At 50.5% G+C, this 756,059-nt stretch carries 688 protein-coding genes, 16 tRNA genes, 2 rRNA genes, 9 pseudogenes and 1 riboswitch (1 of these 716 cut by a window edge); of the genes and pseudogenes, 265 read left to right on the forward strand and 450 right to left on the reverse strand.

Annotation, left to right across the window (positions count from 1 at the left end):
* From BLS62_RS11895 to BLS62_RS11950, 12 genes are all read right to left on the reverse strand, one after another.
* Positions 1-353 carry the 5' portion of a BMP family ABC transporter substrate-binding protein gene (locus tag BLS62_RS11895; protein WP_093188820.1) on the reverse strand. The gene continues 532 nt to the left of window position 1, outside the view, so only the first 353 of its 885 coding nucleotides appear in the window; it begins with the start codon at positions 351-353; the stop codon falls past the left edge of the window.
* A 375-nt stretch (positions 354-728) separates the two neighbouring features.
* Positions 729-1,649, reverse strand: a complete 921-nt coding sequence (locus tag BLS62_RS11900; protein WP_208991154.1) for an ABC transporter permease — start codon at positions 1,647-1,649, stop codon at positions 729-731.
* 1 nt (position 1,650) lies between these two features.
* Positions 1,651-2,739, reverse strand: a complete 1,089-nt coding sequence (locus BLS62_RS11905; RefSeq protein ID WP_093180896.1) for an ABC transporter permease — start codon at positions 2,737-2,739, stop codon at positions 1,651-1,653.
* Positions 2,729-4,300 (reverse strand): ABC transporter ATP-binding protein, encoded by a 1,572-nt coding sequence (locus BLS62_RS11910; protein WP_093188823.1) that lies wholly within the window; start codon positions 4,298-4,300, stop codon positions 2,729-2,731. The genes BLS62_RS11905 and BLS62_RS11910 overlap by 11 nt, the downstream gene beginning before the upstream one ends.
* Before the next feature lie 71 nt (positions 4,301-4,371).
* Entirely contained in the window at positions 4,372-5,355 is a 984-nt protein-coding gene (gene xdhC / locus BLS62_RS11915) for a xanthine dehydrogenase accessory protein XdhC (RefSeq protein WP_093180899.1), read from the reverse strand.
* Positions 5,355-7,700, reverse strand: coding sequence for a xanthine dehydrogenase molybdopterin binding subunit (xdhB, locus tag BLS62_RS11920; protein WP_093180902.1), 2,346 nt, complete (start codon positions 7,698-7,700; stop codon positions 5,355-5,357). Before xdhB ends, xdhC begins: the two co-directional genes overlap by 1 nt.
* Positions 7,681-9,177, reverse strand: a complete 1,497-nt coding sequence (xdhA, locus tag BLS62_RS11925; protein ID WP_093180904.1) for a xanthine dehydrogenase small subunit — start codon at positions 9,175-9,177, stop codon at positions 7,681-7,683. Before xdhA ends, xdhB begins: the two co-directional genes overlap by 20 nt.
* A 4-nt stretch (positions 9,178-9,181) precedes the next feature.
* Positions 9,182-9,535: a hydroxyisourate hydrolase gene (uraH, locus tag BLS62_RS11930; RefSeq protein WP_093180906.1), complete on the reverse strand. Its 354-nt coding sequence runs from the start codon at positions 9,533-9,535 to the stop codon at positions 9,182-9,184.
* A gap of 116 nt (positions 9,536-9,651) precedes the next feature.
* Positions 9,652-10,581 (reverse strand): LysR family transcriptional regulator, encoded by a 930-nt coding sequence (locus BLS62_RS11935; protein WP_093180908.1) that lies wholly within the window; start codon positions 10,579-10,581, stop codon positions 9,652-9,654.
* Positions 10,582-10,612: 31 nt separating this feature from the next.
* Complete coding sequence (locus BLS62_RS11940; protein ID WP_093180910.1) at positions 10,613-11,590, reverse strand: quinone oxidoreductase family protein; 978 nt, start codon at positions 11,588-11,590, stop codon at positions 10,613-10,615.
* Between the two features lie 162 nt (positions 11,591-11,752).
* Complete coding sequence (locus BLS62_RS11945) at positions 11,753-12,448, reverse strand: CDP-alcohol phosphatidyltransferase family protein (protein WP_093180913.1); 696 nt, start codon at positions 12,446-12,448, stop codon at positions 11,753-11,755.
* Positions 12,449-12,486: 38 nt separating this feature from the next.
* Entirely contained in the window at positions 12,487-13,392 is a 906-nt protein-coding gene (locus BLS62_RS11950) for a DUF2182 domain-containing protein (RefSeq protein WP_208990831.1), read from the reverse strand.
* 285 nt (positions 13,393-13,677) lie between these two features.
* Between BLS62_RS11950 and BLS62_RS11955 the strand changes: the two genes are divergently transcribed.
* Positions 13,678-14,940, forward strand: a complete 1,263-nt coding sequence (locus BLS62_RS11955; RefSeq protein ID WP_208990832.1) for a UbiH/UbiF family hydroxylase — start codon at positions 13,678-13,680, stop codon at positions 14,938-14,940.
* On the opposite strand, the gene BLS62_RS11960 is transcribed toward BLS62_RS11955, so the two are convergent.
* A complete protein-coding gene (locus tag BLS62_RS11960) occupies positions 14,941-15,891 on the reverse strand; it encodes an AEC family transporter (RefSeq protein ID WP_093180919.1) in 951 nt (316 codons plus the stop codon). It lies immediately after the preceding gene.
* Between the two features lie 201 nt (positions 15,892-16,092).
* On the opposite strand from BLS62_RS11960, the gene BLS62_RS11965 reads away from it, so the two are divergent.
* The 3 genes from BLS62_RS11965 (at position 16,093) to hspQ (ending at position 18,679) form a co-directional block, all read left to right on the forward strand.
* Entirely contained in the window at positions 16,093-16,986 is an 894-nt protein-coding gene (locus BLS62_RS11965) for a lysophospholipid acyltransferase family protein (RefSeq protein WP_093180921.1), read from the forward strand.
* Positions 16,987-17,092: 106 nt separating this feature from the next.
* Positions 17,093-18,133 carry an HpcH/HpaI aldolase/citrate lyase family protein gene (locus tag BLS62_RS11970; protein WP_093180924.1) on the forward strand — a complete coding sequence of 347 codons (1,041 nt, stop codon included), beginning with the start codon at positions 17,093-17,095 and terminating at the stop codon, positions 18,131-18,133.
* A 213-nt stretch (positions 18,134-18,346) separates the two neighbouring features.
* Positions 18,347-18,679: a heat shock protein HspQ gene (gene hspQ / locus BLS62_RS11975; RefSeq protein WP_244283580.1), complete on the forward strand. Its 333-nt coding sequence runs from the start codon at positions 18,347-18,349 to the stop codon at positions 18,677-18,679.
* A gap of 142 nt (positions 18,680-18,821) precedes the next feature.
* On the opposite strand, the gene BLS62_RS11980 is transcribed toward hspQ, so the two are convergent.
* The gene (locus tag BLS62_RS11980) at positions 18,822-19,436 is read right to left on the reverse strand and encodes an invasion associated locus B family protein (protein ID WP_093180928.1); all 615 of its coding nucleotides are present in this window, start codon (positions 19,434-19,436) and stop codon (positions 18,822-18,824) included.
* A gap of 305 nt (positions 19,437-19,741) precedes the next feature.
* On the opposite strand from BLS62_RS11980, the gene BLS62_RS11985 reads away from it, so the two are divergent.
* The 5 genes from BLS62_RS11985 to BLS62_RS12005 all read left to right on the forward strand — a co-directional run bounded on the left by BLS62_RS11985 (position 19,742) and on the right by BLS62_RS12005 (position 25,774).
* Positions 19,742-21,604 (forward strand): extracellular solute-binding protein, encoded by a 1,863-nt coding sequence (locus tag BLS62_RS11985; protein ID WP_093180930.1) that lies wholly within the window; start codon positions 19,742-19,744, stop codon positions 21,602-21,604.
* 116 nt (positions 21,605-21,720) lie between these two features.
* Positions 21,721-23,394, forward strand: a complete 1,674-nt coding sequence (locus tag BLS62_RS11990) for an AMP-binding protein (RefSeq protein WP_093180932.1) — start codon at positions 21,721-21,723, stop codon at positions 23,392-23,394.
* 8 nt (positions 23,395-23,402) lie between these two features.
* Positions 23,403-24,644 carry a PleD family two-component system response regulator gene (locus BLS62_RS11995; RefSeq protein ID WP_093180935.1) on the forward strand — a complete coding sequence of 414 codons (1,242 nt, stop codon included), beginning with the start codon at positions 23,403-23,405 and terminating at the stop codon, positions 24,642-24,644.
* A gap of 107 nt (positions 24,645-24,751) precedes the next feature.
* The gene (locus tag BLS62_RS12000) at positions 24,752-25,408 is read left to right on the forward strand and encodes a DsbA family oxidoreductase (RefSeq protein ID WP_093180937.1); all 657 of its coding nucleotides are present in this window, start codon (positions 24,752-24,754) and stop codon (positions 25,406-25,408) included.
* A 75-nt stretch (positions 25,409-25,483) separates the two neighbouring features.
* Positions 25,484-25,774 carry a hypothetical protein gene (locus tag BLS62_RS12005; protein ID WP_208990833.1) on the forward strand — a complete coding sequence of 97 codons (291 nt, stop codon included), beginning with the start codon at positions 25,484-25,486 and terminating at the stop codon, positions 25,772-25,774.
* A 66-nt stretch (positions 25,775-25,840) separates the two neighbouring features.
* Here BLS62_RS12005 and eno read toward each other — a convergent pair whose 3' ends face one another.
* From eno to cysQ, 6 genes are all read right to left on the reverse strand, one after another.
* Positions 25,841-27,115 carry a phosphopyruvate hydratase gene (gene eno / locus BLS62_RS12010; protein WP_093180940.1) on the reverse strand — a complete coding sequence of 425 codons (1,275 nt, stop codon included), beginning with the start codon at positions 27,113-27,115 and terminating at the stop codon, positions 25,841-25,843.
* Positions 27,116-27,304: 189 nt separating this feature from the next.
* Positions 27,305-28,153 (reverse strand): 3-deoxy-8-phosphooctulonate synthase, encoded by an 849-nt coding sequence (gene kdsA, locus BLS62_RS12015; protein WP_093180942.1) that lies wholly within the window; start codon positions 28,151-28,153, stop codon positions 27,305-27,307.
* A 131-nt stretch (positions 28,154-28,284) separates the two neighbouring features.
* Positions 28,285-28,878: a hypothetical protein gene (locus BLS62_RS12020; protein ID WP_093180945.1), complete on the reverse strand. Its 594-nt coding sequence runs from the start codon at positions 28,876-28,878 to the stop codon at positions 28,285-28,287.
* Between the two features lie 271 nt (positions 28,879-29,149).
* Entirely contained in the window at positions 29,150-31,075 is a 1,926-nt protein-coding gene (gene cysN / locus BLS62_RS12025; protein WP_093180947.1) for a sulfate adenylyltransferase subunit CysN, read from the reverse strand.
* Positions 31,076-31,984: a sulfate adenylyltransferase subunit CysD gene (gene cysD / locus BLS62_RS12030; protein WP_093180949.1), complete on the reverse strand. Its 909-nt coding sequence runs from the start codon at positions 31,982-31,984 to the stop codon at positions 31,076-31,078.
* A gap of 72 nt (positions 31,985-32,056) precedes the next feature.
* Positions 32,057-32,866: a 3'(2'),5'-bisphosphate nucleotidase CysQ gene (gene cysQ / locus BLS62_RS12035; RefSeq protein WP_093180951.1), complete on the reverse strand. Its 810-nt coding sequence runs from the start codon at positions 32,864-32,866 to the stop codon at positions 32,057-32,059.
* Between the two features lie 263 nt (positions 32,867-33,129).
* Here cysQ and galU point away from each other — a divergent pair, with 263 nt between their 5' ends.
* Genes galU through BLS62_RS12050 form a run of 3 tightly spaced genes read left to right on the forward strand, consistent with a single transcriptional unit; the run spans position 33,130 to position 36,351 of the window.
* Positions 33,130-34,014: a UTP--glucose-1-phosphate uridylyltransferase GalU gene (gene galU, locus BLS62_RS12040; RefSeq protein WP_093180953.1), complete on the forward strand. Its 885-nt coding sequence runs from the start codon at positions 33,130-33,132 to the stop codon at positions 34,012-34,014.
* A gap of 18 nt (positions 34,015-34,032) precedes the next feature.
* Positions 34,033-35,043, forward strand: coding sequence for an NAD-dependent epimerase (locus BLS62_RS12045; protein ID WP_093180956.1), 1,011 nt, complete (start codon positions 34,033-34,035; stop codon positions 35,041-35,043).
* Between the two features lie 21 nt (positions 35,044-35,064).
* Positions 35,065-36,351 carry a nucleotide sugar dehydrogenase gene (locus BLS62_RS12050; RefSeq protein WP_093180958.1) on the forward strand — a complete coding sequence of 429 codons (1,287 nt, stop codon included), beginning with the start codon at positions 35,065-35,067 and terminating at the stop codon, positions 36,349-36,351.
* Positions 36,352-36,406: 55 nt separating this feature from the next.
* Here BLS62_RS12050 and tgt read toward each other — a convergent pair whose 3' ends face one another.
* From tgt to gyrA, 6 genes are all read right to left on the reverse strand, one after another.
* Complete coding sequence (tgt, locus tag BLS62_RS12055) at positions 36,407-37,588, reverse strand: tRNA guanosine(34) transglycosylase Tgt (protein WP_093180961.1); 1,182 nt, start codon at positions 37,586-37,588, stop codon at positions 36,407-36,409.
* Positions 37,589-37,591: 3 nt separating this feature from the next.
* A complete protein-coding gene (gene queA / locus BLS62_RS12060; RefSeq protein WP_093180962.1) occupies positions 37,592-38,671 on the reverse strand; it encodes a tRNA preQ1(34) S-adenosylmethionine ribosyltransferase-isomerase QueA in 1,080 nt (359 codons plus the stop codon).
* Between the two features lie 261 nt (positions 38,672-38,932).
* Positions 38,933-39,403 (reverse strand): peptidylprolyl isomerase, encoded by a 471-nt coding sequence (locus BLS62_RS12065; RefSeq protein WP_093180964.1) that lies wholly within the window; start codon positions 39,401-39,403, stop codon positions 38,933-38,935.
* A gap of 46 nt (positions 39,404-39,449) precedes the next feature.
* Entirely contained in the window at positions 39,450-39,938 is a 489-nt protein-coding gene (locus tag BLS62_RS12070) for a peptidylprolyl isomerase (protein ID WP_244283581.1), read from the reverse strand.
* Between the two features lie 129 nt (positions 39,939-40,067).
* Positions 40,068-40,571: a pantetheine-phosphate adenylyltransferase gene (gene coaD / locus BLS62_RS12075; protein WP_093180970.1), complete on the reverse strand. Its 504-nt coding sequence runs from the start codon at positions 40,569-40,571 to the stop codon at positions 40,068-40,070.
* Positions 40,572-40,760: 189 nt separating this feature from the next.
* Positions 40,761-43,550: a DNA gyrase subunit A gene (gene gyrA / locus BLS62_RS12080; RefSeq protein WP_093180972.1), complete on the reverse strand. Its 2,790-nt coding sequence runs from the start codon at positions 43,548-43,550 to the stop codon at positions 40,761-40,763.
* Positions 43,551-43,889: 339 nt separating this feature from the next.
* Here gyrA and BLS62_RS12090 point away from each other — a divergent pair, with 339 nt between their 5' ends.
* From BLS62_RS12090 to galE, 3 genes are all read left to right on the forward strand, one after another.
* Positions 43,890-44,522, forward strand: a complete 633-nt coding sequence (locus BLS62_RS12090) for a MarC family protein (RefSeq protein ID WP_093180976.1) — start codon at positions 43,890-43,892, stop codon at positions 44,520-44,522.
* 111 nt (positions 44,523-44,633) lie between these two features.
* On the forward strand, positions 44,634-45,566 hold the full coding sequence (locus BLS62_RS12095; RefSeq protein ID WP_093180978.1) for a cation diffusion facilitator family transporter: 933 nt from the start codon (positions 44,634-44,636) through the stop codon (positions 45,564-45,566).
* An 82-nt stretch (positions 45,567-45,648) separates the two neighbouring features.
* Complete coding sequence (gene galE, locus BLS62_RS12100; protein WP_093180979.1) at positions 45,649-46,638, forward strand: UDP-glucose 4-epimerase GalE; 990 nt, start codon at positions 45,649-45,651, stop codon at positions 46,636-46,638.
* Positions 46,639-46,685: 47 nt separating this feature from the next.
* Here galE and BLS62_RS12105 read toward each other — a convergent pair whose 3' ends face one another.
* The gene (locus tag BLS62_RS12105; protein WP_208990834.1) at positions 46,686-47,123 is read right to left on the reverse strand and encodes a DUF192 domain-containing protein; all 438 of its coding nucleotides are present in this window, start codon (positions 47,121-47,123) and stop codon (positions 46,686-46,688) included.
* A 121-nt stretch (positions 47,124-47,244) separates the two neighbouring features.
* The gene (locus BLS62_RS12110) at positions 47,245-47,826 is read right to left on the reverse strand and encodes a cold-shock protein (protein WP_093188833.1); all 582 of its coding nucleotides are present in this window, start codon (positions 47,824-47,826) and stop codon (positions 47,245-47,247) included.
* Between the two features lie 416 nt (positions 47,827-48,242).
* On the opposite strand from BLS62_RS12110, the gene BLS62_RS12115 reads away from it, so the two are divergent.
* Positions 48,243-48,683 (forward strand): VOC family protein, encoded by a 441-nt coding sequence (locus BLS62_RS12115; protein ID WP_093180981.1) that lies wholly within the window; start codon positions 48,243-48,245, stop codon positions 48,681-48,683.
* A 198-nt stretch (positions 48,684-48,881) separates the two neighbouring features.
* Positions 48,882-48,956, forward strand: a tRNA-Glu gene (locus BLS62_RS12120).
* 312 nt (positions 48,957-49,268) lie between these two features.
* On the opposite strand, the gene BLS62_RS12125 is transcribed toward BLS62_RS12120, so the two are convergent.
* The gene (locus BLS62_RS12125; protein ID WP_093180983.1) at positions 49,269-49,847 is read right to left on the reverse strand and encodes a single-stranded DNA-binding protein; all 579 of its coding nucleotides are present in this window, start codon (positions 49,845-49,847) and stop codon (positions 49,269-49,271) included.
* Between the two features lie 404 nt (positions 49,848-50,251).
* Between BLS62_RS12125 and uvrA the strand changes: the two genes are divergently transcribed.
* On the forward strand, positions 50,252-53,185 hold the full coding sequence (uvrA, locus tag BLS62_RS12130) for an excinuclease ABC subunit UvrA (RefSeq protein ID WP_093188836.1): 2,934 nt from the start codon (positions 50,252-50,254) through the stop codon (positions 53,183-53,185).
* A gap of 620 nt (positions 53,186-53,805) precedes the next feature.
* Here uvrA and BLS62_RS12135 read toward each other — a convergent pair.
* Positions 53,806-54,348 carry a hypothetical protein gene (locus tag BLS62_RS12135; protein ID WP_093188839.1) on the reverse strand — a complete coding sequence of 181 codons (543 nt, stop codon included), beginning with the start codon at positions 54,346-54,348 and terminating at the stop codon, positions 53,806-53,808.
* A gap of 278 nt (positions 54,349-54,626) precedes the next feature.
* On the opposite strand from BLS62_RS12135, the gene trmFO reads away from it, so the two are divergent.
* Entirely contained in the window at positions 54,627-56,024 is a 1,398-nt protein-coding gene (gene trmFO, locus BLS62_RS12140) for a methylenetetrahydrofolate--tRNA-(uracil(54)-C(5))-methyltransferase (FADH(2)-oxidizing) TrmFO (protein WP_093180986.1), read from the forward strand.
* Positions 56,025-56,061: 37 nt separating this feature from the next.
* On the opposite strand, the gene BLS62_RS12145 is transcribed toward trmFO, so the two are convergent.
* The 5 genes from BLS62_RS12145 to yajC all read right to left on the reverse strand — a co-directional run bounded on the left by BLS62_RS12145 (position 56,062) and on the right by yajC (position 60,478).
* The gene (locus BLS62_RS12145) at positions 56,062-56,916 is read right to left on the reverse strand and encodes a phytoene/squalene synthase family protein (protein WP_093180988.1); all 855 of its coding nucleotides are present in this window, start codon (positions 56,914-56,916) and stop codon (positions 56,062-56,064) included.
* 21 nt (positions 56,917-56,937) lie between these two features.
* Complete coding sequence (locus BLS62_RS12150) at positions 56,938-57,342, reverse strand: Mth938-like domain-containing protein (protein ID WP_093180990.1); 405 nt, start codon at positions 57,340-57,342, stop codon at positions 56,938-56,940.
* 147 nt (positions 57,343-57,489) lie between these two features.
* On the reverse strand, positions 57,490-58,431 hold the full coding sequence (gene secF / locus BLS62_RS32175) for a protein translocase subunit SecF (protein ID WP_093180992.1): 942 nt from the start codon (positions 58,429-58,431) through the stop codon (positions 57,490-57,492).
* Positions 58,432-58,447: 16 nt separating this feature from the next.
* Positions 58,448-60,052 (reverse strand): protein translocase subunit SecD, encoded by a 1,605-nt coding sequence (secD, locus tag BLS62_RS32180; protein WP_093180994.1) that lies wholly within the window; start codon positions 60,050-60,052, stop codon positions 58,448-58,450.
* A 96-nt stretch (positions 60,053-60,148) separates the two neighbouring features.
* The gene (yajC, locus tag BLS62_RS12165) at positions 60,149-60,478 is read right to left on the reverse strand and encodes a preprotein translocase subunit YajC (RefSeq protein WP_093180996.1); all 330 of its coding nucleotides are present in this window, start codon (positions 60,476-60,478) and stop codon (positions 60,149-60,151) included.
* A 314-nt stretch (positions 60,479-60,792) separates the two neighbouring features.
* On the opposite strand from yajC, the gene BLS62_RS12170 reads away from it, so the two are divergent.
* A complete protein-coding gene (locus tag BLS62_RS12170; RefSeq protein WP_093180998.1) occupies positions 60,793-61,689 on the forward strand; it encodes an ATP-binding protein in 897 nt (298 codons plus the stop codon).
* Between the two features lie 56 nt (positions 61,690-61,745).
* On the opposite strand, the gene BLS62_RS12175 is transcribed toward BLS62_RS12170, so the two are convergent.
* The 14 genes from BLS62_RS12175 to BLS62_RS12240 all read right to left on the reverse strand — a co-directional run bounded on the left by BLS62_RS12175 (position 61,746) and on the right by BLS62_RS12240 (position 78,060).
* Positions 61,746-63,494: a M23 family metallopeptidase gene (locus BLS62_RS12175; RefSeq protein WP_093181000.1), complete on the reverse strand. Its 1,749-nt coding sequence runs from the start codon at positions 63,492-63,494 to the stop codon at positions 61,746-61,748.
* Positions 63,495-63,583: 89 nt separating this feature from the next.
* Complete coding sequence (locus BLS62_RS12180) at positions 63,584-64,282, reverse strand: protein-L-isoaspartate O-methyltransferase family protein (protein WP_208990835.1); 699 nt, start codon at positions 64,280-64,282, stop codon at positions 63,584-63,586.
* A 57-nt stretch (positions 64,283-64,339) separates the two neighbouring features.
* On the reverse strand, positions 64,340-65,104 hold the full coding sequence (gene surE / locus BLS62_RS12185; protein WP_093181003.1) for a 5'/3'-nucleotidase SurE: 765 nt from the start codon (positions 65,102-65,104) through the stop codon (positions 64,340-64,342).
* Positions 65,105-65,125: 21 nt separating this feature from the next.
* Entirely contained in the window at positions 65,126-66,403 is a 1,278-nt protein-coding gene (gene serS / locus BLS62_RS12190) for a serine--tRNA ligase (protein ID WP_093181006.1), read from the reverse strand.
* 70 nt (positions 66,404-66,473) lie between these two features.
* On the reverse strand, positions 66,474-67,259 hold the full coding sequence (gene tatC, locus BLS62_RS12195) for a twin-arginine translocase subunit TatC (protein ID WP_093181008.1): 786 nt from the start codon (positions 67,257-67,259) through the stop codon (positions 66,474-66,476).
* Between the two features lie 12 nt (positions 67,260-67,271).
* On the reverse strand, positions 67,272-67,748 hold the full coding sequence (gene tatB / locus BLS62_RS12200; protein ID WP_093181011.1) for a Sec-independent protein translocase protein TatB: 477 nt from the start codon (positions 67,746-67,748) through the stop codon (positions 67,272-67,274).
* Between the two features lie 171 nt (positions 67,749-67,919).
* A complete protein-coding gene (locus BLS62_RS12205) occupies positions 67,920-68,165 on the reverse strand; it encodes a twin-arginine translocase TatA/TatE family subunit (RefSeq protein ID WP_093181014.1) in 246 nt (81 codons plus the stop codon).
* Between the two features lie 82 nt (positions 68,166-68,247).
* Positions 68,248-69,330: an ABC transporter ATP-binding protein gene (locus tag BLS62_RS12210; protein WP_093181016.1), complete on the reverse strand. Its 1,083-nt coding sequence runs from the start codon at positions 69,328-69,330 to the stop codon at positions 68,248-68,250.
* A gap of 54 nt (positions 69,331-69,384) precedes the next feature.
* Positions 69,385-70,086: an SMC-Scp complex subunit ScpB gene (gene scpB, locus BLS62_RS12215; protein ID WP_093181019.1), complete on the reverse strand. Its 702-nt coding sequence runs from the start codon at positions 70,084-70,086 to the stop codon at positions 69,385-69,387.
* The gene (locus BLS62_RS12220) at positions 70,083-70,955 is read right to left on the reverse strand and encodes a segregation and condensation protein A (RefSeq protein ID WP_093181022.1); all 873 of its coding nucleotides are present in this window, start codon (positions 70,953-70,955) and stop codon (positions 70,083-70,085) included. The genes scpB and BLS62_RS12220 overlap by 4 nt, the downstream gene beginning before the upstream one ends.
* Positions 70,952-71,980: a beta-N-acetylhexosaminidase gene (nagZ, locus tag BLS62_RS12225; protein ID WP_093181025.1), complete on the reverse strand. Its 1,029-nt coding sequence runs from the start codon at positions 71,978-71,980 to the stop codon at positions 70,952-70,954. Before nagZ ends, BLS62_RS12220 begins: the two co-directional genes overlap by 4 nt.
* Positions 71,981-72,030: 50 nt before the next feature.
* The gene (locus BLS62_RS12230) at positions 72,031-74,916 is read right to left on the reverse strand and encodes an SPOR domain-containing protein (protein WP_093181027.1); all 2,886 of its coding nucleotides are present in this window, start codon (positions 74,914-74,916) and stop codon (positions 72,031-72,033) included.
* A gap of 80 nt (positions 74,917-74,996) precedes the next feature.
* Positions 74,997-76,751 carry an arginine--tRNA ligase gene (gene argS, locus BLS62_RS12235; protein ID WP_093181030.1) on the reverse strand — a complete coding sequence of 585 codons (1,755 nt, stop codon included), beginning with the start codon at positions 76,749-76,751 and terminating at the stop codon, positions 74,997-74,999.
* Positions 76,752-76,842: 91 nt separating this feature from the next.
* A complete protein-coding gene (locus tag BLS62_RS12240; RefSeq protein WP_093181034.1) occupies positions 76,843-78,060 on the reverse strand; it encodes a deoxyguanosinetriphosphate triphosphohydrolase in 1,218 nt (405 codons plus the stop codon).
* Positions 78,061-78,323: 263 nt separating this feature from the next.
* Between BLS62_RS12240 and erpA the strand changes: the two genes are divergently transcribed.
* The 3 genes from erpA to mgrA all read left to right on the forward strand — a co-directional run bounded on the left by erpA (position 78,324) and on the right by mgrA (position 80,855).
* Positions 78,324-78,665 carry an iron-sulfur cluster insertion protein ErpA gene (gene erpA / locus BLS62_RS12245; protein ID WP_093181038.1) on the forward strand — a complete coding sequence of 114 codons (342 nt, stop codon included), beginning with the start codon at positions 78,324-78,326 and terminating at the stop codon, positions 78,663-78,665.
* Positions 78,666-78,929: 264 nt separating this feature from the next.
* A complete protein-coding gene (gene xth / locus BLS62_RS12250; protein WP_093181041.1) occupies positions 78,930-79,712 on the forward strand; it encodes an exodeoxyribonuclease III in 783 nt (260 codons plus the stop codon).
* A gap of 84 nt (positions 79,713-79,796) precedes the next feature.
* Positions 79,797-80,855 carry an L-glyceraldehyde 3-phosphate reductase gene (mgrA, locus tag BLS62_RS12255; RefSeq protein WP_093181044.1) on the forward strand — a complete coding sequence of 353 codons (1,059 nt, stop codon included), beginning with the start codon at positions 79,797-79,799 and terminating at the stop codon, positions 80,853-80,855.
* Positions 80,856-80,990: 135 nt separating this feature from the next.
* Here mgrA and BLS62_RS12260 read toward each other — a convergent pair whose 3' ends face one another.
* Positions 80,991-81,425 carry a hypothetical protein gene (locus tag BLS62_RS12260; protein WP_143521550.1) on the reverse strand — a complete coding sequence of 145 codons (435 nt, stop codon included), beginning with the start codon at positions 81,423-81,425 and terminating at the stop codon, positions 80,991-80,993.
* A gap of 148 nt (positions 81,426-81,573) precedes the next feature.
* Entirely contained in the window at positions 81,574-81,948 is a 375-nt protein-coding gene (locus BLS62_RS12265) for a carboxymuconolactone decarboxylase family protein (RefSeq protein WP_093181047.1), read from the reverse strand.
* A gap of 326 nt (positions 81,949-82,274) precedes the next feature.
* On the opposite strand from BLS62_RS12265, the gene BLS62_RS12270 reads away from it, so the two are divergent.
* From BLS62_RS12270 to BLS62_RS12285, 4 genes are all read left to right on the forward strand, one after another.
* The gene (locus BLS62_RS12270; protein ID WP_093181050.1) at positions 82,275-83,402 is read left to right on the forward strand and encodes an alanine racemase; all 1,128 of its coding nucleotides are present in this window, start codon (positions 82,275-82,277) and stop codon (positions 83,400-83,402) included.
* 679 nt (positions 83,403-84,081) lie between these two features.
* Positions 84,082-86,373: a formate C-acetyltransferase gene (gene pflB / locus BLS62_RS12275; RefSeq protein WP_093181052.1), complete on the forward strand. Its 2,292-nt coding sequence runs from the start codon at positions 84,082-84,084 to the stop codon at positions 86,371-86,373.
* Between the two features lie 253 nt (positions 86,374-86,626).
* Complete coding sequence (gene pflA / locus BLS62_RS12280) at positions 86,627-87,361, forward strand: pyruvate formate-lyase-activating protein (RefSeq protein ID WP_093181054.1); 735 nt, start codon at positions 86,627-86,629, stop codon at positions 87,359-87,361.
* Positions 87,362-87,479: 118 nt separating this feature from the next.
* Positions 87,480-87,812: a hypothetical protein gene (locus tag BLS62_RS12285; RefSeq protein WP_093181057.1), complete on the forward strand. Its 333-nt coding sequence runs from the start codon at positions 87,480-87,482 to the stop codon at positions 87,810-87,812.
* Between the two features lie 69 nt (positions 87,813-87,881).
* Here BLS62_RS12285 and BLS62_RS12290 read toward each other — a convergent pair whose 3' ends face one another.
* The 3 genes from BLS62_RS12290 to BLS62_RS12300 form a co-directional block, all read right to left on the reverse strand.
* Complete coding sequence (locus BLS62_RS12290; protein WP_093181061.1) at positions 87,882-88,715, reverse strand: beta-keto acid cleavage family enzyme; 834 nt, start codon at positions 88,713-88,715, stop codon at positions 87,882-87,884.
* Positions 88,715-90,055 (reverse strand): aspartate aminotransferase family protein, encoded by a 1,341-nt coding sequence (locus BLS62_RS12295; protein WP_093181064.1) that lies wholly within the window; start codon positions 90,053-90,055, stop codon positions 88,715-88,717. The genes BLS62_RS12290 and BLS62_RS12295 overlap by 1 nt, the downstream gene beginning before the upstream one ends.
* Positions 90,056-90,348: 293 nt before the next feature.
* A complete protein-coding gene (locus BLS62_RS12300; protein WP_093181068.1) occupies positions 90,349-91,725 on the reverse strand; it encodes an MATE family efflux transporter in 1,377 nt (458 codons plus the stop codon).
* Positions 91,726-91,878: 153 nt separating this feature from the next.
* On the opposite strand from BLS62_RS12300, the gene BLS62_RS12305 reads away from it, so the two are divergent.
* Together BLS62_RS12305 and aroQ are read left to right on the forward strand one after the other, a co-directional pair.
* The gene (locus tag BLS62_RS12305) at positions 91,879-92,544 is read left to right on the forward strand and encodes a TetR family transcriptional regulator C-terminal domain-containing protein (protein WP_093181071.1); all 666 of its coding nucleotides are present in this window, start codon (positions 91,879-91,881) and stop codon (positions 92,542-92,544) included.
* Positions 92,541-92,984, forward strand: a complete 444-nt coding sequence (aroQ, locus tag BLS62_RS12310; protein WP_093181074.1) for a type II 3-dehydroquinate dehydratase — start codon at positions 92,541-92,543, stop codon at positions 92,982-92,984. Before BLS62_RS12305 ends, aroQ begins: the two co-directional genes overlap by 4 nt.
* A 47-nt stretch (positions 92,985-93,031) precedes the next feature.
* On the opposite strand, the gene arfB is transcribed toward aroQ, so the two are convergent.
* Positions 93,032-93,466 (reverse strand): alternative ribosome rescue aminoacyl-tRNA hydrolase ArfB, encoded by a 435-nt coding sequence (arfB, locus tag BLS62_RS12315; protein ID WP_093188845.1) that lies wholly within the window; start codon positions 93,464-93,466, stop codon positions 93,032-93,034.
* 306 nt (positions 93,467-93,772) lie between these two features.
* On the opposite strand from arfB, the gene BLS62_RS12320 reads away from it, so the two are divergent.
* From BLS62_RS12320 to BLS62_RS12330, 3 genes are all read left to right on the forward strand, one after another.
* Positions 93,773-95,134 carry an omega-aminotransferase AptA gene (locus BLS62_RS12320; protein ID WP_093181077.1) on the forward strand — a complete coding sequence of 454 codons (1,362 nt, stop codon included), beginning with the start codon at positions 93,773-93,775 and terminating at the stop codon, positions 95,132-95,134.
* A 233-nt stretch (positions 95,135-95,367) separates the two neighbouring features.
* Positions 95,368-96,198, forward strand: coding sequence for a nucleoside triphosphate pyrophosphohydrolase (gene mazG, locus BLS62_RS12325; protein WP_093181080.1), 831 nt, complete (start codon positions 95,368-95,370; stop codon positions 96,196-96,198).
* 182 nt (positions 96,199-96,380) lie between these two features.
* Positions 96,381-97,031 (forward strand): hypothetical protein, encoded by a 651-nt coding sequence (locus BLS62_RS12330; protein ID WP_093181082.1) that lies wholly within the window; start codon positions 96,381-96,383, stop codon positions 97,029-97,031.
* An 80-nt stretch (positions 97,032-97,111) separates the two neighbouring features.
* Here the strand turns inward: BLS62_RS12330 and hflX are convergent, their stop codons facing one another.
* The 10 genes from hflX to dusB all read right to left on the reverse strand — a co-directional run bounded on the left by hflX (position 97,112) and on the right by dusB (position 109,814).
* Positions 97,112-98,572: a GTPase HflX gene (gene hflX, locus BLS62_RS12335; protein ID WP_093181086.1), complete on the reverse strand. Its 1,461-nt coding sequence runs from the start codon at positions 98,570-98,572 to the stop codon at positions 97,112-97,114.
* Entirely contained in the window at positions 98,572-98,829 is a 258-nt protein-coding gene (gene hfq / locus BLS62_RS12340; RefSeq protein ID WP_093188848.1) for an RNA chaperone Hfq, read from the reverse strand. The genes hflX and hfq overlap by 1 nt, the downstream gene beginning before the upstream one ends.
* 164 nt (positions 98,830-98,993) lie before the next feature.
* Entirely contained in the window at positions 98,994-99,872 is an 879-nt protein-coding gene (locus tag BLS62_RS12345; RefSeq protein ID WP_093181089.1) for a D-amino-acid transaminase, read from the reverse strand.
* 135 nt (positions 99,873-100,007) lie between these two features.
* A complete protein-coding gene (gene trkA, locus BLS62_RS12350; protein WP_093181092.1) occupies positions 100,008-101,384 on the reverse strand; it encodes a Trk system potassium transporter TrkA in 1,377 nt (458 codons plus the stop codon).
* Between the two features lie 39 nt (positions 101,385-101,423).
* Positions 101,424-102,791, reverse strand: a complete 1,368-nt coding sequence (locus BLS62_RS12355; RefSeq protein ID WP_093181095.1) for a nitrogen assimilation response regulator NtrX — start codon at positions 102,789-102,791, stop codon at positions 101,424-101,426.
* Positions 102,781-105,048, reverse strand: coding sequence for a sensor histidine kinase NtrY-like (locus BLS62_RS12360; protein ID WP_200798508.1), 2,268 nt, complete (start codon positions 105,046-105,048; stop codon positions 102,781-102,783). Before BLS62_RS12360 ends, BLS62_RS12355 begins: the two co-directional genes overlap by 11 nt.
* Before the next feature lie 370 nt (positions 105,049-105,418).
* A complete protein-coding gene (locus BLS62_RS12365) occupies positions 105,419-106,009 on the reverse strand; it encodes a DJ-1/PfpI family protein (RefSeq protein ID WP_093181098.1) in 591 nt (196 codons plus the stop codon).
* 220 nt (positions 106,010-106,229) lie between these two features.
* Positions 106,230-107,669: a nitrogen regulation protein NR(I) gene (ntrC, locus tag BLS62_RS12370; RefSeq protein ID WP_093181101.1), complete on the reverse strand. Its 1,440-nt coding sequence runs from the start codon at positions 107,667-107,669 to the stop codon at positions 106,230-106,232.
* A gap of 4 nt (positions 107,670-107,673) precedes the next feature.
* On the reverse strand, positions 107,674-108,813 hold the full coding sequence (locus BLS62_RS12375; protein WP_093188859.1) for a two-component system sensor histidine kinase NtrB: 1,140 nt from the start codon (positions 108,811-108,813) through the stop codon (positions 107,674-107,676).
* 8 nt (positions 108,814-108,821) lie between these two features.
* Complete coding sequence (gene dusB, locus BLS62_RS12380; RefSeq protein ID WP_093181104.1) at positions 108,822-109,814, reverse strand: tRNA dihydrouridine synthase DusB; 993 nt, start codon at positions 109,812-109,814, stop codon at positions 108,822-108,824.
* A gap of 229 nt (positions 109,815-110,043) precedes the next feature.
* Here dusB and BLS62_RS12385 point away from each other — a divergent pair, with 229 nt between their 5' ends.
* The 3 genes from BLS62_RS12385 to BLS62_RS12395 all read left to right on the forward strand — a co-directional run bounded on the left by BLS62_RS12385 (position 110,044) and on the right by BLS62_RS12395 (position 112,406).
* Positions 110,044-111,258 (forward strand): bifunctional 2-C-methyl-D-erythritol 4-phosphate cytidylyltransferase/2-C-methyl-D-erythritol 2,4-cyclodiphosphate synthase, encoded by a 1,215-nt coding sequence (locus BLS62_RS12385; RefSeq protein ID WP_093181107.1) that lies wholly within the window; start codon positions 110,044-110,046, stop codon positions 111,256-111,258.
* Between the two features lie 29 nt (positions 111,259-111,287).
* On the forward strand, positions 111,288-111,788 hold the full coding sequence (locus BLS62_RS12390) for a CinA family protein (protein ID WP_093181110.1): 501 nt from the start codon (positions 111,288-111,290) through the stop codon (positions 111,786-111,788).
* A 105-nt stretch (positions 111,789-111,893) separates the two neighbouring features.
* Complete coding sequence (locus BLS62_RS12395; protein WP_208990837.1) at positions 111,894-112,406, forward strand: hypothetical protein; 513 nt, start codon at positions 111,894-111,896, stop codon at positions 112,404-112,406.
* Positions 112,407-112,508: 102 nt separating this feature from the next.
* Here BLS62_RS12395 and BLS62_RS12400 read toward each other — a convergent pair whose 3' ends face one another.
* On the reverse strand, positions 112,509-112,964 hold the full coding sequence (locus tag BLS62_RS12400; protein ID WP_093181114.1) for a type II toxin-antitoxin system RatA family toxin: 456 nt from the start codon (positions 112,962-112,964) through the stop codon (positions 112,509-112,511).
* Between the two features lie 257 nt (positions 112,965-113,221).
* Between BLS62_RS12400 and BLS62_RS12405 the strand changes: the two genes are divergently transcribed.
* The 4 genes from BLS62_RS12405 to BLS62_RS31050 all read left to right on the forward strand — a co-directional run bounded on the left by BLS62_RS12405 (position 113,222) and on the right by BLS62_RS31050 (position 116,867).
* A complete protein-coding gene (locus BLS62_RS12405) occupies positions 113,222-113,725 on the forward strand; it encodes an alpha/beta hydrolase (protein ID WP_093181117.1) in 504 nt (167 codons plus the stop codon).
* A 270-nt stretch (positions 113,726-113,995) separates the two neighbouring features.
* Positions 113,996-114,910 carry a tyrosine-type recombinase/integrase gene (locus BLS62_RS12410; protein ID WP_093181120.1) on the forward strand — a complete coding sequence of 305 codons (915 nt, stop codon included), beginning with the start codon at positions 113,996-113,998 and terminating at the stop codon, positions 114,908-114,910.
* Positions 114,911-114,916: 6 nt separating this feature from the next.
* On the forward strand, positions 114,917-116,125 hold the full coding sequence (locus tag BLS62_RS12415) for an IS91 family transposase (RefSeq protein ID WP_093181124.1): 1,209 nt from the start codon (positions 114,917-114,919) through the stop codon (positions 116,123-116,125).
* Between the two features lie 385 nt (positions 116,126-116,510).
* Positions 116,511-116,867 carry an alpha/beta fold hydrolase gene (locus tag BLS62_RS31050; RefSeq protein WP_093181127.1) on the forward strand — a complete coding sequence of 119 codons (357 nt, stop codon included), beginning with the start codon at positions 116,511-116,513 and terminating at the stop codon, positions 116,865-116,867.
* Positions 116,868-117,000: 133 nt separating this feature from the next.
* Here the strand turns inward: BLS62_RS31050 and lipA are convergent, their stop codons facing one another.
* The 10 genes from lipA to BLS62_RS12470 form a co-directional block, all read right to left on the reverse strand.
* Positions 117,001-117,996 (reverse strand): lipoyl synthase, encoded by a 996-nt coding sequence (gene lipA, locus BLS62_RS12425; protein ID WP_093181130.1) that lies wholly within the window; start codon positions 117,994-117,996, stop codon positions 117,001-117,003.
* Between the two features lie 153 nt (positions 117,997-118,149).
* On the reverse strand, positions 118,150-118,428 hold the full coding sequence (locus BLS62_RS12430; RefSeq protein WP_093181134.1) for a hypothetical protein: 279 nt from the start codon (positions 118,426-118,428) through the stop codon (positions 118,150-118,152).
* 83 nt (positions 118,429-118,511) lie between these two features.
* On the reverse strand, positions 118,512-119,954 hold the full coding sequence (gene lpdA / locus BLS62_RS12435; protein WP_093181137.1) for a dihydrolipoyl dehydrogenase: 1,443 nt from the start codon (positions 119,952-119,954) through the stop codon (positions 118,512-118,514).
* 27 nt (positions 119,955-119,981) lie between these two features.
* Positions 119,982-120,839 carry a glycosyltransferase family 17 protein gene (locus BLS62_RS12440; RefSeq protein WP_093181141.1) on the reverse strand — a complete coding sequence of 286 codons (858 nt, stop codon included), beginning with the start codon at positions 120,837-120,839 and terminating at the stop codon, positions 119,982-119,984.
* A gap of 120 nt (positions 120,840-120,959) precedes the next feature.
* Positions 120,960-122,285, reverse strand: a complete 1,326-nt coding sequence (locus tag BLS62_RS12445) for a pyruvate dehydrogenase complex dihydrolipoamide acetyltransferase (protein ID WP_093181144.1) — start codon at positions 122,283-122,285, stop codon at positions 120,960-120,962.
* A gap of 17 nt (positions 122,286-122,302) precedes the next feature.
* Positions 122,303-123,682 (reverse strand): pyruvate dehydrogenase complex E1 component subunit beta, encoded by a 1,380-nt coding sequence (locus BLS62_RS12450; RefSeq protein ID WP_093181147.1) that lies wholly within the window; start codon positions 123,680-123,682, stop codon positions 122,303-122,305.
* A gap of 17 nt (positions 123,683-123,699) precedes the next feature.
* Positions 123,700-124,749, reverse strand: coding sequence for a pyruvate dehydrogenase (acetyl-transferring) E1 component subunit alpha (pdhA, locus tag BLS62_RS12455; RefSeq protein ID WP_093181150.1), 1,050 nt, complete (start codon positions 124,747-124,749; stop codon positions 123,700-123,702).
* A gap of 184 nt (positions 124,750-124,933) precedes the next feature.
* The gene (locus BLS62_RS12460; protein WP_093181157.1) at positions 124,934-125,251 is read right to left on the reverse strand and encodes an FtsB family cell division protein; all 318 of its coding nucleotides are present in this window, start codon (positions 125,249-125,251) and stop codon (positions 124,934-124,936) included.
* Between the two features lie 206 nt (positions 125,252-125,457).
* Positions 125,458-128,946 carry a transcription-repair coupling factor gene (gene mfd, locus BLS62_RS12465; protein ID WP_093181160.1) on the reverse strand — a complete coding sequence of 1,163 codons (3,489 nt, stop codon included), beginning with the start codon at positions 128,944-128,946 and terminating at the stop codon, positions 125,458-125,460.
* A gap of 90 nt (positions 128,947-129,036) precedes the next feature.
* Positions 129,037-129,348, reverse strand: coding sequence for an FAD assembly factor SdhE (locus BLS62_RS12470; protein ID WP_093181163.1), 312 nt, complete (start codon positions 129,346-129,348; stop codon positions 129,037-129,039).
* 176 nt (positions 129,349-129,524) lie between these two features.
* Between BLS62_RS12470 and recG the strand changes: the two genes are divergently transcribed.
* Positions 129,525-131,627 (forward strand): ATP-dependent DNA helicase RecG, encoded by a 2,103-nt coding sequence (gene recG, locus BLS62_RS12475; protein WP_093181166.1) that lies wholly within the window; start codon positions 129,525-129,527, stop codon positions 131,625-131,627.
* A 2-nt stretch (positions 131,628-131,629) separates the two neighbouring features.
* Here the strand turns inward: recG and BLS62_RS12480 are convergent, their stop codons facing one another.
* The gene (locus tag BLS62_RS12480; RefSeq protein ID WP_093181170.1) at positions 131,630-132,382 is read right to left on the reverse strand and encodes a DUF502 domain-containing protein; all 753 of its coding nucleotides are present in this window, start codon (positions 132,380-132,382) and stop codon (positions 131,630-131,632) included.
* Positions 132,383-132,645: 263 nt separating this feature from the next.
* Here BLS62_RS12480 and BLS62_RS12485 point away from each other — a divergent pair, with 263 nt between their 5' ends.
* Complete coding sequence (locus BLS62_RS12485) at positions 132,646-133,017, forward strand: YbaN family protein (RefSeq protein ID WP_280141837.1); 372 nt, start codon at positions 132,646-132,648, stop codon at positions 133,015-133,017.
* Between the two features lie 164 nt (positions 133,018-133,181).
* Here the strand turns inward: BLS62_RS12485 and glmS are convergent, their stop codons facing one another.
* Positions 133,182-135,008: a glutamine--fructose-6-phosphate transaminase (isomerizing) gene (glmS, locus tag BLS62_RS12490; RefSeq protein ID WP_093181180.1), complete on the reverse strand. Its 1,827-nt coding sequence runs from the start codon at positions 135,006-135,008 to the stop codon at positions 133,182-133,184.
* A gap of 170 nt (positions 135,009-135,178) precedes the next feature.
* A complete protein-coding gene (gene glmU / locus BLS62_RS12495) occupies positions 135,179-136,537 on the reverse strand; it encodes a bifunctional UDP-N-acetylglucosamine diphosphorylase/glucosamine-1-phosphate N-acetyltransferase GlmU (protein WP_093181183.1) in 1,359 nt (452 codons plus the stop codon).
* A 232-nt stretch (positions 136,538-136,769) separates the two neighbouring features.
* Here glmU and BLS62_RS12500 point away from each other — a divergent pair, with 232 nt between their 5' ends.
* Both BLS62_RS12500 and BLS62_RS12505 read left to right on the forward strand, forming a co-directional pair.
* Entirely contained in the window at positions 136,770-137,774 is a 1,005-nt protein-coding gene (locus BLS62_RS12500) for an SPOR domain-containing protein (RefSeq protein ID WP_208990838.1), read from the forward strand.
* Between the two features lie 100 nt (positions 137,775-137,874).
* On the forward strand, positions 137,875-138,807 hold the full coding sequence (locus BLS62_RS12505) for a DMT family transporter (protein WP_208990839.1): 933 nt from the start codon (positions 137,875-137,877) through the stop codon (positions 138,805-138,807).
* Between the two features lie 78 nt (positions 138,808-138,885).
* On the opposite strand, the gene BLS62_RS12510 is transcribed toward BLS62_RS12505, so the two are convergent.
* From BLS62_RS12510 to BLS62_RS12525, 4 genes are all read right to left on the reverse strand, one after another.
* Complete coding sequence (locus tag BLS62_RS12510; protein ID WP_093181190.1) at positions 138,886-139,623, reverse strand: cytochrome c biogenesis CcdA family protein; 738 nt, start codon at positions 139,621-139,623, stop codon at positions 138,886-138,888.
* A 221-nt stretch (positions 139,624-139,844) separates the two neighbouring features.
* Positions 139,845-140,279, reverse strand: a complete 435-nt coding sequence (locus BLS62_RS12515; protein ID WP_093181193.1) for a universal stress protein — start codon at positions 140,277-140,279, stop codon at positions 139,845-139,847.
* A gap of 42 nt (positions 140,280-140,321) precedes the next feature.
* On the reverse strand, positions 140,322-142,937 hold the full coding sequence (locus tag BLS62_RS12520; RefSeq protein ID WP_093181196.1) for a TRAP transporter permease: 2,616 nt from the start codon (positions 142,935-142,937) through the stop codon (positions 140,322-140,324).
* Between the two features lie 129 nt (positions 142,938-143,066).
* A complete protein-coding gene (locus BLS62_RS12525; protein WP_093181199.1) occupies positions 143,067-144,026 on the reverse strand; it encodes a TAXI family TRAP transporter solute-binding subunit in 960 nt (319 codons plus the stop codon).
* A gap of 824 nt (positions 144,027-144,850) precedes the next feature.
* On the opposite strand from BLS62_RS12525, the gene BLS62_RS12535 reads away from it, so the two are divergent.
* Positions 144,851-144,926 (forward strand) — tRNA-Lys (locus BLS62_RS12535).
* Between the two features lie 176 nt (positions 144,927-145,102).
* Here the strand turns inward: BLS62_RS12535 and BLS62_RS12540 are convergent.
* From BLS62_RS12540 to BLS62_RS12555, 4 genes are all read right to left on the reverse strand, one after another.
* Positions 145,103-146,101 carry a DMT family transporter gene (locus BLS62_RS12540; protein WP_093181205.1) on the reverse strand — a complete coding sequence of 333 codons (999 nt, stop codon included), beginning with the start codon at positions 146,099-146,101 and terminating at the stop codon, positions 145,103-145,105.
* 168 nt (positions 146,102-146,269) lie between these two features.
* Positions 146,270-146,410 carry a hypothetical protein gene (locus tag BLS62_RS31350; RefSeq protein ID WP_200798509.1) on the reverse strand — a complete coding sequence of 47 codons (141 nt, stop codon included), beginning with the start codon at positions 146,408-146,410 and terminating at the stop codon, positions 146,270-146,272.
* Between the two features lie 396 nt (positions 146,411-146,806).
* The gene (locus tag BLS62_RS31355; protein WP_200798510.1) at positions 146,807-147,100 is read right to left on the reverse strand and encodes a hypothetical protein; all 294 of its coding nucleotides are present in this window, start codon (positions 147,098-147,100) and stop codon (positions 146,807-146,809) included.
* A gap of 499 nt (positions 147,101-147,599) precedes the next feature.
* On the reverse strand, positions 147,600-148,520 hold the full coding sequence (locus BLS62_RS12555) for a GAF domain-containing protein (protein WP_143521552.1): 921 nt from the start codon (positions 148,518-148,520) through the stop codon (positions 147,600-147,602).
* Positions 148,521-148,730: 210 nt separating this feature from the next.
* Here BLS62_RS12555 and BLS62_RS12560 point away from each other — a divergent pair, with 210 nt between their 5' ends.
* The 4 genes from BLS62_RS12560 to BLS62_RS12575 all read left to right on the forward strand — a co-directional run bounded on the left by BLS62_RS12560 (position 148,731) and on the right by BLS62_RS12575 (position 154,177).
* On the forward strand, positions 148,731-149,525 hold the full coding sequence (locus BLS62_RS12560) for a FadR/GntR family transcriptional regulator (RefSeq protein ID WP_093181214.1): 795 nt from the start codon (positions 148,731-148,733) through the stop codon (positions 149,523-149,525).
* A 134-nt stretch (positions 149,526-149,659) separates the two neighbouring features.
* Positions 149,660-151,084, forward strand: coding sequence for a hypothetical protein (locus BLS62_RS12565; protein WP_093181217.1), 1,425 nt, complete (start codon positions 149,660-149,662; stop codon positions 151,082-151,084).
* Positions 151,085-151,107: 23 nt separating this feature from the next.
* Positions 151,108-152,265, forward strand: coding sequence for an MBL fold metallo-hydrolase (locus BLS62_RS12570; RefSeq protein ID WP_093181221.1), 1,158 nt, complete (start codon positions 151,108-151,110; stop codon positions 152,263-152,265).
* Positions 152,266-152,326: 61 nt separating this feature from the next.
* Complete coding sequence (locus BLS62_RS12575; RefSeq protein WP_093181224.1) at positions 152,327-154,177, forward strand: CobW family GTP-binding protein; 1,851 nt, start codon at positions 152,327-152,329, stop codon at positions 154,175-154,177.
* Positions 154,178-154,356: 179 nt separating this feature from the next.
* Here the strand turns inward: BLS62_RS12575 and BLS62_RS12580 are convergent, their stop codons facing one another.
* From BLS62_RS12580 to BLS62_RS12590, 3 genes are all read right to left on the reverse strand, one after another.
* On the reverse strand, positions 154,357-154,638 hold the full coding sequence (locus BLS62_RS12580) for a hypothetical protein (RefSeq protein ID WP_200798511.1): 282 nt from the start codon (positions 154,636-154,638) through the stop codon (positions 154,357-154,359).
* Positions 154,639-154,694: 56 nt separating this feature from the next.
* Positions 154,695-154,892, reverse strand: a complete 198-nt coding sequence (locus tag BLS62_RS12585; RefSeq protein WP_093181226.1) for a Tn3 family transposase — start codon at positions 154,890-154,892, stop codon at positions 154,695-154,697.
* 45 nt (positions 154,893-154,937) lie between these two features.
* Positions 154,938-156,289 (reverse strand): IS3 family transposase gene (locus BLS62_RS12590; protein WP_093181229.1). Its coding sequence is split into 2 segments (ribosomal slippage): positions 154,938-155,953 and positions 155,953-156,289, totalling 1,353 coding nucleotides; the frame shifts between segments, so codons are not numbered across the junction.
* 176 nt (positions 156,290-156,465) lie between these two features.
* Here BLS62_RS12590 and BLS62_RS12595 point away from each other — a divergent pair.
* The 3 genes and pseudogenes from BLS62_RS12595 to BLS62_RS32185 all read left to right on the forward strand — a co-directional run.
* Positions 156,466-158,280: a sensor histidine kinase gene (locus tag BLS62_RS12595; protein WP_093181232.1), complete on the forward strand. Its 1,815-nt coding sequence runs from the start codon at positions 156,466-156,468 to the stop codon at positions 158,278-158,280.
* On the forward strand, positions 158,277-158,966 hold the full coding sequence (locus BLS62_RS12600; RefSeq protein WP_093181235.1) for a response regulator transcription factor: 690 nt from the start codon (positions 158,277-158,279) through the stop codon (positions 158,964-158,966). The genes BLS62_RS12595 and BLS62_RS12600 overlap by 4 nt, the downstream gene beginning before the upstream one ends.
* A gap of 80 nt (positions 158,967-159,046) precedes the next feature.
* Positions 159,047-159,647, forward strand: a pseudogene (locus BLS62_RS32185) (IS3 family transposase); the annotation flags it as partial.
* Between the two features lie 314 nt (positions 159,648-159,961).
* On the opposite strand, the gene BLS62_RS12605 reads toward BLS62_RS32185, so the two are convergent.
* Positions 159,962-165,019, reverse strand: a complete 5,058-nt coding sequence (locus BLS62_RS12605) for a V-type ATP synthase subunit I domain-containing protein (RefSeq protein ID WP_093181238.1) — start codon at positions 165,017-165,019, stop codon at positions 159,962-159,964.
* A gap of 131 nt (positions 165,020-165,150) precedes the next feature.
* On the opposite strand from BLS62_RS12605, the gene BLS62_RS12610 reads away from it, so the two are divergent.
* The 3 genes from BLS62_RS12610 (at position 165,151) to BLS62_RS12620 (ending at position 169,560) form a co-directional block, all read left to right on the forward strand.
* Complete coding sequence (locus BLS62_RS12610) at positions 165,151-166,401, forward strand: IS256 family transposase (protein ID WP_093175092.1); 1,251 nt, start codon at positions 165,151-165,153, stop codon at positions 166,399-166,401.
* A gap of 874 nt (positions 166,402-167,275) precedes the next feature.
* The gene (locus BLS62_RS12615; RefSeq protein ID WP_093181242.1) at positions 167,276-168,424 is read left to right on the forward strand and encodes an iron-containing alcohol dehydrogenase; all 1,149 of its coding nucleotides are present in this window, start codon (positions 167,276-167,278) and stop codon (positions 168,422-168,424) included.
* A gap of 176 nt (positions 168,425-168,600) precedes the next feature.
* On the forward strand, positions 168,601-169,560 hold the full coding sequence (locus tag BLS62_RS12620; protein ID WP_093181245.1) for a bifunctional Delta(1)-pyrroline-2-carboxylate/Delta(1)-piperideine-2-carboxylate reductase: 960 nt from the start codon (positions 168,601-168,603) through the stop codon (positions 169,558-169,560).
* 18 nt (positions 169,561-169,578) lie between these two features.
* On the opposite strand, the gene BLS62_RS12625 is transcribed toward BLS62_RS12620, so the two are convergent.
* Both BLS62_RS12625 and BLS62_RS12630 read right to left on the reverse strand, forming a co-directional pair.
* Positions 169,579-170,304: a transglutaminase-like cysteine peptidase gene (locus BLS62_RS12625; RefSeq protein WP_208990840.1), complete on the reverse strand. Its 726-nt coding sequence runs from the start codon at positions 170,302-170,304 to the stop codon at positions 169,579-169,581.
* A 117-nt stretch (positions 170,305-170,421) separates the two neighbouring features.
* Complete coding sequence (locus BLS62_RS12630) at positions 170,422-171,861, reverse strand: HlyD family type I secretion periplasmic adaptor subunit (protein WP_093181248.1); 1,440 nt, start codon at positions 171,859-171,861, stop codon at positions 170,422-170,424.
* 72 nt (positions 171,862-171,933) lie between these two features.
* Here BLS62_RS12630 and BLS62_RS12635 point away from each other — a divergent pair, with 72 nt between their 5' ends.
* A complete protein-coding gene (locus tag BLS62_RS12635) occupies positions 171,934-174,246 on the forward strand; it encodes a type I secretion system permease/ATPase (RefSeq protein WP_093181251.1) in 2,313 nt (770 codons plus the stop codon).
* A 3-nt stretch (positions 174,247-174,249) separates the two neighbouring features.
* Here BLS62_RS12635 and BLS62_RS12640 read toward each other — a convergent pair whose 3' ends face one another.
* Together BLS62_RS12640 and BLS62_RS12645 are read right to left on the reverse strand one after the other, a co-directional pair.
* Positions 174,250-174,648: a hypothetical protein gene (locus BLS62_RS12640; protein WP_208990841.1), complete on the reverse strand. Its 399-nt coding sequence runs from the start codon at positions 174,646-174,648 to the stop codon at positions 174,250-174,252.
* 11 nt (positions 174,649-174,659) lie between these two features.
* Positions 174,660-176,087 carry a TolC family outer membrane protein gene (locus tag BLS62_RS12645; protein ID WP_093181254.1) on the reverse strand — a complete coding sequence of 476 codons (1,428 nt, stop codon included), beginning with the start codon at positions 176,085-176,087 and terminating at the stop codon, positions 174,660-174,662.
* A gap of 316 nt (positions 176,088-176,403) precedes the next feature.
* Between BLS62_RS12645 and BLS62_RS12650 the strand changes: the two genes are divergently transcribed.
* On the forward strand, positions 176,404-179,976 hold the full coding sequence (locus tag BLS62_RS12650) for a beta strand repeat-containing protein (RefSeq protein ID WP_159436533.1): 3,573 nt from the start codon (positions 176,404-176,406) through the stop codon (positions 179,974-179,976).
* A gap of 54 nt (positions 179,977-180,030) precedes the next feature.
* Here BLS62_RS12650 and BLS62_RS12655 read toward each other — a convergent pair whose 3' ends face one another.
* From BLS62_RS12655 to tpiA, 4 genes are all read right to left on the reverse strand, one after another.
* Positions 180,031-180,885 carry a VOC family protein gene (locus tag BLS62_RS12655; RefSeq protein ID WP_208990842.1) on the reverse strand — a complete coding sequence of 285 codons (855 nt, stop codon included), beginning with the start codon at positions 180,883-180,885 and terminating at the stop codon, positions 180,031-180,033.
* Between the two features lie 23 nt (positions 180,886-180,908).
* The gene (locus BLS62_RS12660) at positions 180,909-182,537 is read right to left on the reverse strand and encodes a CTP synthase (protein WP_093181257.1); all 1,629 of its coding nucleotides are present in this window, start codon (positions 182,535-182,537) and stop codon (positions 180,909-180,911) included.
* A 178-nt stretch (positions 182,538-182,715) separates the two neighbouring features.
* The gene (gene secG, locus BLS62_RS12665; protein WP_093181259.1) at positions 182,716-183,081 is read right to left on the reverse strand and encodes a preprotein translocase subunit SecG; all 366 of its coding nucleotides are present in this window, start codon (positions 183,079-183,081) and stop codon (positions 182,716-182,718) included.
* A 122-nt stretch (positions 183,082-183,203) separates the two neighbouring features.
* Positions 183,204-183,953 carry a triose-phosphate isomerase gene (gene tpiA, locus BLS62_RS12670; RefSeq protein WP_093181262.1) on the reverse strand — a complete coding sequence of 250 codons (750 nt, stop codon included), beginning with the start codon at positions 183,951-183,953 and terminating at the stop codon, positions 183,204-183,206.
* A gap of 243 nt (positions 183,954-184,196) precedes the next feature.
* Between tpiA and BLS62_RS12675 the strand changes: the two genes are divergently transcribed.
* The 6 genes from BLS62_RS12675 (at position 184,197) to lexA (ending at position 190,826) form a co-directional block, all read left to right on the forward strand.
* Entirely contained in the window at positions 184,197-186,083 is a 1,887-nt protein-coding gene (locus BLS62_RS12675; RefSeq protein ID WP_093181265.1) for a peptidylprolyl isomerase, read from the forward strand.
* A gap of 147 nt (positions 186,084-186,230) precedes the next feature.
* On the forward strand, positions 186,231-187,268 hold the full coding sequence (gene trpD / locus BLS62_RS12680) for an anthranilate phosphoribosyltransferase (protein ID WP_093181268.1): 1,038 nt from the start codon (positions 186,231-186,233) through the stop codon (positions 187,266-187,268).
* A 12-nt stretch (positions 187,269-187,280) separates the two neighbouring features.
* Positions 187,281-188,072, forward strand: a complete 792-nt coding sequence (gene trpC, locus BLS62_RS12685) for an indole-3-glycerol phosphate synthase TrpC (RefSeq protein WP_093181271.1) — start codon at positions 187,281-187,283, stop codon at positions 188,070-188,072.
* Between the two features lie 63 nt (positions 188,073-188,135).
* On the forward strand, positions 188,136-188,636 hold the full coding sequence (moaC, locus tag BLS62_RS12690) for a cyclic pyranopterin monophosphate synthase MoaC (protein ID WP_093181276.1): 501 nt from the start codon (positions 188,136-188,138) through the stop codon (positions 188,634-188,636).
* A complete protein-coding gene (glp, locus tag BLS62_RS12695; protein ID WP_093181294.1) occupies positions 188,636-189,850 on the forward strand; it encodes a molybdopterin molybdotransferase MoeA in 1,215 nt (404 codons plus the stop codon). The genes moaC and glp overlap by 1 nt, the downstream gene beginning before the upstream one ends.
* Positions 189,851-190,100: 250 nt before the next feature.
* Complete coding sequence (gene lexA, locus BLS62_RS12700) at positions 190,101-190,826, forward strand: transcriptional repressor LexA (RefSeq protein ID WP_093181295.1); 726 nt, start codon at positions 190,101-190,103, stop codon at positions 190,824-190,826.
* Here the strand turns inward: lexA and BLS62_RS12705 are convergent.
* The gene (locus tag BLS62_RS12705) at positions 190,722-193,013 is read right to left on the reverse strand and encodes a ComEC/Rec2 family competence protein (protein ID WP_208990843.1); all 2,292 of its coding nucleotides are present in this window, start codon (positions 193,011-193,013) and stop codon (positions 190,722-190,724) included. The two genes, lexA and BLS62_RS12705, sit on opposite strands and share 105 nt — an antisense overlap.
* A 404-nt stretch (positions 193,014-193,417) precedes the next feature.
* Between BLS62_RS12705 and gltX the strand changes: the two genes are divergently transcribed.
* The 3 genes from gltX to BLS62_RS12720 all read left to right on the forward strand — a co-directional run bounded on the left by gltX (position 193,418) and on the right by BLS62_RS12720 (position 197,043).
* A complete protein-coding gene (gene gltX, locus BLS62_RS12710) occupies positions 193,418-194,842 on the forward strand; it encodes a glutamate--tRNA ligase (protein WP_093181297.1) in 1,425 nt (474 codons plus the stop codon).
* A gap of 234 nt (positions 194,843-195,076) precedes the next feature.
* The gene (gltA, locus tag BLS62_RS12715; protein WP_093181299.1) at positions 195,077-196,369 is read left to right on the forward strand and encodes a citrate synthase; all 1,293 of its coding nucleotides are present in this window, start codon (positions 195,077-195,079) and stop codon (positions 196,367-196,369) included.
* Between the two features lie 191 nt (positions 196,370-196,560).
* Positions 196,561-197,043, forward strand: coding sequence for a hypothetical protein (locus tag BLS62_RS12720; protein ID WP_200798512.1), 483 nt, complete (start codon positions 196,561-196,563; stop codon positions 197,041-197,043).
* 10 nt (positions 197,044-197,053) lie between these two features.
* Here the strand turns inward: BLS62_RS12720 and istB are convergent, their stop codons facing one another.
* Positions 197,054-197,812, reverse strand: coding sequence for an IS21-like element helper ATPase IstB (gene istB, locus BLS62_RS12725; RefSeq protein ID WP_093181301.1), 759 nt, complete (start codon positions 197,810-197,812; stop codon positions 197,054-197,056).
* Positions 197,813-197,824: 12 nt separating this feature from the next.
* Positions 197,825-199,354 carry an IS21 family transposase gene (istA, locus tag BLS62_RS12730; protein ID WP_093180255.1) on the reverse strand — a complete coding sequence of 510 codons (1,530 nt, stop codon included), beginning with the start codon at positions 199,352-199,354 and terminating at the stop codon, positions 197,825-197,827.
* A gap of 323 nt (positions 199,355-199,677) precedes the next feature.
* Between istA and BLS62_RS12735 the strand changes: the two genes are divergently transcribed.
* The 3 genes from BLS62_RS12735 (at position 199,678) to BLS62_RS12745 (ending at position 201,458) form a co-directional block, all read left to right on the forward strand.
* The gene (locus BLS62_RS12735; protein ID WP_093181304.1) at positions 199,678-200,163 is read left to right on the forward strand and encodes a hypothetical protein; all 486 of its coding nucleotides are present in this window, start codon (positions 199,678-199,680) and stop codon (positions 200,161-200,163) included.
* Positions 200,164-200,387: 224 nt separating this feature from the next.
* Complete coding sequence (locus tag BLS62_RS12740; RefSeq protein ID WP_093181307.1) at positions 200,388-200,843, forward strand: hypothetical protein; 456 nt, start codon at positions 200,388-200,390, stop codon at positions 200,841-200,843.
* Between the two features lie 159 nt (positions 200,844-201,002).
* Positions 201,003-201,458, forward strand: a complete 456-nt coding sequence (locus tag BLS62_RS12745; RefSeq protein ID WP_093181309.1) for a hypothetical protein — start codon at positions 201,003-201,005, stop codon at positions 201,456-201,458.
* A gap of 137 nt (positions 201,459-201,595) precedes the next feature.
* Here the strand turns inward: BLS62_RS12745 and lpxB are convergent, their stop codons facing one another.
* The 14 genes from lpxB to rpsB all read right to left on the reverse strand — a co-directional run bounded on the left by lpxB (position 201,596) and on the right by rpsB (position 216,345).
* Entirely contained in the window at positions 201,596-202,792 is a 1,197-nt protein-coding gene (lpxB, locus tag BLS62_RS12750; RefSeq protein ID WP_093181310.1) for a lipid-A-disaccharide synthase, read from the reverse strand.
* A gap of 3 nt (positions 202,793-202,795) precedes the next feature.
* Complete coding sequence (gene lpxI / locus BLS62_RS12755; RefSeq protein ID WP_093181311.1) at positions 202,796-203,665, reverse strand: LpxI family protein; 870 nt, start codon at positions 203,663-203,665, stop codon at positions 202,796-202,798.
* A 17-nt stretch (positions 203,666-203,682) separates the two neighbouring features.
* Positions 203,683-204,483, reverse strand: a complete 801-nt coding sequence (lpxA, locus tag BLS62_RS12760) for an acyl-ACP--UDP-N-acetylglucosamine O-acyltransferase (RefSeq protein ID WP_093181312.1) — start codon at positions 204,481-204,483, stop codon at positions 203,683-203,685.
* A gap of 8 nt (positions 204,484-204,491) precedes the next feature.
* Complete coding sequence (gene fabZ, locus BLS62_RS12765) at positions 204,492-204,968, reverse strand: 3-hydroxyacyl-ACP dehydratase FabZ (RefSeq protein WP_093181313.1); 477 nt, start codon at positions 204,966-204,968, stop codon at positions 204,492-204,494.
* Between the two features lie 119 nt (positions 204,969-205,087).
* Positions 205,088-206,161 carry a UDP-3-O-(3-hydroxymyristoyl)glucosamine N-acyltransferase gene (gene lpxD, locus BLS62_RS12770; protein ID WP_093181314.1) on the reverse strand — a complete coding sequence of 358 codons (1,074 nt, stop codon included), beginning with the start codon at positions 206,159-206,161 and terminating at the stop codon, positions 205,088-205,090.
* Positions 206,162-206,228: 67 nt separating this feature from the next.
* Positions 206,229-208,607 (reverse strand): outer membrane protein assembly factor BamA, encoded by a 2,379-nt coding sequence (gene bamA, locus BLS62_RS12775; RefSeq protein ID WP_093181315.1) that lies wholly within the window; start codon positions 208,605-208,607, stop codon positions 206,229-206,231.
* Positions 208,608-208,795: 188 nt separating this feature from the next.
* The gene (gene rseP, locus BLS62_RS12780; protein ID WP_093181316.1) at positions 208,796-209,932 is read right to left on the reverse strand and encodes an RIP metalloprotease RseP; all 1,137 of its coding nucleotides are present in this window, start codon (positions 209,930-209,932) and stop codon (positions 208,796-208,798) included.
* A gap of 40 nt (positions 209,933-209,972) precedes the next feature.
* Positions 209,973-211,145: a 1-deoxy-D-xylulose-5-phosphate reductoisomerase gene (gene dxr / locus BLS62_RS12785; protein ID WP_093181317.1), complete on the reverse strand. Its 1,173-nt coding sequence runs from the start codon at positions 211,143-211,145 to the stop codon at positions 209,973-209,975.
* Positions 211,146-211,202: 57 nt separating this feature from the next.
* Entirely contained in the window at positions 211,203-212,093 is an 891-nt protein-coding gene (locus tag BLS62_RS12790; RefSeq protein ID WP_093181318.1) for a phosphatidate cytidylyltransferase, read from the reverse strand.
* Entirely contained in the window at positions 212,093-212,866 is a 774-nt protein-coding gene (locus BLS62_RS12795) for an isoprenyl transferase (protein ID WP_093181319.1), read from the reverse strand. The genes BLS62_RS12790 and BLS62_RS12795 overlap by 1 nt, the downstream gene beginning before the upstream one ends.
* Positions 212,867-212,889: 23 nt before the next feature.
* Positions 212,890-213,447 (reverse strand): ribosome recycling factor, encoded by a 558-nt coding sequence (gene frr / locus BLS62_RS12800; RefSeq protein ID WP_093181321.1) that lies wholly within the window; start codon positions 213,445-213,447, stop codon positions 212,890-212,892.
* A gap of 97 nt (positions 213,448-213,544) precedes the next feature.
* The gene (gene pyrH / locus BLS62_RS12805) at positions 213,545-214,264 is read right to left on the reverse strand and encodes a UMP kinase (RefSeq protein WP_093181322.1); all 720 of its coding nucleotides are present in this window, start codon (positions 214,262-214,264) and stop codon (positions 213,545-213,547) included.
* Between the two features lie 166 nt (positions 214,265-214,430).
* On the reverse strand, positions 214,431-215,354 hold the full coding sequence (gene tsf / locus BLS62_RS12810; protein WP_093181325.1) for a translation elongation factor Ts: 924 nt from the start codon (positions 215,352-215,354) through the stop codon (positions 214,431-214,433).
* A gap of 169 nt (positions 215,355-215,523) precedes the next feature.
* Positions 215,524-216,345, reverse strand: coding sequence for a 30S ribosomal protein S2 (rpsB, locus tag BLS62_RS12815; protein WP_093181326.1), 822 nt, complete (start codon positions 216,343-216,345; stop codon positions 215,524-215,526).
* A gap of 354 nt (positions 216,346-216,699) precedes the next feature.
* Between rpsB and BLS62_RS12820 the strand changes: the two genes are divergently transcribed.
* Entirely contained in the window at positions 216,700-217,386 is a 687-nt protein-coding gene (locus BLS62_RS12820) for a hypothetical protein (RefSeq protein ID WP_093181327.1), read from the forward strand.
* A 77-nt stretch (positions 217,387-217,463) separates the two neighbouring features.
* Here the strand turns inward: BLS62_RS12820 and dnaE are convergent, their stop codons facing one another.
* The 41 genes from dnaE to BLS62_RS13025 all read right to left on the reverse strand — a co-directional run bounded on the left by dnaE (position 217,464) and on the right by BLS62_RS13025 (position 251,976).
* On the reverse strand, positions 217,464-220,898 hold the full coding sequence (gene dnaE / locus BLS62_RS12825) for a DNA polymerase III subunit alpha (protein ID WP_093181328.1): 3,435 nt from the start codon (positions 220,896-220,898) through the stop codon (positions 217,464-217,466).
* Positions 220,899-221,403: 505 nt separating this feature from the next.
* Positions 221,404-222,402 carry a contractile injection system protein, VgrG/Pvc8 family gene (locus tag BLS62_RS12830; RefSeq protein ID WP_093181330.1) on the reverse strand — a complete coding sequence of 333 codons (999 nt, stop codon included), beginning with the start codon at positions 222,400-222,402 and terminating at the stop codon, positions 221,404-221,406.
* Position 222,403: 1 nt separating this feature from the next.
* Positions 222,404-222,640: a tail protein X gene (locus tag BLS62_RS12835; protein WP_093181346.1), complete on the reverse strand. Its 237-nt coding sequence runs from the start codon at positions 222,638-222,640 to the stop codon at positions 222,404-222,406.
* Positions 222,628-223,038, reverse strand: a complete 411-nt coding sequence (locus BLS62_RS12840) for a phage tail protein (protein ID WP_093181347.1) — start codon at positions 223,036-223,038, stop codon at positions 222,628-222,630. Before BLS62_RS12840 ends, BLS62_RS12835 begins: the two co-directional genes overlap by 13 nt.
* A 12-nt stretch (positions 223,039-223,050) precedes the next feature.
* Entirely contained in the window at positions 223,051-226,038 is a 2,988-nt protein-coding gene (locus BLS62_RS12845; protein ID WP_093181348.1) for a phage tail tape measure protein, read from the reverse strand.
* A 132-nt stretch (positions 226,039-226,170) separates the two neighbouring features.
* Positions 226,171-226,527 (reverse strand): phage tail assembly protein, encoded by a 357-nt coding sequence (locus tag BLS62_RS12850; protein WP_093181349.1) that lies wholly within the window; start codon positions 226,525-226,527, stop codon positions 226,171-226,173.
* A 65-nt stretch (positions 226,528-226,592) separates the two neighbouring features.
* A complete protein-coding gene (locus tag BLS62_RS12855; RefSeq protein ID WP_093181350.1) occupies positions 226,593-227,105 on the reverse strand; it encodes a phage major tail tube protein in 513 nt (170 codons plus the stop codon).
* Positions 227,106-227,130: 25 nt separating this feature from the next.
* On the reverse strand, positions 227,131-228,348 hold the full coding sequence (locus BLS62_RS12860; protein WP_093181351.1) for a phage tail sheath subtilisin-like domain-containing protein: 1,218 nt from the start codon (positions 228,346-228,348) through the stop codon (positions 227,131-227,133).
* 42 nt (positions 228,349-228,390) lie between these two features.
* Positions 228,391-228,897 (reverse strand): DUF4376 domain-containing protein, encoded by a 507-nt coding sequence (locus BLS62_RS12865; RefSeq protein WP_093181354.1) that lies wholly within the window; start codon positions 228,895-228,897, stop codon positions 228,391-228,393.
* A gap of 33 nt (positions 228,898-228,930) precedes the next feature.
* A complete protein-coding gene (locus BLS62_RS12870) occupies positions 228,931-230,214 on the reverse strand; it encodes a phage tail protein (protein WP_093181362.1) in 1,284 nt (427 codons plus the stop codon).
* Complete coding sequence (locus BLS62_RS12875) at positions 230,211-230,954, reverse strand: phage tail protein I (RefSeq protein WP_159436534.1); 744 nt, start codon at positions 230,952-230,954, stop codon at positions 230,211-230,213. The genes BLS62_RS12870 and BLS62_RS12875 overlap by 4 nt, the downstream gene beginning before the upstream one ends.
* On the reverse strand, positions 230,947-231,828 hold the full coding sequence (locus tag BLS62_RS12880; protein ID WP_093181364.1) for a baseplate assembly protein: 882 nt from the start codon (positions 231,826-231,828) through the stop codon (positions 230,947-230,949). The genes BLS62_RS12875 and BLS62_RS12880 overlap by 8 nt, the downstream gene beginning before the upstream one ends.
* Positions 231,825-232,193, reverse strand: a complete 369-nt coding sequence (locus BLS62_RS12885) for a GPW/gp25 family protein (RefSeq protein WP_093181365.1) — start codon at positions 232,191-232,193, stop codon at positions 231,825-231,827. Before BLS62_RS12885 ends, BLS62_RS12880 begins: the two co-directional genes overlap by 4 nt.
* Positions 232,194-232,197: 4 nt before the next feature.
* Positions 232,198-232,431: a hypothetical protein gene (locus tag BLS62_RS12890; RefSeq protein WP_143521553.1), complete on the reverse strand. Its 234-nt coding sequence runs from the start codon at positions 232,429-232,431 to the stop codon at positions 232,198-232,200.
* Between the two features lie 11 nt (positions 232,432-232,442).
* Positions 232,443-232,964: a hypothetical protein gene (locus BLS62_RS12895; RefSeq protein WP_093181370.1), complete on the reverse strand. Its 522-nt coding sequence runs from the start codon at positions 232,962-232,964 to the stop codon at positions 232,443-232,445.
* Entirely contained in the window at positions 232,957-233,490 is a 534-nt protein-coding gene (locus tag BLS62_RS12900) for a hypothetical protein (RefSeq protein WP_093181376.1), read from the reverse strand. The genes BLS62_RS12895 and BLS62_RS12900 overlap by 8 nt, the downstream gene beginning before the upstream one ends.
* Positions 233,487-233,987 (reverse strand): phage virion morphogenesis protein, encoded by a 501-nt coding sequence (locus BLS62_RS12905; RefSeq protein ID WP_093181389.1) that lies wholly within the window; start codon positions 233,985-233,987, stop codon positions 233,487-233,489. Before BLS62_RS12905 ends, BLS62_RS12900 begins: the two co-directional genes overlap by 4 nt.
* Positions 233,984-234,394 carry a phage protein Gp36 family protein gene (locus tag BLS62_RS12910; RefSeq protein WP_159436535.1) on the reverse strand — a complete coding sequence of 137 codons (411 nt, stop codon included), beginning with the start codon at positions 234,392-234,394 and terminating at the stop codon, positions 233,984-233,986. Before BLS62_RS12910 ends, BLS62_RS12905 begins: the two co-directional genes overlap by 4 nt.
* A 100-nt stretch (positions 234,395-234,494) precedes the next feature.
* Entirely contained in the window at positions 234,495-234,905 is a 411-nt protein-coding gene (locus BLS62_RS12915; RefSeq protein ID WP_093181395.1) for a hypothetical protein, read from the reverse strand.
* A 15-nt stretch (positions 234,906-234,920) separates the two neighbouring features.
* Positions 234,921-235,820 carry a Mu-like prophage major head subunit gpT family protein gene (locus BLS62_RS12920; protein ID WP_093181398.1) on the reverse strand — a complete coding sequence of 300 codons (900 nt, stop codon included), beginning with the start codon at positions 235,818-235,820 and terminating at the stop codon, positions 234,921-234,923.
* Between the two features lie 61 nt (positions 235,821-235,881).
* Positions 235,882-236,289 (reverse strand): hypothetical protein, encoded by a 408-nt coding sequence (locus tag BLS62_RS12925; protein WP_093181399.1) that lies wholly within the window; start codon positions 236,287-236,289, stop codon positions 235,882-235,884.
* Between the two features lie 26 nt (positions 236,290-236,315).
* On the reverse strand, positions 236,316-237,314 hold the full coding sequence (locus tag BLS62_RS12930) for a phage protease (RefSeq protein WP_093181400.1): 999 nt from the start codon (positions 237,312-237,314) through the stop codon (positions 236,316-236,318).
* A 350-nt stretch (positions 237,315-237,664) separates the two neighbouring features.
* Complete coding sequence (locus tag BLS62_RS12935; RefSeq protein ID WP_093181401.1) at positions 237,665-238,852, reverse strand: phage head morphogenesis protein; 1,188 nt, start codon at positions 238,850-238,852, stop codon at positions 237,665-237,667.
* Positions 238,852-240,387 carry a DUF935 domain-containing protein gene (locus tag BLS62_RS12940; RefSeq protein WP_093181402.1) on the reverse strand — a complete coding sequence of 512 codons (1,536 nt, stop codon included), beginning with the start codon at positions 240,385-240,387 and terminating at the stop codon, positions 238,852-238,854. Before BLS62_RS12940 ends, BLS62_RS12935 begins: the two co-directional genes overlap by 1 nt.
* Complete coding sequence (locus BLS62_RS12945; protein ID WP_244283639.1) at positions 240,387-241,940, reverse strand: hypothetical protein; 1,554 nt, start codon at positions 241,938-241,940, stop codon at positions 240,387-240,389. Before BLS62_RS12945 ends, BLS62_RS12940 begins: the two co-directional genes overlap by 1 nt.
* Positions 241,941-242,074: 134 nt before the next feature.
* Entirely contained in the window at positions 242,075-242,650 is a 576-nt protein-coding gene (locus tag BLS62_RS12950; RefSeq protein ID WP_093181404.1) for a DUF3486 family protein, read from the reverse strand.
* A gap of 3 nt (positions 242,651-242,653) precedes the next feature.
* Positions 242,654-242,953 carry a VpaChn25_0724 family phage protein gene (locus tag BLS62_RS12955; protein WP_200798513.1) on the reverse strand — a complete coding sequence of 100 codons (300 nt, stop codon included), beginning with the start codon at positions 242,951-242,953 and terminating at the stop codon, positions 242,654-242,656.
* Positions 242,953-243,282, reverse strand: a complete 330-nt coding sequence (locus BLS62_RS12960; protein ID WP_159436536.1) for a DUF2730 family protein — start codon at positions 243,280-243,282, stop codon at positions 242,953-242,955. The genes BLS62_RS12955 and BLS62_RS12960 overlap by 1 nt, the downstream gene beginning before the upstream one ends.
* Entirely contained in the window at positions 243,279-243,488 is a 210-nt protein-coding gene (locus BLS62_RS12965) for a TraR/DksA C4-type zinc finger protein (RefSeq protein WP_093181408.1), read from the reverse strand. The genes BLS62_RS12960 and BLS62_RS12965 overlap by 4 nt, the downstream gene beginning before the upstream one ends.
* A gap of 129 nt (positions 243,489-243,617) precedes the next feature.
* Complete coding sequence (locus BLS62_RS12970) at positions 243,618-243,866, reverse strand: hypothetical protein (protein ID WP_093181409.1); 249 nt, start codon at positions 243,864-243,866, stop codon at positions 243,618-243,620.
* Positions 243,863-245,083 (reverse strand): N-acetylmuramidase domain-containing protein, encoded by a 1,221-nt coding sequence (locus BLS62_RS12975; protein WP_159436537.1) that lies wholly within the window; start codon positions 245,081-245,083, stop codon positions 243,863-243,865. Before BLS62_RS12975 ends, BLS62_RS12970 begins: the two co-directional genes overlap by 4 nt.
* A 91-nt stretch (positions 245,084-245,174) precedes the next feature.
* Positions 245,175-245,579 (reverse strand): helix-turn-helix domain-containing protein, encoded by a 405-nt coding sequence (locus BLS62_RS12980; RefSeq protein ID WP_093181411.1) that lies wholly within the window; start codon positions 245,577-245,579, stop codon positions 245,175-245,177.
* Complete coding sequence (locus BLS62_RS12985; protein WP_159436538.1) at positions 245,579-246,217, reverse strand: regulatory protein GemA; 639 nt, start codon at positions 246,215-246,217, stop codon at positions 245,579-245,581. The genes BLS62_RS12980 and BLS62_RS12985 overlap by 1 nt, the downstream gene beginning before the upstream one ends.
* A gap of 10 nt (positions 246,218-246,227) precedes the next feature.
* Positions 246,228-246,509 (reverse strand): hypothetical protein, encoded by a 282-nt coding sequence (locus BLS62_RS12990; protein WP_093181413.1) that lies wholly within the window; start codon positions 246,507-246,509, stop codon positions 246,228-246,230.
* A complete protein-coding gene (locus BLS62_RS12995) occupies positions 246,509-246,745 on the reverse strand; it encodes a hypothetical protein (protein WP_093181414.1) in 237 nt (78 codons plus the stop codon). The genes BLS62_RS12990 and BLS62_RS12995 overlap by 1 nt, the downstream gene beginning before the upstream one ends.
* 11 nt (positions 246,746-246,756) lie before the next feature.
* Positions 246,757-247,377, reverse strand: coding sequence for a DUF3164 family protein (locus BLS62_RS13000; RefSeq protein ID WP_093181415.1), 621 nt, complete (start codon positions 247,375-247,377; stop codon positions 246,757-246,759).
* Positions 247,378-247,396: 19 nt separating this feature from the next.
* Positions 247,397-247,639 (reverse strand): hypothetical protein, encoded by a 243-nt coding sequence (locus tag BLS62_RS13005; RefSeq protein WP_093181416.1) that lies wholly within the window; start codon positions 247,637-247,639, stop codon positions 247,397-247,399.
* Positions 247,636-248,634 (reverse strand): AAA family ATPase, encoded by a 999-nt coding sequence (locus tag BLS62_RS13010; protein WP_093188872.1) that lies wholly within the window; start codon positions 248,632-248,634, stop codon positions 247,636-247,638. Before BLS62_RS13010 ends, BLS62_RS13005 begins: the two co-directional genes overlap by 4 nt.
* Before the next feature lie 72 nt (positions 248,635-248,706).
* On the reverse strand, positions 248,707-250,647 hold the full coding sequence (locus BLS62_RS13015) for a transposase domain-containing protein (protein ID WP_093181417.1): 1,941 nt from the start codon (positions 250,645-250,647) through the stop codon (positions 248,707-248,709).
* Positions 250,648-250,649: 2 nt separating this feature from the next.
* Positions 250,650-251,141: a hypothetical protein gene (locus BLS62_RS13020; RefSeq protein ID WP_200798514.1), complete on the reverse strand. Its 492-nt coding sequence runs from the start codon at positions 251,139-251,141 to the stop codon at positions 250,650-250,652.
* A 4-nt stretch (positions 251,142-251,145) separates the two neighbouring features.
* A complete protein-coding gene (locus BLS62_RS13025) occupies positions 251,146-251,976 on the reverse strand; it encodes a ParB/RepB/Spo0J family partition protein (protein ID WP_159436539.1) in 831 nt (276 codons plus the stop codon).
* A 128-nt stretch (positions 251,977-252,104) separates the two neighbouring features.
* Here BLS62_RS13025 and BLS62_RS13030 point away from each other — a divergent pair, with 128 nt between their 5' ends.
* Positions 252,105-252,323 carry a hypothetical protein gene (locus tag BLS62_RS13030; protein ID WP_093181419.1) on the forward strand — a complete coding sequence of 73 codons (219 nt, stop codon included), beginning with the start codon at positions 252,105-252,107 and terminating at the stop codon, positions 252,321-252,323.
* On the opposite strand, the gene BLS62_RS13035 is transcribed toward BLS62_RS13030, so the two are convergent.
* From BLS62_RS13035 to BLS62_RS13050, 4 genes are read right to left on the reverse strand one after another with little or no spacing between them, the layout of a single operon-like run.
* Positions 252,312-252,731, reverse strand: coding sequence for a hypothetical protein (locus BLS62_RS13035; RefSeq protein ID WP_093181420.1), 420 nt, complete (start codon positions 252,729-252,731; stop codon positions 252,312-252,314). The genes BLS62_RS13030 and BLS62_RS13035 overlap by 12 nt on opposite strands.
* A gap of 14 nt (positions 252,732-252,745) precedes the next feature.
* The gene (locus BLS62_RS13040) at positions 252,746-253,099 is read right to left on the reverse strand and encodes a hypothetical protein (RefSeq protein WP_093181427.1); all 354 of its coding nucleotides are present in this window, start codon (positions 253,097-253,099) and stop codon (positions 252,746-252,748) included.
* The gene (locus tag BLS62_RS13045) at positions 253,099-253,401 is read right to left on the reverse strand and encodes a hypothetical protein (RefSeq protein ID WP_093181429.1); all 303 of its coding nucleotides are present in this window, start codon (positions 253,399-253,401) and stop codon (positions 253,099-253,101) included. The genes BLS62_RS13040 and BLS62_RS13045 overlap by 1 nt, the downstream gene beginning before the upstream one ends.
* Complete coding sequence (locus BLS62_RS13050; RefSeq protein ID WP_093181431.1) at positions 253,398-253,724, reverse strand: helix-turn-helix domain-containing protein; 327 nt, start codon at positions 253,722-253,724, stop codon at positions 253,398-253,400. Before BLS62_RS13050 ends, BLS62_RS13045 begins: the two co-directional genes overlap by 4 nt.
* Positions 253,725-253,875: 151 nt before the next feature.
* On the opposite strand from BLS62_RS13050, the gene BLS62_RS13055 reads away from it, so the two are divergent.
* Positions 253,876-254,382 (forward strand): helix-turn-helix domain-containing protein, encoded by a 507-nt coding sequence (locus BLS62_RS13055; RefSeq protein ID WP_093181433.1) that lies wholly within the window; start codon positions 253,876-253,878, stop codon positions 254,380-254,382.
* Between the two features lie 35 nt (positions 254,383-254,417).
* Here the strand turns inward: BLS62_RS13055 and BLS62_RS13060 are convergent, their stop codons facing one another.
* From BLS62_RS13060 to BLS62_RS13195, 28 genes are all read right to left on the reverse strand, one after another.
* Positions 254,418-254,633 (reverse strand): hypothetical protein, encoded by a 216-nt coding sequence (locus BLS62_RS13060; RefSeq protein WP_093181435.1) that lies wholly within the window; start codon positions 254,631-254,633, stop codon positions 254,418-254,420.
* Between the two features lie 613 nt (positions 254,634-255,246).
* Complete coding sequence (locus BLS62_RS13065) at positions 255,247-255,978, reverse strand: ABC transporter ATP-binding protein (protein ID WP_208991162.1); 732 nt, start codon at positions 255,976-255,978, stop codon at positions 255,247-255,249.
* On the reverse strand, positions 255,978-257,264 hold the full coding sequence (locus BLS62_RS13070) for a lipoprotein-releasing ABC transporter permease subunit (protein WP_244283585.1): 1,287 nt from the start codon (positions 257,262-257,264) through the stop codon (positions 255,978-255,980). Before BLS62_RS13070 ends, BLS62_RS13065 begins: the two co-directional genes overlap by 1 nt.
* 168 nt (positions 257,265-257,432) lie before the next feature.
* Positions 257,433-258,758 carry a proline--tRNA ligase gene (gene proS, locus BLS62_RS13075; protein WP_093188880.1) on the reverse strand — a complete coding sequence of 442 codons (1,326 nt, stop codon included), beginning with the start codon at positions 258,756-258,758 and terminating at the stop codon, positions 257,433-257,435.
* Between the two features lie 718 nt (positions 258,759-259,476).
* Entirely contained in the window at positions 259,477-259,755 is a 279-nt protein-coding gene (locus tag BLS62_RS13080; RefSeq protein WP_093181443.1) for a DUF1467 family protein, read from the reverse strand.
* A 159-nt stretch (positions 259,756-259,914) separates the two neighbouring features.
* The gene (mce, locus tag BLS62_RS13085; protein WP_093181446.1) at positions 259,915-260,319 is read right to left on the reverse strand and encodes a methylmalonyl-CoA epimerase; all 405 of its coding nucleotides are present in this window, start codon (positions 260,317-260,319) and stop codon (positions 259,915-259,917) included.
* Positions 260,320-260,456: 137 nt separating this feature from the next.
* Positions 260,457-262,124 (reverse strand): ribonuclease J, encoded by a 1,668-nt coding sequence (locus tag BLS62_RS13090; protein ID WP_093181449.1) that lies wholly within the window; start codon positions 262,122-262,124, stop codon positions 260,457-260,459.
* A gap of 75 nt (positions 262,125-262,199) precedes the next feature.
* Positions 262,200-262,973 carry a biotin--[acetyl-CoA-carboxylase] ligase gene (locus tag BLS62_RS13095; protein WP_093181452.1) on the reverse strand — a complete coding sequence of 258 codons (774 nt, stop codon included), beginning with the start codon at positions 262,971-262,973 and terminating at the stop codon, positions 262,200-262,202.
* A 7-nt stretch (positions 262,974-262,980) separates the two neighbouring features.
* Entirely contained in the window at positions 262,981-264,423 is a 1,443-nt protein-coding gene (gene nuoN / locus BLS62_RS13100) for an NADH-quinone oxidoreductase subunit NuoN (RefSeq protein WP_093181454.1), read from the reverse strand.
* A gap of 18 nt (positions 264,424-264,441) precedes the next feature.
* Entirely contained in the window at positions 264,442-265,971 is a 1,530-nt protein-coding gene (locus BLS62_RS13105; protein WP_093181457.1) for an NADH-quinone oxidoreductase subunit M, read from the reverse strand.
* Positions 265,971-267,950, reverse strand: coding sequence for an NADH-quinone oxidoreductase subunit L (nuoL, locus tag BLS62_RS13110; protein ID WP_093181460.1), 1,980 nt, complete (start codon positions 267,948-267,950; stop codon positions 265,971-265,973). The genes BLS62_RS13105 and nuoL overlap by 1 nt, the downstream gene beginning before the upstream one ends.
* Positions 267,951-267,957: 7 nt before the next feature.
* On the reverse strand, positions 267,958-268,266 hold the full coding sequence (gene nuoK / locus BLS62_RS13115; protein ID WP_057465603.1) for an NADH-quinone oxidoreductase subunit NuoK: 309 nt from the start codon (positions 268,264-268,266) through the stop codon (positions 267,958-267,960).
* 111 nt (positions 268,267-268,377) lie between these two features.
* Positions 268,378-268,992 carry an NADH-quinone oxidoreductase subunit J gene (locus BLS62_RS13120; RefSeq protein WP_093181462.1) on the reverse strand — a complete coding sequence of 205 codons (615 nt, stop codon included), beginning with the start codon at positions 268,990-268,992 and terminating at the stop codon, positions 268,378-268,380.
* A 78-nt stretch (positions 268,993-269,070) separates the two neighbouring features.
* Complete coding sequence (gene nuoI / locus BLS62_RS13125; RefSeq protein ID WP_093181466.1) at positions 269,071-269,559, reverse strand: NADH-quinone oxidoreductase subunit NuoI; 489 nt, start codon at positions 269,557-269,559, stop codon at positions 269,071-269,073.
* 124 nt (positions 269,560-269,683) lie between these two features.
* On the reverse strand, positions 269,684-269,920 hold the full coding sequence (locus tag BLS62_RS13130; RefSeq protein ID WP_093181469.1) for a hypothetical protein: 237 nt from the start codon (positions 269,918-269,920) through the stop codon (positions 269,684-269,686).
* Positions 269,917-270,987, reverse strand: a complete 1,071-nt coding sequence (gene nuoH / locus BLS62_RS13135; RefSeq protein WP_093181470.1) for an NADH-quinone oxidoreductase subunit NuoH — start codon at positions 270,985-270,987, stop codon at positions 269,917-269,919. The genes BLS62_RS13130 and nuoH overlap by 4 nt, the downstream gene beginning before the upstream one ends.
* Before the next feature lie 13 nt (positions 270,988-271,000).
* Positions 271,001-273,097: an NADH-quinone oxidoreductase subunit NuoG gene (nuoG, locus tag BLS62_RS13140; RefSeq protein ID WP_093181471.1), complete on the reverse strand. Its 2,097-nt coding sequence runs from the start codon at positions 273,095-273,097 to the stop codon at positions 271,001-271,003.
* A complete protein-coding gene (locus tag BLS62_RS13145) occupies positions 273,094-273,444 on the reverse strand; it encodes a pentapeptide repeat-containing protein (RefSeq protein WP_093181472.1) in 351 nt (116 codons plus the stop codon). The genes nuoG and BLS62_RS13145 overlap by 4 nt, the downstream gene beginning before the upstream one ends.
* A gap of 3 nt (positions 273,445-273,447) precedes the next feature.
* Complete coding sequence (gene nuoF / locus BLS62_RS13150) at positions 273,448-274,749, reverse strand: NADH-quinone oxidoreductase subunit NuoF (protein WP_093181473.1); 1,302 nt, start codon at positions 274,747-274,749, stop codon at positions 273,448-273,450.
* Between the two features lie 3 nt (positions 274,750-274,752).
* Positions 274,753-275,568, reverse strand: coding sequence for an NADH-quinone oxidoreductase subunit NuoE (gene nuoE / locus BLS62_RS13155; RefSeq protein ID WP_093181474.1), 816 nt, complete (start codon positions 275,566-275,568; stop codon positions 274,753-274,755).
* Positions 275,568-276,752: an NADH-quinone oxidoreductase subunit D gene (locus BLS62_RS13160; protein WP_093181476.1), complete on the reverse strand. Its 1,185-nt coding sequence runs from the start codon at positions 276,750-276,752 to the stop codon at positions 275,568-275,570. The genes nuoE and BLS62_RS13160 overlap by 1 nt, the downstream gene beginning before the upstream one ends.
* 14 nt (positions 276,753-276,766) lie before the next feature.
* Positions 276,767-277,369: an NADH-quinone oxidoreductase subunit C gene (locus BLS62_RS13165; protein WP_093181479.1), complete on the reverse strand. Its 603-nt coding sequence runs from the start codon at positions 277,367-277,369 to the stop codon at positions 276,767-276,769.
* A gap of 100 nt (positions 277,370-277,469) precedes the next feature.
* Entirely contained in the window at positions 277,470-278,054 is a 585-nt protein-coding gene (locus BLS62_RS13170; protein WP_093181480.1) for a NuoB/complex I 20 kDa subunit family protein, read from the reverse strand.
* Positions 278,045-278,410 carry an NADH-quinone oxidoreductase subunit A gene (locus BLS62_RS13175; protein WP_093181481.1) on the reverse strand — a complete coding sequence of 122 codons (366 nt, stop codon included), beginning with the start codon at positions 278,408-278,410 and terminating at the stop codon, positions 278,045-278,047. Before BLS62_RS13175 ends, BLS62_RS13170 begins: the two co-directional genes overlap by 10 nt.
* 673 nt (positions 278,411-279,083) lie before the next feature.
* Positions 279,084-279,160, reverse strand: a tRNA-Asp gene (locus BLS62_RS13180).
* 45 nt (positions 279,161-279,205) lie between these two features.
* A tRNA-Asp gene (locus tag BLS62_RS13185) sits at positions 279,206-279,282 on the reverse strand.
* Positions 279,283-279,328: 46 nt separating this feature from the next.
* A tRNA-Asp gene (locus BLS62_RS13190) sits at positions 279,329-279,405 on the reverse strand.
* Positions 279,406-279,463: 58 nt separating this feature from the next.
* Positions 279,464-279,540, reverse strand: a tRNA-Asp gene (locus tag BLS62_RS13195).
* Between the two features lie 379 nt (positions 279,541-279,919).
* Between BLS62_RS13195 and BLS62_RS13200 the strand changes: the two genes are divergently transcribed.
* A complete protein-coding gene (locus tag BLS62_RS13200) occupies positions 279,920-281,074 on the forward strand; it encodes a peptidoglycan-binding domain-containing protein (RefSeq protein ID WP_093181490.1) in 1,155 nt (384 codons plus the stop codon).
* 127 nt (positions 281,075-281,201) lie between these two features.
* Here BLS62_RS13200 and BLS62_RS13205 read toward each other — a convergent pair whose 3' ends face one another.
* The 11 genes and pseudogenes from BLS62_RS13205 to BLS62_RS13255 all read right to left on the reverse strand — a co-directional run bounded on the left by BLS62_RS13205 (position 281,202) and on the right by BLS62_RS13255 (position 292,327).
* The gene (locus BLS62_RS13205) at positions 281,202-281,684 is read right to left on the reverse strand and encodes a hypothetical protein (RefSeq protein ID WP_093181493.1); all 483 of its coding nucleotides are present in this window, start codon (positions 281,682-281,684) and stop codon (positions 281,202-281,204) included.
* 334 nt (positions 281,685-282,018) lie between these two features.
* Positions 282,019-282,094, reverse strand: a tRNA-Val gene (locus BLS62_RS13210).
* Between the two features lie 33 nt (positions 282,095-282,127).
* Positions 282,128-282,203, reverse strand: a tRNA-Val gene (locus BLS62_RS13215).
* 259 nt (positions 282,204-282,462) lie between these two features.
* Positions 282,463-282,750: pseudogene (locus tag BLS62_RS13220) on the reverse strand (HU family DNA-binding protein); the annotation flags it as partial.
* A 178-nt stretch (positions 282,751-282,928) separates the two neighbouring features.
* Complete coding sequence (lon, locus tag BLS62_RS13225; protein ID WP_093181494.1) at positions 282,929-285,358, reverse strand: endopeptidase La; 2,430 nt, start codon at positions 285,356-285,358, stop codon at positions 282,929-282,931.
* Positions 285,359-285,811: 453 nt separating this feature from the next.
* A complete protein-coding gene (gene clpX / locus BLS62_RS13230; RefSeq protein WP_093181495.1) occupies positions 285,812-287,077 on the reverse strand; it encodes an ATP-dependent Clp protease ATP-binding subunit ClpX in 1,266 nt (421 codons plus the stop codon).
* A 257-nt stretch (positions 287,078-287,334) separates the two neighbouring features.
* On the reverse strand, positions 287,335-287,970 hold the full coding sequence (gene clpP / locus BLS62_RS13235; RefSeq protein WP_093181496.1) for an ATP-dependent Clp endopeptidase proteolytic subunit ClpP: 636 nt from the start codon (positions 287,968-287,970) through the stop codon (positions 287,335-287,337).
* Between the two features lie 352 nt (positions 287,971-288,322).
* A complete protein-coding gene (gene tig / locus BLS62_RS13240) occupies positions 288,323-289,669 on the reverse strand; it encodes a trigger factor (protein ID WP_093181498.1) in 1,347 nt (448 codons plus the stop codon).
* Positions 289,670-289,902: 233 nt separating this feature from the next.
* Positions 289,903-289,985: transfer RNA gene (locus tag BLS62_RS13245), tRNA-Leu, on the reverse strand.
* Between the two features lie 201 nt (positions 289,986-290,186).
* Positions 290,187-290,546 carry a PH domain-containing protein gene (locus BLS62_RS13250; protein WP_093188884.1) on the reverse strand — a complete coding sequence of 120 codons (360 nt, stop codon included), beginning with the start codon at positions 290,544-290,546 and terminating at the stop codon, positions 290,187-290,189.
* Positions 290,547-290,806: 260 nt separating this feature from the next.
* Entirely contained in the window at positions 290,807-292,327 is a 1,521-nt protein-coding gene (locus BLS62_RS13255; protein ID WP_093181499.1) for an NAD(P)H-hydrate dehydratase, read from the reverse strand.
* A 209-nt stretch (positions 292,328-292,536) separates the two neighbouring features.
* On the opposite strand from BLS62_RS13255, the gene BLS62_RS13260 reads away from it, so the two are divergent.
* Positions 292,537-292,986, forward strand: coding sequence for a type III secretion system chaperone (locus BLS62_RS13260; RefSeq protein WP_208990844.1), 450 nt, complete (start codon positions 292,537-292,539; stop codon positions 292,984-292,986).
* 12 nt (positions 292,987-292,998) lie between these two features.
* Positions 292,999-294,327, forward strand: coding sequence for a protein kinase domain-containing protein (locus BLS62_RS13265; RefSeq protein WP_093181503.1), 1,329 nt, complete (start codon positions 292,999-293,001; stop codon positions 294,325-294,327).
* Between the two features lie 334 nt (positions 294,328-294,661).
* Here BLS62_RS13265 and BLS62_RS13270 read toward each other — a convergent pair whose 3' ends face one another.
* Positions 294,662-295,111 carry a VOC family protein gene (locus tag BLS62_RS13270; RefSeq protein ID WP_093181504.1) on the reverse strand — a complete coding sequence of 150 codons (450 nt, stop codon included), beginning with the start codon at positions 295,109-295,111 and terminating at the stop codon, positions 294,662-294,664.
* Between the two features lie 346 nt (positions 295,112-295,457).
* Here BLS62_RS13270 and BLS62_RS13275 point away from each other — a divergent pair, with 346 nt between their 5' ends.
* From BLS62_RS13275 to tyrS, 3 genes are all read left to right on the forward strand, one after another.
* Positions 295,458-295,796: a P-II family nitrogen regulator gene (locus tag BLS62_RS13275; RefSeq protein ID WP_093181505.1), complete on the forward strand. Its 339-nt coding sequence runs from the start codon at positions 295,458-295,460 to the stop codon at positions 295,794-295,796.
* Between the two features lie 120 nt (positions 295,797-295,916).
* Entirely contained in the window at positions 295,917-297,326 is a 1,410-nt protein-coding gene (glnA, locus tag BLS62_RS13280; RefSeq protein WP_093181507.1) for a type I glutamate--ammonia ligase, read from the forward strand.
* Positions 297,327-298,181: 855 nt separating this feature from the next.
* Positions 298,182-299,435: a tyrosine--tRNA ligase gene (tyrS, locus tag BLS62_RS13285; protein WP_093181509.1), complete on the forward strand. Its 1,254-nt coding sequence runs from the start codon at positions 298,182-298,184 to the stop codon at positions 299,433-299,435.
* A 138-nt stretch (positions 299,436-299,573) separates the two neighbouring features.
* Here the strand turns inward: tyrS and BLS62_RS13290 are convergent, their stop codons facing one another.
* The gene (locus BLS62_RS13290) at positions 299,574-302,777 is read right to left on the reverse strand and encodes a YhdP family protein (RefSeq protein ID WP_208990845.1); all 3,204 of its coding nucleotides are present in this window, start codon (positions 302,775-302,777) and stop codon (positions 299,574-299,576) included.
* Positions 302,778-303,052: 275 nt separating this feature from the next.
* Between BLS62_RS13290 and BLS62_RS13295 the strand changes: the two genes are divergently transcribed.
* The 3 genes from BLS62_RS13295 (at position 303,053) to BLS62_RS13305 (ending at position 305,823) form a co-directional block, all read left to right on the forward strand.
* Positions 303,053-303,550, forward strand: coding sequence for a peroxiredoxin (locus BLS62_RS13295; RefSeq protein WP_208990846.1), 498 nt, complete (start codon positions 303,053-303,055; stop codon positions 303,548-303,550).
* A 4-nt stretch (positions 303,551-303,554) separates the two neighbouring features.
* Entirely contained in the window at positions 303,555-304,442 is an 888-nt protein-coding gene (locus BLS62_RS13300; protein WP_093181511.1) for a ferritin-like domain-containing protein, read from the forward strand.
* A 157-nt stretch (positions 304,443-304,599) separates the two neighbouring features.
* A complete protein-coding gene (locus BLS62_RS13305) occupies positions 304,600-305,823 on the forward strand; it encodes a M23 family metallopeptidase (protein ID WP_093181513.1) in 1,224 nt (407 codons plus the stop codon).
* 73 nt (positions 305,824-305,896) lie between these two features.
* On the opposite strand, the gene prfB is transcribed toward BLS62_RS13305, so the two are convergent.
* The 3 genes from prfB to BLS62_RS13320 all read right to left on the reverse strand — a co-directional run bounded on the left by prfB (position 305,897) and on the right by BLS62_RS13320 (position 311,167).
* Positions 305,897-307,028 (reverse strand): peptide chain release factor 2 gene (gene prfB / locus BLS62_RS13310; RefSeq protein WP_102063728.1). Its coding sequence is split into 2 segments (ribosomal slippage): positions 305,897-306,958 and positions 306,960-307,028, totalling 1,131 coding nucleotides; the frame shifts between segments, so codons are not numbered across the junction.
* Positions 307,029-307,178: 150 nt separating this feature from the next.
* Positions 307,179-309,629, reverse strand: coding sequence for a penicillin-binding protein 1A (locus BLS62_RS13315; RefSeq protein ID WP_093181517.1), 2,451 nt, complete (start codon positions 309,627-309,629; stop codon positions 307,179-307,181).
* Between the two features lie 281 nt (positions 309,630-309,910).
* Positions 309,911-311,167 carry an N-acetylmuramoyl-L-alanine amidase gene (locus tag BLS62_RS13320; protein ID WP_208990847.1) on the reverse strand — a complete coding sequence of 419 codons (1,257 nt, stop codon included), beginning with the start codon at positions 311,165-311,167 and terminating at the stop codon, positions 309,911-309,913.
* Between the two features lie 805 nt (positions 311,168-311,972).
* Between BLS62_RS13320 and BLS62_RS13325 the strand changes: the two genes are divergently transcribed.
* Positions 311,973-314,867, forward strand: coding sequence for an Rne/Rng family ribonuclease (locus BLS62_RS13325; protein WP_093181522.1), 2,895 nt, complete (start codon positions 311,973-311,975; stop codon positions 314,865-314,867).
* A gap of 66 nt (positions 314,868-314,933) precedes the next feature.
* Here BLS62_RS13325 and BLS62_RS13330 read toward each other — a convergent pair whose 3' ends face one another.
* Positions 314,934-316,082 (reverse strand): pyridoxal phosphate-dependent aminotransferase, encoded by a 1,149-nt coding sequence (locus tag BLS62_RS13330; RefSeq protein ID WP_208991164.1) that lies wholly within the window; start codon positions 316,080-316,082, stop codon positions 314,934-314,936.
* 180 nt (positions 316,083-316,262) lie between these two features.
* Between BLS62_RS13330 and BLS62_RS13335 the strand changes: the two genes are divergently transcribed.
* The 5 genes from BLS62_RS13335 to aat all read left to right on the forward strand — a co-directional run bounded on the left by BLS62_RS13335 (position 316,263) and on the right by aat (position 321,578).
* The gene (locus tag BLS62_RS13335; RefSeq protein ID WP_093181527.1) at positions 316,263-317,705 is read left to right on the forward strand and encodes a M48 family metalloprotease; all 1,443 of its coding nucleotides are present in this window, start codon (positions 316,263-316,265) and stop codon (positions 317,703-317,705) included.
* Between the two features lie 57 nt (positions 317,706-317,762).
* Complete coding sequence (locus BLS62_RS13340; protein ID WP_093181529.1) at positions 317,763-318,506, forward strand: DsbA family protein; 744 nt, start codon at positions 317,763-317,765, stop codon at positions 318,504-318,506.
* A gap of 526 nt (positions 318,507-319,032) precedes the next feature.
* A complete protein-coding gene (accB, locus tag BLS62_RS13345) occupies positions 319,033-319,491 on the forward strand; it encodes an acetyl-CoA carboxylase biotin carboxyl carrier protein (RefSeq protein WP_093181531.1) in 459 nt (152 codons plus the stop codon).
* A 14-nt stretch (positions 319,492-319,505) separates the two neighbouring features.
* A complete protein-coding gene (gene accC / locus BLS62_RS13350; protein WP_093181533.1) occupies positions 319,506-320,873 on the forward strand; it encodes an acetyl-CoA carboxylase biotin carboxylase subunit in 1,368 nt (455 codons plus the stop codon).
* A 33-nt stretch (positions 320,874-320,906) separates the two neighbouring features.
* Positions 320,907-321,578, forward strand: a complete 672-nt coding sequence (gene aat, locus BLS62_RS13355; RefSeq protein WP_093181535.1) for a leucyl/phenylalanyl-tRNA--protein transferase — start codon at positions 320,907-320,909, stop codon at positions 321,576-321,578.
* Positions 321,579-321,610: 32 nt separating this feature from the next.
* On the opposite strand, the gene BLS62_RS13360 is transcribed toward aat, so the two are convergent.
* Entirely contained in the window at positions 321,611-322,156 is a 546-nt protein-coding gene (locus BLS62_RS13360) for a DUF2155 domain-containing protein (protein WP_093188891.1), read from the reverse strand.
* Positions 322,157-322,391: 235 nt separating this feature from the next.
* Here BLS62_RS13360 and BLS62_RS13365 point away from each other — a divergent pair, with 235 nt between their 5' ends.
* Positions 322,392-324,446 carry a mechanosensitive ion channel family protein gene (locus BLS62_RS13365; RefSeq protein WP_208990848.1) on the forward strand — a complete coding sequence of 685 codons (2,055 nt, stop codon included), beginning with the start codon at positions 322,392-322,394 and terminating at the stop codon, positions 324,444-324,446.
* Between the two features lie 80 nt (positions 324,447-324,526).
* Here the strand turns inward: BLS62_RS13365 and BLS62_RS13370 are convergent, their stop codons facing one another.
* From BLS62_RS13370 to BLS62_RS13385, 4 genes are all read right to left on the reverse strand, one after another.
* Positions 324,527-327,364, reverse strand: a complete 2,838-nt coding sequence (locus BLS62_RS13370; protein ID WP_093181537.1) for a valine--tRNA ligase — start codon at positions 327,362-327,364, stop codon at positions 324,527-324,529.
* A gap of 205 nt (positions 327,365-327,569) precedes the next feature.
* Positions 327,570-328,259: a PopZ family protein gene (locus BLS62_RS13375; RefSeq protein ID WP_093181540.1), complete on the reverse strand. Its 690-nt coding sequence runs from the start codon at positions 328,257-328,259 to the stop codon at positions 327,570-327,572.
* A gap of 224 nt (positions 328,260-328,483) precedes the next feature.
* On the reverse strand, positions 328,484-329,851 hold the full coding sequence (locus BLS62_RS13380) for a TolC family outer membrane protein (RefSeq protein ID WP_093181543.1): 1,368 nt from the start codon (positions 329,849-329,851) through the stop codon (positions 328,484-328,486).
* Positions 329,852-330,313: 462 nt separating this feature from the next.
* The gene (locus BLS62_RS13385; protein ID WP_208991167.1) at positions 330,314-330,976 is read right to left on the reverse strand and encodes a protein-L-isoaspartate O-methyltransferase family protein; all 663 of its coding nucleotides are present in this window, start codon (positions 330,974-330,976) and stop codon (positions 330,314-330,316) included.
* Positions 330,977-331,276: 300 nt separating this feature from the next.
* Here BLS62_RS13385 and BLS62_RS13390 point away from each other — a divergent pair.
* A tRNA-Cys gene (locus BLS62_RS13390) sits at positions 331,277-331,350 on the forward strand.
* Positions 331,351-332,142: 792 nt separating this feature from the next.
* On the opposite strand, the gene BLS62_RS32575 is transcribed toward BLS62_RS13390, so the two are convergent.
* On the reverse strand, positions 332,143-332,274 hold the full coding sequence (locus BLS62_RS32575; protein ID WP_280141820.1) for a hypothetical protein: 132 nt from the start codon (positions 332,272-332,274) through the stop codon (positions 332,143-332,145).
* A 359-nt stretch (positions 332,275-332,633) separates the two neighbouring features.
* Here BLS62_RS32575 and BLS62_RS13400 point away from each other — a divergent pair, with 359 nt between their 5' ends.
* The 17 genes from BLS62_RS13400 to BLS62_RS31060 all read left to right on the forward strand — a co-directional run bounded on the left by BLS62_RS13400 (position 332,634) and on the right by BLS62_RS31060 (position 359,975).
* Positions 332,634-333,422 (forward strand): hypothetical protein, encoded by a 789-nt coding sequence (locus tag BLS62_RS13400; RefSeq protein WP_093181548.1) that lies wholly within the window; start codon positions 332,634-332,636, stop codon positions 333,420-333,422.
* Positions 333,419-346,435: an Ig-like domain-containing protein gene (locus BLS62_RS13405; RefSeq protein ID WP_093181550.1), complete on the forward strand. Its 13,017-nt coding sequence runs from the start codon at positions 333,419-333,421 to the stop codon at positions 346,433-346,435. Before BLS62_RS13400 ends, BLS62_RS13405 begins: the two co-directional genes overlap by 4 nt.
* A gap of 83 nt (positions 346,436-346,518) precedes the next feature.
* Positions 346,519-346,791, forward strand: a complete 273-nt coding sequence (locus BLS62_RS32190; RefSeq protein ID WP_093181553.1) for a hypothetical protein — start codon at positions 346,519-346,521, stop codon at positions 346,789-346,791.
* Positions 346,788-347,099 (forward strand): hypothetical protein, encoded by a 312-nt coding sequence (locus tag BLS62_RS32195; RefSeq protein WP_093181556.1) that lies wholly within the window; start codon positions 346,788-346,790, stop codon positions 347,097-347,099. Before BLS62_RS32190 ends, BLS62_RS32195 begins: the two co-directional genes overlap by 4 nt.
* Positions 347,096-347,407, forward strand: a complete 312-nt coding sequence (locus tag BLS62_RS13420; protein WP_093181559.1) for a hypothetical protein — start codon at positions 347,096-347,098, stop codon at positions 347,405-347,407. Before BLS62_RS32195 ends, BLS62_RS13420 begins: the two co-directional genes overlap by 4 nt.
* Positions 347,404-348,024, forward strand: coding sequence for an Ig-like domain-containing protein (locus BLS62_RS13425; protein ID WP_143521554.1), 621 nt, complete (start codon positions 347,404-347,406; stop codon positions 348,022-348,024). The genes BLS62_RS13420 and BLS62_RS13425 overlap by 4 nt, the downstream gene beginning before the upstream one ends.
* Positions 348,021-348,332: a hypothetical protein gene (locus tag BLS62_RS13430; RefSeq protein ID WP_093181565.1), complete on the forward strand. Its 312-nt coding sequence runs from the start codon at positions 348,021-348,023 to the stop codon at positions 348,330-348,332. The genes BLS62_RS13425 and BLS62_RS13430 overlap by 4 nt, the downstream gene beginning before the upstream one ends.
* Complete coding sequence (locus BLS62_RS13435) at positions 348,329-348,547, forward strand: hypothetical protein (RefSeq protein ID WP_093181568.1); 219 nt, start codon at positions 348,329-348,331, stop codon at positions 348,545-348,547. The genes BLS62_RS13430 and BLS62_RS13435 overlap by 4 nt, the downstream gene beginning before the upstream one ends.
* An 88-nt stretch (positions 348,548-348,635) precedes the next feature.
* The gene (locus tag BLS62_RS13440) at positions 348,636-348,947 is read left to right on the forward strand and encodes a hypothetical protein (protein ID WP_093177093.1); all 312 of its coding nucleotides are present in this window, start codon (positions 348,636-348,638) and stop codon (positions 348,945-348,947) included.
* Positions 348,944-349,873, forward strand: coding sequence for an Ig-like domain-containing protein (locus BLS62_RS13445; protein ID WP_093181571.1), 930 nt, complete (start codon positions 348,944-348,946; stop codon positions 349,871-349,873). The genes BLS62_RS13440 and BLS62_RS13445 overlap by 4 nt, the downstream gene beginning before the upstream one ends.
* Positions 349,870-352,911, forward strand: a complete 3,042-nt coding sequence (locus BLS62_RS13450; RefSeq protein WP_093181574.1) for a beta strand repeat-containing protein — start codon at positions 349,870-349,872, stop codon at positions 352,909-352,911. The genes BLS62_RS13445 and BLS62_RS13450 overlap by 4 nt, the downstream gene beginning before the upstream one ends.
* Positions 352,912-352,944: 33 nt before the next feature.
* Positions 352,945-353,721, forward strand: coding sequence for an Ig-like domain-containing protein (locus BLS62_RS13455; RefSeq protein WP_093181577.1), 777 nt, complete (start codon positions 352,945-352,947; stop codon positions 353,719-353,721).
* A complete protein-coding gene (locus BLS62_RS13460; protein WP_093181580.1) occupies positions 353,718-355,427 on the forward strand; it encodes an Ig-like domain-containing protein in 1,710 nt (569 codons plus the stop codon). The genes BLS62_RS13455 and BLS62_RS13460 overlap by 4 nt, the downstream gene beginning before the upstream one ends.
* A complete protein-coding gene (locus BLS62_RS13465; protein ID WP_093181583.1) occupies positions 355,424-355,732 on the forward strand; it encodes a hypothetical protein in 309 nt (102 codons plus the stop codon). Before BLS62_RS13460 ends, BLS62_RS13465 begins: the two co-directional genes overlap by 4 nt.
* Positions 355,641-356,036 (forward strand): hypothetical protein, encoded by a 396-nt coding sequence (locus tag BLS62_RS32200; protein WP_244283586.1) that lies wholly within the window; start codon positions 355,641-355,643, stop codon positions 356,034-356,036. Before BLS62_RS13465 ends, BLS62_RS32200 begins: the two co-directional genes overlap by 92 nt.
* 332 nt (positions 356,037-356,368) lie before the next feature.
* Positions 356,369-359,455: a beta strand repeat-containing protein gene (locus tag BLS62_RS13475; protein WP_093181588.1), complete on the forward strand. Its 3,087-nt coding sequence runs from the start codon at positions 356,369-356,371 to the stop codon at positions 359,453-359,455.
* Between the two features lie 367 nt (positions 359,456-359,822).
* Positions 359,823-359,975 carry a hypothetical protein gene (locus BLS62_RS31060; protein WP_159436467.1) on the forward strand — a complete coding sequence of 51 codons (153 nt, stop codon included), beginning with the start codon at positions 359,823-359,825 and terminating at the stop codon, positions 359,973-359,975.
* A 133-nt stretch (positions 359,976-360,108) separates the two neighbouring features.
* On the opposite strand, the gene BLS62_RS13480 is transcribed toward BLS62_RS31060, so the two are convergent.
* The 4 genes from BLS62_RS13480 to BLS62_RS13495 are packed head-to-tail and all read right to left on the reverse strand — an operon-like array spanning position 360,109 to position 363,059.
* Complete coding sequence (locus tag BLS62_RS13480) at positions 360,109-360,711, reverse strand: transcription termination/antitermination NusG family protein (protein WP_093177006.1); 603 nt, start codon at positions 360,709-360,711, stop codon at positions 360,109-360,111.
* Positions 360,708-362,009 carry a helix-turn-helix domain-containing protein gene (locus tag BLS62_RS13485; RefSeq protein ID WP_093181591.1) on the reverse strand — a complete coding sequence of 434 codons (1,302 nt, stop codon included), beginning with the start codon at positions 362,007-362,009 and terminating at the stop codon, positions 360,708-360,710. Before BLS62_RS13485 ends, BLS62_RS13480 begins: the two co-directional genes overlap by 4 nt.
* A complete protein-coding gene (locus tag BLS62_RS13490; RefSeq protein ID WP_093181595.1) occupies positions 362,006-362,314 on the reverse strand; it encodes a helix-turn-helix domain-containing protein in 309 nt (102 codons plus the stop codon). Before BLS62_RS13490 ends, BLS62_RS13485 begins: the two co-directional genes overlap by 4 nt.
* Positions 362,307-363,059 carry a DNA methyltransferase family protein gene (locus tag BLS62_RS13495; protein ID WP_093181598.1) on the reverse strand — a complete coding sequence of 251 codons (753 nt, stop codon included), beginning with the start codon at positions 363,057-363,059 and terminating at the stop codon, positions 362,307-362,309. The genes BLS62_RS13490 and BLS62_RS13495 overlap by 8 nt, the downstream gene beginning before the upstream one ends.
* A 153-nt stretch (positions 363,060-363,212) precedes the next feature.
* On the opposite strand from BLS62_RS13495, the gene BLS62_RS13500 reads away from it, so the two are divergent.
* Complete coding sequence (locus tag BLS62_RS13500; RefSeq protein WP_093181601.1) at positions 363,213-363,581, forward strand: hypothetical protein; 369 nt, start codon at positions 363,213-363,215, stop codon at positions 363,579-363,581.
* Positions 363,582-363,680: 99 nt separating this feature from the next.
* Here BLS62_RS13500 and BLS62_RS13505 read toward each other — a convergent pair whose 3' ends face one another.
* Both BLS62_RS13505 and BLS62_RS30785 read right to left on the reverse strand, forming a co-directional pair.
* Entirely contained in the window at positions 363,681-364,169 is a 489-nt protein-coding gene (locus BLS62_RS13505; RefSeq protein ID WP_093181604.1) for a hypothetical protein, read from the reverse strand.
* The gene (locus BLS62_RS30785; protein ID WP_143521555.1) at positions 364,166-364,381 is read right to left on the reverse strand and encodes a hypothetical protein; all 216 of its coding nucleotides are present in this window, start codon (positions 364,379-364,381) and stop codon (positions 364,166-364,168) included. Before BLS62_RS30785 ends, BLS62_RS13505 begins: the two co-directional genes overlap by 4 nt.
* Positions 364,382-364,712: 331 nt before the next feature.
* Between BLS62_RS30785 and BLS62_RS13515 the strand changes: the two genes are divergently transcribed.
* The 8 genes from BLS62_RS13515 to BLS62_RS13550 all read left to right on the forward strand — a co-directional run bounded on the left by BLS62_RS13515 (position 364,713) and on the right by BLS62_RS13550 (position 369,098).
* On the forward strand, positions 364,713-365,027 hold the full coding sequence (locus BLS62_RS13515; protein ID WP_093181609.1) for a helix-turn-helix transcriptional regulator: 315 nt from the start codon (positions 364,713-364,715) through the stop codon (positions 365,025-365,027).
* Positions 365,028-365,561: 534 nt separating this feature from the next.
* Positions 365,562-365,837 (forward strand): hypothetical protein, encoded by a 276-nt coding sequence (locus BLS62_RS13520; protein WP_093181612.1) that lies wholly within the window; start codon positions 365,562-365,564, stop codon positions 365,835-365,837.
* Positions 365,838-365,893: 56 nt separating this feature from the next.
* The gene (locus tag BLS62_RS13525; RefSeq protein WP_093181615.1) at positions 365,894-366,151 is read left to right on the forward strand and encodes a DUF2312 domain-containing protein; all 258 of its coding nucleotides are present in this window, start codon (positions 365,894-365,896) and stop codon (positions 366,149-366,151) included.
* A 41-nt stretch (positions 366,152-366,192) separates the two neighbouring features.
* Positions 366,193-366,414, forward strand: a complete 222-nt coding sequence (locus BLS62_RS13530; RefSeq protein ID WP_093181617.1) for a hypothetical protein — start codon at positions 366,193-366,195, stop codon at positions 366,412-366,414.
* A gap of 9 nt (positions 366,415-366,423) precedes the next feature.
* A complete protein-coding gene (locus tag BLS62_RS13535) occupies positions 366,424-366,906 on the forward strand; it encodes a hypothetical protein (protein WP_093181620.1) in 483 nt (160 codons plus the stop codon).
* A 617-nt stretch (positions 366,907-367,523) separates the two neighbouring features.
* On the forward strand, positions 367,524-367,730 hold the full coding sequence (locus BLS62_RS13540) for a hypothetical protein (protein ID WP_143521556.1): 207 nt from the start codon (positions 367,524-367,526) through the stop codon (positions 367,728-367,730).
* 136 nt (positions 367,731-367,866) lie between these two features.
* Entirely contained in the window at positions 367,867-368,001 is a 135-nt protein-coding gene (locus BLS62_RS32580) for a hypothetical protein (protein ID WP_280141838.1), read from the forward strand.
* A 368-nt stretch (positions 368,002-368,369) separates the two neighbouring features.
* Positions 368,370-369,098 (forward strand): tyrosine-type recombinase/integrase, encoded by a 729-nt coding sequence (locus BLS62_RS13550; RefSeq protein WP_159436540.1) that lies wholly within the window; start codon positions 368,370-368,372, stop codon positions 369,096-369,098.
* Positions 369,099-369,174: 76 nt separating this feature from the next.
* Here BLS62_RS13550 and BLS62_RS30790 read toward each other — a convergent pair whose 3' ends face one another.
* A complete protein-coding gene (locus BLS62_RS30790; RefSeq protein WP_143521557.1) occupies positions 369,175-369,390 on the reverse strand; it encodes a hypothetical protein in 216 nt (71 codons plus the stop codon).
* A gap of 606 nt (positions 369,391-369,996) precedes the next feature.
* A complete protein-coding gene (locus BLS62_RS32585; protein ID WP_280141820.1) occupies positions 369,997-370,128 on the reverse strand; it encodes a hypothetical protein in 132 nt (43 codons plus the stop codon).
* Between the two features lie 360 nt (positions 370,129-370,488).
* Here BLS62_RS32585 and BLS62_RS13560 point away from each other — a divergent pair, with 360 nt between their 5' ends.
* The 3 genes from BLS62_RS13560 (at position 370,489) to BLS62_RS31065 (ending at position 384,904) form a co-directional block, all read left to right on the forward strand.
* Positions 370,489-371,277 carry a hypothetical protein gene (locus BLS62_RS13560; RefSeq protein WP_093181632.1) on the forward strand — a complete coding sequence of 263 codons (789 nt, stop codon included), beginning with the start codon at positions 370,489-370,491 and terminating at the stop codon, positions 371,275-371,277.
* Between the two features lie 143 nt (positions 371,278-371,420).
* Positions 371,421-384,383: a hypothetical protein gene (locus BLS62_RS13565; protein WP_159436541.1), complete on the forward strand. Its 12,963-nt coding sequence runs from the start codon at positions 371,421-371,423 to the stop codon at positions 384,381-384,383.
* A 368-nt stretch (positions 384,384-384,751) separates the two neighbouring features.
* Positions 384,752-384,904: a hypothetical protein gene (locus tag BLS62_RS31065; RefSeq protein ID WP_159436467.1), complete on the forward strand. Its 153-nt coding sequence runs from the start codon at positions 384,752-384,754 to the stop codon at positions 384,902-384,904.
* Positions 384,905-385,037: 133 nt separating this feature from the next.
* On the opposite strand, the gene BLS62_RS13570 is transcribed toward BLS62_RS31065, so the two are convergent.
* From BLS62_RS13570 to BLS62_RS13585, 4 genes are read right to left on the reverse strand one after another with little or no spacing between them, the layout of a single operon-like run.
* Positions 385,038-385,640, reverse strand: a complete 603-nt coding sequence (locus BLS62_RS13570; RefSeq protein ID WP_093181638.1) for a transcription termination/antitermination NusG family protein — start codon at positions 385,638-385,640, stop codon at positions 385,038-385,040.
* Complete coding sequence (locus BLS62_RS13575; protein WP_093181641.1) at positions 385,637-386,938, reverse strand: helix-turn-helix domain-containing protein; 1,302 nt, start codon at positions 386,936-386,938, stop codon at positions 385,637-385,639. The genes BLS62_RS13570 and BLS62_RS13575 overlap by 4 nt, the downstream gene beginning before the upstream one ends.
* Complete coding sequence (locus BLS62_RS13580; RefSeq protein ID WP_093181595.1) at positions 386,935-387,243, reverse strand: helix-turn-helix domain-containing protein; 309 nt, start codon at positions 387,241-387,243, stop codon at positions 386,935-386,937. The genes BLS62_RS13575 and BLS62_RS13580 overlap by 4 nt, the downstream gene beginning before the upstream one ends.
* Positions 387,236-387,988 carry a DNA methyltransferase family protein gene (locus BLS62_RS13585; RefSeq protein WP_093181644.1) on the reverse strand — a complete coding sequence of 251 codons (753 nt, stop codon included), beginning with the start codon at positions 387,986-387,988 and terminating at the stop codon, positions 387,236-387,238. The genes BLS62_RS13580 and BLS62_RS13585 overlap by 8 nt, the downstream gene beginning before the upstream one ends.
* A gap of 153 nt (positions 387,989-388,141) precedes the next feature.
* On the opposite strand from BLS62_RS13585, the gene BLS62_RS13590 reads away from it, so the two are divergent.
* The 4 genes from BLS62_RS13590 to BLS62_RS30800 all read left to right on the forward strand — a co-directional run bounded on the left by BLS62_RS13590 (position 388,142) and on the right by BLS62_RS30800 (position 390,135).
* Positions 388,142-388,510, forward strand: a complete 369-nt coding sequence (locus BLS62_RS13590) for a hypothetical protein (protein WP_093181646.1) — start codon at positions 388,142-388,144, stop codon at positions 388,508-388,510.
* A gap of 394 nt (positions 388,511-388,904) precedes the next feature.
* Positions 388,905-389,348 carry a hypothetical protein gene (locus BLS62_RS13600; RefSeq protein WP_093181652.1) on the forward strand — a complete coding sequence of 148 codons (444 nt, stop codon included), beginning with the start codon at positions 388,905-388,907 and terminating at the stop codon, positions 389,346-389,348.
* Positions 389,349-389,423: 75 nt separating this feature from the next.
* Positions 389,424-389,678 carry a hypothetical protein gene (locus BLS62_RS13605; RefSeq protein WP_093181655.1) on the forward strand — a complete coding sequence of 85 codons (255 nt, stop codon included), beginning with the start codon at positions 389,424-389,426 and terminating at the stop codon, positions 389,676-389,678.
* Complete coding sequence (locus tag BLS62_RS30800; RefSeq protein ID WP_143521558.1) at positions 389,671-390,135, forward strand: hypothetical protein; 465 nt, start codon at positions 389,671-389,673, stop codon at positions 390,133-390,135. Before BLS62_RS13605 ends, BLS62_RS30800 begins: the two co-directional genes overlap by 8 nt.
* Here BLS62_RS30800 and BLS62_RS13615 read toward each other — a convergent pair.
* Entirely contained in the window at positions 390,132-390,635 is a 504-nt protein-coding gene (locus tag BLS62_RS13615; protein WP_208990849.1) for a hypothetical protein, read from the reverse strand. The two genes, BLS62_RS30800 and BLS62_RS13615, sit on opposite strands and share 4 nt — an antisense overlap.
* Positions 390,636-391,026: 391 nt before the next feature.
* On the opposite strand from BLS62_RS13615, the gene BLS62_RS13620 reads away from it, so the two are divergent.
* The 12 genes from BLS62_RS13620 to BLS62_RS13670 all read left to right on the forward strand — a co-directional run bounded on the left by BLS62_RS13620 (position 391,027) and on the right by BLS62_RS13670 (position 397,642).
* Positions 391,027-391,266: a hypothetical protein gene (locus BLS62_RS13620; protein WP_093181660.1), complete on the forward strand. Its 240-nt coding sequence runs from the start codon at positions 391,027-391,029 to the stop codon at positions 391,264-391,266.
* Between the two features lies 1 nt (position 391,267).
* Positions 391,268-391,495 (forward strand): hypothetical protein, encoded by a 228-nt coding sequence (locus tag BLS62_RS13625; RefSeq protein ID WP_093181663.1) that lies wholly within the window; start codon positions 391,268-391,270, stop codon positions 391,493-391,495.
* A 43-nt stretch (positions 391,496-391,538) separates the two neighbouring features.
* Complete coding sequence (locus BLS62_RS13630) at positions 391,539-391,814, forward strand: hypothetical protein (protein ID WP_093181666.1); 276 nt, start codon at positions 391,539-391,541, stop codon at positions 391,812-391,814.
* A gap of 55 nt (positions 391,815-391,869) precedes the next feature.
* Positions 391,870-392,127 carry a DUF2312 domain-containing protein gene (locus BLS62_RS13635; protein WP_093181668.1) on the forward strand — a complete coding sequence of 86 codons (258 nt, stop codon included), beginning with the start codon at positions 391,870-391,872 and terminating at the stop codon, positions 392,125-392,127.
* A 41-nt stretch (positions 392,128-392,168) separates the two neighbouring features.
* Positions 392,169-392,387 (forward strand): hypothetical protein, encoded by a 219-nt coding sequence (locus tag BLS62_RS13640; RefSeq protein WP_093181671.1) that lies wholly within the window; start codon positions 392,169-392,171, stop codon positions 392,385-392,387.
* Between the two features lie 15 nt (positions 392,388-392,402).
* On the forward strand, positions 392,403-393,143 hold the full coding sequence (locus BLS62_RS13645) for a hypothetical protein (RefSeq protein ID WP_093181673.1): 741 nt from the start codon (positions 392,403-392,405) through the stop codon (positions 393,141-393,143).
* A 1-nt stretch (position 393,144) separates the two neighbouring features.
* On the forward strand, positions 393,145-394,644 hold the full coding sequence (locus BLS62_RS13650; protein WP_093177048.1) for a DNA cytosine methyltransferase: 1,500 nt from the start codon (positions 393,145-393,147) through the stop codon (positions 394,642-394,644).
* The gene (locus tag BLS62_RS13655; RefSeq protein WP_093177051.1) at positions 394,641-395,129 is read left to right on the forward strand and encodes a hypothetical protein; all 489 of its coding nucleotides are present in this window, start codon (positions 394,641-394,643) and stop codon (positions 395,127-395,129) included. The genes BLS62_RS13650 and BLS62_RS13655 overlap by 4 nt, the downstream gene beginning before the upstream one ends.
* Before the next feature lie 114 nt (positions 395,130-395,243).
* Positions 395,244-395,738, forward strand: a complete 495-nt coding sequence (locus BLS62_RS30805; protein WP_143521492.1) for a hypothetical protein — start codon at positions 395,244-395,246, stop codon at positions 395,736-395,738.
* 8 nt (positions 395,739-395,746) lie between these two features.
* Positions 395,747-395,953 carry a hypothetical protein gene (locus BLS62_RS13660; RefSeq protein WP_143521493.1) on the forward strand — a complete coding sequence of 69 codons (207 nt, stop codon included), beginning with the start codon at positions 395,747-395,749 and terminating at the stop codon, positions 395,951-395,953.
* Between the two features lie 289 nt (positions 395,954-396,242).
* Positions 396,243-396,494 (forward strand): helix-turn-helix transcriptional regulator, encoded by a 252-nt coding sequence (locus BLS62_RS13665; RefSeq protein WP_093177056.1) that lies wholly within the window; start codon positions 396,243-396,245, stop codon positions 396,492-396,494.
* A gap of 11 nt (positions 396,495-396,505) precedes the next feature.
* Positions 396,506-397,642 carry a tyrosine-type recombinase/integrase gene (locus BLS62_RS13670; RefSeq protein ID WP_093181675.1) on the forward strand — a complete coding sequence of 379 codons (1,137 nt, stop codon included), beginning with the start codon at positions 396,506-396,508 and terminating at the stop codon, positions 397,640-397,642.
* Positions 397,643-398,526: 884 nt separating this feature from the next.
* On the opposite strand, the gene BLS62_RS13675 is transcribed toward BLS62_RS13670, so the two are convergent.
* The 6 genes from BLS62_RS13675 to BLS62_RS13700 form a co-directional block, all read right to left on the reverse strand.
* On the reverse strand, positions 398,527-398,943 hold the full coding sequence (locus tag BLS62_RS13675; protein WP_093181678.1) for a VOC family protein: 417 nt from the start codon (positions 398,941-398,943) through the stop codon (positions 398,527-398,529).
* Positions 398,944-399,316: 373 nt separating this feature from the next.
* A complete protein-coding gene (locus tag BLS62_RS13680; RefSeq protein ID WP_093181681.1) occupies positions 399,317-399,670 on the reverse strand; it encodes a hypothetical protein in 354 nt (117 codons plus the stop codon).
* A 17-nt stretch (positions 399,671-399,687) separates the two neighbouring features.
* The gene (locus tag BLS62_RS13685; RefSeq protein ID WP_093181683.1) at positions 399,688-399,897 is read right to left on the reverse strand and encodes a hypothetical protein; all 210 of its coding nucleotides are present in this window, start codon (positions 399,895-399,897) and stop codon (positions 399,688-399,690) included.
* A 29-nt stretch (positions 399,898-399,926) separates the two neighbouring features.
* Positions 399,927-400,214 (reverse strand): hypothetical protein, encoded by a 288-nt coding sequence (locus BLS62_RS13690; RefSeq protein WP_093181686.1) that lies wholly within the window; start codon positions 400,212-400,214, stop codon positions 399,927-399,929.
* 23 nt (positions 400,215-400,237) lie between these two features.
* Positions 400,238-400,888 (reverse strand): hypothetical protein, encoded by a 651-nt coding sequence (locus BLS62_RS13695; RefSeq protein ID WP_208990850.1) that lies wholly within the window; start codon positions 400,886-400,888, stop codon positions 400,238-400,240.
* Between the two features lie 31 nt (positions 400,889-400,919).
* Positions 400,920-401,231: a hypothetical protein gene (locus tag BLS62_RS13700; RefSeq protein WP_093181692.1), complete on the reverse strand. Its 312-nt coding sequence runs from the start codon at positions 401,229-401,231 to the stop codon at positions 400,920-400,922.
* A gap of 491 nt (positions 401,232-401,722) precedes the next feature.
* On the opposite strand from BLS62_RS13700, the gene BLS62_RS13705 reads away from it, so the two are divergent.
* Positions 401,723-402,352, forward strand: a complete 630-nt coding sequence (locus BLS62_RS13705) for a LysE family translocator (RefSeq protein ID WP_093181695.1) — start codon at positions 401,723-401,725, stop codon at positions 402,350-402,352.
* Positions 402,353-402,639: 287 nt separating this feature from the next.
* Here BLS62_RS13705 and BLS62_RS13710 read toward each other — a convergent pair.
* From BLS62_RS13710 to BLS62_RS13725, 3 genes are all read right to left on the reverse strand, one after another.
* Positions 402,640-403,598 (reverse strand): IS630 family transposase gene (locus BLS62_RS13710; RefSeq protein ID WP_093181698.1). Its coding sequence is split into 2 segments (ribosomal slippage): positions 402,640-403,254 and positions 403,257-403,598, totalling 957 coding nucleotides; the frame shifts between segments, so codons are not numbered across the junction.
* A gap of 983 nt (positions 403,599-404,581) precedes the next feature.
* A complete protein-coding gene (locus tag BLS62_RS13720) occupies positions 404,582-406,360 on the reverse strand; it encodes a M10 family metallopeptidase C-terminal domain-containing protein (RefSeq protein WP_093181701.1) in 1,779 nt (592 codons plus the stop codon).
* A gap of 41 nt (positions 406,361-406,401) precedes the next feature.
* Positions 406,402-406,674, reverse strand: coding sequence for a hypothetical protein (locus BLS62_RS13725; RefSeq protein ID WP_093181704.1), 273 nt, complete (start codon positions 406,672-406,674; stop codon positions 406,402-406,404).
* A gap of 695 nt (positions 406,675-407,369) precedes the next feature.
* Between BLS62_RS13725 and BLS62_RS13730 the strand changes: the two genes are divergently transcribed.
* On the forward strand, positions 407,370-408,530 hold the full coding sequence (locus BLS62_RS13730; protein WP_093181707.1) for an IS30 family transposase: 1,161 nt from the start codon (positions 407,370-407,372) through the stop codon (positions 408,528-408,530).
* 284 nt (positions 408,531-408,814) lie between these two features.
* Here the strand turns inward: BLS62_RS13730 and BLS62_RS13735 are convergent, their stop codons facing one another.
* From BLS62_RS13735 to BLS62_RS13750, 4 genes are all read right to left on the reverse strand, one after another.
* Complete coding sequence (locus BLS62_RS13735; protein ID WP_093181710.1) at positions 408,815-410,860, reverse strand: dipeptide ABC transporter ATP-binding protein; 2,046 nt, start codon at positions 410,858-410,860, stop codon at positions 408,815-408,817.
* An 11-nt stretch (positions 410,861-410,871) separates the two neighbouring features.
* A complete protein-coding gene (locus BLS62_RS13740) occupies positions 410,872-411,714 on the reverse strand; it encodes an ABC transporter permease (RefSeq protein ID WP_093181713.1) in 843 nt (280 codons plus the stop codon).
* A 1-nt stretch (position 411,715) separates the two neighbouring features.
* Entirely contained in the window at positions 411,716-412,666 is a 951-nt protein-coding gene (locus BLS62_RS13745) for an ABC transporter permease (RefSeq protein WP_093181716.1), read from the reverse strand.
* Positions 412,667-412,735: 69 nt separating this feature from the next.
* Positions 412,736-414,223: an ABC transporter substrate-binding protein gene (locus tag BLS62_RS13750; protein ID WP_093181718.1), complete on the reverse strand. Its 1,488-nt coding sequence runs from the start codon at positions 414,221-414,223 to the stop codon at positions 412,736-412,738.
* Between the two features lie 504 nt (positions 414,224-414,727).
* On the opposite strand from BLS62_RS13750, the gene BLS62_RS13755 reads away from it, so the two are divergent.
* Positions 414,728-415,315: a TetR/AcrR family transcriptional regulator gene (locus BLS62_RS13755; RefSeq protein ID WP_093181721.1), complete on the forward strand. Its 588-nt coding sequence runs from the start codon at positions 414,728-414,730 to the stop codon at positions 415,313-415,315.
* Positions 415,312-415,764: a hypothetical protein gene (locus BLS62_RS13760; protein WP_093181724.1), complete on the forward strand. Its 453-nt coding sequence runs from the start codon at positions 415,312-415,314 to the stop codon at positions 415,762-415,764. The genes BLS62_RS13755 and BLS62_RS13760 overlap by 4 nt, the downstream gene beginning before the upstream one ends.
* 309 nt (positions 415,765-416,073) lie before the next feature.
* Here the strand turns inward: BLS62_RS13760 and BLS62_RS13765 are convergent, their stop codons facing one another.
* Both BLS62_RS13765 and BLS62_RS13770 read right to left on the reverse strand, forming a co-directional pair.
* Positions 416,074-416,520, reverse strand: a complete 447-nt coding sequence (locus BLS62_RS13765) for a hypothetical protein (RefSeq protein ID WP_093181727.1) — start codon at positions 416,518-416,520, stop codon at positions 416,074-416,076.
* 891 nt (positions 416,521-417,411) lie between these two features.
* The gene (locus BLS62_RS13770; protein WP_208990851.1) at positions 417,412-418,098 is read right to left on the reverse strand and encodes a GntR family transcriptional regulator; all 687 of its coding nucleotides are present in this window, start codon (positions 418,096-418,098) and stop codon (positions 417,412-417,414) included.
* A gap of 537 nt (positions 418,099-418,635) precedes the next feature.
* Between BLS62_RS13770 and BLS62_RS13775 the strand changes: the two genes are divergently transcribed.
* The 3 genes from BLS62_RS13775 to BLS62_RS13785 are packed head-to-tail and all read left to right on the forward strand — an operon-like array spanning position 418,636 to position 422,740.
* The gene (locus BLS62_RS13775; RefSeq protein WP_093181730.1) at positions 418,636-419,988 is read left to right on the forward strand and encodes an FAD-dependent oxidoreductase; all 1,353 of its coding nucleotides are present in this window, start codon (positions 418,636-418,638) and stop codon (positions 419,986-419,988) included.
* A 53-nt stretch (positions 419,989-420,041) separates the two neighbouring features.
* Entirely contained in the window at positions 420,042-421,166 is a 1,125-nt protein-coding gene (locus BLS62_RS13780) for a mandelate racemase/muconate lactonizing enzyme family protein (RefSeq protein WP_093181733.1), read from the forward strand.
* An 11-nt stretch (positions 421,167-421,177) separates the two neighbouring features.
* Complete coding sequence (locus tag BLS62_RS13785) at positions 421,178-422,740, forward strand: BCCT family transporter (RefSeq protein ID WP_093181735.1); 1,563 nt, start codon at positions 421,178-421,180, stop codon at positions 422,738-422,740.
* Between the two features lie 84 nt (positions 422,741-422,824).
* Here BLS62_RS13785 and BLS62_RS32205 read toward each other — a convergent pair.
* Positions 422,825-423,043: pseudogene (locus BLS62_RS32205) on the reverse strand (IS630 family transposase); the annotation flags it as partial.
* Between the two features lie 519 nt (positions 423,044-423,562).
* On the opposite strand from BLS62_RS32205, the gene BLS62_RS13795 reads away from it, so the two are divergent.
* Entirely contained in the window at positions 423,563-424,288 is a 726-nt protein-coding gene (locus BLS62_RS13795) for a hypothetical protein (protein ID WP_143521559.1), read from the forward strand.
* A 589-nt stretch (positions 424,289-424,877) separates the two neighbouring features.
* Here the strand turns inward: BLS62_RS13795 and BLS62_RS13800 are convergent.
* From BLS62_RS13800 to BLS62_RS13845, 14 genes are all read right to left on the reverse strand, one after another.
* Entirely contained in the window at positions 424,878-426,077 is a 1,200-nt protein-coding gene (locus BLS62_RS13800) for an IS91 family transposase (RefSeq protein ID WP_093181739.1), read from the reverse strand.
* A 9-nt stretch (positions 426,078-426,086) separates the two neighbouring features.
* The gene (locus BLS62_RS13805; protein WP_093181741.1) at positions 426,087-426,974 is read right to left on the reverse strand and encodes a tyrosine-type recombinase/integrase; all 888 of its coding nucleotides are present in this window, start codon (positions 426,972-426,974) and stop codon (positions 426,087-426,089) included.
* Between the two features lie 366 nt (positions 426,975-427,340).
* Positions 427,341-427,586: a hypothetical protein gene (locus tag BLS62_RS31360; protein ID WP_200798516.1), complete on the reverse strand. Its 246-nt coding sequence runs from the start codon at positions 427,584-427,586 to the stop codon at positions 427,341-427,343.
* 3 nt (positions 427,587-427,589) lie between these two features.
* Positions 427,590-427,868, reverse strand: coding sequence for a hypothetical protein (locus tag BLS62_RS31365; RefSeq protein ID WP_200798517.1), 279 nt, complete (start codon positions 427,866-427,868; stop codon positions 427,590-427,592).
* The gene (locus tag BLS62_RS31370) at positions 427,858-428,133 is read right to left on the reverse strand and encodes a hypothetical protein (RefSeq protein WP_200798518.1); all 276 of its coding nucleotides are present in this window, start codon (positions 428,131-428,133) and stop codon (positions 427,858-427,860) included. The genes BLS62_RS31365 and BLS62_RS31370 overlap by 11 nt, the downstream gene beginning before the upstream one ends.
* Positions 428,130-428,324 carry a hypothetical protein gene (locus BLS62_RS31375; protein ID WP_200798519.1) on the reverse strand — a complete coding sequence of 65 codons (195 nt, stop codon included), beginning with the start codon at positions 428,322-428,324 and terminating at the stop codon, positions 428,130-428,132. The genes BLS62_RS31370 and BLS62_RS31375 overlap by 4 nt, the downstream gene beginning before the upstream one ends.
* Before the next feature lie 55 nt (positions 428,325-428,379).
* On the reverse strand, positions 428,380-428,511 hold the full coding sequence (locus tag BLS62_RS32590) for a hypothetical protein (protein ID WP_280141839.1): 132 nt from the start codon (positions 428,509-428,511) through the stop codon (positions 428,380-428,382).
* Between the two features lie 18 nt (positions 428,512-428,529).
* Complete coding sequence (locus BLS62_RS13815; protein ID WP_143521560.1) at positions 428,530-428,856, reverse strand: hypothetical protein; 327 nt, start codon at positions 428,854-428,856, stop codon at positions 428,530-428,532.
* Positions 428,857-429,185: 329 nt separating this feature from the next.
* Entirely contained in the window at positions 429,186-429,788 is a 603-nt protein-coding gene (locus tag BLS62_RS13820; RefSeq protein ID WP_093181746.1) for a transcription termination/antitermination protein NusG, read from the reverse strand.
* Positions 429,785-430,045 (reverse strand): hypothetical protein, encoded by a 261-nt coding sequence (locus BLS62_RS13825; RefSeq protein WP_093181749.1) that lies wholly within the window; start codon positions 430,043-430,045, stop codon positions 429,785-429,787. Before BLS62_RS13825 ends, BLS62_RS13820 begins: the two co-directional genes overlap by 4 nt.
* On the reverse strand, positions 430,029-430,487 hold the full coding sequence (locus tag BLS62_RS13830) for a hypothetical protein (protein WP_093181752.1): 459 nt from the start codon (positions 430,485-430,487) through the stop codon (positions 430,029-430,031). Before BLS62_RS13830 ends, BLS62_RS13825 begins: the two co-directional genes overlap by 17 nt.
* A 29-nt stretch (positions 430,488-430,516) precedes the next feature.
* Positions 430,517-431,095 carry a helix-turn-helix domain-containing protein gene (locus BLS62_RS13835; protein WP_093181755.1) on the reverse strand — a complete coding sequence of 193 codons (579 nt, stop codon included), beginning with the start codon at positions 431,093-431,095 and terminating at the stop codon, positions 430,517-430,519.
* A complete protein-coding gene (locus tag BLS62_RS13840) occupies positions 431,092-431,400 on the reverse strand; it encodes a helix-turn-helix domain-containing protein (protein ID WP_093181758.1) in 309 nt (102 codons plus the stop codon). Before BLS62_RS13840 ends, BLS62_RS13835 begins: the two co-directional genes overlap by 4 nt.
* Positions 431,393-432,469 carry a DNA-methyltransferase gene (locus BLS62_RS13845; protein ID WP_093181761.1) on the reverse strand — a complete coding sequence of 359 codons (1,077 nt, stop codon included), beginning with the start codon at positions 432,467-432,469 and terminating at the stop codon, positions 431,393-431,395. Before BLS62_RS13845 ends, BLS62_RS13840 begins: the two co-directional genes overlap by 8 nt.
* Before the next feature lie 57 nt (positions 432,470-432,526).
* On the opposite strand from BLS62_RS13845, the gene BLS62_RS13850 reads away from it, so the two are divergent.
* The gene (locus BLS62_RS13850; RefSeq protein WP_143521562.1) at positions 432,527-433,081 is read left to right on the forward strand and encodes a hypothetical protein; all 555 of its coding nucleotides are present in this window, start codon (positions 432,527-432,529) and stop codon (positions 433,079-433,081) included.
* Positions 433,082-433,179: 98 nt separating this feature from the next.
* Here the strand turns inward: BLS62_RS13850 and BLS62_RS13855 are convergent, their stop codons facing one another.
* Together BLS62_RS13855 and BLS62_RS13860 are read right to left on the reverse strand one after the other, a co-directional pair.
* Positions 433,180-433,668 carry a hypothetical protein gene (locus BLS62_RS13855; protein WP_093181767.1) on the reverse strand — a complete coding sequence of 163 codons (489 nt, stop codon included), beginning with the start codon at positions 433,666-433,668 and terminating at the stop codon, positions 433,180-433,182.
* Positions 433,669-433,873: 205 nt separating this feature from the next.
* A complete protein-coding gene (locus BLS62_RS13860) occupies positions 433,874-434,131 on the reverse strand; it encodes a hypothetical protein (RefSeq protein WP_093181770.1) in 258 nt (85 codons plus the stop codon).
* 108 nt (positions 434,132-434,239) lie between these two features.
* Here BLS62_RS13860 and BLS62_RS13865 point away from each other — a divergent pair, with 108 nt between their 5' ends.
* Positions 434,240-434,539, forward strand: coding sequence for a hypothetical protein (locus tag BLS62_RS13865; protein ID WP_159436542.1), 300 nt, complete (start codon positions 434,240-434,242; stop codon positions 434,537-434,539).
* A 290-nt stretch (positions 434,540-434,829) separates the two neighbouring features.
* Here the strand turns inward: BLS62_RS13865 and BLS62_RS13870 are convergent, their stop codons facing one another.
* Positions 434,830-435,168, reverse strand: a complete 339-nt coding sequence (locus tag BLS62_RS13870; RefSeq protein WP_143521563.1) for a helix-turn-helix domain-containing protein — start codon at positions 435,166-435,168, stop codon at positions 434,830-434,832.
* Positions 435,169-435,413: 245 nt separating this feature from the next.
* On the opposite strand from BLS62_RS13870, the gene BLS62_RS13875 reads away from it, so the two are divergent.
* From BLS62_RS13875 to cbiB, 13 genes are all read left to right on the forward strand, one after another.
* Positions 435,414-435,689 carry a hypothetical protein gene (locus BLS62_RS13875; RefSeq protein ID WP_093181777.1) on the forward strand — a complete coding sequence of 92 codons (276 nt, stop codon included), beginning with the start codon at positions 435,414-435,416 and terminating at the stop codon, positions 435,687-435,689.
* Between the two features lie 9 nt (positions 435,690-435,698).
* On the forward strand, positions 435,699-436,040 hold the full coding sequence (locus BLS62_RS13880) for an ASCH domain-containing protein (protein ID WP_093188900.1): 342 nt from the start codon (positions 435,699-435,701) through the stop codon (positions 436,038-436,040).
* A gap of 11 nt (positions 436,041-436,051) precedes the next feature.
* Positions 436,052-436,273 (forward strand): hypothetical protein, encoded by a 222-nt coding sequence (locus BLS62_RS13885; RefSeq protein WP_093181780.1) that lies wholly within the window; start codon positions 436,052-436,054, stop codon positions 436,271-436,273.
* A gap of 14 nt (positions 436,274-436,287) precedes the next feature.
* Entirely contained in the window at positions 436,288-437,844 is a 1,557-nt protein-coding gene (locus BLS62_RS13890; RefSeq protein WP_244283587.1) for a DNA cytosine methyltransferase, read from the forward strand.
* 109 nt (positions 437,845-437,953) lie between these two features.
* Complete coding sequence (locus tag BLS62_RS30810; protein ID WP_143521564.1) at positions 437,954-438,220, forward strand: hypothetical protein; 267 nt, start codon at positions 437,954-437,956, stop codon at positions 438,218-438,220.
* Between the two features lie 10 nt (positions 438,221-438,230).
* Positions 438,231-438,662, forward strand: coding sequence for a DUF7694 domain-containing protein (locus BLS62_RS13895; protein ID WP_093181783.1), 432 nt, complete (start codon positions 438,231-438,233; stop codon positions 438,660-438,662).
* Positions 438,659-438,862 (forward strand): hypothetical protein, encoded by a 204-nt coding sequence (locus tag BLS62_RS13900; RefSeq protein WP_093181786.1) that lies wholly within the window; start codon positions 438,659-438,661, stop codon positions 438,860-438,862. The genes BLS62_RS13895 and BLS62_RS13900 overlap by 4 nt, the downstream gene beginning before the upstream one ends.
* Positions 438,863-438,974: 112 nt before the next feature.
* Positions 438,975-439,229, forward strand: a complete 255-nt coding sequence (locus BLS62_RS13905; RefSeq protein WP_093181789.1) for a hypothetical protein — start codon at positions 438,975-438,977, stop codon at positions 439,227-439,229.
* Positions 439,230-439,231: 2 nt separating this feature from the next.
* A complete protein-coding gene (locus tag BLS62_RS13910) occupies positions 439,232-440,332 on the forward strand; it encodes a tyrosine-type recombinase/integrase (protein ID WP_093181792.1) in 1,101 nt (366 codons plus the stop codon).
* A 365-nt stretch (positions 440,333-440,697) separates the two neighbouring features.
* On the forward strand, positions 440,698-441,516 hold the full coding sequence (locus BLS62_RS13915; protein ID WP_208990852.1) for a hypothetical protein: 819 nt from the start codon (positions 440,698-440,700) through the stop codon (positions 441,514-441,516).
* Between the two features lie 133 nt (positions 441,517-441,649).
* Entirely contained in the window at positions 441,650-442,777 is a 1,128-nt protein-coding gene (locus BLS62_RS13920) for an alkane 1-monooxygenase (RefSeq protein ID WP_093181795.1), read from the forward strand.
* 135 nt (positions 442,778-442,912) lie between these two features.
* Entirely contained in the window at positions 442,913-443,935 is a 1,023-nt protein-coding gene (gene cobD, locus BLS62_RS13925) for a threonine-phosphate decarboxylase CobD (RefSeq protein WP_093181798.1), read from the forward strand.
* Positions 443,922-444,890, forward strand: coding sequence for an adenosylcobinamide-phosphate synthase CbiB (cbiB, locus tag BLS62_RS13930; RefSeq protein WP_093181801.1), 969 nt, complete (start codon positions 443,922-443,924; stop codon positions 444,888-444,890). The genes cobD and cbiB overlap by 14 nt, the downstream gene beginning before the upstream one ends.
* On the opposite strand, the gene BLS62_RS13935 is transcribed toward cbiB, so the two are convergent.
* From BLS62_RS13935 to cobU, 5 genes are read right to left on the reverse strand one after another with little or no spacing between them, the layout of a single operon-like run.
* Positions 444,885-446,348, reverse strand: coding sequence for a cobyric acid synthase (locus tag BLS62_RS13935; RefSeq protein ID WP_093181804.1), 1,464 nt, complete (start codon positions 446,346-446,348; stop codon positions 444,885-444,887). The genes cbiB and BLS62_RS13935 overlap by 6 nt on opposite strands.
* Before the next feature lie 24 nt (positions 446,349-446,372).
* The gene (gene cobO, locus BLS62_RS13940; protein ID WP_093181806.1) at positions 446,373-447,002 is read right to left on the reverse strand and encodes a cob(I)yrinic acid a,c-diamide adenosyltransferase; all 630 of its coding nucleotides are present in this window, start codon (positions 447,000-447,002) and stop codon (positions 446,373-446,375) included.
* Between the two features lie 9 nt (positions 447,003-447,011).
* Complete coding sequence (gene cobN, locus BLS62_RS13945; RefSeq protein WP_093181811.1) at positions 447,012-450,755, reverse strand: cobaltochelatase subunit CobN; 3,744 nt, start codon at positions 450,753-450,755, stop codon at positions 447,012-447,014.
* Positions 450,756-450,760: 5 nt separating this feature from the next.
* Entirely contained in the window at positions 450,761-451,834 is a 1,074-nt protein-coding gene (gene cobW, locus BLS62_RS13950; protein ID WP_093181813.1) for a cobalamin biosynthesis protein CobW, read from the reverse strand.
* Positions 451,831-452,391, reverse strand: a complete 561-nt coding sequence (gene cobU / locus BLS62_RS13955) for a bifunctional adenosylcobinamide kinase/adenosylcobinamide-phosphate guanylyltransferase (RefSeq protein ID WP_244283588.1) — start codon at positions 452,389-452,391, stop codon at positions 451,831-451,833. Before cobU ends, cobW begins: the two co-directional genes overlap by 4 nt.
* 135 nt (positions 452,392-452,526) lie before the next feature.
* Positions 452,527-452,725, reverse strand: a riboswitch (cobalamin riboswitch).
* Between the two features lie 269 nt (positions 452,726-452,994).
* On the opposite strand from cobU, the gene BLS62_RS13960 reads away from it, so the two are divergent.
* The 9 genes from BLS62_RS13960 (at position 452,995) to sseA (ending at position 460,070) form a co-directional block, all read left to right on the forward strand.
* A tRNA-Asn gene (locus tag BLS62_RS13960) sits at positions 452,995-453,069 on the forward strand.
* 40 nt (positions 453,070-453,109) lie between these two features.
* Positions 453,110-453,184 (forward strand) — tRNA-Asn (locus BLS62_RS13965).
* Positions 453,185-453,221: 37 nt separating this feature from the next.
* Positions 453,222-453,296 (forward strand) — tRNA-Asn (locus BLS62_RS13970).
* Between the two features lie 737 nt (positions 453,297-454,033).
* Positions 454,034-454,714, forward strand: a complete 681-nt coding sequence (locus BLS62_RS13975) for a hypothetical protein (protein ID WP_093181816.1) — start codon at positions 454,034-454,036, stop codon at positions 454,712-454,714.
* 271 nt (positions 454,715-454,985) lie between these two features.
* Positions 454,986-456,023, forward strand: coding sequence for a cysteine synthase A (locus tag BLS62_RS13980; protein WP_093181819.1), 1,038 nt, complete (start codon positions 454,986-454,988; stop codon positions 456,021-456,023).
* Between the two features lie 169 nt (positions 456,024-456,192).
* The gene (gene cls, locus BLS62_RS13985; RefSeq protein ID WP_093181821.1) at positions 456,193-457,623 is read left to right on the forward strand and encodes a cardiolipin synthase; all 1,431 of its coding nucleotides are present in this window, start codon (positions 456,193-456,195) and stop codon (positions 457,621-457,623) included.
* Between the two features lie 145 nt (positions 457,624-457,768).
* Positions 457,769-458,413: a LysE family translocator gene (locus BLS62_RS13990; RefSeq protein ID WP_093181823.1), complete on the forward strand. Its 645-nt coding sequence runs from the start codon at positions 457,769-457,771 to the stop codon at positions 458,411-458,413.
* A 79-nt stretch (positions 458,414-458,492) separates the two neighbouring features.
* A complete protein-coding gene (locus tag BLS62_RS13995) occupies positions 458,493-459,221 on the forward strand; it encodes an alanyl-tRNA editing protein (protein ID WP_093181826.1) in 729 nt (242 codons plus the stop codon).
* Positions 459,222-459,224: 3 nt separating this feature from the next.
* Complete coding sequence (gene sseA, locus BLS62_RS14000; RefSeq protein WP_093181829.1) at positions 459,225-460,070, forward strand: 3-mercaptopyruvate sulfurtransferase; 846 nt, start codon at positions 459,225-459,227, stop codon at positions 460,068-460,070.
* A gap of 61 nt (positions 460,071-460,131) precedes the next feature.
* Here the strand turns inward: sseA and BLS62_RS31700 are convergent, their stop codons facing one another.
* From BLS62_RS31700 to BLS62_RS14045, 9 genes are all read right to left on the reverse strand, one after another.
* Positions 460,132-460,299: a hypothetical protein gene (locus BLS62_RS31700; RefSeq protein WP_208990853.1), complete on the reverse strand. Its 168-nt coding sequence runs from the start codon at positions 460,297-460,299 to the stop codon at positions 460,132-460,134.
* Between the two features lie 336 nt (positions 460,300-460,635).
* Positions 460,636-461,433, reverse strand: a complete 798-nt coding sequence (locus tag BLS62_RS14010) for an amino acid ABC transporter ATP-binding protein (protein WP_093181831.1) — start codon at positions 461,431-461,433, stop codon at positions 460,636-460,638.
* 39 nt (positions 461,434-461,472) lie between these two features.
* On the reverse strand, positions 461,473-462,591 hold the full coding sequence (locus BLS62_RS14015; RefSeq protein WP_093181833.1) for an amino acid ABC transporter permease: 1,119 nt from the start codon (positions 462,589-462,591) through the stop codon (positions 461,473-461,475).
* Position 462,592: 1 nt separating this feature from the next.
* Complete coding sequence (locus BLS62_RS14020) at positions 462,593-463,789, reverse strand: amino acid ABC transporter permease (RefSeq protein WP_093181836.1); 1,197 nt, start codon at positions 463,787-463,789, stop codon at positions 462,593-462,595.
* Positions 463,790-463,866: 77 nt separating this feature from the next.
* On the reverse strand, positions 463,867-464,889 hold the full coding sequence (locus BLS62_RS14025; RefSeq protein ID WP_093181837.1) for an amino acid ABC transporter substrate-binding protein: 1,023 nt from the start codon (positions 464,887-464,889) through the stop codon (positions 463,867-463,869).
* A gap of 578 nt (positions 464,890-465,467) precedes the next feature.
* A complete protein-coding gene (locus BLS62_RS14030) occupies positions 465,468-465,785 on the reverse strand; it encodes a lipid-A-disaccharide synthase N-terminal domain-containing protein (RefSeq protein ID WP_093181839.1) in 318 nt (105 codons plus the stop codon).
* A complete protein-coding gene (locus tag BLS62_RS14035; RefSeq protein ID WP_093181842.1) occupies positions 465,786-466,562 on the reverse strand; it encodes a glycosyltransferase family 2 protein in 777 nt (258 codons plus the stop codon).
* A 56-nt stretch (positions 466,563-466,618) separates the two neighbouring features.
* On the reverse strand, positions 466,619-467,677 hold the full coding sequence (locus BLS62_RS14040) for a phosphatase PAP2 family protein (RefSeq protein ID WP_208990854.1): 1,059 nt from the start codon (positions 467,675-467,677) through the stop codon (positions 466,619-466,621).
* A complete protein-coding gene (locus BLS62_RS14045) occupies positions 467,674-469,392 on the reverse strand; it encodes an ArnT family glycosyltransferase (protein ID WP_093181844.1) in 1,719 nt (572 codons plus the stop codon). Before BLS62_RS14045 ends, BLS62_RS14040 begins: the two co-directional genes overlap by 4 nt.
* Before the next feature lie 361 nt (positions 469,393-469,753).
* On the opposite strand from BLS62_RS14045, the gene BLS62_RS14050 reads away from it, so the two are divergent.
* Positions 469,754-470,308 carry a CAP domain-containing protein gene (locus BLS62_RS14050; RefSeq protein ID WP_208990855.1) on the forward strand — a complete coding sequence of 185 codons (555 nt, stop codon included), beginning with the start codon at positions 469,754-469,756 and terminating at the stop codon, positions 470,306-470,308.
* Positions 470,309-470,427: 119 nt separating this feature from the next.
* Positions 470,428-472,476, forward strand: coding sequence for a M3 family metallopeptidase (locus tag BLS62_RS14055; RefSeq protein ID WP_093181849.1), 2,049 nt, complete (start codon positions 470,428-470,430; stop codon positions 472,474-472,476).
* A 75-nt stretch (positions 472,477-472,551) separates the two neighbouring features.
* Here the strand turns inward: BLS62_RS14055 and BLS62_RS14060 are convergent, their stop codons facing one another.
* On the reverse strand, positions 472,552-472,989 hold the full coding sequence (locus BLS62_RS14060) for a DUF423 domain-containing protein (RefSeq protein ID WP_208990856.1): 438 nt from the start codon (positions 472,987-472,989) through the stop codon (positions 472,552-472,554).
* Between the two features lie 164 nt (positions 472,990-473,153).
* Between BLS62_RS14060 and BLS62_RS14065 the strand changes: the two genes are divergently transcribed.
* Positions 473,154-473,636, forward strand: a complete 483-nt coding sequence (locus tag BLS62_RS14065) for a GNAT family N-acetyltransferase (protein ID WP_093181853.1) — start codon at positions 473,154-473,156, stop codon at positions 473,634-473,636.
* Here BLS62_RS14065 and recJ read toward each other — a convergent pair.
* The 5 genes from recJ to BLS62_RS14090 form a co-directional block, all read right to left on the reverse strand.
* On the reverse strand, positions 473,602-475,446 hold the full coding sequence (recJ, locus tag BLS62_RS14070) for a single-stranded-DNA-specific exonuclease RecJ (RefSeq protein ID WP_093181856.1): 1,845 nt from the start codon (positions 475,444-475,446) through the stop codon (positions 473,602-473,604). The two genes, BLS62_RS14065 and recJ, sit on opposite strands and share 35 nt — an antisense overlap.
* A gap of 192 nt (positions 475,447-475,638) precedes the next feature.
* Positions 475,639-476,634: a class II fructose-bisphosphatase gene (gene glpX, locus BLS62_RS14075; protein ID WP_093181859.1), complete on the reverse strand. Its 996-nt coding sequence runs from the start codon at positions 476,632-476,634 to the stop codon at positions 475,639-475,641.
* Between the two features lie 47 nt (positions 476,635-476,681).
* Positions 476,682-478,007, reverse strand: coding sequence for a homoserine dehydrogenase (locus tag BLS62_RS14080; protein ID WP_093181862.1), 1,326 nt, complete (start codon positions 478,005-478,007; stop codon positions 476,682-476,684).
* Between the two features lie 29 nt (positions 478,008-478,036).
* Positions 478,037-479,248, reverse strand: a complete 1,212-nt coding sequence (locus tag BLS62_RS14085; protein ID WP_093181865.1) for an LL-diaminopimelate aminotransferase — start codon at positions 479,246-479,248, stop codon at positions 478,037-478,039.
* 322 nt (positions 479,249-479,570) lie between these two features.
* Positions 479,571-479,900, reverse strand: coding sequence for a hypothetical protein (locus BLS62_RS14090; RefSeq protein WP_208990857.1), 330 nt, complete (start codon positions 479,898-479,900; stop codon positions 479,571-479,573).
* A 552-nt stretch (positions 479,901-480,452) separates the two neighbouring features.
* Here BLS62_RS14090 and phaC point away from each other — a divergent pair.
* Entirely contained in the window at positions 480,453-482,261 is a 1,809-nt protein-coding gene (gene phaC / locus BLS62_RS14095; protein WP_093181868.1) for a PHA/PHB synthase family protein, read from the forward strand.
* Positions 482,262-482,324: 63 nt separating this feature from the next.
* A complete protein-coding gene (locus tag BLS62_RS14100; RefSeq protein ID WP_208990858.1) occupies positions 482,325-482,918 on the forward strand; it encodes a DUF6653 family protein in 594 nt (197 codons plus the stop codon).
* Between the two features lie 7 nt (positions 482,919-482,925).
* Here BLS62_RS14100 and BLS62_RS14105 read toward each other — a convergent pair whose 3' ends face one another.
* From BLS62_RS14105 to BLS62_RS14125, 5 genes are all read right to left on the reverse strand, one after another.
* A complete protein-coding gene (locus BLS62_RS14105; protein WP_093181874.1) occupies positions 482,926-483,810 on the reverse strand; it encodes an FkbM family methyltransferase in 885 nt (294 codons plus the stop codon).
* A 25-nt stretch (positions 483,811-483,835) separates the two neighbouring features.
* Positions 483,836-484,594: a hypothetical protein gene (locus tag BLS62_RS14110; RefSeq protein WP_093181877.1), complete on the reverse strand. Its 759-nt coding sequence runs from the start codon at positions 484,592-484,594 to the stop codon at positions 483,836-483,838.
* A 158-nt stretch (positions 484,595-484,752) separates the two neighbouring features.
* Positions 484,753-485,229 carry a 30S ribosomal protein S9 gene (gene rpsI / locus BLS62_RS14115; RefSeq protein ID WP_093181879.1) on the reverse strand — a complete coding sequence of 159 codons (477 nt, stop codon included), beginning with the start codon at positions 485,227-485,229 and terminating at the stop codon, positions 484,753-484,755.
* A 2-nt stretch (positions 485,230-485,231) separates the two neighbouring features.
* A complete protein-coding gene (gene rplM / locus BLS62_RS14120; protein ID WP_093181881.1) occupies positions 485,232-485,696 on the reverse strand; it encodes a 50S ribosomal protein L13 in 465 nt (154 codons plus the stop codon).
* A gap of 229 nt (positions 485,697-485,925) precedes the next feature.
* Positions 485,926-486,402 (reverse strand): hypothetical protein, encoded by a 477-nt coding sequence (locus BLS62_RS14125; RefSeq protein WP_093181883.1) that lies wholly within the window; start codon positions 486,400-486,402, stop codon positions 485,926-485,928.
* A 650-nt stretch (positions 486,403-487,052) separates the two neighbouring features.
* Here BLS62_RS14125 and BLS62_RS14130 point away from each other — a divergent pair.
* On the forward strand, positions 487,053-487,922 hold the full coding sequence (locus BLS62_RS14130; RefSeq protein ID WP_093188916.1) for a leucine-rich repeat domain-containing protein: 870 nt from the start codon (positions 487,053-487,055) through the stop codon (positions 487,920-487,922).
* 70 nt (positions 487,923-487,992) lie between these two features.
* Entirely contained in the window at positions 487,993-488,307 is a 315-nt protein-coding gene (locus BLS62_RS14135; protein WP_093181885.1) for a hypothetical protein, read from the forward strand.
* On the opposite strand, the gene BLS62_RS14140 is transcribed toward BLS62_RS14135, so the two are convergent.
* On the reverse strand, positions 488,283-488,720 hold the full coding sequence (locus BLS62_RS14140) for a PaaI family thioesterase (protein ID WP_093181887.1): 438 nt from the start codon (positions 488,718-488,720) through the stop codon (positions 488,283-488,285). The two genes, BLS62_RS14135 and BLS62_RS14140, sit on opposite strands and share 25 nt — an antisense overlap.
* Positions 488,721-488,918: 198 nt before the next feature.
* Here BLS62_RS14140 and BLS62_RS14145 point away from each other — a divergent pair, with 198 nt between their 5' ends.
* The 5 genes and pseudogenes from BLS62_RS14145 to BLS62_RS14165 all read left to right on the forward strand — a co-directional run bounded on the left by BLS62_RS14145 (position 488,919) and on the right by BLS62_RS14165 (position 492,514).
* Positions 488,919-489,749, forward strand: coding sequence for an enoyl-CoA hydratase (locus tag BLS62_RS14145; RefSeq protein ID WP_093181889.1), 831 nt, complete (start codon positions 488,919-488,921; stop codon positions 489,747-489,749).
* Positions 489,749-489,973: a hypothetical protein gene (locus BLS62_RS14150; RefSeq protein ID WP_093181891.1), complete on the forward strand. Its 225-nt coding sequence runs from the start codon at positions 489,749-489,751 to the stop codon at positions 489,971-489,973. Before BLS62_RS14145 ends, BLS62_RS14150 begins: the two co-directional genes overlap by 1 nt.
* 8 nt (positions 489,974-489,981) lie before the next feature.
* Positions 489,982-490,362 (forward strand): annotated as a pseudogene (locus tag BLS62_RS32825) (DUF3052 family protein); the annotation flags it as partial.
* 81 nt (positions 490,363-490,443) lie between these two features.
* Complete coding sequence (locus BLS62_RS32830; protein WP_093188918.1) at positions 490,444-490,884, forward strand: CoA-binding protein; 441 nt, start codon at positions 490,444-490,446, stop codon at positions 490,882-490,884.
* A 346-nt stretch (positions 490,885-491,230) separates the two neighbouring features.
* On the forward strand, positions 491,231-492,514 hold the full coding sequence (locus BLS62_RS14165; protein ID WP_093181893.1) for an O-acetylhomoserine aminocarboxypropyltransferase: 1,284 nt from the start codon (positions 491,231-491,233) through the stop codon (positions 492,512-492,514).
* A gap of 121 nt (positions 492,515-492,635) precedes the next feature.
* Here the strand turns inward: BLS62_RS14165 and BLS62_RS14170 are convergent, their stop codons facing one another.
* Complete coding sequence (locus BLS62_RS14170) at positions 492,636-493,721, reverse strand: COX15/CtaA family protein (RefSeq protein ID WP_093181896.1); 1,086 nt, start codon at positions 493,719-493,721, stop codon at positions 492,636-492,638.
* Positions 493,722-494,012: 291 nt separating this feature from the next.
* Between BLS62_RS14170 and BLS62_RS14175 the strand changes: the two genes are divergently transcribed.
* Positions 494,013-494,216 carry a DUF2842 domain-containing protein gene (locus tag BLS62_RS14175; protein WP_093181898.1) on the forward strand — a complete coding sequence of 68 codons (204 nt, stop codon included), beginning with the start codon at positions 494,013-494,015 and terminating at the stop codon, positions 494,214-494,216.
* Here BLS62_RS14175 and BLS62_RS14180 read toward each other — a convergent pair.
* On the reverse strand, positions 494,213-495,259 hold the full coding sequence (locus BLS62_RS14180) for a polysaccharide deacetylase family protein (RefSeq protein ID WP_208990860.1): 1,047 nt from the start codon (positions 495,257-495,259) through the stop codon (positions 494,213-494,215). The genes BLS62_RS14175 and BLS62_RS14180 overlap by 4 nt on opposite strands.
* A gap of 202 nt (positions 495,260-495,461) precedes the next feature.
* On the opposite strand from BLS62_RS14180, the gene BLS62_RS14185 reads away from it, so the two are divergent.
* A complete protein-coding gene (locus tag BLS62_RS14185) occupies positions 495,462-496,679 on the forward strand; it encodes a GNAT family N-acetyltransferase (RefSeq protein ID WP_093181901.1) in 1,218 nt (405 codons plus the stop codon).
* 34 nt (positions 496,680-496,713) lie between these two features.
* On the opposite strand, the gene BLS62_RS14190 is transcribed toward BLS62_RS14185, so the two are convergent.
* The gene (locus BLS62_RS14190; protein ID WP_093188923.1) at positions 496,714-499,086 is read right to left on the reverse strand and encodes a GumC family protein; all 2,373 of its coding nucleotides are present in this window, start codon (positions 499,084-499,086) and stop codon (positions 496,714-496,716) included.
* Positions 499,087-499,309: 223 nt separating this feature from the next.
* On the opposite strand from BLS62_RS14190, the gene BLS62_RS14195 reads away from it, so the two are divergent.
* The 5 genes from BLS62_RS14195 (at position 499,310) to BLS62_RS14215 (ending at position 504,311) form a co-directional block, all read left to right on the forward strand.
* Entirely contained in the window at positions 499,310-499,867 is a 558-nt protein-coding gene (locus BLS62_RS14195) for a polysaccharide biosynthesis/export family protein (protein ID WP_093181903.1), read from the forward strand.
* A gap of 180 nt (positions 499,868-500,047) precedes the next feature.
* Positions 500,048-501,277, forward strand: a complete 1,230-nt coding sequence (locus tag BLS62_RS14200) for a glycosyltransferase family 4 protein (RefSeq protein ID WP_093181906.1) — start codon at positions 500,048-500,050, stop codon at positions 501,275-501,277.
* Positions 501,274-502,833: an undecaprenyl-phosphate glucose phosphotransferase gene (locus BLS62_RS14205; RefSeq protein WP_093181908.1), complete on the forward strand. Its 1,560-nt coding sequence runs from the start codon at positions 501,274-501,276 to the stop codon at positions 502,831-502,833. The genes BLS62_RS14200 and BLS62_RS14205 overlap by 4 nt, the downstream gene beginning before the upstream one ends.
* Entirely contained in the window at positions 502,830-504,098 is a 1,269-nt protein-coding gene (locus BLS62_RS14210) for an O-antigen ligase family protein (protein WP_208990861.1), read from the forward strand. The genes BLS62_RS14205 and BLS62_RS14210 overlap by 4 nt, the downstream gene beginning before the upstream one ends.
* Positions 504,099-504,234: 136 nt before the next feature.
* Positions 504,235-504,311: transfer RNA gene (locus BLS62_RS14215), tRNA-Pro, on the forward strand.
* Between the two features lie 153 nt (positions 504,312-504,464).
* On the opposite strand, the gene BLS62_RS14220 is transcribed toward BLS62_RS14215, so the two are convergent.
* From BLS62_RS14220 to BLS62_RS14240, 5 genes are all read right to left on the reverse strand, one after another.
* The gene (locus BLS62_RS14220; protein ID WP_093188929.1) at positions 504,465-505,865 is read right to left on the reverse strand and encodes an amidohydrolase; all 1,401 of its coding nucleotides are present in this window, start codon (positions 505,863-505,865) and stop codon (positions 504,465-504,467) included.
* A gap of 214 nt (positions 505,866-506,079) precedes the next feature.
* Entirely contained in the window at positions 506,080-506,856 is a 777-nt protein-coding gene (locus tag BLS62_RS14225) for a glycoside hydrolase family 108 protein (RefSeq protein ID WP_093181911.1), read from the reverse strand.
* Positions 506,857-506,945: 89 nt separating this feature from the next.
* The gene (locus tag BLS62_RS14230) at positions 506,946-507,716 is read right to left on the reverse strand and encodes a DUF2793 domain-containing protein (RefSeq protein WP_093181913.1); all 771 of its coding nucleotides are present in this window, start codon (positions 507,714-507,716) and stop codon (positions 506,946-506,948) included.
* 114 nt (positions 507,717-507,830) lie between these two features.
* The gene (locus tag BLS62_RS14235) at positions 507,831-508,136 is read right to left on the reverse strand and encodes a nucleoside triphosphate pyrophosphohydrolase family protein (RefSeq protein ID WP_093181915.1); all 306 of its coding nucleotides are present in this window, start codon (positions 508,134-508,136) and stop codon (positions 507,831-507,833) included.
* 152 nt (positions 508,137-508,288) lie between these two features.
* The gene (locus BLS62_RS14240; protein WP_093181917.1) at positions 508,289-511,351 is read right to left on the reverse strand and encodes an aminotransferase class III-fold pyridoxal phosphate-dependent enzyme; all 3,063 of its coding nucleotides are present in this window, start codon (positions 511,349-511,351) and stop codon (positions 508,289-508,291) included.
* A 134-nt stretch (positions 511,352-511,485) separates the two neighbouring features.
* On the opposite strand from BLS62_RS14240, the gene BLS62_RS14245 reads away from it, so the two are divergent.
* On the forward strand, positions 511,486-511,914 hold the full coding sequence (locus tag BLS62_RS14245; RefSeq protein ID WP_093181920.1) for an Lrp/AsnC family transcriptional regulator: 429 nt from the start codon (positions 511,486-511,488) through the stop codon (positions 511,912-511,914).
* Here BLS62_RS14245 and BLS62_RS14250 read toward each other — a convergent pair.
* The 7 genes from BLS62_RS14250 to BLS62_RS14280 all read right to left on the reverse strand — a co-directional run bounded on the left by BLS62_RS14250 (position 511,902) and on the right by BLS62_RS14280 (position 516,760).
* A complete protein-coding gene (locus BLS62_RS14250; protein WP_143521565.1) occupies positions 511,902-512,156 on the reverse strand; it encodes a hypothetical protein in 255 nt (84 codons plus the stop codon). The genes BLS62_RS14245 and BLS62_RS14250 overlap by 13 nt on opposite strands.
* Before the next feature lie 78 nt (positions 512,157-512,234).
* On the reverse strand, positions 512,235-512,939 hold the full coding sequence (locus tag BLS62_RS14255; RefSeq protein ID WP_093181925.1) for a MerR family transcriptional regulator: 705 nt from the start codon (positions 512,937-512,939) through the stop codon (positions 512,235-512,237).
* A 40-nt stretch (positions 512,940-512,979) separates the two neighbouring features.
* Complete coding sequence (locus BLS62_RS14260) at positions 512,980-513,291, reverse strand: integration host factor subunit alpha (RefSeq protein WP_093181927.1); 312 nt, start codon at positions 513,289-513,291, stop codon at positions 512,980-512,982.
* A 135-nt stretch (positions 513,292-513,426) separates the two neighbouring features.
* On the reverse strand, positions 513,427-514,404 hold the full coding sequence (locus BLS62_RS14265; RefSeq protein ID WP_093181929.1) for a beta-ketoacyl-ACP synthase III: 978 nt from the start codon (positions 514,402-514,404) through the stop codon (positions 513,427-513,429).
* Positions 514,405-514,414: 10 nt separating this feature from the next.
* Positions 514,415-515,467 (reverse strand): phosphate acyltransferase PlsX, encoded by a 1,053-nt coding sequence (plsX, locus tag BLS62_RS14270; protein WP_093181932.1) that lies wholly within the window; start codon positions 515,465-515,467, stop codon positions 514,415-514,417.
* A gap of 161 nt (positions 515,468-515,628) precedes the next feature.
* Positions 515,629-516,207: a DUF177 domain-containing protein gene (locus tag BLS62_RS14275; protein WP_093181935.1), complete on the reverse strand. Its 579-nt coding sequence runs from the start codon at positions 516,205-516,207 to the stop codon at positions 515,629-515,631.
* Positions 516,194-516,760 (reverse strand): ubiquinol-cytochrome C chaperone family protein, encoded by a 567-nt coding sequence (locus BLS62_RS14280; protein ID WP_093188932.1) that lies wholly within the window; start codon positions 516,758-516,760, stop codon positions 516,194-516,196. Before BLS62_RS14280 ends, BLS62_RS14275 begins: the two co-directional genes overlap by 14 nt.
* 127 nt (positions 516,761-516,887) lie before the next feature.
* Here BLS62_RS14280 and bamE point away from each other — a divergent pair, with 127 nt between their 5' ends.
* Both bamE and BLS62_RS14290 read left to right on the forward strand, forming a co-directional pair.
* The gene (gene bamE / locus BLS62_RS14285) at positions 516,888-517,325 is read left to right on the forward strand and encodes an outer membrane protein assembly factor BamE (RefSeq protein WP_093181938.1); all 438 of its coding nucleotides are present in this window, start codon (positions 516,888-516,890) and stop codon (positions 517,323-517,325) included.
* 167 nt (positions 517,326-517,492) lie between these two features.
* Entirely contained in the window at positions 517,493-517,909 is a 417-nt protein-coding gene (locus BLS62_RS14290) for an acyl-CoA thioesterase (RefSeq protein WP_093181941.1), read from the forward strand.
* 53 nt (positions 517,910-517,962) lie between these two features.
* On the opposite strand, the gene BLS62_RS14295 is transcribed toward BLS62_RS14290, so the two are convergent.
* The 16 genes from BLS62_RS14295 to BLS62_RS14370 all read right to left on the reverse strand — a co-directional run bounded on the left by BLS62_RS14295 (position 517,963) and on the right by BLS62_RS14370 (position 534,305).
* Positions 517,963-520,092, reverse strand: coding sequence for a sodium-translocating pyrophosphatase (locus BLS62_RS14295; protein ID WP_093181943.1), 2,130 nt, complete (start codon positions 520,090-520,092; stop codon positions 517,963-517,965).
* Between the two features lie 180 nt (positions 520,093-520,272).
* Positions 520,273-521,490, reverse strand: coding sequence for an MFS transporter (locus tag BLS62_RS14300; protein ID WP_093181945.1), 1,218 nt, complete (start codon positions 521,488-521,490; stop codon positions 520,273-520,275).
* A gap of 157 nt (positions 521,491-521,647) precedes the next feature.
* Entirely contained in the window at positions 521,648-522,673 is a 1,026-nt protein-coding gene (thiL, locus tag BLS62_RS14305) for a thiamine-phosphate kinase (RefSeq protein WP_093181948.1), read from the reverse strand.
* A gap of 3 nt (positions 522,674-522,676) precedes the next feature.
* A complete protein-coding gene (gene nusB / locus BLS62_RS14310) occupies positions 522,677-523,168 on the reverse strand; it encodes a transcription antitermination factor NusB (protein WP_093181951.1) in 492 nt (163 codons plus the stop codon).
* Positions 523,169-523,176: 8 nt separating this feature from the next.
* Positions 523,177-523,626, reverse strand: coding sequence for a 6,7-dimethyl-8-ribityllumazine synthase (gene ribH, locus BLS62_RS14315; RefSeq protein WP_093181954.1), 450 nt, complete (start codon positions 523,624-523,626; stop codon positions 523,177-523,179).
* Positions 523,627-523,781: 155 nt separating this feature from the next.
* On the reverse strand, positions 523,782-524,405 hold the full coding sequence (locus tag BLS62_RS14320) for a riboflavin synthase (protein WP_093181956.1): 624 nt from the start codon (positions 524,403-524,405) through the stop codon (positions 523,782-523,784).
* The gene (gene ribD, locus BLS62_RS14325) at positions 524,406-525,551 is read right to left on the reverse strand and encodes a bifunctional diaminohydroxyphosphoribosylaminopyrimidine deaminase/5-amino-6-(5-phosphoribosylamino)uracil reductase RibD (RefSeq protein ID WP_093181959.1); all 1,146 of its coding nucleotides are present in this window, start codon (positions 525,549-525,551) and stop codon (positions 524,406-524,408) included.
* A 38-nt stretch (positions 525,552-525,589) separates the two neighbouring features.
* On the reverse strand, positions 525,590-526,075 hold the full coding sequence (nrdR, locus tag BLS62_RS14330; protein ID WP_093181961.1) for a transcriptional regulator NrdR: 486 nt from the start codon (positions 526,073-526,075) through the stop codon (positions 525,590-525,592).
* Positions 526,076-526,144: 69 nt separating this feature from the next.
* A complete protein-coding gene (gene glyA / locus BLS62_RS14335) occupies positions 526,145-527,458 on the reverse strand; it encodes a serine hydroxymethyltransferase (RefSeq protein ID WP_093181963.1) in 1,314 nt (437 codons plus the stop codon).
* 186 nt (positions 527,459-527,644) lie between these two features.
* Positions 527,645-527,830: a DUF6898 family protein gene (locus tag BLS62_RS14340; protein ID WP_093188934.1), complete on the reverse strand. Its 186-nt coding sequence runs from the start codon at positions 527,828-527,830 to the stop codon at positions 527,645-527,647.
* A 167-nt stretch (positions 527,831-527,997) separates the two neighbouring features.
* A complete protein-coding gene (locus BLS62_RS14345; protein ID WP_244283640.1) occupies positions 527,998-529,341 on the reverse strand; it encodes a L,D-transpeptidase family protein in 1,344 nt (447 codons plus the stop codon).
* Between the two features lie 515 nt (positions 529,342-529,856).
* On the reverse strand, positions 529,857-530,369 hold the full coding sequence (locus BLS62_RS14350; RefSeq protein WP_093181967.1) for a transcriptional regulator LdtR: 513 nt from the start codon (positions 530,367-530,369) through the stop codon (positions 529,857-529,859).
* 155 nt (positions 530,370-530,524) lie between these two features.
* Positions 530,525-531,427, reverse strand: coding sequence for a 3-hydroxyisobutyrate dehydrogenase (mmsB, locus tag BLS62_RS14355; protein ID WP_093188936.1), 903 nt, complete (start codon positions 531,425-531,427; stop codon positions 530,525-530,527).
* Between the two features lie 157 nt (positions 531,428-531,584).
* Positions 531,585-531,995 carry a DUF6163 family protein gene (locus BLS62_RS14360; protein ID WP_093181969.1) on the reverse strand — a complete coding sequence of 137 codons (411 nt, stop codon included), beginning with the start codon at positions 531,993-531,995 and terminating at the stop codon, positions 531,585-531,587.
* Positions 531,996-532,049: 54 nt separating this feature from the next.
* Entirely contained in the window at positions 532,050-533,099 is a 1,050-nt protein-coding gene (locus BLS62_RS14365; RefSeq protein WP_200798520.1) for an enoyl-CoA hydratase/isomerase family protein, read from the reverse strand.
* A 66-nt stretch (positions 533,100-533,165) separates the two neighbouring features.
* Entirely contained in the window at positions 533,166-534,305 is a 1,140-nt protein-coding gene (locus BLS62_RS14370) for an isobutyryl-CoA dehydrogenase (protein WP_093181973.1), read from the reverse strand.
* A 507-nt stretch (positions 534,306-534,812) separates the two neighbouring features.
* Here BLS62_RS14370 and hemB point away from each other — a divergent pair.
* The 5 genes from hemB (at position 534,813) to BLS62_RS14395 (ending at position 540,472) form a co-directional block, all read left to right on the forward strand.
* Positions 534,813-535,841 (forward strand): porphobilinogen synthase, encoded by a 1,029-nt coding sequence (gene hemB, locus BLS62_RS14375; protein ID WP_093181975.1) that lies wholly within the window; start codon positions 534,813-534,815, stop codon positions 535,839-535,841.
* Between the two features lie 39 nt (positions 535,842-535,880).
* A complete protein-coding gene (locus BLS62_RS14380; protein ID WP_093181978.1) occupies positions 535,881-537,122 on the forward strand; it encodes a threonine ammonia-lyase in 1,242 nt (413 codons plus the stop codon).
* Positions 537,123-537,283: 161 nt separating this feature from the next.
* On the forward strand, positions 537,284-537,772 hold the full coding sequence (locus BLS62_RS14385) for an RDD family protein (protein WP_093181980.1): 489 nt from the start codon (positions 537,284-537,286) through the stop codon (positions 537,770-537,772).
* A gap of 83 nt (positions 537,773-537,855) precedes the next feature.
* On the forward strand, positions 537,856-539,688 hold the full coding sequence (locus tag BLS62_RS14390) for an SLC13 family permease (RefSeq protein WP_093181982.1): 1,833 nt from the start codon (positions 537,856-537,858) through the stop codon (positions 539,686-539,688).
* A 37-nt stretch (positions 539,689-539,725) separates the two neighbouring features.
* Entirely contained in the window at positions 539,726-540,472 is a 747-nt protein-coding gene (locus BLS62_RS14395; protein WP_093181984.1) for an arginyltransferase, read from the forward strand.
* A gap of 9 nt (positions 540,473-540,481) precedes the next feature.
* On the opposite strand, the gene BLS62_RS14400 is transcribed toward BLS62_RS14395, so the two are convergent.
* Both BLS62_RS14400 and BLS62_RS14405 read right to left on the reverse strand, forming a co-directional pair.
* Positions 540,482-541,024: a uracil-DNA glycosylase family protein gene (locus BLS62_RS14400; RefSeq protein WP_208990864.1), complete on the reverse strand. Its 543-nt coding sequence runs from the start codon at positions 541,022-541,024 to the stop codon at positions 540,482-540,484.
* Positions 541,025-541,142: 118 nt separating this feature from the next.
* Positions 541,143-541,727 (reverse strand): LabA-like NYN domain-containing protein, encoded by a 585-nt coding sequence (locus BLS62_RS14405; protein ID WP_093181989.1) that lies wholly within the window; start codon positions 541,725-541,727, stop codon positions 541,143-541,145.
* 813 nt (positions 541,728-542,540) lie between these two features.
* Here BLS62_RS14405 and rpoZ point away from each other — a divergent pair.
* The 9 genes from rpoZ (at position 542,541) to recO (ending at position 550,412) form a co-directional block, all read left to right on the forward strand.
* Entirely contained in the window at positions 542,541-542,936 is a 396-nt protein-coding gene (rpoZ, locus tag BLS62_RS14410; protein WP_093181991.1) for a DNA-directed RNA polymerase subunit omega, read from the forward strand.
* A gap of 97 nt (positions 542,937-543,033) precedes the next feature.
* Positions 543,034-545,268 (forward strand): RelA/SpoT family protein, encoded by a 2,235-nt coding sequence (locus tag BLS62_RS14415; protein WP_093181993.1) that lies wholly within the window; start codon positions 543,034-543,036, stop codon positions 545,266-545,268.
* Positions 545,269-545,292: 24 nt separating this feature from the next.
* Entirely contained in the window at positions 545,293-545,886 is a 594-nt protein-coding gene (locus tag BLS62_RS14420) for a phosphoribosyltransferase family protein (RefSeq protein WP_093181996.1), read from the forward strand.
* A 26-nt stretch (positions 545,887-545,912) separates the two neighbouring features.
* Positions 545,913-546,497 (forward strand): DUF2062 domain-containing protein, encoded by a 585-nt coding sequence (locus BLS62_RS14425; protein WP_093181998.1) that lies wholly within the window; start codon positions 545,913-545,915, stop codon positions 546,495-546,497.
* Between the two features lie 88 nt (positions 546,498-546,585).
* The gene (gene acpS, locus BLS62_RS14430) at positions 546,586-547,005 is read left to right on the forward strand and encodes a holo-ACP synthase (RefSeq protein ID WP_093182001.1); all 420 of its coding nucleotides are present in this window, start codon (positions 546,586-546,588) and stop codon (positions 547,003-547,005) included.
* 146 nt (positions 547,006-547,151) lie between these two features.
* On the forward strand, positions 547,152-547,901 hold the full coding sequence (gene lepB, locus BLS62_RS14435) for a signal peptidase I (protein ID WP_093182003.1): 750 nt from the start codon (positions 547,152-547,154) through the stop codon (positions 547,899-547,901).
* A 39-nt stretch (positions 547,902-547,940) separates the two neighbouring features.
* Positions 547,941-548,648 carry a ribonuclease III gene (rnc, locus tag BLS62_RS14440; protein ID WP_093182005.1) on the forward strand — a complete coding sequence of 236 codons (708 nt, stop codon included), beginning with the start codon at positions 547,941-547,943 and terminating at the stop codon, positions 548,646-548,648.
* Positions 548,649-548,655: 7 nt separating this feature from the next.
* Positions 548,656-549,639 (forward strand): GTPase Era, encoded by a 984-nt coding sequence (gene era, locus BLS62_RS14445; RefSeq protein WP_093182007.1) that lies wholly within the window; start codon positions 548,656-548,658, stop codon positions 549,637-549,639.
* A gap of 11 nt (positions 549,640-549,650) precedes the next feature.
* Positions 549,651-550,412 carry a DNA repair protein RecO gene (recO, locus tag BLS62_RS14450; protein ID WP_093182009.1) on the forward strand — a complete coding sequence of 254 codons (762 nt, stop codon included), beginning with the start codon at positions 549,651-549,653 and terminating at the stop codon, positions 550,410-550,412.
* Here the strand turns inward: recO and BLS62_RS14455 are convergent.
* A complete protein-coding gene (locus tag BLS62_RS14455) occupies positions 550,409-550,741 on the reverse strand; it encodes a hypothetical protein (RefSeq protein WP_093182011.1) in 333 nt (110 codons plus the stop codon). The genes recO and BLS62_RS14455 overlap by 4 nt on opposite strands.
* Positions 550,742-551,036: 295 nt before the next feature.
* On the opposite strand from BLS62_RS14455, the gene parC reads away from it, so the two are divergent.
* Positions 551,037-553,286 carry a DNA topoisomerase IV subunit A gene (gene parC / locus BLS62_RS14460; RefSeq protein ID WP_093182013.1) on the forward strand — a complete coding sequence of 750 codons (2,250 nt, stop codon included), beginning with the start codon at positions 551,037-551,039 and terminating at the stop codon, positions 553,284-553,286.
* 149 nt (positions 553,287-553,435) lie between these two features.
* Here parC and BLS62_RS14465 read toward each other — a convergent pair whose 3' ends face one another.
* The 4 genes from BLS62_RS14465 to dapA form a co-directional block, all read right to left on the reverse strand.
* Entirely contained in the window at positions 553,436-553,651 is a 216-nt protein-coding gene (locus tag BLS62_RS14465) for a hypothetical protein (RefSeq protein ID WP_093182016.1), read from the reverse strand.
* Positions 553,652-553,707: 56 nt separating this feature from the next.
* A complete protein-coding gene (gene yjjX / locus BLS62_RS14470; protein ID WP_093182018.1) occupies positions 553,708-554,241 on the reverse strand; it encodes an inosine/xanthosine triphosphatase in 534 nt (177 codons plus the stop codon).
* Positions 554,242-554,273: 32 nt separating this feature from the next.
* On the reverse strand, positions 554,274-554,753 hold the full coding sequence (smpB, locus tag BLS62_RS14475; protein ID WP_093182021.1) for an SsrA-binding protein SmpB: 480 nt from the start codon (positions 554,751-554,753) through the stop codon (positions 554,274-554,276).
* Between the two features lie 67 nt (positions 554,754-554,820).
* On the reverse strand, positions 554,821-555,699 hold the full coding sequence (gene dapA / locus BLS62_RS14480; protein WP_093182024.1) for a 4-hydroxy-tetrahydrodipicolinate synthase: 879 nt from the start codon (positions 555,697-555,699) through the stop codon (positions 554,821-554,823).
* 673 nt (positions 555,700-556,372) lie between these two features.
* On the opposite strand from dapA, the gene BLS62_RS14485 reads away from it, so the two are divergent.
* On the forward strand, positions 556,373-558,310 hold the full coding sequence (locus BLS62_RS14485; RefSeq protein ID WP_208990865.1) for a transglycosylase SLT domain-containing protein: 1,938 nt from the start codon (positions 556,373-556,375) through the stop codon (positions 558,308-558,310).
* 204 nt (positions 558,311-558,514) lie between these two features.
* Positions 558,515-559,423 (forward strand): alpha/beta fold hydrolase, encoded by a 909-nt coding sequence (locus BLS62_RS14490; protein ID WP_093188938.1) that lies wholly within the window; start codon positions 558,515-558,517, stop codon positions 559,421-559,423.
* Between the two features lie 64 nt (positions 559,424-559,487).
* On the opposite strand, the gene BLS62_RS14495 is transcribed toward BLS62_RS14490, so the two are convergent.
* The 8 genes from BLS62_RS14495 to phnC form a co-directional block, all read right to left on the reverse strand.
* Positions 559,488-560,720 carry a porin gene (locus tag BLS62_RS14495; RefSeq protein WP_093182029.1) on the reverse strand — a complete coding sequence of 411 codons (1,233 nt, stop codon included), beginning with the start codon at positions 560,718-560,720 and terminating at the stop codon, positions 559,488-559,490.
* A 516-nt stretch (positions 560,721-561,236) separates the two neighbouring features.
* Positions 561,237-562,658 carry a porin gene (locus BLS62_RS14500; RefSeq protein WP_093182032.1) on the reverse strand — a complete coding sequence of 474 codons (1,422 nt, stop codon included), beginning with the start codon at positions 562,656-562,658 and terminating at the stop codon, positions 561,237-561,239.
* A gap of 1,020 nt (positions 562,659-563,678) precedes the next feature.
* A complete protein-coding gene (locus BLS62_RS14505; protein WP_102063729.1) occupies positions 563,679-564,989 on the reverse strand; it encodes a porin in 1,311 nt (436 codons plus the stop codon).
* Between the two features lie 610 nt (positions 564,990-565,599).
* Positions 565,600-566,763 carry a porin gene (locus tag BLS62_RS14510; protein ID WP_093182036.1) on the reverse strand — a complete coding sequence of 388 codons (1,164 nt, stop codon included), beginning with the start codon at positions 566,761-566,763 and terminating at the stop codon, positions 565,600-565,602.
* Between the two features lie 785 nt (positions 566,764-567,548).
* Entirely contained in the window at positions 567,549-568,913 is a 1,365-nt protein-coding gene (gene phnE / locus BLS62_RS14515) for a phosphonate ABC transporter, permease protein PhnE (protein ID WP_093188940.1), read from the reverse strand.
* Positions 568,914-568,922: 9 nt separating this feature from the next.
* The gene (gene phnE / locus BLS62_RS14520; protein ID WP_093182038.1) at positions 568,923-569,798 is read right to left on the reverse strand and encodes a phosphonate ABC transporter, permease protein PhnE; all 876 of its coding nucleotides are present in this window, start codon (positions 569,796-569,798) and stop codon (positions 568,923-568,925) included.
* A gap of 102 nt (positions 569,799-569,900) precedes the next feature.
* A complete protein-coding gene (gene phnD / locus BLS62_RS14525; RefSeq protein ID WP_093182041.1) occupies positions 569,901-570,827 on the reverse strand; it encodes a phosphonate ABC transporter substrate-binding protein in 927 nt (308 codons plus the stop codon).
* 42 nt (positions 570,828-570,869) lie between these two features.
* A complete protein-coding gene (phnC, locus tag BLS62_RS14530; RefSeq protein ID WP_093182044.1) occupies positions 570,870-571,715 on the reverse strand; it encodes a phosphonate ABC transporter ATP-binding protein in 846 nt (281 codons plus the stop codon).
* 677 nt (positions 571,716-572,392) lie between these two features.
* On the opposite strand from phnC, the pseudogene BLS62_RS32210 reads away from it, so the two are divergent.
* Positions 572,393-573,378: pseudogene (locus BLS62_RS32210) on the forward strand (IS3 family transposase); the annotation flags it as partial.
* A 321-nt stretch (positions 573,379-573,699) separates the two neighbouring features.
* Here BLS62_RS32210 and BLS62_RS14550 read toward each other — a convergent pair.
* Positions 573,700-573,789: transfer RNA gene (locus BLS62_RS14550), tRNA-Ser, on the reverse strand.
* 219 nt (positions 573,790-574,008) lie between these two features.
* Between BLS62_RS14550 and BLS62_RS14555 the strand changes: the two genes are divergently transcribed.
* From BLS62_RS14555 to BLS62_RS14570, 4 genes are read left to right on the forward strand one after another with little or no spacing between them, the layout of a single operon-like run.
* A complete protein-coding gene (locus BLS62_RS14555; protein WP_093182054.1) occupies positions 574,009-574,716 on the forward strand; it encodes a CerR family C-terminal domain-containing protein in 708 nt (235 codons plus the stop codon).
* Positions 574,709-575,659, forward strand: coding sequence for an HlyD family secretion protein (locus BLS62_RS14560; RefSeq protein ID WP_093182057.1), 951 nt, complete (start codon positions 574,709-574,711; stop codon positions 575,657-575,659). Before BLS62_RS14555 ends, BLS62_RS14560 begins: the two co-directional genes overlap by 8 nt.
* Positions 575,656-576,573 (forward strand): ABC transporter ATP-binding protein, encoded by a 918-nt coding sequence (locus tag BLS62_RS14565; protein ID WP_093182060.1) that lies wholly within the window; start codon positions 575,656-575,658, stop codon positions 576,571-576,573. The genes BLS62_RS14560 and BLS62_RS14565 overlap by 4 nt, the downstream gene beginning before the upstream one ends.
* A complete protein-coding gene (locus BLS62_RS14570; protein ID WP_093182062.1) occupies positions 576,570-577,700 on the forward strand; it encodes an ABC transporter permease in 1,131 nt (376 codons plus the stop codon). The genes BLS62_RS14565 and BLS62_RS14570 overlap by 4 nt, the downstream gene beginning before the upstream one ends.
* Before the next feature lie 41 nt (positions 577,701-577,741).
* On the opposite strand, the gene BLS62_RS14575 is transcribed toward BLS62_RS14570, so the two are convergent.
* On the reverse strand, positions 577,742-580,135 hold the full coding sequence (locus tag BLS62_RS14575) for a PIG-L family deacetylase (protein WP_093182065.1): 2,394 nt from the start codon (positions 580,133-580,135) through the stop codon (positions 577,742-577,744).
* A 9-nt stretch (positions 580,136-580,144) separates the two neighbouring features.
* A complete protein-coding gene (locus BLS62_RS14580; RefSeq protein ID WP_143521566.1) occupies positions 580,145-581,344 on the reverse strand; it encodes an ROK family transcriptional regulator in 1,200 nt (399 codons plus the stop codon).
* Between the two features lie 164 nt (positions 581,345-581,508).
* Here BLS62_RS14580 and BLS62_RS14585 point away from each other — a divergent pair, with 164 nt between their 5' ends.
* The 6 genes from BLS62_RS14585 (at position 581,509) to BLS62_RS14610 (ending at position 588,112) form a co-directional block, all read left to right on the forward strand.
* The gene (locus BLS62_RS14585; RefSeq protein ID WP_093182068.1) at positions 581,509-582,762 is read left to right on the forward strand and encodes an extracellular solute-binding protein; all 1,254 of its coding nucleotides are present in this window, start codon (positions 581,509-581,511) and stop codon (positions 582,760-582,762) included.
* A gap of 175 nt (positions 582,763-582,937) precedes the next feature.
* Positions 582,938-583,831 carry a carbohydrate ABC transporter permease gene (locus tag BLS62_RS14590; RefSeq protein WP_093182071.1) on the forward strand — a complete coding sequence of 298 codons (894 nt, stop codon included), beginning with the start codon at positions 582,938-582,940 and terminating at the stop codon, positions 583,829-583,831.
* Between the two features lies 1 nt (position 583,832).
* Positions 583,833-584,711, forward strand: coding sequence for a carbohydrate ABC transporter permease (locus BLS62_RS14595; RefSeq protein ID WP_093182074.1), 879 nt, complete (start codon positions 583,833-583,835; stop codon positions 584,709-584,711).
* Positions 584,708-586,195: an argininosuccinate lyase gene (argH, locus tag BLS62_RS14600; protein WP_093182077.1), complete on the forward strand. Its 1,488-nt coding sequence runs from the start codon at positions 584,708-584,710 to the stop codon at positions 586,193-586,195. The genes BLS62_RS14595 and argH overlap by 4 nt, the downstream gene beginning before the upstream one ends.
* 4 nt (positions 586,196-586,199) lie before the next feature.
* Positions 586,200-587,258 carry an ABC transporter ATP-binding protein gene (ugpC, locus tag BLS62_RS14605; protein WP_093182080.1) on the forward strand — a complete coding sequence of 353 codons (1,059 nt, stop codon included), beginning with the start codon at positions 586,200-586,202 and terminating at the stop codon, positions 587,256-587,258.
* Positions 587,255-588,112 carry a carbohydrate kinase family protein gene (locus BLS62_RS14610; RefSeq protein ID WP_093182083.1) on the forward strand — a complete coding sequence of 286 codons (858 nt, stop codon included), beginning with the start codon at positions 587,255-587,257 and terminating at the stop codon, positions 588,110-588,112. The genes ugpC and BLS62_RS14610 overlap by 4 nt, the downstream gene beginning before the upstream one ends.
* A 93-nt stretch (positions 588,113-588,205) precedes the next feature.
* Here the strand turns inward: BLS62_RS14610 and BLS62_RS14615 are convergent, their stop codons facing one another.
* Positions 588,206-589,597 carry an aspartate aminotransferase family protein gene (locus BLS62_RS14615; protein ID WP_093182086.1) on the reverse strand — a complete coding sequence of 464 codons (1,392 nt, stop codon included), beginning with the start codon at positions 589,595-589,597 and terminating at the stop codon, positions 588,206-588,208.
* Positions 589,598-589,843: 246 nt separating this feature from the next.
* Complete coding sequence (locus BLS62_RS14620) at positions 589,844-590,479, reverse strand: GntR family transcriptional regulator (RefSeq protein ID WP_208990867.1); 636 nt, start codon at positions 590,477-590,479, stop codon at positions 589,844-589,846.
* Between the two features lie 221 nt (positions 590,480-590,700).
* On the opposite strand from BLS62_RS14620, the gene BLS62_RS14625 reads away from it, so the two are divergent.
* The 6 genes from BLS62_RS14625 to BLS62_RS14650 all read left to right on the forward strand — a co-directional run bounded on the left by BLS62_RS14625 (position 590,701) and on the right by BLS62_RS14650 (position 597,270).
* The gene (locus BLS62_RS14625) at positions 590,701-591,807 is read left to right on the forward strand and encodes a polyamine ABC transporter substrate-binding protein (protein ID WP_093182092.1); all 1,107 of its coding nucleotides are present in this window, start codon (positions 590,701-590,703) and stop codon (positions 591,805-591,807) included.
* 96 nt (positions 591,808-591,903) lie between these two features.
* A complete protein-coding gene (locus BLS62_RS14630) occupies positions 591,904-593,052 on the forward strand; it encodes an ABC transporter ATP-binding protein (protein ID WP_093188945.1) in 1,149 nt (382 codons plus the stop codon).
* A 9-nt stretch (positions 593,053-593,061) separates the two neighbouring features.
* Complete coding sequence (locus BLS62_RS14635) at positions 593,062-594,021, forward strand: ABC transporter permease subunit (protein WP_093182095.1); 960 nt, start codon at positions 593,062-593,064, stop codon at positions 594,019-594,021.
* Positions 594,018-594,836, forward strand: a complete 819-nt coding sequence (locus BLS62_RS14640; RefSeq protein WP_093182098.1) for an ABC transporter permease — start codon at positions 594,018-594,020, stop codon at positions 594,834-594,836. Before BLS62_RS14635 ends, BLS62_RS14640 begins: the two co-directional genes overlap by 4 nt.
* A gap of 14 nt (positions 594,837-594,850) precedes the next feature.
* Entirely contained in the window at positions 594,851-595,831 is a 981-nt protein-coding gene (gene speB / locus BLS62_RS14645) for an agmatinase (RefSeq protein ID WP_093182101.1), read from the forward strand.
* 41 nt (positions 595,832-595,872) lie between these two features.
* Complete coding sequence (locus tag BLS62_RS14650; protein ID WP_093182104.1) at positions 595,873-597,270, forward strand: glutamine synthetase family protein; 1,398 nt, start codon at positions 595,873-595,875, stop codon at positions 597,268-597,270.
* A 5-nt stretch (positions 597,271-597,275) separates the two neighbouring features.
* Here BLS62_RS14650 and BLS62_RS14655 read toward each other — a convergent pair whose 3' ends face one another.
* Genes BLS62_RS14655 through BLS62_RS14670 form a run of 4 tightly spaced genes read right to left on the reverse strand, consistent with a single transcriptional unit; the run spans position 597,276 to position 601,211 of the window.
* Positions 597,276-598,043 carry an SDR family NAD(P)-dependent oxidoreductase gene (locus BLS62_RS14655; protein WP_093182107.1) on the reverse strand — a complete coding sequence of 256 codons (768 nt, stop codon included), beginning with the start codon at positions 598,041-598,043 and terminating at the stop codon, positions 597,276-597,278.
* On the reverse strand, positions 598,043-598,981 hold the full coding sequence (locus BLS62_RS14660; RefSeq protein WP_093182111.1) for an SDR family oxidoreductase: 939 nt from the start codon (positions 598,979-598,981) through the stop codon (positions 598,043-598,045). The genes BLS62_RS14655 and BLS62_RS14660 overlap by 1 nt, the downstream gene beginning before the upstream one ends.
* Positions 598,978-599,898 carry a bile acid:sodium symporter family protein gene (locus tag BLS62_RS14665; protein WP_093182114.1) on the reverse strand — a complete coding sequence of 307 codons (921 nt, stop codon included), beginning with the start codon at positions 599,896-599,898 and terminating at the stop codon, positions 598,978-598,980. The genes BLS62_RS14660 and BLS62_RS14665 overlap by 4 nt, the downstream gene beginning before the upstream one ends.
* On the reverse strand, positions 599,895-601,211 hold the full coding sequence (locus BLS62_RS14670) for a flavin-containing monooxygenase (protein WP_093182117.1): 1,317 nt from the start codon (positions 601,209-601,211) through the stop codon (positions 599,895-599,897). The genes BLS62_RS14665 and BLS62_RS14670 overlap by 4 nt, the downstream gene beginning before the upstream one ends.
* A 122-nt stretch (positions 601,212-601,333) precedes the next feature.
* On the opposite strand from BLS62_RS14670, the gene BLS62_RS14675 reads away from it, so the two are divergent.
* Complete coding sequence (locus tag BLS62_RS14675; protein WP_208990868.1) at positions 601,334-601,981, forward strand: TetR/AcrR family transcriptional regulator; 648 nt, start codon at positions 601,334-601,336, stop codon at positions 601,979-601,981.
* A 34-nt stretch (positions 601,982-602,015) separates the two neighbouring features.
* Here the strand turns inward: BLS62_RS14675 and BLS62_RS14680 are convergent, their stop codons facing one another.
* The 10 genes from BLS62_RS14680 to BLS62_RS14725 form a co-directional block, all read right to left on the reverse strand.
* Positions 602,016-602,798, reverse strand: a complete 783-nt coding sequence (locus BLS62_RS14680; RefSeq protein ID WP_093182124.1) for an oxepin-CoA hydrolase, alternative type — start codon at positions 602,796-602,798, stop codon at positions 602,016-602,018.
* The gene (locus tag BLS62_RS14685) at positions 602,795-603,934 is read right to left on the reverse strand and encodes an acyl-CoA dehydrogenase family protein (RefSeq protein ID WP_093182126.1); all 1,140 of its coding nucleotides are present in this window, start codon (positions 603,932-603,934) and stop codon (positions 602,795-602,797) included. Before BLS62_RS14685 ends, BLS62_RS14680 begins: the two co-directional genes overlap by 4 nt.
* 9 nt (positions 603,935-603,943) lie before the next feature.
* Positions 603,944-605,140 carry an acyl-CoA dehydrogenase family protein gene (locus tag BLS62_RS14690; protein ID WP_093182128.1) on the reverse strand — a complete coding sequence of 399 codons (1,197 nt, stop codon included), beginning with the start codon at positions 605,138-605,140 and terminating at the stop codon, positions 603,944-603,946.
* A 30-nt stretch (positions 605,141-605,170) separates the two neighbouring features.
* The gene (locus BLS62_RS14695) at positions 605,171-606,346 is read right to left on the reverse strand and encodes an acetyl-CoA C-acyltransferase (protein ID WP_093182130.1); all 1,176 of its coding nucleotides are present in this window, start codon (positions 606,344-606,346) and stop codon (positions 605,171-605,173) included.
* Positions 606,347-606,605: 259 nt separating this feature from the next.
* Positions 606,606-607,421 carry an IclR family transcriptional regulator gene (locus tag BLS62_RS14700; RefSeq protein ID WP_244283589.1) on the reverse strand — a complete coding sequence of 272 codons (816 nt, stop codon included), beginning with the start codon at positions 607,419-607,421 and terminating at the stop codon, positions 606,606-606,608.
* 132 nt (positions 607,422-607,553) lie between these two features.
* Positions 607,554-608,249 carry an ABC transporter ATP-binding protein gene (locus BLS62_RS14705; protein WP_093188948.1) on the reverse strand — a complete coding sequence of 232 codons (696 nt, stop codon included), beginning with the start codon at positions 608,247-608,249 and terminating at the stop codon, positions 607,554-607,556.
* Positions 608,250-608,269: 20 nt separating this feature from the next.
* The gene (locus BLS62_RS14710; RefSeq protein ID WP_093182135.1) at positions 608,270-609,040 is read right to left on the reverse strand and encodes an ABC transporter ATP-binding protein; all 771 of its coding nucleotides are present in this window, start codon (positions 609,038-609,040) and stop codon (positions 608,270-608,272) included.
* Positions 609,040-610,314 carry a branched-chain amino acid ABC transporter permease gene (locus BLS62_RS14715; RefSeq protein WP_093182137.1) on the reverse strand — a complete coding sequence of 425 codons (1,275 nt, stop codon included), beginning with the start codon at positions 610,312-610,314 and terminating at the stop codon, positions 609,040-609,042. Before BLS62_RS14715 ends, BLS62_RS14710 begins: the two co-directional genes overlap by 1 nt.
* Positions 610,311-611,243, reverse strand: coding sequence for a branched-chain amino acid ABC transporter permease (locus BLS62_RS14720; protein ID WP_093182140.1), 933 nt, complete (start codon positions 611,241-611,243; stop codon positions 610,311-610,313). The genes BLS62_RS14715 and BLS62_RS14720 overlap by 4 nt, the downstream gene beginning before the upstream one ends.
* 70 nt (positions 611,244-611,313) lie before the next feature.
* A complete protein-coding gene (locus BLS62_RS14725) occupies positions 611,314-612,546 on the reverse strand; it encodes a branched-chain amino acid ABC transporter substrate-binding protein (protein ID WP_093182142.1) in 1,233 nt (410 codons plus the stop codon).
* Between the two features lie 301 nt (positions 612,547-612,847).
* Between BLS62_RS14725 and BLS62_RS14730 the strand changes: the two genes are divergently transcribed.
* Positions 612,848-613,306 carry a type III secretion system chaperone gene (locus tag BLS62_RS14730; protein WP_093182145.1) on the forward strand — a complete coding sequence of 153 codons (459 nt, stop codon included), beginning with the start codon at positions 612,848-612,850 and terminating at the stop codon, positions 613,304-613,306.
* A gap of 147 nt (positions 613,307-613,453) precedes the next feature.
* Positions 613,454-615,592: a type III secretion system export apparatus subunit SctV gene (gene sctV, locus BLS62_RS14735; RefSeq protein ID WP_280141842.1), complete on the forward strand. Its 2,139-nt coding sequence runs from the start codon at positions 613,454-613,456 to the stop codon at positions 615,590-615,592.
* Between the two features lie 108 nt (positions 615,593-615,700).
* On the opposite strand, the gene BLS62_RS14740 is transcribed toward sctV, so the two are convergent.
* The gene (locus BLS62_RS14740) at positions 615,701-616,345 is read right to left on the reverse strand and encodes a hypothetical protein (RefSeq protein ID WP_093182151.1); all 645 of its coding nucleotides are present in this window, start codon (positions 616,343-616,345) and stop codon (positions 615,701-615,703) included.
* 928 nt (positions 616,346-617,273) lie between these two features.
* On the opposite strand from BLS62_RS14740, the gene BLS62_RS14745 reads away from it, so the two are divergent.
* Positions 617,274-617,672, forward strand: a complete 399-nt coding sequence (locus BLS62_RS14745) for a GFA family protein (protein WP_093182153.1) — start codon at positions 617,274-617,276, stop codon at positions 617,670-617,672.
* A 120-nt stretch (positions 617,673-617,792) separates the two neighbouring features.
* Positions 617,793-618,011, forward strand: coding sequence for a DUF6500 family protein (locus BLS62_RS14750; protein WP_093188950.1), 219 nt, complete (start codon positions 617,793-617,795; stop codon positions 618,009-618,011).
* Positions 618,012-618,062: 51 nt separating this feature from the next.
* On the opposite strand, the gene sctU is transcribed toward BLS62_RS14750, so the two are convergent.
* The 31 genes from sctU to BLS62_RS14905 form a co-directional block, all read right to left on the reverse strand.
* On the reverse strand, positions 618,063-619,190 hold the full coding sequence (gene sctU / locus BLS62_RS14755; RefSeq protein ID WP_093182155.1) for a type III secretion system export apparatus subunit SctU: 1,128 nt from the start codon (positions 619,188-619,190) through the stop codon (positions 618,063-618,065).
* Positions 619,187-620,029 carry a type III secretion system export apparatus subunit SctT gene (sctT, locus tag BLS62_RS14760; RefSeq protein WP_093182157.1) on the reverse strand — a complete coding sequence of 281 codons (843 nt, stop codon included), beginning with the start codon at positions 620,027-620,029 and terminating at the stop codon, positions 619,187-619,189. Before sctT ends, sctU begins: the two co-directional genes overlap by 4 nt.
* 5 nt (positions 620,030-620,034) lie before the next feature.
* Positions 620,035-620,307, reverse strand: a complete 273-nt coding sequence (gene sctS, locus BLS62_RS14765) for a type III secretion system export apparatus subunit SctS (protein WP_280141843.1) — start codon at positions 620,305-620,307, stop codon at positions 620,035-620,037.
* Between the two features lie 21 nt (positions 620,308-620,328).
* Positions 620,329-620,973, reverse strand: coding sequence for a type III secretion system export apparatus subunit SctR (sctR, locus tag BLS62_RS14770; protein ID WP_093182159.1), 645 nt, complete (start codon positions 620,971-620,973; stop codon positions 620,329-620,331).
* Between the two features lie 72 nt (positions 620,974-621,045).
* On the reverse strand, positions 621,046-622,095 hold the full coding sequence (locus BLS62_RS14775) for a FliM/FliN family flagellar motor switch protein (RefSeq protein ID WP_208990869.1): 1,050 nt from the start codon (positions 622,093-622,095) through the stop codon (positions 621,046-621,048).
* The gene (locus tag BLS62_RS14780) at positions 622,092-622,841 is read right to left on the reverse strand and encodes a hypothetical protein (protein WP_093182162.1); all 750 of its coding nucleotides are present in this window, start codon (positions 622,839-622,841) and stop codon (positions 622,092-622,094) included. Before BLS62_RS14780 ends, BLS62_RS14775 begins: the two co-directional genes overlap by 4 nt.
* The gene (locus BLS62_RS14785; protein WP_093182164.1) at positions 622,838-623,317 is read right to left on the reverse strand and encodes a type III secretion system stalk subunit SctO; all 480 of its coding nucleotides are present in this window, start codon (positions 623,315-623,317) and stop codon (positions 622,838-622,840) included. Before BLS62_RS14785 ends, BLS62_RS14780 begins: the two co-directional genes overlap by 4 nt.
* Entirely contained in the window at positions 623,314-624,690 is a 1,377-nt protein-coding gene (gene sctN, locus BLS62_RS14790) for a type III secretion system ATPase SctN (protein WP_093182166.1), read from the reverse strand. The genes BLS62_RS14785 and sctN overlap by 4 nt, the downstream gene beginning before the upstream one ends.
* Entirely contained in the window at positions 624,687-625,337 is a 651-nt protein-coding gene (sctL, locus tag BLS62_RS14795; protein WP_093182167.1) for a type III secretion system stator protein SctL, read from the reverse strand. Before sctL ends, sctN begins: the two co-directional genes overlap by 4 nt.
* Positions 625,316-626,041, reverse strand: coding sequence for a hypothetical protein (locus BLS62_RS14800; RefSeq protein ID WP_093182169.1), 726 nt, complete (start codon positions 626,039-626,041; stop codon positions 625,316-625,318). The genes sctL and BLS62_RS14800 overlap by 22 nt, the downstream gene beginning before the upstream one ends.
* 18 nt (positions 626,042-626,059) lie before the next feature.
* On the reverse strand, positions 626,060-626,863 hold the full coding sequence (sctJ, locus tag BLS62_RS14805) for a type III secretion system inner membrane ring lipoprotein SctJ (RefSeq protein ID WP_093182170.1): 804 nt from the start codon (positions 626,861-626,863) through the stop codon (positions 626,060-626,062).
* A 38-nt stretch (positions 626,864-626,901) separates the two neighbouring features.
* Positions 626,902-627,399 (reverse strand): hypothetical protein, encoded by a 498-nt coding sequence (locus BLS62_RS14810; protein WP_093182172.1) that lies wholly within the window; start codon positions 627,397-627,399, stop codon positions 626,902-626,904.
* A 59-nt stretch (positions 627,400-627,458) separates the two neighbouring features.
* Entirely contained in the window at positions 627,459-627,863 is a 405-nt protein-coding gene (locus BLS62_RS14815) for a hypothetical protein (protein WP_093188959.1), read from the reverse strand.
* A 109-nt stretch (positions 627,864-627,972) separates the two neighbouring features.
* Positions 627,973-629,220, reverse strand: coding sequence for a hypothetical protein (locus tag BLS62_RS14820; RefSeq protein ID WP_093182174.1), 1,248 nt, complete (start codon positions 629,218-629,220; stop codon positions 627,973-627,975).
* A 305-nt stretch (positions 629,221-629,525) separates the two neighbouring features.
* A complete protein-coding gene (locus BLS62_RS14825) occupies positions 629,526-629,864 on the reverse strand; it encodes a hypothetical protein (RefSeq protein WP_143521567.1) in 339 nt (112 codons plus the stop codon).
* Between the two features lie 108 nt (positions 629,865-629,972).
* Positions 629,973-631,232, reverse strand: a complete 1,260-nt coding sequence (locus BLS62_RS14830) for an IS256 family transposase (RefSeq protein ID WP_093176470.1) — start codon at positions 631,230-631,232, stop codon at positions 629,973-629,975.
* 87 nt (positions 631,233-631,319) lie between these two features.
* On the reverse strand, positions 631,320-632,087 hold the full coding sequence (locus tag BLS62_RS14835; protein WP_143521568.1) for a hypothetical protein: 768 nt from the start codon (positions 632,085-632,087) through the stop codon (positions 631,320-631,322).
* 120 nt (positions 632,088-632,207) lie between these two features.
* The gene (locus tag BLS62_RS14840) at positions 632,208-632,666 is read right to left on the reverse strand and encodes a type III secretion system chaperone (RefSeq protein WP_093182183.1); all 459 of its coding nucleotides are present in this window, start codon (positions 632,664-632,666) and stop codon (positions 632,208-632,210) included.
* 247 nt (positions 632,667-632,913) lie between these two features.
* Positions 632,914-635,178 (reverse strand): type II secretion system secretin GspD, encoded by a 2,265-nt coding sequence (gspD, locus tag BLS62_RS14845; protein ID WP_208990870.1) that lies wholly within the window; start codon positions 635,176-635,178, stop codon positions 632,914-632,916.
* Between the two features lie 98 nt (positions 635,179-635,276).
* Positions 635,277-636,272 (reverse strand): hypothetical protein, encoded by a 996-nt coding sequence (locus tag BLS62_RS14850; protein ID WP_093182186.1) that lies wholly within the window; start codon positions 636,270-636,272, stop codon positions 635,277-635,279.
* A 300-nt stretch (positions 636,273-636,572) separates the two neighbouring features.
* Positions 636,573-637,241 (reverse strand): hypothetical protein, encoded by a 669-nt coding sequence (locus BLS62_RS14855; RefSeq protein ID WP_093182189.1) that lies wholly within the window; start codon positions 637,239-637,241, stop codon positions 636,573-636,575.
* Positions 637,242-637,246: 5 nt separating this feature from the next.
* Entirely contained in the window at positions 637,247-637,831 is a 585-nt protein-coding gene (locus BLS62_RS14860; protein WP_093182192.1) for a hypothetical protein, read from the reverse strand.
* Between the two features lie 55 nt (positions 637,832-637,886).
* Complete coding sequence (locus BLS62_RS14865) at positions 637,887-638,354, reverse strand: tetratricopeptide repeat protein (RefSeq protein ID WP_093182195.1); 468 nt, start codon at positions 638,352-638,354, stop codon at positions 637,887-637,889.
* 54 nt (positions 638,355-638,408) lie between these two features.
* Entirely contained in the window at positions 638,409-638,906 is a 498-nt protein-coding gene (locus BLS62_RS14870; RefSeq protein ID WP_208990871.1) for a hypothetical protein, read from the reverse strand.
* A gap of 98 nt (positions 638,907-639,004) precedes the next feature.
* A complete protein-coding gene (locus tag BLS62_RS14875; protein ID WP_093182197.1) occupies positions 639,005-639,994 on the reverse strand; it encodes a hypothetical protein in 990 nt (329 codons plus the stop codon).
* A 14-nt stretch (positions 639,995-640,008) separates the two neighbouring features.
* Positions 640,009-641,094: a type III secretion system translocon subunit SseC family protein gene (sctE, locus tag BLS62_RS14880; protein WP_093182200.1), complete on the reverse strand. Its 1,086-nt coding sequence runs from the start codon at positions 641,092-641,094 to the stop codon at positions 640,009-640,011.
* Between the two features lie 42 nt (positions 641,095-641,136).
* Complete coding sequence (locus tag BLS62_RS14885; RefSeq protein ID WP_093182202.1) at positions 641,137-641,688, reverse strand: hypothetical protein; 552 nt, start codon at positions 641,686-641,688, stop codon at positions 641,137-641,139.
* 229 nt (positions 641,689-641,917) lie between these two features.
* Positions 641,918-642,292: a hypothetical protein gene (locus BLS62_RS14890; protein WP_208990872.1), complete on the reverse strand. Its 375-nt coding sequence runs from the start codon at positions 642,290-642,292 to the stop codon at positions 641,918-641,920.
* A gap of 7 nt (positions 642,293-642,299) precedes the next feature.
* Positions 642,300-642,680 carry a type III secretion apparatus assembly protein SctX gene (locus BLS62_RS14895; RefSeq protein WP_093182204.1) on the reverse strand — a complete coding sequence of 127 codons (381 nt, stop codon included), beginning with the start codon at positions 642,678-642,680 and terminating at the stop codon, positions 642,300-642,302.
* Positions 642,681-642,756: 76 nt separating this feature from the next.
* Positions 642,757-644,394 carry a hypothetical protein gene (locus BLS62_RS14900; RefSeq protein ID WP_093182207.1) on the reverse strand — a complete coding sequence of 546 codons (1,638 nt, stop codon included), beginning with the start codon at positions 644,392-644,394 and terminating at the stop codon, positions 642,757-642,759.
* Between the two features lie 17 nt (positions 644,395-644,411).
* Positions 644,412-644,855: a hypothetical protein gene (locus tag BLS62_RS14905; RefSeq protein ID WP_143521569.1), complete on the reverse strand. Its 444-nt coding sequence runs from the start codon at positions 644,853-644,855 to the stop codon at positions 644,412-644,414.
* A 175-nt stretch (positions 644,856-645,030) separates the two neighbouring features.
* Here BLS62_RS14905 and BLS62_RS14910 point away from each other — a divergent pair, with 175 nt between their 5' ends.
* From BLS62_RS14910 to BLS62_RS14935, 6 genes are all read left to right on the forward strand, one after another.
* Positions 645,031-646,323, forward strand: a complete 1,293-nt coding sequence (locus BLS62_RS14910) for an HrpJ domain-containing protein (RefSeq protein ID WP_093182211.1) — start codon at positions 645,031-645,033, stop codon at positions 646,321-646,323.
* A 76-nt stretch (positions 646,324-646,399) separates the two neighbouring features.
* On the forward strand, positions 646,400-646,774 hold the full coding sequence (locus BLS62_RS14915; protein ID WP_093182212.1) for a hypothetical protein: 375 nt from the start codon (positions 646,400-646,402) through the stop codon (positions 646,772-646,774).
* Between the two features lie 372 nt (positions 646,775-647,146).
* Complete coding sequence (locus BLS62_RS14920; RefSeq protein WP_093182215.1) at positions 647,147-647,932, forward strand: Crp/Fnr family transcriptional regulator; 786 nt, start codon at positions 647,147-647,149, stop codon at positions 647,930-647,932.
* 34 nt (positions 647,933-647,966) lie between these two features.
* Positions 647,967-648,206, forward strand: a complete 240-nt coding sequence (locus tag BLS62_RS14925; protein ID WP_093182218.1) for an EscE/YscE/SsaE family type III secretion system needle protein co-chaperone — start codon at positions 647,967-647,969, stop codon at positions 648,204-648,206.
* A gap of 27 nt (positions 648,207-648,233) precedes the next feature.
* Positions 648,234-648,524: a hypothetical protein gene (locus BLS62_RS14930; RefSeq protein ID WP_093182221.1), complete on the forward strand. Its 291-nt coding sequence runs from the start codon at positions 648,234-648,236 to the stop codon at positions 648,522-648,524.
* A 185-nt stretch (positions 648,525-648,709) separates the two neighbouring features.
* The gene (locus BLS62_RS14935; RefSeq protein ID WP_093182224.1) at positions 648,710-650,938 is read left to right on the forward strand and encodes an FHA domain-containing protein; all 2,229 of its coding nucleotides are present in this window, start codon (positions 648,710-648,712) and stop codon (positions 650,936-650,938) included.
* Between the two features lie 140 nt (positions 650,939-651,078).
* On the opposite strand, the gene BLS62_RS14940 is transcribed toward BLS62_RS14935, so the two are convergent.
* From BLS62_RS14940 to BLS62_RS14975, 7 genes are all read right to left on the reverse strand, one after another.
* Positions 651,079-651,867: a DNA adenine methylase gene (locus tag BLS62_RS14940; RefSeq protein WP_093182226.1), complete on the reverse strand. Its 789-nt coding sequence runs from the start codon at positions 651,865-651,867 to the stop codon at positions 651,079-651,081.
* A gap of 340 nt (positions 651,868-652,207) precedes the next feature.
* Positions 652,208-652,612, reverse strand: coding sequence for a hypothetical protein (locus BLS62_RS14950; protein WP_093182232.1), 405 nt, complete (start codon positions 652,610-652,612; stop codon positions 652,208-652,210).
* Between the two features lie 44 nt (positions 652,613-652,656).
* Positions 652,657-653,421 (reverse strand): hypothetical protein, encoded by a 765-nt coding sequence (locus BLS62_RS14955; RefSeq protein ID WP_093182235.1) that lies wholly within the window; start codon positions 653,419-653,421, stop codon positions 652,657-652,659.
* Positions 653,418-654,104 (reverse strand): phage tail-collar fiber domain-containing protein, encoded by a 687-nt coding sequence (locus BLS62_RS31710; protein WP_208990873.1) that lies wholly within the window; start codon positions 654,102-654,104, stop codon positions 653,418-653,420. The genes BLS62_RS14955 and BLS62_RS31710 overlap by 4 nt, the downstream gene beginning before the upstream one ends.
* Complete coding sequence (locus BLS62_RS14965) at positions 654,101-654,850, reverse strand: phage tail protein (RefSeq protein ID WP_093182237.1); 750 nt, start codon at positions 654,848-654,850, stop codon at positions 654,101-654,103. The genes BLS62_RS31710 and BLS62_RS14965 overlap by 4 nt, the downstream gene beginning before the upstream one ends.
* Positions 654,843-655,979 (reverse strand): baseplate J/gp47 family protein, encoded by a 1,137-nt coding sequence (locus tag BLS62_RS14970; RefSeq protein WP_093182240.1) that lies wholly within the window; start codon positions 655,977-655,979, stop codon positions 654,843-654,845. Before BLS62_RS14970 ends, BLS62_RS14965 begins: the two co-directional genes overlap by 8 nt.
* On the reverse strand, positions 655,979-656,362 hold the full coding sequence (locus tag BLS62_RS14975) for a hypothetical protein (protein WP_208990874.1): 384 nt from the start codon (positions 656,360-656,362) through the stop codon (positions 655,979-655,981). Before BLS62_RS14975 ends, BLS62_RS14970 begins: the two co-directional genes overlap by 1 nt.
* A 131-nt stretch (positions 656,363-656,493) precedes the next feature.
* On the opposite strand from BLS62_RS14975, the gene BLS62_RS14980 reads away from it, so the two are divergent.
* On the forward strand, positions 656,494-657,741 hold the full coding sequence (locus BLS62_RS14980) for a DUF2513 domain-containing protein (RefSeq protein ID WP_093182242.1): 1,248 nt from the start codon (positions 656,494-656,496) through the stop codon (positions 657,739-657,741).
* Here BLS62_RS14980 and BLS62_RS14985 read toward each other — a convergent pair.
* From BLS62_RS14985 to BLS62_RS15055, 15 genes are all read right to left on the reverse strand, one after another.
* Positions 657,738-658,247: a hypothetical protein gene (locus BLS62_RS14985; RefSeq protein WP_093182246.1), complete on the reverse strand. Its 510-nt coding sequence runs from the start codon at positions 658,245-658,247 to the stop codon at positions 657,738-657,740. The genes BLS62_RS14980 and BLS62_RS14985 overlap by 4 nt on opposite strands.
* 10 nt (positions 658,248-658,257) lie before the next feature.
* On the reverse strand, positions 658,258-659,364 hold the full coding sequence (locus BLS62_RS14990) for a phage late control D family protein (protein ID WP_093182249.1): 1,107 nt from the start codon (positions 659,362-659,364) through the stop codon (positions 658,258-658,260).
* Positions 659,365-659,367: 3 nt separating this feature from the next.
* Complete coding sequence (locus BLS62_RS14995) at positions 659,368-659,631, reverse strand: tail protein X (RefSeq protein WP_208990875.1); 264 nt, start codon at positions 659,629-659,631, stop codon at positions 659,368-659,370.
* On the reverse strand, positions 659,628-660,095 hold the full coding sequence (locus tag BLS62_RS15000) for a phage tail protein (protein WP_093182251.1): 468 nt from the start codon (positions 660,093-660,095) through the stop codon (positions 659,628-659,630). The genes BLS62_RS14995 and BLS62_RS15000 overlap by 4 nt, the downstream gene beginning before the upstream one ends.
* A complete protein-coding gene (locus BLS62_RS15005) occupies positions 660,096-663,446 on the reverse strand; it encodes a tape measure protein (RefSeq protein ID WP_093182254.1) in 3,351 nt (1,116 codons plus the stop codon).
* Between the two features lie 187 nt (positions 663,447-663,633).
* On the reverse strand, positions 663,634-664,029 hold the full coding sequence (locus tag BLS62_RS15010; protein WP_093182257.1) for a hypothetical protein: 396 nt from the start codon (positions 664,027-664,029) through the stop codon (positions 663,634-663,636).
* 114 nt (positions 664,030-664,143) lie between these two features.
* Positions 664,144-664,662 (reverse strand): phage major tail tube protein, encoded by a 519-nt coding sequence (locus BLS62_RS15015; protein ID WP_093182260.1) that lies wholly within the window; start codon positions 664,660-664,662, stop codon positions 664,144-664,146.
* 22 nt (positions 664,663-664,684) lie between these two features.
* Complete coding sequence (locus BLS62_RS15020; protein ID WP_093182263.1) at positions 664,685-665,992, reverse strand: phage tail sheath protein; 1,308 nt, start codon at positions 665,990-665,992, stop codon at positions 664,685-664,687.
* Positions 665,985-666,209 carry a hypothetical protein gene (locus BLS62_RS15025; RefSeq protein ID WP_093182266.1) on the reverse strand — a complete coding sequence of 75 codons (225 nt, stop codon included), beginning with the start codon at positions 666,207-666,209 and terminating at the stop codon, positions 665,985-665,987. The genes BLS62_RS15020 and BLS62_RS15025 overlap by 8 nt, the downstream gene beginning before the upstream one ends.
* A gap of 4 nt (positions 666,210-666,213) precedes the next feature.
* The gene (locus BLS62_RS15030) at positions 666,214-666,690 is read right to left on the reverse strand and encodes a Gp37 family protein (protein WP_093182269.1); all 477 of its coding nucleotides are present in this window, start codon (positions 666,688-666,690) and stop codon (positions 666,214-666,216) included.
* On the reverse strand, positions 666,687-667,157 hold the full coding sequence (locus BLS62_RS15035) for a DUF1320 domain-containing protein (RefSeq protein ID WP_093175898.1): 471 nt from the start codon (positions 667,155-667,157) through the stop codon (positions 666,687-666,689). Before BLS62_RS15035 ends, BLS62_RS15030 begins: the two co-directional genes overlap by 4 nt.
* A gap of 17 nt (positions 667,158-667,174) precedes the next feature.
* Complete coding sequence (locus BLS62_RS15040) at positions 667,175-667,555, reverse strand: DUF7210 family protein (RefSeq protein ID WP_093182272.1); 381 nt, start codon at positions 667,553-667,555, stop codon at positions 667,175-667,177.
* Between the two features lie 72 nt (positions 667,556-667,627).
* Complete coding sequence (locus BLS62_RS15045) at positions 667,628-668,557, reverse strand: capsid protein (protein ID WP_093182275.1); 930 nt, start codon at positions 668,555-668,557, stop codon at positions 667,628-667,630.
* Positions 668,558-668,608: 51 nt separating this feature from the next.
* Positions 668,609-668,983 carry a DUF2190 family protein gene (locus tag BLS62_RS15050; RefSeq protein WP_093182278.1) on the reverse strand — a complete coding sequence of 125 codons (375 nt, stop codon included), beginning with the start codon at positions 668,981-668,983 and terminating at the stop codon, positions 668,609-668,611.
* A 45-nt stretch (positions 668,984-669,028) separates the two neighbouring features.
* Positions 669,029-670,153, reverse strand: coding sequence for a hypothetical protein (locus BLS62_RS15055; protein WP_093182281.1), 1,125 nt, complete (start codon positions 670,151-670,153; stop codon positions 669,029-669,031).
* A 339-nt stretch (positions 670,154-670,492) separates the two neighbouring features.
* Here BLS62_RS15055 and BLS62_RS15060 point away from each other — a divergent pair, with 339 nt between their 5' ends.
* Complete coding sequence (locus BLS62_RS15060) at positions 670,493-670,759, forward strand: hypothetical protein (protein WP_093182283.1); 267 nt, start codon at positions 670,493-670,495, stop codon at positions 670,757-670,759.
* Between the two features lie 177 nt (positions 670,760-670,936).
* On the forward strand, positions 670,937-672,262 hold the full coding sequence (locus tag BLS62_RS15065) for a PIN domain-containing protein (RefSeq protein WP_093182286.1): 1,326 nt from the start codon (positions 670,937-670,939) through the stop codon (positions 672,260-672,262).
* A gap of 123 nt (positions 672,263-672,385) precedes the next feature.
* Here the strand turns inward: BLS62_RS15065 and BLS62_RS15070 are convergent, their stop codons facing one another.
* The 10 genes from BLS62_RS15070 to BLS62_RS15115 all read right to left on the reverse strand — a co-directional run bounded on the left by BLS62_RS15070 (position 672,386) and on the right by BLS62_RS15115 (position 680,722).
* Positions 672,386-672,874 (reverse strand): phage virion morphogenesis protein, encoded by a 489-nt coding sequence (locus BLS62_RS15070; RefSeq protein WP_093182288.1) that lies wholly within the window; start codon positions 672,872-672,874, stop codon positions 672,386-672,388.
* Positions 672,875-673,002: 128 nt separating this feature from the next.
* Positions 673,003-674,259, reverse strand: a complete 1,257-nt coding sequence (locus tag BLS62_RS15075; protein ID WP_093182291.1) for a PBECR2 nuclease fold domain-containing protein — start codon at positions 674,257-674,259, stop codon at positions 673,003-673,005.
* Between the two features lie 104 nt (positions 674,260-674,363).
* Positions 674,364-675,974, reverse strand: a complete 1,611-nt coding sequence (locus BLS62_RS15080) for a DUF935 domain-containing protein (protein ID WP_093182295.1) — start codon at positions 675,972-675,974, stop codon at positions 674,364-674,366.
* The gene (terL, locus tag BLS62_RS15085; protein ID WP_093182298.1) at positions 675,971-677,611 is read right to left on the reverse strand and encodes a phage terminase large subunit; all 1,641 of its coding nucleotides are present in this window, start codon (positions 677,609-677,611) and stop codon (positions 675,971-675,973) included. Before terL ends, BLS62_RS15080 begins: the two co-directional genes overlap by 4 nt.
* Positions 677,608-678,117 (reverse strand): DUF1804 family protein, encoded by a 510-nt coding sequence (locus BLS62_RS15090; protein ID WP_093182301.1) that lies wholly within the window; start codon positions 678,115-678,117, stop codon positions 677,608-677,610. Before BLS62_RS15090 ends, terL begins: the two co-directional genes overlap by 4 nt.
* The gene (locus tag BLS62_RS15095) at positions 678,118-678,324 is read right to left on the reverse strand and encodes a hypothetical protein (RefSeq protein ID WP_093175953.1); all 207 of its coding nucleotides are present in this window, start codon (positions 678,322-678,324) and stop codon (positions 678,118-678,120) included.
* Positions 678,324-678,743 (reverse strand): 3TM-type holin, encoded by a 420-nt coding sequence (locus tag BLS62_RS15100; protein ID WP_093182304.1) that lies wholly within the window; start codon positions 678,741-678,743, stop codon positions 678,324-678,326. Before BLS62_RS15100 ends, BLS62_RS15095 begins: the two co-directional genes overlap by 1 nt.
* The gene (locus BLS62_RS15105; protein WP_093182307.1) at positions 678,740-679,981 is read right to left on the reverse strand and encodes an N-acetylmuramidase domain-containing protein; all 1,242 of its coding nucleotides are present in this window, start codon (positions 679,979-679,981) and stop codon (positions 678,740-678,742) included. Before BLS62_RS15105 ends, BLS62_RS15100 begins: the two co-directional genes overlap by 4 nt.
* Before the next feature lie 86 nt (positions 679,982-680,067).
* Positions 680,068-680,490: a helix-turn-helix domain-containing protein gene (locus BLS62_RS15110; protein ID WP_093182310.1), complete on the reverse strand. Its 423-nt coding sequence runs from the start codon at positions 680,488-680,490 to the stop codon at positions 680,068-680,070.
* Positions 680,483-680,722 (reverse strand): hypothetical protein, encoded by a 240-nt coding sequence (locus BLS62_RS15115; protein WP_093182313.1) that lies wholly within the window; start codon positions 680,720-680,722, stop codon positions 680,483-680,485. Before BLS62_RS15115 ends, BLS62_RS15110 begins: the two co-directional genes overlap by 8 nt.
* A gap of 109 nt (positions 680,723-680,831) precedes the next feature.
* Here BLS62_RS15115 and BLS62_RS15120 point away from each other — a divergent pair, with 109 nt between their 5' ends.
* A complete protein-coding gene (locus tag BLS62_RS15120) occupies positions 680,832-681,140 on the forward strand; it encodes a hypothetical protein (RefSeq protein ID WP_143521570.1) in 309 nt (102 codons plus the stop codon).
* A 2-nt stretch (positions 681,141-681,142) separates the two neighbouring features.
* Here BLS62_RS15120 and BLS62_RS15125 read toward each other — a convergent pair whose 3' ends face one another.
* From BLS62_RS15125 to BLS62_RS15175, 11 genes are all read right to left on the reverse strand, one after another.
* Positions 681,143-681,547 carry a regulatory protein GemA gene (locus BLS62_RS15125; RefSeq protein WP_093182318.1) on the reverse strand — a complete coding sequence of 135 codons (405 nt, stop codon included), beginning with the start codon at positions 681,545-681,547 and terminating at the stop codon, positions 681,143-681,145.
* Between the two features lie 11 nt (positions 681,548-681,558).
* Positions 681,559-681,816, reverse strand: coding sequence for a DUF2312 domain-containing protein (locus BLS62_RS15130; protein ID WP_093182321.1), 258 nt, complete (start codon positions 681,814-681,816; stop codon positions 681,559-681,561).
* A gap of 216 nt (positions 681,817-682,032) precedes the next feature.
* A complete protein-coding gene (locus BLS62_RS15135; RefSeq protein ID WP_244283590.1) occupies positions 682,033-682,713 on the reverse strand; it encodes a DUF3164 family protein in 681 nt (226 codons plus the stop codon).
* Complete coding sequence (locus tag BLS62_RS15140; protein WP_093182326.1) at positions 682,703-682,963, reverse strand: hypothetical protein; 261 nt, start codon at positions 682,961-682,963, stop codon at positions 682,703-682,705. The genes BLS62_RS15135 and BLS62_RS15140 overlap by 11 nt, the downstream gene beginning before the upstream one ends.
* Positions 682,957-683,304, reverse strand: a complete 348-nt coding sequence (locus BLS62_RS15145) for a hypothetical protein (protein WP_093182328.1) — start codon at positions 683,302-683,304, stop codon at positions 682,957-682,959. Before BLS62_RS15145 ends, BLS62_RS15140 begins: the two co-directional genes overlap by 7 nt.
* On the reverse strand, positions 683,295-683,891 hold the full coding sequence (locus BLS62_RS15150; RefSeq protein ID WP_093182331.1) for a hypothetical protein: 597 nt from the start codon (positions 683,889-683,891) through the stop codon (positions 683,295-683,297). Before BLS62_RS15150 ends, BLS62_RS15145 begins: the two co-directional genes overlap by 10 nt.
* Entirely contained in the window at positions 683,891-684,658 is a 768-nt protein-coding gene (locus BLS62_RS15155) for an AAA family ATPase (RefSeq protein ID WP_093182333.1), read from the reverse strand. Before BLS62_RS15155 ends, BLS62_RS15150 begins: the two co-directional genes overlap by 1 nt.
* A gap of 31 nt (positions 684,659-684,689) precedes the next feature.
* Positions 684,690-686,951: a Mu transposase C-terminal domain-containing protein gene (locus BLS62_RS15160; protein ID WP_093182335.1), complete on the reverse strand. Its 2,262-nt coding sequence runs from the start codon at positions 686,949-686,951 to the stop codon at positions 684,690-684,692.
* Entirely contained in the window at positions 686,948-687,403 is a 456-nt protein-coding gene (locus BLS62_RS15165) for a hypothetical protein (RefSeq protein ID WP_093182337.1), read from the reverse strand. The genes BLS62_RS15160 and BLS62_RS15165 overlap by 4 nt, the downstream gene beginning before the upstream one ends.
* Complete coding sequence (locus BLS62_RS15170) at positions 687,400-687,594, reverse strand: hypothetical protein (RefSeq protein ID WP_093182339.1); 195 nt, start codon at positions 687,592-687,594, stop codon at positions 687,400-687,402. Before BLS62_RS15170 ends, BLS62_RS15165 begins: the two co-directional genes overlap by 4 nt.
* Entirely contained in the window at positions 687,591-687,914 is a 324-nt protein-coding gene (locus tag BLS62_RS15175; protein WP_093182341.1) for a helix-turn-helix domain-containing protein, read from the reverse strand. Before BLS62_RS15175 ends, BLS62_RS15170 begins: the two co-directional genes overlap by 4 nt.
* A 225-nt stretch (positions 687,915-688,139) precedes the next feature.
* On the opposite strand from BLS62_RS15175, the gene BLS62_RS15180 reads away from it, so the two are divergent.
* Together BLS62_RS15180 and BLS62_RS15185 are read left to right on the forward strand one after the other, a co-directional pair.
* A complete protein-coding gene (locus BLS62_RS15180; protein WP_093182344.1) occupies positions 688,140-688,832 on the forward strand; it encodes a LexA family transcriptional regulator in 693 nt (230 codons plus the stop codon).
* A 358-nt stretch (positions 688,833-689,190) separates the two neighbouring features.
* Positions 689,191-689,343: pseudogene (locus BLS62_RS15185) on the forward strand (diguanylate cyclase response regulator); the annotation flags it as partial.
* A 19-nt stretch (positions 689,344-689,362) separates the two neighbouring features.
* On the opposite strand, the gene BLS62_RS15190 reads toward BLS62_RS15185, so the two are convergent.
* The 3 genes from BLS62_RS15190 to BLS62_RS15200 all read right to left on the reverse strand — a co-directional run bounded on the left by BLS62_RS15190 (position 689,363) and on the right by BLS62_RS15200 (position 693,590).
* Entirely contained in the window at positions 689,363-690,115 is a 753-nt protein-coding gene (locus BLS62_RS15190) for an SDR family oxidoreductase (RefSeq protein WP_093182347.1), read from the reverse strand.
* Between the two features lie 29 nt (positions 690,116-690,144).
* Positions 690,145-691,623 (reverse strand): aldehyde dehydrogenase family protein, encoded by a 1,479-nt coding sequence (locus BLS62_RS15195; RefSeq protein WP_093182349.1) that lies wholly within the window; start codon positions 691,621-691,623, stop codon positions 690,145-690,147.
* A gap of 92 nt (positions 691,624-691,715) precedes the next feature.
* The gene (locus BLS62_RS15200; RefSeq protein ID WP_093182352.1) at positions 691,716-693,590 is read right to left on the reverse strand and encodes an ABC transporter ATP-binding protein; all 1,875 of its coding nucleotides are present in this window, start codon (positions 693,588-693,590) and stop codon (positions 691,716-691,718) included.
* Between the two features lie 292 nt (positions 693,591-693,882).
* Between BLS62_RS15200 and BLS62_RS15205 the strand changes: the two genes are divergently transcribed.
* Complete coding sequence (locus BLS62_RS15205; RefSeq protein WP_093182354.1) at positions 693,883-695,091, forward strand: TsoY family (seleno)protein; 1,209 nt, start codon at positions 693,883-693,885, stop codon at positions 695,089-695,091.
* A gap of 33 nt (positions 695,092-695,124) precedes the next feature.
* Here BLS62_RS15205 and BLS62_RS15210 read toward each other — a convergent pair whose 3' ends face one another.
* From BLS62_RS15210 to BLS62_RS15240, 7 genes are all read right to left on the reverse strand, one after another.
* The gene (locus BLS62_RS15210) at positions 695,125-695,655 is read right to left on the reverse strand and encodes a DUF934 domain-containing protein (protein WP_159436543.1); all 531 of its coding nucleotides are present in this window, start codon (positions 695,653-695,655) and stop codon (positions 695,125-695,127) included.
* A 7-nt stretch (positions 695,656-695,662) separates the two neighbouring features.
* The gene (locus tag BLS62_RS15215; RefSeq protein WP_093182360.1) at positions 695,663-696,424 is read right to left on the reverse strand and encodes a phosphoadenylyl-sulfate reductase; all 762 of its coding nucleotides are present in this window, start codon (positions 696,422-696,424) and stop codon (positions 695,663-695,665) included.
* Entirely contained in the window at positions 696,414-698,069 is a 1,656-nt protein-coding gene (locus BLS62_RS15220) for a nitrite/sulfite reductase (protein WP_093182363.1), read from the reverse strand. Before BLS62_RS15220 ends, BLS62_RS15215 begins: the two co-directional genes overlap by 11 nt.
* Before the next feature lie 25 nt (positions 698,070-698,094).
* Positions 698,095-698,400, reverse strand: coding sequence for a DUF2849 domain-containing protein (locus BLS62_RS15225; protein ID WP_093182365.1), 306 nt, complete (start codon positions 698,398-698,400; stop codon positions 698,095-698,097).
* Between the two features lie 11 nt (positions 698,401-698,411).
* Positions 698,412-699,881 (reverse strand): siroheme synthase CysG, encoded by a 1,470-nt coding sequence (gene cysG, locus BLS62_RS15230; RefSeq protein ID WP_208990878.1) that lies wholly within the window; start codon positions 699,879-699,881, stop codon positions 698,412-698,414.
* Positions 699,882-700,629: 748 nt separating this feature from the next.
* Entirely contained in the window at positions 700,630-702,882 is a 2,253-nt protein-coding gene (locus BLS62_RS15235) for a hypothetical protein (protein WP_093182372.1), read from the reverse strand.
* 219 nt (positions 702,883-703,101) lie between these two features.
* Positions 703,102-704,265, reverse strand: coding sequence for an acetyl-CoA acetyltransferase (locus BLS62_RS15240; RefSeq protein WP_093182375.1), 1,164 nt, complete (start codon positions 704,263-704,265; stop codon positions 703,102-703,104).
* A 318-nt stretch (positions 704,266-704,583) separates the two neighbouring features.
* On the opposite strand from BLS62_RS15240, the gene BLS62_RS15245 reads away from it, so the two are divergent.
* Positions 704,584-705,498, forward strand: coding sequence for a glycosyltransferase family 2 protein (locus BLS62_RS15245; RefSeq protein ID WP_093182379.1), 915 nt, complete (start codon positions 704,584-704,586; stop codon positions 705,496-705,498).
* Between the two features lie 23 nt (positions 705,499-705,521).
* A complete protein-coding gene (locus tag BLS62_RS15250) occupies positions 705,522-706,472 on the forward strand; it encodes a glycosyltransferase family 2 protein (RefSeq protein ID WP_093182382.1) in 951 nt (316 codons plus the stop codon).
* A gap of 360 nt (positions 706,473-706,832) precedes the next feature.
* On the opposite strand, the gene BLS62_RS15255 is transcribed toward BLS62_RS15250, so the two are convergent.
* Entirely contained in the window at positions 706,833-707,480 is a 648-nt protein-coding gene (locus BLS62_RS15255; protein WP_093182385.1) for a LysE family translocator, read from the reverse strand.
* Positions 707,481-707,735: 255 nt separating this feature from the next.
* A complete protein-coding gene (locus BLS62_RS15260) occupies positions 707,736-708,863 on the reverse strand; it encodes a glycosyltransferase family 4 protein (RefSeq protein WP_208990879.1) in 1,128 nt (375 codons plus the stop codon).
* Between the two features lie 213 nt (positions 708,864-709,076).
* Here BLS62_RS15260 and BLS62_RS15265 point away from each other — a divergent pair, with 213 nt between their 5' ends.
* On the forward strand, positions 709,077-710,297 hold the full coding sequence (locus tag BLS62_RS15265) for a TIGR03862 family flavoprotein (protein WP_093182389.1): 1,221 nt from the start codon (positions 709,077-709,079) through the stop codon (positions 710,295-710,297).
* Positions 710,298-710,300: 3 nt separating this feature from the next.
* On the opposite strand, the pseudogene BLS62_RS15270 reads toward BLS62_RS15265, so the two are convergent.
* Positions 710,301-710,504: pseudogene (locus tag BLS62_RS15270) on the reverse strand (helix-turn-helix domain-containing protein); the annotation flags it as partial.
* A gap of 125 nt (positions 710,505-710,629) precedes the next feature.
* The gene (locus BLS62_RS15275; protein ID WP_143521571.1) at positions 710,630-710,953 is read right to left on the reverse strand and encodes a hypothetical protein; all 324 of its coding nucleotides are present in this window, start codon (positions 710,951-710,953) and stop codon (positions 710,630-710,632) included.
* A 944-nt stretch (positions 710,954-711,897) separates the two neighbouring features.
* Between BLS62_RS15275 and BLS62_RS15280 the strand changes: the two genes are divergently transcribed.
* The 12 genes from BLS62_RS15280 to BLS62_RS15330 all read left to right on the forward strand — a co-directional run bounded on the left by BLS62_RS15280 (position 711,898) and on the right by BLS62_RS15330 (position 724,186).
* Complete coding sequence (locus tag BLS62_RS15280; protein ID WP_093182395.1) at positions 711,898-713,100, forward strand: substrate-binding domain-containing protein; 1,203 nt, start codon at positions 711,898-711,900, stop codon at positions 713,098-713,100.
* A gap of 190 nt (positions 713,101-713,290) precedes the next feature.
* Complete coding sequence (locus BLS62_RS15285) at positions 713,291-714,160, forward strand: bile acid:sodium symporter family protein (protein ID WP_093182398.1); 870 nt, start codon at positions 713,291-713,293, stop codon at positions 714,158-714,160.
* A gap of 50 nt (positions 714,161-714,210) precedes the next feature.
* Positions 714,211-715,002 (forward strand): ABC transporter ATP-binding protein, encoded by a 792-nt coding sequence (locus BLS62_RS15290; RefSeq protein WP_093182402.1) that lies wholly within the window; start codon positions 714,211-714,213, stop codon positions 715,000-715,002.
* The gene (locus BLS62_RS15295; RefSeq protein ID WP_093182405.1) at positions 714,995-715,720 is read left to right on the forward strand and encodes an ABC transporter ATP-binding protein; all 726 of its coding nucleotides are present in this window, start codon (positions 714,995-714,997) and stop codon (positions 715,718-715,720) included. The genes BLS62_RS15290 and BLS62_RS15295 overlap by 8 nt, the downstream gene beginning before the upstream one ends.
* Complete coding sequence (locus tag BLS62_RS15300; protein ID WP_093182409.1) at positions 715,717-716,745, forward strand: branched-chain amino acid ABC transporter permease; 1,029 nt, start codon at positions 715,717-715,719, stop codon at positions 716,743-716,745. The genes BLS62_RS15295 and BLS62_RS15300 overlap by 4 nt, the downstream gene beginning before the upstream one ends.
* 11 nt (positions 716,746-716,756) lie before the next feature.
* Positions 716,757-717,812 (forward strand): branched-chain amino acid ABC transporter permease, encoded by a 1,056-nt coding sequence (locus BLS62_RS15305; RefSeq protein WP_093182411.1) that lies wholly within the window; start codon positions 716,757-716,759, stop codon positions 717,810-717,812.
* A gap of 338 nt (positions 717,813-718,150) precedes the next feature.
* Entirely contained in the window at positions 718,151-718,363 is a 213-nt protein-coding gene (locus BLS62_RS15310) for a cold-shock protein (RefSeq protein WP_093182415.1), read from the forward strand.
* A 420-nt stretch (positions 718,364-718,783) separates the two neighbouring features.
* Positions 718,784-719,335, forward strand: coding sequence for a TetR/AcrR family transcriptional regulator (locus tag BLS62_RS15315; protein ID WP_093182419.1), 552 nt, complete (start codon positions 718,784-718,786; stop codon positions 719,333-719,335).
* A gap of 114 nt (positions 719,336-719,449) precedes the next feature.
* Positions 719,450-719,959 (forward strand): type 2 periplasmic-binding domain-containing protein, encoded by a 510-nt coding sequence (locus BLS62_RS32595; RefSeq protein WP_208990880.1) that lies wholly within the window; start codon positions 719,450-719,452, stop codon positions 719,957-719,959.
* Complete coding sequence (dctP, locus tag BLS62_RS32600; protein WP_208991178.1) at positions 719,929-720,525, forward strand: TRAP transporter substrate-binding protein DctP; 597 nt, start codon at positions 719,929-719,931, stop codon at positions 720,523-720,525. The genes BLS62_RS32595 and dctP overlap by 31 nt, the downstream gene beginning before the upstream one ends.
* A gap of 332 nt (positions 720,526-720,857) precedes the next feature.
* A complete protein-coding gene (locus BLS62_RS15325) occupies positions 720,858-722,903 on the forward strand; it encodes a methyl-accepting chemotaxis protein (RefSeq protein WP_093182423.1) in 2,046 nt (681 codons plus the stop codon).
* A gap of 104 nt (positions 722,904-723,007) precedes the next feature.
* Entirely contained in the window at positions 723,008-724,186 is a 1,179-nt protein-coding gene (locus BLS62_RS15330) for a BaiN/RdsA family NAD(P)/FAD-dependent oxidoreductase (protein ID WP_093182426.1), read from the forward strand.
* 183 nt (positions 724,187-724,369) lie between these two features.
* On the opposite strand, the pseudogene BLS62_RS32220 reads toward BLS62_RS15330, so the two are convergent.
* From BLS62_RS32220 to phnD (BLS62_RS15360), 7 genes and pseudogenes are all read right to left on the reverse strand, one after another.
* Positions 724,370-724,504: pseudogene (locus tag BLS62_RS32220) on the reverse strand (IS6 family transposase); the annotation flags it as partial.
* Between the two features lie 154 nt (positions 724,505-724,658).
* Positions 724,659-726,464 carry a phosphogluconate dehydratase gene (gene edd, locus BLS62_RS15335; protein WP_093182429.1) on the reverse strand — a complete coding sequence of 602 codons (1,806 nt, stop codon included), beginning with the start codon at positions 726,462-726,464 and terminating at the stop codon, positions 724,659-724,661.
* Between the two features lie 169 nt (positions 726,465-726,633).
* Positions 726,634-727,022: pseudogene (locus BLS62_RS32225) on the reverse strand (DDE-type integrase/transposase/recombinase); the annotation flags it as partial.
* A gap of 124 nt (positions 727,023-727,146) precedes the next feature.
* Positions 727,147-728,274, reverse strand: coding sequence for an ABC transporter substrate-binding protein (locus BLS62_RS15345; RefSeq protein ID WP_093182435.1), 1,128 nt, complete (start codon positions 728,272-728,274; stop codon positions 727,147-727,149).
* Positions 728,275-728,298: 24 nt separating this feature from the next.
* On the reverse strand, positions 728,299-729,411 hold the full coding sequence (locus BLS62_RS15350) for an ABC transporter ATP-binding protein (RefSeq protein WP_093182438.1): 1,113 nt from the start codon (positions 729,409-729,411) through the stop codon (positions 728,299-728,301).
* Between the two features lie 3 nt (positions 729,412-729,414).
* A complete protein-coding gene (locus BLS62_RS15355) occupies positions 729,415-731,247 on the reverse strand; it encodes an ABC transporter permease (RefSeq protein ID WP_200798522.1) in 1,833 nt (610 codons plus the stop codon).
* Between the two features lie 103 nt (positions 731,248-731,350).
* Positions 731,351-732,340, reverse strand: a complete 990-nt coding sequence (phnD, locus tag BLS62_RS15360; protein ID WP_200798523.1) for a phosphate/phosphite/phosphonate ABC transporter substrate-binding protein — start codon at positions 732,338-732,340, stop codon at positions 731,351-731,353.
* Positions 732,341-732,426: 86 nt separating this feature from the next.
* Between phnD (BLS62_RS15360) and BLS62_RS15365 the strand changes: the two genes are divergently transcribed.
* Genes BLS62_RS15365 through BLS62_RS15375 form a run of 3 tightly spaced genes read left to right on the forward strand, consistent with a single transcriptional unit; the run spans position 732,427 to position 735,490 of the window.
* Positions 732,427-733,107 (forward strand): response regulator transcription factor, encoded by a 681-nt coding sequence (locus tag BLS62_RS15365; protein WP_093182444.1) that lies wholly within the window; start codon positions 732,427-732,429, stop codon positions 733,105-733,107.
* Entirely contained in the window at positions 733,108-734,505 is a 1,398-nt protein-coding gene (locus tag BLS62_RS15370; RefSeq protein WP_093182447.1) for a sensor histidine kinase, read from the forward strand. It begins immediately after the preceding gene.
* Positions 734,495-735,490 (forward strand): periplasmic substrate-binding domain-containing protein, encoded by a 996-nt coding sequence (locus BLS62_RS15375; protein WP_093182450.1) that lies wholly within the window; start codon positions 734,495-734,497, stop codon positions 735,488-735,490. Before BLS62_RS15370 ends, BLS62_RS15375 begins: the two co-directional genes overlap by 11 nt.
* Positions 735,491-735,665: 175 nt before the next feature.
* Here the strand turns inward: BLS62_RS15375 and BLS62_RS15380 are convergent, their stop codons facing one another.
* A complete protein-coding gene (locus BLS62_RS15380) occupies positions 735,666-736,487 on the reverse strand; it encodes a helix-turn-helix transcriptional regulator (RefSeq protein WP_159436544.1) in 822 nt (273 codons plus the stop codon).
* Between the two features lie 546 nt (positions 736,488-737,033).
* On the opposite strand from BLS62_RS15380, the gene BLS62_RS15385 reads away from it, so the two are divergent.
* The 3 genes from BLS62_RS15385 (at position 737,034) to BLS62_RS15395 (ending at position 743,456) form a co-directional block, all read left to right on the forward strand.
* Complete coding sequence (locus tag BLS62_RS15385) at positions 737,034-738,203, forward strand: SH3 domain-containing protein (protein ID WP_093182456.1); 1,170 nt, start codon at positions 737,034-737,036, stop codon at positions 738,201-738,203.
* A 142-nt stretch (positions 738,204-738,345) separates the two neighbouring features.
* Positions 738,346-738,636 carry a hypothetical protein gene (locus BLS62_RS15390; RefSeq protein WP_093182460.1) on the forward strand — a complete coding sequence of 97 codons (291 nt, stop codon included), beginning with the start codon at positions 738,346-738,348 and terminating at the stop codon, positions 738,634-738,636.
* A gap of 128 nt (positions 738,637-738,764) precedes the next feature.
* The gene (locus tag BLS62_RS15395; protein WP_093182463.1) at positions 738,765-743,456 is read left to right on the forward strand and encodes a VWA domain-containing protein; all 4,692 of its coding nucleotides are present in this window, start codon (positions 738,765-738,767) and stop codon (positions 743,454-743,456) included.
* 882 nt (positions 743,457-744,338) lie between these two features.
* Here the strand turns inward: BLS62_RS15395 and BLS62_RS15400 are convergent.
* A complete protein-coding gene (locus BLS62_RS15400; protein ID WP_093182466.1) occupies positions 744,339-746,363 on the reverse strand; it encodes a methyl-accepting chemotaxis protein in 2,025 nt (674 codons plus the stop codon).
* Positions 746,364-747,026: 663 nt separating this feature from the next.
* Between BLS62_RS15400 and BLS62_RS15405 the strand changes: the two genes are divergently transcribed.
* The 5 genes from BLS62_RS15405 to BLS62_RS15425 all read left to right on the forward strand — a co-directional run bounded on the left by BLS62_RS15405 (position 747,027) and on the right by BLS62_RS15425 (position 751,687).
* Complete coding sequence (locus BLS62_RS15405; protein WP_093176400.1) at positions 747,027-747,365, forward strand: transposase; 339 nt, start codon at positions 747,027-747,029, stop codon at positions 747,363-747,365.
* The gene (tnpB, locus tag BLS62_RS15410) at positions 747,362-747,625 is read left to right on the forward strand and encodes an IS66 family insertion sequence element accessory protein TnpB (protein ID WP_093176403.1); all 264 of its coding nucleotides are present in this window, start codon (positions 747,362-747,364) and stop codon (positions 747,623-747,625) included. Before BLS62_RS15405 ends, tnpB (BLS62_RS15410) begins: the two co-directional genes overlap by 4 nt.
* A gap of 614 nt (positions 747,626-748,239) precedes the next feature.
* Positions 748,240-749,757 (forward strand): group II intron reverse transcriptase/maturase, encoded by a 1,518-nt coding sequence (ltrA, locus tag BLS62_RS15415; RefSeq protein WP_348271852.1) that lies wholly within the window; start codon positions 748,240-748,242, stop codon positions 749,755-749,757.
* 67 nt (positions 749,758-749,824) lie between these two features.
* Positions 749,825-749,983 (forward strand): IS66 family insertion sequence element accessory protein TnpB, encoded by a 159-nt coding sequence (gene tnpB / locus BLS62_RS32835; RefSeq protein WP_143521488.1) that lies wholly within the window; start codon positions 749,825-749,827, stop codon positions 749,981-749,983.
* 63 nt (positions 749,984-750,046) lie between these two features.
* Positions 750,047-751,687 carry an IS66 family transposase gene (locus BLS62_RS15425; RefSeq protein WP_093176409.1) on the forward strand — a complete coding sequence of 547 codons (1,641 nt, stop codon included), beginning with the start codon at positions 750,047-750,049 and terminating at the stop codon, positions 751,685-751,687.
* Between the two features lie 637 nt (positions 751,688-752,324).
* Here the strand turns inward: BLS62_RS15425 and rrf are convergent.
* The 3 genes from rrf to BLS62_RS15440 all read right to left on the reverse strand — a co-directional run bounded on the left by rrf (position 752,325) and on the right by BLS62_RS15440 (position 756,014).
* Positions 752,325-752,439: ribosomal RNA gene (rrf, locus tag BLS62_RS15430) — 5S ribosomal RNA — on the reverse strand.
* Between the two features lie 274 nt (positions 752,440-752,713).
* A 23S ribosomal RNA gene (locus BLS62_RS15435) occupies positions 752,714-755,443 on the reverse strand.
* A 495-nt stretch (positions 755,444-755,938) separates the two neighbouring features.
* Positions 755,939-756,014 (reverse strand) — tRNA-Ala (locus tag BLS62_RS15440).
* Positions 756,015-756,059: the final 45 nt, after the last annotated feature.

Here is a 756,059-nt window from a genome sequence, read left to right on the forward strand (position 1 = left end):
GTTGCATGCTCAAACTTCACTTTCGGGAACTTCTTCGCAACCTTCATGGTTGGGTTCATGTAACCAAAAGACGTTGTAAAGATCAGCTCATGACCGGACCGTGCCAGACGCTCAATCGCGCGTTCAGCATCGGCACCTTCTGGAACGCTCTCGATGTAAGTTGTTTTAACTTTTTCACCGAAATACTTTTCCAGTGCCAAACGACCCTGATCATGCTGGTAAGACCAACCGTGGTCAGAAACAGGACCAACATAGATAAAACCGATTTTCATCGGATCAGCAGCAACGGATGCTCCTGCAGATAGGCCAAGAGCAACTGCAGCAGTCGCTGCAAGTTTGAAGATAGTGCGCATATTGCGCTCCCCTTTTGATTTAGCAGCAGCCCGGCCACGCAACACCCTAATCAGCGTGACGGGAGACACTTTCAAGAACCAAATGAAACGACAGTGCCAAGCAAATGCGCAAAGAACAGATCTGGTGCTCTGTTCAGCGCATTTGTGCGCTCTCAAGTTCGTTTCCTGCATTGTTTTCGCTCGCACATATAGGCGATCATTTATTTGTGCGCGGGCAGGTTTCCGCAAGTCGTGTATCCGCGAATAAAAACATATTCACTCAGATATTTAAGTCTCTGTTATCTATATTTTCGTCCTTCCGTGTATACGAAGGACGAGCAACAAGCAATTTGACCAATGGCTACTCTGAGCTCATTGGCCAAGTCACATGTATTCTTAACGATCTGGTACGAATGGCTTACCAAGACATGCAGGTGTATTCACCTTTGCAAGTGTCTTATTACGCGAAATCATAATCAGCACGATAATCGTTGCCAAATATGGCAGTGCAGACATCAGCTGCGTTGGAAGCGCGATGCCAGCGGCCTGCGCGTGGAACTGCAAGATGGAAACTGCCCCAAACAAATACGCGCCAACCAGCACCCGCGCTGGGCGCCAGGATGCAAACACCACCAGAGCCAGCGCAATCCAGCCCCGTCCAGCCGTCATGCCTTCCACCCACTGCGGGGTGTAGATAAGGGAAAGGTAAGCTCCAGCTAGACCGGAACACGCACCCCCAAACATCACAGCCAGATAGCGCACCTGAATGACGGAATAGCCAAGCGAATGCGCCGATGCATGATTGTCACCCACGGCGCGAATAATCAGCCCTGTGCGGGATCTGAACAATACAAAATAAACTGCAATCACCAACCCATAACTGGCGTAAACCAGCACATCTTGATTGAACAACAACGGCCCGATGAACGGAATTGCAGACAGGCCCGGAATGGCAATTGGCTCAAGCCGGATGCCCGGCTGACCAATAAACGCTTCCCCGACCATACCAGACAGACCAAGCCCAAGAATGGTCAAAGCCAAACCCGTCGCCACTTGATTGGCCATCAAGTTGAGCGTCAGGAAGCCAAACAACAGGCTCATGCCAACACCGGCCAGCATAGCAGCAATGATGCCCACACTAGGAGACCCAGTTGCCTGCGTTGCTGCAAAACCCATCACAGCCCCAACAATCATCATGCCCTCAACACCCAGGTTGAGAACACCGGAGCGCTCTACCACCAGCTCGCCAATAGCGGCCAGCAACAACGGGGTGGAGGCTGTGATAATGGTGAGAAGGACAGCTTCAATCATCGCCATGTCAGACATTGGCTGCCTCCTTTAAACGCTTGGTGCTGAAAATTAACTTGACCTTGTAAAGAATGAGCGTGTCACACGCCAGAACGAAGAACAGCAACATGCCCTGAAACACCCGCGTGATTTTATCAGTCAAACCAAGACTCACCTGCGCTGACTCGCCGCCGATGTAGGAAAGACCAAGCAACAGGCCAGCAAACAGAATGCCGATCGGGTTCAAACGCCCAAGGAACGCAACAATAATCGCTGTAAAGCCGTAGCCGGGAGAGATAATTGGGGTCAGCTGCTCAATGGAACCAGAGACCTCCGCCATGCCTGCAAGACCAGCGAGACCGCCGGAAACGAGGAACCCGAACCAAACAACACCTTTGCTGGAGAACCCGGCAAAACGACCAGCACGCGGGGTCTCTCCCATCACCTTGATCTCAAAGCCCTTGAGTGTACGCGTCAACATCCACCAGACCACAAGAACGGCAACCACGGCAAAAATCATACCGATATGCAAACGCCCTTCGCCAATCTTTGGCAAAACGTGTGCCGCATCAAACAAACGGCTTTCCGGGAAGTTGTAACCATCCGGGTCACGCCATGGACCACGCACAAGGTAATCCAGAATGTACTGTGCGATATACACCAGCATCAGGCTGGTGAGGATCTCGTTGGTTCCAAACTTAACCTTCAAAAACGCCGGAATAGACGCCCACGCCATACCGCCCAGAATACCCATCAGGACCATGATCGGTAGAGCCAGCGGGCCGGTATAATCAAAGAATAGGATTGGAACGACGGAGCCAGCCAGCGCACCCATGGTGAACTGGCCTTCGGCCCCAATATTCCACGAATTGGATAGGAAGCAAACAGACAGGCCAACCGCGATGAGGATCAACGGCCCCGCCTTCACCAGCAGTTCTTCAATGGACCAGCTGGTGGTCAGCGGCTCAATAAAATAGGCGTAAAGAGCATCAACCGGGTTATATCCCATGGTCGCAAACAGGATTGAGCCACAAACCAACGTAAGCCCAATCGCGATCAACGGAGACACAACGGTCATCAGCTGTGAATGCTCAGAGCGTTTCTCAAGTTCAATGCGCATTGAGGGCTCCCTTCGTCTTATGGTTCGAAGACGAAGCCACTTTGACCTCCCCCATACCGGCCATTAACAAGCCGATTTTTTCACGGTTCATATCCGCAGAAGGATCTGCCGGAGATAATTCACCTCGAGAGATAACCGCAATGCGATCCGCAACCTCATAGATCTCATCAAGATCCTGAGAGATCACGAGAATAGCCGAGCCGCTACGGGCCAGATCAATAATCGCCTGACGAATAAGCGCCGCAGCGCCAGCATCGACACCCCATGTGGGCTGATTGATCACAAGCACTTTCGGCACCCGGTCCAGCTCACGCCCAACGACGAACTTTTGTAAGTTACCACCGGAGAGAGAGCGAGCCTCAGGATTGTCGTGAGACATCCGCACATCATAAGAAACAGTGATGCGCTTTTCCATTTCAGAAGCTTTGACCTGATTGAGCATGCCGTTCTTGATCAGACCTGGCTCGCATTTATAGCGGGTCAGTAAGATATTGTCAGAAAGCACAAAGCCCGGAACCGCCCCGTGACCCAAACGTTCCTCAGGAACGAAAGCAGCACTCAGCAAGCGGCGATCATTGATCTTGCGCTTGCCAACAGGCACACCGCAAATCTCAACAGCGTAAGCATCTTTAATCAGTGTTTCACCGGAGATCGCATCAAACAGCTCAGTCTGACCGTTGGCAGCAATACCCGCCACAGCAACAATTTCACCGCCGCGCAAGTCCAGATTGACGTTTTTCAGCTCAACGCCAAATGCGCCATCGGATGGGATAGACAGATTACGCAGCTTCAGCATCACATCACCGGGCTTTGACTCCGTTGCAGATGCTGAAATGTCATGCACATCACCGCCCACCATCATACGGGCGAGGCTGGCGGGGGTTTCCTGAGCCGGGTCGCATCCACCCACCACACGCCCGTGACGCATAATGGTGGCGTTGTGACAGATCCGCTTTACCTCTTCCAACCGGTGGGAGATGTAAAGGATTGCACAGCCTTCAGAGGCAAGCCGCTGCAAGGTAATGAAAAGCTGATCTGCTTCTTGCGGGGTCAAAACCGAGGTCGGCTCATCCATAATGATCAAGCTGGGGTTCTGCAAAAGGCAACGCACAATTTCAATACGCTGACGAATGCCAACCGGGAGATCCGCTACAAGCGCTGTAGGATCCAGTGGCAGGCCATACTTTTGGGAAACCTCAGTGATACGTTTGGAAAGCGCTTCAATTTTTTCGCCCTTAGGCAAGGCAAGCGCAATGTTTTCAACCACACTCAGGGCTTCAAACAATGAAAAGTGCTGGAACACCATTCCAACGCCCAGTTTACGGGCTGCAGCAGGGTTGGCGATTGAAACGCGTTTACCCTTCCAGAGGATCTCACCGGCACCAGGTTCCAATGCACCGTATAAAATTTTAACGAGAGTGGATTTGCCAGCTCCATTTTCGCCCAGCAACGCGTGTATTTCGCCCTGCTTAATAATAAGATCGACAGTATCGTTCGCAAGAATGTCACCAAATCGCTTGGTAATGCCTCTTGCTTCTATGAGATCTTCACCCGCTGTCACCAGGGCCGACCTCTGATCATGTTCCATCGTGTTCCGTTCCCCCTAATAAATCTCAAGGTGCTTCTGCGAAGCTAACAAGCAAGCCTAAAATCCCCTTTGGAAATGCTCATCTGTTTTTCTTTTACCACAAGCAGTTGAGCGGCAATAGAAATGGCAATATCCGACGGTTTTTTGCTTTTAATATCAGTAATTCCAACCGGACAAACAAGCTGTTTGCACTGCGCCTCCGATATTCCGGAGCTTTTGAACCGACTTAGTGTTCGCGCACGCTTTGTAGCACTGCCTATTAATCCAACAAATGCCAGGTCCGATCTTCGAACAGCGGCATCTACTATAGCATGATCACGTTTGTGGTCATGGGTCATTACAATGACATAGTTTCCCGGCTCAAGATTCTTTACGATGACTTGAGGCTCGTTTAGATGAATGCAGCGGATATTGGAAGGCACATATTTAGGAAAAATTTCGGCTCTTTCATCAACCCAACTAATCTTAAACCCCAATGACGCCATCGCCAGCACCACAGCCTTGCCAACATGCCCTGCTCCGAACAGGTACAGATGAGGTCTATCCTCCCCAAACCTCTCCGTTAATTTGCCTTGATTTAACGCAACCGCAGGCCCGTTTTCATCACTTGCATGTGCCGGTAACACATGCCTTTCAAGGCGGTCAGAACCGCAAACATTTGCAATCGTTGAAAAATTTCCCACCTCTTCTTGTGTGGAAAAATCATGTGCAGTCTTCAAATTACTCAAATCAAACTGTTCAAAAGCGATTTTTACCCTGCCACCACAGCATTGGCCAAGGTCTGGACCCAGCGCATAAGACCGTGTTTGGAACGAAGAAACAGTTTTCTTCATCATTAAAACGGCTTCATGCAAAACGTCATATTCCAAACGGCCGCCACCAATGGTGCCTTTGAAGGTCATATTCGGGCGCACCACCATGCGCGTGCCAACCTCGCGGGGAGATGATCCGGCAATCTCAAGAATGCTCACCAGAACGCATCTTTGAGTTGCTTCAAGAGCCGCAGTGACGTCTCCCCAGACGAGCATTATGCCCCCTCTCCGATTTTGATCGCTTTGACGGCTTTCAAAATTGCTTCAGGCGTTGCCGGTGCATTCAACCTTGGCAGAACACCCTTGTTCAGGCTCGCGACGGCATCGTTGATGGCGCAGAACACTGAGATCGGCAGCATCAACGGCGGTTCGCCAACCGCCTTGGACCGGTAGATCGTTTGTTCCGGATTCCCCGCAGATTCGTAGAGAGAGACGTGGAACTCTTCCGGCACATCAGAAGCGGTTGGAATTTTGTAGGTAGAGGGCGCATGGGTCCGCAAACGACCTGCATCATCAAACCACAACTCTTCAGTTGTCAGCCATCCCATGCCTTGCACAAAACCGCCTTCAATCTGGCCAATGTCCAATGCCGGGTTTAGGGACTTCCCAACATCATGGAGCACATCAACCCGCTCAACCTTCATTTCACCGGTCATTGTGTCGATGGTCACTTCAGAACAAGAGGCACCGTAAGAAAAGTACAGGAATGGATGGCCCTGTGCTTTTTCCCGATCCCAAAAAATCTTGGGCGTTTTATAAAAGCCAGAGGACGACAGATGTATCCGGTTTTCATAGGCAAGCTGAGCCAAGTCCTTGACAGAAATCTTAGGGTCGCCGGCAATACACATCTGGTTATCACAGAGCGCGATATCGCCTTCGGAAACACCAAAGTGCTCAGCGGCAAAGGCTTTGAGCCGCCCAACAATCTCACGGCACGCAATAGCTGCCGCCATACCGTTCAGATCTGTCCCCGAGGACGCAGCCGTCGGCGATGTATTGGCAACCTTAGAGGTGTTGGTGGCGGTGATCTTCACGCGGTCAAGGCTGACACCCATCTCCGCCGCAGCAATCTGCGCAACTTTTTGGTAAAGCCCTTGCCCCATCTCCGTGCCACCGTGATTAAGGTGTAAAGACCCATCGCGGTACAAATGCACCAGAGCGCCAGCTTGGTTGAGATGAAGGAGTGTAAACGAAATGCCGAATTTCACCGGCGTCAGCGCAATACCCTTTTTCAGAATTGGGCTAGAGGCATTAAAGGCTTCAATCGCCTTGCGCCGGGCGCGGTAATCCGAGCTCTGCTCCAGTTGATCCACCAGATTGGAAAGTACATCGCATTCATCAACTGATTGACCATAGGGCGTTGTATTACGCCCTTCGCTATAGAAATTGGCTTTGCGTACATCCAACGGATCCTGCCCCAACCGAAGGGCTATGGCATCCATCAGGCGTTCAGCTGCAAACATCCCTTGCGGGCCACCAAACCCACGGAAAGCCGTATTAGAAACCGTGTTGGTTTTCAGCCGTTTAGAACTGATAAGCACCTCAGGATAGAAGTAGCTGTTATCTGCATGGAACATAGCCCGATCATTGATACCAAGCGACAAATCTGCCGAATGCCCACAGCGGGAATTGAGATCAATCTGCACAGCTTCAATCTTGCCAGTGTCATCGAAACCAGCCGCGGCATGTACCACAAAATCATGCCGTTTTCCGGTCAAGATCATATCATCATCGCGGTCCAACCGGCATTTACACGGACGCCCAGTCGCTCTGGCCGCTAACGCTGCAAGCGCGGCCCATTGGTTGGCCTGAGATTCCTTACCGCCAAACGCACCGCCCATACGGCGCACTTCAACTGTTACCGCAGCTTCATCAACCCCTAAAACCTTGGCGATGGTGTGCTGAACCTCAGTGGGGTGCTGCGTAGAGGAATGCACCAGCATCTCTCCATCCTCCCCCGGTACAGCAAACGCAATCTGGCCTTCCAGATAAAAATGCTCCTGCCCACCCAGAGAAAAACTCGTCTCCACACTTTGTGCAGATTGACCAATCACAGTCTCAGGCGATCCTCTGCGAAATTCATAGTCCGGCAACACCGTCTGCTCCGCCTTCAGAGCATCCGCAACGCTCACCACCGGCTTGGAGGGTTCCACATCGATCTGAGCCAACTTCGCCGCCTTACGGGCTTGCAAGCGCGTTTCAGCGACAACAAGAAACACAAGCTGACCATGAAATACGATTGTGCCTGACACAAGAACCGGATCATCACCCATAACAGGCGAACAATCATTAATGCCGGGAATATCCGAGGCGGATAGTACCGTAACAACACCTGGAGCTGCGCGCACAGCACTCAAATCAATATTGATAATCCGCCCGCATATTGCATCACGCGCATACCCCGGCGCCACATGCAACGTGCCATAAGGCTCGATCATATCGTCAATATATGTGGCCGTTCCCGCCACATGTTTGAGAGCGCTATCGTGTTTGTAAGGACGACCAACAACCAGCGCAATCTCAGGTTTAGCCAGTGTTTTTTCAAGGAGAAAAGTTGACATGCGCACCTCCTGAAATCAATTCACGTTGACCGGAAACACGGGCATTTTGCGAAGATAGGCCAGACGCCTCAATCAACGCCTTTTCCAGCAGTGATCGTCCTACACTGCACCTGTAATCACTGGAGGCACGCATATCACTTAAGGGAGAATAATCCCGCTCAATCGCGTTAAGTGCCATCTCCCAGCTGGAACGGTCCTCAAGATGAGCGCCGATTAACACCATCTCTGAACAAGCTGCCCGTTTGGGCGTTGCCGCCATACCGCCAAAAGCGATCCGCACGTCTATGAGCAGGCCGTCCTTAACAGTAAACCGGAAGGCGGCCATAATAGCGGAAATATCCTGATCAAACCTCTTGGAAATTTTGTAGGCTCTGAAGATCTGATCCTCAGCCAAACGCGGCACAGTTATAGATGTCAGCACTTCACTGGCAGCAATATTTTGTTTGCCGTAATCAATGAAGTAGTCCTCCAACGGCAACGTGCGCCTGCCTCGATTGCTTTGCAGCTCTATCTCTGCATTCAGCGCAATCAGCATCGGCGGCATATCGCCAATCGGAGAGCCGTTGGCAATATTACCGCCAACAGTGCCAGAGGCACGAACCTGCTTCGACCCAATCCGGCTAATGACGGTTTCAAGATCTGGATCGATCTTCTTTAAAAATTGCTCTGCCACCGCATAAGAGGCACCAGCTCCCAACCGAATGCCCTGCTCATCCTCATAGCAGGTGCTCAAGCCGTTCACCCGGCCCAGATAAATAACCTTTGGCAGGTCTTTGAGGTGCTTGGTGATCCACAGCCCAACATCCGTAGCGCCTGAAACCAGTGTTGCGTCCGTATGCTCACCATAGGTCTCCAACAAGCTTTGAAAACTGGCCGGAGCGAAAAAGAACCCATCGCCGGACCCAACAAGAATATCCTGAGCATCCTGTAAAACCTGTAGTTTTGCCTCTGTCTCAGTTGCCCGGGCCGCGAATGTATCATTCAAACCAGAACGACAGGCCTCCATCGCAGCATCGACAATAGGACGATAACCGGTACATCGGCACAGATTGCCTGCAATCCAGTCCGTTACGTTTTTGCGCGTAAGTCCAGCTGTGTTGGTGTGGTAGAGTGTAAACAGGCTCATTACAAAACCGGGCGTACAAAACCCGCATTGTGACCCATGAAGATCTGCTAAAGCCTGTTGCACGGGATGCAACCCATCCGGCCTTTCAAGATCTTCAACTGTCAGCAGTTCGCAACCATCAATCTGGCCAAGCAGCAAAATACAGCTATTTACGGGCTCATAGACCAACTTGCCATCACGCAAACGACCAAGCGCTATTGTGCAAGCCCCGCAATCCCCTTCACCGCAACCTTCTTTGGTGCCTGTAGAACGCTCTGTCAGGCGCAAATAATCAAGCAAGGTTGTTGTTGGCTCAAAACGATCAAGCTCAACCAACTTACCTTTACGAAGAAACCGTATTGCGGTGCGCATCAGTTCAGCTCCCCCTGTACGTGGTGTAACCGTAGGGTGAAAGCAGGAGTGGCACATGATAATGGCTGTTTACGTCAGCAATACCAAATCTGATTGGAACAACGTCAAGAAATGCCGGTTCAGATAGAGAAACACCGTCACCGCGCAAATAATCGCCTGCATGGAAGCGAAGCTCATAGGTGCCGAGTGTGAGACTATCCCCGTCCAGCAGTGGTCCATCAACACGCCCATCCTCATTCGTCACGAACGTGCCAAGCGGTAAGGCAACCTCACCATTGAGGCGAACCAGCTCAATACGCACGCCTTGGGCAGGCTTTCCCTGAGCACTATCTAAAACGTGGGTGGTCAAACGCCCCATAGTTTCCTCGTCTGTTCAAAAGCATCAACAAGAGATGCTAGAATCTACGTGAAATTACACAGTGCATGACTCTAGGTGACAACAAAAGAACAAAAAAACGCTATGCATGATGCTTTTTAGGCATCAGATGTAGGCAACATCTTTTCCAATCTTGCCACGGCTTGCTCAAAAAAGATTGCTGGAGCCAATGCCAGACCGCGTAATGACGAGGTAATAATACAGAAATGATCAACCGCTAAAGCAGGGTCAGCCAGTGGTTTAAACACCAGCCGCTGGGCGGCAAGTTCCTCTTCCAGCCCAATCACTGTCTGAAATGCAATCATCTCTCCAGAACGCACAAGATGCTTCATAAAGCGCAGGGAATTTGCCTCTACGCTCGTCAGCCCTCCAATGGAACTCAGCGACAAAGCCACATCCAACCGGCCTCGCAGCGATATGCCATGAGCTGGCATGGCAACTGGATGCTCAAAACATTGAGCAAGAGTGACATCCTCTTTGCCTGCCAAAGGATGTGTTGGAGCCATAATTGCCCCTATTTGGAGCGCCTGCTTGAAGGAAACATGGAGCGCGTCAGTTTCTGGCGGTTCAAACGTGAACCCTACATCTACCTCAGCCCGCTCTACCGCCTGTGCAACACGGTCCGCACTCATCACCTGCACCTTCACATGAATGCCGCTGTAATCTTTGCGAAACTGCGCAATAAGCTCCGGCAAGATTGCTTCCGTTACGCTTTCTACAGTCGCAATGGAAACAACGCCGCGCCGCAACCCCTTCAACGCATCAAGCTCATCACCGGTAGCGTGCAAGTCTGAAAGCGTTCTACGGATATGCGCCAGCAGGATTTCGCCGGCAGAAGAAAGACGGATCGTGCGGCCCACACGTTCAAAGAGCTCCATCCCGAGCTGCTTTTCCAGCGTTAGGATTTGCCGGTTCACTGCTGAAGATGCCACATTAAGCTTGCGAGCTGCCGCCCGAATGGAGTTTGCTTCAGCTGCTTCGGCAAAGTACCTCAGCGCTGGTCCATAAAGATACCGCGATCGATCCATCTGCTCTCCCTGTATTTACGCTGTTCTATCCTTAAGGAATGATGACAGTTGCCCCGGTGGTTTTACGGCCTTCAAGATCGATATGCGCCTGCGCGATATCTTTTAAGTCATAACGTTGATTGATCTGAATTTTCACTGTGCCATCAGCCACCGCTGCAAACAGATCTCCAGCCGTTTCTTCAAGTTCCCACCGTTCCGCTATGTAGCTGAACAAGGTAGGGCGGGTCGCAAACAGGGAACCCTTCTGAGACAAAATTCCCATATTAAAATCAGGAAGCGGGCCAGAAGATTGACCAAATGAACACCACAACCCGCGTGGGCGAATGCAATCCAGAGACGCAGGGAATGTATCCTTGCCAACACCGTCATAGACTACATCACAGCCGCGACCATCGGTGATCTCGCGGACACGTCCAACCCAATCCTCGCTCTTGTAATTGATCACATACTGATAGCCATTTGCCTGAGCCAACCGAGCCTTTTCCTCTGAGCTGACCGTCCCGATAACAGTCGCACCAAGGGCGGAGGCCCATTGCCCCACAATCAAACCAACACCACCAGCAGCAGCATGATAGAGCAACGTAGTATCCTCAGTTACCTTATAGGTCTCACGCAACAGATAACGTGCTGTCATGCCCTTCAGCATCAACGCGGCAGCTTGTTCATCACTCACCCCATCAGGAATTTTAACAAGCACGCTGGCAGGAATGTTCCGTTCTTCGCTGTAGGCCCCCAAAGGCCCAGCATAGGCGATACGATCCCCCACTGAGAGGCTTGTGACGCCTTCTCCGAGCGCAATAACAACGCCCGCGCCCTCATTGCCCGGAATGAAGGGCAGACCAGCTGGTGCTGGATAGAGGCCAGAGCGGAAGTAAGTATCAATGAAGTTGAGGCCGATAGCTGTATGACGAATACGCACTTCACCGGCCTGCGGTGATGGCAGGTCTATTTCCACATAGGTGAGAACGGACGGATCACCAGTTTTTTCAACGCGTACTGCACGGACCATTAGGACATCCCCTTATAAACAACAGGGTACGGAGTTTGACCATATTGCCCGCAAGTTGCAAGCAGCTTGAACCAATCGTACATTCCATAGAGAAACTATAGGTTCAAAACGCAAAACGCCCGACCAACAGGCCGGGCGTTCTATCTTTAAATACGGAAAGAATCAGATCTTCCGAAACACTTGATGAGCAGCCCCAACGCAGAACAGATAAAGGCTGGTCGCTGTGATCAACGCAAACAGCCAGTTCTCAATAATAAAGTCCTGATAAAGCGCCAGTGCCAGCGCGGCACTCCAGACCATCAAAATGCTAATTGTCAAAGGGCGCCATTTCACTGTGCGAACAGGATGAACAAACTCAACGGGTGCAAATGTCAAAACGGAGCACACAATGACCATACCAATAATGATCCACGGTGGAGATTGCAGCGTCACCAGCACGACGATCACCATGTTCCAGACACCTGGAAAGCCGCTAAACCCGCCACTGTCGGTTTTCATGTTTCCATCAGCGAAATAAATCGCGCCGGTAAACACAATCACCGCTCCAGCTAAGAGTCCCCAGAATTCTGAAAGCAATCCGCTCTGGTAAAGCGCAAATGCAGGCAGGAAAACATAGGTGGCATAGTCAATCACCAAATCCAGAATAACGCCGCTCCAACGCGGCAAGCGATTCTGTATGTCATACTTGCGCGCTAAAGGACCATCCAGCCCGTCGACAACGAGTGCCACCCAGAGCCAGAAAAACATCATAGGCAGATTGCCGTTCGCTCCTGCGACAAGCGCAAACAACGCTATGGGCGCACCCAATGCGGTGAGTATGTGAATGAGGAACAGCCGGGTTTGAGTCTGACCAGTCAACTTCAGGTCCTTTATTATTCTTTAGGTGAAAGCACCGTTTAGAACAATCTATCGCCCAAAGCTTCAAAGAGTGGTAAGTCCGCCCGAGCAAAATAGATGTTTGCAGCGCCCCATAGCAGAAGCGCGGTGCCTATTCCATAGCTTGTAAACGGTGTTTTGCTCTTTTTTTCAAGTGTCATTATGAGACCAAGCAGCGCGATCCAAATAATATTCATGATTCCCACCGCAAACATAAGCACCATGAGCGCCCAACAGCACCCCAGACAATAAAGACCCTGCTCAATTCCAAATTGGAACGCGCTCTGTTTTTGCTCACCTGAATGCAAGGCCAGTGCCACGTTAGGGGTACGGCACCGGTCCAGACAAGACTGTTTTGAAGGGGTAAATTGATAGATTGCCGCCGCAATCACAGTGGTAATGGTTAGGCTGGAAAAGACAGGCATCATCATAGGCGTCATTACACCCACTTCATGCAGCAGCCCTTGTGCCACAGTTGCAACCACTGAAAACGCGGTCCACACCGCCAGATACCCACCAGCAACAACATAAATCGCTTTGCCGCCCCGCGCTTCATGATAGGTCTGCAACATTGGCATTGCAGTTGGTAACATCATGGCCAGAACCATCATAAACCACATCATAAACAGCAGAAAATAGTCGTAAAGGCCCATATTAAGCAGGCCCGGCATACCAAACGCTTCCTGAGCCAACGGCAAACAGAGCGACGCCAACTGCACACGAATATGCTCAGGCAGGCCATTGAACATGTTGAACTGATTGAACAGCTCCATGCCCGGTCCCATTTCGCCCATATCCATACGGGCAATCATGTCCACAACCATAGCAGCCAGATAGAGCCAACCCATCACCACAGCGCCGCCCAATACAAAGTAAGGGAGCCGGTAGGACATCTGGAAATCTGGTTTCGGGCTGCTGAGCGACATAACCAACCTCAATTGAACAATCTAAAGTTCGCGGACAAAAACCACGGCCATAAGCACGGTGTAAAATCTGCTGCAGATGTCTAATAGAGCAGTATTTGTCCCAATGCGACATTGATGTAGTTCAAATCTAAACAAGCAGACTGCGACATGGTGTAGCTGTCATAAAGAAATGCAGGTAAAGCGCGATCACATGGGACTATTCCCGCTGTCCACCTTGAAACCCATCGGCATTATCCCATAGATACCGTATAGATTAGAACGCAAACGAACTGCGGGATGAAGAACATGACAGCGAAAATCGAACGAAGCAGCACGCAAGACAACAATGCCTTAGCATTGCCTACGCAAGCAAAAAGCTTCGAATGCGCTGTTGTCGGCACAGGCCCTGCGGGAATGATCGCAGCATTGGCTCTTGCGAAAAACGGCATTGAGACCGCTTTGGTTGGCCCTCCAGTGAACCTCAAGGATGCCCGAACAACAGCCCTGATGGACGCGTCGCGTCAGTTTCTGGATAATATCGGCATCTGGAAAGACCTGCGCACCTCCTTCACGCCGCTTGAAAAGATGCGCCTCATTGATGGCACTGACCGCTTGCTAAGAGCCCCAGAAACAACATTTTCAGCCTCTGAGCTCGACCTGCCCGCCTTCGGTTACAACATCCTCAACAAAGACCTCAACCGCGTTCTGTTTGATCTGATTGGATCTTGTGAGCTTATTGAACGCATCGAAGGGTCAGTGGAAACAGTCACAAGCAACGACCATAAAGCCTCCGTTGTTTTGGCCGATGGATCAACTCTGACCTGCAATGTTGTGATCGGCGCAGATGGCCGTAATTCTGCGGTACGCCGCTCAGCCGGGATTAAAACCAAAAACTGGATCTACAATCAGGCAGCATTGGTTCTCAACCTTAAACATGAACTGCCGCACTACAACATTTCAACTGAATTCCATCGCAATACCGGCCCCTTCACCATGGTTCCATTGCCGGGCAAGACCTCATCTCTGGTTTATGTAGAAACACCTCAAAGGGCTGATACGCTCAACAAATATCAGGATGAAGCGTTAGAAGCTGAACTTGAAAAAATCAGCAAATTCGTGCTTGGGCAATTAAAACTTGCAAGCCCGAGGCAAGTCTACCCACTCTCCGGTTTAACAGCCCTTCAGATGGGCGGCAATCGGTCCTTGCTCATGGGAGAAGCTGCACATGCCTTCCCTCCCATTGGCGCTCAAGGGCTTAATCTGTCCTTGAGGGATGTGGCTGTTGCAACAGAGTTGCTGGCAAACGCGAAACACACCAAAGCAGACATGGGTTCACCAGAGCTTTTGCAAAAATATGATCGCAACCGCAAAGCTGACGTCTTAACCAGAACAACAGCCGTTGACCTTTTGAACCGATCTCTTTTGACAGATGCCCTGCCCGTACAGGCTTTGCGCAGCCTTGGCCTTTACACAGCCTCCAGAATTCCACTAGTCCGCCGCCTGCTTATGCGCGAAGGCATTGCCCCATCATGGAGCCTGCCAAACCTCATGCGTGCTCAAGGCAACTAATTACGGCACCAGATGTCCGGATTGAATGAGATAAATGAGCGCTGGCAGCGTAACCACAGAGGCCAGTGTTCCATACAGAACCGCTGTAGAGGCTCGCTCCACATAGCTCCCGTAATGCTGGGCTAAGACATACACATTTGCAGCCGGTGGCAACGCTGCCATCAACACAGCCGTGTAGACCCAAAGCGGTTCAAACCCGCCAATCCAATCCAGCAGGATGTACACCAGCACCGGATGCACCACCAGCTTGATGAGAAGCAAAATTGGCAGATCTTTGGCAGTCCGTCGGCTCGGCTGCAAGGCAATCGTCACCCCCATAGCAAACAAAGCACAGGGCGCCGCGGCCTGACGTAAAAATGAGATTGTCTGATCCAAAGCAATTGGCGGTTTGAATTCTATCGCCGCGGCCAAAATCCCCGCAAAAACGGCCAATATGAAAGGATGGGTGATGATCTTCTTCAGGATCTCAAAAACCAGCGGTGCAATCTTGATGTTCTGAGAACCGCCAATCGACATCATCATTGGCACCAGAATAAAGAGCAAAATCGTATCAAAACACAGAATCAGCGCTGTCGGCACAGCCGCGCCGGCCCCAAGCACAGCCAAAGTTACACCCGGCCCCATATATCCAATATTGGAATAGGACCCGACAAGCGCTTGAACTGTTGATTCTCCGATATTTCCACGCAATATGAAACGAGCCAGACAAAACGCCAATGCAAACATCGCGAAGGTAGCGAAGGTCGTCGCCGCAACGAAATCAAACGTTGCAAGTTCTTCCAGCGGTGTTTCTGAGAGAAGTTGAAAAAACAACGCAGGCAACGCCAGATAAATCACAAAAAAATTCATCCACGCGAGACCATCACGCGAAAGTTTTGCACCTTTTCCTGAGACGAACCCAAGGAAAATCAAAAGGAAAAATGGCAGTGCCAAATTCACGACATTGAGCATTAAAACCAATTCTCCATGCAAATTCGATGAGTTCTCCGTGACATAATGGAGAATGAGTTGCTTTTAAAACACCAATTGGATAATCACCATGGCCGAGTTCAGCGTATATAGCCATTCGACAGAGGTTGGCATACCGGCAACTACGACAGTATAGTAAGTGAGTAAACGGAACAGGAAACGTCCTGCCGCTCAAAGGCCAAAATGAACGCGAAAAAAACCCGCCGCCCCATAACACCACGCGAAAACCTTGCCTATCGTCTTGAATGGCTAGCCCTGCGAGCTATTGGCGGAATTCTGCGCTCAATGCCGCTGGATTGGGCCTCTACATTTATGGGAAATGCCTGGCGTGTGTTCGCTCCCATGACCCACAGGCATGCGCGAGCCAAAGCGCACATCATGGCCGCCTACCCGGAAATGACGCTCAATGAAGCGGATAAAATTATCCGGGACATGTGGGAAAACCTTGGCCGGGTTTCTGCCGAGACCGTTTTGCTATCCAAAATCCACAAGGACACATCCCGCGTCATCTACCCAAATCCGGAGGTGTTTGCACCATCCGTTGGTGAAGGCGCTGTTTTGGTAACCATGCACTCCGGCAACTGGGAAGTCGTCTCAGACAAAGCAGAGGATCTGGGCCTGCCGCTGGCTGGCGTTTACCAAAAGCTCAAGAACCCATACTCAGAGGAATATTTGGTCGGCAAACGCGACTTCCTCTACAAGCTTGGCCTCTACAGCAAAGGCCATGACACCGGCACCAAAATCATCTCCATCCTACGCAAAAAAGGCTCGGTCGCCTTCGTTGCAGATGTAAGAGATGTACGCGGCGTGAAGATTAATTTCTTCAACCAGCAATCTGCTGCAACCCACATTCCAGCTGCCCTTGCCCGCACCATGAACAAGCGCCTGATCGCGGTAACAGCTCGGCGGACCAAGGGGGCTCGCTTTGAGATCATTGCCAAGGAAATCCCTGTTGCAAGAACCAAAGACCGTGTGCAGGACGCTATCACCACCACACAAGCTGTCCACGACCAGTTTGAGGAATGGATCCGTGAAGAACCATCCCAGTGGATGTGGATCATGAAAAAGTGGATCTAAGCAGCGCCACAGCCGAACTTATCCCAAAGAGCAAATTCTGCACCGCACCATAACCTGTATACTCCTCTCCACATGAATGAAATTTGCTCGGGAGGGAACCTGCCAAATGAAAACCTATCGTTCCTATTATAAGCCACTGGCCATTGGCGCCCCTGCTCCGTTTGCTGAACCACCAGTCGCGCTGGAACGTATGATTCATTTCGTTCCGCCACACATTGAAAAAATGCGCGGAAAAATCCCGCAAATGATCTCTCAGGTCGATGTCATCCTCGGTAATCTGGAGGATGCAATTCCAGCAGATGAGAAGCTGAACGCCCGTGAGGGCTTCATCAAAATGGCCAATGACAATGATTTTGGCTCCACCAAACTCTGGACACGCATCAACTCCCTGGAAAGCCCGTGGGTTCTGGATGACATCACAGAAATCGTCACCCGCTGCGGAAACAAGCTTGATGTGATCATGCTGCCTAAGGTGAATGGCCCCTGGGATATCCATTATCTTGATCAGCTTTTGGCACAGCTGGAAGCAAAATCCGGCATCACCTCTCCAATTCAAATCCACGCCATCCTGGAAACCGCTGAGGGCGTCAACAACGTGGAGGCTATCGCAACAGCAAGCCCACGCATGCACGGCATGAGCCTTGGCCCAGCAGATCTAGCAGCCTCACGCGGTATGAAGACAACACGCGTTGGCGGTGGTCATCCAGATTATCAGGTGTTGGCAGACAGCAATGGCGATGCACCCCGCGCTCGTTATCAGCAGGATCTATGGCATTACACCGTTGCCAAGATGGTCGATGCATGTCTTGCGGCAGGCATCAAACCGTTTTACGGACCGTTTGGAGATTTCAGCGACCCAGATGCCTGCGAGTCTCAATTCCGCAATTCCTTCCTCATGGGGTGTCTGGGCACGTGGACCCTCCACCCAAGTCAGATCGGCATTGCAAAATCCGTATTCTCTCCAGAACCTAACGAAGTGAAGTTCGCACGCCGTATTTTAGAGGCCATGCCAGATGGCACCGGTGCTGTAATGCTGGACGGAAAAATGCAGGATGACGCAACATGGAAGCAGGCAAAAGTGATCTGCGACCTTGCAGATCTTGTCATTTCAAGAGATCCAGAGCTCGCCAAAGCATACCAATCCTGAGTTTTTCAAGGAGAGGCTCAGGCCTCTCCTTCCCCCGCCTCATTTGTGTATATCAATGAATTGTGACCGCTTATTCCATCCCAAACCATAAAAAACGCAAGGTTTGAACGGCATCTCGCCTTTTTGCTGCCCTATATAGCTTGACAAGGCGCCCACAACATGAGCTTTAAGGCGCCCTGAAACTAGACAATATCTGCGAAAGCTTGGTGGATTATGGAGACAATGAGAACCGCGAAATTCAGAATTGGACAGGTTGTACGTCATCGCCTGTACCCGTTTCGTGGCATCGTGTTCGACGTTGATCCCACATTCGACAATACGGAAGAATGGTGGGAGTCAATTCCCGAAGATGCACGTCCAAGCAAAGACCAGCCATTTTATCACCTTCTCGCTGAAAACGAAGAGAGTGAATACATTGCCTATGTGTCAGAGCAAAACTTGGAACAGGATGACAGCGGCGAGCCTGTACGCCACCCGCAAGTCGAAGAATTTTTTGATGAAACAACAGATGGCAGCTACATCGTCAAAGACGTAGAGATTCACTAACGCAACTTTGCTTCATCATATTGAACAAGCGCTATTTTTATGGCCCTTGCATCAGACAAAACTAAAAAAAACCCGAAGGAAATCTCCTTCGGGTTTTTTGTTCTCAAAGCTCTTCCAACAATGCGGAAGTTAAAGCGAAAAATTATTCGCTTGCATTACGCTGCTGTTCAATCAATTTCTGACGTGCAGCTTCAGCACGCTTTTGAAGTTCAGATTGCAAACGCTCTTGCTTAGCCTGCAATTCTTCTGGCTTGATAGCTTCGCCATCATACACACGAGTGAACCCTTTCAAGGTGAGGTCGAATGGACGAGCCTTACCCTGCTGGTTCAAAGTGGTAACGATCAGCTTACCGCCCTTTTTCAGGCCAGCTATGAACGTGTCATCAATAACCATCTCAGCTATACAAGCGTTTGGAAAACAGATTGTGTACTTTGCCTCAGCCTGCTTGCCACCATCAACCTGGACACGCAGACCCGGCTGAATCAGCATTCCTGGAGGAACGGCAAGGTGCAGCAACTTACGGCTTTCGCCAGTAACTTCACGCACAACAGCTTGAGCGAGGAACTGACCAGTGTCCGTGCGCAGTTCCTGTGTAATTAGGCAGAATTCTTTCTTAGACTTTGGATCGGTGTTACATACCTTTACCCAAGCATCGTCAGCTTGTGCAATCTGTGCAACACTAGTGCCCGCAAAGCCTACAGCGGCAAGAGCAGCAATGATCCCACCAGTCAGAACGCCCTTAAAATTGATGGCCATCCCCAATTTCCTCAAAGTTTGATCCGAGGCAGCAAAATTTGCGCTCTCGGCAATTACGCAGCAACCAATCTTTAGGTTCAACAGTGTCTCGACTGCTTGTTAGGTGCCAAGCATAGTCAGAACAGAGCTGAAAAAAAGGCAGTGCCCCTGTTAAATGCTACTTATGTACTCTTTAAACACGTCAGAACCATTTTTCTACCTATAGATTGGGGTGGTTACAGGTGTTTTCCAAAGCCTCGTAGGCTGAATTTTCCGTAGAATCGTATTATTGCTAGTTTCTGCAGGATGCCCTAGGAGAAATTCCAATGACGACTTTCGATAGATGTGTGAATGGACTAACCACTTTAACTAGGGGGCTTGTTGTCATTTCCAGTATGAGCGCCATGACATGCACCTTGGCGTTTGCTGAAGATACAGTTCCATGGACTTATGGGATTGCAATGCATGGCGAACCGGCACTCCCAGCGGATTATGCCCATCTGCCCTACGCAAACCCGCAGGCTCCCAAAGGAGGCCGGTTATCCCTGGGGGTGCAAGGAACATTCGACAGTCTGAATTCATTTGCCCTCAAAGGGGCGTGGACATCAGCACGTGGAATGAAGGAACGCCAGATGGGATCCTACATTCTGGAAAGCCTTCTCCTACGGTCCAATGATGAGGCGTTTACATTATATGGGCATCTGGCAGAGGCCGTCCGCATACCGGATGAACGCAACTGGATTGAGTTCCGCCTGAACCCTGCTGCCAAATTCTCCAATGGCGATCCCCTCACAACAGACGACATCATCTTCTCGCTGCAAACCATCCGCGATCATGGTCGCCCACCTTTTGCCCGCTGGTACGGCAAGGTGGTGAAGTTCGAAAAAACAGGCGAACGATCCATCAAACTGCATTTTAAAGACGGCAGCGACAGAGAACTTCCATTGCTGATTGCTCTGGCGCCCATCTTCAACAGCCGCACCACAAATCCTGAAACATTCGGCAACACCACGCTAACCCCGCCAGTTGGAACCGGTCCCTACATCTTCTCCGAGATCAACCCTGGTCGCCGCACAACATACAAACGCCGTGATGATTACTGGGCAAAAGACCTACCTCAAAAAATCGGTTTCGATAACTTTGATGAAGTAACAGTCGACTATTACCGTGATTACAATGCACTGCAGGAATCCTTTAGAAAAGGCGACAGCGAAGCCCTGATCTACAGCAACCCAAGCCTTTGGGAAAATGCAGGTAACTTCCCCGCATTTGAAGAGGGCAAAGTTGTCAAGGACGTCTTTGAACGTGGCACTCCACCCAGCATGACAGGCATCGCATTTAACACAAGACGCCCTCAGTTTGCAGACAAACGCGTACGTCAAGCGCTTGGAATGCTATTGGATTTTGACTGGATCAACAGGACGCTCTTCGACGGTCTTTATAAGCGCACCGATGGGTATTGGGATAACACAGACCTGTCCTCCATAGGCCAACCAGCAAACGAGATTGAGAAAAAACTCCTCGCACCATTCCCTGATGCAGTGACGGAAGACATCATGGACGGGACATGGCGCCCTTCACAGGCAGATGGCTCCGGGCGCGACCGCAAAGAATTACGCAAAGCACTTAACCTGCTAACACAGGCTGGATACAAATTAGATCAGGGCAAACTCGTTCATGCGCAAACAGGCGAACAGTTCGCTTTCGAAATTCTCGTCCGTGTACAGGATGAAGAGAAAGTTGCACTTGCTTTACAACGCACCGCAAAACTTCTCGGAATTGAAATTACAGTCCGGTTTGCAGATGCTGCTCAGTTTGAAGAACGCCGTTCATCCTTTGATTTTGATAGTCTCTTCTCCACGTGGTTTGCATCCCTTTCTCCAGGCGGAGAGCAGTATTCACGCTGGTCCTCTGCAGCTGCAGATACTAGGAGTTCCAGAAACATAGTAGGTGCAAAGGAGCCTGCAATCGATGCACTCGTAGAGGCTCTGGTTGCTGCCCGCAGCCGCGAGGAATTCGTCGCTTCCGTTCGTGCCTTTGACCGGACACTCATCTCTGGTTTCTATGCCATTCCTCTGTATCACGCCCCGGCAGAATGGGTCGCTCGCTGGACCACAACAGAGCACCCACAAAAAACACCACTTTACGGCATGCAGTACGATACCTGGTGGAACGCACCTAAAGAGTAGATAAACACATAAAAATTGGGCTGCCTTCTTGATGAAGACAGCCCAGTCAACAAAAGTGTTTACGAACCAACGCGCCGAATCTCGATTTTCCCTGTCGCTCAGTGGACTTAACTTAAATGATACTGTCAAATACCGATGCAATTGCAAATCACAGCACAACAGGCGTTTGGGGCAATATTACGCTCGACATGCTGTTTCGTCGTGCAGCGCAAAAACATCCAAACCGTTTGGCATTGGTAGACGCACCAGACCGGGAAACATGGACAGGCGGCAAACCACGCCACTTGACCTACTCTGAAGCAGAAGATGAGATCAGCCGTATCGCTGGCTTTTTTGCAGCTGTCGGCATGGAACCTGACCATATAATAGGCCTCCAATCACCAAACACTGTCGATACTGTGCTGTGTATGTTAGGCGCTTTGCGCGCAGGCCTGATTGTCTCTCCCTTTCCGTTGCATTGGCGTCACTCTGAAATATTGCGAGCGCTCAGCACCGTAGACGCAAAGGCGCTGATCACAGCTGACCGTGTTGAAACGCGCATGCTCGGTGACGAAGCTCGCGATGCAGCGGCAGATTTCTTCTCTTTGCGATTTGTTTTCGGATTAGGGAGTGACATTCCAGACGGACTTATTGATATGGGTCCGATGATTGCCCAAAACGGAGATGCATTTCCAGAACCTGTCGTGGAGCGTGAAGGCGTACCTGCCAACCACATCGCAACACTCACCTGGGTTCACTCCGGATCAGAAATTAGCCCAATCCCGCGCAGTCACAACCATTGGGTTTCAACAGGCCTCATGCCTTTCCTTGAAACACGGTTGGAACCGGGTGCCCGTATACTGTTGCCTTATGTCCTCTGCGGGATAACTGGCATTGGGGCGGGTCTCATACCGTGGTTATTGAGCGAAGGAACACTTCATCTCCATCATCCACGCTCGTTATCCACATTAACGGACCACGCAAGGTCAATAGAAGCAAATTATGTTTTAACCCCTGGACCGCTGTCAGCGCACTTAAATGGAGCGCTCGATGGGTGGAACACCAACACTGTGGCGACCTGGTCAATCACGTCTCCCAAGCCGCTCAACTACCGTGCTAAAGGCGTCATGACAGACCTTCATGTGCTGGATGAATATGCATTAGTCGCTCATTTGAGAGGTCATTCTGAGGAACCAGTACCACTCATTCCGGGCAACCAATTTGCACCTAGTACCTCTACACATGGCCCATGCCTCATTAATATAGAGCCCGTTGAAATTACGGAGAATTTTTCCTCCAAAAAACTCAGTACAGAGATAAATTATCACCTAAAATTAAAGGGCGCGATGGTGCCAGATGCAGACTGGCCATCTAGCGAGTCGCATTTCAAATTCTTTACAAATGAACTGGGCGAACATGGCCTGATTACCCAGATCCCTGTTGGTGTCCACGAGGTTACACGAGCTATCCACGGATTTGGAACACCTGGTCAAAGAGCCCCTGGTCTTTTGGAACTGGAACGCCTCGACGAGATATATAGTGAATTTTCGGGGGTAAAAGAGGCAGCCGCTTTTCTGGTAGAAGATGAATTAATGGGTGCGCGCCTTATGGTAGCAGTGGTACCGTCTGAAGGACTTCTCGTAGATGTGGAAGCGTTCTACGCTTATCTCGATGCATCTCGGGTCAGTCTTACCATGATGCCGCACCGTATTCTGTCATTGCGAGCTTTACCAATGACGGATGATGGCCTTGTAGATAGACAGAAATTGACCAGACGCTCCCAGCCTAAACAAACGGAAGCTGTCGCCTGAGGGGATGAATGGCAGAAGATAACCAGACATTAGAGACGGAACAGCACGATGTGAGTTGGGGCAAAATCCTGTTGATTGCTCCAGTGCAAAATAGTGTCTTTGATATGCTGGAACCTCTGACCGTTCTGTCAGATAGGCTCGTTGTTGTGCGCAACAGCAAGCAGCTGATGGATGAATTTCAAGGCTCTAACGTTCTTCCCATTTGTATTTTATTGCCATGGCAGGAAGATAACCCGCCCGAGCTGGAAGAGCTTACGCGAACCATCAAGAATTTCCGAAAAGGACCGGGCGTCGAAGTCCCCTTGATGGTCATTACAACAGGAAGTGCACGGGTTCCTCTGGAACTCAAACCCAGTGCTACAGTTAGTGATGCTATCTCACCTGATGTTCTTCTTCCACGAATTGCTGGGCTGAGACGATTGGCAAATCGCGCAGAAGAGGCACGATTACGACGCGGTCTGTTTGGTCCATTACCTGAATACAAAACTGAATTTGGGCCGTTAAAATCAACAGGCCTTCTAGTCGCGGGATTTGGCAAACATTTTGGTCGGGCACAAGCAGCTCTGGATCTTCCGGTTGAGATCGTTGGGGCTTTTTCCTCAGAGATGACAGAGGACTATCTAACAGATCGCCGCTTCGAAGCTGTCCTGATAGACATGCCGACTTGGCAGGCCTGTGAGGAAATTGAGCGTCTGAGAGCTGATCCGCGATACTTCAATCTCCCGATTCTGGCGCATAGCGAAGATGAAGAGTCGGCCCATCTGCTCTATTCTGCAGGAGCTACGGACGTGTTGCTTGTTCCAGTCACAGACACAGCATTAGCCGGCCACGTTATCAGCGCAGTCCGTGCAGGTCGACGCCAGCGGTTAACCGATGCAATCCTAACCGTTTCCAGCCAATGGCTTACCCGTCAGGACAACGAGGATTACCTCGCAGAGGAAACATACCTCAACTACCTGAGTTTACTAGAAGATTCAACAAAACGGCGTGGTGAATCCATCTATGAACTTAATCTGCTAGAACTTATAGAACGCTTCACAGGCAACAATCCACAAGCCTTTGCCAAACACCAGATCTACTGGAGTGGAACAGTGCTTTCAATCGCCATGGCTGTCTGCCGGGATGAGGATTTTGTTGCCAACATCGAAGGCCGAGGACCAGTTGCAGTCCTGCGCACCAAAAAAGGCATGGACCAGCTCTCTAACCGAGTACTCGTCATGGTCCGCACCACAGGCTTGGGCAACGGTTAGAACCAAACCTCTATTTCACAAAACTGTGAGAGATAAGCACCAGATTTCCCGGTATTTTCTGGTAATATAGCTCATTGTACCTAGATACTGCAGAGCTGAGAATAAAGATGCCCAAACCTGCCCCAATACTAATTGATGTTATCTCTGACGTCATGTGCCCCTGGTGTTTCATCGGCAAGCGCCGACTGGAAAAAGCACTCATGATGTTGCCGCAAAGCTCCGTGCAGGTTCAGTGGCACCCCTATCAACTTGATGCGACCATCCCCAAAGAAGGCAAGGATCGCAAAAAGTATCTTGAAGATAAATTCGGCGGCACTGAGCGAGCCAAGGAAATTTACGCAAATATTACCGATGCGGGTGCCGATGAGGACATTCCATTTGATTTTGATGCCATCACTAAGTCTCCCAATACCATTGATAGCCACCGGTTAATCCGCTGGGCTCGGTCAGAAGGGATGCAGGATGCTATGGTCGAGGAGCTCTTCCGCCTCTACTTTGTGGATGGAGCTGATCTGACCGACCACCAGACACTCGTAGATGCAGCAGAACGGGCTGGATTGAATAGCAAACTCGTCTCGGAGCTTCTCAATTCGGAACAGGATGTGAAAGAAGTCGAGGCCGATGTTGTACGGGCCCACGAGATTGGCGTAACAGGCGTTCCATTCTTCGTAATCGATGGCCGTTTCGCGGTTGCAGGTGCTGAAAATCCCGAAACACTGGCCGCTGCAATCCGTCATGCAGAAGAAACAAAAACTGGCGAGTAGCCCTGAGCTTCAACTTAGTCGATACTGGTAGGAGTTGGTAAATTGCCAGCTCTTTCAAGTCAGGGATAAACGTGAATGACCAAACGCAGAATTCTGCTCACTCTCTTTTCTGCACCCCTTATTTTCTGGGCAATCTCCGCCTTGGTCGTATTCGCGGCAAGCGAAGTTGGCGGCTGCAAAATACATGAGGGCTACGCCAATGCCTGCACAGTGATTGGCTACGACTTTGGTGAGTTATTGTATTCGCTTGGCATCTTCGCAGCGTGGGGCCTGCTGCTTGTCCCGATACTCTGGGGGTACATGATTGTCGGTTGGGGGGCTTACGAGATCGTTGCTTATATCTCTCGCCGCTTGAAAAGAAAATAACTCAGCTCAACAAAAAAGCCGGTACAAAGACCGGCTTTTCTGAATTCAAACATAGGCTGAAAAGTCTTATCCGCGAAGGATAGAACGACCAGCATAGATGCCCTGAGGACCCAGTTCTTCTTCAATACGGATAAGCTGGTTGTACTTAGCCATACGGTCAGAACGGGACAGAGAACCAGTTTTGATCTGGCCACAGTTGAATGCAACTGCAAGATCAGCAATGGTATTGTCTTCGGTTTCACCAGAACGATGAGACATAACTGAAGTGTATGCCGCACGGTGTGCCATCTCAACAGCTTCCATGGTCTCTGTCAAAGAGCCAATCTGGTTCACTTTAACGAGGATGGAGTTTGCAGTGTTGGTAGCAATACCGCGTGCAAGACGCTCAGTGTTGGTCACGAAGAGATCATCGCCAACCAGCTGACATTTGTCGCCGATTGCTTCGGTAACAGCTTTCCAGCCTTCCCAATCTTCTTCAGCCATGCCGTCTTCGATTGAGAACACAGGGTACTTTGTTACCAGATCTTCAAGGTAACGTGCCATTTCCTGGGAGCCAAGAACTTTGTTCTCGCCTTTCAGGTTGTACTTGCCATCTGCATAGAACTCAGTCGCAGCAGCATCAAATGCAAGCATCACGTCGTCGCCAGGAGTGTAACCAGCTTTTTCGATCGCCTTCAGTACAAAACCAATTGCTTCATCGGTAGAACCGATGTTAGGTGCAAAACCACCTTCGTCGCCAACATTGGTGTTGTGACCTGCAGCGGACAAACCCTTTTTCAAGGTGTGGAAGATTTCAGAACCCATGCGAACAGCATCACGCAAAGAGCTTGCGCCCACTGGCATGATCATGAATTCTTGGAAATCGATTGGGTTGTCAGCATGTTCACCGCCGTTGATGATGTTCATCATCGGAACAGGCAGAGTGCGCGCGCCAATACCGCCTACGTAACGGTAAAGCGGCAGAGCAGATGCTTCAGCAGCAGCTTTTGCAACAGCAAGGGAAACGCCGAGAATTGCGTTTGCACCAAGACGGCTTTTGTTAGCAGTGCCGTCAAGCTCAATCATTGCATGATCAACTTTGATCTGATCTTCGGCTTCCATACCGCCGACAGCATCAAAGATTTCGCCGTTTACAGCTTCAATTGCGTCCTCAACACCTTTGCCAAGGTAACGCTCGCCGCCATCGCGGCGTTCAACAGCTTCAAATGCGCCAGTGGAAGCGCCTGACGGAACAGCAGCCCGACCGAAGGAGCCGTCTTCCAAAAGCACATCAACTTCTACAGTAGGGTTGCCGCGGCTGTCGAGAATTTCGCGACCAATAATGTCGATGATAGCAGTCATCTAAGAGTACTCCAATGTACATGTAGAGTGTGTAATTTTGGCTCTAAGAGCTTTTACCCGAGGTGCTTTCCCCAAGGAAGAGATGAGAGCGAAACTTGTCCAAATCCTTAAGAATAAACGCATGTATATTGTCGCACCCCTAAGTAAAAACACAGGATTTAATCAATTTCCCTAGGTGCCGTGAAATATCTAAAGCGTAAATGTTCCGTTTTTTGCTACCGCATCGAACTCTTGCAGCCACTGCAAAAGATCTTTGAGGCGGTTCAAAGGAATCATATTAGGACCATCAGATGACGTTGTGTTGTCTGGATCATCATGCGTTTCAATAAACAGACCCGCAACGCCAACGGAAACAGCGGCACGAGCAAGCGTTGCCACAAACTCGCGCTGACCACCTGATGAGCCACCAAGCCCACCGGGTTGCTGAACTGAGTGCGTTGCATCGAACACAACAGGGGCACCCATGCTGGCCATGGTAGGCAGAGCACGCATATCTGAGATAAGCGTGTTGTATCCGAATGTCGTGCCACGCTCACACAGCATGACATTGGAATTTCCGCTTTCAACAATCTTGGTCATGACGTTTTTCATGTCCCAAGGTGCTAAAAACTGACCTTTTTTAACATTGATCACTCGGCCAGTATTCGCCGCTGCGACCAATAGATCTGTTTGACGACAAAGGTAAGCTGGGATCTGAAGAACATCACAAACTTCACCAACCGGCGCACAATGGCTGGGCTCGTGAACATCTGTAATGACAGGAAGACCATAGGTTTCCTTGATTTCAGCAAAGACCTCCAAGCCAGCCTTCATGCCCATACCACGACTGGCAGAAAGACTGGTTCGGTTTGCTTTGTCGTAGGACGCCTTGAAAACCAGGCCAATACCAAGTTCCTCAGCGATCTCTTTTACGGCTTGAGCCATTTCCATCGCATGCGAACGGCTCTCCATCTGGCATGGACCAGCAATCAGAGAAAACGGCTTGCTATTTGAAAAGAGGGCTTTGCCAATCGAAACTTCGGAGTTTGGCTGAGACACGGACAGTTCTCCTTAAGGGCGTGAAAATAATCCAAAAGTTGATTAGGGCCTTCACCTCGAAATTACAAGAGGCAGCAACTCCAGAACAATCAAAACCTATAGATTATTGCCCTTTGAGGGCGAACTGACAGCTAACCTCCCAAGACGATAGACACCTCAGGGCTCTTGCCCATGATCACCACGAGACTCTTATCATCTGTTTTTAGCGTGACTCCATAAGTCTTCGCGGCTTTATCTTTTTCTTTCGTATAGCTGTCTTGGAGTGTTACCAGTTGCTTGGTGGCCTGATCTCGTTGTTTAACCTGCTTGTTGGCATTAGCCCATTCACCGGTAGCTTTTTCAAAAAAGGCTTTCAGTTTATTATAACCTGCATCTCCAGCCAGTTGCTTTCGGTCACCTCCAACTCCATCAACCATCTGCTTCAAGGCCTTAGAAACCTGGACGAGACTTTTATCCGCAGCGGTGAATTTGTCTTGAGCTTTGGAGAGGTTGTCGATCACTTTCTTGACCTTCTCAACATCACCAGCAATTTTCAAAAGCTTTGGTTCTTCCTCCACCAACGCCATATAGGTTTTCTCAATTCCGTTCTTATCGCTCATCACTTTAGCAAAGCGCTTAACGTCTTTTGCAGGGAGCTTGTACTTTTTCTCTAGATCTTTTTCGATGGAAGATGCGGCTTTTAGAAAATCGGTGACATTCTTGTATTTTTTAAGAGCCTTGGGCATTTAACTCTCCTGTTGTGTCCTGCGATTTCTCGTTTATACGCCTAATCAAACTGGAGGCTTGAGCTCAATTAAGAAGCATCTGTTGACCAGCACCTAACGAAGCTACAACATTAGTGAGTGCTCAGAAATCAATCGGTCACGCGTTGGTTAAGGAGTAACGCTAAAAATCCCTGGGATTCGTAATAGTATCTAATGGATATTGACTGAGTTGTTTTTCCAAATCGAAATCAAAGAAAGGGCCGGTAGTTTTCATTCCCGGCCCAAACATTTTCTAAATCACCCAGGTATTATCTGAGCCAATGAAACCGTCGGCTAACAATCGTTCAACGATTTCATCTGCTAAGGTTTCAGCATTTCTGCTTTTTGTTTGTAAATGTATGTCTGGTCTCTCGGGAGCTTCATAAGCGCTGTCTATGCCTGTAAAGTTGCTGATCTCACCGCGGCGCGCTTTTGCATATAAGCCTTTGGGGTCGCGTGCCTCACACTCGGTCAAAGGCGTATCGATAAAGATCTCGTAGAATTCATCCGGTTCCAAAAGGTCACGCGCTAACTGCCGCTCTGCTTTGAAGGGAGAGATAAATGACACCAACGTGATCATACCAGCATCAACAAACAGTTTTGCCGTTTCAGCAACCCGGCGAATATTCTCAACACGGTCCACATCAGTAAAGCCAAGGTCTTTATTCAAACCATGACGAACATTGTCACCATCAAGCAGATAAGTGTGACGTCCCAAACCGAGTAGCTTTCGCTCTACAGCGTTGGCCAGCGTAGACTTCCCTGAACCAGAAAGACCAGTAAACCACAAAACAGCTGGCTTTTGACCTTTGAGTCGACCCCGCGCCTTTTTGTCAACATCCAACGCTTGCTTGTGAACGTTCGTCGCTCTGCGCAACCCAAACCAGATAAGACCAGCAGCAACGGTCTCATTGGTCATACGGTCAATCAAAATGAAACTGCCGGTATCTTTGTTGACCTCATAGGGATCGAATGCAATAGGCTCTGAAAGCGCAAGGTTACAAAATGCGATTTCGTTGAGCTCTAGTTGTTTGGCTGCATGGTGGTCAAACGTGTTTACATCAACCTTGTGCTTGATCTCTGTAACACTTGCACCAACCGTTTTGGTTCCACATTTCAAAAGATATGGGCGCCCCGGCAACATCGCATTCTCAGACATCCAAATAAGATGCGACGCGAATTGGTCACTCACATCAGGACGGGATTGCACCGGAGCAATAATATCACCACGGGAAATATCAATTTCATCTTTCAAAGTCAGCGTAACCGACTGCCCGTCTTCCGCGCGCAGAAGATCGCCATCCATGGTGACAATCTTCTCAATACGGCTGGTCTTACCAGACTGCGCAACCGCGATTTCGTCGCCAACATGCACAGCGCCGCCGCGAACTGTGCCGCTGTACCCGCGGAAATCCAGATTTGGCCGGTTGACCCATTGGACCGGGAAGCGAAACGCTGACCCGCTATGTCCTGTGCCCAGCTCTACGCTTTCAAGGTGTCCAAGAAGCGTAGGGCCTGTGAACCAACCAAGATTTTCGCTAGTTGTGGTGACGTTATCTCCGTACCGAGCCGAGAGAGGAATGACTTCGCAGCTGTCAAAATCAAAACCAGATGAAAAGCTCTCAAATTCTGCTTTAATCTCTTCAAAGCGGGCCTGATCATAATCAACGAGATCGATCTTATTGACAGCGACCACCACATGCCGGACCCCCAACAGCGAGGCTATAAAGGCATGCCTGCGTGTTTGTGTCAGCAATCCATGGCGAGCGTCCACCAACAATATGGCAAGATCCGCAGTTGAAGCACCTGTTGCCATATTGCGCGTGTACTGTTCATGTCCAGGCGTGTCCGCGACGATGAACTTGCGTTTATCCGTGGAGAAAAATCGATAAGCAACATCGATAGTGATGCCCTGCTCTCGCTCAGCTTCCAAACCATCAACCAGCAACGCTAGATCGATATCGTCTGCAACAGTTCCATGTTTACGGCTGTCTTTTTCAAGAGCGGCAAGTTGATCCTCAAAAATGAGTTTAGTGTCGAAAAGTAAACGCCCGATCAGCGTGGATTTTCCATCGTCAACCGACCCACAGGTCAAAAACCGTAATAAACTCTTCGATTCCTGAGAACTAATATATTCGGAAAGATCAAAAGCTTCCGCAACTGGCGCGATCTTGTTCATTTAGAAATACCCCTCACGCTTCTTTTTCTCCATAGAACCCGAGCTGTCGTGGTCAATCAGTCGGCCGCTCCGTTCAGACGTTCGGGCAACAAGCATTTCGCTCACAATATCTTCAAGAGTGTCTGCGGAGGATTCAACAGCACCGGTCAGCGGGTAACAGCCAAGTGTCCTGAAGCGAACTTGCTTGTGTTCCACCTTCTCACCGACCCTCAAAGGAAACCGCTCATCATCCAGCATCAACAAAGTGCCATCACGCTCAACGACAGGACGTTTCTTGGAGAAGTAGAGCGGCACAATCTCAATCCCTTCGGCAAGGATGTATTGCCAGATGTCCAGTTCCGTCCAGTTGGAAAGCGGGAAGGCACGAATTGATTCCCCCTTGCCAATACGAGCATTGTAAAGAGACCAAAGCTCTGGGCGCTGGTTCTTAGGATCCCATCCATGACTGGAAGAGCGGAAGGAGAAGACCCGCTCCTTCGCACGAGATTTTTCTTCATCCCGGCGCGCGCCACCAAAGGCTGCATCAAACCCATGTTTAGTTAGCGCTTGTTTCAACGCCTCCGTTTTCATGATGTGGGTATAGTTGGAGCTTCCGTGATCAAATGGATTGATGTTGTTCTTAACACCTTCCTCGTTGCGATGAACGATGAGATCCAGTCCATATTTTTTGACTGTATGCTCCCGGAAAGAAATCATCTCCTTAAACTTCCATGTTGTATCCACATGAAGAACTGGAAATGGAAGTTTTGAAGGGTAAAATGCTTTAAGCGCGAGGTGCAGCATAACCGCACTGTCTTTACCAATGGAGTAAAGCATCACAGGGTTTTCAAACTCTGCGGCCACCTCGCGGATGATATGAATACTTTCGTTCTCTAGTCGTCGCAGGTGCGACTGGCTATCAATGCCCATCACGGTCTCCAAAAGACGTGTCGTTTAACTCTTGAGACAGAGTTTAACGGTTGGGCAGTGATCCGCCGAAGGCTACCAACCCGTCCTTAAGCCATAATGGGAAATAATTTTTTGGTCTGCCACTGCTAAAAAGCATGGATTTGCGAAAGGCTTGCCTTGTGGTGTGTCTAACTTCCCATAAATGAGCGGCTCTCCACCTTCAACAACAACATGCCCTCCTGCCGCGCATAGGATCGCCTGACCAGCTGCCGTATCCCATTCCATAGTCGGTTCCATACGCGGATAAAAATCAGCTTTCCCTTCTGCAAGACGGCAGAATTTAAGAGATGAGCCCGCTGCAACAAGAGAGGAGTTGCCCATTTTGGAAATCAGAACATCGGTTCGCTCACTGCGATGAGACCGGCTGGCAAGAACCCGAAGTTCTTCGGAAAGCTTCGAACAAGCCATTTCCCTTTCATTGCTGAGGTCAAGGCCAGTTACATCAGCTTTGAATGCACCGGATTCCAAATCTCCCCAAAACAACTCTCCCGTAACAGGAGCAAAAATCACCCCAACAGTAGGCCGCCCGTTCTCAATCAATGCAATATTGACGGTGAACTCGCCATTTCGGCTAATAAACTCCCGCGTTCCATCCAAGGGATCCACGAGAATAAACCTATCTCCGATTTCAGGCATGTGTCCCGCAGCCATAGCTTCCTCAGCGACCACGGGGATATCGGGGCACAGTGTAGAAAGATGGATGAGGATAATTTCTTCGGCTTGCTGATCAGCAATCGTGACAGGAGTGCCATCTCCCTTGATCTGAGATTGAAAGCCCTCCTCATAGATCTCCAAAATACGTTGCCCAGCCTCTAAGGCGGCAAGCTTAAATCCTGCAATCACAATTGTTCCCCTGAATCTTATGGAATTCATCACTGAGTAACTTTTAGAACAGCATGTTCAAGAGAAACAAGGGACCTTCACAATTTCGCGATAATTCACTGCGAATGAGCAACCCTGAAGAATGAGTAATTCAAATTTCGGGCATTCGAAGCATTATGTCCTAGGACAAATTGGTTTGGTACTATTGACCATAACTGATGGCTGAGCCTAAGTGCGTACCAAATTGATTGCTCCGATCTCCTTGACCTAGGGAATTTACATAAATGACACGTGCAATACGAAAAGCTGTTCTCCCAGTTGCTGGCCTTGGTACCCGCTTCCTGCCTGCAACCAAAGCAGTTCCAAAAGAGATGCTGACTATTTTGGACCGCCCAATCATCCAGTACGTCGTGGATGAGGCAAGAGCTGCTGGGATTGAGCACATCGTTTTCGTGACTGGCCGCAATAAACAAGTCATCGAAGATCACTTTGATATTGCCTACGAGCTGGAAGAAACACTGCGCCGCCGCAACAAAGCCCATGCGCTTGAACTGTTAGACAAGATCCGCCCTTCCGCAGGAACCACCAGCTTCACACGCCAGCAAGAACCGCTGGGCCTTGGTCATGCTGTCTGGTGTGCCCGTGACATTATCGGCAACGAACCTTTTGCAGTCCTCCTGCCTGATATGCTGATGAAAGCTCCGAAAGGTTGCCTTTCACAAATGGTGGAAGCCTATAACACTCACGGCGGCAACGTGATCTCAGTAGAAGAAGTGCCATGGGACCAAACCCACAAATACGGTATTATTGAACGGGACACCCCGCGCGCTGATGATACATTTGGCATCACAGGAATGGTTGAAAAACCCAAACAAGGTTCAGCGCCGTCTAATCTTTACATCAATGGCCGCTATATCCTACAACCTGAAATTTTTGACCTGCTTGCAAGTCAGGCCAAGGGCGCTGGTGATGAAATTCAGCTCACGGACGCAATGCTAACTCTTATGGGCGAACAAGCATTCAATGGTGTGGAATTCCGTGGAGAAACCTACGATTGCGGATCGCGTATAGGGTTCCTTTCAGCAAATGTTGCATATGCATTAGACGATGCAGAACTGGCAGCTCAACTGCGCCCAATGCTAGACAAGTTGCTTGTCAAAGAGAGCTGATTGTACGGGAAGAATATGATGCAAAAGATACTTGTAACAGGCACAGCCGGATTTATTGGCAATGCAGTGGCTTTGCGCCTGTTGCAAGACGGCTATCACGTAATTGGGCTGGACTGTGTGACCGATTATTATGATGTCACACTGAAGGAACAACGCCTGAAGCGCCTGACTGCATCCAATCATTTCACAGAGGAACGTATCAGACTTGAAGATGCCGAAGCTGTGATGCGCATCTTCAAGCAGCATGCACCTTCCAAAGTCATTCATTTAGCAGCCCAGGCCGGAGTGCGTTATTCTCTGGAAAATCCACAATCTTACATAGATGCGAATATCACCGGATTCCTCTCCATTTTGGAGGGAGCACGGGCAAACCAGATAGAACATCTGGTTTACGCATCCACCAGCTCAGTCTATGGGTTGGATGAGACCATGCCATTGTCCACTCATAAAGGCGGCAACCATCCAGTCTCCTTCTACGCGGCGACAAAAAAAGCCAATGAGGCGATGGCGCACTCCTACGCGCACCTCTTCGATATTCCATGTACAGGTCTCAGGTTCTTTACCGTCTACGGACCATGGGGCCGCCCGGACATGGCTCTTTTCAAATTTACAAAAGCTATTCTGGCAGGTGAACCAGTTCCTCTCTTCAATCACGGTAACATGATCCGAGACTTCACATATCTGGATGATATCGTTGAGGGTATTGTGCGGATCGCCCACCTTCCTCCAAAACGTGAACCGGAGTGGGATGGCAAGACAGCCGATTCGGCCACGTCCAGTGCACCTTATCGCCTGTTTAACATTGGCAACAGCGACCCAGTTCAGCTCATGGATTATCTGGCAGCTATTGAAGAGGCATTGGGCATAAAAGCTAAAAAAGAGTTCCTTCCATTCCAGCCCGGAGATGTCGCGGCAACCTTTGCAGACGTAACTGATCTGATCGAGACAACAGGCTTTAAACCACAGACCTCCGTAAAGGCAGGGGTTGCAAACTTCGTCAAATGGTACCGGGATTACTACAATGTTTAAAAACGCCCAAGGTGCTATTGAATGGAAGAAATTGTATCAGTTATCGGCCTAGGTTATGTTGGCCTGCCCGTTGCATGCGCATTAGCCCACGCGGGCATAACCACAATTGGCTATGATATTGACCGTCACCGCGTCCAAGAACTTCTGGACGGTCATGATCGAACTGATTCCGTCAGTAAAACAGCACTTTCCTCAAAACATTTAACACTCACCTGCTCGGCTCCAGATATCCGGCAAGCTCGTATTCATATCGTTGCCGTTCCAACCCCCATAAATATTTCAAAGCGCCCGGACCTTGGTCCCCTCAAAAAAGCCTCCCGAACTGTGGGGGCGTTTATTAAGCCCAACGATATTGTGGTCTATGAATCCACAGTCTATCCCGGCGCAACAGAGGAAATCGCGGTCCCACTTTTACAACGCGAATCCGGTCTCAGGTTTGGGAAAGACTTTCAGGTTGGCTATTCCCCGGAGCGTATTAACCCCGGCGACAAAAAGCACACACTTTCCAACCTCTTAAAAATAGTTTCTGCCAGCTCAGAGGAAGCCTTAGAAACCATTGCTATTCTCTATGGCAAGATCGTTAAGGCAGGCATCTACAAAGCCTCTTCCATCAGAGTAGCCGAAGCTGCAAAAGTGATTGAGAATACCCAACGCGATTTGAATATTGCCTTGATGAATGAATTATCTATGCTCTTCCATGCCATGGACATTGATACACGGGACGTGTTGGAAGGCGCTGCAACCAAATGGAATTTTCTCCCGTTTCATCCCGGTTTAGTTGGCGGGCACTGCATTGGCGTTGACCCGTATTACCTCACAGATAAGGCGCATCAACTCGGGTTCTCGCCTCAGGTCATCCTTGCAGGGCGCGGCACCAATGAAGGTATGAGCAAGTTTATTGCAGCTGAAGTCATTCAGGGTTGCGTCCAACTTGCCAGACCTATGCCCCCAAAGATCGTCATACTCGGCATAACTTACAAGGCCGATGTGCCCGACACCAGAAACTCCAAAGTGGTCGATCTCATCCGGGAACTTGAGCGTTTCGGGGCAGAGATCATTGTTGTTGACCCACATGCTCATCCAGAACACACCAAGGAGCATCTCGGAGTTACACTTTCCGATCAATCACCCGTTGGTGACTGTGACGCTGTTATTCTAGCCGTTCCTCATCAGGCATTTTTCCAGAATGAAGATCCATGGCATCGCATAGAAATCTATCTGAGTGCTGAGAAAGTCATGGTTGCAGACTTGCATGGAATACTGGACCGGAACAAAAAGCCGGACCACGTAAAGCTGTGGCGCCTATAGAAAAGGCTTGGGGAGCACGCTGCCCAAGCCTCAACCGCATCAAATTTCAGATTGCCTATGACCAGACATAAGGCTCAATGTCACCGCGGGCCCAATCGGCTTTGGTTTTCTGGCGGAACTCTTCAAAGTTCCCGGCATCAATCGCATCGCGAATTTCCTGCATCAGGGTCTGGTAGTACGCAAGGTTATTCCAGGTTATCAGCATAGCGGCGAGACCTTCGCTTACACGAACCAGATGGTGCAGATAAGCACGGGAATGATCGCGGGATGCTTCGCAATTGGAGCTCTCATCCAGCGGACGGGGATCTTCCTGATGGCGCGCATTGCGCAGGTTCACTTTGCCATAACGCGTGTACGCCAAACCATGACGGCCAGCGCGGGTCGGCATCACGCAGTCAAACTGATCAATACCGCGTGCAACACTTTCCAAAATATCTTCCGGAGTACCAACACCCATCAGGTAACGTGGCTTATCAACCGGCATAGCTGGCGTTGTAATCTCAAGCATTTTCAGCATAACGGCCTGCGGCTCACCAACAGCCAAACCACCGACAGAATACCCTTCCATTGGTAACTCACCAAGGCGTTGCGCAGATTCGATGCGAAGTTCAGGAACATCACCGCCCTGTACAATACCGTAAAGACCCTGCCCTTTGCCGGGACCGCCCATTTCCTCAAACTGGTTACGAGAACGTTCAGCCCACCGAAGCGACAGCTGCATAGCGCGCTCAACCTCAGCCCGCTCAGCGGGAAGGCTAATGCATTCATCCAGTTGCATTTGAATATCAGAGCCAAGCAGTCCCTGAATTTCAACAGAACGCTCAGGGCTCATTTCATGCACAGACCCATCATGGTGAGACCGAAACGTGACGCCCTTCTCACTCATTTTGCGCAGCTGAGCCAATGACATCACCTGAAACCCGCCAGAATCCGTCAGGATCGTGTGGTTCCAGCCCATGAATTTATGCAGGCCGCCAAGTTTAGCAATGCGTTCCGCCGTTGGGCGCAGCATCAGGTGATAGGTGTTGCCGAGCACAACATCTGCACCTAGATCACGCACCTGCTGCGGGTACATAGATTTAACAGTCGCTTGTGTTCCCACTGGCATAAAAGCAGGCGTACGCACGACACCGTGAGGAGTGGTGATCTCACCTCGGCGCGCCATGCCATCGGTTTTAAGCAATGTAAAATTGAAAGGCTTAGGAGTTGCAGCCTGTTCTGTTTTGTTTTCACTCATCAATCAAGCCTTTGCAAACAACAGCGAACTATCGCCATAACTGTAAAATCTGTAGCCGTTCTCAATCGCGTGACCATACGCTTTGTGCATCTCGTCAAAGCCACTAAAGGCGCTAACAAGCATAAACAGCGTGGATTTCGGCAAGTGGAAATTGGTCATCAACGCATCAATGGCTCTGAACCGATAGCCCGGTGTGATAAAGATATCCGTGCTCTTGGAGATGGGCTGGATCACACCATCCTCATCGGCAGCAGTCTCCAGAATTCGAAGAGAAGTCGTGCCAACAGAAACAACCTTGTTGCCCCGTTTGCGCACGTTATTCAAGGCAGCTGCAGTATCTGCGCTCACCTCACCCCACTCATAATGCATCTTGTGGTCTTTGGTGTTATCCACCTTCACAGGCAGAAACGTTCCTGCGCCCACATGCAAAGTCACGAAATGTTTTTCAATGCCACGCGCTTGCAACCGGGCAAGCAGCTCATCTGTGAAGTGCAAGCCAGCGGTTGGCGCGGCAACGGCGCCCTCATGCTTTGCATAAACAGTCTGATAATCTCTGCGGTCCTGGTCATCTTCCGCCCGTTTTGCAGCAATGTAAGGCGGCAACGGAATATGTCCAACCTCAGCGATTGCGGCATCAAGTTCGCCTGCATTGTGATCAAACCGAAACAGAATATCTCCTGCCTCTGATTTCTCAAGAACCTCAGCACCAAGCTTGGCAGAAGCAGCGCCCTCCTCATCGAAAGCAAAGCGAACCATATCGCCAACCTTCAACTTCTTGGCAGGCTTCACAAAAGCACGCCATTCACAGGAAGACGCGCGCTGATGCAGCGTTACTCCGACTTTGGCTGTTACGCCATCGCGTGTCCTAAACCCCAAAAGCTGAGCTGGAATGACTTTCGTGTCGTTAAACACCAAGGCATCACCCGGTTCCAGAAGGTCTGGAAGAGACCTCACCTGATCATCCGTGAGCAAAGGATCATGATCCGGGCGCACCACAAGCAGACGAGAACTGTCTCGCGGAGACGCTGGTCTCAACGCAATATTCTCAGGTGGCAAGTCGAAGTCAAAATCATCTACAAGCATGGGGCTCTTTTCACATAACAAACGGTCAAACGCATCAGGAACAGCTGCGGAAATCTATGCATTCTTTTGGGAGCTCACGGCAGCAAACCACATATAGCAAGGTGTACAGGGCCATAAGTCCAATAAGCTCCTGCGCTTTACCCGATCAACCTTAGCACCGTCAAGCAGGCTGGGCGGTTTTGCAGCACCAGCAGCAACACCTACAAAAAAAACCCGGCAGCACAAGCCACCGGGTCTTAATTTCATAAGAGCAACCGCGACTTATGCGTCAGCAGCAACTTTCAGCTCAACAATCTTGTCTGGGTTAGACACAGGCTCGCCGCGTTTGAGTTTGTCAACGTTGTCCATACCTTCAACAACCTGGCCCCAAACAGTGTACTGGCCATCAAGCCAAGTGCTGTCTGCAAAACACATGTAGAACTGGCTGTCACCGGAGTTAGGATCCATGGAACGTGCCATAGAACATGTGCCACGAACGTGCTTTGCATCGCTGAATTCAGCTTTCAGCTTAGTGCCGGAGCCGCCAGTACCTGTGCCCTGAGGACAACCGGTCTGCGCCATGAAGCCGTCAATCACGCGGTGGAACACGATGCCGTTGTAAAAACCTTCGCGAACCAGCTCTTTAATGCGAGCAACGTGGTTCGGCGCCAGATCAGGGCGCATTTCAATTACAACATTACCCTTTGTGGTTTCCAGCAGAAGGGTGTTTTCAGGATCTTTAATATCAGCCATGAGCCTGTCCTTTATCTTCGAATTTGTCTGGGTGCATGCATAACCTTTACTTGGCGTCTGCCGCAACCTGCATTTTGATGATCTTATCAGGGTTACGAACAGGTTCCCCACGTTTGATCTTGTCTACATTGTCCATACCGGAAACAACTTCGCCAAACACAGTGTATTGACCGTCAAGCCAGGACCCATCGTTGAACATGATAAAGAACTGAGAATTGGCACTGTTAGGGCTACGCGAACGCGCCATACCAAGTGTACCGCGCTTAAACGATGCTTTGGAAAACTCGGCTTTCAAATCCGGCAGTTCAGAACCACCCATTCCAGTACCGGTTGGATCACCAGTCTGCGCCATAAAACCATCAATCACGCGATGAAAGACAATGTCATCGTAAAAACCTTCACGGGCAAGTTTTTTTATGCGCTTAACATGCTCAGGCGCAAGGTCCGGGCGAAGCGCAATTTCAACACGACCATCTTTCAGGTCAAGATAGAGTGTATTTTCAAGATCCTGTGCCCCTGCTGAAAAGGGCATCATGAATGCCCCCAGAACCATGGCACATGCAGTAAGGATACGTAACAAGATTTCTGTCCTTGTTTTAGCTAGAAGTAACCCTAGGAATAGGCTGTCTCAATGAAGTAGGCAGACCTCAGTGGTGCGTTGTTTTTAAGCAGTTTCAAAGCGTTTTTTAAGCGCAGCCTCAACACAATTGGGGACAAACGAGCTGTAGTCACCCCCCATTTTAGCTATCTGACGAACCAAGGTGGCCGTAATAGGACGCATAATGGGAGAACTTGGGAAAAATACCGTTTTAATATCCCGCGCCATCGCCCCGTTCATGCCTGCCATTTGCATTTCATAATTCAAATCTGTCGAATCCCGAAGGCCGCGCACAAGAATGTTGGACTTATGTTCACGCGCGGCATCCACCACCAGGCCTGTAAAGGAGACGGTCCGAATGCGAGCTGCATCTTCTTTACCGAATTGCTCTTCACACGCCATGCGGATCAATTCAACGCGCTCTTCAAACGTAAACAACGGTGCTTTTGACGCCTGAATGCCAATGGCAACGATAACTTCGTCAGCCAAAACCAAAGACTGCTCAAGAATATCAAGATGGCCGTGTGTCATCGGATCAAATGATCCAGGATAAAGTGCAACGCGCTTCATAAACCCCTCACCTTCCTTATTCATTAAACCCATGAATAATCAGGAAATTCAATTATGTAAGTTAAAATGCACAGTGCCCATTGAAACAACAAGAAACAAGTTCTTTTTGTTGATCAAAACCAAAGACCAACACCGTGAAACTCTGAGAATTACAGTAAGAAAAAAGGGACCCGAAGGCCCCTTCCTCAATTATTCACTTGGGGCGTCTCCGCTGCTGTCATCTGGAGCAGGCGCAACCGCCTCGCCACCAGTTTCAGCGTCTCCGCCCTCAACGATTTCAGCGTTTTCCGCCTCGTCGTCATCATCGGTTTCACTGATGCGCTCAACAGCTACAACTTTTTCTTCAGCAGATGTGTTGAACACAATCACGCCTTGCGTTGAACGACCGGCAAGACGAATACCAGTCACAGGACAACGGATCAGCTGACCACCGTTGGTCACCAGCATAATCTCATCGCTGTCTTCACTGCGGAAGGATGCAACAAGGCGGCCATTACGGTCATTCACCGTCATTGCCGCGATGCCCTTACCGCCGCGACCCGTGGTGCGGTACTCATAAGAACTGGTGCGTTTGCCGTAACCGTTCTCAGAAATGGTCAGAATAGTCTCTTCACTACCATCCATTTCTTCAAAGCGTTCCTGACCGATACCAGCGTCCTCAAACGAAACCTGTTCTTCAGATTCGTCAGCTCGCTGAGCACGGGAAAGCTTCAGGTAGGCTGTCCGTTCTTCCGCATCACAATCAAAGTGACCAAGGATCGTCATGGAGATAACGTGATCATCGTCTGCTAGGTTGACACCGCGCACACCAACAGAATTACGACCAGAGAACACCCGAACGTCTGTTGTCGGGAAGCGGATACACATACCACTGGACGTTGTCAGCAGAACATCATCTTCTTCCGTTGAAGTCATCACGTTGACGATGCCATCGCCCTCGTCCAACTTCATGGCGATCTTGCCGTTTTTGTTGATTTGAGCAAAATCGGAAAGCTTGTTCCGGCGCACTGTTCCGCGCTTGGTTGCGAACATCACATCCAATTCTGCCCAGGTTTCCTCATCCTCAGGAAGCGGCAGGATCGACGTAATGCGTTCACCTTGTTCAAGCGGCAGCATGTTCACCAGCGCATTACCACGGGCGGTTGGCCCAGCAAGTGGAAGGCGCCACACCTTCATTTTGTAAGCGATACCACGGGAGGAGAAGAACAGAACCGGCGTATGCGTGTTTGCCACGAACAAACGGGTTACGAAATCCTCGTTCTTCGTTTGCATACCAGAGCGGCCTTTACCACCACGGCGCTGCGCACGGTAGGTATCCAGCGGAACGCGTTTGATGTAACCGGTGTGAGATACGGTCACGACCATATCTTCACGCTGGATCAGATCTTCATCATCCAGATCACCGCCACCCTCTGTAATTTCAGTCCGGCGCGGTGTCGCAAATTCATCACGAACTTCTTCAAGCTCAGTGCGAACGATATCAAGAATGCGCTGACGACTGCGCAGAATATCAAGGTAATCCTTGATTTCTACAGAGAGTTTGTCCAGTTCATCGCCGATTTCGTCTCGGCCAATAGCTGTCAAACGCTGTAAGCGCAGCTCAAGAATCGCACGAGCCTGATCTTCAGAAAGCTTGAAAGTTCCGTCTTCCTGAATGGCATAGCGAGGATCATCGATCAGCTGGATCAGCGGCTCAATGTCTTTTGCTGGCCAATGCCGCTCCATCAACTGACGGCGCGCCGTTGCAGGATCTGGAGCCGTACGGATCAGGTGAATCACATCATCAATATTGGCCGTTGCAACAGCCAAACCAACAAGAACATGAGCCCGGTCACGCGCCTTATTCAAAAGGAAGCGGGTCCGGCGACCGATAACTTCCTCGCGGAAATCGATAAAGGCTTTCAGCATGTCCTGCAGCGCAAGCTGTTCCGGGCGACCACCATTCAGGGCAACCACGTTACAGCCAAAGCTCTGTTGAAGCTGAGAGTAACGGAACAACTGATTCAGAATCACATCTGGAACAGCATCACGTTTCAGCTCAATAACAACGCGCATGCCCCGACGGTCAGACTCATCGCGAATGTCAGAGATACCTTCAACCCGCTTTTCACGAACAAGTTCCGCGATCTTTTCGATCATAGCGGATTTGTTCACCTGATAAGGGATTTCAGTGACAATCAAAGCCATACGGCCGGTGCGAATTTCTTCCGTCTCAACACGGCTGCGCATAAGAACGGAACCACGTCCGGTCTCATAAGCCGATTTGATACCGGCACGGCCAAGAATAATGCCGCCTGTTGGGAAATCCGGGCCCGGAATAATTTCCATCAATTCCGGAAGGGAAAGGTCTGGACGTTCGATCATTGCGATCGTACCGTCAATCACTTCACCCATATTGTGTGGCGGAATATTGGTCGCCATACCAACAGCAATACCGCCAGCACCATTTACCAGAAGATTCGGGTAACGTGCTGGAAGAACAACCGGTTCTGTTTCGGAACCGTCATAGTTCTCGTTGAAATCGACAGTGTCCTTGTCAATATCGGAGAGCTGTGTCTGAGCGACTTTTTCCAGGCGACATTCGGTGTAACGCATCGCCGCAGCACGGTCACCATCGACCGAACCAAAGTTGCCCTGCCCGTTAATGAGCGGAAGGCGCATGGAAAAGCTCTGCGCCATACGAACAAGCGCGTCATAAATCGCACTATCACCATGCGGGTGATATTTACCCATAACGTCGCCGACGACACGCGCAGACTTACGGTAGGGCTTGTTCCACTCATATCCGCTTTCATACATAGAATACAGAATACGGCGGTGAACCGGCTTCAAGCCATCACGAACATCGGGAAGCGCACGACTAACAATCACGCTCATCGCGTAATCGAGATAGCTGCGTTTCATTTCATCTGTAATCGAGATGGGCCGAATGTCGCTGGGAGGGCCACCTGGTGGTGTACTTAAGTCCTGATCTGCCAAGGATTATTCTCATCAATTTTAAGTCAGAATTTTATTCTTTATAGCCGATTCAAGTGTCAGAACCAAACGACACTTACCGTGAAACAACACCTAATAACAACTACCTTACCTCAGGGGGCTAAACTTACATGAAAGACAAGGTGTTATACGCAGTTTCATTGCAAGATTTTGCGGCAACATTCCCAAAGGTGCCAAACAAGTCACGGGTAGTGCAAAAACCTACCAAAGTCTTGCCAATTCCCCAATAGTCTGGTAGCGCCCACACCAAAGCCGCAGAATTGCGAGTAACCAAGTCCCAAAGATTGGGAATCACCACATTCATAACTAAGGTAAAGCGCAATGCTCATTGAATTCCTGATCAATGCATTTGCCATGCTGTTCGTTACAATCGACCCCATAGGCCTCGCGCCGGTCTTTTTAGCTGTTACAGCAGGCGCAGACAGTACAGAACGAAGACAGATCGCCATTAAAGCCGTTCTGATCTCAGGTGGCACACTCTTGGCGTTCTTTTTCGCCGGACGTCAGCTCCTTAATGTTCTTGGCATTTCACAGGCGGCCTTCCAGGTCGCAGGCGGCCTTTTGCTATTCATCATCGCAGTTGAGATGGTGTTTGAGCATCGCCAGAAGCGCAAAGCAGAAAGCGCGGAAAAGGCTATTGAACAGGAAGACCTGTCTCAAACAGCCGTATTCCCACTCGCAATTCCGCTGATAGCTGGTCCTGCAACAATTTCAGCGATCATTCTATTGGCCGGTCAAGCACCTAGCTTTGCAAGTCATATAGGCCTGATTGCAGTCCTATTCTCCGTTCTAGCGATCAGCTTCTTGGTATTTATGCTTGCAGCACGGATTGATAAGCTTCTGGGCTCCACTGTTCAGCTCATCGTCACCCGCCTGTTCGGTGTTATTCTTGCAGCCTTATCCGTCCAGTTCGTGGCAGATGGCATCTTCTCCTTGATGGAAATGCACTCCTAAAACATTGTGTGCCCGCATCCGATTGTGGGCACACCTTTCTCTCTCCCAGATTAGGCTTGAAGTCCCCAAGCGCCTCCGTAAAGTCACCCTTGTATTTCACGGAGGATTCGGATGGCAGCCCACGGCTCCAAAAAAGTCATATTCGCCGCCCTTGCAGGCAACACGCTCATCGCAATCACAAAATTTGCAGCAGCTGCGTACACCGGTTCCGCCGCTATGCTCTCTGAGGGTATCCATTCCCTTGTAGACACAGGCAATCAAGGCCTCCTACTGCTTGGGATGAAGCGCGCTGAAAAACCAGCTGATGACAAACACCCCTTCGGGTATGGCTCGGAAATCTATTTTTGGGCGTTTGTTGTTGCCATTATGATCTTTGCAGTTGGCGCTGGCATTTCACTTTACGAAGGCATTCAAAAAATCCTCAACCCACACCCGGTGGAATCTGCAATCATCGCTTATGTCGTCCTGGGTTCAGCTATTATTTTCGAAGGTTGGGCGTGGCTGGTTGCATACAAAGAATTCCAGAAGACCAAAGGCACACGGCCATTTATCGCAGCCATCAGAGACAGCAAAGATCCGACAGTTTTCACCGTCCTGTTTGAAGACACAGCAGCCATACTGGGTCTGATTGTTGCCTTCATCGGCATTTACGGCGCACAAAACTTCGGCATCCCTTGGCTTGACGGAGCTGCTTCCGTTGTTATCGGCCTCATTCTAGCTGGAACCGCATTCCTGCTCGCACTGGAAACAAAAGGCCTCCTGATCGGCGAAAGTGCTTCTGACGAGCTTGTAGCGTCTGTTCGTGAGATCTTGCTGGCGCCTGTTGCCGTCCGGGGCGTGAACGAAATTCGCACCTTGCACCTTGGCCCCAATGACGTCCTGCTCGCCGCCTCTTTGGACTTTGAAGACGCACTCACAGCAGGAGCAGTTGAAGAAGTCATTTTCTCGCTGGAAGATACAATCAAACGCAGCCAACCGCTCATAGGGCGTGTCTTCATCGAAGTTCAGGCTGCAAAAGACCAGAAGTATCTTGAGGACGAGTAATCAATACGCAAAACATTGCATTGCAGCCCTCGAAAAGGGCTTCTATCAAACATGTTGAATTTGAGAGTTTTCGGAGCAGACAATGACCATACTTGTAACAGGCGGCTGCGGCTATATTGGCAGCCACATGACATGGTGCCTCCATGACGCCGGAGAGGATTTCATTGTCATCGACAATCTCTCAACCGGCTTTGATTGGGCGATCCCTCAAGCAACAAAGCTGTATGAGGGTGAAATTACAGATCTGGATCTACTGGAAACAATCTTCAAAGCCCACGATATTTCTGCCGTTATACACTTTGCAGGTTCAATAATCGTTCCAGAATCCGTCTCTAACCCATTGAAATATTATAGCAATAATACCGCAGCCTCCAGAACATTAATGGAAGCCTGCGTCAACCACGGCATCAAGCATTTCATCTTCTCCTCAACAGCAGCCGTTTATGGTGACCCAGAAGTTATTCCTGTTTCTGAAGAAGCTCCGCTAACTCCCTTAAGCCCTTACGGCACATCAAAGCTAATGACTGAACTCATGTTGCGCGATACCGCTGCAGCCCATGATTTCAAATACACAGCTCTGCGCTACTTCAACGTTGCCGGCGCCGACCCTAAAGGCCGCACAGGCCAGTCCACCAAAAACGCCACTCACCTCATCAAAGTAGCCTGTGAAGCAGCTCTGGGGAAACGCACGAATCTGGGCGTATTTGGAATTGACTTCGACACACCAGATGGAACGGGGGTTCGCGATTACATCCATGTTTCTGATCTGGCCAGCGCACACTACCTTGCCTTAAGGCGACTACGCGAAGGCGGCGACAGCATTGTCATGAATGCAGGTTACGGTGATGGCTATTCAGTTTTGCAGGTCATTGATGCAGTGAAGGCAATCTCGGGAGTCGACTTCAATGTTACAACCGAGCCGCGCCGGGCTGGCGATTCGCCAAAGGTTGTTGCTGACAACCGCAAGATCATGAAGAATTTAGATTGGCAACCGGAGTTCAACGACCTCAAAACCATCGTTGACCACGCCCTCACCTGGGAGAAAAAACTCCAGTTCAAAAACAGCCTCTAAACATCTTATGGCTGACTGATCCACCTCAGTCAGCTCCTACCTGCCTATCATGGTATCCGAATAACGCGGTCACCGGGCTTTATACCAAGCGCCATTGTCCGCCCCGCCAACACTTCCAAAACATACTGAGCAGGAACACCTGAGGAGATAATCTCTTCAGAATATGGGACCGTATTTTTCGCAATGCTTTTGATGATGTTGTCAGAGCCAATGAAGATGATATCCAGCGCGCTCGGCGTGTTCTTCATCCAAAAATTCTGTGGTACAGAAAACGAGAATACAAACAACATCCCTTGATCAGGAGAGAGATCAGTCCGGCCCATCAAACCTTGAGCGCGAGCTGCAGCGTTTTCAGCAACCTCGACCTGAAATTCATGTTTACCCGTTGCACTGCGAACCTCAATTGTTTCAGTTCTCAACTCCGCCGCGAAAGCAGAGCTCAAACAGAACATCGCCGCAATGACAGCCCATTTTAAAACAGCCATAAATATTTCCTGCGTCTCGTTCATTATAGCTTTGATACAAAGAAAAACCCTTGGCAAGACACCAAGGGTTTTTGATAGGCAAATCTCGTAAATGTGATCTCGTAAGGCGCATAAACGCAACTTAGTGAGAGGTCGGTATGTGTGTTCCACTGCCAACCGGACGAACTTCAGCAGCCATCTGCCCTTTAGGTCCATTTCCAAAACGAACCTGTACTTTTTGCCCAGGACGCAACTCTGTAATGCCAAACCTGCGCAATGTTTCCATATGAATGAAAATGTCTTCAGTCCCCTCACCACGCGTCAGGAAGCCAAATCCCTTCACACGGTTAAACCACTTAACTTCCGCATCAATAAAACCGCCATCAGGCGTAACTTGAACATGAGTACGCGAAGGAGGCAGTTGAGATGGATGAACCGCATAGCTTTCATCCATAGAAAGAATGCGCATCGCTTGCAATCCGCGTGGCCTGTTCAGGACCTCACAAACAACACGAGCCCCTTCATAGGCGGTCTGAAAACCATCTCGCCTCAAGCATGTAACATGCAATAAGATATCAGGTAGATCGTCTTCTGGTTCTACGAAACCATAGCCTTTGCCAATATCGAACCACTTGATTGTTCCCGCCACCTGAAGAACATCTAAGGCTGTATCGTCAACCAGGTCCTCGACAGAGCCTACCTGAGGCGCCGTTTTTACCACCATGATGAATGCCCCGAAATTTGCCGCATCTGAAATGTAACGCCCAGCAACAAACCGAACGCCACTTGATTCCACCAAAAGAATATCATCAGGAACCGGGCCAAGAAGGTGAAAAATTAACAAACAGCTAAATGATCCCCCATTGATTTAATTAGTGTTGTCCTATCAACACCATTTACCTACAGTTTGGAGGGGGTATAGCTAACACTACTGAAATTTTTATCTAGCAGATCGCTGAGTTGCTTTCGAAACCTCCATACGGCGAGCGATACACATTAATACGCAACACTCCCTTCAATTCCCCATTCAAGAAATACTGGACACCCTTTCCCTTTAATCCTTTTCACGCTAAATTCGCGCACTTACAACTTACACTGACTATAAAAATAAGGTCAGCCCCCTAACCGAGAAAGCTAGAAATGCGCTATTTGCACACCATGGTCCGCGTTAAAGATCTGGACCAATCCATGCACTTTTACTGCACCATCTTTGGCATGAAAGAAGCTCGCCGGCATAAAAGCGAAGCAGGACGCTTTACCCTTGTCTACCTCACGGCGTCAGAAGACCAAGAAGCTTTCCAGTCGACTCAGGCGCCTGCACTGGAGCTGACCTATAATTGGGACACTGAAGAGTATGATGGCGGACGTAATTTTGGCCACCTCGCCTATGAAGTAGACAACATCTATGAGACCTGCGCCAAACTGCAGGCTGCGGGCATCATCATCAACCGCCCTCCACGCGATGGGCGCATGGCTTTTGTTCTGTCTCCAGACGGTATTTCAATTGAACTACTCCAAAAGGATGGAAGTCTGAAACCAGCTGAACCGTGGCTTTCCATGGAAAACACCGGCAGCTGGTAGGCAACTATCCAAAATTTTGCGCCTCAGAATCCGACTGAGGCGCTGATATCACACAAGAAAACAGAGAATAACTCCATTTTCTTCATATTTGTGGATTGTTTGAATTATTAAAATTTAGGCGCTTGCCAAGTCTCCCTCAAATTCTTATAAGCCTCCTCACACAGCCAGCGCACAACACGAGGCGCTGCTGATGAGTGTGCGCCCATCGTCTAGCGGTTAGGACGCCGCCCTTTCACGGCGGAAACAGGGGTTCGATTCCCCTTGGGCGTACCATTTACTTTCCCAAAATTCTATATGCTTAGCTCCATTGGTACCAATTCGTATATCTTATGGTCAATGCACACATGTTTTCTGGATTACAGAAAGCCAAAAACATGGACATGAAGCATTCATTGCAAAAATTCTGCATTACCGAACCTCTCCCGCGTTGACAAGCATCTAGTGAAACAGTTCAAAATTCCTATTGGCTGTCCACTCCCACAACGCTCAGCCTTCAACGCACCATGCAAAAATGAAAAATGCTCAGAAACAGCTGCATCGCACTATTTCTGAGCATCGAATTTTAATTGCTATACAGAGCAGGCCTTAGAATGGAATCTCGTCATCCATTCCACCCCCAAAGCCGCCGCCAGATGGGGCAGATCCACCGCCGCCACCGCCAAAGCCACCACCCTGATTACTGGCGCCACCGCCAGTGGAACCTCCACCAGAAGAACCTCCACCAGAGTATCCACCACCCTGATCGCCGCCGCTACCACCACCAAAGCCGCCAGATTGACCACCAGCTTGACCGCTTTGACCGCCGCCTTCGCCGCGACCATCAAGCATTGTCAACGTAGAGTTGAAGCCTTGCAAAACAATCTCGGTTGAATATCGCTCCTGACCACCTTGGTCCTGCCATTTACGGGTCTGGATCTGACCTTCAATGTAAACTTTGGAGCCTTTGCGCAGGTATTGCTCAGCAACCTTTGCAAGTCCTTCGTTGAATACAACAACGCGGTGCCATTCAGTGCGCTCACGGCGCTCGCCGCTGTTACGATCGCGCCAGCTCTCAGAAGTCGCGATGCGCAGGTTTACGATCGCCTTGCCGTCCTGCGTGCGCCGAACTTCCGGATCTGCGCCCAGATTTCCAACCAAAATGACTTTATTGACGCTACCGGCCATTGAATTACTCCTAGATCAAAGCCTGCTCAGCTATTTTGAGCAGGTCGAGTTGGCAAGTAACCTATGCTCCGAGCCCCACAAATCAAACAGGCTTTCGCTTAGCAGTGACATTTGTCCACATTTCCCAGCAGATCTGCGAATATATGAGGCACCAGAAGGTTCCGCTCAAAACTCGTTCTATTTTTGTTCCCATACATTCGCATCTACTCCCACCAAGTTCAACACTGAAATTTCTGCAAAGACAATTTTCTGAGAGCATATTCAAAAAGGCTTGCTCCTTAAAATCGTTCCGTTTATGTTCCACCTAATTTATTGCGCATACCTCCTGTATTTTTGAGGATCGCGCCTTGACCTGTTTTGCTCTTTAGATGGCGAAATCAGCATTCGTGACAAAGGACAGCTCCATGGCGAAGTCGCCAACCCGTAATAACCAGAATAATCATGCGCGCGTTGATCACCTCAAACAGATTACCGTACGCGGCGCTCGCGAACATAACCTAAAGAATGTCGATCTGGATCTTCCACGCGATAGTCTGATTGTTATGACTGGCCTGTCCGGTTCGGGTAAGTCCTCCTTGGCCTTTGATACGATTTATGCCGAAGGGCAGCGCCGCTATGTTGAAAGCTTAAGCGCTTATGCCCGCCAGTTTTTGGAGATGATGCAAAAGCCGGACGTAGACCAAATCGACGGCCTATCTCCTGCAATCTCCATCGAGCAGAAAACCACTTCAAGAAACCCGCGCTCAACAGTCGGCACAGTCACCGAAATCTATGACTACATGCGCCTGCTCTTCGCCCGCGTCGGCATTCCGTATTCCCCTGCAACTGGATTACCCATTGAAAGCCAGACCGTCAGCCAGATGGTTGACCGCATTTTGACATTGGAAGAAGGCACGCGTCTTTTCCTCCTCGCGCCTATCGTTCGGGGCCGCAAAGGCGAGTACCGCAAAGAACTCGCAGAGCTGATGAAAAAAGGCTTCCAGCGCATCAAAATTGATGGTGAATACTACGAAATCGCCGAGGCCCCGGCGCTGGATAAGAAATTCAAACACGATATTGACGTCGTGGTTGACCGCCTTGTCGTGCGTGAAGATATGGCAGGACGATTGGCAGATTCCCTGGAAACAGCGCTGGAATTAGCCGAAGGACTCGCCACCGCAGAATTTGCGGATGAAAAAGATGAAAAAGGCAAACCAAAGCAGATGATCTTCTCGCAGAAGTTTGCCTGCCCGGTATCTGGTTTCACAATTCCAGAAATTGAGCCACGCCTATTCTCGTTCAACAATCCGTTCGGCGCTTGCCCAACGTGTGATGGCCTCGGAACGAAGCTCGCGTTTGAAGCCGAACTCGTTGTTCCAGATCAGACCCTATCACTTCGCGGTGGAGCAGTACTTCCGTGGGCAAAAACCGGAGCAACCTCTCCGTATTACGCTCAAACACTAGAAGCGCTAACGAAGCACTACAAGCAGTCCATGACGAAGGCTTGGCGTGACCTGCCTGACGACTTCCAAAACGCTGTTCTTTATGGAACCGGCGATACAAAAATCCAGTTTGTATATGACGACGGCACTCGCTCTTACAAAACAGACAAGTCGTTTGAGGGCGTCATTGGCAACATTGAGCGCCGCTGGAGAGAAACAGATTCTCAGATGGTGCGCGATGAACTCTCCCGCTACCAATCCGACCATGCATGCGACGCCTGTAAGGGGTACCGCTTGAAGCCAGAAGCACTCTCAGTCAAAATTGCTGACCGTCACATTGGCCAGATCACCGCCCTTTCAATCAAAACAGCCCATGAATGGTTCTCCAGCATTGAGGACAAGCTAAGCGATAAACAGACCCAAATCGCTTATCGTATCCTAAAGGAAATTCGAGAGCGCCTGAAATTCCTGAATGATGTCGGCTTAGAGTACTTGTCAATGGATCGCGCCTCCGGCACGTTGTCCGGTGGTGAAAGCCAGCGTATTCGCCTTGCATCTCAAATCGGTTCCGGTTTAACCGGCGTTCTTTACGTTTTGGATGAGCCATCCATTGGCCTTCACCAACGTGATAATGCCCGGCTTCTGGAAACACTCAAGCACCTGCGCGATCTGGGGAACACCGTTATCGTAGTCGAGCATGATGAGGATGCAGTCCTCACAGCTGATTATGTGGTGGATGTGGGTCCAGGTGCGGGTATCCATGGTGGTCAGGTCGTGGCGAAAGGCTCACCAGAAGAAATCATGGCCAATCCTGCTTCCCTTACCGGTCAGTACCTTTCCGGCAAAATGAGCATTCCTCAGCCCAAAGAGCCACGCAAGATCGACAAAAACCGACAGATCAAGGTTTTCGGCGCCCGCGGCAACAACCTGAAGGATGTGAACGCCAGCATCCCACTTGGCACATTCACGTGTGTGACCGGTGTATCTGGAGGCGGCAAATCAACCTTCTTGATCGACACCGTCTATAAAGCCACGGCCCGACGGCTAAACGGTGCCCGCGACAACCCTGCTCCGCACGATCGTATTGAAGGTCTGGAGCGCCTCGACAAAGTCATCGATATCGACCAATCCCCGATTGGCCGCACGCCGCGCTCAAACCCTGCAACCTACACCGGCGCCTTCACGCCCATTCGGGAATGGTTTGCTGGCATGCCGGAAGCAAAAACTCGCGGCTACGCACCAGGTCGCTTCTCGTTCAACGTCAAGGGCGGCCGTTGTGAAGCTTGTCAAGGCGATGGCGTCATCAAGATTGAAATGCACTTCCTACCGGATGTCTACGTGACATGTGATGTTTGTAACGGTAAGCGCTACAACCGCGAAACACTTGAAGTCCAGTTCAAGGGCAAATCAATTGCAGGTGTACTGGATATGACTGTTGAAGAAGCTGCCTCCTTCTTCTCAGCTGTTCCCTCCATTCGCGACAAAATGGAAACCCTCGCCCGGGTTGGCCTCGGCTACATCAAGGTTGGTCAGCAGGCCACCACCCTTTCTGGAGGTGAGGCACAGCGTGTAAAGCTGGCCAAAGAGCTGTCAAAGCGCTCAACAGGCCGTACTCTTTATATTCTGGATGAGCCAACAACAGGTCTCCACTTCCATGATGTCGCCAAACTACTGGAAGTTCTTCATGAGCTGGTGGACCAAGGCAACACGGTTCTTGTGATTGAGCACAACCTTGAAGTCATAAAAACAGCAGATTGGATTCTGGATCTGGGGCCGGAAGGCGGCGATGGCGGCGGAATGATTGTCGCGACCGGTCGCCCTCAAGATGTAGCGGAAGTACCGGAAAGCTATACCGGGCACTTTCTTAAAGAGCTGTTTGACCGGCGTGGATCAGGCAAACTCGACGCAGCTGAATAACAACATCCGGAGTGGCTGCGATTTCCTTAGCCACTCCTTTTTCTATATAATTCTCTTTTGCGCACAAATCCCAGCGCCAAAACACAGCACGCCTTTCGCAGTGCCATATTCGATTCATTGAAAATTGATTAAGTCCAGCCCATTAAATGCATAATAATTAGGCATTCTGCTTTTTAGGTATGCAGTTTTGTGCTTTAAATCACATTTTTATTGCATTGCACTATAGTATATACGGCAAATTCTGTCCCTATTAGCGAAAATGAGATACTTCACATCGAACTTGCTATGCATATTACGCATAGCGGACATGCGAAATGATGTGATGCACAATTAGAAACTCTTTTGTATAAACCACCTCAAGGCCGCTGAGGAACTCCTCCCAATCTTTTCAGTGGCCCAACATACAATCCTCAGGTGGCACCTCCTCCCAAGCCACTTGATGGGTCCGAAACAGAGATTTCCTCCCAGTTCTCTGTTTACTAGCTTCGCCCGTCGTTCCTCCCATCGACGGGCGTTAGCTGTTTTAAGGCCTCTTTTTCCAAATCAGCCCAACCACAGTACAAAATAAAAGCGCGTCACATCTGCAACGCGCTTCTTCATTTTTTGGCCCCCTAGCAAATTTATTGGATGTGTGGCTTCACCAAGTCTGCGCTCGTCATATGCATCCACTTGGACAGATGCAAAATATCCGGCGCCTTGCCATTGCTTAACCGCCAGCTATCAACAACCCACGGAACCTGTGTCGTTTCATCGACAACAACCGCGGAGGCATGTGGGTACTTACCATCAAGGAAATACCCCCGGGAGGCAGGCCGCGTTACACGGTGGTACTTCAACCACCCTTGCGCGCTTGCATAGGTGAGCAGGCTGGTCGTATTGGTGGCCTCGTCAATACAGTCCATTTGACCTCTGACATTACCATTACCCATATCAAGTCCGCCAATATCGTCGGAGGACCCAACCACAGGACCAACGCGTATCTCCTGCCACTGCACCGCTTGGGAAATCGCTTTACGTTCAGCCTCCGGGCTTTTAGCTCCGCGCTTCAGGAGTGTGCGCAATTCGCGTTTGTCTTGCGCGTTGAAGGAAACTGCCGTGCGATATTCACATCCAAATCCATGGCAGATATAGAGCGTATCAACTTTGTTTTCGAGAGCACCCATTTGGGCGTACCATGAGCTCGGCGGCCCGTTAATTTGGCTCATACAGGCAGAAAGCCCGAGAGCAGACACGACAACGATTAAACCTTGAGAAATCTTCTTCAATTTCTTTTTTGAAATATGCATATGTTTATGTGAATCACTTTGAACGACCATGGGAAATTGATGACCTAAATGATTGAATTGAGCAAGTTCTGAGGCTAAGCAATTTGCAAGCAATAAACACTTAGGCTTCTACAAGCGCAATGGCGCAACAGCAGCCCAGTCTGATTGGATGAGAAATGACTAAGCAACCCATACATGTGGTTGGTGGCGGCCTCGCAGGCTCAGAGGCAGCTTGGCAAATTGCAGAAAAAGGCCTCAAGGTCGTTTTGCATGAAATGCGCCCGACACGGAAAACCGATGCGCATCAAACCGATGGCCTTGCTGAGTTGGTCTGCTCCAACTCTTTCCGGTCTGATGACGCTGAAAACAATGCGGTTGGCCTGTTGCATGCCGAGCTGCGCGCTGCTGGTTCCCTCATCTTAAAATCCGCCGATGCCAACAAAGTCCCCGCTGGGGGAGCTTTGGCAGTGGATCGCGATGGGTTTTCGCAGACTGTACAAGCCGCTCTTGAGAACCACGAGAACATTGAGATCCGCCGCGAAGAAGTCACGCAGATCCCAGCAGAAGATCAAGGTCAGGTGATCCTTGCAACGGGGCCACTGACCTCGCCAGCGTTGTCTGAGGAAATTATGCGCGTTACGGGGGAAGATTCCTTAGCATTCTTTGATGCCATTGCGCCAATCCTCCACACCGAAAGCATCAATATGGATGTGGCGTGGTTCCAGTCTCGCTACGACAAGGTTGGCCCAGGCGGCAATGGGAAAGATTATATCAACTGCCCAATGGATAAAGAGCAATACGAAGCCTTTATCGATGCGCTGATTGGCGGTGAGAAAACCGTTTTCAAAGAATGGGAAGCAAACACCCCTTACTTTGATGGCTGCCTGCCGATTGAAGTGATGGCAGAACGGGGCCGGGAAACACTGCGGTATGGCCCAATGAAGCCAATGGGTCTGACAAACGCTCACCAGCCAGACATCAAAGCTTATGCAGTTGTGCAGCTGCGGCAGGATAATGCCCTTGGCACGCTGTACAACATGGTTGGCTTCCAGACCAAACTGAAATACGGGCCGCAAGCTGAGATCTTGCGCATGATTCCAGGTTTGGAAGAAGCGCAATTTGCCCGCCTTGGCGGATTACACCGCAACACCTTCCTCAATTCCCCGCGCTTGCTGGATGACCAGATGCGCTTGAAGGCCATGCCACATGTTCGCTTTGCAGGTCAGATCACAGGCTGTGAAGGATATGTGGAATCCACAGCAGTTGGCTGTCTGACTGGCTTATTTGCTACTCATCAGGCACTTGGTACCATCATCACCCCACCTCCCGTCACAACGGCATGTGGTGCAATTGTCAACCACATCACAGGTGGTCATATTGACCGGGAAAGCGGCTCAGGCCCGCGTTCCTTCCAGCCGATGAACATCAACTTCGGTCTGCTGCCACCACTGGATGAAATGCCCAAGCATCCGGAAGGCAAACGCTTGCGCGGTAAAGAAAAAACCCGCCTCAAAAAGCAGGTCATGGCCAAACGTGGTCTGGATGATTTTAAAGCTTGGGTCGCAACGACCTAATCAATAAAAAGGCCGGGAACACCGGCCTTTTTTATTCTCATACGAGCTTTGCAAGATGCCTTGACGTCCGCCACATGCACCACATTCTACGCATATGAGAAGCTCCCCCATGAACCACAAGAGGTTCAAAGTTATCTTTGTCCGCATCATTTAAAAACAGTCGTGCCTGAAACACCGGCAAAAAGGCTGGCAATACCCGCGGATCAACACCGACCAGCGCTGCCTCACATTGATCGAGGTGATGGTTACAATGGGTGATCATCTCCTCAAACACAGCCCATACACCGTCATTGGAGTTGCTGCCAGTGAAGGCATTGGCCAAAACACTATGGCGTTCAAGCACATCATTGGGAATAAATTGTTGGTGCCGCGCGGCTTGCCACGTCAAGGTCTGCAACAGGCCAGCCAGCGCATAAGCGACCCCGCCATGCCCGCAAGCATCAGTAACTTGAGTGTCAGCATGCTCACCGCCTAAGATGAGAGAAGCCAGTAAAACAACTGAAGAGTTGGTCTCGCCGCAATACCCTTCAAGATCATTGAGCGTTGGCATCGGATCAGAATACAAATCAAACCGACGCGCGGATATCAAGTTCAGAAATGGCTCTTTTGGCAGCTTGTGATGATCAATTGTCTGCAAAACGGCTTGTGCGACCGGATTAAACTCCACATCCCCGTGTTCCGTCCCGCTCAGTGTATCATGCCACCATTGCAGCCGAATTTCACCCGGCATAGGTTCATTGACCAGCTCACGGATCCGCGCAATCTCGCAGGCAAAGGCGTAGATTGCTGATAAACTTGGACGAGCAATCGCCGGAGCATACAGAGTACTCAAGTACCGCTCATAGGAAAAGCGTTTTACGAAATCATCACAGTGGTCAAAGGCTTGGCTCATATCCAGATCACGCTTTCCAGTTTACGCATCTTCAACAGCGATAAAGACTGCGGCAACGGCGCGATCTTCAGCAAGCAAAACATTGTATGTGCGCACGGCTGCCCCGGTGGACATGCTGTCGACCATAATACCTTTCTCACGAAACAGCGTCTTGCGAGACTCTAAAAACGGATGCATTTCATCGCCAGTACCAATCAACAGCACTTCAATACCGTCAGATTCCGTGAGAATCTGAGCAAGCGCAGCATCTGTAATCTCTTCAAAACGCTCCGGATCCCAACCATACACACCTGAAGGAACACACATCAACGATCCTCGATGGGACATATCTGCAAATCGGAACCCGCCATTTCCGTAGGCATCAATCTGGACCATACTAGGATAATGCGCATCCCGTACTTCCATTGGCTCGCCGCGTAGTCCCATTGTGTCCTCCAAAGGTGTAACCGCGTCCAGTGTACTAGCAAAGTAGTAGCCTCTGTTTAATTCCGACGGTCAGAATGTCCAATATAAAAAATGGGGCTGACCACAAGTGTAGTCAGCCCCATTTAAAAGTGCAGCACATCCGGCAAACTATGCAGATGTTACTGGTGTTTTATCATCTTCACCCTTGTCAAACACACTGGTGCGAAGCTTCAAAAGCATCAGCAGTGGAGAGGCCAGGAAGATAGAAGAGTACGTACCAATCACGATACCGAAGATCATAGCCAGAACGAACGACTGGATCACTTCTCCGCCCAGGAAGTACAATGCAAACAGTGCCAGAAGCGTTGTTACAGACGTCATGGTTGTACGGGAAAGTGTTTCATTGATGGACTTATCCAGCAGCTCTTCCAAGGACAAACGCTTGTAACGGCGCAGGTTCTCACGAATACGATCATAAACCACCACGGTATCATTAAGTGAGTAACCGATGATGGTCAAAACCGCTGCGATACTGGACAGAGAAAAGTCCAGCTGCAGGATTGAGAATAACCCGACTGTCAGCAAGATATCGTTGAAGGTGGTAATAATTGCCCCAACTGCGAACTGCCATTCAAAGCGGAACCAGATGTAAAACATGATCATCAGCAGTGCAGAACCAACCGCCAGAGAGCCAGCATATGCCAACTCGCCGGAAACACGAGGTCCCACAACTTCTGTTCTGCGGAACGCGATATTCTCAGTAAACGCACCACGGATTTTCTCAATGGCACCCTGCTGAGCATCTTCGCCTTCACCCTGAGATTCAATGCGGATCAGAACTTCGGTCGGAGACCCAAATTCCTGAACCTGCACATCACCCAGACCCAAACCACCCAACGTTTTACGAATACCAGAAAGGTCTGCGGGACCATTGGTGCTTTGCAGCTCAATCAGTGTACCGCCCTTAAAGTCGATGCCGTAGTTCAACCCGACAGTAAGGAACAGCACGATTGAAAGAACCGCTGTAATTCCGGAAATTGGGTAGCTCAACGCCCGCCAATGCATAAAGCGGAAATTGGTTACCTCCGGAACAAGTCTAAGAAGTTTCATCTTTTTACGCTCCGGATCAAATTGGTAATTTGGATGGACGCTTACGCTTCACCCATATTGAGATGAGGAAACGTGAAATGGTGAATGCTGAGAACACAGTGGTAAAGATACCAACCATCAAAGTCACAGCAAACCCTTTTACAGGTCCAGACCCGATGAAGAACAGGATCATAGCCACGATCAACGTGGTGATGTTCGCATCCAAAATTGTGCTAAGTGCACGAGTAAAGCCCGCATCGATAGCTCCAATTGCAGAGCGACCTGCCCGTGCTTCTTCACGAATACGCTCATAAATCAGCACATTCGCATCAACCGCCATACCAATGGTCAAAACCACACCAGCAATACCCGGCAGCGTCAATGTCGCCTGAAGCATGGTGAGAACACCAAAGATCAGGAACACGTTAGCTGTCAGCGCCAGATTGGCAATGATACCGAACTGACCGTAAGCAGCCAGCATGAACAAGATCACAGCAGATGCTGCCACGATGGAGGCAATTTTGCCGCTATCAATGGAATCCTGACCAAGGCCCGGTCCAACAGAACGCTCTTCAACAACGTCCAGACGCGCAGGAAGCGCACCAGCACGCAAAAGAACAGCAAGATCATTTGCACCATCAACAGTGAAACTACCGGAAATCTGACCGGAACCACCTGTAATCGGGCTACGAATAACCGGAGCGGTAATAACTTCATCATCCAGAACAATCGCGAACGGACGCCCAACATTGGCGCGGGTCACATTTGCAAAGACGCGGGCGCCGGAGGTGTTGAAGCGGAAGTTCACAACAGGTTCATTGGTCTGCTGGTCAAAGGAGACCGACGCATCCTGAAGTTCTTCACCAGTCAGCAACGGCGACTCACTCAGCAAGTACGGCTGACCATCAGTTCCATCCACAATCATTGTACCAGCTGGCGGGCGTCCCTGAAGAGCCTGTGAGGCACTCATTTCCTGACTAACAAGATGGAATGTCAACTGAGCTGTCGCGCCAATGATGTCCTTCAGACGCTGAGGGTCGCTTTCACCCGGAGCTTCCACAAGGATACGATCACTGCCCTGACGCTGGATAGACGGCTCGGTTGTACCAAGCTCATCAACACGGCGACGGATAACCTCGATGGATTGCTTCACAACGGAAGCAAGACGCATGTCCAGGCCTTCCGCAGAGAAGGCCATCCGGAATAGGCCGTCACCTTGAGGTTCAAGAATAAATTCGTTGACCACCGTTCCGCCAAAAACACCGGAGTTGAGTGGATTAACAAGTTCTGCAAGGCGTTTTTCAGCCTCATCAAAGCGTGCAGCATCACGAATGCGCACCTGAACGCCGTCACCTTGAATACTCAGTCCGGTGTAACCGATGCGTGGATTTTCACGCAAGGCCTGGCGGATACTACCAGTAAGCTGGCGGAACTGCTTTTCTTTGTAATCTTCCTTATCAACCTCGTAGAGCAGATAAGCACCGCCCTGAAGGTCAAGACCGAGAACAATCTGGCGCTTAGGCATAAAATCCGGCCAGGATTGAACGGTGCTTGCCGGGAAGAAGTTCGGCAATGTTGCAAGTATACCGCCCACTACCACAACGATAATTAGGGCGATTTTCCAACGCGCAAAATGAAGCATGAGTATATGCCCGGTCCTAGTAGTCAGAGAGCTTCAACCGCAAAGGCCGCGCCTTAACGGTTGAAGCTCTCTGAAAGTACAAGCATCAAGGCGCGATTATTCGCCGTCCTTGACAGGTTCACCTTTAGAACGAACCTCTTGGATCATAGCGCGTGAAATACGCACACGCGTACCCTCCGCAATATCCATCTGCAGCTCAGAATCATCAACAATCTTGGCAACTTTACCGATCAGACCACCGGAGGTCACAACAGTATCGCCGCGACGCAGGTTGCTCACCATTTGCTGATGGGTCTTCATGCGCTGGCGCTGTGGGCGAATGATCAGGAACCACATGATCACGAAGATTAGAATAAATGGCACGACAGACATAAGGATGTCTGGAGCTCCACCCAAAGACTGCGCATAGGCAGGGGTAATAAACATTAGTTTCTCCTTACCACAAATTCCAAAGGAACCTGATGGCGTTCGTCAAACGACTGATGAGGCAAACCTCACCAAAAATCACCATGACCCGAAAGATCAAGGATTTTGGGCTGGACTATACAGTCCACTCCAGTGTTTTCAAGGCATTGACATGCTAACTAGGACTTTCCCCAAGAGTATTGGCCGTGATACAGCTGTAAATAGGGATACTTGGCCGCAGGTTAAACACCAGAACCACTACTTAGACAATTTTTCACCCAATTCATTATGCGTAAGCTTTTGCCACCGCACCTGAGTTAATCACGTAGAAACAGATGATCACTAAAGAAAATAGAGAACCATCGGAGATCGCGCTTTTAACAAATAAGCTCGATGAAATTGTAAGCCTGCTGGCAAGCACACTCCCCAAAACAACCGCACCTGTCGACTTTTCTGCGGCAGATGCGTTTGTATTTCACCCCTCACCTTTTGAGTTGTCTCCCGTTCCCAAAGTGAACCGGGTTGATATTAGCCTGCTCAAGGGCGTTGATCACTCCAAGAATTTACTGATGGACAACACCGCTCGGTTTGCCAAGGGGTTACCTGCCAACAACGTTCTGCTCTGGGGCGCGCGTGGTATGGGAAAATCATCACTGGTGAAATCCGCTCACGCCTCCATCAACACTCAGTTTGCAGCGGTGGCGGACTTCAAAACACTGATCCTGATCGAGATCCACCGCGAGGATATTGAAGCCCTGCCCGCTTTGATGAACCAGTTGCGCGGCCAGCCATTCAATTTCATCATCTTCTGCGATGATCTTTCCTTTGATGGTGACGACACCAGCTACAAGAGCCTCAAAGCTGCCCTAGACGGCGGCATTGAAGGTCGGCCATCCAATGTACTATTTTATGCAACATCGAACAGGCGCCACCTCCTACCGCGCGATATGATGGAGAACGAGCGCTCCACCGCCATCCACGCGGGCGAAGCGGTGGAAGAAAAAGTATCGTTGTCTGACCGATTCGGACTTTGGATCGGCTTCCACAAATGCTCTCAAGAGGAATACCTTGAGATGATTGAGGGTTATACAACGCACTTCGAATTAGTGATCACGCCGGAAGACCTCAGAGCGCAGGCTCTGGAATGGTCCACCACGCGCGGTGCCAGATCTGGACGTGTTGCATGGCAATTCATTCAAGACCTTGCAGGACGCCTCGGCAAGAGGCTTTGACACAACAAAAAAGGGCCCCGCAATCGGAGCCCTTTTCAAAATGGTATTCACATCTATTAGGATCGTGGCAAGTGGCTCATCGGGTCCACTGGCTTGTTGTCCTTGCGAAGCTCAAAATGCAGTTGAGGCTGCGTTACAGACCCGGTTGCACCAGCCATAGCAATCGTCTGCCCACGGCGCACAACGTCACCACGGCGCACCTTTAGCTCTTTATTGTGCGCATAAGCAGATACCCAGCCATCGTCATGGCGGATCAAAACCAAATTGCCGAAGCCCTTCAATTCATTGCCTGCGTAAACAATCGTACCGTCTTCCGCAGCTTTGATATCCGTCCCAGAGGGAACAGCAAGGTTGATGCCGTCATTTTTGGACCCACCCGGCTTAACACCGAAATCGGAAATAATCCGGCCCCGAACAGGCCAACGGAAGGTCGCAGCATCAGCAGTCGCAACTTGCGATGTCTTAACTGCAGCTCGTTGTTGGACCGGCGCTGGCTTGGAAACTTCAGGTTGTTCCAGACGAACAACATCAACTTCCCCTTCCGGAATTACAGGTGCAATCAGCTTTGGAGATCTTTGAACACTTGCCGTATGCAGCGGCGTTGGAGTCAGTGAGTTGGCCAGGCTCCGTGGCTGAGTTTCTGGCGAACGAGCAGGTTGCTGACGCAGACCTGCCAGGGCCGTATTTTTCGGGCGCGGAACTGCTTTTGCAGCGACCTGACTAGGAGCAGATACATTGCGGGTTGCAACAATAACCTGAGGTTTACTCTTAGGCTTTGCAGAAATCCGTGTAGGCAGCACAGTCCGAGCTGACTGACCCGCAACTGGAGCCCTATAAATTGGTTGTTGCGCTGTGGTTTGCGGGGCAACAACAGGCGCAAGCGACTGACTGCGATACGTTGACTGCGGTGCGCGATAAACCTGAGCAGGCGCCGGTGCTGTAATAGGCGCAAGAGAGGACGCAGGCAAAGTGCGGACCGGCGCACTTCGTTGAACAGGATATGCTGGCGGCGGCGCATCACTATAAACAGGACGAGATCGCTCGCCTACATTTCCCGGAGGCACCAAGACAGCTGCAATTTTAGTCGCAAATGTTTGATAAGACTGCTTTCTAGCAGCCGTCTGCGCGTTCCCAGCAAGCGGCGTAGCATATCGCGCCGGAATTGAAGCTGTTGGGAGCGGCAGTGCGCTATTCGACGGCAATATACGCTCACTCGCACGTGGCAAATGATTTGTTTTGCGAACCACCTTAACCGGAATGACGACAGAATCGCCTGGCTGTAAGGCTGACCTGACCGTCACGCGGTTTGCATGCAAGATTTCATTTACAGGAACGCGATACTGCCATGACAGCGAATCAATATTCTCATTGGATCTCAACGTCACTACACGCCCACCAACAGGCGTCCAGCCCAAGGTTCCGCTATTCGGCGCTTTAGCTAAAGCAACCGGAACACGCGCACTGGCCTTGGTCCGTTCACTAACAGGCGTTAGTTTCTTGGAAAAGGATGGCTGCCAGATCTGATGCGTATACTGACGTGACTGAGCCGATCCTGTGACCAACTGGGCATTACGTCCAGTTGGAGCAGGCAACACCACTCCGCGCTGCACAGCACGACGACCACTTATAGCTGGAAGTCCAGGTGTTACGACAACAGCAGTTTGATACGGAGAAACTGGCTCATCTATATATTCTGATTGCCCAAACCGGTCCACATTACCACTGCACCCAGCAAGACCTGCTGACAACAAAAACAATGCTACACCGCGCCGCAATTTGGCTTTCTCACGGGAATGAAACTGCATGACTGCCCTACCCAATACAAATAAAAGGCTAACTGGCGTAAGTTTACTGACAACACAGTTGATAAAGACTTAATCAAACGCTCTGTTGGTTACAGTTTCGCAGCAATTCCCGGCGTTAAAGGCAAATAGCGGAAACGACCAAGCTCTGTTTCGTCCAAACCACGCCCACCCTTGTCATATTGGACAAGACGACAGATCCCGCTCTCATCTTTCAAAGGCGCAACAAGGCGTCCACCTGGTGCAAGTCGATCAAACAAAAACCCTGGAACCCGCTCTAATGACCCATTCAGCAGAATACGGTCAAACGGCCCTCCGTCTTCATCATCAATTGGCGAGGCAAGCCCATCCGCATGTATCACGTCCACATTGGTGATCTTGCAAGATCGCAACCGATCCCGTGCAAGGTCTGCAAGCGTTCTATAACGCTCCATGGAAACGATACGATCACAGATATTGGAAAGGACCGCGCACTGAAATCCTGAACCACTGCCGATTTCCAACAGGGAATGTTCTGGCTTAAGCTCAAGAAAATCTGCAACCTTACCAATAAGCGACGGTTGCGTGCTCATTTGCCCGCAATCAATGGGAAAAGCACGGTCTTCATAGGCCAGTGATTGATGGCTCGCAGACAGAAACAGTTTTCTGGGAATAGCTTCAAGAGCACTCAAAACCTCAAAGTTCCGCACACCTTGAGACCGCAACTTCATCACCCATGCCGCTTGTCTGGCAAGGTTCTCGTCAGAGCGGCCATCTTCATCTGCAAATAGACTGTCTTCTATTTCAAACATTCCGTCTACCTGCACTGCGGAGCCACCTGCACCGGCAGGAGGCTCCTGTAAATCCTATCAGGATTTCTCCAAGACCTTTTCAAGGTCACTCATCAACTCGTCTGCTGTCAGGTTCAGATGCAAAGGCGTAACGGAAATATAACCGTCCTTAACCGCCTCAAGATCAGTCCCGGCTCCAGCTATTGGCAAGCGATTGTTAAACGCCAACCAATGGTACGGATTGCCACGACCATCCTTGCGGCTTTCAATGTAAAGTGAACCAGCATCTCGTTTGCCCTGACGAACAACCTTAACACCCTTCACCATATCAGGCGCATCTTTCGGGAAGTTGACGTTCAGCAGAGTATCAGCAGGTAAATCATAGTTGAGCAAGCTGCGAATAACGCCAACAGCATGCGCTTCAGACGTATCATAGCTTGGACCAGCATCAGAACCATGCGCATAGCTCTGCGACAACGCAATGGAACGAACGCCCATCAAAGTACCTTCCATAGCCGCTGCGATTGTACCTGAATAAGTTACATCATCAGCCATGTTAGCACCGCAATTGATACCGGAGAGCACCAGATCAGGAGGCGTTTCCATAATGGACCGTATGGCCATAATCACACAATCGGTTGGTGTACCGCGAACCGCAAAATGACGGTTGTCGATTTCACGAACACGAAGCGGATCATTCAAGGACAGGGAGTGCGCCACACCGCTCTGGTCGGTTTCTGGCGCAACAACCCAAATATCATCGGAAATCTGTCGCGCAATGCGCTCTAAAACCACAAGACCCTCAGCATGGATCCCATCGTCATTGGTTAGTAAGATACGCATGTCGCAACAATTCCTTTTGATTTAAGCGCTAATCACTTCAAGGCCATTCATGTAGGGGCGAAGGACCTCAGGAACAGTAATTGTTCCATCAGCGTTCTGATAGTTTTCCATGACGGCAATAACACAGCGGCCAACAGCAAGACCGGAGCCATTCAACGTGTGAACGAACTTCAGCGCCTTTTCACCTTCAACACGGTAACGTGCATTCATGCGGCGGCCCTGGAAGTCACCACACACAGAACACGAAGAAATCTCGCGGAACGCATCCTGCCCCGGCAGCCATACTTCAATATCGTAGGTCTTCCGAGCCCCAAAGCCCATATCCCCGACGCAAAGCGTTACCACGCGGTAATGCAAACCAAGTCGCTTAAGAACCTTTTCAGCAGACTCGCGCATCCGCTCCAGCTCTTCCATGGAACTGTTCTCATCCGTGATGGAAACAAGCTCGCATTTCTGGAACTGGTGCTGACGCAGCATTCCAGCCGTATCGCGGCCAGCAGAACCAGCCTCTGACCGGAAACAGTAGGTCAGCGCTGCCACACGTATCGGCAGATCAGCCTCAGAGAGAGTCTCGCCAGCAACCATATTGGTCAGCGGCACTTCTGCAGTCGGGATAAGCCAATGATCATTTGTGGTGCGGAACAGATCTTCAGCAAACTTAGGCAACTGGCCCGTGCCGTGAAGCGCGTTATCACGCACCAGCAAAGGGGGAGAAACTTCGGTGTAGCCATTTTCCTGCGTGTGCAGATCAATCATGAACTGACCGATAGCGCGTTCGAGGCGTGCGATCTGACCTTTGAGCAGAACAAAACGGGAGCCAGACATTTTGACAGCCGTTTCAAAGTCCATGCCGCCAAGCTGCTCGCCAAGCTCGTAATGCTCTTTAGGCTCGAAATCGAGAGTAGGTTTCTCGCCATGCGTGTGCAGTAAAACGTTATCATCCTCATTTGCACCAAGCGGCACATCCTCATGAGGAATATTGGGGATAACAGCCAAGGCGCTTTCAACAGCTGCATTCAGCTGGCGCTGTTCTTCTTCGCCGTCCCGGATAAAGCTTTTGATTTCGGCAACTTCGGTCTTCAGAGCCGCAGCTTTTTCCTTATCGCCCTGACCCATGGCCATGCCGATTTCTTTGGATGCGGAGTTACGGCGCTGCTGCGCCTCCTGAAGCTTGGTTGTGTGAGAACGGCGCGCATCATCGAGTTCTACGAGGAGCGCAGCGCGTGGCTCTTGGCCGCGTTTAGCGAGAGCTGCATCAAAGCTCTCCTGATTTTCACGAATCCACTTGATATCAAGCATAACTTAGTAACCCCGGCAGGCTTGCCTTCAAATGACCCGCCGGGAACTCGCAATCAAAGGGGAAGAGAGCCTAGGCTTCTTCTTCCGCTTCCTTCTCTTGACGCTTCTTCTCGACGAGCCGTACACAATAGATGGAGACTTCGTAGAGAAGCAGAGTGGGAAGTGCAAGACCGATCTGTGAAATCGGATCAGGAGGTGTTAAAATTGCAGCAGCCGCAAAGGCAGCAACAACTGCATATTTACGTTTTCCCTTGAGGGAATCTGCGGTCACCAGACCAGCGCGGCCCAAAAGGGTCAACACGACTGGAAGCTGAAACACCAAACCGAACGCGAATATAAGCACCATGACGAAACTCAGGTACTCACTCACACGTGGCAGCATCTCAATGGACGCCTGCCCTTCCATACCCAGCTGTTGCATAGCAAGGAAGAAGCTCATCGCCATTGGCAGCACAAGGTAATAAACCAGCGCTCCACCAACCACAAACAACACAGGCGTTGCAACCAGATATGGAATAAACGCACCACGTTCATGCTTATAAAGCCCCGGAGCCATAAACATGTAAACTTGGCTTGCCAACACTGGGAAGGCAATAAACAACGCGCCAAACAGCGCCAGTTTCATCTGGGTGAAGAACCACTCATGTGGTGCAGTGTAAATCAGCCGAACTTCAAGGTTCTCGCCAGCTGCTTGCTCGAAAGGAAGCACGAGAAAATTGAAAAGATCATTTGAAAAATAGAAGCAGACCACAAACGCAAGAGAAATCGCAATCACCGACTTCATCAGCCGGGACCGCAATTCGATTAGATGTTCGATCAGCGGCGCACGCGAATCTTCAATTTCGTTATCACTCATAAAATTGCCGCCCTAGCTTTCGTCTTTGCTGGTAGAAGTGCTTGCGGCACTTTCCTTCGCGCTTTGCTTGGAAGCCATCTCAGCTGAAGAAACAACGCTTTGCTGCGGAACCTCAGCTTTAACAGGCGCTACTTCCGGTGTTACTTCAGAAGAAGAATCAACTTTCAGGGAGGATTTCACATCTTCTTCTGTTTTAGTAAGGCTCTGCTTTAGCTTGTGCTTCTCGTCCTCAAGGCTCTTCTTCAAATCGCCAAGCGGATTGAAATTCTGTGCAACATCGGCCTGCTTGCGCATTTCATCGATGCCGGTTTGCTTTTCCGCTTCTTTGACAGCGTCATTCAAACTGGACTGAAATTCACCCGCCATACGCCGAACGCTGCCGATGGTACGCCCGATTGTGCGTAACATACCCGGCAGTTCTTTTGGTCCAACCACGAGGATTGCAACCACAGCAACAAGCAGCAGCTCTGTCCATGAGATATCGAACATTAAGAAGCCGTTTCATTTTTGTCGCCTATAACACACAAAAGGGAGCACTATAGAAAACACGTAGTGCCAGATATCGACACATCCACTAGGGAAAGGCGCAGGAACCATACCATGAGGCAGGATTAAACCGACTTTCCCTAAACAATTCACATCGATCACTTAAAAGAACACTTAGTCCTTTTTAGCGGTGTCTTCAGTTTTTTCTTGCGCGGACACGCTTTCGCCTGGCGCATGATCGATCACTTTAGGATCTTCGTCTTTTTCTTTAGCTTCAACAGCGTCGTCATTTAGACCCTTTTTGAAGCTATTAATGCCCTTAGCGACATCACCCATCAACTCGGAGATCTTTCCACGACCGAAAAGTAGAACTACGACAACCGCGATGATGACGATTTGCCAAATACCAACTGAGCCCATCAACCAAACTCCTTAAGAATTCTGAACTGTGTTTCGAGAGACACTACATCCCCTAGATACTAATAGGTAGTATCAAGAAGAATTACCCACTATGATTTACTGAGGCCTCTCGCCCAAAAACCAAAACATTCTCTGCATTTATACACAAATCTATGACATTTTCTGGGTAAAACCGTAAGACATCACCCGTACGAATACGTAGAAGTTGCGATATTCCTTCAACTTTTACGTCCAGAAGATCTGTCTCACCTGCCATTGCACGAGAGATTACTCTTCCTTTAAACTGTCCCTCACCATGACATACCTTAAGGTGATGCGGTCTTATACATAAGGTCGCATGGGCTCCCTCTTCAAGGCCTGCGCCGGAGAAGTTCCCGATTGGCGTCACCAACCGGCCGCCAGCAATTTTTCCGGGGATCTCATTGAGATCAGAAAAGAACTTTGCTGCGAACAAACTATTCGGGTGGAAGTAAATCTCTTCAGGCGTGCCAAGCTGTACCACTTCGCCGCTGCGCATCAACGCAATCCTGTTTCCAACCCGCAAGGCTTCTTCAGGGTCATGTGTCACCACAACAGCGGTTGCTCCATGCATCCTGATCATCTCCAGTGTCTGCGCACGCACATCATCACGAAGGCGGCTATCCAAACCTGAGAATGGCTCATCCATTAAAAGTGTATGCGGTCGCGGCGCCATTGCCCGCGCCAACGCGGCCCGTTGCTGTTCCCCTCCGGAAAGACCATGCGGATAATCTTCCGCATACTGTCCAAGACCAACCATCTGCAGCGCGTCTTGTGCACGCCGCTTAGCCACATCAGTGGACAGGTCAGAAAGTCCGAACATCACGTTTTCCAAAATCGACAGATGCGGAAACAGCGCATAATCTTGAAACATCAGCCCGACACCGCGTTTTTCCGGTGGCAAGAAGTTGTTTTCATCGGCAACGGTTTTGCCGTTAATCCGCACACTTCCGCGCTGCTGACGTACAACGCCCGCCGCAATTCGCAAAAGAGTTGTTTTACCACACCCGGAATGCCCGAGCAGACACAGCACTTCACCACCACTTAGCGAGAGTGAAACACCGCGAACCGCAGGTAAGTCACCATAATTATGGTAGATATTGTCAAACACCAGACGCTCTGGTGCGGCAACCTTCCCTGTGTCCATTAATCCCTCATCAAACTCACACGCGGTCGATCAAGTCGCCCTATCTGCATGTGTTTATTTTTCTCCGGCGTCTTCTTCAAGTGCGCCAGTTGCAAACATTTCATTTTCTTCCAGAGGATCTTCGTCCTCTGTCAGATCAATACTGTCGTCAGGTGCTGGCACATGGAAGCTGGCAGGAATAGCACTGTCCAGCAGCCCTGCCCCTTTCAACTCCTCAAGTCCCGGTAAATCCTTGATACTCTCAAGACCAAAATGGTCCAGAAAATCAAAAGTCGTCCCATAAGTAACCGGACGCCCCGGCGCCCTGCGACGCCCGCGCATACGCAGCCAGCCCGTTTCTAAAAGCACATCCAGTGTACCCTTAGATGTGGAAACGCCGCGAATATCTTCAATCTCGGCGCGGGTCACAGGTTGGTGAAACGCGATAATCGCCAGTGTTTCCAAAGCCGCACGAGACAAACGCCGCTGTTCAACCGCTTGCCTGTGCAAGATGAACGACAGGTCCGCCGCCGTCCGGAAGGACCAGCGATCCTCGTTAGACCTTAACTGAACACCGCGTTTGCGATAGTGCGCCCGCAATCGGGTGAGCGCACTGCGAATATCCCGATTACCCGGTATCCGCTTAGAAAGCTCAGTAAAGCTCAAAGGTTCAGCGCTCGCGAAAATCAGCGCTTCCACCATCCGGTCTGTTTCAAGCAGCTCACCTGCATCAGCAACCTCAATTGCTTCATCAAGAAGGTCTGGTGCTTTAGTCATGACAACACCAACTTTGTCTCATCACCAGCCACCGGCGTATCAGCACCCAGCAGATCTTCAGGCTTACGCTGTGACGCTCTCACATAAATCGTCTCAAACGGACCAGATTGCTGAATATCAATCACGCCCTCACGTACAAGCTCAAGACTAGCAGAAAACGCAGAAGCCATGGCCGTGGTGCACTCTTTCGGGTCTTCAAGGTAAATCGCTAAAAACCGCTCAATAGGCGTCCAGACTGCAATATTTCCAATCAGCCGCGTCAGGATATCGCGCGCATCCTGTAGCGACCACACATCTCGTTTTTTCACATGCACCGATGTCACAGACTGACGTTGCCGCTGAGAAGCATACGCCATCAGCACATCATAAAGCGTTGCCGTCCACACACTACGCCGTTCAACAGATACAGTCTCCGGTGCTCCGCGCGCAAACACCTCTCGTCCCAGCCTTGAACGGTTCATCAACTTGGCAGAGGCATCACGCATCGCCTCAAGCCGCTGTAACCGAAATGCCAACGCAGCAGCAAGCTCTTCGCCAGTTGGCTCTTCGCTGTCTTTTTGCTGCGGGATCAATAAACGAGACTTCAGATAAGCCAGCCATGCAGCCATCACAAGATAGTCAGCAGCTAGCTCCAACCTCAATTGTCGCGCGGCGCGTACAAAATCAAGATACTGCTCAGTCAAAGCCAGAATGGAAATTTTGGTGATGTCCACTTTCTGACTACGAGCAAGTGCGAGCAAAACATCAAGTGGGCCTTCAAACCCATCCACATCCACAAGCAGGTTCGGCTCACCAGTCGCAGGCTGCTCTATAGCCGCCGCGCCTGCTAAAACCTGATCAAACTGCTCCGTGGCCTCAATGTCGCTCAAGCATCAACCCTTTTTGCAGCTGCGCACAGCTCATCAAACTCAGCCCGCAAACTCATTTCATCCCCGTCAAACACCTGTGTGTTTCGCGCCATTGCCGTTTCAATACGTTCAAGGCACTTTCCGCTCACATCAGGAACGGACGCCGCAACAACACGCATCTCATCAAGCTTACCGTTGCAGTGGAGCACAAGATCACAGCCAGCTTCAACAATTTTATCAACGCGACTCTTCAAATCGCCCCCAAGGGCTTTCATGGAGATGTCATCGCTAATCAACACACCATCAAAGCCAATGCAATCTCTGATAACCCGCTGAATAGCATAGGAAGATTGTGTAACAGGATGATTTCCATCAATATCTTTAAAGACGATGTGGGCAGTCATCCCCATAGGACAATCCCTAAGCTCCCGGAATGGTACAAAATCTCTTGCCTCCAGCTCTTCAAAGCTGCAAGTCACTTCTGGTAGGGAAATATGACTATCAACAAGAGAGCGGCCATGCCCCGGAAGGTGCTTCATCACCGGCATCACACCAGCAGCCAGACAGCCGTCCATAGCAGCACGGCCCAACACGCTCACCAGCTCCTTATCAGAGCCATAAGCACGCAGACCAATGATATGACTTGCCCCGTCCACGGGCATATCAAGACAGGGAATACAATTGCCGGAAAGACCAAGCCCAACCAAATCAAGGCCAATCAGCAAAGCATGGAGATAAGCTGCCCGCTTAGCCGCCTCAACGTCCTGCGTATAAAGCCGCGCGATATCACCTGCAGCGGGATAGATCGGCACATGTGGCGCACCAAAACGCTGCACACGGCCACCTTCCTGATCAATAAAGACAGGCGCATCCGCACGGCCAACAGCCTCGCGAAAATCAGCACAAACCCGGCGAATTTGCACAGGTGTTTCCATATTGCGGGCAAAAAGGATCAGACCAAACGGTTTTTGATCGCGAAAAAAGGCCTTGTCCTCAGCGCTAAGCTCAGGCCCAAGGCAACCAGAAATGAACGATTTAAAGAACATAGCTAACGCAGGTAGCTTGACGCAGAGTGTGCGTCAAGCTCCAATGCGAATTAGTTGCGGCGTACGTAACAATCACCACCTGCGGATTTAAATTCACCACAGAACGTATTGGCACTCGTCGGCCCATCAAACGGCACCTGAATACGGTAGAACACACCTTTATCGCCCAAATCTGCCCGCGTAATCACTGGAGTAACCAGCGCCATCAGGTTCGGGTAACGCCGATTGTATGAGCTAATCTGCCCTTTTGCTTGCTCCACAGTCCGCACAGAAGCCACTTGCACAATGTAGGTTCCTGTCGGAATCTCACCTTCAACACCATTACCCAGTGTCGGAGTTGGGGCAATGGCCTGCGGGTTAACGGCAGCTGTCTGCGCCGACCGGCCACCCGTCAAATCAAGCGGAGTGTTGGCAGCGCGAGGCGCCTGACGTACTGGCTGCAATGGAGCTAGAGTATTGCTCTGAACCCCTGTGTTGGCAGAGGCCGTCACGAACGGTTTGGATTGCGGCATAACATTTACATTGGCAAGCGCACCGCGTGCGATAGATGCAACAGCCTGAGCACCCGGATCCGACGCATTTGCAAAGGCATCACTCAACGACGTTGGCTGGTTTGCAGCCGCAGCCTGCTGGTTCGCGCTTTGATTTTCACCCGGAAGTGGAGCCCACTGGCCAGAGCCCGATGCTGCGCTCTGCTGCGGATTGGCCGTACGAACTGTGCTTGTGGTTACAATGCGCTGTGTGTTGGTAGGCTGCGCAACACCAGTGCCCTGACGCTGAACAATGGTGCCATCTGGTCGCACAGTTACAGTCACAACCTTCTTCGGCTTATTCACTTCAAACACACCACGTGTCGCCGTATCGGTCTCGCGAGGAGCTGGCGGGAGAGACTCAACAGCAGCGTTTTCACGCTGGACCATCCGCTCGCCATCTGCCGGCTGAGCTGCTTCCTGTGGTGAGAAGATCTTAGCTTGATCATTCTTTGGCTGGTCCGAGGCTGCCGGCACTTCTTTCATTGCAGACGCATCAGCACGGATAATCGGTGGAGCTGTCGCATTACCGCCAGCACCGCCAAAGTCGATAAAGAACAGACCGGCACCGCCCACAGCAACAATCGCAGCGATGGAAGCAGCAGCCATCAGGCCTTTTCGCATTCCGCCGCCACTGCGCACATCTTCGTGCGGCATATCAACGGAAATCCGCGGAACAGCTTGCGGCAGCACGCCGCCATCAAGGCTTGGGTCTTCCTGACGCATCGCTTGCGCAACTGCGTCCAGATCATAACCACCCGGAGGTGGAGATTGCTCTTCACTCCCCTTATGAGTGGCATTCAAAGCTGCCTGATGCGCTGCCTCTGTCTGCGCAAGCTTCTCAGCTGCCGCAGGCCAGGACATTTCATCAAGGGAAGGATCGTCAGCAACGCCTTCATCAAGCTGCCATGCGTCTTCGTTCTCATTAGCGAATGGATCGATTTCCTGAGCAACCTGCTCAAAACCAGCACTCATCGCCTCAAATTCGTTGAGCTCAGCCTTAACGTCCGGCTCAAGATCTGGCTCTGGTTCCGGTTGAGGTTCCCGTGCAATTTCATCCGCGAAGATATCATCAACGCCGGTTTCAATCTCACGCGCATAATTTATCGGCTCAGCGGCCCTCAAACGTTCATAGGCTGCAACAGGCTCTGCAGCAACTTCCTCATGCGCTGGCTCGTCCAGACTAAACTCAGCCATCAACGCATCTTCAAGATGTTTGGACGGAATAGAGGGCGTTGGCGCGGGTGCAACAGGTACAGTCCGAGAAACCGGAGCTACACCCTCAAGACCCGTCTCAAGCGCAAAGGCGCTCATATCAGGCTCAAATTGAACAGCTGGAGCCGTATCATCATGAGTACGGCGCAGCTTTAGCTCGCTAGAAACAGGCTGGGCAGGAGTAGCCGTAGCAGCAGCTGTCGCACGCTCTGCAGCCCGTTCTGCACGCCAGCTGTCGTAATCCATCTGAGACAGCTCGTTCAGCGCCTTAGGCTCTGGAGAAACTGGCGCAGGAGCCACTGGTTCAGGAGTTGGAGCAACTGGCTCATAAGACGGCGTAACCCTCTCAGAGGCATATTGCGGATCAGCAGAACGACGACCAAGGCGCTCACGCAATGTCAGTTCAGGGCGAGCACCGCCGGAATCCATTGCATCAAGTGTAGGCGTTGCGCGGCTCACCACACGTGCAGGACGCGCAGTAATCTCACGCTCAATCTCGGTCGGGTTCAAAGAGGCAACGAGGCTCTCTTCCAGATCACGAGACAAAACATCATCAATCTCACTGGCCAAAGCAACTTCAGCTGCGGAAACAGTTTCATTCATATAATTTGGATCCACCCGGTCCGCAGCAAATTCCACTGCTGGAGCAGGCTCTTGAACAGGAGCTGCATAGTGCTGTGCACTCGGAATACTCTGAGGTTCCTGCACAGGGCGTGCTTTGGGAACCGGAGGCAGATCGCTGACATAATCTACAGCCGCATTTGAACCACCAACTGAGAGCGCAGCCGCGCTCAGATCAGCAAACGGATCAATATAACTGTCGGAATGGGACGAGCTCTTAGGGGATGCAAAAACTGCATCCAGAGCAGCAAAGGAATCCTGTGGCTCTGCGGGCTCAGTGGTTTCAATTGAGCCAACAGCATGTGGTTGCGCACCAGCAGCCCGAGAACCGTCATATCCACGGTCCGCCTCGCCACCAGCACTGCGTTCATCGTTTTTCGGGAACAGCGGCTTTTCTGAGAGGTGGCTTTCAACGCGAGAACTCGGTCGGTAGGCGCTAGCGCTTTTCCCGACTATTCGAGCAAGTTCTACAAGCGGATCTTCATCGCCAACCCACTGTTGCGGTTCATCGCCTGCTGTTTGCCTAGCAGAAACCTCACCCGGTTCCGGATAATTGGAGCGATTAGTCATTGCAGCGGTGTTTTCCCTTAAATCAGAGGTTCGCAATCCCCACCGCGAACCTCCTGTACTCACTTAACTATGCCCAGGCACTAGCGCATTTCATTTGGTGCTATGACGCCCAAAACATTGAGGCCAGAAGCGATCACTTGTGAAACTGCATAGACTAACGCGAGTCGAGCTTTGGTTAATTCTGGCGTTTTATCATTAATAAAGCGTAATTGCGGCTTTTCCTTGCCTCGTGACCAGTGGCTATGAAGCGCATTTGCCAGCTCATAAAGGTAGAATGCAACACGGTGCGGCTCGTGATTTTCCGAGGCACCCTCTACGATTCTTGGCCATTGAGCCATCTTGGCGATCAGGGTAAGTTCACCCTCATCTTCAAGTTGTGCAAAATCCGCCGACTGCAGTTCACCAGGTGTGTTGGAGAACCAATTCAGTTCCTCAACAGCCTGACGCAGCACAGAACGACACCGAGCATGACCGTATTGAACGTAGAACACCGGGTTGTCTTTTGACTGTTCTGTCACCTTGTCAAAATCGAAGTCCAGAGGCGCATCATTCTTACGATAGAGCATCATAAAGCGTACCGCATCTACCCCCACCGCATCAACCACATCACGAAGGGTGACGAAATTACCAGAGCGCTTGGACATTTTGAACGGCTCGCCGCCCTTAAACAGCTTCACCAACTGACAAAGACGGACGATCACATCCACTTTGCCGTCAGAAATTGCGTTCCCAACCGCTTCAAGACGTTTCACATAACCCGCATGATCCGCACCAAAAACAAAAATCAGCTCTTTAAAGTCACGTTCCACCTTATCGCGCATGTAAGCAACGTCAGCGGCAAAATAGGTGTAGCTGCCGTCAGATTTCGCCAACGGGCGGTCAATGTCATCGCCGTAGTTGGAAGAACGGAACAATGTCTGCTCGCGGTCCTCCCAGTCATCAGGAAGCTCACCTTTTGGCGGTGGCAAAGTACCGTTGTAAACCAGATCACGCTTGCGCAGCGTATCAAGGGTTTCATCAATCGCCCGGCCCTGACCATGCATGGATTTTTCAGAGAAAAACACATCGTGGCGGACGTTCAGCTTGGAAAGGTCTTCGCGAACCAGATCCATCATCTTTTCAATAGCAAAGGCTTTTAAAATTGCATGACGCTCGCCTTCACCCATGTCGATAAGACCGCGGCCATAGGTTTCAACAAGGGCTGTGCCAACCGGGACAAGGTAGTCACCTGGGTACAGACCCTCTGGAATTGCCCCAATGTCTTCGCCCAGAGCTTCACGGTAACGCAGGAAAGTAGATTTCGCCAGCGTATCAATCTGAGAGCCCGCATCGTTGATGAGGTATTCACGCGTCACATCATAACCGGAAAAGGCAAGCAGGTTTGCCAGCGCATCACCAACCACAGCGCCGCGGGTGTGCCCCACATGCAACGGACCGGTCGGGTTCGCAGAAACATACTCAACGTTGACCTTCAGGCCATTGCCGCGGGAGGATTCACCAAACTTTTTGCCCTCAGCAACAACCTCGGTGATCACACGTTCCCAAATGACCCGGCTTACTCGGATGTTGATGAAGCCCGGCCCGGCAACATCAACAGCTTCGACTTCACTGTCGGCGCGCAGGCCCTCGGCAATCTTTGTCGCAAGATCACGCGGCTTCATCTTCAGCTGTTTGGCCAGCACCATGGCGGCGTTGGTCGCCAGATCGCCATGAGCAGCATCCCGAGGAGGTTCAACAGTAACACGTCGAAGGTCAAGCTCCGGCGCGTCAGCAGCAAGGTCCAGGCCCTTGACTACTTTGTTTACCCTTTCGGCGAAGTCTGCGAAGATGTTCATTTTTAATAGCCCAATTTGACAGGCCAAAAGGAATGTAAAACCGAGGTTCTAAGCACTCTTCCTATGGCTTGATTTTGTTTGCGTTGGCGCATTACCCCAGTTCTGGGGTATCGTCAAATAATCGTCTGTGTTCATCTATGGCATAGCGGTCGGTCATACCGGCAATAAAATCACATACCCTACGGGCAACAACCTCTTTGCTTTCTGCAGCCAATCCATCACACCATGGTTCTGGCATTCTTTCCGGTGTCTTAAAGTATCCGTAAAACAAATCCCGAACCACTTTAGACACCTGCTTACGAACCGCCAGGACACTTTTATGCCGGTAGAGATTTGCGAACAAAAACTCTTTCAGTTCGCGCTCTTCTCGCGCCATTTCAGTTGAAAAGGCAATAACAGGGCCATTTGCATCACGAATATCCCCGCATTTCTTGGGTGAAAGGCGATTAATTCGCGAAATACTCTGCGCAATCACATCTTCAACCATACCGGTAATACATCTACGGCCAATTTCATGGATCCGGCGCGCATCTTCAAGCTGCGGGTATTTCTGGTCAACTTCCTCTAAAATACGTCTCAGATACGGCACCTGCTTCATCCCCTCAAAGGTCAGCAAGCCCGCTCGAAGCCCGTCATCCAGATCATGCGCATCATAGGCAATATCGTCAGCGATCGCGGCAGCCTGAGCCTCTGCACTTGGCCATGACCACAGCATCAAATCCTGCTGCTTGGCATATTCTCTCACAGCAAACGGCAAGCCCTTTTCTTTCAACTTACCGCAAGCACGCCCATCTCCATCGGTGAGTGGCCCATTGTGCTTGACCAGCCCCTCCAGCGTTTCCCACGCCAGATTGAGCCCATCAAACTCCGCATAGCGGCGCTCAAGATCTGTCACAATGCGCAAGGATTGGGCGTTATGGTCAAATCCGCCATACTCCCTCATGCACGCATGCAGCACGTCCTCGCCCTCATGTCCAAACGGGGCATGGCCAAGGTCATGCGCCAATGCCAGACATTCAGCCAGATCTTCATCCAGCCGCAAAGCACGCGCCAGAGACCGCGCCACCTGAGAGACCTCAATGGAGTGGGTTAACCGGGTACGGAAATGATCACCCTCATGATACACAAACACCTGCGTCTTGTGCTTTAACCGGCGAAAGGCGGCGGAATGGATGATACGATCACGATCACGCTGGAATGGCGTACGGGTCGGGCTTTCAGGTTCGTCATAAAGCCGCCCCTGACTAAGCTCGGGATCAACGGCATAATCAGCTCTTGGTTGAGCACCATACCCAAGTGTCTTGACCATTTATTATTCCCTACCCCGTGCCATTGCCCGCGACTATACGGCTGCAAGGCCATTTTTTTCGCACCACAACCCACATCATTTTTTCATATCACAGCAATGACATAACACCTGTGAAGGCCCTGTAAACAAATGGTTTTCAGCCCCATTTGTAATTTAGCAATAAAAACCTATGGAAATTACAGTTTAGAACACCTAAATACTCTAATAATGAATGCGAAGCGACGAGCCCGTAACACCCCTCTGATTGAGCCCCTGATAGTACCATGACCCAGACTCCAGAAAACACAGTTGCTTTGACCGACAACGCAGCAAAGCGCGTTGCCCAAATTCTCGCAAAAGAAGTTGACGGCAGTATGCTGCGCGTTTCCGTTGAAGGCGGGGGATGCTCCGGTTTTCAATACAAATATGATATCGTCAAAGAGCAAGAAGAGGATGATCTCGTCCTTGCCAAACTTGGCGCGACGGTTCTGGTTGATACCGTTTCCCTGCAATACATGGCAGGATCGCAAATCGATTTCGTCACAGACATCATGGGCCAGTCCTTCCAGATCACCAACCCGCAAGCAGCAGCGGGCTGCGGATGTGGTACAAGTTTCTCCCTCTAATCTACAGAGCATTGGTGGCACGGGCATAACTTTGCGGGGTAAATCGCCTCGCAAACAAAACCACGCAATGATCCCGCATTCCTTTCAAACCAACGCACATTTCCACGCAAACGGTTTTATACCCGCCTCTAACGTACAGATATCCTCCCATCCACACCCCGTTTGACTGCTCACCTTGCCCTCGGCGCGAGCCATGCTAGAACAATTTTAACAAATGAATTGAACAAGTAGCGCAGGCCTGCTGCTTCCTCGAAGGGAAACCCGATGAAAATCGCGAGCTGGAACATCAACGGCGTCAAAGCACGGTTGGAAACGGCCCTCAAATGGTTGCAAGAAGAGCAGCCGGATATCGCCTGTTTTCAGGAAATCAAATCGGTTGATGAAACCTTCCCGCGCGCCCCTTTCGAAGAGCTCGGCTACAATCTGGAAACACATGGCCAAAAAGGCTTTAACGGCGTTGCTATCCTTTCCAAACGCCCGTTTGAAGAGGTCATTCGCCGCCTTCCCGGCGACGATGAAGACGAGCAGGCTCGCTACATTGAAGCTGTGATTGCAGGCGACAACGAACCCGTCCGCGTCGGCTGTCTCTACCTGCCAAATGGCAACCCGACCGACACAGAAAAATTCCCATACAAACTGCGCTGGATGGACCGCCTCCACAAACACGCTCAAACCCAACTTGAGAAGGAAGAAGCCTTCCTGCTCATTGGCGATTACAACGTGATCCCGGAACCGGAAGACGCCAAGAACCCAGAAGCTTGGGTCGGCGATGCTCTCTACCGCCCGGAAAGCCGCCAACGCTTCCGTGCCCTGCTCAACCTCGGCTTTACCGAAGCCGTTCGCGCCACCAACACCGCCGCCGGCACATACACATTCTGGGACTACCAGGCAGGCGCATGGCAACGCGACAATGGCATCCGTATTGACCACCTGCTGCTCTCCCCTGAGGCAGCTCGCCTCATGCAAGGTGTAGGCATTGACAAACACGTCCGCGGCTGGGAAAAACCATCTGACCACGTACCTGTATGGGTCGAACTCTCCGCTTAAAGCATATTCTGGGACAACTCCTGCTCCCAATTCCAATTACGTAAAAATATTAAATAACAACAAGATAGTCTGGGAGGACATCTGATGGGTTGGCAACCAGCTGATACACGTTATGATTCCATGAAGTACAACCGCTGCGGAAAAAGCGGTCTGAAACTACCGGCCATTTCTCTCGGTCTTTGGCACAATTTCGGAGAGATTACGCCGCACGAAACCAAGCGCGAAATGTGTCGGACCGCATTTGATCTCGGGATCACCCACTTCGATCTGGCAAACAACTACGGCCCACCTCCAGGCAGCGCGGAAACCGCATTTGGCGAGATCCTGCGCACCGATTTTGCAGGCTACCGTGATGAGCTGGTTATCTCCTCAAAAGCTGGTTACGACATGTGGCCGGGACCTTATGGCGAATGGGGCAGCCGTAAATACTTGATCTCAAGTCTGGATCAATCCCTGAAGCGTATGGGCCTTGACTACGTCGATATCTTCTATTCCCACCGCTTCGATCCGGAAACGCCGCTTGAAGAGACCATGATGGCGCTCGACCAGATCGTACGTCAGGGCAAGGCACTTTACGTAGGTATCTCCTCTTACAATTCCCAGCGCACCAAGGAAGCAACAGCAATCCTGAAAGAGCTGGGCACCCCTTGCCTCATTCACCAGCCAAGTTATTCCATGCTCAACCGCTGGGTAGAAGAGGATGGCCTGCTGGATACGCTTGAGGAAGAAGGCATTGGCTCTATTGTGTTTTCGCCGCTCGCACAGGGCATGCTGACCAACAAATATCTGAAGGACGTTCCGCAAGATAGCCGCGCTGGTAAACAGACTGGCTCGTTCCAGGAGAGCTTCCTCAATGAAACCACATTGAAGAACATTCGTGCACTCAACGAGATCGCCCAAAATCGCGGTCAAACACTGGCACAAATGGCTCTTGCATGGGTTCTGCGCGGTGGTCGCGTCACCTCCGCTCTAATCGGCGCGAGCCGCAAGGAACAAGTTATTGATTGTGCAGCAACAATCAATAATCTGGACTTCACTGCAGAAGAGCTGGCAGCTATCGACAAATACGCAACAGAGGCCAACATCAACCTCTGGGCTCAATCCGCAGAGCTCAAAGGCCCTGCTCGCCCTACCAAGAAATAATCAGCAATGATAAGGAGTGCGGACTTCAGGTCCGCATTCTGAACTATGGAGTTCAACAAGCTGCTTGCCGCATCAGTTTGAACTCAGGCGGTGGAGCGCATTTCTTCAAATTGTATGGCACGGCCCGGCCGGGACTCAGCTTAAAAGGATTACCTGCCAATCTGGACCAGCTTCTTTTTTAATAAGGAAATGACTTTTGCAAACCAGCTTGTTGTTCGCACCACTCCCCTTAGAAGGATAAGTCCCCGCGCCTTTATAGAAGCACACATTATTGTCCTGGATTTTCCATGACGTGGCAGTCACAATTGGAAGATTGGGGAACCAGAGAAGGCTATTGTTGTTCCTATCGAAATAAACAACTTGAAATCCCATACCCTTGTAAAACAAAAGATAGGTGTAACCAGCCTGAGGGAATTCGAGATAGACAGTCTTCAGGTTTGCCACCCGAACAATTTCCTGAAGCATCTCTGCCTTACTACGTTTAACTGTTGTATTTTGCCCGGTTTGATTTGGTTCTTTCGCGCAGGCCACCAAGGCGATTGCCAAACAAAATACAGAAATTTCCCTCATCAACCAGCCTCTCCCAACATGACACGAAGAGACCGTAGCCAAGATTATGGGCTTGTCCCACCCCGTTAAATACGCCCCGATAAATAGTTGGGATGTTAAATCATGGCGCATTTAAGAGGTGAGAAACCGACAGGTGTCTTGACCTGACTTACGACCGAGGATCAAGCCCCTTCTCTTCAAAATACGCAATTGCTGTGTTCAATCCATTGAGGGCTGCGGGAACACCGGCATAAACCGCCATCTGCCAGATAATCTCCATGATCTCAGTAGGGCGAGCACCGGCATTTAACGTGTGCTCAATATTCATCCGAAGTTGCGCGGATGTATGCCCACCCATTGCCGTTAGCGCTGCAACCGCACAGAGCTGCCGCGTCTTCAAATCGGCCCCTTCGCGTCCATAATGTTTGTCATAGGCCCAATCGACAACGGCTTCAGACATACCCGGCAATGCTGCATCATATTTGTCAGTAAGTGTTTGTTTTAGATTGGGGTTAAGTACGCCCAAAACCTTCTGTGCATCCATAGCAATTCTCCATCATTATTGGTTGCTCAAGGTCAGTCCTGCTTCTGGATTTCAGTGCTGTAGTGATCAATCTTATCATCCAACAAACTAAGGGTTTGTTGAAGGCTCTCAACCTGCTGAGCGACAAACTCACGATGGCTCACCAATACGCATTTCGAAAAACCCAACTCCGTCTGATCTCGGCAATTTCTGAGGTGTAGGAGATGGAGTGCACTCGAGGTCAAAGGCTGAAATATATGGAACTCAAAGGGCAATAGGTTCCAATCACCTGAGAGTATTGCTAGAAAGACATATCAATTGCCTTAGATATAGATTTGGACATTCAGATGCTTGAAAACCTTCAAACTCCATGCCTTTTGCTCGATGAAGCCGTAATGCGGGCCAACATCAAAAGCATGGCAGATCGGTTCAAGCAATTTGGAGTTCCGCTTCGCCCCCACCTGAAAACGGCGAAATCTATTGAGGTTGCCCGCATCCTTCAGGAACATGGCGCAGACCGCTGGACCGTCTCAACGCTCAAAGAGGCTGAGTACTTTTCCTCTGCTGGCCTCAAAGATATCCTCTATGCCGTCTCCATCGTGCCGCAAAAAATGGAACGCATCATGGCGCTCAACCGGAACGGCGCCCAAATGGCGATCTGTTTAGACAGCCCGGAGATGGCAAAGATGATTTCAGCAATGAAACTGGAAGGCCCCGCGCCCAAAGCCTATCTGGAAGTGGATGTGGACGGACACCGCACCGGCGTCACCACTCAGGACCAAAGAGCTGTTGAGACCGCCAAACTACTTGCAAATGCAAATAACGTAGATTTTGCCGGCGTAATGGCTCACGGCGGCGGTGTCGGCTACTCCGCAAACGGCAAGGCTGAACTGGAAGCGGCAGCCGAGCTGGAGAGAACCTCAACACTCAGCGTCAAAGAAGCCATAGTTTCAGCGGGTATTCCTTGTCCCGAAGTCAGCATAGGCTCAACACCAACAGCATTGTTCGGCAAATCCTTCGATGGTGTCTCTGATGTTCGCGCTGGCGTCTACATGTTCCAGGATGTGTTTCAGTCCAATTTAGGTATGTGCGCTCTGGAGGATATCGCAGTAACCGTCCTCACCACCGTGATCAGCCATGCACCCCACCTCAATCGTATCGTAGTTGATGCAGGCGGCCTTGCCCTTTCCAAGGACCGCTCCTGCGCAACCCAAAGAAATGATTGTGGTTTTGGATTCCTTGCAGACGTTGACGGATACATTGATCCACTGCTGTATGTGGAAGGCGTCAGTCAGGAACACGGTTACATCACCACTCGCGATGGCAGCTCCCTCCCCTTTGAGCTCTACCCGCTTGGCTCACAGCTCCGCATTCTGCCCAACCATTCTTGCATGACTGTTGCAGCCTATGAGGGATACCACATGATCGGCGGAGAACATGAAGGTCAATGGTGGGATCGGTGTAATCGTTGGTAGGTCAACCCTATCCATCAATAAAATGTATCACATTCAGGTCATCAACCGTTCCGATGGCATTAGCAATTTGAAAATGGTGGTGTTTTGCAGTTTCCGCACTCCAGTTCCCTCGTGGATATCAAAGGGAAAACATTCATAAAACGAGCCAGAATGAGTCTTTCTGACTGCCTCTTACGCCACAAAAATATGCGAAAAAACGATTTTCCACTTACCACGCTAATATTTCAATCGACGCATGGCAGCTATGCAGAATACGAGCCGCTACATTATACTTAGTATAATCTACATAGAATTCGCCTAGGTAAAAATGCGGGCGCCCACTTCAGCTCCCTTATTCAAACGAATTAGACACATAGTTAAAGTTTGAATTCACAAATAAAATCATACATTTAACCATACATCAGCGACACTTACATCTATCACAACCGATGCGAGCTTCACCCACAAGTGCAATTGGTTGCCCAATATCCAAAATGTATGCATTTGTATAATTCTGCCTTGCGTTTTTTGCAGGGCTGGTGACCAGTTTCAGATTGATATAAATCAAGATACGGTCTCGCTTGGGGAGTACATTAATGGTCAACAAGCACTGGACGCAAGGAAGCGTAACCCACTGCAAGCCTTTGGTATTTACTTGTAGCAACAACGCTGAATTGCATTAATGATGAAGGACCTCCCAATGGGTATTCACCAAAAAGTTGACACAGCCAACACCGACACTTTGCCTTTCCTGGCAGACGACGGCCCGAAGGCTTACGCAGGTTTCAAAAAGGGCGACTGGAACAAAGAAATTGACGTTCGCAATTTCATCCAGAACAACTACACCCCTTATGAAGGTGCAGCCGAATTCCTTGCTAGCCCAACAGCTGCAACATTAAAGCTCTGGGACAATGTCCTTGAGTTGATGAAAGAAGAAAATAAAAAAGGCGTTCTCGACGCTGATACTGAAGTTGTTTCCTCTATCGTTTCTCACGCACCAGGTTTCATCAACAAAGATCTCGAAAAGATCGTTGGTTTGCAGACCGATGCGCCTTTGAAGCGCGCTCTTATGCCTTACGGCGGCCTGAAAATGGCAGCAGCGGCTCTTGAGAGCAACGGCTACAAAATCTCCGAGAAAACTGCTGAAGTTTTCACAAAACACCGCAAAACACACAATGATGGTGTTTTCGATCTCTACACACCGGAAATTCGCCGTGCTCGTTCCGCTGGCATCGTAACCGGCCTTCCAGATGCATACGGTCGTGGCCGCATCATCGGCGATTACCGCCGCGTTGCGCTGTACGGCATCGTCAAGCTGATGGAAGACAAGAAAGCACAGCATGCTTCTCTCGACGGCAACGTCTTGAATGAAGAAACACTGCGCCTTCGTGAAGAAATTTCAGAGCAGTACCGTTCCCTCGCTGAACTGAAGGAAATGGGCGCTGCACACGGCTTCGACATTGGCCGTCCAGCTGAAACTGCTCAGGAAGCAATTCAGTGGCTCTACCTTGGTTACCTGGCTGCGATTAAAGAGCAAAATGGCGCTGCCATGTCTCTTGGCCGCACAACAACCTTCCTCGACATCTACATCCAGCGCGATCTGGACAAGGGTATCATCACGGAAGCTGAAGCTCAGGAACTGATGGACCACTTCGTAATGAAGCTCCGCTTGGTTCGCTTCATGCGTACTCCAGACTACAACGCACTGTTCTCCGGCGATCCTGTATGGGTTACAGAATCCATCGGCGGCATGGGCATTGACGGACGCACACTGGTAACGAAGAGCTCCTTCCGCGTTCTGCAGACCCTTGTGAACCTCGGCCCTGCACCAGAACCAAACCTGACCGTTCTGTGGTCAGAGCATATGCCTAAGGGCTTCAAAGACTACTGTTCAAAGATCTCCATCGATACATCTTCTATTCAGTACGAAAATGATGACCTGATGCGCCGTTACTGGGGCGACGATTACGGTATCGCTTGTTGTGTATCTGCAATGCGCATTGGTAAGCAGATGCAGTTCTTCGGTGCACGTGCCAACCTTGCTAAAGCAATGCTTTACGCAGTCAACGGCGGTCTCGACGAAAAAACTGGTAAACAGGTTGGTCCTAAAACACACCCAATCACTGGCGACGTGCTGGTATGGGATGAGTTGGAACCACTTTACGACCAGATGCTCGACTGGATTGCTAAGGTCTACGTTCAGGCCCTGAACTGCATCCATTTCAGCCACGACAAGTACAACTACGAGCGCGTCGAAATGGCGTTGCATGACCGCGACATCCTGCGCACCATGGCGTGTGGTATTGCTGGCCTGTCCGTTGTTGCAGATAGTATCTCCGCGATCAAAAATGCGAAGGTCAACATCATCCGTAACGAAAACGGTCTCGCAGTTGATTACGAAATCGAGGGTGAATTCCCTTGCTTCGGTAACAACGACGACAGAGTTGATGTGATTGCAGAAGACATCATGAAATTGTTCATGAGCAAAATCCGCAATCAGCCAATGTACCGCAATGCAACACCGACACAGTCTGTTCTGACCATCACATCTAACGTTGTGTACGGTAAGAAAACTGGCTCTACTCCTGATGGGCGTAAAGCAGGTGAACCATTTGCACCGGGTGCAAACCCAATGCATGGCCGTGACCAGAAGGGCGCAGTTGCTTCTATGAAGTCTCTCTGCAAACTTCCATACGAAGACAGCCAGGACGGTATCTCCTACACCTTCTCCATCATCCCGGGCGCACTGGGTAAGGACGAAGCTGAACGGGTCAACAACCTGTCCAACCTGCTCGATGGTTACATGCATGACATGGGTCACCACATCAACGTGAACGTGTTCGACCGCACAACTCTTGAAGACGCAATGGAACACCCTGAGCTGTACCCACAGCTGACAGTTCGCGTCTCTGGTTACGCAGTGAACTTCATCAAGCTGACCCGTGAGCAGCAGATGGACGTGATCAACCGGACATTCCACGGCCAGCGTTAAGAACGTTAACGCCGACGGTTAATATAAAAAAAGAAAGCGCGGGCACTCCCCGCGCTTTCTTTTTAATGAGGGAAACACCTGTCGCCACATGACCATGCAAAATGTCTGCGACAAGGGCGCACATGCTTCAAAAACGAATAGCTGCATTGCACAGTTATCCCTGTCAAAACAATAGGAAACACCCTATTCTGTAATCGTTCCATTAAGGACGCAGCAGCAGCACGCTGATAAGCAATAATAAGGACGGACCGCCATGCAAGACATCATGGGTTATGTACACTCCGTAGAAACAGGCGGCACCGTTGATGGCCCAGGCCTGCGTTACATCGTGTTCACATCCGGTTGTCCATTGCGCTGCCTGTATTGCCACAATCCAGATACTTTAAAGATGAAGGGCGGCAAGAAATCTTCCGCCTACGAGCTCCTCAAAGACATCTCCACCTACCGCACGTATTTTGAGAATGGCGGCGGCGGTCTGACCATCAGTGGCGGCGAGCCTATGGCTCAAAAAGAGTTCATGAAAACGCTGCTGTGGGGCTGCAAACAGATGGGTGTTCACACCACAGTGGATACCTCTGGCTACCTACATGCCACTTTGGATGATGAAACGATCGATATGGCGGATTTGTATCTGCTGGACATAAAGTCCTGGGTCCCAGAAACCTACAAGAAGGTCACAGGCGTTAACGTAGAACCAACTCTCGAATTTGCCAAGCGTTTGGAGCGCATGGGCAAAGACGTCTGGATCCGTTTCGTACTCGTACCTGGCTTGACTGATGCAGAAGAAAACATTGAAGGTGTTGCAAAATTTGTCTCTGAACTCGGCAATGTAAAACGCGTTGATGTTCTGCCATTCCACAAAATGGGCGAACACAAGTGGCAAGCTATGGGTAAATCCTACCAGCTGAATGACACGCGCGAACCAACAACTGAAGAAACAGAGGCTACAAAAAACGTCTTCCGTAAATATGGTTTAGATGTCCATTAAACGCAGAGATAGCTGAACTGTGGGATACCTGCGGATTACACAAGTTCTACAAATTTTCAGGAAAAATTGGCCACATTTCCACGTCATCAAGCCCTCTTAGAAACAAGGGGCTTTTTCTATGAAACGACTAATCTTAATCGGTGCACTCACACTTGTCGCTGCTGGCAGCACATCCGCATATGCTGGTTTCAACAAAGGCAAGGCGGAGAAGTTCGCGCGCAAAAACGATACCGCAATCAATTGCTACCACCTGTTTGATGAGACCAAACAGAAGATCAAGCGTGACATCGCCAAAGGTGTCATCATTGCAACTGCCTACAGCAAAGGCATGAACAAGCAGGAAGCGATCTACGCAATAGGCTACGGCGTCGGCAAACTCACCACAACCTTTGAAGCACGCCCAAAGCAAAGATTAGCACTCACCGCCAAACTCGCCAAAGAGTGTAAGTAGCACGCAAAAAAGGCTGCCATCACCATGATCGCAGCCTTTTGAATTCGTATATCCGAACGAGCCGTTCGACTAAGACTTCCCGAGTACTTTCAGCACTGCGTCTTTATCAATGGCACCTTCATATCCCATTTCACCTCGAATATGAGCCACCACCTGAATGCGCTCTGCATTGTCCTTGGCGACTTTGCCAGTGCCATGGCGGAGGCTGTTTTCAAAGCCGATACGCGCATGACCACCAAGACCGAAGGCAACAGCTGCACAAGCTGTTTCCGCCCGGCCAAAAGCGCAGAGCATAAACGGATTATCCTGCACAATATGTTTCGTTGCATCACGCGCCGCCAAAAACCCGAGCAAATCCCTTGGATCACTTTCCTGATCCTTGGCATAACGACCCAGGACATAAAGCTGACTGCCATATCCTTTGGGAACAATGCCTTCTGCCATTAGGCGATCAAGACGCGCAACATCTTCTGGCGCATAAAGGATATGCTGAACCGCACGGTTCGCCTCCTGTGCATCATGGTAGAACCGGCGAGCCAGATCCAGATCACCGCCCTCGGGCGCCATTTCTCGCATGGCAACAGAAACCGCATCAGGTTCAACGCGAGCAACCACATCAAACTGTTCCTGCGCACTGTAGCGACCAACAGCCTCGGTGGTTATTTGAACAGTCAGATCCGGACATTTGGCCATCACTTCAATAAGAAGTTCCTTGTATAGCCCTGCATCCAAGACATGCTGACCGTCTTCACCGCGCACATGGGTGTGGAGCGCATCAGCGCCCTCCGCTTCCACGTTCACCGCACAGGCAACCACGTCTTCAATGGTCACAGGCAACTGCGGATGATCAGCCTTACCTCTGCGCGCGCCATTTGGTGCACTCATGATGAGCCGTTTTGTCATTAGGTGGCAACTCCAGCCCGCGTTAAACTTTCATTCAAAGCGTAACTTAGCTTTTCAACAATCTCAGCAATATGATTGTCATCAATAATGAACGGAGGAGCCAGCAGAATGTGATCACCAATCTTGCCGTCAACGGTGCCACCCATCGGATAACACATAAGCCCGGCTTCCATGGCAATCTGCTTCACTTTTGCATGGATCTTGAGCGATGGATCTAACGGCTCTTTTGTTCCCCGGTCCTTCACAAGCTCAAGATTGCGGAACAAGCCTCGTCCCCGGATATCACCAACGTTTGGATGTTGACCAAACGCATCATGCAATGCCGCAGACAGCTTTTCGCCCATGGTCCGCACATACTCCATACGCCCCGGTTCAGTGAGCTGGTCCAGAACCGCACACCCAGCAACAGCTGCCAGAGAATGCCCCATATAGGTATGACCGTGCTGGAAGAAGCCGGAACCAGTGGCAATGGTGTCATAAATGTCTTGGGAACACAGCATCGCACCCAACGGCTGATAGCCAGCACCAACGCCTTTTGCCACCGCAATAATATCAGGGCGAACCTCATCTTCATTGCAGGCGAAGAGATGTCCTGTCCGGCCCATGCCGCACATCACTTCATCCAGTACCAGAAGAATACCGTATTTGTCGCAGATCTCGCGAATGCGCTTCAAATACCCCGGCGCAGCTGGAACGGCCCCCATAGTGGCCCCAACGACAGGCTCAGCCAAGAAAGCTGCAACCGTTTCAGGTCCAACCCGCAAAATCTCTTCTTCAAGCAGGTTCGCAGAACGCAATCCATACTCTTCAAGCGTTTCGCCTTCTTCCTGATAGCGATACGCATAACAAGGATCGATATGGGACATCTCGATCAGGAGCGGGCCAAACATTTCACGGCGCCATTTATTGCCACCAGCAGAAAGCGCACCCAGCGTATTGCCGTGATAACTCTGCCAACGCGCAATCATGCGAGATCGTTTGACCTCTCCCTTTTCAACAAAGTACTGCCGCACCAGTTTTACAGCAGACTCCATTGCCTCCGACCCACCTGAGACCAGATAGACACGGTCGATTCCTTCAGGAGCTTGGGCAACCAGTTTATCAGCCAGGTCCTCAGCAACATCACTGGTAAAAAAGCCAGTGTGAGCATATGAGAACTTGTCCAACTGGGCTTTAATCGCCTCAATCACTTTCTCATTGGAATGTCCAAGACAAGAGACAGCTGCGCCGCCACAGGCATCCAGATAACGCTTGCCTGCTTCATCAATGAGGTAACATCCCTCGCCCTTCACGGCTTTTGGAAGAGTTGCGCGGGTATTTCTAGGAAAGATGTGGCTCATCACACAGCCTCCGGGCTGTAGTTCTTTTGTTCAATCAACCGTGCAAACCCACGCGTTTATACGCGCGACATTTTGCACCGCATCACATTGCCTAAGGCAAAGTACTTGTCCATAAAAAACTAAGAAATACCTCCAGATTGTGATGTGCCACATCTTCAACGTCGAGCTTTGAGATATTTTAGTACAGCAATGACTAATATAATGAGCCTGTTACGGAGTATGCGCCGCCAAACAAGCGCAACTGGTAATCCTTTGAAAATTGCTGCGGACGAAAAGACTCAGTCCTTTGAACTTTATTCGGCATCACCAATGGAACGGCGTGTCTCCCAAACAATCCAATGGGGTTTCTTCTTAATGAACATCAGCAAGGTCAGCACTAACGTCAGCGCCTCAGCAACAGGCAGAGCGTAAAACACGCTCATGGGCCCGATCACCAGCCACAGACCTGCAATCAACAGCAAAGGCAAAGCCAGTGAGCGGGACACAGCAATGAGCGCCGATTGGGCTGCACAATGCATTCCGGTAAAATAGCCGGAGAACGCAATGTTCACTCCATTAAACAGGAACACCGGCCAGATAACGCTGATGATCTGTACTGTCAGATCAACCGTGGCTTGCTCGCCATCCTTCACAAAGGCGCTGGCCAGCAAAGTTGGTTCAAAAATAAGCACAGCGGCCAGAAGCAATCCAACCACCAGATTAGTACCAACACCAAGACCTAGAAACTGATAGATCCGGCGTGGTTTACGCGCGCCATAATTGACACTGACCAACGGACTAAGCCCCTCGCCAACCCCGTAAAAGATCATAATTCCGGTGAAGAAAAGGTAATTAACGATTGTAAACGCTGCGACACCTTGTGCACCGAGCTCTATGATCAGGATCCAGTTAAACAGGAAGACGACAAACCCGGCTGAGCTTTCATTGATGAATTCAGAAAGACCATTGTAGGCCGCTGTGCGCATCACTTTCCAGGACCCAAACGGGCGGATAACTCTCAATTTAGCGGTCTTGCCGACAAAGTGCAGCAGCATGAAAACCATACCAACCTGACTTGCAATGCCGGTGGCCAATGCAGCCCCCCATACGCCCCAGCCCCAATACCCAATCATCAAAGCATCCAACACAATATTGACGATCGTGATCAGCACCAGACCAGCGAGTGAGAAGTTAGGTCGCCCATCTACCCGAATAAAATGAGACATAGCCACCGCAATGCTCAAGCCGGGGAAGAACCAGGCCATGGTCCAGATATAGACCTCCACCAGTTCTGCCGTCTCAGCATTCGCCCCCAGCGCACGCGCCACGGCTGGTGTGAAAAAAAGAAGCAACACCGCAAAGACAATCGCAATACTCACTGCGCAGATAAGCGCCTTCGTGAAGATGTTGGAGGCATCACGAAACCGGCGCTCGCCAATAAACTTGCCAGCTATGACAGCAGCACCAACGGTAAGCATAACCACCACGCCAAAGAACAGCGCAAACATCGGTGTAATCAGGCTAATAGCTGCCAGCGCAGTCGAGCCAACAAAGTTCCCAACGAAGATGCCGTCAATAATACTGGCGGAGGCAATGGAAATCAGCCCCAGCACAGCAGGCACCGCAAATCGGGTAAACTCCTTCGCAGGGCGGCCTGTTATCATACGTTCTTCTGCCACAGCAGCTGACATGAGATTATCTTCCACTTTAAAAACCGCAGGTCCCGGTATCGCTTCAATGATCAGGAGTACATAGAAATTGAACGCATGATCAACTTGGACATATGATCAAATTTGTGATAAGTCAAGAATTACGCAAACAATCAAAATGTAAATGGATCTGCCATGGCCTATCTGCCAAAAGAAGAACGTCGCAAGGCGATCATTTTAGCGACACTGGAAGTAGTTGCGGAAAAGGGTTTTGCCGGCATTACAACGCGGGTTATCGCCACAAAGCTTGGCGCGGCAACCGGCATTCTTCACCATCACTTCAAGTCATTGATAGACCTGAAATGCGAAGCGCTTCGTTTCCTATCTCGGAAAAACGAGAGCAATTGCATCAAGATGGCGCAGGAACTGACACCGACACAAACGCTCCTCAAACTTTTGAGTTTTAATGCAAGCGCGGAAGAAAGATCGGAAGTCAGCATATGGATCAGCGCAGCTGATGAAGCGACCAGAGAACCGGAGTTTGGGCAGGTATACGCCGAAGAGAACAACAAACACCATCAATGGCTCTGTAATAATCTAAAAGAGGGAGCCAAAGCAGGAGAATTCACACTCTCCCTGCCAGCTGAATTGGCAGCATGGAAACTCATGGCTGTGGCCTATAACCTTTACGATATCTCCAGCCTGCCTCACACAAACTTGTCACCGGAAATGGCTGTTGAGATCATCAAGCAAGAGCTCATCACGACCCTTGGTGTAAAAAGCAAAGACCTTGCATCCCGGTTGCTTCCAGTCAATAAAGAGCAAACCACTTGCATCTCAACCGCAAAGAGCCCCGCATGAAGAAGATCCTTATCCTCAACGGCCCAAATCTCAACCTGCTCGGAATGCGCCAGCCAGAAGTTTACGGCTCAACCACTCTGGCAGAAATTGAAGACCAGTGCCGCGCCCATGCAAAGCAACTTGGCGTTGAGGTTGAATGCAAACAATCCAATCACGAAGGCGAGTTGATCGACTGGATCCATGAGACACGCCAGTCCCGCACAGCAATTGTGCTCAATGCCGGTGCCTACACGCACACATCCGTTGCAATCATGGACGCCATTGCCAGTGTGGAGCGCCCTGTGATTGAACTACACCTCTCCAACATCCATCAGCGAGAAGAGTTCCGCCACACCTCCTATATCTCAAAGGTGGCCAAGGGCATGATCTGCGGATTTGGCGCATATGGCTATACGTTGGCAATGGATGCAGCCACGCGCATTCTAGAAGAAGAAGACTAAACAGCTCTCCAAAAACGCGATATTACTCACAAAGCGAACGTGCAGCTTTAATCGTAATTTTTGGAGTTACGCATCTTCTTCACGTTCCCACGTTGCTTTTTGCATTCAATCCTGCGGCGTTTCGAGGCCAGTGTAGGCCGCGTTGCTTTGCGCGCTTTGGGTACAAAAGCTGCTTTGCGAATAAGCTCCAGCAAACGCTCCAACGCATCATCCCGGTTGCGCTCCTGTGTGCGGAACCGGTCAGCCGTCAAAATGATCTCGCCCTTCAAGGTCAACCGCGATCCGGCAAGCTTCCTCAACCGATCCTTCAGATCATCGGGAAGAGTCGCATTTCCATCCAGATTGAATCGCAACTGGACCGATGAAGACACTTTATTCACGTTTTGACCGCCCGGCCCGGACGCCCGAATAAAATCTTCTTTCAGGTCGCGCTGATCAATTGAGTAGCGCTCGTTCACTTTAATTGTATTGCGCTCACTCATTGCATCCACCAGCCGGCCTATCATCCATATCATTGATTGAAATACTAATTTTACTCTTTGGTCAAAAATACAACCTCAAGCAAGTCTCACCGCTATAATACTCAATCCGCACTTTTGCAAAGAATTGATAGGACATTGCCACACTCTACCCTAGGTATAAACGGAGGTATAATACGCGTAGGCGTTTGATATCACTTGATTTACTACGGTCTTCTACCTAGTCTCAATTCCTATCCTGCCAGAGGATAAATAAACACGACACACAGCCGCAAAACGCTAGTCGTCCTACGTGTTGTTGGAGGGGAAATGACAGAGGCAGAAACACTGGTGCAAGACGAGGTTCAAAAGAACACCGGCCTGACCACAAATAATCTTGATGCATTTTGGATGCCGTTTACATCCAATCGTCAGTTCAAGAAAGACCCGCGCATTATCGTGAAGGCCAAAGACATGCACTACACCACGGCAGATGGCCGTGAGGTATTGGATGGGACTGCAGGCCTTTGGTGTTGCAATGCAGGTCATGGCCGCCAAAAGATCGTTGAGGCGGTCCAAAATCAGGTTGCCGAGCTGGACTACGCACCAGCCTTCCAGATGGGCCACCCAAAGTCTTTTGAGTTTGCAGCCCGTCTTGCGGCCCTCATGCCGGACCCGCTCAACCATGTTTTCTTCACCAACTCAGGCTCTGAGAGTGTTGAGACCGCGTTGAAGATGGCGCTTGCCTACCACAAGGCAAACGGCGAAGGCTCCCGGACCCGTTTGATCGGACGTGAGCGCGGCTATCACGGCGTAAACTTCGGCGGCATTTCCGTTGGCGGCATGGTCGCCAACCGGAAGCAGTTTGGCGCGATGCTGGCTGGCGTGGACCATATGCGTCACACCCACAACATTGCGGGCAATGAATTCAGCAAAGGCGTGCCTAAAAACGGCGTCGAATACGCTGAAGATCTGATGCGCATGGTTCAACTGCATGACCCATCCACCATCGCCGCTGTGATTGTGGAACCTGTTGCGGGCTCCGCAGGCGTTATCTTGCCGCCAGAAGGTTACCTGCAACGCTTGCGTGACATCTGTGACGAGCACGGCATCCTGTTGATCTTTGACGAGGTCATCACCGGCTTCGGTCGTTTGGGCGCGCCATTTGCGGTTGACTACTTCGATGTCATACCGGATCTCGTCACCACGGCAAAAGGCCTCACCAGCGGCGTTGTGCCAATGGGCGCAGTCTTTGCCAGCTCCAAGATCTATGATGCGTTCATGACCGGCCCTGACCATCTGATCGAGCTGTTCCATGGCTACACCTACTCAGGTCATCCATTGGCCTGTGCAGCAGGTCTGGCAACGCTGGATGTGTACGCAGACGAAGACCTTCTGACACGCGGTGCCAAGATGGCCCACTACTGGCAAGAAGCACTTCATTCTCTGCGTGACTGCAAAAATGTGATCGACATCAGAAACATCGGTCTCATCGGCGCAATCGAGCTGGAGCCAATGGCGGGTGAACCGACCAAGCGTGCATTCACGGCCTTCCTGAAGGCTTACGAGAAGAACATCCTGATCCGCACCACAGGCGACATTATTGCCATGTCGCCGCCGCTCATCATCTCTGAATCTCAGATTGATCAGCTGGTTGGTACGCTACGTGAAGTTCTTAACGAACTGGATTAAGGTCCGCACATCATCGATAATTCAAGAGGGCGCGCAAGCGCCCTTTTTCTTAACTAATAATATTATCAATAACTTATAGATTACTTCTATAGTTAAACATCATTTACCTTAAGTGGTGCATGAGCTGCAATACACCGCAAACTCGCAGTGCAGGCACAATGTCCCTCGCCAGAAAAACACTACGCTGGTAATGTGCGGCTTACGCTCCAAACCAACCACCCATCAGGATCAGCATGTTACCTTCCCGCGATATTTCCCGCCTCATTGAAATCATGAAGGCCCTCAGAACCCCCGTCACAGGCTGTCCATGGGATCTGGAGCAGACCTTCAAAACCATCTCTCCCTACACCATTGAAGAAGCCTATGAGGTTGCTGATGCCATCGAACGGGAAGATCTTCCTGACCTGAAAGAAGAGCTCGGAGACCTGCTGTTACAGGTCGTCTACCACGCACAAATAGCCGAGGAAGAAGACGCCTTTGCCTTCGAGGATGTGGTTGAGGCCATTACAAAAAAGATGATCCGTCGCCACCCGCATGTGTTCGGCGATGACGAACAAAAAGCAGCAGGCTTTCCAAAAGGCGCATGGGATAAAGTCAAGGACGAGGAAAAGCTCGAGCGCAAACAATTGCGCCAGCAAATGGGCTTGCTTGAAAAACAACCTAGATTTCTCGACGAAGTCCCCTCCGCCTTTCCGGCCCTGACAGAAGCAGAAAAACTCCAGCACCGCGCCTCCAAAGTCGGCTTTGACTGGGGGGCAGCAGAACCCGTTCTGGCAAAGATCAAAGAGGAAATAGACGAGCTCACCGAAGAAGTTCAGGCAGGTACTCCCGACCGCAACAAGATCGAAGATGAACTGGGCGACGTCCTGTTCGCGCTCGCAAACCTTGCTCGCCACTTGGAAATCCAGCCAGAAGCCGCCCTAAAGCGCACCAACGCAAAATTCCGCCGCCGCTTCGCCCACATAGAAGACGCCGCAACTGAAGAACAACGCCCCCTCGCAGACCTCTCCCTTGATGAAATGGAAGCCCACTGGCAAGCGGCGAAGAAATTTGATCCGAAGTAGAGCAAGGCTTTATGCAAAGCAGAGCGCTGTAGATCCTCAGCTCAGTCTCACCAAAGACGCCATCCCGGCCCTGAGCCGTGACCTAGTAGCAACGTACACATATACAAATATTTTTGACGGAAAAAACCACGTCAGAATTGTTTGACCAAGCGCCACCAATAAACCCAAGCAAGGAGAACTCCATGGCTAACAACATTGAAGATTACAAGTTATTAAAAACCAAACTTGAAGTATGCAAGGTGCTATGGGGCGCTACTTCAGTCATTACCGCAGGGTCCTCCGCCTTAATAACTGACAAAATTTCGGAATTATTTCAGAAAAGGCTTAGAGAGCTCGATGAAGCAGTAGTCCAAAGCTTACACGACGGTAAAATCCACGAAAACTCGTTTATAGAAGAAGACCGCCTGGTTTCATTCATTTTTCGTGCAAGACGAGCAGCAATCGAAGGAGCAGGTAAAACCAAGCTGAAGTTAATTGCTGACTACTTTTTCGATCATGCTTTTGACGCAGATTACGAGGAAGCAAAGATCAACGAATTCACAGACATTACCGCCACCCTCACTCAATCCCAAATTAAAATAATCGCGCTACTCAAAAGGAATTTACAAAATAAAGATTTCAACAAAGCAGGCATGACTTCAGATGATCAATTCGAAAAATACTTTAAGGAGTACTACAGCAGCATTGAGGAACTTTCTGACGCATTAAACATGCTCATACGCTTTGGTTTTGTCCGCCCACTAAGCACTTTTGGACGGATAGGCTTTGCTCTTACATCTTTTGGCGAAGAGTATATTTTTAGTTTAAATCTCACCAGTGAACAGCCCAATTGAACGCATCCAATAACCACCTCAAACAAAAAAGCCCCACTCCAACGAGCAGGGCTTTCATGTTATTTAGTCCAGTCAAACGATCAGATCGGCGAGTAGCCGTTGTCGTCCTCGACTGGAGGTTCTTCCGGGAGTTCCAGACCTGTCACAAAGTACTTTGCAAACCGGTCTCGTACTCGTGAGCGATGTGCATCAGGAACACGAACATCCAGGCGGATGCCGTCCTCGGATTCCGTCCGCGATAGAATCTCACAGTTCTGGTAGAGCCACGCATGCCCCTCGCCTTCACTGTGCGGCAACACCATACTCACCGTATCGAGTTGCTCGGCCAAACGCGCTTCAATGCGCTTTACAAGGTCCGCAACACCCTCACCAGTCACCGCAGAAAGGGCAATCGGCCCCTCTTGCGCAGAATTGCTTTCCAGCAATTTAGCCCGGTGCGTCTCTTCAAGCAGGTCGATCTTGTTATAGATCTCAATAACACGATCGCTTTCAGAAACTTTCAGCCCAAGCAGTTCCAAAGTCTCATTCACATCCTGAGACTGAGCCTTGGTATCTTCATGAGCAATATCGCGCACATGAAGCACGATATCAGCCTGAATGACCTCTTCCAGCGTCGCCCGGAAGGCAGCAACCAGATTGTGCGGCAACTCGGAGATAAACCCAACCGTATCGGAAAGAATCACCTCACGGCCATGAGGCAGCTTGATACTGCGCAGAGTTGGATCCAGCGTCGCAAACAACAGATCCTTAACAAACACGTCCGCATCAGTCATGCGGTTAAACAACGTAGACTTGCCCGCATTGGTGTAGCCAACAAAGGCAACCACCGGATGCGGCACTTTCTTACGTGCTTTACGATGCAGCTTACGGGTCCGCTGAACTTGCTCAAGGTGTCCCTTCAGCAAAGTAATGCGATCCTGAATGACCCGTCGATCAGCCTCGATCTGGGTTTCACCCGGACCGCCCACAAACCCAAGACCGCCACGCTGACGTTCAAGGTGTGTCCATGAGCGAACAAGACGCGACTTCTGCCAGGAAAGATGCGCAACCTCGACTTGTAGCCGGCCTTCTTTCGTTTGAGCGCGCTCGCCAAAGATCTCAAGAATGAGACCCGTCCGATCGATGACTTTACAGTTCCAATCTCGTTCGAGATTCCGCTGCTGGATAGGAGTAAGGGGATGATCTACAACGACCAGTTCAATTTCTTCGGCTTCGATCTGCTGGTGAATTTCTTCCACCTTACCAGAGCCAAACAAACTTCCAGGTTTCACTGCAGCCAATCGGACCAAAGCTGAGGATACAATCTCTAACTCGATTGCCTCAGCAAGCCCGATAGCCTCTTCCAGTCGTGCCTCAGGACTACGCTCAGCCCCGAAAGGACGCTCAGGAGCGCCCCTGCCTCTTGCGAGGGCACGGCTTTTGATGATCGGTACGATGATGAGCGACCGGGTTCCCCGGGTCACCTCATCTTCGCCGGCCTCAACGTTCGCATCACGTTGCTTGCGATTCAGGCCGGCTTCTTTATTTGATTGGGGCTTCATCAGCCTCCTGCTTTTTCGCCTTCTTCGTCAGCCGGTTCAAACAGCTGTATAGGGCTATTTGGCATGATAGTAGAGATAGCGTGTTTGTAAACGAGCTGGGAGTGCCCGTCACGGCGCAATAATACGCAGAAATTATCAAACCAAGTAACTACGCCTTGCAGTTTTACACCATTGATCAAAAAAATGGTCAGTGGAGTCTTCTGCTTCCTGACGTGATTTAAAAATGTATCTTGAAGATTTTGAGCGCGGTCAGCCATATCTATTTTTATCCTGTTCTCAGTGGACGCGGCCGCGGCATCCACCATTTACTGTTCCCATCCTCGAAACGGTCCAACGACACTCACAAATACAAGAGAGATGTCTCCACCCTTTTGGTGAACCGCCCAAATTGTAAATTACCCATCAGCAAACACCAGAGGCATTAATCCCCGGCAACATTCAGTTTAATCAACTCTGACGCTTCATGGAATGATTTTCTTAAGTCCTGAACTATTGGTCCCGGCTTTCCATCACCCATAATTGTTTCGTTTATTTTCGTTACAGGCATGACAAGACCCGATGCACTTGTTAAAAATACCTCCTGAGCCTGTTTTGCCTCACTAATAGAAAAACCGCGTTCTTCTACATGAAACCCTTTCGTTTCCGCCAATTTCATCAGAACGCCGCGGGTAATTCCCTTTAAGATTCCGTGGGTAGCGGGCCGAGTAACCAAAGTCCCGTCCTTTAGGATTATCCAAGCATTCGTTGAACCACCCTCAGTAATCAGGCCATTCTTATCCACAAACCATGCTTCACGAGCGCCTGATTCCTTAGCCTTTTGTTTAGCAAGGACATTAGGTAAAAGACCAACACTCTTAATATCAACCCTATCCCAACGATTCTCTTCAACGGTAATTACACCAACCCCCCTCGCCGCAATTTGGTCGTTTTTTAAACGTGAAACCGACTTTGCAGTCATAACGAGAGACGGTGGCGTGTCTTTTGGCGGGAAATAATGATCGCGTGGAGAAACGCCGCGTGTTACCTGCATATAGATCAAACCGTTTTTGACGCGGTTCAGCGCAATCACTTCCTTCATGACACGCACAAGCGCCCCACGAGACATCGGCGCACGAATTTGCAGCTGCCGAAGGGAGCGGTCGAACCGATCCAGATGCGATCCCATGTCGACGAGGCTATTGTTCCAGACTTCACAGACTTCATAAATACCGTCAGAAAACTGGTAGCCCCGATCCTCAATATGCACTGCGGCACGAGAATGAGGCACATATTGTCCGTTTACATAGGCGACGCGGCTCATCGGCCTCTCCATTCTTGGAAATTCATCACAACCAATGTTAGCGGTTTTTCCTTATGCCATGCAAGCGCCACCTTGGGATTACAACGGGGCATTTCTCAACAATATCAAAGAGAACCTGCGGATTCAGGGATAATTCTAGAAGAACTCCAGCGAGACACGGAACATTTGCTCCACCTGACGCACTTTATCGGCCACAGCAAAGATCACAACCCGGTCATGGGCCTGAATGCGCTCGTCTCCTCGTGGAGAGATAACCTGACCATCCCGCAAGATGCCACCAATGCGGATGCCCTCAGCCAGCTCCACTTCACGTAAAGGGCGCCCAACCAGAGGAGATGTATCCAGCGCTTCCGCTTCAATCACCTCAGCAGCTCCGTTTTGCAAGGCATGAACGGCCCGGATACGGCCACGGCGCACATGCTGCAAAATCTTGGAAATGGTCACCTGACGCGGGTTCACAAACGCGTCAATACCCAAAGCATGGGCAAAAGCGGGGTAACTGGAGTTGTTCAGCAATGACAAGTTGCGCTCACAACCCATTTTCTTGGCCATCACACAGGAGAGAATGTTCACCTCGTCCTCGTTGGTGAGTGCCACCATCATATCTGCGTCTTCAACATCCGCCTCTCGGAGCATCACCTGATCCAGCGCAGAACCATGCAACACAACAGTCCGGCGCAGCTCATCGGCAATGCGAATGGCCCGATCCCGAGAATGTTCAATGATTTTTACTTTGGTCTTTGTCTGTTTGCCTTCAAGACGCCGCGCCACATACGCCCCGATGTTACCGCCACCAGCAATAAGCACACGGCGCGCCTCAGGCTCCTCGTGACCAAAGATGCCAAGCGTCCGGCGAACCTGATCCCGGTTACAACACACATACACGAGATCCCCCTCTCGCATCATATCAGAGCTGTGCGGAACAAAGACCTTACCATCACGAGCAATACCAACAACCACTGAAGACAGATCCGGAAACAGCTCAGTCAACTGGCGCAAAGGCGTGTCCAGCACAGGGCAATCAGTACCGCAGTCAATCCCAACAATCACCATATGATCATCGGCAAAGCGTACGGTTTCCATCGCACCAGGCAAAGACAACCGGCGCAAAATCATTTCACCCACTTCAATTTCGGGAGAAATAATCACGTCAATCGGCATATTATCGCGAGAAAACAGGTTGCGGTAATGCGGCTGCAAATAGCTCTGCGCACGCACACGCGAGACTTTGATCGGCACGTTGAACAACGAGTGTGCCACCTGACAGGCCACCATGTTGACCTCGTCATACAAAGTCACTGCAATGATCATGTCTGCCTGATCAGCTCCGGCCTGCGCAAGCACATCCGGGTGTGCGCCATGGCCAATAAAGCCGCGCACATCCAGCGTATCACGAATGGCATGAACCAGCTGCGGGCTCGTATCAATCACAGAGACATCGTTTTGCTCTGCTGCAAGCTTTTCCGCAATACCGTAGCCAACCTGACCGGCGCCACAAATTACAACCTTCATACTTCAGTCCTTTGCTCGAACATCCTGATCCATCACCACTTAGGTGAGACCAAGGGACTTGAGCTTTCGGTGCAATGCTGACCGTTCCATACCAATATATTCAGAGGTCCGCGAGATATTCCCGCCAAAGCGCTTAACCTGCGCTTGCAGATATTCCCTCTCAAACTGCTCCCGAGCTTCACGAAGTGGCAAGGACATCAGTTCTTCACCACCATTAGACCCCGGCATACTTGGCACGGTAGAGGCAACCTCAGCAGGCAGAAGATCAGCTGTAATCACAGCTTCAGGATCAGCCCGCGTCAGGATCATCAATCGCTCAACATTGTTGCGCAATTGGCGAAGGTTCCCCGGCCAGTCATGGGTTTGCAGCACGGCCATTGCATCTTCACCAATCCGGCGCATTGGCAAGCCAGTCGCAGTGGAAATTTGCTTCATGAAGAAGTGAATCAGTTGCGGAATATCTTCGCGGCGCTCTTCCAGAGCCGGCACCCGCAAAGGCACCACTGCAAGACGGTGGTACAGATCTTCCCGGAACAAACCTTCCGCAATGCGGTTTTCCAGATTACAGGCGCTTGAAGACAGGATGCGCACATCCACCTTCACCTTGTTATGCCCGCCCAAACGGGTGAACGTCTGGTCCACCAGAACTCGCAGGATCTTGTTCTGCGTTTCCAAGGGCATATCGGCGATCTCATCAAGATAGATCGTGCCTGCATGAGCCTCTTCAAGAGCACCCACTTTACGCGAAGACGTATCCGTCTCCTCAATGCCAAACAGCTCTTCTTCCATGCGCTCAGGCGTAATATTCGCCGCTGAAAGCACCACAAAAGGTGATTTAGACCGTGGAGAGGCCTCATGAATGGTCCGCGCCACCAACTCTTTACCAGAACCGGACGGTCCGGTGATCATCACACGGCTGTTGGTCAGGCAAATCCGTTCAATCGTCAGGCGCAGGTTGTTGATGGAAGATGAACTGCCCACCAGATTGGAAACATCCCCTGCCCGCTGTTTCAGCTCCTTAATCTCACGCTTCATGGAAGAAGCTTCCAGAGCACGCTCGATTGTCAGAACCAGCTTATCGGCCTTAAACGGCTTTTCGATATAATCGTAAGCCCCTTTTTTGATCGCAGAAACAGCAGTTTCCACGTTGCCGTGACCTGAAATAATCACGACAGGCAAATTGGGGTTTTCTTTATTGATGACCTCAAGAATCTCAAGCCCATCGAGCTTGCTGCCCATCAACCAGATATCAAGAACAAGAAGAGAGGGCCGCCGGTCAGCAATAGCAGCCAACGCCGCATCACTATCCCCCGCGGTCCGGGTATTGTAGCCATCGTCCTCCAAAATACCGGCGACCAGCTCACGAATATCCGCTTCATCATCAACGATCAGAATGTCACTTGCCATGGCTTTTCACCACCATTTCTTTGGTTTGAATTTCATCTAAGGAAGGATCTTCAACACTACGCAACGTCAGCCGAACCATGGCCCCATGTCCCCCGTCAGCAACGGACGGTGCATCAAGCAATTCAATACCCCCTCCGTGATCTTCCATAATTTTCCGTACAATCGCGAGCCCAAGACCAGTGCCCTTTTCACGGGTGGTCATGTAAGGCTCTAAAAGCCGTGTACGGTGCTCGGTTGGAAGGCCAATACCATTATCGATCACGTCAATCGTATGGACCAGACCCTCCGAATAAAGCTTCACAAGAACATTGCCCTTCTCAGGGCTGTCCTCCTTCGCCAGATAAGCCTCAACAGCCTCCGACGCGTTCTTAATCACATTGCCGACAGCCTGCCCCACAAGACGGCTATCAAACGTTGCCTGTACCGGCTCTTGCGGCACATCCGTTTCAAAATGGACCTGCGAATTGGTAACCGATATCATGAACGCAGATTCCCGAACCACAGAGCGCAGATCAGCAGAGGCCATCTTTGGTTTTGGCATGCGGGCAAAGGAGGAGAATTCATCCACCATGCGCCCTATATCGCCCACCTGACGAATGATTGTGTCCACGCACTGATCAAACACCTTGCGGTCATCTTCTTCAATCCGCTTGCCATAACGACGGCGAACACGCTCTGCCGAAAGCTGAATTGGCGTCAGCGGATTTTTGATCTCATGCGCAATACGGCGCGCAACATCCGCCCATGCAGAATTTCTCTGCGCGGCCACAAGGTCGGTAATGTCATCCAGTGTCACCACAAACCCATGCTCAGAACGGGTCGCTTCCTCAGTCGTCACACGCACATTCACAGTGCGCTCACGACCATTGCGCATTAATGAGACCTGTGCCACCTGAGAGCCATCTATACTCTTGACCAGAGCCTTAGTAACAACCTCTTCCACCTCAGGAATATTATCGAAGATTGGCTTTTCCAAAAGCTCCTCTTCGTCCTGACCAAGCAACCGCTTTGCTGAGCGGTTAACCATGGTCACATCCCCCCCGTCATCAATACCGATGACGCCGGAAGACACCCCTTCGAGCACCGCTTCACTAAAGCGGCGGCGGCGGTCAATCTGATCATTGGCAGCAAGCAAAGCATCACGTTGCCCGCGCAGCTGACCCGTCATATTGTTAAAGGTCCGCCCAAGGTTCTCGAGATCACCGCTGGCTTTGTCCGCCTCAACCTCAACATAGTAGTTGCCCTTTGAGACCTGATCTGCCGCCCCAATAAGATTGCGGATGGGCAAAACCAGTTGGTTCGCAAATCCAAACCCAACCCAGATGGACGACAGCAACAGCACCAGCGCAACGCCCACATACACAAGCGCAAAGGCCAGTTGGACGCCAAAGCGGCGGCTTTCCAACTCAGCATATTCATTGACACCGGACTCGGCCAGTCGTTGATATTCAATCACGCGCGGATCGAGTGCCCGCGTCACATAAAGGTACAGATCCTCATAGGCAGAAAGCTTCATCACACCGCCAACAAGGTTGGAAACCCCCGGTGCAATCAGCACAGGAGCTCCCTCTCCTGCCTGGTTCATAGCAACAGCAGGCGGCAGCAAAGGCTCCACATTCGGATCACGCAGCACCTTCATAACCACGGTGCCGTCTTTTTTCAGAACATACGCCCCAAGCAAGCCACGAACCCATGTCTGCGTCTCAAAGAACCGATCAAATCGTGTTGGATCATAAAAGTAGGAATTACGGTTGAGGTCCACGTCACTGGACATACCAATCAGCGTAGAACGAAGGGAGTTGCCGTGTTCTTGAACATAGGCTGCTGCAACCGATTGTGCATTGGTGATGATTTGACGTGTCCGCGCTTCAAACCAACGGTCCAACCCCTGATCCAGCGTGATTGTCGCCACTACAGCCACAATAAAAGCTGGCAGGGCCGCAACAAGCGAGAACATCGTCACGATGCGCACATGAAGCCGGGCAGCAGCACGCCCACGGCGCCGCGCCTGCAAAAGCTTCACCAGCTCGACAATAATGAGACCGATAAGAAGGAAAACCAACCCGCCATTGATGCCAAGCGCGATGTAAACCACCCGCTCAGAGGGCACAATTGGCGTCACCCCCATCAAAACAAGAAAGGAAACCCCAATGGAACACAGCGCCAGAATAACCGCTGCCAATCCAAACATTCTGGATTTGCGACCTTTTGCGTCAAGTTTTCGAGTATCTTCTTCTGTTTTTGATTTGAAAATCATGAAACGCGAACCTGCGAGACCTTTAAAGCGCATCCCCCTCCAAGTGCCTTGAGGTTTTCAAAAAGGAATATGCATGACACTAAACGCTAAAGCCGCTTGACTGTTCCTAAAGTAAAATCAGACTGCCTTAGTAAATTTGAACACAGACTATTAACATAGAATGTTGCCAAAATGCGACAATGGGTTTTATTAGTCACACTCTTGGTGGGGAAAACCCTACGCACGGTTCCACTTTAAAAGCATGCTACTCGCATTCTTAAAGCCATACAGGCCTGCTAACTCGATTGTTTCCAGAAGGAGCAATCACACAACTGACCGCAGAGAAATAACACTCTCCATCATCTTGAATGATTTATAGCAAGACCAAACCCTAGGCGAATGGATCCTCAGTACGGTCTTTTTGCCAGCAATACTCGCAGTAGGTCGCCACTCCCTCCGCGGTATCAACCCCATGCATGATCGAGATTGCTCCAAGAGCCATATCCATGCCCGCTGAAACACCGGAGGAGGTAATGAAAGCGCCATCTTCCACCCAGCGCGCCTTTCGTTGCCAATGAACATTCGGCCCCATGCTCTCTACCCATGAAAAAGCCGCTTTATTTGTAGTGGCCCGGCGACCATCAAGGACACCAGCTTTAGCTAAAAGCGCACTGCCAGTACAAACACTGAGCGTATACTCAGCATTGGCTGAAGCTTCTGCGATCCAACCCAGCAGACGGCTATTCTTGACTTCCCGGCGAGTGCCTGCCCCTCCCGGAACAAACAGCACATCATAACGCGCAGTATCTAGCGTCGATTTATCCGCATGGACCAACAGGCCTTGGTGACTGGAGACTAATCCAACTGTCTCAGCCACAAGGTTCAGCTCAAACTTGGTTCCAAGCACCCCAAACATTTCCATAGGGCCAAAGAGATCAAGCAACTCAAACCCAGGAAAGATTAAGGCCCCAATTCTGCGCATGTTAGGCACTCCCTCAAAAGCAAAGCGAAACGCAAGATGTGAGTGTAAGGCACCTTGCGTAATAGGAACAATTAGAAAACTCCTAACCATGATGATTATGGAATATTTTATGATTATTTATAAGATGAAATTGCACCTGATATTTGTAGCTTTCAACCCTGAAACGCAAAATGGCGCCATCTAAGGCGCCATTTCAATACTCAACAATCCAGAGAAACCATTATCTGGAGCTGCGGATCACCTGCACATCCAGATCGCGGATTTTCTTGCGCAGTGTGTTTCGGTTCACTCCAAGCAGTTCAGCAGCTTTGATCTGATTGCCTCTGGTCGCGGCCAGAACCGCACTGATCAGCGGGTATTCCACCTCACGCAAGATACGGTGATAGAGCCCCGGAGGTGGCAACTCCTCCCCGAACTCACCAAAGTAATCACCAAGGAACCGCTCCACAGAACCACTCAGGTCATGAGCCGCTGGAACATCATCTTCACTAACGACAAGCGAAGGCTGAGACAACTCAAGATCAATAAGGCTTGCCGTAATATCATCCTGTGGGTAAAGCGCTGCCAGCCTACGTACGAGGTTTTCCAGTTCACGCACGTTGCCCGGCCAGCGATAACGGCGCAGCTTATCCAGCGCAGCCACTTCCATTTGCTTGGACGGCAGCCCCTCACTCTCCGCGATGGAGAAGAAGTGACGCACCAGATCTGGAATATCCTCGGTCCGTTCCCGCAAAGGTGGGAGGCGGATCGGCACCACGTTCAAACGGAAATACAAATCCTCACGGAACAGCCCCTGATTGATGAGCTGGCGCAGGTCTTTGTTCGTTGCCGCTACAATACGCACATCCGTCTGGATCGGCGTACGCCCGCCAACGCTGGTGTACTCTCCCTGCTGAAGCACGCGCAGCAACCGTGTTTGCGCTTCCATCGGCATATCGCCAATTTCATCCAGCAGCAACGTCCCGCCATCCGCCTGCTCGAACCGACCAGATGACCGCGCCTGAGCACCGGTGAACGAGCCTTTCTCATGCCCGAACAGCTCAGATTCAATCAAGTCTTTGGGAATAGCAGCCATGTTCACAGCAACAAACGGGCCGTTGCGACGCTTCCCGTAATCATGCAGCGCACGGGCGACCAGCTCTTTACCCGTCCCGCTCTCACCGTTGATCATGACGGTCAGATCCGTCTGCATCAAACGGGCAAGTATGCGGTAGATGTCTTGCATCGCCGGAGAGCGACCAATCAGCGGAATATTATCATTCCCCTCACTGGCCATATCAAACTTACGCCCCTTAGGTTCAGCCAGTGCACGGCCAACAATGCTGATCAGCTCTTTCAGGTCAAACGGCTTGGGCAGATATTCATAGGCACCTTGCTCAGAGGCTTTTATCGCCGTCATGAACGTGTTTTGCGCACTCATGATGATGACGGGCAATTCCGGGCGCAGCTTGCGAATGCGCGGCAACACATCAAATGCGTTCTCATCGGGCATCACAACGTCAGAGATCACCAGATCCCCTTCCCCATTACTCACCCAGCGCCACAGCGTGGTGGCGTTAGAAGTGAGGCGTACGGTGTAGCCAGCACGAGACAAAGCTTGATTGAGAACGGTACGGATCGCAGAATCGTCGTCAGCAACTAAAATAGTTCCACTCGGCATACACTTAGTCCTCAATTCCAAAATTAATATCAGGCCCCGTAAAGGCAGGCATTAATATGCGGAACGTGGTGCCGCGATTGCCGCTCTCACATTCCACCACGCCGCCATGGTCTCCCACGATTTTGGCAACCAGTGCCAGTCCAAGACCTGTTCCGTTCGTTTTTGTCGTGATGAAGGGATCAAAAAGGTGTTGTCGTAAATCTTCCGGCACACCATGCCCGTTATCGCGCACACAAAACTCAAGCGGCAGACTTACCCGCTTCTGAGCGCCGGGCACAGAGAGGCGAACGCCGGGCCGGAACGCTGTAGACACAACGATTTCCGGTTCATGTACGCCAGTCAAAGCCTCACAAGCGTTTTTGATGAGATTGATGAACACCTGCACCAACTGATCCCGGTTGGCAAAAACAGGTGGCAAAGAGGGGTCATAATCTTCAACAATCCGGATACCGGAGGCAAAGCCGTTCATCGCCCCCCGTTTCACATGATCCAGAACCACATGGATATTCACTGGGGCGCGATCGATTGGCCGCTCATCGGAAAACACTTCCATGCGATCAACCAACCTCACAATCCGGTCCGTCTCATCTGTAATAAGGCGGGTGAGCTGGCGATCCTCTTCACTGGCTGATTGCTCAAGCAGCTGTGCTGCACCGCGAATACCGGAGAGCGGATTTTTAATCTCGTGCGCCAGCATGGCAGCAAGGCCAGTGACGGTACGCGCCGCGCCGCGGCTGGTCAGCTGTTTGTCCAGTTTTTCCGCCATATTGCGCTCCTGAAACAGCAATACAACACCGCCTGGAGCCTCATTTAGGGGAGAGGCATGAATATCAACCAGCTTCTCCTGCCCGATGCGCGGAGAGCCAATATCCACCTTGTATTCGTTGACCGGACCGCCGCGCTCACGCACCTGCGCAATAAGCGAAAGCAGCGGGCTTCCAAACGGGACGAACCATGACACTTCACGGCGCTTCAGAACAGAAAGGCTGGCATGAAGAAAACCTTCCGCCGCGCTGTTCGCCCCAATAATCTTATCGTCATCACCAACAACAATGACAGGATGCGGCAGCGAGTCCAAAACCGATTGCCCCTGCACACCGTCAGCCAGAGCGTTACCGGCTTTCGTCAGAGTGTCTCCTCCCATCTCCAACATTAAGCAGCACTCCTCATTGGTATTTTTATAAACCAGTCATGCAAGGCACCCCTCACATGGTCCTTATCCAGACTGGTCATCAAACCTCTCATGAACCCTTGCGGCGCATCCGCCAGCGATCCATTGGCCTCCAGATACCAGCCTATGTGCTTGCGGAAGGATCTCACACCAATCTCAAAGCCATAATGCTCCACCATGGCGTCGTAGTGCCCAACAACCAGATCTGCCAGCTCCTCGCCATGCGGATCAGGCCGTTTTTCACCCGTCTCAAGGTAATGCGCAATATGCCCCGGCATCCATGGCCGCCCGTAAGATCCGCGCCCAACCATCACCAGATCAGCACCGGATTGGGCCAGCATCTCATCTGCATCCTCAAAGGTGCAACAATCCCCGTTGGCAACCAATGGCACATCAATCACATCACGCACTTGCCGGATGGCACGCCAATCGGCTTTGCCCTTGTAAAACTGAGAACGCGTGCGCCCATGCACGGTGATCATCTTGACCCCCGCATCAACGGCGCGCTTGGCAAGTTCCGGTGCGTTGATGGAACTCTCATCCCACCCAAGACGCATTTTCAAGGTGACGGGAACAGAAACGGCGTCCAGCGCCACTTCAACCAGTGTCATCGCATGGTCCAGGTTCTTCATCAAAGCAGATCCGGAATAGCCAGAGGTCACTTTTTTGGCAGGGCACCCCATGTTGATGTCAATAACATCCGCACCGGCCTGTTCCGCCATGGAAGCGCCTTTGCTCATCCAGCGTGTCTCTCTGCCCGCCAGCTGAACGATGTGAGTATCAATCCCCTCACCGTCCGCACGCATCAGCGCTTCAGGGTGGCTGGAACACAGAGATTCACTGGCAACCATTTCGCTCACCACCAGTCCAACACCGTATTGCAAGGCAACACGACGGAACGGAAGATCCGAAATTCCGGACATTGGAGCGAGGATGACTTTGTTTTTAAGGGGGATATTACCTATCGTAAGCATAACGCATATTTCTTAAAGACCAACAATTGCACAATTGATAAGCATCGTGTGAAGTTGCACATATTCTAACCAAACTAAAATTTTAGGCAAGGGAATATTCCAAGGATGCCATTGGGGTGTTGAGCTTCTCCGCCAAATCGCGCAAAACCATCTCTAAGAGTGAAGTATAGACGCAGGGCATTGAGGCACTTACCTTAAAGACGGACTGCGCAAACCAGGCGGTACAGTTTTGCAGTCAAAACCCAAAATTGCATGCATCATCGTTGCAGCGGGCCGCGGCTCCCGCATGTCAACGCAAACAGATAGCAGCCCAAAGCAATATCGCGACCTTGGCGGAAAAACAGTGCTGCTGAGAACACTGGAGGCAATTTTGACGCCCTCAGATATTGATCTGGTCCTCCCGGTCATCCATGCAGATGATGGCGACACCTACGCCGCAGCAACCAGATCCCTCACAAGCTCAAAAGTACTAGCTCCTGTCACAGGCGGCGCAACACGTCAGGCGTCCGTTGCCAGTGGCCTCAAAGCACTGCAACAGCACCAACCGGACTACGTCCTCATCCATGATGCCGCCCGGCCCTTCGTCAGCCCTTCCGTGATTGAAGAGGCCATCGCCGCGCTCAAAGCCGGTGCGCAGGCCGTCCTGCCAGCAGTTCAGGTGGCCGATACACTCAAGCGCGCAGGCGCCAATCATAAGGTTTTGGAAACCGTAGACCGCACAAACCTGTGGTCCGCTCAAACCCCGCAAGGCTTTCCCTATGCGCTTATCCTGGAAACTCACAAAGCCGCGATTGATCAGAACATCGACAACTTCACCGATGATACGGCCCTCATAGAATGGCAAGGCAAGGCAGTCACCCTCACCACAGGTGACCCACAGAACATCAAACTCACCACATTAGATGATATGAAAAACGCACAGGAACAAATCGCCATGAAAACGCTCGCAGACCTTGGCGACATTCGGGTTGGAACAGGCTTTGACGTTCACGCGTTTGAAGACGGTAACGCAGTCATCCTTGGCGGCATTTCCATTGCGCACACTCAAAAGCTTAAAGGCCATTCAGATGCAGATGTTGCTCTGCACGCGCTCACAGATGCCATCTTCGGCGCATTGGCAGATGGCGACATCGGCTCCCATTTCCCACCCTCTGATATGAAGTGGAAAGGCGCAGCCTCTGACCAATTTTTAAAATACGCAATAGACCGAGTTCACAAACGCGGTGGTATGGTCGCACACTTGGACTTAACGGTGATTTGCGAAGCGCCCAAGATCGGCCCACACAGAGACGACATGCGCAAGCAAATCGCTGAAATCTGCGACTTACCGCTGAGCAGAGTGGCCGTAAAAGCCACTACCTCTGAAAAGCTCGGTTTCACCGGTCGCAGTGAAGGTATCGCTGCACAAGCATGTGCCACCATTCGCCTCCCATTTGGTGATTGAACCTCGCACACAGACAAAGGAGAGAAAACATGACCGACATCCTCAGCCTTAAGGAAAGAGCACGTATTCTTATCTCTCTGTTTGCAGAGCGGGAAATCAAAATCGCGACGGCAGAAAGCTGCACGGGCGGCTTGCTCGCTGGCCTTTTGACAGAAGTTCCAGGTTCCTCAGCCGTGTTTGATCGTGGCTTTGTCACCTATTCCAATGAGGCCAAGCATGAGATGATAGGCGTCCCTATCGATCTGCTTATGAGCTACGGCGCTGTAAGCAGCGAAGTTGCCAAAGCCATGGCAAGCGGCGCTCATTTCTGTTCCAACGCGGATGTTGCCATTTCCATCACCGGCATTGCTGGGCCGGATGGCGGAACCAAGGACAAACCCGTAGGACTTGTCCACTTCGGGTTTTCTGCAGACGACAAGGAAACAGGTCATATCCAGTGCCTCTTTGAGAACACAGGACGCGACGGCATTCGGTATCAGGCTCTGGTACAAGCTCTCGAAATTCTGGAGAATTTTATAGAAAACAATTAATAAAAATTAACCTTCCCGGTTAAATTGCATAGCGCGCGGATAACACCTTAAGACTTTCAATGGGAACTTCGTTAGAATTTAACTCAACTTTCCATAGGAATACCGATGAGATTTCTAGCAAGCTTCCTTTTGAGTATGAGCATCAGCACTTCGGCATTTGCGGCATCGGATGTTTTTCTGATTTCCCGAGGTGTAGATGACGAATTTATAGGATCCCATGAGGTACAGCGCGTGCCTCGTGTCGGATATAAAGAACTCCGCCTTTGTGGCACATCTTACTGGGTCCGCCCCTTTTCCGTCGCATGGACCAAATGGGAAAAAAGCCTTGGCCGCTCAATAAGGCTGGAGGTTAATCAAGGGTATGGCTGGATTGTTACGTGCAAACAACCAACCGAACAAGTGAGCCTGCAAGATGTCGGCATCTACGCCTCACTTGAAGAAACGATGGAGCAAGGAGATCCAAGCAGAGAGGTCACCAGTCGCTTTCAAGCTATCCGTCGCACTTTTATCCTACGCAATGGCCTCACCGCAGAAGAAGCCGAAGCAGAACTCAGCAGAACCTTTAAACCCAAAGGCTCCCGCTTAAGTCAGTTTCTAAACGACAGAGATAATAAGTAGAGGCCGTTGGCTTTCCAGCGCGAGTACAAAGCGACGAGGTAGTCCAGGGAGCATAAAACGATAAGCAGGTCTCAGGGAAATTTCACTCACACACGACCTGCCTTAGGTAATACCGTAGATTTTGTCGGCTCTGGTTTCAAAGGCAACTGAAAACTTACGGAACGCCCGATCAAACATAGCGCCCATTACGGTGCCAAGTGTCCGGCTCTTAAATTCATAATTGATGTAAAAACTTACATCACAGTCCGTCTCATTAACGGCCTTAAAGCTCCAGGTATTTTCCAGGTGGCGAAAAGGCCCGTCCAGATACTCGACCAATATCGTATTCGCCTCGCGGTCCAACGTGACCCGGCTCGCAAATGTTTCTTTAAAAACTTTATAAGCAACCGTCATGTCAGCAATTAACAATTCACGATTTCCATCAATTTGCTTACGGCCACGAACGCGTAAAGCCTGACAAAGAGGAACAAACTGAGGGTATTGCTCCACATCAGCCACAAGATCAAACATATCTCCGGCGCTGTGTCTTACCCGATGTGTGTTTTCAAAAGACGGCATATACTCGTGTTCTTTTTCTTTTAGATTAGGTCAAATTCTTTAGGATGCTCTAAGCGACCAGCATTGATTTGCCAAGAACAATCTCATTTTTTTAATGCTCAACCAACAAACACAGCGCAAAAAGACAAGGGAGATCCTTTGGCGCAAAACCACTGCGACGATCTTACGCAATCAATTTTATCGCATAACTCTGGTCAGGCTTTAAACCCCTCCTCTACACTCTGCGCTAATACTTAGTATTTTTCGAAAGCAGACTCATGCTTAGCCCCTTTAAAATATCAACGCTTGCAAAAGACGGTGGCCATTCGGATTTCCTGAAAACAAAGAATGAGTTATCAGGATCTCCAACCAAGGTCATAGATCGTCAGGAAACTGCCAAATACCATAGCATCGTCGTCATAGAAGATGGCATCGAACGCATCCGCTACATTCCACACGCCAAAAAACATGAGGCCCCAATCGTTCTCATCCATGGCATGTGGCACGGTGCGTGGTGTTGGAAATACTGGCAGGAAAAACTTGCGGAAAAGGGCTGGGAAAGCGTTTCCATCAGCCTCCCGGGACACGGACAGTCACCTGAGCAACGACCAATTGCCGAATGCACATTAGGTTATTATCTGTATTTCCTGAAAGAAGAGATAGCACGACATAAGGTTCAGCCCATCGTCTTTGGACACAGCATGGGCGGAGCTCTCCTGCAGTGGTACCTGAAACATGTGGGAGATGTAAAAGCGGCCGTCTTTGTCGCCTCATGGACATAGCACTAAATCGCTTTGCGATACTGGCGCTGTTTGTGAGCATTTCACTGGATATGAATTTATTGCACGGGGTTAGCATCGGGTGTGTGCTGTTGGTGCAGCAATTCTCATAATGAATATTGTCATCGCCGAAAGTGCCTTTGACACAATCGATAGAGCTCGTTCTCCTAGAATATGCAACGAATTGGGACCTTTTCGTTTCTCGGATTTCCATCCTTAGAACTGCTGCTGTTGGTCGAGGTGATCTTGCCTCAATTAACACAGAGGTTTTCCATGCCCCTCCAGAAACCAACGACCACGACCCCACTTCGCGCCCGTATGATTGCGGATATGAGTGCGCGCAATCTTGGCCCAGCATCCAAGACCAGTCACTTGCGCGCCTGCAAGCGCTTTGCGGCCTGGCTCGCCCGATCTCCGCAGACGGCAACTGCAGATGATGTGAGGCGGTTCCAACAGCACCTGATCGAGAGCGGCGTGAGCATCTGCACCCGCAATCAGACCATGTCAGGCGTCAAGTTTTTGTTCAAGGTGAGTTTGCGGCGACATGATCTGGTGGCAGAGATCTTCCACCTCAAAGAACCGGACCGGGTGCCGCTGGTGCTCAGCCAAAAGGAGGTCAAGCGCATTCTGGACCTGGCACCCAGTTTGAAAGCGCGTGTCATGTTATCCTTGGCCTATGGCTGCGGACTGCGCGCGGGCGAGATTGTTCGCTTGAGCGCTGGTGATATCGACAGCGCCCAGAACATCATCCGCATTGTCCAGGCGAAGGGACACAAGGATCGCAATGTTATGCTGCCTTCGGATATTTTAGGGTTGCTGCGTGAGTGGTGGAGGGAACGCCCAACCGGTCAGGATAACAATGTGCCTGTCCCTGAGCGTATTCTTTTCCCCGGCTATCGCGGCAAACCTCTCTCAACACGGCATTTATCGCGGCTGTTCCATGAGACAGCCAGACAAGCCGATATCACCAAACACGTGACGCTGCATACGTTGCGCCATTCCTTTGCAACCCATCTTCTGGAGCGCGGCGTCGACATCCGGGTGATCCAGGTGCTGCTTGGCCATGCTAAACTCACGACAACGGCGCGGTATGTACGGGTTGCCACGGGCATGATTGCGGCGGTGGCCAGCCCGCTGGATGACCTGAGCCGGTCCAGTCGGAAGAAAGGCCAGGCCAGGTCTTCGTAGAATACCATGCCCCGTCCATCTGTGGAGGTTGCGGATATCCTCCGTGATCACGGGGCTGCCTGGCGTGCGGCGAACGCGGGTCATGTCAGTCTGAGCCAATTGAAAGTGATGAGCGCGATTGAGTGCTGCCGTACAGCAGCGCTCGGCGGACATGTTGCCCATTGCACCGACTGCGGGCATGAGCACATCGCCTACAATTCGTGCCGCAACCGTCACTGTCCCAAATGTCAGTCCGGCGCCGCAAAAACATGGCTGGCTGCGCGGGAAGCTGAGCTGCTGCCTGTGCGATATTTCCACCTTGTCTTTACATTGCCAAAACCGATCACTGATCTTGCCTATCAGAACAAACGCAAGATCTACAATCTTTTGATGCGGGCCAGCGCGGACACGGTGATCAAAATAGCCGCCGATCCCAAGCACCTTGGCGCGCGGGTCGGGATCACCTCGGTGCTCCATACCTGGGGCTCGGCAATGACGCACCATCCTCACGTGCATATGATCGTTCCGGGAGGAGGGCTTTCGGCGGATGGAGAAAAGTGGATCGCCTGCCGCAAAAACTTCTTCCTGTCTGTCCGGGTTTTATCCCGTTTGTACCGGCGTCTTATTCTGCAAGGGCTGGTCAGGCTGCACAAAGCTGGAAAACTGCAATTCTTCGGTGATTATGCTGACCTCATCAAGCCGGACGCCTTCGAGGCCTTCCTCAAGCCGCTGCGCAAAATAGACTGGGTCGTCTACGCCAAGCAACCCTTTGCCGGACCAAAAGCTGTTCTGGCATATCTGTCGCGCTACACTCATAGGGTTGCGATTTCAAATAGCCGCTTGATCAGGGCCGATGAGCGCGGTGTCACGTTCCGCGTCAAGGATTACCGCGTGACTGGTCCCAGACGGCATAAGACCATGCTCCTGAAAACCGACGAGTTCATCCGCCGGTTCATGATCCATGTTCTGCCAAAAGGCCAACACCGCATCCGCCACTACGGCTTCTTTGGTAATGGAACCCGCGCCGCCAATATTGCCAGGATCAGGGTATTACTCAGGGCCAAAGCGCCAGATAACGCTCAAAGCGATCAGGAGACTGCTGGCAGTGCCGCCCAAGCCCCCCGCACGCTCGCATTCCCTTGTCCGGGCTGCGGCGGCCAGTTGATCATCAAGGACACTTTTGCCCCACAACACCAGCCCAGAGCGCCACCAACCACGTCGAGGGCCGCCCTATGACATCGCGAGCATCTTCATGGGGACCACTGTTCAGTCCTGCCTCAGCCTCACGCTACACTGGCATGCGGCCCAGCACACTTGTGCCAACCTATCGCATTGTGACGCAAAAACTGCCCGAACCTATGGGAAGCAATACATATCGCCGCCAACCTCGCAAATCACAGACCCAACCCGCGCATACAAACCCTGCAAACGCATTCCTCCGACCTGATCCAAAGCAACAGACGCATTCAAATACCCATAGACCCGACTGACTTGCCCAAAACAACCCCGCGATTTCCCGCTTTGGCGCTTCTCCGACGCCAGGCAGCGCCTCGCCTTGATTCAAAACGCACCCCGTGGCGTCCGAGAAACCTAAACAGCAGAGGACATCCTCAAAGACTGCATGTCCAACGCCATGAGCATTGACCTATTGGGCACGGTTTTCTCTCCATTTTTGGGTTATAAATTCCAATTCAGAACCCCCAAAACAGTCGCTAAATGGTTTCTAGCGGATAAAAAACACCCAATCGCCTTCCACATCCAACGGCATCTCGGACCAGAGTCAGAGGTGGTCCTGATGCAGCACCGCCCGCCTCTGTGGTCTCCTCCGCTGGAGAATAAAACGCCCAAACTCTGGCTCACCGCAAGCGAAGACGCAATCATTCCATTCACGGCTTCCCAGCGCTCAGCCAATCTTTATGGCGCATCCCACAAGACCATTCCCAATGCGGGGCACGATATGATGCTGGAAGACAATTGAGAATGCACCCTCAAGCTTGTCTACACATGGCTTGAAAACGTCGCCCATATCGAACTCGCCTAACAACATAAACAAAAAAGAGCGCCACACTCTCATGTGACGCTCACAAATTTTCAACGCTTCAACAGACAGCTTAACTGCCTTGTTTTGCCTTACGTGCTGCACGTAGATCCGCAAAATCTGCACCAGCATGGTGAGAGGAACGGGTCAACGGGTTCGCAGAAACCTTCAGGAAGCCCTTGGCGTAGGCGATCTTCTCATAGGCCTTGAAGTCTTCAGGCGTTGGGAAGTTTATCACTGGATGGTGCTTCTTGGTCGGCTGGAGGTACTGACCAACAGTCAGGAAGTCCACATCAGCCACACGAAGATCATCCATAAGCTGGAGCACTTCGTTCCGCTCTTCACCAAAGCCAACCATAATGCCGGACTTGGTGAACATCTCAGGATCGATCTCCTTCACGCGCTGCAGCAGGCGGATGGAGTGGAAGTAACGTGCCCCCGGACGCACCTTCAGATATTTGGAAGGCACAGTTTCCATGTTGTGGTTGAACACATCAGGCTTCGCCGCAACAACAATTTCAAGCGCGCCATCCTTACGAAGGAAGTCAGGTGTCAGCACTTCAATAGTTGTTTTTGGAGAAATTTCGCGGATCGCAGCAATCACGTTGGCAAAGTGGGTCGCACCGCCATCGTCAAGGTCATCACGATCCACCGAGGTGATCACAACGTGCTCAAGGCTCATCGCAGCCACAGCCTTGCCAATGCTTGCAGGCTCAGCCTGGTCAACAGGACCCGGCATACCCGTCCGCACATTACAAAACGCACAAGCACGGGTACAGGTATCACCAAGGATCATGAAGCTCGCATGCTTCTTTGACCAGCATTCGCCAATGTTGGGGCAGCCCGCTTCCTCGCACACAGTGACCAAACCGTTCTTGCGAACCAGCTCTTGGGTCTTACGATAAACAGGAGATGTCGGTGCTTTTACACGAATCCACTTTGGCTTACGTTGAACCGGATTGTCTGGACGGTGTGCTTTTTCGGGGTGGCGCGGACGCTCACTCACCTGTCCAGTGCGGTCTTCTTGACTCTTATGATTTGGATCGAGTGTATTTACCAGTGTAACCATGCCAGTTCCATAGGGTCAGAGGCAGTGTTTACCAACTAATCCAGCAGATCAGTACGGCAGCCCATTACTATATTTAGTGGTCCATAGCAGAATTTGGGGCAGCCCTCAACATATGAGGCCCAAATATAGTAAAACTACGCGTCAAGACCACATCTAATCAAAGCCAATCACATCTCCGCCAATAAAGGCAGCAACGAAGGCAAAAACCAGTGAGCCAACCATGGCTATAACGGCCTGATCGACATATTCATTTCCAAGGGAAACCTCAAATCCAGAGAACTCGATCAGGTAAATCCCTGAAATTCCACCAAGAAAACCGGCAATGATGATTATGCCGAATTCTCCGCCCATAACGGCCAACACAATCACTGTCGCAACCACGGCGCAAACAGCAGATGTTGCCAGCCAGATAATGGAATTCATAAAGCCCATGGGTCTTCTCCTTTTTTAAAGAAGACTACCGTGAAAGACTTAAGCCCCTCTCACTGGTTAGGATCCAGTGAGAGGGATTTGGTTTACATATTCAAAGCACGACCATAGGCGTCCAGAACACTTTCCTTCATCATTTCAGAAAGCGTCGGATGCGGGAAGACTGTGTGCATCAGTTCTTCTTCGGTGGTTTCAAGACCCATCGCAACAACAAAACCCTGAATAAGTTCAGTTACTTCGGTGCCCACCATGTGAGCGCCGAGCAGCTGACCGGTTTTTTTGTCAAAGATAGTCTTGACCAAACCTTCAGGCTCACCAAGCGCAATCGCTTTACCGTTACCCATGAATGGGAAACGACCAACGCGGATCTCGTGACCAGCATCTTTTGCGCGCTGCTCAGTCAGACCAACAGAAGCCACCTGCGGATTACAGTAGGTACATCCAGGGATCTGATCACGCTTCATCGGGTGAACATCTTCGCCTGCGATCTTTTCGATACAGATCACACCTTCGTGTTCAGCCTTATGCGCCAGCATTGGAGGACCAGCAACGTCACCAATCGCATAAACGCCAGGAACGTTCGTGCGGTTGAAGTCGTCAGTGGAGATGCAGCCACGGTCCGTTTTGATACCAAGCGTCTCAAGACCAAGGCTTTCGATGTTGCCAACAACGCCAACAGCAGAAATGAGCTTCTCAGCTGTAATTTCCTGCGTCTTGCCGTCTTTGGTTTCAACAGTTGCCGTGATCTGGCCTTTGCCCTTCACAACCTTAGAAACCTTAGCTTCCATCACAAACTTGATGCCCTGCTTCTCCATTTGCTTTTTAGCAATCGCGGAAATTTCAGGATCTTCAACTGGCATGATGGTGGACATCATCTCAACAACGGTCACATCAGCGCCCATTGTCTTGTAGAAGGACGCAAATTCGATACCAATAGCGCCAGAGCCCATCACAACAAGGGACTTAGGCATGGTTTCAGGCACCATTGCTTCAAAGTATGTCCAGATATTTTCTTTATCCGGCTCAATACCTGGAAGAACGCGTGGTTTCGCACCAGTCGCAACAATAACGTGCTTGGCAGAATACGTGCCATGCCCCTTAACACCCTTCGGTGTCGGGTGCTGAGGCTCCATAACCGCTTTACTGGACGCACCAACAGTGATCTCACCCGGCTTGGTGAGCTTGGCTTCACCCCAGATGATATCAACCTTGTTCTTTTTCATCAGGTAGCTGATGCCACCATTCAGCTGACCAGAAACACCGCGAGAGCGTTTCACAACAGCTTTTGCATCAAAGCTGATGTTTTCCGCACCAAGACCGTAGTCCTTCGCATGGTGCATGAAATGGTAAATCTCAGCAGAACGCAGCAGTGCCTTGGTCGGGATACAACCCCAGTTTAAGCAAATGCCACCCATGTGCTCACGCTCAACAATCGCAGTCTTGAACCCAAGCTGCGCGGAGCGAATTGCGGTTACGTAGCCACCAGGGCCCGAACCGATAATAATGACGTCGTAGGCGTTGCCACTCATCAATTTAACCTCGCCAAATGGCCTCAGTTATTGAGGCTCCACATAAAGGTGGGAGAACTTCGAAAAATTCTCCAAAACGTATTCGGGCAGTTCTCCGCTGTCCTTTGTGACAAGCTTTCCTCTGCCATCACCTGCCTCCAGCCGCTCCAGCGTTCGCTGCGCACGACCAAGATAGGTGTCATTCATGTGTTCAGCGTGCGAGTAAGCCTCAAGTTTCGTAACCACCTTGTCCATGTCCCCCAAAAAGCTGAAGTGCCAGCTGGAGGAACGGAGCAATTTGCGTCGCATAGGTCGCCCATATCGGGTTGCTGCTTTCCATTGCCACAAAACCCGCTCCAACACCGCCGGAAGGCTCTTGCTTTGAAACGCCCGCTCTCGCCTGAGAGCTTGTGCGCCTTTGAAAAACATCGCACTGATCAGTCTGGGGCATGAGGTAAAATCCGAGATATCGTCTTTGAAGTTAAGCCGGTACCGGAAAATATCTGAGCCAAAGAAAGTCAAACTGCGGGAACTTTTAGGATCATTTTTTGCCTTAAACAGTGCATCTGGCTTTGGAATTTCATCCACGTCAGAAACAAGGATCAGGTCGTGAACCTCAAGATCATGCAGGCCGCGCTCTATGCAGTCGCGTTGGTGGTACTCCCTTGTCCAAGCGTTTTGTGCGTTTATAGGCATATCATCGACAATCACATGCCGAATCTTGCTCATAAACGGCGCAAACCGCGACTTATTCTCAGCAAAAAAGAGAGGTTTTTCCTGCCCTGCAAAGGTTTTAGTCGCCTCCACAAGAATGAACTCATCCACCACATTGAAAAGTTCACCTAAGCGAATTTCCAGCGTATCGAGTTCATTGAAAAACGTGAAGCCATCGACAATTTTGACCATTTTTCCTGGTCTCCTCGATCAATTGGACTTCAGTTTACTCCACTCTTTTTGCTCTCACCTACCACTTGGATTTACCGGCAGAAAACTAGGGGAACCCTAAGTTCTGCCGGTAGTCCTTATTTAAACCAGCATAGACATCGGGTTTTCGATGTAGCCTTTGAAGGCCTGCAGAAGCTGTGCACCCAGCGCACCATCTACGGCACGGTGATCCGTAGAAAGGGTCACAGACATCACGGTTGCAACGACGATCTCGTCGCCCTTCACAACTGGACGCTTTTGACCTGCACCAACGGCAAGGATGGTTGCGTGCGGAGGATTGATCACCGCTGCAAATTCCTTAACGCCGAACATACCAAGGTTGGAAACAGAGGTTGTTCCGCCCTGGAATTCCTGCGGCGCCAGCTTGCGCTCACGGGCACGCTTTGCCAGATCTTTCATTTCAACAGAAATGGTGGAAAGCGTTTTTTCTTCCGCACGGCGAATGATCGGAGTGATCAAGCCACCTTCAATGGAAACAGCAACACCAACATCAGCGTGTTTGTGAACGACCATGCCACTTTCAAGGTAAGACGCATTGGCCGCAGGTACAGCCTTAAGCGCAAGAGCGTGAGCCTTGATGACCAGATCGTTGACAGAAAGCTTGTAGGCAGGCTTGCCATCGCCATCTTTAGGAGCAGACGCGTTGAGCTGTCCGCGCAGAGCAAGCAAGGCATCCAGCTCACACTCTACGGTAACGTAGAAATGTGGAACAGTTTGCTTGGATTCGGTCAGGCGCTTGGCAATAATCTTACGCATGCCGTCATGAGGAATAAGCTCATAGGAGCCTTCTTCAAACAGCTTCAAGGTCTGTTCGTCAGATGGACCAGAGGCAAGAACCTTCGGTGCTTCCGCAGTTTTAGGGGCAGCAGCTGCTGCCTTAGGCGCTTCAGCTTTACCGGTGCCAGCAGCAATCGCAGCCTCCACATCGCGCTTAACAACACGGCCCTTAGGGCCGGAGCCAGCAATCAATGCAATCTCAAGACCGCTCTGTTTTGCAATACGGCGGGCCAGCGGTGAAGAGAACACACGCTCGCCAGAGGCTGCAACAGGGGCAGCTGACGCTGGCGCAACTTCAGTTGAAGCTGCAGGCGCGGCCGCAGTTGGAGCAGCCGCAGGTTTTGCACCCGGCACGGCTACAACGTCGTCGATTGCAGAAGCATCTTCGCCCTCTTCAAGCAGAACAGCGATGCGCTCGTTTACTTTTACGCCTTCTGTTCCTTCGGCAACAAAAATCTTGCCAACAATACCTTCATCAATGGATTCAACTTCCATTGTGGCCTTGTCAGTTTCAATCTCAGCAATCACATCACCAGCTGAAACGGTATCGCCTTCTTTGACGAGCCATTTGGCCAGATTGCCCTCTTCCATAGTTGGAGAGAGAGCAGGCATCAAAATGTTGATAGACATATCTTCGCCCTTCAGCCCTAAGCGGTGTAAGTTACGGCTTTCACCGCATCAATGACGTCCTTGGTGTTTGGCAGAGCCAACTTTTCAAGGTTTGCAGCGTATGGCATCGGCACATCTTTGCCAGTCACACGCAGGATAGGTGCATCAAGCCAATCAAATGCTTCAGACTGAACGCGATAAGCGATTTCAGAGGAAACAGAACAGATTGGGTAGGCTTCTTCAACAGTCACCAAACGGCCAGTTTTGCGAACGGATTTAAGAACTGTGTCCATGTCCAAAGGACGAATGGTACGCAGATCAATCAGCTCAACAGAAATGCCCTGTTTTGCCATCTCATCACAAGCCTGCAACGCATAGGTCATGCCAATGCTCCAGGAAACGATGGTTACATCGGTACCTTCACGAACAACTTTCGCTTTTCCGATCGGTACAATGTAATCCGGCAGGTCCGGCACATCAAAGTGCTGACCGTACAACATCTCGTTTTCTAGGAAGACAACCGGGTTCGGGTCCATGATCGCAGCTTTCAACAAACCCTTTGCATCAGCAGCAGAGTAAGGCTGAACCACTTTCAGACCCGGAATTGCAGCATACCAGGACGCGTAATCCTGCGAGTGCTGAGCACCCACACGCGTAGCTGCACCGTTCGCACCACGGAACACCATAGGTGCACCCATCTGACCGCCAGACATGTAAAGCGTCTTAGCAGCAGAGTTGATGATGTGATCAATCGCTTGCATCGCAAAGTTGAAGGTCATGAATTCAACGATTGGCTTCAAGCCAGCCATTGCAGCGCCAACGCCAAGACCTGTAAAGCCATGCTCAGTGATTGGCGTATCAATCACACGCTTTTCGCCAAACTCGTCCAAAAGACCCTGAGAGATTTTGTAGGCGCCCTGATACTGAGCAACTTCTTCGCCCATCAGGAAGACTTTATCGTCCTTGCGCATTTCCTCAGCCATCGCGTCGCGCAAAGCTTCACGAACAGTCATGCTCACCATTTTGGTGCCAGCTGGAATGTCTGGATCAGCAAGATTAACCGATTCCACTGGCGCAGCTGGAGCCGCAGCCACAACTGGCGCAGCCTCTGCAACAGGAGCAGGAACTGGTGCCGGAGCAGCAGAGCCAACTGTGTCAACAGCGGACGCATCATCGCCCTCTTCCAAAAGCACAGCGATAGGTGAGTTCACCTTCACGCCTTCCGTGCCTTCAGCAACAAGGATCTTGCCAAGAATGCCTTCATCCACAGCTTCTACTTCCATGGTTGCTTTATCGGTTTCGATTTCAGCAATCACGTCACCAGCAGAAACGGTGTCGCCTTCTTTTTTGACCCATTTGGAAAGCGTACCTTCCTCCATCGTCGGAGAAAGTGCAGGCATCAAAATTTGAACAGCCATAATTTATTATCCCGACCTTAGAGCACGATATCTGTGTAGAGCTCAGATGCATCCGGCTCTGGATCGTTCGTTGCAAACTCGGCAGAAGCTGCCACGATAGCACGGACTTCTTTATCGAGCGCTTTGAGGTCGTCCTCAGATGCCAATCCTTTTTCAAGGATACGAGCGCGAACCTGTTCAATCGGGTCATGCTCAGAACGCATCTTTTGAACTTCGTCTTTAGAGCGGTACTTGGCAGGATCAGACATGGAGTGACCACGGTAGCGGTAGGTCACCATCTCAAGGATGTAAGGACCATTGCCAGAACGACACCATTCCATGGCATAGTCAGTCGCAGCTTTAACAGCGCGAACATCCATACCATCAACCTGCATACCCGGAATACCAAAGGACGAGCCACGCTGAGAAAGATCAGTCGTAGAAGACGCACGTTCAATGGAAGTGCCCATGCCATACTTGTTGTTTTCAATGACGTAGATCACAGGCAGATCCCAAAGCTTCGCCATATTGAAGCTCTCGTAAACCTGACCCTGGTTTGCAGCGCCATCGCCAAAGAAGGCCATGGCAACTTTGCCGTTCTCTTTATAACGGTTGGCAAACGCCAAACCGGTACCTAACGAGACCTGCGCGCCAACAATGCCATGTCCGCCGTAAAATTCTTTTTCTTTGGAGAACATATGCATGGAACCGCCCTTACCTTTGGACAGACCTCCGCGGCGACCAGTCAGTTCGGCCATCACGCCGTTCGGGTCCATACCACAAGCAAGCATATGAGCATGGTCACGGTAAGATGTGATCATCTGATCACCCTTTTCCTTGGCCATCTCCATTCCAACAACAACAGCTTCCTGTCCGATGTAAAGGTGACAGAAGCCACCGATCAGACCCATACCGTAAAGCTGACCCGCCTTTTCTTCAAAGCGACGGATAAAAAGCATTTCGCGGTATGAACCGAGCTCTTCTTCCTGGGAGAAATCTGCAATTGGTGGCGTATTTTTTAGTGCGCCGCTGGCTTTGGAAGCGCTTTTAGCGCGACTGCCGGTAGACTTGGATTGAGTTCCAGCCATGTGCCTCGTCTCTTTTGACGTGAATTGGTGACAGAACACTATCCCCCACAGCCTCTCTTGCCAATATCAGCAGAAACACTTGGGGATTAATGTATGTCATTGATTTATATGGCATTTTCAAATTAACTCAAATTCAGTTAATTTATACAAATCAACCGAATTCGAGTTAATGCAATCTGATGTTTCAGTTGCGCATAATTGCAACTTCATTCACATGCGCTAAATTCAGCGATGCGCGGGCACGTTCATCAACCATATCAGGATCTAGGCTTTCTGGATCCAACAACATGACACGGCGCTGCAAAAGCATACGCTCGGAACGCAATTCTCCCAATTGAAGTTCAAGCGCAAGAATCTCATGCTCGATCTGTGGACGCCCTACTAGCCCCAGCTCGCCATTCAACGCATGGAAAGCAAAGTAACAGAGCGCTCCAATGGCGAAACCCGGTACAACGAGATTCTTTAGATAGGAGTCTTTTCGCTGACGTGTTGTAGCTAGCACTGATTGACCTACTCATTACAAAAACTGGTCACATGCTCGCACTATTTCACAACGCCCTTAACCAAGGGTTTCAGAACTCATATAAATACCGTTAATCCGCGAGAACCTTTCACCCACAACGTAAAAAACGCAAACCGATGCACATATCAACGCAAAACGGGGCAAGCATGCTCACCCCGCCCTCACAAGTATTTGTAATAACGTCTTTATTCGGAAATCACCAACCGTGAGAGCTTAATCAGCACCGCAGCAGCCCCTTTCAAACGCGCGTCAGGCGTTGGCCAGTCTCGCGTTAACACGACCTTTTGATCTGGGCGAATTTTTGCAAGAAAGCTCTGTTCTGCGATGTAAGATACCAACCCTGCCGGATTGCTGAATTCCCCATTGCGGAACGTGATCACAATTCCCTTCGGCCCAGCGTCAATCTTTTCAACATTCGCTTTGCGGCACAGCCCCTTGATGAAGACGATCTTCAAAAGGTGTTGAACCTCTTCCGGTAATGCGCCAAAACGGTCAATCAGTTCAGCGCCGAAGCCATCGATATCCTCAATATCAGTCAAGTCAGCAAGACGGCGGTAAAGCTCCAGACGCAGCAGCAAGTCAGGCACATAGCTCTCTGGAATGAGCACCGGCGTGCCGACAGAGATCTGCGGCGACCACTGCTCCTCTGCAAAGTCTTCCCCGCCGGACTTCAATTGTGCCACCGCTTCCTCAAGCATCTGCTGGTAAAGCTCAAACCCAACTTCCTTGATGTGGCCGGACTGCTCCTCACCCAAAATGTTACCCGCCCCGCGAATATCCAGATCATGTGATGCCAATTGGAAACCCGCGCCTAATTTCTCAAGGCTTTGCAACACCTTAAGGCGGCGTTCCGCCGTAACTGTCAGCGTTTTATTGGCCGGAACCGTAAACAAGGCATAAGCTCTCGTCTTAGAACGTCCCACTCGCCCACGGATCTGGTAGAGCTGCGCCAAGCCGAACATGTCCGAACGGTGCACAATCAATGTGTTGGCGTTTGGTATGTCCAAACCAGATTCCACAATGGTGGTTGCTAAAAGCACATCGAACTTACCCTCATAAAAGGCATTCATGATGTCATCCAGCTCTCCCGCTGGCATCTGCCCATGAGCGGAAACCACTTTAACTTCAGGTACATTGTCCTCAAGGAAGGCCCTCACCTCAGCCAGATCGGACACACGCGGACACACATAGAAGCTCTGCCCACCGCGATAGTGCTCGCGCAACAAGCTTTCGCGGATAACCATCGGGTCAAACGGGGATATAAACGAGCGTATAGCGAGACGGTCGACTGGAGGTGTCGCAATAAGGGAAAGCTCCCGAACGCCAGTCAGTGCCAATTGTAGGGTACGAGGAATCGGGGTCGCAGAGAGGGTAAGAACGTGAATATCACTTTTCAGCTCTTTCAGTCGCTCCTTATGCTTCACACCGAAATGCTGTTCCTCATCAATAATGAGAAGCCCCAAGTCTCTGAAACCAATAGCCTTACCAAGAAGCGCGTGCGTTCCGATAACAATATCAACGGTCCCTTCCTTGATCCCTTTCTTGGTCTCGGAGAGTTGCTTACTGGGGACAAGTCGCGAGGCTTGCCGCACTTCAATCGGCAACCCATTAAAGCGATCCGCAAATGTTCTGTAATGCTGCCGCGCCAACAACGTCGTCGGAACAACAAGAGCAACCTGCCGACCAGACATCGCAGCCAAAAACGCAGCACGCAGAGCAACTTCCGTCTTACCGAAGCCCACATCACCACAAATCAGGCGGTCCATAGGTCGCCCGGACGCCATGTCATCAAACACAGCTTCAATAGCACTCATCTGGTCATCAGTCTCATCATAGACAAACAACGCAGAGAACTCGTCATAAGCTCCTTCCGGTGCCGTAATCGTCGGAGCCGTCCGCAAAGCCCGTTCTGCAGCAATCTTGATCAAGCCATCGGCAATCTCAAGAATTTGCTTTTTCATCTTGGCTTTACGGGCCTGCCATGCGCCGCCGCCAAGCTTATCTAATTGAACTTCCTGATCTTCTGAGCCGTAACGCGTCAGCAGTTCAATATTTTCAACGGGCAAGTAGAGCTTATCAGAGCCAGTATATCGCAGTTCCAGACAATCATGCGGCGACCCAACAGCCTCAATCGTCTTTAGCCCGATAAAGCGACCAATACCGTGCTCCACATGCACAACAAGATCACCGGGAGACAGCGCAGAAGCCTCAGTGAGAATATTGGCACCCTTGGACTTACGCCGGCGCTGACGAATAAGACGATCCCCAAGAATGTCCTGCTCTCCAATGAAAGCAAGGTTATCTATCTCAAAGCCATGTTCCAGGCCCAGGAGAATAAGAGTTGTCAGCCCAGCGGGTACTTTGGAAAGCTCACTCTCGTTACCCGCATACCCCGTCCGGTCCAGACCGTGATCTGCAAGCACCTGTGTCAGTCGTTCTCGCGAGCCTTCACTCCAGCAAGAAAGCACAACACGCTTGCCATCCTTAGCCATTTCTCCCACATGCTTGGACAGCGCATCAAAGATGTTCACATCGCCAGCAGCACGTTCCGCAGCAAAGTTACGCCCCTGTCGCCCCCCAAGATCAAGGCAGGTCTTCCCTGTTCCCGGAGGTTGAGCAAACGGGGACATCTGTGCAGAAGCCCTGTCCGCAATTGATGCGCCAAACTCATTGCCCAACAGGTACAGTGATACGGCAGGGATTGGCTTGTACGGCACCCCTGTAGACAGAGCCTTACTGTTCAACCCGTCCCGGCGCGCGCCAAAGTGCTCCTCAACCTGTTCCAGTCGCTCCTTGACCATTTCATCTGTATTTGCATCCAGAATAACGGGAACATCACCGATGTAATCAAACAGCGTCTCCAGCTTCTCATGGAACAACGGCAACCAGTGTTCCATACCCGCATAGCGCCGCCCCTCACTAATGGACTGATACAAAATATCTTCCGGCCCAGCGGCTCCAAAGGAGGTAACGTAGTTCCGGCGAAACCTAGAGATTGTTTCAGGCTCAAGGATGATCTCACTCATAGGAACAAGAGTGAGCCCTTTCTTTTGTGCAAGCGTGCGTTGACTGTCAGTATCAAACGAGCGAATGGATTCCAGCGTATCCCCGAAGAAATCAAGCCGCACAGGCTCTTTCGTCGCTGGTGAGAACAGATCAATGATACCGCCGCGAACTGCGTATTCTCCGGTCTCACGCACTGTAGGTGTGCGAGCAAAGCCGTTGACCTCAAGCCATTTGATAATCCGGTCAGGATTAATCCGGTTACCGGGCAGGAAAGACAGGATTTGGGTAGACGCCCACTCACGAATAGGCAACCGCTGCAATGCTGCATTCACCGTGGTGATGAGCACATACTTCTTCTTCTGCGGCAGGCCCTTAGCAAGTCGGAGCAGTGTGAGAAGCCGGCGCGCGACAATAGCTCCGTGAGGAGAGACACGGTCATAGGGCAAACAATCCCACGCGGGGAGCTGCAGAACCTCTACATCTGGCGCAAAGAAGCCCAGCGCCTCAGTGAGTGCAGCCATTCGCGTTGCATCTCGGGCAACATAAGTCAGCGCAAGCCCGCCCCCCTCTATCTCAGAAAGGGCCTTTGAAAGCACATAAGCCTCAGCTCCATCAGGAACGGAGGCAAGTGTGATGTTTTCACTGTTCTTGAGCAAACTTTCAAACACGAGAAGGGCAACCTTATTGCTTTTAAAAAAATCAGGCAGTCAGAACACGAGGCCGGATACCGGAAACCCAACCCCTTTGCAGAAGGCAGATTAATCCTCTGTCTTCGCCTTGTAGTAATCTAGGATTTTGCGGAACAGACCTGTATTGGCCTCATCCGGCACTGGCTTGGTGCCAATAAACCACGAGAACAAATCCTGATCATGATGTTGCAAGAACACTTCCAACTCCTCCAGCTCGCTGTCGTTCATAGCCGCAACATGCTTTTCAACATAACCACCGAGCATGATATCCATTTCTTTCATACCCCGGTGGTGGCACCGGAAAATTATCCGCTTACGGCGATCGTCAAGCTGTACGTTCCCGTTTTGATCTTCTTTCTGCACGCTATGATCCATAGTCATTCCTTTGCAAGGCCTCCGCACCCTACCTGGATAAATCTATCAGTTAGAGAGGGCAAAATCGTTTCGCCTGTATACAACCCTTGTTTTCATCTGTCAGTGTTTTCTTAAGGGCGTTGCACAAATCACAGGAACATGGCACAGATCGATAAAGTTGTTCCCGTTATGGTCTAAATGGTATGCGCCCCACCCGTCTTGATCCCCTTTTTGCCTCAGTTACCAAGCTGCCCGGCATCGGTCCCAAAATCGCAAAGACTATAACAAACCTGCTTGTCGGCAGCCCGGATCGGGAAGCCCGCATTTCAGATCTGCTGTTTCATGTTCCCGTCAATGTCATTGATCGGCGCCTGCGTCCGGGAGTATCTGGATCACCTGAGGGGGAAATCGTCACCCTCCTCCTGCATATTGATCAGCACAGAGAGCCACACCGCGACAGCAGAGCGCCTTACAAAGTTCAGGCACACGACGAAACCGGCAGCATAGAACTGGTCTTCTTCCATGCCCGTGGCGACTTCCTGCACCGCACTCTGCCAGAGGGAGAAATACGTCTCGTCTCCGGCAAGGTGGAATGGTTCAATGACCGCGCACAGATGGTTCATCCCGACCACATGGTCTCAGAGGAAGAAGCCGAATCCCTGCCGCTGGTAGAACCCGTCTACCCAATGACAGCAGGCCTTGCTTCCAAAACCTTGCAACGCGCCATGGGAACAGCCTTAGAGTTTCTGCCGCAAATGCCGGAATGGCAAAACGCAGCCTTTGTAGAGCAGCAAGGCTATCCGCCATTTGATGTCGCACTGCGCTCCATCCATAAACCCGAGGATGCTACAGACCTCGCTCCCCAGAGCAAATCCAGAGCACGCCTTGCCTATGATGAGTTTCTCGCCAATCAGTTGGCGCTCGCCCTGGTCCGCAACTCCCTACGCCATATGGGCGGTCAGGCCCGTAAAGGCGATGGCTCTATACGCCGTAAGATACTGTCAGCGCTGCCATTTGAGCTAACACCCGGGCAAGAAATTGCTCTCAAAGAAATCTTCGAGGACCTTGAAGACCCAACAAGAATGCTCCGCCTGTTACAAGGCGATGTAGGGTCCGGTAAAACAATCGTCGGCCTGCTTGCGATGGCCGCAGTCATTGAGACGGGCAGCCAAGCTGCCATGATGGCCCCAACGGATATCCTTGCCCGTCAGCACTACGCCTCCATGAAGCCGCTGTGTGATGCCGCAGGCATTCGTATTGCAGCCCTGTCTGGAAAAGACACCGCCAAAACCAAACGAGAAACAGGTGAAGCTCTGGAAGCTGGCGAAATCGATCTGATCGTCGGCACACACGCTCTTTTCCAATCAACAGTCAATTTCAAAGACCTCGGCATTACCATCGTCGACGAACAGCACCGCTTTGGCGTTCACCAGCGCTTGGCACTCTCCGCCAAGGGCTCGCATGTAGACGTGCTGGTGATGACCGCAACTCCGATCCCGCGCACACTGGTCCTCTCCTACTTCGGCGACATGGATGTCTCCCGCCTTACCGACAAACCCAAAGGGCGACAGGAAATCAAAACGGTTTCCATCTCCCTTGACCGGATCGGCGAGGTTGTAGAACGCCTCAAAGCCATGATCGCTGAGGGCCAGAAGATCTACTGGGTTTGCCCTCTGGTGGAGGAATCCGAGAAAATCGATCTGGCTGCAGCGGAGGAACGGTTCGCAGAACTTCAACACATTTTTGGCTCTGCTGTCGCTCTCGTTCATGGTCGCCAAAAAGCTGATGAAAAACAAGCCGCTATGGACGCCTTCAAAAACGGCGATGCTCGCGTTCTGGTCGCCACCACCGTGATTGAGGTTGGGGTAGACGTGCCCGATGCAACAATCATCGTGATCGAGCACGCAGAGCGTTTCGGCCTTGCACAGCTTCACCAGCTCAGAGGACGTGTTGGTCGTAGCAACCTCGCCTCCTCCTGTCTGCTCCTCTTCAAATCACCACTAAATGAAACCGCAGCCTCACGCCTCAACATCCTACGTCAGACCAACGATGGGTTCCTGATTGCAGAGGAGGATTTGCGATTGCGCGGCGAAGGTGAGCTTTTGGGAACGCGTCAATCAGGTATGCCGGGGTTCAGGTTAGCATCCCTTGAGGACCATGCAGACCTTATGGAGATCGCACGAGATGATGCAAAGCTGATTATGGCGACGGATCCTGAGCTGGAAACAAAAAGAGGCGACGCTTTGCGCCACCTGCTTTATTTATTCGCCAGAGATGAAGCCATTAAGCTGCTCAGAGCCGGATAACTCTATTCCGCAGCAACCGTCTCTGATCCATCGCCTTCATTGCGCTTGGATTTTTTGCGTTGATGCTTCTCAACCGCCTTTTTATCCTCACCCGTAAGCAGCTTTGGATACTCAGGACTAACAAGACCAGCAGAGATAACAAGCTTTGCTGCATCTTCAACACTCATAGAGAGCTCGATGATGTCTTCGCGCGGCACAAACAGCAAAAACCCGGAGGTCGGGTTTGGCGTTGTCGGCAGAAAAACAGAAACAGTACTCGCTCGGTCTTGCAGCTGGGCGGCAACTTCGCCTTTTGTGTCCGTTGCCAGAAACACAATCGCCCAAAGGCCTTTGCGTGGATATTCAACAAGACCCGCTTTGGTAAAGTTTCGGCCTTTTTCATTCAGCACAGTTTCAAAGATCTGCTTCAACGCAGAATAAAGGTTCCGCACCAAAGGCATACGGCCAAGGATAGCTTCACCAACTCCAATGAATGAGCGACCTGCAATGTTGGCTGTCAGAAATCCGATAACGGTTATAGCGACAAGTGCCGCGAACAAACCAAAGCCCGGCACTTGGATAGGCAAATAAGTATCAGGATTATAAACGTTTGGCAGAAAAGGCTTTACCCAGCCATCAATCAACTGGATCAAGGACCAGCTGAGATAAAGGGTAATACCAACAGGTCCGGTGATAACCAGCCCGGTAAAGAAATAATTCCGCAGCCGCGTCATGAAGCCTACGCGCTTTGGCTTTTTATCCCCATCAGATCCCATAGGCCAATCTTTCTTTATGTGGGAACCATCCGCAGTGTAGTTGCGAAGACACGCAGATATACCCGTGCTTCTTTACGAACTAGTGTATTTTGAAGGTTTTGCAAGTTCCCCTTGAAAAAGAGGTGACAGCACACACCTATTGAGGTGGATATATAAGTGATCTCACCTTTTTCAAGACGACCACCAGCCGAAACCACGCTATTGCCAGCACCAACCAACACGGCGTATAAGGCAAATGACGCTTTCCAAAAGTGGAGCAACCAGTGAAAAAGCTACTCTATCTCATGCTTGGCTTAACCCTTGTAGCCACAGGAATCGTGGGCATATTTCTACCGCTGCTCCCAACAACGATTTTCTTCATTCTCGCTGCAGGCTGTTTTGCAAAATCGAACCCTAGACTCGAAAACTGGATCTTAACGCACCCAAAGATAGGGCCAAGTGTCATCCAGTGGCAACAGCACAAAGTCATCCCGTTGAGGGCAAAATTCTTCGCCTTCACTGGCATCACATTTGGCTATCTGATGTTCCTGCGGATATCGCACCCAACGCTACTGTTGGCTATTGCTGTTGCACTCATGATGTCAGCTATTGCACTGTATGTTGGCAGCAGACCCTCCAAACCCATTGAATCTTAAACGACTTTAGTCATCACCCCCGATTGAACGGCACAGCGAATTGACTGGGTGCTAAACTGCCATAAATAATGAGATCTTGCACATCAGACCCAAAAAAACGCGGGACCATTACAGCCCCGCGCTTCTAAACGGATTATTCAACACCTGAAGGCATTGCAATCATATCATTCTACCGTGACGGATTTTGCAAGGTTACGTGGCTGATCAACATCCGTGCCCATAAACACCGCGGTATGATAGGACAGCAACTGCAGCGGCAGCGCATAAATCATTGGTGCTACAATTTCTGGCAGGTCTGGCAAAATGATCAACTGGTCTGCAGCAACACCCGCAGCCGCAGCTCCTTTTTCATCCGTAAACAGCGCAATCTCACCACCACGTGCAGCAACTTCTTGCATGTTGGAGACGGTCTTCTCATAAACGCCGTCAAACGGAGCAACCACGAGCACCGGCATATTCTCGTCAATCAACGCGATTGGTCCGTGCTTCAGTTCGCCAGCGGCATAACCCTCCGCATGGATGTAAGACAGCTCCTTAAGCTTCAGAGCGCCTTCAAGAGCCAACGGATAACTGGTTCCACGACCGAGGAACAGGGCATGGTGTTTTTTGGACATCCACGGTGCCAGCTTCTCAATTTCCGGTTCAAGCTTTAGCGCTTGCATTGCATTTGCCGGAAGTTCCGAAAGCGCAGCAACCAGTTCTTTTTCCTGTGCTTCATCCAGATTTCCACGTTGACGACCCGCCAAAACAGCAAGGCTGGCCAGCACGGCAAGCTGACACGTAAAGGCTTTGGTAGACGCAACGCCGATTTCAGGGCCTGCAAAAATCGGGAACACCATGTCAGATTCACGAGCAATGGTGCTTTCAGGCACATTCACCACAGCGCCGATGGTCATGCCCTGATCTTTACAGTAGCGCAAGGAGGCTAGCGTATCAGCGGTTTCACCAGACTGTGAGATAAACAGCGCCAGATCACCTTCTGCCAATGGCATTTCGCGGTAACGGAATTCGGAGGCGATATCGATATCAACAGGAAGGCGAGCATACTTCTCGAACCAGTATTTCGCCGTCAAACCAGCGTAAAACGCGGTCCCACAGGCTGAAATGACCAAGCGGTTGATCTTGGAGAAGTCAAAATCATTATCGTTCGGCAGTGCAACTTTGCCCTCGGAGAATTTTAGGTACTGAGAAATCGCATGACCCAACACTTCTGGTTGCTCATGAATTTCTTTGGCCATGAAGTGACGGTAATTGCCCTTGTCCATCATGGTAGCGCTCACGCTGGAGGTCTGAACCAGTCGTGTAACAGCGCTACCATCTTCATCAAAGATAGCTGCGCCAGCGCGGGTCAACACAACGCAGTCACCTTCTTCAAGGTAGCTGATGCGGTCTGTAAAGGGAGAAAGCGCAATAGCATCTGAGCCAAGGTACATTTCGCCTTCGCCATACCCAACAGCAAGAGGAGAACCACGACGCGCACCAATCATCAAATCATCATGATCAGCAAACAGGATCGCCAGAGCAAACGCGCCCTTCAGTTTCAAGAGCACAGCTTCAACAGCTTCTTTAGGAGCCTTGCCAGCTTTAACTTCTAAAGAGATCAGATGGGCAACCACTTCCGTATCTGTCTCTGTCGAAAGTTTCACCCCTGCTGCACGGATAACCTCGCGCAATTCGAGGAAGTTCTCGATAATACCGTTATGAACCACCATGACGCCATCAGAAGCGTGTGGATGTGCATTTTCGACAGTTGGCGCACCATGTGTTGCCCAACGCGTATGCCCAATTCCGCTGTTTCCTAACAGAGGGTTAGCCGCTAAATGAGCCTCAAGGTCACGCAACTTGCCTTTCGCGCGACGACGAACCAGCTCTCCGTTTTGAACTGTTGCAATACCGGCAGAGTCATATCCACGATACTCAAGCCGTTTCATCGCATCTACCAGCAAAGGTGCAACAGGTGTTTGCCCTAAAATACCGACAATACCGCACATAAGAAGTCTCCTTGAATCCCACCTCGCAACTGATGCGAGTATCAACTTTAGGCCAAGTCTTTAACCCGTTGCCCACACACGAGGAAATCAATCCGTGTTTCGTTTCATTTCAGCTTGAGGAAAATTGCGAATACACACCACTGAACCCCATCAGTATGAAATAATATTGCTTAGCTTTTTCTTGCGGCCTTTGCAGCGGCAAGCGTTTGACGCATTTTCGTGGCGCGGTTTTCTTTCACAACCTGCTTGCTTCGCCCAATCACCAGAGCATTCTCGGGGATATCAGAGGTCACAACAGAACCAGCAGCAACGAAGGCACCGTCACCAAGTTTCAGCGGTGCCACCAGCACGCTATTTGATCCGATAAAGCTCCCAGCACCAATGTCAGTATGATGCTTCATGTAACCATCGTAGTTACAGGTAATCGTCCCTGCGCCCACGTTGGATTTAGCACCAACACGCGCATCACCAATGTAAGACAAGTGATTGACTTTGGCACCAGCCTCAATCTGAGCATTTTTGATCTCAACAAAGTTACCGATGTGAGCGCCTTCACCAATCTTTGCACCGGGACGCAAACGTGCATAAGGACCGACCGTCGCATCAACGCAGACACTTGCGCTTTCAAGATGCGAGAAGGCTCGAATTCGAGCGCCACTGGCAATATGAACGCCGGGACCAAACACGACATTGGGCTCAACATAAACGTCCGGCTCCAGAACAGTATCATGTGAGAAATAAACGGTCTCCGGTGCCACAAGCGTAACACCGCTTTCCATAGCAGCGTCACGGCGGCGGGTCTGGAACACAGCCTCACAAGCAGAAAGCTGCTTGCGATTGTTAATGCCCTGAACCTCTTCCTCACTCGCAGTTTCAGCAACCACACGCAGGCCTTTCGCATGTGCAACTTCAACAGCATCAGTCAGATAATACTCGTTATTTGCATTCTCATTCTTGATGGCATTTACGAGGTCTTTTAAGGCCGAACCTTTGAACGCCATGATACCGGCGTTACATAAGGTGACTCTGCGCTCATCACTGGTTGCATCCTTTTCTTCACGGATAGCAACAAGTTCGCCGCCCTCTTCCAAAAGCCGACCGTAGCCGAATGGATTTTCAGTTTGAAAGCCAAGAACAACGACATCAGCGCCTTGCGAAAGGCGTTCACGAAGGCGGTTCAGGGTATCACAGGTAACAAGTGGCGTATCCCCAAACAGAACCAACACATGATCCGGCGCGGCCTTATATACATCTTCAGCGGCTTTCACCGCATGTGCTGTACCCAATCGTTCCATCTGTGTGTGGCATGTCGCACTGGGAGCTTGCTGAGCCACATGAGCTTCAAGCTTTGGCATATCCGGCCCAACCACGACAGCAACCTGTGTTGCTCCGGCCTCAGCCACAGAATTGAGAACATGCCCGACAAGAGGTAACCCACCAATTTCATGCAGCACTTTTGGCAAGGGCGAGCGCATCCGCGTCCCTAAGCCAGCAGCCAGAACAATTGCCAAACAAGTACGATCGGACATACAAACCCCTTGGGAAATTCCAAATAAATGAACAGACTGCAAATTGCACGAGTGCTATGTCATTTCAAAGGTGAACCATCTGCTTTCACCAAGAAATTCACCTTAGCCATCACAAGTGGAAATTTGAGGCCATTACATCTTTTTGGATTACATTTGTAGTTTGTTAACCATAAAAACTCCAAACTAGCTCAGATAATTATGGTTAGATTCGAATTTAGGGCGGATGGAAGCTTTGAGACTTCCTCACAAAATCAAAGAGTTAAGACAAGAGCCCAAAGCGCTACGTGAACGCGTTGCAGTTTTTGCATGGGCGATTTCTGCGCTTTCGTTTGTTGCTCTGGCCGCTTCTGCTATGCAAATGCCCAGTAATTTTGCAGCCCAGCCCTCGTATTTACCCCAATCAACACAGTTATTACCCACCTTTGGACCAGTAACCACAACGGCATCAATTACCTCGCAAAATACCCAAGGCGCTTTCCAAATTTATCCGGGAACATCAGGCGCAGCCGAATCAAAATCAGGGCAACAAACCAAGCAAGAGCTGCAAGTATTACGTAAGGAAGTGGTATCCCTACGCAGAACAATGCTCCGACTGACGGAACAGAACCGCCGCTTGTCTGATAAAATGGATGGTTTCGAGGTTACGCCAACCCCAGTCTCCACAAATGAGAAACCCGTAAGTAAGCCCGCGGTTGAGAGAGTGAACGTTAAACCATTTCAAAAAACTGTCACGCCAATCGAAACACTCCCAGCTCCTGAAGTAGCAAACCTACCCAAGCTGGAGGCACCTCTACCCGATGTCTCTCTGGCAGAGCTTTCAAAGATGCAACGTCAGGACGACGCAAAAGCGACCCTTCTTCCCAACGGAAAAACTCCACAAACCGTTGCATCCATCCCGCAAAGCCCAGCCTCTGTAGTATTGCCCGACTTTGACAGAACACCTGCAGCGGGAAAGCTCTCTCAGTCCGGATCTGGCCGTATTCTACGCACTTCATTTGCGGTTGATTTGGGCGAATATGGCAGTGTAAATGAGCTTGAGAACAACTGGAAAACCTTACAGCAGAAGAACCCGTCACTGCTCGGCGAGCTCTCCAGACAAATTTCCTCGCTGTCAGAAGAAGGCGATGAGCTTTACCAGCTAACAGCCGGTCCATTTTACAACGCTGCAGACACCGCTGTGGTCTGCGCAAGACTGGCACGAGAAAAAGTCAATTGCTCCCCTACCGTTTTCCAATAGGTTGAAGGCAACTTTTTACGCCTGACACGAGGCTGCTCTACCTCACACGCTGTGATCGGGAGAGCCCATTGCGTTCTGGCCACAACGGAATACAAATCGCGTGCCAAATACCAATGCCAATACAAAATGGGCATCCACCTATGCTCTGCTGTTCCTCATGCCAGTGTTCATGAGTTCAAATATCATCATTGCAAAACCAGCTATTTCACAAACAGAGCCCTGGACACTTGCATTCTTCAGGTGGGGTGTCGCCTCACTTATTCTACTACCCTTCATTATGAAGGACCTGAAGGCATCACTGCCGGTCATTAAGGCAAATCTAAAGCTTCTCTGCTTTATGGCGTTTCTAGCAATGTGGATTTGCGGCGCGATCGTTTATCTCGCCTTGCGGGAGACTTCCGCGACCAACGGCACCCTAATCTATTCCGCTGCACCCGCACTCATTCTGGCTCTCGAATGGATTTTCAGAGGTCGTGCAATTGCCCCCCGCGAGTTTGCTGGTATTTCCCTAGCCGTTATTGGTGTCTTCATCATCGTCACCAAAGGCTCACTCACGAACCTTCTCAGCCTGCAAATCAACAGCGGTGATCTTCTTTTTGCACTCTGCACGCTGAGCTGGGCAATCTATTCCGTACTCATCAAAAAGAGCCAGCTTCAAGCAATCCCCACGCTGCCGCTCTTCGGTGCCCTCGCAATTCTCGGAACAGTATTGCTAGCACCATTTGCAATCGCAGAAATGATCATCACAAAATCTGTTCCCGTCACATCAGACGCATGGCTTTCTATTGGCGGCGTGGCGCTCATAGCCTCCATTGCATCCTTCTCCACCTACCAATACAGCATTCGGGTTATCGGGCCCTCCATCGCAGGCATGTTCATGTACCTCATGACACCTTATGGCGTAGGCATGGCAGTTCTGTTTTTGGGAGAAAAGTTACAGCCATACCACTATCTCGGTTTCCTACCGATCATGACAGGTCTGCTGCTTGCAACGTTTCCAGTCAGCCTCTTTCGGAAAAAAGCGAGCACCTGATCAACGTTCGCGACCAGTAACAAACAAAAAGGCCGCTCTTAGGAGCGGCCTTTTTGTATTAATTCAATTTCGAATTCTCTAGCCAATTTGGGAAAACACCGGGAACGTTTCCAACAACCAGAATGAGAACGCTTGAATGTAACCAGTCAGGAAACCAACGCCGGTGAGCACAAGGAACGCACCCATCACCTTCTCAACAACACCCATATGTTTACGGAAGCGTACCATGAAGCCCATGAATGGCCCTGCAAACATCGCTGCAATCATAAACGGTACACCAATACCCAAAGAATAAGCAGCAAGCAGGATCACACCCTGATTAACAGAGGCCTGAGTACCAGCAATCAGCAGGATACTAGCAAGCACTGGACCGATGCATGGGGTCCAACCAAATCCAAAGGCAAGGCCCATTAGATATGCACCACCAAACCCGCCAGGCTTCTTGTCTATCTGAACGCGAGCTTCACGGTAAAGTAGAGGAATTTTAAATGCGCCGAGGAAGTGTAGGCCCATAACAATAATCATCGCACCAGCAAAATAGGCCAGATACTGCGAGTACTGCAGAACGAACTGCCCAAGGAAGGAGGCACTGGCTCCGAGTAAGACAAACACAGTCGAAAAACCGCCCACAAAACACATGGCGGCAATCATAACGCGATTGTTTTGCGCTACGCTCTTCTCGCTGGTAGTTACCTCTTCAATGGACAATCCAGCTATGTACCCGAGATAAGGTGGTACCAACGGCAAAACACAGGGCGAAACAAATGAGAGAATGCCCGCGAAAAATGCGCCCAAAAGCGTGATGTCTTGCAACATGTAGTCTTCCTAAGTCCGTTTGGGATGTGTCTGCTCCAAAGTCCCTCGACGCCTACGGGCGTACAAGACAGCTCTGTCATAACAGAACGACCAAGGCCTATATAAACAATTTCGCTGAAATTTGGATGCATTTCGTCAAACAGACAAGAAAAACTGCGACACAATTTGGTGAACGGCAAATAGGCAAAGGTCATTGCCGCTCACACCGAATCGAGCGATATCTAGTTATCGCGTACAACCAGAACTGACTGGTTGGCATGGCGCACGACACGCGCCGCATTTGGACCGAGAAGAAAATCCTTTAGCTCAGGACGATGGGAAGACAGAACAATTAGATCTGTGCCCAACTTATCCGCAGCTGAGGTAATCTCCTCATAGATGGTTCCGTGAGCAATATGCCCTTTCACATCCAGCTCTTCCTCAGGAAGTTGAGTATCCAAAAATTCTTCAAGAGCTTCACGGGTCCGCTCCAAAGCTTCGGTCTCAAATTCCTTGGCAAAAAACCCACCAACGATTGACTTGCCAAAATCAGGCAGAACAGTCACCACATGCAGCTGAGCTTTATAATGGCGCGCCAAATCCACAGCGACGGGAAGCGCAGTTTTCCAGCTACTTTCTTCGTTCAAGTCCAAAGGCAGCAAGATATTGGAGTACATTTCCCAGGTCCTCAATATTTGTAATTTTCTGTTGCAACCCGCTTAAAAAGCGGGTTGCGTTTGACGTCGGCGCTGAATCATAACAATCAGCAAAAGCAAGAGCAAAGCAGGTATGTAAAAGAGCTCCTTCGGCAACCGTTCTGCATCAACCTGAGCACTGACAATCACGACTGGAACATCGCCGTAAAAATCAAATCCCTGCAATTTTTCAGCAAACTTAGTACTCGGGAATGGCTCTTCCAGAGCAAGTGCCCCATCATTGCTAACAGCGACAAGACCAGATGCATTAAGCCGCGCTTCGCCTCCTTGTTCATCACCGATTACGAGTGCCAATGTAAGTGTTATGATCTTGTCCATATCATCAAAATCAGGTCCTGCGAGATTAAGACGCACCATATCACCTGCCGGCGCATCAGCAATCATTTGAACAATAGCAGGCCCTGCCGCGTCAACATAAGGCTCCTGTATCTGATCGAGCCAGAAACCTGGACGGAACAGCGTAAACGCGATCAACAACAGCGTCACAGACTCCCAAAGTTTGGACCGGGCAAAGAAATAGCCCTGTGTCGCCGCAGCAAACAACATCATCGCAACAACCGATACGATAAAGACAAAGATTGCCTGCATCAGACCCACATCAATTAACAACAGATCTGTGTTGAAGATGAACAGGAACGGCAACGCCGCCGTCCGCATGGAATAGATGAAGCCCTGAACACCCGTTTTAATTGGATCACCACGACTGATGGCAGCAGCTGCGAAGGCCGCCAACCCCACAGGCGGCGTCACATCCGCCATAATGCCGAAGTAGAAGACAAAGAAGTGAACAGCAATCAACGGAACGATAAAGCCAGTCTGCTCACCAAGGTCCACAACAACCAGCGCCATCAAAGAGGACACTACAAGATAGTTAGCAGTGGTTGGCAGCCCCATACCGAGGATCAAACTCATCACCGCCACAAGGAACAGCATTAAGAGCAAATTACCGCCGGACAAGAACTCAACCAGTGCAGCAATCATCTGATGCATACCAGTCAAAGACACGGTACCAACAATGATACCTGCAGCTGCAGTCGCAACAGCAATACCGATCATGTTGCGTGCACCACCAATCATGCCTTCGGTAAAATCAACGACACCCTGCCCAAATTGACCAGCTTGTGTTTGCGTACGGAAATACGCCTTCAAAGGATGTTGAGTAACAACGATAAAGACCATCGCCATAGTTGCGTAAAACGCTGAGAGCGAAGGAGAAAAACGCTCAACGAGAATGCACCAGATCAGAACAACAATCGGTAAGATGTAATAGTAGCCAGTACGACCAACATCACCAGCAGCTGGCAATTCCTTAATAGGAGCATTGGGATCATCAACTTCCAGATCCGGCACCTGAGCAGCAACATAAGCCAGATAAAGATAGCCCACTACAAACAGAAGCAACACAACTGGGAAAGTCAGCGCAGGCATTGCAACCTTTATCCAGCCAAGTCCGTAATAAACAGCCAAGCCAAGCACTGTGATGCCAATAAAGCCTGTCAACACACCAATCAAACGACGGATAACCGTCATATGAACAGGCGGTTTTGGCAAACCTTTGAGGTTCATCTTAAGTGCTTCAAGGTGCACGATGTACACCAGCGCGATGTAAGAGATTACTGCTGGAATAAACGCATGAATCACCACTTGTTGGTAGCTTACGCCCGTAAATTCAGCAATGAGGAACGCAGCAGCACCCATAACGGGCGGCATCAACTGACCATTCACTGAAGACGCGACTTCAACAGCGCCAGCCTTCTCAGCCGGGAAGCCGGTGCGCTTCATAAGCGGAATAGTAAAGGTACCTGTGGTCACCACATTTGCAATGGAAGAGCCTGAGTAGAGGCCACTCATTGCAGATGCCAGCACAGCCGCCTTAGCCGGGCCACCACGCAAGTGACCAAGCAGCGAAAACGCAGCTTTGATAAAGTAGTTCCCTGCCCCAGCCTTCTCAAGCAAAGAGCCGAAGAGCACAAACAGGAAGATCATAGATGAGGAGACACCAACGGCAACACCAAAGACACCTTCAAGCTGCATCCAATAGTGCCACATAGCTTTCCCGTAGGAAGCACCGCGCCATTGAACAACCTCAGGCAAAAACGGCGAATTGCCAAACATTGCGTAGGCAAGGAACACGACAGCAACAACAACCAGCGGCAAACCAAGCGAACGGTAAACAGCAATCGCAAGCACACTCAGGCCAGTTGTGGATACAATAAGATCCATCTGAGTTGGCAGACCGGCGCGATCAGCAATTTCACTGCGCATAAAGACGAGATAAAGACAGGCAGCAGCCCCTAAAAACGCGAGAACCCAGTCATACCAAGGAATTGTATGACGAGGAGAACGAGAGAATAACGGATAGGCAAACGCAGCTAAAACAAGCCCGAATGCAACATGGATAAACCGAACCTCCGAATTATTGAAGATGAGATTTATACCAGTCATGTCGTACAGCCAAAACGGGACGTTTGACGCGACATAGAGCTGGAAAGCTGACCAGATAAAAGCAATGGCCGCAATCATTGTGCCCAAATTTCCAGAGAGACTCCGCGCACCGGTGTCTGCCTGAGCGACCAACTCTTGCGCATCAACTTGCGCTTTGTGGCGTTCTGGACTCATTAGCTCCCCCAAAAAACAGTTCACCCTTTGCCTTTATCTGCAAAGGCAAAGCAAAAAACCTACCAAATTTCATAGAAAATCAAAAATGCGGGACAAGCGATGCCCCGCATTGAAAAAACAAAGGTCAGATTACATCCAGCCGCGTTCTTTGTAGTACTTCACCGCACCGTCATGCAGAGGAGCTGTCAAGGAATCCTTGATCATCTCTTCTTCTTTCAGGTTTTTAAATGCTGGGTGCAGCCTTTTAAAGTCGTCAAAGTTTTCAAAGACGGCCTTAACGAGGATGTAAACAACATCATCAGGAACAGCTGCGGAAGACACGAATGTCGCGCCTACACCAAATGTATTGATGTCTTCTGCGTTGTTGTACATGCCAGCAGGAATTGTCGCCTTGCGGTAGAAAGAGTACTTGTCTACCAGATCATCAATTGCCTTGCCTTCAACATTCACCAGCTGCGCATCACAGGTGCTCACAGTTTCCTGTGTAGATGCAGATGGGTGGCCAACAAGCCAGTAGTAAGCGTCAATCTTGCCATCACACAGAGCAGAACCTGCTTCAGCGGACTTTAGCTCAGTAGCCAGAGCAAGATCTTTTTTCGCAACAACGCCTTCCTGCTCAAGCAGTTTCCATGTGGCGTACTGGCCAGAGCCCGGGTTACCGATATTGAGCTTCTTGCCTTTCAGATCCGTGTAATTTTTGATACCGGAACTTTTGCTTGCAAGCATTGTAACGGGCTCAGCATGTACGGAGAATACAGCACGCAGATCAGTGAAAGGCTTACCTTCCCACTGGGACCGGCCTTCGTACGCGTTAGCCTGAACGTCAGACTGCGCAACACCGAATTCCAGCTCACCATTTTGAATGGTGTTGATGTTGTAAACGGAACCACCAGTGGATTCTACAGAACAACGAATGCCATGCTCTTTACGGGTTTTGTTAACAAGACGACAGATCGCACCACCGGTTGGGTAGTACACACCAGTTACGCCACCAGTACCGATGGACACAAAACGGGTTTCTGCCGAAGCTCCAGTTGCGACACTAGCCGCCAAGAGCGCAGCTCCAACTGCAACACTGCTAAGTTTCATACAAACCTCCACTTTAGTTGTAATTGCGCGACACCGTAGACCACGACATCACGAAAAAGAAATCTTGGCACTTAACCATCAGACACGCTTAGCATCCCACTGGCACAGAATGAATAATGCCAAAAGCGGTGAATTACGTACACACCAAATACCAAAATTACCAGTAAACTCTCACGATATCCTAATTGGCCCAGGTAACCTCGTTTTTTATTCAAGCAATTGATATTATATGGCTAATCGAAAATATATCGATTTCGCCAACAAGGAAAGACCCACAGGTATTTCGCGGTAAAACACCTAAAATTGGGAAGCAAAGCACCGGCTAACCCCCAAAATTTATTAAAATAGTATACTAAGGTATCACGTTTTCTGTGAAGTATCACCAAGATTGTTCTATACTTACTCTACGTTTTTTACCTAATTATTCAACGGAACTTTGAATGGCCGAACAAGCCTCTTGAAATAGAACACTCCCAATATAGGAACTTTCCATCCTTTCAGGTGTGCAATCTTACGAAGAATATCTGCGGTCAGCTGTTTGACGCGACTTTCGTATTTAGCAACAGATGAGAGCTGATTTTCGCCAACTGAGATTAAGCCAGACGAAATTGAATTATTTCGCTTTCTCATCTCACTTAATGGCCAGCTTCATTCAGAACCAGCCCCTTGGCTTAGTATGAGATAAAGAAGTCACCTAAAATCAGCTGGCCCAAAATAAAGAAAAATATGCCTCTGTGTGGAAAATAGAAAAAAGGCACTTGCGCTAAGCTCCTGCAATCCTTAGAAGACCCCTCACAGGCAGCGACCAAACCAGACGCTGCTGTGAGCCTGTAGCTCAGCTGGTAGAGCAACTGACTTTTAATCAGTAGGTCCACGGTTCGAAACCGTGCGGGCTCACCATTTAACCTCATGGTACCTAAAGAGGTTTTGCGAAGCTCCCTTTCGGGAGCTTTTGGGCTTTGTGTCAGCACTATGTAAGCAAATAAGAGCGTTTGTAAGCAACATTTTGCCTCTCACGACCCCTCCAGTTACCTTTTCAAATTAATACTGAAAAGCTGTTGATGTCGTCATAGCCGTCAACAAACAGGCATTCTGTGAGGTTTGACGCAACTCAAGCTGTCAGAGGACCGCCAAAGCCCGTCAGAGTTCAATTGCAACTTCTCCGTATTTGGAAAAATCGTTTGTTGCCGTCTCTTTTTCCCATTCACCAACACCACTCCGAGAAGGCAAAGCCCAAGCCCTACTCCAACAATCAAATCAATCTGCTCTCCAAGAATGAAAAATCCCAGCAAGACACCTACGCCTGCACGCAAATAAGCTTGACTAGCAACACCCAAGGCACCAAGCGTTCTCACAAGTCGAAAATATAAAATCAGCGCAACACCAGTGCAGAGCGATCCAAGAACCAAAACAGACAAAAGCGCTTCCATCGAAGGGCGCAACTCCCACGGCTGCTCCACCATGAGGCTCGACGGGATAAGGAACAGACAAGCCCAAATCATTGTTCCACTCGCGACCACGACCGGTGATAAGTGAGAGAACCGCTTACCATAAACAGCTGCACAACCATATAAGAATGCACCAACCAAAGCGGCGAACTGGCCTGCAACCTGATCCCCCAACCCTTCCAAAGCATTAAAACCTATAATAAGAACAACACCTAATAGACCTACTAAAGCACCCAAAATTTGCAAAGGTGCTACACTCAACCTCGAAGAACGACATAACAAGATCAAGATAACAAAGAGCGGTGACGTTGAATTCAATACACTCGCCATCCCACTATCTATACGTTGCTGCCCCCACGCCAGCACAGTCCAAGCCAAAATGCTATTGAAACAAGCTTGTATCAGAAGGTACCGCCAGACCTTTAGATCTCTCGGCAATTTCTCCCTTCGCAGCACCAAAATGCCTGCAAGAAAAACTGCCGCAATCAAAACGCGCCCCGCGATGAGAGTCACAGGCGGTATTTCCTGCACGGCTACTCTGATGAGTAAATAAGAAGAGCCCCAAAGAAACGCGAGGACACCAAGAAGTACATATTCGAACCAAAATTTTGAGCCAGCATCATTCATAGATAGACCTCCCAGAAACTTGAGGAAGCCTAGCACTCTTAGTCACTCCAATAATTCAATCTTGATCGAACTATACAACCTGCTGTTTAGATCAAAAATGGCCTGAGAAGCATAGCGCTTCCCAAGCCAGAATATTCCGTGAGAGGCAATGCCCCTCTTCATTCCGTGTTATTCTGTTTTGGAGACTTCCAGCGCGCAAGGTTCGAGCAGCTCGGATATCTTCTCGCTACTTCCCTGCACATCTTCAATGTGATTGCGCACAGTATCAAACAGCGTCAGCAACGCTTCATATTCCTGTGTGTGTTCCATGCGTTCACTCAGGACCACGCTCATGGAATAGACTAGATTTTTGAGGTGGTTGGCTGAGCTGTCAATCAGAAAAGTGAATTGTTCAATGAATACAACCATTGGATGGGACAAAGAAACAAAGTAAGAGCAGAACAACAACACGAACATAAACATCAAGGCTTAGCGAAAACTACCCAGGCGCTTGCACCTCCCTCACGAACTACCCATAGGACAACGAAAAGCTTGAAAGGACCCGCGATTTCTGGAGCAGCCTTAAAGCATAGATCACCTCCAGATTCACTTTCTCAACATTGCAAATACTAGCGCTCAAAGCAGCCGGCACAGCTCCGACCATAGCCGGCTTCTTCTGCTCTCAGTTCTGCCAGATTAACTTTTCCAGCTGGCGGTGCACCGCATCTATCCGTTTAAGGCGAACCGATAATGCACGCTCTGCCAGTTCAGCTCGCTTCGTGAGTTTTGGAATACAATTGAGAAGCACAAGTCGAACAGATTGGAACCAATAGGCATCCTCAGTCGGCAAATGGCATCAGACAACCAACTTTCCATTTTAGAAACATTATCGAAGTTAAGTACATGCCCGTTTTGCGCCATCGCCATAAGGTCGTGCTCATCCTTGGGAAGGCGAGGACGCGGAAACTGCGCCGGAATACCAAGGTGGCTAAACGGTTTTTCAAGAATCTGATCAAGCAATTCGGTGAACCGCAGGCCGTCGTGACGAATAAATTGCTGGGTATAGCAAACCGCCCAGATTTTAGCATCTGATGCAGGTCACCGAGCACACAAGGGTTTAAACAACAGGATCGAAACCTCTCACCGACCGACGAGAAAGCGGGAGATGATATTGGGACGGTTCAAGCCGTCCGGCAAGTACAACGGTTCTTTTCCGCCCACGGTCAGATCAACACAATCTTCAGTCCCCGCCATATAAATTTCTCTCTCATTCCTACCGCCACGCAAGGGCTAATGCTTTTGCCTTTTGGCAGATTATACAGCCGAAATGATGATCTGAAACTTGATTGAACGAGACCTTTGCAATTCACCTCAAACAACTTGGCAATGCCAATTTACGATATCAGGCAAAACGCAGGCTCAATATCGTGGAAATTATGGATAAGAAGCTGACTAACATTTGGCAGCGTTTGTATATAGTCTTTGAGCATCCAAATGTGAAACCCAGCACTCGCCCAGATCAGTCCAGTTTTTTGAGTGCAGCAGAAAATGGTTTTGCAAGAATTTGGAAGTGGTTGATTTGTGCCTCCGAGAAGCGGTTGGGATCATTTGCACAAACAATGAACACACCAGTTATCAGGCCTTCATCGTAAATCGGTAAAGCCAAATAAGACCGAACCCGGTTTGGGACAAACAAAGCCCAGTCGATCGGTTTCAGGCTCTCCATTGTATCCTCGACAATCATGTATTCCATATTGAAGGTAATCATGGCTTCAGCAATGGTGCCTTCAAACGAGAAGATCTCTCCTTGAGTTCTTTCCTCAAACGCCGAGCCCGCATAGTAAACTGCGACCTGCTCCTTCTCAGCCATTACATGAGAGAACATTACGGCCTGAAACTCAGGCGCAGTCTGGCTTTCGTTAATAATCGCGAGCATTGCCGGAACAGATGTTTGCTTTCCAAGCCTCCGGGTTAGAGCAGAGGTCTTCCTGCTAGAGGATTGCTCTTTCCTGACCTCTGCACTTTCCAATTTAGCAATCAGAGGTTTTCGATTTGCATCTCCCAGAATGTCATCAACGCATGTCAGGTGGCCAAAAATCTTCAGTTCTTCATCATTCTGGATCTCTCCAGTGATTTTAAACCATTTCATTGCGCCTGTTCTGTCAGGTAATCGAAAGACGGCATTGGCATACTGCCCAAGCTGCAACGAGTGCATCGCATTATTTAGCTCCGGTAGGTCTTCCGGCAGCAAAAGTTCTTTTCTTCGATTTGGGTTTTTCAAAAGCTCAACCAGATCAAACGGATAATCGCTCCATCCAGACTCGAAAACCGCTGCGATGCGCTGCTTATGTAAATCTATTTCCCACAACAACACTGGGGAAGAACCAAAGTATTTGTAAATATCACTTTGGGGCGCTTGCACTTCTCTAAATCTTTGCATCTTCACAATCTGCTTTTCTTCTTATTACTATTTGTGCGGCAAAATAAAATTCTTGTCTAGTCAAATAAAACACATACGAATTTACTTTAGAAAAACTCAAATATGCCTATGTAATGCGCACTACTTATTTCATTTGGTACTACCAAATATATAGTAACACATGTGATTTGCTTTGAATTTCTTAGATTCGGCAAGAAAAATGGACACATTGTGAAAGTGGTAGAACCAAAATACTCAAATGTGAAGCAAGCAAGCAAAGAAGCTAGCCTGGACAGCATCATTCGAGAAATGATCGCTGAAGGTCGCTGGAGTATGGGTGAACGTTTACCGTCAGAACGCGTTCTATCTGCTGAACTTAAGGTGAGCCGCAATACGCTTCGCAATGTACTGAAATGTCTCGAAGCAAATGGGCTCCTTGAAATACGAAAGAGCAGCGGTTGTTACATTTCCTCAACTAAACCTGAGGAAAGCAAAATTCAGCGCGAAAGCGCCGCCCCTCACCAGGAGATCATGGCGAAATACGAAGCTGGGCTCCTCGTGTTGCCGGGAATTTTTGCAGCCGCAGCATTAAAAGTAAAACCAGAAGACTTGCAAGAACTGGAAGTGTGTACGGGAGCTTTAGGCCAGTCCATTCTTGAGAGAGACTGGGAAGACCTGATGGCGCACTCACTGGAGTTTCCACTCATAGTCGTGCGCTGCCTCAACAACAGCGTTGTAAGTGAGATCATTCGCGAGCTTTGCGAAAGTGCTTATGTTTTCGTTCCCCATCTCTCCCGCTCACAAGAAGCTTCACGGAAAAGTCTGTTCACGGATTTCGTTATGGTTCTCAAAGCGTTGCGCAAGGGTGATCCTGCCCTAGCCCGCATCGCCGTTAAGAGAAAAATCATCAACGCAGCCCACGCGCTTACAAGTGTGACGGGAGTACCACTAACGCCAATTCTTGTTGCAGCTCATGAAGAGCTCAGCAAGCTAGAAGGAGATACCTCGATAGGCGCAACTGCCTGAGGTGAATCCAAAAACCAGCTGAATGCGCAACCGTCCGTCAAAACGCAACGCACTCAACTGGTCAGGTGGGGCAAAACAGCCTCTGGCCCCCAATTCAATATTCCAGAGGCAATAGCCGTTGCTTGGAGGCAACTATGGAACGGTATGGAGTAGGGTTCCTTGCGGAACGTAAACTCGTCAAACGCTCGCCCGGGATTATTCCCGGTGTAGTGAGCCTTATCCTAATTCTTGCAGTATTTTATGCAAGTTGGTGGATATTTCAAGATCCACGCGGTCTAATGCGTATGTATACCCCTTATGTTGGGTACATGTATTGCCGCTGGTGGCTCATTATGATGATCTGGATGGTTTACATCTTTGATTTTTGGCCATTCAAACGAACATGGTTGGAAAATTCACATCCGGTCCTGAAAGGTATGGTGCTTACCGCAGTCTCAGTTTTGATTCTGGTCACGTTGATCAAGGGCTTTTTCGAAGGCTTTCTGGGCAACTACGGTATAGCTTACTTCAACCCTGAACAGCTTGAAAAACTTCCTGGAATTACCTCATTTTTCGCTATTGAGTATTCCAGTCTTGCCATTTTGATGTTTGCAGCAATCGCGTCCTGGATCTCTCCAGCATGGGTCGTTGCACTCGAAAATGCGCCTTGGGGGAAGCTCTCTCAACCGGTTCGTGGCATTACGATTTTGCTGGTCACATTCTTCCTGTCGACCATCGTTTACTTCGTAACCATGCACTCTCATATGGGTATTCTTTACCAGCCTTGGCAGTACTTCACCTCCATCGCTCCACCCTATTGGGAAACGTTTGCTGATACAGTTTCCGGTAACTTCCACATCTCTTGGATTATGTGCTGTACCGTTGTTGTGTGGCTCGTTGAAACAATTTGGGAACGTTACCCGTTCAACTTGATCAGGAATAACGTTGCACGCCGTTTGGCATTGTTCTTCGGCATCATCGTAATCGCGTTTGCACTTCACTTCTTCTTGTACTTCGCGCAGGAACTCACATGGGGTGAAGCTGTACGCGGAACACGCCGTGAGTTTTCACCGGACTGGCGTTGGCTGCATGTTGGTGAGATGGCAATCTTCTGGCTCGTTCCAGCTTTGGTTCTGACCTTCTACTTCGATAATTGGCCACGCAAATATTCGATGCCAGTAAATGTAGCAGCCAGAACAGTGATTTCACTGGTCGGTGCCTGCTGCCTTTACATTGTCTACTACAAAACTTCACATCTATTCCTGGGGACGCAGAAAGGGTTCTCTCATCCGCAGCAGTTCCCAATGATTCCAATGATTTGGCTGGTTAATATCATGCTGGTCCACCACTGGTTCATGGACAATTGGCCAATGTGGAAGATGGTCCCCAAAACAACGAAGGAAGTAGACAGCGAACGGGCGGAATATGCTCAAAAACTGGCAGCCGAAAAACCAACCGCCAGCTACGGCTACGGCATTGGTGCAGGCGTTGTCGCTGGTGTTGCCGCTGGTGTTGCCGTTTACTTCGTCGTCGTAGGGCTACTTCCAGTCGTCTACTCATCCATCAACATAATCAACTAATTCGAGGATTCCAGGAGATTGTTATGACACAGAACTTGGATCGCAGGAAATTCCTGAAAGGGGCGACTACAGGTGTAGGCCTCGGGCTTGTTGGTGCAATGGGGCTCTATTCCTATTCATCATTCAGGGAATCGTATTTCCCTGAAATGAAACGAAAAATGGCAGATATCGGGACCTGTAAAAGCGTGAAGGTAACCAATATCAGCGAAACCAGCTGGTTTGAAAATGCTGTCTTGATGAGCGACATCAAGAACGCAGGAGGCTTGCTCGTAAACCAATATGATTACAACTGGCCACCCTTCGGCAACGGCAAGGGACTTGGCAACGGATCCTATGAGGAAGGCATTGCCAAGATTAAGCAATACCTGCCTCACGATTTGGAATCTGCCTGGGAGGTCATCAAAGAAAATTGCGTTGGCGTTGAGAATGCAGGTGGCTATGCCGCTCTGCTTGATGTGGAATTTGAAAGCGGTAAACGCCAGAAGTTCCTTCTCGACTCCGGCTGGTCCTACAAATGGATGGATGAGTGTTTCCGCCGCGAAGGCATTGATGAGATGTTACGCAATAAGGAAATTGAAGCGCTTATTATTTCCCATGAACACTTCGACCACTTCTGGGGCTTACCAGTCACGCTGAAGTACGATCCGGAAATCACCATCTACATTCCGGAAGGGTTCTATCCAGAGGGCAAACAATACATCAAAGACTCGGGTCACACAGGTAAGTTGATTGAGCTGAAAAATGGTCTGAACAGGATCATTCCCGGTCTGGCAACCTACACATTCCCGGTTCCGATAATCTGCCGCGTCTTCGGCGAGCAATCAATCTATTGCAACGTCAAAGACAAGGGCCTCGTAAGTGTCACCGGGTGTTGCCACCAAGGTATCATTCGGTTCGCCGAAACAGCTTATCAGGAACTCAAGTTCGAGAATGATAACTTCCATGGGATTTATGGCGGTCTACATATCTCGCCCTTTGATGATTGGGATCCAAAGTATGATGATCTCGTAATCTCGCTACGGAATTATGACTTTGACAAGATTGGCTGCAACCACTGCACAGGCATCGTTTGCGCCAATAAGTTCATTCAAGCTGGTTATCCGGTCATTGAAGGGACTGCGCAGCACAGATCCAAGGACAAAGCTTACCTTGGCAACGGTGACACCATAACCTTTGGCTAGATGCCAAGGAAAATGTGGGGTCGCTACGTGCGGCCTCACGCCTTTGCTTCGAGAGTTTCACATGCTTCAAAATTTACAGACGTTGCTTCCACCAAGCTCCTTGGAGCGCCCTTCTCTGGCCTCAAGCATTCTTCCTTCAGCAGCCATGATGCGGGTCAACTTCATCCCGGGCGTACGTCAACGGCTGGGATGGCGTGGCATGAGAGAGTGCCCCAAACACCGAACCTGCCTAACCGCAAAAATCAAAGACATGAACGGTGTTTTCGGGTTTGCACCCACCAGCAACCCGGAGCGACCTGAAGCGGGATTAACGCGTTTCGCGTTGTGTTATTTCCCATCACCGGATGAGGAGCTGTTCAACTGCTTTCCAGTGGAAGCGTGCTTGATTGCCCTTTCTGAGGACTATCTGGAAAAGGTGAGAGACTTCCGTAGCCATCCCGAGTTGATGGCCTTGTTTCAAGTCGGCACCATTGAATGCACCTTCGACCCAGCAGGCGGAGTAGGCCTCAGCCTTCATGCAGGAACGCGCGATCGCGTAATTGCACGGGATGGTTACAGTGTTCAGGCCCCGGAAGGTCTGCGACAAGTCGTTGAACTCGGTGGTTTAGATAAGGATCTTCCTGCTTTTGAAATTGCTTATAAGTTTTTTGAAATTCTCAGTGCCTCCCTCACATTCAGTACAGGCAAAGCCCCTGAGCGCCTGAAAGAGGTTGCGCTAAAAAACACAGTGACAAGCTACGATGCACAAGGAAACCTGCATAAAGAACCTTGTCAGGACAGTACGCGCACCGCCTTCCACATTGGATGGGGCAACTCCGCCACCTGCACCTTCGATGACGACGACAAATACCCCCCCGTCATCCGTTGGCAAGCTCCAGACCCGTTCCCTGTCTCCCTAAAAAATGCATTGTGGTGGAATCCATCCGTCCCCGGTGCGCGCCACTCCATCGATAAATCAACCATGGGAATTACTGAGCGCCCAAAACTCATAGTGCTGACAGGATTTCTTGGTGCTGGAAAAACCAGTTTTCTCGCACGTTTTATCGAGTATCAGGCCGCACGAAACCTATTTGTGGCCGTGGTTCAAAATGAAATTGGCGAAACGGGTTTGGATGCCAAACTTCTGGACCAACACTATGCAGTCAAAGAAATGGATGAAGGCTGCATTTGCTGCACGCTTGTTGGGAACCTTGGAGCTGCCCTCCAGGAGATTTCCAGTCAGTTCCAACCTGACTTTGTTGTCGTTGAAACGACGGGACTGGCTAATCCCGCCAACCTGCTTGCTGAGCTTTATGAGTTGGAAGAAGTGCTGGAGTTAAGCTCCATCACATGTATGGTTGACGCAATGAATGCCGGAAACCAGTTGAACAACTACTCGATTTTGAAAGATCAGATACGGCTTGCGGATGTCGTTTTGCTCAACAAGTGTGATCTGGCTAGCGAAAATGATCTTAACGATCTGAAGGCCAAGCTCTCACACTTAAACCCCTTTGCGCAGATAAAACAGACGAAGCAAGGGGATATCAATCCGCTTGAAATTTACGGCGTCAATTTTCAAGGGCAAGCGAAACCTGAAGCTGGGCATCAGTGTTCTTGCAGCGCCCATGGTTTAGACGACTGCAAAACGCACCAACATTACGGAATATCCAGTCAGTTATGGCGTGCCCCTCCAAACTTATCGAAGGACGTACTGGAGAAAGCCATCGGACGGCTGCCATCCTCGGTTTTACGGGTAAAAGGCATCATCTCACTAGACGGGGGACGTTTATGCGTCTGCCAATATGTCCCCGGTAGTTTGACACTTTCTGACTATCTAGGAGATGAGGACGTTGAGAGATTTCTGGTTTTCATTGGAGAGAACATCTCGGAAACAACTGCCTTATTTGAAAATTCAATCACCACCGCAACGTGAGCAGACTCGGTTTGTTTGTGCAGCTTAGGTAATTGAATTTGTCCCTGAAACCGGCGGTGCATTGCCACTAGAGCACGTTGGCCTTCAACGCAGTCTCATCTATGAAACCTATGCGTGACAACAAGTTACGCATAAAAGGTTGACGACGTGTGATCCAGATATGACGAGACTGCCAGACGTCAGATCGCTTCTGCTCTGCGGCTTGGAGGCCTTTTTTGTGTGTCAGGCCAAGATTGCGCAGAACACGCCAGAGCGAGACGCGGCGGACCGTGACATTGTGTGTGATCTACCAACTCTGATACCAGGTCATTCAGGGTCAGATCTGGTTTTGTGACCATCCGTGCTTCGATCCAGCTCCAAAGACTGGCAAGTTTGCCATGGCCTCCGCCATTGCCCTGCGCCCTCGGCTCCAGACCACCTGTTTCACGCTTCGGGATCACCAAAGCGTTCACAAAGCTCACCGAAACCCCGAACTGCGTTGCTGCCTGCCGGTGAGAATGCCCTTCTTCTACAAACGCTATAGCGCGTTCACGAGTGCCAGAGGATATGCTGTCGCTCCTCTGGTAAAGCGACGTAGGATAGCCTCAGGATCGGCGGTTCGGGTATAAAGAGCCGAGGCTAAACGGATCATCTCATGATATTGTTGCTTAACCAGTTCCCAATCAATTGGCCTGCTAACAAGGGATCTGTGCGTCGGCAGAGTTTTTGGTTCCAGGAGCTGCGAAAACTAAGAGAGAGTTGGCTCATCTGGTTGGTTTGATTATGCGGCGTGTTGCCTGTGATGCAAGCGGCGCATTTCGAGTGTCTTTCGTTTGATCCCTTCCCTTTGTTTTAGAATAGCTTTGTCGCGCCCGAAGTAGACGTCAGCGGGTGTAACATTGTTGATGCTCTCGTGGTATCGCTGATGGTTGTAATGATCGACGAAGGCTTCAATTTGCGCTTCAAGGTCACCCGGCAGAGAGTAGTTTTCCAGCAGAATCCGGTTCTTCAGAGTTTGATGCCACCTTTCGATCTTTCCCTGGGTTTGGGGGTGATAGGGTGCACCGCGCGTGTGCTTCATACCTTTTCCCTGTAACCATTCTGCCAGATCACCAGAGACGTAGCTGGAGCCATTATCGCTTAGTAACCGGGGTTTGTGGGCAACGTGAACCTGGTCGCAACCTGATGCCTGCAACGCCAGATCCAATGTGTCGGTCACATCTTCAGCCCTCATGTTGGTGCAGAGCTTCCACGCAATGATATAGCGGCTGTAGTCGTCCAGGATCGTGCTGAGATAATACCACCCCCAGCCGAGAACCTTAAGATAGGTGAAGTCCGTCTGCCAGAGCTGATTGATGGCTGTCGTTTTGTCTTTGAACTCATTGGCGGCCTTGATGACGATGAAGGCGGGGCTGGTGATCAGGTCGTGTGCCTTCAATACGCGGTAGACAGAAGCCTCTGATACAAAATATCTTTCCCGATCAGTGAACGTAACCGCCAATTCCCGAGGCGATAGCTCCGTCTCTTTCAAAGCCAGCTTGACGACCTTGCGCCTTACCTCGTCAGGGATGCGATTCCAGACGTGCCTGGGTTTGGGAGATTGATCATTCAGTCCAGCCTCTCCGCGCTGTAGATAACGCTCATACCAACGATAGAACGTGGTGCGGGGAATACCGAGCTTGGCCAGTGTTTGGCGAGCTGACAGGTGGCCTTCGTCAACCAACCTGATGATCTCCAGCCTCTCAGATGCGGCATACCTCATTCTGGGTCGCCCCCACCCTCGAACATGCTTTTTTTGAGCAAGCGGAGTTCCAGCGTTTGTTCAGCCACCACTTCCTTCAAATCGCGAGCTTCCCGGCGGAGGTCTTTAGCCTCTTCAGTATTTGCCGCACGCGCCGTATCACCAGACAGACGCCGCTTGCCTGCTTCCAGGAAAGCTTTCGACCACTTGTAGTAGATGCCTTGGGAGAGACCTTCCCTACGGCACAGCTCAGCAATACTGTCTTCGCCGCGCAAGCCGTCCAAGACGATCCTGATCTTTTCTTCTGATGAATAGTGTTTGCGGGTGGCGCGTTTGATATCTTTGACGATCTTCTCGCCAGGGCTTTTGTACGTTCCTGTTGTCTGTCTCATGTCCCACTCCTCAGTGGTTACGATGAGCCAACAACACTCTCTTAGTTTTCCAGCTCCTGGACCCAAAAACTCTGCCGACGCACAGTCTTTGCCTTAGGGCTAATGCTTATTGTTAAATACGAATAAATCTGCTTGTTTTTAGATTATCTAATATACCCTTTTACCAGAGTTTGCCTATGCATGGCGTCCCCTTGTTCTTCTTACGCGTACTGTTCGCTGTTTTCTTGCTGTGTGGATTGAGCGTTACATCTGTGTTGGCCCAAACGGCCTCTAAAACTGTCCGCGTTGGCATTCTCGCGTATCGCGGAAATCTGGCATCGCAACGCACATGGGCACCAACTATAGAACATCTGCGACGCACACTCACGGATGTGAATTTTTCCTACCTACCGCTCACCTTACAACAGATTGCCGAGCAAGCGGATCAGTTGGATTTCATTGTAACCAACCCAGGTCATTCCTTTCAGCTGGAACGGATTGCTGGCGTCAGCCGCATTGCCAGCGCTCGTTCACGGGTCAACAAAAATCAGATGCAGGACCTTGGTTCAGTGATTTTTGTACGGGCGGACAGTGCGATTAAGACTGTAGGGAACTTGAAAGACACCCGCGTGGGCGTCGTCTCCACCGAAGCATTTGGCGGATATCTGGCTGCTCTAAACAGTGTAAAGCAAAGCACTGGGGCGGACCCGAACTTTCGGGTTCAGACCCTAGGATTTCCGCAGCAAAACGTGGTGGATGCGGTGCTAAATGGAGAGGTGCAAGTGGGCATTATCCGTACCTGCCTGCTGGAAAGTCTGAGCGAATCTGGAAAACTGGACCGCACGCGGGTTCGGGTGATCGGCGAGAAAAGTGATCCGAACTTTGTATGCTCCAGTACGACACAACTTTACCCAGGTTGGGCGTTTTTGAAAGTGTCCGGTGTTTCGCCAGATCTTGCTACACGTATCACACAAGCGTTACTCTCAATGCCTAAAAATCCCTCCGCTGATAAATGGCTAGGTCATTCCTCTTGGATTGCGCCAGTCTCCTACGCCAGTGTTGAAACCGTTTACCGGGAGCTCAGCCTCTACCCATACAACAAAAACTTGCGGCAAACCCTGAAGGCCTGGGTGGAACGCAATTACATTTTACTAGGTGTTGTAATCATCCTGTGCGGTGCCTTTATGCTGCATGTGGGCCACATAGAATTTTTGGTACGCAGACGCTCGCGGCAATTGGAAACTGCCGGTGATCAACTGACTGAGGCATTGCAAAGAAACCTGATACTGGAAAATGAACTTGCCCATGCGGGGCGTGTATCTTCCCTGAATATCCTCGCGGGCAGTCTGGCGCATGACCTGAAGCAACCGCTAGGGGCTATTTCAACATTTTCCTTCAGCCTGTTGCAACGGTTAGAGCGAGGGACTGCGGACAAGGAAACCTTGCAGAAGCATTTGACCCGCATATCGCAACAAGCCAACCGGGCCTCAGACTTCATCAACTCCATGCGCAGCTTCCTCAACAAACAGCCAGAGGCCCGCTCTCGTGTGGACCTGCGTGATCTGATTGATGAATCCGTTATGCTCATGCGCACCTTTGCAAGCAAACATGGCTGTCAGTTGGAGTGGCACCGGCCAGTGATGCCGGTACCGGTGTGTTGCGATGATGTGCAGCTGCGGCAAGTGGCGGTGGTTCTGCTGCAAAACGCGCTGGACGCCACCGTCGAAGCCGGGTTGGAAGAAGGCACGATCACCATCCAGATGGAAACCACCCAGACCCAGTGCTCGGTGCTGGTGTGTGACGAGGGGGTTGGCATTCCCGAGGAGCTGAAGGAGCGTGTGTTCGAGCCGTTCTATTCCAGCAAAGGCAGCCTTGGGCTGGGCTTGGCAACGGCCATGAGCATTGTTGACAGCCATGAAGGGACGTTAACCCTAAACGACCGCAACCCCCAAGGCACCTGCGCAACAGTGACCTTGCCATTAGATATTTCTTCAACCGGGGGAACCCAATGACCAATCAACACCTTGCCTCACACTTTGGCGCGGGCTCCGAGCCTGTCATTATCATCATAGATGACGATGACGCCATGCGAGAAGCGCTGGTGTGTCTGGTAGAATCCGTCGGTTTAAATGCGGTTGATTTTGCGCGGGCAGATGACTTCCTTGCCTCCAGCTTGCGCCCCTGTGTCGGTGTGATTATTACAGACATGCGCATACCCGGCACCAGCGGTTTGGGTCTGCTCGAGAAGCTGCGTGCGTCTGGCCAACACCTACCGGTGATCGTCATCTCCGCCTTTGCCAACCTACGCGATGGCGTGCGCGCCATGAGCCTTGGCGCAGTAGACGTGTTGGAAAAGCCGTTTGATGAACAAAGCCTGCTGGACAAACTTCAGGACCTGATAGGCCAAACGCGGGATAGAGCCGGCCAATGCTGCCTCACCGCACAAGCAAAGATGAAGATGAAGATGGACAGGCTCACCAATCGCGAGCGCGAAGTGATGGGGTATCTGGCACAAGGTCTGCAAAATAAAAACATCGCCAACGCCTTAGGTCTCAGCGTAAAAACGGTAGAGATCCACCGCCACAACGTGCTCAACAAGCTGGAAGTGCATACCCTGGTGGATGTGTATCAACTGGCCCAAAGTGCTGATCGTGCGACAGGAACTGGGCGCTGCTGCGGTGTTGAGGCGGTGGGATAGGAAACGGGTATACTACAAAACGTAGGGAACTGATCATGAGTGTTGGTCGGGTTGTAGTGTTGAATGCAGAAAGCATTGCAATTGGCAGGATTAGGATTTCTTCATTGATAAAAAAGGATGGGCATTCAAACAATTTATCCGAGTCCTAACACCTCTAAACCCGCACTGGGGGCACAAATTCCACCCTTATCTCCTGCGTGATGTGATGGTCACAAAGCCCAATCAGGTCTGGGCTGACGACATTTCTTAAATCCCCATGGCGAAAGGGTTCACCTACCTGACTGCAATCATCGACTGGTACTAGCGCAAGGTGCTGAGCTGGAAGCTATTCATCACCATGGAGGTTAGCTTTTGCATCGAAGCTTAGAAGGAAGGGTGCGCCAAACAGGGAAACCCGGAATTTTTCAACTCTGACCAAGCTCTCAGTTCACCAGCATCGACTTCACAAATATCCTTAAGCGCGAGAAAATCAAAATCTCCATGGATGGCAAAGGGACTTGACGCGACAACGCGCTTCTCGAACCGCTCTGGTGTACCATCAAATACGAGGAGGTTTATCTCCAAGCGTAATCATCCGTAGCACAGGCAAGAAAACCCATAGGAAATTACATAACCTTCTATAACAAGACCCGCCCACATTCATCGATTGACTGGCAGACATCGGATCAGGCTTATTACAACCAAACGCCGCACATAACTCACCCGGCAGCACGACCAAAACAAAGCCACTCACGAACGACGTTCAATGATCCAAACAAACCGAACCACTCTTACTCATACGAATCGTGGGCCGCAATAGTGTTCGAATAAATACCAAAGGCGGTTGTCCAAACATAGCTTCCAAGTACCGCTGATCGGACAAGGTAACTGTTACGACAATTCCATGGTCGAGACGTTCTGCAAATCTCTCAAGGCAGAATTGGTCTGGCCCAACACTGCCAAAGAAACCGGAACACAAGCCTAGCAAGAACAGAAAAAATCACCACACGATCCTTCTATTTCTTACCACGGCCAGTACTGTCTTTGCTCGCTGCTTTACCCTTGCCTTTGCGCTTCAGCATATTTTTGAGCTTATGGCGTTTTGAGCCTTGGACAGCTATGAGTTTTTCCATTTTTTCAAGGTTCTCTCGCAGTTTCTCCATCTCGGTTTTAGCTTTTCTGACATAACCTTCATCTAAATAGAATTTTGCTTGGCGTCCCGCATGGCTTGCAAGAGAGTAGTATTTTTTAAATTCACTCTGCTCTTCAGCGTCTTTTATGGTGTCGCGCTTGCTATTTAGCGAGAGGATCTTGTCAGAGGCCTGATCAATATCCTTCCGATAGCCTGGAACTCTCCTGGAAGTTTGCAAGCCAACTTCATGTGCTGATTTCAATGCGTCCAAAGTAATCTGCAGGTTTTCAAGTGCGTCTTGTGCACCGTCGTAATTTTTACGCGCTAACTGTAACTCTGCGTCGTCTCCATATTCATTCGCTTTGTCGCACATGTTTTTGTAGACACCTGCTTCACCCTTATCGATAAGATCGTCTGCGTTACCCAGAGCACGCTCCAGCTTTTTCGATAACGACCTTAGATCAAAGGTAAGCTTATCCTCGCGCTCTTCATCTGTATTTTCAAAGCTATCAGAGTGACCACGAACATCGTCATCACCTCCCGCCAATTTATCTTCCTCCGCAGCGGTTTCTTCAGCTGCAGTTTCTTTCTCAACTTCGTCACCTTTTCCTTTACGCTTGAGCTTGTTCTTGAGCCTGTGACTGGCAGATTTTTGGAGTTCGAGGAGGACTTCCATTTCCACTAAGTACTCTCGCAACTTGTCCATCTCAGTCATAGCTTGTCTAACCTGACCTTTACTTAGGAGAAGCTTGGCCTGAAAGGCAGCTTGAGTGGCACGTGCGTAATACCCATCAAACTCGCTCAACTCGTCGTCATCATTTATAGTATCTCGTTTACTATTAAACGCTGCGATTTGATCGCTGATCTGATCAATTTCTTCCTGAGACGCGAGAGCAATCTTGGAGGTTTCCACGCCAACTTTGTAAGCTGCGTCTAGTGTACCCAGCGTCACTTTTAAATTTATCAATTCGGCCTCGGCATACTCAAAGTATCCATCTTCAAATAGCCTTTGAGCTTCGGCTGCATATTCATTGGCTTTGACGAGCATGCCTAAATATACGCCCTGCTCTTTCTTGTCCTTAAGCTCTCCTTGAAGCGCTTCATATTCACTAAGCTTTTGCTGGGCTTCATTGATCGTTTTTCCCAGCACTCCAGGGTCATTTGCCAAAGGCTCCACTTGCTTCAATAGATCCCGCAATAGATCCATGTGATTGAGGATCTCATTGATCTCATTGTCCGGGCCGGCACGATCACCTGCTTTGATCTGCGCAAGAGCTTTATCAATAGTTTTCAGAGCGGAACGTTGAGCAGTATCAAACGCAGTAAGTAGGTTTGGTTCATGTTCAAGACTTGATCGTGCTTCGTAAATACTCGAAATATCAGCCTGGTACACACCAAATCCTTCAGCGAAGGACCTTCGCTCTCCTTCGTAGACCAAGTCAGCATCTTCAAATGCTGCATCTACCGCAGCGACTGCATCTTCGACGACCACAAGTAGCTCTCGCCCTTTTACAGCATCATTTTTTTCAGCAGCTGTTTGCATTTCAGCAATACGCTCTATTGCAGCATCACAGGCAGTTTCAAAGCTCGTGAGATCAACCTCCCAGTCAACAAACTTCTCCGCGTTACCTTGAGTTTTCTCAATCATTTTCTGGTAGTAAGTTGCTCTCGCATTCAGAACTTTCGTTATGGAAGTAATCAACTGTTTGCTGACATTGTAAATGTCGCCCATACGCGCGTAAGCATTTTGCGCTTCGCTCAGCGCTGCATTCATACCTTTAATGACAGCGGTTCGATCACCTTCATCCGTACCATCATACAAATTACTCGCATGAAAAATATTTGACTGTGCTGACTCATAAAGTTCGTTAAATAGCCATTCATACTCTCCGGTACAAAACTCTGACCATTGTTCATATGCACCAGGCACAACATCATGAAGTTTCTGAACCTCTGCATAGATGCCATCTTTTTCTTTAGTAAAGTAGATCGTTTCTGCATAACGCTTAGCTTCATCAGAAGCAGCTTCAATGGCAGAAATCGCCTCTGCCGTTTGGATTGCATCGCTCATAGAGGCGAGGTGTTTTTCTATCTCATTAGCCTGATTTTCAGCATTATTCCCATTCCCATCTCGAATAGATGCAAGTGCCTTCTCAACACCGGCGAATGCGGCATCACTGGCCTTTTCAAAGGTTGACAAAAGACCATCATTTGCTTCCACGGCAGAGATTTTTTTATGCAGGACAGAATGCTCTGATTGAAGATCTGATATGTGGAGGATCAAGTCAGTTCGGACATCTTGCAACACATTTCGTGTTTCGGCTCCTGCCTGTAGGAGTGTCGCCCTGTCTACCTCTGCTTTATCAAGAGCATCTCGCGCTTCAGGTGCGTCTGATGCGTCGATGGCCCTTTTCAAATTTGCAATATTTTCCATCGCAGCCAGATAGGCATTATCGAATGCGGACAAGTCGAGATTCCAGTCGGAAAACTCTTCCCGCACTTTGTAAATATCCTCAAATGCGGAAGCATAGTAGTCTGCCCCTTGGTTAATACCTTTCAGCTGAGAAGCAAGAATTTGCTTGCTGACCTGGAAGGCATTCTGCATTTCAATAAGGGCTTGTTTTGCTTCAGATATGGGAGCCTTCATACTTCCAAGAAACAAACTCTCCTTCATAGTTGCCACTGATGGATTGCCAATTATCTGGTCGGCGCTATCAAACCAGTCGTTCGCTTCTGAAAGATTTTCCACTGCCGTTTCATGTGCGGCCTGGAACAGTTCAGCGTACTCCCCCTCACAGAAATGCTCCCAAGTATTTTTTCCGGTTTGAACAGCGTTTGTGAGTTGTTCTACATCTGTTCGAAGAATTGCCAACTGTTTCGCAAACAGGTCCAAATCCTCTGCATTTTCAGGAGCTGGATTTTCTGCTTCAGCTGAAACAGCAGACCGTTTTCCATTACGCTTTTTCTTACGCGGAGGTTTGGTAATAAATTGCTCAAGGTTGGCTAAAGCTTGCTTGAGGTCGGCCAAAGCTCCTCTGGTATCCTTCACTTTGTGCAGACCTAAAAGCGTTTCAGCTTCGTGGGCATAGTCGCTAGCAATATTGCTGTAGCTGAAGAATTCACCCAATATATCTGCATCTGTGATATTCGACTTAAAATTATCAAACGCCGCAATCCGATCTTTTGCTTCCTGTAAATCGACGAGAAAACCTTCAACCTTGGCAGCTGTATTGACACCCCGTTCATAAGCAGTTTCAAGGTCGTTTAGCGTTATTCTTGCACTGTCGACAGCATCATTAGCCACTTCATACTTTTCCCGCGTGAATAACACCTTTGCTTGATCAACATACGCCACGGCTTTGTCATACATATATTCAAAGATGGTCAATTCTTCTTTGTCTTTGAACTCGCTTTTATGGTTCTTAAACTCCTCAATTTCCTGCTTAAGGCTATCAACGGTTTCCATAAAATCTTCGGCACTTTCTTCCTTCGTTGCTACTGTTTTGAGTGTCGGCATGTATTGCAGAAAATCCACTTCATCTTGCAAACTCCTCATGCCTTTCTGTGCATTAGTAACTGCCTGATTTGCCTCGCCGATACGCTGGCCCTTAATAAAGCTCTCTCCTTGAACAATAATTCCATCCACCTTTGAGCAAAGCTGTTCGAAATCCTTCAGGTTTTTAGTGCTAAAGGTGCCCAATTCTACTTGTTGTGCAAAATCAGAGCGTCTTGCAAAGAGGGGTTCCGCTTGTTTTCTTACCAAAACCATCTGTTCAGAAACGACAGCGAGAGAGGATTTTGCTTCCTCGACAGCTTCCTTCATGAAGCCGATATTGTTTTGGGCCTCTGAGATTTTGGTGTTTGCAGCTTTCGCATTGTTATCGATCAAATAGGACTGAGCACCGATAATATTTGCCCGTACAGATTGGTTCGCGGCCTCAAACGCAGAGAAATCCGTGCCCTGTTCTTTTACCAATTCCTTTTGAGCATAGAGTTCTTCCACATTCTGATTTAGCTCAACAACATCATGTAAGAGGAGTTTGATCGCGTCAGAACCAGATTTATCCGCTTCGCTCTCTCCATCTTCAGTTGAGGGAGCAGCCTTTGCCTGCAGCATAATTTGCTGCATTTCGACAAAGCGCTTTTCTAAATCCAGAAGTGCGGTTTCCGCCTCCTTGCCATCTTTTTCTTTCAGTGCAGTGTTTATTCGGCTGGTTTCAACCAGAGCAGCATCATGGCACTTTTCAAATGTAGCCAACGTTGCTTTATCGTGTTCAAGTTCAGTGTTTTTGCTGTGAAGGTTTGCTAACTCTTGCTCAGTGAAGGACTGCTTCTCAACAATAGAAACTTCAATAGCCTTTAAATGTGCAGTTTCCCACGTGTAGATATCCTTAAAAACAGACAGGTTTATGGATGCTTTTTGAAGGCTGACTTTGACAGCAGATAAGACGTAACCATTGAAAGCTGTATTCATGTCCGTGAAATTATCTTGCGCCTGAGTATAGGCGCCATCAAATCTGGATAGATCAATGTTCCATTTCGCAAGATCATCCCGGTTTGCATAAACGTCTTCGACATCTTTTTTATTTTTCGCAGCAATCGGTCTCAAAGGCTCGATGTCATTAATTGCCTGACCTTGCCCAGCCTGATAGATTTTCTGCATTTTATCGAAATGATTGCTTGCACTATTGACGTGAGCTCGCATTAAAGCAACATCAGTAGTCCCGTCAAGATCTGCTACTTTGTAATTTTTTCTTGCTATACTTATTTGCTCATCTGCCAACAGTTGGGCATTGATAAAAGCAGAACGACCAGCCTCATCAACAAAGACAGGTAGCCGTCCTGAGGCAACATCAATAGATTTATCTAACTTATTCAGACGCTTATTGAGTTGTTCTATTTCAGCAAACTGGGTATTTGTTTGTGTAACCTCATCTCCCACCGTCACCTGTTCCTGTGCAAGTATTTCGAGCTATTACTGAATCTGGTGTATGGGGCTTTTAAGATAGCAGCGTATCGGTTTGACTGATTGATGACCAATTCAACATTGCAACCACTTGGAGATACGCCACCATGGCAAAAGATAATGTTCTGGAGCTTGCTCGTCAAAACGGCCTTTTGGGCGATCCGCTTACACAGTTGATAAGAGAAGGGGCAAGGGAGCTGGTGCACCGGGCTGTTACATCAGAACTTCAGTCTTTACTTTCGCTGTATGAAGATGAGGTTGATGAGGCTGGCCGTGCGCGTGTGGTGCGCAATGGTTATCATCCGGAGCGCGAGATCCAGACTGGCATCGGGCCTGTGACTGTGAAAGTGCCCAAAGTGCGGGCGCGCTCAGGTGAGCCAGTCACGTTTCACTCCGCGCTTGTTCCTCCTTATGTTCGTAAGGCCAAAAGCTTAGAAGCAGCTTTGCCCTGGCTTTATCTGAAAGGCGTGTCGAGCGGTGAGATGGAAGACGCTTTGAAAGTTTTGGTGGGACCTGAGGCAACAGGGCTTTCTGCGAACACAGTTTCGAGGTTGAAGAAGGAATGGGCTGGCGAATATGATAGCTGGCGTCAGTTCCGCCTCGACACGGATGAGTGGGTGTATATCTGGGCTGATGGCATTTACAGCGGCTTACGAGCAGAAGACGTGAAGCTGTGCACGCTTGTTGTAATAGGAGTTAACTCACTGGGACGGAAGAAGTTTCTTGCCATTGAAGACGGGGTGCGGGAGAGCACGCAGAGCTGGCGCGAGGTGCTTGTGAAGTTGAAGAGCCGTGGTATGAACACGCCTAAACTGGCAGTCGGCGATGGGGCCATGGGCTTCTGGGCAGCGCTTGATGAGGTATTCAGCCAAACCCGCCATCAGCGCTGCTGGGTGCACAAGACAAACAACATAGTGGGTTACTTGCCCAAGTCCCTACAGGACAAAGCAAGGGCATGCCTCAAGGATATCTGGATGGCGCCGACAAAAGCAAAAGCAGAAGTGGCTTTTGACCTGTTTGTGGAACAGTTTGAGGGCAAGTATCCCAAAGCAGTGGAATGCCTTCTCAAAGACCAGCACGATCTGCTCTCGTTCTACGACTTTCCGCAGATGCACTGGCAGTCAATCCGCACCTCCAACCCGATTGAATCTACATTCGCGACCATCAGGCACCGAACCAAACGCTCAAAGGGATGTCTGAAACGGGACGGCATGCTTCACATGATGTTCAAACTCAGCCAATGCGCGCAAGGCAGCTGGCAAAAATTACGCGGTTTTGCCGATCTTGGCAAAGTCATCACAGGCATCAATTTCAAAGACGGTATCGAACAAGCAGAAGCCGTGCAAAACGCTGCTTAAGAAAATGCTCATACACCAGAATTGACAATACCTCAGTATTTCCCCTCCGAGGGCAACCTCTTCCAATTCATCCTCTTCGTTTGAGTTACTTTCACTTTCCGGGTATTTCCATTGAAGATGTTTAAAAACTTTTTTAGCCCATTGGTTCTGTTCAGGGGTGAGCTGGTTCTCAGGCATCTGGAAACTCCGAAGTTCTGGAAGTTATCGTTTGCGTATTGTGATCTTACTTCGAATAATAATGCGTCGATGTGGGGTCGATATGGGAAGTTTCAAACAGTGCGATAAAAAATGAGTTACGACTACTGACTGAACTTAAGAAAAAGTTGACCGTCTACTGCTTCAATTAGCTTGTGAAAAATTGAGTAACTTTTGTTATTTGCTACGAGAAGAACTTGATGAAAGAGGCCCTTTTAAAAAAGGCAACAATGTGCCTCGCCCAACAACGTGCCTCGCCAAGGGGACAAGCCATTGAAACACCAATTCTTCGATGCACAGAACGTTCATTATTCCATCGCCAGATCATCAACTTTGGGGACGTTAGCTACAGCAGAAAACAAATTTGAAAAAATGACTTCCAAGTAGGCGGCAACGGCAAAGCTTATAGTGCACGGGGAGCCATGTTGATCTTGTGGTTGATGGCTAACCTGCGCAAATTGAGGTATAAAAATGTAACCAGAACAGCATTTACTCTAAGCTGATGTATGAGCATTTCGTATTGATGGCCAATAGAGCACCAATACATCACCAAGTGTGCGTTACATCACTTTTCTGCTCGATTGTGCCTAACTAACTAAAATACGTATTCTATTCCCTCTACAAAACAAGGTTTGTGACATTAAGTGTAGAGCACATTAAACCCATTCAGGCAGATCCAATGAATTTTACATACCAGAACCCAACCAAACTCCTGTTTGGTGAAGGCAGGATCTCCGAAATAACAAAGCATATTCCTGCAGGAAGCCGCGTGCTTCTCGCCTATGGCGGCGGATCCATCAAAAAGAATGGCGTTTATGATCAGGTCATTGCCGCCCTTGATGGGTTCTTCACCATAGAGTTTTCAGGCATTGAACCCAATCCGCGCTTTGAAACGCTGGAAAAAGGCGTTGCACTCATCAAAGAAAACCAGCTGGATTTCATTCTCGCTGTTGGTGGTGGTTCCGTAGTTGATGGCTGTAAGTTTATCGCAGCAGCTGCTTATTACGATGGAGACCATTGGGACATCCCGCGTGGCAAACACCGTATCTCTCAAGCCACTCCGCTAGCCGCGATCCTCACTTTGCCTGCAACAGGCTCAGAATCCAACGGAAACGCAGTTGTGACGCGCAAAGCAACTGGCGAGAAACTTGCCTTTGGCTCTCCACACGTTTATCCGGTTTTCTCAGTTCTTGACCCAAGCACAATGAAGACACTTCCGGAACGCCAGCTTAAAAACGGTTTGGTTGACGCATTTATTCATGTCTGCGAGCAATACCTGACCTTCCCAACTGGAGCACTGGTGCAAGATGGCTTTGCAGAGGCATTGCTGCGCACCCTGATCAAGCTTGGTAAGGAATTTGACCAACATGATCAAGACCAATGGCGAGCTAATCTTATGTATGCCGCCAATCAGGGTTTAAACGGTTTGATCTCTTGTGGTGTTCCAAATGACTGGGCAACGCATCAAATCGGTCACGAACTAACCGCTCGCTTTGGCATTGATCACGCCCAAACATTGTCCATCATTCAGCCAAGCTTGCTGCGTAACCAGATCGAGCTTAAACGCGCAAAACTGGAGCAAATGGGTTCCGCAGTATTTGGTTTACCTGCAACGGATGATCTGGCTGAAAAGACAGTGGATGCAATAGAAGGCTTCTATCAAAGCCTTTCTATGCCAGTCCGGTTGTCTGATGCAAACATCACAGATCAAGGTGACATCGACGCACTCCTCAATATCATTGCAGGCCGCAATTTTCTGAAAGCCATAGGTGAAAACGGTAAAATCACTCCAGAAGTGATTAGAGAAATCGTGATTGCAGCTCGCTAAAGCTGACAGATCAAAACATCGAAGCCCGCGCTCATCCAACGCGGGCTTTTTTGTGGGTAGTAGAGGCAAACTCATAAATATCAAGTGACAAGACTTCAGCAAAACCGATACTCCGGTGAGATATCACTCAATGCCTCTGAAACCTCGATGCGATCAGAGAACAAGGACGTAAATGCATGCTGCAGCTTTCCCAAACGCAAACACGAGAAGCACTTCCCTTCAAACCCCTCGTTGAAGCGCTCCGCACAATGTTTCGGGAAGGCTGCGAAATGCCGGTGCGCCACCACCACACAATGGAAGTGCCAGATAAAGATGACGCCACCCTCCTCCTAATGCCGGCATGGCAATCTGGAGCCTATTTTGGTGTAAAACTGGCCAGCGTTTTCCCAAGCAACGCTGTTCAAGGAATTCCCGCAGTCTCTGCCACCTATCTCCTCTCTGACGGCAGGAATGGTGCTCCGCTTGCCTTAGTGGATGGAGGAGAACTGACCGCACGAAGAACAGCAGCAGCATCAGCTCTTGCAGCCGACTATCTAGCTCGCAAAAATGCAAAAATACTCTGCATGGTAGGAACAGGCCGCCTCTCCGCTAACCTGATAGAGGCGCATTGCACAGTTCGCCAAATCGAGACAGTGTACCTCTGGGGCCGTAACTTTGAAAAAGCACAGGCTTGTGCCGCAGACCTCAGTACAAAGCTCGGCCTAAACATCATTGCAGAGCAATCATTGGAAATTGCTGTCGGAAAATCCGACATAATATCGGTTGCCACATTATCAAACGATCCACTCGTGCAAGGCCAATGGTTGCCAGAAGGGTGCCATTTGGACCTCGTTGGCGGCTTCACCCCTCTGATGCGGGAAGCTGATGAAACTGCTGTGTCTCGGTCCCGTGTGTTTGTTGACACAAAAGCAGGTGCAATGAAGGAAGCGGGTGACATCACGACCCCGCTCGCCAACGGGACACTGAAGCCAGAAGATGTGCAGGCTGACCTTTATGAGCTTACACGAGGCGAGAATGCTGGGCGCACCAGCACTTCAGAAATTACCTTCTTCAAATCTGTTGGCGCTGCTCTGGAAGATCTGGCAGGCGCAGTCCTCGCATATGAGACTGCAAAAGCCACCCTTTTGGTGGACTAGGAGAACCGCCCAGCGCATCTATCCTTTTTTATGCTGGGCAATAAACTGTTGGCGGGTCTCTTCGGTAACCAAATGAGTAAAGTGCGCATCCCGCGTCATGGAAACAAGCGGGTGGTAGTGTAGTAGCGCGATCTCTTTGGTCGCGACTGGCCGCAAACTGTCCAGCACATATCTTTGGTGTTGCAGCTTAACACTCGTCACAGCGTGAATAATGTCCCGAGAGCTGTCCTTAACAACGATAAAACGTAAATTTTCTTCGGCATATCCAAGTGCTAGCAAACTGTAATACTTCGCAATGGCATAATCTTCACAGTCGCCTTTGAAACCTAGAAATTGCAGCGGTGCACGCCAAATATCCGCAACACCGGCGGTGATTGCGTCTCGATCATAACCAGCACTTTCGTTAATATAAGAATTGAGAAGCGATAGCTGGCGTACAGACTTCGTTCCTCCAACACCTCGGATGATACGCGCCCAATAATCAACGGGACCAACACTACGCACAGACCCTGCCATGCATTGCTGGAGATACAAAAGCTGCTTATCGCATTGAGGCAGAACCGCACGCCATTTTTGATAAGCGCGACTTCGTCCTCCCGGCATCTCGACAGACCCAAACAAGCCCAGCGCGTTGAATTGAATCTCTGAACCTCGGGAGGAACCGTTTGCAGAGGAAAACCGTTGCCGCTTCCGTATTTTTTTCAAAGGAACAAACTGCAAGTTATGCGCTTGCCCTTTTGACATAGATGAGAATATCCCGCTCAGGAATGCGGTCTTAATCACCATTCCCAAAAAGGTACGTCGGAACACCCCACGCTTCGCTCGTTGCTTGCCTCGATATTCTGGAAGAGCCATAACGCATTACCGTTCTCTAAGTGCCTCCTCTCGAATTCGGTTCACAGGCTTGAGAATATAAGAGAGAACACTCTTCTCACCGGTAAGAATATCGACAGAGGCAACCATCCCCGGCAGAATGGGAAGGCTCTTATTGCGACTCTCTAACTCTGTTTGGTCCGTTTTGATAATTACGGAGTAAAATTGCTTGTGAGTGATATCGTCGTAAACAGTATCGGCAGAAATTCCCTCTACTTTCCCCTCCAAGCCACCATAGATAGAAAAATCATAGGCACTCAGTTTAACCAGTGCACGCTGCCCCTTATGTATGAACGCTATATCTTGAGGTTGAACCTTAGCCTCCACAAGCAGAGCATCTTCAACTGGGACGATCGTCATTAATTGCTGAGAGGGAGAGGCAACCCCACCAATTGTATTGACGTCAATCGTATTCACAATACCGTCCAGAGGAGCACGAATTTCGGCTCGTTGAACTTTATCGTCTGCCCCTTTGGAGGTTTCTGCGATAATATCCAACTGACCCTGCACCTCACTGAATTCAGCCCGTGCCAATTGCCGGAACTTACTATAAAGCCCTTCGATTTCCTGTTCAGCTTCTTGAACGGCAGCCAGCAATCGTCCTTCAGAAACCCTGAACGTATTGATCTGCCCTTCTAAGTCACCAATCTCTCGCTGTAGCTTTAGCATATCCGTACGAGGTATGATCCGTCGTTCCGCAAGGGGAGCTTTCAGGTTTTTCTCTTCATTTGCTAGAACGAGTAATTCCACAAGTTTCCGGTGTTGGTTTTTGGAAGATTCCAGTTCAGCTTCCCTCTGAACAACGCGTGACCGATATATCGCCACCTGCCCTTGCAACCCTTCAACATTTGCGTGGAACAACCCGAGTTCCGACGCGACGACCTCAGGTGCTTTATCCTGATAGAAGGTGCTGTACTCCAACTCTTCTCCCAGCTTGGGCCAAGAAGATTGAAACTCCAATCGTTCTCGGGCAATTTCCAAACTGGTTTTCTTTGCCAACAACTCCCCAAGGTTAGAAGAAAAACCCGTGTCGTCCAGCCGAAGTAAGACATCACCTTTTCTGACCGCATCCCCTGTCCTCACAAGAACCTCTTTAACAATGCCCCCCTCAAGGCTCTGGATCACCTGAACCTTAGCTGAAGGGATGATGCGCCCCTCTCCACGTGTAACTTCCTCCAATTGCGCCCAGCCTGCCCAAACAAGAAACCCCAAAAACAACCCGCCTATCAGCATGATAAGAATACGGTGGCGAACATAGACTGCCGCTTCCAGACCAGCAGTCACCCGCGCAGCCGCATTGGGGATTGCTGAAACCTCATCAGGTCCTACCAATCGCCGGAACCAACCCGCTAGTTTTGTGTTGAGCACTGGATATCCCCCTAGAAACTCCCCAACAAGTTCCAGAGGCACGCCGCCAACCGGAATCAAGATAGACTCCCACAGGGTAACTCTCCTCCCTTTCCCTGAACACTACGAGCATCCATTGCGGAGATTTGCAGGTTGGAACTAACAAAGAATCCAGAGCCAAAAACAACTGTTTTTGAAAAGAAGAAAACGGATATGACAGACGCAAGCGACCAGCCTGCGATTGAAGACGCTGCGGCTTTTATTGAGGAACCAGAGGACCAGCAAGCTAAAAACAAGCCCCTCACCGATACTTCGGCTCCCATCTCCGAGCAAAGTAACAATACCTCTCAGATCACACCAGACATTGATCCGTTTTTGGGTTGTCTGGAAATTTTGCTCGTACAACACAACATGCCTGCAAGCTCAGAGAACCTGATTGCTGGCCTTCCTCTTGAAAAGGGCCGATTAACCGCCCCGCTTTTGGAGAAAGCGCTGAAGCGTGCCGGATTTTCAACCAAGTCGTTCCATCAGGATCTGGCAAGCCTATCTGCTCTTCTTTTCCCTGCCGTCTTGCTTCTCAAGTCGGGCGAGGCATTGGTCATATTGGAAAAGTACGACGAACATTCCTACGCAGTGGCCCTACCTCATGCCAATGGTGGTGCAGTCCTTGCCAAACTTGAGGAACTGCAAGCCCTGTCCAGTGGGCAAATGATTGTCGCAAAACCCTTTTATAAACCCTCTGAAAGTATGGAGAACCCAACCAAGACAAAACAGGAGGAACACTGGTTCTTCGGTGGCATCAGGTCAGTGATAAGAGACTACGCCTTCGTTGCTCTAGCAGCTGCCTTCATCAACATATTAGCACTTGCTTCTCCTCTTTTTACCATGAATGTTTATGACCGCGTTTTACCAAATTCGGCTTTCCCGACACTGTGGGTTTTGGCTCTTGGTGTTACCAGTGCGCTATTGTTTGACCTACTCCTTAAAACGCTACGGGCATCTCTCATTTATTTTGCAGGAAAACGCGCTGACTTAATCATCTCATCAAGGCTGTTCGAACATGCGCTGAGCCTGAAAATGTCGCACCGCCCGAGCAGTACAGCAGGTTTTTTAAATGAAATGCGTGAGTTTGAATCCATTCGCGAATTCATGACATCTGCAACAATTGCTGCAATAACCGATCTTGCTTTTCTCGGGATGTTCCTCGGCCTAATCTGGTACATTGGCGGACCGATCGTTTACCCACTCCTTGCCGCCATCACGATCGTTGTGACCATCGGCCTTGCAATGCAATACCCGCTCAAAAAAGCAGTCGAAACCACCATGTCAGACGGCACCTTGAGAAACGCATTGCTGGTAGAAAGCCTATACGGCCTTGAAACCATAAAACTGCAACGCGCAGAAGGTCAGCTCCTCAACAAATGGGAAAGCGCAACAGCATCAGCCGCAGAAGCGCAAAACAAAGTGCGATCTCTTTCAACTTGGGCCCTAAACCTCACCGGGTTTGTGCAGCAACTCACCACAATCGCAATGATAGTGACGGGAACCTACCTGTTTTCAGAAAAGCTCATATCTATGGGTGGAATTGTTGCCTGTGTCATACTGGGTGGCCGTGCTGTTGCACCCTTGGCAACCCTCTCCAGTTTCCTTGCTCGGTTTCAGCAAGTGAGGTCTGCTTACAAGCGTCTGGATGCAATTGTAGAGCTCCCCAGAGAAAGACCATGGGCTGCACGCCACCTCGCAGAACCTATTAAAAGGGGCGAACTATCCCTCAAAAACCTCAGTTTCACATATCCAAAAGAAACAGCCCCCTCGCTTAAAAACCTCAATATCTCGATAAAGCTTGGAGAGCGTATCGGCATATTAGGACCTGTTGGCTCGGGTAAATCCACCTTAGGGCGCTTATTAAGCGGTCTATATGCCCCACAAGCTGGAAGTTTCATGATCGACAACCTAGATCATGAGCAATATTCCCCGACAGAAATTCGCCGAGCAATCAGCTATATTGGCCAGGACGCTAGTCTCTTTTCTGGCTCCCTGCGAGATAATATAAAGCTAGGCAAGCCTGAAGCATCCGACGCGGATATGGTGAAAGCCTGCGAACTGTCCGGCGCCATCGACTTTATCGATGCTCACCCGCACGGCTTTGCACGATTGATCGAAGAAAATGGCCGAAACCTCTCGTCAGGACAACGACAAAAGCTAATCCTAGCCCAAGCTTTTATGGCGTCCCCACAGATCCTGTTTTTGGATGAACCGACGGGTATGCTGGATGGTCAAAATGAACAAAGGCTTGTGACAACGCTTTCTTCAGCTCTGCAACCAACCCAAACACTCATAATAGCAACACACAGAACAGCGCCACTTGCCCTAGTGGATCGGTTGATCATTCTGGATAAGGGTCGCATTCTTGCTGACGGTCCGAAAGAGAAGGTCATTCACATCCTCTCTTCACGCGGTGCATAGAGACTAATATTCTCCCATATACTCATGAAAACACAGGCACCGGTTGACGGCTTCGTCATCCCAAACAGAATCTTTCATATACCCGATGGCCACTCCACACCAATCACGCGTCTCCAAGGCCCAATCGAAGCGGAGTTGCACAAGCGCACTCTTTTGTGCAGCAACAACAACGCCGTTTGCCTCCTCAAAATAATCCTGAACCCGCACAGAGATCTCACTATGAAGCTCTTCAGAGTGCTGTAGGTTGAAGTTATAACAAACACCGCCACGATAATAATCGGCAGTCGCAACAGACAAATCCGCACTACTCGCCTCGCCTACAGCAAGCAAAAATGAGAATATCGAAAAGCCAACAAAGAGTGCACCGCGCTTAAACTTATGAGATTGCGAAAAATCCATCATTCAAACTTCCCTCATTGTTTCGGTCTTGGCATGGCAACAGGAGTGCCCCTTGCCCATTGAGCGGAAACACCTGGTAGAGTTTTGCCGGGCAACCAACCTTTGGTTTTTTCATCATCCCGTATGGTCCGGTAGCCAGCAACGGCTTGCGCAGGTGGCTCAACTTCAAAGCTTTCCAACAAACTGCCCATAGCTGCAAGCAACCGATAATTGGCAAAGGTTTTTGCGTAGCGTGCCGAGATCTCAGAGACTTCTGTAAAGAAGACAGTGTTTTGAGTATCCAGCACATCCAACAGAGTACGCTGGCCAACTGTGAACTGCCCCTCATAGGAAATTAAGAGTTGATGTGACGCCGACAACTGTTTTTTGATGATTGCAAGTTGCTTGGAAAGTTCCACACGCCGAATCCAAGACGCACGCGTTTCCCGTTCCACCTCGCGGTACGCTCGTGCAGATCGCATACGCGCCTCGCCAGCTCTCTCCACCTGCTCGGCCCGTTTGTTTTTCGTAATGTTTCCGTTGAAGAGGTTCCAACGCATAACAACAAGTGCAGTCGCGGAGTTATTTACACCTGGAAAGCCGTTGAGGTTCTCTCCAACCCGTGAGGCAAGCTCCAGATCAAACCTGGGATAGTAATCCGCCTCTGCTATTTTGATTTGAGCATTTGCCGCATCAATATCCGCTTTTCGTAAAGAGATAAGTGGATTGTTACGCCGCGCGATAGTAAGGACGGACGGCAGGTTACCCGGCATTTTCCGATCTACGCTTGGAACCCCGCTAAGTCGGCCAACGGGCTTCCCAACCACTTCAATAAACGTGGCTTCGGTTAGTTCTAGTTCTTCATTCACTTCTTCGAGCGCAAGCCGCGCTGCAAACACTCGCTCGCTCGCCTGCTGCACATCAGCAACAGAAACAACGCCCCGCGTGAGTCCAGCTCTCATATCAGAGGCCACTTTGGTGTGATAGGCGATGTTTCGCTGTGCAGCTTGCTTCACTTCGGAAAGACGGGAAACTTCAACATACGCCCGAACGGCACTTAAGCCGATGAACTCCGAACGCTCCCAAACCCGGAAAGAAGTTGCATCCAACCGCGCTTTTTGCCGCTCAATCTCATAGGTTGTTGCAAAACCGTCAAACAACTTCTGTCTTCCAGTCGCCCTAACTTCATAGGGGCCGTAAAAGTATTGTCCACGTTGACGCGTAAAACTACGGTCCGCCCATTCTGCGCCTCCCCTAAATTCAAGGTCCAGACGCGGCAACCATTCTCCCTTGGCTTGTTTAAGCTCAAAGCCAATAGCGTTGCGGTCAAAAACCGCTTCGCCAATTTCCGGATTACTATAAACTGTGAGATTGACGGCGTCTCTAAGAGACATAGCCTGCCCTGCACCTGCAAACAAACCAAGTGCAGCAACGCCAAGCACATAAGGCGAAAACAACTTCATACACACGCCCTTTACGCAAAACACAAAAACAAAACGGGCAAATACTGAAGTTTTAATTTACATTATTTTAATACAATGTCAGTCCTTACGCACATAAGTGTAAATATTATCAATATTAGCATAATATTTAACGTAGGTAACTTGCGATACAAGAAGTAAATACGTGACAAAAATACGTATTACATAATGTATATTTAATTTTTATCTAAACTTGTCATACTTATAGGAATTCAAAGACTCCAAAGCTTCTGTCAAATTTCATTCATTTAATAGCTTGGAAACGAAACACTAATCCTGCTTGCGAAGGGAACCATAAATGCCAGAGTCGACCTCAACGACTTCCCCTCAAATCCTTCCAAAGTCGGATAATCAGCAAAGCTCTACAGAACAGAACGGGCTGGAATTCCTTCCAGTTAACCCAGACCAGCTCCAGAGCAAGCTGATTATTGAGCTTCCGCCATCACTAGAGGCAAGCTCTGACACCCTCCCTAACGCCCTCTCACAGGGTATAAATCCACTCCTAAGCGAAATTCGTTGGGATCCCAAAACAGAGACATTGCTGCTGCCATCTGGCTTGGAGATAGCAGAGATCGAAACCATCTCTGGCGAAACGGAAATTACCTTATCTGATGGAACCACTATCAGAATTGAAGGGCACAGCGACACGCCGCCATCCATTGAAATCGACAACCAAACACTGACAGCTCAGGAAATCCAGCAGGCATTTAACGCAGCCCGCAATGTAGAACCAGGCGCAGGACCTGAAGCATCATCAGGCCTTTCCTCGGGTTCAGAACCTGCCAGTGGTAACAATGAACCACAATCGCCCTTAGTCAGAGACGGAGAGTTGACGGGAAGCGGAAATGATTTTGAACCAATTCCGATTGTCGTTCAGCCCTCATTTCCAATCACACCTCTCCTGTTGCCAACAGAACGAAATCAGGAGTTCTTTGAACGAGATGAAAGTGACGGAGCATTTATCGAGGCGAAATCACCACAAATTGCGATACCAGAAGATCCCACTATCAACCCAGCCTTCTTTCAAGGCAGTGATGATGATCTTTATGAGGCAGGTCTACCCACGGGCAGCACACCCGACCAAGCCGCGACCACAACATCCGGCCCATTGAATATAAGCAGCGGCTCATCACCTCTTTCTTTGCTAGAGGTCTGTGATCCTGCACAAAATATCTGGATTGATGTAACGGGTGGTGGTCAGATCACAACACCGCTCGGTACTTTCATTATTACCCAAAACACCGATGGCTCCTACTCCTGGTCTTACATTCTGAGCGCGACGGGAGACCATAGTTCCTCTGCTGTTTCAGAACCCTTGAAACTCAAACTAACCAACGAAGATGGCGCCCAAGCTTCCGGTGAAATAACCATCAACATCATCGACGATGCCCCGGTTATCGATATCGCTGATGCGCCTGCATCCATAGCAGAAGGCAATACACTCGATGGCACATGGTCGCTCAATCCCGGAGCAGATGGCGTTACGCAAATCACCGTCTCCATGACAGGCGAAGCAGACCAAACCGTTTCTTTATCTGGCAACGCCAACGCAACCTTCACGCTCCCCAAAGGTACCCTCACAGTCAACCCCGATGGCACTTACAGCTTTGAAGCTGCAACCAATCTGGACAATGACGATCCACAAGAGCAAAGCTTCACCCTCTCCGCAACAGACGCTGATGGCGACACAACAACTGACAGCCACACCATTACGATTACAGATGGCACACCGCCAACTCCGCCAGACAATCTGCCCGGTGAAGCGATAGATCTCATCCTGACGATCAATGAAGCTGCACTTGATACAAATCTGGATCAGGCAGACTTGGCAGTGGGCAATACAACCGGATCAGATCCCACCAGCACAGCCGAGACGGATGTGTCCAGCACACTCACCTTCACAGCTGGATCAGATGACCTCTCAAGCTTCGCCTTTGGGGATACCTCCGCTATCTCAATCTCAAACGGAGATGCAACACTCACCGTCAGTTGGGCCATCTCAAACGGCCAGCTTGTGGGGGCAATCAACGGCACGCCTGCCATCATCCTGTCACTGGACGCAACAACCATCACAGCAGGCCAGCAAGGCACGGTAACAGTCACCGCAACACTGACAGATGCCTTCCCTCATGATGCCAGTGGAGAGCCTCTCACGATCACCGGGATCAAACTGGACGCATCCGATCATGATGGAGATACCGTCACTGCAGATATTCAGGTCAACATCATCAATGATGCCCCGGTTATCGATATCGCTGATGCGCCTGCATCCATAGCAGAAGGCAATACACTCTATGGCACATGGTCGCTCAATCCCGGAGCAGATGGCGTTACGCAAATCACCGTCTCCATGACAGGCGAAGCAGACCAAACCGTTTCCTTATCTGGCAACGCCAACGCAACCTTCACGCTCCCCAAAGGTACCCTCACAGTCAACCCCGATGGCACTTACAGCTTTGAAGCTGCAACCAATCTGGACAATGACGATCCACAAGAGCAAAGCTTCACCCTCTCCGCAACAGACGCTGATGGCGACACAACAACTGACAGCCACACCATTACGATTACAGATGGACCTCAACCATTTGGCGGGGATCTGATAGCACTCAGCCTTGAAGAAGGCGCGTTAGGCGTTCAAACTGGCAATGATCCCGCGACCGGATCGACCATCGGTTCCAACCCAGCCAGCACAGCTGAAACGCAAAGTGACACGCTCGCATTCACAGCAGGTTCGGATGATATAACTGGGTTCACTTTAGGCGATACATCAAACATTCTTGTGCAGGACGACAGCAACACCACAGTAACCTCCATCCTGTGGAGCCTCTCCGCCGACAAACAGGTTCTTACAGGCTCTATTGCCGGACAAAACGTGATCCAGTTAACGATCAATGGCTCTAGTATTGCGGCGGGCACAACTGGAACGGTGCAGGTCACAGCCACGCTGCTCGCTGAGTTCCCTCATGTCACTGATGGCTCCAGTGATTTTTCAATCCTCGGTGTTCCCATTGTCGCCACAGATACAGACGGAAGCACAGCGATCGGCATAACCAATATATCCATCAAGGATGACGAGCCCGATATTGATATTACAGACACGCAGAACATCGTCACAGAGGGAGATACGATCACCGATACATTCTCGTTGAGTTTGGGAGCTGATGGATATTCCAGTGTGACGGTCTATACAGATGTTAACAATCAATACAGTGTCGACTTAGCTCCCAACTCACAGACAACTCTTTACACAGAGGAAGGCCAGCTAACCCTACATTCAGATGGGACGTGGGAATTTACAGCAAACACAGGCTTGGATTTTAGCCAGCTACAAACTTTGCAGTTTTTCATTTCAGTTGAAGATGGAGATGGTGACAAAGATGCAGACAGTCACCTCATCTCCATAAAGCAAGCCGCCCAGCCTATTGAAGGCACTGCAGGAAATGACGTTCTAACAGGCACCCAAACCAGCGAACTAATCCTAGGTCTGGAGGGCGATGATACAATTTCCGGCGGAGGTGGGCGAGATAAACTGGCCGGCATGGATGGGTACGACACACTGGAAGGCGGAGCACAGAGCGACACGTTCGTCCTCGATCTCACCAACCTGACAATCGCCGACCTCATAACAGATTACATTTCCTCCGGCGCAGATGCCGACCTCTTAGATGCAACAGAAATGGTGGGCGGCGAGCAGATCGATCAGGCCAATGCAGAGGACTATTTCCAACTCTCAGGAGGCATTCTTAGCTTTGATCAGGATGGAACTGGCACCAATCATAGCATGGAGCAGGTGATGAACTTCTCATCGCCGCCTGCACAAGTGGAAATCATCATCGACGAGTCTCAAGCGCCTGTGATCATTACCTCATAAAAGAAAACCCCGGAAGCAGGAGCGTCCGGGGTTTTTACAAAACAGGAGAGAATTTTAGCTGCAAATCACAGCAACGCCAGCGAGCTTGTCAGGACCAACGACCCATTGTGCGCCATATTGAGTGCCGCCAAGCTTGCGGGCATATTCCGCAAATTTGTTGCGATCCTTCGCCTTGAACCCAAGAGCTGCCAAACGCAGGCCGCTGCGAGCAGAGAGTGCTTTCAACCCGTACAAGCTTTCATAAGCGCTTGGAGAAAGAACCCTGATCAAACCACGACTGGTTTCCATCTCAACACCTAAGCTAGAAAGCCGAGCCATGCGTTGACCGGAAAAGCCCTTCAAAAACTCATGGTGATCAGCAGGATCATCCGCAACAAAGATGATTTCACTCAGATCTGTCACAGAATTAGGATGGCTTTGATAGTCAGCCTTCCAGAAGTTTTCCGGGAATTTGTTGTGGCAAGTGAAAAAGCCTGTCTCAACACCAAGAGGATCTTGGGTGAACGTCAGATCGAAAGCAACCTGACGCTCTTCACCTTCCGGCGAAACCGCAATGCGCTCAAAGGAAAACGGAGCAAACTCAGCAAGTCCCGCCGCCTTAAATATGGCGCGGTCGTCTTTTGCACTCGTGCTATCCAGCACAAGCATAGAAGCACCCTCACCCTTTAAGAGAAAATCGCGGTTAAACGCGCCAAAGGAGAAAACGCCTTCACTTGATTCTGTCAGTTCGGCATCTTCGCCGATTGCCAAAATCTCAAGAAAACTACCATTCAACTGGACGAGGCGATTTTCAGTACCCCAAGGATGACGCGCATAAGGCGTCACCTTAAACCCAAGTTGTTCCCATTGCCCTGCTGCATCCTTCAAAGAGTTTGCAGCAAGAACGATGTGGTCAATTCCCTTAATCAAAGCGCTTCCCCCAAAGCAGAAGATTAAACCAGACGGCTATTATCGCGTGCAGCCCCAACAAAGGATGCAAACAATGGATGCGGATTAAACGGACGAGACTTCAGCTCTGGGTGATATTGCACACCAATGAACCAAGGATGTCCTGCGATTTCCACAGTCTCAGGCAACACGCCATCTGGAGACGTACCGGCAAATCTCAAGCCAACTTGTTCTAGTCTCTCGCGGTATGAAATATTCACTTCATAACGGTGGCGGTGACGCTCAGAAATCTCGCTGGTGCCATAGATCTCGGCGATCTTGCTGCCTGCTTCCAACGTCGCATCGTAAGCTCCAAGGCGCATCGTTCCGCCAAGGTCGCCTTCAGCATGACGCTGTTCTTTCTCGTTACCGCGTGACCACTCAGTCATTAGACCAACAACAGGATCGTTAGTCGGACCAAACTCCGTGGAGCTCGCATCTTTAATACCAGCCATGTTACGCGCAGCTTCAACAACAGCCATCTGCATACCAAAGCAAATACCAAAGTATGGAATTTTGTTTACACGAGCATAATGCGCAGCAGCAATCTTACCTTCAGAACCACGTTCGCCAAATCCACCAGGAACCAGAATGCCGTTCACACTGGCAAGGAACTGGCCGGGGTCTTCTTTTTCAAAGACTTCAGATTCGATCCACTCAAGGTTCACTTTAACGCCGTTAGCAATGCCGCCGTGTACAAGCGCTTCAATCAAAGACTTGTAGGCATCTTTCAGCACTGTGTATTTGCCAACAATCGCAATAGTCACTTCACCTTCTGGGTTCTGGAGTGCCTGCACGATGTTTTCCCAGCGGGATAGATCCGGCGCTGGAGAGCCTGTAATACCAAATGCATCAAGAACCTGCGTATCCAGACCTTCCTTATGGTAGGTCAGTGGCACTTCATAAATGCTTTTGGCATCATAGGCCGGGATAACAGCTTCTTCGCGCACGTTACAAAACTGAGAAAGCTTGCGACGCTCGTTTTCAGGAATCTGACGATCACAACGAACCATCAGAATATCTGGCTGAATACCAATGGACCGCAGCTCTTTCACAGAGTGCTGAGTCGGCTTGGTCTTCATTTCACCAGCACTGGCAATGTAGGGCATCAGTGTCAGGTGAATGTAGACAGCCTGCCCACGCGGTAAGTCATTGCCAAGCTGACGAATAGCCTCAAAGAATGGCAAACCTTCAATGTCACCAACAGTACCACCGATTTCGCAGAGCACGAAATCGTAGCCGTCATTGCCATCCAGAACGAAGTTCTTGATGGCATCAGTAACGTGGGGAATCACCTGAACTGTTCCACCGAGGTAATCACCACGGCGTTCTTTTGCGATGATGTCCTGATAGATGCGCCCGGTTGTTATGTTGTCCTGCTTGTTTGCAGGACGACCTGTGAAGCGCTCGTAGTGACCCAGATCCAAATCTGTTTCAGCGCCATCATCAGTCACATAACACTCACCGTGCTGGTAAGGGCTCATGGTACCTGGGTCAACGTTCAAATAAGGATCAAGCTTACGAAGCCGCACCTTGTATCCGCGGGCCTGTAAAGCCGCACCAAGAGCTGCGGAGGCAAGTCCCTTCCCAAGAGAAGAAACAACACCACCGGTGATGAATATGTACCGTGCCATGGATCGCTACCAGGTTTTATAAGGGCTGGACTTATCAAGGGGCGTGCACGTCTGGGATGCACTGATAATCCGTAAAACCCTATATAATTGAGTTATGTCTGAACGCACGAATGACGGACACTGCACAAAGTGCGGTGCCGTCAAACGACTATTTCAACTGTATCTGCTTTACAGCAGGTTACTGAGCAGGCGGAACCTGCGGGCCAGTAGGCTCACTTTGCTGCTGCAACTGGTCAAGAAGACCATTACCTGCGCCCTGCTCTGTGCCTTGTGACGCAGAGCCAGCAGGCACTTCGTCTAGCAAAGAACCTGGACGGTCGTCGTAACGAGAGATCAAAGAAAGACCGAGCGAGGTTACGAAGAAGCAGGCAGCAAGAATTGCAGTGCCGCGTGTAAGTACATTAGCAGTGCCACGGCTGCTCATTACGCCGCCGCCGCCACCGCCGCCAATACCCAATGCGCCGCCTTCGGAGCGCTGCAGCAAAACCATCGCCACAAGCGCAACTACGACCATCAGGTGGATAACAATAAGAACGGTTTCCATAGGTATCCGTAGGTTTAATGAATTTGATAATCGGCCTTCTAACCGAATTTGCTGCACCTTTCTACCCTAAAGGCGCAGCAAATTGGTGGACTGCGAACAATAAAATTGTATTTCGGAAAATATTAACCGCGGTAAGCCTCGGCAATCCCCAGGAAATCTGCGGCTTTCAGGCTTGCGCCGCCCACTAGAGCACCATCAACGTTATCAACTGCCAACAGTTCTTTTGCGTTGGTGGGCTTAACAGAACCACCATAAAGAACGCGCAGCTTGCTTCCAATTTCGTTGCCAAACTGCTTGATCAGCGTGGAGCGGATGGAAGTATGAACTTCTGCAACATCAGCAGGTGTTGGTGTAAGGCCTGTACCGATAGCCCAAACTGGCTCATATGCAACGACTGAGTTTTCAGCCGTTGTGCCAGCTGGCAATGAACCAAGAGCCTGTTTGGTTACAACATCAAGAGTAGTACCTGCACGGCGTTCGCTCTCAACTTCACCAACACAGACAATCGCGATCAGACCAGCGCGCCATGCAGCTTCAGCCTTATCACAAACGTCAGCATCAGATTCGTTATGATCTACGCGTCGTTCGGAGTGCCCAACTATGACGTACTTACCACCAGCATCGCGGATCATTTCAGCGGAAATATCGCCAGTATGTGCGCCGCTCGCATTCGCATGACAGTTCTGTGCACCGATTCCGATTTTTTCTTGAGAAGCAAGTTGAGAAAGCAACAATGCGGAAGGGCAAATCAAAAGTTCAACTTTTTCGGCAAGTGCTGAATCGTACCCCGTGCCCATTGCCTCTAATTCAGCAGCAGACGCTTTGAGTCCATTCATTTTCCAATTACCAGCAACGAGTGGCCGATTAGTCATTTCTTATCTTCCCCAAATATGAATTTTAATTTCCCGAATGGAATGCGTGCTCACTAGCATAAAACCACTTAAGCCCCATAGCGGATAACCGCTAGTACGAGGAACTTCGTATCTCATGTCGAATCTCACAACCTTTATGCTGTGTAAACTTGCCCCGCAGCAAAAGGGCTACTATTATCCGGCGGCCTTGCATGTGTGCGTGGGAGAAATCTCCTCGCCTTCAACAAGAGAACGGATAAAATTATGCTCGACGCGCTGCGTAATAGCGTAGGTACCTGGTTCGCGAAGCTTCTGATTGGCCTTTTGGTCCTCAGCTTTGCTGTTTGGGGTATCGCTGACGTCTTTACTGGACTTGGCTCCACTTCAGTCGCAACTGTTGGCGACAAAGAAATACCCGCCGAGGATTTCCAGAGAGCTTATGCGCGGGAGATCGACCAGTTGTCGCGCCGTGCTGGCCAGCCGATTAGCCAAGAACAGGCAGCCACGTTTGGTCTCCCTGCTCAGGTCCTGGGTCGCCTGATCGCCGAAGCCACGCTTGATCAGGAAGCATCAAAGCTCCGCATTGGCGTGTCTGATGAAGCAATCATCAAAACCATTCAAGAAACCCCAGCATTTCAGGGTGTGAATGGATACGATCGAAATCGTCTCAGTCAAGTTCTCTACAACATGGGTGTAAACGAAGACGAATTCGTAATGCTGCAGCAACAAATCGCAGAGCGCCAACAGCTCGCAGAAGCTGTAATTGGAGGCATTACGACACCCAACGCGATGCTTGAAGCTTTTGACAAATACACAATGGAAGAGCGCAAGGTTGAGTATATTGTACTCCCACAGAGCTCTCTTTCAGAAGTTCCTGTACCAAGCGCAGAAGAGCTAAATGCGTATTTTGAAGAAAACAAAGCAAACTACAGAGCTCCCGAATACCGCAGCGCAGCTCTTATCGAGCTCACTGCAGATAAAATTGCGAAACCAGAAAGTGTAACGAAAGAAGAGATTGCGCAGGAATATGAGCGCACTAAAAATCGTTACCAAAGTCAGGAACAACGCCGGATCTTCCAGATCCCCTTCCAATCCATGGAAGAGGCTGAAGCTGCCGCGGTTAAACTGAGTTCTGGCGAAACCTTTGAAGATCTGATGAATGAACGGGATCTAAGCGAAAGCGATGTAGATCTCGGCACTATGAATAAGTCGGGCTTCCTCGATGAAAAAATCGCTGACGCGGCTTTTTCTCTTCATGAAGGACAAGTCAGCGGTGTTGTTGAAGGTCAGTTTTCAAACGTCATTTTGTTTGCAAAAGAAGTGAAACCAGCTGCTGTGAAACCTCAAAACGAAGTTGATCAGGAACTGCGCACCAACGTTGCACAGGCGAACGCGGCCAACGAAGTAGACGACCTTTACAACGAAATTGAAGATGCGCGCGCAGGCGGCAGCACCTTCAAGGAAATTGCAGAGCGTTTCTCACTCGCCCTCTCACAGACACCTGACTTCGATGCATCAGGCAAAAATGAAGCTGGCGAAACAGTTACACTGCCACAAGCAGACGTTCTTGCAACTTCAGTATTCTCCACTGATGTGGGTGTAGAAAACGACCCGCTTGAAATCGGCCGCACCGGTCATCTTTGGTACGAAGTATCCGAAGTGAAACCATCTCGCGACAGAGAGCTCTCTGAAGTCGAGACGGCTGTAGTTGCGGACTGGACTGCAATGCGAACCGCTGACTTATTGGAAGAAAAGGCAAAAGCCCTTCTTGCTGATGTTCAGGCTGGCAAGTCCCTTACAGACATTGCCCTTGCTGAAGATCTTCAAACCAACGTGTCTCAGCCTTTTACACGTAACGGCGGAAACCCAAATCTATCAGGCTCAGCAATCACCGCAGCGTTCTCCGGCCCAACAGGCACAGCGGCGCAGGTTCCTGGCAACAACGAAGATCGCATTCTTCTTGTTCTGACAGACACCACAGCACCGGCCTTTATGACCGAATCAGAGAACGTAAAACGCATTGACCAGCAGCTTTCAGGCGCGTTGGAAGGCTCCCTGCTCAACCAGTTTGTTGCGCAACTGGAAAGCGCGGAAGGCGTGAAAGTTAATCAGGCACTCTTCGGCCAGTTGTCTGGTCTCGACCATCAATAGACAAATCTTTGTCGAAAATAGGCCCGTCACGCCCCTCGGCGTGGCGGGCTTTTGTTTATCTCCTAGACAGGCCTCCCAAAGCTATCTAATAGTTAGCCATTGAGCGCATTAAGGAATTACCTAAGAGATTGAGGGGGATTTTTCACCGTGAGCAATCTAAAAAATCTCATCGCAATAGCAGCTGACGGCAAAGCGCTGGATCGGGCTCAAGCCCGCGAGGCTTTCGAGATCATCATGTCTGGTGAAGCAACTCCAGCGCAAATCGGCGGGTTTTTGATGGCCCTTCGCATTCGCGGAGAAACCATTGACGAGATTTCTGCCGCCGTAGAAACAATGCGCGCCAAGATGATCCCGGTAGAAGCACCTACAAACGCCATCGACATTGTTGGAACTGGCGGGGATTCTTCCGGCTCCTACAACATTTCTACATGCACAGCGATCGTTGTTGCAGGCTGTGATGTAACAGTCGCCAAACACGGCAACCGCTCTCTCTCATCCAAATCAGGCTCTGCAGAGGCATTAGCTGAACTCGGTGTCAATCTGGACCTCAATGCAAATGGCATCAGTCACTGCATTAAGGAGGCTGGCATTGGCTTCATGTTCGCGCCCAACCACCACAAGGCGATGCGCCACGTGGGCCCAGCCCGTATTGAGCTTGGCACCAGAACCATCTTCAACATCCTCGGTCCACTCGCCAGCCCTGCAAGTGTAAAGCGCCAGATGACAGGTGTATTCGCGCAGCAATGGGTCGTGCCAATCGCCAACACCCTAAAGGAACTGGGTACCGAAAAGGCATGGATCGTAAACGGGTCTGACGGCATGGACGAAATCACCACAACAGGCTCGTCCTTCGTAGCCGAGTTGAAAGACGGCGTCATTAACACCTTTACGATTAATCCTGAAGATGCAGGCCTGCCGCTGGCTAGAGCTGCAGACCTGAAGGGCGGAGACCCGAAAGCCAACGCGCAAGCTTTGAGAGAAGTTCTGCAAGGCGCTAAAAATGCTTATCGCGATATCGTGCTATTCAACTCAGCAGCCTCTCTGATTGTCGCCGACAAAGTAACAGATCTGAAAGACGGAGTGGAAATGGCAGCCCATGCAATAGATTCTGGCAATGCCCTTTCCCGTCTGGATAGACTTGTAGAGGCATCCGATGCCGCAACTGCCGCCGCAATGAAACTTTAAGACCGTAGGCCCATGTCAGATATCCTAAAGAAAATAGAAGCTTACAAACGTGAAGAAATCGCAGCTGCAAAAGCGCGAACTTCACTTTCTGATCTCCAAAATGATGCAAAAGCTGCATCACCAACGCGCGGATTTGCAAACTCCTTAAAGGCAAAACACGCCAATGGCGATTATGCTCTCATTGCAGAGGTTAAAAAGGCGAGCCCTTCCAAAGGCCTCATTCGCGCAGACTTCAACCCACCGGTGCTAGCCAAAGCCTATGAAAACGGCGGAGCTGCATGTCTTTCCGTCCTGACAGATACCCCGTCATTTCAAGGTAAACCAGAATATTTGGTTGCATCACGCGAGGCCGTATCTCTGCCAGTGTTGCGCAAAGATTTCCTTTATGACACCTACCAGGTGTTTGAAGCACGCGCTTGGGGAGCCGATTGTATCCTCATCATTATGGCAGCTGTGGATGATGTTCTGGCCAAAGAGCTGGAATATACTGCATTCGAGCTCGGAATGGATGCACTCATTGAGGTGCATGACGAAGCTGAGCTGGAGCGTGCGCTGAAGCTCTCCTCGCCGCTCATAGGTATCAACAACCGCAACCTCAAGACTTTCGAAACCTCTCTGGAAACAAGTGAACGCCTCGCACCGCGGGTCCCCAAAGACAGGATCATCGTCGGCGAAAGCGGCCTGTTCACACCGCAAGACCTCTCCAGAATGAAAAACTCCGGCATCTCCACATTCCTCATCGGCGAAAGCCTGATGCGGCAGGATGATGTTGAAAGCGCAACCAAAGCGCTTCTGAAAAGATAATAAAAAAACTGGCTTCAATGTGGAGCCAACCTACTGATTTAAAACCCGTCCAGAGGCCCTTCCATGTCAGAACTTTCGCCAAAACTTACCCACCTTGATGAGAGCGGCGCGGCCCATATGGTCGATATTTCGGAGAAAGAAGTCACCACGCGTATAGCTCGCGCAGGTGGGCAGGTGAAGATGTTGCCTGAAACTCTGGACATGATCCTCTCTGGCAATGCCAAAAAAGGTGACGTGCTGGCAACCGCACGGATCGCTGGCATTATGGCAGCCAAGAAAACTCACGAGCTAATCCCACTATGTCATCCGCTGATGCTATCTAAGGTTCAGGTAGACTTCACACCAAACCCGAACCTACCGGGAATCGAAATTGAAGTCTTTGCAAAAGTTGCAGGCCAGACTGGCATTGAGATGGAAGCGCTGACAGCTGCGTCTGTTGCGTGTTTGACAATCTACGATATGGCCAAAGCGGTTGATCGTTCTATGGAAATCGGAGAAATCCGGCTTCTGGAGAAGAAGGGCGGCAAGTCCGGTCATTTCCTGGCTGAGGAGGATAACTCCTGATGAGCTTGATCAGCATTGACGACGCACTTGAACGCCTTTTGAAAGGCGTTGAGGCAACACAAACAGAGCATCTCCCTCTTCTGGAAGCTGGAGAACGAGTGCTCGCAGAAGATGTTGCAGCAACGAGAACACAACCTCCGTTTTCTGCTTCCGCTATGGATGGCTACGCGGTCAAAGCAGCCGATACCAGTGATCCCAACAGATCGCTGAAGGTGATAAGTGAGGTTGCAGCAGGTCATAGTTATGACGGAACGCTACAGCATGGTGAAGCTCTTCGCATATTTACGGGCGCTCCAGTTCCTGATGGCGTCGACGCCGTTTTGATGCAGGAAAATGCACGCCGCGACGGGGATAACCTCTTTTGCGAAGAAGCGGTCCCTGTTGGTAAGTTTATCCGCCCGGCTGGCCTGGACTTCAAAGAAGGTGAAGTCCTCCTCAAGCAAGGCGACATACTAGGCTTCCGCGAACTCGCCTTAGCTGGCGCTATGAATCATGCAACACTGCCGTTGCATAAAAAGCCACTGGTTGCGATCCTCGCTAATGGAGATGAACTGGTAGAACCCGGTGAGACGCCCGGCCCGAATCAAATCATCGCCTCCAACCAGGTCGGCATCGCCGAGTTTGTTCGCAGCCTTGGCGGAACACCGCTAATGCTTGGCATTGCACCCGATCAACCACAAGAAATCACCGCACGTGTGAAGCAAGCGATTGAGGCCAAGGCAGACGTTTTGGTGACACTTGGCGGCGCATCAGTTGGCGACCACGATCTCATTCAAGATGTGTTGGGCGCTGAAGGCATGGAACTTGGCTTTTGGCGTATTGCTATGCGTCCCGGTAAACCACTGATGGCAGGCTCCCTTGGACCAATGAAAGTCCTCGGCCTCCCCGGCAATCCTGTTTCAAGTTTGGTCTGCGCCCTCCTCTTCCTCGGTCCACTGCTGAATAAAATGCTCGGGCGAACCGTAACTCAAACAAATCAAAACGTTATCAAAGCGACGCTGACGGCAGCCCTCCCGGAAAACGACCTGCGTCAGGACTACTTACGTGCGCAGGTAACGACAGACGACCAAGGCAATCTCACAACAGAGCCGTTTGCAAAACAAGACTCCTCAATGCTGGCCCTGTTGGCAAAGGCAGATGCTTTAATCATTAGAAAACCACACGCTGCAGCTGCAAATGTGGGTGATCAGGTTGACCTTTTAAAACTACGCTAAGCCAATTGGTAATGAATGGGCAACCCATGTCCACTCACCCTTCAAAATCCAAATCCCCCAGTTCTTGCAGGGCCTAACTGCAACAAAGCCATTGCAGAACACAATGAGAACAGGTAGAGTACGTTCGTGTTTTGTCCTTCCAATCGCATAAGTTGAACACCATCAAGTTAATTTTGGAAGGCTAAGAGCGGACGGCCTGAACGCCGTTGGATATCAATTTGCGCAAATGATGAGCGAACGGGGATAAAAGATGCTTACACAGAAGCAACACGAGCTTTTGATGTTCATCCATCAACGCTTGAAAGAAGCAGGTGTTCCACCGTCTTTTGACGAGATGAAAGATGCGCTGGATCTCCGTTCTAAATCAGGCATCCACCGTCTGATCACAGCGCTGGAAGAACGCGGCTTCATCCGCCGTCTTCCAAACCGCGCAAGAGCTCTCGAGATCCTTAGGTTGCCTGATTCCATCGCACCAGGCTTAAAGCCAATAACCAAGGAAAAAGGCTTTGCACCTGAGGTGATTGAGGGATCTCTTGGCAAAAAGAGCACGAACCCACCGTCAGCTTTCCGACCACGATCACCTGACGAAGTTCCGACGCTGGAAATTCCGGTCATGGGCCGCATTGCTGCTGGCGTACCGATTGAAGCAATCCAGACGCAAAGCCACTCTATCGCGATGCCGGCTGACCTGTTGGGTCGCGGCGAACATTATGCCCTGGAAGTCAAAGGCGACTCCATGATTGACGCTGGCATCTACGACGGGGATACAGTGCTCATAAAACGGGGTGATGAAGCTGAGAACGGTGAAATTGTAGTCGCCCTTATCGATGATGAAGAAGCAACGTTGAAGCGCCTGCGCAAAAAAGGGGCCTCAGTCGCGTTGGAAGCGGCCAACCCCGCCTACGAAACTCGCATCTTCGGGCCGGGCCGGGTTCGCATTCAAGGCAAGATGACTGCGCTCTTCCGCCGCTATTAAGCCACTGACATCACCAGATACCTGCGGATTCCATGGTCTGCGCTGAGCTGCATAAGCCCAGCGCACTTTTTTTATGCGATGACCGGGCGGTCCTCTTGCTGTAAACCACACATAAGCTGAACCGCGCGTTTCCAGCATTTTCTGATCTATCACCAACTCAGCCTTACAAGATGCCGGGGCTTGAAACTGGGCAACGACAATTGTTGCCATATCACAATCTGATATCAGGCTTTCTGCACGCTTAGACTGCGCCAACATTAAAGGCGCAGTCGTTTTATCTTCATCCAATAAAACTGATCTCGAAAACACCTGCAGGATACAACCAGCCTTATCACAGCGTCGGTCCTTTGCTCTGGCCTTATGAGCCTTGAATGCCTGAGAAGGCACTCCTCCTGCCTTCAGCAGGCTGCTAGACGTAAATGACAGTCTTGATGATGTGAGTCGCAATGTCCCATCCGCATCATAAAACGCAATGTGCATTCCTGTTTCCGTCACAATGAGATCAGGTGCGCTGTAGATCAGAAAACAAAAGACAGCTCCCGCAAAGCTAGGGAAAGCAAACCACTTCAAGCAAAATGGCAAAAGACATAATCCGAGTATAGCGAGGATTATGAGCCAGTACCCGAGCTCACTTGCAACACCAATACCACTTTGCCCTTCACTGAGTGAGCTCACCCAGTACGCAGCCTTCAAAACGAGCTGCAATCCCGCTTCCATGCCGTGCAGAAAAAACGCTTCGGCCCCAACAGGAATTGCCAGCAAACTTAGTAAGCCAAGGGGCATAACCACAAAGGTCACAAGTGGCATGGCGAGGATATTTCCCAGTAATCCATAGGGCGCAACTTGCTCAAAATGCATCGCGGCAAGCGGTGCTGTCGCCAATCCCGCAACCAGTGAGGTAAATGCGCAAGCTACCAACCACCGGGAAGATCTCCTCAGAAAGCCTTGAAAACCAACAGGATTTCTATTGGCAGTTGCCCCATCAATAGGCTTTAATCGGTCTTTCACAAAAGTATAAGCAGCGAGTAACGCTAAAACTGCGATGAACGACATCTGGAACCCTGGCGCTAAAACCTCCTCCGGCGCCAAGCTAAGCAACACCAGACAGGCCAGCGCCAGCCCGCGCATACTTAGCGCCCGCCGTCCCAGCAACCCAGCGCATAAAACCAGAACCGCCATGAGAAAAGCCCGCTGCGTTGCAACCGAAGCCCCTGATAATCCGAGATAAACGATTGCAGCCATCAAGGCAGCCAAAGTGCTGTAAGCGTGAATATGCCCGCGCAATGCTAAAGTGGAACTGAGGGATAACAGCAGCCGCGACGCAAGAAACACAAGCGATGTAACAAGGCCCATATGCATGCCCGAGATAGCGAGGACGTGAGCTAATCCTGCTTGTCGGAGAGCGCTCTTATCGATTTTGGAAAGATAGTCCCGTTTCCCCACCAGCAACGCCACCGCAAAGGCACTTTCAGGGCTGTAATCCAACACTTTGCGGATGCGTTGTGCGATGCTGATCCGTACACTCTCAATCACGCCCACAAACCCTATCCCCTCAGGATTGGCAGAAACGACGGGCCGTGAGAGCGCATATCCAACTGCACCAATTCCATCAAAAAACGCTGTGCGAGCAAAATCGTAGCTTCCAGGACGCACCACCCCGCCAGGTGGTAACAACCGCGCTTTCAAAACGATGTTATCCCCCAGAGAAGGCGCAGTTTTCATCCCCTTAATGCTGAGACGGATCAAAAAGGTAAAACGAGTTGTTCCCTTTTCAGGTGAACCAACTGAAGGCCGCAACACGACAGAATAGGAGTTATTACCGGACTGCTTCACAGCGGTGATAACACCTTCTACCTTACGCGTCACGGGTCGCTCCAAGCGCTCCGTTTGCAACCATTCCACACGCAAATCAGCAAGGAAAAATCCAGCGGAAAAGAACAGAAGTGCCAACAAACCGTAATGAGCTTTCCTCGCATACCGTGCTCGAAACACCAGCAGAACCAGTGCAATAAAGGGTATTACGCTCAATAGACCCCACGGCTCTGCAGGCAGGGAAAAATAGCAAAGCACACCTGCAAGGTGGCAAAGCGCATACCACACAATACCTTGCCCCCTATCCCAATCCTGCACAAAGGCCGCACGGGCATAACTGCCGGCAGCAGCCCAATCCGGATGAAGAACAAACATCCAACCCTGCTGAAGCCAGCCCTTCAAGTGCCCAACAGCTTGATATAAGTACGAGCTAAACGGTTGGTATTGCTCACAAACCACATCACTTGCGTCGCTATGTGAGTTCTCTGCGTTTTTTGGCAAAAAATTGCGTTGTTTTGACACTTGGTCATCTGCAATAAAATCCCCGGCAGAGGGACCAGCAAAAATCTTATCCTCCTCCACGCACAGTTCGCCTATTCTGATAGCACCACCACCAGATTGCGACTTGCCTGAGGATGATTGCCCCTCGTGCACCCTAAGCCCCTTTCTGCCTCTTGGGAGAAACCCCACGCTATGGTACACAGCCAGAAGAGATACGGCGCCCCGTCGTAATTACCCCAAATTTATCTATGTAACCTGCGAGATTTCTGATTAGGCCTATGACCAAAAACGTCGTTACGCGCTTTGCGCCCTCCCCAACTGGCTACCTTCATATTGGTGGCGCCCGTACAGCTCTATTCAACTGGCTCTATGCTAAGCGCCATGGTGGCAAAATGCTGCTGCGCATTGAAGACACTGACCGCTCACGCTCCTCCGAAGAGGCGGTTGATGCGCTGCTGGACGGCTTGACATGGCTGGGCATGGACTGGGACGGCGAGCCGATTTCTCAGTACGGCAATGCAGACCGTCACCGCGAAGTTGCTGAGCAGATGGTGAAGGATGGCACTGCCTACTACTGCTACAGCACACCTGAAGAAGTGAATGCGATGCGTGAAAAAGCGCGCGCTGAAAGCCGCCCGCCGCGTTACGACGGCACATGGCGTGAGCGCGATGCATCACAGGCACCTGCTGGCATCTCTCCGGCAGTTCGCTTGAAGGCTCCACAGGATGGCGAAACCATCGTGCAGGATGAAGTTCAAGGCACCGTAAAGTTCCCTAACAAAGACATGGACGATCTGGTCCTGCTGCGCTCTGACGGCAATCCAACCTACATGTTGGCTGTGGTGGTCGATGATCACGACATGGGCGTGACCCATATTGTGCGCGGTGATGACCACCTCACCAACGCAGCGCGTCAGGCTCTCATCTACAACGCCCTGAACTGGGAAGTGCCAGTCATGGCGCATATCCCGCTGATCTACGGACCAGACGGCGCAAAACTTTCCAAACGCCACGGCGCAATTGGCGCAGAAGCTTACCGTGCAATGGGTTACTTGCCGTCTGCTATGCGCAATTACCTTGCACGCCTTGGCTGGTCTCATGGAGATGATGAGATCTTCTCTACTGAGCAGATGATCGAGTGGTTTGGTTTTGACGCGATTGGTAAATCCCCATCCCGCTTCGATTTCAAAAAACTGGAAAACCTGAACGCCCATTACATGCGCTCTGAGGGTGATGACAGTCTGATGAAAGACTTCCTCGTCTACCTGATGGACGTAGAAGGCGGCATGGATGTCATGCGGTGGATTTCAGGCGATGGGAACATTGACAAGTTGGTTGCAGCCCTCCCGGGTCTCAAAGAGCGTGCAAAGACACTTGTAGAACTACAAGAGTCCGCTAGATATCTTTGGGTGCAACGCCCACTGGATCTCGATGAAAAAGCCGAAAAACTACTTTCTGAGGAAGCGCGTGCTGTTCTTGGAAAAGTGCTTCCAAAACTGGAGTCTCTTGAAGAATGGACTGCCCAAACAACTGATGCTGCAGTGCGGGAAGTTGCCGAAGCAGAAGAACTAAAGCTCGGTAAAGTTGCTCAGCCATTGCGCGCTGCACTCACAGGTCGTGGCACATCCCCAGGCATCTTTGATGTGCTCGAAGTTCTCGGAAAAGAAGAATCTTGCGCACGAATTCGTGATTTCGCAGCATAATCCGCTGAATTAAAAAAGAAACTACCGCTACAAGACTTAGCCATTCGTAGCGGTAGTTACACTTATAACTAAAAGCCGTGGTTGCGAGCGCTTGCGACATCGCGTCAAATGAGATAGGCAGTTTCACGACAACACTCTCCTCCGGGCGGAAACGTCAGTTCATGCGGTGTATTCACTTGTACACAAATGGAACTCATATCGCATGAGGAGATACAACATGGGGGTTGCCTTGATATGAGCGACAAAACAGCGAAACTGACTATCGGAACACAGAGCTGGGATTTTAATATCAGCTCCGGATCCATAGGCCCTGATGTCATAGACATCGGATCGCTATACAAAGAAACAGGCCAGTTCACTCTGGATCCAGGTTTCACGTCCACTGCCTCATGCGAATCCAAGATCACCTACATCGATGGTGACAAGGGGACGCTTCTGTACCGTGGCTATCCGATTGAACAGCTCGCCGAACATGGCGACTTTCTGGAATCCTGCTACCTGCTGCTGTACGGCGAATTGCCATCACGCGCAGAAAAGGATGATTTCGTACATCGTGTGACCTATCACACAATGATCCACGATCAGATGAGCTCTTTCTTCAAGGGTTATCGCCGTGACGCCCACCCAATGGCAGTCATGACCGGTACCGTTGGAGCAATGTCTTCTTTCTACCATGACAGCACCGACATCTCCGATCCACATCTGCGCATGGTTGCATCCCTGCGTATGATCGCGAAGATGCCAACAATCGCTGCCATGGCCTATAAATACCACGTTGGTCAGCCGTTCGTTTACCCAAGAAACGATCTGGATTATGCATCCAACTTCCTGCACATGTGCTTTGCGGTTCCATGTGAAGAATACAAGGTAAACCCGGTTCTGGCGCGCGCTATGGACCGTATCTTTATCCTTCATGCAGACCACGAGCAGAATGCGTCCACATCCACAGTCCGTCTGGCTGGTTCCTCAGGTGCTAACCCGTTTGCATGTATTGCAGCTGGTATTGCATGTCTGTGGGGGCCATCTCACGGCGGTGCGAATGAGGCAGCTCTCAACATGCTCTCCGAAATCGGTACTGTTGACCGTATTCCTGAGTACGTTGCACGTGCAAAAGACAAAAATGATCCATTCCGCCTCATGGGCTTTGGTCACCGCGTCTACAAAAACTATGATCCACGCGCACGCATCATGCAGAAAACCTGTCATGAAGTACTCGCAGAGCTGGGTCACCAGGACGATCCGCTTCTGGAAGTTGCAATGGAGCTGGAAAAGATTGCTCTTAACGATCCTTACTTCGTTGAGAAAAAACTTTACCCGAACATTGACTTCTACTCCGGTATCACTCTGCGTGCACTGGGCTTCCCAACCACCATGTTCACAGTGCTCTTCGCACTGGCACGGACTGTCGGTTGGATCGCACAGTGGAAGGAAATGATTGAAGATCCTTCCCAGCGCATCGGTCGCCCGCGTCAGCTGTACACTGGTTATCCATCCCGCGATTACCAGCCTATCGACCAGCGTCGTTAAGCCGAGAAGACATTTTGATCTGAAAAAGGAGGCATTTGCCTCCTTTTTTATTTGAAATCGCAGCATTCCAATCAGCTCGTATAAACCATACTACCGATTTGCCCTGTTCCTGACACGCCAGATCCATAAACTTTATCTTTGGCTATCCGTTCAATAAAACCAGGAACGACGCCCAATATAAGGAAGTATGTATGCGCCTGATGTCCATCCCATCCCTCACTGCCATAACCCTTTGCACCCTTAGCACCCTTAGCATTCTGCCCCCAGCATCTGCCCAGGCAAATCACGGAGACTCGCGAGATGTCATTTTTGCAGGGCTGGCCATGCAGGACGGCTCATCAGACAACACCATTTGCACAGCGCGTTACGGAGACGGCTACATGGTCACGCCTTCTAAAGAAGCTCCAACGCGCATCTTCACCAGTGACAAAGGGCATACGGTCACCTTGGTGGACAGAAGTGAAATTATGGGTCAGGGTATTTACGCAGAACACGACAGGTTTTTGATGACATTCCCCAATGAGGGAGATGCGAAAATTGAGGTCACACAATTCGTGACAGGCTTAACGGGCGCACATTCCTACAGCGGCGTCTTCACAGTGCGTATTCCGGAGCATCCGGCCACCGATTCCGGAACATCCGGCCACCCCTTGTTTGGCGGCTGCGAGGCCTGAGTTTTGATTATCAGTTTTGGGTGCTTTCGTCACCTGTTTTGAGTTTGTTTTTTCGCATGCTCTGTCCCTCGAGTTGGACGCGGTAAGCGTTGTGTATGAGGCGGTCGAGGATGGCATCAGCGAAGGTGGGTTCGCCGATCACATCATGCCATGCGTCGGTGGGCAATTGGCTTGTGATCAGAATTGATCCAGCGTCGTATCGATCTTCAACGATTTCCATCATGTCACGTCGTTGGCTGGCGTTGAGACGCTCCGGCCCCCAGTCGTCCAAGATCAGCAGTTGGGTTTTGGTCAGCGCTTTAAACACCCGTGGGAAACGCCCGTCCCCATGGGCCAGTTCGAGTTCATCAAAGAGGCGTGACATACGTTTATAGAGCACGGTAACGCCATCACGGCAGGCGGCTTGCGCCAAAGCGCAGGCCAGCCAGGTTTTGCCGACCCCGCAGGGGCCTGTAATCATCAGATTGCGTTTGTCTTTGATCCAGCGCCCAGTCAGTATCTGCTGGAACAGAGCTTTGTCGAGGCCACGCCGTGTTTTGTAATCAACGTCCTCAGGGGCAGCACCGACATGGCGCAATTTTGCTGCGCGCATGCGGCTCTCGAACCGCTTGGTCTCACGGCTGGCTGTCTCGCGATCAATGAGTAGTCCCAGCCATTCAGCATGGGTAAGCCCGGCAGTGCCGTCTTGAGATTGCATCTCGGTGAAGGCTTCTGCCATACCGTCGAGCCTAAGTGTTTTGAGCTGATCCAGCGTTGGGTGATCAAGCATATCTGGTCCTTTTCAATGGAAGTAATCCGCGCCACGGATATTGGGATGTGTGATTGCAGGCTCTTCCGTGGCACGGGTTCGAGGTTTGCGATCCAGACCATTTTTCAAAATGGAATGCAGCGATGTGTAGGAATGTGCGTTGATCTCAAGCGCGCGTTCGCAGGCGGCATCCAGACGACCCGAGCCGAAGGCTTTGGCTAGTTTGATCACGCCAAGGCAGCTGCGATATCCCTGCTCAGGGTGCTGCCGCTTGCGCATGATCACACCGACAAATACTTCGACATTTGCGCCGATCCGCGCGGCTTTTTGTCGGATACGCTCTGGTGTCCAGTCTTCACGGAACCGGTGGTGCGCGGGCATGTGATCACGGTGCGTGGAATGTTGGTGGTTGCCACAGGTTCTGGCGTGCGAAGCCACTCTTTGCCCTTTAAAATAGACCTCTACCGTACGTGCGGTGATCCGTGCCCATAGCTTTTGTTTTAGCAATTGATGGGGTACCGAGTAATAGTGACGGCCAATATCAACATGGTAATCAAAACCTGCGCGGCACTGCTTCCATTCGGCATATACGTATGGTTCAATCGGCAACGGCTTCAGCGCTGACCGATCCAGGCGTTCGAACAAATCACGGCGGCTGGCACCTAGATGACGACTGACCTTGCCGTTGAGCTGATCCAGAAGTGGGCGAATCGCAGCGTTCACCTCATCAAGGCCAAAGAACCGCTGATTGCGCAGCCGCGCCAAAATCCAGCGCTCAGCTATCAGAACTGCGCCTTCCACCTTCGCCTTATCTTTGGGTTTACGCGGACGGGCTGGAACAATCGCCGTATCGTAATGGTTGGCCATATCGCCATAGGTGCGGTTGATCGCCGGATCATAAAAACAGGCCTTGGTAACACCCGCCTTAAGATTGTCCGGTACCAGTTGTGCGGCCACGCCGCCGAAGAACTCAAACGCCCTGACATTACTGGATATCCAATCAGGCAGGCTCTGCGTCCAACTGGCTTCAACATAAGTGTAACTGGAGGCCCCCAAGGTGGCGACAAAGATTTGTGCCGTGCGCACCTTGCCGGACTTTGGGCAAACCACATCCACGGTCTGACCCGCATAATCGAGAAACAGACGCTCGCCCGCAGGATGACACTGGCGCATCACCGGCGACAGCTTACCTGACCAACGGGTGTAAAGTTCACAGTACCGGCTATAGCCAAAGCCGTCAGGATGAACCGCCCGGTACTCTTCCCAAAGCAACAACAGCGTCACACCCTTGCGCCGCAACTCGGCATGAACATACACCCAGTCAGGGTGAGGAACGGCGAGGCGCACTTCGCTGGGAGAATGAGAGAACAAACGGCGCTCAAGTTCCACATCAGACAGATCGGCAGGCAGCGGCCAACGCAGACCTTCCTGATCAGCGCGCCGGAAATACTCCGATATCGTTGCACGTCCAAGTGACAGACTCCGCGCCACCTGACGTCCTGAAAATCCATCCCCTCGAAGCCGCAAAGCTTCCCGTATCTTCCGCATTGGCAATCTCTTCATAAAGGCTCTTTCCAGCTCAAAAAGAACGGAACAGTAGCCTGCTACAGATCGCCTCGCAGCTAGATAAACAGTTGCAAATTAGGGGGTGGCCGGATGTTCCGGAATCGGTGGCCGGATGCTATCGGAATCGGTGGCCGGATGGCCCCGGAATACGCATCACAGACGGCACATGCACAGGCAGAGTGACTATTAGCCCAAGGACCGACGAGTAGATACGGAAGAAGCCTCGTCATTCAAAACGAATTAGGCAGCTCTCTGCCTACGTATTCTCAGCGCATCGCCAAGGCGAAGGAAGAGGCTATCGGTTTGAAAAGGAAGTTTTAATGCCCCTTTTAACACTTCGTCATTCAAGTCTGGCCATCGCGCTGACATTTGGACTATCACTGCCTGCTGACAGCCAACTTATTCATGGCGACACCTTGCCAAACCCATTTGCAGACGCAAAACGCCTCTTTAGCACCAGAAAAATCACGATTCAAAACCTCACAGTACTCAATGACACAACCAACATTTCGTTTTGCAAAGCACGTTATGGGAGCGAATATAATATTTTCCCAGCGCCCAATGGGCTCAAAGGGTATTTTGTAAGTGACAAAGGTCATCGCTTTTTTTTGTACACACGAAGTGAACTCAGAGGGGAAGGCATTTACGCAGAACATTCCCGCGTTCTCATAAATTTCCCAAATAAACCTGATGAAGAGGTTGAAGTCACCCAGTTTGTAGCGGGCTTCACAGATTCAAAAATATTCAGCGGCGTTTTTTCCGATGGAACCTGCTCTGGCAGATTTTCTGTTGTCGCTGCCAGATAAAACGCTCTTTGAATATACTATAATCAGCTCAATCCAGCGAATTGGCTTTCAGACTTCACAGAGAATGCGACAAAAAACTAATCAGATTTAAAGCGGCAATAACCTGCAACACAATATTCACGCTAAACAAAATCGAGATGCAAACAGAAGAATTACGTTAAGGCAGGGCGATTACCTTTTCATAGGACATAAAGCCAAAACAAGAAACGAATGGTGGCACCCCAATGAAAATTATCCTTTGTGCAGCAGTTAGCCTAGGTGCAATTGCATATGCTGGCAGCGCAGCGCTAGCGGACGGTCACACTTTAGGCGCTGATAACAACTCAGTAACCTTCTCAGAAATATCTCTGGCGGATGGCAGCCCGGATGATGGCACCTGTGAAAAACGCTATGGAACTGGTTACAAAACCGCAGACAGCCCAAACACAACAGCAGACAACCCAAAGAAAACGACTGAGGAGGGTCATGACATCGTGATCTCCTCCACTGGCGGCACCATTGGTGATGGCATTCTCTCAATTGAAAATGAGTACGAAATCATTTTCCCCAGTGATGAGAAAAAAGAGGCGGTGGACGTAAAAATGTTCGCAACCGGCCTGATCGGCAGCGGCACAGCCTCTGGAGTATTCTCGGATGGCACTTGCCGCGGAGAAGTGACTATTCAGGCGGCAGGTTCATAGCGGCCTGATACAAATCGGAGTTTGTCAAAGGGTCGAAATCAACGGGTCTTTGGCAAGGCAATAGCCGCCAAACACAGCTTCACCGTAGACAAAGTTCCCAATAATTTAGGTTTGAGTCATCCGTGACTGACTTGATACCAAACTGGCAGTAATTTCCTCATGAAAACAGCCCTCTGCACAATCATCCTCCTCATGGCCCTGGCCTACGCAACAACATCTGCACACGCGATCGGCAAACGGCTCGGCCCCGGAGACAAAACGGTGACCTTCTCCAATCTTTCCATGGCGGACGGAAGTCCGGACGATGGCACATGCGAAAAACGCTATGGGACCGGCTTCAAAACACAAGATCACCCAGATTCAACAGCCGAGACTGTCAGACGTTTAACGGATAAAGGCCACGATATTTTGGTAACCTCGAAAAATGGTAATGTAACTGGCGGAGTTTTCTTCATTGAAACAGAATACGTCATCATTTTCTCTGGTGAAGAAAACAAGGGTCCAATTGATGTAAAAATGGCAGCAACAGGACTAATTGGCGCAAAAGAGGCCTCCGGTGTATTTTCTGATGAGACTTGCCGCGGTAACATCTTACTTCAGGCACCGAACTCATAAAGCCCCCTCCAACGCACAATTAAAAAGACCCTAACCCCCCGGGTCTTTTTGCATCGTCAGTTAAAGTAACGCTTTAAGTTGCAAATGACTCATCGTTTTCAGCAGATTATCCGATTCAGGTGAATCATTTCATGAGCCTAAATTACGACACCAGCCGTCTCGAGAATAACCCGAGCCGCTTCCCCCGCCTGACTTTCACCCGCTGGCAAACGCATTCTCTCATCAATCTGTGAAAAGGCATTCAACTGGGCCCTGCGCTCTGGACTATCTTGTAGCAACGCCAAAACAGACGCGCTAAGAGCCTCAGGTGTCGCCTCATCCTCAAGGAACTCTGGAATGGAACTATCCCCCAACACCAGATTGGGCAGCACCATCGAATTTACTGAAACAAACTTGATAATTTTGTTGATCTGATTCAAGCGGCGGAAGAACCAATCCAGCTTGTAGGCTACCGTCATCGGCACACCCGCAATTGCCAGCTCCAGCGTCACAGTTCCACTCGCAGCAAGTGCGGCATTGGCCGCTCGGAAGGCTGCAAATTTTTCTGCTTCGCCCGTAACGATACGCGGCTGAATAGCCCAGGACTTCACGCCATCCCGAATACGCGCTTCCTGATGCGGCACCGCGGGAATAATGACGTCCACATCCGGGTCTTGCGCGCACACCAACTCAATTGTCTTCCCAAACGGCTCCAACAACCGGGTAACTTCGCTCCCACGCGACCCCGGAAGCACCACAAGCTGCTTTTTGCCAGCACCCAATTCAGCACGCTCACCGGCAGCAGGACGCAAATCAGAAAGTCGCTCAATCAGCGGATGCCCCACATAAGCACAGGGTGGACCTCCAAGGCGCTTGTGCATCTCAGGTTCAAACGGCAGAAGTGCCAGAACCTGATCCACATAGAAGGTCATTTTTTTGGCACGCCCCGGACGCCACGCCCAAACAGAGGGACTGACATAATCCACGATAGGAATATGGGGGGCTTTCTTACGAACACGTTTGGCGACATTGTGCGTAAAATCAGGAGAGTCAATGATGAGCAGTAAATCAGGCTGCTCCGCAACCACCGCATCCACACTCTGATAAACCCGTTTAATGATGGTCGGAAGACGCTCAAGGACAGCAGTAACGCCCATAACCGCGATTTCTTGGAGCGGGAAAATCGAGTTCACACCCAGCTTCGCCATCCGCTCGCCGCCAACACCACAAACCTGCAACCGGTCGCCAAGGAGCGCCCGTAAAGACTTGATGACCTCTGCGCCGAGCTGGTCCCCAGACTCTTCTCCAACCACAAAGAAGAGTTTGAACGGTTTTGTGTTCTCCAACTCTGCCATACCCTAGCCCTCGTCCGCGTCAAACACTTCTGTGCGCGTGCAGCCATAAAGAAACACGCCAAGATCATTGCAAAGGCGCTCAACTTCTTCCCGATGAGCAATCAACACACGACCAGCTTCCACGCACACACCACTCAACTGCGCTTCTGCGGCTTTTTGAATGGTTTGTGGGCCGACAGTTGGCATATCAAGGCGAAGGTCTTGCTGCGGCTTAGAGCATTTCACAAGCACTCCAGCAGCACCTTTGGAGCGGACACGGCCATTGGCACGCAGAGCAGTGATGCGCTCCAGCATTGCATCTGTACCTTCAGCACCTTCAACGGCAACAACACGGGCATTAACGGCAACAGCCCCCTGCCCAATATCCAGTCGCCCAACCGCATCAACAGCTATAATCGCCAGATCCATGTCATTCATAGCATTTTTGTCAGGCGCAGGTCCGGCCAAATGGCCCGGATTTGCAACCAGATCTGGAGCAACTTCATGAGCACCAACCAAGCAGAAACCCTCTCTTTTAAAAATTCCAGCAACCTTTGCCAGCAGATGATCATCCCCGCCAACAACAGCGGCAATAATACGGGGTAATCGCCACATCGTCCCAAAATCACCAAGGATGGAAGTAAAATCAGGGCGCTTTTGCACCGAACCAATCAACACAACATCCCGGACATCCCTGGATTTCAGCGTAGTAAACAACTTACCGATCTGCCCCCAACCAAGTTCCACAGGGTCAAACGCAAAAAGGGAAGCATCTGCCTCCCCCTTAATAGCGATGGTAACCACATCGCGGCCCTGTGCCATAGCTGAACGGATAACCAACTCTGGTAAATCGCCACCACCGGCGATCACAGCAATAGGAGCCTGTTTCCTCATGACTTCAAAACAGACCCTTATTCACCAGTTTTCCGCGGCGTGCAGAAGCGGCGATCTTCGCCATCCAGCATAAAGCTTGTCATGGTCTGAACACCATTAAACTGCGCATATTGTTCTTGAGCGGCCTCGGCGCGAGAACGCAAGGTCCCCTCCTCACCATTAAACACGGCTTTATAAGCACCGCGTAACGCATGAATTTCATCACGAGGGAAATTACGGCGCTTAAGACCAATAAGGTTCAGACCAGCAAGGCGTGCGCGATCTCCCAAAACGGACCCGTATGGGATGACATCAAATTCAACACCAGTTAAACCGCCAATAATGGCGTGAGCCCCGACACGGCGCCACTGAATAACAGCAGAAAGGCCGCCAATAATGACGAAATCCTGAATTTCAACATGACCCGCTAACGTCGCATTATTGGCAAGAATGACATTATCGCCAACAAGACAATCATGCCCAACATGCGTACCCGCCATGAACAACCCATTATTGCCAACGCGGGTAACACCGCCGCCGCCAACTGTACCAGGATGCATGGTCGCGTGTTCGCGGATCTTGTTATCAACGCCAATTTCCAAAAGCGTATCTTCACCGGCGTATTTTTGGTCCTGCGGCGCCTGCCCCAGACAGGCGAACGGGAAAATTTTGGTACGAGCACCTATAGATGTCCGGCCAGCAATCACCACATGGGAAACCAGCTCGACTTCATCGCCAAGAGTAACCTTGGGCCCCACCATGCAGAACGGACCGATCTTGACATTTTTTCCAAGTACGGCCCCATCCTCGATAACTGCGGTAGGATGAATCTGTTGCATCAATGACCTCAATTTGCAGCATCTGAATCGACAAGCATTGCGCTGATTTCAGCTTCAGCAACCTTCCGACCATCAACCAGTGCAACGGCCTCAAACTTCCAGATCGTCGCACGATTTCGTATTTTCTTCACATGGAAGCGAACCTGATCACCAGGTACAACAGGCTTGCGGAACTTACATTTATCAATGGTCATAAAGTAAACCAATGACGGCGCACCATTTTTATGGCGGGCATTGATACAAATCGCACCGGCAGTCTGAGCCATCGCTTCAATCAAAAGCACACCCGGCATAACAGGTTGACCAGGGAAGTGTCCCTGAAAATGTGGCTCATTGATTGTCACGTTCTTAACACCAACACCAGAATTATCACCGTCTATATCTACGATGCGGTCAATCATCAAAAACGGATAGCGGTGTGGCAGCAGCTCCATGACACGCATGATATCTGCACTTTCCAGTGTTTTTGCTTCTACTTCATTCATATCTCTGCCTCAGTAAAATTGGGAAGGCCGGGCGCATAGTCTGCAATTTGCGAAGCACTACGACATTCGTTTCCGCCGGCCAATCTAACCAAAGTTAAGTATCGGGATATCTCCCGGATTTAATTTTCTTTTTTCTCAAGGCCTTGTTTTGCAAGGCGCTTAAGCATGGTCACTTCTTTAAACCATTCGCGGATAGGCCGCGCAGGCACACCACCATACCGTCCGCCTGGAGCAAGGTCTTCATGCACTGCGCTTACGCCTGCAATTTGCGCGCCCATACCCACGCGTACGTGGCCGGAGACACCAGACTTCCCGCCCATAGCGACATAATCTTCAAGAACAGCGCTGCCAGCAATACCGACTTGTGAGACAAGAACACAGTGTTTACCGATATTAACGTTATGGCCAATCTGAACCTGATTATCAATCTTTGTGCCGTCTCCCACGATCGTATCGCGGTTTGCACCCCGGTCGACGCAGGACCCAGATCCAATCTCCACATCATTGCCAATGACAACGCGGCCGAGCTGTGGCACTTTGATATGCCCGCCTGCCCCCATTGCAAAACCAAAACCATCCTGCCCCAAACTCACATTAGGATGGATGATGACACGTTCACCAAGGATACTATGCTGTACGCTGGAGCCAGCGCCAATAGAGCAATTTTCACCCAACTGACATTTGGAGGCAATAACTGCATTAGCCCCAATAACTGATCCAGCTCCGATCACAACATCGCGGCCAATGACGGCACCTGCATCAACAACCACACCTGCGCCAAGTCGCGCACTGGCATCCACATGCGCTTGAGCACTGATGCCGCTTTCCCCTGTTGCTGAGAGTGGTCGCATAGCGAAAGGATAAAGTTGAGCCAGAACCTGAGCCAGAGAGCGGTAGGGCTCTTTAGCCAACAGCGGCACGATCCCCGCAGGAATCTTATCCAGGTGCTTTTTGCTGACCAGACAGGCTGTTGCTTTTGTCCCGTCCAATTGGTCGAGGTACTTCGGGTTATCAATAAACACCAAGGCCCCCTCGAAACCATCGTCAAGAGGTGCAACACCGGAAATCAGAAGAGAGCTGTCACCGCGAACAATCTCGGCCCCTGCCCACTCAGCAATTTGCTTTATTGTTACTTTCTGAGCATCAGGGAAGAAAGGCAGGTTACTATCAGATAGGCTGGTTGGTTTTGTCATAGGGTCCTACAAAAAAAAACGGCCGCCGAGGGTATCGGCGACCGATTATAGTCAATTTTTGACAGGATCAGAAGCTAGTACCGCCACTGAGCTTAAATACCTGCGTTTCATCAACATCGTTTTTAAGCAAAGGCCATGCAAAGTCAGCACGCAACGGACCGAATGGAGACTGCCAAAGCACCCCGAAGCCAACGGAGGCACGCAACTCAAAGTCTTCAGACTGGATCTTACTCGCGATCCCGCTAGTAGGATTTGTAATCGCGTTGGCTAGATCGCCATCAACACCCCACAAAGAACCAGCGTCAGCAAAGACTGCACCGGACAAGCCGAGCTCTTCAGGGAAGACTGGGAATGGGAATTGACCTTCAACAGTACCAGCTACGTAGTATTTACCGCCCAGAGCATCCCCGCCCGTAACATCACGCGGGCCGTACCCGTTAGACGCAAAGCCGCGAATACGTTCAGGTGATCCCTGGAACTGATCAGTAACACGCAGGCGATTGCCGATAGATTCGATGTAACCAGCAGACCCTTTCACGAAGCCAACAAGACCCCATTCTGGGTACAACTCCTGGAAGCCACTCGCCTTAAGCTGACCACGAAGAAACTGAGACTCTCCACCGAGACCAGCAACTTCTTGCTCGATAGTTGCAAGGTAACCATCACGCGGATTCTGGTTGTTATCCAGAGTATTGTAAACCAACGACAAGCCAGCCAGAGAAGTCGTATATTGCCCCAACGAGTCACAAACACCGAGAGAAACACCAACAGCACAATTGTTGATACCAGTGGAGTCACTCCGTGACAAATCACGTTGGTAGAGCTTGTAGAACAGGTTCAGCGTCAACTCGTCTTCACGAAGTGGAAGACCGAAGTTGATAGCGCCACCAGTTGTCTGCTCTTCGTAAGCACGGGAGCTGTTCTGATCGTATACGCGCCGGTAAACATCCAGACCTGCAGAGATACGGCGACCCATAAAGAACGGTTCAACGAATTTGAATTCGTACTTCTGGTTATCAGTACCGCCACCAACCGCAGCTTTCAAATATTGACCACGACCAAGGAAGTTGCGTTCCGTGATAGAGATATCACCGATAACACCGTCCGAGGTAGAGTAGCCAACACCGAAGGAAACTTCACCAGTTGGCTGTTCCTCAACATCAACATTGATAACCACGCGATCAGGAGCACTGCCCTGCTGACGGGTTATGCGAACGCTCTGGAAGTAACGCGTATTCTGGAGACGGCGCTCAGCTTTATCCAAAAGAATGCGGTTGTAAGCATCCCCTTCAGCCAGATCAAATTCACGGCGGATCACGTATTCACGTGTACGATCATTACCACGAACGTTGATGCGCTCCACGTAAACACGAGGACCTTCTTCAATCAGGTAAGTGATTGAAACGGTCTTATTCTCGTAATCACGTTCACCACGTGGGCGAACCTGTGCGAAGGCATAGCCAGCTTTAGAAACTTCAAGCGTCAGATCTTCAAGCGTCTTTTCAACTTCAAGGGAATTATAAGTCTCACCAGAGTTGGTGCGCAGGAATTTACGCATCACTTCAGGATCGATAGCAGACAAAGAAGTATCGATTTCGATATCACCGAATTCGTACCGCTCGCCCTCATCCACAGTGAATGTCACGTAGAAGATGTTCTGCTCACGATCGAGATCTGCAACAGCGGAGACAACGCGGAAATCCGCATAGCCTTTCTGATAGTAGAACTGACGAAGGGATTCCTGATCAACTTCGATACGATCAGGATCATAAACATCGGTTGTACGCAACCAACCTAGGAACCCACTCTCACGTGTCTGAACTTGCTCGCGAAGATACCCATCGGAGAATGCCTGGTTTCCAATAAAGGAAACGCGCGCAACGCCTGTCTTTTCGCCTTCTTCGATCTCAAAAACCAGATCGGCGCGATTATTCGCGCGTTCGATGATTTTCGGCTCCACAGAAGCGCGGTAACGACCTGAACGACGGTAAGCTTCCAGAAGATTCTGCGCATCGGACTGAACACGCGCACGTGTCAGCATAGAACGCTCAGAAGAACGGACAACAGACTGCAAAGCCTGGTCATTGAGCCGTTTGTTACCCTCAAAGGAGATCTTACCGATGACTGGGTTTTCTTTGACGTCAACAACAAGAGTGCCGCCGCGCTGATCAATGGCAACATCTGCAAACAAGCCAGTCGCATAAAGCGTAGTCAGGCTCTCATCGATATCAACCGCAGAAAATGACTTCCCAGGACGAATTGTCAGGTAATTGCGAACTGTTTCGTCTTCAATACGGGTAGCCCCATTGACGACAATCTTATTAACCACCGCAGCTTCGGCAACCCCTGCTCCGATAAACGGAACACCAACCGGAGCGACTGAACTAGCAGCTGCAACGGCCATTGCCAAAAGCGAAACGCGGGACAGGTTTTTAAATGACTGCATAGATCTGCTATGCCTTTTATTTTCAACCTGGAGTTGTACTAACCTCTGATCTTCAGAATGCTAATACGTCTCAGGGTAATGAATAGAATCTGAAACACCTAGGAACTTTGTACAAGGTTTTCAGAGTAAAGCAAGGCTACACCACCGGATTTAACGCAATTTGCCCAGCCTAACGCCCACCAACTTACCTAGGAGCCGATTATGTTACGCAGATCGTTCCACGTAGCAAAAACCATCAGGAGTAGCACCAGAGTGATTCCAATTCGGAACCCAAAATCTTGCAGTTTTTCACTCAAAGGTTTCCCCCTCACAATCTCAATGACGTAGTAAAGCAGGTGCCCACCATCCAGCATGGGAACCGGCATGAGATTAAGTAAACCAATAGAAATTGACAAAACTGCGGTGAGATTAATCAACGGCAAAATTCCATGGGTCGCAACCTGCCCTGAGATTTGCGCTACACGAATCGGACCACCCAACTGATCTGGGTTCTCCGTGCCACTGAACAAGCCACCGATATAACCAAGTGTTCTTTCAAGAATATACCAAGTCTCTTTTACCCCTTCACCTACGGCTTCCAAGGGGCCAAATCGCTTAAGTATCACATCCTCTTTAGACGTGTTACGCTGAATACCAAGAATACCAACGCGTTGAGTATTTCCAAACCCGTCGCTGATTTCTTGTAATTCGGGCGTAGCTGTCAAACGCTCAACAGCATCACCGCGTTCCACGTCAATAATGACAGGAACATCGGCATTGGCACTTACAATGCGCTGAACGTCATTGAAACTCTTAACTTCATCACCATTAATCGTGAGAATGAGATCACCCGGTAGAACACCAGCCATTTCGGCCGCGCTGCCCGGACGGACAATATCCACACGTGGCAAAGTCTCGTATTTCCCGAGAAATCCAAACATCCCTGCAAAAATGAGAATAGCGAGGATAAAATTAGCAATAGGACCAGCCGCTACGATTGCAGAGCGCTGCCACGGGTTTTTTGCAAAAAAAGCAGACTGGCGGGTCTCTTCATCCATTTCAGCGTGCTGATCGCGATCTGGCAAGCTCGCGGCGTTTTCATCGCCAGAAAATTTCACGTATCCGCCAAGAGGTATCGCGCAAACTTTCCAGCGCGTGCCGTGCTTGTCATTCCGCCCCAGAAGCTCGGGCCCAAATCCTACGGAAAACGCCAGGACCTTCACGCCACACCAGCGTGCGACCATAAAGTGCCCCAACTCATGGAAAAACACCACCACGGTGAGCACACACAAAAACGGGATAATCACCCCGATTGAGCCACTAAGAACTGAACTCAGAACGTCCATGCGAACTGCCTTACCTTATTTTAAGCGGAAGAGCCTGAACTCAGGCTGTCATCTTCCCAATAAACTCGTTTGCAACACGACGCGCTTCCTGATCAAGCAGAAGAATCTCTTCCAGTTGATGAGGGCAATCTAGCATGTTTTGCGTATGAAGCCGATCCAGAACATTTTCGAGCAGCTCTACAATTTGTAAAAACCCAATTTTCCGGTTCAAGAATGCATCCACTGCAATTTCATCTGCTGCATTGAACACAGTCCCCGCACCATCACCCAGTTCCATGACCCGACGCGCCAATGAAAGCGCAGGAAAACGGTCATAATCAGGCTTTTCGAAATCTAATCGACCAGTCATCCCCAGATCTAACTGTGCAACAGGGGAAGACTTACGGGTTGGGTAGTCGAGACAATACGCAATTGGCCCACACATATCTGGCACGGCCATATGGGCCAATAATGACCCGTCACAATATCGGACCATACCATGGACAATAGATTGTGGATGGACAACAACATCAAGCTGATCAGGGGTGATCGGGAACAAATGAAACGCTTCAATCAGCTCCAACCCCTTATTGACCATAGTTGCGCTATCAATGGTAATACGCCGCCCCATTGACCAGTTTGGATGTTTCAGCGCCATCTCAGGCGTTGCGACACGCATTTCATCCAGTGTGGATGTGCGGAACGGACCGCCCGAAGCAGTCACAATGACCTTATCAACGGCCTTGGCGTTTTCCTGCTCGAATACCTGAAAGACAGCATTGTGCTCTGAATCCATCGGAAGCAGTTTAATGCCCATCTCTTCTGACAGAGCCCGAACGATCGTGCCCGCGCAAACCATGGTCTCTTTATTGGCAAGCGCGATATTGCTGCCCGCTTTGATACCGGCAACCGTTGGCTCCAGACCAGCAGCACCCACCATCGCAGAAACAAGCGTATCAACCTTCTGGCTGGCAACCTCCAACACAGCAGCACGGCCAGCCGAGACCTCAACAGACGTGCCTGAGAGAGCTATTTTCAGCGCATCATATTTTGAAGGATCAGCAATGACCGCACGCTTGGCACCCGTCTCAACACAGGCTTTGGCCAGTGCATCAACATTACTGCCAGCAACAAGTGCATTCACATCGTATCGGTCGGGGCTGTGCGCAATAACTTTGAGCGTGCTTGCTCCAACCGAACCGGTTACTCCCAGAACAGAGAGTGTCTTCGTCATAGTACCAACCCTTGCAAACTTGAAAAACTGCGGGTGAAGCTAATTTTTTGAACGAATCTAGGACGCAAACAGCATTAATCCTGCATTGGGGTCAAACAACTGACCGCCGAGGAGCACGCCAACTACATAAGAGAACACAGCGGCAGCAACCAGACCATCAACGCGGTCCAACAGGCCGCCGTGGCCGGGAATAAGATGACTGGAGTCTTTCACGTTAAAGCGGCGCTTTAAGGAACTCTCGAACAAATCACCCAGCTGCGAGACTGCAGAAAGAACAACGGCCAGGCCAAAGGCCCAAAGCAGCTGTGTGCCACCTGCTACTGCAACAAACGCCATCCCAACGAGGGAGGAAAACAGAACGCCGCCAATCGCACCGCTCCACGTTTTATTAGGAGAAACAGCGGGCCACAGCTTCGGGCCACCGAAGGTACGACCACTGAAATATGCGGCAACATCCGTACCCCAGACCACTAGGAACAAGTAGATAATGAAGAACAACCCATCATCCCCTTCCCGCAAGGCCAGCAGACAGACAAACGTCAACGCAGCATAAACATAACCTTCGCTCACCCAACGCGCAGTTCGGTCAAAGCCAACCGCACCGTAAAGCAAGACGGCCCCACCCAACATTGCAGCTGCGATCCAGAGCGGCTCAGCAAGGTAATAGGCGAACGCGATAAACAGAAGAAAAGCATAGCCCAACAGTACGATAGGCTTTTGAGCGTTCTGAAGAATGATTTTATACCATTCCCAATAAACAATCAGCGCACCAACAAGGGCAAGTCCAGCGAACCAAAACCCACCTGCCCATGTAATGGCCAAGGCAGCCGGGGCAAGAATGATCGCGGAAAGCGCACGGACCAGCAAATCAGGATTTGCTTTTACTATGCGCCGAAAAATTCCATCCGTTGAGCCGTCAGAATTTTTCTGATTGTTTTTGTCAGGCATCACGTCCCAGTCGCGTCAGTGCTCAAGCCCCCAAACCGACGATCCCTATTGGAAAACGCCAGTAAAGCATTATCAAATGCGCTTGAATCGAATTCAGGCCAGGGCGCAGGAGCAAAATAAAATTCAGCATAAGCTGCTTGCCACAACAGGAAGTTGGAAAGTCTTTGCTCTCCACCTGTGCGTACAATGAGGTCCGGATCAGGAATATCACTGGTATCCAGACACGCGCTAACATCGGCCTCCCCGATATCAGCAGCCTTCAATTCACCAGCCTCAACCCGTTCAGCCAGTTTACGAGCAGCACGAACGAATTCGTCTCGTGCTCCGTAATTGAAAGCAATAACCAGAACCAATCCAGTACAATGAGCAGTGTTCCGCTCAGCATCATCCAGCAGGGTCAGCATGGATTGATCAAGGTTCTCCTTGCTCCCAATAACCCGAACCCGCACATTGGCTTTAATGAGGTCGGCAAGGTCATTGTGAACGAACCGGCGCAGCAACCCCATCAGGAAGGTAACTTCCTGTTGCGGACGCGACCAGTTTTCGGAGGAGAAGCTGAAAAGCGTTAGATAGGATATTCCACGCTTTTGAGCGTGTTTAACGGCTTCGCGCAGTGTTTTCACACCGCGCCGATGCCCTTCGGTACGCGCAAGACCACGACGCAAGGCCCAACGGCCATTGCCATCCATAATAATGGCGACGTGACGAGGCACATTTAAAAGTCCGATCTCGGAATTTGTATCCAATGCCTCAAATTCAACGCTCGCCGCCATATAGTCCCCGCGCTCAAACAGGATTAAACCTGTTTGATTTCCTGTTCTTTCTTCGCAAGGACGGTATCGACCTCACCAATAATGTCGTCTGTCATCTTCTGCACCTTGTCAGAAGCAACACGCGAATCGTCTTCACTCATGTCACCAGCTTTTTCGAGCTTTTTGATGGAATCCATTCCATCACGGCGAACATGACGCGCAGCGATCTTTGCTTGTTCCGCAAATTTATGCGCAACTTTGACGAGTTCGAGGCGACGCTCTTCATTAAGCTCAGGTATTGGCAAACGCAGCATCATTCCATCCACAACCGGATTCAAACCAAGGTTTGACTCACGAATCGCTTTTTCAGTTGCCTGCAACATAGTGCGGTCCCAGACCTGAACAGAAATCATGCGAGGCTCAGGAACACTCACAGTTGCCACCTGATTGATTGGCATTGGAGAACCGTAAGCACTGACAGTGATCTTATCCAGCATGCTTGCAGAAGCACGACCAGTACGAAGACCGGTAAACTCGTGCTTCAAAGCTGAGATAGCACCACTCATGCGGCGTTCAAGATCGCCATAGTCCAGCTTAGCCATGTTTTCCTCTTTCGCGTATCATCTTGAGAACCGGGTTCACGTAATGTGAAACCGGTCCAGGTCACAAATAAACCGTCAAACGCACTCTACGCGCTTATCAGTCTTCAATGACCGTAAACAGCCCCTGTCCACGCAGCACTTTCACAAGCGCGCCAGACGTCTTGATGGAAAAGACAACTACAGGAATAGAGTTGTCTCGGGCAAGTGCAATCGCAGTCGCATCCATGACTTTGAGGTTCTTTTCAAGAACTTCCCCCGGTGTAAGCGTATCAAATCGCTTTGCATCCGGCTTTAGCTTGGGATCTGCGTCATAAACACCGTCAACACTGGTTCCCTTTAGGAAAACATCACATTGCATTTCAGCAGCGCGCAGTGCCGCACCAGAATCAGTTGTAAAGAATGGATTGCCCGTACCGCCAGCGAACAAAATGACGTCACCATCTTCCATATAACGCTCAGCACCGCGCTGGGTGAAGCTTTCACAAATGGAAGGAACAGGAACAGCGGAAAGCACACGCGCCTGAATGCCTTTTTTATTCAAAGCATCGGCCAGCGTGAGCGAGTTCATGATTGTTGCCAGCATACCCATATGGTCGCCGGTGACACGGTTGGCGCCCTTGGCAGAAAGCGCAACACCACGGAAGATGTTACCACCACCAACAACAATACCAAACTGCGCGCCCAGGTTTACGGCCTCAGATATTTCCTCAGCAACCCGCTCGACCACTTTCGGGTCGATTCCAAATTGCTGGTCGCCCATCAGCGCCTCTCCTGAAAGTTTCAGAAGAACTCGTTTCCAGCGAACACCCTCAGACATAGTAAACCTCTTTTGCAATGCGCATCCACAAAAAGTGGTTCCAGCTTTCCGTTAAAACACGCGTAGGAACAAAGAGCCAAAACAACCAACTTGAACCAGCATAAACGTCAGTTGTTATAGCTCCAGATACAAAGAGGGCGTCGACTGAATCGACGCCCTCAATAAATTAGTTACCAGCAGCAGCCGCAACTTCAGCAGCAAAATCTGTTTCTTCTTTTTTAATACCCTCACCAAGGGCAATGCGAACAAAGCCGGTGAGTTTAACAGGAGAACCGATTTCTTTAGCTGCTTCTTCAACGGCCTTCTCTACAGTCAGATCAGGGTTGATAACGAAAGACTGTTTAACCAGTGTAACTTCTTCATAGAACTTACGCAGGCGACCTTCAACCATCTTTTCGATGATGCTGTCAGGCTTACCAGACTCACGAGCCTGCTCAACGTAAACAGCGCGCTCACGCTCAACCGCATCAGCGTCCAGCACGTCAGTGTTCAGTGCCATTGGGTTTGTAGCTGCAACATGCATTGCAATCTGCTTACCAAGAGCCACCAGCTTGTCTGCATCACCTGCAGATTCAAGAGCAACAAGAACACCGATTTTGCCCAGACCATCGCTTACAGCGTTGTGCACGTAAGAAGCAACAACACCTTCAGAAACGGACAAACCAGTTGAACGACGAAGGGACATGTTTTCACCGATGGTGCCAACAGCCTTGGTAATTTCGCCTTCAACGGTTTTGTCTGAACCTGGGTAAGGTGCAGCCGCAAGCTTCACAACGTCGCCATCAACAGTAAGCGCGGTTGCAGCAATGTCGCGAACCAGCTTCTGGAAATTGTCGTTACGTGCAACAAAGTCAGTTTCGGAGTTAACCTCAACAACAACAGCTTTATTGCCTGCAGTTACAACTGCAACAAGACCTTCAGCCGCAACACGGCCAGCCTTTTTAGCAGCCTTAGCAAGGCCTTTGGTGCGCAGCCAATCAACAGCTGCTTCCATTTCGCCGCCTGTTTCTTTCAGGGCAGCTTTACAATCCATCATGCCAGCACCGCTTATTTCGCGGAGCTCTTTTACCATAGCAGCGGTAATGCTCATCATACGCCTCATGAACGGGAGTGTGTCATAAAAAATCAGAGGAAACCGACGTCCCTGCGGATCCATCCGATTTATCGCATAGCGACAGTGACACTTCGGCAAAACTCGCCAAAAGGGTCACATAAAAACTGAACGGGAAGCGCATGAATGCGCTTCCCAAAAGAAAGCCTTAGCCTTCGCTCTTGTCAGCTTCTACTGCTGCAGGAGCAGCTTCCACTGCTACAGGAGCAGCTTCTTCAGCAAGAACAGGTTCTTCAAGGAATTCTTCAGATTCGCCAAGATCGATACCCATAGAACCGGATGCGCGTGCGATGCCGTCAATAGCAGCGCGAGCGATCAGGTCTGTGTAAAGAGTAATTGCGCGACCAGCATCATCGTTACCAGGTACTGGGAACGTAATACCGTCTGGATCACAGTTGGAATCCAGGATCGCAGCAACCGGAATGCCCAGACGACGAGCTTCCTGAATTGCGTTTGCTTCGCGGTTGGTGTCGATAACAAAGATCAGGTCGGGAATACCGCCCATATCTTTAATACCACCAAGGTTGCGCTCAAGTTTCTGACGCTCACGGTCGAGGAACAAACGTTCCTTCTTAGTCATGCGGTTAGCATCACCACCTTCGAGCAGTTCTTCAACTTTACGCAGACGCTGGATGGACTGAGAGATTGTCTTCCAGTTGGTCAGCATGCCGCCGAGCCAACGCGCGTTCACGTAGTACTGAGCAGAGTTGCGAGCAGCTTCTGCAACAGCTTCTTGAGCCTGGCGCTTAGTGCCAACCAAAAGAACGCGGCCACCAGCAGCAACAGTGTCAGACACAGCTTTAAGAGCCTGGTGCAGAAGCGGAACTGTCTGACCAAGATCAAGAATGTGAATGTTATTGCGAACGCCGAAGATGTAATTGTTCATCTTTGGGTTCCAGCGGTGTTTCTGGTGACCAAAATGGACGCCAGCTTCCAGAAGCTGACGCATAGTAAAATCAGGCAAAGCCATGCCTTGTTCTCCTTAGTTTTCCGGTTTAATCCTCCGCAGGGCAGCACTGACGTGCAACTCACTAACCGGATGGAGCTCACCACAAGGGCAAACCCCGCCCTGCGTGCGGGATGGTGGGCTTATAGAACCCCTTTTCAAGAAGATCAAGCGCCCATGAATTAAGATCAACATATTGGCCAGAAATAGTAAATTAGGTGCATTTCACTCCTGTCATCACACATGGAAGGTTTAGCCGCTTCAAAGCCTCAAGCTGGCGACACAGCAAGCTGTGGAAATGCGCATTACACATAACATTACGCAAGGTTAAGATGCTAGCAAGCGGCTAATAAAAACCTGAATTTGGACATATTTTAGATGATATTCAAAAAACTGGCCATAGCGGCGCTCATCGCATTGACGCTGGGTGGCTGCGCAAAAACAATCAAACTGTCAGATGTCGATACAAAAAAAATCACAAAATCTTCAGTAAAGCCTCTAAAGAACCGGCATGTCAGAGAAGGACACATCAACACCCACGGTATTCAGCACGGCCTATTGGGCGTTGTAGTGACAACAGCAATGAATGCAGCTTCTGGCGCATACAGCGAAATGGCAGCAATTCCAGCGGCAAAGTATGATCCACAAACCGCCATGCGCACCCGTTTGACGAAATATCTACAACGCACCCGCAAGTTTCACTTCAAGGGCACGATTAGAGGCCCGTACAGCAAAACAACAATCAATGAAGAAAAACGAGCAGCAGCTCTCACGAAGCTGGCAAAGGAAACAGGCTATTCCGGCTACTATCTGGACATCTCGACTGTTTCTTACCAATCAGAAATGAAAGGCGCTGGCTGGTTCGCCACAGTCAACCACAAGTACCAAGGCCGCGCACTTCTCGTTTCTGCAAAGAACGGAAAAATCCTCGCTGCCTCCACTTGCTTTATAATACAGAACTCAGACCTGAGTGAACTTGCAAAATCAGGCCAGAAAAACGTAGACCTAGTTGCAAAAGAACTCGGCAACTCATGCGCTGAACAGATCATCCAAAGTATATTCTGAAATAGATGGAAACGAGAAACCCCGCTAAATTTACTTCAGCGGGGTTTCAAAAGAATAATACAGCGACTCGGATCTACTTAGGACATCTGCACGTCCATAACCCCAGGAAGAGTTTTAAGAGCGCCCGACAATTGCGGGGAAAGCTGATAGTTACCCGGAAGTTTAACTTCCACCTCACGCTGACCGTTATCCAGCAGCACAACGCAGCTCACCTCTCCATCACCACCACGGCGTAATTGCCGTTGCAGGCTTTGAATTGGATCAGCCGACCCAAGGAAAATACGCAGCGTGCGATGCACTCTACCCGCGACCTTCTCCAATGGCTCAACCTGCTGAATTCGAACACTCACTTCGTCATCACGCATATCAGCTTGCACCAACAGAACAACTGACTGCCCGGGCTCAAGCAAGTCACGATACTGATTCAGGCTTTCAGAAAACAGGACAGCCTCATATTGACCAGTCGGATCAGAAATACGGACAATCCCCATTTGATTGCCTGTACGCGTCTTACGTTCTTGTTTAGCTGTTACTGTTCCGGCAAGACGACCAGCAGAGGAACCTGCTTTCACAGAACGTTCAAAATCCTTCCAGAGCTGAACGCGAAGCTTGGAAAACAGCTCACGGTATTCATCCAGAGGATGGGCGGAAAGATAAAATCCAACTGCTGCGTACTCTTTTTGCAACTGCTCTGATGGCAGCCATGGATCAGCGGGATTCAAGATCAACGGTTCAGGAGTAGCCCCTCCTCCGAAGAAATCATTCTGCCCGAGTTTCTTATTCTCTTCAGTACGCTGCGCCATCCCGATTATGCGATCCAAACCATCCATCAATTGGGCACGGTTCGAATTCAATCCATCAAAAGCCCCGGCTGCGATGAGATTTTCAATCGTACGTCTATTCAGAACCTTCGGGCTAATACGGGTCGCAAAATCCGCCAAATCTTTGAAAGGCTTATCACCACGCGCCTCAACAATATGTTCAACGGCGTGCTCACCAACACCCTTGATAGCGCCCATTGCATAAAGGATTTTGCCATCCTGCACCTCAAAATGCGCACCAGACAAATTAACAGAAGGCGGCACCACCTCAATGCCCATACGCACGGCTTCCTGACGAAAGTCACTCAACTTATCCGTATTGCCAAGATCAAGCGTCATAATACCGGCTAGGAATTCAACGGGATAATTCGATTTAAGCCAAGCTGTTTGATAGGCCACCAACGCGTAAGCAGCAGCATGTGACTTGTTGAAGCCATAGTTCGCAAACTTGGCAACAAGGTCGTAGATCATCCCGGCCTGATCTTTATTGACCTGCTGCGCAACCGCACCCTCGACAAAGCGTGCGCGCTGAATTTCCATTTCAGCGGCAATCTTTTTACCCATAGCACGGCGCAACAAATCCGCTTCACCAAGAGAGTAACCAGAAAGCACCTGTGCGATCTGCATCACCTGTTCCTGATAGACAATAATACCGTTTGTCTCAATCAGGATTGGCTTAAGGAGCGGATGAAGATAATCCGGTTCTTGCTCTCCATGCTTTACCGCATTGTAAATCGGGATATTGTCCATCGGGCCCGGACGATAAAGCGCAACCAGCGCAATAATATCTTCGAACCGATCAGGCCGCATGCCTGCAATAGCGCGGCGCATTCCCTGACTTTCAAGCTGGAACACGCCAACCGTCTCACTGGCTGCAAGCATTTTGTAGGTGGCTGGATCATCAATGGGGATTTCATCAATTTTAACAGTGATACCGCGTTTTTTGATATGCGTCACAGCAGTATCAATCACAGTCAGCGTTTTCAGGCCCAAAAAGTCAAACTTAACAAGACCAGCAGCTTCAACCCACTTCATATTGAATTGAGCAACAGGCATATCGGATCGAGGATCACGGTAGAGCGGAACAAGCTGCTCAAGCGGACGATCTCCAATCACAACACCAGCCGCGTGGGTTGATGCGTGACGATAAAGTCCCTCAAGTTTTTGCCCAATTTTCAAAAGGCGGTCAACAACCTCTTCTTGCTTGGTCGCTTCTCGCAGTCGAGGCTCTTGCTCCAACGCTTCACTCAAGGTTACTGGGTTGGCCGGATTCCCAGGAACCAGCTTACTCAACCGATCCACCTGACCATATGGCATCTGCAAAACACGCCCGACATCCCGCAACACAGCTTTCGCCTGAAGTGTTCCAAAGGTGATAATCTGCGCAACCTGCTCACGACCATACTTGCGTTGTACATACCGGATCACTTCTTCTCGCCTGTTCTGGCAAAAATCAATATCAAAATCCGGCATGGAAACACGGTCTGGATTAAGGAAACGCTCAAACAGCAACGAGAACCGCATAGGGTCCAGATCTGTAATCGTCAACGACCACGCAACGAGCGATCCCGCACCGGACCCACGACCTGGCCCAACTGGAATATCCTGCCCTTTGGCCCATTTGATGAAGTCAGCAACGATAAGGAAGTAACCGGGAAACTTCATCCGGATAATAATAGAAAGCTCGTAGTCTAGCCGATCCCAGTAGTCTTTTTCCTCAAGATCTGGCGCCAGACCATGAAGGTCCAGACGCGCACGTAAACCTTCCTTAGCCTGACGGCTCAACTCGTCCGACTCAACACGTTCCGCCTCTTCACCGTCAGCATCGGCCCCAGCAAAGCGCGGCAAAATCGGGGCACGTTTCAAGGGCCTATAATGACACCGCCGTGCGATATTGACAGAGTTCTCTAACGCCTCAGGAAGATCGGAGAACAGGTCCATCATCTGGTGACGAGACTTAAAACAATGATCTGGTGTTAATTGCCGGCGGTCAGTTTCAATGATAACCCGACCTTCAGAGATAGCGATAAGCGCATCATGTGCCTCGTAATCATCCGGATTAGGGAAGAAAGCTTCATTGGTTGCAACAATAGGAATACTCAACGAGTAGGCAAGGTTCAGGAGATCAGACTCAACATCTTCCTCACCCTTCATATTATGGCGCTGCAACTCCACGTAGAGGCGATCGCCAAAGGTATATTGCAACAACTCCAGCCGCGCTTTGGCAAGCTCAAAATCACCTTCCTGCAACAGCGAGTTGATTGGCCCGTCACTTGCTCCAGTTAAAACAATAAGACCGGCAGATTTATGCAGCACACCCGCAAGGGGAACATTTGCTTTGAGGCCCGGCTCCGTATCCAGAAACGACCTGGACACCAAATCCATCAGATTTTCATAGCCCTCCTCATTTACAGCAAGAAGAACAAGATTACTGACAGCTTCATCGCCGACCACGTCTGGCTGATCGTCAAAGTTCACGCAGACCTGGCACCCGATTATGGGTTGAAGGCCAGCCCCGAACGCTTTTTCCGAAAACTCCAGCGCACCAAAAAGGTTCCCGCTATCCGTAACTGCGATTGCAGGCTGCTCATCTTGGGAAGCCAGATCAATCAGCTTCCCGACAGGAAGAGCGCCCTCAAGCAGGGAAAAAGCGGAATGAACGCGAAGATGGACAAAGCCGGGAGAGGACATTTTGAACCTTTTAGTTCGCAGGGTGTACGCAACAGTAACACTCCATTTGAAGGAGCTAAAAGTAAAATGCAATTCTCGAACAAATCACACCACTGGTTATCCCGAGTTTCCAAACCTCTCCACGCCATTCTAGGTACAGAATTTATGGCAACATCCCAGCAAGAGCATCTCCCCACATTAGACAACTGCTAGTAAAAAGAACGATTGAACCAAAAGCGGCGGCTTCACGAAGAATGTATGTCATATCGAGCATCTCTAATTTGAACTCCATTTGTATTCGTTATGTTCCACTAATGTTCTCATTCAAACAACCCCCAATTTGGTGTGGTTGAGCGGATGGTTAATGATCTGTTTAAGTAACGAAGTCGGATGAAGCGGGACACTTCGATTTGGAGTACGGGACACTTGAACTTGGAACACTACGGTTTTAGGGGTCTTTTCGCCCTATAAGGGCGTGAAGCGCGAATTCTCATTTTCTTCCCGCTCCACTCCCACCTTCGAAGAACTAGCTTCGAACCCTCTCCAGCTCCAGCTTCGAAGTGTATCCGACGGCCTTTCGAACGCCATGTGAGGCTTTTCGAATACTCCATTCGCCAGCCATCTCGGGTTGCACAGGTGGCAAGAGAATCGCCCCCTCAGCCCGTGCGCTTGCATCTCCAACTATGGTGACACTGGCTGTCTCTGCTCCAGCGATCCCATCCTTCAAGGCCGCACCTGCTGCCTTCTGTGCTTCAGCCTTGCTTGCGAAGGTCTTGCAAAGCGTGTGAACAGGCTCTCCACTTCCAGCTTCAGCATAAAGGCGAGTAGCTTTGTCTTGATCGTGATAAGCCGCCTTTACAGCTTTGTACTCGGTGCGCTGGCTGCCCTGCCATTCATAGTCCAGAATTTGAGTGGCGACAGGTTTCAATACAGGTAATGAGGCCCCGGACGCAGACTTGACTGTGCCTTTCTCAACGAACAGCAACTTCTTCTCAATGGGCTTAAAGATGGCTCCCAGCTCTTTTGCCCATTCGGTCAGAAAGTGCATATCGCTGACATTGGTCTGGTCCTTGTGAGGCACGGCAATAGAGGCAAGGTTCTTGCTCACAACAGGTTCCAATGAATGACGGCCAGCAACTGTCTCAACAACCTTCTTGAGCGTAGTGCTGTCATAGCTTTGTGTACGCTTTTCCTTCAAGGTGCCGCCCATATCAGCAGCGGTTCCGCAAAGGGTCATCAAATGACCGCCTTGCTTGCTTCCTGAGGTTTTGGGTGCATCGCTGTAAAAGGTTCCCATGGGCATCAACGCGCCAGCAGCATTGGGCAACATAACGACAATTTGGGCACCCTTGGGTGGCAAAGCGATCTGGTTGTTACGAACCAGCTTCAACGTTACCTTGTCAGACTTACCGCCAGCTTCATCATCAACCTGAAGATCGATCAGAGCAGATGCCCCTTTGTCACTGAGTAGGTTCTGCAAAAAACCAGTGACATCGTTGCCATCAATGGAGACAAACAGGTTCATTTCAATCCCACAAGTTTATATCAGAGGTAACAGATCGAGGCTTTTCACTGGCTGGCGCATCCGGCATATAGACCTGCACACTCCTATCCAAAACAATAGGTGCATCAGGAGCGCTGAGGTGCTTGTTTTGCTCTTGCTTCATCACCAGATCAAGCAGCTCATCACTCTGCTTGCCATAGTGGTCCATGATCATACTCTCAACGGTATCACCTCGGATTGCTCGTTTTAAAACGGCCATAGTGAACTTGCTCCTGAATAGCGGCTCAGATTGATTGAGAACTCCATGGCCGTGCCTGGGCCTGCATTCACAAACTCAGTTTCCTTCTTGAAGATCTCCTCCACACACCAACGCCCAAGCACACGGCCAGAACTTAAAATAAGGGTCATGGGCTGACCTGATCCGGCACGCGCTGCAATGGCTTCCATTTTCCATGACCCTGATGGCTGGATCTCCGGCCAGATCCCACCCTTGATGATCAGCGTCTGGTCTCCTGGTCCCATCCATTGCTTAACTGGCGGCCCTCCAATTGGATCGGGCTTTGCCCATATAAACTTCCAGCGCCGTTCCAGCTCTTCAAAAGAACCGGTATCAGGCGAGAAGATGAACATGCCCAGTGCGGCAAGCGGTTTAGACATTTCTCATATTCCTCAATCAGACAATCGGCTCATTGAGCCACCCATGGCAGCCTCAATTCCTTGCTGCACGCCTTGTTGAATAGCCTGCTGAATACGAGCCTCGATGTCATTATCATTGGCGGTAATATTGCCGATCTGAACGGAGACAGTGATTCCAGATCCTGCGGCCGCAGCTGGTCCAGCTTGTGCTGACATCTCCGGCAGAACCTGAGCGGCTGCCACTGAAGGCATCGGTGCCGCAATCGCTCCTGCCACAGCTCCAATACGGGCTACGCGGCGAATGCGATCTGACATCCTCACCATGCGTTTCAAATTGTCGTTGTGGGCGATATAACCGCTCTGGCTGGAGTATTTCAGTTCCGGCCCTCGCTCGCCCACCAACAGCGGGCCAGAGCGATATGAGCCACCAGACGCGCGCGCTTGCACTTTGCCGCCAGACTTGTCGGCTCCACCTCCAATGCCCAGATACTCAGTTGCCCAATCGGGTAGCATTCCGGTCATGCTGGCTTTGATGTCAGCCACCATCTGCCCCACCATGGAGGACATACCATTCCAAAGGGACTTGATGGCACTTGCGCCCATCTCAAACAGATCAATGCCGGTGAAGGCTTTCACGACCTCATTGACTGCACCAGGCAGACCAAAGAGCAGAATGTTTACCCAATCGATATCACTGATAAAGGATTTCCAGTCAAAGCCAGTCAATTCATCGGGCCACTTCACCGCACCAAACAACATGCCCCAATCAACCTTGGGCATCCAACCATCCCAGCTGAAGGCACCAAAAACCTCAGACCACTCAATGCTCGGCAGATACTTATCCCAGCCAAGTGGCTTGATGATCAAATCCCACGCCAACAGTCCAAGCGTGACAGCCCAGCCAATTCCCGGAATAAGCCTTGCAGTCCATTTGAGCACAGGGATGAGCAACCGCCATGAGAGTTTTGGCAGGAAGGACAACCAGCGAAAGCCGGTCAGAAGGCCACGCCAGCCAATCTTCGGGATGAAGCTTGCCCACCGCAAACCACCCACAAACATCCGCCAGCCGAACCGTGTGATAAACGAAAGCCACTTTAACGGCGTCACAAACAAACGCCATGCAAGCTTGGGAATAAGCATCGCCCATCTGATCGGATTGAGCATGCGGATGGCGCGACCAATCAGTCCAATACGGCCAGCACCTGTCCTGGCACTCAACCCCATCATAAACAGACCGAAGCGCATCGGTGCCGCCAAAGCAATAGCCGTTCCCATAAAGGCGAGCAGCCCACCGCCAACGATCAAAAAACCAGCCAAGGCTGCAACTGTAAATCCAATGGCCTTGGTGACATTGGGGTGTTCTTTTAACCACTCACCCATGCCTCGCGCCATGCGTGTCATGGATTGCACTGTGTCGCGTAAAATAGGATTTAGAGCACCACCAAAAATCAACGCGACCTCGGAGACCGAGGACTTAAAGCCCAACCAATCTCCCATGAGATTGTCCCCCATTTGAGTAGCAACTCGTTTGGCTTCCCCGTTCACGTCCTGCAGGTCAGCCAGAAGCGTCTCAAAGACAGCATAACCTTTGGCATCCAGCAGTGCGGCAAACGCTGATCCAGCTTCAGCGCCTGCGATATCTTTAAAAATCTGGGCTCGTTTACCAGACCCCATTTTCTGCGTGGCTTTGGCTATATCTAAAAGTACATCAGGCACAGAGCGCAGGTTGCCAGCGGCATCTCTGGTTTCTACACTCAACTCGCGTAAGGCTTTTTTACCTCGTTTTGCCGGTGCTGCAAGGCGGGTGTAAATGGTACGCAACGCGGTGCCTGCCATAGAGCCTTGAATACCAACATTACCAAGCAACCCAGCCATGGCAGCCGTTTCTTCCAGGCTCACGCCCAACTGCTTTGCAACGGGTGCAGCGTATTTCATGCTCTCCCCCAACATGGTCAAGTCCACATTAGCGCGGGTGGTCGTGGCCGTTAAAACATCGGCCACACGGGTCATGTCCGCAGGGTCCAGCCCAAAGCCTGAAAGAATGTTGGAACTGATATCGGCAGTGCCTGCCAGATCTGTCTTGGTTGCCTTGGCAAGGTTTAACACATCGGCCATAGCCGTTTGAATAGCCTCCGGGCCCATGCCTGCCATGGCAAGGAAGTTCATGCCTTGCGCCGCTTCAATGGCGCTGTAACTGGTGGTAGCTCCCAGCTTGCGTGCCAGATTGCTCAGGTCTTTATATTGGCTGCTGCTCTGGTCAATCCGGGTGACAGCTGCAACTGAATCCATCTGCTCTTCGAACCCGGCAAACTGAACCACAGCGCTTGTCACTGGACGCGCCAATTGGCGACCTGCCAGCATGCCGCCCACACCAGCAGCACCAACCGCTGCCCCGCGCACCATGCGACTGTCCCGGCGCTGGCGTTCCCGATTGGTCAGACGTAAAACAGCTTGTTTGCGGCGCTCAAGTTTTTGATACTCAGCTGCCTGCCTGCGCACAGCCTGTGTCTGCTCGTTCATTTCACGCGTGGCGCTATCAATGCGGCTGGACAATTTACGCTCTGTCTCAGCAAGGCGATTGACCTTAATGCCAGCCTCACTCATTGCTGATTTATGCTTCTGAGCGCTCTGCGTGGTTTGCTTGAAAGCGCGGCCCAGTCGGTCTGTATCTTGCCTGGCTTTTTTGAAAGCGGCCTGAAGCTTCTTTGATGGTTTCTCAGCTGCCTTAATCTCTTTGGAAAGCGCCTGCATCTTGGCCTTGGCGGCCACATATTCAAGGCGTGACTGTTTAACTGCGCTCTGGCCCTTCTTGAATTGGCTGATCAGGTCTTGTTTGGAGCGGGCGGCCTGAATGTCTTTGCGGGCCATTTCAGCAGCATCACGAGCAGCGCTTTTAAAGCCCTTGCCCATCTCCCGGCTATCCTTGCGAATGCCGCGCATTGAATCGCGAAGGCGGCGACCATTGCGCGAAAACTTATCACGCAAAGTCATGGTCATCTGGGCTTTAAGATTGCTGCTCATCCATCGCCGCCTTTCGTTTTTTCAAGATGTCGCGGGCATTGATCCAGTGACGGTAAAGATCTGCCCAGGAGAGGCCCTCCAAATCCCGCAGCCCCCATTGGAAGGCAGCGGTGATTTCATAAAAAACCTGATCTAGGCTTTCTGGTCGCTCTGGCTTGGGGAGGTCGTCGAAGTCGTCGTCTGGCTCGGATTCGTCTCCACCGTCTTCACAAGTCCATCCGGCTCCAGTCCATCGAAAAAACGATTAAAGCCTGCGGTCATTGCCATGATATTGCCTGTGCTCATGTCTTTAATCGCTGTGCTCGGAAGGTGCGGAGAACAGATTTTTGGCAGCACGTAGGCCAGTGCTTTAATATTGCCTTCAGCCACATCAAATGGTGTGAAATTACCAAGCTCGCGACCAATTGGCTCCCGAACAAGAGTGATTTCATTGACGTCTTTTCCATTAATCGTGATCGGACTGGCTAAGGTTACAATTTGCTTTTTCATGATATTGCTTTCAATTGAAATGAGAGGGAGGAAGCGGGCAATCTCTCGCCCGCACAATAGTGTGATTAGGTGCGGCCTAACGAGGCGCGGCGGGCTTGTGATCCGTCAATGATATCGGGGCGAATGATATCGTTCAAAACGTCGATATAGAGCTTTTCAGCGCCGCCCATCTCCCAGCTGTAAAACACTGGCCAGATCTCGATATCCCCTTCAACGTCATCATCGGCCTTCATCTCATCAATGACTTTGGGTGATTTGACGCGGCCTCTAACTTCCTCAACGGATGTCAAAGTGTTGCCCATCTCATCATCAAAGTGCCCACGCACAAACAACTTCACCCCGTCAATGCTGCCCGGCAGAAGCAGGTCATACATGCTGAGGGACAGACCCTTGGTCTTGATGGTCATCTTGAGCACCTCATAGCCATGAGACGTGCCGACCGGGAACCGGCGACCACCGGTTTTACGCTCCTGAAGGTTGCGGGAAAGCTCTGGGCGGGTGATGCCAGTGACAATGCCGCCGTAATCATTGTTCCCCATCCAAAGCGTGAACCCGTCTAGCTTATGTCCTTGTTCCATAGTGAGGCCCTTTCTGCGCTATGCCTTAAGCGGCTACCTGAGAGAATTTGGAGACAGCAGCTGCACGGCTGAGGAACTCGGCGTAAAAAGCTGGTGTGCGGTACCCCCAGATCTCGATATCCCGGATGCCAGCAGCTTCAATGAATTTGAGTTTGTAAAAGAAGACACCATCAGCCATTTGAGAGACGGTATTGAGATCCTCAGGCAGGCTGAACTCATAGCCAATCAGCGCACCTTTTTGCAGCAAACCACGTAAGAACTCATCGCCACTGGAGCCGATATCCTTAATGGCTTGAATGCTGGTTGGCACATCGATGTAGGTCATCAAACCACGCTCCAGCGCGTCATAGACCTTGTCGGCCACACGGCGACCTACAATGGTTCCGCCAAGCAGCTTTTCCTTGTCCAGCGTATGCGAACCCCACAACCTAAACCCGCTGTCGCGGATGATCGTTGTGATGTCGTGAGAGTTAAGGAAGTTGGCTTCGCAGCCGCTATCATTGGAACGGAAGTCCACCACCCGTGCAGTGCCGGTGCAATTGGCAGGCTTGTTGGAGGCTGACCACCAGAAGCCCTTTTCCAGATCCATCTTGGATTGCATACCAGCCGCCAAAATCGATCCGGGCAACTGCACTTCCGCATCTGTGGCCGTGTCCCATTCCGCGATGTAGTTATCAACCATCATCACGTTGTCAAAGCCGTACTTGTCCCGCGCGGCAACAGCGTCTGTCGCCGTGGTGTTTGGCCCGTCGATATAGACAAACGAGCGCAAGCGTTTGGCAACCGCAGCAAGCTCAGTCACGACAGGGTTTGCATTGCCATCCGGGTTGGTATTGGTAAAGCCTGGTGCAATCAGAATGTCTGGCTCAATACCCAGCAACGTGTTGGAGGAGCGGAAGGCATGAACACCCGTCTTTAAGGTCACATCACCAACAACAGCGCTGATCTGCTCAGCCGCATCAGCAAGCTCTTCGACGCGGATCACAACGAGTTTGCCAGAGGTTTTCTCGTACTGCTTCCAGATCGTCTTCAGGGCAATTGGGAGTGTGCCGGTTGCGCCCAGACTGGCCGCTTTTGTAATATCACCGATAATGGCAACTGGTACATTGAGCGGCCATTTTGCTGCATCCGCACCAGGCGCAGTGCCAATGATGCCGATCTCTCCAGACACGCCAACGCGGATGATAGGTGGAGCCTGCGTCATATCATGAGCGCGTACCCCGTGGTGATAATTGGTCGTCATGGTGTCCTCACTTAAAACTGCAAAGGGTGATTGTTGGCTCAGCTATGCTGCAGGTTTTTCCCAAAGGTCGTCATCTGTCGGATCTGGGATCGGCTCAATGTTCTGGATCTGAGCAGAGCGCTCCAGAATCCAGTCGCGGTGATCATCAGCAGCAGCAAGAACGGTCTGCACCTGTTCTTGCGTGGTAAAGGTCAAATCCACTCCAGCGGAGGTTTTGTAGGTTTTGCCTTCAGGTCCAATTATGCCGCGTTCAAACCCGCGCAACAAACCTTCCAGACGGCTGATACTGTCCGTATCGCACTTGAACTGGATGCCGTTGATCTTCGTACCTAAAATGATGCGCTGCTCCGCTTCCTCAGAAACTTGAGCCGGGAGATGGTTTTTTCCTTCAGGCACCCAATCAGTACCGTCCCAGGAACAATCACTGTTTGGCTTGACAGGCACTTCAACAGTTCCGTCAGGATAGGAATTTAAAATATCCTCACCCGGTTCCCCAGTGGTTTGCCAGTACCCTTCGTCAGGATGGAAATAACCCTTTTCAGAACTCATTGGCGTATGACCCTTAATCTATATTGAACGTTGTTAGCGGAATTCAGAGCAGTGCCTATACCCCTCCGTATTTCTGTAAAAATGCCCATGCGCTACAACCACTACTACACAGACGTAATGGCCACTTGGGGGTCTTGATACAGTCACCCAAGTGATCCCATCCTTGGACCATTGAACCGAACAGTTGGACGTTAAAATTTGTACAAGCATCAGCCTCCCTGAGGTGTTTTGGTATTTTACATTTCGGGATCGCGAAGAAGAAACGTCGTACCAGGCTTGTCCTTCGCCCAACCCTTGACCAACCCCAGCAGCTGCAGATAGCGCCGCTATATTACCCGCATGGGCGAAGTAGTCGGTTGATTTGGTAGCTGCAGACCCCAGCCCCAGCTTTTCACGCCAGGCACTTGACGTGGTCAGAGCCAACACCGTTAGCGAAAACGCGCTGATCTTGGACGCATCCAGTTTGCTACCAACCGCATTGAGGATCTCGGTTGCAAAATTGGGATTATCCCCCAGAGCTGAGGCCAGCTCATCCAGTGTATTGAGAGCGCCCGGAGCAGATGCCACCAGATTGGCAATGCGCTGATCTACCTCCACCTTGGTGTAAGCATCCACAAGGCCCAACTCAGCCATGGTCGTAGGCTTGTCTTCCAGCTCACCGTAAGCGTGAGTATGCTCACCGCCAGACTTGGCAGCCAGCGCTGTTGCCAGCCCAACTACATCAGCAATCTGATGATCGTGCGCCTTGGGAGCCGCTACTTCTGCAAGGGTTTGATGCAGGCGCTTCGGGTCAATGACCTTCTTTTCAACACTGGCATCTTTGGCCTCTACTCCACTGGCCCACGGATAGGCAGAGACCACCCAGCCTTTCGTGGCATAGCCGTCGAGCGGATTAACCACCAGTTGGATTGAATCGGTGTTGGTTACCTGCAGCACGATTTGAATGGTGAGTGTTGCTGCAGAGCCATCAGACAACTTGGCCTTGTAAGCTTCTGGATATTTGGCAATGGCAAACATCTTGCCATCTTCATCAAATATCCCGGCCTCACGCACCCACCAACCACCCGCATTGGGTGGCACAATGGCCTCAATAATAAGCCAGGCCGGATTTTGCGGATCTGGCGTAATGGAAGTAATCGCAGTGCGGTAAACCTCATTCTTCAGCACCGTCTCAGAGCCGTCCGGATCATAGGCAGCCCCATTGCCATCACCAAGTGCCAACTCACTTATAGTAATGCCCTGACCGCCAGTAATGGCAGCATTAAGCGCGGCAGAACCCACATCAGTCAGACGGGTGTAAAAAAGCGGATCACTCATGTTTGCCTCGGATAAATGTAAATGGAAGAACGCAAAGGGCGGATCATCGCAGCAGCCCAAAATGGACCTGTGCTTTCTATGCTGTCTGGCCGCCAAGGGCGGATTTGCACCCGCTCTCCAGTTGAAGCAGCAGCGCCCATTCCCAGCGGCATCATGCTATTCAGCTGTGTGGTCAAAGGCGGCATGATACGGGTGCGGTAAAGGTCAGAAACCACCATACCAACCGTAAGCTTGGTGGTTGCTCGAATACCAAGCCGGAATGTGAAATGGCGGGACAGTGGCTTTGCCAGATTAACCGCATCCCAGATCTTCTTTTGAAGCCGTGCTGACAGATAGTCATGCGAGTTATAAACCTTGCCAGATGGGTAGGCCGTAATCTCAAACGTGCCAGGAACACCAGAGCCTCCAACCTCCCACCACTCAACCAGCTTTGCTTCAACTGAAATGATCGAAAGCGCGACTTCTATGGCGTGAATTGTACCCTTGAAGCGATGGATAATGTAGCTTTGCCGGATGGCCTTGCGCTTCACATCTTCCAGCCACTCCTCATCCCAGAAGTCCACGGAAGCCTCATAGGCAAGAAACGGCAGATAGCGTGCTGGCGTCTCGTCTGGATTGGTCAGCTTGCGCAGATCAACAATCGCCTGATCAATCTCAACAGACCAGAACGTAACAGAGGCCACGCGCCGGTCATGCTCGCTGGCAGAACGCTTTGGTAAAAGAGAGGAGGCATCACGCATCAAGCACCTCCACCGACACATTCAGCGATGATGCCCAAATGATCTGATGTTTGGCAGCAAGAACATCGCCAGCCAGGTTGGTGCTCGCATATTCGGCACCGTCCACGGCCAATGTTCCATTCAGCTTGGAAAGATAAAGCGATTTCCAGATTTTCTGGCGGCTCAGCAAATAGGCAGTCGCCAGCATTGCGGCCTTTTCTTTAAGCAGCTCCACACTCGGGCCAGCCAGCACGTACAACGTGGCAGTGACAGGCGTGTTCAGGATTTCAGCAGCCTTGACGCTCACGCGATCCCCGATCGGGCGTCGGGCTTTTCCGCTCACTGCCTCATTCACAGCTGCAAGCAGTGCAGCGCTTGCAGGAGCGCTCAAATCATCTGGTGCAATATAGATCTCGACAACGCAAGGCGCTGGCGAATAAGCACGGGCATCACGCACACCAGGAACGCTCTTTGCCCAAAATTCATAGGCTCCTTCAGGACCAGCAGTAGACCAGCTTTCCGGCGCAAGGCGAATGCGCTCGCGGTAATCTTCATCGCCTTCCAAGACATCTGGAGCATCGTCTTCACCAGCCTGAACAACCTTACGAGGCGTGGTCCGGCCATCGCCTTTGGCATCCAGATCGCTACCGGTTGCGCTGGCAAGCAAAGCAGCCCTGGCAGCTGTGTTGATCCGGGCATTTGCCTGATACGCCAGCTGAGCATCCACATGAAGGTGAGCGCGAACCGGTTCGAACTCAGTCTCATCTTGCCATTCAGGCCATTTGAGTTGGTACTGACCTTTGATCTCAGCAAAAATCTGCGTGTGTTCACGCTCTTCAATCAGCTTGGGCGGCTCAACCTTACTCAGGTCGATGATGTCATCATAACGGCTCATCGCACCACCTCGCTCAACGAGACAGGCAAGCCTGTTTCCCGGCTGAGAGCCAGTATCTCAAGGCGGGTTTCACCATCAGCAACACGTTCAGCCGCATCCAGATCCGTTAAAGCTTCAGGAGTGATGAGCCGAACCTCTTCAAGATCAACGCGGGTTTCATGTTCATGAATGGCTGATGCCACAGCTGCCTGAAACAGCATCCGCTGCGCCCCATTGTGCGGCGTATCAATCAGGTCAGGCAGATCACAGCGCAGGTGGCGGCGCATCACCAGATCACCGCGTGTCACCACAAGACGGCGTATGGCCTGCGCAATGCGTGCATCCCCGTAAAGTGGTTTTCCTGTAACTGAATCGTACCCGGCCATATGATTAAGCGCCCTTATCCTGAGCGGCATCTGAAGCAGCTTTAGGTTTGGCAGACACTGGCTTTTTTGCTGGTGCTTTTTTCAGCTTCAGTGTTTCGTTCAAAAGCAGAAAGCGTGCCTGATCCATGGTCATTTCAACCACATCGCCCTTTTTGCGCCACTGACCGAAAATCATGGCTTGCTTCAGGACTTCATAGGTCTCGTTCTGAACTTCGATCTTCTCGTTCTTCACATTCATTTTGATCATCCCTAGTCGATTGCAAATACTGTCGAAGAGCCTTCGATGATGGGCCAGTTGCCTTTCGAAGACCCGGCACCAACGGCCACCATGTCGCCTTTGCGGGCCACCTTCTTGCCACCAGTCCCGCCAAGCTCAACCTTGCTGGCGTTCACCGTGGCTTTATCGGCTGTCACCGTGAGTTTGCCGCCCGCAATTTCCACCACAACACCTTCAGGCCCTTTGAGGCGCAGCGTGCCGCCTTCCGCACTCGCATGCGGGTTGGCTCCTGAAGGAATACATGGGAAGAAAATGCCGTTTTCTGTCTCGCCGTCCTGACAAAACAGAAAGCCTTGCGCCCCGGCATTGGCAGGGGCATCAATCTGCCATTCCCCGGAGGAGATAGAGGCTTGTGTGACCGGCGCAGATTTGAACCCGCTGCCATCTTCAACAACGACTTTGCCGCTTTCATAAGAGGCAACCTTCACCTTGCGCACAAAGTTGCCTGAGCGGCGCTCCACTTCAGCCAACCGTCTGAGGATCTCATCAAGCATCAACGCGCTCCTCTCTGCCGAGAGAACGGGAGGCCGCATTGCCAAGTGCCGTGCCCTCAGCATCAAACAGGATGAAGCTTTGCCGCCACTCGATCAGCCACAGAGCAGAGCCCAGGCGATCCAACGAGGGCGAATACAGATTACGGGCAGAGATCCCGACCGGTTTTTGTGCTTTCACCAGTTCAAAGCGATTGTCTTTGATGATCTGAGTAAGGCCGTGCACCGTATCAACAGAGGTCTGTGCCTGCGTATCACGATGGCCTTGGGGAGACGCCACAAACACACCCAGTCCCAGTTCATGCTCACTTGTGCCGTCCGCTTGATTTTTGACAGACGCGAGACGGCCAATCCCAACAAACGCAGCACCGGATCTGGGAATAGTTTGATCCTGTAGCCATCTCTCGCTAACGATGCCAGGAGAGGCTGCGATCAGGGCATGAGGTTCCAGAAGTTCACAGACTTTAATCTGCGTAAGGATCGCTTTTTGAATATCACTATAGGTGGTTGCTTTGGTCCACGTGCTCATGACAGCAACCCTCCCATGAAATGGATCAGCGTATCTTCGTGTTCGCGGATATCATCACCAGACAGCCCCAAATATGGCCGCGCTGGAATGGACACTTGGGACGCAGCCACAGTTGCACCGCCCATCATGAAAAACAGCGCTTTGCCATTCTTCGGTTTGATGGTGCCACCAAACTGGTGGATAGCAGCGTAAACCACAGGAGAGCCCCAGCTCACCTCATCACTGCCGGCTACATGATCTATTGAGGTGACCAGATCGCCTTCATTGTGTAAGAGCCCTTGCGAACCACCTCGTGTCTCACCGTAGCCTTTGGAGTGACCTTTCCAGGCAGAGCCATCTGGTGCAGTTTGATCCTGAGTGATCCGGCGCTGTGTCTGGCTCACACCCAGAGCGCCGTGGATGTCCAGCACATCAACGAGGTTCACCGATGCAATGGCTTCGCTCACCAATGTGGCTTTGCCCAGATTGTCATCAAGCACGAATTCAACGCCGCTCATGAGAACATCCTTTCAGGTGTAACGAAGGTCACGCCCACATTGGAAGATTTCCCGGCGCTGGAAACGCTCACGGTCATGGGAAGACCGGCTTGCCCTTTGGCAACCGACTTTAGAAAATCCATAGAGGCCTTATGACGGGAACTGATTTCCTCATCACGCACAGTTGGCGCATCCGCCAGAAGATGGGTTTCAATCACCAGGCAATGCTGGCGCAGGATCGGTGCGGCTAGCGGATCTGCCACCGGCGTGGTGTAGCGCTTCGCCAGCCAGCCATCGATCTCGGCTGTGGCATCTTCCAAGGCACGCTCAACAGCTGCTGTATCTGCTTCGCCATCGCGGTTAAAATCCGCCACATGTTTGCGGTGCGAGTTGCGATCCAGCCAGTCTTGTACGCTTGCATATGCCATGGTGGTTAAAACTCGAATTCGTTGAAAAAGCGGGGACTGCCTTGTGAGCAGCCCCCAGTTTGATGCAGGCCCTTGCCCGGCCTGCATCTGGGAGGACGCTTTAGGTTTTGGCCTCTAAGAGCGCCTTCAGGTCCGCCTTGAGTGCTTCGCTCAAACCGTCAACGGCAGCTTCAATTTCATCACTCTCCGGCTTCCAGCCCAGCACCTCTTCCAAAACAGTCACACGCGGTGTGCCAGCCTTGGTGAAGGCGTCCTTGCCGCCCGGAAGGCCAAACATGGCAAGTTGAATTGCCTTGATGCGGGCCTCTGTTGATTCTGGACGTTCTGAAGTCTCTTCAGCAGGAGCATCAATTTCCTGCACCAGAAGTTCATGATCAGCGTGAATGCGCTTCAGCTCATCCTCATCAATGTCATTTGGGCAGACCAGAAGCTTCGGCTTGCCCTGGATGAACTCGTGACCACCGCGCCAATGAGTGCGGCTGGTCGTGACCTGAATACAAACGGAATTCATGGTGTGGTTCTCCCGTTAATCGAGCCAGGGCGAGATAAGCAGCTCGGCAGTGCCTTGCCAGATGTTGTCTTCGCCGCCTGCAAGCTTCTCTTTTTTCAAAAGGGCGCGAGCTTTGGCCTCGTTGGATGGACCGACCACCAAGAGGTTCGGCATGATGCCAAGCGGAACGTCTTCATCCGTTTTATTGGAGGACATGGAGCGGCGCGCTGCCTCATAGTTATCCGCACTCAGCTCTGCTTTAGAAGCAAAGGCCAGTTGCCAGAATGAAAAGCCCACATTGCCGCGAGCATCCACGCCATAAAGAAGCTCTTTCTTCATGAAAGCACGCTCAGAGGTATTTGCGTCAGTCTGCGCAACCAGTTCAGGCTTCTGACGCATCTGGAAGATGATCGGCATGATGGCCTGTTTCACATCCAGCAAGAACCACGGCGCTTTTGCACCAGCCTGATAATTGGAGACTGTGCGCCGGTTGTCTTTTTCCTTCGAGCCAACCGGGTGATCGGTGTCGAAGAAATTCTGGCCGTCATAACACTTCTCGCTAAGCCCAAGCGGCAATGCGCTCCAGGCCAGATTGTTCTGCCATTGCCCGGCAGCTCGGCCCTGCGCCTTAAAACGCGGCCCGTACATGCCAAGCTTGTCGTCCTCAATATCGTTCTTCTTGACTGAGACGGTGGCTTCATAATCCTTGTTCTTGATCTTGTAGCTGTCACCAGACAGTTCCTTGATCAGACGATCACCGACCCACTCACGCATGGCAGGCCAGTCTTTGAGCCAGCCATATTCGTTTTCAGAGGTAGCACTTTGCACCTCTGTGGCGATTTTCTTCCACTCTTCTGGAGCCTCGCCCAGACCCGCCTGAAAAGCTGCGCTAAAACCAACGCCAAGCGCGCTCAGAACTGCACCTGTTAATTCCATTTTAGAACTCCCTCGGCTCAGTAACCTGAGCCTTATGCTCTCAACCTGGTGGAAGAGCGTGTTAGATAAATTCGGCCCAGATCCCGGACCCCGTCAGGTCGCGAATAATGCCAGCCTGAGAACGGGTATTGCCTTTGTGCGAAGATGAGACCGTCTCATCATCGACGATGTAACAAGGCTTATTGAGATGCTCGCGTGTCACAGGATCAGCGCTGTCATTGCTAAGGAAGTGAAGTTCCTTGCCGCGCACCACCGAAACGCTCAGCGCGCCATCTGCGCCATCACGATTGTCGATGGTCTCCTGAGCAACACCAGCAACAGTGAGGTTTGCAGCTTCATGACCAGGCTGGGCAAAGCCAGCCGCATCAAGCACGCACAAACCACCCCGGCGCATATGAACGCCGCCCTTGGCTGGGTGGGTAAACTGATCCCCAGTCCGGCGACTGGCTTTTCGAGATTGTTGAACCACTGAAATGATCCTCTACCTTTGTGGCCTTAGCCGCGCTGTTTCAGGAATTCTTCGTCAGTAAGCCCAATCTGCTTGGCGACTGCCTTTTCATCCTGGCTGAGAGCTGCTTTGCCCTTGTCAGGATCGGCTTTGTCCAGATCGCTTAGGGTGATCACAGCCGCCGGAGCGCTGCCTGCGATCAGCTTGTTGAAGCTTTCCAGGTCGTCCTGATTGTTGCAGCTCTTGAGGTAGAACTCCTTTGAACCCGGCGCGATCTTGCCCGCTTCCACAGCCGTATTGACGGCCTTTTCAATGTCGCCCTTCAGCGCTTCAGCAGAGGTGTTTTCCGCCTTTTCCGCCCGGCCTTTCATCAGGTTGAAGGTGTCAACGGGGACAAACTTACCGGGATCTGGAGTCTGAGCGCTGTTTTGCGCCTTCGTGACATCCCCTTGCAAATCTACAACCGCGCCCAAAATGGACGCATCAGAGGCTTCATCTGCAAGGCCAAGCTTTTGCCAAAGCGCCTTGCGCTGCTCATCTTTCATGGCAACAGTTCCTTCAGTCTTACGGTCAATTTTTTCAGGTGGAGACAGATGAGCGCTGTTGAGCGCTGTCATCTTCAAATTAGGCTTGTGCGTCAGTGCGGCAGAGGCCAGCCCCAGAACACGCTTGGTGGCAAGGGAGTGCCAAAGGACTGGAGAGATAAACCTGAACTCGCGGTTGCTGATGCGTTTGGCAGCAGGCGGTGTCCATTCGACCCGTCCCCAGATAGCTCCATCGCGCACCTCCAGCTGTTTAATCCAGCCAGCAGCAGGAACACCTTCTACATTTTCCTTCTCCGTTGCATGCTCATAGTCAATGACAAGATCCAGTTCACTCCTGGTAAAGAACGCCACCACATCCTCAGGACGGTCATTGACAAACGGACGCCCGTCGCGGCCAACAACGTGGCCCGCTGGAACCAACTCGATCCAGGCGGGAACAGCTGCATTGCCATCCAGTTGGATCTCATGAGAGGTAGAAGTGAGGTGTGGGTTCTTGTTCATGGCCTTACCTTGACGCAGGCAGGCACAAAAAAAGCCGGTAACAGATGTTACCAGCTTGCAAATTGGGCGATTAAACGCTCCTTTGTCTTATCTCACCCGACCCATCAGGTCAAAATCAATTTCGAATGGTCTTCGAACGCCGTCGAACGCACTCGAATATCGTTCATACACGATGTTACCTCAAACCCCTTTAAAACACTCCACGGCCTTCTCAGGCGTTTTGGTGTGTTGCCTGACTGTTCTTGTCAAACGCTCGCACAGCACCTATACTTAGTGTGCTGGCTGAGGCAAATGGATCGGTGCCCTCGAATGGCACGTGGGGAGGTTCGCCCCCACCGAACAGCCAGCACTCATTCTCCCCAAATCCCATGTTTAGCCTTCAATGCATCGAACCGCTTCCCTGAAGCTTGGAAGAACGTTGCAATATATAAATAACCATCGCCAGATTTCTTGAGTGCTACAGCGTGCATGGAACCATCTAGTTCTAACCAAAAACTCAATCCCTTTTGAGGGCCTCTGTCAATTGGCGTTCCTTCTTCCAAAACCCTCTGAACTTGTTCAAATTTGTTTGCTTCAATGGTCTTGTGCTTTCCAACCTTGACCGCAATGGTATCGCTGGAGACGGCCACCAGCGGCGTTTTAGCGTCCAGCTTGGAAGCAAGGCCGGGAACATAAGCTACCGGCAGATGCACCCGCTCATTCATTTTCGAATAGCTGTGAGGCGCTTTTGAACGCCACAGCTCATTGATCACTTGCTTGGGCAGGGCACTGCTGTGCTTGCCTGCATTTTCCATTTTCAGATTCAGATTGTCGATCTGGGTGCGGGCGCGGTTCTTGCCCGGATTGCCCTGCCAGCCCGGATCAATACCTTCAGGGATCTTGATGGTTTCCCCTGTGCGCGGGTTGGTCCATTCCTTCATCTCAATCTCAGGTGGATCAGACACACCGCCATTCCTGTCAGCTTCAGTTTTCGATATCTGCCTGACCCAGCACTTGCAGCGCCAGCCATTCGGGGTAAACCAGACATCCCAGAACGGGTCATCCACTGGCAGCGTGATGCCTGATTGCGCTTGGTGGTCCGGTCTATGACGCTGAGATGGTCCTAGCGAATACACAAAGTAAGGGAGCGCTGCCTTGGTGCGCTGAGCCCGTTCCCATAACCCGGCAGCTCTGGCTGATCTGGTATTGGCCCAGTAGATGGTTTTCAAGCGGCGCGGACTGCCCAGCTGAGCCTTTATCATCTTGCCGGTTTTCGGGTCCAGCATATCCTGCTTGCCCCACCAGCCCAGTTTCTCAAGGCGCGGTTCCAGATCCTTGGCCCACGCATCAAAGGGAATGCCGTTTCTCTGAGCCCGCTTAACCTCATCAAACAGGGTTGTCAGCACGTCCAATCTGGTCGCCTTGGCAACCGTAAAGCCAAAAGCATGTTCGCGCGGCGAAACATCTGCCCAATGAAAGGACGGTTTCAGCCCTTTTTTATCCAGAAAACCAGCCACCTCAGGAGAGGGCTTGGTGTCAAACTTAAACCCGGCCACCATTACCCCCGATCATCGCCAAAAGCAGCCGCTTTCGACGTGGCATCTGTGACGCGCTGCGCCAACTTGCTGTCATCCATTTTCCCGGCCAGATCGCTCAGCCCGTCCAGAAACGCCTCATAGGTTCCAGCTGAATTGGCAAGCTTGCGAACCGGATCTAAAAGGCCAGACATTTGCGATTGCCAATCGGCAAGCTCATCCTGACCAACATCGTCAAAAGGATCTGCTGCAACTGAGGGCTCTCTGTCCTGTTGCCGGTTGGGTGCTTTGATTTTTTCTGGTTCTGACGGCTTTTGAACACCCAGCAGTTCAGCACCTTCATCAGGGTCATCAAACCCAATGCGTCCGCGCACCTCAGACATCTGGACTTTCAAGCCCAACGGCACCAGCTTCTCCAGAACACTTGCCATGTGTTCCAGATCTTCCGCTTCCATCACCTCAATGCGGATAGTCGGATAAGCCAGCTGCAGGCCGTAATTAAACGTGACAAACGGACGGACCACATCCCGGTTTAAGGTTGTGGCAATCTGGCGACTATCGCTGATTTGAATATCTTCGCGTACATCATTATGCACGATTGCCTGACCCAGTGATGATCCATCATCCGTGGTCATGGTCTGGCCTAAAACGTCCTTGGAAACCTGCTTATCCAGATACACCAGAAAACGTTCAAATAGGCTGTCACCACCCCGACTTGAGTTTTGGATGAACTCAATATCCATTTCTTTAGGGATGATCCCGGCAGCATCATTGGCAATGCCAATCACGGCCTGTAGCAGCTTGGCCTTATCTTCATCAGAGGCCGATTTATCAAATTTGCCTACACGCAGCGGCATGCCGAAAATCTCGTTATACGCAGCCCAGCCACGCAATGCGAAACTCTTCAGCAGGTAAGACCAGCTTGCCACCCGCGCCAGTCCTGTGCGCACTTGCAGACCCGATTTCAGTTTTGGCAAGTGGGTGATAAATTTCCCTGGTGCCAGATCTTCGCCTTCAAGCGATCCCTCTCGTTTCATCTGCAATGTTTTGCGGCGCGTTGGATGGAACATAAACAGTCTTGGATCACGCCAGATAAACTCTTTTGGCATCCACTGTGTCGATGTGGTGTCCCACAGCATTTCAATGGCTGAACTGCCTTTGCCCAATGCATCCAAAGCATCATCCAGCATGTCGATGAATTCAGGCTGCTCAACCATCCGGCGAACAGCTTCCGCAATCTCTACATCCTTGGGGCTGTCACTTGCAGCCTTGACTTGAATATTAAGGGAGGACACAGCACGCTTGCGGCTAGAGAGCACAGCTGAGTAATGGAGGTCTTGTTCTTCCATGATCTCTGCCAGCTTGTAATACTCATCGGGCTGCCCCGCTTCCGCTGCCTGCAAGATGTTCTTCAGTCGTGGCGGTGTAAGTTCTGAGGTGAACATACCGCCAAATTTGTTGGAGATGGAACGGACCATTGCAGTGCTCTCACTGCTGAGGTCTTTCTTTTCAATCTTCATGGGCTTGCCATGAATGTCAATAATGACGGGTTTTGCCATCACCACAACCCTTTCAGTTTGCCAAAGATTGACCCACGCGAGAACGTATTTGCGCTTTGAGTGTCATCGTCCTTGGGAGCTTGCATTGTGGTGCGGGCAACCGTGCTCGCACTCATGTAATCGTATTCAGCAATGTCCTGAAAACTCACCCAAAAGCCCAGAACCGAGGCAATGGCATAATCACCGTGACGGTTGTTGCCATCGGTTCCCTTGAACCGAAAATCCTGAGGCACTTTGATGATGCCATTGACAAAGGAAAGCGCCTGATGGTCTTTCACGATGTCATCATGCCTGGGCAGGATGAGGGATTTATTGGAGCCAAACGCTTCAATGTAAGCTGGCATGTTCTCGCGGTACCAGCTTTCAGAAAAGTGAACCTCCCGGATAGAGGCTCCAAATTTCTGAACCGCTTTTTCGGCCAGATAGGCCCCGTTGCCCGTGGCATCAAACGCACCACCGGCAAAACGCGGCAGATGGGAGATGATGAACTCCATTACCTTGCGCTGCTCATCAAATGGCACGTTACGCATTTCAACGGCCAGCCGTGTCTTGCGTACAAGACTTGGCTCAATGGACTTCACATCAATGGCAGAGGCATCCCCTTTGCGAGCAAAATCTTGCCCATAAACATGCTGCAAATTTTTTGGCAGCAGCTTTAAAACAGGCAGCAACTCACGTTGCAAAAACTGATCAAGACGGTCCTGACGTTTGCTGTCCGGCAGATCGCGAAAGTTGTCTTCCACCTGCCAGCGAATGTAAGGAATACCGGCTTCCATACAGGCTTCCACCTGAACACGGGACAGTGCCTGACCTTCGCTTTCAGCTGGGATGGCATCCAGTTCCTGGCGCATGGCCGCTTTGCGCGAACCATAAGCTGAACGGATCTTGTCTTCCCATTTTTGCTGCGCTTCCTCAGACCACACTTTGCCTTTGATCATACAGACCCGTTTGAACAGGCCATTTTTGACGGCAGATGCAAACGGGATGTGATGAATGGACCAGGTTGGCTTGCCCTTAGCCGCATCGGTCAGGGCTTCTCGTATCAACTCGTTAAACGCATTAAGCACACCGCTGTGAGTAGAGATAATGCGGATCTTGCCGCCCCAGATCAGGAGCGCGTTCACCGCATCAATAACGTTGCGCACATCCTTGTGGAACGCCGCCTCATCAATCACCACGATCCCTTGCAGGCCACGAATATTTTCAGGACGAGAAGACAGTGCTTCAACCCGAAAGCCAGACGCAAAACGGGCAACATAAGAACTGATCTTCTTGGTGTTGCCGTCTGCATCAACGTCTTCAAAGAAGCTTTCTTCAATACCAACCATTTCCTTCTGGACGGTTTTGGCAAAGTGGCCCACATAGCCGATGAACTCACGGCCCTTATCTTTGGTATCGCCAATGTAAAACACGTTATCGCCGCCAGCCTCTCGCGAGCTTGCGGCAATCAAAGTATCATCCAGCGCTTCAGCAAAGGTGATGCCTGTGCGCCTGCCTTTTTCCGCCAACTTCAAGTCACCGCGATCCTCCAGCCATTCCTTCTGGTGGAGCATCAAAATGCCATCGGCAAGCGGATCCAAATCCTCAGGGATCTCAGCCCCGCGTGTAAAATTGGGACTTGCCTCATTGGGATCTCGGGTGAGGATCGGCGTTCCTGCCACCCGTTCGGGATCGCTCTGTGTGCTGATCATTTGCGCAACCCCAAGAACTCACTGCGCAACTTGGCGACCTGATCAGAATTCAGACCCGCAACTTGAGCAGTCCTATCCAGAGCCTCATCAGTCTTCTTTTCAAAATCAGCTTCGATCTCTTTGCGCCGCCGCGTCGAGACCGCCTGAGCCTGCACGGAAGAGCGCAATGCACTTGCAAGCTCCATCGCGCCTTTGGGCGACAGGCCAGCTTCTCCGGCACTGGTCAGGATCTCAAACACCAGCGTCTTGATAGCCTGACTTGCCACAACGGTCACATCGTCAACCGCGCTGGCATTCATTTGACCGGCCAGTGATTTTGCAATGGACTGGCTTTCCTTCAAGCGCCGTTGCATGGTCGCAAGCTTGACCGCATGGCGGCCAAACGCACTTTTACTGATAGGTAAAATGGTAGGGTCAATGGCAATCAACTTGCCATTAAACTCTTCAAGGATTTCTTGCTGTGTTTTGTCCCGATTAGAAAGCTGCTCAGCTGCCCAATCTACAAGGTTGGATGCCTCTGGCGGCAACAGATCCAAAGAGGAAAGCCGCCCACGTCCTTTGCGTTTACTCATTTCCTACACCTCAGGACTTGGGCGTTTAATTCCTTCAAGACGCGCTCTGCGCTCCACATGGTCCCGGCCTGCACTTGTCAGTGTTGCCACCAAAACAGTGCCTGCCTGGGTCAGCTTCACAGCCTGCACATTACGTTCCATCCAACGCAACTGGTTATGGACATAGTCGCGACTTTCCGTGTGGCCGTAGTTCTCCAGCAGTGTTTGCAGGATGGATGAGTTGAGAGAGTAATCATCCTGGCTATAAAGCGCCTTCAGGATGATCAGCCGTACATCTTTGTTGATGTGTTCCTGGTAGTCCATCACGAACCTTTTTTCTGTCTTAGGTAATCATCAATGCCTTCGGTGACATGCCTGAGGGAACGAATGCTCTCATTGATGGCCTTTACCGATCCGCCCATGTCCGACATATTCAGCTCCAGCTGATGGACCTGTTCCTTACTGGGCAAGTGCTGCATTTCCCGTTCAAGGGCCTTCACACCAGCTTTGGCTTCAGAAATCTGGCCCTGCATTTCTTCAATCTTGCTGGAATTGTCGCGGGAGCGATGGGAGATAATGCTCCAGGTCGTGCCTCCCAGCGAGATAACACCCAGCACGATAGCCACCCATGTTTTTAATTCTTCCGGGCTCATCGCGTCTGTTCCAGTTCTCGTTGGCATCCAATGCAGCGCACAGCTGACTGGTTTACAGCGCGCCTGGCAGGCTCAATCTCGCCTTCACAATCAAGACAGGTGGCGCGACCAGATCCAACGCGCTGTGAATTTCGAACCGCAGCAATGCAGGCGTCACGTTCCCGCTCAGCAAGTATGTTAGCCCGGTCAACCTCATCAAAACTCATCAGCCCGTTCGCCTCCAGCCACACAGGGAGTACCCAAATTCATTGTGTTCAAGCACTTGCTGCACCATGGAATTGGAGAGAACGCCCACATCACTGCTCGCCGGATAGATGGGCTTGAACCCATCGCACTTATTTGCGGGACCAGCTGCGCAACCGGCGACGGCGGCCAGCATCAGAATGACGAGAAATATCCGCATCGATTTCATTCCTTTTTCTTAATGTGAGAAGTGAGGTTTCCATCTGCCTGTTGCGTTCGCTTTGCCTGCCAAACCCAACAGCACGCAGTAAAAGCAGGCCCACCAAAGCGGCGATAACAGCCCATTTAAGGAAGACACGGCCCAGCCTGGAGGCGACCAAAGAGGAGAAGAAAGCGATCATCCAACATGCCTCCAGCTTTTTGCATCAGACAAGCGGCGCTGCTTGATCTGGTAGGCCACATACAAAACAGCAGCCCCGCCAGCGGCGACCATCAGCCATTTGTTGGAGCCAATCAGATCCAGAACGGGCGAGAGCGCATTTTTAAGCGGCCAGATCACATCCTGAAGGCCGGAAAGCTGATCCAGTATTGAGCTGTCAGGAACCAGTTCAGCAGCCTTAGCCACACCACCAGTCGCAACCACACCGCCGCCCAGAACAGTCAACCGGTCCGCTTGTTTGACTGTCTGTGAGCCTTTGGCACGAAGATCCTTTACGCGCAGATCTTGGCGGCTGTTCGTGACTTGCTCAGAAAGCGGTACTGCGCGCTTAATCATTGCAGCTGTTTTGGGGCCAACCAGACCGTCAGGTTTAAGGCCGTGATCCACTTGGAAGGCAACAACAGCGCGGCGCGTTGCATCCCCAAAATCACCATCTGGATTGACGTGATACCCAAGATCGGAAAGGCGGAGCTGGAAGGTTTCGATGGGCTGCCCGGAAGCACCCAAACGCAGCATTCCAGCGCGTTTAGACGATCCCTCCAGCTGCAATGCATGACCAGTCAGGCTTTCATAAGCGCGGGAGACTTTACGGCTGTAATAATCGACCTGCCCAGAGCCATTATAGCGGCGCACAATCGCACGAACATCCTTGGCCCGGATATCATCGGCAAGACCGCTGTTGAGCAGGAAATCAATGAAGGCTTTATCTTGAGCTGCCTCGCTACTTGCCAGCGCAACAACAAAGTTTTTGACCGAATGATATCCGCACAGCTTGTAGTTAAAGCCCATGATTTGCGGCTTGGCGTAGGAGGCAGACAAGAGAGCGGCGGTTTCATCAACCTGCGCCATACGCTCCAGCCGGTCCCAGCGGGCATCAGACCCAGCTTTGCCAAGGCCCTTGTAATTGCCCTTGGACCACTTGCGCGTTGCCAGTCCCATGGCTGCAGCCGTGCTGCGCAGCTGGCTGGGTAGCTTGCGCCAGAAGATGTGCTTTTCGGTAAGAAGATGAATGCGGCCTTGATCATCACTGGCCGCTTCCGTGCTCTCAACAATCAGCAGAGCACGCAGCAGATTTACATCAAAGCCTTGTTCCTTTGCCACTTGGGAAATGACATCACTGCCAGCAGGACTAACCTTGCAATGACGCAGCTGCTGAACAATTGAAGACGCGGAGGACATGTACGAAGGGCCTTTGCAAACATAAGTGTGTCGTTGTTTGCAAAATGCCGCGCTGGACATAAAAAAGAGCCGGTAACATATGTTACCAGCTCTAAAATTCAAACAGATCTGCTTGCTGCGGATCTCGTATTCGCTTGGATTGCCTTAACACAGTTTGGCGATGAATGCCAAGTCTGCGTGCAATCTCATCAGCAGACACACCGTCTTCCAGTAAAGCTTTGATCTGTGTATTTCTGTCTGCTCGCTGTCCTGTTGGGCCAAGTGGAATAGAGAGATCCTTCACACCAATTTCTCTATTGCTGCCACTTGTTATACGGTAATACGCGCAGATCTTTATGGCAGCACTCTCTCCCACAGTCTCCACCAGCCAATGACCCTGTTTCGGATAGGCTGGAATGGAAACCCGGCTGCCGCCAAACTGGCGTGCAATCTCAAGGGCAGCAGGTAAACCTGCCACCTCCCGGATTTCCTGAAGAACAAGTGGGAGAGAAGCCATCAGTGAGCCTCTCGAACCAGACAAGCCCGCACTTTTGCGCCCAGTGCGTTCATCAGCTTGATCCAATCCCGGCTGTCCAGCTTATGCAGATCCGTTTCGCCAACAATGGGATAGATGATATCTGCAAAGGTGTGACTGGCAGGCAGCGCTTCACGGCTTTTCAAAAGCGCCACCTGAGCACAAAACACCTTGAACTCTGGACGGTTGTAGACTGAAGGCAGCTTTTTATCAGTGCTCCAGTCAACGCCAGCATCCCGTTTAATCCAGCCCTTCAGCGCATCAATAACCTTGGACCCATCGTCCCCATCCACCCAATTTATATGGTCAATTCCGGTCTGGCGCTTTACCCAGGAGAGCAACGCCTTGTCTGTCTTGTCCTGAACGATGCCAAGGTTCCACGCGGAAAGCCACAGCGCCACAGCCTTCTTGCCAAAAGCACCGCTGATCTGCGTGGAACCTTGCGCATCGACGCCGTGTCCTTTGGCCTTCATGTGATCCAACACCTTGTTGCATTCGATCACGGTCAGGCCCTTGGCAGAACGGCGACCAATGGAAGCCTCCAGGCAATCACGCAAGGTCTCATCATCAAGCTGAGCGGCTTTCTTTGCAGCGTAGAGGCGGTTGTGTGGAGTGCTCATCTCATATCCCCTAGATATGCTCGCCATCACGCAGGATGGCTTCTGTTTCAACCTGCGGCAGGTCTACAAATTTGATGCCTTGCTGGTTCAAATCCCCATAGCCCTCGACAAAATCTCCGTTTTCAGCGATGCCGCCTAACGCAAATTCAGCCAGCAATCCCGCATGGTCCCGAACTTCACGGAAGCTGGGATCAATCAATTCACGATACTGCTCCATGAATTCCTCTGTGAACTTGCTCTCATCGATATCTATCAAGATCGTGCTCTTCAGTTCTACTCTGTAACGAGCCATCACATCATTCTCCCTCTGGCGTGGCTCTGCATCATCTGTTCCAAATGAGCAGCTCTGATATCCTGTGGCAGGCCATTGATGAGATTGGTTGTCACCGCATAATGACCTGTACCGTCTGGACCGATCCGATAGGTCACTGAACCAGTGACCACATAACCCTGATCCGCCCAGAGGTTTTGAATGGCAGCCAGCTCGCTTTCCGCGCACTTGCGCATGTAATCCAAGGTCTGTCCCATAACGAAACCTCCTAAACAGCGGCCAGATCGAGAGAGATGGGTGTTTGCAATCCAGTCATTGGATCACGTTCATAGATCCGCAAATAAGTCTTCGATCCAGTCACCCGCATCGCATCGGCTATGGCATCCATTGCCCGCTGCCAGTCCGCATCTTCAATGCTGGAACGGCGCAAAGCTAAAACACGAGTGGTCGAAATCTTGCCTTCCTTGTCCACGTCGAAGGCATCATCCACCAGAACCTGAAGGTTCGCATTTGCGCCTTCGCTCCATTTGCTGATGCACTGATCAATGAGAGCCTTGGCTGCCTCAAGTTCTGCGCCAAAACTGATGTGTTCAGAAATAGCAACCTGAACGGCCAGTGTGCCGTCATAAGACAGCAAGGTCATGTTGCCTTTTTTGCCGCCCTTCTTCGCGCCATACTTCTCGGCAATCAGTTCACGAAACGCTTGCACATTGCCAAGCGCATCTACCTTGAACTTTGAAAGAGCCTGATTGAGGAAACGGGCAGACTCTACAATCTCCTTAACAAGAGCATCTTCTTCCTGATGCTCCATTTTGATGGTCGTCAAAGGGACAAACGCGCCCTTTGCATTTTGCCAACAACCCTGCGGGACAAGCGTTTCGTTTCTCATGAAATTAATCCTTTTCAATTCAAGCTGGAGCATCGGAGTTAGCTGGAAGCGGCATGTCGCGAATGGGAAAGAAAACAACGCCCTCAATCGGTAATTGTTGTTCCGTAACTGTTTGTTGCTCAGCTTTGGCAAGATCAATGGTGTGTTTGATCCCGGCACCAAAAGCTTCAGCACTTTGAACGGAGAACGGCTCACCATGCTTGGTGTATTCGCGAAACCAGACTTCAAGGGTCTGTAGCTGACGCACAAGAGATTGGCTCATACCTCTTCGCCCCCACGGTTGGACCAGGCAGCGCGAACGGCCTTAGCATCCACGACTCCGCCATTACCAAATGCCAGCATGTGCGCCAGGCGAACTGTTTTGGAAACCTGCCGAAGGGCTCCGGGCTTGCGCCCGATAGCGCGAAGGAGCTTGCGAGCGTCTTCATCCTCCACATTCCAGGCGTCAACAATGATATCAATGTCTTGTGCTGTAGGGCGCACCTGACGCACGCGCGTGCCGACACGAGCATTGATCTGCGCATAAGCGGCTTTGGGCTGCGCACCACCAAAACGGGTGTAAAGTTCTTCGTTGCCAATCAGAGCTATGCCGCACTCATACCGATCAAGAAAATCTCGCAGTTCATTGACTGCGTTGTCGGAAAGGTTCTGGGCCTCATCAATAATCAGCAAAGGTTTGCGGCCATTGCGCTGAACCCGTAAACCAATAGCATGTCTCAGCAGAAGCAAATTCCGCTCATTAATTCCCATGACCATACCGATCTCGCGCACCATGGCCGTTGGTGTGGATGTGGTTGGGCGCATGGTCACCAGATAAGTGTGGGCGTGCATCTCCTGATATTTGCGGGCCGTCATGGTTTTGCCCATGCCAGCGCCCAAAGTGATCACCACCATTTCCGGCATTGCTTGTGCAAACTGAAGGGCGTGCATCACCTTCTCAGATGTCGGCGTTTCCACATAGCCGAGATCTTCAGGAACCCGCATTTCCGTTTGTTCAAAGCTGCGCTGGTTATCAAGCCACTGGCTGATGGCATCCGTGGTCTTGGTATAATCCCCACGATATTTCCCAGAAAACCACTCGGAGAAAGTCGCTGCTGCAAGATCCACCTCACGGGCAAACGCAGCCTTGGAAAGCCCTTTCTTTTCAGCATACTTCTTCGCAGCTACACGCGCATCCAGCCATGCCCATTTTTGCTTCTCCGGTATCTCCGCAACCGGATCAACCAGTTCCCAGACTTGTTTATTGCGATCAGTCATGTTTAATTCCGTTTGCTTGTTGTCCGTAATGGACAGCTGTACTTTCCAAGGGGATGCCTGCAACGCATCCCCTTATTCATTTGCCCCACTCTGGAAGGGCACAACGCGGTTACTCGAATTACTCATGGCCGCCACAGCACGGCCAAAACTGTCTGCTGCATCCTCATCCCACGCAGGCCCTTGCGGCACAGGTCGGTCCTGACCCACTGCCAAGCGCACAACCTGTTGTTCTGGGATAGCTTCCTGCTCTGTTTCAATTTTCGGTAAAAGATCCGCCACCTCATCAATGCCCAAAGTGACCTCAAGGTTCCTGGCTTCTCGCATGGTCTTCATGTAGGTGCGGCGATTGCGAGTATGATCACGCGCTGCATTGGTGTCGTTAAAGCCAACCGCCTCAATGCACTCAGCTGCACACACAAACGAGCCATCCAGCCGATAAACAAAAATCCCGTCATGCAGATTGTCTGGATCAAACCGCACAATCATCTTGGCCCCGGCAAACTCATTCATCTGAGGGGACCAGTATCTATTTCCATTGAGATGAATTTCACATGATGGCTTACGGGATCTGACGCCTTCAGCAGCCATCAGCCACAACCGACGCTGTGCTTCACTGGCTTTTCGAATGATCGTCGATGGGTCTTCGAGAGATGCCCGGAACGTCTGCTCGAATGAGCGCCCCGCACACACAGCAGCCCTGCGACCTTCACGGCTGTTGTGGCGCACAATCTGCTCAGCCACATGCTGCTCAAACTCGGCAATCGGGATCGCCTTGGAACCGTAGTTCTCAGGCTTTGCCATCGGGTTGTTGCCCGTATAAGCCCCAGCGCATTTTGGGTGTTTGGCAACTTCCTCACAAAGATCACGGAACGCCCGTTCAATCGGCTTGGACTGCCCGGAATACGGCGTGGTCCAGTGAACTTTCACACCCAACGTTTCCAAAATACCAGCTGGATCTTCGTCTTTGATCTTGAACCTGAAACGGGTTTTCATCCGCCCTGTGATCCATTTGGAGGCAAAGCTGCGCCCGTTATCCAGATACATGCTGTCTGGAATGCCAAAGCTCTCCACCATGTCACCAATGGCAAGGCGCACCGCGTCTTTGTTCTCAGAGCGCCCAATGCGATAGGACAGCATCTTGCCGGAATAGAGATCCTGAAGCGTCAGCATCAGCGGGCGGCCAATGGTGCCATCCTCCCATTTCACAAACACATCAAACTTATGCCCATCCGCATTCGTTGCCTGCATGGCATGGAACACAGAACGATCACGGGTCTGCGCCGGATAGAGCTGTTTGGCTGCATCCATGCCTTGCCGTGCAAGCACAATCGCGCCCGCTGGCACATCCCGCTCAATGCGCCGTTTCAGCGTCTTGGAGCTTGGAATAGGCGTCCAGCCATGATGGGCAGCGGCCTCGCTCATACGCCGGTAGCACGCGGCAAATCCGGGCTTTTCAGGGCGCAGATAATCTGCCTTCAGCAATTCATAAGCGCGTGGGTCACAATCCACGGTCTGGGTGCGGCCCGGATGTTTGGGAGCCAGCACCGCCAGCCAATTGTCCCGCGCAACACCGTGTGTAAGCTTCTCCCAGTTCCATAAGGTTGAACTGCTCACACCCGTTTCCATGGAAACAAAAGCCACCGCATGGGTTTTGCTCATGCCGCCTCTGTGCATGGCATCCACTTGCGCCACCACATGCAGCCGGTCTGCTGCTATCTGCTTTTTCTTCTGTGAAAGGCGGTCATAGTTCTGCCAGGCATCACTGGTGGCGGCCCCTTTTTCTTCAATCTTCAAAGTACCAGCCTGCGCCAGCAACTTGGTTTGCACATTGGCAGGCAACAGGCTCACATGGTATTCAAATCCACCACCTTGCGCCTCCCGTTCCCGGCAGCGCTCGCCATGATTGCGCCAGCCTTCACGGTCTATCAGGGTATTCAGTCCACGCTCGGTATTGGGCCAATCAGAGACCAGCACTCCTGCCAGTTCTGATACATCGAACCATTCTTTCAACATACCTATCGTCTCCCTCGAACGCGCACAGGTTTGGATTTTAGATCTTTCAAAAACTGCTGTTTCTCGCGAATTTGTTGTTCCACAAATCCAACTTGTGCTAGGCGGGCTTCTTCCCCTTCCATCAGGGTCAGGCCGTCATCTTCCACCACCCGTTGCCACAGCCAGTTGCAACCTGTTGCCTTCACAAACGCTTTGAAACGTAACAGGCTGATCTGGTGGGTCTCGCTGCTTTCGCTGGTGTATTTGTCCAGCATCGCCTTGCTGAATTTGGGTTGCCCCAAAATGGCTCCCATGCGAGCCGAGACGTCCTCACGGCTAAGGCTGCATTCCTTCAAAGCCTGAGACATGTCCCGCTTCAACCGGTAGGAGAAATCCATGCACTCGATGTCAGTTCTGGGCGTGTGCACCGGAAACAAGGCCTGCGCGGGCTGACCGTTTGCGGCAAACATGTCCGTCTGCCGGTCATCACGATATTGTTTGCGTCCTCTTGCCATGACGCTAGTCCTTCACCTTGGCATCAAGCACAACATCAGAAGCTTCCAGCCCCAACTCACCCAGAAACTGGCGGCGGCGCTTGCGGCCCAGCCGGTTCCAGCTGGCAAGCAATGTGCGGAAAGCCTTTTCCTCTTCACTCACCGGGGCCATGCTGCTCTTCATGCTCAGCAACACTTCCGCCTGAGAGACCTTCTGCGCGGTTCCATCAGCAATCACACCCAGGATTGCCCGTTGCGCTGCCGGTTCTTTTTTTGCCAGCGCCTCCAGTTCCTTGCCACTCTCAGAAAGGCCAGTCTCACGCACCAGCTCAATCACATCAGGCGCAAGTCTGGAGATGATGGAAACAGCCCGTTGTATGGAGCGTTCAGAAAGCCCTGTTTTCTCAGCAGCGGCTTTGGAGAAGCGCCAAGTCGCCAAGTTGGCGACTTGCCTCCCGCCTGTGTGTTGATTGCCATGATCTCCGCCATGTTTGGCGTCCGGGTACATCTCTTCATGCACTTCTTTGCGGGCAGTTAAAAAGATAGCTCGATCCAGCGGGTTCAACTCGCGCCGCATCAGGTTCTCGTCAATCTCAATCAGTCGCGCTTGCAAATCACTGGCTTCAACAAGAGAAACCGGAATTTCATCCCAACCCAGCTTGGCAGCAGCAGCCAGACGGTGCGCACCCGCCACCAATTCAATCTGTTTAGAGCGTCCGCGTTTAACCTCACGAACAACAATTGGTTCCTTCAGGCCAAGCTCAACAAGCGAGCTGGCAAGAACCTCAATCCAATCCTGATGCACAGGCCGCAGCCGCTCAGGAACAACAATGTCTTTTAAGGGCAAGTGAGACATATCAAACCGCATTTAATTCTAGGAATTTCGGGGGAAGCTCCGCTGTCCAACGAAGGGGGTGAGGACAGCGAAGCCAATTTCTCCTAAACTCAAAGATGCAAACCAAACGAGTCACAGGAGAAAGTTGAATGATGCAAATACTTCCAACAGATGAGCGCGTGGCCCTGATGAGAATGGCAACTGATATCGTTGCTGCTTCCATTTCAAAGAACGCTGACATCGCGAATGCGAACTCAGATTCTGCTGAAAAGAAAATCAAATCGCTCTATAAGCAGATGGTTGAGCTCGTCGTTGATGAAAAGCCTCACCTCATTAACGACGCAGAGGAAGCAGAGTTAGCCGATTAAGTCTCTTGTACTCCTGCCAGTTTTGTGAGTAAGCCCGGCACAGGCCAACAGCAGAATGTCCTGCATATTTGAAGCTCCATAGCCCAAATTGTGCAGCACATTCACCACCTCTGCGGTAGCTTCTAATCGCTTGGAAAGGCGGATGGGCTCTTTTTCTTTAGGGCTTGTTTCGCCCTTCTGAGTATCTTTCTGGTTCAGGCCAAGAAACTCTTCGCGCATCTTCCCAACCTGCTCAGTATTCAGGCCCGTTACAGATGCCTCTTGCTTCTCAGGCCCACCAGTAATGGCACAAATCCGCTGCCACTGGTCAGGGCTCACCTTGTGCGTTTCGGTGCTTCCGTAACTGCCATCCATCTTCCTAAGTCTCATGGTCAGCTTGGCATTTTTTAGATGTGTATTATCAGCCATCTCAGTCCCTCCTATCACTTTGGCATTGGTGGCTTAATTGCAGATTCCATGTGTGTCTTGGCTTCAGCCTTCGCCTTCGCTTTGGCCTCTGCTTTTGCTTTGGCCGCTGCCTTCGCTTTTGCGTCCAGCGCTTCAAGCTTTTCCCGTGCGTCTTCAATGGTCATGCGGTCGCCCACATTCGCTTTAACCGTGGCTGCAAACATCAGCACACACACGCAGAACCCTGCCCATTGCATTGCAACGTTTCCGGCAAGCAAACCGGGACCAAACAGAGCGGAAAGAACCACGAAGATCACAGCAAGTTGCTTGGGAACCGGCGGCTTTCGAGATTGTGAAGAGTCAATGATCGTAATTCTGATATCAGTCATCACGAAGCCCCTCCCATCGCAGCAGTCTTACGCGGCTCAACAGCGGTAACACCGGGGTGAATAGTTATCTTCATCACCTGCCATGCACGGGCATGGGCGGGTTGGTTCTTATTGAAGAACAGTGCCCACTGGTCAGCATCCGCTTCCCGTGTGAACAGGTTGGCATCCTCAAGCTTCACACTGGTTTTGGCGATTATGTGAAAGCTTCCATCGGCAAATCTGGGTTTGTCCCAATCACCAACGAAATAGATGAAACCAGGTTGCAGGCTGTACTGGCGTAGCACATAGGCGCTCGTACTCATGCCGCTGCCTCACATGTCAAATCTGGTGTGACGTTTTGACGTTGAGCCAAAATCCGCTGTGTGCGATAGTTTTCCAAGGGTTGAGGGCTCAGTCGCTCGCCTGTAGAAGCGTCATACCGGCTAGGCCAGATATTTAGGGGAGAAAGCCCGAGAACTTTAGCCAATGCCTGTTCACCACGAGGATGAGGCTGGCGTGCAGTATTAACAGCGGTGCCCTTGGGAAGGGTGTAAGTACGATCCACAAAAGCGTAGGATCGGCCTGCCTTTCTTAAGAGAAACAGGATCTCGGCAGAATCCATGTCATCTTCTCTGGTGTGCGTCATAAATGCCTCGTAATTCACGGCAATCAAAAGGGTGGAGCCTTGCGATTGTCTTTTTTGAAGCAACAGCTTCTAGTTAAGTACAAGAAGGACATTAGGTCAGATTTCTGTCACTTAGAATAGTTAATGTGACGTTTTTCTGTCTATTTAATCTATGGCGCGCAAAGCAACATCAAAAACTAAGTTAGGTCAAAGACTTATAGAAATTCGCGGCGATGAAAATCGCGGTGAATATTGTGCGCGACTAGGTATCAATGACCGCACATACAGAGATTATGAGAGTGGCAAGAGCCTGCCTAATAGCGATACTTTAAAACTGATTTCCAACGTACATGATGTCAGCCTCAACTGGCTCATCCTCGGCGAAGGACCAATGCGCCTAAATGAACAAGACGCACCCAAAGCCGCTGCAATTGAAAAGGAATTCTTTGCCCGTGTGCTGGAAACCACACGCAAAGCCTACGCTGAATCAAGCGTGCGCATCTCGGATGTAGATCTTGGGCGGTTGGCTGCGGAAAAATATGAAGAGTATATAGTGCTGGCGCATGAGCCTGATGATGAAGAAGAGCGCCTCGCACTCATGGCATTGCTCAAACGCCGCCTCATCAAAGACCTGATGCAAGCCCACACTGACCAGGCAACAAGCAAACGCCGGGCTTAAAATTGGTGATCACCGCTATTCTCGCATACCTCGCCCTACGGGAAGGCACTATCCGCGCGTAGGTATTCATTACGTGCAACCTGCAATTGTCCACCAGAAATCACCAGCACACATATCTCAAGTTGCAGATCAATAGGGATGCTTCGAAGCTTTTTCGAACGATCTTCGAACGCCACCAGATTTTGTGATTCTGGTGAGCCTTCACCACTCCGCCCGCAAAACCCAATTTGCAGCCAAATACCCGATTTCACCAAAAATCCTCAGAATTCGTTCCAAGTTCTAAAATGGCAAAAGCAGAGTTATCCGCAGAACTCCGCCAGAAACAGAACTTGGAAGCCAGTTCCTACTTCTCCGATACCGATTCACTTGATACAAGGGGAAAGAGGCTAATCGCCAGCGCTCAAAATCGGCAGCTTTCTGCGGCTTCGAAGGGTCTTCGAAAGGTCAACGGCTAAAACTCCAGCAACCCTTCGAACTCCAGATTCAAGTGTCCATCTGGCAATTCACTCTAAAAACAAGTGTCCATCAAGCCCTTCAAAATAGACACAGTTCAACACCCAAAACCACCCAACAAACCGCAGAACTCCCCCACTTAACCCGTCTATCTTCGTCTAATCCCGGACATACCCGTCTACTCCAGGTTCAAGTGTCTCCCTACATCGGAGAAATCATCTGCTTGCAGATACTCAAATTCACAGGCAGAACCAACCACTTGCGCAGTGCAGAAGCGTTAATGGCAAAATTACAGTTGATTTAGGAGGGGAAGTTAGGTGGTCTCAAACCGCGTGGAACGCGCATTCCTAACGGAGAACAAACTGGCAAATGTAAAAATGCCAGCGACTCAATCGCTGGCATTGAAGTGTTTTATGGTAGCTCGACGACTTTGCCATCTCGCAAGGTTATTCGCCTATCCATTTGTTTGGCAATCTCCAAATTATGAGTCGCTAGCATAGCTGCAAAACCGGATGCACGAACCAGAGCAGTCAATGCCTCAAACACATATTGAGACGTTTTGGGATCCAGATTGCCGGTTGGTTCATCCGCCAGCAAAAGCCGAGGAGCGTTAGCGACTGCCCGGGCAATAGCAACCCGCTGCTGCTCACCACCGGAGAGCTCAGAAGGGCGATGGCTCTCCCTCTCCGCAAGACGCATATAGGAGAGCAACTGCCGTGCCCGTTCTTCCGCATCTTTGCGCTTGAGACCGCAAATCATCTGCGGCAACGCAATGTTTTCCAGCGCTGTAAATTCAGGCAGCAACTGGTGGAATTGATAGACAAAGCCTACATCCGTACGACGAATAGACGTCCGGGCATCATCATTGAGAGTGGAACAAGCCCGCCCGTCAATCATGATCTCACCCTCCTGTGGCCGCTCAAGAAGGCCAGCCAAATGCATTAGCGTGGACTTACCAGCACCAGAAGGAGCAACAAGTGCAACCATCTCACCTTCATAAAGGTTCAGATCAGCACCCTTCAGGATTTCTAGCTTGCTGTCACCTTCAACATAACTTCGGGAAACACCCTGCAAACTCAAAACAGGGACACGTTCCTCATTCTGCTTAGAGACACCCACATCAGATTTCGTTGACTTTTTCATCATTCGTAGCGCAATGCCTCAACAGGATCGAGCCGGGCTGCGCGCCAGGCAGGGTAAATCGTTGCCAACAAGCTTAAAACCAGAGCCATAACAACAACAGTCGTCGTCTCATTTGGGTCCATCTCGGCTGGAAGTTTAGAGAGGAAATAGAGCTCCGGAGAAAACAGCTCAGTGGCCGTTAACCAGGAGATCCCCTGACGAATACTTTCAATGTTCCAACACACCACAGTGCCCAGAATAAATCCGGCAAGCGTGCCAATGGTTCCGATGCTGGCACCAGTGATAATAAAAATCCGCATGACAGCGCCTCTTGTCGCACCCATGGTACGCAGCACGGCAATATCACGTCCCTTATCTTTCACCAGCATGGTCATGCCAGAGATAATGTTGAGTGCAGCCACAAGCACGATCAACGTCAGAATAATAAACATCACATTCCGCTCAACTTCCAATGCGGAGAAGAACGTCATATTACGTTGACGCCAATCGGAGACATAAACAGGACGCCCTGCCTCTTCCTCAATCAGCGGACGCAAGGGCCCAACAGCATCCGGATCATCGGCATAAACTTCGATACCGGTCGCAAGCCCTTCTTTGTTGAAGTAAAGCTGCGCCTCTTCAAACGGCATAAAGGCAATCGTGCCATCATACTCGCTCATACCAATCTGGAAGATTGCGGAAACAGGATAACCCTTCACACGAGGGGTCATGCCCATTGGCGTTATGCTACCGCGCGGTGTAATCACACGCACCGTATCACCAACAGTCACGCCAAGCTGACGCGCGAGGCGAGAGCCAATCGCGATCCCATCGCCCTTATCAAAGCCATCCAGCGTACCAAGCAGCACGTTACCGGAAACCAACTTGAGCTTATCCAGGTCCGTTTTGCGAACGCCGCGAAACAGCGCACCAAGGTCAGCACTAGGGCCGGAAATCATGGCCTGCCCTTCAACGAAAGGCATAGCAAAATCGACACCATCAATACCAGCAAGCCGAAGCGTGGTATTGTCGTAATCATTCAAGGGGCTATCAATAGGCTGCACTAGCACATGACCATTGATACCGAGGATTTTTGTAAGAAGCTCAGTGCGGAATCCGTTCATCACCGCCATAACAATGATGAGTGTTGCAACGCCCAGAGTGATCCCCAAGAAGGAAAGACCAGCAATAATAGAAATAAATGTTTCTTTGCGTCTGGAACGTAAATACCGCCCTGCCAGCATCCACTCAAAGGGTGCAAACCACCGGGTCTTACCGGGATGAGCCGCCTGAATCGCTGCCGTCATACTAGACAATTCTCCGTTTCCGCCTGCCCGCTCAAAGTGCCACCTATGCATATAGGAAGGCTAAGTGGACTGCGCCATACATGCTGAGTAAAAATCCGGCAACCCACAGGCCGCCGAATCCAGTATCTACCCATGGAATCTAGAGGATACCCCTAAACTCCACTTATATCAGCCCTTTAAGGCAGAAATCAGTTTATGAACAGCCGCTTCCGGGCTCAACATTTCACGATCACCCGTTGCGCGGTCTTTCACCTCAACTTCACCAGTCTTCAGCCCACGCGGACCAACAACAAGCTGATAGGGCAAACCGATCAGGTCCATGCTCGCGAATTTAGAGCCAGCACTGGTTTTGCGGTCATCGTAAAGCACTTCAACGCCAACTTTTTCCAGCTCAGCGTAAAGACTTTCACAAACCTCATCACACTCAGAACCCACCTTCATATTGATAATACCAACATGGAACGGTGCAACTTCTTTCGGCCAGATAATGCCGTTTTCGTCATGGCACGCTTCAATGATAGCGCCCAGCAAACGAGACACGCCAATGCCGTAAGAGCCCATATGAACAGGCGTTTCCTTACCTTCAGCTGTCATCACCTTCGCGCCCATTGGCTCGGAATATTTCGTACCGAAGTAGAAAATGTGACCAACTTCAATACCGCGCGCAGAGATTTTTTTGTCTTCTGCAACAGCATTGAACGCTGCCTCATCATGCATTTCGTCAGTTGCCGCATAAGGCGTGGTCCATTGATCAATAATGCCGGACAGATCACCGTTAAAGTCAACGTCTTCAGCCGGAATTGGAAGCTCAAGAATGTCCTTATCAAGGAACACTTCACTCTCGCCGGTAGAGGCCAGCACGATAAACTCGTGAGACAGATCGCCGCCGATTGGACCTGTATCAGCCTTCATTGGAATCGCGGTCAGGCCCATGCGCGAGAATGTACGCAAGTAAGCCACAAACATACGGCGGTACGCTTCAGTCGCGCTCTCTTTATCCAGATCGAAGGAATAGGCATCCTTCATCAGGAATTCACGGCCACGCATAATGCCGAACCGAGGGCGAACTTCATCACGGAACTTCCACTGCACGTGGTAGAGGTTCAGCGGCAAATCTTTGTAAGAGCGGACAGAACTACGGAAGATGTCAGTGATCATCTCCTCGTTGGTTGGGCCAAACAACATCTCACGCTCATGGCGATCTTCAATGCGCAGCATCTCTTTGCCATACGCATCATAACGCCCGCTTTCACGCCACAAATCAGCGGACTGAATTGTAGGCATCAGCAGCTGGACAGCACCAGAGCGGTTCTGTTCTTCCTCAACAATCTGCTGGATCTTGTTCAACACACGAAGGCCGAGCGGCAGCCATGCATAAATCCCGGCGGACTGCTGACGGACCATGCCAGCACGCAGCATCAAGCGGTGCGATACGATCTCGGCTTCTTTCGGTGTTTCCTTCAAGATAGGCAGGAAAAATCGGGACAAACGCATAAGTTCTAACTCTTCAGTTTTTAAGACTACGAAGTTGGAGGCAAGCGAAACCAAACCCCCACTACTTTTATATGCCTTCTTATCAAGAGGAATGCCTGTTGTAACTGTCAACATGGCTATATGCCAATTTTCTAAGGCATATTTCCCCATGCACGCTGTGCAGAACCTTCCTCACAGCCTTCCGTACACAGAAAATCTGAAATATTGCCGCTAAAATTTTAGGCAAGCAAAAATATGAGGCGAATTGATACAAATTGATGACAAGCTCACATCATTACGCTAGTGTCCCCTCAACAACAAAAACAACACCTTTAAGCGGTGTTGCAAGGTATCGCGATCTTTAGTCTTGGGAGGAAGGTTCTCGGGCGCCCGTTTGGTTGCTGCCGGCACTCTACGCAAGTGCTAAGGGAACGTTTAGACGCGGAACTCGTATTTATAGCAAGGCTTCGGCCTTGCTTTTTTTTCGCCAAATCCCGCCATTTCCTGTGTGAAGCTGACCTGATAATTTGCCGAACCAGGCCCATGGTTTTACCGGGTTGGATCTTCCATTTCTATCATTCAGTAAAGAAAGCTGAACTCGAGAATGCTCCAAAGTAAAAAAACGATTACCAAGAATCGCTTTGCTTAAAATTATGCACGTTCAAAAGACAGCCCCTGTTTTGCATCACACAAGTAATAGCCGTTAAGCAAATGCTCCAAAACAGATTCCTCAGAGGAGCTAGGAAGGCGCATTTCCCATCAGCTGATCAACCAGTGGAAACAACGCATTGCCCAAACCGGATTCCATGAAGACGTAGAAAGCGACAAATACGATTGTAGTGACAACCGTATTGATGATCACCTTCTTCAACATCATCGGGTGTTTGGGTGCACTTTCCGTTGTACCGGGAACAACATGCCCCTCTTCCGCCTGTGTCCGTACGCCAAAGGGCAAAATGGCCAGAAACAGAATCCACCACATCATAAAATAGATGGCGATTAAAAGTGGCGTGGCCATTAGCACAACTCCTGTGGCTTCTTTTACTTTTTTGCGGTTCGTCGCTTTCGCTCTTCTAGCACAAAGCCACCAGTAGAATACAGGTTAATACCTAGGTCACTCCAGCAAAAATCAAAGGAATTCGTTCGTTTTTGCTGGAAAAATAAGGAGATGGAGATCTTAGGCCTGTTCCAGCTCGGTCAACGTTCCAAGGAAATCTTTTGGATGCAGGAACAACACCAGCTTGCCATGTGCGCCAATTTTCGGCACGCCATCACCAAGAATGCGGGCGCCATTGGCAACCAGCTGATCTCGCGCAGCAATAATGTCATCAACTTCATAACAGATGTGATGAATGCCGCCCTGCGTGTTCCGTTCCAGAAACTTGGAAATCGGTGAATTTTCGCCAAGCGGTTCCAGCAATTCAATCTTTGTATTCGGCAGATCAATGAAAATTGTCGAAACACCATGATCCGGCTGAGCAACTTTTTCGGAGGCAATCCCGCCAAGAGTATCGCGGTAAACCTTCAGGCCCTCATCCATATCCAGCACAGCAATTGCAACGTGGTTTAAGCGTCCAATCATGACGTATCCTCCCAAAATAAGTTAGCAGCTAAGGAACAGGTTTACCCTGCAATGTCTATAGGATCAAAGGTCAAAGGCCGCAGACGATCCTCTCATCTGCGGCCTTTAAAACGTATCAATTAGAAGCGAGAGTGGATTTAGACCCGCTGCACCAATGCCTTACACAAAGGTTTTTTACCCCATTGCTCAACCACAGCGTAACGCCCTGCACGCCGTGCAGCCTCGCGCACCAATTCCACATCGCGGCGACGGCTTTTAGGAATGGAAATCACAGCTCCATAAACCGCATCCCGCACGGCATCCTCAAACGGCTTACCGCTTTCAGTCTCATCTGGCATACCAAACAGAACGATATCAATATCGCCAAGCAGCTCACCACGTCCGTCGACGATCAGGGAGATCGTGACACAGCCGCCATAGGAAAGCTTACGTCGCTCCTGAACGCCAGTTTCTTCAGGTGGCGCCATCAAACGGCCATCGCGTACGATAATTCCAGCAGGCGCGTGATCAATCACCTTCAAGCTACCTGGATGCAGGCGAACCATGTCGCCGTCACGGATAATCAAGACATCTTTAACGCCTTTGCCCCGTGCAAACTCTTCATGGCATTGCAGATGAAGTGCCTCACCATGAACTGGTAGCACCTTTTTCGGACGCACCAGATTGTAAACCTGATCCAACTCACCGCGGCGCGGGTGACCCGACACATGCACAAGCGCATCGCGATCAGTGATCACGCGCAATTTCTGCTGTGTCAGCTCGTTGATAATGCCGGAAACGGCCTTCTCATTGCCCGGAATAGTCCGGCTGGAAAAGATCACAGTATCACCGGAAGAAAGTGCAACCTGACGATGCTGATCACCAGCAATCCGCGCCATAGCTGCCCGTGCTTCACCTTGTGAACCAGTGCAAAGCGCGACCACTTTATTACGCGGCAAAGACCCGTAAGTCTCTTCATCCAGAAACGGAGCTAATCCATCCAGATACCCAAGCTCACGCGCAATCTCGACAGTGCGCTGCATGGAACGCCCAATCACAACGACGTCACGCTCCGCCGCCATCGCAGCTTCCGCCACGGCCCGCATACGTGCAACGTTGGAGGCAAAAGTGGTTACGGCAACACGGTGCGGTGCAGCTTTGATGAGCTTGGTCAGCTCGACTTTAACATCCGCCTCACTTGGGCTAACGCCTTCGCGGACTGCGTTGGTGCTGTCACAAACAAAGACATCAACGCCCTCATCGCCCAGCTCACGTAAGCGCTGCAAGTCAATCGGTTTGCCGACACCCGGTGTCAGATCAATCTTCCAGTCACCGGAATGCAGGATAAGCTGACCACCAACACGGATCGCCAAAGCACATGGCTCTGGAATCGAGTGGGTCATGGTCACCATTTCAACGTCGAACGGACCAGTTTGGAAGCGATCACCCTGATTAACAACAGTTACCGGAATCTCGTAGTCAGCTCCGTCACCAACCAGCTTTGCTTCTAGCAGGCGAGCTGTAAAATCGGTCGCATAAACAGGAAGTCCCAGACGTTTCCAAAGGTATGTCAACGCGCCATAGTGATCTTCGTGGGCGTGCGTAATAACGATCCCTTCAATGCGGGAGCGTTCCTGTTCCAAAAAGCGGATATCAGGAAGAATGAGATCCACACCCGGCATGTCCGGTCCGGCAAACGAAATGCCAAAATCAACAATCAACCAGCGTCGATCATTTTTCGGGCCATATCCGTAAAGGCCCAAATTCATTCCAATTTCGCCAACCCCGCCAAGGGGTAAAAACACGAGCTCTTGAGTGCTCGACATCAGGTTCTCCTTAAACACCTAAAGGACGCACGGCTTCGCTCTTTGGAAAACCAACGGCGCGCCTCGTGCACGTCTTCAGGAAAAAAATACATCACCGGCTGTTACCAACCGTTCGCCGCCATGATCCATTTTCACGATCAAACGGCCCATTTGGTCGATGTCCTTAAAGACACCGGAAAATTCTTCATTGCTTAGTCGGACCCGAATGGGTTTTCCCCGTCCGACCGCCCGTCGCAGCCACGCAGATCTAATCTCGCCAAATCCGCTCGCGGCTTTCCAAGCATCAAGCCATCTGGCAAAGCTTTGCGCAAGAGCTTCAAACACTTGTTGAGGCTCGCACATATAACCCATGCTACGCAAATCCGTCACAGCATAATCGCCAAGTTCCGGGTGATGCGATACATTTACGCCAAACCCGCACACAAGGCACAGCTCACCCTTAGGCCCACTTTCGCTTTCAAGCAATATGCCAGAAATTTTTTGTCCGTCAATGAGCACATCATTCGGCCACTTCAACTGCACCAAACCGTGAGTACCTGTCGCCCGTTCAATAGCTTCGCCCAAGGCGAGGGCAGCAACAAACGGCAACTGAACGATCTTTTCATCCTGCATATTAAGCCGCAAGAGAAGGGAGGCAAACAGGTTACCAGCCTCAGAGGTCCATTCCCGGCCCCGGCGCCCTCTTCCACTCAGCTGTACATCAGAGCGGACCCAGAGATTTCCCGGATGTCCGTCACGCCCTTTTTGCAAGCCATAGGAGTTGGTGGAGCCAATGCTCCCAAAGTGCTCAAAGCAAAAGCCCGGCGCTGATCGCACCGGGCCTTCATCTTTTAAAATTCCGCTCATCATTCAGACACTAGAACAGAACGGCCGCTGCATTTGCAGCAGCATTCATGATCGGCTCCGGCATCACGAAGAACAGACCAACGACTGCACCGGAAAGGCCCAGTACAATTTTCATCTCGCCGGACATTGGCAAGAATTTACCGGTTGGCTCGTCAAAGAACATGACTTTGATAATGCGCAGGTAATAGTAAGCAGCAACAACACTGGCTACCAGACCAATCACCACCAACGGAATAAGACCAGCTTCCATCGCAGCGATGAACACATAGAACTTACCGAAGAAGCCGAAGAACGGTGGCAACCCTGTCAGTGAGAACATGATAACGCCCAACAGCATTGCCATTGGCAGGTTGGTTTTGGAAAGACCAGCAAGATCTGAAATCTCTTCAACCATACCTTCCTTGCGACGCATGGACAAAATGCAGGCAAACGCACCAAGGGTCATTGCAAGGTAAGCAGTGAGGAACACGAGAAGACCGTGCACACCTTCCTGCGTACCAGCGGCAAGACCAACCAGCGCATACCCCATATTACCAATGGAAGAGTAAGCCATCAGGCGTTTGATGTTCTTCTGACCAATCGCTGCAAAGGCGCCAAGACCCATGGAAGCAATGGAGATGAACACAATGATCTGCTGCCAATCTGTTGCAACATCGCCAAGCGCCTCAATCAACACGCGAACGAGCATGCCGAACGCAGCAATCTTAGGCGCAGCCGCAAAGAACGCGGTGACCGGAGTTGGTGCACCTTCATAAACGTCCGGTGTCCACATATGGAATGGGACCGCGGAGATCTTGAAGGCGATACCGGCCAGCATAAACACAATACCGAACACCAGACCAAGGGAGGCACGCTCTTCAGTCAAAGCCGCCGCAATTCCAGTAAAGTCTGTGTGGCCGGTAAAGCCGTAAATGAAGGACATGCCGTACAGCAGCATACCCGAAGACAACGCCCCAAGGACGAAGTACTTCAGGCCCGCTTCTGTTGAACGAACAGAGTCTCGGTTGATGGCGGCAACAACATACAGAGCCAGAGACTGCAGTTCCACACCCAGATACATCGAGATCAGATCATTGGCAGATAGCATAAGCATCATACCAACAGTCGCGAGCACGATCAGGATCGGGTACTCAAAGCGGTCAAAGTTCTGCGAACGCGCGTAAGCCACAGACATTGCAATCGCAAAGCCCGAACCAATCAGCACCAAGATCTTAAGGTACTGCGAGAACGCATCCTGCACAAAAGCGCCATTGAAGGTGGTACCATAATGCGGGCTAACCAGCAGGATCAAACCTGCAACAGTCAGCAGCGCAACGCAGATACCCGTTACCAGTGGAGTAGATTTATCTCCACCAAAAGCCCCAACCATCAGCAGCACCAATGCGCCGAGAACCAAAAGGATCTCGGGCATTACTGGCATAAGGTCGGGCATTGCTAGAAGCTCAGCAGTCATGAGTGCACAGCTCCCCTGTTATTGGTTAGACACTGCAGCGGCTGCATGGGCACCAAGGCCACCTGCATCAAGCGCTGCATTGTAATTTACGATAAGGGCATCAACGGACGCGGACGTCACATCCAGCACTGCTGCTGGGTAGAACCCGAAGAAGATAGTAAGAATGACCAACGGCATAAGGATCAGCTTTTCACGCCCACTCAGGTCCAACATGGACTTGAGACTTTCCTTTTCCAGCGCACCAAACACGACGCGGCGGTAAAGGAACAAAGCATAAGCAGCAGACAAGATCAAACCAGTTGCAGCAAACACCGCCACCCAAGTATTGACCTGGAACACGCCCAGCAAGATCAGGAATTCACCAACGAAGCCAGCCGTTCCAGGCAGACCCACGTTGGCCATGGTGAAGATCATAAACACAACCGCATAACGCGGCATGTTGTTCACGAGCCCACCATACGCCGAGATCTGTCGCGTATGCATCCTGTCGTAGATCACACCAACACACAAGAACAGAGCGCCGGAGATCAAACCGTGTGCCAGCATCATGAAGATCGCACCTTCGATACCCTGCGCATTGGCAGAGAAGATACCCATGGTCACGAAGCCCATGTGAGCAACGGATGAGTATGCGATCAGCTTCTTGATGTCTTCCTGCGCCAACGCCACCAGTGAGGTGTAGATGATCGCCACGATAGACAGCGTGTAGATGAACGGTGCGAACATATCACTGGCAATCGGGAACATAGGCAGGGAGAACCGAAGGAACCCGTAACCACCCATTTTCAGAAGGATCGCAGCAAGAACAACAGAACCAGCAGTTGGAGCTTCCACGTGTGCGTCAGGCAACCAGGTATGAACAGGCCACATTGGCATCTTAACTGCAAAGCTTGCAAAGAACGCCAACCACAGCCACGTCTGCATCGCCGCCGGGAACTCACTCTCGTTGAGGAGAGTTGGAATATCCAGCGTACCAGCCTGCCAGTACATTGCCATAATAGCAGCCAACATCAGCACTGAGCCAAGCAGCGTGTACAGGAAGAACTTGTAACTTGCATAAACGCGGCGCGGGCCACCCCAAACACCGATGATAAGGAACATCGGAATAAGGCCAGCTTCAAAGAACACGTAGAACAGAACCAGATCCAGCGAACAGAACACACCGATCATCAGTGTTTCCAGAATGAGGAAGGCGATCATGTATTCTTTTACGCGGTCCTGAATGCTTTCCCAGCTTGCAAGAATACAAAGTGGCATGAGGAAAGTCGTCAGGATCACGAACAGCATCGAAATGCCGTCAACGCCCATATGGTAGGTGAAGACCTCACCAAACCAATTGTACTTCTCCACCATCTGGAAGTCTGGGTTCTCGTTCGTGAACCCACCCCAGATAAACAGGGAAGTGATGAATGTGAAACTCGTTGTAATCAGCGCAACGCGCCGAATATTCGTCTTCGCATCCGGGTCGTCTCCCCGCACCAATAGGATGAAGAACACACCTATCAGCGGGAGAAACGTCGTGATGGAAAGGATGGACCAGTCGTTCATTAATGAACTCCCCCACCGGAGAACATGGCCAGGGTGACGAAGAAGGCGACCCCGATCAACATGGCGAATGCGTAGTGATAAATGTAACCAGACTGCAGACGAACCACCCAACCGGTAACCTGCTGCACACGAGCAGCAACACCATCAGGACCAAATCCATCGATAACAGTGCCATCACCGCGTTTCCACAGGAAGCGGCCAAGAGCCAGGCTCGGTTTCACGAAGAGGAAGTCGTAGAGTTCGTCGAAGTACCACTTGTTCAGCAAGAACAGATAAACAGGCTTGTGGCGCTCTGCCAATTTCTTCGGCATGTCTGGTTTAGCGACGTAGAAGAGGTAGGCGAGAAGGAAACCACCAGCCATTGCAAGCCAAGGTGAAAGCTTCACCAGCCAATGAACATGGTGCATTTCTGCAATGACTTCCAATTCACCGCTGGTACCACCAAACACGTTCTTCCAGAAGCTGAGGTAATCCGCACCAATAAAGGCTTCTTTGAACACCATACCTGCAAAAGCAGCACCAAGTGCAAGAAGCAGCAATGGCACAAGCATAACCCAAGGGCTCTCGTGGATGTGTTTGATCACATCAACTGAAGCGCGAGTTTTACCGTGGAACGTCATGAACACCAGACGCCAGCTGTAGAAGCTGGTCAACGCAGCAGCCAGAACAGTCGCCCAGAAGGCATACCCAGCAAACATGTTTTGACTGACATAAGCTGCTTCAATGATCGCATCTTTAGAGATGAAGCCCGCAGTACCAATGTAGGTGAATGGAATACCGAAACCGGTAAGAGCCAGCGTACCAATCATCATGGTCCAGTAGGTCACTGGAATGTGCTTACGCAGACCACCCATCTTGCGCATGTCCTGCTCGTCAGACACTGAGTGAATAACGGAACCTGCGCATAAGAACAGCAGTGCCTTAAAGAAGGCGTGCGTGAACAGGTGGAATATCGCCACTCCATACGCACCAACGCCAAGTGCAACAAACATATAACCCAGCTGCGAACAGGTGGAATATGCGATTACGCGCTTGATGTCGTTTTGAACACACCCAATGGTCGCTGCAAAGAATGCCGTTGTCGCTCCAACGAACGTCACAACAGTCAGTGCATTTGGCGCAAGTTCAAAGATTGGCGCAAGACGCGCAACCATGAACACACCAGCCGTCACCATAGTCGCTGCATGGATCAGCGCGGAAACAGGCGTAGGGCCTTCCATCGCATCCGGCAGCCAGGTGTGCAGCAAGAACTGAGCTGACTTACCCATCGCACCCATAAAGAGCAGCAGACAGACAACTGTCAGAGCCGCTTCAGGCATCAGGTCGTAGCCAAGGAAGTTCAAAACAGGTTCCGTACCCTGAATGAAGACATCGCCGCTACTGAAGATCGATGTGAAGTCGATTGAACCATATAGGTAGAACACGCCGAAGATGCCAAGCGCAAAACCAAAGTCACCCACGCGGTTGACGATGAAAGCTTTCATCGCAGCAGCGTTTGCAGATGGTTTTTTGTACCAGAAGCCGATCAGCAGGTACGATGCAAGACCAACGCCTTCCCAACCAAAGAACATTTGCAGCAAGTCATCAGAGGTGACCAGTGCCAACATTGAGAAGGTAAAGAAGGACAGGTAAGCAAAGAACCGAGGACGGTGCGGGTCATGGTGCATGTAACCAATTGAATAGATATGAACCAGACAAGAAACTGAGTTCACCACCACCAGCATCACTGCTGTGAGTGTATCTACGCGAATTGTCCAACTAACCGACAGATCCCCAGAGGTGATCCAACGGAAAATAGGCTCAATCCTTGTGGTTTCTGACCCAAGACCGAATTGAAAAAACACCACCCACGAAAGAAGGGCTGCGACTATCATAAAGCCGCTGGTTATGTACTCGCTGGCTTTGACCCCAAGCCGATTGCCGAATAGCCCGACAATCAGGAAGCCAAGCAACGGCAGAAAAACGATTGCTGAAAACATCCGCCCCTCAGCCTTTCATCATATTGATGTCTTCCACGGCAATAGAGCCGCGGTTACGGAAGTAAACAACCAAGATAGCAAGGCCAATGGCCGCCTCTGCAGCTGCAACGGTTAGCACCAGGAGCGCAAAGATCTGACCAACCATGTCCTGCATGAAGTAGGAGAACGCCACTAGGTTGATATTAACTGCGAGCAAAAGGAGCTCGATAGACATCAGGATCACGATGACGTTCTTTCGGTTAAGAAAGATGCCAAAGATCCCAATGGTGAATAGGATCGCTGCGACCCCGAGATAATGCGCAATGCCAATTTCCATGGGCGCCTCTCAGTGCTCCCCGTGTTCTATTCAAACTCCGAAGAAAAAGCCTTTTTGCAAAGGCACTCTCTCCGGATCGGATTAAGGTTTAAGACCCGCGACATGCGTGCCTTATAGTCCTTTGCCACTTTCAACTTTGACCACTTCAATAGCGGTCTCAGGACGACGGGCAACCTGCTCAGAAATATTCTGACGGCGAACGCCCGGCTTGTGACGAAGTGTCAATACAATCGCACCGATCATTGCAACCAGCAGCACCAGACCAGAAACTTGGAACCAGTAGATGTAGCGGGTGTAAAGCAACTCACCGATAGCGGCGATATTCTGTGTTTGCTCAACGGGAGGAGTTGGAGCAGCCCCCTCGCCCAGCATTCCTGGAGCAATAACCCAGCCACTGACAACCATCAGAAGCTCGGCCAGCAGAATCAAACCAATCAGCGCACCGATTGGCAAATACTGCAAAAAGCCTTGGCGCATCTCGGCGAAATCAACATCCAGCATCATGACCACGAACAGGAACAGCACCATGACGGCTCCCACGTAGACAACAACCAGAAGCATCGCCAGATACTCCGCACCTATCAGTACAAACAACCCGGCTGCATTAAAGAAGCACAGGATGAGGAACAGCACTGAGTGAACCGGATTGCGTGATGCAACCACCATGAAGGCAGAGGCCACCGCAAGTGCGGCAAACAGATAGAAAAACAGGGCCTGCAGAACCATTGTTAAGGTTGCCTTTGTCCTATTGTTTCGTCCCGCCAGACCCGAAGATCATAACCGGACAAATCCTACTCCACCGCCTCAGCGGTAAGGAGCATCCAATTCAATATTGCGAGCGATTTCACGCTCCCAGCGATCTCCATTCGTCAGCAGTTTGTCCTTATCGTAGAACAACTCCTCACGCGTTTCGGTCGCAAATTCAAAATTCGGGCCTTCAACGATCGCGTCAACTGGGCACGCTTCCTGACAAAAACCGCAATAGATGCATTTGGTCATATCAAGGTCGTAACGTGTAGTCCGGCGCGTCCCATCATTACGGCGCGGTCCAGCTTCAATCGTGATGGCTTGCGCAGGGCAGATCGCTTCACACAGCTTACAAGCAATGCAGCGCTCTTCTCCGTTCGGATACCGGCGCAATGCGTGTTCCCCGCGAAAACGCGGACTTACAGCACCCTTTTCAAAGGGATAGTTAAGCGTCGGCTTTGGCTTGAAGAAGTAACGCATGGCGAGAAAAAACGCCGATACGAACTCCTTCAACAGCAACGACTTTGCGGCCTGTCCCAGTCCCATAGCCTTTACAGCCTTTTCCTTGATCAACCGTACCCAGGTGGCACAGCAGATCGATTACAATCCATGAGAACACCTGCACACTCCATAAAAGTCATACACGGTTCTCGTTACCCATTTGCCTCACTTATGGAACAAGTTCTGATCCGGCGAGGTATCCTATAATCGGGATCCCGATTATCGTCAGGGCAAAAATGAGTTTGCGGATCGTAGGTTCCGCCAGCTCAACCCAACCATTCACAGTTGGGTCCAGCTCTTTCCGTTTGGTGACGGCCGCCTGCAGAAATCCAAGAAGAAGTCTGTAGTTCAGCCAACCCAAATAAATTCCAAGCACACCGCCGATCATACCAGCGATAGAGATCATGCTCCAAAACCACCGACTGGTGGGGTCCAGCCCATGAACATCAGCACGAAGGCAACGATAAACACCATAGCAAGTGACAGCGGCAGGAAGACTTTCCAACCCAAACGCATCAACTGGTCATACCGGTAGCGAGGGACCATTGCCTTTGCCATGGAGATGAAGAAGAACACCAACAGTGATTTCAACAAGAACCAAATAACACCAGGAACCCAGGTGAACGGTACAAGATCAACCGGAGGCAACCAACCACCCATAAACAGGATCGTCATCAGGGAACACATCAAAGCGATAGCGACGTATTCACCAAGCATGAACATCATGTAGGGTGTGGAACCGTATTCAACCATGAAGCCAGCAACCAGCTCAGATTCTGCTTCCGCAAGATCGAATGGCGGACGGTTTGTTTCAGCAAGTGCGGAAACAAAGAACACCACGAACATTGGGAAAAGCGGCAACCAAAACCAGTTCAGGAATGTGAGCCACGGCACACCAAGTGCATGAGCCAAACCGCGTGCTTGCTGTGCGTACACGATCTCGGTCAGGTTCAACGACCCGACACAGAGCAGAACGGTCACAATAACAAAGCCGATAGAAACCTCATAGGAAACCATCTGCGCCGCAGCACGAAGCGCTGACAAGAACGGGTATTTGGAGTTGGATGCCCAACCTGCAATGATTACGCCATAAACTCCAAGGGAGCTGATCGCGAACACGTACAAAATACCAACGTTAATGTTTGCAATCGCCCAACCATCAGCAACCGGGATAACCACCCATGCAGCAAGGGCAAGAACCACTGTCACCAGCGGTGCAAACAAAAATAGAAACTTATCCGATCCAGACGGGATCACTGGCTCTTTCAAAACGAATTTCAAAAGATCAGCAAAACTCTGCAGCAAGCCCCAGGGGCCAACCACGTTTGGACCACGACGGATCTGAACAGCAGCCCAGATCTTACGATCTGCATAAAGAATATAAGCAACGATCAGCAGCAGCACGACCATCAACAACAAGCTCTGGAAGAGCATGACGATCAGCGGCCAACCATAATCCCAGAAAAAATCCATACTCACCGTCCCCCTATTCCGCCGCCTCAGCTCTGCGTTGCGTGGCAAGTGCAGAACACTCGGCCATCACCGCTGAAGCTCGGGCAATCGGGTTGGTTAGATAAAAATCACTGAATGCCTGTGCAAAGCCAGCACCACTCATGTTGCCACCAACAGCGGAAAGCTTGGAAACATCCGAAGCCACGCCTTTAGCGATGCAACCGGCATTGGCCATATGAGGCACTGCCTTGAAAAGAGCGCTGCGCAATTGCGCAAAACTGTTAAACGCCAGAGGCTGACCAAATGCACCAGAAAGTGCACGAATAATCGCCCAGTCTTCGCGCGCATCACCCGGAGGGAATGCGGCCCGAGCAGCAAGCTGCACACGACCTTCCAGGTTCACATAAGTCCCTGGTTTTTCGGTGTAGGCCGCAGCCGGGAGAATTACGTCAGCGCGGTGTGCACCGCGATCACCGTGCGTACCGATGTAAACGACGAACGCATCCCCGAAGGAAGACATGTCCAGTTCATCTGCACCAAGCAAGAACACAACTTCAACATCACCCTTGGCAGCTGCATCCTGAATACCGCCGGTATTCAGACCGCCCTCACCCGGAACAAACCCGAGATCAAGACCACCAACACGGCTTGCAGCGGTGTGCAGAACGTTAAAGCCGTTCCACTCTTCGCTGACTGCACCAACGCTTTCTGCCAGCTTTGCAGCAGCAGAAAGAACAGCAGCACCGTCATCGCGTGCAATCGCGCCTTCACCAACGATGATCATCGGCTTTTTCGCGTTTTTCAGCACCTGTGCAAATGCGTGTTTGCCAGAAGCAATGTCAGCAAGTGTATCAGGGCCTGCACCGAGGTATTCACTGTCAAAGGTCAGGTCTACCGGCTGGCCAATCACGCCAACTTTGAGAGCGCCCTGACGCCATGTCTTGCGGATACGAGCATTAAGCACTGGCGCTTCTATACGTGGATTTGCGCCCACAAGCAGAATCGCGTCAGCATCTTCAATGCCTTCCACGGAAGTATTGAACAAATAAGTTGTCCGGCCAAGAGATGGGTCAAGCTGAGCACCATCCTGACGACAATCCATATTTGCACTGCCCAAAGAGCTCATCAGAGCCTTCATGGCAAATAGATCTTCAACAGAAGCAAGGTCACCAGCAATCGCGGCAGTTTTGGAACCGCCAGCAGCTTTGACCTTTGACGCAACCGCGTTCAGCGCGTCAGACCAGCTTGCAGGAGCAAGTGTTCCGTTCTGCTTCACATAGGGGCGATCCAGACGCTGTGTCTTCAAACCATCCCAGATGAAACGGGTTTTATCGGAAATCCATTCCTCGTTCACCGCCTCGTTCAAACGAGGCATAATGCGCATGACTTCCCTGCCGCGTGTATCAACACGGATAGCGGAGCCAAGAGCATCCATCACGTCGACGCTTTCTGTCTTCACCAATTCCCATGGACGAGCGTTGAACTCGTAAGGGCGGGAAGTCAAAGCACCAACGGGACACAGGTCAATCACGTTGCCCTGCAGCTCGGAGGAAAGCGCTTCTTCAAGGTATGTGGTGATTTCAGCATCTTCACCGCGGCCAATCAGCCCCAGCTCAGCAACACCGGCAACCTCAGTGGTAAAGCGAACACAACGGGTGCAGTGAATGCAGCGTGTCATGATCGTTTTAACGAGCGGGCCAATGTCTTTATTCTCAACCGCACGCTTGTTTTCAGCATAACGGGAACTATCTACACCATAAGCCATGGCCTGATCCTGAAGATCACACTCACCGCCTTGGTCACAGATAGGGCAATCGAGCGGGTGGTTGATCAGGAGAAACTCCATCACACCTTCACGCGCTTTTTTCACCATAGGAGATTTCGTAAAGACCTGTGGTGGCTGCCCTTCCGGACCGGGACGTAGATCGCGCACGCCCATTGCACAAGAGGCAACCGGCTTAGGCGGTCCGCCCTTTACTTCCACAAGGCACATGCGGCAGTTACCAGCTACAGAGAGCCGGTCATGATAACAGAACCGTGGAATTTCCGCGCCGGCCTCTTCACAGGCCTGCATAACGGTATAATCCGCAGGAACTTCAATTTCTTTGCCGTCGACGACAATCTTGGTCATGCGTTGGCGTCCTCACCCTTTGCTTCTTTAGCCCGATAAGCCTCAAGAAGCTCAGTAACTTCAATTCCATCAATGGTCATGCCATCAAGCCGGCAGCTGTTCAGCTGAGCGCCAGCCATATTGGCATTTTTCAGGATCAGCCCAGAAAGATTGACCTTCTCGACTGACCAACCAGAAAGGTTTGCATCCAAGATGGACCAGCCTGAAAAGTTCACATCTGTAATGCGCGCACCAGACAAGTTCACGTTATTGAAAGAGCAACCGGAAAGATTGCAGTTATCAAACACAGAACCGGAAAGATCACTCTCACTCACGTCCAGACGTTTTTTCTCAGCGCTGATCTTCATCTCTTACTCCGCCGCAATCTTGTCGGTCGCAGTTCGCTTCGTCGCAACGAACTGGTCGATCCGGTCTTCAATCACGGGACGGAAATTCTTGATCAAACCCTGAATAGGCCATGCAGCCGCATCACCAAGGGCACAGATCGTATGACCTTCCACCTGCTTGGTAACTTTGAACAGCATGTCGATCTCTTCATAAGAGCTTTCGCCCTTAACCATCCGCTCCATCACGCGCCACATCCAGCCCGTACCTTCACGGCACGGCGTACATTGTCCGCAGCTTTCGTGTTTGTAAAAGTAAGACAGGCGAGCAATCGCTTTGATGATGTCCGTTGATTTATCCATAACGATCACGGCAGCGGTCCCCAATGAGGAACCAACGTCACGCAGACCGTCAAAGTCCATCTTGGCATCGCGGATAGTTTCGCCCTTCACGCAAGGAACGGAGGAACCACCCGGAATAACAGCCAGCAGATTGTCCCAGCCACCGCGGATACCACCACAGTGCCGTTCAATCAGATCCTTGAAGGGAATACCCATCGCTTCTTCAACGGTACAAGGACGTTCCACATGTCCGGAAATACAAAACAGCTTTGTACCTGCATTGTTTTCACGGCCAATAGAAGAGAACCACGCCCCGCCGCGCTTCAAAATAGATGGCGTGCAGGCAATCGATTCAACGTTATTCACGGTGGTTGGGCAACCGTAAAGACCCATGTTCGCAGGGAACGGAGGTTTCAGACGCGGTTGACCTTTTTTACCTTCAAGACTCTCAAGCAGAGCAGTCTCTTCACCGCAGATATAAGCACCTGCACCGTGATGAACGTAAATATCAAAGTCGTAACCGTTCTTGTTGTTCTTACCGATCAGACCAGCATCATAGGCTTGATCAATCGCAGCCTGCAGACGCTCACGTTCGCGAATAAATTCACCGCGTACATAAATGTAAGCAGCAATCGCGCCCATAGCAAAACCAGCAAGCACACAGCCCTCAACCAGATGGTGGGGATCATGGCGCATGATTTCACGATCTTTACAGGTGCCCGGCTCGGACTCATCTGCATTGACCACAAGGTAAGACGGACGGCCATCGCTTTCCTTCGGCATGAAGGACCACTTCAAACCAGTTGGGAAGCCTGCACCACCACGACCACGAAGACCAGAAGCCTTCATTTCGTTGATGATCCAGTCACGACCTTTGCCGATAATCTCTTTGGTCTCGGACCATGAGCCGCGTTGACGCGCGCCTTCAAGACCCCAGTCATGGATGCCGTAAATGTTGGTGAAGATACGATCAGAATCGTTCAGCATCGCTTAGCCCTCACCTTTTTCACTGGCAGCAGCCTTGGCTTCAACAGACTTGCGATGTGCCTCAACAGCCTTCGCAACAGCATCTTCAGCCGGATGAGGCACACCGGTATAACCCGTGCCGCCGATATTCAGCGCAGCACCAGCAAAGTTGAAAGAGGCCTTGTGAGATCCATCAACCACATGAACTTCCTGAGGAGCGCCCTTTGTGGTGTCTTCCAGATCCTTCAAAGTGGTTGGACCACCTTCCGGCGCTGAGAAAATACGATCGACACCCTGAGGACCCGGCATCACAGGCTTACCACCGGCGATATCATCAAGAAGTCTCTCGAACTTCTCAACATCAAGATCCTCATAGAAGTCTTTAAAGACTTGAACCATTGGCGCGTTCACGCAGGCACCTAAACACTCAACTTCTTCCCATGAGAAATTTCCGTCCTCAGAAAGAGTGTGAGGTGTCTCAGCAATCTTGCTCTTACACACCTTGATCAACTCTTCAGAACCGCGCAGCTGGCAAGGCGTCGTGCCACACACTTGAACGTGCGCTTTTTTGCCGACCGGCTGGAGCTGGAACATGGTGTAAAACGTTGCCACTTCCAGGACGCGAATACGAGGCATGTCCAAAAGCGCAGCAACCACACGGATTGCAGGCTCACTGACCCAGCCCTCATTCTGTTCCTGTACACGCCACAAAACCGGAACAACGGCAGAAGCCTGACGTCCCGTTGGGTAGCGTTCAATTACCTTCTTTGCCCACGCCAGATTTTCTGGTGTGAATTCAAAGGATTCTGGCTGTTCGTGATGAAGACGACGCACTGACATTAACGGTCAATCTCCCCAAATACGACATCAATGGAACCCATAACGGCGGCAACGTCAGCCAACAGATGACCGCGGCACAGGTAATCCATCGCCTGCAAGTGCGCAAAGCCTGGGGCTTTAATCTTGCAGCGATACGGCTTATTTGTTCCATCAGAAACGAGATAGACACCGAATTCACCCTTAGGGGCTTCAACGGCAGCGTAAATCTCGCCCGCAGGAACTTTGTAGCCTTCGGTGTAAAGCTTAAAATGGTGAATCAGAGCTTCCATTGAGCGCTTCATCTCACTGCGCTTAGGAGGAACGATCTTGCCGTCAGCTGAGGAAACAGGACCTGTTTCCTTGCCCAACAACTCAAGACACTGCTTCATGATGCTCACAGACTGGCGCATCTCAAACATACGGATCAGGTAACGGTCATAACAGTCACCGTTCTTGCCGATTGCGATTTCGAAATCCATTTCCTCGTAGCACTCGTAAGGCTGCGACTTGCGCAAATCCCACTTAGCACCCGATCCACGAACCATCACACCGGAAAAGCCCATAGCCCACGCGTCATCAAGATCAACAATGCCGATATCAACGTTACGTTGCTTGAAAATACGGTTATCAGTCAAAAGACCTTCGATGTCCTCGAGGGTTTTGAGGAACGGATCACACCAGTTCCACATATCCTCAAGCAACTGACCTGGAAGGTCCTGATGCACACCACCTGGACGGATATAAGCCGCGTGCATACGTGCACCACAGCCGCGCTCATAAAAGCCCATCAGCTCTTCGCGTGGCTCAAAGCCCCACAGCGGAGGGGTCAAAGCGCCAACGTCCAAAGCCTGAGTGGTCACATTCAATAGATGCGACAACAAACGTCCGATTTCGGAGTAAAGCACACGAATGATAGAGCCGCGTCTTGGCACTTCAATGCCAAGCAGTCGCTCAACAGCAAGAGCATACGCATGCTCCTGGTTCATCGGCGCTACATAGTCCAACCGATCAAAGTAAGGCACAGCCTGCAAGTAGGTTTTGTGCTCGATCAGCTTCTCAGTACCCCGGTGCAACAAACCGATGTGTGGGTCAACACGCGTAACCACCTCACCGTCCAGTTCAAGAACCAGACGAAGCACACCATGCGCCGCAGGGTGCTGCGGACCAAAGTTAATATTGAAATTTCGTACCTGAGCCTCAGCCATTCTTTACCAGTGCCTCAGTTCGATGCTTTTTCATCACCAGGAAGAACATAGTCAGTCCCTTCCCAAGGTGAGAGGAAATCAAAACTACGGAATTCCTGTGTGAGCTGAACCGGCTCATAAACAACACGTTTTTTCGTGTCGTCGTAGCGAACCTCAACATAGCCAGTCAAAGGAAAGTCCTTGCGAAGCGGGTGGCCGTCAAAACCATAATCGGTCAGCAAGCGCCGCAAATCTGGGTTACCGGTGAACAAGATGCCGTACATGTCGTAGGCTTCGCGCTCAAACCATTCAGCACCCCTAAAGATGGAAATGACAGATGGAACGGGAGTTGTTTCATCTGTCTGAACCTTCACGCGGATGCGCAGGTTCTGTACGGGAGACAGCAGGTGGTACACAACGTCGAAACGTTTTTCCCGAGCTGGGTAGTCCACACCGCAAATATCAACCAGTGCTATAAAACCGCACCGCGCGTCATCGCGCAGGAAACGGAGGACACTGATAATCTGTTCACCGGACACATTAAGAGTGAGATCGCCAAAGGCAACCGACCGACTCTTAATCTTGTCTCCAAGCGTTAGCTCGATAAATTCACCGAGTTCGCCAAGCATCTCGTCCATTCCCTTGTTTCCTATAGGTTGGACATCTCAAAAATGACAGGGTCACCCGTGTCAACAATGTCGATAAGGCCGTGAACTCTTAAAGCACACAGCCCTTAAATTATCTCTCGATCGTACCTGTGCGACGGATCTTCTTTTGCAAGAGCAGCACACCGTAAAGCAGCGCTTCCGCAGTTGGAGGACAACCCGGCACATAAATATCAACCGGAACAACCCGGTCACAGCCACGCACAACAGAATAGGAATAGTGGTAGTAACCACCACCATTTGCGCAAGACCCCATGGAGATCACATAGCGAGGCTCTGGCATCTGGTCGTAAACTTTACGAAGCGCAGGCGCCATTTTGTTGGTCAAAGTCCCAGCAACAATCATCACATCAGACTGACGCGGGGAGCCGCGCGGTGCAAAGCCGAAGCGTTCCACATCATAACGCGGCATGGACATCTGCATCATCTCGACCGCACAACAGGCGAGACCAAACGTCATCCACATAAGAGAACCGGTCCGTGCCCACTGGACAAGGCTTTCACTGGACGTAACCAGAAAACCCTTATCCGAAAGCTCGCTGTTCACATTCATAAAGAATGGATCAGTCTCGCCAATCGGACGACCAGTCGCAGGATCAAGGATCCCTTTTGGTACTTGTGAGGTAAGAGGCTTGGAGCCGTCAGAGATCAATCCCATTCCAGCGCTCCCTTCTTCCATTCGTAGACAAACCCGATTGTGAGGACGCCCAAGAAGATCATCATGGAGATAAAGCCGAACCAGCCGAGCCCACCATAGGCAACAGCCCATGGGAAGAGGAAGGCGACTTCAAGATCGAAGATGATAAACAGGATCGATACCAGATAAAACCGGATGTCGAATTTCATACGTGCATCATCAAAGGGGTTAAAGCCACACTCGTAAGCAGAGAGCTTTTCAGAATCTGGATTCTTAAAAGCAACAATGAACGGGGCGATCAGAAGCGCGAGGCCAATAATGAGGGCAACACCGATAAAGACGACAATCGGGATGTACTCCCTGAGGAGGTCTTCCATTTGAATATCCGTCCCTGGACGTAACAGGTCATGCGACCAATAAAACTCTTGGTGCACTGCACACACAACAGAAAGTAGGGCGTAAGGTTAGGTAGGTCACCCTAGGATCCGGTGTATCTAGTCGCACCGCAACGCACGATTAACTTAGCCCCACCATCTGCGCAAGACCTTACAACGGAGTAAATCTGGGTCGCAAGACAGAGTTACGTCACGAGATAATCACAATCTCGACAGGGCCCCACCAAAAACCCGCTAGAATCCTAGAGATATATTTTATGAGTTTTATACTCATGTTTGTATATAAAATTACTAGATTCTATTAATTGCTTGGGAAAACTACTCAAGACCTGAAGGTAAGCATGACACCATGCGCCAAAGTCTGCGCATTAGTACGTAAATAGTCCAAATGTATTAGTTGAAGAGTCGCGCAGGAATACCCATGACAATGAAACCTCAATCCGAAATCACAGGTTCATTTGGCCATTAGGCCAGACACAGCAACGTCAAAATCCCAGCCCCTCCCCTCACTCAGTTATGAGCCAGCGAATATATCGGGATCCCCAAACCTTTTGAGCAAAATACGATAGCGGTAAATGGGAGATGAAGATAAAACACGAAAGCGCGGCGCACCAACTAGGGTGAACACCGCGCTTTTCGAGATCAATAATGAAAGTGGCGCGAGTGACGGGACTCGAACCCGCGACCTCTGGCGTGACAGGCCAGCACTCTAACCAACTGAGCTACACCCGCAACTCTCATTAAGTCTTTGTTACAGCAACATCTTCCCGTGGGAAGTGGCGCGAGTGACGGGACTCGAACCCGCGACCTCTGGCGTGACAGGCCAGCACTCTAACCAACTGAGCTACACCCGCAGCTGCAACAAGTTGTTTGGGTTGAACAGTCATTTCCCGAAGGAAATGGCGCGAGTGACGGGACTCGAACCCGCGACCTCTGGCGTGACAGGCCAGCACTCTAACCAACTGAGCTACACCCGCTCAATCCAAACATTCACCTTCAACGACACTCCAAGCGCCCGAACCATCTCCAAGGAAATGGCGCGAGTGACGGGACTCGAACCCGCGACCTCCGGCGTGACAGGCCGGCACTCTAACCAACTGAGCTACACCCGCTTGGGTCAGCAACGTTGTGTCGTTGTTGGTGGCGCTGATTTACGGCGGGGACGGATGGAAGTCAAGCGCCCTTCCCCCATCATTCATGACATTTATGCAAAAAGCCCTTTTTCCCTGTGAGAAACCGCCCGAAGGAGCTCCAGATGTGGAAAAACCCATATTTCCACATCTGAAATAATCGTTGCCACTCAATTACATCAGGCAATTTTTACAATTTTTGTGCGCACCACTTATTACCCATTACCAACCCCACCAAGGTCATCTCCATGGGTGATTTAGCGATAAGTATTTAGGCTTACATAAATTTAGAGTTTGAGCTAAATTCTACGTACAGAAACTCATTTTTCAATTTTCTCGATCCACTTATTGGCCAAGACAAATGCACAAAACAATCAAATTCAGTTCCACCCTATGCCTTTCCTTGTTACTCGCCTCCACAGCAGCACGAGCTGGCTCGGAAGATTTCATTTTCGGCATTGGAGCAGGCATCATCGGCTCTGCTATTGTTAATTCAGCAAAACAAAATAACAGCCAGCGCACAACGACCCAACGAAGAGTACCCAGGCGCAACAGCTCCTTCTCTGCCCAGACGCAAGACACCCAAACCCGTCTCAACATGCTTGGCTTTAATGCAGGCCGTCCAGACGGGGTCTCTGGTCGCCGCACCCGCAACGCAATCAAGCAATTTCAATACTCCATTGGTGAATATGCAAGTGGGCGGCTGGATAATCGGCAAATCGCAAGGCTCTACGAACTGACCACACCGCAGCAACCAGTCATAGTGCAGCAACCCGTCATCCTCGCTCCCGCCGCCGTTGCGCCAACAATTCCAACACAACAGATCAACATCAACGTCCCAGCACCCGCACAACCAACACAAGTCATCAACAGCACCCAGATACTGGCTGTCTCCGGTGGAACAAGCACCAAAAGCAAGACCCAGCTAGCCTCCAACATCCAGCAACTGCGCCTGGACCCGGCAAACCTACCTTCAATCCATGGCCTCACAGCCGGACGGTTTGAGCACGATGTTAAAGGTCTGCTTGAAAAGGTTGGCTACCAGAGCTGCATTGTCGAGGGCACCAGAACCACATGCACCCTCGAGCTCGACACCTTGACAGAGACAGTGAATGTTTTAACCCAGGATGACAAAATCTACGGTCTGCAACGCGAGGTCACATTTAGGAACCCCGCTCCGCGCGGGGCGATCATGGGCAAGCTACTCAAGGCCTACCCTATCCTCACCCGCTTTGAAGACATGACAGCCACAGATGACAGCACTTGCCGTATTACCTATCTGGGTAACAGCGGAGAATTACTCAAGCAGGCTCTGGAAACACCATCCAATGCAGAGGTCCTGCGCCAACTCTCAGACAACTGCTCCAGTTATCACACACTAGAAGTGTCAGGCGAAGACACCGTCAGCAGCTTGAGAATAGTATTCTACGGCAACAAAGCCATCACAGCTGCTATTGAAGATCGCAAGGGCGCCTTCCAGATCTCCTCAAGACCCGCACTTGAACTTACTTTCTAGCGACATTGATTGAATTAGATCTAACGTAACACACCCCAGCGCGCTGAGAACATTTTCCAACCTATGAAAAAAGGCAGCACCACAATGGCGCTGCCTTTTACTTATTTAGATGCCAATAACTGCTAAGTTACCAACCCTCGCGGATTTTCACGATTAATGCAGTCATGAAACCAAAGATCACATGTCCAACCAGAGACGCCCATGTCAGCGTGATAAAGCCGAGGAACGGTGGCAGTCCGGCAAAAATATGCGCCATAACGTAAAGCGCAAAAACCCAAAGGCCGACACCAAAGCATGGACCGACAATCCACCAAGGAAGAACAGGAATAATAACCCGAGCTAAAGGACGGGCTATGTATAGGTATCCAATTGGATAGAACACAACACCAACAACAGCATGGATCACTTCAGCAAGAAACAGGTCTTGAAAACCGAAGACAGACTGAACAAGAGCGGCAGGCTGCAAAGGGCCACCAACCCAGAGTGGGGTGAAAACTCTGGCCCAGATTTCCCAGCTCACATCTGCAACGATGCCAGCGATAAGAATGGTAATTAGCGTATGCCACACCAGTGGTGGGCATATTGGGTGCTTGTAACTTGAGTCACTCATGCGGCGTACGCCTCCACGTAATTATACTTCATTGCCAGGCGGAGTTAAAAACGATCACATAAGCTCCTGTTGTTATCTACGGCACACATACCGATCAAATAACAACTCTAACGATAAACTCCACAGGCTTCTGTAACAAAGCTTAGCTACAATCTCCTGAAATCGTCCTTTGATTTTTGATCGGATTCATAAGAGGCTATACAACCTTAAGAAACCAAAGAACGTAAGACACGCTTAAGCCTAACGGTATCGCACCTGAAATTTTTGAACTGAAGAAGATAACAAAAAAGCCTCGCCGAACAAATCGGGAGACTTAAGGTCCTCCAAAGAGGAATGGTGGGCGATGAGAGACTCGAACTCCCGACATCTTCGGTGTAAACGAAGCGCTCTACCAACTGAGCTAATCGCCCATCCGGCAACGTTGAACATCCTCCAAGAGAGAATGGTGGGCGATGAGAGACTCGAACTCCCGACATCTTCGGTGTAAACGAAGCGCTCTACCAACTGAGCTAATCGCCCCCGTTAAGGGTGGTACGCCGTGTGGCGTGGGGAGCTATTTAGCTGCCCTCCCTGCCCTTGGCAAGGGGCAGAACTCAAAAAAATGACATTACCAGCAAAAAACCTCTGAGCAGCACGTCTACCTGTGAATTACCTGATTTAACAAAGGGTTGTCCACACAGCACTCAATTGGGTCCGCAGACAGATAATGCAATAAAAAAAAGGCCCCTGCCGCTCTTCAGAGCAACAGGAACCTTCAACCCATTACGAACAAGCCCAATTAGGCGTTGACCGCGTCCTTCAGGCCTTTACCAGCCTTAAATTTCGGCGTCTTGGAAGCCGGAATTTGGATGGTTTCACCTGTGCGTGGATTACGGCCTTCAGTTGCCGCACGAGCGGAAACGGAAAAGTTGCCAAATCCGATGATCCGAACTTCATCGCCGCTCTTCAGGGTTTCAGTGATTGCTTCGAAAGATGCTTCTACTGCTTCGCCTGCCTGTGCTTTCGTTAAGCCAGTTTTTTCCGCAACGGCCCCGATCAGATCATTCTTGTTCATGACAGTCCCTTTCTTAAATAACGTGGGGAATGCTTAGATTCGCGCTGCACTCCTAAATCGGACATTCGTTGTAAATTGCGTGCAAATCAAGTTGTGAACGGCGGAAAACAGCCACTTTCTGTGCAGTATCAACCAAAAAAAGCCCCAGAACTCATCCGGGGCTTTTGTATTCACAAATAGAGGACTCGGATTAGTGGGCTACGACCCCTGCACCCTTGTCATCTTTAGCCAATGCTTCGGAGCTAGACTTTTCTTCCTCTTCGCTGCACTCGATGGCTTCAGGCATCCGAACAAGAGCATGTACAAGCACTTCGTCCATGCGAGCGACCGGAATAATTTCCAATGCATTCTTCACATTATCAGGAATATCGGCAAGATCTTTCGCGTTATCTGATGGAATAAGCACCTTCTTGATACCGCCGCGCAGAGCAGCCAGAAGCTTCTCTTTAAGGCCACCAATAGGCAGAACCCGGCCTCGAAGCGTGATCTCACCGGTCATCGCAACTTCGCGGCGTACCGGAATTCCGGTCATCACGGAAATCACAGTGGTCGCCATGGCGATACCAGCAGAAGGACCATCCTTCGGCGTGGCTCCTTCAGGAACGTGAACGTGCAGCTCACGCTTTTCAAAGAGCGAAGGCTTGATGCCAAAGTCTTCAGAACGGGAGTGAACATAAGAGGCCGCCGCTGAGATAGATTCCTTCATCACATCACGCAGGTTACCCGTGACAGTCATTTTGCCCTTACCCGACATCATGACACCCTCAATGGTCAGCAACTCGCCGCCCACTTCAGTCCAAGCTAACCCGGTAACAACACCCACCTGATCTTCTTCTTCAACCTGACCATAGCGGAAACGTGGTACGCCGAGGTATTCCTCAACCAGCTCCTCGTCCACTTTGATCGCAGTCTTGTTGTTGATCAGAATGTCCTTCACAGCCTTACGAGCCAGGCTACTCATCTCACGCTCAAGGTTACGAACGCCCGCTTCACGGGTGTAAAGGCGGATAACCTTCTGCAGCGCTTCCTGAGTAATTTCAAACTCACCGTCTCTCAGACCGTGGTTTTTGATCGCTTTATCTAACAGATGGCGACGGCAGATCTCGATCTTCTCATCTTCGGTGTAACCGGCAATACGGATGATCTCCATACGGTCCATCAGGGGACCTGGAATATTCAACGTATTGGCAGTCGTCACGAACATGACGTCGGAAAGGTCATATTCCACTTCAAGGTAGTGATCCATAAAGCTGGCGTTCTGCTCCGGATCAAGAACCTCAAGCAGTGCGGAAGATGGATCACCGCGGAAATCCATGCCCATTTTGTCAATCTCATCGAGAAGGAACAACGGGTTGGATTTCTTCGCTTTTTTCATGGACTGAATGACTTTACCTGGCATGGAGCCAATGTAAGTCCGACGGTGACCACGGATCTCAGCCTCATCACGCACACCGCCAAGCGACATACGAACGAACTCGCGACCAGTTGCACGTGCAATAGATTTACCCAGAGAGGTTTTACCTACACCTGGAGGACCAACGAGACACAGGATAGGCCCGCGCAGCTTATTCGCGCGTTTCTGCACCGCAAGGTACTCCACAATGCGCTCCTTGACCTTCTCAAGGCCAAAGTGATCCGTATCCAGAACCTTCTCAGCAAGCGTCAGATCATGTTTAACCTTGGACCTTTTCGCCCATGGAATACCGATCAACCAATCAAGGTAGTTGCGAACAACAGTCGCCTCTGCCGACATTGGACTCATCTGCTTCAGCTTTTTCAGCTCAGCATTGGCCTTTTCGCGGGCTTCCTTGGAAAGCTTGGTCTTCTCAACGCGTTCTTCCAGTTCAGCAAGCTCATCGCGCCCGTCTTCCCCATCGCCCAGTTCCTTCTGAATGGCCTTCATCTGCTCATTCAAATAGTACTCGCGCTGGGTTTTTTCCATCTGGCGCTTAACACGAGATCGGATGCGCTTTTCAACCTGCAGAACGGAAATTTCGCTTTCCATCATGCCAAGCACTTTTTCAAGACGCTCTGTGATGGAGACAGTGCCGAGAAGTTCCTGCTTATCGTGAATTTTCACGGCAAGATGAGACGCAATCGTATCTGCAAGCTTGGAAAAATCATCAATCTGATTAACCGCACCGAGAACTTCAGGAGAAACCTTTTTGTTCAGCTTCACATAGTTCTCGAACTCCGAAATAACAGTACGACCAAGGGCTTCCACCTCAATCTCGTCACCGGAAGTCTCGTCAAGAATAACGGCTTCAGCCTCATAAAGATCCTCGCGGTCAGTGAACTTACCGATCTCGGCACGTGCACCTCCCTCAACAAGCACCTTTACGGTATTATCTGGCAGCTTCAAAAGCTGCAAAACTGTTGCAAGAGTACCGATCTTGTAAATCTGATCAGTATCAGGATCGTCATCCGCTTCATTCATCTGGGTGGCAAGCAAAATTTGCTTGTCAGAGTTCATAACCTCTTCCAGAGCGCGGATAGATTTCTCGCGCCCTACAAAGAGCGGCACGATCATATGAGGGAATACGACGATGTTGCGCAAAGGGAGAACTGGAAAAACAGAGTTTTCCGTTTCTTCAACCGAGCGCATTTCATTGTCAGCCATCTCTATTCCTTTCAAGCTGTGGCTCTCTCACGAAAACCACGATAAAGCGCAACATGAAAATCAACTGACCAAAGAAAAGCCAGGCTCTATTTCTGTAGGCCGACCTCATCGCCCCATACTGGGCACGATTAAACTCGCCAAGTTGCGAACTAGACCCATTAGGTGGCAACACCGTCACCAACTGTCAAGCACTGCCAAACCAAGTCTTTAAGGCATCTGTTGATATTATAAGCTTTTTTCGATTTGAAAGAGGCTTGTAACGTCAATTTGAACCTTAAGAAAACCCAGTTTGAAAACAACCAGATCTAATCCGCACTAATTCCGCACTACATACTAAAATTTGACGCAAAAGGTACAAAGACAAAAAATGGGCGGCACTTTCTCTCAAGTAACCGCCCAAATTAAACTCAATACACGAGCGAAGCCGAATGGCTTGTTCAGTCCCCTACTGCGCTAGGCGCTAGTAGCTGAATTCTCTGCACGGTCCTCATAGATATACAAAGGACGTGCATCCCCATCGACAACTTCCGCTGAAATCACCACTTCCTTTACGCCCTTAAGGCCGGGAAGTTCGTACATGGTTTCCAACAGGATCGCTTCCAGAATAGACCGCAGACCACGAGCACCAGTTTTACGCGTGATACCCCGGCGGGCAATCGACTTCAGAGCTTCTTCGTGGAAGGACAATTCTACGTTTTCCATCTCAAACAGCCGCTGGTACTGAGCAACCAGAGCGTTCTTAGGTTCACGTAAAATGGAAACCAACGCATCTTCATCCAGATCTTCAAGTGTTGCGATAACCGGCAAACGGCCCACAAACTCAGGGATCAAACCAAATTTCAGCAGATCTTCTGGCTCAAGTTCTGAAAACAGCTCGCCAGTTTTACGATCTTCTGGCGCAAGCACTGAAGCAGCAAAGCCGATAGATGTTTTACGGCCACGGTCTGAAATAATTTTGTCCAGACCAGAAAATGCACCACCACAGATAAACAGGATGTTGGTTGTATCAACCTGCAAAAACTCTTGCTGAGGATGCTTTCTTCCACCTTGCGGAGGAACGGAAGCCACAGTGCCTTCCATGATCTTCAACAGAGCCTGCTGCACACCTTCACCAGAAACGTCACGGGTGATGGATGGGTTTTCAGCTTTACGCGTAATTTTGTCTACTTCATCGATGTAGACAATTCCGCGCTGAGCTCGCTCAACATTGTAGTCTGCAGATTGAAGCAGCTTCAAAATAATATTTTCGACGTCTTCACCAACGTAACCCGCTTCAGTCAGCGTGGTTGCGTCAGCCATCGTAAACGGAACATCCAGAATTCGGGCGAGCGTTTGCGCCAGATGAGTTTTACCACACCCAGTAGGACCAACCAGCAGAATGTTGGACTTTGCAAGTTCAACATCGTCGTTCTTGGAAGCGTGATTTAACCGTTTGTAGTGGTTGTGAACAGCAACAGCCAGCACCTTTTTGGCACGACCCTGTCCAATCACATAATCATCCAGAACACCACGAATTTCCTGAGGTGTTGGGATCCCATCACGAGACTTTACCAGCGAAGATTTATTTTCTTCGCGAATAATGTCCATGCAAAGTTCGACACATTCATCACAGATAAAAACTGTCGGACCCGCAATTAGCTTACGGACCTCATGCTGGCTTTTTCCGCAAAACGAGCAGTAAAGCGTGTTCTTGCTGTCGCTGCCGCTGGCTTTGCTCATGAGATATATCCCCGCGTCGTTTCGAGGGACCCTGCCCCTCTTAGATTTCTTAACTCGACAGCGAAACTTACGTTTCGGCCTTCTACTGACTTATCGCGTTTTGTGTTCCGCTTCCAGAGGGAAGCTTGGGAAATCACCAACGGCCACTCACTTATGAGATATTTGGCTTGCAATAATCAACATTCCTTTAAGCCCCGCACGTAAAGTTCATTTCTTGTTAAAAAAACTTGCCTGCGAGTAACTTTTATAAAACCAACTTAAGCAGGTTCAATAAGGCTTAAGCTTTCGCGGTTTGCGATAACATTATCAATGAGACCGAACTCTTTCGCCGCATTAGCACTCATAAAGTTGTCACGTTCAAGCGCTTCTTCAACGGCATCAAGTGTCTGACCTGTATGGTCAACATAGATCTCGTTGAGGCGGCGCTTCAGCTTCAGAATTTCCTGTGCATGCAACATGATGTCCGCTGCTTGCCCACGGAAACCACCAGAAGGCTGGTGAACCATGACACGACTGTTTGGCAAAGAAAAGCGCATGCCTTTTTCGCCAGCGGCCAAAAGCAAAGAACCCATGCTTGCAGCCTGCCCGATACAAAGTGTCGATATCTTCGGTCGGATAAACTGCATTGTGTCATAAATAGCAAGGCCACTAGTCACAACGCCACCCGGAGAATTGATATAAAGCGCAATCTCTTTGTTCGGGTTTTCCGCTTCCAGATAAAGCAACTGGGAACAGACCAACGTTGCTACGGTATCTTCCACAGGGCCGGTCAGGAAAATAATACGTTCCTTGAGCAGCCGTGAGAAGATATCATAGGCCCGCTCGCCCCGATTGGTTTGTTCCACAACCATCGGCACCAGGCTGTTCGTGTAGTACTCTACAGGATCGGTCATGCGTCATCCATTTTAAATATGCAGAAAGCTCAGTAAGCTCGGTTACTTATCCAGCTTACCGGTTAGCACTGCAAGAATCTTATGTCGAAAAAAACGACATGCCCACCCGCGGGATGTCGCCCTAGTCTTAAAGGCACTTGCCAAAAGGTAAAGCCACAAGGTTTATGGAGTGTTTCCAAGAGCCCTGTTATTCTTAGCCCAAATACCGGGGGGCTTAAAGAGCCCAATGGCGTATGTAGCTAAAGTCAGCCTTAGTTATTTCGGCTTTCCACCTCAAAATTCAAGAGGCGAAATGCAAAAAAAAGGGGGCACGAGGCCCCCTTCTCGAAATCCTTGGGTAAACCCCCAAAAATTATGCTTCGTCTTCGTCCTGAGCCAGGAGCTCTTCTTTGGACACGACTTTGTCAGAAATTTTTGCAAGTTCAAGAATAAAGTCCACAACCTTTTCTTCATAGATTGGGGCACGCAGGGAAGCCAAAGCCTGTTCGTTGTTCTTGTAGAACTCGAACACCTGTTGTTCTTGACCTGGGAACTGACGAACGCGATCGAACAGAGCTTTCTGAACTTCTTCGTCGGTAACCTGAACTTTGTTCTGCTCACCAACTTCAGAAAGAACCAGACCAAGGCGCACACGACGCTCAGAGATCTTACGGTACTCAGCTTTCGCTTCTTCTTCAGTGGTCTTTTCGTCTTCGAAGGATTTGCCAGACTGCTGCATGTCAGCTTCAACCTGCTTCCAAACGCCATCGAACTCTGTTTCCAGAAGTTTTTCAGGCAGGTCGAAGGTGTATTCTGCATCCAGCTTGTCGAGAAGCTCACGCTTCACTTTCTGACGCGTAGCTGCACCGAACTGGCTTTCAATCTGGCCACGAACGATTTCTTTCAGCTTTTCGAGAGACTCAAGGCCAAGTTTGGTAGCCATTTCGTCGTCGATGGAAACATCGCCTGCAGCTTCGATACCCTTGACATTAATGTCGAAGGTAACCGCACGACCAGCAAGATTTGCTGCGCCGTATTCTTCAGGGAAAGTTACGTCGATAACTTTTTCGTCACCGATTTTCATGCCAACGACTTGCTCTTCAAAGCCTGGAATGAACTGACCAGAACCCAGAACCAGCTGACCGTTTTCATCTTCACCGCCTTCAAATGGAACGCCGTCCAATTTGCCGAGGTAATGCATGGTTACGCGGTCACCGTCTTCAGCAGCAGCACCTTCTACGCGCGCTTCAAATGGACGGTTGCTTTCAGCAATCTGCTTGACCTGCTCGTCAACTTCTTCATCAGAAATTTCAACGATCGGGCGCTCAAGTTCAAGTGCAGAGAAATCTACAAGTTCGAACTCAGGCAGAACTTCATAAGAAATGGTGTAAACAAGATCTGCTTCACCGGCCAAAACTTTTTCAGCATCATCGTCGGAAAGATCGATTTCAGGCTGAAGAGCTGGCTTTTCTTTGCGTTCTTCAATGGTTTTGCTGGTAGTTTCGTTGATCAGGTTGCCGATCAGCTCGCCCATTGCCTGACGGCCATGAACACGCTTAAGATGTGCAACTGGAACTTTACCCGGACGGAAGCCGTTAATGTTTACCTTTGACTTCATGTCAACAAGGTATTCATCGAGGCGGGTCGCCAGATCCGTCGCCGGGATAACGACTTTGAGTTCGCGTTTTAGGCCCTCGGCCAGGGTTTCTGATACCTGCATGGTCTTTGCTTCGTCCTTGATTTAGGACGTGTACCGACAAACCAAAAATGGTTTATCCCCGTACGGTGAACATAACACCAATTTCGTAGAAGGGAGAGGCTTTGGGAGAAAATCCCTCAGCTCTTATCCGCCTGACGAACAGGTGAGCATAAACCGAACTTCGACAACGCCCTCAACTTTTCCGTTTCCGATAAGCTACGGTCGTTTATTTATGCACCGTATCACCGGGGATATGGTGCGGCTGGAGGGACTCGAACCCCCACGGTCTCCCGCTAGAACCTAAATCTAGTGCGTCTACCAATTTCGCCACAGCCGCGTTGGAGGGGTAGCTAAATGGGAACCCGATGGAAGTCAACAGCCTAATACGCTGTTTATGCCCAGTTCTTGGTTTTCCGCCTCATTTAGGGCAATGAACCTGTGCATTATTTCAATCCACTAGGAAAAGTTTGTACTCAAACAGTCCCTCCTCCGGCTCCAGTATTTTCCTATCCTTGAAATTAAGGAAAATAAATTTCCTTTACTCACTCAGGGGTTCTGTAACCCGGCGCACAAAGGCTGTGCCTGTTTCAGTCAAATACAGCTCGCGGCGGCGACCATCTGATTTATCTGCGGCAACACGGGCATAGTTATGACCACCGCGCACATCTTTATGACCATCACACCAATAGTAGATGTTTCGGGTCGCAGTCCCAGACTGGTATCCGATCTTCTTTTGTAGTCCGTGAGGATGAAGCGTCTGCCCCTCTTCCTGATGGGCTGCTATCTCCAAAAGCGTCAAAACGGTAGAAACCTGCATTTTGGCATCGTGATCCTTAAAAGGAGCCAGCGCATCAATAATCCTGCGCAAAGCTTCTGAATGCTTTGTGGTCTTGCTCATTATAAATCCATAAAATTCCGGTGAATGCCTGATGAAAAAGCCGGATGGGAAGGTCAAGTAGACAACGAAATGCGAAACTGGCATCTCGTACACGCTTTTCCTAACGCAGTTCAGCTTTCATAAATTGATGCTCATCACATTACTCAGATTTATATCACAAATATTGATGATTCCCAACCAACGCCCCAAGGCATTTAGCCGATTTGCGCAGAAAAAACAGGGCTCCACTCAAAACGGAGACGCCCTGCAAGGCGTGCGCTCTAAAAGTGCCCCAGATACTCCACCAGTTCACTCAGCACGTTGGGAATGTGTGCAATCACATCTTCGGCAATCAAACCCGCCCCCGCCAGCTCTCCAGCACGGCCATGAACCCACACACCTTTTGCGGCAGCTTCATACCCATCCAGCCCTTGCGCAAGATAACCACCGATGATTCCGGCAAGAACATCACCGGACCCAGCCGTCGCCAACCACGGCGTACCGCTGGCATTGATGGATATATTGCCGAAAGGATCCGCAATAACAGTATCTGCACCCTTAAGAACCACAGTTGCACCTGAGCGCTCTGCCGCTTTGTGCGTGCGTTCAACCTTGCAATACCCAGAGGCTGGATCACACAGATCAGGGAATAGCCGGCAGAACTCGCCCTCATGGGGCGTCAGGACCACTTTTCCGCGGCAAGAAGAGCCCGCGATATATTCAAACAAATATGCAGGTACCTCCTCAAACGACATAAGCGCATCAGCATCTAGAACAACACCCCGCTCACCGGACAGGCACTCAACCACACGCTCCTGCGTCTCCCGGCCCAGTCCAGCTGCAGGTCCAATCACAACCGAGTTGAGACGCTCATCCTCCAAAATCTGCTCAAAGTCCGCAATACGCTCCGCAGGGCGGATCATGACGCTGGTCAGATGCGCAGCATGTATCAAGGCAGCCTGCTCACGCGCCACCACAGTCACAAGGCCACTGCCTGCTCGCTGTGCGCCCAGCGCGGCCAGTCGGCTTGCACCTGTCGAAAACTTGGGTCCACTCACAACCAGCGTATGCCCGCGACTGTATTTGTGCCCTGCAACTTCGGGAAGATCAGGTACCGTTCCCCAAATTTTATCGCAGTTGTAATAGGCCGTCGGGCCGATATGCTTCAGCACCTCATCTTCAAGCCCAATCTGTTCAATGATAACTTCCCCGCAATGGGCACGACCGGGAAAGAGATAATGCCCCGGCTTGGCACGGAAGAACGTTACCGTCATATCCGCACGCACCGCCTCACTCAAAACAGCACCAGTTTTCCCGTTCACACCGGAAGGCAGGTCAATTGCGAGGCACTGTGCCGGGCTCTGGTTAATCTGAGCAACAATCTCCAGCAGGTCACTATCAAGACCACGGCTAAGCCCGGCGCCAAACAAAGCGTCAACAATCACATCGTCCTCGCCCAACTCATCCAGGGCCATACGCATATTCTCTAGAGAAATGAGATCCAGCTCCATCTCCTCATAGGAAAGCTCTGCGTCTCCCTTCAGAGCTTTTGGATTGCCGACCAACGCAACCGAGACGTTAAAGCCCTCATTGTGAGCAAGCTGCGCAACCACAAATCCGTCACCCCCATTGTTACCGGGACCACACAAGACCAGAACTCGCGAATACGGATGCAGGATTTGTCGCATGACTTCGAAAACGGCCTTGCCAGCGTTATGCATCAACTCAATGCCGGGAATTCCCCCTTCGATCGTCAGCCGGTCGGCCTTCTTCATCTGCAACGGCGTCAATAACTCATGCATGAAGCTCTCCAATTCTCTTTCGGCAATGTCCTGAGAAATTAATTACCTAATATCCGTTAGATTTTGGTTCATCATTACCCAACTGCCGCTTGGGTTTTTCGATCACGAAAAGTCACAAAGCCCACCCTAGTGCTAAAAGGCACAGTTTTCACAGTGACTTCCTGAGTAAATGATGACGCCAGCGCCCACTTTAGGAAAATAACAACAACATGCACGAGAGACGAGCCCACTACGCCCAATTGATGAACGGCTTTTCACAACGCCTGGGCTTAACCACAGAGCCCGAGGATGGTCTGTTTCTCATTGCAGAAGCAAACGGCAGTCGGTGGTCAGTGGAACTCAATGAAGACTCCGACCTTATCTATATAAGCACCAGTCTATTTCCTGCAGAAGATAAAAACACCCTAAAGACCGCACTAGAGATCAATCAGAATGTGGAACTCCTGCGCGGAGCTTTCCTCGGACTATCTCAAACTGGCGACCTACAGCTGAATGCACAAGCGACCCTTCAACAAACAGACGATATTGCATTGGAAAACACCTTGGTAAATCTGATGCAAATTCGCGAACAAGTCTGCGCGCAATTCTCTGAACTGAAATCCTCCTCAACCTCCAAAGCCGTTGACCCGGATTGGAGCGCGACTTCTATTCGCCTGTAAAGGTCTTCACCCATGCATTCCGTCAGCTCCCCAAAGCATAGTCCAGTTGATCAGAACTCGCTCCAAAGCGATATAAGCGCTCAGCAAAAAATCGCTCCGCAAAAGTCAGAAAAACTGGAAGCACGCGGTGTTTCAGTTGAAACATCAAAAAACTCAACCCCAGTTGCATCCAAGAACGTTAAAGCGTTGGAAACAGCATCCACACAAACATTGGCAAGCCGCATTCAATCTCCCTCAACCACGGGAGCCCTCCAATCAGGCCTAGCGACCTCCATGAGCGGGTTAAATGACACCAGCTCTATGGAGAGCACAGCAAATCCTGATGCGCCTTACAATGCTGATACGACCGCTCTGGAACAAACCGCCAAACGCCTTGGTGCCGGTACCTATGGCGAAGTCTACCTTGTCAAAGAAGACAACAAGTCCTTCGCCTTTAAAATCGCAAACTCTGAAAACGGTTGGAAAGCTCTGGAACAAGAAGCCCAGATCTACGAAAAGCTTGCTGAAATCGGGCCACATGACAACGTCGTCAAAGGTATGGGCATCAAAGAGGTTCAGGGCGTTCGTGGTCTTGCGCTCGAACATGTGGAAGGCTGCGAAGCGGGTAAGCTCTTCAACACCGCAGAAAAGCTCTACACAAATAACAAGTTAAGCCATTCCCAATATTGGGGAACCGTTCAGTTCATCATGCGAGATGTTCTAAGTGGCGTGCAGCATCTGGCACAGGCAGGTATCAGCCACAGCGACATCAAAGGCGGCAACCTGCTGTATGACACGGAAAACCAGAGCATCAAGATCTTTGACTTTGGGTGCGCAGCTATCATTGAGCAGGATCCAGTTACCGTTGGAACGCCAGCATACTCTGCCCCCGAAGCTCTGCTGTCTCTTCCTCAAAAACAACGAGCCAGCGAGGCGCAAGACACCCCCGCCGTTGGCCAGATGACCCGTCGGTCAGGTGAGCACGCTGAGAACCTCTTTGCAGCACAAAACCCCGGAGATGCAGCAGCCCTCTCCTATGCGATGCACTCGAAGCTGGAAGGCATAGAGCGCCGCGGTGAAGCACTTGAATATCAAGCTCTCAATCAAACAGATGATCCAGCTATTGCAGGCGCACTGGGCAACTTCGGTAAGGGCGGAGAAACAGCCTACGTTGAGTTTGTGAACCTCTCAACCCTATTGGACATAAGTGTCCGTGGCACAGCGGAAGAGCTCATCAACAGCAACTTCATCTCAGACCCATTGTGCCAACCTGATGAAGCCCGGCAAGTCATTTCAGGGCTCATGACCAAGATGGAAGAAGACAAAAAAATGGAAATGGCGGCCCCGATGAACCGCAGCTAATTCCTCAAAGACCCGCCCCATCACAAACAATAACTTAAGCCGGTTTTTACCGGCCTTTTTATTGGTCCCCATGATCAGTCATGTACAAACTGAAAAGATACCAAACGTATGGGAGCAGAACTTTACCGCGAGGTATTCTGAGGTAAAAATGCAACTAGGACATTGCATTCAGAATTACATGCACAACAGCAGCGCAGAGCTCTCAAGAACAAGAGGCTCCCCTAGCTTCATCACCCGCATAAAACAAAACTTGAAGGCTGCAAAAGCAGCCCTCATGCAGCCATAGCAAGCCAACCCCACTCGTTCGGCTGAATACAAATGCACCCTACCCGCTTTAGCGATTCGATTTAGGTGCAGGTTTCTCTTTCAAGCGCACTTCAGCACGGTCATCACTTGCAATAACCACATCCTGAGGCTGGGATAACTCAATCAAATTGCCATCCGGATCTCTGATATAGACGGAAAGCAATGGCGAGCTCGCACCTGTTCGATAAACAGGCCCCTCCACAATCGCAACAGCCGCTGCACCCAACCGGGCAATGGCCGCATCTAGGTTCTCAACAATGAAACAAAGATCAGCCGTTCCAGGCACCTGCAGCTGCGCCAAAGGCTCATGCTCCACATCAACAGGTTGCAGATTAATTTTCTGCTGCCCGAAATGAAGACCACGCCGGCCACCACCGAAAATGACTTCATCCATACCAAGCACGTCCTGATAAAAACGACTAGCACGGTCAACATCGTGAACAGTAAGAACCACATGGTCGAGACAAACCAACCTCATTACCCACTCCTTAGCTCTTGTTACAAACACAATAGCGTCAGCAGCCCCGCGCGACTACCTCCTAGATTCTAGCGAGATGAACAAATAGTAGTTTGCCTATTTTTTAACCATCATGAGTATCGATTAAGCAGCAGATATATTTCAGGACCAATGCTCCCTTACTAATTAAGGGGCAAACTGCCCGAATTAGTGGCTTTTTAAGAAAATTTCAAAACTGGCACGGTTTCTGCATTCATATTTCCGTAAGTTTTGAAGTACGAACTTTTTGCACACCTGCTAGTCACTTGCACGCGCATGCAAGGCCAGCGGACGAAGCAATACAAGACGAACTGGGAGTGTGACGACCATGAAGAAAATTGAGGCAATCATTAAGCCGTTCAAACTGGATGAAGTGAAAGAAGCACTTCAGGAAGTTGGTCTTCAGGGGATCACCGTTACTGAGGCAAAGGGGTTTGGTCGCCAAAAGGGCCATACCGAGCTCTACCGCGGCGCCGAATACGTAGTAGATTTTCTGCCGAAAGTGAAAGTCGAAATCGTACTCAACGATGACCTTGTCGAAAAAGCTGTCGAAGCCATCCGCGATGCCGCACAGACTGGTCGCATTGGTGATGGTAAGATTTTTGTTTCCAGCATAGAACAAGCCATTCGCATTCGGACCGGTGAGATCGGCGAAGACGCCGTATAATTTAAAATCTCCTTAGGGATAAACGAGGGCCACGCCATTGGGGGGACAATTCCACAAGGCTTGGGCTTCAAAATAACAACACGACGCCACTGGCGATTTTCACATGAGGAATTGGAAGTTATGACAACCTCCGCTGATATCTTGAAAGAAATTCAAGAAAAAGACGTTAAGTTCGTAGATCTTCGTTTTTCAGATCCACGCGGCAAGCTGCAGCACGTCACAATGGATATCTCCCAGGTACACGAAGACATGTTCGCTGAAGGCGTTGCATTTGATGGGTCATCCATCGGTGGCTGGAAAGCAATCAACGACTCCGACATGATGCTGATGCCAGATACAGAAACAGCTCATATCGATCCGTTCTTCGCTCAGTCCACTATGTCAATCTTCTGTGACGTTCTAGACCCAGTTTCCGGCGAAGGTTACAACCGTGACCCACGCATGACTGCCAAACGCGCAGAAGCCTATGTGAAAGCATGTGGCGCTGGCGATACTGTATTCGTTGGTCCAGAAGCGGAATTCTTCATCTTTGATGACGTTCGCTTTGCAGCTGACCCATACAACACCGGTTTCAAACTGGATTCTTCTGAACTGCCGTCCAACATGGACAGCGAATATGAGTCCGGCAACCTTGGTCACCGTCCACGCACCAAAGGCGGTTACTTCCCGGTTCCACCAATCGATAGTGCGCAGGACATCCGTTCTGAAATGCTCTCCGTTATGTCGGAAATGGGCGTTAAAGTTGAAAAGCACCACCACGAAGTGGCAGCAGCTCAGCATGAACTTGGTATGCAGTTCCAGACCCTGACAACGTGTGCCGATCATATGCAGATCTACAAATATGTAGTTCATCAGGTTGCACACGCCTACGGTAAGTCCGCGACCTTCATGCCTAAGCCAGTCTTTGGCGACAACGGCACCGGCATGCACTGTCACTTCTCCCTTTGGGAAGACGGCAAACCAAACTTTGCGGGCAACCAGTATGCAGACCTCTCCGAGAGCGCTCTGTACTTCATCGGTGGCATCCTTAAGCACGCAAAATCTTTGAACGCGTTCACCAACGCGTCCACAAACTCCTACAAGCGTCTGGTTCCAGGTTATGAGGCTCCAGTTCTTCTGGCGTACTCTTCCCGTAACCGTTCTGCATCTTGCCGTATTCCATTCTCTACCTCGCCAAAAGCCAAGCGCGTAGAAATTCGTTTCCCAGATCCTTCAGCGAACCCGTACCTGGCGTTCTCTGCACAGCTGATGGCCGGCCTTGATGGTATCAAGAACAAAATCCATCCTGGCGAACCAATGGACAAAAACCTGTACGACCTGCCACCAGAGGAACTCTCCGAGATCCCAACTGTAGCAGCGTCTTTGCGTGAAGCCCTGGAATGCCTTGATGCAGACCGTGACTACCTCAAAGCAGGCGGCGTATTCGACGACGATCAGATCGACGCATACATCGAACTCAAAATGGAAGAAGTCATGCGCACAGACATGACCCCTCACCCAGTTGAATTCGACATGTACTACTCTGTTTAAGTCTCATTCAGGTGTGAGCCTGAATTGAATTAAGCATTCAGCCCTCGGAGAGAAATCTCCGGGGGTTTTGTCTTCTCACGACACTCCTATTCCGGATTTGCATAAATAACGCAAACATCGCGTATTCCACTCAAATCCACGCAGACATCAACGCAAACATAGTCTGTCATCGGCACGTCACGAAACTCCGCTTAATAGCAGGAGGTTGTCGGCATCTGACCGTGTTGATGAGACCCACATACCTTCAAGGCGGCCAATTGCGGTCGCCTTCTTTTTTGCACTTATTTCAAATGCGATGTCCCCTGTTAGGCTCTCGCTAAACAAAATCTATCCCCGCACTTGAAACAACGCTTAAGTCCTCCTATCTTAAGTACAGGTCAACAAGAGGAGTACTGAATGTCTCCACCGAATCAGTGGGTTGCATGGCTTTAATGGAACAGATAACGTTCAGTAAAACCCTCTGCGCAAGACCTGTATATAACAAGAAGACAACAGCTTGAACGACCGAGCGTCATCAAGCGGTAAGCATGGATCGAAACCGGACGAACGCGGGCGGTAATCATATTAAACGCCCCAGCATAAACCTTTAAGGTAAGTCGCGGCGATCCAACCCAAAAAAGCAAAACCCCGTTAGCCCTTCGAGAAGGACACGGGGTTTTCTTTTGGCAACCTCCAGACCAAACCTCCAAACACTCGCTTCGATTACCTCTCCAAACCAACATTCCTCGCCATCTTCGGAGAAAAGCTCAGGAACAGAAGGATTATCTGACCGAAAAACGGATGACCCTCCCACAAATCTCCGCTATAGACCTTATCCAAACTCACAAAATCTTTGAGACTGAATAGGTTGGGGCAATGAGCGCATACAAATCAGACTTCATGAAAACCCTTGACGAGCGCGGGTTCCTTCATCAGCTATCCGACGCCGAAGGGCTCGATAAGCTATGCGCTGAAGAAACTGTGACCGCTTATATTGGCTTCGACTGTACAGCAACCAGCCTGCATGTTGGCTCTCTCGTACAGATCATGATGCTCTACTGGTTCCAGAAAACCGGCCACCGTCCAATCACCCTAATGGGTGGCGGCACCACCCGCGTTGGCGACCCAACGGGGAAAGATGAGAGCCGCAAGGTTCTGACGGATGAAATCATTGAGACCAACAAGGCTGGTATCAAACACGTATTCGAAAAGTTCCTGACATTCGGCGACGGACCAAACGACGCCCTCATGATGGATAACTCTGACTGGCTGATGAAGTTGAACTACCTCGACTTCCTACGCGATGTTGGTCGTCACTTCTCCGTTAACCAGATGATCCAGCGTGACAGCGTTAAATTGCGACTGGAACGGGAACAGCACCTCTCCTTCCTCGAATTCAACTATATGCTCCTGCAGGGCTATGACTTCGTTGAAATCTATAACCGCACCGGGTGTCGCCTTCAGATGGGTGGTTCCGATCAGTGGGGCAACATTCTGTCCGGCGTAGACCTTGGTCGCCGTATGACAGAGAGCAATTTCTTCGCGCTGACAACACCGCTGCTCACCACGGCATCCGGCACCAAAATGGGTAAAACAGCAGCAGGCGCAATCTGGCTCAATGCTGACATGCTAAGCCCATACGATTACTGGCAGTTCTGGCGCAATACCGAAGACAGTGACGTCGAAAAGTTCCTCAAGCTCTTCACAGTTCTGCCTATGGACGAAATTAAACGCCTTGGCGCCTTCACAGGCGTTGAAATCAACGATGCAAAGAAAGTCCTCGCAACAGAAGCAACAGCTCTCCTCCATGGCCGTCAGGCTGCTGAAGATGCTGCTGAAACAGCTCGCAAAGCTTTCGACGAAGGTGAGAATGCAGCTGGCCTGCCAACCATTGAGGTTCCGCGGGCAGACCTAGAAGCAGGCATCGGCGTTCTTGGTCTTTATGTGACCGCAGGCCTTTGCAGCTCCAACGGTGAAACCCGCCGCAACCTGAAAGGCGGCGGCGTACGTATCAACGATAAAGCTGAGCAAGATCATACGCGTATGATCATTGCTGCTGATCTGACCGAGGATGGCGTTGTTAAGCTCTCACTTGGCAAGAAAAAACACGTTCTGATCAAACCTGTATAAGGCGATCATACAGAGCATTTAAAATAAAGGTCGGGGCATTGCTCCGGCTTTTTTAGTGCCAACTCCACATCAAAAATTCTTATGGACATAGGCTCTTTTTCAGAGCTGGCTTGGCACCGCACACGATCGTCGCATAAATCAGTTTTGTTTGAACTCGAATATACGACGGAACACACCTGGTGCTATCGCCGAGACCGGGTTCACCTGGAACTTAGGACTATCGAATGTGCCTGACAATTTGTAGGTCACACCAAACAAACCTTCATCAGATGATCCTCCACCAAGGATCAGGCCAATGATTGGCAGCTTCGCAAACAAATTATTGATCGCATAAACTGGCACAAACGTACCTGTCATATTCAGTTTCTGCGTACGCAAATTAACTGCACCGCTAAACGTACCACCAATAATGGCACCACTCAGCGTTCCCTTAGTAACATCAACAACATCACCTGTGCGAGCAAAGTCGATACGCATTTTCTTGAAGGAAGCCTCACCAGAATTGACGACAGCGGCATAGACCTCTTCATTACCAGACCGCCGCCTGCTTCTCTGCTTCTTATTCTCAATGCCCTTAAGGGCGCGGATCGCCGGGTCTTCTGTAATCGAGAAATCTTTTACCGTAAGTTGGCCTATCCACCTGGTATCGCTTGGCATATTGACATCAAGCTGGCCACTGCCACCGCGCATACGCGGGAAAATATCCATAAACCGCAAAAACTCGCCAGTATTGCTCAGTTTGCCTTTTCCCGACCGACCCTTGCCTTTTCCGCTGACTGTAATGTTAAACTGGCCTCGGCTGGAGGTTGCACCTGTGATCGACAGCTGAAGAGGACTGCTGCCTCTGAACATCCCATCCACACGCACATTCGACGCCTGCACACCTCTAAAGCCCGTCAAACGCCTAAATGTCAAATCGACATCCACCAGACCGTTCTTCCGCTTACCGGATGCTGCTGCCTTGTTAGATCCGAATTGATCGATGAGAGAGCGTCCGTCAAAACGATCTGCAGTCAAAACAATTTTGTACCCGCCACCTTTACGTGGCCGAAGGGTCATTCTGGCTTTGTCGTTCGGCCGCAAATTAAAGGCAGAGAAATCACCAAGTATAAGCTTGCCATTGCCATCGATCTTCAGATTACCACGCACCTCAACCCCTTCTGAGAGGAAGGAGAAGTTGTGCAGTGTTTTAGCATTGCCAGAGGTTGTCACACGGAATCGAGCAGTTGCAGCAACACCGGAGGCTTTGCTCCATCCGATTTCGGAGATATTGATCGCAGCTTTTGCAAGGTCCAGTTCAAACGCCTGCGCTCCGCCACTATCTTCATAACTCACTTTAACCGGACCTGACACATAGTTCGTCAGATCCGCACCGTATTGCTTGAGATCTTGCACCTTCGCAACGAAAGTGACACCCTGACGATCATCTACACCATTGCCATCCCGGCTTGTACTCAGATCAATTTCAGACTGAAAGCCATTAAGTTTACCATTACCAGAAATAAGGGTCTGATTGGTATCGGCTTGCACAACAAGGTCTGCATTTTCAATGACTTGCCCTGAGATCTTCGCTTTGCTGGAAAAGCCTTTAAGGACCAGGTTAGCGCGCCAGTCAACATCTTTGATCTTTACGTCTTTCTCCAGCGGAAAGGCTGCTTCCACACGCACCTTACCGGTGCCAGTCAGATCAGCAGGCACAACTTTCAACCGTTCAAGTGCATTGATTGGCTTTGAATCTGCCAAGACGCCCAGATCATCTACCCGCCCTGTAAGCTGAACCGACAGCTCCGCGTTTTTGATTCCCGGTTTAGCAATATTCTTGATATTAAACTGGAGCTCAGGAACCTTGACGATATTCCCGTCCTGCATCTTAAAACGGCCATTTGTACCGGAAATACTGAACCCTTCATTTTCAATTTTCCCAACACCACTAACATCGGTCAGCAGGGGTAAAGTAGTCAACGCTTTCACAGAGCCATCAATCACGTCAAAACGGGCTGAAATACCGTCTCCCTGCCAGGCAGGAGTTTCTTTTTTTCCATCAAAAGCGTCAGGGCCCAAGGCAAAATCAAGAGCTATGTTATCTGCACGACCAGGACCCAAATGACGCAACAACCAGTCACGGGTCTTCGGTGCTGTAACAGTCGGCCAGACTTGAAGCACTTCGCCAAAACTCAAGCTGGGGCTAAAGACCGAAAGGGCAATCGAAGGTCCACCATCTCCATAATAGAAAGAGCCAGCTACATTGATGTCCGCATCAAGCCCAACAGCGCGCGCGCGTTCAACGGAAAATAACGTATTTTCAGGATTAAACGATCCGGAGGCGTAGGCATCAGGAAAGACCAATGGAGGGTAATTAACGTCAACAGGGGCTAGAACGATCTCACGAGAGCCAAGAGAATACGTCCAATCTGCACCATCAGTAACTGGGGGGCTCACCTTTCCACCAAACACAACGCGTGTGTTCTGGCGACGAAGGTAAGACCGGCCAACGATTATATCAGGATTGTCTCTTTGTAAGCTAAGGTCAAGATACCCTTCATCTATTGTCAGCGAATTATCAGGAGCTGTGCGGATAAACACCGGAGAGGTGCGCACATTCATATTGCCACCCAAAAATTCTCCCGCCGCACCCAGCTCCGCTTTGGCTTCCACAAACAAGCGCGTATTCGCAAGTTTATCGTCCTGCGCAAAACTATGCGTGGGCAAAATATCGCGTAAGGACGCATCGCGAACAGTCACACTGATGTTTCTTTGCCCGGTCTCCGGCGTAACAGTTCGCTTCAAGTTCCAGGACCAATCGCCCTGACTACCCACTATATTGGAGGTCACTGCAAAGGAAAGATCATCCAGCAACACAGCATTTGCATCGATGCCATCAGCGACGAACTCTTCACCTTGTGCGTTGACAACCAGTCGCCCATAATCAATGGACACCTGCTCCAGATGCCAACGTTTCAATTCCTCAGCCGCGATCACACTAAACTTGTCAATCGCCACAACACGGTTTTGTACACGCGGCAAAGGATCAGACCCTTTGGCCAGTTTAATAGTGGCAGACGGACGCTCCAACGCCACACTCGTAATTTCAAGATTACCGAGCAATAAACCGGAGAGATTGATCCCAACTTCGGTTTTTGGAAGCAACACAAGCGCGGATGTCCGGCCTTTGATGCGAATTAGAGAATCTTCAAGAATAATCCGGCTTCCGTTCTCCCCAAGAAAATCAAACTTAGCCTCACCAACAGTCACACTGATGCTTTTGCTTTCCAGCTGCTGAGTGGCCCAGTCGACAAGAAAGGGGATGGAAACAGGCCCAGTAAGAACTCTGTAACTGCCCAAAGCGATAACCAAACACAAACAGGCACTTACAACGACCCAAGTCACGCGTCGCTTAAAACGGCGTGGCAGAGAGGAGCTCTCCAGCTCAGCTGTATTCCCAACATCAGCAGACAGAATCTTATTCCCTGTTTTGCAGCAAGTTCGAGTTTGTTCGAATCAGGACCTGCCGCTAGCATTACGTGATCATGGGTGTCCTGTAAGGCAAAATACAGACCTACACCACATACACAATACGCCTCTCCTAAGAGGCAAAAGGCCGCCCAAGGAGTATAAGAATGCCCAACACGACAGAAGCGACATCTTCCCTACCGCAGGAAGGTATGCCTGCACCGAATTTTATTGTCGCAACAGATTCGCAAGGCCAGTTCACCCTATCAGATCATGCTGGCCGATCTGTCGTCCTTTACTTTTATCCAAAGGATGACACGCCGGGCTGCACAAAAGAGGCAATCGCCTTTACCGAAAACGCGGCTGAATTTGAGAAACATGGTGCTTTAATCGTCGGCATTTCGCCCGATACACCACTAAAGCATGACCAGTTTAAGGCGAAACATGGGCTAACTGTCACACTTGGGGCAGATGTAGACAAGGAATTGTGCCAGGCTTATGGCGTGTGGATTGAGAAAAACATGTACGGAAAGAAGTACATGGGCGTTGAACGCTCCACGTTTCTCATAGATAAACATGGCAAGATTGCCAAGATCTGGCGCAAAGTCCGTGTACCGGGCCACGTAGAAAAGGTCTTGGAAGAACTCAAAATTCTGAGCCAGTGAAATCATGCCAAAACTACCCGGCAAAAATGGTGCGGATGCGTTTGCAGGCCAAGCGCATCTCGCCCTACCCAAAGACGTAACGGTTAAGTCGCTGAAGGACGGAGCGCGCCAAATTCTTGAAACACCAGATTTGGATCTCAAAGTTGCACTTGCCTACCACGTGGCCAATAAATGGTTCAAAGGAGCTTTGTCCATCACCCGTGGCACTGGCGAAAAACCCATGCCAGATCGTCCTGGAAGACCAGCAAAGCCAGAACTTTTACCCCCGCGAGATATGCCCAAACGAAACCAGGGCGGACATAAAAGCGGGCAAGTCGCCCTGCTCCACTCACTGGCACATATTGAACTCAACGCCGTTGATTTAACTTGGGATTTGATTGGCCGCTTCACCAACATTCCCATGCCGCGCTCCTACTATGATGATTGGGTACAAGTGGGTTTGGAAGAAGCAAAACACTTCACCCTCATTCAAGAGCGTTTGGCAAAGATAGGCCATGCCTACGGAGATCTGCCCGCTCATGATGGGCTTTGGCAGACGGCTCAGTCTACCGGCACAGACTTGCTGGCTCGTCTGGCAATTATCCCGCTGGTATTGGAAGCACGCGGCCTCGACATCACGCCCTATATGATTGAAAAGGCCGTCGCCGCTGGCGATGAAGACACAGCCCGTGTCCTGCATATCATCTACCGCGATGAGAAAGGCCACGTTGCATTTGGCGCTAAATGGTTCCGCTTTATGTGTGACAGACAACGCATCCGACCAGAGCCACGTTTTCAGCAATTGGTTAAACAACATTTTAAAGGACCACTCAAACCCCCGTTTAATGACAGGGCAAGATCTGAAGCAGGCCTCACGCCTGGCTTCTATAGGCCGCTCATCAAATTGACCTAATGATACACTGCACTTAGAATTTGTTAACCATAACAAACTCTAATTCAATTTAACAAATCATTTCCAGTAGTCAAACTGAGCAAGTGGCCATCCAATGAATTCTTCTAAGTGCAGTAAGTATTCTAAGAATTTCAATCGTTTGGAGTTAAGCGAACCTATGTGGTTCACGCGCGCCAAGTCCGAACTGCGCGCCATGCCCTCGCTGGTCTATTGGATCTCTGGAATAGCAGCCACGGCAGTTATATCCGCATTATTGGCAAGTAACTTTCAGCAATCACTCCATGAGCTTCGTCAAAACTCAAAGATATCCAGAGAAATTGCTCTCCGTGAAAACTACGAGAGCGAAATTCGGGATCTTAAATTTCAGCTTGGCGAACTGCGTGGCCGTCAGGATCTGGACGCGACCGGCTACGAAAGTGCGTCGCTCCAAAAGCAGAAGTTGACGCGGCAGTTTCAAGAGGTCGAGGCTCTTGTCGCACTCGCTCAAAGATCCAACCTCATTCTCTCTGTAATTCCACCCTCACCAAAGCGAAAACCTTCAGAAAACCCTGCTCTCGAACAATTGGTTGCAGCACTCTCTTATGCGCCTCAGCAAGGCCAGTCGAACACAATCAATATACTCGGAACTTTGTCCGGCCAACAACGGACCAAACAAGACTACGCATTGACAACAACATCCACGCTGTCAACCAGACAGCAGCAAGGCCAGCGTTTACTGACTGCCTATACCCAAGCCGCGCTGCAAGACATCAAAAGAGCAAATACACTTTTGAACAAAATCGGCGTGGCACAATCAGCACTTAATTTTCAACGAAACTTTGCAGGTGGCGCTTATCAAGAACTTCCCATCTCTGATTTAGACAGCAGTATGATGCTGGCCCGCCGCATTATCGAACAGCGAATAGAACTCGGTGCCATCGTAAATGCCCTGCCGTTTGCACGCCCGCTGGACAGCTTCTTGCCCTCAAGCTCATTTGGCCCGAGAACAGACCCATTCCTCGACAAACCCGCCATGCATACAGGCCTTGATTTCAGGGCACCCAGAGGAGCTCCGGTACGCGCAACCGGCTCCGGCATTGTCTTACTTGCTAAATACAATGGCGGTTATGGCCTGTCCGTGGAGATCCTACATGAAAATGGGCTGGTGACACGCTACGCCCACATGCAAAAGCTGCTCGTGAGCGAAGGTCAGAGAATACGTTCTGGTAACATGGTCGGCACGGTCGGGAACACAGGAAGATCAACAGGCCCTCACCTGCATTATGAAGTTCGTTTGAATGGGAAGCCTGTGAATCCAATGCGCTACATTCGAACAGGTGACCGGTTAGCTGCAATATTCCAACCCAAGCAGAACACGACACTTGCTCTGAAACTGCCATGAAACCGCATTGCATATGAAAAAGCCCTGAAATCAAATTTCAGGGCTTTAATTCTTTTAGGAAAGTGAACCTGAATTAATCCAGATCCTCCATCGAAGCAGGTGCATTCCCAAAGGCACGGTGTGCAAGCGTTGCTTCCATGAACTTATCCAGATCTCCATCCAGAACGTCCTGAGGTGCAGTACTTTCAATGCCAGTCCGCAAGTCTTTCACCAACTGGTAAGGCTGCAGAACGTAGGAGCGGATCTGGTGTCCCCAACCGATATCGGATTTGGACGCAGCATCCTTGCTGGCCAGCTCTTCGCGGCGCTGCAATTCAGCTTCATACATGCGCGCCCGAAGCATATCCCAGGCAGTTGCACGGTTTTTATGCTGAGAACGTTCATTCTGACACTGAACCACAATACCTGTCGGCTTATGGGTGATACGAACAGCGGAGTCAGTGGTATTCACGTGCTGACCACCAGCGCCTGATGCGCGGTAAGTATCAATACGGCAATCACTCTCGTTAATCTCAATATTGATACTGTCATCAATAGCGGGATACACCCAAATAGATGCAAACGAGGTGTGTCGGCGGGCATTGGAATCATATGGCGAGATACGAACGAGACGGTGAACACCGGCTTCCGTTTTCATCCAACCATAAGCGTTTTCACCCTTGATCAGCAAAGTAGCAGACTTGATGCCAGCTTCTTCACCATCATTGTATTCCATCAGCTCAACTTTGTAGCCATGCTGTTCGCCCCAACGGCGATACATGCGCAGCAACATGCTGGCCCAGTCCTGACTTTCTGTACCACCTGCACCGGAGTTGATCTCGATATAAGTGTCGTTGCCATCGGCCTCGCCAGAAAGAAGCGATTGAAGCTGCAGTTTATTGACCTGCTTAAGCATGACTCTTAGAGCGTTCTCAGCTTCCTCAACGACAGAGCGATCATCCTCCATCTCGCCCATTTCAATCAATTCTTGATTGTCGACGGAATCCTGCTCAAGTTTTCGAACACCAGAAATACTGTCATCCAGTTGCTGACGTTCACGCATTAGCTTCTGCGCATTCGACGGATCATTCCAAAGGTTAGGGTCCTCGGAAAGAGCGTTGAGTTCATCTAAACGGACAAGTGCAGTGTCCCAGTCAAAGATGCCTCCTCAGCAGGCTTATAGCCTGCTTGATTTCGTCGACGATGGCCTCCATTTCGGCGCGCATCGGGTACCTCACTTTTTTGAAAATAAGTTTGCAGTCAATACTGCAGTGCTGGGATGCGAACATAATCGCACCTTTGAGTTTCCGCAATCTGTGAAGCTACAGAAACTGTGGGCTGGTTATGTGAGAAACATAACCAGCCCATTCAATTGTTTAATAAAGGCCACCCGTACCAGACATAACCGCTCGCCCGGCTTCCGGGGAGATGTCCTGACGAACACCAATCTCATCCTGGAAGCCAATGATCGAGTAACTGTCTGGCGGAGATGTCCCAGGTTTGAACGCCTCCAGGATTGTGCCTGGAGCTCCTGCACTGGCCCGCAACCCAGTACGGCGGTTGATAGAGAGCAGATTCAAACCATTGGGAACGCGAAACTCCAATGGAGGATCATCTTTCAAAGCATCCTTCATGAACGCTGTAAAGATCGGCGCAGCGACCTGACCGCCCGTTGCACCGCGACCCATTTTGCGTGGCGTATCATAACCCACGAACACACCAACCGTAAGTTCAGGAGTAAAGCCAACAAACCATGCATCACGCTCATCATTTGTTGTGCCGGTTTTACCTGCAACAGGACGTCCAACCGCTTTTACACTGGTTGCCGTACCACGTTGCACCACTCCCTCCATCATAGAGGTGATTTGGTAAGCAGTCATAGGGTCCAGAACCTGCTCACGTGTATCAATCAAAACCGGTTCTGGCTGAGAGCCCCACTGATTTTCACTACAGGTGTTACAAACAAGCTGGTCGTTCTGATAAATAGTTTCGCCATAGCGGTTTTGAATGCGGTCAATCAATGTTGGTGTCACTCGGCGCCCGCCATTAGCCATCATGGAATAAGCCGTTGTCATCCGCATAACAGTCGTTTCCCCGGCACCAAGAGCCATGGAAAGAACCGGCATCATATTATCATCGATACCAAAGCTACGCGCATATTCAGCAACAAGGTCCATACCCATATCATCCGCAAGGCGAACCGTCATCACGTTACGAGACAGCTCAATACCTGTGCGAAGGGTTGATGGGCCGTAGTATTTGCCGCCATAGTTTTGCGGTCTCCATACACCTTGCCCGCCAGCTTGCTCAAGCTCAAATGGCGCATCAAGAACAACCGAGGAAGGTGTATAACCGTTATCCAAAGCCGCCGCATATACAAATGGTTTAAACACAGATCCTGGCTGACGCCATGCTTGCGTTGCCCGGTTAAACTGGCTCTCGGCGTAACTGAACCCGCCGATCAACGCGAGAACGCGACCAGTATTGGGATCCATAGCAACAAGCGCACCAGACACTTCCGGTACCTGCCGAAGCTCATATTTACCGCTTTTCAGTCGCTGTACATAAACAACATCACCAGAATTCAATATTTCCTGAACATTACGCGGCGAACGTCCATTGACCCGCGCCCATTTCATGTCGCTCAGGCTTAGGTCAGCACGTACGCGTTCAGTTGAAAGTTTGCGGTTTGCAAGACGTTCTGGACGAAGGCCAACAACAGCTTTTTGATTGCTGACAGAAAGCACAACCGCGCTCTTCCACTCAGGCACATCATTCAGGGTTTTCACCTTGTAGAGGGCTGGCCCCCAGTCGCTAGATGTAATCTCAACCTTGCCAATCGGGCCCCGCCATTTGCCGCGTTTGCGATCAAAATTAATCAACCCGTCCATCAACGCCTTACGAGCTTTCTTTTGCATGGCAGGGTCAAGGGACGTTCGAACGGAAAACCCGTCTTCATAAAGCTTCTCTTCACCGTACTGAGCTGCAAGCTTGCGGCGTACCGCCTCAGAGAAATACTCGGCGCCTTTAACAAGGTTTCCAGTAGGGCGAAGCTTAACGTTAAGTGGTTTGGCTTTCGCTTCAATGCCTTCTTGAACGGATGCGTAACCATTCTCAACCATACGGTCGATAACCCAGTTACGGCGTTCAATCGCCCGATCCCGGTAACGATAAGGATGATAGTTAGACGGGCCTTTAGGTACGGCAGCAAGATAAGCGATTTCCTCAAGTGCCAACTCATGAACTGATTTATCAAAGAGGATCAAAGAGGCTGCGCCAACACCATAAGCACCAACACCCAGATAAATCTCGTTAAGATAAAGCTCAAGAATTTCATCCTTGGTAAATGCCTGTTCGATACGAAGAGAAAGGAGAGCCTCCTTGATCTTACGCTCGTATTTCTGCTCACCCGTCAAAAGGAAGTTTTTTGCCACCTGCTGTGTAATGGTAGACGCACCAACAAGTCGGCGTCCGGTTCCACTGTTGCGCAGGTTCGTAACAAGCGCACGCCCAATACCCCAGGGATCAATGCCCATGTGGTCGTAGAAGTTTTTATCTTCGGCCGAAATGAAGGCTTGCTTCAGGCGATCCGGAATTGCTTGAATAGGGATAAACAAACGACGCTCGCGCGCAAACTCATACATGAGATTTCCGTCAGCAGCGTGCACACGAGTCATGACAGGCGGCTCGTAATTTTTCAGCGCAGTATAATCTGGCAAATCCTTGGTTATATCATTGAGATAAATCCACAGACCTGCGGCTGCAATCAGCCCCAAACCAACTGAAATCCCAAAGAGATATCCAATGAACTTCAAAAATAATCTCATATTCGGGCTCGTCTACTTTCCCGCTAAGAATGATCAGGTTGCAATATCAGCAAACTAAAACTGATATCAAACGCAGTTCCTGCTGTATTTCCCTTTTTAGGTCAAGTGGTCTTGCCCTTAAGAAGTACAGCAACTCCCAATCTAAACTTCACCTGTTACTGTTTGGCACCCAATCGCTTTTCATTATGGCAAAGCTGAGGCAAGGATTAGTCCTTATCAAGCGCCAGCTGTGACACATACGTACTTTCCGCAAAGCATTCAAAAACGATTCCACCAAACGGTTATTGCCGTGCAATTTTCGCCCGAAAGAAACTGTTCGTCGATTGAACAATCGCATCCGACACACGCTCCCGCCATTCATCAGAGCCTAACATTTTCTCATCCAGATTATTGGAAAGAAATCCAAGCTCGATCAACACCGAAGGAACATCGTGACTTTTAAGCACTTGAAATCCCGCTGAGCGAAGGGGATTTTTGATGACTGTTGTGGCGCTTTTAAGTTCTTCAACAACCAGCCGCGCAAAATGTATCGAAAAGTTCTTTGTTTCGCGGCGGGTTAGTTCTACCAAAATATCCGTAACTTCCTCTGGTTCATCAGAAAAATCGACACCACCAATCACATCAGAGTAGTTCTCGCGCTTCGCCAGAGCAGCAGCCATACGATCCGAGGCACGCTCAGAAAGTGTGTAAATTGAGGCGCCTCGAGTGGTTTCAGCACCCGCTGTAATCGAATCGGCATGAATGGAAATGAACAGATCAGCTCCATTCTCCCGGGCGAGTGTGGTCCTATTTCCCAAAGAGATAAAACGATCTTCTTCTCGGGTAAGATAGACCTGATAGTAACCAAGTTTTTCCAGTTTCCGTTTTAAAAACTGCCCAAAATTGAGGACGATGGCCTTCTCCAAAGTGCCATTGCTGCCAACAGCACCAGAATCGACACCACCATGTCCTGGGTCAATCACAATCACAGGCAAGTTGCTCTTGGCCGCTTTAACTTCCGGCTTCACATCCGTCTTGGATGACACAGAAGCCGTAGCTCCAACAGGAACAGAATGCGTTACGGTTTTCCCAATAGCTGCATCGAATGCACCCTCTGACGATTCTATGAGGTCAATCACCAATCGGGTGGGCTGGTCTTGAACGCCCGGCAACAGGAAAGTCTTGTCCAGCGCCACTGCGGAGTTGAGATCCAGAACCACCCGGGATCGCCCTTTGGAGATCGCTCCATAACGCCAAGACCGAACCAGACCTCGCCCCTTCGGCAAAAATCCATCAGGGAACTCAAAAGCAACGGATGGTAAGTCGATGACCAGCCTGTAGGGATGAGAAAGAAACGACAGGTTGTAACCCACCTCACCGTTCATATCCAAAATGAAGCGCGTCCTCGCCAGATCTCCGGCCACCCGTGCGTCAGACACCACAGAAACGGCCTGTTGCGCACGAGCAGCATTCGATGCAAGCGCAAACATGGAGAATGAAAACGCAATCCAGCAAACGCTGAGAACCCAGAACCGGAAAACAAGACTGACACGACCCAATTCTTCACTCCTCAGCACAAATTTTGTCAATTTAGTTTAAATCAAGTTGAACGATTAAATGACGATTAAACGAAAGTCACCCCGCCAAACCTATCATTAAGCACTGATTAACAACTGCAGCTTTGGTATGAACACTTCGTCAGATGGATTTTCCCAGCCTTGCCAAGTGTCTCGTTGGATCGTAAAAGGTTTATATGGACTTCGATTTGGAATTGTACTTCTAAGTGGCGAGCCATATTTTTTGAGGCTGTTTTCCTGAGATTTTCACAGTTTTTGAACTGCTCGGAACGCTTCAAATACGAATATGTGCTTTCTCTACCGTTTCCGGTTTGTTGATGTGGATGCGGTATAAACCAATTAGAATTGCATTCTGTTCGAGAACCAAGACAGAGTTTTGCCGTAACATTTGTGTTTACGGCGGGTTGTGAACAGATTTTCTGTTGCTTTGGATAAACATTTTATCCCCGAAATACCGGAGAGATAAAACAGTCTGGCGCAGGTACTGAAGTTTACAAAGGAAGCCTTGTGAGCAAGAGTTTCCAGTTTGAAAGCATACCGCCTCACGGCGGCCAAGAGAGATCATTAAAGGCGAACGGTTTGTCAAAGCTACGCGCAAATACAAATGAACACTTAGTAAGAAGCGGTGCGCCGACGTGTCTGTCGGCCCCTTCTTATCGTGTTCATGCGCGTCACCGCCTCGTTTTTTCTACCAACAACATACACAACAAGTCGACCAACCTGACGATGTTTACATCTCAGCGCCACTCGCGCCGTCTTCAGGGTTTGGTCCTAAGGAAATCACTAGATGGCAAACAAGATGCTGATAGATGCGACCCACCCGGAGGAAACCCGGGTTACGGTCGTGCGTGGGAATCGGGTTGAGGAATTTGATTTTGAGGCAGCTAACAGAAAACAGCTGCGCGGAAACATTTACTTGGCGAAAGTCACAAGAGTAGAACCATCCCTTCAGGCGGCATTCGTCGAATACGGCGGCAACCGACACGGGTTCCTCGCATTCAGCGAAATCCACCCAGACTATTATCAGCTTCCGAAAGAAGATCGCGAAGCACTTGAAGCTCAGCTTGCTGCTGAAGCCGCTTCAAACCAACGTGAGCGTGACCGCAGAGAACGAGAAGAAGCAAAACGCGAAGCTGCGATTCAAAAAGCTGCTGCAGCAAAAGCTGCGGAAGCTTCTGAGGACGTTGTTGCTGAGCTCATTGAGGCAGAAACAAGCGCACTTGAGGCTGAGCACGAAGCTGAAGCACTTGCCAATATGGACGCTCCGTTCCAGGACGACAGCGTCGAAGATATTCAGGAAGACGCTTCAGATGAAGCTACTCCTGCAAAAACTACGGCTGTTAAAACTGTGGCTCCTGCTGTGAAAGCAGAAGCAGTTGCAAACACAGAAGAACCTGACCAGTTTGAAAGCGTGGGAAATGAAGACGCACAGGAAGAACTTCCTGAGCGCCCTCGTCGTCTGCGTGACAACTACAAAATTCAGGAAGTCATTAAACGCCGTCAGCTTCTGCTGGTTCAGGTTGTAAAAGAAGAGCGCGGAAACAAAGGCGCTGCTCTGACCACCTACCTGTCTCTCGCGGGCCGTTATTCTGTTTTGATGCCAAACACAGATCGTGGCGGCGGGATCTCCCGTAAAATCACAAAACCGACTGACCGTAAGCGTCTGAAGCAAGTTGCTGGTGACCTGGATGTGCCGAACGGCATGGGCGTTATCCTGCGCACCGCAGGCGCAAGCAGAACCAAAGCCGAGATCAAGCGTGATTTCGAATACCTTCTGCGCCTTTGGGAAAACGTCAGAGAGCTTACCCTTGATTCTGCAGCCCCTACCCTCGTTTACGAGGAAGGCAGCCTGATCAAACGCTCTATCCGCGATCTGTACAACAAAGACATCGACCAGGTGATGGTTGCTGGCGAAGAAGGCTACCGTGAAGCAAAAGACTTCATGCGTATGCTGATGCCTAGCCATTCCAAGAATGTACAGCCGTACCGCGAAGCCACACCGATCTTTACTCGTTTTGGCGTCGAAGCCCAATTGGATGCAATGTTCTCACCGCAAGTAACTCTAAAATCTGGCGGGTACATTGTCATCAACCAGACCGAAGCTCTGGTCGCGATTGATGTTAACTCCGGTAAAGCAACCCGCGAACAGAACATTGAAGACACCGCTCAGGCCACAAACCTTGAAGCTGCGGAAGAGATCGCTCGCCAACTCCGTCTTCGTGATCTGGCTGGTCTTGTCGTTATCGATTTCATCGATATGGAAGAGAACCGCAACAACCGCGCAGTTGAACGCCGTCTGAAGGAATGCCTCAAGTCTGATCGCGCACGCATTCAGGTTGGTCGCATCTCCCATTTCGGTCTTCTGGAAATGTCTCGTCAGCGTATTCGTACCGGCGTTCTGGAAAGCTCATCCGTTGTATGTCCACACTGTCACGGTTCAGGGATCGTTCGTTCTGTTGAATCAGTTGCGCTACACATCCTCCGCTCATTGGAAGATCAGCTGCTGCGCGGCTCCTCACACAATTTGAGCTTGAACACGCCGAATGAAGTGGCGATGTACATTTTGAACCAGAAACGTCATCATCTGATGGATCTGGAACGGCGCTTTGGTCTAGAGATCACCATCCTTGGTGATGACACCGTGACCGACCTGCACTTTACGCTTGAGCGTGGCGAGCTTGCGACACCAAGCGAACGCACCCAGCCACTATCTGCAACAGTCCAGCCTGATACGATCTACCCTGCTGAAGAGGAAGAAGAAGACGAGATCGAAGAAGTAGAAGACGAGATCGTTGAAAACCAAGCCGAAATTGTAGAGATTGTAGAAGACAAAAAATCAGAAGACGAAGATGATGAGGACGGGAATGACCGTCGCCGTCGCCGTCGTCGTCGTCGTCGCCGGACCAGCAACGACCGCAATGAGACTGAACAGAAAGACGAGCCAGAAGCGACTGAAGAACAGCCAGCTACAGAAGAAGCTGCCTCTGAAGAAACCGTTGCTGAAGGTCCAACTGCAGAAGAGCTGGAAGACGAAGAAGATCGTCGTCGCAAGCGCCGTCGTGGCCGTCGCGGTGGTCGTCGCTCGCGTCGCAGAAATCCTGATGAAGAGAATGCAGAGGGTTCAGACGAATCTGAAGACAATGCAGACGATCAGGAAGCTGAAACGCCAAAAGCTGCTGCTGCGGAGGAAACTCCTGCTGAAGTGACGAAGGCAGAAGCACCTGCTCCAGTTACTCCAAGTGAAACACCTGTAGCAGTTGTTGAGCCTGCACCAGAAAAAACTGCGGCTCCCGCTCCTGAGGTTCAAGTTGAAAAAGCACCTGTAAAAGCTACTCAGCCTGAGAAAAAACAGGAAGAAGCTCCAGCAAAACCTGCTGTAGAAAGCAAGCCGGTTGCTCCGATCGAAGCACCGAAGCCAACCGCTGAACCTGTGAAAGTATCGGCTCCAGAGCCTGTTGCCGAACCTGTAAAAGCTGCCGCTCCAGAACCAAAGAAAGAAGCGCCTGCAACTGTTCAGGATGATGCTGAAGTCATTACTCAAAAAGCTCCAGCCAACCCAGAGACATCAACCAAGCCAGTTGTTACATCACACAAAGTGGTGAAGGGTGAAACTGTTGCGGTCAAAGGTGAAGAAGAATCTCCGCGCCGCACCGGTTGGTGGCAGCGTCGTTCTTTCTTCTAAGACAAGCTGTTTAGAACAATAAAAAGGCCCGCTCATATGAGCGGGCCTTTTTCGTTTCATGACGAACTACTTCAACCAGTGTTTCAAGCGATCAACAGCAAGTTTGACAACATCTTCCTGCCCTGCAAAAGAAAATCGAATAAATTGATGCCCGCGCGTCAGATCAAAATCCGCACCCGGTGTCGCGGCAATGTGTATTTCGGCAAGCATCCGTTGACAAAACTCCATCGAGTCATTGGTCAACTTGGTGACACCAGCGTACACATAAAACGCCCCATCAACCGGCAGCACATCAAAACCAAGTTGCGGAAGGTGCTCCAACAAGATCTCGCGATTGGCCGCATATCCCGCCTTTATCCGCTCGTAATCCTCTGAGGCATCAAAAGCCGCTGCCGCAGTCACTTGCGCCAGCTCAGGCGGCGAGATGTAAAGACTTTGCGCAATCCGCTCAACGGGCCGAACCAGCACCTCGGGTAAAACCATCCAGCCAATACGCCAGCCCGTCATGCAGTAGTACTTGGAGAAGCTATTGACGATAATTGCCTTGTCTGTAAATCGGAGCGCAGTCTCCTCCTCCATATCATAGGCAAGCCCATGATAAATCTCGTCTGAGATAAACCAGAGATCCAGTACGTCACACGCTACAACCAGCTCCTTCAATGCCTGCGGCGACATCATTGTCCCTGTAGGGTTGGCAGGGCTGGCCACCAACACACCCTTCAACGGCTTCTCCCGATGCGCTTTTTCCAGTAACTCCGGCGTCAATGACCAGCGCGTCTCAGGTCCAACCTCAATCTCCACACACTCCAGTCCCAACACCTCAATAATATTGCGATAAGCTGGATATCCGGGAGATGTAATTGCAATCCGATCACCAGGATCGAATCCCGCTAGAAAAGCCAGATTAAATCCAGCTGACGAGCCTGTAGTTGCAAAGATTCGCTCAACAGGAACCTCTAGTCCGAAATTTCGCTGATAGTACCGCGAAATACTCTGCTTTAGCTTAGGAATGCCTTGAGCTTCTGTGTAACCCAATCGCCCTGAAGATAAGTGTTCGTGAGCGACGCGCAATACAGAGTCAGGGATTGGAGCCCCAGGTTGTCCAACTTCCATATGTAAGACGTGCTCACCCGACTGCTCCAATTTATTTGCAGCATTCAACACTTCCATAGCTTGAAAAGGCAGGACCTCACTACGTTTTGATCCAGTTAATATTGACAATCATACCCCCTATTATTTCTTCTTCTGTGCGTCTGTGCTTTACTTTTTTGGGCAATCCTAGCAAATTTGCCTAATAACTGCCTAGGTTGGGTGGTTAAGGCTTATTTGAAAGTCTATGTAGTACTTTAAGTGCGAACCGCTCTGCGCCTGCCAAGCCAATCAAGGGGACTTGACGTGCAAATTAGAAACTGTGCTATGAACCGTGTGTTTCTTCCAATCAAAACACAAGCGAAAACAATCGCGCGCCACTTTCTTGTAACTGCGACCGCACTTTCACTTATTGTACCTAGCGCGGCTATCACGCCAGCTCAAGCTCAACAAAAGAAAGGCCTCCCGCTCGTTCGCGATGCAGAGGCCGAAGATTTGATGCGTGAGTACGCTAAACCAATTTTTCGGGCCGCCGGTCTTCCAGCCGGCCAAGTCGAAATTATCCTCGTCAATGACAAGAGCTTCAATGCGTTTGTTCCAGACAGCCGGAGGATGTTCATCAACCTCGGTGTGATCATGCAAGCGAAAACACCGAGCGAAGTCATCGGCGTTATCGCGCACGAAACCGGTCACATTGCCGGTAATCACCTTGTGCGTATGCGCCAGGCTGCAGCCAACGCACAGATCATGTCGGTCATTGGTATGATTATCGGCGCAGGCGCAATGGCAGCTGGCGCTTCAACGGGCAACAGCTCAATCGCACGTGGCGGCGCAGCTGCTGCCATGGGTGGCGGGGCCCTGGGCCAACGCAGCTTCCTGTCCTATAGGCGCTCAGAAGAATCAGCGGCTGACCAAGCTGCCCTGCGCTATCTTAACCGCGTTGGTGTGACTGCCAAAGGTATGCTGACAACCTTTGAGCGCATGGCCGATCAAGCCCTCTTCTCCGCTCGTTATGTCGACCCCTACGCCCTAAGCCACCCAATGCCTCGCGCGCGTTTTAACGCTTTGCAGACCAAGGCTCAAAAGGGTAAGTACTTCGACAAGGCCGATTCAAAACAGCTGCAACTGAAGCATGACATGGTCAAAGCAAAGCTTTTAGCCTTCACCAGTCATAAGAACACAGTTTATCGCGCCTACCCGGAAAAAGACAAAAGCCTGCCAGCGCAGTATGCCCGCGCAATTGCAAGCATGCGCTCCGAAAGACCGGCAAAGGCTGTCAAAAAAATTGACGCATTGATCGCCAAGATTCCAAATTATCCGTATTTTTATGAAATCAAGGGCCAGGCATTGCTTGAAGGTGGCAAACCAAAATCGTCTATTGCTCCCTTCCGGAAAGCTCTTTCCCTCTACCCCGGCAACCCGCAGTTTGAAATATGGCTTGGGTTCGCCATGGTTGCATCAAACGACAAAAAACATCTAAAGGAAGCCAAAAAGATCCTTAGCAGCGCCCTGCGAAAAGACAAATATTCCATGACTGGATATTCGCAACTCGCCATTGCAAATGCGCGCTTGGGAGATATTGCAGGAGCAGATTTGGCGACCGCTCAAAGTCATATGGCACGTGGAGATACCCGCAATGCACAACGCTATGCGAAGCGTGCTCAAAAAAAGTTGAAGGTTGGCTCGCCTGCTTGGCAACAAGCTGATGATATACTGTCAGTCAAAGTGTTCCAGGGAGCACGTCGTTAAAGCGAAAAGATCGAGCCAAAATACCAATAAAGCCCAAACAGGGCCACAGGAGACGTCATGATTAAGTTTATTCGCCGTGCTGCTATTACATGCGCAGCGACACTGGCCCTGCTGCCAGCAACATTTTCGGCGCAGGCAGAAACGGTGAACCGTGCTGAAGTCGAAACAATCATCAAGGAATATTTGGTTGCGAACCCGGAAATCGTTTTGGAAGCTCTTCAGGAGTTGGATAAACGCCGTGTTGCAGATGAGGAAACCGCACGTAAGTCCTCAATTTCAGGTCTCTCTGATGAAATCTACAACAGCGAAAACCAAGTCGTTCTGGGCAACCCGGATGGCGACGTCACTCTGGTTGAACTGTTTGACTATAACTGTGGGTACTGCAAACGCGCTCTTTCCGACCTTATCCGTTTGATTGACGAAGACAAAAACCTCCGTGTGGTTCTGAAAGAATTCCCTGTTCTTGGCAAACCATCTCAGGAAGCTGCACGCGTCGCCATCGCTGTTGCAGAAGTTGCTCCTGAGAAATACGAGGACTTCCACCTTGCTATGCTCGGCCAACCAGGTCGCGCTAATCTGGCCAGTAGCCTGAAAGTAGCAAAAGATCTTGGCATCTCTGATGCTGATCTGGAAAAATCCATGAAGTCAGATCGCGCGGCAGTTACTTTCCAGGAAGTTTTCTCTATTGCTGAACAGCTTGGCATCACTGGCACACCTTCATACATCCTGGGCGATGAAGTGATTGTAGGTGCAGTTGGATACGACACATTAAAGGAAAAAATTGCAGCTGAGCGCGAATAACATAGCTGCAATACAGCAATTCAACGCATTTTGGGTTGCTTTACCCTTAAGAACTTAAATCAGAGCGGACAAAGGCCTTTTCCTTAGTCCGCTCTGATCATATAAGAAGACCAGTTGATGTTTATCTGGCTGATTTTACTTTACCATTACGTCAAGTGAACAGCGCCCATTGCACTGAGAATTTGAGTTCGAATTGGGTACGTATACGCAATTTCATTTGCGTACTTTTGAGTAAATCAGAGGGAACGTTGCCCTTTTGCGCGGATAAACACGATATTGCCTTATGCGCAGCTTAGGCACAGCGGATGCATACTTTTTGAAAGTCCGCATCTCGCAAATAGAGAATTAATGGCTATCTGAGCAGGACATAGTTGACTGCTTACATAGTTCATTCAGTCAGAAGATCCTGAGTTTGCTCTGAGCAAAAGGATTTTCGCAGATAATTGACGGCCAACCTTGCTGCAAAATCGCGTTGGGGGCCAAACCGAAAGCACCTGATTGAAATCAGGGCATTTCGAACTGGACGATGAAAACGATGACGAAAGAAACTAAGTTTGATCAGGAACTGATCCGTCAGCTCGCAACTTTGCTGGACGAAACAAACCTGACCGAAATCGAAGTGGAACACAAAGACCTCCGCGTTCGTGTCGCTCGTCAGATGACATTCAGCGCAGCAGCACCGGCTCCAGTTGCCGCTCCTGTACCGGCTGCTCCTGTAGAAATTGCGGTCTCTGCTGACCCTGCGTCTCATCCAGGTGCTGTGACCTCCCCGATGGTTGGTACCGCTTACCTTGCTGCTGAACCTGGCGCTGCAAACTTTATTGAAATTGGCAAGTCCATCAAAAAGGGTGACACGATCCTGATTGTGGAAGCTATGAAAACAATGAACCAGATCCCTGCACCAAAATCTGGTACAGTTTCTGCCATTCTGGTTGACGATGGTCAGCCGGTTGAATTTGGTGAACCACTCATCATCATCGAATGACAGGCGAAATCCCTATGTTCTCAAAGATCCTCATCGCAAACCGCGGCGAGATCGCACTCCGCATCCTTCGGGCCTGTAAAGAGCTTGGCATTCGCACTGTAGCGGTCCACTCTACTGCCGACGAAGATGCAATGCATGTGCGTCTTGCTGACGAAAGTGTTTGTATCGGTCCCCCTGTTGCGCGTGACAGTTACCTCAACATTCCGCAGATTCTGGCTGCCTGTGAAATCACTGGCGCCGATGCGGTACACCCGGGGTACGGGTTCCTCTCTGAGAATGCCCGCTTTGCGGAAATTCTTGAGGCGCACGGCATTACCTTCATCGGCCCAACTTCTGAGCACATCCGTGTGATGGGCGATAAGATTCAGGCCAAGATCACGGCGATCGAACTGGGCATTCCAGTTGTACCAGGGTCCGATGGCGGCATTACCCCCGAAGACGACGTCCACGCTATTGCCAACGAGGTCGGGTATCCGGTTCTTGTAAAGGCTGCAGCAGGCGGCGGGGGCCGCGGTATGAAAGTCGCTCTAACAGCTGCTGACCTCGACGTAGCCATCTCTACAGCCCGTTCAGAATCCAAAGCTGCCTTTGGTGATGACGCTCTGTACATGGAAAAGTACCTTAGCAAACCTCGCCACATTGAGGTGCAGGTCCTTGGTGACGGTCAAGGCAACGCGGTTCACCTTGGTGAACGCGACTGTTCCTTGCAGCGTCGCCATCAGAAGGTTTTCGAAGAGTGTCCATCCCCTGCTCTGAATGAAGAGCAGCGTCATGAAATCGGCGAAATTTGTGCTGACGCCATGCGCAAGCTCAAGTATCGTGGCGCAGGCACCATCGAATTTCTCTATGAAAACAACGAGTTTTATTTCATCGAAATGAACACTCGTTTGCAGGTGGAACATCCTGTAACTGAAATGGTAACTGGCATTGACCTCGTGATCGAACAGATCCGTATCGCTGCCGGCGCAACCCTTTCAATGAGTCAGGAAGATGTACGCTTCACAGGTCACTCCATTGAGTGTCGCATCAACGCGGAACACCCACTGACCTTCGCACCGTCTCCGGGCACGATCACATACTACCACCCACCGGGTGGTTTGGGCGTGCGTGTGGATTCTGGCGTTTATCAGGGCTACAAAGTTCCTCCACACTATGACAGTCTGATCGGTAAGCTCATCGTTCATGGCCGCACGCGTGTGGAATGTATGATGCGCCTGCGCCGTGCTCTCAGCGAATTCGTGGTTGATGGTATCAACACAACGGTTCCGCTGTTCACAGAACTTCTCGACAATCAGGATATCGCCAATGGCGCCTATGATATTCATTGGTTGGAGAAATTCTTGGAAACGCACATCGCAGCACAGAACTCAGAGAAAAACTGAGGAGATCAGTAGAGGAGCAATGACAGTTCCAGCATGGACTTAGAGATTACACCACAAATTCTGCTCAAGGCATATGCTTGTGGCATCTTTCCAATGGCTGAGACTGCGCACTCTCCTGAACTTTTCTGGATAGATCCCGAGCGGCGAGGTATCTTGCCGCTCGACTCATTTCATATCCCTAAGCGACTCTCACGGACGGTTCGCTCAGATCTCTATACAATCCGCGCATCGCGTGATTTTAACTCCATCATTTCCCTCTGCGCCACCACCACTTCAATACGCAAAGAAACATGGATCAACCCTGAAATCAGAAAGCTTTACACGGAGCTTTTTGAAATGGGGTATTGCCATACTATTGAAGTTTATAACGATGCTAAGGAGCTCGTGGGCGGCCTTTATGGTGTTTCCTTGGGCGGAGCATTCTTCGGGGAAAGCATGTTCTCACGAGCGCGAGACGCATCCAAAGTGGCACTTGTCCATCTTTACGCTCGTCTTCTCTATGGAAATTACAAGTTGCTAGATGCTCAATTCGTGACCGAGCACTTGGAGCAGTTTGGAGCTACTGAAGTTCTTAAGCAGGATTACAACACCTTGCTTGACGATGCGCTCACCGTACATGGAGATTTCAACGCACTCCCGCAAGACACGTCCGGCAAACGAATACTGGAAATAATTGCGGAGCTGCGCCCAGCAGCTCAGGCGTAATTAAGATGATTCACGCCGCAAAACAGTCAGTTTTACTGCAGTTTAGCTAGAACTTTTGGCCGGGGAAGCGGAATTTCGCCGGACGCCACAAAATCATCGCCAGCAAGGTCATCAGTTTCCGCAACAATATCAACCGCAGGGCCAGCATATCCTTCAGGCTGCGGCACTGAAGTCGATTTCCTGCAGTTAATCAACCAGATATCATAAACACTGTGCTCAACCGCGTTTACGCCAGGGTTAGATGCAAACATCCAACCACTAAAGATGCGACGCACTTTGCTATCAAGCGTCAACTCATCTACTTCAATAAACGCAGTGGTTTGTGCAGCTTCTGTCAGGGGGCGGGAGTTACAAACGCGCGGTGTCACTTGCAAGGCGCCAAATTGCACTGTTTCATCAATGTACACGTCAAACGTGGTGATCCGGCCTGTAATTTTATCGAGCCCTTTGAAGACAGCAACAGGGTTTTTGACTGGCGTCTGAGCCTGAGCAGGCACCGAAAAAGCTGCTCCGCTTATGAGTGTAGCAAGTGCGCAAAATGCGACACGCCCCAAATATTTACGCATTGTGAAACCCATAAAACCTTCCGGCAGCAATTGATTCATAAGCCCAAGCAGGTATGGGCTTAGCATTGGAATGCCGCTGGGAAAAGGCCAGAACGAGGCAAACAGACGGCAATCGCCGAGGAATCTCAGCTAACCCACAAGCGTTGCTCAGAAGTCACGGTTTATCCGACAAATACCCTGTGAATTTTACTCAAATCACATCCCCTTCTTTCTCGAAATCCTTCAGTGTCGCTGTTTTTATAGGAGGATGAACGAGTTAGCATCCAAGATAATCAAACCAATGCCGCAGCTCCAATCATCCATAAATGGCTCTTATGTCGCTCTGGATGCAATCACTGGGCCGATCAAACATCCGTTTCTTCTCTGCGTTTATCGTTCATTTTTTGCGGTTTTTTGCGTTCTTATGTTCCTCACAGCCTCGCCAGAGGCTGAATCCCAGACACTCTACAAAAAATACATAAAGCAGCAACAGAAGGAGATTTTGAAACCTCCCACTGAAAAACCAGACATCGCATACGATGAAAGTAACATGCCTGAGAGCCTGCGCATGCCAGCAATGCCACTCATGGCATTTGATGCACAAGACCTGATCAGCTTGTTCCCTTTAGCGCCAGCAGATACCAGCTCTCCCAGAGCCACTCTGCAGAGCTTTCTGGACATAATGACAGAATCAAATCACCTGATTTTGGATGCTTATGACGAAAACACCGGGATGGGTGCATTCTCTATGGAAACGTTGGGCATGGGGAAAAACCATGACCGTATTCAAGAAAAAATCCATTTTGCTGAAATTCTCATTGAACGGGCCAGAGGCTGTTTCAATCTCACAGGCCTGCCTAGCGCTACGCGTAAGCAAACATCGCTGGAACTGGCACTGCAACTCAAGGAGATACTGGATCGAATTCCTCTGCCTCCCCTTGACGATATCCCTGGTGCACCTGCAGGCAGCTACGATTTTAATCAGCCCGGCTTGGAAGATAATTGGACGATCCCCTTCACCCAAATTACCATCTCAAGAGTATTGGAAGGTTCCAATCAAGGGGAGTACCTCTTCTCACAGGAGACAGTAGATCGCATTCCTCAGTTCTATGAGGATGTGAAGGTCTTGCCTTCCCGCTCTCCCCTGAACAAAGACCTCTATCATTTTTATGCATCCAGCGCAGGACAGCTCCTGCCGCCTACTTGGTTTTCAATCATAGAAGAACAACCCGCGTGGATGCTGGATTTATATTATGGTCAGGCAGTCTGGCAATGGATCGCCCTGCTCGTTGTAACGGCCTTTGTCTTCATGGTTTTGATTGTATTCGTCTATCGTATGCGGCGCGCAACCCGATCAAGCAATCCAGTTCTGCGGCAATTTACCAGCATCCTAATTTCAAGCAGTCTCGTTGCCGCCCTCTTATTTCTGCGTTACCTCGCCGATATACAAATCAACATCGGCGGACAAGTATTACAGGTTTACGATCTAACCATAGAGACCTTGGTCTGGATCGGATCAGCAGTCGTCATTTATAAAACGATCCGGTTGTTTAGCGAAATTGCATTTGCTCGCAATCACACCGACACATCCATTGATAGAAGCATCATTCGCACAGCGACACAATTTCTCGCCATTTTATGTGCAATGATATTGCTCACATACGGCGCAACCCGATTGAACATTCCGCTTTACGGTATCATCGCCGGTATCAGTGTTGGCGGTCTTGCTGTCGCTCTCGCGGCCCAGCCCACATTTGAAAACCTGATTGGTGGGCTTATTCTTTACGCAGATGGTATCCTACGCGTCGGCGATTTTTGCGAGTTCAACAACATCCGCGGCCACGTAGTAACGATCGGTATGCGGTCCACCCGCATCAGAACCAAAGACAGAACTCTGGTCACTATTCCAAATGCAGACCTTGTGAAAATGAACTTCAAAAACTTCACCCTGAAAGATCATTTTCGCGTTGTTCAACGATTTTCACTGAAACACGACACCACCGCAAAACAACTCCAGCGGGTTATCTCAAAGATCAAAATATTATTGGCAGAATATCCACTCACACTGCCAAATACCTCCAAAGTCCTTTTGGAGGAAATCGACGACAATGGTTTTTCCATTCTTATAGAAAACGGTGTCAAAGCCACTCAGCGAGATGAGTATCTAGAAATTCAGGAAGATATCCTGATCAAGGTTCTTGAGCTCATCAACGAAGAGAATGTTAAAGTCGCCCACCCGTTTGTCACCAATTATACCGAGAACGCCAGCTCAACCCTCGCCAAAAAAGGCGATGGCAAAAAATCCAAACCCAAGCGAAGCTAAAACAGCTAGGTCCTTAGCTAAATAAAAAACGCGACCCCGAAGAGCCGCGTTTCATATAGTTTGCGATCATAAAGAATACTTTAGCCCAAAGCTGCCAAACGTTCCAGAGCGGCTTCAACCTTCACTTTGCGGTCAGACAGCTCAGCCACTTTTTCTTTTTCAGCTGCAACAATGTCTTCTGGAGCTTTCGCCAGAAAACGCTCATTCTCAAGCTTCTTGGAGATTTTGGTCACTTCACCAACGATCTTGTCCAGAGATTTTCCAAGGCGAGCCTTCTCAGCATCCAGATCGATAACACCAGCAAGCGGCAAACAAACGGTCGCTTCACCAACCACAATCTGAGCAGACCCCTGCGGGATCTCATCAGCTGTTGCCACGCTCTCAGCTCGTGCGTTCTTGATGATAGCAGCCTCATTAAGACCAAGGCGGGCCTTGGTTTGCTCAGAGGCACCACACAGAACAACAGGAACCTTCGCACCAGCAGGAACATTCATTTCTGAACGTACTGAACGGATCTGAATGATCAGATCAATCAACCAGTTGATTTCCGCAGCAGCATCAGTGTCCTCGCCGATTGGCGTTGGCCAGGAGGAAAGCGCCAGCAGCTTCTCGCGCTTGTTCTCACCATCTTCAACCGTGCGGGTCCAGAGTTCTTCCGTAATGAACGGCATGAACGGATGTAAAAGCTTCAGAATTTCATCACGCGCCCAAGCGGTGGTCGCACGAACTTCCTCTTTTGCACCTTCATCATCGGCGTAGAAGATCGGCTTGGTCAGCTCAACGTACCAGTCACAGAACGTATTCCAGACGAAGCGATAAGCACCACTCGCCGCATCATTAAAGCGGTAGGTATCAATTGCCTCGGAAACTTCGCGGATAGCGCGGCTTGTCTCAGTCACAATCCAACGGTTCACAGTCTGCTTCACAAGCGCAGGGTCAAAGCCGTCTACAGCATGACACTCGTTCATTTCCGCAAAGCGGCAAACATTCCAAAGCTTGGTTGCAAAGTTACGGTACCCTGCAACGCGAGAGGTTGAAAGTTTGATATCCCGGCCCTGAGCAGCCATTGCTGCCAGTGTAAAGCGCAATGCATCAGCACTGTACTCTTCAATCAGCGCCAGCGGATCAATCACGTTGCCCTTGGACTTGGACATCTTCGCGCCCTTCTCGTCGCGGACGAGGGCGTGAATGTAAACCGTGTCGAATGGCTCGGTCTTCATGTAATGGTTGCCCATCATCATCATCCGGGCAACCCAGAAGAAGATGATATCAAAACCAGTTACCAGAACAGATGTTGGGTAGTAGCGTGCAAGCTCAGATGTCTTATCCGGCCAACCAAGCGTTGAGAACGGCCATAGAGCTGATGAGAACCATGTATCCAACACATCTTCATCGCGGTACATCGCAACGAAGTCACTGGCTCCAGCTTCATGAGCGGCCAGAGCATCGTTTTGCTCCATAAGCTTCACTGGTTTGCCATAGAACTTGGATGCCGCTGCAAGCGCTTCTTCTTCGCTCTTTTCAACGAAGAATTTGCCGTCCAGTCCGTACCATGCAGGAATACGATGGCCCCACCACAACTGACGGGAAATACACCACGGCTGAATGTTATTCATCCACTCGTAGTATGTCTTATCCCAGTTGGCAGGAACGAATTTGGTACGCCCTTCACGAACAGAGGCAATAGCAGGCTTTGCCATGGTCTTGGCGTCAACATACCACTGATCAGTCAGCATAGGCTCGATTGGAACACCGCCGCGGTCTCCATGCGGAACCATGTTTGTGTGTTCAACAACCTCATCCAGCAGACCAAGCTCGTCCAGCATGGAAACAATCAGCTTCCGTGCTTTGAAGCGCTCAACACCTTCGAGGGTATCCAGCGTCTTCGTCAGCTCGGCAGTCATCTCCAGACCATCAAGAAACCCTTCTGCTTCACGCAGAACGATATTTGCCTCACGGTCCATGATGGAGATCTGTGGGAGTTTGTGGCGCTTACCAATGTCAAAATCGTTAAAATCGTGCGCAGGCGTCACTTTCATAGCGCCCGTACCGGTTTCAAGATCAACATAATCATCGGCAATAATTGGAACGCGGCGCCCAACCAACGGAAGGATAATGGCTTTGCCCTGCAACGCTTTAAAGCGCTCATCGTCAGGGTGAACAATAACAGCCGTATCACCAAGCATGGTTTCCGGGCGTGTCGTTGCAATAACAATGTAATCGCGTGTCTCGAATTCGGTCGCCTTACCGTCTTCATCAAACGCAACAGGATGCTGGTAGGTGGTACCATCGGCAAGCGGGTAGCGGAAATGCCACATGTTGCCCTGCATTTCCTTCTGTTCAACTTCCAGATCAGAAATAGCAGTCAGCAGCTTAGGATCCCAGTTCACAAGACGTTTGTCTTTGTAAATCAGATCCTCTTTGTAAAGCGAAACAAAGACTTCCAGAACGGCTTTGGACAGCCCCTCATCCATGGTGAAGCGTTCGCGGGACCAGTCACAGGACGCACCAAGGCGCTTGAGCTGGTTAAAGATCATCCCGCCGGATTCACCCTTCCACTTCCAAATGCGCTCAACAAAAGCTTCACGGCCCATGTCGCGGCGCGTAACATTACCACCATCAGCAGCCAGCTGACGTTCAACAACCATCTGGGTCGCAATACCTGCGTGATCCATACCGGGCTGCCAAAGAACGTCGCGACCGCGCATGCGCTGATAACGAACCATGATATCCTGAAGCGTGTTATTCAGCGCATGGCCCATATGCAATGAGCCGGTCACGTTTGGCGGCGGAATCACGATTGAGTAAGTCGCGGCACCATCTTCTGCACCCGCGCCTGCCTTAAAGGCTTCAGCCTGTTCCCAAGCCTCGTAAATCCGCGGCTCAACAGAGGCCGCCTCATATGTTTTATCCAGCATACCTAAAGTCTTCCACTTGTGGAGTTTGCTTGGTGTAAATCGGATGCACTCGCTTGAGTCAACCTTTCAAGCGATCATTGAGCACTTTTGAGCGAACAAACGCCAACAGCTCACGTTACCCGATAATTTTCACCAAAGTTCATACCTAGTAAAATTATTGAGTAGGAGACAGGAGTGTCGGGGCATACGCGCCCCGCAGCCCCTACTATTTGCGGGAGATCCGGTCGATCTCCTGTCGAACGAGGCGTTCGACTACGGTTGGCAGGTGTTGATCCAGCCAGCCCTTCAACATTGGCCGCAGCATTTCTGCCACTAGATCTTCAAGAGTCCGTGCATTTTTCGAAAGCACGGTGTTAGCAAGTCCATTGAAGGCACTTGAAACAACCTGATCTGTTGCACTGGATATCAAGGTTTCACCCTGCGTCTCACCAGCTGAACGCGCCGAACCTAAAAGACCATCCTGCAAAGAGGAACTCATCGCGGAAAAGGCAGAAGTGCTTTCTGCACCTAAACCCATACCAAACGCATCAGAGCTATCTTCTTCCAGAAACGCGATATCGCCGCTATCCTCTCTGTCCTCATCTGCAAGACCTTCAACAATCTTGAGTGAAGGGGATTTCTCATCCACTTTCTCTTCCTGAGTAAGCTCAAGAACATCAACGTCTTCAGGTTCTTCGATTTTAACAGGCTTTGGCGCAGGCTCAGGCATGCCTGGTGCGTCATCAAAGAGTTTATCAAGATCATCCTGCGAAAGTTCGCGACCAGCGTCTTCTTCACTCATTGCAGCATCTGCCATCTGCTCTGCACCACTTGTTTCATCATCCGAAATAATCTTGCGAATTGAACTCAGGATGTCCTCCATGGAAGGCTCGTTACCCTGTGAGACAGCTCCCATGTATGTGCTCCCTTTATTGTCACATCTAACTCGCCGGCATTCCGACTCAGTTCATTAATAAACACTTACTCAAATATAAGAGATAAGCCGACCCACCCGACAGGTTGTAGACCATATCAAATTTCATTTCCCACAAGGAAAACAATGCTATCACCGGTCTGTCAGGCGCAAAAAAGGGAGCTTCAACAGCTCCCTTTCAAATTCTTTAGCTTTGAACGCTGCTCTTAGCGACCATCCGGTGTCCGAAGACCGATCCATTTATCGCGAACCTGCCGGTAGTGCTCAGTTGGATCGTAACGCGCACCAACCAGACCAAGATGGCCATAATCGAGACGGCCAACAGAAGAAAGTACGGCATATGCTGCGACGACACGATCACGTTGTGCGGTCACAAGCGTCACACGCGCATCGACCAAATCGCTCTGCGTATCCAGAACATCAAGCGTGGTACGTTGACCAACACGTTGTTCTTCAATCACACCTTCCAAAGCCAAACGTGCTGCAGCAACCTGTGCCTCAGCAGCGGTTATGGAAGCGATAGACGCGTTCAGCTGACCCCAAGATGAAATTGCCTGCGCACGAATGCTATCGCGGGACACATCAACAAGGATCTCTGTACGCCCAAGGTCTTCTTTAGCCTGACGAACAACAGAATATTCGCTACCATTTTGGTAAATAGGAATAGTCACGCGGCCAAAAATGGATGCTGTTCTGGTTGGCGCTCCAGAAACACCCGGTAGATTGTTATCACTGTAAGAAAGCGTACCTTGCAGATCAGCAGATGGAAGCAACACACCCTCACTTGTTTTCACAGCAAACTGCGCTGCATCAACAAGGAACTGAGAGGACTGAATGGCAGGATGCTCTTCCTGACCAATAGAAATCGCAGTAGAAACCGTTTTTGGCAAAAGGCTGGAAATGTTTGTACGTGCACTCAAGCTCCTCGGATCAATACCGATCACCTGACGAAAAATTGCGCGGCTCGTATTCAAGTTCGCCAGCGCAGTATTCAAGGAAGACTGCGCACGAGCACGACCTGATTCAGCCTGCGAAACGTCTGTCCGAGTGCCCTCACCCACATTAAAGCGGTCTTTGGATGCCCGAACCTGTTCTTCCTGAAACTTCAAATCACTTCGGCGCAAAGAAACCAACGCCGTATCACGGATCACATCCATATAAGCAGTTGAGGCCTGAAACAGCGCAGTTTGTTCGGCAGTTCTCAAATCTTCACGTTGCGCCCGAACAATAGCTTCGGCCTGACGCGTGGAATTGATTGTTCTGAAACCACGGAACAAAGGCTGAGTAGCCTGAATGGATGCTGTATATTCCCTACGATTCTGATTGCTACCATTAACATCTTGCCACTGGTAACCGTACTGACCACTTCCAATAATCGATGGACGCCAACCTGCCAAGGCCTGCGGAACACCTTCATCCGTTGCACGAAGCTGTGCACGCGATGCGTTCAAGGTCGGGTTATTCTGATAGGTCGCTGCCAGCGCCTCTTTCATAGAAAGAGCACTTGCGCCCTGTGCATTTGCAAGCAAACTGATAACAGCAACTGCACTCGCTAAAGTTTTCCGAGAAACCACTTTTTATGCCTCAAACAAGGGTCAATCTAACAAACCGCAAACCCAACACTTGCGTCGAACGTATACCTTTAATCGACGTTTACTGAAACAAACAATTAAGCCGTTTCCGCAAAAAAAATATTCTGCGGCGAACCAGCAACATCCTATTAGAACATTAACTTAGTCACATCACAGAGTATCATTCCTCGAAGGCACACTAATTGAACCATTAAGATTTTACTACTGTTTTTTCACCCAATGATTGAACGGTGGGTATATCCACAACATCACTGAAAAACTGCGTAACCCTCACAAACTCAAACTTGCCTACGCTGAATATTGCTGGATTTAAACTGAGTCGAAACTAGAAACTGTAATCCACATCACTTTTGCGAGATCTAGATTTTTTACTCACACAGTTTTGTTTGAAGAAAAAGGCGAAGGTTTCCCTCCGCCTAATACGCAACCAATTATTCGCTAACCTTAGAATTCAAAAACTTCGGGCTTTTCAAAACCAGGCAGTGCACTCGCATGCGCATTAAACGCAAAGCGTGAACTCACATGGCCACCTGTTTTGGTATAAAGTTTTGCAACACCAGCATTACCAGCGCCCTCCACAACCACAAGTCGGCCCTCTTCTTTCAGCTGATCACACAATGTTATCGGCAGCTCTTCCACAGAGCCATTGACGAGGATAACATCATAAGGAGCGTCAGCCGCATACCCTTTTGTCAGGTCGCCATCAATCACAGCAGCGTTTTCAATGCCCAGTTGCTCGAGAATTGCAGAAGCAGCCTCTGAAAGCGCCACATCCACTTCAAGACCAACAACAGCTTCAGCAAGATGCGAAGCAACCGCAACGCCATATCCAGACGCTGCACCAACAACCAGCACAACATCCTTACTGGTAATGGCAGCGAGTTGAACAAGACGACCAAAGATGTGCGGCTTGAGCATTTTGCGCTCGCTTTTTTCATCTACTGAAACGTCTTCATCAATGTATGCCAATTCCTGCAAATTCTCAGGAACAAATTTTTCGCGAGGCACAATCCCCATGGCATCGATAATGCGCAGGTCCGTAATATCATTGGTCCGCAGCTGATTATCGACCATCAATGTTCTTAGTTCCGCGAAGTCGACCATTATGCCCTCACCTTCTCGCAGGATTCTTTGGCTGAGAAATATCGCCGTCCTCCGATAAACACAAGCGGCCACATCCGTAAAATTAAACAGTACCCTCTGTTGTTTTGCCAAAATTGAACTCTGGAGAGAAAATGAGACCTATTTTTGTAAGTATCTGTGTGTAAGAAGCCAGCTTCCCTCTTACCGGCGATCAGGTAAACCCCATAGAATTCTGCGTTTTACACAGGAGTGAGCTCAGAAATAAAATTGCCAGCTTGACTAACAGCCCCAAATATCAGAAAAGCCGTTCAACCACAGCGAGATGGCCTCTTGGCGGAGTGGTGACGCAGCGGATTGCAAATCCGTCCACGCCGGTTCGATTCCGGCAGAGGCCTCCACTTCCCTTTTTCCCCATTGAAATCGTTGAAGAAATCCACGATAATTGACCCACTTATTAGCATGCATAATTAGGTGGGTCAAAATGTGTTCCCCATTTATTCTTTCCACTGCTATCTTGATTCATGAATAACGGGCCAATTTTTCTTCCATATTTCCCGGCAAATAGTCTCTGCCCCACTTTCATAAAGTCCTCCTGCGAAATTTATGCCGGAGAATTATCGGGCCTTCTGGGCGCGACTGTACTGAGAAACAAAGTTTGCAATGTCATTGACTGGCGGCTGGCAAACCAAGCGGTCAATCAATGCAAGTATCTGTGTTTTCAAATGTCTGATTTTGTGGGGAGGCATAGGTTCTCACGACACTTCATTACAATGGGGTGTATGGCAGTGGAGCTGCCTACGACTGAAGTGACTGAATGCGCAGTTGATGCAACTGATATAGTTGATCAGCTGCCGCTCTCTCCGAGCGCTAATCACAAATATAATTACACGATATCAACGTAATCGCTGTTTCAATAACACCTCGACTTTACGAATTGTCAAAATTCCAAGGCAGAAGGTCTTTAAGCTTGTTTTGTTGTGACCTTGGGCGATTTTGGTCAGAGTATCATCCCATATAGGCGTGCGGATTTATACCGTACAGTTTGCACATCTCGATGACCGATGCGAGTATGGCCCAGTTCTGAGCACCAGCAACGTGGACTGCAAAGAGTGAATTTTCCCGATTTAATGCAGTTTGCCATTAATCTGGATCACTCAAACTGTTTTCTCTTTTTGTTTATACGCGTATTCCTATTCGAAAATCGCGCCAATCTTTCGGGAATACGCCTTAAAGCACTTGTTGTGAACGGCTTCCTTGAGTTGCCGGGTCATCATCTGGACATCATCCTTGTTCAGCACAAGTTCCTGAGCCAATTCGCTCAAAGTCTTCTCGCCACGGATAGCAGCTAGCGCAACTTTCGCCTTAAAAGCAGGGCTATTATTACGCGAGGTCGTCTACTCATAGGAATCTCTTGTTCTTGATATAATGCCTAGTTCAATAGCTAAATTCACCTAGCACAACTGTAAAAATACATAAACTAACTCTCCATAAGTATATCTCTCAATATTAGATTATAATTTCCCAGAAATGTGAATTAATACTACATTAATGTTTCCATTGGTGCATGCTTAGTTACGAATGACAATTCTACTTAATATTTGTGAAAAATTACAAGTCATTATCCAGCAATATAGCATCAGTGGTTTAGTTAAGTACTTGAGTGATACATGTTGGAGCAGTAATGGCACAAATTGTGTATAATGCATGGCATGCTTGGTTTAAAGGGTGCGGTAAGAACGTCGCAACTCTTGATCTACTATCCGATTTTTCAGTAATATTTTTGGGGCTTTGGCTGGTTCCAACCATAGCAGATGTTGTCGCTTTGGTTGGAACAGACTACACAACTCTACATTCTAGTCTATGCGCACCAGATGCGCTGCCCAAAAAGATCTCGCTGGACAGTGAGTTTCGCCAATTTTTGCCATCAACTGCTATTTATAAGGACGTTCCGATTGAGATATCGGACAGTCCTCTGGATATCCAGATAATTGGTGCACCTGCCACCACGGGGTTATCTTCTTTTGCCGCTAACATTACCTTAGCGCGAAGCGTAACCGGGTTTAGTGTGGATGACATTACTGACACCAATGGCACGGTCCCTTCCTTAACCGGGCGCCGTGTTTCTTATCGCGCACCGATTTCTCCGAATGGCTTAGGAGATGTGGCACTCAGCATACCGCCTAATGGGGCGAGCGGCACGGATGCCATACATGCTGCTAAAGACGAAGATATTGCTACCCATGACAATGCAGAGACTGGACCTGACTATTTTTATACCCAAGGTACCAGACAAGGTATAGCAACGACCGCGACCGAATTCGGATATGCGCTGGATCGAGTGCCACTTTATGGCTCTACCACTTCAGGGTTCATAGGGCAGACATCTGTCACGTATTTTACTGCTCCCGCACCACAAAACAGCACAGATCCGTTCATTGAGACCCTCACTTTTGCGGAGGCTGTTAAATGAAGGCTCTGTTCAAAAAATATATAATTAATTGGTTTTTGCTAGTTTCCCTTGTTTTGTTCGCGGCTTCCGCTCCAGCTTCCGCTCAGCAGGTAGAAATTATTAGAAATGGTGATTTTTCCAATGGCTCCACAAACTGGGATTTAGTAAATGTTGCAGGTACTATAGGTCCTAGACTGGTCAACGGGCGTATACAATTTAATGGTGCCAATGAAGCAGTTTTTGGTGACTACATAGAACAAACATTCCAGAATACTATTGTTTCCGGTATTGAGATAAGTATTTCTTTGTTGCTTAGTGAAAGCGGAGGAGCAGCAGCGACACAGGAATTTACGATCGAAATTCGTTCACCAACTGACACAATAGTTGATACTAGGGTTTTCACAGTTCTAGATGGAGGATCTGGAGTAGAAAATTATGATGTTACATTAGCAGGTGATGCAGATTCAATTCGTATCATTAATTCAGACGCAACGAACTCGGGCGCTGGCAGTGACGGATATGTTGATGATGTTTCCATTACTATTGATGCGCCGAGCGCCACCTTGTCGGGTCTACCGGCCGCAGTGAACACCGATCCATTCACCGTGATCGTCACCTTTTCAGAAGATGTGACCGGCTTTGACGATCTGACCACGGATCTGACCGTCGCCAATGGCGACCTCACCAGTATTTCCGGTGGTCCGGCCGCCTATACGGCGGAAATCACCCCGGACGGTGGCGGCGATGTGTCTCTTACTGTACCCGCAGATGCGGCCTTGGACGGGTCTGGCAATGGCAATACTGCCTCTGCCACCAGCACTGTGCTGTTTGATGCTGTTGCGCCGAGCGCCACCTTGTCGGGTGTTCCGGCCAATGTGAACAGCACCAATCCATTCACCGGGACCGTCACCTTCTCAGAAAATGTGACCGGCTTTGACGATCTGGCAACGGATCTGACCGTCGCAAATGGCACCCTCACCAATATTACCGGTGGTCCGGCCGCCTATACGGTGGAAATCACCCCCGATGGCAGCGGCGATCTGTCTCTTACCGTGCCCGCAGATGCGGGACAGGACGTGGCTGGCAATGGCAATACGGCCTCTGCCACGAGTACGGTGTTGTTTGATGATGGATCCGCAGCCTCAATCACGGTCTCCTCTGGGGGCACTCAAGAGACAGAGATCTCGTCAGCCTTTACAGATCCACTTGTTGTCACCGTCCAATCCAGTAGCGGTAATCCGGTTGCAAGTGTTATTGTCACCTTCACGGCGCCCTCATCCGGGGCAAGTCTGAACCCTGCCGTTCTAACAGCAACCACTGACGCCTCTGGTGAGGCCAGTTTAGACGTCACAGCAAACAGCACAGTCGGCGCTTACACAGTGGTAGCCAGTGTTGGCGGTGTTGCAACAACAGCTGATTTCCCTCTGACAAATAGCGTCGGGGCCGCAGCCTCAATCACGGCCGACTCTGGGTCTCCTCAAGACGCAGTGATCTCAACCGCCTTTACAAATCCACTTGTTGTCACCGTCCGAGACAGCGGCAACAATCCGGTTCCAAATGAGACAGTCACCTTCACGGCGCCCTCAACCAATGCAAGTCTGGACCCTGACGTTCAAACAGAAACCACCGACGCTGCCGGTCAGATCAGTTTGAGCGTCACAGCAAACAGCACAGTCGGCGCTTACACAGTGGTAGCCAGTGTTGGCGGTGTTGCAACAACAGCTGATTTCCCTCTGACAAATAGCGTCGGGGCCGCAGCCTCAATCACGGCCGACTCTGGGTCTCCTCAAGACGCAGTGATCTCAACCGCCTTTTCAAATCCACTTGTTGTCACCGTCCGAGACAGCGGCAACAATCCGGTTCCAAATGAGACAGTCACCTTCACGGCGCCCTCAACCAATGCAAGTCTGGACCCTGACGTTCAAACAGAAACCACCGACGCTGCCGGTCAGATCAGTTTGAGCGTCACAGCAAACAGCACAGTCGGCGCTTACACAGTGGTAGCCAGTGTTGGCGGTGTTGCAACAACAGCTGATTTCCCTCTGACAAATAGCGTCGGGGCCGCAGCCTCAATCACGGCCGACTCTGGGTCGCCTCAAGACGCAGTGATCTCAACCGCCTTTACAAATCCACTTGTTGTCACCGTCCGAGACAGCGGCAACAATCCGGTTCCAAATGAGACAGTCACCTTCACGGCGCCCTCAACCAATGCAAGTCTGGACCCTGACGTTCAAACAGAAACCACCGACGCTGCCGGTCAGATCAGTTTGAGCGTCACAGCAAACAGCACAGTCGGCGCTTACACAGTGGTAGCCAGTATTGGCGGTGTTGCAACAACAGCTGATTTCCCTCTGACAAATAGCGTCGGGGCCGCAGCCTCAATCACGGCCGACTCTGGGTCTCCTCAAGACGCAGTGATCTCAACCGCCTTTACAAATCCACTTGTTGTCACCGTCCGAGACAGCGGCAACAATCCGGTTCCAAATGAGACAGTCACCTTCACGGCGCCCTCAACCAATGCAAGTCTGGACCCTGACGTTCAAACAGAAACCACCGACGCTGCCGGTCAGATCAGTTTGAGCGTCACAGCAAACAGCACAGTCGGCGCTTACACAGTGGTAGCCAGTGTTGGCGGTGTTGCAACAACAGCTGATTTCCCTCTGACAAATAGCGTCGGGGCCGCAGCCTCAATCACGGCCGACTCTGGGTCTCCTCAAGACGCAGTGATCTCAACCGCCTTTACAAATCCACTTGTTGTCACCGTCCGAGACAGCGGCAACAATCCGGTTCCAAATGAGACAGTCACCTTCACGGCGCCCTCAACCAATGCAAGTCTGGACCCTGACGTTCAAACAGAAACCACAGACGCTGCCGGTCAGATCAGTTTGAGCGTCACAGCAAACAGCACAGTCGGCGCTTACACAGTGGTAGCCAGTGTTGGCGGTGTTGCAACAACAGCTGATTTCCCTCTGACAAATAGCGTCGGGGCCGCAGCCTCAATCACGGCCGACTCTGGGTCGCCTCAAGACGCAGTGATCTCAACCGCCTTTTCAAATCCACTTGTTGTCACCGTCCTGGACAGCGGCAACAATCCGGTTCCAAATGAGACAGTCACCTTCACGGCGCCCTCAACCAATGCAAGTCTGGACCCTGACGTTCAAACAGAAACCACCGACGCTGCCGGTCAGATCAGTTTGAGCGTCACAGCAAACAGCACAGTCGGCGCTTACACAGTGGTAGCCAGTGTTGGCGGTGTTGCAACAACAGCTGATTTCCCTCTGACAAATAGCGTCGGGGCCGCAGCCTCAATCACGGCCGACTCTGGGTCTCCTCAAGACGCAGTGATCTCAACCGCCTTTGCAAATCCACTTGTTGTCACCGTCCGAGACAGCGGCAACAATCCGGTTCCAAATGAGACAGTCACCTTCACGGCGCCCTCAACCAATGCAAGTCTGGACCCTGACGTTCAAACAGAAACCACAGACGCTGCCGGTCAGATCAGTTTGAGCGTCACAGCAAACAGCACAGTCGGCGCTTACACAGTGGTAGCCAGTGTTGGCGGTGTTGCAACAACAGCTGATTTCCCTCTGACAAATAGCGTCGGGGCCGCAGCCTCAATCACGGCCGACTCTGGGTCTCCTCAAGACGCAGTGATCTCAACCGCCTTTTCAAATCCACTTGTTGTCACCGTCCGAGACAGCGGCAACAATCCGGTTCCAAATGAGACAGTCACCTTCACGGCGCCCTCAACCAATGCAAGTCTGGACCCTGACGTTCAAACAGAAACCACCGACGCTGCCGGTCAGATCAGTTTGAGCGTCACAGCAAACAGCACAGTCGGCGCTTACACAGTGGTAGCCAGTGTTGGCGGTGTTGCAACAACAGCTGATTTCCCTCTGACAAATAGCGTCGGGGCCGCAGCCTCAATCACGGCCGACTCTGGGTCTCCTCAAGATGCAGTGATCTCAACCGCCTTTGCAAATCCACTTGTTGTCACCGTCCGAGACAGCGGCAACAATCCGGTTCCAAATGAGACAGTCACCTTCACGGCGCCCTCATCCGGGGCAAGTCTGAACCCTGCCGTTCTAACAGCAACCACTGACGCCTCTGGTGAGGCCAGTTTAGACGTCACAGCAAACAGCACAGTCGGCGCTTACACAGTGGTAGCCAGTGTTGGCGGTGTTGCAACAACAGCTGATTTCCCTCTGACAAATAGCGTCGGGGCCGCAGCCTCAATCACGGCCGACTCTGGGTCTCCTCAAGACGCAGTGATCTCAACCGCCTTTGCAAATCCACTTGTTGTCACCGTCCGAGACAGCGGCAACAATCCGGTTCCAAATGAGACAGTCACCTTCACGGCGCCCTCAACCAATGCAAGTCTGGACCCTGACGTTCAAACAGAAACCACCGACGCTGCCGGTCAGATCAGTTTGAGCGTCACAGCAAACAGCACAGTCGGCGCTTACACAGTGGTAGCCAGTGTTGGCGGTGTTGCAACAACAGCTGATTTCCCTCTGACAAATAGCGTCGGGGCCGCAGCCTCAATCACGGCCGACTCTGGGTCTCCTCAAGATGCAGTGATCTCAACCGCCTTTGCAAATCCACTTGTTGTCACCGTCCGAGACAGCGGCAACAATCCGGTTCCAAATGAGACAGTCACCTTCACGGCGCCCTCATCCGGGGCAAGTCTGAACCCTGCCGTTCTAACAGCAACCACTGACGCCTCTGGTGAGGCCAGTTTAGACGTCACAGCAAACAGCACAGTCGGCGCTTACACAGTGGTAGCCAGTGTTGGCGGTGTTGCAACAACAGCTGATTTCCCTCTGACAAATAGCGTCGGGGCCGCAGCCTCAATCACGGCCGACTCTGGGTCTCCTCAAGACGCAGTGATCTCAACCGCCTTTACAAATCCACTTGTTGTCACCGTCCTGGACAGCGGCACCAATCCGGTTCCAAATGTGGTTGTCACCTTCACGGCGCCCTCAAACGGGGCAAGTCTGAGCTCTGACGTTCAAACAGAAACCACCGACGCTGCCGGTCAGATCAGTTTCATCGTCACAGCAAACAGCACAGTCGGCGCTTACACAGTGGAAGCCAGTGTTGTCGGTGGTGCAACAACAGCTGATTTCTCTCTGACAAATACCGTCGGGGCCGCAGCCACAATCTCTGCCGACTCTGGGTCTCCTCAAGACGCAGTGATCTCAACCGCCTTTGCAAATCCACTTGTTGTCACCGTCCTGGACAGCGGCACAAATCCGGTTCCAAATGTGGTTGTCACCTTCACGGCGCCCTCAAACGGGGCAAGTCTGAGCTCTGACGTTCAAACAGAAACCACCGACGCTGCCGGTCAGATCAGTTTCATCGTCACAGCAAACAGCACAGTCGGCGCTTACACAGTGGAAGCCAGTGTTGTCGGTGGTGCAACAACAGCTGATTTCTCTCTGACAAATACCGTCGGGGCCGCAGCCACAATCTCTGCCGACTCTGGGTCTCCTCAAGACGCAGTGATCTCAACCGCCTTTGCAAATCCACTTGTTGTCACCGTCCTGGACAGCGGCACAAATCCGGTTCCAAATGTGGTTGTCACCTTCACGGCGCCCTCAAACGGGGCAAGTCTGAGCTCTGACGTTCAAACAGAAACCACCGACGCTGCCGGTCAGATCAGTTTCATCGTCACAGCAAACAGCACAGTCGGCGCTTACACAGTGGAAGCCAGTGTTGTCGGTGGTGCAACAACAGCTGAGTTCTCTCTGACAAATACCGTCGGGGCCGCAGCCACAATCTCTGCCGACTCTGGGTCTCCTCAAGACGCAGTGATCTCAACCGCCTTTGCAAATCCACTTGTTGTCACCGTCCTGGACAGCGGCACAAATCCGGTTCCAAATGTGGTTGTCACCTTCACGGCGCCCTCAAACGGGGCAAGTCTGAGCTCTGACGTTCAAACAGAAACCACCGACGCTGCCGGTCAGATCAGTTTCATCGTCACAGCAAACAGCACAGTCGGCGCTTACACAGTGGAAGCCAGTGTTGTCGGTGGTGCAACAACAGCTGATTTCTCTCTGACAAATACCGTCGGGGCCGCAGCCACAATCTCTGCCGACTCTGGGTCTCCTCAAGACGCAGTGATCTCAACCGCCTTTTCAAATCCACTTGTTGTCACCGTCCGAGACAGCGGCAACAATCCGGTTCCAAATGAGACAGTCACCTTCACGGCGCCCTCAACCAATGCAAGTCTGGACCCTGACGTTCAAACAGAAACCACCGACGCTGCCGGTCAGATCAGTTTGAGCGTCACAGCAAACAGCACAGTCGGCGCTTACACAGTGGTAGCCAGTGTTGGCGGTGTTGCAACAACAGCTGATTTCCCTCTGACAAATAGCGTCGGGGCCGCAGCCTCAATCACGGCCGACTCTGGGTCTCCTCAAGATGCAGTGATCTCAACCGCCTTTGCAAATCCACTTGTTGTCACCGTCCGAGACAGCGGCAACAATCCGGTTCCAAATGAGACAGTCACCTTCACGGCGCCCTCATCCGGGGCAAGTCTGAACCCTGCCGTTCTAACAGCAACCACTGACGCCTCTGGTGAGGCCAGTTTAGACGTCACAGCAAACAGCACAGTCGGCGCTTACACAGTGGTAGCCAGTGTTGGCGGTGTTGCAACAACAGCTGATTTCCCTCTGACAAATAGCGTCGGGGCCGCAGCCTCAATCACGGCCGACTCTGGGTCTCCTCAAGACGCAGTGATCTCAACCGCCTTTTCAAATCCACTTGTTGTCACCGTCCGAGACAGCGGCAACAATCCGGTTCCAAATGAGACAGTCACCTTCACGGCGCCCTCAACCAATGCAAGTCTGGACCCTGACGTTCAAACAGAAACCACCGACGCTGCCGGTCAGATCAGTTTGAGCGTCACAGCAAACAGCACAGTCGGCGCTTACACAGTGGTAGCCAGTGTTGGCGGTGTTGCAACAACAGCTGATTTCCCTCTGACAAATAGCGTCGGGGCCGCAGCCTCAATCACGGCCGACTCTGGGTCTCCTCAAGATGCAGTGATCTCAACCGCCTTTGCAAATCCACTTGTTGTCACCGTCCGAGACAGCGGCAACAATCCGGTTCCAAATGAGACAGTCACCTTCACGGCGCCCTCATCCGGGGCAAGTCTGAACCCTGCCGTTCTAACAGCAACCACTGACGCCTCTGGTGAGGCCAGTTTAGACGTCACAGCAAACAGCACAGTCGGCGCTTACACAGTGGTAGCCAGTGTTGGCGGTGTTGCAACAACAGCTGATTTCCCTCTGACAAATAGCGTCGGGGCCGCAGCCTCAATCACGGCCGACTCTGGGTCTCCTCAAGACGCAGTGATCTCAACCGCCTTTACAAATCCACTTGTTGTCACCGTCCGAGACAGCGGCAACAATCCGGTTCCAAATGAGACAGTCACCTTCACGGCGCCCTCAACCAATGCAAGTCTGGACCCTGACGTTCAAACAGAAACCACCGACGCTGCCGGTCAGATCAGTTTGAGCGTCACAGCAAACAGCACAGTCGGCGCTTACACAGTGGTAGCCAGTGTTGGCGGTGTTGCAACAACAGCTGATTTCCCTCTGACAAATAGCGTCGGGGCCGCAGCCTCAATCACGGCCGACTCTGGGTCTCCTCAAGACGCAGTGATCTCAACCGCCTTTACAAATCCACTTGTTGTCACCGTCCGAGACAGCGGCAACAATCCGGTTCCAAATGAGACAGTCACCTTCACGGCGCCCTCAACCAATGCAAGTCTGGACCCTGACGTTCAAACAGAAACCACCGACGCTGCCGGTCAGATCAGTTTGAGCGTCACAGCAAACAGCACAGTCGGCGCTTACACAGTGGTAGCCAGTGTTGGCGGTGTTGCAACAACAGCTGATTTCCCTCTGACAAATAGCGTCGGGGCCGCAGCCTCAATCACGGCCGACTCTGGGTCTCCTCAAGACGCAGTGATCTCAACCGCCTTTTCAAATCCACTTGTTGTCACCGTCCGAGACAGCGGCAACAATCCGGTTCCAAATGAGACAGTCACCTTCACGGCGCCCTCAACCAATGCAAGTCTGGACCCTGACGTTCAAACAGAAACCACAGACGCTGCCGGTCAGATCAGTTTGAGCGTCACAGCAAACAGCACAGTCGGCGCTTACACAGTGGTAGCCAGTGTTGGCGGTGTTGCAACAACAGCTGATTTCCCTCTGACAAATAGCGTCGGGGCCGCAGCCTCAATCACGGCCGACTCTGGGTCGCCTCAAGACGCAGTGATCTCAACCGCCTTTTCAAATCCACTTGTTGTCACCGTCCGAGACAGCGGCAACAATCCGGTTCCAAATGAGACAGTCACCTTCACGGCGCCCTCAACCAATGCAAGTCTGGACCCTGACGTTCAAACAGAAACCACCGACGCTGCCGGTCAGATCAGTTTGAGCGTCACAGCAAACAGCACAGTCGGCGCTTACACAGTGGTAGCCAGTGTTGGCGGTGTTGCAACAACAGCTGATTTCCCTCTGACAAATAGCGTCGGGGCCGCAGCCTCAATCACGGCCGACTCTGGGTCTCCTCAAGACGCAGTGATCTCAACCGCCTTTACAAATCCACTTGTTGTCACCGTCCGAGACAGCGGCAACAATCCGGTTCCAAATGAGACAGTCACCTTCACGGCGCCCTCAACCAATGCAAGTCTGGACCCTGACGTTCAAACAGAAACCACCGACGCTGCCGGTCAGATCAGTTTGAGCGTCACAGCAAACAGCACAGTCGGCGCTTACACAGTGGTAGCCAGTGTTGGCGGTGTTGCAACAACAGCTGATTTCCCTCTGACAAATAGCGTCGGGGCCGCAGCCTCAATCACGGCCGACTCTGGGTCTCCTCAAGACGCAGTGATCTCAACCGCCTTTACAAATCCACTTGTTGTCACCGTCCGAGACAGCGGCAACAATCCGGTTCCAAATGAGACAGTCACCTTCACGGCGCCCTCAACCAATGCAAGTCTGGACCCTGACGTTCAAACAGAAACCACCGACGCTGCCGGTCAGATCAGTTTGAGCGTCACAGCAAACAGCACAGTCGGCGCTTACACAGTGGTAGCCAGTGTTGGCGGTGTTGCAACAACAGCTGATTTCCCTCTGACAAATAGCGTCGGGGCCGCAGCCTCAATCACGGCCGACTCTGGGTCTCCTCAAGACGCAGTGATCTCAACCGCCTTTACAAATCCACTTGTTGTCACCGTCCGAGACAGCGGCAACAATCCGGTTCCAAATGAGACAGTCACCTTCACGGCGCCCTCAACCAATGCAAGTCTGGACCCTGACGTTCAAACAGAAACCACCGACGCTGCCGGTCAGATCAGTTTGAGCGTCACAGCAAACAGCACAGTCGGCGCTTACACAGTGGTAGCCAGTGTTGGCGGTGTTGCAACAACAGCTGATTTCCCTCTGACAAATAGCGTCGGGGCCGCAGCCTCAATCACGGCCGACTCTGGGTCGCCTCAAGACGCAGTGATCTCAACCGCCTTTTCAAATCCACTTGTTGTCACCGTCCTGGACAGCGGCAACAATCCGGTTCCAAATGAGACAGTCACCTTCACGGCGCCCTCAACCAATGCAAGTCTGGACCCTGACGTTCAAACAGAAACCACCGACGCTGCCGGTCAGATCAGTTTGAGCGTCACAGCAAACAGCACAGTCGGCGCTTACACAGTGGTAGCCAGTGTTGGCGGTGTTGCAACAACAGCTGATTTCCCTCTGACAAATAGCGTCGGGGCCGCAGCCTCAATCACGGCCGACTCTGGGTCGCCTCAAGACGCAGTGATCTCAACCGCCTTTACAAATCCACTTGTTGTCACCGTCCGAGACAGCGGCAACAATCCGGTTCCAAATGAGACAGTCACCTTCACGGCGCCCTCAACCAATGCAAGTCTGGACCCTGACGTTCAAACAGAAACCACAGACGCTGCCGGTCAGATCAGTTTGAGCGTCACAGCAAACAGCACAGTCGGCGCTTACACAGTGGTAGCCAGTGTTGGCGGTGTTGCAACAACAGCTGATTTCCCTCTGACAAATAGCGTCGGGGCCGCAGCCTCAATCACGGCCGACTCTGGGTCTCCTCAAGACGCAGTGATCTCAACCGCCTTTGCAAATCCACTTGTTGTCACCGTCCTGGACAGCGGCAACAATCCGGTTCCAAATGAGACAGTCACCTTCACGGCGCCCTCAACCAATGCAAGTCTGGACCCTGACGTTCAAACAGCAACCACAGACGCTGCCGGTCAGATCAGTTTGAGCGTCACAGCAAACAGCACAGTCGGCGCTTACACAGTGGTAGCCAGTGTTGGCGGTGTTGCAACAACAGCTGATTTCCCTCTGACAAATAGCGTCGGGGCCGCAGCCTCAATCACGGCCGACTCTGGGTCTCCTCAAGACGCAGTGATCTCAACCGCCTTTACAAATCCACTTGTTGTCACCGTCCGAGACAGCGGCAACAATCCGGTTCCAAATGAGACAGTCACCTTCACGGCGCCCTCAACCAATGCAAGTCTGGACCCTGACGTTCAAACAGAAACCACCGACGCTGCCGGTCAGATCAGTTTGAGCGTCACAGCAAACAGCACAGTCGGCGCTTACACAGTGGTAGCCAGTGTTGGCGGTGTTGCAACAACAGCTGATTTCCCTCTGACAAATAGCGTCGGGGCCGCAGCCTCAATCACGGCCGACTCTGGGTCTCCTCAAGACGCAGTGATCTCAACCGCCTTTTCAAATCCACTTGTTGTCACCGTCCGAGACAGCGGCAACAATCCGGTTCCAAATGAGACAGTCACCTTCACGGCGCCCTCAACCAATGCAAGTCTGGACCCTGACGTTCAAACAGAAACCACCGACGCTGCCGGTCAGATCAGTTTGAGCGTCACAGCAAACAGCACAGTCGGCGCTTACACAGTGGTAGCCAGTGTTGGCGGTGTTGCAACAACAGCTGATTTCCCTCTGACAAATAGCGTCGGGGCCGCAGCCTCAATCACGGCCGACTCTGGGTCGCCTCAAGACGCAGTGATCTCAACCGCCTTTACAAATCCACTTGTTGTCACCGTCCGAGACAGCGGCAACAATCCGGTTCCAAATGAGACAGTCACCTTCACGGCGCCCTCAACCAATGCAAGTCTGGACCCTGACGTTCAAACAGAAACCACCGACGCTGCCGGTCAGATCAGTTTGAGCGTCACAGCAAACAGCACAGTCGGCGCTTACACAGTGGTAGCCAGTATTGGCGGTGTTGCAACAACAGCTGATTTCCCTCTGACAAATAGCGTCGGGGCCGCAGCCTCAATCACGGCCGACTCTGGGTCTCCTCAAGACGCAGTGATCTCAACCGCCTTTACAAATCCACTTGTTGTCACCGTCCGAGACAGCGGCAACAATCCGGTTCCAAATGAGACAGTCACCTTCACGGCGCCCTCAACCAATGCAAGTCTGGACCCTGACGTTCAAACAGAAACCACCGACGCTGCCGGTCAGATCAGTTTGAGCGTCACAGCAAACAGCACAGTCGGCGCTTACACAGTGGTAGCCAGTGTTGGCGGTGTTGCAACAACAGCTGATTTCCCTCTGACAAATAGCGTCGGGGCCGCAGCCTCAATCACGGCCGACTCTGGGTCTCCTCAAGACGCAGTGATCTCAACCGCCTTTACAAATCCACTTGTTGTCACCGTCCGAGACAGCGGCAACAATCCGGTTCCAAATGAGACAGTCACCTTCACGGCGCCCTCAACCAATGCAAGTCTGGACCCTGACGTTCAAACAGAAACCACAGACGCTGCCGGTCAGATCAGTTTGAGCGTCACAGCAAACAGCACAGTCGGCGCTTACACAGTGGTAGCCAGTGTTGGCGGTGTTGCAACAACAGCTGATTTCCCTCTGACAAATAGCGTCGGGGCCGCAGCCTCAATCACGGCCGACTCTGGGTCGCCTCAAGACGCAGTGATCTCAACCGCCTTTTCAAATCCACTTGTTGTCACCGTCCTGGACAGCGGCAACAATCCGGTTCCAAATGAGACAGTCACCTTCACGGCGCCCTCAACCAATGCAAGTCTGGACCCTGACGTTCAAACAGAAACCACCGACGCTGCCGGTCAGATCAGTTTGAGCGTCACAGCAAACAGCACAGTCGGCGCTTACACAGTGGTAGCCAGTGTTGGCGGTGTTGCAACAACAGCTGATTTCCCTCTGACAAATAGCGTCGGGGCCGCAGCCTCAATCACGGCCGACTCTGGGTCTCCTCAAGACGCAGTGATCTCAACCGCCTTTGCAAATCCACTTGTTGTCACCGTCCGAGACAGCGGCAACAATCCGGTTCCAAATGAGACAGTCACCTTCACGGCGCCCTCAACCAATGCAAGTCTGGACCCTGACGTTCAAACAGAAACCACAGACGCTGCCGGTCAGATCAGTTTGAGCGTCACAGCAAACAGCACAGTCGGCGCTTACACAGTGGTAGCCAGTGTTGGCGGTGTTGCAACAACAGCTGATTTCCCTCTGACAAATAGCGTCGGGGCCGCAGCCTCAATCACGGCCGACTCTGGGTCTCCTCAAGACGCAGTGATCTCAACCGCCTTTTCAAATCCACTTGTTGTCACCGTCCGAGACAGCGGCAACAATCCGGTTCCAAATGAGACAGTCACCTTCACGGCGCCCTCAACCAATGCAAGTCTGGACCCTGACGTTCAAACAGAAACCACCGACGCTGCCGGTCAGATCAGTTTGAGCGTCACAGCAAACAGCACAGTCGGCGCTTACACAGTGGTAGCCAGTGTTGGCGGTGTTGCAACAACAGCTGATTTCCCTCTGACAAATAGCGTCGGGGCCGCAGCCTCAATCACGGCCGACTCTGGGTCTCCTCAAGATGCAGTGATCTCAACCGCCTTTGCAAATCCACTTGTTGTCACCGTCCGAGACAGCGGCAACAATCCGGTTCCAAATGAGACAGTCACCTTCACGGCGCCCTCATCCGGGCAAGTCTGAACCCTGCGTTCTAACAGCAACCACTGACGCTCTGGTGAGGCCAGTTTGACGTCACAGCAAACAGCACAGTCGGCGCTTACACAGTGGTAGCCAGTGTTGGCGGTGTTGCAACAACAGCTGATTTCCCTCTGACAAATAGCGTCGGGGCCGCAGCCTCAATCACGGCCGACTCTGGGTCTCCTCAAGACGCAGTGATCTCAACCGCCTTTCAAATCCACTTGTTGTCACCGTCCGAGACAGCGGCAACAATCCGGTTCCAAATGAGACAGTCACCTTCACGGCGCCCTCAACCAATGCAAGTCTGGACCCTGACGTTCAAACAGAAACCACCGACGCTGCCGGTCAGATCAGTTTGAGCGTCACAGCAAACAGCACAGTCGGCGCTTACACAGTGGTAGCCAGTGTTGGCGGTGTTGCAACAACAGCTGATTTCCCTCTGACAAATAGCGTCGGGGCCGCAGCCTCAATCACGGCCGACTCTGGGTCTCCTCAAGACGCAGTGATCTCAACCGCCTTTCAAATCCACTTGTTGTCACCGTCCGAGACAGCGGCAACAATCCGGTTCCAAATGAGACAGTCACCTTCACGGCGCCCTCAACCAATGCAAGTCTGGACCCTGACGTTCAAACAGCAAACACAGACGCTGCCGGTCAGATCAGTTTGAGCGTCACAGCAAACAGCACAGTCGGCGCTTACACAGTGGTAGCCAGTGTTGGCGGTGTTGCAACAACAGCTGATTTCCCTCTGACAAATAGCGTCGGGGCCGCAGCCTCAATCACGGCCGACTCTGGGTCTCCTCAAGACGCAGTGATCTCAACCGCCTTTACAAATCCACTTGTTGTCACCGTCCGGACAGCGGCAACAATCCGGTTCCAAATGAGACAGTCACCTTCACGGCGCCCTCAACCAATGCAAGTCTGGACCCTGACGTTCAAACAGAAACCACCGACGCTGCCGGTCAGATCAGTTTGAGCGTCACAGCAAACAGCACAGTCGGCGCTTACACAGTGGTAGCCAGTGTTGGCGGTGTTGCAACAACAGCTGATTTCCCTCTGACAAATAGCGTCGGGGCCGCAGCCTCAATCACGGCCGACTCTGGGTCTCCTCAAGACGCAGTGATCTCAACCGCCTTTTCAAATCCACTTGTTGTCACCGTCCGAGACAGCGGCAACAATCCGGTTCCAAATGAGACAGTCACCTTCACGGCGCCCTCAACCAATGCAAGTCTGGACCCTGACGTTCAAACAGAAACCACAGACGCTGCCGGTCAGATCAGTTTGAGCGTCACAGCAAACAGCACAGTCGGCGCTTACACAGTGGTAGCCAGTGTTGGCGGTGTTGCAACAACAGCTGATTTCCCTCTGACAAATAGCGTCGGGGCCGCAGCCTCAATCACGGCCGACTCTGGGTCTCCTCAAGACGCAGTGATCTCAACCGCCTTTACAAATCCACTTGTTGTCACCGTCCGAGACAGCGGCAACAATCCGGTTCCAAATGAGACAGTCACCTTCACGGCGCCCTCAACCAATGCAAGTCTGGACCCTGACGTTCAAACAGAAACCACGACGCTGCCGGTCAGATCAGTTTGAGCGTCACAGCAAACAGCACAGTCGGCGCTTACACAGTGGTAGCCAGTGTTGGCGGTGTTGCAACAACAGCTGATTTCCCTCTGACAAATAGCGTCGGGGCCGCAGCCTCAATCACGGCCGACTCTGGGTCTCCTCAAGACGCAGTGATCTCAACCGCCTTTACAAATCCACTTGTTGTCACCGTCCGAGACAGCGGCAACAATCCGGTTCCAAATGAGACAGTCACCTTCACGGCGCCCTCAACCAATGCAAGTCTGGACCCTGACGTTCAAACAGAAACCACGACGCTGCCGGTCAGATCAGTTTGAGCGTCACAGCAAACAGCACAGTCGGCGCTTACACAGTGGTAGCCAGTGTTGGCGGTGTTGCAACAACAGCTGATTTCCCTCTGACAAATAGCGTCGGGGCCGCAGCCTCAATCACGGCCGACTCTGGGTCTCCTCAAGACGCAGTGATCTCAACCGCCTTTCAAATCCACTTGTTGTCACCGTCCGGACAGCGGCAACAATCCGGTTCCAAATGAGACAGTCACCTTCACGGCGCCCTCAACCAATGCAAGTCTGGACCCTGACGTTCAAACAGCAAACACAGACGCTGCCGGTCAGATCAGTTTGAGCGTCACAGCAAACAGCACAGTCGGCGCTTACACAGTGGTAGCCAGTGTTGGCGGTGTTGCAACAACAGCTGATTTCCCTCTGACAAATAGCGTCGGGGCCGCAGCCTCAATCACGGCCGACTCTGGGTCTCCTCAAGACGCAGTGATCTCAACCGCCTTTCAAATCCACTTGTTGTCACCGTCCGAGACAGCGGCAACAATCCGGTTCCAAATGAGACAGTCACCTTCACGGCGCCCTCAACCAATGCAAGTCTGGACCCTGACGTTCAAACAGAAACCACCGACGCTGCCGGTCAGATCAGTTTGAGCGTCACAGCAAACAGCACAGTCGGCGCTTACACAGTGGTAGCCAGTGTTGGCGGTGTTGCAACAACAGCTGATTTCCCTCTGACAAATAGCGTCGGGGCCGCAGCCTCAATCACGGCCGACTCTGGGTCTCCTCAAGACGCAGTGATCTCAACCGCCTTTTCAAATCCACTTGTTGTCACCGTCCGAGACAGCGGCAACAATCCGGTTCCAAATGAGACAGTCACCTTCACGGCGCCCTCAACCAATGCAAGTCTGGACCCTGACGTTCAAACAGCAAACACAGACGCTGCCGGTCAGATCAGTTTGAGCGTCACAGCAAACAGCACAGTCGGCGCTTACACAGTGGTAGCCAGTGTTGGCGGTGTTGCAACAACAGCTGATTTCCCTCTGACAAATAGCGTCGGGGCCGCAGCCTCAATCACGGCCGACTCTGGGTCTCCTCAAGACGCAGTGATCTCAACCGCCTTTTCAAATCCACTTGTTGTCACCGTCCGAGACAGCGGCAACAATCCGGTTCCAAATGAGACAGTCACCTTCACGGCGCCCTCAACCAATGCAAGTCTGGACCCTGACGTTCAAACAGAAACCACCGACGCTGCCGGTCAGATCAGTTTGAGCGTCACAGCAAACAGCACAGTCGGCGCTTACACAGTGGTAGCCAGTGTTGGCGGTGTTGCAACAACAGCTGATTTCCCTCTGACAAATAGCGTCGGGGCCGCAGCCTCAATCACGGCCGACTCTGGGTCTCCTCAAGACGCAGTGATCTCAACCGCCTTTTCAAATCCACTTGTTGTCACCGTCCGAGACAGCGGCAACAATCCGGTTCCAAATGAGACAGTCACCTTCACGGCGCCCTCAACCAATGCAAGTCTGGACCCTGACGTTCAAACAGAAACACAGACGCTGCCGGTCAGATCAGTTTGAGCGTCACAGCAAACAGCACAGTCGGCGCTTACACAGTGGTAGCCAGTGTTGGCGGTGTTGCAACAACAGCTGATTTCCCTCTGACAAATAGCGTCGGGGCCGCAGCCTCAATCACGGCCGACTCTGGGTCTCCTCAAGACGCAGTGATCTCAACCGCCTTTTCAAATCCACTTGTTGTCACCGTCCGAGACAGCGGCAACAATCCGGTTCCAAATGAGACAGTCACCTTCACGGCGCCCTCAACCAATGCAAGTCTGGACCCTGACGTTCAAACAGCAAACACAGACGCTGCCGGTCAGATCAGTTTGAGCGTCACAGCAAACAGCACAGTCGGCGCTTACACAGTGGTAGCCAGTGTTGGCGGTGTTGCAACAACAGCTGATTTCCCTCTGACAAATAGCGTCGGGGCCGCAGCCTCAATCACGGCCGACTCTGGGTCTCCTCAAGACGCAGTGATCTCAACCGCCTTTACAAATCCACTTGTTGTCACCGTCCGAGACAGCGGCAACAATCCGGTTCCAAATGAGACAGTCACCTTCACGGCGCCCTCAACCAATGCAAGTCTGGACCCTGACGTTCAAACAGAAACCACCGACGCTGCCGGTCAGATCAGTTTGAGCGTCACAGCAAACAGCACAGTCGGCGCTTACACAGTGGTAGCCAGTGTTGGCGGTGTTGCAACAACAGCTGATTTCCCTCTGACAAATAGCGTCGGGGCCGCAGCCTCAATCACGGCCGACTCTGGGTCTCCTCAAGACGCAGTGATCTCAACCGCCTTTACAAATCCACTTGTTGTCACCGTCCGAGACAGCGGCAACAATCCGGTTCCAAATGAGACAGTCACCTTCACGGCGCCCTCAACCAATGCAAGTCTGGACCCTGACGTTCAAACAGAAACCACCGACGCTGCCGGTCAGATCAGTTTGAGCGTCACAGCAAACAGCACAGTCGGCGCTTACACAGTGGTAGCCAGTGTTGGCGGTGTTGCAACAACAGCTGATTTCCCTCTGACAAATAGCGTCGGGGCCGCAGCCTCAATCACGGCCGACTCTGGGTCGCCTCAAGACGCAGTGATCTCAACCGCCTTTACAAATCCACTTGTTGTCACCGTCCGAGACAGCGGCAACAATCCGGTTCCAAATGAGACAGTCACCTTCACGGCGCCCTCAACCAATGCAAGTCTGGACCCTGACGTTCAAACAGAAACCACCGACGCTGCCGGTCAGATCAGTTTGAGCGTCACAGCAAACAGCACAGTCGGCGCTTACACAGTGGTAGCCAGTGTTGGCGGTGTTGCAACAACAGCTGATTTCCCTCTGACAAATAGCGTCGGGGCCGCAGCCTCAATCACGGCCGACTCTGGGTCTCCTCAAGACGCAGTGATCTCAACCGCCTTTGCAAATCCACTTGTTGTCACCGTCCGAGACAGCGGCAACAATCCGGTTCCAAATGAGACAGTCACCTTCACGGCGCCCTCAACCAATGCAAGTCTGGACCCTGACGTTCAAACAGAAACCACCGACGCTGCCGGTCAGATCAGTTTGAGCGTCACAGCAAACAGCACAGTCGGCGCTTACACAGTGGTAGCCAGTGTTGGCGGTGTTGCAACAACAGCTGATTTCCCTCTGACAAATAGCGTCGGGGCCGCAGCCTCAATCACGGCCGACTCTGGGTCTCCTCAAGATGCAGTGATCTCAACCGCCTTTACAAATCCACTTGTTGTCACCGTCCGAGACAGCGGCAACAATCCGGTTCCAAATGAGACAGTCACCTTCACGGCGCCCTCAACCAATGCAAGTCTGGACCCTGACGTTCAAACAGAAACCACCGACGCTGCCGGTCAGATCAGTTTGAGCGTCACAGCAAACAGCACAGTCGGCGCTTACACAGTGGTAGCCAGTGTTGGCGGTGTTGCAACAACAGCTGATTTCCCTCTGACAAATAGCGTCGGGGCCGCAGCCTCAATCACGGCCGACTCTGGGTCGCCTCAAGACGCAGTGATCTCAACCGCCTTTACAAATCCACTTGTTGTCACCGTCCGAGACAGCGGCAATAATCCGGTTCCAAATGAGACAGTCACCTTCACGGCGCCCTCAACCAATGCAAGTCTGGACCCTGACGTTCAAACAGAAACCACCGACGCTGCCGGTCAGATCAGTTTGAGCGTCACAGCAAACAGCACAGTCGGCGCTTACACAGTGGTAGCCAGTGTTGGCGGTGTTGCAACAACAGCTGATTTCCCTCTGACAAATAGCGTCGGGGCCGCAGCCTCAATCACGGCCGACTCTGGGTCTCCTCAAGACGCAGTGATCTCAACCGCCTTTACAAATCCACTTGTTGTCACCGTCCTGGACAGCGGCAACAATCCGGTTCCAAATGAGACAGTCACCTTCACGGCGCCCTCAACCAATGCAAGTCTGGACCCTGACGTTCAAACAGAAACCACCGACGCTGCCGGTCAGATCAGTTTGAGCGTCACAGCAAACAGCACAGTCGGCGCTTACACAGTGGTAGCCAGTGTTGGCGGTGTTGCAACAACAGCTGATTTCCCTCTGACAAATAGCGTCGGGGCCGCAGCCTCAATCACGGCCGACTCTGGGTCTCCTCAAGACGCAGTGATCTCAACCGCCTTTACAAATCCACTTGTTGTCACCGTCCTAGACAGCGGCAACAATCCGGTTCCAAATGAGACAGTCACCTTCACGGCGCCCTCAACCAATGCAAGTCTGGACCCTGACGTTCAAACAGCAAACACAGACGCGGCCGGTCAGATCAGTTTGAGCGTCACAGCAAACAGCACAGTCGGCGCTTACACAGTGGTAGCCAGTGTTGGCGGTGTTGCAACAACAGCTGATTTCCCTCTGACAAATAGCGTCGGGGCCGCAGCCTCAATCACGGCCGACTCTGGGTCTCCTCAAGACGCAGTGATCTCAACCGCCTTTGCAAATCCACTTGTTGTCACCGTCCGAGACAGCGGCAACAATCCGGTTCCAAATGAGACAGTCACCTTCACGGCGCCCTCAACCGGGCAAGTCTGACCCTGACGTTCAACAGCAACCACTGACGCCTCGGTGAGTCAGTTTAGCGTCACAGCAAACAGCACAGTCGGCGCTTACACAGTGGTAGCCAGTGTTGGCGGTGTTGCAACAACAGCTGATTTCCCTCTGACAAATAGCGTCGGGGCCGCAGCCTCAATCACGGCCGACTCTGGGTCTCCTCAAGACGCAGTGATCTCAACCGCCTTTACAAATCCACTTGTTGTCACCGTCCGAGACAGCGGCAACAATCCGGTTCCAAATGAGACAGTCACCTTCACGGCGCCCTCAACCAATGCAAGTCTGGACCCTGACGTTCAAACAGAAACCACCGACGCTGCCGGTCAGATCAGTTTGAGCGTCACAGCAAACAGCACAGTCGGCGCTTACACAGTGGTAGCCAGTGTTGGCGGTGTTGCAACAACAGCTGATTTCCCTCTGACAAATAGCGTCGGGGCCGCAGCCTCAATCTCTGCCGACTCTGGGTCTCCTCAAGACGCAGTGATCTCAACCGCCTTTTCAAATCCACTTGTTGTCACCGTCCGAGACAGCGGCAACAATCCGGTTCCAAATGAGACAGTCACCTTCACGGCGCCCTCAACCAATGCAAGTCTGGACCCTGACGTTCAAACAGAAACCACCGACGCTGCCGGTCAGATCAGTTTGAGCGTCACAGCAAACAGCACAGTCGGCGCTTACACAGTGGTAGCCAGTGTTGGCGGTGTTGCAACAACAGCTGATTTCCCTCTGACAAATAGCGTCGGGGCCGCAGCCTCAATCACGGCCGACTCTGGGTCCCTCAAGACGCAGTGATCTCAACCGCCTTTACAAATCCACTTGTTGTCACCGTCCGAGACAGCGGCAACAATCCGGTTCCAAATGAGACAGTCACCTTCACGGCGCCCTCAACCAATGCAAGTCTGGACCCTGACGTTCAAACAGAAACCACCGACGCTGCCGGTCAGATCAGTTTGAGCGTCACAGCAAACAGCACAGTCGGCGCTTACACAGTGGTAGCCAGTGTTGGCGGTGTTGCAACAACAGCTGATTTCCCTCTGACAAATAGCGTCGGGGCCGCAGCCTCAATCACGGCCGACTCTGGGTCTCCTCAAGACGCAGTGATCTCAACCGCCTTTACAAATCCACTTGTTGTCACCGTCCGAGACAGCGGCAACAATCCGGTTCCAAATGAGACAGTCACCTTCACGGCGCCCTCAACCAATGCAAGTCTGGACCCTGACGTTCAAACAGAAACCACCGACGCTGCCGGTCAGATCAGTTTGAGCGTCACAGCAAACAGCACAGTCGGCGCTTACACAGTGGTAGCCAGTGTTGGCGGTGTTGCAACAACAGCTGATTTCCCTCTGACAAATAGCGTCGGGGCCGCAGCCTCAATCACGGCCGACTCTGGGTCTCCTCAAGACGCAGTGATCTCAACCGCCTTTACAAATCCACTTGTTGTCACCGTCCGAGACAGCGGCAACAATCCGGTTCCAAATGAGACAGTCACCTTCACGGCGCCCTCAACCAATGCAAGTCTGGACCCTGACGTTCAAACAGAAACCACAGACGCTGCCGGTCAGATCAGTTTGAGCGTCACAGCAAACAGCACAGTCGGCGCTTACACAGTGGTAGCCAGTGTTGGCGGTGTTGCAACAACAGCTGATTTCCCTCTGACAAATAGCGTCGGGGCCGCAGCCTCAATCACGGCCGACTCTGGGTCTCCTCAAGACGCAGTGATCTCAACCGCCTTTACAAATCCACTTGTTGTCACCGTCCGAGACAGCGGCAACAATCCGGTTCCAAATGAGACAGTCACCTTCACGGCGCCCTCAACCAATGCAAGTCTGGACCCTGACGTTCAAACAGAAACCACCGACGCTGCCGGTCAGATCAGTTTGAGCGTCACAGCAAACAGCACAGTCGGCGCTTACACAGTGGTAGCCAGTGTTGGCGGTGTTGCAACAACAGCTGATTTCCCTCTGACAAATAGCGTCGGGGCCGCAGCCTCAATCACGGCCGACTCTGGGTCTCCTCAAGACGCAGTGATCTCAACCGCCTTTACAAATCCACTTGTTGTCACCGTCCGAGACAGCGGCAACAATCCGGTTCCAAATGAGACAGTCACCTTCACGGCGCCCTCAACCAATGCAAGTCTGGACCCTGACGTTCAAACAGAAACCACCGACGCTGCCGGTCAGATCAGTTTGAGCGTCACAGCAAACAGCACAGTCGGCGCTTACACAGTGGTAGCCAGTGTTGGCGGTGTTGCAACAACAGCTGATTTCCCTCTGACAAATAGCGTCGGGGCCGCAGCCTCAATCACGGCCGACTCTGGGTCTCCTCAAGACGCAGTGATCTCAACCGCCTTTCAAATCCACTTGTTGTCACCGTCCGAGACAGCGGCAACAATCCGGTTCCAAATGAGACAGTCACCTTCACGGCGCCCTCAACCAATGCAAGTCTGGACCCTGACGTTCAAACAGAAACCACCGACGCTGCCGGTCAGATCAGTTTGAGCGTCACAGCAAACAGCACAGTCGGCGCTTACACAGTGGTAGCCAGTGTTGGCGGTGTTGCAACAACAGCTGATTTCCCTCTGACAAATAGCGTCGGGGCCGCAGCCTCAATCACGGCCGACTCTGGGTCTCCTCAAGACGCAGTGATCTCAACCGCCTTTGCAAATCCACTTGTTGTCACCGTCCGAGACAGCGGCAACAATCCGGTTCCAAATGAGACAGTCACCTTCACGGCGCCCTCAACCTGCAAGTCTGACCCTGACGTTCAAACAGCAAACACAGACGCGCCGGTCAGATCAGTTTAGCGTCACAGCAAACAGCACAGTCGGCGCTTACACAGTGGTAGCCAGTGTTGGCGGTGTTGCAACAACAGCTGATTTCCCTCTGACAAATAGCGTCGGGGCCGCAGCCTCAATCACGGCCGACTCTGGGTCTCCTCAAGACGCAGTGATCTCAACCGCCTTTCAAATCCACTTGTTGTCACCGTCCGAGACAGCGGCAACAATCCGGTTCCAAATGAGACAGTCACCTTCACGGCGCCCTCAACCAATGCAAGTCTGGACCCTGACGTTCAACAGAACCACGACGCTGCCGGTCAGATCAGTTTGAGCGTCACAGCAAACAGCACAGTCGGCGCTTACACAGTGGTAGCCAGTTTGGCGGTGTTGCAACAACAGCTGATTTCCCTCTGACAAATAGCGTCGGGGCCGCAGCCTCAATCACGGCCGACTCTGGGTCCCTCAAGACGCAGTGATCTCAACCGCCTTTACAAATCCACTTGTTGTCACCGTCCGAGACAGCGGCAAAATCCGGTTCCAAATGAGACAGTCACCTTCACGGCGCCCTCACCTGCAAGTCTGACCCTGCGTTCAAACAGAAACCACGACGCTCGGTCAGATCAGTTTGACGTCACAGCAAACAGCACAGTCGGCGCTTACACAGTGGTAGCCAGTGTTGGCGGTGTTGCAACAACAGCTGATTTCCCTCTGACAAATAGCGTCGGGGCCGCAGCCTCAATCACGGCCGACTCTGGGTCTCCTCAAGACGCAGTGATCTCAACCGCCTTTGCAAATCCACTTGTTGTCACCGTCCTGGACAGCGGCACCAATCCGGTTCCAAATGTGGTTGTCACCTTCACGGCGCCCTCAAACGGGGCAAGTCTGAGCTCTGACGTTCAAACAGAAACCACCGACGCTGCCGGTCAGATCAGTTTCATCGTCACAGCAAACAGCACAGTCGGCGCTTACACAGTGGAAGCCAGTGTTGTCGGTGGTGCAACAACAGCTGATTTCTCTCTGACAAATACCGTCGGGGCCGCAGCCACAATCTCTGCCGACTCTGGGTCTCCTCAAGACGCAGTGATCTCAACCGCCTTTGCAAATCCACTTGTTGTCACCGTCCTGGACAGCGGCACCAATCCGGTTCCAAATGTGGTTGTCACCTTCACGGCGCCCTCAAACGGGGCAAGTCTGAGCTCTGACGTTCAAACAGAAACCACCGACGCTGCCGGTCAGATCAGTTTGAGCGTCACAGCAAACAGCACAGTCGGCGCTTACACAGTGGAAGCCAGTGTTGTCGGTGGTGCAACAACAGCTGATTTCTCTCTGACAAATACCGTCGGGGCCGCAGCCACAATCACGGCCGACTCTGGGTCTCCTCAAGACGCAGTGATCTCAACCGCCTTTGCAAATCCACTTGTTGTCACCGTCCTGGACAGCGGCACCAATCCGGTTCCAAATGTGGTTGTCACCTTCACGGCGCCCTCAAACGGGGCAAGTCTGAGCTCTGACGTTCAAACAGAAACCACCGACGCTGCCGGTCAGATCAGTTTCATCGTCACAGCAAACAGCACAGTCGGCGCTTACACAGTGGTAGCCAGTGTTGTCGGTGGTGCAACAACAGCTGATTTCTCTCTGACAAATACCGTCGGGGCCGCAGCCACAATCACGGCCGACTCTGGGTCTCCTCAAGACGCAGTGATCTCAACCGCCTTTGCAAATCCACTTGTTGTCACCGTCCTGGACAGCGGCACCAATCCGGTTCCAAATGTGGTTGTCACCTTCACGGCGCCCTCAAACGGGGCAAGTCTGAGCTCTGACGTTCAAACAGAAACCACCGACGCGGCCGGTCAGATCAGTTTCATCGTCACAGCAAACAGCACAGTCGGCGCTTACACAGTGGAAGCCAGTGTTGTCGGTGGTGCAACAACAGCTGATTTCTCTCTGACAAATACCGTCGGGGCCGCAGCCACAATCACGGCCGACTCTGGGTCTCCTCAAGACGCAGTGATCTCAACCGCCTTTGCAAATCCACTTGTTGTCACCGTCCTGGACAGCGGCACAAATCCGGTTCCAAATGTGGTTGTCACCTTCACGGCGCCCTCAAACGGGGCAAGTCTGAGCTCTGACGTTCAAACAGAAACCACCGACGCTGCCGGTCAGATCAGTTTCATCGTCACAGCAAACAGCACAGTCGGCGCTTACACAGTGGAAGCCAGTGTTGTCGGTGGTGCAACAACAGCTGATTTCTCTCTGACAAATACCGTCGGGGCCGCAGCCACAATCACGGCCGACTCTGGGTCTCCTCAAGACGCAGTGATCTCAACCGCCTTTGCAAATCCACTTGTTGTCACCGTCCTGGACAGCGGCACCAATCCGGTTCCAAATGTGGTTGTCACCTTCACGGCGCCCTCAAACGGGGCAAGTCTGGACCCTGCCACTGACACAGCAATCACCAACGCCTCTGGTGTGGCCAGTTTAGACGTCACAGCAAACAGCACATCTGGCGGGCCTTACACAGTCAATGCCAGTGTTGGCGTTGTTACTGAAACAGCTGATTTCTCTCTGACCAACGGTCGTGATAGTGCAGCAGACATCGCACGCACAAAAGCAGTTATCGCCGAATTTATTAGTACACGTGCAAATCAGATCGTTGCAGAACAACCCAAGCTGGTTCAGAGATTAAAGGCGGGGAAATTCGGTCAACAGAAAGGCCTTAACAGCTTATACTACGACGTTTCTTCCGCCCGTAAGCAAGCTTCATTCCAGTTCAGCTATGCAGCCTTCAGAACCAAAATGAACTCTCTCAATAACGGGCTTGCAACAAAGGCGACAAATAGGATTGTGAATGGTTTCAATCTTGTGGGGCAAGCCAGTCCTGATGCGAAGTTGGGCTGGGCTGCTGAAACGGGTCCTAACGATGCTACATCTGCAATAAATACTCTTGATTCCGGTAGTGATCCCTCAAGTGGCTCCTCCTCAGGCTTTGATATCTGGGCGCAAGGATCTTACGTCCGTGTCGAAAACAATAATTTTGAAAGCAACAACGGTTTGTTTTTTGCCGGTGTCGATTACCGTTACGAAGACACATTGCTTTTAGGTTTCATGACACAGTTGGATATTTCTGAGGTCGACAATAGTGCCGCGACAACATCCGCAAGAGGTGTGGGCTGGATGTTCGGTCCATATGCTGTCGTTCAACTACAGCCTAATCTCTACCTGGATGGACAGGTAACATATGGTCGATCCAATAATGATGTAAACGCATTGGGCTTGGGTTTTGACAACTTCGACACAGAACGATTACTGTTGCAGGCAGGTTTAACTGGCGACTTCAATCTTGACGCTCTAACTCTAAATCCCTTCGCACGATTGACATATTATTTTGAAAAACAGGAGGAATATGTCGATAGGCTCGGAAATACAATTCCTGATCAAGCCTTCACACTGGGGAGCTTGGAGTTTGGCCCGCGAGTTACCTATGAATACCTAAGTGAAAACGGGTATCAGCTTACTTCCTTTCTCTCCATTTCCGGCATTTATGACTTCAACCGCTTGACCAGCGGCGTGCCAATTGATGCAACGCTTGCCTCTGCTGATGGAAACTTCAGAGCCCGATTTGAGGGAGGTGTAGCAATTACAATCCCTAATCCAAAGATACGCATCCTCGGCGAAGGGTTCTATGATGGGATTGGAGTGTCGGATTACGAAGCCTATGGCGGTAAACTCAGCCTGAGCATCAAATTTTAGCGAGGAGCCAAAAAACAGACCTTGATGGCTGCAATATTACCCACGTCTGCCAGTACCATGAGCTTGCCCAGGCACTTGGCTTCGACCCGCTCACGCGGGTCATCCCTGACTTTCAGCTGAGGAAAATAATACTTGCGCAGCGTCGGCGCAGTGGCGCCCAAAGCTGAATTGATTTCATTCTGCGTTATTTCATACGCAATTAACTATCTGATAAGTCTAAGTTATTCGTTAGTTGCCCTGTGAGGAGGGCGCCCTCGTTATCCAAAACCCTCATGTATTGGATCGCCAAGCAGCTCAAAATTAAGGTTTGCAAAAAAAATCTCTCCGTAAATATGCATCCGGTTAAAGTCTTGAGCCCCCCGGACTTTTGACCCACCCCCCCACTCTGACAGATCAGGGGTCAGCTGCGTGTGTGCCGCGCCTTGGCCGCTTTTCGCTTGTGACACCCGATGCACAGGAGCTGGATGTTCGCCGGATCCAGATCAGACCCGCCGTGAATGGTTTGGAAATTTACCATTAAAAGCCTTCGCGCCAACTCCGCCTTTCAGCGTCTTAGTTGACTGAGCCTTGTCTTCGGCACGCTCTGTTATAGTAGCAACTCTGGTTGCCCAGACTCCGAAGATCCACGATGATCGTCCTGTCGGGATAAATGGTTAACGAAGTTCCACCTCGTCAACTGGCACAATTACCTTTGTGGTTCGACCAAACGCTTCCAGCTCCACTTTTAACGTTTGTCCTCCCGCTCTGAGTTCGCTCACCACACCCTTGAGTGTAGCCCCAACTCCAGCAACCAGCAGGATATCACTGCCCACGCTAAAGACCTGACCGTTCACTGCCTTTTTTCCGAACTGAGCATCACAGGCTGTTTCCAGAATACGAAGCATCTCAGCGAGAGGTACACGGTGGGGAGGCTGCTCAAGGGAACTTGCTAAAATCTTTTCCACACCGTCGCAGGACCGTACCTGATCGCAGCTCACCCGCACATTAAAGTCCAAACCAACGAACAGATAACTGGGAAACATGGGCTGGCTTGCATCTATGGTTTTGTTAATGTGCTTAGGCCTTCGTAGCACAGGTATCTTCGGCAGGTAGGCAATCGCACCCGTGGCAGTGATACTAGCTTGTGCTCGATCCTCACAATTTGGATTGGTTCGCACCACAATCCATTCCAGTGAAGATTTCGTCATCAAAGCTCGTAGCAGCATGTAGTCCTGCTCAAGAGCCTTATTGCCCGCATTGGGTGCTGTCATCTTCATTCAGCCGCCTCCTGAGTTGCCGTTGTCTCACCCGTTAACCGAGCACATACATCCTCAAATCTCGCCAGCGCCGCTCTCACAGCCTCAAGCGTTGATGGGAATTCCTCAGTAAGCAGCTTGGGCATGTACACCCATTCCGGTAGATCCCGATCAGGCCCAAACCATGGCCAGCCACGCTCGCCGTGGAGCTGCTTCCAAGCCTGCCAGATATCGTTACCAACCCTGACTTGCAAAAACTCATCAGCAAGCGGAACCAGCTTTCCTTTCACGGTCAGTCCACCACCTCGGCGGGCGGCATGGTTGTGCATATCCACCACCCGAGGCCACCCATACAATGCCAACCGCCGGAGCTTTTCAGCCTCGGCTTGTTCTCCTCCACCATTGAGGATTCCCTCGATAGTCGCGGGTGGTTTCGGCATCGAATTGGGAGGATTCAGCAGGTCAGCGAACCGGTAAACGCCCCAAATCTTGCCGTATGCCTTCGCAAGCTCAACAGAACCACCGTTGCTCGCGGCGTTTGCTGGAAGCTTCTCCCAGAGCTTTTCCGAAAGGTAATTCGCGAACACCCGGAATTTAGTTCGCCCTTGCCGTTTGCAAACGGCAACGTACGCATTCAGCATTTTGCTCGCCTGCTCTCGATCCTCCGATGAAAGAGCAAACCATGCTTTTTCAGCATCCTTATTGCCATCGCTTTCATAGCTCGGCCACCTTTCATGAGCCTTTTTCAGCCTTCGCATCCACGTTTCACGAGTGACAGTGCCGTTATTGTCATTTTTATCACTCTCGCCATCGCGCGCGCATTTTCTCTCTTGGACTGGTATTGGATTGTTAAGTGGACTGTTCTTATCTTGGTCCACCTCGTGCACCACCTTAGGTCCACCACGTGCACCACCTTCACCCACCTCGTGCACCACCTTTTTTAAGGGAGGTGGTCCACCACGTGCACCGCCTTTTTCCTCAAACTCCGCATTTTTAACAATACGCTCGGAAGTACTTGGGGCAACTAAATCATGCTCTGGCCACCGTGCCACATACTCTTGGCGCTTCCATCTTTGCCCTCGAAAACCATGCTGTGAGACCTCAATCCAACCAGCTTCCTTTGCTATGTCGATATGCTTCAAAACTGCGTTCTTGCTAAAGCCGCTGTACTCCACCAAGTCTTCTATGGAAGGGTAGCAACTCTCTCCAACCGCATTCATGAACATGCTCAGAGCTTGCAATACTGCTCTTGTCGGACCCGGAAGATCAGACTTGCAGAAAGCTTGCCGCCAGCTCCAGGCCTTTCGTACTTCGCTCATGCCCAGCCCTCCACTTCCATCTCGGGAAACTTGGGCATGTATTCGTTCCGCTTCAGTTTCTCTCCTAATGGGCCATACTTGCGAACTCCCAGCCAGCCACCACGCTCTGCATGTCTAAGATGCTTGATCACTATCGGCATGCTCAGATTGGTATGGCGCGCTAGATCCCGAACCGAAGGCGAGCAAACCTCGCCAACGTCCTCTGCAAACAGGCTGACCGCGTGCAACACCAGATTAGTGCTGGAAGGCAGATGACTACGCGAAAACTCACGTCGCCATTCTGTGAGATTTTGGAAATCACGCATTACAAACCTCCAGTGTTTCAGGGAGAGAAAACAAGGGGCCAGGTTGCTCCGCAACAACTTGAGGAGCGCTGGCCAACTTAAGGTCACTTAGTTTGGAAAAACGTTTTTTGGAGTAAGGAGGGATCCAGACAAGCTTCGTGGAACTTGTCGCCTGTTCGGTACGCCAGATAATCCAGCAATAAGCCGTCGCCGTTCCACCCTTTGGGTCATAGTGCCCTTTGTGGATGGCTACTCTTTCAGCAAAAACGGCCACAGTATCTGGCGGTTGTTCCATAAACAGCGTTGCAACACGGTCAATGGTTTCCAGCCACCGCAGAGGCATCAACATAGCAACGCCGCGCTTGGGTTTATGGGCTAGAGCACGTTCAACAAACTGCTGAGCCAACAAACCAAAAGGCGGGTTGGTTATGATCCAATCAAAGGCCTCAAGCGGGAACTGCCATTCAGGGAGGATAGTCAGGAAGTCCCAAGCCTCCCCGTGAGCATCCCCAAAACCACGATTGAAGAGATCAGAGGCACTAACATGGTCGAAATAGTCTCTAAGCGGAATAGCCATGTGCCCGCCGCCGCAGGCAGGTTCCCACGCATTGAGAGGCTCACAACCGTCCTCTCCGACACTTTTTAATCCCAGTATCAACTCACAAAGAACCCGCGTTGCCCATGGCGGAGTGGGGAAGTAATCGTCCGTGCCGCTTGGTTCGGTGCGGGAGGCCATGACTGAGCGGGCGTTTTTAGGAGAGGTCATGCAACATCCCCCCCAACCAATTCCACTGATAGACGCCCAGGCAATTGCGTGCTGCAATCGTCATCGCAAAAAGATGCCGAGAGCCTCGCTGGATGCGCCAACAAAGCAGGACCCTCTGCACACACTGGCAACCCGAGGAAAGGAACTGCCAGCATGAGTGATACGGAAGTTGAACAAGTCAAATGCGTAACAACAACTCTTAGCGACAAAAAAGTAGAATTTGAGAAACGGCTAGAGGGTTTGTCTAAAACTAAAGAGCGAATTATGAAACAGCTAGAGAGTTTGGCAAAAATTGATAAGCGAATTAAGAAACAGCTACAGAACTCTATTGAAGTCGACGAGCAGGTTAAAAAACAGCTTGAGAGTTTTAAGATAGCTAAGAAGCATCTAGAGAGCTTTTCTATTGCAGGCCAGCGATTTGAAAAACGGCTAGAGAGTTTGTCTAAAACTGAAGAGCTAACTAAGAAACTGCTAGAGAGTTCTTCTAAAGCTGACGTGGAGATCATATCAAGCACCTTTTAAGGAGCTTAATAGTAAAAAAGCACCACTTCGCGCGCCATTGCACAGTGCTGCTAGTACCCGCCAGCACAAAGGAAAGCAGATGTGAGATTGCAATGCCCATCACCCCTCTCCATCTTCATTGGAGATGGAGGCTTTGTAGGCGGTGTGATACTTCGCGTATTCCTTCTGCGCGACTTCAAACATGCCGACGATGCGGCAGTGTTCGGCTGGGGTAATCTCCCAGTCCACAGCTGCTTCTGAAGCTGCTTTGATGGCATCGCACGCCGCCCGGACCATATCGAGAGCACAAGCTGCTGGGGTTTTGTTGGTTTTCACACTGAGCTGGCGAGATGTATAGCCTAGGCTTCGAAGGTGCTCCAGAGCGAATACCGGCTCAAGACCAATTGAAACCAGCTCCTCCTCCAGTTTTAAAAGGCTCATGAGAGTCAGGTTTCCCGGCTCTTTCACATCAGGCCATTTCTTGATAGTCGACAGCCCTAGATCAAGAAAGCTCGCGGTACACTCCTGCCCGCCGAAGGCTTTGATGAGCTCTTTGGTCTGACGACATACCCAGACCTTGCGACCAATATCTGTTCTGGAGATGCTCATGTGTACCCTGTCCCTTCCAAAAGCCCAATGACCTGTTGAGGATCAGACGCTAGGTTGATAGGCAAGAACAAAGGTCTGACAGAGAAAGCTGTTTCAGAGCACTTGTTCTCAATCATGGAGTTCTCGGTCACTGTTGTAAGTGAGAGCAGCAGATCCATGAGCCAGCGACCAACTGCTTCCCATAGGCCGATGCCTGCAAAAATAAAGCTCATTCGATACTCAGCAGATGCCCATAACATCACTTGCTGGTTGAGCAGGCATCGCTCGTTTCCAGTTGAAGAGTGATCTGGGTAAAGGGTTACAATGCTCCTGCCCAAGTTGATCGAGTGCGTCAAACCACGCTGCGGGAAACAATCCTTTCTGCTCAGCCGCATAAACAGCACCATCCCTGACGCCTAGAGCTTCCTTGATTGCGTCACGGCCTAAAACACTAACGATGTCACGAACGTTATCCTTGAGTTAGTATTTACAAATTATTTGTTACTTAGCAAGTACAAATTCTTTTTAGGTGCAAATTTTTTGTAATATGGGATTTATATAGGCATGGAACAACCAATAGAATCATCAAACAAAAATGTCTCCGAGCGCCTCAAATGGCTTAGAGAGCACTACAACATTTCAACGAAGGAGCTTGCAACCAGCATCGGCGCAAGCTATTCGCAAATGGCAAATTGGGAAAACGGAACACAGCGCCTCTCACTCAAAGGCGCTTTAGCGATCAATAGTTGCTATGGAACGTCATTAGACTTTCTTTTTTTAGGAAGAGCTGAGACGTTACCAACAACAATGGCAAAAGCATGGGCATCCAGACCCCGGGTCAGCGACTCCAAAAAGTCCATTGACAACCCAGAAATATGAGCCATTGCCACTAACTGTGACAGTTTTAATGCATCGGTCATACCACCCCCCAGACAGCGCCTAGTGAAGACATATGCAAACCCAATAAACCGAAAAAACAAACTTGAAGTTAGCCCCAATTAATTCAGCCCACATATTTAGACTTACTTTTAATTGAATTAACTAAGGAAAAACAACTACTTGTACATAACTGAATTTGCTATTAACCCTCCCGCAACAGACACTTAAACATCAGTTCAACTCACCTATTACTCAGATTCAGAAATCTGACCACCGGCCACTATACGCACAAATGCATTTTACGTGCAAAAATTGTTCAATAACAGATATTAGTCGAAGACCTGCCAATCCGCCTTTTCAGCAAAAAACTTTCTGTTAATCACCCCACTCTTGGACAGATGTCAACAAGAAGAATAATGACAAAGCAGCATCAAAAAATATATATTTTTACAAATATTTTGCAATACTTTTATTGACATTACAAATTTTCTGTATTTAAAATATCTCCAATAGCTTACATTTTTGGAGATCCTAATGCTTAGCGCCCAGATCATCCCGTTTCCCGCACTTCTCAAGACCAAGCCGCTCCGTGTCGTAAGGGCCGCTGCTGAAATCGGTAAAGAGGCACTCGTTATCTCCTCTGAAACACATTCAGACGTCTGCTTTGCCCGCGATGACTTGCGTGAAATGATCAAGCTCTTCCCGGACAACCATGCTGCCATAGCAAACCGCGTCTACGCCCTGCGCGAAACTTTCGATAATGCCCAAACAGCATTCACAAAGCTGCTTCAACAAATGGGCCGCACCTGAACCACACTGCGCATAGCGTTTGCGTTCATACCAAATCCTAGCCAAGGAACCCTATCATGGCAGATGCAGACGGCGTTGCAGCCGATCAACTCAAAGCCTTTATCGAGCGCATTGAGCGCTTGGAAGAAGAGAAGAAGATCCTCACAGACGACATCAAAGTTGTTTACGCGGAAGCCAAAGGCAACGGCTTTGACGTGAAAGCCATGCGCAAAATTGTTTCCCTACGTAAACTCAAACCACATGACAGAGAAGAAGCAGAAGCCATCCTAGATCTCTACCTCCACGCCCTCGGCATGGCCGGACCCAGCAGCTAAGCCTCCTCCTCCCTCAGTAACCATGCAAGAGGAACAGACCCATGAATAGCATTGATAATGACGTATTTAGTGATCGCTGCAACGTACCTCTGTTCCTCTTTAGCGAGGCAATGAAGCTGGCAGTACTGGTTGTTTTGGGTATCGGACTTCTCCATTTTGCACCCGCTCTCGATGACGAGTTAAACCAAGCCAAACTGCAGAGTATTCTCTCAAATTTTATCGCCGTTCAAGTAACCACTTTTGAAGCCCAGACCAACCATTGAGAGAGAACCATGATTTCTTCTGATCAGACCATTTTAGTACGTACCCGACAGGGTATGAGCTTCAACCGGATCGCCCAGATTTATGGGGTCTCGAAGTGTCATGTCGGTGCAATCTATTCCGCTGCCAAGGGCCTCCCCGCTGCTTTCCCCGCTCCCAAACGGGAGGAAAGGCAGAGAGCAATGTGCCCCATATTCTTTGAAATGCCGCTGGATGCACAAGACATTGTGCTTGAGGTCAAGATGAACAACGGAACATCGCTTGATGCGATCTTTCGGGCAAATAACAACAGCCCAACAGCAACGTCATCTCGCAGGCAGCTCTTTTATAATCTGGCAGACAAGCTTGGCTGGTCCGTACCCACGATAGCAACAAACACACAATACTCAGAACAATGTGTGAGAACAGCAATCAAAGAACACTGCAAGGCAAATAATCTCCCTCAGCCAGCATCATATCGGACCAGAACACGAGAGGTAAACCATGCCCTATAATCCGGTGTTCTTGCCGCTGATTTGCTGCGTCAACCTAATGAGGATGTGGCAGATCTGCTTGCTCAGCAGGCAACCAGTTCGCTATGGCAGCTCCTTGCAACAGGTGGACAAACAATGCCTTACATGAAAAACCGCAATACAGAGCTGTTGAAGGAGCATTTTTCCAATCTAGGCATAACACTTACGACTAGATGTGTTTACGCAATTCATATGGCGGTATTCGGTGTTGATACTCAACTTTCCGACATTGCGAACTGGGTGATGTCGGACGACGGTGCCCGCCGGACCCCAAATCTAGGTCGAGTGTCGCTTTTGCAACTGGAAAGAGAGTTTATTAAATCGCTCCCTCAGTCCAGCAGCGTAAAACAACGAAATAGATCATCTGCAAAGTCAGCTCAATGTTGTGACTGTGCCTTTTTTGACGTTTCCTCGACATCAATGGCGGGAGGAATTTGTAGGCGACATGTACCCAGGCCGATATTGGGTGTGCAAGGTATCCAACACCACACAGGAGATTATTGCTGTCCGACTTGGCCGCAGGTAATGCCATTCGATTTTTGCGGTGATTTCGTGATGTCGCTTGGCGTGAATTTACTTCCTGAGACATAAGAGGGGCCATGATGAGACTGGAAACAGAAGTCAATCCTATTCACATCGGCATTAAGTTGACAAGGAACCCTGAAGCCTTTGCAGAAGCCCTAACAGCCATTGCAGTTAACGCCGACAGCGACCTAGCGAAAAAGGTAAAAGAGCACGTGCCGGACGCCCTGCGTGACCGCACAGTAGATATGCTTGAAAAGCTCATGGTCGAATTTTCCACCTAAACCCAGTGGGGAGCAAATGTTGAATAGCAAACCTCACCAATTAAACATTACGCCCCGCGGATTCAGTAGAGTAGCTGCAGCACTGTATATTGGTGTTTGTACTAGCTTGTTTGATGAAATGGTAATGGAGGGATTTATGCCAAAACCGCGCATTATGAACACGAAGAAAGTTTGGGACATCCGAGATCTGGACAAAGCTTTCGATGAACTTCCTTACTCAAACCACCCCACGACATCGTCAGTCAACGATATTCCAAGGGACTTTGTGTAACCATGGCTCCGATCAAAATTCGAGGCATACACACTGAGCGGGACAGGCACGGCAAGATACGTCGGTATTTTCGGAAAGACAGAAAGTCACACCGCATTCGTTTAAGAGGAGAGCCGGGAACGCAAGCCTTTCTAGATGAGGTGGCCCGCGCACAGCTTGGCCTCACAAAAACAAACGAAAAAGCAAAATCTAGGAAGAGCATTTTAAAAACACAAGGTACCTTCGGGTGGCTCATAGAAGAGTATCTCAGCCGCGTTGGTTCAACTTTGGCCAAATCCACACGAGATCAAAAACGGCGTGTACTAACAACAATCAGCGATGAGACGTGCCTCAGCACTTCTGAAACTCCTTTACGGGATATAGACTATATGGGCTTGCGCAAGGCTCACATCACAAAACTACGCGATCAAAAGGCCGACAAGCCAGAGGCCGCAAACCATCGAGTGAAGGCTCTATCCGCGCTTTTCGAATGGGCATGCGGAGAAGCTGGGCTTTCTAAATTAAACCCAGCTCATGGTGTTAAGAAATTCAAAGCAAGCAAGTCCGGCCACCACACTTGGACGCACGATGAAATGGAGCAGTTTGTCGCTCATCACAAGCCAGGTTCGAGAGCCCACCTATGTTTCTTGATCATTAGATGTACGGGTTTGCGGATATCAGATGTATCGAGACTTGGGCCAAAGCACCTTTATTGTGACCCAGAAACCGAATTACAGCATTTCAAAATAGCAACAAAGAAAAACGAGAATAACACTTCAACGGTGATCGATATGCCTATGCTCCCACCATTAGCTGCCGCAATTAAAGGCCTCGATCATCAAGCCACATTCATAGAAACACAGTGGGGCAAACAATACTCAATCAAGGGACTAGGAAATCGCTTCAGTGATTGGTGCAATCAGGCCGGTTTGCCACATTGCGCCGCGCATGGAATCCGAAAAGCGGATGCCGTTATTGCTGCCGAACAAGGCGCAACCGCCCACGAACTCATGAGCATGTTTGGTTGGGAAAAGCTGAGCACCGCAGAGATTTATACGCGAAAAGCAGACAATAAGAAATTGAGCAGAACAGGCTCCTCAAAGCTGCTAAGAAAGTGAGGGATTCGATCTAACTAACTCCATGTCTTCTGGTGGGTAGTTTTTCCCTCACCTCTGTCCTAACTAATTGATAAGTCTAAATTGCATCGCTCCGGCAGAGGCCTCCACTACACTTTTTCCCCATTGAAATCGTTGAAGAAATCCACGATAATTGACCCACATATAAGTATGCATAATTAGGTGGGTCAAAATGTGTTCCCCATTTATTCTTTCCACTGCTATCTTGATTCATGAATAACGGGCCAATTTTTCTTCCATATTTCCCGGCAAATAGTCTCTGCCCCACTTTCATAAAGTCCTCCTGCGTAATTTATGCCGAAGAATTATCTGCCTTCTTGACGCGACTATACTGATAAACAAAGTTTGCAATGTCAGTGACTGGCGGCTGGCAAACCAAGCGGTCTATCAATGCAAGTATCTGTGTTTTCAAATGTCTGATTTTGTGGGGAGGCATAGGTTCTCACGGCACTTCATTACAATGGGGTGTATGGCAGTGGAGCTGCCTACGACTGAAGTGACTGAATGCGCAGTTGATGCAACTGATATAGTTGATCAGCTGCCGCTCTCTCCGAGCGCCAATCACAAATATAATTGCACGATATCAACGTAATCGCTGTTTCAATAACACCTCGACTTTACGAATTGTCAAAATTCCAAGGCAGAAGGTCTTTAAGCTTGTTTTGTTGTGACCTTGGGCGATTTTGGTCAGAGTATCATCCCATATAGGCGTGCGGATTTATACCGTACAGTTTGCACATCTCGATGACCGATGCGAGTATGGCCCAGTTCTGAGCACCAGCAACGTGGCCTGCAAAGAGTGAATTTTCCCGATTTAATGCAGTTTGCCATTAATCTGGATCACTCAAACTGTTTTCTCTTTTTGTTTATACGCGTATTCCTATTCGAAAATCGCGCCAATCTTTCGGGAATACGCCTTAAAGCACTTGTTGTGAACGGCTTCCTTGAGTTGCCGGGTCATCATCTGGACATCATCCTTGTTCAGCACAAGTTCCTGAGCCAATTCGCTCAAAGTCTTCTCGCCACGGATAGCAGCTAGCGCAACTTTCGCCTAAAAAAGCAGGGCTATTATTACGCGAGGTCGTCTACTCATAGGAATCTCTTGTTCTTGATATAATGCCTAGTTCAATAGCTAAATTCACTTAGCTCAACTGTAAAAATACATAAACTAACTCTCCATAAGTATATCTTTCAATATTAGATTATAATTTTCAAGAAATATGAATTAATACTATATTAATGTTTATGTTGGTGCATGCTTAGTTACGAATGACAATTCTACTTAATATTTGTGAAAAATTACAAGTCATTATCCAGCAATATAGCATCATTAGTTTAGTTAAGTACTTGAGTGATACATGTTGGAGCAGTAATGGCACAAATTGTGAATAATGCATGGCATGCTTGGTTTAAAGGGTGCGGTAAGAACGTCGCAACTCTTGATCTACTATCCGATTTTTCAGTAATATTTTTGGGGCTTTGGCTGGTTCCAACCATAGCAGATGTTGTCGCTTTGGTTGGAACAGACTACACAACTCTACATTCTAGTCTATGCGCACCAGATGCGCTGCCCAAAAAGATCTCGCTGGACAGTGAGTTTCGCCAATTTTTGCCATCAACTGCTATTTATAAGGACGTTCCGATTGAGATATCGGACAGTCCTCTGGATATCCAGATAATTGGTGCACCTGCCACCACGGGGTTATCTTCTTTTGCCGCTAACATTACCTTAGCGCGAAGCGTAACCGGGTTTAGTGTGGATGACATTACTGACACCAATGGCACGGTCCCTTCCTTAACAGGGCGCCGTGTTTCTTATCGCGCACCGATTTCTCCGAATGGCTTAGGAGATGTGGCACTCAGCATACCGCCTAATGGGGCGAGCGGCACGGATGCCATACATGCTGCTAAAGACGAAGATATTGCTACCCATGACAATGCAGAGACTGGACCTGACTATTTTTATACCCAAGGTACCAGACAAGGTATAGCAACGACCGCGACCGAATTCGGATATGCGCTGGATCGAGTGCCACTTTATGGCTCTACCACTTCAGGGTTCATAGGGCAGACATCTGTCACGTATTTTACTGCTCCCGCACCACAAAACAGCACAGATCCGTTCATTGAGACCCTCACTTTTGCGGAGGCTGCTAAATGAAGGCTCTTTTCAAACAATATATAATTAAATGCTTTTTGCTAGTTTCCCTTGTTTTGTTGGCGGCTTCCGCTCCCGCTTCCGCTCAGGAGGTAGAGTTTATTAGAAATGGTGATTTTTCCAATGGCTCCACAGACTGGGATTTAGTGAATGTTACAGGTTCTCAACCTCCTACAGTCAGCAACGGGATAGTCTCATTTAATTCTGGCGGTGAATCCGTTTTTGGTGATTACATAGAACAAACGTTCCTGCAGACTATTGTTTCCGGTAGTATTGTAAGTATTTCTCTGCTGCTTACTGAAACTGGAAGTCCCAGTGGCCCGGAACAATATTTTACGGTCGAACTTCGTTCACCAACTGACACGGTAGTTGATACTCGAGATTTTACAGTTACATCTCCCACATCAGTAGCAAAAAGTTATGTCGTTACATTAACAGATGACATTAATATAATTCGCATCATTAATACAGGCGCATCGGATCTCGCCCCAAATAATGACGGACAGGTTGATGACGTTTCCGTTACTGTTGATGCGCCCACCGTAACGTTGTCGGGTATCCCGGCCGCAGTAAACGCCGATCCATTCACCGTGATCGTCACCTTTTCTGAAGATGTGACCGGCTTTGACGATCTGGCCACGGATCTGACCGTCGCCAATGGCGACCTCACCAGTATTTCCGGTGGTCCGGCCGCCTATACGGCGGAAATCACCCCGGACGGTGGCGGCGATGTGTCTCTTACTGTACCCGCAGATGCGGCCTTGGACGGATCTGGCCTAGGCAATACGGCCTCTGCCACCAGTACTGTACCGTTTGATGATGTTGCGCCCACCGTCACGTTATCGGGTGTTCCGGCCAATGTGAACAGCACCAATCCATTCACCGTGACCGTCACCTTCTCAAAAAATGTGACCGGCTTTGACGATCTGGTCACGGATCTGACCGTCACCAATGGCGACCTCACAGGAATTTCCGATGGTCCGGCCGCCTATACGGCGGAAATCACCCCCGATGGCAGCGGCGATCTGACTCTTACCGTGCCCGCAGATGCGGGACAGGACGTGGCTGGCAATGGCAATACGGCCTCTGCCACCAAAACTGTGCTGTTTGATGATGGGTCCGCAACCTCAGTCTCTGTCACCTCTGGAGATGCTCAAGACACAGAGTTCTCAACCGACTTTACAAATCCACTTGTTGTCACCGTCCTTTCCAGTAGCGGTAATCCGGTTGCAGGTGTGATTGTCACCTTCACGGCGCCCTCATCCGGGGCAAGTCTGAGCACTACCCCTCTAATGGCAACCACCAACGCCTCTGGTGTGGCCAGTTTAGACGTCACAGCAAACAGCACAGTCGGCGGTTACACAGTCAATGCCAGTGTTGTCGGTGTTGCAACAACAGCTGATTTCACTCTTACAAATAACGCCGGGGCCGCGGCGGTAATATCTGCCGACTCTGGAGGTGATCAAGCCGCAGATATCTCGTCAGACTTTACAGATCCACTTGTTGTCACCGTCCTAGACAGCAGCGGCAATCCGGTTCATGATGTGAAAGTCACCTTCACATCTCCCTCAAGCGGGGCAAGTCTGAGCATTGTCCTTATTGACGCGGAAACCGATGCTGCCGGTGAGGCCCGTTTCAGCGACGCCACAGCAAACAGCATAGCCGGGACTTATGTGGTGGAAGCCAGTGTTGTCGGTGTTGCAACAACAGCTGATTTCACTCTTACAAATAACGCCGGGGCCGCAGCCTCAATCTCGGTCACCTCTGGGGATGCTCAAAACACAGCGATCTCAACCGCCTTCACAGATCCACTTGTTGTGGAAGTCAAGGACAGCGCCGGTAATCTGGTTCCTGATGTGGTTGTCACCTTCACGGCGCCCTCAAACGGGGCAAGTCTGAGCTCTGACGTTCAAACAGAAACCACCGACGCTGCCGGTCAGATCAGTTTCATCGTCACAGCAAACAGCACAGTCGGCGCTTACACAGTGGAAGCCAGTGTTGTCGGTGGTGCAACAACAGCTGATTTCTCTCTGACAAATACCGTCGGGGCCGCAGCCTCAATCTCTGCCGACTCTGGGTCTCCTCAAGACGCAGTGATCTCAACCGCCTTTGCAAATCCACTTGTTGTCACCGTCCTGGACAGCGGCACAAATCCGGTTCCAAATGTGGTTGTCACCTTCACGGCGCCCTCAAACGGGGCAAGTCTGAGCTCTGACGTTCAAACAGAAACCACCGACGCTGCCGGTCAGATCAGTTTCATCGTCACAGCAAACAGCACAGTCGGCGCTTACACAGTGGAAGCCAGTGTTGTCGGTGGTGCAACAACAGCTGATTTCTCTCTGACAAATACCGTCGGGGCCGCAGCCACAATCTCTGCCGACTCTGGGTCTCCTCAAGACGCAGTGATCTCAACCGCCTTTGCAAATCCACTTGTTGTCACCGTCCTGGACAGCGGCACAAATCCGGTTCCAAATGTGGTTGTCACCTTCACGGCGCCCTCAAACGGGGCAAGTCTGAGCTCTGACGTTCAAACAGAAACCACCGACGCTGCCGGTCAGATCAGTTTCATCGTCACAGCAAACAGCACAGTCGGCGCTTACACAGTGGAAGCCAGTGTTGTCGGTGGTGCAACAACAGCTGATTTCTCTCTGACAAATACCGTCGGGGCCGCAGCCACAATCTCTGCCGACTCTGGGTCTCCTCAAGACGCAGTGATCTCAACCGACTTTGCAAATCCACTTGTTGTCACCGTCCTGGACAGCGGCACAAATCCGGTTCCAAATGTGGTTGTCACCTTCACGGCGCCCTCAAACGGGGCAAGTCTGAGCTCTGACGTTCAAACAGAAACCACCGACGCTGCCGGTCAGATCAGTTTCATCGTCACAGCAAACAGCACAGTCGGCGCTTACACAGTGGAAGCCAGTGTTGTCGGTGGTGCAACAACAGCTGATTTCTCTCTGACAAATACCGTCGGGGCCGCAGCCTCAATCTCTGCCGACTCTGGGTCTCCTCAAGACGCAGTGATCTCAACCGCCTTTGCAAATCCACTTGTTGTCACCGTCCTGGACAGCGGCACAAATCCGGTTCCAAATGTGGTTGTCACCTTCACGGCGCCCTCAAACGGGGCAAGTCTGAGCTCTGACGTTCAAACAGAAACCACCGACGCTGCCGGTCAGATCAGTTTCATCGTCACAGCAAACAGCACAGTCGGCGCTTACACAGTGGAAGCCAGTGTTGTCGGTGGTGCAACAACAGCTGATTTCTCTCTGACAAATACCGTCGGGGCCGCAGCCTCAATCTCTGCCGACTCTGGGTCTCCTCAAGACGCAGTGATCTCAACCGCCTTTGCAAATCCACTTGTTGTCACCGTCCTGGACAGCGGCACAAATCCGGTTCCAAATGTGGTTGTCACCTTCACGGCGCCCTCAAACGGGGCAAGTCTGAGCTCTGACGTTCAAACAGAAACCACCGACGCTGCCGGTCAGATCAGTTTCATCGTCACTGCAAACAGCACAGTCGGCGCTTACACAGTGGAAGCCAGTGTTGTCGGTGGTGCAACAACAGCTGATTTCTCTCTGACAAATACCGTCGGGGCCGCAGCCACAATCTCTGCCGACTCTGGGTCTCCTCAAGACGCAGTGATCTCAACCGCCTTTGCAAATCCACTTGTTGTCACCGTCCTGGACAGCGGCACCAATCCGGTTCCAAATGTGGTTGTCACCTTCACGGCGCCCTCAAACGGGGCAAGTCTGAGCTCTGACGTTCAAACAGAAACCACCGACGCTGCCGGTCAGATCAGTTTCATCGTCACAGCAAACAGCACAGTCGGCGCTTACACAGTGGAAGCCAGTGTTGTCGGTGGTGCAACAACAGCTGATTTCTCTCTGACAAATACCGTCGGGGCCGCAGCCACAATCTCTGCCGACTCTGGGTCTCCTCAAGACGCAGTGATCTCAACCGACTTTGCAAATCCACTTGTTGTCACCGTCCTGGACAGCGGCACAAATCCGGTTCCAAATGTGGTTGTCACCTTCACGGCGCCCTCAAACGGGGCAAGTCTGAGCTCTGACGTTCAAACAGAAACCACCGACGCTGCCGGTCAGATCAGTTTCATCGTCACAGCAAACAGCACAGTCGGCGCTTACACAGTGGAAGCCAGTGTTGTCGGTGGTGCAACAACAGCTGAGTTCTCTCTGACAAATACCGTCGGGGCCGCAGCCTCAATCTCTGCCGACTCTGGGTCTCCTCAAGACGCAGTGATCTCAACCGCCTTTGCAAATCCACTTGTTGTCACCGTCCTGGACAGCGGCACAAATCCGGTTCCAAATGTGGTTGTCACCTTCACGGCGCCCTCAAACGGGGCAAGTCTGAGCTCTGACGTTCAAACAGAAACCACCGACGCTGCCGGTCAGATCAGTTTCATCGTCACAGCAAACAGCACAGTCGGCGCTTACACAGTGGAAGCCAGTGTTGTCGGTGGTGCAACAACAGCTGATTTCTCTCTGACAAATACCGTCGGGGCCGCAGCCTCAATCTCTGCCGACTCTGGGTCTCCTCAAGACGCAGTGATCTCAACCGCCTTTGCAAATCCACTTGTTGTCACCGTCCTGGACAGCGGCACAAATCCGGTTCCAAATGTGGTTGTCACCTTCACGGCGCCCTCAAACGGGGCAAGTCTGAGCTCTGACGTTCAAACAGAAACCACCGACGCTGCCGGTCAGATCAGTTTCATCGTCACAGCAAACAGCACAGTCGGCGCTTACACAGTGGAAGCCAGTGTTGTCGGTGGTGCAACAACAGCTGATTTCTCTCTGACAAATACCGTCGGGGCCGCAGCCACAATCTCTGCCGACTCTGGGTCTCCTCAAGACGCAGTGATCTCAACCGCCTTTGCAAATCCACTTGTTGTCACCGTCCTGGACAGCGGCACAAATCCGGTTCCAAATGTGGTTGTCACCTTCACGGCGCCCTCAAACGGGGCAAGTCTGAGCTCTGACGTTCAAACAGAAACCACCGACGCTGCCGGTCAGATCAGTTTCATCGTCACAGCAAACAGCACAGTCGGCGCTTACACAGTGGAAGCCAGTGTTGTCGGTGGTGCAACAACAGCTGATTTCTCTCTGACAAATACCGTCGGGGCCGCAGCCTCAATCTCTGCCGACTCTGGGTCTCCTCAAGACGCAGTGATCTCAACCGCCTTTGCAAATCCACTTGTTGTCACCGTCCTGGACAGCGGCACCAATCCGGTTCCAAATGTGGTTGTCACCTTCACGGCGCCCTCAAACGGGGCAAGTCTGAGCTCTGACGTTCAAACAGAAACCACCGACGCTGCCGGTCAGATCAGTTTCATCGTCACAGCAAACAGCACAGTCGGCGCTTACACAGTGGAAGCCAGTGTTGTCGGTGGTGCAACAACAGCTGATTTCTCTCTGACAAATACCGTCGGGGCCGCAGCCACAATCTCTGCCGACTCTGGGTCTCCTCAAGACGCAGTGATCTCAACCGCCTTTGCAAATCCACTTGTTGTCACCGTCCTGGACAGCGGCACAAATCCGGTTCCAAATGTGGTTGTCACCTTCACGGCGCCCTCAAACGGGGCAAGTCTGAGCTCTGACGTTCAAACAGAAACCACCGACGCTGCCGGTCAGATCAGTTTCATCGTCACAGCAAACAGCACAGTCGGCGCTTACACAGTGGAAGCCAGTGTTGTCGGTGGTGCAACAACAGCTGATTTCTCTCTGACAAATACCGTCGGGGCCGCAGCCACAATCTCTGCCGACTCTGGGTCTCCTCAAGACGCAGTGATCTCAACCGCCTTTGCAAATCCACTTGTTGTCACCGTCCTGGACAGCGGCACAAATCCGGTTCCAAATGTGGTTGTCACCTTCACGGCGCCCTCAAACGGGGCAAGTCTGAGCTCTGACGTTCAAACAGAAACCACCGACGCTGCCGGTCAGATCAGTTTCATCGTCACAGCAAACAGCACAGTCGGCGCTTACACAGTGGAAGCCAGTGTTGTCGGTGGTGCAACAACAGCTGAGTTCTCTCTGACAAATACCGTCGGGGCCGCAGCCACAATCTCTGCCGACTCTGGGTCTCCTCAAGACGCAGTGATCTCAACCGCCTTTGCAAATCCACTTGTTGTCACCGTCCTGGACAGCGGCACAAATCCGGTTCCAAATGTGGTTGTCACCTTCACGGCGCCCTCAAACGGGGCAAGTCTGAGCTCTGACGTTCAAACAGAAACCACCGACGCTGCCGGTCAGATCAGTTTCATCGTCACAGCAAACAGCACAGTCGGCGCTTACACAGTGGAAGCCAGTGTTGTCGGTGGTGCAACAACAGCTGATTTCTCTCTGACAAATACCGTCGGGGCCGCAGCCACAATCTCTGCCGACTCTGGGTCTCCTCAAGACGCAGTGATCTCAACCGCCTTTGCAAATCCACTTGTTGTCACCGTCCTGGACAGCGGCACCAATCCGGTTCCAAATGTGGTTGTCACCTTCACGGCGCCCTCAAACGGGGCAAGTCTGAGCTCTGACGTTCAAACAGAAACCACCGACGCTGCCGGTCAGATCAGTTTCATCGTCACAGCAAACAGCACAGTCGGCGCTTACACAGTGGAAGCCAGTGTTGTCGGTGGTGCAACAACAGCTGATTTCTCTCTGACAAATACCGTCGGGGCCGCAGCCTCAATCTCTGCCGACTCTGGGTCTCCTCAAGACGCAGTGATCTCAACCGCCTTTGCAAATCCACTTGTTGTCACCGTCCTGGACAGCGGCACAAATCCGGTTCCAAATGTGGTTGTCACCTTCACGGCGCCCTCAAACGGGGCAAGTCTGAGCTCTGACGTTCAAACAGAAACCACCGACGCTGCCGGTCAGATCAGTTTCATCGTCACAGCAAACAGCACAGTCGGCGCTTACACAGTGGAAGCCAGTGTTGTCGGTGGTGCAACAACAGCTGATTTCTCTCTGACAAATACCGTCGGGGCCGCAGCCTCAATCTCTGCCGACTCTGGGTCTCCTCAAGACGCAGTGATCTCAACCGCCTTTGCAAATCCACTTGTTGTCACCGTCCTGGACAGCGGCACAAATCCGGTTCCAAATGTGGTTGTCACCTTCACGGCGCCCTCAAACGGGGCAAGTCTGAGCTCTGACGTTCAAACAGAAACCACCGACGCTGCCGGTCAGATCAGTTTGAGCGTCACAGCAAACAGCACAGTCGGCGCTTACACAGTGGAAGCCAGTGTTGTCGGTGGTGCAACAACAGCTGATTTCTCTCTGACAAATACCGTCGGGGCCGCAGCCTCAATCTCTGCCGACTCTGGGTCTCCTCAAGACGCAGTGATCTCAACCGACTTTGCAAATCCACTTGTTGTCACCGTCCTGGACAGCGGCACAAATCCGGTTCCAAATGTGGTTGTCACCTTCACGGCGCCCTCAAACGGGGCAAGTCTGAGCTCTGACGTTCAAACAGAAACCACCGACGCTGCCGGTCAGATCAGTTTCATCGTCACAGCAAACAGCACAGTCGGCGCTTACACAGTGGAAGCCAGTGTTGTCGGTGGTGCAACAACAGCTGATTTCTCTCTGACAAATACCGTCGGGGCCGCAGCCACAATCTCTGCCGACTCTGGGTCTCCTCAAGACGCAGTGATCTCAACCGCCTTTGCAAATCCACTTGTTGTCACCGTTCTGGACAGCGGCACCAATCCGGTTCCAAATGTGGTTGTCACCTTCACGGCGCCCTCAAACGGGGCAAGTCTGAGCTCTGACGTTCAAACAGAAACCACCGACGCTGCCGGTCAGATCAGTTTCATCGTCACAGCAAACAGCACAGTCGGCGCTTACACAGTGGAAGCCAGTGTTGTCGGTGGTGCAACAACAGCTGATTTCTCTCTGACAAATACCGTCGGGGCCGCAGCCACAATCTCTGCCGACTCTGGGTCTCCTCAAGACGCAGTGATCTCAACCGCCTTTGCAAATCCACTTGTTGTCACCGTCCTGGACAGCGGCACAAATCCGGTTCCAAATGTGGTTGTCACCTTCACGGCGCCCTCAAACGGGGCAAGTCTGAGCTCTGACGTTCAAACAGAAACCACCGACGCTGCCGGTCAGATCAGTTTCATCGTCACAGCAAACAGCACAGTCGGCGCTTACACAGTGGAAGCCAGTGTTGTCGGTGGTGCAACAACAGCTGAGTTCTCTCTGACAAATACCGTCGGGGCCGCAGCCACAATCTCTGCCGACTCTGGGTCTCCTCAAGACGCAGTGATCTCAACCGCCTTTGCAAATCCACTTGTTGTCACCGTCCTGGACAGCGGCACAAATCCGGTTCCAAATGTGGTTGTCACCTTCACGGCGCCCTCAAACGGGGCAAGTCTGAGCTCTGACGTTCAAACAGAAACCACCGACGCTGCCGGTCAGATCAGTTTCATCGTCACAGCAAACAGCACAGTCGGCGCTTACACAGTGGAAGCCAGTGTTGTCGGTGGTGCAACAACAGCTGATTTCTCTCTGACAAATACCGTCGGGGCCGCAGCCACAATCTCTGCCGACTCTGGGTCTCCTCAAGACGCAGTGATCTCAACCGCCTTTGCAAATCCACTTGTTGTCACCGTCCTGGACAGCGGCACAAATCCGGTTCCAAATGTGGTTGTCACCTTCACGGCGCCCTCAAACGGGGCAAGTCTGAGCTCTGACGTTCAAACAGAAACCACCGACGCTGCCGGTCAGATCAGTTTGAGCGTCACAGCAAACAGCACAGTCGGCGCTTACACAGTGGAAGCCAGTGTTGTCGGTGGTGCAACAACAGCTGATTTCTCTCTGACAAATACCGTCGGGGCCGCAGCCACAATCTCTGCCGACTCTGGGTCTCCTCAAGACGCAGTGATCTCAACCGCCTTTGCAAATCCACTTGTTGTCACCGTCCTGGACAGCGGCACAAATCCGGTTCCAAATGTGGTTGTCACCTTCACGGCGCCCTCAAACGGGGCAAGTCTGAGCTCTGACGTTCAAACAGAAACCACCGACGCTGCCGGTCAGATCAGTTTCATCGTCACAGCAAACAGCACAGTCGGCGCTTACACAGTGGAAGCCAGTGTTGTCGGTGGTGCAACAACAGCTGATTTCTCTCTGACAAATACCGTCGGGGCCGCAGCCACAATCTCTGCCGACTCTGGGTCTCCTCAAGACGCAGTGATCTCAACCGCCTTTGCAAATCCACTTGTTGTCACCGTCCTGGACAGCGGCACAAATCCGGTTCCAAATGTGGTTGTCACCTTCACGGCGCCCTCAAACGGGGCAAGTCTGAGCTCTGACGTTCAAACAGAAACCACCGACGCTGCCGGTCAGATCAGTTTGAGCGTCACAGCAAACAGCACAGTCGGCGCTTACACAGTGGAAGCCAGTGTTGTCGGTGGTGCAACAACAGCTGATTTCTCTCTGACAAATACCGTCGGGGCCGCAGCCTCAATCTCTGCCGACTCTGGGTCTCCTCAAGACGCAGTGATCTCAACCGACTTTGCAAATCCACTTGTTGTCACCGTCCTGGACAGCGGCACAAATCCGGTTCCAAATGTGGTTGTCACCTTCACGGCGCCCTCAAACGGGGCAAGTCTGAGCTCTGACGTTCAAACAGAAACCACCGACGCTGCCGGTCAGATCAGTTTCATCGTCACAGCAAACAGCACAGTCGGCGCTTACACAGTGGAAGCCAGTGTTGTCGGTGGTGCAACAACAGCTGATTTCTCTCTGACAAATACCGTCGGGGCCGCAGCCACAATCTCTGCCGACTCTGGGTCTCCTCAAGACGCAGTGATCTCAACCGCCTTTGCAAATCCACTTGTTGTCACCGTTCTGGACAGCGGCACCAATCCGGTTCCAAATGTGGTTGTCACCTTCACGGCGCCCTCAAACGGGGCAAGTCTGAGCTCTGACGTTCAAACAGAAACCACCGACGCTGCCGGTCAGATCAGTTTCATCGTCACAGCAAACAGCACAGTCGGCGCTTACACAGTGGAAGCCAGTGTTGTCGGTGGTGCAACAACAGCTGATTTCTCTCTGACAAATACCGTCGGGGCCGCAGCCTCAATCTCTGCCGACTCTGGGTCTCCTCAAGACGCAGTGATCTCAACCGCCTTTGCAAATCCACTTGTTGTCACCGTCCTGGACAGCGGCACAAATCCGGTTCCAAATGTGGTTGTCACCTTCACGGCGCCCTCAAACGGGGCAAGTCTGAGCTCTGACGTTCAAACAGAAACCACCGACGCTGCCGGTCAGATCAGTTTCATCGTCACAGCAAACAGCACAGTCGGCGCTTACACAGTGGAAGCCAGTGTTGTCGGTGGTGCAACAACAGCTGATTTCTCTCTGACAAATACCGTCGGGGCCGCAGCCTCAATCTCTGCCGACTCTGGGTCTCCTCAAGACGCAGTGATCTCAACCGCCTTTGCAAATCCACTTGTTGTCACCGTCCTGGACAGCGGCACAAATCCGGTTCCAAATGTGGTTGTCACCTTCACGGCGCCCTCAAACGGGGCAAGTCTGAGCTCTGACGTTCAAACAGAAACCACCGACGCTGCCGGTCAGATCAGTTTCATCGTCACAGCAAACAGCACAGTCGGCGCTTACACAGTGGAAGCCAGTGTTGTCGGTGGTGCAACAACAGCTGATTTCTCTCTGACAAATACCGTCGGGGCCGCAGCCTCAATCTCTGCCGACTCTGGGTCTCCTCAAGACGCAGTGATCTCAACCGCCTTTGCAAATCCACTTGTTGTCACCGTCCTGGACAGCGGCACAAATCCGGTTCCAAATGTGGTTGTCACCTTCACGGCGCCCTCAAACGGGGCAAGTCTGAGCTCTGACGTTCAAACAGAAACCACCGACGCTGCCGGTCAGATCAGTTTCATCGTCACAGCAAACAGCACAGTCGGCGCTTACACAGTGGAAGCCAGTGTTGTCGGTGGTGCAACAACAGCTGATTTCTCTCTGACAAATACCGTCGGGGCCGCAGCCTCAATCTCTGCCGACTCTGGGTCTCCTCAAGACGCAGTGATCTCAACCGCCTTTGCAAATCCACTTGTTGTCACCGTCCTGGACAGCGGCACAAATCCGGTTCCAAATGTGGTTGTCACCTTCACGGCGCCCTCAAACGGGGCAAGTCTGAGCTCTGACGTTCAAACAGAAACCACCGACGCTGCCGGTCAGATCAGTTTCATCGTCACAGCAAACAGCACAGTCGGCGCTTACACAGTGGAAGCCAGTGTTGTCGGTGGTGCAACAACAGCTGATTTCTCTCTGACAAATACCGTCGGGGCCGCAGCCACAATCTCTGCCGACTCTGGGTCTCCTCAAGACGCAGTGATCTCAACCGCCTTTGCAAATCCACTTGTTGTCACCGTCCTGGACAGCGGCACCAATCCGGTTCCAAATGTGGTTGTCACCTTCACGGCGCCCTCAAACGGGGCAAGTCTGAGCTCTGACGTTCAAACAGAAACCACCGACGCTGCCGGTCAGATCAGTTTCATCGTCACAGCAAACAGCACAGTCGGCGCTTACACAGTGGAAGCCAGTGTTGTCGGTGGTGCAACAACAGCTGATTTCTCTCTGACAAATACCGTCGGGGCCGCAGCCACAATCACGGCCGACTCTGGGTCTCCTCAAGACGCAGTGATCTCAACCGCCTTTGCAAATCCACTTGTTGTCACCGTCCTGGACAGCGGCACAAATCCGGTTCCAAATGTGGTTGTCACCTTCACGGCGCCCTCAAACGGGGCAAGTCTGAGCTCTGCCACTGACACAGCAATCACCAACGCCTCTGGTGTGGCCAGTTTAGACGTCACAGCAAACAGCACATCTGGCGGGCCTTACACAGTCAATGCCAGTGTTGGCGTTGTTACTGCAACAGCTGATTTCTCTCTTACCAACGGTCGTGATAGTGCAGCAGACATCGCACGCACAAAAGCAGTTATCGCCGAATTTATTAGTACACGTGCAAATCAGATCGTTGCAGAACAACCCAAGCTGGTTCAGAGATTAAAGGCGGGGAAATTCGGTCAACAGAAAGGCCTTAACAGCTTATACTACGACGTTTCTTCCGCCCGTAAGCAAGCTTCATTCCAGTTCAGCTATGCAGCCTTCAGAACCAAAATGAACTCTCTCAATAATGGGCTTGCAACAAAGGCGACAAATAGGATTGTGAATGGTTTCAATCTTGTGGGGCAAGCCAATCCTGATGCGAAGTTGGGCTGGGCTGCTGAAACGGGTCCTAACGATGCTGCATCTGCAATAAACACTCTTGATTCCGGTAGTGATCCCTCAAGTGGCTACTCCTCCTCAGGCTTTGATATCTGGGCGCAAGGATCTTACGTCCGTGTCGAAAACAATAATTTTGAAAGCAATAACGGTTTGTTTTTTGCCGGTGTCGATTACCGTTACGAAGACACATTGCTTTTAGGTTTCATGACACAGTTGGATATTTCTGAGGTCGACAATAGTGCCGCGACAACATCCGCAAGAGGTGTGGGCTGGATGTTCGGTCCATATGCTGTCGTTCAACTACAGCCTAATCTCTACCTGGATGGACAGGTAACATATGGTCGATCCAATAATGATGTAAACGCATTGGGCTTGGGTTTTGACAACTTCGACACAGAACGATTACTGTTGCAGGCAGGTTTAACTGGCGACTTCAATCTTGACGCTCTAACTCTAAATCCCTTCGCACGATTGACATATTATTTTGAAAAACAGGAGGAATATGTCGATAGGCTCGGAAATACAATTCCTGATCAAGCCTTCACACTGGGGAGCTTGGAGTTTGGCCCGCGAGTTACCTATGAATACCTAAGTGAAAACGGGTATCAGCTTACTTCCTTTCTCTCCATTTCCGGCATTTATGACTTCAACCGCTTGACCAGCGGCGTGCCAATTGATGCAACGCTTGCCTCTGCTGATGGAAACTTCAGAGCCCGATTTGAGGGAGGTGTAGCAATTACAATCCCTAATCCAAAGATACGCATCCTCGGCGAAGGGTTCTATGATGGGATTGGAGTGTCGGATTACGAAGCCTATGGCGGTAAACTCAGCCTGAGCATCAAATTTTAGCGAGGAGCCAAAAAACAGACCTTGATGGCTGCAACATTACCCACGTCTGCCAGTACCATGAGCTTGCCCAGGCACTTGGCTTCGACCCGCTCACGCGGGTCATCCCTGACTTTCAGCTGAGGAAAATAATACTTGCGCAGCGTCGGCGCAGTGGCGCCCAAAGCTGAATTGATTTCATTCTGCGTTATTTCATACGCAATTGACTATCTGATAAGTCTAAGTTATTCGTTAGTTGCCCTGTGAGGAGGGCGCCCTCGTTATCCAAAACCCTCATGTATTGGATCGCCAAGCAGCTCAAAATTAAGGTTTGCAAAAAAAAATCTCTCCGTAAATATGCATCCGGTTAAAGTCTTGAGCCCCCCGGACTTTTGACCCACCCCCCCACTCTGACAGATCAGGGGTCAGCTGCGTGTGTGCCGCGCCTTGGCCGCTTTTCGCTTGTGACACCCGATGCACAGGAGCTGGATGTTCGCCGGATCCAGATCAGACCCGCCGTGAATGGTTTGGAAATTTACCATTAAAAGCCTTCGCGCCAACTCCGCCTTTCAGCGTCATAGTTGACTGAGCCTCGTCTTCGGCTCGCTCTGTTATAGTAGCAACTCTGGTTGCCCAGGCTCCGAAGATCCACGATGATCGTCCTGTCGGGATAAATGGTTAACGAAGTTCCACCTCGTCAACTGGCACAATTACCTTTGTGGTTCGACCAAACGCTTCCAGCTCCACTTTTAACGTTTGTCCTCCCGCTCTGAGTTCGCTCACCACACCCTTGAGTGTAGCCCCAACTCCAGCAACCAGCAGGATATCACTGCCCACGCTAAAGACCTGACCGTTCACTGCCTTTTTTCCGAACTGAGCATCACAGGCTGTTTCCAGAATACGAAGCATCTCAGCGAGAGGTACACGGTGGGGAGGCTGCTCAAGGGAACTTGCTAAAATCTTTTCCACACCGTCGCAGGACCGTACCTGATCGCAGCTCACCCGCGCATTAATGTCCAAACCAACGAACAGATAACTGGGAAACATGGGCTGGCTTGCATCTATGGTTTTGTTAATGTGCTTAGGCCTTCGTAGCACCGGTATCTTCGGCAGGTAGGCAATCGCACCCGTGGCAGTGATACTAGCTTGTGCTCGATCCTCACAATTTGGATTGGTTCGCACCACAATCCATTCCAGTGAAGATTTCGTCATCAAAGCTCGTAGCAGCATGTAGTCCTGCTCAAGAGCCTTATTGCCCGCATTGGGTGCTGTCATCTTCATTCAGCCGCCTCCTGAGTTGCCGTTGTCTCACCCGCAAACCGAGCATATACATCCACAAAGCTCGCCAGCGCCGCTCTCACAGCCTCAAGCGTTGATGGGAATTCCTCAGTAAGCAGCTTGGGCATGTACACCCATTCCGGTAGATCCCGATCAGGCCCAAACCATGGCCAGCCACGCTCGCCGTGGAGCTGCTTCCAAGCCTGCCAGATATCGTTACCAACCCTGACTTGCAAAAACTCATCAGCAAGCGGAACCAGCTTTCCTTTCACGGTCAGTCCACCACCTCGGCGGGCGGCATGGTTGTGCATATCCACCACCCGAGGCCACCCATACAATGCCAGCCGCCGGAGCTTTTCAGCCTCGGCTTGTTCTCCCCCACCATTGAGGATCCCCTCGATAGTCGCGGGTGGTTTCGGCATTGAATTGGGAGGCTTCAGCAGGTCAGCGAACCGGTAAACGCCCCAAACCTTGCCGTAAGCCTTCGCAAGCTCAACAGAACCACCGTTGCTCGCGGCGTTTGCTGGAAGCTTCTCCCAGAGCTTTTCCGAGAGGTAATTCGCGAACACCCGGAATTTAGTTCGCCCTTGCCGTTTGCAAACGGCAACGTACGCATTCAACATTTTGCTCGCCTGCTCTCGATCCTCCGATGAAAGAGCAAACCATGCTTTTTCAGCATCCTTATTGCCATCGCTTTCATAGCTCGGCCACCTTTCATGAGCCTTTTTCAGCCTTCGCATCCACGTTTCACGAGTGACAGTGCCGTTATTGTCATTTTTATCACTCTCGCCATCGCGCGCGCATTTTCTCTCTTGGACTGGTATTGGATTGTTAAGTGGACTGTTCTTATCTTGGTCCACCTCGTGCACCACCTTAGGTCCACCACGTGCACCACCTTCACCCACCTCGTGCACCACCTTTTTTAAGGGAGGTGGTCCACCACGTGCACCGCCTTTTTCCTCAAACTCCGCATTTTTAACAATACGCTCGGAAGTACTTGGGGCAACTAAATCATGCTCTGGCCACCGTGCCACATACTCTTGGCGCTTCCATCTTTGCCCTCGAAAACCATGCTGTGAGACCTCAATCCAACCAGCTTCCTTTGCTATGTCGATATGCTTCAAAACTGCGTTCTTGCTAAAGCCGCTGTACTCCACCAAGTCTTCTATGGAAGGGTAGCAACTCTCTCCAACCGCATTCATGAACATGCTCAGAGCTTGCAATACTGCTCTTGTCGGACCCGGAAGATCAGACTTGCAGAAAGCTTGCCGCCAGCTCCAGGCCTTTCGTACTTCGCTCATGCCCAGCCCTCCACTTCCATCTCGGGAAACTTGGGCATGTATTCGTTCCGCTTCAGTTTCTCTCCTAATGGGCCATACTTGCGAACTCCCAGCCAGCCACCACGCTCTGCATGTCTAAGATGCTTGATCACTATCGGCATGCTCAGATTGGTATGGCGCGCTAGATCCCGAACCGAAGGCGAGCAAACCTCGCCAACGTCCTCTGCAAACAGGCTGACCGCGTGCAACACCAGATTAGTGCTGGAAGGCAGATGACTACGCGAAAACTCACGTCGCCATTCTGTGAGATTTTGGAAATCACGCATTACAAACCTCCAGTGTTTCAGGGAGAGAAAACAAGGGGCCAGGTTGCTCCGCAACAACTTGAGGAGCGCTGGCCAACTTAAGGTCACTTAGTTTGGAAAAACGTTTTTTGGAGTAAGGAGGGATCCAGACAAGCTTCGTGGAACTTGTCGCCTGTTCGGTACGCCAGATAATCCAGCAATAAGCCGTCGCCGTTCCACCCTTTGGGTCATAGTGCCCTTTGTGGATGGCTACTCTTTCAGCAAAAACGGCCACAGTATCTGGCGGTTGTTCCATAAACAGCGTTGCAACACGGTCAATGGTTTCCAGCCACCGCAGAGGCATCAACATAGCAACGCCGCGCTTGGGTTTATGGGCTAGAGCACGTTCAACAAACTGCTGAGCCAACAAACCAAAAGGCGGGTTGGTTATGATCCAATCAAAGGCCTCAAGCGGGAACTGCCATTCAGGGAGGATAGTCAGGAAGTCCCAAGCCTCCCCGTGAGCATCCCCAAAACCACGATTGAAGAGATCAGAGGCACTAACATGGTCGAAATAGTCTCTAAGCGGAATAGCCATGTGCCCGCCGCCGCAGGCAGGTTCCCACGCATTGAGAGGCTCGCAACCGTCCTCTCCGACACTTTTCAATCCAAGTATCAACTCACAAAGAACCCGCGTTGCCCATGGCGGAGTGGGGAAGTAATCGTCCGTGCCGCTTGGTTTGGTTCGGGAGGCCATGACTGAGCGGGCGTTTTTAGGAGAGGTCATGCAACATCCCCCCCAACCAATTCCACAGATCGACGCTCAGGCGATTGCGTGCTGAAATCGTGCTCGAAAAGAGATGCAGAGAGCCTTGCTGGATGCGCCAACAAAGCAAGGCCCTCTGCGCACACTGGCAACCCGAGGAAAGGAACAGCCAGCATGAGTGATGCGGAAGTTGAACAAGTCAAAAGCGAAACAACAACTCTTAATGGCAAAAAAGAACAATTTGAGAAACAGCTAGAGAGTTTTTCAAAAACTGCACAGCGATTTGAGAAACAGCTAAAGAGTTTGTCTAAAGCTGAAGAGCTAACTAAGAAACGGCTAAAGAAATCTATTGATGTCGAGGAGCGTGTCAAGAAACTGCGAAAGAGTTCTTCTAAAGCTGAAGCGCTAGCTAAGAAACGGCTAAAGAGCTTTATTGAAGTCGGCGAGCAATTTAAGAAGCTACGTGAAAGCTTTGAGCAAGCTACGGAACGGCTAGAGAGTTCTTCTAAAGCTGACGAGAAGGTCATTTCAAGCACCATTTAATGAGCTCTAAGGTAAAAAAGCAGCACTGCGCACGCCATTGCACAGTGCTGCTAGTAGCCGCCAACTACAGTTGACGGCAGGGAGGCTCCCGTCTTCCAACTACAATGGCACCCATCATCTGCTCCAATACGAACAGCTCGTATGAACGACGAAATAGGCCAGAGGCTTCATCAAATCCCGACGTCTCAATACGAGAGATATGCCCCTGAGAGCACCCTATTGCTCTAGACATCTCAAGTTGAGTTAGACCTGCTTCCTCGCGAATTTTCTTAGAATTTAGCATCGTTATAAAATCCCGTGGGTATATTGTTTACTCTTAACGTGTATTTTCAATGCCTGACGTATAGCAAAAAGTCAACACCCAAAGCATAGAACTGGTTGGCATTGTGTAGCCATGAAACAGAACGAACGCCTAAGACAAGCCCGCTTCAATGCAGGATTCAAAACAGCTACAGCTGCCGCCAAGTCTCTTGGCGTCAACAACAGCACCTATGCGAGCCATGAAAATGGATCTCGTGCCTTCCATCATAAGGAAGCTGCGCACTATGCCCGAAGATTCAGGGCAACTCCGCAATTCTTATTGTACGGTGAAGGTACAGATAGCGCAGATCAAGGCAGCCGAGCGGGAGAAGACGCTCATAGCTTACTCGGAAAAATGGCAAACAAGTCCAACCGGCCAGAAGCAGATAAGCTTGACTTGGAACTATTCATAAAGTCTGTTGAAGAGGGGATAAGGCTTGAAGAGCAAATTCTTGACGGTAAGGGTAGTATAAGAGATTTGTCAATTATAGTTGAAAATATCTACAACGCAGCAAAGAACAAAAAGAAGAACAAGTGAAAATTTTTAACTGACAACTACTGCTTTATAGTTCTGCTATGCGCTCATACCATTAGTACCCGAAGAGAGGCTAACATGGATATCAAAAGCGCACTATCACTTGTACCACACTTCCAACGCCTCACTCCTCAGAAAGAGCTTAATGACATTCTCAGTACAGCCGAAGAGCTAGATATTCTAACCAGCCTAAAGATGATTAGTCTTAACCTTTTCGATTGTACGGACATTGGATCCCTTAGCGAAACGCAACAACAGACACTGATCAACGAGTTCCGCCCGGTAATTATCTTGGCTTACAAACAGCAGATACTGGAGCAGGAAGTTGCGTGAATACACAGAGAGACGACCAGCAACACCGTTCAATCTTGAGCAGCTTAGCACAACAGGTGCACATGTTTTGCACATATGGGAAAAGTCAAATGGACATTTATCACATTGCTTCATCGAGTTTGCACGCAAACTACTATTAATGGCCCCTCCCGCTGGCCCATCAGACAGCCCTGAAATCCTCATGATGGGCCACGACAGCTTTGCAAGACATGGCTTTGGTGAAGATTGGGCACTACAACCTACTAAAGCGCGGAGTGCGATGCCGCACACCTACAGGCAACTAGTAGCAAGTAGCTATTGGAAAGCCTTTCAATCCAATAAACCGGTTTTTGATCTTATTGGCGCGAACCTCAGATACCAGAATGACTACTGGGAATATTGCAGGCTAATCCTACCCGTTCAATCACAGGCTGGAATAAGCCAGTTAGTCGTATTTACGAAGGAAATTCTTAACTAGCATCGCTCCGCTATATCAGCTATCAGCTGACTTAACGCATATGAGGGATTTGCACAAAAGGCTAAGCCCTCAGGGAAATCCCTTGGAGGGGATTGGAAGCGAATGCCGTCACACTGACCTATTAGCCAGCCCCAGCGTGCAGCATTTCCATTTAAGAAGTCATCCGGCCGCATCCAGCAGTAAAGCCAATCAAGACGCCAAAGATCAAACGCCAAAATCTGAGCCAATACCATCAACTTACGTGCATTACCGACTTTGCGCATATCCTGCCTTATCCATAGATCGCCAAGATACCCGACCCGCCCTGTAATTCGTTTCGTAATCTCAGGCTGCGAAGTCGTCGCCCGTACGGGCAAACCTTCTACATCCACATACCGCAAACACCAATAAGTAGCCAAGAATTCGCTAAGATAAAGGCCTTGTAGCGGCTCCAACCGCACTCCAACAAAGCCACAAAGGTGTTGATCCCTTTTTTCCTCAACCCATCCCAAGCTACACATCCACTCCCCTGCCCATTTAATTCGTGCGCAAAGTGTGCTGTTAGCCCACCTTTACTCTCTGGCAAAAGCTTAAGTGCTGCAGAAAACGTCTCTCCTTGAACCACCTCAACTCTCGCATCCTGAAACTCGGCAATTAACCTAGTAGCGGCTTGATAAAGCTCTATTTTAGTGACTATTTTTGGTATCTCATAAAACCTAATAAAAAAGCGATAACCGGATATCCACACAAAACTTAACGAAATTGAACACCAAATCAAAGAAGAAGCACTATATCATTGCCGGTAAAACTGACAGTTTATCTACAATACGCACTACTTTTATGCAGTACGTGTTGACTTTGGAATATACTCAGGGCATATTTTCGATACATATTAATTGTGAGTTGAATACAATGAATGACATTGATGCAATTAACGTCCTTCGTGTTTATCGAAATGAGAAAACCATTTTCCCCGCAGGCACAATCATCCGCTTTCGGGGGGAAACCCCTGAGGACCTTGGACACAACATTGGCATCGTTGACCGTGAAACAGCTTTAGCGGCTGCACTTGTTGATTACATAGACAAGGCTGGGTTTCCCCAGCAAGCAGTCGTCGCAATTTCAAATTTAGAAAAGGCAGAGGTTGAGTGAGATGACTTCTCAGAAAGATGACAAGCTGGCGCAGGCGACACGAAAAGACCTTCAACCCGGAATTGATAGCCTTGCGGATCAAATCCAGCACGCCCCAGTATCCGACAAAGACAAAGCCATATTAGCTGTCAGTGCGGGCATCGCCATAGTCAAGAACGTGACTGAAAAGGTCATGGTGAACACTTTCAAGAGTTCCGCCAACGAGGAAGAAGAAGAGACCTTTTCCTAACCTCATCTTTTTCAATCTTTACCTCGCATTTCGGAGACAAATAATGCCTAGCGCTCAAGTCATCCAGTTTCCCTCATTTCAAAAACCACCTTCCCTCCAAGTTGTAAAAAGCGCAGCTGAAATCGGTGTAGAGGCTCTCGTTATCACCTCTCAAACGCAAACAGACGTCTGCTTTGCCCGCGATGACTTGCGTGAAATGATCAAGATCTTCCCGGACAACCATGCTGCCATAGCAAACCGCATCTACGCCCTGCGCGAAACTTTCGATGATGCCCAAACAGCATTCACAAAGCTGCTTCAACAAATGGGCCGCACCTGAACCACACTGCGTATGCGTTTACGTTCTTACCAACACCTAGCCAAGGAACCCTATCATGGCAGATGCAAGCGGCGTTGCAGTCGATCAACTCAAAGCCTTTATAGAGCGCATTGAGCACTTGGAAGAAGAGAAGAAGATCCTCACAGACGACATCAAAGTAGTTTACGCGGAAGCCAAAGGCAACGGCTTTGACGTGAAAGCCATGCGCAAAATTGTTTCCCTACGCAAACTCAAACCACATGACAGAGAAGAAGCAGAAGCCATCCTAGATCTCTACCTCCACGCCCTCGGCATGGCCGGACCCAGCAGCTAAGCCTCCTCCTCCCTCAGTAACCATGCAAGAGGAACAGACCCATGATTAGCATTGATAATGATGTATTTAGTGATCGCTGCAACGTGCCTCTGTTCCTCCTGAACGAAGCCGGGAAACTCGCCGTATTGGCATTCTTCGCCGCCGTACTGATGTATCTAGTACCTGCCTTTGAACAAACGATGATCGATACAAAACAGAGCATCCCCTCTGATTTCATCAGCACCAAGCTCTCATCTTTTGACGCCCATAGCGACCGCTGAAAGGTTCACGCACTCATGAAACGCAAAGCCCAGTTCCAAACCGAGCACGAAATGTGTTCGCGGTTCCTTGAGAACCTACCGGAAGGCTGGACCGCTTACCCTGAGTGGCAGAACTGGGATATCGTTCTGGTTCGTGACAGCGACGGGTTTCAGATCGGCATCGAAGCAAAGTTGCGCTTGAATGCAAAGGTCGTGACACAAGCTGCAGAGCGTTCATATCAGGTTGACAAACCGGGACCAGATTGCCGCGCCGTCTTGATCCCAGAAGGCTATACAAATGACTTTGCCGTTGTATGCAGCCTACTAAACCTTCAAATCATCACCATGCGCGACAAGCTGGAAAACCCGCGTTACGACCGCGATTGGTTTTTGCCCGAACTGCCAGATCCAGACCGATTCAGCTACAACTATTTCCCTGAATTTTATCCGGTTTCCAGACTGCCCTTACCTGAAGTGGTGCCGACTGTAGAGGCTGGAAAGCCCTGCCCTGTTCGCCTCACAGATTGGAAGCTCAAAGCTATGAAGCTCTCCATTCTGCTTGAAAAATACGGCTTCGTAACGCGCAGGACCTTTAAGGCCCTCAGTCTCAGCCCAACCCTGTTTCTCTACGAAAACAACCACTGGATGAAACGAGGCAGCACCAGAGGCCAATGGCAGAAAGCTTGCGACTTTCCCGATCTACGCATGGGCTTTGAAGTGAATTATCAGGAGCTGGAGCAGCTCTTTCCCGATTGGTCCAAACAGGTGAGCCACTGAGATGCAGACAGAACTCTTTTCATTCTCCACCGGACACCCTCCTCAGGAACTCATCATTGACGCCTTTGCAGGTGGTGGAGGGGCTTCTACAGGAATTGAAATGGCCCTCGGCAGATCCCCCGATATTGCAATCAACCATTGTGTAAAGGCCCTCGCAATGCACGCACAAAACCACCCGGATACCATCCATTTACCAGAGAGCGTGTGGGAAGTTGATCTAATGGCCTACACTAACGGACGCCCTGTAGGTCTGCTGTGGGCTTCTCCAGACTGCCGGCACTTTTCTCGCGCTAGAGGGAGCAAACCTACTTCAAAATCAGTGCGTATGCTCGCTTGGTCTGTAGTCAATTTCAGCCAGAAGTTAGGCCCTAAACGCCCACGTATCATCATTCTGGAGAACGTCCCTGAATTTCAAGGATGGGAAGATTTTGATGCATGGCAAGCTGCCCTCAATAAATTGGGCTACAAACTCGAATTTCGTATTTTGAGAGCCTGCGACTATGGCGCCCCAACCATCCGCAAACGGCTGTTTATGATAGCTCGCCGCGATCGCAAGATTATCCGCTGGCCTGCGCCTACCCACGGAGACCCCGGCAGTGAAGAAGTCAAAACAGGCAAACTATTGCCGTGGAAGACCGCTGCAGACTGCATTGATTGGTCTATTCCCTGCCCATCCATTTTTGACCGTAAGAAGCCGTTAGCAGAAAACACCCTGAAACGGATTGCCGCCGGGATCAAAAAGTTCGTGATCAAGGCGCCTAAGCCTTTCATTCTCAACATGAGCCACCGAGGGAGCCTGGAACCCTTAGCTAAGCCGTTCAGAACAATAAAGACTGAGAAAGGTGGATGCAGAGCGCTTGTGATCCCCTACATAGACCGACAGTTCACAAATTCAAAAGGTGCATCAGTTGAGAAGCCTCTCGGAACAGTCATGACCCAAGGAGGCGGCAAGTCTGCACTAGTTGCAACGTTCCTAGCTCAGCATAACTTCCATGCCGCTGGCCAAGCAGCAGACGTGCCCCTGTCAACAAAAGCCTCCAGAGCTACTCAGAAAAATCTAGTCACTTGCCATATAGTAAATCTTTTGGAAAATAGCATTGATGAACCACCCATCAACGTCCCATTACAGGCACTCGGCAGTAGTCGTTTTTGCGAAGTCCGAACTTTCCTTACTTCTTACTATGGATCCAGCATCGGTCAGGCGGCAAACTACCCAATCGGGACAGTTACTACCAAAGATCGACACGGAGTTGTTACTGTTGAGGTTGGTGGTGAGCCTTACATCATAACAGACATTGGCATGCGCATGCTCACTCCGGCAGAACTTTATAGAGCGCAAGGTTTTCCAGAGGATTACCGCATCAGTTTCGGCTACAACGGCAAGCCTTTTCCGAAGACAGAGCAGACCGCAAAATGCGGCAACAGCGTTTGCCCGCCAGTCGCCAAGGCAATTGTTGAAGCCAACCTCCCCGAGTGCATTTCCTATGAGGTCGCTGCATGACCATATTTCCAACTGATCAGACCATTTTAGTACGTACCCGACAGGGTATGAGCTTCAACCGGATCGCCCAGATTTACGGGGTCTCGAAGTGTCATGTCGCTGCAATCTATTCCGCTGCCAAGGGCCTCCCCGCAGCTTTCCCCGCTCCCAAACGGGAGGAAAGGCAGAGAGCAAAGTGCCCCATATTCTTTGAAATGCCGCTGGAAGCACAAGACATTGTGCTTGAGGTCAAGATGAACAACGGAACATCGCTTGATGCGATCTTTCGGGCAAATAACAACAGCCCAACAGCAACGTCATCTCGTAGGCAGCTCTTTTATAATCTGGCAGACAAGCTTGGCTGGTCCGTACCCACGATAGCAACAAACACACAATACTCAGAACAATGTGTGAGAACAGCAATCAAAGAACACTGCAAGGCAAATAATCTCCCTCAGCCAGCATCATATCGAACCAGAACACGAGAGGTAAACCATGCCCTATAATCCGGTGTTCTTGCCGCTGATTTGCTGCGTCAACCTAATGAGGATGTGGCAGATCTGCTTCCTCGGGAGGCAACCAGTTCGCTATGGCAGCTCCTTGCAACAGGAGGACAAACAATGCCTTACATGAAAAACCGCAATACAGAGCTGTTGAAGGAGCATTTTTCCAATCTAGGCATAACACTTACGACTAGATGTGTTTACGCAATTCATATGGCGGGATTCGGTGTTGGTACTCGACTTTCCGACATTGCGAACTGGGTGATGTCGGACGACGGTGCCCGCCGGACCCCAAATCTAGGTCGAGTGTCGCTTTTGCAACTGGAAAGAGAATTTATTAAATCGCTCCCTCAGTCCAGCAGCGTAAAACAACGAAATAGATTATCTGCAAAGTCAGCTCAATGTTGTGACTGTGCCTTTTTTGACGTTTCCTCGACATCAATGGCGGGAGGAATTTGTAGGCAACATGCACCCAGGCCGATATTGGGTGTGCAAGGTATCCAACACCACACAGGAGATTATTGCTGTCCGACTTGGCCGCAGGTAATGCCATTCGAGTTTTGCGGTGATTTCGAGATGTCGCTTGGCGTGAACTTACTTCCTGAGACATAAGAGGGGCCATGATGAGACTGGAAACAGAAGTCAATCCTATTCACATCGGCATTATGTTGACAAGGAACCCAGAAGCCCTAGCAGAAGCCCTAACAGCCATTGCAGTTAACGCCAGCAGCGACCTAGCGAAAAAGGTAAAAGAGCACGTACCGGACGCCCTGCGTGACCGCACAGCAGATATGCTTGAAAAGCTCATGGTCGAAATATCCCCCTAAACCCGGAGAGGGAAAAATCATGCAGGAAACACTATTTGACTTCCCTCCTAAGTCGAGAAAATCGCAAGTTTTTAAGGCTCATGTAATTGACGCTGGGAATGCACCAGATGGGTCGCCGATTGCTCACTTTGAGTGCAGCAGATGCGATTGGGACTTTGGTTGGGTCGATTGTCCGAACGTCACTTTCGGCAAGCGCGGTATCCCTTGCCCGATATGCAATCAGCAGCAATGACCTGCAGTTTTATCGAGGTCAATTTATTTTTGTATACTCACCTTAGGAGCAAGTATAATGGAAGAGGTAGCCCGCAAATCCAATACCGTAGCACCAAGGGGCCTTAGTAAACCTCAGGCGGCCAGTTACATTGGTGTCAGTGTTGGGCTGTTTGACTTGCTGGTTAGCGAGCATAAAATGCCAAAGGCAAAACAAATTGCTTCTCGCAAAGTGTGGGACGTATTTGAAATAGATCAGGCATTTGAGATCCTCCCGCATGATGGAGCGGAAATCTCTCACGATCAAGAACCTCTTTCTGACTTCGTTTAACAGGTGAAGCTATGCCAAAGCCCAAGCAAGAGCATTTAAAATATCTCTACCGGGATGTTACAAGGCACGGACAAGAACGATGGTACTACCGCAAGTCTGGAAAAGCCAAAATAAGGCTTAATGCACCTTATGGAACAGAAGAGTTCTATAAAGAACTTGCCCTTGCCAGATTTGACCTGAGTAACACTGGCACCACTGAACCCAAGCGTACTAAGAAAAAGCTGCCGCTTGATGGTACATTTAAATGGCTCGCAGATCAGTACCTAACAAGAGCAATGAAAAACTTGGCCCCCGCGACCCAAATACAAAAGCGCCGCGTATTACACGCTGTCTGTGAAGAAACCTGTTTGAGCCAGTCAGGCCAGAGACTGGGTGACATGTCTTTCAAGGGTCTACAGAAGCAGCACATCGCAATTCTTAGAGATCAAAAGGGAGAAACGCCCGAGGCAGCAAACCATCGCCTACGTTCGATTTCAACAATGTTTAACTGGGCAGTTGAGGTAGGTCTTGCTGGAAATAACCCAGCAGACCACGTCAAGAAGATCAAGAATTACTCCGAAGGGCACCACGCGCTAACTCAGCAAGAAATTGCGCAATTCCTTGAACGCCATCCCAAAGGCACAAAAGCTTACCTTGCAATGCAGATCTTCCGATACACTGGCTTAAGGATTTCAGATACTGCCCGACTTGGAAGACAGCACCTTTATACAATAAACACTGAAGATGGCCCCCAGCTTCGTTTTAAGATCGCACCGCAAAAATCAAGTAAGCTTCAGAGATTGCCGGTAGCAATTGACCTTCCTGTACTCCCGCCACTTGCTGAGGCTCTTGAGGGAATTGATCATAGCCACCTCACCTTTTTAATTACTGAGTGGAATAGACCATATTCAGTAAAGGGGCTTGGTAATCGTATGAGAAACTGGTTTGACATGGCTGGTCTCCCGCATTGTTCAGCACATGGGATCAGAAAAGCAGGCGCCGTCTTAGCAGCTGAAAATGGAGCTACTTCAAATCAGTTACTGTCAATGTTTGGATGGACAAAGCTAGAACAAGCAGAGCTGTACACTCGTATGGCTCAAAGAAAGGTCCTTGGAGATAAGGGGGTACACTTCCTTTCTGGAGAGAAAAAGAAAAGTGGGTCAACTTGACAATGTAACCTCTTGATACCTTATGGGCGCAAAATTGACCCACTCAAAAGGTAACCCTTTGTTTTTAATGAAAATTGACAGTCCGGCAGAGGCCTCCATTCCCCTTTTCCCCCATTGATATCATTGTTTTTCCTAGGGTTTATCCCTCACTTTGGAATTTATTTTGATAGTGAGGGATTTTGATTGGGAAAAAACCTTCAATGTTCGATCATATACCAATCCATTTGTTCTGCCGTAGAAGAAATATGGAGCACCTAGCCTGCTGATTACCCTCCGGCTCCGAGTATGATTACTCCTAGCATAAACATCAAAGATGCTTGCCCTCCTCTCGCTCTTCCACCTACAAAAAACTTAACGGCCCCAACCGATGAGTACCAGCGCCATTTGTTTTCAGAACGGGTGGCCGTATTAATTTGAAATGATCAGCTCAGAAACACGCCTACCTGTAGCGGATTGCACTTATCCGACGCTCGGATTGCAAACATCCTGATTTTTCGCTCGAACTAATTGCGTCTGTCGGAGAGGACAAACTCACATTGTTTGCAACGGGATCGCAAACATCCGCCTCGGATCACTTTAGTTGCGAATAGAGAAATAGACTTTCTATCAGTGACTTGTGCCAGCTTTGTCACTTCAACAACTATGATTGCTTAGCAAGCCATAGTGGTAAGTCATCTGAGAACCCATCTGCTTTCGCTGAAGGCATACGATGATTTCCATACAGGGTAAACAGACAATACTATTCAATGAAATCAGTGCGAATTTTTGAGTAGTCTGGCCGTATGAGAAACCTACGTTTCCAAGACAGACCAAGCCGTCTCAGAACTCATTTTACCGATTTTTGCCAATGCGATGCATGGTTTCCAGCGCTTGCGAAACCCACGTTACCCGTCCCGTCCAGGTTCATCTGGATTGCTGGAGAACAATGCGATCTTGTTACCTTGAGGGTCACGAAGGTAGCCAACGTAAAAATTCGGTCCATAGGTGTCACGGAAACCCGGCTGGCCTTCGTCAGAACCGCCTGCAGCAAGAGCGGCGGTGTAGAGGTCCCGAACTTGCTGCTGACTACGCGCCTCGAATGCAACCATGCTCCCGTTCCCAACAGAGGCCGGACGTCCATTAAAGGGGGACTTAACATAGAAATCCGGCCTAACAGTAGACTGGCCCGGTTCTACGGGCAGAGCGTAACTCAGGTCTCCATGAATCTCTTCTAACTCGAAGCCGAGAGCTGGCAGGAACGCAGAGTAAAAATGTTCCGCACGCGCGATGTCGTCAACACCAACGGTAACGTAGGCAATCATTCTTTGTATTCCTTTTCTGAAATTTGGTAATCGCGATGAAATTACTGCATTTATATAAGCTTAAACGCACAGTGGCCCAATGAACGATCTTTTGGTGAAACCGCCAAAGCCGACATCTCTGCAATTCCAGTGAAAGCTCTCTTCGTCCCGTGTTGCCGCCGTTTGCATCTAATGTGATCCTAACCGGATAATTACGATCGCGTCGCAAACAATGTGTTTTCATTCGCAGCTAATGTGAGTTTGCCCTCTCCGATAGACGCAATTAATTCGAGCGAAAAATAAGGATGTTTGCAATTAAAACGCTAGATGAGTGCAATCCGTTACAAGTAATAGCCCAAATTGAGAGAGGTTCATGTCTGCGTCACTTTGCTCTTCAGTTGGACTTGTTGCGTTTCTTTGCCCACCAAAACTGCAGCTTTATCTTTTTAACGACCAAAAATAAGTAGATCTTTTTTAGGAGAGATAGTTCCTCAAAAGACTGTACTTTGCTTGGGTCTCTCCCCAGATAGATGTAATCAAGGGGTTGCCCTGTCCGTTTCTTGACCTCTAATGCAGCCGCAAGCGGGATCCGCGCCATTCCAGATTCCCACTGGAGGTAGTCTGGCTCGCTAACCCCTAATTGAGCAGCGAATACAGGAGCATCTAAATCCTGTTCAAGCCGAATTCCTTCTAGTCGCTGACCTATTTCAACGAGACTGACTCCCGGTACATCTATTCCATCTGACATATCCCTAACTATTCTCCTTAAATGGACTGGTTTGCTGTTAGCTCTATCTGTGGTGGGATCAGCTCGCCGTTGAAATCCGTTGGCACCAGCTTGCTATTTGCGAACACCTGATAGTCATCGCCAGCATACTGCGAGCGAGACCACGCCATAACCTTTGCCATGGAGGAGCGGGAACATTGAACGATTTCAGGCTTGTCAATTTCTGAGTTTACAAATTTCAGCGTCATCAATGCCTTGCCCTCCTTTGCTAGACTGATCAGTGTCGAGTGGATGGATCGCCTGCTGGAAACTTGACTACATTAAATTCGTCCAAAAATGATGCCATGCCTTCTTCGGCAACAGTCCTACGAAATTCTTCATGGGCGGCGGTATCTGTTCCAAAAGTGTCGTCCCAAACGATTGATGTGCCATTGGAATTTACAACCTCAAGAGACCATTCAGGACTATCTTCAAGGCGATAAATACAAAGTTCGATGGTTACACCATTCTCGGTGATGTCGATTGAAAGCTCGGATGTCACAAGATTAGGTTCATTTTCTTGCATGGTAGGTTTTTTCCTTAGATAGATCATCTGCGATCTTGGATCTTGGATCTTGGATCTTGGATCTTGGATATAGCTGTTTCCCAACTCGGCTTTGCGGGCTTATGATTAGCTCCAGGGGGCGAAAGTGCAAATGCTTTGATGAAAACAACATTTAGTGCATTAAGATAACGCTGAGCCTTGCCTCCAAACGCGACCACAATTGCATTGGGCAAGACGGATAGCTGCTGCGAAAGATAACGAGATGAGCATGTCTTGTCGGTAGTTGACCCTATTTCCTTAGTAATTGAGCAGAGTCTTCCCTCAGTAAGCCAAACATGACGGAGTTGCTGATCAAAAGGTTGATCTGGATACAGCTGATCGATAAACCAGCGTGCATTTCTATGGAACGCATCTGTGCCGGATGCAAAGCACTCATATACATAGCTTAAACTCTCATTGAGAAGCTGTTCAGGAGGACACTTTGCGCTATACTGTTCTTTCGGATGGGGATGACCAGGTTCAGAGAATACCATTACGACCTCAACGTCTTCAGGAGCTCCGGTTGCTCCGAGGAAGCCTCTAAGAACCTGGCCGAGCTCTGGATGAAATTGAGCTTCTCGACATGTGCCATAATGAGAACATGGCAGGTAGGCAGGTAACAATATTTCTCGAAGCTCTTTGTTTGGAAGCTGCACAATATTGCTCCTTTGCTGGATTATTCGAAGGTTAAGCGTTGGGAAGGGGCTTAACCTCTATAAGTGCCCATGTATCGTTACCTGTTTCTGATGCTCTAGCGCCAATTTCGATAAGTAAGCGAGCTGTATCCTCTCTAGTTGCACCAATTACATTGGACATCGTAGCCATATTTCTCCAGCCGTTAGGTCCGGGATTGTGAAGCATTTCCAAAAGAATTTCTTTACGCTTTTTATCAAGTTCTCGCGTGGGAGCTGTCTGAAAGTGATTGATAACTATGTGACCGAGCGTGGTTGCCGCGCTTCCCGCAACAACGCCGACAATACTTGCAATAAATTCCGACATATAAAATTCGCTCCTTAGTTGGACACTCCCACATAGAAGTTGTGCTGCTTATTCGGGCAGGTTTCCAGAAAGAATTGCACCGATTAAGAGGCCAGCAAAACCTGAAGGTCAGCACAAGTCAACAGTTGTGGTGCTGGTTTAGTGGGCATTGTGTCCCAAGAATGCGGATCGCAGCTTAGGGTCAGCGCAGGCTATCCCTTCCTTGCAAGGAAAAAGAAAAGCAGCTTATCATCGACAGGCTAGCAAGAGATTTAGCTAAACTATTCTCAACCCTTGATGGAGTGGCTCGAAGGTCCGGTGTTGGCCCGTACTCACGGCCATTTGTTGTGCTGAGACCCGGTGATGGCTATGCGCAGAATTACCTTTACAAAAACGATGCCATTTCTCAGAATCGGACATCGGAACACATCACAGCGAGCGCTATTTCGAACCCAAATTGACCGAAGACAATAACTCTCATAACATCTCGGAAACGAATAGGGCGTGAGTGCATGGACTTTCATTATTGGATCATTTTCTTCGCTACCGTGCTGGGCGTATCCTTCATCCCCGGGCCCAGTACCCTTGTCGCATTTGCGCATGGGGCAACCTTTGGCTGGACCAAATCGGCCTACACCGCGCTAGGCAATAGTACTGCATCAGTGCTCCAAGCGAGCGCAGCTTCAGCAGGTCTTGGCTTAGTTATTTCAAGCTCGGCACTTTTGTTTTCTGCGATCAAATATGCAGGTGCAGTCTATCTCATATACATCGGCTTCCAGATGTGGCGAAGCGCATCGGAGCGAGTAGCTCTTTCTTCCGAAAGCGGAAATCAACGCGGCAACCCACGCAAGCTATTTGTCGACGGCTTCACCGTTGCGGTTAGCAACCCGAAGGCAATTGCTTTTTTCACAGCTCTTTTCCCGCAATTTCTTTCGGTGCATGGGAACAGCTGGGCACAGCTAAGCATGATGGTCGCACTCGTAGGGATAGGAGCGTTCTCAGTAGCCTTGACATATGGGTGCCTCGGCGCCTGGGTTCGCGGATTAAAGTTCTCAAAGATATTTATGTCTCGTCTTTACAAAACGACCGGCGGGCTATTCGTGGCCAGCGGTTTCGGGCTCGCTGTGTCCCGGAACGGTTAGTGTTTTCTCTGATGATGAACGGCAGGAAAGTTCCGCGCACCAACTGATGAAGTCTGGCAAAGTGACGGTTCGCTTTCGCATTTCTTGGAGCTAGAACCGATGATCGCTTTGGGCTGGAAGCTGTAATTTGACACCAGCAGATCTGATAGCTGGTATGGGCCAGTTGAGTAATTGCAAAACACTTATTAAACTTGCAGCAAAAGGCTCCAGACGAAATGGTTCAACCCTTGATGGAACCTCCCCACCGACACTGTTGGCCCAAGACACCTATCTAAAGCGTTTCGAGATTAGTTTGAGGTGCATTGTGCGGCCTTGAAGTAGTTCCAGCATTCAGTTGGGTCGTAAAGATCACAGATTTCGCCGATGGCCTTGAAGACAGCCGAGAACGAGCGAGCGCCGATCTTGCGCAGGTGGGCTTTGAGTTTTGAGAACGCCAACTCAATCGGGTTCAGGTCTGGCGAATATGGCGGCAGGTAAAGGAACCAGCAGCCGTGTGCCTTCAAGGCAGCCGCCGCTTCTGTGTTGTAGTGCGTGGCAAAATTGTCGAGGATGACCACGGTGCCCGGTTCGATCTGCGGCACCAGCACGTGGCGGACATAAGTTGCAAAAGCTTCTCCATTCATTGCACCATTGATTATCCAGGGCGCAATCAATGCATCGCAGGTCAAGCCTGCAATCAGCGTCTGCGTGCCCCAACTCCCGAAAGGCGCGTCCATCACAAGTCGCTCGCCCCGGACTGCCCAGCCACGCTGACGGGTCAGATTGGTTTTGACCGCGGTTTCATCAAGAAAAACAATGCGCTCAGGCAGGGCCTTGATAGCCGGGAGGCGATGTTTGAACCAGTCAGACCGCCGTTGCTTTACTTTCAGGCGCTGACGCTCGCTGGCAACCAGCGACTTTTTTTATGCGTGAAGCCAAGGCGCTTCAGCAGCTGTGCAATGGCTGAATGATGTACCGTGATGCCCTCAGCATCGGCAAGCGCATCGCGCAGTTCAAACAATGTGATGTCCGGGTCTTGCATCACCAATTCTTTGAAGAACCCGACATAGGGGGCGAGCTTGCCAGTTCCACGAGGTCGACCCATTGGCGCTATGGTAGCCGATCCACAAACGCGCACCTCACGCCCCCAACGAGATCCTGTTGCAGCAGATATCTGAAGACGTCGCGCGGCCTCCCGACCCGATATACCGCCCTTGATCAGACGCGCAAAGCGTTCTCGCAGGTCTAGAGAAAGTGCTGCTGGCATATGGTGATCCTCCCAAACACAGGGAATCACACTTCCACCTCTTTGTGAATCTCAACGATTCAATTTTTGATCGAAACGCTTTAGTCGGTCTTGCACAATAAGAAATTTGCATTGCGCGTCCGAAGGGGCGGCTAAGGTTGAATTTGGGCTAGACCCTGCTTGTAGCAAGAATCCCCAATCTACCTCCGTGCTAGTTTGCTGACTGTACGGCTCGCTTTTTACAGATTGTGCCTGGCTTAACTCTGTAGGTGCAAAATCCCATTGCCTCGTAGTAGGCCAGCCCCAATTCGTTCGTCTCGCCAATGGTTGCATCAATTTCACTCATACTGGCAGTTAGTGCGGCTTCTAATGAGAAAGCAAAGAGTGCTTTACCCCGACGCCCTTCCGAGATGCCGTCGCACTGACATAGGTGCCTATGATCCCCCAACCGGCCGGTAGGTCATATATATTCCCAGCTCTTGCTATTATCAGCGATTGGAAACCCAAGATGTTGTCGCTTTCATCCAAGGCGACTGAACATCTAATTCTGTCGGGGTGCTCGACGTACTTGGAAAGGACGTGAGCAGTTGACCTTGGCCTGTCGCTACCCCATGAATCCAAAATTTCCGCCAATATTGCACTCATACTTTGCGCATCTTTGTGCGCTGCTTCTCTGACGCTTACCATTTTGACCTCAACTTTTCTCAAACAATATTTGTTGGTCCTAACTGCGGTGTCAAGGTCGACTTGGTCTGCTTTACCAAGATGCAAGGGCATGAAGGAGAGCACCAAAAAGTGTGGGGCAGCTCTTTTTAAAACGGACTATCTCTGTTGCAGTTGGGCACGCACGTTTAGGGTACGCCGCCTAGTCGCTCCACATTTTTTGGGGCTCTCTAACTTGGCAATACCATTCAAAGGTATGCTTGCCGCAGAACATGCCTAAACCGCTTCCGTTGAATGCATCAGTGCCCCACAAAGCAGGGCACTGAATTACTCTGGTTGCTTTACACGAATGCAAAGTCGCTTTCAGTCAATAAAGCCGCATTCACGTTCATCAGCGAAATTGAGTTTGTACCGAAGGTGATGATGGCATTGTCGCCATCATCGAAGATGGTCAGGTTATCAAACTCCGCCATATGGCTCTTGATAGAAATGATATCGCTGCCGTCTTCAAAGTCAGTAATGGTGTCGTCGCCACCAAGCTTGAAGAAGCAGAAATTATCAGAGCCAGAGCCACCAGTAAGTGTGTCGTCACCGCTCCCAGCGATTAGTTTGTCATCGCCTGAGCCACCATCAAGGGTATCATCGCCAGCGCCACCTTTAAGGAGATCACTTGCAGAACCGCCTCTCAAGGTGTCGTGACCATTCCCACCAATCAGCTTATCACTACCACCAGCACCGATCAGCGTGTCATTACCAGCTTTACCCACGAGAGTATTGCTGGCCGCGTTCCCGATGATGGTATCATTTCCACCACTACCAATCGCGTTTTCGATGATCGCGTTATAAGCGATTGCCAGATTACTTAGGCCGCCACCGACATTAGAGAAGGTGCCATCAACGAGGCTAATCATCTGGTTCACTTTGCCAGCGCCAGACATATCGATAGTGTCGTTGCCGCCAGCATCCCAAATCGTCAGTGCACTCGGCATACTCTCAGAGAAATCGTAGACGCCACCAGCGTTGGAGTTGTAGCCGTATGTCGTGTCATCTGCCCGTGTTTGCATATTCACGCCGTAAAGCTGTTGAAGTGCAAGAACGTCCAGCGGCATAAGCGTATCCGGAAAACCGCCAAATCCAAGATTTGAATCCGCATTGCTTTCATCGAAGTAACTCATGACAGAGTACTGCTGTGTATCCTGACGGAACTGCGCATGATCGTCATAGGTGATCCGAACGCCTGGACCCGCATTGTAATCGCCCGGATGAGCCAGTCCGATAGCATGCCCAATTTCATGCATCACAGCAAAATGACTGTAAGAGCCAGTTGGCAGATCTTCGGTCGAGACACTGTTAGTATTCAACCAGACGTCACCTTCATCTGCATCTGCGTCAGTAGAGCCGGGATAAAACGCATACGCACCCGCCCCATCGGTCGTTGAGTTGTAGTTGGAGAACAGCAGAGTTGCGTCATCGGTATACCCATCCGGCTCCACCCGATCAAAGGAGATGTTGGCGACTTCAGAATAGGAAGCGAGCACACCTTCAATGGCAGTAATTTGTGCATCGGTTACTTGCGCAAATGTGTCTTCCTGCCCGTTGGTATTGTCGCGAAACCCGTAAGTTACAGTCGCTGCTGTGCCAGGGCCGCTCCAGGATAGACCCGGGCGTATCAACGCACCAGCACCCATATTTCCATCATAATAGGCCTTGTCGCCTTCCACGACAGACAATCCATACTGGCCTGTGCCTACATTATCATAGGAGGCTACATCCAGATAAACTGTACCACTGGTTGCTGCGGTAAAGGTGATGGTTGAATGCGAACCCGGCCCGCCATCGTCATCTTCAACTATCAGATTTCCTTCGCCATCCCGCAATCGAAGGTAAGGGTCAACTAGTCGGTTTTCGCCGTCAAAAGTACCCATGGCAGCAAAAGTATAGGTCTGCCCTGCAGTCAGCTCTACGGCATACCAGTCACTATCGCCATCATTGGAAATTGTGCCCTGAACTGTCTCAAATACAGTGTGTGTTGTACCTTGTGCGTCAACTCCAGTATCAGTCAACCGGTAGGATGTGGATGCATCGTCAGAGGCATCCCGTGTCTCATAGAGATTTGTCATTCCTGGTCTCCAGCTCAAAATGGACATTCAAATGAATGAGGTCATTTCCGCTGAGTTTCCGGGGTCGTGTCCGTCCGCCCAGCCTCTTCCAGGCACGCACGCTCCACTTGTCGAATAGCATCTTGAACGGTTTGTCGTTGCTCCTTGCTGTTCAGCAAAGGGCTCCCCACGACAGCCTCCTTCAACCGTTCCTTTGCATATTGACAGGTGGTTTCGGTATAGGGCCGGTTCGGGTTGACCGGCATCGTGGCCGTTGCTTCGAAAGCGCATAAACAGGAAACAACAACACTTGCAAATTTGATGGTGTTTTTCATGTATCTCCGCATCCAATACTCAAGCTTATAGATATCAGAGAAGAGCAAAAATCACAGGCCGTGTAAAAGGCAATCACCATCCATGGCCGGCGAATAGATGCATCCCACCGATAACCTCCCATACTTTATGTAGCTTTCATGCGTACTGCAGTTTGGTAACATCTGACGTAGCGGCATAAAAACGAAAATTACTTAGGTGAGTAATGGTAAAAGCTATGTTTGTTCAACAGATTGCCCGTAGAGACAGATTAGATATATTTGTGGTGTATTATTATAATATAAAATGCGCGAGTCATATGTAATATTATTTCGCAATGACGTTTAAGATTACAATTCTTCATCATATAAGCTGTGGAACTACAAATAATTGGTAACCGCCGGTCAGAAGGCATTGTCAACACAAGGGCTTAAACAACCGAGCCGAAGCCTCCCACCGTCATACGCGATGACGAGAAAAAATCATGGATCGGTTCAAGTCTCCAAGGCAGAGGCCATAATGCAGAACAATTAAAGAACATGCAGAGCAACTGTTGTTGGCTACTCGGAGTATGAACTGGTAAGATGCGGACGAAGTGAACTCTCGCTGCAAGCGCGAAAAGCAGCGTGCGCAAAAGTTTACTCTTTGGACGAACGGGCGGTGGGTTCAACTAGTCGCGGCAACACTTTAATCTTTGAATAGAGATGGAGTGTTCGACATGACGTATCGCCGCCGTATTTACTATTCTGCCGCACAGCGAGCCGAGATTTGGGATCGATGGCAGCGGGGAGAAACGATGAGTTCGATTGGCCGTGTGTTCGACCGGCACTCCTCCTCGGTGTTTTCTGTCATTTCTCCGACCGGAGGCATCCGCCCTTCTGATCGGCATCGTGGTAAGCTGGCGCTGAGCTTGAAAGAACGTGAGGAGATATCGCGAGGCCTCAGCATCAACGCATTTTTACGATCTATAGCCGGCCAGTTGAGCCGTACCCCGTCTACGATCAGTCGCGAGGTGCAGCGAAATGGTGGTCGGCTTGCTTATCGCGCAGCAGCGGCTGATCAAGCTGCCTGGGACCGCGCTCTACGGCCCAAGACATGCAAACTCGCTTGCTATCCATCTTTGAGCCACGCAGTATCGGTGAAGCTGCGCAGCAAGTGGTCTCCAGAACAGATTGCCGGCTGGCTCAAACGTAGCTTTCCAGGAGACGTAAAAAAGCAGGTGTCCCACGAGACGATATATCGAAGCCTTTACATACAGGCCCGCGGCGTATTGAAGAAAGAACTGCTGGACCATCTGCGTGCTAAACGCACGATACGCCGGTCCAGACATGCAAGCCTCAAACGAAATAGCCTAGGCCAAATTAAGGATGCCGTTTCGATCAGCAAAAGGCCCGCTTGCGTCGAAGACCGAGCAATACCGGGGCATTGGGAAGGTGATCTGATCGGAGGATCCAAGAATAGCTATATTGCCACTCTTGTTGAGCGGCAAACACGCTATGTCATGTTGATCAAGGTTGCCAACAAAGACACGAGCAGTGTTATCTCCGGGTTGATCAAACACACCCACAAATTGCCAAAAGAGCTGTACAAATCCTTGACTTGGGATCGTGGCAAGGAAATGGCAGATCATCTAAGCCTGACATTAGTAACGGATGTTGCTGTGTACTTCTGCGACCCACATTCACCGTGGCAACGCGGATCAAACGAAAATACGAACCGCTTGCTGCGGCAGTATTTGCCCCGTGGCACTGACTTATCTATACACACGCAGTCTGAACTTGATGCAATCGCAAGACAGCTCAACGAGCGGCCACGCAAGACCTTGCAATATCAAACCCCAGCTGAGAAGTTCTCACAGTGTGTTGCCGCGACCAGTTGAATCCACCGCCAACTGCGGCCATTCGGGTGCTTCCATCATGGGTTGAACTCGTTCGTTTGGTGGCTTCTATAAACGTTCTCAGCAGCGCTCTATGATCACGTCTCTCGGCGCAGATCCTACATTCATGGCACCCAGACCAGAAGTTTGAGTTCAAAGTTACCCTATTTAAAATCCGCAGGGGAAAGCAGTTTTTTCCTCAAAAGGTATTGTATGACATATGCAACCGAGAGAGCGTCATCTAATGCGTACTCCGAGTGGCCAATGTCCGCTACTCAGCATGTCCTTTAATTGTTTTGAATGTTGGTCACTTTTTCAGCTTGGGGCCTGTTAAGTCTAGAGGTTTGCTGTTCTTCAAATTCCATGTGGCAGTAAATAGTGAGATCGCCGGGGAGTTGACGTGCAACAGGTGTTTCCGTATCGCAAGTCTCACCAAGATGATGCGGACAGCGGCGTTTGAACGGGCAACCAGTAGCAGGTGGTGCTTTTTCCGTGGTGTCATCTACAAGCAGTTTGGGAACAAAATCCGGATCGGGCTCTAGAACTGCGCCCATCAAAATCTGCGTGTACGGGTGATATGGTGGAGAATAAACCGATTCGACTGATCCAATTTCGCAAATCCGTCCTTGATATAAGACAGCGACTCGGTCGGATACGGCTCTCACAACAGCTAGATCATGACTGACGAAAATATAAGACCCACCGGATTGTTGCTGAAGCTGGGCTAGAAGTGTGAGCGCAGCTGCCTGAACAGAGACATCCAAAGCGGAGGTGATCTCGTCACATAAGGTTACATCTGGATTGGCTGCAAATGCTCTTGCCACTCCAACTCTTTGTCTCTCTCCGCCCGAAAGCTGGGCAGGGAAACGGTTCAAATACCGAGCCGACAAACGAACCGTTTCTAACATCTGCTCTGCTCTGTGAAGCGCTTCCTTTTTGTTCAAACCAAAATACAGGCGCAGCGGAGCGCTGAGAATTTCACCAATGGTCTGGCGCGGATTCAAAGAAGCATCGGCATTTTGAAAAATTAATTGAACCCTGCGCTGAGTTTCACGGTCCCTGTCCGAAACAGGAACCGATAGGTCTACGTCATCACCCAGTTTGATCTCACCTGCTTTCGTTCCCATTAGTCCGGCAACTGCCCGTAGAATGGTCGATTTTCCAGACCCACTCTCTCCAACCAAACCAAGAGTTTCACCTTTGTGCAAGGATAGGTTAACCTGATCAACCGTTGTTGGGAGCTTGGTGCGCTTTAACAACCGATCAAGGAAAGAGGACTTGTCATAGTCTATAGCGACGCGGTTAAGGGACAGGGCAGGAACTTTGGAGACATTTGGAATTCGATGAACGCTTGCACGAGGAGTAATCTTTTGTTCAGCAAAGATGCAGCGTGCGCGTCCGTCACCAACCGTCACAAGTTCGGGAACTTTATCAGTACATTCGGCTTGAACGTGGTCACACCTTTCGGCAAACGCACAGCCATTCAGAATAGAACCAACAGCGGGCGGCATACCTGGCATGGATGCAGGAATACCTGGCTTATCCAATCTAGGGATGGAGGCAAGCAAGCCGCGCGTATAGGGATGTTTGGGTGCTCGCAGAACGTCTCTTGTTGGCCCTTCTTCGACGAGCTGGCCTGCATACATTACCGCGACTCTGTCCGAAACTCGAGCAATCACACCAAGGTCATGGCTGACATAAATCATTGCCACACCCATTTCTTGAGCCAGATAGCGCAGGAATTCTAGGATATGTGCCTGTGTTGTTACGTCCAAACCAGTCGTTGGCTCATCCAGTAATAGCACCTTCGCGTTACCTGCAAGTGCCATAGCCACAGCTGCGCGTTGTTGTTGTCCGCCAGAGAGTTGATGTGGGTAGCGATCCGCCATCTCTTCTGGGCTTGGCAACCGGACTTTTGCGAGCAATTCGATTGTCTTGGTAACCCGTTGGGCGTTATTCAGATCGGAATGCAAGCGAAGAGCTTCATCAATCTGTTGCCCAACTTTCATGGTCGGGGTTAGCGCCTGCCCTGCATTTTGAGGAATAAGTGCGATTGAAGATCCTCGTAAGCGCTGCCGTTCAACCTCAGACAATGCAAAAATGTCCTGACCATCGAAAATCACACGTCCATCAAATACCGTTAGACCCTTCTTGAGATAGCCCATCAACGCAAGGGCAAGTGTAGATTTTCCCGAACCACTCTCTCCCACGATCCCGATAGTTTCACCTGCCCGTAGCTCCAGTGAAACGCCACGCAAAATAGGAGCTTTCAGCCCGCCCTTTGCAATAAAGCCCATTGAAAGGTCTTCAACTTTAATGAGTGCATCTGACATGGTTCTGCTCCTTAAACAGCTATAGCAGAGCTGCGATCAAGACCGAGGGCCTTGCCAATAGCGTCTGCCAGCAGGTTGATGCCAATAATGAGTGAACTCAACGCAAAGCATGGCCAGAAAATACTCCAAGGCGCGATCGCCAGGAGCCCCCGCTCTTGGGCGATCATCAATCCCCAGTCTGGCGTTGGTGGGGTAGCTCCAAACCCAAGAAAGCTCAGTGATGAAAATGCCAGCAACATCCAACTCCAACGCATAGCGCCCTCAACGAGCAAAATGTCGCTCAGGTTTGGAAGTATTTCTCTGGTCACTATGGTCCAAAATGTTTCGCCACGAGCCTTCGCGGCCACAACAAAATCTCGTGCTGCTGTCTGCATTGCCGCACCGCGCATAACCCGTAGTACCGCCATTCCATAAAAGAAACCGAGTGTTGGAATAATCGTAACAGGCCCGGCCCCACCGATTGAGATAATCAGCAAAAGGAACAAAAGCCATGGCATGGAAAGAAACGCGTCGACGAAGCGCATCGCGACTTCATCAGTCTTTCCTCCGAATGTGCCGAAAAAGATGCCGGCTAATCCACCCAGGACCGTTGCTACAACTGTCGCAAAAAACGTAATGGTTATTGCCAGCCTGCCGCCATAGAGAACGCGCGAGAGAATATCGCGCCCCAACGTATCCGTTCCCATCCAGTGTTCAAGGGAGGGAGCAAGTAATATGGTATCTGCATTTTGCGTTGACGGGTCAAATGGCGCAATCCAAGGCGCCAGAAGGGCTAGCAGGAGGTGACCTACGGTTAAGGATAAACCGATGACGCCAGATGGGTTAGAGATGATTACACGAAAAAAACCTATCATATCAATGTCCTTCCCGCCGTAAACGCGGGTCCAGCACCAAGGCCACAAGGTCAGCTAATAAGTTTACCCCGATGTAAATGACGGAAAATATCAGTGCGACCGCTTGAACCATGGGAAGGTCGCGGTCATGAATAGCTTGGATCATTAAAGTGCCCAGCCCTGGGTAGTTAAATACTCTTTCAACAACTACAACACCGGCAAGCAACCAAGCGATTGTGAGAGCAATTACATTTAGTGTTGGGATCATTGCATTTGGCAAAACATGGCGACGAATAATCTGTCGCTCTGGCACTCCTTTTAGCCGTGCCATTTGCACATACTCTGAGGCCATTACGTCAATCACGCTAGCCCGCATCATACGCATTATATGAGCAATCAGAATAGCGCCCAGAACCAGAACCGGCAGGACGATATTGGGTAGCATTTGAATTAAAGATGCCCCAGGGCCTATGATTGTCACAGCCGGAAACCATTGCAATTGAATTGCAAATATGTAGATGAGCGCTGTCGCTGTCACGAACTCCGGTATGGTCATGGCAAGCATAGCAAAGCCTGAGAGAGTAAGATCTAGCGGTTTATCTCGCCGAACACCTGCCACCACCCCCAAAAATACAGCAAAGGGTATTGCAAGAAACGCAGCCACTCCGCCAAGCAAGATGGTGTTGTAAAAACGATCCCAGATTAAATCATTAATTGGTCGGCGCTTCTTTAGAGAATAGCCAAAATCCCCCTGTGCAGCTTTTACGACCCAGCTACCGTAGCGTATCACGGGTGAGTTTTTAAGGCCTTGTTGTTCGATACAACGTTCCAAACGAGGGCCTTGAGCGAACCGCTGCAAAAAAGAAGTGCATACATTGCCCGGTAACGCTTCCACCGCTGCGAACATGATCATCGAAACGCAGGCAACGGTAAACGCGGCAAAGCCTAAGCGACGTAATATAAGTTGGGTCATAGCTTCCTTGAGAGAGAAAAGGTGCGCTGCCTCGTAAGACAGCGCAGAGGATGAACGGTAAAAACCGTCTTAGTTAACTTTCGTCACGTTTTCGTAGCGGATAGAGAAATCCTCGACGGCTTCGACGCCTGACAGTTTTGAGGAAAAAGCCCTGACTGTATTCAGGTGCACAGGAATGAAAGACCCGCCTTGTTCCCAAAGTGCTTTTTGCAAGTCGCCATACAAAGCTTTGCGCTTATCAAAGTTGAGTTCCTGGCGTGCAGCGTCAAGTCCTGCATCAAATTCAGCGGAGTTCCATGCGGTTTCATTCCAAGTTGCACTGGAGCGGTAAGCTTCATTGAGGATCTGGTCTGCAGGGCGTTGTGACCAACTGGTGGCAAAGAAGGGCTGCTTCATCCAAACATCACCCCAATATCCATCGGAAGGCGCTTGAACCAGATCAATCTCAATGCCGGCGTCTTTCGCTTGATTCTGCAAAACCTCCGCCATACGCATAGCACCCTCAGAGATATCAGAGACGAACAATTCTATCTTCAGACCATCTGGGTATCCTGCCTCAGCCAAAAGCGCCTTTGCGCCTTCAACATCACGTTCACATGTAATATCTGCGCGATACTGATCACCAGGCCAAACAGGATTGTCACATGAGGTAATGTACCCGCCTTTCCCGAAGACCAGTTTGCCCAGTACGTCGCGATCTGCAGATATACGGATAGCCTTACGTACGCGCACATCATCAAATGGTGCCTGTGTCGTGTTCATTACCATTCCAACCCAACGGCCTGTAGGTACAGATTGAACCGTAAAATTTGGGTTATTTGCGAACAATGGGATTTGTTCTGCGGATAATGCATAGATGAAATCAATCTGCCCAGCCTGCAGCGCAGCGACACGAGCATTTTGATCTGCAATCGCAATTACTTCGATTTTTTCTACGCCGGGTGTGCCACCATAGTAATCGTCAAACCGTTCCAGAACAGTTGTTCCCAATGGATCGTATTCAGAAACCTTAAAAGGGCCTGTGCCGATTCCCGTTTCGCACAAAGCATCTAAATTGCCATCACAAGCAGCTTTAGAAAGCATCTTGATGCGGTAATCCATCACAAGAAGAGGAAAATCGGCATGCGGTTGCTTGAGTACGATTTTTGCTGTGAGTGGGCCTACAACTTCAACGCGATCAACAATAGCCATAACACCTTTGGTCGGGCTGTCGATGGATTCCGACTGAGTCCGCATCATGGAAAATGCGACGTCCTCAGCGGTAAACTTAGTGCCATTATGAAATGTTACGCCCGGGCGCAAGCTAAATGTCCATTCTTGTGCATCTGGCGTAGATTCCCAACTGAGTGCGAGATCTGCTGAGGGCCGTCCACCTTCACCTTGGCGAACAAGGCGAGAGTATACATTCTCAATTGCCTCATAGAAACGCTGAGGAGAAATTGGGTCGATTGATTCCGAACCACCGTATCCTAACCCATGAGGAAAACGCAACGTTTCGGCCGTAGCCGCAGTGCTTGCCAAAGCGATAGCAACAGAAAGGAGCAGAGATATTTTCATGGTCTGATTTACTCGCAGGTTTGGGCCGGGGTAAAAATTAAAGTGTCTTCAAACGGGCCGTGCTGCACAATCACAAATCAGCGTACAGTTTGCCCTTACCCATTAAATTTAGGTCGCAATAACGCGCTCGAACGCGGAGCGTCCCAGTGCGGTCATTTTATTAAAGAGGAAACATTGATCTAGGCCACCGCCTTCTGATTGTCAAACTCCGAGACAGAGGCGGCCCCGTTTGTTTGGGCAGCTGAGCGGCGTTTATAAGTGAATTGGTTGTGGTTAGATCGCCGCTAACGCCAGGCGCAGCAAGCCTGTTTCGCATACAAATTTTGGAAGCATGGCAGAAGGCCGCCCTAAAGTTGGAATCTCGCTCTGGCAGAGAACTTGCCCGTTAGGACCGAACGGCAACTTCGGTCACACCGCTACATACCAGAAATTGAGAACGAACGAATTGCTACAATTTCATAAATTTCTTGATATCAGAACGATCATTCTGTAATACTTATAAACATGGCTAGACCTCAATCATATGACAAGGACACGCTCGCCGCTAAGGCATTGGTTGCCTTTTGGAAGAGCGGATATCACGCAACCTCGATGGATGATCTAGTACACGAAACAGGCGTTAGTCGTCATGGGCTGTATAAAGAGTTCGGTGACAAGAAGGGCGCATTACTGAAATCGTTTGATTTATACCAAAGTGCTATTGTTAGCCCCGCTTTTGAGCGCGTTGAGCGCGAAGCAGCAACGATGAATGAAATTGTGGTGTATTTTGAACACCAAATCTCTCTAGCCGAAAAAGACGGACTTCCGGGCCGAGGATGCTTTGTTGCCAATTCGGCCACCGAGATTGCACCGCACGATACGGATGTTCGGCAGAAAATCGATGAGCATTTCGACAGGCTTAGGCATGGATTTGCATCTGCACTCAAGAACTCGCTTCCTGCCAATTCTGACAAAAAAACAGATCATATTGCTGAAACGATGGTTGTTTTTGCGACTGGCCTTTGGTCGCTCTCCCGTGTCATTTCTGATGGAACTCAACTTCGCGTGACCGTAGAGACCTTTCTAAATTTGGTGAAAAAGGAACTCACATGACCTTAATTGAACCTGCGCATTTTGGACGAAATGGAATTAATGCGTTCATTCTTGCCGTTGGATTGAATTTGGTCTGGATCAACTTGTCTGAGGTCTTTCGGTATTTCGCGTTTGTGATGCCAATGATGAGAGACTCATTCTCTGTTGTGTCAGATGTCGCACCCATGAATATTTCGGTCTTTTTGATCTGGGGAATTTGGGACACCATACTCGTTCTATCTGTATGCGGCATTGCTTGGATGGCACTGGAAAAGTTTGGTACGACACAAAAGAGCATCATCGCTACCGCGACGGGTATCTGGGCAACAATTTTTGTCATTTTATGGTTGGGCCTATTCAATATGAATCTTGCCACACTCTCTATTCTGTATGTGGCGTTGCCACTTGCTTGGCTCGAAATGTATGTCGCGGTACTCCTCGTGAATCTGTCAATGCGGCGCCGAAGTTGAACAGTAATTTTGTCCATTCAGCATTACTTGGCCTACGCCTAAGCGAATAGCCCTTTCCCATCTCAGGGTCTGTTTGACACGAAAACAATCAGAAGTAGCGGGAACGATTTTGCCGGTGCAGATCTGTGATTGTGCGAATGTCGGCTTTGGTCACCTTGCAACATGCTGCGCCTGCGAACACTAGCTACCTCACGAGTGGCAGCAATGGGCTCCAAGCGACAATTCGCCATCGCATAAAAGGGACAATCAAACTGTCCGGAAACTGGGGTGAACTCCAGTGACAGCAAATTATTATCAACAATCACAATATTACTGCTCATAATCTACTCCATCATCTTCAGTGACGGCTCTGCGTGCAAGGAGATTTAGGATTAGATTGGGATCATCTAAATTTTCATAAAAGCCATTTGCTAACCTTCGCAAAGGAGTACCTATCCACATGACCGGATCGGGAACGGTGCCGTATTTGTGCCTAAGATATTCATTGAACCAAATCAGTAGATGGTTTTCCCTCGGAGGAATTTGACCGTCGACCGGCGCACTCCCATAGGCGGCCATAACTTCAGGCCGGGTCATCGCGTCCTTCATAACAGTTAGCAGCAAATTGATCGGAACTTTCGGCATTTCACTAGCTGGCTGAAGGCCCCTACCTGCGCTACTTACAAACTTGGACTGCGCTTTTACGCGATCCATGTCTTTCACCCACGAATATTCCAGCATCTCCGGATATTTCAAATTAGAAGCGTCGTTGTTCATTATCTTTCCCTACGCACAAGAAGACCTCAATGAATAAAGTTTAATCACAACCCAAATACCAGCGCGTTGAGATTACAACTCTGAAAATTGTAATTCCCGGAAGCTCATTCATCACACTTCACTAGCGGTCGGATAGCGCAAGTTTCTTGGTAAGATTTCCAGTTTTTAGAAATTCTCATAAAATATTTTGAGGAGGAGGCTGATTACAGTAACTTGTGCCAAGCTGATAAAGACCTACCTGAAGTTGAGAACTTGCTCTGACAGAAGTTGCCCAGAGCCCCGGCGAATGACAGATAAGGTCACCTAACAAAATGCTGCACCTGCGAAGTCCCGCGACCTCATGAATGCCAGCAAAGGGCTCAAACCGATCTGGCGTCTTACTCAGGTAATCGCATAGAGCTATGAATGACTTCCTGCTAAGGTACTCAGAATATCTTCCATGTAGATAGCATCAACCCATGTTGGAACCGACCGAAGGTCAGCAATTGGCCCACTAAGTCAGCAATGGTTTGAGGTTGCCCTGGTTTTCTACACCGCAGCGAATGCTTATTTTGTCCGCACTGGTACATGGACCGCGCTTAAGTGGGTTACCGTCCACACCTCAGGCCTTTTGGAAGCACGCACAATCAGAAATAGCAAGAACGTAAAACTGGTGAGGCCCCTGCACTGAGGCAAAAGTCACGCAGCAACATGCCTGTAATCAGGGCCACTAGCAGACATTTGCGCGTTTCTATCAAGGATTGAGACTAATTTGACTAAAACACTATCCGGCTTCTCGGCGCCCATGAAGTTACTCTGGTGAAGTGATGGACAGACGTAATCTCCGACTCATTGTTGCCGTTCATTGCATGTTTTTTTGTCACACGTGCTCTAAGGTAGGTGAAAGCCGTTTTAGAACCGCCCGGCTGGAGGAATTTCCGGTGAGTTGAGCTGCTCCATGCAACAAGGTGCTCCAAAGGCGGATTCCGTGAGGTGCTCTAGCAAGGCGGCAGACTGCTTGATTGCCTCTTCCTCGTTCCCCATTGCCACTGATCTCATAATCGCTTCATGGAAGCGACTGCACAGCAAGTTATCGGCCTTATCTTTATTGGCGAACCAGAACCGACGCGACTGACTCTGCACACGGGCCAGTGCGTGATGGAAATACGGATTATTTGTCGCCTCGGTTATAATGCGGTGGATGTCTTGCAAGTTGGTCAGCAGTGCAACTTCATCTTCATCCTGCGCGCTTTGCACAATAAGCCTGCTTAACGACAACATCTCTCGTCGCTGTTCACTGGTGCTGCGCATAACAGCAAACCGAAGGCAAATCGGCTCGATCTGTTTGCGGACCTCCAACAACTGCAATTGCTGCTCGGCTGTGATGGAGAGGAACTGAACACCTTTGCGCGGATGAATGACCAGCATCTCATCCTGCTCCAATGCTTGCAGAGCTTCACGAACAGGCGTCCTCCCCAAATCCAACAGGGACGCGAGTTTGTTCTCAGAATACAGAGCTGACACATCAAGCTCATTGAAAAATAATTTTCGCTCAATTTCCGTGCGTGCAAGCTCCGCTTGAGTTTTATGGTGAGCCACGGTTACCCCCTGTTCTAAAAGCATATTTTCTGCATCAAGTACATGGATGTGTAACACAGTGTGTTCCTGGTATGCCAGTTCTCTCTTTGTTAGTTCAATCTGCCATGTCAGTGATCCAAGTTGCACAGGACTCCTTGCTCAGTACTCCCATGTCAACATTTCAGCGCCTTTTTATAGGGTGAGGTATCAAATTTGGATAACGCGTCATTACGTCACGCGGTAACTACGTAACTTCTCCTCGGGATATAGCTTTTACACCTTTTGACATAAACTGAAATCACTCGCGTAATTAGGGGTTTATGGAAACTTGATAACAATAGATATTGCAAATTTGTCTGCCATATCAACTCAATAATCCTCCATATAAAACGACAATAAATGCATGAAATATACGTAATACTACCCTTGTTAACCCGATTTGATTTTGCTTTTTATATTGATAATATGTCAGTTGTAGGCTTATGTTCCATAAAGCGCTCTTAGCTGACCAAGAATCAAATAAAACAGCCATAAACGGTGGCATACAAGGTAAGCACCATGAAAAACTGGAAAGAGATCGCCCTCGCAGAAAACGCATCTCCTGTTCTTGCAGAAGCAGATGTTGTTGTTTGTGGTGGTGGCCCCTCTGGTGTTGCAGCGGCTGTTATGAGTGCACGTAGCGGCCTAAAGACAATTCTCATTGAAAAAAACGGCTTTTGTGGTGGCGGCGCAGTCGCTGGACTATCAGGTACTATCTGCGGTTTGTTTCTCACCCAGGACGACATTGAAAACAAAGACGCCAGGCAAATTGTTTTCGGTTTCGCAGAAGAGTTTCGTTCACGCCTATTGGCAAAGGGCGGCGCAACGCCTCCACAAATCTATGGCAACACCCATGTTGTGACGTTTGACCCGTTGATCTGGCGCGAAGCTGCGGATGATTTGTTGGAGGAGGCAAAAGTTACCTGCTTCTACCACACCATTTTTACTGAGGTGGTCCGTGAAGGCGATGAAATCACTGCGGTCAAAGTGGAATCCAAAGCGGGCAGCACTTTCATCAAAGCCAAGGCATTCATTGATACGTCAGGCGATGCCGCGCTCGTAACCAAAGCCGGCTGTGATTACTCCTTCGGTGATAAGGGCGTAATCCAGAACCCAACCATGATCTTCCGCCTCTCCAACGTGGTGGAGAGCGACTTTTACGACTATTTCGGCCTGAATACGATTTGCCCACCGGACATGGTTCAAAAGCTAAACACTGCCTACGAGAGCAAATCTTACGACACGCCGCGCAACAAAGTGTGGGTGTTCCCAACGCCGCAAAAGGGTGTGTTCTTAATGAACTGCACCCGTCTGGCAGGCCAGGACAACCGCCAGCTGAATGTCGTTGATCCGGCAGATTTCACATATGCCGAGATCTATGGGCGCCGCCAGGCACGTGAGTACCATCGCTTTTTCAAAGACAACATCCAAGGCTTTGCAGAATCTCTACTGATCGACATGTCACCAGAAGTGGGCATTCGCCAGACGCGAACCATCAGCGGCGAAAAAACGCTCAGCAACGACCATGTGGTGAATTGCGACAAGCCAGAGGATGGCGTGGTGCGCTCTTCATGGCCGATTGAAATGCATGCCGGAACCAAGAGCAAACTGCACTGGCTGATGGAAGATTACTATGAGGTTCCATACGGCACGCTCGTGCCGAAGGAGCTGGACAACGTGATTGTCGCGGGGCGGTGCTTGAGCGCCGAACATGAAGCGCTCGCTTCTGCCCGCGTAACTGCCCAGTGCTTTGAACTGGGACATGCGGCGGCTGTGGCGACAAAACAGAAGATAGAAAAAGCGATCAATTACAGAGATGTAGACACGGACGAGCTGCGTAAGGCGATGCGCGCAGCTGGCAGTGCTCTGTAAAAATTCGGGAAGTAAAAAGGAAGGTGCCTAAAGGCACACTGGGAGTTAAAAAAATGGAAAACTGCAGAATTAGCCGTGTAGAGCTCTATGCCTTGGCTGATGAAACCGCACCACCAATCCCTTGGGCGGATAATCAAGAACCTTTGCTGTACACCAACAACATCGTGCGTCTGTTCACCGAAGATGGGCTTGAGGGCTTGGGCGCAACGATGAGCTACACCGAGAACTTCTTTGACCGGTGCATCATTGAATCTCTCCGCACTATCGTTCCGGGCCTCATTGGTAAGAACCCGTTAATGACACAGGAGCTGAACAACTGGCTTGCAGCACGCTGCACCTGGGGCGGGTTGCCGGCAAAATCTCCAGTGGACATTGCAGCATGGGACATCAAAGCGAAGAAGGCAGAGATGCCGCTTTACATGTTGCTTGGCGGTGCGCGGACCAAGATTAAGTCTTATGCCTCCACCCCGATGTTCGACACTGTAGAGGAATACTTCCCTTACATTGACGGCTGCATTGAGCACGGCTTTACTGCAATCAAGCTGCACTGTTACTGCATCTTTGAAAAAGACGTGGCACTGGTGGAAGCTGTGCAGGCGAAATATGGTTCATCCAGCATCCGCTTTATGCTGGATACAGCGACCTTCTACACGCCTGCACAAGCTATGAAGATGGCTAAGTGGATGGAGCGTCATGACTGGGAATGGCTGGAAGCACCTGTTTCTGATTATGACTACAAAACCTACCAACGCCTCGTTGCAAATACAGATCTAGAAATTTCCAGCCATGGCAACTGCCTGCTCACCCTTCAGGAAGTTACGCACGCACTGAGCACGGACATGTGGTCGGATGTGCGGCAGGACGCAACTGTTTGTGGCGGCATCACACAGTTGAACAAATGCTTCGCCATAGCAGAAGGCCATAGCAAAAACCTTGAAATCCAGAGCATGGGCTACACGCTGACACAGGCTGCAAACCTGCACGTGGCTCTGGCTCACGACAACTGCAACTACTTTGAGCAGTTCTACCCTTACGAGGCGTTTGAGCTCGCAAGTAATACCAAAATCCGCACAGACAAAGACGGCTTTGTGCACGCACCTGAAGGCAATGGCCTCGGTGTGGATATGGATTGGGATGCAGTCAAAGAAGCATCTTTTGCAAGCTACACTTTTGAGTAAGGCGACAGACCATGCAAGCTAAAAAACACCAAATTGATATAAAACTGACGATTTCCAGTTTCGCAGCAGTCCTGCTGCTCGGCATCGTGGCTGTCATTGCACCAGAAGCAACCAAGTCCACAATGGGAGATATGCTAAGCTTCACCATTACCAATCTAGGCTCCGCCTTTTTGTGGTATGTGGTGATCGGCTCGCTGATCCTTTGCTACCTCGCGTTCACCAAATACGGCAGCATTCGTTTGGGTGGCGCGGTTCCAAAATTCAGCCATTACAAGCTGTTTGCAATGGCGTTGTGTGCCGGCATGGGTGCAAGCACCATGTACTGGGGCTACATGGAATCCATCTACTACTATATGGATCCTCAGTTCGGCATCGTCGATGAAGCCATGAAGATGGAATACGCCACGGCATTCAACATCTTCCATTGGGGTGCATCTGGTTGGTTTATTTACCTGATGGTAGCGGTTCCGTTCGGAATTACCTTCTACATCAAGAAGCGCCGTAACCTGAACTTGTCAGCTGTGTTGAATAGCTTTTTCGACGACCGTCTGCCAGTCTGGTTCATGAAGGTGATTGACCTGCTGTTCATCATCACCACGCTGGCTGCAACCGCGTTGACGCTTGGCCTTGGCATCCCGATGATCTCCTACAACATGGGTGTTCTGACTGGTCTGCCTGACAACCTGTTCACAGGTATTGGCATCATCGTTGGTCTGTCCATTGTGTTCTCTATGAGCTCTTACATCGGCATTGATAAAGGCATGTCTCGCATGTCGGATGCAACGATTTATCTTTGCATTCTACTGCTGGCGCTTACCTTCCTTGTTGGTCCTTCCGCACTCATCGCCAACAACGTGACAAACGGTGTTGGCATTATGTTGACCGAGTTCATCCGCATGAGCTTGAACACGGACCCATATGGAAACACATTGTTCCCTCAGTACTGGACTATCTTCTTCTGGGCGAACTGGATTTCCTACGCACCCGGTGTAGGTGTGTTCATCACCAAAATTGCACAGGGTCACAAGCTGCGTGACGTAATCTTGACACTGGTTATTGGTGGTACAATCGGTAGCGCGTTGATCTTTGGTATTGCAGGTACCTATACGATGAACCTGATGGCAGACGGTACAATTGATGCTGTTGGCCTCATCTCTGCCGGTGAAGCAACCAAGCTTGTTTCTACTGTACTGGGCACCATGCCATTCCCAAGCCTGATGACAGCCCTTTATCTGCTGACACTGATCCTGTTCTGTGTGACCACTCTGGACGGTACTTCTTACTCTCTGACGGGTATCGTAACAAAGAACTTGGATAGCGAAGCGAACGTATCTCCTATGTTCCGTGTGTTCTGGTGTCTGCTGCTGACAGTGATCCCAATCGTCTTCCTACTCATCAATGCGCAGCTGAACATTTTGAAATCGTTCCCAGTTCTCATTGTTGTGCCGCTCATGCCAATCCTACTCGTGCTGTGTTTCAAAGCCACTCAGTACGTTCGGACGACCTTTGGCGATATGAGTGCTGAAGAGATTGAACGCTACACGATACAGCTGGCGGAAGAAGATAAGGTTTAGGTTTCCTTCTGCCTTTATAATCGCACTTGAAGAATGGCCCCGGACATTGACCAAAGCCCGGGGCCTAATGCCAATCTTCATAAATTAGAACTCATATGCCCATTCTCGCCTTCCGATTGAAGTTATCCTGGCAGACTGTTCGATGAGTTTGTTCCATGCGTTGCAGCAGTGTTTTTCAATTTCTTCATAGGAATTAAGTATCAGGTTTGAAAGCCAGTTATCACGCATAAACTGCCAGATATTTTCAACGGGATTAAGCCCGGGGGCTCGTGGTGACAGAGGGACCAAACAGTCTGTCACATTAATCCAGGCATCCGGAGAATATGTTTTTGCCAAACCGCAAGTAACCAAAACCGAAAGCAGCGTTCGGACCTCCGGCATCAATGTTGGCCCTTAGCGTTATTCAGCGTACAAACCTTGCGATGACGCCTACTCTTATCCGCTAGAAATCTCATGCAAGTTTACCCTATGGGGCGCTATCTTCCGCCTTCTGCATCGAACGAACAGAATTCATCTTAAAGTTGCAAGTTCACTCAAACTGGCGCTGCACTGCATCAGGTCGAACGGCAGGTATGGTCACAGAACACCATGTCGGGTATCGCTGTGAGAAGGGCCGATACTGTTAAAGAGGCGTGAGATGGCACAATGAAGTGCATAGTGCGTGCATGGATTTGGATTGTAGCGACCACGAGCTATGAACGCACGCGGAAGTAGCGGAGTTGCCAGCTTGACTAAAGATTAATGCTGTAACATTCTTGCAATCGTTCCCTATTTGGATTTGGCATCATGTTAAATGTAAGTTCTTTTATGTCGGTGAGATCAATGAGTTGGCAAAAGCCAACTATCCAGAAATCAACATTTTCCGAAACACTTCCCGAAACCAAAACGCAGGAAGTAACGAGACCCCAACAATCATCGGGAATGAAGCCATTTTCTGAGGTTGCTACAGACGGTCGTGCTTTCTTGGATCAACAGTACGAAAAACATGGTGTTAAGAATACATTCCAATACCGTGATAAAACCGGGACATTTCGCCGTGAAGTATTCAGTGAATTTGATCTGATGGACCTTGATCGGCGTATGCTTTATGCAATGACCAATAATGAAGGTGGCCAATTTACTGCTGAAGAAGTTAGACTTGGCGAAAGCTGGATGGAAGATCAAATTCAGCAAGTTATGTTTGGCCAAGGTAGTGATCCGACCGATTATCAAACACCAATAATAAATGGCATTAAGTTTCTTGATGATATGGCAAGCCCTGAAGAAAAAGCATCCTTTGAATGGATAGAAGCGCGTGCGACCGCTCAGTTTATGTACGAGCAAGATCAGCGGGACCCTATAAGGCGTGGCAAAGGTGATGACGAAAGTCTTTCAACTACAAATCCGCTTGTTCTGCTTCTTATGTCAGCACACGGCGAGATGTGGGAAGCTCATAAAACAGATATGACGGCACGCTTAGAAAATCAGTCTGCTTATAAGTCTGCCTATCAGCAATGGCTAAGTCAGCAAGATTCATTTGGGGAATACAGCTTGGATATGCTGGTTTAAAGATAATAAAATCCCAGCTAACCACTTCAAACCCATTGTGTCCGCAACAGCCAGCGGTAAAACACGGTTTTGCATTTGCAGCAGCTAGTTGCATGAAATCGCTCCGAAGTTGAAGTCTAGTTCGGGCTGGGATGGCCCGGACATAGGGATGACGTCAGGTATGGTCGCTCAGCAACCAGCTGACCAAAATCGACCTATGGTTGAAATCACGCACTGGCCGGACGCCCCTAGATTTAGACTGAATGACCGCAACTGTGAAGGATTTTCGACACGGGCCTGAGCACGGTTGAGCGGCATTTGGGGTGTGGCCCGTGTTGGCAATCCTCCAAAGGTGGAAGCCGCGGGATGTTGGCTGGGGTCTATGGGGAAAGTGATGCGGCAGTCTGCTCGGTCGTGATCACACCTGGTTTTGTTGGCGGGTTGAGATGCCGGATTAACAGAGGAAAGAGCGCCTTAGTGCATGGCTGCGGCGATGATTGATGAGGACTGCCGAAACTGCTTTCTGGATTGGCGTGTGTGAGCGTACAGGTTCCTGCTCGGTCCTGCCAAGGCAGCCAGCGCTTTCCAGATGTGATTGTCGGTCTGTTTCTCATGCGGCCCGCCTTTCTGGTGGTGCGCGCGACCTCGGCTTTTGACCGCGTCGGAACGTCTCGATGATCCGCATCAGGCCACCGCAATGGGGACACGGGGCGCGTAAGGTAAGCGGTTGACAGGGTGCATCCGGCTTCGGATTTGACGCTGTTGCTGGGTGTTGCACGTTGAGCAGTGTGCGGATTTGGGCGATCCTGGCCTTACGGTTGGCGCTGGCCAGAAAGCCATAATGACGGATACGGTGGAAGCCGGCGGGCAGGACGTGGATCAGGAACCGGCGGATAAACTCGGGCGTTGCCAGCTGCATGATTTTGTATCGATCTCCCGTCTTGACACGGTAATCCTTCCAGCCAAACGTCACTGAATTTGCATCAGCGCTGACCAGTCTGGCATTGGAGATCGCCACCCTGTGAGTGTAGCCACTGAGATACCGCAGCACCGCTTCCGGTCCGCCAAAGGGCGGTTTGGCATAAACCACCCATTCACACTTGCGCAACGGTGCCAACCAGGCGGCAAAAGCTTTTTCCTGCTTAAGTCCGGCCAGGTCTCCAAAGAAGATCAATCGGCCTTTCTTGTGGAGCGCCAGCAGCCCGTCCACAAACAACCGCCGGAACAACCGGGACAAGACCCGCACCGGCATGAAAAAACCGGGTTTGCAGGCCATCCACCGAGTGCCATTTTGAGATATGCCGCCGCCCGGCACGATCATGTGCACATGCGGGTGATGGGTCAACGCCGAGCCCCATGTATGCAACAGGCTGATCAGGCCGGCTCCTGCGCCAAGGCGCCTGGGGTCCGCCGCCAGGGTCAACACTGTTTGCGCTGACGCCTTGAACAGCAGGTTATAGAGAGCTCGTTTGTTCCAATAGGCAAGCCGGGCAACCGGAGCTGGCAGGGTGAAGACAAGGTGGAAGTATTCGACCGGCAACAGATCTTCGGCGCGGGCTGCCATCCAGTCGCGCGCGGCCGGTCCCTGGCATTTGGGGCAATGCCGGTTCTTGCAGGAATTATAGGTGATGTGCTGGTGTTCGCATTTAGTGCAATTGGCCACATGTCCGCCAAGGGCTCGTGTACGGCACGTCTCGATCGCCGCCATAACCTTCAACTGATCCATACTCACATGTCCAGCATTGGCCTGACGCCATGCTGCCCCATAAGCTCGGAAGATATCAGCAACCTCCAGCGTTGGGCGGGGCACCGGCCCCGCTCACCTTTGACACTGCCTACCCGTCTGATCGGGAAGGTTCTCCAGCATGTCATAGGGACTGACAACATCCCGGATCATTTTGGTGGCCACATGGGCATAGCGCGCGGTTGTCGCTAGTTTGGCGTGCCCCAGTAGCACCTGGATCACCCGGATATCCGTATTGGCTTCCAGTAGGTGCGTGGCAAAGCTATGCCGCAAAGAATGCAAGGTCGCGGCCTTTTTGATGCCCGCCATGTGCCTGGCCGAGGTAAACGCCCGGTTCAGCTGGCGCGGGGACAGCGGATTGATCTTCGGATTACCGGGAAACAGCCAGCCTTCAGGCTGTGCCTCGCGCCAATACGTGCGCAGAAGATCCAGCAATCCCGGAGACAGCATCACCTTGCGGTCTTTGCCACCTTTGCCCTGGTCCACATGGATTAGCATCCGCTGGCTGTCGATGTCGCAAATCCTCAGAGTGCAAACCTCCGCAGCTCGCAGCCCAGCTCCGTAGGAGACGCTGAGTGCGGCTCGATACTTCAGACCCGGCCCTGGAGTAGCCATCAACAGCGCAAACACCTCCTCGACACTGAGGACTATCGGCAGGCGTCGTGGCATCGTGCGGAACTGCATGTAGCGCTTCATCTCCTCACGAGCGCAGGTCATTGTGAAAAAGAACCGCAGAGCCACAATTCGGGCGTTGAAGGTTGACGGCGTCACGCCGGTGTTGGTCATGTAAAGCTGATAACCGCGCAAATCCTCACCGGTGGCAGTGTCCGGGGAACGGCCCAAAAATCCGGCAAAGTCTTTGACTGCGCGAATATGAGCCTTTTGCGCCTTATCGCCCAGGCCGCGAATACGCATGTCTTCGATCATCCGTTTGCGTAAAGGTGTGGTTCTTTCCTCTGTCATGGGAGCCTCCTAACTGACGAGTAACGAGGCCACTATCGTCAGACAGTTCTGAGGTTCTCAAAACGCACTTTTAAGGAAATGGTTAAAGGCAGCCGCCACAGGCACCCCTGCCGCGCAAGCGGCTTCGTCCCTTGGTCACAAGCGACTTGCAGCACTCGCGAAGACCGATGGCATCGCGTATGACTGTAATGGCTCGACGAGCCCGTGACACATCCAGCCACAATGAGCGCATAGGTCAACCGAAAAGTACTCGGGAAAGCGTCTGCAGTTACTTCCAAAAGAATTGTCTCAATCATTGGTGGAAATGCTCAAAGTTCAGCTGTTCGCCCACATAGACAAGTCCGGCGTGTCTAATCAGTCACATCACTAAATCGCTTCGCGATACTGGCGTAGTTTGGGTTCACTGCACTGGGTAGGAAACTGTTGCGCGTGGTTCATGCCGATTGGAACATTCAGGTGCTTGGCTAAAAAAGTCTGCTGATCGTCTTCCTCGCTACCATCCATAACCTCACGCAGTTTGGAGGTCAGCCAGTCCTTGCGCACGGAATTTCCCAAATTGGGATTGGTGATGTAAAAATTGTCGGGACTTAAGTAGTCGCGCGATTTGATCATCTTTTAAGGGAACTCATAAAGCACCTCTAGCCGCTCTGGATCGTCAATCTTGCCGTCACGCACATCGCGGTAATAGTTCAGCTTGGTCTTCCAAACCACGGAAGGCGGCTCATCAGAATATGTGGTCAAGTACACCACAAACCCTTCCGGCCTTGAGACCAGTCCGCCGATTACTTCTTGCAACATGGCCGAAGCCTTTGACTTTTTGCCAAACAACCACAACTCATCGACCAGCACAAAACCAGTCTTTTTGCCCGAGATAGTATCGCTGTCAGCGGCCACGACCTTGAGCCCCGGCCCCGGTCATCTCATTGCGAATGGTCCGTTTATAGTCAATTACCTTGAGCATGGCCTTCAGTTCTTCATCGTAATTGACCATGGCTGCTGCAGGTTCAAAGCAGTTGTTGGGCACCTCCATGGTGGGCGCAAGCAAAAGAAGCTCATTCAGATGCCGCCAGTTGCGAATGAGCGCTGTCACAATAATCCCGACTGCAATGGTGGACTTGGCATTTTTCTTAGCTATCAGCAGCAAAAATTCATTGATCAACCGTGGCGCACAGGTCCCATCATGATGGCCCCGACAAAGTCAAACACCCACTGATCACAGCACTCACCAAACGTCGGCATGCCAGGCACATCAACGACGCGCAGCGACTTGAAAATATCAAGCGCGTATTCAGCTTCGTCTGGAAAGAGAGGTGCAAAGAGAACCAGAGTTTCACCTGCAACAATGCGCAACTCCCAGTCAGGGCAAGCAGTTGTTCAATTACCCGGTTTCAAAATGAATCTATCCTTAGTTGAGCATGTCAGCAAAAGACGGCGGAGCATACTTGCCCGCATATTCTCCAGCCTGCTGCTTGCGATCTGCCTTCTTGCCTGCACTTGTGAGCGATGCCGCTGGTACACTTTGGCCACGCTGCACCATCAACGTCGCCATTGCCGTTCAATCTGCTCGCTCAAGCCCCACAAAATATTCCTTTATGACTGCAACATTACCCGCGTCAACCAGGTCCATCAGCTTGCCCAGACACTTGGCTTCCACCCGTGCCCGTGCATCATCCTTGACTTTCAACTGACGAAAATAATTCTTGCACAACGTCGGCTTAGTGTTGCCCAAAGCTGAAGATATTTCACTTTGAGTTTTCCAGAACTCTAGTAACAGATTGATAAGTCGACTGTTTTCATAATTGAGCTTGTGATATGACCGTCCTCGCCCTCCAAAGCCCTCAGGTATTGTGTCGCCTAACAGGTCAAATTCATAGGCGGACAAAAAAAATCTCTCCGTGAATTGGGGTCCGGTAAAACATTCGATCCCCCCGGACTTTTGACCCACCCCCCCGTAGCTGAGCAGGTCAGGGTGTCAGCTGCGCAAGCGTCGCGCTTGGGTTGTTTTCCGGTTATGACATCCGATGCACACGCACTGGATGTTCGCCGGTGCCAGTCCCTGCCCCGCCATCACGACGCTCAATGATGTGGTCAGCAATCAGCTTGTCTTACCGCTTGGAAAAGTCTTTACCGCAGGCCTCGCACTGGTAGCCGCGAAGCTGTTTCATATCGCGGGCCATGCCTTCGTCAGGTAAAGCGGATCGATACTGACGATTAACGAAGTTCCACTTTATCAGCTGGCACAATTGCCGTTGTGGTTCGGCCAAACGCTTTCAGCTCTACCTTCAGCGTTTGTCCTCCCGCTCTAAGCTTGCTCACTACACCCTTGAGTGTAGCCCCAACTCCAGCCACAAGGAGGATATCACTTCCCACGCTAAAGAGCTGACCGGTCGTGGGCTTTTTACCGACCTGAGCTTCACAGGCGGTTTCCAGAATACGAAGCATCTCAGCGAGAGGTACACGGTGGGGAGCCTGCTCTTGGGAGCATGCCAATATCTTTTCCACACCGTCGCAGGACCGCACCTGATCACAGCTCCCCCTCTCATTACAGTCTAAACCAACAAACAGATAGCGCGGAAACATTGGGCCACTGACGTCAATAACTTTGCCGGATCGCTTCACTTTTCGTATCGCAGGTATCTTCGGCAAGTAGGCAATCGCACCCGTGGCAGTGATGCTTGCGTGTGCTCGATCCTCACAGTTTGGATTGGTTTGCACCACAATCCATTCAAGCGATGATTTAGTCATCAGGGCTCGTAGCAGCATGTAGTCCTGCTCGAGAGCTTTATTCCCGGCATTGGGCGCAGTCATCTTCATTCAGCCGCCTCCTGTTTCGTCGTTCTCTCACCCGTAAGCCGAGCATGTGCGACCTCAAAGCTCGCCAATGCCGCGCTCACAGCCTCAAGCGTTGATGGGAATTCCCCGGCAAGCGGCTTGGGCATGTACGCCCAATCAGGCAGATCGCGATCAGGTCCAAACCAAGGCCAGCCGCGTTCTTCGTGAAGCCGCTTCCAGGCTTGCCAGACCTCGTTGCCAACCCGCACCGCTGCAAACTCATCAGCAAGTGGTGCCAAGTTTGCCTTTGACGGTAATGCCGCTACCTCGGCGGGAGGCCTGATTGTGCATATCCACCACCCGAGGCCAGCCATACAGCGCCAACCGCCGGAGCTTTTCCAGCCGCGCATCTTCGCCGCCGCCACGCAGAATTCCCTCAATGAACGGGGTTGGTTTGGAGAATTTCCCATAGGCTGGTTGCAGCAGATCAGCAAACCGATAAACACCCCAGAGCTTGCCGTAAGCCTTGGCAACCTCAACAGAACCGCCGTTGCTCCCACCCACTTCTGGAAGCTTCTCCCAGCGCTTTTCTGAGAGATAAACCGCAAATGCGCAGAACTTCTTGCGCCCCTCGGATTTGGCGTGTTTGACATAGGCACCAACCAATTCCCCAGCCTTTTCCCGATCACCACCGTTTAATCCAAACCAAGCTTTCTCAGCCGTATCTGAACTGTCGCTCACAAATGTTGGCCACGTCGCATGAGCCCTTTTCAGCCTTCGAACCCACGTTTCGTGAGTGACAGTGCCGCTATTGTCATTTTTATCATTTTCAACTTCACGCGCGCACTCTCTCCTCTGGACTGGTATTGGATTGGATTGTTAAGTGGACTGTTCTTATCTTGGTCCACCTCGTGCACCGCCTTAGGTCCACCACGTGCACCACCTTCATCCACCTCGTGCACCACCTTTTTTGAGGGAGCTGGTGCAGGAGGTGCACCGCCTTTTTTCTCAAACTCAGCATTTTTGACCATACGCTCAGATGTGCTGGGAGCGACTAAATCACGCTCTGGCCACCGCGCGACATACTCTTGGCGCTTCCATCTTTGCCCTCGAAAGCCATGCTGTGAGACCTCAATCCAACCAGCCTCTTTTGCTATGTCGATATGCTTCAAAACTGCATTCTTGCTGTAGCCGCTGTACTCCACCAAGTCCTCTATGGAAGGGTAACAACTCTCGCCAACCGCATTCATGAACATGCTCATAGCTTGCAATACGGCTCTTGTCGGCCCCTGAAGATCAGACTTGCAGAAGGCTTGCCGCCAACTCCAGGCCTTTCGGTCTTCGCTCATGTCCAGCCCTCCACTTCCATCTCTGGAAGCTTGGGCATGTACTCGTTCCGCTTCAGCTTCTCTCCCAAGGGCCCATACTTGCGAATTCCCAACCACCCACAACGCTCGGCATTTCTAAGATGCTTGGTCACAATCGGCATGCTCAGGCTGGTGTGCTCAGCAAGATCACGAACCGAAGGCGAGCAAACTTCGCCAACGCCCGCCGCAAACAGACTGATTGCGTGCAACACCAGATTAGTGCTGGAAGGCAGATGACATCGCGAAAACTCACGCCGCCAGTCTGTGAGAGTCTGGACTTCACGCATTACAAACCTCCGTTGGCTCAGTTCGGGAGAACAGCGGACCAGCATCCAAATCAGTCGCTGCTTGTTGTGATTTCAGTTCATCAGGCCCCATCCAATCTTGCGCGATGCGCTCCTGCGCTATCGCTGCGTAGTCTGGATTGAGTTCAATCAGGATCGCCTGTCTGCCAAGACGCAGCGCGACAAGGCCAGTTGTGCCAGCCCCGCCAAACGGATCGAGGACAACGCCGCCTCTTGGGCAACCCGCCTTAATACACCGCTGCGCCAACTCTGGCGGGAAGGTTGCAAAATGAGCCTCGGGAAATGGCCGCGTTGCCACATTCCAAACTTCAAGTGGAGCAGGTTCAAAGTTACGAAGATTTCGATGCGTCCTCTTCTCAACTTCATCCCCCATATAAGAACACCAATTCTTATGGCCCTGGCCTGCTTCCTCTATCGGAGGGCGCCGCTTTATCCCTCTCGATTTAGTTCCGCCAGATACTGGCTGTCGAACCGCTTCGGCATCGTAGAAATAGCGAGCCGATTTAGTAACGAGCCAGATTTTCTCATGAGCACTTGCAGGCCTGTCACGAATGCTTTCAGGCATCGGATTAGGCTTTGCCCAGATGATCTCACCGCGCACCCACCAGCCCGCATCTTGCAGCGCAATTGCCAGTCGATTGGGCACCATGCAGAGATCTTTCGGCTTCAAGCTGCCTTGAATTGTCGAGAAAGGTTTTTGCGTGAAAGTTCGGTCATCTTTTCCGCTTCGGATCCGCCCATCAGCATTCGCTTTGTGCCCTGCCGGAGTGGTGGCGTAGCAGTCGCCGTAATTGATCCAGCAGGTGCCTTCTGGTTTCAGTACGCGTCGAACTTCCTCGAACACCTCAACCATCTTATCGATATGCTCTTTAAGCGTTGGCTCAAGTCCCAACTGCCCTTCAACGCCGTAATCCCTCAAGCCCCAGTAAGGTGGCGAGGTCACGACGCACTCAACGCTGTCACCAGGCACCTCGCGCAAACGCTCAAGCACATCACCCAACCGAATTTGACAGGGCAAATCACCAATACGGATGGTTTCAGGAGAGGTCATGCAACATCCCTCCCAACCAATTCCGCAGATCGACGTTCAGCCGATTGCGTGATGCAATTGGCAACGCAAAAAGTTGCAGAGAGCCTTGCCGGATGCGCCAACATAGCAAAGCTCTCTGCGCACACTGGCAGGAAAGGAACAGCCAGCATGAGTGAGATGGAAACCGAGGAAAGACCAACTGCACAAAAAGCAAAAGAGCTTATAGACTTATTTGCAGAAGCAGATGAGAGCACAAAACATCTCATTCCTAAGATAGTTAGCCTTAGTGAGGAGATCGATGCAATTGAGGTCGTCACTAAGAAAGCAAACGATGCGGTTACAGCATTCAACCAACTAGTTCGCCTCAGCGACAACGAGATGGCGAACTTTATGATATCTACAAATAATAGAAAAAATCTCCCGAATTTTCTCATCAAAACTAAAGATGAAGAAGAGACATACCGCTGCATAAAGGAAGTTTGCGACATGTCCTTCATAGCCCATGTCACCCTGCTTTCACTTAGAGTTAACATCGGTTCTAGTTTACTAGAATATCTAAAACACCTGCCCAAACTCGCCGGTTCAAAATTCGAAAAACCGGAGATCAGCATGACCATAAAGGTGGCGGAATAATCTGTACCGGAAGCGCCAGCGCTCGGCATAGCTAGCAGCCGCCAACGAGATGCCAGAAGGAAGAACTTTGCAACGGATCGGTGTTCACTTGACATCCCCTAGCCCTCACCTGCCCCGTCCGAGATGGACGCTTTATAGGCTGAGAGGTACTTGGCGTATTCGCGTTGAGCGACTTCGAACATGCCGACTATGCGGTTGTGTTCGGCTGGGGTGATTTCCCAATCGGCGGCAGCTTCCGTGGCGGCTTTTATCGCATCGCATGCCGCCCTCACCATATCTAAGGCACATGCTGCAGGGACCTTGCTGGTTGGCGCATCCAGTTTGGTGGCGACGTAGCCAAGGGCTCGCAGATGTTCCAATGTGAACACCGGATCGCTCCCTATGGAGACCAGCTCTTCCTCAAGCTTTACCAAACTCATCAAGGTGATGTTGCCTGCTTCATTCACATCCGGCCATTTTTTGACGGTAGTCAAACCGAGATCCAAATAGGCAGCGGTACATTCCTGCCCACCAAATGCTTTGATGAGCTCTCTAGTTTGGCGGCAGATCCAGACCTTACGTCCGTAGCCAGTTCTGGAATTACTCATGTGTACCCAACCCCCTCTTGCAGCCCAAAGATCCTTCAACCAGCAAACGATAAGATCATAGCCATGATCAGATTTTCCATCCGCAGGGCGTGGCCGTTCATCAATTGTGTTTGCGGTGGTTTAGAGACATAAAAAGCATTCAGAGCAGCAGACCGAATACCGCCAATCAGTTGGCACTCTTAGAATACGCCGTGAGTACCAATCGCTAATGGCCTTGCATCACGCATTTTGCCTGCGTTTTACGTGCATTGACGAAGTTAACCAGTCCCCGGAGTGTAGAAAGCCGAATATCGCAACCATCTGAGAGGTTCTTATGAAGCTTGGAATACCCAACAGACTCCTGCCCCAACGCGGTGCGGGAAATTCCAAGTTCGAAGCACGCCGCCTCAAAATATTCCAAAACCTGCGAGCGGCTTGGAATAGACATTTCAGCCCCAAGTTTTGTGTGTTCTTCGTTCGCCATGGTACCTCGCAAGTCAGATTGCGAGATTAAAATAAGGAGTATACTCCCTATTTGTAAACATATTATAATCCCGTAGACACTTATAAACTAATGGATTAATTTCCACCCATGCAGAATTGGCGAGAAAACCTTAACAATATCATGAAAGAGCGCGGCACAAACGCCCGCCGAGTTTCGCTATCCATCGGCAAGAGCGAAGATTACGTCACTAAACTTCTAAAGCTAAACACCCCTTCAATTGAGGCGTTTTCAGACTTAGCGGAGCACTTAGGCGTCAGTCTTGCTTCGCTCTATTACGGCCCCACAAGCGACGAGTTAACAACGCAGCTGATTGATGAATTTTCTAAGCTTAACGAAGAAGAAAAAAGATATGCCTTGAAAATACTCAAAGGCTTTTCGAAGACTTAGGGCGCTCAATACCTTTTCTGGAAATCAACTTAATCACTTCCAAAAAAGCCTGCTTCTCACCTCTTGTTAGCCCTTGAAGTAGCCTTGCGAATTCCAGATCATCACACCTACACATAGCGACACCCCTAAAATTACCCTTGCGTAAATTCACATGATTTGAATTCCAAATCAAATTGACCACCTTCCCAATTTGAGCACCAAAGCAACCACACAGTGCTGAAAATCCTAAGAAAACCGCCAATACGTCAGGAAAATTAGGAGTAAAACCTCCCCAAAATGAAGAAACGCCCTTAAAGTTTTGCCATTTTTGTTATTGCCATCCCCATTTTTTCCACAAGCTGATTGATACATGCATCTAAGTCACAATCAGCGCTTGCATCACCCCCTCCTCCCAGCACCAGCTCCGTGAGCTCATAGACATACCCGCGAGGCGTCAGCCCCCTTTCGAGCAAACCTGCCGCCACAAATTTATCCAAACTTCGCTGCACAGTAAAAGTGGATATGGAAGTAAGCTCACTCACTGAAGCAACCGTAGGCAGATTATCGGAGCGCAATTCAGCAGCCACTGCAAGCAGAACAACCACCTCACCAAAACTACTTGCGCCACTTAGTTTTCGAACCTCAAGCATACCTTCAAGTAGAGCATCAGCCACAAGCGAAACCTTCGCCCGACGCTCCCGGCAACAACATTCCATCGCGCCCATTTAACATATCAAGTTCGCAGGCTGCATATAAATATCGCTCACAACAGCACTTCCCACCCCCCTTAATATCCATATGTCATATTTTGACATATGGATGATACTCCAGTTTATAATTTACATATGGATAATACTCCATATTGTAAGGATATATTCCAACTGGAGTTTTCTCGATGCCTAGCGCCCACATCATCTCATTTCCCACACCTCATAAGCTTTGCCCTCTTCGCGTTGTAAAATCTACAACGGCGATTGGTGAGGAGGCTCTTGTTATCTCCTCCGAAACACATTCAGAACTCTGCTTTGCCCGCGATGACTTGCGCGAAATGATCAAGCTCTCACCCGATAAAGCCGCACCCATTGCAAACCGCATCTACGCCCTGCGCGAGACCCTTGATGACGCGCAAGTAGGTCTCACAAAGCTCCTGCAGAAAATGGGCCGTACTTAGGAGCGCATGATGCCACGCAACATGTCCTTCTCCATGACCACCCAGCAAATGCGAGAGCAGACCAAGACGGTAACCCGTCGCTTCGGTTGGAACTTCCTGAAAGCTGGAGAGGTGGTCAACGCCGTTGAAAAAACCATGGGGCTGCGCAAAGGCGAGAAGATCAAGCTCCTCTGCCAGATCAAAATTCTGAGTGTACGCGGTGAGCCTTTGAACGCAATCACCCAAGAAGATTGCGCACGTGAAGGCTTCCCAGACATGAGCCCCGACAACTTCGTGCACATGCTGGTGCAGCACTACCGTGTTGACCCTACACAGTCCGTAAACCGCATTGAGTTTGAGTTTCTACCCTGAGGAACTGACCCATGAATAGCATTGATAACGACGTATTTAGTGATCGCTGCAACGTGCCTCTGTTCCTCTTTAGCGAGAGCATAAAACTGGCGGTTCTGGTTGCTTTAGGTATCGGCCTTCTCCATTTGGCACCCGCTCTCGATGATGCGGTAATCCAAGCCAAACAGCAGAGCATTCCTTCAAGTTTTGTCACCTCCCAGATCGCCTCTTTTGATCAAACTTCCAGCCGCTAACTCAGGGTATTGCAATGTCAGTTCAAACCATCAGTGTGCCCAAAGCACCGCTATTCGATCACATGAATATGCCGCTCGATCAGATCCCCACACGAGGGCAAGAGCTCATCATTGACGCCTTTGCGGGCGGCGGCGGAGCCTCAACAGGTATTGAGATGGCTTTGAGGCATTCTCCAGATATAGCGATCAACCATTGTGTGAAAGCCCTCGCAATGCACGCACAGAACCACCCGGACACCATCCATTTGCCGGAAAGTGTGTGGGAAGTTGATCTCATGACCTACACGAATGGACGCCCTGTGGGTCTGCTGTGGGCTTCTCCAGATTGCCGACACTTTTCTCGCGCTAGAGGTAGCAAACCAACATCAAAATCAGTGCGCATGCTTGCTTGGTCTGTGGTCAATTTCAGCCAGAAGTTAGGATCTAAACGCCCACGTATCATCATTCTGGAGAACGTTCCTGAATTCCAAGGGTGGGAAGATTTTGATGCGTGGAAAGCTGCCCTCAATAAATTGGGCTACAATCTCGAATTTCGAATTTTGAGGGCCTGCGATTATGGCGCCCCAACTATCCGTAAAAGATTGTTTATGATCGCTCGCCGCGATCGTAAGATTATCCGTTGGCCCGCACCTACCCACGGAGACCCCGGTGGCGAAGAAGTCAAAGCCGGCAAACTATTGCCGTGGAAGACCGCAGCAGACTGCATTGACTGGTCTATTCCTTGCCCATCAATTTTTGAGCGCAAACGTCCGCTGGTCGATAACACAATGAGCCGCATTGCTGCGGACATCAAAAAGTTTGTGCTGGATACGCCTGAGCCGTTCATCCTCAATATGAGCCATAGTGGGAGCCTTGAGCCACTTACGAAGCCATTCAGCACGATTAAGACTGAAAAAGGCGGATGCAGAGCGCTTGTTGTACCTTATCTACACAAGTACTACGGACCAAAAAAACGAGGAGAAGTTCGCGGGCACCCATTGAATGAGCCTGCGCACACCGTAACGACAGAAAATCGTCACGCGCTTGTTGCTGCCTTTTTAGCTCAGCACAACTTTGATGTCGTGGGACGGGCAGCGGATGCGCCACTTTCTACAATCACAGCAAGGGCAACACAACAAACCCTCGTCACCAGCCACCTGATTAAACTGCGCGGCACCTGCAGGCATGGACAAACAGTTACAGAGCCAATGCCGACACTTACCGCTGGTGGAAACCATGCAGGTGAAGTGAGGGCATTCCTGACCTCTTACTATGGCTCAAGTATTGAGCAAGTTGCTGATACGCCGCTTGGGACTGTGACCACCAGAGACCGCCACGGATTGGTGTGCGTTGATGTCGGCGGTGAGCCTTACATCATAACAGACATTGGCATGCGTATGCTCACACCGGCGGAACTCTATAGAGCGCAAGGCTTTCCAGATGATTACCGCATCAGCTTCGACTACAACGGCAAGCCTTTTCCAAAAACAGAGCAGACGGCAAAATGTGGCAACAGCGTTTGCCCGCCAGTCGCCAAAGCAATTGTTGAAGCCAACCTCCCCGAGTGCATTTCCTATGAGGTCACAGCATGAACTTTCTACCTCTGATCTTCACCGTGAACACCATCCGCATGTGGCAGCTGTGGCTGTATGGATCTGCCCCAGTGCGATATGGCAGCTCCCTGCAACAGGAGGGGGAGGAATGAAATGCGCCCCCTGTAACGGATACGGCACAACAGACTACTGGGGCTTTTCGATCACTCTATGTGAAAGGTGCAATGGAAAAGGGTCGTTGGAAATTGAAGAGCTAGACCCAAAGGCTCTGAAACCCGCAGCAAGAGCGTATTGGCAACTCATTCGGCCAAACCTTGAGCAAGCTTTTGAAGACCTTTCAAACACTGAGCAAATCAACCTCGCATGGGATGCTGCCGCAGTTGTACTGACTTACCAATCCAGCAAACAGCAGTAAGGGACGCTTCATGGTGATAAATGCCCTATCCGCGTCTGACCTTACCAGAAATGAGCAAACTCAAATCCTCAAACACGAGAGAACCAATCGAAAGATTGGAAGGTGGGGAGCATGGGAACTTATTGAATTCCCAAAGGGTTCAATAGGACGTGGTTGGGCAGCCGATTTTGGCCTGGCTCACAAAAACAAGGTCTTCAGCGTACTCGACCGAACCCTTGCAACTGGCGTTCGTCATCTTGCAATAACGTCTCTCTCCGGAAACCGCCCATCCTGGCCTGAGATGCAACGCATCAAAGATGAACTCGCCGGACCAGAGGCCACCGCTGTCGAGGTCTATCCACCCAAGGAAGAGATCGTTGACGGAGCAAACATGTATCATCTCTGGATTGTGACAGCTCCACTGCCCTTCACTCTTTACGGAAGAAACAGGAGCACACCATGAGACTGGAAACAGAGGTCAATCCCATTCACATCGGCATCAGTTTAACCTCCAAACCCGAAGCTTTGGCAGAGGTGCTCAGCGCCATAGCAGTTAATGCCCCCAGTGGCTTAGCAAAGCAGGTCAATGAGCACATGCCGGATGCCCTGCGTGACCGCACATCAAACCTGCTTGAAAAGCTCCTAATCGCAATTTCGACTTAAGTCCGGAGAGATGTCGCAGGCCTACAAAATTGTACAGGACCGGCACACAGCCTCTTCGACCACGCTATGAAATAGTTTTGAGAGAGCAACCTTACGAAAATCGGAGGAGTAGATGTTAAATAGCAAACCTCGCCAATTGAGCTTTACACCGCGCGGGTTCAGCAGAGTAGAAGCAGCTCAATACATCGGTGTCAGCGTAGGACTGTTTGCCGAAATGATCACAAAGCAATTCATGCCCGAGCCGCGATTGATGAACACAAGAAAGGTTTGGGACATTCGAGAGCTTGATAAAGCATTTGACGAACTACCCTACTCTAATCAGCCAGCCAATTCAGCAAACAGCAACCTACCGAGGGACTTTGTGTGACGATGAACACGACCAGGTTCAAAGGTGTGCACACAGAGCCTGACCGGCATGGCAATGTTCGCCGCTATTTCCGGAAGGATCGTCAGTCACGCCGGATCCGCTTGAGAGAGGAGCCGGGAACGCAGGCCTATCTAGATGAGATTGCCCGCGCACAACTCGGATTGTCTCAACCTGGCCCACAATCAAAAGGCAAGTCCAAGAAGACCATTAGGAAAATACAAGGAACTTTCGGCTGGCTAGCTGAAGAGTATCTCAGCCGAGTTGCGCCAACGTTTGCAAAATCGACCATAGATCAGAAGCGCAGAACACTCACAGCCATTGGTGATGAGACATGCTTGAGCGCCTCAGGGTCAGCCTTACGAGATATGGACTACCGAGGTTTAAGCAAAGCTCACGTCATCAAATTACGTGATCAGAAAGTAAGGACACCGGAGGCTGCAAACCACCGCGTGAAGGCTCTTTCCGCTCTATTCGAATGGGCGTGTAACGAGGCAGAAATCGCAGAGTTGAACCCAGCTCACGGAGTAAAAAAATTCAAGTCCAGCTCAACCGGACATCATACCTGGACACACGATGAGATGGAGCAATTTACCGCTCATCACAAGCCTGGTACAAAAGCTCATCTGTGTTACACGATCATTCGTTACACAGGTTTGCGCATTTCGGACGTATCAAGACTTGGTCCCCAGCACATATACACAGACCAAGAGACGGGGCTGCAGCACTTCAAAATAGCACCCATGAAGAATGAGAATAACACTGCCACTGTAATCGACATGCCAGTACTCCCACCACTTGCAGCAGCTATCAAAGACATGAACAGCCAAAACACCTTCATTGAAACAATATGGGGCAAGCAATACTCCATCAAAGGACTAGGGAATCGTTTTAGCAGTTGGAGCGACCAAGCAAGTTTGCCTCATTGCTCCGCGCATGGAATCCGGAAAGCTGATGCAGTAATAGCAGCGGAACAAGGCGCTACCGCCCATGAGCTTCTAAGCATGTTTGGTTGGGAAAAACTGAGCACAGCCGAGATTTACACGAAGAAAGCCAACACGAAAAAACTGAGCCAAACAGGCTCCTCAAAGTTGCTAAAAAAGTGAGGGAACAACATCGGCTAAGTCGTTGTTTTTACGTCCCCAACCAATCCCTTACTTACCCTATAACTAATTGATTAGGCACTTTTAATTCGTTTCGGCAGAGGCCTCCACTATCCCTTTTCCCCATTGAAATCATTGACTTTTAACGTGATAAACGTCCCACTCTTGGGACTGCGTTTAAAAGTGGGACACTTTTCGTCCTATCGTATCAACCCATCCTTTGATGAACCGAACACGTCATCTAGGCTCAAAACACCCCTCAATAGAAATTGTGATAAACCACCTGTCCTTGGTATTCCAAGGCCAGGTATGCCCTTATACTGCGCTTTTTCAGGGCCATACGGCTAACGTTGATGATGGGGTGCGGCTTGAGTGAGGGCGAGATTATCAGTCCGGTTGTTAGGCAGCCTGCTGTCAAACGCCGGAAAAAGGTGAAGCAGAAAGCAACATTCGCCTCTGAGAGCGATATGTGCGCTCATTTCATCAAGCTCCTCCCTGAAGAGTGGATCGTCTATCCTGAATGGGCAAACTGGGACATTCTTCTGATCAGGAAAAGCGATGGCCTTCAGATAGGCGTTGAAGCCAAACTACGACTAAGCGCGAAAGTCATTTCTCAAGCTGGCGAAAGCGCGCATGAGGTCGATCAACCCGGCCCTGATTGTAGAGCGGTCTTGATACCAAAAGGCTCAAACCTCGATTTTCAACCGGTTTGCAAGCTTTTGTGCCTTCAGATCATTGAAATCGAAAGCCCGGAATCTAAACGTCTAAGCACGAAACATTGGTATCATCCCAACCTCCCAAAACCTGGACGCGCGTCTTCCGCAGGCTATTTCAAAGAGTTTTACCCGCAAAGCCGGCACCTGCTTCCAGAAATAGTACCCGCAGTTCCTGCAGGTAAATCATCACCCATCAAACTAACCCCCTGGAAAATTAAGGCAATCAAGCTCGATGTCTTGCTGAAAAGGCACGGTGTCGTCACACGGAAGATATTCAAAGCACTAGGCCTCAGCACGACCCTGTTTCTTTATTCTGACAAGAAGTGGATGCAACGATGCCAACCGAAAGGGGCATGGGAACGCGGTCCCAATTTTCCAGATCTGCAAAAAGGCTGTGAGGAGAATTACGAGGAATTGGAAAAGCGATATACAACATGGTCCAAAACTCTCCCCTTAGAAGAGCCATGCTGAACTGCTTGGAAAGCCAGAACCACGGCACTGATTTGCCCTGAGATCAACCAGTAACAAAAATCTGCAATTTACGCTTGACCTAAACAATGCTATCTTTACCCTTACGTAAACTTATGCACTTTGGGAGGGGGCTATGGTTTTCAATATGCTGGATCAAAATGGCATGCAGTCCATCTATAAGGATGCCAAACGTTATTGGTGGCTGGTAGCCTATGTTAGTAGCAGCGTCACGCTCGCAACCGTCGCGCTTTATGCTTACTTCCAATACACCGCAATCCTTTTCATACCGCTCATCTATTTCTTTATTGTCATCCCATCATTAGATGCCTTAATCGGCGAGGACCCCTACAATCCGCCTGACGATGTTTTAGTGAAGATGTCTGAGGACCCGTATTACAGCCGCCTTGTGCGTTGGCTTGTGCCATATGCATGGGTAAACCTTTTTGCCGGTGTTTGGCTGATCGGCACCTATGACCTGCCAGTTTGGTTGGTCGTGATATTTGCATTTGGCAAAGGCTTATTTGGGTCCGGTACAATCATGTTGGCTCATGAATTGGGTCACAAACTCAACAAAACAGACCAACTTCTCGCAAAACTGGCCAATGCTGTCGTTGGGTATGGACACTTCTGCATCGAGCATAATCGCGGCCATCATGTCCATGTGGCAACCTGTGAAGATCCCGCCAGCTCGCGCATGGGAGAAAACATCTACGCCTTTGCACTCCGTGAAATCCCCGGAACCTTTGTGCGTGGCTGGTTTCATGAGAAGAAAAGACTTCAGCGAAAAGGGCACCATCTGTGGTCTGTTCACAATGATATTCTGCAAGGCTACGCCCTCACCTGGAGTGTCCTGATAATCTGCACAGCGTTATTTGGCTGGAAGGTCCTGCTTCTGCTTGTCATTCAAAGTGTCGTGGCATGGTACGGCCTGACACAAGCAAATTATGTGGAGCACTACGGCCTGTTGCGGCAGAAAGATGAAAACGGCAAATATGAGCGCTGCCAACCGCGCCATTCATGGAACACAAATCACATTTTTTCGAACCTGAGTACGTTCCACTTGCAACGTCATTCAGACCATCACGCCAACCCTTTACGACCCTATCAGGCCCTTAGAAACTACCCAGATCTTCCCAGTTTGCCAAGCGGATACCCCGGTTGTTTTGCGCTCGCAGCTATTCCGCCCTTATGGTTCCGCGTCATGGATCCGAAAGTTATGGAGTGGGCTGGAGGAGATATCACCAAGGTCAACAGAGCATAACAACGTCGCCTCTTCCCGATGCATCCAGAAACTTCTGTTAACAGGCAGGAGCAGCAACCGCTCTGACATCTTCAGATGATAGCAATCCCTGATCTGCTCCGGTAAAACAACACAGCAAACAAGGGATTGAGATAGATGAAACATGGTGGGGACATTTCAACCGCTATCGAAAGTTACGGTGGGAATGCTGGAGAGTGGCTGGATCTTTCAACCGGGATCAATCCAGTCCCCTACCCAGCTGCCCATCTTATCTCCCAGCAAGGCCTCATCAGTCTGCCAACACAGCAGGCAGAGGCCGAGCTCTATAAGGCTGCAAGACGAGCCTACGGGATTCCTGAGGGTCTTGGAGTTGCGATTGCTCCCGGGACACAAGCAATAATCTCAGCCTTACCGCGTCTGCTGCAACCAGACACACCGATATCCATTGTCAGCCCCACCTACTCTTCTCACGAGGAAAGCTGGAGTGCGGCAGGTAACCCGGTAGAGATCATTTCCGCGCATGATTTGGAACAGCACCAATCACCGAACTGTTTGCTTGTGAACCCCAATAATCCAGATGGTGCGGTCCAAACACCCGAGCAGCTCCTCAAGCTTGCGACTACACAAAAAGAGCAAGGTGGCTATCTTATTGTCGATGAAGCATTCATGGATGTCATGCCGCAAAATTCAGTGGTTCCTCTCATATCAGATGAGAACATTCTGGTGCTGCGCAGCTTCGGTAAGTTTTTTGGTTTGGCAGGTGTGCGTCTGGGCTTTCTCATTGGTCCCAAACAGATCACAGACAAGCTGCAGCAAGTGTTTGGCAGTTGGGCTGTCTCCGGTCCCGCGCTGGACATTGGCACAGCCGCGCTACACGATCTGAACTGGCAGAATGATATGCGCAGCTTTCTGAGTAAAGAAATGCATATCTTTGCAGATCAGCTCAGAGCACAAAACCTTAGTATCCTCGGCAAAACGGATCTTTATATCCTCATCGAGCACCAAAACGCGCACCAGCTGCATGAGCTACTCGCACAGCAAAAAATCTGGACGCGTGTATTTGATTACAGCACCACATGGATGAGGTTAGGTCTCCCACCGCACAAGAATGAACGCGATAAATTCATCAAAGCTCTCAAGAAAGCGCAGGAGCAGATGCAACACCATGCTCCTTTATGAACATACGCTCTGGGTGCTTTTAGGCGCAATAATACTGGATGCACTGATTGGTGATCCAAACTGGCTTTGGAGATCTTTGCCTCACCCCGTATCGCTTATAGGGCGCGTTATCTCGGCACTGGACAAAGGCGCGAACAAGCCTGCGTTCTCAGCTAAACGTCGGAAACAAAACGGCTTAGCTACGCTCCTGCTCTTGGTGTCCGTTGCACTTGCCATTGGCATGTTGCTGGAAGAAGCCTTTCGTGCTCTTGCATACGGCGAGATTGGTGTCGCAATTATTAGCATGACGCTCATTGCGCAAAAGAGCCTGTACCAGCACGTAGCAAGAGTACGAGACGCCCTCGCGCACGGCGGTTTGACTGAAGGCCGCAAAGCCGTTTCCATGATCGTCGGCCGTAATCCAGATTATCTGGATGAAGCCGGTGTCAGCAGAGCAGCTATTGAATCGTGCGCCGAGAACTTCTCAGACGGAGTTGTCGCACCAATCCTCTGGTTTGCCGTGCTCGGCCTTCCCGGCATCCTAATGTACAAAGCCGTTAACACAGCGGACAGCATGATCGGCCACAAAAACGAGAAGTATGAAGCGTTTGGTTGGGCGTCAGCACGGTTTGATGATCTCATCAACCTACCTGCCTCGCGCTTGTCTGGCCTGCTCATCTACGGTGCAAGCCTCATATTGCGGAAAGATGCCAAAGCCGCATTCTCAACCATGGTGAGAGAAGCTAAGGACCACCGCTCCCCCAATGCAGGTTGGCCAGAAGCCGCTGTCGCAGGCGCTTTAGGTGTGGCCCTTGCAGGACCCCGTCAATATGCGGAATACAAGGTAGAAGACCCTTTCATGAACCCGACGGGCCGAAAGGAAGCCACCGCACAGGATATCAACGGCACACTGAAACTCATGGCCGTTTCCTGCTGCATACTTGCAGGCGTAATCTTGGTCCTTGCCCTCCTATAAGCTACGGATCTGCGCAATTTCCCAAAGCTTATCAAGGTCCATGTGCTCTTCAAGGTGATCTGCAAGAGCGTCTAACGCACCTTCAACGCGAGCCTCATAATTGAGTTTGGAAGCAACACCGAAGCCATTCAAAAACGCAGCGCGATAGGTATCTGATCCAAACAAACCATGTAGATAACAACCAGAAACCAACCCACTTTCTGAGATGGCACCATCAACATGGCTCCCAAGGTCCAACAGTGGCCTTGCGCAATCAGGTCCCTGCGTGCGCCCTACATGGATCTCATAACCAGTTACATCTGTGTCCCGCAAAAGATCGCGACCCGTTTTCAAGGTGGTTTGCTTATCTGAATTCAGCTTTGTTTTCACATCCAGCAGGCCAAGACCTTCAACTTCTCCCGGCGCACCTTCAATCCCATCAGGATCAGAAATGACTTTGCCCAACATCTGATAGCCGCCACAAATACCAAGCACCTGACCGCCTCGACGAACATGCGCGTATAGGTCGATATCCCAGCCTTGCGCCCGGAAGAAAGCCAAATCAGCAATGGTGGATTTTGTGCCCGGCAATAAAACCACGTCCGCATCGCCGGGTATAACTTCGCCGGGTAATACGAAGTCCAGCGTTACATTTTCTTCCATGCGCAACGGGTCAAGGTCATCAAAGTTGGCAATGCGGCTGATGACTGGCACCACAATTTTCACCGCGCCCTTGTGCTGACCCGCATCCAGATCAAGCGCATCTTCCGCAGGTAGATCAGTCGCGCGATGAAACCACGGTATAACACCAAGACTTGGCCATTGTGTCCGCTCTTCAACGGCTTTCACACCGGATTCAAAAAGCAAAGGATCACCCCTGAACTTATTGACAACAAAAGCTTTTATGCGCTTAGCCTCATCCTCCAGCAAAACATTATGTGTGCCAACCAAAGAGGCAATCACGCCGCCGCGATCAATATCCCCGCACAAAACCACGGGAATATCAGCCGCTTCCGCAAAACCCATGTTTGCGATGTCGCCAGACCGAAGATTAATCTCCGCAGGAGATCCGGCACCTTCTACAATGACCAGATCAGCCTTTGATTCAACCTGCGCAAAACTCTCCATAACATATTGAAGTAACGAATTTTTATGACGACCGAACTCCGACGCTTTCAAAGTCCCAAAGCGCTTACCCTGAACGATAATCTGGGAGCCACAGTCACTTTCCGGCTTCAGCAACACAGGGTTCATGTGCACACTAGTTGCAATTTTTGCACCGCGGGCCTGCAAAGCCTGCGCACGCCCAATCTCCCCGCCATCATCTGTGACAGCCGCATTGTTGGACATGTTCTGCGGCTTGAAGGGCTGCACGGATAATCCACGGCGCACGAACGCACGCGCCAGTCCGGCAACCAGCACACTCTTGCCAACGTTGGATCCAGTGCCTTGAATCATGACGGCGGGTTTCTTGGTCATTTTGATAATATCTCGGAGTTGGGCTTAAAACTCGATGCCTTCTTGCGGCTTTACACCGGAGCGGAACGGATGCTTAATCTGGGTCATTTCGGTGACCAGATCCGCAATCTCAATCAACTCGTCCTTGGCATTGCGGCCAGTGATAACCACATGAACATCCTCAGGCTTCTCATCACGAAGGAATGCAACGATTTCATCAATCGGGATATAATCGTACCGCAGTACAATATTCAGCTCATCCAGCAGCACAAGCTTATGCTCTCCGCAACAGATGAGCTCCTTTGCTGCATCCCAGGCGGCACGAGCGGCGGTAATATCGCGCTGACGATCCTGCGTTTCCCAGGTAAAGCCTTCACCCATGCGTTTGATGGTGACAAGATCGGAGAACCGATCCAGCGCCATGCGTTCGCCAGTTTCCAAGCGGCCTTTGACAAACTGAACAACAGCAACGCGATGACCATGACCCAAGCTGCGGAAGACCATACCAAAACCGGCAGTGGATTTGCCTTTTCCTTTGCCGGTGTGGACGATCAGCAAGCCCTTCTCGATGGTCTTGGTGGTCATGATTTTATCGCGAGCGGCTTTCTTCTTGCGCATCTTGTCAGCATGGCGCGCATCCAGTTCCGCTTCACTCATTTCAGTCTTGCTGGTCATAATATCCCCTCACTCATGAAGCTCTGCCTGCAAAGCCATTAAGTCATCATAGGCGCTGTTTCGCTTCGGCGCCCACATATCTCGTTGAATTGCTTCCTGAAACCGCTCGATCATTTCGCGCAGGGCCGCAGGGTTCTTTGCCAAAATGAAATCTCGCACATCTTCATCGTAAAGATATGCATCATAGAGCTGATCGAAATGATAGCTTTGAACAGCATTGGTTGTCGCCCCAAACGCGAACAGATAGTCCAGCGTGGCGGCCATCTCAAACGCGCCCTTGTACCCGTGGCGCATCACCCCAGCGATCCATTTGGGATTGGCAGCGCGGCCACGGACAACACGGCCTATCTCTTCCGATAGGCTTCGGATGACAGGACGTTCAGGACGGGAATGATCATTGTGATAGACCTGAGGAGCTTCACCGCGCAGCGCTTCAACACTGGCAGCCAATCCGCCTTCAAACTGATAATAGTCATCAGAATCAAGGAGATCGTGCTCTCTGTTATCCTGATTGTGGACTACCGCGCTCACTTGCTTCAAACGGCCTGCAAGGTCCTCTTTTGCTCGGACCCCTTCAACGCCGCGGGCATAACTATACCCGCCCCACTCAAGGAAACTCTCTGCAAAATCAGAGCGTTCCGACCACAGCCGCTCATCTATCAACGTCTGCAAACCCGCTCCATAGGCTCCCGGTTTGGAACCGAAGATACGAGCGGACGCCCGTTGTTTGGCCTGTTTTTCGCTAACACCTTGAGAAATCAAGGTTTCTCGCTCCACCTTATAACGAGCCGCAATCGGATTGGCCTCAATAGGCTCATCCAGTTCAGCAATAGCACACACAGCCGCGTCAAACAGGTGGATGAGCTGAGGGAATGCATCACGGAAAAACCCAGAGATACGGAGCGTCACATCAACACGCGGTCGTTGCAGGTCAGACAGGGGGATAACATCAAATCCTGTGACCCGACCAGAGGCCTTTTCCCAAACTGGGCGCGCACCAATTAAGGCCAGCGCCTGCGCAATATCATCACCACCGGTGCGCATATTGGCCGTGCCCCAACAACTCATCGCGATGGCATCCAGCCACTCGCCATGGTCCTCAAAGTGGCGCATAACCAACGCATTAGCGCTTTTTTCACCAAGCCGCCAAGCCACCTGTGTTGGCACACTGCGCACATCAATGGAATAAAAGTTGCGGCCCGTTGGCAATACATCAGGACGCCCACGCGACGGCGCACCAGAAGGCCCCGGAGGAACAAACTTGCCGGCAAGCGCGGATAAAACGCCTTCTGTCTCACTGGCACCGGATTGATCTACCGCAGGCGCAATCTGCTCAATCAGCACAGCCAGCACGGCCTTGGTCGCAATAAACTCTTCACCAACAGTCACATCACCGGAAACGAACGCAAGCGCTAAAGCTTCCAGCCGCTCCACGGTATCCCCGCAACTGCGCCACGGAGCTGTGAGGATATCTTGCAAAATTGATGGGCGTTCACCCGTCCAATCCACTTCAAAAGCACAGTCCAGCGGGTCAAACTTATCCAGATTCAAATCCTGAACAATTGCACGTAACACACTGTTATCTTGAGCACTATTCCCGCGCGGCACCCGCAGCAACGCAACCAGTAACTCGCTGCGCTGCACACCTTGCGGGGATATCCCTAAAATATGCAGGCCATCGCGGATCTGAAGCTCTTTCAAATCACAGAGGTGCGCATCAAGTCGGGCCAGCTGCGTGTTCTCATCCATTTCGCGGGTCAGGCCGATATCCTTGTCCAGCCCGTCCCGCGCTGCCACGCTAAGTATCTCTTTGCCAAGCACTTTCAGGCGGCGAGGATCGACCCCACTGGCAATGTAATATTCGTCCAGCAGCGCTTCCAATTCCACGGCAGAACCATGGCTTTCGGCGCGGGCAAGTGGCGGCGTCAAATGGTCAATAATTACAGATGACATGCGGCGCTTGGCTTGCGCGCCTTCCCCCGGATCATTGACGATAAACGGATAAATGTTTGGCACGGCTCCCAAAACGGCTTCAGGGTAGCATTCCTCAGAAAGCGCCAGAGCTTTACCGGGCAACCATTCCAGATTGCCGTGTTTGCCAAGGTGAACCAGCGCATCAGCGCCCCACTCCTCACGCAGCCACATGTACCATGCCAAATAATGATGCGGAGGAACCAGTGCTGGATCGTGATAAGTTTCTTTAGGATCAATGTTGTAACCGCGTGCAGGTTGAATGCCAACACTCACATTACCAAAGATTTGAATGGCAAGCTGAAAGGCATCCCCAACCACATGCGGGTCATCCTCCGGCTCGCCCCATCGTTCCCTAATTTCCCGCTGCACCTTGGCAGGAAGCCCAGAAAACAGCTGTTTATAGGCCTTCAGAGACAGGCTTTCCCCGCCTTGCCGTGCAGCGCGGTTGCGCAGATCATTGGTTGGGCCAGCCAGCAGCACATCAATCAGCTTTTCAGAGCTGGTAGGTGCGCCAGAAACGTCATAGCCTTCTGCGCCCATAGCTGAAAGCAATTCAACACACGAGGCGGGCGTATCCAAACCAACACCGTTTGCAATGCGACCGTCCTTATTAGGATAGTTTGCAAGGATCAGGCCGATTTTGCGTTTTTTTGCGTTTTTATGTCGAAGCCGCGCCCAATTGCCTGCAAGTTTGGAAACAAACGCCACGCGGTCATATTTTGGTACAAACCGAACCAGCGTGCTCTGGGTCTTGTCGTCGTATCCGCCTTCCTCTTTGAAGGAGATCGCGCGGGTCAACAACCGGCCATCCAGCTCTGGCAAAACAACATGCATGGCAAGGTCACGAGCAGAAAGACCCTGATCGCTTTCACGCCAACCATCTTCCGAGGAGGATGACAATACGATTTGCAGAACACATGCACCCGGCGCATCCAGAATGGTACCAGAATGCGCCTGCCCCGCTTTGGAAAGCGCAAAGGCAGTTGCGTTCAAAACCACATCAGGAGCGCACTGTTCAAACAGGTCGGTGACAACGGCGGCGCATTCTACTTGCTTCAGGCTCGCCACATAAATTGGCAGCGGATTTATTCCCTGCGCCTGCAACTCATGGCACAATGCAAACACTGGATCAGTCGCACCGCTTTGGTAAAGCGCACGGTAAAACACGATGGCCGCAACAGGAGCATCCGGGTTGACCCAACTGGCTTTCACATCCGCAAGGCTTGGCAGCGCATGGCCCTGTAACAACAAACCAACACGCGGCAGCGGCTTGGGTATCTCGGGCAGGCCCTCAGCAACGCCTGCAAGATGTGCAGCGTACTGCAAAGCACCGGAGAAGTTCTCCGGTCCACCCTCAATCAAATAGCGCCACAGGGTCTTAGCAGCCTCCACAGGAACGGTGGACCTCCCTACTAGCTCTGCGTCCCACTTGTCATCACCGGGCAACAGAACAAGCTTTACACCTTCAGCACGGGCAACTGCCTCCAACCGCTCAACACCGTACCGCCAATACTCAACACCGCCCAGCAACCGCACCACAACCAGCTTGGAAGCCTGCACGGTCTGCTCAACGTAAAGATCAACCGAGTATGGATGCGACAGCGCCAGAAAACTGGCGAGACGAAGCGTGTAGTCCTCATGCAGTGCATGAGCAGACGCAAGACCAGCCAGTTCTGTATCAGCGGCAGAAAGGAACACCACATCCGCAGGCGTTTGCCCCAGATTGACGGCTTCCTCGCCTTCATCCAATCGGCGCGATTGTCCGACAAGTACATGCATATGTTCTAAACCGTCTCAGTCACACCAAGCACCGCTTGTGCAGCGCCTTGGTCAAACCCGGCAAGGCCGATAACAACCAGCTTGCTGTGGCTTTCACTGCCAGTCGCAAACCAAGCTTCAACACGCGGGCCAACCGCCTGCACCAAAACAGGCGCACTCTTACCCTCAACAACAACACTGCCTTTGATGCGCAGGATACCGGAGATTTTCATAGCCGCCTCAACTTGCAGTTTGGCCTCCTCTAGAGAGGCAAAACTGCGCACTGGCAAAACGATGCTCTCAAAATCATCATGTGAATGTTCATGATGATGGTCGTGGTCGTGAGCATGTTGTGTTTCATGGTGGGCACTGCGCAAGGCCATATCGTCTTCTGCGCCGCAATCCCGGCCCAGCAGCACATCAAGCGCCAACTCACCGTGGGAGGCTGCAACAATCTCAACTCCGTCCCGCAAGCGCGCGCCTATGGAGGCTCTCACAGCAGCCAGTCCAGCCTCATCCAGAAGATCAGCCTTGGAAAGCACAACAAGGTCAGCGCAGGTCAGCTGATCTGTAAACAGCTCTTCAATCGGGCTTTCATGGTCCAGCGCCTCATCAGCAGCGCGCTGTGCAGCAACAGCCTCTTCATCGGAGGCCACCTTGCCAACAGCAACCGCAGGCGCATCCACAACGGTGACAACGCTGTCTACGGTGACGCGTGGCTTAACGGAGGGCCAGTTGAAAGCACGCACCAAGGGCTGAGGCAACGCAAGGCCGGATGTTTCAATCACAATCACGTCTGGTGCTGGCTTGCGTTCAAGCAGCATTTCCATAGTTGGCAAAAAATCATCGGCCACGGTGCAGCAAATGCAGCCATTTGCCAGCTCCACCACTTCATCAGCAGCACACTCAGGGTCCGCACAGCCATTCACCAGTGAGCCATCAAAGCCCATTTCACCAAATTCGTTGACGATCAGCGCAATGCGCTTGTCTTTCGCCTTCATCAACAGGTTGCGGACCAGAGTGGTTTTACCAGCTCCAAGGAAACCCGTGATGATGACAGCAGGGATTTTCTTCGGCGCAGCTGTAAATTCAAAACTCATAGTTTAATCTCCGGGGATAAGGCAGGCTTCAACTGTAACGGCTGACCAGCAGCAACAAACACAACATAATGGCAAAGCTCGGCCATGCGCTGATTGAGGCGGCCAGCCTCATCACGAAACGCACGGGCCAGCGCATTTTCAGGCACAATGCCCATACCAACTTCATTGCCAACAAAAACAACAGGACAAGGCAGCTCCGCCAAAACACGCTCCAGCGCATTAAGCTCCACAGCCCAGTCTCGCTGCGCATGCATGAGGTTGGAGAGCCACAGCGTCAGGCAATCCACCAGGATCGCACGTTCACTCTGTGCGGCCTGTTCAAGTGCGTGCACAAGCTCCAGCGGCTCCTCATGGGTCTCCCACAAGGGTCCGCGTTGATCTTTGTGCGCCGCAATCCGCTGCTCCATTTCCCGGTCAAAGGCTTGACCCGTAGCAATGTAGGTGGGCTTGCGTCCGCTTTGCACAATCAGCTTTTCCGCATATGCGCTCTTCCCGCTCCGAGCTCCGCCCGTAACAAGGGCATGGCAGATCATCTCTCTGCCGCCGTGATGCACCATAAAAACTAGGCCGCCATCACACAAGCGAAAGCATAAGCTTTGCAAGGATTGGGAATAAGCATATCGTCTGCCCCGTTTAAGGGCAGGTATAGGTTCGTCATCAGCACCCTTCGCCGTCCACCCGACAGCCGTGTTATGTCAAAATCAATCTCCAGCCGGTCTCCTGGCTCACGGTTCAATCAAACACAACCACCTTCCCAGCATCGATGCCAGTGGCTTAAGGTCATGGTCTCACCGCTTACAGTTGCGGGGGCAGCTGCGGCATACTCCAAATTTATGGAACCGCATTCCCGTTTCATCCTTCCCATAAAGCACCGCAAGGGCACCCAGGTAAAGATACTGAAGTGTTGCCGCTAAGTTTGCGGTGCCATGCCCCTTTCTGTCAATTGCCTTTGTGATAATTCCAACACCACCTGTTTCCCAGACCCTGAAATACCGTGGTTTTCTGGGTTTTCCAGCTAACCCTCTTGGATATCTCAATAAAAAACGCAGTAAACTGTCAACAAACTCTAGTTTCCCCAAAAAACAGGCTTGGCAAACCCGATATGCCTCTGTAAAAGCCTCTTCACACAAACGGCGAGGATAACTCGCAAGGGTGATTATTCCCCGGTAGCTCAGTGGTAGAGCAAGCGGCTGTTAACCGCTTGGTCGCTGGTTCGAGTCCGGCCCGGGGAGCCATTCTTTTTCGTTTGTTGTCGATACGGCAAGATCATTGTGATCCCCGGTAGCTCAGTGGTAGAGCAAGCGGCTGTTAACCGCTTGGTCGCTGGTTCGAGTCCGGCTCGGGGAGCCACTTCTTTGATTGCAGCCATACTGGCAAGAGTATTTGTTCCCCGGTAGCTCAGTGGTAGAGCAAGCGGCTGTTAACCGCTTGGTCGCTGGTTCGAGTCCGGCCCGGGGAGCCACTCTTCTCTCAAAATCTCCCAGTACATTATGTCCAGCGCTTTTTCACAAATGGACCACAGCTGCGTCTATCCTTCAAAACAAACAAAAACAATGCTCACACGCAGCGAATTCACGGCCCCTCAACAGCTGATGGCCGCAGACACGGCGCTCTCTTAGGCAAGACAATTTTCCGCACACGAAGAGATGCATTCCACGTCGCTGCAAAAAGAATGTTCGCATTGCACGGCTTATCCGGGATAATAGCGCTAGGACGACACCCCAAATTCTAGGGGACCCTTAAGATTATTTCAAAAATTCATAGCCAGCTTATCTTCCCAGCAAATGCGGGTAAGCCCTACACGTTATGCGCTTACCCCCTCTTGCTTATCAACTCAAACCCGTTGAGGTCATAGCCATTTAAGCCCCCTGATCAAAAAATAATGTCATTTTTATAGGTGATAAATTTAACGATGATATTTCAGATAAAAGCAATTTGACACTGCAAAACAATACATTGAAAATTTTACCTAATTATTAGTAAATAAGATTAAAGTATAAAAACGAGCAGTATAATTTATATACACTTCTTATGGCATAGATACTCAAAGTAAATACGGATACTAATAATATATTCGACGTAACTTACCTTAGGTGTAGCATTAGGAACATCAGTAATCCTAAATCTTACTATCAAAAGGTATTTTAATTAGGCCCCCCTCACGGGAATAGTTGCTGCGTAAATGTCAGGGAGCCAGCTATGAGTATTCAAGTTCCAGTCACAGGCCCGGTCTGTTCACGCAAGGCCTGGGCTCACACGTCTGCCATATTGGCCGCGTTATTTCTCTCTCCGGCCCTTGCCAGTGCCTCTGCAGAACAAACACCTCACCCTGAAACCAGCGCGATTTCAGAACCGCGGCTCATTAATAAATCCAAGGCAGGTCATACCTATGCAATGCCAGAGGACTATCTGGCTGTGACGGTAGCTCCCCCGGTGCAAAAACCGAATACAGATCCGCTGGACAGCGATCTTTCTATCTGGGTTGGTGAAGTGGAAATTGAAGGCCGCAAAACCCTCTGGGTTGAGCTGATCGATAAACATGGCGAAGTGATCTACAATACCGAAATTCATCAAAATGAGACCCACCTTCTGCCAGATGGCCGCGCAATCGCAGTAACTGTCATGCACCCAAAGAAACAGCAGACCATGCAGGAAGGCCGTATTAAGAAAGACCAATCCCGCATCTCGATCAATGAGCGCTTTGTTGTGACGCAGAAGGAAGCTTTCTCTCCCGCCCTCGATACACAGGTGAACCTGCTTGAGGTGCGCCCCGTGCCAAAGCAGATCCATAATTCCTTCATGCTCCGCGCTGGCAAGAATGGCGAACTCATCTGGAAAGCGACCAAAGATGCAATCACGTGGTTAGAGAGCGACCGCTGAGCAAGACCGTCTTTCTCGCAAAACGATGCTCTCAAAAATTGCATTTAGCGCACTCATTCGAAGCCGCCAAACACATCGAGCAAATTCGTTCAATAGAGCGGCTTCAAATAGAATAATTTCCTAGTCTTTCTGTTCCTTTGGCAGGCGTTTTCTTGTCCATCACAACTCCACGCAGTAGCGTTCTAGTTCAAGGGACCGATTAAAGTTGTCCCATCTTATCCCGAATGAACTGCTCACATTATTGGGCCCGCACACTTTACCGAGAGATATTATGGACACACGCAGCTCTGTTATCGATGCTATTGGCAATACACCGCTCATCCGCCTCAAAGGCCCTTCAGAACGAACCGGCTGTGAGATCCTCGGAAAAGCCGAGTTTATGAACCCCGGCCAGTCCGTGAAAGACCGCGCCGCTCTTTTCATCATCCGCGATGCTGAGAAGAAAGGCACACTGAAGCCCGGCGGCATTATTGTGGAAGGGACTGCTGGCAACACCGGCATTGGCCTTGCACTTGTGGGCAATGCATTGGGCTATCGCTCTGTCATTGTCATTCCAGAAACGCAATCTCAGGAAAAGAAAGACATGCTCCGCATTGCCGGGGCAGAACTCATCGAAGTACCAGCGGTTCCCTATAAAAATCCGAACAACTACATCAAAGTATCTCAGCGCGTGGCTGAAGAGCTGAACAGATCCAATCCGCAGGGCGCAATCTGGGCCAATCAGTTTGATAACACCGCCAACCGCCAAGGCCATATTGAGACCACAGCGCAAGAAATCTGGCAGCAGACCGACGGCAAAGTGGATGGTTTCATCTGTTCTGTTGGCACAGGCGGTACGTTGGCTGGCACAGGCATCGGCTTGAAGGAAAAGAACCCAAACATCAAAATCGGCCTAGCAGATCCACACGGCGCAGCACTTTACAACTACTACGCTCATGGTGAGCTGAAATCTGAGGGCTCCTCTATTTCAGAGGGAATCGGTCAGGGCCGCATCACCGCAAATCTGGAAGAGGCCCCAATCGACATTCCCTACCGCATTTCAGATGAGGAAGGATTGCTGATCAATTTTGAGCTGCTGGAACATGAGGGCCTCTGCCTCGGCGGCTCCTCAGGCATCAATGTTGCTGGCGCGATCCGTCTGGCGAAAGAGTTAGGTCCGGGCCACACCATTGTTACCATCCTGTGTGATTACGGCACCCGCTATCAGGGCAAGATGTTCAACCCAGCATTCCTACGGGAAAAAGGCTTACCGGTTCCGCAATGGATGGAACGTAAATCCTCCATCACCATACCGTTTGAAGCAGCATAAGATTTACTCGCAAAACAATGGATTAAAGCAGTTTGTTTACACCCTGACCAAAAGCAACCTGCTTTAATCACTCCATAAAATTTGGGGGACGCAAATAATACCAAGAGGTTTTGACCTTACCTCTTGGCGCGAGTATACAGGAAGCCTCGCAGCGCAGGAGTTGTAACGCTTGGAATCCTCATTCAGTCTGCTTCCCCTCATCGCTCTCTCCAGCGTCTTTTTTTATGCATTGGCCATTATCTGCGCCATTCGTGAGGTCATGTATTCGCGCACCTCGCAAGGCAGTATTGCCTGGCTGCTGTCGCTGTTCTTCATCCCCATGCCCACGGTGTTCCTGTATTTCATCTTCGCGTGGAAACGGCTGGATGATTACATGGAGGTCCGCGACGACATCTCTCAAATCGAGACGGACGTCCTCGATCGCCATACGCAGTACGTAGATGGAACCGCCAGCAGCGCGTGGCCGGTTCATTCCCGCGTCGCCGCCGTGCCATTTCTCAAAAACAACACCTGCGACCTGCTGATTGATGGGCCCGCGATGTTCGCCTCCATCATCCATGGCATTAAAACCGCCAATAAACACGTGCTGGTGCAGTTCTTCATCATCCGGGAGGACAGTGTCGGACGGGAACTGGCAGACGCCCTCATAGAAAGAGCTAAAGCCGGCCTTATGGTCTGCCTGCTCTATGATGATGTCGGTTCCAGATCACTTTCAGACAAATACATCAACCGCCTGAAGGAAGCCGGTGTCCGCGTCAGCGGCTTTAACAGACGACACCGCCTTATGCGTATGTTAGGCCCCATGCGCCTCAATTACCGCAATCACCGTAAAGTCGTGGTCGCAGACAGTGAGCACTGTTGGATCGGAGGCCACAACATTGGCGAGGAATATCTGGGTCTATCAAAGGAATTTGGCCACTGGCGTGACACCCATGTAAAAGTGACGGGCCCCGTCGCATTAGCCGCAACCCTGTCCTTTAGCGAGGACTGGCAATTCGCCACCGGTAAAGCCTTACAACTGGAGCTACCAAGCAACTTCCCGAAAGTGGAGGGTGAAAGCGTGATGATCATGCCCACCGGTCCAGCTGATATTCAGGAGGATTGTGCCATCACCTTTGTGGAAAGCATCTCAAGAGCCAAAGAGCGCCTATGGATTGTCAGCCCCTACTTCGTACCGGGTATTGAGGTGCTGACAGCGCTGTACGCAGCCGCTCTGCGCGGCGTTGATGTTCGCATCCTATTGCCAGAAAAAGCCGACCACTGGCTTGTCTGGCTCGCCAGTTACGCCCATGCAGACAATCTCGCCAGCCATGGAATCAAGGTCTTCCGCTATCTGGAAGGCTTCCTGCACGAGAAGGTCATTCTCATTGATGACGAACTTGCAGGCATCGGCACCGTCAACTTCGACAACCGCTCCTTCAACATCAATTTTGAAATCACCATGTGGTTCACCAGCCAAAGCATGGTGCAGCGTACAGAACAGATGTTACTTCTGGACTTTAAAGGCGCACGCCAAACTGACAGGCTGGAGCTGAACAGCCGCAGATACGCCTTCCGCGTTCTAGCCCAAGCAGCCCGCCTGTTCTCTCCGGTGCTATAGTCCATACTTGCGAAAATGCGTTTTCCTCTGCTCAAAAAACCAGAAACAGCTCCAAAGATTACTGAGTTCACTTCACTAGACCTATCCCTAGTAGATATATTAGGTTAGGTCCCAATGAGACAATAATGACGTGGGGGCCCTCAGCATGTCCTTTGTGCCTGAGCTTAGTATTCTTGCGGGTTTCACACTCGCTTCTTTCATCCTCGCCATTACACCCGGCCCGGATATGACCTTCTTCATGAGCAAAACGCTCACCCAAGGCCGTAAAGCCGGGTTGGTGGCAGTGGTCGGTGCCACAAATGGCATCATGATCCACGCGCTTCTGGCTGCCATTGGCATTTCAGCTCTTCTGGCGGCATCAGAGTTTGCCTTCCAGATTCTCAAAACAGTAGGCGCGCTTTATCTCGGTTGGTTGGCGTTCCAGATCCTGCGCAATGGATCAGCTCTTAGTCTGGAAGAATCCGAAGCATCCAGCGAGCCAAGCAGAGCAATCTGGGCCAAAGCACTCACAATCAACCTGCTCAACCCCAAGGTCGTGCTGTTTTTTGTAACCTTCCTGCCGCAATTCGTTTCAGCCAATGACCCCGGAGCAACTGCAAAACTGTTATTCCTCGGCTTCTTCTTCATTCTGCTCAATGTACCAAGCAGCCTGTTGATGGTGTTTGGTGCCTCAGCCGTATCCAAGTTCCTGCGCAGTTCCCCGCGTGTTATGCGCATTCTCGATTATTCCTTCGCAGGCATCATGGCGGCATTCGCAGTAAAACTGCTCAGCGCTCGCGCGTCGGCTTAAGTCACCGCAACGAAACAAATAGGTGCGTGAACTCATTTCACCACGCACCTTTTCATACTGATATTTTTGAGTTTATCCCATGACAGAACATCTATATCGCGAAGATTCTTACCTGCGCAGCTGCGAAGCGACAATCACCAAGATCACACCGGAAAGCGGCATCATTTTAGACCGCACGTGCTTTTACCCCAATGGCGGCGGGCAGCCCGGCGACACTGGCTCCTTAGAGCTGGAAGACGGCACGCGCATCCCCCTTGCCACCGCTGTTTACTCAGCAGACAGAAGCCAGATCATCCATGTGCCAGCAGAAGGGACACTGCTGCCAGAGGGGCTTACAAACGGCTCCACTAAGGTTACAGTTCACCTTGACTGGCAAACCCGTTACAAACGCATGCGCGTCCACACGGCGTTGCACTTGCTCTCTGTTGTCCTGCCTCATCCGGTCACCGGCGGCCAGATCAGCGATGGAACAGGTCGGTTGGATTTTGATCTGCCTGAAGCCACATTGGATAAAGTGGAGCTCACAGAAAAGCTTCAAGAGCTCATCGATGGGGACCACCCCATAACGCAGGAATGGATCAGCGACGAAGAGCTGGAGGCCAATCCGGGCCTTGTAAAGACCATGAGCGTAAAACCGCCTATGGGCAGTGGCAGGGTAAGGCTGATAAGAATTGGTGAGAGTGTTGATTTGCAACCCTGCGGCGGTACGCACGTAACGCAGACATCCCAGATCGGCAAAGCAACCATTACCAAAATTGAAAAAAAGGGACGCCAGAACCGCCGCGTCCGCATTCAGTTGGAGGACTAAGAGATGGCACTGGATCCAATCGTATCAACCGGGTGGCTCAAAGAGCATCTGAACGCACCTGATGTGGTGATTGTAGATGCCTCCTGGTATTTGCCAGCCATGGGACGCGATGCGAAAAAAGAATACAAGACAGCACATATTCCCGGTGCACTGTTTATGGATATTGATGAGGTCTCCGACCAGTCCTCCCCCTTACCACACATGATGCCAGAACCTCACATCTTCTCCTCCCGCATGCGCCGCATGGGGATTGGGGATGGGCAAACCATTGTTGTTTACGATGGCATGGGCATTTTCTCGGCTGCTCGTGTGTGGTGGATGTTCCGCGCATTTGGTGTAGAGCGTGTTCATGTGCTGGATGGCGGCCTGCCAAAATGGAAAGAAGAAGGCTTGCCACTGACAGATGAAGTGCCCCCCCGCATGGAACGTCACTTCACCGCCATGCTGAACAACGACATGGTCCGTGGTCTCAACGAAGTTCAATCCGCTCTGACCTCCCAAAGTCACTTTCTTCTGGATGCACGGGCACCAGAACGCTTCAAAGGTATTGCTCCAGAACCACGTGATGGTGTGCGTGCAGGGCACATGCAGAATGCTCTTAATCTTCCATTTGGGCTGCTGCTCAACGAAGGTCAGTTGCGCTCCAAAGAGGACCTCAAAGAGATCTTCGCACAGGCAGGAGTGGATGCCACCACCCCAGTCATCACCACATGCGGCTCCGGTGTAACTGCTGCTGTCATCACACTGGCATTGACACAAATCGGCTACACCAAGAACGCGCTTTATGACGGATCATGGACTGAATGGGGCTCCCATCCTGACACAGAAGTCATCAGCGAACCAGCCTGACTTAAACCAGAATCACATTCGCAAGAAAGCCCTGCAAACCATTGACCTGCAGGGCTTTTATTTATGCGCTTACCAACTCTTTTTGCTCAACAACAGCATCCTGCCTGCCAAGCTTATTCGCGTCATCAAGCCAGCTGGCACGTTCTTCCTCTGTAGAGGCAATGATCGGCGAGAACATTTCAAAACTCACAGGATCAAATCCGACGAAGTCCAGAATCTGGTTCTTCATCGCCTTCTGATGTGCCCGCTCATACAGCTCCTCCTAATAATGCACGGGTGTATCACTCGTGATCATCATACGCGCACTCCGACCTTCCAGCAGTTGATCTGGCAACTCTGCTCCCTTTTGAAACTGGAAGGCAAATCCGGGCAACAGCACCCTCAAAATTCATCTGCACTAGGTTCATCACACGAACCTCAGCCCCCACCTCACGAGCCGACTGCACATAACTTTCTGCGAGCGCTTGACCAAAGCGCTTTTCCCAAAATGACCGCTAAAAACAAGGAAGATAATAAAAAAGCCCCGCTGAAACAGCGAGGCTTTGAATTTGAAACTCTGTTCAGATCAGTGGTTGAGGATCTGTGAGAGGAACATCTGTGTCCGTTCATGCTGCGGATTGGTGAAGAACGGCTCTGGCTCATTCTGCTCAACAATCTGCCCCTGATCCATAAAGATCACGCGGTTTGCCACTTTACGGGCAAAGCCCATTTCGTGGGTTACGCAGAGCATGGTCATGCCTTCTTCAGCCAGACCAATCATAACATCCAGAACTTCCTTGATCATCTCAGGATCAAGCGCAGAAGTCGGCTCATCAAACAGCATCACCTTCGGGTTCATGCAGAGCGAGCGGGCAATTGCCACACGCTGCTGCTGACCACCAGAAAGCTGACCGGGGTACTTATGGGCCTGCTCAGGGATCTTCACCCGCTCAAGGTAGTGCATCGCAACTTTTTCGGCCTCTTTCTTCGGCATCTTGCGAACCCAGATTGGAGCAAGTGTACAGTTCTCCAAAATGGTCAGATGCGGAAAAAGGTTGAAGTGCTGGAAACACATGCCAACTTCACGGCGGATCTCATCAATCTTCTTGAGGTCAGACGTCAGCTCAATACCGTCAACAACGATACGACCCTTCTGGTGCTCTTCAAGACGGTTGATACACCGGATCATAGTGGACTTACCGGAACCAGATGGACCACAGATAACAATCCGCTCGCCGCGCATAACCTTCAGGTTAATATCGCGCAGAACATGAAAGTCACCATACCATTTATCCATGCCGTTGATTTCGATAGCCACATCGGTATCTGAAATCTGCATTTTTTTGCGGTCTGCCTGAACGTCAGCGAGATTTGCGTCACTCATTTTTATTTCTCCGAGTTTCTCTTGGCTTGCGCCAGGCGACTAGCGATGGCCGGTATGCAGTTTGCGTTCCAAATACATCGAATATCTGGACATTGCAAAGCAGAAGATAAAGAACATGAACGCGATAAACGCATAAAGTTCTACAACGATACCATTCCAACGTTGGTCTGCAAGCGTTGGCGCAACCAATCCAAGCGGATCCATAAGGCCAATAATCAATACCAATGTGGTGTCTTTAAACAAACCGATGAATGTATTCACGATACCTGGGATGGAAATCTTGAGCGCTTGCGGCAAGATAATCAATCTCATGCTCTGCCAATATCCAAGACCCAGCGCATCGGCAGCTTCATACTGTCCCTTTGGCAAGGCTGCCAAACCACCACGAATAACCTCAGCCATATAAGCACTGGCAAAGAAGGTCACCATGATAACAACGCGCAGCAGGATGTCAAAATTCACGCCCTTTGGCAGGAAATAGTTGAGCAAAACATGCGCAACGAACAGCAAGGTAATCAACGGCACACCGCGAATAAACTCGATAAAAATAACAGCCAGTGACTTCACTATTGGCAGGTTAGAACTACGAGATAACGCCAGCACAATCCCAATTGGCAATGAGAAGGAAATACCAGACACCCCAATAATCAGGGTAAGCAGCAGCCCACCGAGCTTACCAGAAGCCACGGGTTCCAGACCCAAAAAGCCACCCCAAATCAGCGTAAACGCAACAAATGGGTAAACCAGCGAGAAGATCAGCGCCTTACTGCGACCCGGCATATCCTCCCACAAAGCAGGAGCCAGAGCCAGAAACAGCAATACAAAGGCAAGGACCGGACGCCAGTACAACTCGCTTGGGTAAAAACCAAACAGGAACTGATTATAGCGTTCCTTCACCACCGCCCAACATGCCCCATCACTGATCTGACGACATTCATCCAGCGAATTCGCATTCCAGACAGATTTTACAAACGCCCAGTCAATAAAGCCGGGCATGACCCAAAACACGGCGAAGATAGTAGCCAGCGTCAAAATGGAATTCAGCGCGGAGGAAAACAGGTTTTGACGGACCCACCCAATGGCACCAGTGGTCCCTTGAGGGGCGGGTAACTGCGGCCTATCGAAGGTCGCAACGAATGCAACAGAACTATCACTCATCCTAGCGCCCCTTCATTTTTACGGATTCGTTGTAGGCGTTCATCACCCCGGAAATACTCAAGGAAATTACCAAGTATATTGCCATCAGAAGCAGCATACACTCCATCTCACGACCGGTCTGGTTCAGAGTTACACCGCCAAGCGTACCAGTCAGATCCATATAACCAACGGCAATCGCCAAGGAAGAGTTCTTGGTGATGTTCAGGTAGTTGGAAATCATGGGTGGAATGATAATCCGCAGAGATTGCGGCAAAATCACAAGCCGCATGATCCGATTTGGGCGAATACCGAGTGCGGAGGCCGCCTCGCTCTGTCCCTTATCGATAGCCATGATGCCAGCGCGAACAATCTCTGCAATAAATGCGCCGGAATAGATGGAAAGCGCTAACCAAAGCGCCACCAAAGACGCCCCAGCTTTTGTGCCACCTACGTAATTGAAGCCTTTGAGAACTGGGAACTCAAGACCAATTGGCATACCAGCAATGAAGTACATCAAGGTGGTGGGAACAATTAAAATGCCAAGGCTGTAAAGCCCCACGGGTAGGATCCGCCCCGTTGCATCCTGCTGTTTTTTAGCCCAGGAGCGAAAGATGAAAATACCCGTGATAGACGCTAAAAGAACTGCAACAACAGCGAGGTAAGCCCCCTCAAAGGTAAATGCAGGTAGGTAAAGACCACGGTTAGTTGCAACAAACGCACCACCAAGTTCAGCTTGGGCAAGTTTAGGCTTTGGGAAAGCACTAATTATCACTGTCCACCAAGCGAGGATTTGCAGCAGCAAGGGTACGTTGCGCACGCTCTCGATATAAACTGCCATCAAACGGGAAACGACCCAGTTTGGAGAAAGGCGCAAGATACCAACAGTAACACCTATGACGGTAGCAGCAACGCACGCCAAAAATGCAATAAGAAGTGTATTGAGGAGGCCGATAAGGGCTGCCTCCCAATGGAGTGATGCTGAGCTGTAGTTCACCAGCGTCTGATCTATGCCATAGCCAGCTGGCTCAAAAAGAAACCCAAAGTTGAAATCTTTGCCAAGGTCAGCCAGATTATCTACCACGTTCATCACAAGCATCATGACGACGGACAGGGCAACTATAAGTGCAATTATCTGGATCGTATAAGATCTGTAGCGCGAGTCTCGCCATAAATAAGAGAACTGGAAGCTTTTTTCGGCTGGAACGGTTGAAATGCTCATAATATAGCCCGCCTTATTATATTTGGAAAAAGGGCGCTGTTAACCTGCAACAGCGCCCTCTTTAAAAAGCGTTCAGATCAACGGAATGGCGGAGAGTACTGCAGACCACCTTCGGTCCACATTGCATTCAGGCCACGAGCAAGGTTAACCTTGGTTTTTGTACCCAGGTGACGTTCAAAGACTTCGCCGTAATTGCCAACTGCTTTAATCGCAACAAGCGCAAAGTCGTTGTTCAACCCAAGAGATGCACCCATCTCACCAGCCTGGCCAAGCAGACGTTTTACTTCTGGATCATTGGAATTTGCAGCCAAGTCATCTGCATTTGCAGAGGTAATGCCTTTTTCCTCAGCAATTTTCATTGCATTCAAAACCCAGCGACCAATATCTGCCCACTGATCATCGCCATGACGCACAAGCGGACCAAGTGGCTCTTTGGAAATGATTTCTGGAAGAACAAGGTGGTCGTCTGCATTTTCAAACGTAGCGCGGGAAGCAGCAAGGCCGGACGCATCTGTTGTGTAAACATCACAAGCATCAGCAAGGTAGTTTGCGCGGCCCTCTGTGTTGGTTTCCATAGGCAGCGGCTCAAAAGACATGCCGTTTGCTGTGAAGTAGTCGGATAGGTTCAGCTCAGTTGTTGTACCTGTCTGGATACATACAGTCGCGCCGTCTAGCTCCTTCGCAGAGGTCACACCAAGTGACTTCTTCACCATGAAGCCTTGACCATCATAGTAGCTCACACCCAGGAAGGTGAACTTCAGGTCGGCATCACGGGAGAATGTCCAAGTCGTGTTACGCGATAGGATATCAACTTCACCGGAAGCCAGCGCTGTAAAGCGGGTCTTACCAGTTGTTGGTGAGAACTCGACTGCATCCGGATCACCAAGAACTGCGGCAGCAACAGCGCGACAGTAATCTACGTCAAAGCCCTGCCATTTACCGTTTTCATCAGTGTAGGAATATCCTGCAAGTCCTGTAGAAACAGCGCAACGCAATTTGCCGCGCTCTTTCACATCGTCAAGAGTGCCAGCAGAAGCTGCTGAGAACGAAGCTGCTGCAAACATTGCACCGAGCGCAACTGGAAGGATCATTTTTTTCATAGAATTGGAGCCTCTTTTGTTGTCCAATTATTAAATTCATCACTTGGAGTAGCAGGAAATTCTCCCCCTCTAAGGAAAACAACCGAGACAGACATGATTGTACATGTCCTTAAAGCCCCCCTATTGGCTTCAACCACTCAATACCAAGCATTCGATGATATTTATCAGAAAACGTCAAGGGATTTTTATTAATAACTTAGTCTATTGGGAGCTATTCATCAACGATTGAAAAGTTTTTACGCAACTTACATCTCAATTGAACACGCTTTAACCATAGAAGCGAAAAGGTAAGTGCAGATAAGTTTACGCAGATAAACAAAATAATCCAAACAATACTGAAATAGAGAGGAAACGTTACTTGGTGAACTAATATAAAGAAAAAAATAGACTTTGAAAGGGACGGCAAATTCAGAGCAACTTTCTTCAAATCTACGTAATTTCTATTAAACATTACAGTCAGTTTGCACAAATAATACGCAATTTCACCAAAACCCCACGAGGAAAACTAACTTCCCCATGGGCAAGTAACGTTCATCAATTCGCGTGCAGTCAAGTTGCATTTGTTGCGGATAATTTCGCTAGAAATTCGGATCCTTGCGTTTTTCTTTGTAGATAAGCCATAAATTTCGAAAATAGATGATCAAACCGAGCCCCTGCCCAGCGATGAAGACAGGATCTTTTTTGACAATTGCGTAGGTCAACAGAAGTGCCCCCCCTCCGATTGAGAAGAACCAGAAGGCCACTGGCACAATTGACCGGCCAACCCGTTCTGACGCTATCCATTGGATCATAAAGCGCATCATAAACATGATTTGCGCAATAAAACCCCAAAGAACCCAAAAGTCCCATTTTACAATAAAGACTTCATAGAACCATTGATACAGACCAGTAAGCATCTACTTCTCTCCTTGTTCATGTAAGAAAAGAATATCTGATATCACCATAGTTTCAGGAATTGCCTTCCGGCGGCGACGCAGCCACCACACACCAAACAAATCAAGAATGCCGACAAGCGCGCGATCAAAAATGCCGTATTTGGAAACACCATATGCGCGTTCACGGTCAACGACATCAACATGAACAACGCCATAACCTTCACGGATCACAAGTGCAGGCAGAAAGCGATGCCAGCTATCAAAGTAAGGCAACCTGAGGAAGACATCCCGGCGCAGAACCTTAAGCCCGCACCCACTGTCACGCGTGTTATCTTTTAAAATTGCCCCGCGTAGTTTGTTCGCCGCTTTAGATGCATAACGCTTAAATACACTGGCCTTGCGACCTAGCCGCTGCCCAGCGGCAAGGCCAATACTCTCCCCGCCTTTTTCAAGCGCCGCGAGCAGATCAGGAAAGTAGGCCGGATTATTCTGCCCATCACCATCAATGGTTGCAATATAAGTTCCACGTGCATTGAGCACCCCTGTGCGGACAGAGCAGCTTTGCCCGCAAGATTTCTTGTGGTGGAACAACCGCAGGAAAGGATGCGTACCAGCATAACGCTGAAGAACCTCAAGGCTATCGTCAGTAGACCCATCATCAATGACAATTGCCTCAAAAGCTCGGCCCTTTAACGCCTCAGCAATTTCGTCAAGGAGGTGTGGAAGGTTATCTCGCTCATTCTTTGCAGGGATAACGACACTGACTTCAATACTAGCTTCAGCAAGACTGCTGCTCATTCTTGGTATCCCTAACTTGGCTCCTTTCCTTCCGGGCCAAGTTAGGAAACGCTAACTCAGTCCATCCGGGCAGAAACAGATCGGCTTCGCCCTTGCACAGGGCGAATATTTTTCGCCCCCAAAAGAGAGCGAATGCACCGGTTTGCAGAGAAACTGTTCATGTTAGGGTGGATCCGCCCAAGCTTACAAAAGCGGAACCCAAGGCGCCGACGAGCCATCCAACGAGCACACATATAGGCAAAGACACTGCCCACAATAAGGCCAGCAATGACATCGCTTGAATAATGAGCCCCAACTAGGACACGGCTGGCGCCAATCCATAGACCAATGACGACAATCAACCAGCGCAATTTGGGAAACATCAGAGCAAGAGCCACTATCAAGGCGCCCGCGGTTGTAGAATGCCCGCTAGGAAAACTTGAAAACTTGGCCTGCCAGGCGAAAAAATCAAACCTCAGAGGGCCAACTTCATCAAAAAGCCCTGGACGCGCTCTGCCTATGTTCCACTTCAAAACAATGGCCAGAAGTCCACTCATGGCAACAACGAAGAACAGATAACTCCCATATACCGTAAAGTAAGAGACTGCCATCTTTCTACGAAACGACAAGTTGTGCCAACCACCAAAAATCATGGCTAGAATCCAAATGCCTGTTGGGAATAATATCCAGTCAGATTTACCAAAATCAGTGATTGTCTCAAAAACGTCGTGATAGCTGCCGGGTAGACCGCGAGCCCAAATCGGGCTGCTCGGATCAAGAAACACCATAGCCACGCCGCACAAAGCAATCAGCACCGCTGCAACATTTTGAACTTGCAACATTTGTGGCACGAGAGGAACAGCGACAGAACTCCGCGCTTTGCGATTGCCAATTATTGTGCTGGCAGCCTTATAGAACGCACCAAAATTTACAGCGCCAACGCGTATATAAGATTTTAAAACAGTCGAGACAGATCGTCTCTCACTGGAGCCCTTCTCATAGGAAGAGGCCTCCAAATAAAGCTCAGGTGCCTTTACATCCCTATCTGCGGGTGTTGCTGCATTGCAATCATCTTGAGAAGATGGCTTCTCTCCTGGTCTTTCAAGGGTGTCTACAGCACCATCATCAATGCTCACTGCGTCGCCCCACCTACATAAAATATATGTACCAGCAATGTTTTACCGCCATTTATATTAATACCGGATACGCTAGGTGCTTCCGAAGTCTTCAATCCCAACTGAAGGACTTCCGCATCAAAGCGGTCCAATTGTCGTCCTTCCACCAACGCAACTCTGCAGGTTCCCTCAGAAAGGGCCGCCCCCTGCACTCCAGCAGCTAAAAAGCGAGCTGCCTTTTCTGCGCTAAGCAATTGTGTTTGTGTGCCTTGCAAAAATACAAAGCTTGGCTCGTTAAACCCTGCACTAGCAACCTCTGTGCTCCCACATTTTGCAATGCTGCTCACGGCTTCAACGAGCTTTGGAGAAATCCAAACCTTCGTTAAGGCGGGCACTGCAAACATCCAGAACCCAACAAACATCAACACAGCCGATGCATAGACAGAAGGCATCGCCTCAAGAGGTTTGCTCCGAACAAACTTATGCGCAGCCGAAACCGCCATGATGACAGCAAGCCCGCACAACACCGCCGCCGGTGGAGAAGGCCACAAATCCAGCAAAACCGGCCCGACAATCACCCCTACAGCAATGGCCAGCGGGACAAGAACCAGCAAAAACATAGCCGTGTATCTCACGTACAATCCGGCAGGCTTATGTGTTTCCTGTACCAATAAGCCACCTACCAATAAGGCAAGCGCAGGCATCATCGGCATCGTGTAGTGCGGAAGTTTTGTTGAAACCAATTCAAAAATGATCCAGGGCGGGATCAACCAACATAATAAGAATCTATAACAATTTAGATTCAACTTTTGCCTAATTCTCTTAAAAATAACAAGAAAAAAAGATGGAATCGGCCAGAAAATGAGAAACATGGCGAGAAAGTGGGTTAACGGCGGTGCCCCGTGGCTTTGCCTCCCAGATCCAACTTTCGCCCAGAGGTCTCCTCCAAGAGCATCCCTGAAAAAGGCACCATCACTCTCAATATGCACAACTACAAGCCATGGTGCGACGATCAGAATGTAGAGTAAAGAACCCGTCACAGGTGCCAATCCGCGAAGCCAGCTGATCCGCTTATCCCAAATAGACAGGAACAAAATGGTCAAGCCGCAAACCAGCAGAATAATCGGCCCCTTAATAAGAGTGCCTAATCCCAACCCCACCCAAAACAGGAGTGCAGTAGACCATACCGCTCGTTTTTGTTGCGCCATCCATACGCGCGCCAAAGCACCTTGGGAAAGCACGACACACGCCAACAAAACCGCATCAGTTTTTGCCAGACGCGCTTCCACATTCAGAATCAAAGCCAAAGCGACAAGCAAGGCAGCAACAAAGGACGCTGGCTCAGCAAAAAAGGCCCTTGCCGCCCAATAACTTAATAGGACTGCAATCACAGCTCCAAAAACAGAAGGCAGCCGGAACACCCAAATGGGTGCAGTCTCGCCATACCCCAGCAGCTTTGCAGCTCCAACTTGCATCCAGTAAATACCAATGGGCTTTTTATTACGAGCTTGGTCCTGATAATGGATGGTGACGTAGTTTCCGCTCTCCATCATCTGCTTGGAGGCCTGTGCAAATCTCGGCTCATCCCGGTCCAACGGTGGAACCGCAAATAACCCAGGCAAATACAAGCTCAAACAAACAACGAGCAACACAACGGGTGCAAGCCAGTCACGCCCGCATATCCTTAGCCACACCCGAAGCTGGCCATTATCTGTATCACTGTCCGCTGGAGACATGGTGCGGCCTCATACGCTACTCAACAGAACATGAAACAAACCAAGAACAAAGCGTTGCAAACGTTTCTACGTGAAAGGTGCTGTGCTCCTAGTCGGCCCCTTTCACCACTAAAGCAGCTCACCAACGAAAACACAGTCCTCGAAATTTCCCAGTCAAAAGCAGAGGCACAACAACTCCCTTCACAAAGCCTGGGGGCTATTTGAGGGTTGAGAAGAAAAAGTCGCCCCGCCGAGCAACACTAATCAACAACTTTAATTAAACTCTGGGGAAATCGGTGGATTAAACCACAGCCGTACAGTTTCGAACAAATTCCATACTTAAACTAAATTCCAACACGTGGGCAAATTCGGGAAAAGTAAAGTGCGTCGGGAAATTAGACTATCCGCAGCTGTAGTGCTGGCTGCAAGCGTAGCTGGCTGTGCCAGTTTCAGTGCAGGACCAACAAAAGATGTGCAGCTTTCGCATATCCAGATCAACAAGCAGGAAGCGCTCCGTCAAACCAATGCATGGCGCACGAAGTACTCTCTCCCACCAGTAAAGCTGGACCCGCATCTCAATGACGTTTCGCAGGACATGGCGGACCACGTTGCACAACTGGATTCTTTGAAAACCAGAAAGCACTCCGCATCCAGCCTGATTAAACGTACCCAGGCAAGCGGTTATAAATCCTCTGCTGGAGCAGAAAACCTTGGTGCAGGATATGCGAGTATTTCCGCCGCCATGACAGGCTGGAAAACCTCTGCCGACCACAACAAAAACCTGTTGAACAAAAACGTTACCCATATGGGCATTGCCAGAACCAATCGTCCCGATGGCACCTACCGAAATTTCTGGGTCATGACGCTGGCGGCTCCAAAAACACCTGTCACCGCAACGGGTTTTTCAACCGTCTCGCTCCCCTTCCCGATCCAATAAGCCCACCACAATCTAACCTGCGATAAATCATTGGGGGTATTCTGCCCTCTCTTCCTTTACGCTTCGGTGAAGAGCACCCATATACAGGGTCTGTATATTTTGATCACCGGAGATTTAAGATGAGTGAGACCGCTAAGGTTCTTCTGGAAGACTGGAAAACCCCATTTGGACTTCCACCCTTCTCAAAAATTAAGGCAGAAGATTTTGCTGATGCCTTTGGAGAAGCCTTTACAGCGGGCGAGCAGAATTTTGATCGCATTGCACAAGACCCGGCAGAGCCAACATTTGAAAACACAATCGTTGCGCTGGAAACGGCTGAAGACGCGTTAGAGCAGGTAGCTTCCGTGTTCTTCAACCTTTCCTCCGCCAACACCAATGAAGCCATGCAGCAGGTGGAGCGGGACGTTTCGCCAAAGCTGGCCGCGTATTCTTCTAAAAAGCTGCTAAACCCAGCCTTGTTCAAGCGCATTGAGGTCCTCAAGAGCAATGAAGCGTCTTTGGGTTTAAACCCGGAGCAATCCCGCGTACTCGAGCGCTACTACACCATGTTCCAACGCGCAGGTGCCGGGCTAGGCGCAGAAGGCAAGGAGCGGGTTGCGCAGATCAACGAGCGTCTCGCCACGTTGGGCACCAAGTTTGCACAAAACGTTTTGGCGGACGAAGCCTCCTATAAACTTGTGCTGGAAAAGGAAAGTGATCTGGAGGGCCTTCCGGATTTCCTCATTAAAGCTGCAAGCGCTGCGGCTGAAGAACGTGGTGAACCCGGCAAATACGCGATCACACTCTCTCGCTCCTCCATTGAACCATTTCTCCAGTTCTCCAAACGCCGCGATCTACGCGAAGAAGCCTTCACTGCATGGGCAAAGCGCGGAGAAAATCCCGGCGAAACCAACAATGCTGCTATCGTTCGCGAAACTGTTCAGCTTCGCAATGAAAAGGCAAAACTTCTGGGCTTCCAGAGCTTTGCTGATTTCAAGCTGGATGACGCAATGGCCAAAACCACTGGCGCAGTGGAAGACCTGCTAAGCAATGTGTGGGCACCAGCAAAGGCAAGAGCGTTGGAGGAGACCGCTGACCTGCAGGAGATGGCTCAGACCGAGGGGGACAACATTGAGATCGCCCCTTGGGACTGGCGCTACTATTCTGAGAAAGTGCGCAGCGCCAAGCATAATCTGGATGAGGCGGAAATCAAACCGTACTTCCAACTGGACCAGATGATTGAGGCCGCCTTTTATACAGCAACCAAGCTGTTCGGCCTCACCTTTAAGGAGCTGAAGGATCAGGATCTCTACCACCCAGACCTGCGCATGTTTGAAGTCTTCGACAAAAATGGCGATCATCTCGGCATCTTCCTTGGCGATTACTTTGCCCGCCCGTCCAAACGCTCTGGCGCATGGATGAGCGCTTTCCGCTCCCAGCAGAAACTCAAAGGCGATATCCGCCCAATCATTGTCAACGTCATGAACTTCTCAAAGGCACCGGAAGGCGAACCAACCCTTCTCACTTTTGACGATGCCCGTACCCTGTTCCATGAATTCGGGCACGGCCTGCATGGTCTCATGTCCAATGTCACCCATCCGTTGATCTCAGGCACCAGCGTGGCGCGTGACTTTGTTGAGCTCCCATCCCAGCTCTTTGAGCATTGGCTGGATCAACCTGAAATCCTGAAGACATTTGCACGCCACTACAAAACCGGTGAAGCGATCCCTCAGGAATTGCTGGACCGCCTGCTGGCAGCCGCCAACTTCAACCAAGGTTTTGCAACAGTCGAATATCTGGCAACCGCGATTGTCGATATGGCGATCCATAAAGAAGAAAAACTGGATGGTCTGGATCCGGCACAGATAGAAGCGAAGGTTCTTGACGAAATCGGCATGCCAAAAGAAATCATCATGCGCCACCGCATACCACACCTCATGCATGCGTTCTCTGGAGATGGATACTCAGCTGGCTACTACAGCTACCTCTGGTCAGAAGTAATGGATGCAGATGCATTCCAAGCCTTTGAAGAAACCGGTGATGCGTTTGATACTGACACAGCAAAGCGACTGGAAAAATCCATCTATTCTGCGGGTGGATCTCAGGATCCAGCAAAAGCTTATCTGGATTTCCGCGGAAAGATGCCAAGCATTGAGCCATTGCTGAAAGGCCGTGGATTGGTGAGCTAAACATCACAGTTCCAAACACAAAAAGGGCGGACCAGCAGGTTCGCCCTTTGTCGTTTTGGCTCTAAATGATGAAAGCTAACCTTTCATCATCCGCTTCAGACCACATAAAAACACCACAAGCCACCCGAGCACCATCAGCATACCTCCGGTTGGAGCGGCAAAATCAAACAGCTTCTCGCCAACAAACAAGCGCTGAGCCAGATCACCACAAAACAGGCCAACTCCGGCAATCAAAAGCAGCATGGCAAAGGCGATACCTCTGGAAGAGGTAATGCCATGAGCAACGCCAAGACCCACAAAAGCAGCCGCATGCATCATCGTAATCTGAGAGATAATCATCAGGTATTGATTGTCGGTCGCATGAGAGGCTGCAGCAGAAGATAAAACAGCTATGACACCGCAAACACCGCCAAGTGCCAAACCAAGCCCTAGTCCATGACCCAATTTAAGGCGCGTCTGATCAGATCCCGCCACGTCACCAGCATTTTCCGGCATTGCCTGCTCCTTATCCATCAATTCTCCATCACAGAGTGCGCGAACCTTTTACGCGTTGCAACTGCATATAGGATGTCCAGCCAAAATTGCAAAACTGATTGCGACAACGCAAGTCCTCTTTTTGCTGGCAAACCCTCACCCCTCAGATATATCTAATCCGAGCAAGAAGGGTATGAACCGTCATGCAAGACAACCTAGTCATAACAGATTTAAAGAATGTTCCTCAGTTTCTGGAACAAGCAGCGCAGGGCATGTGGTTGGAATGGTGGGAGGAAGAAGGCCATCCAATTGAGGATGTCTATGAGGAATTGCGCAGCAGTCTTGGCACACAAACGCTCCCAACAACCTTAATCGCTCACGATGAAGAGCAATTCCTCGGCATGGTCATGTTGGTTAAATCAGACATGAGCAAACGACCTCAATACACGCCATGGCTTGCCTCTCTTTGGGTGGCACCAGACCATCGAGGCAAAGGTGTCGGCTCGCGCTTAGCAAAAGAGCTGAAAACCCACACTTTTAGCAGCGGTGCTAACCAACTCTATCTATTCGCAAAACCAAGCCTACGCGGGTTCTATGAGACCCTTGGTTGGCGGTGCATTGAAGACGATGTGAATGGCGTAGACATCTTTATCAAAGAACGCCGCGTGCATGAGCACTCCGCGTAGGATCAGCAATATCCGTTATACGCAGGGATGGTTTCGCTTGTCCCTGCCATGTGTTCACGCTGAGACTTCCGGCGATGTGAAAAGGTTTACCGCGTGCTTTGAGCAAGGCCTGCCCATGCGGTTGATCTTCCGCCTTAAACGCAATCGCCTTGAGGTTGGTGCCGTCATTGCCGCCAAGAGTCACACTCACATGCCCCTTACCAACCACCTTGGCAAACTTGATTGGCACAGATGGCAACGCAAAGACAGGCTCAGCATGAGATGCGCCGAACGGGCCAGCTCTCTCCAATGTATCAAGTAGAGTCAAATTTGCGCCAGCAGGTGTCAGAACCCCGTCAATGGTCAACTCATGATCAGCAGAGGCCTTCTCTACATCATCAGCCAATTGCTCATTCAAGAACGCTTCAAACTCTTCAATCTTCTCTTTGCGCACAGTGAGACCGGCCGCCATCGCATGGCCACCGCCTTTAACAAGCAAGCCTTTTTCAACAGCAGCACGCACAGCTGACCCCAGATCAACACCAATGATAGAACGGCCTGAGCCTGTGCCCATACCGTCCTCATTAAACGCCATGGCAAAGGTTGGACGGCGGTAACGCTCTTTCAATCTAGATGCGATCAACCCAACCACACCGGGGTGCCAGCCATCCGCACCGGTCAAAAGCACAGCAGGAGGCATGCCATTGCCTTCCATCTTTTGGAAGGCTTGCCCTTCACCCTCTTCCAGCATGATAGATTCCAGAGCCTGACGTTCTTGATTGAGACGCTCCAGTGTCGCTGCAATGCGCTCACCTTCATCCCGGTCATCACAGGTCAGCAACTTCATTCCAAGGGCAGAATCACCAATACGCCCACCCGCATTAATGCGCGGGCCAAGCATATAGCCCAGATGAAAGGTCGTAGGTTTGCCGCTCAGCCGCGAGATATCCGCAAGGCAGGAAAGCCCCACATTCTCGCGCCGTGCCATAACCTGTAGCCCCTGCACCACATAGGCACGGTTCAACCCTTTGAGCGGAACCACATCACACACGGTCCCAAGTGCAACCAGATCCAGCAGATCCATCAGGCGCGGTTCTGCCCGCTGAGCAAACACACCGCGCCGTCTCAGTTCGCGGTTTAACCCGACGAGAAACAGGAAGCACACGCCAACGGCTGCCAGATGCCCCTGCCCGGAAAGGTCATCCTGCCGATTGGCATTCACCAGCGCATGAACCTCGGGAAAATCAACATCCACCTGATGGTGGTCTAAAACAATCACTTCAAGCCCAAGACGCTTTGCTTCCGCAAAGGCTTCAAAGGAGGTGGAACCACAATCAACCGTTATCAAAAGCCGCGCTCCATTGGCGTACAGCTGGTTGATCGCAGTCGGGTTCGGGCCATACCCATCAAAAATGCGGTCTGGAATATACACTTCCGGCTCGTTGCCAAGTTGCACCAGATAGCGCTTCATGATGGCCGAAGAGGTCGCTCCATCAACATCATAATCACCAAACACAGCGATCTTCACGCCCGCTTGAATGGCATCAGCCACCCGCGCACAGGCCTTATCCATATCCACCAGTTTGGATGGATCCGGCATCAGCTCTTTCATAGAGGGTGTTAGGAACCCCGGCGCTTCAGCCAGTGAAACATCCCGCCCGGCCAGCACACGGCCAACAACCTCAGGCAGGTCCGTTCTTTGGGCAATGGCAAGCGCCCGCGCCAACCCCTGATCATCAAGCCGCTCGCGCCAGACCCGTGAACTCAAAGACTTGTTGACACCAAGTACGACACGCCGATCAGCGCTGCTTGCATCCATTGTCATAACCATAGAAAAGAACTGCCCGGATTCATAACGCGTACCGCCGAAAAAGAGGTCCGGCCTCAAACTAGAATACGCGTAAAAAACAAGAATTAAAGCCGCTTTCCCACGTCTCGGTGTGTAAGTGGCCTCAAATGCAAAAGGGGCGAGTGTTTATCACACCCGCCCAATTTCATGATCTATCGTGCAAACAGCTGCAAATCAATCCAGATGGAACTTTTCCAGCTGATTATGCTGCGCTTCGATGAAGCGTACAGTGCCAGTGGTCGAGCGCATCACTACCGTATGGGTGGTGATGTGGTTGCGGCCAAACTTAACGCCCTTCAGGAAGTTGCCAGTGGTTACACCAGTTGCCGCGAAGATAACGTCTCCCCCAGCCATTTCTTCCAGAGTGTACTTGCGGTGAATGTCGTCAATGCCCATTCGTCCAGCACGTTCCACTTGCTCATCGCGGGTGATGACCAAACGGCCCTGCATCTGACCACCGATACAACGCAATGCCGCGGCAGCCAGCACACCTTCAGGTGCCCCGCCAATACCAACGTAAAGGTCGATACCGGTTTCTTCCGGGTCCGTGGTGTAGATAATGCCAGCAACGTCGCCATCGCCAATCAGGAAGATGGAAGCACCAGTGCCGCGAATTTCGTCAATCAATTTTGCATGACGAGGACGATCCAGCACACACACTGTCACGTCTTTGATTTCACAGCCCTTGGCCTTTGCAACAGCGGCTAGGTTTTCCTGAATAGGACGATCAAGATCGATCGTGCCTTCTGGGTAACCTGGACCAATCGCGATCTTATCCATATAGCTGTCTGGTGCGTTCAGCAGGCCACCAGCCGGTGCCAACGCAATAACAGCAATGGAATTAGGCATGTTCTTCGCGCAGATCGTAGTGCCTTCCAGCGGATCAAGCGCGATATCAACCTTAGGACCATCCTTGGTGCCGACTTGTTCGCCAATATAAAGCATCGGCGCTTCGTCGCGCTCCCCTTCGCCGATCACGACAGTGCCGTCGATCGGAAGCTGGTTCAGTTCGCGGCGCATTGCGTCCACAGCTGCCTGATCGGCAGCCTTTTCATCGCCCCGCCCACGAAGGCGTGCTGCAGATACAGCAGCACGTTCCGTAACACGTGCAAGTTCCAGTGTCAGAATACGGTCAAGAACGTCAGTTGCGTCCTGATGACTATCCGCCATTTAAACCTCTCGGGTGTCCTGTCATTCACGCATAAACGTGAGCTCAGTTATTTCAGGTTTTCTATACGTAGCATCTGTGGCTTACCAGAAGTTACATTTTCAGCAGCAATTGCATCCAGAGCTTCGCGCACAGCCAGCTCAGTGGTTTCGTGCGTGATAAGGATGACACTACGCGGTGCTGCAGGATCGCTTACACCATCCTTATCATTTCTGGAATGCGGTCCACGTTGAACAATAGACTCAAGGGAGATCCCTTTGTCCGCCATACAACGCGCAATTGTGGCAAAAGTACCGGCTACATCCAACACAGCCAGACGAATGTAGTAGCCACCTTCATGCGCACGCATACGCGCTGGAACATAAGGGGCAAGCGTTGTTGCAGACTGGCCAAACACTGGCAAAATGATATTGCGCGCAATATCAACCAAGTCAGAGATAACGGAGGACGCTGTTGCATCCCCGCCAGCACCAGGACCAACCAGCACAACTTCACCAACAGCATCGCCATCAACAGCAATGGCGTTAAGGACACCATCAATGCGAGCAATAGCAGAGGATTTTGGCACCATAGTTGGGTGAACACGCTGCTCAATGCCCGTATCGGTTTTCAAAGCAACACCGAGAAGTTTGATCCGGTAACCAAGCTCATCCGCCGCTTTGATATCAGCATTAGAAATTGATGTGATGCCTTCCACATAGATGGCATCAGCATTCACTTCACAACCAAAGGCAAGGCTTGTCAGCAATGCCAGCTTGTGAGCGGTGTCAAAGCCCTCAATGTCAAAGGTAGGATCAGCTTCAGCATAACCAAGACGCTGTGCATCAGCCAGACACTCAGCGAAGGAAAGCCCCTCGCGTTCCATACGTGTGAGAATGTAGTTACACGTCCCGTTCATGATGCCATAAACGCGGGACACATCATTGCCCGCTAAGCTCTCACGCATGGTCTTGATGATTGGGATACCGCCAGCAGCGGCAGCCTCGTAGTTGAGGCAAACGCCCTTGGCTTCAGCAAGGCGAGAGAACTCTACCGCATGCTTGGCAAGGAGCGCTTTATTGGCCGTCACAACGTGCTTACCGGTTTCCAAAGCAGTGCGAACACTAACCTCAGCCGGACCATCTTCGCCGCCAATCAGCTCGATAAATACGTCAATCCCATCAAACTTAGCAAGTTCGATGGGATCTTCAAACCAGGTCATGCCGTCAAGATTAACGCCGCGATCTTTAGAACGACTGCGAGCACTCACAGCCACTACTTTGATAGGTCGGCCACATCGGTTGCTAAGAACATTCGCCTTAGCCTCGAGGATACGAACCAACGAAGCCCCGACGGTTCCAAGACCAGCAACGCCAACTTTCAAAATATCAGTCATAAATACCCAATGTTTGTAGGGGTTCGACGCTAGGCGCCAGATTCACTCAATTCTTCCGAATTGTTGCCTGCTTCGTCAAAAAGCTTCCGAATTCCACGTGCGGCCTGACGAATGCGCTGCTCGTTTTCAACCAGCCCTATGCGCACAAAGCCTTCGCCATGTTCACCAAAGCCGATTCCCGGAGCCACCGCCACATCTGCCTTCTCAATAAGCAGCTTGGAAAACTCAAGAGAACCAAGATGCTTGAACTGATCTGGGATCGGCGCCCACGCAAACATGGAAGCTTCCGGTGCCGGAATATCCCAACCTGCGCGACCAAAAGAGTCTATCAAGACATCACGGCGCTTCTTGTAAATTTCACGTGTTTCGCGAATACACTCATCAGAACCGTTCAGTGCCGTAGCCGCAGCCACCTGAATGGGCGTAAACGCACCGTAATCCAGATAGGATTTTACGCGAGCCAAAGCTGAAATCAAACGCTCATTCCCAACAGCAAACCCCATACGCCAACCCGGCATAGAGAACGTCTTGGAAAGAGACGTAAACTCAACAGCAATGTCCATAGAGCCTTCAACCTGCAAAATGCTAGGTGGAGGCACATCTCCAAAGTAGATTTCAGCGTAAGCCAGATCGGACAGCACGTAGATCCCATGCTTGCGCGCAAACGCCACCACATCGCGGTAAAAATCCAGATCAGCCACGCTTGCTGTCGGGTTCGCCGGGAAGCAGAGGATAATCGCAATTGGCTTAGGGATAGAGTGAACAACGGCACGCTCCAAAGCCTCAAACAGCTCTGGGCCCGGAGTTGCCGGAATAGAGCGCAGCGAGCCCCCTGCCATCAGAAAGCCAAATGCGTGAATTGGATAGGATGGATTAGGCACAAGCACAACATCACCCGGCGCAGTAATCGCCTGCGCCATGTTGGCAAAGCCCTCCTTGGAACCCAGTGTCGCAACGATCTGCGTATCAGGGTTCAACTTCACACCAAAGCGACGCTCGTAATAACCAGCCTGTGCCTTACGCAATCCGGGAATGCCTTTAGAGGCAGAATAACGGTGCGTGCGCGGGTCCTGAACAGTCTCCACCAATTTATCGACGATGTGTTGTGGAGTGGGCAAATCCGGGTTGCCCATGCCCATGTCGATAATGTCGGCGCCTGCCGCTCGCGCTTTGGCTTTCAGACGATTGACCTGTTCAAAGACATAGGGCGGGAGCCGGCGTGTCTTGTGAAAGTCGTCCATGACGCGAGCCTCACTTTCTTAGTGTTTTGCGTATAAAGCTATATTTTGATTTATATTGGAACTTAAACTGCGAGTCATTGCAGCTTCAGTTTCTCCGGCCTTTTAGCAGGTGCAAACGGATTTCGCATCATCTCTGAAGCACATAACATACTTTTTTTTAAAGTATCCAAAGACCCTGAGAAACTCTAAAAATCGCGGAAAAACCTGAGAATTCTGCGGTTTCCGCAAAGAGCGTACATACCTACTTGAGAATTTAGACGGCATTCCTCATAAAATGCACAACTAAAGGTGCACGAGTTTACCTTGAGAAAGAACTGGAAGATTATTGCGCCTGCGCGTCTTGAGGTTGCTGAGTTGGCTCACCGGCAATCGACTTCAGCTGCTCTGCGCTGCTTTCAAAGTTCGCGCCGATGCTTGCTCTGCGCCTACTTTCCGAGGAAATAGCCAGCAGATTGGCCTCAGAGGCCGCGCGTTGTGCAGGAGAAAGCAAATCACTCTGTGCTTCAGGTGGAAGTTCCGCGACACCAGTCTGCCTGGTCCCGTTTCCCTTCTCAATCGCTTCATAAACGGTCAAGGATTCGCCTATTGCACACCCTCCAACAAAACTTGCCAGCACCACCGCCCCGCAAACTCGTTGAAAAGTAAGTAACATTTAGAACCTCACGTATGATCCGATATCTACATAAAAGTAGAGCGCATAAATTTAATAAAAATGCACTTAGCAGTTGTGCAGGCCTTAGTCTATATATATCACCCTGTTTACAACACTTACTAATTTCCGCTAGGGCAAACGCAACTCAACATATTAACGCATTGCAGATTACCAAGCATAACCGACAAATATTAAGAAGAAACAGCTCAAGATATCAGAGTATTCCAAGTTTTCCTCAACAGTTAATGCCTCAAATTGAACTTAAGAATAGCCTAGGAATTCTCATAGTTCTGAAAGATCTCCTTACTTGCTAAATACCTAATAAGAATCCGCCTAAGGACTAAGGTAAATCGCGTTCTTTTTCACGTGCCTGTCAAAATTCTTAGGGATATACTCATTATGCCGTTTTTGTGAGCTACTATGCTAACGAAAACAGGTGAGTGCCTGCGGAACGACTTGGGAAGCAACCGGCGCTCCTACAATATTGAGTGAGCTAGACGAGTTACGGCCCAGCAACACAGACGAGGCCAGATACGGGGAATAAGCAAGCAAATGACCGGTGAAAACACCAATCCTATGTTGCAGTACATCCTCAACAATCCTGAGGAGTTTGCCAGTAACCTCTCTGAGATTGCCGAAAACAGTGGCAAAGCCTTGGCGGCTTATCTTGAACCTCGCGAAAAGGGCGAAGCCTCATCTGGAGGCACAGAAGAACTTAATGCCGTTGTCAAAACCCTCGCCGAAGTAGGCAATTACTGGATGAAAGACCCCTCCCGCGCCATGGAAGCTCAAACGAGACTCTGGACTGGATATATGGGGATCTGGAACTCTACCTTAAAACGGATGGGCGGCGAAAACGGTGAGCCCATTATTGCACCGTCCAATTCAGACAAGCGCTTTAAAGACAGCGAGTGGGAAGAGAATAACTTTTTCGACTTTATCAAACAGATGTACCTGCAGACCAGCACTTGGGCAGAAGACTTGGTAGATGGAGCGGAAGATCTGGACGATCACACCCGCCATAAGGCTGGCTTTTATGTGAAGCAGATCTCCAACGCCATGTCTCCGACAAATTTCATCCTGACCAACCCGGAGCTGTTGCGTGAAACCATGTCATCTAACGCGGGCAACCTCGTGAAAGGAATGAAGTTCCTTGCAGAAGATATCAAAGCAGGGCATGGGGAGCTTCGCATCCGCCAGACCGACCCGGACCAGTTTGAGGTTGGTGTCAATGTTGCGATCACGCCCGGGAAAATTGTAGATCAGAATGACGTCTGCCAGCTGATCCAATATACCCCCACAACAGAAACGGTCTTAAAACGTCCGCTTTTGATCGTTCCGCCTTGGATTAATAAATACTATATCCTTGATTTAAATAAGGAAAAATCATTTATCAAGTGGGCCGTGGATCAAGGTCATACCGTCTTTGTCATCTCATGGGTCAACCCCGATGAAGCACAAGCTCAAAAAAGCTTTGAGCATTATATGAGGGACGGCATCCTCAATTCTCTAGACCGCATTCGCAAGACCACACAGCAACCCACCGTAAATGCAATCGGGTATTGCGTTGGCGGGACCCTGCTGGCCGCTACTCTGGCTTACCTTGCCAAAATCGGCGAACAGGATCGTATCGCTTCCACCACGTTCCTCACCACACAAGTGGACTTCACCTATGCAGGTGACCTGAAGGTCTTCGTGGATGAGGAGCAGATTGAGATACTTGAACACCGCATGGGCGAAAAGGGCTATATGGACGGCTCAAAAATGGCAACTGCCTTTAACATGCTACGCTCCAACGATCTGATCTGGCCGTACGTGGTCAACAACTACTTGCGGGGTAAAGACCCCTTCCCGTTTGACCTGCTTTATTGGAACGCAGACAGCACCCGCATGCCCGCAGCAAACCATTCCTACTACTTGCGCAACTGCTACCAGAAGAATGCATTGGCAAATGGAGAAATGGAGCTGGCAGGTCATACGCTTGATTTGAGCGACGTTAAAATACCGATCTACAATCTGGCGACAAAAGAAGACCACATTGCTCCGGCAAAGTCCGTCTTCAAAGGCTGTGGATGTTTTGGCGGGCCAGTTGAATACGTCTTAAGTGGTTCAGGACACATCGCAGGCGTCGTTAACCCACCTTCTAAAAAGAAGTACCAATTCTGGGCTGGTGGAAAACCAGAGGGCGATTTGCAGAATTGGATACAAGATGCTGCAGAAACACCCGGTTCATGGTGGCCACATTGGCATAAATGGATTACATCTCAAGATGATAGTCAGGTAAAAGCGCGAAAACCTGGCGCCCGAAGAACGAAAATTCTAGAAGACGCTCCCGGCAGCTATGTTAAGGTGCGCATATAAAGAGATGCCAGAGTGAGTCTTAAGAGGCCTCTGCATTCTCCTATGGAATAAATGGAGGCAAACGTGTCAGGAGATCTTAAGCTTTCTCAAAAGCAACCGCGCAAAGTCGGCGGATTGGATCCTAGACATCTTCGTCACCTGAATACACAAAGCGCAGCCCTCATGCGCATCAGCAAACCGAAGAACACCCTCATTCGTGCACTTGCCTTGCCAGCGCTTTTGGCTCCGCTCTGGTTTCAGATCTCACTAGGCTGGTTCTGGGCGATAGGGCTGTCGGTCGCTGCGATCTTCTGGATATGGGCCATTCCAGGTTTCAAGTCGAAACCATCCGATGCTTCATCTTGGCCGCGCAAAGCAGCGCTTGGAGAACGCATGTGGCTTAACCGCATATTCGTGCCGATACCCCATCAACTCCACCACAAAGCACTTGCGCTTCTGCTCGTCGGCCTTGCATTTGTTGGGGTATCCATCTGGGGCGCAGTCTCCAACGATCTCCCAATCCTGATGACCGGCATAATGCTCACCTACATGGCGAAGCTAATCTCCATGTTCGTTATGGTGAAGGTCTACGAGCATATGAAGAACGCACACCCGCTTTATAAAAGCTGGAGAACCGTGCCAAGTAATGACAATAGATTGAAAGCACAAACGGGCTGATTAACATTTAGAGGGAAACGACCTCTGAACCAGTATCGACAACAGTTGACACCGGCATACCGTGCTGAACAAACCAAAAGTCATTTCCAGACGTCTCTGTCATTATCGGAGCATAGCCATATTGAGCAAAAAAGCTGATTAAACGTTCCTTTTTTGCGCCTTCCTTATTGTGTTCAACGCACAGAAAATCAAATGAACGCCGCGAGAAATCAATTCCGCGCAGAATTTCCAACTCGCTCCCCTCCGTATCAACTGACATAAACGCGATGTGATCAGGCACATTATTGTCGGTAAAAATATCTTCTGTTCGCGCTGTTTGAACATCAATTTCACCTAACTCAGAATGCGGCGCATTAATCCTCACACTTTCTGAAAGGCCCGAGAATTCAGGCGTTGCAGTGCAGATAAACTTCAACAGCCTTCCACCCTCTTTCCATGCTGCCCGGGTATCTAAAGGCGCACTCCGCCTTTCGCGAATGGTTGCCCAGCATTCAGGGTTAGCCTCAACCAACAATCCAGACCAACCAAGAGCCTTTTCGAATAGATAAGTGTTGGACAAATGCACCCCATCACCAACGCCAATTTCAACAAAAAAGCCGGGTTCTAACTCATATTTTGGGAATGCATTCAGGAAGTGCAGCTCCTGGAACTGTTGCGCACGGCAATGAAAAAAGTACCGCTCAACAAGTTGAGATAAGGCAGGGTTGTGAAGACCCAACTGCAGGCATTTTTCTAAGCGACCCATTACCGAATGCGCTTTATTGGTTTTCAAATACAATACTCGGAGCGCATTCAGATTATAAGGATCTAAGGCCAGAGCTGCACGAGCAAGCCCCCCACTCCGCTTCCATGGCAATATACCCATTATGAAAGCGGACAAAACCTGACGCATTGCTCTTATCAAACCACCGCCTCAATCAGTTTCGGCATATCACTGTTAACTCTCCCCGCGAGAACACATCAGCATCAGGGAAAATATTGCGCAAGCCCTCAACGACCGCCCCATTATCCTCGACAAAATAAACAAACTCTTCAGCCAAGAACGGTTTCATTCCTTCGGCAGTTTTGAAAATCGTTTTTTCAAAGTGAACACCATCATCAACAGCAATGGAAATCTTCCGACCGTTCAGAATCTCTGAGAGCCTCTCCTTCCCATCAACAAACTGATCAAAAATATGCGTCTCTGCGGCTCCATTAGCAAAAGCACCAAGCCCTAACATTTTTGGAAGATGGGCGTTGTAGTTGGACAAATCAATATCCAAACCGAGCACATCGGAATTGGGAAACATATCTCGCCATAAAGCCAGCCCAGTCCCTCTTAAAATCCCAACCTCGACGATGGCACACTCTTCAAAACGCCTCCTTATAAAAGCCTTCAGAAAGTGCTCGTAGTCAGCGCCGTATCCGTGGTGATGCATACGATCACCGCCCTGCATCCCACCGGTTTTCAACATAGCCTCACTACGGCTATCAAAGGCAGAGTAAGCACGGCGCTTCACGCCTTGGACGAGGCCCCCATATTTTTTCTCTGTAGCTGCTAGCCAACCCCGTGATCCAACCGGGTAACTCTTTGGATCTCCTATTTTCTCGTATTGTTGTTCAAGACGCGCTCGCCCGCGTTCAAGGCGGCGCTTCTTCAACGGTCTTTTGACGTGTTTTTTCCATAAATCCAGCATGACACTCTCGCAATTCAGAGAGCCCAACTAGATAACAAAGGAACACGAGCAGCAATCCGTCATATTTAACGACCACACCCAATCCACCGCGCCCACCGCAAACAAAAAAAGGGCCACCCACTGGGCGGCCCTTCTCAAAAACTGTTTCCAGTCGCGTATTAGCGTTTGGAGAACTGGAATGAACGACGAGCTTTACGCTTACCGTACTTCTTACGTTCAACAACACGGCTATCACGAGTAAGGAAGCCTTCTTTCTTCAGAGCCGGACGCAATGCAGGCTCGTAGTAAGTAAGGGCTTTAGAGATACCGTGACGCACAGCACCAGCCTGGCCAGAAAGACCACCACCAGCAACAGTAACGTTGATATCGTACTGGCCATCACGCTCTGTGAGCATGATAGGCTGACGAAGGATCAGCTGCAGAACTGGACGCGCAAAGTACTCAGCGTACTCTTTGCCGTTCACAACGATCTTGCCAGTGCCTGGTCGGATCCATACACGTGCGACAGCGTCTTTACGCTTACCGGTTGCGTATGCACGACCAAGTGAATCAAGCTTCTGTACATGTACAGGAGCCGCGTTTTCACTAGGGGCGATTGCGCCGCCCAGTTCCTCAAGGGACTGTAGCTCAGACATAATTAACCCCGCTTCGCGTTCTTAGCATTCATGCTCTTAACGTCCACGAGTTCTGGGGACTGAGCTTCATGCGGATGTTCTGCAGCAGCGTAAACACGCAAGTTGCTCAACTGTGCACGGGAAAGAGGGCCACCTGGCATCATGCGCTGAACAGCTTTTTCCAGAACACGTTCTGGGAAACGACCTTCAATCAGGGCACGAGCAGTACGCTCTTTAATACCGCCAGGGTAACCTGTGTGCCAGTAGTACTTTTTGCTTTCGTACTTCTTGCCTGTCAGGTGAACCTTGCCAGCATTGATTACGATGATGTAATCACCATCGTCGATGTGTGGTGTAAAGGTCGGTTTGTGCTTGCCGCGCAAATGATTAGCAATGTATGCAGCCAAACGGCCAACAACAACACCCTCTGCGTCGATCAAGATCCACTTCTTCTCGACCTCAGCCACCTTGGTGGAATGAGTCTTCATAAGATCTACCGTAGTTTTGACGGTTAAAATTCTTGGGTATTTTCTTGTTCAAGTCCAATTGAACCAAAACAAGAAGCACCGTGTAGGATCAGGGAGATACGCGAGCTTGCTCATCACGTCAAGAGTTAAAAAATACACCACTAAGTAAATTAACCAATAAAATCAATAAGTTACAAATTAGGTATCATAATACCACACGTTTTCCGCATGAATCTTGAAGATTCACAGCCTAAGAAACGCCCGCCGCCCGCGCAGCGGTCAAAATCAGGTCATCCACCTGCAATTCATAGAAAATAAGATTGGCGCTGTAGCAGCTCAGGTAATAACCGGCCCCAAGCAACGCAACACGATACTCGCGCAAATTGATCGGCGTGTAGTGAGTTGGATAGAAAAACCGCCTGCGACTGCTGGTGAGCCGCGTGGTGAGGGTTGCATTGGCAAGCAACAGGTTGAAGAACACAAGGCTGGCAAACACAACCGGTTCACCAAGAAACGCAGTATCCTGATAAAACAGGGTGGCGCGAAATTCCGCAAAGACCCGCGGTACCGCAGCCACATACAAATCAAAGAATGCAGGAACCGCCAGAATCAACACAATATTGATGGCAAGAAAACCAACATACGCTATGGACGCAATAAGCGAGCTAAACCGCAGAGGTAACAATAGAAAATCAAAGAGGTACCCCAAATACACACGATAGAACACTTGCCCGCTCCCACTTTAGCAAAATTCATGAAACACCCCCTTCACAAACTTTGCTCTGGCCTAGTCCCTGAATTTTAAGTGGTTTTTAGAGAATGGATCAACCAGCAAATCAACTTTGATACAAATTTAACTCAAAGAATTCAGCAAACTACGGTTTTAAGCATTTCAACGCAGAACAGATCCACGGGTATTATCCCCTCTACATGGGATAACATGGGAGGAACTCATTTTTGTGCCCTCCTGATCGAATCGATTATGCGCAGTTTCCAAATATTTCCATCGCTATTGAGAGTGAACAATGCAGTCAGCTTTACGCATTTCAATCTTCAGCCCTTGCCTTTCCGCAACTCTCCTAGCACACGCTACTGACCTACAAATTCTGATAACTGTCGATCCAAATACGCCGCATATTGGTCACGCTATAGCTGACACCTCCGCGTTACAGCAGATTACACTCCAAAACCCACGCAGCAGGACGCCTAAGGGATCGGAAGAACCACTTCCTATCTATTGCCTCTCACAGGACGCAGCGCTGACCAGCCTTTCTCACAGCTTTGAAAAACGTGTTTGCACTTGATGTACTCGCGTTCCTGCAAGAGCATTTCTTCGCTAACACCTCAATCACCAGAATACCGAAGACCATCATGCACATGAAAAATATCGAACCATACAAGCAACTGGAAACAATCAGACACCGACAAGATGGGGTGCCCTGCGCAGTCATGGCGGCTGGCATCCCAACAGACCTCGCCTTCACAAAGTGCGAGCTGACTAACCTGCCAGCAGAGGTCTTGAACTACACAGAGCTCAAAAGCCTCTATCTTGGCGAAAACCCAATAAGTAAGCTTCCAGAAGAGATCTCCAGCCTTAGTCAGCTCCGAGAGCTCTATATTTTCGGCTGCAAGCTTCGTGAGTTACCAGCTGGACTGGCGAAAATACTCAGTCTGGAAATTCTGGACCTCAGCCACCAACCTCTTCAGAACCTGCCAGCAAACATCGGTGCCTTGAAAAAACTCCGTGTGCTGTACGCAAGCAATACGGATATGACAACGCTGCCAGTTAGCATCGGAGACCTTGTATCGCTGGAGTATCTGGGTTGCACAGACAACAAAATCTCAAAGCTCCCGGAAACGCTTGGCAAGCTGAAGCAACTCAAAGAACTGCGCCTTTACGGCAATTGTTTGAAAGAGCTGCCACATAGTTTTTCAGAGCTCACCGCCCTGCGTGAAGCTTATCTGCGTAACAACCAGCTAACAGCCCTGCCCAGCAATCTAGGAGAGCTCTCAGCTTTGGAGGTGCTGGATTTACGCAACAATCAGATTACTCATTTACCCGAAAGCATTGGTAACCTGCAAAATCTCTATCAACTGGATCTCAGAGTAAACCCAATTGAAACATTACCCGAGGCCCTGCGCTATCTTAAGTCCTTGAGAAAACTGGACCTGCGTTGGACGCGCCTTACTAAGGAACCGACTTGGTTTGAACAACTCCGCACACAAGGCACACTCATCTATCTGTAAGGTGTCCCCATAATTTACCATCACGAAAATATAGAGGTAGCGGCGAACAAGCTGTGGCCTATCATGAGGAATGACACGTCTATTCCTCATCACACTCCTGCTTTTGACAGGCAGTGCCTTCAGCGCGGTTGCTGACAGCGGGCGTTTTCTCAAACGACCCAGAAGCCTCTTCAAGACGCCAGACTGCTATTGCACCAATCGCGGACAAAGGATCGAACTGGGTGATTTAGCTTGCTTGAGCGTTGATGGAACAACTTACCTCGCCCAATGTCAAATGGCGCTCAACAACCCAATGTGGCGCAAGGTAGAAGATGGATGCCCAACCTCACGCCTGAACTCACCACAACAACACGCTCTCAATTATTTGGCAGGCGGCATAGAGTAGGTTGCTGTCGCATGAGCGATTAGCTCGTCACTGCCCTCACGCACAATCTCGCAATCCATCACCACAAGGCGCTTACCACCCTTCAAAATGCGGCAAGTTGCGATCATATCGCCGGCGTTTGCCTTACGCAGGAAATTAATGTTGATGTTGGTCGTCACAGCAAGCGCTTGCAACCCCATATTGCCAAGCAACACCACATAGGCCGCGTAATCCACCAAGGTCATCAGCGAGGGGCCGGATACCGTTCCACCAGGACGCAAATGTGAATCATTGGCTTTTAAACGGACAACGGCCTTGTTTGGCAAAATCTCATCAATAAAGAAAACACGCCCAAGCGCATGCATCTGCGGGAAAATTTTATCAAGAAACCCAGTAAGTTCCTCAGGCCCCATTTTAACTGCTGGTTCTACCATTCCACTAACCACGAAGTCCCTCCCCTTTACGTAAACGGTGATACTGGTGGACCAGATGCAAAATTACCAGATGAACAAAAGTCCTAAACCATTGCGCTAGGCTCATGTTTTGTTCACTGTGTGACTTAACACCCAATAGAAAAGTGGATGCCCACATAAGGCATCCCTAGCACGATAAGAGCACCACGGAGAGAGAACATGTCTGAAGCAGCCACCACAAAGGAACAAGCAGACGAAGACCGCCCAATGCTGGGCAAGCTCCTGCACAATGGTGTTCAGCGCATTGTAATGCAGCGTCCAAAACGCATGAATGCCCTTTCCATGGCCATGATGAAGGAACTCTGCGACGCACTGGATGAAGCCGCAAAGAACCCGGAAGTGCGCGTTGTGCTTCTTGGCGCGGAAGGTAAAGTCTTCTGCGCAGGTCATGACCTGAAAGAACTGACAGCGGCACGGGCAAAAGCAGACGGCGGCAAAGTCTTCTACCAACAGACTTTTGATCAATGTGCTGTGCTTATGCAAAAAATCGTAAACCTGCCAAAGCCCGTCATCGCCGTCGTCACCGGTGTTGCAACAGCTGCTGGCTGCCAGTTGGTCGCCTCTTGTGATCTGGCGCTGGCACTGGATACAGCCACATTCTGCACTCCGGGCGTCAATATCGGCCTGTTCTGCTCCACTCCAATGGTTGCCCTCACCCGCAATATAGGCCGCAAACAAGCAATGGAAATGCTGCTAACAGGTGAAAGCATCGATGCATCAGCCGCAAAAGAATACGGCTTAATCAACCGCGTGGTTCAGGCAGATTACCTGGAAGTCGTGGTTCAAAAATACGCTGAGGCTATTGCTTCCAAATCTGCTTTAACCGTGAGGACTGGCAAGGAAGCCTTCTACAAACAGGCTGAAATGCCTCTGGCAGAAGCTTACGCCTACACCTCTCAGGTCATGGCAGAAAACATGCTGGCCAACGACGCTGAAGAAGGCATCAACGCCTTCCTCCAAAAGCGCAAGCCAGACTGGAAAGACAACTGATGGCTCGTATTACTGAATTTAAATTGGGCAGCAAGAAAGATCTTAAAATTCACGATGGGATTCCTGCAACCGTGTACAAACAGGACGTGGATGGCAATTCAATTATTCAGATAGAAACCTATGGCAGACAAAATCGAGAATTTCCCGGCAAAACAAGCCAGGTCATTCAACTGGACGAAAAAGCTGCCCTAGAACTTGTACAAATTATATTGAACAAAACGTAGGTCAATCAATGAATGCCGGGTATTCCAAAAAGTCACTAGCACAAAAACTAGGTCTGAAGCCCGGCATGACTTGCTGGCACTACAATAGACCTAAATCTGTTTCCGATGAGATAGCATCAGGTGTTGAAGGCTTAACACTGCAACCAACTCTGGAAACCGGTGTGGACGTTGCCCATATCTTTGTCACAGGTCAAAGCGAACTCGCTGATCTCTTATGTAAGCTGCGATTGAAACTGGATGCGGACGGAATGGTTTGGGTGTCCTGGCCCAAGAAAGCGTCAAAAATCCCTTCGGAAGTAACCGAAGAGACTGTGAAAGACATTTGCTTGCCTCTGGGGCTTGTCGATATCAAGGTCTGCGCAGTGGATGCAATCTGGTCCGGCCTCAAACTTGTCATTCGTAAGGAGCTACGCGCACAGCACCGGCAAGCGCAGCTGGCAGCTAAAAAATTGCAGAAAGATGATAACAACATGAACCACGATCACTACACCGATGATTACATTGCAGGAATTCTGGACACCACCAAAACCATTGCTTTGGTGGGTGCCAGCTCCAATGAGGAACGCCCAAGCTACCGCGTTTTGAACTATCTTCTGGGTAAGGGATACACCGTCTACCCAATCAACCCCGGCCAGGCAGGTAACGAAATTGCTGGCGCCAAAGTCTATGCGTCCCTGACAGACCTTCCAGAACCAGCGGACATGATTGATGTCTTCCGCAATTCTGAGGCAGCTGGCGGCGTGATTGATGAAGCACTAGCGCTCCCAACCCCACCAAAAACCATCTGGTTGCAACTCGGCGTCCGTAATGATGAAGCCGCAAGCCGCGCGCAGGCCAAGGGAATCAACGTGGTGATGGACCGCTGTCCAAAAATCGAAATTCCGCGCCTAGCCGCAATTAAAGCGGCTTAAATCTTAAAAGCATCTTGCTCTCAGCCAAGATTTCACGATCAAACCGCTGAGAGCAACGCCCAACACCACACCGCGAAATAGAACATTATTCTAATTTCACCTCAATGCACGCAAACTCAGTTTCACGCATCAAATTGCAACCTGTTAGCTTGAGCTTTCCGCAACAGATGAAGTGCATTCATTCAGCCCTCAACGCTTGCCAACCTTAAGTTGCCCCCCCATAGTTCCTGTCGGGAAAATATATATAATTTAGCAGATTGTGGACGTGCCTGTTCAAGGGAGATGCTGTGGCATCCTGCTTGCACAGCATCAGGCCATCCTGCAAAAGCATTGAAAGGACAGCCCCATGAGCGAAACAACTCCTGGCTTTGATACCCTAGCAATTCACGCTGGCGCAAAACCTGATCCAACAACAGGTGCACGCACCACACCAATCTACCAGACAACTGCTTTCGTGTTTGACGATGTGGACCATGCAGCCGCCCTCTTCGGCCTTCAGGCATTTGGCAACATCTACACCCGCATCACCAACCCAACCACCGCTGTATTGGAAGAACGCGTTGCAGCGCTGGAAGGCGGCACAGCAGCACTGGCGCTGGCCTCCGGTCACTCAGCGCAGCTTGTAGCACTCCACGCACTCATGACACCGGGCTGCAATGTTGTTGCATCCAAGCGCATGTATGGCGGAACCATCAACCAGTTCAGTCATTCCTTCAAAAGCTTCGGCTGGGACGTGAAGTGGGCAGAAGATCTCGACGCAGCCAGCTTTGCCGCACAGATTGACGAAAATACCCGTGCCGTGTTCATTGAATCCCTGGCAAATCCCGGCGGTATTGTCATGGATATGGACGGCATTTCAGCTGTCGCAAAAGAAGCCGGTGTTCCGCTGATCGTCGACAACACAATGGCAACCCCATACCTGTGCCAGCCGATCAAGCATGGTGCAGACATAGTGCTCCACTCCCTGACCAAGTTCATGGGCGGACATGGCAATTCCATGGGCGGTGCAATTGTAGATGCAGGAACGTTCGACTGGGCAGCCTCTGGCAATTACCCGATGCTTACAGAACCACGGCCTGAGTACAACGGCATGGTTCTCCATGAGACATTCGGCAATATCGCATTTGCCATCTGCTGCCGAGTCCTTGGCCTGCGTGATCTGGGTCCTGCAATTTCTCCGCAAAACTCATTCTTGCTGCTAACTGGTATCGAGACACTGGCACTGCGCATGCAAAAGCATTGCGATAATGCCCTCCAGACAGCAGAGTTCCTGAGTACTCATTCTGCCGTCAGTTGGGTTTCCTACTCTGGTCTGACGAACGATCCGTTCCATCAGGCACAGCAAAAGTACTGCCCTAAAGGCGCTGGCGCTGTCTTCACTTTCGGTCTGAAAGGTGGATATGAGGCAGGCATAGAGCTGGTGAAAAACTTGGAGCTGTTCTCACATTTGGCCAACATCGGCGACACACGCTCTCTCGTTATCCATCCCGCCTCAACAACACACCGCCAGTTGACAGATGAGCAGAAGACAGCAGCAGGTGCTGGACCAGACGTGGTGCGCCTGTCCATCGGCATTGAAAATGTTGAAGACATCATCGGGGATCTGAAACAGGCACTTGAGAAGGTATAACCATATTCATCAATGAGTTAGATGGATGAATCTAACAACACATTGCAAGAGAACAAAAAAGGCGCCCTGCAGGCGCCTTTTCTAATTTATGATCAAACACTTAAACAACCAATCCGACTCATTATCGCAAAGCAGCTTCTTTCTCACGGCGCAGCAAACAAACCTGCTCCACTGCCAAAGCCAAAACGATGAGCGCCATCGCCTGATGCGCAAGTGCACGATCCATCGGCACCATGCCAAGGAGTGTCAACACACCCAAAACAACCTGCACAATGATGGCCACCATCAACCAGCTCGCATTGCGTTTAAGCGCATCATCTCTGTTTGCGCGAACCAGATAGAAGCCCTGCAGGAAAACAACCAGAACAAGCGCGTAAGCCACCATGCGATGTTGGAACTGCACCATCATCACATTCTCAAAAAAATTCGCCCACGCTGGTGACATAACGAAAAGGCCGGAAGGAATGATCTGCCCATCCATCAGCGGCCACGTGTTAAATGTGAGGCCAGCATTAAGCCCTGCCACCAAACCGCCAAGGAAAAGCTGGAACAGCACCAGTCCAACAAGACCATAAGCCGTACCAAGACCTTTCCCAAACTCGGACCAATCATCCATTTTCAGATCAGCCCGCTGCTTCAACACACCAGCAAAATAATAGAGATAAGCGAACAGGATACAAGCCACGCTCAGATGGATCGCCAACCGGTATTGGCTCACATCAACACGGTTCACCAGCCCGGAAGCAACCATCCACCACCCAATTGCGCCCTGCAAGCCACCCAATGCAAATGCCACAACCAACCGTGGCTTTAGCCAGGAACTAACTTGTCCACGTGCCCAGAACCATACCAACGGCACAAAGAAGAAGAGACCGATAACGCGGCCCAGCAGGCGATGTCCCCACTCCCACCAGAAGATGTTTTTAAACTCACCAAGGCTCATACCATCATTGAGAAGTTTGTACTGCGGGATCTGCCTGTATTTCTCAAACTCCACCGCCCACTCCTGCGCATTCAGCGGTGGAATAGCACCATGAATTGGCTTCCACTCAGTGATGGAAAGCCCCGATTCAGTAAGCCGCGTAGCCCCGCCAACCACAACCATGCATAAAATAATGAAGCAAATGAACAGCAACCAGACGCGAATTTGGCGGCGATCGGAAATTTCTTTTGCTGAAAGATCAGCACTATAAAAAGGAATAGTCATGGCACCTAATCGATAAGCTCATTTGCAACCTGTATAGGTCAGTTCCCTGCAGAAATCAGGAAAAATCCGTAGATCAGCACAGTACTCTAGACAAATTACCTAGATTTTTCCGTGTCCCCACTGAACCGGAATAGGCCTGATCTGTCATACGCTTAGAGTAAAAACTGGAAAACAACGAACAATCGCCCTCGTTTTATACGCAGGATCCACTTGAAAAATATGTGTAATTTGAACTATGGCTTGCGGAGAAAAGAAAAGCCCATACGACAAAGGGCTTTCAAGGAGAACTGAATGGCTTCGTCCCTGCGCCGATTTGTTGGCATGGTATTTCTGGTGAGTTTCGTGCTGGTCTACTGTTTCATCGTCATGGTAATCGGCGATATCACAATGGTAAACCAACACTGGTCCCTGAAACTGGTCTTCTTCGCCATTACTGGCCTGATCTGGGTCGTACCTGCAGCTATGATCATCAGCTGGACCTACAAAAAACGCTAGGCTTTCTGCTTCATCACCCCACGCAATGCGTTACGGATGCGCCGCGCAGCATGATACGCAACAAACGCTGCACCAGTCAGATACACATCAACCATCCTCTGGTTCTGGTGCATTCCGTTTAATGACACACGTGGCAAGTGGAACCGTCGCTTCAGGCTCCCTGCCCTTAATGTCCCCGGCTGTGTCGTAACTGCAGCCACAAATCCCATTTCCTCAGCAACAGCTTCACAGCGTTCATCAACTGCAGCAGGAAACCCATAGGGGTACGCCAGCACAACAGGCTCAAGCCCCAAACGATCTTTCATTTCATCCAGACCTGATTGAATGTGCTGCCGCATATCTTCAGCACTGCTCAATCGCGCCAACATCGGATGGGTATCCGTATGCGCGCCAAGCGTTACCAGCGGGTCTTGATTAAACTCCCGTAAATCCTCAAAGGAGAGGATCAAATCTTTACACAGCGCACGCCAGTCCAAACCATAACACTCCGCAGCATCTCGAATTGCGCTGCGTTGTTCCTCTTCCGTGAGCCTGCAAATTAATGCATCGCGAGCAGCACCAAACGCCTCATTTTTCTCTTCAAGCGTGGCACAAGGATAGACAAGAGATGTGGACCTATGTCGTATGGTCAAGGAATCATTGTCAGCAATCAACCGCTCAAGAATCACCCACCAAAGTTCTGAATTGTGATTGCTGTATTCGCTGGTTACAAAAACAGTAAAAGGAACATTCAGCTCCTTTAAAATCGGGTAAGCCACATCACGGTTATCTTTGTAACCATCATCAAACGTGAGAACTGCAAACTTGTTCCGCTCAGCTCTGGGCAACTCCAACCGTCGAAGCCCTTCTTCCAATGACACAAATTCATATCCTGCGTCGCGAACCTGCCCAACAGTTTCACGCAGAAACTCAGGTGTAATCTCAAGCAGTTTATTGGGTTGAAACATACGATCAGACGCTGGCAAAACCCGGTGCAGCGTAAATATAACGCCATCTCCAGCAGTCATGGCGCGAAAAAGCCGTGCGGGTCCACTGCTACTCAAGAGGTAGCTCGCATATTTAATAATCAAATGTTTGAAGGTGATCCGCACAGGGAACCCCATTTCTCAATATGAAACTGTATCAAATTGTAACTGGCAAATATTTACGAATAATTTCAATTTATGTAGATCTTACCAATAGAATTTGAGATTCATTAAGAGCTTGGAACTAATAATTCCTCGTAATTCATTTAGGGCATCATCAATGACACTTCCTCAACCCATCGCAGATCGTGAGGTCAGCGCATACGCGCAACATGAAAATGCTGTGGATTTGGAAGATTTTACCATCCAACTTATTCCAATGAATCGCCTGTCCGAGCTTCACGGAGATTGGCTTTGGTTGGAGAAGCAGCACCTTGGCAGTCCTTATCACGCATATGAATGGTGTAAAAGCTGGTGTGATCATATTGCAGATAAAGAACACGCTACGCCTTTATTCCTTGCCGGATACCACCGAGATTCCATTCATTTCCTACTCCCACTCGCGGTCCAGACTCGCCATCTTGTAAAATCAGTAAAATGGTTGGGCGAGGATATCTTCAACCAGAATACAGGTTATTGGTCAGAGCAGATTCTGAATCTAAAAGATATTGAGAGGCTTCGCCCCACTCTTGTCGATGCACTAAAAGAGTATGGCGTTGACCTGATCCGCCTAGGCAATATGCCTAGAACCATTGGGAAACACCGAAATCCGCTAGTCAGAGAGCACGACGTTACAAGCACAAATGCAATCTATCCGTTTGAACTACAAAAACCTGCGGAAGAATTTGTCAAAACCAAACGCTCTAAAGCTGCCCGAAAAAAGCACCGCGGCAAGCTCACCAAACTACAGCAATCGGGCACAGTTGAGTTCATAACTGAAACAACATCAGAAGGCACATTGGCTGCCATCAATGCCATGATCGGCCAACGCGAAACGCGCCAGGCGGAAACCGGCATTCCAACGGCGTTCTCATCGCTCAATTACCAAAGCTTTATTCGCGACGCATTTGCAAACCTTTCCCGTGGGACGAGCCCAACCAAGCCTATTATCTACAGCCTGCGATTAGATGGCGAGATCATCAGCACCTGCCTCAGCTTGAAGGCTGCAGATAGGTTGTACTGCTATTCCACCTCCATCATCAACGGCGAATTGATGCGTCACAGTCCTGGCGAACTGCTCATGCAGCACGTTATTGAGGACATGTGCGAAGAAGGTATTGCAATCTTTGATTTTGGGCTTGGAAAAGAGCGCTTCAAACTGTCGTGGGCAGAACCTGAATCTCTTCAGGATTGGATTGAGCCATTGACACTGAAGGGCAAAATTGCTGCTGAGCTGGAAAGCCTGAAACTCATCGCAAAACGCAAGTTGCGTAACAACCAACAATTCTGGAAGTTTTACAGGTACATCAGAGGTTCATTTGCACGGCTTATGAGCTAACCCCCGGACACACCAAACAGCAAATCGACAGCTCTTAAGCCGCCATATCCACTTGCAACCAAGCCGCTGCTTCATTGTTCACCACGCGCTCTACTTCAACAGGCGCTTTGGTGTGTTTTTCCAAAATTGAAAGAGCTTTTTCGAGCTCAGGTCCCGCAGGGGATCCATCTGTAGCGATGATCACACGGTCCGCTTCTGACAGCATCTGTGCGCAAATCAGGCTTGGTTCAATCAAGCCCAGATCAGCAACAATCACATCATATGTGAGATCTAACGCTTCCATGATGAGATTGTAGCGTCCGCCATACACCACCTCATCACGAATAGGCATGTAACCCGACTGTATCACATGCGCCCGCGAAACTGGGTCTCGGTGAATCACATTCGTAAAAGCAGCCTCGCCTTCCAACAACTCAGCAAAACCCGGCTTACTCTGATCCGAATCCTCATCAATCTGAGGAACATTCCCCACTTCTTCCAAAGCAGTTTCCGCAAGAACCGATTGAGTAGCTTCACCGCCCTCGGAGCGCACTTCTACAACAACAGGCATAATGCCCCGTGCCGCAATCTTGCGTGTACAGCTCAAAGCCACACGAGAAGAAAGCGTTTCATCTTCCACGCTCAAAACAACAACACGGCGCACACGCTCCAGCTGATTGGTATTGTCAGCTTTTGCCCCGGTGATCGGCAGAGCTTCAACAATGATATCCTCTTCACTCTCAGAGACTTCTTCCTCCTCAAGTTCAGCGTCCAACACTTCTTCCACATCATCATGATCATCCTCAGATTCACAATGATCATCTTCTAAGGCTAACTCTTCGACAGGAGTGTCTTCCGAAGGCTCGTCTTCAATACTCACCTGATCCTCAACGTCCTCAAAAGACCCCTTCAACTCAATAGGAGGAGCGACAGGCGCGTGACTTTGGGTTGTAGCAGCTACCACATTTTCCAACGCATTGGAGCCCGCAGTTCCATTCGAGACCCGCGGATTTGCAATAGGAGCTGCTGGCGTCGCAAACGATTCTCTGCGCAATGCCTCCCCTGAAATCAGTGCACGAACGATGCTCCACAAACATCCTAGGAAAAACGCGGCGAACCCGACAATACCGGCAAGTGCTGAGGCTTTTTTGCCAGAAGCTTTGCTTGGAACAGATGCACGAGAAATCACACGAGAATCAGCATTAAGGACACCAACGCCCTGCAACACTTCCGCTTCACGCAAACTCACGAGCAATTGGGTCAGCTGTTCGGTCTTGGAGCGAGCTCCACGCTCCAGCTCCTGCAAACGCACTTGATCAGCCCCAGACCGAGCCGCCAGCTTTTTTAATTCTTCAACTCTGGAGTTTAAATCAGCGTAGCGGTCCTGTGCGATTTCTGCATCATTTTCTAAGCCAACAACAATCTTACGAGCCTCAGCTCGAATTTGCCTCTCATACCCGCTCAGCTGAGAGCGTAGCGCTTTGATCTGCGGATGATTCGGCAGCAGTGTCGAAGAAAGCTCAGCAATCCGGTTTTCAAGCGCAAGCTGGCGCTCTCGCAATCGCTGTATCAAAGAGGACTGTAAAACCTGAGTGGCTGTTTCAAGCGAACCGCCACTGTCCAGCAACGCGCGAATCTGTTTCGCCTGTGCTTCTGCCTGTGAACGCGCAACGATCGCAGCAGAAACCTGAGAGCTAAGCTCGGCCAGTTGTTGCTGGTTCAGTGTACGGTTTTCAGATCCAAGCAACAGATCAGCGCCAGCACGAAACGTTGCTGCTTCCTGCTGAGCAGCTTCTACTTCGCTTTGCAGCCGCTTCACCTGCGGAGCAAGAGCATCAGCCGTATTGTTCGTAACAGCGCGCTTCGCATTGTCCTGTAAAGTGCGATATTCTTTAACAACCGTATTTGCAATGGTCGCAGCAAGCTCAGGATCTTTGCTGGTAAAGCGCACAGCAATCACACGAGACCCATCGATCTGATAGACATCTAGATTGTCAGTAAACTTGTTCAGAACGCGCTCAGCCTGGCTAACCTGCTCAGAAGACGGCTCAAATCCCACTTGGGTCATCAGTTGATCAACAAGGCCTAGCTTACTTTTTGCAGCAAACACCTGATTGCTCTCAAGTCTTAACTTCTGCACCACACGACGGGCAAGGTCACGCGATTGTAAAAGCTGAACCTGACTGGCAATGCCTTCTTTATCTAAAAGAGAACGTTCCTGTTCGCCATTGCGGAATTGCCCGGGAAGAACGATTTTTGCAGTGTCGATAAGAATTTTAGATTCACTGGTGTATTTGGCTGGCTGTTTACTGGCCATATAATAGGTGCCAGCTGCAATAAGTGCCGCAAAAGGAATTACCCATAGGAACCCTTTAAGCACCTTTTTAAACAGCACGCCCATATCAAGAAAGACATCTTCTTGCGGCACAGCCCACATCCCCGTTGAATCAATGAATTACAAACCAGTTCGATGTTCATAAGAATGCATAGACAGGGTAACCAAGTTCTTAAGCCCCTAGAGCAAATGCTAGAAAGAAATGACAAAGTTCCCAACTAATCTTCCAAAAATAATTAGAGGATTATTACAATATTTATATTCTATTAACTTTGAGGCGCGAAATATACTCCTAATTATTTTAAAGGATTTCGTGATGTACCTGCGCCATGTTGCAGTTTTTGCTGGTCTGGCTCTACTAACGAGCTGCTCATCCTATCAAAAGCCAGAGCCTGCCTTTCATGAAGAACTGGTACAGCCATACACATTAGCTGCAAGTGATGAAGTCCGTATCATTGTTTTTGGTCAGGCAGATCTATCTAACACTTACAAAGTAGATCAGGGCGGAAGTCTTGCATTCCCATTGATTGGCCAGATCAACGCAACTGGCAAAACGCCCAAGCAACTGGCATCTGTTATTCGCGCAGGCCTGAAGAACGGTTATATCCGTGACCCAGATGTATCGGTTGAAGTCGCTGTATATCGGCCGGTTTTTATCATGGGTGAAGTTAAAAACGCGGGACAGTATGCCTTCCTACCTGGCATGACCATTCAGAACGCGATTGCGACAGCTGGTGGCTTTACAGCACGAGCACGCCAACAAGGTGTCGATCTAACAAGACAGATAAGCGGAGAAGTCGCCAGTGGTCCTGCTCCGGTTACCGCGCCAATACGTCCGGGTGACACCATCTATGTGCATGAACGGCTGCTCTGATATCAAACAATGCATACCACATGCCTTTGCGTTTATAGAGTAAAACCTACTATTAATGCTTAATTAACCCTAGCGGTTAACAGGTCAAACAGTATTTTAAGCTAGCAATAAACACAGTTGCGCTGATGTCTGTGCTGGGGAGCATTAGACTGAAATAGCGCGGTGGGGAGATTGCTGCTCATGTCTGCGGACAAGCTTAAAATCATACATTGCATTCGTGCGCCTTGGGGCGGCGCGTTTCGTCATCTGCTGGACTTGGTAGAAACTCAGATTGCAATGGGTCACGAGCTCGGCATTGTGTGCGCCTCTGAAGACATAGCACCTGCCACACAGGCGATTTTGGACAAGATGAAACCCGATCTGTCACTGGGTTTGATGACGGCCCCAATGGCAAGGTCTCTCGGTCCCAAAGATGTGCTCAGCTTCTTCAAGCTCACCAAGCAAATCACCCCCTTACGACCGGATGTGCTGCATGGACATGGTGCAAAAGGTGGCGTCTGGGCTCGTACAATCGGAACAACCCTGAAGCTTCGCGGAGCAAACACCCAACGTATTTACAGCCCTCACGGCGGAAGCTTGCACTATGATCTCTCGACGATCTCGGGAAAAGTTTACATCACGCTGGAAAAACTTCTGAAGCCACTGACGGATGCAATCGTCTTCACCAGCGCTTTTGAAAAACAAGCCTACGCCACTAAAATTGGACTTGAGAACGAAGGGCCTCGCAACAGGATCGTGCACAACGGCCTGCGAGACGCAGAGTTTGAGGTTTCCATAGAAAACGAAACAGCCGCAGACCTTCTCTTTATTGGAGAACTGCGCATGCTGAAAGGTGTTGACCTGCTGATCAACGCACTCTCAGATTTACATTGCAAAAATGCATCTAAACCAACTCTGGCAATTGTGGGCGCAGGTCCAGATCGTCATCTGTTCGAGAAGATGGTCTCTGACAAAAACCTACAAGCTCACGTAAGATTCTACGGATATCTGCCTTTTAAACAAGCACTTCCACTCGGCAAGATCGCTGTTATCCCCTCACGCGCAGAAGCCCTTCCTTACATCGTTCTGGAGCTTCTTGCTGCGCAAAAACCTTTAATCACCACACGCGTTGGCGGCATCCCCGAGATCTACGCAGATTATAAGGAAACACTGGTGCAGCCGGATGACCAACAAAGTCTGACCAATGCACTGGAGTGGACTCTTTCACACAAAGACGCACAAACTCGTCTGTCTATGGATCTTCAAAATAATCTTAAAACTCATTTCACACTACCTGTTATGGCAAAGAATATTACTCAACTTTATCAACCAGTTCGCAGTGAAAAAAACGGACTGGAAGCGCTCGCAGAATCAGTTCAACAATCTACATTAGATTCACGCAGCCCCTCACTTAGGCGCACGGCATCATGATAAAACATCCTATCAATGCTCTTGATGGTAAGCCGTCACCTGATGAAAAGAATAAGGCGAAGGCCCTTTCAACATCTGTGGCGCACAACGAAGACACTACAAACAATAATCTTTCCCAGGACGCTTTGGAGGTTGCAGCGCAATTGCGCACGAATACCATCTCCAAAAAAGTGTTTGACGGACTTATGCGCAGCGCAGATGCCTCCCTTATTGTCTTTACAGGCATCCTCGCTTACCTGACCGGCCCATCAATCGACATCTCACCGCTTTGGCAGATCTTCGCCTTATTTGAAGCTTCTATGATCGGCGTTATGCTATTTCAGATGGCAGACCTTTATCAGACAAACGCTCTGCAAAAGACCTTCGCCCAGGCTATGCGCCTGGTGACAGCATGGGCGCTGGTGTTCGCGGCCCTCATCTCATCTTTGCTCCTTGTTTTGCCGTCCGCAGAAATACCGCAAAACTTCCTGCTCAATTGGTTCATCAGCGGTGCGATCGTACTCATCGTATTCCGCATGATCATGCGTGTCTTCATCGTTCGTTGGACCAAAGCGGGCCGCCTCAACCGCCGTGCGGTCCTCGTGGGTGGTGGTCAATCAGCCGCTGACCTTATTGCAGAGCTGGAGCGCCAGCCAAACAACGACATCGAGATTTGCGGTATTTTTGACGATCGCTCTGGTGATCGTTCACCTCCAAGCGTGTCCGGTTACCAAAAGCTCGGAAACATCTCCGACCTTGTTGAATTTGCCCGCATCGCTCAAATCGACATGTTGCTGGTGACAATCCCAATTCGTGCAGAAAAACGCATCACTCAGCTGCTTGAAAAGCTCTGGGTATTGCCGGTGGACATTCGCCTCTCTGCACATGCAGATAAGCTGCGCTTTCGTCAACGAGCCTCATCCTTTGTGGGTGCAGTGCCCTTCGTCGATGTGCTGGAAAAGCCAATCGCAGACTGGGATACAATTGCAAAGCGTGCCTTTGATATCTTCTTCGCAAGCCTATCCCTGCTGGTACTCTCACCAGTCATGTTGGTAACAGCGGTCCTGATTAAGCTAGATAGTCCCGGCCCTGTGATTTTCCGTCAGAAACGATACGGCTTTAACAACGAGCTCATCGACGTTTTCAAGTTCCGCTCCATGTACCACCACATGACAGACGCAAGCGCGTCAAAACTGGTGACTAAGGGCGATTCACGCGTCACAAAAATCGGTCGTTTCATCCGCAAGACCTCCATTGATGAACTGCCGCAGCTGATGAACGTCCTCAAGGGGCAACTCTCACTTGTTGGCCCTCGTCCGCACGCCCTTTCTGCTAAGGCTGAAGACCGCCTCTATGAAAACGTGGTGGACGGCTACTTTGCCCGTCATAAAGTGAAACCGGGTGTGACTGGCTGGGCGCAGATCAAAGGGTGGCGCGGAGAAACAGATACGGAAGACAAAATCCAGAAGCGTGTAGAATGCGATATCTACTATATTGAAAACTGGTCCGTTTTCTTTGATCTTTATATTTTGTTTAAAACACCGTTCTGCTTGTTTGAAACGGAAAACGCATATTGACCGACCTTGCGCGCCCACACAGCCCGACAAAGCGAACCCGCCCATTTTTGTATGTGCCGCTAATGATTGGTGCAGAGCAAATAGCACGTGGGCTTTTGTTCCTCGCCACTGCGATGAGCGCGCTGGTTATAATTGAGCCTGCTCCCTATGATCTGATGATTGCTGTGTTGCTCGTGGGCTGGTCTTTTTTCGGGTTGGAATTGCGCAAAGATACCCTTCCTCTCCTAGTCCTGCTCTGCCTCTATATCGCCGGCGGAATTATGGCATTACCAGCAGCAGAAGCCCCCAAAGACGCTCTGACTTTTTATGCAGTCACCGTTTTTCTCGCCTGCTCCTCTTTCCTTTATGCAGCCACGCTGTCCGCAAATATGGAAAGAATGGAGTGGATCGAGAAAGGTTACATGGTAGCAGCTTTGTTTGCGACGCTTTTAGCGATAGCAGGGTACTTCAACGCGTTCCCGGGCGCGTACGATCAATTCACCCTTTACGGGCGCGCTAAGGGCACTTTCAAAGATCCAAACGTCTACGGCCCGTTTTTATTGCTGCCAACGCTCTTTATCGTCTACGATATATTGACCAAACCGATCCGTGCGAATTTTTTCAAAGCCGGTGTGCTGCTCATCCTCCTGCTCGGCACATTCCTCTCTTTTTCACGTGCTGCTTGGGGCATGACCCTAGGCGGAAGCTTTATGGTCTTTCTACTGGTGTTCATCAATGAACGCCGATCCATGTCCCGCCTCAAACTACTGGGCCTACTGGGTTTGGCAGGCATCGGTCTGTTTCTCATGATACTGGCAATTCTGTCCATCGATTCAATTTCGGAGATGTTCACTCAGCGCGCAAAATTGGTGCAAGACTATGATGGTGCCCGTTTGGGTCGGTTTGGGCGCTGGGGCGCAGGTTTCACACTGGTCACAGAGGCACCCTTTGGTCTCGGCGCAGGAGGTTTTTCCAACATCTTCCCAGAGGATGAGCACAACTCCTACCTCAAAGCTTTTACAACCTATGGCTGGCTGGGAGGGCTATCCTATGTAACTCTTGTATTCTGGACGCTGATCAAGGCATTTCCCCTCGTATTCAAGCCTCGTCCATGGCAAAAATACATTGTCTGCGCCTATGTTGCGTTCTTGCTACATGCCTGTGTAAGTTTCATTATTGATAGTGATCACTGGCGTCATTACTTCCTGTTACTGGGCATCCTATGGGCAGTGATAGCCGCTGAAGCTGGCATCTCCAGATACCGGCGTTTTCCACCAACACAATAGACCTGTCCGCATTTGATCCTTGATCAAGCCCCCTGAATTGGGTAGGAAAGTTGTATGGACAGGCATAACACTTAGCCTGCTCATCCGGTATTCGCATTTGCGTTTCACGCATCCAGGCGCGGGTATCTTAAGGGTTCGGGTAGTAGCGCAGCCTGGTAGCGCACTTCACTGGGGGTGAAGGGGTCGTCGGTTCAAATCCGGCCTACCCGACCATTATTTTCACAAAACCAATAGTTTGAACCTTGTGCTGGTGGATACATCCATCCAGCCACAAGGCGAAGTCCCAGCACATTTTCGGCCACAAAAAAGGGAGCCGACACAGTCAGCCTCCTCCTCATAATCTCAGTAGTCGCTCAAACAGTTCGCTTACTGTACGATCTCACCTTTATCGATCACAGCCTTGCGAACCACATCGGAAAACGCGACAGCTTCCTTGCGGATCTGCTCTTCGTCAACGGTCAGGATGTCCCGGTTATCCATCAGGATACGGCCATCAACAATTGATGTGCTCACATTGGTCGCGTAAGCAGAATAAACCAGTGCTGAGTATGGGTTGTAGATCGGAACCATGTTTGGCGCTTTGGTGTCGATGATGATCACGTCAGCCAACTTGCCAACTTCCAAAGACCCAATCTTGTCTTCCATGTGAAGCGCACGCGCAGCGCCGATGGTTGCCATTTCAACCACCTTCACAGGAGGCATCGCAGCGCGGTCTTTGTTGACCAGCTTATGGACCTTCGCAACCTGACCCAGTTCATCAATGATGGAAAGCGTATTACCGGACATAGGTCCATCCGTACCAAGACCAATGCGAAGACCCTGATCAAACATCTTCAATGCAGGTGCAACACCCTTAGCGGATTTGATATTTGCACTCATATTATGAGAGATGCCGACATCGTAATCCTTCAGAATCTGGATATCATCGTCGTTTGCTGTAATGGTATGGGCTGCTACCACCTTATCGGAAAGCGCACCGATTTCCGCCATGTAACCGATTGGCGTCTTGCCCGGCATACGTTTTTCAATCTTCTCACTCTCGCGCTTAGATTCGGCGAGATGGATGAGGACCGGAACGTCTTTTTCCTGCGCTAGTTTATTTATCTTGACCAGCACTTCTGTTGTGTTGGTGTATGGCGCGTGAGGTGCAAACGCAGGCGTAATACGAGGATGATCCTTGTATTCCTCAATAAAGTTCAAAGCGTAATTGATGCCTTCCTCAGCATTCTTCGCATCGGCAACCGGAAACTTGATCACAGTCTCACCAAGCACAGCACGCATACCAATTTGGTCAACGGTCTTCGCAACTTCATCCTCAAAATAGTACATGTCAGCGTAAGTGGTTACACCGCCTTTAAGCATCTCTACGTTGCCAAGGTTAGCACCAATACGCACCATATCGCGTGAGACCAGGGCCGCTTCAAGTGGGAAGATATATCGGTACAAGCGATCTGGCACATCATCAGCCAGCGAGCGGAACACGGTCATGGAAACGTGAGTATGAGCATTGATCATACCCGGCATAACAATATCGCCATCTGCATCAATGGTTTTTTCTGCAGTGTAATCTGCGCTATCAGATCCGTCCGTTACAGCAAAAATCTTATTGCCTTTGATAGCAACAAGGCCGCGATCAAAAACAGTTTTCTGCGCATCCATAGTCAAAATTTGCGCATTGGTGATCAATAAATCAACAGCTTCGCCTGCATTCGCGTTTGAGAGCGCTGTGAAACCAAGGAGAAGAGAGAGTAAGCCAATTTTCTTCATATGAGCTGCAATGCCTTTCAAGCAAAACGATAGGTGAGCACCCTGCCAAATTCTGAGAGCTCGCAAACACATTAGAGACACTGCAGATGAGTGGCATTGGTATTTTTAACTATAGTCAACTTGTGACCATCATTCTCTTGGGGAGTAATAAGCCTCCGCAGCGTGAGTTTTGCCGAGCAGTTCACGCTCTCCTTGGCCCCGCAATGCCGAAGATCTAAGCCACACGTTCCTTTTGCACCATGAGGTAACCACCAATCCCCACTGCGGCGACAAGCGCAAAAGCAAAAGACCATTGCAAAGGCCCCGATCCGGCAAGAACCCCGGAAACCCCGGAGACCAATACCCCGGCTTTGCTAAGCCCTTCAGGCGTCAACCATGCGCTCAAAGCAGATGTCTCCTCCCCGCGCGCTTTTGCACCACCCTCAGCACCCTTTGCGTCCAGAACGGGAAGTATTTTGGATGCTGCCTCTGGTTTCCGCGCCAACTCAACAGAACGCTCCTGCACAGTGCTAACCCGCCGGGGCCATCCATTTTTGTTGTATGTCCAGTTCCTGAGCCTCTTCATAAACGCAAGTCGTTCAGTGCAAAGCGCATTAATCAGATCCAGAACGACCCGTTGTTTAATCGCCCCAAGCGTTTGCAACCCCACAATCCCGTCCGCAGCCACCCCTAAAAGGGCTTGCAGTGTTTTCACCGCACGTCCCGGCCCGGAGTTCACAGCAAAATCAAAGAGAGCATAATCCAACCCGGAAGGCAGCTTATCACCCTGAACAGCTTCCCAGTATTGCGTGCGAAAAATCTCAATAGCTTCTGCTTGGCTCAAAGTACGCACCTCCTGCACACTGACCGAACGCCCCCGCCACGCACTCAAAGTACCTTGAGTAATGCCAAAATTCGTCGGCCCTCCCGGATCCGCTTTATGACTTCGGTTGGCAAACCCACCTTCAATGCTCAACAACTCAGTTAGGACCAGTTCAAAATTATTCTTCATGCTACGACCCCACTAAAAACGGTATAAGGAGCTCCGTTTAGGTACAAAAATACTGCATAAGCAGCTGATAAATATGAAAAAGAGAAGAGCTAGATCTGCGGCACAACAGGTAGGAAGTAGTGCAAGGCGATCCGCACTTTACCGGCTGTAAAAGCCCCGCCATTGGCTTTGAGCCGAATGGGTGTATCTGAATAAAATGCGGAGGGACCAATCACACCCGCATTGTTTGAGCCAACCGCGATCCCTAAGGAGCCACCAAACTTGCCGCTTTCAGCCGCCAACCCGCAATCGTAGGAGCTTGCACCAGAAACGGCTTCCACCGTGCGCGTAGACACGCAAAACACGATTGCACGGTTTGGGATCAAGATCGTGCTGTCCACACTGGAACCGGAAAGCACAAGATCTTCTTCTTTGGTGATGAATTGGCTTTGCGCCCCGTGAGCTGTTTCGCTCAAAACGGTCTGCTCTTGCTGAAAGGCAAGCCCGCCGGTTGCCGGATCAGTACCAAGCCCGCTGACGGAGGAAAAACTGCCCCAAGCTCCACCAGAAAACACCTGCATGACGCCAGCGCTTTGAACCCATGCGGCCCACCCTTCTGAGGGTGCTAAATACCGCCAGATCCCAGCATCAAAAGCAGCAACCTTCTGGTCATGTCCCGCAAAAGCACCAGATGCACCTACCGGCACAATATAGCGTACGCCTTCTGCTGGTTCAGCAGGCGGAATACCAGTGCTGTTGGAGATCACCGAAAGCTGCACCACCAAGTCCACGAGGGCCAGTGCCTCATTGTGGGTGACATGTTTTTGTGCCTGCGCAGCTGCAATCATCGGCAATTTGAGATTAGCCGTCATCTCACTCATAGATTCTCCCCTAAAATGCTGAGCCCAAGTCAAAGCCTAGCATTCAGCGCAGCTGGGGGAATAAACCTACAAAGAGCAGCAAAAAGCCTTCATGCACGAAGGCCGCACGTCACATCAAGCAACCTGACGACCAGTGCCATCACCAGCCAGAGACCAGATACGGGTGCGATTACGAGCCATCTTTTCGTCAACCGCGAAAGAAAGCTCGGACCCATGAAGACCCACCAATCTGTGCAAGAGTATAACGATGTCAGCAGCTTCCGATGCAACATCACGCGCACTATTGCCTTTAGCAACAGTCTCGCACAGTGCATTCAGCTCTTCCTGCGCTCGGTCAATCAAGGCGTAAAGGTCAGCAACCTCGCCAAAAGTTTGATCACCCCAAGCTGCAATACTCGCACTGCTTTCAATGGTCACCATGGTCGCCCACCCCTCTTGTTATACGCATTACATTTTTTCAGGCATTCTCCCTCAGCCCTAATTAGGCAAGCCAAAGAAAAAGCGGAGACACCCTCATGTCCCCGCCTATTCTCCAGTTAAAAAAGGCTTAACTTTGGCCCTTTTTTGATAGTTTACGCTGTTTCCAAAGCAGAAACGGACTCAGTCATAGCCTGATCGAGCACATCCAGCAGATAATCCGCATTTTCCTTAGAAAAAATCATTGGTGGGCGCATCTTCAAAACATTGTCATATGGCCCCTCGGTTCCCATCAATATGCCAAGGCCCTTTGCGCGGTTTGCAATACGCCTCGCCATATCCGTTGCAGGCTCCTTGGTCCGGCGGTCTTTCACCAACTCAATACCCAGGAAGAGGCCCATACCGCGCACATCACCAATAAACTCGTATTTCTCCATCAACTTGCGGAAACCGGACAAGATATACTCTCCCACACTCTGCGCATTCTGGCGCAAGCCATCCCGCTCAATCACGTTGAGAACAGAAAGACCAACCGCGCAGGACACCGGATTGCCGCCAAACGTGTTGAAGTACTCCATGCCATTGTTGAAACTGGATGCCACCTCTCGGGTCGTTACCAGTGCTGCCATGGGGTGACCATTGCCGATTGGCTTGCCCATCGTCACAACATCCGGCGTTACACCCTGGCTTTCAAAAGCCCACCAGTGCGATCCAACACGGCCAAACCCAACTTGCACTTCATCGGCAACACACAAACCACCTTCAGCACGGATGAGTTTGTAGACCTCCTGCAAATAACCATCCGGCATAAACACCTGACCAGCCACACTTGGAATTGATTCAGCAATAAAGAAAGCCGGCGCACGTCCTTGTTTTCTCATCAGGTCCAACTGCTGCGCCACACTATCAATGTAGCGCTGAGTGATTTCCTCGGGTGACCAGTCCGCGGGCGCACGATAGGCATCTGGAATAGCAGCCTCAAACACATGGTCGGGCCGCCCTTTGCCACCATTGCGCTTGTACTTGTAAGGGCTCAGAGCAATCAGCTCCGGTGTTGTACCGTGATACGCCCAGTCCAACACCACAGCATCGCGGCGTCCGGTATGCGCTTCTGCCATACGGATCATCAGGCTATTGGCTTCACTGCCCGTACATACAAACGAGGCAACAGCCAGACCATCCGGCAATGTTGCGGTTAGCCGTTCTGAATATTCAACGATGTTGTCGTGCAAGTAGCGTGTGTTCGTATTGAGCAATCCTGCCTGACAGGACAGAACCTCAACCACATCTGGATGAGCATGGCCCAGATGACAAACATTGTTGAAGCAATCCAGATAAGCCCGGCCACGATGATCAATCAGGTGCGCGCCCTCCCCGCGCACAAACTTAATCGGTTCGCTGTAAGATATAGAAAGGTTCGGCAACAGGTTATGGCGACGCAATGAGACAATTTCCTCAACAGAACGCCCACCGCTACCAAGGCTCTCCGCAGGAAGACCAGCAAAGTCGATTGCCGACGGGAACAAATCGCCCCATACATCAAGGTAGTTCTCTTCCCCAACTCCTAAAATCTCTTCTGCATTCAAAGATACATCCGTTGAAAGCTGCAAATGCAAATGTGGTGCCCAGCCCCCATTTTCATCATCGGCTCCAAGATACCCAACTGTATCACCCGCATGAAGCACATCTCCGGTCTTCAACCGGCTTGCAGCTTCGTGCGCCATGTGCCCCCACAAGCTTACAAACGGCTGACCACAATCAGTTTTATGCTCAAGCGCAATCATGCACCCATACCCGAGTAGGTCTGTCTCAATGACAACGGAACGAACACGGCTTTCCATTGGCGCATGAACGCGGCTTCCAGCAGGCAAAAACAAATCAAACCCAAGGTGATTACGCCGGCGCTCACCCTCTATGAAACGGCTCTGGAAAAAGTCCGAAGAATAAACGCTGCGGTTTTCGCCCCATGGCCCAATACCAAGCTCAACGCTGTGGGCATCACAATAATCTTCCCACCAATCCTGAGCCTCCTCCGGCTTACGGTCGCGAGACGTAATCGTCATCTCGTTCTCAGGATCATCATAGGGAACCAGCGCTTTAGCCATCAGCTTTGGATGACGATCAAACAATGGGGCAAAGGAATTCCGGTTTTTAGCGCAAAACCCGATCACCTTCGTGGCGCCCGGCACAGCCTCAAAACCACAGGCCTTGCGCAACATTGCCGTCGCAAAGACTGGCTTCATGCCATAGAGCTTGTGCAGCAGGTTCCACGCAGGCGCTTCACTGACCGCAAGATAAGGATTGTCCTCAGCCTCGTCCCTGCGCAAAGCAGACAGGCTGACACTGGTCACCAACCGCATGGCGATCAGATCAAACAGCAGATCGATCTCCCCTTCCTCAAGCGGATATTCGCCATGGTATGCCGCAGCAAGCTCAGCTGCAGCTCCAATCGGATCAGCCACATCCATAATCGTGTAAGCCGCCGCAATAGCAACCTCTGCAATTACCGGCGTATGCAAACTGTCGCCAAAGTCGATCAGACCGCACACAGTGGAATGATCATCGGGATCAACTAAAACGTTCCAGTCATTGGCATCATTATGAATAACCGCCGCTCGCAGACCTGCCAAGCGCGGCGCAACATTCTTATCAAACCGCTCAAGGAAATACGCGGCGACCTTGCGATTGTCTGGGTCGGGGATGGCATCCAGCCGCTCACGCGCATCACCAGCAGTGCGGAGGTCCCACTCAAAACTGCGCAAAGCACCGGGGTGAACAAACCCACGCAGCGCCATATCCACCTTGCCAAGCAACGTGCCGAGGCTGGCAACAACTCCATCCTCGCGCTTGGTCTCAGCAAGCGGCACACCGGGAACCCAGGAAACAACACGCATGGCATAGGAGGTTCCATCTGGATCAGTAACAGGTTCGGTCGCCTCACCCAAATTGGTCAGACACAAACGCGGCATAGGTAATTCCGGCGAAGAAACAGCTAGATGTTGCAACATGGCAGTTTGAAAGCTGGTCTCGACAGCAGGTTCGCTGGCATTCACAATTTTGACCGTGAAACTGCTCCCATCCTCGGCGTCAAGGCGATGGTTCTGATCACGTTCACTTTCCAACGGCGACAAGGTGCCGGCAAGGCCCCAGTGCGTTTTCAAAAGCGATGCAATCTGTTCTACAGCAAAATTCGGCTCGGGATGGCTAATATCAGTCATTGATCTCTCCAGTTGCCCAGATTTTAAACCACTGTGATATTTCAGAATACCGACATTATGTCAGTTGCACCTGCAGTCTGTCGCGATTAATAAGTATTTTAACGGAACTCTTCTGACTGGGATGGATAGACGTAATGCTTGATGCAACTGATCGCGAAATCATCGCCATTCTTTCCAAGGAAGCCCGCATTCCCACCAAGACATTGGCTGCACGTATCAATCTGTCTCGCAGTGCCACCAGCGAACGCATAACAAGATTGGAGAGGAACGGGACAATTCGCGGGTATCGGGCAGATATCGGCGGCATAGACCCTGCGCACATCGCAGCCTACCTGTTCGTCCGCCTCTCCCGCACGCCCATGCGCACTATTCTGGATACCTTGGCAGCCTTCCCAGAAGTCAAACGCGCCAGCTCAATCAGCGGGGAGCTGGACTTGATCGTGGAGGTGGTTGCCCCCTCCATGGAAGCACTGAACAATGTGAGAGATGCCATTGCAACAACCGATGGTGTCGCCGACCTCACAACATCTGTTGTATTGCGAGAAGAGTTTCAACGCGCTTGACGGAACAACGACGTAATACACCGCCACGCACGTCGTGTAAGACTGATAAGTTCCTTGCCTAGCAGCAGCGCCCCGCCATACCAAAACACCTCAGCAAGAATATACAGCAACCCAAACACACCAAAATGCGCACCAACTCCATCCCACGCTACAATGTAATGCGCGAGAAACGGCACAGCAAACGCCATTACCCAAATGAGCATAGAGATGAAAAGGGCCAAAAAACCGAATATACGCCGCACAAAGTTCACCATGGGCTACTACAAGCCCATGGTATAACAGGTCACAGTTCAGTGGAACTAAATGAAATCAACGTAGTTTTAGCGCGCTTGATCCAGCATGCGTTTACATTCCAGCAACTCAAACAGGGTTGACTGCAAAAGATGTACTTCATCCTTGGAAAGGCCGGTAGAGGCAGGAGCCTCGTCTTTTTCCGATCCCATAAGGCGATCCATAAAGCGGAACGCACCATGGCCGCCTTTGCCATTCGGGTCCGGCTCATCATCTGGCAACAAACCAGATGGAAATGGCAAGTCAGGTTCTGGCTCTCTGAAGCTTCGCAAGTCACCTTGCTCGTCTTCTCCAGCTCCCTCAGCCACCCAGTCTTCCTGCGGCCCAGCATCCTCATAAGGGGACATAACAGCTTGCGCCACAGCAGCCTCAGCAGCACTACTCACAAAATCGCCAGAAGCGCTTTCAGCAATGCCGATAGGTGTATTCGCACTGACTGATGAAGGGACGATAACACCGCCACCTTCTTTCCAGACATCCATAACAATGCGCACGCCCTGCTCACGCAGGATACGTTGCACGCCTTTAATAGTGTAGCCTTCCCCATAGAGCAGGTGGCGTATGCCACGCAGAAGCTCCAGGTCATCAGGTCTATAGTAACGGCGTCCACCACCTCTTTTCAGAGGCCGGATCTGGGTAAATCGAGTTTCCCAGAACCTCAGGACATGCTGTGGCAAGTCCAACTCATTAGCGACTTCACTAATTGTTCGGAACGCGTCGACGCTCTTCTCCACAATGCAGACCCTCTAAACCTAATTATTTTGGGGGCAGCAATTAGCTAGCGCCTTCAACCAAAGCATCATTGATGTGTTGTTTCAAAACATTGCTTGGCTTAAAAACCATAACCCGACGTGGAGAAATAGGAACTTCCTCACCCGTTTTAGGATTACGGCCAATGCGTTCGCCTTTAGAGCGGACAACAAAAGAGCCAAAACTAGACAATTTAACAGAATCGCCATTTTCGAGACTGGCAGATATTTCCGCAAGAACCTGTTCAACAAGTTCAGCAGATTCAGTCCGAGATAGGCCGACTTTCTGGTAAACCGCCTCACACAAATCCGCGCGGGTTACAGTGTGACTACCCATTCCACCCTCCTCCGGTAAAGCCATGATCCGTAAGAATAAAGCTTGCTTTCAGCGATTTACGGTATGGCTAACCGGCGTCAGCGTCAACAGCTCATTTGCTAACTATTGCAACCCTTTGGGGGTTTTTACTGCTTTTTACCACTTAAGAAGCACAGAACCCCAAGTGAAGCCGCCGCCCATGGCTTCCAGCATGATCAGATCGCCTCTTTTGACCTTGCCAGCTTTCACAATACTATCCAAAGCCAAGGGAATCGAAGCGGCTGATGTGTTGCCATGCTCTGAAACTGTTTTCACAACCTTTTCAGGTGTGATTCCCAGTTTTCTGGCAGATGCATCAATAATGCGCTGGTTCGCCTGGTGCGGCACAAACCAATCCAGATCATCAGCCGAGGTGCCAGTAGCTTCAAACGCGGCCTCAATCACATCAGTGACCATGCCAACAGCATGTTTGAAGACTTCACGGCCTTCCATGCGCAGGTAACCAGCTGTCTGAGTGGTAGAAGGACCACCGTCCACGTAAAGCTTGTCTTTGTGACGGCCATCAGACCGCAGATGACAGGTCAATACACCGCGCTCAGCCAAAGCCGCTTCACCGTCCTGCGCTTCCATAACAACAGCGCCAGCGCCATCGCCAAAGAGCACGCAGGTGGTGCGGTCTTCCCAATCCAAAATGCGAGAGAACGTCTCTGCACCAATCACAAGAGCACGTTTTGCCATGCCACAACGTAAATACGCATCAGCCGTGGTCACAGCATAAACGAAGCCGGAGCAAACAGCCTGCACATCAAAGGCAAACCCATGATGAATGCCAAGCGCAGCCTGAACAGCCACAGCCGTTGCTGGAAACGTGTTATCTGGCGTCGACGTTGCCAAAACAATCAAGTCAATGTCTTGCGCATCCACACCGGCATTTTCCAAAGCAGCCTTTGCCGCTTTGATTGCCAGATGCGAGGTGAACTCACCTTCTGCAGCAATATGACGATTTTTGATTCCAGTACGCTGAACGATCCACTCATCAGAAGTGTCAACAAACTCAGTAAGCTGCTGGTTGCTTAGTGCTTTTTCCGGCAAGTAACTGCCACAGCCTAAAAATACAGAGCGAAGTGCCTTCACTGTAAACCCTTCAGTTATTCTTTTCAGCGATTGAGAAACGACCACGATGGTAGTTTGCCAAATCATCAGAGATCTTTTTAATCAAATCATTCTTAGCCATATCGTAGGCCAGTTCAATGGCTGCACTAAAACCTTCAGCATCTGCGCCGCCATGACTTTTGATGACAATGCCGTTGAGCCCAAGAAAAACACCACCATTAACCTTACGTGGATCCATTTTAGCGCGTAGTCGCTCAAAAGCGCCCCGTGCAAAAAGATACCCTATTTTGGCCATGAGAGTCCGCTTCATAGCAGCACGCAGGTAGCCAGCAAACTGCTTTGCTGTTCCCTCGGCTGTTTTGAGCGCAATATTGCCAGCAAACCCTTCGGTCACGACAACATCAACAGTACCCTTACCGATATCGTCGCCCTCAACAAAACCGGAATAGACGAGGTTTGGAGGAGACAGCTCACGCAGCATTTTACCAGCTGTGCGCACTTCCTCAACACCCTTAACCTCTTCAACGCCGATATTAAGAAGACCAACGGTTGGCTGCTTAACACCATGAACTGAGCGACACATTGCGCCGCCAAGAATAGCGAAATCAATCAACTGCTGCGCATCTGCGCCAATGGTTGCACCCACATCAAGCACGATAGATTCACCGCGCATAGTTGGCCACATGGCCGCGATCGCAGGACGTTCAATACCAGACATAGTGCGCAAGCAGAACTTGGACATAGCCATCAGCGCACCAGTATTACCGGCAGAAACGACCACTTCCGCTTCAGAGTTTTTCACCGCAGCGATCGCCTTCCACATGGAAGATTTGCCACGGCCTTTGCGCAGAGCCTGACTTGGTTTTTCATCCATACCAATCGAAACATCAGTATGATGGACAACGGATGCCTGCTTTAGACGAGGGTATTCCTCGAGCATTGGTTCGATGATTTTACTATCACCGAAAAGCAGGAACTCGATGTTCGGACAGCGTTGCAACACCAGGTCAGCCCCAGGCAACACCACTTCCACACCGTAATCCCCTCCCATAGCATCAAGAGAAATACGTATTTTTTCAGACATTTCCAATTTTCAGCCTTGTCCCATCAAGTTTCGCCCTTGTAACGACGATCCTTGGTATAGTTAAGAGCATTTTCCCTAGGTTCGGTGGAAATGCGCGTCGCGAAGATACTAAATTCTAGACCTGCCGCAACACCCATTCACAAAAATACCTTTGCAACAACCTAAGATTTACTCTTGCCTTTCAAGGCTTCCAGCGCAGCAAAGGGAGAAGGCTTCTGCTCTTCTACTTCTTCACTTTCTTCCTCTGGGGCCGGTGCATACTGCTCATCCATTTGAACCCCATCAGCCCGAGGAAACGAACTCAAACCCAAAGCAAAATGTTCGCAAATTATTGCGCCTAAATCTACCTGTGGACCCGAAAAATAATCCGGTGGATCACTCTCATCAACATCCAGGTCGACTTCCAGGGTATCATCCAGCGTCCGTCGACGGCCCCGAGGATCTAACGCAGGCAAAAACGTCCGGTCAAATTCTTCGTTCACCTGACATTTAACTGGCTCAAGCGTTACCACACATTGTTGTATAGCCAAGGCATGAATGTGGCCGCGCGCAGCAAGACCATCACGTCTCCACGGACGAATTTCAAGATCTGCCACAAATTCTGGCAAATCCATCAAATCATATGCTTTTGCGATAATTGTCCGCTCAGCCTCATTCAGCTCCAGTTTTAACCGGCTTGTTTTATTCCCAAGCCGTGTGACATCAATGAGATGAGCCCATGGGTATTCACTGTTGGCCATCGCTGGCGTCTTCCCTTATCAGTTCTGCTCGTGGTGCCACAAAGTTCAAGTCGCCCTTGAGAATTTCTTTTGTTGACAGCGCTGCCAACCCTTCCACAGCATCAAGCATGTAATGAACAAGCCCGTTGATCGCAACACGTTCCCCACTATCTGCGTAGATGTTTCGTGCAAAGGCATCAAATAGCGCCGTATTGTCGCTGTTTTCCAAAGCTTTTGCGTAGCTTGTTGTCCGCCCATAGAATGATTCGACCATTTTACGAACCCGCCTACGCACACCTTCATCCCCGATACCCAGCTCTCGTAAGCTCTGATCCATATCCAGAAAAAACAGATCAAAAACAGCCTGCGCAAATTTCCGCCCCGCTTTATCCTCACCTCTTAACCGGTGAAAAACACAAAAAGCGTGCAAAACGATCATCTCAAAGCGACCTTCGCTCGTATCAGGTATACCATAGCGCTCATAAAACACCGGTAGTCGTGCCTGCGCGACGATCCGCTCATAAGTTGCTCGGATGGATATGTCTTCGCGTCGTCGGAATAAGCCGAAGATCATGGCACCTCTCTTGCGCTTATCGAGTTGCTTGTGTCCCTGCCATGAGGATGGCATAAGCACAAGTCTTAATCTAAACCGCTTGCTTGCTGCATTTTGCTGCATATTGCAAGCCAACAGGATGTTTGGAATGTTTGCATTTGCGCGCCGTACTGCGTTCCTCGCTATTTTAAGCCTGCCTTTGGCTGGCTGCTTCACCCAGACATTAACTCATGGCCAGATCGTTTCACCTGATGCAATTCAAGATGTTCAAGTCGGCTCTAGCCGCGAACAGGTAGAACTGGTCCTTGGTAGTCCATCCACCGTGTCCAAACTGGACGGTGAAGCTTACTATTATATCTCGCAAAAAAGCGAAACCGTGGCGTTCTTGTCTCCATCTATCGTAGATCAGCGTGTTGTCGCTGTTTACTTTGATAAAGACGGCTATGTGAAGTCCGTTGGTGACTACGGCATTGAAGATGGCAAAGTCTTTGATTACCTCGGCAGAAGAACACGCACCGGCGGTGCTGATTATGGTCTCCTAACACAGATCCTGCGCGGAGCAGCAAATCCATCAATTGGCCTGTAAAGACTACTTAACAAGCTAATAACCAAGTTGTCTGAAAATAAAAGCCGATGCCCTTCTCCGGGCATCGGCTTTTTCTTTGCCCGGCCAGTAGGTATCCGACAGTCTTAATGACCCGCCTGAGTGCACGCACTACTGTGTTCTTTATTGCAGTCTTCTGGGGACATGAGATGATTGAAACATACCGCGGGGTCGTCTACCCGCATCAGGAAGACCATATGGGCCACATGAACGTGGCTTGGTACACCTCCAAATTTGACGAAGCCACGTGGCATCTGCTCGCACATATCGGCATTACACCCTCTTATGTGCGGGAGGGTAACAAGGGCATGGCAGCTCTGGAGATCACAAATAATTATCTGGCCGAAGTCACGGCTGGCGATTTGCTCGTCGTGCGCTCCGAAATTACAGAGGTGAAGGATAAAACCATCCGCTTTCGCCACACCATGTTTGATGCAATCAGCGACAAGCCAGTCGCGACCATGCAAGCTGTCGGGGTCCACATGGATCGCAAAATCCGCAAATCCTGCCCTTTTCCCGAGGATGTAAAAGAAAGTTGCAAAAAGCTATTTCCTGAACCCGCATAAAAAAACCCCGGCGAGATCATCGCCGGGGTTTTCTAAGGATCAAGTAGAACCAATTAGTGTGCCAGAACTGCAAGAAGCAGAAGAGCAACGATATTGGCAATCTTGATCATTGGGTTAATAGCTGGACCAGCCGTATCCTTGTAAGGATCACCCACTGTATCACCGGTAATAGCCGCCTGATGAGCGCTAGAGCCTTTACCGCCGTAATGACCGTCTTCAATGTACTTTTTAGCGTTATCCCACGCACCGCCACCAGCGGTCATAGAAAGCGCAACAAAGAGACCTGTCACAATCACACCAAGCAGCATTGCACCAAGGGATGCGAATGCATTTGCTTTGCCAGCAATTGCTTCGATCGCAAAGTAACAGACGATTGGAGACAGCACAGGCAGCATAGAAGGAATGATCATTTCCTTGATGGCAGCCTTCGTCAGCATATCAACAGCACGGCCATAATCAGGACGAACTTCGCCCTTCATGATACCAGGCTGTTCTTTGAACTGACGCCGAACTTCTTCAACCACAGCACTGGCCGCACGCCCAACTGCTGTCATGGCCATACCGCCAAACAGGAATGGCAACAAACCACCGAAGAACAGACCGACCACCACATAAGGGTTGGTGAGTGAGAAATCGATAGATTCTGCTGTCATGCCTTTGAAGTATGGAAACTGATCAGAGTTCGCCACGAAGTACTTCAGATCTTCGGTGTAGGCTGTAAACAGCACCAGTGCACCAAGACCAGCAGACCCAATCGCATACCCTTTGGTCACAGCCTTTGTGGTGTTACCAACAGCATCCAGCGCATCAGTTGTGGCACGCACTTCAGCTGGCAGGTTCGCCATTTCAGCAATGCCGCCCGCATTATCAGTCACAGGACCGAACGCATCAAGCGCAACCACCATACCCGCAAGTGCAAGCATCGTTGTCACAGCAATCGCAATACCGAACAAACCAGCAAGCTGGAACGTTACGATAATGCCGCCAATGATCACCAAAGCAGGCAATGCAGTGGATTCCATGGAGATCGCAAGGCCCTGAATAACGTTGGTGCCGTGACCAGTTTCAGACGCACGCGCGATGGACTGCACAGGACGGAAGTTCGTACCGGTGTAGTATTCAGTGATCCAGATGATCAGACCTGTCACCACTAGACCAGTCGCCCCGCACAGGAACAAATCCATGGAGGTGAAGGTCACGCCGTTGCTCATGGTCAGCACAGTATCCATACCGCCAAAGACCCAAGAGGTCAGCGGATAAAGGATGATCAGTGAAATAACCGCAGTTGCGATGAAGCCTTTGTAGAGCGCACCCATGATGGAGTTTGACGCCCCAAGGCGCACAAAGAACGTGCCAATGATGGATGCAACAGAGCAAACACCACAGATCGTCATTGGGTAAAGCATGGTCGCCTGAAGCTCAGGCGTTCCTGCAAAATAGATCGCTGCCAGAACCATGGTTGCAACAAGCGTCACAGCGTAGGTTTCAAACAAATCGGCAGCCATACCAGCACAATCGCCAACGTTGTCGCCAACGTTATCAGCAATTGTAGCCGGGTTGCGTGGATCATCCTCAGGAATTCCAGCTTCAATCTTACCAACAAGGTCACCGCCAACGTCAGCACCTTTTGTAAAGATACCGCCGCCAAGACGAGCAAAGATGGAAATCAGAGACGCGCCGAACCCAAGAGCTACAAGAGCATCAATCACAATACGTGATGTTGGATCATATCCCAATGGCCCGGTGAGGATCACGTAGTAAACAGCCACGCCCAGAAGAGCGAGACCAGCAACAAACATGCCGGTGATAGCGCCAGAACGGAATGCAATGGAGAGCCCTGCCCCAAGGCTCTGGCTTGCAGCTTGTGCAGTGCGAACGTTTGCCCGTACTGAAACGAGCATTCCAATAAATCCAGCGGAGCCGGAAAGAACGGCGCCGATAATAAATCCAATGGCAACTGTGATGCCCAGCAAGTAGGCAACAATCACAAAGATAACAGCGCCAACGATTGCAACAGTGGTGTACTGACGAGAGAGGTACGCCTGTGCGCCCTCTTGAATAGCACCGGCAATTTCCTGCATCTTTGCAGACCCGGTGTCAGCGGCCATCACATTGCGAATTGCCCAAATGCCATAAACGACAGACAGCAGGCCACACGTGATGGTTACGATAAGTTCAGTCATATTCCCTCCCCTAAGGGTACCCTGCTACTTATGTGTGTATTTGTAGCAAAATCCGCACTGCACTTGTGTAATTTAACGGACACAGTGACGGTATATACCTGTCACTATCCGTCAAGTTGCTTTTGCGTGGTAGTGGAAGGAAACACGTATGTTGAAATGCCAGAATTTACTTGGAATTATTCAAACTTTAACTTCGCGTCTTTCAGTAAACATAAGTGACATAACAAGAATTAGACATACGATGACGAAAGGGAACACCATCATATTCACAGTTTCCCAGCCAAATACACTTAACAATTTCCCTGAGGAAAACGACGCGGTTGCAACTAAACCAAAGACAAAGAAGTCATTTACGGACTGGACTCTGTTTTGCTCTTCTGGTCGGTAAGTCTGTGTGAGCAGTGCAGAGGCTCCAACAAAGGAAAAGTTCCAACCAAGGCCAAGTAAAACCAAGGAACTCCAGAAAATCCAACGCTCTAATCCCGTAAGGCCAACCAGCGCGCAAATTGCGTAAATTACAAAACCTGCCCCAATGACAGGTCCATGGCCGAATCGGCCGATCAAAGACCCTGTTATGAAGCTTGGTGCGAACATGGCAATCACATGCCATTGAATACCGAGCGCAGCGTCAGAATTAGTCAAGCCACAGGCAACCATAGCAAGCGGTGCCGACGTCATAATCAGGTTCATAATCGAATAGCTGATCATACCGGTGGACACAGCAACCAAGAAATTTCGTTGTTTCATAATCTCAAGGAGCGGACGTCCACGCTGGCTTCTGTCCAGCTTCGGCGGCACTGGTATTTTCAAAAAGACGACAAAACACAGGCCGATAGCCAAAAGAACAGCCTGCGCAAGGTAAGTTCCCACAAACAGGAACGGTTCAAACATGCCCTGTGTCAGAATAACCGTTTGCGGCCCAACCACACCAGCAAGAATGCCGCCGGTCAAAACCCAGGAAATTGCTTTTGGCTTAAAAGCGGCACTGGCAGTATCAGCTGCTGCAAACCGGGCCTGTTGCGTAAACGCCATGACAAAACCGCTGCCCATTGTGGACACGCAAAGAATTGGGAAGCTGCCAACATACGCGGCATATGCCGCCACCAACGCGAAGACCATACCAAACAATAAGGCACCAGCCAGCCCGTTTCTGCGACCAAAACTGCGCATCAACATGCCAGCAGGCAAAGTGCCAATCGCAGTTCCCAGAACAAACGCAGTTACCGGCAAGGTCGCCAATGACTTATCTTCAACCAGAAGCGTAGAGGCCAGAATGGACGTCGTTGCAAAAATAATGGGAGGGACACCACCTGCAAAAGACTGTGCGAGCGCCAAAAGCAACGCATTACGTTTTGCCAGACCGTCATCAATAAACGGAGCCGCAACAGAATTTCCCATGATGTGTACTTTCAAATGCAGGTAGGAACCAACAACCTAGTCAATTTCCCGTAATGAGCAACTCCTTAGCTCATGACATCTACTGCAACTTTGGGAGATATAAGAATAACCCGATGAAAATACGTCGCAATCTGCGGTTTCAATCGATTATTGAGGTCTAAAAGTGCCGAAACCCAGCCGCACCGCGCAAGATAAATGGCTCGTCATGCCAGATCAATTCGACTGTGCCCTGCTCTTGCCCAGCATCCAGAGTTTGAAGGTCACCAATCTGCGTGACTGCAAGACCTGTCGCGGTAAGAGCATTTTCAAAAGCTGTACAATTTTCAGGCATAATAGCGGCAAGGATCTCGTAATCATCCCCGCCGGAAATAGCAGTTTCCAGAAACTCTCGGTTCTTGGCAATCATTGCAGAGGCAGCAGATGAATAGGGTACATCTTCCAAAATAACCCGCGCCTGCACCTTTGAAGTCCGACACATATGCCCAAGGTCCCCAACCAGACCGTCAGATATATCCATGGCCGCAACAGCATAATCCCGCAGCGCATCCGCAGCACTCACACGTGGTTGAGGCAAAAGATAGCGATCCAGCAAAAAATCACGCTCTGCATCAGACAAACCGACTTGTGCTGCAAGTCCCTCATCCAATCGCAATTTCAGTCCGAGCGCAGCATCCCCGATAGACCCAGTCACATAAAGCTTGGCGCCAGCAACAGCAGTGTTGCGACGAACCACGTCACCAATGGGAACATTTCCGAAAGCAGTTATGGAAAGCAGCGGTCCTTTGGGGCAGGAAATTGTATCACCGCCCAGAAGATCGATACCAAAACGATCCTGAACAGCTTTCAAGCCACGGCAAAACTCTGCAATCCACTCCTCGCCAATATCATCAGAAAGGCCAAGACCAAGCAGATAGCCTTTAGGTATCGCGCCTTTGGCAGCAAGATCACTGAGATTAACGCCAAGCGCTTTTTGCGCCACGGCAAAAGGAGGGTCATTTTCAAAAAAATGAACCCCTGCCATCAGCATGTCCTTGGTTACAACCAATTCACATCCGGTGTCAGGGGCAAAAACTGCAGCATCATCTTGTAAGTGCGCCGCGCCTATACTGGTAGCAAGCGGCGCAAAATAGCGCTCAATAAGCGAGAACTCTCCCAGTCTGGAAGGGGCGGGTTTCTCGCTCATCAATCAATCTTCAAATTCAGAAGAACGCAGTTCGCGGGCCATACGGTTCATGATACCGTTCACCAGACGCGATTCATCTCCTTCATAGAAGGACTTTGCAACATCGATGTATTCATTGATGATCACACGGGCCGGAACATCTTTTTTCCGCAAAAACTCGGCACAGCCAACACGCAGGATCGCCCGCAAAGTTGTATCTATACGCTTCAGCGGCCAGTCTTCAGAAAGCGCGCTATGAATGCGCGGATCAATCTGCAACTGATCTTCAAACACAGCCTGCACCAGATCACGGAACCATGCCGGGTCTGCATCACGATACTGATCGCCATCAATATCCTGACCAAGCCGGTAAGCTTCATACTCAGCTAGCACATCGTCTAGGCGTGCGCCGGTCATTTCCATCTGGTAAACGGCCTGAACAGCAGCCAGACGAGCGACCCCGCGTTTATTCGCGGGTTTCACTTCGCCGTTTTTCTTGTTGTTTTCCGTAGTCATCCTAAACCTTACACACCGAACCGGTCGCGCACACGTATCATAGCCAAACAAGCCTCAGCAGCACCGCCGCCCTTATTCTTTTTAGAAAGGCTGGCGCGAGCCCATGCCTGATCATTGTTCTCAACCGTTTGGATGCCGTTACCAACTGCAACACAAGCATCAATCGCCAGATCCATAATAGCACGAGCCGACTCGTTAGAAACGATGTCGTAGTGGCTGGTTTCACCACGAATTACGACACCGAGTAAAACAAAACCGTCATAATCTGCTTCGCCATTTTCCATTGCAGTTAACGCCATGGAAAGCGCAACAGGAACTTCTAACACACCTGGAACAGACAAACGCGAGATCCGGGCACCTTCCCGTTCCAACACGTCTTCAACCCCTTCGTACAGGGCGTCAGCCAAATCTTCGTAAAAACGTGCTTCAATAACAAGGATGTGCGGATTCGCGCTCATTTTTATTCTCCTACTGCCTACGCCCGTTTAACCTGAACCAATCAGAAATAAGCGGTGTAAGCCACGGGTACAGCAGCACCCGCGTATGTGGGCTCAGGAACCATGCCCCAAACAAATTGTCCAGTTATTTCCAACGGAATTATTTGGCTATAAAGTTATTTTGCGATTTCCGCAAGGCTTGGAAATTCGGCAAGACGCGCAACGTATCGTGCCATCATGTCTACCTCCAAATTAACCTCGTCCCCAGCGGCCCTGTCGGACCACGTGGTCACCTCTAACGTATGTGGGATCAAGAACACGGAAAACGTGTTTCCCTCTGCCTCATTCACAGTCAAAGAGGTTCCATCCAATGCAACGGATCCCTTCTTGGGAATAAACCGTGCAAATTCAGGGGCACATTCAAACTTCAGATAAAGGCTCTCGGGGTGCCGTGTGCATTCAACAATGGTGGCTTTGCCATCCACATGACCAAGCACCAGATGGCCGCCAAGCTCGGCTCCCATTGCCAACGAGCGTTCAAGGTTAAGCCGTTTGCCCACTTTCCAGTTGGCAACAGTCGTCAATGCCAGCGTTTCCGCCGCAGATTCAACGCTAAACCATGCCTGATCACCGTCGCGCCCTTTGGCAACAACGGTATGGCACACGCCAGAACACGCAATAGAGGCACCAATCTCGATCCCGTCTGGATCATAGACACTGCCAATTTTTGTCCTTTGACCTGCAGCAATCTGCTCCAGCTCAAGGATTGTTCCAACGTCACTAACGATGCCAGTAAACACCTAGAACCTCTCTTTTGGCGTATACCGCCACAGCAAATCCTCGCCAACATAGCGAAGCATCTGCTTGTTATAACCGTCTTGTAAACTTGCAAGGCCTTCAAACCCGAAAGGTTGAATACCATCGGAACCAATGTCTGTGGTTCCTTGAAAAATCATAAGCTCATCAACCAGATCTTGCTGAAGCAAACCGTGCGCAAGCTCGGCACCGCCCTCCACCATAATCTGAGAGAGACCGTGCATGTAGAGCGCTTCCAGTGCTTTATCAAGACACACCTTACCATTTCGAAGGCAATCATTGATGATAACCGTCACGCCTTCCCGTTCAAGCGCACTAACGCGGTGATCGGGCGCATGTTCACCCACCACAACCCAAAGCGAATTATGTCCTGCACTCTGCACCAGATTGGATTTCAGAGGCATACGCGCCAAACTATCAAACACAACAGGTTGAGGAGATCGGCCTTCAAGACCCGGCAACCGGCAACTCAGTTCCGGATCATCTTCCAGAACGGTTCCGATACCCACCACGATCGCATCCATCTGAGAACGCATGGCATGAACCAGTTGGCGCGACAACGCACCTGAGATGGAAACTTGACCCGCACCGCGCTTGCCAATGTACCCGTCTTTAGAAACAGCCATTTTCAACTGAACAAAAGGGCGATCCTTCAGCACACGGCAGATGTGCCCCCGAACAGCTTGCTGGCATTCTTTTTCCAAAACACCAACAATGACCTCAACGCCGCCCTCTTCCAGCATCCGCTTGCCACGTCCGGCAACGGCGGGGTTAGGATCAGCAGCACCATAGATCACGCGGGAAACACCGGCAGCAACAAGGGCGCGGGCGCAAGGACCAGTCCGGCCATAATGCGCACAAGGCTCCAGCGTTACATAGGCCGTCGCACCCTTAGCGTGTTCACCGGCATCGATGATGGCAAGAACTTCAGCGTGTGAGCCGCCCGGAGGCAGAGTTGCCCCCTGCCCAACAACCACAGGTCCATTCCCAAAATCTTTAGTGAGAAGCGCACCAACAGGAGGATTGGGCCACGTCTGCCCTTTTGCGCGAATTCCATAGCTGATTGCAGCCGCCATAAAGCGTTCGTGCTCAGCAAGCTCGTCAGCATTTAGCGCTTTGTGACCCGACAAAGCATCCCCCTGAATACGACTAATAGCAAAGCCAGAGTTTAGATCCGTGGAGGCATCATTAACGGATCATCGTCCGCATCACTCAACTCATCCAGCAGCGCTTCAAAATCTTTAGCTTCGCGGAAATTTTTATAAACGGAAGCGAACCGCACATAAGCCACATCGTCAAGGGTTTTCAGCCCTTCCATGACCAAGTGCCCAACATCTTCTGCCACAACATCACTTTCGCCAGAGCTTTCCAGCTGACGAACCAACCCGCTCACCATACGCTCTATACGTTCTGGCTCAACTGGACGTTTGCGAGTCGCGATCAAAACGGACCGCATCAGCTTCTCGCGATCAAAAGGAACCCGGCGACCATTGCGCTTAATAACAGTCAGCTCACGCAGCTGAACACGCTCAAAGGTGGTAAAGCGACCACCACATGTCTGGCAGACTCTGCGCCGACGGATAGAAGTATTATCCTCGGTTGGGCGCGAATCCTTCACCTGGGTGTCATCACCCCCGCAATACGGACAACGCATCTCGCCTGCCTCCTTAGCAAATCATTGAAGAACCGCCGAATGGGTATCCGGCGACTCTTCTCGTTTAAATCAGTTTTGATAGATTGGGAACCGGGCAGTGAGTGCCAGTACCTTTTCTTTGACCTGTGCTTCCACAGCTTCGTTGCCTTCAACGGAGTTTGTCTTACGCAGACCTTCCAGAACCTCGGTAATCAACTTACCAATTTCACGGAATTCTTCAGGGCCAAAGCCGCGGGTCGTACCTGCTGGCGTACCAAGACGAATACCGGAAGTAATGGTAGGTTTCTGAGGATCGAGCGGAACACCATTCTTGTTACAGGTGATGTTTGCACGGCCCAGAGAAATCTCGGCATCTTTACCGGTCAGGTTCATAGGACGCAGATCAACCAGCATCAGATGTGTGTCGGTACCGTTAGAAACGATATCCAAACCACCCTCACGCAGTGTCTGAGCCAGAACCTGTGCGTTCTCGATCACGTCTTTGCCGTAAGTCTTAAACTCAGGGCGAAGCGCTTCACCGAAGGCAACAGCTTTAGCCGCAATCACATGCATCAAAGGACCACCCTGCAGACCTGGGAAGATCGCGGAGTTAATCTTTTTCGCAATGTCAGCATCGTTGGTCAGAACCAGACCGCCACGAGGACCACGAAGGGTCTTGTGGGTGGTGGACGTTGCAACATGTGCATGCGGGAACGGGCTTGGGTGATGACCACCAGCAACAAGACCAGCAAAGTGAGCCATATCAACCCAAAGGTAGGCACCTACTTCGTCAGCAATTGCGCGGAACGCAGCAAAATCAATCTCACGAGAGTAAGCAGACCCACCAGCGATGATGATCTTTGGCTGATGCTCACGAGCAAGTTCTGCAACCTGATCCATGTTGATGTAGCCGGTGTCTGTGTTCAGGCCGTAGTGAACAGCGTTGAACCATTTACCGGACATGTTAGGGCGCGCACCATGAGTCAGGTGACCACCTGCATCAAGGCTCATGCCCAAAAGGGTATCACCTGGTTTTACCAGCGCAAGCAGCACAGACTGGTTGGCCTGTGAGCCTGAGTTTGCCTGCACATTGGCAAACTCACAGCCGAACAACTCTTTAGCACGGGCAAGTGCGAGGCGTTCAACAACGTCGACGTGTTCACAACCACCGTAGTAGCGGCGGCCGGGATAACCCTCTGCATATTTGTTGGTCAGGACGGAGCCCTGTGCTTCAAGCACAGCGCGAGACACAATGTTTTCTGAAGCGATCAGCTCTATCTCGTTCTGCTGACGAGTTAGTTCTTTGTTGATTGCCTCAAGAAGATCTGGGTCACCAGACGCCAGGCTACCTGTAAAGAACTCTGGGTAGAGCGGCGTCGTGATTGAACTATCCGATACGGACATAGGTTGACCTCATCACACGGTTGGAGCAACGAAACTTACGAAACTTTCACGAGGAAAATTCGCAACAAAAACCCGTTAGAGTATGTTTTCGGGTGGTTAGCCCATTAGCATATAGGGGTTATCGAACCAAGGGATGTTATCTCAAATTGATCAATAGTGTTTAGGTGATCACCCAAATTTTATAAATTAAACAGCCTTGAGTTGTAATTTACGCTCAAGCTTTTTCATAGCCAACTGCTTCAGATGAGTTTCACTTGCATTACGAGGCCCAACAACAAACACCTCAACACCACTTTGCGCGCATATAGCCGTCATGCGAACCAGATTCCCAATCACCCGACCTTCAAAAAACACCTGCCCCAGCTTCGACATTTGACTCCCCGTCCCGCTCTCACAACCTTCGCCAATTAACATCAGCATATTTAGCAGTTCGCAGGCGCAATGACAGGGGCAGTTGCAATTACATCCCCAAAGAAGAAGGCCGCTAGGGCAATCAGTCCCTAACGGCCTTTTATATCTCGAAGACGGGAACCTGCTTGCTACTGCGTCGCTTGAGCTATCGGATCTACACCCTCTTGGTAAAGACCGTCCTTGTCGTAAATATCATCGCGAAAATGGACCAAGCCATCGCTAAGCGCCCAAGCTGTAATATAGGACATCTGCAGTGGCACACGGCTTTTCATCTTCACATCAATCCGCTCACCAGAATTAATGGTCGCATCCACACGGCTACGGTTCCAGTCTTTGGTGGTAGATCCGAGTAACCACGTCACCAGTTCGCGCACGTTTTGAACCCGCACACAGCCTGATGAATGAAAACGGTAGCCCTTACCAAACAACGATTGCTCCGGCGTATCGTGCAAGTACACCTGATGCGTGTTGTTGAAATTGATACGGATACTGCCCATGGAATTGCCTTCCCCAGGCTCCTGAGTAAAGCGGAACTTCGTAGCTTCGTCCGTATTCCAGTCAATCTCCTGCCATTGCTTTTCTTTGCCGTACCAGTCGAAAATCCGGATGTTATTCTTGGAAAGGTACTGAGGATCCTCCAGCATCCGCGGGATCAGATCCTTACGAATGATAGAAACAGGCACAGTCCAGTATGGATTGAAGTTCACTTCGTAAATCGCAGAGCTCAGGATCGGAGATTGACGGTCCTTCTTACCCACCACAGCTGTGTGACGGGAGCGGACACGACCATTCTCAACAACCTCAATACGAGCTGCCGGAATATTCACGTTCACATACGTATCGCCAACCTCCTTGGCCAACGCAGTCACGCGCTCCAGATTGGTCCGCAGTTGTTGCAAGCGCACCTCAACCGGCACATTCATCGCAATCACAGAGGAGCGACCAACAATACCGTCCGGTGTCAAACCATGACGCAACTGAAAACGGCGCACAGCAGAACCAACATAGCTGTCGAATACATCCGACACGCCTGCCTGCTGCGCCATATCACCAGATGCAATCAAACGCTGGCGCAATGCCTGAATTGCAGGGACACGCATGCCAATGCGCAAAGCTTTTTTGGTTGAAACTTCCGGCCAGCCACCATTCAGCGAGATACGCTCATAATCGAGAATTGCATCGATCATATACTGGCCAGTCTGCTCAGAAATAATCGGAGCAACAAAGTCGATCTGCTCCAATGAGGAAACCCCCTCATCAAAGGTATCCGCCCACTCTGTGCCCTGCCCAAGGATCGGTTGCTCAACAACAACAGGAGCTGGTTGGCTGGAACTTTGCTGAATAGCTCCGCCATAGGACAACAACCCGGCGGGGGCCTGAACCTGTGCCTGCGCAGACAACAGACCTGCAGAAAGGCCGGTGCTCACAATCAGAGCAAGAGCAATTTTTCTGCGGTTAAGAAGAGGCACCATCACCTATTATATCTCCTGGCAATCAATCATCCCTATTAGATTCCATGCAAACTTGGTTAAAAGAAGCTTAACATGGAAAATATTCATGGCATTATCTGGTCCAACTCGCAAGACATCTGCCATAAAACGGGGAGTAACATCTGTTGGTGAATTAAAGAAAGTGATCCGTCCTCTGAATAAATCAGAATTGACAGACCTTGCAATTTAGCCCCAACGGCAAAACAAGCCCGAATAATTGGAGGTTCTCATCTCCATCCGATGTGACCGTTTAATGGCCAAAGACCTCAGCACCGAAATTCAAGTTGGTCTTTGAAGAATTTCCCTCACGATGAGTGCAAGAAAGCAACAACCGGCACCACTTACGCACAAGCACCTGACCTATACTTGGCTTCCGCATCTCGCCGAGATACCAGCCCCAGAAGAAATTAATACAGCTATCACTCGGTCCACATACAAAAACACCGCTTCTGGGTGGAAGCGGTGTTTTTAAGAAAGGTCAGTATCGCTCAATGAAATTAGAGACGATATAGAATCTGGTCAGTCCAGAAACGCTCCAGACGACGCAAGGAGCGGTTAAGCTCTTCAAAGCTTGCTGTAGAGAGTTCACCAACCTGCTCAACTGAAAGAATGTGACGGCTGTAAAGCTCATCAACAATTTGAGCAATTTCACGCCCTTTTTCAGTCAGACTCACACGCACAGAGCGGCGATCCATCTGGGAACGTTCATGGTTGATGTATCCGGTTTCAACCAGTTTCTTCAGATTGTAAGAAACGTTAGAACCAAGATAGTAACCGCGAGTACGGAGTTCGCCGGCTGTCAGCTCTGCATCGCCGATGTTAAACAGAAGCAGCGCCTGAACACTGTTCACATCTGAACGACCCATACGGTCAAACTCGTCCTTGATGACGTCAAGAAGACGACGGTGCAAACGCTCGATGAGCGTCAACGCCTCTAGGTATGCAGGCTTTAGCCCTACCGTTTCTTCTTCCTGCGCCAAGACCTCAACAGCCCTGTTTGTATTGATCATCTGGTTGCGCCTCATGTCCATATTTTTCGTGCGTTCGTATTTTTATCAGCACTTGAAGCAAATTTACGCGACCGCTTCTAAGAACCGCTTAAGAGACACGATGAATTATTTCTTAATTACTGGCAAGCGTTTAGACCTTCCCGTTAACCTTCTGTTTACCCTGGTTTCCGAAGCAAGTGGATGATACCGGAGAAGTCGAGGTTTTCCCCGCCATTGTTACAGTATTGCTCATAGAGCCGAGCCGCTTTTTCACCCATCGGGGTACTTGCACCGCTCGAATCGGCTGCTTCTTCTGCCAGCAGTAAATCTTTCAGCATCATGGGTGCTGCAAAACCTGGCTTGTAATCATTATTTGCCGGCGACGTCGGAACAGGTCCGGGAATCGGACAGTAAGATGTCAAAGACCAACACTGACCGGACGATTTAGAGGAAATATCGTAAAGCTTTTGTGGGTCCAGACCCAACTTCTCAGCCAGTACGAATGCCTCGCAGGTTCCAATCATGGAAATACCGAGCAACATATTATTGCAAATCTTAGCAGCCTGCCCAGCGCCAGCATCGCCAGCGTGAACTATTGAGCCACCCATGATGTCCAAAAACGGTTTTGCTCGTTCAAAAGCAACGTCAGGTCCACCAACCATAAACGTCAGCGTCCCGTTTGCAGCTCCTACGATCCCACCGGAAACCGGTGCGTCAACCATGTCCATTCCAGCATCAGCAGCAGCTTTCGCCACGTCCCGGCTGCTATCCACGTCAATTGTGGAGCTATCAATGAACACCGTGCCTTTTGGTGCGTGTGCAAGAATACCGTTCTCACCTGTGTAAACGGAACGCACATGCTTGCCAGCAGGCAACATAGTAACAACAGCATAAACATCACGAACTGCTTCAGCGGCAGATTGAGCAACATGCCCGCCAACCGCTTGAAAGGCAGCTCGTGCCTCATCAGAAAGATCTACACCGACGACTTCATAACCAGCCTTGACCAGGTTGGCAGCCATAGGGCCACCCATATTACCAAGACCGATAAAAGCAACGCGAAGAGTTTTATCTCCCATTGCATCCTCCCAAAAATCGCCGCCCGAGGGAATTTTGAACATCTGGAACTTGCCCGGAACTGACCATCCCAAACATACTCCAGATTACCTCTCACGGACGACTGGTTACAAAACGAAAAATTTCAATGATTTACAGGCTAAATAAGCAATTAGTCGCTTATGCCCGCTCCTCTCGTTCTGCAAGGTAGAGCAGAACGAGGTAGAGGGCGATTGCACTGATGTAGGAGACCACCTCAGTCGGACTACGACCAAAGACCATGGGGAACACGGAGTACATCACCACCTGCGCAAGAGAGCGAAACAGCCACATGACCGTTCCCCAGCTGGAAAGCAGCCACAGCCCAATGGCTGTCACCAGATCCAGAACAGCAAAGAAGATGACTGTTGTCTGCACCTGAAGGGCCACACCTTCAAACACCACACCATCAATTGTGCGTGCACCAATTATGGCACCCCAGTAACTCAGCCCGGCAAACAGCATGTAGACAGCAAGCAGCCTGACATATGCATGCAGCAAAAACTGAAATGAAGGTACCCTCTTCATCAGCTCTACAAAAACGCCAGGCATAACTACGCTCCACCTCAATACGTGCCCAAAAAGAACACCAATCCCCACGCCCCGTTAAAATACGAGGTCACCACCCTTCGGTGGCATAAAATGGGCCTCAACATCAACTGTTTTTATCACATCCAAGCTCTCATGCTGCCATTTAGGGGCATGATCCTTATCGATAATCACAGCTCGCACGCCCTCATAGAAGTCTTTTCCGAGCAAAATCTGCGAAACAATCCGGTGTTCCATGATCATGCAATCTTTCATCGCCAGCCCAGCGCCGCGCCGCACCTGTTGAAAGGCCACCTCAACACTCAAGGGTGAGCGTTTACTGATCGTCTCCAGCGCAGCAGCGGCAAAGTCATCATGATCACTGCCCAAGAGCTGTTTCAGCTGACCAACAATCTCCAGCGTGCTCTCAGCCCCAAAGCACTCTTCCACCACATCCGCTTTTACGTGCAGCGGCGCAGGCCCCGGATCAAACGCATACCGTGCTAGCACAGGCTCCACATCTTCCGCACTGCACAGCGCGTCTTCCAGCGCCAGCATGTCTTGGGAGTGAACAGCGTGCGTTAAAATCCCGGTCCAGTAACAATCAGCTTGCCTCAAGCGCTCCCCGGTCATGGCACAATACATGCCGGTATACTGCGGCATGTTAGGAAGGAAATGACTGCCCCCCACATCCGGGAAAAACCCAATAGCCGTTTCCGGCATGGCGAACATAGTCTTTTCACTGCCTACCCGGTAAGCACCATGAACGGAGATACCAACACCGCCACCCATGACAATACCATCAATCAACGCGATCAACGGCTTAGCGTAACTCTCCATATAGACGTTAAGCCGGTACTCATCGGCAAAAAACGGCAGACTCTCATCAACCTTTTCTGGGCCATTCAAAGCAACCTGGCGAATATCCCCGCCAGCACAAAACGCTTTTTCACTGTTGCTCTTGATAATGACATGGTGGATCGCATCATCAATCAACCAGCGCTCCAGCTTTGCATGCATGGCAACAACCATCTCATGGCTCAAAGCGTTCAGAGCTTTCGCGCGATTAAGAATAATGAGGCCCGCATGGCCCTTCTCTTCAAAAAGTACATCTACAATTTCGGACAAGTCATCCTCCGGATATTCCTGTTTGCGCAAAGCACAAATTAAATGCTGTTAGAAATAGGGTCTGGTTCAAGCTTTCATCATCTCACGCGCCACAATAACGCGCATAATCTCATTGGTGCCTTCCAGAATCTGGTGCACCCGCAAATCACGTAGATAACGCTCAAGGGGATAATCTTTCAAATAACCGTAGCCACCGTGGATCTGCAACGCCTCGTTGACAACCTTAAAACCGGTATCCGTTGCAAGGCGTTTGGCCATCGCTGCCATCTTGGTCGCCTGAGGATCCTTCTTGTCCAGAAGGCTTGCCGCTTTATGCAAAAGCAACCGCGCAGATTCCAACTCCGTCGCCATATCCGCAATTTTGAACTGCAAGGCCTGAAACTGAGCCAGCGCACGACCAAACTGCTTGCGCTCCCCCATGTATTGCAAAGCCCGGTCCAGACAGAACTGAGCGCCCCCCAAAGAACAGGCACCGATATTCAGGCGGCCTCCATCAAGACCCGCCATCGCGATGCTAAAGCCTTGCCCCTCATCGCCAACAAGATTCTCAACCGGAACACGACAATCCTCAAAGATCACCTGCGCTGTTGGCTGACTACACCAACCAAGTTTGTGCTCATTGGCCCCAAACGACAGACCGGGCGCATCTTTTTCAACCACAATGCAGGAAATACCCTTCGGGCCGTCTTCGCCCGTACGCACCATACACACATAGATATCCGAAACACCGCCACCGGAGATGAACGACTTGGACCCATTGATCACATAATGATCGCCATCCCGCACAGCTCGCGTTCGCAAAGACGCCGCATCCGAGCCAGCACCGGGCTCAGTCAAACAGTAACTTGCAATACTTTCCATGGAACATAGATCAGGCAGAAACTTCCGGCGCAGCTCATCGCTGCCATACCGGTCCAGCATTCCCGCAGCCATGTTGTGAATGGAAAGGAAAGCAGAGGTGGAAACACATCCTTTGGAGAGTTCTTCAAAAATCAACGCCCCATCCAGACGCCCAAGCTGGGAACCGCCCACATCCTCGCGGACATAAAGCCCACCAAGACCCAACGCAGCAGCCTTACGCAGCACATCCACCGGGAAATGAGATTTGGCATCCCACTCAGCCGCGAATGGTGCCATTTCATCGCGTGCAAAATCTGCAGCCATGTCAACAAACGCGCGTTGATCTTCGTTCAGTTCAAAATCCATGGAACCCATCCTCCCAACTGACAGCCTCCCAAAACCGTCAGCGCAAATTATAAGGGTACTGCAAGTGTGAAGTACCCAATCTCCAAAATAGTTGGGTCAATCGGTAGCCGCGCACAAAACCTGCGTCAATTCTCGGAAAGACCAAGATAAGACCAATTGGCCATGCAAAATTGCAATGCATACACAACAACGCAGTGAAAACGCATTCCTTTCAAACCAACGCACCATTCCTCGCAAACACTGAGAATCATTTGAGACATAATTCGAATCTGTAGTTGCTCCCGTTTTAAGGGCTTCTCATGGATTTGACCGGTAATATTCCACCACTAAATAAAGGAGGTGAGCAAAACCCATGCGCAGACCCTAAGAACCACTGGAACACCGAAATATTTTGCGTTTTATCAAGCAACTCCACCGTGCTATCTGACATCAAACAATATAGAAGTTCTAAGCAAGCCACACGCTTGCAAAAAAACGCCAAATAAACAGTCATTCAGGTGAGTAATTATGTCGTTTGCCAGAGAATCGCATTCTTCCATGGACATGAACCAGATTTTGAACGGCCGCAGAATGCGCCGCAATCGCTCCAGCGACTGGTCACGCCGCTTAATCCGAGAAAATACTCTTACCGTCGACGATTTGATCTGGCCGATCTTTCTCATTGATGGGGTCAATAAAACCGAAGCCATCTCATCCATGCCCGGTGTAGAGCGTTACTCCGTAGATATGGCAGTTCGCGCCGCAGAACAGGCCGCTGAACTGGGTATTCCGGTTATTGCTTTATTCCCCAACACCGATCCCGGCTTGCGCGATGAAATGGGCACCGAAGCGCTCAACCCGGCTAACCTCACCTGCCGCGCCCTCCGCGCTATTAAAGCAGAAGGCTTTCCGGTCGGTTTGATGACAGACGTTGCACTCGACCCCTACACATCTCACGGTCACGATGGCCTGATGTCCGGTGATACCATCATCAACGATGAAACCGTAGATCAGCTGTGCCGTCAGTCACTTATTCAAGCCGAGGCAGGCGCGGATATCATCGCCCCCTCCGATATGATGGATGGCCGCATTGGCTCCATCCGCGTTGCACTGGATGGCGCGGGCTATGACAACCTGCAAATCATGGCGTACTCCGCAAAATACGCCTCCGCCTTCTATGGTCCATTCCGCGATGCGGTTGGCTCCAACGCAAATCTTGTTGGCGACAAAAGAACTTACCAGATGGACCCGGCCAACTCAGACGAAGCTTTGAAAGAAGCTGAGCTGGATTTGGAAGAAGGGGCGGACATGATCATGATAAAGCCGGGAATGCCGTATCTGGACATCATCCGCCGTATCAAAGACACGTTCATGGCACCAACCTACGCCTATCAGGTCTCCGGGGAATACTCCATGATCTGTGCAGCCGCGCAAAACGGTTGGATGGACCGCGACAAAGCCATGTTGGAAAGCCTGATGGCCTTCAAACGCGCTGGCGCAGATGGTATTCTGACCTACTTTGCGCCAGAACTGGCGAAAAAATTAGGCGGCAAATAAGACCGCATAAACAACAATAACACCTGTGAGAACAACATCATGCCCAAGGTGAGTACACCTCTTCTGACCCTGTCAAAGATTGAGGAAGCTGCTAAAAACATCAAGGGAGCGGTGCTGGTAACGCCCCTCCTGCCCGCCATTCAATTGGATGCTCTCACAGAAGCTACTGTTTTCGTGAAATACGAGAACATGCAGGTAACAAATTCCTTTAAGGAGCGTGGCGCTCTCAACAAACTACTCCACCTGACAGAGACTGAACGACAGCGCGGCGTTATCGCTATGTCCGCTGGCAACCACGCACAGGCCGTGGCTCGCCATGCACAACGCCTCGGCATCCCAGCTCTCATCGTTATGCCAAACGGCACACCCTACGTAAAAATTGAGTCGACCAAAGCCTTCGGCGCAGATGTTGTCCTCGCTGGCGAGACCGTAGATGATGCCAAACAGGAAGCAGATCGCCTCTCGGAAAAGCACGGCTATATCTGGGTTCACCCCTTCGATGATCTGGAGGTTATAGCCGGCCAAGGCACTATCGCTCTTGAGATGTTAAAAGACCAACCGGACTTAGATACGCTCATTGTTCCCATCGGCGGCGGCGGTATGATTTCCGGCATCGCCGTTGCAGCCAAAGCGATTAAGCCAGATATCGAGATCATTGGTGTTGAAAGCGAACTCTACCCGTCTATGTACGCGGCCCTGCGCAATCAACCAATGCAATGCGGTGGCAACTCTCTGGCAGAAGGTATTGCCGTTAAAGTACCGGGAAAATTTACAAAACAGTTGGCAAAGCAATTTGTTGATGATGTGCTTTTGGTGTCTGAAAGCCAGATTGAGGAAGCCATCAACATCTTCCTGACACGCCTGAAGACTGTAGCAGAAGGCGCTGGTGCAGCAGGTCTTGCGGCCATGTTTGCCTACCCGGAACGCTTCAAAGGCAAAAAGGTTGGACTTGTCCTTTGCGGCGGTAACATTAATCCCCGCCTCCTCAGCTCAATCGCGCTCCGCCAACTGGTCCGCCTGGGCAACATCATACACATCCGTTGCACCATACCGGATCGCCCTGGCATTTTAGGGGAGATCTCAACCTTGATTGGCGAGTTAGGCGGCAACATTTTAGAAGTCTCTCATCATCGTCTCTTCCTTGATGTTTCTGTTAAGGGGGCAACACTGGATGTTGCAATTGAAACCCGCGACAGACAGCATGCCCATGAAATTACCAATGCATTGGAAGCAAGAGATATTCACGTTTCTTACTCGTCATCCGGCGAAATGCGACTTTAAGCGAGCAGGTTGAGATCACCTCGGTATCTGTCAAAAACAACCAGCGAAAATGTAAGCAAGAATTGTTTACTACTCCCGCTTGAAACTTATAGGTCGCACACCTAATTCAATAAAGTACGCTGGGGCACTTTCCGGCACCATTTTATTTAACCGAGGCAGAAATGAGCCAAGACTTGAGCGCCCAACCTAACCCATTCTTCGATCCGTACCTCAACCCGGCCCTTTTTGACGGGGTTCGGAAAAAACGCGTTTTTGCCAGTATTTTTGACATCATCGCAATCACAATCGTCTCCGCCATCGCCTATTTTGTGGTTGGGTTCCTGGGCATTCTCACGCTTGGTCTGGCTTGGTTGTTGTTACCTGCCATTTGGCCACTTGTTGCCCTTGCCTACACTGCGTTTTCTCTGGGTGGATTCAGCTCTGCAACTCCGGGCATGCGGGCATTTGGTTTGGAAATGCGTCTCAACAACGGAGCGCGGCCCTACCCACTATTTGCAGCTATTCATGCATTGCTCTTTTATTTCTCAGTAACAGTGCTTAGCCCTTTTATTCTCATAGTCTCATTGTTTAGTGACCAGAAGCGCTTGCTCCATGATATCCTCCTTGGTGCCGTTATTATGAATTCCCCGGTGGATAGTCTGCATCGATAACTCAGCAATGATGCAACGTGCAGTGACGAACCTGCCGAGACCCTCTAGTAACGTGGAGTAGAGTAGCACGAGCGGGGACGCGCATGGAGAGCCTGAACATACCGATGATCCTGACCTTTACGGTCATCGGCTTCACGATTATCCTTTATGCGCTGGAACGCATTGCCATTGAAATCACAGCATTAGGCTCAATAGTAGCTCTCATGCTGATTTTCATGGTCTTCCCACAAACTTTAAACGGCATGCCCATAGGCCCTGAAGATTTCCTCTCCGGGTTTTCCAATCAAGCGCTGATCACCGTGATCTGCCTGCTGATTGTAGGGCAAGGCCTGTTTCAAACTGATGCGCTCGACAAACCGGCGCAAGCTATTCTCAAAATGTCAAAAAAACGTCGCTGGCTTGCCACAGGCCCATTACTAATTACCGTTGGTATTGTCAGTGCGTTTTTGAACAACACCCCGGTCGTGGTCATTGCTTTGCCGATTTTGACCACCGTCGCGGCCGCACATCACACCTCATCCTCGCGTTTTCTTATGCCCCTCTCGTTTATTACCATATTGGGCGGCATGACGACGATGATTGGCTCATCCACAAACTTGCTTGTTGCCAATGTTGCCAACGCAACCGGTGAAGTCCGCATCAATTTCTTCACGTTCACAGCCTTCGGCGCAATCCTCGCGGCTGTTGGCGCAGTCTACGTCCTTGTCATCATGCCAAAAATTCTCAAACCACGTCAAAGCATGGCGGATGAATTCAAAGGCAAAGATGGTCGCCAGTTTATCGCGCAAATTCCAATCGTATACGGTCATCCACTCGTTGGCGAAAAAGCCATAGCAGGCATGTTCCCGGCTCTGAGCCAAATGACGGTCCGTCTGATCCAGCGCGGTGAACGCCCATTGCTTCCTCCATTTGAGGATATCGTGCTGCAGCCGGGCGACACTGTCATTGTCGCTGCCACACGCGAGACACTCACCAAAGCCATAAGCCAGCGCCATCCGCTATTACCCGCCGATGCAAACGAAAGCCCGACCAGCGACGCAGAACACGCAACACCCACAGGCGCACTTACTCTCGCTGAAGCGGTGATCGCACCGGGCTCACGCCTGATTGGCCGCACCTTGTCTATGACCAGCTTCCACGCTGATACCGGATGTGTTGTCACCGGCCTTCAACGCCGCAGCCGCATGCCGCGAATGCCCATGACAGACATTCGCATGGAATCCGGTGATGTTCTGCTCATTGCGGGAAATCGTGAAGAAATCAACCAGTTACGCGGCAACCGCGATGTCTTGCTCATGGACTGGTCGGCCACTGAACTCCCTCAGCGCCAATATGCGCGCCGTGCCTTGTCTATTTTTGTTGTAATGATCGGCCTTGCCGTATCAGGCGTGGTTCCAATTGTAGTCGCCTCCATCGCCGCTACATTTGCCATGATCCTTTGTGGCTGCCTCAACATTCGCCAAACCTTAAGAACCATCGACAGCCGTATTTTCATGCTGATTGGCGCATCCATCGCTGCCTCGTTAGCACTGGAAGCAACGGGTGGTGACAACGCCATAGCAGAAGCTCTGCTCACAATAGCAGATGGACGATCCCCAGCCTTCGTGCTCTCCCTGCTCTTCGCAGTTGTTGCTGTTTTAACGAACCTTTTGAGCAACAACGCAACAGCTGTTCTCTTTACACCTATCGCAATTGAAATGGCACATCGAACCGGCGTTCCAGTAGAGCCGTTTATTGTCTGCCTTATTTTTGCAGCCAACTGCTCCTTTGCGACGCCGATTGGATACCAAACCAACCTTATCGTTATGGGCCCAGGCCACTACCGCTTTTCAGATTTTCTGGTCGCCGGCACACCTCTCGCCATAATCATATGGTTGACCTTCTCACTTGTTGCTCCTTACTATTATAATTTATAGGGTAAAGAGGACAAACGAGAAGAAGAGGAGGCGCTTGGTGACACGGCAACCCTATGAAAATCCGCAGTTTTATCTGACCGCCCCTACAGAATGCCCCTACCTGCCAGGTCGCAAAGAACGCAAAGTCTTTACGCATCTTGTCGGGCCTAATGCCCCAGCGCTCAACGATGTGTTAACGCAAGGCGGTTTTCGTCGGTCGCAAAACATTGCCTATCGCCCAGCCTGCGAAGAGTGCAGAGCCTGCATCTCCATCAGAGTATGCGTCAGCGAGTTTCAATGGACCAAATCTTTGAAGCGCGTATGGAAAGACAACCACGACCTCATCGGCGCAGAACTTCCAGCCGGTCCATCAACAGAACAATACGACCTGTTTCATGAGTACCTAAGTGCCCGTCATACCGACGGAGGCATGACAGAGATGTCCCCCATGGAGTATTCTATGATGGTGGAAGACACCCATGTGAACACAGCAATCATCGAATATCGCAAAAGAGGTATAGACAGTTTCATCACAGGAGCAGGAGATGGACCTTTAATCGGTGTCGTGCTGACTGATCGACTTTGCGACGGCCTCTCCATGGTTTACTCGTTCTTCGATCATAATGAGACCACCAGAAGCCTCGGCACATTCATGATCTTGGATCATATCGTTAGAGCACAACACTTAGGTCTGCCCTATGTCTATCTGGGGTACTGGGTCGAAGGCTCTCCAAAAATGACATACAAAGAGCGTTTTAAACCACAAGAACACCTTGGCGGACAAGGATGGGAACGCCGCGATTAGCCGCAAAATCTAACTTAAGTCTCTCAGGTAATTACGGACATTCAAAAACACCTCTGTAAATTCCTCAGATGTTATTCGCCGAGTGTTCACGTTGTAGCGCGAACAGTGGAAGCTGGAAAACATCCGTAACCGTTCCGTCAGTTGCACTTCACTTTCATGCGCGAACGGATTTTCTTTTGGTTTACGATCGAATGCTTTGAGAAGCTCCTCATGAGCAGTTCGCCCAACTGCCACAACAACTCGAGTTGCGGGACTTGCCTCCATAGAGGCTAGAAAAAATGGCCTACAGGCCTGAATTTCAATAGGTTTCGGGATATTTTTGGGCGGCATGCACTTTACAACATTGGTGATGCGCGCATTTAGCGGTTCAATTCCGGCGGATTGATCAGTTTCGCTAAGGTATTTCGCAAATCCGCTCGTCGTCAGTGCCGTATTGAGCATTTCACCGGAGAAATCACCAAAGAACGGGATACCAGTTCTATTGCCCCCTTTGTGCCCGGGGGCAAGCCCAACAACAATCAGCGATGCATTGACTGGTCCAAAATCCAGCACCGGAGCATTGTGCCAATCTGGATGTAGCCCTCGGAGTTCGGCCCTATATGAAACAAGCCGGGGACAGAGTGCACACTCCCTCCCCGGCTTGTTCAAATTCGTTGAGTTTTGACGGACCCTAGTAGTCGTCATCCCCGGCTTCTTGTTCTTCTGCAACCAAACGAGGTGGACGCTCATTTGGATCACGGCCCACGCGCTGCATCAGCGAGGACAGTTCGATGAAATGATCAGCCTGACGACGAAGATCATCAGCTATCATTGGCGGTTGTGTCTGAAGCGTTGAAACAACAGAAACTTTCCGGCCACGACGCTGAAGAGCCTCAACCAGCGAACGGAAATCACCATCGCCGGAGAACAGAACGATATGATCAACATGGTCAATCAATTGCATGGCATCAACAGCCAGCTCGATGTCCATATTGCCTTTGATTTTGCGGCGACCTGAGGAATCCACAAATTCCTTTACAGGCTTAGTAACCACTTTATAGCCATTGTAATCCAGCCAATCGATCAGAGGTCGAATGGATGAATACTCCTGCTCTTCTACAAGTGCTGTATAGTAATAAGCACGAAGCAGGTAACCCTTGGATTGAAATTCTTTCAAGAGACGCTTGTAATCGATATCGAAGCCAATAGCTTTCGCTGTCGAATATAGGTTCGCTCCATCAATGAATAAAGCAATCTTTTCGCGGGGATCAAACATATTATTTTTAGCCTTTCCGCTGCACAGACGCGTAAGTCAGTAACATTCTATAAGCAATAACTTTCTCGGCATGACGCTTTGCTGTCGTGACACGCCTAGAAACTATGCCATTCTAATTGACCCGGTTGCACTCTACGTTAAATCGAATACGCATTCGTTACGGACAAACATAAAACCTTGCCCCACTGTGCGTATATTGCATTGGTCCAGTTAATATTGAACCAATACGGCTCGATTCACCGGACAGAAACTAAAACAAGATGAATGAAATGTACAGATAGCACCTTGCATAAATTAACAGGAACTCATCAAATAAAACTCTTTATTATTATAGAGCCAACTTGACTTCTGAAGAAACTACTGGAAAGTAATCCAATAGAAACAACATTTCCTTGTTTATTCAAACTAAAATCCACCCGAGAGTAATCAGGATGGAAATTTAGTTAATGCGCTCAGTTTATATTTTTTCACCAATTTCAATTCCAGTATGCAATCCGAATACCAGTTTTTTCGAGGACTTAAAGATCTATGCTTTCTAATCCTCAGAAAAAGACAGTATTAATAGAATATTCCAGACCGCTCTGTGCTTTAAAACAAATTTCAACATTAAATTGTGAGTTTAGTTTATGCACCTGAGACCTAAAGCCCCCAATTCTATTGGGCCTAATCTTAATGCTAAAAACGCCCCCAATTATCGCCTGAATAATAAGATATAACGGGGTTACACAAAAAATGGTGAAACGGCACTTGCCTTGTTTCAAGAAGCGATCTATGTGTACCCACTAAATTTCCAGCATATTACGGAGTGATCGAATGGCACGTGTGACCGTCGAAGATTGCGTCGACAAGGTTGAAAACCGGTTCGAACTGGTTCTTCTTGCCAGCCATCGCGCCAGAATGATTTCAAGTGGTTCGCCACTGACAATCGACCGCGACAACGATAAGAACCCAGTTTGTGCGCTTCGCGAAATCGCTGACGAGACTGTGAGCCCTGAAGATCTTAAAGAAGATCTCATTCACTCTCTTCAGAAATTCGTGGAAGTGGACGAGCCAGAAACAGAAACAGCACCGATGGTTCCAAGTGATCCACAGCAGCTTCAAATCAATGCAGTGGACGACTCTGAAGTCGAATTCGACCGCATTACTGAAGAAGACCTGTTGAAGGGACTCGAAGGCTTGGTACCGCCGGAACGTTCTGACGACTACTAAGTAGCCTTCACGCAGGATGTCGGCGTCGGCCGGGCCGACGCCTCGCATTTTTTTGGTACGGCCATAGCTTATTTAGAAGTGAAGCGGCCGCCCCAAAATGATGCGTCAATACGAACTTGTTGAAAAAGTAACGAGCTACAATCCAAACGCGGATGAGGCCTTACTCAACAAGGCATATGTTTATGCCATGCAAAAGCATGGTACCCAGACCCGAGCGTCTGGCGATCCATACATCTCCCATCCCTTGGAAGTTGCAGCGATCCTCACAGATCTGAAGCTGGACGACGCAACGATTGCTGTCGCCCTCCTTCATGACACGATTGAGGATACCGACGCGACACGCGCCGAGATTGACCGCATGTTTGGCGAGGAAATCGGCAAACTGGTTGAGGGACTGACTAAGATCCAGCGCTTGGATCTGGTTTCCAGAAAAGCAAAACAAGCAGAAAACTTCCGTAAATTGCTTTTGGCGATTGCTGATGATGTCCGCGTTTTGCTGGTTAAACTGGCTGACCGCCTGCACAACATGCGTACACTCCACCACATGCGAGAGGACAAACGTGTCCGCATCGCGGAAGAGACCATGGAGATTTACGCGCCCCTTGCTGGCCGCATGGGTATGCAGGACATCCGCGAAGAATTGGAAGACATCTCATTTAACACGCTTTACCCGGACGCACGCGAAACCATTCGCGAGCGCCTGACGATCCTGCATAGCAAGAACGAAAGTTTGATCACCGATATTGAGGAGGATCTGACCCAACGCCTTGCTGAGCAAGGCATCTCAGCGCGGATCAGTGGCCGTGAAAAACGCGCCTACTCCATTTTCCGTAAGATGGAAGAGAAATCACTGGGCTTTGAGCAACTTTCAGATATCTACGGCTTCCGTGCCATCGTTCCTAATCTGGAAGACTGTTACCACGTACTGGGCGTCATACATACTGCGTGGCCTTGTGTTCCCGGTCGGTTTAAAGACTACATCTCCACACCGAAACAGAACGATTACAGGTCCATTCACACCACCGTAGTGGGACCAAAGCGCCAGCGCGTTGAATTGCAGATCCGCACCCAAGCCATGCACCGCATCGCCGAAAACGGCATTGCCGCCCACGCGCTTTATAAAGACGGCGTTACCGGTGGCCGTAACATTCAGTCCATGACTGCGGAATCCCGTGCCTATGGTTGGCTTCGAGGCACCATTGACCTTCTGGCACAAGGCGAATCCCCGGAAGAGTTCCTAGAGCATACAAAACTCGAGCTGTTCCACGATCAGGTCTTCTGCTTCACACCAAAGGGTCGCCTGATTGCTCTTCCACGCGGCGCAACACCAATCGACTTCGCCTACGCAGTTCACACAGATGTCGGCAACACCTGCGTTGGCTGTAAAGTAAATGGCCGCATATCCTCGCTGGTAACTGAACTGGCAAACGGCGATGAAGTGGATATTGTCCGCTCGCAAGCTCAAACACCTCCACCTGCCTGGGAGAACATTGCCGTTACAGGCAAGGCACGCTCTGCAATCCGCAAAGCAACCAGAGCTTCCGCGCGCCAGCAATATGGCGGTCTGGGCAAACATGTTCTGGAACGCGCCTTCTCACATGCAGGCAAAGATTTTGACGAAGCTGCGCTTGAAGCACACATCAAAAAGTTCAGCATGGAGAACACGCTGGACCTGCTCGTTGCAGTTGGTCGCGGAGACATTCCGGCCAGCACAGTTTTGGAAGTCGCGTATCCAGACTACGCACCGGCACAAAGCGCCGAACGCAGCCCAAGTTCCCCTCCGGCAGCGGGCACAGCCTCTGAAGGCTGGTTTGATCTGGACAAAGGCAGCTCGGTCAAATTCAAGATACCCGAAGGATCAGCACAGGCAAGCGAGAGCGGCTCCCTACCAATCCGCGGCATGTCAGGCTCTCTCCCGGTCCGCTTTGCCCCAAGTGGCGGCGCTGTACCGGGTGATCGCATCGTCGGTATTCTAACACCGGGTGTTGGCATCACTATTTACCCGATCCAGTCTCCCGATTTGAAGGAATTTGATGACCAACCGGAACGCTGGCTTGATGTTCGCTGGGACATAGATCCCAACGCACCCGAACGCTTCCCGGCACAAATCAGCGTATTTGCTGTCAACGAACCAGGCTCTCTGGCAGCCATAACAAAAGTCATCGGCGATCATCGCGGCAACATTGATAATATCAAAATGATCCGAAAAGCATCCGATTTTCATGAGATGCTAATTGATCTTGAGGTATGGGATCTAAAGCACTTGAATCTGATCCTGAACCAACTGCGCGCCAAACCCAATGTATCCGAGTCACAAAGGGTGAATGGCTAGCAGCTGATCAACAAAGGGTATTCCATGGACCAAAATTCAGTCCTGGACGTATTTAGAGAAACAAAAGCCCTGAAGGAAGGACACTTCATCCTCCCTTCAGGCTGGCACAGCTCAACCTACCTGCGCCGGCAAAAACTGTTGGAATACCCTGACAAGGTAGAAATTCTGGCAGCTCAGCTTGTCAAAAAGATCGCTGCGAGTAACATCCTGAATTTCAGCCACATCGTCTCCCCCAGCTTGGGAGGGCTGATCGTTTCCCTGCAGGTCGCAAGAATCATGCAAAAACGCGCACTCTGGATCCGGCGGGAGAGCGGATATTTGACAACTGGGCCGGCAAGTATCCCTCCAAAGTCAAATATACTTATAGTTCAAGATGTTGTAGCCACGGGTCATCTATGCCTTTCCACAATAGAAGCACTGCGATCACTCAACATTAACAGTGTTGGTATTGGTTGTTTTATCGATCGGAGCCATAAAGATACAGAATTAGGAGTACCCCTAATATCCCTTGCTCCATTGAAACTACCGGTGTATGCAGCCGATAAACTACCAGAAGAGCTAGCTGCAATACCGGCGATACAAACAACCCCTATCGAACCATTCAATTGGCGCGATTGATGAATAAGCAGAGCACTTGAGTTGAAATGATTTTTAAACGGCGGGAAAAACCACATAGAATTGAGCGAATTCGCGTAGCCGTTTGGCCGCGACACAGTTGGTCGCGCTCCATCAAGTATTTTTCAAAGCGTGTACTCCGCCTTTCAGCCAGCCCTCAAAAAATCGCAGCTGGATTCGCAGCTGGTGCTGCGGCCTCTTTTACTCCGTTTATCGGCTTTCACTTTATCCTGAGCTTTGTATTTGCCTACATCTTGCGCGGCAACTTTCTTGCCGCAGCATTAGGCACAGCCGTCGGCAACCCCCTCACCTTTCCGCTTATCTGGGCCAGCACGTATAAGGTCGGTCTTTATATTATGGCAGAGACGGATCGCCCCCTGCCAAAATTCGGTGATAAGCTCAATCCATCCATGCTATCTCAATCACTGGACACAATCTGGCCAGTGCTAAAACCGATGCTGATTGGCGCTGTTCCACTCGGTCTAATAACCGGTGTACTGTCCTACTTCATCATATTAGGTTCTGTTTCTACCTACCAAAAAGCAAGAGCGCGCCGCTTCCGTTTAAAAAGAAAACTTGTTGCGAAAAACAAAGCAACTGCTTCCAAAGACTGAGCAGAAGCTATTCTTCGAATGCAAATTTCTGAAGAGTTTGTTACACCGGTTAAACACGCCAATATGCTCTTTAAAAGATGAGGCATAAATGATAATCGGCATCGGCAGCGATTTGAGCGACATTCGCCGGATCGAAAAAACACTATCAAGATTTCCAGACCGCTTCACCAAACGCGTTTTCACAGAGATTGAACGTGCCAAAGCAGAAGCCCGGGCTAACAAAGCAGCAACCTATGCAAAAAGGTTTGCGGCAAAAGAAGCCTGCTCCAAAGCCTTAGGGACTGGCCTGTCTATGGGTGTAGCCTGGAAGGAAATGGGTGTCGTCAATCTACCAAGCGGCAAACCAACGATGCATTTAACCGGCGGCGCGAAAGAAAGACTGGATAAACTGGTACCAGATGGTTTCGTGCCACGAATTGACCTTACAATTACGGATGACTACCCGCTGGCTCAGGCATTTGTCGTAATTTCGGCATGGCCAAAAGATTGGCCAACCTTAGAGCCGTGAAAACGTAAATGAACTGGATTGCAGAAGTGGCCTTGAACCGCTAAGAGATCCACCTATGTGAATTTTATTGTCTGGGGACTGACTCGCCGCAAATATGTGATGAGCGGTATGGGCAAGCGAGTTTTCTCTTACTATGAAGGATTAACATGAGCCAATCCAAAGATAAGGAGCAGGAAGGCGGCGTATATGAGACCATCAAGGTCATCGCCCAAGCTCTGCTGCTCGCTCTGGTTGTTAGAACGTTTCTTTTTCAGCCGTTTTTTATTCCTTCAGGCTCAATGAAAGATACTTTACTGATTGGTGACTACCTCTTTGTTTCCAAATACAGCTATGGCTACTCTAAATACTCCTTCCCGTTTGGTCTTGCACCATTTGCGGGGCGCGTCTGGGGTGACGCACCTGAGCGCGGTGATATTGCCGTGTTCAAATTGCCAAAGGACAACGCCACCGACTACATAAAGCGTGTGATCGGTTTGCCTGGCGATGAGATTCAGGTGACAAAAAGCGTGCTCTACATCAACGGAGAAGCCGTTGAACGGAAACGCATTGACGATTACATTGAGAAAGACGCCTACGGCAACATCCGCAAGGTGCCACGTTATGTCGAAACACTGCCGAATGGTGTTAGCTACCAGACATTGGACCTGACAAACTCAGGCCCGCTGGACAACACACCTGTTTACCGTGTCCCGGCAGACCGGTTTTTCATGATGGGTGATAACAGAGATAACTCGCAGGACAGCCGGGTACTCTCCGAAGTTGGCTATGTGCCATATGAGAATTTTGTTGGCCGCGCAGAAATTATCTTCTTCTCCGTAGAAGAAGGTCAGGCAGCCTGGATGTTCTGGAAGTGGCCTTGGTCTGTTCGTTGGGACCGGTTGGGCGATGTACTCTAGTGAGGCTGTCATGCAGCCTTTAAAGGAATTGGCCGGACTATGAGCAGAAGAAAAAGACCGGTATCAGACGCGGCCTTGGAAGAGCGTATTGGGTACCAGTTCAACGACAAGGAACTCCTTGTGCGGGCTTTAACCCACGCAAGCGCTCTTCCTGTTGCAAAAGCATCGCTACAGAGCTATCAGCGTCTTGAGTTTTTGGGCGACCGTGTACTTGGCCTTGCTATTGCAACAATGTTGGAGGAAACCTTTCCAACAGCCGATGAAGGTGAGCTGGCCCGCCGTTTGAACCAACTGGTAAAACGCGAAACATGTGCGGAAGTCTCCAAGGTCATTCTGATTGGCCAGCATATGCGTGTAGGCGATGCGGAAGCTCACACTGGCGGAAGAACAAAAACGGCAATTCTTGCAGATATGTGCGAAAGCGTGATTGCTGCCATTTACCTTGATAGCGGATATGAAGAAGCAGCAAACTTCATCGCACGCTTTTTCGCGGAGAGAATGGTAACCTACTCAGGCCCGTTGCGAGATGCCAAAACAACACTACAGGAGTGGGCACAGTCCAAAGGACGCCCCACTCCGCTATATGAAACAATTACTCGCAGCGGTCCCGACCACGCACCGGTCTTCAAAATTCGTGTGAATGTTGAAGGTGTCGATCCGGGCGAAGCAGTTGGAAACTCAAAACGCATAGCTGAGCAATCTGCTGCCGAGAACATCCTGCGCCGCGAAGGCGTGTGGAGCGAATAGGTCCTAAATGAGCGAAGATAACAACAACGAAGACGACGATCTACCAGAAGACGACGGCCTGCCAGAAGGCATGAACTTTAACTTAAGCAAACCAAACGACAAAACCAGTGCTGGTTTTGTCGCTCTTATTGGTGCGCCAAATGCTGGTAAGTCCACACTGGTCAACAAGCTTGTCGGCATCAAGGTTTCAATTGTAACGCATAAGGTTCAAACCACGCGTGCGATTGTGCGCGGTGTTGCTATGGCAGGTGACAGCCAGATTATCTTTGTCGATACTCCTGGTATTTTCCGCCCTAAACGCCGTCTCGACCGCGCAATGGTAGACACAGCTTGGGGCGGCGCGAAAGACGCTGACGTTGTTGCTGTTTTGATCGACGCCAAAAAAGGCATTGATGAATCTGTAGAACGTATTTTGAATGAGCTGGAGCACATCAAGCTTCCCAAAGTGCTTATTCTCAACAAGATCGATATCACCAAGCGCGACCAGCTGCTGGCTTTGTCTGCGAAGGCGAACGAATACACCAAGTTCGATCAGACCTTCATGGTATCTGCCATCAATGGGTCTGGCACCAAAGATATTATCTCGTATTTCGCCGAGCGCATGCCGAAAGGCCCATGGCTTTACCCGGAGGATCAGGTCTCTGATATTCCAATGCGTATGCTGGCCGCTGAAGTTACACGCGAGAAGATCTACATTCGCTTGCATGAGGAACTACCTTATATTTCTACCGTTGAAACAGATCAGTGGCAGGAAAAACCGGATGGCTCAGTTCGCATCGAGCAAACCATTTTCGTAGAACGCGACAGTCAGAAGGCCATTGTACTTGGCAAAAACGGCCAGACCATCAAAGTCATTTCAAAAGCAGCTCGTGAAGAACTGGAAGAAGCTCTTGAAATGAAGGTCCACCTGTTCGTCTTTGTGAAAGTACGTGAGAACTGGGCAGATGACCCTGAGCGTTACCGCAATATGGGCCTCGAGTTCCCGCGTTAAGGCAGAACTCCATGCAGTGGCAAGCTGAAGGGATCGTCATAGGAACACGCAAGCAGGGTGAAAACAACATTCTGCTGGAAGTTCTGACACCCGACAGAGGCCGCTGCTTGGGTCTCGTGCGCGGCGGGCGCTCCCGCCGCCAACAACCTGCACTCCAGCTCGGCAATCACCTCAGCCTCAACTGGCGGGCCCGATTGGACGAGCACCTCGGCTTTTTCACAGTTGAGCCAATACACCTGCGCGCCGCCCACCTCATGCAATCCGCGCGCTCTCTCCACGGCCTGCAAAGCCTGTGCGGACAAGTCCGGCTACTGCCAGAGCGCGACCCTCATCCCAATCTCTACCATGCACTTGATATCATTTTAGACCATTTGGAAGACCCAAGGATTGGAGCAGCTCTTGTGCTGCGCTTTGAGTTGGAACTGCTCAATGAACTGGGGTTTGGGTTAGACCTCAGCGAATGTGCTGCAACGGGCACCACGAGCGAGCTAGTCTGGGTCTCCCCCAGGTCTGGCCGCGCAGTGAGCAAAACGGCTGGCCTGCCTTACGCCAACAAACTCCTCATACTCCCTGAATTCATGAAGGCACCGCAAACACGGCTTGCAGAGACGGCGCAGCTCTCCAAAGAGGATATGGAGGCTGGCTTTTCACTCACCGGATACTTCCTGTTCAAATACATCTACGAGCCACGCAATATAATTTGGCCGCCAGCCAGAGACAGCTATGTCACGACGCTTAAAAGAGAATTCACGGAACTCGCCAATCAATCTTAATTACCTTGAGGTCCATTCCCACCCGGAAGAATAACGACAGGACCCGTGCTATCGCCAGCAAGCGGAATATATCGCTTTTTGGGGGATGGCACGTAGGGATGCTGCTTGTCCGGTGCGGGTTGAAACCATGACTGCCTTTCTGAGGAGCTGGAAGACCGTCCGTCTGCCCCTTTATCCGGCTTATCCAGCCCACCAATAGTTTGCCGAATAGTACGCTCAAATTGCCCCGCCGTAGCATCTGGCTGACCGGAAAGCAGCAACACGCCAACAAGAATTGGCAAGGTCGCAGCTTTCGACAAGGAGACCTGAAAACCGAATTTAGTCTGCATTATCTTCTCCCTAACGGCCATGAGAATACCTTTTTTTGCATCTAATGAAGTATAGGGACCAGAATATCCTGAGCACTTAAGCACACGGCAACAATTCAAGCTAAATTAACGAGATCTCACTCACACGCATTTCGGTTGAAGCAGATCTGGCCAAAACGCCGCTCAAATCTCGGGCAGCCTTTGAGCACCGTAAAACCCCCTCATACACCTGACAAAGCGCAGTTTTCTGAGGATTTCGGATATAGACATGCCCCCTGCCATTGCCTGAACAAGCCAAGAACGCTAACCAAGGACCATGGGACAAGAAGTGATTGGCCAGCATGGCCCCGTAACAATCAATCTTAAAGAAGCATTAGAAGAGCGCTACCTCAGCTATGCGCTCACCACGATTATGCATCGCGCACTCCCTGACGTCCGGGATGGCCTGAAACCCGTGCACCGCCGTATCCTATACGGTATGCGCCTTCTCAAGCTCGATCCTAATCAGGGCTTCAAAAAGTGTGCACGCGTTGTTGGTGACGTAATGGGTAAATATCACCCGCACGGTGATGGAGCTATTTACGACGCCCTTGTCCGCCTCGCACAGGATTTCTCGGTCCGCTACCCCTTGGTTGATGGTCAGGGTAACTTCGGTAACATCGACGGCGATAGTGCAGCAGCAATGCGTTACACCGAAGCCCGTATGACCGACGTGGCCACACGTATTTTGGACGGCCTCAATGAGAACGCCGTCGAATTCCGGGAAACATATGATGGACTAGACTCAGAACCTATAGTCCTTCCGGGCAATTTCCCGAACCTGCTGGCAAACGGTTCCACAGGTATTGCTGTGGGCATGGCAACCTCCATCCCGCCGCACAATGCCTATGAACTTTGCAATGCCTGCCAAGTGCTGATCACGAATCCAGATGCGGAAATAGAAGAGCTCCTTGAGCACGTCAAAGGGCCCGATTTCCCGACCGGTGGTACAATCGTCAGCGACAAAGGGTCCATCCTTGAGGCTTACAAGACCGGACGCGGCAGCTTCCGCACCCGGGCAAAATGGCACAAGGAAGAAGGCCCGCGCGGCACCTACAATATCATCGTCACTGAGATTCCGTATCTCGTACAAAAATCCCGTCTGATCGAGAAAATCGCCGAACTTCTGATAGCGCGCAAACTACCGCTGCTCGATGATGTACGCGATGAGTCGGCAGAAGATGTGCGTGTGGTTTTGGCCCCACGTAACAAGAACGTAGATCCAGAACTCCTCATGGCATCTTTGTTCAAGCTGACGGATCTGGAAAACAGATTCTCGCTGAACATGAACGTCCTATCCAAAGGCGTTGTGCCTAAGGTCATGAGTCTGAAGGATGTTCTTAAGGAATGGCTTGAGCACCAGAAAGACGTTCTGGTTCGCCGCTCCAACCACCGACTGGACCAGATCAACCACAGACTTGAAATTCTGGAAGGCTACCTCATTGCCTACCTGAACATTGACGAAATCATCCGTATCATCCGCGAAGAAGACGATGCCAAAGTATCGCTCATCAAAGCGTTTGAACTGACTGACGTTCAGGCCGAAGCAATCTTGAACATGCGCCTGCGCTCCTTGCGCAAGCTTGAAGAATTCGAGATCAAGAAAGAGCACGACAAGCTTTCCAAAGAGAAATCCGGTCTGGAAGCCCTGCTCGCCTCCGAAAAGAAACTGTGGAATCGCGTTTCCAAACAAATTACTGAGATCGGCAAAGCATACGGGCCAGAGACAAAAATCGGTGCCCGCAGAACAAACTTCGGTCAGGCTGAAGAACACAATCTGGAAGAGATCCATCAAGCTATGATCGAGAAAGAGCCGATTACTGTTGTGATCTCGGAAAAAGGCTGGATCAGAACGCTGAAAGGCCATGTGCAGGACATGTCCACCCTCACCTTCAAACAGGGTGACCAGCTGCATCTGTCCATTCATGCGGAAACCACCAGTAAAATCCTGCTATTCACCACAGGCGGCAAGTTCTACACCATCGGCGCTGATAAGCTGCCGGGCGGACGAGGCCACGGCGAGCCGATCCGCTTGATGGTTGATATGGACGAGACGCAAGAAATCATCAGCGCATTTGTCCATAAGCCAGATCGAAAGCTCCTGCTCTCCTCTGATGAAGCCCGCGGCTTTATCGTGGAAGAAAAAGATGTGGCTGCGACAACCCGCAAGGGCAAACAGATCCTCAACGTCACAGCCCCTGCCAAAGCAGTCCTTTGTATTCCGGTGGTGGGAGACTACGTGGCAGTTATTGGCCTGAACCGGAAACTCATGGTGTTCCCGCTAACTCAGATTGCGGAAATGACCCGTGGTCGTGGTGTGCGCTTACAGCGCTACAGAGATGGTGGTATCTCCGACATCAAGACCTTTGACAGCGCAACCGGTCTCACATGGACAGATGGCTCCGGGCGTACATTCACCCGCACCCTGGAAGAGCTTCAGGATTGGCGCGGAGACCGAGGACAGGCAGGACGCCTGCCACCAAACGGCTTCCCAAGAACCAATAAGTTTGGCGGCAATTCAATTTAAGAAAACAACAGGCCCGGCATTGATCGGGCCTGTTGTTTATTTGATTAACCCGACGCATCCAATACTTCTGGTTTTGGTCCATCTCCAGCGCCATGCTTGGCAAGCGCATCTGCAGCAACCTTACGATAAGCTTGCAATGCCTCTGAGGTTTAAATTTTCAAGAGTCCAATCACTTCAACTGACATGAAGCTCTCTAAAATCTCAGGAGGCGGTGATGCCCAGAACCCAAGAACAGTTGCCAGTAAATTGAACTCTTTAAAGCCGCACGTTAAATCTGCACAAATGGAAAACTGGGTGATTTGAAGTTCGCGCTCACAGCCGACAACCTGACCCAACTGGAAAAGCTTCCAAGTGCTTGAAAGCATCGTAGCTGACCACTTTAACGTTCAGCAACACATGTCCCAAAATTAAACCACTTTCACTAAGTGGTTCTGAAAGCAGGAGACCTGAAGGGCAAAAGAGCGCAAAATAGGGTATCGACATAAACCGATTGGCGCGTCATACGCCCGTTAGTCAAAACATCAAATGCCCCGCCTTTTTGCTTGATGTTCTGCGTACCAAAGACCTCATCAATCGCATGACCCAGCTCAATGCCAGAACCGATGAGGGACATGACTTTGTCTGGCAATGGCAACAACATAGACCGGCTTGCTGAAACCTGCCCTGCTTTCGAAAGCACAACCATCCAGGCAAATGTATAGGCAATACCGCTAAGGTCGCAGATACCGCCTTCCAACCCCACACCAAAATCAGCATCAGGGTGCTCAGCAAGTGCATTTTGTGCACGCGTCACAGCACCCTGCCGTGTTTCTTCATCACCCATAGGTTGATCAGAAACACCAGAAGCAACATCTACCGAAATCAGATCAATCTTATCGGCAGGAAACTGCTCCTGAAACGCGTCCAGTGTTGCGTTCACTTTGACAGGGTTTTGCGAGGCAACAACAACCTTCATGAGTAAGCTCCTGCTAAACCGGCCAGACAAAACTAGCCCTGATTTTTCATCACCCGCTGTTTTTCGCGGTTCCAATCGCGGGTCTTTTCTGTCTGACGCTTGTCGTGATCTTTTTTACCACGCGCCAAGGCCACTTCCATCTTCGCTCGTCCATCCTCATTGAAATAGACTCTGAGTGGAACAATGGTCTTGCCATCTCTTTGAACGGCAGAGAAAAGCTTATTCAGCTCACGGCGATGCATAAGCAACTTCCGTGGCCGGCGTGGTTCATGGTTAAAGCGGTTGCCCTGCGTGTATTCCGGGATGTAGACGTTGTAGACCATCATCTCGCCCCGGTACTCGGCAGCGTAGCTTTCGCCAATATTGCTTTTACCCTGACGGAGAGACTTAACTTCAGTCCCTCTCAGCTCAATACCAGCTTCAAAAACGTCTTCAATTGCGTAGTTGTATCGGGCCTTCCGGTTATCCGCAACAACCTTGCGCCCGGGAACGCCACCTTTTTTGGCAGCCATTTCTTATCCTTATTCATTCATAAAAGTTGTTCCGCGCGAATGCAAAGCTCTGCGCGGAACACTTAGATTAGTTGATCAGGCCAGCATGGACCATAGCCTTATGAATGGTTTCCTGCGTTTGTTCACTGACTGTGACCAAAGGCAAACGCAATTCGTTTTCCATTTTGCCCAGCAAGGACAATGCATATTTAGGTCCGGCTGGATTTGGCTCAATAAACAGGGCGTCATGCAACGGTGCCAAACGGTCCTGAATAGACAATGCAGTCGCAAAATCGCCAGACATACAAGCTTCTTGGAACTGGGCGCACAACGCAGGCGCAATATTCGCAGTTACAGAAATACAGCCATGACCGCCATGCGCCATAAAGCCAAGCGCCGTAATATCCTCACCAGAAAGCTGGATGAAATCAGTACCACACAGATGGCGCTGCTCCGACGCACGTGCAAGGTTTGCCGTTGCATCCTTAACACCAACAATATTATCAACTTCCGCAAACAGCTCAGCCATTGTCTGGCTTTGCATGTCAATGACGGAACGCCCCGGAATATTATAGATGTAAATTGGCAGGTCTACAGACTTAGCAATTGCTGTAAAATGCGCTTTCAAACCAGCCTGATTAGGCTTGTTATAATAGGGTGTCACAGACAAAATAGCGTTTGCGCCAACTTCCTGCGCATGCTGCGCAAATTCGATAGCTTCAACCGGGTTGTTGGATCCAGCGCCTGCCATAACAGGAACGCGGCCAGCGGAGACTTCGACAGCCATTTGAACGACACGCTTATGCTCGTCAAATGTCAGCGTCGGGCTTTCTCCGGTTGTTCCCACAGGCACAAGCCCATGGGAGCCCTGTTTTATCTGCCAGTCCACGAATTCCTGGAAGGCCTTCTCATCCACTTTGCCATCCTTGAAAGGGGTGACAAGTGCTGGAATTGATCCTCTAAACATCTCAGGTTCCTCGTTGGATTACATATAAACAGAGCAATTTTTGCCAGTGCCCTCAATGGGGTGGCATACAGTAATGTGATCTAGCCCATCTCGGCAACATCACCAAGACCTTCTCTTATAAGATTCGGGAATTTTTTTATGCTCATAATTAGGCCAGCTTCACAGGTGAGTATGAAGCAGACCTCTATAGAACATTAAACAGATATTTACCCTGTTTGTGGCAAGTAGGCTGGGGGAGCATTTTTGGAATTGAACTGTCCGGTGCGTTTTTGCCGGATTATCAGCACTCAGGTGAGACGGGCCAACGAGTATTATGCGTATCCGCGAATTTTTTCTTGTTTCCACACATGTAAGCGCAATTGCGATTGCTGCGTGCCTTTCCGGACCAGCATATTCTGCTGTATCCTTTTCAAATTACAAGATAATTCCAATTCCAAACCCAGCGAAACCCGTACAAACGGCAGCCCTGATATCACGTCAACCATTAGGCCAAACCGCGCATTTAGTAGCCATGCCGCGCTCCAAACCCGGAAGCAGCAAACCTACATTTGGTAGTAAAAGCCAAACATCCCAATTATCGAACTATGCTCCCTCCTCTCCCAATAAAACGGAAAGGGCCCTGATTTCAAACCGCGCGACAAACCCGCAAAACGCATTGCAGGCAACCGCAGCATTGGTCAAGTCTTATCCACAGGGATCGAGTACAGCACCGGCAACGGGGTCCGTTGAACCCCTTAAAGCAGTCCTTCAAAACGTCAAATCCGGACAACTGCAAGACGCGATAACAGGCCGTAACGCCTTGCCAAACAACCTTGATCGCCGTTTGGCAAACTGGTTTATCATGCTCCGTGGTGGACCGGAGACACCGGTCACTCATATCGCCCAGTTCGCTGCAGATGCGCCTCATTGGCCAACAGCCAAAATTGTGAGAGCGCGCGGAGAAGCAGCTCTTGCCACCTCCAAACTGACACCAAAACAGGTCATCGGTGCTTTTGGAACATCCTTGCCAGAAACAACCGATGGGAAGCTTGCCCTTGCCAATGCCCAACTCGCCGTTGGCAACAGCGCCCAAGCTGCAAAACTCATTCACCCTCTGTGGCAAAAAAAGATATTTGAACCAGAGCTGGAAGCTCAGATCCGCTCAAACTTCGGCAACATCCTAAGGCAAAAAGATCATCGCCTGCGTACAGAAATGCTACTGTACCGGGATAGAACACGTGCCGCAGAACGACTACTTTCCGAGCTATCTCGTGACGAACAAGCCTATGTGAAGGCCCGCATCGCAAGCATTCGCAAAACGAGCGATGCAATGAGCAAACTGAAAAATGTGCCACGCTCCATGAAGAGCGACTCAAACTATCAATTTGCTCTCATTCAGCAGGCCCGACTGCAAGGCGACTATGAAACGGCTGCGCGGCTTATGGAGGCAGCTCCCACAAAGTCTAATCAACTCCTCAACGGAGATAAGTGGTGGGCGCAACGCAGAGATATCTCACGAGAGCTAGCTGAATCTGGACAAGCACGTCGCGCTTACACCATTGCAGCCAACCACGCGGCTGAATCTACAAGTATGATTGTGGAGGCGGAATTCCATGCTGGTTGGTTTGCCCTGCGCTTTGTAGGGGATGCTCGTCTCGCAGAACCTCATTTCAAGCGGATCGCAAAGCTGGGTAAAACCTCCCAAACTCTATCACGTGCCTATTATTGGCTAGGCAGAACTCGCGAAGCTCAGAAAGATACAGAAGGCGCCATTGCATTTTATCAGCAGGCCGGTGCTTATCAGACATCCTATTACGGACAACTGGCACTCGCAAAACTCGGTATCAACCAGATGCCCCTCGCCGCCTTGCCAAAAGTAACGAATGCGGATCGATCAGCATTCAACAGCAATGAGCTCGTGCAAGCCATCAAGCGACTTGATGAAGCGGGCATGCACAATGATACACTGTTGTTCTATACACATCTGGCACGCACCTTGCCGAGCAATGGACAAATTCGCCTCCTCACCGAGCTAGCAGAATCCAGAGGCGTCTATCAATGGGCGACTATGGTCGGCCGGTTGGCACAAGCCGAAAGAGTAGAGGCGGCCCCGCTTGCTTACCCGATCAACGCAATTCCACGCAAAACACGCATTACCAAAGGCGTTGAAAAACCAGTGGTTTATGCAATTGCACGACAAGAGAGCTCATTTAACCCGCAAGCACGCAGCAGCGCCGGCGCACTGGGATTACTTCAGTTAATGCCAGGGACAGCTAGAGAAACAGCACGGAACCTAGGCGTGTCCTATAAGAAGTCACGCCTGACCTCAGATCCAGCCTACAACGCAACATTAGGTGCTGCATTTCTCGGGGAACTGGTGGACGAATTTGGCGGTTCTTACATCCTGACATTTGCCGCTTACAACGCAGGTAAAAACAAGGTGAAAGAGTGGATTGAACGTTTTGGAGACCCTCGCAACCCGAAGATTGATCCAATTGATTGGGTTGAATCAATACCTTACGGTGAAACACGGGATTACGTTCAGCGGATTACGGAAAACTTGCAAGTTTATCGCTACAAGCTGGAAAACAAACCCCTGATGATCACGCAGGACCTTACCCGCGGCTACTAAGCGGCATCAATGAAGACAGACACAAAGCCCGGCAATCCTGTCGGGCTTTTATGATCAGGTACCATCAAAAAGTACCTCAGCAAGCATTCCGCCACTTCACCAAAAGCAAGACAGGGGCATAAAGCTACCTTATGGTGAGGACAACGCTTCGACATGATTCATCCAGTGGAATCTAGATCAACAGCGATACATTGGGAGGAATACATGCTTCAAACCTCAGATAACCTTGATCATGACCTGCAAAACCTGACGGGAACCACACGGTTCACATGGAAAGCCAGTGATGGCTTGGTCCTCTCAGCTAATATATGGGAAGTTAAGAAACCTGCCGGCCCAACAGTTCTCTGTCTCCCTGGCCTGACCAGGAACACGCGAGATTTCTATCGGTTAGCTAACTTCTTGCAGAGCAAAAATCTCCCAGTAATCGCGATGGACTATAGAGGTAGGGGCCTCTCTGAATTCAGCACTGACTTTGAGACATATAATCTCGATCAGGAAGCTGATGATATCGACAGAGGTCTTGCGGCTCTGAGACTGGAAAAATTCGCGCTCATCGGCACATCCCGAGGCGGATTACATGCCATGTCTATGGGGAAAAGATATCCGGAACGCCTCTTATCTGTGATTATCAACGACATCGGCCCGTACATAGAGCCATCCGCTCTGGATGATATCATAGCGACAGTCGGCACCCAATTGAGCCAGCCAAACATGGCAGTTGCGGCAGAGTATCTCCAGGGAATCCATAGTAAATCGTTTACAGCTATGACAAAAAGCGATTGGGTAACATTCGCTCATCAACTATTCAGCCCAACATCAGAAGGCGTATCTCTGAGCTATGATAAAAAACTAGGTGACGCTGTCCGCGGAAAGAATAAACCAGCACCAGATGTGAATATGTGGCCTTTGTTTGAGGGAATAAAGTCGGTACCCCACTTGCTACTGCACGGGGAGAACTCGGCTCTGTTATCAGTAAAAACAGTTGGGGAAATGCGCGCACACCATAAAGATATGAACCTCCTTACAATTCCCAATCAAGGTCATGCACCACTGCTATGGGATGATTTAACCCAGCAAACTATTCTCACGTTCATTCAGGCACATCCAGACTAATTCGTTGAAGAAACGGAAAAGAGTTGGATCAACGACCCAACTCTCACATTCGTGATTGGTAAATCTAGAAGGTTTTCTGCACCCGGAACAACGCACTGGCTTCATCAAAGTCTTTCACACCTTTGGGCTGCGTCCGCGCATAACCAAGATCAACCCCCATTTCCATACCGCTTACAGGCGACCAAACCAAATCCCAGTCGAGGGCAAAACGATCGAAGTCAACAAGGGCAGCTCCTCGAGGCGTATCAACCACAGCATAACTTGCATCAAAGTCCGTACGAACAGTATCAGTTACATAGTGTGTGTACCCGCCAGAAAAAGATAACGCATTGGTTTTACTGGTTTTTCCACCAACGTAATAAGCATCAAAAACGTCATCATCATCAACACCCACATAAGAAACAGCACCATTTCCGTATTGGAATTGCAACGCCATTGCATCTTGGTTACCCAAATGAGGAAGGTTGATAATCGCCCCTGCACCAATGGCCCAACCAATCCCCCCTGACACATAAGCTGCTTTGGGACGTATAGTCGTTACAGCCGCTGCCAACTTAGCACTTCCCCAATCACCATCCATTCGGAATGCAGCAATTGCATCTGGCGCTTTGTTGCCAGCCGCACCATTTTCATTTGCAACGCCAGTAAAAACACCGTGCGCTCGATAAACCGGATCCTCAATTGACACGGTTACAGACACACCTCCATCAAGAACCTCTGTATAGGCTGCTGCCCACGAGTTGGTGTCTGACCAATCACGATGAACTGCCCCAAACGTCGCTCCGGTGAAGAAATCAAACAGAGAACCAGTCCGGCCAATAGTGAAGCCACCGAACTGAATATAGGCCTTATTCAGATCCATAACGGGGGATTCCTCTGAGATTTCATTATCGGAATCTACGGTTGCTCTCAGCTCGGAAAAGGCCCGAACGAAACCGTATTCAGTTTCCGACCGCGCATCCATGCGAATATAGGACCGAGCACGGAAACGAACTGTATTCAAATCCCGCCCTATTGGCACAACACTCGCAACTCCGCCCCAGCCAGCAGGCTTCTTAACAAAGTCGCGGTATTGTGCGTCCGTTCTTATCCGCCCGCTTAATCTCAAACAGGTCTGTGTACCGGGAATAAAAAAGTAGCCCTCGCCGTAAGCGTCACAAACCTGCACGTAATTCAACGGTTCCACAAGGTCCGGTGGTGCTGGTTCGCTTTCAAACGCTGGCTTCGGTAGATCAGTTGCCTGCGCTGTAACTCCGAATGACAGCAAGATCGGCAGGAATATCAGCTTCTTCGTCATGGTATTAAACCTCCATCCGTCACTCAGAGCAGTCGAAACGCCCACACAGGCAGCGGAGAATTACGCTCAGCTGCAATGACTACCCTCGTGCAGCTAGACAATTACTCCAAGGTGCAATTTTCGCAATTACTATGGATTGAGCAAGGTTTTCTCACCCAAATGAATGGATCACCTAATTGCAGACAGACAAATTCCAGCAACCGGACAATATCCAGAACTAAATGCTCAGTTATATTCGGGAGGTAGGCACTCATGAAAAGATATACAATTGGCTAAAAACGGAAAAACCCGGCGGGTTGGAACCGCCGGGCCTGAGAAACTGAAAGAAGGTCAGGATATGAACTTCATTCAGGAACAATCTATAGGTTTAGTCTGTAACGCGAAACTCATAAAATCTTGATCTAATGCCTGTCTATACCATCTGCATATTCAGTTCTGTGGCAAGCATCACATCAAGAGCTTATAAAGAAGTTGGTTCCGGCGACAAAATCGCCGGAACCTGCACTCTAAGAAATCTTAGAAGGAGTACTGAAGACGACCAGCAACCTGTGCATTTTTGTTGTCGAGGCTGTCTTTTGAGTAACCAGCGTCAAGAACGAATTCCAGGCCAGCAGCCGGAGAGTATGTCAAAGAACCGTTAACTTTGGAGATGTTCCAGTCAGCAGAACCCTGCTCGAGGGAGCCGTATGAACCATCAAGAGCTGCAGTCAATGTGTCTGTCATGCCGATTTTAACACCAGCAGCAACTACGTAACCTTTAGCTTCTCCTGCATCGGTGAAGCTTGCAGTGTTGCCATCCATACCCAAGTGCGTCAGAGCGGACTGACCGTAAGATGCGCCGAAGCCCAATGTTACGTTTTCCATAGGCATGATAGATGCTTGAGCAGCTACAGCGTAACCGTAATCGCTATCAGAGTATGCATGCGCTACACCAGAGAGAGTTCCGGAGAACATGCCCTGTGTGATTGACAGATTACCAGCAAAGTTTGCACGGTTGGTTGCACCATTTGTGTCGTTAGAATCTTCGATGCCGAACTGTGCTGTGAAACCATTACCAAGAGATGCAGCAAACTGGATCTGCAATGGATCACCACCACCTTCAGTGATGCCAACAACACCAATGTTGGAGTAGCCGCCGAAATCAGACCAGGAAGAACCAAGACGACCAACGGTCATGGTTACATTATCAAAACCAAGCTGAACCCAAACATCACCAACACCGTTGGTTGCTGTATCATGATCATCCCACTGTGCTGTAAGCTCAGTGTAAGTTTTGATCATAGCAAACTCAGTAGAAGTCATAGACTCGAGGTAAACGTAACCTTTTGCGTATGCAGAGTAATCATTTGTTTCCGCAGCAACTGGCTCAGCTAAAGTCAGCTTATCAGCATCAAGCTTGTTTATTGAATCTACATTGTGTTTTGCAGCTTTCAGGTAATCAATTTTAGCTTGGGGATTTTGGAACGTGTATACTCCGCTCTGGCTTATGGCGACACCTTGCACACCGAGCTCGGAAGTACCAATTGGGGAGCCTGTATTCAACCCAGTTTTTGCCGCTGCATACTGCGCGTTCATATCTTTCTTGAACTTAGCAATTTGACTGGTTGTGTAACCATCCGCCGGAAACCATGCACCCCCAAAATTATTGCCATCTTTGTCTAACTTTTTTGCTTCTCCAACCTGGTAAAAGCCGTCCTTACCAGCCTTAGTTTCCTCACCCAAAGACATAGTCATGTTGTGTGAAGTCCACTGTGTGCGGATGCGGCCGTGGATTTTGATGCATGTATCTTGGCCAGGAAGTTTGAAGTAGCCAGCGCCATATGCGTCACATGCTTCTACGTAATTTACTGGTTCTGCAACAACTGGCAGATCAGCAGCTAGAGCTGGAGTAGCAGCGGCAGCAGCAGCAACTGCGAGAGCGATTTTCTTGAAGTTCATCACAAGCTTCCCATATAGGTATAATTTTAAAACGTTTTTTAAAACAGTCACTCAAACCAAAGCGCGGATGAAACATCACGCATGCTCCAATCTGAGGTGTGTCTTTTGAACCTTCCGCCTCGCACTAGGATCACTCCGTGTACGAAAGCCCCCTGAAGGTTCGTGAGTAAAAATTACAATATTTGTAGGTTTAGGCAAGCCCAATGAGAGATCTTATCTTGCCTATTCCTACCAGTGACAAATCTCTGTGCCATTATTGCAACGTGTGAATTTGCGGGTAAAAATTCGCCCATACTAAGATAGGAGCTTATATTCATCGGTGCATTTGCCGCTAACATGTGGGGTGAAATTGGAAAAATTTCTTAATACCGAATTTAATCAACAAGTTAAGAAATAATCATTTTACAAAACCAATTCTAGCGGAAGAAACGTGTCTTAAGGCACGGAACCACAAAACTCTTCAGGTATCACCGATATGGAGATGTGAATAAAAACGAGAGAGTTTTGGGCAAACTCTCATTTCGTGAACCCGTCACAGGATTTATGGACAGAATCTGAGTAGGTGCGTTGGAACTGACGCTCCCAGAACCCAAGGGGAGTAATAGGCAGGGCCATAAGCGCGACCAAGGCCCTGAACTCTCAACAAGCCAACTTGCGGCAACTCATCACCACCCCGCGTCACGGGTGTGCGCAAGGCAGAGGATATATAGAGGGAAGGAATTAACTGAGGCCCAGCCTTAGCAGAAAGCCTCGCGGTCAGGATCACTGGCTGTAACCAACGCAAACACCCCTCCCTGAGGATTAATTGGAGGTGAGCTGGAAATAGCAATCCGCTCCAATCAGACACACCTCGCATTCGAGATGATTTCAGGCAATGACCGCGTAAGGCCACCGACAGCATGCAGCAAGAAGATACCGCAATTTGGCATTCTCAGTTTCAAAACAAAAAACCCCGGCAACCGAAGCTGCCGGGGCTCTCTTAGAACTTGATAGCTAATGCTACCTAATTCTTACACTAGATTAGAAAGTGTACTGTACACGAGCTGCAACTTTAGCAACGTCGTCTTTGTCCATGTCTTTTGCGTCTTCTTTTTCCCAACCAGCAGCAACGCTCAGAGCGAGACCAGCAACTGGGGAGTATGCAAGAGAACCGTTTACAGCTGTTTTGTTGTAATCGTTTGCAGTGTCAACGTCCAAGTAGGAAGCATCGATAGCTGCTGTCAGTGTGTCTGTCAGGTTATGTGTCAGACCACCGGAGAACGCGTAAGCTTTCACTTCGTCGCTATCAAGATTAACGTAAGAACCTGCATCGTTAACGTACTGAGCCTGGAAGGTAATTTCAGTACCTTCTTTGATCATGCCCAGGTTGAACACTGCAGTTGCGCCAGCTGCGTAACCGTAGTCGTCGCCATTGTCTTTTTTGCTGTGTGCAACACCAGCAAGCTTGAAGGAACCCCAACCCTGGGAGATCTTCAGAGCGCCAACGAAGTCAAGTTCGTTTGCTTCGCCGCCACGGTAATCGGAATCCTGAACAGCGAGAGCTGCAGTTACGCCGTTGCCGAGATCGCCAGTGAATGAAACCTGCAGAGCGGAAGCATCAGAGAAGTTCAAGGATGCAGGACCGCCGGAAGTGTAACCGGTGAATGCATCAAAGATTGAGCCTTCACGACCAGCCAGGAATGAACCGTAGGAAGTGCCGATCTGAACCCATGCGTCGCCGATTTCGGAAGTCTGATCGCCAGCACCATCCCATTTAGCAACATATTCGGTAAAGGTCTTGATTGTACCGATTTCAGTTGAAGTCATGGAAGTCAGGTACAAGTAACCTTTTGCGTATGCGGAGTAATCGTTAGCTTTATCAGCTTTTTTAGCTACAACTACACGGTAATCACCGATAGTTTCAATTGCACCATTGGAAGCATCGATAATATCTTCTTGATCTTCTAAGTCGTCAGCGTAATCAGGGTCAGTTGCAACAAGCAAAGCAATCGCTTCATTTGCAGCTGTGATCTTATCATTTTCAGCTGTAACAAGAACACCCTGTGCTTTAGCAGTGATAACCTTAGTACCGTCAAATACAAGCGCTTCTGTGCCAGTTTCGGTTACTTTACCAAGATCTACATTCAGGTCATGTGACTGGTAGTTCACACGGATACGACCGCCAATTTTAACGCATGTTTCTTTGCCTGGAAGCTGGAAGAAACCAGCGCCGAATGCGTCACATGCTTTTACGTAGTTTACTGGCTCAGCAGTCATAGGCAGATCTGCAGCAGAAGCAGATGTTGCGAATGCAGCAGCGGCTGCAGCAAGAGCGATAGTTTTAACGTTCATAGTCCTGACCTTCCAATGTCTCTCAATGAAAGAAGAAATTTGCGTGACCTGTTTGGAGCAGCTCACATTTCCTCTTTTCCCGGCGACACGAGAACCAGTTGAGTTCACCAATAATTTGGCGAAACAATCAGCCGGCTCGACCGCGTCGATGGCCATAGTGATGCCCTAGTGACCGGAGGATCGCAATATCAACCTAGTAAGTTGGAAGGGGGTTATAATCACCACACAAAAGTAGTGTGTTTTTTTTAACACAGCACACGCTTAGGGCTGCCGCATAGCAAGCAGGCACACCTTTAGTTGAAATTTATTCTAAACAAGCGTAACTAGCTGAAATTTATAGTTTATTTTCAATAAAATTGGATTGTTGGCAGCGAAACAGCGCCTTTTGGCCCCATAAAGGGACCCAAGTCGTCCGCAAACCGCGCTCTGGGGATTAAAATATCTCACAAAACCTAACGAGCAAACTCTCTGTAGAATTAGGCAAGCTCGAATATCGAACACTGGTCCTCAAAGAGGAAGCCCGGTGGATTTGGACACCACCGGGCAATAAATGTCATTGGAAAATCAAGATTTATGAGATTCCAATGAGGATCTTAGACCTAACTCAGCCTTAGAAAGAGCGCTCTACGCGGAAGTTCAAAGTCGCAGCGTCGTTTTTATCACCGCCGTCTACATCTTTCTGCTTCCAAGCTGCACCTGCGGAGAACAACAAGCCGGAAACCGGACGGTACTCCAGGCTGCTTGCAACAACGACTTCGTTGAAGTCATTAAAGTCAGCTGTTTCTTCGCCCGCTTCTACGTCGAGGTAAGAAGCTTCAAGACCGGAAGCCAGTTCAGACGTCCAGTTGTGCTTGTAACCAGTCGCAACAGACCATGCTGTGTTCGCTTCCAGATCTCCACCGCTGAGAACTGCATCTGCTGTCTCATCAGCACCAACATAAGCCAGGGCGCCATCAGCATAAGCAACCTGGAAGTTGAGGGCATCACCTGGTGCAATCACATCAAGATTGAACCCGAAACCACCGGCAATGCCGAAACCGATTTCAGAGGAGTCAGCGTCAACAGCATCAAGCTTAGTCACAGCACCAGAAACACCAGCCCAACCCCAACCTTGATTAAGAAGTGCCTTAGCAACAAAGGTAGGAACGGTGTTGCCAGCAGCAGTACCATCAATGATGTCGTGCTGACGATCTGAGTTATCTTCAACAGACGCCGCGAGTGTCAGGCCATTTGCAACAGCATAGGTGTAAGACGCCTGCCATACAGTATCGTCAGAGATATGACGGTCAAATGTGTTTGTAGATAGGTCACCTAACCAAAGATCAAACGTAGAGCTTGCGCGACCAAAGGTGAAACCACCAACCTGCACATAACCTGCATTCAGCTCCACGCCTTCATTGCCACGACCATCAGTGTCGGAAGTGAACTGGAAGTCAGCGAATGTACGGATCAAGCCAAGCTCGGATTGAGTACGGGTGTCAACACGGATGTTTGCACGAGCACGGAAGTTCTGATTGTTACGGGCGTCGCCGTCATCGTCAACTCCGCCGAAATCTTCATCATCGGTCAGGTTGTTGATTTTAAGATCAATACGAACGCGGCCGCCGATTTTGATTGCAGTCTCTGTACCTGGCAATACGAAGAAGCCTGCACCGTATGCATCATTGATGCGAACGTAATCTACTGGCGCGATGTCAGAAGGAAGATCAGCAGCCTGACCGGACGTTGCAACAGCTGCTGCTGCTGCTGCGATTGCGATAGCTTTAAAATTCATAATACTAACTTTCATTACAACTAAGACGGATCCAGCCTCATGCTGGGTTTGCAGCCGCCTTAGCTCCCCACTTGCGCTCGCCGAACCACACAATGTTTGAAACACCATCTGATCCAGAAGAATACCGACCGGCGTTACCTGCGCTACTCACAACATCAATATTTGTGATAACAGCACCAAAATCAATAATTCAAACGACGATTGAAACTCACTGCAATTTGAGTGTGACTTAAAAAACACAGCTGATTTGTTGGAGGATTTTGACTTTTGGGCGGGCACAGAGTGCCGAATTTCCGCCACTGACAATAATTGGGAAGTCATCCATACATCACAAAAGTTGATATTTAAGTATTAATGATAATTAGTTGCCTAATACATATAGATATCAAGCTTAAAATTCAATTTTGGGATCCGTTTCCTACATAAATCGGGAGAAAATAGCGCCTAAATCTTCAAATGAAGACAAACGCAGATCACGATTGCATCAATATTTGTGATTATTATATTTGAGTAACAACGACCACAACGAGGGTGCCAAAGTTAACTTAAATCGTAAATCATTCAATAATAACAATTAGTTAAGGTAATAGCTAGCGCCGTATCAGAGCAATTTCACGCTTTTGAAGAGCCTACGGTCAGTTCGACAACTTTGTGGACAAAAAACCCTAGAAGCCATCTCTCCCCCTCAAAAACCGTTTCAAATCACCGCCCGTGACCGATCTCACCACGAAAAAGGGCACCTGCCGATGCAGATGCCCCTCAAATTACTCCAGATGCGGGTGAGTCTAGTCCTGCCCCTCAATCAACTTGCGACGCAACCAGCCAGAAAGCTGATCCATAAGCATCACCACCGTAATGATCAGGAAGATCAGATAAAGGGTATTTTCCCAATCCTGACGCGTGCGCATCGTCTCAATGAGCTTCAAACCAATGCCCCCTGCTCCCAAAGCACCAATCACAGTTGCACCGCGCGTGTTGCTCTCCAGATAATAAAGCATCTGAGAGACAAACAAGGGCAGGATTTGCGGAAAGAGACCAAACCGATATTTCTGAATTGGAGATGCACCCGTCGCCTGAACCCCCTCCGCCTGCTTCGTATCGGCATTTTCAATTGCTTCAGAGAACAGTTTTCCGAACGTTCCGGTATCTGTAAAGAAGATTGCGAAGATACCGGAAAGCGGCCCAAGCCCAAACGCACGGATAAAGATAAGAGACCAGATCAACATATCCACGCCGCGCAGGAAATCGAAGAACCGCCGCACGCCAGATCGAGCCAATCGCACCGGGTTCACATTGGCAGCGGCAGCAAAAGCAAGCGGCAAAGCTAGAATGCCAGCGACCAACGTTCCCACAACAGCCATTATCAATGTCTGCAACAGCGCAAAGTAGACCTCACCATGCTGCCATTCACTGTTATGCCAGAATTCATTGAACACAAAACGCAGATTAGAAACCTCAGGATCGAACTGCTCCGATGAACCGGCGAACGCGATAAGCTCCCCAATACCATAGTCATTGAGCGGACTATCAAAGTCGAACCAGAAATTCTCCCAGCCCGTGAAGTATCGGTGAACCTCAACCTTGCTCTTCGTGAGCCAGATACGGGTATATAAGGAAGGCCGGGCATTGACCTGCGTCTTGGAGACCTTCATCCAGTCCGCATCCGCTCCACTCAAAAGCCGTGGTGCGCCTTGCCCCACCTCAAAAACAAACGCCTCCTTATAATCAGGGTGATTATATGTGACGAGGTTCCCTGAAAAACGAAGAGTGCCATCCTCATCCAACGAGATAACAGTCTGCGTATCGTCTTCTAAAACCCAATTAGGCTTCTCTTTATATATAGCGCGTCTGTTGCCCTCTAAACTGACAATAAATCCCTGATCAGCCTTCTTGAATTGATACTTCGCGTGGATTTTGTGCGCATAGGCATCAAGCGCAAACAACTGCGCCATATCCCCTCGCGCCTTATCCATAACGCCAAGAATATCGAAGGCGAAAAAGCAGATCGCAAGGTAGATCAGGATAAGCAAAGAAATAGTGGACCCAAGCAGTCTCTTCTTCCAGCTCTGGTCAATTACATCAGGGTACAGACTCAACAGGCGCTGCTGTTCGGACCACAACAAAGCGCTGTTTGGATTAATATCAGTCATCATGGGATCCTAAACCTGCACAGCCTGGCCGATCAGCTTTTGACGAAGCCAACCACTAAGGTAATCAATGGAACTAATGGAAAAGACGAGCATGAAGATAATGACCAGAATGTCGGCACCATAATTCCAGTCCACGACCATCTTAAGCTCAGCACCCAAGCCTCCAGCTCCAACAAAACCAAGGATCGCAGAGGCACGAACATTCACCTCAAGCCGTAATAGAGTGTAGGAGAGAAAGTTAGGCATCACCTGCGGCAGAATTCCGTAGCGAATTTGTTCAAGCCAATTTCCGCCAACACTGCCAATACCCTCAGCCGCTTTCAGGTCACAGTTCTCATTCACCTCAGAAAACTGCTTTGCAAGCGCACCAATTGTGTGCGTCGTCACCGCAATAATTGCAGCAACCGGTGACGGACCCAAGATTAGAACCAGAAGCAACGCAATTACAATCTCTGGGAAGGCGCGAAAGATATCCATCACGCGGCGCATAAGCCCGACCACAAACCGATTTGAAACCAGATTGCGACTGGCGACAAAGCTCAAAGCCCCGCCCAGAAAGAACGCAATCAGTGTGGAAACCATAGCAATGTTTATGGTTTCAAACAGATACGGCGAATAATGAAAAACAAGCCCGAACAGTCCTGCAAGCCCTGTTTCATAGGCTCCTGCAAAAAGCTCAGCCGGGTAATCAAAAAACTTATCAAGCCCAGTCCAAAAACCACCTGAGTTTGCTTCATCGGCAATATACAGGCCTCCAAAGATACTCAGTGCGCAAACGCCCAGCAAAAAGAAAGTATAAAGCGTGCGTCGCCGAGCCACTTGCTCATAAGCTTGAGAAATCTCAGCAAGTCGGGAAGCCTCAGTCAGCGCCAGATGAGCTGCCACCTTAATAATCCTCCAAGGTCGAAAAAATAGGCGGGCTCCCTTGAGCCCAACATATGAAGAAGGGCGCGATCACCTCGCGCCCTCATGTTTCAGTCAACCAGATTAGTTGGCTTTTTTCGCTTCGATCTTACGGCGACGTGCTTCAACAATGGTCTTGTAGAAGTCATGGTTCACATCAACAAAGTCAGCATATTCCCCACCCTGTGCAGAGTAGAAACATTCAGTGTCGTCTTTCACCATAGCTTTGAGGGAAGCAACAACCTTGCCCTTAACATCAGCAGGAAGAGTCTTCCGTACCACAAGCGGACCGTTCGGGATCAATGGGGATTGCCAAATCTGAACCAGATCAGACATATCAACCATGCCTTTATCGACCATTTTGCGCAGGTTGCCAGAAGTGTAACCCTCTTCCCATTCACCAACACCAGATGCCCAAGTTACACCGCCATCAACATCGCCATTCAAAACAGCAAGAACGTTCTGCTCATGACCACCAGAGAACTGGCTGGAAGCAAAGTAGTCCTTGATGTTCAGGCCCATGTCGTCAAAAGCAACGGATGGCACAAGATAACCGGATGTGGAATTAGGATCAGCAAAGCCAAGGCGCTTGCCCTTCATGTCATCCATCGTCTTAATTCCAGAATCTTCACGAGCGACCATGACAGAGTAATAGCCAGTTGCACCATCAAGCTGTTTGGTTGTCAAAACCGGTTCAACAGCTTCTGGAGCTGAAAGGTACACGGCGGAATAACCGGACGCGCCAAGCTCAGCATAATCAAGGTTTCCACCCTTCAGGCCTTCAATAGTGCCAGCATAATCGGCCGCTGGGAAAAGCTTGACTGGAACACCAAGAAGCTTTTCAAAACGCTCAACCAGACACTGGTTGTTACGAAGACGATCCGCTTCGTTTTCACCACCCAGAATACCAATGCGGAATTCGGTGATTTTTTCTTCAGCCATAGCAACAGGCGCAGAAAGGATAGCAGAGCTAACAGCAAGAGCCGCAGCAACTTTAGCGATGATTTTCATCAGAGCACTCCAAATATAAGGACAAAATTCAAGAAGCCGCTACTACTCAGCAGCAGAAACTAGGGGTACCAGCGCACCCTTAGCCGGTTCCAGGGAAGCGATGTTTGCACCTTCGCTACCAAGAGACGTTGAGGTCATCCCCTCTTCAAAACTGTCATCAGCACCGTAAATCTCACGGGCGACAGCAGTTGAAAGGTCTTCAGGGTTTCCATCAAATACAATTTCACCATCACGCATCCCGATAACCCGGTCACAATAATTGCGAGCAGTATTAAGTGTGTGGAGGTTACAAATCACGGTCAGGCCATCTTCGGTATTAATCGCCTTCAAGGCATCCATAACGACCTGCGCATTCATAGGATCAAGAGAGGCAATCGGTTCATCCGCCAAAAGCATTTTCGGCTCCTGCATCAAAGCACGCGCAATCGCCACCCGTTGCTGCTGGCCACCGGAGAGATTTTCAGCTCGTTTAAGAGCTGTCTCAGCAATGCCGAGCCGCTCCAGCTTCAACAGCGCCTGAACACGCTCCTCGCGTGTGAAAAGTTTAAGCATACTGGAGACCGTGCCATGTGCATTGAGGCGACCAAGCATCACATTGGTTAAAACATCAAGGCGAGGAACCAGATTGAACTGCTGAAATATCATTGCACAATCGCGCTGCCATCGGCGCTTGTCTGCGCCCTGCAAAGCAAGCACATCAACACCATCAACCAACAATCGTCCCCGGCTTGCTGGTGTAAGTCGATTGACCATGCGCAACAACGTAGATTTACCAGCGCCAGAGCGACCAATAATGCCAATCATCTGAGGTTTATCTATTGTAAAGGACGCCCCCTTTACAGCAACATGTGCCCCAAATTCTTTTCTAACGCTTTCAAACTGGATCAAGATATCTGCCCCATTGCCCGTTAATCTTTAACGCACTAGGCACACGGGATTGTTACAGTGAAATGACGCAATCTGAGAATTGGTGACTGTCAAAAAATCGTCATAAAATTGAACCGCAGCAATGCTGACAAAACGAGCTTTGCGTTACGATTATGTGACAGGGTAAAAGACTCACAGTTTAGCTGCCCGCTAAGAACAGTAGGCAAACCTCAGCAGAATCGGTTCCAGCAAAACCAACTGGAGTTCAATTGCGGAATAGAATTTACACAAAAAAAGCAGAGCCGAGGCCCTGCTTTGAGGTATTTAGTGTCTCTGGGATTAAAGAGGTAAAGCGCCTTCCCAGACGATCTTTCTGTAGCGCTCAGGGTTGGTATCCCCCTCAGTATTAAAAATCAGAACCACGGACTCTTTGCTAAGGTCCATTTCCTTGGCAATCTCCGCAAACCCTTCTTTAAATTCAGCGCATACAGCAGCCCAATGTTGATGGCGCCGGATTCACCACCAGTGATCCCAGCATCACCGTGCAGCGGGTTGCCAAGAATGCACATAGAGCTGGCTCGGGAAATTCGGACAGGTTGTATAAGTGGATTTAGCTCCTAAAACTGACATGATGCCAAGAACAGGCTCTTGCAGCCATGCCAGATGTGTTTGGAGCTGATAAACAAGCTAGGCAGGAGCCTGAAGTCGACATCAAACGGCTGCATGCCAAAATTGGTGAGTTGGCATTGGAGAACGATTTTTTCGAACTTCGAAGGGACTTTGGCCCCAGTGGGGCCGCGTAAGCTCGTAAGAAGGTGCTCACCAAAACGGGACTACTGAACGCCAGAAGATGATTGTCTGCAAACATGACCTTCCACTATCCCGTCAGGCTAAAGCCCTGAGCTTATCTAGAAGCAGTGTTTACTACCGGCCCCGTCCGGCCTCACTGGAAACGCTTGCCATCATGCGCCTGCTGGATGAACTTCATCTGGAGTATCCGTTTGCGGGTAGCGGTATGTTGCAACAGCTCTTGAAGGCAGAGGGCTTTCCTATCGGTCGGTGCGCCATGAGATCCTTGATGAAGAGGATGGGTATTGAGGCAATCTATCGCCGACCAAACACTTTCAAACCCGCACGGGGTCACAAGATTTACCCGTATCTGCTGCGTGATGTAGAGGTTTTAAGACCCAATCAGGTCTGGGCCATCGATATTTCCTATATTCCCATGGCGAAGGGCTTTACCTATCTGGTTGCCATCATTGACTGGTACTCGCGTAAAGTTCTGAGCTGGCGATTGTCGATTACCATGGAGGCAACTTTCTGCATCGAAGCTCTGGAAGAGGCGCTCTCAAAACACGGCAAGCCAGAGATTTTCAACTCCGATCAGGGCTCCCAGTTCACTTGCATAGACTTCACCGATGTGCGCAAGCGCGAAGAGATCAAGATTTCCATGGACGGCAAAGGAGCCTAGCGTGACAATGTTTTTATCGAACGGTTCTGGCGCACCATCAAATATGAGGAGGTCTACCTCAAGGCCTACGTCAGTGTGCCAGAGGCCAGAAAATCCATTAGGCGGTACATCACCTTTTATAACCAGAAGCGCCCACATTCATCGCTTGACTGGAATACCCCGGATCAGGCCTACTGCAACCACCCGCTGCACATAACTCAAGCTGCTGCGTAATCGGAGCGGAACCACTTATAAACGACGCTCAACTGTCCAACCAAACGGGACCACCTCTGAGCAACAGCGTGCTCCACACGCAGCCTGCAACCATAATCGATATTTAGGTAAGTGAGATAAAGCCTGTGAGGGTCGAACTTACAAAGGAGCGCCTCGCCAACGACCGAGAAAGAGTATCGTCAAAAAACGCAGAGCAGTGCGGCAAGGAAAGCAGCTCGCGCAATTCGCACAACTCAAACCCCAAAGAGCCAAGACCACAAATTTCAATTGGGAATTTGTTCAAGGCCGAAGCCTGAAACACCAACATCCTAAAAAGGAGAATGGCGGACACGAAGGGATTCGAACCCTTGAGACCCTTCCGAGCCTACTCCCTTAGCAGGGGAGCGCCTTCGACCACTCGGCCACGTGTCCATGAGCGGGTAGATAGCACGAACCACCTGAAATTCAAGAGTAATGTGCACTTGAAGCTGTGGAAATATAAAATAGCCTGTGCAGAAACTGCAAAACCCCCTCAATACCCACTGAACCGCATCAATTCCGCTTTTATGGAACACCATCTTTACAAAAATAGGGTTATGGCATATTTTTAAATCAAACGATTGATTGAAATATAGAATAGAGATTGTGACCATGGCCCCCTCCTTTTCGCCAGATACTCTGAAAGAGGCTATTTCCGCAGATACGCCTTCTGGAAAAACTAAACGAGCCCTCATTGAGGCAGCACTCCTCCATTTCGGCAAGGATGGATATGCAGCAACTTCTACGCGGACAATCGCTCAAACAGCTGATACCAATATTGCCTCAATCGCCTACCATTTCGATGGCAAGGCAGGTCTACGGGAAGCGTGCATTAACTTCGTTGCAATGAACCTGATGGAGGTCGCCTACGTCATCCTAAACAAAGATGGGGAAGACCTCTCGCAGCTCACAAGAGAAGACGCGCGACAAAAGCTTATGTTGCTGATTGAGCGCATGGTTCGGTTCGTGCAGCTCAACAAACGCTCCAGCCTGTTGATCAACTTCGTCTTCAGGGAAATTACGGGCTCAGAAAATGAAATTGAACAACTCTACGCTCTGATCTTCGAACCCCTTTTAGATCGCGTAACACTCATTTTCAGTAGGGCAACAGGTACAGATGTCCATTCAGATGAGATCCGTCTTTCCGTTTTCACCATGGTGGGTCAGGTTCTCTATTTCAGAATGGCAAGAAACCTCATCACCAAACGAATGGGTTGGCAAGAGATTGAAAGCCCGCAGGCTCATCAAATCGCCACAGTGATCAAACGCAATGTAAATGCGTTTCTGGACGATCTATCGAAAGGCCAGAAGGATGCCTAGTTTGTGCGCACTTCCCTTCATTGCAGGTTGGTTTGCTTTTTGCACGCCTCAGCCAGATCTGACTGCAGGATATGTGGAAGGGGAATATCTCAAACTTGCCCCTGTCGAAATCTCCGAAATTGCAGAGGTCAAAGTAAAAGAAGGCGATCTGATCAGGAAAGGCGATCTCATTGCTGTGCTTGTTTCCTCTGATGCCAGCATGAAGCTGGCTGAGGCAAATGCACAGCTTCAGCAAACTCTGTCCTCTCTCAATGATTTAAAGCTTGGCAAACGCCCAGCCGAGATTGACGTTCTCAATGCGACCTTACGATCTGCGCAGGCTCAGGCCAATCACTCCCAAAATGTCTATGATAGATATGAAGGACTACTGGGCCGAAAGGTCATTTCACAAGCGCAATTTGATGAGGTTGAAACCGCCCTCCTCGTTGCTCAGGCCAGAATTAGAGAACTGAAAGCCCAGCTCGCTGTTGCCAAGCTTCCAGCCCGTCAAGACCAGATTGCGGCAGCGGAAAGCCAATACGAAATGGCAAAAGCCAAAGTTGATCTCGCTGAATGGCTGCTGGAAAAGCGAAAAATCTACGCACCGGAAGATGCCAGGGTAACAGACATCTTTTTGCGAACTGGAGAAATGGCAGGTCCAACAGCTCCTGTGGCAAGCCTCCTGCCCGCAACCTCCATCAAACTGCACTTCTTTGTGCCGGAAGAAAAATACACCCAAATCAGAATTGGTTCAAAGGTCGATGCACGCTGTTCTGGTTGCTCAACCCAACAAACTCTGCAAATTACACACATTGCGGAAGGGCCTGAGTTCACCCCACCCGTCATCTACTCTTTAGAGACACGGGACAAGCTGGTCTACGAAGTTGAAGCCGCGCCAGTGACCGATCAATCGGAACTGAGACCCGGACAGATTTTTGACGTTAATCTGGACAGCCTGCGATGAACGCAATTGAAGTGGAAGGCCTGACAAAAAGCTTTGGAGACAAACGCGTCGTCAATAATGTTTCCCTGACGGTCAAACCCGGTGAGATCGTTGGCTTTCTCGGCCCCAATGGGTCAGGCAAAACCACATGCATCCGTATGATGTGCGGCCTGCTGAAACCAGACTGTGGAACGGGTCAGGTGCTTGGCTATGATTTGGTCAAGGATCGCTTGCTGATCAAAAGTCAGGTCGGTTACATGACGCAAAAATTCTCATTCTACGAGGACCTGACCATTGAGGAGAACCTGAGTTTTGTCGCTCGCCTCTACAATATGAAACCGGTAAAAAAACACACCACCCGGACACTGGAAAAACTGGGTCTATTATCACGGCGCAATCAACTTGCTGGGGAACTCTCAGGCGGCTGGAAACAGCGCCTTGCCTTGGCAGCCTGCACCATGCACAAACCCAAACTGCTTTTATTGGACGAACCAACTGCAGGCGTTGACCCCAAAGCACGGCGGGACTTCTGGGAGGAAATTCATCGTCTCGCAGCCGATGGTATGACGGTTCTCGTCTCCACACACTACATGGATGAGGCAGAACGCTGTCACCGCATCACCTACATCTCTTATGGCGAACTGCTCGCTGATGGTACCTTAAGCGATGTGATCGCAGATGCCGGACTGTACACCTACACCCTCTCCGGACCTAATCTGGAGCGCTTCATTCCAGAGCTGCAAGCGGCAAGCGGAGTTAATCAGGTCGCCCCATTTGGCAATTCACTCCATGTAACGGGCACAAATCTTCAAGCGCTAAAACAGGCATTGAAACCTCTTGAGCAGCATTCAGAGGTACAGGTTGAACAGTCCGAGACCAACTTGGAAGATGTCTTCATCAAGTTCATGAGCGACAGCACGGACAATATGCAATGAGCAACATATTTTCAATTCAGCGGCTCTTTGCCATGCTCATCAAAGAGTTCATCCAGATGCGCCGCGACCGTATAACATTCGCGATGATGCTCGGTGTCCCACTGCTTCAGCTTGTCCTGTTCGGCTATGCGATCAACAATGATCCACGCGGCCTGCCGACTGCCCTCGTTTCAATGGCCAACAACCCCTATTCCCGTGCAGTTGTGACGGCTCTGGAGAATTCTCAGTACTTCAAATTCACCGAGAAAAATCTCTCACCCTCACAGGCCCGCACACTCCTGCGCCGCGGAGAAGTCACGTTTGTAATCACGATCCCGAGCGATTTTGCAAAACACGCAGAAGCTGGAAAACCAAACGCACTGATTGAAGTGGATGCCACAGATCCTGCAGCTTCAGGCGCAGCGGTTGCCTCTGCCCCTGCAATCATTGAACGCGCCGTGGCTAATGTGAAGGTGAAGAGCCCGAGCATCAAGCAGGACCTTCTTAAAACCAGCACAATCATTCACCGCAAATATAATCCTGAGGGCACCACGCAATACAACATTGTTCCAGGATTGCTGGGTGTCATTCTTCAGCTCACGCTTGTTATGATGACGAGCATCGCACTTACCCGTGAGACAGAACGCGGCACAATGGAAAACCTGCTGGCCATGCCTGCTTCCCCCTTTGAGATCATGTGCGGCAAAGTATTCCCCTATCTCGTCGTGGGTGCTGTTCAAGTGGTTGTGGTGCTAACTGCAGGCAAGCTTTTATTCAACATCCCATTCGAAGGGAGCCTGTTCCTTCTCTTAAATGCCATACTTGTCTTTGTTCTCGCTCTGGTCTTGTTAGGCTACGTCATCTCGACCGTAGCCAAAACCCAGATGCAAGCCATGCAGATGACATTCTTCTTTTTCCTGCCGTCCCTGCTTCTGTCTGGCTTTATGTTTCCCTATGCAGGCATGCCAGAATGGGCGCAGACACTTGGAGAAATATTCCCACTCACGCATTTCTTACGCGTGGTGCGCGCCATCCTCCTCAAAGGAGCTGAATGGAACGAGGTGTCCTCCAGCGTTTACGCACTCTTCCTGTTTGTTGTCCTTCTGCTCATCCTGGCTTTGAAAAGATTCAAACGCACACTGGATTAACAAAAAGAGGCACTGCAATCACAGCGCCTCTTACATTTCAACTAGCTGGCCTCAAAAGCTTCTGAGGCTTGTAAAACATCTGGGTTACCCTCACGCCCCGATACCAAATTGGCCATCAACCGGAATGCCCCCGGAACCAGCTTTTCCATCTGGTGGTGCAGGATCAGGGATGTATGAATGTGCTCCCCCTTACCAAACTGACCGGCAAGCAAAATACCCTGATGCGGTGCTTCATCAGGATCTGCCATTTCCAAAAGCGGTTCATAGGCGCTGTCCCAGCTCTTAGCAAAATACAGCCCACGCTCTTTGTGCCAGTTCGCCCAATCAGCCTCACCAATGGTATTCGGCAGATTCAACAGCGCATGCTGCGAATTTAGATAGCGCACCTCTGCATTTTCATCAGTAACCCGCCAACGCAAGCTCGGAGAGCCAATCTCAAGCGGCTTAAGAGGTACCTTTTGTGCATCCCATTTATCCCATGGACGATGATAGAGCGTAATCAACCGCCCGCCATCACGCACCCAAGCGTGAATATCACCGATTAGGTCATGTAAATCCTGACGGTTGCGGAATGCGAAAATGCCAATGACCAGACAGTCCAGATCCCGCAATTGCCGCGCACTCAACTTACCTGCTGGCAGATCAACAACATCGACACCAATTGCACCAAGCCATTTGACTACACGATCATTACCGCCGCCAACATAACCAACGCGCTGTGCCGCAAGCTTTGCATCCACCACGCAAACCCGAACTACAGCAGGACTAATTCTGGCCCGCTGGTTCACGTGCGCATGAGAAATATGCCGAACCGTATGAGCCGAAGCTCCATCAAGCAAGATTGGAAGCTCATAAAGCCCATTTTGAACATCAGCTGGTAAAACAAGCAGGAAGCCATCACCGTTGAAGCTCGCCTCCCAGCCTTCCGGTAAACTCAGCGTTGGTTCACCGGAAGTCGCTCCAACAGCGATAGAAAGTTCTCGCCCGGACTGAGCGCTATTGAGAACAAAATCCGTCTCAGCCAACTCAACAATCTGGTCTGGCAAAACAATCGGCTCGACTTCAAACGCGAGCTTTGTCTCTACATCAATGCCATGTGAGGAGAACCGAAGTTTTGCATGCGGTGCTTTCGGTTCGCCCGGCAGATAAACAGGCGGATAAGCATCACTAGTGTCAGCATCAGAACCGACATGAACGGAACCGTCTTGTAATGACCACCCTTTCGGCAGCTCTAATTCATAACCCACAGCATCGCGGTTGCACTCAAATTCAACCTTTGCAATCTCGCCCAAACTCAGCTGATCTTCAGACAACCGTGCAGACGCAACAATGCCCTCAGCAATCATAAGCACTTTGGAAAGCTGTACGTCTTTCAAACGCAGTCGGTGCAGCACCTCATCCTGAGCATAATCAGGGCACTGTTCCATCGCCCTGCGAACCAGCTTCAAAGCTTCCGCAGCAGAAGCGCCAATCATTGCTCTGTTTGGGAAAGCCGCAATAGCATCAAGACAAAGGAAATGCGCCTTTTCCAGCAGGACACCAATCAAAGGCGCCTTGGCAAATCCAGCAAGCTCAGAGAGGTCGCGTGGCAAATTATCGCTCAAAGACGTCTCGTTTTTGCCAACGGTACTCTCAGCCAAATGCAAGAGCCAGGAGTTTTCCTTGCTGTAAGGCCTCCATCGGCCCATACCTTGGGTCCGATGAAAAGCACGAGACTGCTCGCCTATCTGAGCCCAACTCCAACCGGTAACCTCTTCTTCCCCGTTACAATCCAGCTCAAGCGTTGCAGGTGGTGGCGGCAAATCATCATCATAGGCATCACCAGCACCAGACCAAGCAGGCAAATATAACTTTTTGACTGTCCAGACAGGCAGACCAACATCAGGGAACTTAGGATCAGCTGCTGCTTTCATCACCTCATGGGCCGCCTGCGTCATCGCGCGGTGGTGGCCATGTTGACCGGGGATATTCAAAAACGTTGGAGAAATAATATCTGGCCGCTCCTGCCGGATGATCTCAACAAATCGCTTCAGAGTACGTTGATGCCCCCATTTGCCAAGAGTTTCCTTGCCGCTTTTTGAAAATCCAAAGTCGAAAATACTGTCTTCTGCGTTGTCAGAAAGCCAGTACATCCGCATATTCAAGACATCACAGGCTTTCTCCATCTCCGCAGTGCGCAGCACGCCAAGTGTCTCGGTCGCTTCCGTCCCGATATCATTTTGCCCGCCCTCACCTCGGTTCGCGCAAGCATAAGAAAGCGAGACACCATCCCGCAGGCCAATCGCTGCGAGCATCTCTGAGATTTCATCATCTGGATGAGCTCCCGTATTCATAAAAGACACGGTGGATTTGAGCGGCTGAAGCGCGCGCCAAAGCTCTACCAACCGTACATTTTGTTTATGCGCGGCAATACGTTCTTGATCTGAAAGCGGCATGTCGTCCCCTCAGGCAACCTTTGAAATACTTGGAATATATGTATCGTGTATAATTAGTGCTGCTGCACCCAGAGCTGCAGTCATCCATCCAGATGCACCCCGGACAACACGCGGCAGCTTGCGATCGTCGCGAACTGAAACAGTCGCATCAATCAAATCCATTTTGGTAATAAGCCGTTCAAGCAGCTCCGGCGGCATCGCACCACCCAAAATGACGGCCTCTGGATCAAACAGGTTCTCCAACGTACTGATCGCCTGCGCCAATGGCCCCGCGGCCTCACAAATCCATTCTTCCAGATCCGCATCGCCTGCGGCCAGAAGATCAGAGAGATCCTTTTGACTATCTGCAGATTTGCCCCGTTTCTGCAAAAAATCGCTAGCAGCCAATCGGCTGGTATAGGTCTCCAAACAACCACGGTTCCCGCAGGAACAAAGGCGCCCGCCACGTTCAACAACCACGTGCCCTAACTCACCCGCATTGCCAAACGCACCACGTATTATCTCGCCGTTTGAAATGATGCCTAACCCCAGCCCTGTCCCGAAATACACAAAGCAGAAAGAATGTAGCTCTGTCGCCGATCCTGTTGTTTGCTCTGCAATCGCCGCAGCCGTCGCATCGTTTTCAACGCGCACAGGAACTTGCAAAAGGTCTTCAAACAAAGTTTGTGGATCTTTATCATCCCAACCAACGAGTTCGGCCTTACCAGCCCCCGTAAGGCCAACGCGCCCAAATGGGCCCGGCATAACAACACCCGCACCCAAAACAGGGGGAGCTTTTGTCCCTAGGGATGCAAGCGCCTCATCACATGCGGCCTTCACGACAGGCAGCACAACATCGGGCTCACTGCTCTCAATGTGTATGCGCTTACTATAAATAGTATCCCCTAGAAAATTGACCAGCGCACACAAAATAGCGCTTGGGCGAACCTCAATCCCTAGTCCAACCGCCCCATCCGGGTTCAATGTGTATTGAACAGCAGGCAGTCCGCGTCCTTTTGCCTGTCGTTCACCAGCAAGAATCAGTCCCTCACTTTCCAACTCAGCGATAATGTTACTCATCGCCTGTGTGGACAAACCAGTGAGACGCGCAAGTTCAGCTCGCCCCAGTTTTCCATGTGAGCGTAGATGTCCAAGAACGACTTTCCTATTGTGAAGTCGAGTTCTTTCGGCGTTTGAGCCAATGATTCTGAGTGCTGTTTTACGGTGCATATCTATCCATTAATTCAAAACACTTGAATATTCAACTCAATTGACTTAAAGCTGTCTGACATTGTGAAATATTAGAATGTAACTATTTATTTTCGCAGTTTACCAAAAAGAGTTGAAGCGAGAAATAGAGGGCTACTTCAACTTTATGACTTAGGAGAGGGTCAATGAACCAATTTAAAAAGTGGATGCTGGGGGCAACCACCGCCGCTTGTACAATGTATGCCGCAGGCACTGCACAAGCTGTCGAAATCGAATACTGGCAGTATTTCTTTGAACCACGCATTAAAGCGATGGAAACGCTGATCGAAAATTTCGAAAAGGCAAATCCAGACATCACCGTTAAAACAACGCATTTCCCTTATGCGGATTACCGCACGAAAGTGGCTGCTGCAATTCCAGCTGGTCAGGGCCCAGATGTTGTTCAGCTGTTTTATGGCTGGCTTAACGATTACGTGAATGCAAAGCTGATCCAGCCACTTCCAAATGATGTCTTCCCGCCTGCAGAAATCGAAGCTGAATTCTTCCCAATGGTTCAGGCAATGAAGCGCGGCGACCAATACATGGCGCTGCCAACAGCTGTTCGCTCATTAGCGCTGTTCTACAACAAACGCCTGTTCGACGAAGCTGGGATTGACGGCCCACCAAAAACTCTTGAAGAACTTGTCGAAACAGCTAAAAAACTCACAAAGACCGACGGAGCGGGCAATCTCTCCACTGTAGGCATCACAACAGGAATGAACGCGCAGGATCACCACTGGTTCCGCGAAGTTCTTGTTCGCCAATTTGGTGGCGATCCTTACATGGATAACTACAAGAAGGTGAACTACAACACCGATGCAGGTAAAGCTGCGTTGAAGTTCTATTCCGATCTTGAACTCACTCACAAAGTAACCTCCGCTGGCTTTATGGATGAACCACAGGCCGCCTTCAAAGCAGGTCGCGCAGGCATGCACATCGATGGCTCATTCCGCATCGGTGCACTCAACAAAGTGCGCGGTCTTAAATGGGGCGTTGCAGAACTACCAGCCGCTGCTGATGGGACTAAATCCAACTACTCCTCTTATTGGGTAAATGGCATCACATCCAAAGCAACCGGAGAGAAGTACGACGCTGCTGTCAAGTTCATGAAGTACGTCACTTCTGATGAAGCTATGCAAATCTGGCTTGATACTGTTGGTGAACTACCAGCAAAACCAACTGCAGCTATGACGGATGCCAATGCAACCCACGACGTTTATGGCCCATTCATCAAAGGCCTTGGCTACGCGAAAACAACTATATTCGCGAACGAAAGTGGCCAACGTCAGGCACTTATGGATATGGTTGCGCGTATGCGTCTTAAAGACCAGTCTGTAGAAGACTCTCTGGCTCAAGCCGCTGGCGCAGAGCAGAAAATCCTCAACGACTACTACAAATAATCACAAATATATCAATTGTGGAGGGCAGAGTTCCTGCCCTCCATCACAACAGCGCACTCCCTTTAAAGGGATTTATGCTTTGAAAAATGCGCTTACAATAAAAAATTAAACGACCTTCTCAGAGCAGTTAATGGACAAGCTGTTTTGATAATAGGCTGCAATTCAGGGGGCAGATTTGGGGATTTATAAAAGGCTCTCGATCTCACAAAAGCAGATCGTTTGGGCATGGGGACTATTAGCTGTCCCAATTATTTTTTATGTAGTGGTGCGCTTCTATCCAACAGCGAACGCTATTCTGCTCTCTTTTCAGGAATGGAACCTTCTCGGCTCACGCAACTGGACGGGTATTGATAATTACGTCAAACTTTTCAATGATCCAGCCTTCTGGAAAGTATTTGCCAACACTTTCCTGTATCTCATTATTGGCACACCAACATCACTGCTGGTTGCGTTCACCATTGCATTCCATCTTGATAAACTCCGCTTCATGCACGCCACCATTCGGGCTCTGTATTTCCTACCATTCATGACAAGTGCTGTGGCCATGGCATGGGTGTGGCGCTGGTTCTACCAACCCGTCCCAATTGGTTTGTTCAACAACGCACTGGCAACCTTTGGTATTCCTCAGATCCCGTTTTTGGACTCAACCACCTACGCTTTGCCATCCATTCTGGCACCAGCAATCTGGGCAGGTCTCGGCTTTCAGGTCATCATCTTCATGGCCGGTCTTCGCGCTATTCCGCAGACTTATTATGAAGCGGCGCGCATTGATGGCATTTCAGCTTGGGAAACACTCACGGAGATCACCATTCCTCTGCTGAAACCAACCATTGTGTTCTTGGTTGTGTTCTCCTCCATCGGCTTCCTGCGCATCTTCGATCAGGTCTTCAACATGACCACGAATGATCCGGGCGGCCCGCTTAATTCCACCAAGCCGTTGGTTTTGATGATTTACGATACAGCCTTCAACTCTTTTGACATGGGGTACGCCGCAGCACAAACAGTCGTTCTGTTCTCTGTTCTGCTGGTCGTTAGCCTGCTGCAACTGCGCGTCATGAGGGACAAATAATATGGCCTTGGCAGATACCTTAGAAACCACCAAGCGCACGTCCGCGCTTCGCAGCTCAGCAAGTAAAAAACGCTCCCGAGCCCAGTTTATCCGCTGGTTACTGCTCTTTGCTGGCGGCATTGCGATGGTCATGCCCATCGTCTTCATGCTGTCCACGTCGTTCAAATACCCGTTTGAGGTCTACAACCTGAACCTCATCCCCGAAGAACCGACGATAGACAACTACGCCTACGTTCTGGAAGACGGCCGTTTCTTCGGCTGGTTCACCAACTCGCTGTTCATCGCAACCATTACAACAATCTGTAATGTGCTCTTCGACAGTCTCGTCGGTTATGTGCTCTGCAAGTATACCTTCCCGGGTCGCTACATCGTCTTCATCGCGATCCTGTCGACACTCATGATCCCAACTGAGATGCTGGTCATTCCGTGGTATTTGATGAGTTCAGCGTTTGGATGGCTCGATACCTATTGGGGCATTATGTTCCCCGGTCTCATGACCGCATTTGGAACGTTCCTCATGAAGCAGTTCTTTGAAACTGTGCCGGACGACTTCCTGGAAGCTGCTCGTATTGATGGCCTCAACGAACTCCAGATCTGGTGGACTGTGGCGATGCCACTGGTGCGTCCTGCTCTGGCGGCTCTGGCGATCTTCGTGTTCCTTGGCAACTGGACAGCCTTCATCTGGCCTCTCATTGTCACCAACAGTCAGGAAATGTACACCCTGCCCGTTGGCCTCACCACTTTTGCTGTTGAAGCGCAGGTTGAGTGGGAACTGATTATGACTGGCGCAGCAATTTCCACTATCCCGACCCTGATCGTATTTCTGGTATTCCAGCGCTACATCATTCGCGGTGTTGTTATGGCGGGGCTCAAAGGATGATCGACAATTCCATCTTCCCTCACCCGGTTTACAAAGACACTGTGCTCGCACCTTTGTTTGAAGGTGTGAAAGCACACCATGTAAGCTCAATCACACAAATCAATCAGGCCCATCTGGTGATGCTCTGCGAAACCGGTATTGTGCCAATTGAAACCGGCAAGCAAATCGCCTCAGCTCTGATTGAGATTGAGAAAGATCTGGCAGACGCAAACCCGGAATACACAGGCGAATACGAGGACTATTTTTTCCTTGTAGAAGCTGAGTTAAGAAAACGCGTTGGGCCGGATATTGCAGGCATGCTGCATACAGCTCGTTCGCGCAATGACATGGACCACACGGTCTTCAAACTAGCGCTTGCAAAACGATGTGATGAACTTACTCAGCAAGCCCTTCACCTGTGTGATGTCCTGACTAAGAAAGCCGAAGTTGAGAAAGAAACTCTCATCGTCGCTTACACCCATGGCCAGCCTGCGCAACCTTCCACATTCGGGCATTATCTGTGCGCTGTGCTGGAAGTTCTGCTCCGCGATCTTCAACGTCTTCAGTTGGCACGAGAAGGCATTGACCACTGCCCTATGGGTGCTGCAGCCATCACAACCTCCGGCTTCCCAATTAATCGGGAACGAATGGCCGAACTGCTGGGCTTCAGCGCACCACTGCTGAACTCATACGGCTGCATTGCCTCTGTTGATTATGTTACGGGCCTCTACTCTGCCATCAAGCTCATGTTCCTCCATTTGGGACGCGTGATTCAGGACATGCAGTTCTGGAGTGCCTTCGAGGTTGGGCAGCTTTATGTGCCAAACAGCCTCGTACAGATTTCTTCCATCATGCCGCAAAAGCGCAATCCGGTGCCGATCGAGCACCTGCGCCATCTTGCCTCTGTAACAGTTGGCCGGTGTGATGCCATCGTCGGCACCATGCACAACACCCCGTTCACAGATATGAACGACAGCGAGGGCGAAGTTCAGCAAGCCGGTTACGCAGCTTTTGAAAGCGGAAGCAGAGTACTGGACTTGTTTGCTGCACTCATTTCGGCAAGCTCGATCAATGAAGAGCGCGTCGCCAAAAACACAGACGCGTCCTGCATCACCATCACGGAACTGGCAGACACACTGGTACGCGAAGAAGGCCTCTCCTTCCGGCAGGCTCACGAAATAGCAGCGGACACAGCCAAAGCCGTCATTGCCGATCAAAAGCCATTGCGGGAGGGGTTCACTCCCTTTAGCACCGCGTTTGAAGCACATGCCGGCAAAGCGCCAAAAATGAACCATGAACGGTTCATTCACGCTGTAAGCCCGCAAAACTTCGTGGCTATTCGCACACGCCCAGGCGGTCCTGCACCATGTGCATTGGATGCAGCTCTGGAACAGTATCAGCAGACCTCTAAGTCTCTGAGAACAAAAAATAAATCCTTTGTAGATCAAAGCACGCTCGCGGCCCGATTGCGCGGCGCAGCTTTTGCAAAACTGGTGCAGGAGTGATCGATTGACCACCGTTTCCCTAAATAATCTCAGAAAGTCCTACGGGGACACTCAGGTCCTGCATGGCATTAATCTGGACATACACTCCGGTGAGTTCGTCGTCCTTGTAGGGCCGTCCGGCTGTGGCAAATCCACTACCCTGCGTATGATTGCAGGGCTGGAAGAAGTCTCCGGCGGCGACATTCGTATCGGCGGCAACATCGTCAACGATATGGAACCCAAAGAACGCGACATCGCTATGGTGTTTCAGAACTATGCGATCTACCCGCATATGTCAGTTCGCAAAAACATCGGGTTCGGCTTGCGCACCTCTAAGCTTTCCAAGCCAGAAAAAGAGGCCCGCATTGAAGAGGTCTCCACCATTTTGGAGCTTACCGACCTTCTCGATAGAAAGCCAAACCAGCTTTCCGGCGGCCAGCGTCAGCGTGTTGCAATAGGCCGAGCTATGGTCCGCGACCCAGCTGCTTTCCTGTTTGACGAGCCACTCTCCAATCTTGATGCACAGTTACGCACCCAGATGCGTCTGGAAATCAAAAAACTCCACCAGAAGGTTGGAAACACGGTCATTTTCGTGACGCATGATCAAGTAGAAGCCATGACCATGGCTGATCGGATCGTCATCATGAAGGATGGTCACATCCAGCAGGTCGGCACGCCGTTCCAAGTCTTCTATGAGCCTGCTAACATCTTCGTGGCACAGTTCATCGGCGCACCCTCCATGAATATGATGAAGGGTGTGGTCAAGGGCGATGCTATCCGTCTCGACAATGGAACCACCATCAAAGCGCCAATGACAAAGCTTAGTGAAGGCCAGAAAATCACTGTCGGCCTGCGCCCTGATGCCTTGCTTGTGCAAGAAGGTGAAGGTCTCTTCTCCGGTGTTGTTTCCGTTATTGAGCCTTTGGGCACGGATACCCTTGCGTATGTGACAGTGCGCGGCAAAGAAGTCATTGCAAAAGCATCGGGCAGAACACCGCCAGCGGTTGGCGATAGCGTCAACCTACATGCTGCACCAGAGGCTATCCATCTGTTTGCTACAGATACGGGGGAGGCTATCAGGTGATCTCAAAAATTGCTGATGGGGCAATCGTCTGTGCGGGACGTGTGTATTGTGACCTCATCTTTACAGGGCTCACCGAACTGCCAAGACTGGGCGAAGAAACCTACGCCAAGGATCTTGCAGTAGAACCCGGAGGTGGCGGTTTTATAACCGCTGCCAACCTGTCCGCATTGGGGCATAAAACGAGCCTGCTCGCCTCAATGCCAGGCGGCCCGTTCGGGTCCGCTATCTTAGAAAAGATGGAGCGCAGCGGAGTAGACCTCAGCCTCTCTCCATTCGATATGGCAAATGGCGCGCAGGTGACGGCAGTCATTGGTTGTCAGGAAGATCGTGCCTTTCTCACCAAACGCAACGGCGCAGCCATACCAAAAGACATGCTCACTGCGTTTAGCACCTCATCCGCCAAGCATCTTCACATAGGAGAACTGGCAACGCTTCAAGAGGTTCCAGAACTACTGGAAATCGCAAAAGCAAACGGCATGACGGTTTCGCTGGATTGCTCGTGGGACCAGAACTGCCTTCTGAGCAACGACATCAAGTCGCTGATTGCAAGGGTGGATGTCTTCCTGCCCAATGAAATGGAAGCTCGGCATCTGGGTTATTTGGATAACCCAGACCTATGCCCAACATTAACTGTCGTAAAAAAAGGCAAGGCTGGCGCAACCGCCCTCACCTCAGATGGTGAAATCACGATTGCCGCAGACCCGGTTGAAGTTATAGATACAACTGGCGCAGGCGATGCATTCAACGCAGGGTTTTTAAGCTTCTGGCTTCGCGGCGCTGATATCAAGACCTGCCTGCAGGAAGGCAACAAATGCGGCGCAGCCGCAGTCACACGCATCGGCGGCGCACCTTAAGCAACAACAACGGGTCGCATAAACTGCGACCCTCATCGTCAAAGTATAAATCACAAATTCGAAAGCTCAAATGTCAATTGAGCGCGCTATTGCTTAGCTGATACTCTGCGCGGTAACGTCTGCGGCTGTCATGTCCAAAGCACGATGCACCTTTTCCATCAACTCATCCACTTCAGCTTTTGTGATCACCAATGGCGGCGAAATAATCATGCTGTCACCCACATGACGCATAACCAAACCACTGCCAAAGCTGTGATCACGGCAAATGGTTCCAACTGTTCCCTTATCAGCCTGAAACGGCGCGCGACGTGCTTTATCAGGAGACAATTCCAAGGCCCCAACCAAACCACAAATACGGGCCTCCCCAACCAGCGGGTGCTCTCCTAGCGCTTTCCACCTTGAAGCGAGATACGGCCCTGTATCTATGGCAACTTTCTCAACCAACCGCTCATTCTCAATAATTTCAAGATTGGCCAGTGCCGCCGCACATGCGGATGGATGCGCAGAATAAGTAAAGCCGTGGTAAAACTCGCCGCCGTGTTCGATAAAGCCCTTGGCAACCTTTTCACTCACCACAACGGCACCAATTGGCAGGTAGCCAGAAGACAGGCCTTTCGCGATTGACATTAAGTCTGGTTTAAACTTGAAGGTCTGTGAACCGAACCAGTTTCCAGTTCGCCCAAACCCACAAATTACCTCATCCGCCACCAGCAGAATATTCCGCTCCCGGCAAATGCGTTCAATCTCTGGCCAATAGGTTTCCGGCGGAATGATAACACCACCTGCGCCTTGCAGGGGTTCACCGATGAAGGCCGCCACGTTCTCCTCTCCAAGCCGGTCAATCTCAATTTCCAGCTCGCGGGCACGCATCAGGCCAAAATCGGCAGGATCCATCTCTCCGCCTTCACCATACCAATAGGGCTGATTAATATGGGTAATATCAGGAATAGGTAGACCGCCCTGTGCATGCATCGCACTCATGCCGCCAAGACTTGCCCCCGCCATGGTGGAGCCGTGATAAGCATTGTGTCGAGAGATAATGGTCTTCTTCGAAGGTTTGCTTTCACTGGCCCAATAATGACGAACCATGCGGACTATGGTGTCATTTGCCTCAGAGCCTGACCCTGTAAAAAACACATGGTCCAGATCATCCGGTGCTAGATTTGCTATCTTTTCCGCCAGTGCAATAGCAGGCGGGTGAGACGTCTGGAAGAAGGTATTATAATAGGGTAACTGCTTCATTTGACGGTTCACCGCCTCAATGATCTCAGTGCGTCCATACCCAACATTCACGCACCACAGACCGGCCATGCCATCGAGGATTTTATTGCCTTCTGAATCCCAAAGATAAACACCTTCAGCTCGCGTGATGACCCGCGTCCCTTTCGCATTCAGGGATTTTGTGTCTGTAAACGGATGCAAATGATGGGCTGCATCCTTTGCTTGAAGAACATGAGTTGGAGGAAGATTAGCAATATAATCCATGGGTTCATCCCTTCCTGAAGACAGCAGACCCAGCTCATAATGGGTCAGTATGAAGATATCTCTCTGCGGAAATTACCGTAGCCGGAAAGAGGTTAGAATATCCCATATTTTGTGATCACATTTCTCAACCTGTCAATCATTGATTGGAAACGATGCAAATTCATAGGCTGCAAAACGGAGTTGACCATGCTCATTACGTCCGTCATTCAAAAACCCAATCCGCTAACTTGATCAGGTAAATGCACACTATTTGGCAGCAATAAGAGACTCCCGAATAAACCCCATACCCTGCGCTATGTCTTCTTCCATCGCATGCTTCAATGCCTCAGCATCACGAGATTTCATCGCCTCTAGCGCTTGTTTGTGCTGATCCTCAAGATTCGCAGTTCCAGAGCGCCCGTAGACCAAACGCATAAAGGGTCCGAACTGAACCCAAAGATTTCTCACCAGTTTAATAAGAATTTCTGATCTTGATTTTGAGTAGAGACTAAAGTGAAACCGGTAATTGCCGCGCATGTATCCCTCAACATCTCCAGTCTCCAACGCCACATCAATTTCAGAATCTATATCGCCAAGCACTTGGATATCTTCATCAGTCAAATATTCAAGTGACATAGTTGCCAGCTCTACTTCCAACAGACGGCGAGCAGACCAAATTTCGACAATCTTCCCTTCCGTCACATCCGGAATGGAAACACGTCTATTTCCATGTAGTTCCAGTGCGTTTTCAGCAATCAGGCGGCGCACTGCCTCGCGAACTGGCATAGCACTCACACTCAGGTCTTCGGCCAACCCACGCAAGGTCACAGCCTTGCCCGGTAAGAAGCCACCGAACAGAATTCGATCTCTCAACTGCCGATAAACCTGTTCATGAACAGGCAAACTAACTTCAGTAGGCACAGTGTTATGTGATTTTTTTTTTATCATGCAAGGACTATAAGTGCCGCGGACCCAGCTGCAAAGATAATTTGATCACAAACTATTGCTTAGCTCCAAAAACTGTGATCATCTTTGAGGTGTGGCGCAGAGAAAACAACAATGGAGAATGCCAGTGCCAGATTAACCAGCACCAATGCTGGGCACAATTGAAGGGGGAATATGAAATGATATCGAGCTTCAAGTCCAAGGCTATGGGAACAGCCATAGCAGCTTGCGCAGCAACCTTTGCAGCAGGCACCGCCCATGCCGAAGGGTCTCTTAACATTTACAATTGGTCCGACTACATCGATGAAGCCGTCCTGGCCGAGTTTGAAGCAGAGACCGGCATCAAAGTGAAATACGATGTCTTCGACTCCAACGAAATTCTGGAAACAAAGCTTCTTGCCGGCGTCACTGGCTACGATATCGTCGTCCCCTCTGGCACATTCCTCTCTCGCCAAATTCAAGCCGGTGTGTTTCAGGAGCTGGACAAGTCGGCCCTCCCCAACCTGAAGAACATGTGGTCAGTCGTTTCCGAACGAACTGCCCTTTATGATCCGGGAAACAAGTTCTCCATCAACTACCTATGGGGCACGACAGGGATCGGCTACAATGTTGACGCCGCCGCCCAGCGCTTGGATGGAAAGCCCGTAGACAGTTGGGAAATCTTCTTCAATCCGGCAATTCTCGCAAGGTTTCAGGATTGCGGCGTCCATGTGCTGGATGCTCCAGCAGAACTTATTCCCGCAGCCCTTAATTACCTTGGCCTCAACCCCGATAGCCATGACAAAGCCGATATTGCCAAGGCCGCTGAGCTCCTGAAGACAGTTCGCCCTTATGTGCAGAAGTTCCATAGCTCAGAGTATATCAATGCTTTGGCAAATGGAGATATCTGCTTGGCTGTTGGCTGGTCTGGCGATGTATTCCAAGCGCGTGACAGAGCCAACGAAGCTAAAAACGGCGTAAAGGTAAACTACATCATCCCCAAAGAAGGAGCCCTGATGTGGTTTGACCAAATGGTCATTACATCTGATGCGACGAACGTCAAAGAAGCACATATCTTCCTTGATTACATCATGCGGCCGGAGGTGATCGCAAAGTCAACCAACTACGTGGTTTATGCCAACGGCAACGAAGCGTCTCAGCAATTTATTGACGCAGAAATTTTGGAAGACAAAGCCGTATATCCCGATGATGCTACATTGGAGAAAATCTACGTCACAACACCCTACGCACCAAAAATACAGCGTATTGTGACCCGTGCGTGGACCGCCGTTAAAACGGGTCAATGACTCCCCAAAAGGTGCGCCTGCGAAGACCGCTTTGCTTGCCCACCCCCTCATTTGGACCAGTCAACCGTTAAACAACGGAAGCGGGGCGGAACCACCTTGGAAACTCTGGCAAAAACACAACCAATCTGCAAATTTGAGCCTTGGGAAGATCCAACCCAAACTCCTTTGGTCCGCTTTGACGGCGTGACCAAAAAGTTTGATGACTTCACTGCGATTGAAGATCTGACGCTCGACATATACGAGCGGGAATTCTTCGCCCTGCTTGGTCCATCAGGGTGCGGCAAAACCACCATGATGCGCATGCTTGCGGGGTTTGAACACCCCACAAACGGCAGTATCCATCTGGGCCAGCGCAATCTGGAAAAAGCACCGCCGCACAAACGACCGGTCAACATGATGTTCCAGTCCTATGCGCTCTTCCCGCATATGAACGTCGAACAAAACATAGGCTTTGGTCTCAAACAAGACAAAATACCGAAAGCGGAAATCAAACGACGTGTAGAGGAAATGCTGTCTCTGGTGCAGTTGGAGCAGTTTGCCAAACGCAAGCCCCACCAACTTTCCGGCGGCCAAAAACAACGCGTTGCCCTCGCCCGGTCCTTGGCTAAAAAACCCAAACTCCTGCTTCTAGATGAACCTCTCGGCGCGCTTGATCGCAAGTTGCGCGAGCAAACCCAGTTTGAACTGATGAACATTCAGGAGCAACTCGGCCTGACCTTTGTCATCGTCACTCATGATCAGGAAGAGGCGATGACGGTTGCCAGCCGCATTGCAGTGATGGACCACGGTAAGATCGTTCAGGTGGCAACACCCGCTGAAATCTACGAGTACCCCAACTCCCGCTATACCGCAGACTTCATCGGTGATGTGAACATCATTGAAGGCCGCATTGATGTCACAACAGGTCAAACAGCCAGCTTGCAGTGGTGCGAGGGTGAAACGCCCCTTAGTGTCGCGACAAAGCTACGCCCACAAGCTGGCTCAACCGCATGGTTGGCAGTAAGGCCCGAAAAATTACGCATTTCAAAAGATCGACCAGCCACAGCAGATAACTGCGTCAAAGGGGAAGTTTGGGATATCGGTTACACCGGCAACATCTCCACCTATCACGTCAAAGTATCAGACGGGTCCATCCTTAAAGCACAAGTCTCTAACCGCGAACATCTGGCTGACCGCCCAATCACATGGGAAGACCCTGTCTACGTCTATTGGGAAAAAGGCGCTGGCGTCTTTCTGGAAGCGTGAGGAGGAAGCATGACAGTCGTTGACATTACACCTCCCCTCACAGATGAGGTAGAAGAGGAAAATCCGCTGAGCGCAGGCTGGGGCCGCAAACTGCTAATTGCTGTGCCCTATCTCTGGCTGCTCGTTTTCTTTCTCGCCCCTTTCATCATTGTCCTGAAGATTTCATTTTCTGACGTTGTTTTAGCGCGTCCGCCCTACTTTCCAAACTTCGATATCTCCGAAGGTTGGAGCGGCCTTGTCGCCATGTTTCAGGCGTTTGATCTGGAAAACTACCTCTGGCTGACGGGAGATGCCCTTTACTGGAAATCCTATCTCTCAAGCCTCAAAGTGGCATCCATCTCCACTCTTATCACGCTGCTGATTGGCTACCCAATCGCCTACTCCATGGCAAAAGCACCAAGGGAATGGCGCGCCACCCTCCTCATGCTAATCATCCTGCCGTTTTGGACCAGCTTCCTCATCAGAGTGTACGCCTGGATCGGGATCTTAAAAAAAGAAGGCTTCCTCAACCACTTCCTGCTCTGGGCCGGAGCGATTGATGAACCGCTTATGATCCTGAACACGGATACAGCTGTCTATATCGGCATTGTCTATTCCTACCTGCCATTCATGGTTCTGCCGCTCTATGCCGTTTTGGAAAAGCTGGAAGTCTCCCTGCTGGAAGCGGCAACAGATTTGGGCTGTTCCCCACTCAAAGCATTCTGGGTCATCACTCTGCCGCTCTCCTTGTCTGGTGTCTGGGCAGGCTGCTTCCTCGTCTTTATCCCAGCCGTGGGTGAGTTCGTCATACCGGATATTCTCGGCGGCTCCAGCACTATCATGATAGGCAAAACGCTCTGGGTGGAATTCTTCTCCAACCGAGACTGGCCGGTCGCATCAGCCGTTGCCATCCTCCTGTTGTTTATGCTGATCCTGCCCATTGTCCTGTTTCAAAAACAACAGGAAAAACATGCGGAGGCCAGCCAATGACCCGCTTCAACTGGTTCAACACCACAACACTCACTCTCGGCTTTGCCTTCCTTTACCTGCCGATTATCCTGCTGATGATCTACTCCTTCAACGAGTCTCGCCTCGTCACGGTTTGGGCCGGTTTTTCGACCAAGTGGTATCAGTCGGTGTTCCTTAATGAGAGTTTCATGGATGCCGCTTGGGTCACTGTGCGGGTGGCCTTCATCTCAGCCTCGGTTGCCACCGTATTTGGCACAATGGCAGCTTTGGTGCTAAACCGCGCAGGTCCGTTCCTCGGTAAAACGCTGTTCACGGGAATGATCTACGCACCCATGGTGATGCCGGAAGTAATCACCGGCCTCTCGCTGCTGCTGCTCTTCGTCTCCCTGGATTTTGCTCGCGGGTTCTGGACAGTCACCATCGCCCACATCACCTTCTCCATGTGTTATGCGGCCGTCGTTGTATCCGCCCGATTGGTCACCTTTGAGAAAAGCTTTGAGGAAGCCGCGCTGGATCTGGGCTGCACCCGCTTGTCCGCATTTATGCAAGTCACACTTCCAATCATCTTTCCTGCAATCCTAGCTGCATGGCTGCTCGCCTTCACCTTGTCGCTGGATGATCTGGTGATTGCATCCTTCGCCTCCGGTCCCGGCGCGACCACCCTGCCCATGAAGATCTATTCGCAAGTCCGCTTCGGCGTCTCACCGGAAATCAATGCCCTGTCATCCATATTGGTCACCATCGTGGCCATTGGCGTTGTCACAGCCTCGCTGATCACCAAACAAGCCTATGTAAAGCGTATGAAAGAAGAACGATTGGCGGAAGCTGCAATCTAACCGAGGAAGAAACAGTGTCTGATGTAAAACATCCATCCTCGCTGGATGAATATTCAAACGGGGACCTAGCCTACACCCGTTCAACCCCCTATGGGACAGTCGCGGAATCCTGTTACGCTGGCGCCCTCAGCTTCATGCGCCGCAGGTTCACCAAGGACCTGACAGGCGCCGATGTCGCAATCCTCGGCATTCCTTTTGATATGTCCGTCAGCAACCGCCCCGGCTGCCGCTTTGGCCCGCGCGCGATCCGGCAAGCCTCCTCCATTTTAGCATGGGACCATGCATGGGGTTGGCCGTTTGACCCTTATGACCGTCTGGCTGTTATCGACTACGGCGACTTCGTTTTCGACCCCGGCTATCCCATGGATATCCCCGGTGAGCTGGAACAGCAGGCCGCAACAATTTTAGACGCAGGTGCCACAACGCTCATGTTGGGCGGCGATCATTTCTGCGCCTACCCCATGCTCAAAGCGCATGCCGAAAAGCACGGCCCGTTGTCCCTCATCCAGTTTGATGCCCACAGCGATACCTGGACGGATGACACACCGCGCATTGACCATGGCACTATGTTCTACAAGGCCGTCAAAGAAGGCCTCATCAACACGCAAACGTCGATACAGATTGGTATCAGAACCAACAACGACAACACCCACGGCCTCACCACAATTACAGCTGACTGGGTGCGCAACAACGGAGCGCAAGCAACCGCCCGCAGAATAAAGCAAGTGGTTGGTCATTCTGCCAGCTACATCAGCTTTGATATTGACTGCCTTGACCCTGCTTTCGCACCGGGAACCGGCACACCAGTTATAGGCGGTCTTGGTTCTGGTGAGGCACGTGAAATTCTCCGTGGCCTTGCAGGCATCAACCTTAAAGGCATGGATTTGGTAGAAGTTTCACCTGCCTATGACCATGCAGAAATTACAGCCTTAGCAGGCGCCACATTGGCGTTGGATCTGATATGTATATATGCCAGTCAGTTTCCTGATCGCTGAAGATAACCATAGACATTTCATTCACTGATAGAAGAGATAGCATGCCCACTCTGACGCCGATGAAGACACAGCTGGAGCTTTTCAAAGAAGAAGCGGAACGCTTTCAAAAACAACACCCAGATCTTGAAAAAATCGAGGTGCTTTACTCTGGCTTCTGTGGTCCGCTCAGAGGCAAATGGCTGCCAGCAAGCATGCTCTCCAAACTAACCGAAGGCGCAGTTCGCCTGCCTTTGTCTACTGTCGCGCTTGATGTTTGGGGCGTGGATGTTTCTGCAACGGGGCTTGCCATCGAACGAGGCGATCCAGACGGCATACTTATGCCCGTACCCGGTACACTTAAGCCCGTACCATGGGCCAAAGTTCCAACCGCTCAAGTTCTGGTCACCCTGTTTGAACTAGAAGAACAAACTCCGCATCTGCTTGATCCACGCTACGTGCTGGAAACAGCGCAAGCCAAGCTAAAAGACAAAGGCCTGACACCTGTCGTTGCCACGGAACTGGAGTTCTACTTCATTGATATGGAACCCGGATCCAATGGCCTACCTCTGCCGCCAATCATTCCCGGCACCAAACATCGCCTCAAAGCTTCCCAGATCTATGATTTAGATATCATGGCACAATTTGAACCGATCCTTGCTGAGATCAATCGTGCCTGCAAAATTCAAGGCATTCCGGCAGATACCACCATTGCTGAATTCGGTCATGGCCAGTTCGAAATCAACCTCCTGCATGTGCCTGATGCACTGGAAGCGGCAGACCACTGTCTTCTGTTCAAACGGGTCATCCGCCATATCGCCAGAAAGCACGGCATGGACGTGACCTTCATGGCCAAACCATATGCGGAGTGTACGGGCAGCGGCTTTCACGTTCACACCAGCCTGCTGGATGCAAACGGCGCCAACGTGTTTACGGGCGAAACAGACGAGGCCAGCCCTACACTAAGACATGCAGTTGGTGGCCTGCTGGAAACCATGCTGGACATGCAAATCCTTTTCGCACCACACGCCAACTCCTATCGCCGTCTGCAACCAGCCTCCTATGCACCGACGGCTTGCTGCTGGGGTTATGATCACAGAGCCGCCGCCGTTCGCGTGCCTGCCACCAAGGGCGTGGGCGCACGGTTAGAACATCGCGTTGCAGGTGCTGACGCCAATCCATATCTGGTTGTTGCGGCCCTTTTGCATGGCATAAACCACGGTTTAGAACACAAGTGCGACCCCGGAACAGCCATTACCCCGCAAGAAGATCTCGCCAAATACAAACACCTCTCCGGCAATTGGGAGACAGCCATCACCAGATGGAAAGATAGCGCAGCAGCACAGCAAATGACCTCAAGCGACTTCCACCGCATCTACTCCATCAGCAGGTCAGCAGAATACGATATTTTTGCAACCACAGTGACTGCTTTTGAGTGTCAGACCTACGCAAAAAAGGTCTGACAGAACTACGCCTCTTTGATACTACGCTCCATCAGCCGCTGATAAAGCCTTGGAGAAACCCGATTGAGCCACCACGCTAGAAATGCGACGCGGCCAACCGGTTTCATAGCTGTTTTGCGCAGGTAAGCAGCAAAGATAATCTCTGCCGCTTTCTCAGCACTCATGTAGTCAACACCATCACTGGCTGAACCTGGCCGCGCAAGGCCGTTCCTCTGCTGTTCCGCCCTGCCAATATTGGTCGCAACAAAGGACGGCGCGGCAATTAATGTGTGTACGCCATGCAATTTTTCCTCGGATCGAAGTGAGCCGAAAAACCCCTCCAACGCATGTTTACTGGCAGCATAGGCCGTACGTTTAAACAGCGGAGAAAACCCTGCCACTGATGAAATCGCCAAATGGCAGCCCTTCGAGGCACGGACCGCTTGCAAAAACACACGCGCCGTCTGCACAGCCGCAAAATAATTGACCTCAAACACCTTTCGATGTGCATCAAGATCGGCTTCGGAAAACAAACCAATATGCGTTATGCCTGCATTATAAATAACCAGATCAACGCTCGCTCGTGCCGCCAATATTGACGAGGCAACACCCTCAACAGCACATCCATTTGTCAAATCACAAGCATAAACGCTCTGCTTATCATTGGTCGGCAAAGCGTCCAAAGCTGGCCCCGGCAAATCCAGTAGAACCGTATGCCAACCTTCACGTTGCAACCGTGCAGCCAGCGCTTGCCCCAGCCCACCAGCACCACCAGTAATAATAGCCGTCTTCATCAAAGCCCCACCGATAACCGCCAGTGCTCAAACACTTCAGCACTTGTTTTTTCAGGAATATAACCAAACTCAGTTTTCAGCCGCTCATTGCTCAGCACAGGTCGGTATTGCAAAAACCGCACCTGCTCCGGCCCATACCGCGAGAGCTTCAGGGTCTTCGCAATACCCAGTATCAGCTTCAACATCCACGCTGGCAGTTTGATCACGGGTTTGCCCAAAATCTCACCAAGTTGATGAACTGAAACCGCACCATCACCCGCCACATTGTATATGCCAGCAGGAGCCTCAGCCACCGCCCTCAGCAGAATACGAGCCAGATCCTGCGTCCATATAAACACCCACGGACTATCCGAGCCAACAACCCCAAGCAGCCGCGCTTTATGAAACAGCGAGGTAATCTGGTTATCCATCCCAGCCCCAAGCACTGTGCCAACCCGCAGCAGCACCTGCTCCAGTTGAGGAGCGTCCTTACGCGCATCAGCAAGCATCTCCTCAACAAGCCTTTTATGATAGGCGTAAGCAAACTCTTGGTTTCCACGGGTCGCATCCGCCTCCCGCAGTGGCACAGGGTTATCCGCATGATAGCCATAAGCCGCCCCGGAGGACGTCACCACAAGCCGCTTTACACCGTGCCTGATGGAAGCGTCCAAAACAGCCTTTGTTCCCTCCACATCCACCAGATATTCAAGGTCGCGGGTAGAATTCGCTGGCGGCGTAACAATGGAAGCTAAATGAACAATCACATCGGGTTTTTCCTCGGCAATCAGCGAGAAAACCCTGTCTGTCGTCACATCCAGTTTTTGATAGGTGGCCCCGGCGGGCATAAAATCCGGTCTACGCACATCCGTTGCCACCACCTGCAAATCAGAGTGCTCAAGCTGGCGCAAAAACGCTTGTCCAACACCACCAGCTGCGCCGGTAATCAGCAGCTTACTCATAGTGTTACCTCCACAGGCGCCTTCACAACTTTACGCGCCATGATATTGGCAAGCACCAACCCACTGATCGCATGCCAGATCCCCCAGAACGCAGCCACAACGGACATACCGCCCAACCCGCCGAAAAACCCAAAGATGAGAATAAGGCCAAGCCCAGAATTCTGAATACCCGTTTCAATGGTTATGGCCCTTCTGTCATAAGCAGAAACGCCAGCCACACTCGCCAATGCATAGCCACCAGCAAGAGCCAGACCGTTATGGATCAGCACAAGGCCAGCAACAGCCCCCACATAGTTTAAAAAGAAGGTCCAGTTTGCAAACAGGGTAAGAATGATGAACCCAATAAAGATGCCCATGGACGCCAACCGCAAAGGTTGCCGGATTTTAGCAGCCATTCCCGGTTTAAATCGATTAAGCAAAATGCCGAGGCAAAGCGGGAGAACCAGCATAAAACACACGGTTATTGCAACCGAGAGCTTATCTATATGGGTCTCCTGAAGGATCGCCCGTGTCGGCTCATATAAGTTACCCCAAAACGCGATATTGAACGGGGTCGCAACAATCGCCCCCACTGTTGCAAAAGCTGTCATGGAAACGGAAAGAGCCGCATTGCCTCCTGCACGCTGCGTGATGAAGTTGGAGATATTCCCACCCGGACATGCAGCGACCAATATCAACCCTAATGCAATGGAAGGGCGCGGCTGCGTTGCCAGCACCAGCAAAAATGTAAGGCTTGGCAACACTAGAAACTGCGAGCACAGCCCAATCACAAGGGGCTTAGGTGCCAGCGTCAACCGTTTAAAGTCCGCAGGCGACAAATCCAGCGCGATGGAAAACATCACCACGGCCAAAATGCCATTCAGCAGGGTTAAAGAGCCTGCACTGAAGTTAAGCGTAATGAGGTCAATGTCACTCATGCCATTTCCCTCTTCAACGCCTTGGATCGTTTGGTCACCGCAGACCGGTAGCTTTCTTTGTCAACGTAATAAGCCATGCGCGCCAGCTTCAGATAGTTCATCCCACCTGTTTCGCGCTCAAACTCCTTAGCCTTCTCAACCTGAATGGATTTCGCCGCAGAGTTACCCTCTCGCAGTCCCCGCAAATAGCTGGCAACCAACTCTGCTTGCTCGTGTCGCCCTTGCCAACCAAGGCCCGTTGCTTCCACCATCCCCATCACAAACACATCATCTCGCTCTGGATGCATGCAGTTCAAAAACAGATGCGGCGCATCCTCTTGCCAGTTCAGCAAGTCCTTCCTGATAAACGGATAGTGCAGTTTGTAGCCCGTCGCCGTCACGATCAGGTCATAGTCTTGCGCCTCACCATCTTTAAAGCGAACCGTGTGCCCATCCAGCTCTTTGATGTCAGCCCGAATGCCCACATCCCCATGTCCCGCATGGTAGAGGATGAGTGAGTTAACCACCGGATGGCTCTCATAAAGCGCATAGTCTGGTTTTGGAAAACCATAGCTCTGCGGATCCCCGACAAACCACTTCAAGATCTTCTGGTCGACCTTGCGCTTCAACCACAACGGCAACTTCACCGCGCCGCCCATCGTGTCCGCTGGTTTACCGAAAACGTATTTCGGCACAAAGTAATAGCCGCGCCGCATGGAAATATCGCAGTGTATCCCGTGGTGAATCGCATCCACGGCAATATCGCAGCCGGAATTACCAGCCCCAACAATCAACACCCGCTTATCAGCAAACTGCCGCGCGCTTTTGTATTTGCTGGAATGGATGATCTCACCAGCAAACTCGCCCTCAAACACCGGCATATTGGGCTCAGACAAAGTCCCGTTCGCAATAAGCACTCCAGCAAAGATGGCAGAATGATCTCCGTCCAGATCACTCCAGCACACACGCCAGCCCTCACCACTTTCCCCCAGCGGGTCTATGCTGGTAACCTCTGCCCCAAACACATAACGGCTTTTAAGGTCAAACTTCTCCGCAAAGTCGTGGAAGTACTTTTTGAGCTCACGATGCCCCGGATATTCAGCAGTGTCCTTGCCCATCGGAAAATCCGCAAACTCTGTCATTCGCTTCGATGAGATCAGATGCGCAGATTCGTACATGGTCGATTTCGGTCCGTCGATATCCCAAAGCCCACCTACGCCCTGGTGCAACTCAAATCCCTGAAAATCAATGCCTTGCTCAATCAGTGTCTTTGCAGTGGCAAGCCCCATCGGCCCCGCCCCGATCAAGGCAAACTTCTCCTCTGTATTTTTCACTGTTCTCTCCCCCTCAGAAGTACAATTAGATTGAACAGTCGTACAAAATAAGGCAAGTTATTTTTATAATTAAGAAAATTTCGCAGGAAAAACAAAGACAAAGGGCTCCTTCAAAGAGCTCATTGGAGACGCGCCAAAAGATTCTTGACGCTGCGGAGTACCTTTTTGCCTTTCGCGGATATGACGCTGCGTCCATCAGAGACATAGCAAAACGCGCTGATGTAAAGCTGGGATTGGTGAACCATCACTACGGCTCCAAGGAGGACCTGTTCTTCAAAGCCGTTGAACGCCGTGCAGCCGAACTCTCCCAGCTCCGCCTCTCGGCGCTTGAGCAACTGGAAACCTCGGGCGACCAGATCACAGTAGAGGCCGTGCTTGAGTGTTTCTTCTATCCTTATCTGGAAAAGGCCGAAAACGGAGGACCGCACTGGCTGGCCTATGCTCGTCTTGTGGCCATGGTATCAGCAGAGGAAAGATGGAGAGCAATTTCAGAGGCCTGCTTTGATCCAGCCGCAAAAATATTCCTCGCAAAAATTGCGATGCTCTATCCGGAAGCTGACTTAAAAACTGTCTCCGCCACCTTCGTCTTCTCCATCTCCTCCATGATTGCGCTTTGCACATCCAGATGGCGCGTCGAGGCTATGGCAGACGAACAACACAGCTCAAGCATTGCCGCGCTGAAGTCCCTCCTCATACAATACGCAGCCGCAGGCATGAACAATGCCCTCAGCTCAAATCGCAAGACAGATAACGGGCTTACTTTGCCTTGAGGCAGGTCATTCCCTGCTTCAAAGCTCTGTTCCATCAGTAGCAAGGCTGGCGCCGTTCAAGAAAAGCATTGATCCCTTCCTGAGCTTCATCCCCGCCCAAAACCTTTGCCATCGTATCGCGCTCCAAATCCATCTGCTTACAAAAGCTGTTGGAACCTGCTGCCTCTACCATCCGCTTGATATGCCCTTGCGCTTGGCGGGGACCATTCCCGATGCGGTCCGCCAACAAACACGCTTGCGCAAAAGCACTGTCTGCATCAGCAAGCACATTCACCACGCCCAAATGATAGAGCCGTTCCGCCCCAACAGGCTGACCTAGCAAACACATCTCACTCATTAACTGGCGAGGAATGAGCTGTGCAAGAGAAGCTATTGCCCCGCCATCAGGCACAAGCCCCACCTTCACATAGGCCAGCATAAACTGAGCATCCCGATCCGCTACAATCAAATCACAAGCCAAAGCTAAGGACACCCCGGCACCGGCAGCCCCGCCGCCAACCGCCGCAATCACCGGTTTGGAGCAAGACCTTATCCGCCTCACCAGATCATGAAGCTTCTCAATGTTATTCTTCCGCTCGGAAATCGTCACCTCACGGCGCTTAACCAATGAATTGAGATCACCACCGGCACAGAAATAACCGCCCTCACCTGTAAGGATCACACAGCGAATACCGTCATCCTCATCAGCAAGGTCAAGCGCGCGGTGCAGCCCCTCATAATAATCTGGAGACAAAGCATTGCGGCGAGACCGGTTGCAGTTGGTAACAACCAACCGATCTCCCTGACGCTGCAGATCCACAAGTGAAGATGTGTTCACGAGCCGTGCGCCTCGCTCGCATCTTGCTGCATAAAGCCAACAAACCGCTCCAGATGATAATCAACATCGCCCAGTTGGTGGTCAATCATCATCAACCGCTTGGCAAAGTGCGACAACGCATACTCCTCTGTCATGCCGATACCACCATGCATCTGAATGCACTCTTCACACACCAATTGAGCCACACGGCCAATCAGGTTCTTTGCTGCACTCACATGCATTTCACGCACATCACGTTTAGCAGAAAGATGGCCAGCCACGTTGATAAGCGCTGAACGTGCCTGTTCGATCTCAACAAGGATTGAAGCCATACGGTGCTGCAAAGCTTGAAACTTGCCCAGTGGCCGCCCAAACTGCGTCCGCACCCGAAGATACTCAACAGTCAGCTCCTTCGCGCTTTCCATCGCACCAAGAGCCTCAGCACACAGCGCCACCACACCGGCAGCACGCATGGCCTCCAGCGCTGGCAACACCTCTTCAACCGCACCAAGCTGAGCAGAGGAGGACACCTCAACATTCACCAGCGCAATATCAGCAGCCTGATAACCATCCATATTGGGATAGGAGAACCGCTCAACACCGGTACTAATGGCATCAACAAGGAACAGCAGAACACCTTCAACAGAGCGGGCACTCACGATGAGTTTGTCCGCACTCGGTCCGCCAATCACCACGGATTTTGTCCCATTGAGACGATAGCCACCCTCAATCTGGTCTGCACTGGTCTCCACATTGTCCAGATCATACCGGCTCTGCGGTTCTTCCAGTGCTGGCACCACCTTGAGACCGCCGCCGATCATTTCGTCTATAAGAGCCTTTTGCGCCTCAGTTCCAAGCGTGCTCAGCAACTGCCCAGCCATAACACCGCAAGCCATCAACGGCTCGACGCAAGCAACACGGCCCAGCTCCTCAAACACAACGGCGATATCAAACCCGCCGCCACCAAAGCCGCCATTGTCCACGCTGAACATGGCACCAATGACGCCCAATTCAGCAAAATCACTCCACACCTTAGCGGAGTACCCGAGATCACTGGCAATGATCTCTGCTCGCTGCTCAGCGCTGTAAGTGTCTGATAGATAACGACTCAGCGTCTCCTGAAGCATCCGCCGTTCTTCACTATGATTGAAATCCATGAGGCGCTCCTAAAGACCGAGAATAGCTTTGCTGATGATATTGCGTTGGATCTCATTAGATCCGCCAAAGATCGAAAGCTTGCGGTTGTTGAAGTAATCCGGGCTGACAGAAGCAGCATACTCCGGCCCAACGCTTGCGCTGTTTGCTCCACTCTCCAACGCTTCAGAAACAAACGGCATGGCATAGCGCCCCACAGCACGCCGGGTCAGATCATTGATCGCCTGCCGGATCTCGGTCCCTTTGATCTTCAACATCGAGCTTTCCGCTCCCGGCGCTTGTCCTGCTGCAGCTTTGGTGATCATACGCAGGTTCGTGGTCGCCATCGCCATCAAATCAATCTCGATCTGCGCGATCCGCCCCGCAAAATACGGATTCTCAATGAGGGGTTTGCCGCCGGATGTTTGCTTGCGGCAGATATCCTTCAAATGCACCAGCCCAGCGGCTGAAGAACCAACACCCGCGATATTGGTGCGCTCATGGGTCAGCAGATACTTGGCGTAGGTCCACCCTTTGTTTTCTTCGCCAACGAGGTTGCCAGCAGGGACTTTGACATCATCAAAGAACACCTCATTCACTTCCTGCCCACCATCAATCAGCGTAATAGGCCGGACGGTCACACCGGGCGTATTCATATCAATCAGCAGGAACGAAATCCCTTCCTGTGCCTTCACCTCAACATCGGTGCGCACAAGGCAGAAGATCCAGTCCGCAAACTGACCAAGCGTGGTCCACGTTTTCTGGCCGTTGACGATGTAATGATCACCGTCCCGCACCGCCCGCGTTTTTAAGGAGGCAAGGTCAGATCCAGCTTGCGGCTCGGAATAGCCCTGACACCACCAGTCAGTGCCATCCAGAATACGCGGCAGAAAATGGTCCTGCTGTGCTTTGCTTCCGAACGCAAAAAGCACAGGTGCCAGCATGGAAAGCCCGAACGGCATCGTACGCGGCGCATGAGCAAGGCACAGCTCTTCCTCAAAGATATTGCGGTAAACGGCATTCCAGCCAGTTCCGCCATGCGCCTCAGGCCAGTTGATCGCCAACCAACCGCGCTTGTGCAGCGTGGCGTGCCAATCCTCATGATCCGCCTTTGAAAGGCGCTGCCCAAGCCGCACCTTCTCAGCCAGCGCAGGCGATAGGTTTTCTTTTAGGAACAGGCGCACATCATCACGAAAAGCCAGTTCCTCTGCAGAGTAATTGAGGTCCATACCGGCACCCTCCTGCTGTTTCCAAATGTCTTAGAAAATCTCGAAGAGGCCAGCAGCACCCATGCCGCCACCAACACACATAGTCACCACAGCGTTTTTCGCGCCGCGGCGTTTGCCTTCCAGCAAAATATGCCCGGCCAGACGCGACCCAGTCATGCCATAGGGGTGACCAATCGCAATGGAACCGCCATTGACGTTGTATTTCTCAGGGTCAATCCCCAGACGATCACGGCAGTAAAGCGCTTGAGACGCAAACGCCTCATTGAGCTCCCATAAGTCGATGTCTTGCACCTTCAGGCCTGCCCGCTCCAACAAACGCGGCACGGCAAACACAGGGCCAATGCCCATTTCATCCGGCTCACACCCTGCAACAGCAAATCCTTTGAACGCGCCCAGCGGCTCAAGTCCGGCCCTTGCAGCGTCCTTCGCCTCCATCAGTACAAGCGCTGAAGCCCCATCCGACAGCTGAGAGGCATTGCCTGCGGTGATGTAATGCTCTTCCCCGCGCACGGGTGCCAAACCGGTAAGTCCGTCTATGGTCGTTGCCGGGCGATTACACTCATCTTTGGTGATGGTGACCTCACGCTGGCTAATCTCGCCCGTCTCTTTGTCCTTCACGTTCATGGTGACGGACATCGGCACAATCTCGTCTTCAAAGATGCCCATCTGCTGACCAGCCGCAATACGTTGCTGGCTCCGCAAAGCAAATTCATCCTGCGCATCACGGGATACGCCGTAGCGCCCCGCCACAATATCCGCCGTCTCGATCATCGGCATGTAGATGGCTGGCTTGTTCTCATCGATCCAGTTTTCCCGCCAGCGACCTCTGCTATCTGGGGTCAGGGAGATAGATTCAACACCCGCCGCAACGATTGCTGCTGCCCCATCCTGAACGATAGAATGGCTCGCCATGGCAACTGATTGAAGACCGGAGGCACAAAAGCGGGTCACGGTTGTGCCAGCAGTATTCGTTGGCAAACCAGACCGCACTGCAATCTGCCGGGCGACATTTGCCCCTGTTGAGGCCTCTGGAAAACCACAACCAACAATACAATCTTCCAGAAGGTTGGGATCGATACCGGACCGTGCAACAGCAGCAGAAACTGCATGTGCCCCAAGTGTCGCGCCATGCGTGGCGTTAAACGCACCCCGAAATGCTTTCCCAATCGGCGTCCGTGCCGTCGCTACAATCACTGCTTCACGCATACTACAAGCCTCCCAAAATCTTTTCTAAATCAATGGTATGAGCAAGGCAGTCTTCAGACTACACAGCCTCCCGACGCCGCAATTTTGTGAGGACTCAACAAACGTAGTCCCCCTGCCCACTCATAGGTTGCATTAAAACTACCAAGTTTCACGTATTTTTCAATATGCAATTCTTAATTCTAATATGCGGAATTAAACAAAATAAAACCGCCCTGCATCCAAGGCGGCTTCAAACGTCAATTGTCCGTAAGAGAGAGGCTTACCCCCGGTTGATTAGCACGGAAGAGAGCCCCAGCGCCCGTTCCAGCTCTTTCACTCGATCTCTCAGTTTTGGGCCGACTTCATTTCGCATACGCTCATAGCTCAGTATTTCCGGCGTTGCACCACAGCTGATCGCCACAGGCTCTCCAAAATCATGAGACCGAAAACCCGTAGACACCGCGTTTATGTTCTCCGCATAGCGCCTGTCTTCATCCACCATCACAAAACCATGGGATAGCAACTGAGAGTAACCGGAATGCCGGGCGTGTTCCAAATCCTCAACCAAGACGCTCTCATCTCGTGCCCGCACCTTGTCACAGACCCGTGCAAACTCACTATCATTCACGCTTGCCAGATAGGCATGACCCGAAGATGAACCAGCAACAGAAATACGGTGCCCCACCTCCAACCAAATGGCAGGAGCCCCTTGAGGTCGCCATGTTTTGGTGAGCAACATCTTGCTCTCATCCAGCACCGCCAGCAGAGTAAGCGTTCCGGTTTCATCCGCAAGTTGCTGCATCATAGGATTGGCAGTCTCGATAAAGGAGACCGAGGCGCTTGCGATGTTGCCCAGCGCCAGAGCTGCAGGACCAAAACGATAACGATCATGCCGCCGCGCATGGCTCAGGTATCCAAGCTGATGTAGTGTGAAGGTCAAACGAGAGACTGTGGATTTGGGAATACCCGTCCTTATGGAAATTTCCTGATTTCCAAGCCCGTCATCAGAGGCACGAAACGCTCTCAGCACTTGCAGCCCGCGTGCCAGCGTTGTTGCAAATCGCCGGTCTTTCTCTTCACTACCCGTCAACGTCAAAGCCCCATCAACCCCAAGCAGAGTGCCTGCGAAATATCATTCAGTCCCGTTTAAATAGCATAAATGGCGTGGTGCGCGGAACACTACCGATGCGCGCACCACACCTTCTCCAAGGTAAAACGCACTAGACTGCTAAACCTCCAGCCATTCCCGGCGGATGTCCTCACGCCCACGAAACTCTTCTGGCGTGCCGTGGTAGACAATCTCACCATGCCCCATCACATAGACCTGCTGCGCGATCTTCAGCGCAATGGAAAGCTTTTGCTCCACCAGCAAAATGGAAACACCAGCCCGCGCAACCTCGGCAATCAACTCACCAACCTGTGTCACGATCTTAGGCGCTAGTCCTTCCGTGGGTTCATCAATGATGATGAGGTCAGGGTCTCCCATCAGCGTCCGGCAGATGGTAAGCATCTGCTTTTCACCCCCTGAAAGCACGCCAGCAGGTGTATCTGCACGAGATTTGAGATTGGGGAACATCTCCAGCATCTGCTCAATGGTCCACTTACCCGGTCTGCGCATATCCTTGATACCAAGCAACAGATTGTCCCGGACACTCATCATGGGGAACACATCCCGGTTTTCAGGCACATACCCAAGGCCCAACCGTGCAATGGCATGGCTCGGCAACCCGGAAATACGCTCTCCCTTAAACCAGATATCGCCCTTAGGCGCGACCTCGCCCATAATCGCCTTGGCAGTGGTAGACCGCCCGACACCGTTCCTGCCAAGCAGTGCTGTCACACTGCCCTTAGGCACATCCATAGTGACCCCGCGCAGAACATGGCTTTTCCCGTAAAAGGCATGCAAATCCCGGATTTTCAGCATTTCATTTGCAATGGCCCCGTTCATGCTGTCTCCTCCGCAAAGTCCGCTTCATCACCCAGATAAGCTTCTCGCACTCGCGCATCACCGCGAATTTCCTCAGGCGTCCCAGTGGCAATGATCTCCCCGTAGACAAGAACCGAGATCCGATCGGACAAGCCAAACACCACGCCCATGTCATGCTCCACAATCAACAGGGTTTTGCCTTCCGTTGCCATCTCAATCAACTCAATGGCCCTCGCCGTTTCAGAGTGGCTCATGCCTGCTGTTGGTTCATCCAGCAAAATCACATCAGCACCACCAGCAATGGTAATCGCAATTTCCAGCGTGCGTTGGTCTGCATAGGTCAGCAGCACAGCAGGTACATCGGCCTTTTCAATCAACCCAACCTTTTCCAGCACCTCTGCTGTTTTGCGTTGAACCTCCTTCAGGTTGCCAATATTGCGCCAAAAACTGTGCCCATACCCAAGAGACCACAGCACCCCGCACCGCACATTCTCGCGAACTGACATATTGGCAAAGATATTGGAGACCTGAAAACTACGAGATAACCCCAGCCGGTTGATCTCATGTGGTTTAAGACCGGAGATTTGCCGTCCACCCAAAGATATACGGCCTGAGGTTGGAGGGAACAAACCGGAGATAAGATTGAACAGGGTAGACTTGCCCGCCCCATTGGGGCCGATGATTGCATGGCGCTCGCCGCGTTTGATCTCGAGGGATACCCCCTCGATAATCTTGGCTGGTCCAAAGCTTTTGCGCACATCCATCAAGTGTAATGCAGGAGCATTCATTAGCTTACCCCTCCCTGTCTACGCAAAATGTTCAAAAGGCCAACGCCAACAGCGAGCAGAACCCCACCGATTATCCAGGACAACAGCTGATCTGGTGATAAATGTAAACCGAAGGGTTCAAACGCCTCACCAAACCCGTTGGATCGCCGGACAGCAAGCTCAATCAGCGTAATCAACCCGGTAACCATCAACACACCGCAGGTGAGATAAGCGCAAGCTCGCACCATTCCCTTGATTGATAAAGCCTGCTGAAAAGCACCAGCAGCACTGAGCAAAAGCCCTGCCAAACCACCGGGCGCGAACATGATCATACCAATGAACAACAGTCCGAGATAAAGCAGCCATGCCTCAGAGTAATCTGAAAGATTGGACTGCATAAACGTCAGAACCACAGCGCCGAGAATAGGGCCGGCAAAGTACCGCGCACCGCCAATAAACGCCATCAACAACACAAGACCAGAGGGAACAACACTCAGGCTCTCAGGTGTAAAGATCTCATAGTTCACCGCAGACATACCGCCCGCAAGCCCGGCAAAACCACCTGCGGCAATGAACACCAGATAACGCACCTTGTTAGGATTATAGCCAACGAACTGAACCCGTTCTGGGTTGTCTCGCACCGCTTGCGCCATCTTACCCAGTGGCGTACGGGTAAAGGCAAACATCATAGCAGTACCGGCAAACGCCCAGAACGCAATAAACCAGTAGACTTCGCCAAGCGGCCCAAGCGAAAGACCAAAGGCTTCAATACCGTTCATACGGTCGCCAGTGATCCCTTCCTCACCGCCAAACAAGCCGATGAACATAAACCCAGCCGCGGCAATCAGCTCTGCAATACCAAGCGAGATCATAGCAAACGGCACACCTGCCCGCCTGCAAGACGGCCAGCCAATCACAGCCCCTGCCATCGCCCCACCAGCAAACCCAACCAGTGGAAGCGCAAACATGGGAAACGCGGCCCAAACTCCGCCATCATAACTGGCATTCTCGATCCAGTTCATAGCGTGCATGGCTGCGTATCCGCCAAGGCCAAAATAAACAGCATGGCCAAACGAAAGCATCCCCGCCTGCCCTAGCAACATATTGTAGGACAGCGCAAATACCATATTGATTCCAATGGCATTGAACAAAGAGAGCGATGTTCTGGATGGCTCAAACAAAGGGATTGCCAAAAGCAGCAAAGCCATCAGCAACAGCGGCAAAATCCGCGTTGCAAATTTAAACTGAGAACTCGGTGCCAGATCCGGCAACCGAACAATACTGGTATCGGTCAAAACTCACGCTCCCCCATCAGGCCGCGCGGTCGCAGCATCAACATCAACACCAGCAGCATGAATGGCAACATTGGAGCCAGTGATGCGATTGTGATACGTCCAAGGTCTCCGTCCGCACTCAATCCGGCAAACGAGAAAATTTCCGCAAAACTGGCATCAATGGAAATTGCGAAGGTCTGTAAGAAGCCGATCAGCAGACTGGCAATAAATGCCCCTTCCAAACTGCCCATGCCCCCAACAACCACAACCACAAACACAATCGGACCAATGGAAAACGCCATAGACGGTTCGGTCACCAGATAATTGCCGCCGATTACGCCAGCCAGCCCAGCCAGCGCACAGCCAGCAGCAAACACAAGCATGAAGATGCGCGGAACGTTATGCCCCAGATGGGACACCATATGCGGATGCGTAAGTGAAGCCTGAATGATCAACCCGATACGCGTCCGTTTCAAAAGGTACCAAAGTCCAACCAGCATCGCGATGGAAACAGCCAGCATGAAAATCCGGTAGGCCGGGTATTGCGAGCCAAAAAGTTCGAAGAGTGAAAAATTCAACTCCTTCGGAATCTCGTAGGGAACAGCAAATTTACCCCAGATGATCTTCACGAGCTCTTCGACCACATAGGCAAGGCCAAATGTGAAAAGCAACTCGGCCACATGCCCACGTGCGTGGATTCTGCGTAAACCCCACTTTTCAACGCATGCTCCGGCCACTCCAACGCAAATCGGTGCCAAAAACAACGCAAACCAGAACCCGGTGTGCTGTCCAAGCGTAAAAGCAAAGTAGGCTCCAAGCATATAAAAGCTTGCATGAGCCATGTTCAAAACGCCCATCATGCTGAAAATCAACGTCAATCCGCTGGACAGCATAAAGAGCATCAGGCCATAAATGAGCCCGTTCAGCAGTGCAAATACAACCGTCTCCATAACACCCCTCAAGAGAAGAAGGTACGCTCAGGCACAATTGCCCAAGCGCACCAAAGATCAGATGAGTCAATTAGGACGGACGGCGCATCCGGCATGTTGTCGGCATTACAGTCGCAGCCGCCGGAATGGTGATATCTGTCTTGAACCCGAAGCCGGTATTCTCGACATCACGTGCCACACCCTCAGAAAGTGTAGAGATATAAAGCGGTTGCATCAGCTGGTGATCTTCTGCCCGCATGGTTACTTCCCCGTAAGGCGTTTCATAAGTCATGCCTTCCAGCTCACCCGCGATCTTGATGATATCCATCGAACCAACCGCATCGATAGCTTTATCCAGCATATTCATGGTCGTGAAAACACGCTCATAATAGTAATCAAGATTATTGGTTTGCTCAAAATCCTCAACCCGCGCCATCTGCTTTTCGGAAGCTTCAATATTTTCATGGAACTCGGTGATCTGTTTCACCAGTCCAACAGCACTTTTGCCCATAGCAGTCGGCGCACCAAGGCCACCGCCATAAAACGTCAGGTATGGAACATTATGACCGGACGCATTGGCCGCCTTCACCAAAAGCGTCATGTCTGTGCCCCAGTTCCCGGTGAGGACAACATCCGCTTTCGCACTCATCATCTTCTGCACATAAGGTGTAAAATCTTTAACCCTACCAATAGGATGAAGCTCTGCACCGACAATTTTCATATCGGGACGTTTCTCCGTAATCATAGACTTAGCAGCAGCAGTAAACGCCCGTCCAAAGGAATAATCCTGCGCCAGAATATACGCAGTCTTGATATCTTTCTGGCCTCGAAGCCAATCAGTCAGACCCGCCATTTTCATGTCTACATTGGCATCAAAACGGAAGTGCCAGTAGTTACATTTTTTGTTGGTCAGAGCCGGATCAACCGCAGCATAGTTTAGGAAAAGGACTTCTTCACCCGGATTACGCTTGTTGTGCTTGGCAATTGCATCCGTCAAAGCATTCGCAACACTCGACCCATTCCCCTGCGCGATGAAACGAACGCCCTGATCAATCGCCTTCTGGAGCTGAACAAGACTCTCCTTGGGATTGATTTTATTATCAAAAGCAAAGACTTCCACCTGCATGCCGCCCATACCACCAGCAGCATTGATTTCCTTGGCAGCATAACGGAAGTGCTTTAATCCAGCATCTCCAGTACTGCCAAATGGACCGGAAAGAGGATCAATATACCCAACCTTCACAGTTTCAGCTTCCGCAGAGAGAAGACTACTAGCAAGCAACAGTGTTGAAATACTAATCTTCGCAAAAATACCTTTAGTCATAATGATTCCTCCCAAAATCAATTTTAGATTATATTTTTATTTACCTCATCAGATGTTCAACACTGGTTATTGTCAAGCAATAAGCAAAATACAATTCCACATAGTGACTTAAGAAGGTTCTCCTTACTTCATCAAATAAAACGCTAGGAGCCAGCTAAACTGTTTTGTGGCTAGGAGAATTCTGTATGCAGATTGCAAAAACACTTGCGTCACAGCAGATCTTGTAACAAACAGCACAACACCAATAGAGAGCTCCCCTACAGAATATCCCAGACAAATCAGTAGAGTTAGGGATAGCCGAATGAACGATTTCAAAATCATTCATGATTTGATGATTGAGGTAGGACCGCTTCTGGAGGCCCTGGAAATATCAGAATACGCTGATGCGAAAACCTGGACAATTCTGGTTGAGGATTTCCTGATCATCCTCGAAAGCGATGAGAACAACGGCCTCCTGCACATCTCAACTATTCTCTCTACACCAGCTGCAAGTACCCGTCAGGATACTTACCTCAAAGCACTGCGCTACTCTGGCAAACAGCAGGGTAAAGACAACTACCGTGTTGGCCTTATTGAGAAAAACGGGGCCCTTGTCCTCGTCAAAACCGAGGACACCAACAATCTAGACAGGAACAAACTCTACACCTCACTGAATGAGTTCCTCTCCGAGGCCAGCAACCTGACGGACATGATCGACACCAACACCGGTCCCCAGATGGCGCTAAGCAACACACCACACGAAATCATTTTGCCAGCCTGATGGGGCAATCCCAATAGGGATAACCTGCAATCATCCTGTAAATTTTTACACAAGTGTTTGCTGCGGCACACCTGTGGCTTTTCCCTATTGCTAGAAGCAGAGGTGAATTTGCCTGAAGCCAGAGCAGGCTGAACCTAGGAGCGGGACGTGCAAAAAATCTTTCATATGATATCACAGAGGAACGACGTCATTCTGGCGTTTCTCTTGATAGCTATCGTGTTTATGATGATCCTGCCGTTGCCAACGATCCTCGTAGACACTTTGATTGCTATCAACCTGAGCCTTGCTGCGATTCTGCTCATGTCAGCGCTCTATTTGAAAGATGTCGTCGCCCTCTCCGCGTTTCCTTCCATCTTGCTGCTGACCACTCTATTTCGCCTTTCACTTTCCATCACCACCACCCGTCTTATCCTGCTGAAAGCCGACGCCGGTGAAATTATCGATACCTTTGGAAACTTCGTGGTTCAAGGCAACCTTGTGGTTGGTATCGTTATCTTCCTCATTCTAACCATCGTGAACTTCCTTGTGATTACAAAGGGTTCCGAACGTGTTGCCGAAGTATCCGCCCGCTTCTCATTGGATGCAATGCCCGGAAAGCAGATGTCCATCGATTCCGATATGCGGGCCGGTCAGATCGAACTAGACGAGGCCAAACGCCGCCGTTCCAAGCTGGAAAAGGAAAGCCAGCTTTATGGGTCCATGGATGGCGCGATGAAATTCGTGAAGGGTGATGCCATCGCGGGCCTCATCATCACCGCCGTAAACATCATCGGCGGTGTCATTATCGGAACGACCCAGCACGGCATGACCGCTTTTGATGCGTTGGATCGGTACACCATCCTGACCATCGGTGACGGTCTGGTTGCTCAGATCCCGGCACTGTTCATCTCCATCACGGCCGGTTTCATGGTGACGCGTGTCGCCACTGAAGAGTCTTCTGATCTTGGTACTGACATTGCCAGGCAGCTAAATTCAGAACCCAAGGCCCTCATGATTGCCTCCGCAATCATGATCGGATTTGCTCTCATCCCCGGTTTTCCCACCGTAATTTTCCTCGTACTGGCTGCTATTTTTGGTTCCATCGGTTTCAATACAATGCGTAAAACCAAAACCCAGCACGAGAGAAAAGGATCACAAGAGCTCTCAGCGTTTGCACCAGCAATTGCGCCCAATGGTCAGGCGCAGATGATGCCTGATGAAGACATGGGCACTGAGGTGGAAGCCGCTCAAGACCTTGCGATCACCATCACGGTCCCACTCATTGTCGATATTTCGTCCTCGGTCAGGTCTACTCTCAACCCCAAGAAGTTGGACCGGGAAGTCGCAAAAGTGCGCAAAGCGCTCTACTTTGACTTGGGCGTCCCCTTCCCCGGTATCAAGCTGCGATTGAACGAAGGCCTACCGGAGGGCGAATACCGTATTCTGGTCAACGAGGTTCCTGTCGCCCGTGGCGCTGCTCGTTCTGGTTACTTCATTGCGCGGGAAACCCCGCCCAACCTCGCGATGTTCAATATCCCTTATGAAGAGGGTGATAGCTTCCTTCCGAACACGCCGTCATTCTGGGTCCAAAACAAACACTTCGATCAAGCCTCCCGCGCTGGCATTCAGACCCTTACGCTCACCGGTATGCTCAGTTTGCATCTCGCACATGTCCTAAAACAACACGCAGCTGAGTTCCTCGGCATTCAGGAATGCATGTTCCTGCTTAAGCACATGGAAGGTGATTTTGATGAACTCGTGCGCGAGGTAAACCGCGCTGTTCCGCTCATCTCACTGGCCGATGTTTTGAAGCGACTGGTGCGCGAAGACATCTCCATTCGCGATATGCGTACAATTCTGCAAGCTGTTGTGGAATGGGGCCAAAAGGAAAAAGATCCTCTAATGCTGACGGAACATATCCGCATGGCGTTGAGCCGCTACATCACCCACAAATACTCGGCGGGTCAGCACATTATCCCGGCCTATCTTATCGATAAAGACATTGAGGATGAGGTGCGCGGAGCCATCCGTCAAACAAGCGGCGCATCCTATCTCGCCTTGTCTCCAGACACACACCGGCAGTTAATTTCAGTTATGCGGAATGCAATTGGAGACAACATCGCCCACAACGGCATCGCTCCAGTTATTTTGGTGCCTATGGATATCCGACGCTTCTTCCGGAAAGTTATTGAGCGCGATTACTCAGATCTCGCTGTTCTCTCATTCCAGGAACTATCTGCAAACGCGAATATTCAGCCTTTGGAAAAAATCAGTTTGCGCGGCAAGGTTGGTACCCTACCAGCCTAACCCCCGAGCCGTCGCAAAGCCTGCCCACTTGCCCGGGCAGTTTCAGGTGGAACCCGAACAACCATAATTAGAAGCCCCAACTTCGGGAATTCGGGTTCCACTTGTATCCTAAAATGTAGGAACAAGGTTGCTGTCTTCAGGATCGATTTCAGCACCATAAACACCTTGGCCAAGTTCGTAGGCATTGTATATGCCGCCCTCAGAGATGCCGGATTGCACCCCATCCTCCAGAACCTTATAGGCGTCCGAGACGAGGTTTGCCGGGTTTGTCCAAACTCCGATCTGGCCAACAATAAACGCTTCAGTGTAAGTGCCTAACGAGGCTAAAACCTTCGCGGCATCCTCCTTGTTAAAAGGGTTACCATCTGGTTTGACCACGGCGAGGTGCACCCCCCTAACCTTGTTATTTTCTCTCACAACAATACCAATGCAAGAACTAAAACCAGTAAACTTGATTTCCCCGTCACCGCTACCAACCTCCCGTTCAGCAATCGCCATAACGTCCGCCGCGGCTTTTAAGCTACCGTCCTCCGGCAGAATGAAATCTGGGACTGGCTCATCATTGCTACTCAGATCATATGCCATAGGCTCCACTTGCTCAGGATCACCGGTTTGCACCGGATCCTGACCACTGGCCTGTACCTGATCTTGACCCGGCTCCAGTACTAATGAGCTGGCTTCCTCAAGGGGCACAGGATTCACACCGAGGCACTTTAAAACCTCACCTATCCACTTATCCTTATCGATACCCATTCTAGCCTCCGAGAGGTTACTCAAGTAATTCTCGAATGTTTCCGTTAAATAGACGTGAAATTCTGACGATAAGACACCGCAATAAGATATTTCTAATATCTGCAACACTAACGTCTCAGAATTCCAGATTAGTTATCTACGCTAGAGAAACCTGTCATTCTAAATACACATATATATCGGAATATCATCGATAGGTAACATCAAGTACCGGGAATAAATCTCGTATTTACTATGATTAACGGGGGTTGTTTCTTACCAATTTCTACAAAATACACATTTAACACCGCACGGACAGTCCGGCAGTGTGGAAGCAGAAACCCCGAGTAACGGGAGTGGCAAGGCGTACAGGCATTGCCTGCGCTAAGTGTTAAATTAAGTCTTCGGCAACAACTGGTCACCTTGCCCAGGCATTTTACTATGAAGCACTCGACCTTATCCTGTAAGACGCGATGGTCAGTTTCCTGAAATGACAGCTAACTACCAAGAGCAGTCATGTCTGTCATGACAGTCAACCATTAAGAGCAGTTAACTGTCACCGCTGAACGCCAAACAGGTTGGTCCCCACCCCTCAGACCATGCGGTCGCGCCTGAGGTTCGCTTCACCGGACCAGCTGTGAAGATACGTTACTCCCTCTCAGCAGCCCTGCCCGGCCCACAACGCCCTGATGGACGGTCCACCAGAGGCCCGTATCGTGAGCACATGTCTGAAGATAAGGCTGTTTTGATGAAGGGGAATAAATTTTCAAGGAATGTACCGAGTAAGACCAACAAAAATAGTCAACTGGAAACATCACATTCAGCTCTTTTCAGGCCTTTTCCGTACGATGGAGAATTACCGCTTAGAGTCCGAATTTAGCATTGCCTCTGCGATTATGTTCTTGTATTGTTCTCATCTATAGAATCACGTAAAAATTGGGAGAAGTATTTGATGATTAACGGGAGTTGTTGCTGTGGGGCTGTTAAATTCCAACTAAAATCTGAACCCTCAATGATTGGAACCTGTCATTGTTCAAGGTGCCGCAAGGCTGGTGCAAGTACGATCGTATTTGTCAAGAAAGAGGACCTCAAGTGGGTTCAAGGTCAGGAACTCGTCCAACTTTTCAAACCGACTTCCCCTTATAAATACGGGAGATGCTTCTGCAAGAATTGTGGCAGTTCACTCGGCGAGATATTATCAGAAGAAGACAGCTTTCCAATTGCTGCAAATACCCTCGACGGAGAAATTACTCTGAAGAACCAGTTTCATGAGTTTGTAGCAGAAAAACCTTCATGGTACGAAATCGGTGACAATGCGAAGCAGTACGACGGGCACCCAGAGACCAGTTGATCTCTATCCAGAGTAATGTTGCCATATCAGCTTAACCCCGCGTTGCTCCTGTCGGAGCCGCGCGAGGCGAGGAATCATTTCGAAATTGACATGAAGAGTTTCGCCGGGGAGAGAGATGCTATGAGATTAAGTTTGAGACAAAAAGCAATCGCCATTTGTGATGAGAAAATCGCAAAAAAAGGCGAAACAGTCGGTCTTTCATTCTATGCGTTTTTCGCCAACAAGAATGACGATCCTGAACTTCTGATGGAAGCTGCCGAATGGTGGATCAAAACGCATGAACTCGACCATTTTGTGAAAGCTGTGAAGATACTCAGTCTGATCAAGTCAGGACTGTAACCGGCGGCACCAAAACCCATTTCTGTCTAAGACACGTTCACTCACCAATAACTATCCCTCACCCTTGCTCTTCTTCTCATGCTCAAGGTCAATCACACCGCGCTCCAAAGGACCGTTGTAAAGTTTGTCTTTGTTCTGATCGATCCAGACCAGGATCTCCGCAACTGCGCTGAAGAGATCCTGCGGAATGAGTTCCTCAATATCCACTTCTGCATAGAGCATTCGGGCAAGCTTGACGTTTGCAAACACAGGAACACCCGCGCCTTCCGCCTCGGCGCGCATTTTCATGGCTGTCAGGTCCAGTCCTTTCGCAACCACCAAAGGCACAGCAACCTCGTCAGGGCGATAGGAAATCGCAACCGCATAGTGGGTCGGGTTCACCACTACAGCACTGGCTTTACGAGTGTTCTCAAGGTTATCGCTCATGAGGATTTCCTGAGACACACGCTTACGTTGGCTTTTGATCTCAGGACTGCCCTCAGACTCTTTGTGTTCCCGCTTCACCTCATCCTTCGTCATCTTAAGGCTCTTGATGTGGGTATGCTTTTGAAACATGAAATCAAGAATTGCGACTCCGACAAACGCCAGAAACGATATGGAGAGGATCAGCTTCATGATCCCACCGCTGATGTTTGCGATGCAAGGAATACCGCAGGCAAGCGAGTTGATATAAGCCCCTATTGAATGCTTCACCACGAAGTAAAGCATCGTACTCAGCAGCACGATCTTAAGCATGGACTTAAGCACCTGCACCACCTGCTTCATGGAGAAGATGCGCTTAAACCCTTCCGCTATGCTGATTTTACTGAGCTTAGGCATGATGCTGTCGACTGCCCACAAAAACCCAAATTGCACAAAATTACCAAAAATTCCGGCAGCAATTGCAACACCAATCAGCGGCACCACAATATCCATAAAAGCCCAAAAAACACCATAAATCCCCTCTCCGCCAGAGGAGGAGAAATCAGGACGCGCAGCCAACCCGGCCATGTCATCCATCAAAGCAACAAGCTTGGAGAAGTTTCGATCCCAAGAAAACCACAGGTAGGAAATAACAGAGAACAACGAGATCGTTGTTGTAACTTCTGTACTCTTCGCCACCTGCCCTTTTTCCCGAGACTCTCGCTCTCGTTTGGGGGTGGGCAGTTCGGTCTTTTCACCTGAGGTCTCACCACTCATGGGCCAATCTCCCCGCGCCTGTCCTGATAGATCTGCTCGCCGTTCTGGAAGACCTCGAATATCTTATCAGTAAACTGCTTCAGTTCAATCTGGTGCGTGGCTGCTTCCGGCAACAGGAACGACAGATAGAACGTGAGCAAAACAACCGCCACGCCACTTTTGATCGGCATTGCCAGAATGAACACCTGAATTTGCGGGTCAAAACGGCTGATAATTGCGAGCGCGAATTCCGCAAGGAACATCAAAATAACCAGAGGCGCAGCCATGATGAACATCAACCGCATAGCGTTGTCGAAAATCGACAGGATCAATTCCGGGAAATCTGGAGAAAGAACGGGAATAAATTTGGTGACCGGAAAGATTACATAGGAGTCGTAAACGAGGTTCAAAATGAAGAAGAACCCGGGCGTCAAAAAGAGATAAAGAATAAATCCGCGAGAGAACAGGTCCCCGATTGGAGAACTCTCATTCCCCAACATCGGATCGATACTGGAGGCTACAGCGGCACCGCGTTGGTTATCAATCAATGTACCAGCGGATTGCACGGCCCACAGTAGGCAGGAAATCACATACCCAATCAGGAAACCAATGGCATATTCTTTGAAAAAGTAAGCCACAAAGGTTGGCCCATCTGGTGAGAAGCCATCAACATACTGCAGATTGACCGGATACAGCGGGATTGCAATGACCATCACCACAACATTGCGGGCCGTTTTGGACATGAGTGTCGTGTTGAACAACTGAGATGTTGCAAACACCGCAAAAATGCGCGGAAACGTCAGCAGCAAAACCAGAAAAGAATCACGATGTGTGCTTGTTATATCCGCAACCAGATCCATAAACGCTACCTGACCAATGTCGGGAAGTCGTCAAACAATGCCTGAGTGAAACCAATCGTTTGCGACCCCAAGTAGCTGGACATAAGGAAGAGCGTAATGGCCACCGCTATCAGTTTGACACCAAACTGAATCGTCTGCTCTTGCATCTGCGTCAGAGCCTGAATCAGCGAAACGGCAAGGCCAACCAACGAGGCAACAATGATCGGCGGCAGTGAGAGCATCATGACCAGCATCATGGCCTCGGAAATGCGAAAGACGGCATCTTCTGGTGACATCATGTGCCTCCTTTCTGTTTCCGGTTAAACGTAAGTCTTGATGAGACCGAGGATCAGACGCGACCAGCCATCCACCGCGACAAACAAGAACAACTTGAATGGCAACGAAATCGTAAGCGGCGACACCATCATCATGCCCATAGCCAGCAAAATATTGGAGACCACAAGGTCAATGGCAAGGAACGGTAAGTACAGCAGGAAGCCAATTTCAAAGGCTTCTCGAAGCTGAGAAACTGTATAGGCTGGCAACAGGATCGCGATGCTGTTTTCGGTCATGAGTTCGGAGATTTCCGCAGGCCAAAGCTGACGCGAAGCCTCCAAAAAGAACGCCTTTTCCTTTGCATCTGCATGTTTGCCAAGGAACTCCTCAAAAGGTCCTTTGGACGCAATAAAGGCCGTTTTCATTTCCTCCACAGTCGTCATGGAAAAATTGCCGTTCTCGACAATCTCAAAGGTCTGGAGGAAAACGGGCAACATGATGTAGCCAGACAAAATAATTGCCAGCGCATTCAGAGCCATATTAGGTGGAATCTGCTGAACACCCATCGCATTGCGCACCAGCAGCAACACAACCGACAGCTTGATGAAGGACGTGGCGACAATAGCCAGAAACGGCATCATCGCAACGACAACAAGCACTAAAATGAGCGAAAACGGATCAGATGTCATCAGCAGTTCTCTGAATGGGCACCCAGAAGCACCTCTTGTTTCAAACTTGGTTTAGGGAGTGATAGCAACGCCTTAAAGACCAGTTCCCTGATCCAGTTTGGCGATGCGGAGAGCAACACGGTTATCGATCTGAACCAGATTGCCCTGTGCAATACGTTGCCCACCGGCACGAACAAACACCGTCAACTCTTCACTGAGTGCAGGCACAGTAATGTTCACAAGAGAGCCAGCAGTCCAACTCTCCAGCTCAGCGAGAGTGATCTCACGCTCATCAATTTCAAATCGGACGGCAATCGGCATCTGAGAGAGATCAACGGAGCTCACCTCCCGTGTCTCAGCAGGCTGTGGTTCATTCACATCACTCATGCTCGCAACTCTTTCAATTCGTTCGCAGCCCCACCCCTGTTCAACCAAAACAAGATGGTGGCGGCTGTGTGGCCCTTCGACCGTAATCGTTTGGCCCAATGGCTCAGTGTCCAGCAAAACCAGATCCCCCGGCTGCAATGCAGCGACATCGGCAGCAGGTAAATGAGCCGAGCACAGACTGAGACAAACACGGGTCGTCAATCGCTCGCGGAGACCTTTCCAAACAGGTTGGGACGTCAACGGCAGGCCATTGAGAAAACTGGAAAGATCTTCGGGTCGCACCCCGATAGAGAGGCAAGCCGCAGCTCCGCCGATCTCACCGTACCTGATGGAAAACCAGCTCAATTCAGCGCGGTCAGCATCTGACATCAAAGCCTCAACTGAATGGAACGGCAACTCCGCGCTGACACGTTGAAAATCCACTGGCAGCTCGTGGCGCAAATGAGAGATTGTTCCCTCGATCAACGCATCGCGAAGCCCCACATCAAGCTGCAAAACATCCGCAAACGAGAGATTAATGTGAAGGTGCGCTTGAAAAGGGTAATCCTCAACAATAAGCAGTGCGGTCGCACCTGTTGGGCTTTTAAGCACGCACCCAAGCTTTGATCCTGCATGAGCCTCACACTGATTGAAGTTCAGCGTATGCGTGCTTTCAATGGTAAGGTCCTGCCCACTGTAACTAACAGCGGCATTCCAGTAATCCAGTGCACTTGTATGGTTTTGATAGCTGGACGTATTCATTGAATGCTGGTTCATAACGATCCGGTGTTCCCCGCAAATATTGCGGAAAGCCCGGAAAGACTGTTTCCACGAGCTTCAACACTCTCGAGTTCTTGCTGGTCCAACCGGTCAAGAATGCGAATTTTCCGATCTGGAAAACGACTTTGCAGTGTCGCAAGCAATCCTTGAGCTGCGGCCTGAATGTCACCGGAGATCGCATCACCAGTAACGCGTTCCAAGACAACGGCCAAACCTGCATGTGTTGTCATCAGCTTCAACCCGCCAAATCCAAACCGATTGGCATCCAGCGTGAGACTAAGAACTCGGCCATCACTTTTGTCTGCCAATGCCTCAGCCCGCATGGTCTGCTCAATCTGGTTTGCTATGGCAGAGAGCGCTTTATCGACACGCGCTTCAACGGAGGAATAACGAGCTGCGCTCAACAAGTCAGAAGGACTGGAAACGGAAATACTACGCGCTTCTACGGGATCGGACGCGGCAAGCAAACGGGCATTACTCAAATCAAGCGGGTTAGGCAATTCGTCAGAAGGTTGTTCCTGTTCTTCACCGAAGGCACCCTTCGACAAAACGGGCAGAGGCTTCCCTTCAGCAGAGCGCATCTTTTCTTGAAACAGATCGATAGTATGCCTGTTTAACCCGTCAGAGAACCGTTCGTCCTGCTGCTTGCCTGGCATCCTACCGTTTTGTCGTGGCTGTTTACCGCGAACACTGTCAAGATTTTGCTGCGGCTCAGGAGGTTGAGAGCCTTGAGAAACCTTCATAATTCAACTTGCCTTCGCCCGGAAAACTGTTCTTCGATCTCCTGTTCTTCCGCGGCCTCAGCTAAGGCTTGCGTCTCCAACAGCAGGTCTTCAGCAACCTTTCCATATTTATCTTTGACGCGAAGTGCTTTTTGATACTCTTGCCGGGCGACCTCGGCATTTTTGAGAGCTTTGTCGTAAACATAAGTGGCACGCTCAGCTGCATCTTCCAGCTTCTTCACAGCGTTTTCCAAAACCTGAGCTTGCTCTTTGACCTTGTCCAGATCGTCAGTTGAGATGACTTTTTTGATGATAGCCTCGTAAAGAGCATCCTGCTTCGCGAGCAAAGCCTCACGTTCTTCAACGGCTTTCTGGCGCTTTTGCTCCATCTGCTGCTTGGCGCGGTTAACCTTCAGCAGCTCCGCGTTCAGCGCCTTTTGCGCCTTTTGCTCCTTCAGCGTTTTAACCAGATGCAGCTTTTTGATCTGATTGATCACGCCAACATACTCTTCAGCTTACCGAGAGCTTCATCGAACCCGTTAAACTCATCAGTACGCTGCTTGAGGAACTCTTTGATCGGCTTATTTTTGGCAATAGCAAGATCGGCTTCAGCGTCAGCACCCTTCTGGTATTCCCCAATCTGAACCAGCAGCTCCACCTCATCATATTTCGCCAGTAACGAATTCACCTTCCCCGCCATTTCCCTATGCTCAGGAGTGGTGACAGCGGGCATCACCCGGCTCTTGGAATTGAGGATATCGATAGCTGGATAATGGTTAGCAGCAGCGAGTTTGCGCGAAAGAACGATATGTCCATCAAGGATCGAGCGGGTCTCATCAGACACCGGCTCGTTCATATCATCACCTTCCATCAACACCGTATAAAACGCTGTGATCGACCCTTTGTCATTCATCCCTGCTCGCTCCATCAGACGCGGCAGAGTGGCAAAGACCGAAGGTGGGAACCCGCGCCGTGTTGGTGGTTCGCCAACGGCAAGACCAATCTCACGCTGAGCCCGGGCAAATCGGGTAACAGAATCCATCAGCAACAAAACACGTTTGCCCTGATCTCGGAAATATTCAGCAATCGACGTGGCAACAAACGCCGCTTTGGACCGTTCCAATGAGCTTTTATCTGAGGTCGCGACAACAACAACGGATTTCGCCATGCCGTCCGGCCCAAGGTCATGCTCAATAAACTCGCGAACCTCTCGGCCACGTTCACCGATCAAAGCCAGAACGGTGACATCAACATCTGCACCCTTCACGAGCATCGCCAACAATGTGGATTTACCACCACCAGCAGAAGCGAAAATGCCCATACGCTGTCCTTCACCAGTGGTCAGCATCCCGTCAATGGCGCGAACACCCATGGGCATTGGTTTATTGATGATCCGCCGCTGCATCGGGTCAGGAGGAGCTTGATTAACCGGATAATGCGCGACAGGTGTAAACTCACGATCCGAGCCATCAATAAAGTTACCCATGCCATCAATCACGCGGCCAAGAAGATCCTCACCGACGGCAACAGTTTGCACATGGCCGGTTGGACGAACTTCCGTATCTGGCCCCACACCATAGAGTTCGCCAATGGGGGAAAGAAGCGCTTCATCATCATGAAAGCCGACCACTTCGGCCTTGAGCCTGCGCCCTGTCGAGCGCGTGTAGAGTTCTGCGATTTCGCCAATCTCAACCTTAGGCACCACAGCATGAACAAGCGTACCAACCACTTTGCGAACACGTCCGATAAGTGGAAAGGGCTGAACCTCAGTACCGGCCTTTACCAGAGACCGCCCGAGCCGCACAAAGCGATCATCGATGTTTTGTTTTCGCTCTTCAACAAGGTCACGAGGTTCGATGATGGAGCTCATAAGCCATCCCCGACGGACTTGGCTGCACTCGGTACAGAGATTGTCCGCCGAAGGATTTCTTCAATTTCCTGCAACCGCACCTGAAGGTTCCCGTCGACGCGACCAACTGGGGCTTCCAGTACGATATTGGTCCCTTCAAGGTCGCCGTCCTCAACGATTTCCAGAAACTCAACCTGCTTAAAGCCATCCGTTATAGATCGAGTCATAGCGACAGTCTGGGAATACATTTCAGGCGCTACATGCAACCGCACGCGCTTCTCAGATCGCAGAGTTTTCAGCATACTGCGTGCCATCAACCGAACATGGTCGGCATCATCATATTCATCCAGCAAACGGCGCAGCATCGTGATGGTCACGGTGACAACATCATGCTCAATCTCACGCAACCGTGCATCTAGCAGGGCTTGCTCTGCCATGAGCCGCTCACATGCCTCGGACTGCGCCTTGCGAACACCGTCCTCATACCCCTGAATTTTCTGTTCCTCATGAACACGCGTCGCATCCTGCAAGATCTCGTCGGCGCGCTTCTGCGCAGTCGCGATAATCTGTTCAGCAGTCTCAACGGCAGAGAACTCAGCAGCTTTGATAATTTGAACACCCGGAGCCAGATTTGCGCCGAGGTCTTTCAGTCTATAAATGCTCGCCATTGTGGCATTCTCCGACGCAAATACTGGACATAGTGATCTTGCTGCTCGCCGTTCATGACACGCAAACGAGTACTCAGACTTTCATTGAGGTCTTTTGAAACCCGCAGGCGAATAAGAGGCTCTAAACCGGGATCAACCGCACACACGAAAGCAAGCAAACCTTCGGCTCCAGCAAGGGTAACAGCCTGTAAAGCTTCGGCTTCCTCACCGTTACATATGCATAAAAATACCTGATCCTCATCACTCTCATATCCAAGGCAGGCATGGAAAAAGGCGACCTCACGGATCGCAATATCAAAGGCGTCTTCACCAAACAGCGCTTCTATACGCTGGCAATGGCTTTTCAACATGAGACCACTGATGGATTTATGGAGACGCGCAATCGCAGTTATGCGCAAAAGAACTCCAAAATCCGCAGCACTTTGTGACACAAGAGTACTGGCAAGACGGGCTTTGCTCTGATCGCTCATCATGGCAAGGGAAGAGCATTTTGGTGTAAGATCCAAAAGCCCAAGTTCCCGTGCCACATGTTTATTCAAGGGCCCGGAAAAATCCTCATGAGCTGAGAACCTGCGCACAACATCAAGTGGTATGCCCATGTCACCAAGATGATCGTCATGAGTAAACCCGAGTGGATTGACCAGACAATGCGCCAATCTGGCCTGCAAAGACCAAACAATACTGTTGTGTGATGCACCTATCATCCTGTGTGCATCCGGCAATTAAGCAAGTTCTTCAGGCAGAATGTCATCTCCGGCACCACCCTTGGCTTTTTTGCCACCGATCTTGAGTTGTTTGAACAAAAGAAAGCCAACGCCAGCAATCAACAACAGCAATACAAAACCGAGCCCGCCGATAATCTGCCAGAAAACCCCGGCATCATTGCGCGCAATACGAAGACCCGGGAACACAGTTTCAAGTTCCTTATCAGAACGAGAGTTTTTGAAGGAAAGCTCCCGCGCTGGAACCAAAGCGACAGACACACTCGCGTATGCAACACCTTCAATCGCATTGCTAACAAGACGCTTGATCTGCGGAATGAGAAACTCGATATCAAATTCTGGACGGTGCTTGATGAAGATCGCAGCCGAGGATGGCTTCACTTCCTCTCCCAAATCAGCTTTTTTAGGCAACACGATGTGAACACGAGCAGCAACAATACCATCAATTTCCGTAATGGTTTCCGCCACTTCCTCACTCAACGCATAGACAAAACGGATACGCTCTTCAAAGGGGGAAGATATAATACCGGATTTCTTGAACACCTGACCCAAAGTATCTCGGGTTCGTTTAGGCAAACCATTAGCATTCAGGATCGTCACTGCCCGCTGGATATCATTGTCATCCACCTGCAACGTGACAACGCCCTCACCAAGACCAAGCTTACTAGCAGAAACACCGTTTTCCAGCAACAAGCTCAACATGGTGTTAGCTTCTTGCTCAGACAGGTTCGTATAAAGATCCGTATTGCAGGCAGCCAGGCCAAGCATCAAACAGCCAATTGTAATAAGACGCCAAATATTCATTTAAACTTACACCGCACTTCTTTAAGGCCCATTCAGGATCAACGCATCAACGCGTCGAGGCCCTGCACGGTTTTGCCGGCAATTTTGGAACTCACATCAACCAGCAGTGAGTAATTCGCGACTTCAATTTGCATATTGATCAACCGGTCCACCTGACCAAGCTCACTACCTGATGACAAATTCATGATGTTTGAACTGCTCTCGGTGAACGCCCCACGCACCTTCGCCAGACCATCAATCAGAAAATTACTGTCAGTCGGATCAACAGACGCAACCTCTCGTGTCGCTGACACGGCAGAACTTGGGTCAACAGGCTTTGCTGCACTCACAGCTTGAGGGCCGCCAACGACAACAGTTCCATCAATGATTTGACCAGAAACCGGCGCAGGTACAGCGCCAGCTGCATTCAAAGCAGATTGGAATTGATCCTCCAACCCAGCCACCTCTCCGGCATCAGGCCCCAAAGAGGGTTTAGAACTTCCCTGAAGAGCCTGCTGCAGCTGCGATGTGAGTGAACTATCAAGTAATGTTGTCATGAGTACCTCTCACCCGAAGCTGTAACGAAATTCAAAACCTAGCTTCCCTATTCATTTTCTCAACGGGAGACCATCGCATTCATCGGGCTTGCAAGCTCATCCTTTGTGGAGAGCGCTTGTGCAGCGATTTCGGCGCAAGGAGTTCCCGCAGCCATCTCACAAACCTCAGTCAAAATCTCACAGGCTGTTTCCAGATCGCCTTTGCGCAACAACGCAAGACCGCGGTAAGTCTGAATAGTATCGGTAGGGGGAGCAGCTTCCAGATGCGCGAGCGCATCATCAACATTCCCACGAACCATAGAAGCAAGGCTCAAGCCTAACGGCCCGGCTTCCTGATCAGGGCGCATGACCTGAAAAGCCTTGAAGATGAATTCTGCATGTTCAGCCAGACCGTAGGAGACAGCAATAAACCCAATCTCAGCCAGCATTTTTACAGTTTTGCTATCAAAATCTTCGGCGTTCATGACACCCTCTTTTCCAAAAGTCAGCGTGCGATCCACCGACAATAACTCGGCAAGCCGCACACTAAATTTCCAAAGCACCCTCAACTCACAAGAGCTCAACAGCCAGGAATTAGCGATTTTCCCAACGAGCTCCCTGATGAGTAGGAACTGGCGGTGGTGTGTCTGCTCGTTCCTGTAAGACCGGCTTCGGCAAGATAACTGGCTTACCTTCAGCCGTTATATTTCCATAAATCGACTGCTCTTCTTCAACAATCACATCGGAATAATCACCGCTGTTCTCTACGGCACTCTCAACTCCAGAATTCACGTAAATCGACTGATTGTTCACAGAGCCAGCTTTTTGGCCCCACGTAGAATTGCTCTCAGATTGATCTAGAGTTCCATATGTCTCATTCAAGCGGGCGCGCCCGGGTTCAGAACGGTTTTCCGAACGAAAATCCAATGAACCATACGCATCCCCGCCTTCAGACACCTGCTGCTGGGTATCTTGCAGAACCTGAGCAACTCCTCGCTGCTCGTTCAAACTAGTATGTGGAACAGGCGTACCTTTAGGAGCACCCTTATTCACCAAGGCATAGGGCTCATCACCGGATACGTGCTTGGAGGCAGAGTGCAAGGCAGCAGTGTTGTTCGCACCTGAGGCCTTAGATTGCCCCACTTCATAACGCGGACCATGCTGAACTTCTGCATAGTCACCATCATTGGAGACACCAAAATCATCCCCGAGGACACTGTATCTCCCGTCGGTGGCATCAAAACCAGCAGACAATGACGAGGAGCTTCCATACAATGCATTAGGAAGCACTACAGCACCCTCACTGTCGACATAACGACCAACTGACTGCGTACCATTGTCACCGGAAACATCATCGTAAGGGCTGATTTCACCCAGAGTTTGAGCAACAAGACCATTCAGCGTAGAACTCAACTGCTTCAGCGCTCCAAACCGAACGTCATGCTCCTGAAATAATGGATTATCTTGGATCTTTTCAAAAGCAGAGTGCAAAACATCCTGTGCCTTAGACTGGTAATTTTCTACACCACCCAATCTTAAACTGAACTCCACTTCGTTCTTTGCCAACGAAGTAAACACACTCCAGTTATCAAGTTTCTTTTCATGAACGTTCAGTGCACTTGAGAACAACTTTCCATGAGTAAGCTTAGCCAGGCTTGCCCTCGAAACTGCGCTATCACTACCCTTGGTCTTTGCCTCATAGATTGCCTCACCATTGCTCTCGGTTGGCGTACCCAGACGCACCTGCGCATTGTCTTTGATAGACTGCTTGCTCGATGCATTTTCGATTTGTGTTATAACTGATGACAAGTGGCTAACGCTTGAAAAGCTAACTCCGGTCATGATTGCCTCCGCAATTTTATCTGCCTTGGATAATTCTATATCCTTGAAAGTCTTGAGGTTTAGAATGCACAGTTCTGGAGGTGAGCAGAGTGCCGTTAGTCACAGAGACTAAATTTTCCTTGCTAAAAATCATCAGATATAAAGTGGTGTCTTACCGCGACTTTACCGTGGAGTTGTCATACTCCGATAACATTGAAGAGGCATATGACAGCGTGTCTAATGCCAATCCTTGATTGTATTACTCCAAGCAAAGATCAACCAGCGCTCAAGCACAACACCGCGGTTGAGCTTCATTGCCTACGAGTTCATGATATATGAAAACTACGTATCGTACGTGCCGCATGTACGTTATTGGTCTGGTAATTGCGATCAAAAGATAAGACTTTGACTTGCTTTTCATTAAGGCCCGCCGCTTTTTGCTGCGTCACGACACCGGCTTCATCAGCATCGGCACCCACATCATTCGGAAGGATTTTATTCTCAGAGCCATCACCGTCCACTTCAGCATCGATTGGGGCAATTTTTACAGCTTTGGTTTTCAGTTTATCCCGCCTATAGGCATCATCCATGACAGCTTCCTCATCAGGAGATACTCCCAAATCCACCTCTCCTTTTTCATCAAGAACCGATCGAGATTGCTGCAAAGCGAGCTCAACTCCCGCAGCATCACTTAAGCTACTGAAACTGGACTCATAAACGGTCTCGTCAACATGATGGGTTTCAGAGCTAACCGCAAAAGTTGGTGATGGGTTTCAGGCGGCGTGATTTTGGTTTGCATCACTCTCGATGCCATTTTTGAAGATGACACCCTGTATTATCTTAGGCAATTGATTTTTGCCTCTCAATTTCTGCCAGCGCTTCTCCGCTGCCTTGATCAGCATGAAGACCATTGGCATTGCAGTATCCCGGGAGAGGCAGTTCTTGGTCTGCCTTGTTCTGTGGCGCACAGTCGCAAAGGTTGATTCAATTGGATTGGTGGTTCTGATATGCCCCCAATGCTCAGCAGGAAAGTCATAAAAAGCCAACAGTTCGATCCTATCCTTGGCAAGGCATTGCGTGGCTTTGGGGTATTTGGCCTCAAATTTCTCTATGAAAAGATCAAAAGCCGTCTCAGCATCTACGCGGTTCTCTGCCATCCAGATATCCTGTAGATCTTTCTTTGCTTTGGCCTGCAAGGATTTAGGCATTTTGCTTAAGACATTCATTGTCTTGTGGACCCAGCAGCGTTGAGCTTTTGTTGTGCTAAAGACTTCCCGCAATGCCGCCCAGAAACCCAGAGCACCATCACCGACAGCCAACTTCGGTTCGATCTGCAAGCCGCGAGCTTTGAGAGCAAGCAGTAGCTCCCGCCAGCTCTGAGTATCTTCCCGGTAGCCATCATCAAAGCCAATCAGCTCTTTCTTGCCTTCCGGTGTTGCCCCGATCAACACCAGAATACAGCGACTTTCCCGTTCTCCCCGGGCTTTCAGATAGATGCCATCTGCCCACATATAAACGTAGTTGCGCGCTGACAGGTCTCTGGTTTTCCACTCTTCCCATAAAGATCGCCAGCTTTTGACAAGGCCGCGGATGACATCCGGTGAAAGGTTGGGGGCATCAACACCCAACAAAGCACTCAAAGCTTGCTGAACATTATTGGTAGAAACCCCACGCAAATAGAGCGCTGGGATCAATTCATCAAGACTGGTTGAACGGCGCAGATAATTAGGTAACAGATTGGAATGGTAATGAATTTTCTCTTCTGCATTCTCATCTCGATCCCGGATCCGAGGTTTGCTGACCGTGACTGGCCCAACGCCAGTCTGGACCTGTCGCTCTGGCAAATGCCCATGCCGAACCACCCGCTGACGGCCATCTGGTAATTTTAAGTCCGAGTAAAGCGAAAGCACGCTCATGACTTCACTCTCAATGGCCGCTCGCAAAAGTTGCTGTGCACCCGAACGCAAAACTTCCGTAAGTGCATCTTGAAATTCCCCTGGCTGCACAAGCGGGATAACACTATCATCTGTCATAGGCGTATCAGCTCCTCTGGAGTCAAAAGCAAGCCTCAATCACTTGCTATGATACGCCGCAATTCACTCCGTCACCAAGATTCACCGTTAGCTCTGGGTTTCAAGCAGAGTACCAGTCGTCTCAACGGGACAATTCGAGCCGAAATTCTCATTGCCTGATCCGGCACAACTGTGGCCACCATTTGAAATACCTGAATTTGAGATAACCGCGTCCTCCGACCCACGAGAACTCAAAGTGAGGCCGGAAAGCCTGAAGTTGTCATCACTCACATATCGTGTTTGCCCACGTGCCAATTGAAACCCCACAGATGACAACAAAAGCGCACTGGAAACACCGAGTTGCGCAACTGGTTCCATATGTGCCCTGCTTGGAAATGGGATAGCCGCACCTTCATTACGCAGATACTTATTCAACCTTTTGAGTGATGAGAACTTCAGCCCCTTTTCGTTACTCTGTTCATCCTCAAACACAAGTTGAGAGATATAGCCTAGAGCCTCGTCAATTTTTGTCTGCCTAACCTGTTGAGCGTCCAGATAAACGTCTTCCGCCGCTTCATTTTTGAGCAATTGGCAAAAGACATCCCAATTGTTCGCCTTCACGGTAGGTTTTTCTGCTTTGTTTTGAAGGAAGAGGCTATGGCGCGTCACTGCGCGGCACAAACCAACGATCTTCCCGCCTAGACCATTGTTGTTCTCGTCCCGAACAGTTGCCTTATAAAGAACCTCACCATTCTCAGCTGTACTTTTGGAAAGGCTAACACGTGCATCTGCTAATTGCTTTCCAGAGAGAGCAACCTCTAGTCTGGTTATAACATTGGTGTAAATTTCATTTTTAGAGAAGAGTATTTCAGTCATCACAGCATCCATCAGACAAAAGACCACCACCAGCTGACTTTTTAAAAAAATCAGACCGCTAGGCATTGTCCATAAAATGAAGATTTTATCGGAAGACTTCCAATAGAAGGCCTAATGAAACTAAAGGCTAATCATAGAAGCCGACTCAAAGACACTGGATCTAGTCAACTCAGGCTCTTCAGCCACCTGTGTTCCCATCTCACGCACGATTTTCAACCACCCTGCGGAAACATCAGCAAAGGCCAGAATAAATTTAGCGAGCTTCTCTGCAGTCCAAGATGTTGCTCGAAGGTCATTGTGCATGACCAGCGCATCATTTTCTATTAGCACAAGACGCATGCCACCAGATTGGAAACTCTGGGTATTGTAAACCAGAACAAGCTCAAGAATACGATCCCGTTGCGTGGGTGTTAATTTGCAGAGCCGAGCCGAAACGCAGATGCGGTCAACATCTGGCACCAGCTTAAAGCTCAACGTAAAGGCATCTAGTTTAACAACACGAACCGTTTGATCCTGTTCATCTTCTATGGCCTCAACATTTAAAAGCGCACAGGCTTCCTTAAGCAAATTCTCTAGCATGGGGGGACTCAGTTTCCTTATTTTCTTGCTAGCAAGTCTGTCAGAAATCGATGAGCGCCAAAGTGTCAAACGATACAGTTTGAATAAGTTACAAACTCAATTAAAACTTTTCTTCCCATAACTTAGGTAACGTCTCAAAAAGAAGCACCACTTCAAACGATTTCACTAGGCACAATAAATGATCAAAAAAAACCCTGAAACAACGCGTATTTCAGGGGAAGTTACTGATGGACCTATCTACGCAGGTTTAGAAAGATGAAAGCTCTCGGCGTAGCTTTTGCGTAATATTTTGCAGCTCAGACTGTTTTCTAACGACACGCGGCGTAATCATAACCAACAGTTCCGTCCGCTTGGATTCATTATTCGTACTGTCTTTAAACAACTCGCCGAACACAGGTATTTTTCGAAGAATTGGAACACCGGATTCCCCCTCTTCCTTGCGCTCCTGAATCAGGCCACCTAGCAAAATAGTGCGCCCAGATTCAACAACGATATCTGAGTTGATGGTTCGGGTAGAAATCGTTGGCGTAAGCGACGGCCCCTCCTTTGTGGAAATTACATTGCTTACTTCCTGTTGAATTTGCAGGAGAACAGAATTGTTGGGCCGAATATTTGGCTCAACCTGCAAAACAATACCCGTATCCTTCACCTCAACTTCGTTGGTGACCGTCACAGTACCACTGTCGCTTGAAGTTTGACTACGCGATGCAAATGGAACCTGATCACCAATAACCAAGCGCGCTTTTCGCCCATCAAGAACGGTAAGGTATGGTGAGGAAATCACTTTAACTTTTGTGATGTTTTGGAGGGCTTTCAGCACAACATCCACACCAACAGTGTTCAGAGCAATTGCGCCACCTGGACTGGATGGCCTCGTAACACCGCTTGCAACCTGGCCTGTACCACCTGAGAAGATTCCCTTACTCAAATACCATTGTACGCCATAGGACAGACTGTCGTTGATGCTAACTTCCGCGATGGTCGCTTCAATAACCACCTGAGACAGTGGCAAATCCAGAGCCTGAACCACGTCGCGAATATGCTTAAACTCCTGATAAGTGGAGTTCACCAAAAGTGCATTATTCCGCGAATCTGCAACAATACCGATCTGCTTGCCGGCAGGAACTGAACGTGCACCCGTTTCCTTCGCACCTTCAAACAAATTATCAGCTGCATTGAAGCGGTCGTTTATATCGGAGTTATTATCTACGGGCTCCCCATTTGCAGATACTGGAAAACGCCGTGGAGCTCGGCCCGGTTTTCGCTGCTTTGGCTTACGATCCGCTTTAGGCTCTTGTGCACCACCACTACTACCTCCCCCTTGCAAAATCTGTGTCAATTGTCCGGCAATTTCAGATGCCGGAAGATACTTCAACGAGATGATACGCACCTTGGGACTATCTAACAGGTTGTAATCAACCTCTTTCACAATGCGCCGCACACGCAGCAGCATCTCTTTGCTCTGCACAGCAACCAGCAAAGACTGCTGTGCTTCAAGAGGAACAACAGTCAGTGATGCGTTTAACTGGTTTGGGTACAATTGACGAAAAAGTGTCGTGAGCTGCTTTGCCACCTGAGAAGCAGAGCTTTGTTGCAAGCGTAAAACCGACACAACTGTTTTGTCGTTGTTTCGATTGTAAAGACTATTCACCAGCTCTTCAGCGGCGACAATATCCTCAGGTCGTGCCCGAACTGCAACCTTATTAGTACCCTCAACCGCAATAGCAGAAGCACCAGCAGGCAAAATTGCCTGCAACACCCCAGCAGCATCATCCGCAGAAGCAGAACGAACCGGCAAAATACGCAGTTTCAAATCCCCAGCAGAACCAACTCCAGAGAATTGCTCAATCGCCTGAATCGTTTCAGGCCTTCCAATATGGAATATTTGATCAATAAGTTTTAAAATGTAACCATTTCGCCCAAGTAAAACACGAACAAGCGAAAGCATCTGATCTTTTGCGATTGGTTTTTCAGTCTGGAATGTAACCGTTCCCTGTAGAGGTTCGTCAATGACGTAATTGACCTGCAGTATTCCGCCCAAAGTTTGACGAGTGAAATAGTCGAGCGCCTCACCGCGAAAATTCAAATTCACCACATCAGACGTAGTCTTGGCATCCTGAGAGCGGGCAGTGCGCAGTTCCTGTGTATTGCTCGTGTTTAACGCAGCATCGGCCAGCAAAACTTTCGCTTCTTCATCATTGAAGTAAAACGCTGTACCGGGCCGTCCTTCCTGTGAATTTCCGCGATTGACCCAGCGACTATCAATCGCCTGTCCCGGTAGTCCACGAGATGTCGTCGCCAACCGAGCATTTCCGGAAAGCGTAGGAACAAGTTCACGTTGGTTTTCTTCCGAAAAGAAATACCGCAACTGCTCGGAAAGACCCGCTTGGTTAGCAGGCGCTTCCCATTCCAGATTTGGATGTTGAGTTGCAGTACATCCCAACAAACCAAAAAAGACTGCAAACGAACATACTGTCTTGCGCAGTATTGAACTAAGTCCAGCACCTATCATTTCAACCCTATGTGTTCAGCACAACTACCCACCACGACCTCTGAGGTTAAATAAGCCCAGATCCTTCGTAGGTGTGCTGCTCGAACTAATTCAATTTTTTATACGCGGCCATTATCAAGCAGCAATTGCACACGCCCACCGGTTCCAAGTACAGACTGTCCGCCCAATGCTTCGTTCGCGAGTTCCAACGAACCAGAGATGGTTTCCCTGATAAAGTTCACGACCTGCAGCGCATACTCGGCTTCAACAAGGTTCATAAGGCTTATTTCATCCTTTACGCCCTCTTCTGCCAAAATGCGCACGTCCTCGCGCAACTCCTCAATAACTATCTGGCGTTGATCAAACTCCGGTTTAACCGCCCGGAGCTCACTTGCAGCTTTATCAATCACCTCCTCAAGAGAGGAGATGACTTGATCGTCCGATAAGCTCATTTTTTTTGAACCCATCAAATCATTGAGAGCAGTCCGCAATACTGTTTGAACAGCTCCGCTTTCCGCTAAATTGTCCTCGGCTGTATCAAGCTGGTCCAAAGTACCGGCAAGAGCCGTTTCCACATCGCCAATTTGGATATTTAGCTGTGCCATCTCGTCGGTCAACCGCGTCACTTCTGTAGGATCAGGTCCCAACTCACTATCAGCGTCTTCAGGGTCCAATGGAGTGGTATTTGGAAGAGCTGCCAACTCGGCCTGTTTGGAGGATAACGTTTGGTTGAGTTCACTGAGTTGATCTTCCTGGGTCTTTTGCTGTGTTTCCAACCCTACAATCTCCGCAGCAATTTCATCTTGCTTTGCGAGTGAAATCAAAAGTGCCGTACGTACGGATCGAACCTTCTCAGAATCTCCAATAAGGTTTTGTTCTTTCAATGCAGATTGAATCTCTTCAAACTTTGCAACGACCTGACTAACCAGAACTTCAAGATTTGTCGTATCTGGTGGCGGTTGCAATCCAAAAGCAGCCGAAACTCCAACTGACAACAACTGACTGGCCGCTGGTACAGTTTCAACACGTTTTGCCGTAGCAGACGATCCCAGTTGTACACTTGGTTCGATAGCATCAGCTGTAGACGGGGAACTAATAGGCGGTATTGCGACCATCACAGGAATCCTTAATTCGTATCCCCTCATTTGTCGCAGATATGCCCTAGGTTATGTTGTGCCTTAAAACACAACGTAAGTTCTGCTAAGGTACTCATTCTTCTCAAAAATGGTAGCAGGCTCAATAATCACAACGAAAAAAAATTAAATAATATCTAACTAGTTGGAAAATAAAGAAAATACTAAAATACCCCATTTATTTTCACCCACTAAAACAAAGACACACTCACATCAAAAAGAAAAAATTTATTCAGAAATAATCACTTCATCTCAAGAAGAAACGCACGACCCCCAATCCGCTTAGGTTTGGTCTTCATTAGAAGAAGATCGAAGTACGCGGCGAAGCGCCAAAAGCACTCCATCCGTCAACATCGAAAAAGCCTGCGCATATCCAGGCCTACGTTTCTGTGCGCTCAAATAGGGCAGACGAAGGTACAACCGCTCCAACATATGAGAACGAGCTTCAATTTGAGAAATTAGGAATTGCAAATCCTGAAAATTCACCGAGGCTGGCATAAGCTCTTGCAAGGAAAAGCCATATGTGAGCGGCTGAGCGTTATATGTATACCACTGAGAGAGATCGTATTGCCGACTATAACTCAAGTACAGATGGTTAACCTCCCGCAAACTATGAATGATCTGTTTTACATTTTGCGAATGAGCAGCAAGTGACTTTTGTGAAACAGGCCTATGCCGCGCTAAATCCCCCCCATATTGGAGGGAAATCTGTCGAGCGAGCGACAGCATCTCTCGCTTTGAAGGACTTGCCGCATTATCCCGGTTAGGACGCGATACACGGGAGCCATTCATAGAAATTTCGGAATATTCAAGTCTGCGGAGAGGAGTGAAATCTAAGGACGTTGACTGCGTACCAATAGAACCCAATGAGGATATTGGTACTCCAACCCCTTTTTCCTCTTCCTGAGCACCGTTATAAGCACGATGAAGATAACCGCTGACCTCGATCATCAATGCTAGTCACCAACAACGGAAGAGTTTTTTTGAACTTCAATGGCATAAGTTAAGCGCTTTGCGAAATCTTCCAAAGCAGGCCCATTATGAGTTTCCATCAAACGATTAAACTCATTCAGTTCCACATCCGCCTCTAATACATTTTTAGACCACAAAAAATGCTCTGCAAGTCGCAACCGAACGGCAGGGTTCTCGGGCGCTAAGGTTTTTGCACGTTGCAGCACCCTCTCAACCCAGATCCCTCCTTGTGGCCATTTAGCGTGACTTAAAGCCAGCCCCAGCCAATACTCAGCATTCTCATTGTTGAGCAAACACAGAGCTTGAAACTGCCTTTCGGCGAGAGATCTCCGATTAAGGTGCAGCGTCTGGTAAGCAAACTGATAAAGTACTTTCTCGAGCTGAGCATCAACACGAACAATATTCGCCAGACCCTCACCATTCTTAATTGCTGCCATCAATGCATTTGCATCAACAGAACCTCCGCCCAGAGACTGAAAGACAACGTTCAGGTCATTATGTTCGCTTTGCTGTATGCTAAGCAGCTTATCATTCTCAGCCTGTTTTAGTCTGGAGGCAGCGTCCTGCATTGCACGTTTCCGATCGCAGCGAATTTATTTTGTTAATGTATGCAGTCCACTTAACTCAAGCAGCGACAAGACCATCGAGAAGCTTTTTGGCAGATTGCAACATCTCCGCATCCTTACGATCTTTTGCAAGTTTAAGAACGTCAGTCAAATCCTCTTTTGCTTCATCAAAATGCCCTAGAGCAAGACAAGCAACGCCGGAAAAATAGTAGGGCCGCGGACTTGTCGGATCCATTATCATAGCAACAGATGCAGCCTGAATAGCCAATGAGTATCGTTGCAATTGAACCGCACAGTTTGCCAGACCAAGTTGGACATCAACATTCGTTGGTTCAAGCAGCACAAGGCCTGTATAGATCTCAAAAGCTTTCTCAACGCGCCCGGCATCCATCAGCCCTTTGGCCATCACCAATCCGGGTTTAATATCATCTTTTGAGAGCCCGAGACTTCGACCAATTGCCCCCATAGCAATAGCCTTGATATCTTCTTCAGGATTGTCACCCAACGCTGGAACACGTTCAGTCATAACTCTTCCTTTTGATGATTTTCTTATATGTATGTTAAGGTCGCAATGGATTTATCAGAGCTGAAAAACCATAGCTCCGTCAATTTCATCTGCAAGTGACCGCTGATCAGCGCCCCAAATACTTGCCTGCGGAAAGCCGCTCTCTGATTGCCCAAGCAGCGGCTGATATAACGTCAGGGCGGAAAGCAGGTCCTCTATCAAACCAACCAGCTTATCCTGCTCAGTATACCCTCTAAAACGTACTGATAATTGCAAGTGATCAAACCCATCATCTCCAGAAGTCAACATTGCCAAAACATCGAAACGAGACAAACAAGCCAAATTTGCGTGAAGGACGCTTTCAATCTGCTGCTGGCGAACAGGCATGCTTTCACTAAAAACTCCAATGTCTACACTGACCTCAACACCAGCACCGTCCAACGCATTGGCAAAGGTAAGCAACGCACCATCGACACTCATTGTTGTCGTATTCTGCGCTGACATCTGCGGAGCACCCAAACCAAGCTTTCGCCAAAGCTTTTCGATGCACCCGAAATAATCGCTCGTAAACACAGCACTACCTTTCGGAAAACAGGCTAGGAATTCACTCAGAGACCGATAATAGGTAACAGGTGCATGCAGAGGGTGAGCGCACGCACCTGTTTTTTCGGTTAGCTGCGAGTAATTGCAGCTGCCCTTTCGTTTTCAATTTCGCGAGATTCCTTCAGGAACTGAATGATCGCGCGAATGATGTCATCAAGCGCTTTCTGGACAGATTCTGCTTGGTCATTTTCTTTACGAACTTCCTCAGCCCCAGCCGCCAGTTCTTGAGATATAGCCTCATCTTCTTTTGCATTCGCCTGAGTGAAGGCACTTGCACTTTGAGACCCTGTCGAACCCAGTGTATTCACGACACCACCGATCGTCGCTATTGACTGTGCGCGCGAACCCGAAGCACCTGCAACAGCATCAAAGCCCTTCGCGGTTTGACGAAGATTTGCGGCTTGATCCGCGATCCGCACCTTCGCTGCTGCCTGATTAGACCCCGTCAAACTATTCGCTTGGGTTTCAAGTTTGGCGGCCTGCGCGTTATTACTCGCGGAATTTTTCGCTGCACCAAGGCCTTTAGAAGCGCTCCCGATTGCAACCGCAGACATGATAATTGCAACAACAGAAGTCACGACAGCTATAACGATACTAACGATCGCACCTGTGCGTGTTTCATCCGCCGCATCCCGGCTCTTACCTGCCTGAGCGTGCATGCTTGTTTTAACAACTTCACGCGCAAGTAAACGCGTATCCAGCTCATTCAAACGCTGGTTAACAGCCGATTTATAAAGTGCTTGTGCAATCAAGCGCGACAAAGAACTAGTAGAGTCGATACTATCCAAACTTCCAATAGCTTTGGTTGCAGCTTCAAGACGATTGAGAACCTCATCCGTCGTTGACTGATCGTAATCAGCACTCCCGGAAAACTGCGGCAAAGACACAAATGAAAGGAATGTCCCATGATGCTCGGGGGGGAGTGTCGCAAGACGAGCTTCAACACTCGTCTGAAAGGAAATCGCACGCTCCTCTGAAACCGCAAGTGAGCCATTTGCCTGAAAGAAACTCGGTGGCAGATAATCACGGTTTAAGGTCGTTCCAGCAGCTGTAATCATAAAAATCTCCTCAATTATCCTGCAAACTTCGTTCTACCAACGGTATCTGCACGCTCATTCATTGCACTTACAGTTCCATCTAGAGCATCATTAAATTGCTCTCCCGCCTGCGTAAGAATTGCCAACAGTTGATCAATAATCTGACTGATCAGCTGGATAAATGCGTCAAGATCGGAGGCATCGGCCTGCAGCTCCTTCGAATCTGCTACATTCTGGCTTGCAGAATAAGAAACTGCACCAGCAGCAATATTTCCTGCACTACTACCAATTTGGATCACCGCAGAAGTAATTGAGGTAATTGCTTGAATTATTGCCCCGATACTACTTGCTTGACCTCCGGGAATAAAAATGGATGCACCCGCCATTACAATACCAACAACGGCTCCAACGACTTTCATCGCGATATCAACCTTGGAAATCGTTTCTTCATCGGCTCCAGCTGCAACTGCAACATGACCTGCAATGCTCCTGCCTGTTGCAGCCTGCACCGTGGCGTCAATAGCCATTGCAAGCTGCACCACCCCGGCTGCTATCATAAATGCGCCAACCGCTTGGAACCCGGGAATAGCTGTAAGGATCGCTCCGGCGACAAGGGAAATAACTGCAGCAATCCACTGAAATGCCAAGGAAATTTTCTGCCAGATACTCAGCCCTTCTTGTTTCTTCTGGGCTTCTTCCTGCTTCTTGATAGCTTCATCCAATTTGGCTGTTTTTTCTTTAAAAACAGCACTTTGCTTAGTGGTCTCAAGCGTAACCTTGTTCTTTTCAAGCTTTTCTTGACTAGATTGCATTTTATCCAGAACGGAAGCAATCAGAACTTCAATATCTTGAAAGCCTGCAGTTGCCAATGGAACTCCCCCAGTTGCTGAGGGAGTACCAGGACCAACATCAAGAAGACTATTGGACAGGCGCGTTATATGCTGCGCAAACGCAATTGTTGCTATCATCGGCGTCCCACCGATAGCAGCTAACGTACCCAGACCAACTTTACTGGCAACCCCTGCTCCGCCGACATTTCCAAGCAACTCTGCATTCGTATCGAAGACATCACCCAGACTGTTACTATTCAGGCCGAGGCCAAGACCCTTAGGAAGCTCCATAATAATCTCCAACTTTAAAGTTTTACAATTTAAGTTTCTGAATTAAACTAACTGCTTACGCGCACTTTTCATCATGTTCTGCGCGTATTTGCGATCATCATAATTTTTGACTGGATTAGTAAACATCCGCAGAGCGGCCTCAAATGCATCACCCGCCTCATGGTATTCTTTTGCAGCCATCAAGCATTCACCAAGGCGCAAATATCCTTGAGGGTTGGTCGCATCCATACTAATAAAGTAGAGATAGAGCTTCACTGCCATCCGCACATCGCCTTGAACCTGATAGGTCATAGCTAGACCATAGGTAAAATGCTCTTCCATCGGGGCGATCTGCACCAACATGATAAAAAGAGCCTTGGCCTTCTCAATCTGCCCAACAGATATATTGCGACGGGCCATTTCATAAACGGCAGCCAACTCATCCTTGGAAAGATCCAGCATCTCAGAGATAGAAACGCCCTGTTTCATCAATTGATAAAATTTCTCATCTTTGAACCCGAGCGCGTCGACCTGCTCCATAAGAGGTCCAGCAATCTCTTTTATGGTTTCCACAAAGAGTTCAGGTGACGGTGCGGACATATCCAGAAGTGACATGAGGCTCTTTCTTTATTTCAAGCTATACCAGCATTGAAATAGCATTAGCCCATGCTCACAAATGCCTCTGTGCTAAACAGAACACTCCAGAATGCAATATACACAAAATCAATCCAGATACGGACAACCACATCTGAAGCATAGTCACCATCGCGCGCCGACGACGGCGTAAGTCATTACAATAACATGCTATTTCATTATGAGGATGACTGGATTATATATTAGCAATTTAAGAGGAAAGGCGTTCTCGTCTGTTACCCAAGTATATATCAATCGCATCCTTGGCCTTATCAGCATCATGAATTGTGTAAAGACACCGTGCTCGAATATAATGGCGCATCGACTGCTCATCTGTACGCACATATTTGCCAAACTGCTCTAATGGATCCAGTGCATCCAACTCCCGCAGACTTTCAAGAGCAAGATCAAAACGATTCAACAAAAACAGCAAGGTCGTACGCGCCAACAAGGTCTCTTTTGAACAATCACCCAAGATGAGCATCGCCTGCACCATAGTGAGGGCCTCACTATACTTACAGTTCTGCGTCATTATATAGACGCTTAGCAGCAAGAAATCTCGTCGGCGTGGCGTAACATCAGTCATACTGCATCTACCCCTGTAGCAACATTGCAAGAGCTGACTGCAAGTCTTCATCCAAGATAACGTCACCCATCAAAAGTGAAGCAATATCCTTTAAAATACGCCGTTTTTCACCTTGCTCGCGAGCTGCAGCCGCTGCAAACATGCGTTGAATTTCCTTCCGCAACTCACTCAACTCAGATGGAAGAAGGATGTCGGTGTGGGAAAGGTTCGGCTGCAAAAGCGATGGAAGCCGCTCATCCAATGTAGGGCGGTGCAAGATTTCGTTGAGTGGACGCACCTCCGGAAGAAAGACAGGCGCAAGTTTTTTACCTTCCGGCAGCTGTACATGATCTTCAACCTTCCAGCTGGAGACCTCATCAACACCAATCGTAATTGACGCTACACGCATCCGATATGTCTTCCTATCCAAAACAAAGCAGCCCCAGCATTATTTCGCTGGAGCTACACCTCGTAATTCAGCCAAATTAGTTAAAGCCACGAGCAATCTGAATATTCAGATCAAAGCCACGTCGAACCGTACCTGTGGCCTGCTCAAAGGCTCGGTTTTGTTCACGATTATCCTGGTTGATATCATTCGTCAGCAATTGCGGATTCAGCAAAGTAACGGCATCACTGAGCTGCGTCGAAAACCTCTCCCATTGAGTTCGGCTAAACTCATTCAAATTGCCATTTCCATTATTGAGCATGTCATGGCTTGGTCGCGTCGCATTAAAATCAGTTTCCACTGGATGCGGCGCACCAGAAGCCACGTCCTCAAACATAAAAAAGACGGACTTCGTGAATTGGCTTGCAGACCCCAAATTGACTGCTAGGCTGTGCTTTTCCTTTTCAGCATCCTTACCAGTCTGAGTAAAACTCTTAAGCGTTTCGTTGACCAGACGCTGCATCTCGGAATAGGCTTGGCTCAGCTGGTTCAATTGTGTCAGCTGCTCAGTTCGCATAGTAATAACGGCCTGCAATTTCAAGCTGTTCTGATTTTGGATAAGAGCGACCAACGTTGGCACATCCAAGCGCGACACAATACTGTTTCCATTGCTATCCGTACCGGCGATACCCTGCAGCTGCAGCATTTGCAGCTCGGCCTCCTTGATAGATAAAATCCGCTGCTCTTGCTCTATAAAGACCCTGTAACCTTTGTTGATGGATACATTCCCATCCGAGCTTACAAAATTTCGAGCACTACCGGCGGGACTTGTTGAACTTGGTGTGGGCACATCAAAAAATGAGTGCGCGCGCTCAAACCGCTTGATGACCTCTTGCAATTGCGTCGCTAGACCAGAGCGAGAAAACACAGCTGTGGTGGAAATATTCGCCTTAAATAACTCCAGCTGCTCGATATAGACCTGTTTATCACTGTTGAATGTTTGGCGATCAGAACTGGATGTTTTGTTGTTCAAAGGCTTGTTGTTGATTTTTGCAATTTCCGCATCGATTAGTCCAGTGATCACAGTCCTGCTATCAGACAAAGATGTCGTGGCATTTGGCAATAAGTCCAGAAGCGGGGCAACCTTAGATCTAAAAATGTCAGAGGCAGCAAGACGTTCTTGTTCACTCGTTGATAGCTGAGCAATAGTCGACTGTGTCAGGTTGTTGACGACGATGATGTCACGCTTGTCATCAGACCGAATAATACCAATTTCATCGGAACCAGACCCAATCTTGGTGTTTCCGTTACGAATGTCTTCCTCAGAAAAATTGTCGCGAAAATACCGGAGCTGAACGGATGGGTGCCAGGAAAGAAACTGCTGTGGCGTGGGGTTACTAAAGTTATTTGGCAAATCCTCATCTGCCACAGTCGTAGCAGGATCGACCAGAACCCTCGCAACAAAAGCATTGTAACGAGTTGGATCACTTGAATAAGCCTGCGTTCCCGGAATAGAAAGCAATGGGTTCTCAAAATCTGGATCAACAGCAGGCAGATTGGACAAAAAACTGCCCCATATGCTGGTTTGAGAATCTGCAGGATTCGGAGCTTCAGCCTGCGCAGAGGCAACATTCACCTCAGAAGGACTTTGGGCTTGAGGCGCCTCACCTTCGCCATCAGGCTCTACAGGAGGCTGAATTGGGGCATTTGATGCGGATGGACCTACACTGCTTACCATGTATTAATCTCCATATTTTAGAGGATAAGGCGAGTACGACCCGCATTTCTTTGAGGCTTCGCTACAGATGATTGAGCGGCCTCCTGTTCATTCTTTTGAGCATTTAGGAGGAGAGTGTAGTGAGCAGCAATCGCATCATAACTTTGAATAAAATCAACGAAATTCCTGGATGAGATCAGCCGGGCAATTAGCTTAAGCGCGTGTGGATCATTTTGAACCACAGAAAATTCCAAAAGCTCTTTTATATTTATCGCGATTTGTTGTGAAACCAACTCCCAGTCGGCAGCCGTAATCTTCTCTTCATTACTCTCACACAGGGAAATAGCCACATCCAAATAGATAGACAAAGCATTCGCCTCACCAGGAGCACCAGTAAATTCTGGAAGTAAATCAACTAGATCTGACTCAGTCCTCATCACACAACCACTACTAAAAACCAATAATTGGCGATAATAAGCCACGGATTTTCGGGCAGCGCTGTATTGCTCGGCACACCGACACAAGCTCAGTTCAATCACATCTTACAAATTAGCTAAAAGGCGCACTCAGACTTGTGTCGCCCGGCACAATTACCCCCCACAAAAGCAGTATGAGTAAGTCATATACTGAATCATATTATCACGGGGGTGAACTCTTATGAGCTTAGAAGTTTTAAGGTCAACAATTGCCACTCACAATGCCGAGTCTCCAGTTGGCGCCCCCTTGATAGCGGAGGCAATGGGCCAACGCAGAAATGAACGCGTCATGCAGCTCAGCAATCCGTCAAAGTTGACCGATGCAGCAGAAGAATTGGGCCAAGCCCTTTCCTCCCGCCTAGATAAGCGCTCGCTGGAAGTAAGATCTGTCCGTCAGGGACAAGGAACAAACATAGAAGCAATCACCCGGATTGCAGAATTTTATGACAAGCTCCCAGATTTACCCTCCAAGGACAAGCTTCAAGGCATGGTAAATCTGTTACAGGACTTCCAGAACAAGCAAAGCACAGGAGGTCGAACGGGTGGACAAATTACACCTCAAGATGTGTTCGGATTTTTGCAGCAATTTGATGGAGACGTAACTCATCAATATGCCGCTTTACAGATTGCTATCGAGCACTTCGAAACCACAGGTGCTGACGACGCTCTGCTCCATGCCCTGTTAAATGCGCGTAAAACAATGGAAAGCGGAGATCTCGGTAAGGATGTCAGAGCAGGATTGGCAGTTGCGAAACTCGCGCATGACAACGCAGACGACATTAGCTCCGACCCTGCAACCGTGCGCAAGAACTACCGTGAAATGTTGCGGAATGAACCAAACTTCGGGATAATCTTCGACAGATTCCGAAAACTCATTTCCAGACACAGACAGTTACAACAGCACACCTCACAAAGCGTTTCAAAAGAAGTATCGGAAACCCCGCTCAGCTCGTTTGATGATGTGGTCAATCTGTTTACAGAAGCTGCGAGACAAGGGTTGGAACAAGCTGACACTCAAGATGAACCAGCCCACCTTGAGGCTGTGCTGACGGAACTTGGGAAACTGAAAAGTCTTCGAACCGTATTTGAAGGTGTGCACGTTGCAACAAAATTGACCGGACGAAGTTCTCAGGGATTTAGCAGCATTGCGGTAGACGTCGGACTGGAACAGATGGCCAGTGACCTCTTCCATTATCTTGGTAAATCTGTAGCCGCCCCTGCAGACGCGCAAGGTCTGGTGGCCCCATTTGCACCAGCTGGCCTCGCAGCATCCCTAAGCTATACAAACAACTTACTGGCGTTGCATCGTGATGTACCTGAGACAATCATTACCAATGACAACATCAGAGTACAGCAATTCAACACGTTGCTGGGCCTTTCTGAGCAGCTGACGATATTAGAGGAAGAGCAATATCAAACAGCCGCAGAAAACCCAGCAGCTATGGATAACGCTCCTCCGGCCCCCAGCCATTGAAATGTTTCCTCTGCCGTTAATTTCTAACGAGTTAGGGGCTGACTAAGAAATTACCCAAACACGTAGGGAGTTTTGAATGCAATTTTCGAACGCGGTTCAGTCAAATCTGGAAGCATTTGCCAGCAACATGAAAATGCCATTCACACCACAGCAAGATGGAAGTTTATCGTTTTTACTTTCAGAGTCTGGAGAACTCACCTTCACACCTGTTAATCAAGGCCACTCATTGGTTGTGAGTCTTGGACGCGCTGCAACGAGCCATTCAATGAACCGAAATGAAGCCTTTCTTCGAAAAGCAGGCTTTCGACCCGAGCTTGGAAACAATCTACATGCTGCTCGATCCAAAGATGGAATGGCGCACCTGGCTGTTTCTTACAACGCAGTACAACTTAGCCCTGCATTACTGGAACAGACAGTGGATTTTCTAATCGCAGAGATGGATAAATTGTGATCATGCAACTTCAACAAGTGAACGTAAATTCGTGTTTCAAACCAAAAATGACTCAAAGCTGTTCACATTACCCAGGGAAATCGTGACTTTTTCGCACCTAAAATCAAATTCTCGACGGATATAGGGGTTTTCCATTAAAATATAAGTTAGATCGCGGCAGCAAGACTTGACTCGATCATTGGCTGTATTAGTTATAGATTAAAGGAAGATCCAAAGTTTAACAAACTTGAAATAAGAATGAAAAACAGTGAGAAGAATATTGGTAGAGTATAATAGTAAAAAAATGAAGTATGTTTGCTCTACTGAGAACAATATATCTTCTTTTTCTAAATTAGCTGTACTTCAATAATAAAGAGGATACGGTAGTTTTCCATGGAAAAGGCAGTATTTGATGCAAGCCTAGGTAGAGGTGCATCTAAGTTCTTTAATACTGAGGCCTCCTGCTCTAGTGAATCCAGTTGGAAAGAGAATGCAGCTTTATTTCAAGAGCTGAACGATGAACTCTGTGCAACACTGGAACAGTCGGCAATACGTCAGACATGCTCAAATGGTGAAAATATTTACCTTCAAGAAGATGAAGCTGAATATTTATACATCATCGAGAGCGGGCATGTTCGGCTGAGTCACCTGCGTGAAGACGGGTCAACCTTCTTGTACGCGATCATCACTGCAGGTCAGAGTTTTGGGGAGCTTGGGGTATTTCAACGTTCTGTGCATGCTGATACAGCTTGTGCGCTTGGAAAAGTGATTGTTCATAAAATTCGCCGCTCTGCGTTCCACGTCATCAGTGAGCAAAGCGCTGAAATCTGTCGTGCTTTGGCTGTTGTCGTCGCAAAGCATTATCGGTCTTATATCGAATCTACGCGGTGTTTGTCTTTGCCGAGCCTGTCCGCACGCCTTGCGCATGCACTGCTTAGCCTGTTGGAATCCATTGGCACACCTGCCGGGAATGACCCAACCGACAAATCCGTTATCTCCGGCGCAATTGTCACACAAAGCGATTTGGGCGCTATGGCACGCGGAACACGAAGTAATATCAACCGCCGCTTGAAGGAATGGGAGCGTGCTGGGATCATTAAAATACAAGATCGATCTATCACTGTGCTGAATAGAACAATGTTGGAACGCAGTTTGTTAAATAATGAATCAAACTTTTGAGATGCAAACCTGCACCTAAACAAAGGACCAAGGCGTGGAAGAAGAAAAGACCAACTCCGAGCTCTATGTAACAGATCTTGAGGAAGCCTTAAAAAGCGCTAAAGGTCAAGAACACGTAGATCTGCTCAACAAAAAGTTGGAGAAACTTTCATCTTGGGCGCAGGAACAATCCAAGCAACCTCAAACGGAAAGTAATTTCCAGCGCATTCAAACAGTGATGAGCGGCATCACTGCTGCAAAGGACGTTCTGCACAAATTCCCAGTAACCCATTAAAGCCGCACGACACACCAGGAGAATATCATGACGACATTTATTGATGGTGTCCAAGGCACGATTTCATCCACCGCCCCTACCCCACTTGCAAATACCGCAGGTATGGATGCATTGGCGATCAGCGTTCGCTTCCAGACGGAAATGGACCAGATCAACCAGAGGATCATTGAAACCCAATCATCAAACCTTGCTGAAACAGAAAAAATGTTCACCCTACAGTTGCTGGTGAACACTTACACGACTATGGGCCAAACGCGGACCAGCATGGTCAAAGCCCACGCAGATATGGTGAAAGCCTGCGCGCGAAATATATCCTGACATTCCCAAGCTCTTCTTGCAGCAACACCTACAGGTCTGCGAGTAGAGCTCTCAGATGCTAAACCGTGGACTTCCCTCTGATTATCTCATCACGAGGAAGAATACACTCGCATGTAAATCGATAGCCTAGCCACTATACGATACGCCAAATAGTCACCCACATAATTTCCTCGATAGGGCGATGAATGAATAAACTCATCCTCAAAATACTTATTGGCCAGCAGGCTGGTGCAGAAGTCATGCTTGAGCCGGGTGAGTATTCGCTTGGTTCTGATAGAAATGACGATTTGCAAATTGCTGATCTCAGTATTGCAGAAAGTCACATGCGTCTTCGTCTGCAAGATAACAAGATTGAGATTGCAGCCAATTCAGGTGATGTGCAGACAGAAAACGGCGTGACACTCTCAAGCGGTCAAACCGATTGGGTAGAAATCGAGCCACTCGACGTCATCACTATAGGCGTTGTAAAGATTGCGCTGGGTGCAAAAAATGCGCAATGGGCTACGCTGAGCAAAGCCCTTAACGCCAATGAAGAAGATGGCGAGCAGAAAGCTGAAAAAACAGCTTCCGCAACAATGTTTGGCGAGAACTCAATGCAAGTAGCCGCAATTGTGGCACGAGTTTCCGCCAACCGTAAACGTATTACTTTAAGTGCCGCAGCAGGTGCCGTTGTCATAGGTGGCATCTACCTCATTGGGACTGGCCAGATATCCCCCCGCACGGCAAGCGCTCTGCCAAATGGGGGAATTGCAGCAGTTCAAGTCGCCTTAGCAGATCTAACCTTCGCGAAAAACCTTAAGCTACGTAAAGATGTAGACAATCAAATTTATCTTACGGGCTACGTGAGCAAACCTGTCGAACGCCGCGCAATTGCAGATGCAGTTGAACAAACTGCCGTTCCTGTGCGTTTACGTGTCCGCGTTATTGAAACACTAAAAAAAGACATTGCTGGATACCTCCAATCCCGCGGTTCCAATGCAACGTTTACGTTGTCAAACCAAGGGAACCTGATCCTCAGTGGTTCCATTTTGGACAAAGCGACTGCAACACAGCTTGTCTCTGACCTACGGGAATTGAACGGCATCTCAGGAGTTGTTTCAAATATCAAAACAGCTGCAGATTACCTTGCAGATGTCCGTAAACTGGCGAAGCGCGCCCTCATAGATGACACAATCATCTTCCGCTTGGACAATGAGACGCTTGAAGTGAGCGGTATCATTGCCAGTCAGGATATCGACCGTTGGTCAGGGTTCTTGCGGTCGTATTCACGTCAATATGCTGAGCTCATTCCTTTGAGGTCATTGGTCAAACTGGTTCAGGAAAATGGACAGGTTGTCGACTTAAAAGCCGACTTCAGTGACGGAATTGAACCATTTCTGGCCGCATTGGATCCAAACACCAAAGAGCCTGTTGAAGAGCGCCAGAGAAAAGTTCTAGAGCTTGCAAGGGCCCTCAAAGCACAAGATGGTTTTCCAACATCACAGGCCGTGCAAAAAGCATCAGACCGTGTATCTCGGGGCAAGCCCCCCAAACAACAGTCCTCAATTCGAAAAGAAGATGTAACACCTCTTCAGAAGGCAACTCAACGTCTGTTGAGCAGCATTCGCTTAACACCAAACTTGGATGACACCCCTGCCCCAGAAGCAGCTCAACCCAATAGCGAAGAGACCGAAGACAGCAAAACCATACCTTCGTTCGCAGGGAATTTTACTGTCTCACCTAATAATGAGAAGAATATCTCCACCGACAAATCAGAGTACCAGTTAAAACGCATCTCACTTCAGGATCCAGAACTTAACGAAGCAGCTGAAGTTGTTTTTCTTGCATGGATGAATGTTGCTGAAACAAAAGTCATTCCCGAAGCGCTGAAAAAGCAGTTCTTGCCGCTGCTAATGTCACCTCAGACAAAAGGCCCACAGTGTTCAGACAGGCTGGCTGTTCCTATCCAGCAAATCCCAGTCACTGTGCTCTGGCTTGATATTCTAAGTGGCAGTGAATCATTAGCCCTCACCAGCTTCCCGAAGGAACGGCGGCAATTCATCTTAGAAGCAGCAATCAACCCCGCTGCCACACGTGATTGCCTCATTAAAGCTGAGAAGGAGAACGGGATTGATCTTATACCCTACTCCAATTTCATCCGAGAAAGTCTGCGGAACCCGGAATTCATCAGCTTCCTGACACGAGACCTTGCAGACCCGTCGATCACTATTTCCGGAGCGAGCTTGATTGGTGAACGTTATATCCAAAGCAACGCAAACAAACGCTACAAGGCCGGACAATCTATCGACCAAAGCAGCCGTCTCGTGGCGATCGGTGAACTAGGCGCTCTCATTCGTGAATACGACGGATATTCGGTAGCGCTCTACGGAGATACAACGGCGTGGGTCGTCCGCCAAGCCAACGATCCCCGGTAAACTGATCTGTGGCGCGGCGCGAGTTTTTGCATAGGTGGGCGTTTTAGAATGCACGGCGCATCCTCTCTTTTACCTCCAATTTTTGAGCGTTAGAAGAGCTGCTTTACAACGCTTTCTAACGCCCCTTTTGTGCCCCAGTTTTAGTTACTGATAATCAGCTCTTTGGCTGCCTTCTGACGGGTAGCATTCATCGTGTAGTTGAGGCTCACCTCTTCCAGATCAAAGCCAGCGAAGATCTCTCTGATCTGCTGTGTGTCGTTGATGGAAAGAAGGAACCGGCCTTTGATGGCTCTGAGTTGATCGGTCAGCTTTTGGAAGTCCTCAGCGTTAAACACGTCTTTGCCGTAATAGTCCTCGCAGGCCCAGTACGGTGGATCCAGATAGAAGAGTGTCTCAGCCCGGTCATATCGCTTGATGCAATCAGCGTAAGGCAGGCGCTCAATGATGACGCCGGATAAACGCTCATGAACGTCCTCCAGAAGCGGCACCACCTTGCTCAGATCAAACCTTGCCCCTCGTAAGTCTACACCGAAATTACGTCCCTCTACCTTGCCCCCAAAAGCAGTGCGTTGCAGGTAAATGAAACGGGCAGCTCGCTCCAGATCAGTCAGCGTGTCAGGATCAATTTTCACCAAACGTTCAAACTCAGAGCGGCTTGTCAGTTGGAACTTGAGCACTTCCAAGAACTGCGGATAGTGGCGTTGTAGGATGCGGAACAGAGTTACCACATCGCCGGAGATGTCATTGATGACTTCACATTTCGGCTGTTCAGCCCGGCGGAAAAAGATCCCACCCATGCCGACAAATGGTTCAACATAGGTTTGATGAGCGACCGCGCTAATCCGGGCTGAAACGTGCTTTGCAAGTTGCATTTTTCCACCGATATAAGCGGCCACAGGTTTGGTAGGTCTGACGGGAGTTACTGTCATTTCTTATTGTTATTTTCTAAGGGCTCATCTGGCCTCAGGTCATTATATGTGCCACAGCGGCGGCATTTGATTTCGATGCGCCCCTGAAGGGCATTTTCTTCTTTTTTGAGGAGGAGAGCTGCGCATTTGCAGCACTTGATAGACCCCATTCCCTATCTCGCATATGACGGTCCCGCAGCTCATTGTTTGGTGAGTTGATGCGGCGGGAGCAATGATATGATTGTCTTCACTGGCTGGGCTAGGCTTGGCGCTTGATGCCCGGTGCCCGGAGATTTCTCCGGGCCTTCCGCTTCATATTAGTGCGGGCAGTTTGGGCGTGCGCCGGATGTGTTCCGGCTTGTTAAAACTGCTCCACAATAGCAACCACATCAGCTGGGCAGTCTGGCCAGCTGGCATCCAGCGTAAAGCCCGTGTCTGGATCAGCGGCAAGATCAATCACCTTGGCCCGCATAGCGTTGACCCAATCGAGTGCAGCCTTGGTGCTGGTGAGAAGCGCCAAGTCTTCTGCACTGCGATCCTCAACCGCCTTGCCTGCAACAGCGGCAGTCGCGGTCGCCATGTTTATCTGGGTCTCAGAGCTGGCCTGCGCATAGATGCGTCTGCGGCATTCCGCTTTGACCAGCATTAAACGTGCTTCTGAAAGTGCTTTGTCGATGGCAGCTTGTGGCACGCCCTGACCCTGTAACCCCTTAAGGTCGAAGTTTGCATAGGTCTTACCCTGGTGTTCAATCGTCAAATCGCGCATGTGACTGGTTCCCAATCTCTTATATTGATTTCAGCTGCAGTAACTTACAGGCTCTCTAGGTTGGATAAGATCCAATCCAGATCTGAAGGTTTCTGATCGGCATTGGCCCCGGCAACCCAATTTCCTGCCATCGGGCCCTTGTCGAAGGTGGTTGACTGAACCGAAAGGCTGGCAGATCGGGTATCCGCGCCCAGGATGGTCCCGGCGCCATCAGCGGGACGAACGATGTCACATCTTGTCAGCCCAACAGCAACATGTGTTGGTCCTGCCAAACTGTTTGAACCAATCAGAGCGCTATAACGAGGTGACCCCAAAGTTCCTTCAGCTGGTGCAGACGGGAAAATGACCTGCATCTCAACAAGTGATAAAGAGAACGAGCCGTAATGAGCACAGTACAATCCGCCTACTTCCCAATCCCAGCTATCAGATCCCTCATCCGGCAAGGCGTGTAAACCAAGGTAAAGTTTGCGCACCCCCCCAGAGCTACGAATAAGTATGTTCGCACTGACCGGAGTTACATAGCGTCGCTTTTCCATGGTGTAATCGGAAAGAAAACGGATTTCGCCACTTCGCCCATCGCCAATCAGATCCAATGCTTTGTCTAATGAACGCAGTGGAGCATTAGATCTTTGACCGGTATTCGTATCATCGCCGTTGATCTGATCTAAGTACAGATTGATCCGTTGTGTAGGGATGGTTTCGACGGCATTTTTAACGGCAGCTTCAATCTCTTTTTTCTTGCCGTTGAAGGTTGAAATTAGCGCATCGGCGCGACCGATAAGTTTGGTGATTTCGCCTGTCAGGCTCATTGCAATGTCTCCTTACTCTCAAAAATGGCGTTACTGTTTGTCAGTGTCAGCGCCCCGGTACTGGAAATAAGTTCAAGCAAGCTGTCGATCTTCACCTGCTGGTATTGGAAGTTTTCTTCCAGTCGGCTGACTTGGATTGATGTGTGCCCCATATGGCTCTGCCGTTTTTCCAGCTCACTGACCCGGTCAGTGAGTTGCTGATTTTGCAGCTGCATGCCAATCAAAGCAGTTCCAAGCTGCGTAAACTCCTCGCCAAAGAAGAGTTGCAGATCCACATCGCCCGTCACCTTGATGATATCCTGCGGCAAGCTTGAAAGTGCCAGCACAAAGGAAAAAGCAATCGGAACACCAGGTGTATATTGGGCCAGCGGCGTGTCAGGATCAGACCAAACTGCGAGCAGTGTGCCGTCCTCAAGCATCACGCCAAGCTCAGCCAGCGTGAAGCCGGTTGGTCCATCGATTTTGGCGGTAATCTCCATTTGGAAATCATCCAGATAGCGGCTGCCGACAATCTCAATGCGTGCCTTTTCAGACTTGAGACCGTTCTCGGTTCCAGTTGGCGTGTAACGACTGGAGCCGAAGGCCAGATGGGTGATCTTCGCATGAAGGCCCGCATCGGATGCGTTAAAGATCGCCCGCATACCAGCGCGTGTCAGTGTTGGATTGATCGCTTTTAAACTCATGGCAAAAGCTCTCCGTGCAGTGATAAAAAGGAATGGCCGCGTGCGGTGGCAGCGCAGGCAAAATGTGTGCCCAACTGTGGCAAGACAGGTTCAAACACCCGCGCCATATAAGCGACACCACGGCCCACAGTGCCTGCACTGAGTGTTGCCCCAGACTCTGGAATACCCAACGCACCCATAGGCTGAGCCAGAGCAACACAAGCCCCGCCCAGACCAAGGCTGAGTGTGGTTTCAAATTCAGCGCCGAGTTCAAAGTTGGTATCCTGTGACCAGCGTTTGGTAGCGTCCACCATGGTGAGGGCAGCGATCTGCACTTTGGAATTGAGCAGCACAGCCTCATCATCAAACAGATGCTCATTTACATAGACGGTGAGATTATGAGTATCGTGCGGCCCCTCTGGCTCTTGCTGCCACCAGTGCTCAAAATGAGGCCGTACGCCAATCAATGACAGACCCAACGCAACACCATCATCAGTGCCTTTATCCTCATGCAACGGCCATGCTTCATCAATAAGACGGCGTACGGCTTCCTCCGGTAGCCCATCTTCCCCGATGAACTCCTCCAGCGAGCGGTCATGCATTGCCAGTGGCAGAGCTTCCGTGGATGTCTCATCTGCGTTTCGTTGCAACAGCACTGAAAAATCAAAGGCACCGATCATAGCTTCAAAGGCATCCAGCAAGGCCCGTGTGCGTGGCTCATTGATGCTGGGCGGTATAAGCGTGTAGGGAAAGCGCCGGTCAGTCATTCTCCGGCTCCAGAACCACATCACCAATCACAGCAAATTGGATTTTACCAAGTTGTCGCGAGGCAAGATTTTTCACATGTAGATCCACATCCACTACGCCTTCCACATGGCGTACGGCAGGCGTTAAGGCCGAGAGCGCCAGATACTCACCCAAACGCTGCGACCATATGATCCCGGCTTCGCGAATGGCCTGTTCAGAGGCAGCGCGTGCCACTTCAAAATCTCCATTGACCTTCAGCGGTCCGGTAATAGTGACGCTCACCAATTCACCGGGATGAACGCTTAGATCATCTCCTTGTGGCCGCTTGCTGTCAGGATCCAGATAGGCTTTCAGATCCTCACAGAACTGAGCACTCGGCACTCCTGACTTAAGCAACACATAAAGCGCAATGCGCCCCGGTGCAGGCCGGATCACTTCCACATCTGCAATGTCAGGTGAAAACGCACGGGCCTGCTGGCGGTAACTTTCTTTTGGTCCGGCCTTGGAGATGCGATCATGGGCTTTGGCGGCGCGGTAAAGCAGAGAGCCATCGTCTTCTGCAGTCGTGCCGCCTTCGCTAGTGATTGAGTTGGTCACACTCACATCAGGATAGCCCGCAGACATTTGCGTGATCTGGCCGGGCAGCAGTCCGTTGGCTTCTAACCCCGGTTGGGTAGCTGTGGCACGAGCATTCAAAGAAAGCGCACCAGCCTTCAAAATCTGCTGTTCATCCAGTGCAAATGAGAACGCCCCGGCGCTGACCTCAAGGCCGCGTGGCAAAACAAGATCGGTACTGCGTGGTTCATCCAGTGTGAAGGTGAGCTGCACTGTGGCCGCCTTGGCCTTCAGGCGAAAAGTGCCATTGTTGGCGGCGGCCACATCCAGCGATGCCCCAGTGGCAAACAGGAGCCAGCGTTTGTCGGCGGCGTCTTGTCCTTCTTTGCCAAGTAGCGATAAGGCATAGGCCAGCAGGTTGATGAACAGCATTTCATAGTGGGCCGGGTAAAGCTTGCGCTGAGGACCGTCCGGGTGGTTTTGCCACCACGTCACCAGCTTTTCACGCCACACCTTGGAGGACACGGTGAAGTGTTGCGGCGGACCGCGACGGATCAGCTCATCTGTAGTCAGGGCTCTGATCAGGTTTACCATCACTCAGCCCTCATAAAATCAACATCGGTGCGATTAATGTCGGAAAGAACGTCAGAGCGTGGCCGCCAGTAAATAGCTGCGGTGAAATAGGCAAAGCCTGCCTGCACCACATCTACGCTATCCAGCAGAATGCGCGGCTCCCAGCGCTCTAAGCCCTCCCAGATCTCCTTTGAAATGCCGGGGATTGCCTCGGTAGGAACGCGGTCGATATAATCAAGCGCATTGCAGAACTGCTCTGGCTGGGTGGGAACAGACAGTTTGGGCGTCAGGCAGATGATGCGGATGCACTGGGCCAGATCATCCAGACCAATGACCGCCTCATTCCAGAGCGCATCAGGGTCCTGTGCCAGCTTAATTTGCCAATGGAGGGGATCTAAAACCATCGCCCGCAAACGTCCTTGCTAAAACTACTCGTTGTAGGCAAGTTATCGTGCAGGCGGGCGTGAAGGTTACGGAACTGTTCCGGTAAACGGTTTATTTTTGGCGTTCGAGTGCCGGACAGGAAAGGTTTGTTATGCAGAATATAAGCAATAAACTTGATATGAATTTACTGCGCGAACTTCTCCTGAAGATTGAGGGCGATAAGAAGATTTTTGAAACAATCTCCGACAAAGAATGCTCAATTTTAGTGAGCGAAGCGAACAGCATGAGTGAGGCAGAGGCTAATAAACTAGAATACCATTTGCAACTGCTAGATGATGCCGGCTTGATAGATGGGTTACAAGCCACAAATAATCATGCGTATGTAGAACATATCACACGGGCGGGCCATGGTTTTCTAGATACCGTTCGTGATGAAGGAATTTGGAAAAGATTAAAGGAAGAACTAACGAAAAACGATGGGGCCATGCTTGAAATACTCACGAATATAGCAAAAGCCTTATTGAAGAAAAAAGCTCAAAAGCAGCCTAAGATTGGTCTCAAAAACATTAAACAGCTCTGCAATATGCCATACAATGATCGTATAAAGTTCATCGCGGAAGGGCTGCCAATTATATTGAAGAGTGCCCAATCGTTGTGGCACGCATCTCAACGTTTAAGCGATGCCCCCAGAGAGGCTAATATCCTTATCGGCCTTGCGAAAGAAGAAGCCGCCAAAATTCTGATATTGATGGATATCGTACGCTGTCCTCCGAAACTTGTAGCTACAAAAGTCAAAGATCTAACCGGTTGGTTTCTCTCACATCATGAAAGACTGATGTACGTAAGCGCTGCGAGATGCCGAAACCAAACCGGGAAGGAATTACAGTATGCTATTGATTATGATCGTCAAGAATATTATCTCGAGGGAGATTTTGGTAAGTATATCATGCCGAATGCGGCCCTCTACAATAGAGAGCGCATTTTATATGCTGATGTGGTCAATTATGACGAGGGAAAACCGTATTGGAATGACCCGACCATAAGTGTAGCAATCCTCCGTAGCTTTAAGCCTCGAATATTGGTGCTTATAGACGCTTTATCAAAACTTGGTGTTTTCTCTCATTCTGGCCTTAAAGTCGTGGCAGAAATCTGGGGAAATGTGACGTTTTCAAACAAGGATACCAATAATAAATCTGACACTCTAGCGCGTGAACTATTGTCGCATCTGCGAAGAGACCGCCTGACTTCAGAAGGTGCGGAACAAAAGGACGTTAGTGTTATGCATGAGGAATGGCCTCAACCGCTCTATGGATTTGACCTAAAACCTATAAAACGGTCTATGTCAGATCTGCAAGAAGAGCAGGATCGTATATTTTACCCAGAAATGGGTGGTTACTAAACCACCACACCCGTCTGAGCTGGTCCCAGTGTAACGTCCTTATGCTTATGAGTCTCACCCACTTCTTTACGGTTGTGGGTGACGCTATCACCCTCCATCTTTATCGTGCCTTTCAGCTCAATCAGATCGGCTTCAAAGGTAATCTTTGGTGCGCCTTTGACCTTCATTTCACCCGTAGTCTTATTGTAAAATATCTCCAACGGCCCGAACACTTCATGGACTATGTTCGGATCGTTGGATGGCGGCGCATCCTCGTCAGACCATACTGCCCCACCGATCACCCCATCCTCGCCATAAGCATCCAGCAGGCACCAGACCTGCGTTCCCACTGCAGGCATGTCGTAGCTCTTCTGACCCTTGGTGTTGCGCTGGCTGACTGACAACCACGCAGAGGCATTGCCGTCCTCGTCCTGGAACTCAACCTGCGCACGCCCGCCTTTGTTGTGCTTCGTTATAGTGCCGCGTTTGAACGGGCTGGAGCTTTCGCCATCTGTTATTCTGCTCATTTGAACCTTCCTAAAACGTCTGCCCTTTGGGCTTAGATAGATCCTGCACTGGCCCGTCAAACAGGCCGGATGAACCACCAGCTTTGCTGCCTTTGGTAGATGCTTTTCGAACTTTACCATCCTTACGGATAGCTTTCAGCTCCAGTTGCGTGGTGTAGGTGCCGCGTGCGATCTTGTGCAGGGCTTTGTGCACCAGATAGCTTGCTGAGTATTTGCCGAAGGTCGCCCCCAGAGCCACCACCTGCCCGGCAATCAGGAGCGGGTCACCAACCAGCGTTAGCGTGGCAACCAGTCCGTCTTCATTGGCTTTAGCAAGGCGAGACTTGGCGACGGTTTTGGCTTCCGCCTCATCTTCTACCCGCTCATCAATGGTGAGTGTATCGCCGGACTTAATGGAAAGGTCCTGCACTTCGCCTGTGATCAACTTCTTTTTTTGACCGTGGGCATAGGCAACCTTGGCTTTACCATAGGTCTGGTGGGTCTTGTCGGTTGCCTTCCAGCTGATAATGGTCGCGCCATCCACCAGATCAAAGGTGGTAGCAGGATCGCGTTTATCCAGATCCTCACGTTTGTAAAACACAAGTTGTTTGTCTTTGATGGCAAAGAAATAACCGTAGTCTTCTGCCAGCCGCGTAAGGAACTGAAGGTCGCGTTCACGGCGCTGACGCTTGAACTTAAACGGGATCGCTTCAATCTTGCCAGAGACGGTATAATTCAGAGCCTTGGCGACCTCCTCAACGACCTTTTTCAGGTTCGTTTCTTCAAAGGATTTGGATTTCTTGGTGCGTTGCTCTGTGGAATGGGCCGCTGACACCGCCTTGAAGCTGAGCCGGTCGTTCAGCCGTGAACCTTGCGCCTCAGGAATATCCACCTCAAACTCACCGCATGGCATGGGCGGATAGCCGCGATAGCCAATGGTCGCGATAACCTTATCGGCTTTTTCCGGTCGCCACGGACCGCGCCACAACCCACTATCATCGCGCAGGGTGACGGAGACCTCATCGGCCTTGCCATGCAGATTATCTGTCCAGGAAAAATCAATCAGATGCGGGGCAAGGTTATCTGCCACTTCAACGCCGTTGATCTTGAGGGAGAGAAAAGGCTCGCGCAGATCCATGACCTAACCCTCCGCCGTGCCGTGCTTCCATGGCGGCAACAGATCTGTATCCAGCGGGTCTTGCTCAACAACCGGGATACGAAGGGTCAGACGCGGTGGCAGTATAGCGGGAATGCGAGCGATTTCTTGCGAGAACAAATGCCGGTTTTCAACAATCAGCAAGTCCATCATCTGGGCATCACGGTAAAAAGCCCACGCAATGGTATCCCAGCGCTCACCCGGTTCAGTAACATGTTCCAGATAATCGCCGGTTTTAACGCCCATCATTTAAGTCTCTTTAAGAGCGGGTTGAGCAATGCAACAGCTGCCCCTGCGATACTAAGGCCGCCAACACTCAAAGCACTTCCGGGCACTTCCACCAGCTCCATGCTGGCCTCAATACGCACAATGCGGCCACTCTCTGTGGTCTTTTGGGTGGTGCTTTTGAGCTGTTTAATAAAATAGTGTTTGCCAAGAAACCCACCGCTGCCGGGAATAAATGGCATTACCGCCCCGGAGATTTTGGAGGCAACAAGGCGGGCATACTCAGCCTCTGGATTGCAGAAGCTTTCCTCAAAGAAGAATGAGAATGAACGCCGGTCTAACGCTTCACCTCCGCGCTGGGGTACGGGTTTACCGCGCACCACCTTGTGCTCGTGGAAGTCGTTGACAAGAGTTTCATCAGATGCTGTAGGACCAGTCATCACGTTTGACGTGCCCAGTTGAAAGTCTCCAAGGCTGGCAAAAATCATCTAAAACTCCAACCTCTTTTTCTCATCGATTTTCCGAAGCAGCAGAGCGACCAAATCCTCCGCCTGATCCTCAAGCAGTTCGGCAAGCTCATCTTTCGTAATTGATGCCCCTGAGCCTACTGTGATCGTTGGGCTGAAGGTGACGGATATAGTTCCGCCCTGACCAGTGCCACCCGATCCACCTGCCGCCTGAATTGCATGAGCGGGCGGTGTTATTGCCTGCGGCGCGGAGGCGGCCAGTGATGGAGAAACCGTGGCTGTGCTCAGGGTTGCCGCCGCCATAGTCGCTGCTGCTGCTTTGCGCATGGCCCTGACCATTGGGGCGGGTTTGATGGACTGGGCAATGGTTTCGCTAAACTTAAGACGGTGGATATCGGAAAGCGGGCCAAGCTTTGCTGGTGAGGATGGCAAGTGATCACGTAGGACCTTTGTTACCTGACGCATTTCTTCCACCAGCAAATGCGCACGGGTACGCATACCAGCGGCAATGGTCTCCATCATGCGCTGGCCGTGATACGCAAAGTCCACACCGCCCAACAGGTTGTCTACTTCTGCAATAGCTGCTCGGCTTGTTACCTGAAGGGATTCCAGCGCAGCACTCGCTTTTTCAACCTCTGCAAGGCTGGTTGGCGCTTGCTCTTGCTGGCTGAAACCAGAATGGCCTTCAAGCTGGCGGGACAGGTCCATCATCTTTTGAGCGTGCGAGGCGAACTCGCCTCCACCAGAGGCAATGGCGGCAAGCTTTTGCTGGTAGGTATCAAGGTTCACCTGACCAGCTTGCAAAGCCTCTGTAAGCGCCAGCCCTTCCATGAAATCAGAGGACCAGCCGTTTTCTGCAACTTCAGTGAGCTGGTCAATAAATCGGTCAGCACCTTCCGGGCCGGTCACCGAGGACCAGACCTTGCCTGCCATATCAGCAAGGGATTTTAAAGTTTCGCCAACGGTTGTGGCAAGGGTTTTACCAGCAGTCCCGATAGCCTCAAAGATACCCGATAGTTTCTGCCATGCACCATCAGCCAGGCTCGTTAGCCTTTCCCAGAAAGTGGAGAACGTATCCACCTTAGGCAACCACGAACCACTGAAGAAATCAGTGAAAGCTTGTTTGACTGCCGTAAAGCTTGGCAACTTGAACTCAGGCAGACCCGGCCAGTTCCAGTCGGTGAACACGGCTTGAAGGTCGGCCCACTTCACTAAGGCCTTGCTTTTCAGGTCTGTCCAGAACGTATCCAGCCAGGTTGTAATCTCACCCCAGTTGGCAGTAATTTTATCAAGCGGCGTCCAGCCAAAAAGAGTTTCGCCAATGGTGGTGGTAAGGGTTTTACCGGCAGTCCCGATAGCCTCAAAGATGCCCGACAGTTTCTGCCAGACACCATCAGCCATGCTGGTTAGCCCTTCCCAGAAAGTGGAGAACGTATCCACCTTAGGCAACCACGAACCACTGAAGAAATTGGTGAAAGCTTGTTTGACCGCCGTAAAGCTAGGCAGCTTGAACTCAGGCAGTCCCGGCCAGTTCCAGTCAGTGAACACGGCTTGAAGGTCGGCCCACTTCACTGAGACCTTGCTTTTCAGGTTTGTCCAGAACGTATCCAGCCAGGTTGTAATCTCACCCCAGTTGTTAACAATCATGCCAAGTGGCGTCCAGCCAAACAGAGTTTTAAGACCCGTCCATGCCGTACTTGCTGTGGTTTTAATATCTTCCCAGAAGGTCGCCAACCAGGTGGTGATCTCGCCCCAGTTGTTCACAATCATGCCAAGCGGCGTCCAGCCAAACAGAGCTTTTAATATGTCCCAGGCAACGACAGCCATATCCGCAATCCATGCCCAGGCAGCTGCAAGCCAGACGCTGACCACATCCCAGTTATCATAAATAAGCCATGCCGCGACAGCGAGGGCTGCAACTATTGCAATGGCGATCAAAAAGGGTGCTGTAAGTGCGGCAAGACCTGCGCCAAGCGAGGCAAGGACCGGGCCAAGAGCGGCAAGGCCCACGCCAATCTGCACCAATCCGGTGACAATACTGATCAGGGCCGCTATAAACGGCAGCTTGATCATCAAGCGGACGAGATTAGTCCAGCCGCCCATCATATCGGCAATTTCGGACAACGCCCCACCAGTAGCTCGCAGCGCAACAATCACCTCTTTAGCGAAGACCCAAAAATCTTCCAAACCGGTGATGATGTTTTTGCTGATGTCTTCGGCCCACTGCTGCAACGAGCCATCAGCTTTCATTGTATTGAGCTTGTCCAGAAACCCTTGCAGTTTTTCCTTGGCCCAATCAAACACTCCAGCATCAGCAATCATCAACTGAAAATCCAGCCAGCGCCCCATAATATTGGAGACCATCCCATCCCATGTTTTGGAGAGTTCTTCTGAAGAACCAGCGGCTCGGTTTCCCATTAACTCGACGAGTTTGGAGATCACCTCTCGGCCCAACTCGCCCTTGGACGCCATTTCCATAAGGGCGGCAGACGTCTTACCCGTTGCTTTGGAAAGCATATCCCAGACAGGGATGCCGCGTTCTTGTAGCTGCATGGCTTCTTCAGCCTGAAGCTTACCTTTGTTCCAGGCTTGACCCACTGCGAGAATGATACCGTGCAGGTAGTCGGCCTTCCCGCCATTCAAGGACATCGTGTCCGTAAGTGCTTGCAGGCTGCCGTTGGTGGGATCAATGCCCATGCTTTTAAGCAGCTTGTAGGATTCAACAACTTCGTTAAGAAGAAGGGGCGTTTTATCTGCAAAGCCTCTGATCCAGCTCATGGCTTGTTCAGCTTTTTCTTCAGAGCCTTCAAGCCCCGCAAGCTGGACCTTGTAGTTTTCCATTTGAGCGGCAGGACCAATCACCGTATTGGCGGCAACACCAGCTACAACAGATGCTCCGGCTATCAGCCCGGCACCAACCGCTGCCCCACGCGCAATCTTTCCACCCCCGCTTTTGATCAGTGCGCCACCTTTTTGAAGGCTCTTTGTCGCCCCTTTGACTTTGTTAAAGGCACGTTTTAATAGACCGGCCTTGCGCACTGCCGCATCGGTTTTACCAACAAGTCGCCCCATGGAACCGCTAGCCCTATCGATCTGACTGGCAACTTCCCCGGTGTGGCCTGCAAGGCTTGCGGCACCGCTCGCCGCGTTCTTGTTGGCCTTTGCCACGCTCTCAGCAGCCTTTGCCACCTTTCCCGTGGCCTTGGCGGTCTTCTCTGTTGCTTTAACCTGTTTGAGCGTGGCTTTGCTCTGGCCTTTGGAGAGCTTTTCTTGTGTTTTGAGCTGCTTTTCCATGCGCTCGTTGAACTTAAGAAGCTTCTTAAGTCCCTTAGAGGCGCGGTCCTTAAATTCTGCGGTAATACCAAGACGCATGGAAAGCTCCGTTAAGACTGTGCATTGCCACGCGTCGCAGCCTTGCGTTCCGCCTCGGCCTTGGCTTCATCAAAGGCGATTTGCTGGTCAAGCGTGGTCAGGAATTCAGGCTCAGACAAATCATCTAGATAACCGGGGCCCCAACCCCGGTTGACCAGATAGGTGTGGCACTCAAGCGACGACAGCGTTACGCCGTCGTCTTCTTCCCGTTTCCCTCATCGTCCTCATCAAGATCATCATCACCGCCAAAGACCTCACCAAGCAGCTCATTGGCATCATTCATCGGGATATAAGTGTTAAAGTCTGCCTCGGTGAGCTTCTCACCATCGAATGTTGCGATCTTACAAAGGTAAAGGATCTGGGCTTTGCCGATCTTGTTTTTGGCCAGACGCAGGGACCGCGTCCAGTCACCATGGCGGCGGAATTTTGGGTAGACCACCACAACGCCAGTCTCAGGCAGGGTAAATCTCGCTGTGCCTTGATTTGCGTCACGGTGTGCCTTCAGTTTGGCAACCACACCGGTCTCAACCGGGGCGCTCTGATCACGTTCACTCTCGCTCTTATTCTCATCCGGGCGGGTCATGGCATCCCTTTCAACTTGGGTTGGAAACTTGTCATTTTGATCTGCGCAATAAAAAAGGCCCCCACGCCGGAAAGCATGGGAGCCTGATCGCGGTCTGATTGGACCGTTATGCGCTTAACCGCGCCACATCTCGCCGGAAGAGTTCCGCACCGTGCTTGCAAACACATCCACCTCAAACAGTGGCTTGTTGCTGTCATGAACCCGTTGCACCAGGCGGGAGATTGTCATTTCGTGGGTCATCTCTTCGGGATCGCCATTTTTGCTTTCACCAAAATCATGACCAAAGAAACGGGCCTGCAATACTGTGATCAGGGTATAAGAACGCTCCAGATCCAAACCTTCAGGACCATTCACATCCACGTACTTGTGCAACTGGAGTGTGTGGGTCTTGGTCGGATTGAGGAAATCCTCCTGAATATCCGGATCCACGCTGCTCATTGTAATTTCGCCAGTGAGAGCTTCCAGTGTCCGGGTGGGCGCTTTGTAAACAGCGACCTGACCCAGTGTTTCAATATCAACCGTCTTCCATTCAATCTTGGGCATTTTGAAGGACTTGGCGAGCCCCACAAGGGTGTTGTCGCCCAAATAGATATCTGAATTGGTGATCTGACCAAAGCGGCGGAAATCAGCCATAGATTATCCCTCCATTATTTACTTAAGCCGCTTCGGACTGGGAAAGACCCAGAGCATCGGCCAGAAGGTTGATGTTAAGGGACCGGCGCACGCTAATGGTCTCCATGATACCAACAGGAGCAAACTCCAGCGCGTAGTGGTACCAGCCGTCCGCAGCAAAGGCCGGGCTCATTTTCTCCCGGTCAAAAGCAAAGCGGAACCCGGAGAGTTCCGGGTCATTGCCCTTGGTCTTGCCAATCCCCCAAGCATTGATGGCATCCTCCACCTGCTCAATGCGAGCCAAAGATCCATTGCGGTCCTTCTTCTCATCGAGAAAGTGCAGGATTGCTTCATCCAGCACATCTTGCGTGTACTGGGCGTGGAAGAACGTCAGCATGGTGGTCTTAGTGGGATACCCGGCATTGCGGTTGCCCGATGTGTGCGGGCCTTTCCCAAAGCGTTCCTCGCACGAGATAATCCCGTTGGATCGGGTCACTTGCGTATCACTGGACCCATCGCCCGGCACATAAAGCACATCTTGAGCTGCACCCTCAATGCCCTTGATAGGCCGATTGGAGGGGCTGTGATGATAGCCGTATTCCATCACGCTCATAAGCACGACACCTACTAGATAAGCTGAATAGTGATCTGCAACTACCTCACCAGCAGTATCCGACATCTCATCCAGATTAACCGTTTCCATCATAGGCCAGCACAGATTAACCCGTGTGTCATTGGTCTGGAAATCGAACGACCCTTCCGGCCCACGTGCCTCCTGAAGCTGCTGCAGGGTGACACCAAACGGGGCATCCCAATAGCAGCGAGCGCGGATGCGGCCACAAATGGCTTCCATTTCTGAGCGAACCCCGGCCAAACCATCATAGCCTGGAGCCAGAATGTTCTTGGGAAACCAGCCAAAGCGCTGATAACAGGAATAAGCCAGCTTCAAGCCACTGGGGCGGCCCATAGCGTCAAACGCTCCGATGATATCAAGCCCGGTGACTTTGCTTGGATCCGGTTTGTCAGCGTCATCTTTGTGCGTTGCCGGATCAAACACATTGACCACGCAAATGGTCCCAAGGCCGCGTGTTTTGGCCTGCTTAAACATCGCCCGCAGTTTTTGCGGCAAGGTATAGCCATCGCGTGTGGGGCCAAAGTGTTTTGTGATATCCGCTTCGCGGCGAATAAGAATGGGTTTGTTGATGTATTTGACTTGCTCCTGTGAGGTCTTATGAACCTCATGAATTGGAGCTGTGCCAATTAAAAACGCTGTCGCAGCTTTAAGCTCACGAACCAGCACACCATCTTCATTGGCATCAACGATCTCAGGCCCGAAAATGCGCTCAGCCATGGGTTACTTCCTTCTGAGTTAGGATTTGACCGCACACCCACGCCTGCACTGTTGGGTGATTGCAGGGCAATGTGTAGGTCTTACCGGGATGAAACGTGCCTTCAAAGAACACGGTGAGCTTGCCTTCCGTATCCTTGGCTTTGAGCGCGACCGACTGCACCGGACCAGTGTAGTTATAATCGCAGAACTCAGTGGGAGCCGTGCTTGGTGCACTCATGGCTCTAGTCCTCCTGTTTTAAAGGTGGGTGACGTAAAATTGGGGGAACTGGTCGTCGCGGTCCCTGGTGGTCGGAAATACTGCGCGCCTGGCAACTGACTTCCATTTGCCAGCGCCATTGACCTGGTGACTGGTCAGCAAGGTCTTCACGTTCCATCATCAGCGGACTTGCCCCGGCAAGCGGGAAGTTTTGCAAGGCGGACCGGCAGCGCTCTAAAACCGCATAGGCCCCATGCTCACCTTCAAGCGTGGTAAAGTTCAAGGCGATCACAAACCGCATGGAGCGCGATTGGGAGGCATGGTTAAGCGCATTATCACTGGCGTAACGTGCCCCGCCGTAGTGAACCAGCGCCGCCATTTGAAAGTTTGCCAGATCAAATTCTTCTGGCTTGGAGGGGAACCCGCCCACATATGCAATGGAGGGCAGATTGAGCTTGAGCCGCTCCACAATCTGTTCCTGAAGGCGTTCAATCTGGTTCATTGGTAGCCCTCCAGAACGCTATTTGCGCGGCCTTGATCAAATGAGCCAGAAACCCCGCCAGTCGCCGGCTCAACATCACCGGTAACTTCAAGCCCAAGATCGACACGGCCCACTTGGGCATCCTTTAACCAGGACAGACAATCGCGGTAGCGGTTGCGGGTCTCTTCTTCCACCGCATTGGTGTGATGGATGCGCTCGCGCAGGTAATAAATGGCAAGGTCAGAAACAACGCCCTTCAAAGATTCAGGAGCTTTTGAAGGTTCAATGGTTTTCAGAGCTGGAAAGCGGCCATAAAGATAACCCGCCGCCATAGCCTCAGCGCGGGCAAGCTGCGCTTCTACACGGGAGCGGTCGATGGTTCGCCCGCCCACTGAATTGGGTCCGCCAATCCCGACAAGGGCAAGCAGATTGCTCTCCTCATGCCTTAAGATGAATTCATCAACCGTTAGGAAGCGCAGGTCTTTCATAATCTCTAACGCTCCGCTTAGGCCTGTACGCCGGTTTTGGTGTCGGCTTCAGCCTTCAGCTCAGCATGAAGCGCTTTGACCTCATCGGCGGAAACATCAAACCCGGTCAGAAGCTCCACAGCCTTTACTTTGGGTGTGCCGTCTTTATTGAAGTCGCTCTCTGGATCCAGAGCCAAGATTGTATCTTTGATCTCAGCTACTCGCTCTGCAGGCGTTAGATCCAAAGCACCCTTGTTGCGCAAAATGCCTTTAAGTGTGGTTGCCTCGCTGAGAATGCCTAGAGCCTGCAAGGTTTCTGCCTGCGCTTCTGTCATCTCTACGCTTTCGCCTGGCTCATAGCGCTTGCCGTTGTGGCGGAGCCCCGCCAGCACCGGATAGTTTTTTGTCTCAGAGTCCATCTAGGTCACTCCTGTTTGTTGCAATTGAAATAAAAAGGGCCGGGACTGCACGACAGCCCCGTGCCGTGGTGTTTAAGCCGCGTTCTGGATCAGGAAGCCCGCCCGCTTGGCAATAATAATCTCTTTGACTTCCTCACCAGAGCGCACCAGCTTGCCCCCATGCAGCCCCATATTTGCAGCCAGAGTGCCCGCAATTTTTTTGCCGAACTGCGCCGTAAAGCCGAAAGTGAGCCCGCCGCTGCTATCAGCTGTCCGGTTGATGAATTGCCCGGCCACGATGTTGTCCCATACGCGGGCAAGAACTGGGTTCTCGCCGGGACGTTTGATGTTGACCCGGCTTTCGCCCACTAAAATGCGTTTAACTTCCAGAAGCTCTGCCACCTGCGCCTTGGTCGCGCGGCCTTGATCTCCCGAGTTGCCCTGGACAGCCTTCACGACTTTGGGGTGTTTGCGAAAGGCCCGCCAGGCGACATGGCCGAACGCTAGTTGGTTTGGCTTTTGCCAGCAGGTGGACATCAAGTCTTCAATGAGAGTGATCGGATCACTGTCAGGATCGGTGAACAGGTCTGAACCTGACAGGGCTTCCACATGATCTGGATGGTAGTTTGTTGGATTCTTAACCAGATTGGCACAGCGCACTTCCCGGTCGAGCATGATGATATCTGTAGCTCGTTCGGTTGCCCGGTTTTCCGGGTTCCATTTGTTGCGCTTGGCTTCTTCAATGGTCACATTGTCAAGCGGGACATCAATGCCATAAGCTTCAACCGAGGCATCTTTTTCTGTGCCGCCAATTTCCACCTGATTGGGTGCAGAACGACGCCCCACGCGTGTATCAGGGACAGAAAAATCCTCGCCCTCATCATATTCTTTGTATTTGAAAGAGCGGGAGGTTGTGACACGCGGCAGCACCTCATCGCCAATCAAAGTGTAATCCGGGTTTTTATAGGCAATGGCGATGGCCGTCATCACCGGGTTTTCCGAAAACTGTTCCGTTGCAGACATGAGCTAGTACCCTAAGGTTTGAATGATTTGAAAGTTCTAGAAACGCGCGGCTTAACCGGTGAGATATCCCGGCACGACATGCAGTGAGCCCAGCACGCCCGCATTGCCGGAACTCATGGCGTAACCGGCAACAGGCACACGCACACCTGCAGCTGGTTCTGCCTTGACGGCACGCCCTTGTGCGTCTGAGGTCAGTGGATCGCCAAAGGCAATCGGGCCGCCATAGGTCACATTGCGAATACTATTCAAACACCCGTCAACCCGCTCATCGGCTTTGGATGCGCCACGAATACCTGTGGTGCCGATCAGCGTATCACCCACTCCAGCGCGTTTGATGTGAGCATCTTTCGCACCGGGGGCAATCAAGCGGTTCTTTTCAATCACGCCTTCCGACGTGAAGTTTTTAATGAGGCCTAAATCCTGCATCACTCAAAGCTCCGAATTCATTCAATGGAATGGATCTATGCTGGCTTAATCAGCAAGGCCGCGTTTTTTGCGCACATGCATCACAGCGTCACTTGTGGAGACCTCAATCCCGGTATCACGCTGACTGGCTTGGAAGGAGACGGCCTCGCGGGCAATATCTTCACTATCCTCAGAGGATGAGGCTGGATCGTCTCCCAGATTGGCCTCGCCAAATTCAACTATTTTGGGCTGGCTACTCAAAAGAGTTTTGATGACGTCAAGCAAGCTGGAGGTTTTGGTCGCGCTGCCATCGGCAAAGCTGACGGTTTGCTCATTGTTGCTTGCAAGGCCATCCAGAAGCGCCACCACCTGTGGCTTGTTGCCGGTCGGCAGTTTGCCAGCAGTAATCAAACCTTCTGCGAAATCTTCATTTTCTTTGCTTGTGGCATCTGCTTCGCGCTTTTTGATGTTGGCTTCTCGGGTTTGCAGATCAGCTTCACGAGCAGTAAAGTCAGCGTTACCCTTGGGTTTACCCGGCATGGGAATATCCTTTTGTATGGTTGAGAAATCACTTGAGACAGGGTTTGGCGTGTTTCCGGCATCATCAATCCAGCCGATCTCCCAATCAGAGATCACCTTGTCGGCGGTTTCTAAGCCGTGCTCTTCAATGAAAAACTCGCGGATACGGCGAAAAAGGCTCGCAACGTCCTTAAAGGCGCGTTCGCCGAACTCAATGGTAAGCGTGCCTTCGTCACCTCCCGCAAACTCAACGGGCTTTAAACCGCTGACAGCGGGAGCTGCAGCACCCAGAAAACCAATATGGCGCGGGTAAAGATCATCACCGGCAGGATTGCTGGACGCGCCCGGCAGGAAGAAGCTCATTGAGACCTTCTTGAACTTGCCTTGCTCAACCGCCTCAGCAAAGGCAGGATCAAGATCACCAACTTCCGCAATCAGACGCTCTCCATCGCTGTCATAGGAAAAGCTCTGCACCCAGCCATAGGCCGGATCATTGGTTTTGGGATGGCCCACCACAACCGGCACCGGGTTGTTCGCCGCATCATAGCGTTCAGCCAGTGCGCTCAGATCGTCAGCGCTGGTGCTAAACGACGTACCCGCCATGCTGGTAAACGTGCCAGGGCGAAAAACCTCAATACTTTTGGTGCTGCTGGTGCTTTGCTTGTTTGGCACGGGCCTTGTCTCCAACGAGTAATCTCAAGTTGGATGCAGACTGCCAGTTTAAGATAACCCTTGCGCCGGAACACTTCCGACGCGGGAAACGTCAAGCGCGAATACCCTCAAAGCCAATGAAGGGATAAGCACCTCAGTATTTGCTTACACACCACGGTGGTGGGAACGATGGGTCGAGGCAGCCGGTTAAACCATTGTTAAATGAGTTTCTAACGCGGCTCTAACGGTAGGTACTGGCAAAGCTGGTGTCATTGGTGCGCAAGGCCTGCTCCGCGCACCACAGCGTTTTAAAACCGAGGCAGCTTTGTGATCAGTCATAAGCAGTACAAAGAGAAGAGTATGGGTGAAATCAGAGACAGAATCGAAGAGTGCTATCACGAACAAGCTTATGCCTCCAATGAGAGGTCTCGGATTGCTACTGCCATCAGCGCCTTCAGCCATAAGATGCAATCTTGCATGCGGGCAAACATCGGAATCAAAGAAGGGTGGAATGATCTTCACCACTTTCCAGAGCGCGAATTGAAAAAGAACCTACTGGTAGCAGTCGTTGAAGAAGATTGGGTGTCTGTAGGTTGCTACGCCATGATAGCAAATGAACGGAAGTGAACTGGTCCACAAAATTCAGAAAACGGTAGTGCTTCATTAGCACTCTCCCAACTTCAATCTAATCTTCTTTCATTCCTTTGGCGGATGCCCCCAAGAAAATAAGTTCGTAGGTGTTGAGTTTCTTGCAAGATAACAGTGCTTGTAGCAACGTAAACCCAATAAATTTATGGGGCAATTATGAAGAATCAATTTAAGGGACACTTTAGTACGAGTGACGCGGGGCTCAAGAAGGTCTGGAAGGAAGGTGTTTTCGTTTTCGACGCAAATGTTCTTCTCAACTTCTACCGTTATTCCGAAGGAACTCGTAAACAATTCCTCGGCCTGCTTAAGAAGGAGTGCAAGCGTTGCTGGCTGCCTGAACAGTGTGGGGCGGAGTACCTTTCACGTCGTCTAAAGGTTATTTCAGATCAGGTTAAAAAATACACCGAGGTGAGCAGCAAGCTGGAGGGGTTGCAAACTGAATTTGATGGTCAGAAAGGGCACCCTTTCCTAGAATCCGATTCCTTAAAGGGCTTAAAAAAAACCATAACAGACTTGAAGTCAGAGCTTAGCCAAAGCGAAAAAGACGTTACCGGCTGGATTAATGAAGATCCGATTAAAGAAGCGATAGCAGAGATTTTCGAAGGCCGGGTTGGGGAGCCTCTCACTGGAGATGAGTTGGAGAAGGTTTTTAGCGAGGGGGAAGATCGCTATGAACGCAAAATCCCCCCCGGATATATGGATGCAAACAAATCTCCCAATGCTAAAACTATAGAGGATAAAAAGCGCAAGTTCGGAGATTTGTTGTTCTGGAAACAAATCCTTGCGATGGCAAAGGCCGACAAAAAACCCATAATTCTCATAACTGACGATAATAAGGAAGACTGGTGGCTCTCAGCCAATGGGCGGACTGTCGGTCCCCGACCCGAGTTGCTAGGTGAGTTTTGTTCAGAAACCGAGCAAGAGATGCTCATTTACACTCCGTTTCGGTTTTTGGAGCTTGCGAAAAAGAATTTAGGCGAAAAAATTACTTCGACTGCCATTGAAGAGGTGAAAGAGGAGGAAAAGAACCGCGACCAGGGAGTTACAAGTAAATACAAATATATGCTCAAATACTACGAAGATGTGAGTGCCGAATTCCAAAAGTCCGTAATCGATAAGCTTCCCGACAACACTACTTTCTTAATCAACAAAATCAATAGTGTTAAAGAAAAGCAACGCAAGTTTTTAATTCTCCAGCTCGATAAACTTAACGGCGATCTTTTGAATTTGCAGTTGCTAAATAAAGCCTACAAATCCAATCCAACTGACCATTTAGCTTCAGGTCTTGCCATTGGCTTGAGAGAACTAAATTCTAATTTGCTAGAATTGAAACGGAGATCGGAAAAGTTTAATGGTGGCGAACGTCTAAATGAGATGATTACTAATTTTGATATTGATGTCATGCTCTTGGAAAGTGAATCTGAAGATATCTTGGCATCGGTACAGGATGTATTTGTTGAGACGGCATGGGATGTCGACTAGGGAAGCAATGTTCCCGCACCTTTGGCTTCTATATGTACAGAACACAAAAGCCCTGCGAAATGAGCGGGGCCTTTGTGTTTCGGAGTTAATCTAAATTTCAGTAGTCTTCGCCTTTGCCATGAACTACGGACGAAGATAATCGTCCAGCGTCTCTTTCACCAGTTCCATATCCCCGCGCCCAATACCGATATAAGGCCGTGCCGGGATCACCACTTTCTTTGCTGAAATCCTTCCGCCTCCAAACGGAATGAGCAGGAATGGCATACGGCGCGGCCTGATGGTTGCGCCATACTGGTTCACCCAGACCTTGGGGTGGTTGAGGTTGGTGCCGACCTCAGCTTTATCAGAGGACGTGTTTTTATGGATGGAGCGGAACAGTTCCCCACTATCGCGCAGTATCCCGGATTTGGAGCGCCGATTATCCAGCGTGATGGGATGAAGCGCAGGCCAGCTTGAGCCGTCCGGGGACTTCTCTTCGCGGATCCGCTCACGGGTCTCATCCAGCAACACTTCCCCGATGATGTCATGCACGGTGGTGCTGTCTTCCAACCGACCCGCAACATCTGCAATTTCTCGGTTCATATCGCTTTCATCAAATGTCAAAGTGATCATTGAATTTCCCCTGATTTGGGCTTATGTTAGTGAAGAGTGATGACAGCTCTTGTGGTGTATGAACAGCGGCGCTGGCTGTACCGTAAAGACCATGAGGGTGGCGACCGACACGCCAGATAGCTTGCCCATCACTCGTTTTTCTTCCCACGCCTATAAAGCAGTGCACCAGTCCGTTGGTTCTCAAGATATTTCGGACTCGGGTTGTTGTTTGCGCCTTTGGTTGGATTAAACGCCGTCTGACCTTCCCACCCTTTGCGGGTGAAGGTGAATGAGGCAAAGCCAGCAGCCCCTTCAAAATACCGCAGATACCGGCGCACAAGGATGGCATGCCCTAGCTCATTGGCGCTCCAGTCCACCCAGATCTCATCTGGGTTCGCCAGAGTTGCCGCCAGATAGGTCATATAGATCTCACGGCCAAACTTCTTCACCTTCCATGCACCAGCCCCGTTCTTAAACAGATCATCTGAAACGGTCAGGATATGCCCGGCCTTATCGCGAACCGCCTTTGGCTTGCCGATCTGTGCCCCAAACGGTTCTAAAAACGCCTCGACATAGGTTTCCTCAGGTAAGTCCGGGGCCAACGGTTTGACCGGTGCAGGCACGCTGATCTCATCAAGCGGTGTCAGGTCCGGTTCTGGCTTGGGTTTTGAAGGCTTGAAAGATGGCGCGGGTCTGCCTTGTTTGGGTGGACCTTGCGGCGGGTCGATTAGGGCTGGCTTGGGCCGCAGTGGTTTTTGCAGCTCTTTGGGCACCAGTCCTTCAGACCACGTTTGTCCCGGCGCGTAACCCCAGCCCATACCCACGTCTTTTGGGTAATTTATCAGCTCACCCGTGCCCGGATCTGTAGTGATTGTGTAGGCAATACTTGGGGCCACGTCTGGTCCGTCTTTCCCAAGGCGTTTGAGTTTGGCCTTGGAGACGGGCCGCACACCACACCCACACAGCCAGTCATTGGGCGGGTAATGCGTGTTCCACCACGGATCATTGGCAGGTAGCACCAACCCATCCCACGCCTTATGAGCAGCCCGCGCTGTCACAGGTATGCGCTCTAACGCATGGACGTATTGCCAATAAGGGAAAGCCTTGCGCACCGCCGGTTCGTTCATCTGCTTGTAACGACCGGCAGCATAGGCGGTTTTCAGGTTGGTCTCATAGATCACTCGGGCACGCCATACCCGCTTGCCGTTGTGATCCCAGCCGTGGCGCTTCACGATTGCATCAAACTCATCCTGAAACCCCGGATGATACGTGTCATCCTTATCCAGCCAGCCCTTAAGCGGTGTGCCTTTGGCAATGGCACCATCAATGGCCTTTTGGAAGTCTTCCAGCAGCGCGTCTTTTGTTGCGCCTGCTACGACAAACGAGCGATCATGAGCGTGATGCATGGCATCACTCCATCGCTTTGTGGGCAGTTTTACCTTCTGGCGTTGGAACTCCAGCGCCTCAGTAAAAGGTTCAGCAAACTCAGCGCTTGCCTCATCCTGTTTATCTAGTTTTTTTTTGAGCCTGTGGGCGTGATGCCGGTCTCATCAATGATATCAGAGCGGCCCTGAAGCTCGGCAAGCATAACCGCATCACTTAAAAGGTTGCCAAGTGGATCAACCTCAAGCCCCGGATAGGTATCAAGCAAGGCTTGTGATGCGCCCGCGTAATCTTCCGCCTCTTCAAGCTTGACTTTGATCTCGTCAATCCAGTTATGTATCTTTGGCCCTGCAAGCTGTTCCAGCTGAGTAACCAGATGATCAACGGGACCTGCATCACCTGTCGCAAATTCTGAACTTTCCTGTTTGCCGCCGCGTTTGGTGGCTGGACCATCGGCAGTTAGCGGGATCTTGTATTTGACAATCTCTGTTCCCAAAACATTACCCAGCCATTGATCAACATCCTTAGGCTCAAAGCCTTGCAGGCGCGTGGCGTCCAAAATACGTAAAGCAGATTGCTGCACCCAGCGCACTTTGCGCTCAACATCCGCCTCATCGCTTTGGTTGCGAGGCCGGGGCCGCCAGACCTTGGGCGGGTTGGCAGCAGGCCAGTTGAGTTCACTAATCCACGTAATGAGTGTGGAATTCAGGGTTTCACAAATCTGGTCGCTGTCATCATCAACAATACCATCGGTTTCATCGGCATGAGTTTGGGAGGCGGCACGCGAGCCTTGACCTTTGACACCTGTTGCAAGGGTTGATCCCAGAACAACTTCTGCAGTCTGCTCATCCCAGTAACGGCACCAGGCTTCATATCCTGCCTCTCCAGAGCGGGTGGCTTCCAGAAAATCAACCTCAGTGCCAATGGGGGCAACCAACGCACCCTGGCTAACCATTTGGCGCAGCACGCCAAGCAGTTTGTCCTGCTCTTCCTTAGATGTTCCATGAGCGTATTTGCCAAAAGGGATTGGACTTGCGAACTTGTCCATGAACTTCATCCAGAAGGCCACGCCCTCGCGCTTGAACAAGACATGCCAGAACAACACAGAACCAAGCCCATGACCAAACGGATTGTTGGCGTTCGCATCAAAGCGATGCACTATGAACTTGCGTTCTGGCAGTTCCTCGCCTTCTTCGCGGTTATCGAGTGTCAGCAATCTGATGCGCCAGTCCGCATCAAACGTAAACCGCATAGGGTTTTGATCCTTTATTTTGAGCGGTGCAATCATGCCATCTGTATTGCGGAACCAGACGATCTCGGCAACGGAAAACCCTTTTAAGATTGCTTTGAGAAGCGCTTTGCAGATTGCATCAAATGGCAATGCCTTCAGGATCGCCTCAACCCCTTCAGCAGCCGTGATATCTATCGCCTCATCACTTGCAGGCTCAACCTGCCATTCACGCCGTGTGACCTTGGAAATGCGCTTGGAAAGAGCGGTGCGTGCCCGTGCGTCCTGCAGAACCTCATCATATAGCTTCAGGCCTTTTTTCTCGCCCTTGGCTTCAAGCGTTGGGTCCTGAGGCTTTAATATATCGGAGTAGTTTTCAATCGTGATGTCGTTTCGTGCGGTCGCAATCAGCTGTCCGCCCTTAATCGGAACACTGGCCGGGGCGGCCTGCTTAGCCAGATTGCTATCAGCCTTAGCCGTTCCGTTTGTTTTTTTGGTTTTCTTACTCATAACCGATAGCCTCCAAGGAGTGAGCCGTGTGCTGATGGTGCGGTGGTAAAGCTGGTTGAACTCAGCGTGGTAAAGGCCATCTCCAACGTGTGTTTCCAAAGCATCTCAAGGCAATCAGGGCCATCATCATGGTCCGCATTGGGCCATTGCTGGAGTTGATCAATGAGAACTTTCTGTGAATTATGCAGCCGGATGAGGCCGTCCTTGATGGGGATTTGAAGTCGCTCAATCCTCAGGTTCTTATCTGTAATGGGCATTACCGGATAAGCAGGCAGCGCCAGACCAGACAGGGCGGCCTGCTTCATCAGTTCAGTGCGCAGCATCTCCTGAAACTGTACCGCTTCCACAAACCACATCTGACAGCCGTATTCGCGGTGGAACGCCAGCGCATCAGCAATAATCAGGTCAGGCGTGCGTTTGCGAATGGAGGCTTCCACCAGATCTATGCGACCGGTTTCCTTGTCATACCCGCCCACCAGAATTGCCGATGGATCCCGGTTCTTGTTGAACTTGCCAAGAGAGGGATCAATCGCGCCGAAGAACATAAGTTGCGGCTCAACGCGAACAAAATAAGTAATGTTCTGGAACGGGTTATCATCAGAGACAGGACGGTTCTGATATTCGCTTTCAAAGGCTGAGTGTGATCCTGCCCGTTCTTTCATCAGATAAAGCAGAGTGTGGTTGTCGGGCCAGTTGAGAACCGCACCTCGGTCTAATTCTGTTTGGTGTGCACAATAAAACGCATCTGCGGCAGGCTCGCCTTCGTTTAAGTACACTTCTTCCCATGTATCCCACAGGTCTATGCGTTCCGGCCATTCCAATACCGCCCGAAACTCAGTCTTCTGCCAGCCCGGTTTCTTGGCAAAGCGCACAATAACCGCATCAAAGTGCAGCACAGTGCCTGCATAAAGCACGTCCATGGAGCCATCTGTGGGGCCAAGCTTCAGCACAGCTTTTAAAACCCAGCTTTCAAGCTTGTCGCGCTGTTTGGGGCTGGTCACATTCTCATCGTTTTCAATATCATCTAAAATAGCAAGGTCAGGCCGGTACGGACCATGGCGGCGACCACGGATCTTCTTGCCCGTACCAAAGCCTTCCACCTTGATGTTGTTAGCCGTGATGATGTCACCTTCGCGCCAGACCCGGCCCGGCCCCATGGCCTTTGCAAAATCATAGGCAAGGCGCGGATTGCTCTCTAACTCAGCCTTGAGTGCTTCGAGCATGACGGCGGCTTGTTCAAAGGCATCCATAATAAGCACGATGTAATGCTTCAGGCCCATGACAATGCAATAGAGTGGGAAAATCAGACTGATATGAGTGGACTTGGCAGACCCACGCGGGGCAATCACCAGTTTCCGTTCGCCCTTGTTTGAGTAAACAATCAGTGGCAGCTCTTCATAAAGATGCTCATGCAATCGGCTCGGGGCTTTAGCCAGATAATGAGGAAAGTAAGTTTCGGCAAAAAAGCGATAGCCGGTCGCAGGATCTGCCACACATGCGAGGCGGCTTTTGCGGGCTTTAACATCAACCGGGAATGCCTCAACTTCCAGCTCTATCTTCTGGCGGAAATCCTCCGCCATCTCAGCAAGCGATGTTTTAAAATCCTTAGCGCTGAGCTTTTTTGTTTTCGCGCTCATCCATAGGCCTCCGCCAGATAGTCACCGAAGGGTTCAAGCACTTCCAAAAAGATCTGGGCATGGCTGGGATGATGTTTCTGGATGAACTTTGCAAGGCGCTGCAACACATCCTGCGCAATACCGAGTTCAGATAATTTAGGGGCAACCCGTCCAGCAGAAGAAACCATCTTGTTAAAAGCGTCTGAGAGCGAGGCCATGAGTTTTACTTTCTCAGGAGGCTCAATTTCCCCAGAGGCCTTGATCTGTTCAATGGTCATTTGGAACATGGTGACAAAGTCCTCAACCACAGTCGCAACCACCGCTTCCAGGCCTTCTCCAGCAAGCGCGTTTGCAGAGCGGGCCACGTCCCAGTTATCACCGTTCGTTGCTGCCTCTTTCTTCCACCGGCGTAAGGTGCTCTCACTGACACCGATGGTAAACGCAACAGTCGGGATTGCCTGCCGTTCAAGTATGAACAAGCGCCGGGCCTTGCGCTTCTGGTCTGCCTTAGATGGTTTCTTGCTCATTCAGGCACCAATTTTATCTTTGATGAATGCAATGCCAATAGAGACCACTGAGGCGGCAATTACACTATTGACAACCGATTTGGTCTCCACTGCACGCAGGCGCGTATCATGTTTATCAAGGCGATCATCCACGCTATCAATTTTCTTATCGATGCCCTGCAGGAGCCCTTTAATCTCTCCAAGTTCCCGCGCCAGATGTTCCGACATTAACGAGCCCTCCGGGTGTTTGCGCCGCGTATGGCTTTTTCAAACGGGCGGGTGAGGAAGTAAGCGCCGACAATCCATCCGGCCCACTCATTGAGTGGTTCTGGCAGCGCGGCTACATTCCAGTCAAAGTGAAACAAGCTGTCGGCAACAATGGCCCCGGACCAGATTACAATCGGCCAGGCGAATGCTGGACGGATCATGGCCGTCACCCACCAGCCTTGCTCTGCCAGCACGATGTCGCGGGCTGCACGGCGGCTATCCAACTCGGCGCGGATCTCTTCACTTGTAACAGTTGCACGAATACGAAGCGCTTCGTTTTCGCTCTTGGCTTGGGTTTCAAAGAAACCCAGCACCCGGTCGAGTACGCCGCCGCCAAGTTTATTCAAAGCCCACACAGCACCTTTAAACAATAAGCTCATCCTACATGCCTCCAGCTCTGTGCATCTGCAAGGCGGCGCTGTTTGATGCCCCGTGCCAGATACCAGATTCCAAATCCGGCAGCAGCAATCAGCACCCACTTGTTGCCCGAGACAAACTCCATCAGCGGGGCGAGCTGATACCGAAGCTGGCTGAGCTGCTCAGCGCCGGTGCCAAATCCTTCCAGTAACCCTTGAGTGGTCTCGCCCATGGCGCTGGCACCAAGGCCTGTACCCATCAGCACTTGCCCAATACGCGTCTGGCCATCTGCTTTTTTAATGGTCTGGGAACCGTTCTTACGCAGGTCTTTCACCGAGAGGGTGCTGCGATCCTGTCCGGCTTTCTGATTGTGGGGGACGGCTTGCTCCAGTGTCGTCTCTGTTAGGGGCCCGACAACGCCATCCGGCTTTAAACTGTGATCCACCTGAAGCGACACCACAGCCCGCCGCGTGGTCGGGCCGAAGTCACCATCAACCGGGCACACATAACCAAGCGCGGCCAGACGTTTCTGCAGGGCTTCAATCCGGTAACCGGAGGAACCGAGGCGCGGATAACCCGTAGCAAGACTTTGGGCGTTAGATCGCGGCTGATCTTTCTCTAAAAAGCCAGAGGCCGGGGACGCAAGGGCGGCAAACTTTGCATAGGCCTGCTGGAGCAGACCAGCGTAATAGTCAACCTGACCTTTGCCGTTATAGATCCGGGCAATCGCGCGAAAGTCTTTGGCTCGCAGAGCATCGCGCAGGCCGGAGTTTTCGAGAAAGGCAAGAAAGGCTTTCACCTGAGCTTCGGTACTGGAGGCCAGCCCTAAAACAAATTCCTGAGCACTGCGATACCCACACTGCGCAAAGTTAAAGCCCATGATCTGGGCAAGACCATAGGAGCAGGATTTAAGGGCAGCGGTAACATCAAGATCCGCCATGGCTTGCAGACGGTCCCAGCGGGCATCAGAGCCGGACTTACCAAGCCCTTTGTAATTTGCTTTCTTCCAGCGTTTTGCCGCAAGCCCCAGCGCCACAGCTCTTCCGCGTTTGGATTTGGGAAGTTCACGATAAAAGACGTGTTTTTCTGGAAGGAGGATCAGGCGACCGTCGCGGTCGTAAGACGCTCCCTTGCTTTCAACGTCCAGAACCGCTTGTAAAACAGCCATCTCGCAGCCCAGCCGGTCAGCCTCGCGGCGCAAGAGAGTGTCTGTGTGTGTTTCAGCGCCGTTGCTGCTGCGTAATTGTTGGACAATAGACATGAGGCCCGCCTCAGTTTGATAAGTACTGGGGCGAGCCTCATAGTTTCTTGCAATTTTTGCGACGGAACAGTTCCGCAAGTTCTGATCTAATCATGGGAGGCGTTCAAAAAATCCTCCAGATCGACCTGGCGGTCATCATGAATTTTCCGCCGTGGCAACGGCTTGCCAGAAAGCAGGTTGCGGACATGGCGTTCTGAGACTTTTAATTCCAGTGCAATCTCAATTGTGCTTTGGCCTTCACCGCGAAGCTGAAGGGCTGCCCGGCGCGTATCTGTTCGGCCAATATGGGTTGGGACATAAAACTTGTTGCCTGCAAAATCCTTGATCAACCGCTCTGCTTTCTCCCTGTCAATGCGAGCAAGCGGATTGTTTGCACTCCAACGGGCTGGCACCTTAACCTCAACGCCGGGTAGTTTGTTCAAAAGCTCCTGCGCAACATCATCACCGCAAATAGCTTGAACATCCTCCATGTCTTCTGTCAGGTGTAGCGGAGCAAGCTGATCAGACATGACGAGCCTCCTTGTTAGAGGCAAGCTGAGCCTCGGACACCATCACGGTCACCACAGCGCCGCCTTCCAGAACATAACGCACACCATCGCGGCGCAGACCTTTTGCACCAACCTGCAGGGCGTTCTCAGTTTCGCGGTAGATGTGTAGGCGCACCATCTGGACATCAATGTCCAGCACCCGTTCCAGATAACGCAGCACCGCATGGTCGGTCACAGGGACAAATTCAGCCATATGCGCACCCTCCAACCATCACAAAACCCATTGCGAATATAGTCGCAACCTGAGAGAGTAAAGACCAATTATTGCACGCTCTATTAAGAAGGTTATGTTTGTGTGTTTTATGCTCGTTCTTGCTGCTCTGCTGGTTGCCTCTAACGTTCAGGCTCAAATGCCAAACCTTGAACCCTGGCAAGAAAAAGCAATGGAGAAGGTTTTCGAATACCACCGCATCGAAAAAGCGCAGTGGAATACACTGGATCAATTTATGCTCCACTCCTCGTCCGTCGGGATTGCTTGGAAGGTCGTGATTGAGGACCTCATGTGCAGGGGATTGTTCGCAAGTATCGGAAAGCCCGAAGGGCATGAGTTTGTTGTTTCTGTTTATCATACCGATACCAACGATTTTCTCGGAATTGCCCGTTGCCGCTAAAATCATCCTGCCAGCCTCCCTTCAATTACTTTGAGAGCTTCAATCAGGGGGCTGGCTTGCGAATAGGTCAGCCACTCGGGATCATCCACATCACTGCGTTTCTTCACAAAACTGCGTAAGGCGTCCTTGTAGGGCGTTTGCCAATACCCCAGACCATCAAGGCTTTTTGCAAGAGCAAACAACATGCGTACATGTCCCTTGTCAGATGCGGGACGGAATGAACCGCCCCGTTTTACAGGTTTCCAGCCAAGCCGTTTGAACTCGGTAACGACGCGCAAACACTGTCCCTCGCTTAGGCCTTTTGCACTGCGTTTACCCGTCACCCGCTCCAGCACATCCCGGTAACTGTCCTCATCAAGTGCCAAGGCCTTCTTTGCAATATGAATTTGTGCAAGATACCGGCTCATTGAAATTCTCCTTAAGAAATTGGCTCGGCCATGCCGAGGGCGTGAAGGTAGAGGTCGAGAATACTTTCTTCTTCCTCCCGCTCGTGTGGCTTGCGTTTGCGTAGGGAGACAATCTTGCGCATGACTTTCACGTCAAAGCCGTTGCCTTTGGCCTCTGCGTAAACATCCTTGATGTCGTCAGATATTACCTTCTTCTCCTCTTCCAAACGCTCAACGCGTTCAATAAATGTGCGGAGTTGATCGACTGCGACGCCACCTGTATTGCTCATGATACGGCTCCTGTGCGGTTGGCTGGGCACCCGATGGGACACCCGTTTTTCATATCAGTTGCGGTGGTATAGTGCGGGGTTGGACCATCATTGTGGTTTACTGAAACTGTCCCGGTGACGAGGTGTCCGCGACGGCTCCAGTAACCCCTGATGAGTTCGAGGCGCTCTTGTTCACGTTGCCGGTCATATCTCATTTGCTGATAGTTCATGATACCCTCACGCCTTCGCCAGATTGATGGTAATCTGCTGCCAGTCATCTTCCGGGCCTTGCCGCTTATGCACGGTGAGGTAGGTTTTGCTACCAATAACCCGCATGGCTTCGCGCAGGGTCTTCATGGCAGTTACCCAGCGCGCATCTTCGATTTTGAGCCGCATCAGCCGGTAAATTTCAGTCCGGTTGATCTGTCCGTCATTGTCAGTATTAAAAGCATCCGTAATCAGTGCTCGGATTTCAGGGCGCGCACCCGCAGACCATTCATTCAGGCACACGTCAATCTGCTCTTTTGCTTGTGTGATTTGCGCGCCAAAGGCATGTTGTGGCTGCACTCGGACGCTGACCTTGAATTGCGCATCAAGCGAATAATAGGTCTTGTTGCCCTTGGCTCCGCCTTTGGTAAAGCCTTCTTCAGCACGGGCAGCATCCAAATTGCCAAGGTCATCATAGGTGTGCCCTTTAAAACGAGCCACTTGGCTGGCCAGCCGTTGCGCGTGGTGGGCAATTGTGCGCACACACTCATCTTCCAGAGCGTCAGTATCTGCCACCAGCTCCACTGGGATCAGTGCTCCCATGCCATCGCGCATATACCGGTTACCCTCAAGCTCAACTGTCCCAGCGTTTATTGCCGCTTCCAGTGCGGGGTCCATGGTATGAGTTGAGCCGTTCGCTTCATGTGTCATGGTCATTTCCTTTTTGAATACATTTTGGGTCCCGGCTCAGTGTCGGGAAAATAACAATCTTGGGATCGTTGAAATGAGCGTCTTCAAGTGGTGTCATCTTGCTTTTTGCAAGGCGCTCCAACTGCTCAGCCAGTTCAGTTCCGGTCAGCAGAGTTTGTGCAAAAAGGTCATGCGCTTCCGGGTCCATGACCTCATTGCAGCGTGAAATCAGAAACAGAGCACGCAGTTCTTTCAGGAGGCCGCTTAACATGCTGCATCCTGTCCAGTCCGGGAGGTATTCAGCGAGCAGCGCTGGCAGGCGGCCCAATGACGCAGGGCTGCAGGATCACTTTGGGGGACAGACCGGCAGGAATATTTTTGACAATCCTCAAAGCTGATATCTTTGCCAAGATGCGGGCACATAATCCGGTCACAGAACCGCTCAACAGCACGGCGCTCAAAGCGGTCTACGCGCCCGCCATTGTCGGTAAGCCGTCCAGCCAGATAAAGACTGACAGCGGTACGTGAGACGCCCATGGCATCCGCCACTGCCTTTTTACTGCCAAGCGTTGCTACCTGTTCTTCAATTAGGTCGTGTACGTTTATTTGCATGCCACAACCTCCCCATTTGAAGTGAGGTTGAAATCAAGTAGGATAGCCTTTTTCTGACTCCAGACCGGAGCAAGCGGGCCGGTATCGCGGATCAGTCGAAAGCGTCTGAAGCCATTTGAATAAGGCTTGGTACTCCTTGCCTTAACTGGCAAGATTGTCAGATACCCGGCCTGATACAGCGAGCGAAGATAACGCTGGAGATTGCTTTCTGGTTGTTTGTCAGAGGGCTGAGCTGCCACCAGAATAATATCTGAGACCGTAAATGCACCTGACATTTTCATCACGTTCCATGCCCGTTGCCGTAAGGAATTTCGGCGTGGGCTACGGCGGTGTATTTGCACTCTTGTGCTGCCACCTATCGGAATGACCAAGCCCTCATCAGCAGCTTTTTGACCCGATTGTGTAAGCTGGTAACAACCACGCTCTACACGTTCCAGATATCCTTTTATGATCAGAAAACCCGCAGCCTCAATGATCTGTTTGCGGGAGAGCGAAAAAGTGGCATCAGCGTCCAGCATATCAAGCGTCTGGCAGTCCCCACCTTTTAATTGATGCAGGAGTGTCGTGGAGATCAGGGAATTAGCCATCACAGCGCCCCCGGAACCATGATGGGGCGGTTTGAGGAGCGATCATTGATGATTGCAACACCAGCCATCTCTCTCATGGTCAGGCCCTCCTCACCGGGAGGATTGAGAAACCCGTGGCGTTCAATATTGGCAATGGCTTCCAAGATTTCACGGTTATAACCGCCAGATACTTTGTGAACGAGCTTCAACAGATCATCAGCGACGCGAACCTCACAGCGCCCGTCAATCAGCCCCCGCACATCTCCTTGACTGCATTTTTCAAATCGAACTTTCTGTGAGACGCGGGAGGCGACCTGCGGAAACCGTGTCAGGTTATCATTGACCTTGCCCATACCCACCAGAATGACGGGCAGCTCAATCATGTCGGATATATCGCGGATGGTTTCCAAAATTGCCGATTTACTGGAGACATGATCCGCCTCATCAATCACAAGACCAAACGTCTTTCTTTCATTGCCAGCGGTGTCTCGTCGCCCGGATAGTTCTTCAAGCGCCTTGCAGTACTTTTTCTGGAAAGCATGGGGTGGGTGCACCCCCATTGTTTCAAGCAGTTCGGTCATAAACCAGCTCGGTGTCCATTCTTTCTTGGCCCGCAGGTATATGCTGCCCGTCTGGCCGACCCAATTTTTCAACGTGGTTGTTTTGCCAAGTCCCGGCAGTCCGTCCACGACCACCAGACAAGCCTCCTGTGCGCCCCGTTCAGTCAGGGCAGTCAGCGCGTTCAAAAAGCGCTGCACGTTGGAGGTCTTTACAAAGTCATTCCGCATCTGTTATTTCCTTGAGGGTTGGTTGGTTGCGTTAAGCAGCGGCACGGAGGAGAGTTCGAAGGCTATCTGTGTCGATGCCAAGCGCTTCAAATAGGTCCAGATAAGTCCTGTTGGTCATACAGTCCGACAGGATTTTTTTGTCGAGATCAGTCATCTTTTCAGGATTATCCAGGACCCAAACGGCAAGCTCTTCTTTGGACTTAAATACTGGCCTGCCGGATCTGGTTATAGGTTGTGGTTTTGGTGCCTCAATCGGGTCCGCCAAATGAACGACGTTCTCCGTCCTTGCTGGTGGTTCCATCACGACTGAAACGAGGTCGGCATCAGTACTGGCTTCAAAGCCGGGAGCCGAGGCAAACACTTCCATTGGCTGCTCGCCGGAGTGCTCCATGAGATAGCCGGGGCGTTGTTCCTGCTCGACACGGCGTAACCTGTTTTCCAGTCGCTTTGTTGCCGTCTTGGCCTTCTTCTCGCGGGCGGTATCGATAACCGGCTTGGGGAAGTAGGCTTGGCTGTTGCCCTCAAACTTGGCAGTGCAGATCAGTGCGCCCGGTGTCTCAACACCTTCCACATAATCAAGCTCACGCACCCACACCTGATGAGCATCAAGCATGTCGTAGCAAACCATAACCTCACGGTGGTCATAGCGCTCCAGCTCCAAAGCAAAGTAGCGGTTCGTCTCAATGGTAACGAGACCGCGAGTAACCTTGCGCCGAACTGCAGGGCGGGACAGATCGTCCGCATCTTCCTGACAAAGCCGCACAGCCTGAAAGTCATTTGCTTCAAACTGAGCCCAGCATTCATTCGGCGACATACGCCGCTTGCGACCGGTGATTGGATCGCGCATCTCGGCAAGGCCAGAATGAGGGCGCTCATTGTAATATTGCAGGGCGCTGTCAAAGATTTTGAGGAAGCCATTCCAGCTGATCAGAAGGTCTGAACCGCCTTTTTCCTTCAGGTCTTTCTTGATGGTCTTATGCAGCTTTAAAGCCGCTTCCCGGTCCAGATCCGTACCTGTATAGCTTGGTAGTGTTTTTGCCAGGCGGGTGTAAACTGATCCATTGAACCGCTCGATAACACCGCGAGCCTGTGAGTTGTAGGCGATGCTGTGCTCTTTGTGCGTACCAAGGCGGGCTAACATGCCCACAGCAGCCTCATCCAGCAGCTGGTTTTTGTAACCTTTACCGTTATCAACGTAGAAGATAGCTGCCACACCATTCGACATACTGGCATTACGCAGGGCTTCAGATACGTCATAGGCTTTTTCATTAAGCCCGATGGAGTAGCCCACACATTTGCGGGTCGCCACATCCAGAATTGAGGTGATCTCCGGGCGCATTGGATTGCCCGAAAATGGATGTGCGACAAAGGCATCAAACGTTTTGCCATCACCGGTATAAATATCGGTTGGCTCCAGCCCCTCAGTAGAGCGGCTCACATAGACCTTGCGGGCTTTGAGTGCCAGTACACCTTCACGTCCCTTATAGGCAGCAATCGGGTCTGCTTTCTTCAGTTTCGTTAGATATCGTTTCACCTGATCGTAACTGGGAGCGTGTGTGGGCTCAATCAGACTGGCCCGGTACTGGTCCAGTGCCAATGCTACCGTTGGCTTGCGCGGGTCCGCATAAAACTTCAGGAAGCCCGGCGCCCATTCGTAACGGGAAGCATTGAGCGCATCCTGTTTACGTTTGCCGGGGATCAGGCCAGCAAAGCCGCATTCCTTAAACGCCTTGCGCCAGTTGTAAATAGCGCGGCGGGAGATCCCGGTGCCCTTGTCCTTGGCAGTGCGAACGAGCTCAAGTAGCTGGTTTTCATCCGGGGTCAGCACCTCTTGGCTCAGCAGTACTTTCACCTTGACGGCTAGGTCACACACGGCCTTGTCATAGGCCATACCGCGCATGACCAGTTGTTCCAACATCTGCAAAATTTGTTTGCGGGCTTCAGCAGCACGGCGCTGAGCGCCATCGGCATCAGCAAGAGCCACCTTTGTTTTTGCGGGTGCGTTTGTCTGCACAACATTCACAACCGCGTTAAGACGCTCGATGTTAAACCGAGCCCCTAACGCTTTGCGAGCTGGCTCCGGCAGCAAATCAATATGGTATTCCCAGCCACCACCACGACCAGAACGTTTGCGGGCGAGCGTGGTGGACTGCCAGTCTTCCCTGCTTGCTAAGGCGTTAATATTTCTTTTTGTATTCGGAATTCCCACCAAATCCAGCTCAGAGAATTCCTGAGCGTTGTACCACTCGCGCTTTGCCCCATTGTCCAACAGGGCTGGAACTGTTCCGCTCATTGCTGGACCCTCATTTCTTTATCTATTTGCCGGATCATCTTTTGGATGAGCTTTTTCTGTTCTTCCATAACCTGCCGTTCAATGAGTGGCAGGTACTTCCGGTCAACCACGACCATGTCCGTGCGAGCCAGAAACTCGTTAAGCAACTCTTTTGATTTCAAGACGGAAATGAGACTGATTAAGCGATACCCGGAAATATTGCTGGCTTCCCGCGCTTCGCTCGCCCACGCATCCAGACTGTCACGGCTGATAGATTCCCCAAGATGTACAGACAGAGCTGCTGCAATCTCCTCACGGCTGCGTCCGTCTTTTTTCATGGCTTCAGAAAGAGCGCGGCAAACCTTGCCGGAGGGTGATGCGGAACGAACCCGCGCTGGCTCAAAACGGGCTTCCACCTGCGGTGGCTGCCAGTTCAGCAAATCATCAGTTTGTTGGCAACGGATGGTCCTCATAGCGGGTATCCCGCACGGTAAGAGGCCACCGCGACACACAATACCCAGACCCAAAGAACAAACGCTGAAGTGAACACACCAATGGCAAGCGCACTTGCAATGTCTTTGATGTGATTGTCATGTCCTGCGCCATAATCAAAGCGGCTGTAAAACTGCAGGGCAGCGCACTGTGTCAGAGGAACAGTTTTCATGCCGCCACCTCTGCCTCGGAGAGAGGAGTGTCAGCATGCAGCTGCTTTTTCTGACTTGCGCTAGGCCCGTGCAATTCGCTATCGTAGATTACATGGGGTGACGACGCTTTGCGATGTGGCCATAACTCGTCCACTGGAATACCAAGGAATTTAGAGATAACACTTGCGCCGATGCCTGTTCCGGTTTTAAGCGCTCTGGAAAGAGTGTTGCGGTGGACCTCTTTTTGTCGGGCCAATTGTTCGATGGTCATTCTATGCCGATGTAGCTCGGCCTTTATGGTATGTTCATCCCAAGTCATTTGGGAATTACGCTTAGCCATTGGAATATCCTCATTAAAAACGGTCTGTTACAGCAGCCGTTTTTTTTGAACCTTGAACCTGTGCACCCGCATTATGTGGTTGCACGTTGCTTATGCTGATAATAACGATTTAAATCGAGTAGTCTAATTAAAATCGACATCATCCCACTAATTAAAATCGATATACTGTGGATCATCTCGAATATAATCGACTTATCAGTTAGTTATGAAAAATGGGATGCTGATATGGAACCGGGACCAACTCATCCCACTTTTCGAATAGAACTGGGACGCCGAATTGAGGAGATAGTAGGGAAGTATCAAACTAAGTCAGAAGCTGCTGAAATTGCGGGTGTTTCTGTCGAGCAACTCAATAAATGGATATCTGGAAAAGTAAAAGTGCCCGTTGAAGGTGTTCACTCACTGGCAGCCGGTATGGATATCGATTTAAGTTGGGTATTTACCGGCGTCCAAGCTTTAACATCCAAGCCAAAAGCTAATGTGACGCTTAAAAGCGATTTCACCATAATCCCACGCGTTAACGTACATCTGGCTGCTGGTAGCGGTACTTTGAATGGCGATACCATTGAAAATCTAGAAGATATTCCATTCACGAAAAGCTTTTTGGGCGGAAAACTAGGCAGAACCTCAACGGATGGCCTGATCATCCTCACCGCTGACGGAGACAGCATGGATCCCCTCATTGCTGACGGCGACTTAGTGATGGTTGATAAAAAGCGTAATACACTATCCGATGGCGTCTACGCCTTTGTTTACGGCGGACTGGCACGTGTGAAGTACCTTCGCCCAACCCTTCAAGGTGACATTGAAGTGATCAGCCAAAATCCCATACATAAAGACGAGCTACTAAAGCGCTCTGAGTTGGAAGATTTTCATATCATCGGAAAAGTTGTGTGGTGCGGGCATCGCTTCAACTGATAATTCTGCTTTATGCAAACAGCCTGCGCATTTTTGATCGTTTTATGCACGCTTTTTTGCCCATTTTGAATAGTTTTCACGCAATACTGTGCAAAATGATTTTCAGCCGCATATTCAAAATTATATCATTGTTTCAACGGGTTCATTCGTTTTTACCCACCTATACCCCTGTGCAGAATGACAGCCCCCCCACATCCAACAGGAACGTAGAGGAGAGTTTGGCCAACTTTTGTTTGAAGGGGCATGCCCCTTCAAACAAAAGTCAAAGCTGAAAAAGTGGGGAATTTTCAACCAGCGCTTTTGGGGAGAATACATCCAGCACTGACAAGTCACGGATCCGGGGAATGACGAGCATACCTTTGCACCAACCATTAGCGTTGGTTTGTCTGCGGGCGATGACAAGACACTTGCAAGCGCGCTCAGAGCAGCTGACCGTTGTTTGTACCGTGCCAAAAAATCAGGTCGCAATCGTGTGGTGACTGCGACCTCTGGAGTTCTTGAGGCTGTTTAACCTGATGGCCAGTTGACCATCAGATCGTTCTGCCGCCATCGACTTCCAATGCAACACCAGTGATAAACTGTGCCTCTTCCGAGGCCAGCCAGAGGGCTGCATTGGCAATATCTTCTGGTTTGGAGAACCGTCCAAGAGGGATGCTTTCCCTGAATTGCTGGCGCTTTTCTGGCGTGTCTTCTCCCATGAATAGCTCAAGCATGTCGGTTTCTCCTGCAACCGGGCATAAAGCATTCACACGAATGTTTTTTGGGGCAAGTTCTACCGCCATAGATTTGGTCGCAATGATGACCCAGCCTTTAGAAGCATTGTACCAAGTTAGACCCGGGCGCGGACGAATGCCTGCCGTCGATGCAGTGTTGATGATGACGCCACTGCCTTGTTTCTCAAACTCTGGAATGACCTCACAACTGGTGAGATAAATGGCTTTGGCATTCACTTCTAATATTCGGTCGAAGTTATTTTCATCAACTTGCGTCATCGGGCAATTGCGATGAGTGTAACCGGCGTTGTTGACTATGATGTCCAAACGGCCCGTCTTTTCAACCGCGTAGGCAACCATTGCCCTCACGTCTGAACGAACGGTTACGTCTGTCTCAATGGAATATCCGTTGGGCCCAATCGCTTCTGCAAGATTTTTCGCGGCGATACCGTTCAAATCAGCAATGACAACAGCTGCTCCTTCTGCCGCATATTTACGGGCGATGCCTTCACCAAATCCGGCTGCGCCGCCTGTTATGATTGCGGTCTTTCCTTCCAATCTTCCGGACACGCTTTCCTCCCTGCGTGCTTCGCCTTGTGTTAGGCGTGATTGACAACAATGGTCTTTAGAACCGAAAATTCTTTCAAGGCTTCAAAGCCCTTTTCTCTTCCATGACCGGATTTTTTCACACCTCCGAACGGGAGTTCAACACCTCCGCCCGCACCGTATGTGTTTACGAAAACCTGACCAGAACGCACGGCCTTTGCAACACGCGTTGCTCTGCTGATGTCTTTTGTCCATATCCCAGCAACAAGGCCATAAGGCGTTCCATTGGCAATGCGAACAGCCTCCTCTTCCGTTCTGAACGGAATGAGAGACAAGACGGGGCCAAACACCTCATCTTGCGCCAAGGCATGGTCTATCGGGACTGGTCCATATACTTTTGCAGTGGTGTAGTAGCCTTCTGAAGGCGCAGCAGGAGCGATTGTTCCTTCTCCGATAAGAGCGACACCATCCGCCTCAGCCTGATCACAGAACGCGTTCACACGTCGCACTTGAGCGGCATTGATGAGAGGTCCCAAATCCAGATTCGCCTCATAGGACCCCGAGACGAGACTTTTAAAGCTCATCCTGAGTGTATCAACGACTTCTTCCCACCTGCTTTGATGGACCAGAAGCCGTGACCCGGCTGAACAGGTTTGACCAGCGTTTTTCAAGATGCAGTCTTTGATGACTGGCAACGCTTTATTGAGGTCAGCATCTTCAAAAATGATCTGGGGGGACTTACCGCCGAGTTCCAGTGTGCATCCGATGTGATTGCGAGCGGCGGCTGACTGGATCATGGTGCCGACTTCCAGTGATCCAGTGAAGGTGATGAAATCAATTTCCGGATTATAGGAGAGCGCTGCGCCTGCTTCCTCTCCCAGACCCGTCAGAATGTTCAGGACACCTGGAGGAATACCGGCTTCCAACGCCAGATTTGCGGTTTCGATGACTGTCAGGCACGCATCTTCAGAGGGCTTCACGACCAGAGTATTGCCCATGGCAAGTGCCGCACCTGCGACCCGCGCAAAGATCTGCATGGGGTAGTTCCATGGCACGATTGACACCACCACCCCGTGAGGTTCGCGCACTGTCATCGCCAGAAAATCAACGCCAATTGGCAAGGTTTCTCCGGTGATTTTGTCCGCTGCACCAGCATAGAATGCAAAATACTGAATGGCTGCATCGATGTCGCCATAACCTTGCGCTAGAGGCTTGCCAGTATCGCGCGCTTCCAGTTGAGCCAGATACTCCCGATTTTGTGTCAGCAGCTCTGATAGACGGTATAAACGCTTGCCACGCTCACCAGCAGAAAGGCCAGCCCAATCACTGGACGCCAGTGCTGTTTTAGCACAGCTAACGGCTCTTCCAACATCAGCTGCGCTGCACCGGGGAATCGTTGCAAACGGCAATCCTGTGCTTGGGCAAATCATGTCTATCGTTTCGCCAGACGATGCCTCACATTGCTCACCACCTACTAAGGCCTTGTATTTCTTCAAGTCTTGTGAACTGAGTGCTGCGCCATACCCTGTCATTCTGCCCTCCCATGAATGATAAGCATATTGCTGTTCTCACAAACGCTAGTTCATGTGGAGAGGCTACGCAATTCTCTTTCTGGTGTAATATTTCACAGATCAACCGTTGTGGCTGAGTTGGTCGAAGCTGTTACACCACCTTTCACCCCGTAAAACTGGTTCTCCCAGAGCTCTGCATAAAGACCTCCTTTTACCAAGAGTTCTGCATGTGTGCCTGCTTCCGCGATTTGTCCTTTATCCATGACGATCAGGCGATCCATTCTGGCAACCGTGGTTAACCGATGCGCGATGGCCAGTGTGGTTTTGTCTTTCATCACCTCATTCAAAATATCCTGAATATCCGCATCCAGCTTGGTATCCAGCGCGGACGTGGCTTCATCCAAAATGAGAATGGGAGGATTTTTGAGGAAAACACGCGCAAGAGCAATACGTTGGCGCTGACCACCGGAAAGTTTCACGCCGCGTTCTCCAACGAAAGCATCAAACCCCTTGCGCCCTTTATTGTCTTCAAGGTTTTCAATAAACTCCAGCGCGTGCGCTCGTTGGGCAGCTTTACGAACGTCGTCCATTGTGGCGTTGTCTCTGCCAAGTGAGATGTTGTCGAAAATGGATCGATGAAACAGAGATGTATCTTGTGTTACAAGCCCGATCTGCGCCCGTAATGACTCTTGCGTCACGCTCCGAACATCCTGATGATCGATGGTTATTGCGCCCGCTTCAACATCATACATACGGAGCAGCAGGTTCACGATTGTTGACTTCCCCGCCCCGGAATATCCAACAATTCCAACCTTTTCGCCCGATTTAACAGCAAAGCTCAGGTCTTTGACGATGGCCTGTTGCTGGCCATACGCAAAGTGAACATCGTCGAACTGGATGGCCCCACTGGAGCACACAAACTCTCGTGCATCTGGAGCATCGCGCAGGCCATAGGGTTTAGAAATGATACCGATTGCAGACTTAAACGTCCCGTAACCTCTGAACAGCCCTGTGATTTGAGAGAGGACCTCAAAAAGCTTACTTTCCAAGCGGATCACAAACCCAAGAACAATAGCAATCTCACCTGTTGTGAGGGATCCCCACTGCCACAAAAGCAAGCTAGACGCGCCCATGACACCCATTGCAGCAGCCCCTAAAATGGTCACTGATAGCCGGGAGTTTGTTATTTCGCATTTGAAGAGGAAAACAGCCTCTCGAAATTCCTCCATTTGTTTTCTGAAATGCCTCAGAGCTCCCTTATCTCCCTGAAACAACTTCACTGTTTGAATGTTGGAGTAGATATCGACGACTGTACCACTCACAATATGAGCACTGTCTGCACCGATCTTGGCAGTCGTTTTGATATGTGGGATGTGGTGTTTTGCAACCAGTGCAAAGAGCAGCAGCCAGACTAACATCAAACCACCCATGACAGGGTGCAACCAGCTCAACGCAAGAACAATGGTTCCAGCAAAGATGATGTTTGGGAATACAACAGCAGCGACTGTAGAATACACATCAGCGACTTCGCGCCCGCCCATCCATGTTTTGCTGGCAAGGTTGCCTGCAAACTCCTTTTGGAAAAACGTCATATCCTGCCCGATGAGTCTCTTGAAAAATGATACTCGCGTGGCCGTTTGAATATTCGTGTGCAGACCAAGAGATAGCAGGGCTGCATATAGATAGGAAAACAGGGGTCGCAAGACGACAAAACAGATGCCTGCACCTATAATAACCAGCTGATTTTGTTCCCAAAAACCATCTGATCCACTCACCTCCAACGCATCTACCAGATAACCAACAAAGGAGAGAAGCAGCACTGTCAGAGTGCTTTCAATGAAGATGGCTAAGGACAGGTAAGCCGTTTGCCGGGGGTACAGAAACAACAATGCGACCAGATGCTGAAAGTGTGTTTTGCCTTCCCAATCAACGTTTGGTGGGTCGAAGGGGTCGGCCAAATTCATGATCCATCGATAAATTGAAGACATAGCCGGGCGGCTCCTGAGATTCGGGCGGGGTACTCAGGTTAAGATAAGCGTGAGCGGATTTAAACGGAATTTTGTTCATTAATTGTTCTGAAAACAGATCTTCTCATCCTCCGATTCTCTGGCCTCTTCGTCTTCAGTTGTCTGGCTGAAGTTTTAGTTTTACAAGCAGTTAAGTTTTTAATTTCAATCAGTTAATCCTGATCAAATCATCATATTCATTTTTTCCTTGCTATATTAGTATTTTCTAATATTCTAATATTCTAATATTCATCATCAATCAGGGATTAGCCTCATGCGTTATCTTTCCAATTTAGGTGAGCGGTATTCGCCCCTGTATTTTTTGTCTTCCGTCGGTGCAGGCGGGTTGGCAATTAGCTTTTTCATGTACCTGATGTGGATGACCCCACATAAAGGTTCCTCAATCGCAAATTTTGCGACGCTGACATCTGCCTTCAATGGTGGGTCGATTGCTATGCAGGCTATGATTATAGCTGCAGTGCTGGGTGTTATCGTCTTCTCAGCTCTTCATTTCCGCTTGTTGGTCTGGAACTTTTCAGAATTTGGCAAATGGAAAAAAACCAAGGTTTTTGAAGGCTTTAAAAATTCCAATGCGGAAAGTCAGTTGATGACTATTCCACTGGCGCTGGCAATGAGTGTCAATGTTAGCTTTATTGCAGGTGCGTTGTTCGTGCCGGGCCTTTGGGGCATTCGTGAAATACTGTTCCCATTCTCCTTGCTCGCATTTGCAGCAATCGGGGTATTGGGCTTCCGCATCTACCTTGATTTCATCTCTCGCGTTTTGACCGAGGGTGGCTATGAATGCGCCAAGAATAACAGCCTCGGCCAGATGCTTTCCGTCTTCGCCTTTGCCATGATCGGTGTTGGCTTCTCAGCACCTGCGGCCATGAGCCATACCAAAGCGATTGCTGCAATTGGTATCGCTGGTAGTGCGCTGTTCATCGGTGCTGCGATTGTGATGGGTACCATCAAGTTGATCCTTGGCTTCCGCTCTATGATGGAACACAAGGCTGCCGGTGAAACCACACCAACTCTCTGGATCATCATCCCGTTTCTGACAGTTGTGGGCATTGCGATCTACCGCATTAAAATGAGCCTGTTCCACAACTTCGACACTCCTGTAACTGCCGGTGGTATCTATGTTTTCCTGATCAGCCTATTCGCCATTCAGATCCTGTTCGGTCTTATTGGCTGGTCTGTCATGAAACGTGTGGGATACTTCGAGCGCTGGATTACTGGTCCAGAAAAATCACCCGGTTCATATGCTCTGGTTTGCCCTGGTGTTGCGCTCTTTGTCTTCGGCAACTTCGTTATCAATGCCGGTCTGGTGAAAATCGGCGTAGTCGCTTCAATGTCTGTTACTTACTTTGCGCTCTACGCTCCATTGATCGCTATACAGGTCGTAACGGTTTGGCTGTTCTTTAAGCTCAACAGCAAGATGCTTTCGGCTTCGAACCAACTTCAGGTTCAACCTGCTGAATAACAAAGAAAAAGGCAGGCACTTTGCCCGCCTTGCTTATACCGGACGACGCGTCCATGGCCTTGTGCCAGCGGGCGCTTCTTTTCTTGCAAAAACCGGCTGTGTATAAGCGGTCACCTCATTGAGGTTGCCTGCTTCAAGATCAGCTCTTAATCGTGGATTATCAAGCGCATAACTGGTGATACCACAGCGCGCCATGAAACCAATTTGGTCCAGAATGAAGGGGCCTACAGCTCTAATTTCTCCGCCAAAACCTAGGGAATCTCTGAGGATACGCGCAGCTGAGAAACTGCGACCGTCTGCAAAGCTTGGGAAATCGACTGCGACCAGCTCCAGTACGTCCAGATAACTGGCTAGTTCCTCTGCTTTTTCACCAGCTCGCAGCACAACGCCTAACGACAGGTTGCTCTGCTTAAGCTCTTGTTGTTCCGCAAGAAAACGGGGCAGAGAGAGGATCAGTTTGCCCTCTCTCGGGAGAACCTCATCATCAGCGATATAGCTCCAGCAGTCCGGGAGGATTTTGCCATCCTTATAGACTTCAGCTGGTTTGGTATTTTCTGTCGTCATTTGAACCTCAGATGCCTTGGGCTGCGCCGCCCTTGGACGCACTTGAGAAATGAATTCCGCATTCAGTTTTATTCTGACCACGCCAGCGACCGGATCTAGGATCATCCCCTGGAGCGACCTTATCCGTACATGGCATACAGCCAATAGATGGATAACCCTCTGCTACCAGCGGATGCGGTGGGAGATCATTTTCCTTTGCATACTGAAGCACTTGGCTCGCTGCCCAGTTCGCAAGTGGGTTTACTTTGATACGCCCTTCTTCCACCTCGAAGTGGTTGAGACTAGAGCGGGTGGCCGCTTGATGGCGTTTGCGGCCGGAAACCCATGCAGTAAATCCACCAAGCGCTTTTGCTAGAGGGACCACCTTGCGGATGTGACAACACGCATCTGTATTACTCGCCCAAAGTGCGCCCTTGGGGTCTTTGTCTGCAAGGTCTTCTGGCTCAGGTGTAATTACTCTGACATCCAAAAGGCCAAGTTGTTCAATGAGTTCATCACGATAACGCTTTGTCTCGCCGAAGAGTTTACCGGTGTCGACAAACAGAACTGGTGTTTTGGGGTCTATCTGGGAGACCATATGAAGTAGAACCGAGCTGTCCGCACCGAAAGATGATACCAGTGCGATATCACCTGCAAATTGCGAGTTGAGCGCATGCTCCAAAACGGACAGAGCCTCTCGCTCAGCATACATATGATTGAGCAGCTTAACCTGAGATTCCAACTGAATTCCGCTCTCCAAAGAAGCATTATGTACTTGATTATGCTCCATAAAGTGCATCCTTAAAGGGTTGATCTCCCAGCCGGCGGTACGCTTCGATGAAGCTTTCTTCTGCGTTCAAGCGATTAGCCAGATAGGCATCTACAACAGTTTCAACAGCGTCTGTGATCTCGGCTTCCGGGAAACCGCGACCGATGATTTTGCCAATGGATGTGTTCTGGTCCGCAGAACCGCCTAGGGTGATTTGATAGAGTTCTTCGCCTTTGCGGTCTACACCCAAAATGCCAATGTGGCCAACGTGGTGGTGACCACAGGCGTTGATGCAGCCTGAGATTTTCAGTTTCAGATCACCAATCTCATTCTGACGCTTAACAGCTTCAAAACGTTTGGATATTTCCTGAGCGATCGGGATTGAGCGAGCGTTTGCCAACGCACAAAAATCCAGTCCCGGACATGCGATTATGTCTGTGATGAGGCCAGCATTTGCCTCTGCCAGATTATTGGCTTTCAGCACCTTAAAGATGAGGGGAACATCTTTGAGTTTGACATGCGGCAAAACAAGATTCTGCTCGTGTGTTACGCGCAGCTCGTCATGGCCAAACCGTTCTGCTACATCAGCAATCACATCCATTTGTTCCGCGGTTGCGTCACCTGGGGCCCCGCCGATTGGCTTCAATGATATGGTGATAGACGTGTAACCATCTGCTTTGTGAGCATGCAAGTTGCGGCTTGCAAAAAGGGCAAGATCACGATTTTCGCATTTCGCAGATTCCAGCTCAGTGCTGATCTTTGGCAGAGCTTCAAAAGATGGTGGCGCGAAGTATTCGTTGATGCGTTCCACCTCATTGTGAGGCAGGTCAAGAATGCCATTTTTGGTGGTTTCGAACTCGGTTTCAATGTCCTTTTTCAGTACTTCCAGGCCGGTTTCATGGACCAGAATTTTGAGGCGAGCCTTGTACTTGTTATCGCGGCGACCATAACGATTATAGACGCGCAGAATTGCCTCGCTGTACGCCAGCAGATCGTTTTCTGGTAGGAAATCCCGTACCTTACGGCCAACCATAGGTGTACGGCCTAAGCCACCACCTACGTAGACGACAAAGCCGATATCCCCATTCTCATTCTTGGTGAGCTGCAAGCCAATGTCATGCACCTGAACGGCTGCACGGTCTTGCTCTGCGCCAGTGATTGCGATCTTGAATTTGCGCGGCAAAAACAGGAATTCAGGATGAAGTGAAGACCATTGTCGTAAGATTTCTGCATACACACGAGGATCAGCAAATTCATCTGCTGCAGCGCCTGCAAACTGGTCGGAAGTAACATTGCGAATACAGTTGCCGGAGGTTTGAATGGCGTGCATTTCCACATCAGCCAATTCGCGCAGAATTTGCGGCGTGTCGGAGAGCTTTGGCCAGTTGAACTGTACGTTTTGGCGAGTGGTGAAGTGACCATACCCTCGGTCGTAAGTCCTTGCAATATCTGCAAGTTTTCGCATCTGACGACCATTGATGGTGCCGTACGGAATTGCAACGCGAAGCATGTAGGCGTGGAGCTGAAGGTAAAGACCGTTCATCAGGCGTAGAGGTTTGAATTCATCCTCTGTCAGCTCACCGGACATACGGCGACGGACCTGATCTTCAAACTGCGTAACACGTTGATCGACAAAGTCCTGATCAAATTCATCGTAGCGATACATTGAAATACTCCTGAATTTAAAGGACTTACGCCGAGCGTAGAAGTCGTTGTGCCTGTTTACCAAGGTCCAGACGCGTGGTTGGACCCTGAGCACGGATGCGTTCTTTTAAGATTTTTGGCTGGAGGTGGCCGTCTTTCAGCTCCAACTCAATCTCATAGGTGCCGATAACATGCTGGGAGTCTTCACCTGCTCGGGCAAATTCCTGTGCAGCCTGCAAATCGGCTTCGGAGTTAAGAATCCAGGCTGCCTCGACATACTCGACCCATTCTGCGTTATGGCCGAGCCAGACGACTTCGCCATCGACCAGTCTGTTGGCGGTAATAGTTTTCATCTGGTGTCTCCCTAGGCTGCAACAACAGCCTGTAAACTTGTAATTTTATAAGGACTTAAAGGGAACGATCGTGACATGTCTGCGTGGGCAACTGCCTTACCAATGACGATAAGTGTGGGTCCGGTGACACTGTCATGATGCTCAAAATCACATAGGTCTCGCAGAGTTCCTGCAAAGTTGCGTTCTTTTGCGTGGGCGGCGTTTTCAATTGCCATTACAGGCGTGGATAAATCCATTCCAGCTTCAGCCAGCAGCGTGGCTACTTTGCCCGCAACTGTACGCCCCATGTAGACGGCAGTTGTCGCTCCATTCAGCGCCATTTCTGCCCAGTTGGGGAGCGTATCTCCGTGCTGATCATGCCCCGTTGCAAAAACAAGGGTGGAGGCAACACCCCGTAATGTCAGCGGAATTTGTGCACTTGCAGCAGCTGCAAAAGCGGCGGTGACACCGGGGACAACCTCAAAATCAACCGCATGTGCACGCAGAGCTGCGATCTCTTCACCTGCCCTGCCAAACACCATTGGGTCACCTGCTTTGAGGCGAACAACGCGCTTACCGGATTTGGCTGCGGAGACTAATAACTGGTTGATTTGCGTTTGCGTGGAACTGTGCGTCCCTTTGCGTTTTCCAACGTTGATCCGCGTTGCATCTCGGCGGCCCATAGAGACCACAGCATCAGGTACCAACGCATCGTAAAAAATCACATCTGCTTCCTGCAAAACGCGCTGAGCACGAAGGGTCAGTAAATCTTCTGCTCCGGGACCTGCTCCAACGAGCCAGACATATCCGCGTGTGTCCTGATCACCATTGAGCAGGCGATGCGCTTCGCTTAAAGCCTTTTGAGTTTCGCCAGCAAAGGTATTGGCCGCAACTGAACCTGAAAAAAAATCAGCCCAGAACCGGCGACGGGCAAGTCCTGATGGCATGAGTTTACCGACGGTGCTGCGGAAACTTTCCGCAAGTCGTGCCAGTTGACCAGCCTCCCGTGGTAACATGGCTTCTACTTGCGCACGGATGTGGCGTGCATACACAGGCCCAACGCCTGTGGACGTGATTGCCACTGCAACAGGGGCGCGGTTTACCATTGCACCGGTGTAAAAATCACAAAGTTCGGGGCGATCCACTGCGTTGACCGGAATGCCCTTCTCGCGTGCTGCCTCTACAATCTCGCGGTCCAGCTCTTCTGCATCGGTTGCGGCAAAAACGAGCACGGCTCCATCCAAGTAGGTTGGGTTGAACGCGCTGAGCATGAAAACGCCATCAGCTTTGGCAACTGCGTCTGCCAGCTCATCACTTGGGCGTTCAGGGCTAACGACACGGATGTGCGCTTTGGTCTGCGCCAGCAATCTCACCTTCGCAGCAGCTTCCTCACCACAACCGACGACAACAACCATTTTGTCTTCCACCTTATGAAAGGTTGGAAAGACAGCAAGCTTGTTGCTTTCATCGTGTTGTGCTTCAAAACTCTTGACCAAGGCCATTGCGCTCTCCGGGCGTTCTTTAAGCAGGTGAGCGAATTCTTATCCGAAAACCGGTTTCCACTTTTCGGGAATACGCTCCTGTGTATTTGGTAAGAGTTTACTGACTGACGCGATTATAAGCCCGGTATGGCATTCCAAAGCTTTGAGCTGGAGTAGAAAAGATTTTTTCTTAAATGCAAAATGCTGAAAAGCAACAATCAAAAGGGTTCGGCAACCCTCTAGGAATAGTTTTCTAAAATAGGTTTATGAAACGCAGACAATGCTATCCAAGAGCACAAGAATGTATAGAAAACAAAAAATACATCTAACTCACTCTAATAAAGAAACCGTCAGATGCATCTGAAAATGCATGGATATAGTTGCCGATATTTGCACCTTCAACTTTATGAAACTGCGTATTTCCAGAGTACCAAAACTTCAACATTAGATAGTTCCACTTTGGGCTTTAACAGTAAAAAACACGACTGTTAGAGCTTAATCTGTAAGCCCCTATTATTTTGCGGGCAATCAGGAAAATCCTGTCAGCCAGACCTCGTTTATGTTCTGGCAAATTACCTTCATTTCAGCCTTTCATTGAAAAGCCGCCCCCCTGAAGTTATCAGAGGGCGGCGTAAATATCGAGTTTGAGGTGAGGCTTTTTACTTTAAACGCTGCAGGCTAGAAACGTAGTCGGCCGCTGCTCTGCAGCGTATGTTGAAGATGCCGCAAAGCTCTGCGCCTTCCACAGACAATAACCTGTTGTTACTCCCTACTGTCTGAACGCAGATGGAATAAACTCAAGCACTTTGCACGGAATGTATTTGCCGCGCCTCACGATATTGAGGGATTTTGACTTATAGACGACATCTCTTAGTACGAGGTAGTCCGGCAGTTTAGGGTTGGCACCATAGGCTTTAATCACAGTGTCTGCCCATTGTCTTGCCAGATCACTTGGCTTTTCAACGACGGGGACACCATCACGATTCTCTCCTGTACGTACACAGATAAGGTGCTTTTGAACGGCTGGGTTTGTCAGGCCAGCCAATGCACCTGTCAAACCAGGTTCCTGTTCTCCTGCTCCATTATCCGGCGCGGGACCGGCACCATCAGTTTCCTCTTCTGCAGAAGGTTCTGGTTCTTTCTCTTTGACCAAAACAGTAAACACATCTTTCTTGCCATCGGGATCAGGTTTGAACTCAATTTCAAACAGCAGCGCCCAAGCTTGTTTGCTCACCCATTTCTGAATCTTCTTGACGCTGGTGCCCTTCCCCATTTTGGCTACGATCTGCTGCAGGATGTTTTCTTGCAGGGCATCAAACGCTTCATGTGCTTCACCAAAGCTCTGCAACAGGCCTTCACCTTTCGAGCTGAGAAATTTCTCCAGCTCTTCCTTATGAGCTTGAATTTTCTCAGCTTTATTAGCCTGGTCTGATTTCAGATCCGCGATATTTTCAGCAAGCTCAGCCAGATCTGTGGCGATTTTTTTGGGCACTTTTCGCAGCATCTGTGCTGCTTCAATAGAGTCAGAGGTATTTTTATAAGCAACGACATGCACCTTCTTTTCAGGTTTACCTCGTTTTAGTTTTCCCTTGATCCCAGACCGATTTTCGCGATACCAGACTTCCTTGATTTCCATGTGGTCCGGCAGTTGGTTTGCAACATCTGCACCTTGCTGTTGAGCAGTCATCAAGGTTTTGGCCCAGGCCATGGAGGCCTCGCTTGGTGTTGCGACAAACGGCAAGCCGTCGGGCCCTGCCTCACCCGTTTCACGCATACTCATAGACTCCATCATTTTTGGAGAGCGCAAACCATTAAAAACAAGTTCCGGCGTGTTTCCAAGATCTGTCTTGGAGGTCGTTGCATGCGGCATATCAACGTGGTCATCGACAAGTTGATTTCCCGTGTTTGCATGTGTTTCAGGGGCCATGCGAGGCTCTGACGTGATATCGAAATAACGCCCGGTTTTCTTAATGTTCAGCTTCACCATTTGCGCCCAAGGCTGTTGCTCAGCCCATGCCATTGTTTTTTTGGTGTTGTTGGTTTTCTCCAATTGGGTGCGCACCATGTCTTCTGCAGAGTGCTGCAATCCTGAAGACGCAAAGATGGCTTTGGGACGCTGATCTGCCAGCTGATCAACAGCTGCCTCAATATCGGTTCCTGAATCGGCTGCTGCCTGCACGCAATTTGTACAGTTTAGAGCTAACGCCATTTGCTTAGAGGTCGCAGTCCCATACGCAATGGCTTCTTCTTCCAGCTCAGCCAATCTTTGTTGCTCTCGCTCTGTAACAGCGTGCTGTTTCGCATCATGAAGGGTTTTCATCATGGAATCGCCAAAAGCCTTCTCACGAATAAGCTCATTGGTTGTTGCGACGAGTTCATTGCCAAGTGCCTTCATATTCTGGCTGAAGAGCATAAGCGTTTCACGTTGCGCGGTATCCATCACGTTCGGGGAGGTTTCACTGGCTTGCTGCAGAAAATTTCTGAACTCTTGAGAGGACGATTGGTCTTCAAATACTTCTCGGGTGAGTTGTCGGGATTTCTTTTTGAGCTCAAGTTCGTGTTGTTTCATCACCATCTTGTTGGCGGTGCTTTCACCCTGCCCTAAAGTGCCTTTCACAAGGCGGTCCCATTTTACTGCTTCAGGATCAGCATAGGCTGCAGCCATAGGGTCTTCTTCATATTGGGATTTTTGCGATTGATAAGAATTCATTCGCTCTCCGAGACCATCTGAGGGAACAATACCAGCATCCTTCAGAGCCGCACTCAGCGGGCGCTTTCGTCTCTCTTCAGCTGGAGAACCAGCGATGACATAGTCCGCCAGATCTGGGTCCCCTGCCCAATCCGGCTGATCATCACGATCTTGTTGTCCAATGACAACACTTGCCTCAGAGGTGTGGCTGGTTAAACTGACAGCGCGTTTTTTCCGAACTCCATCTACAAAATCATGAAATTTCCAATTCATTTCTGAATAGACTTTTTTCAACCAATCATCATATTTGGGGGCTGATGGTTGTTCTGGCATAAATACACCTCTAGTAACCCTAGGTAAGTTGAGGTGTATTTATCACAATCGCTTTGAATAAATGGCTAAGGACTGCGGACTTAGTTAGCAATTGACTTGCAGTAAAAGCACAATACAAAGAAAAACCCCGGAAGTCCGGGGTTCTAAAAGTCAGTAAGTTAAAGTGTGGAATGAAGAATTACTTTATAGTAGTTACAGTAACATCAATACTTTTAGTATTTACTTCAAGCGTTGCAATACGGAAACGTAGTTGGCAACCGCTGCGCCGCCCATGTTGAAGATGCCGCCAAGCTCTGCGCCGTTTACCTGAATGCCACCTGCCGTGCCTGTGAGCTGCATGGATGTGAGGACATGCATGGAAACGCCGGTTGCGCCAATCGGGTGGCCTTTTGCCTTTAACCCACCAGATGGGTTAACTGGCAGCTTGCCGTCCTTCTGTGTCCAGCCTTCCAAGATCGCCTTTGCGCCCTGCCCCTCTGGCACCAGACCCATGGCTTCATATTCGATCAGCTCTGCAATGGTGAAGCAGTCATGCGTTTCGACGAAGGACAGATCATTGATGGAGATGTTGGCCTGAGACAGCGCCCGCTTCCAGGCTTCTGTGCAACCTTCAAACTTAAGGATATCGCGCTTGGACATTGGCAGGAAATCCTGCGCATGACCCATGCCGCGGAAGGCAACGGCTTTATCAGCCGCCAAAGCAGTTGTTGTATCTGTCAATACGAGTGCGGCAGCACCATCAGAAACCAGCGAACAATCCGTGCGTTTCAGGGGGCCAGCAACAAACGGGTTTTTCTCGCTCTCATTGAGGCAGAACTCCACGCCAAGATCCTTACGCATTTGCGCATATGGATTTTCGACGCCATTTTTGTGGTTCTTTGCTGCAATGTGGGCCAGCGCTTCGCTCTGGTCGCCGTACTTTTGGAAGTACATGCCTGCGATTTTACCGAAGACGCCTGCAAAGCCAGCTGGAGTGTCGCCATCTTCTGGTAGGTAAGAGGCTTTCAGCAGGTTGGCGCCAATTTCGCGGCCCGGTGTCGTGGTCATTTGCTCTACGCCAACAACCAGCACAAATTTCGCGTCGCCTGCTTTGATGGACTTAACGCCCTGATGCACTGCAGCTGAGCCTGTGGCACAAGCGTTTTCTACGCGGGTAGTCGGCTTAAAGCGGAGTTTATCGTCGGCCTGAAGCACCAGACTTGCTGTGAAATCCTGTTTAGAAAAACCGGCATTGAAGTGACCCAGCACGATCTCATCAATGTCTTCTGCGTTGAGGCCAGCGTCTGCAATCGCCTCTTTGGCAACTTTTGTGACGAGAGTTTCAACAGTCTCGCCTGCCAATTTGCCAAAAGGTGTGTGTGCCCAACCAATAATCGCGGCCATTTTCTTCTCCCAAAGAACATAAAGTGGGTGCCGAAAGTCTCGCCTCAAACTCGGCTTTCTAATGCGCGCAGATGGTTTCACCCCTTCGCCTGAGATGCAATGATACGGAAGTTGTAATCATGGGGTCGTCGAGAAAGACTTTAAGTTAGGTTTTGAGAGAGTTACTGGTTTTCCTGCGATTTGACTCAGATTTACCTGCGGACCCCTAGGAATATACTGGTCAGTTAGCGCTGGTCGAAAACTATCAGTGATAACGGGCGAATTTCACATTGCCGGGCAGCGAGTACTATCGGAGGTAGTGTTCCGTACTCCAGTGGTTTGAGGCCTGCTATCTCTTCTCAGAGCAAAATCATCAATATTAAAGAGCGGCGTGCCCAGCGGGTCGAGCTCGCTTGTGATGAGAGCTCTGTTAAGCCTCGGATACCTCTCAGCGTTTTCATCATTGCGCAGGATGAGGAAGATCGGATTAGCCGGGCTGTTTCCAGCTGCATTGACTGGGCGGATGAGGTGATTGTCATCGACAGTGGGTCTTCTGATCAAACGATTGACGTTGCCCAGCGGCTTGGTGCGCGCGTCTTGCAGCATGACTGGCACGGATATGGCCTGCAAAAACGATATGGCGAAGACCAGTGCTGCAATGACTGGGTGCTGAACATTGATGCGGATGAGGTTGTGACTGATAAGTTGCGGCAGGAGATCTTAGGCCTGTTCCAAACCACGGTCTTGGATGCCTACGACTTCTGGAAGGTGGACATTTGTGATGTCTGGCCGCATGAGAAGACGGCAGCCAAGCATGCCTATGCCTATACTCAGATCCGCCTATACCGGAAGAGCATTGGACGGTTTTCAGAGAATGCGGTCCATGACACTGTACGCCCACCCAAAAACGCCAGACTGGGTACGCTGAAAGGCCGGATGGACCATCGCAGTATTCGCAGCATCTCGTTTCATTATGAGAAGATGAACCGTTACTCCACCATGCAGGTCAAGGAAATGCGTGGCCGCGGGCGGATCCTCCCAAAATCCCGACTTCTCTATGAATTCCCCGTTGCCTTCCTGAAGGGTTATTTGGTGCGTGGTTATTGCCGATATGGCTGGTGGGGTCTGATTGCCTCCACCAACTATGCAGTGGGTCGTTATCTGCGACTGGCTAAATCCGTTGAAGCCGAATTGATGGAACGGTCTGCCAAGACGGATGCGCGACCCAAAGCCCCGCAAAAGGAGCCTGCGTAATCTAGCGGGATTGGTGATGTGCGATGGCAGAGAGCAACATTCCACTCGTAAGCGTGCTCATACCAGCCCGCAATGCCGCCGCTACCCTCGCTGAGACGCTCGACAGCCTTGTGGCGCAAAATTTTAACGACTTTGCCGTGGTGCTGGTGGATGATGCATCCACGGATGGAACCCGCCAAATTGCAGAGCGATATGAGGTACAGTTTCCAAGTGGGCGGTTTCACATTGTTGATGGACCGGGCAACGGCATATCCGGTGCTCTAAATGCAGGACTGGCAACCATTCGAAGCCCATTTGTGGCGCGGTTGGATGCGGATGACCTTGCTGAGCCGGAGCGGCTCACTCGTCAGCTGCAGGTCATGAACCGAAACCCGGACTGGCTGCTGTGTGGTACAGAAGTGTTTGTCATCGACATAGAAGGGCAGATTATTGACCATATGGATTGCCCCAAAACCTCCGTCAAGACTCGCAAACGGCTCTATGAGAAATGCTGTCTGTATCACCCCAGTATCCTATTCCGCAGAGAGGCTGTTGCACATATCAGCGGGTACAGATCTCACTTTGATGGTGCTGAGGACTACGACCTCTATTTGCGATTGTTGGAGTACGGCAAAATCGGAGCCCTCAATGAACGCTTGGTGCGGTATCGTCGGCATCCGGGACAAGTAACAGCGAAAGGCAATCGGCATTACAGATTGATGGCAGATATGGCGTTACTCAGCGCATTTACTCGCTTGAATGGAGAGGATGAACCAACCTTTAGCCGCGAAACGATTGCTACTGATGTACGTCAAACCTTACAGAATGAACTGCGGCTGCATGGGCTAACGAATATCTCTCCAAAGACAGCACGACACATGGCAAAGCGGGTGAAACAGGCGAACACAGGTCTGGACCAACTACGCGGCCTGCTGTTTCAGACCAACGCTAAAGCGGGAAACTATAAGGAAGCAGCTAAAGCATTGTTGCTGTGAGAACACAAGAAGTCAGAGCTTGAAACACCCCGGCTTTGATTTGAAGAACAATGCCAGCAATCAGTTTAGCCAGAATACTCAATTGAGGCCGCTTCGTCCTAATGCTTTAGCCGCTCTTCTTTTGGAGGAATAGAACTGGTTTTCAAAAATACATGGCAAGCACATCCCTACGCAGCACGAGCGATCATAACTGGCATTTACAAAAGCGCTATATCAAACCTCGGTTGACGAAATTGTCCGCAATTTGCTTCTGCTTGATGGCTTCTTTTAAAACCGCAGGAGCCCGCGAGAAAAGGAAGGGCTGGCTGACAGCCCCCATAATCTTGTTGGTTTGTGTCTTACACAAGCCGGATTTGGAGATCAGAGTTTTGCCTCTTTAAGACCATCCCAAAGCAGCTTTGCGCCAAGAACGCCAAATGCGGTGCCAAACAAGCCGTCCATCACACGCCAGAAACGCCGGTAAAATCTGGCTACGGATTGGGTCGAAAACAGGAAACCATAACCACCATAAATCGTTACAGAGCTTGCTGCGGCAATGGGAGCAAATGTAGCCACTTGCCAAGCACTCAAACCACTACCAAACATGAACGACGCTATAGCCGCCCACCCTAAGGCTGCTTTGGGGTTAGTCATCACAACCAACAGGCCACGTTTGACGTGTGAACTCAGCACCATTTGTTCACTCGCTGAAGATGTCTCTTCCGAAAGGTTCGTAGCACTGCCCTTGAAGGCTGAGAGCAAACCCTTTAACCCAAGCCACAGCAGATATGCTCCGCCACTGAGTTTCATTACGGTCACCAGAACCGGATAGGCGGTAACCAGTGCCCCTAAACCTACTGATATGGTTAAAACCCAAATGAAGGCTCCGCACGCGACCCCGGCAGCAACTGCAAAGGCGGCTTGTCTTCCTTGACCCAATGCGGTTGATGCAACGGCGATCAGATTCGGCCCCGGGGAGAGCTGCATGGCAACCAATGCAGCAAGCGTGATTGTAAAAGCTTCAAACATTTATAGAATCCAGCAAGTTATCAAAGCTGCCTGATTAAAAAATGACAATCAAAACGGGAGCTTATGGCCATAATAAGAGATAAATATAGATCACATTAAACCTAGTTGCAAGAATTGGACCTTAGGTCAACTTCCTTCAACTCAGTCAATGGGCACAACACGCTTTGCCGAAAATGACGAAACCATAGCGACATCATCTTGCGCTACTGCTTCACTGTCAGAGGCGAATATTATGTTCCTTGCAGTTGGTGACGGCTATTGCGAGATCAACATGTGGTCGATGACACCTTGGGCTTTGTTGGAGCCTCCGACGTAGTCATCCCAAAGGCTCATGAGCATGTCGTCATAGGTTTCCGCAATCTGGGGGATGTCGAACAGGCGGAGGGCTCTTTCTCGCCCGGCTTGCGCAAGTTCTGCCCGCATCGTTGGATTCTCGGTAAGGTCTAGCAAGGCGGCAGCCAGCTCCTTGGGAGCATTCGGGTTTATGATTTTGCCCGTCTCGCCAACAGCTTCCCACAGACCACCGGAATGAGTGGTGATAACGGCAGCACCGCAGCTCAAGGCCTCTATGGCCGTTCGGCCAAATCCTTCCGCCACGATGGAAGGTACCACCGCGATGGATGCTTTCGAAAGCCTCTCCTGCACCTCTAACGCCGAAAGGTTGGTCTCAACAGACAGACTGTCAGCATGCCCGGCCAGTTTTTCTTGCAGGGCTTTGGCAGTCGCTTCTTCCCCCTCATCAGTCACGGCAAGGACGAGGCCGAGCTTCCAGCCTGCACCTTCTAGCCGGTCCGCACAGGAAACCCAGGCTTGCGCCAGATCGAAGACACCTTTGTCCTCACGTGCGCGGCCTACGTAAATCACGGTCTTTTCTTTGGCGGCAGGTGCCCAGAGTTCGCAATCCACTCCATTGGGGACAACGACACTTCGAATTTTCACGCCTGTGAAGCTTTCGCAGAAATTGTTTCGGGCATCCTCACCGACCCAGATAATACCGCCTAAACGGTTCATTTTGCGCGTATATTTCCAACGTTTGAAGGCACTGTTGCGTTCAAACCGACCATGGCGATGGAGGATGACAGGCACTCCGGGAAAATCGGCGGTGACTTGTACAGCTGTTTCCAGATGTTGGTGCACCACAATCAATTGCGGACCAAAGGCGGAAAGAGGATCGTAAAAGTTTGCGGGATGGGGGCGTTTACCAGGTTCCGTTACCGCACACACATCCACATCGTCAAACAAGTCATGTTCACCACCAGCGAAGACACGCAGGTTGCTTTTGTTCTGGCTATGCAATGCCAGATCATGAGCGCACAGGTCGATCGACGTAGCGCGCGACATACAAAAATGCATGTTGCGCGGCATAAGAATTGCAGTTCTCAACGCAGCCCCCCACCTTCTATTAGCATTCAGGAAAGCGGGAAGTGCGAAGGCTGTACATTCCTTAGATGTCCTCCTCATAATTTCATCACGGCTTCTTCACACCATGAGATCTAATAGGGGCTGCCTTGTGGAGTGGCGGGTTCTTACTGCTTGATATTGGCGCAAAACCACGGCATTAGCTGAGGGACTGCTGGCAACGGCCTCAGAAATTGAATGGATAAATCTTTGACGAAACGCGTAGCAATTATCGGAGCAGGGCCTGCGGGCTTGTTTGCAGCTCAAACACTAGCTGAAGCAGGTGTTTCAGTTAGTATTTTTGACCAGCGCCCGTCTCCCGCTCGCAAGTTTCTGATGGCCGGCCTTGGTGGTCTCAATCTTACGCACAGCGAAGACCTAGAGGTCTTCCTCACCCGATATCGTCCAGCGAACGACACCTTGCTCAATTCCGTTCGCGCGTTTCCACCTGCAGCTTTACGGGAGTGGTGTGAAGGGCTGGGTGAAACCACGTTTGTTGGCTCCAGTGGACGTGTGTTTCCCGATAGCTTCAAGACGTCCCCTTTGCTGCGCAGTTGGCTGAAGCACTTGGGTGGGCTGGGTGTTACACTCTCCTCCGGAGTGCGTTGGCAAGGATTTGATGAGGCTGGTGCCCTGTTGTTGCAACGCGGGTCTGATGGCGTTGAGGCGCAAGGTTTTGATGCGGTTCTGCTGGCGCTCGGCGGTGGCTCCTGGGCCAAGTTGGGCTCTGATGGGTCCTGGGTTTCTCTGCTTCGCGAGAAGCAGATTGAGGTTGAGGAATTGCTGCCTGCCAATTGCGGGTTCAAAGTTGCGTTCTCTGATCACTTCAAAGAACGCCATAAGGGGACCCCGCTCAAGAAGGTCGCTGTTTCCCATGGTGATCAGCGTGTGATTGGCGATGCGATGCTGGATGCAAACGGCATCGAAGGCGGCGTTATTTACGCGCTTTCAGCTGATTTGCGAGACGCTATTACGGCAAATGGCACGGCACGGATCGAGATTGATCTGAAGTCGGATGTTTCTCTTGAGAAGCTGACCGCTAAACTGGATCGTCCACGCGGTAAGCAGTCCATGAGCAACTTCCTGCGTAAAGCAACGGGCTTACCTGCTGCAGCGATTGCACTTTTGCGAGAAGCCGGACCAATCCCGACAGAACCGGGTGCGCTGGCATCCTACATCAAAGCACTGCCTCTTACGCTCACCGCACCGCGGTCTATCGAGCGAGCTATTTCCAGCGCTGGTGGCGTTTCCTTTAGCGAAATCGGTGAGGATTACATGCTGGCCAAATTGCCGGGCGTGTTTGTGGCTGGCGAGATGCTAAACTGGGAAGCACCAACTGGCGGTTATCTGTTGCAAGCGGTATTCGCCACGGGGCGTTCCGCTGGTCTGGGGATGCTTGAGTATCTGCGCGAGAAATAATCGCTAGCTGTGTTTGCCGTGGAACTGCCTGCGGTACGCGGTTGGAGTTGTCCCGTATTTGGTTGTGAAGTGGTGACGTAAAGTCGCCGCTGAACCGAACCCGCACAGGTGGGAAAGGTTTTCTATATCCACGGTGTCTTGCGCCTCCAGCAGATACTTTGCGGTTTCCAGCTGCTTAGACCGGCGCCATTCGGCTGGCGCCTGTCCTTGCCAAGTTTGGGTCTGGGCAAGCCAAACAGCTCATAAGCAAGGCCGAACTCAAAATTGCATATAAAAAGCACCGAGGAGAAAAGAAACCTCGGTGCTTGGCTTAAACGTCTCAAGCAGCTCAATCATCTTTTCTTTTTGCTGGCTTTTTGGAACATCTTCTTCATGTCTTTGTCCTCTTTTGCCATCCGGCAAATTTCGGCTTTTGTTTTGTCTTTATAGGCTCCAGCGTAGTGCATGTAGCGCTCGGTATGTTGCTCCAAAAACTGTTTTGCAGCGCAGATCCCTCGCGATTTTTTTGTTGTCAGGCACACCAACAAAAAGGAACTCACAAGCAATTTCGGGTTTTTCAACTCAACAGAGAGACATTTACTATCAATATAGTTTGCCCGGGCAACCGTATCAGCATGCTCTACAAATATTTCCGGCAAAGCTGATTGAGTGGTCACACACCCACTCAAAGAGAGCGCCACAGCGACAAGTAGAAACAATTTTATGTAAATTTTCAACAACTTAACTCCGCGCATCAACTTTGTTCTTATTAGATGCAAGAGTAATGTAATGCAATTTTAAGATGCATATCTTCAACTAATGTGAGTCAACAGTCTGATCAGCACAAAAAAAAGCACCGAGGTGGGAGGATACCTCGGTGCTTATCAGAGCAGGTCCAAAAGGCCGATTGGGAGGGGAAGTACGGCCTTTCAAAATCGTCGGGCAGGACAACCCACTCCAAAAATCAAAGTTAGCTCACCAAACACAATATAGGAGAACTATCTTCAAGTTGTCTGCATGTATTAATGCAGATAATCCCTTTTGGGATATTTTATTATTTGTCATTTACAGATGATTGACATCCGCATGTACTAACCGTCCTGTTAAACCAATGTTGTTCTTGATATTGAAGGTATCAGGATCTTCTTATCATCAGGTTGTCAGAGATGGTGAATAAATCATTATCTGACATTCCGTAGGAACGCAGCGACCTAACGGCAGATTGGGGTAAGAGCAGGGCGAAATACGGCTTTTTCGCGACCCTTGACAGCCAGCTTGTCGCAGGGGATTTCCGAGCCTTAGGGTGAGTGCTGCTGCACTTGAAAATACCACAGAAAATAAACTAGCAAGCTAAGTAATTGCAAATATAGATATCATCAATATTCGGTTGATATCACCATACTTACAACCCATATCATTTTCGATATATCAAAAATTCTCATAAATCCCATCTGACTTAACAACTCCCCTAGCAATAGGTTCAGTAAATTCCGCAACCGTTGACTTGGACCATGTTACATGCGTCAACTAACTTTACGTTGTTTGGAATTTGATCTCGCAGACTACTTTGGGGCATTGATCGGTTTTGAGGTCCTTCTGACAACGCGGGAGGAGTTTATATATGTTTAAGTTATTTAAGGCTGGGGCCGTGTGCCTTGCTGCCAGCACCATGGCATTTTCCATGTCTGCCGGTGTTGCAATTGCAGTTGAGCCAATCAAAATTGCACATATCTACGGCAAAACAGGACCCTATGAGGCCTATGCCAAGCAGTCTCATGTGGGCCTGATGATGGGTCTTGAGTATGCGACTGGCGGCACCATGGAAATTGATGGCCGCAAGATTGAGATGATCGAGAAAGACAGTCAGCTTAAGCCGGATATTGGCCGTGCCATGCTGGCAGAAGCTTACGGCGATGATGAGGTTGATCTGGCAATTGGGCCGGTTTCCTCTGGCGTTGCGCTGGCTATGTTATCTGTTGCCGAGGAATACGAGAAACTGTTGATTGTGGAACCTGCCGTTGCGGACAGCATCACAGGGGCCAACTACAATCGCTATATCTTCCGCACGTCTCGCAATTCCTCTCAGGATGCGATTGCAAACGCAGTGGCATTGGGGCAAGACGGCGCTTCCATCGCAACACTAGCGCAGGACTACGCTTTTGGTCGTGACGGTGTATCCGCCTTTAGGGTTGCGCTTGGCAACACCAAGGCGAAACTGGTGTTTGAGGAATACGCACCTACCGACACCAAAGACTTTACCGCCAGCGCCCAGCGGATTTTTGATGCGCTGAAGGACAAGGAGGGGCGCAAGTTCCTGTTTGTGATCTGGGCCGGTGGCGGCAATCCCATCGCCAAGATCAACGCTATGAACCCGGAACGCTTTGGTATTGAGATTGCTACTGGTGGCAACATTTTAGCGGCGATGAAGGCCTACAAAGCCATGCCGGGCATGGAAGGCGCGACCTACTATTACTACGAGATCCCTCAAAACCCGGTGAACGACTGGCTCGTGAAAGAGCATACAGCACGCTACGATTCCCCGCCGGACTTCTTTACCGCGGGCGGTATGGCTGCTGGTATTGCCGCGGTTGAGGCTATCCGTAAAGCTGGTTCTACAGAGACTGAAGAGCTGATTACTGCGATGGAAGGTATGGAGTTTGAGGGACCGAAGGGCACTATGAAATTCCGTGCTGAGGACCATCAAGCGCTGCAGTCCATGTACCACTTCAAGATCCGCGTTGACCCTGAAGTTGAATGGGGCATTCCTGAGTTGGTTCGTGAGCTGACACTTGAGGATATGGATATTCCAATCCAGAACCAATAGGGCTCTGTTTCTCCATGCATCAGAGTGGCAAAGCGGTGGGTTTCCTTCCGCTTTGCAGCACATAATCACTCACTAAGAACGCTCTGTTTTGTGCAAGTTCCAGCAATCCGGCAGACTGGTCTCATCCCCAGTGGCTTACTTGGGAGCTTTGCTTTTTCAGGTCAGAGTGTCGAGGAGCAAAACTAAGGCCATGGATATTATCTTAAAGCTGTTTTTGCCCCTGTCTTTAGCAGTCATTATGTTTTCGCTTGGGATCACTTTAACCGGACAGGATTTTAAGCGCGTTGTGAAGATGCCGCGTGCCTTTAGCGTGGGTTTGCTGGGGCAATTGCTGTTGCTGCCTGCTGTCGCATTTTTAATATTGCAGGTGATTGAGCTGGAGCCTGCCATGGCGTTTGGCGTCATGTTGCTTTCATTCGCGCCAGGCGGTGTTACCTCCAACCTGCTGACACGCTTTTCTGGCGGAACTGTTGCCCTTTCCGTCTCGCTAACTGCAATCACGAGTCTTTTATGCGTGTTGACGGTGCCGCTTTTGACAGCTGCTGCTGCCGTTTATTTTCTCGGGTCTGATGCACCGATGATTGACGTGACTTCTATTGGCATTGCCATGGCGCTTATTACTACTGTCCCAGTGGCTCTTGGCGTTGTAGTTAATCATCTGACTCCTGCTTTCTCAGTGCGCATCTCCAAGGTGCTTTCCGCTGTTGCTACGATCTTATTTGTCGTCATCGCTTTGGGCGCGGTTGCGACAAACTGGAGTGTGTTGATTGCCAACATTGCAGAGCTTGGCCCCGTACTCATTTTGCTGAACGTGGTGATGCTGCTGATTGGCTATAACGGTGCAAAAGCGATGAAGCTTTCACATCAGGACAGCATTGCCATTGCGTTGGAAGTGGGCGTTCAAAACGCAACGCTTGGTATTACAGTTGGCGCATTGGTTGCCATGAACGGTGAAGCCTTGCCGCCTTACAGCCTTGCCTCCGGTATTTACGCCATCACCATGTATGGCTGCGCATTTGTCTTCATATTTTGGGCACGGCGCAAAACAAAATCCGTTTAATCTCCTGAAATAACTAAACAAACACCTTGAGAAAGGTTGATACACCTTTGATGCATCTGGAAGAAAAACCGGTCCTTTCCACTCATGACCTGACCGTGCGGTTTGGCGGGCATGTGGCTGTTGATGCGGTGACGTGCTCGTTTCATCGCGGTACGTTGACCGCCATTGTTGGCCCTAATGGGGCTGGCAAAACGACCTACTTCAACCTGATCTCCGGTCAACTTTCGGCAACCTCCGGCACTGTCTGGTTTAATGGCGAAGACATCACCAAGCGTTCTGTTGCGGACCGGACTTTGCGCGGCATTGGGCGGGCGTTTCAACTCACCAATCTGTTTCCCGGTTTGACGGTGCGCGAGAATGCACGGCTGGCAGTGCAGGCGCATCAACGGGTGGGAATGGATTTGTTTTCCATGGCGGATAGTCATGTGGAATTAATTGAGCGGGCGGAGCATATTCTTGCGGAGGTGAACCTTTTGGAAAAGGCGGGGCAGATTGTTGCCGAGCTGTCTCACGGGGATCAGCGCAAGTTGGAGGTGGCGTTGATGATCGCCATCGGGCCGCAGGTGTTGATGTTTGATGAGCCTACGGCGGGCATGAGCGTTGATGAGGTGCCGATTATTCTGGACCTCATTGCCGAGCTGAAAAAAGACAAGGACCGCACCATATTGCTGGTGGAACACAAGATGGATGTTATCCGCTCTCTGGCAGACCGGATTATCGTGCTGCACAACGGTGCTCTGGTGGCAGATGGGGAGCCGGCAGCTGTGATCGCCTCACCTATCGTGCAGCAGGCTTATCTGGGTATTGCTCCTGAAGATGCGCAGGAGGAAGCTCATGTCTGATGCTCTTTTAAAGCTGCGCGGCGTGCATACGCATATCGGCCCCTACCACATTTTGCAGGGTGTGGATCTGGATGTGCCCAAGGGCGGGGTTACGGTTTTGCTTGGCCGCAATGGTGCTGGGAAAACAACCAGTCTGCGCACCATCATGGGCTTGTGGCAAGCATCCCAGGGAACTGTTGTTTTTGACGGCAGTGAAATACAGGCGGAGGCCACGCCAGTCATTGCCCAGCGCGAGATTGCCTTTGTGCCTGAGGATATGGGCATCTTCACCGATCTCACCGTGCAGGAAAACATGCTGCTGGCGGCGCGCAGTGGCCCTATGGATGCGGCGCGGTTGGAATGGGTGTTTGGCCTGTTCCCGCCTCTCAAGACGTTCTGGAACAATGCGGCGGGTAATCTTTCTGGCGGACAGAAGCAGATGCTGGCGGTTGCGCGGGCGATTATTGAGCCGCGCAAGCTGATCTTGATTGATGAACCGACCAAGGGGCTCGCACCTGCCATCATCAACGCCATGGCTGCTGCTTTGCGTGAGCTGAAAGAAACAGACACCACCATCTTATTGGTGGAGCAGAACTTTTCCATGGCGAGCGCCGTGGGCGATACAGTTGCTGTAATGGATGATGGCCGCATCATCTACTCTGGTGACATGGCAACACTTGTCTCTGACAGTGCGCTGCAAGAACGTCTTATGGGCTTATCTCTGGAGGCACACCAATGAGCGACAGTCTTATCAAACCCCGCATTGAGCGGCCTAATTTTGCCGAGCTGCTGGAGCAGAAATCCCCTCTCCTGCTGGTTCCGGTTTTGATGCTGATTGGCTTTTCCGCTATCGGCTCAAGCTCCACTTGGCTGACGCTGACAGCGGCGGGCCTTGCCATGGGAATGATGATTTTCATCATGGCATCCGGCCTGACTGTGATCTTCGGCCTGATGGACGTGATCAACTTTGGGCACGGGGCTTTCATCTCGCTCGGTGCCTTTGCTGGGTTCTCGGTACTCGGTGCCTTGGGTGGCTGGATTGAAAGCCCCAGCATTGCGCTTAATCTGGGAGCTGTGTTGCTGGCAATTGCCTTTGCCATGCTGGTGACAGGTCTTGTTGGCTATGGCTTTGAGAGGGTGATTGTTAAGCCCGTGTATGGCCATCACCTCAAACAGATCCTCGTGACCATGGGGGGCTTGGTTGTGACCCAGCAGATCATCTATGTAATCTGGGGACCGGATGAGATTGCGCTGGCGCGCCCTGCTGCATTTCAGGGGTCCTTCATTGTGCTTGGGGCTGCGATTGAGAAGTACCGCATTCTCGCCATTGCGGTTGGCCTGCTGTTGTTTGCAGGCATGCGCTTTGTGCTGGTGCGGACCAAGATCGGGCTTCTCGTTCGTGCTGGGGTTCAAAATGGTGAGATGGTGGAAGCTCTGGGCTATCCCATTCAGAAGCTGTTTCTCGCGGTGTTTATGGTGGGCTGTGCTCTGGCTGGTCTCGGCGGCGTCATGTGGGGCATGTATCAGGAAACGATCACGGCTCACATGGGTTCAGAGGTGATGATCTCGGTGTTTATTGTGGTGATCATTGGCGGGCTCGGTTCCATTGAAGGCTGCTTCATTGGTGCGATGCTGGTGGGATTGCTGACAAACTACACGGGCTATCTTGTGCCCAAGCTGGCGCTGGTCTCGACGATCCTGCTGATGGGCGGCGTGTTGATGTGGCGACCGCAGGGTCTCTACCCTGTTGTGAAAACGCATTGAGGAGCGCTGGTATGATTATGAAACTCCTCTCGGGTGATAGCCCACGCAGCAAAACCCTAAGCTTTGTTTTGCTGATAATTTTGTTCGGCCTGATGTTTGCGCCTTTCCTATTTCCCGGAACACGCTCCTTAGATACCGCGGCACGCATTTGCATCTTCATCGTACTGGTTGCCAGCTATGACTTGCTGCTGGGCTATACGGGCGTTGTGTCCTTCGCGCATACTATGTTCTTTGGCATTGGCGCTTACGGGACAGCTATAGCGTTGACAAACATGGGCGCGACGTACTCCGCCCTCGCCTTCGGTACGATAGCTGGTGCTTTGTTTGCGGGGCTTTTCGCCTTTGTTATTGCGCTGTTCTCTTTGCGAGTGAAGGCGATTTTCTTTGCCATGATGACGCTGGCTGTGGCGAGTGCGTTTTTGGTGCTGGTCTCTCAGCTCTCCTGGTTCACCGGTGGGGAGGATGGGTTGAGTTACCGAATCCCTCGTGAGATGACGCCCGCTTTCAAGCTGATTAAAGAGAAAATTTTGGGTGTTCGCATCAACGGCAAGCTGATCACCTACTATGTGGTCTTCTTCAGCTCGTTCTTTCTGTTTTTGGTCATGTTGCGCATGGTGAACTCGCCTTTTGGTCGGGTTTTACAAGCCATTAGGGAGAACGCATTTCGCGCTGAGGCCATCGGATACAAGGTGGTTCGCTACCGCAGTGTAGCAACTGTTTTATCTGCCGTTATGGCAGCTCTGGCAGGCTCTCTCATGGCGGTCTGGTTGAGGTATACGGGACCGGCTACAACCCTCTCTATGGACATTATGGTGGACATATTATTGATGGTTGTGATTGGCGGAATGGGCAGTATGTACGGTGCAACAATTGGTGCTGTTCTGTTCATCCTCACACAGTCTTATCTTCAGAATTTCCTCGCTATCCTTCAGGAATCGCTAGGTAACCTTCCGGTGATTTCAGAGATAGTTTCGCCCGAGCGTTGGCTGCTTTGGCTTGGGTTATTGTTTATCTGTAGTATCTATTGGTTCCCGAAGGGTGTGGTTGGTCGCATGAGGGGGACATAATGGGCTCAAACGCCCCCTTTTTATATTTTCCATCTTGTGGATTTCTCAAGGAACAACTACATCCATAGGGACGAGTAAGCTTAGAGATTTGCTTATCCCGTAGTATTAGAGGGGCGACATATAACCCGTCCCCCTATATGAACTATTGGTACTGATTGCTTTTAAACGAGATGAGAGCTCAGAACGAATGGCTACGGGCTGTTTTTGGAGACACGGTTGGCAATGTGCCGATGTATATATCGGAACAATGTCCTTTTCGGCCTTTGATTACATTGCTCGTTACTACTGACCCGCTTTAACCAGGCGAGTTGACTTTTTAAGGCTTAAAGGACGTTTCCATGCGACAAGACGGTACCCTCAAATTCTTCAACCACGACAAAGGCTACGGCTTCGTTACTCCAGCTGACGGTTCCAAAGACATCTTTGTTCACATCACAGCTTTCGAAAGCTCCGGCATGACAGTACCTGCTGAAGGCGCTGCAATCACTTTCGTTGCTGAAGAAGATCGTCGTGGCCGCGGCTTGCAGGCTTCCCAGATTGAGCTTTCTTAATCTGAACGATTTTCGAATTCGCTTTAGTCGTTTAGCTCCAGCAAACGCACGATGAGCGAAAACGAGTGTAGAAGGCCTGATGCGCACCGGATTCACCTCCGAGTGCCGTCAGGCCTTTTTCCGTTTTATTCGCAGGCCGGTCTTGGGATTGTGCCAATGCTCACACCCGTGATTGCACCTGCCTGATACTCAACCTGACTTCCCCGCGGGTGCCAAGCTATTTCCCAATCACGACGAGCTGATGAATATGTGATGCGCATTAGACCCCGTTGTTTTTGCATTGCAATTTTCACAATGTTAGTGCTCTGGGACACTCGTAAAACCGGCTCTAAAGGCCTATACTGGAATTCTGTGTGGCGACACATACTTTATAATCGTTAGAGCAGGCGAGCACTCATAGTTTTGAGCAAGGAAATCATAGTGAAGGAACTCTCCAAGGCCAGCCGAACGCAGCAGCGGATTCTCACAGCAGCACTCGACTTGGTTCAGGCTCAAGGAGGCGGCCAGTTTTCGCTTGATGCAGTGGCAAAACATGCGGGGGTTTCCAAAGGCGGGTTGCTTTACAGTTTCCCCAGTAAACACGCTCTGATCCGCGCGATGGTTCAACACCATGTGGACCAAATTCGCGATGACGTAATGCAGGCCGAAAATGAGTATTCAGCGGATCCATATCGCCATAAATTGATGCGCGCCTTTATTTCTGGAATTTGTGAAAATCACAAGGAAGACAACAAAGCAGCCTCTGGACTTTTGGCAGCTATTGCCGATGATCCAAGTCTGCTTGACCCGGTTCGTGAGTTTCACAAGGAACTGTATTCCCGCATCCAACTGGAGTCTGAAGACCCAGAACTAGCTTCCTTGGTTTATCTGTCGGTTCAAGGTATTCACAGCAATGGAATGTTCCAAGTTTTGGATAAAGAACAACTAGATGTCGACACACTACTGGACCGTATGATGGAAATACTCAAATAAACTCCACATAATTGTGATTTTTAGAGAAATTTCAAATTTAAGATGTGGCACATCCCCCTCCCTTTCTGTTAGTTTTATTACCTAGTATTTGTCAGGGTAAAATAGGGGATGCCGATGAAGCGCCGTGATTTTCTCAGGAAAGCTGTTATCACCGGGGCTGCAGGCGGAGCTTCTGTTCTTGCTGCACCCGCACTTGCAAATTCCACACTCAATCTGAAACTGGTTGGGGCCTTCCCAAAAGGGTTTCCCGGCGTAGGGACATCCGCAGAGCAGCTTGGCAAGCGCATTGAAGCCCTGTCTGACGGTAAGATCTCCATCAAGTATTATGGCGGTGGCGAGCTGGTTCCTCCATTTGAGACCTTCTCTGCTGTTTCCTCTGGCACTGCAGATATCGGTCACAACGCGCCGTATTACCAAGTTGGCAAAATTCGGTCGACTATGTACTTCACCACCCTGCCCTTTGGTCTGGATGCGACCGAGCTTTCTGGTTGGCTGCGCCACGGCGGCGGTCAGACTTTCTGGGATGAAGCCTACGGAAACCGTTTTACGCAGGAAGCTCTGGTGCACAGGCTGGTGGCTGGTTCAAAAAACCAATCAAATCACTCGATGATCTTGTTGGGTTGAAAATGCGCATCGCTGGTTTAGGCGGCGATATTTTACGCAAGGTTGGTGCAACGACTGTCGTCACCCCTCCGCCGGAAATCTTCTCCGCCCTTCAATCCGGTGTTGTCGATGCAGCTGAATTTGTAGGCCCGTGGAATGACCTTGCACTGGGTCTTTACAAGATCGCGCCTTATTACCATCTGCCAGCGTTCCATGAGCCGGGCCCGGGTCTGGAGATGATCGTCAACCAGAACACCTATGAAAATCTCAGTCCTTGGCTAAAAACTGTTCTGGCGCAGGCCGCGACTGCTCAAGCAGAAGAAAGCACAGCTGAGTTCCGTTATAACAATACGATTGCTCTTTCAACATTGGTGGAACGCGGTGCAATTCTTTCCGCCTTCCCGAAGGATGTTATGGAAGCAATTGGGGCTGCTGCACGAGACGTCATTGCAGACTTCCCTAAGGGGGATGCTATGAGCGAGAAGATCCATGGGTCTTACATGGACTACGTGAGAGCCTGTGCTTTTTACGGAGCTCGCATGGAAGGGCAACTCTATCAGGACAGAGCAAGCGTCTGGGGAGAATAAGATTTTCAATAAACTATGACGAATCGAAGGGAGCATTAGCTCCCTTTTTTCTTGTTTACATGTGGAAGCAATAAGTTGCTCAAGATCATCAGACACAATTGCTAGGTAATTGGGTCTATCTTTTTGGGCCTCAATTAAGAAAAGTAGACAAAAAATCGATAAATTATGCGAAATGGCAAATAAATATGAGTGTAGTACAAATTTTCACCTACAGATAAACACTCTATAAAGAATTACTAATTCAATTTAGGCGTGTAATCACAAAACGGTGAAGCGTACGTTGCATTTTCCGTTTCACAATTGAAATTCGGGTTTCCCTTACAGGTGCTTCTATGCGTCGTATTCTTCTAAAATATCGCATCATTGCGATATTCATGCTTGCGTTTGTGCCAATGCTTTACTTCGCTGGCTCACAAATATTTTCCGCCTACAATAAGAAGATGGAAGCCTCGTCGATTGGACAAGTTGCCGAGTTTGTTCCTGTTTTGAGTGCTGTTGTTCATGAGCTGCAGAAGGAACGTGGTCGCTCCGCCGGTTATCTGGGATCCAAAGGAAAGAGCTTTGTTGAAGGCCTTAACCAGCAACAAAAACTGACCGACGATAAAATCCGCACTTATAATGCTGCGCTTACAAACATCGACCTGAAAACCATCGATAGCGGTTTGGCAGCGCAAGTTGATATGGTGAATGACCGTCTTGCCAATATCGACCAGATTCGTGCTGATGTAAAAAACCTGAATACCACTGTTGGCGAGACTGTTGCTTACTACAGTGGCACGATTAAAGAGGCCTTCAAATTTTTGCCCGACACTGTTCGTGTAAGCCGCGATGCAAGCCTCGTACGTAAACTGAGCATGTACGAAGAAGTGTTATTGGGTAAAGAAAACGCAGGTATCGAGCGGGCGATTGGTGCAAACGGATTCAGTGCGCAGGAGTTCAATGCTGCCAGTTACCGGCGTTTTGTTCGCCTGAGTGCGACACAAGATACCCACTTTGAGACTGCTCAATCTCTGATGACAGGGCCTCAAATCAAATTTCTAGAAAAGATCTTTGCCCGCCCCATTATGTCTCAGGTTGATGCAGCGCGTAAGCTCGGTTACAGCTCAGCGTTTGGCGGCGACATTTCCTCCATCACAGGCTTTACTTGGTTCGACTTGGCTACGAAGCGCATCGATGCCTTGAAGGATTTTGAAGACTATCTGGCTGATGAACTGGTCATGCACGCTCAAGAGCTGACAGCCAATGCACAAAGGCAATTCTTGCTGGCGCTTATTATCACTGCTCTGGTGACGGTGCTGGGCATCGGCTTGGCGATAGCTATTATTCGCAGCGTTTCCCTGCCTGTTGCCGCTCTCCTCACTGACGCCCGCAGCCTTGCAGAAGGCGACACCACGGTTACCTTCTCCGGTGCAATCGGCGTGGATGAAGTTGGCCGTGTTGCAACGGCTGTAATGTCATTCCGCGATACTGTTGCTGAACAGAAGCGACTGCAAACCCTTTCTGAGAAAGAACATGAGCGAGAGCGGAACCGTCAGGAACACGTGGATCAATTGATCAGCACGTTCAATGATCAGGTGTCCAACGTTCTTAATCGGGTGGACGATAATACCGGCAAGATGCAGCATACTGCTGATGCTCTGACGCATATTGCCACCACGACCTCCGAGCGCGCGAACAGGGCAGCAGGCTCTTCCGAGCAAGCCTCTCACAACGTACAAACCGTTGCCTCCGCCGCAGAAGAACTCTCCGCTTCTATTGAGGAAATTGGACGCCAGATTTCCCATACCAAGCAGACTGTTGATGAGGCGACCGCTGTTGCCACCGCAACCAATGACCACGTGGAAAATCTTGATGCTGCTGCGCAGAAGATTGGCGAAGTTGTCAGCCTCATCCGTGATATTGCAGAGCAAACCAACTTGCTGGCACTGAACGCAACCATTGAGGCTGCGCGTGCAGGTGAGATGGGCAAAGGATTTGCGGTTGTCGCTTCTGAGGTAAAAGAGTTGGCAACACAGACCTCTAAAGCAACGGAAGAGATTTCCTCTCAAATCTCCGGCATTCAGGGCTCCACCAAGGAGGCTGTAACGGCTATCGAGCAAATTGCAGGCACCATGCAGCAGGTGAACGAATACACCAGCTCCATTGCCACCGCGATCTCGGAGCAGAATGCTGCAACCTCTGCCATCAGTCAGAATATTCAGCAGGCCGCACAAGGCACGCAAGACGTTGCCGATAGCATGTCTGTGGTGACATCCTCAGTTGAAGAAACCAACCAATCTGCAGGGCAGGTTCTGGATGCTTCTCACTCGGTTTCCCATCAGGCGACAGAGTTGCGGCAGACCATCTCCACCTTCCTGAAAGAGGTTGTGGCTGCATAAGCCTCTCTCATTTTTAAAGTAATCTGGAGGAGGGCTAACGCTCTCCTCTTTTTTGTTTTTGGGTGCTGTGTTGACCTTGGGCAGAAAGGCCATATAAGGGCGCCATGCAAACTGTTGATGTTCTTGTTTTAGGTGCCGGCGCCGCTGGCTTGATGTGTGCGATTGAAGCTGGCAAACGGGGCCGCTCTGTGCTGGTGATTGACCACGCCAAGCGCCCGGCGGAGAAAATCCGTATTTCCGGCGGTGGACGGTGTAACTTCACCAACCTGCACGCCTCCCCTGCCAACTACTTGTCGCAAAACACACGGTTCAGCGTGTCCGCTTTGAAGCGATATACTCAGCGCGACTTTATTGGGCTTGTAGATAAATACCGCATCGGTTGGCACGAGAAGACACTGGGCCAATTGTTTTGTGATGACAGCGCCCAGCAGGTCATCGACATGCTGTTAGATCTTTGTGATCAGCATGGTGTGCAGGTCCAACTGGAAACCAGCATTACCGCTCTCAGCAAGCCAGATGACCGCTTTACGGTTGGCACGTCCAACGAAACTGTTCGGGCGCAGTCTCTTGTGGTTGCTTGCGGTGGTCCATCAATTCCCAAAATGGGAGCCACTGGTTTTGGTTATGAGATTGCTACACGGTTTGATTTGCCGGTGATTGAACCACGCGCTGCGCTGGTGCCGTTTGTGTTTGATGATGTGATGCGTGAGCGCTCCAAACATCTGGCGGGCGTTTCAGTTGATGCTGTGGTTTCCTATGGCAAAACCAAATTCCGTGAGGGATTGTTGTTCACGCACCGTGGCTTATCTGGCCCCTCCATATTGCAGATCTCCTCCTACTGGGAAGAAGGCAAGGACCTTCGTGTCAATTTGCTGCCAGATACGGATGCCTTTGAAGCCTTGAAAGCAGCAAAACAGGCACAACCAAAACAGGAACTTAAGACAGCTCTTTCCAACCTGCTCCCAAAGAAACTAGCTCTCCACATTGCGGAGACAAACAAGTTTCAGGGACGATTGGCTGACACCTCAGACAAAGTGCTACGCAAAGCAGCTCAAGCGATCAATGAGTGGACTGTGAAGCCAGTCGGCACCGAAGGCTACCGTACGGCTGAGGTCGCTCTAGGTGGCGTTAGCACCAAGGCCCTCTCCTCCAAGACCATGGAAGCCAACACTGTTCCGGGCCTCTACTTCATCGGCGAAGTGGTGGACGTAACCGGCCATCTGGGTGGCTTCAACTTCCAATGGGCCTGGTCCTCCGGCTTCGCCGCAGGCCAATTTGTGTGAGTTTGTGTGAGTTTGTGCAGGTACAATACAGTTTGTAATGTCTGAGCTTTCGTGAGCTCGCAACCATTATTTGTCCGAAGAGAAGACCAGGATCGTGCTGGATGGGCTGCGCGATGAAGACAGCATTGCTGAGCAAACTCTCGAACTTCGACAGCACAAAAAAGCATGGAGCACTTACGTGGAGGCCCGGTCCAGATACATCCACCGTCCTTTGGCATTTACATAAGTTTCATCCATTCGGCAGGATGAGCTGGTTGGTCGTTTGCGTAACCTCGCCAGCTTAGCGAGTAAAGGCGCGAACCTCACAAGCCAACGGTGCGATCCCACATATGGCAGAATATCAGTGGATAGGAAAACATTGCGACAGAGCCAATTACAGTGCTTTACAAAGCTTCCTGAAGGCACCCCATACCATGCATAACATACAAATATGAGGTGCTTTGAGTTTTGAAATGCCTCCTGCAAGCAAATGCTAAAAAGTTGTAGCCCCTGTTTCAGCAGTACCAACAGCTTCACGCAATGCGGTAAACAACTCCCGACCCGTCCCTACATAATTAGAAGACAGATCTGGCTTTGTCGTTTCTCGTGTGAGTACATTTGGATCTAAGATTTCCAACTCGCCTTTGGCCGCATCCACGCGCACTACATCACCATTTTTCAACTTGGAAATCGGACCACCGTCCAGCGCCTCGGGACTGACGTGAATAGCTGCAGGCACTTTGCCCGATGCTCCGGACATCCGCCCGTCTGTTACTAGAGCAACCTTGAAACCACGCTCTTGAAGTACAGCCAATATTGGTGTGAGATTATGCAACTCCGGCATCCCATTTGCCTTTGGCCCCTGGTACCGCACAACAACAATCACATCCTTATTCAGTTCTCCATTCTGGAACGAATTTTTCACATCGCCTTGATTATGAAATACGCAGATAGGAGCTTCGATTACGTGGCGCTCTGGAACTACAGCGGAGACTTTCATTACAGCAGTGCCTAGATTGCCGGCCAGTCTTTTCAGCCCACCCTTTTCCTGAAACGGGTTCTCAAACCTACGAATTAGCTTGTCATCAATCTCTTGGTCGGCACCACTTACCCAGCGAATATCGTCATTCATTAACTGAGGCTCTTGTGTGTACAGCTCGATCCCGTCTCCAGCGACCGTTTTAACATCGCTGTGCAGCCAGCCTCCACGAAGTAATTCGCCAATAACGACTTTCAATCCGCCAGCAGCGTGGAAATGGTTCACATCTGCCATGCCATTTGGATAGACGCGAGCCAACAGCGGGGTAACCTCGGAAATATCCGCAAAATCATCCCATGTAATAATAATTCCAGCCGATTTAGCCATAGCGATCAGATGGATAAGGAGGTTCGTGGAGCCACCGGTTGCGTTCAGCCCGATGATACCATTCACAATCGCCTGTTCATTCAGAATATGGGCAAATGGAGTAAAATTGTCCCCCATCATCGTTATTTCGAGTGCGCGTTTTGCAGCAGCTTTGGTTATAGCGTCACGCATTCCAGAAGCAGGATTAATGAAACTGGAACCGGGCAATTGCAGGCCCATAAACTCCATCAACATCTGGTTTGAATTGGCCGTTCCATAAAAAGTACAGGTGCCGGAGCTATGATAGGATGCCATCTCCGCCTTGAGCAGATCTTCTCGATCAACTTTACCCTTTGCATACTCTTGACGGATGCTAGCTTTCTCAGAGTTTCCCAAACCAGATGGCATCGGACCTGCCGGTACGAACACAGCAGGTAGATGACCGAACGTAGCAGCCGCTGTAACGAGTCCGGGAACAATCTTGTCACAGACACCTAGATAAACTGAACTATCAAAAACATTATGTGACAAACCAACAGATGCTGACATGGCAATCAGATCTCGCGAAAGAAGCGAGATATCCATTCCATCTTGACCCTGAGTTACACCATCGCACATAGCAGGTACTCCGCCTGCAACTTGCGCGGTCGCATTCATTGAGCGGGCAACATCTCGAATGAGATCGGGGTACCGTTCATAAGGTTGATGCGCAGATACCATATCATTGTAGGCCGTAATGATCCCTAGATTGGGTGTGGCTCCCAGTGCCAGTTTAACCTTGTCTTTTGGGCATGAAGCAGCAAAGGCATGAGAAAGATTGCCGCAAGTCAAGTGAGTTCGGGACGGTCCCTGCGCAATGGCACGGTCTGTCTTTGTATTATATGCGGCTCTGGTTTTGGCACTACGTTCACGGATTCTGTCTGTAACTCTCTTGATGGCGTCTTGAACTGTCATGCCTGTGACCTCGTAATGTATTATTGTTATAGATTGTCCGTCGTCGTATAAAATTGGACAGATATTTTTTGATTAACGAAGTATCTGGCCCGGGAGATCTAAATGTGCAGCGGCCTGTGCGTGATAACGAGCTCTGCGGACGACGCCGCCTCTTCAGCTGCTTACGCACGGAAGCATCTTGCGCCAACTGACGGGTTTCGTTTACTTCATTGGCCTTTATGTTGGTACACAGCCTCTAGGTAATGATGTAGCGGTCATAATCATCAAATACGGTAGAGAGATAGAGTGCGCCGCAGCCAATAATCTTGAACTAGGTGAAATTAGTTTGCCACTGCTGGTTCGGCTTTGTCGTTTTGTCTTTAAACTCGTTTGCCGCTTTGATGACCACATAGGCGGGACTGGTAATCAGACCCTGCGCCTTCAGCTCCTGATAGACGTAAGCCCATGAAACAAAAAATTGTATCGTTAAAGCATACCGCCAACTCGCAGGTAAACTGACCTGACTCCTCCCAGAGCCAGGTCTATGATTTGTGGTCTGAGCTCAACGGGAATACGGTTCCATCCTTTGCTAGGACGCGATATCTGACATGCTCAAAAGGCGTCTAAGACGTACATACGAAATGTGAACTGATTGCATGTATTGCCACCGGACAGTTTGGTCCGATGGCAATTGAAGACGTAATTACCGTGAGTAAATCGTCCACAAATCCTGCCAATCCTGCAGTTTGGAGAAGTCCTGATCTGTTGTCGTGGAGTCAGTTACGTGAAGTTGATCAACATAATTCGCAACACCGGAACCTTCATCGGCTGGCATCGATGTGTTGACGTTTGTAGCGATTTTTCCATCGATCAACTGAGGTTCCATCCCCTCGCCGCGCATCATGAAGTGTACAAACAGTTTTGCCGCGTTGGGACTGTCAGTTCCGCTTGCGATCACAGCGACACGTGGAGTGAGCTGGCCTGCGAACGGCTTCATCCCACCACAAATACCCATTGCATATCCGTATTTTTTACGAAAAATGGACGTACTTAAGAATCCGAAATGAGGATCCTTAAGTCCTGGAGTGCCGATAATCGGGCCAACTTCGCTGTCTTTTCTGGTTACATTTGGCCCGTTTTTCGCAAAACGCTTGACCCATTCATTGGTGGCACTTTGCACATCAGCAGGCAGGTCTTTGCCGAAATGCTCACGATAAGCTTCTCTCATCGCGTCATCATTGTGAGTTTCCAGCTGGTTGAACCAAAACATTGTTTCGTTTCGGAGAAGAGGATCTGGAATACTCACACGCCCGGACCATTCTGGATCAGTAAGCTGCCAGATATTAGAAACGGGGCATTTATCGCCGTATACTTCGGTATTGTAGGCCCAAACCCAAGGATTCAAGCTTGTGATTGCCGGGTTCTGATAGGCCTCAGGGGTTGTATCGGTCAGATCCGGTGGCATCCAGCTTGTACCGACGCCAGTTGGCAAAATCTGCGATGTAATGGAGGGCAAGTTGCTCATGTTAAAAACGTCGTGAGTGACGTTTCCAGCTGCCGCTTCCCGCTTCAGGATCAACTCTTGTTTCTGACCACCGAGCTTCACACCAGTCGCTTTAATCCCATAAAGCTTTGTGAAGTTGGCTGCCATGGTTTTGATCTTGCCGGTGGCATCGACTACGATGATAGGTGGTTCTTTCTTTGCAGCTTCGATCAAAGCTTCCAGGGAGTAGTTGTCATCCGAAATTCCCAATTCGGCTGCACCTACGGATGGCGAAGCTGCTATTGTTGCAACAATAGCCCCGCATAGTATTTGGTTTAAGTTTTTCACGTCATGTTCCTCTTCTGACGGTGATTAATTGGATGAAATTTGTGTGAGGCGATCACCGGCAGCATCGAACGCATGCAAATCGTTCTTGCTTACCGATAGTTGGATGAGCTGTTCAGGTTTTAGGTCGCCAATCTGTGCCTTCAATGCAAACAACCGTGTGCCGGCAATATCCAATTCAATGATCCAGTTACCTCCCGTGGGAACAAGATCTATGATTTGCGCAGAGCATTGTGGGTTGCCATTGGCGGAGCTTGCAGTGCTTGGTAGAATGTCAATTGTTTCAGGGCGAACTCCAATGGAGTGTATTGACTGGTCGCCAAGACAAAGCAGCTCAACGGCTTCGCTCAGCCAGTTTTTGAATATCGAGTTGTCCAGAGAGCCCATCTCGATGATATTGATTGGCAGTGTTCCGACAAACTCCGCCACGAACCTGTTGGCTGGCCGATCATAAATATCTTCCGGAGTGCCTATTTGCTGGAGACGACCTTCATTCATCACGGCAATTTTGGTCGCCAGTGTCATCGCTTCCCACTGGTCGTGCGTCACGAAGACAAATGTTGATCCCAGTTCAGCGTGAATTCGCTTAAGTTCGGTCCGCATGTCCAGACGCAACTTGGCATCCAGATTCGACAAGGGTTCATCCAGCAGAATGACTTTAGGGCTGACTGCTATCATCCGTGCTAGGGCTACACGTTGCTGCTGTCCCCCGGACACCTCAGATGGATACCTCTGCCTATACTTCTCGATACCTAGTTTCTTAACAACGGTATCAATGATTGTTTTGCGCTCGTTTGCGGGAACTTTCTTAATTCGCAAACCAAACTCAATATTTTCCTCAATGGTCATATGAGGCCAGAGCGCGTAGTTCTGAAACACCATTCCAAGCTGCCGCTTTTCAGGGGGAACGAAAATCCCTTCCGCGTTCGCGTCAACAACCTTATCACCGATTGAAATCTCGCCTGATGAGAGATTTTCAAGACCTGCAATCATACGCAAAGTAGTAGATTTACCACACCCAGAAGGTCCAAGAAGGCACAGGAACTCGGAAGCAGGAATCTCAAGGTTTAGATCCGTGACAGCGCGAGTGTTACCTCTGGTGTATATCTTATTGACATTACGAATACTTATGTTGGTCATTTGTTATCCTCCAATGCCACTGCCGAGATTGCTCTTGCCGACTTTTTGTCCGAGCCGGGTGCCGAGAAACGCTATAAGACAGATCATAATTGCCACGGCATTTGCCGCTTGGGTGTATCCAAAATCGACGAGTCGAACCGCATAGGTTGTGAGGAGATCAGTTCCGGGAACAGCCAGAAGGATGACAAGGCTTAAGCCCTTGATCCCTGAAATAAACGGCAAAAGTATCCCTGCAACGAGTGCGCCTCGATGGATGGGCAACACGATCGAGGTCGCACGCCGCCACCAGCCTGCACCTGCTATTTGTGCCGCTTCTTCTGGGTCTTTGCCCATTTGCATCATTGCCGCGATACCTGCGCGTGAGGCAAACGGCATTTGGCTTGCCAGTAGCGCAATGACGAGAATGTAGCCGGTGCCATAGAGCGACGGAATAGGACCACGCGGAACCGCAAACATGGAAAGGTATGCGGCGGCAAATGCAACTCCAGGCACAAGGTAGGGCAAGAACGTCACTTGCTTCAAGAATGCGCCCATCAACTGGAAAGGAGATCGGGCAACTATGTAGCCGACTATCAATCCCAGAACACCTGCGCCGATTGAGGCCGTTCCAACCATCCATACGGTATTCCAAGCGGCAACCCAGAATTCGCGCGTCAGCAACAACCCTTGAGGCATGGCAGTGGTTATGAGGTCCTGGCCGATCCAGTAATCAAGTGTGAAGTTGTCCCAAGTGAATACTCCAGGCATGTGCATTATGGTGGTAAGGAATAAGGCACCCAAAGGTATGATTGCACTCATCAAGACGAAGGTTGTAGCAAACCCAAATGCAGGGACGTGCCATTTCCCTAGCTCAGAGATTCTGTGCAGAGATCCTTTCGACCCGATTGTGACAAACCGCTGTGCCGCTTTGAGCAATTTCATATCGATCAGTACGGACGTTGCCCCCAAAACGACAATCGCGCCGGCAAGCACAGCAGACATTCCGTCCTGTCCAGTCGATATCGCCCGCAACAATGATGTTGCCAAGAGATCAAATTTAACCGGAGCACCAATGATGTAGGTGACGCCAACATCACCTAAGCATTTAGCAAAAACCAGTGTTGATGCAGAAATAATAGAAGGGCGGAGAAGTGGAAAAACAATCTTCCGGGCAACCAGCATTGGGCTGGCTCCAAGTGTCCGTGCGGCTTCTTCCAATTGGCTGTCGAATTGCTTCAGTGCGTTACCAACAAGCAAGATTACAAATGGCACGTAGTGAAATGCCAAAATTACTGTGATCGGAACGAAGCCATATGCGAGCCAGTCTGGAGGGGTAATGCCCAAACTTTCCAGCCAGCCAGAAGGTCCGCCTAATTTGCGGTTCCTAAAGATTACCATCCAAGCCAGCGCGAATGTCCAGGACGGGACCATATATGGAACGATCAAGGCCGTAGAAAACCAATTTCGGAACAGCAGGTCAGTTCTACTCACCAGCCAGCCGAGTAACCCACCCACCAGAAGCGTAGTAATGATAACGGACACTGACACCAATGCAGTGTTTATGAGCGGATTCCAGAAAATATAGGTCGATATCGGCGAGGACAATGCGCGGCGCAAGTAATAAAACGTTAATTCACCAGTGGAGTCATTTGCACGGGCTTGGTCAGCAAAATCTACCGTAATTGCATCCCAAAGCATAAGTATTACGGGTGCCAGAATTAGGTAAATTGCAAGAATGGAAAGTATTATTCCCAGCGCGACAATTGGGTTCCCTGCCCAAGATCTTGATTTGTACCAAATTTTTCTCAAGCGGAGAGCTGGACCACGTAGTGTTGGAGGAGCTTCAGGATTGACCACGTCTTATTTATCCTTCGAATTGAAACGTGCTTCATCGTTCAGCGCCTAAGCGCTGTAGCAATTTGACAGGTAGTGAGTTGTGCTAGGGGTCGTTGTGTGAGGGTTAGTTTTGCATAGCTTTACCGCTTTCAATGACCCTGCGTACGGTCAGCCAATCCACATCGTATTGAACCGGCAAAAATCGATTGTCGCCTCGGAATTCCTTGATCATTCGTGGTGGAAACTCGAACTCAAAGAAGCAGCTTTGTAATTGCTCAACCAGAGTTGAGTCCAAATTGTGTGCGTAGGCAAACGAAGAGGTTGGGAACAATGGGCTCGAATATAGGATTCTGAAATCTGACTTGTTGATTCGACCCCGCTCTGCCATGCGGTCAAATACATCAGACGCGACAACTGCCATGTCATAGTCACCATTGATCAATCCAAGGATTGATTGGCCGTGTCCGCCAGTCATGATCGGATCGTAATCCGTATTAGGTTCCAGCCCTTCATTTGGAAAAAAATGCAGAGCTGCATAATGCCCGGAATTTGATTGATAGGATGTATGGGCGACCTTCCGTCCCACAAGTTCTGTCAGTGAAGAGAAGGTACTTGAGCTACTAACAATGGCGATAGAATTGTACCGTCGAATACCTTCTAGTGTTCCTTTTGCTGCAAACGGATGAGCACCAGCTTGTTGGACCGCCTTAACAGTTGCACCCGTGCTAAACCCTGCGAAATGTAGCCGCCCTCTTCGAAAAGCATCAATTTGTGCTTGGGCGGATTGAACAGGGTAATAGACTATCTGACGCTGTGTACATTCCTCCAAATAACGTGTGAAGGGGCGAAACAGCTCAGCATAGATATTGGGCTCCTCGATTGGTGTGTAAGCCCAAACCAAGGTATCCGGATTGCGTAGCGAAGAGCGCTCCTCCGGCGGGTCTGCAAGCAAATCGCAATTGCTGTCCGTGTACTCTGAATTCAGTCCAGACGGTGCCGGACAATCGGATGCATTTGCAATGCACACGGTTAGAAGCATCGCCGTGAAACACCCGCACAATAGATTGCGCACTACACTGATTGGCGCTATCCTATTGATTGTATAAGCTTGCATCTCTTAGCTCCGCACCGGGATAGGTGATCTGATAAAAATAATGCACAGAAACCCTGTCAGAGTCCTGTCGGCTTAGGAGCGAATACATGAAAGTGCTGGTGATTGAAGACTGCGATGATGTCGCATTCGCTATCAAGGAACGCCTCAAATCTCGTGGCAACATGGTCGACCATTGCGCGAACGGAAACGATGGATACGAGCTCGCCAGGGTTGGTGACTACGACTGTGTGCTCCTCGATATAAACCTTCCCGGTGCCGACGGGTTTAGCATCATGTCCAAGTTGCGTGCAGAGAATATTGACACGCCCATTTTGGTGTTAACCGCCAGAGGCGAGCTGCACGACAAGATTGACATGCTTGACATGGGGGCTGACGACTACATGGTCAAACCCTTTTCTCTCGATGAAGTTGAAGCTCGCCTTCGAGCAATATTCCGCCGACAAACAGGCCAGGTAAATTCCATTTTGCAGGTCGGTAATCTGCAAATGGATCAGTCTGGTCGAATGGTCTTGCTAGATGGGGATTTGCTTGACCTTGGTAGGCGAGAGATGCAGCTTCTGGAATATCTGATGCAGAACAAGGGGCGAACTCTGAACAAGGAGTCTCTGGTTTCCAAATTATTTGGATTTGATGAGGCGGGCTCGCTAAATGCGGTGGAGCTTTTGGTTTCGCGGCTTCGCAAAAAACTTACCAATGCTCAGGTCCAGATAGTGACACAGCGTGGCGTTGGGTATCAGCTCATTGAATTGGTTGAATACGGCGCATAGATGAGACGCAATTCCATCAAGTTCAGATTATTTCTTTATAGTAGTGTTGTTCTCTCCGTGTTGTCAGTGCTTTCCGGAATTGTAGTATGGCAGGTCACGGCGAGAGCCGCGGATGAGGCCTACGACGGAGTACTGGGTGCCGCGGCGCTCTCAATCTCCGAAACAATTAGTATTGGCGACAATTCTGTCAGCGTTGATCTTCCCTACGCATCTTTTGCAATCCTCGGAACTTCTGGGAAAAATAGAATTTTCTATAGGATTGTAGATCCTTCCGGCAAACTTGTTACAGGAAACCCCGTCCTAGGAATCGAAAAAAAACTTCTCGCTGAAGACCAAATCGTTTTTTTTGACAGTATCTACCGCGACAACAAAATCCGCGTTTCACAAGTTGCCCAATACCACCAAGGAGGTGGAGGCGGCGGCTGGTTTAACGTATTTGTTGGCGAGACTCGGGAAACTCGTGATCAGCTTTCGCGAAGGCTGGCTGGCTTTGTGCTCTTTCCCACTATGTTGGCAATTGTTCTTGCTGTGTTGTTACTTGTATTGGCAATTCGATCTTCTTTCCAGCCGTTGCGACGCATTGAAAAAATGCTTAAAAAACGGAGCCCAGCTGATCTGTCGCCGATTAGCCCTGGAGTTCCCACAGAAGTTGAAGCACTCGTGGACACCATAAATGGGTTCATGGATCGATTGAATGGCACGTTAGAAGGGTTGCGACGGGTAAGCGCAGATGCTGCGCATCAGTTGAGAACTCCACTTGCGGCAATACGCGCAGTCTCTGAACTCGCGCTGGACGCAAGCCCAAATCAGCCATTTGATGATTACATTCGAAGGATTCACAGCAATGCGGTGACAGCGACTGAGTTGGTCAATCAGCTGATGACCGAGGCACGCTTGCTTCATTCATTGGAAACGGGCGCCAATGAACCTGTCGATTTGTTACACACCACAAATAGAGTGCTGAGCCGAATTCGAACTGAGTGCTGGAAGGCTCATGAACTGCCGCACATCTCTGTTCGCAGTGATAGGCTGGCTAATGAAACGTTCAATTTTAATCCGGTCATAATAAATGAGGTGCTTAAAAACATTGTCGACAATGCCATCAAGCACGGCAAGGGGCCAATTACTGTGATTTTAAGCGACCGAGCGGATCAAGTCATCATTCAGGTTTGCGATCGCGGCCCTGGAATTCCGGTGGAAATTCGAGGCAGGGTTTTTGAAAGATTTGTCAAAAATCCCGATGAAAAGCACGGGTCCGGACTAGGTCTTGCAATCGTCCACCAGGTTATCCAATCCTGTGGTGGTGAGATCCGGTTGAACGAAAGGAAATCGGGAGGGCTTGAGGTCGAACTACGGTTACCGAGATGGCCGGTTGTGAGGACAAATCATGGAGCGTAAGAGTCTGAGCTGGCCTTTTTTATTGGTCATATTACTGTCATTTGTGTCGTCAGTTAAAGCACAGCAAAGCTTCGATAACGTCGACATTGTTGGGACTGCTCCCCTGTCTCTCGTGCAACCGTTGATCGATCGGATCAATCAAAACGCGAATGGGTTTAGTGTTGATTATACTCAGTGGCGCGAAAGCGATATTCTAGCAACTTTAGAAACCTCTTTTCTGGGAAACCAAGCCATTGATATTGCATTGCTGCCAACACCTGACTTGGGTGTTCGGCTAGCAAATGAGGGCAGCCTCGCGCGATTGGCCGTTCTTCCAGAGGAACCCGACAGAAGTCATTGGCGTCAGGAAGTATTCAGTATTCTTTATGACCCTGCGGTTTTGGTTGTGCGAACCGAAGCGTTTGGTGCGCAGAAATTACCAGTAAACCGAAGAGAGCTTGTTGTTTTTTTGAACGCAAGCACCAATGAAATGAGAAAGAGAGTTGGACTGGTAAATATCGGCATTGATTCCCAGAGTTATGGGTTTGCGGCGCAAGATCAATTGCGATCACTGTTATTTTGGCAGGTCATGCGAGCATTTGGCAATCTGAATGCGCGCATATTTGAAACAACAGGTGAATTGGTTGAGGCATTGCAGTCAGGCGAGATTGATTTGGCATACAATGTCCCCCTCTCGCAACTGACCCGCATAGACCTTGATGGACTTGGGGTTGTTACCATGGATGATTACACAGTCGCGATACCATGGGTTGTTGTATCTCCACCGGGAGTTCATAGATTATACGTTGAAAATACTATTCGTTTGCTTCGTGAAAGTAGCGCCCAGTTTTTCCCTTCGACCTTAATAAGCGAGCTAACTAAAGCTGATACAACTGAGTTGAATTTTCAGCGCGTCAAACTGGGTCCTGAACTGCTTGTGTTTCTCGACCCCATTAAAAAAACAGATATACTCGAAAATTGGTTTCAAGCGGTTATCGGCCAATAGGAGCGTTGTTGCACAATTTAGCTTGCAACTTTCCCATTTGTTAGCATGGGCCGATTGCGCGTCTTTACAATGAGGGAAACACTAATTCTCGCGACCGGAAATTCTATTGATCTAAAACCAAGTAGGCCAAAGTCATGATGACGGGCCAACATGCCACTCCTGCGCTTTTGGCGCTCTAGAGCCTCCCATATAGGGCAACGAGTTCTACTTGGCTGTTCACTTGGGTTTTCTCGTAGACCACCTTCAAACGCTGGCGAATGCTGGTTGGTTTCAAACTCATAATCTCCGCAATCATGGCAGGCGTATTCCCTGATGCCAGAAGATCAACCGTGGAAATTTCACTTTCCGACAAGCCGAAAAGAGCGTGTAGTTTTTTCTGTTTGATAGCGCTTGTATCGCTACATTCCGTGCGAATTGCACAGACTTTGAACGGCATGAAGAAGTGTCTCAAAATCAGTGGGATTTGGATAATTAAGATATTGATATGCCGGTCTTCATCTCGAAACTGATAGGCGTTGCTCAAAGACAGGTTGGCGTCACTGGAGCAAACCTGCATGAGCTCTTCATGTAGAGCTTGATTCATCTCACGAGGAAGAAGATCAGACAAACGGCAGTGTTTTGTTATTTGCCCATTGCTGTCGATGTTGGAGCATTGCTCTCCGTTGGCATCAAAGATGAAAACTTGTGAATCGGTCCCTTTGAAAAACTGGCTAAACTCGGTAATCCGCTGAAAAGCGATTTCCTCTGCCTTCATGATCGCCTGTTCGAAAAGCGGACGCACCTGCTCAATCAACCCCTTCTCGGCATCTGATATCATCGGGTGATCGTTTGCAAAATGCAGCATCAGCCCCCAATACCCGTTGGGCGTCAGAAGTCGAATGGCGATGAGCACACCAAAACCGTGGCGAAACAGGAAATCTTTGTAGAAAGGATTTTCTGCCTTTATCTCACGACTTGCAAAGACATTGTCGTCAGTGGCATAGCCTTTTTCAATCATCAGTTGAGTGACAAATTCCCGGGGTCCTTCAGGTGCCATCCCCCTTCAATGTACTCTTGTACAGTCCGGCCTAGTCGAGTTGAGCATGACATCCATACTCCTCTGAAAGTGGGATTTGTGGGAACAAGGATAGCACCGGTTGCACCGAATACCACAACGACAGCGTTACAAACTTGCTCCCAGTGTTGTGCATCGTGTGTTGCTAAATCGAGCAATCGTTTCAGGTCATCAATCTTGCGCTGCATGCCCGTGTCACTTCCACTTTTAGGCGTTTCATCGCGATCCTTCAAAAGCAATAAACTGTCAATAATGCCCAAGCTCAAACGTAAAAATTGGGTTCCTTCAGGACACAATTTCTTGGGAAAGCAGAAATGAAGCAAAGCAAGAGAAAAACTCGGCACTGCCTACCATATGGTACTTGGAGGAGAGTTATTTCGCAAATACTAACTAAAATTAGTAATTTTGCAATTGATACGCAAAGTCAACTCTATTGTAGTGAGTCCCTCTGGCGTTGACTTATTGCCTTGTTTGAAAAGAGTATTTACGGTGAAATTAGCGCTGAAATTTCTGTATCTCATGCCCGTGTTGACCATACTTGCGGCAGTTAGTCTCCCATTTTTTGCATCGGCAATAGCTCAACCTCAGACAGTTGAATTCAGGCAAGTCATTGGTATTGCGGATGGCGACAGCCTGAATATCCGGTCCGGGCCGGGGCGGAATTACCAAGACTTTGGTGATCTAAAGAATGGCGCCATTGTAAAAATTTATGGCTTTGATGCTTCCGGCCGTTGGGCCAAGCTGCGGGTGCGTGGCCAAGATGCATATGTTTCAGCCAAATACCTTGCGCACGTTCAAGAGAACTCTCATCCAGCCCCCCAGCCGAATGGTATCAGTCTCGGCGCTCATTTGGTTACGGGTATTGCCAGGGATGATCCCGACGGTGGCTTGAATGTACGTCGCAAGCCAAATCGCGCCAGTCGCATCAAAGCAACTTTGCCACTAAATACACCTGTAACCGTAAGTGATATCAGTGCTGATCGTAAATGGTCCTTTATCCGCAGCGCCAATGGTAAGGGCTGGGTGCGTAACAAATATCTGGTCAAAGCTCTGCCACGCAATGGCCAAAGCCCGGAACTACAGCCAGTCGAATTTGACAGGGACCCGCAGGGTTGGTCACTGCCATCAATCTATTCTGTTACTGGTGTTTCAGGTGGCGACAAATTATGGGTGCGTAACAAGCCCAGCCACAAGTCTGCCTCAGTCTCCAACCGCGCGCCCAATGACGCGATTGCTGTCCTTGCTTGGCTCAACAATGGCTGGGCGAAGGTCTCGGTGGGGCAAAATATCGGTTATGTGAATGGCCGGTTTCTAAAACGCGGCGGCGGCCAACATACTGTGAATGGGTTTCCTCTCGGGTTGACCTGTGCTGGCACGGAACCGTTCTGGGCATTCAATTTCAATGCAGATAAGACAATCACCTTCAAACGGGCAGACCGCCCCAATCCACGTTTGGCTGGCCTACAAATGACGGCCCCATCAACCGAAACCAACAGCTACCCTTACAGCTTCAGGGCGGGGCGTTTTTCTGGTGCTCTTGATCAGGAAGTATGTTCCGACGGCATGTCAGATATCAGCTACGGCTGGAGCCTGAGATTGATCCGCACCCAACCGAATGGAACCACAGCGAACATGTATGGCTGCTGCCGTCTGCCTTAGACAAGTCACTGCAATTTTTGTGTCGGTCTTGAGATCTTCAGCAAAGCTCGACTGGGTTCTGCGGTAAACAGGCGAGTTGCTAGAAATCCAACCTTTCTTGCCAATTCCGCAGCTTCAATTGAACGAATAAAAGGACAAAATCATGTGCTTCTTCAAACTTTCACTTCGAGCGATGGTCATTACTTCCACACTCTTTGTTGCCCTGCCAAACGGTGCAATGGCAGAGAATACCAGTAAAGCCAACTCTCAGGAAGATTGGTGCGGCCCATGCAAAATGATTGAAGGCTCTGCCGAGGCAAGCAGTGAGTTGCTTATTCGCAAGCGGAAAGCCAAAAAAATTATAATCCTGCCTGATCCGAGAATGAAGTCTCATAGTGCGATCCAAGCTATTGGGAATGCCCGCACCAATGTCAGAGATGCGCACGACAAGTAAACCGAGTTTCCGCAGGTATTTCGGCCTTTTTATTCTATGCAAAACTTGGGTTATTTTCCGACAGGATTTTCGGGCACATCCAATTTGATGACCTGCCAAAACCCTCTCCAGATTTTGGGGCACTCACTATGCGATTTATAATTCTCCTGTTCGTTCTATTGCTGCCATGGCAATCTGCATCGGCACAAAATTTGCTCGTCAATGGCGGGTTTGAGAATGCTCTGGCGCCGTATTATGGCGACAACCTGAATGCAGACCTCTCGCCATGGATGGTCAACCCGGCGGCAAGCGTTCCTAACGCAAGCCTACCGTCACTGGTCAGAGTTAATTCCGGGGTGAATTCATTCCAGCGGGTAGCCCCTGCCAGTTATTACAATCAAAACATTGGTGTTTACAGAGACTTCTCATGGCTTCCACCTATGGATGCCGACCAGCAGCCTGCGCAGGATGGGCGCTATTTGAGAGGCCATGTTTCCGGCTCAAGCGGCATGAGTGTTGGGCAATATTTTTTTGCGCCAACCAATGGCTGTGTCCGTCTTGGATATAAGGCATGGGTATTTGCCAGAGCGCAGGTGCCAACATTCTTGCGGCTTCACAGGATGGAACCGAACGCTCAACTCGACCCGGACCACTTTCTTGCCCGGACGCAGCAAGTTGTTTTGCAGGAGCAGAGCATTATTGGTGCTCCAGTAATCCGGCAATGGGTTCCTGTGGAGGCCTTTGCTCAGATTGAAGCGGGTCAGCGCTATCTCTTTGTCATGGCCTTCTACAATTCAGTGGTAGTTGATAATGCCAGTGTTGAATATGTGAGTGACAGCCATTGCGCGCCGATCTCAGTAACTGGCACCATAAGCCACACAGACAGTTCAGGGAGCGCTGCAAACGCAGACGGCTCAGTTAATTCCGGTAGTAACACCGGTAATAATTCTGGCGGTAACAATGGTGGAGGGACGCCTTCAACAAGCCAATCCAATTCCACCTCTAATGAAACCGCCAGTTCAAATAGTGGGCAGACCGGCAACCCATCGCCTTTGTCCGATAGCGTTGATACCTCAGCTGCGCAGGATGCTAACAATCCGGGCACAGCAACACCAAACGGCGCAAATGATCCAGCATCGCCTCAAGGGAGGGCGCAAAGCTTTAACCCAAGCCAGGTCGATCTGGTTAAAAGCTGTACGCCGCCGGCTCCGGGGCAGTTTAATGGCGTGAATGGCATGATCTGGAATTGCCAGATTACAGTCGATATTACCAATGCCAGCAATGGGCAGCCGTTCCCCGGCTTATTGCATGCCACAGACACGCCACAAGCCTCTGCTGGTAGCAACGTGCAGATTATGAGCCTGTCCTCTGCTTCCGGGCATTATTCTTGTTCCAATAATCCAACCTGCGTGATTGGCGGTCCTTATTTTGATGCCAGCGGCAGTGAGACCATCAATGTCCAACTCTTCCTGACCACAACTGGGTCTCAACCCACCAACACGGTTCAAAACTGTATAAACGGTGCCTATTACCTGAATGGGGCCGGGACTTATATTCCCGGCAATTGCATCACTGCCCAGTGGGATAGTAGCTCCGTGAGTAGCGGTGGTGCCGGATCTGGCACAGGCAATTCGGATGCAAGTCTGGATATTTCTAAAACCTGTGATCCTATGGTTAGCCTTGGCAATGGCAGCTATTCATTGACCTGCCAACTCTCCGTCACGGGTGCAAATTTGCCAATGGGCGAGACCATCGTTCTGGCGGATCTGTTTGGTGGTCAGACCGGCTCTACTATGGGTTTACTGCCATTCCTCACCAGTTTCACATCAGTGGAGCCGTGGATTTGTGGCACTCTTTCGCAAAATGTTCAGGGCTGTACGCTGGACCCCGCAGATCTAGCTGCCGCCGGTGGAACCTCCACACTTTCCACCACCACGGTTTTCCAAAATCCGGAAAATCAGGAGCAAGCCTTCAATTGTTTGCAAGTTGATACGCAAGCCGGTTTCCCACCGCCTACCGGTAAGAGTGCGCGCCCTGCATTGCCGCGCTCCATCACCGGTCAGATAACGGGCGGTAACAAATCAGCGCAATCTCAGTTTGGCGATACCTGTGTGCTTGTGGACTTCCCCAAGGATGACGACAAACCTGCGGTGGTGGTGAAACTGGAAAAGAAATGCCAGCAGTTGCCGCGTTTGGGTGCCTACATCAACGTCCTGTGTGAGTTTGATGTGGTGCTGTCCAGTTCGGTTACTGGCACGATTACGGTTGCAGATATGTTCTCGCAGCTTTCCGGCGCTCCGGTGGTTTACGGGTCGCAAATCGGCAGCAATGATCCGCAATGGACGTGCAACTTGCCGCTCTATATGCCGCAAAATCCAATGGCCTGTTCAATCTCCGGTGCTGATATGGCCAGCCTTGGCAACATCTCCAGCATCTGGGCGCAGTTCTCGTTTCCAGCCAATGGTTACAATACTGGGCGCTTTGAAAATTGTGGTTCCATCACATTGGGTGACACTCCGTTGGGCAATTCCAACTGTGTGCCTCTCGGCAACGGTACGGATACAGGTGGGACTTCGGGTGGCCCGATCTTGCAGGATGGCGGATCATTGTCCGTCGGTGATCTGCCCAATATAAGTCTCCCCGGCACCGGGACTCCGGGTGGTGCCACTCCCGGTGTGCCTGACATCGCCGTTGGTGGTGTCTCTGTGCCAAACCTGCCAAATTTGCCAAACCCGGCCCCGACTGGCCCGGTTGTGGTTGATGGCGGTTCTCTCTCAGCAGACCTCAACCCCATTGTTATCACGCCCATTCCAGCGGGAAGCACCTCCAATTGTGGGCTCGATACGCTGTTCCTAGTCGACACATCCGGGTCCATGGCGCTGCACAACCGGATGAATGAGGTTAAAGCCGCCCTTCATGCGGCCTATGCCTCTTTTGAAGGTGGAGGCTCATCCGCTGCCTTGGTCAAATTCAGCTACGGTGCTCAAAATGTAATCGTACCAGCGCAAACTATTCCATCCCCAAGCCTGACCAATGCAACAAACCTGCTTGCAGCCTCAGGTGGAACCAATTGGGAAGCGCCACTGGCGCGGGCGGCTGGTCTTGTCCAAAACATGACCCGAAAACCACTGGTGTTGTTTATCACCGATGGTGAACCCAACCAGATGTTAGCTGGGAATACCACGCACAGCACACCAGCAATCTCGTCAGATGGCATTAGTGCCGCAATCCCGCGCCTCGCTGCGATCCGAAGCCTGGGTAGCCGCGTAATTGGCATCGGCATTGGCCCCAATATTCCAGCTGCAAATATGGTCAGTTTGTTTGGAAGCAACATGGTCACCGCCGGGCCAAACACCGCGGTGGATCCTTTCACCAATGATGTGATCATGATCCCGCAGGCCCAACTCTCCGCAGATGTCTTTACCCAGATTGCACAGGCCTATTGTCCGGCTCGCGGCAAATCCGGTTCGGCTAATCTTTCAAACGCCAGAAAAGCCCTGCAACACATCCCTGTATCCACCAGTGGCTATACCGGAGATGATGAGCCTTATGTAAAGAGCGCGACACAACCAGATTTGATCCCGACACCAACACTACCGATCCAAGTTCCGCTGCCTTCAAAACCTCAGGGAGAAGCTCTGCCAAGGCCTGCCAAGCTAAAGGTCAGCAAAGCCGCCCTTGGAGCCTGCAAGGTTGATAGAGGCAGACAATCCTATAAATGTCGGTTCCGCCTCTCGGTAAAGAATACTGGCAAAACCCGCTACAAAGGCCCGGTTTCTCTTCGCGATCAATTCGATTATCCACGCCCGACACGCTTGTCTTTGGGCGCTCGTAACGGCTGGTCCTGCTTGGGCGTCAACCGCGGGAGCACCAGTTGTCTCAACTCTGGTGTAAATTTAGCTCCCGGACAACACAGCCAATTCGAATTGGTTGTCACCGTTCCCGGTCTTGCAAGAGGTGGGCACTTCCGTAACTGTGCAGTGTTGGATATGCCCAAAGGACGCAACCAACGGGTTGCTATGATCCAGAAGATTATGAACAGCCGCGGCCTTAAGGCAGGCCCTGTGGACGGCAAAGCCGGCAAGGCTACCTATCGTGCCTTGTCCAAGCTCAAAGTGCAGCTTGGTCTTCCTCGTACTAAGGATATTGACAGGGTTCTCTTTACCGCTCTCGGGCTTGCAGATAGATCAAAACAGAGTTGCGCTCGGGTTAAATTACCTCAGATGCCATTGCCAGTCCTGAAATGTGACCGGACTTCGACTCTCCAAAAAGGTGGAAATTGTGCTTGTCGTTATGATCGTATGGTCCAGACAAGCGCCACACAATGTGTCTGTAAAGGCGGTGCAAATCTAGTGGCGGGCAAGGGCTGCATCAAACCACCAGTCGTGCAAAAACCCGAACTGCAATGCCACGCGCCAACAGCCTATAAAAAAGGTGGTAAATGCTACTGCAAATACAAATCCATGAAGAAGCAGAATAGAGCCAGTTGCGTCTGCAAAAAGGGCCGGAGTTTTGTACCCGGCAAAGGCTGCATAAAGAAAGAAGCCACACCAAGACCTTTGCCGACTGCACCAAAATGCGACCCACGCACTACTCGTGCACGAGGCAAGACATGCGTATGCATCGATAAAAAAGCCTTCAAGGTTTCCCCTCGGAAATGCGCCTGTGGTGACAATGCGCAAATGCTCGCTGGTCGCTGCGTTCCCTTTAGAGCCCGTCCAACACCAACCAAACCAAATACAACCAAGCCCCACCCAGCCAAGCCGATCAAAGTGATACCTAACTTAAATTTACTACTAGAAATTATTCCGGGTAAGGCAGTGATTGGCATAAAAGAATAAAAGGAACCGAGGCGGTGTCCCTATATCTTTGAGGCAAGTACTGGAGGCGAACAAACTCGCATCATGTCATCGTCGATCGAGCTTGTCAGCCTCCGGTACTTATCGCAGATCATTGTTCCTGCTGTTTGGCTCAATCACCGCTTTTCTCTCAGCTTGCTGAAGCGTGACATTGTGGGCCCCAATGAAACCGCTCCCCGATGGGGATCAAAACTATAACGACTGAGTTAGGCCGTTGTCCTCAGCTATGTGTAAATTTGTTTATTACTGGCCTTCCGATTGTCCTGGAACGTTGCGGCGATGGCACCCAGTGTTTCTTTCATCCTCAGATCGGAGAGTGCAAGACAATCGATGCGCGATCAAACAAACGGATCGCAATATCGCGTACTGAGCAACAAGGCAAAAAACTCACCACCTGTATAGGTTCGCCCTTACGATGCTCAAAATCCAAAGAGGCAAATCAGTAGAAATGCTTTGACCCCCCAATTTACCATTTCGTCCAAATGCGAGATATCATCCTTGGCGGGATCAAGTTCGACACAGCTAGCCTATATAAGCAGGGCTGAACTTGATCCCTCATTGGTGAAAGATCTCATTGGAGATCACAATGCCACGCTCCAGCAGGCTGAGAGGAATGTCATGATAGAACCATAACATGGGCGATGATCTGCGATTAGAACCGGCGACGTTTGTACTTGATCGACGGTGAAGTCATACGAGTTTCTTGCCACTAGGAGTTACTTCAAAAACATGGTGGCGTCGCGATCCCCTACATCAAGCTGATCGTCAGGTACAATAAACAGACGTACAACAGATCCTTAATAAGACCTCCAAGTGTAGGAGTTCGTTACATAGAAGCACGGTAGTTTCGCAATCCGTGTTCCGTTATGCACTACGGACACCATTTAAGAACGTGGTAACTATTTTTGCTTGTTCCTCAGCACGTTTTCCAAGTTGGTTACAGGCTTCATGCACCTGTTGTGCTGAACCGTTGGTTTCCTCTGCTGAGGTTGTTATTTTGCCCATAGTTTCTGCAACACCTTGTGTACCGATGGCAGCTTGCTGAACATTCCCACTTATCTCGTTGGTCGCAGCACCTTGCTGTTCCATGGCAGCCGCAATTGTCTGAGAGAACTGATTGACCTCATTTATCGTATCAGAAATTTCCGAAATTGCAGTCACAGCTTCTTTTGAAGAGCCCTGAATACTCAGAATTTGCTGTGAAATCTCTTCTGTCGCTTTAGAGGTCTGACTTGCCAGCTCTTTCACCTCTGAAGCAACAACTGCAAATCCTTTGCCGGATTCTCCCGCTCTGGCGGCCTCAATCGTGGCGTTCAACGCAAGTAGATTGGTTTGTTCAGCTATGTCCCTGATGAGGGTTACAACATCACCAATACGTTGTGCAGCTGTGTCAAGATTTGACACCTTGTCATTTGTTGCAACGGCGGCATCAGAGGCGTTGGATATAGCCTGACTTGTCTTGCTGACTTGCTTGCTAATTTCTTCAATGGAGGCTGAAAGCTCTTCCGATGCTGATGCCACGGTCTGAACGTTCGTTGAGGCTTCTTCAGCTGCGGCTGCCGCTGATGTCGTCTGCGTTGATGAGAGCTCAGCAATCTTAGTAAGTGCATCGGCTGTTGAATTCAGGACCTGAAAATTTTCTCCGAACGCAGAATGAATTGTATTCATGCTATCAGAGAAATCCGAGATCAGGCGATTGATATTCCGCTCTCGTTCCCCCCGCTTGGTTTGCTCCTGCTCAGCCTGTGCCTGAAGAGTTTGGCGTTCTATGACAGCCTCAACAAACACTTCAAGTGCTTTGGCCATACTGCCAATTTCATCATTACGGTCCGTATAATGGACCTCATCCTCAACATTGCCATCTACTAGGAGGTTCATACGTTGTGTTAGTTGTACAACCGGTTTTGCAATTGATGCACCAACAAACCAGAACAGTACTCCCCCCAGGATCAAACCAATAGCTGCAACCAAAAGCGCCATATTCCGGCTTTCATTGGCTGCTTTAAACAGTTCGCTTTCTTGTACTGCTACAAAGGAAAACCAAGTTTGTTCTACACCAGCTAATTTAAAGTCACTAAAGCCCTCGTAGAGTCCGTTCTCCTCAGGAGGATGAACAACGAACGAGTTATCAAGTGAACGGATTGTTGCTAAATCGCCATCCGAGACGGTTTTGCCAAGCATTTTTTTGTTAGGATGCGTAACCCATTTCCCTGATCCGCCGATAATCCCGACAAAACCTGTGTCAAAAACTTTTCTTTGTGAGACAACGGCCTGCAGGCCCTCAAGAAGAAGGTCAACCCCGACAACACCGATGCTCTTCCCGTTCTGGTCGAAAATAGGCGTGACAATGAATGTGGTCAGTATTTCCTGCCCATTGGCCTCTACGATTTGCGGGTCACCCACTAAGCCTTGCCTATTTTGCATTGGGGTGCCGTACCAAGTGTCATCAATACGGGCTGCCCGCCACCCAACCGAACTTCCTTCTCGAAAGAAGAAGGGTGCAAATCGGCCAGTATCAGAGCTGAACTTCTCGCCCTTATGCTCCTCATCACGACCAACGATATTGGGCTCCAAAGCTAAGGTGATCCCGGCAAACTTTGAATTTTCTCTGAGTTGTTTTTGAAGAAAGAAAGCAATGTTCGCGCGCTTGGCGTCTCCTGTTTCAATGTTAGCGCCAATAAAGCTCGCCATCGTTTGTGTGGCAGCTTGTACTGTCGCAATGATTTCCCCGGCCTTTTTAGCATTTACAGCTGCATCAAGCTTTAGAATGTCGCGCACACTTTGTTCGGTAGCATTTTGCTGCATCAGAGCGCCAGTTAAAACGATTGCCGTGGAACCGGTTACGAAAATTAGGACTGCATACAAAAAAATTCTGAATTTTAGTTTCATAGTAATTTCCACATAGATTCATTAGGTTAATTGTAATTGTAAATTAAAATAAGCAGCACCTCATGCAATGTAATACGTATTGTAATAAGTAATTATATACTTGTTTACTTTACTCTACGGCAATTTAGCGAAATACATAAAGCAACAATATGAATACATATCATAATTCATGCATTTGCATTAGGTGTGATAATTTTACAACTTAAATATACTTAATTTTTATAATTGTAATAATCGTACATTTATTTGCATACTAATTTAAAGTAAAAACAACAGGATTATTTCATTGCGTCAACCGGGTACTTCGGGGCTGAATGCTTGAACATTACTTATATGTCTATTTTTTATGAAATTGCACATAGGGCAACGTATCTACAAAGTTTATAACACTATTTGCTGGGCTACCCCCTATTTAGTGGAGAAGCATTGTTTCAATTTCCCTTACCCGTCTTTGGAGAGCTGGCTCAGGCTTTTCGGGCCGGTTGTATAAGTGGATTTAGCTTCTGAACCTGACATGATGCCGAGAACAGGAGACCACTATGAGCAGACGTCCTCACTGGTCCCATAGCCCGGCTTTTAAGTAACCGTCCGCTCAAGACCGCCTTACTTGATTGCGTTTGATTGAGTATTTTCTTCTTCAGTTTTTGCTGAGGAGGCAAGTCATTGTTGGATGGATCGAAGCCACGGCGGTCGTGGACACGGGTAGAAAAGGCGGCAATCACCGCGCAAGTTGGGGTTGATGGAGCAACGCTGTTCGATGTTGCGCAGAGCCATGATGTCAGCCGGTGCTTGCTGAAGCGATGGATGGCTAAGTACGGCAACAGCAACACAAGTGAAAACACGAAGGCTCCCCTTTTTGTGCCTGTTGTTGTTACTGATCCAGAACCGTCAGGACCCGCCGTTATTGAGGTTGGGCTCGGGAATGGTCGGAGCCTGCGACTTTCCAGTGACTTAAGTGATGCGCAGGTTCGCCGGTTTATTGCGCTGGTGGAAGCGACATGATCGGACCGGGAACAGGTGTGCGGGTTTATCTTGCGTGCGGTGTGACGGATATGCGCAAGGGCATTGCCGGTTTGACCGCTTTGGCGGAGACGGAATTACGCCAGCGCCCTGCAAGTGGCGCCGTGTTTGCTTTTCGCGGACGGCGCGGGGACCGGATCAAGTTGCTTTACTGGGATGGTCAGGGGTTCTGCCTTTACTACAAGGTGCTGGGTGCGCCTCGAACCTGGTTTCGACCGGGGCGCTTATGTTTGGAATTCTAGTGAAAGGAGGGGTTTCCTTTAACAGACCGTCCTTTACTGCGAAAGGGCGAGAGCCGAAGCGGCGGTGATTTGTCGTGAACTGGCAAGGTGACGTAGCCCGTGGGATAAAGAGATGTGCGACGAAGCCATTAAGTCAAGACCCATCTTCAGGCTGAGTATTGGAAGGTTGAGGAACACGAACCGGCTAAACCGTATCTGAGGGGCTGAATTGTAGCCTCCGCCTACATGGCTTAACAGGCGGAACATCGGTCGCGCCATGGATTTCATGACCGGAAGCGCGCAAACCGACAGCGTACTCCAGAAACGCTTTCGAGGGTGTCGTCAACTTATGCAGTTTGTTGGCGATGGCCGATGCCGACTTGCGGGACGCAAGGGAAAAGACTACGGCCGGCAGCCTAACCAATACGCTTTAAGTCCAACATAGGAACGAGGGAAGGCGTGTGCCGAATGAGGTTGGTATATTTAATACTCGCAAGGGAGTTCACCCCGATGACGGCCACGCTGGCGGAGTTCCCGTAGTAGTCCGAGATAGGGAAAGCCTGTCACATGGCGAAGGGGAACAGTTCAAGCTGCTTAGGGCTGCACATTAACTGACCACAACGAGGTGAAGACCTTTGATAATCAGCGACATGCAACACAAGCTTGCGAAATGGGCGCAGGACGAGCGAACCAGAAGATTTGATCGCCTCTTACGCTTAATTGCCGATCGGACTTGGCTGACTGAGGCTGCCCGGGTTGCCTTGGCGTCGAGCGGCGCAAAGACCCCGGGCGTAGATGGCGTGGACCGAGATCGTTTCCGACAAAATGAGGAGGAACTCCTTGCGACGTTGGGGCGATCTCTGCTGGATGGGACCTATGCGCCCGCTCCAACACGACGCGTCTACATCCCGAAAGGGAACGGAAAGCTGAGACCGTTGGGAATACCGACACTGACGGATCGCATAGTACAGCGCGCCATGCTGATGGTGATGGAGCCGATTTGGGAAAGCGACTTCAGTCCTTACTCATATGGTTTCAGGCCACAGCGTAGCGTGCACCACGCGATCCGGGCCGTTTTGATGCAGACAACGGATGGCAGGAACACAAAGGGTCGCTGGGTGATCGAAGGTGATCTAGCAAGCTACTTTGATACTGTCCATCACCGCAAGCTGCTCTCGTGTGTGCGCAAGCGCATCCGGGACAAACGGTTTATCGCACTGCTCTGGAGGCTTTTGAAGGCAGGTCACATCGATAAAGGCCTCTTCTGCGCCGCCAGCAAGGGCGTTCCTCAAGGCGGGGTTCTTTCTCCGCTTCTGTCCAACATTATGCTCAATGAGTTTGATCGTTGGATGGATGAGAAATTCCTTGGAAAAGCAGCGCGCAACAAACGTCGTGGTTGGAATGAGAGCGTCAGAAAAGCCAGCCCTGTGGCGGTTCGTGAGAACCGCTGTCGCAGACCGGCAGTGTCCTATTGCCGTTATGCCGATGACTTTGTTGTCATCGTCAAAGGCACGAAGGCACAGGCGCTCGCGGTACGCGAGGAATGCCGAGCATTCCTGGAAGGCGATCTGGCATTGACGTTAAACATGGAGAAAACCCATGTCACTCATGTTAATGATGGGTTTGTCTTTCTCGGTCACCGGATCATTCGCAAACGCGGTCCCCGTGGCGTGATGCGGCCAGTAACGACCATTCCCCGAGAGAAAACCAGCGGTTTCAAACATCGACTGGTTAAGGCTCTTAGCGGCGACCACAATACGCCCCATACCGACATGATTAAGCGGCTAAACCGCCAACTCATGGGTTGGGCAAACTTCTATCAGTTCACCGATTACACATCCAAGGTCTTCCAGCACGTCGATACCGTCGTGTTCTGGAAAATGGCACATTGGCTGGGGCGCAAGTATCGCTCGCGCATCTCTCGTCTGATGCGAAAGTGGTTCGCGCGGCCGTATGGCTTAAAAGCCAAGACATGGATGGTGCACTCGATGACGAAAGAAGGAGTACGCGTTTCAAGCATCTTGTACCGGCTAACCAATCATCAGCGCGGGCAATTCCGCTGGAAGACACCACGTTCAAATCCTTATCTTCGGGAAAAGAACGAGGCTCCTTTCTACGAAACGCACTATCGTGGTCTCGTGCTGGCTTTCTAGCCAAGCTTGAATGGAGAGCCGTATGCGGTGAAAGCCGCACGTACGGTTCGGAGGGGAGAAACGTCAGCTGTGGCTGACGTCTCTTACCCTACAAACAGGCCGGTTCCCGTGGCCTTCGCCAGTCGATGGCTCAGCCCGACTTACTTCAGCACAGCTGGCCATGCTGTGGGAAGGGATGGACTGGAGACGCCCAAGCTGGGGAGCTCCGCCCGCTCGAATGGGGTGAATATCTTTGGTTTTGAATAGGACATTGCTTTGAGATTGGAGTTACACGAGGTAAAATACCCATATGAACCAGTCTCTTAACTCCCTTCCTAATGACCCTGCTTTGCTCAAGGCATTGCTGTTGTCCGCCCAAAGTGAGATTGAAGCTTTAAGCGGTAAGGTTGAGAGTTTACAAGCTAATGAGCAAGCCCATCTGGTTCTGATCACATCGTTCAAACAGGCTTTGGCCAAGTTGCGCAGGCAGCGCTTTGGCGCATCTTCAGAAAAGATCGACCGCGAGATTGCCCAGCTTGAACTGGCGTTGGAAAACCTGGAGGTTGCCCACCCATGCCAGGAGCCGGAAGGTGAACGGTTGCCCGTGCCCGAACTGGCCACCTCCGCACTTGAAAAGCCACCCAAACCGGCCCGCGGCAAACCTCGGGTGAGCAGCGATGTGGACCGCGAGCGCGTTACTCTGCAATCACCAGTAGCGTGCCCCGATTGTGGTGGCAAGCTGCGGCTCATCGGGGAGGATGTGTCTGAACTGGTGGAGTTCATCACCGCAAAACTGAAGGTGATTGAAACAGCAAGGCCCAAGACGTCCTGCCGGGTGTGCGAGAAAATCGTGCAAGCTCCAGCACCAACCCGGCCCATTGAAAAATCCAGTGCCGGAGCCAGCTTACTGGCGCATATTCTGATCTCCAAGTTCGATGATCATTTGCCGCTATACCGTCAAAACGAGATCTTTGCCCGGCACGGCATTGATATTCCCCGCTCTACTTTGTCGGACTGGTGCGGGCTTGCCATGAAAACACTGGCTCCGCTGACCGAACTGCTTAAAGTTGAGGTGATGCTCTCAGATCGCCTGCACACCGATGACACGCCCATTGATGTACTGGGTCGTCAGTTCAAGACGGTGAGCGGTTCCGGCAAAGCTTCGAGGCAGGGCCGGATCTGGACCTATGTGCGCGATGATCGCCCCTTCGCAGGAGAGGCCCCGCCTATTGCTGCCTATTGGTTCTCCGCAAATCGCAAGGCTGACAATCCACGATCCCACCTCAAAGAGTTTTCCGGCATTCTGCAGGCCGATGCCTATGCTGGCTACAAGCAACTTTATGACAGCGGGGACATTAAAGAAGCCGCCTGCTGGGCGCATTGGCGCCGCGACTTCCATGATATCTTCACCGCCACCAAATCAGAACTGGCCAGATACGCACTGGAGCAGATCGGCAAACTTTATGACATCGAACGCCAGATCAGCGGAAAACCACCAGACCAGCGGCATGAGGTACGGCAGAAGCACAGTAAACCCATCGCTCAGGCCTTCAAGGCCTGGTGTGAAGCTCAGCTTGCCCGCATCTCAGGCAAATCACCGCTGGCCAAAGCCATCCGCTATGGCCTCTCCCGCTGGCACGCCTTCACCTTGTTTCTCGACGAGGGCCGTGTCGCGATCGATAACAATGCAGCTGAGCGCGCAGTCAGACCCATCGCACTGGGCCGTAAGAACTTCTTATTTGCTGGATCAATGGCGGGCGGAGAAACTCTAGCCGACGCCATGACGCTGATTGAAACTGCAAAGATGAATGGCCTTAACCCGCAAATGTATCTGACCGACATCCTAGCCTGCATCAACGATCACAAAATCAACCGCCTCCACGAGCTCCTACCATGGAACTGGAAGCTGGACGCAAAATCACAGCCGCAAGCCCAAATCCTGGCGCCTTGAGCGGACGGTTACGCTTTTAAAGTGAAAGTTGTTTTTTTGTATTCGCGGAGAGAAGGTCTTGAGTTAACTAGCTCAGGACTCTCAGTTCGCCAGCATAGACATCACAGATTTGCTCAAGCGCGAGAAGATCAAGATCTCCATGGTCTCAACCTACCCTCCCTGCAGCACCATCAGTTCGAGCGGTTCCCCGCGCCATCATCAACATGGGATCTTCATTCCCTTCGGTGCCATCAACTCAGCAGCCTCACGAACCTGATGTCGCCAGCCCATTGTCCAGTCTGCCCTCCTCACGGTGTCATCCCGGGCGCAGACCCGGGACCCAGAGCTTCACGCCGTGACCAAGATGACCGAACCAACCTAAACCTTGCTCCGATAAACAGCAGCTCCCAAGAGGAACGCTCTGGAGGTATGAGCGGGATGGGAGACAGCTTTCCTCTCTAGACTAGAGGTGCGGCAATTCAGATGACCGCAGCAAGAACAGCCTATCCTTTGTTCCCAAACTCCGGACAACAAAAAACCCGCCTTCATTATGAGGGCGGGTTCGCTAGAACGACAAAACCCCCGCGCTATAAAGCAACGGGGGTTTTGTATATTGGGTAATTCTGGTTATTTTGAAGATATTTTGTATGTTTATCATGCCCGGCAGCGCCCTACTCTCCCGCGTCTTGAGACGAAGTACCATTGGCGCAGGGGCGTTTCACTTCCGAGTTCGGGATGGGATCGGGTGGGGGCGCCCCGCCATAGCCACCGGGCAGGATAAACATACATAATTGCGATCAGCTTGTCTGAGAGTGCTTTGCACCTCAGGCGGATCTTGGTTTACGATCCACGGCTTGAGGTTTCAAGCATCTTTCAGATTGATGATTAGCGTCATCTATCTGATCTTGTATATTGAACTGGTCTATTTTGTTAGCCAAGTGACTGGCTTAGTATTTGTCATTTTCATCCATAGGCTTATCTGCTTTTTTGAGCAGGCCTATGTGACAAACTTAGAAGTTTGTCATTTGTGATTATAGCTTAATGGGAGTGATCAAGCCAATCGAGCTATTAGTAAGGCTCAGCTTCGCATATTACTATGCTTCCACATGCCTCCTATCAACGTGGTGGTCTTCCACGGCTCTCAAGGGAATACTAGTTTCAAGGTGGGTTTCCCGCTTAGATGCCTTCAGCGGTTATCCCTTCCGTACATAGCTACCCTGCAATGCGGCTGGCGCCACAACAGGTCCACCAGAGGTACGTCCATCCCGGTCCTCTCGTACTAGGGACAGATCCTCTCAATATTCCTACACCCACGGCAGATAGGGACCGAACTGTCTCGCGACGTTCTGAACCCAGCTCACGTACCACTTTAATTGGCGAACAGCCAAACCCTTGGGACCTGCTCCAGCCCCAGGATGTGATGAGCCGACATCGAGGTGCCAAACAATGCCGTCGATATGGACTCTTGGGCATCATCAGCCTGTTATCCCCGGCGTACCTTTTATCCGTTGAGCGATGGCCCTTCCACGAGGGACCACCGGATCACTATGACCGACTTTCGTCTCTGCTCGACTTGTCAGTCTCGCAGTCAGGCAGGCTTATGCCATTGCACTCAACGAGCGATTTCCGACCGCTCTGAGCCTACCTTCGCGCGCCTCCGTTACCATTTGGGAGGCGACCGCCCCAGTCAAACTACCCGCCACACACGGTCCCGGGTATTGTAGTACCGCGGTTAGATATCCATGAGGACAAGGGTGGTATTTCAAGGATGACTCCACCAAAGCTGGCGCCTTGGTTTCAACGTCTACCACCTATCCTACACATGTCATCACGAATATCAGTGTGAAGCTGTAGTAAAGGTGCACGGGGTCTTTCCGTCTAACCGCAGGAACCCCGCATCTTCACGGGGAATTCAATTTCACTGAGTCTGTGCTGGAGACAGCGGGGAAGTCGTTACGCCATTCGTGCAGGTCGGAACTTACCCGACAAGGAATTTCGCTACCTTAGGACCGTTATAGTTACGGCCGCCGTTTACTGGGGCTTCAATTCGCTGCTTGCACAACTCCTCTTAACCTTCCAGCACCGGGCAGGCGTCAGACCCTATACGTCGCCTTGCGGCTTCGCAGAGCCCTGTGTTTTTGATAAACAGTCGCAACCCCCAATTCTGTGCCCCCAATACAAAGTTGCCTTCGCATTGGGCTCCCTTCTCGCGAACTTACGGGAGCAATTTGCCGAGTTCCTTCAGCACAGTTCTCTCAAGCGCCTTGGTATACTCTACCTGTCCACCTGTGTCGGTTTAGGGTACGGTCTTATCGTGGGAGCTATTTCCTGGAACACCTTCACCGCATCTCCAATCCAATAAGGAGATACGATACACGGCATCCGTCACTACCCACAGGCCGGGGAATATTAACCCCGTTCCCATCGACTACGCCTTTCGGCCTCGCCTTAGGGGCCGGCTAACCCTGCGCCGATTAGCGTTGCGCAGGAACCCTTGGACTTTCGGCGAGAGGGTCTCTCACCCTCTTTATCGTTACTCATGTCAGCATTCGCACTTCTGATACCTCCAGCAGCCCTCACGGGTCCACCTTCATCGGCCTACAGAACGCTCCGCTACCGCTTAGATAAACTAAGCCCGCAGTTTCGGTGTATGGCTTGAGCCCCGGTACATTTTCGGCGCGGAGACCCTTATTTAGACCAGTGAGCTGTTACGCTTTCTTTAAATGATGGCTGCTTCTAAGCCAACATCCTGGTTGTTTTGGGATCTCTACATCCTTTCCCACTTAGCCATAACTTAGGGACCTTAACTGGCGGTCAGGGTTGTTTCCCTCTCCACAATGGACGTTAGCACCCACTGTGTGTCTGCCGAGTAGTACTTCCTGGTATTCGGAGTTTGGTTAGGATCAGTAAGGCGGTGAGCCCCCATAGCCCATCCAGTGCTCTACCCCCAGGAGTATTCACTCGACGCTCTACCTAAATAGATTTCGCGGAGAACCAGCTATTTCCGAGTTTGATTGGCCTTTCACCCCTAACCACAAGTCATCCCCGAATTTTTCAACATTCGTGGGTTCGGTCCTCCAGTGCATGTTACTGCACCTTCAACCTGCTCATGGCTAGATCACTCGGTTTCGGGTCTAATTCAAAGAACTAAAGCGCCCTATTAAGACTCGCTTTCGCTGCGCCTACACCTACCGGCTTAAGCTTGCTCATTAAATTAAGTCGCTGACCCATTATACAAAAGGTACGTTGTCACCCAGAACAAATCTTGAGCTCCAACTGTTTGTAAGCATTCGGTTTCAGGTACTATTTCACTCCCCTCGTCGGGGTACTTTTCACCTTTCCCTCACGGTACTGGTGCACTATCGGTCGACTAGGAGTACTTAGGCTTGGAGGGTGGTCCCCCCATGTTCAGACAGAATTTCACGTGTTCCGCCCTACTCGAGGACTACAAATCTTTCTACCCGTACGGGACTATCACCCAATAACGTCAAGCTTCCCAACTTGTTCCGGTTCTTAATTTGTAGCCACTGGCCTGGTCCGCGTTCGCTCGCCACTACTAACGGAGTCTCGGTTGATGTCCTTTCCTCTGGGTACTTAGATGTTTCAGTTCCCCAGGTTTGCCCCCTTGCGGGTACACCTTACGGTGTGGGTTGCCCCATTCAGAAATCGTCGGATCAAAGCTTATTCGCAGCTAACCGACGCTTATCGCAGCGTATCACGTCTTTCATCGCCTCTAGTCGCCAAGGCATCCACCAAATGCTCTTATTACACTTGATCACTCTCATTAGCTATAATCACAAACAGTCCGAAGACCGCTCGTAAATCTAACAAAATATAAGCTTGATTGTCACTTGGAACATCCAACATTTTATTCGATAGACTTATCTGAACCAGCAATGCTGATCAGGCCTATCTTCGTTGGATGTAATCTTGTTGCTGCATAAAGACCCAATCGCTAAGCAATCAAATAATCATGCGGCTGATACACAATGTGTATCAAGACCAGTTCATGAGACATAACTGGCGGGGCAGCGGTTAAACGCCCCCGTACAATACCCTGGCGGGTATTGGTAACTGGCTAGTGACACGTCGAACAAATCAAAATGCTTGCGCACTTAGATCTGACGCTCAACGCGGCCAGTAATGTCTTCTCTTCAAAATGTCACAGAACACGCAATCACCATAAATGATGATCACAAAACGATCAGTCTTTCTAAGTAGATTAAGGAATGACGCTTCTCACGAAGGTCTGACTCTTCTTCGAAGTGTCATTGGTGGAGCCAGACGGGATCGAACCGACGACCTCATGCTTGCAAAGCACGCGCTCTCCCAACTGAGCTATGGCCCCTTTTTGTTGGAAGAACCTTGCATATGACAATTCAAAGAATTGTCA

Source organism: Pseudovibrio sp. Tun.PSC04-5.I4, assembly GCF_900104145.1.
GTDB lineage: Bacteria > Pseudomonadota > Alphaproteobacteria > Rhizobiales > Stappiaceae > Pseudovibrio.

Coding starts and splice junctions, on each gene's coding strand:
- BLS62_RS11900 (WP_208991154.1), bottom strand. CDS start 1,649: ATGGCGATGATTGAAGCTGTCCTTCTCACCATTATCACAGCCTCCACC.
- BLS62_RS11905 (WP_093180896.1), bottom strand. CDS start 2,739: ATGCGCATTGAACTTGAGAAACGCTCTGAGCATTCACAGCTGATGACC.
- xdhC (WP_093180899.1), bottom strand. CDS start 5,355: ATGCTCGTCTGGGGAGACGTCACTGCGGCTCTTGAAGCAACTCAAAGA.
- xdhB (WP_093180902.1), bottom strand. CDS start 7,700: ATGTCAACTTTTCTCCTTGAAAAAACACTGGCTAAACCTGAGATTGCG.
- xdhA (WP_093180904.1), bottom strand. CDS start 9,177: ATGCGCACCGCAATACGGTTTCTTCGTAAAGGTAAGTTGGTTGAGCTT.
- uraH (WP_093180906.1), bottom strand. CDS start 9,535: ATGGGGCGTTTGACCACCCACGTTTTAGATAGTGCTCAGGGAAAGCCT.
- BLS62_RS11935 (WP_093180908.1), bottom strand. CDS start 10,581: ATGGATCGATCGCGGTATCTTTATGGACCAGCGCTGAGGTACTTTGCC.
- BLS62_RS11940 (WP_093180910.1), bottom strand. CDS start 11,590: ATGGTCCGTGCAGTACGCGTTGAAAAAACTGGTGATCCGTCCGTTCTC.
- BLS62_RS11950 (WP_208990831.1), bottom strand. CDS start 13,392: ATGTCGCTCAGCAGCCCGAAACCAGATTTCCAGATGTCCTACCGGCTC.
- BLS62_RS11955 (WP_208990832.1), top strand. CDS start 13,678: ATGACAGCGAAAATCGAACGAAGCAGCACGCAAGACAACAATGCCTTA.
- BLS62_RS11960 (WP_093180919.1), bottom strand. CDS start 15,891: ATGCTCAATGTCGTGAATTTGGCACTGCCATTTTTCCTTTTGATTTTC.
- BLS62_RS11965 (WP_093180921.1), top strand. CDS start 16,093: ATGAACGCGAAAAAAACCCGCCGCCCCATAACACCACGCGAAAACCTT.
- BLS62_RS11970 (WP_093180924.1), top strand. CDS start 17,093: ATGAAAACCTATCGTTCCTATTATAAGCCACTGGCCATTGGCGCCCCT.
- hspQ (WP_244283580.1), top strand. CDS start 18,347: ATGGAGACAATGAGAACCGCGAAATTCAGAATTGGACAGGTTGTACGT.
- BLS62_RS11980 (WP_093180928.1), bottom strand. CDS start 19,436: ATGGCCATCAATTTTAAGGGCGTTCTGACTGGTGGGATCATTGCTGCT.
- BLS62_RS11985 (WP_093180930.1), top strand. CDS start 19,742: ATGACGACTTTCGATAGATGTGTGAATGGACTAACCACTTTAACTAGG.
- BLS62_RS11990 (WP_093180932.1), top strand. CDS start 21,721: ATGATACTGTCAAATACCGATGCAATTGCAAATCACAGCACAACAGGC.
- BLS62_RS11995 (WP_093180935.1), top strand. CDS start 23,403: ATGGCAGAAGATAACCAGACATTAGAGACGGAACAGCACGATGTGAGT.
- BLS62_RS12000 (WP_093180937.1), top strand. CDS start 24,752: ATGCCCAAACCTGCCCCAATACTAATTGATGTTATCTCTGACGTCATG.
- BLS62_RS12005 (WP_208990833.1), top strand. CDS start 25,484: ATGACCAAACGCAGAATTCTGCTCACTCTCTTTTCTGCACCCCTTATT.
- eno (WP_093180940.1), bottom strand. CDS start 27,115: ATGACTGCTATCATCGACATTATTGGTCGCGAAATTCTCGACAGCCGC.
- BLS62_RS12020 (WP_093180945.1), bottom strand. CDS start 28,878: ATGCCCAAGGCTCTTAAAAAATACAAGAATGTCACCGATTTTCTAAAA.
- cysN (WP_093180947.1), bottom strand. CDS start 31,075: ATGAACAAGATCGCGCCAGTTGCGGAAGCTTTTGATCTTTCCGAATAT.
- cysD (WP_093180949.1), bottom strand. CDS start 31,984: ATGGGCATTGATAGCCAGTCGCACCTGCGACGACTAGAGAACGAAAGT.
- galU (WP_093180953.1), top strand. CDS start 33,130: ATGACACGTGCAATACGAAAAGCTGTTCTCCCAGTTGCTGGCCTTGGT.
- BLS62_RS12045 (WP_093180956.1), top strand. CDS start 34,033: ATGCAAAAGATACTTGTAACAGGCACAGCCGGATTTATTGGCAATGCA.
- BLS62_RS12050 (WP_093180958.1), top strand. CDS start 35,065: ATGGAAGAAATTGTATCAGTTATCGGCCTAGGTTATGTTGGCCTGCCC.
- tgt (WP_093180961.1), bottom strand. CDS start 37,588: ATGAGTGAAAACAAAACAGAACAGGCTGCAACTCCTAAGCCTTTCAAT.
- queA (WP_093180962.1), bottom strand. CDS start 38,671: ATGCTTGTAGATGATTTTGACTTCGACTTGCCACCTGAGAATATTGCG.
- BLS62_RS12065 (WP_093180964.1), bottom strand. CDS start 39,403: ATGGCTGATATTAAAGATCCTGAAAACACCCTTCTGCTGGAAACCACA.
- BLS62_RS12070 (WP_244283581.1), bottom strand. CDS start 39,938: ATGATGCCCTTTTCAGCAGGGGCACAGGATCTTGAAAATACACTCTAT.
- coaD (WP_093180970.1), bottom strand. CDS start 40,571: ATGAAGCGCGTTGCACTTTATCCTGGATCATTTGATCCGATGACACAC.
- BLS62_RS12090 (WP_093180976.1), top strand. CDS start 43,890: ATGCTCATTGAATTCCTGATCAATGCATTTGCCATGCTGTTCGTTACA.
- BLS62_RS12095 (WP_093180978.1), top strand. CDS start 44,634: ATGGCAGCCCACGGCTCCAAAAAAGTCATATTCGCCGCCCTTGCAGGC.
- galE (WP_093180979.1), top strand. CDS start 45,649: ATGACCATACTTGTAACAGGCGGCTGCGGCTATATTGGCAGCCACATG.
- BLS62_RS12105 (WP_208990834.1), bottom strand. CDS start 47,123: ATGGCTGTTTTAAAATGGGCTGTCATTGCGGCGATGTTCTGTTTGAGC.
- BLS62_RS12110 (WP_093188833.1), bottom strand. CDS start 47,826: ATGGTGGTAAAAACGGCGCCTCAGGTAGGCTCTGTCGAGGACCTGGTT.
- BLS62_RS12115 (WP_093180981.1), top strand. CDS start 48,243: ATGCGCTATTTGCACACCATGGTCCGCGTTAAAGATCTGGACCAATCC.
- BLS62_RS12125 (WP_093180983.1), bottom strand. CDS start 49,847: ATGGCCGGTAGCGTCAATAAAGTCATTTTGGTTGGAAATCTGGGCGCA.
- uvrA (WP_093188836.1), top strand. CDS start 50,252: ATGGCGAAGTCGCCAACCCGTAATAACCAGAATAATCATGCGCGCGTT.
- BLS62_RS12135 (WP_093188839.1), bottom strand. CDS start 54,348: ATGGGTGCTCTCGAAAACAAAGTTGATACGCTCTATATCTGCCATGGA.
- trmFO (WP_093180986.1), top strand. CDS start 54,627: ATGACTAAGCAACCCATACATGTGGTTGGTGGCGGCCTCGCAGGCTCA.
- BLS62_RS12145 (WP_093180988.1), bottom strand. CDS start 56,916: ATGAGCCAAGCCTTTGACCACTGTGATGATTTCGTAAAACGCTTTTCC.
- BLS62_RS12150 (WP_093180990.1), bottom strand. CDS start 57,342: ATGGGACTACGCGGCGAGCCAATGGAAGTACGGGATGCGCATTATCCT.
- secF (WP_093180992.1), bottom strand. CDS start 58,431: ATGAAACTTCTTAGACTTGTTCCGGAGGTAACCAATTTCCGCTTTATG.
- secD (WP_093180994.1), bottom strand. CDS start 60,052: ATGCTTCATTTTGCGCGTTGGAAAATCGCCCTAATTATCGTTGTGGTA.
- yajC (WP_093180996.1), bottom strand. CDS start 60,478: ATGTTTATTACCCCTGCCTATGCGCAGTCTTTGGGTGGAGCTCCAGAC.
- BLS62_RS12170 (WP_093180998.1), top strand. CDS start 60,793: ATGATCACTAAAGAAAATAGAGAACCATCGGAGATCGCGCTTTTAACA.
- BLS62_RS12175 (WP_093181000.1), bottom strand. CDS start 63,494: ATGCAGTTTCATTCCCGTGAGAAAGCCAAATTGCGGCGCGGTGTAGCA.
- BLS62_RS12180 (WP_208990835.1), bottom strand. CDS start 64,282: ATGTTTGAAATAGAAGACAGTCTATTTGCAGATGAAGATGGCCGCTCT.
- surE (WP_093181003.1), bottom strand. CDS start 65,104: ATGCGTATCTTACTAACCAATGACGATGGGATCCATGCTGAGGGTCTT.
- serS (WP_093181006.1), bottom strand. CDS start 66,403: ATGCTTGATATCAAGTGGATTCGTGAAAATCAGGAGAGCTTTGATGCA.
- tatC (WP_093181008.1), bottom strand. CDS start 67,259: ATGAGTGATAACGAAATTGAAGATTCGCGTGCGCCGCTGATCGAACAT.
- tatB (WP_093181011.1), bottom strand. CDS start 67,748: ATGTTCGATATCTCATGGACAGAGCTGCTGCTTGTTGCTGTGGTTGCA.
- BLS62_RS12205 (WP_093181014.1), bottom strand. CDS start 68,165: ATGGGCTCAGTTGGTATTTGGCAAATCGTCATCATCGCGGTTGTCGTA.
- BLS62_RS12210 (WP_093181016.1), bottom strand. CDS start 69,330: ATGGACACAGGGAAGGTTGCCGCACCAGAGCGTCTGGTGTTTGACAAT.
- scpB (WP_093181019.1), bottom strand. CDS start 70,086: ATGACTAAAGCACCAGACCTTCTTGATGAAGCAATTGAGGTTGCTGAT.
- nagZ (WP_093181025.1), bottom strand. CDS start 71,980: ATGTTCTTTAAATCGTTCATTTCTGGTTGCCTTGGGCCTGAGCTTAGC.
- BLS62_RS12230 (WP_093181027.1), bottom strand. CDS start 74,916: ATGACTAATCGCTCCAATTATCCGGAACCGGGTGAGGTTTCTGCTAGG.
- argS (WP_093181030.1), bottom strand. CDS start 76,751: ATGAACATCTTCGCAGACTTCGCCGAAAGGGTAAACAAAGTAGTCAAG.
- BLS62_RS12240 (WP_093181034.1), bottom strand. CDS start 78,060: ATGGTCAAGACACTTGGGTATGGTGCTCAACCAAGAGCTGATTATGCC.
- erpA (WP_093181038.1), top strand. CDS start 78,324: ATGACCCAGACTCCAGAAAACACAGTTGCTTTGACCGACAACGCAGCA.
- xth (WP_093181041.1), top strand. CDS start 78,930: ATGAAAATCGCGAGCTGGAACATCAACGGCGTCAAAGCACGGTTGGAA.
- mgrA (WP_093181044.1), top strand. CDS start 79,797: ATGGGTTGGCAACCAGCTGATACACGTTATGATTCCATGAAGTACAAC.
- BLS62_RS12260 (WP_143521550.1), bottom strand. CDS start 81,425: ATGAGGGAAATTTCTGTATTTTGTTTGGCAATCGCCTTGGTGGCCTGC.
- BLS62_RS12265 (WP_093181047.1), bottom strand. CDS start 81,948: ATGGATGCACAGAAGGTTTTGGGCGTACTTAACCCCAATCTAAAACAA.
- BLS62_RS12270 (WP_093181050.1), top strand. CDS start 82,275: ATGCTTGAAAACCTTCAAACTCCATGCCTTTTGCTCGATGAAGCCGTA.
- pflB (WP_093181052.1), top strand. CDS start 84,082: ATGGGTATTCACCAAAAAGTTGACACAGCCAACACCGACACTTTGCCT.
- pflA (WP_093181054.1), top strand. CDS start 86,627: ATGCAAGACATCATGGGTTATGTACACTCCGTAGAAACAGGCGGCACC.
- BLS62_RS12285 (WP_093181057.1), top strand. CDS start 87,480: ATGAAACGACTAATCTTAATCGGTGCACTCACACTTGTCGCTGCTGGC.
- BLS62_RS12290 (WP_093181061.1), bottom strand. CDS start 88,715: ATGACAAAACGGCTCATCATGAGTGCACCAAATGGCGCGCGCAGAGGT.
- BLS62_RS12295 (WP_093181064.1), bottom strand. CDS start 90,055: ATGAGCCACATCTTTCCTAGAAATACCCGCGCAACTCTTCCAAAAGCC.
- BLS62_RS12300 (WP_093181068.1), bottom strand. CDS start 91,725: ATGTCAGCTGCTGTGGCAGAAGAACGTATGATAACAGGCCGCCCTGCG.
- BLS62_RS12305 (WP_093181071.1), top strand. CDS start 91,879: ATGGCCTATCTGCCAAAAGAAGAACGTCGCAAGGCGATCATTTTAGCG.
- aroQ (WP_093181074.1), top strand. CDS start 92,541: ATGAAGAAGATCCTTATCCTCAACGGCCCAAATCTCAACCTGCTCGGA.
- arfB (WP_093188845.1), bottom strand. CDS start 93,466: ATGAGTGAGCGCAATACAATTAAAGTGAACGAGCGCTACTCAATTGAT.
- BLS62_RS12320 (WP_093181077.1), top strand. CDS start 93,773: ATGACAGAGGCAGAAACACTGGTGCAAGACGAGGTTCAAAAGAACACC.
- mazG (WP_093181080.1), top strand. CDS start 95,368: ATGTTACCTTCCCGCGATATTTCCCGCCTCATTGAAATCATGAAGGCC.
- BLS62_RS12330 (WP_093181082.1), top strand. CDS start 96,381: ATGGCTAACAACATTGAAGATTACAAGTTATTAAAAACCAAACTTGAA.
- hflX (WP_093181086.1), bottom strand. CDS start 98,572: ATGAAGCCCCAATCAAATAAAGAAGCCGGCCTGAATCGCAAGCAACGT.
- hfq (WP_093188848.1), bottom strand. CDS start 98,829: ATGGCTGACCGCGCTCAAAATCTTCAAGATACATTTTTAAATCACGTC.
- BLS62_RS12345 (WP_093181089.1), bottom strand. CDS start 99,872: ATGAGCCGCGTCGCCTATGTAAACGGACAATATGTGCCTCATTCTCGT.
- trkA (WP_093181092.1), bottom strand. CDS start 101,384: ATGAAGGTTGTAATTTGTGGCGCCGGTCAGGTTGGCTACGGTATTGCG.
- BLS62_RS12355 (WP_093181095.1), bottom strand. CDS start 102,791: ATGGCAAGTGACATTCTGATCGTTGATGATGAAGCGGATATTCGTGAG.
- BLS62_RS12360 (WP_200798508.1), bottom strand. CDS start 105,048: ATGATTTTCAAATCAAAAACAGAAGAAGATACTCGAAAACTTGACGCA.
- BLS62_RS12365 (WP_093181098.1), bottom strand. CDS start 106,009: ATGCGCAGAATTGGGGCCTTAATCTTTCCTGGGTTTGAGTTGCTTGAT.
- ntrC (WP_093181101.1), bottom strand. CDS start 107,669: ATGCCGAGTGGAACTATTTTAGTTGCTGACGACGATTCTGCGATCCGT.
- BLS62_RS12375 (WP_093188859.1), bottom strand. CDS start 108,813: ATGGGAGGAGACACTCTGACGAAAGCCGGTAACGCTCTGGCTGACGGT.
- dusB (WP_093181104.1), bottom strand. CDS start 109,814: ATGCTTACGATAGGTAATATCCCCCTTAAAAACAAAGTCATCCTCGCT.
- BLS62_RS12390 (WP_093181110.1), top strand. CDS start 111,288: ATGACCGACATCCTCAGCCTTAAGGAAAGAGCACGTATTCTTATCTCT.
- BLS62_RS12395 (WP_208990837.1), top strand. CDS start 111,894: ATGAGATTTCTAGCAAGCTTCCTTTTGAGTATGAGCATCAGCACTTCG.
- BLS62_RS12400 (WP_093181114.1), bottom strand. CDS start 112,964: ATGCCGTCTTTTGAAAACACACATCGGGTAAGACACAGCGCCGGAGAT.
- BLS62_RS12405 (WP_093181117.1), top strand. CDS start 113,222: ATGCTTAGCCCCTTTAAAATATCAACGCTTGCAAAAGACGGTGGCCAT.
- BLS62_RS12410 (WP_093181120.1), top strand. CDS start 113,996: ATGCCCCTCCAGAAACCAACGACCACGACCCCACTTCGCGCCCGTATG.
- BLS62_RS12415 (WP_093181124.1), top strand. CDS start 114,917: ATGCCCCGTCCATCTGTGGAGGTTGCGGATATCCTCCGTGATCACGGG.
- BLS62_RS31050 (WP_093181127.1), top strand. CDS start 116,511: ATGTCCAACGCCATGAGCATTGACCTATTGGGCACGGTTTTCTCTCCA.
- lipA (WP_093181130.1), bottom strand. CDS start 117,996: ATGGTTACACTGGTAAATACACTCGATCCAAATCATAAGAGTCAAGAA.
- BLS62_RS12430 (WP_093181134.1), bottom strand. CDS start 118,428: ATGGGCTTTATGAATTCCATTATCTGGCTGGCAACATCTGCTGTTTGC.
- lpdA (WP_093181137.1), bottom strand. CDS start 119,954: ATGAGTGGCAACGCCTACGACGTCATTATTATCGGTTCGGGCCCTGGT.
- BLS62_RS12440 (WP_093181141.1), bottom strand. CDS start 120,839: ATGGTCAAAATTGTCGATGGCTTCACGTTTTTCAATGAACTCGATACG.
- BLS62_RS12445 (WP_093181144.1), bottom strand. CDS start 122,285: ATGTCTATCAACATTTTGATGCCTGCTCTCTCTCCAACTATGGAAGAG.
- BLS62_RS12450 (WP_093181147.1), bottom strand. CDS start 123,682: ATGGCTGTTCAAATTTTGATGCCTGCACTTTCTCCGACGATGGAGGAA.
- pdhA (WP_093181150.1), bottom strand. CDS start 124,749: ATGGCTGGAACTCAATCCAAGTCTACCGGCAGTCGCGCTAAAAGCGCT.
- BLS62_RS12470 (WP_093181163.1), bottom strand. CDS start 129,348: ATGACTATGGATCATAGCGTGCAGAAAGAAGATCAAAACGGGAACGTA.
- recG (WP_093181166.1), top strand. CDS start 129,525: ATGCGCCCCACCCGTCTTGATCCCCTTTTTGCCTCAGTTACCAAGCTG.
- BLS62_RS12480 (WP_093181170.1), bottom strand. CDS start 132,382: ATGGGATCTGATGGGGATAAAAAGCCAAAGCGCGTAGGCTTCATGACG.
- glmS (WP_093181180.1), bottom strand. CDS start 135,008: ATGTGCGGTATTGTCGGTATTTTAGGGCAAACACCTGTTGCACCTTTG.
- glmU (WP_093181183.1), bottom strand. CDS start 136,537: ATGTCCGATCGTACTTGTTTGGCAATTGTTCTGGCTGCTGGCTTAGGG.
- BLS62_RS12510 (WP_093181190.1), bottom strand. CDS start 139,623: ATGTTGCAAGACATCACGCTTTTGGGCGCATTTTTCGCGGGCATTCTC.
- BLS62_RS12515 (WP_093181193.1), bottom strand. CDS start 140,279: ATGTACTCCAATATCTTGCTGCCTTTGGACTTGAACGAAGAAAGTAGC.
- BLS62_RS12520 (WP_093181196.1), bottom strand. CDS start 142,937: ATGAGTCCAGAACGCCACAAAGCGCAAGTTGATGCGCAAGAGTTGGTC.
- BLS62_RS12525 (WP_093181199.1), bottom strand. CDS start 144,026: ATGAAACTTAGCAGTGTTGCAGTTGGAGCTGCGCTCTTGGCGGCTAGT.
- BLS62_RS12540 (WP_093181205.1), bottom strand. CDS start 146,101: ATGAATGATGCTGGCTCAAAATTTTGGTTCGAATATGTACTTCTTGGT.
- BLS62_RS31350 (WP_200798509.1), bottom strand. CDS start 146,410: ATGGAACACACACAGGAATATGAAGCGTTGCTGACGCTGTTTGATACT.
- BLS62_RS12555 (WP_143521552.1), bottom strand. CDS start 148,520: ATGCAAAGATTTAGAGAAGTGCAAGCGCCCCAAAGTGATATTTACAAA.
- BLS62_RS12565 (WP_093181217.1), top strand. CDS start 149,660: ATGGAACGGTATGGAGTAGGGTTCCTTGCGGAACGTAAACTCGTCAAA.
- BLS62_RS12570 (WP_093181221.1), top strand. CDS start 151,108: ATGACACAGAACTTGGATCGCAGGAAATTCCTGAAAGGGGCGACTACA.
- BLS62_RS12575 (WP_093181224.1), top strand. CDS start 152,327: ATGCTTCAAAATTTACAGACGTTGCTTCCACCAAGCTCCTTGGAGCGC.
- BLS62_RS12595 (WP_093181232.1), top strand. CDS start 156,466: ATGCATGGCGTCCCCTTGTTCTTCTTACGCGTACTGTTCGCTGTTTTC.
- BLS62_RS12600 (WP_093181235.1), top strand. CDS start 158,277: ATGACCAATCAACACCTTGCCTCACACTTTGGCGCGGGCTCCGAGCCT.
- BLS62_RS12610 (WP_093175092.1), top strand. CDS start 165,151: ATGGCAAAAGATAATGTTCTGGAGCTTGCTCGTCAAAACGGCCTTTTG.
- BLS62_RS12615 (WP_093181242.1), top strand. CDS start 167,276: ATGAATTTTACATACCAGAACCCAACCAAACTCCTGTTTGGTGAAGGC.
- BLS62_RS12620 (WP_093181245.1), top strand. CDS start 168,601: ATGCTGCAGCTTTCCCAAACGCAAACACGAGAAGCACTTCCCTTCAAA.
- BLS62_RS12625 (WP_208990840.1), bottom strand. CDS start 170,304: ATGTCAAAAGGGCAAGCGCATAACTTGCAGTTTGTTCCTTTGAAAAAA.
- BLS62_RS12640 (WP_208990841.1), bottom strand. CDS start 174,648: ATGATGGATTTTTCGCAATCTCATAAGTTTAAGCGCGGTGCACTCTTT.
- BLS62_RS12645 (WP_093181254.1), bottom strand. CDS start 176,087: ATGAAGTTGTTTTCGCCTTATGTGCTTGGCGTTGCTGCACTTGGTTTG.
- BLS62_RS12650 (WP_159436533.1), top strand. CDS start 176,404: ATGCCAGAGTCGACCTCAACGACTTCCCCTCAAATCCTTCCAAAGTCG.
- BLS62_RS12660 (WP_093181257.1), bottom strand. CDS start 182,537: ATGGCACGGTACATATTCATCACCGGTGGTGTTGTTTCTTCTCTTGGG.
- secG (WP_093181259.1), bottom strand. CDS start 183,081: ATGGAAACCGTTCTTATTGTTATCCACCTGATGGTCGTAGTTGCGCTT.
- tpiA (WP_093181262.1), bottom strand. CDS start 183,953: ATGACTAATCGGCCACTCGTTGCTGGTAATTGGAAAATGAATGGACTC.
- BLS62_RS12675 (WP_093181265.1), top strand. CDS start 184,197: ATGCTCGACGCGCTGCGTAATAGCGTAGGTACCTGGTTCGCGAAGCTT.
- trpC (WP_093181271.1), top strand. CDS start 187,281: ATGTCAGATATCCTAAAGAAAATAGAAGCTTACAAACGTGAAGAAATC.
- moaC (WP_093181276.1), top strand. CDS start 188,136: ATGTCAGAACTTTCGCCAAAACTTACCCACCTTGATGAGAGCGGCGCG.
- glp (WP_093181294.1), top strand. CDS start 188,636: ATGAGCTTGATCAGCATTGACGACGCACTTGAACGCCTTTTGAAAGGC.
- lexA (WP_093181295.1), top strand. CDS start 190,101: ATGCTTACACAGAAGCAACACGAGCTTTTGATGTTCATCCATCAACGC.
- BLS62_RS12705 (WP_208990843.1), bottom strand. CDS start 193,013: ATGTTTGTTCTTCATCCGGATTGGGCTGCTGCCGGCAGTTATGCCCGT.
- gltX (WP_093181297.1), top strand. CDS start 193,418: ATGACCAAAAACGTCGTTACGCGCTTTGCGCCCTCCCCAACTGGCTAC.
- gltA (WP_093181299.1), top strand. CDS start 195,077: ATGAGCGACAAAACAGCGAAACTGACTATCGGAACACAGAGCTGGGAT.
- BLS62_RS12720 (WP_200798512.1), top strand. CDS start 196,561: ATGCGCCTGATGTCCATCCCATCCCTCACTGCCATAACCCTTTGCACC.
- istB (WP_093181301.1), bottom strand. CDS start 197,812: ATGCTTGATCACCCAACGCTGGATCAGCTCAAAACACTTAGGCTCGAC.
- istA (WP_093180255.1), bottom strand. CDS start 199,354: ATGAAGAGATTGCCAATGCGGAAGATACGGGAAGCTTTGCGGCTTCGA.
- BLS62_RS12735 (WP_093181304.1), top strand. CDS start 199,678: ATGCCCCTTTTAACACTTCGTCATTCAAGTCTGGCCATCGCGCTGACA.
- BLS62_RS12740 (WP_093181307.1), top strand. CDS start 200,388: ATGAAAATTATCCTTTGTGCAGCAGTTAGCCTAGGTGCAATTGCATAT.
- BLS62_RS12745 (WP_093181309.1), top strand. CDS start 201,003: ATGAAAACAGCCCTCTGCACAATCATCCTCCTCATGGCCCTGGCCTAC.
- lpxB (WP_093181310.1), bottom strand. CDS start 202,792: ATGGCAGAGTTGGAGAACACAAAACCGTTCAAACTCTTCTTTGTGGTT.
- lpxI (WP_093181311.1), bottom strand. CDS start 203,665: ATGAGGAAACAGGCTCCTATTGCTGTGATCGCCGGTGGTGGCGATTTA.
- lpxA (WP_093181312.1), bottom strand. CDS start 204,483: ATGCAACAGATTCATCCTACCGCAGTTATCGAGGATGGGGCCGTACTT.
- fabZ (WP_093181313.1), bottom strand. CDS start 204,968: ATGAATGAAGTAGAAGCAAAAACACTGGAAAGTGCAGATATCATGCGT.
- lpxD (WP_093181314.1), bottom strand. CDS start 206,161: ATGACAAAACCAACCAGCCTATCTGATAGTAACCTGCCTTTCTTCCCT.
- bamA (WP_093181315.1), bottom strand. CDS start 208,607: ATGCAGTCATTTAAAAACCTGTCCCGCGTTTCGCTTTTGGCAATGGCC.
- rseP (WP_093181316.1), bottom strand. CDS start 209,932: ATGGACGTTCTGAGTTCAGTTCTTAGTGGCTCAATCGGGGTGATTATC.
- dxr (WP_093181317.1), bottom strand. CDS start 211,145: ATGACGAAGACACTCTCTGTTCTGGGAGTAACCGGTTCGGTTGGAGCA.
- BLS62_RS12790 (WP_093181318.1), bottom strand. CDS start 212,093: ATGCCTGACAAAAACAATCAGAAAAATTCTGACGGCTCAACGGATGGA.
- BLS62_RS12795 (WP_093181319.1), bottom strand. CDS start 212,866: ATGGCGGCGAGCGTTGAATTTGAGGCATTGGATACAAATTCCGAGATC.
- frr (WP_093181321.1), bottom strand. CDS start 213,447: ATGGCTAAGCTGGACTATGGCGATCTTGAACGCCGCATGAGTGGTGCT.
- pyrH (WP_093181322.1), bottom strand. CDS start 214,264: ATGTCTGAGGGTGTTCGCTGGAAACGAGTTCTTCTGAAACTTTCAGGA.
- tsf (WP_093181325.1), bottom strand. CDS start 215,354: ATGAGCATTACCGCTGCTATGGTAAAAGAGCTCCGCGAAATAAGCGGT.
- rpsB (WP_093181326.1), bottom strand. CDS start 216,345: ATGGCTTTGCCTGATTTTACTATGCGTCAGCTTCTGGAAGCTGGCGTC.
- BLS62_RS12820 (WP_093181327.1), top strand. CDS start 216,700: ATGATATTCAAAAAACTGGCCATAGCGGCGCTCATCGCATTGACGCTG.
- dnaE (WP_093181328.1), bottom strand. CDS start 220,898: ATGTCCTCTCCCGGCTTTGTCCATCTTCGCGTTCATTCCGCTTTTTCC.
- BLS62_RS12830 (WP_093181330.1), bottom strand. CDS start 222,402: ATGAACCTGTTTGTCTCCATTGATGGCAACGATGTCACTGGTTTTTTG.
- BLS62_RS12835 (WP_093181346.1), bottom strand. CDS start 222,640: ATGGCCGTTTTAAAACGAGCAATCCGAGGTGATACCGTTGAGAGTATG.
- BLS62_RS12840 (WP_093181347.1), bottom strand. CDS start 223,038: ATGTCTAAACCGCTTGCCGCACTGGGCATGTTCATCTTCTCGCCTGAT.
- BLS62_RS12845 (WP_093181348.1), bottom strand. CDS start 226,038: ATGAGCAGCAATCTTAAAGCCCAGATGACCATGACTTTGCGTGATAAG.
- BLS62_RS12850 (WP_093181349.1), bottom strand. CDS start 226,527: ATGAAAAAGCAAATTGTAACCTTAGCCAGTCCGATCACGATTAATGGA.
- BLS62_RS12855 (WP_093181350.1), bottom strand. CDS start 227,105: ATGGAACAAGGACATAAGCTAGACGGGTTCACGCTTTGGATGGGGAAC.
- BLS62_RS12860 (WP_093181351.1), bottom strand. CDS start 228,348: ATGACGACCAATTATCACCACGGGGTACGCGCTCATGATATGACGCAG.
- BLS62_RS12865 (WP_093181354.1), bottom strand. CDS start 228,897: ATGAGTTCTGAAAAGGGTTATTTCCATCCTGACGAAGGGTACTGGCAA.
- BLS62_RS12870 (WP_093181362.1), bottom strand. CDS start 230,214: ATGAGTGATCCGCTTTTTTACACCCGTCTGACTGATGTGGGTTCTGCC.
- BLS62_RS12875 (WP_159436534.1), bottom strand. CDS start 230,954: ATGCGTGATGCCTCCTCTCTTTTACCAAAGCGTTCTGCCAGCGAGCAT.
- BLS62_RS12880 (WP_093181364.1), bottom strand. CDS start 231,828: ATGAGCCGTTATGATGACATCATCGACCTGAGTAAGGTTGAGCCGCCC.
- BLS62_RS12885 (WP_093181365.1), bottom strand. CDS start 232,193: ATGGCCGGGTACGATTCAGTTACAGGAAAACCACTTTACGGGGATGCA.
- BLS62_RS12890 (WP_143521553.1), bottom strand. CDS start 232,431: ATGAATGTGAAGAACGAGAAGATCGAAGTTCAGAACGAGACCTATGAA.
- BLS62_RS12895 (WP_093181370.1), bottom strand. CDS start 232,964: ATGCTTGATGAGATCCTCAGACGGTTGGCTGAAGTGGAGCGCCGCTCA.
- BLS62_RS12900 (WP_093181376.1), bottom strand. CDS start 233,490: ATGAGCACGTGGACCAAAGCAACCACCTATAGTGATATTCAAAAAGCG.
- BLS62_RS12905 (WP_093181389.1), bottom strand. CDS start 233,987: ATGAGCGGCGTTGAATTCGTGCTTGATGACAATCTGGGCAAAGCCACA.
- BLS62_RS12910 (WP_159436535.1), bottom strand. CDS start 234,394: ATGGCATATGCAAGCGTACAAGACTGGCTGGATCGCAACTCGCACCGC.
- BLS62_RS12915 (WP_093181395.1), bottom strand. CDS start 234,905: ATGAATTCCGTTTGTATTCAGGTCACGACCAGCCGCACTCATTGGCGC.
- BLS62_RS12920 (WP_093181398.1), bottom strand. CDS start 235,820: ATGGAATTAACAGGTGCAGTTCTGAGCGCGCTTGGCGTTGGTTTTAGC.
- BLS62_RS12930 (WP_093181400.1), bottom strand. CDS start 237,314: ATGAACAAGAACCCACACCTCACTTCTACCTCTCATGAGATCCAACTG.
- BLS62_RS12935 (WP_093181401.1), bottom strand. CDS start 238,852: ATGGTGGCCGGGTTTAAGTTTGACACCAAGCCCTCTCCTGAGGTGGCT.
- BLS62_RS12940 (WP_093181402.1), bottom strand. CDS start 240,387: ATGGCAAAACCCGTCATTATTGACATTCATGGCAAGCCCATGAAGATT.
- BLS62_RS12945 (WP_244283639.1), bottom strand. CDS start 241,940: ATGCTCCACCAGAAGGAATGGCTGGAGGATCGCGGTGACTTGAAGTTG.
- BLS62_RS12950 (WP_093181404.1), bottom strand. CDS start 242,650: ATGAGTAAACGCAAAGGACGTGGGCGGCTTTCCTCTTTGGATCTGTTG.
- BLS62_RS12955 (WP_200798513.1), bottom strand. CDS start 242,953: ATGGACTACCAGGAACACATCAACAAAGATGTACGGCTGATCATCCTG.
- BLS62_RS12960 (WP_159436536.1), bottom strand. CDS start 243,282: ATGAGCCCGGAAGAATTAAAAACATGGGTGGCTATCGTGCTGGGTGTT.
- BLS62_RS12965 (WP_093181408.1), bottom strand. CDS start 243,488: ATGAGTTTTGATGAGGTTGACCGGGCTAACATACTTGCTGAGCGGGAA.
- BLS62_RS12970 (WP_093181409.1), bottom strand. CDS start 243,866: ATGATCGCTTTCTTCTCCTCTTTGGTCGCCTCCAGGCTGGGCCGTGTC.
- BLS62_RS12975 (WP_159436537.1), bottom strand. CDS start 245,083: ATGTCCTCCGCGTCTTCAATTGTTCAGCAGCTGCGTCATTGCAAGGTT.
- BLS62_RS12980 (WP_093181411.1), bottom strand. CDS start 245,579: ATGGCTTCTCTCCCACTTGTTCTTCAGGAAATCCGGGAGGTGGCAGGT.
- BLS62_RS12985 (WP_159436538.1), bottom strand. CDS start 246,217: ATGAGCACTCCACACAACCGCCTCTACGCTGCAAAGAAAGCCGCTCAG.
- BLS62_RS12990 (WP_093181413.1), bottom strand. CDS start 246,509: ATGGCTCGTTACAGAGTAGAACTGAAGAGCACGATCTTGATAGATATC.
- BLS62_RS12995 (WP_093181414.1), bottom strand. CDS start 246,745: ATGGGACAGACCTTGGATTACATGCGCAAGTGCGCGGAAAGCGAGCTG.
- BLS62_RS13000 (WP_093181415.1), bottom strand. CDS start 247,377: ATGAGAAACGAAACGCTTGTCCCGCAGGGTTGTTGGCAAAATGCAAAG.
- BLS62_RS13005 (WP_093181416.1), bottom strand. CDS start 247,639: ATGAGCCAATCTCTTGTGCGTCAGCTACAGACCCTTGAAGTCTGGTTT.
- BLS62_RS13010 (WP_093188872.1), bottom strand. CDS start 248,634: ATGACTGATCGCAATAAACAAGTCTGGGAACTGGTTGATCCGGTTGCG.
- BLS62_RS13015 (WP_093181417.1), bottom strand. CDS start 250,647: ATGTTGAAAGAATGGTTCGATGTATCAGAACTGGCAGGAGTGCTGGTC.
- BLS62_RS13020 (WP_200798514.1), bottom strand. CDS start 251,141: ATGGCAAGAGGACGCAAACAATATCGTGATGACCGGCAGACGGACATG.
- BLS62_RS13025 (WP_159436539.1), bottom strand. CDS start 251,976: ATGTCTCACTTGCCCTTAAAAGACATTGTTGTTCCTGAGCGGCTGCGG.
- BLS62_RS13030 (WP_093181419.1), top strand. CDS start 252,105: ATGATGCAAATACTTCCAACAGATGAGCGCGTGGCCCTGATGAGAATG.
- BLS62_RS13035 (WP_093181420.1), bottom strand. CDS start 252,731: ATGGCTGATAATACACATCTAAAAAATGCCAAGCTGACCATGAGACTT.
- BLS62_RS13040 (WP_093181427.1), bottom strand. CDS start 253,099: ATGACTGATATCAGAATTACGATCATTGACTCTTCACAATCTCGAAAG.
- BLS62_RS13045 (WP_093181429.1), bottom strand. CDS start 253,401: ATGAGTACGAGCGCCTATGTGCTACGCCAGTACAGCCTGCAACCTGGT.
- BLS62_RS13050 (WP_093181431.1), bottom strand. CDS start 253,724: ATGACGCACACCAGAGAAGATGACATGGATTCTGCCGAGATCCTGTTT.
- BLS62_RS13055 (WP_093181433.1), top strand. CDS start 253,876: ATGGCGCGCAAAGCAACATCAAAAACTAAGTTAGGTCAAAGACTTATA.
- BLS62_RS13065 (WP_208991162.1), bottom strand. CDS start 255,978: ATGAAAAAGTCAACGAAATCTGATGTGGGTGTCTCTAAGCAGAATGAG.
- BLS62_RS13070 (WP_244283585.1), bottom strand. CDS start 257,264: ATGACGGCAGCGATTCAGGCGGCTCATCCCGGTAAGACCCGGTGGTTT.
- proS (WP_093188880.1), bottom strand. CDS start 258,758: ATGCGTTTGTCCCGATTTTTCCTGCCTATCTTGAAGGAAACACCGAAA.
- BLS62_RS13080 (WP_093181443.1), bottom strand. CDS start 259,755: ATGGCCACGCCACTTTTAATCGCCATCTATTTTATGATGTGGTGGATT.
- mce (WP_093181446.1), bottom strand. CDS start 260,319: ATGATTGGACGCTTAAACCACGTTGCAATTGCTGTGCTGGATATGGAT.
- BLS62_RS13090 (WP_093181449.1), bottom strand. CDS start 262,124: ATGTCGAGCACTCAAGAGCTCGTGTTTTTACCCCTTGGCGGGGTTGGC.
- BLS62_RS13095 (WP_093181452.1), bottom strand. CDS start 262,973: ATGATGAGCGGAATTTTAAAAGATGAAGGCCCGGTGCGATCAGCGCCG.
- nuoN (WP_093181454.1), bottom strand. CDS start 264,423: ATGACTGCTGAGCTTCTAGCAATGCCCGACCTTATGCCAGTAATGCCC.
- BLS62_RS13105 (WP_093181457.1), bottom strand. CDS start 265,971: ATGAACGACTGGTCCATCCTTTCCATCACGACGTTTCTCCCGCTGATA.
- nuoL (WP_093181460.1), bottom strand. CDS start 267,950: ATGTTTTCAGCAATCGTTTTTCTGCCGTTGCTTGGCTTCCTGATTGTC.
- nuoK (WP_057465603.1), bottom strand. CDS start 268,266: ATGGAAATTGGCATTGCGCATTATCTCGGGGTCGCAGCGATCCTATTC.
- BLS62_RS13120 (WP_093181462.1), bottom strand. CDS start 268,992: ATGGTTCTGCAGGCCCTGTTTTTCTATCTGTTTGCCGCACTTGCGGTG.
- nuoI (WP_093181466.1), bottom strand. CDS start 269,559: ATGGGACTGGGACAGGCCGCAAAGTCGTTGCTGTTGAAGGAGTTCGTA.
- BLS62_RS13130 (WP_093181469.1), bottom strand. CDS start 269,920: ATGATCTCTATCGCTGGTATGATCGGCGGTGTGCTTGGAATTTATTTG.
- nuoH (WP_093181470.1), bottom strand. CDS start 270,987: ATGGATTTTTTCTGGGATTATGGTTGGCCGCTGATCGTCATGCTCTTC.
- nuoG (WP_093181471.1), bottom strand. CDS start 273,097: ATGACCAAGATTGTCGTCGACGGCAAAGAAATTGAAGTTCCTGCGGAT.
- BLS62_RS13145 (WP_093181472.1), bottom strand. CDS start 273,444: ATGAAGATCAGCGCTGAGAAAAAACGTCTGGACGTGAGTGAGAGTGAT.
- nuoF (WP_093181473.1), bottom strand. CDS start 274,749: ATGCTGAACGATTCTGATCGTATCTTCACCAACATTTACGGCATCCAT.
- nuoE (WP_093181474.1), bottom strand. CDS start 275,568: ATGTCAGTGCGTCGTCTTCATCACGAACAGCCAGAATCCTTTGAATTC.
- BLS62_RS13160 (WP_093181476.1), bottom strand. CDS start 276,752: ATGGCTGAGGCTCAGGTACGAAATTTCAATATTAACTTTGGTCCGCAG.
- BLS62_RS13165 (WP_093181479.1), bottom strand. CDS start 277,369: ATGGACGAGATGCTTGGCGAACTCGGTGAATTTATCGAGCTAACGCTT.
- BLS62_RS13170 (WP_093181480.1), bottom strand. CDS start 278,054: ATGGGATTGATCTCTGACGGCTCCAAGCCTCTTACCTCACAAGTACCA.
- BLS62_RS13175 (WP_093181481.1), bottom strand. CDS start 278,410: ATGGAAGACCTCCTCAGGGAGTACATCCCGATTGTCGTCTTTATCGGT.
- BLS62_RS13200 (WP_093181490.1), top strand. CDS start 279,920: ATGCACAAAACAATCAAATTCAGTTCCACCCTATGCCTTTCCTTGTTA.
- BLS62_RS13205 (WP_093181493.1), bottom strand. CDS start 281,684: ATGAGTGACTCAAGTTACAAGCACCCAATATGCCCACCACTGGTGTGG.
- lon (WP_093181494.1), bottom strand. CDS start 285,358: ATGGCTGACAATGAAATGCGCTCGGTTGAAGAAACGGAAAACTCTGTT.
- clpX (WP_093181495.1), bottom strand. CDS start 287,077: ATGAGCAAAGCCAGCGGCAGCGACAGCAAGAACACGCTTTACTGCTCG.
- clpP (WP_093181496.1), bottom strand. CDS start 287,970: ATGACCGATCCTGTAGAGTACTACACGAACAGCCTGGTGCCGATGGTT.
- tig (WP_093181498.1), bottom strand. CDS start 289,669: ATGCAGGTATCAGAAACCCTGGCCGAGGGCCTAAAACGCGAACTCAAA.
- BLS62_RS13250 (WP_093188884.1), bottom strand. CDS start 290,546: ATGAGCAAGACCACAAAGCATTCAGAAGCTTTGCGCAGGATTATTGAT.
- BLS62_RS13255 (WP_093181499.1), bottom strand. CDS start 292,327: ATGCATGAGTTATTGACGCCGTTGCAGATGAAGAAGGCCGACCGGCTG.
- BLS62_RS13260 (WP_208990844.1), top strand. CDS start 292,537: ATGCACGAGAGACGAGCCCACTACGCCCAATTGATGAACGGCTTTTCA.
- BLS62_RS13265 (WP_093181503.1), top strand. CDS start 292,999: ATGCATTCCGTCAGCTCCCCAAAGCATAGTCCAGTTGATCAGAACTCG.
- BLS62_RS13270 (WP_093181504.1), bottom strand. CDS start 295,111: ATGAGGTTGGTTTGTCTCGACCATGTGGTTCTTACTGTTCACGATGTT.
- BLS62_RS13275 (WP_093181505.1), top strand. CDS start 295,458: ATGAAGAAAATTGAGGCAATCATTAAGCCGTTCAAACTGGATGAAGTG.
- glnA (WP_093181507.1), top strand. CDS start 295,917: ATGACAACCTCCGCTGATATCTTGAAAGAAATTCAAGAAAAAGACGTT.
- tyrS (WP_093181509.1), top strand. CDS start 298,182: ATGAGCGCATACAAATCAGACTTCATGAAAACCCTTGACGAGCGCGGG.
- BLS62_RS13295 (WP_208990846.1), top strand. CDS start 303,053: ATGCCCAACACGACAGAAGCGACATCTTCCCTACCGCAGGAAGGTATG.
- BLS62_RS13300 (WP_093181511.1), top strand. CDS start 303,555: ATGCCAAAACTACCCGGCAAAAATGGTGCGGATGCGTTTGCAGGCCAA.
- BLS62_RS13305 (WP_093181513.1), top strand. CDS start 304,600: ATGTGGTTCACGCGCGCCAAGTCCGAACTGCGCGCCATGCCCTCGCTG.
- BLS62_RS13315 (WP_093181517.1), bottom strand. CDS start 309,629: ATGAGATTATTTTTGAAGTTCATTGGATATCTCTTTGGGATTTCAGTT.
- BLS62_RS13325 (WP_093181522.1), top strand. CDS start 311,973: ATGGCAAACAAGATGCTGATAGATGCGACCCACCCGGAGGAAACCCGG.
- BLS62_RS13340 (WP_093181529.1), top strand. CDS start 317,763: ATGATTAAGTTTATTCGCCGTGCTGCTATTACATGCGCAGCGACACTG.
- accB (WP_093181531.1), top strand. CDS start 319,033: ATGAAAACGATGACGAAAGAAACTAAGTTTGATCAGGAACTGATCCGT.
- accC (WP_093181533.1), top strand. CDS start 319,506: ATGTTCTCAAAGATCCTCATCGCAAACCGCGGCGAGATCGCACTCCGC.
- aat (WP_093181535.1), top strand. CDS start 320,907: ATGGACTTAGAGATTACACCACAAATTCTGCTCAAGGCATATGCTTGT.
- BLS62_RS13360 (WP_093188891.1), bottom strand. CDS start 322,156: ATGGGTTTCACAATGCGTAAATATTTGGGGCGTGTCGCATTTTGCGCA.
- BLS62_RS13365 (WP_208990848.1), top strand. CDS start 322,392: ATGAACGAGTTAGCATCCAAGATAATCAAACCAATGCCGCAGCTCCAA.
- BLS62_RS13370 (WP_093181537.1), bottom strand. CDS start 327,364: ATGCTGGATAAAACATATGAGGCGGCCTCTGTTGAGCCGCGGATTTAC.
- BLS62_RS13375 (WP_093181540.1), bottom strand. CDS start 328,259: ATGGGAGCTGTCTCACAGGGTAACGAGCCTTCCATGGAGGACATCCTG.
- BLS62_RS13400 (WP_093181548.1), top strand. CDS start 332,634: ATGGCACAAATTGTGTATAATGCATGGCATGCTTGGTTTAAAGGGTGC.
- BLS62_RS13405 (WP_093181550.1), top strand. CDS start 333,419: ATGAAGGCTCTGTTCAAAAAATATATAATTAATTGGTTTTTGCTAGTT.
- BLS62_RS32200 (WP_244283586.1), top strand. CDS start 355,641: ATGAGACAGTCACCTTCACGGCGCCCTCAACCTGCAAGTCTGACCCTG.
- BLS62_RS13480 (WP_093177006.1), bottom strand. CDS start 360,711: ATGAAGATGACAGCACCCAATGCGGGCAATAAGGCTCTTGAGCAGGAC.
- BLS62_RS13485 (WP_093181591.1), bottom strand. CDS start 362,009: ATGAGCGAAGTACGAAAGGCCTGGAGCTGGCGGCAAGCTTTCTGCAAG.
- BLS62_RS13490 (WP_093181595.1), bottom strand. CDS start 362,314: ATGCGTGATTTCCAAAATCTCACAGAATGGCGACGTGAGTTTTCGCGT.
- BLS62_RS13495 (WP_093181598.1), bottom strand. CDS start 363,059: ATGACCTCTCCTAAAAACGCCCGCTCAGTCATGGCCTCCCGCACCGAA.
- BLS62_RS13500 (WP_093181601.1), top strand. CDS start 363,213: ATGAGTGATACGGAAGTTGAACAAGTCAAATGCGTAACAACAACTCTT.
- BLS62_RS13505 (WP_093181604.1), bottom strand. CDS start 364,169: ATGAGCATCTCCAGAACAGATATTGGTCGCAAGGTCTGGGTATGTCGT.
- BLS62_RS30785 (WP_143521555.1), bottom strand. CDS start 364,381: ATGAGCTTTATTTTTGCAGGCATCGGCCTATGGGAAGCAGTTGGTCGC.
- BLS62_RS13515 (WP_093181609.1), top strand. CDS start 364,713: ATGGAACAACCAATAGAATCATCAAACAAAAATGTCTCCGAGCGCCTC.
- BLS62_RS13520 (WP_093181612.1), top strand. CDS start 365,562: ATGCTTAGCGCCCAGATCATCCCGTTTCCCGCACTTCTCAAGACCAAG.
- BLS62_RS13525 (WP_093181615.1), top strand. CDS start 365,894: ATGGCAGATGCAGACGGCGTTGCAGCCGATCAACTCAAAGCCTTTATC.
- BLS62_RS13530 (WP_093181617.1), top strand. CDS start 366,193: ATGAATAGCATTGATAATGACGTATTTAGTGATCGCTGCAACGTACCT.
- BLS62_RS13535 (WP_093181620.1), top strand. CDS start 366,424: ATGATTTCTTCTGATCAGACCATTTTAGTACGTACCCGACAGGGTATG.
- BLS62_RS13540 (WP_143521556.1), top strand. CDS start 367,524: ATGATGAGACTGGAAACAGAAGTCAATCCTATTCACATCGGCATTAAG.
- BLS62_RS32580 (WP_280141838.1), top strand. CDS start 367,867: ATGCCAAAACCGCGCATTATGAACACGAAGAAAGTTTGGGACATCCGA.
- BLS62_RS13550 (WP_159436540.1), top strand. CDS start 368,370: ATGGGCTTGCGCAAGGCTCACATCACAAAACTACGCGATCAAAAGGCC.
- BLS62_RS30790 (WP_143521557.1), bottom strand. CDS start 369,390: ATGAAAGTGGGGCAGAGACTATTTGCCGGGAAATATGGAAGAAAAATT.
- BLS62_RS13560 (WP_093181632.1), top strand. CDS start 370,489: ATGGCACAAATTGTGAATAATGCATGGCATGCTTGGTTTAAAGGGTGC.
- BLS62_RS13570 (WP_093181638.1), bottom strand. CDS start 385,640: ATGAAGATGACAGCACCCAATGCGGGCAATAAGGCTCTTGAGCAGGAC.
- BLS62_RS13575 (WP_093181641.1), bottom strand. CDS start 386,938: ATGAGCGAAGTACGAAAGGCCTGGAGCTGGCGGCAAGCTTTCTGCAAG.
- BLS62_RS13580 (WP_093181595.1), bottom strand. CDS start 387,243: ATGCGTGATTTCCAAAATCTCACAGAATGGCGACGTGAGTTTTCGCGT.
- BLS62_RS13585 (WP_093181644.1), bottom strand. CDS start 387,988: ATGACCTCTCCTAAAAACGCCCGCTCAGTCATGGCCTCCCGAACCAAA.
- BLS62_RS13590 (WP_093181646.1), top strand. CDS start 388,142: ATGAGTGATGCGGAAGTTGAACAAGTCAAAAGCGAAACAACAACTCTT.
- BLS62_RS13600 (WP_093181652.1), top strand. CDS start 388,905: ATGAAACAGAACGAACGCCTAAGACAAGCCCGCTTCAATGCAGGATTC.
- BLS62_RS13605 (WP_093181655.1), top strand. CDS start 389,424: ATGGATATCAAAAGCGCACTATCACTTGTACCACACTTCCAACGCCTC.
- BLS62_RS13615 (WP_208990849.1), bottom strand. CDS start 390,635: ATGTGTAGCTTGGGATGGGTTGAGGAAAAAAGGGATCAACACCTTTGT.
- BLS62_RS13620 (WP_093181660.1), top strand. CDS start 391,027: ATGAATGACATTGATGCAATTAACGTCCTTCGTGTTTATCGAAATGAG.
- BLS62_RS13625 (WP_093181663.1), top strand. CDS start 391,268: ATGACTTCTCAGAAAGATGACAAGCTGGCGCAGGCGACACGAAAAGAC.
- BLS62_RS13630 (WP_093181666.1), top strand. CDS start 391,539: ATGCCTAGCGCTCAAGTCATCCAGTTTCCCTCATTTCAAAAACCACCT.
- BLS62_RS13635 (WP_093181668.1), top strand. CDS start 391,870: ATGGCAGATGCAAGCGGCGTTGCAGTCGATCAACTCAAAGCCTTTATA.
- BLS62_RS13640 (WP_093181671.1), top strand. CDS start 392,169: ATGATTAGCATTGATAATGATGTATTTAGTGATCGCTGCAACGTGCCT.
- BLS62_RS13645 (WP_093181673.1), top strand. CDS start 392,403: ATGAAACGCAAAGCCCAGTTCCAAACCGAGCACGAAATGTGTTCGCGG.
- BLS62_RS13650 (WP_093177048.1), top strand. CDS start 393,145: ATGCAGACAGAACTCTTTTCATTCTCCACCGGACACCCTCCTCAGGAA.
- BLS62_RS13655 (WP_093177051.1), top strand. CDS start 394,641: ATGACCATATTTCCAACTGATCAGACCATTTTAGTACGTACCCGACAG.
- BLS62_RS30805 (WP_143521492.1), top strand. CDS start 395,244: ATGCCTTACATGAAAAACCGCAATACAGAGCTGTTGAAGGAGCATTTT.
- BLS62_RS13660 (WP_143521493.1), top strand. CDS start 395,747: ATGATGAGACTGGAAACAGAAGTCAATCCTATTCACATCGGCATTATG.
- BLS62_RS13665 (WP_093177056.1), top strand. CDS start 396,243: ATGGAAGAGGTAGCCCGCAAATCCAATACCGTAGCACCAAGGGGCCTT.
- BLS62_RS13670 (WP_093181675.1), top strand. CDS start 396,506: ATGCCAAAGCCCAAGCAAGAGCATTTAAAATATCTCTACCGGGATGTT.
- BLS62_RS13675 (WP_093181678.1), bottom strand. CDS start 398,943: ATGATTGCCTACGTTACCGTTGGTGTTGACGACATCGCGCGTGCGGAA.
- BLS62_RS13680 (WP_093181681.1), bottom strand. CDS start 399,670: ATGTCAGATGGAATAGATGTACCGGGAGTCAGTCTCGTTGAAATAGGT.
- BLS62_RS13685 (WP_093181683.1), bottom strand. CDS start 399,897: ATGACGCTGAAATTTGTAAACTCAGAAATTGACAAGCCTGAAATCGTT.
- BLS62_RS13690 (WP_093181686.1), bottom strand. CDS start 400,214: ATGCAAGAAAATGAACCTAATCTTGTGACATCCGAGCTTTCAATCGAC.
- BLS62_RS13700 (WP_093181692.1), bottom strand. CDS start 401,231: ATGTCGGAATTTATTGCAAGTATTGTCGGCGTTGTTGCGGGAAGCGCG.
- BLS62_RS13705 (WP_093181695.1), top strand. CDS start 401,723: ATGGACTTTCATTATTGGATCATTTTCTTCGCTACCGTGCTGGGCGTA.
- BLS62_RS13720 (WP_093181701.1), bottom strand. CDS start 406,360: ATGACAAATCTCTATGAGACACGGGATGCCTCTGACGATGCATCCACA.
- BLS62_RS13725 (WP_093181704.1), bottom strand. CDS start 406,674: ATGAAAAACACCATCAAATTTGCAAGTGTTGTTGTTTCCTGTTTATGC.
- BLS62_RS13730 (WP_093181707.1), top strand. CDS start 407,370: ATGACGTATCGCCGCCGTATTTACTATTCTGCCGCACAGCGAGCCGAG.
- BLS62_RS13735 (WP_093181710.1), bottom strand. CDS start 410,860: ATGTCAGATGCACTCATTAAAGTTGAAGACCTTTCAATGGGCTTTATT.
- BLS62_RS13740 (WP_093181713.1), bottom strand. CDS start 411,714: ATGATAGGTTTTTTTCGTGTAATCATCTCTAACCCATCTGGCGTCATC.
- BLS62_RS13745 (WP_093181716.1), bottom strand. CDS start 412,666: ATGACCCAACTTATATTACGTCGCTTAGGCTTTGCCGCGTTTACCGTT.
- BLS62_RS13750 (WP_093181718.1), bottom strand. CDS start 414,223: ATGAAAATATCTCTGCTCCTTTCTGTTGCTATCGCTTTGGCAAGCACT.
- BLS62_RS13755 (WP_093181721.1), top strand. CDS start 414,728: ATGGCTAGACCTCAATCATATGACAAGGACACGCTCGCCGCTAAGGCA.
- BLS62_RS13760 (WP_093181724.1), top strand. CDS start 415,312: ATGACCTTAATTGAACCTGCGCATTTTGGACGAAATGGAATTAATGCG.
- BLS62_RS13765 (WP_093181727.1), bottom strand. CDS start 416,520: ATGAACAACGACGCTTCTAATTTGAAATATCCGGAGATGCTGGAATAT.
- BLS62_RS13775 (WP_093181730.1), top strand. CDS start 418,636: ATGAAAAACTGGAAAGAGATCGCCCTCGCAGAAAACGCATCTCCTGTT.
- BLS62_RS13780 (WP_093181733.1), top strand. CDS start 420,042: ATGGAAAACTGCAGAATTAGCCGTGTAGAGCTCTATGCCTTGGCTGAT.
- BLS62_RS13785 (WP_093181735.1), top strand. CDS start 421,178: ATGCAAGCTAAAAAACACCAAATTGATATAAAACTGACGATTTCCAGT.
- BLS62_RS13795 (WP_143521559.1), top strand. CDS start 423,563: ATGAGTTGGCAAAAGCCAACTATCCAGAAATCAACATTTTCCGAAACA.
- BLS62_RS13805 (WP_093181741.1), bottom strand. CDS start 426,974: ATGACAGAGGAAAGAACCACACCTTTACGCAAACGGATGATCGAAGAC.
- BLS62_RS31360 (WP_200798516.1), bottom strand. CDS start 427,586: ATGATCAAATCGCGCGACTACTTAAGTCCCGACAATTTTTACATCACC.
- BLS62_RS32590 (WP_280141839.1), bottom strand. CDS start 428,511: ATGGTGCAGCGTGGCCAAAGTGTACCAGCGGCATCGCTCACAAGTGCA.
- BLS62_RS13820 (WP_093181746.1), bottom strand. CDS start 429,788: ATGAAGATGACTGCGCCCAATGCCGGGAATAAAGCTCTCGAGCAGGAC.
- BLS62_RS13835 (WP_093181755.1), bottom strand. CDS start 431,095: ATGAGCGAAGACCGAAAGGCCTGGAGTTGGCGGCAAGCCTTCTGCAAG.
- BLS62_RS13840 (WP_093181758.1), bottom strand. CDS start 431,400: ATGCGTGAAGTCCAGACTCTCACAGACTGGCGGCGTGAGTTTTCGCGA.
- BLS62_RS13845 (WP_093181761.1), bottom strand. CDS start 432,469: ATGACCTCTCCTGAAACCATCCGTATTGGTGATTTGCCCTGTCAAATT.
- BLS62_RS13855 (WP_093181767.1), bottom strand. CDS start 433,668: ATGAGTAATTCCAGAACTGGCTACGGACGTAAGGTCTGGATCTGCCGC.
- BLS62_RS13860 (WP_093181770.1), bottom strand. CDS start 434,131: ATGGCGAACGAAGAACACACAAAACTTGGGGCTGAAATGTCTATTCCA.
- BLS62_RS13865 (WP_159436542.1), top strand. CDS start 434,240: ATGCAGAATTGGCGAGAAAACCTTAACAATATCATGAAAGAGCGCGGC.
- BLS62_RS13870 (WP_143521563.1), bottom strand. CDS start 435,168: ATGCTTGAGGTTCGAAAACTAAGTGGCGCAAGTAGTTTTGGTGAGGTG.
- BLS62_RS13875 (WP_093181777.1), top strand. CDS start 435,414: ATGCCTAGCGCCCACATCATCTCATTTCCCACACCTCATAAGCTTTGC.
- BLS62_RS13880 (WP_093188900.1), top strand. CDS start 435,699: ATGCCACGCAACATGTCCTTCTCCATGACCACCCAGCAAATGCGAGAG.
- BLS62_RS13885 (WP_093181780.1), top strand. CDS start 436,052: ATGAATAGCATTGATAACGACGTATTTAGTGATCGCTGCAACGTGCCT.
- BLS62_RS13890 (WP_244283587.1), top strand. CDS start 436,288: ATGTCAGTTCAAACCATCAGTGTGCCCAAAGCACCGCTATTCGATCAC.
- BLS62_RS30810 (WP_143521564.1), top strand. CDS start 437,954: ATGAAATGCGCCCCCTGTAACGGATACGGCACAACAGACTACTGGGGC.
- BLS62_RS13895 (WP_093181783.1), top strand. CDS start 438,231: ATGGTGATAAATGCCCTATCCGCGTCTGACCTTACCAGAAATGAGCAA.
- BLS62_RS13900 (WP_093181786.1), top strand. CDS start 438,659: ATGAGACTGGAAACAGAGGTCAATCCCATTCACATCGGCATCAGTTTA.
- BLS62_RS13905 (WP_093181789.1), top strand. CDS start 438,975: ATGTTAAATAGCAAACCTCGCCAATTGAGCTTTACACCGCGCGGGTTC.
- BLS62_RS13910 (WP_093181792.1), top strand. CDS start 439,232: ATGAACACGACCAGGTTCAAAGGTGTGCACACAGAGCCTGACCGGCAT.
- BLS62_RS13920 (WP_093181795.1), top strand. CDS start 441,650: ATGGTTTTCAATATGCTGGATCAAAATGGCATGCAGTCCATCTATAAG.
- cobD (WP_093181798.1), top strand. CDS start 442,913: ATGAAACATGGTGGGGACATTTCAACCGCTATCGAAAGTTACGGTGGG.
- cbiB (WP_093181801.1), top strand. CDS start 443,922: ATGCTCCTTTATGAACATACGCTCTGGGTGCTTTTAGGCGCAATAATA.
- BLS62_RS13935 (WP_093181804.1), bottom strand. CDS start 446,348: ATGACCAAGAAACCCGCCGTCATGATTCAAGGCACTGGATCCAACGTT.
- cobO (WP_093181806.1), bottom strand. CDS start 447,002: ATGACCAGCAAGACTGAAATGAGTGAAGCGGAACTGGATGCGCGCCAT.
- cobN (WP_093181811.1), bottom strand. CDS start 450,755: ATGCATGTACTTGTCGGACAATCGCGCCGATTGGATGAAGGCGAGGAA.
- cobW (WP_093181813.1), bottom strand. CDS start 451,834: ATGAGTTTTGAATTTACAGCTGCGCCGAAGAAAATCCCTGCTGTCATC.
- cobU (WP_244283588.1), bottom strand. CDS start 452,391: ATGGTGCATCACGGCGGCAGAGAGATGATCTGCCATGCCCTTGTTACG.
- BLS62_RS13975 (WP_093181816.1), top strand. CDS start 454,034: ATGAGTATTCAAGTTCCAGTCACAGGCCCGGTCTGTTCACGCAAGGCC.
- BLS62_RS13980 (WP_093181819.1), top strand. CDS start 454,986: ATGGACACACGCAGCTCTGTTATCGATGCTATTGGCAATACACCGCTC.
- BLS62_RS13990 (WP_093181823.1), top strand. CDS start 457,769: ATGTCCTTTGTGCCTGAGCTTAGTATTCTTGCGGGTTTCACACTCGCT.
- BLS62_RS13995 (WP_093181826.1), top strand. CDS start 458,493: ATGACAGAACATCTATATCGCGAAGATTCTTACCTGCGCAGCTGCGAA.
- sseA (WP_093181829.1), top strand. CDS start 459,225: ATGGCACTGGATCCAATCGTATCAACCGGGTGGCTCAAAGAGCATCTG.
- BLS62_RS31700 (WP_208990853.1), bottom strand. CDS start 460,299: ATGAAGAACCAGATTCTGGACTTCGTCGGATTTGATCCTGTGAGTTTT.
- BLS62_RS14010 (WP_093181831.1), bottom strand. CDS start 461,433: ATGAGTGACGCAAATCTCGCTGACGTTCAGGCAGACCGCAAAAAAATG.
- BLS62_RS14015 (WP_093181833.1), bottom strand. CDS start 462,591: ATGAGTGATAGTTCTGTTGCATTCGTTGCGACCTTCGATAGGCCGCAG.
- BLS62_RS14020 (WP_093181836.1), bottom strand. CDS start 463,789: ATGAGCATTTCAACCGTTCCAGCCGAAAAAAGCTTCCAGTTCTCTTAT.
- BLS62_RS14025 (WP_093181837.1), bottom strand. CDS start 464,889: ATGAAAAAAATGATCCTTCCAGTTGCGCTCGGTGCAATGTTTGCAGCA.
- BLS62_RS14030 (WP_093181839.1), bottom strand. CDS start 465,785: ATGCTTACTGGTCTGTATCAATGGTTCTATGAAGTCTTTATTGTAAAA.
- BLS62_RS14035 (WP_093181842.1), bottom strand. CDS start 466,562: ATGAGCAGCAGTCTTGCTGAAGCTAGTATTGAAGTCAGTGTCGTTATC.
- BLS62_RS14045 (WP_093181844.1), bottom strand. CDS start 469,392: ATGTCTCCAGCGGACAGTGATACAGATAATGGCCAGCTTCGGGTGTGG.
- BLS62_RS14055 (WP_093181849.1), top strand. CDS start 470,428: ATGAGTGAGACCGCTAAGGTTCTTCTGGAAGACTGGAAAACCCCATTT.
- BLS62_RS14060 (WP_208990856.1), bottom strand. CDS start 472,989: ATGGATAAGGAGCAGGCAATGCCGGAAAATGCTGGTGACGTGGCGGGA.
- BLS62_RS14065 (WP_093181853.1), top strand. CDS start 473,154: ATGCAAGACAACCTAGTCATAACAGATTTAAAGAATGTTCCTCAGTTT.
- recJ (WP_093181856.1), bottom strand. CDS start 475,446: ATGGTTATGACAATGGATGCAAGCAGCGCTGATCGGCGTGTCGTACTT.
- glpX (WP_093181859.1), bottom strand. CDS start 476,634: ATGGCGGATAGTCATCAGGACGCAACTGACGTTCTTGACCGTATTCTG.
- BLS62_RS14080 (WP_093181862.1), bottom strand. CDS start 478,007: ATGACTGATATTTTGAAAGTTGGCGTTGCTGGTCTTGGAACCGTCGGG.
- BLS62_RS14085 (WP_093181865.1), bottom strand. CDS start 479,248: ATGGACGACTTTCACAAGACACGCCGGCTCCCGCCCTATGTCTTTGAA.
- BLS62_RS14090 (WP_208990857.1), bottom strand. CDS start 479,900: ATGTTACTTACTTTTCAACGAGTTTGCGGGGCGGTGGTGCTGGCAAGT.
- phaC (WP_093181868.1), top strand. CDS start 480,453: ATGACCGGTGAAAACACCAATCCTATGTTGCAGTACATCCTCAACAAT.
- BLS62_RS14105 (WP_093181874.1), bottom strand. CDS start 483,810: ATGCGTCAGGTTTTGTCCGCTTTCATAATGGGTATATTGCCATGGAAG.
- BLS62_RS14110 (WP_093181877.1), bottom strand. CDS start 484,594: ATGCTGGATTTATGGAAAAAACACGTCAAAAGACCGTTGAAGAAGCGC.
- rpsI (WP_093181879.1), bottom strand. CDS start 485,229: ATGTCTGAGCTACAGTCCCTTGAGGAACTGGGCGGCGCAATCGCCCCT.
- rplM (WP_093181881.1), bottom strand. CDS start 485,696: ATGAAGACTCATTCCACCAAGGTGGCTGAGGTCGAGAAGAAGTGGATC.
- BLS62_RS14130 (WP_093188916.1), top strand. CDS start 487,053: ATGAAAAATATCGAACCATACAAGCAACTGGAAACAATCAGACACCGA.
- BLS62_RS14135 (WP_093181885.1), top strand. CDS start 487,993: ATGACACGTCTATTCCTCATCACACTCCTGCTTTTGACAGGCAGTGCC.
- BLS62_RS14140 (WP_093181887.1), bottom strand. CDS start 488,720: ATGGTAGAACCAGCAGTTAAAATGGGGCCTGAGGAACTTACTGGGTTT.
- BLS62_RS14145 (WP_093181889.1), top strand. CDS start 488,919: ATGTCTGAAGCAGCCACCACAAAGGAACAAGCAGACGAAGACCGCCCA.
- BLS62_RS14150 (WP_093181891.1), top strand. CDS start 489,749: ATGGCTCGTATTACTGAATTTAAATTGGGCAGCAAGAAAGATCTTAAA.
- BLS62_RS32830 (WP_093188918.1), top strand. CDS start 490,444: ATGAACCACGATCACTACACCGATGATTACATTGCAGGAATTCTGGAC.
- BLS62_RS14165 (WP_093181893.1), top strand. CDS start 491,231: ATGAGCGAAACAACTCCTGGCTTTGATACCCTAGCAATTCACGCTGGC.
- BLS62_RS14170 (WP_093181896.1), bottom strand. CDS start 493,721: ATGACTATTCCTTTTTATAGTGCTGATCTTTCAGCAAAAGAAATTTCC.
- BLS62_RS14175 (WP_093181898.1), top strand. CDS start 494,013: ATGGCTTCGTCCCTGCGCCGATTTGTTGGCATGGTATTTCTGGTGAGT.
- BLS62_RS14185 (WP_093181901.1), top strand. CDS start 495,462: ATGACACTTCCTCAACCCATCGCAGATCGTGAGGTCAGCGCATACGCG.
- BLS62_RS14195 (WP_093181903.1), top strand. CDS start 499,310: ATGTACCTGCGCCATGTTGCAGTTTTTGCTGGTCTGGCTCTACTAACG.
- BLS62_RS14200 (WP_093181906.1), top strand. CDS start 500,048: ATGTCTGCGGACAAGCTTAAAATCATACATTGCATTCGTGCGCCTTGG.
- BLS62_RS14205 (WP_093181908.1), top strand. CDS start 501,274: ATGATAAAACATCCTATCAATGCTCTTGATGGTAAGCCGTCACCTGAT.
- BLS62_RS14220 (WP_093188929.1), bottom strand. CDS start 505,865: ATGAAGAAAATTGGCTTACTCTCTCTTCTCCTTGGTTTCACAGCGCTC.
- BLS62_RS14225 (WP_093181911.1), bottom strand. CDS start 506,856: ATGAAGAATAATTTTGAACTGGTCCTAACTGAGTTGTTGAGCATTGAA.
- BLS62_RS14230 (WP_093181913.1), bottom strand. CDS start 507,716: ATGAGTGAGATGACGGCTAATCTCAAATTGCCGATGATTGCAGCTGCG.
- BLS62_RS14235 (WP_093181915.1), bottom strand. CDS start 508,136: ATGGTGACCATTGAAAGCAGTGCGAGTATTGCAGCTTGGGGTGATCAA.
- BLS62_RS14240 (WP_093181917.1), bottom strand. CDS start 511,351: ATGACTGATATTAGCCATCCCGAGCCGAATTTTGCTGTAGAACAGATT.
- BLS62_RS14245 (WP_093181920.1), top strand. CDS start 511,486: ATGCTTGATGCAACTGATCGCGAAATCATCGCCATTCTTTCCAAGGAA.
- BLS62_RS14260 (WP_093181927.1), bottom strand. CDS start 513,291: ATGGGTAGTCACACTGTAACCCGCGCGGATTTGTGTGAGGCGGTTTAC.
- plsX (WP_093181932.1), bottom strand. CDS start 515,467: ATGTCTGAAAAAATACGTATTTCTCTTGATGCTATGGGAGGGGATTAC.
- BLS62_RS14275 (WP_093181935.1), bottom strand. CDS start 516,207: ATGGCCAACAGTGAATACCCATGGGCTCATCTCATTGATGTCACACGG.
- BLS62_RS14280 (WP_093188932.1), bottom strand. CDS start 516,760: ATGATCTTCGGCTTATTCCGACGACGCGAAGACATATCCATCCGAGCA.
- bamE (WP_093181938.1), top strand. CDS start 516,888: ATGTTTGCATTTGCGCGCCGTACTGCGTTCCTCGCTATTTTAAGCCTG.
- BLS62_RS14290 (WP_093181941.1), top strand. CDS start 517,493: ATGATTGAAACATACCGCGGGGTCGTCTACCCGCATCAGGAAGACCAT.
- BLS62_RS14295 (WP_093181943.1), bottom strand. CDS start 520,092: ATGACTGAACTTATCGTAACCATCACGTGTGGCCTGCTGTCTGTCGTT.
- BLS62_RS14300 (WP_093181945.1), bottom strand. CDS start 521,490: ATGGGAAATTCTGTTGCGGCTCCGTTTATTGATGACGGTCTGGCAAAA.
- thiL (WP_093181948.1), bottom strand. CDS start 522,673: ATGAGCGAGAAACCCGCCCCTTCCAGACTGGGAGAGTTCTCGCTTATT.
- nusB (WP_093181951.1), bottom strand. CDS start 523,168: ATGACTACGGAAAACAACAAGAAAAACGGCGAAGTGAAACCCGCGAAT.
- ribH (WP_093181954.1), bottom strand. CDS start 523,626: ATGAGCGCGAATCCGCACATCCTTGTTATTGAAGCACGTTTTTACGAA.
- nrdR (WP_093181961.1), bottom strand. CDS start 526,075: ATGCGTTGTCCGTATTGCGGGGGTGATGACACCCAGGTGAAGGATTCG.
- glyA (WP_093181963.1), bottom strand. CDS start 527,458: ATGTCCGTATCGGATAGTTCAATCACGACGCCGCTCTACCCAGAGTTC.
- BLS62_RS14340 (WP_093188934.1), bottom strand. CDS start 527,830: ATGTCGAAGCTGGGGCAGGTGTTTTTTGAAGGTCGGGTGATTGGGAAT.
- BLS62_RS14345 (WP_244283640.1), bottom strand. CDS start 529,341: ATGGTGCCTCTTCTTAACCGCAGAAAAATTGCTCTTGCTCTGATTGTG.
- BLS62_RS14350 (WP_093181967.1), bottom strand. CDS start 530,369: ATGATCAATACAAACAGGGCTGTTGAGGTCTTGGCGCAGGAAGAAGAA.
- mmsB (WP_093188936.1), bottom strand. CDS start 531,427: ATGGGAGATAAAACTCTTCGCGTTGCTTTTATCGGTCTTGGTAATATG.
- BLS62_RS14360 (WP_093181969.1), bottom strand. CDS start 531,995: ATGCCTGGCGTTTTTGTAGAGCTGATGAAGAGGGTACCTTCATTTCAG.
- BLS62_RS14370 (WP_093181973.1), bottom strand. CDS start 534,305: ATGGATTTTGAACTGAACGAAGATCAACGCGCGTTTGTTGACATGGCT.
- hemB (WP_093181975.1), top strand. CDS start 534,813: ATGTCGTTTGCCAGAGAATCGCATTCTTCCATGGACATGAACCAGATT.
- BLS62_RS14380 (WP_093181978.1), top strand. CDS start 535,881: ATGCCCAAGGTGAGTACACCTCTTCTGACCCTGTCAAAGATTGAGGAA.
- BLS62_RS14385 (WP_093181980.1), top strand. CDS start 537,284: ATGAGCCAAGACTTGAGCGCCCAACCTAACCCATTCTTCGATCCGTAC.
- BLS62_RS14390 (WP_093181982.1), top strand. CDS start 537,856: ATGGAGAGCCTGAACATACCGATGATCCTGACCTTTACGGTCATCGGC.
- BLS62_RS14405 (WP_093181989.1), bottom strand. CDS start 541,727: ATGTTTGATCCCCGCGAAAAGATTGCTTTATTCATTGATGGAGCGAAC.
- rpoZ (WP_093181991.1), top strand. CDS start 542,541: ATGGCACGTGTGACCGTCGAAGATTGCGTCGACAAGGTTGAAAACCGG.
- BLS62_RS14415 (WP_093181993.1), top strand. CDS start 543,034: ATGATGCGTCAATACGAACTTGTTGAAAAAGTAACGAGCTACAATCCA.
- BLS62_RS14420 (WP_093181996.1), top strand. CDS start 545,293: ATGGACCAAAATTCAGTCCTGGACGTATTTAGAGAAACAAAAGCCCTG.
- BLS62_RS14425 (WP_093181998.1), top strand. CDS start 545,913: ATGATTTTTAAACGGCGGGAAAAACCACATAGAATTGAGCGAATTCGC.
- acpS (WP_093182001.1), top strand. CDS start 546,586: ATGATAATCGGCATCGGCAGCGATTTGAGCGACATTCGCCGGATCGAA.
- lepB (WP_093182003.1), top strand. CDS start 547,152: ATGAGCCAATCCAAAGATAAGGAGCAGGAAGGCGGCGTATATGAGACC.
- rnc (WP_093182005.1), top strand. CDS start 547,941: ATGAGCAGAAGAAAAAGACCGGTATCAGACGCGGCCTTGGAAGAGCGT.
- era (WP_093182007.1), top strand. CDS start 548,656: ATGAGCGAAGATAACAACAACGAAGACGACGATCTACCAGAAGACGAC.
- recO (WP_093182009.1), top strand. CDS start 549,651: ATGCAGTGGCAAGCTGAAGGGATCGTCATAGGAACACGCAAGCAGGGT.
- BLS62_RS14455 (WP_093182011.1), bottom strand. CDS start 550,741: ATGCAGACTAAATTCGGTTTTCAGGTCTCCTTGTCGAAAGCTGCGACC.
- parC (WP_093182013.1), top strand. CDS start 551,037: ATGGGACAAGAAGTGATTGGCCAGCATGGCCCCGTAACAATCAATCTT.
- BLS62_RS14465 (WP_093182016.1), bottom strand. CDS start 553,651: ATGCTTTCAAGCACTTGGAAGCTTTTCCAGTTGGGTCAGGTTGTCGGC.
- yjjX (WP_093182018.1), bottom strand. CDS start 554,241: ATGAAGGTTGTTGTTGCCTCGCAAAACCCTGTCAAAGTGAACGCAACA.
- smpB (WP_093182021.1), bottom strand. CDS start 554,753: ATGGCTGCCAAAAAAGGTGGCGTTCCCGGGCGCAAGGTTGTTGCGGAT.
- dapA (WP_093182024.1), bottom strand. CDS start 555,699: ATGTTTAGAGGATCAATTCCAGCACTTGTCACCCCTTTCAAGGATGGC.
- BLS62_RS14490 (WP_093188938.1), top strand. CDS start 558,515: ATGCTTCAAACCTCAGATAACCTTGATCATGACCTGCAAAACCTGACG.
- BLS62_RS14495 (WP_093182029.1), bottom strand. CDS start 560,720: ATGACGAAGAAGCTGATATTCCTGCCGATCTTGCTGTCATTCGGAGTT.
- BLS62_RS14500 (WP_093182032.1), bottom strand. CDS start 562,658: ATGAACTTCAAGAAAATCGCTCTCGCAGTTGCTGCTGCTGCCGCTGCT.
- BLS62_RS14505 (WP_102063729.1), bottom strand. CDS start 564,989: ATGAACGTTAAAACTATCGCTCTTGCTGCAGCCGCTGCTGCATTCGCA.
- BLS62_RS14510 (WP_093182036.1), bottom strand. CDS start 566,763: ATGAATTTTAAAGCTATCGCAATCGCAGCAGCAGCAGCAGCTGTTGCA.
- phnE (WP_093188940.1), bottom strand. CDS start 568,913: ATGACTGATATTAATCCAAACAGCGCTTTGTTGTGGTCCGAACAGCAG.
- phnD (WP_093182041.1), bottom strand. CDS start 570,827: ATGAAAATCATCGCTAAAGTTGCTGCGGCTCTTGCTGTTAGCTCTGCT.
- BLS62_RS14555 (WP_093182054.1), top strand. CDS start 574,009: ATGGCCCCCTCCTTTTCGCCAGATACTCTGAAAGAGGCTATTTCCGCA.
- BLS62_RS14560 (WP_093182057.1), top strand. CDS start 574,709: ATGCCTAGTTTGTGCGCACTTCCCTTCATTGCAGGTTGGTTTGCTTTT.
- BLS62_RS14565 (WP_093182060.1), top strand. CDS start 575,656: ATGAACGCAATTGAAGTGGAAGGCCTGACAAAAAGCTTTGGAGACAAA.
- BLS62_RS14570 (WP_093182062.1), top strand. CDS start 576,570: ATGAGCAACATATTTTCAATTCAGCGGCTCTTTGCCATGCTCATCAAA.
- BLS62_RS14575 (WP_093182065.1), bottom strand. CDS start 580,135: ATGCCGCTTTCAGATCAAGAACGTATTGCCGCGCATAAACAAAATGTA.
- BLS62_RS14580 (WP_143521566.1), bottom strand. CDS start 581,344: ATGCACCGTAAAACAGCACTCAGAATCATTGGCTCAAACGCCGAAAGA.
- BLS62_RS14585 (WP_093182068.1), top strand. CDS start 581,509: ATGAACCAATTTAAAAAGTGGATGCTGGGGGCAACCACCGCCGCTTGT.
- BLS62_RS14595 (WP_093182074.1), top strand. CDS start 583,833: ATGGCCTTGGCAGATACCTTAGAAACCACCAAGCGCACGTCCGCGCTT.
- argH (WP_093182077.1), top strand. CDS start 584,708: ATGATCGACAATTCCATCTTCCCTCACCCGGTTTACAAAGACACTGTG.
- BLS62_RS14615 (WP_093182086.1), bottom strand. CDS start 589,597: ATGGATTATATTGCTAATCTTCCTCCAACTCATGTTCTTCAAGCAAAG.
- BLS62_RS14625 (WP_093182092.1), top strand. CDS start 590,701: ATGATATCGAGCTTCAAGTCCAAGGCTATGGGAACAGCCATAGCAGCT.
- BLS62_RS14635 (WP_093182095.1), top strand. CDS start 593,062: ATGACAGTCGTTGACATTACACCTCCCCTCACAGATGAGGTAGAAGAG.
- BLS62_RS14640 (WP_093182098.1), top strand. CDS start 594,018: ATGACCCGCTTCAACTGGTTCAACACCACAACACTCACTCTCGGCTTT.
- BLS62_RS14650 (WP_093182104.1), top strand. CDS start 595,873: ATGCCCACTCTGACGCCGATGAAGACACAGCTGGAGCTTTTCAAAGAA.
- BLS62_RS14655 (WP_093182107.1), bottom strand. CDS start 598,043: ATGAAGACGGCTATTATTACTGGTGGTGCTGGTGGGCTGGGGCAAGCG.
- BLS62_RS14660 (WP_093182111.1), bottom strand. CDS start 598,981: ATGAGTAAGCTGCTGATTACCGGCGCAGCTGGTGGTGTTGGACAAGCG.
- BLS62_RS14665 (WP_093182114.1), bottom strand. CDS start 599,898: ATGAGTGACATTGACCTCATTACGCTTAACTTCAGTGCAGGCTCTTTA.
- BLS62_RS14685 (WP_093182126.1), bottom strand. CDS start 603,934: ATGGATTTCAATCATAGTGAAGAACGGCGGATGCTTCAGGAGACGCTG.
- BLS62_RS14690 (WP_093182128.1), bottom strand. CDS start 605,140: ATGGACCTCAATTACTCTGCAGAGGAACTGGCTTTTCGTGATGATGTG.
- BLS62_RS14695 (WP_093182130.1), bottom strand. CDS start 606,346: ATGCGTGAAGCAGTGATTGTAGCGACGGCACGGACGCCGATTGGGAAA.
- BLS62_RS14705 (WP_093188948.1), bottom strand. CDS start 608,249: ATGCTGAAAATCCGGGATTTGCATGCCTTTTACGGGAAAAGCCATGTT.
- BLS62_RS14710 (WP_093182135.1), bottom strand. CDS start 609,040: ATGAATGCTCCTGCATTACACTTGATGGATGTGCGCAAAAGCTTTGGA.
- BLS62_RS14720 (WP_093182140.1), bottom strand. CDS start 611,243: ATGGAGACGGTTGTATTTGCACTGCTGAACGGGCTCATTTATGGCCTG.
- BLS62_RS14725 (WP_093182142.1), bottom strand. CDS start 612,546: ATGACTAAAGGTATTTTTGCGAAGATTAGTATTTCAACACTGTTGCTT.
- BLS62_RS14730 (WP_093182145.1), top strand. CDS start 612,848: ATGAACGATTTCAAAATCATTCATGATTTGATGATTGAGGTAGGACCG.
- BLS62_RS14740 (WP_093182151.1), bottom strand. CDS start 616,345: ATGGGTATCGATAAGGATAAGTGGATAGGTGAGGTTTTAAAGTGCCTC.
- BLS62_RS14745 (WP_093182153.1), top strand. CDS start 617,274: ATGATTAACGGGAGTTGTTGCTGTGGGGCTGTTAAATTCCAACTAAAA.
- BLS62_RS14750 (WP_093188950.1), top strand. CDS start 617,793: ATGAGATTAAGTTTGAGACAAAAAGCAATCGCCATTTGTGATGAGAAA.
- sctU (WP_093182155.1), bottom strand. CDS start 619,190: ATGAGTGGTGAGACCTCAGGTGAAAAGACCGAACTGCCCACCCCCAAA.
- sctT (WP_093182157.1), bottom strand. CDS start 620,029: ATGGATCTGGTTGCGGATATAACAAGCACACATCGTGATTCTTTTCTG.
- sctS (WP_280141843.1), bottom strand. CDS start 620,307: ATGATGTCACCAGAAGATGCCGTCTTTCGCATTTCCGAGGCCATGATG.
- sctR (WP_093182159.1), bottom strand. CDS start 620,973: ATGACATCTGATCCGTTTTCGCTCATTTTAGTGCTTGTTGTCGTTGCG.
- BLS62_RS14775 (WP_208990869.1), bottom strand. CDS start 622,095: ATGAACCAGCATTCAATGAATACGTCCAGCTATCAAAACCATACAAGT.
- BLS62_RS14780 (WP_093182162.1), bottom strand. CDS start 622,841: ATGAAGGTTTCTCAAGGCTCTCAACCTCCTGAGCCGCAGCAAAATCTT.
- sctN (WP_093182166.1), bottom strand. CDS start 624,690: ATGAGCTCCATCATCGAACCTCGTGACCTTGTTGAAGAGCGAAAACAA.
- sctL (WP_093182167.1), bottom strand. CDS start 625,337: ATGGCGAGCATTTATAGACTGAAAGACCTCGGCGCAAATCTGGCTCCG.
- BLS62_RS14800 (WP_093182169.1), bottom strand. CDS start 626,041: ATGATAGGTGCATCACACAACAGTATTGTTTGGTCTTTGCAGGCCAGA.
- sctJ (WP_093182170.1), bottom strand. CDS start 626,863: ATGAATATTTGGCGTCTTATTACAATTGGCTGTTTGATGCTTGGCCTG.
- BLS62_RS14810 (WP_093182172.1), bottom strand. CDS start 627,399: ATGACAACATTACTTGATAGTTCACTCACATCGCAGCTGCAGCAGGCT.
- BLS62_RS14815 (WP_093188959.1), bottom strand. CDS start 627,863: ATGAACGCCGAAGATTTTGATAGCAAAACTGTAAAAATGCTGGCTGAG.
- BLS62_RS14820 (WP_093182174.1), bottom strand. CDS start 629,220: ATGACCGGAGTTAGCTTTTCAAGCGTTAGCCACTTGTCATCAGTTATA.
- BLS62_RS14830 (WP_093176470.1), bottom strand. CDS start 631,232: ATGACAGATGATAGTGTTATCCCGCTTGTGCAGCCAGGGGAATTTCAA.
- BLS62_RS14835 (WP_143521568.1), bottom strand. CDS start 632,087: ATGACTGAAATACTCTTCTCTAAAAATGAAATTTACACCAATGTTATA.
- BLS62_RS14840 (WP_093182183.1), bottom strand. CDS start 632,666: ATGCTAGAGAATTTGCTTAAGGAAGCCTGTGCGCTTTTAAATGTTGAG.
- gspD (WP_208990870.1), bottom strand. CDS start 635,178: ATGATAGGTGCTGGACTTAGTTCAATACTGCGCAAGACAGTATGTTCG.
- BLS62_RS14850 (WP_093182186.1), bottom strand. CDS start 636,272: ATGGTCGCAATACCGCCTATTAGTTCCCCGTCTACAGCTGATGCTATC.
- BLS62_RS14855 (WP_093182189.1), bottom strand. CDS start 637,241: ATGATCGAGGTCAGCGGTTATCTTCATCGTGCTTATAACGGTGCTCAG.
- BLS62_RS14860 (WP_093182192.1), bottom strand. CDS start 637,831: ATGCAGGACGCTGCCTCCAGACTAAAACAGGCTGAGAATGATAAGCTG.
- BLS62_RS14865 (WP_093182195.1), bottom strand. CDS start 638,354: ATGACTGAACGTGTTCCAGCGTTGGGTGACAATCCTGAAGAAGATATC.
- BLS62_RS14875 (WP_093182197.1), bottom strand. CDS start 639,994: ATGATTACAGCTGCTGGAACGACCTTAAACCGTGATTATCTGCCACCG.
- sctE (WP_093182200.1), bottom strand. CDS start 641,094: ATGGAGCTTCCTAAGGGTCTTGGCCTCGGCCTGAATAGTAACAGTCTG.
- BLS62_RS14885 (WP_093182202.1), bottom strand. CDS start 641,688: ATGTCACTTCTGGATATGTCCGCACCGTCACCTGAACTCTTTGTGGAA.
- BLS62_RS14890 (WP_208990872.1), bottom strand. CDS start 642,292: ATGACTGATGTTACGCCACGCCGACGAGATTTCTTGCTGCTAAGCGTC.
- BLS62_RS14895 (WP_093182204.1), bottom strand. CDS start 642,680: ATGCGTGTAGCGTCAATTACGATTGGTGTTGATGAGGTCTCCAGCTGG.
- BLS62_RS14900 (WP_093182207.1), bottom strand. CDS start 644,394: ATGGTAAGCAGTGTAGGTCCATCCGCATCAAATGCCCCAATTCAGCCT.
- BLS62_RS14910 (WP_093182211.1), top strand. CDS start 645,031: ATGAGCTTAGAAGTTTTAAGGTCAACAATTGCCACTCACAATGCCGAG.
- BLS62_RS14915 (WP_093182212.1), top strand. CDS start 646,400: ATGCAATTTTCGAACGCGGTTCAGTCAAATCTGGAAGCATTTGCCAGC.
- BLS62_RS14920 (WP_093182215.1), top strand. CDS start 647,147: ATGGAAAAGGCAGTATTTGATGCAAGCCTAGGTAGAGGTGCATCTAAG.
- BLS62_RS14930 (WP_093182221.1), top strand. CDS start 648,234: ATGACGACATTTATTGATGGTGTCCAAGGCACGATTTCATCCACCGCC.
- BLS62_RS14935 (WP_093182224.1), top strand. CDS start 648,710: ATGAATAAACTCATCCTCAAAATACTTATTGGCCAGCAGGCTGGTGCA.
- BLS62_RS14940 (WP_093182226.1), bottom strand. CDS start 651,867: ATGACAGTAACTCCCGTCAGACCTACCAAACCTGTGGCCGCTTATATC.
- BLS62_RS14950 (WP_093182232.1), bottom strand. CDS start 652,612: ATGCGCGATTTGACGATTGAACACCAGGGTAAGACCTATGCAAACTTC.
- BLS62_RS14955 (WP_093182235.1), bottom strand. CDS start 653,421: ATGAGCCTGACAGGCGAAATCACCAAACTTATCGGTCGCGCCGATGCG.
- BLS62_RS31710 (WP_208990873.1), bottom strand. CDS start 654,104: ATGAGTTTAAAAGCGATCAATCCAACACTGACACGCGCTGGTATGCGG.
- BLS62_RS14965 (WP_093182237.1), bottom strand. CDS start 654,850: ATGACTGACCGGCGCTTTCCCTACACGCTTATACCGCCCAGCATCAAT.
- BLS62_RS14970 (WP_093182240.1), bottom strand. CDS start 655,979: ATGGTAAACCTGATCAGAGCCCTGACTACAGATGAGCTGATCCGTCGC.
- BLS62_RS14975 (WP_208990874.1), bottom strand. CDS start 656,362: ATGGTTTTAGATCCCCTCCATTGGCAAATTAAGCTGGCACAGGACCCT.
- BLS62_RS14980 (WP_093182242.1), top strand. CDS start 656,494: ATGCAGAATATAAGCAATAAACTTGATATGAATTTACTGCGCGAACTT.
- BLS62_RS14985 (WP_093182246.1), bottom strand. CDS start 658,247: ATGAGCAGAATAACAGATGGCGAAAGCTCCAGCCCGTTCAAACGCGGC.
- BLS62_RS14990 (WP_093182249.1), bottom strand. CDS start 659,364: ATGGATCTGCGCGAGCCTTTTCTCTCCCTCAAGATCAACGGCGTTGAA.
- BLS62_RS14995 (WP_208990875.1), bottom strand. CDS start 659,631: ATGATGGGCGTTAAAACCGGCGATTATCTGGAACATGTTACTGAACCG.
- BLS62_RS15000 (WP_093182251.1), bottom strand. CDS start 660,095: ATGATTTTTGCCAGCCTTGGAGACTTTCAACTGGGCACGTCAAACGTG.
- BLS62_RS15005 (WP_093182254.1), bottom strand. CDS start 663,446: ATGCGTCTTGGTATTACCGCAGAATTTAAGGACCGCGCCTCTAAGGGA.
- BLS62_RS15010 (WP_093182257.1), bottom strand. CDS start 664,029: ATGACCCGCCCGGATGAGAATAAGAGCGAGAGTGAACGTGATCAGAGC.
- BLS62_RS15015 (WP_093182260.1), bottom strand. CDS start 664,662: ATGGCTGATTTCCGCCGCTTTGGTCAGATCACCAATTCAGATATCTAT.
- BLS62_RS15020 (WP_093182263.1), bottom strand. CDS start 665,992: ATGGCTGAGCGCATTTTCGGGCCTGAGATCGTTGATGCCAATGAAGAT.
- BLS62_RS15025 (WP_093182266.1), bottom strand. CDS start 666,209: ATGAGTGCACCAAGCACGGCTCCCACTGAGTTCTGCGATTATAACTAC.
- BLS62_RS15030 (WP_093182269.1), bottom strand. CDS start 666,690: ATGAACCAGATTGAACGCCTTCAGGAACAGATTGTGGAGCGGCTCAAG.
- BLS62_RS15035 (WP_093175898.1), bottom strand. CDS start 667,157: ATGAAAGACCTGCGCTTCCTAACGGTTGATGAATTCATCTTAAGGCAT.
- BLS62_RS15040 (WP_093182272.1), bottom strand. CDS start 667,555: ATGGACTCTGAGACAAAAAACTATCCGGTGCTGGCGGGGCTCCGCCAC.
- BLS62_RS15045 (WP_093182275.1), bottom strand. CDS start 668,557: ATGTCTGCAACGGAACAGTTTTCGGAAAACCCGGTGATGACGGCCATC.
- BLS62_RS15050 (WP_093182278.1), bottom strand. CDS start 668,983: ATGCAGGATTTAGGCCTCATTAAAAACTTCACGTCGGAAGGCGTGATT.
- BLS62_RS15060 (WP_093182283.1), top strand. CDS start 670,493: ATGGGTGAAATCAGAGACAGAATCGAAGAGTGCTATCACGAACAAGCT.
- BLS62_RS15065 (WP_093182286.1), top strand. CDS start 670,937: ATGAAGAATCAATTTAAGGGACACTTTAGTACGAGTGACGCGGGGCTC.
- BLS62_RS15070 (WP_093182288.1), bottom strand. CDS start 672,874: ATGATCACTTTGACATTTGATGAAAGCGATATGAACCGAGAAATTGCA.
- BLS62_RS15075 (WP_093182291.1), bottom strand. CDS start 674,259: ATGCATCACGCTCATGATCGCTCGTTTGTCGTAGCAGGCGCAACAAAA.
- BLS62_RS15080 (WP_093182295.1), bottom strand. CDS start 675,974: ATGAGTAAGAAAACCAAAAAAACAAACGGAACGGCTAAGGCTGATAGC.
- terL (WP_093182298.1), bottom strand. CDS start 677,611: ATGAGCGCGAAAACAAAAAAGCTCAGCGCTAAGGATTTTAAAACATCG.
- BLS62_RS15090 (WP_093182301.1), bottom strand. CDS start 678,117: ATGAGCAAGAAACCATCTAAGGCAGACCAGAAGCGCAAGGCCCGGCGC.
- BLS62_RS15095 (WP_093175953.1), bottom strand. CDS start 678,324: ATGTCGGAACATCTGGCGCGGGAACTTGGAGAGATTAAAGGGCTCCTG.
- BLS62_RS15100 (WP_093182304.1), bottom strand. CDS start 678,743: ATGAGCTTATTGTTTAAAGGTGCTGTGTGGGCTTTGAATAAACTTGGC.
- BLS62_RS15105 (WP_093182307.1), bottom strand. CDS start 679,981: ATGTCTATTGTCCAACAATTACGCAGCAGCAACGGCGCTGAAACACAC.
- BLS62_RS15110 (WP_093182310.1), bottom strand. CDS start 680,490: ATGTCTGATCAGCTTGCTCCGCTACACCTGACAGAAGACATGGAGGAT.
- BLS62_RS15115 (WP_093182313.1), bottom strand. CDS start 680,722: ATGGCTGAATTTGTCCCTGTGACCGACCATGCGGTGCTGCGTTATCTG.
- BLS62_RS15120 (WP_143521570.1), top strand. CDS start 680,832: ATGCTCGTTCTTGCTGCTCTGCTGGTTGCCTCTAACGTTCAGGCTCAA.
- BLS62_RS15125 (WP_093182318.1), bottom strand. CDS start 681,547: ATGAGCCGGTATCTTGCACAAATTCATATTGCAAAGAAGGCCTTGGCA.
- BLS62_RS15130 (WP_093182321.1), bottom strand. CDS start 681,816: ATGAGCAATACAGGTGGCGTCGCAGTCGATCAACTCCGCACATTTATT.
- BLS62_RS15135 (WP_244283590.1), bottom strand. CDS start 682,713: ATGACACATGAAGCGAACGGCTCAACTCATACCATGGACCCCGCACTG.
- BLS62_RS15140 (WP_093182326.1), bottom strand. CDS start 682,963: ATGTTAAGCGGCCTCCTGAAAGAACTGCGTGCTCTGTTTCTGATTTCA.
- BLS62_RS15145 (WP_093182328.1), bottom strand. CDS start 683,304: ATGCAAATAAACGTACACGACCTAATTGAAGAACAGGTAGCAACGCTT.
- BLS62_RS15150 (WP_093182331.1), bottom strand. CDS start 683,891: ATGGCTAATTCCCTGATCTCCACGACACTCCTGCATCAATTAAAAGGT.
- BLS62_RS15155 (WP_093182333.1), bottom strand. CDS start 684,658: ATGCGGAATGACTTTGTAAAGACCTCCAACGTGCAGCGCTTTTTGAAC.
- BLS62_RS15160 (WP_093182335.1), bottom strand. CDS start 686,951: ATGAGCGGAACAGTTCCAGCCCTGTTGGACAATGGGGCAAAGCGCGAG.
- BLS62_RS15165 (WP_093182337.1), bottom strand. CDS start 687,403: ATGAGGACCATCCGTTGCCAACAAACTGATGATTTGCTGAACTGGCAG.
- BLS62_RS15170 (WP_093182339.1), bottom strand. CDS start 687,594: ATGAAAACTGTTCCTCTGACACAGTGCGCTGCCCTGCAGTTTTACAGC.
- BLS62_RS15175 (WP_093182341.1), bottom strand. CDS start 687,914: ATGGCTAAGCGTAATTCCCAAATGACTTGGGATGAACATACCATAAAG.
- BLS62_RS15180 (WP_093182344.1), top strand. CDS start 688,140: ATGGAACCGGGACCAACTCATCCCACTTTTCGAATAGAACTGGGACGC.
- BLS62_RS15195 (WP_093182349.1), bottom strand. CDS start 691,623: ATGACAGGGTATGGCGCAGCACTCAGTTCACAAGACTTGAAGAAATAC.
- BLS62_RS15200 (WP_093182352.1), bottom strand. CDS start 693,590: ATGTCTTCAATTTATCGATGGATCATGAATTTGGCCGACCCCTTCGAC.
- BLS62_RS15205 (WP_093182354.1), top strand. CDS start 693,883: ATGCGTTATCTTTCCAATTTAGGTGAGCGGTATTCGCCCCTGTATTTT.
- BLS62_RS15210 (WP_159436543.1), bottom strand. CDS start 695,655: ATGACGACAGAAAATACCAAACCAGCTGAAGTCTATAAGGATGGCAAA.
- BLS62_RS15215 (WP_093182360.1), bottom strand. CDS start 696,424: ATGGAGCATAATCAAGTACATAATGCTTCTTTGGAGAGCGGAATTCAG.
- BLS62_RS15220 (WP_093182363.1), bottom strand. CDS start 698,069: ATGTATCGCTACGATGAATTTGATCAGGACTTTGTCGATCAACGTGTT.
- BLS62_RS15225 (WP_093182365.1), bottom strand. CDS start 698,400: ATGAAAACTATTACCGCCAACAGACTGGTCGATGGCGAAGTCGTCTGG.
- cysG (WP_208990878.1), bottom strand. CDS start 699,881: ATGGCCTTGGTCAAGAGTTTTGAAGCACAACACGATGAAAGCAACAAG.
- BLS62_RS15235 (WP_093182372.1), bottom strand. CDS start 702,882: ATGCCAGAACAACCATCAGCCCCCAAATATGATGATTGGTTGAAAAAA.
- BLS62_RS15240 (WP_093182375.1), bottom strand. CDS start 704,265: ATGGCCGCGATTATTGGTTGGGCACACACACCTTTTGGCAAATTGGCA.
- BLS62_RS15250 (WP_093182382.1), top strand. CDS start 705,522: ATGGCAGAGAGCAACATTCCACTCGTAAGCGTGCTCATACCAGCCCGC.
- BLS62_RS15255 (WP_093182385.1), bottom strand. CDS start 707,480: ATGTTTGAAGCTTTTACAATCACGCTTGCTGCATTGGTTGCCATGCAG.
- BLS62_RS15265 (WP_093182389.1), top strand. CDS start 709,077: ATGGATAAATCTTTGACGAAACGCGTAGCAATTATCGGAGCAGGGCCT.
- BLS62_RS15280 (WP_093182395.1), top strand. CDS start 711,898: ATGTTTAAGTTATTTAAGGCTGGGGCCGTGTGCCTTGCTGCCAGCACC.
- BLS62_RS15285 (WP_093182398.1), top strand. CDS start 713,291: ATGGATATTATCTTAAAGCTGTTTTTGCCCCTGTCTTTAGCAGTCATT.
- BLS62_RS15290 (WP_093182402.1), top strand. CDS start 714,211: ATGCATCTGGAAGAAAAACCGGTCCTTTCCACTCATGACCTGACCGTG.
- BLS62_RS15295 (WP_093182405.1), top strand. CDS start 714,995: ATGTCTGATGCTCTTTTAAAGCTGCGCGGCGTGCATACGCATATCGGC.
- BLS62_RS15300 (WP_093182409.1), top strand. CDS start 715,717: ATGAGCGACAGTCTTATCAAACCCCGCATTGAGCGGCCTAATTTTGCC.
- BLS62_RS15305 (WP_093182411.1), top strand. CDS start 716,757: ATGATTATGAAACTCCTCTCGGGTGATAGCCCACGCAGCAAAACCCTA.
- BLS62_RS15310 (WP_093182415.1), top strand. CDS start 718,151: ATGCGACAAGACGGTACCCTCAAATTCTTCAACCACGACAAAGGCTAC.
- BLS62_RS32595 (WP_208990880.1), top strand. CDS start 719,450: ATGAAGCGCCGTGATTTTCTCAGGAAAGCTGTTATCACCGGGGCTGCA.
- BLS62_RS15325 (WP_093182423.1), top strand. CDS start 720,858: ATGCGTCGTATTCTTCTAAAATATCGCATCATTGCGATATTCATGCTT.
- BLS62_RS15330 (WP_093182426.1), top strand. CDS start 723,008: ATGCAAACTGTTGATGTTCTTGTTTTAGGTGCCGGCGCCGCTGGCTTG.
- edd (WP_093182429.1), bottom strand. CDS start 726,464: ATGACAGTTCAAGACGCCATCAAGAGAGTTACAGACAGAATCCGTGAA.
- BLS62_RS15350 (WP_093182438.1), bottom strand. CDS start 729,411: ATGACCAACATAAGTATTCGTAATGTCAATAAGATATACACCAGAGGT.
- phnD (WP_200798523.1), bottom strand. CDS start 732,340: ATGCAAGCTTATACAATCAATAGGATAGCGCCAATCAGTGTAGTGCGC.
- BLS62_RS15365 (WP_093182444.1), top strand. CDS start 732,427: ATGAAAGTGCTGGTGATTGAAGACTGCGATGATGTCGCATTCGCTATC.
- BLS62_RS15370 (WP_093182447.1), top strand. CDS start 733,108: ATGAGACGCAATTCCATCAAGTTCAGATTATTTCTTTATAGTAGTGTT.
- BLS62_RS15375 (WP_093182450.1), top strand. CDS start 734,495: ATGGAGCGTAAGAGTCTGAGCTGGCCTTTTTTATTGGTCATATTACTG.
- BLS62_RS15380 (WP_159436544.1), bottom strand. CDS start 736,487: ATGATTGAAAAAGGCTATGCCACTGACGACAATGTCTTTGCAAGTCGT.
- BLS62_RS15390 (WP_093182460.1), top strand. CDS start 738,346: ATGTGCTTCTTCAAACTTTCACTTCGAGCGATGGTCATTACTTCCACA.
- BLS62_RS15395 (WP_093182463.1), top strand. CDS start 738,765: ATGCGATTTATAATTCTCCTGTTCGTTCTATTGCTGCCATGGCAATCT.
- BLS62_RS15400 (WP_093182466.1), bottom strand. CDS start 746,363: ATGAAACTAAAATTCAGAATTTTTTTGTATGCAGTCCTAATTTTCGTA.
- tnpB (WP_093176403.1), top strand. CDS start 747,362: ATGATCGGACCGGGAACAGGTGTGCGGGTTTATCTTGCGTGCGGTGTG.
- BLS62_RS15425 (WP_093176409.1), top strand. CDS start 750,047: ATGAACCAGTCTCTTAACTCCCTTCCTAATGACCCTGCTTTGCTCAAG.